Annotated in this window: 836 protein-coding genes, 4 tRNA genes, 11 pseudogenes and 3 riboswitches (2 of these 854 cut by a window edge); of the genes and pseudogenes, 472 read left to right on the forward strand and 379 right to left on the reverse strand. The window is 71.5% G+C overall.

Annotated elements, in window-relative coordinates; translation table 11 throughout:
* The 3 genes from HD596_RS63940 to HD596_RS29625 form a co-directional block, all read right to left on the reverse strand.
* Positions 1-1823 carry the 5' portion of a S8 family serine peptidase gene (locus tag HD596_RS63940; RefSeq protein WP_221519580.1) on the reverse strand. The gene continues 250 nt to the left of window position 1, outside the view, so 1823 of the gene's 2073 nt are visible here — the first part of the coding sequence; it begins with the start codon at positions 1821-1823; its stop codon lies beyond the left edge, outside the window.
* A 108-nt stretch (positions 1824-1931) separates the two neighbouring features.
* On the reverse strand, positions 1932-3551 hold the full coding sequence (locus HD596_RS29620; protein ID WP_185072565.1) for a phospholipase A2: 1620 nt from the start codon (positions 3549-3551) through the stop codon (positions 1932-1934).
* Positions 3552-4276: 725 nt separating this feature from the next.
* Positions 4277-5209 carry an MBL fold metallo-hydrolase gene (locus HD596_RS29625; RefSeq protein WP_185072566.1) on the reverse strand — a complete coding sequence of 311 codons (933 nt, stop codon included), beginning with the start codon at positions 5207-5209 and terminating at the stop codon, positions 4277-4279.
* Positions 5210-5288: 79 nt separating this feature from the next.
* Here HD596_RS29625 and HD596_RS29635 point away from each other — a divergent pair, with 79 nt between their 5' ends.
* Positions 5289-6227: a TetR/AcrR family transcriptional regulator gene (locus HD596_RS29635; protein WP_221519581.1), complete on the forward strand. Its 939-nt coding sequence runs from the start codon at positions 5289-5291 to the stop codon at positions 6225-6227.
* On the opposite strand, the gene HD596_RS29640 is transcribed toward HD596_RS29635, so the two are convergent.
* Entirely contained in the window at positions 6159-6650 is a 492-nt protein-coding gene (locus HD596_RS29640; protein ID WP_185072567.1) for an FBP domain-containing protein, read from the reverse strand. The genes HD596_RS29635 and HD596_RS29640 overlap by 69 nt on opposite strands.
* 68 nt (positions 6651-6718) lie before the next feature.
* Between HD596_RS29640 and HD596_RS29645 the strand changes: the two genes are divergently transcribed.
* Positions 6719-7288, forward strand: a complete 570-nt coding sequence (locus tag HD596_RS29645) for a TetR/AcrR family transcriptional regulator (RefSeq protein WP_185072568.1) — start codon at positions 6719-6721, stop codon at positions 7286-7288.
* A gap of 496 nt (positions 7289-7784) precedes the next feature.
* On the opposite strand, the gene HD596_RS29650 is transcribed toward HD596_RS29645, so the two are convergent.
* From HD596_RS29650 to HD596_RS29715, 14 genes are all read right to left on the reverse strand, one after another.
* Complete coding sequence (locus HD596_RS29650; protein WP_376776152.1) at positions 7785-7958, reverse strand: hypothetical protein; 174 nt, start codon at positions 7956-7958, stop codon at positions 7785-7787.
* A gap of 37 nt (positions 7959-7995) precedes the next feature.
* Positions 7996-9864: an ABC transporter ATP-binding protein gene (locus HD596_RS29655; protein WP_185072570.1), complete on the reverse strand. Its 1869-nt coding sequence runs from the start codon at positions 9862-9864 to the stop codon at positions 7996-7998.
* A complete protein-coding gene (locus HD596_RS29660; protein WP_185072571.1) occupies positions 9857-11680 on the reverse strand; it encodes an ABC transporter ATP-binding protein in 1824 nt (607 codons plus the stop codon). The genes HD596_RS29655 and HD596_RS29660 overlap by 8 nt, the downstream gene beginning before the upstream one ends.
* A complete protein-coding gene (locus HD596_RS29665) occupies positions 11653-12834 on the reverse strand; it encodes a lanthionine synthetase LanC family protein (RefSeq protein WP_185072572.1) in 1182 nt (393 codons plus the stop codon). Before HD596_RS29665 ends, HD596_RS29660 begins: the two co-directional genes overlap by 28 nt.
* A gap of 97 nt (positions 12835-12931) precedes the next feature.
* A complete protein-coding gene (locus HD596_RS29670; protein ID WP_185072573.1) occupies positions 12932-13078 on the reverse strand; it encodes a hypothetical protein in 147 nt (48 codons plus the stop codon).
* A 53-nt stretch (positions 13079-13131) separates the two neighbouring features.
* A complete protein-coding gene (locus HD596_RS29675) occupies positions 13132-15507 on the reverse strand; it encodes a lantibiotic dehydratase (protein ID WP_185072574.1) in 2376 nt (791 codons plus the stop codon).
* The gene (locus tag HD596_RS29680; protein WP_185072575.1) at positions 15504-16361 is read right to left on the reverse strand and encodes a thiopeptide-type bacteriocin biosynthesis protein; all 858 of its coding nucleotides are present in this window, start codon (positions 16359-16361) and stop codon (positions 15504-15506) included. Before HD596_RS29680 ends, HD596_RS29675 begins: the two co-directional genes overlap by 4 nt.
* A 68-nt stretch (positions 16362-16429) precedes the next feature.
* Positions 16430-19339: an adenylate/guanylate cyclase domain-containing protein gene (locus tag HD596_RS29685; protein WP_185072576.1), complete on the reverse strand. Its 2910-nt coding sequence runs from the start codon at positions 19337-19339 to the stop codon at positions 16430-16432.
* A gap of 117 nt (positions 19340-19456) precedes the next feature.
* Positions 19457-19642, reverse strand: coding sequence for an aroma-sacti cluster domain-containing protein (locus tag HD596_RS29690; RefSeq protein ID WP_185072577.1), 186 nt, complete (start codon positions 19640-19642; stop codon positions 19457-19459).
* Positions 19600-20319, reverse strand: coding sequence for an iron-containing redox enzyme family protein (locus HD596_RS29695; RefSeq protein ID WP_185072578.1), 720 nt, complete (start codon positions 20317-20319; stop codon positions 19600-19602). Before HD596_RS29695 ends, HD596_RS29690 begins: the two co-directional genes overlap by 43 nt.
* Entirely contained in the window at positions 20316-21290 is a 975-nt protein-coding gene (locus HD596_RS29700; RefSeq protein ID WP_221519582.1) for a radical SAM family protein, read from the reverse strand. The genes HD596_RS29695 and HD596_RS29700 overlap by 4 nt, the downstream gene beginning before the upstream one ends.
* An 8-nt stretch (positions 21291-21298) precedes the next feature.
* Positions 21299-22378: a radical SAM protein gene (locus tag HD596_RS29705; protein WP_185072580.1), complete on the reverse strand. Its 1080-nt coding sequence runs from the start codon at positions 22376-22378 to the stop codon at positions 21299-21301.
* Positions 22378-23031 carry a GAF domain-containing protein gene (locus tag HD596_RS29710; RefSeq protein ID WP_185072581.1) on the reverse strand — a complete coding sequence of 218 codons (654 nt, stop codon included), beginning with the start codon at positions 23029-23031 and terminating at the stop codon, positions 22378-22380. Before HD596_RS29710 ends, HD596_RS29705 begins: the two co-directional genes overlap by 1 nt.
* Positions 23032-23042: 11 nt before the next feature.
* Positions 23043-23870 carry a S8 family serine peptidase gene (locus HD596_RS29715; protein ID WP_185072582.1) on the reverse strand — a complete coding sequence of 276 codons (828 nt, stop codon included), beginning with the start codon at positions 23868-23870 and terminating at the stop codon, positions 23043-23045.
* A 167-nt stretch (positions 23871-24037) separates the two neighbouring features.
* Here HD596_RS29715 and HD596_RS29720 point away from each other — a divergent pair, with 167 nt between their 5' ends.
* Positions 24038-27109, forward strand: a complete 3072-nt coding sequence (locus HD596_RS29720; RefSeq protein WP_185072583.1) for an AfsR/SARP family transcriptional regulator — start codon at positions 24038-24040, stop codon at positions 27107-27109.
* Between the two features lie 603 nt (positions 27110-27712).
* Here HD596_RS29720 and HD596_RS29725 read toward each other — a convergent pair.
* The gene (locus HD596_RS29725) at positions 27713-28744 is read right to left on the reverse strand and encodes a trypsin-like serine peptidase (protein ID WP_185072584.1); all 1032 of its coding nucleotides are present in this window, start codon (positions 28742-28744) and stop codon (positions 27713-27715) included.
* A gap of 155 nt (positions 28745-28899) precedes the next feature.
* Between HD596_RS29725 and HD596_RS29730 the strand changes: the two genes are divergently transcribed.
* Together HD596_RS29730 and HD596_RS29735 are read left to right on the forward strand one after the other, a co-directional pair.
* Entirely contained in the window at positions 28900-29457 is a 558-nt protein-coding gene (locus HD596_RS29730) for a hypothetical protein (RefSeq protein WP_185072585.1), read from the forward strand.
* Positions 29458-29560: 103 nt separating this feature from the next.
* Positions 29561-30334, forward strand: a complete 774-nt coding sequence (locus HD596_RS29735) for an SDR family NAD(P)-dependent oxidoreductase (protein WP_185072586.1) — start codon at positions 29561-29563, stop codon at positions 30332-30334.
* On the opposite strand, the gene hpnH is transcribed toward HD596_RS29735, so the two are convergent.
* The 7 genes from hpnH to HD596_RS29770 all read right to left on the reverse strand — a co-directional run bounded on the left by hpnH (position 30308) and on the right by HD596_RS29770 (position 37915).
* Positions 30308-31312: an adenosyl-hopene transferase HpnH gene (hpnH, locus tag HD596_RS29740; protein ID WP_185072587.1), complete on the reverse strand. Its 1005-nt coding sequence runs from the start codon at positions 31310-31312 to the stop codon at positions 30308-30310. The two genes, HD596_RS29735 and hpnH, sit on opposite strands and share 27 nt — an antisense overlap.
* Positions 31309-31923 (reverse strand): phosphorylase family protein, encoded by a 615-nt coding sequence (locus tag HD596_RS29745; protein ID WP_185072588.1) that lies wholly within the window; start codon positions 31921-31923, stop codon positions 31309-31311. Before HD596_RS29745 ends, hpnH begins: the two co-directional genes overlap by 4 nt.
* The gene (gene shc / locus HD596_RS29750; RefSeq protein ID WP_185072589.1) at positions 31920-33797 is read right to left on the reverse strand and encodes a squalene--hopene cyclase; all 1878 of its coding nucleotides are present in this window, start codon (positions 33795-33797) and stop codon (positions 31920-31922) included. Before shc ends, HD596_RS29745 begins: the two co-directional genes overlap by 4 nt.
* 1 nt (position 33798) lies before the next feature.
* Entirely contained in the window at positions 33799-34809 is a 1011-nt protein-coding gene (locus HD596_RS29755) for a polyprenyl synthetase family protein (protein WP_185072590.1), read from the reverse strand.
* On the reverse strand, positions 34806-36137 hold the full coding sequence (gene hpnE, locus HD596_RS29760; protein ID WP_185072591.1) for a hydroxysqualene dehydroxylase HpnE: 1332 nt from the start codon (positions 36135-36137) through the stop codon (positions 34806-34808). The genes HD596_RS29755 and hpnE overlap by 4 nt, the downstream gene beginning before the upstream one ends.
* 16 nt (positions 36138-36153) lie before the next feature.
* Positions 36154-37032 (reverse strand): squalene synthase HpnC, encoded by an 879-nt coding sequence (gene hpnC, locus HD596_RS29765; protein ID WP_185072592.1) that lies wholly within the window; start codon positions 37030-37032, stop codon positions 36154-36156.
* Between the two features lie 133 nt (positions 37033-37165).
* Positions 37166-37915, reverse strand: a complete 750-nt coding sequence (locus tag HD596_RS29770) for a polysaccharide deacetylase family protein (RefSeq protein WP_221519583.1) — start codon at positions 37913-37915, stop codon at positions 37166-37168.
* Between HD596_RS29770 and HD596_RS29775 the strand changes: the two genes are divergently transcribed.
* Positions 37896-38993, forward strand: a complete 1098-nt coding sequence (locus HD596_RS29775; protein ID WP_185072594.1) for an MGDG synthase family glycosyltransferase — start codon at positions 37896-37898, stop codon at positions 38991-38993. The genes HD596_RS29770 and HD596_RS29775 overlap by 20 nt on opposite strands.
* Here HD596_RS29775 and HD596_RS29780 read toward each other — a convergent pair.
* Positions 38986-39822, reverse strand: a complete 837-nt coding sequence (locus tag HD596_RS29780) for a DMT family transporter (protein WP_185072595.1) — start codon at positions 39820-39822, stop codon at positions 38986-38988. The two genes, HD596_RS29775 and HD596_RS29780, sit on opposite strands and share 8 nt — an antisense overlap.
* Entirely contained in the window at positions 39819-40682 is an 864-nt protein-coding gene (locus HD596_RS29785) for a phytoene/squalene synthase family protein (protein ID WP_313045051.1), read from the reverse strand. The genes HD596_RS29780 and HD596_RS29785 overlap by 4 nt, the downstream gene beginning before the upstream one ends.
* A 597-nt stretch (positions 40683-41279) precedes the next feature.
* Here HD596_RS29785 and HD596_RS62185 point away from each other — a divergent pair.
* Positions 41280-41582: an enolase C-terminal domain-like protein gene (locus HD596_RS62185; protein ID WP_313045054.1), complete on the forward strand. Its 303-nt coding sequence runs from the start codon at positions 41280-41282 to the stop codon at positions 41580-41582.
* 28 nt (positions 41583-41610) lie between these two features.
* Here HD596_RS62185 and rbsD read toward each other — a convergent pair whose 3' ends face one another.
* Genes rbsD through HD596_RS29820 form a run of 6 tightly spaced genes read right to left on the reverse strand, consistent with a single transcriptional unit; the run spans position 41611 to position 47393 of the window.
* Entirely contained in the window at positions 41611-42000 is a 390-nt protein-coding gene (gene rbsD, locus HD596_RS29795) for a D-ribose pyranase (protein ID WP_185072596.1), read from the reverse strand.
* Positions 41997-42914 (reverse strand): ribokinase, encoded by a 918-nt coding sequence (locus HD596_RS29800; RefSeq protein ID WP_185072597.1) that lies wholly within the window; start codon positions 42912-42914, stop codon positions 41997-41999. Before HD596_RS29800 ends, rbsD begins: the two co-directional genes overlap by 4 nt.
* A complete protein-coding gene (locus tag HD596_RS65735; protein WP_185072598.1) occupies positions 42911-43864 on the reverse strand; it encodes a D-ribose ABC transporter substrate-binding protein in 954 nt (317 codons plus the stop codon). The genes HD596_RS29800 and HD596_RS65735 overlap by 4 nt, the downstream gene beginning before the upstream one ends.
* 40 nt (positions 43865-43904) lie before the next feature.
* Positions 43905-44873, reverse strand: coding sequence for an ABC transporter permease (locus HD596_RS65740; protein WP_185072599.1), 969 nt, complete (start codon positions 44871-44873; stop codon positions 43905-43907).
* Positions 44857-46365, reverse strand: a complete 1509-nt coding sequence (locus HD596_RS29815) for a sugar ABC transporter ATP-binding protein (RefSeq protein ID WP_185072600.1) — start codon at positions 46363-46365, stop codon at positions 44857-44859. The genes HD596_RS65740 and HD596_RS29815 overlap by 17 nt, the downstream gene beginning before the upstream one ends.
* On the reverse strand, positions 46362-47393 hold the full coding sequence (locus tag HD596_RS29820) for a LacI family DNA-binding transcriptional regulator (protein WP_185072601.1): 1032 nt from the start codon (positions 47391-47393) through the stop codon (positions 46362-46364). The genes HD596_RS29815 and HD596_RS29820 overlap by 4 nt, the downstream gene beginning before the upstream one ends.
* 100 nt (positions 47394-47493) lie before the next feature.
* Between HD596_RS29820 and HD596_RS29825 the strand changes: the two genes are divergently transcribed.
* Positions 47494-49299, forward strand: coding sequence for a glycoside hydrolase family 2 protein (locus tag HD596_RS29825; protein WP_185072602.1), 1806 nt, complete (start codon positions 47494-47496; stop codon positions 49297-49299).
* A 14-nt stretch (positions 49300-49313) separates the two neighbouring features.
* On the opposite strand, the gene HD596_RS29830 is transcribed toward HD596_RS29825, so the two are convergent.
* Positions 49314-49529 carry a hypothetical protein gene (locus tag HD596_RS29830; protein WP_185072603.1) on the reverse strand — a complete coding sequence of 72 codons (216 nt, stop codon included), beginning with the start codon at positions 49527-49529 and terminating at the stop codon, positions 49314-49316.
* Positions 49530-50271: 742 nt separating this feature from the next.
* On the opposite strand from HD596_RS29830, the gene HD596_RS29835 reads away from it, so the two are divergent.
* Positions 50272-55749, forward strand: coding sequence for an ATP-binding protein (locus tag HD596_RS29835; protein ID WP_185072604.1), 5478 nt, complete (start codon positions 50272-50274; stop codon positions 55747-55749).
* Positions 55750-55765: 16 nt separating this feature from the next.
* Here HD596_RS29835 and HD596_RS29840 read toward each other — a convergent pair whose 3' ends face one another.
* The 3 genes and pseudogenes from HD596_RS29840 to HD596_RS29850 form a co-directional block, all read right to left on the reverse strand.
* Positions 55766-56152 (reverse strand): VOC family protein, encoded by a 387-nt coding sequence (locus tag HD596_RS29840; RefSeq protein WP_185072605.1) that lies wholly within the window; start codon positions 56150-56152, stop codon positions 55766-55768.
* A gap of 105 nt (positions 56153-56257) precedes the next feature.
* Positions 56258-56551 carry a hypothetical protein gene (locus HD596_RS29845; RefSeq protein ID WP_185072606.1) on the reverse strand — a complete coding sequence of 98 codons (294 nt, stop codon included), beginning with the start codon at positions 56549-56551 and terminating at the stop codon, positions 56258-56260.
* A 227-nt stretch (positions 56552-56778) separates the two neighbouring features.
* A pseudogene (locus tag HD596_RS29850) lies at positions 56779-57884 on the reverse strand (RNA-guided endonuclease InsQ/TnpB family protein); the annotation flags it as partial.
* A 146-nt stretch (positions 57885-58030) separates the two neighbouring features.
* Between HD596_RS29850 and HD596_RS29855 the strand changes: the two are divergent.
* Positions 58031-59050 carry a LacI family DNA-binding transcriptional regulator gene (locus HD596_RS29855; protein ID WP_185072607.1) on the forward strand — a complete coding sequence of 340 codons (1020 nt, stop codon included), beginning with the start codon at positions 58031-58033 and terminating at the stop codon, positions 59048-59050.
* Here the strand turns inward: HD596_RS29855 and HD596_RS64960 are convergent.
* Positions 59047-60693 (reverse strand): glycoside hydrolase family 43 protein, encoded by a 1647-nt coding sequence (locus HD596_RS64960; RefSeq protein ID WP_185072608.1) that lies wholly within the window; start codon positions 60691-60693, stop codon positions 59047-59049. The two genes, HD596_RS29855 and HD596_RS64960, sit on opposite strands and share 4 nt — an antisense overlap.
* A 126-nt stretch (positions 60694-60819) precedes the next feature.
* Between HD596_RS64960 and HD596_RS29865 the strand changes: the two genes are divergently transcribed.
* The 5 genes from HD596_RS29865 (at position 60820) to HD596_RS29885 (ending at position 67920) form a co-directional block, all read left to right on the forward strand.
* On the forward strand, positions 60820-62169 hold the full coding sequence (locus tag HD596_RS29865) for an ABC transporter substrate-binding protein (RefSeq protein WP_185072609.1): 1350 nt from the start codon (positions 60820-60822) through the stop codon (positions 62167-62169).
* Positions 62170-62220: 51 nt separating this feature from the next.
* Complete coding sequence (locus HD596_RS29870) at positions 62221-63147, forward strand: carbohydrate ABC transporter permease (protein ID WP_185072610.1); 927 nt, start codon at positions 62221-62223, stop codon at positions 63145-63147.
* Positions 63144-64043 carry a carbohydrate ABC transporter permease gene (locus tag HD596_RS29875; protein WP_185072611.1) on the forward strand — a complete coding sequence of 300 codons (900 nt, stop codon included), beginning with the start codon at positions 63144-63146 and terminating at the stop codon, positions 64041-64043. Before HD596_RS29870 ends, HD596_RS29875 begins: the two co-directional genes overlap by 4 nt.
* 7 nt (positions 64044-64050) lie before the next feature.
* Positions 64051-66288 carry an alpha-xylosidase gene (gene yicI / locus HD596_RS29880; RefSeq protein ID WP_185072612.1) on the forward strand — a complete coding sequence of 746 codons (2238 nt, stop codon included), beginning with the start codon at positions 64051-64053 and terminating at the stop codon, positions 66286-66288.
* Between the two features lie 105 nt (positions 66289-66393).
* Positions 66394-67920 (forward strand): carboxylesterase/lipase family protein, encoded by a 1527-nt coding sequence (locus HD596_RS29885; RefSeq protein ID WP_185072613.1) that lies wholly within the window; start codon positions 66394-66396, stop codon positions 67918-67920.
* 22 nt (positions 67921-67942) lie between these two features.
* Here the strand turns inward: HD596_RS29885 and HD596_RS29890 are convergent, their stop codons facing one another.
* Positions 67943-68959, reverse strand: a complete 1017-nt coding sequence (locus tag HD596_RS29890) for a LacI family DNA-binding transcriptional regulator (protein ID WP_185072614.1) — start codon at positions 68957-68959, stop codon at positions 67943-67945.
* A 197-nt stretch (positions 68960-69156) separates the two neighbouring features.
* On the opposite strand from HD596_RS29890, the gene HD596_RS29895 reads away from it, so the two are divergent.
* Genes HD596_RS29895 through HD596_RS29910 form a run of 4 tightly spaced genes read left to right on the forward strand, consistent with a single transcriptional unit; the run spans position 69157 to position 73847 of the window.
* Positions 69157-70428, forward strand: coding sequence for a sugar ABC transporter substrate-binding protein (locus tag HD596_RS29895; RefSeq protein WP_185072615.1), 1272 nt, complete (start codon positions 69157-69159; stop codon positions 70426-70428).
* Positions 70429-70432: 4 nt separating this feature from the next.
* On the forward strand, positions 70433-71365 hold the full coding sequence (locus tag HD596_RS29900; RefSeq protein WP_185072616.1) for a carbohydrate ABC transporter permease: 933 nt from the start codon (positions 70433-70435) through the stop codon (positions 71363-71365).
* Positions 71362-72168 carry a carbohydrate ABC transporter permease gene (locus HD596_RS29905; protein ID WP_313045070.1) on the forward strand — a complete coding sequence of 269 codons (807 nt, stop codon included), beginning with the start codon at positions 71362-71364 and terminating at the stop codon, positions 72166-72168. The genes HD596_RS29900 and HD596_RS29905 overlap by 4 nt, the downstream gene beginning before the upstream one ends.
* Before the next feature lie 17 nt (positions 72169-72185).
* Positions 72186-73847 (forward strand): amylo-alpha-1,6-glucosidase, encoded by a 1662-nt coding sequence (locus tag HD596_RS29910; protein ID WP_185072617.1) that lies wholly within the window; start codon positions 72186-72188, stop codon positions 73845-73847.
* A 60-nt stretch (positions 73848-73907) separates the two neighbouring features.
* Here the strand turns inward: HD596_RS29910 and HD596_RS29915 are convergent, their stop codons facing one another.
* Both HD596_RS29915 and HD596_RS29920 read right to left on the reverse strand, forming a co-directional pair.
* Positions 73908-74141: a hypothetical protein gene (locus tag HD596_RS29915; RefSeq protein ID WP_185072618.1), complete on the reverse strand. Its 234-nt coding sequence runs from the start codon at positions 74139-74141 to the stop codon at positions 73908-73910.
* Between the two features lie 95 nt (positions 74142-74236).
* Positions 74237-74410, reverse strand: a complete 174-nt coding sequence (locus tag HD596_RS29920; RefSeq protein WP_185072619.1) for a CsbD family protein — start codon at positions 74408-74410, stop codon at positions 74237-74239.
* 287 nt (positions 74411-74697) lie between these two features.
* Between HD596_RS29920 and HD596_RS62190 the strand changes: the two genes are divergently transcribed.
* From HD596_RS62190 to HD596_RS29935, 3 genes and pseudogenes are all read left to right on the forward strand, one after another.
* On the forward strand, positions 74698-74877 hold the full coding sequence (locus tag HD596_RS62190; protein WP_185072620.1) for a DUF6069 family protein: 180 nt from the start codon (positions 74698-74700) through the stop codon (positions 74875-74877).
* Positions 74877-75725: an EamA family transporter gene (locus HD596_RS29930; protein WP_185072621.1), complete on the forward strand. Its 849-nt coding sequence runs from the start codon at positions 74877-74879 to the stop codon at positions 75723-75725. Before HD596_RS62190 ends, HD596_RS29930 begins: the two co-directional genes overlap by 1 nt.
* Before the next feature lie 26 nt (positions 75726-75751).
* Positions 75752-75994: pseudogene (locus HD596_RS29935) on the forward strand (GntR family transcriptional regulator); the annotation flags it as partial.
* A 143-nt stretch (positions 75995-76137) separates the two neighbouring features.
* On the opposite strand, the gene HD596_RS29940 reads toward HD596_RS29935, so the two are convergent.
* Positions 76138-76926: a TIGR03084 family metal-binding protein gene (locus HD596_RS29940; protein WP_313045076.1), complete on the reverse strand. Its 789-nt coding sequence runs from the start codon at positions 76924-76926 to the stop codon at positions 76138-76140.
* Positions 76927-76972: 46 nt separating this feature from the next.
* Entirely contained in the window at positions 76973-77581 is a 609-nt protein-coding gene (locus HD596_RS29945; protein WP_185072622.1) for a TetR/AcrR family transcriptional regulator, read from the reverse strand.
* 185 nt (positions 77582-77766) lie between these two features.
* On the opposite strand from HD596_RS29945, the gene HD596_RS29950 reads away from it, so the two are divergent.
* The 4 genes from HD596_RS29950 to HD596_RS29965 all read left to right on the forward strand — a co-directional run bounded on the left by HD596_RS29950 (position 77767) and on the right by HD596_RS29965 (position 83409).
* Positions 77767-79236: an MFS transporter gene (locus HD596_RS29950; RefSeq protein WP_185072623.1), complete on the forward strand. Its 1470-nt coding sequence runs from the start codon at positions 77767-77769 to the stop codon at positions 79234-79236.
* A gap of 204 nt (positions 79237-79440) precedes the next feature.
* Positions 79441-80133 (forward strand): cytochrome P450, encoded by a 693-nt coding sequence (locus HD596_RS29955; protein WP_185072624.1) that lies wholly within the window; start codon positions 79441-79443, stop codon positions 80131-80133.
* 137 nt (positions 80134-80270) lie between these two features.
* The gene (locus HD596_RS29960; RefSeq protein WP_246557062.1) at positions 80271-80873 is read left to right on the forward strand and encodes a DUF6461 domain-containing protein; all 603 of its coding nucleotides are present in this window, start codon (positions 80271-80273) and stop codon (positions 80871-80873) included.
* A 175-nt stretch (positions 80874-81048) separates the two neighbouring features.
* Positions 81049-83409, forward strand: a complete 2361-nt coding sequence (locus HD596_RS29965; protein ID WP_185072626.1) for an ATP-binding protein — start codon at positions 81049-81051, stop codon at positions 83407-83409.
* A gap of 111 nt (positions 83410-83520) precedes the next feature.
* Here HD596_RS29965 and HD596_RS62195 read toward each other — a convergent pair whose 3' ends face one another.
* Positions 83521-85170 carry a CHAP domain-containing protein gene (locus HD596_RS62195; RefSeq protein ID WP_246554948.1) on the reverse strand — a complete coding sequence of 550 codons (1650 nt, stop codon included), beginning with the start codon at positions 85168-85170 and terminating at the stop codon, positions 83521-83523.
* Positions 85171-85680: 510 nt separating this feature from the next.
* On the opposite strand from HD596_RS62195, the gene HD596_RS29975 reads away from it, so the two are divergent.
* Positions 85681-87666 carry a right-handed parallel beta-helix repeat-containing protein gene (locus tag HD596_RS29975; protein ID WP_185072627.1) on the forward strand — a complete coding sequence of 662 codons (1986 nt, stop codon included), beginning with the start codon at positions 85681-85683 and terminating at the stop codon, positions 87664-87666.
* A 152-nt stretch (positions 87667-87818) separates the two neighbouring features.
* Here the strand turns inward: HD596_RS29975 and HD596_RS29980 are convergent, their stop codons facing one another.
* The 6 genes from HD596_RS29980 to HD596_RS30005 all read right to left on the reverse strand — a co-directional run bounded on the left by HD596_RS29980 (position 87819) and on the right by HD596_RS30005 (position 92801).
* A complete protein-coding gene (locus HD596_RS29980) occupies positions 87819-88592 on the reverse strand; it encodes a SigB/SigF/SigG family RNA polymerase sigma factor (RefSeq protein WP_313045084.1) in 774 nt (257 codons plus the stop codon).
* 204 nt (positions 88593-88796) lie between these two features.
* Positions 88797-88934 (reverse strand): hypothetical protein, encoded by a 138-nt coding sequence (locus HD596_RS29985; protein WP_185072629.1) that lies wholly within the window; start codon positions 88932-88934, stop codon positions 88797-88799.
* 58 nt (positions 88935-88992) lie between these two features.
* Positions 88993-89502, reverse strand: a complete 510-nt coding sequence (locus HD596_RS29990; RefSeq protein ID WP_185072630.1) for an MFS transporter — start codon at positions 89500-89502, stop codon at positions 88993-88995.
* Positions 89503-89632: 130 nt separating this feature from the next.
* On the reverse strand, positions 89633-90535 hold the full coding sequence (locus HD596_RS64965; RefSeq protein ID WP_313045089.1) for a carbohydrate ABC transporter permease: 903 nt from the start codon (positions 90533-90535) through the stop codon (positions 89633-89635).
* Positions 90532-91446 (reverse strand): carbohydrate ABC transporter permease, encoded by a 915-nt coding sequence (locus HD596_RS30000; protein WP_185072631.1) that lies wholly within the window; start codon positions 91444-91446, stop codon positions 90532-90534. The genes HD596_RS64965 and HD596_RS30000 overlap by 4 nt, the downstream gene beginning before the upstream one ends.
* On the reverse strand, positions 91443-92801 hold the full coding sequence (locus HD596_RS30005) for an ABC transporter substrate-binding protein (protein ID WP_185072632.1): 1359 nt from the start codon (positions 92799-92801) through the stop codon (positions 91443-91445). Before HD596_RS30005 ends, HD596_RS30000 begins: the two co-directional genes overlap by 4 nt.
* Positions 92802-92981: 180 nt before the next feature.
* Here HD596_RS30005 and HD596_RS30010 point away from each other — a divergent pair, with 180 nt between their 5' ends.
* The 3 genes from HD596_RS30010 to HD596_RS30020 are packed head-to-tail and all read left to right on the forward strand — an operon-like array spanning position 92982 to position 95711.
* Complete coding sequence (locus HD596_RS30010; protein WP_313045093.1) at positions 92982-93656, forward strand: GntR family transcriptional regulator; 675 nt, start codon at positions 92982-92984, stop codon at positions 93654-93656.
* Positions 93643-94578, forward strand: coding sequence for a dihydrodipicolinate synthase family protein (locus HD596_RS30015; protein ID WP_185072634.1), 936 nt, complete (start codon positions 93643-93645; stop codon positions 94576-94578). The genes HD596_RS30010 and HD596_RS30015 overlap by 14 nt, the downstream gene beginning before the upstream one ends.
* Positions 94575-95711: a mandelate racemase/muconate lactonizing enzyme family protein gene (locus HD596_RS30020; protein WP_185072635.1), complete on the forward strand. Its 1137-nt coding sequence runs from the start codon at positions 94575-94577 to the stop codon at positions 95709-95711. Before HD596_RS30015 ends, HD596_RS30020 begins: the two co-directional genes overlap by 4 nt.
* Here HD596_RS30020 and HD596_RS30025 read toward each other — a convergent pair.
* Both HD596_RS30025 and HD596_RS30030 read right to left on the reverse strand, forming a co-directional pair.
* A complete protein-coding gene (locus tag HD596_RS30025; protein ID WP_185072636.1) occupies positions 95651-95908 on the reverse strand; it encodes a hypothetical protein in 258 nt (85 codons plus the stop codon). The genes HD596_RS30020 and HD596_RS30025 overlap by 61 nt on opposite strands.
* A gap of 27 nt (positions 95909-95935) precedes the next feature.
* The gene (locus HD596_RS30030) at positions 95936-96853 is read right to left on the reverse strand and encodes a helix-turn-helix transcriptional regulator (RefSeq protein WP_185072637.1); all 918 of its coding nucleotides are present in this window, start codon (positions 96851-96853) and stop codon (positions 95936-95938) included.
* 153 nt (positions 96854-97006) lie between these two features.
* On the opposite strand from HD596_RS30030, the gene HD596_RS30035 reads away from it, so the two are divergent.
* Genes HD596_RS30035 through HD596_RS30055 form a run of 5 tightly spaced genes read left to right on the forward strand, consistent with a single transcriptional unit; the run spans position 97007 to position 102697 of the window.
* Complete coding sequence (locus HD596_RS30035; protein ID WP_246554951.1) at positions 97007-98227, forward strand: MFS transporter; 1221 nt, start codon at positions 97007-97009, stop codon at positions 98225-98227.
* The gene (locus tag HD596_RS30040; protein WP_246557070.1) at positions 98134-98871 is read left to right on the forward strand and encodes an alcohol dehydrogenase catalytic domain-containing protein; all 738 of its coding nucleotides are present in this window, start codon (positions 98134-98136) and stop codon (positions 98869-98871) included. Before HD596_RS30035 ends, HD596_RS30040 begins: the two co-directional genes overlap by 94 nt.
* Positions 98861-99517 (forward strand): (2Fe-2S)-binding protein, encoded by a 657-nt coding sequence (locus HD596_RS30045; RefSeq protein WP_185072639.1) that lies wholly within the window; start codon positions 98861-98863, stop codon positions 99515-99517. Before HD596_RS30040 ends, HD596_RS30045 begins: the two co-directional genes overlap by 11 nt.
* A gap of 7 nt (positions 99518-99524) precedes the next feature.
* The gene (locus HD596_RS30050; protein WP_185072640.1) at positions 99525-100505 is read left to right on the forward strand and encodes an FAD binding domain-containing protein; all 981 of its coding nucleotides are present in this window, start codon (positions 99525-99527) and stop codon (positions 100503-100505) included.
* Entirely contained in the window at positions 100502-102697 is a 2196-nt protein-coding gene (locus tag HD596_RS30055; protein ID WP_185072641.1) for a xanthine dehydrogenase family protein molybdopterin-binding subunit, read from the forward strand. The genes HD596_RS30050 and HD596_RS30055 overlap by 4 nt, the downstream gene beginning before the upstream one ends.
* 271 nt (positions 102698-102968) lie before the next feature.
* Here HD596_RS30055 and HD596_RS30060 read toward each other — a convergent pair whose 3' ends face one another.
* Positions 102969-104816: a LamG-like jellyroll fold domain-containing protein gene (locus HD596_RS30060; protein WP_185072642.1), complete on the reverse strand. Its 1848-nt coding sequence runs from the start codon at positions 104814-104816 to the stop codon at positions 102969-102971.
* A 233-nt stretch (positions 104817-105049) separates the two neighbouring features.
* On the reverse strand, positions 105050-107155 hold the full coding sequence (locus tag HD596_RS30065) for a serine/threonine-protein kinase (protein ID WP_185072643.1): 2106 nt from the start codon (positions 107153-107155) through the stop codon (positions 105050-105052).
* A gap of 406 nt (positions 107156-107561) precedes the next feature.
* Between HD596_RS30065 and HD596_RS30070 the strand changes: the two genes are divergently transcribed.
* Positions 107562-107714, forward strand: coding sequence for a hypothetical protein (locus tag HD596_RS30070; protein WP_185072644.1), 153 nt, complete (start codon positions 107562-107564; stop codon positions 107712-107714).
* 556 nt (positions 107715-108270) lie between these two features.
* Here HD596_RS30070 and HD596_RS64970 read toward each other — a convergent pair.
* From HD596_RS64970 to HD596_RS30100, 6 genes are all read right to left on the reverse strand, one after another.
* On the reverse strand, positions 108271-109107 hold the full coding sequence (locus tag HD596_RS64970) for an NBR1-Ig-like domain-containing protein (protein WP_221519586.1): 837 nt from the start codon (positions 109105-109107) through the stop codon (positions 108271-108273).
* A gap of 253 nt (positions 109108-109360) precedes the next feature.
* Positions 109361-109837: a hypothetical protein gene (locus HD596_RS30080; RefSeq protein WP_185072646.1), complete on the reverse strand. Its 477-nt coding sequence runs from the start codon at positions 109835-109837 to the stop codon at positions 109361-109363.
* A 135-nt stretch (positions 109838-109972) separates the two neighbouring features.
* Positions 109973-110503 carry a hypothetical protein gene (locus HD596_RS30085; protein ID WP_185072647.1) on the reverse strand — a complete coding sequence of 177 codons (531 nt, stop codon included), beginning with the start codon at positions 110501-110503 and terminating at the stop codon, positions 109973-109975.
* A 780-nt stretch (positions 110504-111283) separates the two neighbouring features.
* On the reverse strand, positions 111284-112507 hold the full coding sequence (locus tag HD596_RS30090) for an ROK family protein (RefSeq protein WP_221520785.1): 1224 nt from the start codon (positions 112505-112507) through the stop codon (positions 111284-111286).
* A 136-nt stretch (positions 112508-112643) separates the two neighbouring features.
* On the reverse strand, positions 112644-112901 hold the full coding sequence (locus HD596_RS30095; protein WP_185072648.1) for a hypothetical protein: 258 nt from the start codon (positions 112899-112901) through the stop codon (positions 112644-112646).
* A gap of 174 nt (positions 112902-113075) precedes the next feature.
* Positions 113076-113600 (reverse strand): NUDIX domain-containing protein, encoded by a 525-nt coding sequence (locus tag HD596_RS30100; RefSeq protein WP_185072649.1) that lies wholly within the window; start codon positions 113598-113600, stop codon positions 113076-113078.
* Between the two features lie 491 nt (positions 113601-114091).
* Between HD596_RS30100 and HD596_RS30105 the strand changes: the two genes are divergently transcribed.
* Together HD596_RS30105 and HD596_RS30110 are read left to right on the forward strand one after the other, a co-directional pair.
* Positions 114092-115345 carry an SGNH/GDSL hydrolase family protein gene (locus tag HD596_RS30105; protein WP_185072650.1) on the forward strand — a complete coding sequence of 418 codons (1254 nt, stop codon included), beginning with the start codon at positions 114092-114094 and terminating at the stop codon, positions 115343-115345.
* A gap of 117 nt (positions 115346-115462) precedes the next feature.
* Positions 115463-115765, forward strand: a complete 303-nt coding sequence (locus HD596_RS30110) for a hypothetical protein (RefSeq protein ID WP_185072651.1) — start codon at positions 115463-115465, stop codon at positions 115763-115765.
* Between the two features lie 37 nt (positions 115766-115802).
* Here the strand turns inward: HD596_RS30110 and HD596_RS30115 are convergent, their stop codons facing one another.
* A complete protein-coding gene (locus HD596_RS30115) occupies positions 115803-117719 on the reverse strand; it encodes an aconitate hydratase (protein ID WP_185072652.1) in 1917 nt (638 codons plus the stop codon).
* 290 nt (positions 117720-118009) lie between these two features.
* Between HD596_RS30115 and HD596_RS30120 the strand changes: the two genes are divergently transcribed.
* The 3 genes from HD596_RS30120 (at position 118010) to HD596_RS30130 (ending at position 121562) form a co-directional block, all read left to right on the forward strand.
* Positions 118010-118948, forward strand: coding sequence for an NAD(P)-dependent oxidoreductase (locus HD596_RS30120; RefSeq protein WP_185072653.1), 939 nt, complete (start codon positions 118010-118012; stop codon positions 118946-118948).
* A 196-nt stretch (positions 118949-119144) separates the two neighbouring features.
* The gene (locus HD596_RS64975) at positions 119145-120461 is read left to right on the forward strand and encodes a sensor histidine kinase (protein ID WP_185072654.1); all 1317 of its coding nucleotides are present in this window, start codon (positions 119145-119147) and stop codon (positions 120459-120461) included.
* Between the two features lie 828 nt (positions 120462-121289).
* Positions 121290-121562, forward strand: a complete 273-nt coding sequence (locus tag HD596_RS30130) for a non-reducing end alpha-L-arabinofuranosidase family hydrolase (RefSeq protein ID WP_246557081.1) — start codon at positions 121290-121292, stop codon at positions 121560-121562.
* 109 nt (positions 121563-121671) lie between these two features.
* On the opposite strand, the gene HD596_RS30135 is transcribed toward HD596_RS30130, so the two are convergent.
* From HD596_RS30135 to HD596_RS30145, 3 genes are all read right to left on the reverse strand, one after another.
* The gene (locus HD596_RS30135) at positions 121672-122010 is read right to left on the reverse strand and encodes an Imm51 family immunity protein (protein ID WP_185072655.1); all 339 of its coding nucleotides are present in this window, start codon (positions 122008-122010) and stop codon (positions 121672-121674) included.
* Positions 122011-122079: 69 nt separating this feature from the next.
* Positions 122080-122382: a VOC family protein gene (locus tag HD596_RS30140; protein WP_246554953.1), complete on the reverse strand. Its 303-nt coding sequence runs from the start codon at positions 122380-122382 to the stop codon at positions 122080-122082.
* Positions 122383-122562: 180 nt separating this feature from the next.
* On the reverse strand, positions 122563-122799 hold the full coding sequence (locus HD596_RS30145; protein WP_221519587.1) for a hypothetical protein: 237 nt from the start codon (positions 122797-122799) through the stop codon (positions 122563-122565).
* Between the two features lie 12 nt (positions 122800-122811).
* On the opposite strand from HD596_RS30145, the gene HD596_RS30150 reads away from it, so the two are divergent.
* Positions 122812-123099 (forward strand): hypothetical protein, encoded by a 288-nt coding sequence (locus tag HD596_RS30150; protein ID WP_185072656.1) that lies wholly within the window; start codon positions 122812-122814, stop codon positions 123097-123099.
* 180 nt (positions 123100-123279) lie between these two features.
* On the opposite strand, the pseudogene HD596_RS66155 reads toward HD596_RS30150, so the two are convergent.
* Positions 123280-123390 (reverse strand): annotated as a pseudogene (locus HD596_RS66155) (IS5/IS1182 family transposase); the annotation flags it as partial.
* Positions 123391-123599: 209 nt separating this feature from the next.
* Between HD596_RS66155 and HD596_RS30155 the strand changes: the two are divergent.
* The 4 genes from HD596_RS30155 to HD596_RS62215 all read left to right on the forward strand — a co-directional run bounded on the left by HD596_RS30155 (position 123600) and on the right by HD596_RS62215 (position 126764).
* A complete protein-coding gene (locus HD596_RS30155; RefSeq protein ID WP_020545593.1) occupies positions 123600-123806 on the forward strand; it encodes a cold-shock protein in 207 nt (68 codons plus the stop codon).
* Between the two features lie 352 nt (positions 123807-124158).
* Positions 124159-125586, forward strand: a complete 1428-nt coding sequence (locus HD596_RS30160; protein WP_246554954.1) for a DEAD/DEAH box helicase — start codon at positions 124159-124161, stop codon at positions 125584-125586.
* Between the two features lie 412 nt (positions 125587-125998).
* On the forward strand, positions 125999-126265 hold the full coding sequence (locus tag HD596_RS30165; protein WP_185072658.1) for a tyrosine-type recombinase/integrase: 267 nt from the start codon (positions 125999-126001) through the stop codon (positions 126263-126265).
* 292 nt (positions 126266-126557) lie between these two features.
* On the forward strand, positions 126558-126764 hold the full coding sequence (locus HD596_RS62215; RefSeq protein WP_376776153.1) for a tyrosine-type recombinase/integrase: 207 nt from the start codon (positions 126558-126560) through the stop codon (positions 126762-126764).
* A gap of 273 nt (positions 126765-127037) precedes the next feature.
* Here the strand turns inward: HD596_RS62215 and HD596_RS30175 are convergent, their stop codons facing one another.
* The 3 genes from HD596_RS30175 to HD596_RS30185 are packed head-to-tail and all read right to left on the reverse strand — an operon-like array spanning position 127038 to position 132734.
* The gene (locus HD596_RS30175) at positions 127038-130388 is read right to left on the reverse strand and encodes a WD40 repeat domain-containing protein (RefSeq protein WP_185072659.1); all 3351 of its coding nucleotides are present in this window, start codon (positions 130386-130388) and stop codon (positions 127038-127040) included.
* Positions 130385-131617 carry a hypothetical protein gene (locus tag HD596_RS30180; RefSeq protein ID WP_185072660.1) on the reverse strand — a complete coding sequence of 411 codons (1233 nt, stop codon included), beginning with the start codon at positions 131615-131617 and terminating at the stop codon, positions 130385-130387. The genes HD596_RS30175 and HD596_RS30180 overlap by 4 nt, the downstream gene beginning before the upstream one ends.
* Before the next feature lie 4 nt (positions 131618-131621).
* Positions 131622-132734: a nucleotidyltransferase family protein gene (locus HD596_RS30185; RefSeq protein ID WP_185072661.1), complete on the reverse strand. Its 1113-nt coding sequence runs from the start codon at positions 132732-132734 to the stop codon at positions 131622-131624.
* Between the two features lie 314 nt (positions 132735-133048).
* Between HD596_RS30185 and HD596_RS30190 the strand changes: the two genes are divergently transcribed.
* The 5 genes from HD596_RS30190 (at position 133049) to HD596_RS64980 (ending at position 137918) form a co-directional block, all read left to right on the forward strand.
* Entirely contained in the window at positions 133049-133837 is a 789-nt protein-coding gene (locus HD596_RS30190; RefSeq protein ID WP_185072662.1) for a hypothetical protein, read from the forward strand.
* 1073 nt (positions 133838-134910) lie between these two features.
* Positions 134911-135414, forward strand: a complete 504-nt coding sequence (locus HD596_RS62220) for a site-specific integrase (protein ID WP_313045110.1) — start codon at positions 134911-134913, stop codon at positions 135412-135414.
* Positions 135303-135863 (forward strand): site-specific integrase, encoded by a 561-nt coding sequence (locus HD596_RS30195; RefSeq protein WP_313045112.1) that lies wholly within the window; start codon positions 135303-135305, stop codon positions 135861-135863. Before HD596_RS62220 ends, HD596_RS30195 begins: the two co-directional genes overlap by 112 nt.
* Before the next feature lie 463 nt (positions 135864-136326).
* On the forward strand, positions 136327-136713 hold the full coding sequence (locus HD596_RS62225) for a hypothetical protein (protein WP_246554960.1): 387 nt from the start codon (positions 136327-136329) through the stop codon (positions 136711-136713).
* Positions 136710-137918 (forward strand): tyrosine-type recombinase/integrase, encoded by a 1209-nt coding sequence (locus tag HD596_RS64980; RefSeq protein WP_313045116.1) that lies wholly within the window; start codon positions 136710-136712, stop codon positions 137916-137918. Before HD596_RS62225 ends, HD596_RS64980 begins: the two co-directional genes overlap by 4 nt.
* Positions 137919-138622: 704 nt before the next feature.
* On the opposite strand, the gene HD596_RS30205 is transcribed toward HD596_RS64980, so the two are convergent.
* The 8 genes from HD596_RS30205 to HD596_RS30240 all read right to left on the reverse strand — a co-directional run bounded on the left by HD596_RS30205 (position 138623) and on the right by HD596_RS30240 (position 145590).
* Complete coding sequence (locus HD596_RS30205) at positions 138623-138904, reverse strand: YciI family protein (RefSeq protein ID WP_185072663.1); 282 nt, start codon at positions 138902-138904, stop codon at positions 138623-138625.
* A gap of 105 nt (positions 138905-139009) precedes the next feature.
* Positions 139010-139918: an amidohydrolase family protein gene (locus tag HD596_RS30210; RefSeq protein WP_185072664.1), complete on the reverse strand. Its 909-nt coding sequence runs from the start codon at positions 139916-139918 to the stop codon at positions 139010-139012.
* Between the two features lie 5 nt (positions 139919-139923).
* Entirely contained in the window at positions 139924-141039 is a 1116-nt protein-coding gene (locus HD596_RS30215) for a vWA domain-containing protein (protein WP_185072665.1), read from the reverse strand.
* On the reverse strand, positions 141032-141889 hold the full coding sequence (locus tag HD596_RS30220; protein WP_185072666.1) for an AAA family ATPase: 858 nt from the start codon (positions 141887-141889) through the stop codon (positions 141032-141034). Before HD596_RS30220 ends, HD596_RS30215 begins: the two co-directional genes overlap by 8 nt.
* A complete protein-coding gene (locus HD596_RS64985; RefSeq protein ID WP_185072667.1) occupies positions 141879-142895 on the reverse strand; it encodes a xanthine dehydrogenase family protein molybdopterin-binding subunit in 1017 nt (338 codons plus the stop codon). The genes HD596_RS30220 and HD596_RS64985 overlap by 11 nt, the downstream gene beginning before the upstream one ends.
* A 3-nt stretch (positions 142896-142898) precedes the next feature.
* A complete protein-coding gene (locus HD596_RS64990) occupies positions 142899-144278 on the reverse strand; it encodes a xanthine dehydrogenase family protein molybdopterin-binding subunit (RefSeq protein ID WP_185072668.1) in 1380 nt (459 codons plus the stop codon).
* Positions 144278-144781 (reverse strand): (2Fe-2S)-binding protein, encoded by a 504-nt coding sequence (locus HD596_RS30235; protein ID WP_185072669.1) that lies wholly within the window; start codon positions 144779-144781, stop codon positions 144278-144280. The genes HD596_RS64990 and HD596_RS30235 overlap by 1 nt, the downstream gene beginning before the upstream one ends.
* Positions 144782-144792: 11 nt before the next feature.
* Positions 144793-145590, reverse strand: a complete 798-nt coding sequence (locus tag HD596_RS30240) for an FAD binding domain-containing protein (RefSeq protein WP_185072670.1) — start codon at positions 145588-145590, stop codon at positions 144793-144795.
* Between the two features lie 92 nt (positions 145591-145682).
* On the opposite strand from HD596_RS30240, the gene HD596_RS30245 reads away from it, so the two are divergent.
* The 3 genes from HD596_RS30245 (at position 145683) to HD596_RS30255 (ending at position 149492) form a co-directional block, all read left to right on the forward strand.
* A complete protein-coding gene (locus HD596_RS30245; RefSeq protein ID WP_185072671.1) occupies positions 145683-146354 on the forward strand; it encodes a GntR family transcriptional regulator in 672 nt (223 codons plus the stop codon).
* A gap of 160 nt (positions 146355-146514) precedes the next feature.
* Positions 146515-147731 (forward strand): IS3 family transposase gene (locus tag HD596_RS30250; protein WP_376775915.1). Its coding sequence is split into 2 segments (ribosomal slippage): positions 146515-146824 and positions 146824-147731, totalling 1218 coding nucleotides; the frame shifts between segments, so codons are not numbered across the junction.
* Between the two features lie 765 nt (positions 147732-148496).
* Entirely contained in the window at positions 148497-149492 is a 996-nt protein-coding gene (locus HD596_RS30255; RefSeq protein WP_313047605.1) for a DUF4236 domain-containing protein, read from the forward strand.
* A gap of 115 nt (positions 149493-149607) precedes the next feature.
* On the opposite strand, the gene HD596_RS30260 is transcribed toward HD596_RS30255, so the two are convergent.
* From HD596_RS30260 to HD596_RS30275, 4 genes are all read right to left on the reverse strand, one after another.
* Entirely contained in the window at positions 149608-149826 is a 219-nt protein-coding gene (locus HD596_RS30260; RefSeq protein ID WP_185072674.1) for a hypothetical protein, read from the reverse strand.
* A gap of 216 nt (positions 149827-150042) precedes the next feature.
* Entirely contained in the window at positions 150043-151548 is a 1506-nt protein-coding gene (locus HD596_RS30265; RefSeq protein ID WP_185078805.1) for an ISL3 family transposase, read from the reverse strand.
* Between the two features lie 89 nt (positions 151549-151637).
* Positions 151638-152966, reverse strand: a complete 1329-nt coding sequence (locus HD596_RS30270; protein ID WP_376776139.1) for an IS256 family transposase — start codon at positions 152964-152966, stop codon at positions 151638-151640.
* 312 nt (positions 152967-153278) lie between these two features.
* Positions 153279-153581 (reverse strand): hypothetical protein, encoded by a 303-nt coding sequence (locus HD596_RS30275; protein WP_185072675.1) that lies wholly within the window; start codon positions 153579-153581, stop codon positions 153279-153281.
* Between the two features lie 301 nt (positions 153582-153882).
* Between HD596_RS30275 and HD596_RS30280 the strand changes: the two genes are divergently transcribed.
* Positions 153883-155316, forward strand: coding sequence for a family 43 glycosylhydrolase (locus HD596_RS30280; protein WP_185072676.1), 1434 nt, complete (start codon positions 153883-153885; stop codon positions 155314-155316).
* A 95-nt stretch (positions 155317-155411) separates the two neighbouring features.
* Positions 155412-156848, forward strand: coding sequence for an RICIN domain-containing protein (locus tag HD596_RS30285; protein WP_221519588.1), 1437 nt, complete (start codon positions 155412-155414; stop codon positions 156846-156848).
* A gap of 814 nt (positions 156849-157662) precedes the next feature.
* Here the strand turns inward: HD596_RS30285 and HD596_RS30290 are convergent.
* Positions 157663-158937 carry a serine hydrolase domain-containing protein gene (locus HD596_RS30290; protein WP_185072678.1) on the reverse strand — a complete coding sequence of 425 codons (1275 nt, stop codon included), beginning with the start codon at positions 158935-158937 and terminating at the stop codon, positions 157663-157665.
* 517 nt (positions 158938-159454) lie between these two features.
* On the opposite strand from HD596_RS30290, the gene HD596_RS30295 reads away from it, so the two are divergent.
* A complete protein-coding gene (locus tag HD596_RS30295; protein WP_185072679.1) occupies positions 159455-160036 on the forward strand; it encodes a hypothetical protein in 582 nt (193 codons plus the stop codon).
* An 11-nt stretch (positions 160037-160047) separates the two neighbouring features.
* On the forward strand, positions 160048-160956 hold the full coding sequence (locus tag HD596_RS30300) for a hypothetical protein (protein WP_185072680.1): 909 nt from the start codon (positions 160048-160050) through the stop codon (positions 160954-160956).
* Positions 160957-162119: 1163 nt separating this feature from the next.
* Here the strand turns inward: HD596_RS30300 and HD596_RS30305 are convergent.
* Positions 162120-162536: a hypothetical protein gene (locus HD596_RS30305; RefSeq protein WP_185072681.1), complete on the reverse strand. Its 417-nt coding sequence runs from the start codon at positions 162534-162536 to the stop codon at positions 162120-162122.
* A 101-nt stretch (positions 162537-162637) separates the two neighbouring features.
* Between HD596_RS30305 and HD596_RS30310 the strand changes: the two genes are divergently transcribed.
* From HD596_RS30310 to HD596_RS66160, 3 genes and pseudogenes are all read left to right on the forward strand, one after another.
* On the forward strand, positions 162638-163087 hold the full coding sequence (locus HD596_RS30310; RefSeq protein ID WP_185072682.1) for a MarR family winged helix-turn-helix transcriptional regulator: 450 nt from the start codon (positions 162638-162640) through the stop codon (positions 163085-163087).
* Positions 163088-163700: 613 nt separating this feature from the next.
* Positions 163701-164477: pseudogene (locus HD596_RS30315) on the forward strand (IS256 family transposase); the annotation flags it as partial.
* A 46-nt stretch (positions 164478-164523) separates the two neighbouring features.
* A pseudogene (locus HD596_RS66160) lies at positions 164524-166618 on the forward strand (ISAzo13 family transposase).
* A 6-nt stretch (positions 166619-166624) separates the two neighbouring features.
* On the opposite strand, the pseudogene HD596_RS30325 reads toward HD596_RS66160, so the two are convergent.
* Positions 166625-167401, reverse strand: a pseudogene (locus tag HD596_RS30325) (IS256 family transposase); the annotation flags it as partial.
* A 678-nt stretch (positions 167402-168079) separates the two neighbouring features.
* Between HD596_RS30325 and HD596_RS30330 the strand changes: the two are divergent.
* The 5 genes and pseudogenes from HD596_RS30330 to HD596_RS66165 form a co-directional block, all read left to right on the forward strand.
* Positions 168080-168439, forward strand: coding sequence for a hypothetical protein (locus tag HD596_RS30330; protein ID WP_185072683.1), 360 nt, complete (start codon positions 168080-168082; stop codon positions 168437-168439).
* Positions 168440-168603: 164 nt separating this feature from the next.
* The gene (locus HD596_RS63960) at positions 168604-168735 is read left to right on the forward strand and encodes a hypothetical protein (protein WP_281398279.1); all 132 of its coding nucleotides are present in this window, start codon (positions 168604-168606) and stop codon (positions 168733-168735) included.
* 235 nt (positions 168736-168970) lie between these two features.
* Positions 168971-169627 (forward strand): IS1634 family transposase, encoded by a 657-nt coding sequence (locus tag HD596_RS60550; protein ID WP_221519589.1) that lies wholly within the window; start codon positions 168971-168973, stop codon positions 169625-169627.
* A 27-nt stretch (positions 169628-169654) separates the two neighbouring features.
* Positions 169655-170871 (forward strand): IS3 family transposase gene (locus HD596_RS30345; RefSeq protein ID WP_376775917.1). Its coding sequence is split into 2 segments (ribosomal slippage): positions 169655-169964 and positions 169964-170871, totalling 1218 coding nucleotides; the frame shifts between segments, so codons are not numbered across the junction.
* 35 nt (positions 170872-170906) lie between these two features.
* Positions 170907-171674 (forward strand): annotated as a pseudogene (locus tag HD596_RS66165) (IS1634 family transposase); the annotation flags it as partial.
* 219 nt (positions 171675-171893) lie between these two features.
* Here the strand turns inward: HD596_RS66165 and HD596_RS30350 are convergent.
* On the reverse strand, positions 171894-172376 hold the full coding sequence (locus tag HD596_RS30350; protein WP_185072685.1) for a MarR family winged helix-turn-helix transcriptional regulator: 483 nt from the start codon (positions 172374-172376) through the stop codon (positions 171894-171896).
* Positions 172377-172426: 50 nt separating this feature from the next.
* Here HD596_RS30350 and HD596_RS30355 point away from each other — a divergent pair, with 50 nt between their 5' ends.
* Positions 172427-172837 (forward strand): nuclear transport factor 2 family protein, encoded by a 411-nt coding sequence (locus tag HD596_RS30355; RefSeq protein ID WP_246554966.1) that lies wholly within the window; start codon positions 172427-172429, stop codon positions 172835-172837.
* Positions 172838-172855: 18 nt separating this feature from the next.
* Positions 172856-173101 (forward strand): annotated as a pseudogene (locus tag HD596_RS30360) (DUF6348 family protein); the annotation flags it as partial.
* 21 nt (positions 173102-173122) lie between these two features.
* Here HD596_RS30360 and HD596_RS30365 read toward each other — a convergent pair.
* The 3 genes from HD596_RS30365 to HD596_RS30375 form a co-directional block, all read right to left on the reverse strand.
* A complete protein-coding gene (locus HD596_RS30365; protein WP_185067915.1) occupies positions 173123-174016 on the reverse strand; it encodes an IS982 family transposase in 894 nt (297 codons plus the stop codon).
* Positions 174017-174718: 702 nt separating this feature from the next.
* Positions 174719-175819, reverse strand: coding sequence for an integrase core domain-containing protein (locus tag HD596_RS30370; RefSeq protein ID WP_185072688.1), 1101 nt, complete (start codon positions 175817-175819; stop codon positions 174719-174721).
* Between the two features lie 507 nt (positions 175820-176326).
* Positions 176327-177937, reverse strand: coding sequence for a hypothetical protein (locus tag HD596_RS30375; RefSeq protein ID WP_185072689.1), 1611 nt, complete (start codon positions 177935-177937; stop codon positions 176327-176329).
* Between the two features lie 294 nt (positions 177938-178231).
* Here HD596_RS30375 and HD596_RS65750 point away from each other — a divergent pair, with 294 nt between their 5' ends.
* Complete coding sequence (locus HD596_RS65750; RefSeq protein WP_185072690.1) at positions 178232-178885, forward strand: helix-turn-helix domain-containing protein; 654 nt, start codon at positions 178232-178234, stop codon at positions 178883-178885.
* On the opposite strand, the gene HD596_RS30385 is transcribed toward HD596_RS65750, so the two are convergent.
* Positions 178836-180052, reverse strand: a protein-coding gene (locus HD596_RS30385; RefSeq protein WP_376775918.1) for an IS3 family transposase whose coding sequence is annotated in 2 segments (ribosomal slippage) — positions 178836-179743 and positions 179743-180052 — 1218 coding nt in all. Because the reading frame shifts where the segments join, the coding sequence is not laid out codon by codon here. The two genes, HD596_RS65750 and HD596_RS30385, sit on opposite strands and share 50 nt — an antisense overlap.
* Before the next feature lie 78 nt (positions 180053-180130).
* On the opposite strand from HD596_RS30385, the gene HD596_RS30390 reads away from it, so the two are divergent.
* Positions 180131-181171: a site-specific integrase gene (locus HD596_RS30390; protein WP_313045138.1), complete on the forward strand. Its 1041-nt coding sequence runs from the start codon at positions 180131-180133 to the stop codon at positions 181169-181171.
* Between the two features lie 72 nt (positions 181172-181243).
* Here HD596_RS30390 and HD596_RS30395 read toward each other — a convergent pair.
* Positions 181244-181320 (reverse strand) — tRNA-Ile (locus HD596_RS30395).
* A gap of 229 nt (positions 181321-181549) precedes the next feature.
* On the opposite strand from HD596_RS30395, the gene HD596_RS30400 reads away from it, so the two are divergent.
* Positions 181550-182065, forward strand: a complete 516-nt coding sequence (locus tag HD596_RS30400; RefSeq protein ID WP_185072693.1) for a histidine phosphatase family protein — start codon at positions 181550-181552, stop codon at positions 182063-182065.
* Between the two features lie 142 nt (positions 182066-182207).
* On the opposite strand, the gene HD596_RS30405 is transcribed toward HD596_RS30400, so the two are convergent.
* Entirely contained in the window at positions 182208-183140 is a 933-nt protein-coding gene (locus tag HD596_RS30405; RefSeq protein ID WP_185072694.1) for a LysR family transcriptional regulator, read from the reverse strand.
* Between the two features lie 95 nt (positions 183141-183235).
* On the opposite strand from HD596_RS30405, the gene HD596_RS30410 reads away from it, so the two are divergent.
* Together HD596_RS30410 and HD596_RS30415 are read left to right on the forward strand one after the other, a co-directional pair.
* Entirely contained in the window at positions 183236-183463 is a 228-nt protein-coding gene (locus tag HD596_RS30410; RefSeq protein WP_185072695.1) for a DUF6158 family protein, read from the forward strand.
* The gene (locus HD596_RS30415; protein WP_185072696.1) at positions 183460-183696 is read left to right on the forward strand and encodes a helix-turn-helix domain-containing protein; all 237 of its coding nucleotides are present in this window, start codon (positions 183460-183462) and stop codon (positions 183694-183696) included. Before HD596_RS30410 ends, HD596_RS30415 begins: the two co-directional genes overlap by 4 nt.
* Before the next feature lie 163 nt (positions 183697-183859).
* Here the strand turns inward: HD596_RS30415 and HD596_RS30420 are convergent, their stop codons facing one another.
* Together HD596_RS30420 and HD596_RS30425 are read right to left on the reverse strand one after the other, a co-directional pair.
* Positions 183860-184021, reverse strand: a complete 162-nt coding sequence (locus HD596_RS30420) for a hypothetical protein (protein ID WP_185072697.1) — start codon at positions 184019-184021, stop codon at positions 183860-183862.
* Positions 184018-185649, reverse strand: coding sequence for a sodium:solute symporter family protein (locus HD596_RS30425; protein WP_313045142.1), 1632 nt, complete (start codon positions 185647-185649; stop codon positions 184018-184020). Before HD596_RS30425 ends, HD596_RS30420 begins: the two co-directional genes overlap by 4 nt.
* Before the next feature lie 85 nt (positions 185650-185734).
* Here HD596_RS30425 and HD596_RS30430 point away from each other — a divergent pair, with 85 nt between their 5' ends.
* Both HD596_RS30430 and secY read left to right on the forward strand, forming a co-directional pair.
* The gene (locus HD596_RS30430) at positions 185735-186517 is read left to right on the forward strand and encodes a putative hydro-lyase (RefSeq protein ID WP_185072699.1); all 783 of its coding nucleotides are present in this window, start codon (positions 185735-185737) and stop codon (positions 186515-186517) included.
* 98 nt (positions 186518-186615) lie between these two features.
* Positions 186616-187905 carry a preprotein translocase subunit SecY gene (secY, locus tag HD596_RS30435; protein ID WP_185072700.1) on the forward strand — a complete coding sequence of 430 codons (1290 nt, stop codon included), beginning with the start codon at positions 186616-186618 and terminating at the stop codon, positions 187903-187905.
* 1 nt (position 187906) lies between these two features.
* Here secY and HD596_RS30440 read toward each other — a convergent pair whose 3' ends face one another.
* The 4 genes from HD596_RS30440 to HD596_RS30455 form a co-directional block, all read right to left on the reverse strand.
* The gene (locus HD596_RS30440) at positions 187907-188551 is read right to left on the reverse strand and encodes a response regulator (RefSeq protein WP_185078806.1); all 645 of its coding nucleotides are present in this window, start codon (positions 188549-188551) and stop codon (positions 187907-187909) included.
* 212 nt (positions 188552-188763) lie between these two features.
* Positions 188764-189774: a sensor histidine kinase gene (locus HD596_RS30445; RefSeq protein WP_246557098.1), complete on the reverse strand. Its 1011-nt coding sequence runs from the start codon at positions 189772-189774 to the stop codon at positions 188764-188766.
* A gap of 44 nt (positions 189775-189818) precedes the next feature.
* Positions 189819-190208: a PPOX class F420-dependent oxidoreductase gene (locus HD596_RS30450; protein WP_185072702.1), complete on the reverse strand. Its 390-nt coding sequence runs from the start codon at positions 190206-190208 to the stop codon at positions 189819-189821.
* 34 nt (positions 190209-190242) lie between these two features.
* The gene (locus HD596_RS30455) at positions 190243-191151 is read right to left on the reverse strand and encodes a phosphotriesterase family protein (protein ID WP_185072703.1); all 909 of its coding nucleotides are present in this window, start codon (positions 191149-191151) and stop codon (positions 190243-190245) included.
* Positions 191152-191301: 150 nt separating this feature from the next.
* On the opposite strand from HD596_RS30455, the gene HD596_RS30460 reads away from it, so the two are divergent.
* Together HD596_RS30460 and HD596_RS30465 are read left to right on the forward strand one after the other, a co-directional pair.
* Positions 191302-191757, forward strand: coding sequence for a TIGR02611 family protein (locus HD596_RS30460; protein WP_185072704.1), 456 nt, complete (start codon positions 191302-191304; stop codon positions 191755-191757).
* Between the two features lie 75 nt (positions 191758-191832).
* Complete coding sequence (locus tag HD596_RS30465; protein WP_185072705.1) at positions 191833-192777, forward strand: TolB-like translocation protein; 945 nt, start codon at positions 191833-191835, stop codon at positions 192775-192777.
* Here HD596_RS30465 and HD596_RS30470 read toward each other — a convergent pair.
* Positions 192772-193092, reverse strand: coding sequence for a GroES family chaperonin (locus HD596_RS30470; protein WP_185072706.1), 321 nt, complete (start codon positions 193090-193092; stop codon positions 192772-192774). The genes HD596_RS30465 and HD596_RS30470 overlap by 6 nt on opposite strands.
* A gap of 49 nt (positions 193093-193141) precedes the next feature.
* Positions 193142-194062, reverse strand: a complete 921-nt coding sequence (locus tag HD596_RS30475) for an endonuclease/exonuclease/phosphatase family protein (RefSeq protein WP_185072707.1) — start codon at positions 194060-194062, stop codon at positions 193142-193144.
* Between the two features lie 64 nt (positions 194063-194126).
* Between HD596_RS30475 and HD596_RS30480 the strand changes: the two genes are divergently transcribed.
* Both HD596_RS30480 and HD596_RS30485 read left to right on the forward strand, forming a co-directional pair.
* The gene (locus HD596_RS30480; RefSeq protein ID WP_185072708.1) at positions 194127-195380 is read left to right on the forward strand and encodes an ArgE/DapE family deacylase; all 1254 of its coding nucleotides are present in this window, start codon (positions 194127-194129) and stop codon (positions 195378-195380) included.
* Positions 195381-195455: 75 nt separating this feature from the next.
* On the forward strand, positions 195456-196043 hold the full coding sequence (locus HD596_RS30485; RefSeq protein ID WP_185072709.1) for a TetR/AcrR family transcriptional regulator: 588 nt from the start codon (positions 195456-195458) through the stop codon (positions 196041-196043).
* 11 nt (positions 196044-196054) lie between these two features.
* On the opposite strand, the gene HD596_RS30490 is transcribed toward HD596_RS30485, so the two are convergent.
* Genes HD596_RS30490 through HD596_RS30500 form a run of 3 tightly spaced genes read right to left on the reverse strand, consistent with a single transcriptional unit; the run spans position 196055 to position 198920 of the window.
* Complete coding sequence (locus HD596_RS30490; RefSeq protein WP_185072710.1) at positions 196055-196852, reverse strand: ABC transporter ATP-binding protein; 798 nt, start codon at positions 196850-196852, stop codon at positions 196055-196057.
* Positions 196852-197859 (reverse strand): FecCD family ABC transporter permease, encoded by a 1008-nt coding sequence (locus HD596_RS30495; RefSeq protein ID WP_185072711.1) that lies wholly within the window; start codon positions 197857-197859, stop codon positions 196852-196854. Before HD596_RS30495 ends, HD596_RS30490 begins: the two co-directional genes overlap by 1 nt.
* Positions 197856-198920, reverse strand: a complete 1065-nt coding sequence (locus HD596_RS30500) for a FecCD family ABC transporter permease (protein WP_313045149.1) — start codon at positions 198918-198920, stop codon at positions 197856-197858. The genes HD596_RS30495 and HD596_RS30500 overlap by 4 nt, the downstream gene beginning before the upstream one ends.
* Before the next feature lie 84 nt (positions 198921-199004).
* Between HD596_RS30500 and HD596_RS30505 the strand changes: the two genes are divergently transcribed.
* A complete protein-coding gene (locus HD596_RS30505) occupies positions 199005-200015 on the forward strand; it encodes an ABC transporter substrate-binding protein (protein WP_185072713.1) in 1011 nt (336 codons plus the stop codon).
* Here HD596_RS30505 and HD596_RS30510 read toward each other — a convergent pair.
* Positions 199999-202416, reverse strand: coding sequence for a helicase-associated domain-containing protein (locus tag HD596_RS30510; protein ID WP_185072714.1), 2418 nt, complete (start codon positions 202414-202416; stop codon positions 199999-200001). The two genes, HD596_RS30505 and HD596_RS30510, sit on opposite strands and share 17 nt — an antisense overlap.
* An 80-nt stretch (positions 202417-202496) precedes the next feature.
* Positions 202497-202991: an ATP-binding protein gene (locus tag HD596_RS30515; protein ID WP_185072715.1), complete on the reverse strand. Its 495-nt coding sequence runs from the start codon at positions 202989-202991 to the stop codon at positions 202497-202499.
* 332 nt (positions 202992-203323) lie between these two features.
* Between HD596_RS30515 and HD596_RS30520 the strand changes: the two genes are divergently transcribed.
* The 6 genes from HD596_RS30520 to HD596_RS30545 all read left to right on the forward strand — a co-directional run bounded on the left by HD596_RS30520 (position 203324) and on the right by HD596_RS30545 (position 206764).
* Positions 203324-204190, forward strand: a complete 867-nt coding sequence (locus HD596_RS30520) for a Sco1979 family transcriptional regulator (RefSeq protein ID WP_512699276.1) — start codon at positions 203324-203326, stop codon at positions 204188-204190.
* Positions 204191-204427: a DUF397 domain-containing protein gene (locus tag HD596_RS30525; RefSeq protein ID WP_185072716.1), complete on the forward strand. Its 237-nt coding sequence runs from the start codon at positions 204191-204193 to the stop codon at positions 204425-204427. It begins immediately after the preceding gene.
* Between the two features lie 88 nt (positions 204428-204515).
* Entirely contained in the window at positions 204516-204773 is a 258-nt protein-coding gene (locus HD596_RS30530) for a hypothetical protein (protein ID WP_185072717.1), read from the forward strand.
* Positions 204774-204816: 43 nt separating this feature from the next.
* On the forward strand, positions 204817-205575 hold the full coding sequence (locus HD596_RS30535) for a hypothetical protein (protein WP_185072718.1): 759 nt from the start codon (positions 204817-204819) through the stop codon (positions 205573-205575).
* A 20-nt stretch (positions 205576-205595) separates the two neighbouring features.
* Positions 205596-206501, forward strand: coding sequence for a maleylpyruvate isomerase family mycothiol-dependent enzyme (locus tag HD596_RS30540; protein WP_185072719.1), 906 nt, complete (start codon positions 205596-205598; stop codon positions 206499-206501).
* Complete coding sequence (locus HD596_RS30545) at positions 206501-206764, forward strand: sigma factor (RefSeq protein ID WP_185072720.1); 264 nt, start codon at positions 206501-206503, stop codon at positions 206762-206764. The genes HD596_RS30540 and HD596_RS30545 overlap by 1 nt, the downstream gene beginning before the upstream one ends.
* 5 nt (positions 206765-206769) lie before the next feature.
* Here the strand turns inward: HD596_RS30545 and HD596_RS30550 are convergent, their stop codons facing one another.
* The 3 genes from HD596_RS30550 to HD596_RS30560 are packed head-to-tail and all read right to left on the reverse strand — an operon-like array spanning position 206770 to position 209010.
* A complete protein-coding gene (locus HD596_RS30550) occupies positions 206770-207354 on the reverse strand; it encodes a histidine phosphatase family protein (protein WP_185072721.1) in 585 nt (194 codons plus the stop codon).
* A gap of 38 nt (positions 207355-207392) precedes the next feature.
* Entirely contained in the window at positions 207393-208325 is a 933-nt protein-coding gene (locus tag HD596_RS30555; protein ID WP_221519591.1) for a TIGR03621 family F420-dependent LLM class oxidoreductase, read from the reverse strand.
* Between the two features lie 40 nt (positions 208326-208365).
* Complete coding sequence (locus HD596_RS30560) at positions 208366-209010, reverse strand: hypothetical protein (protein WP_185072722.1); 645 nt, start codon at positions 209008-209010, stop codon at positions 208366-208368.
* Positions 209011-209107: 97 nt separating this feature from the next.
* Between HD596_RS30560 and HD596_RS30565 the strand changes: the two genes are divergently transcribed.
* The 10 genes from HD596_RS30565 (at position 209108) to HD596_RS30610 (ending at position 218085) form a co-directional block, all read left to right on the forward strand.
* Positions 209108-209890 (forward strand): phytanoyl-CoA dioxygenase family protein, encoded by a 783-nt coding sequence (locus tag HD596_RS30565; protein ID WP_185072723.1) that lies wholly within the window; start codon positions 209108-209110, stop codon positions 209888-209890.
* Positions 209883-210839 (forward strand): phosphotriesterase family protein, encoded by a 957-nt coding sequence (locus tag HD596_RS30570; protein ID WP_185072724.1) that lies wholly within the window; start codon positions 209883-209885, stop codon positions 210837-210839. The genes HD596_RS30565 and HD596_RS30570 overlap by 8 nt, the downstream gene beginning before the upstream one ends.
* Positions 210836-212029, forward strand: a complete 1194-nt coding sequence (locus HD596_RS30575; protein WP_185072725.1) for a cytochrome P450 — start codon at positions 210836-210838, stop codon at positions 212027-212029. The genes HD596_RS30570 and HD596_RS30575 overlap by 4 nt, the downstream gene beginning before the upstream one ends.
* Positions 212026-212865, forward strand: coding sequence for an SDR family NAD(P)-dependent oxidoreductase (locus HD596_RS30580; protein WP_185072726.1), 840 nt, complete (start codon positions 212026-212028; stop codon positions 212863-212865). The genes HD596_RS30575 and HD596_RS30580 overlap by 4 nt, the downstream gene beginning before the upstream one ends.
* 144 nt (positions 212866-213009) lie before the next feature.
* Positions 213010-213867: a Gfo/Idh/MocA family protein gene (locus tag HD596_RS30585; protein WP_185072727.1), complete on the forward strand. Its 858-nt coding sequence runs from the start codon at positions 213010-213012 to the stop codon at positions 213865-213867.
* A gap of 198 nt (positions 213868-214065) precedes the next feature.
* Complete coding sequence (locus HD596_RS30590) at positions 214066-215040, forward strand: ABC transporter substrate-binding protein (RefSeq protein WP_185072728.1); 975 nt, start codon at positions 214066-214068, stop codon at positions 215038-215040.
* A gap of 2 nt (positions 215041-215042) precedes the next feature.
* Entirely contained in the window at positions 215043-216077 is a 1035-nt protein-coding gene (locus HD596_RS30595; RefSeq protein ID WP_313045161.1) for a FecCD family ABC transporter permease, read from the forward strand.
* A complete protein-coding gene (locus HD596_RS30600) occupies positions 216074-216847 on the forward strand; it encodes an ABC transporter ATP-binding protein (protein WP_185072729.1) in 774 nt (257 codons plus the stop codon). The genes HD596_RS30595 and HD596_RS30600 overlap by 4 nt, the downstream gene beginning before the upstream one ends.
* Positions 216844-217482, forward strand: a complete 639-nt coding sequence (locus HD596_RS30605) for an adenosylcobinamide amidohydrolase (RefSeq protein WP_185072730.1) — start codon at positions 216844-216846, stop codon at positions 217480-217482. Before HD596_RS30600 ends, HD596_RS30605 begins: the two co-directional genes overlap by 4 nt.
* Positions 217483-217515: 33 nt before the next feature.
* Positions 217516-218085 (forward strand): Uma2 family endonuclease, encoded by a 570-nt coding sequence (locus tag HD596_RS30610; protein WP_185072731.1) that lies wholly within the window; start codon positions 217516-217518, stop codon positions 218083-218085.
* Here HD596_RS30610 and HD596_RS30615 read toward each other — a convergent pair.
* Together HD596_RS30615 and HD596_RS63970 are read right to left on the reverse strand one after the other, a co-directional pair.
* Positions 218004-219728, reverse strand: coding sequence for a hydantoinase B/oxoprolinase family protein (locus HD596_RS30615; RefSeq protein ID WP_185072732.1), 1725 nt, complete (start codon positions 219726-219728; stop codon positions 218004-218006). The genes HD596_RS30610 and HD596_RS30615 overlap by 82 nt on opposite strands.
* Positions 219713-222145, reverse strand: a complete 2433-nt coding sequence (locus HD596_RS63970; protein WP_313045166.1) for a hydantoinase/oxoprolinase family protein — start codon at positions 222143-222145, stop codon at positions 219713-219715. The genes HD596_RS30615 and HD596_RS63970 overlap by 16 nt, the downstream gene beginning before the upstream one ends.
* 103 nt (positions 222146-222248) lie before the next feature.
* Here HD596_RS63970 and HD596_RS30625 point away from each other — a divergent pair, with 103 nt between their 5' ends.
* From HD596_RS30625 to HD596_RS30650, 6 genes are all read left to right on the forward strand, one after another.
* Positions 222249-223718: a hypothetical protein gene (locus tag HD596_RS30625; RefSeq protein WP_185072733.1), complete on the forward strand. Its 1470-nt coding sequence runs from the start codon at positions 222249-222251 to the stop codon at positions 223716-223718.
* Positions 223718-225445: a serine/threonine protein kinase gene (locus tag HD596_RS30630; protein ID WP_185072734.1), complete on the forward strand. Its 1728-nt coding sequence runs from the start codon at positions 223718-223720 to the stop codon at positions 225443-225445. The genes HD596_RS30625 and HD596_RS30630 overlap by 1 nt, the downstream gene beginning before the upstream one ends.
* A gap of 81 nt (positions 225446-225526) precedes the next feature.
* Positions 225527-226183 (forward strand): response regulator, encoded by a 657-nt coding sequence (locus HD596_RS30635; protein ID WP_185072735.1) that lies wholly within the window; start codon positions 225527-225529, stop codon positions 226181-226183.
* 70 nt (positions 226184-226253) lie between these two features.
* On the forward strand, positions 226254-228323 hold the full coding sequence (locus HD596_RS30640) for a DUF6421 family protein (protein WP_185072736.1): 2070 nt from the start codon (positions 226254-226256) through the stop codon (positions 228321-228323).
* A complete protein-coding gene (locus HD596_RS30645; protein WP_185072737.1) occupies positions 228320-228949 on the forward strand; it encodes an SDR family NAD(P)-dependent oxidoreductase in 630 nt (209 codons plus the stop codon). Before HD596_RS30640 ends, HD596_RS30645 begins: the two co-directional genes overlap by 4 nt.
* Positions 228946-229995, forward strand: coding sequence for a threonine aldolase family protein (locus HD596_RS30650; protein WP_185072738.1), 1050 nt, complete (start codon positions 228946-228948; stop codon positions 229993-229995). Before HD596_RS30645 ends, HD596_RS30650 begins: the two co-directional genes overlap by 4 nt.
* Positions 229996-229999: 4 nt before the next feature.
* On the opposite strand, the gene HD596_RS30655 is transcribed toward HD596_RS30650, so the two are convergent.
* Positions 230000-231421 carry a phytoene desaturase family protein gene (locus tag HD596_RS30655; RefSeq protein WP_185072739.1) on the reverse strand — a complete coding sequence of 474 codons (1422 nt, stop codon included), beginning with the start codon at positions 231419-231421 and terminating at the stop codon, positions 230000-230002.
* Between the two features lie 3 nt (positions 231422-231424).
* Positions 231425-232030, reverse strand: coding sequence for a DUF305 domain-containing protein (locus HD596_RS30660; protein ID WP_313045171.1), 606 nt, complete (start codon positions 232028-232030; stop codon positions 231425-231427).
* 158 nt (positions 232031-232188) lie between these two features.
* On the opposite strand from HD596_RS30660, the gene HD596_RS30665 reads away from it, so the two are divergent.
* On the forward strand, positions 232189-232902 hold the full coding sequence (locus HD596_RS30665; protein ID WP_185072741.1) for a thioredoxin-like domain-containing protein: 714 nt from the start codon (positions 232189-232191) through the stop codon (positions 232900-232902).
* Positions 232903-233048: 146 nt separating this feature from the next.
* Here HD596_RS30665 and HD596_RS30670 read toward each other — a convergent pair whose 3' ends face one another.
* Positions 233049-233552 carry an EF-hand domain-containing protein gene (locus HD596_RS30670; protein WP_185072742.1) on the reverse strand — a complete coding sequence of 168 codons (504 nt, stop codon included), beginning with the start codon at positions 233550-233552 and terminating at the stop codon, positions 233049-233051.
* 73 nt (positions 233553-233625) lie between these two features.
* Positions 233626-234741: an alanine dehydrogenase gene (gene ald, locus HD596_RS30675; protein ID WP_185072743.1), complete on the reverse strand. Its 1116-nt coding sequence runs from the start codon at positions 234739-234741 to the stop codon at positions 233626-233628.
* 148 nt (positions 234742-234889) lie between these two features.
* On the opposite strand from ald, the gene HD596_RS30680 reads away from it, so the two are divergent.
* A complete protein-coding gene (locus HD596_RS30680; protein ID WP_185072744.1) occupies positions 234890-235837 on the forward strand; it encodes an excalibur calcium-binding domain-containing protein in 948 nt (315 codons plus the stop codon).
* Here HD596_RS30680 and HD596_RS30685 read toward each other — a convergent pair.
* The 3 genes from HD596_RS30685 to HD596_RS30695 form a co-directional block, all read right to left on the reverse strand.
* A complete protein-coding gene (locus HD596_RS30685) occupies positions 235834-237213 on the reverse strand; it encodes an NCS2 family permease (protein ID WP_185072745.1) in 1380 nt (459 codons plus the stop codon). The two genes, HD596_RS30680 and HD596_RS30685, sit on opposite strands and share 4 nt — an antisense overlap.
* Before the next feature lie 61 nt (positions 237214-237274).
* Positions 237275-237508 (reverse strand): EF-hand domain-containing protein, encoded by a 234-nt coding sequence (locus tag HD596_RS30690; protein ID WP_185072746.1) that lies wholly within the window; start codon positions 237506-237508, stop codon positions 237275-237277.
* Positions 237492-239696, reverse strand: coding sequence for a molybdopterin cofactor-binding domain-containing protein (locus HD596_RS30695; protein ID WP_185072747.1), 2205 nt, complete (start codon positions 239694-239696; stop codon positions 237492-237494). Before HD596_RS30695 ends, HD596_RS30690 begins: the two co-directional genes overlap by 17 nt.
* A 95-nt stretch (positions 239697-239791) precedes the next feature.
* Here HD596_RS30695 and HD596_RS30700 point away from each other — a divergent pair, with 95 nt between their 5' ends.
* Positions 239792-241285, forward strand: a complete 1494-nt coding sequence (locus HD596_RS30700; protein WP_185072748.1) for a PucR family transcriptional regulator — start codon at positions 239792-239794, stop codon at positions 241283-241285.
* On the opposite strand, the gene HD596_RS30705 is transcribed toward HD596_RS30700, so the two are convergent.
* Positions 241260-244103 (reverse strand): AfsR/SARP family transcriptional regulator, encoded by a 2844-nt coding sequence (locus HD596_RS30705; RefSeq protein ID WP_185072749.1) that lies wholly within the window; start codon positions 244101-244103, stop codon positions 241260-241262. The two genes, HD596_RS30700 and HD596_RS30705, sit on opposite strands and share 26 nt — an antisense overlap.
* A 497-nt stretch (positions 244104-244600) precedes the next feature.
* Between HD596_RS30705 and HD596_RS30710 the strand changes: the two genes are divergently transcribed.
* The 4 genes from HD596_RS30710 (at position 244601) to HD596_RS30725 (ending at position 249128) form a co-directional block, all read left to right on the forward strand.
* The gene (locus HD596_RS30710; RefSeq protein WP_185072750.1) at positions 244601-245884 is read left to right on the forward strand and encodes a helix-turn-helix domain-containing protein; all 1284 of its coding nucleotides are present in this window, start codon (positions 244601-244603) and stop codon (positions 245882-245884) included.
* 44 nt (positions 245885-245928) lie between these two features.
* Positions 245929-246537, forward strand: a complete 609-nt coding sequence (locus tag HD596_RS30715) for a copper resistance CopC family protein (RefSeq protein WP_185072751.1) — start codon at positions 245929-245931, stop codon at positions 246535-246537.
* Positions 246534-248513, forward strand: coding sequence for a bifunctional copper resistance protein CopD/cytochrome c oxidase assembly protein (locus HD596_RS30720; RefSeq protein ID WP_185072752.1), 1980 nt, complete (start codon positions 246534-246536; stop codon positions 248511-248513). Before HD596_RS30715 ends, HD596_RS30720 begins: the two co-directional genes overlap by 4 nt.
* Before the next feature lie 225 nt (positions 248514-248738).
* A complete protein-coding gene (locus HD596_RS30725) occupies positions 248739-249128 on the forward strand; it encodes a sensor histidine kinase (protein WP_185072753.1) in 390 nt (129 codons plus the stop codon).
* Positions 249129-249157: 29 nt separating this feature from the next.
* On the opposite strand, the gene map is transcribed toward HD596_RS30725, so the two are convergent.
* On the reverse strand, positions 249158-250006 hold the full coding sequence (gene map, locus HD596_RS30730) for a type I methionyl aminopeptidase (protein WP_185072754.1): 849 nt from the start codon (positions 250004-250006) through the stop codon (positions 249158-249160).
* Between the two features lie 5 nt (positions 250007-250011).
* Between map and HD596_RS30735 the strand changes: the two genes are divergently transcribed.
* The gene (locus HD596_RS30735) at positions 250012-250215 is read left to right on the forward strand and encodes a hypothetical protein (RefSeq protein WP_185072755.1); all 204 of its coding nucleotides are present in this window, start codon (positions 250012-250014) and stop codon (positions 250213-250215) included.
* Here HD596_RS30735 and HD596_RS30740 read toward each other — a convergent pair.
* Positions 250212-250868: a cyclase family protein gene (locus HD596_RS30740; protein WP_185072756.1), complete on the reverse strand. Its 657-nt coding sequence runs from the start codon at positions 250866-250868 to the stop codon at positions 250212-250214. The two genes, HD596_RS30735 and HD596_RS30740, sit on opposite strands and share 4 nt — an antisense overlap.
* Entirely contained in the window at positions 250865-251116 is a 252-nt protein-coding gene (locus HD596_RS30745; protein ID WP_185072757.1) for a CBU_0592 family membrane protein, read from the reverse strand. The genes HD596_RS30740 and HD596_RS30745 overlap by 4 nt, the downstream gene beginning before the upstream one ends.
* Before the next feature lie 73 nt (positions 251117-251189).
* Between HD596_RS30745 and HD596_RS30750 the strand changes: the two genes are divergently transcribed.
* Positions 251190-252188, forward strand: coding sequence for a LysR family transcriptional regulator (locus HD596_RS30750; RefSeq protein WP_185072758.1), 999 nt, complete (start codon positions 251190-251192; stop codon positions 252186-252188).
* On the opposite strand, the gene HD596_RS30755 is transcribed toward HD596_RS30750, so the two are convergent.
* Positions 252185-252763 carry a hypothetical protein gene (locus HD596_RS30755; RefSeq protein WP_185072759.1) on the reverse strand — a complete coding sequence of 193 codons (579 nt, stop codon included), beginning with the start codon at positions 252761-252763 and terminating at the stop codon, positions 252185-252187. The genes HD596_RS30750 and HD596_RS30755 overlap by 4 nt on opposite strands.
* A 173-nt stretch (positions 252764-252936) precedes the next feature.
* Between HD596_RS30755 and HD596_RS30760 the strand changes: the two genes are divergently transcribed.
* Together HD596_RS30760 and npdG are read left to right on the forward strand one after the other, a co-directional pair.
* Positions 252937-254079 (forward strand): lipase family protein, encoded by a 1143-nt coding sequence (locus HD596_RS30760; protein WP_185072760.1) that lies wholly within the window; start codon positions 252937-252939, stop codon positions 254077-254079.
* 94 nt (positions 254080-254173) lie between these two features.
* Complete coding sequence (gene npdG, locus HD596_RS30765; protein WP_185072761.1) at positions 254174-254827, forward strand: NADPH-dependent F420 reductase; 654 nt, start codon at positions 254174-254176, stop codon at positions 254825-254827.
* A 144-nt stretch (positions 254828-254971) separates the two neighbouring features.
* Here the strand turns inward: npdG and HD596_RS30770 are convergent, their stop codons facing one another.
* The 6 genes from HD596_RS30770 to HD596_RS30795 all read right to left on the reverse strand — a co-directional run bounded on the left by HD596_RS30770 (position 254972) and on the right by HD596_RS30795 (position 260500).
* Complete coding sequence (locus HD596_RS30770; protein ID WP_185072762.1) at positions 254972-255577, reverse strand: response regulator transcription factor; 606 nt, start codon at positions 255575-255577, stop codon at positions 254972-254974.
* A gap of 64 nt (positions 255578-255641) precedes the next feature.
* A complete protein-coding gene (locus tag HD596_RS64995; protein ID WP_185072763.1) occupies positions 255642-256727 on the reverse strand; it encodes a sensor histidine kinase in 1086 nt (361 codons plus the stop codon).
* A 15-nt stretch (positions 256728-256742) separates the two neighbouring features.
* Positions 256743-257456 (reverse strand): ABC transporter permease, encoded by a 714-nt coding sequence (locus HD596_RS30780; protein ID WP_185072764.1) that lies wholly within the window; start codon positions 257454-257456, stop codon positions 256743-256745.
* Positions 257453-258331, reverse strand: a complete 879-nt coding sequence (locus HD596_RS30785) for an ABC transporter ATP-binding protein (protein WP_185072765.1) — start codon at positions 258329-258331, stop codon at positions 257453-257455. Before HD596_RS30785 ends, HD596_RS30780 begins: the two co-directional genes overlap by 4 nt.
* Before the next feature lie 45 nt (positions 258332-258376).
* Positions 258377-259063: an alpha/beta hydrolase gene (locus tag HD596_RS30790; protein WP_185072766.1), complete on the reverse strand. Its 687-nt coding sequence runs from the start codon at positions 259061-259063 to the stop codon at positions 258377-258379.
* A 12-nt stretch (positions 259064-259075) separates the two neighbouring features.
* Entirely contained in the window at positions 259076-260500 is a 1425-nt protein-coding gene (locus HD596_RS30795) for an aminotransferase-like domain-containing protein (protein ID WP_185072767.1), read from the reverse strand.
* A gap of 59 nt (positions 260501-260559) precedes the next feature.
* Between HD596_RS30795 and HD596_RS30800 the strand changes: the two genes are divergently transcribed.
* Together HD596_RS30800 and HD596_RS30805 are read left to right on the forward strand one after the other, a co-directional pair.
* Entirely contained in the window at positions 260560-261747 is a 1188-nt protein-coding gene (locus HD596_RS30800) for a trans-sulfuration enzyme family protein (protein ID WP_185072768.1), read from the forward strand.
* Between the two features lie 8 nt (positions 261748-261755).
* Positions 261756-262781 carry a pyridoxal-phosphate dependent enzyme gene (locus HD596_RS30805; RefSeq protein ID WP_185072769.1) on the forward strand — a complete coding sequence of 342 codons (1026 nt, stop codon included), beginning with the start codon at positions 261756-261758 and terminating at the stop codon, positions 262779-262781.
* Positions 262782-263005: 224 nt separating this feature from the next.
* Here the strand turns inward: HD596_RS30805 and panB are convergent, their stop codons facing one another.
* Positions 263006-263836 (reverse strand): 3-methyl-2-oxobutanoate hydroxymethyltransferase, encoded by an 831-nt coding sequence (panB, locus tag HD596_RS30810; RefSeq protein ID WP_185072770.1) that lies wholly within the window; start codon positions 263834-263836, stop codon positions 263006-263008.
* Between the two features lie 145 nt (positions 263837-263981).
* Here panB and HD596_RS30815 point away from each other — a divergent pair, with 145 nt between their 5' ends.
* From HD596_RS30815 to HD596_RS30855, 10 genes and pseudogenes are all read left to right on the forward strand, one after another.
* Positions 263982-265253: an MFS transporter gene (locus HD596_RS30815; RefSeq protein WP_185072771.1), complete on the forward strand. Its 1272-nt coding sequence runs from the start codon at positions 263982-263984 to the stop codon at positions 265251-265253.
* Between the two features lie 383 nt (positions 265254-265636).
* Positions 265637-267202: an MFS transporter gene (locus tag HD596_RS30820; protein WP_313045191.1), complete on the forward strand. Its 1566-nt coding sequence runs from the start codon at positions 265637-265639 to the stop codon at positions 267200-267202.
* Between the two features lie 7 nt (positions 267203-267209).
* A complete protein-coding gene (locus HD596_RS30825; protein ID WP_185072772.1) occupies positions 267210-267812 on the forward strand; it encodes a TetR/AcrR family transcriptional regulator in 603 nt (200 codons plus the stop codon).
* Positions 267813-268360: 548 nt separating this feature from the next.
* Entirely contained in the window at positions 268361-270217 is a 1857-nt protein-coding gene (locus HD596_RS30830) for a right-handed parallel beta-helix repeat-containing protein (RefSeq protein ID WP_246554969.1), read from the forward strand.
* Positions 270214-270603 (forward strand): cupredoxin domain-containing protein, encoded by a 390-nt coding sequence (locus HD596_RS30835; RefSeq protein ID WP_185072774.1) that lies wholly within the window; start codon positions 270214-270216, stop codon positions 270601-270603. The genes HD596_RS30830 and HD596_RS30835 overlap by 4 nt, the downstream gene beginning before the upstream one ends.
* A complete protein-coding gene (locus HD596_RS30840) occupies positions 270600-271817 on the forward strand; it encodes a hypothetical protein (protein ID WP_185072775.1) in 1218 nt (405 codons plus the stop codon). The genes HD596_RS30835 and HD596_RS30840 overlap by 4 nt, the downstream gene beginning before the upstream one ends.
* 96 nt (positions 271818-271913) lie before the next feature.
* A pseudogene (locus HD596_RS65755) lies at positions 271914-271967 on the forward strand (hypothetical protein); the annotation flags it as partial.
* Positions 271968-272097: 130 nt separating this feature from the next.
* The gene (locus HD596_RS65760) at positions 272098-272388 is read left to right on the forward strand and encodes a hypothetical protein (RefSeq protein ID WP_376776180.1); all 291 of its coding nucleotides are present in this window, start codon (positions 272098-272100) and stop codon (positions 272386-272388) included.
* 143 nt (positions 272389-272531) lie between these two features.
* Positions 272532-273518, forward strand: a complete 987-nt coding sequence (locus tag HD596_RS30850) for a sigma-70 family RNA polymerase sigma factor (RefSeq protein ID WP_185078811.1) — start codon at positions 272532-272534, stop codon at positions 273516-273518.
* 63 nt (positions 273519-273581) lie between these two features.
* Complete coding sequence (locus HD596_RS30855) at positions 273582-274376, forward strand: YybH family protein (RefSeq protein ID WP_185072776.1); 795 nt, start codon at positions 273582-273584, stop codon at positions 274374-274376.
* Here HD596_RS30855 and HD596_RS30860 read toward each other — a convergent pair.
* On the reverse strand, positions 274373-274735 hold the full coding sequence (locus HD596_RS30860) for a MerR family transcriptional regulator (protein WP_185072777.1): 363 nt from the start codon (positions 274733-274735) through the stop codon (positions 274373-274375). The genes HD596_RS30855 and HD596_RS30860 overlap by 4 nt on opposite strands.
* Before the next feature lie 68 nt (positions 274736-274803).
* Here HD596_RS30860 and HD596_RS30865 point away from each other — a divergent pair, with 68 nt between their 5' ends.
* The gene (locus HD596_RS30865) at positions 274804-275442 is read left to right on the forward strand and encodes an SDR family NAD(P)-dependent oxidoreductase (RefSeq protein ID WP_185072778.1); all 639 of its coding nucleotides are present in this window, start codon (positions 274804-274806) and stop codon (positions 275440-275442) included.
* Here HD596_RS30865 and HD596_RS60565 read toward each other — a convergent pair.
* The 6 genes from HD596_RS60565 to HD596_RS30895 all read right to left on the reverse strand — a co-directional run bounded on the left by HD596_RS60565 (position 275431) and on the right by HD596_RS30895 (position 280936).
* A complete protein-coding gene (locus tag HD596_RS60565) occupies positions 275431-276408 on the reverse strand; it encodes a GNAT family N-acetyltransferase (RefSeq protein WP_221519594.1) in 978 nt (325 codons plus the stop codon). The genes HD596_RS30865 and HD596_RS60565 overlap by 12 nt on opposite strands.
* On the reverse strand, positions 276405-277475 hold the full coding sequence (locus HD596_RS30875) for a DNA alkylation repair protein (protein ID WP_185072779.1): 1071 nt from the start codon (positions 277473-277475) through the stop codon (positions 276405-276407). Before HD596_RS30875 ends, HD596_RS60565 begins: the two co-directional genes overlap by 4 nt.
* Positions 277476-277629: 154 nt before the next feature.
* Positions 277630-278130, reverse strand: a complete 501-nt coding sequence (locus tag HD596_RS30880) for an SRPBCC family protein (protein WP_185072780.1) — start codon at positions 278128-278130, stop codon at positions 277630-277632.
* Between the two features lie 171 nt (positions 278131-278301).
* On the reverse strand, positions 278302-278673 hold the full coding sequence (locus tag HD596_RS30885; protein ID WP_185072781.1) for a metalloregulator ArsR/SmtB family transcription factor: 372 nt from the start codon (positions 278671-278673) through the stop codon (positions 278302-278304).
* Between the two features lie 21 nt (positions 278674-278694).
* Positions 278695-280236, reverse strand: coding sequence for an acyltransferase family protein (locus HD596_RS30890; protein ID WP_221519595.1), 1542 nt, complete (start codon positions 280234-280236; stop codon positions 278695-278697).
* Positions 280229-280936, reverse strand: a complete 708-nt coding sequence (locus HD596_RS30895; protein WP_246554971.1) for an alpha/beta hydrolase — start codon at positions 280934-280936, stop codon at positions 280229-280231. Before HD596_RS30895 ends, HD596_RS30890 begins: the two co-directional genes overlap by 8 nt.
* Before the next feature lie 721 nt (positions 280937-281657).
* On the opposite strand from HD596_RS30895, the gene HD596_RS65000 reads away from it, so the two are divergent.
* Together HD596_RS65000 and HD596_RS30910 are read left to right on the forward strand one after the other, a co-directional pair.
* On the forward strand, positions 281658-283724 hold the full coding sequence (locus HD596_RS65000) for a histidine kinase (protein WP_313045200.1): 2067 nt from the start codon (positions 281658-281660) through the stop codon (positions 283722-283724).
* On the forward strand, positions 283721-284383 hold the full coding sequence (locus tag HD596_RS30910) for a response regulator (RefSeq protein ID WP_185072783.1): 663 nt from the start codon (positions 283721-283723) through the stop codon (positions 284381-284383). The genes HD596_RS65000 and HD596_RS30910 overlap by 4 nt, the downstream gene beginning before the upstream one ends.
* Before the next feature lie 362 nt (positions 284384-284745).
* Here HD596_RS30910 and HD596_RS30915 read toward each other — a convergent pair whose 3' ends face one another.
* The 4 genes from HD596_RS30915 to HD596_RS30930 all read right to left on the reverse strand — a co-directional run bounded on the left by HD596_RS30915 (position 284746) and on the right by HD596_RS30930 (position 290205).
* On the reverse strand, positions 284746-285570 hold the full coding sequence (locus HD596_RS30915) for a pentapeptide repeat-containing protein (RefSeq protein WP_185072784.1): 825 nt from the start codon (positions 285568-285570) through the stop codon (positions 284746-284748).
* Between the two features lie 110 nt (positions 285571-285680).
* On the reverse strand, positions 285681-287453 hold the full coding sequence (locus HD596_RS30920) for an NAD+ synthase (protein ID WP_185072785.1): 1773 nt from the start codon (positions 287451-287453) through the stop codon (positions 285681-285683).
* A 33-nt stretch (positions 287454-287486) separates the two neighbouring features.
* Positions 287487-288959 carry a BTAD domain-containing putative transcriptional regulator gene (locus tag HD596_RS30925; RefSeq protein WP_185072786.1) on the reverse strand — a complete coding sequence of 491 codons (1473 nt, stop codon included), beginning with the start codon at positions 288957-288959 and terminating at the stop codon, positions 287487-287489.
* A gap of 85 nt (positions 288960-289044) precedes the next feature.
* Entirely contained in the window at positions 289045-290205 is a 1161-nt protein-coding gene (locus HD596_RS30930; RefSeq protein WP_221519596.1) for an MDR family MFS transporter, read from the reverse strand.
* Positions 290206-290297: 92 nt separating this feature from the next.
* On the opposite strand from HD596_RS30930, the gene HD596_RS30935 reads away from it, so the two are divergent.
* Positions 290298-291260 (forward strand): DUF5937 family protein, encoded by a 963-nt coding sequence (locus HD596_RS30935; protein ID WP_185072788.1) that lies wholly within the window; start codon positions 290298-290300, stop codon positions 291258-291260.
* Here the strand turns inward: HD596_RS30935 and HD596_RS30940 are convergent.
* Positions 291251-292285, reverse strand: a complete 1035-nt coding sequence (locus tag HD596_RS30940; protein ID WP_313045204.1) for a terpene synthase family protein — start codon at positions 292283-292285, stop codon at positions 291251-291253. The genes HD596_RS30935 and HD596_RS30940 overlap by 10 nt on opposite strands.
* Positions 292286-292329: 44 nt before the next feature.
* On the reverse strand, positions 292330-292875 hold the full coding sequence (locus tag HD596_RS30945) for an EF-hand domain-containing protein (RefSeq protein ID WP_185072789.1): 546 nt from the start codon (positions 292873-292875) through the stop codon (positions 292330-292332).
* A 154-nt stretch (positions 292876-293029) separates the two neighbouring features.
* Between HD596_RS30945 and glnA (HD596_RS30950) the strand changes: the two genes are divergently transcribed.
* Positions 293030-294391, forward strand: coding sequence for a type I glutamate--ammonia ligase (gene glnA / locus HD596_RS30950; RefSeq protein ID WP_185072790.1), 1362 nt, complete (start codon positions 293030-293032; stop codon positions 294389-294391).
* On the opposite strand, the gene HD596_RS30955 is transcribed toward glnA (HD596_RS30950), so the two are convergent.
* Together HD596_RS30955 and HD596_RS30960 are read right to left on the reverse strand one after the other, a co-directional pair.
* Positions 294388-294738: a YciI family protein gene (locus HD596_RS30955; RefSeq protein WP_185072791.1), complete on the reverse strand. Its 351-nt coding sequence runs from the start codon at positions 294736-294738 to the stop codon at positions 294388-294390. The two genes, glnA (HD596_RS30950) and HD596_RS30955, sit on opposite strands and share 4 nt — an antisense overlap.
* Before the next feature lie 69 nt (positions 294739-294807).
* Positions 294808-295383 (reverse strand): AAA family ATPase, encoded by a 576-nt coding sequence (locus HD596_RS30960; protein ID WP_221519598.1) that lies wholly within the window; start codon positions 295381-295383, stop codon positions 294808-294810.
* A gap of 398 nt (positions 295384-295781) precedes the next feature.
* Between HD596_RS30960 and HD596_RS30965 the strand changes: the two genes are divergently transcribed.
* The gene (locus HD596_RS30965) at positions 295782-296495 is read left to right on the forward strand and encodes a PaaI family thioesterase (protein ID WP_185072793.1); all 714 of its coding nucleotides are present in this window, start codon (positions 295782-295784) and stop codon (positions 296493-296495) included.
* Between the two features lie 75 nt (positions 296496-296570).
* Here the strand turns inward: HD596_RS30965 and HD596_RS30970 are convergent, their stop codons facing one another.
* Positions 296571-297431: an alpha/beta hydrolase gene (locus tag HD596_RS30970; protein ID WP_185072794.1), complete on the reverse strand. Its 861-nt coding sequence runs from the start codon at positions 297429-297431 to the stop codon at positions 296571-296573.
* A gap of 94 nt (positions 297432-297525) precedes the next feature.
* Here HD596_RS30970 and HD596_RS30975 point away from each other — a divergent pair, with 94 nt between their 5' ends.
* On the forward strand, positions 297526-298209 hold the full coding sequence (locus tag HD596_RS30975; RefSeq protein ID WP_185072795.1) for a type 1 glutamine amidotransferase: 684 nt from the start codon (positions 297526-297528) through the stop codon (positions 298207-298209).
* 93 nt (positions 298210-298302) lie between these two features.
* Here HD596_RS30975 and HD596_RS30980 read toward each other — a convergent pair whose 3' ends face one another.
* Positions 298303-298848 (reverse strand): HXXEE domain-containing protein, encoded by a 546-nt coding sequence (locus HD596_RS30980; RefSeq protein WP_185072796.1) that lies wholly within the window; start codon positions 298846-298848, stop codon positions 298303-298305.
* Positions 298849-298890: 42 nt separating this feature from the next.
* Between HD596_RS30980 and HD596_RS30985 the strand changes: the two genes are divergently transcribed.
* Positions 298891-301836 carry a bifunctional [glutamine synthetase] adenylyltransferase/[glutamine synthetase]-adenylyl-L-tyrosine phosphorylase gene (locus HD596_RS30985; protein ID WP_185072797.1) on the forward strand — a complete coding sequence of 982 codons (2946 nt, stop codon included), beginning with the start codon at positions 298891-298893 and terminating at the stop codon, positions 301834-301836.
* Positions 301837-301883: 47 nt separating this feature from the next.
* Entirely contained in the window at positions 301884-302903 is a 1020-nt protein-coding gene (locus HD596_RS30990) for a hypothetical protein (protein ID WP_313045210.1), read from the forward strand.
* Here HD596_RS30990 and HD596_RS30995 read toward each other — a convergent pair.
* Positions 302887-304236, reverse strand: a complete 1350-nt coding sequence (locus HD596_RS30995) for an aminotransferase-like domain-containing protein (protein WP_185072799.1) — start codon at positions 304234-304236, stop codon at positions 302887-302889. The genes HD596_RS30990 and HD596_RS30995 overlap by 17 nt on opposite strands.
* A gap of 151 nt (positions 304237-304387) precedes the next feature.
* Here HD596_RS30995 and HD596_RS31000 point away from each other — a divergent pair, with 151 nt between their 5' ends.
* The 6 genes from HD596_RS31000 (at position 304388) to HD596_RS31025 (ending at position 309273) form a co-directional block, all read left to right on the forward strand.
* Positions 304388-305275 carry a substrate-binding domain-containing protein gene (locus HD596_RS31000; protein WP_221519600.1) on the forward strand — a complete coding sequence of 296 codons (888 nt, stop codon included), beginning with the start codon at positions 304388-304390 and terminating at the stop codon, positions 305273-305275.
* Positions 305272-306072 (forward strand): deaminated glutathione amidase, encoded by an 801-nt coding sequence (locus HD596_RS31005; RefSeq protein ID WP_185072801.1) that lies wholly within the window; start codon positions 305272-305274, stop codon positions 306070-306072. The genes HD596_RS31000 and HD596_RS31005 overlap by 4 nt, the downstream gene beginning before the upstream one ends.
* The gene (locus tag HD596_RS31010; RefSeq protein WP_185072802.1) at positions 306065-306991 is read left to right on the forward strand and encodes an ABC transporter substrate-binding protein; all 927 of its coding nucleotides are present in this window, start codon (positions 306065-306067) and stop codon (positions 306989-306991) included. Before HD596_RS31005 ends, HD596_RS31010 begins: the two co-directional genes overlap by 8 nt.
* Positions 306988-307899, forward strand: coding sequence for an amino acid ABC transporter permease (locus HD596_RS31015; RefSeq protein WP_185072803.1), 912 nt, complete (start codon positions 306988-306990; stop codon positions 307897-307899). The genes HD596_RS31010 and HD596_RS31015 overlap by 4 nt, the downstream gene beginning before the upstream one ends.
* A complete protein-coding gene (locus tag HD596_RS31020) occupies positions 307896-308660 on the forward strand; it encodes an amino acid ABC transporter ATP-binding protein (protein ID WP_281398280.1) in 765 nt (254 codons plus the stop codon). Before HD596_RS31015 ends, HD596_RS31020 begins: the two co-directional genes overlap by 4 nt.
* A 91-nt stretch (positions 308661-308751) precedes the next feature.
* A complete protein-coding gene (locus tag HD596_RS31025; RefSeq protein ID WP_185072804.1) occupies positions 308752-309273 on the forward strand; it encodes a GNAT family N-acetyltransferase in 522 nt (173 codons plus the stop codon).
* Here the strand turns inward: HD596_RS31025 and HD596_RS31030 are convergent.
* A complete protein-coding gene (locus HD596_RS31030) occupies positions 309260-310126 on the reverse strand; it encodes a LysR family transcriptional regulator (protein ID WP_185072805.1) in 867 nt (288 codons plus the stop codon). The two genes, HD596_RS31025 and HD596_RS31030, sit on opposite strands and share 14 nt — an antisense overlap.
* A gap of 84 nt (positions 310127-310210) precedes the next feature.
* Between HD596_RS31030 and HD596_RS31035 the strand changes: the two genes are divergently transcribed.
* The 4 genes from HD596_RS31035 to HD596_RS31050 all read left to right on the forward strand — a co-directional run bounded on the left by HD596_RS31035 (position 310211) and on the right by HD596_RS31050 (position 313553).
* The gene (locus tag HD596_RS31035) at positions 310211-311458 is read left to right on the forward strand and encodes an MFS transporter (protein ID WP_246554977.1); all 1248 of its coding nucleotides are present in this window, start codon (positions 310211-310213) and stop codon (positions 311456-311458) included.
* A 59-nt stretch (positions 311459-311517) separates the two neighbouring features.
* Positions 311518-312219 (forward strand): B3/B4 domain-containing protein, encoded by a 702-nt coding sequence (locus HD596_RS31040; RefSeq protein ID WP_185072806.1) that lies wholly within the window; start codon positions 311518-311520, stop codon positions 312217-312219.
* A gap of 81 nt (positions 312220-312300) precedes the next feature.
* Complete coding sequence (locus HD596_RS31045; RefSeq protein WP_246554979.1) at positions 312301-312657, forward strand: PadR family transcriptional regulator; 357 nt, start codon at positions 312301-312303, stop codon at positions 312655-312657.
* Positions 312654-313553: a hypothetical protein gene (locus tag HD596_RS31050; RefSeq protein ID WP_185072807.1), complete on the forward strand. Its 900-nt coding sequence runs from the start codon at positions 312654-312656 to the stop codon at positions 313551-313553. The genes HD596_RS31045 and HD596_RS31050 overlap by 4 nt, the downstream gene beginning before the upstream one ends.
* Before the next feature lie 118 nt (positions 313554-313671).
* Here the strand turns inward: HD596_RS31050 and glnA (HD596_RS31055) are convergent, their stop codons facing one another.
* On the reverse strand, positions 313672-315096 hold the full coding sequence (gene glnA / locus HD596_RS31055) for a type I glutamate--ammonia ligase (RefSeq protein ID WP_185072808.1): 1425 nt from the start codon (positions 315094-315096) through the stop codon (positions 313672-313674).
* A gap of 93 nt (positions 315097-315189) precedes the next feature.
* Entirely contained in the window at positions 315190-316278 is a 1089-nt protein-coding gene (locus HD596_RS31060; protein WP_185072809.1) for a hypothetical protein, read from the reverse strand.
* A gap of 77 nt (positions 316279-316355) precedes the next feature.
* On the opposite strand from HD596_RS31060, the gene HD596_RS31065 reads away from it, so the two are divergent.
* From HD596_RS31065 to HD596_RS31075, 3 genes are read left to right on the forward strand one after another with little or no spacing between them, the layout of a single operon-like run.
* Positions 316356-316817: an RDD family protein gene (locus HD596_RS31065; protein ID WP_185072810.1), complete on the forward strand. Its 462-nt coding sequence runs from the start codon at positions 316356-316358 to the stop codon at positions 316815-316817.
* A gap of 59 nt (positions 316818-316876) precedes the next feature.
* A complete protein-coding gene (locus HD596_RS31070; protein WP_185072811.1) occupies positions 316877-317512 on the forward strand; it encodes a TetR family transcriptional regulator in 636 nt (211 codons plus the stop codon).
* The gene (locus tag HD596_RS31075; RefSeq protein ID WP_313045220.1) at positions 317490-318428 is read left to right on the forward strand and encodes a glycoside hydrolase family 113 protein; all 939 of its coding nucleotides are present in this window, start codon (positions 317490-317492) and stop codon (positions 318426-318428) included. The genes HD596_RS31070 and HD596_RS31075 overlap by 23 nt, the downstream gene beginning before the upstream one ends.
* Here HD596_RS31075 and HD596_RS31080 read toward each other — a convergent pair.
* The 14 genes from HD596_RS31080 to HD596_RS31145 form a co-directional block, all read right to left on the reverse strand.
* A complete protein-coding gene (locus HD596_RS31080; protein ID WP_185072812.1) occupies positions 318409-319173 on the reverse strand; it encodes a class I SAM-dependent methyltransferase in 765 nt (254 codons plus the stop codon). The genes HD596_RS31075 and HD596_RS31080 overlap by 20 nt on opposite strands.
* Entirely contained in the window at positions 319173-319853 is a 681-nt protein-coding gene (locus HD596_RS31085) for a DUF4191 domain-containing protein (protein ID WP_185072813.1), read from the reverse strand. The genes HD596_RS31080 and HD596_RS31085 overlap by 1 nt, the downstream gene beginning before the upstream one ends.
* 63 nt (positions 319854-319916) lie before the next feature.
* Positions 319917-322232, reverse strand: a complete 2316-nt coding sequence (locus HD596_RS31090; protein ID WP_185078819.1) for a glycoside hydrolase family 3 C-terminal domain-containing protein — start codon at positions 322230-322232, stop codon at positions 319917-319919.
* Positions 322233-322262: 30 nt separating this feature from the next.
* Positions 322263-323081, reverse strand: a complete 819-nt coding sequence (locus HD596_RS31095; protein WP_185072814.1) for an alpha/beta fold hydrolase — start codon at positions 323079-323081, stop codon at positions 322263-322265.
* Positions 323057-323443 (reverse strand): VOC family protein, encoded by a 387-nt coding sequence (locus tag HD596_RS31100; RefSeq protein ID WP_185072815.1) that lies wholly within the window; start codon positions 323441-323443, stop codon positions 323057-323059. Before HD596_RS31100 ends, HD596_RS31095 begins: the two co-directional genes overlap by 25 nt.
* A gap of 87 nt (positions 323444-323530) precedes the next feature.
* On the reverse strand, positions 323531-324487 hold the full coding sequence (locus HD596_RS31105) for an AraC-like ligand-binding domain-containing protein (RefSeq protein WP_185072816.1): 957 nt from the start codon (positions 324485-324487) through the stop codon (positions 323531-323533).
* Positions 324488-324598: 111 nt separating this feature from the next.
* Positions 324599-325528 carry a lipoyl synthase gene (gene lipA / locus HD596_RS31110; RefSeq protein WP_185072817.1) on the reverse strand — a complete coding sequence of 310 codons (930 nt, stop codon included), beginning with the start codon at positions 325526-325528 and terminating at the stop codon, positions 324599-324601.
* 42 nt (positions 325529-325570) lie between these two features.
* Entirely contained in the window at positions 325571-326551 is a 981-nt protein-coding gene (locus HD596_RS31115; RefSeq protein WP_185072818.1) for a M48 family metallopeptidase, read from the reverse strand.
* A gap of 22 nt (positions 326552-326573) precedes the next feature.
* Positions 326574-327266: a lipoyl(octanoyl) transferase LipB gene (lipB, locus tag HD596_RS31120; protein ID WP_185072819.1), complete on the reverse strand. Its 693-nt coding sequence runs from the start codon at positions 327264-327266 to the stop codon at positions 326574-326576.
* 37 nt (positions 327267-327303) lie between these two features.
* Complete coding sequence (locus HD596_RS31125; protein ID WP_185072820.1) at positions 327304-328041, reverse strand: Type 1 glutamine amidotransferase-like domain-containing protein; 738 nt, start codon at positions 328039-328041, stop codon at positions 327304-327306.
* 37 nt (positions 328042-328078) lie between these two features.
* Positions 328079-328972, reverse strand: a complete 894-nt coding sequence (locus HD596_RS31130; RefSeq protein WP_185072821.1) for a TIGR01777 family oxidoreductase — start codon at positions 328970-328972, stop codon at positions 328079-328081.
* Positions 328973-329119: 147 nt separating this feature from the next.
* Complete coding sequence (gene sucB, locus HD596_RS31135) at positions 329120-330583, reverse strand: 2-oxoglutarate dehydrogenase, E2 component, dihydrolipoamide succinyltransferase (RefSeq protein WP_185072822.1); 1464 nt, start codon at positions 330581-330583, stop codon at positions 329120-329122.
* Between the two features lie 39 nt (positions 330584-330622).
* Positions 330623-331987 (reverse strand): dihydrolipoyl dehydrogenase, encoded by a 1365-nt coding sequence (gene lpdA, locus HD596_RS31140; RefSeq protein ID WP_185072823.1) that lies wholly within the window; start codon positions 331985-331987, stop codon positions 330623-330625.
* Between the two features lie 51 nt (positions 331988-332038).
* The gene (locus tag HD596_RS31145) at positions 332039-333508 is read right to left on the reverse strand and encodes a leucyl aminopeptidase (RefSeq protein ID WP_185072824.1); all 1470 of its coding nucleotides are present in this window, start codon (positions 333506-333508) and stop codon (positions 332039-332041) included.
* 97 nt (positions 333509-333605) lie between these two features.
* On the opposite strand from HD596_RS31145, the gene HD596_RS31150 reads away from it, so the two are divergent.
* The 3 genes from HD596_RS31150 to HD596_RS31160 are packed head-to-tail and all read left to right on the forward strand — an operon-like array spanning position 333606 to position 335805.
* A complete protein-coding gene (locus tag HD596_RS31150) occupies positions 333606-333953 on the forward strand; it encodes a GntR family transcriptional regulator (protein WP_185072825.1) in 348 nt (115 codons plus the stop codon).
* Positions 333950-334912, forward strand: a complete 963-nt coding sequence (locus HD596_RS31155) for a DUF1648 domain-containing protein (RefSeq protein ID WP_185072826.1) — start codon at positions 333950-333952, stop codon at positions 334910-334912. Before HD596_RS31150 ends, HD596_RS31155 begins: the two co-directional genes overlap by 4 nt.
* Complete coding sequence (locus tag HD596_RS31160) at positions 334909-335805, forward strand: CPBP family intramembrane glutamic endopeptidase (RefSeq protein ID WP_185072827.1); 897 nt, start codon at positions 334909-334911, stop codon at positions 335803-335805. Before HD596_RS31155 ends, HD596_RS31160 begins: the two co-directional genes overlap by 4 nt.
* 12 nt (positions 335806-335817) lie before the next feature.
* On the opposite strand, the gene HD596_RS31165 is transcribed toward HD596_RS31160, so the two are convergent.
* A complete protein-coding gene (locus tag HD596_RS31165) occupies positions 335818-336654 on the reverse strand; it encodes an adenosylcobinamide-GDP ribazoletransferase (protein WP_185072828.1) in 837 nt (278 codons plus the stop codon).
* Between the two features lie 33 nt (positions 336655-336687).
* Here HD596_RS31165 and HD596_RS31170 point away from each other — a divergent pair, with 33 nt between their 5' ends.
* Positions 336688-337488, forward strand: coding sequence for an ABC transporter ATP-binding protein (locus HD596_RS31170; RefSeq protein ID WP_185072829.1), 801 nt, complete (start codon positions 336688-336690; stop codon positions 337486-337488).
* A 3-nt stretch (positions 337489-337491) separates the two neighbouring features.
* Here HD596_RS31170 and HD596_RS31175 read toward each other — a convergent pair whose 3' ends face one another.
* Together HD596_RS31175 and HD596_RS31180 are read right to left on the reverse strand one after the other, a co-directional pair.
* A complete protein-coding gene (locus HD596_RS31175; RefSeq protein ID WP_185072830.1) occupies positions 337492-338565 on the reverse strand; it encodes a bifunctional adenosylcobinamide kinase/adenosylcobinamide-phosphate guanylyltransferase in 1074 nt (357 codons plus the stop codon).
* A 50-nt stretch (positions 338566-338615) separates the two neighbouring features.
* Positions 338616-339281 (reverse strand): SCO2322 family protein, encoded by a 666-nt coding sequence (locus HD596_RS31180; protein ID WP_185072831.1) that lies wholly within the window; start codon positions 339279-339281, stop codon positions 338616-338618.
* A gap of 82 nt (positions 339282-339363) precedes the next feature.
* On the opposite strand from HD596_RS31180, the gene HD596_RS31185 reads away from it, so the two are divergent.
* A complete protein-coding gene (locus HD596_RS31185) occupies positions 339364-339570 on the forward strand; it encodes a hypothetical protein (protein WP_185072832.1) in 207 nt (68 codons plus the stop codon).
* A 70-nt stretch (positions 339571-339640) separates the two neighbouring features.
* Here the strand turns inward: HD596_RS31185 and HD596_RS31190 are convergent, their stop codons facing one another.
* The gene (locus HD596_RS31190) at positions 339641-340639 is read right to left on the reverse strand and encodes an aldo/keto reductase family protein (RefSeq protein WP_185072833.1); all 999 of its coding nucleotides are present in this window, start codon (positions 340637-340639) and stop codon (positions 339641-339643) included.
* 57 nt (positions 340640-340696) lie between these two features.
* On the opposite strand from HD596_RS31190, the gene HD596_RS31195 reads away from it, so the two are divergent.
* Positions 340697-341725, forward strand: a complete 1029-nt coding sequence (locus HD596_RS31195) for an SMI1/KNR4 family protein (protein ID WP_185072834.1) — start codon at positions 340697-340699, stop codon at positions 341723-341725.
* A 29-nt stretch (positions 341726-341754) separates the two neighbouring features.
* Here HD596_RS31195 and HD596_RS31200 read toward each other — a convergent pair whose 3' ends face one another.
* Positions 341755-342336 (reverse strand): DUF3043 domain-containing protein, encoded by a 582-nt coding sequence (locus HD596_RS31200; RefSeq protein WP_313045226.1) that lies wholly within the window; start codon positions 342334-342336, stop codon positions 341755-341757.
* Positions 342337-342488: 152 nt separating this feature from the next.
* Between HD596_RS31200 and HD596_RS31205 the strand changes: the two genes are divergently transcribed.
* The 6 genes from HD596_RS31205 (at position 342489) to HD596_RS31230 (ending at position 347224) form a co-directional block, all read left to right on the forward strand.
* Positions 342489-343307 carry a PspA/IM30 family protein gene (locus tag HD596_RS31205; RefSeq protein WP_185072835.1) on the forward strand — a complete coding sequence of 273 codons (819 nt, stop codon included), beginning with the start codon at positions 342489-342491 and terminating at the stop codon, positions 343305-343307.
* Positions 343304-343582 carry a PspA-associated protein PspAA gene (pspAA, locus tag HD596_RS31210; RefSeq protein ID WP_185072836.1) on the forward strand — a complete coding sequence of 93 codons (279 nt, stop codon included), beginning with the start codon at positions 343304-343306 and terminating at the stop codon, positions 343580-343582. The genes HD596_RS31205 and pspAA overlap by 4 nt, the downstream gene beginning before the upstream one ends.
* 3 nt (positions 343583-343585) lie before the next feature.
* Entirely contained in the window at positions 343586-344485 is a 900-nt protein-coding gene (htpX, locus tag HD596_RS31215) for a zinc metalloprotease HtpX (RefSeq protein WP_185072837.1), read from the forward strand.
* 7 nt (positions 344486-344492) lie between these two features.
* The gene (pspAB, locus tag HD596_RS31220; RefSeq protein WP_185072838.1) at positions 344493-345053 is read left to right on the forward strand and encodes a PspA-associated protein PspAB; all 561 of its coding nucleotides are present in this window, start codon (positions 344493-344495) and stop codon (positions 345051-345053) included.
* 29 nt (positions 345054-345082) lie between these two features.
* A complete protein-coding gene (locus HD596_RS31225; protein ID WP_185072839.1) occupies positions 345083-346498 on the forward strand; it encodes an alpha/beta fold hydrolase in 1416 nt (471 codons plus the stop codon).
* 123 nt (positions 346499-346621) lie between these two features.
* Positions 346622-347224 (forward strand): SIMPL domain-containing protein, encoded by a 603-nt coding sequence (locus HD596_RS31230; protein ID WP_185072840.1) that lies wholly within the window; start codon positions 346622-346624, stop codon positions 347222-347224.
* 48 nt (positions 347225-347272) lie between these two features.
* Here HD596_RS31230 and HD596_RS31235 read toward each other — a convergent pair whose 3' ends face one another.
* The 8 genes from HD596_RS31235 to HD596_RS31265 all read right to left on the reverse strand — a co-directional run bounded on the left by HD596_RS31235 (position 347273) and on the right by HD596_RS31265 (position 353962).
* Positions 347273-348163, reverse strand: a complete 891-nt coding sequence (locus HD596_RS31235; protein WP_221519603.1) for an alpha/beta fold hydrolase — start codon at positions 348161-348163, stop codon at positions 347273-347275.
* Positions 348160-348480 carry a Nif11 family protein gene (locus tag HD596_RS31240; RefSeq protein WP_185072841.1) on the reverse strand — a complete coding sequence of 107 codons (321 nt, stop codon included), beginning with the start codon at positions 348478-348480 and terminating at the stop codon, positions 348160-348162. The genes HD596_RS31235 and HD596_RS31240 overlap by 4 nt, the downstream gene beginning before the upstream one ends.
* The gene (locus HD596_RS31245) at positions 348477-348779 is read right to left on the reverse strand and encodes a Nif11-like leader peptide family natural product precursor (RefSeq protein WP_185072842.1); all 303 of its coding nucleotides are present in this window, start codon (positions 348777-348779) and stop codon (positions 348477-348479) included. The genes HD596_RS31240 and HD596_RS31245 overlap by 4 nt, the downstream gene beginning before the upstream one ends.
* A 2-nt stretch (positions 348780-348781) precedes the next feature.
* The gene (locus HD596_RS31250) at positions 348782-349777 is read right to left on the reverse strand and encodes an alpha/beta fold hydrolase (protein ID WP_185072843.1); all 996 of its coding nucleotides are present in this window, start codon (positions 349775-349777) and stop codon (positions 348782-348784) included.
* 18 nt (positions 349778-349795) lie between these two features.
* Positions 349796-350905, reverse strand: a complete 1110-nt coding sequence (locus HD596_RS62265) for an NAD(P)-dependent alcohol dehydrogenase (protein WP_313045231.1) — start codon at positions 350903-350905, stop codon at positions 349796-349798.
* Positions 350902-351561 carry a hypothetical protein gene (locus tag HD596_RS62270; protein ID WP_246554981.1) on the reverse strand — a complete coding sequence of 220 codons (660 nt, stop codon included), beginning with the start codon at positions 351559-351561 and terminating at the stop codon, positions 350902-350904. The genes HD596_RS62265 and HD596_RS62270 overlap by 4 nt, the downstream gene beginning before the upstream one ends.
* Before the next feature lie 106 nt (positions 351562-351667).
* Positions 351668-352951 (reverse strand): ferritin-like domain-containing protein, encoded by a 1284-nt coding sequence (locus tag HD596_RS31260; protein WP_185072845.1) that lies wholly within the window; start codon positions 352949-352951, stop codon positions 351668-351670.
* Positions 352952-352963: 12 nt separating this feature from the next.
* Positions 352964-353962, reverse strand: coding sequence for an alcohol dehydrogenase catalytic domain-containing protein (locus tag HD596_RS31265; protein WP_185072846.1), 999 nt, complete (start codon positions 353960-353962; stop codon positions 352964-352966).
* 202 nt (positions 353963-354164) lie between these two features.
* Between HD596_RS31265 and HD596_RS31270 the strand changes: the two genes are divergently transcribed.
* The gene (locus tag HD596_RS31270; RefSeq protein WP_185072847.1) at positions 354165-355454 is read left to right on the forward strand and encodes a nucleotidyltransferase family protein; all 1290 of its coding nucleotides are present in this window, start codon (positions 354165-354167) and stop codon (positions 355452-355454) included.
* Here the strand turns inward: HD596_RS31270 and HD596_RS31275 are convergent.
* The 3 genes from HD596_RS31275 to HD596_RS65005 all read right to left on the reverse strand — a co-directional run bounded on the left by HD596_RS31275 (position 355415) and on the right by HD596_RS65005 (position 360431).
* Positions 355415-356350, reverse strand: coding sequence for a hypothetical protein (locus HD596_RS31275; protein WP_185072848.1), 936 nt, complete (start codon positions 356348-356350; stop codon positions 355415-355417). The genes HD596_RS31270 and HD596_RS31275 overlap by 40 nt on opposite strands.
* A 134-nt stretch (positions 356351-356484) precedes the next feature.
* On the reverse strand, positions 356485-359472 hold the full coding sequence (locus HD596_RS31280; RefSeq protein ID WP_185072849.1) for a type I polyketide synthase: 2988 nt from the start codon (positions 359470-359472) through the stop codon (positions 356485-356487).
* 152 nt (positions 359473-359624) lie between these two features.
* Complete coding sequence (locus tag HD596_RS65005; RefSeq protein ID WP_185072850.1) at positions 359625-360431, reverse strand: helix-turn-helix transcriptional regulator; 807 nt, start codon at positions 360429-360431, stop codon at positions 359625-359627.
* 172 nt (positions 360432-360603) lie between these two features.
* Between HD596_RS65005 and HD596_RS31290 the strand changes: the two genes are divergently transcribed.
* Positions 360604-361932, forward strand: coding sequence for a P-loop NTPase family protein (locus HD596_RS31290; protein WP_185072851.1), 1329 nt, complete (start codon positions 360604-360606; stop codon positions 361930-361932).
* Positions 361933-362021: 89 nt separating this feature from the next.
* Here HD596_RS31290 and HD596_RS31295 read toward each other — a convergent pair whose 3' ends face one another.
* The 8 genes from HD596_RS31295 to HD596_RS31335 are packed head-to-tail and all read right to left on the reverse strand — an operon-like array spanning position 362022 to position 371178.
* A complete protein-coding gene (locus tag HD596_RS31295; protein WP_185072852.1) occupies positions 362022-363254 on the reverse strand; it encodes a PP2C family protein-serine/threonine phosphatase in 1233 nt (410 codons plus the stop codon).
* Positions 363220-363678 carry an ATP-binding protein gene (locus tag HD596_RS31300; RefSeq protein ID WP_246557172.1) on the reverse strand — a complete coding sequence of 153 codons (459 nt, stop codon included), beginning with the start codon at positions 363676-363678 and terminating at the stop codon, positions 363220-363222. Before HD596_RS31300 ends, HD596_RS31295 begins: the two co-directional genes overlap by 35 nt.
* Complete coding sequence (locus tag HD596_RS31305; RefSeq protein ID WP_185072854.1) at positions 363678-363983, reverse strand: anti-sigma factor antagonist; 306 nt, start codon at positions 363981-363983, stop codon at positions 363678-363680. Before HD596_RS31305 ends, HD596_RS31300 begins: the two co-directional genes overlap by 1 nt.
* A 16-nt stretch (positions 363984-363999) precedes the next feature.
* Positions 364000-366015, reverse strand: a complete 2016-nt coding sequence (locus tag HD596_RS31310) for a glycogen debranching protein (protein ID WP_221519604.1) — start codon at positions 366013-366015, stop codon at positions 364000-364002.
* On the reverse strand, positions 366012-366347 hold the full coding sequence (locus tag HD596_RS31315; protein WP_185072855.1) for an STAS domain-containing protein: 336 nt from the start codon (positions 366345-366347) through the stop codon (positions 366012-366014). The genes HD596_RS31310 and HD596_RS31315 overlap by 4 nt, the downstream gene beginning before the upstream one ends.
* Before the next feature lie 7 nt (positions 366348-366354).
* Entirely contained in the window at positions 366355-368751 is a 2397-nt protein-coding gene (locus HD596_RS31320) for an AGE family epimerase/isomerase (protein WP_221519605.1), read from the reverse strand.
* Between the two features lie 10 nt (positions 368752-368761).
* Positions 368762-370351: a thiamine pyrophosphate-binding protein gene (locus tag HD596_RS31330; protein ID WP_185072856.1), complete on the reverse strand. Its 1590-nt coding sequence runs from the start codon at positions 370349-370351 to the stop codon at positions 368762-368764.
* Positions 370352-370353: 2 nt separating this feature from the next.
* Positions 370354-371178 (reverse strand): type 1 glutamine amidotransferase domain-containing protein, encoded by an 825-nt coding sequence (locus HD596_RS31335; protein WP_185072857.1) that lies wholly within the window; start codon positions 371176-371178, stop codon positions 370354-370356.
* Positions 371179-371330: 152 nt separating this feature from the next.
* Between HD596_RS31335 and HD596_RS31340 the strand changes: the two genes are divergently transcribed.
* Positions 371331-372959 (forward strand): NAD(P)/FAD-dependent oxidoreductase, encoded by a 1629-nt coding sequence (locus tag HD596_RS31340; protein WP_185072858.1) that lies wholly within the window; start codon positions 371331-371333, stop codon positions 372957-372959.
* Between the two features lie 6 nt (positions 372960-372965).
* Here HD596_RS31340 and HD596_RS31345 read toward each other — a convergent pair whose 3' ends face one another.
* From HD596_RS31345 to HD596_RS31375, 7 genes are all read right to left on the reverse strand, one after another.
* On the reverse strand, positions 372966-374366 hold the full coding sequence (locus HD596_RS31345; RefSeq protein WP_185072859.1) for an ATP-binding protein: 1401 nt from the start codon (positions 374364-374366) through the stop codon (positions 372966-372968).
* Complete coding sequence (locus HD596_RS31350; protein ID WP_185072860.1) at positions 374345-375415, reverse strand: IS701 family transposase; 1071 nt, start codon at positions 375413-375415, stop codon at positions 374345-374347. Before HD596_RS31350 ends, HD596_RS31345 begins: the two co-directional genes overlap by 22 nt.
* A gap of 112 nt (positions 375416-375527) precedes the next feature.
* Positions 375528-377108: a GMC family oxidoreductase gene (locus HD596_RS31355; protein ID WP_185072861.1), complete on the reverse strand. Its 1581-nt coding sequence runs from the start codon at positions 377106-377108 to the stop codon at positions 375528-375530.
* Between the two features lie 11 nt (positions 377109-377119).
* Positions 377120-378619 (reverse strand): GMC family oxidoreductase, encoded by a 1500-nt coding sequence (locus HD596_RS31360; protein ID WP_185072862.1) that lies wholly within the window; start codon positions 378617-378619, stop codon positions 377120-377122.
* Positions 378619-379311, reverse strand: a complete 693-nt coding sequence (locus tag HD596_RS31365) for an EthD domain-containing protein (RefSeq protein ID WP_185072863.1) — start codon at positions 379309-379311, stop codon at positions 378619-378621. The genes HD596_RS31360 and HD596_RS31365 overlap by 1 nt, the downstream gene beginning before the upstream one ends.
* Positions 379312-379431: 120 nt before the next feature.
* Positions 379432-381051, reverse strand: coding sequence for an FAD-binding oxidoreductase (locus HD596_RS31370; protein WP_185072864.1), 1620 nt, complete (start codon positions 381049-381051; stop codon positions 379432-379434).
* 164 nt (positions 381052-381215) lie between these two features.
* On the reverse strand, positions 381216-381818 hold the full coding sequence (locus HD596_RS31375; RefSeq protein ID WP_185072865.1) for a TetR/AcrR family transcriptional regulator: 603 nt from the start codon (positions 381816-381818) through the stop codon (positions 381216-381218).
* An 80-nt stretch (positions 381819-381898) separates the two neighbouring features.
* Between HD596_RS31375 and HD596_RS31380 the strand changes: the two genes are divergently transcribed.
* Both HD596_RS31380 and HD596_RS31385 read left to right on the forward strand, forming a co-directional pair.
* Complete coding sequence (locus HD596_RS31380; protein ID WP_185072866.1) at positions 381899-382735, forward strand: NAD(P)H-binding protein; 837 nt, start codon at positions 381899-381901, stop codon at positions 382733-382735.
* 27 nt (positions 382736-382762) lie between these two features.
* A complete protein-coding gene (locus HD596_RS31385) occupies positions 382763-383608 on the forward strand; it encodes an alpha/beta fold hydrolase (protein ID WP_185072867.1) in 846 nt (281 codons plus the stop codon).
* On the opposite strand, the gene nadA is transcribed toward HD596_RS31385, so the two are convergent.
* Positions 383605-384756 carry a quinolinate synthase NadA gene (nadA, locus tag HD596_RS31390; protein WP_185072868.1) on the reverse strand — a complete coding sequence of 384 codons (1152 nt, stop codon included), beginning with the start codon at positions 384754-384756 and terminating at the stop codon, positions 383605-383607. The two genes, HD596_RS31385 and nadA, sit on opposite strands and share 4 nt — an antisense overlap.
* 165 nt (positions 384757-384921) lie before the next feature.
* Here nadA and HD596_RS31395 point away from each other — a divergent pair, with 165 nt between their 5' ends.
* Together HD596_RS31395 and HD596_RS31400 are read left to right on the forward strand one after the other, a co-directional pair.
* The gene (locus HD596_RS31395) at positions 384922-385275 is read left to right on the forward strand and encodes a HesB/IscA family protein (RefSeq protein ID WP_185072869.1); all 354 of its coding nucleotides are present in this window, start codon (positions 384922-384924) and stop codon (positions 385273-385275) included.
* A gap of 98 nt (positions 385276-385373) precedes the next feature.
* Entirely contained in the window at positions 385374-386360 is a 987-nt protein-coding gene (locus HD596_RS31400; RefSeq protein ID WP_185072870.1) for a carbohydrate kinase family protein, read from the forward strand.
* A gap of 66 nt (positions 386361-386426) precedes the next feature.
* Here HD596_RS31400 and HD596_RS31405 read toward each other — a convergent pair whose 3' ends face one another.
* The 3 genes from HD596_RS31405 to HD596_RS31415 all read right to left on the reverse strand — a co-directional run bounded on the left by HD596_RS31405 (position 386427) and on the right by HD596_RS31415 (position 388309).
* Entirely contained in the window at positions 386427-386861 is a 435-nt protein-coding gene (locus HD596_RS31405) for a CBS domain-containing protein (RefSeq protein ID WP_185072871.1), read from the reverse strand.
* A 63-nt stretch (positions 386862-386924) separates the two neighbouring features.
* Positions 386925-387170 (reverse strand): sulfurtransferase TusA family protein, encoded by a 246-nt coding sequence (locus HD596_RS31410; protein ID WP_043638353.1) that lies wholly within the window; start codon positions 387168-387170, stop codon positions 386925-386927.
* Positions 387167-388309 (reverse strand): cysteine desulfurase family protein, encoded by a 1143-nt coding sequence (locus HD596_RS31415; RefSeq protein WP_221519607.1) that lies wholly within the window; start codon positions 388307-388309, stop codon positions 387167-387169. The genes HD596_RS31410 and HD596_RS31415 overlap by 4 nt, the downstream gene beginning before the upstream one ends.
* A gap of 190 nt (positions 388310-388499) precedes the next feature.
* On the opposite strand from HD596_RS31415, the gene ctaC reads away from it, so the two are divergent.
* The 4 genes from ctaC to HD596_RS31435 all read left to right on the forward strand — a co-directional run bounded on the left by ctaC (position 388500) and on the right by HD596_RS31435 (position 392756).
* The gene (ctaC, locus tag HD596_RS31420) at positions 388500-389279 is read left to right on the forward strand and encodes an aa3-type cytochrome oxidase subunit II (RefSeq protein ID WP_435875589.1); all 780 of its coding nucleotides are present in this window, start codon (positions 388500-388502) and stop codon (positions 389277-389279) included.
* Positions 389280-389317: 38 nt separating this feature from the next.
* Positions 389318-390940: an aa3-type cytochrome oxidase subunit I gene (gene ctaD / locus HD596_RS31425; protein ID WP_185078824.1), complete on the forward strand. Its 1623-nt coding sequence runs from the start codon at positions 389318-389320 to the stop codon at positions 390938-390940.
* Positions 390940-391353, forward strand: a complete 414-nt coding sequence (locus HD596_RS31430; protein WP_185072874.1) for a cytochrome c oxidase subunit 4 — start codon at positions 390940-390942, stop codon at positions 391351-391353. Before ctaD ends, HD596_RS31430 begins: the two co-directional genes overlap by 1 nt.
* A gap of 200 nt (positions 391354-391553) precedes the next feature.
* Entirely contained in the window at positions 391554-392756 is a 1203-nt protein-coding gene (locus HD596_RS31435; RefSeq protein ID WP_185072875.1) for a L,D-transpeptidase, read from the forward strand.
* 1090 nt (positions 392757-393846) lie between these two features.
* Here HD596_RS31435 and trpD read toward each other — a convergent pair.
* Together trpD and HD596_RS31445 are read right to left on the reverse strand one after the other, a co-directional pair.
* Positions 393847-394893, reverse strand: coding sequence for an anthranilate phosphoribosyltransferase (gene trpD / locus HD596_RS31440; protein WP_185072876.1), 1047 nt, complete (start codon positions 394891-394893; stop codon positions 393847-393849).
* A gap of 6 nt (positions 394894-394899) precedes the next feature.
* Positions 394900-395298 carry a hypothetical protein gene (locus HD596_RS31445; RefSeq protein WP_185078825.1) on the reverse strand — a complete coding sequence of 133 codons (399 nt, stop codon included), beginning with the start codon at positions 395296-395298 and terminating at the stop codon, positions 394900-394902.
* A 210-nt stretch (positions 395299-395508) separates the two neighbouring features.
* On the opposite strand from HD596_RS31445, the gene ctaE reads away from it, so the two are divergent.
* The 4 genes from ctaE to qcrB are packed head-to-tail and all read left to right on the forward strand — an operon-like array spanning position 395509 to position 399744.
* A complete protein-coding gene (gene ctaE, locus HD596_RS31450; RefSeq protein ID WP_185072877.1) occupies positions 395509-396162 on the forward strand; it encodes an aa3-type cytochrome oxidase subunit III in 654 nt (217 codons plus the stop codon).
* 14 nt (positions 396163-396176) lie between these two features.
* Positions 396177-396986, forward strand: a complete 810-nt coding sequence (qcrC, locus tag HD596_RS31455; RefSeq protein ID WP_185072878.1) for a cytochrome bc1 complex diheme cytochrome c subunit — start codon at positions 396177-396179, stop codon at positions 396984-396986.
* On the forward strand, positions 396983-398095 hold the full coding sequence (gene qcrA, locus HD596_RS31460; RefSeq protein ID WP_185072879.1) for a cytochrome bc1 complex Rieske iron-sulfur subunit: 1113 nt from the start codon (positions 396983-396985) through the stop codon (positions 398093-398095). The genes qcrC and qcrA overlap by 4 nt, the downstream gene beginning before the upstream one ends.
* Positions 398092-399744, forward strand: a complete 1653-nt coding sequence (gene qcrB / locus HD596_RS31465; protein WP_185072880.1) for a cytochrome bc1 complex cytochrome b subunit — start codon at positions 398092-398094, stop codon at positions 399742-399744. The genes qcrA and qcrB overlap by 4 nt, the downstream gene beginning before the upstream one ends.
* Before the next feature lie 292 nt (positions 399745-400036).
* On the opposite strand, the gene HD596_RS31470 is transcribed toward qcrB, so the two are convergent.
* Together HD596_RS31470 and HD596_RS31475 are read right to left on the reverse strand one after the other, a co-directional pair.
* Positions 400037-400324: an Lrp/AsnC family transcriptional regulator gene (locus HD596_RS31470; RefSeq protein ID WP_080041188.1), complete on the reverse strand. Its 288-nt coding sequence runs from the start codon at positions 400322-400324 to the stop codon at positions 400037-400039.
* 17 nt (positions 400325-400341) lie between these two features.
* A complete protein-coding gene (locus HD596_RS31475; RefSeq protein ID WP_221519609.1) occupies positions 400342-402111 on the reverse strand; it encodes a DEDD exonuclease domain-containing protein in 1770 nt (589 codons plus the stop codon).
* 30 nt (positions 402112-402141) lie between these two features.
* Here HD596_RS31475 and HD596_RS31480 point away from each other — a divergent pair, with 30 nt between their 5' ends.
* The 3 genes from HD596_RS31480 to HD596_RS31490 all read left to right on the forward strand — a co-directional run bounded on the left by HD596_RS31480 (position 402142) and on the right by HD596_RS31490 (position 406777).
* Positions 402142-403647, forward strand: a complete 1506-nt coding sequence (locus HD596_RS31480) for a serine/threonine-protein kinase (RefSeq protein ID WP_185072882.1) — start codon at positions 402142-402144, stop codon at positions 403645-403647.
* Positions 403637-405076: a serine/threonine-protein kinase gene (locus tag HD596_RS31485; protein WP_185072883.1), complete on the forward strand. Its 1440-nt coding sequence runs from the start codon at positions 403637-403639 to the stop codon at positions 405074-405076. The genes HD596_RS31480 and HD596_RS31485 overlap by 11 nt, the downstream gene beginning before the upstream one ends.
* A gap of 141 nt (positions 405077-405217) precedes the next feature.
* Positions 405218-406777, forward strand: a complete 1560-nt coding sequence (locus HD596_RS31490; RefSeq protein ID WP_185072884.1) for a hypothetical protein — start codon at positions 405218-405220, stop codon at positions 406775-406777.
* 210 nt (positions 406778-406987) lie between these two features.
* On the opposite strand, the gene HD596_RS31495 is transcribed toward HD596_RS31490, so the two are convergent.
* The 3 genes from HD596_RS31495 to HD596_RS31505 are packed head-to-tail and all read right to left on the reverse strand — an operon-like array spanning position 406988 to position 409577.
* The gene (locus tag HD596_RS31495) at positions 406988-408856 is read right to left on the reverse strand and encodes a PH domain-containing protein (RefSeq protein ID WP_185072885.1); all 1869 of its coding nucleotides are present in this window, start codon (positions 408854-408856) and stop codon (positions 406988-406990) included.
* Positions 408853-409353 (reverse strand): PH domain-containing protein, encoded by a 501-nt coding sequence (locus HD596_RS31500; RefSeq protein ID WP_185072886.1) that lies wholly within the window; start codon positions 409351-409353, stop codon positions 408853-408855. Before HD596_RS31500 ends, HD596_RS31495 begins: the two co-directional genes overlap by 4 nt.
* Positions 409350-409577, reverse strand: a complete 228-nt coding sequence (locus tag HD596_RS31505; RefSeq protein ID WP_185072887.1) for a hypothetical protein — start codon at positions 409575-409577, stop codon at positions 409350-409352. Before HD596_RS31505 ends, HD596_RS31500 begins: the two co-directional genes overlap by 4 nt.
* 105 nt (positions 409578-409682) lie before the next feature.
* Between HD596_RS31505 and HD596_RS31510 the strand changes: the two genes are divergently transcribed.
* Positions 409683-410894 (forward strand): sensor histidine kinase, encoded by a 1212-nt coding sequence (locus HD596_RS31510; RefSeq protein WP_185072888.1) that lies wholly within the window; start codon positions 409683-409685, stop codon positions 410892-410894.
* Positions 410891-411538 (forward strand): response regulator, encoded by a 648-nt coding sequence (locus HD596_RS31515; protein ID WP_185072889.1) that lies wholly within the window; start codon positions 410891-410893, stop codon positions 411536-411538. The genes HD596_RS31510 and HD596_RS31515 overlap by 4 nt, the downstream gene beginning before the upstream one ends.
* Here the strand turns inward: HD596_RS31515 and HD596_RS31520 are convergent, their stop codons facing one another.
* Complete coding sequence (locus HD596_RS31520) at positions 411539-412600, reverse strand: phosphotransferase family protein (protein WP_185072890.1); 1062 nt, start codon at positions 412598-412600, stop codon at positions 411539-411541.
* A gap of 144 nt (positions 412601-412744) precedes the next feature.
* On the opposite strand from HD596_RS31520, the gene HD596_RS31525 reads away from it, so the two are divergent.
* The 6 genes from HD596_RS31525 (at position 412745) to HD596_RS31550 (ending at position 420860) form a co-directional block, all read left to right on the forward strand.
* Positions 412745-414067 (forward strand): NYN domain-containing protein, encoded by a 1323-nt coding sequence (locus tag HD596_RS31525; protein ID WP_185072891.1) that lies wholly within the window; start codon positions 412745-412747, stop codon positions 414065-414067.
* Between the two features lie 141 nt (positions 414068-414208).
* Positions 414209-415186 (forward strand): C40 family peptidase, encoded by a 978-nt coding sequence (locus HD596_RS63995; protein WP_313045250.1) that lies wholly within the window; start codon positions 414209-414211, stop codon positions 415184-415186.
* Between the two features lie 383 nt (positions 415187-415569).
* A riboswitch (cyclic di-AMP (ydaO/yuaA leader) is annotated at positions 415570-415733 on the forward strand.
* Positions 415734-415947: 214 nt separating this feature from the next.
* On the forward strand, positions 415948-416322 hold the full coding sequence (locus HD596_RS31535) for a C40 family peptidase (protein ID WP_313045253.1): 375 nt from the start codon (positions 415948-415950) through the stop codon (positions 416320-416322).
* 841 nt (positions 416323-417163) lie between these two features.
* Positions 417164-417982, forward strand: coding sequence for a hypothetical protein (locus HD596_RS31540; protein ID WP_185072893.1), 819 nt, complete (start codon positions 417164-417166; stop codon positions 417980-417982).
* Between the two features lie 11 nt (positions 417983-417993).
* Positions 417994-419682 (forward strand): M48 family metallopeptidase, encoded by a 1689-nt coding sequence (locus tag HD596_RS31545; RefSeq protein WP_281398281.1) that lies wholly within the window; start codon positions 417994-417996, stop codon positions 419680-419682.
* Positions 419683-419738: 56 nt separating this feature from the next.
* Positions 419739-420860 carry a glycosyltransferase family 4 protein gene (locus HD596_RS31550; protein WP_313045257.1) on the forward strand — a complete coding sequence of 374 codons (1122 nt, stop codon included), beginning with the start codon at positions 419739-419741 and terminating at the stop codon, positions 420858-420860.
* On the opposite strand, the gene HD596_RS31555 is transcribed toward HD596_RS31550, so the two are convergent.
* The 3 genes from HD596_RS31555 to HD596_RS31565 are packed head-to-tail and all read right to left on the reverse strand — an operon-like array spanning position 420857 to position 423929.
* Complete coding sequence (locus tag HD596_RS31555; RefSeq protein ID WP_185072895.1) at positions 420857-421774, reverse strand: carbohydrate ABC transporter permease; 918 nt, start codon at positions 421772-421774, stop codon at positions 420857-420859. The two genes, HD596_RS31550 and HD596_RS31555, sit on opposite strands and share 4 nt — an antisense overlap.
* Complete coding sequence (locus tag HD596_RS31560; protein WP_185072896.1) at positions 421771-422643, reverse strand: carbohydrate ABC transporter permease; 873 nt, start codon at positions 422641-422643, stop codon at positions 421771-421773. Before HD596_RS31560 ends, HD596_RS31555 begins: the two co-directional genes overlap by 4 nt.
* Positions 422643-423929 carry an ABC transporter substrate-binding protein gene (locus HD596_RS31565; RefSeq protein ID WP_185072897.1) on the reverse strand — a complete coding sequence of 429 codons (1287 nt, stop codon included), beginning with the start codon at positions 423927-423929 and terminating at the stop codon, positions 422643-422645. Before HD596_RS31565 ends, HD596_RS31560 begins: the two co-directional genes overlap by 1 nt.
* Before the next feature lie 211 nt (positions 423930-424140).
* Between HD596_RS31565 and HD596_RS31570 the strand changes: the two genes are divergently transcribed.
* Positions 424141-424938 (forward strand): DeoR/GlpR family DNA-binding transcription regulator, encoded by a 798-nt coding sequence (locus tag HD596_RS31570; RefSeq protein WP_185072898.1) that lies wholly within the window; start codon positions 424141-424143, stop codon positions 424936-424938.
* Between the two features lie 4 nt (positions 424939-424942).
* Here the strand turns inward: HD596_RS31570 and HD596_RS31575 are convergent, their stop codons facing one another.
* Positions 424943-426691: an AMP-dependent synthetase/ligase gene (locus tag HD596_RS31575; protein ID WP_185072899.1), complete on the reverse strand. Its 1749-nt coding sequence runs from the start codon at positions 426689-426691 to the stop codon at positions 424943-424945.
* A gap of 103 nt (positions 426692-426794) precedes the next feature.
* Here HD596_RS31575 and HD596_RS31580 point away from each other — a divergent pair, with 103 nt between their 5' ends.
* From HD596_RS31580 to HD596_RS31610, 7 genes are all read left to right on the forward strand, one after another.
* Complete coding sequence (locus HD596_RS31580) at positions 426795-427562, forward strand: metallophosphoesterase family protein (protein ID WP_185072900.1); 768 nt, start codon at positions 426795-426797, stop codon at positions 427560-427562.
* Between the two features lie 67 nt (positions 427563-427629).
* Entirely contained in the window at positions 427630-428064 is a 435-nt protein-coding gene (locus HD596_RS31585) for an SRPBCC family protein (protein ID WP_185072901.1), read from the forward strand.
* A 1-nt stretch (position 428065) separates the two neighbouring features.
* Entirely contained in the window at positions 428066-429226 is a 1161-nt protein-coding gene (locus HD596_RS31590; RefSeq protein WP_185072902.1) for an ArsA family ATPase, read from the forward strand.
* Between the two features lie 42 nt (positions 429227-429268).
* On the forward strand, positions 429269-429694 hold the full coding sequence (locus tag HD596_RS31595) for a DUF5304 family protein (RefSeq protein ID WP_185072903.1): 426 nt from the start codon (positions 429269-429271) through the stop codon (positions 429692-429694).
* Positions 429695-429709: 15 nt separating this feature from the next.
* Positions 429710-430642 (forward strand): ROK family glucokinase, encoded by a 933-nt coding sequence (locus tag HD596_RS31600; RefSeq protein ID WP_185072904.1) that lies wholly within the window; start codon positions 429710-429712, stop codon positions 430640-430642.
* A 44-nt stretch (positions 430643-430686) separates the two neighbouring features.
* Positions 430687-431334 (forward strand): endonuclease/exonuclease/phosphatase family protein, encoded by a 648-nt coding sequence (locus tag HD596_RS31605; RefSeq protein WP_313045265.1) that lies wholly within the window; start codon positions 430687-430689, stop codon positions 431332-431334.
* Positions 431335-431371: 37 nt separating this feature from the next.
* Positions 431372-432520 (forward strand): hypothetical protein, encoded by a 1149-nt coding sequence (locus HD596_RS31610; protein WP_246554989.1) that lies wholly within the window; start codon positions 431372-431374, stop codon positions 432518-432520.
* Between the two features lie 10 nt (positions 432521-432530).
* Here the strand turns inward: HD596_RS31610 and HD596_RS31615 are convergent, their stop codons facing one another.
* Positions 432531-433010, reverse strand: a complete 480-nt coding sequence (locus HD596_RS31615; protein ID WP_185072905.1) for a hypothetical protein — start codon at positions 433008-433010, stop codon at positions 432531-432533.
* 46 nt (positions 433011-433056) lie between these two features.
* Complete coding sequence (locus tag HD596_RS31620) at positions 433057-433815, reverse strand: alpha/beta hydrolase (protein ID WP_185072906.1); 759 nt, start codon at positions 433813-433815, stop codon at positions 433057-433059.
* A 162-nt stretch (positions 433816-433977) separates the two neighbouring features.
* Here HD596_RS31620 and HD596_RS31625 point away from each other — a divergent pair, with 162 nt between their 5' ends.
* Positions 433978-434682 carry a lysophospholipid acyltransferase family protein gene (locus HD596_RS31625; RefSeq protein WP_185072907.1) on the forward strand — a complete coding sequence of 235 codons (705 nt, stop codon included), beginning with the start codon at positions 433978-433980 and terminating at the stop codon, positions 434680-434682.
* Between the two features lie 2 nt (positions 434683-434684).
* Here HD596_RS31625 and HD596_RS31630 read toward each other — a convergent pair whose 3' ends face one another.
* Complete coding sequence (locus HD596_RS31630; protein WP_185072908.1) at positions 434685-435146, reverse strand: MarR family winged helix-turn-helix transcriptional regulator; 462 nt, start codon at positions 435144-435146, stop codon at positions 434685-434687.
* 82 nt (positions 435147-435228) lie between these two features.
* Here HD596_RS31630 and HD596_RS31635 point away from each other — a divergent pair, with 82 nt between their 5' ends.
* Positions 435229-435657, forward strand: coding sequence for a DoxX family protein (locus HD596_RS31635; protein WP_185072909.1), 429 nt, complete (start codon positions 435229-435231; stop codon positions 435655-435657).
* A 51-nt stretch (positions 435658-435708) separates the two neighbouring features.
* On the opposite strand, the gene mmuM is transcribed toward HD596_RS31635, so the two are convergent.
* From mmuM to HD596_RS31650, 3 genes are all read right to left on the reverse strand, one after another.
* Entirely contained in the window at positions 435709-436575 is an 867-nt protein-coding gene (mmuM, locus tag HD596_RS31640; RefSeq protein WP_185072910.1) for a homocysteine S-methyltransferase, read from the reverse strand.
* Between the two features lie 27 nt (positions 436576-436602).
* The gene (gene otsB / locus HD596_RS31645) at positions 436603-437442 is read right to left on the reverse strand and encodes a trehalose-phosphatase (RefSeq protein WP_185072911.1); all 840 of its coding nucleotides are present in this window, start codon (positions 437440-437442) and stop codon (positions 436603-436605) included.
* Between the two features lie 88 nt (positions 437443-437530).
* Entirely contained in the window at positions 437531-438205 is a 675-nt protein-coding gene (locus tag HD596_RS31650; RefSeq protein WP_185072912.1) for a Crp/Fnr family transcriptional regulator, read from the reverse strand.
* 72 nt (positions 438206-438277) lie between these two features.
* On the opposite strand from HD596_RS31650, the gene HD596_RS31655 reads away from it, so the two are divergent.
* Positions 438278-438541 (forward strand): YciI family protein, encoded by a 264-nt coding sequence (locus HD596_RS31655; protein WP_185072913.1) that lies wholly within the window; start codon positions 438278-438280, stop codon positions 438539-438541.
* 46 nt (positions 438542-438587) lie between these two features.
* Here the strand turns inward: HD596_RS31655 and HD596_RS31660 are convergent, their stop codons facing one another.
* Entirely contained in the window at positions 438588-440945 is a 2358-nt protein-coding gene (locus tag HD596_RS31660) for a VIT domain-containing protein (RefSeq protein ID WP_185072914.1), read from the reverse strand.
* Positions 440942-442246 carry a MerR family transcriptional regulator gene (locus tag HD596_RS60570; protein ID WP_221519610.1) on the reverse strand — a complete coding sequence of 435 codons (1305 nt, stop codon included), beginning with the start codon at positions 442244-442246 and terminating at the stop codon, positions 440942-440944. Before HD596_RS60570 ends, HD596_RS31660 begins: the two co-directional genes overlap by 4 nt.
* Before the next feature lie 109 nt (positions 442247-442355).
* Between HD596_RS60570 and HD596_RS31670 the strand changes: the two genes are divergently transcribed.
* Both HD596_RS31670 and HD596_RS31675 read left to right on the forward strand, forming a co-directional pair.
* Entirely contained in the window at positions 442356-442823 is a 468-nt protein-coding gene (locus tag HD596_RS31670; RefSeq protein ID WP_185072915.1) for a Dps family protein, read from the forward strand.
* A 228-nt stretch (positions 442824-443051) separates the two neighbouring features.
* Complete coding sequence (locus HD596_RS31675; protein WP_185072916.1) at positions 443052-444074, forward strand: alkaline phosphatase PhoX; 1023 nt, start codon at positions 443052-443054, stop codon at positions 444072-444074.
* A gap of 4 nt (positions 444075-444078) precedes the next feature.
* Here the strand turns inward: HD596_RS31675 and HD596_RS31680 are convergent, their stop codons facing one another.
* Positions 444079-444672 (reverse strand): TetR/AcrR family transcriptional regulator, encoded by a 594-nt coding sequence (locus HD596_RS31680; RefSeq protein ID WP_185072917.1) that lies wholly within the window; start codon positions 444670-444672, stop codon positions 444079-444081.
* A gap of 97 nt (positions 444673-444769) precedes the next feature.
* On the opposite strand from HD596_RS31680, the gene HD596_RS31685 reads away from it, so the two are divergent.
* Positions 444770-446953, forward strand: coding sequence for an MMPL family transporter (locus HD596_RS31685; protein WP_185072918.1), 2184 nt, complete (start codon positions 444770-444772; stop codon positions 446951-446953).
* Here HD596_RS31685 and HD596_RS31690 read toward each other — a convergent pair.
* Positions 446922-447833: a bifunctional helix-turn-helix transcriptional regulator/GNAT family N-acetyltransferase gene (locus HD596_RS31690; RefSeq protein ID WP_185072919.1), complete on the reverse strand. Its 912-nt coding sequence runs from the start codon at positions 447831-447833 to the stop codon at positions 446922-446924. The genes HD596_RS31685 and HD596_RS31690 overlap by 32 nt on opposite strands.
* A gap of 31 nt (positions 447834-447864) precedes the next feature.
* On the opposite strand from HD596_RS31690, the gene HD596_RS31695 reads away from it, so the two are divergent.
* Together HD596_RS31695 and HD596_RS31700 are read left to right on the forward strand one after the other, a co-directional pair.
* Entirely contained in the window at positions 447865-448767 is a 903-nt protein-coding gene (locus tag HD596_RS31695; RefSeq protein WP_185072920.1) for a lactonase family protein, read from the forward strand.
* A 52-nt stretch (positions 448768-448819) separates the two neighbouring features.
* Complete coding sequence (locus HD596_RS31700; RefSeq protein WP_185072921.1) at positions 448820-450181, forward strand: N,N-dimethylformamidase beta subunit family domain-containing protein; 1362 nt, start codon at positions 448820-448822, stop codon at positions 450179-450181.
* 24 nt (positions 450182-450205) lie between these two features.
* Here the strand turns inward: HD596_RS31700 and HD596_RS31705 are convergent, their stop codons facing one another.
* The 3 genes from HD596_RS31705 to HD596_RS31715 are packed head-to-tail and all read right to left on the reverse strand — an operon-like array spanning position 450206 to position 452750.
* Positions 450206-450931 (reverse strand): Clp protease N-terminal domain-containing protein, encoded by a 726-nt coding sequence (locus HD596_RS31705; RefSeq protein ID WP_185072922.1) that lies wholly within the window; start codon positions 450929-450931, stop codon positions 450206-450208.
* 59 nt (positions 450932-450990) lie between these two features.
* Complete coding sequence (locus tag HD596_RS31710; RefSeq protein ID WP_185078830.1) at positions 450991-451755, reverse strand: class I SAM-dependent methyltransferase; 765 nt, start codon at positions 451753-451755, stop codon at positions 450991-450993.
* A 50-nt stretch (positions 451756-451805) separates the two neighbouring features.
* Positions 451806-452750, reverse strand: a complete 945-nt coding sequence (locus tag HD596_RS31715; protein WP_185072923.1) for a GlxA family transcriptional regulator — start codon at positions 452748-452750, stop codon at positions 451806-451808.
* 52 nt (positions 452751-452802) lie between these two features.
* Here HD596_RS31715 and HD596_RS31720 point away from each other — a divergent pair, with 52 nt between their 5' ends.
* Complete coding sequence (locus tag HD596_RS31720; protein WP_185072924.1) at positions 452803-453390, forward strand: DJ-1/PfpI family protein; 588 nt, start codon at positions 452803-452805, stop codon at positions 453388-453390.
* A gap of 40 nt (positions 453391-453430) precedes the next feature.
* On the opposite strand, the gene HD596_RS31725 is transcribed toward HD596_RS31720, so the two are convergent.
* Positions 453431-454888 (reverse strand): FGGY family carbohydrate kinase, encoded by a 1458-nt coding sequence (locus HD596_RS31725; RefSeq protein WP_185072925.1) that lies wholly within the window; start codon positions 454886-454888, stop codon positions 453431-453433.
* A 111-nt stretch (positions 454889-454999) separates the two neighbouring features.
* Between HD596_RS31725 and HD596_RS31730 the strand changes: the two genes are divergently transcribed.
* Positions 455000-456025: a 6-phosphofructokinase gene (locus HD596_RS31730; RefSeq protein ID WP_185072926.1), complete on the forward strand. Its 1026-nt coding sequence runs from the start codon at positions 455000-455002 to the stop codon at positions 456023-456025.
* A 136-nt stretch (positions 456026-456161) separates the two neighbouring features.
* Here HD596_RS31730 and HD596_RS31735 read toward each other — a convergent pair whose 3' ends face one another.
* Together HD596_RS31735 and HD596_RS31740 are read right to left on the reverse strand one after the other, a co-directional pair.
* Positions 456162-456935, reverse strand: a complete 774-nt coding sequence (locus HD596_RS31735; RefSeq protein ID WP_313045277.1) for an MHYT domain-containing protein — start codon at positions 456933-456935, stop codon at positions 456162-456164.
* A 111-nt stretch (positions 456936-457046) separates the two neighbouring features.
* Positions 457047-457919 (reverse strand): MHYT domain-containing protein, encoded by an 873-nt coding sequence (locus tag HD596_RS31740; RefSeq protein ID WP_221519612.1) that lies wholly within the window; start codon positions 457917-457919, stop codon positions 457047-457049.
* 113 nt (positions 457920-458032) lie between these two features.
* Here HD596_RS31740 and macS point away from each other — a divergent pair, with 113 nt between their 5' ends.
* From macS to thiI, 3 genes are all read left to right on the forward strand, one after another.
* Positions 458033-459226, forward strand: coding sequence for a MacS family sensor histidine kinase (gene macS, locus HD596_RS31745; protein WP_185072928.1), 1194 nt, complete (start codon positions 458033-458035; stop codon positions 459224-459226).
* Between the two features lie 9 nt (positions 459227-459235).
* Complete coding sequence (locus HD596_RS31750; RefSeq protein ID WP_185072929.1) at positions 459236-459877, forward strand: response regulator; 642 nt, start codon at positions 459236-459238, stop codon at positions 459875-459877.
* 63 nt (positions 459878-459940) lie between these two features.
* Positions 459941-461140, forward strand: coding sequence for a tRNA uracil 4-sulfurtransferase ThiI (gene thiI, locus HD596_RS31755; RefSeq protein ID WP_185072930.1), 1200 nt, complete (start codon positions 459941-459943; stop codon positions 461138-461140).
* A gap of 141 nt (positions 461141-461281) precedes the next feature.
* Here thiI and HD596_RS31760 read toward each other — a convergent pair whose 3' ends face one another.
* Both HD596_RS31760 and aroF read right to left on the reverse strand, forming a co-directional pair.
* The gene (locus HD596_RS31760) at positions 461282-461569 is read right to left on the reverse strand and encodes a YiaA/YiaB family inner membrane protein (protein ID WP_185072931.1); all 288 of its coding nucleotides are present in this window, start codon (positions 461567-461569) and stop codon (positions 461282-461284) included.
* Positions 461570-461713: 144 nt separating this feature from the next.
* Positions 461714-462745 (reverse strand): 3-deoxy-7-phosphoheptulonate synthase, encoded by a 1032-nt coding sequence (gene aroF / locus HD596_RS31765; RefSeq protein ID WP_185072932.1) that lies wholly within the window; start codon positions 462743-462745, stop codon positions 461714-461716.
* Positions 462746-462939: 194 nt separating this feature from the next.
* Here aroF and HD596_RS31770 point away from each other — a divergent pair, with 194 nt between their 5' ends.
* The 5 genes from HD596_RS31770 to HD596_RS31790 all read left to right on the forward strand — a co-directional run bounded on the left by HD596_RS31770 (position 462940) and on the right by HD596_RS31790 (position 467450).
* Positions 462940-463581 carry a molybdopterin-dependent oxidoreductase gene (locus HD596_RS31770; protein WP_185072933.1) on the forward strand — a complete coding sequence of 214 codons (642 nt, stop codon included), beginning with the start codon at positions 462940-462942 and terminating at the stop codon, positions 463579-463581.
* A 54-nt stretch (positions 463582-463635) separates the two neighbouring features.
* Positions 463636-464793: a sensor histidine kinase gene (locus tag HD596_RS31775; protein ID WP_313045281.1), complete on the forward strand. Its 1158-nt coding sequence runs from the start codon at positions 463636-463638 to the stop codon at positions 464791-464793.
* 66 nt (positions 464794-464859) lie between these two features.
* Positions 464860-465600, forward strand: a complete 741-nt coding sequence (locus tag HD596_RS31780; protein ID WP_185072934.1) for a LytR/AlgR family response regulator transcription factor — start codon at positions 464860-464862, stop codon at positions 465598-465600.
* Complete coding sequence (locus tag HD596_RS31785) at positions 465597-465890, forward strand: hypothetical protein (RefSeq protein ID WP_185072935.1); 294 nt, start codon at positions 465597-465599, stop codon at positions 465888-465890. Before HD596_RS31780 ends, HD596_RS31785 begins: the two co-directional genes overlap by 4 nt.
* A gap of 69 nt (positions 465891-465959) precedes the next feature.
* The gene (locus tag HD596_RS31790; RefSeq protein WP_185072936.1) at positions 465960-467450 is read left to right on the forward strand and encodes a sodium:solute symporter family transporter; all 1491 of its coding nucleotides are present in this window, start codon (positions 465960-465962) and stop codon (positions 467448-467450) included.
* Between the two features lie 339 nt (positions 467451-467789).
* On the opposite strand, the gene HD596_RS31795 is transcribed toward HD596_RS31790, so the two are convergent.
* On the reverse strand, positions 467790-468629 hold the full coding sequence (locus HD596_RS31795; RefSeq protein WP_185072937.1) for a deoxyribonuclease IV: 840 nt from the start codon (positions 468627-468629) through the stop codon (positions 467790-467792).
* 165 nt (positions 468630-468794) lie between these two features.
* Here HD596_RS31795 and uraD point away from each other — a divergent pair, with 165 nt between their 5' ends.
* From uraD to HD596_RS31830, 7 genes are read left to right on the forward strand one after another with little or no spacing between them, the layout of a single operon-like run.
* The gene (gene uraD / locus HD596_RS31800) at positions 468795-469295 is read left to right on the forward strand and encodes a 2-oxo-4-hydroxy-4-carboxy-5-ureidoimidazoline decarboxylase (protein WP_185072938.1); all 501 of its coding nucleotides are present in this window, start codon (positions 468795-468797) and stop codon (positions 469293-469295) included.
* Positions 469292-469591, forward strand: a complete 300-nt coding sequence (gene uraH / locus HD596_RS31805) for a hydroxyisourate hydrolase (protein WP_185072939.1) — start codon at positions 469292-469294, stop codon at positions 469589-469591. The genes uraD and uraH overlap by 4 nt, the downstream gene beginning before the upstream one ends.
* Entirely contained in the window at positions 469592-470467 is an 876-nt protein-coding gene (gene pucL / locus HD596_RS31810; protein WP_185072940.1) for a factor-independent urate hydroxylase, read from the forward strand.
* 1 nt (position 470468) lies between these two features.
* Positions 470469-471329, forward strand: coding sequence for an FAD binding domain-containing protein (locus HD596_RS31815; RefSeq protein WP_185072941.1), 861 nt, complete (start codon positions 470469-470471; stop codon positions 471327-471329).
* Entirely contained in the window at positions 471329-471802 is a 474-nt protein-coding gene (locus HD596_RS31820; protein ID WP_185072942.1) for a (2Fe-2S)-binding protein, read from the forward strand. Before HD596_RS31815 ends, HD596_RS31820 begins: the two co-directional genes overlap by 1 nt.
* Positions 471799-473184: an 8-oxoguanine deaminase gene (locus tag HD596_RS31825; protein ID WP_185072943.1), complete on the forward strand. Its 1386-nt coding sequence runs from the start codon at positions 471799-471801 to the stop codon at positions 473182-473184. Before HD596_RS31820 ends, HD596_RS31825 begins: the two co-directional genes overlap by 4 nt.
* A 48-nt stretch (positions 473185-473232) precedes the next feature.
* A complete protein-coding gene (locus tag HD596_RS31830) occupies positions 473233-473445 on the forward strand; it encodes an EF-hand domain-containing protein (RefSeq protein WP_185072944.1) in 213 nt (70 codons plus the stop codon).
* A 56-nt stretch (positions 473446-473501) separates the two neighbouring features.
* Here HD596_RS31830 and ppk2 read toward each other — a convergent pair whose 3' ends face one another.
* Complete coding sequence (ppk2, locus tag HD596_RS31835) at positions 473502-474455, reverse strand: polyphosphate kinase 2 (protein ID WP_185072945.1); 954 nt, start codon at positions 474453-474455, stop codon at positions 473502-473504.
* Between the two features lie 197 nt (positions 474456-474652).
* Between ppk2 and HD596_RS31840 the strand changes: the two genes are divergently transcribed.
* The 3 genes from HD596_RS31840 to alc are packed head-to-tail and all read left to right on the forward strand — an operon-like array spanning position 474653 to position 478065.
* Entirely contained in the window at positions 474653-475807 is a 1155-nt protein-coding gene (locus HD596_RS31840) for a glycerate kinase (protein ID WP_185072946.1), read from the forward strand.
* A complete protein-coding gene (gene allB, locus HD596_RS31845; protein WP_185072947.1) occupies positions 475808-477112 on the forward strand; it encodes an allantoinase AllB in 1305 nt (434 codons plus the stop codon).
* Positions 477113-477114: 2 nt separating this feature from the next.
* Positions 477115-478065, forward strand: coding sequence for an allantoicase (gene alc, locus HD596_RS31850; RefSeq protein WP_185072948.1), 951 nt, complete (start codon positions 477115-477117; stop codon positions 478063-478065).
* A gap of 201 nt (positions 478066-478266) precedes the next feature.
* On the opposite strand, the gene pknB is transcribed toward alc, so the two are convergent.
* The 4 genes from pknB to thiO form a co-directional block, all read right to left on the reverse strand.
* Positions 478267-480171 (reverse strand): Stk1 family PASTA domain-containing Ser/Thr kinase, encoded by a 1905-nt coding sequence (gene pknB / locus HD596_RS31855; protein ID WP_313045286.1) that lies wholly within the window; start codon positions 480169-480171, stop codon positions 478267-478269.
* Between the two features lie 187 nt (positions 480172-480358).
* Positions 480359-481114 carry a thiazole synthase gene (locus HD596_RS31860; RefSeq protein WP_185072949.1) on the reverse strand — a complete coding sequence of 252 codons (756 nt, stop codon included), beginning with the start codon at positions 481112-481114 and terminating at the stop codon, positions 480359-480361.
* Complete coding sequence (gene thiS, locus HD596_RS31865; protein WP_185072950.1) at positions 481107-481307, reverse strand: sulfur carrier protein ThiS; 201 nt, start codon at positions 481305-481307, stop codon at positions 481107-481109. Before thiS ends, HD596_RS31860 begins: the two co-directional genes overlap by 8 nt.
* The gene (gene thiO / locus HD596_RS31870; protein ID WP_185072951.1) at positions 481304-482419 is read right to left on the reverse strand and encodes a glycine oxidase ThiO; all 1116 of its coding nucleotides are present in this window, start codon (positions 482417-482419) and stop codon (positions 481304-481306) included. Before thiO ends, thiS begins: the two co-directional genes overlap by 4 nt.
* A riboswitch (TPP riboswitch) is annotated at positions 482409-482526 on the reverse strand. (Overlaps the previous gene by 11 nt.)
* Before the next feature lie 53 nt (positions 482527-482579).
* On the opposite strand from thiO, the gene HD596_RS31875 reads away from it, so the two are divergent.
* Genes HD596_RS31875 through thiE form a run of 3 tightly spaced genes read left to right on the forward strand, consistent with a single transcriptional unit; the run spans position 482580 to position 484770 of the window.
* Positions 482580-483749 carry an NAD(P)/FAD-dependent oxidoreductase gene (locus tag HD596_RS31875; RefSeq protein WP_185072952.1) on the forward strand — a complete coding sequence of 390 codons (1170 nt, stop codon included), beginning with the start codon at positions 482580-482582 and terminating at the stop codon, positions 483747-483749.
* Positions 483750-483779: 30 nt separating this feature from the next.
* A complete protein-coding gene (locus HD596_RS62285; RefSeq protein ID WP_185072953.1) occupies positions 483780-484154 on the forward strand; it encodes an Rv2175c family DNA-binding protein in 375 nt (124 codons plus the stop codon).
* On the forward strand, positions 484132-484770 hold the full coding sequence (gene thiE / locus HD596_RS31885) for a thiamine phosphate synthase (RefSeq protein ID WP_185072954.1): 639 nt from the start codon (positions 484132-484134) through the stop codon (positions 484768-484770). The genes HD596_RS62285 and thiE overlap by 23 nt, the downstream gene beginning before the upstream one ends.
* Before the next feature lie 73 nt (positions 484771-484843).
* Here the strand turns inward: thiE and HD596_RS31890 are convergent, their stop codons facing one another.
* Positions 484844-485911: a polyprenyl synthetase family protein gene (locus HD596_RS31890; RefSeq protein WP_185072955.1), complete on the reverse strand. Its 1068-nt coding sequence runs from the start codon at positions 485909-485911 to the stop codon at positions 484844-484846.
* Between the two features lie 169 nt (positions 485912-486080).
* On the opposite strand from HD596_RS31890, the gene metF reads away from it, so the two are divergent.
* Positions 486081-487001 (forward strand): methylenetetrahydrofolate reductase [NAD(P)H], encoded by a 921-nt coding sequence (metF, locus tag HD596_RS31895; RefSeq protein ID WP_185072956.1) that lies wholly within the window; start codon positions 486081-486083, stop codon positions 486999-487001.
* Positions 487002-487500: 499 nt separating this feature from the next.
* Here metF and HD596_RS31900 read toward each other — a convergent pair whose 3' ends face one another.
* Together HD596_RS31900 and HD596_RS31905 are read right to left on the reverse strand one after the other, a co-directional pair.
* The gene (locus HD596_RS31900) at positions 487501-488061 is read right to left on the reverse strand and encodes a GNAT family N-acetyltransferase (RefSeq protein WP_185072957.1); all 561 of its coding nucleotides are present in this window, start codon (positions 488059-488061) and stop codon (positions 487501-487503) included.
* A 10-nt stretch (positions 488062-488071) separates the two neighbouring features.
* Positions 488072-488548 (reverse strand): YbaK/EbsC family protein, encoded by a 477-nt coding sequence (locus HD596_RS31905; RefSeq protein WP_185072958.1) that lies wholly within the window; start codon positions 488546-488548, stop codon positions 488072-488074.
* A 200-nt stretch (positions 488549-488748) separates the two neighbouring features.
* Here HD596_RS31905 and HD596_RS31910 point away from each other — a divergent pair, with 200 nt between their 5' ends.
* On the forward strand, positions 488749-489477 hold the full coding sequence (locus HD596_RS31910) for a L,D-transpeptidase family protein (RefSeq protein ID WP_185072959.1): 729 nt from the start codon (positions 488749-488751) through the stop codon (positions 489475-489477).
* Between the two features lie 123 nt (positions 489478-489600).
* Entirely contained in the window at positions 489601-491295 is a 1695-nt protein-coding gene (locus HD596_RS31915; RefSeq protein WP_185072960.1) for a hypothetical protein, read from the forward strand.
* A 4-nt stretch (positions 491296-491299) separates the two neighbouring features.
* Here the strand turns inward: HD596_RS31915 and HD596_RS31920 are convergent, their stop codons facing one another.
* Positions 491300-491818 (reverse strand): hypothetical protein, encoded by a 519-nt coding sequence (locus tag HD596_RS31920; protein WP_185072961.1) that lies wholly within the window; start codon positions 491816-491818, stop codon positions 491300-491302.
* A 51-nt stretch (positions 491819-491869) separates the two neighbouring features.
* The gene (locus HD596_RS31925) at positions 491870-492487 is read right to left on the reverse strand and encodes a TetR/AcrR family transcriptional regulator (protein ID WP_185072962.1); all 618 of its coding nucleotides are present in this window, start codon (positions 492485-492487) and stop codon (positions 491870-491872) included.
* A gap of 96 nt (positions 492488-492583) precedes the next feature.
* On the opposite strand from HD596_RS31925, the gene HD596_RS31930 reads away from it, so the two are divergent.
* From HD596_RS31930 to HD596_RS31940, 3 genes are all read left to right on the forward strand, one after another.
* Positions 492584-493777 carry a cytochrome P450 gene (locus tag HD596_RS31930; protein ID WP_185072963.1) on the forward strand — a complete coding sequence of 398 codons (1194 nt, stop codon included), beginning with the start codon at positions 492584-492586 and terminating at the stop codon, positions 493775-493777.
* Positions 493778-493783: 6 nt separating this feature from the next.
* A complete protein-coding gene (locus HD596_RS31935) occupies positions 493784-493975 on the forward strand; it encodes a ferredoxin (RefSeq protein ID WP_185072964.1) in 192 nt (63 codons plus the stop codon).
* Between the two features lie 473 nt (positions 493976-494448).
* Complete coding sequence (locus HD596_RS31940) at positions 494449-494835, forward strand: SAV_6107 family HEPN domain-containing protein (RefSeq protein WP_246555000.1); 387 nt, start codon at positions 494449-494451, stop codon at positions 494833-494835.
* 859 nt (positions 494836-495694) lie between these two features.
* Here the strand turns inward: HD596_RS31940 and bldD are convergent.
* The 5 genes from bldD to HD596_RS31965 form a co-directional block, all read right to left on the reverse strand.
* Positions 495695-496189 carry a transcriptional regulator BldD gene (gene bldD, locus HD596_RS31945; protein WP_026214021.1) on the reverse strand — a complete coding sequence of 165 codons (495 nt, stop codon included), beginning with the start codon at positions 496187-496189 and terminating at the stop codon, positions 495695-495697.
* A 300-nt stretch (positions 496190-496489) separates the two neighbouring features.
* Positions 496490-497347, reverse strand: coding sequence for a universal stress protein (locus HD596_RS31950; RefSeq protein WP_185072965.1), 858 nt, complete (start codon positions 497345-497347; stop codon positions 496490-496492).
* Positions 497348-498778, reverse strand: a complete 1431-nt coding sequence (locus HD596_RS31955; protein WP_185072966.1) for an amino acid permease — start codon at positions 498776-498778, stop codon at positions 497348-497350.
* Between the two features lie 3 nt (positions 498779-498781).
* The gene (arcC, locus tag HD596_RS31960; protein ID WP_185072967.1) at positions 498782-499717 is read right to left on the reverse strand and encodes a carbamate kinase; all 936 of its coding nucleotides are present in this window, start codon (positions 499715-499717) and stop codon (positions 498782-498784) included.
* A gap of 10 nt (positions 499718-499727) precedes the next feature.
* Complete coding sequence (locus tag HD596_RS31965; protein WP_185072968.1) at positions 499728-500972, reverse strand: arginine deiminase; 1245 nt, start codon at positions 500970-500972, stop codon at positions 499728-499730.
* Positions 500973-501177: 205 nt separating this feature from the next.
* On the opposite strand from HD596_RS31965, the gene pyrR reads away from it, so the two are divergent.
* From pyrR to HD596_RS32130, 32 genes are all read left to right on the forward strand, one after another.
* Positions 501178-501723: a bifunctional pyr operon transcriptional regulator/uracil phosphoribosyltransferase PyrR gene (gene pyrR, locus HD596_RS31970; RefSeq protein WP_185072969.1), complete on the forward strand. Its 546-nt coding sequence runs from the start codon at positions 501178-501180 to the stop codon at positions 501721-501723.
* A complete protein-coding gene (locus HD596_RS31975) occupies positions 501720-502637 on the forward strand; it encodes an aspartate carbamoyltransferase catalytic subunit (protein WP_185072970.1) in 918 nt (305 codons plus the stop codon). Before pyrR ends, HD596_RS31975 begins: the two co-directional genes overlap by 4 nt.
* Positions 502634-503920, forward strand: a complete 1287-nt coding sequence (locus HD596_RS31980) for a dihydroorotase (RefSeq protein WP_185072971.1) — start codon at positions 502634-502636, stop codon at positions 503918-503920. Before HD596_RS31975 ends, HD596_RS31980 begins: the two co-directional genes overlap by 4 nt.
* Positions 503917-505023, forward strand: a complete 1107-nt coding sequence (gene carA, locus HD596_RS31985; RefSeq protein WP_185072972.1) for a glutamine-hydrolyzing carbamoyl-phosphate synthase small subunit — start codon at positions 503917-503919, stop codon at positions 505021-505023. Before HD596_RS31980 ends, carA begins: the two co-directional genes overlap by 4 nt.
* Positions 505010-508297, forward strand: a complete 3288-nt coding sequence (gene carB, locus HD596_RS31990) for a carbamoyl-phosphate synthase large subunit (RefSeq protein WP_185072973.1) — start codon at positions 505010-505012, stop codon at positions 508295-508297. The genes carA and carB overlap by 14 nt, the downstream gene beginning before the upstream one ends.
* 38 nt (positions 508298-508335) lie before the next feature.
* Complete coding sequence (locus HD596_RS31995; protein WP_313045296.1) at positions 508336-509187, forward strand: dihydroorotate dehydrogenase electron transfer subunit; 852 nt, start codon at positions 508336-508338, stop codon at positions 509185-509187.
* Positions 509177-510154: a dihydroorotate dehydrogenase gene (locus HD596_RS32000; protein WP_185072974.1), complete on the forward strand. Its 978-nt coding sequence runs from the start codon at positions 509177-509179 to the stop codon at positions 510152-510154. Before HD596_RS31995 ends, HD596_RS32000 begins: the two co-directional genes overlap by 11 nt.
* A 49-nt stretch (positions 510155-510203) precedes the next feature.
* Complete coding sequence (pyrF, locus tag HD596_RS32005) at positions 510204-510899, forward strand: orotidine-5'-phosphate decarboxylase (RefSeq protein ID WP_185078836.1); 696 nt, start codon at positions 510204-510206, stop codon at positions 510897-510899.
* 976 nt (positions 510900-511875) lie between these two features.
* Positions 511876-512199, forward strand: coding sequence for an integration host factor, actinobacterial type (gene mihF / locus HD596_RS32010; RefSeq protein ID WP_020541698.1), 324 nt, complete (start codon positions 511876-511878; stop codon positions 512197-512199).
* A 116-nt stretch (positions 512200-512315) separates the two neighbouring features.
* A complete protein-coding gene (gmk, locus tag HD596_RS32015; protein ID WP_185072975.1) occupies positions 512316-512909 on the forward strand; it encodes a guanylate kinase in 594 nt (197 codons plus the stop codon).
* Positions 512910-512914: 5 nt separating this feature from the next.
* The gene (gene rpoZ, locus HD596_RS32020) at positions 512915-513184 is read left to right on the forward strand and encodes a DNA-directed RNA polymerase subunit omega (protein WP_043638590.1); all 270 of its coding nucleotides are present in this window, start codon (positions 512915-512917) and stop codon (positions 513182-513184) included.
* 8 nt (positions 513185-513192) lie between these two features.
* Positions 513193-514617, forward strand: a complete 1425-nt coding sequence (gene coaBC / locus HD596_RS32025) for a bifunctional phosphopantothenoylcysteine decarboxylase/phosphopantothenate--cysteine ligase CoaBC (RefSeq protein WP_246555002.1) — start codon at positions 513193-513195, stop codon at positions 514615-514617.
* Positions 514618-514796: 179 nt separating this feature from the next.
* Positions 514797-515120 carry a hypothetical protein gene (locus tag HD596_RS32035; RefSeq protein WP_246555004.1) on the forward strand — a complete coding sequence of 108 codons (324 nt, stop codon included), beginning with the start codon at positions 514797-514799 and terminating at the stop codon, positions 515118-515120.
* A 128-nt stretch (positions 515121-515248) separates the two neighbouring features.
* On the forward strand, positions 515249-516439 hold the full coding sequence (gene metK, locus HD596_RS32040; protein ID WP_185072977.1) for a methionine adenosyltransferase: 1191 nt from the start codon (positions 515249-515251) through the stop codon (positions 516437-516439).
* Positions 516440-517169: 730 nt separating this feature from the next.
* The gene (locus HD596_RS32045) at positions 517170-519281 is read left to right on the forward strand and encodes a primosomal protein N' (RefSeq protein WP_185072978.1); all 2112 of its coding nucleotides are present in this window, start codon (positions 517170-517172) and stop codon (positions 519279-519281) included.
* Between the two features lie 49 nt (positions 519282-519330).
* The gene (locus HD596_RS32050; RefSeq protein ID WP_185072979.1) at positions 519331-520764 is read left to right on the forward strand and encodes a hypothetical protein; all 1434 of its coding nucleotides are present in this window, start codon (positions 519331-519333) and stop codon (positions 520762-520764) included.
* Between the two features lie 37 nt (positions 520765-520801).
* Positions 520802-522136 carry a hypothetical protein gene (locus HD596_RS32055; protein WP_185072980.1) on the forward strand — a complete coding sequence of 445 codons (1335 nt, stop codon included), beginning with the start codon at positions 520802-520804 and terminating at the stop codon, positions 522134-522136.
* 28 nt (positions 522137-522164) lie between these two features.
* Positions 522165-522713: a peptide deformylase gene (def, locus tag HD596_RS32060; RefSeq protein ID WP_185072981.1), complete on the forward strand. Its 549-nt coding sequence runs from the start codon at positions 522165-522167 to the stop codon at positions 522711-522713.
* 4 nt (positions 522714-522717) lie between these two features.
* Positions 522718-523644: a methionyl-tRNA formyltransferase gene (fmt, locus tag HD596_RS32065; RefSeq protein WP_185072982.1), complete on the forward strand. Its 927-nt coding sequence runs from the start codon at positions 522718-522720 to the stop codon at positions 523642-523644.
* A 41-nt stretch (positions 523645-523685) separates the two neighbouring features.
* Positions 523686-525152 carry an RsmB/NOP family class I SAM-dependent RNA methyltransferase gene (locus HD596_RS32070; RefSeq protein ID WP_185072983.1) on the forward strand — a complete coding sequence of 489 codons (1467 nt, stop codon included), beginning with the start codon at positions 523686-523688 and terminating at the stop codon, positions 525150-525152.
* Positions 525153-525215: 63 nt separating this feature from the next.
* Positions 525216-525878 (forward strand): ribulose-phosphate 3-epimerase, encoded by a 663-nt coding sequence (gene rpe / locus HD596_RS32075; protein WP_185072984.1) that lies wholly within the window; start codon positions 525216-525218, stop codon positions 525876-525878.
* A gap of 30 nt (positions 525879-525908) precedes the next feature.
* Complete coding sequence (locus HD596_RS32080) at positions 525909-526718, forward strand: oxygenase MpaB family protein (RefSeq protein WP_185072985.1); 810 nt, start codon at positions 525909-525911, stop codon at positions 526716-526718.
* Between the two features lie 75 nt (positions 526719-526793).
* A riboswitch (FMN riboswitch) is annotated at positions 526794-526924 on the forward strand.
* Between the two features lie 111 nt (positions 526925-527035).
* Positions 527036-528556, forward strand: coding sequence for a bifunctional diaminohydroxyphosphoribosylaminopyrimidine deaminase/5-amino-6-(5-phosphoribosylamino)uracil reductase RibD (ribD, locus tag HD596_RS65010; protein WP_313045300.1), 1521 nt, complete (start codon positions 527036-527038; stop codon positions 528554-528556).
* Positions 528556-529146: a riboflavin synthase gene (locus HD596_RS32090; protein ID WP_185072986.1), complete on the forward strand. Its 591-nt coding sequence runs from the start codon at positions 528556-528558 to the stop codon at positions 529144-529146. Before ribD ends, HD596_RS32090 begins: the two co-directional genes overlap by 1 nt.
* Positions 529143-529802, forward strand: coding sequence for a nicotinamide mononucleotide transporter family protein (locus HD596_RS32095; protein WP_185072987.1), 660 nt, complete (start codon positions 529143-529145; stop codon positions 529800-529802). Before HD596_RS32090 ends, HD596_RS32095 begins: the two co-directional genes overlap by 4 nt.
* The gene (locus tag HD596_RS32100) at positions 529799-531016 is read left to right on the forward strand and encodes a bifunctional 3,4-dihydroxy-2-butanone-4-phosphate synthase/GTP cyclohydrolase II (RefSeq protein ID WP_185072988.1); all 1218 of its coding nucleotides are present in this window, start codon (positions 529799-529801) and stop codon (positions 531014-531016) included. The genes HD596_RS32095 and HD596_RS32100 overlap by 4 nt, the downstream gene beginning before the upstream one ends.
* A gap of 67 nt (positions 531017-531083) precedes the next feature.
* Entirely contained in the window at positions 531084-531551 is a 468-nt protein-coding gene (ribH, locus tag HD596_RS32105; protein ID WP_185072989.1) for a 6,7-dimethyl-8-ribityllumazine synthase, read from the forward strand.
* Between the two features lie 19 nt (positions 531552-531570).
* Complete coding sequence (locus HD596_RS32110; RefSeq protein ID WP_313045302.1) at positions 531571-532023, forward strand: PH domain-containing protein; 453 nt, start codon at positions 531571-531573, stop codon at positions 532021-532023.
* A 74-nt stretch (positions 532024-532097) separates the two neighbouring features.
* The gene (locus tag HD596_RS32115; RefSeq protein ID WP_185072990.1) at positions 532098-532964 is read left to right on the forward strand and encodes an AAA family ATPase; all 867 of its coding nucleotides are present in this window, start codon (positions 532098-532100) and stop codon (positions 532962-532964) included.
* Positions 532957-534033, forward strand: a complete 1077-nt coding sequence (locus HD596_RS32120; RefSeq protein WP_185072991.1) for a vWA domain-containing protein — start codon at positions 532957-532959, stop codon at positions 534031-534033. The genes HD596_RS32115 and HD596_RS32120 overlap by 8 nt, the downstream gene beginning before the upstream one ends.
* A complete protein-coding gene (locus tag HD596_RS32125) occupies positions 534026-535129 on the forward strand; it encodes an XdhC family protein (RefSeq protein WP_185072992.1) in 1104 nt (367 codons plus the stop codon). The genes HD596_RS32120 and HD596_RS32125 overlap by 8 nt, the downstream gene beginning before the upstream one ends.
* Entirely contained in the window at positions 535126-535704 is a 579-nt protein-coding gene (locus HD596_RS32130) for a nucleotidyltransferase family protein (RefSeq protein WP_185072993.1), read from the forward strand. The genes HD596_RS32125 and HD596_RS32130 overlap by 4 nt, the downstream gene beginning before the upstream one ends.
* On the opposite strand, the gene HD596_RS32135 is transcribed toward HD596_RS32130, so the two are convergent.
* A complete protein-coding gene (locus HD596_RS32135) occupies positions 535690-536577 on the reverse strand; it encodes an endonuclease/exonuclease/phosphatase family protein (protein WP_313045305.1) in 888 nt (295 codons plus the stop codon). The two genes, HD596_RS32130 and HD596_RS32135, sit on opposite strands and share 15 nt — an antisense overlap.
* A 94-nt stretch (positions 536578-536671) precedes the next feature.
* Between HD596_RS32135 and HD596_RS32140 the strand changes: the two genes are divergently transcribed.
* The 10 genes from HD596_RS32140 to HD596_RS32185 all read left to right on the forward strand — a co-directional run bounded on the left by HD596_RS32140 (position 536672) and on the right by HD596_RS32185 (position 546621).
* Positions 536672-537712 (forward strand): LLM class F420-dependent oxidoreductase, encoded by a 1041-nt coding sequence (locus tag HD596_RS32140; protein WP_185072995.1) that lies wholly within the window; start codon positions 536672-536674, stop codon positions 537710-537712.
* A 222-nt stretch (positions 537713-537934) separates the two neighbouring features.
* Complete coding sequence (locus tag HD596_RS32145) at positions 537935-539224, forward strand: dicarboxylate/amino acid:cation symporter (RefSeq protein WP_185072996.1); 1290 nt, start codon at positions 537935-537937, stop codon at positions 539222-539224.
* A gap of 122 nt (positions 539225-539346) precedes the next feature.
* A complete protein-coding gene (locus HD596_RS32150; RefSeq protein WP_185072997.1) occupies positions 539347-541065 on the forward strand; it encodes a serine/threonine-protein kinase in 1719 nt (572 codons plus the stop codon).
* A gap of 70 nt (positions 541066-541135) precedes the next feature.
* Positions 541136-542173, forward strand: coding sequence for a M24 family metallopeptidase (locus tag HD596_RS32155; protein WP_185072998.1), 1038 nt, complete (start codon positions 541136-541138; stop codon positions 542171-542173).
* A 26-nt stretch (positions 542174-542199) separates the two neighbouring features.
* The gene (gene efp, locus HD596_RS32160) at positions 542200-542760 is read left to right on the forward strand and encodes an elongation factor P (protein ID WP_185072999.1); all 561 of its coding nucleotides are present in this window, start codon (positions 542200-542202) and stop codon (positions 542758-542760) included.
* A gap of 1 nt (position 542761) precedes the next feature.
* Positions 542762-543172, forward strand: a complete 411-nt coding sequence (nusB, locus tag HD596_RS32165; protein WP_185073000.1) for a transcription antitermination factor NusB — start codon at positions 542762-542764, stop codon at positions 543170-543172.
* Positions 543173-543406: 234 nt separating this feature from the next.
* Positions 543407-543844: an MmcQ/YjbR family DNA-binding protein gene (locus HD596_RS32170; RefSeq protein ID WP_185073001.1), complete on the forward strand. Its 438-nt coding sequence runs from the start codon at positions 543407-543409 to the stop codon at positions 543842-543844.
* A gap of 98 nt (positions 543845-543942) precedes the next feature.
* On the forward strand, positions 543943-544695 hold the full coding sequence (locus tag HD596_RS32175) for a methyltransferase domain-containing protein (RefSeq protein WP_221519615.1): 753 nt from the start codon (positions 543943-543945) through the stop codon (positions 544693-544695).
* Positions 544696-544742: 47 nt separating this feature from the next.
* Positions 544743-545984 (forward strand): DNA polymerase IV, encoded by a 1242-nt coding sequence (gene dinB, locus HD596_RS32180; RefSeq protein ID WP_185073002.1) that lies wholly within the window; start codon positions 544743-544745, stop codon positions 545982-545984.
* 229 nt (positions 545985-546213) lie between these two features.
* Entirely contained in the window at positions 546214-546621 is a 408-nt protein-coding gene (locus HD596_RS32185; protein WP_185073003.1) for an SCO2097 family morphological protein, read from the forward strand.
* Between the two features lie 220 nt (positions 546622-546841).
* Here HD596_RS32185 and HD596_RS32190 read toward each other — a convergent pair whose 3' ends face one another.
* The 3 genes from HD596_RS32190 to HD596_RS32200 are packed head-to-tail and all read right to left on the reverse strand — an operon-like array spanning position 546842 to position 551561.
* Positions 546842-549271: a transglutaminase TgpA family protein gene (locus tag HD596_RS32190; RefSeq protein ID WP_185073004.1), complete on the reverse strand. Its 2430-nt coding sequence runs from the start codon at positions 549269-549271 to the stop codon at positions 546842-546844.
* Entirely contained in the window at positions 549268-550530 is a 1263-nt protein-coding gene (locus HD596_RS32195; protein ID WP_185073005.1) for a DUF58 domain-containing protein, read from the reverse strand. The genes HD596_RS32190 and HD596_RS32195 overlap by 4 nt, the downstream gene beginning before the upstream one ends.
* Complete coding sequence (locus HD596_RS32200; RefSeq protein ID WP_246555006.1) at positions 550527-551561, reverse strand: AAA family ATPase; 1035 nt, start codon at positions 551559-551561, stop codon at positions 550527-550529. Before HD596_RS32200 ends, HD596_RS32195 begins: the two co-directional genes overlap by 4 nt.
* Before the next feature lie 413 nt (positions 551562-551974).
* Here HD596_RS32200 and mraZ point away from each other — a divergent pair, with 413 nt between their 5' ends.
* The 18 genes from mraZ (at position 551975) to HD596_RS32290 (ending at position 574113) form a co-directional block, all read left to right on the forward strand.
* Positions 551975-552406: a division/cell wall cluster transcriptional repressor MraZ gene (gene mraZ / locus HD596_RS32205; protein WP_090930667.1), complete on the forward strand. Its 432-nt coding sequence runs from the start codon at positions 551975-551977 to the stop codon at positions 552404-552406.
* A gap of 219 nt (positions 552407-552625) precedes the next feature.
* Positions 552626-553591, forward strand: coding sequence for a 16S rRNA (cytosine(1402)-N(4))-methyltransferase RsmH (gene rsmH, locus HD596_RS32210; RefSeq protein ID WP_185073007.1), 966 nt, complete (start codon positions 552626-552628; stop codon positions 553589-553591).
* Entirely contained in the window at positions 553581-554303 is a 723-nt protein-coding gene (locus tag HD596_RS32215) for a hypothetical protein (RefSeq protein ID WP_185079466.1), read from the forward strand. The genes rsmH and HD596_RS32215 overlap by 11 nt, the downstream gene beginning before the upstream one ends.
* 1025 nt (positions 554304-555328) lie before the next feature.
* Positions 555329-557059 (forward strand): peptidoglycan D,D-transpeptidase FtsI family protein, encoded by a 1731-nt coding sequence (locus tag HD596_RS66170; protein WP_446685874.1) that lies wholly within the window; start codon positions 555329-555331, stop codon positions 557057-557059.
* A gap of 40 nt (positions 557060-557099) precedes the next feature.
* A complete protein-coding gene (locus HD596_RS32225) occupies positions 557100-558638 on the forward strand; it encodes a UDP-N-acetylmuramoyl-L-alanyl-D-glutamate--2,6-diaminopimelate ligase (protein ID WP_185073008.1) in 1539 nt (512 codons plus the stop codon).
* A complete protein-coding gene (locus tag HD596_RS32230; protein ID WP_446685865.1) occupies positions 558638-560389 on the forward strand; it encodes a UDP-N-acetylmuramoyl-tripeptide--D-alanyl-D-alanine ligase in 1752 nt (583 codons plus the stop codon). The genes HD596_RS32225 and HD596_RS32230 overlap by 1 nt, the downstream gene beginning before the upstream one ends.
* On the forward strand, positions 560386-561444 hold the full coding sequence (mraY, locus tag HD596_RS32235) for a phospho-N-acetylmuramoyl-pentapeptide-transferase (protein ID WP_185073009.1): 1059 nt from the start codon (positions 560386-560388) through the stop codon (positions 561442-561444). The genes HD596_RS32230 and mraY overlap by 4 nt, the downstream gene beginning before the upstream one ends.
* The gene (gene murD / locus HD596_RS32240; protein WP_185073010.1) at positions 561441-562817 is read left to right on the forward strand and encodes a UDP-N-acetylmuramoyl-L-alanine--D-glutamate ligase; all 1377 of its coding nucleotides are present in this window, start codon (positions 561441-561443) and stop codon (positions 562815-562817) included. The genes mraY and murD overlap by 4 nt, the downstream gene beginning before the upstream one ends.
* Positions 562801-564075: a putative lipid II flippase FtsW gene (gene ftsW / locus HD596_RS32245; protein WP_185073011.1), complete on the forward strand. Its 1275-nt coding sequence runs from the start codon at positions 562801-562803 to the stop codon at positions 564073-564075. Before murD ends, ftsW begins: the two co-directional genes overlap by 17 nt.
* A 12-nt stretch (positions 564076-564087) precedes the next feature.
* Positions 564088-565164 carry an undecaprenyldiphospho-muramoylpentapeptide beta-N-acetylglucosaminyltransferase gene (gene murG, locus HD596_RS32250; protein WP_185073012.1) on the forward strand — a complete coding sequence of 359 codons (1077 nt, stop codon included), beginning with the start codon at positions 564088-564090 and terminating at the stop codon, positions 565162-565164.
* Positions 565161-566558, forward strand: coding sequence for a UDP-N-acetylmuramate--L-alanine ligase (murC, locus tag HD596_RS32255; protein ID WP_185073013.1), 1398 nt, complete (start codon positions 565161-565163; stop codon positions 566556-566558). Before murG ends, murC begins: the two co-directional genes overlap by 4 nt.
* Before the next feature lie 164 nt (positions 566559-566722).
* The gene (locus HD596_RS32260) at positions 566723-567388 is read left to right on the forward strand and encodes a cell division protein FtsQ/DivIB (protein WP_185073014.1); all 666 of its coding nucleotides are present in this window, start codon (positions 566723-566725) and stop codon (positions 567386-567388) included.
* Between the two features lie 325 nt (positions 567389-567713).
* Entirely contained in the window at positions 567714-569213 is a 1500-nt protein-coding gene (ftsZ, locus tag HD596_RS32265) for a cell division protein FtsZ (RefSeq protein WP_185073015.1), read from the forward strand.
* A 97-nt stretch (positions 569214-569310) separates the two neighbouring features.
* Positions 569311-570003 carry a YggS family pyridoxal phosphate-dependent enzyme gene (locus HD596_RS32270; RefSeq protein WP_185073016.1) on the forward strand — a complete coding sequence of 231 codons (693 nt, stop codon included), beginning with the start codon at positions 569311-569313 and terminating at the stop codon, positions 570001-570003.
* Between the two features lie 139 nt (positions 570004-570142).
* Positions 570143-570643, forward strand: a complete 501-nt coding sequence (locus HD596_RS32275) for a cell division protein SepF (RefSeq protein ID WP_185078841.1) — start codon at positions 570143-570145, stop codon at positions 570641-570643.
* An 80-nt stretch (positions 570644-570723) separates the two neighbouring features.
* A complete protein-coding gene (locus tag HD596_RS32280; RefSeq protein ID WP_185073017.1) occupies positions 570724-571011 on the forward strand; it encodes a YggT family protein in 288 nt (95 codons plus the stop codon).
* A gap of 106 nt (positions 571012-571117) precedes the next feature.
* The gene (locus tag HD596_RS32285) at positions 571118-571990 is read left to right on the forward strand and encodes a DivIVA domain-containing protein (RefSeq protein ID WP_185073018.1); all 873 of its coding nucleotides are present in this window, start codon (positions 571118-571120) and stop codon (positions 571988-571990) included.
* Positions 571991-572031: 41 nt separating this feature from the next.
* Positions 572032-574113 carry a hypothetical protein gene (locus tag HD596_RS32290; RefSeq protein WP_185073019.1) on the forward strand — a complete coding sequence of 694 codons (2082 nt, stop codon included), beginning with the start codon at positions 572032-572034 and terminating at the stop codon, positions 574111-574113.
* A 406-nt stretch (positions 574114-574519) separates the two neighbouring features.
* On the opposite strand, the gene ileS is transcribed toward HD596_RS32290, so the two are convergent.
* Positions 574520-577666, reverse strand: a complete 3147-nt coding sequence (gene ileS, locus HD596_RS32295; RefSeq protein WP_185073020.1) for an isoleucine--tRNA ligase — start codon at positions 577664-577666, stop codon at positions 574520-574522.
* Positions 577667-578103: 437 nt separating this feature from the next.
* Between ileS and HD596_RS32300 the strand changes: the two genes are divergently transcribed.
* Genes HD596_RS32300 through HD596_RS32310 form a run of 3 tightly spaced genes read left to right on the forward strand, consistent with a single transcriptional unit; the run spans position 578104 to position 579972 of the window.
* A complete protein-coding gene (locus HD596_RS32300; RefSeq protein ID WP_185073021.1) occupies positions 578104-578493 on the forward strand; it encodes a TraR/DksA family transcriptional regulator in 390 nt (129 codons plus the stop codon).
* Complete coding sequence (lspA, locus tag HD596_RS32305; protein ID WP_313045322.1) at positions 578457-579050, forward strand: signal peptidase II; 594 nt, start codon at positions 578457-578459, stop codon at positions 579048-579050. Before HD596_RS32300 ends, lspA begins: the two co-directional genes overlap by 37 nt.
* On the forward strand, positions 579043-579972 hold the full coding sequence (locus HD596_RS32310; RefSeq protein WP_185073022.1) for an RluA family pseudouridine synthase: 930 nt from the start codon (positions 579043-579045) through the stop codon (positions 579970-579972). The genes lspA and HD596_RS32310 overlap by 8 nt, the downstream gene beginning before the upstream one ends.
* A gap of 6 nt (positions 579973-579978) precedes the next feature.
* Here HD596_RS32310 and HD596_RS60575 read toward each other — a convergent pair whose 3' ends face one another.
* Genes HD596_RS60575 through HD596_RS32340 form a run of 6 tightly spaced genes read right to left on the reverse strand, consistent with a single transcriptional unit; the run spans position 579979 to position 586768 of the window.
* A complete protein-coding gene (locus tag HD596_RS60575; protein WP_221519618.1) occupies positions 579979-581457 on the reverse strand; it encodes a serine/threonine-protein kinase in 1479 nt (492 codons plus the stop codon).
* 9 nt (positions 581458-581466) lie between these two features.
* Positions 581467-581778, reverse strand: a complete 312-nt coding sequence (locus HD596_RS32320) for a branched-chain amino acid transport AzlD family protein (protein ID WP_185073023.1) — start codon at positions 581776-581778, stop codon at positions 581467-581469.
* Positions 581775-582437, reverse strand: coding sequence for an AzlC family ABC transporter permease (locus HD596_RS32325; RefSeq protein WP_185073024.1), 663 nt, complete (start codon positions 582435-582437; stop codon positions 581775-581777). The genes HD596_RS32320 and HD596_RS32325 overlap by 4 nt, the downstream gene beginning before the upstream one ends.
* A gap of 11 nt (positions 582438-582448) precedes the next feature.
* Entirely contained in the window at positions 582449-583291 is an 843-nt protein-coding gene (locus HD596_RS32330; RefSeq protein ID WP_185073025.1) for an AraC family transcriptional regulator, read from the reverse strand.
* Entirely contained in the window at positions 583288-584871 is a 1584-nt protein-coding gene (locus HD596_RS32335; protein ID WP_185073026.1) for a serine/threonine-protein kinase, read from the reverse strand. Before HD596_RS32335 ends, HD596_RS32330 begins: the two co-directional genes overlap by 4 nt.
* 10 nt (positions 584872-584881) lie before the next feature.
* Complete coding sequence (locus tag HD596_RS32340) at positions 584882-586768, reverse strand: serine/threonine-protein kinase (protein ID WP_185073027.1); 1887 nt, start codon at positions 586766-586768, stop codon at positions 584882-584884.
* A 290-nt stretch (positions 586769-587058) separates the two neighbouring features.
* Between HD596_RS32340 and HD596_RS65020 the strand changes: the two genes are divergently transcribed.
* Positions 587059-588036, forward strand: coding sequence for a chorismate mutase (locus tag HD596_RS65020; protein WP_185073028.1), 978 nt, complete (start codon positions 587059-587061; stop codon positions 588034-588036).
* A 7-nt stretch (positions 588037-588043) separates the two neighbouring features.
* Here the strand turns inward: HD596_RS65020 and HD596_RS32350 are convergent, their stop codons facing one another.
* Both HD596_RS32350 and HD596_RS32355 read right to left on the reverse strand, forming a co-directional pair.
* Positions 588044-589147: an SGNH/GDSL hydrolase family protein gene (locus HD596_RS32350; protein ID WP_185073029.1), complete on the reverse strand. Its 1104-nt coding sequence runs from the start codon at positions 589145-589147 to the stop codon at positions 588044-588046.
* A gap of 13 nt (positions 589148-589160) precedes the next feature.
* Entirely contained in the window at positions 589161-590516 is a 1356-nt protein-coding gene (locus HD596_RS32355) for an amino acid permease (protein WP_313045327.1), read from the reverse strand.
* 169 nt (positions 590517-590685) lie between these two features.
* Here HD596_RS32355 and dnaE point away from each other — a divergent pair, with 169 nt between their 5' ends.
* Positions 590686-594213: a DNA polymerase III subunit alpha gene (dnaE, locus tag HD596_RS32360; protein WP_185073030.1), complete on the forward strand. Its 3528-nt coding sequence runs from the start codon at positions 590686-590688 to the stop codon at positions 594211-594213.
* Positions 594214-594983: 770 nt separating this feature from the next.
* Here the strand turns inward: dnaE and HD596_RS32365 are convergent.
* Positions 594984-595661: a response regulator gene (locus HD596_RS32365; RefSeq protein WP_185073031.1), complete on the reverse strand. Its 678-nt coding sequence runs from the start codon at positions 595659-595661 to the stop codon at positions 594984-594986.
* A 128-nt stretch (positions 595662-595789) separates the two neighbouring features.
* Entirely contained in the window at positions 595790-596941 is a 1152-nt protein-coding gene (locus tag HD596_RS32370; RefSeq protein WP_185073032.1) for a sensor histidine kinase, read from the reverse strand.
* A 124-nt stretch (positions 596942-597065) separates the two neighbouring features.
* Between HD596_RS32370 and HD596_RS32375 the strand changes: the two genes are divergently transcribed.
* On the forward strand, positions 597066-597905 hold the full coding sequence (locus tag HD596_RS32375) for a CPBP family intramembrane glutamic endopeptidase (protein ID WP_185073033.1): 840 nt from the start codon (positions 597066-597068) through the stop codon (positions 597903-597905).
* A gap of 29 nt (positions 597906-597934) precedes the next feature.
* Complete coding sequence (locus tag HD596_RS32380) at positions 597935-599305, forward strand: amidase (RefSeq protein WP_185073034.1); 1371 nt, start codon at positions 597935-597937, stop codon at positions 599303-599305.
* A 106-nt stretch (positions 599306-599411) separates the two neighbouring features.
* Here HD596_RS32380 and HD596_RS32385 read toward each other — a convergent pair whose 3' ends face one another.
* Positions 599412-599933, reverse strand: coding sequence for a hypothetical protein (locus tag HD596_RS32385; RefSeq protein WP_185073035.1), 522 nt, complete (start codon positions 599931-599933; stop codon positions 599412-599414).
* A 63-nt stretch (positions 599934-599996) separates the two neighbouring features.
* On the opposite strand from HD596_RS32385, the gene murA reads away from it, so the two are divergent.
* Both murA and HD596_RS32395 read left to right on the forward strand, forming a co-directional pair.
* Positions 599997-601307: a UDP-N-acetylglucosamine 1-carboxyvinyltransferase gene (gene murA, locus HD596_RS32390; RefSeq protein ID WP_313045331.1), complete on the forward strand. Its 1311-nt coding sequence runs from the start codon at positions 599997-599999 to the stop codon at positions 601305-601307.
* Between the two features lie 53 nt (positions 601308-601360).
* Complete coding sequence (locus HD596_RS32395; RefSeq protein ID WP_185073036.1) at positions 601361-603601, forward strand: transglycosylase domain-containing protein; 2241 nt, start codon at positions 601361-601363, stop codon at positions 603599-603601.
* On the opposite strand, the gene ybaK is transcribed toward HD596_RS32395, so the two are convergent.
* A complete protein-coding gene (gene ybaK, locus HD596_RS32400) occupies positions 603598-604053 on the reverse strand; it encodes a Cys-tRNA(Pro) deacylase (protein WP_185078845.1) in 456 nt (151 codons plus the stop codon). The two genes, HD596_RS32395 and ybaK, sit on opposite strands and share 4 nt — an antisense overlap.
* A gap of 59 nt (positions 604054-604112) precedes the next feature.
* Entirely contained in the window at positions 604113-604922 is an 810-nt protein-coding gene (locus HD596_RS32405; RefSeq protein WP_185073037.1) for an AraC family transcriptional regulator, read from the reverse strand.
* A gap of 53 nt (positions 604923-604975) precedes the next feature.
* Between HD596_RS32405 and HD596_RS32410 the strand changes: the two genes are divergently transcribed.
* The gene (locus tag HD596_RS32410; RefSeq protein ID WP_313045333.1) at positions 604976-606100 is read left to right on the forward strand and encodes an MFS transporter; all 1125 of its coding nucleotides are present in this window, start codon (positions 604976-604978) and stop codon (positions 606098-606100) included.
* 59 nt (positions 606101-606159) lie between these two features.
* On the opposite strand, the gene HD596_RS32415 is transcribed toward HD596_RS32410, so the two are convergent.
* The 3 genes from HD596_RS32415 to HD596_RS32425 all read right to left on the reverse strand — a co-directional run bounded on the left by HD596_RS32415 (position 606160) and on the right by HD596_RS32425 (position 609014).
* The gene (locus HD596_RS32415) at positions 606160-607641 is read right to left on the reverse strand and encodes a trypsin-like peptidase domain-containing protein (RefSeq protein WP_185073038.1); all 1482 of its coding nucleotides are present in this window, start codon (positions 607639-607641) and stop codon (positions 606160-606162) included.
* 103 nt (positions 607642-607744) lie between these two features.
* Positions 607745-608755: a non-homologous end-joining DNA ligase gene (ligD, locus tag HD596_RS32420; RefSeq protein WP_185073039.1), complete on the reverse strand. Its 1011-nt coding sequence runs from the start codon at positions 608753-608755 to the stop codon at positions 607745-607747.
* 58 nt (positions 608756-608813) lie between these two features.
* Positions 608814-609014, reverse strand: a complete 201-nt coding sequence (locus HD596_RS32425; protein WP_185073040.1) for a hypothetical protein — start codon at positions 609012-609014, stop codon at positions 608814-608816.
* Positions 609015-609407: 393 nt separating this feature from the next.
* Here HD596_RS32425 and hisD point away from each other — a divergent pair, with 393 nt between their 5' ends.
* Genes hisD through hisF form a run of 9 tightly spaced genes read left to right on the forward strand, consistent with a single transcriptional unit; the run spans position 609408 to position 615433 of the window.
* Positions 609408-610724 carry a histidinol dehydrogenase gene (gene hisD, locus HD596_RS32430; RefSeq protein WP_185073041.1) on the forward strand — a complete coding sequence of 439 codons (1317 nt, stop codon included), beginning with the start codon at positions 609408-609410 and terminating at the stop codon, positions 610722-610724.
* Positions 610721-611791, forward strand: a complete 1071-nt coding sequence (locus HD596_RS32435; protein ID WP_185073042.1) for a histidinol-phosphate transaminase — start codon at positions 610721-610723, stop codon at positions 611789-611791. Before hisD ends, HD596_RS32435 begins: the two co-directional genes overlap by 4 nt.
* Positions 611788-612381: an imidazoleglycerol-phosphate dehydratase HisB gene (gene hisB / locus HD596_RS32440; protein WP_185073043.1), complete on the forward strand. Its 594-nt coding sequence runs from the start codon at positions 611788-611790 to the stop codon at positions 612379-612381. Before HD596_RS32435 ends, hisB begins: the two co-directional genes overlap by 4 nt.
* A complete protein-coding gene (locus HD596_RS32445) occupies positions 612378-612533 on the forward strand; it encodes a CG2302 family histidine operon protein (RefSeq protein ID WP_185073044.1) in 156 nt (51 codons plus the stop codon). The genes hisB and HD596_RS32445 overlap by 4 nt, the downstream gene beginning before the upstream one ends.
* Entirely contained in the window at positions 612524-613162 is a 639-nt protein-coding gene (hisH, locus tag HD596_RS32450; RefSeq protein ID WP_313045335.1) for an imidazole glycerol phosphate synthase subunit HisH, read from the forward strand. Before HD596_RS32445 ends, hisH begins: the two co-directional genes overlap by 10 nt.
* A gap of 28 nt (positions 613163-613190) precedes the next feature.
* Complete coding sequence (locus HD596_RS32455) at positions 613191-613520, forward strand: hypothetical protein (RefSeq protein ID WP_185073046.1); 330 nt, start codon at positions 613191-613193, stop codon at positions 613518-613520.
* Positions 613521-614243 carry a bifunctional 1-(5-phosphoribosyl)-5-((5-phosphoribosylamino)methylideneamino)imidazole-4-carboxamide isomerase/phosphoribosylanthranilate isomerase PriA gene (gene priA / locus HD596_RS32460; RefSeq protein WP_185073047.1) on the forward strand — a complete coding sequence of 241 codons (723 nt, stop codon included), beginning with the start codon at positions 613521-613523 and terminating at the stop codon, positions 614241-614243.
* Between the two features lie 21 nt (positions 614244-614264).
* Positions 614265-614675 (forward strand): Rid family hydrolase, encoded by a 411-nt coding sequence (locus HD596_RS32465; protein WP_185073048.1) that lies wholly within the window; start codon positions 614265-614267, stop codon positions 614673-614675.
* Positions 614672-615433: an imidazole glycerol phosphate synthase subunit HisF gene (gene hisF / locus HD596_RS32470; RefSeq protein ID WP_185073049.1), complete on the forward strand. Its 762-nt coding sequence runs from the start codon at positions 614672-614674 to the stop codon at positions 615431-615433. Before HD596_RS32465 ends, hisF begins: the two co-directional genes overlap by 4 nt.
* Positions 615434-615493: 60 nt before the next feature.
* On the opposite strand, the gene HD596_RS32475 is transcribed toward hisF, so the two are convergent.
* The 3 genes from HD596_RS32475 to HD596_RS32485 all read right to left on the reverse strand — a co-directional run bounded on the left by HD596_RS32475 (position 615494) and on the right by HD596_RS32485 (position 617888).
* The gene (locus HD596_RS32475; protein ID WP_185073050.1) at positions 615494-616855 is read right to left on the reverse strand and encodes a glutamine synthetase family protein; all 1362 of its coding nucleotides are present in this window, start codon (positions 616853-616855) and stop codon (positions 615494-615496) included.
* Positions 616856-616917: 62 nt separating this feature from the next.
* Entirely contained in the window at positions 616918-617133 is a 216-nt protein-coding gene (locus tag HD596_RS32480; protein WP_185079467.1) for a hypothetical protein, read from the reverse strand.
* Positions 617134-617261: 128 nt separating this feature from the next.
* Entirely contained in the window at positions 617262-617888 is a 627-nt protein-coding gene (locus HD596_RS32485) for a TIGR03085 family metal-binding protein (protein WP_313045337.1), read from the reverse strand.
* 89 nt (positions 617889-617977) lie between these two features.
* On the opposite strand from HD596_RS32485, the gene HD596_RS32490 reads away from it, so the two are divergent.
* From HD596_RS32490 to HD596_RS32540, 11 genes are all read left to right on the forward strand, one after another.
* Positions 617978-619795 (forward strand): ABC transporter ATP-binding protein, encoded by a 1818-nt coding sequence (locus tag HD596_RS32490; protein WP_376775935.1) that lies wholly within the window; start codon positions 617978-617980, stop codon positions 619793-619795.
* Complete coding sequence (locus HD596_RS32495; RefSeq protein ID WP_185073052.1) at positions 619792-621573, forward strand: ABC transporter ATP-binding protein; 1782 nt, start codon at positions 619792-619794, stop codon at positions 621571-621573. Before HD596_RS32490 ends, HD596_RS32495 begins: the two co-directional genes overlap by 4 nt.
* 63 nt (positions 621574-621636) lie before the next feature.
* Entirely contained in the window at positions 621637-621984 is a 348-nt protein-coding gene (gene hisI / locus HD596_RS32500; RefSeq protein ID WP_185073053.1) for a phosphoribosyl-AMP cyclohydrolase, read from the forward strand.
* Between the two features lie 8 nt (positions 621985-621992).
* Positions 621993-622571, forward strand: a complete 579-nt coding sequence (locus tag HD596_RS32505; protein ID WP_185073054.1) for a Trp biosynthesis-associated membrane protein — start codon at positions 621993-621995, stop codon at positions 622569-622571.
* Between the two features lie 111 nt (positions 622572-622682).
* Positions 622683-623306: a DUF4190 domain-containing protein gene (locus HD596_RS32510; RefSeq protein WP_185073055.1), complete on the forward strand. Its 624-nt coding sequence runs from the start codon at positions 622683-622685 to the stop codon at positions 623304-623306.
* 160 nt (positions 623307-623466) lie between these two features.
* Positions 623467-624084 (forward strand): CD225/dispanin family protein, encoded by a 618-nt coding sequence (locus HD596_RS32515; protein WP_185073056.1) that lies wholly within the window; start codon positions 623467-623469, stop codon positions 624082-624084.
* A 23-nt stretch (positions 624085-624107) separates the two neighbouring features.
* Positions 624108-624539, forward strand: a complete 432-nt coding sequence (locus tag HD596_RS32520) for a DUF2752 domain-containing protein (protein ID WP_185073057.1) — start codon at positions 624108-624110, stop codon at positions 624537-624539.
* A 130-nt stretch (positions 624540-624669) separates the two neighbouring features.
* Positions 624670-625509, forward strand: coding sequence for an indole-3-glycerol phosphate synthase TrpC (gene trpC / locus HD596_RS32525; protein WP_185073058.1), 840 nt, complete (start codon positions 624670-624672; stop codon positions 625507-625509).
* 20 nt (positions 625510-625529) lie between these two features.
* Positions 625530-626753: a tryptophan synthase subunit beta gene (gene trpB / locus HD596_RS32530; RefSeq protein WP_435875590.1), complete on the forward strand. Its 1224-nt coding sequence runs from the start codon at positions 625530-625532 to the stop codon at positions 626751-626753.
* Between the two features lie 73 nt (positions 626754-626826).
* Positions 626827-627621, forward strand: a complete 795-nt coding sequence (trpA, locus tag HD596_RS32535) for a tryptophan synthase subunit alpha (protein WP_185073059.1) — start codon at positions 626827-626829, stop codon at positions 627619-627621.
* Between the two features lie 169 nt (positions 627622-627790).
* Positions 627791-631651 carry an endo-alpha-N-acetylgalactosaminidase family protein gene (locus tag HD596_RS32540; protein WP_221519620.1) on the forward strand — a complete coding sequence of 1287 codons (3861 nt, stop codon included), beginning with the start codon at positions 627791-627793 and terminating at the stop codon, positions 631649-631651.
* Between the two features lie 9 nt (positions 631652-631660).
* Here HD596_RS32540 and HD596_RS32545 read toward each other — a convergent pair whose 3' ends face one another.
* Positions 631661-631822 (reverse strand): hypothetical protein, encoded by a 162-nt coding sequence (locus tag HD596_RS32545; protein ID WP_185073060.1) that lies wholly within the window; start codon positions 631820-631822, stop codon positions 631661-631663.
* 385 nt (positions 631823-632207) lie between these two features.
* On the opposite strand from HD596_RS32545, the gene HD596_RS32550 reads away from it, so the two are divergent.
* From HD596_RS32550 to HD596_RS32575, 6 genes are all read left to right on the forward strand, one after another.
* Positions 632208-632693 carry a MauE/DoxX family redox-associated membrane protein gene (locus tag HD596_RS32550; RefSeq protein ID WP_185073061.1) on the forward strand — a complete coding sequence of 162 codons (486 nt, stop codon included), beginning with the start codon at positions 632208-632210 and terminating at the stop codon, positions 632691-632693.
* The gene (locus tag HD596_RS32555; RefSeq protein ID WP_185073062.1) at positions 632680-633438 is read left to right on the forward strand and encodes a DsbA family protein; all 759 of its coding nucleotides are present in this window, start codon (positions 632680-632682) and stop codon (positions 633436-633438) included. Before HD596_RS32550 ends, HD596_RS32555 begins: the two co-directional genes overlap by 14 nt.
* Before the next feature lie 110 nt (positions 633439-633548).
* Complete coding sequence (gene lgt, locus HD596_RS32560) at positions 633549-634754, forward strand: prolipoprotein diacylglyceryl transferase (protein ID WP_376775938.1); 1206 nt, start codon at positions 633549-633551, stop codon at positions 634752-634754.
* The gene (locus tag HD596_RS32565) at positions 634751-635455 is read left to right on the forward strand and encodes a VIT1/CCC1 transporter family protein (RefSeq protein WP_185073064.1); all 705 of its coding nucleotides are present in this window, start codon (positions 634751-634753) and stop codon (positions 635453-635455) included. Before lgt ends, HD596_RS32565 begins: the two co-directional genes overlap by 4 nt.
* A 1838-nt stretch (positions 635456-637293) precedes the next feature.
* On the forward strand, positions 637294-638034 hold the full coding sequence (locus HD596_RS32570; RefSeq protein ID WP_185073065.1) for a hypothetical protein: 741 nt from the start codon (positions 637294-637296) through the stop codon (positions 638032-638034).
* A gap of 334 nt (positions 638035-638368) precedes the next feature.
* Positions 638369-638956, forward strand: coding sequence for a hypothetical protein (locus HD596_RS32575; RefSeq protein ID WP_185073066.1), 588 nt, complete (start codon positions 638369-638371; stop codon positions 638954-638956).
* 552 nt (positions 638957-639508) lie between these two features.
* Here HD596_RS32575 and HD596_RS32580 read toward each other — a convergent pair.
* Positions 639509-641053: a bis-aminopropyl spermidine synthase family protein gene (locus HD596_RS32580; protein ID WP_221519621.1), complete on the reverse strand. Its 1545-nt coding sequence runs from the start codon at positions 641051-641053 to the stop codon at positions 639509-639511.
* Positions 641054-642142: 1089 nt separating this feature from the next.
* Here HD596_RS32580 and gltB point away from each other — a divergent pair.
* Both gltB and HD596_RS32590 read left to right on the forward strand, forming a co-directional pair.
* Complete coding sequence (gene gltB / locus HD596_RS32585; RefSeq protein ID WP_185073068.1) at positions 642143-646648, forward strand: glutamate synthase large subunit; 4506 nt, start codon at positions 642143-642145, stop codon at positions 646646-646648.
* Positions 646649-646699: 51 nt separating this feature from the next.
* Entirely contained in the window at positions 646700-648178 is a 1479-nt protein-coding gene (locus HD596_RS32590) for a glutamate synthase subunit beta (protein ID WP_185073069.1), read from the forward strand.
* A gap of 40 nt (positions 648179-648218) precedes the next feature.
* Here HD596_RS32590 and HD596_RS32595 read toward each other — a convergent pair whose 3' ends face one another.
* The gene (locus HD596_RS32595) at positions 648219-649049 is read right to left on the reverse strand and encodes a helix-turn-helix domain-containing protein (RefSeq protein WP_185073070.1); all 831 of its coding nucleotides are present in this window, start codon (positions 649047-649049) and stop codon (positions 648219-648221) included.
* Positions 649050-649199: 150 nt separating this feature from the next.
* On the opposite strand from HD596_RS32595, the pseudogene HD596_RS32600 reads away from it, so the two are divergent.
* The 7 genes and pseudogenes from HD596_RS32600 to pyk form a co-directional block, all read left to right on the forward strand.
* A pseudogene (locus HD596_RS32600) lies at positions 649200-650401 on the forward strand (RNA-guided endonuclease InsQ/TnpB family protein); the annotation flags it as partial.
* 122 nt (positions 650402-650523) lie between these two features.
* Positions 650524-651585 carry an aldo/keto reductase gene (locus HD596_RS32605; RefSeq protein ID WP_185073072.1) on the forward strand — a complete coding sequence of 354 codons (1062 nt, stop codon included), beginning with the start codon at positions 650524-650526 and terminating at the stop codon, positions 651583-651585.
* Positions 651586-651697: 112 nt separating this feature from the next.
* Entirely contained in the window at positions 651698-652279 is a 582-nt protein-coding gene (locus HD596_RS32610) for a TetR/AcrR family transcriptional regulator (protein ID WP_185073073.1), read from the forward strand.
* Between the two features lie 139 nt (positions 652280-652418).
* Positions 652419-653879 (forward strand): MDR family MFS transporter, encoded by a 1461-nt coding sequence (locus tag HD596_RS32615; protein ID WP_185073074.1) that lies wholly within the window; start codon positions 652419-652421, stop codon positions 653877-653879.
* Positions 653880-654012: 133 nt separating this feature from the next.
* Positions 654013-655779, forward strand: coding sequence for a S8 family peptidase (locus HD596_RS32620; protein ID WP_185073075.1), 1767 nt, complete (start codon positions 654013-654015; stop codon positions 655777-655779).
* Positions 655776-656126 carry a DUF2784 domain-containing protein gene (locus HD596_RS32625; protein WP_185073076.1) on the forward strand — a complete coding sequence of 117 codons (351 nt, stop codon included), beginning with the start codon at positions 655776-655778 and terminating at the stop codon, positions 656124-656126. The genes HD596_RS32620 and HD596_RS32625 overlap by 4 nt, the downstream gene beginning before the upstream one ends.
* Before the next feature lie 35 nt (positions 656127-656161).
* On the forward strand, positions 656162-657592 hold the full coding sequence (pyk, locus tag HD596_RS32630; protein ID WP_185073077.1) for a pyruvate kinase: 1431 nt from the start codon (positions 656162-656164) through the stop codon (positions 657590-657592).
* Between the two features lie 286 nt (positions 657593-657878).
* Here pyk and dapD read toward each other — a convergent pair whose 3' ends face one another.
* Genes dapD through HD596_RS32645 form a run of 3 tightly spaced genes read right to left on the reverse strand, consistent with a single transcriptional unit; the run spans position 657879 to position 660216 of the window.
* Positions 657879-658841, reverse strand: a complete 963-nt coding sequence (dapD, locus tag HD596_RS32635; protein WP_185073078.1) for a 2,3,4,5-tetrahydropyridine-2,6-dicarboxylate N-succinyltransferase — start codon at positions 658839-658841, stop codon at positions 657879-657881.
* A gap of 24 nt (positions 658842-658865) precedes the next feature.
* Positions 658866-659276 (reverse strand): pyridoxamine 5'-phosphate oxidase family protein, encoded by a 411-nt coding sequence (locus HD596_RS32640; protein WP_313045348.1) that lies wholly within the window; start codon positions 659274-659276, stop codon positions 658866-658868.
* Positions 659212-660216, reverse strand: a complete 1005-nt coding sequence (locus HD596_RS32645) for a LysR family transcriptional regulator (RefSeq protein WP_185073080.1) — start codon at positions 660214-660216, stop codon at positions 659212-659214. The genes HD596_RS32640 and HD596_RS32645 overlap by 65 nt, the downstream gene beginning before the upstream one ends.
* A 71-nt stretch (positions 660217-660287) precedes the next feature.
* On the opposite strand from HD596_RS32645, the gene HD596_RS32650 reads away from it, so the two are divergent.
* Entirely contained in the window at positions 660288-661016 is a 729-nt protein-coding gene (locus tag HD596_RS32650; protein ID WP_185073081.1) for an SDR family oxidoreductase, read from the forward strand.
* A gap of 4 nt (positions 661017-661020) precedes the next feature.
* Here HD596_RS32650 and HD596_RS32655 read toward each other — a convergent pair whose 3' ends face one another.
* Together HD596_RS32655 and HD596_RS32660 are read right to left on the reverse strand one after the other, a co-directional pair.
* On the reverse strand, positions 661021-661782 hold the full coding sequence (locus HD596_RS32655) for a helix-turn-helix domain-containing protein (protein ID WP_185073082.1): 762 nt from the start codon (positions 661780-661782) through the stop codon (positions 661021-661023).
* A 64-nt stretch (positions 661783-661846) separates the two neighbouring features.
* Positions 661847-661919, reverse strand: a tRNA-Leu gene (locus tag HD596_RS32660).
* Positions 661920-662014: 95 nt separating this feature from the next.
* Here HD596_RS32660 and HD596_RS32665 point away from each other — a divergent pair.
* From HD596_RS32665 to HD596_RS32675, 3 genes are all read left to right on the forward strand, one after another.
* Positions 662015-662599: an ANTAR domain-containing response regulator gene (locus HD596_RS32665; protein WP_313045350.1), complete on the forward strand. Its 585-nt coding sequence runs from the start codon at positions 662015-662017 to the stop codon at positions 662597-662599.
* Between the two features lie 153 nt (positions 662600-662752).
* On the forward strand, positions 662753-664096 hold the full coding sequence (locus HD596_RS32670) for an ABC transporter substrate-binding protein (protein WP_185073083.1): 1344 nt from the start codon (positions 662753-662755) through the stop codon (positions 664094-664096).
* A 230-nt stretch (positions 664097-664326) separates the two neighbouring features.
* Complete coding sequence (locus HD596_RS32675; RefSeq protein WP_185073084.1) at positions 664327-665631, forward strand: ABC transporter substrate-binding protein; 1305 nt, start codon at positions 664327-664329, stop codon at positions 665629-665631.
* A 3-nt stretch (positions 665632-665634) separates the two neighbouring features.
* On the opposite strand, the gene HD596_RS32680 is transcribed toward HD596_RS32675, so the two are convergent.
* The gene (locus HD596_RS32680; RefSeq protein WP_185073085.1) at positions 665635-666474 is read right to left on the reverse strand and encodes a putative periplasmic lipoprotein; all 840 of its coding nucleotides are present in this window, start codon (positions 666472-666474) and stop codon (positions 665635-665637) included.
* A gap of 188 nt (positions 666475-666662) precedes the next feature.
* Here HD596_RS32680 and HD596_RS32685 point away from each other — a divergent pair, with 188 nt between their 5' ends.
* Entirely contained in the window at positions 666663-667964 is a 1302-nt protein-coding gene (locus tag HD596_RS32685) for an ABC transporter substrate-binding protein (protein WP_185073086.1), read from the forward strand.
* Positions 667965-668018: 54 nt separating this feature from the next.
* On the opposite strand, the gene HD596_RS32690 is transcribed toward HD596_RS32685, so the two are convergent.
* From HD596_RS32690 to HD596_RS32715, 6 genes are all read right to left on the reverse strand, one after another.
* Positions 668019-668393, reverse strand: coding sequence for a hypothetical protein (locus tag HD596_RS32690; RefSeq protein ID WP_185073087.1), 375 nt, complete (start codon positions 668391-668393; stop codon positions 668019-668021).
* Positions 668394-668480: 87 nt separating this feature from the next.
* Positions 668481-669272, reverse strand: a complete 792-nt coding sequence (locus tag HD596_RS32695; protein WP_185073088.1) for an ABC transporter ATP-binding protein — start codon at positions 669270-669272, stop codon at positions 668481-668483.
* Complete coding sequence (locus HD596_RS32700; protein ID WP_221519622.1) at positions 669269-670219, reverse strand: ABC transporter ATP-binding protein; 951 nt, start codon at positions 670217-670219, stop codon at positions 669269-669271. Before HD596_RS32700 ends, HD596_RS32695 begins: the two co-directional genes overlap by 4 nt.
* A complete protein-coding gene (locus HD596_RS32705) occupies positions 670209-671207 on the reverse strand; it encodes a branched-chain amino acid ABC transporter permease (RefSeq protein ID WP_185073089.1) in 999 nt (332 codons plus the stop codon). The genes HD596_RS32700 and HD596_RS32705 overlap by 11 nt, the downstream gene beginning before the upstream one ends.
* A gap of 16 nt (positions 671208-671223) precedes the next feature.
* Positions 671224-672513 (reverse strand): branched-chain amino acid ABC transporter permease, encoded by a 1290-nt coding sequence (locus HD596_RS32710; protein WP_246555011.1) that lies wholly within the window; start codon positions 672511-672513, stop codon positions 671224-671226.
* 383 nt (positions 672514-672896) lie between these two features.
* Complete coding sequence (locus tag HD596_RS32715) at positions 672897-673241, reverse strand: PaaI family thioesterase (RefSeq protein ID WP_185078852.1); 345 nt, start codon at positions 673239-673241, stop codon at positions 672897-672899.
* Between the two features lie 131 nt (positions 673242-673372).
* Here HD596_RS32715 and polA point away from each other — a divergent pair, with 131 nt between their 5' ends.
* From polA to HD596_RS32740, 5 genes are all read left to right on the forward strand, one after another.
* A complete protein-coding gene (polA, locus tag HD596_RS32720) occupies positions 673373-676063 on the forward strand; it encodes a DNA polymerase I (RefSeq protein ID WP_185073090.1) in 2691 nt (896 codons plus the stop codon).
* Positions 676064-676118: 55 nt separating this feature from the next.
* Entirely contained in the window at positions 676119-677213 is a 1095-nt protein-coding gene (locus HD596_RS32725; RefSeq protein WP_185073091.1) for a polysaccharide deacetylase family protein, read from the forward strand.
* A gap of 192 nt (positions 677214-677405) precedes the next feature.
* Complete coding sequence (gene rpsA, locus HD596_RS32730; protein ID WP_185073092.1) at positions 677406-678887, forward strand: 30S ribosomal protein S1; 1482 nt, start codon at positions 677406-677408, stop codon at positions 678885-678887.
* A 537-nt stretch (positions 678888-679424) separates the two neighbouring features.
* A complete protein-coding gene (locus HD596_RS32735; RefSeq protein ID WP_185073093.1) occupies positions 679425-680879 on the forward strand; it encodes an alpha/beta fold hydrolase in 1455 nt (484 codons plus the stop codon).
* 27 nt (positions 680880-680906) lie between these two features.
* The gene (locus HD596_RS32740; protein ID WP_185078853.1) at positions 680907-681377 is read left to right on the forward strand and encodes a GNAT family N-acetyltransferase; all 471 of its coding nucleotides are present in this window, start codon (positions 680907-680909) and stop codon (positions 681375-681377) included.
* On the opposite strand, the gene HD596_RS32745 is transcribed toward HD596_RS32740, so the two are convergent.
* Positions 681265-681951: a Clp protease N-terminal domain-containing protein gene (locus tag HD596_RS32745; RefSeq protein WP_185073094.1), complete on the reverse strand. Its 687-nt coding sequence runs from the start codon at positions 681949-681951 to the stop codon at positions 681265-681267. The two genes, HD596_RS32740 and HD596_RS32745, sit on opposite strands and share 113 nt — an antisense overlap.
* A gap of 32 nt (positions 681952-681983) precedes the next feature.
* Between HD596_RS32745 and coaE the strand changes: the two genes are divergently transcribed.
* Entirely contained in the window at positions 681984-682586 is a 603-nt protein-coding gene (coaE, locus tag HD596_RS32750) for a dephospho-CoA kinase (RefSeq protein ID WP_185073095.1), read from the forward strand.
* A gap of 7 nt (positions 682587-682593) precedes the next feature.
* Here the strand turns inward: coaE and HD596_RS32755 are convergent, their stop codons facing one another.
* Complete coding sequence (locus HD596_RS32755) at positions 682594-688161, reverse strand: TIR domain-containing protein (RefSeq protein ID WP_185073096.1); 5568 nt, start codon at positions 688159-688161, stop codon at positions 682594-682596.
* Between the two features lie 56 nt (positions 688162-688217).
* On the opposite strand from HD596_RS32755, the gene HD596_RS32760 reads away from it, so the two are divergent.
* Complete coding sequence (locus HD596_RS32760) at positions 688218-689387, forward strand: ArsB/NhaD family transporter (protein WP_185073097.1); 1170 nt, start codon at positions 688218-688220, stop codon at positions 689385-689387.
* Positions 689388-689400: 13 nt separating this feature from the next.
* On the opposite strand, the gene HD596_RS32765 is transcribed toward HD596_RS32760, so the two are convergent.
* The 4 genes from HD596_RS32765 to HD596_RS32780 form a co-directional block, all read right to left on the reverse strand.
* Entirely contained in the window at positions 689401-689640 is a 240-nt protein-coding gene (locus HD596_RS32765) for a hypothetical protein (RefSeq protein ID WP_185073098.1), read from the reverse strand.
* 96 nt (positions 689641-689736) lie between these two features.
* Entirely contained in the window at positions 689737-690558 is an 822-nt protein-coding gene (locus tag HD596_RS32770) for an inositol monophosphatase family protein (RefSeq protein WP_185073099.1), read from the reverse strand.
* 10 nt (positions 690559-690568) lie between these two features.
* Complete coding sequence (locus HD596_RS32775; protein ID WP_185073100.1) at positions 690569-691186, reverse strand: hypothetical protein; 618 nt, start codon at positions 691184-691186, stop codon at positions 690569-690571.
* Positions 691186-692238, reverse strand: coding sequence for a hypothetical protein (locus HD596_RS32780; RefSeq protein ID WP_221519623.1), 1053 nt, complete (start codon positions 692236-692238; stop codon positions 691186-691188). Before HD596_RS32780 ends, HD596_RS32775 begins: the two co-directional genes overlap by 1 nt.
* Positions 692239-692482: 244 nt before the next feature.
* Here HD596_RS32780 and HD596_RS32785 point away from each other — a divergent pair, with 244 nt between their 5' ends.
* From HD596_RS32785 to uvrB, 5 genes are all read left to right on the forward strand, one after another.
* Complete coding sequence (locus tag HD596_RS32785) at positions 692483-693268, forward strand: class I SAM-dependent methyltransferase (protein WP_185073101.1); 786 nt, start codon at positions 692483-692485, stop codon at positions 693266-693268.
* A 115-nt stretch (positions 693269-693383) separates the two neighbouring features.
* The gene (locus HD596_RS32790) at positions 693384-694988 is read left to right on the forward strand and encodes an SPFH domain-containing protein (protein ID WP_185073102.1); all 1605 of its coding nucleotides are present in this window, start codon (positions 693384-693386) and stop codon (positions 694986-694988) included.
* A gap of 1 nt (position 694989) precedes the next feature.
* Positions 694990-696243 carry an SPFH domain-containing protein gene (locus HD596_RS32795; RefSeq protein ID WP_185073103.1) on the forward strand — a complete coding sequence of 418 codons (1254 nt, stop codon included), beginning with the start codon at positions 694990-694992 and terminating at the stop codon, positions 696241-696243.
* Positions 696244-696252: 9 nt separating this feature from the next.
* Positions 696253-697026 carry a sporulation protein gene (locus HD596_RS32800; protein ID WP_185073104.1) on the forward strand — a complete coding sequence of 258 codons (774 nt, stop codon included), beginning with the start codon at positions 696253-696255 and terminating at the stop codon, positions 697024-697026.
* A 91-nt stretch (positions 697027-697117) separates the two neighbouring features.
* Positions 697118-699226: an excinuclease ABC subunit UvrB gene (uvrB, locus tag HD596_RS32805; protein ID WP_185073105.1), complete on the forward strand. Its 2109-nt coding sequence runs from the start codon at positions 697118-697120 to the stop codon at positions 699224-699226.
* A gap of 63 nt (positions 699227-699289) precedes the next feature.
* Here uvrB and HD596_RS32810 read toward each other — a convergent pair whose 3' ends face one another.
* The 5 genes from HD596_RS32810 to HD596_RS32830 form a co-directional block, all read right to left on the reverse strand.
* Entirely contained in the window at positions 699290-700051 is a 762-nt protein-coding gene (locus HD596_RS32810) for an alpha/beta fold hydrolase (RefSeq protein WP_185073106.1), read from the reverse strand.
* A gap of 417 nt (positions 700052-700468) precedes the next feature.
* Positions 700469-701344, reverse strand: coding sequence for a serine protein kinase RIO (locus HD596_RS65025; protein ID WP_185073107.1), 876 nt, complete (start codon positions 701342-701344; stop codon positions 700469-700471).
* Positions 701345-702068: 724 nt separating this feature from the next.
* Complete coding sequence (locus tag HD596_RS32820; protein ID WP_185073108.1) at positions 702069-702827, reverse strand: ABC transporter permease; 759 nt, start codon at positions 702825-702827, stop codon at positions 702069-702071.
* On the reverse strand, positions 702824-703762 hold the full coding sequence (locus HD596_RS32825) for an ATP-binding cassette domain-containing protein (RefSeq protein ID WP_185073109.1): 939 nt from the start codon (positions 703760-703762) through the stop codon (positions 702824-702826). Before HD596_RS32825 ends, HD596_RS32820 begins: the two co-directional genes overlap by 4 nt.
* A gap of 14 nt (positions 703763-703776) precedes the next feature.
* Positions 703777-704982, reverse strand: coding sequence for a cytochrome P450 (locus tag HD596_RS32830; protein ID WP_185073110.1), 1206 nt, complete (start codon positions 704980-704982; stop codon positions 703777-703779).
* A gap of 145 nt (positions 704983-705127) precedes the next feature.
* Here HD596_RS32830 and HD596_RS32835 point away from each other — a divergent pair, with 145 nt between their 5' ends.
* The 3 genes from HD596_RS32835 (at position 705128) to HD596_RS32845 (ending at position 707598) form a co-directional block, all read left to right on the forward strand.
* A complete protein-coding gene (locus tag HD596_RS32835) occupies positions 705128-705811 on the forward strand; it encodes a MarR family transcriptional regulator (protein ID WP_185073111.1) in 684 nt (227 codons plus the stop codon).
* 581 nt (positions 705812-706392) lie between these two features.
* Complete coding sequence (locus HD596_RS32840; RefSeq protein WP_185073112.1) at positions 706393-706866, forward strand: dihydrofolate reductase family protein; 474 nt, start codon at positions 706393-706395, stop codon at positions 706864-706866.
* A 171-nt stretch (positions 706867-707037) separates the two neighbouring features.
* Positions 707038-707598 (forward strand): hypothetical protein, encoded by a 561-nt coding sequence (locus HD596_RS32845; RefSeq protein ID WP_246555013.1) that lies wholly within the window; start codon positions 707038-707040, stop codon positions 707596-707598.
* On the opposite strand, the gene HD596_RS32850 is transcribed toward HD596_RS32845, so the two are convergent.
* Positions 707595-708167, reverse strand: a complete 573-nt coding sequence (locus HD596_RS32850; protein ID WP_185073113.1) for a Uma2 family endonuclease — start codon at positions 708165-708167, stop codon at positions 707595-707597. The two genes, HD596_RS32845 and HD596_RS32850, sit on opposite strands and share 4 nt — an antisense overlap.
* A 57-nt stretch (positions 708168-708224) precedes the next feature.
* Positions 708225-708830: a hypothetical protein gene (locus HD596_RS32855; RefSeq protein WP_185073114.1), complete on the reverse strand. Its 606-nt coding sequence runs from the start codon at positions 708828-708830 to the stop codon at positions 708225-708227.
* 136 nt (positions 708831-708966) lie between these two features.
* Between HD596_RS32855 and HD596_RS32860 the strand changes: the two genes are divergently transcribed.
* Together HD596_RS32860 and HD596_RS32865 are read left to right on the forward strand one after the other, a co-directional pair.
* Positions 708967-709731, forward strand: a complete 765-nt coding sequence (locus HD596_RS32860) for a glucose 1-dehydrogenase (protein ID WP_185073115.1) — start codon at positions 708967-708969, stop codon at positions 709729-709731.
* Positions 709732-710526, forward strand: a complete 795-nt coding sequence (locus HD596_RS32865; protein WP_185073116.1) for an alpha/beta fold hydrolase — start codon at positions 709732-709734, stop codon at positions 710524-710526. It abuts the gene before it with no gap.
* A gap of 32 nt (positions 710527-710558) precedes the next feature.
* On the opposite strand, the gene HD596_RS32870 is transcribed toward HD596_RS32865, so the two are convergent.
* Together HD596_RS32870 and HD596_RS32875 are read right to left on the reverse strand one after the other, a co-directional pair.
* Positions 710559-711158 (reverse strand): DUF4126 domain-containing protein, encoded by a 600-nt coding sequence (locus HD596_RS32870; RefSeq protein ID WP_185073117.1) that lies wholly within the window; start codon positions 711156-711158, stop codon positions 710559-710561.
* Between the two features lie 4 nt (positions 711159-711162).
* Positions 711163-712068, reverse strand: coding sequence for a phosphotransferase (locus HD596_RS32875; protein ID WP_185073118.1), 906 nt, complete (start codon positions 712066-712068; stop codon positions 711163-711165).
* Between the two features lie 70 nt (positions 712069-712138).
* Here HD596_RS32875 and HD596_RS32880 point away from each other — a divergent pair, with 70 nt between their 5' ends.
* Positions 712139-714496, forward strand: a complete 2358-nt coding sequence (locus HD596_RS32880) for a GcvT family protein (protein ID WP_185073119.1) — start codon at positions 712139-712141, stop codon at positions 714494-714496.
* On the opposite strand, the gene HD596_RS32885 is transcribed toward HD596_RS32880, so the two are convergent.
* From HD596_RS32885 to HD596_RS32905, 5 genes are all read right to left on the reverse strand, one after another.
* A complete protein-coding gene (locus HD596_RS32885) occupies positions 714474-715232 on the reverse strand; it encodes a GntR family transcriptional regulator (protein ID WP_185073120.1) in 759 nt (252 codons plus the stop codon). The genes HD596_RS32880 and HD596_RS32885 overlap by 23 nt on opposite strands.
* Positions 715233-715410: 178 nt before the next feature.
* The gene (locus tag HD596_RS32890) at positions 715411-716175 is read right to left on the reverse strand and encodes a carbohydrate ABC transporter permease (protein WP_185078856.1); all 765 of its coding nucleotides are present in this window, start codon (positions 716173-716175) and stop codon (positions 715411-715413) included.
* Between the two features lie 53 nt (positions 716176-716228).
* Positions 716229-717182, reverse strand: a complete 954-nt coding sequence (locus tag HD596_RS32895; RefSeq protein WP_185073121.1) for a carbohydrate ABC transporter permease — start codon at positions 717180-717182, stop codon at positions 716229-716231.
* Entirely contained in the window at positions 717172-718482 is a 1311-nt protein-coding gene (locus tag HD596_RS32900; protein ID WP_185073122.1) for an ABC transporter substrate-binding protein, read from the reverse strand. Before HD596_RS32900 ends, HD596_RS32895 begins: the two co-directional genes overlap by 11 nt.
* A gap of 60 nt (positions 718483-718542) precedes the next feature.
* Entirely contained in the window at positions 718543-719793 is a 1251-nt protein-coding gene (locus tag HD596_RS32905; RefSeq protein ID WP_185073123.1) for an ROK family transcriptional regulator, read from the reverse strand.
* An 86-nt stretch (positions 719794-719879) separates the two neighbouring features.
* Between HD596_RS32905 and HD596_RS32910 the strand changes: the two genes are divergently transcribed.
* From HD596_RS32910 to HD596_RS32920, 3 genes are read left to right on the forward strand one after another with little or no spacing between them, the layout of a single operon-like run.
* A complete protein-coding gene (locus HD596_RS32910; RefSeq protein WP_185073124.1) occupies positions 719880-722024 on the forward strand; it encodes an alpha-N-acetylglucosaminidase in 2145 nt (714 codons plus the stop codon).
* 8 nt (positions 722025-722032) lie between these two features.
* Positions 722033-722935 carry an N-acetylmuramic acid 6-phosphate etherase gene (locus HD596_RS32915; protein ID WP_185073125.1) on the forward strand — a complete coding sequence of 301 codons (903 nt, stop codon included), beginning with the start codon at positions 722033-722035 and terminating at the stop codon, positions 722933-722935.
* A complete protein-coding gene (locus tag HD596_RS32920) occupies positions 722932-723924 on the forward strand; it encodes an N-acetylglucosamine kinase (protein ID WP_185073126.1) in 993 nt (330 codons plus the stop codon). The genes HD596_RS32915 and HD596_RS32920 overlap by 4 nt, the downstream gene beginning before the upstream one ends.
* On the opposite strand, the gene HD596_RS32925 is transcribed toward HD596_RS32920, so the two are convergent.
* Positions 723869-724999 carry an NAD(P)H-dependent flavin oxidoreductase gene (locus HD596_RS32925; RefSeq protein WP_185073127.1) on the reverse strand — a complete coding sequence of 377 codons (1131 nt, stop codon included), beginning with the start codon at positions 724997-724999 and terminating at the stop codon, positions 723869-723871. The genes HD596_RS32920 and HD596_RS32925 overlap by 56 nt on opposite strands.
* Before the next feature lie 9 nt (positions 725000-725008).
* Complete coding sequence (locus HD596_RS32930) at positions 725009-725692, reverse strand: acyltransferase (protein WP_185073128.1); 684 nt, start codon at positions 725690-725692, stop codon at positions 725009-725011.
* A gap of 110 nt (positions 725693-725802) precedes the next feature.
* Between HD596_RS32930 and pyrG the strand changes: the two genes are divergently transcribed.
* From pyrG to HD596_RS32995, 13 genes are all read left to right on the forward strand, one after another.
* A complete protein-coding gene (pyrG, locus tag HD596_RS32935; protein WP_185073129.1) occupies positions 725803-727467 on the forward strand; it encodes a CTP synthase in 1665 nt (554 codons plus the stop codon).
* On the forward strand, positions 727464-728066 hold the full coding sequence (locus HD596_RS32940) for an NUDIX domain-containing protein (protein WP_185073130.1): 603 nt from the start codon (positions 727464-727466) through the stop codon (positions 728064-728066). Before pyrG ends, HD596_RS32940 begins: the two co-directional genes overlap by 4 nt.
* Before the next feature lie 16 nt (positions 728067-728082).
* A complete protein-coding gene (locus HD596_RS32945; protein WP_185073131.1) occupies positions 728083-728988 on the forward strand; it encodes a site-specific tyrosine recombinase XerD in 906 nt (301 codons plus the stop codon).
* Positions 728989-729112: 124 nt separating this feature from the next.
* Positions 729113-730048 carry a ParA family protein gene (locus HD596_RS32950; RefSeq protein WP_376776154.1) on the forward strand — a complete coding sequence of 312 codons (936 nt, stop codon included), beginning with the start codon at positions 729113-729115 and terminating at the stop codon, positions 730046-730048.
* Entirely contained in the window at positions 730045-730860 is an 816-nt protein-coding gene (locus tag HD596_RS32955; RefSeq protein ID WP_313045375.1) for a segregation and condensation protein A, read from the forward strand. Before HD596_RS32950 ends, HD596_RS32955 begins: the two co-directional genes overlap by 4 nt.
* An 850-nt stretch (positions 730861-731710) precedes the next feature.
* Positions 731711-732349: an SMC-Scp complex subunit ScpB gene (gene scpB, locus HD596_RS32960; RefSeq protein ID WP_376776155.1), complete on the forward strand. Its 639-nt coding sequence runs from the start codon at positions 731711-731713 to the stop codon at positions 732347-732349.
* A complete protein-coding gene (locus HD596_RS65030) occupies positions 732346-734379 on the forward strand; it encodes a pseudouridine synthase (protein WP_313045376.1) in 2034 nt (677 codons plus the stop codon). Before scpB ends, HD596_RS65030 begins: the two co-directional genes overlap by 4 nt.
* Positions 734380-734448: 69 nt before the next feature.
* Positions 734449-734808: a chorismate mutase gene (gene aroH / locus HD596_RS32970; RefSeq protein WP_185073133.1), complete on the forward strand. Its 360-nt coding sequence runs from the start codon at positions 734449-734451 to the stop codon at positions 734806-734808.
* 63 nt (positions 734809-734871) lie between these two features.
* Positions 734872-735960, forward strand: coding sequence for a prephenate dehydrogenase (locus HD596_RS32975; RefSeq protein ID WP_185073134.1), 1089 nt, complete (start codon positions 734872-734874; stop codon positions 735958-735960).
* 53 nt (positions 735961-736013) lie between these two features.
* Positions 736014-736634, forward strand: a complete 621-nt coding sequence (locus HD596_RS32980; RefSeq protein ID WP_313045377.1) for a sigma-70 family RNA polymerase sigma factor — start codon at positions 736014-736016, stop codon at positions 736632-736634.
* A complete protein-coding gene (locus tag HD596_RS32985) occupies positions 736627-737688 on the forward strand; it encodes a CU044_5270 family protein (RefSeq protein ID WP_185073135.1) in 1062 nt (353 codons plus the stop codon). The genes HD596_RS32980 and HD596_RS32985 overlap by 8 nt, the downstream gene beginning before the upstream one ends.
* Positions 737685-738608, forward strand: coding sequence for a hypothetical protein (locus HD596_RS32990; RefSeq protein ID WP_185073136.1), 924 nt, complete (start codon positions 737685-737687; stop codon positions 738606-738608). Before HD596_RS32985 ends, HD596_RS32990 begins: the two co-directional genes overlap by 4 nt.
* 67 nt (positions 738609-738675) lie before the next feature.
* Positions 738676-739872 carry an NAD(P)/FAD-dependent oxidoreductase gene (locus tag HD596_RS32995; protein WP_185073137.1) on the forward strand — a complete coding sequence of 399 codons (1197 nt, stop codon included), beginning with the start codon at positions 738676-738678 and terminating at the stop codon, positions 739870-739872.
* A 50-nt stretch (positions 739873-739922) separates the two neighbouring features.
* On the opposite strand, the gene HD596_RS33000 is transcribed toward HD596_RS32995, so the two are convergent.
* Entirely contained in the window at positions 739923-740123 is a 201-nt protein-coding gene (locus HD596_RS33000) for a DUF2795 domain-containing protein (protein WP_185073138.1), read from the reverse strand.
* A 39-nt stretch (positions 740124-740162) separates the two neighbouring features.
* The gene (locus HD596_RS33005; RefSeq protein ID WP_185073139.1) at positions 740163-741008 is read right to left on the reverse strand and encodes a glycosyltransferase family 2 protein; all 846 of its coding nucleotides are present in this window, start codon (positions 741006-741008) and stop codon (positions 740163-740165) included.
* A gap of 106 nt (positions 741009-741114) precedes the next feature.
* Between HD596_RS33005 and HD596_RS65035 the strand changes: the two genes are divergently transcribed.
* The 5 genes from HD596_RS65035 (at position 741115) to aspS (ending at position 746860) form a co-directional block, all read left to right on the forward strand.
* Entirely contained in the window at positions 741115-741792 is a 678-nt protein-coding gene (locus tag HD596_RS65035) for a TetR/AcrR family transcriptional regulator (protein ID WP_185073140.1), read from the forward strand.
* Positions 741789-743144, forward strand: coding sequence for a carotenoid oxygenase family protein (locus HD596_RS33015; RefSeq protein ID WP_185073141.1), 1356 nt, complete (start codon positions 741789-741791; stop codon positions 743142-743144). The genes HD596_RS65035 and HD596_RS33015 overlap by 4 nt, the downstream gene beginning before the upstream one ends.
* Before the next feature lie 61 nt (positions 743145-743205).
* Positions 743206-743862 (forward strand): (d)CMP kinase, encoded by a 657-nt coding sequence (cmk, locus tag HD596_RS33020; protein ID WP_313045382.1) that lies wholly within the window; start codon positions 743206-743208, stop codon positions 743860-743862.
* Between the two features lie 31 nt (positions 743863-743893).
* Positions 743894-745285, forward strand: a complete 1392-nt coding sequence (gene der, locus HD596_RS33025) for a ribosome biogenesis GTPase Der (protein ID WP_185073142.1) — start codon at positions 743894-743896, stop codon at positions 745283-745285.
* A 312-nt stretch (positions 745286-745597) separates the two neighbouring features.
* The gene (gene aspS / locus HD596_RS33030) at positions 745598-746860 is read left to right on the forward strand and encodes an aspartate--tRNA(Asn) ligase (protein ID WP_185073143.1); all 1263 of its coding nucleotides are present in this window, start codon (positions 745598-745600) and stop codon (positions 746858-746860) included.
* 22 nt (positions 746861-746882) lie between these two features.
* Here the strand turns inward: aspS and HD596_RS62320 are convergent, their stop codons facing one another.
* The 3 genes from HD596_RS62320 to HD596_RS33045 are packed head-to-tail and all read right to left on the reverse strand — an operon-like array spanning position 746883 to position 749982.
* The gene (locus HD596_RS62320; RefSeq protein ID WP_246555020.1) at positions 746883-748823 is read right to left on the reverse strand and encodes an MFS transporter; all 1941 of its coding nucleotides are present in this window, start codon (positions 748821-748823) and stop codon (positions 746883-746885) included.
* Positions 748820-749464, reverse strand: a complete 645-nt coding sequence (locus tag HD596_RS33040; RefSeq protein WP_185073144.1) for an LppX_LprAFG lipoprotein — start codon at positions 749462-749464, stop codon at positions 748820-748822. Before HD596_RS33040 ends, HD596_RS62320 begins: the two co-directional genes overlap by 4 nt.
* A gap of 59 nt (positions 749465-749523) precedes the next feature.
* Positions 749524-749982: a MarR family winged helix-turn-helix transcriptional regulator gene (locus HD596_RS33045; protein WP_185073145.1), complete on the reverse strand. Its 459-nt coding sequence runs from the start codon at positions 749980-749982 to the stop codon at positions 749524-749526.
* 34 nt (positions 749983-750016) lie between these two features.
* On the opposite strand from HD596_RS33045, the gene HD596_RS33050 reads away from it, so the two are divergent.
* Positions 750017-750946 carry a cation diffusion facilitator family transporter gene (locus HD596_RS33050; RefSeq protein ID WP_185073146.1) on the forward strand — a complete coding sequence of 310 codons (930 nt, stop codon included), beginning with the start codon at positions 750017-750019 and terminating at the stop codon, positions 750944-750946.
* A gap of 17 nt (positions 750947-750963) precedes the next feature.
* On the opposite strand, the gene HD596_RS33055 is transcribed toward HD596_RS33050, so the two are convergent.
* Genes HD596_RS33055 through HD596_RS33105 form a run of 11 tightly spaced genes read right to left on the reverse strand, consistent with a single transcriptional unit; the run spans position 750964 to position 760616 of the window.
* Positions 750964-751143: a hypothetical protein gene (locus tag HD596_RS33055; protein WP_185073147.1), complete on the reverse strand. Its 180-nt coding sequence runs from the start codon at positions 751141-751143 to the stop codon at positions 750964-750966.
* 10 nt (positions 751144-751153) lie between these two features.
* Complete coding sequence (locus tag HD596_RS33060; protein WP_185073148.1) at positions 751154-751741, reverse strand: 4'-phosphopantetheinyl transferase family protein; 588 nt, start codon at positions 751739-751741, stop codon at positions 751154-751156.
* Between the two features lie 17 nt (positions 751742-751758).
* Complete coding sequence (locus HD596_RS33065) at positions 751759-752472, reverse strand: hypothetical protein (protein ID WP_185073149.1); 714 nt, start codon at positions 752470-752472, stop codon at positions 751759-751761.
* Positions 752469-753845 carry an MlaD family protein gene (locus HD596_RS33070; protein ID WP_185073150.1) on the reverse strand — a complete coding sequence of 459 codons (1377 nt, stop codon included), beginning with the start codon at positions 753843-753845 and terminating at the stop codon, positions 752469-752471. Before HD596_RS33070 ends, HD596_RS33065 begins: the two co-directional genes overlap by 4 nt.
* Positions 753842-754858 (reverse strand): MCE family protein, encoded by a 1017-nt coding sequence (locus tag HD596_RS33075; protein WP_185073151.1) that lies wholly within the window; start codon positions 754856-754858, stop codon positions 753842-753844. The genes HD596_RS33070 and HD596_RS33075 overlap by 4 nt, the downstream gene beginning before the upstream one ends.
* Complete coding sequence (locus tag HD596_RS33080; RefSeq protein ID WP_185073152.1) at positions 754855-755886, reverse strand: MCE family protein; 1032 nt, start codon at positions 755884-755886, stop codon at positions 754855-754857. Before HD596_RS33080 ends, HD596_RS33075 begins: the two co-directional genes overlap by 4 nt.
* Positions 755883-756908, reverse strand: a complete 1026-nt coding sequence (locus tag HD596_RS33085) for an MlaD family protein (RefSeq protein WP_185073153.1) — start codon at positions 756906-756908, stop codon at positions 755883-755885. Before HD596_RS33085 ends, HD596_RS33080 begins: the two co-directional genes overlap by 4 nt.
* On the reverse strand, positions 756908-757942 hold the full coding sequence (locus HD596_RS33090; RefSeq protein WP_185073154.1) for an MCE family protein: 1035 nt from the start codon (positions 757940-757942) through the stop codon (positions 756908-756910). The genes HD596_RS33085 and HD596_RS33090 overlap by 1 nt, the downstream gene beginning before the upstream one ends.
* Position 757943: 1 nt before the next feature.
* Positions 757944-758963, reverse strand: coding sequence for an MlaD family protein (locus HD596_RS33095; RefSeq protein WP_185073155.1), 1020 nt, complete (start codon positions 758961-758963; stop codon positions 757944-757946).
* Between the two features lie 4 nt (positions 758964-758967).
* Positions 758968-759825, reverse strand: a complete 858-nt coding sequence (locus HD596_RS33100) for an ABC transporter permease (RefSeq protein WP_313045386.1) — start codon at positions 759823-759825, stop codon at positions 758968-758970.
* Entirely contained in the window at positions 759825-760616 is a 792-nt protein-coding gene (locus tag HD596_RS33105) for an MlaE family ABC transporter permease (RefSeq protein WP_185073156.1), read from the reverse strand. Before HD596_RS33105 ends, HD596_RS33100 begins: the two co-directional genes overlap by 1 nt.
* A gap of 251 nt (positions 760617-760867) precedes the next feature.
* Between HD596_RS33105 and HD596_RS33110 the strand changes: the two genes are divergently transcribed.
* The 10 genes from HD596_RS33110 to HD596_RS33155 all read left to right on the forward strand — a co-directional run bounded on the left by HD596_RS33110 (position 760868) and on the right by HD596_RS33155 (position 770841).
* Positions 760868-761296: a CBS domain-containing protein gene (locus HD596_RS33110; protein ID WP_185073157.1), complete on the forward strand. Its 429-nt coding sequence runs from the start codon at positions 760868-760870 to the stop codon at positions 761294-761296.
* A 96-nt stretch (positions 761297-761392) separates the two neighbouring features.
* The gene (locus tag HD596_RS33115; RefSeq protein WP_185073158.1) at positions 761393-762001 is read left to right on the forward strand and encodes an Rv1352/Rv1906c domain-containing protein; all 609 of its coding nucleotides are present in this window, start codon (positions 761393-761395) and stop codon (positions 761999-762001) included.
* Positions 762002-762213: 212 nt separating this feature from the next.
* The gene (locus HD596_RS33120) at positions 762214-763119 is read left to right on the forward strand and encodes an endo alpha-1,4 polygalactosaminidase (protein WP_221519624.1); all 906 of its coding nucleotides are present in this window, start codon (positions 762214-762216) and stop codon (positions 763117-763119) included.
* Complete coding sequence (locus HD596_RS33125; RefSeq protein WP_185073160.1) at positions 763109-764023, forward strand: carbohydrate kinase family protein; 915 nt, start codon at positions 763109-763111, stop codon at positions 764021-764023. The genes HD596_RS33120 and HD596_RS33125 overlap by 11 nt, the downstream gene beginning before the upstream one ends.
* Positions 764020-765309 carry an alpha-glucosidase/alpha-galactosidase gene (locus HD596_RS33130; protein ID WP_185073161.1) on the forward strand — a complete coding sequence of 430 codons (1290 nt, stop codon included), beginning with the start codon at positions 764020-764022 and terminating at the stop codon, positions 765307-765309. The genes HD596_RS33125 and HD596_RS33130 overlap by 4 nt, the downstream gene beginning before the upstream one ends.
* A 92-nt stretch (positions 765310-765401) precedes the next feature.
* Positions 765402-766658, forward strand: coding sequence for an ABC transporter substrate-binding protein (locus HD596_RS33135; RefSeq protein ID WP_185073162.1), 1257 nt, complete (start codon positions 765402-765404; stop codon positions 766656-766658).
* Positions 766655-767566 carry a carbohydrate ABC transporter permease gene (locus HD596_RS33140; RefSeq protein WP_185073163.1) on the forward strand — a complete coding sequence of 304 codons (912 nt, stop codon included), beginning with the start codon at positions 766655-766657 and terminating at the stop codon, positions 767564-767566. The genes HD596_RS33135 and HD596_RS33140 overlap by 4 nt, the downstream gene beginning before the upstream one ends.
* Positions 767563-768375 carry a carbohydrate ABC transporter permease gene (locus HD596_RS62325; protein ID WP_221519625.1) on the forward strand — a complete coding sequence of 271 codons (813 nt, stop codon included), beginning with the start codon at positions 767563-767565 and terminating at the stop codon, positions 768373-768375. Before HD596_RS33140 ends, HD596_RS62325 begins: the two co-directional genes overlap by 4 nt.
* Before the next feature lie 73 nt (positions 768376-768448).
* Positions 768449-769222 (forward strand): cyclase family protein, encoded by a 774-nt coding sequence (locus HD596_RS33150; protein ID WP_185073164.1) that lies wholly within the window; start codon positions 768449-768451, stop codon positions 769220-769222.
* On the forward strand, positions 769219-770841 hold the full coding sequence (locus tag HD596_RS33155; RefSeq protein WP_185073165.1) for a thiamine pyrophosphate-binding protein: 1623 nt from the start codon (positions 769219-769221) through the stop codon (positions 770839-770841). Before HD596_RS33150 ends, HD596_RS33155 begins: the two co-directional genes overlap by 4 nt.
* A gap of 2 nt (positions 770842-770843) precedes the next feature.
* On the opposite strand, the gene HD596_RS33160 is transcribed toward HD596_RS33155, so the two are convergent.
* The 3 genes from HD596_RS33160 to dhaK form a co-directional block, all read right to left on the reverse strand.
* Positions 770844-771218 (reverse strand): PTS-dependent dihydroxyacetone kinase phosphotransferase subunit DhaM, encoded by a 375-nt coding sequence (locus HD596_RS33160; RefSeq protein WP_185073166.1) that lies wholly within the window; start codon positions 771216-771218, stop codon positions 770844-770846.
* An 85-nt stretch (positions 771219-771303) separates the two neighbouring features.
* Positions 771304-771921 (reverse strand): dihydroxyacetone kinase subunit DhaL, encoded by a 618-nt coding sequence (gene dhaL / locus HD596_RS33165; RefSeq protein ID WP_185073167.1) that lies wholly within the window; start codon positions 771919-771921, stop codon positions 771304-771306.
* On the reverse strand, positions 771921-772901 hold the full coding sequence (dhaK, locus tag HD596_RS33170) for a dihydroxyacetone kinase subunit DhaK (protein ID WP_185073168.1): 981 nt from the start codon (positions 772899-772901) through the stop codon (positions 771921-771923). The genes dhaL and dhaK overlap by 1 nt, the downstream gene beginning before the upstream one ends.
* Before the next feature lie 54 nt (positions 772902-772955).
* Between dhaK and HD596_RS33175 the strand changes: the two genes are divergently transcribed.
* Together HD596_RS33175 and HD596_RS33180 are read left to right on the forward strand one after the other, a co-directional pair.
* A complete protein-coding gene (locus HD596_RS33175) occupies positions 772956-774122 on the forward strand; it encodes a cytochrome P450 (RefSeq protein WP_185073169.1) in 1167 nt (388 codons plus the stop codon).
* Between the two features lie 18 nt (positions 774123-774140).
* Positions 774141-774887 (forward strand): lysophospholipid acyltransferase family protein, encoded by a 747-nt coding sequence (locus HD596_RS33180; RefSeq protein WP_185073170.1) that lies wholly within the window; start codon positions 774141-774143, stop codon positions 774885-774887.
* A 186-nt stretch (positions 774888-775073) separates the two neighbouring features.
* Here HD596_RS33180 and HD596_RS33185 read toward each other — a convergent pair whose 3' ends face one another.
* Positions 775074-775574, reverse strand: coding sequence for a MarR family winged helix-turn-helix transcriptional regulator (locus HD596_RS33185; RefSeq protein ID WP_185073171.1), 501 nt, complete (start codon positions 775572-775574; stop codon positions 775074-775076).
* A 90-nt stretch (positions 775575-775664) separates the two neighbouring features.
* Between HD596_RS33185 and HD596_RS33190 the strand changes: the two genes are divergently transcribed.
* Complete coding sequence (locus HD596_RS33190; protein WP_185073172.1) at positions 775665-776519, forward strand: NAD-dependent epimerase/dehydratase family protein; 855 nt, start codon at positions 775665-775667, stop codon at positions 776517-776519.
* Between the two features lie 168 nt (positions 776520-776687).
* A complete protein-coding gene (locus HD596_RS33195) occupies positions 776688-776993 on the forward strand; it encodes a hypothetical protein (protein WP_185073173.1) in 306 nt (101 codons plus the stop codon).
* Here the strand turns inward: HD596_RS33195 and HD596_RS33200 are convergent.
* Entirely contained in the window at positions 776980-778254 is a 1275-nt protein-coding gene (locus HD596_RS33200) for an ABC transporter substrate-binding protein (RefSeq protein ID WP_185073174.1), read from the reverse strand. The two genes, HD596_RS33195 and HD596_RS33200, sit on opposite strands and share 14 nt — an antisense overlap.
* Positions 778255-778570: 316 nt before the next feature.
* Positions 778571-778647, reverse strand: a tRNA-Pro gene (locus HD596_RS33205).
* A gap of 95 nt (positions 778648-778742) precedes the next feature.
* Here HD596_RS33205 and HD596_RS33210 point away from each other — a divergent pair.
* From HD596_RS33210 to HD596_RS33225, 4 genes are all read left to right on the forward strand, one after another.
* Positions 778743-779168 (forward strand): helix-turn-helix domain-containing protein, encoded by a 426-nt coding sequence (locus HD596_RS33210; RefSeq protein WP_185073175.1) that lies wholly within the window; start codon positions 778743-778745, stop codon positions 779166-779168.
* A gap of 69 nt (positions 779169-779237) precedes the next feature.
* Positions 779238-779783: a hypothetical protein gene (locus HD596_RS33215; RefSeq protein ID WP_185073176.1), complete on the forward strand. Its 546-nt coding sequence runs from the start codon at positions 779238-779240 to the stop codon at positions 779781-779783.
* 8 nt (positions 779784-779791) lie between these two features.
* The gene (locus HD596_RS33220; RefSeq protein WP_185073177.1) at positions 779792-780553 is read left to right on the forward strand and encodes a hypothetical protein; all 762 of its coding nucleotides are present in this window, start codon (positions 779792-779794) and stop codon (positions 780551-780553) included.
* A gap of 6 nt (positions 780554-780559) precedes the next feature.
* Positions 780560-780757: a hypothetical protein gene (locus tag HD596_RS33225; RefSeq protein ID WP_185073178.1), complete on the forward strand. Its 198-nt coding sequence runs from the start codon at positions 780560-780562 to the stop codon at positions 780755-780757.
* Positions 780758-780843: 86 nt separating this feature from the next.
* Here the strand turns inward: HD596_RS33225 and HD596_RS33230 are convergent, their stop codons facing one another.
* Positions 780844-781254: an ATP-binding protein gene (locus HD596_RS33230; RefSeq protein ID WP_185073179.1), complete on the reverse strand. Its 411-nt coding sequence runs from the start codon at positions 781252-781254 to the stop codon at positions 780844-780846.
* Between the two features lie 15 nt (positions 781255-781269).
* Positions 781270-782040 carry a SigB/SigF/SigG family RNA polymerase sigma factor gene (locus tag HD596_RS33235; RefSeq protein WP_185073180.1) on the reverse strand — a complete coding sequence of 257 codons (771 nt, stop codon included), beginning with the start codon at positions 782038-782040 and terminating at the stop codon, positions 781270-781272.
* Between the two features lie 173 nt (positions 782041-782213).
* On the opposite strand from HD596_RS33235, the gene HD596_RS33240 reads away from it, so the two are divergent.
* Positions 782214-782570 (forward strand): STAS domain-containing protein, encoded by a 357-nt coding sequence (locus HD596_RS33240; protein WP_185078864.1) that lies wholly within the window; start codon positions 782214-782216, stop codon positions 782568-782570.
* A 24-nt stretch (positions 782571-782594) separates the two neighbouring features.
* Here the strand turns inward: HD596_RS33240 and HD596_RS33245 are convergent, their stop codons facing one another.
* Positions 782595-783311 (reverse strand): ANTAR domain-containing response regulator, encoded by a 717-nt coding sequence (locus HD596_RS33245; RefSeq protein WP_185073181.1) that lies wholly within the window; start codon positions 783309-783311, stop codon positions 782595-782597.
* Positions 783312-783375: 64 nt separating this feature from the next.
* On the opposite strand from HD596_RS33245, the gene HD596_RS33250 reads away from it, so the two are divergent.
* Both HD596_RS33250 and HD596_RS33255 read left to right on the forward strand, forming a co-directional pair.
* Positions 783376-785202, forward strand: a complete 1827-nt coding sequence (locus HD596_RS33250; protein ID WP_185078865.1) for a SpoIIE family protein phosphatase — start codon at positions 783376-783378, stop codon at positions 785200-785202.
* A 104-nt stretch (positions 785203-785306) separates the two neighbouring features.
* Entirely contained in the window at positions 785307-786410 is a 1104-nt protein-coding gene (locus HD596_RS33255) for a glycosyltransferase (RefSeq protein ID WP_185073182.1), read from the forward strand.
* A gap of 53 nt (positions 786411-786463) precedes the next feature.
* On the opposite strand, the gene HD596_RS33260 is transcribed toward HD596_RS33255, so the two are convergent.
* Positions 786464-787516 (reverse strand): PucR family transcriptional regulator, encoded by a 1053-nt coding sequence (locus HD596_RS33260; protein ID WP_185073183.1) that lies wholly within the window; start codon positions 787514-787516, stop codon positions 786464-786466.
* A 75-nt stretch (positions 787517-787591) separates the two neighbouring features.
* On the opposite strand from HD596_RS33260, the gene HD596_RS33265 reads away from it, so the two are divergent.
* The 4 genes from HD596_RS33265 (at position 787592) to HD596_RS33280 (ending at position 791838) form a co-directional block, all read left to right on the forward strand.
* On the forward strand, positions 787592-788509 hold the full coding sequence (locus HD596_RS33265) for a proline dehydrogenase family protein (RefSeq protein ID WP_185073184.1): 918 nt from the start codon (positions 787592-787594) through the stop codon (positions 788507-788509).
* Complete coding sequence (gene pruA / locus HD596_RS33270; protein ID WP_185073185.1) at positions 788509-790134, forward strand: L-glutamate gamma-semialdehyde dehydrogenase; 1626 nt, start codon at positions 788509-788511, stop codon at positions 790132-790134. Before HD596_RS33265 ends, pruA begins: the two co-directional genes overlap by 1 nt.
* 114 nt (positions 790135-790248) lie before the next feature.
* Positions 790249-791211, forward strand: a complete 963-nt coding sequence (locus HD596_RS33275; protein WP_185073186.1) for a GlxA family transcriptional regulator — start codon at positions 790249-790251, stop codon at positions 791209-791211.
* Between the two features lie 3 nt (positions 791212-791214).
* On the forward strand, positions 791215-791838 hold the full coding sequence (locus HD596_RS33280) for a DJ-1/PfpI family protein (protein WP_185073187.1): 624 nt from the start codon (positions 791215-791217) through the stop codon (positions 791836-791838).
* A gap of 44 nt (positions 791839-791882) precedes the next feature.
* Here HD596_RS33280 and HD596_RS33285 read toward each other — a convergent pair whose 3' ends face one another.
* Positions 791883-792503 (reverse strand): ArsR/SmtB family transcription factor, encoded by a 621-nt coding sequence (locus tag HD596_RS33285; protein ID WP_185073188.1) that lies wholly within the window; start codon positions 792501-792503, stop codon positions 791883-791885.
* 92 nt (positions 792504-792595) lie between these two features.
* Between HD596_RS33285 and HD596_RS33290 the strand changes: the two genes are divergently transcribed.
* The 4 genes from HD596_RS33290 to HD596_RS33305 all read left to right on the forward strand — a co-directional run bounded on the left by HD596_RS33290 (position 792596) and on the right by HD596_RS33305 (position 796106).
* Positions 792596-793816 carry an MFS transporter gene (locus HD596_RS33290; protein WP_246555022.1) on the forward strand — a complete coding sequence of 407 codons (1221 nt, stop codon included), beginning with the start codon at positions 792596-792598 and terminating at the stop codon, positions 793814-793816.
* Between the two features lie 56 nt (positions 793817-793872).
* A complete protein-coding gene (locus HD596_RS33295) occupies positions 793873-794679 on the forward strand; it encodes a serine/threonine-protein kinase (RefSeq protein ID WP_185073189.1) in 807 nt (268 codons plus the stop codon).
* A 388-nt stretch (positions 794680-795067) separates the two neighbouring features.
* Positions 795068-795144 (forward strand) — tRNA-Pro (locus tag HD596_RS33300).
* Positions 795145-795608: 464 nt separating this feature from the next.
* Entirely contained in the window at positions 795609-796106 is a 498-nt protein-coding gene (locus HD596_RS33305) for a peptidase inhibitor family I36 protein (protein ID WP_185073190.1), read from the forward strand.
* A gap of 155 nt (positions 796107-796261) precedes the next feature.
* On the opposite strand, the gene HD596_RS33310 is transcribed toward HD596_RS33305, so the two are convergent.
* Together HD596_RS33310 and HD596_RS33315 are read right to left on the reverse strand one after the other, a co-directional pair.
* On the reverse strand, positions 796262-796951 hold the full coding sequence (locus tag HD596_RS33310) for a response regulator (RefSeq protein ID WP_185073191.1): 690 nt from the start codon (positions 796949-796951) through the stop codon (positions 796262-796264).
* The gene (locus tag HD596_RS33315) at positions 796948-797997 is read right to left on the reverse strand and encodes a sensor histidine kinase (RefSeq protein ID WP_185073192.1); all 1050 of its coding nucleotides are present in this window, start codon (positions 797995-797997) and stop codon (positions 796948-796950) included. The genes HD596_RS33310 and HD596_RS33315 overlap by 4 nt, the downstream gene beginning before the upstream one ends.
* A gap of 348 nt (positions 797998-798345) precedes the next feature.
* Between HD596_RS33315 and HD596_RS33320 the strand changes: the two genes are divergently transcribed.
* A complete protein-coding gene (locus HD596_RS33320) occupies positions 798346-799149 on the forward strand; it encodes a hypothetical protein (RefSeq protein ID WP_185073193.1) in 804 nt (267 codons plus the stop codon).
* A 30-nt stretch (positions 799150-799179) separates the two neighbouring features.
* Here HD596_RS33320 and HD596_RS33325 read toward each other — a convergent pair whose 3' ends face one another.
* Positions 799180-800031: a DUF72 domain-containing protein gene (locus HD596_RS33325; RefSeq protein ID WP_185073194.1), complete on the reverse strand. Its 852-nt coding sequence runs from the start codon at positions 800029-800031 to the stop codon at positions 799180-799182.
* Positions 800032-800100: 69 nt separating this feature from the next.
* On the opposite strand from HD596_RS33325, the gene HD596_RS33330 reads away from it, so the two are divergent.
* The 11 genes from HD596_RS33330 (at position 800101) to HD596_RS33380 (ending at position 811892) form a co-directional block, all read left to right on the forward strand.
* Positions 800101-800853: an endonuclease/exonuclease/phosphatase family protein gene (locus tag HD596_RS33330; protein WP_185073195.1), complete on the forward strand. Its 753-nt coding sequence runs from the start codon at positions 800101-800103 to the stop codon at positions 800851-800853.
* 75 nt (positions 800854-800928) lie between these two features.
* On the forward strand, positions 800929-802056 hold the full coding sequence (locus HD596_RS33335; protein ID WP_185073196.1) for an L-talarate/galactarate dehydratase: 1128 nt from the start codon (positions 800929-800931) through the stop codon (positions 802054-802056).
* Positions 802057-802061: 5 nt separating this feature from the next.
* On the forward strand, positions 802062-803309 hold the full coding sequence (locus tag HD596_RS33340) for an L-talarate/galactarate dehydratase (protein ID WP_185073197.1): 1248 nt from the start codon (positions 802062-802064) through the stop codon (positions 803307-803309).
* A 10-nt stretch (positions 803310-803319) separates the two neighbouring features.
* Positions 803320-804036, forward strand: a complete 717-nt coding sequence (locus HD596_RS33345; protein ID WP_313045401.1) for a FadR/GntR family transcriptional regulator — start codon at positions 803320-803322, stop codon at positions 804034-804036.
* 655 nt (positions 804037-804691) lie between these two features.
* Complete coding sequence (locus HD596_RS33350; RefSeq protein ID WP_185073199.1) at positions 804692-805306, forward strand: TetR/AcrR family transcriptional regulator; 615 nt, start codon at positions 804692-804694, stop codon at positions 805304-805306.
* A gap of 296 nt (positions 805307-805602) precedes the next feature.
* Complete coding sequence (locus tag HD596_RS33355; protein WP_185073200.1) at positions 805603-806958, forward strand: MFS transporter; 1356 nt, start codon at positions 805603-805605, stop codon at positions 806956-806958.
* 56 nt (positions 806959-807014) lie between these two features.
* Complete coding sequence (locus HD596_RS33360) at positions 807015-807860, forward strand: MaoC family dehydratase (RefSeq protein WP_185073201.1); 846 nt, start codon at positions 807015-807017, stop codon at positions 807858-807860.
* Entirely contained in the window at positions 807857-808243 is a 387-nt protein-coding gene (locus tag HD596_RS33365) for a Zn-ribbon domain-containing OB-fold protein (protein WP_185073202.1), read from the forward strand. The genes HD596_RS33360 and HD596_RS33365 overlap by 4 nt, the downstream gene beginning before the upstream one ends.
* Positions 808240-809394, forward strand: coding sequence for a thiolase C-terminal domain-containing protein (locus tag HD596_RS33370; protein ID WP_221519626.1), 1155 nt, complete (start codon positions 808240-808242; stop codon positions 809392-809394). The genes HD596_RS33365 and HD596_RS33370 overlap by 4 nt, the downstream gene beginning before the upstream one ends.
* A gap of 31 nt (positions 809395-809425) precedes the next feature.
* Positions 809426-810331, forward strand: coding sequence for an SDR family oxidoreductase (locus HD596_RS33375; RefSeq protein WP_185073203.1), 906 nt, complete (start codon positions 809426-809428; stop codon positions 810329-810331).
* Between the two features lie 40 nt (positions 810332-810371).
* Positions 810372-811892 (forward strand): AMP-binding protein, encoded by a 1521-nt coding sequence (locus tag HD596_RS33380; protein ID WP_185073204.1) that lies wholly within the window; start codon positions 810372-810374, stop codon positions 811890-811892.
* A 12-nt stretch (positions 811893-811904) separates the two neighbouring features.
* On the opposite strand, the gene HD596_RS33385 is transcribed toward HD596_RS33380, so the two are convergent.
* The 5 genes from HD596_RS33385 to HD596_RS33405 are packed head-to-tail and all read right to left on the reverse strand — an operon-like array spanning position 811905 to position 816632.
* Positions 811905-813176, reverse strand: coding sequence for a glucarate dehydratase family protein (locus tag HD596_RS33385; protein ID WP_185073205.1), 1272 nt, complete (start codon positions 813174-813176; stop codon positions 811905-811907).
* Positions 813173-813568: a universal stress protein gene (locus HD596_RS33390; protein ID WP_185073206.1), complete on the reverse strand. Its 396-nt coding sequence runs from the start codon at positions 813566-813568 to the stop codon at positions 813173-813175. Before HD596_RS33390 ends, HD596_RS33385 begins: the two co-directional genes overlap by 4 nt.
* Positions 813565-815085, reverse strand: a complete 1521-nt coding sequence (locus HD596_RS33395; protein ID WP_185073207.1) for a tripartite tricarboxylate transporter permease — start codon at positions 815083-815085, stop codon at positions 813565-813567. Before HD596_RS33395 ends, HD596_RS33390 begins: the two co-directional genes overlap by 4 nt.
* 9 nt (positions 815086-815094) lie before the next feature.
* Entirely contained in the window at positions 815095-815601 is a 507-nt protein-coding gene (locus HD596_RS33400) for a tripartite tricarboxylate transporter TctB family protein (protein ID WP_185073208.1), read from the reverse strand.
* Between the two features lie 23 nt (positions 815602-815624).
* The gene (locus HD596_RS33405; protein ID WP_185073209.1) at positions 815625-816632 is read right to left on the reverse strand and encodes a tripartite tricarboxylate transporter substrate binding protein; all 1008 of its coding nucleotides are present in this window, start codon (positions 816630-816632) and stop codon (positions 815625-815627) included.
* Between the two features lie 135 nt (positions 816633-816767).
* On the opposite strand from HD596_RS33405, the gene HD596_RS33410 reads away from it, so the two are divergent.
* The 4 genes from HD596_RS33410 (at position 816768) to HD596_RS33425 (ending at position 821004) form a co-directional block, all read left to right on the forward strand.
* Positions 816768-817748 carry a LysR substrate-binding domain-containing protein gene (locus HD596_RS33410; RefSeq protein ID WP_185073210.1) on the forward strand — a complete coding sequence of 327 codons (981 nt, stop codon included), beginning with the start codon at positions 816768-816770 and terminating at the stop codon, positions 817746-817748.
* A gap of 68 nt (positions 817749-817816) precedes the next feature.
* On the forward strand, positions 817817-818731 hold the full coding sequence (gene kdgD, locus HD596_RS33415) for a 5-dehydro-4-deoxyglucarate dehydratase (RefSeq protein ID WP_185073211.1): 915 nt from the start codon (positions 817817-817819) through the stop codon (positions 818729-818731).
* A 5-nt stretch (positions 818732-818736) separates the two neighbouring features.
* Positions 818737-820059 (forward strand): enolase C-terminal domain-like protein, encoded by a 1323-nt coding sequence (locus HD596_RS33420; protein ID WP_185073212.1) that lies wholly within the window; start codon positions 818737-818739, stop codon positions 820057-820059.
* A gap of 87 nt (positions 820060-820146) precedes the next feature.
* Complete coding sequence (locus HD596_RS33425; protein WP_185073213.1) at positions 820147-821004, forward strand: NAD(+)/NADH kinase; 858 nt, start codon at positions 820147-820149, stop codon at positions 821002-821004.
* Positions 821005-821009: 5 nt separating this feature from the next.
* Here the strand turns inward: HD596_RS33425 and HD596_RS33430 are convergent, their stop codons facing one another.
* On the reverse strand, positions 821010-822353 hold the full coding sequence (locus HD596_RS33430) for a YibE/F family protein (RefSeq protein ID WP_185073214.1): 1344 nt from the start codon (positions 822351-822353) through the stop codon (positions 821010-821012).
* 78 nt (positions 822354-822431) lie between these two features.
* On the opposite strand from HD596_RS33430, the gene HD596_RS33435 reads away from it, so the two are divergent.
* Together HD596_RS33435 and HD596_RS33440 are read left to right on the forward strand one after the other, a co-directional pair.
* Positions 822432-823139 (forward strand): DUF72 domain-containing protein, encoded by a 708-nt coding sequence (locus HD596_RS33435; RefSeq protein ID WP_185073215.1) that lies wholly within the window; start codon positions 822432-822434, stop codon positions 823137-823139.
* Positions 823139-824110 (forward strand): magnesium transporter CorA family protein, encoded by a 972-nt coding sequence (locus HD596_RS33440; protein ID WP_313045409.1) that lies wholly within the window; start codon positions 823139-823141, stop codon positions 824108-824110. Before HD596_RS33435 ends, HD596_RS33440 begins: the two co-directional genes overlap by 1 nt.
* Here HD596_RS33440 and HD596_RS33445 read toward each other — a convergent pair.
* The 3 genes from HD596_RS33445 to HD596_RS33455 are packed head-to-tail and all read right to left on the reverse strand — an operon-like array spanning position 824088 to position 827592.
* Positions 824088-824579 carry a DUF1850 domain-containing protein gene (locus tag HD596_RS33445; RefSeq protein WP_185073216.1) on the reverse strand — a complete coding sequence of 164 codons (492 nt, stop codon included), beginning with the start codon at positions 824577-824579 and terminating at the stop codon, positions 824088-824090. The genes HD596_RS33440 and HD596_RS33445 overlap by 23 nt on opposite strands.
* 26 nt (positions 824580-824605) lie before the next feature.
* A complete protein-coding gene (locus HD596_RS33450) occupies positions 824606-825553 on the reverse strand; it encodes a TAXI family TRAP transporter solute-binding subunit (RefSeq protein ID WP_185073217.1) in 948 nt (315 codons plus the stop codon).
* Positions 825550-827592, reverse strand: coding sequence for a TRAP transporter permease (locus HD596_RS33455; protein ID WP_221519628.1), 2043 nt, complete (start codon positions 827590-827592; stop codon positions 825550-825552). The genes HD596_RS33450 and HD596_RS33455 overlap by 4 nt, the downstream gene beginning before the upstream one ends.
* Before the next feature lie 213 nt (positions 827593-827805).
* Here HD596_RS33455 and HD596_RS65040 point away from each other — a divergent pair, with 213 nt between their 5' ends.
* On the forward strand, positions 827806-828777 hold the full coding sequence (locus tag HD596_RS65040; protein ID WP_185073218.1) for a helix-turn-helix transcriptional regulator: 972 nt from the start codon (positions 827806-827808) through the stop codon (positions 828775-828777).
* Here the strand turns inward: HD596_RS65040 and HD596_RS33465 are convergent, their stop codons facing one another.
* Positions 828778-829233 (reverse strand): ATP-binding protein, encoded by a 456-nt coding sequence (locus tag HD596_RS33465; RefSeq protein ID WP_313045413.1) that lies wholly within the window; start codon positions 829231-829233, stop codon positions 828778-828780.
* 175 nt (positions 829234-829408) lie between these two features.
* On the opposite strand from HD596_RS33465, the gene HD596_RS33470 reads away from it, so the two are divergent.
* The 3 genes from HD596_RS33470 (at position 829409) to HD596_RS33480 (ending at position 831332) form a co-directional block, all read left to right on the forward strand.
* A complete protein-coding gene (locus tag HD596_RS33470; RefSeq protein ID WP_185073220.1) occupies positions 829409-829876 on the forward strand; it encodes an adenylyltransferase/cytidyltransferase family protein in 468 nt (155 codons plus the stop codon).
* A 71-nt stretch (positions 829877-829947) separates the two neighbouring features.
* Positions 829948-830535 (forward strand): hypothetical protein, encoded by a 588-nt coding sequence (locus HD596_RS33475; protein WP_185073221.1) that lies wholly within the window; start codon positions 829948-829950, stop codon positions 830533-830535.
* A 53-nt stretch (positions 830536-830588) separates the two neighbouring features.
* On the forward strand, positions 830589-831332 hold the full coding sequence (locus tag HD596_RS33480) for a DUF427 domain-containing protein (RefSeq protein ID WP_185073222.1): 744 nt from the start codon (positions 830589-830591) through the stop codon (positions 831330-831332).
* Between the two features lie 10 nt (positions 831333-831342).
* Here HD596_RS33480 and HD596_RS33485 read toward each other — a convergent pair whose 3' ends face one another.
* Both HD596_RS33485 and HD596_RS33490 read right to left on the reverse strand, forming a co-directional pair.
* The gene (locus tag HD596_RS33485; RefSeq protein ID WP_185073223.1) at positions 831343-831945 is read right to left on the reverse strand and encodes a TIGR03086 family metal-binding protein; all 603 of its coding nucleotides are present in this window, start codon (positions 831943-831945) and stop codon (positions 831343-831345) included.
* A 56-nt stretch (positions 831946-832001) separates the two neighbouring features.
* Positions 832002-832655 carry a TetR/AcrR family transcriptional regulator gene (locus tag HD596_RS33490; RefSeq protein WP_185073224.1) on the reverse strand — a complete coding sequence of 218 codons (654 nt, stop codon included), beginning with the start codon at positions 832653-832655 and terminating at the stop codon, positions 832002-832004.
* Positions 832656-832742: 87 nt separating this feature from the next.
* Here HD596_RS33490 and HD596_RS33495 point away from each other — a divergent pair, with 87 nt between their 5' ends.
* A complete protein-coding gene (locus HD596_RS33495; protein WP_185073225.1) occupies positions 832743-834287 on the forward strand; it encodes an FAD-dependent monooxygenase in 1545 nt (514 codons plus the stop codon).
* On the opposite strand, the gene HD596_RS33500 is transcribed toward HD596_RS33495, so the two are convergent.
* The 3 genes from HD596_RS33500 to HD596_RS33510 are packed head-to-tail and all read right to left on the reverse strand — an operon-like array spanning position 834284 to position 838447.
* On the reverse strand, positions 834284-835546 hold the full coding sequence (locus HD596_RS33500; protein WP_185073226.1) for a M20/M25/M40 family metallo-hydrolase: 1263 nt from the start codon (positions 835544-835546) through the stop codon (positions 834284-834286). The two genes, HD596_RS33495 and HD596_RS33500, sit on opposite strands and share 4 nt — an antisense overlap.
* Positions 835543-837402: a dipeptidyl-peptidase 5 gene (locus HD596_RS33505; RefSeq protein WP_185073227.1), complete on the reverse strand. Its 1860-nt coding sequence runs from the start codon at positions 837400-837402 to the stop codon at positions 835543-835545. Before HD596_RS33505 ends, HD596_RS33500 begins: the two co-directional genes overlap by 4 nt.
* A 4-nt stretch (positions 837403-837406) precedes the next feature.
* A complete protein-coding gene (locus HD596_RS33510) occupies positions 837407-838447 on the reverse strand; it encodes a C39 family peptidase (protein WP_313045418.1) in 1041 nt (346 codons plus the stop codon).
* Between the two features lie 93 nt (positions 838448-838540).
* Between HD596_RS33510 and HD596_RS33515 the strand changes: the two genes are divergently transcribed.
* Together HD596_RS33515 and HD596_RS33520 are read left to right on the forward strand one after the other, a co-directional pair.
* On the forward strand, positions 838541-839881 hold the full coding sequence (locus HD596_RS33515; protein ID WP_185073228.1) for an SWIM zinc finger family protein: 1341 nt from the start codon (positions 838541-838543) through the stop codon (positions 839879-839881).
* Positions 839878-842589, forward strand: coding sequence for a DUF6493 family protein (locus HD596_RS33520; protein ID WP_185073229.1), 2712 nt, complete (start codon positions 839878-839880; stop codon positions 842587-842589). Before HD596_RS33515 ends, HD596_RS33520 begins: the two co-directional genes overlap by 4 nt.
* Positions 842590-842643: 54 nt before the next feature.
* Here the strand turns inward: HD596_RS33520 and HD596_RS33525 are convergent, their stop codons facing one another.
* Positions 842644-843753 (reverse strand): DUF5925 domain-containing protein, encoded by a 1110-nt coding sequence (locus HD596_RS33525; protein ID WP_185073230.1) that lies wholly within the window; start codon positions 843751-843753, stop codon positions 842644-842646.
* Between the two features lie 66 nt (positions 843754-843819).
* A complete protein-coding gene (locus HD596_RS33530; RefSeq protein ID WP_185073231.1) occupies positions 843820-845250 on the reverse strand; it encodes a serine/threonine-protein kinase in 1431 nt (476 codons plus the stop codon).
* A 94-nt stretch (positions 845251-845344) separates the two neighbouring features.
* Here HD596_RS33530 and HD596_RS33535 point away from each other — a divergent pair, with 94 nt between their 5' ends.
* From HD596_RS33535 to scpA, 5 genes are all read left to right on the forward strand, one after another.
* A complete protein-coding gene (locus tag HD596_RS33535; protein ID WP_185073232.1) occupies positions 845345-847210 on the forward strand; it encodes a CASTOR/POLLUX-related putative ion channel in 1866 nt (621 codons plus the stop codon).
* An 18-nt stretch (positions 847211-847228) separates the two neighbouring features.
* Complete coding sequence (gene mtnA, locus HD596_RS33540) at positions 847229-848167, forward strand: S-methyl-5-thioribose-1-phosphate isomerase (protein ID WP_185073233.1); 939 nt, start codon at positions 847229-847231, stop codon at positions 848165-848167.
* Positions 848168-848248: 81 nt separating this feature from the next.
* Entirely contained in the window at positions 848249-849952 is a 1704-nt protein-coding gene (locus tag HD596_RS65045) for a peptidoglycan-binding protein (protein ID WP_313045421.1), read from the forward strand.
* A 90-nt stretch (positions 849953-850042) separates the two neighbouring features.
* A complete protein-coding gene (locus tag HD596_RS33555; RefSeq protein ID WP_185073234.1) occupies positions 850043-851845 on the forward strand; it encodes a methylmalonyl-CoA mutase subunit beta in 1803 nt (600 codons plus the stop codon).
* Complete coding sequence (gene scpA / locus HD596_RS33560) at positions 851842-853989, forward strand: methylmalonyl-CoA mutase (protein WP_185073235.1); 2148 nt, start codon at positions 851842-851844, stop codon at positions 853987-853989. The genes HD596_RS33555 and scpA overlap by 4 nt, the downstream gene beginning before the upstream one ends.
* Here the strand turns inward: scpA and HD596_RS33565 are convergent.
* Positions 853983-856043 (reverse strand): serine/threonine protein kinase, encoded by a 2061-nt coding sequence (locus HD596_RS33565; RefSeq protein ID WP_185073236.1) that lies wholly within the window; start codon positions 856041-856043, stop codon positions 853983-853985. The two genes, scpA and HD596_RS33565, sit on opposite strands and share 7 nt — an antisense overlap.
* A 111-nt stretch (positions 856044-856154) precedes the next feature.
* Between HD596_RS33565 and meaB the strand changes: the two genes are divergently transcribed.
* The 3 genes from meaB (at position 856155) to HD596_RS33580 (ending at position 859404) form a co-directional block, all read left to right on the forward strand.
* The gene (gene meaB / locus HD596_RS33570; protein WP_185073237.1) at positions 856155-857114 is read left to right on the forward strand and encodes a methylmalonyl Co-A mutase-associated GTPase MeaB; all 960 of its coding nucleotides are present in this window, start codon (positions 856155-856157) and stop codon (positions 857112-857114) included.
* 86 nt (positions 857115-857200) lie between these two features.
* Positions 857201-858955, forward strand: a complete 1755-nt coding sequence (locus HD596_RS33575; RefSeq protein WP_185073238.1) for an AMP-dependent synthetase/ligase — start codon at positions 857201-857203, stop codon at positions 858953-858955.
* On the forward strand, positions 858952-859404 hold the full coding sequence (locus tag HD596_RS33580) for an acyl-CoA thioesterase (RefSeq protein ID WP_185073239.1): 453 nt from the start codon (positions 858952-858954) through the stop codon (positions 859402-859404). The genes HD596_RS33575 and HD596_RS33580 overlap by 4 nt, the downstream gene beginning before the upstream one ends.
* On the opposite strand, the gene HD596_RS33585 is transcribed toward HD596_RS33580, so the two are convergent.
* The 3 genes from HD596_RS33585 to HD596_RS33595 all read right to left on the reverse strand — a co-directional run bounded on the left by HD596_RS33585 (position 859322) and on the right by HD596_RS33595 (position 861448).
* Positions 859322-860398 (reverse strand): acyltransferase family protein, encoded by a 1077-nt coding sequence (locus tag HD596_RS33585; RefSeq protein ID WP_185073240.1) that lies wholly within the window; start codon positions 860396-860398, stop codon positions 859322-859324. The two genes, HD596_RS33580 and HD596_RS33585, sit on opposite strands and share 83 nt — an antisense overlap.
* On the reverse strand, positions 860395-861015 hold the full coding sequence (locus HD596_RS33590) for a TetR/AcrR family transcriptional regulator (RefSeq protein ID WP_185073241.1): 621 nt from the start codon (positions 861013-861015) through the stop codon (positions 860395-860397). Before HD596_RS33590 ends, HD596_RS33585 begins: the two co-directional genes overlap by 4 nt.
* A 274-nt stretch (positions 861016-861289) precedes the next feature.
* Positions 861290-861448, reverse strand: coding sequence for a hypothetical protein (locus HD596_RS33595; RefSeq protein ID WP_185073242.1), 159 nt, complete (start codon positions 861446-861448; stop codon positions 861290-861292).
* A 25-nt stretch (positions 861449-861473) separates the two neighbouring features.
* Here HD596_RS33595 and HD596_RS33600 point away from each other — a divergent pair, with 25 nt between their 5' ends.
* The 3 genes from HD596_RS33600 (at position 861474) to HD596_RS33610 (ending at position 864917) form a co-directional block, all read left to right on the forward strand.
* On the forward strand, positions 861474-861995 hold the full coding sequence (locus HD596_RS33600) for a CGNR zinc finger domain-containing protein (RefSeq protein ID WP_185073243.1): 522 nt from the start codon (positions 861474-861476) through the stop codon (positions 861993-861995).
* Between the two features lie 230 nt (positions 861996-862225).
* Positions 862226-863896: an ABC-F family ATP-binding cassette domain-containing protein gene (locus HD596_RS33605; RefSeq protein ID WP_185073244.1), complete on the forward strand. Its 1671-nt coding sequence runs from the start codon at positions 862226-862228 to the stop codon at positions 863894-863896.
* A gap of 37 nt (positions 863897-863933) precedes the next feature.
* The gene (locus HD596_RS33610; RefSeq protein WP_185073245.1) at positions 863934-864917 is read left to right on the forward strand and encodes a hypothetical protein; all 984 of its coding nucleotides are present in this window, start codon (positions 863934-863936) and stop codon (positions 864915-864917) included.
* 82 nt (positions 864918-864999) lie between these two features.
* On the opposite strand, the gene HD596_RS33615 is transcribed toward HD596_RS33610, so the two are convergent.
* Positions 865000-865257 carry a TFIIB-type zinc ribbon-containing protein gene (locus HD596_RS33615; protein WP_185073246.1) on the reverse strand — a complete coding sequence of 86 codons (258 nt, stop codon included), beginning with the start codon at positions 865255-865257 and terminating at the stop codon, positions 865000-865002.
* 59 nt (positions 865258-865316) lie between these two features.
* Complete coding sequence (locus HD596_RS33620; protein ID WP_185073247.1) at positions 865317-866171, reverse strand: phosphotransferase; 855 nt, start codon at positions 866169-866171, stop codon at positions 865317-865319.
* A gap of 163 nt (positions 866172-866334) precedes the next feature.
* On the opposite strand from HD596_RS33620, the gene HD596_RS33625 reads away from it, so the two are divergent.
* Complete coding sequence (locus HD596_RS33625; RefSeq protein ID WP_185073248.1) at positions 866335-867219, forward strand: TIGR03619 family F420-dependent LLM class oxidoreductase; 885 nt, start codon at positions 866335-866337, stop codon at positions 867217-867219.
* Here the strand turns inward: HD596_RS33625 and HD596_RS33630 are convergent.
* The 3 genes from HD596_RS33630 to murQ are packed head-to-tail and all read right to left on the reverse strand — an operon-like array spanning position 867216 to position 869610.
* Positions 867216-867599: a VOC family protein gene (locus tag HD596_RS33630; RefSeq protein WP_185073249.1), complete on the reverse strand. Its 384-nt coding sequence runs from the start codon at positions 867597-867599 to the stop codon at positions 867216-867218. The two genes, HD596_RS33625 and HD596_RS33630, sit on opposite strands and share 4 nt — an antisense overlap.
* Before the next feature lie 9 nt (positions 867600-867608).
* The gene (locus HD596_RS33635; protein ID WP_185073250.1) at positions 867609-868700 is read right to left on the reverse strand and encodes a serine hydrolase domain-containing protein; all 1092 of its coding nucleotides are present in this window, start codon (positions 868698-868700) and stop codon (positions 867609-867611) included.
* Positions 868701-868710: 10 nt separating this feature from the next.
* A complete protein-coding gene (gene murQ, locus HD596_RS33640; RefSeq protein WP_185073251.1) occupies positions 868711-869610 on the reverse strand; it encodes an N-acetylmuramic acid 6-phosphate etherase in 900 nt (299 codons plus the stop codon).
* A 58-nt stretch (positions 869611-869668) separates the two neighbouring features.
* On the opposite strand from murQ, the gene HD596_RS33645 reads away from it, so the two are divergent.
* Positions 869669-870781, forward strand: coding sequence for an exo-beta-N-acetylmuramidase NamZ family protein (locus tag HD596_RS33645; RefSeq protein ID WP_185073252.1), 1113 nt, complete (start codon positions 869669-869671; stop codon positions 870779-870781).
* A gap of 2 nt (positions 870782-870783) precedes the next feature.
* Here HD596_RS33645 and HD596_RS33650 read toward each other — a convergent pair whose 3' ends face one another.
* The 8 genes from HD596_RS33650 to HD596_RS33685 all read right to left on the reverse strand — a co-directional run bounded on the left by HD596_RS33650 (position 870784) and on the right by HD596_RS33685 (position 879744).
* Positions 870784-871683, reverse strand: a complete 900-nt coding sequence (locus HD596_RS33650; protein WP_185073253.1) for a GNAT family N-acetyltransferase — start codon at positions 871681-871683, stop codon at positions 870784-870786.
* The gene (locus HD596_RS33655; protein ID WP_185073254.1) at positions 871683-872693 is read right to left on the reverse strand and encodes an ABC transporter ATP-binding protein; all 1011 of its coding nucleotides are present in this window, start codon (positions 872691-872693) and stop codon (positions 871683-871685) included. Before HD596_RS33655 ends, HD596_RS33650 begins: the two co-directional genes overlap by 1 nt.
* Complete coding sequence (locus tag HD596_RS33660) at positions 872690-873682, reverse strand: ABC transporter ATP-binding protein (protein WP_185073255.1); 993 nt, start codon at positions 873680-873682, stop codon at positions 872690-872692. The genes HD596_RS33655 and HD596_RS33660 overlap by 4 nt, the downstream gene beginning before the upstream one ends.
* 3 nt (positions 873683-873685) lie before the next feature.
* The gene (locus HD596_RS33665; protein ID WP_185073256.1) at positions 873686-874585 is read right to left on the reverse strand and encodes an ABC transporter permease; all 900 of its coding nucleotides are present in this window, start codon (positions 874583-874585) and stop codon (positions 873686-873688) included.
* Positions 874582-875592 carry an ABC transporter permease gene (locus HD596_RS33670; protein WP_185073257.1) on the reverse strand — a complete coding sequence of 337 codons (1011 nt, stop codon included), beginning with the start codon at positions 875590-875592 and terminating at the stop codon, positions 874582-874584. Before HD596_RS33670 ends, HD596_RS33665 begins: the two co-directional genes overlap by 4 nt.
* Before the next feature lie 11 nt (positions 875593-875603).
* Complete coding sequence (locus tag HD596_RS33675; protein WP_185073258.1) at positions 875604-877424, reverse strand: ABC transporter substrate-binding protein; 1821 nt, start codon at positions 877422-877424, stop codon at positions 875604-875606.
* Between the two features lie 164 nt (positions 877425-877588).
* Entirely contained in the window at positions 877589-878554 is a 966-nt protein-coding gene (locus HD596_RS33680; RefSeq protein ID WP_185073259.1) for a zinc-dependent alcohol dehydrogenase family protein, read from the reverse strand.
* A gap of 2 nt (positions 878555-878556) precedes the next feature.
* On the reverse strand, positions 878557-879744 hold the full coding sequence (locus tag HD596_RS33685) for a M20 metallopeptidase family protein (RefSeq protein ID WP_185073260.1): 1188 nt from the start codon (positions 879742-879744) through the stop codon (positions 878557-878559).
* 61 nt (positions 879745-879805) lie between these two features.
* Here HD596_RS33685 and HD596_RS33690 point away from each other — a divergent pair, with 61 nt between their 5' ends.
* The 3 genes from HD596_RS33690 (at position 879806) to HD596_RS33700 (ending at position 881812) form a co-directional block, all read left to right on the forward strand.
* The gene (locus tag HD596_RS33690; protein ID WP_185073261.1) at positions 879806-880585 is read left to right on the forward strand and encodes an HAD-IIA family hydrolase; all 780 of its coding nucleotides are present in this window, start codon (positions 879806-879808) and stop codon (positions 880583-880585) included.
* A gap of 43 nt (positions 880586-880628) precedes the next feature.
* Positions 880629-881252 carry a hypothetical protein gene (locus tag HD596_RS33695; protein WP_246555027.1) on the forward strand — a complete coding sequence of 208 codons (624 nt, stop codon included), beginning with the start codon at positions 880629-880631 and terminating at the stop codon, positions 881250-881252.
* 173 nt (positions 881253-881425) lie between these two features.
* A complete protein-coding gene (locus HD596_RS33700; protein ID WP_185073263.1) occupies positions 881426-881812 on the forward strand; it encodes a hypothetical protein in 387 nt (128 codons plus the stop codon).
* 60 nt (positions 881813-881872) lie between these two features.
* On the opposite strand, the gene HD596_RS33705 is transcribed toward HD596_RS33700, so the two are convergent.
* On the reverse strand, positions 881873-883090 hold the full coding sequence (locus tag HD596_RS33705) for an RNA polymerase sigma factor (RefSeq protein WP_185073264.1): 1218 nt from the start codon (positions 883088-883090) through the stop codon (positions 881873-881875).
* 62 nt (positions 883091-883152) lie between these two features.
* The gene (locus HD596_RS33710) at positions 883153-883482 is read right to left on the reverse strand and encodes a YciI family protein (protein WP_185073265.1); all 330 of its coding nucleotides are present in this window, start codon (positions 883480-883482) and stop codon (positions 883153-883155) included.
* 500 nt (positions 883483-883982) lie between these two features.
* Here HD596_RS33710 and HD596_RS33715 point away from each other — a divergent pair, with 500 nt between their 5' ends.
* From HD596_RS33715 to HD596_RS33750, 8 genes are read left to right on the forward strand one after another with little or no spacing between them, the layout of a single operon-like run.
* Positions 883983-885218, forward strand: a complete 1236-nt coding sequence (locus HD596_RS33715; RefSeq protein WP_185073266.1) for a sugar transferase — start codon at positions 883983-883985, stop codon at positions 885216-885218.
* Positions 885219-885220: 2 nt separating this feature from the next.
* Entirely contained in the window at positions 885221-886525 is a 1305-nt protein-coding gene (locus tag HD596_RS33720; RefSeq protein ID WP_185073267.1) for an O-antigen ligase family protein, read from the forward strand.
* On the forward strand, positions 886522-888048 hold the full coding sequence (locus tag HD596_RS33725; RefSeq protein ID WP_185073268.1) for a lipid II flippase MurJ: 1527 nt from the start codon (positions 886522-886524) through the stop codon (positions 888046-888048). The genes HD596_RS33720 and HD596_RS33725 overlap by 4 nt, the downstream gene beginning before the upstream one ends.
* Positions 888045-888737 carry a polysaccharide deacetylase family protein gene (locus HD596_RS33730; protein ID WP_246555028.1) on the forward strand — a complete coding sequence of 231 codons (693 nt, stop codon included), beginning with the start codon at positions 888045-888047 and terminating at the stop codon, positions 888735-888737. Before HD596_RS33725 ends, HD596_RS33730 begins: the two co-directional genes overlap by 4 nt.
* Entirely contained in the window at positions 888734-889828 is a 1095-nt protein-coding gene (locus HD596_RS33735) for a glycosyltransferase (protein ID WP_185073269.1), read from the forward strand. Before HD596_RS33730 ends, HD596_RS33735 begins: the two co-directional genes overlap by 4 nt.
* Positions 889829-889830: 2 nt before the next feature.
* A complete protein-coding gene (locus HD596_RS33740; protein WP_185073270.1) occupies positions 889831-890397 on the forward strand; it encodes a lipopolysaccharide biosynthesis protein in 567 nt (188 codons plus the stop codon).
* Positions 890394-891527, forward strand: coding sequence for a GNAT family N-acetyltransferase (locus HD596_RS33745; RefSeq protein WP_185073271.1), 1134 nt, complete (start codon positions 890394-890396; stop codon positions 891525-891527). The genes HD596_RS33740 and HD596_RS33745 overlap by 4 nt, the downstream gene beginning before the upstream one ends.
* Positions 891518-892717: a glycosyltransferase gene (locus HD596_RS33750; protein ID WP_185073272.1), complete on the forward strand. Its 1200-nt coding sequence runs from the start codon at positions 891518-891520 to the stop codon at positions 892715-892717. The genes HD596_RS33745 and HD596_RS33750 overlap by 10 nt, the downstream gene beginning before the upstream one ends.
* Before the next feature lie 209 nt (positions 892718-892926).
* Here HD596_RS33750 and HD596_RS65050 read toward each other — a convergent pair.
* Positions 892927-893283: pseudogene (locus HD596_RS65050) on the reverse strand (glycosyl hydrolase); the annotation flags it as partial.
* A gap of 533 nt (positions 893284-893816) precedes the next feature.
* Between HD596_RS65050 and HD596_RS33760 the strand changes: the two are divergent.
* Genes HD596_RS33760 through HD596_RS33770 form a run of 3 tightly spaced genes read left to right on the forward strand, consistent with a single transcriptional unit; the run spans position 893817 to position 897306 of the window.
* Entirely contained in the window at positions 893817-894878 is a 1062-nt protein-coding gene (locus HD596_RS33760; protein WP_221519632.1) for an ATP-grasp domain-containing protein, read from the forward strand.
* A 20-nt stretch (positions 894879-894898) separates the two neighbouring features.
* Positions 894899-896095: an NAD(P)-binding domain-containing protein gene (locus HD596_RS33765; RefSeq protein ID WP_185073274.1), complete on the forward strand. Its 1197-nt coding sequence runs from the start codon at positions 894899-894901 to the stop codon at positions 896093-896095.
* A gap of 2 nt (positions 896096-896097) precedes the next feature.
* Positions 896098-897306 (forward strand): GEVED domain-containing protein, encoded by a 1209-nt coding sequence (locus tag HD596_RS33770; protein ID WP_246557349.1) that lies wholly within the window; start codon positions 896098-896100, stop codon positions 897304-897306.
* Positions 897307-897312: 6 nt separating this feature from the next.
* Here the strand turns inward: HD596_RS33770 and HD596_RS33775 are convergent, their stop codons facing one another.
* From HD596_RS33775 to HD596_RS33785, 3 genes are all read right to left on the reverse strand, one after another.
* Positions 897313-897846 (reverse strand): NADPH-dependent FMN reductase, encoded by a 534-nt coding sequence (locus HD596_RS33775; RefSeq protein ID WP_185073276.1) that lies wholly within the window; start codon positions 897844-897846, stop codon positions 897313-897315.
* A gap of 101 nt (positions 897847-897947) precedes the next feature.
* Complete coding sequence (locus tag HD596_RS33780; RefSeq protein WP_185073277.1) at positions 897948-899921, reverse strand: ABC1 kinase family protein; 1974 nt, start codon at positions 899919-899921, stop codon at positions 897948-897950.
* Positions 899922-900014: 93 nt separating this feature from the next.
* Positions 900015-900941 (reverse strand): acyl-ACP desaturase, encoded by a 927-nt coding sequence (locus tag HD596_RS33785; protein ID WP_185073278.1) that lies wholly within the window; start codon positions 900939-900941, stop codon positions 900015-900017.
* A 77-nt stretch (positions 900942-901018) separates the two neighbouring features.
* On the opposite strand from HD596_RS33785, the gene HD596_RS33790 reads away from it, so the two are divergent.
* Positions 901019-901474: an NUDIX domain-containing protein gene (locus HD596_RS33790; protein ID WP_185073279.1), complete on the forward strand. Its 456-nt coding sequence runs from the start codon at positions 901019-901021 to the stop codon at positions 901472-901474.
* Here the strand turns inward: HD596_RS33790 and arfB are convergent.
* Positions 901471-901878: an alternative ribosome rescue aminoacyl-tRNA hydrolase ArfB gene (gene arfB / locus HD596_RS33795; protein WP_185073280.1), complete on the reverse strand. Its 408-nt coding sequence runs from the start codon at positions 901876-901878 to the stop codon at positions 901471-901473. The two genes, HD596_RS33790 and arfB, sit on opposite strands and share 4 nt — an antisense overlap.
* A gap of 147 nt (positions 901879-902025) precedes the next feature.
* On the opposite strand from arfB, the gene HD596_RS33800 reads away from it, so the two are divergent.
* From HD596_RS33800 to HD596_RS33810, 3 genes are all read left to right on the forward strand, one after another.
* Positions 902026-902847 carry a hypothetical protein gene (locus HD596_RS33800; protein ID WP_185073281.1) on the forward strand — a complete coding sequence of 274 codons (822 nt, stop codon included), beginning with the start codon at positions 902026-902028 and terminating at the stop codon, positions 902845-902847.
* On the forward strand, positions 902844-903443 hold the full coding sequence (locus HD596_RS33805) for an HAD family hydrolase (RefSeq protein ID WP_185073282.1): 600 nt from the start codon (positions 902844-902846) through the stop codon (positions 903441-903443). The genes HD596_RS33800 and HD596_RS33805 overlap by 4 nt, the downstream gene beginning before the upstream one ends.
* Positions 903444-903561: 118 nt before the next feature.
* Positions 903562-905109, forward strand: coding sequence for an alkaline phosphatase D family protein (locus HD596_RS33810; RefSeq protein WP_185073283.1), 1548 nt, complete (start codon positions 903562-903564; stop codon positions 905107-905109).
* A gap of 812 nt (positions 905110-905921) precedes the next feature.
* Here HD596_RS33810 and HD596_RS64010 read toward each other — a convergent pair.
* Positions 905922-907667, reverse strand: coding sequence for an efflux RND transporter periplasmic adaptor subunit (locus tag HD596_RS64010; protein ID WP_185073284.1), 1746 nt, complete (start codon positions 907665-907667; stop codon positions 905922-905924).
* Between the two features lie 176 nt (positions 907668-907843).
* Here HD596_RS64010 and HD596_RS33820 point away from each other — a divergent pair, with 176 nt between their 5' ends.
* From HD596_RS33820 to HD596_RS33845, 6 genes are read left to right on the forward strand one after another with little or no spacing between them, the layout of a single operon-like run.
* Positions 907844-908983: an efflux RND transporter periplasmic adaptor subunit gene (locus HD596_RS33820; protein WP_185073285.1), complete on the forward strand. Its 1140-nt coding sequence runs from the start codon at positions 907844-907846 to the stop codon at positions 908981-908983.
* A complete protein-coding gene (locus HD596_RS33825) occupies positions 908980-909723 on the forward strand; it encodes an ABC transporter ATP-binding protein (RefSeq protein WP_185073286.1) in 744 nt (247 codons plus the stop codon). Before HD596_RS33820 ends, HD596_RS33825 begins: the two co-directional genes overlap by 4 nt.
* Positions 909720-910970 (forward strand): ABC transporter permease, encoded by a 1251-nt coding sequence (locus HD596_RS33830; RefSeq protein ID WP_185073287.1) that lies wholly within the window; start codon positions 909720-909722, stop codon positions 910968-910970. The genes HD596_RS33825 and HD596_RS33830 overlap by 4 nt, the downstream gene beginning before the upstream one ends.
* Before the next feature lie 10 nt (positions 910971-910980).
* Positions 910981-911523 carry a hypothetical protein gene (locus HD596_RS33835; protein ID WP_185073288.1) on the forward strand — a complete coding sequence of 181 codons (543 nt, stop codon included), beginning with the start codon at positions 910981-910983 and terminating at the stop codon, positions 911521-911523.
* Positions 911520-912215 carry a response regulator transcription factor gene (locus HD596_RS33840; RefSeq protein ID WP_185073289.1) on the forward strand — a complete coding sequence of 232 codons (696 nt, stop codon included), beginning with the start codon at positions 911520-911522 and terminating at the stop codon, positions 912213-912215. Before HD596_RS33835 ends, HD596_RS33840 begins: the two co-directional genes overlap by 4 nt.
* Before the next feature lie 47 nt (positions 912216-912262).
* Positions 912263-913735 (forward strand): sensor histidine kinase, encoded by a 1473-nt coding sequence (locus tag HD596_RS33845; protein WP_313045444.1) that lies wholly within the window; start codon positions 912263-912265, stop codon positions 913733-913735.
* A gap of 26 nt (positions 913736-913761) precedes the next feature.
* Here the strand turns inward: HD596_RS33845 and HD596_RS33850 are convergent, their stop codons facing one another.
* The gene (locus HD596_RS33850) at positions 913762-915138 is read right to left on the reverse strand and encodes an FG-GAP and VCBS repeat-containing protein (RefSeq protein WP_185073291.1); all 1377 of its coding nucleotides are present in this window, start codon (positions 915136-915138) and stop codon (positions 913762-913764) included.
* A 120-nt stretch (positions 915139-915258) separates the two neighbouring features.
* Here HD596_RS33850 and HD596_RS33855 point away from each other — a divergent pair, with 120 nt between their 5' ends.
* Entirely contained in the window at positions 915259-916488 is a 1230-nt protein-coding gene (locus HD596_RS33855) for a cytochrome P450 (RefSeq protein WP_185073292.1), read from the forward strand.
* A gap of 14 nt (positions 916489-916502) precedes the next feature.
* Here HD596_RS33855 and HD596_RS33860 read toward each other — a convergent pair whose 3' ends face one another.
* On the reverse strand, positions 916503-917264 hold the 3' portion of the coding sequence (locus HD596_RS33860; protein WP_313045446.1) for an MFS transporter. 672 nt of this gene lie beyond the right edge of the window; 762 of the gene's 1434 nt are visible here — the last part of the coding sequence; the start codon falls outside the window, past its right edge; it ends in the stop codon at positions 916503-916505.

The raw sequence follows: 917264 nt of genomic DNA on the forward strand, positions 1-917264 counted from the left end.
GGGGCGTTGCCGGGGAGCCAGCCGACCACGATCCGGGATTCCGCGCTGCCGGGGTCGGGGATGGGGACGTCGTCCCAGGCGCCGAAGCAGGGCAGCCTGATGGTCCAGCTGTCGATGTAGCCGGTGTCGAGCCATTCGACGTCCTGGGCGCGCAGCTTCCAGGTGCCCTTCACCGGGGAGGCGCTGGCGTTGACGTGATAGGTCTCGTGGATGATGTCGGCGCTGTCGTTGGGGGCGGGCGCCCGCAGCGGGTAGACCTTCCCGTCCGGGGCGATCAGGTCGGCCTTCACCTCGCCGCGCCAGGTGTGGTGGATGTCGATGTAGACCTCGATGTTGGCGGGCGCGCTGCCGATGAGGTCGTTCACCACGATCTTCGACTCCACGTAGCCGTGGTCGGGGATGGCGTAGTCGGTCCCGTTGGTGTAGTTGGGCAGCGGCCAGGGGTCGGCGTCGGGGTCCGGGGTGGGGTTGGTGCTGCCGAGGACGGCGGTGTCGAGCTGGATGCGGGAGGTGGTGGCGCCGGTGTAGGTGATGGCCTTGCCGGTGGTCTTCAGGGTGGTCACCAGCTGGGAGACGGCGGTGGTGGGCTGGGCCTGGCGCATCACGGCCAGGGCGCCCGTGACGTGGGGGGCGGCCATGGAGGTGCCGCTCATGGAGGCGTACTTGTTGCCGGGGATGGAGGAGACGATGTCGGTGCCCGGGGCGAACAGGTCCAGCAGGGGGCCGCGGTTGCTGAACGTGGACGGGGTGTCCTGGTCGGTGGTGCTGCCGACGGCGATGGCCGAGGAGACGCAGGCCGGCGCGCTGATGGCGTCGCCGTAGCCGTTGTTGCCGGAGGCGATGACGGTGGCCACGCCGGCCGCCAGGAGGGCGTCGATGGCGGGCTTGCGGGGGTCGGTGTCGCAGGCGGCGGTGTAGCGGCCGCTGCCGAGGCTGAGGTTGGCGGCCACGATGGGGGTGCCGCCCTCCTGCAGCTCCAGGACCTTCTCCAGGCCGGCGATCTGGGCGCTGGTGAAGCTGAGCACGCAGGGAGCCGCGCCGGCGCCGCAGAAGTCCTCGGAGCTGAACTTGCTGAAGACCTGGACGGCGACGATCTCGGCGGCGGGGGCGACGCCGGCGGGCGGGGCTCCGGTGACGTTCTGGCCGTTGCCGACGGCGATGCCGGCCACGTGGGTGCCGTGGTCGCAGTCGAGGGCGGCGTCGGCGCAGGGGCCGGTGTCGGTGTCGGCCGCGCCGGGTCCTTCCTGCTCGGCGTTGCCGTCGGGGCACAGGCTGGTGGCCGAGTAGTCGGCGTCGATGGGGGAGAAGCAGGCCTCGTCGAGGACGCGGCTGCCCAGGAAGGGGTGGTTGGCGGCGACGCCGGTGTCCAGGATGGCGACGACGCTGCCGGCGCCGGTCATGCCCGCGGCGCGGGTGCGGTCCCCGCCGATCAGGGGGATGCTCTGGGCCAGCACCGGGGGTACGGGCTTGTCCTCGGTGACGCTGACGACGTTGGCGAGCTTGGACAGGCGGTCCACGGCCGCCGCGTCCACGCGCAGGGTGACCATGGGGAAGCGGGAGGAGGTCTGCAGGACCTGGCCGTTGGCGGAGGCGTCGGGCAGGTCGGTCCGGGACTTGGTGACCACGTTCACCCTGAGCTTGCCGCCGGCGGCCAGCTTGGTGCGCAGCTCGGGCTCCACCGTCGGTGCTGCCGCAGCGGCCTGCTGGGTGGCCTGCCGGGTGGTCTGCTGCTCCAGGGGCGCTGAGGCCGCGTGGGCCGGCACGCTCACGAACGCTGTGGCCGCCATCGCCGCGATGACGCAAGATAAGAGCGGAAATTTCATGACATATCGCGCCTTACGTGAAGAGTTCCATGGTGACGACGCCGACATGAGGGGGTGGCCGGACGGCGATCGATCCCGCCGCCCGGCCCGTGGGGTCACAGCGTGTGGTTACGTCGCGTTCGCGCCGTTCTTGGGGTTGCCCTTGACCCGGACGAAGCCCCAGTAGACGAAGGCGATCCGCCGGCAGGCCCCGCGTACCAGGATGAAGTAGCCGCCGCACACCTTGTCGCGCAGCGTGATGTAGAACCTGTTGTCCACGTCGGCCTTGCGGCTGCGGTCGAGGTAGTACTTGTACTTCTTGTACGTGTTGCCGATCAGCCCGTACCCGTAGTCGTGCGAGTCACAGGCCGGCCGGTAGTCGAAGCCGCTGGGGCGATCCGGAGACTGCGTGCAGTGGTCGTGGTTGATGCCCATGACCTTGAAGCCGCTGGCGGTACGCTTCCAGCTCGGGCTGTGCCAGCCGTAGTGCGCGGCGTAGGAGATGCAGCCGATCTTGGTCCACCACATCCAGTCCTTGGCCGTGGGGCAGTACTTCGGATAGGCCTGCGTGCCGTCGATGCCGCCCGGGATGAAGTCGCCCGGTGGCGGCTCCGGGGTCACGGGGCTGGGGATCCCTCCCGAGCCCTCGATCGGCGTGTCGGCGGTCGGCCGGTCGGCGTCGACGGAGGTCACCTGGGGGACCGCGGTGCCCGCCGGGAAGCTCAGCTGCCACGCGCCGTTGCTGCGCGAGTCGATCGACGTCAGGCGGCCGATCTGGTCGTAGGCGTAGGTCGCCTGGGTGGTGCCGTCGCTGGGATCGGAGACCGTGCGCAGCAGCCCGGACAGGTCGTACGCGTAGCGCGCCGCCGTCTGCGGCGCCTCGGCGCCGAGGGTGACCGTGATCTCCTTGAGCCGGCCCGCGAAGTCGCCGAGCGTGGAGGTGCCGGCCGTGGTCGACGTGGCGTAGGTGAACGCGAGGGTCGTCTCGGGGACTTCGGTCCCTGCCGGTTCCTTGATGGTGCTGATGCGGCCCTGGGGGTCGTAGCCGACCGTCGACTTGCCGTACGCGGCGGTGCCGACGCTGGTCACCCGCCAGGTGTCGGTGCTCTGCAGGCCCGCCGGCTGCGCCCAGGTGTAGGTGAACTTGAGATCGGCCGCGCTGACCGGGTTGCCGCTGGAGTCGGTGAAGGTGTCGTCACCGGCGTCCTGGGTGCCCGGATCCACCGTGATCGCCTCGGACATCGTGGTACGCATCGCTCCGGCGGTCGCGTCCCACTTGGTCGTCTCGGTGAGCTTGGCGCCGGTGGCGTCCTCGTAGGTGTTGATGCCGCCGCCGCCAGGCAGCGAGACGCTGCTCTTCAGGTCGTAGCGGGTCGAACCGCCTTCTTCCAGGTCCGTGACGACGATGGCGCCGTTCTGGACCTCCAGCTTCCGGTTGATCGCCCCGCCGAGGAACTCCCCTTGCCATCCGGGCCCGAAGACGGCCAGCTCGGGGCGGGTGGCGGGGGCCGACTGCGGTCGAGCGAGATCACCGTTGGCGGCGGCCACGCCGTGCCGGCGGCCGATCGCGGCGAAGGACACGTCCGATTCGGCGATCTTGAAGGTGGCGGAGTCGGCGAAGTACTGGCCGGGGCCGACCTCCTGGACCTCGGCCGGGGGTGGCTCGGCGACGGTGGAGGCGGAGGCTTCGGGAGAGAGGAAGGGGATCAGCACCGTCGAAAGGGCGACGGCGGTCGTTAATCGGCGCAATTGAGCCTCCGGGGTGCGGGGTGAGTGATTTGATCACCTGGACAGTAGATGATCTGAATTCACTCGACAAGGGCCTGGACAGCCATTCGGATCGGTGCTCAAATCGCATTCGGAGTCGCGCCCTTCGCGCCCTTCCGTAAGCGGTGACGCGTTCGACGAACCGCATTTCCAAGCACCGCTGGCGCTTACGTAACCCCTGGTCACGCTGGCAGTTCTGGTAAATTTATGCCGCCCTTATCGGGTCTCTGATGAAGATCGACCGATGCCCTGTGAAATTTATATGGCGATAATGTAGCGAACTTATGGCGGTCGCGCCGACCATTATTCGCGGGGGATTGTCGATGGCGGTCAAGTCTGCTTCGGCACCGGGGCCGGCGGGCGGTGTGAATGGCGTATGCGTGACGCGATCTCGGTGTGGTGGCGGGCGTCGGCCTTGTCGGGCGCGGTGATGCGTGGCGCGTCGACCTTGCTGGCCGCCGTGATGCGCGGCGCGTCGATCTCGTGGAGACGGTCCCGCTGGGTGAGACGGTGCCGTCCGCGCTCCCGGGATGCGTTGCTGAGGGCGGGCCTGATGGATGACCTCGTGGGGATCTGGTGGCCGCGGGCGATGGCTGATCAGCGCACCAGCCACCGGACCTGCGAGCCCTTCCCGCGTACACCCCGGCCGAGGTGCGGCCTGCGCTGCTCCGGCCGGTGCGTGCTCGGCGTCGCCGCAGGTCCAGGAGCTATGAGGCGGCCTCGTGGAAGAAGGCGCGGGCGGCGAAGCCGATCCACTCCGGACGTTCCCAGGTGGTCCAGCGGGCGCGGGCGGCCTGGTCGATCGCCGCCGCGGTCTCGTCCTCGGAGGCGCCGGAGGCGCGCAGGCCGGCGGCCTCGGCGCGGACGTAGGCGAGGTAGTCGCGGACGTCGTGGAGCAGGGAGGCGTCGGTCACCTCGCCGTGGCCGGGGACGACGACCTCGGGGGAGAGGGCGATGAGCCGGTCGAGGACGTCGATCCAGCGGGTGCCGTCGACATCGACGTCATGGGGCGGGAGGTACGGGGTGATCGGGAAGATGCGGGTCTCGAACAGGTCGCCGCCGAAGAGGACGCGGTCGTCGACGAGGACGATCTGGTCGGAGGCGGTGTGCGCCGGGCCCGCGGTGCGCAGGATCGCGGTCCGGCCGCCGAGGTCGAGCTCCGCCTCGCCGTCGTAGACGAGGTCGGGGTCGACGAGGGTGACGTCCTGGAGCTCGGCCGCGACGGCGGGGCTCAGCCCCTTGAACATGTCGAGGTAGGCGGCGCCCTTGCGGCGCAGCTCGGCGCGCTGGGCGGCGTTGTAGACGATGGTCGCGGCCCCCTGGAAGGACTGCGCGCCGAAGCCGTGCTCGGGGTGGAAGTGGGTGACGGTCAGGTACAGGCGCCGGTCGCCGGCCAGGAGGCGGGCCTGTTCCAGGACGTGGGCGCCGTTGCGGGGGCCCATGCCGGTGTCGATCACCAGCGCGGCCCGTTCGCCCACGACGATGCCCACGTTCGGGACGAGCTCGACGCGGCCGTCCGGGATGACGTACACGCCGTCGGCCACCTCGACCGGCTCGCCCCGCACGATCGGCGGCGGGCTCTGCCGGACGTCCGGCACGACGCTCTGTCCGGCGGACGGCGAAGACGCGGTGGGGCACATGACCCACTCCAATCTGAACAGTGTTGAGATGGCTTTTCGCGCAGCGTAACACGGATCTGATCGGTGTTAAGATCGGTCCATGGCGAAGGGGCGTTATCACCACGGCGACCTGCGCGCCGCACTCCTGGACGCAGCCGAGGAGCTCGTGCGCGAACGCGGCGCCGACGGCTGGTCGCTACGCGAGGCCTCCGCCCGGGTCGGCGTCAGCCCCAGCGCCGCCTACCACCACTTCGCCTCGCGCGACGCGCTCGTCCGCGCCCTGTCCGAACGGATCCTCTCCCGCCTCGGCAACCGCCTGGCGCACGCCTGCGAACGGGCCGCCGACGAGACCACCGCCCCGAACGCCCGCGAACGGACCGCGGAGGAGGCCGCCGATCCGGACGCCTGCCAAAGGGCCGCCGGGCCGAGTGGTGCCGGGCCACGTGGTGCCGGATCGAGCGGTGCCGGATCGAGCGGTGCCGGATCGAGCGGTGCCGGGCCACGTGGTGCCGGGTCGGGTGGTGTCGGGTCGGGTGGTGTCGGGTCCCGGGCGCCCGGTGGAGGGGCGTTTGACCTCCAGCGCCGCCTGATCGCGCTCGGCCGCGACTACCTGCACTGGGCGGTCGAGGATCCCGCCGTGGCCCGCCTCGTCTTCGGTGCCGGCGCCACCGGTCCCGACTCCCGCGTCTCGCCCCACCCGCACGACGTCCTGACGGCCGAGCTCGACCGCCTCGCCGACCTCGGCGCCCTCCCGGCGGCGTCGCGCCCGGGGGCCGAGTTCGTGGTCTGGGCGCCCATCCACGGCCTCGCGGTCCTGCTGATCGACGGCCTGATCCGCGTCGACGACGCCCACGCCTTTGACCGCCAGGCCGAACGCGTCATCCGCGCCACCCTCAACGGCCTGTGTCAGGAGCCCGCCCCCTCCGAGGACTGGCCCGCCGTCCACACGACGCACACCGACCGCCGCCGGTCACACCTTGGCCAGGAAGGCGAACAGGTTGGCCCGGGTGCGGGCGACCTTCTCCGGCAGGCTGAGTGACTCCTCGACGACCCCGTCGCCCGCGGCTTTCTTCTTGCCACGCACGTACAGGGAACAGTCGAGGTCGGTGCACAGGTACTGCCCGACCGAGTTGCCCTGACGGCCGGCCTCGCCGGTCCGGCGCGCGGTCATCAGCGCGACGCCGCCGCTGGTGTGCATGGTCAGGCACAGCGAGCACATGCTGCGCGAGGTGAAGGCGCGCGAGGCGCCGGACGTCACCCGGAGCGCGACCCCGACGAGCGAGCCGTCGCGTTCGGCCACGAGGTAGGCGCGTTCGGGCGCGCCCGGATCTCGCCACCCGAGGAAGTCGAGGTCTTCCCAGGGGCTCTGCGCGAAGTCCTTGGGCAGGTTGAGGCGCTGGGTCTCGCCCTTGGAGCAGTTGATGAACGATGTGCGGATGTCCCGCTCGGTGACTGGTCTCATGGACGGCGAGGCTAGCTCTCCTTAAGAGTATTATGCAAATACTTAAAGGGTGTAAGAAAGGTGGGCGGATGGCACGGGCAGGCGTGACGGCGGAGCGGCTGACCAGCGCGGCGGCGGACCTGGCCGACGAGATCGGCTTCCAGAACGTGACGGTCTCGGCGCTCGCGCGCGGGTTCGGGGTCAAGCCCGCCGCCCTGTACGCGCACGTCAAGGACGCGCAGGACCTGCGGTTCAGGGTGCGGGAGCTGGCCCTGGGGGAGATGGCCGACAGGGTCGCCGCCGCGCTGGCCGGCCGGGCGGGCAAGGAGGCGCTGGTGGCCTTCGCCAACGCCTACCGGGACTACGCGAAGGAGCACCCGGGCAGGTACGCCGCAGCGCAGCTCGAACTCGACCCCGAGACGGCGGCCACCCGCGCGGCGGGCCGGCACTCGGAGCTGACGCGGGCGCTCCTGCGCGGCTACGGGCTGTCGGACCCCGACCAGACGGACGCGATACGGCTGCTGGGCGGCACCTTCCACGGATACGTGTCCCTGGAGACGACCGGCCGGTTCGCCACCCATCCGCGCAGCGCGGACGTGTCGTGGTCCAGAGCGCTGGACGCGCTGGACGTCCTGCTCAGAAACTGGCCGGAAGCCTGAACCTCTCTGTGGCCATCCTGTGGCGGATATATGGCTCCTGCGCCGAGTGTCATGCGAAGAGCAGTTCGCTGAAGGAGGCGGGAAAAGTGGCCGAAAGCGCCATCCTCATCGCCTTGGTGGTGCTGGCCGGCACCGTCATCCTGCGGCGGGACCTGGGGCGTCATCTGTCCCGCCGGCGTCGTCCACCCCGCGCCACGCCCGTGTTCTTGCCGCCTTGCTGCAGCCCGCTCATCGCTCGCCACCGCCCGCGAGAAGGCCGATCGGCCAGGTGCGCGTACGAACGGGTGCGCCGGCACGCCTGAGATCTGACAGTTCTACGCCGAGGAGCGGATTGGATCGGCCAGGCCCTGTCCGGTCTCGGGAGCCCAGATGACGATCGTCGCGGTGCTGTTCCAGTTCTGGGAGATGACCGGCACACCGCGTGGACCGGCGCCGTCGGCCTGTCGCAGGCGATCCCGTCCGCCGGGATCCTGGGGTGGTGGTCGCGCATTTCTGCTCAGGCGCTGTCGGAGGCCCGGCCTCGCGGGCGCAGGTAGTCGAGGATCATGGTGCCGACGGCGCGCCGGGCGCTGTGGCGGACGGCGGCGAGCGCGCCGGCGACGGTGGCCTGAACGGCGAGCGCGTCCACGTCCGCACGCACCGCGCCGGCCTGCTGGGCGCGGTGCAGCAGGGCGTCGACGGCACACCGGTCAAGAAGCCCGTTACTCCTAGAGTTCGGCCCCCACCGGGGGTGCGTCGTCGAAGTCCTTGTCCAGGGCGTCGGTCCACGAGGGCTTCGTCTCCTCGTACCCCTTGGCGTGCAGCCGGTAGAGCGTGGCGTACAGGCCGTCCAGGGCCATGAGCTCCGCGTGGCTGCCCAGCTCGCGGATCGTGCCGCCGTCCAGGACCACGATGAGGTCGGCGGTGCGTACGGTCGCGAACCTGTGCGAGACGAAGACCGTGATCGTGCCGTTCTCCGTCTGGCCGGCGGCGAGCTGGAAGCGCCGGAAGATCTCGTACTCGCTCGCTGGGTCGAGGCTGGCGGCCGGCTCGTCGAGGACGCGGAGGATCGGCGCGTCCCGCATGATCGACCGGGTCAGCGCGACCTTCTGCCACTGACCGCCCGACAGGTCGGTGCCGCCCGGGAACGCGGGGCCGAGCTGGGTCCGCAGGCCATGGGGGAGCAGGCCGGGCAGGGCGGAGGCGCCCGCGCGGTCGAGGGCGTCCATGACGGCGGGCTCGTCGTCGATGCGGGGCAGGTCGCCGATGCCGGCCGACTCCTGCAGCAGGAACTCCAGGCGGCAGAAGTCCTGGAAGCACGCCGTCACCCGGTCGCGCCAGGCCTGGACGTCGTAGTCGGCCAGGTCGCTCCCGCCGTACGTGATCCGGCCCGCGGTGGGGTCGTACAGCCGGCACAGCAGCTTGACCAGCGTCGTCTTGCCCGCGCCGTTCTCGCCCACCACGGCCACGGTACGGCCGGCGGGAAGCCGCAGCGACACGTCCCGCAACACCGGCCGGGCGGCGTCCGGATAGCTGAAGGAGACGTTCTCCAGGACGAGGTCCGAGCCGGCGGCGGGCGCGGGGGCGCCCGCCTCCCGCGGCCGGATGCGGGCCCTGGCGTGGTCGTCCAGCCACAGGTAGTAGCCCATGGCGCGCAGCGTCTTCTGCATCCAGGAGAGCATCTGGATCAACCCGGAGACGCTGCCGGTCAGCTGCCCGCCCAGCGCGATGGTGAGGACGACGTCACCGGGGCTCGCCTGGCCCCGCAGCGCCGCCGTGACGACGAGGTAGAGCGCGCCGGCGAAGCCCGCCCCGAAGATCAGCCAGCCGACGGAGGTCCACATGCCCGTACGGACCTCCGCCTGCCGCCGGGGCCTGTCGACCTGCTCCCACAGGGCGCGGTGGCGGGCGGCGATCTCCTCCTGCAGGCCGAAGACCCGCAGCTCCTTGGCCGCGCCCGGGGAGCAGGCGGTCGTGAACAGCCCCTGCCGCAGCCGCGCCGGCGCCACGGTCGTCTCCTCCGCCCTGGCGGTGGCCCGCTCGCCGCGCCGGACGGCGAGCACCGTGGGAAGGGCCAGCAACAGCAGGAGCAGGAACTCCGGGCGGACGCTCATCAGCAGCGCGACGGTGGAGCCGAAGGCGACGAGCGCCCGCAGGTTCTCCACCAGGGCGCCGAAGGCCGAGCCGAGCGAGGTGCGGTGGCTGCGGAGCAGTTCGAGCTGGTCCTGATAGGGCGGGTACTCGTGGTGGTCCAGGTGGGGCAGGCCGCTGGTCATCGCCATGATGCGCTGGTCGAGCAGGAGCCCGACCCGCTGCTGCAACCGGATGCGAAGGTCCGCGGCGACCGTGCCCGCGAGCTGGCCGGCGACGAGCGCGCCCGCCAGGATGAGGGCGGCGGTCAGCATGCCGGGCAGGTCCGCCTCGACCGCCGAGTTCACCATGCGCTGCAGGCCGACCGCCGTCACGGCGGCGACCGCGCCGACCACCGGCGCGAGCCCGAGGACGAGGGCGGCCCGGGGGGCGTCGGCCTTGAAGGCGGCCCCGACCAGCAGGGCCATGGCCCGGACCGCGACGCGCGGGGAGGTTCGGTCAGACATGGCGGGCCTCCCTGAACGGCGCGCTCTGCAGGGTGAACAGGTGGGCGTACCGCCCGTCGAGTGCCATCAGCTCCTCGTGCGAGCCGTACTCGATGACCTCGCCGCCGTCGATCACGCAGATCCGGTCCGCCAGCCGTACCGTGGCGAACCGGTGCGACACCAGGATCGTGGTGAGCCCGCGAGTGATCTCCAGGAAGTGCTCGTAGATCTGGGCCTCCGCGCGTACGTCGAGGTTGGCGGTCGGCTCGTCGAGGACGAGCACGCGGGCGCCGTGCTCGACCGCGAACAGCGCGCGGGCCAGCGCGACGCGCTGCCACTGGCCGCCGGACAGGTCGGTGCCGCCCTCGAACCTGCGGCTGAGCGGGGTGTCCCACCCCGCCGGGAGCCTGGGCAGGAAGTCGTTGAGGCCGGAGAGCTTGGCGGCACGGTCGAACGCGCCGTTGGAGCGGTCGGCGTCGAGCCGCCCGAATCCGACGTTGTCCCGCAGGGACAGCTCGTAGCGGACGAAGTCCTGGAAGACGATCGCCAGCTGGCGGCGCCAGGCGAGCGGGTCGAGGGTACGCAGGTCCACGCCGTCGACCGTGATCCGGCCGGAGACGGGGTCGTAGAGCCGGGCCAGCAACTTGATCAGCGTGCTCTTGCCCGCGCCGTTCATCCCGACGATCGCCAGTGACGAACCGGCCGGGATGCTCAGGTCCAGGCCCTTCAGGACCGGACGGTCGGGGTAGCCGAACCGTACGTCCTCGAACCGGATCTCCTGCGCGGGCAGCCGCTCGTCCGGCGCGGTGGTGCCCGGCCGGCTCAGCTCGGCCTCCACCCCGAGGCGGCCGACCGCCAGGGCGTGCGGCACGGCGGCGCTCGCCTGGGCCAGCATCCACTGGATGTCCCCGATCCAGCCCAGCGCGCCCATGGCCGCGATGGCCTGCAGGGCGACGGTGATCGGCTCCACACCGAGCCGCCCGCCCGACACGGCGAAGGCCAGGTAAGCGAACACGGCGGCATGCGAGAGCGCCAGCAGGGCCGGGCCCGCCACCCTGCTGGGCAGCCGGCCGGACCCGGCCAGCGCGTCCATGCCGGCGAGCCAGGCGCGGGTGAAGCGGTCGTGCAGCCAGTCCTGGAAGCCGAAGACCCTGACCTCCTTGGCCGCGGCGTCGCCGATCGCGAGATCCCGGGCGTAGGCGGCCTGCCGGAGCGCGGGCATCGACTCTTCCTCGGCGTCCACGGCCTTCCTGACCTCGCGCAGCCGCCATCGGGACAGCGTGATCCAGGCGGCGGCCAGCGGCAGCGGCAGCCACCATTCGACGGTGGCGAGCAGGATCGCCGCGGCGAGCCCGTTCAACCGGCTGGACGCGAGCCGCGCGAGCGACGTCACGGCGTCGCCGGGCGGGTAGCCTGTCGCCAGTCCCTGCGCGAGCTGGATGCGGTCGGCGATGGCGGGATCGCTGAGATGACCGATGCCGACCGGCCGGAGCGCTCCTTCGAGGGTCGTCTGGCCGAGCGTCGCGTTGAGCCGTCGCGCCAGCTCGCCGGAGATCATCCCCAGGACGGGCGTGAGGGCCAGCCGCGCCACGAAGACGGCGATGAAGACGGCCAGATCCAGCGCGAGGCCCGCGTCACCGGCCGCCCGGCTTGCCACGTCTGCGACGACGGCGGCGCCGGCCAGCATGAACCCGCTGGACAGCAGGGCCTGCAGCAGCACGACGGCGGTCAGGGCAACGGTCAGCGGGAGCGAGACGCGCGGCAGGAGGCGGATCACCTCCAGCACGCCGCTCGCGCGGCGACCGGGGGTCACCTCAGTCCCAGTGAGGCCAGCCATCGCCGGTCACCTCCGCTCCTCGTCAGCAGCGCGGACAGCACCCCGGGTGCGCCCATCAGTAATGACCAGCCGGTCTCCGCGAGCGCGGCGGGCTCGTCGAGGTGGCCCATGAGGTGGTCCGTCAGGTGATCCGCGAGCTTCGCCGCCTCCGGCAGCCCGGCGCACCGGGCGAAGGAGTCGAACACGAGCATCAGTCCGGCGGCCCCGTGGCAGATGCCCAGACCGTCCAGATAAAGGTCATCGTCGTACGCCGCCAGGAACGATCGTGCCGACTCCAGGGCGAAGGCGCCCAGGTCGTCGTCGCCGAGCACGCGTGCGGCTTCCCACAGCGTCCAGGCGTTGCCGGGACAGCCGTAGCACCAGGCCTGCCGCCGCCCGTTTCCCTTGGGCGCGCGGTGGCCGTCCAGCCGGGTGGTCCCGAACGGCCAGGTGATCACTCCTCTGTCGTCGACGTAGGATTCGGCCACCAGCCGGCCCGCGAGCCGGCGCAGCAGGCCGTCCAGCTCCTCGCTCAGCCCGTCGGCGTCGGCGGCGGCGCGCAGGGCGGTCACGATGCCGGGCAGCCCGTGGGCCAGGCCCAGATTGATGCGGTCGACGTTCCAGCCGCGCAGCTTCTCGCCCTGGTACTGGCCCACCCGCAACCTGGACAGTGCCTCGTCCTCGCAGAGCAGTGCCAGCCGGGCGATCAGCGGCGCCCGGCCCGCGGCGTCGATGCCGGGATCGATGGCGAACGCCACGAGGACACCCGCCGGGCCCACGATGAGGTCGTAGTCCTCCCACCCGACGTTCGTGGTCCGCCAGCGCGGGGCGGCCACGTACTCGATGAGCCTGGCCCGCTGTTTCGCCAGCGGCTCGTTCAGCCGCGGCCAGACTGTGGCGGCGATCCGCAGGCCGAACATCCTGGACGACGCGCCGCCGCCGAAAAGGCCCGGATGGTAGTGAGGGCTGCGGAAGTCGCGCAGCCACGTGACCACGGCGCGGGAGGCGGCTGACTCGTCCGGCGGACGGGTCTGACCGGCGACCAGCGCGGCGAGGATGGCCGGTCCGGAGTCCGGCCTGTTCTGCGCCGGCTCGGCCGGCACGGCGTATTCCCGAAGGAGTGTCTCGGCGACCGCCTGCACGGCGGCTCGTTCGAGCACGTGGGTCGATGTCACGACGATGCCCTTTCAGCGGAGGCCGGCTCACGTGTGGATCGCCAAGGACGCCGCCTGTCGCGGCGCCCCTGGCGATCGCGCTTCAGCAGGTCGCGGTTCAGCAGGTCGCGGTGCAGCCGCCGCTGCACGGGTCGGTGAACGCGGGGTCCGAAATGCTGTGGACCTCGAGCTCGTCGACCAGTTCCTCGACGTCGTCCTGGGGCTCGGGGAGGTCCTGGGGCTCGGGGGTGGTGTTCTCGGACATGGCTGGCCACCTTTCTGTCTTGTCTTGACGGGGTGTTTCGGGCATCCGGCCGGTCACGTCGTTCCGGCCGAAATCTGGGCAGCGGCGACCGCCAGCGCTGTGGGCGGCACCGCGTGGGGCAGTCGAACGGCGACCTCCGCGGCCACGCGCTCGCTACCGTGGTCCGACACGCTCAGCTCGTCGGCCGCGGGCAACATCTCCGTGACGGTGAGCTCGTCCCCGGCCGCGAGCTCCTTGAGGGCCTGCTCGAACACCCGGACCGCGCGCAGGCTCTCCAGGTCGCAGGCCAGCGGCCGGTATCCGGACGGGCCGGCGACGAACACCCACCGGGGCAGCCCGAGCCGGTCCCGCAGCCTGGTGAGCGCCCGGAGCCCGGCCAGGTCCCCGCCGCCGGCCAAATCCAGCCGATCGGCGGGGATCCGCCACTGGGCGGCGGAGACCACCAGCGATCCGGCCACGGTGATCCGGGGGACGAAGGACCGTCCCGGGAACGCGGTGAGCGAGCAGCGCAACCGGCGGTACCGGGGGGCATGCTGCTGGGAGTCGGCGCACAGGATCCGGGTCAGCACGCTCCACGGCGTCAGGGGGCTGCGCGTCGCATGGGTGCAGATCCGTACGGGCCGGCCGGCGTGGGAGATCACGACCCGATCCGCCTCGCGATGCGCGGTGAGCTCTCCCAGCGGCAGGTACCGCGCCGCCCGCCATGTCGTGCCGTAATGGCCGGGGTCGGGGTCGCCGGTCCAGAGGGAGGTGTATCTCGGCCTGCGGATCGCGTTGGCAGCCTGCGGTACCAGCGGCGGAATCAGCAGCTCAACCGACGGTACGCCACTGATTCGGTCGAGTTCTGCGAGGAACGCCCGGTAGGCGTCGGCGGCCGGCACCGTCCCGTGCAGCCGCCGCAGCGTCTCGACGAAGCGCGCGTCGAGGACCGCCGCCGGGCCGGCGTTGTCCAGCACCCACCCGCCGCCGGGGAGCGGGCGGACCACGCAGTCGACCGGCCAGGTGATCGGGGCGTCCGATGCTCCGACGGCGTCGAGCATCGCCGGGGTGAGGTCGATGACGGGTGCCGCATCCGGCGAGGCGGCCATCAGGTCCAGGAGCCGCGCGTAGCCGGAGCCGGGGCGGTGCGCCGGGGGCCAGGCGTTCTGCGGGAGAGCGTGGCGGCTCAGCTCTCCCTCCTCGGTCCGGGCCGCCAGCTCCTCGGCGAACACGTCCATGACGGGGCGCGGTCGCGGGCCGATCCGTTCCCGCAGCCTGTCCTCCGGGGTGGGCTCGTCCTCGCCGATCAGCAGGCCGAGCCGGCGGTACTGCTCGAAGGCCCGCTGCAAGGTCGCCAGGTCGGCGGTGAAGGCGCCCTCGGCACGCCGGTACACATCGACGAACCCGGCACCGGCGTCGGAGGCGGTCGATCCGGAGGTCTTCTCCCACCGGCCGCGCCGCTGCCTCAGCGGCGCCGAGACCTCGAGCACGCCGAGCCGGACGAGCTTGCCGACGAGCCCCGGAGGCGAGCCGGGCTCCAGCGCGGACACCGGGCGGACGCCGGACCGCAGGGTCTCGACGATGCGGTCGAGCGCGGGGCTGCGCCGCAGCCGGTAGGCGAGCAGGTTGGGCGTGGCGGCGGCCGGATCGACCGTCCAGACCGCGAGGCGGTCGCCTTCCGCCCGGTGCAGCGGGGTCATCGACAGCCGGAGCTCCGGGCCCAGCCGGTCCGCGGCCGACGCGGCCAGCTCCGCCCTCCTGGCGTGGACGTTCTCCGTCCACTCGACCGCGACCTGGCCGTTCACCGAGAGCCCGGACGAGTGCCGGTCCGCCACGGGGACGAGCGACACCTGGCCCAGCCAGGTCCGCGGCGTGGTCTTGACCGCGCCCCGGGCGATCATCCGCCAGAGGTAGTCGCTGCGCCTGCGCAGCTTCTTGGAGGTCCACGGCTCGCCGCCGGCCAGCCGCCGCTCGATGTCCGCGACCACGTCCGAGGTCAGGCAGGCCCGGCCGCCGGGCACCGTGCCGAGCAGGTGCCACGGCGCCGCCAGCAGGCGGTCGTGCTCCTTCGCGACCTGGGCCTCGGCCTGCTCCTCCAGCCGCAGGAGCTCGGCGGACAGCGAGGTCACGCGGTCCAGGTGGGCGGTCAGGTCCGCGGTCGCCACGATCTCGCGCAGGCGGCGGGCCTGGTCGGCGGTGAGGGCCTGTCCCTGGTGCAGGCGGCGCCGTGCGGCGAGGACCGCCCGCCGTGCCGCGGCCGGCAGCTCCGGCCTCGGCACCACCTCGTCCCCGAGCCGTCCGGCGAGGCCGGACGCCTCCCGGAGGTGGTCGTCATGGATGTGGTTCAGCGCGCGTACGCAGGCGAACAGGTCGGGGGAGGAGGCCGCCAGCCAGAGCCGGATGGGCAGCCCCGCGACGCGGAGCACGGCCGATTCGCTCATCGTGGTCATCGCGCGTCACCCTCTTCACGGGCCAGCAGCGCCTCGGCGATCAGGGCCTGCCGCACCGACGGCAGGTTCGCCCGGTTCCAGTGGAAGATGACCAGGTACGAGGCCACCGCGCGCGGCCCCATGGCGGCCGATCCGCTCTCGAAGTAGTCGCGGAACCAGCGCTCGCCCTCCTGCCGGACGACCTGCCGGTAGTCCTCGGCGAGGTCCGCCGCCTCGGGGGACAGCTTCGCGGCCAGCGCGGCCGGCGACGGCCAGACCTCCCGCAGCGCCGCGGCCAGCCGCGCGAGCCGCGGATCCGCGACGGCGGCCGCGGCGAGGGGGCGGTGCCGTCGCACCCGTTCCCAGACCCCGAGGTCCTCCCAGCCCACGATCTCCAGCGCGCCGAACAGCGACCGGAGCAGCAGCAGCGACATCGCCCACGAGGGGCCCGGGCGGTGACCGGCCAGGCGGAGCCGGTGGTAGTCGAGCCAGGCCAGCGAGTCGGCGGTGAAGACCCGGTGGACGCTGCGCATCGACTCCGGCCCGCCGAACAGGTACGTCTCCGGCTCGTACACGCCGGGACGCCAGTCGGCGAGCACGCCGTCTCTCCGCCAGGCGGTCAGCCGGTCGCGCACCAGTGGGTCGAGCTCGGGCGAGGCCGGCCGGAACCGGATGCGCAGGCCGGGGGGTTTGTGCATGAAGAAGAAGTCGCGGGCCAGCCCGTCGCGGACGGCCTGCCGGGCGGTCACGGCCAGCTCCGCGTAGAGGTCGCCGGACCGCTCCCGGATCGGCGTGAGGCCGAACTGGAGCCAGCGCTCCGCCGTGTCCTCCAGGACCACCCCTGGCAGTACCTCGGATTCCGCCGACCGCTTCATTCGCCCACCTCCTCGGTGCCGTCTCTACGATCGTCAGGGGCGGGCTTCAGAGTCGGTTCATAGTCGGCTCATACGAGCGCGTCGATCGTTCGCAGGGCTCTGACGTCGCGTTTCACCTCGGCGTCCGCCCGGGCGAGGCCGGCGACCCGCTCGACGAGCCCGCGGTCCCGGCAGCGGGCCGCCAGCCGCAGCGACACGAGCAGGGGCGTGATCCTGGCGCCCGCCCCGTGTACCCCGTCGAGCCGGGCGCCGGCGCGGGCCACGTGCCCGGCGGCCGCGTCCGGGCGGCCCTCGCGGAGCGCGGCGGCCGCGGCGGCCTGCTCGGTCAGGACCTCGATATCCCAGCTGCCGGCGCTCTGCGCACCGGACGGGCCCGTGTCGGGCGGGCCGTCCGCGATCTGTGCGCCGGGTGGGCCGTCCCCGTTCCGCGCGCCGGGCGGGCCGTACCCGCCGAACGTCGCGTGCCAGAGCCTGGCCGACTGCGCGCCCGCGCTGAACCCGATCGCGTCGAACCGCCGGATGGCGCGGTCCAGGGCCTGCCCGGCGCCGTCGTGGTCGCCGTGCCGCTCCGCGAGGGTCGCGCGGAACATGTCGAGCCCCGCCAGGCCGGGCTGGTGCCCGATCCCGGCCAGGATGGACCGGCCCTCGTCGAGCAGGTTCGTGGCGGCGGCCGAGTCGCACGTCATGTCCGCGAGCAGGGCCGCCGGGCAGCCGACGGCCGCGCGTACCGTGTGGGCGTCCTTGAGCTCGGCGTGCAGCTGCGCGCAGATCGCCGTGGCCGCCGGGGCGGGGGTGTCGCCGTAGGCGAGGCAGAGCGCCAGGTTGCCGTAGATCTCGGTGGCGCCGAAGCACCAGCGCGCCCGCCGCGCGTGCCCGAACGCCTCGTGCAGCACGCCTTCGGCCGTCACGTAGTCGCCGTCCTCCATGTGCCCGATGCCTTCGAGCAGCAGCACCCTGGCGTACGCCGCCGGGTCGTCGGCCCGGTAGGCCAGCTCGCGCGCCTGGCCGATCAGGGACCGGTGCCATCGCCCGGTCATCGTGGAGCGGGCCACCGCCTCGTTGAGGGTGAGCTGCACCGCGGCCGCCAGGTTGCCGCCGGTGTCCCAGCGCTTCCTGGCCTCCGCGATCCGGGCCAGGGTCTCGTCGGCCCTCCCGGCGGCGGCCGTGGCGTACGTCTCGACGGCCGCGATCTCCAGTTCGAGGCCGGGCAGGCCGGCGTCGAGCCCGGCGACCTGGCTCGCGGTCTGCAGCGCCATCGACAGGTCGCCGCGCGAGACCGCGAACTGGGCGGCGGCACACAGGGCACGCGCCGCGCGGGCGGCGGCGTGCCGCTCCTCCGGCCCGCCCGGGCGCAGTTCGAGCCAGGCGGCGTGCGCGCGCCCGGCGTTCAGGGCGCACAGCTCGATCTCCGACGGATGGCGGTCGACGCGGGCCTCGGCCAGGTCCGCAACCTGGGCGTGCACGTGGGCGCGGTCGGCGAGTGGCAGTCTGCCGTACGCGACCTCGGCGACGACCGGCGACTCGACCTCCAGCTCGCCGGCCGAGCCCGCCCGGGTGACCAGCAGCCCGTCACCGAGCAGCTGGGCGAGCGTCTCGTCGAAGGTCTGGTCGAGCGGCGGGTCGAGGGCCGCGGCGACCCTCTCCAGGTCCCCGGCGACGCAGCTGCCGCCGAGCGCGCTGGCGATGGCGAGCAGCCGCTGGGCGTCCACGCCCAGGTGGTCGAGGCGGGCGCCCACCGCCGCCTCCGCGCTCGGCGCAATGAGATCGGTCCGGCCCTCGGCGTCCACCTGCAGGTAGGCGAGCTGTTCGAGGTAGAGCGGGTTGCCGGCGCTGCGCCGGGCGAGGTCGTCGCCCGGCGGGAGCGGCCCGAGCCGGGCGGCGACGGTCACCGCCAGCTCCTGGGCGTCCGCCGGGCCGAGGGGCGGGACGCGCAGCGTGGCCACCGGCCCGCGGGCCAGCGGCGGCTCGTCCACCCGGCCGCTGAGCATCAGCACGGCCCGGACGTCCAGGTCCGGATCGTCGAGGCCGTCCGCGAACTCGCGCACCGCCGGGGACATCCACTGGCAGTCGTCGAGGACGAGGACGACCGGACGCCGGTCCGCCGCCTCCCGCAGCAGCTCCCGCAGCGTCCAGAAGATCTCCTCCTTGCCCTGGGGCCCCTGCCCCCTGGGCACGTCTCCCCCCAGGGCCTCGGCCAGCTGGTAGAGGGGCCAGTAGCCCAGCCGCCGCCCGTCGCGCCGGCAGCGCAGGGTCAGGAACCGCGCGTCCGGCGCCATCCGCCGCGCCGCCTCGGCCACCAGCCGGGACTTCCCGACGCCCGGCTCGCCGGCCAGCACCACGGCGGGCACGCCCGGCCTGCGCAGGCCGGCCCGCAGCGCGGTGACGAGCTCGTCCAGCTCGGAACGGCGATCCACCAGCGGCGTGCGCGCCTCGCCGGCGTGCCCTTCCGCGGCGTCGGCGATCCGCCACGCCCGCAGCGGCCGGCTGAAGCCCTTGGCCGCGATCGGCTCGACGGGCCGGGTGGGTACGGTTCCCCGCACCAGCAGCCAGGTCCGCACGTCCATGACGATGCCGTCGGCCGGGGCGGCGGCCTGGAGCCGGGCGGCGCGGTTCATGACCTCGCCGATCGCGAACGACGAGTCCCGCTCGGAGAGGGCGACCTGTCCCGAGGCGATCCCGAAGCGGACCGAGAAGTCCACTCCCCGCGTACGGCGCAGGTCGGCGGCCTGGCGCGCGATCCTCTCCAGGGAGACCCGGGCACAGTCCACCGCGCGGACCGCGTCGTCCTCGTGGGTGGCCTCCACCCCGAAGACCGCGACCACGGCGTCCCCGATGAACTTCTCCACCCGCCCGCCGTGCTCGGTCGCCGCGCGGCTCACGTCGGCGAAGTACGTGGCCAGCGTGCTCTGCCAGACCTCGGGGCTGAGGCCGCGCGCGAGCTCCGTCGAGCCGGCCACGTCGCCGAAGAGCACGGTCACGAACCGCAGGGTGGTGCGGGGGGCGGACGCGGGGGACAGGGCGCTGCCGCACGACATGCAGAAGCGGGCGGCGGCGGGATTCTCACCGCCGCATTGAGCGCAGGGTCGCATCACCGGTCACCAGCACCAGCCGCCGCTCGCGTACGCATGCGCTTCGACGTCCGCGGCCTCCTCCATGCGTGCCTTGATGGAGACGAGCACCTGGAGTTCCTCGTCGCTGAGCGACTGCAGCACCGCGATCTGGTCCCCTGACGCGGTCGTCAGGTCGAAACCGGCGGCTTCCAATTGGTCGATGGTCGCCATGACCTCTCCTTTCCTGCGGCGTTCGCGCGCAGTTGGACGGCGTCTACGAGCTGCGCCAGGCCGTATGCCGTGTTGAGCGCGCTCAGACCGATCAGCGACTCCGCCTCGGGGGTGAGCGGGAGCCGGTCGATCGCGCGCCACAGCTCCTCGCGGTGCGTGCCGTCCACGACGGCATGGGTCACCAGCGTGCGGAACGCGTCCAGCGGCAGGCCCGTGCGCCGGGAGAGCAGGGGCGCCAGATCGGGAGGGGGCGGGTAGCCCTCCAGGACGGCGACGTGCCCGAGCAGCGCCACCGGGTGGACGTGCCTGATCCAGTAGTACTGGCTGCCGACCACCGCGGCGACGCACGGCGGCGGCGGGTCCGTGAACAGGGTCCCGGCGTCGCCTCCCGCGCGGGCGTAGTCGTTCACCACGTCCTGGTCGTGGCCGTACTCCTCGTGCACGTGGCGGGCGAGATAGACGGCGACGCCCCGCGCGATCTCGTCGTCGCGCGCCAGGCACGCCGTGGTGGCGTCGAGGATGAGCGGTACGGTCGCGCGCAGCATGCCGTGCAGGGCCCTGAGCCACTCCAGATAGAGCTCGCGCGGCGCGGGATGCCGCCACATCCGCTCCGTCCTGGCCAGCAGCGCGGGCATGACGAGGTCGATCTTGGCCATCAGACGCACGCTGGTGGTCATGTCCCGCCTTCCTGGCCCATGAGGGCGGTCAGCAACCGGGATCCGTCGTCCCCGGCGCTCTCGTGAAGTCGCCAGCACAGGCCGCAGACGTCCGGGTAGCGGCCGCGGGCGAGCGCGGCGAACGGCGGCAGCCGTACCAGGTCGTCCGGCCGGACCGAGCCGACGGCGCGCAGCAGCGGGTCGTCGCGGAACGCGGCCAGCGCGGCGCGCACCTCCGCCGCGCCGGTCGCCCGCCGGCGCAGCCCGCCGGGGCCGCCGCCCGTGATGACGCTCTCGTTGCAGCAGCCCGTGATCACGCCGTCGTAGCGGACGGTCGGCGACGCGGTCAGCGGGCACGGGCCCAGCTCGGCGACGCCGTAGCGGCGCCCGATCGCGAAGACGCCGCTGCCCCGGCCCGCCCGCAGCGGGGTGATCAGCGTGATCTCCGCGCGCTCGGCCCAGCCGTCCCCCAGCGTGTCGCGGAGGACCTCCTCGGCGAACGGCACCGCGCCGGGCTCGTCCAGGAGCTGGAGGACGATGTGGCAGCCGGCCCCCGCCGCGTGGGCGACGGCGCCGCCGAACCGCCGCCGGTCGACGGCGGCCTGGTGGAAGCGGTCCGTGCTCAGGATCACGGTCGAGGACCGTTCCAGCACCCGCCTGATCCACCGCGGGCATCGGGGCCCCGACGCCCAGTGGCCGCTGGAGAACAGCACGACGTCCTTGCCCGCGTCCGCGAACGCGTTCACGGCGAGGACCAGCCCGCGACGCTCGGCGAACGGCTCGCCGCCCGAGATCGCGACGGCCTCGATGCCGGGTTCGGCGCAGATCCCCGCCAGGATGTCCGCGAAGAGGCGGTGGTCGGTGATGCGCGGGCCGGCCGGGAGCGCGGCGACGGAACAGTGGGCGCACCCGACCGGGCACCGATCGGTGAGGTAGAGCAGCACGGTGCGGCCGCGCGTACGGCGCAGCCGCTCGATGTCCGCTAGCCTCAACCGGCGCATCACCGCTCCCGACCCTCCCAGCCGAGCGTCACCAGCTCGCTGTAGCGCGCGATGCCGTGGCGGCGGGCGAAGCCGTACGGGCCGTGCCGCTCCGCGAGGCCGCGTACGGCGCTCTCCATCGCCGGACCGGCCGGCGAGTCCAGATACCCGGCGACCCGTTCGCCCAGCCCGCGGTCCCGGTGCAAGGTGACGCAGACGTCGCAGTAGCCGGAGGCGACGGCGCCCGATCCGAACCGGGCCTTGGCGTAGCGCGGCCCGAACATCCGGACGGCCCGCGCCAGCGGCCGGTCCAGGTGGCGCCGGCGCAGCACCGGCCAGGGATCGTGATCGGCGTGCCCGAGCACCAGGTGCGGCGGGCGGGCGGCGGCGGCGAGGTCGTCGTTGCAGCAGGTGAGGACCGTCCCGTCGTAGGTGACCAGCGGCCAGGCCGCCATCTCGCACGGCGCGGGCCCGGCGTGCCGCACCCCGGGGCCGGCGGCCGGGCCGTCCAGAGCTTTCGCGCGCCCGACCGGCCGGAGCGGCACCACGAGCATGGGCACCTGGTCGGCGAACTCCTCCCGCACCTCGCGCACCAGGTCCGCGACGTAGGGGTCCGCGCCGCCGTCCCCGGTGATCTGCACGCTCACCCGCGGCCCCCACGAGCGGATCTCGTGCAGCACCCGGAAGGCCGCGCGCCGGCCCACCTCCCGCTCGTGGAAGCGGTCGAGACTGACCGCGAAGTGATCGACCGCCGAGATGGCCGCCCGCAGGGCCGCCGGCACCGCGTGCCCGTCCCGGGCGAAGTACAGCCCGGACAGCAGGTACGACCTCGTCCCCGACAGCCGCGCCGAGTCGGCGAGGTCGCGCACCAGGCGCGGCCGCAGGAGCGCCTCACCCCCGGACATGGCGATGAACTCCGGACGCTCCTGCCTGGTGAAGGACGCGACCAGCCGCCGGAAAGGCCGTTCCGCGTGCTCCGCGCCGTCCATGGCGGACTCCGTCGAGCAGTGCGCGCACGACAGCGGGCAGCGGCGGGTGAGGGCGAGGAAGACGCCCGCGGCGGGCACGGAGCGCAGCACCGCCATCTCGGCCAGATGCATCAGGTCACTCCGTGGCCCGTGGTGGCGGTGACGAACTTGCTCAGCGCGTTGAGCAGCTCGTCCACCGCGGCGTCGGAGGCCTCCGTACGGCTGAGCGCGATCTCCAGCCGGCTCCACGGCGTGAGACCCTCCCTGGCGCTCCGGGTAAGCGAGCGGGCGGCGGCCATGAGCATGAGCGTGATCGCCGACTGGGCGGCCAGCTCGGTGAACAGGTCGATGGCCGCCATCTCCCCGAACCGCTGCAGCGCCGGGTCGAGCACCTCCATCACGCCGATCGTGCGGTCCTCGAGCTCCAGCGGGGCCGCCATCAGGACCTTCGGCACGTATCCGGTGCTCTGCGCGAACTCCCGGTCGAAGCGCGGATCCGCCTGGACGTCGCTGAGCAGCACGGTCTCGCCGGTCTGGAACACCCACCCGGCGACGCCGCGCCCGGTCGGGATGGCGACGCCGAGCAGCCGGTCCTCGCCCTCCCCGGACGACGCCTCGAACACCAGCCGGTCGCGTTCCTCGTCGTACAGGAACACCGACGCGGCCGAGGCCGAGAACGTCAGCCGGGCCAGCCGTACGGCCGACCTCAGCAACTCGTCGTGCTCGGTGGGGCGCAGCAGCCGCCCCAGCGAGGAGGTCAGGGAATCAGGGATGCCCACGCCCATGGGTGGCCTCCTCATGTCCGGTTGTTCGCGACGGCCGCCAGCACGTGCTTGAGCTGGCCGGTGGCAAGGCCCGGGTGCCGCTGCAGGACGCGCGCGCACAGCCCGGTGATGTGCGGTGTGGCGAAGCTGTTGCCGGTCAGGCGGGAGGTTCCGCCGCCGGGCAGCGGCACCTCCACCCCGATCCCGCGAGCGAAGAACTCGGCCGGGGGCTCCGGGTTGCACTCGATGTGCTCGGCGAGGGCCAAGGTGTGCGAACCCACCGAGATCACGCTCGGGAAGTGCCAGGGATAGCTGCGCACCGGCCGGTTGTGGGCGGAGGCCACGATGGTGACCCCGGCGAAGAACGCCCTGTCGACGAGGTCGTGCAGGGCCTCCTTGTGCTCGGCGCGGCGGGTCGACATGCTCAGGTTGACCAGCGAGAAGCCCTGCTCGATGGCCCACTCCAGCGCCGCCAGCAGCACCTCGCCGCGGCCCTGCAGCCCGCTGCCGAGCACGCGGACGCTGGTCAGCTCGCAGTCCGGGGCCATGGCCCGGATGACGCCGGCGCAGGCCGTCCCGTGGCCCGCCTGGTCGCCGACCTCGTCCGGCACGACGTCCGAACCGTCAGCCGTCACCGTGAGCGGGGTGATCGGCCTGGTGAAGGCCGGGTGGTGCGCGTCGACCCCGCTGTCGATCAGGCAGATGCGCACGCCGGAGCCGGTGGCCGATCCCCAGGCCCACTCACGGGTGATCGCGCACGGCAGCGCCAGCCGGGCCGAGTCCATGACCGCGCCCCGTGAGGCGTGCGCCAGCCGGAAGGTCCGCGGCGGCGACTCCGCGACAGCCGGAAAATCAGCCATTGCCCACCCTCAGCGTCATTGTTCTGGCTCCGAGTAAATAGTGGGAGAGGGCGTTCATAGTTACTTCAGAGTCCGATCAAAGCGCCGCCGGAGACTGATTTCGAGGTCTTGAGAAACGCCAACGCCTGACAGACCATGAGAGCGAAATCCAAACCGGAGTGTGACTCATGTTGGAGTTCCGCTTGCTCGGAGCCGTCGAAGCCTACTCGAACGGGCAGCGCGTCGGACTGGGCCCACGCAAACAGCGGCTGACATTCGCGGTTCTGGCTCTGGAGGCCAACCATCCCGTGACGGTGGAGCGGCTGGTCGAGCTGAACTGGCCGGGGTCGCGCCCGCGTACGGCACAGCACGCGATCCGGGTGTCGGTCTCCCAGCTCCGCTCGATCCTGGCCAGCGCCGACCCCGCCCAGGCCGAGGCCACACTGACGGCGCAGGGCGCGGGATACGTCCTGCGCACCGACCCGGAGCGGATCGACGCCCACCGCTTCCGCGGCCTGGTGCAGCGGGCCCGGGCGGAACCCGACGACGAGCGCCGGGTGGCGCTGCTCGACCAGGGCCTCAGCCTGTGGCGCGGCCCCGTGCTGGCCGGGACGGCGCCTCCAGAGACCCAGGAGCGCCTGGGCAGCGGCCTGGAGGAGTCGCGGCTGGTGGCGCTGGAGGACAGGATCGACGCCGGGTTACGGCTGGGCCGCCACCGCCAGCTGCTGGACGAGCTGACCGAGCTGACCCGATGCCATCCGTTCCGCGAACGGCTGACCTGCCAGCTGATGATCGCCCTTTACCGCAGCGGGCAGACGCACACGGCCCTGGAGGCGGCCAGGAAAGCCCGCCGCCGCCTGGCGGACGAGCTCGGCATCGATCCCAGCCTCGAACTCCAGCGGCTCGAGGTGGCCATCCTGCGCAACGACCCGGTGCTGCTGCCGCAGCCCGACCGCGTCCTGGCGGCCGGCCCCGCGCCGCCGGCGGTGCCGGCGCAGCTGCCGCGGTCCGTCTCCGACTTCACCGGCCGGGCCGGGCAGCTCAGGTGGCTGGACGAGCACGTTCAGGACCACACGAGCACGCCGGTCACGATCGCGATCACCGGCGCCGCCGGGGTCGGCAAGACCGCCCTGGCCCTGTACTGGGCGCACCGGATCCGCGATCGTTTCCCCGACGGCCAGCTGTACGTCGACCTGCGCGGCTTCGCCACCGGGCCGCCGATGCGGCCGGAGCAGGCGCTGGCCCGCCTGCTGCGCTCCCTCGGGGTCGCCCCCGAGCACGTGCCCGGGGACGCGGACGAGGCGGCCGCCCTCTACCGGACCCTCCTGGCCAGCAAACGCGTCCTGGTCCTGCTCGACAACGCGGCGACGCCGGAGCAGGTCCGCCCGCTGCTCCCCGGCGCCACCGACTGCCTGGCCCTGGTGACCAGCCGGGACCGGCTGAGCGGCCTCGTCGCCCTCGACGGCGCCCGGCCGCTCCCGCTGGCCGTGCTGGACCCGGTCGAGGCGCGGACCCTGCTGGCCCGGATACTCGGCGCCGACCGCGTACGGCAGGAGGCGGACGCCGCCGCCAGGCTGGCGCTGCTGTGCGACTACCTGCCGCTCGCGCTGCGGATCGCCGCCATCAACCTGTCCCGGCAGCCGACGCGCGCCATCATCGACGGCGTCACCGAGCTCGCCGGAAGCGATCGCCTGAACGCCCTGCAGGTCGACGGGGACGGCCGGGCCGCCGTTCGGGCCGCGTTCGACCTGTCGTACGCGGCCCTCGACGAGCCGGACCAGCGCCTGTTCCGGCTGCTGGGCCTGAGCCCGTGCCCCGACCTGACCCCGCAGGCCGCCGCGGCGCTGGCCGCCGCCCCGGCCGACCAGGTGCGGCGGGCCCTGGACCGGCTGGAGCGCACGCACCTGATCCTGCAGACCGCTCCGGGCCGGTACGGGTTCCACGACCTGATCAGGCTCTACGCCAGGGACAACGCGAACGGGACCGAGCGGACGACCGCGCTCCCGCGCCTGTTCGACTTCTATCTCAGGGTCGCCGACGAGGCCAAACGCCTGCTCTACCCGCAGGCCCTGCAGCTGGCGGGACCGGCGCGGCAGCTGTCCCCGCTGACGTTCGAGGAGCCCGCGAGCGCGCTGGCGTGGCTCGACGCGGAGCGCTCCGGCCTCATCGCGGCCATCACGTACGCGGCCGCGCACGGCCCCCGGGAGGTGGCCTGGCGGCTGGCCGACACGCTGCGCGGCTACCTGTCGCTGCGGCGCGACCCCAACGACTGGCAGGCCGTCGCCGAGGCCGCGCGCTCGGCCGCCAGCCTCGACGGCGACCTCACCGCCCAGGCCGCCACGGAGCTCAGCATGGCGCAGGTCTACCAGAGCCGGGGCATGCACCCGCAGTCCCTGGCCCACTATGCGCAGGCCCTGAAGCTCGCCCAGCGCGCCGGGTGGCGCGAGTGCGAGTGCGCGGTGCTCAACAACCTCGGCAACGTGCACTGGAAGCTGGGCTCCCTGCAGGAGGCCGCCGACCACTACAGCCAGGCCATCGCGATCGCCCGGCAGACCGGCCAGCGCACCATCCACGCCACCAGCCTGGCCAACCTCAGCATGGTCTACCGGAGCCAGGGGCAACTGGCGCGGGCGGCCGAACTCCAGCACGAGGCCCTGGCGCGCTACCAGCAGGCCGCCTACCGCAACGGCGAGGCGATCGCGCTGGAGAACATGGGCGAGATCTACCACGATCTCGGCGAACTCGACCGCGCGCTGGACTACCTCGACCGCGCCCTGCCCATCTTCCGCCAGTCGGGCAACCGCTACGGGGAGGTCCTGGTCCTGAACGCGCTGGCCGCGGTCCACCGTGACGCCGGCCGGTACGACGACGCCCTCGAACTCGCCGACCGCGCGGTGGAGCTGTCCGTCGCGATCGGCGACCGCCGGGCCGAGGCCGACACGCTCAACACCCGCGCCACCGTACGCACTCGGCGGGGGCGCCCGGAGCAGGCGGCCGAGGAGCACGGCAGAGCGCTGGACATCGCCCGCGAGGTCGGCAACCGGCAGCCCCGGCTGGAGTCCCTCATCGGGCTGGCCGGCGCCCATTGCGATCTGGGGAACCTGGAACGGGCGTCCGCCCACGGCCACGAGGCGCTCAACGACGCGCGCCGCTGGGGGTTCCGCCAGCTCGAGGAGCAGGCGCTCATCGCTCTGGCGGCCGTCCAGATCCGCGTCGGCGACCGGGAAATCAGCGCGGCATTGTCGGTCGATTCAGAATGAATAATTCGTCGCATTTGGGCCTGGCTGGCTTATTGCCTGACGGGGCGTTTGCATTTACCTTGGAAATATGAGGAAAGCAGCGATTACCACACTCGGCGTACACGACGACACCAACAATTCTTACGACTCCGTCGAACTGCCTCGACGCTGAATTCCGACCCCGGGTAAATCTGCCATTAAATTTTCGGCCTGACGCCCGCCGGTAAAAGAATCCGCCGCCCGTGACAGCTCTCGCACCGGGTCGGCGCGGGTTCCACCGCCGCCCGGCGTGCCGCTGATCAGCGTCTCGACGGTCACGGGCACGAACCGCCCGCCGTTCGATCCGCTCGATCCGTCCGTCCGCCCCGTGGCCCCGCGACCCCGCCACCGCGCCCGGCGCGGGCCGGGGCGAGGGCGGGACGCGGTGGCCGGGCCGGCGGCGGCGCCGTCCGGGCGTCGCCGGAAATCGCCGGCGGAAACACGGCCGCGGCACACCGTCGTCCATTCTGTATACCGCTTGGTGCCGGTTCGCCGGGGCGGCCCGGACGGAGCCGGTCTTCCTATACCGGCCGCCGCCCATAAGCGCGGCGCCGGCCGGCGTTCATGCCCCGTCGTCAGGCCGCTTTACGCGGGCAGAACCGTGCCGCTCCACATGGTGGCGGCGGCCCGGTAGACCTCCGACAGCTCGCCGTCGAAGTACGGCGACAGGCTCGTGTCGTAACGGAGGTTGCCGTCGGTGTCGGAGACGCCGGCGGTGATGCCGTTGAGGAGGCCCGTGCGGCTGCTCTTGTCATAGTGGAGCAGCCAGGAGGAGCCGAGGGCGCCTTCACCGGTGAACGGGGACCCGACGGCGGCGAGCTCCTCGGCCTTCACGCTGGGGGCCATGGCGGCGGTCGTGTCGCCCTTGGACGATTCGAGGCTGTCGCCCGTGTAGAACTGCTTGCCGTCGGGGTGGGAGCCGGCCGGGTAGCCGAGGACCTCGACCGAGGAGCCCAGCGGCTGGTTCCAGGCCAGGCCCTGCCCGCCGACGCTGTCGACCAGCCTTCCGCCGTTGCTCAGCTCGCCCGAGGCGGAGGAGACCAGGCCGCTGTAGACGTTGACGAAGGCGTAGTCGCGGTCGTAGTCGCCGTAGGCGGGGAAGTCGTAGTGGGTGAAAGCCTGCTTCCCGACGTACAGGCCCCGGGGGGCGGTGCCGTCGGAGTAGCCGGGAACGAAGACCCACTTGCCGAGGGTGGCGTCGGAGCGCTGGGTGTCGTACACGCAGTGCGCGGCCGTGGCGACCAGGTTGCGGTACTGCGACTGTACGGCGGTGCCCGTGCACCAGTGCGGCAGGCCGTCGGCGCCGACGAAGAACACCTTGCCGGAGGTGGCGTTCGCCTCGCCGGGGGTGGCCGGCGCTATCGGCGGGACACTGCCGGGCTTGCCGTCGGCGGGCACGTCACCCCTGGGGCTGACATCGTCGACGGCCGTCTGGACGCTGTACGGAGTGGCGTTCTTCAGGTTGGCGCCGCCATCGCCGAGCCAGAACGTCGCGGCCTCGACGGCGGTCGTCTGAGAGGCCAGAGGAGCGCTCCACACACTGGCGGCCCCGGCCGGCGAGGCCACGAGACCGGACCCCAGCAACCCGACGAGTAATGCAACTGAAGTTCGCTTCATCGCTCAAATCTCCAGATCAGTCAATGATTTTCGGGCAGACATTCGAACACGCGATCGCTACCGAGGGTAGACGTTAGCTGTTCACCGCGTGATGATCAACCCCTTTAAGCCGCCCGCGCCGCCCGGGCCCAAAGGGGCCGGAGCATAATCGGGCCATGCGCGTGGGGATAGCCCATCATTTCGGCTGGGCCGTGGCGGTCACGGCATCGGCCGACCACCAGGTGGTGGACCGCCGGCGGATCGAACTGATCGAGCCCGGCGTGCCGGCGGCGCCCATCCACCACGACGGCAGACGCCTCGACGACGCCGCGGTCTCCGCACTGGTGGCCCGCGTCCGGGCGTCGGCGGCCCGGGCGACGTCGGCCGCGCTGGACGACCTCGCGTCCGCGCTGCCCGAACCGATCGTCTCGCTCTCGCTCCGGGCCTGGCCGCTCGACTTCCCCGACGACATCGCCGTCCAGCGCCGCGCGCCGTACGAGGCCAGGGCGGACTCCGTCATGTACCGCCAGATCCTGGCCGAGGCCGCCCACGCACGCGGCTGGGCCGTCCACTTCTACGACGCCAAGGACGTGGAGGACCAGGCGGCCGGGATCCTCGCCGAGCGGGCCACTGAGGTCCTGCACGGCCCGCGTGCGACCCTCGGCCCGCCCTGGGCCAAGGACCACCGAACGGCGCTCGCGGCGACCATCATGGCCGCCACACCGCGTCCGTGACCTGCCCCCAGACCGGTGTCCGCATCCGGTTGGGACGGTGGGGGAGTGGAAAGCACACGACTGTACGTCGTGATACGCACAGCTACGGAAGACAGGTGACGCCATGAGGCTCGCCGACGCCCACGTCCTCGTCACCGGGGCCTCCTCCGGCATCGGGGCGGCCACCGCGCGGGCGCTGGCGGGCACCGGCGCGCGCCTGACGCTGGCCGGGCGCGACCGCGAGCGGCTGGCGGCCGTCGCCGCGGCCACCGGCGGGCGCGTGCTGGTGTGCGACGTCGCCACCCGGGCCGAGGAGCTGGCCGAGCGGAGCGGGCACGTCGACGTCCTGGTGAACAACGCCGGCGTGGGGTGGGCGGGGCCGTTCGTGCGGATGCCGGCCGGCAGCGTCGAGAAGCTGCTGGCGGTCAACCTCGCCGCGCCGATCGCGCTCACGCGGCTGCTGCTGCCGGGGATGGTGGCGGCGGGCCGCGGGCACCTCGTGTTCGTGGCCTCCATCGCCGGGGCGGTGGGCGTGGCGCACGAGGCCGTCTACTCGGCGACGAAGGCGGGGCTGATGGCCTTCGCGGAGGGGCTGCGCCACGAGCTGCACCACGTGCCGGGGGTCGGCGTGTCCGTCCTGCTGCCCGGGGTGGTGGACACCCCCTTCTTCGTACGGCGCGGCGCCCCGTACACGCGCGGCTGGCCGGCGCCGATCGCGCCGGAGCGGGTGGCGCGGGCGATCGTGGCGGCGATCAGGGACGGGCGGCCGGAGTCGTTCGTGCCGGGGTGGCTGCGGGCGCCGGCCAGGCTGCGCGGGGCGGCCCCCGGCGCGTTCCGGGTGCTCGCGCGGCGGTTCGGGCGCATGGAGGGGTCAGCCGCTCCTGATGGCGCGCAGTGACTCCTTCAGCGACCCGATCGTGGCCAGGACGGCGGTCGGCTCGTATCCGCAGTGCGCCATGCAGTTGTCGCACCGGGGGTCGCGGCCCCGGCCGTAGGCCGTCCAGTCGGTGTCCTCGATCAGCTCGCGGTAGGTCCGCGCGTACCCGTCCGCCATCAGGTAGCAGGGCCGCTGCCAGCCGAACAGCGAGTACGACGGGATCGCCCAGGCGGTGCACGGCAGCTCGATCCGGCCCTCCAGGAAGTCCAGGAACAGCGGCGAGTGGTTGAACCGCCAGCGCCGCCGCCGACCGTCGGCGAAGGCCGCGCGGAACAGCTCCCGCGTCTCCCGCACGCCCATGAAGCGGTCCTGCACGGGCGCCTTCTCGTACGCGTACGCGGGAGAGATCATCATCTGGTCGACGGCGAGCTCGTCGTTGAGGTAGTCGAGCACCTCGATGACGGTCCGCGGGCTGTCGGTGGAGAAGAACGTGGTGTTCGTGGTGACCCGGAAGCCGCGCCGCTGGCACTCGCGCACGGCGGCGACCGCCTCGTCGAAGACGCCCTCCTTGCACACCGAGGCGTCGTGGCGCTCGCGCACGCCGTCGATGTGCACGGTCCAGGTGAAGTAGCGCGAGGGCACGAACTCGTCGATCTTCTTGGGGATCAGCAGCGCGTTCGTGCACAGGAACACGTACTTCTTCATGCCGACGAGCCGGCGGACCAGCTCGCCGATCTGCGGGTGCATGAGCGGCTCCCCGCCGGCGATGGACACCATGGGGGCGCCGCACTCCTGGATCGCGGCGACGGCCTGCTCCACCGGCATGCGCTGCTTCAGCACGTCGGCGGGATGCTGGATCTTGCCGCACCCGGAGCATTTGAGGTTGCACGCGAACAGCGGCTCCAGCTCCACCAGCAGCGGGAACTTGGTCCGTCCCCGCAGCCGCTGGCGCAGGATGTAGCCGCCGACGCGCAGGCTCTGCCGGAGCGGGATGGTCATGACAGCACTTCCTCGGGTAGCGCCGCCGCCCAGCGCACCAGGACGGGGCCGATGGCGGCGAGCGTGCGGCGGGCGGCGACGCCGCGGGCGAGCGTGCCCAGGCTCAGCAGCGGCGCCTCGGGCGTGTCGACGATGACCCGCACGGCGGCCAGCGGGCGTCCCGCGGCGGCGCGGGCCAGCGGGCCGGTCTCCATGTCCACGGCGTACGCGCCCTCCGCGGCCAGGCGATGCCGCTCCGCGCCGCGCACCACGCGATCGGCGGTGACCAGCGGCCCGACCTCGGCGGGCAGCCCGGCGCCGGCCAGCTCGGCCGCGAGGAGGGGAGCGGACGGGCAGGGATGGACGCGTCCCCTGAACCGGACCTCGCTCGCCACCAGGACGTCGCCGGGCCGCAGGCTCCTGCCGGCGGCGCCGCCGAAGCCGACCACGGCCACCGGCTCCTTCCAGGCCAGGCCCGCGGCCGCGCGGGCCGCCCGCCGCGGGCCGATCCCGGTGACGACGACCCTGGCGCGGTGGCTCCGAGCGGACGGCACCGTCATCGAAGCCGGCAGGCCGCGCCTGATCGCGCGGGCCTCGATCCCGAGCGCGGCGCAGATCAGCAGCCCCGTCATGACAGCTCCTCCTCGCGGCGCAGGTAGCGCCCGAGGGCGCTGATCGGGAAGACGAGCCGGTAGAGGTGGTAGTTGATGTAGAAGTCGCCGGGGAAACCCGTGCCCGTGAAGTACGGCTCGTCCCAGGTGCCGTCCGGCCGCTGCCGGTCGACCAGCCAGCGCACCCCCCTTTCGACCGCCGGGGAGCGCTCGCCGGCGGCGAGCAGGGCCAGCAGCGCCCAGGCGGTCTGCGAGGCGGTCGAGGCCCCGCGGCCGATCCAGGCCGGGTCCCGGTAGGAGCGCAGGTCCTCGCCCCAGCCGCCGTCATCGTTCTGGTGGCGTTCCAGCCAGGCGACGGCCCGGCGTACGGAGGCATGTCCCGGACGGACGCCCGCGGCGACCAGGGCGGGCACGGCGGCCCCGGTGCCGTAGACGTGGTTCGCGCCCCAGCGGCCGAACCACGACCCGTCCTCCTCCTGCGCCCTGAGCAGCCAGATCACGGCCCTGCGCAGCACGGCGGAGCCCGGCCGCTCCTTGGCGAGGGCTTCGACGACGTGCGCGGTGACGTCGGCGGACGGCGGGTCGATCACCGCGCCGAAGTCGCAGAAGGGCAGCTTGGTGCAGAGCGCGCGGTCGTTGTCGGCGTCGAACGCCGCGAAGCCGCCGTCGGCGCTCGCCATGCCGGCCATCCAGCGGACCCCGCGCTCGATCGCCGGCCGCGCGCCGGGGCGCTCCAGCCGGCGCAGCGCGAGCACCACCTCCGCGGTGTCGTCGATGTCGGGATAGCCGTCGTTGTCGAACTCGAACGCCCATCCGCCGGGCGGCAGGCCCGGCCGGCGCACCGCCCAGTCTCCCGTCCTCGTGACCTCCTCGCGCAGCAGCCAGTCGGCGGCCCCGGTGACGGCCGGATGATCGGCGGGGGTGCCCGCGTCGAGCAGCGCGTTGATCGCCAGCGCCGTGTCCCACACGGGGGACTGGCACGCCTCCAACCGGCGGCCCTTCTCGTCGCGGACGGTGAACCGGTCGAGCCCCCCGATCGCCTTGCGCATCACCGGGTGGTCCAGGTCGTAGCCGGAGAGGTGGAGCGCGATGATCGAGTACACCCACGGCGGCTGGATGCCGCCCCAGGAGCCGTCGGCCTCCTGGCGGGCGACGACCCAGCCGACGGCGCGCCTCAGCGCGGCCCGCCGAAGGGCCCGCGACGGGCGCCGCTCGTACCGGTGCAACGCCCGGTCCAGCGCGCCGAACGCCGCCTCCCAGCCCCCGCCCGCGGCACGGTGCGGCGCCCGGCCGGTCCGCAGCTCGGGCAGCTGGAACGGGAGCCCGCGCACCGGCCGGTACGCGGTCACGACGGTCAGGGGCACGATCGTCTGCCTGGCCCAGCAGGCCCAGTCGTAGACGTTGAGCGGGAACCACGAGGGCAGGAAGATCATCTCGGGGGGCATGACCGGCAGGTCCCGCCACGACCACTCCCCGAACAGGGCCAGCCAGATCCGGGTGAACACCCGGCTCGCCTCGATCCCGCCCATGGCCCGGACCTGCTCGGAGGCGGCCCGCATGTGCTCCGCGTCGGGCGGATCGCCCGCCAGCCGCAGCGCGGTGTACGCCTCGACCGTGGTGGACAGCTCCGCGGGCCCCTCGTGGAAGTTGGCCCACGTGCCGTCGGCCCGCTGCTCCGAACGGATCCACCGGGCGGCCTCCGCCGTGTCCTGCTCGGTGCGGATGCCGAGGAACTGCCGCAGCAGCAGATCCTCCGCGTCCATGGACACGTTCGTCTGCAGCTCGCCCTTCCACCAGCCCTCCGGCGACCGCAGGCCGATCAGGTGGTCGCAGGCGGCCCGGAGGGCCTGCTCGGCGTCGGTGAGCAGGCTCGGGGTCGTCTCGAGGGTGGTCATGTCAGTGGTCCCTGGATGTGATGAATCGGGCGATGTTCCGGAATTCGGCGCGCACGTCCGCGGGCATGTCCGCGGCGTCGAGGCACCGGGCCGCGGCGTCGAGGCGCCGCCGGGCCTCCAGCTCGGCCCACGCCCGGCCGCCGGCCTGCTCGACCAGGTGGGCGGCGTCGCGCAGGTCGGCCTCCGTCAGCTCCCCGGGCATGGCCAGCACCTCGGCGAGGCGGCGTCCGGCCCCCGTACGGCTGGTGAGCGCGGCGACCACGGGCAGGCTCTTCTTGCGGGTCCGCAGGTCCGCCAGCACCGGCTTGCCCGTCACCTCGGGCCGTCCCCAGATGCCGAGCAGGTCGTCGGTCAGCTGGAAGGCCAGCCCGGCCTCGGTGCCGAACGCGTCCAGAGCCTCGGCCAGCGCGGCGGGACCCTCCGCCGCCGTGACGCCGATCGAGCAGGCGCAGGCCAGCAGCGAGGCGGTCTTGTGCCGCGACATCAGCAGGCACTCCTCCCGCGTCACGTCGTCGCGGTCCTGGAACTCCAGATCCAGGGTCTGGCCCGCGATGAGCGAGAGCGTGGCGCGGTTGAGCGCGCGGGCGGCGGCCGCGTAGCCGGGGGTGCCCTGTTCCAGCAGCAGCTCCAGCGCCAGGGCGAACAGCGCGTTGCCGCACAGGATCGCCTGGGCGCGGCCGAAGACCGTCCAGGCGGCCGGGTGGTGCCGGCGCACCGGGTCGTCGTCCATGACGTCGTCGTGCAGGAGGGAGAAGGCGTGCACCAGCTCCACCGCGGCGGCGGCCGGCAGGCACCGGTCGAGGTCCGCCCCGGCGGCCCGGGCCGACAGCACCGCGAGCGTGGGCCGCAGCGCCTTGCCGCCGGCCGCGCGGGGCCGGCCGTCGCCGTCGGTCCAGCCGAAGTGGTAGCGGGCGACGCGGGCGATGCGCGGATCGAGGTGGCCGACGGCCTCGCGCAGCACCGGCTCGACGAGCTCGCGGGCGGCCTCCGCCGGCGGCAGGGTCAGGGTCATGACACGCTCTCCTGGTCTCTCACATGGCGTCTGACCAGGCGTGCGGCGTGCAGTCCGCTGCGCACGGCGCCCTCCATCGTGTCCGGCCAGCCGGTGTCGGTCCAGGCGCCGGCCAGATAGAGGCCGGGCCACCGGGTGGCGCTGCCCGGCCGGAGCGCCCCGCTGCCGGGGGCCTGGCGGAACGTCGCGCGCCGTTCCCTGGTGACGAAGAAGTCGGTCATCCTGGCCTCGCGCGCGGCCGGGAACACCGAGCGCAGCGCCGGGACGAAGGTCTCGCGCAGGTCGGCGGTCGGCCGGTCGATCCACGCGTCCGCGACCGACACCGACACCGTCAGGTACTGTCCCTCGCCGAGCCCGGCGACGCGGGTCTTGTCGAACACCCACTGCACCGGCGAGCCGGTGACCGCGACGAACGGCGCCCGCATGACCGGCCGGTCGTAGACCGCGTGGACGTTGATGATGGGGCTCGCGTCCAGGGCGCTCCACCCGTCCCGGGCGGGCGCCGCCGCCGCGGGGACCAGCTTCGCGGCCTGCTCGTGGCGCGTCGCCACGACGACCGCCGACGCCGGGACCCGTACGCCGTCCACGACGACGGCCGGCCCCGGCTCGATGGCGGTGACCTTCGCCGACAGGCGCACCGCGCCGCCGCGTCCCGCGATGGCGGCCCTGGCGGCGGTGTCGTGCAGCTCGCCGAGCGGGACCAGGGGGATGCCCAGGTCGGCCGCGTCCGGCCGGCCGAGCAGGGCGGTCTTGAACACCTTCACCGCCGGGCCGAGCGCGGCCTGCTCGACCCCCGTGTTCAGGGCCGCGACCGCGAGCAGGTCCCAGAGGGCCTGCCGGACCGGGTCCCGCTGGCCGTGCGCCGCCAGCCAGCTCCCGAACGTCACGGTGTCGAGAGCCGGATCGGCCGGGTCGAGCCTGCTCAGCGCGAGCGAGCCGCGCAGGGCCTGGAGCCGGTCGCCCGGCCCGAGCAGGCGGTATCGCGCGAGCGCGGGCACGAAGTGGAGCGGGCCGGGCAACGCGGCGCGGCGCAGCCGCCCCGACCGGCCCGCCGCGCCGAGCACCCGCACGTCGAAGCGGCTCTGCAGGCCGACCAGCGCGGTGCCGCCGAGCCGTTCCAGGAGCCCCCGGTACGCCGTGCAGCAGCGCAGGAAGACGTGCTGGCCGTTGTCCACCGTCAGCCCGCCGCGCCGGAAGGAGTACGTGGCGCCGCCCAGCCTCGGGCGGGCCTCGTACAGCGTCACGGGGCAGCCGGCCTCCGCGAGCGCGAGGGCGGCCGTGATGCCGGCCAGGCCGCCGCCGACCACCGCCACCGGCGCGATCGTCATCACAGGGGCAGCCCTCTCATGCCGACGGCAGTCGTCGCAGGCCCGCGTCGGGCCGGCTCATGGTCATGAGGACCCGCGCCCACGCCCCGAGCAGGCGCGCGCGGCATGGCCGGACGGCGCGGCCCAGGACGTCGTAGCGGGCGCCTCTCAGCGCGGCCAGGGTCGCGTGGCCGCCCGCGACGTAGCCCGCGACCGCCGTGCGGGCGAAGCCGGACAGCGAGGCGACGATCGTCTCCCCGTGGGCCAGCATCGTCCCGGCGCGTGCGGCCTGCACGGCCACCACCTCGCGCAGCCGCGGTGACGTGGCCGCCGCCGCGAGGTCGCCGATCGGGCAGCCCGCCCGGCGCAGGTCCTCCTCCGGCAGGTAGACGCGGCCGCGCCGGTGGTCCTCGCCGACGTCCTGGCAGTGCTCGATGATCTGCAACGCCGAGCACACCTTGTCGGACAGGGCCAGCCGGGGGCCGCTGACCTCGCCGAACACGTACAGGACGAGATGGCCGACCGGGTTGGCCGACAGCTCGCAGTAGCCCAGGAGCTCGTCGAAGGTCCCGTAGCGGGTGACCGTCTGGTCACGCCGGTTGGCCTCGATGAGGCGGCGGAACGGCTCGGCGGGGATGGAGCACTCCTGGACGGTACGCGCCAGCGCGCGGACCGGGGCGAGCCGTGGCGGGCGGTCGTCGTACAGCCGGGCGAGGTCGGCCTCGATCTCGTCCAGCAGCCTCAGGCGGTCGCCGGGGCGTGCCTCGTCGCCGATATCGTCCACCGTGCGCGCGAAGCCGTACAGCGCCATGAGGTGGTCGCGGTGCCGGCGCGGGAGCAGCCGTGAGGCCACCGGGAAGTTCTCCCGGCGCGCCTTTTCCGCCGGCTCCCGCGAATGGCATCTCTCTGACCGCATGACAGGGAAATTCTCCGGCGCCGGGGAACGCAAACATGACGGCATTCTGTTGCCCGGCGATTTGCTCGGAATTTACTCGCGGACCGGGCCGGGAAAACGCCGTTTCAATTCTTGGGGAAAGGGGGAGTGGCCGTTATGGAAACGCGACGCCGTGCTCCCGCAGCGGGCCCACGCCCAGGCCCATGGCCCGGCAGCGCTCCACGAGCGCGGGAAGGGCGTCGAGCGCCGGTCGCCAGGACCCGGGAACGGAGGCGTGGTCGGAGTCATGGAGCAGGACGGTCGCCCCGCCGCGCAGCCCGGCCGAGACGGTGGCCAGCACCGAGCCGGGCGTGGCCGCCGCCTCCCAGTCGCGGCCCCAGGCGGTCCACAACACGGGGCGCAGCCCGCGAAGGCGGGCGGAGACCAGCGCCTCCAGGCTGAGCGCGCCGTACGGCGGGCGGTACCACGCCGGGCGCACGCCGCCGACCGCCCGCACCAGGTCGGCGGTCCGGCCGATCTCGGCCGTCAGCCGTCCCGGCGGGGCGAGCAAGGGGTTGCCGTGCCGCCAGCCGTGCACGGCCAGCTCGTGACCCTCGGCCACGATGCGGCGGCCCAGCCACTGGTGGCGTTCGAGCAGCTCGCCGAGGACGAAGAAGGTCGCGTGACAGCCGAGCCGCCCCAGCTCGTCCAGGAAGCGTGGGGTGGAGCCGGGATGGGGCCCGTCGTCGAAGGTGAGCGCGACATGGCCGGGGTCGCCGACGCCGGCGATGAAGGGCAGCCGCCGGCGGACGGGCGGCAGCCAGGTGACGGCGGGACCCGCGTGCAGCAGCGCCAGGCAGGCGAGCCCGAGCGGCAGCGCGGCCCGGCCGATCGGGGGAAATGAGATGTCCAGGCGGGTCCTCATTCTCAGCGCGCCGATGGGCAGCGCGCATGACCGGGTCGCCGCCGAGCTGGCCGCCCGGCTCGCCGCCGAGAATGCCGATTCAGAGATCATCGATGTCCTCCAGCTGCTCCCGTTCCGGCTGGGATCGGCGCTGCGCCGCGGATACCGCTGGATGATCCTGCGCGCCCCCTGGCTCTACGACGTCATCTACCAGGTCTTCTTCGTCGGCAAACGGGCCGCGGGGACCTCGCCGCTCACGGTGCTCGCCCTGCCCGCCCTGCGCCGGCTCGTCGCCGCCCGGCCGCCCGACGAGGTCGTCTCGACCTTCCACCTGGGGGCCCAGATCGCGGGGCTGCTGCGTGAGCGCGGCGGGCTGCCCTGCCCGAGCACGGTGCTGATCGTCGAGTTCACGGTGCACCGGCTGTGGCTGCACCCCGGCAACGACCGGTATCTGTGCCCGAATCCCGACATCGTCGAGGAGATCGCCGCTCGGAGCGGCCGTACGGCGCTCTGCTGCGCCCCGGTCGTGCGCCCGGAGTTCGCGCGGGCGGTGGCCGATCCCGGGGGAGTGGCGGGCCGCGTCGGCGTGGACCCCGGCGACCGGCTCGTGCTGGTTTCCACTGGTTCATGGGGCGTCGGGGACGTCATTACGACCGCGCGCACCCTGGCGGGGTCGGGGCGCTACACGCCGATCGTCCTGTGCGGGAACAACGCCGAGCTGCGACGCCGCCTGCGGGCCGCCGGGCTGGGCCCGGCCCTGGGGTGGCGCGACGACGTGCCGGAGCTCATGGCGGCCGCGCACGCCCTGGTCGACAACGGCTCCGGCCTGACCTGCCACGAGGCTTTCGCCGCCGGGCTGCCGGTCGTCATCCACCGGCCCATCGGCGGCCACGGCGTCGCCGGCGCGCGGGCGATGGCCGGGGCCGGGGTGAGCCTGCACACCGGCACCGCGTCCGAGCTGCTGGCGGCACTGGACCTGCTCGAGGACCCGCGATCGCGCAAGCGCCAGGTGGACAGGGCTTACGCGCTGTTCGCCTCGCTGCCGGTCCAGGCGGGCCTCGTCACCGCGCCGAGGGGGTCGGGCTCCGACCCTAGATGAGCGGCGAACGGGCCAGCGCGATGATCCCGTAGACCAGGAGCCCGGCGCCCGCCACCTCCATCACCAGCCACGGCCCGGCGCGGATCGGCTCCCCGTACATCAGCGCGCCGTACAGGATGCCCGCCAAGGGGTCGCTGATGGTCAACGCCGGCTGGGCGACGACGAGGGTGCCGCTGTGCAGGGCGTTCTGCAGGAGGAACAGGCTGCACAGGCCCGCGGCCAGCATCGCGTACAGGGGCCAGGACACCGGCAGCGCACGGGGGTCGTCCGCCAGGATCGTCGTGCACTTCTTGATGAGCGTGGCCGTGAAGGCGAAGCCGATGCCCGCGGCCACGCCCAGCATGGCCGCCCGAGGGGACCCCCTGGTCAAGGACCCCGCCGTCACCAGCACGGCGATCGTGGCCGAGGTCGCGACGGCGGCGACGATCCATTCGGCCGTGTCCGGTGTCCACCGCCCCGGGCCGGGGACCGCCGCGGCCAGGAACATCGCGAGGCCGGCCGACAACGCGCCGATGGCCAGCCACGATTTCCCGTCCAGAACCGTGCCGAACGCCCACGACATGATGATCATGGTGAACGGGAGCTCGATCACCAGGGCCGGCTGGACCAGGGCGATGCCTCCCTTCGACAGCGCCGCGGCCTGGAAGAGGAAGCCCCCGATCATCGCCACGATCCCCCACCGCCACAGCGGGTTGCCGATCAGCGCCCGGATCAGGCCGAACCGCAGTCCCAGCTCCTGCGGCAGCGGACGCGCCGCCAGCCGCTGCAGGACCGACGTGGCAGCGTTGCACAGCGCGGCGAGCACCGCCAGCAGCGCGGCAGCGATCAACTCCCACGCCTCGCCCGGGCGAGGGCACGTACCGCGACCATGGACTTCTCCCTCGTCGTCAGCGACATCCGGGAGGCCAGTGCCCGGCCGGGATCGGCGGCGATGCGGTCGAGCAGGCACTGGTAGATGCCGGCCATGGTCGCCGTGCAGGCGGCGCTGCGCGCGTCCAGCATGGGCAGCAGGCGCATCCCGGTGGCGAACCAGTCGCGCGCCCGGTCCGCCTCGAACCTGACGAGCCCGGCCAGGCGCTCCGGCGGGTCGCTGAAGCGGCCGTACGCGTCGACGTCCAGGGTGCAGCCGAACCGTTCGAGGTCGTGGGCGGGCAGGTAGACCCGCTTGGCCATGCGGTCCTCCCGCAGGTCGCGCAGGATGTTGGTGATCTGCAGGGCCACGCCGAGCGCGTCCGCGAGCGGCGTGGCCGCCTCCATGTCCTCCGCGCCGAACACGCCCAGCGAGAGCCGCCCGATCGAGCCGGCGACGCACCGGCAGTAGCCGGCCAGGTCGTCGAACGTCGCGTACGTGCTCCCGCGCACGTCGGCGGCGCAGCCGTCGACCAGGTCCGCGAACGCCGCGAGCGGGATCGGATAGCGGCGGGCGGCCTCGAACAGCGCCACCAGCACCAGGTCGTGCCGCGCGGGAGCGGTCCCGTCGAGCATCGCGCCGATCGCGGACAGGCGGGCCAGCCGCCGCCCTGCGGGCCCTTCGCCGTCGGCGATGTCGTCGATCCTGCGGGCCAGCGCGTAGACGGCGCTCAGCGCGCGGCGCTTGGGGGCGGGCAGCAGCCGCAGGCCGAACGAGAAGTTGCGGGCCTGGCTGCGCATGATCTGCTCGCAGTGCCGGTACGCCTCGTCGACGCACACCGCCCCGGCCCCATCATGAGAAGAGGCGCATTCATGCCGTCGCCACAGATTCGCGGCGCGGGCGAACATCATGGCCGCGACGGCCGTTCGCGTCGTTTCCCCCAGGACATGAGAGATGGCTGTCCGTTATGTCGCGGCGATAAACTCGGGAACCGGTCCGATGGCGTGCTGCCGGGAATTACCGGACGCATTGTTTACCATTCGGCGGCTGCCGGAAATTGGGCCGGGAATTGCGCGGCGCGCGTTTGGCGGGGGCTTGCGGGGTAGGGCCGGGCGGGGTGAGCACCATCGAGCGGGTCGCGGCGAGTGCCTACCGGATACCGACCGATCAGCCGGAAGGCGACGGCACCCTGGTCTGGCGGGACACCACGCTGGTGGTCGTCACGGTGACGTCCGGCGGCACGACCGGCACGGGCTGGACCTACGCCCCCGCCGCCGCCGCGTCCCTCGTCACCGAGCTGCTTACCGAGACGATCATGGGATCCGCTGTGGGACCTGAAGGCGCGGCTGCTCGGCGTCCCGCTCGCGCACCTGTTCGGCGCGGCGCACGAGGAGGTCCCGCTCTCCGGGGCGTGCCCCGAGCGCGACCTGCACCGCGTGGCGCTGGCCCGCCGCGTCATCGGCGAGCGGGCCGAGCTGTACGTCGACGCCAACGGCGGCTACAGCGCCAAGCAGGCCATCCGCGTGGCCGAGCGGATGCGCGAGCACGAGGTGACCTGGTTCGAGGAGCCGGTCTCCTCCGACGACCTGGCCGGGCTGCGGCTGGTCCGCGAGCACAGCGCCGCCACCGCCATCGCCGCCGGGCACCACCTGCAGGTCTCCGCCCACTGCGCGCCCAACCTGCACGGCCACGGCCTGACGCTGCGCACCGGCCCCGCGGAGACCTACCGCGTCGCCTGAGAGCGCCGGGTCAGAACGCCACGCCGGGTCAGAACGCCACGCCGCAGCGCAGGATGACGTTGGCGTACGGGTGCGCCTCGCCCGTACGCACCACCAGCCTGCTGGCGGCGGACAGCTGCTTGAGCCGCTCGTGCGGCACGTACGCCAGCCCCGGCAACCGCGCGCCGAGCAGCGCGTCGCAGGCCGGGTTGCCCGCCCGGACCTCCTCGGCCGCCGTGGCGCCCTCGACGACGATCTCGGCGAGGATGCCGTCGAGCACGTCGGCGAACGACGGGATGCCCGCCACGAACGCCAGGTCCACCACCTCCGCCCCCGCCGGCAGCGGCATGCCGCTGTCGCAGATGAGCAGCTCGTCGGTGTGCCCGAGCCGCGCCAGGGCACCCGCCAGGGCCGCGTTGATGACACCGCCGCGCTTCACAGCTCCTCCACCTCCGCCATCGTCGGGTACGAATCCTGCGCCCCCGCCCTGCGCACGGCAGCGGCGCCCACGCGGGCGGCGAACGCCGCGGCCTGCGCCAGCGGCTCGCCCGCGGCCAGCCGCCAGGCCAGCGCCCCGGTGAACGCGTCGCCGGCCCCGGTGGTGTCCACCGCCGCCACGTGGGGACTGGGCACCGCCTGGACGGCGCCGTCCCCGGCCACCACGGCCCCGTCGGCGCCCAGCGTGATGACGACCGAGCGGGGGCCGCGCGCCAGCAGCTCCGCGGCCTGCCGGTCCGGCGCGCCGGACGTGCCGAGCAGTAGGGCCGCCTCGTGCTCGTTGACGACCAGCGGATCGCACAGCGCCAGCAGCTCGTCCGGCAGCGGCACGGCCGGCGACAGGTTGAGCACCGCGCGCCGGGCCAGCCGGGCGGCCGCCAGCACCGCCGGCAGCGGGATCTCCAGCTGCAGGGACACCACCGGGGCCGCCCGCAGCAGCGGCTCGCCGTCCAGCACGTCGCCTTCGGTGAGCAGCGCGTTGGCGCCGGGGGCGACGATGATGCTGTTGTCGCCCCGCGGCCCGACGGCGATCATGGCGATGCCGCTGGCGGCCGCCGTGTCGTGCAGGTGGCCGAGGTCCACGCCGTCGCGTTCCAGCGACTCGCGCAGCAGCCGCCCGTGCCCGTCGGCGCCGACCCGGCCGAGCAGCGCCACCCGCGCGCCGAGCCGGGCGGCGGCCACGGCCTGGTTGGCGCCCTTGCCTCCGGGGTGGACCGCAAGCTCCGAGCCGAGCACGGTCTCGCCGGGCGCGGGATGCCGGTCGACCTGGACGACCAGGTCGGCGTTGGCCGACCCCACCACCACGACGTCGAGCGGGTGGCGGGGCGGGCCGCCGGGTTCGCCTGCGGAGCTCATGCGCCGGTGAACTCGGACAGGTTGTCCTTGGTGGCGACCTTCACCGGCACGTTGGCGGTGGCCTGCAGCTGCTCGCTCTTGACGGCCTTGACCGCGTTCTGGACGGACTGCCGGCCGAGCAGGGCCGGCTGCTGGGCGATGCTGGCCGCCAGCGTGCCGGCCTCGATCGCCTTCAGCCCGTCGGGGGTGCCGTCGAAGCCGACCACCTTGACGTCCTTGCCGGCCTTGGCGCCGAGCGCCTTGATCGCGCCGAGCGCCATCTCGTCGTTCTCGGCGAACACGCCGGTGACGCCGGGGTGCGACTGCAGCAGGTTCGTCATGACGTCCAGGCCCTTGGCGCGGTCGAAGTCGGCCGGCTGCTGGGCGACGACCTTGATGCCGGGGAACGCCTTGATGCCGTCGGCGAAGCCCTGGCCGCGGTCGCGCGAGGCGGAGGTGCCGGGCACGCCCTGCAGGACGACGACCTCGCCCTTCTCGCCGATCTCCTTGGCGAGCCGCTCCGCGGCCAGCTTGCCGCCGGCCACGTTGTCGGAGGCGACGGTCTGGGCGACCTTGCCCCCGTTGACGCCGCGGTCCACGGCGATCACCGGGACGTTGGAACGTTCCGCTATCTTGACCGCCGGCGCGGCGGCGTCGGAGTCGACCGGGTTGATGATGATCGCCTTCATGCTCTGGCTGGTGAAGTTCTGCACCTGGTTGACCTGCTGGGAGGCGTCGTTCTGCGCGTCGGTGACGGTCAGCGTGACGCCCAGCTTCTTGGCCTCGGCCTCGGCGCCGGCGCGCAGCTGCACGAAGTAGGGGTTGTTCAGGGTCGAGATCGACATGCCGATCTTGACGTCGCCGCCGGAGCCGGCTCCCGCCGAGCCGGCGGAGGACGTGCCGGACGAGCCGCAGGCGGTCAGGCCGAGGGTCAGGGCGGCGCCCGCCGCTACGAGGGCGTGGATGCGCATGGGTGGTACCTCACTTTTTCTTACTGGGTTCGCGGTGATGTCAGCGGCCGCTTCGGCGGCGCAGGGTGTCGAGCAGGACGGCCAGGGCGATCACGACGCCGATGACGACCTGCTGCCAGAAGGCCGACACCGACAGCAGGTTCAGCCCGTTGCGCAGGACGGCCAGGATGAGCGCGCCGACCAGCGTGCCGAGCGCCCTGCCCTTGCCGCCCGACAGGCTCGCCCCGCCGATGACCACGGCGGCGATCGCGTCGAGCTCGTAGCCGGAGGCGGCCTGCGGCTGGGCCGAGGCGAGCCGGCTGGCCAGGACGATGCCGGCCACCGCGGCGAACGCGCCGGACAGGGCGTAGGTGACGAGCTTCTGCCTGCTGACGGCGATGCCGGACAGCCGGGCGGCCTCCTCGTTGCCGCCGATGGCGTACATCGCCCGGCCGGCGTAGGTGCGGTTGAGCACGACGGCGGCGATCACGCCCATGAGCGCCATCACCAGCACGGGCACCGGCAGGTAGCCGCCGACGGTGTCGCCGAGGTGGGAGACCGCCTCCGGCATCTCGATGGGGCTGCCCTGGGAGACCACCAGGGCCAGCCCGCGCGCCACGCCCAGCATGGCGAGCGTGGCGATGAACGGCGGCAGCTTGCCGTACGCGATGAGCGCGGCGTTGACCAGCCCGCATCCGATGCCGACGGCGAGCGCGACGAGCGTGGCCAGCGGCCAGGGCAGCCCGCTGTCGGCGGCCGTCCAGGCCAGCACGATCGCCGACAGGGCGGCCACGGCGCCGACGGACAGGTCGATCCCGCTGGTGATGATGACGAACGTCGAGCCGAACGCGAGGATCGCGGTGACCGCCGCCTGGACGCCCACGTTCAGCAGGTTCGTCACGGTCAGGAAGTCGCCGGACAGCAGCGACAGGGCCACGACGAGCACGACGAGCGCGGCGACCGAGCCGTTCTCGGCCAGCAGGGTCCTGGCCGTCGGCCGTACGGCCAGCACGTTAGTGGACACGAGCATCCTCCACCTCGGTGACGGCCAGCGCCATCACGGAGTCCTGGTTCGCGTCGGCGGCCTCCAGCTCGCCGACGAGCCTGCCTCTGGCCATGACGAGGATGCGGTCGCTCATCCCGAGTATCTCGGGCAGATCGCTGGAGATCATGAGGACCGCGTGGCCGGAGGCGGTGAGCGAATTGATCAACTGGTAGATCTCGACCTTGGCGCCGACGTCGATGCCGCGCGTCGGCTCGTCGAGGATGAGCACGCCGGCGTCGGCGAGCAGCCACTTGCCGATCACGATCTTCTGCTGGTTCCCGCCCGACAGGGTGCGCACCTCCTGGCCGAGGTGGCTCATCCGCACGCCGAGCTGGTCCGCCACCCGCGCGGCGGCCTTGCGCTGACCGGCCCGGTCGACGAATCCGCCGTGGCTGGCGCCGCGCAGGGTGACCAGGCCCAGGTTCTCGGCGATGTCGGCGCCCAGGACGAGCCCCTGGCCCTTGCGGTCCTCGGGAACCAGGCCGAGCCCGGCCTCCATGGCGGCGCGCACGTCGCCGCCGGGCAGCCGCCGGCCGCGTACCAGCACCTCGCCGGAGTCGGGGGCGTCGGCGCCGAACACCGCCCGGGCGACCTCGGTGCGGCCCGCGCCGACCAGCCCGGCCAGGCCGACGACCTCGCCGGCCCGCACCTCGAAGGACACGCCGGAGAACGCGCCGGCCAGGCTCAGGTCGCGCACCTGCAGCAGCGGCTCGCCGGCCGCGCTCGCCTGGCGCGGGTACTGCTGGTCGATGGGCCGGCCCACCATGAGCCGGATCAGCTCCTCCTCGGGCGTGCCGGCCGGCACCTGGGTCACGGAGCGGCCGTCGCGCAGCACGGTCACCCGGTCGCCGATCTGGGCGATCTCCTCCAGGTGGTGGGTGATGAACACGACCGCGACGCCCCGCTCGCGCAGCTGCCCGACCAGCTCGAACAGGCGCCGCACCTCGCTGGTGGTGAGCACGGCGGTGGGCTCGTCCATGATGAGGACGCGGGCGTTCAGCGCGAGCGCCTTGGCGATCTCGACCATCTGCATCTGCGCGATGCCCAGGTCGGCGACGCGGGTGCGCGGGTCGACGCCGACGCCCACCAGGTCGAGCATGCCGCGGGCCTGCTCGTGCATGCGCCGCGTGTCGACGAACCCGAAGCGGCGGGGCGGCCGGCCCAGGGCGAGGTTCTCGCCCACGGTCAGCTGGGGGACGAGGTTGAACTCCTGGTAGATCGTGGCGATGCCGAGCCGCTGGGCGTCGGAGGCGTTGCGGATGGCGACCGGTTCGCCGTCGACGAGGATGCGGCCGCTGTCGGGCTGGTAGGCCCCGGACAGCATCTTGATGAGCGTGCTCTTGCCGGCGCCGTTCTCGCCGAGCAGGACGTGCACCTCGCCCGCGCGCAGGTCGAAGTCGACGCCGTCGAGCGCCACCACGCCGGGGAACCTCTTGCCGAGCCCCTCGACGCGCAGGATCTCGCGTGCCTGGCTCACGAGCGGCCCTCCTTCCTTGTGCCGGCCTTCCTTGTGCCGGTCTCGCCGCAGGACTCGCGCGCCACGAGCCTGGCGGGCAGCACCACCGACTCGGCGGCCCGGCCGCTCAGCGCGTCGAGGATCACCCGGACCGCGCGCCGGCCCAGCTCGGCGGTGGGCTGGCTGATCGCGGTGATGCGGGGATGGACGTGGTTGAACCACGGCACGTCGTCGAACGAGGCCAGCGCGACGTCACGGGGGATCTCCAGGCCGCGCTCGCTGACCGCGTCGAGCGCGCCGAGTGCCATGAGGTTGTCGCCCAGGAAGATCGCCTGCGGCGGCTCGGGCAGGTCGAGCAGTTCGGCGGTGATGCGGTGGCCGCTCCCGGCGCGGAAGTCGCCGACGCGCACGTACTCCTGGGGGATCTCCAGGCCGTGCCCGGCCGCCGCCCGCAGGAAGGCCTCGGTCCGCTCGCGCCCGGTGGACAGGGTGCTCGGCCCGGACACGAACGCGATCCGCCGGTGCCCGAGGGCGCGCAGGTGGGCGACCAGCTCGGCGATGGCGGTGCTGCCGTCGGCGCGCACCGAGGGCACCTCCACGCCGCTCAGCGTCCGGTCGAGGAAGACCATCGGACGCTCTCCCCGGCTGACCTCCTCCACCAGGGGCGTCACCTCGGCGGTGGGGCAGATCAGCAGCCCGTCGACCCGCCGCTCCAGCAGGGTGCGCACGTAGTGGTCCTGCTGGTCGGCGCGCTCGTCGGCGTTGCCGATGATCACGGTGTAGCCGGCCGCGCGGGCCTCGTCCTCCACGGCCCGCGCCAGCTCGGCGAAGAACGGGTTGAGGATGTCGCCGATGATCAGCCCGAGCGTCCTGGTGGCCTCGGTGCGCAGGGACCGGGCGACGGCGTTGGGCCGGTAGTTGAGCGCGGCCATCGCGTCGTGGACCCGGTTGCGCGTCTCCTCGGTGACGGAGGGGTTGTCGTTGAGCACCCGGGAGACCGTCGCGACGGAGACGCCCGCCTGCGCGGCGACATCTTTGATGCGAGCCACCTGACCTCCATGTAATCGGTTACATGAGGGTATGTAATCGGTTACATGATTGTGAATCGATAGGCTGCGTGATTCAGGTCACATTCCCGAAAGGTGTCAGATGCCGAGTTCGGCCCCTCATGACGTCCCCCGCCCGGAATACCCGCGCCCGCAGCTGGTCCGTACGGACTGGCTCAACCTCAACGGGCCGTGGCAGTTCGAGATCGACGCCGGAGACTCCGGCCTGGAGCGCGGCCTGCGTGAGCGCGAGCTCGCCGGGACGATCATCGTGCCCTTCGCTCCGGAGTCGGAGCTGTCCGGCCTCGGGCACACCGACTTCATGGAGGCGGTGTGGTACCGCCGCACCGTGACGATCCCGGCCGCCTGGGCGGGCCGCCGGACGCTGCTGCACTTCGGCGCCGTCGACCACGACGCCACGGTGTGGGTGAACGGCGTCGAGGTGGCCCGCCACCGCGGCGGCTTCACCCCGTTCACGGCCGACCTGTCGGCGGTGGCGCGCCCTGGAGAAGAGGCCACGATCGTGGTACGCGCCCGCGACCCCCGGCACGGGCCGCAGGCGCGCGGCAAGCAGTCCACCCGGTACCAGAACTTCGAGTGCCTCTACACCCGCACCACGGGGATCTGGCAGACGGTGTGGCTGGAGCCCGTCCCCGACGTGCACCTGCGCCGCCCGCGCATCACGCCCGACGTCGCGACCTCCTCCTTCAACGTCGTCGTTCCCCTGTCCGGCAATCGCCCGGGCAGCGCGGTCCGCGTGACCGTCTCCGACGGGGACGGCGTGGTCGCCACCGCGACCGCCCGCGCCGACCTGGACCTCGCCCCCTCCGTACGCCTGCCGCTGGAGCGGGTACGCCTGTGGGAGCCCGGCGACGGCTTCCTCTACGGCGTCAGGATCGAGCTGCTCGACGCCGCGGGCGCCGTCATGGACGCCGCCGACAGCTACGCCGGGTTACGCTCGATCGCGATCGACGGCAAGCGCGTGCTCATCAACGGCCGCCCCGTCTTCCAGCGGCTCGTGCTCGACCAGGGCTATTACCCCGACGGCCTCATGACCGCGCCCACCGACGCCGCGCTCCTGCGGGACATCGAGCTGTCGCTGGCCGCGGGCTTCAACGGCGCGCGCCTGCACCAGAAGGTGTTCGAGGAGCGCTTCCTCTACCACGCCGACCGGCTGGGCTACCTGGTGTGGGGCGAGTTCGGCGACTGGGGCGCCTCCGCCGGGCACGAGCAGCAGCCGACCGCCTCCTTCATCACGCAGTGGCTGGAGGTCCTCGAACGCGACGTCTCGCACCCGTCGATCATCGGCTGGTGCCCGCTCAACGAGACCACCCAGGAGATCCACGACCGCGTCACCCAGCTCGACGACGTCACGCTCGGCATGTTCCTGGCCACGAAGCTCGCCGACCCCACCCGCCCGGTCATCGACGCCTCGGGCTACAGCCACCGCGTACGGGAGAGCGACATCTACGACTCGCACAACTACGAGCAGGAGCCCGGCGTGTTCGCCGATCAGCTGAGCGGCCTGGGCAAGGACGAGCCGTTCGTCAACGGCGCGCCCGATCGGCCGATCTCGGTCCCCTACCGCGGGCAGCCGTACCTCGTCAGCGAGTACGGCGGCATCTGGTGGAACCCCGACCTCGCCGGGACCGAACAGGACGCGGACCGCGAGAGCTCGTGGGGCTACGGGCAGCGGGTGGGTGACGAGGAGGAGTTCCACACCCGCTTCGCCGGCCTGACCGGGACGCTGCTGGACGATCCGGACATGTTCGGCTACTGCTACACGCAGCTCACCGACGTGTTCCAGGAGGAGAACGGCATCTACCGCTTCGACCGGACGGCCAAGCTCGACGTCGAGCGCGTCCGCGCGGTCCAGTCCCGGCCGGCCGCCGCCGAACGGCGCCCATGACCTCGAATCCGGCGTCACGGTGAACAGGCGGTGAGCCGGGTGTGCAGGCGGCGGGCCTGGCGGACCAGCTCGGAGTCGCGGGGCCGGCCCGCCGGCTCGGCCACCGCCGCCAGCTCGCCCCGCGCGTCCGCCCACTCGGCGACGTCCGCCGCGAGGCCGACCATCCGCGTGTGCGCGGTCGTCGCCCGCTCCCCGGGCCCGGGCAGGTAGACGGGCAGCAGGCCGGTCATCACCTGCCAGACCTCCCGGTGCGCGCCGCGCCCGGCCGCCTCCCGGAGCGCGGCGACGCCGCGTCGACGCGTAAGGTCACCTCGACGGCTGTGGCGCCGCCGTGCTCCGCTCGTCCCCCGGCGCGGCGCGAGCCGGTACGCCCGCGGCCGCCAAGGCCATGATGACGACGAGCAACAGAGGGAGCCGCGCCGCCGAGACGGCGACCGTGGACGTTAATCGGCGCGACCAGGCCTCCTCGCGAGTGATTTGATCACCTGGACAGTAAGTGCCCGGCAAGGGCCTGGACGGATGTTCTGTACGGTGCTTGAATCGCGTACGGAGCTGCGCCGTCCAGGCCTGTCATAAACGCCTGAATGCTCTCGATGAGAGTTGTTTCCGCAGGTCACCTGGATAAAGAATGGCCTTTTAAATAGTTCTGTGAGGTTTTTGCGACCGCTTTATGGCGATCCTGTGGTGCTTCTGTGGCGACCGCCCCGATAATTGCCGGAACGAAATTCCCGTTGATCCGGCGAGGCGCGTCACCGCCCGGTCCCGAAAGCTTGTGAGGCGCGCCGGCGGCCGGCGGCGGGGCGGGAGGGCGCGGGGCACCTTTTGTGGGGTTTCCACAACGCAGCAGCTTCGCCATGAGCGATGCGGGCCATTGGTGTACCGGGCGGCGATCGAGCAGGGTGTAGAAAGGTGCAGGCGGCGCTCCGGGACCCGGGCGTCGCCTTTGTGCGTGAGTAAGGGGAGGCTCAGCCGGTGTTCAGTCGTGTCGCCATCGTCAACCGTGGAGAGGCAGCGATGCGGCTCATCCACGCCGTCCGGGACCTGTGCGCGGAGACCGGGGCGCGGATCGAGACGGTGGCGCTCTATACCGACGCCGACCGCACCGCGACCTTCGTCCGCGAAGCGGACCTCGCCTACCCGCTCGGCCCCGCCTCCGCGCGCCCGTACCTCGACCACGCCGTCCTGGAGCGGGCGCTGGTGGAAAGCGGCGCCGACGCCGCGTGGGTCGGCTGGGGGTTCGTCGCCGAGGACCCGGCCTTCGCCGAGTTGTGCGAGAAGATCGGCGTCACCTTCATCGGGCCGAGCGCCGAGGCGATGCGCAAGCTCGGCGACAAGATCGGCGCCAAGCTCATCGCCGAGAAGGTCGGCGTCCCCGTCGCGCCGTGGAGCCGCGGCGAGGTCGCCACCCTGGAGGACGCGCTGCGCGCCGGCGACGAGATCGGCTACCCGCTGATGCTCAAGGCGACCGCGGGCGGCGGCGGGCGCGGCATCCGCATGGTCGCCTCGAAGGAGGACCTGGCCGACGCCTACGAGCGCACCAGCCAGGAGGCGCTGCGCGCGTTCGGCTCCGGCGTGGTCTTCCTGGAGCGGCTGGTCACCGGCGCCCGCCACGTCGAGGTCCAGGTCATCGCCGACGGGCAGGGCACCGCGTGGGCGCTGGGCGTGCGCGACTGCTCGGTGCAGCGGCGCAACCAGAAGATCATCGAGGAGTCCGCCTCGCCCGTGCTGGGCGTCGAGCAGACGGCCGAGCTGAAGGCGTCGGCCGAGCGGCTGGCCGTGGCGGTCGGCTACTGCGGCGCCTGCACCGTCGAGTTCCTCTACCACCCCGGCGAGAAGCTGTTCGCCTTCCTCGAGGTCAACACCCGGCTGCAGGTCGAGCACCCGATCACCGAGATCACCACCGGCACCGACCTGGTCCGGCTGCAGCTGCATGTGGCCGGCGGCGGCAGGCTCGAAGGCCCCCAGCCGGGCGAGTCCGGCCACGCCGTCGAGGCCCGGCTCAACGCCGAGGACCCCGACCGCGACTTCGCGCCCGCCCCGGGCCGCATCGCCCGCCTGGTGCTGCCCACCGGGCCCGGCATCCGCGTCGACACCGGCGTCAGCGAGGGCGACACCATCCCGGCCGACTTCGACTCGATGATCGCGAAGATCATCGCCTACGGCCGCGACCGCGAGCAGGCGCTGGGCCGGCTGCGCCGCGCGATGGCCGACACCACGGTGATCATCGAGGGCGGCGCCACCAACAAGAGCTTCGTGCTCGACCTGCTCGACCAGCCCGAGGTGATCGACGCGAGCGCCGACACCGGCTGGATCGACCGCATGCGCGCCAAGGGCCGCCTGATCAGCCACCGGCACTCCGCGATCGCCCTGGCCGCCGCCGCCATCGAGGCCTACCAGGACGAGGAGGAGGTCAGCCGCCGGCGGCTGCTGTCCACCGCGCACGGCGGCCGCCCGCAGGTCCAGCACGACTCGGGCCGCCCGCTGGACCTCAAGCTCCGCGGCGTCGGCTACCGGGTGAGCGTGGCCCGGGTCGGGCACCGGCGCTTCCGCGTCGGGATCTCCGGCGGCGGCGACATGCACCCGGCGGACGTCGAGGTGGAGCGGTTCGACGAGCACAGCGGCCAGATCGTGGTCAACGGCCGCCGCTTCCGGGTGGTGTCGGCCACGCACGGGCCGATCCACCTGGTCGAGGTCGACGGCGTGACGCACCGGATCAGCCGCGACGAGGGCGGCGTCGTCCGCTCGCCCGCCCCGGCGCTGGTGGTCGCGACGCCGCTGTCGGTCGGCGACGAGGTCGAGCCGGGCGCGCCGATCCTGGTGCTGGAGAGCATGAAGATGGAGACGGTGCTGCGCGCGCCGTTCCGCGCCCGCGTCCGCGAGTGCCCGGTGTCGGTGGGCAGCCAGGTCGAGACCGGCGCGCCGCTGATGCGCCTGGAGCCCCTCGCCGACGAAGGCCCCGAAGAGGAGGCCGCGGGCACCGTCGAGATCGACCTGCCCGCCGCGCCGTCCGACGGGTCCGCGGCCGACCGGGTCGAGCGCGGCCTGCAGGACCTGCGCGGCCTGCTGCTCGGCTTCGACGGCGACCGCGACGACCGCAAGCGGGTGCTGACGGCCTACCTGGACGCCCGCGCCGAGCTGGGCAGGCAGCCGATCGAGGGCGAGCTCGACCTGCTCACCGTGTTCGCCGACCTGGCCGAGCTGAGCCGCAACAAGCCGGGCGGCGCGCTCGACGTCGAGCCGGGCAACCCCGTGCACAGCCCGCGCGAGTTCTTCCACAGCTACCTGCAGAGCCTCGACGTCGAGCGCGCCGGCGTCACCCAGAGCTTCCAGGCCAAGCTCACCAGGGTCCTCGCCCACTACGGCGTGCACGACCTCGACCGCACGCCGGAGCTGGAGGCCGCGGTCTTCCGGATCTTCCTGGCCCAGCAGCAGATGAGCACCGGCGTCGCGATCGTGTCGGAGCTGCTGCGCCACTGGCTGGCCGGCGCGCCGCCGTTCGAGTCGCTCAGCGAGCGCGCCGGGCTCGGCCTGGAGCACCTGATCGAGGCCACGCAGGTGCGCTTCCCCACGGTGTCCGACCTGGCCCGCGGCGTGGTGTTCCGCTGGTTCGCCCAGCCGCTGCTGCGCCGCAACCGCGCCAAGGTCTACGCCGCCGTACGCGACGACCTGCGCTACCTGGACGCCGACCCCGACGCGCCGGACCGCGCCGAGCGGATCCAGGCCATGGTGGCCAGCTCCGAGCCGCTGGTCCGGCTGATCGGCCGGCGGATCGGCCGGCCCGGGCTGGACCACGCGCCGCTGCTGGAGGTGCTGACCCGCCGCTACTACGGCAACCGCGGGCTGTCCGAGGTCACCGCGCGCGAGGTCGCGGGCTGCCCGTTCGTCACCGCCGAGCACACCGGCGCGGACGCCGTGACCCGCGTGGTCACCACCGCGGTCGACATCGCCGCCCTACCCGCCGCCATCGGCGCCGTCGGCACGTTCGCCACCGAGGACCCGACCGACGGGGGGCTCGTCGCCGACCTCTACGTCACCTGGGAGGACCAGCCGGACGCCGACGCCATGGCGGCGCGGATCGGGCAGCTCCTCGCCGAGCACTCGCGGCCCGCGGGCGTCAACCGGGTCACCACCACCGTCGTCGGCACCAGCGGCGCCGTGATGCACCACCACTTCACCTTCCGCCCCGACGGGCCCGGCTTCGCCGAGGACCGGCTGATCCGCGGCCTGCACCCGCAGATCGCCGAGCGCCTGCAGCTGCAGCGGCTGCGCGAGTTCGACCTCACCCGGCTGCCGTCGGCCGATGAGGAGATCTACCTGTTCAAGGCCGTGGCGCGGAGCAACCCGGACGACGAGCGGCTCATCGCGATGGGCCAGGTCCGCGACCTGACGCCGCTGCGCGAGGCCGACGGCAGGCTGATCGCGCTGCCCGCCGTGGAGGACGCGCTCACCGCGGGCCTCGACGCGATCCGCAACATCCAGGCGCAGCGCCCCCAGAACAAGCGCTTCGACACCAACCGGATCATGATGTACGTCTGGCCGTCGACCGAGCTGTCCACCGACGAGCTCAACATGCTGGTCCAGCGCATCCTGCCGACCACGGCGGGCGCGGGGCTGGAGGAGGTCCAGTTCGTGGCCCGCCAGCGCAACGCCGCCGGCGAGCTGGCCGAGGTCGCCGTGCGGATCACCCTCGACCCGGGCCACGGCGCGAGCCTGCACGTCGGCAAGCCCTCGACGGAGCCGGTCCAGCCGCTGGACGACTACCGCCAGAAGGTGCTGCGCGCGGCCCGGCGCGGAAACGTCTACCCGTACGAGCTGACCGGCCTGCTCGCCGGGCCCGAGGGCCGCTTCGTCGAGCACGACCTCGACGCCGGCGGCGCGCTCGTGCCGGTCGACCGGCCCAAGGGGAAGAACTCCGCGGCGATCGTGGCAGGCGTCGTCACGACGCCGACCGAGCGGCACCCCGAAGGCGTCACCCGCGTCGTCCTGCTCGGCGACCCGACGAAGGCGCTGGGCGCCCTGTCCGAGCCCGAGTGCTCGCGGGTGATCGCCGCCCTCGACCTCGCCGAGCGGATGCGGGTCCCGCTGGAGTGGTACGCATTGTCGGCCGGCGCGCGAATCTCCATGACCTCGGGCACCGAGAACATGGACTGGGTCGCGGCCGCGCTCAAGCGGATCGTCACCTTCACCCAGGACGGCGGCGAGATCAACATCGTGGTCGCCGGGATCACCGTCGGCGCCCAGCCGTACTGGAACGCCGAGGCGACGATGCTCATGCACACCAAGGGCATCCTGGTGATGACGCCGGACTCGGCGATGGTGCTCACCGGCAAGCAGTCGCTCGACTTCTCCGGCGGCGTGTCGGCCGAGGACAACTTCGGCATCGGCGGCTACGACCGCGTCATGGGGCCGAACGGCCAGGCGCAATACTGGGCGCCCAACCTGCCGGCCGCCCGCGACGTGCTCATGGCGCACTACGACCACACCTACGTCGTGCCCGGCGAGGCGGCGCCGCGGCGGGCGCACACCATCGACCCGGCCGACCGCGACATCACCGAGTTCCCGCACGCCATCGAGGGCAGCGACTTCGCCACCGTCGGGCAGATCTTCTCCGCCGAGCACAACCCCGACCGCAAGAAGCCGTTCGACATCCGCACGGTGATGCGCGCCGTGTCCGACCAGGACCACCCGGTGCTGGAGCGCTGGGCGGGCATGGCCGACGCGGAGACCTCCGCGGTGCAGGACGTGCACATCGGCGGCTGGCCGGTCTGCCTGATCGGCATCGAGTCGCGCTCGGTGCCGCGGCGCGGCTTCCCGCCCACCGACGGCCCCGACACCTACACCGCGGGCACGCTGTTCCCGCGGTCGTCGAAGAAGACCGCGCGGGCGATCAACTCCGCGTCCGGCAACCGGCCGCTGGTGGTGCTGGCCAACCTGTCCGGGTTCGACGGCTCGCCGGAGTCGATGCGCAAGCTCCAGCTGGAGTACGGCGCGGAGATCGGCCGGGCGATCGTCAACTTCGACGGGCCGATCGTGTTCTGCGTGATCTCCCGCTACCACGGCGGCGCGTTCGTGGTGTTCTCCAAGGCGCTCAACCCGAACATGACCGTGCTGGCGCTGGAAGGCTCGTTCGCCTCGGTGCTCGGCGGCGCCCCGGCCGCCGCCGTGGTGTTCTCCGGCGAGGTGAACAACCGCACCGCGACCGACCCGCGGGTGACCGAGCTGCAGACCCGGGTCTCGGCGGCCAGCGGCGCCGAGCGGGCGGCGCTCAACGCCCAGCTCGCCGAGGTGCAGGCCGCCGTCCGGGCGGAGAAGCTCGGCGAGGTCGCCGCGGAGTTCGACCGGGTGCACAGCATCCAGCGCGCGGTCGAGGTCGGCTCGGTGGACGCCATCATCAGCGCCGCCGAGCTGCGGCCGCGGATCATCGAGGCCATCGAGCGCGCGATGGCCTGACCGTCACCCGGCCCCGTCAGCGGGGGTCACGGCGCAGCGGATGATCGGACGGGACCTCGACCAGCACGATGCGGTGCCCGTCGGGGTCCTCGATCCACAGCTCGATGAGGCCCCACGGCTCCAGCCGCGCCTCCCGCGCCACCGTGACCCCCGCCTCCCGGAGCCGTTTCTCCTCCCGCGCCACGTCGCGTACCTGCAGCCACAGCGACAGCCCTGAGCCGGCCCCGTCGTCGGAGTGCCCGGAGACCTCCAGGAACCCCTGGCCGAGGAAGAAGACCACGCCCGGGTGGTCGGCGGGGCCGAACTCGCGGTAGACGGCCAGGCCGAGCGTCTCGCGGTAGAAGCCGAGGCTCCGCGGGAGATCCTTCGGACGCAGCAGCACTCGATTGCTCAGCACCTCCATGCCCGACCTGTTCCCCGTCGGACCGGCGGAAACGCGGCATCACGAGATGAGCGACCTCACCCGCCAGGCCGGCCGCCTGCTCCTGCCGTCGCGGCGCCAGGAGGATCAGGGGATCTCGTCCGTGGCGGCGTCGCCGTACTGCCACCGCAGGAGCCGGGTGACGTCGAGCAGGCGGCCCCCGCTCATCTGCGCGGTGAACGTCACCGTCCTGGCCGTTACGCCGTAGTTCCGTCCGGCGACCACGACCCGGTCGCCGGTGATCAGGGTGACGGCGCGGTCCGCGGGGCCGGCCGCCGGCGCGGTGGCCGATGACGGGGTGGTGCCGACGGCCAGCAGGCGGGGCGCGTACGCCGGGTAGAGGGCCTTACCGCGCTCCAGGTCGGACAGCGCCGCCTTCACCTCCTTGTCCAGGTACGGCTTGGCCTTCCTCGGTGGGCACGGTCGCCTGTAGTTACCGCCACGGCGCGAAAGACTTCACGGACGATTGCGATGCCATGACCTCTTTGGGCGGGAGCGCCCGGCGGATGTGGCACCATCGAATCGGCACCGGCAGACAGGGCGGCATGGTGGCGGCCGGGAAGCGAAGGACTTGACCTCCTCCCCCTCGTAACCGAGGGGATTCCAACCGTCGCCGGTTGGCCTTCCTGCTTCACTACCGGTCGCCCGCCCGAGAGGACTCTCGTTGAGGTCTTACACCAGCTCCACAGGCGTTTCAGCTCTCCGCCAGCCCGGCGGCGAGCACGTTGCGCGCGGCGTTGACGTCCTGGTCGTGGACCGCGCCGCAGCCGCAGGTCCATTCCCGGACGTTCAGCGGCATCGTCTCTTGCAGGGCCCCGCAGGCCGAGCACAGCTTGGAGGAGGGGAACCAGCGGTCCACTACCACCAGCGTGCGCCCGTACCAGGCGGCCTCGTACTCCAGCATCATCCGCAGGTCCCGCCAGGCCGCATCCGAGATGGCGCGGGCCAGCGAGCGGTTCTTGACCATGTTGCGGACGGTGAGATCCTCGATCACGACCGTTTGGTTCTCACGGACGAGCCGAGTCGAAAGCTTGTGCAGGAAGTCACGCCGCCGGTCGGCGATCCGCGCATACACCTTGCCCACGCGCAGCCGGGCCTTGGCCCGGTTGCTCGATCCCTTCCCCGTACGGGCGAGCGATCGCTGCGCGCGGGCCAGCCTGCGCCGGTCGGCACGCTCGTGACGCGGGTTGACGATCTTCTCACCGGTCGACAGCGTAACCAGCGCCGTGACGCCCGCGTCCACGCCCACCGACGACTCGACCGGCGGCAACGGCGCAATCTTCTCCTCGAGGAGGATGGACACGAACCACCGCCCCGCCGCATCCCGGGAGACGGTGACCGTGGACGGCTCGGCCCCCTCGGGCAGCGGACGCGACCACACGATGTCCAACGGCGCGTCCATCTTCGCCAAGAACAGCCGGCCCTGACGCCAGCGGAACGCCGAGCGGGTGTACTCCGCCGACGCGCGTGCCTTCTTCCTGCTCTTGAACGTCGGGTACTTGGCCCTGCGTTGGAAGAAGTTCGCGAACGCCGCCTGCAGGTGGCGCAGCGCCTGCTGCAGCGGCACCGACGACACCTCGCCCAGGAACGCCAGCTCGGGGGTCTTCTTCCACGCCGTCAGCGCGGCGGAGGACTCCACATAGGAGACCCGCCTGCCTTCCAGAGCGTAGGCACGGGTCCGCTCCTCCAGAGCCTTGTTGTAGACCAGGCGCACAGACATTCTGCAAAAAGATCAGTTAATTACCGCTCGATTGTCGTAGACGGCGGTCCGTCCGGCGGCGAATCGCCTGCTCCTGCCGTGATCCGCAGGAGTCCGATTCCTTCCCCGCCTGAAGGTGGGGGTCTCCTCGGAGGGACCGGATGAATCGGGCACCAGGCATGGTGGATGTGGCGCGCGAGGCGGGTGTGTCGCACGTCACCGTCTCCCGCGTCCTCAACGACCACCCCTCCGTCCGCCCGGAGACCCGGGCTCGCGTCGAGGCCGCCATCGAGAAGCTCGGCTACCGCCGCAACAGCGTCGCCCGCGCGCTCAAGAGCCGCCGTTCCTCGACGATCGGGGTGGTGCTCGCCGGGGCCGAGCTGTACGAGCTGCCGCGCATCCTGCGGGGCGTGCAGACGGCCGCACAGCGGGCCGGCTACTGGGTCAATCTGGCCAGCTGGCAGGGCGGCACCACCAGAGACCTGGCCGAGACCCTGCAGCGGCTCACCGACCAGGCGGTCGAGGCCGTCGCGGTCATCGCCGACCGGCCCATGGTGATGGACGCCCTGGCCGACATCGTGACCGGCGTGCCGATGACGGTGGTCATGTCCGGCAACGTGCCCAACCCGGACGTCGGCTTCGTCGAGCTCGATCAGGAGCTGGGCGCGCGGCTCGCCGTACGGCACCTGGTGGAGCTGGGGCACCGCCACATCGTCCACCTGACCGGCGCGCTGCGCACCTTCGACGCCCGGGCCCGCGTCGAGGGCTGGCGGGCCGCGCTGGCAGAGGCGCCGGAGGCCGGCGGCGAGTTCTTCGAGGGCGACTTCACCGGCAACAGCGGCTACCGGCTGGCCCACTACCTCGTCACCCGCCGCGCCGGCGAGCCGCCGACGGCGATCTTCGCCGGCAACGACCAGATGGCCATGGGGGTGCTGGCGGCCTTCGCCGAGCTCGGCGTGAAGGTGCCCGGCGACGTCTCGCTCGTCGGCTTCGACGACATCGCGGGAGCGGCCTATCAGGTGCCCGCGCTGACCACGGTCCGCCAGGACTTCGTCGCTCTCGGCGCGCGCTGCATCGAGCAGGTGCTGCGCATGATGCAGGGCGAGCCGGCCTCGTGCGAGCGGATCGCTCCCGAGCTCGTGGTCCGGCGCAGCACGGCGCCGCCCAGGCCGCCCCGTTAGCCGGCCGTCCCGGGTTCGGGCTGGTACTCGAACCAGTGGACCCGCGCCCGTCCGTCGCTCGCGTGGCCGTTGCCGGTGGCGTACAGGCCCAGGTAGACCCCGACGAACCCGCCCGCGCGCTCGGTGCTGAAGAACGACCGTTCGATCGTGGCCAGGCTGATCCACTGCGCCGCGGTGAGGTCCTTGACGCGGAAGGTGTAGCCGGCTTCGTCTCCGTCGACCGCCAGCAGCACCTCGCCGGTCGAGACCGGGACCGAGGCCCGGCGGGTGCTCGTGCCCGCCTCCCGGACCGTCAGCACGGCCTGCGCCTGCCCGTCGCCGTCCACGGTGAGGGCGAGCGTGGCGTGGTGGTCCTGGTGCTGGAAGACGGCCAGGCCGGCCTCCTCCGACGGGCGCGCGGCGGCGAAGCTGATCCGGGTCCGCGCGCCGAAGCGGACGTGCTGCTGGCGCCGGCCGAGGAAGGCGGGCACGCCCGTGGAGCTGAGGGGGTCGGGGGCGAGGTCGAGGTCGAGCCCGGACCCGTCGGCCGTGGGCCTGACGCGGTCGCCGACGGGCCCGCGCAGGCTGTTCCACTCCAGCCCGCCGAAGTCCGCCCGCCCGGTCGGCGCGGCGGTGTCACCGTCCGGTCCGGAGTGCGGCCGCCCGCCCGGCACGGCGGTGTCGCCGTCAGATCCGGAGTGCGGTCGGTCGGGCGGGACGGTGGTGGCGACGTCCGGCTGGGCGGAGGCGATCGACGGGAGCCGCTCCGACAGCCGCACGGCTCCCGTTTCGGGCGCGAAGACGGGCCCGTGGGCGGTCCAGGTCACGGGCACCAGGAACACCTCCCTGCCCAGCGTGTGGGTGCCCGCGATCGGCCGCACGCCGAGCGTCACCGCCCACCACTCGCCGACGGGGGTGTCCACCAGGTCGGCGTGGCCGACGTTGTGAATGGGCTCGCCCGGGCCGCGGTGCCGGTGGGTCAGCAGGGGGCTGCGCGGGTCGGTGACGTAGGGCCCGGTGACGGTGCCGGAACGGGCCGCGGTGACGCTGTGGTTGCTCTCGGTGCCGCCCTCCGCGGCGATCAGGTGGTACACCCCGTTACGTTTGTACAGGTGCGGCGCCTCCACCCAGGCCCCGCGCACCGCGCCCTGCCACAGCACGTGAGTGGGACCGACGAGCTTGAGCCGCTCCAGGTCGAGCTCGCGCATCCACAACTCGCCGGGACCGCCCTGGACCGCGTCCCGGCAGGCGGTGAGCCAGCACCGGCCGTCGTCGTCGAAGAACAGCGACGGGTCGATGCCCTCGGCCTCCAGCGGCACGGGGTCCGACCACGGCCCGGCGGGGTCGGACGCGGTCACGACGAAGGTGAGGCTGCCCTGCCGGTTCACGGCCAGCGTGGAGACCACGTAGAAGGTGCCGTCGTGGTGGCGGATGGTCGGCGCCCACACGCCGTCGGAGACGTCCAGGCCCTCCAGCGCGAGCAGCCCGGGCCGGTCCAGCACATGGGTGAGCTGGCGCCAGCGCACCAGGTCACGGCTGTGGAAGAGAGGGAGTCCCGGAAAATAGGTGAAGGACGAGGTGACCAGGTAGAAGTCCTCGCCGACCCGGCAGATCGACGCGTCCGGATAGCACCCGGGCAGGACCGGGTTGCGGAAAGCAGGCACGGGGGGCTCCGAGAGATCTCACAAAGAGGGGGCTTGACAGGATGACAACGTTAACATCAGGTTAGATGCCAACGCACGACCTGGCATTCCCGCCAAGGCGCACCACCCCTTGCCCAGGAGACCGTCATGACCCCACCGACCCCGCCTCGCCGCCGACACCGCAGGAAGCTGGGCGCCGCGGCGCTTGCCCTCGCTCTGGCGGCGTCGCTGGCCGCCTGCTCGTCCGCCGACGCCCCCTCCCCGAGCACGGCGGCGAGCGCGAGCGGGCCGGTCACGCTGCAGGTCTGGACCTGGAACCTGAAGGGCGGCGACCCGGAGGCCGAGGCGATCATCGCCAAGTACCACCAGGAGAACCCCAACGTCACGATCAAGCTGTCGGAGGTCGGTGGAACCTCCGACACCGCCTCCAAGCTGCTGGCCGCCGACAAGGCCGGCGACACCCCCGACGTCGTGCAGCTGGAGTACCGCGCCGTGCCGGCCATGGTGGTCTCCGGAGCCGTGAAGGACATCACCGCCGACGTGGCGTCCGTCAAGTCGGGCATCGACCCCAACATCTGGGCCCTGACCACCTTCAACAACCAGGTCTACGGCGTGCCCCAGGACATCGGGCCGATGGCGCTCACCTACCGCAAGGACCTGTTCGACAAGTACGGCATCAAGGTCCCCAGCACCTGGGCCGAGTACGCCAAGGCCGCAGAGCAGATCCGCAAGAAGGACCCCGACGCCTACATCGCCAGCTTCGCCGCCAACCAGCTCGAGTTCTTCGCCGCCCAGGCCACCCAGGCCGGCGCCCAGTGGTGGAGCACCGACGGCAACGCCTGGAAGGTCGGCATCGACAGCGAGCCGTCCCTGAAGACCGCCGACTTCTGGGAGGACCTCGTCAAGCGGGACCTGGTGAAGGTCGAGCCGCTGCTCACGCCGGAATGGAACGCCCAGGTCAACAAGGGCAAGATCCTGAGCTGGGCCGCCGCGGCCTGGGCGCCCAGCGTCATCTACTCGGTGGCGCCCGACACCGCCGGCAAGTGGGAGACCGCGCCGCTGCCGCAGTGGACGCCCGGCAACCCCGCCGTCCCGTTCCTGGGCGGATCCGCCTACCTGGTGCCGGCCAAGTCGAAGCACGCCAAGGAGGCCGCGGCCTTCGCAGCCTGGCTCGGCGCCTCCGACGAGGGCTCCAAGCTGCAGCTCACGCTCGACATCTACCCCGGCGGGAACGCCGGGCGCCAGGCGACGCTGACCCACGAGCCGCCTAAGCTGATGCCGCAGCAGAAGGACTTCTACCAGGTCACCGACCAGGTGATCAAGAACACCACCATCCCGGTGACCTGGGGACCCAACGTGAACATCGCCCAGAGCGCCTTCGGCGACGCGCTCAACAAGGCCGCGCTCGACAAGACCTCCTTCCGCGCGGTGTACCAGGCCACGCAGCAGGCCGTCGTCGCCGACCTGCAGAAGTCCGGCTACACCGTCACCAAGTAAGACGCCGAGGGCCCGACCGGGCCCTCGGCTCGACCCCTCTCTGGACGTCCCATGCCCGCCAGCCCCGCCGGGCGACGCCTGCGCATCCGCGCCGTCGCCACCCCGTGGATGTTCGCCACGCCCGCGATCGTCTTGTTCACCCTGTTCCTGATCGTCCCGATCGGCTACGCCGTCTACCTGAGCTTCCGCGGCTTCCGCATCGAAGGCGGCGGCGCGTTCGGGCGGCGGGTGGAAGCCTTCATCGGGTTCGACAACTACGCCGCCGCGCTCTCCGACCCCGAGTACGTCGCCGGGCTCGGCCGCGTCCTGCTCTACGGCGTCATCGCCATCCCCAGCGTGCTGGGCCTGGCCCTGCTGTTCGCGCTGCTGCTCGACACCCCCAGGGTGCGGGCGCGCGGCTTCACCCGTACCGCGATCTTCCTGCCGTACGCGGTGCCCGGCGTGATCGCCAGCCTCCTGTGGGGCTTCCTGTACCTGCCCAGCACCAGCCCCATCACCTACCTCGCCAGGCAGCTGAATGCCGGGCCGCTGGACTTCTTCGGCTTCCCCGCCCTGTACTTCTCGCTGGCCAACATCGCGCTGTGGTCCGGCGTCGGCTTCAACATGATCATCATCTTCACGTCGCTGCGCGCCATCCCCACGTCCGTCTACGAGGCGGCCCGCATCGACGGGGCGAGCGAGTGGCAGATCGCCTGGCGCATCAAGATCCCGCTGGTCGCCCCCGCGCTCGTGCTCACCGGCCTGTTCTCCGTGATCGGCACCCTGCAGCTCTACAGCGAACCGGCCACGCTGCGGCCGATGACGACCACGATCAGCTTCACCTGGGTGCCGCTGATGAAGATCTACCAGGAGGCGTTCACGAACGACAACCTCGGCGGGGCCGCGGCCGCCTCCGTGGTGCTGGCCGTGGGCATCCTGGTCATCTCGCTGCTGCTGCTGCGGTTCTTCCAGCGCCGGACCTTCGGAGGCAACGCATGACCGCCGTAACCCGCACCGGCGACCGCCAGTTCCGCCGCCACCACCAAGGCCGGCGCCGTCCGGCCGCGGCGCGGCGGCCGCGCCTCCCGCTGATCGTGCTGCTGCTCGGCGCGCTGTACTGCCTGACCCCGGTGGCCTGGGTGGTCATCGCCGCCTCCAAGACGTCGCGCGAGCTGTTCACCACCTTCTCCTTCGCCCCCGGCACCGGCCTCCTCGAGAACCTGGCCAACCTCAGCTCCTACGGCGACGGCCAGTTCTGGAAGTGGGGGCTCAACTCGCTGCTCTACGCCGGCGTCGGCGCGATCCTGTCGACGCTGGTGTCGGCCATGGCCGGCTACGCCCTGGCCAAGTTCCGCTTCCGCGGGCGCGAGGTCCTGTTCTCCGTGATCCTCGCCGGCGTGCTCGTGCCCGGCATCGTGCTGGCCGTCCCGCAGTATCTGCTGATGTCCGCCGTCGGCCTGGCCGGGACCCACTGGTCGGTGCTGCTGCCGGTCATCATCAACCCGTTCGGCATCTTCCTGTGCCGGGTCTTCGCCGCCGCCTCGGTGCCGGAGAGCACGCTGGAGGCGGCGCGCCTGGACGGCGCCGGGGAGACCCGGATCTTCGGCACCATCGTGCTGCCCATGATGGTGCAGGGGCTGGTCACGGTGTTCCTGCTGCAGTTCGTCGGCATCTGGAACAACTTCCTGCTGCCCTTCATCATGCTCTCCGACCAGGACAAATATCCGATCACCCTGGGCCTGTACACGTTCCTGGGCAAGGGCGCGGGCGATGGGGACCTGTACTCGCTGGTCATCATGGGCTCGGCCGTCTCCGTCATCCCGCTGATCGCCCTCGTTCTGGTACTGCAGCGGTTCTGGCGCGCCGACCTGCTGGCCGGCGGACTGAAGGGATGACCCACCGATGAAGTTCACCGACGGGCTCTGGCAGCTGCGCCCCGGCGTCACCGCGCTGTACGCGGCCGAGGCGTACGACATCGCCACCGAGGAGGGCGCGTTCACCGTGACCGCGCCCACCACCGTCATCCACCGCCGCGGCGACACCCTCAACCGGCCGGTCCTCTCGCTGCGGCTGTCGTCACCGCTGGCGAACGTCATCCGCGTCCGCATCGACCACCACGCGAGCGACGGCCGCGGCTTCGACCTCGTCGGCGCGGAGGACGGCCACGGCATCGTCAAAACGGACGGATCCACGACCCTCACCAGTGGCGCGCTGAGCGCGACCATGGCGCCCGGAGCCCCCTGGAACCTGTCGTTCCACGCGGACGGGCGCCCGCTGACCTCCAGCGGCCCCAAGTCCATCGGCTACTTCCGGCTCGCCGACGACGCGCAGGTCGATCCGGCGCCGGTCGGCGGCATCCGCGCCTCCGTCCACCTCGCCCAGCAGCTCGCGCTGGACGTGGGCGAGGTCGTCTACGGGCTGGGGGAGCGCTTCGGGCCGCTGGTCAAGAACGGCCAGACGGTGGAGATCTGGAACGCCGACGGCGGGACCTCCTCGGAGCAGGCCTACAAGAACGTGCCGTTCTACCTCACCAACCGTGGATACGGCGTCTTCGTGAACCACCCGGGGCACGTCTCGTACGAGATCGGGTCGGAGACGGTGCAACGCGTGCAGTTCTCGGTGGCGGGGGAGAGCCTCGAGTACTTCGTGATCTACGGGCCCACCCCCAAGCAGATCCTGGAACGCTACACCGCGCTCACCGGCCGCCCCGCGCGCCTGCCCGCCTGGTCCTACGGCCTGTGGCTGTCGACCTCGTTCACCACCGACTACGACGAGCAGACGGTGACCTCGTTCATCGACGGCATGGCCGAGCGCGACCTGCCGCTGTCGGTCTTCCACTTCGACTGCTTCTGGATGCGCGAGTTCAACTGGTGCGACTTCCAGTGGGACCCGCGGGTCTTCCCCGACCCCGAGGGCATGCTGGCCCGCCTGTGCGCCAAGGACCTGCGCGTCTGCGTGTGGATCAACCCCTACATCGCCCAGCGCTCGCCGCTGTTCGCCGAGGCCGCCGGGCAGGGCTTCCTGCTGAAGCGCCCGGACGGGTCCGTCTGGCAGTGGGACCTGTGGCAGGCCGGCATGGGGCTCGTCGACTTCACCAACCCCGACGCGACGCGCTGGTTCCAGTCGAAGCTGCGCGCGCTGCAGGACCAGGGGGTCGACGCGTTCAAGACCGATTTCGGGGAGCGCATCCCGCTCGACGTCGCCTACTTCGACGGCTCCGCGCCCGAACGCATGCACAACCTCTACACGCACCTCTACAACACGGCGGTGTTCGAGGTGCTGGAGGAGCGGCGCGGCCGGGGCGAGGCGGTGCTGTTCGCGCGGTCGGCGACGGCGGGCGGCCAGCGGCTGCCGGTCCACTGGGGCGGCGACTCGGGATCGACGTACGGCTCCATGGCGGAGACCCTGCGCGGCGGCCTGTCGCTCGCGTTCTCCGGCTTCTCCTTCTGGAGCCACGACATCGGCGGCTTCGAGGGCACCCCCGACCCCGGCGTCTTCAAGCGCTGGGTCGCCTTCGGGCTCATGTCCTCCCACTCGCGGCTGCACGGCTCCACCTCCTACCGCGTGCCGTGGGCCTTCGACGAGGAGGCCGTGACGGTGACCCGGCTGTTCACGAAGCTCAAGCTGCGCCTGATGCCGTACCTGTTCCAGGCGGGCGTCCAGGCGCACGAGAGCGGGACACCCGTCATGCGGCCCATGGCGATGGAGTTCCCCGGCGACCGCAACGCCGCCCACCTCGACACCCAGTACATGCTCGGCCCGGACCTGCTCGTCGCGCCCGTCTTCACCCCCGACGGGACGGTGGAGCTCTACCTGCCCGACGGCACGTGGACGAACTACCTGACGGGGGAGCGCGTCGAGGGCGGGCGCTGGCGCACCGAGCGGCACGGCTTCACCTCGATGCCGATCTACGTGCGCGAAGGCGCGGTCCTGCCCATCGGGGCCAGGGACGACCGGCCGGACTACGACTATCTCGACGGCCTGACCCTGCGCGTCTACCCGGGACCGGACGGCGAGAGCACCCTCACCGTCACCGATCACGCCTCCGGCGAGCCCGCCCGGTTCACCGTCACCCGCTCCGGCGGCGAGGTCCGGGTCTCCTCCACCCTCGCCACCGGCTGGACGTACGAGTTCGCCTGACGGCGCTTGTCAGCGGACGGGCAGGAGCACCGCCGACGGGGAGGGCTGTGGTGCCGCGCTCCGAGACCAGGCGTTAAATTGGTCGATTTAGACAAAGGAGCCGCCATGTCCGCAGTAGAGGAGCCCAAGGTCCGTACCGCCGCCGGCGTGGTGCGCGGCCGCACGGAAGACGGCCTGGCCGTCTTCCGTGGCATCCCGTACGCCGAGCCCCCGATCGGCGAGGCCCGCTTCCAGGCGCCGCGGCGCGTGCGCGGCTGGGACGGTGTGCGGGAGGCGTTCGCCTTCGGCCCGCCGGCCCCGCAGGAGGCGAGCATGGCCGGCCGCGACGGCGGCGACCTCTTCAAGGGCACGGGCGACGACTGGCTGACGGTCAACGTCTGGACGCCCGACCCCGACCCGGCCGCCCGCCGCCCGGTGATGGTGTGGATCCACGGCGGCGCCTACAAGCACGGCTTCTCCGGCAGCCCCGGCTACGACGCCCGGCATGTCGCCCGCGACGGCGACGTGGTCTTCGTGTCGCTGAACTACCGCCTCGGCGTCGAGGGCTTCGCCCACCTCGACGGCGCGCCCGCCAACCGGGCCCTGCTCGACCAGGTCGCCGCCCTGGAGTGGGTGCGGGAGAACATCGCGGCGTTCGGCGGCGACCCCGGCCAGGTGACCGTCCTCGGTGACTCGGCCGGCGCCGGGTCCATCGCCGCGCTGATGGTCATGCCGAGCGCGGCGGGCCTGTTCCGGCGCGCCGTCGGGCAGAGCCTGCCGGGCACGTACCTCTCCGACGCCCTGGCCAGGGACGTCGCGAGGGCGATCGCCGCCGAGGCGGGCCTGCGCCCGACCGCCGGGGACCTGTCGGGCGTGGCTCCGCGGGAGCTGCCGGCGATCGGGCACGCCCTGGAGTCGAAGATGCGGCAGTACGAGGACCGCTGGGGCTCGTTCGCGCACACGCTCACCCTCTTCTCGCCCGTCGTGGACGGCGAGGTGCTGCCGGCCGCGCCCTGGCAGGCGCTGGCGGGCGGCGCGGGCCGGGACGTGGAGCTGATCATCGGCCACACCCGCGACGAGTTCCGTACGTTCCTGCTCTTCTCCGGGCAGCTCGGCAAGATCACCGAGGAGCAGGCGGCCGAGACGCTGCGCCGCTTCGGCCCCGGCGAGGACGGCGAGCGGGCCTACCGCGCGGCCTTCCCCGGCGCGTCCGCCGAGGAGCTCTACGAGCTCGTGCAGACCGACTGGCTGTTCCGCATGCCGACGCTGCGCCTGGCCGAGGCGCAGGCGGCCGGGGGCGGCCGGGCCCACCTGTACGAGCTGGCCTGGCAGTCTCCGGGCAACGGCGGAGTGATGCGCGCCTGCCACGGCCTGGACGGCCCGCTGCTGTTCGGCACCTACGACGCCCACCTGGGCCCGGCGGCCATCGGCCCCGAGCACACCGCCGAGGCCCGCGAGCTGACGGCCCAGATCCGCACGGCCTGGACGTCCTTCGCGACCTCGGGCGACCCGGGCTGGCCCGCCTACGACGCCGGGCGGCGCCTGACCCGGATCTTCGACACGGCGCCGTCGGTCGCGGCCTACCCCGAGGAGACCTCGCGCCTCCTGTGGCAGGACCACGTCTTCGAGGCGCTTCCCCTGCTGACGGCCTGAGGGACTCCTCCCGGCACCGTGATCAGTCGCGCGGCCGGGCGGGCCCGGTGCTGCCGCGCAGCGAGATGGGCGGGGCCACCAGCAGGTGGTGCTGCGGGGTGCCGGGGTCGGCGACGCGCTGGATGAGCAGCTCGACGGCGCGCGCGCCCAGCTCGTCGGCCGGCACGTCGGCGGCGGTGAGCGGCGGGTGCAGGTTCTCCGCCCAGTGCCGGGCCGCGACCCCGGCGATGGAGAAGTCGCCGGGCACGCTCAGGCCCGCCTCGGCCAGCCCCCGGTACATGCCGGACACCGCCGCCTCGTTGATGGTGGCGATGGCGGTCAACCCCGGGTGCTCGGTGAGGAGCTGCTCCAGGCAGCTCTGCCCGGCCTGGGCGTCGTCGGCGCAGCAGACCCGCACGCCGCGCAGGCCGCGCTCGGCGATGGCGCGGTCGAAGCCGGACTGCGCCCGGTGGCCGGGGCCGTAACCGGCCGCGACCAGCTCGGCGCTGCGGTTGACCAGCGCCAGCTGCCGGTGGCCGAGGTCGGCCAGGTGGTGGACGCACTTGGCGATCAGCGTCTCGTAGTCGACGTCCACCCAGGACATGTCCTCCGGGTGCCGGGTGCGGCCGATGCCGACGAACGGCAGGCCGAGCTGCTGCAGCCGGGCAACCCGGTCGTCCTCCAGCCGGATCTCCATGAGGATGACGCCGTCCACGCGCCGGCCGGTGACGACGCGTTCGAAGGAGCGGTCGTGCTCGCCGCCGGAGGGCGACAGCAGGACGTCCAGGTCGGCGCGGGCGGCGGCGTCGACCACGCTGGCCACGAAGCCGAGCTGCATGTCGGTCAGGCGCTGGCTGGCCGGCGGGATGACCAGGCCGATCGTGCGGGTGCGGCCCTCCTTCAGCGCCCTGGCCGAGGCGTTGGGCCGGTAGCCCAGCTCGTCGATGACCGCCTGGATGCGGCGCTTGGTCTCCTCCGACACCGGGCGCTTGCCGGTGAGCGCGTACGAGACCGTGCTGCGCGACACGCCCGCCCGCCTGGCGATCTCTCCGATGTTCACGCGTGCTCCTCGTCCGATTCCGCCGGTCGGCGACCATCGTAGGTCGAACCGGTTCAGGACGCGGCACCGCGTCCCGCCCTCTCCGCCCATTGACGCCTACGGCGGAGCGGGCCTATCTTCGGTCGAACCGATTCGCCGAATCGATTCGACGTCGTTCCTGAACAACCTCGCCACGCCTGTCAGCGGAGGTCAGCTCAATGAGATCAGCGGCAAGGAGCCGGCGTGCGGCCGGCGCGAGTCTGGCGGTCCTGGCCGCCGTGGGCGGGCTGGCCGCCTGCTCGTCATCGTCCGGAAGCGGCGACGGCGGCGGCCCGGCGAGCGCCGGCCAGGCCACCGGAGGCGGGACGTACACGATCTGGGACCCGTACCCGCAGTACGACAAGAGCTCGGAGTGGGTGAAGCTGCTGGACAAGTGCGGCACCGACGCCGGGGTCAAGGTCGAGCGCACCGGCTACGACACCAGCGACCTGACCAACAAGGCGCTGCTGGCGGCCCAGCAGGGCAACGCGCCGGACGTGCTGATCGTGGACAACCCGGTGGTCTCGACGCTGGCCGAGGCCGGGGTCCTGACGACCACCGAGGACAACAGGCTCGACGTCTCCGCGATCGCGCCGAACCTGCTGGCCGCCGGCCAGAGCGGCGGCAAGACGTACGGCGTCCCGATCGGCGCCAACACCCTCGCCCTCTACTACAACAAGGACGTCCTGAAGAAGGCCGGGGTGGACATCGCCTCGGTGAAGGACTGGCCCTCGCTGACGGCGGCGCTGGAGAAGGTGAAGGCGGCCGGGAAGAAGGGCATCACCTTCTCGGCGATCGGCACCGAGGAGGGCAGCTTCCAGTTCCTGCCCTGGTTCTGGGGCTCCGGCGCCGCTCTCACCAAGCTCGACTCGCCCGAGGGCGTCTCGGCCGTGGCGCTGTGGAGCGACTGGCTGAAGAAGGGGTACGCCCCCAACTCGGTCATCAACAACACCCAGACGACGAGCTGGCAGGAGTTCGCCACCGGCGACTTCGCCTTCGCCGAGAACGGCACCTGGCAGCTCGCCAACGCCAAGAAGACCGGCTTCGACTACGGCATCATCCCGGTCCCCGGCAAGGCCGGCGGCACCGCGCCCGCTCCTACCGGCGGCGAGTTCGTCAGCATCCCGGTCCAGTCCGACACCGGCCGCTACGCCACCTCGCAGAAGCTCGTCACCTGCCTGACCAGCACCGACAACTCGCTCACCACGACCACCACCCTGTCCTACATCGCGCCCACCGAGGCGGTGCAGGCCAAGCAGGTGGCGGCCGACCCCGCGCTGAAGGTGTGGGTGGACGCGGTCAAGGCGGCCAAGGGCCGCACGAGCGACGACCTGGGCACCAAGTATCCGAAGATCTCGGAGCCGATGTGGGGCGCGGTGCAGGCGGCGCTGAGCGGGTCCAAGTCTCCGCAGGAAGCCATGGCCACGGCACAGTCCGCCGCGGCCCAGTAGCGGCATGAGCGACATCACCCGAACAGCGGTGCGGCCCGCCCCGGCACTGAGCCGGGCGGGCCGGGCCCGATCCGGGCAGTGGGCGGCGTGGGCGTTCCTCGCCCCGATCGTGCTCTACCTGCTGGTGTTCTACGCCTATCCGCTGTTCCGCAACGTCGAGCTGAGCCTGCGGCATTACACGGTGCGCTCGTTCGTGCAGGGAGACGCCCCGTTCGCCGGGTTCGCCAACTACGCCAAGGTCTTCGCGGACGCGACCTTCGGGCCCGCGCTGTGGCACACGGTGGTGTTCACGCTGGTCTCGCTGGCCTTCCAGTTCGTCATCGGGCTCGCGCTGGCGCTGTTCTTCCTGAAGAACTTCCGGCTGTCCGCCACTCTCCGGGGGCTGTTCCTGGTGCCGTGGCTGCTGCCCCTGATCGTGTCCGGCTCGACGTGGTCGTGGATGCTCAACAGTGACTCCGGCGTGGTCAACGCCGTCCTGGCCTGGTTCGGGATCGGGCCGGTCAACTGGCTGACCTCGCCGGACTGGTCGCTGTGGTCCGTCATCATCGCCAACATCTGGATCGGCATCCCGTTCAACCTCGTCGTCCTCTACTCCGGGCTGCAGGCGATCTCGCCGGCCATCCACGAGGCCGCCGCGCTGGACGGGGCGGGCGGGTGGCAGCGGTTCTGGAAGGTGACGTTCCCGCTGCTGCGGCCGGTGTCGGCGATCACGTTGCTGCTCGGCCTGGTCTACACGCTGAAGGTGTTCGACATCATCTGGATCATGACCAAGGGCGGTCCGAGCGGGGCCTCGACCACGTTCGCGACCTGGTCCTACCGGCTCGGGTTCGGCAACCTGGTGCCCTCCTTCGGGCCCGGCGCCGCCGTCGGCAACCTCCTGATCGTGATGGCGCTGGTCTTCGGGCTCGTCTACATCCGCAGGCGGGTGGTGACGTGAGGGCTCTGAAGAGCGCGATCGGCCTGGTGCTGACCGCCGTCATGCTGTTCCCGGTCTACTGGATGATCAACGTGTCGTTCACCCGGGACACCGACATGCGCAAGAGCCCGCCCGACTTCTTCCCGGTGAACGGCACCCTGGACGGTTACCGGGTGGTGCTGGACCAGCAACTGCCCTATCTCGGGGTGAGCCTGGTGGTGGGGCTCGGCACCGTGGCGCTGACCCTGCTGATCGCGGCGCCGGCGGCGTACTCGCTGGCCAAGCTGCGGCCGCGCGGTGGCGGGGTGCTGACTTTCGTGCTGCTGGTGGCGCAGATGATCCCCGGGATCATCATGGCGATGGGGTTCTACGCCATCTTCCTCAACACCGGTCTCCTCAACACCGTCCCCGGGCTGATCGTGGCCGACTCCACCCTCGCCGTGCCGTTCGCGGTGCTCATCCTGACCACGTTCATGTCCGGCATCCCCGAGGAGCTGCTGCAGGCCGCCCGCACCGACGGCGCCGGCGTGGTGCGTACGTTCGTCTCGATCGTGCTGCCCGTCAGCCGCAACTCGCTCATCACGGTGTCGCTGTTCGCCTTCCTGTGGGCGTGGTCGGACTTCATCTTCGCCTCCACCCTCGACCAGGGCGGCGACCACCAGCCCATCACCCTCGGTATCTACCACTACATCGGCAACAACAACCAGGAGTGGAACGCCATCATGGCCACCGCCGTGATCGCCTCCGTCCCGGCCACGATCCTGCTCGTCGTCGCCCAGCGCTACGTCGCCGCCGGCGTCACCGCGGGTGCCGTCAAAGATTGAGAAGGGACCGCCTCTTCATGACCGTCGCCGCTTCAGGCCCGGTGTTCTCCCTGCGGGACATCCCGTTCAGCTACCGCGGGTCGTGGTTCGGCTTCTCGCCCGTGGTGGCGGAGAAGACCTACGCCGAGGACGTGCACCTGGTCTCGCACCAGACCGGCATGCACGCGATCCTGCGGCTGGTCCCCACGGCCGAGACCGCCGTCAGCGCCACCCCGCACCAGCTCACCTGGAGCGGTGGCGGCGGCCGGATCGACCTCGCCTACGAGAGCGCCGACACCGTACGCGTGCGCGGCCGGGGCCTCGGGCTCCGCCTGCTGGCCGCCGACCCGGTCCTGACGCCGTTCAGCGGCCCGTACTTCTACCGGGATCCCGTCGACGGATCGTACGTCTTCACCGTCTACCAGACCGGCCGCCGCTACCGGATCACCCTGCTCGGCGGGCAGGCCGACCCTCTCGGCGCGCAGGCGCTGGGCGGCGCCGAACGCGGTCTCGTCCTCGGCGGCGAGTGGGAGATCGCCATCGAGGAGTACGAGACCGCCCGCGCCCCCTACCTCGGCGGCGACACCTTCGAGCAGGTGGCCAAGGCGGCGCGGGCCGAGTTCGACGCGTTCGCCGCGGCGGTCGCGCCCTGGCGCGGCGAACGCACGCCCGCCGCCGAACTGGCCGCCTACGTGCTGTGGTCGGCCACCGTGCGCCCCGCCGGGTTCGTCACCCGGCCGGCCGTGCTCATGTCCAAGCACTGGATGGACAAGGTGTGGAGCTGGGACCACTGCTTCAACGCCATCGCCCTGGCCGAGGGGCTGCCCGGCCTGGCCTGGGACCAGTTCCGCCTGCCCTTCGACCACCAGGACGCCGCCGGCGCGCTGCCCGACTCCGTCACCCACTCCGAGATCCTCTACAACTTCGTCAAGCCCCCCATCCACGGCTGGGCCCTGCGCCATCTCCCTCCGGCGCCGGAGGTCTACCCGCTGCTGGAACGCTGGACCACCTTCTGGCTGGAGGCCCGCCGCGCCCCCGGCCGCGAGCTGCCGCACTACCAGCACGGCAACGACAGCGGCTGGGACAACGCCACCACCTTCGACCCCGAGCGCGTCGTCGAGACCGCCGACCTGGCCGCGTTCCTCGTGCTGCAGCTGCACGAGCTGGCCCGCCTGGCCCCCGACCCGGGCACGTCCGCCCGGTGGAGCGCGCAGGCCGACCGGATGCGCGACGCGCTCCTCGCCGAGCTGTGGGACGGCGAGAAGTTCGTCGCCCGTGGCGCGCTCTCGGGACGTACCTGGTCCAGCTCCAGCCTGCTCGACCTCATGCCGATCGTGCTGGGGGAGGAGCTGCCGCGCCCCGTCCGGGCGGCGCTGGCCGCCCGGATCGAGCGGCACCTGACCGCGTTCGGGCCCGCCACCGAGCTGCCCGGCTCGCCGCACTACCTGGACGACGGCTACTGGCGCGGCCCCATCTGGGCGCCCTCGACCGTCCTGATCGAGGACGGGCTGCGCCGCGCCGGTTATCCGGACCTGGCCGACGAGATCAGCGCCCGCTTCCGCGCGCTGTGCGAGGCGTCGGGGTTCGCCGAGAACTTCGACGCCCGCACCGGCGAGGGACTGCGCGACCGCGCCTACACCTGGACGGCCAGCGCCTACCTCCACCTGGCCGCCGCCCACGAGCGGCGCAGACGCTCGTAGGCCCCGCGGAGGCCGGCAAGGTAGTCGAATCGATTCGATCGGTCTCTTGCCGGCCGGGTCTCAGTCGGTGGGCTCGGCGTCGGGGCGGACGTCCTCCCCGTCTTCGACCGCCTCGTGCCGTTCCTGCTCGACCTTCTGCTCGGGGTCGAGCGGCGGGTCGATGGGCTCCGCCGGTATCGGCCGCCGGGTCTCCCGGACCTCAACTCCGGCCCGGGCGGCGATGGTGTCGCTCTCTCCGTTGACGCGGCCGGCCGCGGCCGGCAGGTCCGCGGGCATCTCGTCCTGTCCATTCATGACCCGCATCTGCCCCGACCTTGACGTCCAAACCAAGAACCACCGGAGGGCGGCGGAAGCCCATTCCAGAAAAGCTTCCGCCGCCCTCCGTCACGCTATTTCTTGAAGGCGTCCTTCGCCTTCTCCTTCGCCTGCCGCAGATTGGCCTTGGCCTTCTCTGCCTTCCCCCTGGCCTGCAGAGACTCGTTGTCGGTGGCATCGCCGACACGCTCCTTGGCCATGCCCTTGATCTCCTCGGCCTTGCCCTTGGCCTTTTCCTTCCGGGACATATTCATCTCCTCCTGTGCCTACGGACGCACACGGTTTTCCGCTATCCAGGAGCGGGTTCTTCCACTGCCCGGATGACAGGCGAATATACGTGGCCCGGAGCGGCGGCCGGCGAGATCGGACCTCCATTGCGGATCGAAATCGGCCCTGTCGCCCCGTCCAATCCGCCAGCAGCATGGTGGTCACGCACCTCACGTCACCACCGGAAGAACTCATGACGACACTCACCGAAACCGGAACCCCCCGATCCATCACGTGGCCCGCGAGAGCTCTAGGGGGCGGGGCCGCGGTGCTGTCCAGCACCCTGCTGTGGCTCGCCGTCGCGGCCCTGATGCTGTCCTTCGTGCCGATCCTCGGCGTCGAGGCCACCGCCGGCACCAAGGCCGTGCTGTGCGCGATGCACCCGGCGGTCGCGGCCATCCTCATCCCGGCCATGATCTCCCGGGACGGCATGGGCGGTGAGCGCTGATGCCGGCGGCGATCCTGCTCGCCCTGGCCGCCGCCGCCCTGTACGGCGCCTCGGACTTTCTCGGCGGGCTGCTGTCGCGCCGCCGCCACTACGCGCTGGTCGGGCTGGTCGGGCAGGCCGCAGCCGCGATCGGCGGCCTGGCCGCCGCGCTCGCCGTCAGCGCCCGCCCCGAGCCGGGCGCGATCGGATGGGGGATCGGCGCCGGACTCGGCGGGGCGGTCGGCACGCTGGCCCTCTACCGAGGGCTGTCCCGGGGCCGGATGAACGTGGCCGGCCCGCTGTCGGCCGTCGGCGCGGCCGGCCTGCCCATCCCGATCGACCTGCTGTCCGGCGGCGAGTTCACCTCGCTCGCGGTCGTCGGCGTCGGCCTGGCCATCCCCGGGATCTGGCTGGTCGCCGCGCAGCCGGGCCGGCGCGGCGGCGGTGGGGTGGTCGAGGGGCTGCTGGCCGGGCTCGGGTTCGCCGCCCTGTTCGTCTGCCTCGACCGGGCCGGGGACACCGCGGGCCTGTGGCCGGTGGCCGCGAGCCAGCTGTCCGCCGTCGCCGTCCTGGCCGTCTTCGTGCTGGCCGGCCGCCGGGGCGCGGCCCGAACCGTCGACCGGCCCGCCGGGGCGGCGCGGGTGCCATGGGCGGCGGTCTGGCCGGGCGTCCTGGGCGTCTGCTCGACCGTGCTGTACGCCCTGTCCACCCGCGAGGCGACGCTCGCGGTCTCGGCTGTGATCACCTCCCTCTACCCTGCTTTCACGGTCGCCCTGGCCGCCCTGGTGCTGCGGGAGCGGACCAGCCTGGCGCACGCCGCGGGGCTGCTGCTGTGCGCGGCCTCCGTCGGCGCCTTCGCCGCGGGTTGAGCCTCGCTACGCTGCGACGGGTGAGCATGGTGAACTCGACGCTGGTGCACGATCTGCTGGTGGAGCTCGACCGGTCCGGCGCCACGCCGCTGCACCGGCAGATCGAGGCGGTCCTGCGCGACGGCATCCGTACGGGCCGCCTGCGCCACGGCACCTCGCTTCCCTCCTCGCGCCGGCTCGCCACCGAGATCGGCGTCTCCCGCGGCGTCGTGGTCGAGGCCTACAACCAGCTCCTCGCCGAGGGGTACCTCACCAGCACGCCAGGCTCCTACACGCGGGTGGCCGCCGTACGCGGGCAGGCCGCCGCCGCGACCCCGCCGCGCTCGGCTGGGTCGATCGGTGAACCCCCGGTTTCCGGTTGCCGGGCACGTTCGACCTCAGCCTGGGGTGAGGGGACCGACGGGCAGCCTCGTCAGAGAAAGACGCGAGCGATGTCGAGCCACTTCTGCGCATCCTCGCCGACCGCCGTGAGGTCGGTCTGGGCCCGGGACCTGCGCCGGGTGACGCGAAGGCAGAAGTCGAGAGCGCTGCCCCGAACCCGTTGCGCGGCATCCTCCGGGCCCCACACCCAGGTCTGGCCGTCGGGACCGGCCAGCTCGACCCGGAACGGCTCTGCAGGAGGAGGCAACTGCGCCGCATGGAACGACAGCTCTCGCCCGACCACCCCCAACGAGGCCACATGCTTGAGCCGGCCCGTCGGACGGCGCGAGACCCCCACCGCGTCGAAGACGTCCTGCCCGTGAGCCCACGTCTCCATCAGCCGAAGCGGCACCATGAGCGCCGCGGTCAACTGCGAGCCGTACCACGGAAACCCCTGGTCCGGCGGAACGTCACGTAGCTCCGCCGCCACCTCGGCGCGACCGGCGCGCCACCGTTCCAGCAGCACCGATCGCGGTTCGGCCGCTCCCTCGGCGGCGTCGAGATCGGCGTATCGGCTGCCGGCGGCTTCCGCCTGCTTCAGCACGGCGTCGAACGCCTCCGGGGTCCGTATGGCGATGAGAACGTTTGCGTCGGCTGAGGCAAGATGAGCGATCTGGTGGGCGATCGTCCACCCCACCGCCGGCGTGGGCTTCGACCAGTCGGCCTGCGCCGAGACCAGGGCGTCGAGCTCATCCCCTTCGGCCACCAGGTCGGGCAGAGCGAGGTCGAGCTCTATGCCGGACATGTCGAGGCCGTAGTTCAACATCGGCGTCACCTTCACACATTGACGGCAGTTGATCCAGTGCGGTCACGCTACCCGGCGTTGATCATGGCACGACTCCGCTGCCGAGGGCGTCGAACAGGCGCTCCAGGCGGGCGCGGTGGTCGTCCGCGACGGCGTCGGCCGGTTCTCCGGCGATCAGGCGCCGGGCGGTCCGCACCAGCACCGTGGTGTAGCCGGCGATGAAGAAGGCGGCGAGCAGCGGGGCGTCGCCGTCGAAGGCCGGGTCGTGTTCGAGGTCGTCGGCGAGGGCCTGCTGGAGGTCGGAGGCGATCTCCCTGGCTCGGGCGACCAGTGCCGGCGAGGCCGCGACGGTCCGGAAGAAGGGGGCGGACCCCTCCTTGAGGCCGGACAGGGCGTGCCGCTCCTCGAGGAGACGGAACGCCATGTCGCGCAGGGACTCGAGCACTCCGGTGTCCGGGGCGCGGTCGCGTACCGCTGAGCGCAGGAGCCCGGCGGCGTCGACCTCGCGGTCCAGCAGGAGGTCCTCCTTGCGCGGGAAGTGCTTGAAGACCGTCACGGCCGACACCCCGGCCTCCCGCGCGACCTCGGTGACCGTGACCGTGTCGAATCCGCGTTCCAGGAACAGCCGGGTCGCGACCTCCGAGATCTTCGCGCGCGTCTGCGGCCCGCCTCGCGGTCCGGTCCTGGGCATCCGACCCCACTTCCTTGTGTCACTTAACTTAGTGACATAACCTAATGGCATGTCCTTCGAACAGACCACTGTCATTGTCGCCGCGCGCCACCGCGACCGCGTCCCGTGCGGGGTGGGGGTGACCGGCCCGCCCCGTGAGCCCGATCAGGCGCCCCGTCGGGCTCACGACGTGAGTGGAGTCCGCCATGGATGAGCCTGGCCGCACCCCCCGGTCGCTGCGGGAGGCGTGGGTCGCGCTGGCGGGACTGTCGGCGGTGTTCCTCTTCGAGATGCTGGACAACTCGATCCTGAACGTCGCGCTGCCCGTGATCGGACGCGAGCTGCACGCCTCGACGACCGCGTTGCAGTGGGTGACGGGCGCCTACGCGGTCGTGTTCGGCGGGTCGATGCCGGCCTTCGGCGCGATCGCCGATCGGTTCGGCCGGCGCCGGATCATGCTGATCGGGCTGGTCCTGCTCGGTGCGGCGAGCCTGGCGACCGCCGTGGTCACCACCGCCGAGCAGCTGATCGCCGTCCGGGCGGCGATGGGGGTCGCCGCGGCGATGACGACCCCGGGCTCGATGGCGCTGGCGTTCCGGCTGTTCGACGAGGACGGCCTGCGCGTGCGCGCGCTGACCCTCATCTCGACCGTCGGCCTGGTCGGGCTCGCGATCGGCCCGACGACGGGCGGCCTGGTGTTGGCGATCGCGCCCTGGCAGGCCCTGCTGCTGGTGAACGTGCCGGTCGCCGCGCTCGCGTTCGTCTGCGTGCGCTCCGGCATCGCCGCCGACGACCCGGCCGGCCTCCACCGCGACCCCCTCGACGTGCCTGGGATGCTGCTGGGCACGGCGGCGATCGTGCTCGCGCTCCTCGCGCCGACGCTGTTCGTGGAGGAGGGCGCCGGCTTCTGGGCGCCCTGGGCGGCCACCGCCGGGGCCGCCGTGACGGCGATCTGCTTCGTCCTGCGCGAGCGCCTGGCCCGCCATCCGCTGCTCGACCTGAAGCTCCTCGCCCTTCCCCTGGTCTCCAGCGGCCTGGCCTACAAGGCCGCCGCCGGGCTGGCGACCGCCGGGCTCGGTTACATGGTGACGCTGCAGTTGCAGCTCGACTGGGGCTGGACGCCCGCACTGGCCGCCGTCGGGATGCTGCCGCAGGTCGCCGTCCTCATCGCGGGCAGCGCGCTGGTCAGCCCGTACGTACGGCGCGTCGGCCTGGACCGGGCCGCCTGGAGCAGCGCCGCGGCGGTCGTGTCCGGCCTCGCCGTCTACGGCCTGCTCGGCCGGTTCGGCTACCCGTGGGTCGCGATCGCGCTCGTGCTCGTGGCGGCGGGGATGCGCGTGGTCGGCGTCGTCGCCGGGCTCAACGTGGTCCGCGGCCTGCCCGAGAACCGGACCACGATCGGCACCGCGCTCGTCGACACCGCCACCGAGGTCACCTCGGGCGCCGGCATCGCCATCACCGGCACCATCCTCGCCGCCCTGTTCACCGGCGACCTCGCCACCTCCCGCTGGAGCCCCCGGCAGACCGGCGAGTTCCACCAGGCCGTCACCGTCGCGGGCCTCACCCTCACCATCGTCGCGGCGGCCCTCGTCGGCTGGGGGATCGCCCGCACCCGGCACGCCGCCGCCGACCAGGCGGCCACTCCCATCGGCGACACCGTCCCCCAGGACGCCTGACGATCACCCTCCGACCGCAGCGTCCGTCCCGAGGCCGCCCGCGCCGCCGCCGGAGTCCGCGGGCGTGGTCAGAGGGGCCAGCTGCCCGGACGCCGCAGCTCCAGCGGGGGAGCCGCGGCCGGCAGCGGGCTGGCCGCGTCAGGAGACAGGGCGTCGAGGACGAGCGCGAGGTAGCGTTAGTCCTTCCAGCGGCACAGCGCCACCATGAACCGCGCGGACGCCTCGCCGCAGGAGAAGGGGGAGGCGAGCGGGGCGCTGTTCGCGTACCTGCTCGGTCTGGTAGAGCGCAAGGAACGCGAGCCGGGGGACGACCTCATCAGCCGCCTGCTCACCGAGCGGGTCGCCACGGGCCAGCTCAGCCGCGAAGAAGCCGCCATGAACGGCATGATCCTGCTGTTCGCCAGGCACGAGACCACGGCCAACATGATCGGCCTGGGCACCCTCGCCCTGCTGCAGAACCCGGATCAGGCCGCCCGGATCCGCGACACCGACGACCCCGCCGTGGTGGCGAACGCCGTCGAGGAACTGCTGCGTTATCTGTCCATCGCGCAGGACATGATCGTACGGGTGGCCACCGAGGACCTCACCATCGGCGGGCACCTCATCCGGGCCGGCGAAGCGGTGACCGTCAACCTGCCCGACGCCAACCGGGACACGGTGTTCCTCGACCAGCCCGACACCGTGGACCTCGCCCGCAACACCCGCGGGCACCTGGCCTTCGGCTACGGCGTCCACCAGTGCCTCGGGCAGAACCTGGCACGGGTGGAACTGCAGGTCGCGCTGCCGGCATTGCTGCGCAGGCTACCGGGGCTGCGCCTGGCCGTGCCGCTGGAGGAGGTGAAGTTCCGGCACGACAAGTCCGCCTACGGCGTCCACGAACTGCCGGTCGCCTGGTAAGCGTCACCGCGTGCACGCAGGCGAGTAAGTCCCTATCGCCATCGGCTGCGGGTTACCGGCGGATCGACTCAGAGCATCTTCTGGTCCCGATACCGTCTCCTGAACGGTGCCCGGCCCATGCGGAGGCGGACGTGTACATGCGTGAAAAGGAGAGCTACTACCTGGACGTCGTCGGCTACTTCGACGAGACCATGTGCGTCACCTGGGTCGAAGGGCTCGATGTGGACGCGGTCGCCGTCGCCTTCGGCAGCGGGCCGGACACCGGGCGCAGATACGACGTCGTCGAAGCCGAGAACGAGGGCTTCGAGGCCCGGGAGATCGCGGGGTGGCCCTGCTCGGCGATCGCGGGCCGGCTCGGCGACTGGACCGTCGTCGTCGAACCCACCTACGGCGACAAGGGCTCGTACCCGGAAACGCTCCGCGATCTGTCCGCCGGGGGGCGGGCGCTCAACGTGTTCTCGGGCGTGACCAGCCACAGATTCGACTACTGGGTGGCGGGAGAGCGGGTGACCTCTTTGACGCTCAGGGAACTGAACGGCGCCGAGCCCTTTCACCGGGGTGGCGGCAGCCCGCACCTCCTCGACGAGGTGGTGAACGATTTCCACTCCGGCGAGGTCGTCGCGTTCCGGGCATTCGTGCTGGCACTGTGCGAGCACCTGGCTCAGGAGCGGCTCACCCACGACTGGCTCTTCACCAAGCACCGCTGGCTGCTCTGGGAAGACCTCGACGACTGGTCCTGATTCAGAGGGGGAGGACCGCCGATATGGCGGTCAGCTCGGCGCACGGCCGTGGACGGCGAGAAGACCCTCCTCGGCACCGTGTGCCCCGGCTGACTCCGCCGTCGGCTCAACACCCGTGGGACATTGTGGTGTCATGGCAAGTGCCCATCGCCGGCACCTAGATCGGGGAAGTGTCATGTCTGCTGGGACAGGAGACGATGCCGACGTCGACGCCGGTGAGGAGTGCCGAAGCCTGGGAACGCTTCTCCGGGCCTGGCGGAACCGGGCGCTGCTGACCCAGGACGAGCTCGCCGATCGGGCCGGAGTCAACGTCCGCACCATTCGCCGGCTCGAAAACGATGCTGTGGATCGGCCCCGGAGCGCGTCGCTCCGGGCCCTGACCGAAGCCCTCGGGCTGGACCCGCGGGAACAGGAGGCGCTCGCCGCGGCAGCCCGGGCGGAGCTCGGGCCACCGGCGGAGGCGGACGGGTTCACGGGCCGGGAGCCTGAGCCGGCGGCATCCGCGATGACTGCTTCGCCCCCGCCACGGCAGCTGCCGGTCGGCGTGCCCGGGTTCGCGGGGCGTGCGGGTTCACTGGCGGAGCTGGACCGGCAGCTCGACGCGGGCGTGGGAGGGACGAGGATCTGCATCGTCTCCGGCACGGCCGGAGTCGGCAAGACGTCCCTGGCGCTGCACTGGGCCCACCGGGCACGTGGCCGGTTCAAGGACGGCGAGCTCTATGTGAACTTGCAGGGTTTCGGCCCGGCCAACGACGCGGCTGATCCGCAGGACGCGCTGACGGCCTTCCTGGAGGCCATGGGCGTGCCGCCGCAGCGGATCCCTGAGGATCTGCCGGCCCGGGCAGCGCTGTACCGGACGACGCTGGCGGACAAACGCGTCCTGGTCGTGCTCGACAACGCCCGTGACGTCGAGCAGGTGCGCTGGCTGCTGCCCGGCGGCCCTCACTGCAGCGTCATCGTCACCAGCCGCCGCCAGTTGAGCGGCCTGATCGCCGAGGAGGGAGCCGGGCTGATCACGCTGGACGTGCTCGCGCAGGCGGAGTCCCGTGAGCTGCTCGCCCACCGCCTCGGCCGGCGGAGGGTCGAGGCCGACCCGGACGCCACCGACGAGATCATCACCGCGTGCGCGCGGCTTCCCCTGGCCCTGGCGATCGCCGCGGGCCGGGCGGTCACGAGCCCTGCCATGCCGCTGAGCGCCCTGGCCGCGGACCTGCGCCGGGCCGGCGGTGATCTGGGCGGGCTGGCCACCACGGACTCGGCCACCAGTCTGCGGGTGGTGCTGGCCCGCTCCTACGACGTGCTGCCCGACGACGTGGCCCGCCTGTTCCGGTTGCTCGCCGTACATCCTGGACCGGACCTCACCGCGGCGGCGGCCGCCAGCCTGGCGGGCGTCGACCCGGCGCGGATCCGGCGGCTCCTCGACGTCCTGCTCGACGCGCACCTGGTCACGGAGGTCACGCATGGCCGGTACGCCTGCCACGACCTGCTCCGTGCCTTCGCGCGAGAGCTCGCGGGCGAGACGGAGCAGCCGGCGCAGCGACGTGCCGCGGCGCGCCGAGTGGTCGAACACTACCTGCACACCGCGTACGAGGCGGCGATACGGCTGTACGTGCCGGCCGAGTGGCTGGAAGCCCCCGAGCCTGCCTCCCCGGGCGTGCGAGCCGAGCACCCGGCGGAACACCGGCAGGCGCTGGCCTGGTTCCAGGCCGAGCACGCGGTCCTGACGGCGGTCCTGCGCCAGGCGATGGCCGACGGCCTGTACGCCCAGGTCGTCCAGTTGGTGTCGGCCTTCCAGTTCTGGCTGCTCCGGCGAGGTCACCGGCAGGAACTCCTCGATTGCCTGCACGTCGCGCTGGAAGCGGCCGTCCGCACGGGCGATCGGCGAGCGCAGGCGGCCGCGTACCGGTGGCTCGTCCCGCCGGCCGCCGAACGCGGGGATCTCGAGCAGGCGTACGCGCTCTTCCGCCGGGGCCTCGCGCTCGCGCGCGAGGCGGGCGATCTGGCCGAGGAAGCATTCTCCCTCTTCGACATCGCCGTGGCCTGCGTCCATGGGGGACGCCTGGAGGAGGCCCTGCGGCATGCGCAGGCGGCCCTCGATCCTCTTCGCCGGGCTCGTCTGACCGCCACCGAAGCCTACGTCCTGAACCTGATCGGCTGGTGCCGGTGCGCGCTCGGCGACTACGAGCGAGCACTCCAGGCCGGCGAGAAGGCGCTGGCCATCGCCACCGAAGTGGGCGATAAATCCGCCCAAGGTCATATCCTGGACACGCTGGGGGAGATCCACTATCACCGGGGCGATCTCCAGGACGCGATCGCGCACCACCGGCGTGCTCTCACCTCGTGCCGCGATCTCGGGCACCGCTACGACGAGGCCGAAATCCTGCTCCACCTCGGTGACTCGCTCCACGCCGCCGGTCGGCCCACGCAGGCGGTCGACTCGTGGCGCCTCTCGCTGGCCATCCTGGACGAACTGGGGCACCGCACCGCCGATGAGCTGCGGGCGAGGCTCAGCAGCCACGATCCCTCGCCCATCTGATCATGGCGGCCACGCGGTGGCCCGTAGGTGTTCGCGCGCCCGTTCCTCGAAAGTCGTGAGCGGGAGGCCGAAGGCCAGGGCGTACTGACACACCGAATCTCGAACCTTCGGCTAGAGCGCGTCGGGGGGCGGAGGCGTCCTCCCGGTGGTGGCATCCTCATCGCCGGCGTGCTGGTCGCCGTGTCCGCTGTGCCCGTTGTCGGGGGCGTTCTCGTCCGTGCTGCCGGCCGGGGTGAAGGCGTTGAACGGGCTCGTCGCCGCAGGGATGACGATGGGCCAGGTGTCGGCGATCGACTCCAGCGGCTCGGTCAAGGCGTCCTGCTCCTGAGGGCCGAGAGCGGGGTCGGGTCGCCGGTTCTCCTGCTGGGAGGGTACGGGTGGAGCGCCGTCCTGCTCGCCGGGTGGGGTGGTGTCGAGGAGCACGGCAGCCTCGATGGCCTCCAGGAGTTCCCGTCTCCACACCGTGCTCTCGTCCGGCTCGGCGGTGCCGTGTCGCGGGACGACCGGCACGGGCGGGCTCGGGGGAGCGTACCCGGCGGCGGCGGCGGCCGAGCGGGCACCGGCGCGGGTCTTGAGCACCACGAACACCGCGAACAGCGCCACGACGGTGACCACGGCCGACGTGACCAGCACCGGAGTGGACAGGCTCGGCAGCGGGCCGCTGACCGAGGCCTGGAGGTGCGTGGGGAACGCCGTCGCGATCGAGGGGTCAGCCGCTTTCGGCGCGGCAGGGGTGCTCTCCTCGGGGAGCGGCTCGGCCGCGGAGGACGCGAGCGGCTCGCTCGAGGAGGGGGCGGTGGTCGGCGTGGGGGTGGCGGCCGGCTCGGACTGGGACTTGGCCGCCGCCTCCGTGGGGGAAGAGGTCGGCTCGGGTTCGGAAGAAGCGGCGGGCTCGGTCGGTTCGGCGGTGGTGGCGGTCGGCGAAGGAGTGGTTTCCGGAGCCGTCTGCGGCACCGATGCGCCGGCTGTGGACGTGGCCGAGGGCGTGCCGGAGGTCGGGGTCGCGCTGGCTGTGGGGGATGTCTCGGAGGCGGTTGGCGTTGGGGTGGCCGAGGGCGTGTCGGAGGTCGGGGTGACCGTGGGAGTTGGGGTGGCGGTCGGGGTGTCGGATGTCGGGGTTGGGGTGGCGGACTGAGGGTCGTCCTGGTTGTCGCCTGGAATCACAGGGTCAGCCGGCTGCCCCTGAGAGTACGAGCCGTCCGCAACACTCGTGCCCTGGCCGGCCGCGGTGTTCTGGCCCGGCTCGTCAGCCCCGCCCCGGCCGCCCGCCGGGGTCGCGTGGTCGTCGGCGGCCTGGGGCTTCTGGCCATGGGAGCTCTGGACTGCCTTGCCGCCGGACGGATGCTCTTGTCCCGTGTGATCGCCGGAGGGCTGGTGGGGTGTTTCGGACTTGGTCGCGTCCAGGTGGGTCTTGACCCGTTCCGGATAGCCGTACCCGACGACACTGCTCGTGCTGCGCTCTTTGCGCTCCACGACGCCGCCGTCGGTGTTGCCCTCGATCGTGAAGATCGTGTCGCCTTGGACCTTCGTCACGACGCCCACGTGGTCGATGCCGTCGACCTTGCCGGAGCCGCTCCAGTCAAAGAAGGCCAACGCGCCGGGCACCGGAACCGTCCCCCATGCGTGCTGTCCTTTGAACCACTTCGCGTGTGCCACCGTCCACGCGAACTGGCCGATCCATGCCTGCGTGGTCGAGCCCTTGTCGGCATAGCCGAGCTGGCGCTGGAGCAGTTCGATGAACCTCTGTGTCTCTGGCGTCATGGAAGTGAGGGGACCTCCTGAATGAGGCCGGATATATCCACATGGATCCTGACAAAATTGGTAATCGTGTGACCGATGTGAATAGACCGGAAGCCTGCGATAGAGCGAGGTTAGCTTGATGTTTCCGCAGGTCAAGCGCACCCCAAGGAGGGTTCAACGGTTCCGGCGAAGGTAAAGTCCCAGGTAGAAGGCAATGTCCGATGTATCCCCTTATAGGAGATATGCGGAAAGATCTACCTAAATTGGCACCCGTACAGGCTCGATCGAGCCGAGGTCGGGCCCGTACGTCCCCGACCGGCTGCTGGAGCGGCGCCGACGGGCCGAGCAGGCAGCGTCGTGGCCTGCTGGGTGTCTCCATCCGCCGGGGTCGCGATCAGCGGGACGCTGGCATCGGTCCTGCAGTACTCTCTCAGCGTTTGATCTTGAGGTTAGGCGCGAGCTCCGGCTACGGCGGCGACGGCCGGCGGTCGAGTGCGCCCAAGGCTGGTCAGAACCTGGAGGAGAACAGGAATGCGAAGAACCTGGCCGGTGGCGCTGGTGGCCCTCGCCACAGTTGTCATGGGCGGCGCGACGCCGGCGAGTGGCGACGCGGTCGTTCAGGCACTCGATTCGACGACGGCAAAGGCAGCGGTCTGCGGCAGCTCGTCGCTGAACGGCCCGACCACGCCGCCCGCCGGCGCGGTCGTCGTCCCTGCGGGCGACAACAGCGGGGTGAACTTACGCCAGGCGAACACCACGTACTACTTCGAGACCGGCACGCACACGCTGGGCACCGGCGAGTACGCCCAGATCAGGCCCGGCAACGGCGCGACGTTCATCGGCGCGCCCGGCGCGGTACTGAACGGGCAGGGGCTGAACCGGTACGCGTTCAGTGAGCAGGCGACCGGCGTCACGATCCGGTACCTCACCATCACCGGGTTCGTCGCGCCCCACGATGAGGGTGTGGTCAACCACGACTCCGGCGACGGCTGGGTCGTGGAGCACAACACGATCCGCAACAACTCCGGCGCGGGGCTGATGGCCGGGGCCGCGAACAAGATCCGTGGCAACTGCTTGAAGGACAACGGGCAGTACGGCCTGAACGCGTACAAGGCAGGCAACACCATCACCGGCCTGGTCGTGGCGGACAACGAGTTCACCGGCAACAACACCCAGGACTGGGAGCACCAGATCCCTGGGTGCGGATGTACCGGTGGCATGAAGTTCTGGGCGGTGAACGGTGCCGACGTGACCGGCAACTGGGTCCACGGCAACCACGGGCCGGGGGTCTGGGCGGACACCAACAACAACGACTTCCTCATCGAGGGCAACCTCATCGAGGACAACGACTCGCTCGCGATCTTCTACGAGATCAGCTACAACGCCGTGATCCGGAACAACACCATCCGGGGCAACGCCTGGGCCTCCGGTGCCGAGCGGGCAGCGAAGGGCGACCCGTTCCCCGAAGCGGCGATCTACCTGTCCGAGGCGGACGGTGAGCCCCGCCTCAACGCGCGGACCAGCAAGATCGAGATCACCGGCAACCTGCTCCAGAACAACTGGGGCGGGATCACCGCGTGGGCGAACGCCGACCGGTTCTGCAACAGCCCGGCCTCGACGACCGGCGACTGCACGCTGATCGTCGGACCGACCAACACCTCACAGTGCTCGGCTCCTGCCATCGCCAGCGAGCCGCTCTACACCAACTGCCGCTGGTGGACGAAGAACGTCGACATCCACCACAACACGTTCGCCTTCGACCCCAGTGCGGTCAACGGCGGCTGCCCGACGCAGTACTGCGGGCACATGGCCCTGCTGTCGAACTGGGGCACGTACCCTGACTGGTCGCCGTACAAGGGCGCCGTGATCCAGCAGTCGATCGTCCACGGGTCGAACAACTCCTGGCACGACAACACCTACACAGGACCGTGGCAGTTCAGGGTCACCGACATGGGCAATCGCATCGTGGCCGGGCAGTGGGTCGGCCCCCAGTACGGCCAGGACGCCAGGAGCACATTCGACGGCGGCACGCCCGTCCCGCCGGCGATCGCCGAGCAGGACTTCGAGTCCGGCTCGACGGTCTCGCCCTACACTCCGTGGTACGGGTCCAGCCTGGCGCACCAGACCGGCGGCGCGCATGGTGGCACGGGCTCGCTGCAGATGACCAGCAGCCAGGCGTCCGGCAGCGCGGTGGCGCTTGACAACTTCCCCGGATACAGCGGTGTGGTCGCCGGTACGAGCTACCAGGTGTCGCTGTGGTACCGGGAGGCCGTGGCGACCATGCCTGCCGTCACGTGGAATGTGCGGTGGCGCGACGAGTCCGGCACGGTGCTGCGTACCGACGCCATCTCCCTGGCTCGGAAGACCGCCTGGACCGAAGCAACCGGCACGTTCACCGCGCCCGCGGGCACGACCCGCGTCGACTGGACCTTTGTCTGGAACGCGAGCACCGCCGGACCCGCGTTCCAGATCGATGATGTGGCAATCCGCCCGGCGCAGCTCAAGCAGAAGGCCTGAAGAACCTGAGCCGGTGACGGCGCTCCGCCCGCCTTCCCGGCACGCCACGCGCGAAAGAGCGGCTGCAACACGGAACCCCGTGTTGCAGCCGCTCTGATGAGAGCCCCACAAGTCCGGCGATGAACGCCGGAGTCGGCGGTCAGGGCGGAGGATCAGGCCGTCAACGCGGTGCGCAGCTTGGTGAGCACGGCACGCAGGATGCGCGAGACGTGCATCTGCGAGATCCCGAACTCCTGGGCGATCTCCGACTGGGTCATGTTGCCGTAGAAACGCATCAGCAGGATGTTCCGCTCCCGAGCCGGCAGGGCGTCGATGAGCGGCTTGATCGCCTGCGCGTCGACCAGGGTGTCGAGCGAATGGTCCTGCGCGGCCAGGAGGTCGCCCAGCTCGGCCGCATCCTCGTCGCCGCTGCCGACCGGCGCGTCCAGCGACAGCGCCGAGTAGGCGGTGGACGCCTCCATCGCCAGCAGCACGTCCTCCTCGGAGATGCCCAGCTTGGCGGACAGCTCGGCGACGGTCGGCGAGTGGCCGAGGACCTGCGTCAGCTCGGCCGTGGCCTTGTTGATCTCGATGCGGCGTTCCTGGTAGACGCGCGGCACCCGGACCGCCCAGGTGCGGTCGCGGAAGTGCCGCTTGACCTCGCCCAGGATGGTGACCATGGCGTAGCCCCTGAAATCGTGTCCGAGCGAGGGATCGTAGCCGTTGACGGCCTTCATCAGCCCCACGTAGGCGGCCTGGCGCAGGTCGTCCATGGACTCGCCGCGGTAGCGGTAGCGGCGGGTGATCTCGGTCACCAGCCCCTCGTGCATCTCCACCAGACGCTCGCGGATGCGCGCCGCGTCCAGGTGGGAGATGTTCGGGTCGGCCAGGCGGATCAGGAGGTCCTCGGCGGTGAGCTGGTCAGAGGTGATGGTCAGGACAGGCACGTACTTCTCCCAGATGTGCCGGCGGCCCCGTCCATGGAAAAAAGCCCATGCAGAGGCACGCCTTGGTTCGCGTGAGAGGAAGCCCTCTGCTGGACTTCGAGATCTACCATCCCCACTGATTGCCTTCCCATCACCTTCCTTTGGTAACAGATTCATAACTGATGCACGGACCGCTCCGTCGCCAGGGACTGTGATGCACGACGACTACACCGCGTGGAGGTAGTTGCCCATAACGGCGACGACGGGGCCGGGCTGGACCTCGGCCGCGCGGGCGGCGTACGAGCCGGTGCCCATGACGGCACCGGTCACCAGGGCCACCTTGCCCGCGAACAGGCCACTCACCGTCTTCCGCGCAGTGATGCACCACCGGCCATCCGGGTGGCGGCGAACGCCACGGCGGTCAGGACCAGGCTGACGCGCAGCCCGTGCTCGAACCCGGGCGAGGCGGAGATCGGCGTGCCGGGTCCGGAAAGGCGTGACGTACCGGCGCCATCGACGTCGGCATGGTGACGGCCGCGCCGATCCCCTGCACCACGCGCGCGCCGATCAACACCGGCAGCGACGGCGCCAGCCCGCACGCGACCGAGGCGATCACGAACAGCACCAGCCCTCCGGCGAACGCACGGCGCGCCCCGATCCGGTCGGACAGGGCGCCGGCTGACAGCAGCAGGGCGGCGAACATCAGGGTGTAGCCGTCCACCAGCCACTGCAGGCCGGTGATGCCCCCACCCAGCGCGTCACGGATCGAGGGCAGCGCGACATTGACGATCGTCGCATCCAGGGTGATGACGAAGAACCCCAGGCGGCCAGCGTCGCCGTCGGGTGCCGGTCGCCGTCGTGCGCTTCTACGCTCTGCGGCCGGCTCAGCGAAGCGGACAATGCGCTCAGAGGTGGCCCAGCTCGCCGCCATCAGCGTCGAGTACTACACCCGGCTGGAGCGTGGCAACGTCCGCGGTGTCTCCGACGACATCCTCGACGCTTTGTCCGCCGCCATCCAGCCTGGTTATTGGCGCTGCGGGCTGAGTGGTCGCACACCGGCGTCAGCCCTTGACCGCGCCGGCGCTCAACCCCTGGATGAGAAAGCGCTGCACGTACGCGAAGAGCACGACGACGGGCGCGACGGCGATCAGGCCCCCGGCGGCGAGGGCGCCGAAGTCGGTGCCGAACTCGCCCAGCAGGTAGCTCAGCCCGACGGGCACGGTGAACCGGTCCTGCGAGCTGATGAACATGATGGCGAACAGGAAGTTGTTCCATGCGCTGATGAACGCGAAGGACCCGACGGCGACGATCCCGGGCTTGAGCAGCGGCAGGACGACCGCGCAGAACGCCCGGATCCGGCCGCACCCGTCCACCTGGGCCGACTCCTCCAGGGAGACCGGCACATTTCTGATGAAGCCCGCCATGAGGACGAGGGAGAGCGGCAGGTGGAAGACGGTGTCGGCGATGATCAGGCTCCACAGGCTGTTCGTCAGATAGAGCCCGTTGAAGATCTGGAAGAGCGGGATGAGCATCATGGCGCCCGGGATGAACTGCGTGCACAGCATGATGACCAGGAAGACGTTCTTGCCGCGGAAGCTGAGGCGGGCGAGCGCGTACCCGCCGAGCATGCCGATCACCGTCGACACGATGAGGCTGGCCACCGCGACGGCGATGCTGTTGCGGAAGTAGATGCCGAAGCCCGAGCCCTCCCAGACCCTCTGGAAGTTCTCCAGGGTGATGGGCCACGGCACGAGGGACGTGGAACCCGTCGGCCGGAAGGCGAACAGCACCATCCAGTACAACGGGACGAGCGTGAAGAGCAGGAACAACGTCAGCGGCACCCACAGCATCAGGCGGTCGCCCACCGAGCGCCGTCGCTTGCGGGCCGCGTGCGCGCCGGTCGCGTGCCGGGTCGGTGGTGCCGCCGGGGCCCGCCCGACGTCGTCGCGGGTGGCGAGGCTCACTTGTCCTCCTTGGAATTGCCGGAGCTGATGCGCAGGTAGACCAGGGACGCGAAGGTCAGCAGCAGGAACGCCGTGACGGTGAGCGCGGAGCCGTAGCCGAAGTCCTGGTCGTGGATGGCGGTCTGGGCCACGTAGAGCGGCAGCGTGGTCGTCGAACCCGCCGGGCCGCCGGCGGTCATCGTGTACAGCAGGTCGACGTTGTTGAACTCCCACACCGCCCGCAGCAGCGTGGCGATGACCACGGCCCTGCGGATGTGCGGCCAGGTCACCGACGTGAACCGGCGCAGCGGTCCGGCGCCGTCGACGTTCGCCGCCTCGTACAGCTCCAGCGGCACCGACTGCAGGTCGGCGAGGATGAGGATGGCGAAGAACGGGATGCCCTTCCACATCTCGGCGATGACCAGGGCCCAGAAGGTCGTGTCGGGATCCGACAGCAGGGAAGTCCCGTACTCGCCGATGCCCATGGACGCCAGGTAGTGCCCGATCCCGGTGGTGGGGTTGTAGAGCAGGATCCAGATCGTCGTGGTGAGGATGCCCGACACCGCCCACGGGCTGAAGGCCAGGGCGCGGGCCAGTCCACGGCCCACGAAGGTGCGGTTCAGCACCAGCGCCAGCGCCAGGCCGAGCACGAACTGCAGCGCCACCTCCACGAACACCCACTGGCCGGTGAAGCGCAGGCTCCGCCAGAACAGCTCGTCGGCCAGCAGTGCCCGGTAGTTGTCCAGGCCGGCGAACCCGTCGTCGAGGGGCCGGGTGAGGTTGTGGTGGCGCAGGCTCTCCCAGAAGACGCTGAGCACGGGATAGAGCAGGAAGATCAGCACCAGCACGACGGCCGGCGCGATCAGCAGGTACGCGTGCCCGGCCCGGGACCCGGTCGGGCGGCGCACCGGTTCGGCGGTCGTGGAGCTCATCCGTGCTCCTTGTCGTACTTGCGCTTGGCGGTGGTCAGGGCCGCGGCCGCGGCGGTGAGGAAGTCACGGGACGTCAGGCTGCCCTGCAGCACCTTCTGCCACTCGGGAAGCAGGTCGGTGACGGTGATGGAGGTGAATTCCGGCAGGTAGTAGGGCAGTTCCAGGGTCACGACGCCGGGCTTCGCGGCGGCGTCCAGCGCGGCCTTCATCGCGGCGTTCTCGGTCACCCACTGCTCTTTCGCGACCGTCTTGTTGCCCGGGAGGTATCCGGACTTCTGGGCCCAGAAGCTGTTGCCCTCGGGCTCCATCGTGTAGGCGAGGAACTTCCACGCCTCCTCCTGGTGCTCGCTCGCCTGGAACATCCCGAACCCGGTCGTCATCCAGCCGGTCAGCACCTGGCCGTCCGGCCCGGGGAAGGGCGCGACGGCGCCGACCTTCTCGGCTCCCAGGGCGGCGACGTGGTTGGGGTAGGAGCCGATGCTGTGGCTCAACATGGCCGCGCCGCCGTTGCCGAACTGGGCCACCATGGTCTTGAAGTCGGCGGTCAGATCGCTGCGCGCGGTCTGCTTGCCGAACAGGGCCACGTACTTCTCGCAGGCGGCGATGATCGCGGGGTCGTCCAGCGTGGAGGACCCGTCCTCGCGGAAGAACGTGCTCACGCCCGCACGCGGATAGACCATCTGTACGAACTGGCTGAAGAAGCCGTTGCCGCCGCGCAGCGTGTAGCCGAAGCGGCCGGAGGAGGCGTTGGTGAGACGGCTCGCGGCCGCGTCGAAGTCCGCCCAGGTGGCCGGCGGCTTCAGCCCGGCCTCCTGGAACCAGTCGGCGCGATAGTAGATCACGTCGGCGAGGCTGGTGGTGGGCGTCAGGTAGAGCTTGCCGTCGGGGGCGGCGGCCTGGGTGGACTTGAGCATCTGCTCGGAGATCTGCGGTTCGAGGCCGGCCTTCTTCAGGCGTTCGTCCAGGGGAGCGAGCGCGTTCTGGGCCACCAGGGCCGCGAGGTCGGACGCCTTCGGGGTGAGCAGGTCGGGTGTGGAACGCGTGGCGATCGCGGTGTTGATCTTCTGCATGTACTGGTCGGTGGGCAGGCCCAGGTAGTTGATGCGGATGCCGGGGTTCTTGGCCTCGAACATCGAGATCAGCTTCTTGAGGTTGGCCGTGCGCTCCGGCCGGGTGTCGGTGTCCCACAACTGCAGCGTGACGGTGCCGTCGCTACCGCCGCCTGAGCCGCCGCAGGCGCTCACCGCGGACGCCAGACCCATGGCGACGCCGGCCCGTGCCGCCGTCCGGATGAAGCCGCGCCGGGACAGGGCGTTCGGGCCGAGGACCTCGGCCGGGTGGTGCTGACGGGTCATGGGTCTTTCCTCTCGTTCACCAAGAACTGCGCTCCGCTGTGCGGTTGCCATACGGTACATGAGATATGAGATTTCGGGTATGGTCGGTTCTATACAATGGGCGATGTGCCCTTCGACCCCCACCCCGGCGGCCAGACGGAGCGCCGGGTGCGGTGGTCGACGACAAGCGAAGGAGCGCGGGTGAGTGAGACAGCGTTGGGCGCGATCAAAGCGTCTTCGAGGACGGCCCTCGTCCTCGAAGCGCTGCGTCGCGGCATTCTGAGCGGCGAGCTGCCGGCCGGGCGTGCCCTCGTGGAGGTGGAGCTCGCCAGCCGTTTCGGTGTCTCCAAGACTCCGGTGCGCGAGGCGCTGAAGACGCTCAGCGGGGCCGGCCTGGTCACCATCAGCGAATACACCGGGGTGACGGTCCGCAAGGTCGACGAGCGCCTGACCCGCAGCGTGTTCGACGCCCGGTGCCTGATCGAGCCGGCCGCGGTGCGGCGAAGCGTCGAGGCGGGGTTGCGCGACGGCGGCCGGCTCGCCCGCGAGGCCCTGCGCAAGGCGGACGAGGCCACGGACGAGGTGACCCGCAGCCTCGCCAATCGCGACTTCCACCGCGCCCTCTACGCCGACTGCGACAACGAGGTGCTGGTCGGCGTGCTCGACCAGCTGCGCGACCAGACGGCCCTCATCTCCGTCAACGTCTGGTCCCAGCGTCCCTCCTGGGAGGGCGAGGCGCAGGAGCACCGGCAGATTCTCGAGGCGGCACTGAACGGGCAGGCCGACGAGGCGGCCCGGCTCGTGTTGCAGCACATCAGCGTCTTCCAGGAGCGCGCGCTCCAGCAGATCAAGGAGGCCGGCCGTGAGGTTCGGTGAGCTCTCCCGGGCCCTGCGCGACGTCGTCGCCATCCCGGTCACGCCGTACGCCGGCGGCGTCCCCGACCTCGCGCTGTACCGTTCGCTGCTGCGCCGCCTGGTCGACGCGGGCGTCAACGTGCTCACCCCGAACGGCAACACCGGCGAGTTCTACGCCCTGAGCGCCGAGGAGCGGCTCCAGCTGATCACGGCCGCCGCGGAGGCCGTGCGGGGAGAGGCGCACCTCCTGGCCGGGATCGGCCTCGACGTCGCCACCGCCGTCGAGGAGGCCCGCCACGCGGCGGCGCACGGCATCCGGATGGTCATGGTGCACCAGCCGGTGCACCCGCACGTGTCGGCCCAGGGCTGGCTCGACTACCACAGGGAGATCGCCGAAGCGGTGCCGGACCTGGCCCTGGTCCTCTACCTGCGCAACGCCTGGGTCGACGGCCGGCTGCTGGCGCGGCTGGGCGACCTGTGCCCCAACGTGATCGCCCTGAAGTACGCCGTCGCGGACGTGAACCGTTTCGCGCAGCTCCGCGCGGAGACAGGCCCCGACCGGTTCGTCTGGATCGCCGGGCTGGCCGAACCGTACGCGCTGTCCTACGCCGTCCACGGGGCTGAGGGCTTCACCTCCGGGCTGGTGAACGTCAACCCCGCCTACTCCCTCCGGCTCAGGGACGCCCTGCGCGAGGAGCGCTATCCGGCGGCGGAGCGGATGCTCCACGACATCGCGCGGTTCGAGCACCTGCGCGCGGTCGACGGCGGAGCCAACAACGTCAGCGTCGTCAAGGAGGCGATGCACCAGCTCGGCCTGTGCGACCGCGCGGTCCGGGCGCCGAGCACCGTCCTCGGCGAACCGGAACGGCAGGAGGTCGCGCGGATCCTCACCGAGTGGGCGAAGGCCGACGACCTCGGGCCCCTGCCCGTGGCGGCGTCATGAGGATCAGCGGCCTGCGCTCGTTCGTGCAGCGCGTCGGCGATCGTCCCCGGGTGCTGGTGCGCGTCGACACCGACGAGGGCGTCAGCGGCTGGGGCGAGGCCTACAACCACGGTCCCGACCTGGCGCTCGGCCCCCTGCTCGACTACCTCGGCGGGCAGATCAGGGGAGTGGATCCGCGGCGCGTGGAGTACGTGTCCCAGCTCCTCCTCCGCACCGCCAGGTTCCCGCAGGGGGCGCTCGGGCTGGCGGCGATCGCCGCCATCGACCACGCGCTGTGGGACATCACCGCCAAGGCGCTCGGCGTGCCCGTCTACCAGGTGCTCGGTGGCGCCGTACGGGATCGCGTGCGCGTCTACTGCGGGCTCTACTCCGCGCCCGACCCCGACGAGTGCCGCCGCCAGACCACCGAGCTGCACCGCAGCCACGGACTCACCGCCTTCAAGCTGAGCCCGTTCCGTACGGACCTGCACGCCAGACGCTGGGGCCTCGTCGTCGCCGAGACGGCGGAATGGGCTCAGGAGATCAGGCGGTCCTGCCCGGAGGAGTTCGACTTCGCCTTCGACGCGCACGCCAAGATCTTCGAGCCCTACCAGGCGGTTCAGCTCGGCAACGCCCTGGCGCCGATGGACCCGCTCTTCCTGGAGGAGCCGCTCCGCCCGGAGCACTTCGCCTCCTGGGGCTACCTGCGCCAGCAGTTGGCGGTGCCCCTGGCCACCGGGGAGAGCCTGTACTCTCCCCACGAGTTCCTGAACCTGCTCACCCACGGGGGCGCCGACCTCATCCAGCCGGACATCTGCGTGGTGGGCGGCATGTCCCAGATGCGGCGCATCGCGACCCTCGCCGAGACCTTCAACACCATGGTGGCCCCCCACAACCCGATGGGGCCGCTGGCCACCGCGCACAACGTGCACTTCGCCGCGGCCTGCAGCAACTTCTCGATCCTGGAGTACAAGCCGGAGACGACGAGGTGGTGCCCGGACCCGTACGTGCCGGTCGACGGGCACCTGGAGCTGCGGCCCGACCGGCCCGGCTGGGGGATCACCATCGACGAGGACGCCCTGGCGGAGGACGACTACGTGCACTGGGAACGCCGGGTTCCCGTCCGGCCGGACGGGTCCCTCGCGTTCTGCTGACACCGCGGATCGCCCCTCGGCGTCGCCCGGCCGGTGACCACCAGCGCGAGCGCCCGGTCGCTGGAGGAGAAGGAACCCAGCAGCACGGTGGCGAGTTCGGCCACGGGCGTCAGCACCGCCGGACGGTCCAGGGTGACGTCCACGACGAGCGGCGCCTGAGCGGTCAGCTCGGCCGACCGGCACCTGGGAACCATCACCGACGCCCCCGTCACCGGCGGCCTGCTTCAGCGGGGCTGGTTGGTGGGCTCCTCCGCCCGGGGCCGGGTGGCGGCCAGGCTGGCGAGGAGCTTGAGCCGGTCTTCGAAGGTGGTGCCCGGTTCGGCGGTGTAGATCGTCAGGTCGTGCACCGCCCGATCGGACATGGGCAGGTTCAGGGACTGGTAGGTCAGTTCCAGGCGGCCGACCTCGGGGTGGTGCAGCCGCTTGATGCCGTCGTGGCGGATGCGTACGTCGTGCGCGGCCCACATGGTGCGGAAGTCGGGGCTGAGCGTGGACAGCTCGCCGACGAGCTCGCGCAGGGCCCGGTCGTGGGGCTCGCGCCCGGCTTCCGCGCGTAGCAGCGAGGCGGTGGTGACGGCGGCGGTCTCCCAGTCGACGTAGAAGTCGTGGGCGCCCGGGTCCAGGAAGATGTAGCGGGCGACGTTGGGGCGGCCGCGCTTGTCAGCGGTGCCGCTGCGGAACCACGGCGCGAACACGGCTCGGGCCAGTGAATTGGCGGCGACGACGTCCATGCGACCGTTCTGCACCGATGCCGAGGCCATCGTCATGGAGTCGAGCAGCCACTGGATGCGGGGCGGGACCTCGACATCCTTGCGGCGCGAAGGCGTGCGGCGGGCGGGCCGGGCCGCCCGGGCCAGGTCGAACAGGTAGGTGCGCTCGTCCTCCTCCAGCTGCAGTGCCCGGGCGACGGCGTCGATGACGTCTTCGGACACGCCGCTGATGTGGCCCTTCTCCAGCCTCGTGTACCACTCGGTGCTCACGCCTGCCAGCACGGCGACCTCCTCGCGCCGTAGCCCCGGAACCCGGCGTCGGCCGCTGGTCGGCAGCCCGGCCTGTTCCGGGGTGATCTTGGCGCGCCGGCTGGCGAGGAAGTCCCGGATCTCGGAGCGGTTGCCGGAACGATTACCGGGTTCCTGGTCCATGCCGTCCACGGTAGTCGCAGGCTGACCTGCAGGAAGTGCGGAGGGGGGTTGAGTTCATACCCCCCATAAACGCGACCTTCTCCACCTGCGGCAAAGCCGGTTTCGTGGACGGGACAGCCCGAACGCGACCCCTGTGGAGATGGAAGAATGGCCATGCGAGGAGGAGTCCTGCAAGCCCGCGACGACGTGCATGAGCGTCTGCCCGCGCGGCTTCCTCCGGTCGTCTACGTGCTGGCGTTGGGCACGTTCCTGATGGGCACGACCGAGTTCGTGGTGGCGGGCCTGCTGCCGGAGATCGCGGGCGACCTGCGGGTGGACGTGGCCCAGGCCGGGCTGTTGATCACGGTCTTCGCGCTCGGGATGATCGTCGGCGCGCCGCTGATGGCGATGCTGACGCTACGGCTGCCCAAACGGCTGACGCTGATGCTCGCCTTGGGCGTCTTCGCCGCCGGACACGTCATCGTCGCCCTCGGCTCCAGCTTCAGGCTGCTGCTGGCGGCGCGGTTCCTGACGGCGCTGGCGACCGGCGCGTTCTGGGCCCTCGCCGCCCTCGCCGCGGCAGCCATCGCGCTCATCGCCCGCGCCATCCCGGATGACGGCGCGGCCCCGCACGCGGGATCGATCCGATCCGAGCTGGCCGCTCTGCGCTCCGGCCGCCTGTGGCTGGTGTTGGCGGCCTGTGCCAGCACGACCGGCGGCGTCCTGGCCGCGTACTCCTACGTCTCGCCGCTCCTGACCGACCGGGGCGGCCTCCCCCCGGGGCTCGTGCCACTGGCCCTCGTCGGCTTCGGCATCGGCGCCCTCGCCGGCTCGATCGTCGGGGGCCGCCTGGGCGACGCCCAGCCGCACGCGGTGACCGTCGGGGCAGCCGCGGGAGCCACCCTCCTGCTCCTCGCGATCTGCCTGCTGACCGGCTACACCGCGACCACGGTCCTGCTGGTCGGCCTGCTGGGCTTCTTCGGGCTCGGCGCCAACCCGGTGCTGATGTCCCGTGGTCGGCACCGCCATCGCCGCGCTGACCCTGATCCCCACGATCGCTCTCGCCCAGCGCCGCCGCTCCACAACAGCAGCCATCAGAGCGCACTGAGCTCGCCGTTCCGGCGAGCACACCCCGCAAACACCCGAAATCAAGCACCAATCGCATCGGAGCACACCTCATGCGCGCAACCTTCATGTACGGCGCCGGCGACGTCCGCGTCGAGAACGTCCCGGACCCGGTCATCAAGCTGCCCACCGACGCGCTCGTCCGTGTCACCGCCTCCTGCATCTGCGGCAGCGACCTGTGGCCCTACGGCTCGCTGTCCCCGGCGGAGGGTCCCGCCCGGATGGGGCACGAGTTCATCGGCGTCGTCGAGGACGCCGGGTCGGAGGTGACCACCGTCAAGCGGGGCGACCTGGTCGTGGCCCCCTTCGCCATCTCCGACAACACCTGCGCGTTCTGCCGCGAGGGCCTGCACACCTCCTGCGCCCACCCGCAGGCCGGCTTCTGGGACGGCGAGCCGGAGGAGGGCGGCCAGGCCGAAGCGGTCCGCGTCCCGCTCGCCGACGGCACCCTCGTCAAGCTCCCCGTCGCACCGGACTCCGCCCTGATCCCGTCCCTGCTGACGCTCTCGGACGTGTTCGGCACCGGCTATCACGCCGCCGTGGCCGGCGGCGTCAACGAGCGTACCCGCGTCACCGTGATCGGTGACGGCGCAGTCGGCCTGCTGGCGGTGCTGTCGGCCAAGCGCCTGGGCGCCGAGCAGATCATCCTCATGGGACGCCACGCGGCGCGTACCGACCTCGGCCGGGAGTTCGGCGCCACCGACGTCGTCTCCGCCCGCGGTGAGGAGGGGATCGCCCAGGTCCGCGAGCTGACCGGCGGGCACGGCACGCACGCGGTCCTCGAAGCCGTCGGCACCATGTCGATCTTGACGGCGTCCCGGCCGGATATCAGGACATGGCCGACCGCAAGAGCCTCAAGGTCCTCATCAAGCCCTGATCCGTCTGTGATGCGAAGGAGTACGCATGTCCCCTGAACCGCCTGTTTCCGCTGTTCCGGCCCCGGCCACAGCCGATGAGTCCTCCTCGGCGCTCAAGCGGCGTACCTTCATCGCGGTCAGTACCGCGGTCGGTGGCGCCGTCGTCGCGGACGGCCTGATCGCGGCACCGTCCCTGGCCGCCCCGCAGGAGGCGGCCGCCGCCCATGCGCCGCCCAGCGGTCGCGTCTCACTGACCGTGAACGGTGAACGGCACGCCGCGACGGTCGACAACCGGACCTCGCTGCTGGACCTGCTGCGTGAGCAGTTGGGGCTGACGGGCACGAAGAAGGGCTGCGACGCCGGGGCCTGCGGGGCGTGTACCGTCCTGGTCGACGGTCGCCGGGTCAACGCGTGCCTGACGCTGGCGGTGCGGCTGGAGGGCGCCGAGGTCACCACCGTCGAGGGGCTCGCCCCGGACGAGGACGACGACCTGCACCCGTTGCAGGAGGCGTTCATCGAGCAGGACGCGTTCCAGTGCGGTTACTGCACGCCGGGTCAGATCATGTCCGGCATCGGCTGCATCCGGGAAGGCCGTACCGGCTCGCCGGAGGAGATCCGGGAGTGGATGAGCGGCAACATCTGCCGCTGCGGCTGCTACACCAAGATCGCCAAAGCGGTCGAGCAGGCCGCCGGCCGGAAGTGAGGTCCGGATGCATCCCTTCTCCTACACCAAGGCCGCCGACATCGACGGCGCGCTCGACGGCGGCCGGCGGGGCGGCCGCTACATCGCCGGCGGCACCACCCTGGTCGACCTGATGCGCGAGAACGTCGAGCGGCCCGGCGAGCTGATCGACATCGGTGCCCTTCCGTTGCACGACATCACCGGCACCGCCGGTGGGGGCCTGCGCATCGGCGCGCTCGTGTCGATGGCCGCGGCCGCCGCCCACCCGAAGGTGCGCGCCGCCTTTCCCGTCGTGGCGCAGGCGCTGGAGCTGAGCGCCTCGCCCCAGCTGCGCAACATGGCCACCATCGGCGGCAACATCATGCAGCGCACCCGGTGCACCTACTTTCGCGACGTGACGGCCGCCTGTAACAAGCGCCGGCCCGGCTCGGGATGCGCGGCGCTGGACGGTTTCAACCGTAGCCACGCGATCCTCGGCGCCTCCGACCAGTGTGCGGCCACGCACCCCTCGGATGTCGCCGTCGCGTTCGCGGCGCTGGAGGCCGGCGTGCACCTGCTCGGCCCGGACGGGGAACGCAGCCTTCCCTTCGCCGACTTCCTGCTGCCGCCGGGCAGCACCCCGCACCAGGAACAGGCCCTGCGGCCGGGCGAGCTGATCACCGCTGTGGAGATCCCGGCCCATCCGCAACCGCTCAAGTCGGGGTACCTGAAGGTCCGCGACCGCCAGTCGTACGAGTTCGCCCTGACCTCGGCGGCCGTCGCGCTGCACGTCCGCGGCGGCGTGATCCGCGCGGCGAAGATCGCCGCCGGCGGCGTGGGCACCGTGCCGTGGAAGCTGCCCGCCGTCGAGCGGCACCTCATCGGCGAGCGCCCCTCGGAGTCCCTGTGGGCGGCCGCCGCCGAGCGGGCCGCCGACGGCGCCCGCCCGCTGCGGCACAACGGTTTCAAGACCGAACTGCTGAAGCGGACCGTGGCGCGTCAGCTGCGCATCGTAGGAGGTACGAAGTGAGCCCCCAGCCGCGAACCGCCGTGGGCGCGCCGCTGTCTCGGGTGGACGGCCGGCTGAAGGTCACGGGCAAGGCGCTGTACGCCGCCGAACACGACGTCGACGGCGTCGTCCACGCGGTCATCGTCGACAGCGCCATCGGCCGGGGACGGATCACCGGGATCGACACCCGCGCCGCCCTGGCCCACCCGGGCGTGCTGCGGGTGATCAGCCACCTCAACGCGCCGAAGCTGCCCTATCGCGACAACACCGCCTCGAACAACCCGCCCGGACGGCGGCTGCGGGTCTTCCAGGACGACCGGGTGCTCTTCTACGGTCAGCCGGTCGCCCTCGTGGTGGCCACCACCCTTCAGGCCGCGCAGCACGGGGCGAGCCTGGTCGAGGTCCGCTACGACGCCGAGCGGCCCTCGACCGATCTGCGCCAGGCCCAGGCCGACGAGCCGACCCGCTACGCGCGCGGCGATGCCGAGGCCGCACTGAGCTCCGCGGCCGTACGGATGGAGCTGACCTACCGGACGGCGCGCAACCATCACAACCCGATGGAGCCGCACGCCACCACCGCCCGCTGGAGCGGCCATCGGCTCACCGTGTGGGACAAGACCCAGTGGATCGTCGGCACGCAAACCGAGCTCGCCGCCGTGTTCGGCATCGCGACGCAGGCGGTACGGGTGATCTCCCCGTTCGTCGGCGGCGCCTTCGGCTCGGGGTTGCGTTGCTGGCCGCACGTGGTCATCGCCGCGATGGCCGCCCGCGTGCTGGCCCGTCCGGTCAAGCTGGTCCTGAGCCGCAGGCAGATGTACTTCGGCACCGGCTTCCGCCCGTCGTATGACTACCGGCTGCGGCTGGGCAGCGACCGGCAGGGGCGCCTGAGTGCCATGGCCCACGAGATGGAGGCCGAGACCTCCTCGTACGAGAAGTACACCGAGACCATCATGCCCGCGGGCCAGATGCTCTACAGCATGCCCAACGTGGCGCAGGCGTACCGGACGGTGCCGCTGCACGTGAACACGCCGCTGTACATGCGCGGCCCGGGCTTCGCGACGGCGTCCTTCGTCATCGAGTCGGCCATGGACGAACTCGCCCACGAACTCGGCCTCGACCCGATCGAACTGCGCAGGCGCAACGAACCGGCCCAGGACGAGTCGAGCGGGCTGCCGTTCTCCACCCGCCGGCTGCGCGAGTGCTACACCGTCGGCGCCCGCGAGTTCGGCTGGGACCGCCGCCGTTCGGAGCCGCGCTCCCGGCGCGAGGGCGACTGGCTGATCGGCATGGGCATGGCCACCGGCGTGTACGAAACCCAGCGCAACACCGCCCAGGCCCGGATCCGCCTGAACGCCGACGGCACCGCCCTGGTCGAGACGGCGGCCAGTGACATGGGGCCGGGCACGTACACCTCCCAGACCCAGGTCGCCGCCGACGCCCTCGGGCTGGCCATGCGCTCGGTGACCACCCGGATCGGTGACTCCCTCTACCCGCCGACCCCACCGCACGGCGGCTCGATGACCATGGCCAGCGTCGGCTCCGCCGTCCTGGACGGATGCAACCAGGTGCGGCAGCAGGCCATCAAGCTGGCCGTCGAAGACCGGCAGTCACCGCTGTACGGGGTGGCCGCCCAGGACGTCGTCGTGCGCGGCGGCCGGATGCAGGCGCAGAGCGACCCGGACCGCGGCGAGACGTACCAGCGGCTGCTGGCCCGCAACAACCGCCCCTACCTGGAGTCTCTCGGCTCGTTCACCCGGCCGTCGGGGCCGGAGCGGCACTCCTTCTACGCCTACAACGCCACCTTCGCCGAGGTCGCCGTCGATGCGGCACTGGGCCTGGTACGGGTGCGGCGCATGCTCGGCGTCTATGACGCCGGCCGCATCATCAGCCCCAAACTCGCCGTCAGCCAGGCGATCGGCGGCATCGTGGGCGGCATCGGCACCGCCCTGCTGGAACACACGGTCACCGACCACCGCGACGGCCGGATCGTCAACCCCAACCTGGCCGACTACCTCGTCCCCGTCAACGCCGACGTCCCCGACATCGAGGCGATCTACCTGGACGGCGAGGACCGCGAGGCCGACCCGCTCGGCGTGAAGGGGCTGGGCGAGGTGGTTCACATCGGCGTGGCGCCCGCGATCGCCAACGCGGTCTTCAACGCCACCGGCCGCCGGATCCGCGAACTGCCCATCACCGCCGAGGCGCTGCTCTGACCCGATCCGCGGAACGCACACAACCTGTCCGGCATGTCCGGCAGCCGGTCACGTCCGGCTGCCGGACCGCCAGAAGCCGCCGGGCGGCACGCCCTTGCCCACCTTCTGCCACGCTGATCATCTGCTGTGGAGATCCACTCATGCTGAACATCGCGGACACCTTGCACCGCTGGTGCCGCCGAGCGCGTGCCTCCACGGCAGGGCGACCCACCCGGCAAGACGCCGGGGCCGCGCGCGTTTCACCCCCATGGGCGTGCCGCGCGGATGGCCGTCACGCGAACGGCGTCAGGAACTCCCGTGGCTTGAGCGCGCGGCCGACGATTCGCACGTCGCCGATCCACCCGTAGTAGCCCTGCCCGTACGCCAGCGCGAACTGCGTGCCGCCGATGGCGAACGGCCGGCCAAGGGTCGAGATGCCCTTCGACGGCTGGGACGGGTTGCGGGCGATCCTCGACCCGTCCACGTACACCACCGTGCGGCGAGCGTCGTTGACCACTGCCACGTGCAGCCAGCGGCCCACCGGGAGGGCGTGGCTCCACGAGGTGGGGTCGGCGTCGCGGTCGGTGGGGTAGACGACGTACTGCAGGAACCGCTCGGGCGACAGGTTGAGGCTGCACGTGGGCTCGTCGGGCGACCAGCCGCTCGACTTGCCGGCGTCGCCGCTGCGGCCCTCCCAGCTCAGGATGCCCATCCAGGCGTGTTCGCCCTCGAACGGCTCAGGCAGCTTGACGAACGCCTCGATGGTGTAGCCGGACTCGAACTTCATGGCGTTGATGGGCGCGTTCGCCGCCGACCTGAGCACCGCCCCGCGGTCGGGGTTCTTGCCGCCGTCGAAGCGGAGGCTGGCGTGGGCGGGCTGGCCCTCGTGGTGCTCGGCCGACCACCTGAGCGTCTCGGGGGCGCTGGCGTGCAGCAGCTCCATGGTCAGGTCGTTGCCGCCGCCCGTCAGGTCCCGGGCGACGGCCCCGGCCGGGACGATCCCGCCGTCCGTGCCCGCCGCAGCCAGGCCCTCGGCGTCGAACCGCCAGTACGCCACCGTGCCCTTGGGCATCACCGCCTTGGCGGGCCTGGACGGGGGAGTCGGGCGCGGGGCGAACCCGGCGAAGCGCTCGTCGAAGTCGATCTCGATGCTGAAGCGGTCGACGGGTCCGGTCAGCTCCAGATGCTCGGCCTCCAGCGGGGTGCGCTCGTCCGGGTCGCGGGCCAGCAGCCAGGGCGACAGCGTCTCCACGTCAATTACGTTGCGGACGAGGTCGAAGGCGTAGAGGCGGATCATGCCCGCGCCGCCGTAGTAGCGGTCCTGGTAGTTGGCGATGTGCACGTGGACGTCGTGGCCGGCGTCGTTCTTCAGCACCGTACGGCCGGGCGGCCAGTAGTGGCCGTTGAGCGTCAGGAAGATCTGGTCGTTGCGCTTGATGAGGCCGTCCCACAGCCGCTGCCCGTACTGCGACAGCGCCGCCACGCCGTCGTCGCCCGCCCAGGCCAGGTCGTGCGTGGTGAGGATGGCGGGCAGGGTCCGGTTGGCGTCGATGACGCCCTGCGCCCACTGCAGGCCCATGTCGGAGATGCGCCAGTCGAGGGCGAGCACCAGCCACTTCCGGCCGCCCGCGTCGAGCACGTGGTAGCTGTTGTAGCCGTCGGGCGAGGCGCCCCGGAACGTCGACATCCGCGCGTACCTGGAGGGGCCGAACGCCTTGAGGTAGGCGGTGTCGCCGCGCTGGTCGTCGGTGCCTGAGTTCACGTCGTGGTTACCGGCCAGGACGCTGTAGGACAGGCGGCCGTCCAGCGACTTGAACGCGTCGGAGGCCAGGCCGAGCTCCTCCTCGGTGCCGTGTTCGGTGACGTCGCCGAGGTGTGTCATGAACGCGATGTTCCGGCTTTCGCGCTCGCCGGCGAGGAAGCGGAACGTCTGGCGCACGGGGGCGGGGTCGGAGCGGTCCTCGTCGAACAGGTACTGCGTGTCGGGGAGCACGCCGATGGTGAAACGCGGGTTCCCGCGGTCGAACCGGCCACCGCCGGTGGCCGCTTGCGCGGGGGCTGCGCCGATGAGGGTCCCGGCGGCGGGGGCGGCGATGGCCGCCTGCAGCAGGGCCCGGCGGCCGAGGGAGGGGTGAGGCATGCCAGCACCTTGATCGTCGCACGTGGCGCGGTGGTGCCCCGGGCGGTAACGCTCACCTTCCTCCGGGGAAACCTTTCATCCTGGCTTCGCGCGCCCGATTCCGGCCCCGTTCCGGCCACCCTCCCGACCCCAGCCGGCCGGGCACGGCGCGGCAGTTGTCCACAGCCGTCACGTCATCGTGCGACAGCAAGACGGCCACAGCCTCGCGTCCTGACGATTACACGACCGGTTGTCTAAGGGGAGGCCGGGCCGAGGCTCCATCCGGTGACGTTGCCCTTGACGTCGCCCGCCGCCAGCCAGGACTCCCCGTCGTCCTCGGCGATCACCACCGAGTAGACGCGCCCACCGGGAGACTTCAGCGGGTCGCCGAGTTGCTTGCCGCTGCGTAGGTCCCAGACGCGGATGGTCCCGTCGAATGAGCCGGAGGCGACGACCGCGCGGCCCTTCACCCTGCCCACCGCCAGGCAGGCGACCTCGGCGGTGTGGCCGGAGAACGAGGCCTGTTCCCGGCCGTTGCGCAGGTCCCAGACGCGGATCTTGCGGTCGAGGCCGCCGCTGATGCCCACCGGCGCGCCGTCCATCACGGTGGTCGCCACAGCGAAGACATCACCGCTGTGGCCCTGGAAGGTGGCGCCCAGGGCGCCGGTCTCCAGGCTCCACACCCGCGCGGTGTCGTCGGCCGACGCCGTCACCGCGAACGGGTGCCCGTCCATCGTGCCGGTCGCGACACCGAACACCGGGTCGCCGCCCGCCGCCTTGGGCTGGGGTCCGGAGTCCTTGCCCGTCTTCGGGTCCCACACGTGGATCTTTCCGGCCTCGTCGCCGCTGACCAGGACCGTCTTGCCCGACACCCGCGCCGGGGCGATCGCGTAGACCATTTTCTGGTGGCCTCTGTAGGTGGGGCCGAGCGGCTCGAGGCGCTCCGCGCCGGAGACGATGACGGCGCCGTTCCGCAGTCGCCTGAACGTGGCCGCCTGCCCGTCTACTTCACCCACGTCGATGGCAGCGTTTGTCTCCTCGCCGCCGGAGTTCTTCAGCTTGGCGAGTTCGCTGGGGCGCGTGCCGAACTTCCACACCTTGGCCACCCCCTTGGTGCTGCCGGCCAGCACCGCGCGCTGCCCGGTGTAGGTGCTTACCGCCAGGGTGTTCACCTCGTCGCCGAGGGTGACCTCTGCCACTTTCCTGCCGTACGGCCGGGCGGCGACGCTGGTCGTCGCCGACGGTATGTCCGTTGTGGCCAAGGGCGTGGGTGTTGATGGAGAGTCGCTCGCTCCCCACCGCAGGGCCAACACGATCACGCTCACGAGTACCGCCACGGAGGTGACCGAGCCCACCACCAGGAGCTTGGACCGCTTGCGGCGTGGGTCTGTGGTGGGGGCGGCGGGTGGCGTTCCGGGAGCGGATGTCCCGGCGAGCCCGGCGAAGGGCGGCCCTGCCGGCGGCATGCCGGTAGAAGGCGTCCAGGCGGGTGCCACTCCGGCCGGAGGAGCTTCCGCTGGTGGAACTGCGGCCGGGTCCCCATCGACGGGCTTGGTCACGATCTGGCCGTGACCGAGGAGGAGGTGCAGGACCTCGGCTGCCGTGGGACGTTCCGGCGGCGCCTTGGCCAAGCAGCGGGAGAGAAGGGCACGCAGGGGCTCGGGTACGCCGTCCAGATCCGGCTGAGCGTTGAGGATGCGGTACATCACTGCAGGCAGTGTGTCCTGGCCGAAGAACGGGCGCCCGGTCGCGGCGAAGCCCACGGTCACCGCCCAGCTGAACACGTCCGATGCGGGCTGCGCCGGCTCACCGTGGATCACCTCGGGAGCCATGTACGACGGGGTGCCCACCGAGCCGCCGGTGGCAGTCATGTCGATCGCGCGCGCGATGCCGAAATCGATCACCCGGGGGCCGTCGGAGCCCAACAGGACGTTCGACGGCTTGAAGTCGCGGTGGACGATCCCGGCCCGGTGGATGGCCGCCAGCGCGGTGGCCGTGCTGACCGCGATGCGATCGAGCGCGCCTCCGGACCTGGGCCCGTGCTCGCGGACGGAATCCTCCAGTGACGAGCCGTCGACGAACTCCGACACGATGTAGGGTCTGTCGCCGTCGACCGCCACGTCCAGCACGCGGGCTGTGCAGAACGCCGCCACCCGCATGGCCGCGTCCACCTCGCGTAAGAAACGCTCGCGCGCCTCGCTCCGCCTCGCCAGCCTGGCATGCAGGACCTTGATCGCCACCCGCTCGCCCGAGACACGCTCGGCCAAGTAGACCACGCCCTGCCCGCCCTCACCGAGGCCCCCAAGGATGCGGTAGTCACCCAGCTGGGTCGGCTCGCCAGCTTGCAGGGGGCGGAACATAATTTCCGACGATACACGTTAAGCAGATCAACGGCGATGCCGCACGTTCACGCACCGGGACGAGGTGCCTGCGCGGCGCACTCGGAGAACATCGACTTCTTCAGCGTCATCGCCGTGGACGTTGAGGCTGTGACTTCGACCGCTTGGTGGCACTGGTCACATCGGCGGCCTTCACCCAGTAGCCGGAGGTGGTCCCCAGTCGGCCGTTCGACGCGGAGCCCTGGTAGACACCAAGCGATGCGCCCTTGGCCCAGGCGCCGTTGTAGCTGGAGCCCGTGGCGGACTCGTAGCGCTGGGTGGCTCGCAACGTCTTGTAAGGACAGATGACAGCCGCGGCGGCGGCCTCAGCCGTGGTAGCGGCCTGGCCGGTGGCGACCCGGCGGCCGCCGAGTCGCTCGGGCTGGCCGTGGCCGCCACTGCGCACGGGCACGCGGGGCTGCTGCACCTGGGCGCGTTCGGCGCCGGCGAGCAGGCCGTGGACATGGCCGTGCGGTGCGCGGCCGACGCCACGCTCGCGCTGATCGCCGGCCGCGCCCGGCTGGGGGCCTCCACAGGCTGATCGCTCGATGTCCGCTCTCGGTCAGTAGCTCCCGGGAACCAGTAGTGCTTTGTTAGGTCTGTCGGTGGCTGTTGCGGCGTGACGGTTTCAGCCGATCCCTGGCTCGCCGGTGAGCGTCCTGGTCGGCCTTGCGGGGATGCATGCCTTGATCCCCCGTCGGCGCAGACGAGTCCGGTTGGCCTTGCTGGTGCAGGCCTTGTCGGCCAGGGCCCAGTCCGGGCGGCTCCTGCAGGTGGCCGTCCCGGCGGGCGCCGGCCGCGTGCTGGTACGCCCGGATGATGGTGGTGGAGTCCATGCTCACCATCCAGCCGATCTTCCCAGCGACGTCCGCTCACGCCTGCAAGGCCGCCAGGATCCGTGCCCAGATCCCCTCCCGCTTCAGAAGTCGTCGCGGGGCGTTCGACCTGCAGGGCGTGAGGCCTGATGCGGCGGACGTGCCGACGATCCGGCTGCACGACCTGTGCAACCGCGCTCCTCTCGCTCGGCTACAGCGAGAGATCAAAGCACAACGAAGATCATTCTGTGAGGACCCCTGAAGACACGCTTCGAGAGCTGATCAGCCGACGACCACGTCCAGAAAGATCGGCTTCTTGGCGGACAGCAACTGGGTCCCGGCCTCGTCGGTCATCTTCCAGTAGATCTTGCATCTGCCGGGGGAGTCCGATGCGCGGACGCGTACCGCGATGTCGACGGGCTCGCCCGGCTGGACCGGGCGTATCTCGACCCGTTTGGGGGCGCGGCACGGGGTGTCGTTCAGCCGGGTGAGATAGCGTCCCCGCCACGGGATGGTGCCGGTGTTCCTGATCCGCCAGATCTTCGTGAATTCCGTCCCCGTTTTCACCATCGTGCCGTCCGGATGGGTGACGTCCTGTTCGAAGGCGGAATCGTCATAGGGGGACGCGGCCCGCACCGGGGTGTCCGGCGCGGTGGGCTCGTCCTTTCCGGAGAGCGGGGCGAGCCAGGTGAAGAGGGCGGCACCGGCGGCGGCAGCGGCGGTCGCGGCCGCCGCGATCATGGCCGGCCTCCTGGCTAGGGTTCGGCGTTCGGGATGCTCCGCCATACGGACCCCTGTCTCGATGTGCCCGGTACGGGCCTCGGCCGGTCCGGCGCGGGTCTCGTCGGTGGTCTCGCTACGTGCGGCGGCGCTCGCGGCCCGCTCCCAGTGGGCTCGCCACTCGCGCCTGGCCTCCTCGGCGTCCTGCCGCAACCGGTCGACGGCGAGGACCCGGACGAACTCCCACGTCGTCTCCCAGGTCGGCAGCACCTGCCCCCGGGCGGCGGCTGCCAGCGAGGACTTGGAGGCCGCCGCGCCCATACGGGTCGACATCTCCGCGAAGGACGGGTCGCCTGCCTCCGCCTTGAGTTCCCACAGGCGGTACGCGAGGGCGGCCACCGGGCCCGCGGCCGGTTCAGGCCGGACCGGTTTCCGTCCGGGCCGCGCTACCCTGCCCGTCCACTGCGGTTCAGGCTCGTCTCCCTGCGAGCCTGCCGTCCCCGGTAATTCCGGCATCTGCACCTGCCCTGTCCGGCACCATCATCCGGCCGTGCCGACGACTCCGGCATGGCCTGTGACACCTGAGAGCAAATGAGATTACCTGAATTGTCCGAATAAGTCCGGAATTCTTCGGGTTAGCCGGACGCCCTGGTCATTCACCCGCGCATGCCCGGAATCCGTACCCCGCCGCGAAGGAGCGCAATGCCTTCTCATTCTCGTCCGGTTCCAAGGACTGTTCCACCGCCCTCTTCGCCTCGCCCTCCCTGCCCGCGCGCATCGCCGCCTCCGCGCGTCCGCTGAGTTCGCGCAGGCTCGCGGCCAGCGCCCTGGCGGGCACGAAGAACCTGTCCCGCACGCGCGGGACGTCAGCATCGGGCGGCGCGATCGTTTCTATCGCGGCGATGGTGCCGGTCATCGACTCCGACGCGCGGCGCAGCTCGTCCACCTCCTCGCGCAGGTTCGCAGGTGGCTCCTCGCGGAGATCCGACTGCCGGGACGCCTTCTCGCATACCGCGTCCACGGCGGCGATGTATTGCCTTTTGACGTCCTCGTACGGTTCCCCCTCCGCCACCGAGACCGTCGCCCACAGCACGAAGGCAAGGGCCGGCACGACCCCGCCGACGATCATGCGCCACGCCGGGACATGCCTTCTCTCACGCGACCTCATCCGCCGCTCACTCCTTCGGAAGAAAACGCCCTTGGCGCTCTCAAGAGCGCCAAGGGCCGAAGTCCGGCCGAGCTACGTCCCCGTCCCAGCTCGGGATCAACACCGGATCCGGCGCTCCTGCGACCGCTTGTACAGGGTGGCCACTTCGCTGCCGCGCAGGACAGAGTAGAGATGCACCTTCGTCTGGTTACGGTAGAGCTGGCTGCCGCCTGAGCACCTCCACGAAGGGGTCGTCGTCACGGTGAACGCCGCCCTTCCCTTCTTCACCTCCGAGGTGGCCTTCGTCCGCCAGAAACCGAGCCCGCGATACTGCTGGAGGCTCGTCTTGACCACGGCCCGGCGGCCCCACTCGCCCTTCTCGCAGTGGACCTGCCTGCTGGTCGTGATGTAGGCGCCGGTCCTGTACGGGGTCTTTATCCGCTGCCAGCCCTTGCAGCGGTCGTGGTACCCGATCCCCAGATAGGACTTCGCCGACCAGCCCGGCGCCAGGACGGCCGAGCTGTCCGAGCTGTCCGAGACGGCCGTGACGCCCAGCCCCGCCTGCGCCGACGCGGACGACCCCGCCATAAGCCCGGCCGTCAGCCCGACGACGAGCGTCGCTGCTGTAATCCCTTTTCGTCCGATCATCGGATCTCCTTTCAGAGAAATCCTCTGCACTTTCCGACTCGGGAGTCCCCGATCAACCGCGCACAGCGATTCAGCGGAATATCCGAACGCCTGCCACTGGCGCCGGGAACGGCATCACTCTGGCCGCCGCTGCCCGGCACCGGCAAGCGATCTGCCCCGTCCAATCGTCCAAACATTGTCCAGAGCTATTAGGACAATCGAATTCGCAGGTCAGGAACGTGCGACCGGGATCAACGTGCCATCGGAATCTTTCCCGGCTTCGCACGATCAGCCCGCCTCAGGGTGTCGCAGCAATTGCGGCACCCCAACAATTCGCAGGACGGCAAGGCGTCGGTTTGTCACCAGGAATCGATCGCAGGCAGTGGACACCAACGGGTGCGGACCGACCGGATCGGGACGGGGCGGCGACAACGCTGGTGCTGCGGCGTCAGGTCGTCTGGCCGAAGCCGGACTGGGCCGATCGAGCGATCCTGGCGGCGCCGGCACGGCTCTTGTCGCCCAGGCTGCGGGCGTATCGGCTGGTGACGCCGGCCATCCTGCCGGCCTGGCACCGCCGCCTGGTTCGACGCCGGTGGACATATCCGAGCCGGTTCGGCCCGCCCGAGGACGAGCAAGCAGGTCCGACCCCCGGGCACGAACGGCATCTGCGGTTGGCGATGATCGATTATGCCGATCACTCCAAGCCCCTGGACGGTTCGTCCACAGCGGCAGAGGCCCGGCGCCCGACCGTTATCGACGGCTACGACCTCGATTGTTTACGGCACGGCCGTCCTGATCCCATCAGCGCAGGGTGGCCAGTGTGTCGAGGGGGTTGTCCAGGAGGTTGGCGAAGGCGAGCTCGGCGGCACCGGCGAGCGTGGTGTCGTCGCCGAGGGCCGTCACGGCCAGGCGGACACGTTCGCGGGACACCGGCAGGACATGCGCGTCGATCCGGGCGCGGACGCGTGACGCGGCGCCCGGGTAGACATCGCGGAGCATCCCGCCGAAGACCACGAGCGCCGGGTTGAAGAGGTTGATGAGGTTGACGACGCCGACACCGAGCCAGTCGCCGACGCGGTCGAGGGCGTCCCGCGCGCGGGCGTCGCCGGTCCCGGCGAGGGCGACGACTGCCCGGATGCCGTCGCGTCCGACGAGTTCGCCGGACCGTCCCGCGTAGTCGAGCAGCGCCTCCTCTCCCACCTCGGCCTCCAGACAGCCGCGCGACCCGCACAGGCAGGGCCGCCCGTCGAACGGGTTGACCAGCATGTGCCCGAGTTCGCAGCCGTAGCCTCCGTCTCCGTCCAAGAGTTTGCCGCCGACGATGATCCCGCCGCCGACGCCGACGTCCCCGTGCAGGTAGATGAGGTTGTCGACGTCGCGTCCCGCGCCGCGTACGTGCTCGGCTATCGCACCCAGGTGCGCCTCGTTGCCGACCTCGACGGGAAGCCCGAGACCGAGGCCGGCGGCGAGTTCCGCGCCGAACGCCTGGTCCACCCAGCCGAGGTGCGGTCCGTACCGGACCGTGCCGTCGGCGCGCCTGATCAACCCGCAGTACGACGCGCCCACACCCACGCACAACGCGCCCGGACCGGCCCGGTCGACCAGTTCGCGGCCGAAGGTGGCGAGGACGCCCACGACGTCCTCCAGGTCGACCCCGGCGCGGGGCCGCACGGCCTCGCGGCGGTCGAGGACCTGGCCGCCGAGCCCGACACGGGCCGCGAGCAGCCGGTCCACGGCGACGTCGAACGCGAGCCCATACAGCGTTCCCTGCTCGGGCATGACGACGATGGACGGCCGCCCAGCGCGACCCCGGCCGATGGGGACGCCCTCGCGGACCAGCCCGGCGGCGGCGAGTTCGGCGGTCAGGTCCATGATGGTGCTGCGGTTGAGGCCCATCCGGCGGCCGAGCGCGGCTCGTGACACGGCCCCGTCCTTATGGACGCGCCGCAGCACCTCACTCAGGTTCCGCTGCCGCATCTGCTCCTGCGTCCGCGCACCCACCACCGATCCCGTCACCCCCGCCAGCCTAGGCCGGGTCGGTACTTGTGAACAGCAGGACAGCCATGAGCGCTCCCCACAGGCGTCCCGAGGCGAGAAGCTACATCTCAGGGAAGGACGCGATCAGCAAGATCAACTAATTGGACGAGAGCTCAGGGCTCGCTCACGCCGCCCAGAAAGGATGCTGCGCGAGCACACGGCAAAAGCCCGGCCCTGCAGGTGGAGAAGCCCGATGCCTGGCCGTGTCGTGGCCGGTTGAGAGACCGACCTGCGGTTCGTCGTCCCGGCCAAGATGATCAACGCCAGCGGCCGGCTCGAAGCCAGGCGACAGCGCGTACGAGTTGCTCTTCATGCTGAGCGGCGCCAACACCTCCTTGTCCATGTACGGGGCCAGCGCGAGGCCGCGCGTCTGCTCCACCATCGAAGCAGGCACCGGAGTAGTGGAACTCCACCGCCGGACGAGCTCGGTCTTCGGCAAGTTACCCGCGTCCGGGCCGTAGCCGGCGAAGCCGCAACAGCCGTTGGCAGGAGGCGTGGAGCCGCGGCCGATGGGCCTCCGGCGCGAACTCGCCCGTCGCGGAGTCACCCCGACCCCTCAATGACGGCTCCTCCAACGGGCCAGCCACGCCGCGTGCTGACGCATGCGGGTGAGGTCCTCAGGAAAGCAGCTCTCCCAGCCCTCATCCAAACGCATCCAGGCCACGGGCTGCCCGGGCTCCGCGACGAACGGAGTTGTCACATCGACAACCGCGGCATAAGACAGCCCGAGCGTGACAGATAACTTCGGGTGGTAAGAGCGAACCGCAACCGCTGCCGGCTCGTCCAGCAGTCCCACTCGAAGGCCGGTCTCCTCGAAGAGTTCCCGCGCCGCACCCTCACGCGGCGTCTCTCCGAACTCGACTTTCCCGCCTGGCGGAACCCAGCCTCGCCAAGGATGCTTCACCAACAGGACCTGGGCGAGACCCTTGTCAAAGACCCAGACCTCGGCCGCGAGCGGCTCCATCGGGCCTCGCCCAGCAACGGCCAGCCACTGGCGAGCCTCGTCGAACTCGGCCACAGCCCGGCCGGCGTCGATGACTGCCGCCTCGAGAACCCGCTTGCCGACCACGTTCCGCACCATCCGGCCAAGATACTGTGACGCACTGACATCGAAGCTCTCACGAGTATCCCGACCAGCAGGAAGAGGCCGCTCCTCCGTCAGCGCAGGCTCCCGCGGCCCGACGCCGACAGTGTGGGACCAGGCAGCGGCAGGATGAAGAGGTCGAAGGTGATCCCCCGCTGGCTGCGGAGGATGCGACCGGCTGCCTGATTGACGGCAGCAGTCGTCGTCTCGTCGCCGCGCCGGCGACGACACCCCAAGAGCCGCCAGGAGAGCGACCTCGCCGCGCAGGAGCCGCGCCGGCTGGATGAGTTCGCCGATCTGCTCGGAGGCGATCTCGTTCTGATCGGGACCGGTCATGCGTCGGAAGGCGCGGGGTCTGCACGGCAGGGACGGCCACCAGCAGCGCCGCCAGGTAGTGGACGATGACCGAACCGTTGACGCCGTTGGTACGGCATGTTGTGATCCACACATGCGCATTTCGTACTTATTTAGTAGGAAATGAGGTGGTTATGAGGTTTCTTCAGCGTGCCGCCGCCGCTGTCATGCTCCTGGTGAGCGCGGCGGCCATCCAGGTCGTACAGGGTGGACCGGCGCAGGCGGCTCTGCCCACCGCCGCCGTCGCGCTCGGCGACAGCTTCGTCAGCGGGGAGGGCGCGGGGGACTACCAGCCCGTCGTCGACGCCTCCGGTACGGCACAGGCCTTCCCCGGCTGGTCGGCGGCCAACAGCAACGCCTACTTCTGTCACCGGTCGGCGAACGCCTCGGTGTTCACGGCGTCGCTCCCGGGCATCCAGCAACGTTTCAACCTCGCCTGCTCCGGCGCCCAGCCCGCCGACATCGCCAACCCCGCAAGCGCCCGGCCCGAGGGCCGCGCCGTCGCCTCGCAACTCGATCAGCTGCGCGCCCTCGCCCAGACGCACGACATCGACGTCGTCCTCGTCGGCCTCGGCTCCAACAACACCCAGTTCACGTTCGGCGACGTGGCCACGCTGTGCGCCAACCGCTTCATCGCCGACGCCTGGACAGGCTGGTGGGAGTTCTGGGCCTATCTGAACGGCGAGGTGCCGCAGAGGCCCTGCACCGCTTCGGACCTGGCCACCGACACCGAGGTCGCCGCCGCCACCACCGAGACCACCGCGGCCCTGCGCCAGATCCTCGACACCCTCGCCCAGATCGACGCCGACGGCACCCACCAGGTGATCCTGCAGACCTACACCAACCCGCTGCCGCCCGACATCGCCCCGCAGTACCACGAGGAGGACGGCCGCACCGACACCCGCGACAAGTTCCGCGCCCTCGGCGCCGAGCGCTACGCCGCCGGGTGCCCGATCCACCGTGCGAGCCTCGCCCCTGGTCAGGTGTTCTCCCAGAACCTCGGCTCCCTGGTCAAGAACGCGTACGCCACGCTGGCAGCCGAACGCCCGGCGGCCGACCTGCGCGTACTGGACGTCCAGCGGGCTTTCGACGGGGCCAGGCTCTGCGAGAACCCCGACAGCCCGGCGGGCGCGCTCGCGACGCCGGTCCGGGTACAGGACGGGCCGTCCGGCACGTTCATCACCAGCCTGTCCGGCTGGGACAAGATCGGTATCCAGCGGGCGGCGAACACCTGCGTCACCTACTTCCAGACCTGCCAGGAGTCGTGGCACCCCAACGCAGCGGGCCACACGGTCCTCGGCCAGTGCCTGACCGGCGCCTTCGCCGCGGCGCCCCGCGCGATCGTCACGTGCGCCCGTAACCCGGACGGCACGCTCACCATCTCCTGACCTCTCCTGAGCTTCGCGTCAGGCTGTCTGGGCCGGACGCGTCGCGGGGCAGGCGATCGGTCCGGGCAGCGCGGCGGGGACGGCGCTGCCCGAGCTGCCGTCGGCGCAGGCGAGGGAGTGGGCCCAGAGCTGCGCGCGGTGTGCGTGCGTGAGGTCGTGCGGCGAGGCGAGCGCGGTGGGAACCGTGGTGGCCGCGTCACTGATCACGAGTACGCGAAGCTGCTGGCGTTCCGGGTCGCCCTGCGCCGTTTCCTGCGCTGGAGCGGCAAGGACCGGCGGGTCGTCCAACTGACGCTCACCGAGGCGGGCGAGCGCAAGCTCGCCCTGCTGAGCGCCACCCATCTGGAAGAGCTGCAGCGGTTGGTCCCCTTGGTCACCGCGTTCGCCGAACCCATGACCGCCACGACTCAGGCGCCGTGAAACCTGGCCCGATCGTCTCGCTCCCGCGCGGTACGACCTAGCGATCGCCGGCGTGCCTGACCTCCGGAATCCAGCCACCCGCCAAGACCATGGCCCGCTGGCGGGCGGACAGGCGGTGCCGGAGGATCACGCCACCGGCGTCGATCTCGTTTCCGGTCTCCACCGCCTTGCGCAGCCCGTTCAGCCGCAGCTCGTCGCCCTGGGCGATGCGGTCGTAGTCGGCTTCGTCGGCGAACTCCAGTGCCAGGACGCCGAAATTGGCAAGGTTCTGCCAGTGGATGCGGGCGAAGGACTTGGCGATCACGACCCGGAGCCCGAGGTGGCGGGGGACGATGGCGGCGTGTTCCCTGGAGGAGCCCTGGCCGTAGTTGCGCCCGCCGACGATGGTGTGCGGCCCCGCGGCGCGTGCCCGCTGAGGGTAGGTCTCGTCGAGCTGTCCGAAGGCGAAGTCGGCCAGCGCCGCGATGTTGCTGCGGTACGGCAGCGCCCGCGCGCCGGCGGGCAGGATCTCGTCGGTGGAGACGTCGTCACCGACCTTGAGCAGGACCGGCAGGGTGAGCGAGTCCGGCAGCGGGTCCAGCTCGGGAAGTGAGCCGATGCTGTCGGCCTTGACCAGGGCGACCTGGCGGGCCTCCGCGATCGGCAACGGTTTCTGCAGCGGGGTCGTGATGGCGCTGGCGATGCGCGGCTGCCGTACCTCGGGGAGAGCCAGGTCGAGGTCGCGCGGGTCGGTGATGGCGCCGGTGAGCGCCGCCGCGGCGGCGGTCTCCGGCGAGCAGAGCCAGACCGAGTCGTCGTGGGTGCCCGAGCGGCCGGGGAAGTTGCGGGGGAAGGTACGCAGGCTGTTACGGCCGACGGCGGGAGCCTGGCCCATGCCGATGCAGCCCAGGCAGCCGGTCTGGTGGATGCGGGCGCCGGACTCGATCAGCGCGGTGAGCGCGCCGGTCTTGACCAGGTCGGCCAGGACCTGCCGCGAGGTCGGATTGATCTCCAGGGACACCTGCGGGTGCACCTGCCTGCCGCGCAACATCTCCGCCACCACGGCGAAGTCGCGCAGGCCCGGATTGGCCGACGAGCCCACGACGACCTGGTGGACCGGCTCGCCGGCGACCTGCCGTACCGGGACCACGTTTCCCGGCGAGCCGGGCCTGGCGATGAGCGGTTCCACGGCGGACAGATCGATCTCGTCCCGTAGGTCATATCCGGCGTCCGGATCGGCCGCCAGCTCCACGTGGTCGCCGGCCCGTCCCTGGGCGTACAGGAACTCCAGGACCCGCTCGTCGGAGGGGAAGACGGACGTGGTGGCGCCCAGCTCGGCGCCCATGTTGGCGATCACGTGCCGGTCCATGGCGCTCAGCGCGTCCAGCCCCGGGCCGTGGTATTCGATGATCTTGTGTACGCCGCCCGACACGCCGTGGCGGCGCAGCAACTCCAGAATGACGTCCTTGGCGCTCACCCAACCCGGCAACGCGCCCGCCAGCCGTATGCCCCAGATCCGTGGCATGGTCACGTACAGTGGCTGCCCGGCCATGGCCATCGCCACCTCCAGGCCGCCCACGCCGATCGCCAGCATGCCCAGCGAACCGGCGGCGCAGGTGTGGGAGTCGGCGCCGGCGAGCGTCCGTCCCGGCACGCCGAAGTGCTGCATGTGGGTGGGGTGGGAGACGCCGTTGCCCGGCGGCGAGTACCAGATCCCGTAGCGCCGGCAGGCCGAGCGCAGGAACAGGTGGTCGGCCATGTTGCGCTCGTCGGACTGCAGGAGGTTGTGGTCGACGTACTGCGCCGCCACCTCGGTGCGTACCCGGTCCAGGCCCAGCGCCTCCAGCTCCAACATCACCATCGTGCCCGTGGCGTCCTGGATCAGCGCCTGGTCGACGCGCAGCCCGATCTCCTCGCCCGGCCGCATCTCCCCATCGGTCAGATGCGAGCTGATCAGCTTCTCAGCCAGATTCACCGCTCCACGCCCCCATGGATGGCCCTCTCGGAGTGCTGCCCTCGGACGCCTGTATCAGTCGGCGGTTCTCACTCAAGAGGCGGAACGAGGCTTTGATCACGGCGCTGAAAACGATCAGCCAGACAGCGGCCAGCTGCAGAACGCCCACAGCAAGAGCGACACCCCGACGGCGAACTCGCGGCACCACGCCGACGCCCGACGGGAGGTTCAGCGTGCTGCCCCCTTCCCTCCCGCACCTGCTCCATTACCGTCTTGACCTCAAGTTAAGTTGAGTTTGCAAAATCGCCTCCATGACGGAAATCAAGGCCTCTGAGTACCGGATTGCTGTGATCGGCACAGGCGCCATCGGCAGTGCGGTTGCGCGTCGCTTGCTCGCCGGTGGTCACGACGTGGTGGTGTGGAACCGTACGGCGAGCCGTTCTGCCACGTTGGTGGACGCCGGGGCGGTGCCGGCGGGATCTGCCGGAGAAGCGGTATCCTCCGCCACGCTGGTCCTTCTCACCCTTACCGATCACGTCGCCGTGCGGCAGTGCCTCGCCGAACTGGACGGGGACCTGTCCGGGCGAACGATCGTCGCGATGTGCACCGGCACCGCCGACGACGCGAAGCATGCCGCCCAGCGGGTGACCGCCCTGGGGGCGTCCTACCTTGACGCGGGCATCCAGGCCGCACCGGAGATGATCGGCACCGACGCGGCGACCATCCTGTACAGCGGCTCTCGGCCCGCGTTCGAGCGACACCGCGCGGTCCTCGGGCTGCTGAGCACGCCGCACTTCGTGGGAGACGCGCCGCAAGCGGCCGCGATCTGGGATCTCACCCTGTTCGGCCTCTGGTACGACGCCCAACTCGGCCTGTTGCGGGCCCTGGACACCGTGCGGGAAGCGGGCATCGACGTCGCCGAGTTCGTGGACACCGCGGTCGGACAGCTCGGGCACGTGGTCACGGGGGCGTCCACCACGGCCTCCGAGCTGCAGCGGGGCACCTACCCGGCAGGGCCCGCCACCCTCGCCGAGCACCTCACGGTCATCCGCCACCTCATCGCACTGCGGGGCGGCCAAGCGCTCGGCGACGGCGGACTGCCGGCGGTGGCGGCCAGGATCGAAGCGCTCATGGCACAGGGCCGTGAAGGTGAAGGACTGACCGCCACGATCGCCCCGATCGCCACGACGACGAACCAGGCCAGTCCCGCACAGCCGGTCGCTGTCGGCCAGGACCAGCACGAACAGTGATCGTTGTGTGCCCCACTGCCCCCATGCCATGGGATGGGTATTTCATGCGCCAGTGCTGACGTTTGCCATCTTTTGGTGGTCCCTCTTCCGTGAACCGGTAAGGAAAACAAAGGGGGTATCGCGGTGTCTCTGATCAGGAGGGGTGATCAGAGTGAGCTGGTGGCATCGTTTTTCGATCAGGTGCCGCCTGGCCGTAGTGGCTGGCGTCGTCATGGCACTGCTGTGCGCCGCGATGGCGGTGTTCATCGTGATGATGAGCCGGCAGGCGGCCGTCGACTACCGGACCGATCAGCTCTTCGCCGGCGCCGTGAACCTTGGCGCTCACATGCGCCGGCGTGTCCCCGAGCTGATTGTGAGCGGCCCAGGGCAGGCGATCCAGGTGTTCGACGCAGCCGGCACCATGGTCGCGGCCACCCGTGACATGGCGGGCAAACCGCCGATGACGAACCTGCGCCCCGATCCCGACGCCTACGCCACCACCACCTCCTGCGACACAAGGGTCTTCCCCGACCGTTGCATGATCGTGCTCGCCTACCCCTTCCACCGCGAGGACGGCGTCTGGCAGCTGGACATGGCCGTCCCTGACGTCCCCTGGTACGTCGGCTCGGAACTGATCATCCCGCTCGTCATCGGCTGCGTGCTGCTGGTCGCGGTGGCAGCGGCCGGCAGCTACCGGATCGTGGGCAAGACGCTGCAGCCGGTGGACGCCATCAGCGGCAACCTGGCCCAGATCACCGCGTCCGGCGATCTCCGTCACCGGGTGCCCGTGCCGAAATACCGCGACGAGCTGCGGACCCTGGCCGAGACCGCGAACCGGGCGTTGGAACGCGCTCAGATGGCGGTGGAGCAGCAGCTCCGCTTCGCCTCCGATGCCTCTCACGACCTGCGCAGCCCGTTGACCGCCATGCGTATCCGCATCGAGGAGGCGCTGATCGACCCGCACCAGGCCGACTGGCAGCGCACCGCCGACGCGCTCCTGGACAGCGTGGAACGCATGCAGGCCCTCATCGGCGACCTGCTGCAGGAAGCGCGGCTGGACGCCGGCGTCGCCGGCCGCCACGAGCCGATCGATTTCACCGAACTGGTCGCCGGCGAGCTGGAGCGCCGCCTGGCCAAGACCGACCTGCGTCACCGCCTCATGCCCGGCGTCATGGTGGACGGCTCACGGATCGAGCTGTCGCGGCTGCTGAACAACCTGCTGGACAACGCCGAACGGCACGCCACCTCCGCCGTCACCGTCACCCTGACGCTGGATGCCGGCGTCGTGACGCTGGAGGTGAGCGATGACGGTGAAGGGATCGCCCCCGAGCACCGGGAGGTCATCTTCCAGCGCTTCACCCGCCTGGAAGCCTCCCGCGCCCGTGACCCCGGCGGCACCGGGCTCGGGCTGCCGATCGCCCGGCAGATCGCCCAAGCCCACGGTGGCACCCTGACCGCTCAGGACAGTTCCCGCGGGGCCCGGTTCGTGCTGCGTCTGCCAGCTCGCACCACGCCTCGGCCACCATCGGAGTGAGCAGTGGTTCCTTTTGCGGCCACATGTCTGGACGGGCAGAGCGCGCAATCCGGCATTCATCAAGGGGAGCCATCAAGATCAAACTACGGTTGCGTGTCACTCGCCACGAAGGCACAACCAGGATTGCACTGTCTGACGAGTAAGACCCGATTCCGAGCGAGATCAGTAATCTGGGGTGCTCGCTCGGGGATCGGCAACACCGGCAGGGGCAGCCACCACAGGGTAGGAGTACGACTTCGCCGGTCAACTCCTTTCATGCGGTCAGGGCTGCGTTTGCGTTCCAGGGCGGGAGGCGCGGTGCTCCTGGAAACCAGGTCTGGACGTGACAACGGACTTGATGCAAGCTGCGTCAGCGCCACAGGTTCTTCATCCGTGACCGGGATACCGAATCCACCGCCGTCTTCGGTGAGATCTTCGCCGGGGCTGGTGTCATGGTGATGAAGACGCCGCCGCGGACACCCCGAGCCGACTGCTACGCCGAACGCCACCTGCGATCGGTCCTGAACGAGTACACCGAGCACTACAACGGGCACCGTCCGTATCAGTCCTGCCAACAACGCCCACCCGATCAAGACGAGGACGTCGTGATTCCGATGGCAGGCCGGATTCCGCGCCAAAAGGTGCTCAGCGGAGCCATCAACGAGTACCACCGAGGAGCCTAGCCGACCCGAAGAAACACCAGCTTAGACCACGTGTACGAATTTTGAAGCGGTACAGGCGTGAGGTCTACACCGCCGCGGCATGATGATCTGTCGTGCTGCTGCGTCTGGGCTATTTCAGTGAGTGTTTGAGCAATCATCAATTCGATGACTGCATGGGCCGCTGCGCCTGGACGGCTCGTGGACGCCGAACGCCGCGACCGAGAGCAACCCGTTCGCCGGCAAGGCCGACAGCAGCGCCACCTGGACCAACGACATCAGCCACGGTGACCTGGTCCGCAACAACCCCGACCAGACCAAGACCGTCGACCCCTGCAACCTGCAGCTCCTCTACCAGGGCCGCAGCCCCAGCCGGCGGCGACTACGGTCTCCTGCCCTACCGCCCGGGCCTGCTGACCCTGCAGCGCTAAGGCATGACACATGTCCCGCCCGTACGTCCTGACGTCTCAACGCCGGGGCTGGGCGGATCCGAAACGGGCGGGCTGGGCTTCGCGCCGAGTCCGCCTCAGTTTTCCGCAGCTCAGAGCGCCTGCCTTTCAGCGGCAGGCGAGTCAGTCGTCGAGCTGCATACCGTTCGCCTCGGCGGCTGCCACGAGCCGCCGCACGCGGTCGTCGTCCGTCGCGATGGTCGCCATCAGGATGCCGAGCTCCTCCAGCCCGCCGTGGTCCTTTCCGTACGCGCAGAACATGTCGCCTTCGGGGCCGTACGAGAATCGGCCTTCCAGGGCGGGAGCCTCGGTGCCGACGAGCACCTGCGCGACGCCCTCCCAGAAGTATCCGTTCGGCTCATGGCCGAGATCTTCGATCACGTCGTCGAGCCGTGTGGTTCCCGCCTCCAGCAACAGCGAGTACTCTCCCGGGGTCGGCTCGATCAGCCTCAATGGAAGCACCGGCACATGCTGCCACTGGTCGATCCCCAGCCGCGAGGGGCTCCAGGCCCGCTGGGGCCGCCGCCGGAGTCACTCGGCGTACGGCTGGTCCTGTCCGTGGGCGCTGTGACCGAGGCTCCAGATGTAGCCGTCCGGGTCGGCGAAGGTGCCGCCGTACCCGCCCCACGGCAGCGCGCCAGCAGGCTTGAGGATCGTGGCACCGGCCTTCTCGGCCTCTGCCATGATCTCGTCGACCCGCGCCTCGCTGCGGACGACGTAGGTGAGGACAAGCCCGCCGAGGCCGCTGCCGTCCCGGCTCGTTCCCACCATGTCGGCCAGGCCGTCGCGGCCGTAGAAGCCGACGGGCGAGGCTCCGTCCGATGCGAAGAACACCGAGAAGCCGAAGTCGTTCTTGATCTTCAGCCGAGCCCCTATGTGTAGAACCGCTTGGCCCTGTCCATGTCACGGACAGCGAGGAGAATCGAGCTGACGTGCGCTTTCATGCCTTGGCTCCCTTGGCGGCCCACCGGTGCCGCCCGGCGGGTGCCGCTCGGCCGCCGGCGCCGGCGTGCCTCATCGAGCGGCTCCCTCAGCCACGGCGAGCAGTTCGTCCCCCGCCTTCTGGTCGGGCAGTGAGGGGCTGGCGCCGGGCAGCGTGGTGGCCAGGGCTCCTGCGGCCATTCCCCGGCGGACGGCAGTGGCGGTGTCGAGGCCCGCCGCGAGGGCCGCGCCCAGGAAGCCGGTGAAGGCGCCGGACGAATCTTGACTCGGCTCGATGCACCCAACGAAAACCTCGCCACGGCTCCGCATGGAGCGACCCCCGTGATCACTTTCATCATCTTCGGCATCGCGGCCGTCACGGCCCTGGAGATCGCGCTCTGCCTGGTCCTGCTCGGCCTGGCCGCCGCCGAGTTCGCCTCGTTCCTGCGTCATCACCCGCGCGGCGCTGGCGGCGGGCTACGCCAGCTGGCCGCCGGCGCCCGGCACATCTGGCCCGCCGCCAAGAGCGCCGCCAAGAGCGCTGTGGCGGGGCGCTGGGTGGCGCGCGAACCAGCGCCGGGGCTGCTCCGGCTGGAAGGTTCGTCCGTCCTGGCCGGTGCCGCCTGGTAACGCAGGTGCAGGCGCTACGCGCTTAGCCGATCCTCGACCGGCGAGCGGCCCGCTGCCGCCGAGTACCTCGCCGACCTGCTGGCCTGCTCGGTCGTCCAGGCAGGCCGCGCTGGCCGGGACACCTGCGGGGCCCGGAGCCGTAAGCCTTCCCAGCCTGAATGGCGGCCTCTTTGATGAGCTTCAGGACGAGGAGATTGCCTGGCCGATCGGGGTGGCGCGGTGCGGGCAACAGCGCAGTTGAACCTGGAACTTGCAGGTCAAGGCGGCAATGGCGCGCGGATGGTGTCGGCGTTGGCGGGGCGTGCGCAGCACGACGGCACATGTGCTAGATTGGGCTCAGTTGCAGTTGTGGTACCCATAAAGACTTGTGTGCACCTGACGGTATGTAGCCTCAGGTGCATTTTTGTTCTCCGGTCATCTCCGGGTGTGTGGTCCTATCGCGGCGACGCGGAATCCGTTCGATGCGGATTTCGGCTTTGCACCCATCGAAGGAGATCAACATGGCTTCTGGCACCGTGAAGTGGTTCAACGCGGAAAAGGGCTTCGGCTTTATCGAGCAGGACGGCGGCGGCGCCGACGTCTTTGCGCACTACTCCAACATCGTCGCCAACGGCGGCTACCGTGAGCTGCGCGAGGGCCAGAAGGTGGCCTTCGACGTCACGCAGGGCCAGAAGGGCCCGCAGGCCGAGAACATCGTTCCCGCCTGACACTGCGCACCACGTAGCCGGGGCCCGCGCCGCAGGGCGCGGGCCCCGGCGCGTTGCTTTTGTGGCATCCATCGTGCCGTGATGACCTCACAACCCGAGAAGCACAGCGTGTCTGTTCTTCCGTCGCACACCGGATGCACCACCGATGGCTCCGGTTCGGGCATAGGCCCGCTCCAGTTCTACGGCGCGGCATCACAGCCGCGTTCTTCCCGGCGAAAGCCGACCATTTCGACGTACGAGCCCAGGCTGTTTCCGCCGGTTCGACTCGTCTTTCTTCGGCTCGTGCTAGCTGTTCTTGTGCCGCTCATCGCGCCGAGGATCCTGACACGTGCCGCATCGAGGAAGGTTCTGCATGAACCACGCAACTCGCGCGCACGATCGCAACTCTTCGCCCCGTACGGGCGGCTCCGCCCGAAGCAGGGGCGGCCGATCCAGCTCTCCGGCTCAGGGCCGTTCAGGCGCCTCCAGCCGGTCCGGCAACGGGCAGCGTCCCGCCGCGCTCCAGAGAGAGTTCGCGCTGCCGGTCACCGTAACCCCGGCCCTGCCGGCAGCCGCGACATTCGCTGAGCTGAGCATGCCGCCCGCACTGCTGAAGGTGCTCGCCGGCCTGGGCTTGAACGAACCGTTCCCGATCCAGGCGGCCACGCTGCCGAACTCCCTGGCCGGCCGGGACGTCCTGGGGCGGGGGCGCACCGGGTCGGGCAAGACACTCGCCTTCGGTCTGGCCCTGCTCGTCCGCACCTCCGGACAGCGGGCACAATCGCGGCGACCGCTTGCCCTGATCCTCGTCCCCACCAGGGAACTGGCCCAGCAGGTCACCGATGCGCTCACGCCGTACGCCCAAGCACTGAAGCTGCGGCTGGCCACGGTCGTCGGCGGCATGTCGATCAGCCGCCAGGCCCATGCGCTGCGCAACAGTGCCGAGGTCGTCATCGCGACCCCGGGACGGCTCAGGGATCTCATCGAGCGCGGCGACTGCCGCCTGGACCAGGTCGGCATCACCGTGCTGGATGAGGCCGACCAGATGGCCGACATGGGCTTCATGCCGCAGATCACCCACCTGCTCGACCAGGTGCGCCCAGATGGCCAGCGAATGCTGTTCTCCGCCACTTTGGACCGCAACGTCGATCTGCTGGTCCGCCGCTATCTGAGCGACCCGGTGGTCCATTCGGTCGACCCCTCGGCGGGCGCGGTCACCACGATGGAGCACCACGTGCTGCACATCCAGGGTGCCGACAAGCAGGCCACCACTGTGGAGATCGCTGCTCGCGACGGTCGGGTGATCATGTTCCTGGACACCAAGCACGCTGTGGACCGGCTCACCGAACAGTTGCTGAACAGCGGAGTGCGCGCCGCCGCGCTGCACGGAGGCAAGTCCCAGCCCCAGCGCACCCGTACCCTCGCCCAGTTCAAGAGCGGCCACGTCACGGCGCTGGTGGCGACCAACGTCGCGGCCCGCGGCATCCACGTCGACAACCTGGACCTCGTCGTCAACGTCGACCCGCCGAGCGACCACAAGGACTACCTGCACCGCGGCGGCCGCACCGCCCGCGCCGGCGAGTCCGGCAGCGTCGTCACCCTGGTGCTGCCCAATCAGCGCCGTGACATGACCCGCTTGATGGCCGACGCCGGTATCGTCCCGCAGACCAGCGAGGTCCGTTCGGGCGAGGCCGAGCTGAGGCGTATCACGGGCGCCCAGGCTCCCTCAGGCATCCCCGTGACCATCACCGCACCGGTTGTCAGTCGTCGGTCGGGACGGAACGGCAGACGATTCCGGTAGCAGCGGATGGGGGCTCGCCCAAGGCCAGGTAGTTAAGGCTTTTGGGCTGTTGGCAAGAGTGCTGAAGAGATTGGCCGGGCGGTGTAGATACCCGGCCCGATCTTGCGGATGAGCTGGCTGCTGGCCCAGCGAGACAGTTGCCGGTACATGGTGTTGAGGGTGACATCGCGGAGGTGGCGGGCGATGTCCCGGGCTGGTCAGGGGCGGTTGGGGTCTTGGTGGAGCAGGGCCAGGACCTGTTGTTGTCTGCGGTGCTCGGCCGGGGCGATCCTGCCCATGGCAGTTGGTATTTCGCCGTCCAGGTGACGGACGTGTCCGGACGGCGGCAGCGACTGCGCCGTGGCGGCTCCCCACGGCCGGGGTAGCGCGGCAGGCCGCCCGCGATATCGCTCAGCCGCTGGAGGGAGCGCCGGTGACCGGGTACTGTACCGTCGCCCAATGGCTGCGCTACTGGTTGTCGGTGGCTGAGCAGCGGATCCGGCCGACCACGTACAAGGCCTACCGCGATCACGTCCGGCTGTTCCTGATCCCGTATCTCGGCCTGATCCCGCTTCGCGGGCTGTCGAGGCGGCACGTCGTGAGGATGTTCTCGAGTGTGGCCCAGCGCCACACCCGTTACGGCAAGCCGATCAGCGCGGCCACCCTGGAAAGGATTCGCGCGACGCTGCGGGCCGCATGACAACCCGGCTCGGGGGCTACGGCTACCGTCGCCACGTCACGTTCACCCCATGATGTGGACCCCACGGCGGGTGGCCGCGTGGAGGCGCACCGGCGGGCGCCCCGCTGTGGCGGTGTGGACGATCGAGCAACTGACCGAGTTCCTCGCCTTCGTCCGTGATGACCGGCTGTTCGCGCTGTGGTGGCTGATCGCTCTGCGGTCTGCGGCGCGCCGAGGTAGCCGGCCTGCGCTGGATCGACCTTGACACCGACCGGCGGGAACTCACCATTGCCCCCGCGAGAACGGCGGGGCAATTGATCCCAACTACCTCACCCACCGCTTCCCCAAGCTGGTCATGGCCAGCGGCCTTCCCCCGGTGCGGCTGCACGATTTGAGACATGGAGCCGCGACGCTGGCCCTGGCGGCAGGAGCGGATCTGCGCGTGGTGCAGGGCCTGCTCGGACATGCCAGCATCGTGCTCACCGCCGACACGTACACGTCGGTGCTGCCGCAGCGGTAGCACGGCAGCGCCCGGGCCACTGCCCGGCTGGTCCTCAAAGCGGCTCGCAAGACCGCGCGCAAGGTGAACAACGCGCGCGCTCGTACGTGACTCACAGGTGTCCCACCGTGACTCACGATCAGACGGCTCGACTACAGAATCGTGGGAAACCACAGGTGGGAGTGGTAGGGCGCCCGGGGCTCGAACCCGGAACCTACGGATTAAAAGGGGCTCCTGGCGAACGACAACGTAACCCGCCCCATAGTGCGCGGTCACTGGGCCAACAGCCGAACGTCAGCCAACCGTGCAAGTCATCCGATAGTTCTCCTCCGCGATATGCGTCGCCCATTCGCGGCGGTCAAGCCCCCGCCCGGCCATGGTGCAAGCCTGGCCGACGGGGTCAGTGATGGCTTTCAGCATCGGGGCGATGTCCCATAGTTTGACGAGGTCGTCCGTGCCTCCGGTGACCAGTGTCCGCCTATCCCCGGTGAACGCCATTGCCCGTACCTCTCCTTCGTGGGCGGGGAAGGCAGCGAGTTGGGTCCTGCTCTGCACTTCCCACAGGACGAGCCGGTGATCGTCGCTTCCTGTCGCGAGCAGGCGGCTGTCCTGGCTGAACGTCAGGCCGCGTACGGGCCGCGTATGCGCCCGCAGGACGGCGAGCCGGACAGGCGGTCCCTGACCGGAGATGTCCCACAGGATGACGGGGCCGTCCCTGCCGCCGGTGGCGGCGGTGCGACCGTCGGGGCTGACCGCCACCGCCCAGACCGATACCCCGGCTTCGGTCACGTGCCGCTCTCCGCCCGGGAGACTCCACAAGGTCACGATGCCGTCCTCGTCGCCGGTGACGAGCTTCGTCCCGTCTCTGCTGAAGGCGGCCGCGTCGATCGGTGCGCCGGATGCGATGGTTCTTCGGGAAGGACGGGACGGGTCGCTGACGTCCCAAAGCTCCAGCGCGCCGCCATCGGCGGTTGAAACCAGGAGGGTTCGCCCGTCCGGACCGAACGCCAGTGCCGCGACGTCTGCCTTGCCGCCCGGGAGTGTGCTGAGCGCGACGGGCCGTGACGGATTCTGAACGTTCCAGAGTCTTGTCCTGCCGTCCACATCGTTGTGCGTGGCGAGCAGAAGCATGTCGTGACTCAGCGCCGCCGGGCATGCGCAGCCGGCAGCCTCGGGGAGGTCGGCCAGCCGCATCGGGGCACCAGGATCGTTGATATCCCAGAGGAACGCCGTACCGCGGTCGCTTCCAGTCAGGAGCGTTCGACCGTCCGCCCCGATTTCCGTCGCGAGGATGCTGCGGCTGTGCTCGCGAAGCACGGAACGCTGGGCCGGGCTGCTAGGAGTGGGAATCCAACGGTGCACGGTGCCGTCGAAACTCGCTGTGAGCAGCGTTCCCGAAGCCGTGAACTCTGCATCGAAGATCATTTGTGTATGGGCGGTGAGAACGGCTTGTTGAGCGGGTTCGGCTCCCGCGATGTCCCACAGGATGACCCGGTGGTCTCGCCCGCCCGTGGCCAGGGCCCTTCCGTCGGCGCTGAATCCGATGGCCGAGACCCCGCCCTCATGCCCGTTCAGAGTGGCGAGCTTGGCAGGGCGCGCGGGATCGCGAATGTCCCAGAGGCTTGCGGTCATGTCATAGCTGGCCACTCCCAGATGGCGGCCGTCCGGGCTCAACGCGAGCCTCTCGATACTGGAACCGTGAGGCCGCACACGGGCCAACCGCACAGGGCGTGCCGGATCGCTCAGGTCCCAAGTGGAGATCCGGCCTTGGAGATCACCGATGATCAAATGTCGGCCGTTCCCGCCCAACGCGAGCGCCGAGGAGAAGTCGGCGCCGGGCAACTTGCCCAGCCGGTTCAGACGATCGGCACCGACTCTCCACAACGTGGGAGTCTTGAGCAGGGAACGTACGAGGACGAGCCGGCCGTCTGCGCTGAGGCGGACCGATTGCCCGTCTTCGAGATCGCCCTTACGCAGGACCTTGGCGGTCACATTGGCGAGATCGGAGACGTCCCACCTGACCACTGATCCGGCGAAGTCGACTGTGACGAGGGACCGCCCGTCGGGGCCGAACGCGATGTCCGCCGGTCCCTGTACTGGCTTGCCGAAACGCGCACGGAATACCGGTTTCCAGACGTCGGAGACATCCCACAGCGTGATGAACCCGGCATTCCCCATGATCGCGAGAAGCTTCCTATTTGGGCTGAGCGCCATCCTGACCTGGTATTGGACGGTGGGGAAAAGCGTGCCCGCGTAGTGGTTGCCTATCAAGGTCTGGACCAGGCTCGTGCGCGCCTCCGGGGTGGGGCTGATGGCATATGCGGCAATTCCGAGCCGCAACGCCGTTGCCGGGTCGCTCCTGCGCCGATCCACCGCGTCGTTGATGAGTTGCTGACCCAGTTTCTGCACGCGCTCGTGGGCTGTTTTTTGCTGCTGTGCCGACAACGCGAGCCCACCGATCAGCAGGCTGGCGACCAGTGTGAGTGCCAAGGGGAGGGCGGACCATATGAGAAGCGGGCGCCACTCCCGTACCCGCGCTTTCGCGGCCGCGACACGCCAGTCGGACGCGGGAATGATGACGATGTCCTTCCCGGCCGCCCTGGCCCGCTGTTCATCGGGTTTGGGCACGATCACGCGGGTGCCGGGACTTACCGCTTGGAGCTTGCTCTTGTACCCGTCGACGCTCTGCAGGTTGCCCAAAGTGTCGATCCTGCCGGTCACGACGTTGGCGCGCGAGACGCGCCATAAACGGGGCGGCCGCAGGCCGGTCCGGTTCCTGCGCCGGGCCTCTTCGACGATGATGGCGAAGGCAGCGCCCAGCGACTCGTCGACGGCGCTGACGATCGGCTCGTCCGCGTCGGCGAGTGACCAGTGCACGGCACCGGGCATGGACCGTCCAGCCACGGACCACGCGGTGGTCAGTGCACGCTGGAAGCCTTCGTCGGCCGAGAAGAAAGCCATGTCCTGCGGGTGGGGCACCAGGGCTGGCGATGCTCCCTCCACGAGGGCGCCTCTGAGCTGTGCCCTGATCCCGCTCTTTTCCCAGTCGAACACCACGCCCAATTCCACGGTGGGCCCGTACGCGAAGGGGCGGCCGGCCAGGCTCCTGAGGATGTCGGCGACGGTCATGGCCGCAGCCGTAAGGTGCCCATGGTCTGCGACTATGCGGGATATCGCGGTCAGGGGTTCGTCCAATCGGCCGGAATCGGGCTCGGGGACGCCCACCCACGGCTGCGACTCCGGTGCCGTGCGCGCGTACGCGTACCACTCCAGGGCTGTGCGCAGGAATGCCTCTGGAGGTTCCGCGGTCACCAGGCACAACGAGAGACCTGCGAGGACGCTCAATGTGTGCGCCGGTGCCGTGGCGCCGGTCCCGAGCGGCAGCCCGAGCTTCTTCACGAGGTCGGCATCCGGCTTGGGATAGTCCACTGGCTGGTTGAGTGCGGCGTGGAGCTGCGTGCCGCCCTGGTGCAGCGTTCTCAGCGAATCGACGTCGCCGTTCCCGATCAACTGGACGAGCAGGTCGAAGAGCGGAGACGCGGACACCATGAGATCGCCGGTCAGCTCCTCCAGGGCGGCGAGGTCGAGAGCGCAGGTTGACACGTGCTTCTGGAGGGGATGCCGGTCGAGGTTAGGGACCGTCATTGTCCGTTACCGGCCCTTTCCCCCAAGAGCGCATGCAGAGGGTGGTGTGAGCGGAGCCGAGCGCTGAGCTCCTGCCATGGGAGCAGCTCAGCGCCCGTCTCCACACTCCTGATCGAATGGCGCAGCTCCGCCTCTGTGAGCAGCTCAGCCTCGGCCAGCCCGATCGGTGGCCCGTCCATCCGGAGCTCGAACTCCCCCCAGGAAACGCGCAGGCTCGCTACGCCCATCAGTCCGTCAGGCCCACGTCGCAACGGAATGACGTACGGGGTCTCCTCTCCGTCGCCTCGTACCGTGAGACGTACCAGCATCACTCGGTAGGCGTCGGCTGCTGCGGCAAGTTCGGGACGCAGGGCAGCCCGTACGCTGAGCTGCAGTCGACCCTGGCTCCTGACGGTAAGCCGCATGGTGAAGGGAGGGCGCAAGAACTCCTGGATGTTCTTGCGAACCTGCCGGTCGGCGCTGGCCGCGGGCTGGAGTCTGGAGGTCAGGCGAAGCGGCTCGCCGCTTGTCTGGCCGGGGTGCCGCAGCCTGGCTGTTGCCAGGGCCGCGGAGTGGCGGAGGAACGGGTCGCGGGAGGCAAGCGTTTCGACGAGCCCGCACAGGGCGTGGCGGGTCTCACCAGGGATACGCTCCGTGTTGGCGATCAGCAGGCGCGTGCAGAGAGCAGTGCCTCCCACGCGGACCGCCTCGTCGTCTCCGGCCCGCAGGCCTGCGGCAATCTGATCGATGGCGGCTGTGAAGCGCGAACCCGCAGGTGTGAACCAGTGGCGCAGGCGGGTGGCCGTCATCGGCTCGACCCCTCGCAGAGCCGTGTCAATTTCGTGCGCGGCCCGCGTCACCAGATGCCAGGGAAGCGTATGGAAGAGCCGGGGCGCTGGACTGCCCTCACGAGCGAGCCGCGATAGCAGCAGAAAGCGCAGTTCAACCGGCTCTCCGGAGAGCACGGCCACGTCCTCGGCGGACACATCGGCCCTGGGCCATCGGTTCTCGATACGTTCGATGATGGCCAAGCCCTCCGCAGTCACCGGAATCGGCTGGCCCGCATCGTCGAGTTCCAGCACGGTGGTGCCGGTGCCGGGATGCACCAAGCCGAGTACGAAGAGTCCGCCTTCGAGGGGAACACGGTTACGCAGCCATCCGCTGGCGAACATCGGCAGATTGCGGGCGTCAGCACGCTCGTCGCCGTCGTTGACCTCCGTCATCCCGATCCGGAGAATCCAGTCACTCAAGGGCCTATGCGTCATCCGAGGCCCCACTCAGCAAGGCATCGAGCAAACGCCTCGCGGCCGGGCCAAGGCGATCGGCCAGTTCCCGAGCCCTGGTCCTGTGCCGCTTGCGAACGCACCTTTCCCAAGCGCCCTCAACGGTGAACCATGCGCCATCCGGAATCCGCTCAGGGAGGTCGTCGGGAAGGGACCTTGCCCACTCCGTGAGCTGTGAGACGTCGGCATCGGGCCAGCGGAGCCAGAATTTTAGCCCGCGGAGCACGATTTGCGCTTGTTCCATCGGATCGTCGCCGCAATAGGGGGTGACCAGCTTCAAGGGCACAGAGAAGAGGTGCTCGACCCCCTTCCCGGTAGGGTCGGCGACGACCTCTTTCATCGGGTCGTAGTAGATGCTGTTGACTGTGAGGTCTCGGCAGGCCGCGTCCTCGTTGAGATCGCCTCCCGAGGCCGGGAAGCGCAAGCCGGTCAAGGCCAGGGGTTTGTATTCCAGGATGCGTTCGCCGCCGACCTCCGGCTTGATCGAGAAGACTCGACGGGGTGACACGCGGAGGCGGTAGTCCCCGGCGTCGTTGCGGGCCAACGCCTCACCGGCGAGATCGTGCATCTCTCCGACGGGAATCGTGCCGCAGAAGTCCAGGTCGTTCTCGGGCGCGCCCTTGAGCAGATCGCGAGTGGCACCGCCGATGAGCCACATCGAGTGCCCCTGAGCGTCGGCCGCCTCGATCAGTCGTCTTACTACGCCTCCGCCTGCGGACCGGAAGATCGCGCTGTCCACGGCCGACGGTAAGTGGGGCGCGAGATCCTGCGCCCTGATCAGTAGTCCGGGCCGCAAACTCTGCGCTGGATGACATCCGTACCGGTCGATCCGTGTGCCGTTCTCCTCGTCACGGCGGGACGGTACCGGGCGAGCCGGAGGCTCGTCGTAATCCTCGTCACCGTCGAGCAAGAGCACGTCGGCGTCCCGGCCGAGCTCTCTCGCCGGGTAGTTGAACGCGAATCCCAGCACGCGCACGCCGTTCACGTGATCGCCCTTCGCCAGTGGGGCATCTGGACGACGTTCGTACAGGTTCCCGAGTTCTCCGGCACCGGACAGGCCGGCGGACGGGACATCTATTGACATTCTTCACCTCTATGGATCCGGCAGAACGATCCTTGTTGTGGGCGCCAGCCCCTTACTCTCTTCGGGCATAACGAAGCCGCGACCGGTTTTCTCGAGGCTCACCGGTCGGCGATGGAGGCAGGAAAGCAGTCGTTTGTCGCAGCTATGTCGCATGATGCGTGAGGAGCACGAATATGTCGGGACAACGCTGGGATGGCACGGCCGAGAGGACCGGGCAATTGCTCCGTGTGCTGCTCGAGTCTGCACCGTATCGTGAGCTCTGGCGACGTCAGCAGCTCAGGAGCAGCCCATCCGGTGCGCTTAGTCAGGCGGCCGTGGCTAGGGTCATCGCGAACCACCTCTGGGCAACGGGCGATCGTCCGGAGGGGGAGAGATCGCTGCCGCGCAAGTCCAAAGACCTGGTATATCGCGCCCTGGGAGGTCACAGCATCAGCCCGCAGACACTCTGTTGGTTCATCGACGCGTTTCAGATGTCCGCCGCGGACGAGAACGCGTTATGGGAAACATACGAGGGCAGGATGGCGCAGCGGCCCATGCCGCTGCTGAACACCTTGCGGATGCCGCAGAAGTTGCCTGTTCCGCAGCTGCACCGTACTGTCATGGTTTTCGAGCGACGGGCCATCGACGCCTCGGGGCGCGCGGCCGCCCATCGATCGACCCACGGTATTCTCGCCTGGGAAGACGGCGTCGACCGTTACCCCTGTTTCGCGTCACCCAGGCCAGCAAGATTCACCATGGTCTACGGCGGCAAGGTTCTGCCCGATGATGCAAGGCGAGCGCCGTCCGTCATCGAGATCTCGCTGGGCAGGTCGCTGCGCAAAGGAGAGTACGCCACATTCGAGTACCTGAGCGAATATGGACGGTCGCGGCGAGTCGACACCGAGTACCGCCGGGTTGCCAATGCGCGGACCCGATCGGTGTCCATAGCGGTCGAGTTCGAGCCCTGCCGGCTGCCGAAACGAGTGTGGTGGGCGATCTGGGACGACTATCAGGGCGGCAACGTTCTGTCCGAAGAGCCGGTCACGCTAGACAAGGGATACAGTGTCCAGCGCTTCCTGCCGTTCATGGAAAACGCGGCCGCCGGCTTTCGCTGGGAGTGGTGAGCGTGCCTCTTGGGGCGCCGTTCTCGCGCCCCTTGTCGCCATCATGGCCAATAGCCTCTCCAGACGGTGCACACGATCAACGTCTCTAGGGTGCTCAACAATCTGGAGCCGACATATCGTTAAGTATCTTCCTTGGAGGCGTCCCCGTGGAGGTGGCCTGCCACGTCCTGGACATCTCGGTCTTCGGCTACTACGCCCGTCGGGATCGGCCGCCTGGGCTTGTGCAGTCGGCCCAGGGCGCGGTGTCGGTGTTGCCGGCGTTCCATTCCCTGAGCCGCCGTCCCGAACCCGCCGTGCGCCTCTCGATGCAACGGGCTCTCCACGTGTCTTGCCCGGTGGTCAGCTTGTGGTTGCCGGTTCGATGGTCCACCGGGTGGGAATGACCGCTCCCCGGTATCGGTAGCGGACGATCGTGACGCTGGATGCGCCGCGGAACGCTATCGATCCTTCGGCGAATCTCCAGCCCTGGTAGCAGAATCTCCGCAGCTGACGCGGGGTATCCGGTGTTTGCGAAGGAGTCGTCGGGCGATGCGCTGCCACGCGTGGTGGTCGATCCGGCGAAGGTCTTCTTGGCTCCCCGCGGCTCCCGGGTGGGTGATCTTGTTTCGCTTCGACCAACACCATCGCTGTGGTGGTCAGGCGGCGGTACAGATGGCAACCGGTAATCGACCAGCCTGAGGGCGAAGAATGCTGGATGAGAAGATGGCTCTCCTGCCCGCTCCGAGTCTTGCTCTCGCTCTGTTGTCGGCCGAGGGCGTCAGGAGTCGCCTGACCCTTGACGACAACATCCATCAGGAAAGGGCAGGACAGATGAGACATCGCCACGATTGCATCGTCGTGTACAAGCGGTGCGGATGCGTCGATGCAGCCTCCGGCAGGCAACTCGGCCGGCGCTGCGTACGACTGGACGAGGACGAGCACGGCAGCTGGTACTTCGCGGTGCAGGTGCGCGGCCCGGCCGGACGCCGCGAGCGGCTCCAGCGCGGCGGGTTCGCCACGCCGAGCAGGCCCACCACGCGGGCAGTGAGGCGATGGCCGCCGATCAGGACAGTGGGCCGGGTGCGGGATACACGGTGGCACGATGGCTGCGCTGCTGGCTGCAGACGCAGCAGGGACTGCGGCCGAGCACCCGCGAAGGTTACGCCGATCATGTACGCCTGCATCTGGTCCCGTATCTGGGCCGGATCGAGCTGGCCCAGCTGACCGCCCGGGACATCAGCCGCATGTTCGCCGCCCTGGCCGGGCGGCGCACCCGCTACGGCAAGCCGATCGCGCCTTCCACCCTGCACCGCATCCGCGCCACGCTTCGCGCGGCATTGAACGCCGCAGTGCGTGAGGGCCTGATCGCCGCCGACCCGGCACGCATGATCCGGCTGCCCGCGCCCTCGCGGCCGTATCCGCAGGTATGGACCGACCGGCGGGTGGCCGCCTGGCGGCGCGAGGACGAACGCCCGACGGTGGCGGTGTGGACCGGCTACGCCGCGGAGAGGCGGCCGGGCCACGCTGGATCGACCTGGACCTGGACCGGCGGGAACTGGCCGTCAACCGGCAATTGGTGCACACCGACACCGGACTGATCGCCTGCCCGCCGAAAAGCGCCGCCAGCCGGCGGATCATCGCCCTGGACCCGGAAACCGTCCGCCTGCTGCGCCGTCACGAGCAGACCGAGCGGCAAAGGCTGGGCGACGCCTGGCGGGAAACGGGCCCGGTCTTCACGCGGGTGGACGGATCTCCACTGCGGCCGGACTATCTCACCGTCCGGTTCCGCAACCTCGTCCACGCGAGCGGTCTGCCCCCGATCCGGCTGCACGACCTACGCCACGGCACCGCCAGCCTCGCCCTGGCCTGCGGCTCCGACCTACGGGCGGTGCAAGGCACGCTCGGACACGGCAGCATCGTGGTGACCTCCGACATCTACACCTCGGTACTGCCCGAGGTGTACCACCGCTCAGCCCGGGAGATCGCGCGGCTGGTTCTGGGCAAGACGCGCAGGACCGCCCGCAACCTCGCGAAGGCGGCGGCATGACGAAATGACCCAGCTGTGACCCACATGTGTCTCACGATCAGCAAGAAACCTTCCCATAAGGGAAAGAGTCGCAGGCGGGGGTGGTAGGGCGCCCGGGGCTCGAACCCGGAACCTACGGATCAAAAGCTTGACATGGGCAACGGAGGTGGGCGTCGATACCGACCGCCCCGGGGCATCCGGTGGCCCCGAACATCCCCGCTGCGGCCCCATGACGGGCCTGTGCGGGCCGACCGGGGCCGCCCTCCGGCCCGGGGCACGGCAAATCCCCACTCCGGGCCGCCGGACGGCGACCGTGCGGTGATGGGCCGGGTACGCGATGCCGCTGGTGGTGTCCTGCGCCGGTCATACCGGCGCCGACGGCGATCGGCGGGGGTCGCGGGGATGGGGGAGCGCCGGAGGAAGCGCGGCGTCGAGTGGTCGGCGACGCGACGTCAGCGAACAAGAGGAAGGCGCGACAGCGACGATGAACGGAACCACCTTCAAGACGTGTTCCTGCCGTGACGAGGCGACCGGCAAGAAACTGGGCAAGACTTGCCCGAAGCTGCGCCGTCCGGGCGGCGGGGAGTGGTGGAGCAGCACCCCTGGCCGGTGGGCCTACCAGCTGGAGCTGCCCGCGCACGCCGACGGTCGGCGGCGTAATCCGCTGCGCCGCCGGGGCTTTGCCACGCTGGAGGAGGTGGAGGCCGAACTGGAGCATGCCCGGGCGCTGCTGGCGCTGGATGAGGACCCGCACGTCCAGCGGAAGGTCACGGAGCTGATGCTGTGGTGCTCAAGGACACCAAGGCGCTGCCGCCGGTCGAAGAAGTACGGCGCAAGGTCCGCACCCGACAGGACCTCAACCCCACCGTGACCGTGGCCGAGTGGATGCAGGAGTTCCTGCGGCGCAAGCGGAAGATCGACGTCACCACCCGCCGCTCGTATGAGGCGCACATCCGCCTGTACTTCGCCCCCTACCTGGGCGATATCCGGCTGGATCGGCTGCGGGTGTCGGATGTGGCCGGCATGTTCGATGCGATCGAGGAGTTCAACGACGTCATCGCCACCGCCCGCACAAGCGGCGATCCGGAGGAGCGGGCCAAGGTCCGTTACCGGCGGCCTGTTGGCCCCGGCACCATGCACCGCATCCGTGCGACCCTGCGGCACGCGCTCAACATTGCGATCAAGCAGGATCGGCTGATCGGCTTCAACCCCGCCGCGGTCGTTGAGCTCCCCGATGCCGAACGTCCCAAGGCGCTGGTGTGGACCGACGAGCGGGTCGCCGCCTGGAACCGCGACCTGCAGCACCGGCTCGATGTCGAGGCGCGGCGGCGCGGGGCCCGGCTCAGCCGCGCCGGCATGATCAACGTGTACGCGTCCGTGCCGAGGCCATCGCCGGTGATGGTGTGGACGCCCTCCCACACCTTCGCCTTCCTCGCCCAGGCGGCCACCCACCGGCTGTCAGCGCTGTACCGGTTGATCGCCCTGCGCGGGCTGCGCCGGGGTGAGGCGGTCGGGCTGCGCTGGAAGGACGTCGACCTGGCCGCCGGAACGGCCGGGGTGCATTGGCAGATCACCCAGCTGGGCTGGGAGCCGGTACAGGGCAGGCCGAAGACCGAGGCCAGCGACCGCACTATTGCGTTGGATGAGGACACCGTCACCGCGCTGCGTGCCCATCGCAAGCGCCAAGCCGCCGAGCGGTTGATCGCGGGTGAGGCCTGGGCGGACAGCGGGTTCGTCTTCACTGACGAGATCGGCGGGCCACTGCATCCGCAGCAGGTCAGCGACCACTTCTACCAGCTGGCCTTCCAGGTGGGGCTGCCGCCGGTGCGGCTGCACGACCTGCGCCATGGCGCGGCCTCGCTCATGCTCGCTGCCGGGGTCGACCTGAAGGTCGTGCAGGAGACCCTCGGCCACGTCTCATCCACCTTCACCCGTGACACATACACCAGCGTCTACCCAGAGGTGGCCCGCGCCGCCACCGAATCCACCGCCGCCCTGGTCAACACTGCAGCCGCAGGCGCCCAGACCGTCCGGCTGATCACCCTGCCGAACCATGTCGGCACGACCACTACCTGAGCCACTCACCCAGGCAGGCCCGCCGATTCGCCGGCGGGCCTGCCTGTTGCTCTCAACGGCTATGCGCAGACGGCCAGCCGATCGATCCCCGGCCTGTGCTGTGAACGGGGCCGAGAGGATCGCTGCGAGAAGCAGCGGATCTTTTATCTGCTGGTCACCAGCGGCCTGGCCAGCAAGACGAGCCGACTTGGACAAGGCTTGACCGCCCATCAAGGCAACGCCGACCAGCGACGCCGTCCAGGATGAGTCGGTTCGATCAGTGCCGCTGAGTGTCGCGGGAAGACGTTCTGTACCGTTCTGTCCGCGATCATGCCCATCATTGTGCCGGGAAGTGGCGATGAATGCCGCGCCGTATCGCGTACACGCGAGCAACCACCGAGCAACCATGCGTTCTTGACCGTCGCCATTATGTGCCATCTGTTCCCCTATCTTGACACCGCTGTGTTGGGTCAGGATTTGTTGGCGAGGCCCCGGCCTGCGGCAGATCGAACGCGTACGAGCAACCTTCACCAGCCGCGGCTTTCGACGCCGCCTTCTCCTCCGAATGACCCATCACGCCGCCCACCTCCAGGTGAACGATCGCGAGATGAGACACCAGCGACGCCCTTCCCGGCATAGGAGAGCTGGTCTTCGGCCGACAGGACATCTCCTCGATCCCGCTGGACAGGAAGGCCAGGAAGGCCACGGTGCAGAAGGGGCGAACTCTAGCCAGAGCCGAGCGAGCCGACCGTCACGCGCCACTGGCGCAGCTGGCGATCCCTGGTGACCTGTAGTCGTGTGTATGGGTCCTGGTCGACGAGCGCCTGCGCCGCGGTCTCGTCCTCGGCCTGTAGGACGATCATGCCGGCCGTCAGGTCCGTGTAAGGGCCGGCCGCGACGAGGCTGCCCTCCTCAAAGAGCTTGTTCAGGTGTGCGAGATGGTCGTCGCGGCGCTCCGCTCTCAACGGGGTGTCGTTGTAGCCGTAGGTCAGGACGAAAAGTGCCATGCCGAGATACTCCTTTTCACGTCAATTCCGTTGGCGACCGGGACCGTCTGACGTTGCCGGTCGAAGCTCTCCGAGCCCCGCGGCCCGAGTCCCAGCAGTTTCAGGTCAGCCCTCCAGCCCGTACACTCGTCGTGCGTTGCCGGCGAAGATGTCGTGTTGGTCGGCGGGTGGGAGATGAGTCAGTGCGTTCTTCCACGCGTCGACCAGGTGCGGCATCGTGGTCCAGATCTTCTCGACCGGGAAGTTGGTGCCGAACATGGCTCGGCCGGCACCGAACCAGCCGATCACCTCGTCTGCGACGAAGGAGATGAGGTCGGGATCCACCCGGTGGACGAAGGTGCCCTGCCCGGTGAGCTTGACGACGATGTTCTGCCGCTCGGCCAGCGCGGCCATCCCGTCCCGCCACGACTCCAGGTACTCGAGCCCGATGAGCATGCCCGCGTGCACCAGGACGAAGGTGACGTCAGGGAAAGCCGCCGCCAGCTCGACCGCATCCGGCATCTGTTCGGGAAAGACTTGCAGCTCGAACAGCCAGCCGCGGTCGGCGAGCGCGCCGATGTTCTTACGGAAGACCGGATCCTTCATACGATCGGGCGCAGTGGCGAACCGGAACTCCAGGCGCTCGTGCCAGTGCAGTTGCTGACGGATCCCCCGGATCAGCGGTGTGAGCGCGGCCTGTCGTCGCATGGTGTCCGGAGCGCTCTCGTCGAACATGTCGGCCGATCCGATGACGGCCATCGGCCGACCTGCCTCCTGATGAACCTCGTGAAGCCAGCGCACCTCGTCCACAACCCGGTCGAGCGGCCAGTTCGTCTGGACGTAGACCGACTCGCTGATGCCTGAGGCCGTGGCGTCGGCGATGTACTCGTCGATCAGGTAGTCCCGCCTGATCGGCTCGTACGGGCCGAAGATCCGCGGCACCATCGGTCCGGACAGCCAGGGTAGGTCCCCGGCCCGCCAGATGTGGTGGTGCGAGTCGACGATGTCGCCCGAGTAGCGGGTCGCCTCCGGCATGACGATCACTCCCTGATCAAGGTCTGTACCTGCTCGTACGCCGTACGCAGGTCGCGCACGCCCGCGAGCGCGTCCACGCTGCCGAGCACGGCCGACATGCCGCGGGTGAGCGGCCGGTACGCCGGGTCGCAAGCGAGCGGCGACCACCACAGCAACCGGTGGCTCAGCAGCGACAACCGCCGTACGGCCGCCTGCATGGGCCGGCAGTCGCCGCGTTCCAGGCCGTCGGAGAGCACGATCACCAGGGCGCCGCGCGCCACGGTGACATGCCGGGCGTTGGCGAGGAACTCCTGGAGCGAAGCGCCGATCCGCGTCCCGCCCTCGGCGTCCAGGACGACGGCGCTCAGCGAGCCGACGGCCGCGTCGACGTGCCGTGCGCGCAGTAGTTCGGTGACGCGGGTCAGCCGGGTTCCGAAGGTGAACACCTCGACGCGGTCGAGCCGGCCGACCACGGCGTGGGCGAAGCGGAGGTAGTGGGCGCTGTGCTGCTTCATCGACCCGGACACGTCGATGAGCAGCAGCACACGGCGCTGCCGCCGCGGACGGTTGCGCCGGCGCAACGTCACGATCTCCCCGTGGCTGCGCCTGGACTCACGGCAGATCCTGGCGACGTCGATCCACGGACCTCGCCGGGCAGGCCGCCGACGTCGCGACCGGATCGTCGGCACCGCTCCGGGTAGTTCCCGCCGCAGCAGCGAGAGCACCGCCCGGTCGTCCTCGCTCGCCGGGCCGAACACCGGGCGTCTCTCACGCTCCGAGGAGCCGGCCTTCAGACCCGCCTCCCCGCCCAACGTCGCCGTGAGAGGAGCCTCGTCCCCCTTTCCGCGCGGCGTGGGGGCCTCGTCATCGGGGAACTCGTCATCGGGGACGCGCCGTGCCGTAGCCTCCCCGAACCAGTGCTCGAACGTGGGGGAGTACACCTCCAGGTCTTCGTGGGAGGTGGTGAGCGTGGCCACCCCGATCCAGTAGAGGTGTGTGGCGTCGCGCGGGCCGACGGCCTCGATCGCCTGAAGGAAGACCCGCTGTTTGGGCACCGGTACGGGCAGGCCCCGATCGTGCAGGTCCCGCAGGAACCCGTGCACATGATCGCCGATGCGTACGAGGAGGGACTGCTCAGTCACCGAACACCTCCGCGGTGTGGCGGCCGAGGAGCGCGAGGTCCTCCTCGTGCTTGACGAGCAGCCCCGCGGACCGGCGCATCGCCTCCAGCCAGCTTGAACCCTCGCGGGTCAGCGTCTGCACGCCACGGGCCCAGGAGACCGACTCGGCGATGCCCGGGTGTTTCAGCAGAGCCAGTCCGCGGATGCGATGCACGGCGGCCACGAGGCGGGCCGCGCTTCTCTCGTCCAGGCCCGGCGCCTGAGCCCGGATGATCGCTCGCTCCCGTTCGGCGTCGGGAAAGGGGATCCAGTGGTAGAGGCACCGGCGCTTGAGCGCGTCGTGCAGTTCGCGGGTCCGGTTCGAGGTGAGGACGACGAACGGGACGCTCGCCGCCGTGATGGTGCCGATCTCCGGGATGGTGATCTGGAAGTCGCCGAGGAACTCCAGAAGGAAGGCCTCGAACTCGCTGTCCGCCCGGTCGATCTCGTCGATCAGCAGCACCGCGCCGGATGCCGCCCGCAGCGACCGCAGTAACGGCCGCTGCAGCAGGAACTCCTCGCGGTACAGGTCGCCGATGCCGCGCCTGTCCACCTCGGCGGCCCGCAGGGACAGCAACTGTTTGGGGTAGTCCCACTCGTACAGGGCCTGGGAGGCGTCCAGCCCTTCGTAGCACTGCAGCCGGATCAGCTCGCGGCCGAGGACCCGGGCCAGGACGTTCGCGACCTCGGTCTTGCCGACCCCCGGCTCGCCCTCCAGCAGCAGCGGGAGCCCGAGCGTGCCCGCCAGGTGGAGGGCGGTGAGCAGACCCTCGTCGGCGAGGTAGCCCTCCGCGCCCAGCCGCCGGCCCAGCGTGTCCTGATCAACCAGCACGGCCGGCCCGCAACTCGTCGAGTCCGCGCAGCACCTTCTCCGGGGTGAAGGGCATGCTCGTCAGCCGTACGCCGACCGCGTCGTACACGGCGTTGGCGATCGCGGGGATCGGCGCGTTCGCCGTCATCTCGCCGATCCCCTTGGCCCCGAACGGCCCGTTGCCGGCGGGCCGTTCGAGGAACAGGCTGGTCTGCGCCGGGATGTCGGCCGGCCCGGGCATCAGGTATTCGGTGAAATCGACCGGGCCGTGCTCGCGCGAGTGCGGATAGTACGGTTCGGTCGATTCGAACAACGCGTGCGACAGGCCCATCCAGGCGCCGCCCTCGACCTGCTGCGTCGCGAGGGCCGGGTTGAGCGCCCGGCCGATCTCGTAGGTGTTGTAGAGCCGCAGCACCTCGATCACGCCGGTCTCGTCGTCGACCGCGACCTCGGCCACCGTGCACGCGTGCGCCTGGCAGGAGTCCGGGTCCATCTCGCCGGTCTCCGGCACCGGCGAGCTCGGCTCCTTGAGGTAGATGCCCCGGCCGGAGATGGTCCGGCCCTGCCGGAAGTGCGCGGCGAGCGCGACGTCGCTGATGTGGATCTTCTTTTCCGACGATCCCTTGAGGCGGACGAAGCCCGTGCCGTCGGTCTCCAGGTCCTCCGCGTCGACCTCCAGTTCGTCGGCGGCGACCTGGAGCATGACCTCCCTGGCCTCTCGCGCCGCCATGATCACGGCGTTGCCGACGCGGTGGGTGCCGCGGCTGGCGAACGTTCCCATGCAGTGCGGGCCGGTGTCGGTGTCGGCGGTGTCGACGATGATGTTCTCGATCGGGATGCCGAGTGTCTCGGCCGCGCATTGGGCGATGACCGTCCGCAGCCCCTGGCCGAGATCCACCGAGGAGAGCGTGACGACGAATCCGCCCATCGTGGTGGCGTGGACGAGTGCCTGCGACGGGTCGCCCCCGAGGTTCATGCCGGTCGGGTAGTTGACCGCCGCGTATCCGCGGCCGTGCCGTAACGCCATCGCTCAACCCTCCGGTCGTTCGGTCGAGGACATCGCCCGGTACTCCGGCGGAAGGTCGTGCCCCACCAGGTCGGCGGCGCTCTGGATCACCTCGACCAACGCCGTGCCGGACGCGATCTTGCGATGAGCTTTCATGTCGCCGTCACGGTAGGCATTCTTGAGCCGGAGCCGCAGCGGGTCCATGTTCAGCTCCCGGGCGATGCGGTCCATGTGCGACTCCAGCGCGAAGTCGCCGATCGTGACGCCGAACCCGCGCATGGCGCTGGACGGCGTGCGGTTGGTGTAGACGCAGTACGCGTCGACATGGACGTTCGGGATCGTGTATGGGCCGGGCATGTGCGCCGCCGCCTTGGTGGTGCCGTACGGGCTGTGCCGGGAGTACGCGCCCGCGTCCACGTAGAGCGTGATCTTGCGGGCGACGATCCGGCCGTCGTCCATGACGCCGTCCTTGATGGAGATGCGCTCGGCCGCTCGGGGGGACGACACCTGCATCTCCTCGGCGCGGCTGTAGACGTACTTGGTCGGCCGGCCGGTGAGCATGGCGGCGATGCACGCGAGTGGCTCGACGATGACATCGACCTTGCCGCCGAAGCCGCCTCCCACGGTGCCCCCGACGACGCGCAGGTTGGTAGGCGGGACGCCGAGAATGAGCGCGGTGTTGTCGAGGGTGAAGAAGGCGGCCTGGGTGTTGGTGTGTATGCGCAGCCGGCCGTCGCCCTGAGGGACGACGATGCAGCCGGTCGGCTCGGTCGGCGCGTGTTCGATGGGGGAGGAGCTGTAGCGGCCCTCGATGATGCGGTCCGCCTCGGCGAAACCTCGCTCGACGTCGCCGAAGCGGATCCGGCGGCAGTGATGTCCCTCGTACGCGAAGTGGTTGGCGCCCGCCTGTTTGATGATCGGGGCGCCGTCGGCCAGCGCCTCCTCGACGTCGAAGACGGCGGGCAGGTCGGTGTAGTCGACCGTGACCCGGGCCGCGCCCTCGCGGGCGGCGTCCTCGGTCTCGGCGACGACGGCGACGATCGGCTCGCCGCGGTACAGGACCCGATCCTCGGCCAGCACCGGCTCGTCGTCAGGTCCCACGCCGATCAGGCGCAGCACGGTGTACCAGTTGTTCGGCACGTCCTGGTGAGTGATGACCCGAAGCACGCCCGGGACCCCGAGGGCGCCGGAGACGTCGACCCGGTTGATGAGGGCGTGGTGCCGCGTGGACCGGTGGATCTTGACGTGCGTCATCTCCGGCGGCGCCATGTCCTCGAAGAAGACCGTGCGGCCGGTGACGTGAGCGCGGGCGTCCGAGCGCGGGACGGCGGAGCCGATGACGGCGAAGTCGCCCGCGCGCTCGCCCTTGAAGTACGCGGTGTCGATCGGGGTGAGGCGTGCCATCAGACCTCGGCCTCCGCGTTCGTGAGCGGGGCGCCGCGGCGGCGTTGCGCGGCGGCGAGGACGGCGGCGATGATCGGCTCGTATCCCGTGCAGCGGCAGACGTTCCCGCAGATCGCCTCGGTGACATCTTGGCGGGTCGGATCCGGCTTCCGGTTGAGCAGGGCCGTGGCGGACATGATCATCCCCGGGGTGCAGAACCCGCATTGCGTCGCGAAGAGGTCGACGAACGCCTGCTGTACGTCGCCGAGCCGGTCGCCCTCGGCCAGGCCCTCGATCGTCTCCACGGCAGAGCCGTCGATCGTCACGACGGGGATCAGGCACGAGACCACGGGCCGGCCGTCCAGTAGCACCGTGCAGCTGCCGCAGCCCCCTTGCGCGCAGCCGCGCTTGGCCCCCATCAGGCCCAATGTGTCGCGCAGTGCGCTCAGCAGCGTCGTCGACGGCCGGGCGATGAGCTCCCGCTCGGTGCCGTTCACCTTGAGCGTGACGATTGTCGAGGGCATGCGATCCCCTTTCAGGCCCCCAGCAGGGCGCGACGCAGGTGGACGGGGTAGACCCGAGCGCGGTACCAGGCCGAGGCGTAGGCGTCGTCGAACGGCTCAATGACGTCGGCTCCGGCCGCCCGGGCGACGACTTCGGCGTTCAGCGGCGCGCCCAGCAGAACGCGTTCCGCGCCGACCGCACGTACCAGGCGTCGCGCCAGGCCGCCGAGCACGAGACGGATGTCGCTGACCAGGCCGTCCTCGATCGTGATCCGGGCCGCCACCGTCACGATGGACCCCGAGTTGAGCCGCCGCCGGCTCGCCTTGTAGAACCGGAACGTGTCCTTTGCCGGCGCGGCGAACTGGACGCGGGTCACCAGGTCGCCCGTCCGCAGGCCATCGGTGACGACCCGCTCCAGCGGCTCGCGACGGGCGCCGTCGGCGCCGAGCACGTCCAGCTCCGCGTCCAGGGCCAGAAGAGCCGCCGCCAGGTCCCCGTACGGTTGCGGCACGAAAAGGTTGCCGGCCACGGTGGCGAGGCTGCGGACCGGCGGCGCGGCGATCGACCGTACACAGCCGGACAGGTAGCTCAACCGATCGTCGTCCTCGATGTCGGCGAGAGTGGTGGCCGCGCCCAGGGTCACCGTGTCGCCCTCGACGTCGATGCCGGACAGTCCCGCCCGGCGCAGGCTGACCAGCCGCAGGTCGCGGCCGGCCTGCTCGTCCAGGCGGGCCAGCAGGTAGGTGCCGCCGCCGAGGGGCACGGCCCCGGCCTGAAGCGCCGCACGAGCCGCTTCGGGACTCTCGGGTGTCTGAACGGAGGTCAGCATGTGCACTCCAGTTATCGATATCGATAATTAACTTACGTGGCATGATCGAAGAGTCAAGGGCCTTCTGGGCCCTCTCAACGTCAGGAGGTTTCTTGTCGGAACCCACGGGGAGCCCGCGCTCCGCGCGACCGACGCTGAGCCGGCAGATCCGCGACGGTCTGCTGCAACGGATCGTCTCCGGCGAACTCGGCGAGGGCGACCGGCTCATCGAGACGAAGATCGCCATCGAGTTCGGAACGAGTCAGGCCCCGGTCCGGGAGGCGCTTCGGCAGCTTGAGGGCCTCGGCCTCATCGACGGCCGGCCTCGTCACGGCAGCCGGGTGCTTCCCTTCGCCGAGCAGACCATCCGCGAGGCGTACATCGTGCGGGCGGCCCTTGAGGAGACCGCGACGCGGCTCGCCATGCTGGCCGGAACCCTCCCCTTCGACCGGCTGGGGGAGGAGGTTGAGGAGATGTACCGCCGCGCCCGTGACAACGACGTGCACGGCATCGGCCTGGCCAGCGCGCGGTTTCACCGGCACGTCGTGCAGGCCGGCGGCAACGTGCTGCTGACCCGCGCCTGGGAGGCGCTGCAGATCGAGGCGCGCACGGCCATCGCTCTCATGGTCACCAGACCGAAACTCGAGCGGGTCGCCGACGAGCACCGCGAGCTGCTGGACGTCATGCGCGCCGGGGACGTCGAGGTGGCCTGCCGTCACGCCCGTGACCATCAGTGGGCCTACGCCGACACGCCGCACGACCCTTACGGAACGCCGAAACATTAGGGGTCAGCACCTTCTCGACGCCGGCCGGTGTTCCCCGTTACCGTACGCGACCGCCGCCGTTGATCAGCGCTGAGTAAATGAGATCATTGGCAGGCGCAGTGGCCGGGCCCTGCCCCCGATGTGTGGACACCTTGAGTACCGGATGATGGAGGAGTTCCACGTGACGATGAAGTCGTATCCGCCGGAGTTCAAGGCAGACGCCGTCGCGTTGTATCTATCCGATCCGGGACGGACGCTGGCCTCGGTGGCTGAGGACCTGGGGATCAGCCGGGAGACGCTGCGTAACTGGGTGCGTCAGGCCCAGGCGGACGGTACCGCGGGCGCCAAGGAGCGGGGGGTGGCGAGGAAGCCGGCGCGGGGCCCGCTATCGTCCGACGACGTGCTGGAAGAGGAGAACAAGCAGCTCAAGGCGCGGATCCGGGAGCTGGAGATGGAGCGCGACATCCTGCGCCGGGCGGCGAAGTATTTCGCCGGCGAGACGAACTGGTGAGCCGCTTCGAGTTCGTCGACGACCACGCGGGCGCCTTCGGCGTGAAGCGGCTGCGCCGGGTCCTGAAGGTGTCGCGCTCGAGCTTCTACCGGTGGCGCAAGGCCGCGCCAGCCCGGGCGGAGCGGGCCGCGGCCGATGCCGCACTCGCCGCGGAGATCAAGCAGATCCACGGCGCGTTCGACGGCACCTACGGCAGTCCGCGCATCACCGCCGAGCTGCGCGCCCGGGGCCACACGGTCAACCACAAGCGGGTCGCGCGGGTGATGCGCAGTTTCGGCATCGTCGGGCTGCACCTGCGCAAGAAGGTGCGCACCACGGTTCCGGAACTCTCGCATCACAAGGTGCCCGACCTGATCAAGCGGGACTTCACCGCGCCGGCCCCGAACCGGCGCTATGTCGGCGACATCACCTACCTGCCCGTCGGCGAGGGCCGGTTCCTGTATCTGGCGACCGTCCTGGACCTGGGCTCACGCCGGCTGGCGGGCTGGTCGATCGCCGATCACATGCGCACCGAGCTGGTGAGCGACGCGCTGCGCGCGGCCGCTGCGACACGGGGCAGCCTGCACGGCGCGATCTTCCATGCCGATCACGGGGCCCAGTACACCCCGGCCGAGTTCGCCAAGGTCTGCGCCGAGCTCGGCGTGCGCCAGTCCATGGGAGCCGTCGGCACCAGCGCCGACAACGCCGCGGCAGAGGCGTTCAACGCCACCCTCAAACGCGAAACGCTGCAGGGCGCCAAGCGCTGGTCCTCGGCGCGTGAGGCCCGCCTGGCCGTCTTCAAGTGGATCACCCGCTACAACACCCGAAGGAGACACTCCACCCTCGGCTACCTCAGCCCTATCGACTACGAGCAGCAAACCACCGATAAGGTGCTGCTCGCCGCATAACAACCCGTGTCCACACTTCGGGGCGAGCCCCCCCGGCAGACAGCGGCCCATCCACCTCTGCAATCAGCAGTTCACGGCCCGCACACCGCGCCGCCTCAGCGCTCGTGAAGCCACCGCGTCGAACCCGCTCCCGCCGACCCGACGCCCCTACGACCTGGACCGCGAAATACCAGCTCCCATGCCCGGCCTCGGCCAAACGGCCACAACGACTACCCAGTCGCCTGCCGCTGACCTCGTCGCTGCATCCGCACCGCTTGTACACCACGCAATGCCTGTCGTCGCTGCCCATCATCGCTTACCTCCAGGTCCGTCTCAAAAGCAACGTACGGACCAAGCAACGACAGACCCAGACACGACGAACATTTAGGTAAGCGGCCCAGTTAAGTGGTCACATCAAGTGCAATCAAGAACCAAAGTTAAGGCAGGGCCATAACGCGCTGGGTTCACACGTGTAGGACCAGTCGGCTTCGGCCGGACGACCTGACGCCACAGCACCGCCACCTCGTGACGCAACACCATGATCTCCGCCTCCTTCGACGCTTGGCTGCGGCCCAGCAACATCAGCCAGGCGAATACCCGGAGCGTGCTCAGGTAGAGGCAGGCGGACGAGTACAAGACGCGATTTTGTCTGCGGGGATGAACCTCGCCAACCACAGGTCAGAGCCGTCGTGATTGTGTCCTAACGCAGTACACGATCTCCAGAACCTCGATCTGCCGCAGTAACGGGCACCCGGGTCGGAAGGATTCCTCATCGTGGGTTTCTATGTGCGCACCAGCCTCAGGGTTGGACCGTTCCGGTTCACCCTCAGCCAGGCCGGCATGGGAGTCTCGACCGGAATCCCGGGCTTTCGGGTGGGGATGGGCCCCCGCGGCAACGTCGTGCGCATGGAACGCGGAGCGATCTCCTACCGCACCATCGCACCCGACCATGACGTGGTCATGCACGATGTCGTCAGCCTGGTCCCGGCCCAGCCGAGTGACGTCGTCCAGCAGTTGCAGAAGGCCGCCAAACGCCGACCGTACTGGCCATTCGCCCTGGCCGCCCTGCTCGTCGCGGGGCTGGTGGCAGGACGCTTCGGCCTGGTCATCGTCGCCGTCGGGCTGCCTTGCGTGCTCTGGGTGGTGTTGCGCGATCAGGCGGCTCGCGCGGTGGTCGTCATGTACGACGTGACCGATGAGGCCGCTTCGCGCTTCGATCACCTCGTCAGCTCGATCACCGGCCTCCAACGAGCCCACGGGTTCTGGCTGATCACCGCATCCGGCGCGATCACCAGCACCTACCAGTTCAAGGTGAACGCCGGCGCCTCCAGTCTGCTGCACAGGATGAACGCCTCGGCCCGGTTGGCGGGACCACGGATCCTGGTCACCAACGTCGCCGTCCCGACCCTGACCGCAGGCAGCCTGTCGGTGCACTTCCTCCCCGACCGGGTCCTGTTCCGGAACGGCCGCCACGTCGCCGACCCCCCCTATCAGCACCTCCAAGCCGGCGTGGAACATGCCCGCTTCATCGAAGAAGGCCCGGTGCCACCCGACGGCACAGTCGTGGACTCCACCTGGCGCTACGTCAACGTCAAGGGCGGCCCCGACCGCCGTTTTAAAAACAACGCCCGCCTGCCCATCCTGCTGTACGGCAGGCTCACCCTCCGCAGCCACAACGGTCTCAACCTCGTCTGGGACGCCTCCCAAGTCCCGCTCGTCCACTCTGTGGCGAACGCACTCCACCAGTCCATCACCGCTCGCCCACCTGTGATCCACTCCTGAGTGAGGAGCTCATACGCGGAATTGTCTGGGCCCGCCAGACCTTCTGGCGTGGCCCTAAGGGTCCGCGTCTGCGGACCTACCGCTCACGACTGCCTCCCGAGCAGAAAGCTTCTGATCACGTATCGCTGTTGCACCCCTTCAGTGCCACCACGTAGAGCGCCAACTCTTCTGTCGTGACGCGCTCCTCCCCCATGGGAGGCGGGCCCTCCATCACCTTCACGTCCATGTAGGGAGAGAACGTCGCGGCGATCTCAGGGGCGGGCGGCTGCACCGTCGCTGGTGCATTCTCAGCGATCCAGGCATCGATCAGCTTGTCCGTATATGACGTCGACATCAGGCAAGACACTCCGACCGGGGCCGCCGCTGTAATCGTGGGAACTGCGGCCAGGGCCACGCCAGCCACGACTGCGACGCGCCACCCCACTGCTTCCTCCCGACTCTTCGATTACCGGCCTAGCATGCCTGTACCGCTTCAAAAGTCATCGCAGAGCGCTTGACGGGACTGTAAGAACAACGGCTCTGGTCCACTTTTGGTGGTGACGGTACGTGGTTAGCCGAGCAGGATGCGGTGGCGAAGGAGAGCGAACCCGGCGCGGCCGTACATCTGCCGTTTGAGGAGCTTGGTCTTGGTGTTGACGCCTTCGGTACCGCCGTTGTGGAACGGCAGGCTGAGCGCGGCGTCCACTGCGGCGCGGTCGTTGGCCAGGCCGCGGGTGAAGGCATGCACGTGCGGCAGGTCGACTTGTCGTGCGAGCTCTATCCAGGCGGCCAGCAGCCTGTCGTTACCGTCCTTCGGGTCGAGGAGGGCGGCGAAGTCCCGGATGAGGCCGCTCAGCATGGTCATCTCACCGCAGGCGTCGATGGCGGCATCGAGCCGTTCCCGCTGGGCGTCGGTCAGTGTGCCTGGTTCACTGAGGAGCAGGCCGGCCAGTCGCTTCGGCGAGATCGCGAGCTGGTCGCACTCGACTCTGCCTTGGTTGATGTACCGGTACAGCAGGTTCTGGCTGCCGGTATAGCCGAGCTCCTTGATCTCGGCGAGCAACTGCTGAACCGAGACGGCGGGCTCTTCGGCGCGGCGGCGTCGAAGGTGATCACGGAACGGATCGACGAGCGTAGGCCGGTACTTCGGGACCCGGACGAGCCGCTCGGGCTCAGCGATGCGGGCGTACCGCTTGACGGTGTTCAACGCCAGACCGAGACGGCGGGCACACTCCAGCAGCCCAACGCCCTGGTCGAGCAGAGCATGGACCTGCCGCCACCGATCGCGAGTGGTGGCGGCCCGCACCCCCTCTCTTGGCGGCGGGCCGCTCTTGCCCCAGCAGACCGAGTGCGCGGCGACCTCCTTCACCACGGCTTCAGCCAGGTTGTGCCAGATATGCCGGCGATCACCGACCTGCACCGCTTCAGGCAGAGCGCGACGGATCGCCTCGGCGTAAGCGCCGCTGCTGTCCCGGCACACCACCCGCACGCCGGGATGAGCACGCAGCCACGCCTCCAAGGTGTCGGCCTGACGGTCGGCGAGCACATCGAGCCGCTCCCGCGTCACCGCGTTGATGATCACCGTGGCGTAGCGGTGCCGCTTACGGAGCGCGAAGTCATCCACCCCGATCACCTCCGGCGTTGGACGGACTGGCAGTGGCAGGCGTAACAAAGACCGGATCGCGCTCTGCCGCGAGATCCCGATTCCCAGCACGTCCAGCAACCGAGACCCCGCTCGCCCGGCCAACTCCCGCACCACCGCCCCCACCTGCGCGCTCAAGGCGATCGTGCGACGCTGATACGGCTCGGCCAAACCGGGCAACGGCTCCCGGAACGTCTGCCGCTCACACCCGACCGTCGCGCACCTCAACCGCCGAAACCGCAGTCGCACGAGCACTCGCTGCCCGCCCAACGGCAGGTCCGCCAGCTGCCGATCCACATAGCCATGCACCCGTCCGGCTGCCCCGCAGCCGGGACACGCCACCGGCGCCCCCTCGGACGTGACATGCACAACGATCGCCCCAGCCCCGGGCCGGACACTGCCGACGACCAAGCCGGCCAATTGCGGGAACAACAGCTCCGCAAGATCCTTTACGTCACACCGGCGTCACGGAGGTTGTCACTTCAGGTGTGTAAAGATCGTTTCTGATGGCCTGAGGTCGGTCTTTACCTGATGCGGCCTGGATAGGCGATGTCGAGTTCGATCAGCGCTTCGCGCCAGCCGATGGTGCGTTGTCCTTCGATCAGGCGGGCGGTGCTGGGCGAGTTCTTGATCTTTCCGGTCTCCTCCTTGGTGATGGCGCGTTCGCGGGCGCGTTTGTCCTCGATATTGATGATGGCCAGCCACAGCAGTTTGACCACGGCGTCGTCGCCGGGGAAGTGGCCGCGGGCCTTGGTGACCTTGCGCAGCTGGTAGTTCAGCGACTCGATGCTGTTGGTGGTGTAGAGCAGCTTGCGGACCGCCGGGGAGAAGGCGAAGAACGGGGTGAAGCGGTCCCAGGCGGTCTCGAACACACGGGCCGCCTGCGGATACCTCTGGCCCCAGGTGGAGGCGGTGAAGTCGGCCAGGGCGTCGAAGGCGGCTTCCGCACTGGGCGCCGTATAGATCTTCTTGAGCTCGGCGGCCAGCGTGGCGCGGTCACGACGGGCGACCGGCCGCAGCGCGTTGCGGATCAGGTGCACGACGCAGGCCTGCACGATGGTGTGCGGGAAGGCATGGTGGATGGCGTCTTCGAAGCCGTTCAGTCCGTCGGTGCAGGCGATGAGGATGTCGCGCACTCCCCGGTTGCGCAGGTCGGTCATCACAGAGGTCCAAAAACGGGCCGACTCGCCGGCGGTGGCGGCATCGAGCGGGGTCTTGGCCAGCCAGATCCCCAGCACGTGCTTGTCGCCGTCGGCGTCGATACCGATCGCGAGGTAGGCGGGTTTGGCCTGGACGCTGTGGTTGTCGCGGACCTTGACCACGATGGCGTCCAGGAACACCACCGGGTAGACGGCATCCAACGGCCGTGCCTGCCAGGCGCGGACCTCTTCGAGTACGGCGTCGGTGATGTTGGAGATGGCCTCGTGCGACAGTTCGGTGTCGTAGATCTGACGCAGGTGGTGCTGGATGTCGCGCACGCTCATGCCGTGCGCGTACAGGCTGATGATCATGTCGTCCAGGCCGCCGGAGACGCGGCCGGCCCGTTTGGGCACCAGCATCGGCTCGAAGGTGCCGGCCCGGTCGCGGGGCACGGACAGCCGCACCGGCCCCACCCCCGTCTGCACGGTCTTGCCGATCCTGCCGTTGCGGGAGTTGCCGCTGCCATGGCCGGCCACCTCGTGCTTGCCGTAGCCCAGATGCGCCGACAGCTCGCCCTCCAGCGCGCGTTCCAGCACCGCCTTGACCAACTCGCCGAGCATCGAGCCCTGCCCGGTCAGCCGCAGCCCGCCCGCGCTGTCGCGTGAGCGTTCCAGCAGCAGGTCCAGCACGTGATCGCCGAGCAGGTCCCGCAACGGCGTCTCGCCGTCACGCTGGGGGGATTTTTCCCCGCCATGATGAGCAGCCGCCCCCAGCAGCGCCGATGTGTCATCGTGCTGGTCTTGCCCCACCGCGGCCAGCGCGGTTCTTCCCCGTGTCGTGGACATGATCGTGTTCTCCCCCGAGATGGTCAATGATCTTTGCAGATTTCCGTCTACGTTTGGTGATCATTTCCACACCTGGAGTGATACCCCCGCGTCACGCTGACACAGCACGGCGAGATAGCCATGTACCGACACGAGCTATCACGTTCCGTCACCACCGAAAGTGGGCCAGAGCCGTTGTTCTTACAGTCCCAGGCGGTACAGGGCGATGCAGTAGAGCCCGTTGTGCTGGATGATGCTGGGGTCGCGCAGCACGCCGGTCGGGCCGCGGTAGTTGGTGTCGGCCAGCACGCTGAAGTTCGTGCCGTTGCTCGATGAGTAGACCCAGAGCTCCTGGTCGGCGGCGGCGTCTCCCTTGAACGTGGTGTAGACGTAGCCGGGGGCGGCCTGTGCCGGTGGTGCGACGGCCACCGCGGTGCCGACGGCAGCGAGCGCCACGAGGCTTAATTTGGCCAGCCAGCGTCTGACCTTCGGCTGTCTGTTCACGGATGGCCTCCTGGGCGGTGAAGCGCGGGACGGATGGTGCAGGCTCTGTCGCGCATGGTCACCAGGTGACGGGGGTCACAAAGTTGTGCGAACGTTAACATGATGATTTTCTCGATTACCACTTCTTGACGCGGGCGATGAAGGCGTTAACACTCATGCACGGCTCGGCTTTTTGTGCTGTGAAATGTTAGCGTTAACAATTCTCTGTGAAGACAGCGCAGTTCCCCCGAAAAGGAACCACGATGTTCTTACGAAAGAGCCTGGCAACGGCGCGGCGGCTGCTCAGCCTTGCGCGGCGGGCGTGCTCGCCTCCGTCCTGGGCGTGGTCGTCCCCGCCTCGCCGGCGCTGGCGGCACCCGGTCCATCGTTCACCAACCCCCTCGTCGGCACGCCCAACAGCGCGGACCCCTCGATCGTGTACAGCGACGGCTACTGGTACTACGTGGCCACGACGTGGTCCTCGAGGATCATCATGCGCAAGTCGGCCACGATGGCCGGCTTGAAGACCGCGGCCGAGCAGACGGTGTTCACCCTGAGCCCCGGGCCCGGCTGCTGCACCATGTGGGCGCCCGACCTGCAGTGGATCAACAACCGGTGGTACCTGTACTTCTCGGCGGAGGCGTCGCCCGGCCAGGGTGAGCGCCGGACCTGCGTACTGGAGAGCGCCGGCTCTGACCCGCTGGGCCCGTACACCTACCGGGGCATCCTCAACCTGGAGCCCAACGGCGCGTGGGCGATCGACGGCAGCGTTATCCGGTTCAACGGGTACCCGAACCACTTCGTCTACTCCGCGTTCCGCGGCGGGGAGCAAGGGCTGTTCATCGCCCCGATGTCGTCGCCGACCCAGGTCTCGCGGAACGGCATCCGGATCTCGTCGCCGACGCTGTCGTGGGAGCGGCAGGGCTCGCCGGTCAACGAGGGCCCGTACGCCGTCGACAACGCCGGAAAGACCTTCCTGACGTACTCGGCGAGCTCCTGCCAGACGCCCGACTACAAGCTCGGCATGCTGACCTGGACCGGTGGCGATCCGATGTCGCCCAGCTCGTGGACGAAGGAGTCCACGCCCATCTTCCAGCGCAGCGACGCCAACGGCGTCTACGGCCCGGGTCACGCCTCATTCGTCAAGTCACCCGACAACACCGAGACCTGGATCGTCTACCACGCCAACTCCTCCGCCGGCCAGGGCTGCGGCACCACGCGCACCACGCGGGCCCAGAAGATCAGCTTCAACTCGGACGGCTCGCCCAACCTCGGCGTGCCGGTCAGGACCCGGACCACGATCGAGGGTCCCTCCGGCGACTCCAACGCTTCGTCCCGGACGGTCTACCGGATCAACGCGCGTCACAGCGGCAAGGCCATGGACGTCCAGCAGCCGAACACCGACAACGGCGCGCGTGTCGGCCAGTACACCTACAACGGCAACGCCTGGCAGCAGTGGCAGTTCCAGGACGCCGGCAGCGGCTACTGGCGCATCATCAGCCAGCACAGCGGAAAGTGCCTCGACGTGGTGAACGCCTCAACCGCCGACGGTGCCGAGCTCATCCAGTACACCTGTGGCAGCGGCACCAACCAGCAGTTCCAGATGGTCGCCAACGGCAGCTACTTCCAGCTCCAGGCACGACACAGCAGCAAATGCGTGGACGTACCGTCCGCCTCGACCGCCGACGGCGTGATCCTCAAGCAGTATCCGTGCAACACCGGCACCAACCAGCAGTGGTCGCGCACAGCCATCTAACGATCGTCCCCGACATGACCGCGGATCCGTCTAGTGATTGGACATTCATGACTCTGACATCAGGACCATCGCGGAGCACCCGTTCGTTACGCCGGTTGCTGATCGCCCTGGTGGCGACCGCGCTCGCCGCGGCGGCGAGCCTGACGGTCTCCACATCGCCGGCCAATGCCGCCACCAGCCAATTCCGGGGCATGAACTGGGCCGTGCTGGGTGACAACTTCAGCACCGGCACGCTTGTCGTGCAGGGCCTGAGCCAGTCCGACAGCAACGCGACAGTACGCGCCAAGGCCGACGCGCTCTACGACGACATGGCCTCCACCATGGGGATCAACACCGTCCGGCTGCCCATCAACACGCACACGGTGGCCAACACCACCTGGTGGAACGCCTACCGCGGAGCCATCGACGCCGCTACGGCCCGCGGCTGGAAGGTCATCCTCGCCTACTGGGAGGACGGCGCCGCCTCCGGCGGCCGTATCATCAACCTGGCGGCGTGGAACTCGATGTGGTCCAGCGTGACCAACACGTACGGCTCCAACAGCAACGTCTACTTCGAGCCGATGAACGAGCCGCACGGCTACAGCTCGGCCGAATGGCGCAACATCGCCGCCGACTGGCTGGACTACCACTACTCGGCCCCCGCGAACCGGGTGCTGATCGGCGGCACCGGCTACAGCCAGGACCTGCGGGACATCTGCAACGACAGCCGCTTCAACTCGACGCTGCTGTCCTTCCACCACTACGCCTTCTTCTACAGCGCGATGACCTACGACGCCTTCCGAAGCCACATTCAGACGCGTCTGGGCAACTGCGCCTCCCGCGCGGTCGCCACCGAGTTCGGCGCGCCGATGTCCACCGGCCTCAACTACGGCGACGCCAACAGCACCGACAACTTCGTGCGCCACATCCGCGCCATGGCCCAGGTCATGCGTGACAACCAAATGGGCGGCACCTACTGGCCCGCCCTCGGCGGCAAGCCGGGCAACATCGGCTATGACTGGTACTCGATGTACGCCCTGAGCGGCAGCGGCACCAATCTCAACTTGACCGTCCGCAACACCTCCGGCGCTGACCGGATCCGGTATGCCTGGGGCGACACCATCGGCGGCGGTGACTCCACCTACAGGATCAACGTGCGTCACAGCGGCAAGGCCATGGACGTCCAGCAGCCGAACACCGACAACGGCGCGCGTGTCGGCCAGTACACCTACAACGGCAACGCCTGGCAGCAGTGGCAGTTCCAGGACGCCGGCAGCGGCTACTGGCGCCTCATCAGCCAGCACAGCGGAAAGTGCCTCGACGTGGTGAACGCCTCAACCGCCGACGGTGCCGAGCTCATCCAGTACACCTGTGGCAGCGGCACCAACCAGCAGTTCCAGATGGTCGCCAACGGCAGCTACTTCCAGCTCCGGGCACGACACAGCAGCAAATGCGTGGACGTACCGTCCGCCTCGACCGCCGACGGCGTGATCCTCAAGCAGTATCCGTGCAACACCGGCACCAACCAGCAGTGGTCGCGCACAGCCATCTAACGATCGTCCCGACATGACCGCAGATCCCGCGGTACGGCCCTCACCGCCTCCGGTGCCGAGCGCGTGCTGTGTGCCTGGTGCCCGGGAGCCGGACGGATCGGGAAACGAGCAAGCGGTCGACGATACCGGCGGCGCCTGGCCAATCTGCCGGCCAGGCGCCGTGACGTGGTCGTCGAGCTGTCCGCGGCGACCCCACCGCGGATTCACTCATTTCTGAACGATCATCACAGGTCCGTGAGAACCGCATCAAACCCTCCCGGGCCACAGACCATCCGGGGTGACAGCTCGCCACGCCGTCCGCGACTGGTGCCAGGCCCGCGGCGTCGCCCTGCGCGGTCGAACTTCCAGGACCTCGCGGCGAACGACGCGACGACAGCGCTGCTCATCAACGTGATCACCGCAGTCGGGCAGTTCCAGCGCGACCTGCAGAACGAGCTGACCGCCGAAGGGATCGCCGCCGCTGAAGCCGAAGGCCGCTGCCGCGGCCGGCCGCGCTGGCCGGCGCCCAGCTTGAGGAGGTGCGATCGGCGTTCACCGACCACGGCACCTCGATCGCGGCTCTCGCCCGTGCGCATGGAGTGAGCCGGGCCGCCATCCGAACCGCACTGACCGGACTACTGCCCGGCCAGCCGGGTCCGCCCTCGCTCATCCCGGCCAGAGGCGGACCCGTTGCGCGAGACGACCCTGCCGAAGCATCCAGCTAAATTACTCGCGGGTACCGCCAACGGCTGTCCGCAGGTTCCTCAACCCCGAAGACCGTTACACGCCCCCCCACATCACTGAACGCCAGCGGCAGGCAGGTTAAACGTCAAACTTAGAGATAGCGCGGGAAAAGATCCGTCGTCGGCCAGGTGGTCACCTTGCCGATCTGAGCGTTGATGCGCGGGCTGAGCACGTCGAAGTCCGGCGACCCGCTCTCCTCGTTGCGGTTGAACAGGGCGGCGTAGGTGAAGCCGTCCTGGAGCCGGGCGGTGTAGGTGTAGGTCCCCGGTAATCCGCCGCTGTGCCAGGTGTTGAGGTGCCCCGTCACCTGGCGGACCCACAGACCGGCCCCGTACCAGGAGCCGTTGTCCGTGATGCCGATCTCCGGCTTGGCCACCATCCTGCCGATGGATGTCGCGTTCAGCACCGCGCCGGGGGCGTCGAGGATGCGCGCGAAGCGCGCCAGGTCCACCGCCGAGGCCAGCCAGCCGCCGCCCGGCCCGCGGTTCTCCATGCTGAAGCCGCCGTACGGGGCCGGCACCGTCGTACCGGACGCGTCGGTGACGATCCTGCTCGTCTGCGCCGACTCGTAGACGACCTCGCCGGGCGCGGCCTGTGCCTTGAGGGTACGGCCGAGCCGCATGCGGCTGATGCCGACGGGCGCCAAGACCTTCTGCTGGACGTACGACTCGTAAGCCATGCCCGACACCTTCTCGACGATCATGCCGAGCAGCATGTAGCCGTAGTTGCTGTAGGCGTACCTGCTGCCGGGGGCGAAGTCGAGCGGGCGGCCGCTGGCGTACTGGATGACGTGCTCGCGCGTGATCGGCAGGGGGACGCCGAGCGATCGGGAGATGGTGTGGTCCAGGTACAGGTAGTCGCCTGAGATGTCGCGGTCCCATCCGCCCGTGTGCTGCAGGAGCCGCCACACCGTCACGTTCGCTAGACGGGCGTCCGCCGTGGTCGGCAGCCCGAGCAGCGTGGCGATGGACGTTCCCAGGCTCAGCTTGCCGTCCTGCGCCAGCCTCATGATCGCCACGGCGGTGATGTGCTTGCTGAGACTCGCGATACGGAACAGAGAAGTGGGCGTGAGCTTCGGCACGGCGGGGTCGTCGCTGTAGCGGTAGGCCCTGGCCAGCACCAGCTTGCCGTTCTTGGTGATGGCGAGCTGCGCGCAGGAGATCCCGCGCTCCGCGATGTAGGTCTTCAGCACGTTGTCGAAGCCTGCGAGCGCGGCCGGTGCCACTCCCGCGGTCTGGACCGTCGCGGCGAACGCCGACCGGGAGGCTCCCAGCGCGAGGGCGGGCACTGCGGCGGCGCCTGCCGCCAGGAACCGCCGCCTGCTCAGGCCATTCGATACGGACAGACGCGGGTCGTTGATCGTCATGACCAGATATCTAGTGGATCGTCCGCCTCGGTGGACCGATTTCACCGGTATTGCCCATCCTGTCGGCGGGCATCGGGTCACGTCGGCCGCTGCCTGACATGGTCTTCGACGAGCGGACCGAGATCGACCTAGGTGGGCGGATTGTGCAGCTGTGGCAGTTCGGTCCGGGCAATGGGCCGGGCGACACGGCTGACCTTTCCGTCGAGGGTGCGGCGTCCTTCGCAGGAATCGGACACCCGCCGACCGGGCCCTTCCTTCAGCGGAATTTCAAAGGAATCGGCGCATACGGCCGGCTCGTACAGGTCGGCATCTATTACTCGACTACTCGACCCGGATCCCGAACCGGCCGGCCTGGAGAGCCCGCGTCCGGCCGGCGGGAAGCCCAAGTGCGGTGTGAAACGCGATCACGTCGGCGGCCTTTTCGATTCCGCGGGAAAGCGGAGAACCTACCGAAAGGATCCGAGTGTCCCCAACCTCCCTGCGCCGTGATGGACGCGGCGCGGCAATGGCCGCCCTCATGGCCTTCATTACCCTCATCACCCTCGTCGTGCTCACTCCGCCCGCCCAGGCCAACTCGTTCGGCTGGTCGGTCCTGCATCCGTCAGGCTGCTGTATGCACGCCGACAACAAGAGCCACTCCTACAACTACTCGTCGCTGACGGGGAACATGAAGGTCGCGGGCAACTACGCCATGATCAACCTTGGCAGCCAGACCGACATGACCGTCCACTACGACAGCACCCCGAACAACCAGACCGACGTGGAGATGTTCGACCAGTACTACGACGACTACTGGGGCATCGACCGGGACGGTTCGAGCACCGGGACGAACGTCCACGCGCGCGCCCAGTGCGTACGGGCCCTCGTGCCGGCCATCTCGACGAGCTGGTGGAAGTGCGACCAGTACGAAGTCCGTTTCGACCTGGCGGACATGAACAGGTTCAGCGAGAACGAGCGCAAGCACACCGCCTGCCATGAGGTCGGGCACACCGTGGGGCTCGGACACTCCTCCCAGACCTCCTCCTGCCTGCGGGACGGCCGCGTCTCGACGCGCACGTACAACAGCCACGACATCGCCCACATCAACGGCCGCTACTGAGGACGGGGACCATGCACAAGACGCTCCGCTCCCGCACCACGGCCGTGGCCCTGTGCCTGGCCGCCGGCCTCGCCCTCATCGCCGCCGCCGGCGTCACCGCGGCCCGCTCGGCCCAGCCCGCCGCCCCGTTCTGGTCGCTGATGCGCGCAGGAGTGGGCGAGTCGCTGGGTGAGTACACCTTCGACTCCCTGGCCGACCTGAAGCCGGGGGCGCCCGCCTCTGGCGTCTTCACCCCGGCCGCCGCGCTGGTCGAAGGCACGATCGTCGGCATCGAGCCGGGTATCGCCTTCGCCTCGGACGACGGTGCGACCACCGGGCCGATCGTCGCCCACGACGACCCGGCCGCGGCCGTCCGCTACGCCGCCCTCGTGATCAGGGTGGACCAGGTGCTGTCCGGCGCGCTCGGGCTCGGCCTGCAGGACGGCAAGATCCGGCTGCAGATCGAGCAGCCGCTCCAGGTCGGCCTGGCCGAACTGCGCGCCTCGCTCGGCACCGCGGGGCGTGGGCTGTTCTACGTTCACAACGCCCTGGAACGGCGGCGGGCCGAGGGCCGTACCGTCCCGCAGGAACTGTCCGGCTACCTGGCCTCGGTGCACATCCCGATCGGCGCTGGCGTCTTCGTCGAGCAGCGGACGGGCGAGCCCGTCATCGCGCCGCTCATGGACGACCCTGACCGGGTGAACCAGATACTCAACGGCGTGGCCCCGCCGCCCGAGCCGGAGCCTGAGCCTGAGCCGACCGGCCCGAACCCGCCCAAGCCGACCGACTTCCCGCAGGAGGAGCCCACCGACCCCGAATGGGACGGCTCCGACACCCCCGACGCCGAGCAGCCTGACACGCCGGGCCCTGTGGAGGAGGAGCCGGAGGTGGACACCCCGACCCTGGCCGAACTGCGCGCCCGCGCGCTGGCCGGGAGCTGACAGACCGCCGCCCGCCGCAAGCCCCGGGCCGGTGCCCGCCGCACGCCCCCGAGGCGCGTCGGCCACACGCCCAGCCGGACGCCCCCGAACCGGCGCCCGCCGTACGCCGCACGCCCCCGAAGCGCGTGCGGCCGGCGCCTCCTGCCGGGGCCGGGTCAAAAGGCCGCCGCATGTATCCGGGACCGCCCGCACCGCCTGGCACACCCCGATCACCACTGGCGCCGGGCCGACCGGCACGGCCACCGGACCCGCCTTGGCCGCCGCGGTGATGATGCCAGCGGCTTGCACACCGCTCCGTCGTCCGCCTTGCGCCAGGGCCAGCAAATCAGCCGTGGCCAGGTCATCGCCACCGAATCGTGGCGGGGGGGTGTCGTCCAGTTCGAATGCGCACACGCACGTCGAGATGCGCCTTGGTCAGCGGACACTCGCGGCCAAGAGTGTCAACGACCCGAGGCTGGAAAACCCGAACCCCACCTCGTTCTGGAACTCCCAGGGGCTCAGGCCACCCTGACCCTCGCCGCGATCGACCCGCACATGAACCGATCGATCTTGCCGTGGCCGTGCGGCTGGCCCTTCTTGCTGAACATCGGCCGCACGCGCGCGCGGCGGGGTGTGGGTGCTGCCGTGCGCCCATACCGACCGCGACCGGATATGGGATGTCGAGCTCGACCGGCGAACGGCGGCGCAGCGTACGTTGTCAGCTGATCGGTGCGGGCCGCCGACCTGAACGGTATCTCCAGTGACCCGCTTAGCGACCTCGGGCCCGGCCACCACTGAACCAGAGCCTTGGCCGCCGGACCTCCTCCGACCGGGCACGGCAACAGGGTCCGCCGATGACCTACGATGCCGCACCGCTACCCGACGACCTGCGCCAGTGGCTCGCTGGCCACCTGCTCAGTGCGCTCGTCTCCGTGGCCGGCACCTCCTGGGAGCGCGGCACCTCACAGATGTGGCGGTGGATACCTCTACCGTCACCACCGCCTACCCCAAAGATCAGCCCGGCACTGGATACGCCAGAACCAGTGCCGGGCCGAGGTAGCCCGGGCGGTCCTGGGTCCTGGATGCGGTGGGGCGAAGAAGCCGACGACAAGCGCCAGCACGCAAACGGGCACGGCCAGACGCGATCTTGCGCATGGTGGGTCCCTTCTGCCGAGATAGCTCATTTAGTTTGGGGCGGTCTCGGGCTCCCGTCTGCGCGTGACGAGCCGGGTGGCGAGCAGTCCCAGCACGACAATGCAGGTCAAGTCAAACCAGATGCTCAGCGGCGACAGATCTCCGCGGATCGCCGCGTTGGGCAGGATGAGGGCGAGAAACGTGGCCTTGCCGGCCACGGCGGCCAGGGCGGCCGCGAGGCGCACCGGCGGGTGGAACGCGGCCCACATGATGGCGGCCCCGAGCAGAAGCTGCAGCATGCCCCGGTGCTGCAGCAGGGCCTGCGTCATGGGAGCGGGGTCGGACACGCCGTAGTTCCAGTCGAGGATGCCGACGTTCACGAGGGCGACGACGGGGAGTGTGGTGATCACGCCGATCAAGGTGAGGACGACCCGCAGGGCGGTCTCGCCACGGGAGGACAGCGTCATGAGAGCTCCTTTTCGCGGCATCATCCGTCAGCTCGGCTGACGATTTTTCGTCAGTCTAGCTGACGATTATCGCCTGGTTCAAGGGCTCTACATTGGACGGCATGAGCACGCGCGGCGCGGCAGAGCGGATCTCCATGGCCACCGGCTACATGCTGGCGCGCCTCGGCGACTTCGCGCGGCAGCGCATCGAGGTCGAGGTCGGCGGCTGGGGCCTTACCGGCAAGGAGCTGCGCGTGCTGGCCTATGCGCACGACGCCGCCAGGTCGCAGCGCGACCTGACCGCGCTGGCCCGCATGGATCGCACCACCATGACAGAGGTCATCAACACGCTGGAGCGGCTGGGGTATGTGCGCCGCGTCCGCAACACCGCCGACCGCCGCAAATATCTGATCACCGTCACCGAGGACGGCGCACGCGTGGTGGAGGAGGTGCTGGCGCATATGGCGAAGGTGGAGGCCGACTTCCTCGGCGCGCTGACACCCGCCGAGCGCTCGCTACTGAACGACATGGTCGCCCGCCTGTTCACCGCCCACGACCCCGATTGTGCGTAGTCACGGTCGTGCGTGGCACGCAGGTTCAGATGGGCCGGGCCTGACGAGGCCGGCCATCGAGCTGACGGCGGGGCGCTACCGGCTGTCTCCAGCGACGATCATCGCCGCGCACGCCATCTCCCTGCGTACCCTGTACCGGCTGTTCGCTTTCGAGAACACGACTGTCGCCGAGTGGATCCGCGCTCAGCGGCTGGAGCGCCTCTCACCACCCGGGCGTCATCGCGCTCGTCTGCCCGCGACGAAGCGGCCCGTACACCCCGATCGGCTCTGGCCCACTTTCGGTGGTGACGGAACGTGATAGCTCGTGTCGGTACATGGCTATCTCGCCGTGCTGTGTCAGCGTGACGCCGGTGTGACGTAAAGGATCTTGCGGAGCTGTTGTTCCCGCAATTGGCCGGCTTGGTCGTCGGCAGTGTCCGGCCCGGGGCTGGGGCGATCGTTGTGCATGTCACGTCCGAGGGGGCGCCGGTGGCGTGTCCCGGCTGCGGGGCGGTTACGTCCCGTCGGGTGGTGTAGATCCGACCTTGAACGGCGCGTCGTGTTCAACGACAGAGGGCCATCGCGTGAGTCTCTGTGTGAAACCGCCAAGTGACACGCAGAGGACAAGCACACGATGGCCCTGGACCAGTCTGCCCTGTCAGAGGTCCTGACGGTACTGAAGAACTCCGAGGCGAGCGAGCGGATCCGGCACGCCGCTGAGACCATCTACCAAGCCCTCATCGAGGCCGAGCTGACCGCGGTGATCGGCGCCGCCCCGAACGAGCGCACCCCGGACCGGCTGGCGCAGCGCAACGGGCACCGGCCACGCACCCTCACCACGACCGCCGGAGATCTGGAGCTGCAGATCCCCAAGCTGCGCACCGGCTCGTTCTTCCCGAGTCTGCTGGAACGCCGCCGCCGGGTCGACCAGGCGCTGTTCGCCGTGGTGATGGAGGCCTACCTGCACGGGGTGTCCACCCGCAAGGTCGACGACCTGGTCAAAGCCCTCGGCGCCGACACCGGCAGCTCCAAGAGCGAGGTCTCGCGCATCTGCGCCGACCTGGACGAAGAGGTCGCCGCCTTCCGGAACCGCTCCCTGGCCGACCAGCACTATCCCTACCTGTTCTTGGACGCCACCTACTGCAAGGCACGGGTGAACCGGCGGGTGGTCTCCCAGGCCGTCATCGTGGCCACCGGCGTCACCGCCGACGGACGCCGCGAGGTGATCGGCTTCGGCGTGGGCGACAGTGAGGACGGCGCGTTCTGGACGGCGTTCCTGCGCTCGCTCAAGGCGCGTGGCCTGGCCGGGGTGCACCTGGCCATCAGCGACGCCCACGCCGGCCTCGTCGCCTCCATCAGGACCGTCCTGCTCGACGCCACCTGGCAAAGATGTCGCGTTCACTGGAGCCGTCAAGAAATAAGGCGTTGCTTTCCGATCTTGAACTCGTTGGCTTGGTATGGGCATACCGAGCGAGGTCCGCGATCAGCTCGTCTCGCGGTTCAGGGTGCTGTTTCCGCACCTGAACGAGCGACAGCGGCGTCTGGTGATGGGGCAGGAGGCTCGGCTGCTCGGGCATGGTGGGGTGCGGACCGTGGCGGCGGTGGCCGGGGTGTCCGAAACTACGGTCCGCGCCGGGGTGTTCGAGCTGGAAGCCGGTGAGGATCCGCTGCCGGACGGCCGCGTCCGTCGTCGTGGTGGAGGTCGCAAGGCCGCCGAAGCTCAGGACCCGGATCTCGTGCCAACACTGCTGGCGCTGGTGGAGCCGGATGAGCGCGGTGATCCGATGTCGCCGCTGCGCTGGACCACCAAGTCGCTGCGCGATCTGGCCCACGAGCTGACCGGGCAGGGCCATCCAGTCTCGGCGCCGACGGTGGGCCGGCTGTTGAAGGCTTCAGCCTGCAGGCCAATGCCAAGACGCTGGAAGGCAAGCAGCACCCGGACCGCGACGCGCAATTCCATTACATCAACGAGCAGGTCAAAGCCCATCAGGCGGACGGCGAGCCGGTTATCAGCGTGGACACGAAGAAGAAGGAGCACTTGGGCGATCTGCCAAACGCCGGCCGGCAGTGGCGGCCCAGAGGCGATCCGGTCTGAGTCGAAGACCACAGCTTCTTCTTCACCGGCCCGGACGTGCCGCATGCGATCCCGTACGGGATCTACGACGTGGCCAACGACACGGGCTGGGGTGAACGTCGGAGTCGATCACGACACCTCGGCGTTCGCGGTGGAGTCGATCCGGCGCTGGTGGCGCGGCCGCGGCAGCCTGGACTACCCGAACGCGAACCGGCTGCTGATCACGGCGGACTGCGGGGGCTCCAACAGCTATCGCTATCGGTTATGGAAGGCCGAGCTGGCCGACTTCGCCGCTGAGACCGGGCTGGCGGTGACCGTCTGCCACTTTCCGCCCGGCACCAGCAAGTGGAACAAGATAGAGCACCGGCTGTTCTCGCACATCACCATGAACTGGCGCGGCAGGCCCCTGACCAGCCACGAGGTCGTGGTCAACAGCATCGCCGCGACCCGCACCCGCACCGGGCTGACCGTCGCGGCCGAACTGGACACCAACGCCTACCCGCTGGGCGTGTCGGTGTCCGCCGAGCGGATGAGCATGCTGCCGATCGTCCCACATATCGAGCGCGGCGCCTGGAACAACACGATCGGCCCGGCAGACGACAACCCGCACCTGCCCTTATGCGACGACCGGGCGCGTATCCGGTCCGAAAGCCTGCACGCCCTGGCCGATCCCCCGGCTGACCGGGATGAGCCGAGAGAAGCTGAACGAGCTGGCTGCGTCTTTGGCCTCGGATCAGGCGGCCCTGGCCGAGCAGCGTAACTTCGAAATCCGCGGTGGCCCACGCCGACAGGTCAAGGCCACCCACGGACGCCCCCTGCTCACCGACGCCGACAAGGTCCTGATCGCCATCGTCTATCTCCGCCAGATCTGCTCCCAGCGCGTCCTGTCGGAGATGCTCGAGATCAGCCAGCCCCCCGATCGGTCAGGCGGTCACCGAGACCGGCAAGCTCCTGGCCGCCCGCAAACTCAAGATCGACCCCACCGTGCTGCGCTTCACCAGCGCCAGTGCGCTCCGCGACTTCCTGGACAGCAACACCGTCCCGACACGACCGAACCGGCTGGCGCTGCTCGGAGATCCGGCACTGACCGGGATGAGCCGCCCGGAACTGGCCGCACTGATCGAGCGGCTGTCGCTGCGGCAGGCCGCCGAGGCCGAGCAGCGCAAGCATCGCCAACGCGGCGGTGACCGGCAGGCTGGCACCCGCGGAGGCATCTTCCAGGAGAAATCACCGACGCCGAGCGCGTCCTGGCGGTCATCCTCGGCATGCGCAAAGTCTGCACCTGGGAGGTCGTAGCCGAACTGTTTCAAGTGAGCCGACGAACCATCGGCAACGCCAAGCTCTGGGTTCGCCCGCTGCTGGAGGAGACCGCCTACGCCGTCACCCGATCCGCAACCCGATACTCCAGCGCCGACGCGCTCCTGAACGCCATCACACCGCACGACGACAACCCACGTGTCACAGAATCGACACTTTGATTCTTTACGGCTCCAGTGAACGCGACATCTTTGCCAGGTGGCGTCGAGCAGGACGGCCCTGATGGAGGCGACGAGGCCTGCGTGGGCGTCGCTGATGACCAGTTGCACCCCGGCCAGGCCACGCGCCTTGAGCGAGCGCAGGAACGCCGTCCAGAACGCGCCGTCCTCACTGTCACCGACGGCGAAGCCTATGACTTCGCGGCGTCCGTCGGCGGTGACGCCGGTGGCCACGATGACGGCCTGGGAGACCACCCGCCGGTTCACCCGTGCCTTGCAGTAGGTGGCGTCCAAGAACAGGTAGGGATAGTGCTGGTCGGCCAGGGAGCGGTCCCGGAAGGCGGCGACCTCTTCGTCCAGGTCGGCGCAGATGCGCGAGACCTCGCTCTTGGAGATGCCGGTGTCGGCGCCGAGGGCTTTGACCAGGTCGTCGACCTTGCGGGTGGACACCCCGTGCAGGTAGGCCTCCATCACCACGGCGAACAGCGCCTGGTCGACCCGGCGGCGGCGTTCCAGCAGACTCGGGAAGAACGAGCCGGTGCGCAGCTTGGGGATCTGCAGCTCCAGATCTCCGGCGGTCGTGGTGAGAGTGCGTGACCGGTGCCCGTTGCGCTGCGCCAGCCGGTCCGGGGTGCGCTCGTTCGGGGCGGCGCCGATCACCGCGGTCAGCTCGGCCTCGATGAGGGCTTGGTAGATGGTCTCAGCGGCGTGCCGGATCCGCTCGCTCGCCTCAAAGTTCTTCAGTACCGTCAGGACCTCTAACAGCGCAGACTGGTCCAGGGCCATCGTGTGCTTCTCCTCTGCGTGTCACTTGGCGGTTTCACACAGAGACTCACGCGATGGCCCTCTGTCGTTGAACACGACGCGCCGTTCAAGGTCGGATCTACACCACCCGACGGGACGTAACCGGCCAGCCAGCGGTGTGGGCAGGTCCACGAGCGTTTGACCAAACGACGATGCCAAGCCAAGAGGGCGCCGGGAGTGACGGGCCGATGAGCGCGCAGCACCGACGGCAGGAAGCGGGCCAATGCTGCGAAGAGCGCCCTATCGGCCCAGTCCGGTCTCGACCGGACTACCTGACGCTTCAACACAGCAACCTTCATGCCGGAGCACCATGATCTCGACATCCTCGGACCGCCCGGCCGCCCGCACCGATCTCGCGCTTGCCAAAAGGATTGCCGGGAAGCGCAGGGCTCAAGGGCTCCGTGATTCACCTGCGCCATCTTGCTAACCGATCCTCTTGCCATGGCGTTAGCGGCAGGAAGCACAGGCAGTATGCGGCGGCCACACCTTCGGCGGGCGGCCGCGCAGCCTCCTCGAAGGCCAGCCCAGATCTTGATGTTCGCCCGTGCACCAAATGTTGATCAAGCCATGGTGGCGACGACTCGGCCTGCGGGACTTCTTGCCCGCAGCGTTCCACAGTGACTCCGTTCTGATCGCCCACACGGAACGGACACCCTCACCATGGCCAGTCGTATCACCCTCGCGGCCGCTATCCTCGCTGCCCTGCTGACCGCTTCCCCAGCATCCGCCCATGTTGCAGACGGCTGGCACGACGAGGCCGGTTGGGGATCCGTCACCATCTCGGCCGACCGCAAGCACATCACGGTATGCGATCTGAGCAACGACGGCCGAGCCGTTCGGGTCGAGTACGCCACCTCCTACCTGCAAGAGTGGACTGTTGTCGACAGAAACGGCGCACGCTGGGGCTGCAGCACGGATTCCACGTTCTTCAGCCGCATCATGGCCTTCAAGCTCTGCGAGGGCCGCACATTCGGAACCTGTCGCCCACCCGTCTGGATCTCCCGGTCCAGCATGAGGTAACACTTGACCGGAGTCGAGGAAAAGCGCCAATCCCTCCAGCAGGGCCGCGCCGCCATGGCCCACGGGGCGTGCTTTCCGTGGCCTAAGGCGGGAATGACCACGCTCGCCTGAGGAGGCTCGGCATTCGCCGCCTTCCCAGACATGTGCGGGGCAATACTGCCCGCATGACAGATCCGGCTCCCTTCTCCCGCGTGAAGATCCGCACCAGCGGCCTCGTCTTCTGCGGCGAAGATATTGCGCTGATCCGCCATGACCGGCCGAACGGCTCTCACTACACGCCGCCGGGAGTTCATTAGGTGAAGGGGCTGTCTGTACGGAACCATCGAGGCACCCCAACCCGCACGACCGCCGCCGTCGTGGACGCCACCCCATCTGCACCTGCTGCCACGGCAACACCTGCACGATCGGCTAGCCCCGTTTTCCGCACGTGCGGTTGTTTGAAGATCGATGGGTTGCTGTGGTGATCGTTATCGCGGTATGACCTGGCTGGTGAGACAGCGTGCGTAGTGGGGCCAGGCCAGTGTCGAGAAAATGCTCGGAGCGTTGCCGGACATCGCCGGGTTCTGCTCGCGGTTACGGATCCGGGAGTTGGTGGATGCGGCTTGCCCGGTGCGTGATGTCGCGGAGTTGACTCATGGGCAGGTGATCGAGGTGCTGGTGGCCAACCGGCTGACCTCGCCCGCCCCGCTGGTGCATGTCCAGGACTGGGCGCGCGCGTGGGCGGTGGGCGAGGCCTTCGGGGTCGAACCCGGCCTGCTCAACGATGACCGCATCGGTCGCGCTCTGAATGCCATCGCTCCGCACCTGGACCAGGTGGCCGGGTCTGTCGGGCTGGCCGCGATCGAGGCGTTCGGCATCGATGTGACGCGCCTGCACTGGGACATGATCTCGATCTCGTTGCACGGCGGCTACGACGATGCCGAGCCCAGCTACGCGCGGCCACGTTTCGGCCACCCCAAGGACCGGCGGCCGGATCTGAAGCAGGTCCAGGCCGGGATCGCGGTCAGCTCCGATGGCGCGATCCCGGTCTTTCATCGCGCCTATGACGGCGCGGCCGGTGAGGTCGGGCAGGTCATCGGCGCGATGCAGGGCCTGCAGAAGCTGGCCGGCCCGCAGCGGATGCTGATGATCGGTGATTCCAAGCTGGGGCCCTGCCCCCGATGTGTGGACACCTTGAGTACCGGATGATGGAGATCCGGAGACAAGGAGTTCCACGTGGCGATGAAGTCGTATCCGCCGGAGTTCAAGGCGGACGCCGTCGCGTTGTATCTATCCGATCCGGGACGGACGCTGGCCTCGGTGGCTGAGGACCTGGGGATCAGCCGGGAGACGCTGCGTAACTGGGTGCGTCAGGCCCAGGCGGACGGTACCGCGGGCGCCAAGGAGCGGGGGGTGGCGAGGAAGCCGGCGCGGGGCCCGCTATCGTCCGACGACGTGCTGGAAGAGGAGAACAAGCAGCTCAAGGCGCGGATCCGGGAGCTGGAGATGGAGCGCGACATCCTGCGCCGGGCGGCCAAATATTTCGCCGGCGAGACGAACTGGTGAGCCGCTTCGAGTTCGTCGACGACCACGCGGGCGCCTTCGGCGTGAAGCGGCTGTGCCGGGTCCTGAAGGTGTCGCGCTCGAGCTTCTACCGGTGGCGCAAGGCCGCGCCGGCCCGGGCGGAGCGGGCCGCGGCCGATGCCGCACTCGCCGCGGAGATCAAGCAGATCCACGGCGCGTTCGACGGCACCTACGGCAGTCCGCGCATCACCGCCGAGCTGCGCGCCCGGGGCCACACGGTCAACCACAAGCGGGTCGCGCGGGTGATGCGCCGTTTCGGCATCGTCGGGCTGCACCTGCGCAAGAAGGTGCGCGCCACGGTGCCGGAACTCTCGCATCACAAGGTGCCCGACCTGATCAAGCGGGACTTCACCGCGCCGGCCCCGAACCGGCGCTATGTCGGCGACATCACCTACCTGCCCGTCGGTGAGGGCCGGTTCCTGTATCTGGCGACCGTCCTGGACCTGGGCTCACGCCGGCTGGCGGGCTGGTCGATCGCCGATCACATGCGCACCGAGCTGGTGAGCGACGCGCTGCGCGCGGCCGCTGCGACACGGGGCAGCCTGCACGGCGCGATCTTCCATGCCGATCACGGGGCCCAGTACACCTCGGCCGAGTTCGCCAAGGTCTGCGCCGAGCTCGGCGTGCGCCAGTCCATGGGAGCCGTCGGCACCAGCGCCGACAACGCCGCGGCAGAGGCGTTCAACGCCACCCTCAAACGCGAAACGCTGCAGGGCGCCAAGCGCTGGTCCTCGGCGCGTGAGGCCCGCGTGGCCGTCTTCAAGTGGATCACCCGCTACAACACCCGAAGGAGACACTCCACCCTCGGCTACCTCAGCCCTATCGACTACGAGCAGCAAACCACCGATAAGGTGCTGCTCGCCGCATAACAACCCGTGTCCACACTTCGGGGCGAGCCCCCCTGATCTCGTATGCGAACCTGGCCGCGATGATCGCCAGCGGGGTGGCCTTCATCGCGCCGGCCTCCAAGCACTACGTAGGCGCCGAGACCCTGGCCGGTCAGAAGATCTCTGCGGCCACCCGGGTGGACTATGTCGCCGCCCGGGACGAGGGCAAGCCCGTCGAGCGGCGTGGCGTCTGGCATGTGCGTGACGACGTCATGACGCTGGCCGGGCCGCGCAAGAACGACCCGGTGCTGAGGCTGCGGCGGATCTTCGTGCACTCCTCGGCCCGTGCTCAGGCGGCCGAGGCCGCCCGGGCCAAGAAGCTGGCGCGGGCCGGTGAGGATCTGGCCCGGCTGGAGCGCGGCCTGGGCAGCCGCCACTACCCCGACGAGCAGGCCGTCACCGACCGGATCACCGCGATCGGCCGCGCCCGACGGGTGAGCGCCTATCTGACCGCGGTCACCGGCACCGACCCAGGCACCGGCAAACCCACCCTGGCTTGGCGCTTCGACCAGCAGGTGCTGGATGCCGAAGCCGCCACCGACGGCTGGTACGCCCTGCTGACCAACCTTGATGCGGATCAGGGCGACGCCGGACAGGTGCTGCGCCACTACAAAGGCCAAGAAGCGGTCGAGCATCGTTACCAGGCATTCAAGGGGCCACTGGCCGTCACCAGCCTGTATCTGAAGGATAACCGCCGCATCACCGCGCTGATCACCGTGATCTGCCTGGCCCTGCTCATCTTCTGCCTGATCGAACGCCAGGTCCGCCACGCCCTGGCGGCTCGCGGCGCGACCAAGGTCGACGGCCTTGTACGCCGGACGGCCCGCCATTCCCACCGGCAAGCTCATCCTCGACGCGCTGGCCGGCATCCGGCTAATCCCGGGCACTGGCCAGTCACCCCCGACCATCCCGCAGCCCACCGATCTCCAACTCGATCTCCTAGACCTCCTCGACATCGATCCATGAGACCTCCGCTGAAGACCACTCACGTGCGGAAAACGGGGCTAGCGGGGTGGCCGGACCTCGCGATGGCGTACGGCCGGCGCGCCGCCCAGCTCGTCCAGCAGGTCCGCGAGCAGCGCGCGGCACTCCTCCAACCGCCGCTTCCCGCCGCGTTCTGCCAGCCGTGACTCCAGCGCCTCGCGGGCCCGCCGGGCTGTCGCCACCGCCTCGCGGCCTCGCCCGGTCAGGTGCACGCGGCGGATGCGGGCGTCGCGCGGGTCAGCCAGGCGCTCCACGTAGCCGAGGCGTTCGAGCTCGGCCACGGTCTTGGATGCCGCCTGCTGCGTCACGCCCAGCTTCGGGGCCAGGTCGCCCACTGTGGGGCCGGCGTCGCCGACGAGATGCTGGAAGACGTATCCGTGTGCGAACCGCAGGCCGGAGAAGCCCTGCTCCGCCAGGCTCTCCTGCACGACGGAGGCGGCCGCGAATCCGACGAAGAGGGCAAGTGTCCCGGTGTCCAGGTCGCCGGGTTGTACAGGCTGCATGAAGACATTCTGCAGTTGACAACCATGGTTGTACAACTATGGTTGTTAATATGACGAACCTCCAGCAGCACGCCATCGTGGACCTCGCCGTTCGTTACCACGAGGCGGTGTCCCGTGGCGAGAGCCCCGAGCCGTACTTCCACGAGGACGCCGTGCAGCGCGAGCTGCCCAATGCGCTCTTCCCCGACGGGGCCGTACGCGACCTCGGCGGTCTGCGCGCGGCGGCCGAACGCGGCCGCACGACCATCAAAGAGCAGCGCTTCGAGGTGCTGAACGCGGTCGCGGCCGGCGACCAGGTCGCCCTCGAGGTGCTCTGGACCGGCACACTCGCCGTACCGCTGGGCGACCTGCCGGCCGGCCACACCCTGCGGGCACACATCGGGACATTCCTCGAGTTCCGCGACGGCAAGATCGCGGCCCAGCGCAACTACGATTGCTACGAGCGCCTGACCCGCCGCTGACGCCCCGCCACACAACGGTGGGCCGTGCAGCACGCGCTCCCGCCGCACCTGGCCCCAGCGTTGAAGGGCACGTTCGGCCGCGATCAGCTGATCGGCGTCAAGGCGTTCTTCGGGGGCGGCGAGGCGAGCGATATCGCCGAGATCCGGGGCGACGGCGACTACCACGAGGCCGGCTCCCGCACCCTCGCCGGCCTGGACCGGTCACGTCCGGCGCGTCCCACGCCCCGCACGTTCGTGCTGCTCGTGCACCATGAAACCAGCTAGACGAGTAAGTCCTAAGTCGGGTCAGTGGTCGTAGGCGATCAGGGATCGGGTGATGGGCTGGCCGGTGGCTCGGTTGTGCCAGATGGCGGCGGTCAGGGCCAGGATGCGCTGGGCGATGCGGGCGCCGACCCCGGTGACGGTGCGTCCGCCGTGCAGTTCCAGGTCGAGCTGGCCCTTGAGCGTGTCGTTGACGGACTCAATCAGCTGGCGGATCGGCTTGAGCAGCTCTTCGCCGGGGCGAGGGGTGCGGTTGCGGTAGGACGGGCGCAGCAGCCGCACGCCGCGCTCGGCCAGGAAGGTGTCCAGTTCGGCGGAGATGTAGCCCTTGTCAGCGACGATGAGCAGGCCGGGCCGGTCGGCGAGCAGGTGCGGGTCGTGCTCGCAGATGGCCATCAACACCTGGCGTTCGTCGATGTTGGGGGTGGCCAGGGCCCAGGTGATGGGTAGTCCGGCGGGGGTGCAGATGAGGTGCAGGCGCAGGCCCCAGAAGTAGCGGGAGTGGGAGCGGCAGTAGCCGTAGCCGGCCCAGCCGGCCAGGTTCGAGCGTTGGGTGGTGGGGCGGGAGCGGCCGCATTCGATCGGAGTGGAGTCGGCCACCCACACCGCATCGCTCCACAGGTCGGTGTCGGATGCCAGCGCCCGGATGGCCCGTTTGAGCAGCGGCAGGGCCTTGTGCAGGCGTTTGTTGTAGCCGGACTGGCCGGGCAGGTAGGGGAAGGCGCCGGGCAGGTGCTTGGGGACGTAGCGCAGCCAGCGCGCCTCGGAGTGGATGCCGAGCAGGACCTGGGCGACGGCCAGGGTGAGCAGTTCGGCGTCGGTGAGTTTCGGCTTGCGTCCCAGTCGTGGCTGATGTCCGAGCCAGTCGTCGATGCTGACGTACAGTGCGGTGAGAAGGGTGTTGAGGTCTGTTGTCACAAACCGATCGTCAACACCCTTCGTTATGTACGCACTCCGTACCGCAGCTACTTAGGACTTACTCGTCTAGGCCCGTTCTACACCTTGTCACGACAACCCTCCGCTCCTCCGCCACCCGCCCTCTTCGGGCGGGGCTTCTTGGAGAGGAGGGGCCGCGTCGGCGGCTCCATAGTGGCCGACCTGTGACAGGGCAGCACGTGCGGAAGACGGGGCTAGCGGAACATGGGCCCAAACCGGAGAGGCACGCGTCTTCCTGCTGCCTGCCGGATGGAAGAGCAACAACGTGGTGGGCGCATCGGGTGGTGAAACCTGCGCGTTTCCAGCCGAGGCCGCGGGATGCGAGTCCGGTGGCGTCCGCATCACCTTCGGAGTCGGGTCCGAGGAGCTTAACCTCGATGACACTGACGTCATCGTCAGCTGGTTCTGCCCGACCGACGATGACGCATACGCCAGCACGAAGGACCGCGAACTCCGGCAGAACACGGCATACAAGTACGAGTACCGAAGCTTCCGCATCACCTGCGGAAAGGAGCCGGACTTCACCGCCTACGTCGCCTACTTCCCCGACGCAGACAATCTGATAAGCGCGTTCAACGTTCCCAAGACACACGTGGACACGGTCCTCGGCTCCTTCGCCGTATCAGACGCTTCCGAGGACACCACCGAGGACTCTGCGCCTGCCGACAATTGCATCCACGCAGCTCAAGCGGCATATGAGTACTCGTGGAGGACGCCGCCGAGCCGGTCTCGTCGGCGGACATTCAGGTCGATGATTCGCTCTGGGTCCGTGATCGGATCGGGGACGGTGCGCAGCGGGGCTGCTTGGTTCAGGGCTTGGTGGGCTCGGTGCTGGTTGTAGACGTGTTCATATTCGCGCAGGGCGTGCCGCAGGTGGTGTTCGTTCCAGATCAGACAGCGGTCGAGAAGCTCGTGACGGCAGGACTGCACCCACCGCTCCATGATCGAGTTCATCCGCGGCATCCGGATACCGGTGAGCACCGTCTTGATGCCGGCCTCGGCGAGCACCTCGTCTATGAGGGCAGGGAACTTCCCATCCCGATCTCGGAGCAGAAAGCGCGCCCGACAGCCCGCATCGTTCAGATCCATCACCAGATTCCGGATCGCTTGGATGACCCAGCTGGCGCTCGGATGTGCAGTGGTGCCGAGCACACGGACCCGCCTCGTGGCGTGCTCAATCACCGCCAGAATGTACTGGCGTTGCCCGTTCAGGGTGATGGTCTCGATGAAATCGCAGGCCAGCAGGGCGTTTGCTTGCGAGCGCAGGAAGTCGGCCCACGTGGTGGAAGCCCGCTCGGGCACCGGATCAAGACCTTCCCGCTTGAGGATCTCCCACACCGTGGACGGCGCGACCTTGATACCGAGTGTGGCGAGCTCACCATGCACCCGCCGATAGCCCCAGCCGGGGTTCTGTCGCACCAAGCGCAGGATGAGGGCGCGGATGGAGTGGACGGTGGGTGGGCGGCCAGGCCGCTTCGGCCGGCAGGTACGGGCATGACGACGTCGCATCAGATCGCGGTGCCAACGGAGAACCGTGTCCGGACGGATGAGGAGCCGCAGCTGGCGCAGGACCTCGCGCGGCAGCGACGTCAGGAGCGCGGCAAGGAAGGCTCGGTCCTCGGGCGCGAATCTCACTCTCGTGTCGGCGCCGAGTTGGCGTTCAAGGACGGTGATCTGGTGACGCAGAGCAAGTATCTCCACGTCCTTGTCCCGATCGCCCATGGGCAGCAACCGCAGCGCGGCGAACGTGTTCGTGACGGTCAGGTAGGCCAGGCGAAGCAGCACAGCGGATCATCCTGCCGTACGCGCTTCCGTCTCCCGGGTGACCAGAGCTCGCGAACGCCACGCGAAGCCCTCGCAGAGTCATGACCTGGGTGGACGTAATTATCGGCAGGCGCAGCGTTCGCGCTGGCCTGGCAGACCCCGTGACCACGGGCGGGCCCGCTCGCAGGTGGCCGAGCGGCTCATCACTGCCTGGCAGACCATTCGGGCCCAGACCCGTGGGCAAGACGCCCAGCAAACCACTCGGGCGATCGCGAGCACGCTGCGCTTTCATCGCGTGCTGCCCAGCCAGTGGTTCGCAGAGTTCCTCGCCAGGCGAATCAGCGACGGCTGAGCCAAGACGAGCCAATCGGCGCGTGTCCAACGGGGGAGGCAGGCCTCAGCCATGTCCGCGCAACCGCGGATCGATGAACTCGGCGGCCGACCGCCTGCCATCCACTGAGCGGCCGATGGAGATCACACCCACAACCACACGCCCGTACCGGCGACCGTCGGTCTGTGTTGTCAACCTCAGACAAATAGTTTTGCCAATTTCTCGCCGATCTCGATCAGTCCGCTGACGCCTGGCAAGGCCTCTGTTATTCCCTGCCAGAAGAGCTTGAGAACTCCCTTTTCCGGCCTAGGGCGGTCCAGTTCTTCCGTAAGCCGATTGAAGCGCTCGGTCGCCTCCTCGCTGCCGGCCGCCTCGATGATCTCGCTCAACCGCATCAGAGCGGCGGCGGTTTCCTCGCCAGCGAGATCACGGGCAGATCCTACCGACGTCGTCAAGGTGCTTTTGTTTATTCTGTTTTGTATGTTTGCGCCGGCGCCGATATTACTAAAATTATCCCCTTGCACAATCATCTCCTCAATGAATTGGGTTGCCGAATTATCTCGATATTGCACAAGAAGGGCTACTCCCTTCTCTGTCACGGATATGTGCTCGCACCACAAAGTTCGACATGATGCATGGGGGTGCCCGCTATTGTTGCGAGTCAAATGCCGCCGAAAAACAGACTTGTCCGCTTGGGCTGGACGGGTAGGAGGCGTTTTATGATATGGTTCAAGTATAGGCATTTCATCCTCGCGGACATCAATTCGCGGAAGAATAGGCTGGCTCCCTAGTGTCGAACGGGCGTGACGATCTGGATTGTCCTCCGACGTCAAGTAGGGACGGGCGCTGTCAGGAAGATGGGGACTGTGTACCTTCACATAGCCCTGTCGATGTAATCGGAGCGATGTAAATAAGGCCTCGGCGAGCTGCGTCTGGTCATTGCCTGCCACATCCTGTAAACGCACAGGCTGCCCAATCATGCCTGCGCTCTTCCGGTAAAGCTGTGTCAGAAAGTCATCGGTACGGGCGATCAGTTCTTCTTTCGGACACGCGGTTGCCGCGTCACGCGCGCGCATCACCAGTGACCACTTATCGTCAAGCTGACTCGCGATCTCCCTGTACTGCTGCCAATATTCCCTGTCTTGGCGAGCCTCCTCCCGCTCTCTTTCTCGCTTCCGATCCAGTTCCTCACGCTCTCTTTCTCGCTTCCGATCACTTTCCTCCAGTTCATGTTCGCGCAGGAGCCGGTGCCGCTCATGCTCTTCCCTGCGTCTCGCATCCTGCTCGCGCAAGGCTTGGGCGTCCCTCTCCTGCTGTATCGAGGATAGGTAGACTGCATGGGCTTGCCGGGCAGCCTCGAGCGCCCTTCGTTTCTGCAGCACGAGGAGAAACCAGCAGAGGGCCGCGAGAGCGAGAACGGCGACGGAAACCAAGATCCACGCCCAGTGCTTGATGGCCCAGTTCCAGGAGGTGCCGCCGTATTCACGCAGCCATAGGACGACGGCGAGGAGGGCCGACCCCAGAGACGCCAGCACGCGGGTGTCGCCCCTTCTGGACTTCTTCCTTCCACGGACTTCTACGAGGCGCGCGATCAGGGCGGTGAGCACCGCCAGCAGGAACAGCCACAAGATGATGCAGGTCGTGTACGATACTCCGGCCCAAAGGATCGCCGCAGGAATGCTGGCTACGAAGACCACGAAACCAAGGCATCCCCAACCGTCATGCGTCCACGTGCCGATCCCCACTGATGCGATCGTGAGGATCCACAGGCTCGCGATCACTACGAGCATGATGTCGATCAAAGTCACGGCAATGCTCCACATAACGAAGCACAGTGGCTTCGATCCATTAGCCGGAGCGTACCCGGCGTATACTCATTAACATCCTTCTTCGACCGGCGCGCAAGCGCGTTTTAGGATTGGGCGGCGTGGCAAGATTTCCGCCGACCGCATCGGAGGAGATTTTGTACCGGCCCATCCGGGCTCTTCGAACTTGATCGGGGTTTGAGGCCGGCCGGGCTCAGGAGGCTTGAGAGGGCTCGTGGCTCTCGGTGATCCTTCTTGTTGTCGAGGCAAGAAGATCACATCAGAGAAGCCACGAGCATGGTCAACGATACGACGCTGCTGCTGGGTCTGGACGGGGTGGCCGTCACAAAGGTCCTCGCCGCAGGTGACGGAGTGCAGGACGGCCCGGTGGTACACCTGGCCACCTCGGATGAACGGGCCAGATGCTGCCCGCAGTGCGGGGTCGCCGCGGTCCGGATGAAGGAATGGGTGACTACCCGCCCGCGTAACCTGCCGGTCGGCGGGCGGCGGTGTGCGTTGCGCTGGCGTAAGCGTCGCTGGTGCTGTGACCAGGCGTCCTGCCCACGTCAGACGTTTACCGAGCAGGTGCCGCAGATCCCTGCGCGCTCCCGGCCGACCCGGCGATTACGCCAAGCCGCAGGCGCCGCCGTGGGAGATGGCGGGAGAACGGTGATCCAATCAGCGCGAGATCACGGGGTGTCCTGGCCGATCGTCTCGGCGGCGTTCACTGAGCATGCTCATCGGGTGCTGCCCGCCCAGCCCGAGCTCGTCACCGTGCTGGGGATCGATGAAGTCCGCCGCGGCCGGCCGCGCTGGATGCTGGCCGAGGCCACCGGCACGTGGACGACAGCGGTGGATCGCTGGCACACGGGGGCTCGCCCCGAAGTGTGGACACGGGTTGTTATGCGGCGAGCAGCACCTTATCGGTGGTTTGCTGCTCGTAGTCGATAGGGCTGAGGTAGCCGAGGGTGGAGTGTCTCCTTCGGGTGTTGTAGCGGGTGATCCACTTGAAGACGGCCAGGCGGGCCTCACGCGCCGAGGACCAGCGCTTGGCGCCCTGCAGCGTTTCGCGTTTGAGGGTGGCGTTGAACGCCTCTGCCGCGGCGTTGTCGGCGCTGGTGCCGACGGCTCCCATGGACTGGCGCACGCCGAGCTCGGCGCAGACCTTGGCGAACTCGGCCGAGGTGTACTGGGCCCCGTGATCGGCATGGAAGATCGCGCCGTGCAGGCTGCCCCGTGTCGCAGCGGCCGCGCGCAGCGCGTCGCTCACCAGCTCGGTGCGCATGTGATCGGCGATCGACCAGCCCGCCAGCCGGCGTGAGCCCAGGTCCAGGACGGTCGCCAGATACAGGAACCGGCCCTCACCGACGGGCAGGTAGGTGATGTCGCCGACATAGCGCCGGTTCGGGGCCGGCGCGGTGAAGTCCCGCTTGATCAGGTCGGGCACCTTGTGATGCGAGGGTTCCGGAACCGTGGTGCGCACCTTCTTGCGCAGGTGCAGCCCGACGATGCCGAAACGGCGCATCACCCGCGCGACCCGCTTGTGGTTGACCGTGTGGCCCCGGGTGCGCAGCTCGGCGGTGATGCGCGGACTGCCGTAGGTGCCGTCGAACGCGCCGTGGATCTGCTTGATCTCCGCGGCGAGTGCGGCATCGGCCGCGGCCCGCTCCGCCCGGGCCGGCGCGGTCTTGCGCCATCGGTAGAAGCTCGAGCGCGACACCTTCAGGACCCGGCACAGCCGCTTCACGCCGAAGGCGCCCGCGTGGTCGTCGACGAACTCGAAGCGGCTCACTAGTTCGTCTCGCCGGCGAAATATTTGGCCGCCCGGCGCAGGATGTCGCGCTCCATCTCCAGCTCGCGGATCCGTGCCTTGAGCTGGTTGTTCTCCTCTTCCAGCACGTCGTCGGACGATAGCGGGCCCCGCGCCGGCTTCCTCGCCACCCCCCGCTCCTTGGCGCCCGCGGTACCGTCTGCCTGGGCCTGACGCACCCAGTTACGCAGCGTCTCCCGGCTGATCCCCAGGTCCTCAGCCACCGAGGCCAGCGTCCGTCCCGGATCGGATAGATACAACGCGACGGCGTCTGCCTTGAACTCCGGCGGATACGACTTCATCGCCACGTGGAACTCCTTGTCTCCGGATCTCCATCATCCGGTACTCAAGGTGTCCACACATCGGGGGCAGGGCCCGGGTGCACGGTGGGGCAGTGGTTGCGGTACTGGTTGTCGGTGGTGGAGTCGCGGTTGCGGCCGACCACGCACCGGGCCTATCGGGATCACGTGCGGTTGCATCTGGTGCCGTATCTGGGCCGGGTCAAGCTGGCGGAGTTGTCGCGGCGGGACGTGACGCGGATGTTCGTGGCGCTGGGGCGGCGGCGGAATCGGTACGGCCAGCCGATCAGCGCATCCACCTTGGAACGGATCCGGGCGACGCTGCGGGCCGCGCTGAACCACGCGGTGCGTGAGGACTTGATCGCCGTCAATCCGGCGCAGGGCGTCCGGTTGCCTGCGCCGGTGCGGACGCATCCGGTGGTGTGGACGGCTCGTCGGGAGGCGGACTGGCGGCGTGGGGGAGAGCGTCCGGCGGTGGCGGTGTGGACGGTCGAGCAGCTGGCCGCCTTTCTGCGCTTCGCGCGGGAGGATTCGCTGTTCGTGCTGTGGTGGCTGGTGGCCTTGCGCGGGCTGCGGCGCGGGGAGGTCGCCGGGCTGCGCTGGATGGATGTCGATCTGGAGCGGCGTGAGCTCACCATCGCCCATCAGCTGGTGCACACCGATGAGGGGCTGGTCTGGTGTGAGCCGAAGAGCGCGGCCAGCCGGCCGACCTTGGCACTCGATCCGGAGACTGTGCGGCTGTTGCGCCGGCATGAGCGTGTGCAGCGCCGGCTGCCGGGGGAGCGGTGGTCACCGGCCAGCCCGATCTTCACCCTGGAGGGCGGAGCGCCGGTGCAGCCGAGCTATCTCACGCACCGCTTCCACAAGCTGGTGGCCGCGAGCGGGTTGCCGCCGGTGCGGTTGCACGACTTGCGGCACGGAGCTGCGACGTTGGCGTTGGCGTCGGGGACAGAGTTGAAGGTGGTGCAGGGCACGCTGGGGCATGCCAGCATCGTGCTGACCGCCGACACGTACGTCTCGGTACTCCCGCAGCTGTATCACGACAGCGCCCGCGCGACGGCGCGGCTGGTGCTGAAGGCGGTCCGGGCGACCAACCGGAAGATCGGCAAGCCCCGGGAGGCGACGTGACTCACCTGTGGCTCACCATGACTCACGATCAGATGACGCGACTACAGGCCAGGGTAAAGCCGCAGGTCGGCGTGGTAGGGCGGGTGGGACTTGAACCCACGACCCACGGATTATGAGTCCGATGCTCTGACCGGCTGAGCTACCGCCCCTGGATTAAGTTGTGTGACGTGCGGCGGGACGTTGTAAGACCGTGCCGAGCCCCTGCGCATGGTAAGGCTAGAGCATCGGATGCGGTCGTGGCGTCCGGCCGAGCGGGAGACGGGTCTCCGCGGATATCATTCCATGCCCGGCAGGGTTGTTGGAGCCTCGGCCGATCATATTCGGGGTCTTCGCTCCAAGCGGAGTCGTAAGGGATTGATGGGGCGGTAGCGTCTGGGCGTGGCCGTGAGGCTGGTTTACGAGACTCACTCCATCACCGTGGACAACGAGACGGGCATCGTCACCGGGTGGTTACCCGGGGGGCTTTCCGCGCGGGGGCGGGAGCTGGGGGAGCGGCGGAAGGCGGTGGACGTCGTTTACGCCTCCGACCTCCGGCGGGCGGTGCAGACGGCGGAGATCGCCTTTGCGGGCGGTGGCAAGGAGATCAGGCTCGATCGGCGGCTCGGGGAGTGCGACTACGGGATCTACAACGGGCGGCCGGTCAGTGAGGTGGCGGCGTTGCGGAGGCACATCGATACGCCGTGGCCGGGAGGGCAGAGCTATCGGCAGGTTGTGGCGGAGATGGCGGGGTTTCTGCGGGAGGTGATGGACGAGTGGCAGGGGGATCTGGTGCTCGTGGTGTCGCGTTCCGCCAATCGGTGGGCGTTGCAGAATCTGCTGGACGGGACTCCGTTGGAGGAGTTGGTTGACGCGCCGTTCGAGTGGCGGCCGGGGTGGGAGTACAGCATCGCCTGAGGTGGGGGGAGGGTGGGGTGCCCTCCCCGGGGTGGGGGTGTTTCCGGTCCGCGGGGTGGCGGCGGAGTCCGGGAGTCAGAGGGCGGGGTGGAGTCCGGGGCAGATGGTGTTCGGGGTGGGGGCGAGAAGGCGGTGCGGGGGCTTACGGGGCGGTGCCGTAGCCGGGGTTGCGGACCAGCCAGTCTTGGTAGACCGGGCTGCGGCGTACGGCGTCCATGTGGGCCTGCTTGGCCTGTGTCACCACCCAGTCGGCGTCGCGGGCGGTGGGATGGTGGCCGAGGAGTTGGCGCCAGCGCAGCGGTGCGCCGGCGAACGGGACCATGGTCAGGCCCTGGGCGGCCTGGTGGGTGGCCTGGCAGAGTACGACCGCGCGGCCGACCTGGGCGAGGTGGGTGCAGGTTGAGACGTCCGTCTCGTAGATCGTGCCCGGGGTGAATCCCGCCCGCGCGCACGCCGTGGCGAAGCAGTCGGCGAAGCAGCCGTCGCCGGGTGTCACCGCCCACTGCTCGCCGGCGAGGTCGGCGAGCTCCACCTCCTTCTCCTTGGCGGCCGGATGGTCCTCGCCGACCAGGCAGAACACGGGGTCGAGGCTGATCGTCTCCCACATGAGCGCACCGGTGGGGGTGCCGGAGTCGCCGCAGGCGCCGGTCAGTACGTAGTCGAGGCGGCCGAGCTCGACCATGCTGGTCAACTCGTGGGCCGACCACGAGGTGTACGTGCTGACCGCCCCTTCCGCGGCGAGCCGGTCGACCAGGCCGCCCAGTATGGGGCCGTTGGTGGCGCCGATGCGGAATCCGGGGGAGGGGGCGGCGGCGAAACGTACGGCTTCCTCCTGGAGTTCCTGTGCCGCGGGAAGCAGCACTCGCGCCCTGGAGAGCACGAGCTCGCCCAGCCTGGTGGGCCGCGCGCCATGCCTGTCGCGCTCGAACAGCCTGCCGCCGAGCACCCGCTCGATGCGCTTGAGCTGGGCGGTCAGGGCCGGCTGGGCCAGCCCGAGCTGGGATGCGGCCTTGCTCACACTTCCCGCGTCCGCGACCGCACGGACGATCCTGAGGTGCCTGAGCTCGAGGTCCATAAGGGGACGGTAAGGCGGCGATCTCTTACAAACAATGCCCATATGTCAGGAAATGTGACAGATATTGTCGGGGGTCTCTGGGGTAGGGGGAGCCCATGACGACGATGGGAATAGATCCGGCGCAGCTCAGCGACGAGGATCTGGTGCGCGAACTGCGGCAACTGCACGCGACCCGGAGCGACACCTTCTTCCACGGGTCGGACGACGCTCTGGCGATGCACACGTCCCGCATGAACGAACTGGAGTCCGAATACCTCAGCCGCAACCCGGACCGTGAGGTCGACCCGAACCGGCTGAGGGAGGGGGCGAGACAGCGATCATGACCGAGAGCCACGATGTGCAGGCTCTGTCGGACGTCGACATCTACGTCTACGAGGCGGTGGCGTCTCTGGCGGTGGAGCACGGCATGGCGGTACCGGCCGCGCTGGTGCGGGCGTCCGGGCTGACCGAGGAGCAGGTGCGCGAGAGCCTCAAGCACCTGATCGAGCATGGGTACGTGGTGCCCAGGCAGGACGGGTACGCCCTCGGGGCCCACACGTTCGAGGTGGAGTACTGAGGCGTCCTCGGGCGTCGCCGGGCGTTGCCTGGCGTCCCCGGCCTGTGCCGCATGAGCGCCCCACGTGCGTGCCGATGCCTGCGAAAGAACGGGTGAAGGAGCTGGTCAGGGTCGGTGCCATTGAGGTGGCGGCCAGGGCCGGCCCTGGCCGCGGCAGGGGCGGTCAGAGGCGTCTCACTCGGGCCCAGGCCACGAAGGCGCCCCCGAAGACGGCCATGGCGAGGCCGGTCCACAGGTTGATCGCGCTCCCGAGCGCCCCGGCGACGACGAGGATCACGCCGTACACCAGGAACAACCCACCGATCACCATCCGGATGTCACTCACAGAATCACCCCGTACATCACAACGGCCAAGATGAGGGCGCCCGTGCCGAGCAGCACCGGCGAGCGGTACCAGCGCGCGTCGCCTGCCAGCGCGTCGTCCTCCAGGTCGGTGGCGTTGAGCCCGTAGACGAGCCCGCGCAGCTCCTCGGCGGGCTTGGGCGTGGTGACCAGCGTGACCGCCACCGACACGATCACGTCCACGACGAACGCCAGGCCCGCGCCCCAGAAGCTGGCGTTCAGCTCGGTGCCGAAGTCCACGATCCCGGCCTTGAACGCGATGTACGACGCGAAGGCCGCCAGCGTGCCGGCGAGCAGCCCCCAGAAGCCGGCCCACGGCGTCATCCGCCGCCAGAAGAGACCGACGATGAACGTCGCGAAGAGCGGCGCGTTGAAGAACGAGAAGAGGGCCTGCAGGTAGTTCATGATGTTGGAGTAGCCGGCCGCGATGAACGCCGTCCCGACGCCCAGCGCCACGCCCGCGACGGTCGCGATCCGGCCCACCCGCAAGTAGTAGCCGTCGTCGCGGTCCGGCCGCAGGTGCGCCTGCCAGATGTCGTTGGTGAAGACCGTGTTGAACCCGCTGATGTTGGCCGCCATCCCCGCCATGAAGGAGGCCAGCAGCCCGGTCACCGCGACCCCGAGCACGCCGTTCGGCAGCAGGTCCCGCATGAGCAGCGGGATCGCGTTGTTGTACGGCTGCTCCTGCCCCCAGCCGCTGAACAGCACCAGCGCGATCATCCCCGGCAGCACCGTCACCAGCGGGATGAACAGCTTCGGGTACGCGGCGATGATCGGCGTGAGCCGGGCCGCGTTCGTGTTCTTGGCCGACAGTGCCCGCTGCACCTCGGCGAAGTTCGTGGTCCAGTACCCGAAGGACAGCACGAACCCGAGGCCGAACACGATCCCGATCCAGTGCGCGTGCATCGGGTTGTCGCCCGCCGTGCCCGCCCACGTGTGCAGGCCGCCCTCGCCGAGCGTGCTCTGCCGTACCTTGTCCGCCAGCCCCGAGAAGCCGCCCACCTTGATCAGCCCGAGCACGGTCAGCGGGATCAGCCCGGCGAGGATCACGAAGAACTGCAGCACCTCGTTGTAGATCGCGGAGGAGAGCCCGCCGAGCGTGATGTACGCCAGCACGATCACCGCCGAGACCACCACCGAGACCGGCAGCGGCCAGCCCAGCAGCGCCTCCATGACCAGGGCGAGGGCGTAGAGGTTCACGCCCGCGATGAGGATCTGCGCGACCGCGAACGTGAGCGCGTTCAGCAGCTGCGTGGCGCCGTTGAAGCGCCTGCGCAGGAACTCGGGGACGCTGCGGACCTTGGAGCGGTAGTAGAAGGGCATCATCACGATACCGAGGAAGACCATGGCGGGCACGGCGCCGATCCAGTAGTAGTGCACGGTCATGGCGCCGTACTGCACGCCGTTGGCCGCCATGCCGAGGATCTCGATCGCGCCCAGGTTGGCCGAGACGAACGCCAGCCCGGTGATCCACGCGGGCAGGCCGCGCCCGGCCAGGAAGAAGTCGAGGCTGGAGCTGATCCGTTTGCGCGCCGCTAACCCGATGGCGAGCACCGTGGCGAAGTAGATCGCGATGAGGACGTAGTCGAGGAGGTTCACGTCGAGACGCACGGCAAGCCCGCTACCCCGGAAACACGCCATATCACGCGGGCCGCGCCGCCTGGGGCGGAGCGCCGAACGCGGATACTGTCAGGGAGTGAACGTCGCCGATCTCAGCCCGGCACAGGCGCGGGAGCGCTTCCGCGCCGGCGAGCGCGTGCCCACGGCGGGGTGGTGCCGGGGGTGGACGCAGGCCAACCTGATCGCGGTGCCCCGGCGGCTGCGCTACGAGCTGCTGCTGTTCGCCCACCTCAACCCGCAGGCGTGCCCCGTGCTGGACGTGGGGGAGCCGGGCGCCTGGTCCACGCCGCTGTTCCCCGGCGACCTCCGTACCGACCTGCCCGGATACCGGCTCTACCGCGACGGCGAGCCGGTCGCGGACCTCGGCGACGTGGTGGAGCGGTGGCGGGACGACCTGGTGCCGTTCCTCATCGGGTGCAGCTTCACCTTCGAGCGGGCGCTGCTCGCGGCCGGGGTGCCGGTGCGGCATCTGGAGCTGGGGACGAATGTGCCGATGTACGTCACGGACGTGGCCTGCGAGGCGGCCGGGAGCCTGTCGGGGCCGCTGGTCGTGTCGATGCGGCCGGTGCCGGACGAGCTGGTGAAGACGGCGATCGAGGTGAGCGGGCAGTACCCGATGGTGCACGGGGCGCCGGTGCACGTCGGCGACCCTGCGGGGATCGGGATCCGCGACCTGGCCCGGCCGGACTTCGGCGATGCGGTCGAGGTGCGGGAGGGGGAGGTGCCGCTGTTCTGGGCGTGCGGGGTGACGCCGCAGGCGGCGGTCATGGCCAGCGGCGTCGAGTACGCGATCGGCCACCTGCCGGGGCACATGGCGATCCTGGACGCCCGCGACGACGACTACCGCGTGCCGTCCTGACCGTCGTGCCGTGAAGGTGCCCGTACGCGGATTTGCGTACGCGGGTGCCTCGTCTCGGCGGACGACCCCGGGCGCCGCCCAGGTCAGACTCCTTGACCATGCTGACCGTCTTGACCAGGGCGTTCCGGGTGCCGGAGCTGCGTAAGAAGTTGCTGTTCACGCTGGGGCTCATCGCGTTGTTCCGCCTGGGGCAGCTCATGCCCTCCCCGGGGGTGGACGTGGTGGCCGTACGGGAGTGCGTGGGGTCGGCCAAGGGTGGCCTGTTCGACATGGTGCAGATGCTCAGCGGGGGCGCGATGCTGCAGCTGTCGGTGTTCGCGCTGGGCGTCATGCCGTACATCACGGCCAGCATCATCATGCAGCTCTTCGCCGTGCTGGTGCCCCGGCTGGAGGCCCTCAGGAAGGAAGGGCAGCGGGGCCAGGCGAAGATCACCCAGTACACGCGCTACCTGACCGTCGGGCTCGCCGTGCTGAACGCCGGGACGATCGTCGCGCTCGCCCGCTCCCGGCAGCTGCTGCCCGGGTGCGCGAAGCCGCTGCTGCGTGACGAGGGGCTGCTGCCCGTGACCGTGATCGTGCTGACCATGGTGGCCGGGGCCTGCGTGGTCATGTGGCTCGGCGAGCTGGTCACGGACCGGGGCATCGGGAACGGCATGTCCATCCTGATGTTCACGCAGGTCGTGGCCGTCTTCCCGGGATACATGGCGAAGATCTTCGTGATGAGCCCGGTGAGTTTCGTGGTGATGACGGCGGCCGGGCTGTGCCTGGTGGCGGCCGTGGTGTTCGTGGAGCAGGCGCAGCGGCGGATCCCCGTGCAGTACGCGAAGCGGATGGTGGGGCGGCGGATGTACGGGGGCGGCAACACCTACATCCCGCTGAAGGTGAACCAGGCGGGGATCGTGCCGGTGATCTTCACCTCCTCGCTGCTGTACCTGCCGACGCTGGCGGCGCCGCTGCTGGGGGACTCGGCGCGGACGTGGGTGGAGCTCAACCTGACCTCGGGGACGCATCCGCTCTACATGAGCGTGTACGTGCTGCTCATCGTCGCCTTCGCGTACTTCTACGTGTCGATCACCTTCAATCCCGTGGAGGTGGCGGACAACATGCGGCGCTACGGGGGCTTCGTCCCCGGGATCCGGCCGGGCGGGCCCACGGCGCGCTACCTGGCGTACGTGCTCTCCCGGCTGACCGCGCCCGGGGCGCTCTACCTTGGGGTGCTGGCGCTGGTGCCGCTGGTGGCGTTCGCGATCCTGCGGGATCCGGGTACGCAGCAGAACTTCCCGTTCGGCGGGACGAGCGTGCTGATCATGGTCGGCGTCGGGCTGGACACCGTCAAGCAGATCGAGTCCCAGCTCCAGCAGCGCAACTACGAGGGTTTCCTGCGGTGAGTCAGACGCTGAGCCCGGCTCGCATGGCGAAGACCACGAGCTGGGCCCGGTCCCTGGCGCGCAGTTTGACCATGGCGCGGCTGACGTGGGTGCGGACGGTGTCGGGGCTGATCACCAGCTCCTTGGCGATCTCCTCGTTCGACCGGCCGGTGGCCACCCACGCCACCAGCTCCCGCTCGCGGGGCGTGAGCGTCTCCAGCCCTTCGACCGGCTCGGTGCCGTGCCGCCCGAACCTTCCGATGACCTTCTTGGTGATCGCCGGTGACAGCAGCGCCTCTCCGGCGGCCACCACGCGTACGGCGTTGACCAGCTCCTCGGGGGCGCTGTCCTTGAGCAGGAAGCCGCTGGCGCCGGCCTGGAGGGCGGCGAAGACGTACTCGTCGACGGCGAAGGTCGTCACCACGACGATCCTGGTGGCGCGGAGCTCGGGGTCGTCGGCGATGGCCCGCAGCACGGCCAGCCCGTCCATGCCGGGCATGCGGATGTCGAGCAGCAGGACGTCGGGGCGGGTGCGGCGGATCAGCGCGAGCGCGGCGGCGCCGTCGGCGGCCTCGCCGACGCACTCCATCCCGGGCGCGCGCTCCAGCAGGGCCCGCAGCCCCATCCGCACGACCGCCTGATCGTCGGCGACGGCCACCCTGACCACACCCTCCGGCGACGCCGCACCGCCCAGGGCGGTCGCGTCGTGCGAGGGGGTGGCGCTGTGCGGGGCGGTCGCGTCGTGCGAGGGGGTGGCGCTGTGCGGGGCGGTCGCGTCGTGCGAGGGGGTGGCGCCGTCCGAAGGGATCGTGCCGTGCGGGGAAGTCACGCCGTCCGGGGAGGGCGCCCGGTTCGGGGTGGGTGTGCGGTCGGGAGTGGTCACGCGGAGGTCCGGGGGAAGCGGGCGGTCACCTGGAAGCCGCCGCCCTCGCGCGGTCCGGCGGCGAGGTGGCCGCCCGCTTCGGTGACCCTGGCGCGCATCCCGGCCAGCCCGCGCCCTTCACCCGCGCCCGTACGGCCCACGCCCCGATCGGCCACCTCCACCACGAACTCGCCCCGACCCTCGCCCACTCGCACGAGCACCCTGGTGGGCCCCGCGTGGTGCAGGACGTTGGTCAGCGACTCGCGCACCACCCCGTAGACGGCGGCCTGGAGGTGGGCGGGCACGGCGAGGTCGGCGGGCTCGACGTCCACCGGCAGGCCCGCCGCCCGCACGCCGTCGATCAGCCCGGCGAGATCGGCCCTGGGCGGGTCGATGCCGTCGAGCGCCGCCCGCAGTTGGGCGAGCGCCGTCGTGCTGGTCTCCCTGATCGCCCGCAGCGAGGCGCGCGCCTGCTCGGGGTCGTCGTCCAGGGTCACGAGCGCGATCCCGGCCTGCATGGCGATGGCCGCCAGCCCGTGCCCGGCCGCGTCGTGCACCTCGCCGGCGATCCTGGCCCGCTCGGCCGCCAGCACGTCGGGCCCGGCGCCGTCGGTGGAACGCACCGTGGTGAGCCGGTGCGGCTGGGCGGCGGGGATGCCCCACGCCGCCGGCTCGGCACGCACGGACTCGGCGAAAAGCGACGTCGGCTCGGCGAAAAGCGACGTCGGCTCGGCGCGCACGGACTCGGCGGCGAACGACGGCAGCTCGGCGCGTACGGACTCCGCGGCGAATGACGGTGGCTCGGCGAGTACGGACCCGGCGGCAAACGGCGGTGGCTCGGTGTCCGCGGCGGCCGCAGCGGCCGCGGCGCGGGCCTGGGCGAGGCCGCTGAACGACCAGGGGACGGCCAGCCACCCCGCCCACGCCAGCATGATCACGACGGGGACGTCGCCGAACCGGCTGAGGCGTGACAGGGCGGCGAGCGGCCGGCGCAGGCGGCCGGCCCTGTGCGTCTGCTCCGTCACCATCCCCACCCGGCCAAGGCTCGTGTTGCCCCGATCCTAGCGAGCTTTCACAGGTTCCGGGTCTGGCGCGGGCCGTCCAGCCCCCACGAGGTGATCTTCTTCGGGGTGATCCTGATGATCTCCCTCGAGAAGTACGGCACGGGCGGGTCGACGTCGGTCAGCGCCTCCGCCGTGCCCCTGATCTCGATGCCGCGCACCACCCACGGATCGACCGAGGCCAGGTCGTCCACGACGAAGGCGACGGTGCTGCCCTTCTGGACGTTCCTGAACTTCTTGGATGCGCCCATGGCGTGCCCGCCGATCGTGATCGTGCCGGTCCCGGCGTCGACGAAGAAATTGACCGGGTTGTTCTGCACCTGGCCGCCGGGCGAGACGGAGGCCAGACGGCCGAGGTGCTGCGAGGACAGGTAGTCGAGTTCCGCTGATGTGAAGGTCATGCAGGCGAGTCTGCAACCTTGACATTGGTTGGGGTCAAGTCATTCCGTCTGTGAGCCAGCGCACCGGGTTCGCGGTGGTGATGAGGCCGATCGTGTCCTCCCCGACGCCCGCCTCGCGCAGGCGCGGCAGCAGGGCGTGGAAGAGGTGGGCGTAGCCGGGCCCGTCGTACTTGCGCAGCTGCGCCACCCGGCTCAGCCCCGTGCTGATCAGCAGGCGTTCGGCGTGGCCGTCCTCGATGAGGCCGAGCGCGATCCTGGCCGCCTGGTCGGGGCCCAGTCCGAGCACGCCCAGGCTCACGTACGCGCCCGCCTCGGCGATCTTCCTGGCGGCGCCCAGGTCGTTGCCCGCGTAGCCGACGGCCACCCGGGAGCCGGGCAGGCCCTGGCCGAGCAGGATCTCCAGGAGTGCGGGGGCGTGCGCGCCGTGCGTGGCGACGGGCAGGCGCGACTTCAGCGAGGCGCGGGCGGCGGCGACCAGGCAGCGCTCCTCGCGCGGCGTCGGCTCGGCGCCCCAGGTGCCGACCTCGCCGATCACGCCGGGGAAGACGCCCATGTCGTCCACGCCGCTGAGAATCTCGTCCATGAGGCGGGCGGTGAGCGTGTCCACGTCCGCGTCGCCGACGTTCGTGAACGGCTCGGCGAACAGGCCGGTCGAGGCGATCACCGGCACCCGGCTGCCGGCCGCCATGCGGGCCAGGGCGGCGGCGTCGCGGCCCATGCCCACGCAGGTCAGGTCGACCACCAGGCCGAGGCCGTCGGCCTGGCGCAGCTCGCGGAGCTCGGCGGTGACGGCCTGCTCCTCGTCGAGCCACCGGTGCGGGTCCGAGTCGATGCCGACGGCCCAGCGCATGTCGGTACGCAGGTGCTCGTGCGGGAGTACGGGGCCGGTGATGGCCGCGGCGCGTACAGGGCCGGTGACGGTACGAAGCAAGACCTCGGGCATAGCAGACATTAACCGATGTTTGCCGGAAGTAGTCTGTTATGGCAGGAAATTTTGCCGTCCGGAGGGTTTCGGGCTCTGCTAGTCGCCTGCAAGTCGGCACCTAGTGAGGGCCCGTATCCTGGGTGGCACACCGACTGCCGGGGGGGAATTGTGCAGGTTCAGAACTCCGACACCGGCGACGCCGACCTGCTCAAGGGTGACGCCGCCGAGCATTCCGGCATGCCGGAGCGCCGTACGGGCCTTCACGGGTGGCTGGACGGGATCAGGTCCACGCGCACGGGCGCGCTCACGCTGAAGATCGTGTTCGGCGTGATCGGGACCCTGATGGTGGTGGCCGGGTTGATCATGGTGCCCTTCCCCGGGCCGGGGTGGGCGGTCGTGTTCGCGGGGCTGGCGGTGCTGGCCGTGGAGTTCCACTGGGCCCGCAGGGTGCTGGAGTTCGGCAAGCGCACGCTGCACGCCTGGATGGAGTGGTACAAGAAGCAGGGCTGGCTGGTGCGCGTCGTCGTGCTCGTCGTCACGGTGGCCGCCGCCGCGGTGATCGTCTACTTCGGCCTGCGTACGCTGGGCTTCGACGCGATCGCGTTCGTCCGGGGTCACATCTAGACGTCCGGGGGTCACATATAGATCGGTCCGGTATACCGGACCGATATTCCGCGCTTCCCCGCCTATTCTGCGGGCGTGATCGCCAAAATCGCCATCGCGCTGTCCTTGACGCTCTCCGGCCACGCGCTCGCCGGGTCCACGGGTACCGCCGCCCGGGCGGACGTCGTCCTCCCCGGCACCGGGGGTGTGAAATATCGCGAAACGACGGGTGATCCGGTACGCCTGACCGCCTACGGCCTCGGCACCAAGCGCACCTACCTCAGGTCCGCGACCGGGAGCACGTTCACCTGGCAGCAGGCGCTGTCCGAAGTGTCCGTCGCGCCCGGCGGCCGGCTGACGGCAGGCGTGCCGAGGGCGTACCGGTCGGGCTACGACTCCCTGATCGTCACCGACCGCACCACGGGCGCCGGCAACCGGATCCGCACCGTCAAGAAGCCCTTGACGGCTTCCTACGCCTCCTGGTCCCGCGACGGGAGACGGGTCGCGCTCACGGTCGAGCAGAAGACCGGCGGCACGTGGCGAGTGATCGGCTACACCGTCGTGGACGTGGCCGCCAGGACCGCGCGCACGGTCAGGGTCACCGGCCTGAGCGCGAAGGCGGGCTTCTGGTGGAGCCCCGACGGCAACCTCGTCTCCAGGTACGGCACCGGCCTGCGCGTCTACCGGGCCGTGGACGGCGCGGTCCTGCGCACCTACGCCGGCGTCGGCCTGCCGACCGGCCCCGAGGACTCCTTCTCGCCCTCGGGAACCCGCCTGACCACCTGGTGCCCGTCACGCTTCAAGGAACAGCTCTGCCTGGTCGACCCGGCCACCGGCAAGATCGCCCAGCGGGTGGACGCCCGGCCGGAGGCGCTGTTCGGCTGGTGGGACGACAGCCACGTCATCGCCGTCGTGGCGCGCGGCACCGCCTACCGGCTGGTGGTGCTGGACCTGACCGGCAGGACGACGCGCGTGCTCGCGGAGCTGCCCCGTACGGCGTGGGCCGCGGACCTCTGGCTCTCCTTCACCCGCGGGTCATAGATAGAGGCCGGTGCCGTGGTCGGTCTCCTGGGTGGCCACCGCGTGCAGGTCGCGCTCGCGCATCACCAGGTAGACCTGCGCGTGCACCTCGACTTCGAACTGGTCTTCGGGGTTGAAGAGCACCTTGTCGCCGACCTTGACCGAGCGTACGTTCGTGCCGACGCCGCACACCTCGCCCCAGGCCAGCCGGTTGGCCATCTTGACCGTCGCGGGGATGACGATCCCAGAGCCGCTGCGCCGCTCCTCGGCCTCCGGCTCCAGCTTGATCATGACCCGGTCGTGCAGCATCTGAATTTCGAACTTGGGCTCTACCACAGCCCACAGTTTACGAGCCACGACACCCGCCAGACTCCGGAAGTCGCGATCACGGCAGCCTGAGCTCGGCGAACACGGGCCGGTGGTCGGTGTGCCCCAGCGCCAGCACCTCGAAGTCCCGCACCGCCATCCGCGAATCCGCCAGCACGTGGTCGATCGGCACGCCGGGGACGTTCGCCTTCGAGCCCTCCTGCGGCCAGGTCGGCACGAACCCCCGTCCCATGACGTCGGCCGCGTCCCGGTAGCCGCTCGACAGCAGCTCCCGGACAGGCAGGTGGTCGAGTGTAGCGTTGAAGTCGCCGGCCAGCACCCGCAGCTCCTTGCCCGCTCGCGGCAGCGCCGCCAGGCCCGCCTGCCAGCACGGCTGCCGCCCGATCCGCTTCGGCGCGCACGGGTGCACGGACACGATCTCCACCCGCGCCCCGCCGGGATGCGTGAGCCAGGCCCTGGCCTGCCCGAACCCGCCGTACTTGATCGTCTCACCGGCCTTCAGCGGGTGCCGGGCGTACACGGCCGACCCGCCGACTCCCTCCAGCGGGCGGGTGACGGCGTACGGCAGCACCTTGCGCACCCCCGCCTCGTTCAGCCGCCGCATGGCCTCCGGCGTGAACTCCTGCAACGTCAGCACGTCCGGCCGCAGACCGGTGACCAGCGCCATCAGCTGCTCTGTGTCCGCCCGCCCCACGAGCAGATTCGCCGAGAGCACCCGCAGCGTGGGCCCGGTGGCCTTGGGGTTGCCGTCGGCCAGCGCGCGGGGGAGCATGACGGGCATCAGCGCCAGCGCCGAGACGAGCGCGACCGTTCCGGCCGCCCACCGCCTCAGCAGGCAGGCCAGCACCAGGACCACCACCGTCGCGAGTGCCGCGTACGGCGTGTACGCCACCACCGGCACCCACGGCCAGTCCGGTTCGAACCCGCTCAACCGCACCGCCGCCCACCCCGCGAACGGCACCACCACGATCCAGCTCACCCATGTCCGCACACCCCTGTATCGCCACAAAGCGTGATCCAGGTTCATGAGTAAGGTGTGCACCATGCGCGACGTGGAGGCCGGCGTCCTGAACGCCATCGACGAGGCCGAGACCGTGAACCTGCTGGCCGAGACCGTCGGCGTCCCGAGCGTGACCGGCACCGACGCCGAGTCGGAGCTGCAGCACCGCTTCGCCCGCCTGCTCACCGAGGCCGGCATGGACGTGGACGTCTGGAAGCTCGACCTCGCCGGCCTGGCCGCCCGCCCCGGCTTCCCCGGCACCGAGGCGCCCAGGAGCGAGGGGTACGGCGTCGTGGCCGTCACCGAGGGCGAAGGGCCGCCCGCGCTGGCGCTCCAGGGCCACGTGGACGTCGTCCCGACCGGCGACCTGGCCAAGTGGGAGGGGCACGACCCGTTCGCCGCCCGGATCAGCGGCGACGTGCTGCACGGCAGGGGCGCCTGCGACATGAAGGCGGGCCTGGTCGCGAACCTGGCCGTGGCGCGGGCGATCAGGAAGGCCGGGGTCAGGCTGGCCAGGCCGCTGGCCGTGCACTGCGTGATCAGCGAGGAGGACGGCGGGCTCGGCGCGTTCGCCACGCTCGCCCGGGGGCACACGGCGCAGGCCGCGGTCATCACCGAGCCCACCAGCGGCGCGGTCATCACGGCCAACGCGGGCGCGCTGACGTTCCGGCTGGAGATCGCCGGGCGGGCCGCCCACGGGGCCACGCGGCACGAGGGAGTCAGCGCGGTCGAGGCGTTCTGGCCGGTGTTCCAGGCGATCAGGCGGCTGGAGGCCGAGCGCAACCGGGACGTCCCCGACCTTTTCCGGGGTGGCGGGGCGCCGTACCCGATCGAGGTCGGCACCGTGCGCGCGGGCGACTGGGCCAGCACCGTGCCCGACCTGCTGGTCGCCGAGGGGCGGCTCGGGGTGCGGCTGGACGAGGACCCGGCGGCGGCGCGGGCCGCGTTCGAGGAGGCGGTCGCGGACGTCGCCGACCCCTGGCTGCGCGCGAACCCGCCGGTGGTGACGTGGCCCGGCGGCCAGTTCGCCAGCGGCCGGCTGCCCGCCGGGCACGCGCTGCTGGACGAGGTCGGCCGGGCGGTCGCCGACGTCACGGGCGCGCGGCCCGCCGAGGCGGCGGCGCCGTACGGGAGCGACCTGCGGCTGTACGCGGCCGGCGGGATCCCGACCCTGCACTACGGCCCCGGGGACGTGCGGTACGCGCACGCCCCCAGGGAGCAGGTCGAGCTGAGGGAGCTGCGCGAGGTCACGCGGGCACTGGCGCTGCTCGTCGTGCGCCGCTGCGGAGCACTCTGAGCAGGGTGCCGGGGCGACGGCGGCGGGGCGGCGGTGCGTTCCGGCGGGCAGTGGAAATGGACTAGAGTCCGAATCATGTCGGAGTCCCTGGAACTTCTGGTCGGACAGCCGGTGAAAGAGCGGGCCGACGCGGCGCGCAACCGGGAGAAGGTGCTGGCCGCGGCCGCCCGGCTGTTCGCGGAGAAGGGCGTGGAGGCGGTCTCGATGGACGCCGTCGCCGCGGCGGCCGGGGTGGGCAAGGGCACGCTCTTCCGGCGCTTCGGCGACAAGTCGGGGCTCGCCGTGGCGCTCCTGGACGCTCGCGAGCGCGACCTGCAGCAGCGCATCCTGTCCGGCCCGCCGCCCCTCGGGCCCGGCGCCCCCGCGCCCGAGCGCCTGGCCGCGTTCGTGGCCGCCTACCTCGACTACCTCTTCGCCCACCTGGACCTGGTCCGCATGTCGGAGACCGCCAGCCCCGGGGCCCGCTACCGGATCGGGGCCTACCGCTTCTGGCACCGGCACGTGGCGATCCTGCTGGCCGAGTCCCGCCCGGGCTGCGACGCCGACCCGCTGTCCCACGCGCTGCTGGCCGCGATGGGCGCGGAGGCGGCCGCGGCCCTGAAGGACGCCTACGGCCCGGACCGTGCGGTCAGGGCCATCACCACCCTGGCCACCGCCCTTTGACCACCGGCGGGTCAGGCCGAGGTGGAGACGCGGCGGCGGGCCTCGGGGACGATGAGCGGGGTGCCGGACTGCGGGTCCGGGATGATCTCGCAGCGCAGGTCGAACACCCGGCGCACCAGCTCAGGCGTGACGATCTCCGTCGGATCCCCCGCCGCGACGATCTCGCCGGCCCGCATGACGATCAGGTGGGTCGCGTACCGGCAGGCCTGGTTGAGGTCGTGCAGGACGGCCACCATGGTGCGCCCGGCCTCGTGCAGGTCGGCGCAGAGGTCCAGCACCTCGATCTGGTGGGAGATGTCCAGGAACGTGGTGGGCTCGTCCAGCAGCAGGATCGGCGTCTCCTGGGCCAGCGCCATGGCCAGCCACACCCGTTGCCGCTGCCCGCCCGACAGCTCGTCCACGATCCGGTCGGCCAGCTCCGCCACGTCGGTGGCGCGCATGGCCTCGGACACCGCCGCCTCGTCGGCGCGCGACCACTGCCGCATGAGCCGCTGGTGCGGGTAGCGGCCGCGGGCCACCAGGTCGGCCACGGTGATCCCGTCCGGCACGACCGAGCTCTGCGGGAGCAGGCCCAGCCGCCGCGCCACCTCCTTCGACGGCAGCGACGTGATCACGCTCCCGTCCAGGTGGACGGCGCCGGACTTCGGCTTGAGCATCCGGGCCAGGGCGCGCAGCAGCGTGGACTTGCCGCAGGCGTTCGGGCCGATGATCACGGTGAAGGACTCGTCGGGGATCGCCACGCTCAGGTCGGTCGCCACGACCCGCTGGTCGTAGGCGAGGGTGAGCTCAGTACCTGACAAGCGGGCCATCAGTGGCGGTCCTTTCTCAGGAGCAGGACGAGGTACGTGCCGCCGATCGCGGCGGTCAGCACGCCGACGGGCAGCTGGGTGGGGGCCAGGACGCGCTGGGCGGCCAGGTCGGCGGCGGTCAGCAGGACGGCGCCCATGAGCGCCGAGGCCCCCATCGTCACCCCGGCCGAACGCGTGAGCCGCCGGGCGAGCTGCGGCGCGGCGAGCGCGACGAAGACGACGGGCCCCGCGGCGGCCGTGGCCACCCCGGACAGCAGCACGCCGGCCGTGATCGCCACCGCGCGGACGGCCTCCACCCGGATCCCCATGGCCTTGGCCGCGTCGTCGCCCATCTCGATCATGCGCATCGGGCGCGCCACGAACGCGCACACCGGCAGCAGCACGGCCAGCGCCAGCGCCACGGGGATCGCGTGGTCCCATCCGCGCCCGCTCAGGCTGCCGGTGAGCCAGGCGCCCGCGGTGGCCGCGTCGTTGATGTTCGCCCTGGTCAGCAGGTACGAGTTGACCGCCAGCAGCAGCGCGTTCGCCCCGATGCCGACCAGGACCAGCCGGTAGCCCTGCACGCCGCCGCGGAAGGCCAGCGCGTACACGAGCACGGCCGTGGCCACGCACCCGGCCAGCGCGCCACCGGCGATCGACATCGCCGAGCCGCCCGCCACGACGGCGATGATGCCGCCCGTGGAGGCGCCGGCGGTGAAGCCGATGAAGTCGGGGCTGCCCAGGGGGTTCCTGGTGAGGCTCTGGAAGATCGCGCCGCTCAGCCCGAACGCCGCGCCCACCAGCAGCCCGGTCACCACGCGAGGGGCGCGGAGCTTGTTGACGATCAGCTCGGCGACCGGCGTGCCCTGGCCGAAGAGCGCGGAGACGATGTCGGGTACGGGCACCGTGAACTCGCCCGTCGAGATGGCCGCCACGGTCACCGCGCAGGCGACCACGACGAGGACCGCGCCGGCGAGCAGGGCGCGGGGCGCGAGCCGTACGGACCAGGGGCCGACGCGGATGGTCACAGCGCCGCCACCCGCCTCCGCCGGGCCAGCAGGATGAAGATCGGCGCGCCGATCACCGCCCACACGATCCCCACCTGCACCTCTCCGGGCCGGGCGATGACCCGGCCCACCACGTCGGCCGCCAGCAGCAGCACCGGCGCCGCCAGCGCCGAGTAGGGGAGCACCCACCGCTGGTCGGGCCCCACCACCGCGCGCACGGCGTGCGGCACGATGAGCCCCACGAACCACAGCGGCCCGGCGGCGGCGGTGGCCGCGCCGCACAGCAGCGTGACGGCCACCCCGGTCAGGACCCTGGTACGGTTCACGGCCACGCCGAGCGCCCTGCCCGCGTCGTCGCCGAGGGCGAGCAGGTTGAGCGGCCTGGCCAGCAGCAGCCCGAGCACCAGCCCGGCCACCATGAACGGCGCCAGCCGCACCAGGGTGTCGGCCGTCTGCCCGGCCAGCGACCCGGTCAGCCAGAACCGCATCCGGTCGAACGTCTGCGCGTCCATGCGCAGGATGGCCGAGGCCACGGCCGTGCACACCATGCCGAAGGCCACGCCGGCGAGCGCGAGGCGTACCGGGCTGGAGCCCGAGCGGCCCGCGGAGGCCAGGGCGTAGACGGCGGCGGAGGCCAGCGCGGCGCCGCCGAACGCGAACCAGACGTAGACCGCCGGATCGGACAGCCCGAACAGGCCGAGCGCCAGCGTCACGCCGAGCGCGGCCCCCTCGTTGATGCCCAGCAGGCCGGGGTCGGCCAGCGGGTTGCGGGTCAGGCTCTGCATGAGCGCCCCAGCCAGGCCGAGCGTCGCGCCGACGCCGATGCCCAGCAGCGTGCGCGGGATGCGCAGCTCGCGGATGACCGTGTGGTCGTTGGAGCCGTCCGGGGCGAGGAAGGCGTCGATCACCGTCGAGAACGACACCGGCCGCGCCCCGAGCGCCACGCTCGCCATCGCCACGAGCGCCAGCACGGCCACCGTGACGACGAGCCCGGTGACGAGCGTGAGGGCCCTGGGAGTGCCACGGCCGGTGGCGGGCGGATCGTCCTCCACGGTCTTGACCGTGTCTTCAGCCGGGCGCACCCGCCCCCCTCTCATCGTGGTCAAACTTAGGCAAGGCTAATCTAAACTCCCTGTAATCAGGCAAGCCTAACCTTAGGAGATGACATGTCGGGACCGGTTCTGCCGCGCAGGGGATTTCTGGCGTCCGCCGCGGGCCTCGCGGCAGCCCTGACACTGGCGGCGTGCGGCGGCGAGCCGGCCACCGGCGGGTCCGCCCCCGCCGCCACCACGTCGGGCGCCGTCCAAGGCTGGACGTTCACCGACGACCGCGGCAAGAAGGTCGAGCAGCCCAGGACCCCGTCCAGGATCGTCGCCCAGGTCGGCGCCGCCGCCGCCCTGTGGGACTTCGGCGTGCGCCCCATCGCCGTCTTCGGCCCGCACAAGCTCAAGGACGGCTCCAAGGACCCGCAGGTCGGCAACGTCGACATCACCAAGGTCCAGGGCCTCGGCAACGTGTGGGACGAGTTCAACGTGGAGCAGTACATCGCGCTCCAGCCCGACCTCCTGGTCAGCAGCATGTACGTCAAGGGCACCCTCTGGTACGTGCCCGAGAAGTCGAAGGACACCATCGAGCAGGTCGCCCCGACCGCGGGCATCATGCTGACCGGCCGCAGCGCCACCCAGGTGATCGGCAAGTACGAGGAGCTGGCCAGGTCACTCGGCGCCGGCATGCAAGGCGTGCCCGAGGCCAAGGCCCGCATGGAGGCCGCCACCAAGGAGCTCGCCCAGTTCAAGGACCTCAAGATCCTCATGATGTCCGGCGGCCCCGACGCGATGTGGGTGGTCAATCCGCCGGAGTACCCGGACATCGTGCACCTGATGGACGCGGGCCTCGACGTCGTCAAGCCCGCGAAGGTGGACGAGGGCGGCTTCTTCCAGACGCTGAGCTGGGAGAACGCCGACGAGTACGACGCCGACGTGATCCTCTACGACACCCGCACCCAGTCGCTCAAGCCCGAGGAGATGATGAAGAAGCCCACCTTCGCCAAGCTCCCCGCGGTCAGGGCCGGCCAGCTCTACCCGTGGAACGCCGAGGCGCCCTACAGCTACCAGGGCTACGCGGCCTTCCTCGAAGGGCTGGTGGCCAATCTCAAGAAGGCTAAAGAGCTCCCCTGACCTCGACGATCTCGGCGAGGGGGAACTCCAGGTAGTCGCCCGCCTCCTCGCACCACGCGTCCAGCGCGGCGCCCTTGAGCTCGCCGTGGCTGATCGTGGCGGTCAGCCCGTCGGTGAGCGTGATGCCGGCGCGCACGCCCCGGTCGACCACGAACCCGAGCAGCGACTGCTGGGCCGTCGGCAGCCTGGTCGCCATCCTGCCGATGATCGCCCAGGTGCGGCCGTTCCTGCCGTCCTCGGTCCGGCCGGCGGAGACCAGGCGGCGGGCATGCTCGTACGGGTCGGGCGTCGGCTCGGCGAGCATGTAGGGCACCTCCAGCTCCGCGAGGCCGGGGAACTCCGACAGCTCGGCCACCTGGCCACCCGGCAGCAGGATCAGCTTGCCGTTCGGCGGCTCCTCGGGCCTGGCCCGGTGGATGGTGATCTGGCCGGTGTCGGCGACGGGCACGGGGGAGTAGCCGACCTCGCGCAGCGCGGCCAGCGTGCGGTCGGCCGGCGCGGCGCTGACCAGCACCGTGGGCGCGAGCAGCCGCAGCCCCAGCCGGCCCAGCCGCCGGTGCGCGGCGATCTCGGCCAGCAGCGCGGGGTCGCCGGCCTGGACGACGCATCCGACGGTGGTGACGGTGACCTCGCCGTGCCTGCGCGCGGTGTCGCGGACGAGGTATTCGAGCGGCTGCGGGATCGTGCCGACCGCGGCCAGCTCGTCGAGCAGGGCGTCGGCGTCGTAGCCGTGGTCGAGCGCGCGGCGCACGCTCTCGGTCGTGAACCGCCACACCGAGGCCGCGCCCCGCGACTCGCGGTCGGCGGCCCGGTCGAGCAGCGCCGCCAGCTCCGCCGACGGCGGCCCGGTCACGACCGCGGTCAGGTCGGGGCCGAACAGCGCGCTCCTGCGCACGCTGGCCAGCGCCCTGGTGGCGGCCTCGGCCAGCACGGGGTCGTGCTCGACCATGGGCACGGCGTCGTCGTTCTCGTCGCCCGGCCCGGCGGTGAGCCCGGCCAGCGCCCGGCCGAGGTCGGTGATCGCGTTGTTGGCCAGCAGGCCCAGCAGCGTGGCCTCGTCGAGCACGGCGGGGGCGGCGGCCAGCAGCAGCTCCAGGTCGAGCAGCGGCGCGTGCCAGTGGACGTTGGCCACGAGGCTGTCGCGGTCGGCGAAGGCCGTGCCCGCGGGCAGGCCGGACAGGACGGGCAGCACGGCCCGGCGGATCCTGGCGATCGCGCTGCCCGAGGGGTCGTCGCCGAGCACGGTGCCGTACTTGCCGTCGACCTTGCGCAGCGACGAGCGCTCCATGCGCCACCAGGCCGCCAGCAGCACCCGCAGCCGCGCCGAGCCCTCGTCGAGCCGCCACCGGTCGAAGCGCTCGGTGGGGATCATGCCGCCCGACTGCTCGTCCCAGGCCAGCAGCCGGGCCACCGCGCAGACCTCCAGGAGCAGCCGCGTCTCGTCCTCGTCGCAGCCGGTCTCCTTGGCCACCCTGCGCACCTCGCGCACGCCCACGCCGCCGGTCTTGAGCAGCGGCAGCGGCGTCTTGGCGGTGTTGTCGAGCAGGGCGGCGCACCGCTCGACCACGTGCGGCGCGGCCAGCGTCATCAGGTGGTCGACCTCCTCGGGGTCGACCGGGATCGTGGCCACCTCGGGCGCCTCGGGCCGGAAGGGCGGGTGGTAGCCGGGGCCGCGCAGGCAGATCGCCACCTCGCGGGGGATCTCCGCGACGTGCCAGCTCGGGCGGAAGAGCAGGCCGTGGTCGGCGCACCACTTCTCCGGCGTGCCGGGAGTCACGAACCGGCCGCCGTCGACGTTGAGCGCCGGGCCCTGCCAGGCGAACCGGTCGAGCAGCGGGATCGTGCCGTCGGGAGCGCCGCGCAGCAGCGCGTTGACGCGCTCGCGGTCGGTGAGCGCCTCGGTGACGCGGGCGATGACGCGGCGCTTGTGGCCGTGGGAGGACAGGCCGAGGTTGCGGGCCAGGGCGTGCAGCGCGTCGCTGCCGATCGACCAGGAGTTGAGGTAGTGGTCGAGCGGCTCGCCCAGGCTCAGCGGGGCGGACCACCAGCGGGCGACGCCCTCCGCGAGGTGGATGACGCCGTCGTCGCCCGGCCAGGCCAGCGCGTGGTCGTAGAGGTGCTCCAGCCAGGGGGTCACCTCTTCGACCGGCGCGTCCACGAAGCCGGCCAGCCGCTCGGCCGTGGGACGGGTCATGGCCAGGGCGGCCTCCGCGAGCTGCAGGCAGGGCAGCGGCAGGGCCCGCAGGGTCTCCATCACGGCGAAGCCGTTGCTCAGCCGCTGGGCCAGGGTGTCGAGCCGCCGTGGCCAGGGAGCGGCGATGGCGTCGGGCCTGTTGGCCAGGACGCGGCCCAGCCTGTCTTCGTTCAGTTTTCGCAGCCAGCCGAGCAGGTGATCTTCCATCTGTGAGCAACTCTCATGGGGTCGCACGCGGGGACTCACCGTGAGCCATGAGCATCCACGGTAATGCAGATCACCCCCGGTCAGGAGAGGACTGCCCAGACGATCTTTCCGTGAGGTGCAAGTGCGGACCAGCCCCAGCGGAGGCTGAGTGATTCGACGATGTGGAGTCCGAGGCCGCCGGTGTCAAGGGGGCCAGGGTATCGCAGCACCGGCACCGAGGAGCCGGGATCGGTGAATGCGCCGGTCACGAGGGGTCCCCGGCGGACGAGGGACATGTGGACGGGGCGCTGGCAGTGGGGCTCGTCCAGGTGCAGGCCGTGACGTAGCGCGTTGGTGGCGAGCTCGGAGACCACCAGCTCCATGTTCTCGATCAGCTCGGCGAGACCCCACCCCGACAGCGCGCCGGCGGTGAAGCTGCGGGCCGAGTGGACCGAGGCGGGGCTGGGCGGGAGCACGAACGTGGCGCTCGCGGACGGGCCGGGGACCAGCAGATCGCGGGCCGCCTCCGGCCACCAGCCGACCGGAGGCCACCAATCGAACGTGGTCCACTGGCCGGGCGCCGTGGTGGATTGCACGTGATCATTCTGCGACAAACTCTCGTGCAGGTGCAAGAGCGAATGCACGTGCAGACAACCCGTGCAAGCGCTACGGTTGCCCTCAAATGGTCAATATGGGGGAAAGGGGATCTTGTCCGCGGCCCATGATCTTTCGGCCGTGAAGTGACAGACTGTACGTGCATACCCCGCAACGTACGGTGGGTCGGCGACCGCAGCCCACCGTGAGTGCAGACTCCGCTACTTGTGGCGGTCCGCCGGCCGCGGCCCATCACAGGTGCATACTCCGCTACTTGCGGTGGACCGCCGACCGCGGCCCATCGCGTCGCAAGGAAACGAACAAGGAGCAGCACGTGTCCATTGATCCGCCCGGTTCTGCTTCGACCGTACGGCGCATCATGCTGGGGGCGAGCCTCAGGCGCCTGCGTGAGGCCTGCGGGCTCGACCGTGGACAGGCCGGGTTCCACATCCGGGCGTCCGAGTCCAAGATCAGCCGGATGGAGCTCGGACGGGTCGGTTTCAAGACACGTGACGTGGAAGACCTGCTCACCCTGTACGGCGTCGTCGACGATGCCGAGCGCCGTGCCCTGCTGGAGATGGTTCGCGAGGCCAACACCCCTGGGTGGTGGCACAAGTACTCGGCCGAGCTGCCTTCCTGGTTCACCACCTACGTGGGCCTGGAGGAGGCCGCCGAGATGATCCGCACCTACGAGGTGCAGTTCGTGCCTGGTTTGTTGCAGACTGCCTCGTATGCGCGATCGGTATTCCAGCTTGGCAACCCCGGTCTGAGTCCGGACAAAATCGAACGCCGCGTGCATATGCGCATGCAGCGTCAGGAGCGCTTCACCCAGAAGGACGGACCCCGTCTGTGGGCCGTCATCGACGAGGCGGCGCTCAAGAGGACCATCGGCGGGCGGGAGGTCATGGCGGAGCAGCTCCAGCATCTGCTGGAAGTGGCTGCCCTTCCCAACATCACCATTCAGGTGATGCCCTTCAGGTTCGGCAAGCACGCCGCTGAAGGGGGCGCGTTCAGCATCTTGCGGTTTCCCGAGTCCGACTTGTCGGACGTTGTCTACGTCGAGCAGCTCTGGGGTGCCCTGTACCTGGACAAACGCGAGGACATCGACCCGTACCTCACGGCCATGGAGCAGTTGTGCGTGGAGAGCACCACGCCAGGGGGCACCGTCGAGCTCATCGGCGGTCTTCTCAGAAAGATGTAGATGAACCAGACCTACAACGGCATGCCCGCGGCGAACCTGACGCAGGTCGCCTGGCGCAAGAGCCGCTACAGCAACTCGCAGGGCAACTGCGTGGAGCTCGCCGAGCTCCCTGACGGCGGGATCGCGGTCCGCAACTCGCGCTTCCCCGACGGCCCTGCCCTCATCTATACCCGCGACGAGATCCGGGCCCTGGTGCTCGGGGTTAAGGACGGAGAGTTCGACGGCCTGCTCGTTTAACAGCCTTGTAACCTCCGGCGCGCCCGCTTAACGGGGGTGCGCCGGAGGCTTAACAGCCCGGCCTTCTGTTGCCGAGAGGATCAGGGTCATGCTCGACCAGATGACCCTGTATCCGATCGCCGACGACGTGCTGTTCGCACCCGGCGGCAAGGTCGTGATCCGCACGTATGGCGTGGCGCCCGCCACCGCGGGGGCCTCCGTCTCCTACCGGACCTGGGTGACCGGCATCCGCGACCAGCCGCGGTACTGGCACTGGGGCCACTTCGAGGACGCCGCCTCCGGGCACCGCAGGGTCCTGGAGTGGCTCACGGGGCGGGGGCCGCAGCCTTCCCAAGCGCTGACCTGATCGCTATCCTCATGCCAAGCAACCGCTTGGTAGAGGAGGCGTGGTGCGGCGCGCGATCCACCTGATCGAGGAGGTCGACTTCCGGCCGATGAACTCCAGGCGGCCCCTGGAGTACCTCACCTGGCTGACCCGCTACAAGCGCGAGGACGAGAGCCGCGCCGCGCCCTCGCTCACCTCCGGCATGTCCATCAGGTCCCGCGAGATCGACCTGGTGGGCGCCTTCTACGCCGTCGGCATCACCGGCCATCCGCAGTTCAAGGCCGTCACGCTGTGGGACTGCCACGGCGGCTGGGACGGCGGCTGGCGGCAGATGATGGAGATCTACCAGGGCGTCGACGAACGGCTCTTCCTGTCCGACATCGACGACCTGCGCTTCTCCGCCTTCTCCCGGCCCCTCGGCGCCGTGCCCGGCTGCCCGCCGCTGGCCGGGGCGCCCGCCGCCGAGCTCTACCTCTTCGAGAACGCCCGGGTACGCCCGGGAGCCGCCCTCGACTACCTGCACGCGGTCCGCACCGAACGGGCGCCGCTGCTCGCCGAGCACGGCCACACCCTGGTCGGGCTGTACGAGGTGCTGTTCTGCGACACCGAGGCCGTCACCGTCTGGGCCGTCTCCCTCGACGACCACCTGGCCACCCAGCGCGCCCGCGACGCCGCCCTGGGCCTCGACGACGAGGTCGCGCCCGATTCCCGGCTTCTGGACTGGGGCAAACGGGCCCGCGACTATCTGGAAGGCCCCTGGCGTGAGACGCTGCTGGCACCGTTCCCCGGTTGCCGCCTGGCGCCGGAGGTCCCGCCGGGTTAGCGTCGGCTGCGGAGGTGGCCATGACGGACTCCTACCTCTCCAACGGGCCCTACAACGGGCCCTACCACGGACAGGGCCCCGACGAGCACGTCGCCGCGTGTCCCGACTGCCGCGCCGCCATCGCGCTGCTCGACCATCCCGACCCGGCCGCGGAGCCGCCGCCCACGCTGCGCGAGGCGGTGCTGTCCAGGGCGCGCCGCCGCCGCAGCCCGGCCGTGCTGGGCGTGTCGTCCGTGGCGGTCCCGTACGCCGAGCAGGTCGCGCTCATGGACGACCTGCTGGGCGAGCTGAGCGGGCCCCAGTGGGAGGCCCCGATCGCCAGGCACGGCACGGTCAGGGGGCTGATGGAACACCTGGCGGCCAACGACGCCACCGTGGCCCGTTTCATGGGCGTGCGCGGCATGACCGGCCTGCCCGTGCACCGGCGCTGGCGCGAGCAGGCCGGCAGCCTCCTCGAACGGGTCTCCGCCGGCAGCGAGGTGCTGCTCGGCGTCGAGGTCGCGCTGGCGGGGGCCCGGCCGGCCCGCGCGCCGCTGCGCCAGGCCCTGATCCAGCGCACGTTCGAGACGTGGACGCACGCCGACGACATCAGGGCCGCCACCGACCGCTCCCAGGAGCCGCCGCGTCCCGAGCACGTGCACATGATCGCCGAGTTCGGGCTGGCGCTGCTGCCGCGGGCGATGCGGGAGCCGCGCCGCGACGTCTCGGCCACCGTCGTGCTGACCGGGCCGGGCGGCGGCACCTGGACGATCCCGCTGTCGTCCACCTCCGGCCACGTCGCCGTGCTGGTGTCGGCCGGCGCGGTGGACTTCTGCCGGCTGCTGGCCAACCGATGGCCGCCCGGCTCCTTCCCGTACGCCGCCGAGGGCGACTCCGCCCTCGCCCGCGACATGATCAGCGCCGCCGCCACGCTGGGGTGCGATTGATGAGCGATTTCGAGCTGTGTACGCGCTTGACGGCCGGTGACCTCGACGCGCTGGCCGACGCCTACGACCGGCACGGATCGTACGTGTACGGGGTCGCGGTCAAGGTCACCGGCAGCCGGGCGCACGCCGAGGAGATCACCCAGAACGTGTTCACGGCCCTGTGGGAGCAGCCGCTCTCCTACGACCCCGCGCTGGGGTCGCTGCGCGGCTGGCTGGTCAGCCGGGCCATGCACGAGTCGGCCGTGCGCTCGAAGGTCGGCTGACCCCGTCAGCCGATGGGGGCGTTCCAGGTCAGGAGCACGGGCTCGGCGTGCTCGTAGCCGAGCCGCGAGTACGTGCCCGTGTCCAGCTTCAGCAGCCTGCCCTCCTCGGGCCCGAGGCCCAGCCAGCGGGCGGCCAGCACGCGCAGGAAGTGCCCGTGCGCCACCAGCGCCACCCGCCCCCCGGCCTGCCCGGCCCGCTCGATCACCCGGTCGGCGCGGGCGGCGACCTGTTCGGCGCTCTCCCCGGGGTGCTCGGCGTCGCCGGGGATCACGCCGTCCCGCCACAGGTACCAGCCGGGGTGGCTCTCGCGGATCTTCGGCGTGGTGATCCCCTCGTAGCCGCCGTAGTCCCACTCCCACAGGTCCGGGTCCACCTCGTAGCCGTTCAGGCCGGCCAGCTCCGCCGTACGCCGGGCGCGCTGGGCGGGGGAGACCAGCACCAGGTCGAACGACTGCCCCTTGACCAGCGGCGCCAGCGCCCTGGCCTGGTCCTCGCCGTGCTCCGTCAAAGGCAGGTCCGTACGTCCGGTGTGCTGACCCGCCTTGCTCCATTCGGTCTCACCGTGCCGGAGCAGCAGCATCTCTTCCATGGAGTCCATCATCCGGTATGCCCGATTCCGGCCCGGCGTCAGGTGGCGAGCTCCTCGACGACGGGGGCGAAGGCGTCCAGGTCACGCTCGTGATGCACCACGAAATACGAAATATCATGCTCGTCCCGCCAGTAGCGGAGCTTGTCGATGATGTCGGCGCGGGTCCCGAGCAGGACCTGCGGCGTCCCGCCGAGCGACGAGCTGTCGGCCGCGCTCCACGCCTCCTCCGCCTTCCGCTCGCCCACCTGCACCACGCTCGTCCCCAGCTCCAGCGCGTCGTAGCGCTCGCCCGCGGCCTCGCGCACGATCTCGAGCTTCCTCAGGAACGCCGCCGGCCCGCCGTCCCGGTCGTCGGGCCCGCTCCCGTCCGGCCGGACCCGCATCCCGAGGTTCACGATGTCCGCCTCTTCGGCCGCCAGCCGCAGCATGCGCGGCCCGCCCCCGCCGAGCGCGATCGGCGGGCGCGGTCTGCGTACGGGCTTGGGCCGCTGGTCGAGGCCGTCGATGCGGTAGTGCTTGCCCTGGAAGCTGAACGGCCCCTCCGCCCAGAGCCCCTTGAGCACGGCCACGGCCTCCCGCAGCCGCTCCACCCGCACCCCCGGCGGCTCCAGCGCCAGCCCGGCCCCCTCGTAGTCGCGCGCCATCCACCCGGTCCCGATCCCGACCTCCAGCCGCCCGCCGGACAGCAGGTCGAGCGTGGCCGCCTCCTTGGCCAGCACGGCCGGATGCCGGAAGTCGTTGGCGAACACCAGCGTGCCGACCCGCAGCCTGGTGGTGGCGCAGGCGGCCGCCGTCAGCGCGGCGATGGGCGCGAACCTGGGGCCGACGAGATGGTCGGGCACGAGGAGCACGTCGTACCCCTGCGCTTCGAGCCGCCGTGCCTTCTCCGCCCAGGCCGCGCCCGACCCGGCCTCCCGCACCACCGCCCCGAACCTGAACCGCCGCACGATGCCTCCCACTGTCTTGAGCAAGCGCTTGGGCGACACTGTACGCGCGAAACGGCCGGGCGGGTCAGCGAGCGGGAAGGGCGAGCGCGATGCCGGTGGCGGCGGCGGTGAAGACGAGCCAGGCCACGCCGCCCGCCGCGGCCGGGAGCCCGGCGAACCAGGGCATCGGGATGAGGAGCGGCGCCACGATCATGGCGATGGCCGCCCACTTCGGCGCGGCGCTGCGGAGCGCGGCGACCCCCAGCAGCACGAACCCCAGCAGGCTCAGGAAGAACGTGAACCCGAGGATCGAGGTCGGCGTCCCCTCGCTCAACTCCGTGACGAGCCGGTTCGTGGTGGGCACGTCGAGCCCGGCCTTGGCCGCCGCGTAGATGGTGTCGTCGGAGGTCAGGCCGTACGGCAGGGCCAGGCAGAAGGCCAGGATCATGCCCACCAGCCCCAGGACGGGCCGCCCCGACCGGGCCACCTTGCTCACCGCGAAGATCGCGGGGATGAGGGTGGCGGCGCCGAGGGCGCCGACCCAGCTCCACAGCGCGTACGCGCCGAGGTTGGCGACGATGGCGCGGATGTACGGCTCGCCCTCGGCCGTGGCGTCGAACGGCGCGAGCAGGAGCGACAGGGCGACGGTGAGCGGCGAGATCGCGGCGCAGGCGATCATCGCGTTCCGGGTGAAGCCGGCGGTGGAGGGGGCTGTCTCAACTGTGGTCATGCCCCGAGGGTGAGCCCGCGGGCCGGGGGCGTGCATGAGTAAGGGCTACTCAAATCACGGGTTTACCAAGCGCTTGCTTAGGTGCCAGACTGGGGGCATGGAGATCCCGGTGCGCCAGGTGACCGACGACGAGGCGGCGTTCTTCGGCGAGCACGGCTGGGTGCGGCTCGGCCGGCTGATCGACCCGGGCACCGCGGCGGCCCTGCGCGAGCGCGCCACCGGTTTCCTGAACGGCCGGTCCAGGAGCCACGAGACGCTGGTCGACGAGGCGTTCGGGCAGTCCAGGGACATCGCGGCGAGCGACGAGATGTTCGGCGCGCTGACGGCGAGCCCCCAGATGGGGCGCAACGCCGTACGGCTGCTGCGCGGCGTCCGGGCCGTGCGCGTGCAGGTCACCAACCTCCTGGTCAAGGAGGCAGGGGAGCACGGCGCGACGGAGTTCCACCAGGACTTCCCGTGGATGCCGATGGACCGCTCGGCCATGCTGACCGTCTGGCTGGCCCTCGCCGACGTGCCCGCCGACATGGGGTCGCTGCGCTTCTACGACCGCTCCCACCGGTACGGGCTGCTCGGCCGGAGCTTCACCCGGCCGGGGGACGACCAGCTCACCCAGCACCCGTGGCTCAAGGAGCTGGAGCTGTCGCCGCCGCTCGACCTCAAGGCGGGCGACGCCACCGTGCACCACGCCCTGACCGTGCACGGCGCGCCCGCCAACCGCCGCGACAGCCCGCGCCTGTCGTTCACCGTGACGTACTTCGACGCCGACGCCCTCTACACCGGCCTGCCCTACCGGCAGACCGACGGGCTCGGGCTCGAGGTCAACCGGCCGTTCGAGCACGAGAGGTTCCCCGTCGTGAGCCTCGGAGGCCAGGATGCCTGAGACCGTGCGGGGGCCGGTGGCGGAGCTGGGCGCGACGCTCATGCACGAGCACGTCTTCGGCCTGAGCCCCGAGATCCTCTGGAGCTGGCCGGACATCCCCGAGGGATGGGACCTCGAGACGCGGGCGCGCGAGGCGGCGGGCAAGCTCGACGCGCTCAAGGCCGAGGGCATCGACACGATCGTGGACCTGACCGTGGTGGGGCTCGGCAGGTACGTCCCCGCCGTCCAGCGCGTGGCCGAGCTGACGGACGTGAACATCGTGGTCGCCACCGGCCTGTACACCTACGACGCGCTGCCGCCGTACTTCGCCAACCGGGGCCCGGGATCGCTGTTCGGGGGGCCGGACCGGCTGGCCGAGTTCTTCGTACGGGACGTCGTCGAGGGGATCGGCCGGACCGGCGTCAAGGCGGGCATGCTCAAGTGCGCCTCCGACCACCTGGGGATGACCAAGGGCTGCGAGCGGGTGTTCCGGGCGGTCGCGCAGGCGCACCTGGAGACCGGCACGCCGATCACCACGCACTCCCACAGCGCCTCCAGGGGCGGCCTCGAACAGCAGCGCCTCCTGGGCGAGCTGGGCGTGGACCTGGGCAAGGTGGTCATCGGGCACGCCGGCGACTCCACCGACGTGGCCTACCTGGAGGAGCTGATCGCCAACGGCTCCTACCTCGGCATGGACCGCTTCGGCATCGAGACGATCAGCCCGTTCGAGGACCGCGTGGGGATCGTGGTGAAGATGTGCGAGCGCGGACACGCCGGAAAAATGGTCTTAAGTCACGACTCGTACTGCTTCAACGACCGCTTCGACGCCGACGTCGTACGGCGGCGCCACCCCAACTACCACCTCCTCCACGTCCCCCGCGACGTCGTGCCCGAGCTCCGCAAGAGGGGCGTCACGGACGACCAGGTCCACCAGATGCTCGTCGACAACCCGCGGAGGATCTTCGCATGATCGAGGACTTCGACGTCACCTCCGACTGGCACGTCGCCGCCCCGTACGACTTCCTGCGCAGGCTGCGCCGGGAGCGGCCGGTCTTCCGCAGCGAGCACCTGGGCGCGTACGTCCTGACCCGCTACGCCGACGTGCGCGCGGCCTACGGCGACCCGCGGCGCTTCTCCTCCGAGGGCTCGCTCACGATCTCCCGCAGCCTCACCCGCGAGACCAGGGAGAAGCTGGGCGAGCACGGCTCGTTCCTGTCCAGCTTCGTGGCGAACGTGGACCCGCCCGACCACACCCGCCTGCGGCGATCGGTGTCGAAGGCGTTCACGCCGCGCGCCGTGGCGGCCATGGAGCAGCAGTTCCGGCGGCTCAACGAGGACCTGCTCGACCGCCTGGAGCCGCGCGGGAGCGCCGACTTCGTCGGCGAGATCGGCCACGAGCCGTCGATCAAGCTGACCGCCCGCTTCATCGGCGTGCCCGAGGCCGACGAGGCGTTCGTGCAGGCGCACGTCAAGGACTGGTTCCAGCTCTTCCTGTCGCCGCAGCCGCCGGAGCGCCAGCTCGAACTCGCCGACAGCTTCCTGACCTACCTCGACTACGTGGACCGCCTGGTCGCCTCCCGGGCCAAGGACCCGCAGGACGACTTCACGTCCCTGATGACCTCCCTGATCGGCGCGGAGCTGACCCATCGCGAGGTCGTCGAGCTGATCTCCACGATCCTGCTCGGCGGCAACGACACCGTCCCCAACCAGCTCGGCAACACCGTCCTGCGCCTGCTGCGGGAGGGCGCCTGGCCGGTGCCGCCCGAGCTGGTCGCGAACGCCGCCGAGGAGTGCATGCGCATCGACGGCGCGTCGCTGGGCTCGTTCCGCTACGCCGTGACCGACATCCCCCTGCACGGGGTGACGATCCCGGCGGGCGCCCTCGTCCTGCTCTCCACCGACTCCGCCGCCCACGACGAGAGCGTCTTCCCCGAGCCGGAGCGCTTCCTGATCGACCGGCCGAACGCCGCCGAGCACCTGGTCTTCGGCTACGGCATCCACTTCTGCGTCGGCGCCGCGCTCGGCCGCCTGCAGCTGCGCACCGCGCTCGACGTGCTCGGCCGCCGCCTGCCCGGCCTGCGGCTCGTCCCCGGCGCCCCGGTCGCCCACCGCAGGTCGATCGTCGGCCGCGGCCTGACGTCCCTGGCGGTGGAGTGGTGAGCGGCGGCCCCTCAGACCGCTCCTCAGGCCGGTTCGACGGGCGGGTCGCGATGGTGACGGGCGCGGGTTCGGGCATCGGCGCGGCCTGCGCCGCGCGCCTGGCCGCCGAGGGCGCCTGCGTCGGCGTCCTGGACCTGCGGGCGGCAGGGGCGAAGTCCACCGCGGCCGCCATCCGCGCCCGCGGCGGCACGGCCATGGCCCTGACCTGCGACGTCTCCGACGAGAAGCAGGTGGAGGAGGCGGTCGCGGCCCTGGTGGCGTCGTTCCGCCGGGTGGACGTCCTGCACTCCAACGCCGCCGCGCTCGACGCCGCCGTCTACGGCCGCGACCGCGATCTCGGCTCCCTCGACGTCGGGGTCTGGGACCGCACGATGGAGGTCAACCTGCGCGGCGCCATGCTCATGGTCAAGCACACGGTGCCCGCCATGCCGGACGGCGGCGCCATCGTCCTCATGTCGTCGGTGTCCGCCCTGGTCGGGGACGAGGTCCACGCCGCGTACGGGGCCTCCAAGGCGGCCCTGATCGGCTTCACGCGGTACGTGGCCACGATGTACGGCTCCCGCGGCGTGCGCTGCAACGCGGTCGCCCCCGCCCTCGTCCTCACCCAGGCCGCCCAGCGGGCCCTGAGCCAGGGGCAGCTCGCCGACAAGGCCGCCGAACGGCTCCTGCCGTGGCCGTGCACCCCCGACGACGTCGCCAACCTGGTGTGCTTCCTCGCCTCCGACGAGGCCCGCTGCATCACCGGCCAGACCCTGACCATCGACTCCGGCACCCTGGCCCACCGCCCGCAGCACGCCGTCCAGCGCTGGCGCGACCTGAACGACAGCGCCCCCTGACGAGCCCCCTGACGAGCCCACAGACGGGCTCACCGACGCCGATGGGCGGGCGCCGCGCGGGGCACCCGCCCATCGAGCCACCGGACGTCCTGCCGGTGATATGGGAAGATCCTCCCCGTAAGCGCGGTGAGCAGGGGAGGTTTCATGGAGCCGGTAGCTGTGGGGCTGGTCGGAGCGGGGCCGTGGGCGCGGATGGCGCACGCGCCGATGCTCGCCAAGGGACCGCACACGCGGCTGGCCGGGGTATGGGCCCGGCGTCCCGAGGCCGCGGCGCAGCTCGGCGCCCCCGTCCACGAGCGGATCGAGGAGCTGTTCGACGCCTGCGAGGCGGTCGCGTTCTGCGTCCCGCCCGCCGTTCAGGCCGAGCTCGCCGTCCGGGCCGCCCGCGCGGGCAAGGCGCTGCTGCTGGAGAAGCCCCTCGCGGACACGCTGGACGGCGCGCGGCGCCTGGCCGAGGCCGTCGCGGAGGCGGGCGTGGCGTCCCAGCTGGTGCTCACCCTGCGCTACGCCGTCCAGACCCGCACCTTCCTCGCCCGGTGCGCGGAGATCCAGCCGTTCGGCGGCCACGCCGCGAACATCTCCGGCACCCTCCTCGGCGACCACCCCTTCGCCACCCCCTGGCGGCTGGAGCGCGGCGCGCTGCTCGACGTCGGCCCGCACGTGATCGACCTGCTGAGCGCCGCGCTCGGCCCGGTGACCGGCGTGCGCGCGCGAGGCAACCCGCTCGGCTGGATCGGACTGCTGCTCGAGCACGAGGGCGGCGCGGTCTCCGAGGCGTCGCTCTGCATGACCGCCGTCGGCGACCTGCCTCCCCAGACGTTCGCCGTCTACGGCCGCACCGGCAGCGCCGTGCTCCCGCACTTCGACGACGACCCCCTGGACACCATCGCCGAGGAGTTCGCCGCAACCGTGCGGAACGGCGGTGGCCACCCTCTCGACGCCGCCCACGGGCTCAGGCTCCAGGAGATCATCGCCGAGGCGGAGTCCCAACTGACCCCTTGACGGCGCGGGCATCCGGGGGATTGATAGCGTTTGTCTGATGCGCAGGGTCGCAGCGAAGTCCGGTGCGAATCCGGCGCTGTCCCGCAACTGTCATAGCCAGGTCGCCTGCCTCTGCGCTGACGTCATCAACCCTCGTGGAAAAGGGTGATCCGTCGCTCAAACGCGGGTCTCTCGGTTCCGACAGTGAAAGGACTACTCGTGAGGCCCCGACGTACGGCCCTCGCGGGCGCGCTGCTGGGAACGTTGATCCTGGCCGGATGCGGCCAGACCGGCACCACAGCCACCCCGTCCGCCGCCCCCAGCGCTCCCACTGCTCCCACCGCTTCCTCCGCCCCCGCCTCCTCGGCGGACTTCCCCGTCACCGTCGAGGCGGGCAACGGCAAGGTCACCCTCGCCAAGAAGCCCGAGCGGATCGTCTCCCTCTCGGCCACCCACACCGAGACGCTCTTCGCCATCGGCGCGGGCCCCCAGGTCGTCGCCGTGGACGACCAGTCGAACTACCCGTCCGAGGCCCCCAAGACCGACCTGTCCGGCTTCAAGCCGAACGTCGAGGCCATCGTCGCCCAGAAGCCCGACCTGGTCATCGTCTCCAACGACATCGACCAGATCGTCGCCGAGCTGGGCAAGGTGAACGTGCCCGTCCTGCTCGAACCCGCCGCCACCAAGCTCGACGAGGCGTACGAGGAGATCGCCGAGATCGGCGCCGCCACCGGCAACAAGGCCAAGGCCGACGAGGTCGTCTCCGGCATGAAGACGGCCATGGACAAACTGGCCGCCGAGGCGCCCAAGGACAAGAAGCTCACGTACTACCACGAGCTCGACCAGACGCCGTACGCGGCGACGTCCCAGACGTTCATCGGCCAGGTCTACGGCCTGTTCGGGCTCACCAACATCGCGGACAAGGCGCCCGACCAGGCGGCCGGCTATCCCAAGCTGTCGGCCGAGTTCGTGGCCCAGGCCGACCCCGACATGATCTTCCTCGGCGACGTCAAGTGCTGCGGGCAGAGCAAGGACACCCTGGCCAAGCGGCCGGGCTGGAAGGGCCTGTCGGCCATCAAGAACGACCAGGTGATCCAGCTCGACGACGACCTGGCCTCCCGCTGGGGGCCGCGCGTCGTCCAGCTCGCCGAGTCCATCGGCGCCGCGGTCGCCAAGGCCGGGGCCAAGAGCTGACCGTGGCGGCACAGGCCGGCCCGTCCAGGGCCAGACCACTCTGGATCGCCTGCGCCCTGGGCGTGCTGGCCGTCTGCATGATCGCCGGGCTGCTGGACGGGGCGGCCGACATCTCGCCCTGGCAGGTGGCGCTCCAGGCCGTGGACTGGCTGCCGTTCGTGCACGTGGACTCCGGGCTCGCGCCGGTCGAGCAGGGGCTGCTGTTCGAGCTGCGGCTGCCGCGGGTGCTGGTGGCCGCGGTGGTCGGGGGGCTGCTGGCCATGGCGGGGGCGGGGTACCAGGGCGTGTTCCGCAACCCGCTCGCCGACCCGTACCTGCTGGGCGCCGCGGCCGGGGCCGGACTGGCGACGACCGTGGCCATCGTGCTGCTGCCGGAGTCGGGGGCGAGCATCCCCGTCGCGGCCTTCCTCGGGGCGGTGGGCGGGGTGTTCCTCGCGTACACGCTCGGCAACACCGCCGGCCGCGCCGGCGGCACCGCGACGCTGGTGCTGGCCGGGGTGGCGGTCACCTCGTTCCTGACCGCGATCCAGACGTTCATCCAGCAGTTCAAGGTCGAGGAGCTGCAGCGCGTCTACTCCTGGATCCTCGGCGACGTCGGCGGCGGGTGGGACCAGTTCTGGCTGGTGCTGCCGTACGCCGCCGTCTCGGCCGTGCTGCTCCTGCTGCACGGGCGGATGCTGGACGTGCTGTCCGTGGGCGACGAGGAGGCCACCAGCCTCGGCGTACGGGCGGCCAGGGTGCGCCTCACCGTGCTGCTGGCCGCCTCCCTGGCCACCGCGGCGGCCGTGGCGGTGAGCGGGCTGATCGGGTTCGTGGGCATCGTCATCCCGCACATCGTGCGGCGGCTGGCGGGCGGCTCCTACCGGATCGTGCTGCCGCTGTCGCTGATCGGCGGCGGGGCGTTCCTGGTGCTGGCCGACCTCATCGCGCGTACGGTGATCGCGCCCGCCGAGCTGCCGATCGGGGTGGTGACCATGTTCGTGGGGGCGCCGTTCTTCGTCGGCGTCCTGCGCATGACCAGACGGACGGCGACGTGATCAGCACTCAGGCCCTGTCGGTACGGCTCGGCGACCGCGAGGTCGTCTCCGACGTCTCGCTCCAGGTGCGTGGCGGCGAGTGGCTGGCGATCATCGGGCCCAACGGGGCGGGCAAGTCCACCCTGCTCAAGGCCGTCATGGGCCTGGTCGCGCACCGGGGCGAGGTCACGCTGGACTCCCGGCCGGCGGCCCGGCTCAAGCCCCGCGAGCGCGCCCGCCTGCTGGCCTACGCCCCCCAGGCCCCCGCGCTGCCGCCCGACATGACGGTCTTCGACTACGCGCTGCTCGGGCGTACCCCGTACATCCCCTATCTGGGCCGCGAGAGCGCGCACGACCGGGAGGTCACCGCCGGCGTGCTCGAACGGCTCGACCTGACCGCGCTCGCCAGGCGGCGCGCGGGGGAGCTGTCCGGCGGCGAGCGCCAGCGCGTGGTGCTGGCCAGGGCGCTCGCCCAGGAGGCGCCCGTGCTGCTGCTGGACGAGCCCACGACGGCGCTCGACCTCGGGCACCAGCAGCAGGTGCTGGAGCTGGTGGACCGGCTGCGGCGGGCGGACGGCCTGACCGTCGTCACCACCCTGCACGACCTGACGGTCGCCGGGCTCTACGCCGACTCCCTGCTCCTGCTGGCCGACGGCCGCGCGGTGGCCTCCGGCAAGCCCGCCCAGGTGCTCACCGAGCCGTTGGTGGGGCGGCACTTCGACGCCCATGTCAAGATCGAGCCGGGGCCGGACGGCCGGCCCGTCGTGCACCTCGTCAGGGGAGGGCCATGAAGCTCACATATCGAGTGGAGGACGGGGCGCGGCTGGGGGCGCTGCTGTGGGAGTTCGGGCCGGGCTGGCGGATGATCTCCTCCGCGCTGCTCGGCGGCGGGATCGGCCCGCGCGAGTGGGTGCTGAACGCGCAGGTGGTGGCCGGGTATTCGCGGATGGACCCGGTCGACCACCTGCTGTCGTTAGGCCCGGAGGGGGAGGGTGTCGGCATGCTGACCGCCGCCTCCGTCGACCGCTGCGTCCAGGCTTCCGACGGCGGCGTGGCGGCGTACGCGACCGTCGGCCTCCGCGTCCCGACCTGGGCCGCCGCCCCGGAGGGGAGCGCGGACCCGGAGCTGGCGCCGATGCGGGTGGGGACCGTCAACATCGTGACCGTGCTGCCGGTGGCCATGACGGACGCCGCCCTGGTCAACGCGGTGATGACGGTCACGGAGGCCAAGTCCCAGGCGCTGATCGAGGCGGGCTACTCGTGCACGGGCACGGCGTCGGACGCGGTCTGCGTGGCCGCGCCGGTGGACGGGCCGGAGGAGCTGTTCGGCGGGCCCCGTTCGGAGTGGGGCGCCCGCGCGGCCCGCGCCGTCCACGCGGCGGTACGCCAGGGCGCCGAGGCGTGGCGACCTCGTGACTTCAAGTGACGGGAGCGCGTGCGAGGGCCGATACTCGGGTGCGTGATCTCAATCGCCGGGCCGACAGTCCTTCCCGGAAGGCCGCCCTATTCCGTCGAGGACCTGCTCACGTTTCCCGATGACGGCAACCGCTACGAGCTCTTCAACGGAAGCCTCCTGATCAGCCCGCTGCCCACCATCCCGCATCAGCGCGCCATCTCCTGCGCGATGCGCGTTCTCGATCGTGAAGTGCCGAGCGACCTGACGCCGCTGATGGGCGTCGGCGTGCAAGCGAGCGACCGGGACTTCTACATCCCCGACCTGGTGGTCGTGCCGGAAGAGGCGATCAAGGCGGACGAGCCCGCGCTCTCACCTGGGCAGGTCCATCTCGTCGGGGAGGTGGTCAGCCCGGACACCCAGGGACGCGACAGAGCGCTGAAGGTCCTGGCCTACGCGGCGGCGGGCATCGCCGTCTACTGGCGGATCGAGCCGGACGAAGGGGCGCTCCACGTCTACGAGCTCGACGGCGACACCTACGGCCCGCCGACTGCCTACGGAGCCGGGACCCGCATCACCCTGTCGTCGCCGTTCCCGGTGAGCCTTGACCCGGCCGACTTGGTCTCGAAGCCGTAGTCCGCGGCCGCTCCCTGCGGTGTGACCCGGCCCGCCTCCAGGTCGGCCAGGATCGCCTCCGGGTCCCGCTCGGACGGTGGCCCGAGGCCGGCGCCGCCCGTCGTCTCCACGATGAACGCCTCCCCGGCCGCGAACCGCACATTGTTGACCTTGGACGCCAGCCGTTCCACCGTCCCGTCCAGGTGGCGCTTGAAGAAGCCGCCCAGCCGCCCCGGCTGCCCGCCGTCACGGCCCGGGGGCGGGAGGCGGAGACGGTCGCCGCGGGTCGTGACGTGGCAGTCGGCCAGGAAACGGTAGACCGTGCGCGAGCCCAGCCCGCCGCGGAACCGGCCGGGGCCGCCCGAGTCCGGGATGGTCTCGACGGACTCGACGATCAGCGGGCAGCGGCTCTCCACCGGCTCCGCCTGCGGCACCGAGTTGCGGCCGATGCCGAAGTGCACGCCCGTGGCGTCCGGACCGTCCAGGCCCCGGCGGGCGCCCACGCCGCCGAAGTCGTAGGAGAGGTGGATCCAGTACGGCGCTCCGACGGCGGCGATCGAGAACGGCTGCAGGATCCCGCTGGGGGCGATGGCGCGCTCGGGGACGGCGTCGGACATGGCCTGGAAGACGGCCTCCATGGCGGCGTAGATCGGGACGTACCGGCCGCCGCACGGGTAGGGGGAGCGGGCGTTGAGCAGGGAGCCTTCGGGGAGGCGTACGTCGATGGCGCGCAGGCAGCCGTCGTTCATGGGGATCGTGGGGTCCAGGAAGCAGCGGACGGCGAAGACGGCGGCGGCGAGGGACTGCGAGGCCGAGGCGTTGATCGCGGCCGGGACCTGCGGGCCGGTGCCGGCGAAGTCCAGCACGGCTCGTTCGTCGCCGAGGGTGACGGCGACCCGGATTTCATGCGATTTTTCGGGATTTATGCCGTCATCGTCGATCGGGTACGCCGCCTCGAACCGGCCCGCCGGCAGCTCGGCCAGCGCCGCGCGGGTCCTGGCCTCGGTGTAGTCCAGGTAGTCGTCGACGCCCGCGCTCAGTCCCTCCACGCCGTACTCGCCGACCAGGGTCCGCAGCCGGGCGGCCGCCACCGCCGTCCCGGCCACCAGGGCCCGCACGTCGCCCATGACCTTGTCGGGGGTACGGCTGTTGGCCCGCAGGATGGCCTCCACCGTCGGATCCAGCCCCTCCTCGGTGGCCAGGCGCACCGGGGGGAGCTGGAGGCCCTCCAGGAAGATGTCCGTCGCCAGCGGGGCCATGCCGCCCGCCGAGAGGCCGCCCAGGTCGGAGACGTGGATCATGGTGGCGGTGAAGTACGCCGGGGTCCCGCCGACGAAGACGGGGCGGTAGACGAGCAGGTCGTTGGTGTGCACGCCGCCCCGGTAGGCGTCGTTGAGCACGTACACGTCGCCCGGGCTCATCCGGTCCGGGGGGATGTCCTTGAGGAGCTCGGGGAGCGCCACCTTGAGCGCCATGCTGTTCATGAGGGTGGTGGCCATGGACTGGGCGATCAGGCGGCCCCGGGCGTCGAGGACGGCGGCCGAGGCGTCGGAGCCCTCCACGATGAACGTCGAGTACGCGGAGCGGACCACCACGATGCTGGCCTCTTCCGCGGCGACGACGAGCGCGTTCCTGAGCACCTCGGCGGTCAGGAGGTCTGGCATGTCGTGCTCCTGGTGAGGTGGACGGCGCGGGTCTCGGCGAGGGTGGCGGTCCAGCCGGGCGGGACGACGATCGTGGACTCGGCGTCCTCGATGACCGCGGGGCCGGGGAGGGGGGCGCCGGCCATGGTGTCCCTGGTGTGGACGGGGACGTCGGCGTACCCGTTCGTCTCCGGGAAGTACGCCCGCCTCGCCCGTGGCACGGCCGCCGCCGCCCCGTCTCCGGCCGTCGCGTCTCTGGCCGTCGCGTCTCCGGCCGCTCCGCTCGGTGTCGCCGTGCTGGGGGCCGTGCGCGTTGCGCCGGGCTCCGCCGTACCGCGCCTCGCCGCACCGGCGCCGAAGTGGGGCGGGCTGGGGGAAGGCGTGCTGTCCTCGGGGCAGGGAGCGGGGGCGAGGGTGCTCCGGTCGGGGGCGACGGGAGCGGCGGACGGTGCGTCAGGCGGCGCAGTCGTGGTGGCGTCCGGCGGCGTGGTGGCGTCCGGTGGCGGGGTGGTGTCGGCGGTGGGTGTGGTGGCGTCCGGTGGCGTGGTGGTGTCGGCGGTGGGTGTGGCGGCGTCCGGCGGCGGGGTGGTGTCGGCGGTGGTTGCGGTGGCGTGGGGCGGCGGGGTGGTGTCGGCGGTGGGTGTGGCGGCGTGGGGTGGCGGGGTGGTGTCGGGAGGCGGGGCGGTGGGGGCGGTGAGGCGGATGCGGTAGCTGACCAGTTCGATCTCGCCCCGTTGCGCGATCCCGTACACCTCCTCGTACCGTGCGAAGAAGCGGGCCGCCAGCACCTCCCGGGACGGCGTCCACGAGACGGTCAGGTCGTGGGACTGGCCCTTGAAGCGGACGTCCACCGACCGCGTCACCACCACCCCGGGATCGGAAGGGGAGACGCCCAGGTCGGCGGCGGCCTCGGCGGTCAGGGAGGTGAAGACGGCGGAGGGGTCGGGGGCGTCCAGGCGGGACAGGACGCGGTCGGTGGAGAGGGCGCCGGTGAGGAGTCCGGCCGCCGAGGCGACGCCGCAGTGCGCGGGCACCACCACCGTCCCGATCCCGAAGCGCTCCGCGACCCGGGCCGCGTGCATGGGCCCCGCGCCGCCGAAGGCGACCAGGGCGAAGCCGCGCGGGTCGATGCCGCGCTGCACCGTCACCACGTGCACCGCCGACGCCATCGAGGCGCTGACGATCTCGTGCACGGCGTACGCGGCCTCCTCCCGGGAGACCCCGAGCGGCGAGGCCAGCCGGTCGAGGGCCTTGGCGGCCAGGTCCGGGGTCAGGGGGAGCGAGGCCGAGGAGAGGTAGCCGAGGACCAGGTTCGCGTCCGTGACCGTGGGCTCGGAGCCGCCCAGGCCGTAACAGGCGGGCCCGGGGGAGGAGCCCGCCGAGTGCGGGCCGACGCGGAGCGCGCCGGCCGCGTCGAGCCAGGCGACGCTGCCCCCGCCCGCCCCCACCTCCGCCAGGTCGATGGCCGGGGTCTTGATGGGCACGCCGGTGCCCGCCCGCCGGCCGCCGAAGCTGCCCTTGCCGCCGACGTGGAACTCGTTCGTGATCTCGGGCGTCCCGCCGCGTACGACGCACGCCTTGGCGGTGGTCCCGCCCATGTCGAACGAGATCACGTCCGGGAACCCGGTCCCGGCCGCCGCCAGCACCCCCGCCGCCGGGCCGGACTCGATCGTGGCCACCGCGCGCCGGGCGGCCAGCTCGGCGGAGATCACGCCGCCGCTCGACTCCATGACGTGTACGGGCGCGCGGATCCCGATCTCGGCCAGCCGCTCCCGGAGCTGCGAAAGGTACGAAGCCATCAATGGGCCGATATATGCGGACATGATGGTGGTGGTGGCGCGCTCGTACTCGCGGATCTCCGGCCAGATCTCCGACGACGTCACCACGTCCGGGATCGACTCGCGCAGGACCTCGGCCGCCTGCCGCTCATGGACCGGGTTGGCGTACGCGTGCAGCAGGCAGACCGCCGCCGACGTGATGCCGCGGGCCGTGATCGCCGCGGCGGCCCGGCGTACGGAATCGAGGTCCAGCGGCGTCAGCACCGCGCCGCGCGCCGAGACGCGTTCCACCACCTCGAAGCAGTCGCCCGCGGCCACCGGCGGAGGCGGCGGGGAGAAGCGCAGATCGTAGCGGTCCTCCTCGACCCGCGCGTAGCGTCCGAGCGGGACGGCGGCGCGAAAGCCCTGGGTCGTGACAAAGGCGACCCGTACCCCCTTGCGTTCGAGCACCGCGTTGGTGGCCAGCGTCGTGGCGTGGACGACCCGCGTGACCTGCGCGGGGTCCCGGTCGCCCAGCGCCCACGTAACGCCGGCCACGATGCCCGCGATGGGGTCGTAGTGGGTGCTCAAACATTTGGCCACGGCAATCGCGCCGGACGTGCCTCCAAGGACCACATCGGTGAAGGTGCCACCGACATCTACGCCGATCGTGTAGCCCACCCAGGTACGTTATGCCCCCTAGCAAGCGCTTGTCTATGTGGCGGTCTATTGACTTACAGCATGTGATTGGGACCCTTGTCCTAGACCTGCGTTGGGAGCGGAGATGGCGCGCCTCACAGCTCTTGCCGGTGGCGTCGCGGCGGCACTGGTGCTGATCGCGATGCCGGTCGCGGCTCACGAACACCCGAGCGGGATCACCGACCTGGTGACCCCCGCCGTGGTGCGGCTGGAAGCCGTGTCCCATGTGGAGATCACCTTGCTCGACCACATCGGCGAGCTCAAACATGTGGAGCGGTCCTACGACATCCCGTTCGCCACGGGCACGGGGACCGTCGTCAACCCCGACGGCACGATCGTCGCACTCAGGCGCCTGGCCGTGAACCCCAACGACGTCGCGATCTACGCGGCGAACAAGGTCTTCGCCGAGCACCACAAGGTGAAGATCCCCCTCGACTACAAGAAGCACAAGCTCAAGGACGACCTCCTCAACCACCACCTGGCGGAGTGCTACCCGCCGAAGACCGACACCGCCACCTGCATCATCAACGTGACCACCGAGATCACGGCCTACCCCAACGTGTCGCCGCCGAGCCCCGACGGCATCAAGGTCAAGTGCATCAAGGCCGGCCCGACACCCGACAGCCCTGCCGTGCTGGTGCCGGTGACCCCCATGACCGGAAGCGTCGGCATGCCCACCGCACCGCTCGCCGACAAGGTGCCCGAACAGGAGGGCTCGCCCACCAACGTGGCGGGCTTCCTCGGCCGGCCGGGCCCGAAGGTCCTGGAGACCGTCGAGATCGCCCACCTGAGCAAGGGCGGCGCGGGCGGTGACACCGGCAGGCCGTTCGCCGACCCGGAGAAGAAGGTGGACGAGCCGGTCAAGCTGGGCGGCCTGGCCGACCAGGGACTCATCGGCGCCCCCGTGATCGGCGACAAGGACGGCCACGTCATCGGCCTGCTGGTGGGCGGCGGCAAAGAGGGCAAGATGATCGGCGTCAGGGAGATCACCGGCATCCTGGCCGCCGCCAAGGTGGTGCCGCGCAGAGGCGCGATCGACACGGCGTTCGAGGCGGCGCTGACCCGCTATCACACCAAGTACTACACGGAGGCGGCGCCCGGCTTCCAGCGGGTGCTGGAGCTCTATCCGGGCAACGTGGTGGCCGCCAAGCTGCTGAAGACCTCGCTGGAGAAGCGGGGCGGGCCGGAGGACCAGGGCACGAAACAGGTGGCGGCCCCGTCCAGCCGGTCGACCCCGCTGTGGCCGTTCATCGTGGCGGCCGGGATCCTTTTCATGGCGGCCGCGGGCGGGGCGTATCTGCTGTGGCGCCGCCGTGCTCCTGAAAAGGTGACAGAGCCGCCAGAGCCACTGGCGGCGGCCGTGCCACCGTTCGACGACGGGGCCAACCAGACCGTGGTCGTACGGCGGTCGCAGGCGTTCCCCATGGTCCCCCAGCAACAGCAGCAGGTGATGACCGCGCCGGACCCGGCGATCAAGTACTGCACCTCGTGCGGCATGCGACTCGGGCCCGCGCATCGCTTCTGCGGTTACTGCGGCCACCCCATCGAGACGTGATGCCATTGAACGAAAGATCGCTCATCGGCCAGGAGGTGGCCGGGTACTACATCGAGGACATCGTCGGCAAGGGCGGCATGGCCGTGGTCTACCTTGCGCTCGACCCCAGGTTGAGCCGCCGCGTGGCGCTGAAGATCCTCAACCCGGTGCTCAGCGTCGACGACCGGTTCAGGCAGCGGTTCATCCTGGAGTCCCGAACGGTCGCCAGCATCGAGCACCCCAACATCATCCCGATCTACGAGGCCAACGCGGACGCCGACGGCGTCCTCTACATCGCCATGCGCTACGTCGACGGCCTCGACCTGCGCCGGCTCATCTACGACCGCGGACCCCTGCCGATCGGCCAGGCGAACCAGATCTTCGCCCAGGTCGCCGCCGCCCTCGACGCCGCGCACGCGCACGACCTGATCCACCGCGACGTCAAACCGGCCAACATCCTGCTGGCCGGCGACCACGTCTACCTCACCGACTTCGGCATCACCAAGCACCGCTCGTCGATCTCCGGGCTGACCCAGACCGACCAGTTCATCGGCACGCCCCGCTACATGTCGCCCGAGCAGATCAACAAGGAGCACATCGACGGCCGCGCCGACCAGTACGCGCTGGCCTGCGTGGTCTACGAGGGGCTGTCGGCGCGGCTGCCGTTCCAGCGCGAGAACGACATCGCGCTGCTCTGGGCCCACCTCGCCGAGCAGCCGACGCCGCTGTCGCAGCTCAGACCCGACCTGCCCGCGCAGATCGACACCGTGATGCTGCGGGCGCTGGCCAAGGCGCCCGAGCAGCGCTACGCCACCTGTACGGAGTTCGTGACCGCGCTGCGTGACGCGATCAGCGGGAATCAGGCCGATCCCATGGGCGGCCCCACCAGCGGGCCCCACCTCGTACCCCGCCAGGGTCCGCACTCGGGCCCGCACCCGGCGCCGTACCCCGCCCCCGTCCCGGGACCCACGACCGGCCCCCCGACGGGTCCTCCGATCGGCCCCCCGACCGGCCCTCCGACCGGCCCTCCGACTGGGCCCACCTCCGGCCCGCACCCCGCACCCATCCTGGGGCCCTCGTTCACGCCGATCGGGTCGGACCGGGCCCCCGCGCCGCCCACGCACCCGACCGCGCCCAAGAAACGCCCGGGACGCGTCCCCATCGTGGCCACCACGCTGGTCGCCGCCGTCGCGGCCCTCGCGCTCGTCGCCATGATCATCATGAACCACCAGGGCGACACCTGGTCCCGCTACAAGACCAGCGCCGCCGCGCCGCTCACGTTCGAGTACCCGGGCGACTGGACCGTCCGCACCCACCAGGACCTGTTCGCGGTGGTCTCGCCGCACGCCCAGGAGTTCGAGTCCCTGTTCGTGGCCGGCCCCGGCGCGGACTGGTCGGCGATCTCCCAGGTCGTCGAGGACGACCCCGACTCCGCCTCGGGCGTCTACGTCCAGGTCTCCGACACCCTCGACGCCGGCGGCAACTCCGAGCAGATGAAGGCCAAGATGGAGGCCCTGCTGCCCGGTCAGGTCGACGTCGGCAAACCCGTGCCGGACCAGGCCGGCACCAGCCCCGCCACCCGCTTCGACGGCTCCCTGCACGACCCCGCGACCGGCACCAGGCTCGGCTTCGTCAGCTACGTGATCGACCGTCAGCCCAAGACCATGCTCGTGATGTACTTCTGCGCCAAGGCCACGTGCGACGACGCCACCCAGACCCGCATCCGGCAGAGCGTCCACCTCTCGTGACTTGTGACTCACTTGCGTGCGGCTTGGCCTGGGGGTTCAGGCGGTGTTCAAGGTGGGGGCCCGGCGTCTACCCTCCGGCTTGTGGGCATTCGCATAGTCATCGCCGACGATCAGGCGATGGTCAGGGCCGGGCTGCGCATGGTCGTCGACAGCGACCCCGGCATGGAGGTGGTCGGCGAGGCGTCCGACGGGCGTGAGGCCGTCGCCGTGGTCAGGCGTACGCGGCCGGACATCGTGCTCATGGACATCTCGATGCCCCGGCTCGACGGGCTGGCCGCGGCCAAGGAACTGCTGGACGACCCGTCGCCGCCCAAGGTCATCACGCTGACCACGTTCGACACCGACGAGAACCTCTACGCCGCCCTGCGCGCCGGCACCAGCGGGTTCCTGCTGAAGGTGTCGCCGCCGGAGCAGCTCCTGGAGGCGATCAGGGTGGTGCACGCCGGTGACGCGCTGCTCGACCCGGCCGTGACGAGCCGGGTGATCGCCACGTTCGCGGGGCGGGCCGAGCCGACGCCCTCGCCCCGGCTGGCCGAGCTGACGCCGCGCGAGCTGGAGGTGCTGCGGCTGCTGGCGCGCGGCCTCACCAACGCGGAGATCGCCGGGGAGCTGTACGTGGGCGAGGCGACAGTCAAGACGCACGTGGCGCGGGTGCTGATGAAGCTGTCGCTGCGGGACCGGGCGCAGGCCGTGGTGTTCGCGTACGAGACCGGGGTGGTCCGGCCGGGCGCCGCGTGAGGGTTTGGCGGAACAGGGGACAGCATGTGTATATTTTCCGTCAGAAGGCGGTAGAAACAGGAGATATTTCATGCAAGCGTTCCCTCGGGTGCTGTTCGACGAGGCCCACAGCGAGTCGTGGACCGTCCGCCGCGAGGTGGCCGAGGCCATCAACCCCGCCCATCCCGACGACAACAGCTACGCCCGCGCGGCCGGGCTGCTGCGGCACCTGGGGCACACGGTCGGTGCCCACACCTCCGGCGCGCTCACGCCCGAGACGCTCGCCGACCAGGACGTCCTGGTGATCGCGCACCCCTCGGGAGAGCGGTGGGAACGTACCATCGGGCAGGGCAGCCCCGTCTTCACCGCCGCCGAGCTGGACGCGATCGAGTCCTTCGTCGCCGGCGGCGGCGGGCTGGTGGTGCTGGCCGAGGAGGAGCAGGACAAGTACGGCAACAACCTGCGCGAGCTGCTCGGGCGGTTCGGGGTGGGCGTGGCGCACGCCACCGTGCGCGACCCGAGGCACGCGCACCGGGACGTGGCCACCTGGGTGCTCGCCGAGCCCGCGACCGGCTCCGGCCTGCTCGCCGGCGTCCGCACGGCCTGCTTCTACCGCACCGGCGTCCTCACGATCGCCAGCGAGGGCGAGGGTGAGGTGCTGTTCGCGACCTCGCCGACCGCCGACCCGGCGGGCGCGCCGCTGGCCGTCGCGGTCCGGTACGGCAAGGGACGCGTGGTCGCGTTCGCCGACTCCGACCTCTTCGGCGACGACTCCATCGAGGACTACGACCACCGGCGCCTCTGGGGGAACGTGGTCACCTGGGCCGCCCGCGTCCCGGACGCCGGCGGGGCCGCCGGGTCGCGCGACGAGGCCAAGGCGGCCGGGTTCGCCCGGCTCAAGGCGGCCGTCGAGGAGCTGCGGCCGCTGCAGGTCAAGGACGGCTCGGTGCCGGAGGAGAAGGAGCGGGCGAAGGCGCTGGTGGCCGAGATCGGAGCGCGCCTGGGCGAAATATCGCCATATTTCCCGCATGACGCCGCGTACCTCCAGGCCGTCCAGGACGACCTGGCGAAGTGGGCCGAGCAGGACCTCGGCGTGCCCGACTTCCTCGACTCGCTCGACCTGTTCCACCCCGACACCCAGCGCGAGGACGGGCTGGAGCACGTCGTGGTCTTCCCCATGTACACCCAGAACGGCAACCCCGCCCGCAACCTGGAGGCCGTCTGGATCCGCACGATCTGGCCGGACTGGCTGGCCGCGCTGGAGGCGGGCGGCTACGACAACCCGATGTTCGTGCCGATCGCGTTCGAGGACTTCACCTCCGGCTACGACACCCACTCCGCCGTGCTCTTCCCCGAGACGGTCGCGGTGCGGCAGGCCCCGGCCCGCTTCACCTGGGGCGGGATCTTCGCCGACCGCGAGGCCGCCAGGTTCAGGCGGGTGTCGCAGGCCGCCGCCGAGACGCTCAAGCTCGACCTGCCGCCGGACGCGGCCAGGCTGCTGGCCTCGCAGCGGCTCGCGCAGGACACGTTCGTGCTCTGGGACCTGGTCCACGACCGCACCCACAGCCACGGGGACCTGCCGTTCGACCCGTTCATGATCAAGCAGCGGATGCCGTACTGGCTGTACTCGCTGGAGGAGCTGCGCTGCGACCTGACCGCGTTCGGCGAGGCCGTCAAGCTGGAGGCCCAGGGCGTGCCGCACGCGCGGTACGTGCAGGTGGCGATCCTGTTCGACCGGCTGTTCAGGTTCCCGATCACCGGGGAGCGGGTGCGGAACTACGACGGGCTCGGCGGGCAGCTCCTCTTCGCCTACCTGCACCGCAACGACATCGTGCGCTGGACGGACAACCGGCTCACGATCGACTGGGAGCGGGTCGCCGACGGGGTCGCCGACCTGCGGGGCGAGGTCGAGAAGCTGTATCGCGACAGCATCGACCGGTCCAAGCTGGCGCACTGGCTGGCGGCGTACGAGCTGGTGAGCGCGTACGTGGCGCCGCACCCCGGCTCCACCTGGGCCAAGGGCGTCCAGGCGCTGCCGGAGGAGCAGAAGGCCAAGGTGGACGCGGTGCTGGCGGACGAGTTCCCGCTGAGCATGTTCTACGAGGCACTGCGCCGTAAGCTGGCCGAAGTGGTCGAATCGACTAAGGGACTTCGCGCATGATCATTCTGGTTACGGGTGCTGGGGGGCCGACGGGGGAGGCCGTTTCCGGATATTTCCGGAAAAATGGGCATACGGTGATCGCGGTCGACAAGGAGGACGTCGACCTGCTCGACCGCACCGCCGTACAGGGCCTGGCCGACCGGATCGAGCGCGAGCACGGCCGCGTGGACGGCGTGGTGCACCTGGTCGGCGGCTGGCGCGGCGCCGGCTCGTTCGCCGAGACCAGTCTCGACGACTGGGACCTCCTGCACGACCTGTTGATCCGCACGCTCCAGAACGTCTCGCTGGCCTTCGAGCCGCTGCTGCGGCGCAGCGACAACGGCCGCTTCGTGATCGTCTCGGCCAAGGCGGCCCAGACGCCCTCCGCCGGGGGCGCCGTCTACGCGGCGGCCAAGGCGGCGGCCGAGGCGTGGACGCTCTCCCTCGCCGACGCCCTTTCCGGCACCGGCAGCGCGGCCACCATCCTGGTGGTCAAGGCCCTGGTGAACGACGCCATGCGGGCCGAGAGGCCCGACGCGAAGTTCGCCGGCTTCACCGACGTACACGACCTCGCGGAGGCCATCGGCGGTCTCTACGACCGCCCCGCCGCCGAGGTCAACGGCACCCGATTGGACCTTACTGCGTGACTTCCCGGCACGACCCCCGGCTCAAGGCGTTCGCCAGCGACAACTACGCCGGGGTGCACCCCGAGATCCTCCAGGCCATCGCCGCCGCCAACGGCGGCCACCAGACCGCCTACGGCGAGGACGTCTACACCGAGGCCATGGGGGAGGTCTTCAAGCGGCACTTCGGCGAGCAGGCGCAGGCCTGGCCGGTCTTCAACGGCACGGCCGCGAACGTCGTCTCCCTGCGTTCGATGACCGCCCACTGGGAGGCGGTCATCTGCGCCGAAAGCGCCCACATCAACACCGACGAGGGCGGGGCGCCCGAGGTGGCGGGCGGCATCAAGCTGCTCACCGTGCCCACGCCCGACGGCAAGCTCACGCCGGAGCTGATCGACCGGCAGGCGTGGGGGTTCGGCGACGTGCACCGGGCGCAGCCGCGCGTGGTGTCCATCTCCAACACCACCGAGCTCGGCACCCTGTACACGGCCGACGAGATCGCGGCGATCTGCTCGCACGCCCACGAGCTGGGGCTGCTCGTCCACCTCGACGGCTCCCGCCTCACCAACGCCGCCGCCGCCCTCGACGTCCCGCTGCGGGCCCTCACGACGGACGTGGGGGTGGACGTGCTCTCCTTCGGCGGCACCAAGATCGGGCTGCTGTACGGCGAGGCCGTCGTCGTCCTGAATCCCGCCGCCGCCAGCGGGGTCGACTACCTCCGCAAGACGTTCATGCAGCTGTCGTCGAAGATGCGCTTCGTGTCGGCGCAGTTCGAGGCGCTGCTGTCGGGGGACCTGTGGCTGCGCAACGCCCGCCAGGCCAACGCCATGGGCCGGCGCCTGGCCCAGGCGGTCGGCGGCATCCCGGGGGTGAGGCTGACCCGGCCGGTGGAGGCGAACGCCGTCTTCGCGATCCTGCCCAGGGACGTGACCGAGCGGCTGGCCAAGCGGTTCCGGTTCTACACCTGGAACGAGGCGACGGGGGAGGTGCGGTGGATGTGCGCCTTCGACACGACGGAGGCCGACGTGGACGCCTTCGCCGCCGCCCTGGCCGAGGAGATGCTCGCGTAGGTCGTCACGACTTGCGGGGGTCGGCCCGCAGGGCGAGGCGGGCCGCCTGCCAGCCGCCCATCCCGTGTACCGACGGGCCGGGTGGGGTGGAGGCCGAGCAGAGGAAGACGCCCGGCAGCGGGGTGCGCCACGGCGCCGGGGACCAGACGGGGCGGCGGAGGAACTGGATCAGGCTGGTGAGGCCCCCGGTGATGTCGCCCCCCACCAGGTTGGGGTTGGCGGCTTCCAGGGCGGCGGGGCCCATCGTGTGGCGGGCCAGGACGCGGTCGCGGAAGCCGGGCGCGTACCGCTCGATCTGGGTCTCGATGGCGTCCGTCATGTCCACGTCCGAGCCGGCGGGCACGTGGCAGTACGCCCAGAACGTGTGCCCGCCCCTCGTCGGATCCGCCGCGTACGGCTGGACCGCCAGCACGTACGGCCGGGGCGAGTGCCGGCCGGCGTTCGTCTCCGCCTCGCTCAGCGCGATCTCCTCCAGCGTCCCGCCCAGGTGCACCGTGCCCGCCTCGGCCACCGCCGGGTCCCGCCACGGCACCGGCCCGTCCAGGGCCCAGTCCATCTTGAAGACGCCGGGACCGTACCGGAAGCGCGCGAGCCGCCGCCGGTAGCCCGCCGGGAGGTCCGCCATCGCGAGGAACTGCCGGGGCGAGACGTCCAGCACCACCGTCGGCGCGGACAGCTCCGACAGCCGACGCACGCGGTGGCCGGTGACCGCCTCCCCGCCCAGCGACCTGAGCTCCGCCACCAGCGCGTCGGCCAGCACCTGCGACCCGCCCCGCACCAGCGGCCAGCCCGCCAGGTGGGCCAGGGACGCCAGCATCAGCCCGTATCCGGCGGTAATGGGCGCGCGCAGGTCCCGTACGGAGTGGGCGGCCATGCCCGCGACGAGCGCCCGCCCCTCCACGGTGCTGAACGCCCGCCGGGCGAACGTCGTGGCAGGCAGGGCCGCCGCGAGCCCGAACCTGGCCGCCTGCGCGAACGTACGCGCCCCCGCCCCCGCGGTCCGCCACGGGCCGAGCGGCTTGAGGAACAGGTCCACCAGCGGGAGCCCGGCGCCGGCCGCCGCGCCCACGGTCGCCAGCCACGCGCCCGCGTCGCGGCCCAGGCCCTGGGCGGTGCGGCGGGCGTCGCGGTGCACGAGTGCGGCGGGACGGCCGTCGAGCGGGTGGGCCACCGGCACCGGGGGATGGACGAACTCCACGCCAGGCAGGTCCAGCGCCCGCATCGCGGGAGACGCCACGGCCATCGCCATCACCGTCGCGCACAGGTCGTGCACCCGCCCCGGCAGCGTCAGCTCGCCGGAGCGCAGCCCGCCGCCGAACCGGTCGGCGGCCTCCAGCAGCAGCACCCTGCGCCCGGCGCGGGCGAGCGTGACGGCGGCGACGAGCCCGTTGGGCCCGGAGCCGACCACGACCGCATCGGCGTCCACGGTTTACTGGGGCTTGAGGATCGACGGGTAGGGCTGCGCGCCCCGCTGCTTGAGCAACTCCGTCATGAGCTTGATCTCCCCGCTCTGCCCCTGGACGATCTTCTGCGCCATGCTGACGACCTCGGCGCGCGTGGACAGCTTGAGCAGCCCCTCGGCCATCTGCACACCGCCCTCGTGGTGGCGGATCATCAGCTGCAGGAACAGCACCTCGGCCTGCGTGCCCTGCGCCTCCTTGAGCCGGGTCAGCTCCTGCGGCGTGGCCATGCCGGGCATGGAGCCGGGCGCGGCCCCGCTGGCGGGCGTCGCGGCGCCGCCGTGCCCGTGGCCGCTCATCCAGGCCATCGGCTTCTGGTCGCTCGCCTGGTCGAGCCCCCACTGCTGCAGCCAGCCCAGGAACATGCCGCGCTGGTTGGCCTGGGTGTTGATGATGTCGAAGGCCAGGGTCCTGATCTCCTTGGCCGGGCCCTTGTCCCTGACGATGAACGACATGTCCACGGCCTGGGCGTGGTGCGCGGCCATGTCGCGGGCGAAGCCGGCCTCGGGCGAGCTGTCGCCGGGCGTGCCGTCGCGGCCGAACAGGAAGAACGCGGCCAGGGCGAGGACCAGCACGCCGCAGACGATCAGGATGGGTTTACTCGCGGGTTTTTCCATGGCCCGTCCAGCGTACCCACCAAAGGTGTCGTGATCGGACGCTTATAAGCGCCTTATTCTCCGCATACGCGTGGAGGCAATAGGGTGACCGGAGTTGGTACGCCGATGGAGGAACGATGACGAAGGAGAAGGCGCAGGCGAGGCGCGAGCATCTTGCGAAGATGCGGGCCGAGCAGAAGCGCAAACAACGCCGCGCCGCGCTGCTCATGTGGGGGACGGGCGGTCTGATCATCGTGGTGCTCGTCGGCGTGGTCGGCTTCTACCTGGTCAAGCAGGCCAGGGAGACCTCGCTGGACGCCGTGGCCAATTACAAGTACGAGGCCGGGCAGCACGTGTGGAACGCGGTCACCTACAAGGAGACCCCGCCGGTGGGCGGCCAGCACAACAACTACTGGCAGGCGTGCTCGATCTACGACAAGCCCATCCACAACGAGCACGCCGTGCACTCCCTGGAGCACGGGGCCGTCTGGATCACCTACCGGCCCGACCTGCCCAAGGCGCAGGTCGACAAGCTGAAGGAAGTGGCGACGTCCACGGGCCAGCAGGACTACATGCTGGTCAGTCCGTACCCCAACCTGCCCGCGCCGGTGGTCGCGTCGTCGTGGGGGCACCAGCTCAAGCTGAACGACCCGGCCGACCCGAAGCTGGGCGCGTTCATCAAGAAGTACCAGAACGGGAAGGACACGCCGGAGCCCGGCGCCACGTGCGGTGGTGAGGACGCCATCACGACGACGGCCGACCAGGCGCCGCTGCCGCCGGAGCCGAAGGGCAACCAGCAGCAGCCGCCGATGGAGACCATCTCGCCGTCGCCCAGCCAGTCGCAGAAGTAGCCCGCAGGGGCCGGTGGGCATCGGCCGGAGCGAGGAGCGGCCGTACGCCGGAGGGGCGGGTGGGTGGCCCCTTCGGCGGCCCCTTCGACGGGGTGGCCGCCCCTTCGTGGGTGTGGGCACTCCGGCCGACGCCCGTGACGGGGGTCTCACACCCCGTCGATGAGGAGGCCCTGGCGGGCGCGGGCGTACTCCTCGAAGGAGATGCGGCCGTCTCCGTCGGCGTCCACCCGGGAGAAGGCCGCGGCGAGGTCGGTGTCCGCGCGGTTCCAGACGGTGCGGAAGTCCTCCATGGTGATCCAGCCGTCGCCGTCGCGGTCGGCGACGGCGAAGGTGGCCCGGCTGATCGGCGCGAGCACGGCTTCGAGCGCGCCCGTGCGTACCAGCGACTCGAAGGACGTGACGTACTCCTCCTTGCTGATCTTGCCGTCGCGGTCGGTGTCGAGGGCCCGGGCGTGGGTGTCCCAGGCGTTGAGGAAGGCGTTGACGACCGCCTCGGCCTCGGGCGCGTCCGCGCGCACGCCGGTCTGCTCCAGCCGCCGCTGGGCCAGCGCCAGGTAGTCGTATCTGGTCAGGAAGCCGTCGCCGTCGGCGTCCAAGTCCTTGAAGTTGCGCTCCGCGCTCTCGCGGAAGCTGCTCTTCTGCGCCATCATGACTCCGATCAGTTACTCTAAGTAGTCTATCGCTACTTAGAGTAACTCGCACCGGATGTGATGGACAGAAGGCTCACGAAAGAGCGTCTTCGGCGGGCGTCCACTCCAGACCGTGCGCCTCGGCCACCGGGCGGCTGGTCAGCCGGCCGTCGTGGGTGCTCAGGCCCAGCGCGAGCGCCCGGTCCTCGCGCATGGCCCGCTGCCAGCCCAGGTCGGCGATGGCCAGCGCGTACGGCAGCGTCACGTTCGTCAGCGCGAACGTCGAGGTGTGCGGCACCGCGCCGGGCATGTTGGCCACGCAGTAGAAGATCGAGCCGTGCACCCGGTACGTGGGCCGCTCGTGCGTGGTCGGCCGGGAGTCCTCGAAGCAGCCGCCCTGGTCGATCGCGATGTCCACCAGCACCGAGCCCGGCTTCATCCGGCTCACCAGGTCGTTGCTCACCAGCGTCGGCGCCTTGGCGCCCGGCACCAGCACCGCGCCGATGACCAGGTCGGCCTCCAGCACCGCCTGCTCGATCTCCAAGGTGTTGGAGGCGACGGTCTGGCAGTGGCCCTGGTAGATCAGGTCGGCCTGGCGCAGCTTGTCGATGTTGTTGTCGAGCAGCAGCACCTCGGCCTGCATGCCGAGGGCGATGGCGGCGGCGTTCATGCCGGACACGCCGGCTCCGATGACCACGGCCTGCGCCGCGCGCACGCCGGAGACGCCTCCCATCAGCACGCCCCTGCCGCCTCCCGAGCGCATCAGGTGGTACGCGCCCACCTGCGGCGCCAGCCTGCCCGCCACCTCCGACATGGGCGCGAGCAGGGGCAGCGCCCCGTTGGCCGTCTGGACGGTCTCGTAGGCGACGGCGGTGCTGCCGGAGTCGAGCAGGGCCTGCGTGCAGGGCCTCGACGCGGCCAGGTGCAGGTACGTGAACAGCACCTGCCCCTTGCGCAGCCGGTGGTACTCCTCCGGCACCGGCTCCTTCACCTTCATGACCATGTCGGCGGCCGCCCAGACCTCGTCGGCGTCCGGGACCATGACGGCTCCGGCCGCGGCGAAGTCGTCGTCGGGGATCGCGGAGCCGACGCCCGCCCCCTGTTCCACGAAGACCCGATGGCCGTGGCGGACGAACTCGTGCACTCCGGCCGGGGTCAGGGCCACCCGATATTCGCTGTTCTTGAGCTCTTTCGGAACACCGACTTTCATGGGCGAACTCTTCTCGCTCTTGTGCGCTTACGCCTCCATTCTTCCTCTCTCCCCCGAATAGGTGAGGATTATCGGGCTGATTACCCCGGTGCCGCCGTACCTCGATAGGCTCACCGGCAGTCCGAACGTCAGGATGGGATCGCCATAGATGGACAAGCCGGAAGAGCCGCCACCCGCGGACCCCGGGGAGCCGAGGGCCAGCAAGGCCACCACCATCTTGCTGATCGTCTCGCTCGTGCTCGTCGTGCTGGTCGCGGGAGTGGTCGGCTCGATCGCCGTCCTGATGACCAAAAATCCCGACATGCCGCTCCTGGGGGCCGCGCCGGCGCAGCAGCTGGCCGTGCCCATCCACTTCGCCCCCGTCCGGGAGACCAAGGCCGCGCCGTGCCCGGGCGCGGAGGCCGTGCTCGACCAGGAGCAGAAGAACTGCTACCTCCTGGAGGACGGCGTCACGGTCGACTCCGTGCAGCGGATCGAGCCGGTGCGCGAGAAGGACGGCCAATACTCCGTGCGCATCGCGATCGCCCCGCGGTTCAAGGAGCGCCTCGTCCAGCTCATCGACGAGCTGGTGCCCGACCAGCGTCAGGTGGCCATCGTGCTGGCCCCCGCGCAGCCTGACGCGCCCAAGGTCGTGCTGGCCGCGCCCATCGTCACCCAGTACATGGACGGCGACAGCATGAGCATCTCGGGCTTCGAGAAGGAGGAGGCCGACGCGCTGGTGACCCGCCTGCTGGGCGCCACGCCGGGCGCGTCCACGCAGCCCACGCAGCCCACGGGCCCGGCCTCGCAGCCGCAGCAGACCGGCGGCACCTCACCCCAGACCGGCGGCACCCCGCCGCAGACCGGCCAGACCCCTCCGGGCCAGCAGAACACGGCCCCCGGCACCGCCACCACCCCGGCCAACCCCGGCGCCACCCCGGGGACCACCAACCCCGCCGCGGGCCCCCGCCGCACCCCCGACAAGCGCTACGCCTCCTGCAAGGAGGCCGTGGCCGCCGGGGACGGCCCCTACTTCAAGGGCACCCACGAGGAATACTCCTGGTACGTGGACGTCGACGGCAACGGCGTGGCCTGCAACAGCGGCGACATGCGCTAACGGAACAGCTCCTCCAGCCAGTCGATCGCGAAGTAGGCCACGAAGATCAGCGAGACGATCCAGAGCAGCCACGGGATCTCGGAGAAGCGCCCCCTGGCGGCCTTGACGAGGGTGTAGGCGATCACCCCGGCGCCCACCCCGTTCGTGATCGAATACGTGAACGGCATGAACGCGATCGTCAGGAACGCCGGGATGGCCACGTCCAGCTCCTCCCAGGGCACGTTCCTGCTCTGCATCATCATCAGCGCCCCGACCAGCACCAGCGCGGGCGCGGCAGCGGCGGCGGGCACCACCGAGGCCAGCGGCGTGAACAGCAGCGTCAGCCCCAGCAGCGCCCCGGTCACCACGCTGGCCAGGCCGGTCCGCGCGCCCTCGCCGACGCCCGCGGCGGACTCGACGAAGACGGTGTTCGACGAGGCGCTCACCGAGCCGCCGATCATGCCCGCCACGCCGTCCACGGTCAGGATGCGGCCCAGCCGGGGCACCTGGCCCCGCTGGTCCACCATCCCGGCCTCGTCGCTCACGCCGATGATCGTGCCCATCGCGTCGAAGAACCCCGACAGCACCAGCGTGAACAGCACCACGGCCGCCGTCAGCGCCCCCGCCCTGCCGAACCCGCCGAACAGGTCGAACGCGCCCACCAGCCCGAAGTCCGGCGCCGCGATCAGGCGCTCCGGCACGCGCGGCGTCACCACGCCCCACGAGCGGGGCGGGACCTTGGCGACCGAGTTGACCAGGACGGCCAGGGCCGCCGTGACGACGATGCTGATCAGGATGGCGGCCGGGGTCCTGCGGACGAACAGGGCGATCATCAGGAGCAGGCCGAAGCAGAACACGACGACCGGCCAGCCTATGAGGTGGCCCGTGGCGCCGAGCTGCACCGGCGTGCCGGTGCCCCGCGTCACGAACCCGGCGTCCACCAGGCCGATCAGGGCGATGAACAGCCCGATGCCCACGCTGATGGCGTGTTTGAGCGCGAGCGGGATGGCGTTCATGATCAGCGTGCGCAGGCCCGTCACGGCCAGCACGATGATGACGAAGCCCTCCAGCACCACCAGGCCCATGGCCTGGGCCCACGTCATGTGCGGGGCGGCCTGGTAGGCGACCACCGCGTTGAGGCCCAGCCCGGCGGCCAGGCCGAAGGGCGCGTTGCCGACGAGGGCCATCAGCAGCGTGGAGACGGCCGCGGCGAGCGCGGTGGAGGTGGTGAGCTGGGCGATGGAGAGCCGGGCGCCCGTGACGTCCGTGGCGCCGGCCAGGATGATCGGGTTGAGCAGGATGATGTAGGCCATGGCCACGAACGTGGTCACCCCGCCCCGCACCTCGCGGCCGACGGTCGTCCCCCGCCCGGTGAGCTCGAAGAACCGGTCGAGCACCCGCCATCCCCCTTCACATGATCAAGGGGGATGGCGCATAGCTACCCGGAGGGCGACGAGATCACGCCTTCTCGTGGCGCCCGTGACCCACGAGCCCCATGAACTCCTCCAGCCCGATCGTCCCGTCGCCGTCGTTGTCGGCCGACTTGATGAACGCCTCGATCTCGCTCTCGGACGCGCCCTGCCCGCCCAGCGCCTCGTTGGCCCGGCGGATCTCGTCGGCCGTCAGCAGGCCGTCGCCGTCGACGTCGAAGCGCCGGAACTCCGCCTCGGCCGCTTCACGAGCGCTTGTCATCGGATACCCCCATTGTCGATCCGTCATCAAACAACGCGATATCCTCCGGCCTGATCGGAACCCGAGTCAACCGCAGCCCGGTCGCGGCCCGCACGGCCGCGGCGACGGCGGGGGTGGAGGAGAGCGTCGGGGGCTCGCCGGCGCCGCGCAACCCGTACGGGGCCGCCGGATCCGGATTTTCCAGGATTTTCAGCTGCATCGGCGGCATGTCGAGGATCGTGGGGATGAGGTAGTCCGTGAACGACGGGTTCAGCACCCGCCCGTCGCGGACCTGGATCTCCTCCATGAGCGCCAGCCCGAGCCCCTGCGCGGACCCGCCCTGGATCTGGCCCTCCAGGGCCTGCGGGTTCAGGACGCGGCCCACGTCCTGGACGGCCGCCAGCTCGACCACCTTGACCAGGCCCAGCTCCACGTCCACGTCCACGACGGCCCGGTGCACGCACAGGGCGAGCTGGGTGTGCGAGTCGCCCTGGCCGGTGATCGGGTCCATCGGGTACGTGGGGCGGTGCCGGTACTCGCGCGTCTCCTCGATCGGCCCGAACTTCTCCAGCGCCTGCGCCGGCGGCAGCCCGTTGAAGCGCTTGCGCACCGCCTCGCAGGCGGCCCGCACCGCCCCGCCCGTGACGTACGACTGGCGCGAGGCAGACGACGAGCCGGCCGAGCCGACGGAGGTGTCGGCGGTGGCCACGGTCACGTTCGCGATGCCCAGCTCGGTGCGGGCGATCTGGGCCTGGACCGTCACCAGGCCCTGGCCGACCTCGGCGGCGGCCGTGTGCACGGTGACGTGCGGCTCGCCGCCCACCAGCTCGGCCCGGACCCGGGCCGTGGAGTAGTCGTCGAAGCCCTCGGAGAAGCAGATGTTCTTGATGCCGACGCCGTAGCCGACGCCGCGGCGCACCGACTCGCCGTGCGTGGTCTGGGACACGCCCCCGGGCATCGACCGCAGGTCACTCGGGGGTGCCGACGGGAGGGGCATCGCCTCCAGGTCGCGCAGCATCTCGGCGAGCGGGGCCGGAGAGTCGATCACCTGGCCGGTGATGAGGTGGGAGCCCTGGGAGACGGCGTTGCGCACCCGGATCTCCACGGGCGACAGGCCGCACGCCTCGGCCAGCCGGTCCATCTGCGACTCGTACGCGTAGCACGCCTGGACCGCGCCGAAGCCGCGCATCGCGCCGCAGGGCGGGTTGTTGGTGTAGACGCCGGTGGCGTCCACCTGCACGTTCTCCACCTCGTACGGCCCCACGCCCAGCGACGCGGCGTTGCCGACCACGGCGGGGGAGGAGGAGCAGTACGCGCCGCCGTCCAGCAGGATGTCGGCCTTGACGTAGACCAGCTTGCCGTCGCGGGTGGCGCCGTGCTCGTAGCGCATGCGGGCCGGGTGGCGGTGCACGTGGCCGAAGAACGACTCCTCCCGGCCGTACACGATCTTCACGGGCCGGTTCAGCCGCAGCGCCAGCATGCAGGCGTGCGCCTGCATCGACAGGTCCTCGCGGGCGCCGAACGCGCCGCCGACGCCGGACAGCGTCAGGCGCACCTTCTCCGGGGGCAGGCCGAGGCAGGGGGCGAGCTGGTCGCGGTCCACGTGCAGCCACTGGGTGGCGATGTAGAGGTCGACGCCGCCGTCCTCGGCGGGGACCGCCAGGCCGGACTCGGGGCCGAGGAAGGCCTGGTCCTGCATGCCGACCTCGTACTCGCCGGTGACCACGACCTCGGCCTCGAACGTGTCGCCCCGCCGCACCGGCTGGTGCCGCACGAAACGCCGGGAACGGCGGGGGTCGGTCACGGCCTCGCGCACCTCGTAGTCGACCACGATGGCCGCCGCCGCCCTGCGCGCGGTCTCGGGGTGGTCGGCGGCCACCACCGCCACCGGCTCGCCCTGGTAGCGGACCTCGTCGATGGCCAGCACCGGCTGGTCCTTGTGGTCGAGCCCGTAGAACTTCTCGCCCGGCACGTCCTCGTGCGTCAGCACGGTCAGCACGCCCGGGATCTTCAGCGCGGGCCCCACGTCGATCGACCGGATCCAGGCCGACGGGTGCGGGCTGCGCAGCGTCGCGCCCCACACCATGCCGTCCAGCCACAGGTCGGAGGCGTAGGCGAACTCGCCGGTCACCTTCAGCGTCGCGTCGGGCCGCCGCGCGCTCTCGCCGACCCCGGCGCCGTGCAGGGTCGTGTACGCGGTCTCCGTCATCTTCCGAGTAGAGCACCGCCGCCGCGCCGCGTCCTATGCGCGTCGCGTGAAATCCCGGTCAGCGGTTGGCCTCGGCGCCTTGTATATTCCTCCAAGTGCGCATCTCCGACCTGCTGGCCATCGACGAACTGCGCCTGACCCTGCTCGCCGGCGACCCCTCGCGCGAGTTCGACACCGTGCACATCACCGACCTGCCCGAGCCGGGGCGCTACCTGAGCGGCGGCGAGCTGGTGCTGTCGGGGCTGATGTGGTGGCGCGAGCCGGCGGACTCGGCCAGGTTCGTGGCGGCGCTGGTGGAGGCGGGGGTCGCCGCGCTGGGCGCCGGGCAGGCGTGGCTGGACCACGTCCCGGCCGACCTCGTGGCCGCGTGCGAGGCCGCCGGTCTGCCGCTGGTGGAGGTGCCGACGGAGGTGTCGTTCCGGACGCTGACGGAGCTGGTCGTGCCGCGGCTGGCCGGCGACGTGCGCGACGCGCTCGGCCGCCACCGCAGGCTGGTCGCGGCCATCGCCGAGGGCGCCGACCTGCGCGAGCTGTTCGCGCTGACCGCCGCCGAGCTGGGCGTCACCGGCGCCGTGCTGTCCGCGTCGGGCGAGGTGATCGTGGGCGCGGCCAGGGATCCCGTACGGCTGGCGAAGGCGTACCTGACGGCGCCGCGGCTGCCCGCGCGCGTCGGCGACCACACGATCTTCGCGGTCGGGCGCGGCCACCGGGCCGCGGGCTGGGCGCTGGCCTGCGACGGCGACCTGATGGGCCGCGCCGACCTGGGCTACGAGCTGGCGTCCTGCGTCGGCCTCGAACGCAACCGCATGGAGGAGGGCCGCCGGGTCGAGCGCCGCCTGACCGAGCAGCTCATCGTGGCCGCGCTGGCCGAGTCCGACCCGGCAGAGCTCAACGCCAGGCTGCGCACCTGCGGGATCGACGCGGCGGAGCCGTACGCCGTGGTGAACGCCACCGCTCCCAGGCCGGGCGCCACCCGCGGGCCCGACCCCGCCACGCTCGGCGGCCAGGTGGTGGAGGAGCTGCTCGGCCGCGAGGTCGTGGCGGCGGCGGGCGCGGACGGCGCGATCGCGGTGGTGCCGCTGCGCGAGCGCACCACGGCCGAGCTGGCCGACCGGCTGCGCGCCGGGGCGCAGGTGCTGGCCGCCCTGCCCGGCACCCGCCTGTGCGTCGGCCTCAGCGGCGCGCTGACCGGGGCCGCCGCCGTCAAGGGCGGCGTGGAGGAGGCCGGGCACGCCAGGCGCCTGGCCGAGGCCCGCTCCGGAGGCGTCGTCACCAGCGACGAGATCTACACGCACGCGCTGCTGCTGGCCACGGTGCCGGGAGACGTGCGCCGCTCGTTCACGGCGCGGCTGCTGTCGCCGCTGCTCGACTACGACCGGCGGCACCAGTCCGACCTGGTGCGCACCCTCGGGATCTTCCTCGACTGCGCCGGCTCGTGGAACGCCTGCGCGGAGCGGCTCCACGTGCACGTGAACACGGTCCGTTACCGCATCCGCAGGATCGAGGAGCTGACCGGGAGGAACCTGGCGACGATGGCCGACCGGGTCGACTTCTTCCTGGCGCTCAGGGACACGGGCCCGCCTCGATAGCCCCGCGCTCCTCCTCCACGGCCGCCCGCTCCTCCTCCAGCCGCCGCTCCCAGACGGCGTGGCCGAGCCCGCCGCCGTCGGCCAGGGCCTCCTCGACGTAGGACAGGGCCCGGTCGGGATCCTTGAGCATCCGGTACGCCTGCGACAGCCGGATCAGGCACCGCACCCTCCCGATCCGGTAACCGCTCGTCTCGAACAGCTCGCGCGCCCTGAGCAGGTAGCGCAGAGCCTGCTCAGGGTCGTCCAGATCGAGGTGGGCCTCGCCGAGCACGAGCCGGATCTGCCCCTCGTTGCTGGCGTCCCCCGCCCTCTCGGCCTCGGCCAGCGCCTCGCGCAGCACCTTGACCGCCTTCTCCGGACGTCCCGTGCCCAGGTGGGAGAGCCCTATCATCAGCAGCGCGTACCGGACTCCCACGCTCGCACCGATGCTCGTGGCCAGTGCGAGCTGGCGCTCCGCCCAGGGCAGCATCTCCTCGTAGCGTTCGCCCGAGTTGTAGGCGTTGGCCACGTTGCCCAGCGCACGCATCTCGCCGAAGGCGTCGCCGAGCCGCCGGGCCAGCTCCAGCGAGGACCGCAGGTGGGAGACGGCCTCGTCCGTGCGTCCCGTCAGGCGCAGGGCGTTGGCGATGTGGTCGTGCGCGACCATGGCGCCGGCCTCGTCCCCGAGGCGTTCGCTCACCCGCAACGCCAGCGTGTTCAGCTCCTTCATCTCCGCTATGTGGAAGGCCCTCTCCTGGCGCCAGAGGAGGCCGAACACGAGGTTGACACCGAGCCGGGCGATCGTGTCGTCGGGGGAGTCCATGGCCTGCACGGCCGCGGCCGTCAAGACCGCCTCCTCGTCGCGCAGCCACGCCTTCGCCTCGTCCGCGGTGCGGACCTCGTGCGGGACCGCGTCGACCGGGGCGGCCAGTTGCGTGCGGTGCGGGTCGCTGACGTGGCTGGCCAGGCGCGCGGAGGCGGCATAGTACGACAGCGCGCGGATCAACGGCCCGCGCCAGTCGCGGGGACGCAGCTCGCCGGCGAAAAGGCGGACGAGGTCGTGCAGCTGGTAGCGGCCGGGACCGGCGCGATCGAGCAGGTGGGCGTCCACCAGCCGCTCCAGGGCCGCTTCCGCCTCGCCGGACGTGACGCCGGCCAGCGCCCCCGCGACCTCCGCGGTCATCTCGGGCACGTGCAGGAGCCCCAGCAGCGACAGCATGCGCGCGGCCAGCCGGTCCACGGGGCGCGAGCCGCGTTCGAGGGCGGTGTGGCTGGCGGCCAGGCTGGAGCGGACCGCCAGGTCGCCGGCCGCGAGCTCGTGCAGCCGGGTCCGCTCGTCGCTCAGGCGGGAGGCCAGCGTGGAGACGCTCCAGTCGGGGCGGCCGGCCAGGCGCGCTCCGGCGATGCGCAAGGCCAGCGGGAGACCGTCGCACAGGCGGACGAGCCTGGCCGTCTCGCCCGCGTCGGCCGAGATCCGGTTCGCGCCGGCCAGGTTGGCCAGCATCGTGGCCGACTCCGCCGGCGACATCCGGGCGAGCTCCAGCTGGACGGCGTCCTCGCCCCAGCTCATGGTCTCCCGGCTGGTCACGAGCAGCGTGTTGCCGAGCGAGGCCGACAGCAGCGGCCGGATCTGCGCGAGGTCGGCGGCGTCGTCCAGCACGGTCAGCACCCGCCGGTCGTGCAGGCGGCTGCGCCACGCGGCCGCCGCCTCGTCCAGGTCGGCGGGCACGGCGCCGGGAGGCACGCCGAGCGCGCGCAGGAACCGGCCGAGCACCTCGAGCGGGGTGAGCGCGGGCAGCTCGGGCGTGGCACCCCGGCAGTTGACGTAGAGCTGGCCATCGGGGAAGCGGTCCATGGCCAGGTGGGCGACGTGGGCGGCGAGCGCCGACTTGCCGACGCCCGGGGGCCCGGTGATGATCACCAACGGGCTCGGCGAGGTCGCGTCCCCCGGCGCGAGCCACTCCGTCAGGCGCGAGATCTCCGCGGACCTGCCCACGAACTCCGCCAGCGGGCGGGGTAACTGGTGCGGCGTCTCGTGAGGCGCCGGCGCGCTCGGGGCGGGAGCCGCATCGGCCCGCAGCACCATCTCGTGGCACCGGCGTAACCCCTCGCCGGGCGACAGCCCGAGCTCCTCGGCGAGCAGGACCCTGCCTTCCTCATAGACCTGCAGGGCCTCGGCCGGGCTGCCCGAGCGGAACAGGGCGGTCATGAGCAGCTCGCGGACCCGCTCGCGCAGCGGGTTGCGGCGGGTGAGGTGGCGCAGCTCCTCGACGATGTCGCGGTGGCGGCCCAGGCGCAGCAAGCTCTCCGCGCGCAGCTCGAGGGCGGCGAGCCGGAGCTGCTCCAGGCGGTCGCGCTCCGTCTCGGCGAACGGGCCGGACAGCCCGCTCAGCGCGGTGCCGCGCCACATCGCCAGGGCCTCGTCGAGCAGGCGCACGGCCTGGGGGTCGTCGCCGGCGCGCTGAACCCGCCTGGCCTCCTCGATCCGCTCGGCGAACAGCAGCGCGTCCACCTGCGCGGGCTCCACCCGTAAGACGTAACCGGCCGGCGTCCCCGCCAGCACCCGCGACGGCTCGCGCCGCCCGCGGCCGGGCTCGAAGGCGCGGCGCAGGCCGGCGATGTAGGTGTAGACGCTCTGCTCGGCATTGCGCGGGGCGTCCTCGCCCCAGATGCCGGCGATCATCTGGCTCATGGGAACGGGCCGGGCCACGGCGGCGGCCAGGATCGCGAGGGTGGTCTGCTGCCTGGCGGGTCCGAGATCGACCTGCTCGGCGGCCAATCCGCGGTGGAGCTCCGCGGTCACCGCCCCCAGCAGCCGAATGAAGATCCTCTCGCCCACACGACCTCCTCGACTCGCCCTCGAACCGCGTCAACAGGGCAGCGTAATCAAGATCGTCGCGCTGTGAAGGCTCTGCGGGATCGCTGTAGATCGAATGTAGACGTGGCCGATAAATTGCATTTCCATCCGTGCCCGCCGAGCAGCGGGTTGCGGGGCCTGACTGATCGGGGACTCAGGCAAGGTCGCCCGGACGGCAGAGGGCGGGGCCAGGAGGCCCCGCACCGGCCGGGCCGCGGTACGACAGGGCGCGGAGTGCGGTTACGCGCCCGGCATGCCGCCATGCCTTGCCTGACGATTGCTGCTCAGCAGCAGTAGACGTCCAATTGTCCGTAGGACAGGGAAGACGTTGCGGCACTTGTGGCCGTAGCATTACCTCCAACGGTTACCGCGGCAGTGATCACGGCAACCAGGACGGACAGGACAATGCGCATGCGCACGGGGGTTCTCCCTAGCCTATGTGAGTTGCTTGGACTTCATCTTCTCAGGGAGCGGCAGCTGTGACCACATCTGACCTAGTCGGACTCCGTATCAAGACGGTTCGGCGGCAGCGCGGCCTGTCGCAGGCACAGCTGGCGCACCCCGAACTGTCCGACAGTTACGTCTCGTTGATCGAGAGCGGCAAGCGTACCCCCACCCCTGCGGTCTTGGAGCTGCTGGCCCAGAAGCTGGACTGCTCGCTGTCCTATCTGATCAACGGCGTCACTGCCGAACAGATGGAGGACATCGAGCTCGCCCTCGGCTACGCGCGGCTGGCGCTCGAGAACGGCGAAGTCGCCGAGGCCCGCACGCGCTTCGAGGAACTGCTGGGCAACAGCAACCTGACAGGTCTGACCGCACTTCGTCAAGAAGCCGAATTCGGTCTGGCCCTCGCCACCGAGGCCGGAGGCGATCTCGACCGGGCGATCTCGATCATGACCAAGCTCCGCGAGGAGGAGCTCCCGGTCGAGCAGGGCATCGAGGTGGCCATCGCGCTGTGCCGCGCCTACCGGGAGAGCGAGCGGCTGAGCGAGGCCGTCGAGGTGGGCGAGCAGATCCTCAGCGGCAAGTCCCGCCAGGGCTGGACCGACCTGCTGGTCGAGCTGGGCGCCACGCTGCTGGCGGCCTATCTGGAGCGCGGCGACATGCTGCGCGCCAGGCAGTTCGCGGCCGAGCTGCTCAACGCGGCCGACGCGCTGGGCACGCCGCGCTCCATCGTCGCGGCCAACTGGAACGCCTCCATCGTCGCCCGCGCCACCGGGCACAACAGCGAGGCGGTGGCCTTCGCCGAGCGGGCCCTGGCCGTGCAGGTGGAGCACGGGCAGCCGCGCAACACCGCGAGGATGCGGCTGCAGTTCGCGCGGACGCGGCTCAGGACCGGCGCGCAGGACGCCGCGACCGTCCGCGACCTGCTGCGCACGGGAGTCGCGGAGTTCGAGCAGACCTCGACCAGCACGATCGACCAGGCCATGCTCTACATGGAGCTGGCCAGCGCCGAATACATGACCGGAGAGCTCGACCAGGCCGCCGAGCACGCATTGATCAGCAGAAACCTGCTCCCCGAGTTCGGCCACGTGCTGGGCGCGGAGGCCAGCCTGCTGCTCGGCAGGGTCTACGGCGCGGTCGGTCAGGTGGACGAAGGGCGCCGGCACGCCGCCGCCGTCAAGGAGTGGCTCACGCCGCTGCCCGACTCCCGCCGCTCGGCCCGCACCTGGTACGCCGCCGCCGAGACCATGGAGTTGCTGGGCGCGACGGACGAGGCGGTGGAGGCGTACCAGCGGGCGTTGTCCTGCGCGGGGCTGTAGCGAGGTCCGGACCGGGCGGTGGCGTCGGTAGCCTTGGGGGTGCCATGAAGAGATCCCCGCTTGCGGCACTCGCCGCGACTGCCGCCGCCCTGCTCGTGCTCGTGTTCGGCATGGCGGCTCCCGCGCTGGCGCACGACGCGCTCAAGAGCAGCTCCCCGGCCAAGGACGCCGAGGTCGAGAGCCTCGACGAGGTGCGGCTGGAGTTCACCGCGGGCGTGCGCCTGCCGTTCGTCATCGTACGCGGCCCCGGCGGAGCCGAGCTGCAGAGCGGCAAGCCCGAGGTCGACGGCAAGGTGGTGACCCAGGCGGTCAAGGAGCCCGTACCTGACGGGAAGTACACGATCGCCTACCGGGTCGTGTCGTCCGACGGGCATCCGATCGAGGGCGAGATCCCCTTCAAGGTGAAGGGGGCCGAGACGCCGTCCCCCAGCCCGACCTCCTCCGAGAGCGTGGCACCGGCCACCTCGGCACCGGCCGCCTCGGCACCGGCCGCCTCAGCACCGGCCACGCAGCCCGCGCAGAGCTCGCCCGCCACTGATCAGGCCTCGGCCGCCCAGCCGGTGAGCTTCCCCGTCTGGCTCGTCATCGTGATCGGCGCGCTCGTCGGCATCGGCATCGGTTTCCTGCTCAGCGCGCGGAAGAAGAAGCCATGAGCAAGGCGGCGCGGCTCGCGCTCGCCGGGGCGGCCGCCGCGGTCGTCGCCCTGGTCATCGGCATGATCGCCGGCGGCAGGGCGTTCCCCAGGATCATCCCCGGCCTGCCCGACTCCGGCGCGGTCGTCCGGTGGGGGCTGCCGCTGTCCAAGCTGCTCATGGACGTGGCCGGCGTGACCACCGTGGGCCTGCTGCTCATGGCCGCCGCGCTGCTGCCCAACGACAAGGGCGTGCTCGGCAGGACCGCCACCCAGTACGTCAAGGCCGGCTCGTGGGCGGCCCTCGCCTGGGCCGGCTCGGCCTTCGTCGCCATCGTGTTCAGCACCGCCGAGTCCATCGGCAGGACCGTTCCCCAGATCCTCGACCGCACCTTCCTCACCAGCTACGCCACCCAGACCACGCAGGGCGTGGCGCTCACGCTCGTGGTGCTGTTCGGGGTGGCGATCGCGCTGTTCTCCCGCGGCGCCATCACCGCGGGGGCCGCGGCCGGCCTTCTGGTCTTCGCGCTGGTGACGCTGCTGCCCGCGCCGCTCACCGGCCACACCTCCTCCTCGCCCAACCACGACCTGGCCACGTCGGCGGTCTCGCTCCACCTGCTCGCCCTCGCCCTGTGGGTCGGCGGGCTCGCCGTGCTGGCCGTTCACGCGCTCCGCAAGCAGCCGCAGCTCGATGTGGCCGCGCGCCGGTTCTCCGACATGGCCGTGTGGTGCTACGCCGGGGTGGGGCTGTCCGGCGTCTTCAGCCTGATCGCCCGGCTGGGCGCGGTCTCCGACCTGTGGACCACCCAGTACGGTCTGCTGGCCGTGGTCAAGATCGTGGCGTTCGTGCTGCTCGGCTACGTCGGCTACTGGCATCGCCAGCGCACGCTGGCCGATCTCGGCAAGGGCCGGCCGCGTGCGTTCACCCGGCTGGCCGGCGGCGAGATGGTGCTCATGCTGGCCACCATCGGGGTGGCCGTGGCGCTGTCGCGCACGCCGCCGCCCGAGTTCAGCGTGCCCGCCGACCGGGCCTTCGAGCTGCTCGGCTTCCCCCTTCCCGCCGAGATCACGCTCGGCAACGTGTTCACCATGTGGTGGTTCGACCTGTTCTTCGCCACGGTCGCGGCCGTGCTGGCCGGGCTCTACGGGTTTGGCGTGCGGCGGCTGCGCAGGCGCGGCGACAAGTGGCCGTGGGGGCGCACGGCCTCCTGGTACGTCGGGCTCGCGCTGCTGGTGTTCGCCACGCAGAGCGGGCTGGCCCGCTACGCCAAGGTCATGTTCGACATCCACATGATCGAGCACATGACGCTCTCCATGGTCGTGCCGATCTTCCTCGTCATGGGCGGGCCCGTCACGCTGGCCCTGCGCGCGCTCAAGCCCGCCACCAGGCGGGGCGACAGGGGGCCGCGAGAGTGGATCACGACGATCCTGCACAGCCGGTTCACCAAGGTCGTCACGCATCCGGTCGTCGCCACGGCCATCTTCATCGCCTCGACGTACGCGCTGTACTTCACGCCGCTCTTCGAGTCGGCGATGGAGGAGCATCTCGGGCACATCTGGATGACCCTCCACTTCCTGCTCAGCGGGTGCCTGTTCTTCTGGGTGATCGTCGGGGTCGATCCCGCGCCCAACCGGCTCCCGTACGTCGGGCGGCTGCTCATGCTCTTCGTCACCATGCCGTTCCACGCGTTCTTCGGGGTCGCGTTGATGATGATGGGCACGGTGATCGCCTCCGGCTGGTACGAGCAGCTGGGCCGCACCTGGGGCGCCACGCTGCTGCAGACGCAGCAGGACGGCGGGGCCATCGCGTGGGGCTTCGGCGAGATCCCGACGCTCATCGTGCTGCTGGCCATCGCCATCCAGTGGTATCAGGACGACGAGCGGCAGGCGCGGCGCACCGACCGCAAGGCCGACCGGTCGGGCGGCTCGGGGGATTCCGAACTCGACTCCTACAACGCCTACCTCGCCCGTCTCAACCGCGCCGACAAAGGTGAGTGACAGGTTTCCGGCGAGTAGCCGTTCGGCCATGGCCTTCTATCTTCCCACTACAAGTCTCTGTACCGCCAGGTAGCCTGTCTCCCAGGGGAGACGGGCATAACCGTATGACCAGCGTGCGCAGGCCTTGAGGGGGGACGCGCACCGCCAGGTGAGGGCGCCGGAGTGGGGACCGGCGTAAGCCCGGTGTGCCTAGGAAGGCGAGAACCATTGTCGGAAGAGACACGGATGCGCGGGGGGCAGAGCCTGGCCGAGGCTCTTGAGAGCTGTCTGGCCGAATGGTCCGAGCGCACGGGGATCGCCGTCGAGACCTGGGCGCTGCCGGCCACCGACGTGCCCTCGCGGGTCTCGAGGGCCGTCATGGCCACGATCGACGAGGCCCTGTCCAACGTCGAGCTGCACAGCAGGGCCCGGACCGTGTCCATCGCCGTGACGGTCTCCAAGAGCGGGCTGCGCATGACGGTCAGCGACAACGGCCAGGGCTTTCACACCCCGGGGGCGGGGAGCGGGATCGCCAGGATGCGGGCCGCCTTCACCGAGCTCGGCGGGAGCCTGACGGTCAACAGCGTGCTCGGCGAGGGCACGACCGTGACCGGCGTGGTGCCCAGGCGCGGCTGAGGCCCGGCTGAGGCCCGGCTGAGGCGCGGTCAGGAGAGCGTGAGGATCTCGCTGCCCGTCTCGGTGACCACGATCGTGTGCTCGAACTGGGCCGTGCGCTTGCGGTCCTTGGTCACGGCCGTCCACTTGTCCGGCCAGATGTCGTACTCGATGGTGCCCAGCGTCAGCATGGGCTCGATCGTGAACGTCATCCCCGGCACCAGCTCCACCCGCAGCGACGGGTCGTCGTAGTGGGGCACCATGAGCCCGGAGTGGAAGCTCGTGCCGATCCCGTGCCCGGTGAAGTCGCGCACGACGCCGTAGCCGAAGCGCTTGGCGTACGCCTCGATGACCCGGCCCACCACGTTGAGCTGCCGCCCCGGCGCGACCGCCCTGATGGCGCGCATCATGGCCTCGCGGGTGCGCTCGACCAGCAGCCGCGACTCCTCGTCGACCTCGCCCACCAGGTAGGTGGCGTCGGTGTCGCCGTGGACGCCGCCGATGTAGGCGGTGATGTCGACGTTGACGATGTCGCCGTCCTGGAGCACGGTGTCGTCGGGGATGCCGTGGCAGATGACCTCGTTGATCGACGTGCACAGCGACTTGGGGTAGCCCTTGTAGCCGAGCGTGCTCGGGTAGGCGCCGTGGTCGATGAGGAACTCGTGGCCGACCCGGTCGAGCTCGTCGGTCGTGACACCCGGCCGGATGTGCTTGGCGACCTCGTCGAGGGCCTGGGCGGCGATCCGGCCGGCCACCCGCATGCGCTCGATGATCTCGGGGCTCTTCACGTCGGACTCGCCGGTCTTGGGGCGCTTCTTGCCGACGTACTCCGGCCGCTCGATGTGCGCGGGGACCTTTCGCATGGGCGAAACTCGCCCGGGCTGGAGCAGTGTCGTCATGAAACATGAGTCTACGGGGCAGAATTGACCCCGTGAGCGAAGGCCAGTGGTGGTTCTGTCTCAAGCACATGCGGGTCGAGCCCGACCAGGGCTGCCCCAACAAGGATCGGATGGGTCCCTACACCTCGGAGCAGGAGGCGGCCGGGGCGCTGCAGCGCGCCGCCGACCGCAACAAAGCCTGGGACGAGGCCGAGAATGACGACGACTAGGGCACGACCGCGTATGCCCTGACGGGGAAGGTCCCCATGCCCGCGACCATCGGGGGCGCGGCATGGAAGCGGAAGCCTTGCCCCTCGGATGGCTGGGGGAGCGCCGCCAGGCCCGTCAGGTGCTCCACCAGCGGGATGCCCGCCTTCAGCAGGATCGTGTGGGCGGGGCGCTCGCCCCGCGGCGGGGTGTCGTCGATGTTGAGCGAGTCGATGCCCACCAGCGCCGCCCCCTGCTCGGCCAGCCACTGCGCCGACCCGGGCGCGAGGTAGGGGTGGCCGTGCAGGTAGGCGTCGGTGCCGAAGTGGCGGTCCCAGCCGGTGTGGATCAGCACGGCTCGTCCCCGTACGTCCAGGTCCTCGTCGATCACCACCTCGCGGCCCGCGCCGGCCCGCACCACGAGCCCCGGCAGGTCGGCCAGCTTGCTCACCGGCACCTGTGACAGGTCGGGCCCGTCGGGATAGCGGTGGTACGGGGTGTCGAGGTAGGTGCCGGTGTTGGCGGCGAGCGTGATCGTGGCGATGTGGAACTCCGTGCCCGGCGCGTAGATCTTGCGCGAGTCCTCCCGGCTCAGGTGCACCCCCAGCTTCGGGCCGGGAATGCCGGGGTAAGTGATCATCCCGTCAACGATGGGGTGGCTGAGTTCGACGATCATGTGGACGCTCCTACACGTGCGAGCTTGATCAGGGCCAGGACGCCGATGCCCGCCCAGATGAGGTTGAGGCCGGCCGACGGCCAGGCGGCGCTGTAGGCGCTGTTGGCCATGAGCCCGAGCGAGCCGGCGAGGTTCATGAGCTGGTACGCCGCACCGTCGCCCGGCAACCGGGATTGCGTGACCAGGACGTACCCGGCCAGCAGCAGCACCGCGCCGATCCAGCCGACGGTGGCGAAGAGGAGGTCCATGGCCGTCATTGTCTGGACTGATCGTCGTAAAGTGCAAATAAAGAATGCTAAAGGTGCGCGTAAGCTGACCTGCATGGACATCGATCCACGGCGGCTGCGGATCCTGCACGAGGTCGCCCGCCGCGGCGGCGTCATGCGGGCCGCCGAAGCGCTCTACCTGACCCCCTCGGCCGTCTCCCAGCAGCTCGCCCAGCTCGAACGCGAGGTCGGGCTGGCCCTCATCGACCGCTCCCAGCGCAGCGTCTCCCTCACCCCGGCCGGGCGCGTGCTCGCCGGCTACGCCGAGCGGGTGGAGGAGGAGCTGCTGGAGGCCAGGCGCGAGCTCACCCGGTTCACCGAGCGCCTGGCCGGGCCGGTGCGCATCGCCGCCTTTCCCACGGTCATCACGCACATGCTGGTGCCCGCCATGCGCGACCTGGCCGCACGCCACCCCAAGATCACTCCGGTCATCCACGAGATCTACGGCCAGCCCGCGCTGCAGGAGCTGCGCATGGGCGCCGTGGACGTGCTCATCACCGAGCAGGACATGAGCCTGCCCGGGCTGTCGCAGCCGTCGCTGAGCGCGCGGCTGCTCTACGTGGACGAGTACCGCATCGTGCTGCCGCCCGACCAGCCGGACCCGGGGTCGGTCGCCGAGCTGCTGCGGCTGCCCTGGGTGGCCAGCGAGCCGAGCCAGGCGTGCGGGCAGGCGCTGGAGCGGCTGGCCGGGCTGCACGGGGTCGAGCCGCGCAAGGTGCACGTCATCACGGAGTTCGGGCCCACGCTGTCGCTGGTGGCGGCCGGGCACGGGGTGGCGATCGTGCCCGCGCTGGCCCTGCTGGACGTGCCGGAGGGGGAGGTGCGGGTGAGCGAGGTACGTGACGTGGGCGCGCGCCGGCTGGACGCGGTCACGCGGGTGAGCCGTACCCGGTCGGGGGAGCCGGACCCCGTGCAGGCCGTGGTGATCGGCGCGATCGAGGAGGCCACGGCGGCGCTGGAGACGTCCCTGAGCGGACGCCTGCACAGTGCGGCTGGTGCGGCCAGTGCGGCTGGTGCCGGCGGTGCCGCCGGGTCCGGGCGGCCGGGGTCCTAGTCGGTCAGTTGGGGGCCGCTGACCTTGTCCAGCAGGCGGGCCAGGCGCTCGCGCAGGCCGGGGCGGCGCTCCGGCTCTCCGGCCGCCGCGCTCACCAGGTGCTGCGCCCCGTCGAAGGTCACCAGCCCGTCCCGCGGCACCTCGATGCAGTCGTGCGCCAGCCCGGCCAGCTCCCGGTCGCCGCCCTCGATGGCCAGGACGGTCGCGCCCGTACGCCGGGCGTCGTCCACGCGTTCGAGCAGCGGCACCGGCGCCTCGCCCTCGGCCAGCACGAACAGCGTCTCGCCCCGGGCCGCGCGCTCCAGGCGCTCGATGCCGACGCGCAGGTGGGCGGGCGCGTCGGCGGGCGGCGCCCAGCGCACCAGCGTGGGCGTGAGCTGCGCCAGCCCCGAGAACCTGGCCTCGTCGGCGAGGTGGGCGGTCAGGTGCCAGGGCTCCTCGTCGGGGGTGCCCACCAGCAGCAGGCCGCCGGGCGAGCGGGTGGCCCGCAGGGCGACGCCCAGCTCGCGGGCGCGTTCGAGCCAGCCGGTCTCGGCCAGGAGCTCGCGCAGCAGGGCCACCGATCCTGAGTCCATGCCTCCATGGTGCCTGACGCCGCACCCGCGGGGTGGCTGATTCGGGAGTGATGTGTTGACACGAGGTGCGTTTCCCCGTCATTTCGGGCCTTGACAGGAGGTTACTCCCGGGTAACGATCGGCTCGCGGCGCCGCCGTCCCAAGTATGTGGTCCTCACGGAGAGGGGCGGTACATGTCCTTACGTGTCCGCGTCAGCATGTCCATGGTCCTGTTACTGATCATGTCCCTCATCACGACCCCCGCCCGCGCGGCGGCGCCGGGAGACGTGGTCTCCGCCCAGCCCACCACCGTCTACCTCCTGCCGGGCAAGCTCCTGGAGGTTCCGGTCAACGCCTGGCACCTGCTCTACAACTCCACGTCCGCCACCGGCTCGCTCAACACCGTGTCGGGGACGCTGCTCGTCCCCAAGAGCGGCTACCCGCTCGGCGCGCGCCCCATCGTCGGGTACGCCGTCGGCACCCACGGGCTCGGCGACCAGTGCGCCCCCTCCGTCAGCATGAGCCAGGGCCGGGAGGCGGAGCTCGCGCTGGTGAGCCTGTTCCTGCTCAAGGGGTACGCGGTGGCCATGACGGACTACGAGGGGCTCGGCACGCCCGGGCCGCACACGTACATGGCCGGGATCTCGCAGGGGCATGCCGTGCTTGATTCGATCAGGGCGGCCACCCGGGTGTCCGGGGCCGGGCTGTCGGACCGGGCGCCCGTCGCCGTCATGGGTTACTCCCAGGGCGGGGCCTCGGCCGGGTGGGCGGCGCAGCTGCAGCCCTCGTACGCGCCCGAGCTGCGGCTGAAGGGCGTCGCGGCCGGAGGCGTGCCCGCCGACCTGCACGCGGTCGCGGACCACCTGGACGGCGGGTCCGACTTCGGGCTGGCGGCGGCGGCCGGGGTCGGGCTGGACGCGGCCTACCCCGAGCTGAACCTTCAGGCGGATCTCAACGACCGCGGCCGCGCCCTGCTCGCCGACGCGGCCGACGACTGCGTGGGCGACCTCGGCAAGCTGTCCGGGCTGAGCTTCTCCGACCTGAGCCCGATCGACCTGCTCAACCAGCCGAAGTGGCTGGCCCGGCTCGGGGAGAACCGCCTGGGCGCCACGGCTCCTCGGGTGCCGATGTTCCTGTACCACGCGCGGGGGGACCAGATCATCCCGCTGTCCGTGGGCTCGACGCTGCGGTCCGAGTACTGCCGGGCCGGGGTGAACGTCCGGTGGACCGCGCTGCCCGCGCCGGACCACGTCACGGGAGCCGTCGAAGGGGGGCCGCTGGCCATCGAGTGGCTGGCCCTGCGGATCCTCGGGCTGCCCGCGATCGGCAACTGCTAGCCCGCACAGCTCGTACGCCGGCCGGGCCCGCACGACCGGGCCCGGCCCACCCCCGTGACGAGCACCTGGCGGCCGAGCTGGCATGATCGGGCGTATGACAGATGTGAGCGGGCTTTCCATCGGCATCCTCGGCGGCACCGGTGACCAGGGGAAAGGGCTGGCGCGGCGGTTCGCGCTGGCCGGGCACCGGGTGCTGATCGGCTCGCGCAGCGAGCAGCGCGCCCAGGACGCGGCCGGTGACATCGGGGCGGGTGCGAGCGGGGGCGCGAACGCCGCCGTCGCCGCCGAGGCCGATATCGTGATCGTGGCGGTGCCGTACGAGGGGCACAAGGCGCTGCTGGAGTCCCTGCGCGCGGAGCTGGCCGGGAAGATCGTCGTCGACTGCGTGAACCCGCTCGGGTTCGACAAGCAGGGCGCGTACGCGCTGCCGGTGGAGGAGGGCAGCGCGGCGCAGCAGGCGGCGGCGGTGCTCACCGAGAGCCGGGTGGTGGCCGCCTTCCACCACGTGTCGGCGGTCCTGCTGATGGACCCCGCCGTGGAGAAGGTGGACCTCGACGTGCTGGTGCTCGGCGACGACCGCGAGGCCACCGACACGGTGCAGGCGCTGGCCGAGGTCATCCCGGGGGTGCGCGGCGTGTACGGGGGGCGGCTGCGCAACTCCCACCAGATCGAGGCGCTCACCGCCAACATCATCTCCGTGAACCGCCGCTACAAGGCCCACGCCGGACTGCGCATCACCGACATCTGAACCACCACCGACACCGCCCAGCGTTGGCACCGGCCAGCGTCGGCACCGGCCAGCGTCGGCACCGCCCACCGCCCGCACCACCCATCGGCGGTGCCGGTGCCCTTTCCCGAAGGGACCTCAGCGCCGGGCGGTGGGATGGGTGCGTCACAGCCAGCCCGCGTCCTCCGCGATGCGGATGGCGTCGATCTTGTTGCGGGCGCCCGTCTTCGTGATCGCCCCCGTCAGGTAGTTGCGCACGGTGCCGGGGGAGAGGTGGAGGCGGGAGGCGATCTCCTCGGCCGAGGCGCCCCGGGCGGCCTCCCTGAGCACGGTGGACTCGCGCGGCGTCAGCGGGCTCTCGCCGTACTGCATGGCCGAGGACACCAGCTCGGAGTCCAGCACGCGCAGCCCGGCGGCGGTACGCCTGATCGCGTCCGCCAGCCGGTCGCCCGGGGCGTCCTTGACCAGGAACGCCTCGATGCCCACGGCCAGAGCCCTGCGTACGTGGCCCGGCTGCCCCATGGCCGTCAGCACCAGGACCCGGCACGACGGGAGGCGCTCCAGCAGCGTGGCGGCGGCGGTGATGCCGTCCACCACCGGCAGGTCGATGTCCACGACCGCCACGTCGGGCCGCACCCGCAGGGCCTCGGGCACGATCTCGTCACCCCGGGTCACCTCCGCGACCACCTCGATGTCCCGCTCCAGGCGGAGAAGGGCGGTGAGGGCGGCCCGGATCATGTGCATGTCCTCGGCCAGCAGCACCTTGATCACGCCACGCCCTCCCCACCCGAGCGACCCCGCCTCGCCGCGACCCCAGCGGCCGGGCTGTCCCGCCTCACGCCGTGACCTCCACCGACAGGAGGAAGCCGCCGGCGCCGGTCCGGGTCGCGGTGCAGGAGCCGCCCGCCTGGGCCGCGCGTTCCGCCAGCCCCGTGAGGCCCCCGCCGTCCGGGCCCGGCTCGGCGAGGACGCCGTCGTTGGCCACCTCCAGCCGGAGCGTGCCCCCGTTCACGGACGTGGTGATGGTGCAGGTCGTGGCGCGGCTGTGGCGCAGGACGTTGGTGACGGCCTCGCGTACGGCCCACGCCAGCGCCTCCTCCGAACGGCCCGGCAGCGTCACGTCCGCCAGGTGCGCCTGCACGCCGACCCCCGACGACTCCAGCAGCGCCACCGCTCGGTCCACCTCGCCCGCCAGCGACGGGGCCCGGTAACCCCTGGCGACCTGGCGTACGTCCTGGGCCGCCTCCCTGGCCACCTGCACCAGCTCGCCCACCTCCGTCCGGGCGGCGGCCGGGTCGCGCTCCATGAGCCGGGAGGCCAGGTCGCCCTTGAGCGCGATCGCGGTCAGGCTGCGTCCGAGGCCGTCGTGCAGGTCGCGGGAGATGCGCAGGCGCTCCTTGAGCACGGCCGCGTCCGCCAGCTCGGCCCGGGCCTCCTCCAGGTCGGCCGCCATGCGCGTGAACCGCACCAGCGCGTACGTCATGGCGCCCGTCGCCGGCACGGTGGCCACGTAGAAGAAGGTGACGACGGACGCGTCCACGCCCCACCACACCGCGATGCCCTCGTACAGCATCATCAGCACCACCAGCGCGCTGCCCCAGCCCAGCGGCAGGAACACCAGCAGCGTCCCGGCCAGCATCGGCGCCGTCACCCCCGACATGCCGCCGGGCAGCAGCAGGTCGGGCAGGTAGGTGACGAACGCCTGGAGCACGATCGTGAGGGGGTAGGCGGGTGGGCGCTCGCCGCGCAGGCCGGCCCGCATGTTCAGGTAGTGCGTGGAGATCACGGCGAGGGTGGCGACCGCTGCCGTGGCGCCGTAGCCCGGGCCGTGCAGGAAGTAGGTGAGGGCGACCAGTGAGTAGGCGGCCGATACGGCGGTGATGAGGCCGGTCGCGAGCCGTCTGGCCGAGGAGGAGACCACAGGCAACGATTATCTCTATGAGCGGCGCGGTTCCCAGCGGAACCACAGGCGGACCGCGACGAGCCCGACGACCGTCCAGGCGGCCAGGACCAGGGCGGGCACGGCCAGGTCGCCGGTCTTGACGGCGTTCACGACGGCGCTGGTGGGCAGCAGGTCCAGGGCCGGCCGCAGCCACGAGGGCAGCGGGATCGGGCCCATCGCGCCCGCGGAGACCGCCGCCACCAGGAAGACGGGCATGGTGAACGCGGCGGCCAGCTCGGCGCGCGGGATGGCGGCTGTGTACGCGGCGCCGAGCAGCGACAGCACCGCCGACCCCGCCACCGTGATCGCCGCGAACCCCAGCGGGTCGTCCGGGAGCGGCACGCCGGCCACGACCCGCACGGCCACCGTGCACAGCGCGATCATGGCCACGGTCTGCGTTGCGGTGCTGGCGATCTGGCCGAGCAGGATCTGCCCGTCCGTCAGCCGGCCGGCCCGCAGTCGCTTGAGCACGAGCTGGTCGCGGCGGGTGGCCAGGGCGACGGCGACGTTCATGAACGCGGTGATCGCCAGCAGCACCGAGATCGAGCTCTGGAAGATCGCGGCGGCGGCCGAGGGGCTCAGCACGTTCTTCATGAGCAGCGGCATCCCCACGGCCAGCCCGACCGGGACGACCACGGAGGCGAACAGCATGCTCTTGTCCCGCCAGAACAGGCGCGTGCCGAGGCGGTAGGTGGCGGTCAGGCTCATCGGGCGCTCTCCAGGAAGAGGTCTTCGAGGGTGGCGGTGCGGACCTCCAGGCCCGCCAGGCGCAGGCCGCGCCCGGCCGCCCAGGTCAGCAGCGTCTGCGCGGCCAGGTCGGGGTCGTCGGCGCGGCAGACGGCCGTCTGGCCCTCCACGGTGACCGGCAGCGGCAGCTCGGCCGGGTCGACGTTCGCGGGCAGCCGGAACGCCACCCGGCCCGACCGGGCGGCGAGCGTCTCGGCCATGTCCCCGGCGGCGACGATCTCACCGGCGTCCAGGATCGCCATGGCGGAGGCCAGGCGCTGCGCCTCCTCCAGGTAGTGCGTGGTCAGCAGGATCGTGGTGCCCTGCCTGGCCAGGTCGCGGATGACGGTCCAGGTGTTGCCGCGGGCCTCGGGGTCCATACCGGTGGTCGGCTCGTCGAGGAACAGCAGGTCGGGGCGGCCCAGCAGGGCCAGCGCCAGGTCGAGCCGGCGCTTCTCGCCGCCGGACAGCTGGCGTACCTTGGTGTCCCGCCTGCCCGCCAGCCCGGCCAGCTCCAGGGCCTCGTCGCGGGGTCGGGGCGCGGCGGTGAAGTCGCGCCACGTGTCGACGGTCTGGGCGACCGTCAGGTCAGGGAAGAACCCGGCCTCCTGCAGCATGATCCCGGTGCGCTGCCTGACGGCCGCGCGGTCGGTGTACGGGTCGAGGCCGAGCACGCGTACGGTCCCGCCGTCGGCCCGCTGGAAGCCCGCCAGCACCTCGATCGTGGTGGTCTTGCCCGCGCCGTTCCTGCCGAGGAGCGCGAAGATCTGGCCCTGCGGCACCTCGAAGGAGATGCCCTTCACCGCCTCGAACCCCTGGTGGCTCTTCCTGAGCCCGGTCACTTCGATCGCTGTCATGCGTACGAGTGTTTCCGGGTTGATCGCGGGGCGACAGTGAAGAATTCACGACTTGCGCGAGAGCTTGAGCAGCGCGTCCGTGACGCCCTCGGGGTCGACGAGCTGGTGCAGGTGCCGGCCGGGCACGCGGACCACGGGCCAGCCCCGCTGCCCCGCCTCCTCGGCGACCTTCTCGTACGGCGGGCCGAACCACAGGCACGAGCACCTGACCTCGTCCCACCCGGCAGGGACGGGGATGGGCTGGGTGTAGTAGTCGAGCGGCAGCCGGGGCTGCTCCGCCGCCACCCTGATGCGCACGGCCGGATCGGGCAGCATGGCCACCACGTCCTCCTCGTCCCACCAGTCGGTCCAGCGCGGCAGCACGCCGTCGGGCCCGGCCAGGTCGTGCAGGAACGGCAGGAAGCTCTCCTCCGCGACCCTGATCAGCCCTTCGCGCGGCGGGATGTGCGCGTCGGCGAAGACGCACGCCACCACCCGCTCGCCCAGCCCCTCCTTGATCAGCGGCAGGAAGAACCCGGCGTTGCTGTGCGCGACCAGCACGACAGGCGTGTCGGGAGTGACCGTGCGCACCGCCTCGACCACCCGCGGCCAGTACGGCGCGGCGCCCGTCGCCACGCCCGTCAGATCGGGCACCACGGCCGCGTGTCCGCGGCGTTCCAGCGACTCGGCCACGGGAGCCCAGGTCGAAGGCCCGACGGAAGGGCTGTGCACGAGTACGAAGGTCGTCTGCATAGGCCCACCCTGTCAGACGACCAGGGTGTGCCGGGACACCGGGCGATCGGTGCCGTCGAAGAACGCCCAGGCCGCGGCCAGGTTGTTCACCGCTCGCGAAAGCTCGTCCTCGGGGAACAGGAAGTGCAGGCGCATGCGGTCGGCGTGCCCGCCCAGCGGGTCGAACGATCTGCCCGGCGGCACCGCGACCCCGTGCCTGAGCGCCACCTGGGCGAAGGAGTCCACGTCGCCGTGCGGGATGCGTACCCAGATGGTCTGGCCGCCGAGCGCGGGCTCGAACTCCCACGACGGCAGCCGTTCGCGCAGCTCGGCGCACAGGTGGTCGTGACGCCGGCGCAACGTGCGCACGCGCGCCGCCCGTACCTCCTCCAGGCGGCGCAGCAGCGCGACGGCGGCCAGCTGGCTGAAGACCTCGCCCCCGAGGTCGAGTACGGCCCGCAGCCTGGCCAGCCGCGACACCAGCGGCGCCGCCGCGCGGATCCACCCGACCCGCAGCCCGCCCCACACGAGCTTGCTCAGCGAGCCGACGGTGATGAGGTGCTCCCCCCGCTCGAACGACGCCAGCGGCGGCGGCGTCTCGCCCGCGAAGCAGAGCTCGGCGCACACCTCGTCGTCGATCAGCGGCACGTCGTGCTCGGCGGCCAGCGCGGCCAGCCGCCGGCGGGCCGGGTTGTCCATGACCGCGCCGTCCGGGTTGCGGCTGGTGGGGACGAAATAGGCCAGCGCGGGGCGTTCGCGCAGGTCCTCCGCGGTCCCGGGCCGCACGACGGCGGCGGCGTGCCGGAACGCCTCCAGCGCCCCCGGGTACGTCGGCGCCTCGGTCAGCACGGTGTCGCCGGGGGCCACCAGCAGCCCGGCGAGCAGGGTGATCGCCTGCTGGGCGCCCGTCGTCACCATGATCTCCTCGGCTGTCGTCGGCACGCCGCGGCCGGTGTAGTAGGCGGCCAGCGCGGCACGCAGGGCCGTGTTGCCCGCGGGCTGGTAGCCCAGGTCGCGGGTGCCGGCCAGCCGCGCGCCCGCCTCCTCGTACGCCTCCAGCATCGCCGCCGGGATGTCGTCCGGCGCGGCGCACGTCAGGAGCTGCACGCCGTCCGGCGGGTGCAGGATGTGGAGCAGGAGCGGATTGGCCACCACGCCGTCGGCGGCGCGCGTGGCGGGCAGCTCGAGCGCGGCCACCCGGGTGCCGCTGCCCTGGCGGCGCACCACGCGGCCCTCCTGCTGCAGCAGGTCGTACGCGGCCACCACGGTGCCCCGGCCCACCGCGAGCCGCCTGGCCAGCACCCGGTCCGGCGGGAGCGCCCGGTCCGGCGGCAGCACGCCGTCGTCGATGAGCGCCCGCAGCCGGGCCGCGAGCAGCAGGTAGAGCGGGCCGCGCCCCGACGCCCAGCGGCCCAGGAGGTCGACGAGGTCGCCGTCGGCAAGATTGGCCCCATTCATGGACCAATTCTGCCGCATTGGCTCTGATGCCGGACCGCTTCGCGGGCGATCCTTGATACATGACCGACTCTCATCCCTCAGAGCTCCGCCCCGAGACGCGCACCGTCCACGTGCCGCAGCCCGTCATCGAGGGCAGCCGGCCGATCACCATGCCGATCTACCAGACCTCCGGATTCACCTTCGACGACCCCGCCGTGATGGCCGACGCGATGGGACGGGCCGACGGGCCGTTCGTGTACGGGCGCTACACCAACCCCACCGTCCGCTCCCTGGAGGAGGCCGTCTCCGGGCTGGAGGGCGGGGTCGGCGCCATCGCCACCGGCTCGGGCATGGGCGCCATCAACACCGTCCTGCTCGGCCTGCTCAAGCCCGGCGACCACCTCATCGCGCAGAAGTCCCTGTACGGCGGGACCGCCGCCATGATCAACGACCTGGTGGGCAGGTTCGGGATCACGGTGACGTACGTGCCCGAGAACGACCCCGCCGCCCTGCGCGCCGCCGTCCGCCCGGAGACCCGCCTCGTCTACCTGGAGACGATCAGCAACCCGATGACGCTGGTCGCCGACCTGCCGGGGATGTGCGCGGCGGCCCGCGAGCTGGGGATCCTGTCCGTGGTGGACAACACGTTCGCCACAGCCCTGCTCTGCCGGCCCATCGAGCACGGGGCGGACATCGTCGTACACTCCACCACCAAATACCTGTCCGGGCACACCGACGTGGTGGGCGGGCTCGCCGTCTTCGCCTCCACCGAGCTCTACGAGAAGGTCTGGCACTTCGCGATCGAGCTGGGCGCCTCCGCCGACCCCTTCGCCGCCTGGCTGTCGCTGCGGGGGCTGCAGACGCTCGCGCTGCGCATGGAACGCCACTGCTCCAACGCCCGCCTCCTCGCCACCCGCCTGGCCTCCCACCCCGCCGTCACCGCCGTGCACTGGCCGGGCCTGGCCACGCATCCCTCCCACGAACTGGCCGGGAAGCTGCTGTCCGACTTCGGCGGGGTGCTCTCGTTCGACCTCGCCGGCGGGCGGGAGGCGGGGGAGAAGTTCATGAGCTCCGTACGCCTCATGCTCCTCGCCCCGTCGCTGGGCGGCGTCGAGACCCTCGTCCTGCACCCGGCGACGACGTCCCACCGCTCGCTCAACGCCGAGGAACTGGCCAGGACCGGGATCGGCGAGGGCACCGTACGCATCGCCGTGGGCATCGAGCACCCCGAGGACCTGTGGGCCGACGTGGCTCAGGCGCTGGCATAGTGGCCTGTGTGGATTACTCGGATGTGCTGGCGGCGGCCAGTCGTATAGACGGGCTCGTGCTGCGTACGCCGGTGCTGGAGGTCTCGCCCGGCCTCTTCTTCAAGCTGGAACTGCTGCAGCACTCGGGGTCGTTCAAGGTCCGCGGGGCCTTCAACCGGATGCTGTCGGCGGGAGAGTTGCCGTCCAGCGGGGTGATCGCCGCCAGCGGCGGCAACCACGGGCTCGCCGTCGCGTACGCGGCGCGGGTCCTGGGGGTGCGGGCGGAGATCTTCGTGCCCGAGGTGACGAGCCCGGTGAAGGTCGCCGGGCTCGAGGCGCTGGGGGCGCACATCACGCAGACCGGGGCCATCTACTCGGAGGCCGCCGAGGCCGCCGCCAAGCGCGCGGCGGAGTCGGGGGCGTTGGCGGTGCACGCGTACGACCAGGCTGAGGTGGTGGCGGGGCAGGGGACCACGGGGCTGGAGATCGTCGAGCAGACGGGTGGCGTGGACACGGTGGTGGTCGCCGTGGGCGGGGGCGGCTTCGCCTCCGGCATCACCCTCGGGACCTCCGCCCCCACCCCGAGCCCTTCCTCCGACCCCACGCCCACGCCCTCCCTGTCCCCAACGCCCGGCTCCGTTGCGGCGCCCGGCTCCGTTGCGGCGCCCGGCTCCGTTGCGACGCGCGGATCCGGGCCGCGGATCATCGCGGTCGAGCCCGAGCGGATCCCGACCCTCCACGAGGCACTGCGCGCGGGACACCCGGTGCCGGTCGAGGTGGGCGGGGTGGCCGCCGACGCGCTGGGCGCCACCAAGATCGGCACCATCGCGTTCGAGATCCTGTCCTCGCCTCGGGTGGAGAGCGTGCTGGTGACCGACGAGGCGATCGTGGAGGCCCGGCGTACCCTCTGGGCCCGTCACCGGGTGGCTGCCGAGCCCGCGGGCGCGACGGCGTACGCCGCGCTGTTGGCGGGCGCGTACACGCCGGCTCCGGGGGAGCGAGTGGCCGTGGTGCTGTGCGGCTCCAACACCGACCCCAGCACCCTCACCCCCTGACTACCTCCCCGCCTTCTGCCCAGCGACGGGCGCGACGTCGCCTCACGCCGCGCCCGAGCCCTCGACGCCCAGCCCGGACGCCCGAGCCGGAATGCCCGGCTCTGGACGTCCGGTCCAGCCGTCACGCGGTGGCTGCGGCAGGCAGGTGACCGTACCGGCGTAAGCGGCCGTTCCACCGTGTGAAGGGCCGTACCACCGCGTAAGGGCCGGGTCGTCGGGCGCCGTCAGCTGTACGTGTGCTCAGCAGCCGGGAAAGCGCCCGCAGCCACGTCGGCGGCGAAGGCGCGGACGGCGCGATCCATCTCGGTGGCCAGGTCCGCGTAGCGCTTGACGAATCGGGCGGGACGCGGCGTGAGCCCCATCAGGTCCTGCCACACCAGAACCTGCGCGTCCGTCCCGGCGCCCGCGCCGATGCCGATCGTGGGGATCGCCAGCGACGCCGTCACCCGCTCCGCCAGATCCGCCGGCACGCACTCGAGCACCACCGAGAACGCCCCCGCCCGTTCCAGATCCTTGGCGTCCGCCATGAGCTCGTCGCCCGACTGGCCGCGCCCCTGAACGCGATAGCCGCCCAGGACGTTCACCGACTGAGGGGTCAGCCCGAGGTGGGCCATGACCGGGACACCGGCCGAGACCAGCGCCTCCACCTGCGGGACGACCCGGCGGCCGCCCTCCAGCTTGACGGCGTGCGCCCCGGCCTCCTTCATGAAGCGCGCGGCCGACTCCAGCGCCTGCTGGGGCGAGGACTGGTACGACCCGAACGGCAGATCCGCGACCACCAGCGCCCGGGACGAGCCGCGCACCACGGCCGCCGTCAGGGCCAGGAGGTCGTCGACCGTGACGGGCAGCGTGGAGTCGTATCCGTAGACGACCATGGCCGCAGAGTCGCCCACCAGCAGGACGGGGATGCCCGCGTCGTCGAAGACCCTGGCCGTCATCGCGTCGTAGGCGGTGACCATGGGCCACCGCTCTCCGCGCTCCTTGGCGGCGGTAAGGTCGCGAACGGTGACCCGGCGCCCGGAGACGCCCCCGTACAGCGTGGTTGAAGAGGACATGTGTGAACCCTCCAGAAACGTCTCGAGGCGCCCCAGTGGCGTCCCCGGACTCCTTCCGATGATGGCACGCGCTGTCACGTGCCGAAAAACCTGTGGCGAAACTGTCGGTGCCTCTTGCCAGAATCAGCGCGGAGGTTGAAACGACATGGCTCTCGCCCCTTACCGACGACTGCTCAAGATCCCGGGTGTTCCCGCGTTGCTGCTGATGGGGCTGCTGGCGCGGGTTCCGTCCACGGCCATGGGGATGACGCTCACCCTGCACGTGGCCGTGGCGCTCGACCTGGGATATGGCAAGGCGGGGCTGGTCACCATGGCCAACACCGTCGGCATGGCGATCGGCTCGCCGTTGTCGGGGAGGTTCGTCGACAGGCACGGGTTACGTCCGGTGGTGCTCGTCACGACCGTGGCGCAGGCGGTGTTCTGGGCGTGCGCCTGGGCGCTGCCGTTCCCGGCCCTGATCGGGACGGCGGCGGTGGCGGGGCTGCTGGCGTTGCCGGTGTTCAGCGTGACCAGGCAGTGCCTGGCCGCCATGGTGCCGGTCTCCCAGCGGCGCAGCGCGTTCGCGCTCGACTCCATGCTGGTCGAGCTGGCGTACATGGCCGGTCCCGCTCTCGCGGTGGCCGGGCTGACGATGCTGGGCAGCGGGGTGACGATGACCGTCATCGGAGTCGCCACGGCGGCGGCGGGCCTGGGCATGTTCGTGCTCAACCCACCCACCCGATCGCTCGAAGAGCTCCAGGCGCAATCGATCAAGGTGCCCAGACGGCAGTGGCTGACGCCCGGGTTCGTGGCGCTGCTCGGGACGGCGGCGGCGGCCACGTTCGTGCTCACGGCCACGGAGCTGTCCCTGGTCGCGACCATGAACAACGCCGGCCAGACCCAGTGGGTCGGCCTCGCCGTCGCCATCTGGTGCGTTTACTCCCTGATTGGCGGCTTCGTGTACGGCGGGCTGTCGCGTGGCTTCTCGCCCCTGGTGCTCATCGCCTTGATGGGCCTGCTCACGATCCCGGTCAGTCTGGTGAGCAGCTGGCAATGGCTCGTCGTGATGCTCCTCCCGGCAGGCATCCTCTGCGCGCCGGCGCTGTCGGCCACGGTCGACGTGCTCTCCCGCTGGGTGCCCTCCTCGGCGCGCGGTGAGGCGATGGGCTTCCACGGCACCGCTCTGCTGATCGGCGGCGCGGCCTCGGCCCCCATCGCGGGCGCCGTGATCGACGCAAGCGGGCCGACGTGGGCGTTCGTGCTCGCGGGCCTGGTGGGAGTGGCCATGGTGCTCGCCGCCGCCCCCTTCTGGCACCGCCGCCCCGCCGACCCCCTCCCAACCTCAGCCCACACCCCGACGGTCTCCTCCCCTTCGACAGCCCCCAAGCCCACTCCAGCCCCAGCCGAGCCCGCTCCAGCAACAGTTGAGGCCCCTTGAGCCGGTAACCAGCAGGCCCGTCTCTCCCGGCGGCCGATGGTGGTCCAGAGGCAGACGGCGGGTGGTCCTCAGGCCGGTGCTCGCGGGGGCGTGGCCGCGCCGGGGCCTGACGGCGCGTGACGTGGCGGCGCGGCGGCCGGACGGCGTGGGGAGTGGCGGTGCAGGGGCCGGATGATCGTTGGTGGCTCGCGCGGCGGCCTGAGAACACGGCAGCCAGTTACGCACGCGCCCGCCGGCAGGTGTTGGGACAGCTGGAGGGGCTGATCCCCTGGCGTCGGGAAGAGTTAACCCAGGATTTACGAAACGGGACCGTTGCGTATCGGAATAGCTTGCGATACGGTGACGTTGCGAAACTCGTACGTATCGAAATTGGGGGGCTCTTCGTGAAAGACGTAGTAGTGGACCCGAACGCGGGCCATCCACGCCGCTGGGGGATCCTCGGCGTGCTGGTGTTCAGCCTCCTGGCCGTCGTGCTGGACAACACCATCCTCAACGTGGCGATGAAGACCATCGCCGACAAGACGGTCGGTTTGGGGGCGACGCAGAGCGAGCTGGAGTGGGCGATCAACTCCTACACGCTGGTGTTCGCCGGGTTGCTGTTCACGTTCGGGGTGATCGGGGACCGGACGGGGCGCAAGCGGATGTTGTTCATCGGCATGGCGCTGTTCGGACTGGCCTCGCTCGCCAGCGCCTACTCGCAGGATCCGATGCAGTTGATCCTGGCTAGGGCGGCGATGGGCATCGGCGGGGCGGCGATCATGCCGGCCACGCTGGCGATCATCTCCAACGTTTTCCCGCCCGGTGAGCGGGGCAAGGCCATCGGCGTATGGGCCGGTGGCGTGGGGCTCGCGGTGGCGATCGGCCCGATCACGGGTGGCCTGCTGATCCAGCACTTCTGGTGGGGCTCGGTCTTCCTGATCAACGTGCCGATCGTGATCATCGCCATGATCCTCATCGCGACCCTCGTACCGGAGTCGCGTGACCCGAAGCCGTCCAGGCTGGACCCGGTCGGTGTGCTGCTGTCGATCATCGGGTTGGTGGCCGTGGTGTACGGCATCATCCGCGGCGGCGGCCTCGGCACGGTTCTCAGCGCGGAGGTCCTGGTGCCGACGGTGTTCGGGGTGCTGGTGCTGGGCGCGTTCGTGTGGTGGGAGCGGCGCATCGACCACCCCATCTTCGACGTCCGTAACTTCGGCAACGTCCGCTTCAGCTCGGCCATCGGCATGATGGGCATCGTCTTCTTCGCGATGATGGGCGGGATGTTCTTCCTGACCTTCTACCTGCAGACCGTGCTGGGCTTCTCGCCGGTGCAGGCGGGGGCGCTGATGATCCCGTTCGCCGCCGCGCAGCTCATCTTCGCGCCGCTCAGCCAGCGGGTGAACGAGCGGTTCGGCGCCAAGCTGTCGGCCACCGTGAGCATGATCGTGGTGACGGCGGCCCTGGCCAGCTACGCGATCATGGACCAGGACACCCCGATCGTGCTGATCGAGGTCATCTTCTTCGTCCAGGGCGCCGCGATGGCGAACATCATGCCGCCCGCGACCACCGCCATCATGGAGTCGCTGCCCAGGGAGAAGGCCGGCGTCGGCTCGGCCATGAGCAACACCGTCCGCCAGGTCGCCGGCGCGCTCGGCGTGGCCGTGCTCGGCTCGGTGCTCTCGTCCAACTACCGCGGCGAGATCACGCCCTCGCTGGCCGGCCTGCCCGCCGACGTCCAGCACACCGCGGGCGAGTCGATCGTGCAGACGATGGGCGTCGCCCAGGCGCTCGGCGAGAGGGGCCAGGCGCTGATCAAGCCCGCGTTCGCCGCGTTCGTGGACGGCATGCACGTCACGGCGCTGGTGTCGGCGGTGATCGCGCTGGTCGGCGTCGCGGTGGTGGCAAAGTGGATGCCGGGCAAGGCGCGCCCGGTCACGCAGGCGGAGCAGAAGGAACCGGCTGTAGTGTGAGGCAGCGATGACGATCCAGGAATCAGGGACTGCCCGTCCGGCGGGGCGTCCGCGTAGCGAGAAGGCCGAGAAGGCGATCATCGAGGCCACCCTCGATCTGATCGGCGAGGGCATGGGCGTCTCCGATCTGTCCATCGAGGCCATCGCGTCGAGGGCGGGCGTCGGCAAGACGACGATCTATCGGCGCTGGTCCAACAAGGAGGACCTGGTCGTCGACGCCCTCGCCACGCTCAAGGCCCCGGTGCCGTCGCTCACCGGCACGTCGGTGCGCGACGACCTGATCTCCCTGCTCGACGCGATGCGCACCGAGTCGGGCGTGGCGCGGAACCGGTGCGTGATGAAGATCGCGATGAGCGAGGCCGACCGCTATCCGCAGCTGATGGACCGGTTCGTCAAGCGGGCCATCGAGCCTCGCAGGCAGGCGATGCGCTCGGTGATCGAGCGTGGCATCGCCAACGGCGAGCTCCGCGCTGACCTGGACGTCTCTATGGGCATGGCCCTCCTCACCGGCACCATGCTCTGGTACACCAAGTGGGGTCCGGCCGGTGACCTCGCGCCGGATCTCGCCGAACGCGTCGTGGATGTGGCGCTGGCGGGAATGGCCCCCTGACGGCTGACGGCCGGCGTCGGCCGCCTGCGTAGGTCCCGGGCTTGTGCTGCGTTCTTCGGGTGATCGCGTGAGTGCCGTTGCGGAGGGTGGTACGGGGCCTCAGGGGTGATGACTCCCGGCGGGGGCGTGTCAGCGCCGCCCCCGCCGGGCCTTGCCTCAAGCGGGGTTTGCGGCTGCGGAGGTCCGTAGGAGTGATCGTTCTGGCCTAGGCAGAACGTGAGCATTGTTCTAATCTCGCGGCCATGCCCCCCATGCGAAAAATCGCGACAATCGTCGTGCTCACGTCAGGTCTGCTGTTATCCGGCGGCACCGCTTTCGCCCATGAGGAGCGTCCGGTGACGCTGCCTGATGGTACGGGGGCGGTGCCGGTGCTGCGGTCCGGGGAGCCGGATCTGCTGGTGTGCAAGACGGATAAAGCCGACTTTGAGCGTCGAATCGCGAAATTTCCGGAGGATCTCAAAGCCCGCAACCTCGACCTTTTCACGAAATGTCAGCAAAAAGGGGTTAGGCACCTCCAAGAAGCCGTCGACCAGGTCGACCGGCCCGGAATGACGATCGCCATTCTCCCCGGACTCTACCGCGAGGAGCCCAGCCAGCCCGCCCCCACCGGCGCCTGCGCCCAGCTCCCCGCCCGCTGGTCCACGTGGGGCTACCAGATCCTCTCCTTCGAGCAACAGCGCCAGTGCCCCCACAACCAGAACCTCGTCGCCATCCTCGGCAAGAAGGACCTGCAGATCGAGGGCACCGGAGCCGGCCCGCTCGACGTCGTGATCGACGCGGAGTACCGCAAGCTCAACGCCGTGCGCGCCGACCGTACCGACGGCGTCTACTTCCGGAACTTCACCGCCCAGCGCACCACGTTCAACTCCCTGTACGTGCTCGAAACCGACGGTTTCGTCATCGACCGCGTCCTCACCCGCTGGAACGACGAGTACGGCTTCCTCACCTTCGCCAGCGACCACGGCCTCTACACCGACTGCGAGGCGTACGGGAACGGCGACGGCGGCCTCTACCCGGGCAGCGCCTCCAACCTCAACGACGGCCGCGGCCACGACGTCCCCAGGTACGCCATCGAGATCCGCCGCTGCAAGAGCCACGACAACGCGCTCGGCTACTCGGGCACCGCGGGCGACTCGATGTGGGTGCACGACAACGAGTTCTACGACAACATGGTCGGCGCCACGATGGACAGCCTGTGGCCCTCGCACCCCGGACTGCCGCAGAACCACGCCAAGTTCGAGAACAACAAGATCTACGACAACAACCGCGACTACTACCGCTACATCCGCGACGGCACCTGCGCCAAACCGCCGGCCGAACGCGGCTACGAGCGGGGCGTGGTGTGCTCGCAGGTGGGCGTGCCTCCCGGGACGGGCATCCTGGTCGCGGGCGGCAACTACAACGTCTTCAGCAACAACCTCGTCTGGGGCCACCGGCGGGCGGCCTTCCACCTGTTCGGGGTGCCCGCGTTCATCAGGGGCGAGAACGACCTGGCCAAGCAGGCCGACACCTCCGACTACAACCGCTACGAGGGCAACCTGTTCGGCGTGAGCCCGACGGGTGAGCGGCGGCCGAACGGCCTGGACGTGTGGTGGGACGGGCAGGGCACCGGCAACTGCTGGCAGGGGAACACGGGCGCGTCGTCGCCCGCCGTCCTGCCGGTCTGCGCCGCGGCGGCGCCCGCGCTGTCGGGCGGCGCGAACCGCCTGCTGGCCGAGCCCGTGAAACTGATCAAGCTGTACCTGTGCGCGGACTTCAGCGCCTCGCAGGCCCGCCTGCCGGCCGGGTGCGACTGGTTCGGCGCGTCGGGGCTCGGCAAGGTGGAGACGCAGCTCGCCCTCGGCGGCTCGGCGGTGCTCGGGCTGCTCCTGGGGCTGTTCTGGTGGCGTTCGCGGCGGGGCGCGCGCCGGCACGGCGGCGACGGCCCGTCAAGGAACGGCCCGGGGAACGGCCCGTCGGGGAACGGCCCGTCGCGGAACGGCCCGTCGCGGAACGGCGTGGCGCCCACGGTGACGGCGATCGTCCTGCGTCGGCACCGGCTGATCGTGGCCGGGAGCGTCGCCGGGGCCGCCGGGCTCGTGCTCGACGTGGTGGCGGCGGCCGTGGACAGCACGTCGCAGGCCGGAGCCGCGCTGCTGCTCATGGGGGCGTGGTGGCTCTGCCTGGGAGCGGCCTGGCGGGGCAGGCGGCCGGCGTTCGGCCTGCTCACGATCGTGGTGGGGCTGCTGGCCTGCGCCGACGCCTTCGACCGGCTGGTGTACCTGATCCCCGCCGTCCCGCTGGGGCCGGGGTGGATCCGGGGGCTGGTGACCGGGCTCTGGGTGCTCTGCGCGGTCGTGGTGCTGGCGCCCCGGCGCGGGGGCACCGTACGGGAGACGCCCGCCGAGGCCGAGGCGAGCGCGTGAGCGGGTCCGTCCGAGTGGCCGGATGCGTGCTGGCCTGCTGGCTCGTCACGGCGTGCGGCCCGCTGTCGGAGACCCACCACAATCCCGGCAGCAGCCACAAGGTGGCCACGGCAGCGCCGAGCGGGCAGGCGGACGCCGTGATCACCGTCGCCCGCGGCCAGGTGAGCCCGCCGCCGGGCTGGCTGGAGGTGGCCAAAGGACGGCAGGTCAGCATCACGGTGACCAGCGACGTGCCGGACGAGCTGCACGTGCACGGCTACGACATCGAGGCCGAGCTGCGGCCGGGGGTGCCCGCGACCGTGCGCTTCACGGCCGGCCTGACCGGGGTGTTCGAGGTGGAGACCCACCGGAGCAAGCTGGTCCTCACGCAACTGGCGGTCCGGTGACGGCGGGGGTCCTCGCGCACGGGATCGGTACGCGCGGTGACCTGCCGATCCCGCTCTTCTACGCCTACGCGGGCGCTTTCGCGGCGCTCGTCGTCTCGTTCCTGGCGCTCGGGCTGCTCTGGGCCGACTCCCGCTTCCGCGGCGACCGTGCGGGCCTGCTGATCCCGTTGCGCCTGCCCGGCCGCCCGGCGCGCGTCCTGACCCTCGTCCTCGCCGTCTACACGATCGGCTGGCTCGCGGCGGGTCCCGCGGACGGGAACGCGGGGCCGTACCTGGTGTATGTGCTCTTCTGGGTGGGCCTGGTCCCGGCGTCGCTGCTGTTCGGACCGGTGTGGCGGGCGCTGAGCCCGTTCCGGCTGCTGCCCGACCGGCCCCGGCGCCCGCTCCCGCCGCGGCTCGGCTACTGGCCGGCCGCCGCCGGCCTGCTCGCGTTCACCTGGACGGAGCTGGTCGCGCCCGAGCCCGCGGCGCCGTTCACGCTGCTGACCTTCTGCGCCCTGTACGCGGTCACCCAGCTCGCGGGCACCTTCGTGTACGGCCACGTCTGGCTGGACCGCGGTGACCCCTTCGAGGTGTACTCGACCCTCATCGGCCACCTGTCACCCCTCGGCAGAAGGGCGAACGGCGACCGCGTCCTGCGCAGCCCCTTCGACGGCCTCGACGCCATCCAGCCCGTCCCCGGCCTGGTCGCCACCGTCTGCGTCCTGCTCGGCGGCACCGCGTACGACGGCTTCTCCGGCACCCCCGCCTGGGTGAACGCCCTCCAGTCAGGCCCGCTCGGCCGCACCGGGCTGGGCACGCTCGGCCTGCTGGCGGCCGTCGCGGGGGTGGCCCTCCTGTACGCCGCCTGCCTCGGCGCGGCCGGGCTGATCGGCGGCACCAGGGGGCTGACCGCCCGCTTCGCCCATTCGCTGGTGCCGATCGCCACCGGCTACCTCATCGCCCACTACTTCTCCCTCCTGGTCATCGAGGGCCGACACGGCATCCTCCTCGCTCTTGGCGTGGCCGCCGAGCCCGACCCGAACGCCGTCGAACCCGCCACCATCGCCGTCGTCCAGGTGCTGGCCATCGTGATCGGCCACGTGGTGGGGGTGGTGGCCGCCCACGACCGCTCGGTCCGCCTCCTGCCGCCCGGCCGCGCGGTCGCAGGCCAGATCCCGCTGTTCGTCCTCATGGTCTGCTACACGATCGGCGGACTGACGCTGCTGCTGTGAGCGGAACGGGCCCGACTTTTGGCAACTGTCCTTTACGGTGCGGCCCGGCCAGGTGACCGGTTCCTCGGCCCCAACGGCGCGGGCAAGTCCACCACCATGCGCGTCATCCTGGGGCTGCACCGGCCCAGCGCCGGGTCCGCGACCGTCAACGGCCGGCCCTACGCCGCACACCCCGACCCGCTCCGGCAGGTCGGGGCGCTGATGGAGGCGGCACACGGGGGCCGCACGGCGTACCAGCACCTGCCGGCGGGCCCGCACGCACGGGATATCGCCCGCCCGGGTGGCCGAGGTGCTAGAGCTGGCGGGGCTGTCCTCGGCGGCGGGGCGGCGGGTGGGCGGGTTCTCACTGGGCATGCGGCGGCTGCTGGCGGAGACCTCGGTGGCCGAACTGGTCGCGCGGGCCGGGACGGACGCGGTGCTGGTCCGCGACCGCGAGGAGGACCGCGGTGACGTTGCCGTGCCCTCCCGCGTCCGGCGCCCGCCTGGCCAGTGCCCGCGCGTCCGCCGGCAGATCGCCTTGGGGACGCAGGAGTTCAGGCCGGGCAGGTGCCGCCACAGGCCGTCGGTGTAGAGCAGCAGGAGGACCGGTCCGGGGGACGGTAGCCGTGGATCCGGATCGCCGTACGGGGCCACGGTGCCGCCGCCTCCTCCATCGTGACGGAGGGACGGCGATCCGGGCGCGGTAGCTTGGGCGCACCAGGAGGGGGACAGGTGATGGCGGACGAGGCGACGGCGGCGGAGCTGCTGGCCGCGGCGCGAGATGGAAATGACCTGGCGTTCGGGCGGCTGGTCGGGCCGCTGCGGGACGAGTTGCGGGCCCACTGCTACCGGATGCTGGGGTCCGTTCACGACGCCGAGGACGTCGTGCAGGACACGCTGGACCGGGCGTGGCGGAGCCTGGCTCGGTTCGAGGACCGCGGGTCGATCAGACCGTGGCTGTACAAGATCGCGACGAACAGGGCGCTGACGCTCATCGAAAGCCGGGGCCGCCGCGAGCTGCCCGCCGACCTCGACCCGGCGGGCGGCGAGGTGGCGTGGCTGGAGCCGTACCCGGACAGCCTGATGGCCTGGACGGCGGGGCTGGGGCCCGAGGCGCGGGCGGTGGCCAGGGAGAGCGTGGAGCTGGCGTTCGTGGCGGCGCTGCAGCACCTGTCGGCCGTGCAACGGGCCGTGCTGCTGCTGCGCGACGTCCTCGGGTACGCCGCCCGCGAGGTCGCCGACCTGCTGGACACCACGGTCGCGGCGGTCAACAGCGCCCTCCAGCGGGCCAGGAAGAACCTCGCCGAGCTGCTGCCCCCGACCACCCAGCGGCAGGCCCTCGGCGAGCTGGGCGAGGCGGGGAGCCGGGAGCTGGCCCGCAGGTACGCGGCCGCCTGGGAGGCCGGGGACGTGGACGCCATCGTGGCCATGCTGGCCGAGGACGCGAAGTACTCGATGCCGCCGCTGGCGGCCTGGTTCGAGGGGCGCGAGGGCATCCGCGGGTTCCTGCTCGGCGGGCCGCTCAAGGGGCGTTGGCGGATGCTGCCCGCGCGGGCCAACGGGCAGCTGGCGTTCGGCACGTACCTGTGGGACGAGCAGCGGGCGGCCTACCTCCCGGCCGGGCTGGACCTGCTGGTGGTGCGGGGCGGCCAGGTGGCGGAGGTGGTGTCGTTCCTGGAGGCCGATTTCGCCGACTTCGGCCTTCCCGAAGAAGTGCGATGAGTTTCGGGCTCCGCCCCGGGTTGTACGTCCGGAACGAAGGCATCGACCCGGAAGGACCCATCCATGTCCACGAACGAAGACCAGATCCGCGGCCTCGTCCTGCGCTGGGCCGCGGCGGTGCACCGCGGCGACCTGGAGACGGTCCTCGCGGACCACGCTGCGGACATCGTGATGTTCGACGTGCCGGAGAACGTTCGCGGCATCGAGGCGTACGAGAAGGCCTGGCCGCCGTTCTTCGAGTGGCAGGCGCAGGGGGCGGCGTTCGAGATCGAGTCGCTGGACGTCGTCGCCGGTGACGGCGTCGCCTTCGCGTACGCGCTGCTGCGGTGCGGCATGCCCGCCGACGACCGGCGGCTGCGGCTGACGCTCGGCCTGCGCGAGGAGGGCGGCCGGTGGGTCGTCGCGCACGAGCACCACTCGTTCCCGATCGCCGACGACGGGGCGTCCGTGCGGGAGGTGCGCGGGGTGCACGAGCGGTGGTACGCGGGCACCGCGGCCAAGGACCTGGACGGCATGATGGCCGCCATCGCCGACGACGTCGTGTCCTACGAGCACGACGCGCCGCTCGAGTACGTGGGCGTCGAGGCAGTGCGGGAGGTCTGCGCGCGCGGCCTCGACGAGGGACCCGACGTGCGCTTCGACATGCCGGACCTGAAGGTCATGGCCAGGGAGGACCTCGCGGTCGCGTGGGGGCTGAACCGGGTCCGCGTGGGCGGGGGCGCCGAGACGTGGTCGCGGGGGACGCGGGTGTTCGAGCGGCGCGACGGCTCCTGGGTGATGATCCACCAGCACGTCTCCTACCCGTACGACCCGGACACGGGCGAGGCGCGAACCGACCTGCGCCCTGCACGGAGCTAGGCGGGCGGGCGGACGGCGTCGAGCATGGTGTCGAGGGCGCGCTGGGACGTCTGCAGCCGCTCGATCGTCCCGGCGATACGCTCGCGCTCTTTCCGCAGGTTGCTCACCATGCCGGGGCACGCCGTCGGCACCATCCCGTCGCCGTCGTCGTGGACGCAGGGCAGCAAGAGAGCGATGACGGTCGTGGGGAGTCCGGCGGCGAGCATCGTACGGATGTGGCGCACCGACGCCACGTCCGGCTCGGCGTACTCGCGGTAGCCGTTGGGCAGCCGCACCGGCCGCAGCAGCCCCTGCTCCTCGTAGTAGCGCAGCAGCCGCCTGCTCACCCCCGTGCGGCGGGCCAGCTCTCCGATCTTCATCTGCTCCTTGACCTTCACATCGATGTGACGCCTTAGCTTCCGATCACAACAACGGAAAGGAGCCTATGATGCCCGGAGTTGTGATCATCGGAGCGGGGCCGGGGATCGGCCGGTCCGTCGCCCGCCGGTTCGCGCGGGAGGGGATGCCGGTCGCGCTCGTCTCGCGTACCGGCACGACGCTCGACCTGGACGGGGTGCTCGCGTACAAGGCCGACAGCGCCGACGAGGACCGGCTCAGGGCCGCCCTCGACGCGGCCGTCGCCGAGCAGGGCACGCCGGACGCCGTGGTCTACAACGCCGCGATCATCCGGCCGGACGCGCCGGGCGAGGCGAGCGTACGGGCCCAGCTGGACGCCTGGGCCGTGAACGTGGTGGGGGCGCTCGTCGCGGCCGCGCACGTGGCGCCCGCGATGGCCCGGCGCGGCAGCGGGTCGTTCCTCATCACCGGGGGGATGCCCGAGCCCAAGGCCCAGTACGTCAGCCTCTCGCTCGGCAAGGCGGGCGTGCGGACGCTGGCGGCGCTGCTCGACCAGGAGTACGGGCCCTCGGGGGTGCACGTGGCCAGCGTCACCGTGGCCGGACCGGTCGCGCCCGGCACGGCCTTCGACCCCGACGACATCGCCGAGCACTACTGGCGCCTGCACACCCAGCCTCGGGAACGGTGGGAGCGCGAAGTCCTCCACGACGGCACGGCATCACGTCCGTGAGGCTGTCGAGCCGTGGGGCGTGAGCTTCCAGAGCCAGCCGATCGCGTCGAGCCCGAGCCGTCCGGCCACGCGCTGCGAGGAGTGGTTGTCGGCACTGGTGCTGTAGAACAGGCGGACGCCCGGCAGCAGGCCGGCCCACGCGGCGGTGGTGGCCGCGGCGTAACCGCGGCCCCGGAAGGCGGGTGAGGTCCAGGTGCCCGCCTCGGCCCCGTCGGGGGTCAGCCGGGCGCTGTGGCAGATCGCGGCCACCTGGCCGTCCTCGACGATCATCGCCCAGGGCGCGCCTGCGCCGCCGGCGAGGAGTTCGTCCCATTCCTCGGGGTCCCAGGTCGCGGGGCGCAGGGGGCGTAGGCGGGTGGCGTGCGACGGGTCGTCCGACCGGATGACGTTGGCGGGTGCCTCGAATCTGAGCGGCGGCCGCATCAGATAGCACGGCCCTCCGGACACCGCGTGCCCCTCGAACGCCGCTTGCTCCCCTACCGCTGGGCCGCGCGACACCGCTTGCCCTGCGGACACCGCTTGCTCGCCGCATACCGGTGGCCCGCCCGACACCGGTGGCCCGCCCGACACCGGTAGCCCGCCCGACACCGGTGGCCCGCCCAACACCGGTGGCCCTTCCGACACCGTCGCCCTGCCCAACATCGGGGGGCCGCCGCCCACCGCTTGGCCCTTCGACACCGAGAGTCCGCGGGACACCGTGAGCCCGCCGGACACCCCACGCTCACCACCCAGCAGGGCGGCGCACTGCGCCAGGACGTCAGGCGGCTGGCCGGGGGCCGACGGGACGCCTTGGGAGACGAGGTCGAGCAGTTCGGTGGCGACCGGGTCGGGCACGTCGGCGCCGATCGCGGCGGTCATGCCGTCGGCCGCCACGCCGATCACCAGCTCCTCGGGCCCCGGCAGGCGGCCCCGGCCGTCGAGGCGCCAGATGACGCCGAGCTCGACGCGGAGCAGGTCGACTGTCATGACCGTACCAGCGTGAACGTGGCGCTCGCCGCCACCCTGCCGTTGACGATCACGTCGAGCTCCCGGGCGCCCGGCGGCTCGTCGCGGGTGGTGACCGGGCGGAAGGAATGGCTCTTGCGCACGGTGAACGTCGTACCCGGCCCCGCCGCCTCCCGCCGGCCCAGGTGGAAGACCCGGCGCGAGCCCGTCCGCCGGATCGCGTACTTGAGCAGCACCGCCCCCGGCGCGCCCGCAGTGACCGTGACGGCGAAGGCCAGGCTCCCGCCGACGGCCACCGTGTCGGACTCGAGGGCCAGCACGTCGACCGCGCCGCTGCCCGGGGTGGCACCCACCAGCGCCAGCGCCTCGGGGTGGCCGGAGCGCAGCAGCCCGCGTACGGCGTGGCGCAGCACCTTCTCCACGTGCGAGCCGCCGTCGGAACGCCATCGGGCCAGCAGCTCCAGCGCCACCTCCGGATGATCCTTGGCCAGGTCGTTGACGTGGTTGGCGACCGAGCGGCGGACGTATTCGCTCGGGTCGTCGCGCAGCCGGTCGAGCAGGGGCAGGGTCGGCCCAGGCGCCATCAGCCAGCGCACCCGGCCGCCCCACGGCAGCCGCGGCCGCGACCCCTCCGAGGCCAGGCGGCGCAGATGCTCCTCGGGTGACTCCGCCCAGCCGTACATGATCTTGAGCGCGTCGTCGCGGTAACGCTCCAGATAGGGCCGTACGGCGAACTCGCCCGTCGCGTACGGCGTGAGCACGGCCAGCGTGCCCATCCCCGCCTCCAGGTGGTCGAGCCCCTGGACGGCCGTGTGATCGGTGGCCGGCCAGCCGCTCCACATGTCCAGCGCGACCCGCGAGGCGCACTCGCGCACGACCTCGGCGGCCTGCGGGTAGGGCAGGGGCAGCGCGTCGTGCAGGGCCGCGGCGACATGCCGGACGCGGTCCTTGAGCTCGAGCCCGTCGAGGCCGGCCAGGGCACGCGCGGTGAAAGCGGCCCGTGGGAACGGCGCCCAGGCGGCGGCCAGCCCGTCGGCCAGCACGGATATGGACTCGGCGTTGATCATGTCCTTGAGCGGTTGAGGCACGCGCCCACTGTGCCAGCCGCCACCGACAATCCGTCAGCTCTGCCGGAAGGCAAGCCCCCAGCACTGCCGGAAGGCAATCTCTCAGCCCTGCTGGACGTACTCCCTCAGTCCTGCCGGGAGGCAAGCCTCCAGCCCCCTGCCGGGACGCACTTCCTCAGTCCTGCCGGGACAGCTCCAGGAAGTAGGGCCGCATCGAGGGATAGTAGTCGTCGAAGTCCGGCGTGGGGGAGCCGTCGCGGGCGGCCACGAGCATGTCGAGGTAGTACTCCCAGCCGGGGCCGACCTCGCCGATCGCGTCCTCGGTGTCGAGATGGTGGACGAACCGCAGCTCCGTCGTGCCGTCGCGCTCCTCCAGCAGCAGTTCGATCCGCCAGGCCCCGGACTCGTCGAGCGCGGACACGGCCAGCCGCTTCGGCGGTTCGCAGGCGTCGATGCGCATCTCGTACCAGGGAGCCTGCTCCTCGTACACCATCCGCACCTTGACCGTCTGGCCGGGCGCGCCGTGGCCCTCCCACGGGCCGAACCAGCGGGCGGTGCGGTCGGGCTCGGTGATGCTGGCCCACACGTCCTCGGCGGGCGCGCGGAACGTCCGGCTGAGAACGAGGTCGCTCCCCTCGCTCGTCCCGAACAACCGGCCGGTGGGGATGCGGTTCATCTGACACCTCCTAGGTGACCCCCGCCTTCGGGCGGGGGAGGGATCGGACTCCTGCGGAGCAGAGCAGGAGCAGGCGATTCGCCACCAGGCGGACCGCCGTCTACGACAACTGAGCAGCACTTGGCTGGTCTTCCTGCAAAATGTGAGGCGTGGCGCAGCTGGTGAAGTCGGTCAAGCGGTCTCTTCCTCTCTGCTGCTGCTCTCGGTCTCCGTGGTCGGGCGGCGTTCTCGGCGGGTCCGGTAGACCTCGGTCTCCAGGGCGTCGAGGCGGTGCTCCCATCCCGAAGGCCGTCCGAACTGGGCGAGCCAGGTGATGAGCTCGCCGAACGGCTCGGGTTCGAGCGCGTAGAAGCGCTGCCTGCCGATCAGCTCCGCGCGAACCAGCCCGCTCTGCCTGAGCACCCGCAGGTGCCTGCTCACGGCGGGCCGGCTGATGGCGAACCGCTCGGCGACCTCACCGGCGGACAGCCGCCGCCCGTCCTTGAGCATCTCCAGGATCCGCCGCCGCACCGGGTCCGCGATCGCCCCCGCCACCTCGTCCACGGCAAAAGCGTAACCCACTGGTTACGCGTTCGCCAAGCGCGTCTTCCTGGACGCCGCCCACCCGCGAGTGTGGAACGCGACCCAGCACACCACCAGCGCCAGCCCGAACACCGGCACCCAGCCCAGCCGGGCCAGCACCCACTCCGGCCCGTCGGGCACCGTGTGCAGGCCGGGGAGGGCTTCACCCGCGAGCAGCCCAAGTGCGGTGACCAGGATCATCGCGCTCTGGTGCCAGAGGAAGATCGTCATCGCGGACAGGTTCACCAGCGCCACCGCCGCCCACACAGCCGGCCGCCGCAGCACCCGGCGGAGCGGGCCGAGCAGGAGCAGGGCCGCGCCGCACTGGGCCAGACCGAAGCAGACGGCCGCGAGCGTGGGCGGGTCGAGGTTGGATACGGCCGCGCCGGGCACCCCGACCATGGCCGCCGGATACCCGGCCCCGAGCACCAGCCCCACCGCTCCCACCGCCCCGCCGACCAACAACACCCATCCAGCGGTACGACTCCGCAGCGCCCCCCGAGCCCAGGCCGCCCCCACGCAGTACGGCACCAGCCACCCGGCCAGGACGTTGACGGATCCGAGTGATTCGCTCAGTCCGTGTGACGCCAGCCATTCGACCAGGACGTTCATGGATTCGAGTGACTCGCCCAGCTCGTGGGACGCCGGCCACCCGGCAAGCACGCCGACCGCGCCGCCCCACGAAGACCCGCCCACCCCGTACCGGACCAGATCGATCACCGCGACGGTCACCAGCGGCCACATCGGGTGTAACCGGGCCACCAGGGGAGTCGTCGCCGTCAGCACCGCGAACACCACCAGGAACCACATCGGCGACAGCACCAGCTTGACCAGCCTGGCCACGGTCACGGTGTCGGCTCCGGCGGCCAGCATCCCGGCCACCGTCACACTCCAGACCGCCAACACGACACCGACCGGCCGGAACAGCCGCGCCAGCCGGGCGCCCAGCCACTGCCGGTACGTCCCGGCCGCCGCGCCCCGGCTCCTCGCCGCCGCGTACCCACCCACGAGAAAGAACACCGCCAGCGTCTGGAACAGCCAGGTCGCGGGGGCCAGCTGCGGCATGTACCGCAGCGGGCTGACCACCCGAATCGCACCGCTGTCGAGCACCAGCGCCGTCACCAGCCAGTGCCCAAGCACCACCCCACCGATGGCCAGTGCCCGGAGAGCGTCGATGGCACGGTCGCGACCGGGCGGGGTAGCCCGCTCGACCCGCCGCACGAGGCCACGCAACGGCGCGAGTAGGTGGCGTCGCCAGGTCGCGGCGGCGCGGCCGACCAGCCATGCGACGTTGCGCCCAGGCTCGTCGGCGCGGCGCTGCTCGGGCGAGCCGCGGTGGGCAGCTTGCCGCACGAGGCCACGCAACGACGCGAGTACGCGGCGCAGCGCAGGCCGAACAACGCCCGCGCCCAGGCCCGTGTCCGCGCCCGTGTCCGCGCCCGTGTCCGCGCCCGTGTCCGCGCCCGTGTCCGCGCCCGTGTCCGTGTCCGTGTCCGCGCCCACGCCCACGCCCGTGTCCGCGTCCGTGCAGGCAGGCTCACGCATGACGGCCCACCTCGCGGACGGCCCGCCCGGCGACGATCCTGGCAATGTTCTCCAACGCCGGCGAACCGGACCTGAGATAGTCGCTGTGCCCACCGCCGCCCGCCGCGAAGACATGGGCGCCGAACCGCGGGGACACCGGATCCGTACCGAACCCGGCAGTGAGGAACGGCAGACGGAGCCGCACGTTCGGGATGTGCGCGACCCAGTCCCTGCCGCCCCGACCGGCCCAGACGGTGGCCCTCGTCCGCAGGGCGGCGACGTTGGGAGCGATCACACCGGGGCTCCCGTACAGGACGATGTTGCCGACATCCAGCCCGGACGCGGCCCGCGCGCACACCACGGAGCCGTACGAGTGGCACAGCAAGGAGATCGCGGCGGCAGGCATGGCGGCGGCGAGCTCCCGTACGAACGCCCGGAGCCCAGGGACGGCCTCCTCAGCCCAGCCGGCCGACATCGCGGCCAGACTGACGGTGCTCGGGGTCCGGTATCCGAGCCAGGCGATGACGGCGGCCCGATCCCCGAGCGCCTCCCGCAGCCGCATGGAGCCGCCGCGAAGCAGCCCGTACTTGTCGAGATTGGTGTCGGAGCCGGGGACCAGGACGGCGATCGTGCCGGCCGTCGCCAGATCGCTGAACACCTCGACGGCCCGGCCACCATCACGCCCGTCGAAGGCCAGGAACCGGCGGGAGGCACCCGCCATGTCCCGCAACATCGCAGCCCGCCACAGATGCCCGTACTGGACCGCCATCCGCTCAGCCGCCCGGATGTCCTCCCTGCTCGCGGCATACCGCCGCGCAAGGGCAGCGGGAGCGGCACTCCGGAGCGGCGCGAGATGACCGGGTACGGGCGCCGCTACGGCACCCGGCCACGCCGCCCCCGAAACCGGCACACCCACAGCGATGGCGACAAACACACCACCCAAAAAGCGCCACCAACGCCGTCCCCGAAGCGCTCCCTCCCCCCTGGGCTGCCGCCACCTCCCACACCCCCGCGCCATCCAGGCGTACACCGCCGCTGGTTTCGCGTTGGACGGTGCTTGCCTGATTGCCCGACTTGCCGGCCTTGCGTACCACGCTGCTTGCCTGGCGTTCGACGGCGCCTTCCTCGTCAACCAGCCGTACGCCGCCGCTGGCTTCGCGTTGGACGGCGGTTGCCTGACCGTCCAGCGCGCCGGCCTCGAGCACCGCCACGTCCGCCTGGCTGACCACCATGGCGGCCCTACTTGCGTCATCCGGCCGGCTCGGGTCGCCATCCCGCTACGTGGGACTTCTCCATGGACTTCGATCACTCAGGCGACGCTGCCGCACCCGACATCCCCGCCACATCGAACCCACGACCGCATTCCAACGACCCAGAGTGGACCCCAGATGTACGACCGTGGTCCGATGCCCCGCCCAACATCACGCAGCTACCATCGGCCCATGCAGGTCACCCCACCCCTCCCGCTGCTGAGGCGGGTGCCGTCCGGCCTCTGGACGGCGCTGGCCTGGAGTGCGGGCCTGGCGCTCACGTTCCTGATGCGCGTCAGGCTGCCAGGTGAGGCGGAGCCCGCCTACAGCCCCGGCGTGTTGCTCTACCACGGGGACGGCCTGTCGTTCCTGATCGTGGCCACCGCGCTGGTCGTGGCGGGCAGCATCCTGCTGGACCGCCGCCCACTCCCGGCCCTGACCCTGCTGCTGGCCGCCTCCGCCGTGGCATGCATGCCCCTGGGCGTAGGTGAGATCCCCTCGGCCCAGTTCCTGGCGGTCGACGCCGCCCTTTACTTCATCGCGGCCACCGCCCCACGCCGTACGAGCATCGCCGCCATCGCCATGTCGCTTATCACGCTGGCGGGCTACCTAGGGACGCGGCTGCTCTTCGGCTGGGTCGTCGGGACCTCGGCCGAGCTGGCCGTCGCCATGACGGCCGTCATCGCCTGGCTGGTCGGCCGCTCGGTTCACCAGGCCCATGTTCACGCCGAGAGCCAGCGCGTCCAGGCCACCGCCCAAGCGATCATCGGTGAACGCCTCCGGATCGCCCGCGAGCTCCACGACATGGTCGCGCACAGCATCGGCATCATCGCCCTGCAGGCGGGTGCGGCCCGGCGAGTGATCGACACTCAGCCCGTACGAGCCCGCGAAGCGCTGGGCGAGATCGAGACGGTCGGCCGCGAGACGCTATCCGGCCTACGCCGGATGCTGGGCGCCCTCCGCCACCCCAAACCAGCCCACCCACCGCAGAGCGAGCCGTCCGACCGCTCCGCACCGGTCGACCAGCAACCAGGCGCGCTGCCAAATCCAGCTCAGCTGTCGCAGAGTGAGTCATCTGGCCGGTCCATGCTGATCGACCAGGATCCGGGCGCGCTGCCTGCTCCAGCTCAGCTGTCGCAGAGTGAGTCTTCCGGCCGCTCCATGCTGGTCGACCAGCAACTGGGGGCGCTGCTCGATCGGCCCGCACCGACCGCGCAGCGACCGGACGCGTTGCTTGGCCAGTACGCGTCGGTCGAGCCGTCACAGCGGACATGGTCCGATTGTCCCGAATCGGGCCAGGAACCGGTGGCTGTGCCTCTCGGTCCACCTGAATCCGGTCCCACACCTTCGACAGCCCCGCTCGACTCGGGCCTGATCCCGCTCGACCCGAGTCTGGCCCCGCTCGACGCGGGCCCCGCCCCGGCTGGGCTGGCAGACCTGGAGCGGCTTGCCGCGACGACGACAGCCGCTGGTGTCCAGGTCGAGGTGCGCTGGCGGGGTGTACGACGTCCGCTGCCTCCGGAGATCGACATGTCCGCCTACCGCATCGTCCAGGAGGCCGTCACCAACGTCACCCGCCACGCCGAGCACCCCTCGTGTCAGGTGACCATCGACTTCGGTGATGAGGAGCTGGCCATCGAGGTCATCGACCCCGCACCCAGCCCTCAACCCAGCCTTCCCCCGGACCCCAGCCCGGATCTTTCCTCGGGCCGTAGTACGGGGCTTGCTCCGGGCCGTAGTACGGGGCTTTCCCCGGACTGCGGTTCAGGTCTTTCCGCGGACTCCGGTTCGGGTTTTTCCTTGGGCCCCGGTTCAGGTCTTGCTTCGGGTCGCAGTCCGGGTTTTTCCTCGGGCCTCGGTTCGGGTCTGGGTTCGGGCCACAGTCCGGGACTTTTCTCCGATTCCGGTTCGGGTCCTTCCTTGGACGCCAGCCGTGCCGCAGCTCCCGCTCTCGACATCAACCCCGCCGCCGACCGCAGTCCCCGCTTGGGCCCCAGTCCCGACGCCAGCCTCAGCCTGGACTCCGGCCCTGGTCTCGGTGACGTCCCTGCCCACAGCTCCGGCTCTGGTGCTGGGCGTGGTTTTGGGTTTGGGGGTGGCCGGGGACCGGGCCGGGGGCGTAAGGCGAGAGGTGGGTATGGTCTGGTCGGGATGCGTGAACGAGTGGCTCTGCTGCATGGGGTCTTCTCTGCCGGGCCGCGTCAGGAAGGCGGGTTTCGGGTGGTGGCGCGCTTGCCCGTACCGGCGCGGGTGCGATGAACGTCCGTGTCCTGCTGGCCGACGACCAGCCGCTTGTTCGGACCGCCCTGCAGATGGTCATCACCGACGCGCCGGATCTCGAGCTCGTCGGCGAGGCGGGAACGGGTACGGAGGCGGTTCGCCTGACCGAGGAACTGCGGCCCGATGTCGTGGTGATGGACATCCGCATGCCGGGCATGGACGGCATCGAGGCCACCCGCTTGATCACGGCCGGTCCCACCGACGCCCGCGTCATCGTCCTGACGACGTTCGACGAGGACGATTACGTGTACGGGGCGTTGCGGTCCGGGGCGTCCGGGTTTCTGGTCAAGGACATGGCGCTTGATGACATTCTTGCGGCGATTCGCGTGGTCGCTGCTGGAGATGCCCTGATCGCGCCTAGTGTCACCCGTCGGCTGATCGCGGAGTTCGCTGCTCGTCCTCAGCCGGGTCCGCGCCATCGGTCCCTCGGCTGCATCACCGATCGGGAACGCGAGGTGCTGATCCTCATCGCTCGTGGGCTGTCCAACATGGAGATCGCCACCGACCTGGTTCTGAGCGTTGCCACGATCAAGGCGTATGTGACAAGGCTGCTCACCAAGCTGCACGCCCGGGATCGCGTCCAGCTCGTCATCATTGCCTACGAGGCGGGCCTGGTGTCAGCGTCCCGCGACGGATAGGCCCTTTTGCGATGAGTTAGTTGCTCCTCGCCCATTGAGGTTATGGGGGTGCAGGGGCTTGAGCTCGTCGCCGGTGAGGTGTGCCAGTTGGAGCTTGGGGCTTGAGGGCTTGGGGGGTGGCGGCTTGGGGGCTTGAGGGCTTGAGGCTTGGGGGGTGGCGGCTTGGGGGCTTGAGGGCTTGAGGCTTGGGGGGTGGCGGCTTGGGGGCTTGAGGACTTGAGGCTTGGGGGCTTGAGGGGTGGGGGCTGGGGATGGGGGCTGGGAGTTCGGAGTTGGACCACGGACAGGGGCCGTCGGCACCGGATGTGGGCGGCCAGAACGTTCGACACCTCCGGAGCGTTCGGCTGAGCACGTGCAGCAACTCATGAGGTTGTGCGGGGGAGGCCCAGGGCGCCCTCCAGCTTGGCCTTGCGGAAGGTCGTGCCGTCCAGTTGGGCGCCGGTGAAGTCGGCCTGGCGGAGGTCGGCGCCGGTGAAGTCGGCTGTGCGGAGGTCGGCGCCGGTGAAGCGGGCTTGAGACAGGACCGCGTTCTTGAAGTCGGCCGTACGCAGGTCCGCGTTGGTGAAGCGGGCCTGGGCCAGGGTGGCGTCCGTGAAGTCGATGCCGCGCAGGTCCGTGCCGGACAGGTCGGTGGAGCGGAGGGTGACGCCGTCGGCGGCCACGGGGCCGGTGAAGACGGGGCCGCGGTCGGACTTGCGGTCGCGGCGGCCGAGCACGGTCAGGGCGGCCTCGACGGTCAGGTGCGGGCGCGGGGTCGCCTGGCCGCGGGCCCGGTCCTGCAGGTACGCGGCGATGCTCAGGGTCACCTTCCAGGCGAAGGACGGCGCCTCGTGGGCGATGTCCTCCAGCTCGTAGAGGCCCTGGACGCGGGCGCTGGAGTCGCTGGACCTGAGGTCCTTCAGCGCCTTGTCGTAGCGCGCCTGAAACTGCTTCTGGATCTCGAGCGAGACGGTCTGGGAGCTGAAGTAGAACGTGCCGACCAGGCCGGCCAGGGAGAGCGCGACGGTGACGAGCGAGCCGACCTGCATGAGCATCGTCCGGGTGGCGGTCACCGCCTCGGCCCGCTGGTCCGGCGGGAGTGCTTTGACGTCCGCGGTCATCCGGCGGGTGACGGGGCCGAGCAGGGCCCCGACGGCCACGGCCGAGCCGGCGACCACCACCCCGAGCACGATCATCAGAAATGTCATGTTGTGCCTCTTCCGCTGATAAGGCCCGGCGTCCGAAGGATCGGCCGGGCCATATTAGCGGTGCGGTAATGACGATTTCTTGGGTTGATCGTGGTGTTGGGGTATGCCGCTTAATCGGTGGTTTCGCGCCATCTGTTGGTGATGGGGAGGCGGCGGTCGCGGCCGAAGTTCTTCGGGGTGATCTTGGGGCCGGGCGGATACTGGCGACGCTTGTACTCGGCCAGGTCGACCAGCCTGATGACCCTCGTGACCAGCTCCGGATCGTGGCCGGCGGCGATGAGCTCCTTCGAGCCCATGTCCTTCTCCACGTAATCGTCCAGCAGGCGGTCGAGGATTTCGTAAGGCGGAAGGGAATCCGTGTCGCGCTGGTCGGGCCGGAGTTCGGCGCTCGGCTCCTTGGTGATGGAATTTTCTGGAATGGGGGTTTTCGCGTCGAGCAGGAATTGCGGCAGCGAATTGGCGTTGCGCCACCTCGACAGTTCCCACACCATCGTCTTCGGGACGTCCTTGATGGGGGCGAAGCCGCCGGCCGAGTCGCCGTAGAGGGTCGAGTAGCCCGTCGCCAGCTCGCTCTTGTTGCCGGTCGTCAGGACCAGGTGGCCGTGCTGGTTCGACAGGCCCATGAGGATCATGCCGCGTACCCTCGCCTGGAGGTTCTCGGCCGCCAGGCCCGAGAGCTCGATCTCCTTCTCGAAGGCGTCGACGATGTCGGCGATCGGGGCGATCCGGGAGTTGACGCCCTGCCTGCGGACGAGCTCCTCGGCGTCGGCCAGGGAGTGGTCGGAGGAGTAGCGGGAGGGCATGAGCACCACGTTGACCCGCGAGGGGCCGATGGCGTCGGAGGCGATGGTGGCGGTCAGGGCCGAGTCGATGCCGCCGGACAGGCCCAGGATGACCGACTGGAAGCCGTTCTTGGCCACGTAGTCCCGCACCGCCAGGACCAGGGCCGCGTACACCTCGCCGTGCAGGTCCAGGTGCTCCGCGATCGTCGCGGGCGCCGGCTCGTACGGCTCCACGGGGTCCGGGGAGAGCACCAGGCGCTCGACGGTGATGGTGGAGCCGTCGCCCGCGTCGTACGGGAAGAAGCCCGGCTCGGCGTCCGAGACCGGCAGCTCCAGATCGACGGTCAGCAGCTCCTCCCGGAACTGGCCCGCCCGCGCCACCAGCTCGCCCGAGGCGTCCACCACGATCGAGTCGCCGTCGAAGACCAGCTCGTCCTGGCCGCCGACCTGGTTGACGTAGACGAGGGCGCAGCCCGCCTCGCGTGCCCGGCGCGCGCACAGCTCGAGGCGTACGTCGTCCTTCTCCTTCTCGTACGGCGAGGCGTTCGGCGAGATCAGCAGCCCGGCGCCCGCCTGGCCCACGACGGCCACGGGGCCGCCCTCCTGCCAGAGGTCCTCGCACACCGCGATCGCCACGTCCACGCCGTGCAGCCGGAAGATCGGCAGCCGGTCGCCGCGCACGAAGTAGCGGTATTCGTCGAACACCCCATAGTTGGGCAGGTGGTGCTTGGCCGTACGGGTCACCACCTCGCCCTTGTGGAGCAGCGCGGCCGCGTCCAGCGGGGCGCCCTTCGGCTGGCCGACCCGGGGCGCCAGGCCGGCGCGGTCGACGTAGCCGACCACCACCGGCAGGTCGCCCAGGCCCTCCCGCTCCAGCCTGCGCGCCACCTCCTCCAGGGTCCGGATGCTGGCGTCCACGAAGGACGTACGCAGCACCAGGTCCTCCACGGGATAGCCGGTGAGGAACATCTCGGTGAAGACGACGAGGTGGGCGCCACGGTCGGCGGCGTCGCGGGTCCACGCGATCAGCCGCTCGGCGTTGCCGTCAAGGTCGCCGACGGACGGGTTCATCTGGGCGAGGGCGATACGCAGTTGTGCCACGTCGCCAAGCCTAGTACGGCGCGATTTTTATCGTCAAAGCGACGAAAAGGAAGTCTTTTCGCCGGGTGTAACAAAACCTGACTCGTACGCGGCCATAACCAGCTGCGCCCGGTCGAACAGCCCGAGATGCTCCAAGAGCGACTTGACCATGATGGCCACCTCCTCCTCGGGCAAGGCGAGCGTCTGGCCGATCTGGCGGTTCGTCAGGCCGCGGGCGACGAGTTTCAGCACGTCGAGCTGGGAGTCGGCGAGCCCGGCCAGCGCCGGGGGAGAGGCAGGGTCGACGCGCCCCGCGAACGCCGCGATCAGCCGGGTCGTGATCGTCGGGTCGATGAGCGCGTCCCCGGCGGACGCGGCCCTGATCGCGGCCAGGAACTGCTCGGGAGCCGACGTTTTCAGGATGAACCCGCTCACTCCCGCCCGCAGCGCCGCATAAAGGTTCTCGTCGCTGCCGAACGTGGTCATCATGATCACCTTCGGCGGCCGGTTTTCGGACAGGATGCGGCGGGCGGCGGCCAGGCCGTCCAGGTGGGGCATCTGGATGTCGAGCAGCACCACGTCGGGGCCGGTCTCGGCCACGAGCGCGATCGCCTCCTCGCCGTTGGTCGCCTCGCCGACCACCGTCACCCCGGGCTCGGCGTCCAGCATCGCCCGCACGCCCGCCCGTACGAGCGCCTGGTCGTCGGCCACCACCACCCGCAGCGGCGCGGTATCAGGTGCGGCGGCGGACATTTCCGCCGGAGCCTGCTCCTCGGGGGCCGGGAACTCCAGGCGCTGGGCGAGCATGTCGGCCTCCAGGCGCTGCAGCCCCGCCGACAGGTCGAGGCCCAGCTCGTCCCGCCACACCGAGCGCGCCCTGCGCAGCGCCGCCAGCGCGTCGCCCTGGCGCCCCAGCCCGTACAGGGCCGTGGCCAGCAGCCGCCAGGCCTCCTCCCGCAGCGGGTACGCCGACGCGTGCGCCTCCAGGTCGGCCACCAGCGACGTCGCCCGGCCCAGCGCGAGGCCGGCCCCGGCCCGGCGCTCGACGGCGATCAGGCGCAGCTCCTCCAGCCTGCCCGCCTCCGTCGCGGCCCAGCTCAGCTCGCCGAACTCGGCCAGCGCCGGCCCCCGCCACAGCCCCAGCGCCGTGTCCATGGCCGCCCACACCCGGCCCGGGTCGCCTTCCGACTTCACCAGGGACTCGAACCGCCACGCGTCCACCTGCTCGGCCGCGGCCCGCAGGGCGTACCCGGGCGGCGCGGAGACCAGCACGCGGGCCTCCTCGCGGGGCGCGCGATCGGGTTCGAGGGCGCGGCGCAGACGGGAGACGTACCCCTGGATGGTGGACAGGGCCTGGGCGGGCGGCGCGCCCGGCCAGAGCTCGTCGATGAGGGTGTTCACGGGCACGGCACGGCCGCCGGCGACGAGCAGGCGCGCGAGCACCGCCCGCTGCCGCTGGCCGCCGAGATCGAGAGGGGCGCCGTCGGCCCAGGCCTGGAACGGTCCCAGCGCGGTGAATGTCAGCATGTCAGGCGTAACTTTAGAGGGAGACGGTTCTCGGGTATATGGCGAATTCTCCCAAGGTACGCGTCTCCCGCCACCTGTGACGCCGTCAGCGGCGCCTGATCGCGGGTCCGAGCAGGAGCATGCCCGCCGCCGACAGCACCCCCACCCCGCCGATCGTGAACCACAGAGCCTGAGAGCCGATCTCCAGCAGCCGCCCGCCGACCAGCGGTGCCAGCACCGCCGCCAGCGACCACGAGAACCCGAACAGCCCCGAATACCGCCCCCGCAGCTCGGGCGGCGCCAGCGTGGCCACGACCGCGCCCGGGATGCCGGCCGTGATGACCTCGCCCGCCGTCCACACCACGATCGTCACCACCAGCCCGAGGGTGGTCTCGACGAACGCCGTCATCGCGAACCCGAGCGCCATCACCGACAGTCCCAGCGCGAACATGCGGGCGGGGTCCCGGCGTCCCAGCCACCCCGACACCAGGGGCTGCACGATGACGATCAGGATCCCGTTCAGGGCCATGGCCAGCCCGAACTGCCCGGGCGACAGGCCGACGACCTTCGTCATCGCCACCGGCAGCATGGTGAACGTCTGCGAGTAGACCAGCGCGTTCCCCAGCGCCACCAGCGTGAACCCGATCATCACCCGGTCCCGCAGCACCACGCCGAACCCGCCCGCGGACTCCCGTGCCGCCGGCCTGGTCTCGGGGACGGCCCGCCACACCAGCACGGCGAAGACCACGCCGGACAGCGCGTCGATCCAGAACAGCCAGAGGAACCCGAGGCTCGCCAGCCAGCCTCCGGCCGTCACGCCGACCGCGTACCCGAGGTTGATCCCCCAGAACAGCAGCCCGTACGCCCGGGGCCGCTCCTCGGGCGAGACCAGGTCCGCGACGAGGGCGCTGGATGCGGGCCGGTAGACGTCCATCACCAGGCCGAGTACGAGCATCGAGGCCACGATCGCCGGCAGCGAGGAGCTGTAGCCGAGCGCCAGCATGGTCGCGGCCGTGGCCAGCATCCCGCCCGACAGCGTGGCGCGGCGCCCGATCCGGTCGGTGAGCACCCCCGCGACCAGCTGCGACAGCAGCGAGCCCACCCCGAACACGCCCATCACCAGGCCCGCCGTCGCAACCGACAGGCCGCGGGCCTGCGTCAGGTAGACGCCGGTGAAGGGCATGACCATGGTGCCCAGGCGGTTCACCACCGTGCCGCCCCAGAGGGCCCAGAACGCGCGGGGCAGCCCGCCGATCTGGGACCGCAAAAACGACTTCCGCTCAAGAGTTGTGCTCGACACGCCACAAAGCCTGATATGCCGGGTTGGTAGGGGCGAACGATTTAGTGCAGGCTAAAAGCATGGCTGTCGAGTGGATGCTGAGGCCGGAGGACGTGGCCAGGATCCGGTTCGCGTTCTCGCCGATGTGGGAGCTGGTCGCCAGCCTGCGCACCCTGCAGGGGCCGGCCAGGCAGTCGATCCACCTGCCCTGGCTCAAGGCCGTGCGGCCCCGCCTGGCGGGGCTCGACCTGGCCGAGCTGTTCGCGCTCGTGCCCGCCGGCGGCTACATCGCCGACTTCATCACGCCGCCGCCCGACACGCCGATGCCGGAGTTCGCCGCCGAGCTGGAGCGGGTCAGGAGCGCGGATCCCGAACGGGCCCGCGTGGAGGCGGCCAAGATCGTGGGGACCGACCGGGCGGTGCTGGAGCGGTTCATGGCCGACCCCGAGGCGGGCGTGGCCAGGGTCGCCGCCACGCTGGAGGCGTACTGGGAGGCGTGCTTCGCGGAGTACTGGCCCCGCGTGTACGGGCTGCTGGAACGCGACGTGCTGCGCCGGTCGCGGCAGCTGGCCCAGGGCGGGGCGCGCGAGCTGTTCGCCGCGCTCGATCCGGCCGTGGTGTGGACGGGGGAGCGGCTGCTCATCGACCGGCCGTGGTGCGAGGCGGGCGGCCTGCACGGCGACGGGCTGGTGCTGGTGCCCAGCGCGTTCTGGGGGCCGGCCGTGGCGGTGATGACGGCGCCGTACCAGTCGACGCTGGTCTACCCCGTGCTCGGCGTTGGCACGCTGTGGGAGCAGGGCCCGCCGCCCGCGCCCGGCGCGCTCGCCGCGCTGATCGGCCGGAGCCGGGCGCAGATCCTGCTCGCCCTCGCCGAGCCCGCCACGACCTCGGCCCTGGCCGCGCGCATGGCGCTCACGCCCGGCGCGGTCAGCCAGCACCTCGGGGTGCTCAGCGGCGGCGGGCTCACGGTGGGGATGCGGGTCGGCAAGCAGGTCGTCTACCGCCGCACCCCCACGGGTGACACGCTCGCGGGTCACGCGTAGCGCTTGGACTCCAGCAGCCAGTCGAGGTGGGCGCGCGGCGCCGCCAGGTACGCGCAGGCGACCTTGCTGACGTCTCTCGCCTCCTTCGGCTCCAGATCCTCCAGCGGCAGCCGCCTGGCGGCCTTGTGCATGTCCTGGCAGCGCGCGGCGATCCGGTCGAGCACCCAGGCCGTCGCCTCCCGCTCGCCCAGCCCGAGCTGGCGCATCGCGAGCACCACGAAGTTGTGCACGTCGCCGCGCTCCTTCGGCCGGGAGGCCACGTCGTTGCACCACGCCGTGACGTCGCTGCACGCGCTCACCAGCTGCTGCCACGGCTCGCACTCGTGCACCCACGCGGGCACCTCGACCCGCAGGCATGGCTCGACCAGGTCATAGAGGTACGGCCCCACGGTGCCCCTGCGCAGCGCCGGATACTCCTCCAGCGTCGGCATCCGGCCCGCCGCCCGGTTGTCGGCCTCGGTACGGCACGCGTCGTGCTGGCGCCGCAACCCGACCGCGAACCTGGCCCGCCACCGGTCGCTCATCCGCGCGCTCGTCACCCGCCACAGGTCCGCGAACGCCGCCTCCAGCGGATGCCGGGCCGCGCCCCTGAGCATGCCGTCGAAGATGTCCAGCGGGCACGAGCCCTCGTCCAGCTCGTCGTCCAGGTGGAACAGCCACGTCAGCCACTGCGCGAACAGCGCCGCCGCGGCCGCGTCGAACTCCGCGAACGCCCGGCCCGCCATCCGGTGGTAGCCCACGCCCGGGGCGGCCCGCAGCCCGGTCCTCCTGGCCCAGTCGATGACCGCGGCCTCGATCGCGTACACGGCCGGGTGCATCCGGCACGGGGCCGCCATCGCGGGCACCCGCTCGGTGAGCGGCAGCAGCGCCATCGCCGCCGAGCCACCCCTGCGCGGCAGCGGCAGCACCGAGGTCAGGGCCGAACGCAGCGCGGTACGCACCGTCGCGAACACGGTGGTGCCCCCGGTGGTGTTCACGGTGGTGTTCACAGTGCTCTTCCCGGTGCTCTTCACGGTGCTCTTCACAGCGGTCTCCGCAGCGGTCTTCACGCCGGTCCTCACGCCCGCCTTCACAGCGGGCCGAAGAGCCAGTTGCCCGCGGCGCTGGGGTCCTCGCCGCGGTAGTAGTCGGAGGCGGCCAGGACCAGCTCGTCCACGGTGAGCGTGCCCCTGCCCGAGCGGTCGAGGCGGTCGAAGGCCGCGTCGACGTCGTCGTAGGCCACGCCGAACGCGCTCAGCAACGTGCGGAACTCGCCCGGGCCGATCTCCCCGTCGCCGTCGCCGTCGCACAGTTCGGCGACCGCCACCGTCGCGGGCCTGAACACCGTGTCGTACTGGTCGCCCGTCACGAACGCCGCCACCATCCCGTCACGGAAGTCCGGGCGCGCGATCCCGAAGTCGATGTCGCGCTCGAGCGCCTTCGACAGGGCCGACCAGATCTGGTCGAAGCCGTCGACGAGGCTGGCCCCGGTGACCGAGGTGGGGGACTCCCCGAAGCCCACCAGGATGCGGGCGCCCAGACCCAGCAGGTCCTCCCGCTCGACGACACCGTTGCCGCTCGCGTCGATGTGGTCGAATGCCCGATCTAGCTTGTGATTGAGCAGGTCGATAGCCACCAATGCCTCCCCCGAGACTGACTGCGTGATCACAGTAAGCTCGGGGCGGGGCCTTTGTCAGCGAGGCTCGCACCGGCACCCCGCGTAACGTGTGCGAAACACGGGCGCGGCATGCTGGTAGCTGGACGTGTACTGACAGATAGAGGGGACGCAAGTGGACCGCCAGCAGGAGTTCGTGCTCCGCACGCTCGAGGAACGCGACATCCGGTTCATCCGGCTGTGGTTCACTGACGTGCTCGGTTTCCTCAAGTCAGTGGCCATCGCACCGGCCGAGCTCGAAGGCGCGTTCGCCGAGGGCATCGGTTTCGACGGCTCGGCCATCGAGGGTTTCGCGCGTGTCTACGAGTCCGACATGCTCGCCAAGCCCGACCCGGCCACGTTCCAGATCCTGCCCTGGCGCAGCGAGACGCCGGGCGCGGGCCGCATCTTCTGCGACATTCTGATGCCGGACGGCTCGCCGTCGCACGCCGACCCGCGCTGGGTGCTCAAGCGCACGCTCGCCAAGTGCGCCGACATGGGCTTCACCTTCTACACCCACCCGGAGATCGAGTTCTTCCTGCTGAAGAACCGTCCCGAGGCCGGCCAGCGGCCCGAGCCGATCGACTCCGGCGGCTACTTCGACCACACGCCGCACAGCGCGGGCCATGACTTCAGGCGCCAGGCGGTGCTGATGCTGGAGTCGATGGGCATCTCGGTGGAGTTCAGCCACCACGAGGGCGCCCCCGGCCAGCAGGAGATCGACCTGCGCTACGCCGACGCGCTGACCACGGCCGACAACATCATGACCTTCCGGCTGGTCATGAAGGAGGTGGCCCTGGAGCAGGGCATCTGGGCCTCCTTCATGCCCAAGCCGTTCACCGAGCACCCCGGCTCCGGCATGCACACCCACATGTCGCTGTTCGAGGGCGACCGCAACGCCTTCTACGAGGCCGGGTCCGAATACCGGCTGTCCAAGATCGGCCGCTCGTTCATCGCCGGGCTGCTCAAGCACGCCGCCGAGATCACCGCCATCACCAACCAGTGGGTCAACTCCTACAAGCGGCTCTGGGGCGGCGCGGAGGCCATCGCGGGGCAGGGCGGCGAGGCGCCCTCCTACGTGTGCTGGGGCCACAACAACCGCTCCGCCCTGGTCCGGGTGCCGATGTACAAGCCGCACAAGGGCGGCTCGACGCGGATCGAGTTCAGGTCGCTCGACTCGGCGTGCAACCCGTACCTCGCCTTCGCGCTGATCCTGGCCGCCGGTCTGAAGGGCATCGAGGAGAGCTACGAGCTGCCCGCCGCCGCCGAGGACAACGTGTGGACGCTGACCAGCGCCGAGCGGCGGGCCCTCGGCATCCAGCCGCTGCCCGGCTCCCTCAACGACGCCATCGCGGTGATGGAGCAGAGCGAGCTGGTGGCCGAGACGCTCGGGGAGCACGTCTTCGACTTCTTCCTGCGCAACAAGCGCGCGGAGTGGCGCGAATACCGGCGGCACGTCACCGAGTTCGAGCTCGGCCGCTACCTGCCGGTGCTCTAGACGCCTGCCTGAAACTCGCGGACCTCGATGGGCAGCAGGGCCACGGCCTCTGCCAGCTTGCGCGCCCATTCCAGGGCCGCCTCCATGTCGGGGGCCTGGATGATCGTGAAACCGCCGACGTGCTCCTTGCCCTCCGCGTAGGGGCCGTCGGTGGTGAGCGGCTCGCCGTCGCGCATCCGCACCACCCGGGCGTCGGAGGGTGGCCGGAGCGCGCCTGAGAAGACCCAGACGCCCGCGTCCCGCATCTCCTGCTCGACGGCGCCGAGGTCGCGGATGATCGGGTCCAGGATCTCGGGCGCGGGCGGGGGCCCGTCGGGCTGCTGCATGCTGAGCACGTACTGCTTCATGTGACCTTCCTTTCCGTCACCTCTCACACGAACGCGGTGCGGCCGTATCGACATCCGGCGCGGAAATTCTCATCGCGTGGGCGTCGGCGTCCGGTCGAACGCGATCTCCTGGAGCAGCCCGGCCTGGACCCGGTCGACGATGAACGCGCCGGCGGCGGGCCCGGGATCGCCGGACTTCACCCTGGCCGACAGGCTCTCCCACCTGCGCTGATGGCGCGCGAACGTCCTGGGCGCGACCACCCGGCCCCGGGCCACCTGCCCCGCCAGCGCCTCCTCCGCAGGCGCGTCGAGCAGGAGCAGGTGGAAGCTCGCGCGGTGCCTGCGGGCCAGCCAGGCGAAACCCCGCAGCACGTACGGCGCGCAGCCCCGGTTGTGGGCGATGATCGAGTGCCCCAGGGCCAGGGCGCGGCGGATGCGGCTCAGGTGGGTGACGAAGACCACGGCGCGGCGCAACGGGCCGGGGGCCCAGCCGAGCCGCTCGTTCCAGTGCTGCTTGGACTGGTAGGTGTCGATCACCACGACCGTGCCGACGGTGACGGGCAGGCTCTCCGCGCCGTGCAGCCCGTACAGGCGCCGCAGCAGCGTGGTCTTCCCCGCGCCCGGCAGCCCCGTCAAGATGACCAGCGACCCCGACGGAAACCGCAACCTCGCCGCCTGCACAGATCCACCCCCACTTCTGTCGTGTTGCTTACAGCTTCGCCAAGGTTGGCCCCGGACGCGCGCTTCGGATCGTCGGTTTGGTCACGGGGCGAGGGAAACCCGGGATAGGGTAAAGGGAACGCCTTGATCGGCCTCACTTCAGGGAAGCCTGGAGTGGGGCCGATTTTCGTTGCTTCTAACCTCCGAGTCACATCCCGGCGATGTGTGACGCATAGCGTGCTGGTGGGCGGGAAGTTTCGGGCCCCTTCGAGGCGTTATGTGGTGGTGTCGATCAGCCTCAGGACCCCGGAGATCTGGTGAAACCGGGCGTCCAGTAAAATCGGCCTGCTTCTATTGACATTTCTGGACTTGTCGCCGTATGTGGCGATATTGGAGGGTGTGGCATGACGACGTCTGCCCTGCAGACAGTGCTGACGGTTCCCGAGCGCTTCCGGGGCCCGGCGGGAGTCGCCAACGGCGGCTGGATCGCGGGCGCCATGGCTGAGGCGCTGAACGGAGGCCGATCGGCGGTCGAGGTCACGTTGCATGCGCCGACCCCTTTGCAAACCGAATTGCGCCTGGAGCACGTCGCCAACTCCGTCTCACTCTACGACGGCGACAAGCTGCTGGTCGAGGCCATCCCCGTGGCCGAGGACCTGGAGGGCCCGGGGTTCGTGGCGTTCAACGACGCCGCCCGCGCCGAGGCGGGGTTCGTGGGCCTGAAGGCGCACCCGTTCGCCGAGTGCTTCGCCTGCGGGCTGCGCGAGCCCGGTGACGGCCTGCGCATCTTCCCCGGCCCGGTGGAGGGCACGGACCTGGTGGCGGCCGGCTGGCGGGTGCCGTTCACGGTGACGGGCGAGGACGGCGTGCCCGCCTCGATCGTGGGCGCCGTGCTCGACTGCATCACCGGCTGGGCGCACTTCGGCCCGGGGGAGAGCGCGCTGCTCGGCCGCCTGGCCGTGCAGATCCACCGCCCGGTCTACCCCGGCGGCCGCTACTCCGTCGTGGCCCGCCCGACCGGCCGCGACGGCCGCAAGATGTACGGCCAGAGCGCCATCTACGAGGCGGACGGCACGCTGGTCGCCGCCGCCCGCGCCACCTGGATCGCTCCACGCTGACCTGCGGTCCCGGCGATCTCGGAGAACGGCCCCTGAGCACGGCTCGGGGGCCGTTCCGCATCCACGGGCGCGTTTTCAGGACGGGGTGGTGAGGTGGGTGACGATGGAGGAGACGCAGCGGTCGTCGAACAGGATCGTGTAGTGGTTGCAGTCCGGGATCACCTCGTCCCGCAGCCCCGGGAGGCGGGCGGCCCAGGGGCGGGCGAGGTCGTCGGGCAGCATGCCCACGTCCTGGTTGAGCAGGCCGCGCGGCGCCCGCAGGAGGGTGAGCGGTGACGTGATGGCGGTCAGGGCGGCGGCGATGGCCTCCGACTCCAGGCGCAGCCAGCGCCCGTCCTGCAGCACCGCCTCCGGGGCCACCCGCGACCTGAGCGCCCCGTCCGGCCCCGCCAGGTCATAGCGGACATACGCCTCCACGTCGGCGTTCCAGTGGCCGACGAAGGCCGGGTGCGCCTTGAAGAAGTCGACGTAGGCGTCCGCGCTGGGGAACGTCTGGCGCAGCCGGGCGAGCGCCGGCCCGAGCGTGGCCTCCATCGCCTCGTCGGCGTCCACCCCGGCGGGCAGCGGGGGGAAGGGCAGGCCGCCGTCCACCAGCACGACCCGCGCGAAGTCCCGCTCCGCGGCGGCCAGGGCGGCCACGTACGCGCCCATCGAGTGCCCCGTCAGCACCGCGTCCGGGCCCGCCCCCACGTGGTCGGCGACGCGCAGCACGTCCTCGGCGTGCCTCGGCAGCCCGTACGGCCCGGGCAGCGAGGCGCTGTGCCCGCGGCCGCGCAGGTCCATGGCGACCATCGACCACTCCTCGGGCAGCCGCCGCGCCACCGCGCCCCAGGCCATCAGGGAGGCCGTGATCCCGTGGACCGCGATGATCGTACGCGGTCCCGCGCCGAACCTGGCGATCCGCAGACCGCCGACATCGTCCAACTCGAAGCTCATGGTCGGAGCTTAGGGACGAACACCCCGCCCTGGCGATCGGCACCCACGGGGCCGAGTGTCGGGATTGTGGTGATATTCCGGATAATCCCTTGATATGCGTATTACCGTTGTTCAGCACGAGGACGAGGCCGGGCTCGGATACCTCGGTGACTGGCTGGGGCTGCCCTGTGACGTCGTCCGGCCGTACCTCGGCGAGGAGATCCCCGCGCGCCCGGCGGACGGGCTGATCGTGCTCGGCGGCGCGGCGGCCGCCTGGGAGGACGAGCGGAGCCCCTGGCAGCCCGCCACCCGCGACCTGCTGCGCCGGGCCGTGGACGAGGGCACGCCCACGCTGGCCATCTGCCTGGGAGCCCAGTTACTGACCATGGCCTGCGGCGGCACCGTCGAGCGGGGGACGAACGGGCTCGAAGTGGGCGCCTGCGAGGTGGTCGCGCTGCCCGCGGCCGCCGATGACCGGCTGCTGGCGGGGGTCGGTACGGCCGTGGCCGTCCAGTACCACCAGGACACGATCACGCGGCTGCCCGACGGCGCGGTGCCGCTGATGACCGGGGCGCAGTATCCGAACCAGGCCTACCGGCTCGGGGAGGCGGCGTGGGCGATCCAGTTCCACCCCGAGGCCACGCCGGAGATCTTCGCGTCCTGGACCGACGGGTCGGGACTGGACGCGGCCGAGGAGCTCAACACCGCGGTCAAGGCCGCCGAGAGCGCGCTCGTGGCCACTTGGCGGCCGGTGGCGGAGGCGTTCACGGAGGTCGTCAGGACCGGCGCCCGCGCCTGAACCACTGCCCACTCGGTCCCGTGGGCGCGGGGCCGGATCAGGGCGTGGACGCTGGCCGGCGCGACCGGGAGCGCGACCGGGAGCGGGGTCGGGTCAGGGCGCGGGCCGTGGTGCGGATGCCGGTCGGCGCGGCCGGGTGCGGGGTCGGGTCAGGGTGTGGGCGGCGGCGTGGATGCCGGCCAGCAGGATCGGGAGTGCGGCCAGGCCCGCCCAGGCCGCCGCCCCCGTCCGTACCGGCACGCCCTCGGCCCGCAGCCGCCGCCAGGCCCACACCGAGAACGGGATGACCACCACGGGCGCGGTCACCGCCCCCGGCGTGTACCCCCGCGTCACCGCCGCCTGCGCCAGGTGCATCACCCCGTGCGCCCCGAACCCCAGCAGCGCCGCCTGGAACACCGGGCTCCGCCCGCCCGTACGCGCCCCCAGCGCCGAGGCCCCCGCCATCACCCCGCCCATGAGCCCGACGGCCACGTTCACGTGCCGCTGCGAGACCTCCAGCCGCTCCCACGGCACCCACGGCAGCCGCTCCTCCAGCTGGGGCCGGGCCGAACGCGTCCAGCGCGCCATGGTCGCCAGCTCCTCCACGTCGTGCACCGCCCACGCGGCCAGCAGGCCCCACGTGACGGCAGAGGGCACCATCGTCGATCGCCTCCCAAGAATGCAACGCAACGTTGCGTTCCTATGCTACGGCTGAAGTCCTGTCAAGATGGAGGGGTGCCCAGGATCGAATCCACCGCCGCGCGGCTCGCCAGGCTCGGCTTCGTCGACGGTGCCAGGGCCGCCCAGCTGGTCCGGCAGGCCGGAGCCGAAGTGGAGGAGCTCATGGAGTTCCTGGTGGACGTGGCCGACCCCGACGAGGCGCTGGTCTCGCTGACCCGCCTGGCCGAGCGCGATCCCGCCGTGCTCGACGTCCTGCGCCGCGACGAGGCGCTGCGCACGAGGCTGCTGGCCGTCCTGGGCGTCAGCGCCGCGCTCGGCGACCACCTGGTGCGCCACCCGGGCCAGGTCGCGCTCCTGGCCGGCCCGCTGCCGGGCGACGCGCGGGCGGAGCTGCTGAAGGCGGTCGGCGCCCAGCCGGGGCAGGCCGCCACCGCCGAGCGCCCGCTGGAGGCGCTGCGCGTGGCCTACCGGGGCCGGCTGCTGCACCTGGCCGCCCGCGACCTCACGGGAGAGGCCACGCTGGCCGAGGTCATGGCGGAGCTGTCCGACCTCGCGGGCGCCGCGCTGGAGGCCGCGCTGGCCATCGCCCGGGCCGAGGTGGACGACGGCGAGGTACGCCTGGCGGTCATCGGCATGGGCAAATGCGGCGCCAGGGAGCTCAACTACATCAGCGACGTGGACGTGATCTTCGTGGCCGAGCCGCGCGAGGGCGCCGACGAGACCAAGGCGCTGCGCACCGCGACCCGGCTGGCCCAGGCCATGATGCGGGCCTGCTCCGCCACCACGTCCGAGGGTTCGCTGTGGGAGGTGGACGCGGGCCTGCGGCCGGAGGGCAGGTCGGGCCCGCTGGTGCGCACGCTCGGCAGCCACCTGGCCTACTACCGGCGCTGGGCCAAGACGTGGGAGTTCCAGGCGCTGCTCAAGGCCCGGCCGGTCGCGGGCGACCTGGAGCTCGGCTCTGCCTACGTCGAGGCGGTCAACGACCTGGTGTGGACGGCGGCCACGCGCGAGCACTTCGTCGAGGACGTGCAGGCCATGCGCCGCCGGGTCGAGGCCCACGTGCGCGCCGAGGGCGACCGCCAGCTCAAGCTGGGGCCGGGCGGGCTGCGCGACATCGAGTTCGCGGTGCAGCTGCTCCAGCTCGTCCACGGCAGGCTCGACCCGCTGCTGCGCCGCAGGGCCACGCTGCCCGCGCTGGCGGCGCTGTCCCGGGGCGGCTACGTCGGCCGCGACGACTCGCGCGGGCTGGCGGAGGCGTACTCGTACCTGCGTCAGATCGAGCACCTCCTGCAGCTCCACCGGCTGCGACGCACCCACCTCGTGCCCACGGACGAGTCCGACCTGCGCAGGCTGGGCCGCGCGCTCGGCATGCAGACCGACCCGGTGGGGGAGTTCACGGCGCGGTGGCGGCGGCACGCCATGGAGGCGCGGCGGCTGCACGAGAAGCTGTTCTACCGGCCGCTGCTCCAGGCCGTGTCGCGGCTGCAGGAGTCGGAGGCCCGGCTGTCGACCACGGCGGCCAAGGCCAGGCTCGAAGCGCTCGGCTACGTCGATCCGACCGGCGCGCTGCACCACATCGCCGCCCTCACCGCTGGCGTGTCCAGGCGGGCGGCCATCCAGCGCACCCTGCTGCCCGTCATGCTGGGGTGGTTCGCCGACACGCCCGACCCGGACGCGGCGCTGCTCGGGTTCCGGCAGGTCAGCGACAAGCTGGGCAGCACACCCTGGTACCTGCGGCTGCTGCGCGACGAGACCGCGGTGGCCTCCAGGATGTCGCGCGTGCTCGGCACCAGCCGCTACGCGACCGGCCTGATCATGAACGCGCCCGAGGCGGTCGCGATGCTGGGCTCGGACGACGAGCTCGCGGTGCGCTCCCGGGAGTCGCTGGCCGGCGAGGCCTCGGCGGCGGTCTCCAGGTACCAGGGCGACCCCGAGCCGGCCGTCGCGGCCGTGCGGGCGCTGCGGAGAAAAGAGCTGTTCCGTACGGCCGTGGCCGACATCTTCGGGCTCGTCGAGATCGAGGCGGTCGGCAGCGCCCTGTCGTCCCTGACGGACGTGACCCTCCAGGCCACCCTCGACGTCGCCCTCGCCAAGGTCCCGCAGGTCACGAGGTTCGCCGTCATCGCGATGGGCCGGCTCGGCGGCATGGAGAGCTCCTACGCGAGCGACGCCGACGTCATGTTCGTACACTCCCCGCTGCCGGGCGTGGCGGAGCGCGAGGCCACCGACGCCGCCTTCGCCGTGGCCAACGAGGTGCGCAGGCTGCTCTCGCTGCCGGCCCCCGACCCGCCCCTGATCATCGACCCCGACCTGCGTCCCGAGGGGCGCCAGGGCCCGCTGGTGCGGACGCTGGCCTCCTACCGGGCCTACTACGCGCGCTGGTCGTCGCCGTGGGAGTCGCAGGCGCTGCTGCGGGCCAGGTTCTCGGCGGGCGACGCGGCGCTGGGGCAGGAGTTCACCGCGATGGTCGACGAGCTGCGCTACCCGAAGGGCGGCCTGCACGACGACGCGGTCAGGGAGATCAGGCGGCTCAAGGCCCGCATGGAGGCCGAGCGCCTGCCGCGCGGCGCCGATCCCGGCCTGCACACCAAGCTGGGCCCCGGCGGGCTGTCCGACGTGGAGTGGGTGGCCCAGCTCCTGCAGCTGCGGTACGCGGGCACGCTGGCGTCCCTGCGCACCACCCGCACGCTCGACGCCCTGCGCGCGGCCGCGGCCGAGGGATTGCTCGCCCCGGCCGACGAGGCCGTGCTGGCCGAGGCGTGGCGCTTCGCCTCCCGGATCCGCGACGCGATCATGCTCGTCAAGGGCCGTCCGGGCGACAGCGTCCCGCGCGACTCGGGCGAGCGGAAGCTGGTCGCCCAGACGCTCGGCTACCCGCCGGACGGCTCGGAGGACTTCCTCGACGACTACCGCCGCGTGACCCGCCGCGCACGGCAAGTGGTGGACCGAGTCTTCTACGGGGCTTGATCGGCGGCGCGTACGGGTGTATCAAGGCCCGCGTGTTATCCGTTTATGTGGATTTGGCGCTGGGCCTCGTGGTGTCGTTCCTGCTGCTGTCGCTGCTGGTGAGCGGGCTCAACGAGGCGTTCGTGCGGGTGCTCGCCATCCGCAGCAAGTTCCTGTGGGCCTACCTCAGGGACACCATGGACGGGTCCGACGCGCAGGGCAGGTCGTGGCTGCCCGCCAAGGTGCGCGACGTCTTCGCGGCGCTGCCCTTCGTACGCGACCCCCGGCCCAAGCACAGCGACCAGCCCTCGCCCCCCGAGCCGGGGGAGCTGCCGGCGCAGGAGAGCAAGGCCGAGGACGCCATGGTCAACCTCCTCTACCAGCGGGTCCAGGGGATCGATCACCCGAAGAAGGGCCGTACCAGCATCTCGAACATCCCGCCGGCGCGCTTCGCGGTGGCCCTGATGGAGCTGGCGGCGGGGGAGCCGGACGGCGTCGAGGGGTTCCTGGAGAAGCTCAAGTCCATGCGCAGCCCGCTCTACGGCCACCTCAAGGGCGTGTGGGAGACCGCGCAGCGCGACCTCGACCGGTTCAGGCAGGGGGTGGAGAGCTGGTTCGACGGGGAGATGCAGCGGCTGTCCATGCTCTACAAGCGCTACGTCAAGTGGGTCGTGGCCGTGCTGGGCCTGGTCGTGACGCTGGTGTTCACGATGGACGGGCTGGAGTACGCCAAGACGCTGCTGCGCGACAACGCCTTCCGCGCCTCGGTGACGGCCGTGGCGGGGTCGGGGCCGGACGCGTACAACGAGCTCAAGGCACGCTGTACGGGCGGCGACCCGGTGCCGTGCGTCACCGAGACGCTCAGCCAGCCCGCGCTGGTCAAGATGCTCGACCATGCGCTGGTCAGCGTGTCGATCCCGGCGGAGGGCGACCCGTCCGTGCACTGGAACGGCGGCCTGTGGTGGCAGCGGATCACCACGCCCAGCCACTGGCCCGGCTTCCTGCTGACGTACGTGGCGCTGCTGTTCGGGGCGTCGTTCTGGTGGGACGTGCTGCGCCGCCTGACCGGGATCAGGAGCCGCCGCTGAGCCCGCCCCTGGCCGCCAGGGTGATCACGTCGGCCAGGTCCGCCAGCTCGCCGGGGTCGTCGGTGAGCCGGGCCGTGGCCAGCCGCAGGTGGTGCGTGGCGGCGGGGCCGATCACGTACCGGCTGCCGGCCGCCACGGAGATGCCGTGCGCGGCCAGCGTGACCAGCGCCGCCGACTCCTCGCGCACCGGCACCCACAGGACCAGCCCGTCGCCGCCGCCGGTGGGCACGCCGCGCTCGGCCAGCTCCGACTTCAGCCGCGCCCGCCGCCCGGCGTAGACCGTGCGGGCGTGCGCAACGCGCTCCCGCACCTCGGCGTCCCCGAGCAGGTGGGCCAGCGTGTCCTGCAGGATCCTGCTGGTCCAGCCGATGCCGAAGCTCCGCAGCACGCGCACCCGCTCGACCGCGTCCGCCGCCCCGCCGATGATCGCGATGCGCAGGTCGGGGCCGTGCGACTTGGAGTACGAGCGCACCAGCACCGTACGGTCCGGAAAGCGCGTCCCCATGCTCACCATCGGCGAGACGGACAGCTCGCCGATCCCGTCGTCCTCCACGATGAGCGTCGAGGTCGGCTCCAGCAGGGCGGCCAGCTCGGCCGAGCGCCCGGCGGTCACGGCGTGGCCGCAGGGCGACTGGCCGCGCGGCTGGTACACGAACGCCACCGGCCTGGCCCGCAGCGCCTTGGCCAGCGACTCGGGGACGGGCCCCTCCTCGTCGCAGGCCACCGGCACGATCTGGACGCCGATCGTCTCCAGGATGTCCAGCAGCCGGGCGGCGGTCGGCTCCTCGATCGCGATCCGGTCGCCGGGCAGCGCGGTCGTCTGGCAGAGCAGCTGCACCCCCTCGTACCCGCCGCCGACCGCGAGCCAGCCCCGCGCCGGGAACGGCCAGTCCGGCTCCACGGCGGCACGCAGCCGCGGCGTGATCGTCTCGCGGGCGTAGTCGTTGAGCCCCTCCGCGCCGGCCGCGGCGATCAGCGCGGCCTCCAGCGGCGGCAGCAGGGCCGGATCCGGGGAGGCGATGGCCAGGTCGATCGCCAGCCGGTCGCCCCAGTGGCCGATGCGCTCGTAACGGATGGGACGGGGCACGTCGGGCGGCCCGAGCACCACCGTGCCGCGGCGGCGATCGGTGTGGATCATCCCGTGCCGCCGCAGCTCCGACCACGCCTCCGCGACGGTCCCCGAGCTCACGCCCAGCTCCCTGGCCAGGCTGCGCACGGTCGGCAGGCGCGTCTGCGCGGTGACCGTGCCCTGCCTGATCAGATCGGTCAGGGCGGCGGCGATCCCGCGTGCGGTCGGCTCGCCGATGCGCTGCGCCAGCCAGGCGGATTCCACATGACCTCCTGTAAATCTTTGTTCAGCAACAAAGATCGTCTTGTGTGGGACGTTGCCTGAACATAAGGTTTCCAGCAATTCAAAGCAAGGGAACTTTGGGGTGTTTGTGCATATTCGGTTGGGTCTGCGGGATTGGGACCATCTCGTACCGGTGGCGACGGGGGAGGTGCGGCCGGAGGGGTTCGAGCTGGACCTCGAGTCCCGCGCCGTCACCCCGGACGTCCTGAGCGAGCCGAACCTGGACGGCGGTGAGACGTCCTTCAGCAGGTACGTGCTCGGCCGCGCCGCGGGCGACGACCGCCTGGTGGGCCTGCCGGTCTTCGTGATGCGCGGCTTCCGGCACCGGTGCGTCCTCGTCCGCCGCGACAGCGAGCTGACCTCGCTGGAGGAGCTCAAAGGCGCCCGCATCGGCCTGACCGGCTGGCCGGACTCCGGCAACACCTGGACGCGCGCCCTGCTCAGAGCCGCCGGCGTGGACATCAGGAGCATCGAGTGGACGGTCGGCCCGCTGGTCGCCGGCGAGACCGGCAAGGACCGCGTCGGCCCCGTCCCGTTCCCCGACAACGTCTCGCTGACCGGCGACGGCCTGGCCGAAGGGCTCGCCGAGGGCCGCTACGACGCGATCATGACCCCGTTCATGCCCGACGAGTTCTTCACCCCGGACAGCCGCTTTCGCCACCTGCTCCCCGACCACCGCGCCGCCGAGCTGGCCTACTACCGGGAGACCGGCTTCGTGCCCGGCATTCACCTGGTGACGCTGAAGCGCGAGGCCGTCGAGCGCGACCCGGGGCTGCCGCGGGCCGTTCAGGACCTGCTCGAACGCTCCAAGCGGCACTGGCTGGCCCGGCGGCGGCTGCTCGCCGACACCACGCCCTGGCTGCTGGCCGACCTGACGGAGACGGCGCGGACCTTCGGCCCCGACTGGATGCCGTACGGCGTCGGGCCCAACGCCGCCATGATCGCCGCCTTCTGCGAGGAGCTGCACGCCCAGGGCATCTCGAACCGCCGCATCCGACCCGAGGAGGTCTTCGCCATATGAGAATCGCCGTGGGACAGTACGCGTCCTCGGAGGACTGGACGGTCAACCTCAAGACCTGCCAGGACCTGATCGACCGGGCCGCCGAGGGCGGCGCCGACCTGCTGGTCCTGCCCGAGGGCGCGATGGCCCTGTTCGTCGACGAGCCCACGCGCATCCGCGAGGCCGCCCAGCCGCTGGACGGGCCGTTCGTCAGCGGGCTGGTCGAGCGCACGCGCGGCTCGTCCACCACCGTGATCGCCGGCGTGCACACCCCGTCGGGCGACGGCCGCGTGTTCAACGTCCTGGTGGCCGCCAGGGACGGCGAGATCGTCGGGACGTACACCAAGCTGCACCTGTACGACGCCTTCGGCCGGCGCGAGTCCGACAACGTCGTGCCCGGCACGAACCCGCCCGTGGTGATCGACGTGGCCGGCTGGAAGGTCGGCATGATGACCTGCTACGACGTGCGCTTCCCCGAGCTGGCCAGGCTCCTGGCCGACCAGGGCGCCCAGGTGATCGCGCTGCCCACCGCGTGGGTGCGCGGCCCGGCCAAGGAGTGGCACTGGGAGGTCATGGTGACCGCCCGCGCCCTGGAGAACACCGTGTACCTGGCCGCCTCCGGCGAGTGCGGCCGCCGCAACATCGGCGCCAGCATGGTCGTCGACCCGCTCGGCATCACCCGGGCCCGCCTCGGCGACGCGCCGGGCCTGCTCTGGGCCGACGCCTCCATGGAGGAGCTCGAGCGAGCCCGCCTCAGCCTCCCCGTCCTCGAGAACCGGCGCTTCGCCGTCGACCCCCGATTGGAGCGAGATGTCTAAGTACGCGACGGCTGCCCTGCTCGGCGCCGCCCTCCTGCTGGCCGGCTGCGGCGCCAACCCGGAGGAGGCCCAGGGCGCGCTGAGCTCCCAGCCCGCCGCCTCCGGCACCGTGGCCGCCCAGGGCAAGGACCAGGCCCTGTACGACCGGCTGCCCGACAAGGTGAAGACCGCCGGCAAGCTGGTCTCGGTGAACAACGGCTCGTTCCCGCCGTACGAGATCGCCGGGGCGGACGGCAAGTCCATGACCGGCGCCGCGGCCGACCTGTCGGAGGCCCTCGGACAGGTGCTCGGCGTCAAGATCGAGCACGTCACCGTGGACGGCCTGCCCAGCCAGCTGACCGGCATCGCCTCGGGCCGCTACGACCTGGCCATCGGCCCGGTGGGCGACTTCGCCGACCGGCAGAAGGCCAACGACTTCGTGGACTGGGTCAAGGAGTTCGTGGTCTTCGCCGTGCCGAAGGGCAACCCCAAGAAGATCAACTCGGTGGCGGACACGTGCGGGCTGAAGATCTCGGTCATGGCCGGCGGCTCCGCCGAAGCCGTGATCAAGAACCAGTCCGAGACCTGCGCCAAGGACGGCAAGCCGAAGATCACCGTGCAGTCGTACAAGGACCAGCCCACCTCGGTGCTGGCGGTCAGCTCGGGCCGGGCCGACGCGTTCTTCTCCTCGCAGGCGCCGCTCACGTACTTCGTGTCGCAGTCCGGCGGCAAGCTGGAGCTGGCGGGCAAGGGGCAGAGCAACGGCTTCGACGACCTCTACCAGGGGGCCGTCGTCGGCAAGGGCTCGCCGCTGCGTGACGTGGTCAAGGACGGCATCCAGAAGCTGATCGACAACGGCACCTACGCCAAGATCATGGACAGGTGGGGCACGTCCGACAACAAGCTGGACAAGGCCGGCGTCAACCTGGCGGGATCATGAGCGGGCCGCCGGAGGTCGACGTCGCGGGCGCGTCCCGCACGCGCCATCCGCTGCGCTGGGTGGCCTCGATCATCCTGCTGGTGCTGGCCGCCCAGCTCGTGAGCCTGCTGGTCACCAACCCCAACTTCCAGTGGGACGTGGTTTTCCGTTACGTCAACGCGCAGGTCATCGGCCAGGGCATCTTCACCACGCTGCTGCTCACCGTGATCGCGATGTTCGTGGGCGTGGTGCTCGGGGTGCTGCTGGCCGTCGGCCGGCTCTCCGAGAACCCCGTCGCGCGGGCGGCCTGCGGGCTCTACGTGTGGTTCTTCCGCGGCACGCCGGTGCTGGTGCAGCTCGTGCTCTGGTACAACCTGTCGTACCTGCTGCCCAAGATCTCCTTCGGCGTCCCGTTCGGCCCTGAGTTCGTCAGCGCCGACACGAACATGGTCATCACCCCGCTGCTCGCGGCCATCCTCGGGCTCGGGCTGAACGAGGGCGCGTACATGGCGGAGATCATCCGCGGCGGGCTCATGTCGGTCGACCCCGGGCAGACCGAGGCCGCCTCGGCGCTCGGCATGAGCAACGCGCGCACCTTCCGCAGGATCGTGCTGCCGCAGGCCATGCGGTTCATCATCCCGCCCACCGGCAGCCAGGTGATCAGCATGCTGAAGGCCACGTCGCTGGTGAGCGTCATCGCGCTCGCGGACCTGCTCTACACGGTGCAGTCGATCTACAACCGTACCTTCCAGACCATCCCGCTGCTGATCGTCGCCTGCGTCTGGTACCTGGTCATCACCTCGATCCTGTACGTCGGCCAGTCGTTCATCGAGCGGCACTACGCCCGCGGGGCCACCAGGAACGCGCCGCAGAGCTTCTGGGCCTTCCTGACCTTCCGCCGGCGCCGTCCCTCGGAGGTGACGTCATGACCGTCCCCATGGTCCACGCCCACGCCGTACGCAAGCACTTCGGCCACCTCGAGGTCCTCAAAGGCATCGACCTGGACGTCCAGGCGGGGGAGGTCGTGGTGATCCTCGGCCCCTCCGGGTCGGGCAAGTCGACGTTCCTGCGCTGCGTGAACCACCTGGAGACCATCGACGGCGGCTCCATCTTCGTGGACGGGGAGCTGATCGGGTTCCAGGCGTCCGGCGGCAAGGTGCGGCACCTGCGCAAGCGCGAGATCACCCGCCAGCGCCGGGAGATCGGCATGGTCTTCCAGCAGTTCAACCTGTTCCCGCACTTCACGGTGTTGCAGAACGTCATGGAGGCGCCGGTCGGCGTCCGCCGCGAGCCGCGCGAGCAGGCCAGGGAACGGGCGTTCGGCCTGCTGCGCCGCGTGGGCCTGGAGGAGAAGGCGGGCAGCTACCCCAGGCAGCTCTCCGGCGGGCAGCAGCAGCGGGTGGCGATCGCCAGGGCGCTGGCGATGCGGCCCAAGCTGATGCTGTTCGACGAGCCGACCAGCGCGCTGGACCCGGAGTTGGTGGGTGAGGTGCTGGCCACCATGAAGGGCCTCGCCGAGGACGGGCTGACCATGATCGTGGTGACTCACGAGATCGGGTTCGCGCGGGAGGTGGCGGATCGGGTGGTGTTCATGGACGGTGGTGTCGTGGTCGAGTCGGGCACGCCGAAGGAGGTCCTCGACAACCCTGCCAGCCCCCGCACCAGGGCCTTCCTCAGCCGCGTCCTGTAGACCCCACGCGCCTCCCGCCACCCCCTTCCGAGCGAAGGACAGAAGGGACGTGCCCCCTCCCCGAAGGGCGGACGGGCTTATCGTGGGTGGGATGGAGACCCAGCGTTTGATCATGCGCAGATGGCGCGACGAGGACCGGGAACCATTCGCCGCGATGAACGCCGACCCCGAGGTGATGGAGCACTTCCCCGCCCCCCTCACCCGCGCGGAGAGCGACCACTTCGTCGACAGGATCGAGGAGGAGTTCGACAAGGACGGCCACGGGCTGTGGGCGCTGGAGGTGCGCGGGAGCGGCGAGTTCATCGGCTTCGCCGGGCTGATCTGGCAGACGTTCGACGCGCCGTTCCTGCCCGCGTGGGAGATCGGGTGGCGGCTGGCACGCCCGGCCTGGGGCCACGGGTACGCCACCGAGGCGGCCAGGCAGGCCCTCAGGCACGCCTTCGAGGAGGCCGGACTGGACGAGATCATCTCCATGACGGCCAAGAGCAACACCCGCTCCCAGGCCGTGATGAAGCGCCTGGGCATGACCCACCTGGCCGACTTCGGCCACTCGCGGCTGGCGCCGGACCACCCCCTGTTCCCGCACGTGGCCTACCACATCAAGCGCCCGTAGGGGCGCTCATCGCGTAGAGGACGTCGCGCAGGGCGGGCTCGCGGCCGCGTAGCCAGACCAGCCGCAGCGCCAGCGCGGGCGCCTCGAAGCCGAGCCGCACCAGCGCCCCGGAGGCCAGGTCCGGCTCCAGCGCGAAGTCCGGCAGCAGCGCGCTGCCGAGCCCCTGCCTGGCCCACTCGCGGGCGGTGGCGATGCTGGTCAGCTCCCTGCGTGGCACCTCCGGGCCGAACGCCCGGTCGGCGGCCAGCCGGATCGAGCAGCCCGGCGGGCTGACCAGCAGCGGCTCCCGATCCCCGTCCGGCGCCGCGACCAGCGCCAGCCCGACCTCGCCCACGTCCAGGAAGTCCAGATCGGGCGCCACCGGCCCGGAGCCGGGGTCGTGCGGCACGGTGAACCCGAGCCCGCCGATCCGCAGGCCCGTGTCCAGCAGGAGCGCCGCGTCCAGCTCACCGCCCGCCACCCCGGCCAGCAGCGACTGCCTGGTGTGCGAGCGCACGTCCACGTCCAGGTCGGGACGGCGTTCCGACAGACGGCGGATCACGGCGGGCATCCTGGCCGCGGCGAGCATCTCCAGCGCGCCGATCCGCACCTTGCGCCGCTGCCCGGTGACGGCCCGGCGTACCTCGTCGGCGTGGTCGAGCAGCCCCTGCGCCCGCGCCAGCAGCGTGGACCCCTGCTCGGTCAGCCGCATCCCCTGGGGCGTGCGCTCGAAGAGCGCGACCCCCAGACTCTGCTCCAGCCGGCGCACCTGCTCCGACACCGACGCGGGGGCGAGGCCGAGGCTGTTGGCCGCACCGGTGACGGTGCCCGTCCCCGCCACCGCGACGAACCCCCGCAACTGACGCAAATCCATAGCCGCCAGCATACGGTTTTCCCGAACGCCCCCTGCGGCCCCGCCTGTTGAGGGCGGATGCGGCATCTCAGCAGGCTGAGGCGCATGATGTTCGGATTCTCCCTCGCCTACTTCCTCGTGATCCTCGACACGACCGTGCTGACGATCGCGCTGCCCGACCTGCGGGCCTCGCTCGGCGGTTCGCTGGCCGGGCAGCAGTGGGCGGTGAACGCGTACACGGTCGCCTTCGCCGCCTCGCTGCTCGTCGGGGGAGCGGTGGCCGACCGGTACGGCGCGGCCCGGATCTTCAAGGCCGGCGTGGTGGCGTTCGGCGCGATCTCGCTGCTGAGCGCCGCGGCGCCGCACCTGGGCGTGCTGGTCGGGCTGCGTGCCCTGCTGGGCGTGGCGGGCGCGCTCTGCACGGGCGGCTCGCTCGGCCTGCTCCCGCAGCTCTTCCCCGACCCGGCCGCCCGCGCCCGCGCCACCGGCCTGTGGGCCGCCATCACCGGCACCGCGCTCGCCGCCGGCCCGCTGCTGGGCGGGCTCCTGGTGGACCTGTACGGGTGGCGCGCCGTCTTCCTGCTCAACCCGCCCCTCGCCCTGATCAGCCTGCTGGCCATGCGCCGGGTGAGCTCGCCGCGCGGCCACCGCGGGATCGACTGGCGGGTCCAGGCGCTGGCCTGCGCGTTCCTGGGCCTGGTGGCGCAGGCCCTGATCGGCCCCTCGGTCCTGGCGGGCGTGGCGGCCCTGGCCGTACTGGCCGTGCTGGTGCCGGTGGAGCGCCGCAGCCACGCCCCCGCGCTGCCCGGCGGCCTGCTCGCCGCCACCTGGCCCGAGCTGCTCGCGGGCACGGTGGCCAACTTCGCCTTCTCCGGCGCCCTGTTCGTCCTCACCCTCCTGCTGCAGGACACCCGCCACCTGGACCCGCTGGCCGCCGGCCTGGCCTTCCTGCCGCTCACCCTCCCCATGACCGTGAACCCGCTGCTCACCGGCCGCCTGGTGGCCCGCTACGGCCCGCGCCCGCCGACCCTGTGCGGCCTCGCCCTGCTCGCGACCGGCCTGGCCGGCGTCGCCCTCACGGACGCGCTGGCGTGGTGGCTGGTGGTGATGGGGTTCGGGCTGTCGTTCGTGCTGCCCGCGCTGATGGCGGGCATGGTCAACAGCGCGCCGCCGGGGACGGCGGGCACGGCGGGCGGCGTCCTGAACGCCTTCCGCCAGGCCGGCGCGACCCTCGGCGTGGCGGTCATGGGCGTCGTCGGCCGGCCCCTGCTGGCGGCGGCTGTCCTGACGGCCCTGACCTGCCTGTGCTACGCGGCGGGCGCCTGGCGGGCCCGCGCGGCGGCCCTGACGTGACGATGCGGGTATCGTGATCGGCGCAGGGCCGGGGTTGGTCGGGGATGGCGAGGTGGACCGTGCGTTTCCAGCATTCGAGTGACATCTGGCGGGACTTCCCCGAGCTCGTCCCCGGGGTGCTCGTCGCGACCGGCATCACGGCGGACGTCTCCGTCGACGACGCGATCGCCTGGTGCGCCGAGCGCGCCGCGGATCGGCTCGAGACCGCCTCGGAGGGCGAACTGCCGGCGATCCAGGCGTGGCGGCGGGCGTTCTCGAAGATGGGCCTCAAGCCGACCCAGTACCGCTGCGCCTCGGAGTCCCTGCTGCGCCGCTTCAGGAAGGAAGGCGCGCTGCCGCGCCTGCACCCGCTGATCGACCTCTGCAACGCGCTCTCCATCGCGTACGCGATCCCGGTGGCGGTGTTCGACATCGCCAAGATCTCGCAGTACGTGGAGGTCAGGTACGCGGCGGGCGACGAGACGTACCTGACCTTCTCCGGCGAGACCGAGCACCCGCCGCCCGGCGAGGTGATCTTCGCCGACGCGGAGGGCAGGGCGCACGCCCGCCGCTGGACCAACCGCCAGAGCGGCCACTCGGCCGTCCGCGACACGACCACCGACGTCCTGATCGTCGCCGAGGCGCTGCACGACACGGCCAGGAAGGACGTCGAGTCCCTCATGGCCGGGCTCTCGGACGAGCTGGCCGCCGGCTGGTCCATGACGCCGCCGGAATACACCATCCTCAGCCCGTCCGAGCCCCGGTTCGAGTTCCCTGTGTGACGGCTGATCGGTGAACGTCGGCCCACCCGCGGCCAGGGAAGGCATTGCCCTATAGTCAGATTGTCGGTATATATCGATCACATGAAGAACAGGTCGATGCAGGAACCGACGTTCCTGATCCTGACGGCCCTGGCGGCCGGGCCGCAGCACGGCTACGGCATCATCACCGACGTCCTGCAGATCTCCGGTGAGCGGGTGCGCCTGCGCGCCGGCACCCTGTACGCCGCGCTCGACCGGCTCCAGGGCGAGCAGCTGATCGAGACCGACCGCGAGGAGGTCGTGGACGGCCGGGCCCGGCGTTACTACCGGCTCACCGGCGAGGGCGCGTCCCGGCTGTCGGCCGAGGCCGAACGGCTGCGGCGGCACGCCGACACCGCCGCCGCGCGGCTGCGCCGCGGCCCGGCCGCCGCGCAGCTGTCCCTCGGCGGTGCCTCGTGAGCGCGCTGGAACGGCGCTACCGCCGGTTGCTGGCCTGGTATCCGAAGGACCACCGGGCGCGGCACGAGGAGGAGATGCTCGCCGTGCTGCTGGCGGCCTCGGCTCCGGGCCGGCGCCGCCCTGCCGGGCGGGAGGCGTTCGACCTGGTGCGCGGCGGCCTGGCGATCCGGCTGCGCCGGTTCCCGCCGCCCGGTTCGCGGCGGCACTGGCAGGCCGCCACCGGCCTGGCCGCCCTCCTCGCCCCTCTGACGTTGTTCGGCGCCGGCCTGTTCCGCGCCGCCGGGTACGCCGGCCGGCTCGCCTTCGACCTGGCCCTCCCGCAGCTCATCTATGCCCTGCCGTACGGGCTGGTCGTGCTGCTGGCGTGGCTGGGGCGGCGATGGGCGGCGATCGCCTGCGCGTGGGCCATGGCGGCGTTGCACATGGCCGAGACGATGGCCCGGCTGCTGTCCCTGCCTGAAGGGACCGTCGTGGTGGGCGACGTGCTTCTCGTCTCGGGGCGGCCGTTGATCGCCGCCACCATGCTGCTGTCGGCGCTCCCGGCGTGCGTCTGCGCGGCGATGCTGACCCTCGTGCCGTCGCCCGGTCCCGGCCCGGTGGGGTCCCGGCGGCTGCTGGCCTGGGCGGGCGGGGTGCTGGCCGCGTGTGTCGTGGGCGCCCTGGTGCCCAGGGTCTTCGGGGCCGTCCTGATACTGGCCGCCATCGCCACGGTGGCCGTGATGGCGCTGCGCTCCCCTGTGGGCCGCCGGACGGCTGCCGTCCTGGCGCCGTTCCTGCTCGTCGCTGTCATGCGGTCGTGGTTCACCGACCTGGCGGGCCTGACGGCGGTCACCGTCGCGACGGCGGCGCTGCTGGGCCTCACGGCGTGGCTGGCCCGCACCGGGAAACCCGCCTGATGCCCTGCGCGACGGAGATCCGGTCGCTCTCGTCCAGGTAGCCGCCACGCACAGCTTGGGGGCGCCACCGAGCTGATCGGTGGCGCCCCCAAGGGCCGTTCGCCGGGTGCGGGCCGGACTACACGTCGTAGTACAGCTCGAACTCGTGCGGGTGCGGGCGCAGGCGGATCGGGTCGACCTCGTTCTCCCGCTTGTAGGAGATCCACGTCTCGATCAGGTCAGGCGTGAAGACGCCGCCCTCGAGCAGGTAGTCGTGGTCCTCCTCCAGCGCGTTGAGCACGTCGGTGAGCGAGCCGGGCACCTGCGGGATGTTGCGGGCCTCCTCCGGCGGCAGCTCGTAGAGGTCCTTGTCGACCGGCTCCGGCGGCTCGATCTTGTTGCGGATGCCGTCGATGCCCGCCATCAGCATCGCCGCGAAGGCGAAGTACGGGTTGCAGGACGGGTCGGGCACGCGAAACTCGATGCGCTTGGCCTTCGGGTTGGAGCCCGTGATCGGGATCCGGACGCAGGCCGAGCGGTTGCGCTGGGAGTAGACCAGGTTGACCGGGGCCTCGTAGCCGGGGACCAGGCGGTGGTAGGAGTTGACCGTCGGGTTGGTGAAGGCCAGCAGCGACGGCGCGTGCTTGAGCAGGCCGCCGATGTAGTAGCGGGCCGTGTCGGACAGGCCCGCGTAGCCGACCTCGTCGTAGAAGAGCGGCGAGCCGTCCTTCCACAGCGACTGGTGGCAGTGCATGCCGGAGCCGTTGTCACCGAAGATCGGCTTGGGCATGAACGTGACCGTGTGGCCGTACTCGAGCGCCGTGCTCTTGATGATGTACTTGTACAGCATCAGGTTGTCGGCGGTCTTGAGCAGCGTGCCGAACTTGAAGTCGATCTCCGCCTGGCCCGCCGTGCCGACCTCGTGGTGCTGCATCTCGACGTCGATGCCGCACTCGATGAGGTTGCGCACCATCTCGGAGCGCAGGTCGGTGAAGTGGTCCATCGGCGGCACCGGGAAGTAGCCGCCCTTGTAGCGCGGCTTGTAGCCGAGGTTGCCGCCCTCGGTGGCCTTGCCGGTGTTCCAGGCGCCCTCGATGGAGTCGATGTAGTAGTAGCCGGCGTTCTGCTTGGTCTCGAAGCGCACGTCGTCGAAGATGTAGAACTCGGCCTCGGGACCGAAGTAGACCGTGTCGGCGATGCCCGTGCCCCGAAGGAACTCCTCGGCCTTGCGCGCGACGTTACGCGGGTCGCGGCTGTAGGCCTCGCCGGTCAGCGGGTCGTGCACGAAAAAGTTCAGGTTGAGCGTCTTGTGCTGGCGGAACGGGTCCACCACGGCGCTGGACGGATCGGGCAGCAGAAGCATGTCGGACTCGTGGATCGCCTGGAAACCGCGGATCGACGAGCCGTCGAACATGAGTCCGTCGGTGAAGACGCTCGCGCTGAAGTTTTCTACCGGGAAGGTGAAGTGGTGAGTCGTCCCCGGCAGGTCGGTGAACCTGACATCGACGAACTGCACCCCTTCGTCACTGATGAACTTCAGGACGTCGTCGGCGGAGTTGAACACTCTCGAACCTCCCTGGGGACTGGCCATCATGCCGACGCTAGGGCGTGGCCGTTTCCGTGTGGTGTCTCGATTGTTTCGCACATGTTACGCAGGTCAGGTGCCCTTCGAAGCCGTACAGCCCTTGGGTTCGTCCTGTTCCAGCTCATACGGATCGATGGGCGGTCCCGTGGGCGCCACCGTACCCCGAGGCGAGTCCTCATACTCGGGATGGATGAAGCCGTCGCGCGTGTCGCAGCTCGCCGGGGTGCTGCTCGCCCCCCAACGCAGCGGCCAGGCGACCAGCCGCCCCTCCTCGCGGTACAGCCACACGCGGCCCTTGGGATGGGCGACGACCCGGATCGTGGTGTCCGGCCGGCCCGGGCGGTGCACGGCGTAGACGACGATGTGGTTCAGCTTGACCTCGACGCCGCGCCGCCAGCGGTCCTTGAACGTGCCCAGCTTGACCCGGCCGTACACCTTGATCACATCGGTGGAGAACTCGGCCGTGCCCTTGGCGAACTGGATGACGAAGGCCGCCGCGCCCTTGTGCTTCTTCATGTCCCGGACGAACCAGTCACGCTGGTCGGGGCTCAGGAGCTTGGCGAACGCCGACGGCTTGCCGCCCAGGAGCGCCTTCTTGTCCAGGAAGGCCGCCGCCATCAGCTCGCGGGTCAGCTTCAGGCCCTTCGCGACGTCCTTCTTCGACAGCCCGCCCAGCGCCTTCGCCGCCGGCATCCCGAAGCCGGCGGCCCCCTCGGCGTACTTCTCCGCGGGAGATCCGGCGAACGGGCTCGCCGGCTCCTCGCCGGCGCCCTCCGTCGGCTCCTCGTCGGTCTGGTCCACCGGATCCTCGGCGGGTTCGACGACCGGCGCCGCGATCGACGCCGGCGCTTCGTCCACGACAGCGTCCGGAGTGAGCAGGTCGGGGCGGAAGGTCACGATCACGCCCGCGGCCGCGATCAGCGAGGTGATCACGGCCATCGCGATCCAGGCCCGCCCGATCCGCCGCCGCGGCTCGGGCCCGTATCCTCCGGAGTCCCCGGATAAGCGCGCCGGCCTGCTCTCGCGCCTGGCTAAGCGGTCGGTACGCCGCTGTTCTTTCGCGCCTTTGACGGCCGCGGCGCGCATCTTGCGCTGTTGATCGTCGTCGATCTGCGCGACCAGCTCGTTGAAGCGCGCGTCAAGGTCATCCCCGTGTGGCATGGCGTACATGATGGCCGTTCCGCGACGCGGTTGGGTCACGATGCCGACCGGCCTGCCGGGCGGATACCGTTGAAGGCATGAGCAGCAAGGAACCTCGGTGGACGCAGACCTGGCTGGGCGGGGTCAGGTCCGCCGGGGTCGATCTCGGATACCCGGGGGAGCGCCTGGGGCTGCCCGAGGAGGGCAGCGGGTCGATCGCCGGCTGGGGGCGCAGGATCGCGGCGCTGGTCATCGACTGGATGATCTGCACGTGGGTCGTCGTGCAGCTGCTGCTCAGGATCGACCCGGCCGAGCAGCCGTGGGCGCCCGCGGCCGTCTTCGCCGTCCAGTACCTGATCCTGGTCGGGTTCATGGGGCAGACGTTCGGCCACCGGCTGGCGGGCATCAGGGTGGCCGCGATGGACGGCGGTGACCCGCGCTGGCTGCCCGTGCTGGTGCGCTCGGTGCTGCTGTGCCTGGCCGTGCCCGCCCTGATCTGGGACCGCGACCACCGCGGGGTGCACGACCGGGTGTCCAACACGATGGTCGTCCGCATGTAGTCGAGCAGAGAAACCGTACCGGGTTCAAAAATGTACCCGGTACGGTTTATGCTGCCCTCATGGGGTTGAGGGAGCGGAAGAAGGAGCAGACGCGGCGGCGGATCGCGGAGGTGGCGCTGCGGCTGTTCGACGAGCGCGGCTTCGACGCGGTGACCGTCAACGAGATCGCCGAGGCGGCCGGGGTCGCCAAGGTGACGCTGTTCAACTACTTCCCGACCAAGGACTGCCTCCTCACCGAAGGGGTCAAGGAGGACCTGGCGGCGATCGTGGCCGGGCGGGGGGAGGGGCGCTCGCCCCTTCAGGCGCTGCGCGAGCACTACCGCTCGATGGCCGCCCAGGGCGCGGGAGAGGTGGACGTCGAGGCGCTGCTGGCCAGGGTGCGGGTGATCTCGTCTAGCCCGGCCCTGATGGGCGCGCTGCACGCGGTGCACATGAGCGAGCGCCACGAGCTGGCCGAGGCCCTCAGGGGGGCCTACCCGGGCGACGATCTGACCGCGCGGCTCATGGCCGGGCAGATCACCGCCGCCGTCACCACCGTCCAAGAGGCCTTCTTCCATCGCATCGCCTCGGGCGAGCCGCTGGAGGAGGCGGGGCGGCGCCTGGCGGGCGACGTGGAGCTGGCCTTCGACCTCCTGGAGCACGGTCTCATCTACGTAAAAAAGGGGATAAATCGTGAAAAAGGGGATCAACTATGATGTCGGGTTCCTGCCGGGCGACAGCCTGAGCCGCAGGTCGTTCCACCTCGAGGACGTCCGGCGTGACATGCGGACGATCGCGGAAGACCTGCACTGCGCGTCGGTGCGCATCTCCGGCGGCGACCCCGAGCGCGTCGAGGCCGCCGCCAGGCAGGCCGCGGCGGCCGGACTCGAGATCTGGTTCGCCCCGTTCCCCGTGGACCTCACGCAGGACGCGATGCTGGAGGTCTTCACGGACGCGGCCCGCCGCGCCGAGTCGGTGCGCCGCGACGGAGCCGAGGTCGTGCTGGTCACCGGCTGCGAGATCACCGCCTTCGGCCACGGCTTCATCGACGGCGACGGGTACGGCGACCGGCTCGGCGCCATGATGGCCGGCGACATGGCATGGTGGACGTCCCTCATGCAGGTCATGCCGCGCTTCAACGCCTACCTGGCGAAGGTGGCCCAGACCGTGCGGCCGCTGTTCGGCGGCCGGCTCAGCTACGCCTCGGCGCCGTGGGAGCAGGTCGACTGGGCCCCGTTCGACGTGGCGGGCGTGGACGCCTACCGCGCCGCCTACAACGCCCACGACTTCGCGGACGAGCTACGCGCCCAGTTCAAGCACGGCAAACCGGTCGCCGTGACCGAGTTCGGCACCTGCGCCTACCGCGGCGCGGGCGAGCACGGCGGCTCGGCCTGGGTGGTGCCCGAGGGCGCGGTGCGCGACGAGGGCGAGCAGGTGCGTTACTTCACCGAGCTGATGGACGTCTTCGAGCGGGAGGGCGTGGAGACCGCGCTGTGGTTCACCTTCGCCGCCTTCAACCGGCCCGGCGAGGCCGACCTCGGCTCCTACGGCGTGGTCAGGATGCTCGACGAGCGCCGCTGGGAGCCCAAGGAGGTCTTCCACGCCATGGCCGCTAGGTACGCGCGCAGCTGAAGATGGCCGTGCCCGGGAGGTGACGGCCGCGCAGCGGGCTCCAGCCGCCCCACACCCGCTCGTGCCCCTCCGGCCACTCCGGCTCCAGCAGCCCCGTGACGGTCAGCCCCGAGGCGACCAGCAGATTCACCCAGTCACCCAGGGTGCGGTGGTGCTCGGCGTACGTGACCGTGCCCCGTTCGTCGCGCTCCTCGTAAGGGGAGCGGTCGAAGTAGGACCGGTCGGACGTCAGCCCGCGCGGCCCCGGATCGTCCGGGAACGCCCACCGGATCGGATGGCTCACCGAGAACACGAACCGGCCGCCCGGCCTGAGCACCCGCCGCACCTCGCGGAAGACGGCGAGCGGGTCGGCCACGAACGGCAGCGCGCCGAACGCCGAGCAGGCCAGGTCGAAGGCGGCCGCGGCGAACGGCAGCGACTCGGCGTCGGCCTGGACCACGGGCACGCGCAGCCCCGTGTCGAGGTCGATGCGCTGGGAGTGGCGCAGCTGCCGGTGGGAGACGTCGAAGGCGGCCACCTGCGCGCCCTGCGTCACCAGCCACCGGGCGCACTGCGCCGCCCCGCAGCCGATCTCCAGCACGCGCCGCCCGCGCACCTCGCCGAGGAGGTGCGCGTCGGCCTCGTCGACGCCCTCGGGACACCACACGAACCCGGTGTCGCCCAGGAACTCGCCGTGTTCGAGCTGGTAGTCGTCGGCGTTGCCGTCCCACCACCAGCGGTTGGCCCGTGAGGAGGAGGACAGCACTAGCGCATCTTGGGGCCGCGCGGCATGCGCGCGCCCTTGGGCATGGGGCCCTTGGGCAGCGGCATGTTCTTCGGCAGCGAGCGCAGCCGGTCCTTCACCTCGTTGACCGCGGGCTTCTTGAGGTTGCGCGGCAGCTTCATCAGGTGGCGCTGCAGCTTGCCGAGCGGCACCTGCCCCTCGCCGTCACCGCACTGCACGTCGTAGATCTCGATGCCCAGGACCACCCGCGCGACCCGCTTCTTCTCGGCCGCCAGCATCTTCGCCACCCGGTTGCCCGGCCCCTCGGACACCAGCACGACGCCCGGATAGCCGACCACGAGGTGGATGAGGTCCTGGTCGCGGTTGACCGCGATGGCAGGGGTGACCTGCCAGTTGCCGCGCATGCCCTGCAGCACCGCCGCCGCGGCGCCCGTCTGGCCGTGCAGGATCGAATATTGGGCCTTCTGGGCGAGCTGCCCGAAGACCACCAGACCAACCGTGAGCGCGGCCAGCACACCGATGAACACCGAATACCACAAGTAGTCCGTGACCAGGCCGATCACGACGACCACAGCCAGCGTGCCCACCGCCGAGAGGAAGACGATGGGCAACCCCTTGGGGTTGGCCTGCTTGATGATCTGCGCGATCATGCGGAGCTGCTTGATGCGCCCCGGCTTCTCTGGATCCTCGGACTTTGCCATGCTCTGAAGGATACAAACCAACAGGTGCAGGAGGGAAAACGCGGCCTGCCATTTCGCGCTCGGCTAGATCTTCACGGTCGCCGACAGGCGCGGATCGGCCGCGTGGCGGCCCGCCTCGACCGTGTGAACGCCCTCGACGGTCCGCCAGCCGCCCTCCTGCCAGACCTGCAAGGCCCGCTCGGGCAGGAACACGGTGGTGAGCACGCTCTCCCCGGGCGCCGCCTCGACCACGTCGAACCCGGCCAGCGCCCCGTCGACGTACACCTGCACGACCTCGCGGCCCGGGCGGTCGCCCGTATTGGTGACCGCGACCGTCACGGTCATGCCCTCGGCCGCGATCGAGTCGTACGACCAGGTCGTGTAACCCAGGCCGTGCCCGAACCAGAACGCCGGCGCGCGGCCCGAGCGCTCCCACGCCCGGTAGCCGATCACACCGTCCACCGGCATCGCGTCCACCACGGGAGCGTCCCGCAGCCGCCGTGGCCACGTCGTGGGCAGCCGCCCGCCCGGCTCGGCGTCCCCGAACAGCACGTCCGCCAGCGCCGCCCCCGCCTCCTGCCCCGGGAACCAGGTGAGCAGCACGGCCGCCACCTCCTCCGCCCACGGCAGCTCGACCGGCGAACCGGCGTTGACCACCACGACGGTGCGCGGGTTGGCCGCGGCCACCGCGTGGACCAGCTCGTCCTGCCGCCCCGGCAGCCTGAGGTCCGCGCGGTCGAAGCCCTCGCTCTCCACCTCCGGCGTGGTCGCGGCCACGACCACCACCACGTCGCACTCCGCCGCCACGCGCACGGCCTCGGCCATGAGCGCGTCCTCGCCGGGGCCCGGGTTCGCGTGGCCGACCGTGAAGGACCCGAACGCCCCCGCCGGGTGCGTCACGACCACCTCGTGGGCGTGCCCGGCCGCCATCGGCAGGCTGATGCGCCGCTCGGGCGGCGACAGGAACGCCCTGGCGGGGTCGTCGCCGTCCGGGCCGGTGCTCCCGTCGAAGACGGTCTCGCCGTCGACGGTGACGGCGAAGTCGCCCACACCCGCGACCGACAGCTGGTGCTCGCCCGAAACATCCGGTGTGTACGTGGTACGCAGCCGGACCGCCGCCAGCCGGTCGCCGTCCACGTCCGGCGGCCACTGGCCGGTCCACCGCGCCTCGGCCGTGGCCAGCGGCTGCTCCGACAGCACCGCGCCATCGGCGTCCAGGAAGGCGGCCGTGGCGGGGCCGGGGAGCGGGGACAGGCGGGTCCGGGGGTCGGTGCCGAGCGCGTACCGGACCTCGGCCCGCTCGCCGAGTCCCTGCAGCGGCGAGACGATCCGGCCGGGGAAGACCTGCGCGCTCCCGCCGCCCATGATGCGGGCCTCCGCGGCGGCCGCCCCGATCAGGGCGATGGTGCCGACTTCCTGGAACGGGAGGATGCCGTCGTTGGCGAGCAGCGTGAAGGCGCGGGTGGCCACCTCACGGGCCAGCGCCACCCCGTCGATGGCGGGCCCTCCCCGCGGCTCCGCGCCGTGGGCCGCGGGCTGCTCCTCGACGGGTGGGGGCTCCGCATCGTGCAGGGCCCCGACGCGGTGGGCCAGGCGCAGGATGCGGCGCACCCGATCGTCCACGACCGACTCGGGCACCCGCCCCTCCCGCACGGCGGCCTCCAGCCTCTCGCCCCACGGCCCGTGCGGACCCGGCATCGCCACGTCGGTGCCGCCCAGCGCCGCGGCCTCGGTCGTGCGCACCGCCGTCCAGTCCGACACCACGAGCCCGTCGAACCCCCACTCGCCCTTCAGCACCCCGTTCACCAGCTCGGCGTGCTCGGTCATGGTCGTGCCGTTCACCGAGTCGCAGGCGGTCATGAGCCCCCACGCCCCGGCCCGCACCACCCGCTCGAACGGCCGCAGACAGACCTCGCGCAGCGCCTTCTCGCTCACCCGGACGTCCGCGGTGGCGTGGCCGGTCGCGAAGTGCTTCGGGGCGGCGGCCACCCCGCCCTCCTGGACGCCCTCGACGTACGCGGCGCCGATCTCGCCCGTCAGGTACGCATCCTCCGAGAAACACGCGAAATGCCTGCCCCCGAGCGGCGAGCGGTGCAGGTTGATCGTGGGGGCCAGGAGCACGTGCACGCCCTTGCGCCGGGCCTCCTGGGCCAGCAGCCGGCCCACCCGGCGGACCAGGTCCACGTCCCAGGTGGCGGCCAGCGCGGTCGGGCTCGGCAGCGCGATCGAGGGATCGACCGCCCTCCACTGCTCGCCGCGTACGCCGATCGGGCCGTCGCTCATGACGACCCGATCCAGGCCGATCTCGGGCAGCGGCGGGAGCGACCACCTGCCGGCCCCGGTGAGCAGGCGGACCTTGGCGCCGAGGTCGAGCCGGGCGAGGAGCGCGTCGAAGTCCACGACTCCAGTCTTCACCAGCTCGGGTGGGGCTCAGGCGGTGGTGGCGAAGAACTCCAGGAGCTCGGGCACCAACGCCTGCGGGGCCACGTTGTGCGCCTGGCCCTCCAGGACGCGCCGTACCGCGCCCGGCACGGCGGCCGCCACCGCCAGCCCCGCGTTCGCCATCCACCGGGGACTGTCCTCGCCGTTCAGCACCAGTGTCGGCTGCCTGACGGCGGCCAGCCGCCCGGCGGGCAGCGCGTTGCCCGGCCCCAGCACGGCGGCCTCGTAGGCGAGGGTGTGGGCCAGCGCCTCGACCTGCGCCCAGGACGGCTGCGCGCGCATCGCGGCCACCGCCTCCGGCGGCGCCTCGGCCGCCTCCACCATGAACCGCTCGACGGCCTCGTCCCGCCTGCCCGCCCTCACCAGCGCCTCCAGCCGGGCGGCGAAGTCGTCCGGCAGCGGGGGAGCGCTGTCGTCCACGTGGTACGGCGGCTCCCACAGGGCCAGCCTCATGATGGCCGGATTCCGCACCGCGGCCTCGATCGCCAGCGCGGCCCCCGACGAGCCCCCGAACACCATCGCCGACCCGCCCGCCGCCTCGACGACCGCCGCCAGATCCTCGATCTCCCGCTCGACGGCGTACGGCTGGGTGTCCCCGCTGTCGCCGCGTCCCCGGCGGTCGTAGTCGTACACGGTGAACCACGGCGCCAGGGCGGCCGCCACGCCGGCCAGCGTGACGTGCCCCCGCACCCCGAACGCGCCGTGGACCAGGACGACCGCGGGCCCCTCGCCGTAGCTGTCGAAGGCGATGGCGGTCCCGTCCGCCGAGATCGCCTTGCCGCTCAGCCGGCCGGCTGCGCCAGGCACAGGGCCTCCCAGTGGTGTCCGTCGAGGTCGGCGAAGCCGCGCTGGTAGCGGATGCCGTCCTCCTGCTTGACGCCCGCCGGGGTGGCGCCGAGCGCCAGCGCCTTGTCGACCAGCTCGTCCACCTGGGCCGGATTCTCCATGCCCAGCACCAGGATCGCCTCCGTGGCCGTGCCGGCGGCGGCGATCTCCTTGGTGATGTACGAGCCGAACGTCGGCTCGGTCAGCAGCATGACCTGGGTCTGCTCGCTGATGATCACCGATGCCATGCCCTCGGCCATGCCGAACAGGTTGAAGCCGAGTTCTTCGAAGAACTTCTTCGACCGCTCGAGGTCCTTGACCGGCAGATTCACGAACAGCTGCATCTTCCTCGTCCCTTCCTTCGATGTGCCCTCAGTCTGCCGATCGAAGGGGGTGCCGGTCTTGGATCTGGGTGCCAGGGGGATTGACGTTCAGCGCACGGTGTTCAGGCGGCGGTATTCGGCGGGCGGCATCCCGTACGCGCTCTTGAAGAGCCTGCTGAAGTGGGCCGAGTCGGGCAGCCCCCACCGGGCCCCGATCTCGCTCACGGACCGGTTGCCGCCGGCGGCCAGCTCCGCGCGGCAGCGCTCCAGCCGCCGCTGCCGGATCCAGGCGGCCACCGTGGTGTGCTCCGCCTCGAACAGGCGGTGCAGGTAGCGCAGGGAGACGTGGTGCGCGGCGGCGACGGTGGCCGGGTCGAGGCCGACGTCGCCCAGCCGCTGGTCGATGAAGGCGTGGATCTTCATCAACAGCACGCGCCGGCGGGAGTCCTCCGGTAACGCCCGCGTCAGCTCGACGTGTTCGGCGACGGCGGTGCTGACCAGGTCGGTCACGATGCCCGACAGCCTGGCGGCGCTGCCCGGCCGGTACGTCTCGATGTCCTCGGCCACCCGGCGCAGGAGCGGCACGGCCAGCGCCGCGGCGCCGGTCTCGGCGGTGATGGGGACGGCGGCGAGCGCGTCCACGGCGCCGGACGGCAGCGCGAGCAGGTCGCGCGGGAAGCTGAACACCGCGAGCCGCACCGCCGAGTCGTAGGCCAGCTCGTAGGGCCTGGTGAAGTCGTAGATGGCGAACTCGCCCCGGCTGAGCTGCGCGTCCCGCCCGTCCTGGGAGAGCCGCGGGCTGCCCTCCAGGGCCAGCACGACGCGGTACATCTCGGGGCTGCCGCTGTCGATCATGCCCGGGGTGCGGTGCACGCTGTGGGGCGTGGACGTACGGATCCGGCCGACGGTGACCGAGCCCAGCCCGCCGGTCACGATCTCGCCCCGCAGCGGGGCTCCGGGGGCGATCCTGCAGTCGAGCGGGCCGAGCGTGTCACACACGATGCTCCGCCAGGCGTCGTGACGCCGCTTGGCGGGCAGGTCACTCGTGCGGATCAGAACGGCCATGTCCGCTCCCGGGGTCGGCTGCCTGCCATGCTAACCATGCCGCCCCACCTCCGCGGCCGGGTGTGAAGCAGCCCCGGGACCGGTGCGGGCCCGGGGCTGGAGGTTGGCAGGTCAGGCCGTCTGGCGAGCCTCGATGGCCTGCTGGTAGAGGCGGCCCGCCCGGTACGACGAGCGCACGAGCGGCCCCGACAGCACACCGGCGAACCCGATGGCCTCGGCCTCCGCCTGCAGCTCCACGAACTCCTCGGGCTTCACCCACCGCTCCACCGGGTGGTGGCGGGGCGTGGGCCGCAGGTACTGGGTGATGGTCAGCAGGTCGGTGCCGGCCGCGTGCAGGTCGCGCATGGCCTCGACGACCTCCTCGCGCGTCTCGCCCATGCCCAGGATCAGGTTGGACTTGGTGACCAGCCCGGCCTCGCGGGCCATCGTGATCACCGCGAGCGACCGCTCGTAGCGGAACGCGGGACGGATCCGCTTGAAGATCCGCGGCACCGTCTCGATGTTGTGCGCGAACACCTCGGGCCGGCTGGAGAAGACCTCCTCCAGCTGGTCGCGGTTGCCGTTGAAGTCGGGCACCAGCAGCTCGACGCCGCACCCGGGCAGCAGCCCGTGGATCTGGCGGGCCGTCTCGGCGTAGAGCCAGGCGCCGCCGTCGGGCAGGTCGTCGCGGGCCACGCCGGTCACGGTCGCGTACTTCAGGCCCATCTGCTGCACGGACTCGGCCACGCGGCGCGGCTCGTCGCGGTCGTACTCCTTCGGCTTGCCCGTGTCGATCTGGCAGAAGTCGCAGCGGCGCGTGCACTGGTCGCCGCCGATGAGGAAGGTCGCCTCGCGGTCTTCCCAGCACTCGTAGATATTGGGGCAGCCCGCCTCTTCACAGACCGTGTGCAGGCCCTCCCGGCGCACGAGCGATTTCAGCTCGGTGTATTCGGGGCCCGTCTTCAGCTTGGTCTTGATCCACGGGGGCTTGCGCTCGATAGGGGTTTCGGCGTTACGCACCTCCAGGCGGAGGAGCTTTCGGCCTTCAGGGGCAACGGTCACGTCCTCAGCTTACGTCTCCCGGAAAAGCACCCCGGCCGGGGGTCAGGAGATGAGGCCGAAGCCGCGGATCGCGCGCGTGTAGTGGGCGAGCAGCTCGTCGTCGATGCGTTCGGACTCGCGCGTGCCGAGCAGTTCCGAGTGCGGGGGAGTGGCGAGCACCCCGTCGCCGGTGAGCCTGGAGCGGGCCAGCGCGGCCTGCCGGATGGCCGCCACGCTCTCGCCGCGCAGCGCCGCCGCCTGCATCGGCGCCAGGTAGCCGCCGCCGGCCAGCCCGTCGAGCTCGGCGAGGTCCTGTTCGGAGGCGGCCCGCCGGGCCAGCCGCCGCTGCCGGGCCAGGGTACGGCTCTCGCCGGCGCGGGCCAGCCGGGCCAGCGCGTACCGGACCAGGAGCACGGGCCCGCCGAGCACCCGTCCGAGCAGGCGGCCGAACATCCCCGCCACCTCGTACGTGGTCCCCGGGTGGTCCAGCGCGCCCAGCGAGGAGGCCGCGATCTTGGTCTGCGCCTCCTCCCTGACCCGCAGCGGCTCGGCCCCCACCAGCGCGTCCCGCCACGCCTCCAGGGTCAACAGCGCCCCGCTCACGACGAGCTCGTCACCGGTCGGCACCCGCGCGTACGCCGTGGCCAGCAGGGCGACCCGCTGCCTGGGCGACAGCGCCAGCCACAGCGGCAGCCCGATCATCAGGACGGGGGTACGCAGCGGGCCCACGCGGTCGTAGCGCGTCTGCGGGTCCAGGTCCATGACGGCGACCTTGCGCGGCCGCCGGACGCCGACCCGGTCGGCCACGCGCTCCGCGGCGCCGTACAGCTCGGACGCCGAGGAGCGGTCGAGCACCTCGGCGTCGGCGGGCAGGCCGCCCAGGCGGGGCCGCAGCGCCCACCCGATGGCCAGGCTCGCGCCGCCGAACAGCCACGCGAGCAGCGAGCCGGGGTGCCCCAGGATCACCCACGCGCCCAGCGCGACGAAGCCGAGCGTCAGCAGGTGGACCAGAAGGGCGAGTAAGAGAGCGAGGAGGCGCTTCACACGGCCGATCGTAGGCCGTGGGTCATCTGCGGAGAAGGTCCTCTTCGTGGAGATCGTACGACTCCATGCCGAGGGCCTCCGCCAGCCGCTTCTCCGCGATCGGCATGACCTCCTCCACCACGATGCGGCGGCCGGTCTCCGCCGACAGCGAGGAGACGCCGACGTCGGGGATGCCGCACGGCGCGATGCGGTTGAACCAGCGGGGGTCGTTGGCGCAGTTGAGCGCGAAGCCGTGCATGGTGACGCCGCGGGCGACGCGCAGCCCGACCGCGCCGAGCTGGCGGTCGGGCAGGCCCAGGCTGGGATCGCCGACCGCCCAGACGCCCCCGCGCCCCCGCACCCGTCTCGCCGTGACGCCGAAGTCGGCGCAGACCTGGATCATGGCCTCTTCGAGGCGGCAGGCGTAGGCGGTGACGTCGGTGATGCCGACGATCGGGTAGGCCACCAGCTGCCCTGGCCCGTGCCAGGTCAGCCGGCCGCCCCGGTCGACGTCGACGACCGGGGTGCCGTCGGCCGGACGCTCGTGCGGGGCGGTGCGCTTGCCCGCGGTGTAGACGGGCGCGTGCTCGAGGATCAGGACGGTGTCGCTCAGCTCTCCGGCGACCCGCTTGCCGTGCACCCAGCGCTGCAGCGACCAGGCCTGCTCGTAGGGGACGTCGACGCCGAGGCGAACGATGGCGAGTGCGTGGGGATCGTCCCCGTGGATGGGGCGCATGAGCCTATTGTGCCGGTCCCGCCCCCGCGAAGGGTAATCAGGGGGTAAGGAGTCGCGGCTCGATCCTGAACTCCTTGACCCCGCCGGCCCCGTCGCTCTCCACCCGGTACGCGTAGCCGCCCGGCTCGACGGTCACCGCCTGGATGAACTCGGTGCCGACGTAGTGGAGCCCCACGCCCTCGTCGGCGGCGTAGCCGGAGGGCAGCTCGCCGCCGGCCACCGACTGCTGCAGCAGCGGCCGGCGCTGCGGGTCGGAGTCGTAGTGGACGCCGCACGAGTAGGGCAGCAGAGCCATGCCCTCGGCCCACACGCGCAGGTCGGGCCCGAAGGAGTCGGTGTTGCCGCCGACGTGCCAGCACAGCGCGCCCGCGCTCTGGCCGCACAGCACCACCCCGGCCCGCCACGCCTCCTCGAACGCCTCGTCAAGGCCGTGCAAGCGCCACAGGGCCATCAGGTTGGCCACACTGCCACCACTGACGTAGATCATGTCCTGTTCGAGCATCCACGCCCGGGGATCCTCGACATTGGGCATCGGGAACACGGTGAGATGGCTCAACTCGACGTCCCACCCGGCGAAGGCGCCGTACATCTTCAGGATCCAGTCGTCCGAGTCGCCCACCGCGGTGGCGAGCAGGCCCAGCTTCGGCCGGTCCTGCCCGGTCAGGTCGAGGCCGTACCGCAGCAGCGCGCTGGCCTCCAGGAAGCTGTAGCGCCTGCTCGGGCGGAAGGACCCGCCGCCGATGGCGAGGATGTGTGACTGTCCTGACCGGCTCATGTCAAGATTCTCCCACCTGTTGAAGACGGACGGTTCACTACAGTACGGCGCTCAGCGCCTCGTCGAGGCGGGTATGGGCGAACACGTAGCCGCTGTCGAGCAGCTTCCTCGGCTCCACGCGGTGGCCGGGCAGCAGCGCCTCGCGGGCGAACTCGCCGAGCCCCGCGGACAGCGCGAAGCCGGGCACCGGGATCGGCACCGTGCCCCTGCGCAGGGCTTTTCCGAGGGTGAGGGTGAATTCGGCGTTGGTCACGGGCGTGGGCGAGGTGAAATTGACTGGTCCTGTAATGTCGCGATTTTTCAGGACATGCACCGCGGCTCCGACCCAGTCGTCCACGGTGATCCACGACCAGTACTGCTTCCCCGACCCGAGCGGCGCCCCCAGCCCGATCCTGAAGATCGGCAACATCCGCCCGAGCGCCCCGCCCCTCTCGCTGAGCACCAGCCCGGTCCGCATCTGCGCGGTACGGACCCCGGCCTCGCCGGCCCGCCTGGCCTCGCCCTCCCAGCGCACGCACATATCCGCCAGGAAGCCGCTGCCCTTGCCCTGGCTCTCGTCGATCACCCGGTCGCCGGTGTCGCCGTAGAAGTCGACCCCGGAGGCGGACAGGAGCACCTCGGGCTTGCCGGACAGCCCGCCGATCGCCTCGACGAGCACCCGCGTGCTCTGGACCCGGCTGGCGACGAGCTCCCGCTTGTACGCCGGGGTCCACCGCCGCTCACCCACGGACGCGCCCGCCAGGTGCACGACCGCCTGCGCCCCTTCGAGCGCGGCCTGGTCGATCTCCTGCTCGGCCGGGTCCCAGAAGGCCTCGTCGGCCGCGCGCGGGCGGCGCCGTACGAGCCGGACGACCTCCCACCCCTCGGCCCGCAACGCCGGCACCAGCGCCGACCCGAGCAGCCCCGACGCTCCCGTCACGATGATCGCCATAGCTTCACAGTACGCCCGCCCCGCGGCCCGGGCGCGCCAGCCGCGCCAGGCCCCGGGCAGACGAACGGCCGGGCGGCCCCGGAAGGGAGCCGCCCGGCCGTAACGCGCTGATCCAGCCCGGGATCAGGCCCTGGATCAGGCCCGGGATCAGGCCAGGCCGAGCTGGGCCTCGAAGCGGCCCTCCTCCAGACGGCGCTTGACCGTCGTGAGGAAGCGGGCCGCGTCCGCGCCGTCCACCAGGCGGTGGTCGTACGTCAGCGCCAGGTAGACCATCGACCGGACCGCGATGACCTCGCCCTCAGGCGTGTCGATCACGACGGGCCGCTTGACGACGGCGCCGGTGCCCAGCATGCCGACCTGCGGCTGGTTGAGGATCGGCGTGTCGAACAGGGCCCCACGGCTGCCGGTGTTGGTCAGCGTGAACGTGCCGCCGGTGATCTCGTCCGGCGTCACCTTGTTGGCGCGCGTGCGCTCGGCCAGGTCGGCCGTCTTGCGGGCCAGCCCGGCGAGGTTGAGGTCGCCGGCGTTCTTGATGACCGCCGCGATCAGGCCGCGCTCGGTGTCGACCGCGATGCCCAGGTGCTCGACGTCGAAGTACGTGACCTCCATGGTCTCGTTGTTGATCGTCGCGTTGAGCTTCGGGTGCTGCTTGAGCGCCTCGATGGCGGCCAGCTCGAAGAACGGCATGAACGACAGCTTCACGCCCTCGCGGCGCAGGAAGTCGGCCTTCGCCTGGTCGCGCAGCCGCGCGATCTTGGTGACGTCGACCTCGACCACGGTGGTGAGCTGCGCCGCCGTCTGCAGCGACTCGACCAGCTTCTTCGACATCGTCTGGCGCAGCCGCGTCATCTTCTCCGTGCGGCCCCGCAGCGTCGTGTCGACCTCCACGGGCTCGGGACCCGCGGCGACCGGCGCCTGCGCGGCCGGAGCGGCGGCGGGCGCCGGCTGGGCGGCGGCCGGAGCCGGAGCCGCGGCGGGAGCGGGGGCGGCCTGGGCCGCGGCGGCCTTCTCACGCTGCGCCTTGGCGGCCTCGAGCACGTCCTGCTTGCGGATGCGACCGCCGACGCCGGTGCCGTTGATCGCGTCGAGGTTGACCCCGTGCTCGTTGGCCAGCTTGCGCACCAGCGGCGTCACGTACGGGCTCTCGCCCGACGGTACCGGCGCGGGCTCCGCGGGAGCGGCCTGCGGGGCGGGCGCGGGGGCCGCGACCGGGGCGGGCGCCGGAGCGGGGGCGGGGGCGGGGGCCGGAGCGGGCTGCGGGGGAGCCGGCTGCGGGATCGACGAGACCGGGGGAGCCGGGGCGGGCTCGGGCTCGGGCTGCGGAGCCGGCGCGGGCGCCGCCTCGGGCGCCGGGGCGGCGGCGGCCGCCTCGCCCTTCTCGTCGATGACGGCGAGCTCGGCCCCGACCTCGACCGTCTCGTCCTCAGCCACGACGATCTTCGTGAGGACACCCGCGGACGGCGACGGGATCTCGGTGTCGACCTTGTCGGTCGACACCTCGAGGAGCGGCTCGTCCGCCTCGACGCGCTCGCCCTCCTTCTTCAGCCAACGGGTTACGGTGCCCTCGGTCACGCTCTCGCCGAGCTGGGGCATTTGTACGGAGACCGGCATCGTTATTCTTCTCTCGCGTTCTGATCTCGAGGGCTTGGACTAGTTGTGTACGTGCAGCGGCTTGCCGGCCAGGGCCAGCATCGCCTCACCCATGGCCTCGGACTGGGTCGGGTGTGCGTGGATGAGCTGGGCGACCTCTGCGGGCAGCGCCTCCCAGTTGTAGATCAGCTGCCCCTCCGTGACGAGCTCGCCGATGCGCCGGCCCACCATGTGGACACCGACCACCGGGCCGTCCTTCTGGGCGATGACCTTCACGGCGCCCGAGGTGCCGAGGATCTGGCTCTTGGGGTTGCCCGCGAGGTCGTAGACCTGCTCGACGATCTCGATGCCGCGCTCGGCCGCCTGCGCCGACGTGATCCCCACCGAGGCCACCTCGGGGTCGGAGTAGGTGATGCGCGGCACGCCCGCGTAGTCGATGGGCGGCGGGTTGAGGCCGGCGATGTGCTCGGCCACCATGATCCCCTCCGCGAAGCCGGCGTGCGCGAGCTGGAGCGTCGGGATGAGGTCGCCGATGGCGTAGACGCCGGGCACGGAGGTCTGGCAGTGCTCGTCGACCACGACGGCGCCGCGCTCGATGGCGATGCCCTGCTCCTCGAAGCCCATGCCCGCCGACACCGCGCCCCGGCCGACCGCGACGAGCAGCAGCTCGGCGTCGAGGGTCTTGCCGTTGGCCAGCGTGACGACCACGCCCGTCTCGGTGGTCTTGGCGCTGTCGAAGAAGACGCCCAGCTCGTACTTGATGCCGCGGCGGCGGAAGGCCCGCTCCAGCAGCTTGGAGCTGGACTCCTCCTCGGTCGGCAGCAGGTGCGGCAGCGCCTCGACGATCGTGACCTCGGCCCCGAACGAGCGGTAGACGCTCGCCAGCTCGACGCCGATCACGCCGCCGCCCAGCACGATGACGGACGTGGGCACGCGGTCCATCTTCAGGGTGTGCTCGCTGGTGATGACGCGCTCGCCGTCGATCTCCAGGCCCGGCAGCGACCTGGGCGCCGAGCCGGTGGCCAGGACGAGGTTGCGGCCCTCGACGACCTCCTGGCCCACCTGGATCCGGTTGGGGCCGACCAGGCGGCCCTCGCCCTCGACGATCGTCACGCCCGCGCCCTTCAGCAGGCCCTGCACGCCCTTCCAGGCCCGCGTCACGATCTTGTCCTTGAACGCGTGCACGCCCTGCACGTCGATGCCGTCGAAGCGCGCCTTGACGCCGTAGGACTCGCTCTCGCGGGTCTCGTCGGCGACCTCGGCGGAGTGCAGCAGGGCCTTCGTGGGGATGCATCCCCTGTGGAGGCAGGTGCCGCCGATCTTGTCCTTTTCGATCAGCGCGACCGACTTGCCCAGCTCAGCCGCCCGAAGCGCGCAGGCGTAACCGCCGCTGCCGCCACCTAGGACGACGATGTCATAGGCCACAGGAAGGCTCCTTGTCGGGGTGTTCGTGATGCCGTCATCTTTTCATTTGTTTCAGATGCTCGCGTGCCGCTCTGCGAGTCCGATGAGGGTCCGGGTGATGGCACCCGTGCCGCCCTTCGGGGTGTAACCGTACGGCTCGCCCTTGTTGAAGGCGGGACCGGCCATGTCGATGTGGGCCCAGCGCACGCCGTCGGGCACGAATTCCTTCAGGAAGATGCCCGCCGCCAGCATGCTGCCCCATCGCTCCGGCTGGAGGTTGGCGATGTCGGCGATCGGCGAGTCGAGGCCCTTGCGCAGCTCCTCCGGGAGCGGCATGCCCCACGCGCCCTCGCCGGCGGCCTTCGCGGCCTCGACGACCAGCTCCCTGGCGGCGTCGTCGTTGGCCATGACGCCGGCGGTGCGCCAGCCGAGGGCGACGATCTGCGCGCCGGTGAGCGTGGCCACGTCGACGATCAGGTCGGGCTCGTCCTGCGCGGCCCTGGCGATGCCGTCCATGAGCACCAGGCGGCCCTCGGCGTCGGTGTCGAGCACCTCGACGGTCTTGCCGCTGTAGCTGTGGATGACGTCGGAGGGGCGCTGCGCGGTGCCGCTCGGCAGGTTTTCGGCCAGGCAGAGGTAGCCGACGGCGTTGACCGGCAGGCCGAGCCGGGCGATGCCGATCATGGCGCCGAGCACCGCGCCCGCGCCGCCCATGTCGGACTTCATCCAGTCCATCGAGGCCGACGGCTTGAGTGACAGGCCGCCGGAGTCGAACGTGATGCCCTTGCCCACGAACGCCAGCCGCTTGCCGGCCTCGGGGTGGGTGTAGGAGAGGCGGACCAGGCGCGGCGGGTTGGCAGAGCCCTGGCCGACGCCGATGAGGCCGCCGTAGCCGCCGTCCTTGAGCTGCTTGTCGTCGAGCACCTCGACGCTCAGCCCCGCCTTGGTGCCCTCCTGCTCGGCGATCTCGGCGAACTTGGCCGGCCACAGGTCGGACGGAGGCGTGTTGACCAGGTCGCGGACCAGGGCGACCGAGTCGGCCAGCACGCCCGCGCGCTCGGCCACGCCGTCGGGCTGGCCCGAGACCACGGTGAGCTCGGCGACCGGGGCCTTCTGCTCGCCGTTCGTGCGGTAGCGGGCGAAGGCGTACGCGCCGAGCAGGCCGCCGAGCGCGACGGCCTCGGCCTCCTCGGGCGTGCCGGTGGGCAGGGCGAGCGCGGCGCTGGAGGTGCCGGCGAGCGACCGTACGGCGGCGCCGGCGGCGCGGCGCAGACCCTCGGCGTCGGGCGAGTCGCCCAGACCCACCGCGACCAGCAGCGGGGCGGCGATGGCGCCGAACGTGGGAAGCTTGGCCACCTCGCCGGCCTTGCCGGTGAAGGCGACGGCGCGCAGGGAGTCGGCGAGCTTGCCGCCGAAGGCGGCCTCGAGCGACTCGGCGCCCGTGGCGGCGCGGGGGCCGTCCTGTCCTGACCTGAAGCCGACGATCAACGCGTCGGTGGCGATGGAGACTGGATCTGCTGAGTTCAGCCGCACAGTGGTCACGTAAACCGATGCTATCCAGGTCTTCTGCGTACTCACAAACAGGGGTTCATCCTACCAATCGCGCGTCATGAAGAATGGTGCTAGTGTCATTAGCATCATGCTGCTGACGCTCGATCTCAACGACGCCCGGCCCCTGCACGAGCAGGTGGCGGGCGCCATCCGCCGCGCCATCGGAGAGGGCTCCTACCGGCCCGGCGACCGCCTGCCGCCGGCCCGCGACCTGGCCCAGGTGCTCGGCATCAACCCCAACACCGTGCTGCGCGCGCTGCGCGACCTGCGCGACGAGGGACTGCTGGAGTTCAGGCGGGGCCGGGGGGTCAGCGTCGCGGGGCGCGCCGACGGTCGCGCCCTGCTCGCGCAGCGGGCCCGCGAACTGCTGGACGAGGCCCGCAAGTACGGCTACGGCCGCGACGACCTCATCGCCATACTGGAGGACCTGCCGTGAATCCTCGAATCACCGCCGTCATATGGGGGTTGTTCGTCCTCGCCGCGCAGATCGCGCTGCCGCTGGCCATGCGCGACCGGTTGCCCGACCCGCTGGCCATCCGCTGGGAGCTGGGCGGCCCGGCCATCCGCTCGATGTCCTTGACCACGTACATCGTGGTCATGTTCCTGACGTGGGCGGTGCTCTGGCTGGTCGCGCTGGCCGCGGCCGAGCGGGCCACGGCGCGCAGGCAGAGCCGGACGGTGTGGTGGGGCGGGCTGTTCGGCATGGGTGCGCTCGCGCTCGGCGTCAACGTCACGACCGTGCTCGCCAACCTCGACGCGCCCGACTGGGCCGCGACCCGGCTGCCCGGCTGGCAGGTCCTCGGGGTCATCGTGGGCGGGACCGGCCTCGCCGTGCTCGCGGGATATCTGCGCAGGGGCGCGCCCGACGCGGATTTCGCCCGCCGGACCCCGCCCCTGCTGCGGCTCGGGGCCGGCCGGCGCACCGTGTGGGTCGGCCACGTCGCCAACAGGTGGCTGGCGCTGCTCCCGGTCGCCGCGCTGGCCGCCGCCCTGATACTGGGCCTGCTCTACGTCACCGGTCTGATGTCCGGCGTGACGGCGACGTCGGTCCTGCCCGGGCTCGTCCTCGTGCTGGCGGCCGGGGTGCTGACCTCTTCCGTGTCCGTGCAGGTCGGCGACGGCCGGGTGGCCATCCAGTTCGGCCCGCTCGGCTGGCCGGCGCGCAGGATCCCCCTGTCACGGATCGAGTCGGCCTGGTCGGAGACGCGCCATCCGGCCGAGGTCGGGGGCTGGGGCATCCGCGGGCTGCCCGGCAGTTCGACCATCATGCTGCGTGGCGGCGAGTGCCTGGTCCTCCGCTACCGCTCCGGCGGCCGGCTGGCGATCAGCATCGACGACGCCGAACGCGGCGCATCCCTCATCAACGCCCTCATCGCGGAGCGTGTGGAGCAATGAAACGACCTCTCCTCATCTTCATCGTCCTGGCCTTCGGGCTGTCGTGGGCGGCGGCGCTGCCCCTCTGGTTCGCCGGCGGGATCGGCTCGCCGCTGCTGCGGCCGCTGGCCACGCTGATGATGTTCACCCCGTCGGTGGGGGTGCTCGGCGTGTGGGCGGTCACGCGCACGCCGTTCCGCGAGTGGGCCAGGCAGACCGGGCTCACGCTGGGCGAGCGCAAGGGGCGCACGGGCGTCCTCATCCTGACGGCCTGGCTCGGGATGCCGCTGCTGCTGCTCCTGGCGGTGGGCCTCAGCGCCGCCGTCGGGCTGTTCTCGCTGGACCTCGACCAGTTCAGCCTGTTCAGGGCGGTGCTGCGGGCCCAGGGCGTGGGCGTGCCCGAGAGCCTCACCGCGGCGATCGTGCTGCAGATCGGGGTCGGCGTGATCGCCGGGCCCGTGCTGAACGCCATCCCCGCGCTGGGGGAGGAGTGGGGCTGGCGGGGCTGGCTGCTGCCCCGGCTCGTCGCCACCAACGGCATGCTCCTCGGGCTGGTCTACACCGGCGTCATCTGGGGCCTGTGGCACGCCCCCCTCACCCTCCTGGGCTACAACTACCCGCGGCTCAGCTCCTGGGCGGCGCTGTTCTTCGTGGGCTTCTGCGTCCTGTTCGGGGTGCTGATCGGGTGGCTGCGGCTGCGCACGGGCAGCGTGTGGCCGGCCGTCGTGGCCCACGGCTCGCTGAACGCCGTCGCCCAGCCCGTCCTGCTGCTCGGCGACGCCGCCGCGCCGCCGAACGAGGTGCTGGTCGGCCTGACCGGCCTGGTGGGCTGGTTCCTCATGGCGCTCCTCGGCGCGGCCCTGCTCCGCTTCTATCCGGTACGGGTGCCGCAGCCGGTCGCCTCACCCTCGTGATCCCGGGGGCGCTCAGCCGAGGATCGCGCACACCGCCAATGTGGTGGCCGTGGCCGCTTCGACCAGCGCCCCCAGAACGTCACCGGTGATCCCGCCGAGGCGTCGCCGCGCGTGCCCGAGCAGCAGGAGGGCGGCGGCGAGCCCGGCGAGCAGGCCGAGGGGCAGCAGGAGCCCGCCGGAGAGGCCGTTGGAGAGGCCGTTGGAGAGCCCGTTGGAGATGCCGCCGGAGAGATCGCTGGAGATGCCGCCGGAGAGGTCGTGCGGGGATTTTTCGGCGGCGGGCGTCAGGCCGGCCGCGGCGGCGGCGAGGAGCGCGGCCAGGGTGGCGAGCAAGGGGGCGGGGCGGCGTACCGTGCCGGCGACCATCGCGCCGAGCCCGTCGGGGCGGGCGGCGGGCACGCCTGCCCGGCAGGCCCAGGTCAGCGCCAGCCGCCCGGCCACGCAGGCCGTCACCAGCGCCGCGTACCCGGCCCCGGCCGCCGCGACGACCTGGACGACCAGCGTCAGCACCAGCGTCATCACGCCGAACGGCCCGATGTCCGACTTTTTCATGATGTCGAGCGCCTGAGCGGCCGGCTTGCCGCTGCCCAGCCCGTCCGCCAGGTCGGCGAGCCCGTCCAGGTGCAGCCCCCGGCTCAGCACGGCCAGCAGCCCGACCGCCAGCGCCGCCCCCAGCAGCGGCGGCCCCGGCAGGAACAACGGCAGCCCGGCGACCAGCCCGAGCGCCAGCCCGACCAGCGGGGCCAGCGTCATCGCCTGCCCCGCGACCTCCCGATCCACCCGCTCGACGCGCACCGGGAAGACGCTGAGAGTGCCGATCGCCAACGACAGGCCATGCGGAAGGCGCATATCGGACGATCGTAGGCCCACTAGTGTGGCGGGATGCACGTGGTTGAACTCGAAGGCGTAGCTGTCCGAGTTGTCGGCAAGGCGCTGCTGGACAGCGTCGATTGGCAGGTGGACTACGGCGACCACTGGGTGGTCCTCGGCCCCAACGGCGCGGGCAAGACGACGCTGCTCTCCCTGGCGGGCGCCGTCCGGCACCCCACCGAGGGCGCGGTCAAGGTGCTCGGCCACAAGCTCGGCCGGGTGGACGTGCGGGAACTGCGCCGCCACATCGGCCTGGTCGCGGCCAGCCAGCGGCTGATCGACGAGGAGCTGATGGAGCAGGAGGGCGCGACCGCGCACACCGTGGTGCTCACCGGGCACACGGGGACGAGCGTTCCCCTGTGGGACAAGTACGGCGAAGCCGAGCGCGACCGGGCCCACCGGCTGCTGGCCGACCTGGGCTGCAAGGACCTGGCGGACCGGCCGTTCCGCGTGTGCTCGCAGGGCGAGCGGGCCAGGATCAGGGTGGCCAGGTCGCTCATGGCGGACCCGGCGGTGCTGCTGCTCGACGAGCCGTTCGCGGGGCTCGACCTGCCGGCCAGGGAGGACCTCATCGCCGCCGTCGAGGACCTGGCCACGACCCGGCCCGTCCTGACCACCGTGACGGTGACGCACCACCTGGAGGAGGTCCCGGCGACGACCTCCCACGCGATGCTCATGCGCGACGCCAGGGTGCTGGCCGCGGGGCCGGTGGAGGAGGTCCTCACCCCGGACAACCTCTCGGAGTGCTTCGGCCGCCCCCTCCACGTGGACCGGCTCGACGGCCGCTGGTACGCCCGCGCCGTCCGCCCGTAGCGGTCACAGTTCCAGCAGGCGCCCCGCCACCACGAGGGCCACGTACTCGGACTCGGCCGCGAGGCGTTCGTTGAGGCGGCCGAGCTCGTCCCGGAAGCTCCGCCCGCTGGACGTGGCGGGCACCACGCCCATCCCCACCTCGTCGGAGACCGCCACGAGGCGCACGGGCGTCCGCCGCCAGGCCGTCACGAGCTCGTCGCAGCGTTCGCGGACGGGAGCGCGGTCGCCCTCCCAGGCCCCGTGCTCGTCGAACACCGCCGTCAGCCACGTCCCGAGCCCGTCGATCAGCAGCGGTGCGGTGGCCTGCCGGATGGCCGAGACGAGGTCGGCGGTCTCGACGGTGGCCCAGTGCGCGGGCCGCCGCTCCCGGTGCGCCCGCACCCGGGCCGCCCACTCGCCGTCCCCCGCGCCGCTCGGGCCGGTGGCCACGTAGGTGACGTACGGCTCGGCCGCCAGCCGCAGCTCGGCCTCGGCCGACTTCCCGGACCGCGACCCGCCCAGCAGCAACGTCCGCCACGGCGCCGTGACGGGGCCGCCGGGGAGCACGCCACCGCCGCCGGGCCCCGTTCCGATGACCGTCCCGATGACCGTCCCACTGGTCGTCCCGGGAAGCGCCTGGCCGGTCTCCAGCGCCGTCCCGTCGGGAACGGCCAGCGCGCCCCACAGCCGCAGGCGCCTGGCCAGCTCCTCCTCCGAGCGGATCCGGTGGTCCAGCCCGACGGCCACCACCGCGGTCCGGTCGTCCGCCAGCCCCGCCCGCCGCAGCTCCCCGAGCCGCTCGGGCCGGTCGAGCAGGTCGATCAGGACCACGTCGTACCTGGCGGGCCCGTCCTGAGGCACCGGCCGTCCCTTCGGCAGGCAGAGCAGCCGGGAGCCGTCGGGGCCGGCCAGCCCCAGCCCGCCCGCGCAGGCCCGGTAGCCGCTCGGCGGATCGTCGAAGGGAAAGCGGGCCACGCCGTCCACGACCAGCTCGAACGGGCGCCGGTGGCCGGACGGGAGCCCGGCGCACGAGGCGCACCGGCAGCCGGGCTCCGGCCATCCGGAGCCGCCCGCCGTGCCGGAGACAAGGATTTTCACCGCGCCGAGCGTAGCGTCACCGGCCGGCCGGGTGGATGGAACGTTCCAGGTCAGGCGTGGGTCCTGGAGCGGCGGCGGGTGGCCGCCACGGTGCCGCCCGCCAGGAGGGCGAGCACGCCGGCTCCGGCCGCGACCAGCGTGATCGGCAGGCCGCTCCCGGACGGCGCGGCGGACGTGGCGGACGCGGCGGCGTCCGTCAGCTCGGTGCCGCCCTTCTCCCGGGACGGATAGTCCGCGACCGCCACGACGGCCCCCTGGGCGTCCACGCGGACCTTGGCGGTGGAGGCGAGGAGCTGGGCGGCGGTGGCGTTCTCGGCGCCCGTGACGCACTTGGGCGCGATCTGCCCGGGAGGCCGCTCGCCGGGGTAGGCGTCGGCCTCCCCGTCGCCGAAGTCCACCGCGACCACCACGCGCTTGTGCCCGGACCCGGCCGCGTCCCTGCCGCACACCGCCTGGAACGACGGCAGGTCCCCGCCGGGAGACTCGCCCCTCGCCCCGTCCGGGGCCACGGAGAAGCGCCACCCGATGACCGAGCCGTCCGGCGGGGCGGCGTCGGCCGTCACGGCCAGCCAGGCCGTCCCGTCGCTCTGCCACGCGCTCCACGTACGCGGGACCCCAGGGTCGGCCGGAGCGTCGGCCAGAGCGGAGGAGGGGAGTGAGAGTAAGGCGGCCGCCCCGAGGGCGACCCCGGCCGCAACACGATACGCGCGCAGCATCGATTGACCTCCAAGCTCGGGAGTAGGGTTCCAGTGCCTGCGGAGGGTGCGCCGGCGAACCCGCGGAAAAGGAGCGTATGGCATGACATGGCGGTGGCGTTATGAAAATGCAAATGGTGGTGAGGTAACGGATCGCCCTTTGCCGCGAGAAGTTTTTCCGAGCCAGGCCGACGCGGAGTCCTGGCTCGGCGAGAACTGGCGTGACCTGCTCGAATCGGGAGTTGAGCAGGTGGCCTTGCTCGAAGAGGACCGCGTGGAGTACACGGGATTGTCATTGCGCCAGGAGTGATCTGAGGTGAATGAAAAGCCCCTTGAGCGCCATTGTGGCTCAAGGGGCTTTTTCTGGGGTGGGGGACGGGTTACGGGCGGGTGCTCGGGCTCTGCGTCTTGGCCGGGTCGCGCTCCACGACCGGGCCCAGCACGTCGTCGATCCGCTTGAGCACGTCGGCGTCCAGCTTCACGCCCGCGGCCTTGACGTTGTCACGCACCTGCTCGGGGCGGCTGGCCCCGACGATGGCGCTGGAGACGTTCGGGTTCTGCAGCACCCAGGCGACGGCCAGCTGCGCCATGCTCAGCCCGAGGTCGGCGGCGATCGGCTTGAGCTCCTGGACGCGGGTCAGCACGTCGTCGTTCATGAAGCGGGCGATCATGGCGCTGCCGCTGTTGTCGGTCGCCCGGGAACCCTCCGGCGGCTGCTGCCCGGGCAGGTACTTGCCCGTGAGCACGCCCTGGCCGATGGGCGACCAGACGATCTGGCCGATGCCCTCCTTCTCGCTCAGCGGCACGATCTCGCCCTCGATGACCCGCCACAGCATCGAGTACTGGGGCTGGTTCGAGACGATCCGGTCGAAGCCCATCTCGTCGGCGATCTTCAGGGCCTGGGCGATCTGGTCGGCGTTCCACTCGCTGACGCCGACGTAGAGGACCTTGCCCTGGCGTACGAGGTCGTCGAACGTCTTGAGCGTCTCCTCCAGCGGCGTCTCGTAGTCGAACCGGTGCGCCTGGTACAGGTCGACGTAGTCGGTCTGCAGGCGGCGCAGCGAGCCGTTGATGGACTCGGTGATGTGCTTGCGTGACAGGCCGCGGTCGTTCTGGCCGGGGCCGGTCGGCCAGTAGACCTTGGTGAAGATCTCCAGCGACTCCCTTCGCACGCCCTTCAGCGCGCGGCCGAGCACCTCCTCGGCCTTCGTCGCCGCGTAGACGTCTGCGGTGTCGAACGTGGTGATGCCCTCGTCGAGCGCCGCCTGCACGCACTGCTTGGCGGCGTCCTCCTCGACCTGGGAGCCGTGGGTGAGCCAGTTTCCGTAGCTGATCTCGCTGACTTTGAGACCACTACGACCGAGGTGTCGGAATTCCATGCATCCGACCTTAATCCCGGTCCATGGGGTGATTGGTTTCGGGATAGGGTGCGCGACGTGCTGAAGCTCCTACGGCTGGCGCTGACTGCGGCCATCGTGACCGCGATCGCGGTACGGCTGCGCCGTCGCGCCCGGATGCCCGGCAAGCCGCCCGCGCCCCCGGCCCCGAAGGCGGCCGGACGTACGCGGATGGGCCCGGTGTGGGGCGCCATCGCGGGAGTCGTGGTGCTGACGCTGGCCGCCGCCCTCATCCCCACGGGGCCGCAGGCGCTGTCCGAGCTGCGGGCGGCCCTCTACCAGGCCGAGCAGTCGGCCATGACGGTGGCGATGGACGCCCGCGGAAAGAGCCCGGCGCCCGTCACGCCCACGCCGGGGCCCGCCATGCCCACGTCCGCCATGCCCACGTCCGCGTCCGTCACGCCGGCACCGACGCCCCTCGGGCCCACGTCCGCGCCCGTCATGCCGACCCCGACCCCCCTCGCGACCACGCCGGCCACGACGGCCTCGGCGTCGCCCCCGGGCATCCCGGCCGCGTGCATGCTGAGCGGCCCGGCGACGGTACGCCCGATCAGCCCGCGCGTGCGGGCGGCGGTGAACCGGCAGTGGCGGCGCATCGAGCGCTGGCTGCGGGAGAACGCGCCCCGGACGTACGCCTCGCTGGGCGCCCCCGGCAGGGCCGGCACCATCGCGCTCGCCGAGGCCCAGACCGGCCTGGAGCTCCCCGACGACCTGAGGGCCTCGCTGCTGCGCCACAACGGCATGTCCGGCCCGCCCGCGGCCCGCTTCAGCTTCGGCGGGGAGCAGGTGCGCGGCGTGCGCGAGATCCGCGACCAGTGGCGGGAGAGCTGCGCCCTGCGGGTGGGCAGGGGCGACCCGATCGGCCGGCTGGTCCGCGTCGGCACCATGATCGAGGTCGACGCGGACAGCGGCCACGTGGTGGCGTCGATGGTGGGGCCGGAACCGATCTGGCCCTCGTACCACGCGATGCTGCGCGACCTGGCGGACGCGCTGGAGAAGGGCCGCCCCGTGTTCGGGGCGCGGGCCACGGTCAAGGGCGGCCTGCTCCGCTGGTCCGACGCGCGGTGAGCGAGCCGTTCCCGGAGACCCGGGGACGGCTACTTCTTGGGCACCGGCTTGCCGCCCGGCAGCACCATGGGCGGCGGGAAGCGCAGTTTGCGGATCTGCAGCGCCCGCATCGCGGCGTAGAAGCCCACGCCGCGGGTGCTCTCCTGGGGCAGCTTCTCCGCCACCAGGCGCTTGACCTTCCACGCCACGTAGACGGAGGTGAACAGCACGCCGATCATCATGATCGGCCAGCCGATGGTGACCGTGTATCCCAGCACCGCGGTGCGGATCGACATGGGCCACGGGATCCACGTCGCCAGCAGGATCAGTAGCGAGAACGGCAGGAAATACTGGCTCGGCAGCCGCCGCGAATCGACCCACTCACGCGCGAACTTGCGCGCCGGGCCCTTGTCGCGGGCAGGAAAATACCGCTCGTCACCTGCGAGCATGCCCTGACGGGCCCTGTCGCGCTCGGCGGCCTGCTTGGCCCGCATCTGCCGATAGGCCTCTTTACGGTCTTTCGGCGCATGGACCGGCTGGCGCCGTTTGCTCTCCTGATCACGGCGCTTGGGAGTGGGACGACCTTTACCCTGGGGCTTAGGATCGTCATCGGGGACGGGGGTGTCGTCCACGGAGGTTTGGGAACGGCGTCGCAACACGACGTCAACCCTACCTGGACTGCAACTTAGTGACGCCCTCGTGCGTTATGCGTAGGGTAATCCCAAGGCGGCTGCGCTGCATTGGGTGAACACCAGCACGACCTAGAAGGGGACGGCCGACGCGCATGAGCGTGATGAAGAGACTTTCGATGATCTTCAAGTCCAAGGCCAACAAGGCCTTGGACAAGATGGAGGATCCGCGCGAGACCCTTGACTACTCCTATCAGCGGCAGCTGGAGCTGCTGCAGAAGGTGCGCCGGGGTGTGGCCGACGTCGCCACGTCGCGTAAGCGGGTCGAGCTCCAGATAACCGGCCTCGAGAAGCAGGCCCAGCGCTACGAGGAGCAGGGCCGCAAGGCGCTGTCCGTCGGGCGCGAGGACCTCGCCCGCGAGGCGCTGCAGCGTCGCTCCAATCTGCAGACGCAGATGGCCGACCTGAAGGTGCAGCACGACAACCTGCAGGCCGAGGAGGAGAAGCTCACCACGGCTTCCCAGCGGCTGCAGGCCAAGGTCGACGCCTTCCGTACGAAGAAGGAGACGATCAAGGCCACCTACACCGCCGCCGAGGCGCAGACCCGGATCAACGAGGCCTTCTCCGGCATCTCCGAGGAGATGGGCGACGTCGGCCTGGCGATCCAGCGCGCCGAGGACAAGACGGCGCAGATGCAGGCCCGCGCGGGGGCGATCGACGAGCTGCTGGCCAGCGGCGCGCTCGACGACTACACCGGCGCCCGCGGCGACGACATCCAGGCCGAGCTCGACCGCATGGGCGGCGGCATGGACGTCGAGCTGGAGCTGGCCAGGATGAAGGCCGAGCTGGGCCAGGGCCCCGCGCCCAAGAGCGCCATCGAGCAGGGCCAGCCGCAGCAGCAGGCCCAGCCCCAGGCGCAGCCGCAGCAGCACGGCGGGACCCAGCAGCTCCGTCAGCCCGGGGAGCCGGCATGATTGTCAGGATCATGGGCGAGGGCCAGGTACAGATCTCCGCCGACGACATCGCGGTGCTCAACGAGCTCGACACCGAGCTCGAGGCGGCCATCGAGGTCGGCGACGAGCCGATCTTCCGTACGAAGCTGCACGCGTTGCTCGACAAGGTGCGCCAGGTGGGCAAGGCGCTTCCCGACGACAGCCTTGAGCCGTCAGAGCTGATCCTTCCCCCCGCGGACGCCTCGATCGAGGAGGTCCGGGAGATGCTGGGCGACCAGGGCCTCATCCCGGGCTGAGCCGTGAGTACGCGGTTCGCGTCCGACCGTGGGCTGACCACGCGCATGGTCGTGACGATGTTCCTGCTCGGGCTGCTCTATGTCGTGTTCATCGGCGTCCTGATCGCCCTGGGCGTACAGGCGCTGACCGTGCTGGTGATAGCCGGGGGCCTGCTGTTCGTGCAGTACTTCCTGTCCGACCGGATCGCGCTGTTCGCGATGCACGGGCGGGAGGTCACGCCACAGGAGGCCCCCGAGCTGCACGGCCTGATCGACCGGCTGTGCGCGCTCGCCGACATGCCCAAGCCGAGAGTGGCGATCGCCGATTCCGACGTCCCCAACGCGTTCGCCACCGGCCGCAACCAGAACAACGCCGTCGTCTGCGTGACGACCGGCATCCTGCGCCGCCTGGAGCCCCAGGAGCTCGAAGGGGTTCTCTCGCACGAGTTGTCGCACGTCGCCCACCGTGACGTCGCCGTCATGACGATCGCCTCGTTCCTGGGCATCGTGGCGGGGCTCATGACCAGGTTCGCCCTCTACGCGGGGCTGGGCGGCCGCCGCAACGGCAACCAGGGCGGGGTGCCCGTCGGCCTGATCATCCTGCTCGTCTCCGTCGTCGTGTACGCGATCAGCTTCCTGCTCACCCGCGCCCTGTCGCGCTACCGCGAGCTGTCGGCCGACCGCGCCGGCGCCCTGCTCACCCAGCGCCCCTCGGCCCTGGCGAGCGCGCTGGTCAAGATCAGCGGTGACATGGCCAGGATCCCAACCCAGGACCTGCGCGAGGCGGCGCCGTTCAACGCCTTCTACTTCGCCCCGGCGGCTGCCCCGGGCCAGGCGCTGGCCAACCTGTTCTCCACCCACCCGCCGCTCGACCGGCGGCTGGCGCAGCTGACGGACATCTCCCGGCAGCTCGGAAGGGGCTGATCCCGGCATGGGCTGGCTGGACGCCCTGCTCGGCCGGTCGAAGCCGGTCAAGCCCAACCTCGACGCGCTGTTCGCGCTGCCGTCGGCGGCCGTGACGCTGCAGGCCGCGACCGGGCTCGTGCCCACGGGCCTCGGCTCGGTGGCCTTCAGGGCCGCGGAGGGCGGCGCCTTCGCCACGCTGGAACGCGACGTCAAGGAGCTGCTCGGCGAGCGCGTCGAGGAGTCGCGCGACTCCTACGGCTACACCTGGCTCCTGGTGCGCCGCTCGCCCGACGCGCTCGGCGACCTGGTCACCGAGCTGCACGCCGTCAACTCGTCGCTGGAGTCGGCCGGGTTCGGGCCGTCCCTGCTGTGCTCGCTGGCGTCGTTCCGATCCGAGGGCGACGGCCGCCGGGTGGCCGTGGTGTACCTCTACAAACGCGGGACCTTCTACCCGTTCGCCCCGCTCGACGCTCAGCGGCGGGACAACGCGCTCGAACTGCAGGTCCGGGGCGCCCTCGAGGGCGAGCTGCCGCTGGAGAAGGATCTCGGCCGATGGTTCCCGGTCTGGGGCGCGCCCGGCCTCTGACCGGACACCCTGAGTGATCTAATGATCACGTGGAGCGAAGATTGTACGTCCTCGCGGCTTCCGCGTTCATCGTGGCGGCCGTGCTGGGCAGTGCGTGGATCACCGGCCAGTTCACCACGCCGGAGGTCGACAGGACCGACGGGTACGTCAGCGAGCTGGCCGCCCGCGACCAGCCGTGGACGCGGCTGTTCCGCACCAGCGACGCGCTGGCGGGGCTGGCCTGCGCGGCCGGGGTGGCGCTGGTGCCGAGGGTGGCGCGCGAGTGGCAGGCCTGGCTGGCGCTGGCGGCGTTCGGGCTGTTCACGTTCGCGGCGGGGCTGTTCCCGCTGGACTGCGCCACGCTGAGCGACCCGTACTGCGGGCGGCGGGTCGTGTCGTCGGCGCATCACGTGCACCAGCTGGCCGGCGCGCTGTCCACGGGCGCCCTGCTGGCCGCGATGGTGCTGCTCAGCGCGCGCTGGCGGTCGTGGGTGTCGTGGCTGTTCACGTGGCTGGGGCTGGCGGCCACGCTGCTCACCGCCGCCGCGCTCGCCGACCGGCACGGGGTGGGGCTCGCCCACCGGGCGCAGCTCACGCTGTTCGCGGTCTGGCTGGTGTACGTGGCCGTCCACCTGCTCATCACCGACGACCCGCCCGTCCCGCCGATCATGGCGGAGGCGGTCGATCACGAAGGCGGATTCGCCGGGCCGCACGTGGTCGAGCAGGGCGCCGGGCCCGTCGTGCTGATCACGGCCGAGCTCGGGGGCGCCTGGTTCCACTGGGGCGCGGTGGCCGGGCTGCTGGCCGGCACCCGTCACGTCATCCGCTTCGACCGCTGCGGCCTCGGCCTCAGCCCGCACGCGACCGCCCCGCCCACCCTGTACACCGAGGTGGCCCGCCTGGCCGCGCTGGCGCCGTCCCATCCCGAGCAGGTGACCGTCGTCGCCCACGGCGTGGCCTGCTGGCACGCGGAGGCGTTCGCCAGGCTGCACCCGCTGCGCGTGGCCAAGCTCGTCCTGGTGGATCCGGCCCCGGTCACGGAGCGCACGCCGTCCGCGCCGGCCAGGAGCGCCGGCCGGTGGCTGCCCGCCCTGGGCGGCACGTGGGGCGCGACCGCCGTGGCCCGCCTGGCCGGGCCCGCCGCCCACCGGCTGCTCGTCGGCGTGCCCGACCCGTACGGCGTCTACCGCACGGGCAAGGTGCTCGCCGCGGCGGCGGGGGAGTGGCTGGCCCGCCGCGACATGGCCGCCGACCTGCTGCGGCTGCGGGAGGAGATGCCGTTCCCCGGCGTGCCGGTCACCGTGATCAGCGCCGGCGGGCCGGACCTGGGCCACGCGCGGCTGGCCGGGGCCCTGTCGGCCACGCTCGTACGCCTGCCGGAATGCGGCCACCAGATCCAGCTCCAGGACCCCGGGGCGGTCGCGGAGGCCGTCCTGAGCGCGCCGGGCACCGGCCGACCCGGATGAGGTCGGCCCGGATGAGGTCGGCCCGGATGAGGCCGGCCCGGATGAGGCCGGCCCGGATGGGGCCGGGCGGGATGGGGCCGGGCGTTCTAGGATCGACGCGGGACCCGTTCGAGGGGAGCAGGCGTGGACATCACCGTCGTCGGCGAGGGCGCCGTCCTGGCCGCACCCGACATCCTCCGGCTGCACGCGGGCGTCGAGGTCCGCCGGGCCTCCGCCGCGGAGTCCTTCACCGCCGTCCGGGCCGCCGCCGCCCGGCTGGCCGAGGCGCTGGCCCGGGAGGGCGTCGCCGCGCAGGACGTGCGCACGGTGGAGCTGTCGCTGGGCCCGGAGTACGAGGTCTACCCGAGGGTGGCCGCCTACCGGGCGGTCCAGGGGGTGGAGGTGATCGTCCGCGACCTGTCCAGGGCCGACCACGTCATCGACACGGTCGCCGGGGTGGGGGAGGAGGCCCGGCTGAACGGCCTGGCGTTCGAGGTGTCGGACCCGTCGGGCGTCCTGAGGCAGGCGCGTACGCGGGCCTTCCGCGACGCCGCCGCCAAGGCCGCCCACTACGCCGAGCTGGCTGGGCGCCCGCTGGGCAGGGTGGTCTCGGTGAGCGAGGACGTCAGGGGCGGCGGCCCTCAGCCCCTCACCCTGGCCGCCGCGGCGGCCGAGACCAGCGCCTCCATCAGCCCCGGCCGCCAGTCCCTCACGGTGACGGTCTGGCTCGGCTACGACTTCGGTTAGACCCGGCTAGACCCGGTGCGCCCCACCCGATGGCGGGGCGCACGGATCTCACATCGGGTTGCGCTTGAGGAAGGCGTGGGCGGCCTCGCCGACGGCCACCGGGTTCATGCTCTGCAGCCCGTGCGTGGCGTTGGGGATGCCGCACCGCTCCGCCTGCGGCAGCCAGTTCATGAGGAAGCGCTGGGCGTCGCGGAACCCCGGCATCACCGACTCGCTGTCGAGGCCCATCACCGCCAGCACCGGCATGTCCGGCTTCCGCGTGACCAGCCGGTCGGCCTCCGACGGCTTGAAGCCCCACTGCGAGATCGCCGGGAAGTCGACGGTGAAGGTCGTGTCGACGCACGCCTCGACGCGGTCCCACACGTCGAGCGGCCCGGTCATCTCCACCGCGGGCAGGAAGCTCGGCCCGCACACCGCCTCCATGTAGAGCTGCGCGGCGCCGAGCTTGTCGCCCGTCTCGTACAGCTTCATCGCGTTCATGAAGGCGTCGACGTTGGCCCTGATCGCGTCCGGCTCCTCACGCGGCAGGTACGGCTCCAGCAGGATCGCGCTGTGCGCCCGCTCCGGGTACGACAGCAGGAACTGGAAGGCGATCACGCCGCCGAACGAGAAGGCCATGATGTGCGCCTTCTCGATGCCCAGGTGGTCGAGCAGCTCGGCGACGTGCTGCGCGCCGCCCTCGATGCTCAGCTCGGGCTTGTCCAGCGTGCTGCCGTTGTAGCCGGCCCGGTAGTAGCTGATGAGCCGGTAGTCCCGCAGCAGCGGCGGGTAGAACCGCATGGGGGTGATGAGGCTGTCGGCGATGCTGGTGCCGTGGATGCACAGCACGGGCTCGCCCTCGCCGAGCACGGTGTACCTGAGCTCGGCGCCGGTCACGGGCGCCCGCAGGTCGTGCTCGACGTTCCATTCGCGCCCGATGTAGAGGGCGTCTCGCATCATGGCTTGCGCTCCAATCCGACCAGCAGGCCGGTCTCGTCGAGGCTGGGCACGAGGTCGAAGACGAGGAACTCCAGGTAGTACCGGCCCCACAGCAGGCTCCAGAGCGGGAACCGCTCGTCGAACTCCTCGCCGCGCTCGCGCGCCAGCCGCGCCTCCAGGTCCCAGATCAACGCGTTGAACTCCTGCGCGGTGAACGGCTGCCCGGCCGCGGCGGCGGCCGCGATGACCTCGTCCTTGGACTTGTCCTTGAGCCGATCGACCAGGTCCGGCCGCTCGGCCAGGCCGCGCAGGAACCCGATGACGTTGGCCTCGCTCATGCGAGCTCCTCGGGGGAGTAGCGGGCGACCACGTGGTCGACCAGGTAGTCGAGGTAGCGCGTGCCCCACATGTGCCGCCACAGGGTGCTGCTCCCGTCGAACGGCTCCTCGTCCTTGTGGATGACGACGTCCGCCTCCAGCCGGCCGATGACCCGCTCGGCGTCGTCCTCGGTGAACGCGAACCCGTCATTGCGGGCGTGGAACAGGACCCGGGGGAGGTCCATGGGGGAGTAGCGGGCCAGCAGGCCGGGATCCGACCGGGCCGCCTCCAGGAACCTGACGAACTCCGCCTCGGCCACGGCTAGCTCTCCAGGGCGTGTCTGATGACGTCGTCGATGGCCTTCACGTCGGGCTCGGCCAGCCCGAACGTGGCCAGATGGCCGTAGACGCTGTCGATCTGGCGGAACGTGGCGCCGGGGATCCACTCGGCGTACTGCCTGAGCTCGTCCGGCGGGAACAGCGCGTCGCCGGTGAAGGCGGCGATCGTGGTCTTCGCCTTGATCCGGCCCAGGACCTCCCGCAGGGACTCGCCCTCGGCCCCCGGCCAGGCGGAGCGGGCCTTGCGGGCCTGGGTGACCACGTCGTTCGGGTCCTGCGGGAGCCAGAAGCCCTCCCAGAAGCCCTCGACGAACGCGTCCACGCTGTCGAAGCCCAGGGTGCGCCAGACGTCGGCGCCGGCGTAATAGAACGTGCGGGGCGGGGCGGTCAGCGCCGAGCCGTGCGCGACCCGCGCCAGGCCGCCGCTGACGCTCGCCGCGGACGTGTAGGCGCCCCCGGCGTAGTTGGGGTCCGCGGTGATGGGCTCCTCCACCACGGTCTTCAGCCAGAGCTTGGTCCACGGTGGCGGGGTGGGCGCCCCGGCGATGGGGGCGATGCCGCGCACGAGGTCGCCGAAGCGCAGCGCCCACTCGTACACCTGGATCGCGCCGATCGACCAGCCGAGCGCCAGCCGGATCTCGCGCACGCCGAAGACCTCCTCCAGCAGCCTCTGCTGGGCGATGACGTCGTCGGCGACGGTGACGGCGGGGAAGGGCCGCGACGGGGTGTTGCTCGGCGCGGAGGACGGCGGGAGGCCGAAGTGGCCGGGCAGCACGATGAAGTGGGTGCGGGGATCGAGCGCGCGGTTCTCGCCGATCCAGCCGTTGAGCACCTCGGCGGGAGCGCCGAGGAAGGTCGGGAAGACGACCACGTTGTCCCTGGCCTGGTTGAGCTCACCGAAGGTCTGGTACGCCAGCCGGGCGCCGGGCAGCGTGTCGCCTGAGGTGAGCGGGAAGTCGCCGAGCTCGAAGGTGTTCATTCCTGGCTCCAAACGTCGTCACGCGTCGAACCGCAGAATCGTCTTGATGTTCTTGCCGGACCTGAAGTCGTCCGCCGCGGCCTGGATGTCGGCGAAGTCGTACTCCCTGATGAGCGGCTGCACGGGCAGCCGGCCGCCGCGGATCAGCCGCGCCAGCAGCGGGATGAGCCGGTCCGGGTCGCTGTCGCCCTCGCAGACGCCCAGGATCCGCCGCCCCGGCAGCAGCCGGTGCACGTCGACCGAGACCTCCACCCCGTACGGCGGGGCGCCCACGACGGCCACCGCGCCGCGCGGGGCGAGCGCCTCGATGCCGGCGCGCAGCACGTCGGGGTTGCCCACCGCCTCGACCACGTAGTCGACGCCGGCGCCGCCGGTGATCTTCCGCAGCTCGGCGGCCAGGTCGAGGCCGGTCGAGTCGACGGTGTGGGTGGCGCCGATCTTGGCGGCCAGTTCGAGCTGCGCCGCCTGCCGGCCCACGGCGATGATCTGGCTGACCGGGGTGAGCGCCGCCCCCATGACGGCGGCCAGGCCCACCGCGCCCGTGCCGATCACCGCGATGGACGTGCCGGGCTCGGGGCGCAGCGTGTTCCACACCGCGCCGGTGCCGGTCTGGACGCTGCAGGCCAGCGGGGCCAGCAGCTCGAACGGCAGGTCCGGGTCGACCTTGACGACGCTGCGCTCGTCGGCGACGGAGTGGCGGGCGAACGACGACTGGCCGAAGAACCGGCCGCCGAGCGCGACCCCGCCCCTGCTGATCGGCGAGCTGCCGTCGGCCCGCTTGCCGCCGATGAGGTTCTGCGGGATCCAGGTGGTGCAGTAGGCGGGGTGGCCGATGCGGCAGGAGGCGCAGCTCCCGCACGAGGTGAAGGTGAGCACGACGTGGTCGCCCGGCTTGACCTTGGTCACGCCCGGGCCCGTCTCCTCCACGACGCCGGCGCCCTCGTGCCCGAGCACGCCCGGCAGCGGGAACGGGATGTGCCCCGCCGCCACCGTGAGGTCGGTGTGGCAGATGCCGGCGGCCTTCATCCGGACGAGGATCTCGCCCTGGCGGGGGGCGTCCAGCTCGACGTCCCGGAGGGTGAACGCCGCTCCCGGCGATTCGACGACTGCGGCTTGGGTGGTGGTCACGAGGGTCTCCGATCGTCGGGGGTGAGGGTGTACGAGCTCGTGACGTGGGTCCACTCCGCCGGCCCCCACTCCGCGCCATCCCCGACCTGGGGCGGAGCTCCGACCACGCGGACCACGTAGTAGTCGAGCAGGCCGGGGGCGCGGCGCGTCCAGATCGAGCCGGCCTCGTCGTGGTGGCGCTGGCCGAAGTAGAGCCGGTCCTCGTCCCGGCCGTGCGAGCGGGCCAGGCCGAGCAGGTCGTACTCCCGCGGGCACTCGTCCACGCCCGGCAGGTCCAGGATCGAGCAGCCGCCGTGAGAGACGTCCTGCCACTCGCCGGGCCGCCAGTCGCCATTGCCCGCCTTCACCTCGTCGGCGCCGGCGACGAGCCCTGTGTCGAACAGGCGCAGGCAGACCTTGGTCCGGGAGAAATCGGCGTCGCGCGCGCCGGGCGTGCGTTCGCTGGGACCGAGGAGCTCGAACATGCCCGTGATGATGAGCTCGAAGAGCCGGCTGTCGCAGCCGGGGTCCTTGTAGGCATTGAAATGAATGGCCCAGAAAGGACTGTGCAGCCAGAAGTCGTCCACCCCGAATATTCCCGGGAATACTTCGGCGGCGACCGGGCTGCGCCATCGGCCGGAGAGTTCCGCGACCGTGAATTCGGCGCTGGTTTCCATCACACCTCGCATGAGTCAATTCTTTTTCCGGCGGCCCGGCCGGCGTCAAAGAGCCGGGGCGTACATTGGCAAGTCGGCCGGGCCGCGCGAGGTAATTCGTGAAGTCCTACGACGGGAGCAGCGCCGGTGGCACGTGCGCGCGCACCCGCTCGGCCAGCTCGGCCGCCCGGACCCCGGCCGCCGCGGCGACCGCGGACGCCGGCCCGCCGGCCTTCTCGGCGGCCCTGCAGCGCTCCACGAGCACCCGCATGCGCTCGTGCAGCAGCGCCCACGAGGGTTCGCGCCAGGGCACGAAGTTGCTCATGGCGTAGTACATCTCGAACGCGAAACCCGCCGTGCGGCCGGGATTCTCCGGGCCGACGGGCAGTGTGGTCATGGCGGTGGCCAGCGGCCGCAGCACGTCGGCCATCATGCTGATCGACGTGCCGACGAGCAGGCCCAGCTGCTCCTCGCTCTCGTCGGTGTGCGTGAAGAACCTGGTCAGCAGGTGCAGCACCAGCTCGTAGGCCACCGCCGCCAGCTCGGCCGTCCGGCGGGTGCCGGGGTCGGTGATGAGCGGCTGGGGATCGGCGATGTCGTAGGGCTGCCTGAGGTAGGCGGCGAGCGCCGGTCGCGCCGGGTCGAAGCCCGGGTCGCGCGCCCGCAGCTCCTCGTACTCCCGCCACACCGCGAGGAAGCGCCCGTAGTGGGCCTGCTCCCAGGAGCCGCGCGCGCCCTCGCCCTGCTCGATGATGAGATCGACCGCCGTGAACGCGGACTTCAGGTCCGTGACCGCGACGAGCTGGGGCCAGCGGAACAGCTCCGGCGTGGCCTGGGCGCGCGGGGACCCGACGAACACGGCGCGCTCCCCGAGCTGGGCGCAGAGCGCCCGCAGCCCCTCCTCGATCCCGCGGTACAGGTGGCCGATCGTCGCGTACTCCTGGCCCCTGGGCATGAGGTCGGCGGGGTCGAGCCGGGCGCGGGCGGGCGGCACCGGCCGGAACTCCTCGGCGTCCTGCAGCTGCATGCCCTCGGGGCGTTCCAGATACAGGAAGTGGCGCAACGCCTGCTCGCCGAAGGGCAGCAGGTCGAGCTGGATGCCCGACGGGAAGTATCCCGAGCGCTGCGGGAAGTTCGGGCGGGTGAAGGTCGGGGCCGCGCCGATGGCGGCCAGCAGGTTGGACACCAGCGCCAGGTGGAGCATCTCCTCGACCGCGATGGAGTGCAGGACCTTGCGCCAGCCGGCGACCGCGTTCGCCTGCTCGGCCGTCAGGCCGTCCTCCGTCCCGCTCTTGAGGCTGGCCTCGGCGAAGAGGTACTGGCTCAGGATCATGTGTTCCAGCTGTGAGGCCTCGTTGAGCAGCCACCACAGGTGCTCCCGGTTCGCTATGACGATCGGGGGCTCGGACATGCGGGATCCTCCTCAGCTGGGGGTGAGTACGGCGCGGTAGCGCACCTGGCCTGCCTCCACCCGCTTGAGCACCTCGTTGATCTCGGCGAACGGGTAGGTCTCCACGCGCGGCCTGACCTTGCCCGCCGCCATCAGCGTGAGCACCTCGACGAGGTCGGAGCGGTTGTTGTGGGTGCTGCCCTTGATGGAGCACTGCTTGAACAGCAGCGTCGTCATGTCGTCGATCTGCAGCGGGCCGGTGACGCCCATCGTGACCAGCCGCCCGCCGTAGCGCAGGCCGGACAGCACGCGCGCGACGAGGTCCGCCGAGGTGGTGGTGGCCAGGATGATGTCGGCGCCGCCGGCGTCGGCCAGCGCCTTGCCGGGGTCGTCGCCGACCACGACGCCCTCGGCGGCGCCCAGTTCCTTGGCGTACTCCGCCTTGTCGGGCGAGGTGGTGAGCACGACCGTCTCCAGGCCGATGGCGGCGGCCAGCTGCACAGCCATGTGCCCGAGCCCGCCGACGCCCAGCACGCAGACGCGCTCGCCGGGCCGGGGGTCGGCGTTGCGCAGGCCGCTCATCGAGGTGAAGCCGGCGCAGAAGGCCACCGCCGCGTCGGTGTAGTCCAGGCCGTCGGGCAGCAGCGTGCACCCCGACTCCCAGGCCACCATCAGGTCGGCGTAGCCGCCGCCCATGTCCATCCAGGTCGTGGTGTGCTCACAGGCCACCGGATGCCAGCTCTGGCACTGCAGGCAGCGCCCCTCGCCGCGCTGCAACCACGAGACGCCCACCCGGTCGCCCACCCGCAGGGTGGTGGCGCCGGGGCCGAGCGCCACGACCTCGCCCACCGGCTCGTGCCCCGGCACGATCGGCAGCCGCACCGGCCAGTGGCCGCGGTGGACCAGCACGTCGCTGAAGCACATGCCGCACGCGTGAATGCGTACGACGACCTGGCCGGGCCCGGGCTCGGGATCGGCGAGGTCCTGGAACTCCCATGCGGAGTTGAGTTGCGTGATGACGGCTGCGCGCACGGTCTCCTCCTTTGCGAGACACGCCAGGGAGGCCCACGATAAATATCCGGCCCGTGCCGGCGGCACCCTGACTTAACGGAAACCACGGCGCTTTTGTCAGCCGCGGACCTGACGAAATCACGGCGTTCGGCGGCCGAAACCGGCCATATTCCCGGCGCGAATGGTACGAATAAGTCACCGCCCGCTGTCCTTGGAGGTTGCCATGCCTTCTGTCGCCGCCATCGCACTGGCCGGCGGCCGTGGCCTCCGCGCCCGCCCGCTCACCCTCGAAGGTTCCGGTCACATAAGGAGCAAGGCCGCCGTCCCTTTTCTCGGGCGGCCGGTCATCGAATGGCTCGTCGCGGCCCTGCGCGACCAGGGAATAACGAGTTTCCACGTGGCGGCCAACGGCCGGGAGAATCGTTATCAGGTCAAGGAGGCGCTGGGGTACGGCGAGCGGCTCGGGGTCTCGGTGCGCTATTCGCGGCCGCGTACGGACCGGTTCAACACCGGCTCCGGGCAGGCGACGCTCAGCGTGATCGAGGAGCACGGCCTGCTCGGCCACGCCCTGGTGCTCCCGACCGACTCCCTGTTCGAGTTCGACCTGGCGGCGCTGGCGCGTGACCACCTGGCGAGCGGGGCGGTGGTGACCGTCGGCCTGGTCCATCGGACGGCGGCGGAGGTGGCGGGCACGTACGGGCTGGTGCTCACGGACGGCGCCGGCCGGATCCAGCGGTTCATCGAGAAACCGCCCGTGGAGACCATCGCGGCGGTGGCCGCCGACCTGGCCAGGGTGCCCATCAACGCCGGGCTGTACCTGGTGGACTGCGCCAGGCTGCGCGCTCTGGGCGCCACCGACGAGCTGGCGGCGCTGGCCCGGCGGGGGCTCGACTGGGGCGGCGACCTGCTGCCGTGGCTGGTGTCGCGCGGCCACCGGGTCATGTGCTCGCCCCTGGCCAAGGTGGGCGACCTGGGCAACCCCCGCGACTACCTGCTCACCATGGCCGAGGCCCTGGCCGGCGGCTACCCGAGCCTGCGGCTCCCGGAAGGGCCCGTGATCCACTCCTCCTCGCTGGCGCGCCGCGACGAGGTCAGCGGGCTGACGCTGGCCGAGAAGCTGGCCGCCGGGCTCGTCCACGTGGGCCCCGGCGCGTGGATCGGCCGGGACGTCGAGATCGGCCCCGGCGTCGTGCTGCGCGACTCGTACGTCGGCGACGAGGCGGACCTGCACCCGTGGTGCCGCCTGGAACGGGTGGCCTGCCTGGACGGCGCGATCATCGGGCCGGGCGCCCGGCTCAGCGACGCGTACGTGGGCGTGATGGCGAGGGTGGACTCGTCGCTGGAGCGCCCGGCCGTCATCGGCGGCTTCACCGCGCTCGGCCACGAGGTACGCGTCGCCGAGGGCGCCGGTCTCAGCGGCGTCATCGCCTATCCGGGGCAGACCGTGACAGGGGCCGGGCACTGCGGAGAGCGTCAGTCGCCGACGTCGTCCGGCTCCTCGACCCGGTCGTAGCGGAGCCGGGTCTCGATGGCGTAGGCGTGCGGCGCGTACCCGGTGCGCAGGTCCTGGAAGACGGTCCACGCCTGCGCCGGGTCGCGCTCGGCCGGCAGCCCCGCCTCGTGGGCCAGCAGCAGCGTGTCGGAGAAGTTGCGCTCCTCCCGCCCCTGCAGGCTGACCGGGATGGGCGGCAGCGTGATGCACAGCCCGCGGGTCAGCCGGTGCATGCAGCGCGTCCCCGTCGCGAGCAGGGCCTTCGTGTGCGCCGGAGCCCAGCTCGGCGCGAGCGCCTCGATGAGCGCGGCCACGTCCAGGACGATGACCGCGGCCTTGAGCCAGTCGAGGTCGCCGGCGGGGCGGCGGAACGTGAGCGCCGGATGGGCGAGGTGGGAGTGCTCCACCTCGGCCATCCACCCCGTCCACTCGGCGAACATGGTGTCGAGGTGGTCGCGCGAGCCGGTCTTGAGGTAGGACGCGAGCATGGTGTCGGCGTCGCGCGGGTTGCACACGCTGCCGGCCAGCCTGGCCACCAGCCGCTCCCGCCGGGCGTAGGCGGCCAGGAAGTGCACCAGGTACGCCGTGATGGCCGCCACCATCAGCAGCCTGGAGGCCCACTCGGCCTCCCGCAGCGGCGTGCCCTCCAGCAGCGCGAACCCGGCCGAGGACACCCCGAGCCAGATCGCGGCCACCGTGACGACGGCCAGCGGCCCGCACAGGTCGAGCAGCGGCTCCCGCAGGGCGGGCGGGACCCGGCCGGCCACCGCGAGGATGGGGCCGGCCAAGGCCCGCAGGACGCCGCGGACCAGCCGGCCCGGCCTGCCACGGGGGGTGAACACGGTCAGCACGACGCTCAGCCACACCGCCGCCACGAGCGCGGCGCCGGCCAGCGTTCCCAACACGGCTGTCACCATGCCCGTATCCTTCCGGGTCTTGACTGGAATGCCCAAGAATCAGTTAGTGCTAGCAGTCGGAATGCCACCTTGAAAAGAGCCGAGACGAGGCTCCGGACGACCCGGAACCCCGTCTCGGCAGCGGCGGCCTCGCCTCACACGGTGGCCGCCGAGCGTAATTCGGTGGTGAGGTCGAGCAGCGTGCCCGGGCCGAGCAGGCTGCGGACCGGCACCTCCACGCCCAGCTCCCGCCGCACCCGCTCGCGGAACCTGGTCGCCAGCACGGAGTCCAGCCCCAGCAGGGTGAGCGGCACGTCCATCCCGATCTCGTCCCCGGGCACCGCGAGGACCTGGGACGCCAGGTCGGTCACCACGGCGGTCAGCTCCGTCTCCGAGAGGGCGGCCAGATCCGGGCGTGCGGGCCGGGCCGACTCGTGGGCCGGCTCGCGGGCGGGCTCGGGCGGAACGGGGGACGTGGCCGAGCCGGGCCAGAACCGCCGCCGCTGCCAGGGGTAGCCGGGCAGCCGGACGTACTCGCCCCCGGGGTGGACGCGGTCCCAGCGGGGATGGCAGCCCAGCACGTACGCCCGGCCGAGCGCGGCGCCGAGGGCGGCCGCGTCCGGCACGTCCTTGCGCAGGCAGGGCACCACGCTCGCGTTCGCGCCCGCCGCCTCGACCTCCTCCTCCAGCGCCGTCTGCAGCACCGGATGCGGGCTCATCTCGATGAACACGGTGGGCCGGGCGTCGGCGAGCGCGGCCTGGCAGGCGGCGGCGAAGCGCACGGGCAGCCGCAGGTTCTCGAACCAGTAACCGGCGTCCAGCTCCGGGCCGTCGACGACCCGGTCCCGGGCGCTGGAGTGGATGGGCACGGCGCAGGGACCGGGCCTGACGCCCGACAGCGCCTCCAGCAGCGCCTCGCGCACCGGCTCCACCTGCGGCGCGTGGGAGGCGTAGTCCACGTCCACCTGACGGCAGAAGACGCCGTCGCGGCGCAGCGGCTCGACGACCCGCTCCAGCCACTCCGGGTCGCCGGACAGGACCGTGGAGTGGCGGCTGTTGACCACCCCCACGCTCACCTGGCCGGAGCGTTCGCCGACGGCCTGCGCGATCGCCCGCCGGGCCGCCTCCTCGCCGAGCGCCACGGCCCACATGGCGCCGGGCGTGCGCAGCTCGCGCAGCAGCCGGCTCCTCCTGGCGACCACGGCCGCGCCGTCGGCCACGCTCAGCGCGCCCGCGGTGACCGCCGCGGCGATCTCGCCCATGCTGTGGCCGATGAGCAGATCGGGCTCGACGCCCCACTCGCGCCACACGGCGGCCAGCGCCACCTGCATCGCCCAGAGGGTCGGCTGCACTTCGTCCACGCGCGACAACCGCTCGCCGCGCAGCAGCGCGTCCACGGGGGACCAGCCGAGCTCGGCGTCCACCGCCCGCGCGCACTCGTGCAGGCGCAGGGCGAAGGCCGGCTCGGCGGCCAGCAACCGCCTGCCCATGCCGGCCCACTGGCCGCCCTGGCCGGGGAAGACGAAGACCACCTTCGGCCGCCTGGCCGCGCGGCGCTCGCCCGCGTGCACCGACCGCCCGTCACCCCGCCCGGTCGCGCGGAACTCCCGCAGGGACGCCGCCAGCGAGCGCGCGTCGTCGCCGACCGCGGCCAGCCGGTACTCGTGGTGCGAGCGCCGGGCGCCCGCGCTGAAGCACACGTCGTGCAGGCCCGGGCCCGCGCCTTCGCCCACCCCGTCGAGCAGGTCGGCGTACGCGCCCGCGAGCTCGTCCAGCGCCCTCGGGTCCCGCGCCGACAGGGGCAGGACGTAGCTGGGCCGGGTCTGGCCGCGCCGGGGCCGCGCCGCCTGCGGGGCCTCGGAGAGCACGAGGTGGACGTTGGTCCCCGACATGCCGAAGGAGTTGACGCCCGCCAGGGCCGGCGTCCCCCGCTCCGGCCAGTCCTGGGTGAGCAGCGCGAGCTCGACGGCCGCGGCCGGGTCCCGCAGGACGGCGTGCGGCTCCACCACGTGCAGCGTCGCAGGGATGGTCCGGTGCCGCAGCGCCAGGGCCGTCTTGAGCAGCCCCGCCATCCCCGAGGTGAACTCGGTGTGGCCGATGTTGGACTTGAGCGACCCGATCAGGCAGCGCCGCCCCGGGTCCCGGCCCTCCCGCAGGACCAGGTCCAGCGCGGCCAGCTCGGTCGGATCGCCGGCCGGGGTGCCGGGCCCGTGCGCCTCGACGTAGTCGACCTCGCCGGGGGAGACGCCGGCGTCGAGATAGGCCTTGCGCAGCATCGTCTCGTGCCCCTCCAGCCCGGGGGCGACGAGCGAGCCGCCGGTGCGGCCGTCGTGCGTGGCGGCGCTGCCCAGGATCGTCGCGTACGGGTGCTCGCCGTCCGCGAGGGCCCGCGAGAGCGGCTTGAGTATCAGGGCCACCACGCCCTCGCTGCGCACGTACCCGTCCCCCGACACGTCGCCGAACTTGCACCGGCCCGAGCTGGACAGCACCCCGGCGTCCGCGAGCGCGAAATACAGGTCCGGCACGATCTGCAGGTTCGCGCCGCCGACGATGGCCAGGTCGATCTCGCCCGCCCACAGCGCCCGGCAGGCCACGTGCACCGCCAGCAGCGACGTCGCGCAGGCCGCCTCCACGCCCATGCTGGGACCGCGCAGGTCGAGCTGGGTGGAGACGCGGCCGGGGAAGATGCCGCTGACGGCCGCCCCGAGCGCGGCGTGCATGTCGTACATCCCCGAGCGGCGCAGCAGGTCCCAGTATCCCGAGGGCAGCAGGCTGGTGTAGACGCCGGTGTCGCTCCCGGCCAGGCTCTCGGCCGGGACGCCCGCGTCGTCGAGCGCCTCCCAGGTGACCTCCAGCAGCAGCCGCTGCTGCGGGTCCATCCGCAGGGCCTCGAACGGCGTGACGCCGAAGAAGCGCGCGTCGAACCCGGCGATGTCGTCCAGGTAGCCGCCCGCGCCCCGCAGGACATCGGGCCGGCGGCGGCCGGAGGCGGTTTCGATGTCGAATCTCTCCTGGGGGATCACGCCGACCACGTCCCGGCCCCCGCTGACGATCTGCCAGAGGTCGGCCGGGCTCTGCGCACCGGGTAACCGGCAGGCGGCGCCGACGATGGCGATGGGATCTCGCCCGCTGTTGATGTGCATGGGGCCCCGTTCCCGTCCGCGCCCGGGTCATCATGAATTCGACGATGCCCGGGCGCCCTTGTTGGTTGGGCGAACGACATCACCTAAGGTCCGGCTCGCTCACGTAGGTGTCAATTAACAGATGACGAAATACCGGGGCGGTGAAATCCGCGTTATTCGCTCGCGTGCATCGGAAAATGGATCACGAGCCCGACCAGCGGCTCGTCCGGGGTGATCATGAGCGCCATGCGCAGGGTCTGCAGGCCCAGCCGCGGATGCCGGAACCGGCGGGTGAGGCTGCGGTGCTCCTGCACCTCGTGGCTGCGCCACAGGCCGGCGAACAGCGGGCTCAGCTGGGAGAACTCGGCGATCCTCGCGGTCAGCCGCTCGTCGTGCGGCCACCTGGCCAGCTCCGAGCGCCACCGGGCGATGACGTCACAGGTGACGCGCTCCCAGTCGGGCAGCCGCTCCTTCGCCGTGGGCGAGACCAGCAGCCAGCGCAGCATGTTGCGGTGCTCGGGGGTGTAGCTGCCCCAGTCGTCGTACCACTCGGCGGCGGCGTCGTTCCAGGCGGTCAGGTCGCAGTGGATGTCGGTGGCGTAGACCGGATAGTCGCTGGCGCTCATGAGGCTCACCAGCGGGCCCATCACATCGCCCGACCACGTCTGCCCCTCGAGCGGCTGCGGGTTGGTGACCTGGCCGTGCACCAGCGTGTGCATGTAGCGGCGCTCGTCCTCGCTGAGGTCGAGCACCCGTGCCAGGCTGTCGAGCACCTGGATGGAGGGCCTGATGTCACGCCCCTGCTCGAGGTACGTGTACCAGGTCGGGCTGAGGCCGGCGAGCACCGCCACCTCCTCGCGCCGCAACCCCTTCGTCCTGCGCCCCCCTTCGGGGAAGCCCACCTGCGCCGGCGTGACCCGTGCGCGCCTGCTCCGCAGGAATCGTGCGAGCTCCTGCCGGCTCCAGCCGTCGCCTGACACAGAACCCCCCGTGAGTGCCTCCACCGCGTCAGCAGATCAGGATCGCAAGGCCGAGTCTAGAAGCCTCACGGAATATTTGTCACCTCTAGCCGTATTGCGTCATTTCGGCATTGACGTTACGGCATTGTTCCCAAAGCATGAATTTGTCCGTTCAATTGAGGGGATTAATCAGATGAAGTGGCATTTCATCGACCGAAGCCAGCAGATCGCCGCGATTCGGTCAGCCCTCGGGGCCGCGGGTGCAGGCCCTATTGTCCTCGCCGGAGAGCCGGGCTCGGGCCGCAGCCGGCTGGTGGAGCGCGTGCTCGAATCGTCCGAGGCGGCGCGTTACGAGATCGTCCGGCTGCGGGCCGCGGACGGTCCCGATGAGGTCGCCGCCCGCGTCGGGGCGGCCGCCGGGGACCGCCCGCTGCTGCTCGTCATGGACGACGCGCAGGTGAGCGGGGACGAGAGCCTGATGGCGCTGCGCACGGCCGCGGGCGGGAGCCCGGGGGCCAGGGTGCTGGTCACGACGGTGTCCGGGCCCGCGGCGCGGCGCCCCGATCCGGTGGACTGCCTGCGGTTCGAGCCGGGCGCGTACACGGTCGACGTGCCGCCGCTCACGGTCGAGGAGGTGGCCGCCCTGCTGGCCGAGCTGGCCGGCGGCCACGTACGGCAGGCCACCGCCGGCGCCCTGCACGCGGCGACCGGCGGCAACCTCCGCCTGCTGCACGACTTCCTGGTCGGGCGCCGGCTCACCGAACGCCTGACCCGGGGCGCCGCCGGGTGGGAGTTCCAGTGCGCCACCGAATGGCTGCCGCCGATGGACCCGTCCGCGGCCACCCCGCACCTGGTGAAGGCCACCTGGGACGCCTGGGCGGCACTGGCCTTCGACCGGGCCTTCGAGCTGTGCAAGGCGGCGGCGTGGTGCGGTGAGGGGCACACCGTCTCGGTGCCGCTGGCGCACCTGCTGCTGCTGCGCGGCAGGGGGCGCGACAGCATGTCGTTCCTGGACTCGCTGCCCGAGGGAACGGTGGAGAGGACGCCGCACCTGGCGCTCGCCCGCGCGGTCAACCTCGCCTGCGGGCGGGGCCGGCCCGAGGCGGCCGCCGAGTTCCTGCTGCGCGCGGCGGTGGCCGCCGGGCCGGCGCAGCGGCCGCTGCTGCTCGCCTACCGGGCCTGGATCATGGCGTTGAGCGGCCGCCCCGCCGACGACGTCGGCGCGATCACGCGTACCGACCGGGAGACCGCCCTGTTCGTGCACGCGGCGCAGGCCATGACCCGCCTGCGGACCCGGCCCGAGGAGGCGGTCTTCCACCTGCGGCGCGCGCTCGCGCTCACCGCCGGGGGAACGCAGGCGGGGCCGCCCTGGCTGGCGGCGCATCTGACGGCGTACCTGATCGACGCGCTGCTGCTGGCCGGGCGGGCGGGCGAGGCGACGCTGCTGGCGGAGGGCTTCCACGGCGGGGAGCCCGCCTCCGGCTGGGACGTCGCCGTCGCCATGTCGATGGTCGCCGCCTGAAAGGGCCCGGACCGCCGTCGCCAGGTCGATGGTCGCCGCCCTGAAAAGGCCCGGGCCACGGGCGGCGGCCGTGGCCCGGGCCGGGCTCCTCAGGCCGGGTTCCGGCTCAGCGCCAGGGTGGTGATGTCGTCGGACTGCTCGGCGGCCCCCACGAACGTACGCACCGAGGCGTCGACCGCCGCGAGCAGCCCCGAGGCGTGCGCCCCGGCCCCGGCCAGCACCTCCTGGAGCCGGGGGGTGCCGAACAGGCCGTGGGCGGCGTTCCTGGCCTCGACCACCCCGTCGGTGTAGGCGAACAGCGAGTCGCCGGGCCCCAGCTGCACGTGGCCCAGGGTGTAGGAGCTGTCGGCCAGGATCCCGACCGCGGGACCCGTCGGCGGCAGCATCGTCTGCCGGCCGTCGGCGCGCACCACGACGGGCGGGTTGTGCCCGCCGTTGATGTAGACCAGGTCCCCGGAGTACGGGTCCAGCACCCCGAAGAACATCGTCGCGAAATACGCCTGCTTGATGTGGTTGCGGGCCATGTACCGGTTGGTCCCGACGACCGCCTGGATCAGCGGCCCCGCCCCCAGCGACAGCAGGGGCAGCGAGGACTCTCCCGGCGAGCCGTCCAGCGCCACGGCGGCGGCGTCGTCGCCGACGTCCTGGACGAACCCGGTGTGCTCGGCCGTGTGCCGGAGCAGCGTCCTGATCAGCGCCATGAACAGCGCCGCCCCCACGCCCTTGTCGCACACGTCGGCCACCACCAGCGCCAGCCGGCGCCCGTTGACGAGGGTGAACACGTCGTAGAAGTCGCCGGCCACCTGCCGGGCCGGCCGGAAGCTGGCCGCGATCTCCCAGCCGTCCAGCCTCGGCAGCGACTCCGGCAGGAACCCGGCCTGGATGTCGCGGGCGATGCGCAGCTCGCGCTCGTACTCCCGCAGGCTGGCCAGCGCCGCCATCTCCTCCACCGTGGTGCTGAGCTGCCAGCGTTCCCAGCAGGAGTTCGCCCGGCTGCGCAGCAGGCCGGGCAGGAACGGGCGGGTCACGTAGTCGAACCCGCCGCGTACGCACTCCTCCAGCGCGGCGATGTCGTCGTCGGGAAAGGCCACGATCGTGGGCATCCGCCCGTCGACCAGGAACCGCTGGCTGACCAGCGCCATCCGCTGCAGCCCCAGCGCCGCCGAGATCAGCAGCAGGTCGGGGTGCGGGTGCCGCAGGACCAGGTCGTCCGGTACGGCCAGCTGAACCTCGAAGCCCTCCTCGCGCAGCGCCCCGTCGAGCTCGAGCACCGCCGTGGACATGGGGTTAGCCGGCTCGGCAACCACCAGAGCCGTCGGCATTCGCGCCTCCAAGCAGTCGCATGATCAGGGTGTTGCGGTTGCGCCCGCCGACGTACTCGTAGTGGAACTCGTCCACCTTGCCCATGGCGAGGAGCAGCCCGTAACCGCCTTCCTCGCGCTGGGCGGGCGGCACCGCCAGCCGCGGCGCGGGATCGTACCCGGCGGGGTCGAACGGCGGCGCCTCGTCCTCGATGCTGACCCGCAGCCGGTCGTGCTCGATCTCCCCGGACAGCTCCACCACGCCCGCCCCGCCCCGGTAGCCGTGCTGGGCGATGTTCGTGGTGATCTCGTCCGTCGCCAGGCGCAGCCAGTACGCCTGGCGGGAGGTCAGCCCCGCCCCGTCCGCCAGCGCCTCGATGAAATCGGCCACCACACCCGGCAGGGACACGTGCTGGACATCGATCTTGAGCCGGCAGGCGAGCATCACTGCATCACGATGCTGCGGTCGAAGCCGGTGAGCCGGATCGTCTCGGCCACCTCCGGCTTGGTCCCCACCAAGGTGATCTCCGAGCCGCGCGGCAGCTTCTGGTGCGCGAACACCAGGCAGCGCACCCCCGCCGACGACATGTACGTCAGCTCGTCGAGGAGCAGCACCAGCTTGCCCACCTGCCGCCCCACGGCCTGCGACACCAGATCGTTGAGCTCGGGGGCGGAGCTGCCGTCGAGCTCGCCCGCCAGCCGGATCGTGGCGGTGTCGCCCTCCACGTTCATCTTCATCCTGAAGGACATGACATGGTTCCCTTCGCTAATGCGTGACCAGGATCGCGACGCTTCTGGGGCCGATGGACAGCTGTGACTGGTTGGCCAGCGGCGGCTCTGCGCCCGGCTCGAAGGCGTCCATCGGCGGGGCGGCGGCGGTGTCGGCGAACAGGTGCCAGGCCCGCCCGCGCGGCGCGGGCGGCAGTTCGAGCGTGTGCGACTCCCAGTGGGAGTTGGCGGCGACGTAGACGCAGTCGCTCCCGCCCCCGTCGAACAGCGCGGCCAGCACCCGCGAGTGCGCCGACCAGTCCGGTGACCAGGCGCTCACGCCGTGCCAGTGGACCGATCCGGGAGAGCCGCCCCTCAGCACGGGGTGCGCCCGCCGGAAGGCGATGGCGCGCCGCGTGAAGCGGAACAGGTCGGCGTTCTCCTCCCGCAGCCCCCAGTCGAACCACGTGAGCGGCCCGTCGTGGCAGTAGGCGTTGTTGTTGCCGAGCTGCGTGCGGCCGATTTCGTCGCCGGCCAGCAGCATCGGCACGCCCCGGCTGGCCAGCAGGAGCAGCAGCGCGTTGCGCTGCTGCCGGGCGCGCAGCGCCAGCACCGCCGGGTCGTCCGTGCCGCCCTCGTGCCCGCAGTTCCAGGAGTTGTTGGCGTCGTCGCCGTCCCTGTTGCCCTCGCCGTTGGCCTCGTTGTGCTTGTGGTCGTACGAGACCAGGTCCCGCAGCGTGAACCCGTCGTGCGAGGTGATGAAGTTGACCGTGGCCGCGGCGCCCCGCCGGCTGTACATGTCGGGCGAGCCGACCATGCGGGTGGCCAGCTCCCCGGTGACGCCGAGATCGCCCTTGACGTACCTGCGCACCGTGTCGCGGTAGCGGCCGTTCCACTCCGACCAGCGGCTGTAATGGGGGAAGCTGCCCACCTGGTAGAGCCCGGCGGCGTCCCACGCCTCCGCGATCAGCTTGCGGTCGCGCAGGATCGGGTCGTACGCCAGCGACTCCAGCAGCGGCGGGTTGTGCAGCAGCTCGCCCTCGGCCCCGCGCCCCAGGATCGCCGCCAGGTCGAACCTGAAGCCGTCGACGTGGCACTCGGCCGCCCAGTAGCGCAGGCAGTCCAGCACGAACCCGCGCACCACCGGATGGTTGCAGTTGAGCGTGTTGCCCGTGCCGCTGAAGTTGTAGTAGTGCCCGTCCGGGGTGAGCATGTAGTAGGTGGCGTTGTCCAGCCCCTTGAAGCTGATCGTCGGCCCGCGCTCGTCGCCCTCCGCGGTGTGGTTGAACACCACGTCGAGCAGCACCTCGATGCCCGCCCGATGCAGCTCCTTGACCAGGTGCTTGAACTCGTCGACCTGCATGTGGTCCCGGCCGGTGGCCGCGTAGGAGGCCTTGGGGGCGAAGAACCCGATGGGGCTGTAGCCCCAGTAGTTGACGCCGGTGAACACGTTGTCGGTCTCGTCGAACTCGAACACCGGCATCAGCTCGACGCAGTTGACGCCGAGTTCCCGCAGGTACGGGATCTTCTCCACGAGCCCCGCGTACGTGCCGGGCGCCGAGACCCCGGAGGAGGCGTGCCTGGTGAAACCGCGCACGTGCAGCTCGTAGATCACCAGGTCCTCGTGCGGCAGGCGCGGCGGGCGGTCGTCCTCCCAGTCGAAGTCGTCGAGCGTCACCCGCGACCTGTGCCGGTAGGGGCCGTGACCGGTCAGCATCCTGGCGTACGGGTCGCTGAGCACGACGTCCGGGTCGAAGCGGTGGCCCTGCCACGGCCGGCGGGGGCCGTCCACGCGGTAGCCGTACTCCAGGCGCTCGACGTCGAGGCCGAACACGGTCATCGCGTAGACGCTGCCCACCCGGAACGACTCCGGGAAGGGCAGCTCGGCCATCGGCTCGGGCTCGCCCTCCCGGTAGAGCACCAGCGTCACCGAGGTGGCGTGGTTGGAGTAGACCGAGAAGTTGACGCCCCCGGGCACCCGCGTGGCGCCGAACGGCAGCGACCGCCCAGCGCGCACGGGGTATCCGGCGATCCGCTGCGTGGGGTAGGCGTCGATCGGCTCCAGGGCGGTCATACGGTCAACGCCTCCACGCCCTGCTCCACCGACTCGACCACGGTGAAGAACCCGAGGAAGCCGGTCGCCTCCATGATCGCGCGCACCTCGGGGGACAGGCCCGTCAGCGCGAGGCGTACCGTGCCGTGCCGGGCCTGCCGGTAGGTCAGCAGCAGCACCCGCAGGCCCGCGCTCGACATGTACAGGGTCCGGGACAGGTCCAGCACCACCAGGCCCTCCTCGGGGAGGAGCGCCTGCAGGTCCTGCTGGACCTGGGGCGCGGTCTCGCTGTCCAACCGGCCGTCCAGGCTGATGACGGTCACCCCGCCGCGCGGCTCTTTCCGCACTCGCATGGCCATGTCACTCCTCCACGGGCGCCAGGTGGGCGCGCACCGTCACCGGCCCGGCCGAGTCGGGCAGCTTCACCGTCATCGCCGCGGCGTCGAAGAGCTGGTACGGCGAGCCGTCCACCTCCACCCACTCCAGCCGCACCCGGCCGGGCGGCAGCGCGTCGGGCGCGACCCGCAGGACGCGGTCGGTGAACCCGTCGGGCCGCGGCCGGAACCACAGCGTCAACGGCTCCTTGTCGATCAGCAGCCGCTGGTAGACGGTCGCCAGGAAGCACAGCTCGGCCGCGTGGCACATGCTCATCGAGTGGCTGCCCTTGAACCGCTCGTTGCCGAGCAGGTACGGGTGGCCGTCGGCGAGGACGTTGAAGTAGATCCCGCCCTCGTCGTGGTCGAGGAAGAAGGCGCTGTAGAAGGCGGCCGACTCCCGCGCCCTGCGCACGAACTCCTCCTCGCCCACCAGCCCCGCCAGGATCTGGTAGGCGAGGATCGCCTGCTCCTGCTGCCACCAGGCCTTCCTGTCGTGCCAGACGAACCGGTGGACGTGCTGGCCGGGGGCGAGCCTGCGTTCGACCACGTCGTACCAGCCGCCGCGCTGCGGGTCGCTGCCGAAGCCCGGCATCTTCTCGCCGATCTCGGTCGCCAGCGCCCGGTAGCCGTCCTTGGGCCGGATCGACATCATCCGCATGAGGTTCCAGGCGATCTTGAGGTTGTGCCCGACGACTGCCCTGTCCTGCTGCCAGTGCCAGGTGGTGTCCGGCGTCCAGTCGGCGTGGAAGCGCTCCTGCACGTACGGGCTGTCCTTCCTGGGCATGTGCTTGGCGATGAGGTCGAACGTCTCCTCCAGCATGTCGGCGTGCCGCTCGTCGCCGGTGGCCAGGAACAGGTTGATGAGGTAGGCGGGGGCGTGGTCGCCGACGGAGTTCCAGTTCTTCCGCGACCGGTTCGGGCCCAGCGACTCGTGGTGCGGGCTGAGCAGGATCGGGTCGATGTGCGAGTAGTAGCCGCCCCGCTCCGGGTCGTGGAAGAACTTGCGGAACAGCCGCAGCGTGCCGTCGATGTCGGCGGCGATGCGCGGGTCCCCGGTGAGCCGGTAGAGCTGGGTGGGGCCGGCCAGGGCGTAGATCTGCTCGTACATCGGGATCGCGTCGTAGTCGTCGCCGAACTCGGAGGTGAACAGCTTGCGCTCGACCCCGTCGCGCACGTCGATGCCGTGGTACCAGTACACGACGTCCTCGTCGCGGTCCACGAAGCGCATGTGCTCGCGCAGGTAGGCGGCGCCCTGCTCGGCCACCTCCAGGAAGTCCTCCTCGCCCGTGAGCATGTAGGCCGAGGACATCCCGTAGACCATCCGGGAGATCGTGTCGGTCTCCTGCACGTCCTGGCCGGCCTTCTCGCCGCCCAGCCGCAGCATGGTCCGGTAGACGGAGTAGTCGATCGGGCCGTCGGCCCCGAACTGCGCCTTGCGGTAGAACCTGCCCAGCTCGCGGATCTGCTTGACCCACCAGTCGGGCTGCTCGAAGGCGTACTGGCCCGGCTGCCTGCCCAGGAAGATCAGGGTCTTGGCCTCGATCGTGTAGGCGCCGTTCTCGTGGTAGAAGATCCCCTTGACGAACACGTAGGTGCCCGGCGTGAGCAGCTGCTCCAGGTGCGCCGACGCGTCCAGGTACGGCTCCGAGAGGTTGCGCACGAACTCGGCGGAGGTGGTGCCGGTCAGGCGCACCCGCACCGGCCGCCCGTCGTTGGTGCGCAGGCTGATCTCGCCGTGCTCGAAGCCGGTGACGTAGCCGGCCACCAGGTCGGAGAAGGTGAAGTCGGGCCGGTAGACCGTCTCGGAGCTCCGGTCGGCGGCCACCAGGTCGATGATCATGCGGGCGAAGGCGGCGCAGTGCTCGGCCGTCCGGCCGGTCACCAGGTCGCGGTCCACCACGACGTCCTGGTCGGTGTAGACGGCGCCCATGTTGCGCACGTCGCCGACCAGGTTGTTGTGGCACGTCACGCGGCGGCCCTTGACCGCCTCGGCGATGGGCGCCGCCAGCCAGAGGCCGTGGCAGATGACGCCCTTGACGATCCGGTGGTCGTCGAAGGCCGCCTTCAGCAGCCGTACGGCGGGGGCGAGCTCGTGGACGTCCTCGGTGTAGCGCAGCCGGTCCGACACCATGCCGGACGGCACGATCAGCACGTCGATCCGGCTCAGGTCGGCCTTTTCCAGGTCGCCGCTCACCGTGAACGGCTCCTTGAACTCGTGGCCGTGGAAGGTCAGCGAGTCCTGTCCCCACAACCGCGTGAGGAACTCGACCCGCGCCCCCTCCTCGGTGAAACGCCGCTGGTAGTAGTGGAGCTCCTGCTCGACGAAGTCGCTCTCCATGAGGATCGCGACGGTGCGCCCGGCCAATCGCTTCTCACGCACGGTGTACCTCTCAGGTGGTAATCAGATCGACGAGGAACGGCCCCGGCGCCGCCAGCATCCGCTGGACCGCCGCCTCCACCTGGGCGGGCTTGCTCACCTTGACGCCGGGGACACCCAGGCTCGCGGCCAGCTTCACGAAGTCGATCTGGGGGTGGGACAGGTCGAAGCCCTGGGGGTGGGGGTGCGCGGCGATGCCGCGCTCGCGCCAGTACTGCTCGAGGTTGTCGTCGAGCAGCTGGTAACGGCGGTTGTCGCAGATCACGAAGCGGGCGGCCACGCCGTACCTGACGGCGGTCCACAGGGCCTGGATGGTGTACATGCTGCCGCCGTCGCCGGTGAAGGCCACCACCTCGGCCTCGGGGCGGGCCAGCTTGATCCCGATCGCGCCGGGGATGCCGACGCCGAGCGAGCCGCCCCTGGTCTGGAAGTAGGTGCCGGGCCGGCGTGGCGGGAGCCGCCTGAGCAGCGCGGGGGAGGAGGTCAGCGCCTCGTCGAAGACCACCAGCCGGTCGCCGGCCCGGGCGGCCAGCTCGCCGGCGAACACGTCCATCATGCTCTCGCCGTACATCTCGGCCGGCTCGCGGGCGGGCGCGGGGCGGGCGGGGCCGAGCAGGCGGGCCAGCGCCGCGAGCGTCGGCTTGGGATCGGCGACGAGCGCGACGTCGGCCGGCAGGTTCTTGGCGATCTCGTAGTCGTCCAGATCGATGTGGACGATCTTCGTCCCCTCGGGGAAGGGGCTGGTCAGCAGCGGGAACACCTCGGGGAAGAGGTACGTCCCGACGACGAGCACGGTGTCGGCCCCGGCCAGCGCGGCGGCGCTGTGCTCGCCGAACATGTGCCCGAGGTCGCCCCGGTGCAGCGGGTGGGTGGTGTCGATGGTCACCTCCGAGGAGTTCACCGTCCACACCGGGGCGCCGAGCGCCTCGGCCGCCCTGGCCAGCTCCTCCTGCGCGCCGGACACCGAGACCCCGTCCCCGGCCAGCACCACGGGCCGCCGGGCGGCGCGCAGGACCGCCGCGGCCCGCTCCAGCTCCTCCGGCACGGGCACCGTCGCCCGGCTGGGGACCGTGCTGGCCACGGCGGGCTCGTCGGTGTCCTCGTCGAGCACGTCCATCGGCAGCGCCACGAAGACGGGCCCGCGCGGCGGCGTCATCGCGATCTTGACCGCGCGCCGCAGCACCCTCAGCACCGAGCCCGGGTGGGTCACCCTGGTCGCGTACTTGGTCACCGGCCGGGCCATCGACACCAGGTCCACCGCCATCTGGCCGTCCAGCGCCTCGTAGCGCACCCCTGCCTCGCCGGCGATCACCACCAGCGGCGAGTGGCCGCGCTTGGCCTGGTAGAGCAGGCCGACGCCGTTGCCGAGGCCGACGCCGCTGTGCAGCTGGACCAGCGCGGGCCCGCCGGTGGCGCGGGCGTAGCCGTCGGCGATGCCGAGCACCGCCGACTCCTGCAGCGCCAGCACGTACCGGAAGCCCGGCGTCTCCTCCAGCACGTCCAGGAATCCCTGCTCCACGGTTCCGGGGTTGCCGAACATCACCGAGATGCCGTCGGCCGCGAACTGCTCGAAGATCGCCTCTTTGGCGGGACGGGTCGCCATGGTCACCAGCCGTAGCGGCGCAGGCCGGACTCGAGCACCTCGACCAGCTTCTCGCCGGACAGGTACGAGTCGGGGGTCGAGCGGCCCGTCACGAACGGGTAATCCACGATCACCGACGTCTCCTTGCCCACGTTGCCGTGGTAGCGGCCGCCGGGCGCGGTGGCGTCGCGCAGGATGTACTCCAGCGGGTACGGCGGCGGCCCCATGTTGAAGTCGACCCCCAGGAAGCCCGTGCCGTCCTTGTAGTCGTACTCCTTGCAGTGGCCCGTCACGTGCTTGCCGCGCAGGATGCTCGCCCGGTCCTCCCAGTCGCGGGCGAAGGCCAGGCAGGCGACGCCGTAGCACTCGGCGAGCACCGGCTTGTCCGCCCGGACGAAGGCGAGGATCAGGTCGTGCACCCGGCCGTTGTTGGCCAGGTCCACGATCGGGCCGCTGCCGCCCACGAGGACCAGGGCGTCGTACTCCGCGACGTCCCGGTCCAGCCGGGCGAGCTCCCGGTAATAGCCCTCGACCTTGCGGAGGTATCCGTCCTCGCTGTTGTAGGGGCGTTCGGGGATCCACTCGGCGAGGCTGACCGGGGAGTCCAGCCGGTCCGACTCGTCGAGCTGCCTGGCGGCCACGGCCACCTCCGGCGTGGTCACGGAGCGGCCCAGCGGCGGATCCACGTACCCGGGGTCGAGACTGGGCGGCAGTGCCCGCGCCCGCTTGCCGGTGGGGGTGGCGAACACGCTCCGGTAGCCCTGCCGGTCGAAGGCGGCCAGCGGGCCGACGAGTTCCTCTCCCCAATATCCGTACTCGGAGAGAACAATAAGAATGGTGCGCGTCATGCGTGGATTCAAACAACGAGTGGTTTTCCGGGACAAGTCCGGCCCGCCTATTCCGTCAAGTCCGTGAAAGTCGCCGGCACTTCGTCAGGTGCCGGGGGCGGCCGCGCGGAAAATGGCGGAACAATGGCCGTAGCCGATTCTGGAGGCTCGTGATGCCCGAGCAGCGCCGGCCGGTCCTGCTGGCCGTGGACGACGACGATCACGTGCTCCGCGCGGTGCGGCGCGACCTGTCCCGCGCCTACCAGGAGCGCTACCGGGTGGTGGCGTCGAGGTCGCCGGCGGAGGCCATGCGGATCCTCGACCGGCTGCGCGAGCGCCGCGAGGAGGCCGCGCTGATCCTGTCCGACCAGCGCATGCCCGAGATGACCGGGATCGAGTTCCTGGTGGAGGCCGGCCGGCGCTTCCCCGGCGCCCGCCGCGTCCTGCTGACGGCCTACGCCGACACCAGCGTCGCCATCTCGGCGATCAACGAGGTGCGGCTGGACCACTATCTCGTCAAGCCGTGGGAGCCGCCGGAGGAGCGGCTCTACCCCGTGCTCGACGACCTGCTGTCGGACTGGGAGTCCGCCCACGAGCCCCCCTACCAGGGCATCCGCCTGGTCGGTCACCGGTTCGCGCCCGCCACCCACCGGCTGCGCGACCTGCTCACCCGCTACCGCCTGCCGTTCAGGTTCGAGGAGGCCGAGCCGGGCGACCCGGCGGTGCCCGAGGTCGTGCTGCCCGACGGGCGCCGGCTGGCCCGGCCCGGGCACGGCGAGGTGGTGGCGGCCCTGGGCCTGGCGACGGAGCTCAGCCACCCGCACTACGACGTGGCGATCGTCGGAGGCGGCCCGACCGGGCTGGCCGCGTCGGTCTACGCCTCGTCCGAGGGGATGGCGACGCTGCTCATCGAGGCGTACGTCCCGGGCGGCCAGGCCGGCACCTCCAGCCGGATCGAGAACTACCTCGGCTTCCCGTCCGGCATCTCCGGCGTCGATCTGACCAACCGCGCCATGGCGCAGGCCCGCAGGTTCGGCGTGGACGTGCTGGCCCCGGTCGAGGCCAGGCGGCTGAGCCGGGCCGGCCGGGCCTGCGTGCTGAACCTGTCCGACGGCAAGGAGATCACCGCCGCCACCGTGCTGCTGTCGCCGGGCCTGTCGTACCGCGGTCTCGACGCCGAGGACGCGGCCCGCTTCGAGGGGGCCGGCATCTACTACGGCGCGGCCCTGTCGGAGACCGAGTCATGCGTGGGGCGGCACGTGTGGATCGTGGGCGGCGCCAACTCGGCCGGCCAGGCGGCGCTGCACTTCTCCCGGCACGCCTGCCACGTCACCATGGTGGTGCGCGCGGACAGCCTGGCCAGCGGCATGTCCGCGTACCTGGTGGACGAGATCGCCGCGACCGGCAACATCACGGTCATGACGAACACCCTCGTGGTCGCCACCGGCGGCGCGGACCGGCTGGAGCACATCACGCTGCGCGACAACCGCAGCGGCGAGCTGACCACGCGGGAGGCCGAGCACGTCTTCGTGTTCATCGGCGCCCGGCCGCGCACCGAGTGGCTGGACGACCTCGTGCGCAGGGACGCCCACGGCTTCCTGCTGACCGGCCCCGACCTCGGCCCGGTGGCCGGGCTGGCGAGCTGGGACCTGCCGCGGCCGCCGCTGCTGCTGGAGACGAGCGTGCCGGGCGTGTTCGCGGCCGGCGACGTGCGCGCCAACTCCGTCAAGCGGCTGGCCTCGGGCGTCGGCGAGGGCGCCATGGCGGTGTCGATGATCCACCGCTACCACTCGGAGAGCTGACCCCTCTCACGCGGGGCCGCCGGCCAGCGGCAGCCGCACGACGAACCGCGTGTCGCCCGGCCGGGAGTCGACCTCCATCGTGCCGCCGTGCCGCTGCGCCACGATGTCCATGCTGACGTGCAGCCCGAGACCGGTCCCCTTGCCCAGTTCCTTGGTGGTGAAGAAGGGCTGGAACACCATCGGCAGCGCCTCGGCGGGGATGCCGGGGCCGGTGTCGCGGAACTCCACCACGGCGTGGTCGCCCTCCCGCCTGGTGCTGATCGTCAGCTCGCCCTCGCCGCCCATGGCGTCCACGGCGTTGTCGATGAGGTTGGTCCAGACCTGGTTGAGCTCGCTGGGGAAGGCCTGCAGGTCGGGGACGCCGCCGTACTCCCGGCGGACGCGGACGTTGCGCAGCTTGGGCGCCATGAGGGCCAGCGTGGCCTCCAGGCCCTCGCGCAGGTCGGCGTCCCGCTGGGGCGCGCGGTCCAGGTTCGTGTAGGCCGAGGTGCGCCGTACCAGCTCCACGACCCGCTCGGCCGCCTCGGCCGCGTCGCCGGCGAGCGTCCGGATGCGCAGCACCGGCACCAGGTACGCCAGCGCCGCCGCGAGGGCGTCCGGCCGCAGCCCGGCGGCCAGCTCGTCGAGCTCGGCGCGGTCCACGCCGTGCTCGGCGAGGTCGTCGGCCAGCTCGACGGCCTGGTCGAGGCCCTGTTCGCGCAGCCAGTCGGCGACGTCGTCGGCCGCCTCCGCCTCGGCCAGGGGGTCCAGCGCGGCCCCCGAGCCCGCCCGGTCCTGGAACCGCGCGACGAGCCGCACCTCGGCCTCCTCGCCCGCGCGCCCCCACTCGACCGCGGTGGCGGCCAGCCGGGGCGCGAGCTCGCGCAGCTCCCGCGCGGCCCGCAGCGCGGCCGCCGCCGGGTTGTTCAGCTCGTGGGCCAGGCCGGCCGCCAGCATGCCCAGCCCTTCCAGCATGCGGCTGCGCCCGGCCTGGCGCTCCATGGCGTTGATGCGCCCGGCCAGCACCGGCAGCAGCACCCGGCAGACCTGCGGGCAGCGCTCCAGCATGTCGAAGAACGCGTCCTTGCCGTAGGCCACGACCCGCGCCGGCCCGACGGCCAGCGCGGTGGCCAGGTACTCGTCGCTGGTGAGCAGCGGGAGCTCGCCGACGAACTGGTGCTCCAGCGCGTCGCCGAGGTGCCGGGTGAGCACCTGCTCCCGCCCGCCGACCAGTTTCGAGACCACGATCTCGCCGTCCAGCAGGATGTAGAAGGCGTCGGCGGGCGCGCCCTCGACGAACAGCGCCTGCCCGTCGCCGAGCTCCCTGACGGTCCCGGCGCAGGCGAGCCAGTCGAGCTGCTCGTCCGACAGCCCGGCGAACAGCTCGATCCCGGCGAGCCGGCCGGTCAGCCATGCGGGCGCAGGCACAGTTCCTCCGCCTCCCGTCCGTCCAGGCCGCCCAGCAGCCGGTACGCGTGGGCCACCGACACCAGCGTGACGTGGTGGTGCCAGCCCTGGAAGGAGCGGCCCTCGAAGTGCTGCAGGCCTGACTCGGCGGCCACCGACGCGAGCACGGCCGCCGCCCTGTTGCGCAGCCCGACCAGCCCCGCCAGGTCGGACACCCGGTTGCGGCCCAGGTCGGTCAGCCACATCGCCCGCGCCCCCGAGCGCGGGTACCAGCGGTGCCCCGGCGGGCGCGGGCCCGCCTGCCCCTGCACCACCTGCAGCCGGGGCCGCAACGGCTCCAGCACCGGGCGGGCGGGCAGGCCGGCCCCGCCGGCCGGCAGCGTGCCGGGGGAGACGCGGACGAGGTAGGGCAGCCCGCGCTCGGCGAGCCCGGCGAGGAGGAACTCCACGCCGGGCATCGACCTGCCGTCCACCACGATGGGCGCCGGCGGCAGCCCCCAGTCGACGACCATCTCGTCGACGGCCTGCAGCAGGTGCCGCCAGTGCGGCCGGCTGTGCTCGTGGGCCGGCACGCGGGCCCGGCTGCGCAGGCCGTCGTCCTCGTCCCACGAGCGGGGCAGCAGCAGCCGCCAGTTGACCGGGCAGCCGCCGTCCTCGCCCACCATCACGACCGCGAGGCCGATCTGGCAGTTGAGGAGGCGGCCCGCGGAGTTGGCGAACTGCCGCGCCACGCCCACCGACTTGGACCCGTTCTTCGGGAAGACGACCTCCTCCAGCACCCACGCCTTCGGGCGGATCGCCTCGACGAGCAGCTGGGCCAGGCGCTGCCGTACGGGCGCCCAGTCCCAGGGGCTCTGGTTGATGAACTGCTGGAGGCACTGGTCGACGGGCCGCCCGACGACCTGGTTGGAGATCCGGCGGATCGACTTGCGGCCCGGTACGGAGACCAGGCCGTTGACGTAGACCTCGCCCCACCGGCGCTGATCGGAACGGAGGAAGGAGGCGAACAGGTCCTCACAGAAAGGAGAGAGCCAAATCTCCCGCGAATGCAAATCCGAGTAGATGGCCATACGACCAACCCCTATAAATCGAACATCCCCCTTTCCTCGAATTATTGAAATGTTCCGGGCCGGCTGACAGGACGAGGTTGTGCTGGCACTCTCGCTGCTACTTGTGAGACTTCTACTCATGGGAGCGGACGAGGTCCGCCGCGCGCTCGCCGATCATCACGACCGTGGTGTGCGGGTGGGCGGTGACCAGCGTGGGCATGACGGAGGCGTCGGCCACGCGCAGCCCCTCCACGCCGCGCACCCGCAGCCGGGGGTCGACCACGGCCGAGGCGTCGGTGCCCATCCGGCAGGAGCCGGCGAAGTGGTAGTACGACCCGGTGTTGGCCTTCACCCAGGCGCGCAGCTCGTCGCGGGTGGTCACGCCGGGCCCGGGGGCGACCTCGGCCAGCCCCCACCGGCCGGTGAACGCCTTGGTGCGGTAGATGTCCCGGGCGATCTCCACGGCGGTGACCGTGCGCTCCAGGTCCACCGGGTCGCCGTAGTAGTTGGCGTTGATCCGCGGGTAGGCGGCCGGGTCGGTGCCCGCCAGCCGTACCCATCCCCGGGAGACCGGCTTCACCAGGCCGGTCAGGCTGAGGATCACGTGCGGGTCCACCAGCTCCCGCACCGGCGCGACCGGCCGGCCGGTCTGCACGCGGCGGATGACGTTGGCGAAGAACTTCTCGCCGAACGGCGCGCGGTGCACCAGCGCGACCTCCAGGTCGGGGACGGGCAGCCCGTCCTGCGACCCGCAGAAGAGCGCGACCTCCGTCACGTTGCCGCGCGGGTCGTCGCCCGGCTCGGCCAGGTAGCCGATCGGCCCGATGACCAGCGGGTGGTCCTGGAAATCGGCCCCGACCCCGGGCAGGTCGGCCACGACCGGGATGCCGAGCTCGGCCAGGTCGCCGGCCGGGCCCAGGCCCGACAGCAGCAGCAGCTTGGGCGACTGGACGGCGCCCGCGCACACCACCACCTCGGCCTCGGCCCGCGCCGTGTGCGCCCGGCCCTCGCGCAGGTACTCCACGCCGACGCAGCGGGTTCCCTCGAACAGCAGCCGGGCCGCCAGGGCCGCGGTCAGCACGGTGAGGTTGGGCCGGTCGAGCACGGGATCGAGGTACGACTCGCGGGCGCCCCCGCGCCGGCCGTCCTTGATGTTCACGTGGTGCCAGCCCGCGCCGAACAGGCCCGCGTTGAAGTCGTCCAGGCGCGGATGGCCGAGCTCGGCGCACGCCTCGATGAACGTCTCCGACACCGGGTTGCCCGTCTCGGCCGCGTCGGCCACGGTCAGCGGGCCGTCCTTGCCGGCCAGCGGGTTGTGCCCGTCGCGCTGGTCCTCCAGGCGCTGCAGCCACGGCAGCACGTCGTCGAAGGACCAGCCGGGACACCCGTGGTAGGCCCAGTCGTCGTAGTCCTGGGGCCGGCCCCTGGTGTGCATCATGTGGTAGATGTTCGAGGTGCCGCCCAGGCCCCGGCCGGCGGCCGAGTAGACGCGGGTGCCGTCCAGCCCGGGCTGGGGCTCGCTCATGTACGCCCAGTCCAGGTCGGTCAGCAGCACCTCGTTCCACCGCCACGGCGTGGTGACCGCGTCGGTGACCTGCGCGTCGCCCGCCTCCAGGAGCAGGACGGAGGCATCGGGATCCTCGCTGAGCCGGGCGGCCACGACCGATCCGGCCGCGCCGGCGCCGATGACGATGTACCTGTAGGTGTCTGGCACGGTCGGCTCCTTCATGTGAGCAGGTCGGCCGCGCGCTCCCCGATCATGACGGTGGCGGCGGCGGTGTTGCCCGCGGGGATGGACGGCATGATCGAGGCGTCGGCGACGCGCAGCCGCTCGACCCCGTGCACGCGCAGCGCCGCGTCGACCACGGCCAGCGGGTCGCCTCCCATGCGGCAGGTGCCCACCGGATGCCACACGGTGGTCGCGGTGGCGCGGACGTAGGCGGGCAGGTCGGCGCCGTGGCCGGGCGCGCTCTCGCGGTCGTGCAGCGAGCACATGGCGCTGCTGTACGCCAGCTCCCTGGACAGCTCGATCCCGCGCACGAGCGCCGCCAGGTCGGCCGGGTCCTCGAGGTAGCGGGGATCGACCAGGGGCGCGTCGGCGGGATCGGCCGAGCGCAGGGCGAGGCTGCCCCGGCTGCGCGGGCGCGCGAGCACGGGGGCGAAGGTGAAGGCGGGCCCGTCGACGCGGTACTCGTCGGCCACGAACTGCACGGGGCCGAACAGCAGCTGCAGATCGGGGTCGTCCGGCGGGAACAGCCCCGCCTCCGCCAGCAGCTCGGGCAGCGGCAGGACCGACCGCGCGGCGTAGGCCACGCCGAGGATGAGGTGGTCGTGCAGGTTGGCGCCGACGCCGGGCAGGTCGGCGGCGACCGCGAGCCCGTGCTCGCGCAGGGCCCCGGCCGGGCCGATCCCGGAGAGCATCAGCAGCTTGGGCGTGGCGAGCGCGCCGCAGGAGACGATCACCTCGGCGCTCGCCCCGGCGCGGTGGACGGCGCCGTCGCGCAGGTACTCCACGCCCGTGGCCGTCGTGCCGTCCAGCAGCACGCGGGTGGCCGTCGCGCCGGTCTCGACGGTGAGGCGGGGGTGCCCGCGCAGCGGGTCGAGGTAGGCCGACGCCGTGCTCGATCGCTGGTTGTCCTTCGTCCTGGTGGACTGGTAGGCGAAGGCGCCCTCCTGCGCGGCGCCGTTGTAGTCCCAGTCCGCGCCGCCGGGGAAGCCCAGCTCGGCGGCGGCCCGGAGGAAGGCGCGCGACACCTCCGACATCGCGGACAGGCGGGCCACCTTCATCGGCCCGTCCGCCCCGTGGTACGGCCCGGCGCCCTCCTCGTAGTCCTCGGCCCGTTTGAAGCAGGGCAGCACCTCGTCGTACGACCAGCCCTCGTTGCCCTGGGCGGCCCAGCCGTCGTAGTCGCGGCGGTTGCCCCGGACGTACAGCATGGCGTTGACCGAGCTGCCGCCGCCCAGCACCCTGCCCTGCGGCAGCGGGATCGTCCGCCAGCCCAGCCCGGCCTGCGGGACCGTGACGTACGGCCAGGTGACGGCGGGGTCCTGCCACAGCGAGGCCATGCCGGGGATGCCGGTCTGGCGGATGGCCGGCAGGCCGGCGTCGCCGCCGGACTCCAGCAGGAGCACGCGTGCCCCGGTCCGCTCGACGAGCCTGGCGGCGACGACCGCCCCGGCCGCGCCGGCGCCCACGACGACGTAGTCGAATTCCTGGCCGGACATCAGCGGCTCTCCGGTCCGATGACCCAGTGCTCGGTGACGGCCAGCCGGTGCACGTACCTCGGCTCGACCAGCGTCTCCATGTCGGCCACGACCTTGGCGTACTCGGGAGAGGCGAGCGCCGCCTCCATGGCGGCCCGGTCGTCGAACCACAGGAGGTGGGCGGCGTCGAGCACCGCCTCGCCGATGGCGTACGCGCCGTCCCTGACGTGGCACTGCAGGTACCGGCGCAGCCCCGGCACCTGCGCGACCAGCTCGGCGTGCGGGCCGAGGTCGGCGCTCCTGAAGTCGGCCAGCGGCAGCCCTTCCTTCCGCTTGACCAGCACGATCAGCTTCACGCCCGCCGGCGGGGCGAGCTCGGGCCCTGGCACCAGCTCGTGCGCGTCGGTGTCGAGCACGACCGTGCGCCAGAACGCCGCCCAGCGCGGCTCGTCGGCCCGCGCGCCCTCCAGGAACTCGGGCGTCTGCAGCGATTCGAGCTGCTCCCGCTCGTCGCGCAGCCAGATCTCCGCGACGCCGCTCCACAGCGGCTCGCCCTCGTCGGGCGACAGCGGGATCCGGGTGTCGATCAGGTACTTCCTGATCTGGGGGATCTTGCTCGCGTACCGGACGGCGTGCACGTTCAGCCAGTACTGCTGGAACTCCTCCTCCGTCATCCCGGGCTTGGGCGCGGCGAAGATGAGTTGATGGATCACGGTGTTCTCCTCCGTCACTCGGTGTGTTCGACGCTAGGAGCGCGCGTCCGCGCCGGGAAGCGCGCCCGGCGGCGCCGCGCTGACAAAGTCAAGTGCGGTGCGGCACTTGGCCAGGTGCCGCTACGGCAGCGAGACCGACTGCGCGTGCCGGAAGGCGTTCCGGGGGTCGTAGGCCGCCTTGACCTGCTGGAGCCTGGCGTAGTTGCCCTTGTAGTAGAGCGTCTGCCACGGCACCCCCGAGCGGTTGAACGCGGGGTCGGTGATGTCGGGGTCGGGATTGTTGATGTAGCAGCCGTCGGCCTGGTCGCCGGGCACCGGGTAGCCGCCGGTGGCCGCCCATACCGCGCCGTACAGGTCGCGCAGCCAGCCGATGTTGGCGGCGTCGGCGGCCGGGTCCTGCCACTGGGTCTCGAACAGCGTCCAGAACGCGGCGTCGCGGTGCGCCAGCGCCGTCCGCGTGGCCGGGACGGCGTTGATCGCGCCGCCGCTGAACCCGGCCAGGGTCACCGCGGCCGCCGGGTTGGCGAAGTCCGTGCGGTTGAGCGCGTCGTACATCGCGCCCGCCTGCTCGGCCGTGTACGAGCGCCGCAGGTAGGCCGACTTGGAGGAGCCGCGCAGCGTCGGGTTGATGAACGAGGGGATGCTGGCGGCGATCAACTTGACCGCGCGCAGCCACGGCAGCCGCTGCGCCGGCTGGGCCGCCACGACGGCGTCGGCGCCGAGTCCGGCGGTCAGGGCCCCGAGGTAGTCGCCGAGGATCCGCGCCGCGTCGGGGGCGGTGGCGTCGACCTGGGTCAGCAGGAAGACGTTGCCGCTGGAGCGGTGCGCCAGCGACGCGACGCCGGACAGGATCCTGGCGGGGGAGTCGGGCGCGGCGTGTGCCTCGTACCAGGCGCCCCAGTTCGTGACCAGGGTGGCGAACTTCGTGCGGTCCAGCAGGCTCCACGGGATGCCGACGGCGCTGAGCAGCACGTCCTTGGGCGGGTTGACGAGCAGGCGGCCGGGGTTGGCGCCGCTCGTGCCCGGCGTGCGGAACCAGAAGCGGGTGACGATGCCGAAGTTGCCGCCCCCGCCGCCGGCGCACGCCCACCACAGGTCGCGGTTGGGGTCGGCCGGGTCGCGCGAGGCCGTCACGGCGCGGGCGGTGCCCGAGCGGTCCACGACCACGACCTCGACCGCCGCCAGGTGGTCGATCACGGCCCCGAACTGCCGGGACAGGAAGCCGTACCCGCCGCCGGTGGCGTGGCCGCCGATGCCGACCGTGGGGCACATCCCGCCGGGGACGGTCACGCCCCACTTCTTGAACAACGTGTCGTAGACGCCCGACAGGCGGGCGCCGCCCTCGACCGCGAACGCGCCCCGCTGCTGGTCGAAGTAGACCTCGTCCAGCCCGGACAGGTCGATGACCACGTCCACGTCGGAGTTGAACACGAACGGGGCCAGGCAGTGGCCGCCGGACACCACCGAGATCCGCTTGCCCGCGTCGACCGCCTCCTGCACGGCGGCGACGACCTGGGCGGTCGAGCTGACCACGCGCACGTAGTCGGGCGCCCCGACCCAGCGCTGGTTGTAGCCCACGGTCAGCTCCTGGTAGCGGGGGTCGCCGGGGTACACGGTGACCGGCCCGGTGATCGGTACACCGGATGACGCGGCGGCGCGGGCGGGGGACGCCGACACCGTCACGGCACCCGCCACCAGCGCGGCGCCACCCAGTAACCCCCGCCTCGACGGACGTTCCATGATCGCTCCTTGCGGTTCCTCGGAGGGTGATCGTCAGGACATCCTCATGGTGTCCCGGCCTCCTGCGGATGCCGCGAAAAAGGATCGCAGTCCGTTACCTCCGGCCGCCTACCTCACGAAGAGGGCGGCGGACCTCACGGAGTACGTCGGACGTGGTGGAGCCGTCAGCCGGCGGGGGCCTCGGGCAGGGAGTCGAGCCAGTCGAGCAGGCGGGCGCCCTGGCGGGTCATGACGTCGGGGTCGCGCAGCGCGTTGGCCAGCAGGGACATGCCCTGGTAGGCGCCCACCAGCGTCAGGGCCAGGTCCCAGGGGTCCGGCTGGCCGAGCTCGCGGAACTGGCGCTCGGCCCAGTCCAGGAGCAGCCGGATGACGCGGCCGGCCTCCGCGTCCAGGCCGCCCTCGGGGCGTTTGTCCAGCTCCGCGGCGAGCGTCCCGGTCGGGCAGCCGTAGCGGGCCGCGAGGTCGCGCTGGCTGACCCACCCCTCCACCAGGGTTTTCAGGCGCTCCCTCGGGTCGTCGAGCTCTTCCAGGCGGCTCGTGAGGAGCTCCAGCTGCCGCGCGTGCTCGGCGAGGGCGGCGGCGACCAGGTCGTCCTTGGTCTTGAAGTAGTAGTACACGTTGCCCACGGGGACGTCGGCGGCGTGGGCGATGTCGGCGATGGTGGTGCGCTCCGCCCCCTGCCGGTGCACGACCTGGGCGGCGGCGGTCATCAGCCGCTGGCGCTTGGCGGCCGCGGTCCTCGCCCGCGAACCCATTGAGTCAGTCACCTGACTAACTATAGGCGGCGAAGTCGTGCTACGGTCTCTCTCAAGTGAGTCAGCCGACTAACTAACAACTGGGAGAAATCATGATCGTTGTCACGGGCGCCACCGGGAACGTCGGGCGGACGCTGGTCCGGCTGCTGGCCGAGGCGGGGGAGCAGGTCACCGCCGTGTCCCGCCGCATCACCGACGCCGACGTGCCGCAGGGCGTGCGCGCGGTCGCCGCCGACCTGGCCGACCCCGGCAGCATGAAGGCAGCGCTGGAAGGCGCGGACGCGGTGTTCCTCCTCACGGGCGGCGACCTGTTCGCCACGGAGCCCAAGGAGATCGTCGCCGCGGTGAGCGGGCCGGGCAGGATCGTCCTGCTCTCCTCGCAGGGCGTGGTGACCCGCCCGGACAGCGCGTCCCACGGCCGCTTCGGAGCGGAGGTGGAACGCGCGGTCATCGACTCGGGGGCGCGGTGGACGATCCTGCGGCCGGGCGGATTCGCCTCCAACAGGTACGCCTGGGCCGGCTCGATCCGCGCGGACCGCACGGTCGCGGCGCCGTTCGGCGACGTCGGGCTGCCGATCATCGACCCCGACGACATCGCCGCCGTGGCCGCCGCCGTGCTGCGGGAGCCGGGCCACGACGGCCGGACCTACGAGCTCACCGGTCCGGAAGCGGTGACCCCGCGGCAGAACGCCGAGGCCATCGGCCAGGCGATCGGCGAGCCGGTCGCGTTCGTCGAGCAGACCCGCGAGGAGGCCCGCGAGCAGCTGCTGGCGTTCATGCCCGCGCCGGTCGCGGACACCACGCTGGACATCCTCGGCGAGCCGACCGAGGCCGAGCGGCGGATCAGCCCGGACGTCGAACGCGTGCTCGGCCGGGCCCCTCAGCCGTTCGCCGCCTGGGCCCGGCGCAACGCCGCCGCCTTCCGCTGAGCCCCGCCCAGGGTGGATCATGCCCGGATGGACGAGACGATCGTGACCGACGACGGGGTGCGGCTCTGGGCGGTGCGCAGCGGCGAGGGCCGTCCCGTCGTCTTCTGCCATGGCGGGCCGGGCCTGTGGGACACCTTGGAGGACGTGGCCGGGCTGCTGTCCGGCGTCGCCGCCGTCCACCGGTGGGACCAGCGCGGCTGCGGCCGCTCGCAACGGCTCGGCCCGTACTCGACGGCCCGTACGGTGGCCGACCTCGACGCCGTCCGCCGCCACTTCGGCCTGGAGACGATGGTGCTGCTCGGCCACTCGTGGGGCGCCCAGCTGGCCCTGCGGTACGCCCTCGACCACCCGGATCGCGTCCGCGGGCTGATCTACGTCTCCGGCACGGGCATCGACCCGGCCGACACCTGGCGCGAGGAGTACCGGCTGCGCCTGCGCGGCGCGGTGAGCGGGGACGTGGAGCGCTGGGCGGAGCTGGAGAGCCGCGAACGCACGGCCGCCGAGGACCGTGAGTTCGCGGTGCTGCAGTGGTCGGCGGACTTCGCCGACCGCGACCGGGCCATGGAGCACGCCGAACGCATGGCGACCCCCTGGCTCGGCGTCAACTTCGAGTGCAACGCCGCCCTGAACGCCGAGGGCAAGCGTGACTGGGGCACGCCGGCGTTGCGGGAAGCCTGCGCGGCACTGGCGGTGCCGGCGCTGATCGTCGACGGGGCCGAGGACATCCGGCCCCGCCGGGCGGTGGACTCGCTGGAACGGGCGCTGCCGGACGCCTCGCGGGTGAGCCTGCCGGGAGCCGGTCACCTGCCCTGGGTCGAGGACCCGGAGGGTTTCCGGGCCGCCGTGAGCGCGTTCGTCGCCCGCGTGGGTTAGGGGAGGGCGAGCATGCGGTCCAGGGCCACCCGGGCCCAGTGGGCGGTGTCCTCGTCCACCGTGATCTGGTTGACGACCTCCCCGAGCACCAGGGACTCCAGGGCCCACACCAGGTGCGGCAGGTCGATCCGGTTCATGGTCGAGCAGTAGCAGACCGTCTTGTCCAGGAACGAGATGCTCTTGTCGGGGAACTCCTGCGCCAGCCGCTTGACCAGGTTCAGCTCGGTGCCGATCGCCCAGCTGGAGCCCGCGGGGGCCGACTCCAGGGTCTGGATGATGTGCTCGGTCGAGCCCACGTGGTCCGCCTTGAGCACGACCTCGTGCCGGCACTCCGGGTGCACCAGGACGTTCACGCCGGGGATGCGCGCGCGCACGTCGTCCACCGACTCGGCGGTGAAGCGGCCGTGCACCGAGCAGTGGCCGCGCCAGAGGATCATCCTGGCCCGCTCCAGCTGCTCCTGGGTGAGCCCGCCGTTGGGGCGGTGCGGGTTCCAGACGACGCAGTCCTCCAGGGACATGCCCATCTCCAGCACCGCCGTGTTGCGGCCCAGGTGCTGGTCGGGCAGGAACAGGACCTTCTCGCCGCGCGAGAACGCCCAGTCCAGGGCGCGGCGGGCGTTGGAGGAGGTGCAGACCGCGCCGCCGTTCCTGCCGCAGAAGGCCTTGATGTCGGCGCTGGAGTTCATGTACGTGACCGGAATCACCTGATCGGCCAGGCCCGCGTCCTCCAAAGCCTCCCAGCACTCCTCGACCTGGTCGAACGTGGCCATGTCCGCCATCGAGCACCCGGCCGCCAGGTCCGGCAGCACGACCCGCTGGTGGTCGCCGGTCAGGATGTCGGCCGACTCGGCCATGAAGTGCACGCCGCAGAAGACGATGAACTCCGCCTCCGGCCTGGCCGCCGCGAGCCGGGCGAGCTTGAACGAGTCGCCCGTGACGTCGGCGAACTGGATGACCTCGTCGCGCTGGTAGTGGTGCCCGAGCACGAACAGCCGGTCGCCGAGCGCCTCCTTCGCCTTGCGGGCCCGTTCCACCAGGTCGGGGTCCGAGGCGGGCGGCAGCTCGCCCGGGCACTCGACCCCCTTCTCGCTGTGCGGATCGGCGCCCTGGCCGAGGACGTAGAGCGGCAGCCCAGTCTGGGTGGCCATGGCCAAACCCCCTTATCGTCGAAGTGACGATACTCATCATGACATATGGGGGATACCTGCTTATTACGGGGGGCGGCGACCCTGGGAATGTGTGGCATGGGCCAGGTGTTGGTAGCGTCATTAGTAGGACGTCGGAAACAGACAGCCGGGTTAGGGAGTCAGCAGATGACGGTTGAGAGCAGCGAGACCACGACGCAGGGCCTGATCCTGACCGACGCGGCCGCCGCCAAGGTCAAGGGCCTGCTCGAGCAGCAGGGCGAGGAAGGTCTGCAGCTGCGGGTGGCTGTGCAGCCGGGTGGTTGCTCCGGCCTGCGCTACCAGCTCTTCTTCGACGACCGTTCGATGGACGGCGACGTGGTGTCGGACTTCGGGGGTGTCAGCGTGGTCACCGACCGCATGAGCGCTCCTTACCTCATCGGGGCCACGATCGACTTCGTCGACACGATCGAGAAGCAGGGTTTCACCATCGACAACCCCAACGCCACGGGCTCCTGCGCCTGTGGTGACTCCTTCAACTAGTCGGTGGCCGCCGGGTCCCGCTCGCCTTTGTGCGTGCGGGACCTTCGCGTATTCTCGTGGGCCTCATAGGCTTGCTGACAACGAGGAAGAAGAATCCCGTGCGCATCGCCGTTACCGGCTCAATCGCGACAGACCACCTGATGACCTTCCCAGGAAGCTTCGGCGATCAGCTCATCGCCGAGCAGCTCGATCGGGTGTCGCTCTCGTTCCTGGTGGATGACCTTCAGATCCGTCGTGGCGGCTGCGCCGCGAACATCGCGTTCGGCATGGCCTGCCTCGGCCTCAAGCCGATCCTCGTGGGAGCCGTCGGCAACGACTTCGCCGACTACCGCTCGTGGCTGGAACGCCACGGGGTCGACTGCGACTCCGTGCACATCTCGGAGACCCAGCACACCGCGCGCTTCCTGTGCACCACCGACGAGCACCACAACCAGATCGCCTCGTTCTACACCGGGGCCATGGCCGAGGCGCGGCTGATCGAGCTGCAGCCCGTCGCCGACCGCCTCGGCGGCCTCGACCTGGTGCTGATCAGCCCCAACGACCCCGACGCGATGCTGCGCCACACCGACGAGTGCCGCCAGCGCGGCATCCCGTTCGCCGCCGACATCTCCCAGCAGCTCGCGCGCATGGCCGACGAGCAGATCCGCCAGCTCGTCGACGGCGCCGCCTACCTCTTCTCCAACGACTACGAGAAGGGGCTCATCGAGCAGAAGACCGGCTGGTCCGGCGAGGAGATCCTGCACCGGGTCGGCGTCCGGATCACCACGCTCGGCCCCAAGGGCGCCGTCATCGACCGCAGGGGCGAGCCGTCCATCCACGTCGCCCCCGCCCCCGAGCGGGGCAAGGCCGACCCCACCGGCGTCGGCGACGCCTTCCGCGCCGGGTTCCTGTCGGGGCTGGCCTGGGGGCTGCCCCTGGAGCGCTGCGGCCAGATCGGCAACCTGACCGCCACCCACGTGCTCGAGCGCGTCGGCGGCCAGGAGTACGAGCTCGGGCAGCAGGTCTTCCTGGAGCGGTTCGCCGCCGCGTACGGCAGCGAGGCCACGGCGGACATCGCCGAGCACGTGCGCTGCTACCACCCGTAAGCACCGCGAGGCCGCCCCGGCCCGCCGTCGAGCGGCCGGGGCGGCCTCGGGCCGTCCTCCTGCGGCTCAGCCCCTGGCGTAGACGTGGTGCAGGAACTCGGCGAGCTTGTCGTCCGGCAGGTGCTTGGCCAGGTCCGCCTCGGTGATCATGCCCACGATGCGGTTGTCCGACAGCACGGGGATCCGCTTGATCTGGTGCTGCTCCATCAGCGTGAGCGTCTCGTCGACGGACGTGTCCGGGGTGACGAAGACGAGGCCCCCGGCCAGCTCGCCCGCCGTCGTCCTCGACGGGTCGTGCCCCGAGGCGATGCACTTGACGACGATGTCGCGGTCGGTGATGATCCCCTTCACCCGCTCGTCGGGGCCGCACACGGGCAGCGCGCCGACGTTCATGTTGCGCATCAGCTGGGCCGCCCGGTCGAGCGTCTCGTGCGCGCCGATGCACTCGGCCCCCGGATGCATCACGTCACGGGCGGTCTCGTGCGGATGTCCTCTGGTCATGGCTTCCCCCCGAAAGTCGGTGACTCCGTACGGGAAGCCCCTACCCCACTTTCGGGGGGAATGTCAGTAATTGCGCCGGACGTGGATGGCCCAGCCGCCCTCGGGCAGCTCGTACGAGCCCACGTGCCGGTGCGACTTGAGCCTGCACCACGCCGGCACGTCCGTGTAGGCCGCGGGATCGTCGGCCAGCACGGCCACCACCGCGTTGAGCGGGACGTAGTTGATCTGCTCGGCCAGCATGATGATCGGGATCGGGCACTTCTTCCCGAGCGCGTCGATCGTCAGAGCCGGCTGGGTAACCTCGGTCATGCGACTCCTGCGTCCTGCCGGATGCGGCGCACCAGATCGGGCAGCACGGCGAGGAATCTGTCGACCTCCGCCGCGGAGGCGCCCCTGGGCAGCGACACCCGGACATTGCCATGCGTCAGCACGCCCATCGCTTCAAGAACGTGCGATGGACGAAGCGTACTAGCGGTGCACGAGCTTCCTGACGAAACAGCGAAACCAGCCTTGTCCAGCTCGGTCAGCAGAGCCTCGCCATCGACGTACAGACACGAAAAGGTCACGATGTGCGGCGCCCGGTCGACCGGGTCGCCGATCACCTCCACGTCCGGGACGATCTTCGGCACCGTCTCCCTGATCCTGGCCACGAGCTCCGACAGCCGCGCCTGCTCCTGCGCCGCCTCCGCGGCCATCGCGCGCAGCGCGGCCGCCGCCGCGACGATGCCGGGCACGTTCTCGAACCCCGGCACCCGCCGCCGCTCCCGCTCGTCCTCGGGCAGGAACGAGCGGAACCGCGTGCCCTTGCGCACCACCAGCACCCCCACGCCCGCGGGGCCGCCCCACTTGTGGGCGCTGGCCGTCAGCACCGACCAGCCGGGCGGGATCGGCATCCTGCCCGCCGTCTGCGCCGCGTCCACCAGCAGCGGAACGCCGTGGGAGCGGCACGCCGCGGCCGCCTCGGCCACCGGCTGCACCGTGCCGACCTCGTGGTTGGCCGTCTGCAAGCAGGCCAGCGCGGTGCCGGGCCGGGCGACCGCCTCGGCGAACCGGTCGAGATCCACCCGCCCCGTCAGGTCCACGCCCACCGTCTCGGTGGTGCCGCCGTCACGTTCGTGCACGCCGGCGGCGTGCAGCACGCTGGAGTGCTCGACCGCGCTGGTGACCAGGTGGCGCCCGGCCCTGCGCCTGCCGTGTAGGGTGCCGAGGACGCCGAGATGCACGGCCTGCGTGCCCGACGAGGTGAACGAGACCTCGTCCGGGCGCGCGCCGAGCGCCTCGGCCACCTCCGTGCGGGCCTGCTCCAGCAGCAGGTGCGCGCGGCGGGCCTGGCCGTACAGTCTCGCGGGGTCGGCCCAGCCGACGTCGATCGCCGCCAGCAGCGCCTCGCGTGCCTGAGGGTGGAGCGGCTCGCTCGAAGCCGCGTCGAAATACGCCACGAGACTCATCGTCCCACTTGCGGCGCCATCGAGGGGTCGCGCGGTAGGGCGAGGCACCTGCACGCTAATGTGTCTGCAATCAGCTGTGCATCTGGAAATAAGAGCGCCCAAGAGAAAGACTCTTGGGCTTCATCTGTGGGGTAGGCGATCCGTGAGTCCGACTCGCCGTACGACGCGGCGTTCGTTGGCCCGGCGCAGGGTGCCGCGCGCCGCCGCTTTGGCGTTGCTGCTGGCCACTGCTACGGCGTGTGCTAATGACGTTCCGAAGGCCGACTGGTCGCGGGGCCTTCTTCCTGACCATGTCACCGAGCAGGCGGGCGTGGTCCAGAGTCTGTGGAACGGGGCCTGGATCGCCGCACTCGCCACGGGCGCGGTCGTCATCTTCCTGATCGTGTGGGCGGCCATCTTCCACCGCAAGCGCAAGTCCTCGGCCGATCTGCCGCCGCAGGTGCGCTACAACCTGCCGATCGAGATGCTCTACACCTTGATCCCGCTCGTCATGGTGTCGGTGTTCTTCTTCTTCACCGCGCGTGACAGCCAGGTGCTTTCCAAGGTGGACGGCGACGCGACCGTCAAGGTCAAGGTCGAGGCCTTCCAGTGGAGCTGGCGCTTCACCACGACCGTCAACGGCAAGACGCTGGCCCCCGTCGCCGGCGTGCCGGTGAGCGACTATCACCAGGGGCCTCAGCTGGTCCTGCCGACCAACTCGAAGGTCGAGTTCGACCTGTCGACCGACGACGTCATCCACTCGTTCTGGGTGCCGGAGTTCCTGTTCAAGCGGGACGTCATCCCCGGCATCAAGGAAGGCAACCCCGGCCGCAAGTTCGAGATCACCACTCTGAGCCGTACGGGCATCTTCGCGGGCCGGTGCGCCGAGCTCTGCGGTGTCGACCACAGCCGCATGCTGTTCTCCGTGAAGCTCGTCGGGCCGAATGAGTGGAACCAGTACATCGCTAACCAGGCTGGGAGTGCCCAGTGACCGCCATCCACGAACCCCTTCGCGCGCCGGCCAGGCCCATGACCAAGGGCCAGGTGATCGCCAAGTGGCTGTCCTCCACTGATCACAAGATCATCGGGCACCTCTATCTGATCACGTCCTTCGGCTTCTTCCTGATCGGCGGCGTCATGGCGCTGATCATGCGGGCCGAGCTGGCGCAGCCGGGCATGCAGTTCACCAGCAACGAGCAGTTCAACCAGCTGTTCACCATGCACGGCACGATCATGCTGCTGATGTTCGCGACGCCGCTGTTCGCCGGCTTCGCCAACGAGCTGATGCCGCTGCAGATCGGCGCCCCCGACGTGGCCTTCCCGCGCCTGAACATGGTCAGCTACTGGCTCTACCTGTTCGGCAGCCTCATCGCCGTGTCCGGCTTCTTCACGCCGGGCGGCGCGGCCTCGTTCGGCTGGTTCGCCTACACGCCGCTGTCCAACGCGATCAACTCGCCCGGCATCGGCAGCGACCTGTGGATCATGGGCCTGGCCCTGTCCGGCCTCGGCACGATCCTCGGCTCGGTGAACTTCATCACCACGATCATCTGCATGCGCGCGCCCGGCATGACCATGTTCCGCATGCCGATCTTCACCTGGAACGTCCTGCTGACCAGCATGCTCGTGCTGATGGCGTTCCCCGTGCTGGCCGCCGCGCTGCTGGTGCTGGAGTCGGACCGCAAGCTCGGCACGCACGTCTTCAGCCCCGACAACGGCGGGGCGCTGCTCTGGCAGCACCTGTTCTGGTTCTTCGGCCATCCCGAGGTCTACATCATCGCGCTGCCGTTCTTCGGCATCGTGACCGAGGTCCTGCCGGTCTTCAGCCGCAAGCCGATCTTCGGTTACATCAGCCTCGTGGTCGCGACGATCTCGATCGCCGGTCTGTCCATCACGGTCTGGGCGCACCACATGTTCCCGACCGGGCAGGTGTTGCTGCCGTTCTTCTCGTTCATGACGTTCCTCATCGCGGTGCCGACAGGTGTGAAGTTCTTCAACTGGGTCGGCACGATGTGGCGAGGGCATCTGTCCTTCGAGTCGCCGATGCTGTTCTCGGTCGGCTTCCTCGTCACGTTCCTCCTGGGCGGTCTGACGGGCGTCATCCTGGCCTCGCCGCCGCTCGACTTCCACATCAGCGACACCTACTTCGTCGTCGCCCACTTCCACTACGTGGTCTTCGGCACCGTCGTGTTCGCCATGTTCGCGGGCTTCTACTTCTGGTGGCCCAAGTTCACCGGCAAGATGCTCGACGACAAGCTGGGCAAGCTGCACTTCTGGCTGCTGTTCATCGGCTTCCACACGACGTTCCTCATCCAGCACTGGCTGGGCATGCTCGGCTTCCCGCGTCGTTACGCCGACTACAGCCCGGCCGACGGCTTCACCGACCTCAACATGATCTCGTCGGTGGGCGCGTTCGTGCTGGGCGCCTCGACGCTGCCGTTCTTCTACAACGTCTGGAAGACCTGGCGCAGCGCGCCGAAGGTCACCGTCGACGACCCCTGGGGCTACGGCGGCTCGCTCGAATGGGCGACCTCCTGCCCGCCGCCGCGGCACAACTTCACCTCGCTGCCGCGCATCCGGTCCGAGCGTCCCGCGTTCGACCTGCACTACCCGCACGTGTCCGCCAAGCCGTCGGCGACGGAGGTCGAGGCCTGATGAAAGTACAGGGTTGGCTGTTCCTCGCGTGCGGCCTGTTCTTCGCGGGTGTCGACGTCGCCTACTGGTTCTGGACCAAGGCGGCGACGGGCCACGGTGAGCCGGTCGGCACCACGGCCATGGCGATCTCGGTCGGGTTCGCGTTCATGGTCGGCTACTACCTGATGTTCACCGCGCGGCGCATCGGCGCCCAGCCGGAGGACGACAAGCAGGCCGACATCAGCGAGGGCGCGGGCGAGATCGGGTTCTTCAGCCCGAGCAGCTGGTGGCCGCTGTTCCTGTGCCTGGCGGCGGCCTTCGCCTTCGCTGGCTTCGTGATCGGCTTCTGGATGTTCCTGATCGGGCTCTTCCTGGTCATCATGGCCATGATCGGCTTCGTCTTCCAGTACTACCGGGGTCACTTCTCACACTGACCCGGGCTGCCTGAGCGGGCGTCTCCCTTGAGGGGGGACGCCCGTTTTTTTGTGTTCTTTAACGGTGATCCGATGTGGTTATTCGATCACTGAGGGTAGTAATGAGAAGTCTGCTATGTGGACCGCCGCTAAGGGCCTTTTCGGGCACAACAGGGTGGTGAGCAGGGCAAGGGGTTCGTTGTCGGACGAGGGAGTCATACGTGGGGCGCGTAGCGAATGGATCGGCCGGCCTGCTGGCGCTGGCGCTGCTGGCGGCGTGCTCGGGGGCCTCGGCCCCGAAGCCCGAGGGGGTCGCCATGGCAGGCGGGGCCCAGGGGCCCGCTGTGACGTTCTCTCCGCAGGACAAGGCCGCGAACGTACCCACGGACCAGCCTGTGGTCGTCTCGGCCCGTGGCGGCACGCTCAAGAGCGTACGGGTGGACGGCGGCAAGTCCGGGGCGCTCAAGGGCGTCCTGAGCGCCGACGGCACCAACTGGCGCAGCACCGTCACCGCCCGCCCCGGGGCGCGCTACACCGTCACCGCCGTCTCCGCGGACGCCACGGGCAAGCAGACCCAGACCACCAGCACGTTCTCCACGGTCAAGGGCAACAAGACGTTCGACATCCAGACCATCACCCCGAACAAGGAGGACACCGGCCTGACGGTCGGCGTCGGCATGCCCATCATGATCGCCTTCGACAAGCCGATCGCCGACCGGGTGTCCGTCGAACGCAACCTCACGGTCCGCAGCTCCAGGCCGGTGGAGGGCGCCTGGCACTGGTTCGACGACAGCCACGTGGACTTCCGGCCGCTGAAGTACTGGCCCGCGCACACGAAGGTGCGGCTGGAGGCGAAGCTGGCCGGCGTGCGCGGAGGGCCCGGCATGTACGGCAAGCGCGACGTACGGCTCGACTTCAAGATCGGCCGCGAGCAGATCACCAAGGGCAGCACCGACGAGCACGTCCTGTACGTCCGGCGCGACGGCAAGAAGATCCGCGAGATGCCCATGAGCGCGGGGCAGGGCGGGCTGTGGAAGTTCTACACCACCTCCGGCATCCACCTGGCGATGTCGCGCGAGGACGCCACTCTCATGACCTCGCCCGGGATCGGGCCCGGCCAGTCGGGCTACTACTCGCTGATGGTCTACCACACCGTCCGCATCTCCAACAGCGGCGAGTACGTGCACAGTGCGCCCTGGTCGGTGGGCTCGCAGGGGAACTCGAACGTCAGCCACGGGTGCGTGAACATCAGCCCGGAGAACGCGATCTGGTTCGTCAAGAACACGCTGATCGGGGATCCGATCATCATCACGGGGTCGCCGCGGAAGCTGGAGCCCACGAACGGGTGGGGGCACTGGCAGGAGAACTGGAAGGATTGGCTCAAGTGGAGCGTGCTGAAGGACGGGCCGACCATCACGTTCTGATACCGATTCCCCCCCGCCGACCACGCCCCACCCCGCCACCTCCCGGCCCGTCGCGTCCCGCCCCGCTACACCCGACCCGCCACACTCGGGGCTGACCGGCCTTGGGGCTGGCCAGGCGCGGGCTGACCGCCCTTGGGGCTGGCCGCGCCCGGGCTGACCGCCCTTGGGGCTGGCCGCGCTCGGGCTCGCCGCAGTCGAGGCTGGCCGCGCTCCGGCTCGCCCCAGTCGGGTCTGGCGGCGTCCGGGCTCACCGCCCTCGGGCTGGCCGTGCCGGGGCTCGCCACGCCCCGGCGCGGTGGGGGCTCAGCGCGCGCTCGCAAGGGCGGGACCCGGGCGCCCAGCGGGACCTGGGGCTACGCGAGCCCACGCCCGGGCACGGCCGCCGATCCGGCCCGCTCTCGCTGCCCGCGCGCCTCAGCGCCCGCGGGTGCCCCCAGCGCCGCGTGTGCGGTCCCAGCGCCGCCGCGTGCCGCCCAGCGCCATCGTGAGCGCCTCAGCGTCACGGGTGCCCCCAGCGCCACGGTGCCCCCAGCGCCACGGGTGCCCCCAGCGCCGCCGCGTGCTGCCCAGCGCCGCCGCTGCCGCCCAGCGCCGCTGCGTGCCGCTCCAGCATCCGAGCGGCCCGGCGGCAGGCCAGGGCGAGCACGGCGCTATGGGGCCCATGGGGCTGGCGGTGGTGAGGAAGCGAGCGGGCGGGGGGCTCGACGTGGGAGGAGCGATGGCCTACTGCCCCGCTCGCTCTCCGCGCCATCGTGCGTGCCCCGGCCGCTGCGGCGCCGTCCCTGTCGCCGTGCGCGCTCCTGCGCTGCGACGTCGGCCCCGCCGCCGTGCGCGCCTCAGCGTCGGCGTGCTCCCGGAGAGGCGGGCGAGGGCCGATGTCCGTCGCTGGGGCCCGGCGATGAGCGCCGGGCGGTCCCCTTGGGCGGCGTTGAACGGACGAAGGGCGCAGTGCGGGGGGAGGCGCTTGGAGTGGGAGGCACGCCCCAGGGCGAGGGAGGCGTTCGGAGTGGAAAGCGCAACCCCGAGGTGGGGGAGGCGTTCGGAGGGGGAGGCGCGCCCCTCACCCTGGGGCGCGCCCCGGAAGGGACGGTCAGGAGCCGTTGACGGTGGCGCTGACCTCGATCCAGCGGTCGAGGGTGGCGGCGGCCGCGCCCGAGTCGACGGCCTGGACCGCGCGGGCGTAGCCGTCGGTCATGGCGGCGTCGAGGTCGTCGCCCGGCCCGTTGAGGGCCACCAGGGCGGCGGCGGCATTCAGCAGGACGGCGTCGCGCACCGGCCCCGTCTTGCCCTGCAGCAGGTCGTGCACCGCCTGGGCGTTGAAGGCCACGTCCCCGCCCCGCAGCGCGCCCACGTCGGCGCGCGGGATGCCGAGCACGGACGGGTCGAAGGTCGTCTGCGTGGCCGTGCCGTCCTTGACCACCCAGACCGTCGAGGTGTCCGCGATGGTCAGCTCGTCGAGCCCGTCGTCGCCGCGGAACACCAGCGCGCTGACGCCGCGCTCGGCGAAGACGCCTGCCAGCACGGGCAGCATCTTGGCGTCGAAGACGCCGATGGCCTGGGCGGCCGGGCGGGCCGGGTTGGTGAGCGGGCCGAGGAAGTTGAAGATCGTGGGTACGCCGATCTCCTTGCGCGTCGGCCCGGCGAAGCGCAGCGCGGGGTGGTAGACCGGGGCGAAGCAGAACGCGATGCCCGCCTCCGCGGCCACCCGTGCTGTCTGCTCCGGGGTGAGGTCGAGCCGGATGCCCAGGTGCTCCAGGACGTCGGCGGCGCCGCACGAGGACGAGGCGGCGCGGTTGCCGTGCTTGACGACCCGGGCGCCCGCGGCGGCGGCCACGATGGCGGCCATCGTCGAGACGTTGACGGTGTGGGCGCGGTCGCCTCCCGTACCGACCACGTCGACCACGGGCCCCTCCACGCTCAGCGGCGTGGCCAGCTCCAGCATGGTGCGGGCCAGGCCCACGACCTCGGCCACCGTCTCGCCCTTGGCGCGCAGCGCGACCACGAAGCCGGCGATCTGGGACGGCGTCGCGGCGCCGGACATGATCTCCCGCATCGCCCAGGCCGACTCGTCGGAGGTGAGGTGCTCTCCGGACAGGAGAGCGGACAGCAGCGTGGGCCAGGTCGTCCGGGAGTCCATGGGCACCTACTTAGCGTTGAGTCGGGTCGAGGAGCGGCGCCGCATGAGGTCGGCCACGGTCTCGGCCAGGACCATGGGCTCCAGCGGCTGCGGCACCACGGCGTCGGCCTTGGACCAGTCGGCCAGCCACCGGTCGTCGCGCCTGGCGATGATCAGGCAGATGGGCGGGCAGTCGTAGACCTCGTCCTTGGCCTGGCGGGAGACGCCCATGCCGCCCGCGGGCTGCGTCTCGCCGTCGAGGACGGCCACGTCGATCTCGCCCGAGCCCAGCCACTGGTGGACCTTGGGCTCGGTGGCGCATTCCACGATCTCCACGAGGGGCACGTCGGCGGCCGGGCGCCTGCCGATGGCCTGGATCACCTCGGCCCTGGTGGCGGCGTCATCGCTGTAGACGAGGACCCTCATCGTGTCGTCGGTGCTCCCAGTGGACGTCACTGTCGCGCTCGCTATCCCTTGTAGCTGTATGGTCACCTCGGATCGTACCGGTGCGCCGGTGTGCATTCCCAGGCCACCATGCCTGACAGGGGGTTTTGGGGCGATTATCCCAGGTTGCCTCCCGGTTTGTACCTGCTAACCGGGGGGTCGTGCGCGGGACCGACCACCGAAGCCGCAATAATGCTGCCCGTGGCGACAGCATCCGCAATAACTTCGACGACGACAGCCCAGTCGTACCGCAGACCCAATCTGGTCAGTGTCGGGACGATCGTGTGGCTGTCCTCTGAGCTCATGTTCTTCGCGGCGCTGTTCGCGATGTACTTCACCATCCGGTCGGTGAGCGAGGGCAACGGCTTCGAATGGGGCCCCGCCTTCCACAAGGTGGGCCTCGAGGCCGCCGAGGGCGCTCACCTGAACATCCCGTTCGCGACGGTCAACACGATCATCCTGGTTCTGTCGAGTGTGACGTGCCAGCTGGGCGTGTGGGCCGCGGAGAAGGGGCAGGTCGGCAAGCTCCGCTTCTGGTACATCGTCAGCTTCCTCATGGGCGCGGTCTTCGTGGCCGGGCAGCTGTACGAGTACGCTGAGCTGGCTTCAGAGGGCGCGACCTTGTCCGCCAACGCCTACACCTCGGTGTTCTACCTGACGACGGGCTTCCACGGCCTGCACGTGACCGGTGGCCTATTCGCGTTCCTGTTCATGCTGGGACGCACGTACGCCGCGAAGCGCTTCACGCATGAGCAGGCCACCAGCGCGATCGTCGTGTCCTACTACTGGCACTTCGTAGACGTCGTCTGGATTGGTCTTTTCGCGACCATCTACATCATTCGTTAAGGAACGGGATCTCTGTGACTAGGATCACCGCTTGGCGGCGGCATCCCCTCGCGAGATATGCCGTCCTGATTTTGGCGTTGGCGCTGGTCGGGATGGTATACGCCGCCTTTGTCCAGGCGGGTAAGCCTGCCGACGCGGCACTGGCGGCAGGCAAGGTCGATGACGTGGCCGAGGGCAGGAGCCTGTTCGTCAAGCACTGCTCCAGCTGCCACGGCATGAACGCGGAGGGCACCAAGACGGCGCCCACGCTCGTCGGCGTCGGCGCCGCGGCGGTCGACTTCCAGATGGGCACCGGCCGCATGCCCGCCGCCAACCCGGGTCCGCAGGCGCCGCGCAAGCCGATGGCGCCCTGGGTCGACGAGACGAAGATCAGGCAGATCGGCGCCTACGTGCAGTCGCTCGGCGGCGGCCCGCAGGTCCCGGGGCAGGAGCAGGTCGACCCCAAGCTCGGCGACGCCGGCAAGGGCGGCGAGCTGTTCCGCGCCAACTGCATCCAGTGTCACAACTGGGTCGGCGCCGGTGGAGCCCTGACGCAGGGCAAGTACGCTCCCAACCTCAACTCGGCGACCCCCACCCAGATCTACGAGGCGATGGTCACCGGCCCGCAGGCGATGCCGGTCTTCAACGACACGACGATCACGCCCGAAGAGAAGCGCAGCATGATCGCCTACATCACGCAGGTCCGCGCGCAGAAGGACCCGGGAGGCTTCGGCCTGGGGCGCATTGGCCCCGTGACCGAAGGTCTCGTAGCGTGGATCGCAGGCCTCAGTGTCCTCGCACTCGCCGCCATCTGGATCACCGCGAAGAAGCGACAGAAGTCATGACAGACAACGAGCACGAGATCGAGCAGCCCGATGAGCGCGTACCCAAGCGCGTCATCGGCACCCCCGCGCCGGGCACCTCGATGCTCGGCACCGCGGAGGCCACGGACGTCGAGAAGGACGTCCCCGGCGTCACGCTGCCGGACGAGAGCAAGGCCCGCAAGGCCGAGAAGATCGTGGCGCTCTGCTTCACGATCACGTTCCTGGCCGCGATCGCGTTCATCATCTCCTACGTGGTCTTCCAGGTCGGCAGCCCCGAGGCGACCGGAGTGTCCAACTTCGCGCTGGGCACCTCGCTGACCGTGGCGATCCTGGGGCTGGCGATCGGCATCGTGATCTGGGTACGCATGATCATGCCGAAGTACGCCCTGATCCAGGAGCGCCACCCGATGGCCTCCGCCGAGGACGACCGCGAGGTCGTCGCCGACACCTTCGTCCAGGGCGCCAACGAGAGCGGCTTCGTCAAGCGCAAGCTGCTGCGCCGCACGCTGCTGCTGGCCGCCGCGCCCCTCGGCCTCGTGCCGGTGGTGCTGCTGCGCGACCTCGACAACAGCAAGATGCCGGGCGCGAAGTTCAACAAGATGCTGCGCCACACGGTCTGGGGTGAGAAGACCAAGGAGGGCAAGCCGCTCAGGCTCGTCGTCGAGGGCACCGGCCAGCCGATCCGGGCCGCCGACTTCAACTCGCCCGGCGGCATCCTGTCGGTGGTCCCCGAGGGCTACCAGCACGACCTCAACGCCCTGGCCAAGGCCACGCTGATCCTGATCAAGTTCCGCCCGGAGGAGCTCAAGAGCGGCGTCCGGCAGAACTGGACGCACGACGGCATCGTGGCGTACTCCAAGATCTGCACGCACGTGGGCTGCCCCGCGGCCCTGTACGAGCAGAACACCCACCACATCCTCTGCCCCTGCCACCAGTCGACGTTCGACGCGGCCGACGGCGCGAAGGTCATCTTCGGTCCGGCCGCCAGGCCGCTGCCGCAGCTGCCGATCACGGTCGACGCCGAGGGCTACCTGATCGCCCAGGGCGACTTCCAGGTGCCCGTCGGTCCCAGCTACTGGGAACGCGGTGACGCCGAGCGCGAGGTCAGGGAGAAGGGAGGCCAGGCATGAGCGAGCTGAACGCCGTGCCCAAGGCCATCGCCGGGCCGTCGACCTTCCTCGACGACCGCCTGGGCGGGGCCAATTTCCTCAAGCGCAACCTGCGCAAGATCTTCCCGGACCACTGGTCGTTCCTGCTGGGCGAGATCGCGCTCTACTCCTTCGTCATCCTGCTGCTGACCGGTACGTTCCTGACGTTCTGGTTCAAGCCCAGCATGATGGAGGTCGCCTACGACGGCTCGTACGCGCCGCTCAAGGGCGTCATGATGTCGGAGGCCTACGCGTCGTCGCTGGAGATCAGCTTCGACGTCCGGGGTGGTCTGCTCATCCGGCAGATGCACCACTGGGCGGCCCTGATGTTCGTGGCCGGCATGATGGTCCACATGCTGCGGGTGTTCTTCACGGGCGCCTACCGCAAGCCGCGCGAGCTCAACTGGATCATCGGCGTGCTGCTGCTGACGCTGGCGCTCGCCGAGGGCCTGACCGGCTACTCGCTCCCCGACGACCTGCTCTCCGGCGCCGGTCTGCGGATCACCGAGGGCGTGGCGATCTCGCTGCCGCTGGTCGGCACGTACATCACGTTCTTCCTGTTCGGCGGGGAGTATCCGGGTGAGGATGTCGTCGCCCGGTTCTACTCGCTGCACATCCTGCTCATCCCGGGCATCCTGCTGGCGCTGATCTCGGCTCACATGGTGCTCATGTGGGTGCAGAAGCACACGCAGATGCCGGGCAAGGGGCGCAACAACCACAACGTGGTGGGCGCGCCGTTCTACCCGGCCTTCATGGCGAAGGCGGGGGCGTACTTCCTGTTCACGCTGGCCACGGTGGCGGGTCTGGCGACGTTCACCCAGATCAACCCGATCTGGCTGTTCGGCCCCTACACGCCCGCGGACGTGTCGGCGGGTTCGCAGCCCGACTTCTACATGGGCTTCCTGGAAGGCGCGCTGCGCATCATGGTGCCGTGGGAGATCAACCTCTTCGGCACCGCCCATGCCGGCACCCTGCCGCTGAGCGTGATCATCCCGGCGCTGGTGCCGATGGGCATCATCATGACGGGCCTGGCGCTCTACCCGTTCCTCGAACGCTGGGTGACGGGCGACAACCGCGAGCACCACATCGCGGACCGGCCGCGCAACAACCCGCACCGCACCTCGATCGGCATGGCGGCCATCGCGTTCTACGGCGTGCTGTGGCTGCTGGGCGCCAACGACGAGATCTCGGCGAACTTCCACATCAGCCTCAACGTGACGACGTACGCCGGCCGGGTGCTGGTCTTCGTCGCGCCGGCGCTGGCGTACATCATCACCTACCGCATCTGCCTCGGCCTGCAGCGCTCCGACGCCGCGGTCGTCTCGCACGGCGTGGAGTCGGGCGTCATCAAGCGGCTGCCGCACGGTGAGTTCATCGAGGTCCACACGCCGCCGTCGGACGACATCGAGGCCCACATGCGGGGCAAGGAGCCGGTGGCGATGCTGCCGGTGGCCGAGGACACCGCGGGCATCCCGCCGAAGGGCATGCGCGGCCCGCTCGGCAAGCTCCGCGCCCGCATGTCGAAGGCGTACGGCGGGGAGAAGATCCCGCTGGACGAGGGGCACGGGCACGAGGAAGAGCACGCCGCCATCGGTTCCGGTGGCGAGGACGACCGCAGCCTCACGCACTGACACCACCTCTTCGCCACATACGGCACGGGCCCGGACGACACGTTCGTCCGGGCCCGTCGCCGTCTGCGGCCCCGCACGGGCGGGGAGCGTCGTCACAGGGCTCGCACGAGGTGGCGGAGGGCCCGCGCACCCTGGCGCATCCGGAGGGTCGGCTCACCGATCGAAGGCACGGCTGAGAGAAGGGCCGGCCAGAGGTGGCGCGGCCGGGCGCCAGAAGTCGCCCCTGCTGCGGGTGCTCAGCCCAAAAGGTCCCGAGGCGGCGGATGCGGCGGGGTGGAGTCAGCCCGTGGGGTCAGTCGGCCTCGGGGAAGCCGATGGAGAAGGCGGCGTCCAGGTCGTGCTTGGAGTAGGCGCGGAAGGCGATGTGCGTCTCCGTGTGCAGCACGCCGGCCACCTTGTTGATCCGCCCGGGGACCACCTCGGCGATCTCCTCGTAGGCCGCCACCCGCACCATCGCCAGCAGGTCGTATTCGCCGGTGATGGAGTAGACCTCGCTGACCCCCTGGATCTCGGCGATCGTCTGGGCGACCTCCGGGATCCGGTCTACCTCTGCATTGATGTGGACGATAGCCGTGACCATGCATCAACTCTATCGTTTCACCTCAAAGGTCGCCCCTCCCGATTGCGGGGCTGATCAAGGTGGCGGTACGCCAGGTCGATGCGGGCCTTGTGACGGGCGGCACCCCAAGCGGGCAGGCTCCACTCGCCGTCCACCTCCACCAGCCGCACCCCGGGCGACTCCAGCCAGCGCAGGATGCACTCGGTCTCCTCGGCGCTGGCCGCGTGGATCGGGCCGGCGCCCGGGATGACCGCCTCGGCGGTGGCCGTCAGGGAGGCGATGAAAGGGGTCGGATGGGTGCCTTTCGGCATCACTCCGGCCGCCGCCAGCCGCCCGTACCGGATGACGTGGATGTCCCATCCGCCGCCGAACGCCGGGCTGGCGGCCACCAGCTGGGGGATGCGCGTGATGGCGCTCAGGCGCTGCATGCGGGCCGCCGTACGGACGAAGGACGCCAGCCGGTCGCGGTCGACCGACGCCTCCTCGTAGCGCTGCTCCACCGACAGCCGCTCCATGCGCGCCGACACGGCGCTGAAGACGGGCGAGGCGTCGAGCGTCATGGCCCGGCGCGCGCTCTCCGCGTGGATCGCGTATTCCTCCGGGCTCTCCCTGCCCTCGCAGGGCGCGCCGCAGCGGCCCATCTCGTGGAGCACGCAGGCCGCCCGCCGGGTGCGCACCGTGAGGGGCTGGGTGCACTGGCGCAGGGGGACCGCCTCGTGCAGGGCGATGCGGGCCTCGTCGGCCAGCCGGGCGCTGCCGAACGGGCCGAGGTAGGTGGCCCCGTCGTCCTTGAGCTCGCGGACGATCGACAGCCGGGGGAACGCCTCGGTGGTGAGCTTGAGCCAGACCACCTTCTCGGGGAAGCGGGAACGGCGGTTGTAGCGCGGCTTGGCGCCGCCGATCAGGCGCAGCTCCCGCACCTCCGCCTCCAGGGCGGTCGCGCAGACGATGTGGCGTACCCGCTCGGCGATGCCGATCATCTCGCGGATGCGGGGGCGGGTCTCGCCCGCGGTGAAGTAGGAGCGCACGCGGTTGCGCAGGTTGGTGCTCTTGCCGATGTAGAGGACCTCGCCGCGCTCGTCCTCGAAGAAGTAGACCCCGGGGGCGTGCGGCACCGACTCGGCCAGGTGGCGCTTGCGCTGCTGCTCCGGCGTGGGGGCGCGGACGAACGACTTGAGCTCCTCGAGCGTGTGCACCTGGAACGAGCCGGCCCGCTCGATCAGCCCGTGCAGCACGTCGACGGTGGCCCTGGCGTCCTGCAGGGCGCGGTGGCACGGCTCGGTGGGGCTGCGGAAGAACCTGGCCAGCGTGGCCAGCTTGGCGTTGGGCACCTCGTCGCGGGTCAGCACGCGGCGGGCCAGGTCGACGGTGTCGACGACCGGATTGGCCGGCGGGGGATAGCCGTGCGCGGCGCAGGCGGCCTTGACGAAGCGGGTGTCGAAGCCGGCGTTGTGGGCCACCAGCGTGGCCCCGCGGATGAACTCCAGGAAGCTCGGCAGCACCGCCTCGATCCGCGGCGCGGCCACCACCATCGCGTCGGTGATGCCGGTCAGCACGGAGATGAACGGCGGGATCGGCCCCCCGGGGTCGACCAGCGTCGAGAACTCGCCCAGCACCTCGCCCGCCCGCACCTTGACCGCGCCGATCTCGGTGATGGCGTCGTCGGACGGGGCGCCGCCGGTCGTCTCGAGGTCGAACACGACGAACGTGACCTGGCTCAGCGGAGTGCCGAGCTCGTCGAGAGTGCCTTGAACCGCGTCCACGTTCCAAGACCATAGAGAGGGGGACCGACAGGAACGAATAACCATCGCTCTTGATCCTTAGTTACCCTTCCCTGTATGTCCTCGGGAAGACTTGCCGGCCGCTATGCCCTGTTGCGCCCGCTCGGCGCCGGTGGCATGGGGAAGGTGTGGCTGGCCAGGGATGAGATGCTCGATCGCGAGGTCGCGGTCAAGGAGCTCACGCTGGCCGAGGGCATGTCGCCCAAGGAGCGCTCCGACTCGGTGATGCGGGCCGTGCGCGAGGCGCAGGCCACGGCGCGGCTGCGCCATCCCGGCATCGTGGCCCTGCACGACGTGGTCGTCGAGCAGGATCGGCCCTGGCTGGTCATGGAGCTGCTGAGGGGCCGCACGCTGGGCGACACGGTCCGCGAGTTCGGACCCATGCCGGCTGATCATGCCGCGCGCGTCGGCGCCGACGTGCTGGAGGCGTTGATCGCGGCGCACGCGCTGGGGATGCAGCACCGCGACGTCAAGCCGGGCAACGTGTTCCTGACCGAGAGCGGGCGGGTGGTCCTCACCGACTTCGGCATCGCCCGCCAGGAGGGCCAGGCCACGCTCACCGAGCAGGGGCTGATGATCGGCTCGCCCGGGTTCATCGCGCCCGAGCGGCTGGCCGGCGAGCCGGGCGGGCCCGCCAGCGACGTGTGGTCGCTCGGCGCCACGCTCTACGTCGCGCTGACGGGCGCGCCGGCCTACGAGGGGTCGGCGGCGCACAGGGTGCGGGCCACGCTCACGGAGCCCGTACCGGTCGCTCCCGGGCCGCTGGGGCCGCTGCTGGCGGCCATGATGGCGCACCAGCCGGCCGCCCGCCCCGACGCCCGGGTGATCGTGTCCGCGCTCCGGCAGGTGGCCGCCGGCGGGCAGGCCCCGCAACTGCCCGTCAACCAGGACGTGACCGCGCCGACCAGGGTCAGGCGGCGCGGCAGGCCCGCGATCTGGATCGCCGCGGCGACGGCGCTCGTGCTCGGCGCGGGCGGCGCGACCGCCTTCCTCCTCCTCAGGGACCGGCCGGGCGCGGCGCCGGCCGCGTTCACCGTGCCCATGGACGTGTGCAAGCTGATCAGCCAGGAGGAGGTGGGCGTGCTGCTGCGCACGCAGAGCCCGCCCAAGGCGCAGGCGAGCTCCGACGGCGAGGGCCCCAAGTGCGGCTGGACGGTCGCCAACACCGGGGTGGGCCTGCAGGTGCAGAAGGACTCCGACACCGTCGACCCGTGGTCGATGACCCCGGCCACGGCCGGCGCGCTCTTCAAGGGCCAGCAGCGCTGGTGGACGAGGACCGGCACGGTCGACTGGACCTGGGACGAGATCGGCGCCAAGACCTCGCAGCGGGCCACGCGCACCCCGGTCCGCGAGATCGCCGGGGTCGGCGAGGAGGCGTTCGGCTTCGAGCTGAAGGGGCCCACGGGCCGCATGCACACCGCCCAGGTCTACTACCGCCTGGCCAACCTGGTGGTCACCGTGCAGTTCACCACCCTCGCGGACAAGCCCACCGACGAGGAGATCAAGCAGCGGGCGCTGAGAGCGGCGCAGACGAGCGAGCGGGCGTTGCGCAATGCCGGATGACCTCTATCTGCTGGCCGGCCGCTACCGTCTCATCGAGCGGCTCGGACAGGGCGGCGCGGGCACGGTGTGGCGCGCCATCGACGAGATCCTCGACCGCCAGGTCGCGGCCAAGCAGGTACGCGTGCCGGAGGGGCTCACGCCGCGGGAGCGGGCGGAGTTCGCCGACAACGCGATCCACGAGGCCAGGTCGGCCGGACGGCTGCGCGACCCGGCCATCGTGCTGGTGCACGACGTCGTCCTGGAGGGCGGCCAGCCGTGGATCATCATGGACCTGGTCTCCGGCCGCTCGCTGGACAAGGTGATCAAGGAGCAGGGGCCGCTGCCGCCCGGGTTCGTGGCCGCGGTCGGGCTGCGCGTGCTGTCGGCGCTGGAGGTCGCCCACGCCCACGGGATGCTCCACCAGGACGTCAAGCCCGCGAACATCCTGCTCGACTTCGACGGCTCCGCCATGCTCACCGACTTCGGCATCGCGACGCCGATGGGGGGTCAGGGCGGCAGGTTCGGCGGCGCGGGCTCGCCCGGCTACATGGCGCCCGAGCGGCTCAACGAGCAGCCGTCGAGCCCGGCGTCCGACCTGTGGTCGCTCGGCGCCAGCCTCTACACCGCGGTGGAGGGCCGGGCGCCGTTCGAGCGGGCGTTGCCGGCGGCGGTGACGGCGGCGGTGCTGCTGCACGAGCCGCCGTTCCCGGCCAGGGCGGGCCGCGACTTCGGCGGCCTGCTCATGGCCATGCTCGCCAAGGACCCGGCGGCCCGGCCCACGGCGGCCCAGGTCCGCCAGGCGCTGGGCGCCCTGGCCGGGCCCGCCCCCGTGCCCCGGCGCCGCCGATGGCTGGTGCCCGCCGTGCTCGCCGCCGCCGTGGCGCTGGGCGCGGGCGGCTGGTACGCCGTGGGCGCGCTGCGCGGCGAGCCCGAGATCGGGAAGTTCGCCACGGCGCCCGATCCCTGCAAGCTGCTCACCGACGAGCAGGCCGCCAAGATCATGAAGGCCAAGCCGGCGCGCGAGGCCACCCGGCCGGGCGAGTGCCAGTGGATCCTCCGTGACGGCGGGGAGGACGGCCGCCGCCGCATCGTCGTCCGCGCCTGGGCGGAGCGGCCCGACGGCGATCTCGGCGGCACCCAGGTGGCGCAGCGCCGCTTCGCCAGCGAGAAGACCAGCCGCGCCGGCGCGGAGGGCACGGTGATGCGGGAGATCCGCGGCTCGGTCTCCGACGTCCCGGGGATCGGGGAGTCGGCGATCATCCAGAACAGCTTCAAGGCCTATATCAACAGCGACGCCACGGGCTGGTCGGACAGCACGGTGCTCTTCCGTACGAGCAACGTGCTCGGCGAGGTGGTCTGGCACCGCGAGAACGTCCCGGTCAGCGACCCGGCGGACAAGGAGCCCGCCCTCGCCGTCGCCCGCCTGGTCTCGGCGGTCCTTTCCAAGTGAGCGCCGTCCGGGGTGAGCGCCGTCGAAGTGGGCGCCGCCTGGGAGGGGGCGCTGCCAGAATGGGCGAGAGTGCTGCAAGCACCTTGCAAGGGGGATGACTAGCATGTTTCCCCGCAAGTCAGGGCAACCCCAGGAGTCCCAGTGAACCCCGGTAGCGAGTGGGAGCCGTCCACCACCCCTTACCAGGTGCCGGGCAGGCGCTTCGAGCCGCGCACCCAGCCGCCCAACCAGCCTCCGACGCTGCCTCCGATGCCGCCACCGATGCCGCCGTCACCGCCGCCGCCCCGGCGGCCCGCCTGGCTGCTGCCCACGCTGGCCGCCGCCATCGTGGTGCTGGTCGCGCTGGGCGGGGTGGGCGCGTACTTCGTGGTCAGCAAGGTCTCGCGCCCCTCCCAGCCGCCCGTGGCGCAGAGCGAGCGGCCGTCGCGGGCCGCTTCCTCGGCGCCCGTCGGCCTGGACGTGTGCGCCATGCTGCCCGCGGAGGAGGCCGACCGGCTGGTGCCCGGCGCGACCGTCACGAAGTCCTCCAGGGACGGTGAGTACACGGTCTCCTTCAACTGCTCATGGGTGAACCGGCGCATCTCGTTCGGCGAGTTCTGGCGCAGCAGGGAGATCGAGGTCAGGATCGACCAGCACAAGGCCGACGGCGCCAAGACCGGCCGGGCCATGGCGCAGAACTCGTACGAGGTCGACTACGGCGGCGACAGGTACGCCGCGACCGCCAAGCCCTCGCACAAGCCCGACGAGAAGGAGTACATCTCCCCGATCAAGGAGCTCCAGGGCGTCGGTGACGCCGCGCACGCCCAGTACACCTGGCGCCGCAGCGGCAAGCTGCTGTGGTACTCCTTCGGCCAGGCCAACGCCCGGGTCGGCGACATGACGATCGAGATCAAGTACCAGGCGGGCCAGCAGCGCAAGGACGCGCAGATCCTGACCAACGAGACCACGCAGTCGATCACCGAGGACAACGCGATCCGCGAGGTCAGCCGGCTGGCCGGGTTCTTCACCAAGGGCATGGCGGCCTGGCAGGCGCAGCACCCGAACGTGCTGGCCGAGCCGGAGCCGTCGCAGGCCCCCGCCTCGCCGAGTGCGAGCGCGACGCCCTCGCCGACCGTCCTGGCCGCCTTCCCCGCAGAGTGCGGGGCCGTGACAGAGGTGGCCACGCGGCTCGTGCCCGAGCCCACCACCAGGGCGCGCGGCACCGCGGCCGGCTCCGACGCCCAGACCGAGTGCCGCTGGCTCAACCTGGACGTGCCCGGCGCGGGCGAGGGGATCAAGAAGATCCGCAGCGTCCTGATCACCGTGCACCGGTTCACCAACCGGGCGGGCGCCGCCGACGAGTCTGCGGCCGTGAGCTACTACGCCAGCGAGCGGGGCGGCGACAAGGGGTTCGAGAAGTCGTCCATCGGCGGCATCTCCTGGGGCGAGCTCACCGATCTCAAGGGGATGGGCGACCAGGCGTACCAGCAGTTCATCCAGAACCGGCACAGCCGCGAGGTCTCCGCGTCCACGGGCACGGTGCTGATGCGCAAGGGCTCGGTGGTCGTCAGGGTCGACTTCTCCGGCCACCAGCGGCCCGAGAAGGAGCCGGCCACCTCGCCCAAGGTCGTGTTCATGCCGGAGAAGGAGGCGATGGACGGCGTGGTCACCGTGGCCGAGGCGTTCATGGCCCAGCTGACGAAGCAGCCTGCGGGCAGCTAGGCGGACCCGGCCGAGAAGGGGCGTGGCGCCCCTTCTCGGTGACGGACGTGCGCGGGAAACATCCTCCTGACGGATCATCCTGTCAACGGTTAATGGAGCTGCAACCCGCTTGCAAGCGCGACAAATACCTTTATGTCTTGCAGGACCTGAGCCGCGCGATCATGTTTGTCCAGTACAGGGGCATGGGCAAACCGAGGGGGATCACGCGGCTCACTTCCTTTCCCGGACCAGGAACGGTTCGAGCAGGCCCGGAACCGCCCGCGCCGCCAGCTCCAGGCCGTCGCCGCGGTCCACGTCCACCACGTCGTAGTGGCCCTTGCCCGCGGCGGTGGCGGCGGAGACGGTCAGCAGGCCGGCGCGGCGCTGCAAGTACGACTCGGTGATCGTCCAGCCGGAGACGCCTCCGCGGTCGAGCGCGATCGTACTGCGTACCACCGCGCCCCGCCTCACGACCAGGTAGCGGCGGCCGAGCGCGTGGCCGAGGCTTCTGGCGCTCTCCACGGCCAGCCACATCCCGAACGGCAGTGCCAGCGCGGGAATCGCCCAGACGGCGGCCCGCGACCACTGCCACGGCAGCAGCCAGGACGCCAGGCCGGCGGCCGCGGCCAGCACGGCCACCGTCACCAGCGCCCGCACGATCCGCCGCCGCCTGGCCGCCGCCGGATGCGGCACCAACGCGCCCATCCCCAGCCCGCCCGTCTCCAGCCCGCCCGTCTCCAGCCCGGCCGTCTCCAGCGCGCCCGTTTCCAGTCCGCCCGTCTCCAGTCCGTCCGTCCACAGCCCGCCCGCGCCGGCGCCGCGCCTTTCGGCGGCTGCGCCTGCGCTCGCGTCGCGTCCGGTGGTGCCGTGCCGCCCTGGGGTGCCGGGGCCGGAGGCGCGCGTCGCCGGCCAGGGCGCGTCCGCGGGTGCCGCGTGCCGGGGGGCGCGCCCCGCCGGGCCGGTTGCGGCCGACATTCCGGTGCGGCCGAAGGCGTCCGCCCGCAGTGGGGAGGGCGGCGGGGTGGCGAGAGCGGCGTCCGCTCGAGGTGCGGCGGGCGGTGGGGCGGTGGGCAGGGCGGCGATCTTGGTGGCGAGGGACCAGGCCAGGGCGCGGGGGAGGGGTGGGGCGAGGGCGGCGGCGTCCTCGGTCTCGTGCTCGTCCGCCTTGCCCAGCCCCGTCGCGATGGTCATGACGCGGGCCCCGCCACCCAGCCGCAGCAGCAGCGGCTCGCTGATCTCCACGCCGCGCAGCCTGCGCTCCTCCAGGGTCAGGGACCGGGTGGTCAGCAGGCCGCGGTGCAGGCGGAGGCGGCCGGGCTCGCGTTCCAGCCGGTAACGTCCCCAGGACTCGGCGAACAGCAGGACGGCGCCCAGGACGCCGACGGCCAGGTTCGCCGCGAGGATCAGCGGGACCGCCACCAGCGGCCGCGCCGTCACCCAGTCCCACAGCCCGTCGGCCGCCTCTGTGGCGAACCTCTTGGCCCCGAACCAGTCCAGCGCCTTGTAGAGCGCCCCGAGCACCAGCGCGGCCCCCGTGAACGACCACAGCGACAGCGGCGCGTACCGGATCCACGACCAGCGCAGCTCCGCCAGCGGCCCGTCGCCGGACGCGGGCCGCTCGTCCTGGCGCAGCAGGGTACGGCGCAGCGACTCCGCCTCGTGCCTGCTCAGCGGGTCGAGCACGAGCTCGGTCCCCTCGGCCGCGTGCTCGCCCGTGCCCACCTTGACCACGGTCAGGCCGAACACCCGCGCCACCGGGTCGGCCCGCAGGTTCACGCTGCGGACCCGGTCGAGCGGGATCGAGCGGTGCTGGCGGACGGTGATGCCCGAGCGCAGTTCGAGGCGTTCCGGGGTGAGCCGCCAGCGCGTCGTACGGAGCCTGGCCACGTCGTACGCCACCACGGCGGCGACGACCAGCATCGCGGCCGCCGCGCAGACCGCCACGACCGCGCCGATCGGCCAGTCGCGGCCGATCAGGAAGCGCAGGAGAGCGGCCACCACGCCGGCGACGACGGCCAGCGACTTGACCGCCGAGGCCCACAGGCTCCGCCCCGCCAGCCGCCGCCAGCCCTCACCGAGGAAGGACGTTCCGTCGTTCACGTGGCGTCCCCCGGCGTGGCCTGAGTGAGGGCGGTGAGGCGTTCGGCCAGCTCGGCCGCCACCTCGTGGTCCAGCGCCTCGATCTTGATCGCCCCGGCGGAGGACGCCGTGGTCACCGTGACGTCCGCCAGCCCGAACAGCCGCTGCACCGGCCCCCGCGCGGTGTCGACCCGCTGGATCCGCGACATCGGCGCCACCCGCCAGGTGTGGGTCAGCCACCCCTTGCGCGTGTAGACCGCCTGGTCGGTGACCTCCCAGCGCTCCACCCGGTAGGTGGCCCGCGGAGCCAGGACGGCCAGCGCCAGGCAGCCCGCCGCGAAGAGCGCCACGCACGCCCCCAGCCAGACCGGCCGCGAGGTGAACATCCAGTACGCCGCCACCGCGGCGCCGGCCACCGGCACCAGCAAGATCAGCCCCTGCGCGGTCCACCAGGCGACCGCCCGCGGGTCGGCCTGGTTGCGCGGCGGCCGCAGCCCGGCCGGCGTGCCCGCGCTCACCTGCCACTCTCCGCGTTCTTGCCGGAGTCGACCACGGCCAGCAGCACGAACCCGAGCACGCCGATCACGATGGCCGCGAACACCTCGTAGCCCTCCAGGAACGGCAGCCGGTTGACCACGAGCAGGTCGTGCGCCCACCGCCACCAACCGAACAGGGTGTTCAGCAGGCCGCCCACGCCCTGCAGGAGCAGCAGCCAGCCGAGCAGCGTCAGCACCATTCTCATGGTCCCAAGCGTCGGCCACGGGTCACGGGGGCCGCGTCGGCCGTAGGTCTTGCCCGGCAGCTACTTTGGTCGCTGTCGCCGTGACCTCGGCAGGGCCTAATCTCGATGAACGTGACGCACGAATACCGGTGGGCGCTGCCGTCGGTGCTGCTCGGCGACGGCAGGGAGGGCGGCCGGGTGCGCCGCTCGACCCGCGACTGGATCGTCGACATCCTCATGTTCCTGCTCGCGTGCGGCATCACGCTTTTGACGCTGCCGGAGCTCCAGGACGAGCCGGAGCCGCTGCAGCTGCTGGAGCAGGTGGTGGGCGCGCTGTCGTGCGTGGCGGTGTGGCTGCGGCGGCGCTGGCCGGTGGGGTTCGCGCTGGTGGCCACCCTGCTGTCGTCCTATCTGGAGCTCGCCGGCGGGGCCTCGGTCGTCGGGCTGTTCACCGTGGCGGTGCACCGGCCGTTCAAGGTCTCCGGCCCGGTCATGCTGTTCTCCCTTGTCACGCTCGTGCCGTTCATCCTGCTGCGTTACCAGACCGGGGCGGAGCGCGGCGAGACGGCGGCGTTCTCCCTGGCGTTCGTGCTGACCGTGTTCGCGTGGGGGGTCGTGGTCAGGGCGCGGCGGCAGCTCGTCTGGTCGCTCAGGCAGCGGGCCGACAGCGCCGCGGAGGAGGCCAAGCGGCTCGAACGCGAGCGGATCGCCCGGGAGATGCACGACGTGCTCGCGCACCGCATCTCCATGCTCAGCCTGCACGCCGGCGCTCTGGAGTTCCGGCCGGACGCCCCCGCCGAGGAGATCGCCAGGGCGGCCGGGGCGATCAGGACCAACGCCCACCTGGCGCTGCAGGACCTGCGCGAGGTCATCGGCGTGCTGCGCCACGCGGGGCCGGGCGGCGACGACGACCCGGTGCCCGACCGGCCGCAGCCCACGCTCGCCGACCTGCCCACGCTGGTCGAGGAGTGCCGCCACGCGGGCATGGACGTCCGGCTCGACCTGCGGGCCGGCGGCGACGCGCCGGAAGGGCTCGGCCGCAACGTCTACCGCATCGTGCAGGAGGCGCTCACCAACGCGCGCAAGCACGCGGGCGGGGCGCCCGTGGCGGTCGCCGTCTCGGGTACGCGCGGCGAGGGGCTGTCGGCGGAGGTGCGCAATCCCGTGGGGGTACGCCACGTCCCGCACATCCCGGGCGCCGGGGCCGGGCTCATCGGGCTGACCGAACGCGCCGAGCTGGCGGGCGGGCGGCTGGAGCACGGCGCGACGCAGGACGGCGAGTTCGTGGTGCGCGCGTGGCTACCCTGGCCGGTGGAGAAGACTCGGGAGGACGCATGATCAGGCTGCTGATCGTCGACGACGACGCGATGGTGCGGGCGGGGCTGTCGATGATCCTGGGCGGCGCCGACGACATCGAGATCGTGGCCGAGGCCGGCGACGGGGCCGAGGTGCCGCCGCTGGTGGCCGAGCACCGGCCCGACGTGGTGCTGATGGACATCCGCATGCCCGGCGTCGACGGGCTCACCGCCACCGAGGCGCTGCGCCGCACGTCCGCGCCGCCCGAGGTGGTGGTGCTGACCACGTTCCACGCCGACGCGCAGGTGCTGCGGGCGCTGCGGGCGGGGGCGGCGGGGTTCCTGCTGAAGGACATCGCGCCGGGCGACCTGGTACAGGCCATCAGGAAGGTGGCCGCTGGGGAGCCGATCCTGTCGCCCGCGGTGACGCGGCAGCTCATCACGCACGTGTCCGACGGCGCGGCGGGCGACCGTACCTCTCGGGCGAAGACGCTGCTCGGCCGGCTCAGCGAGCGGGAGCGGGAGGTGGCGCTGGCCGTGGGGCAGGGCAGGTCGAACGCCGAGATCGCGCGGGAGCTCTACATGAGCGTGCCCACGGTCAAGGCGCACGTCTCGCGCATCCTGTCCAAGCTCGACCTCAACAACCGGGTCCAGGTCGCGCTGCTGGTCTACGACGCCGGCACGTAGTCAGCGGGCCAGGAGCTCCTCGATCGTGGCCCGGTGCAGCACCAGGTCGTCGGGGTCGTCGGGCCTGGGCTGCTCGCCGAAGTGGATCCGGCGCTGCCACACCCTGGCCATGACGATGCCGTGCCGCAGGGCCGCGTACATCTCGTAGAAGTCCATGTCGCGAGGCTCGTACCCCGTGATTTCCCGATATTTCCTGCAAACGTCGTCGCTGCGCATGAAGTCGGGCATGCCCGGAAAGCCTGCGGAGACCGTGATGTCCTGGAAGAAGCGGTGGAGGAAGATCATCCAGGACAGGTCCAGCTCGGGCGGCCCCACCGCGGCCATCTCCCAGTCGAGCACCGCGACCGGGGTGAAGTCCCGGAACATCATGTTCCCGATCCTGGCGTCGCCCCAGCACAGCACGTCGGGCCCGGGCTCCCGCGGCCAGTGCGACTCCAGCCACCGGAAGGCCCGATCCAGCACCGGGATCGGCCGCTCGCCGTGGGCCCACGCGTAGTAGGCGCGCTGCGCCTCGACGTGCGCGCGCAGCCCGGCGGCCCCGAACGCGGCGAGCTCCGCAGGCGTGAACTCCGCCCGGTGCAGCGCCGCCAGGACCGCCACCGCGGCGTCCTGGAGCCTGCGCTGGTCCGCGGGCGCCGCGTCGAGCAGCCAGCTCCCGAACGTGTACGGCATCACGTCCGGCGGCACGTCGCCGTCCTCGCGCTCCATGACGAGGAACGGCGTGCCCAGATGCGCCGGGTCCGGCTCGAACCACAGGGCCCTGGGCGCTGGGATCCCAGCTTTTTCCCTGGCCAGGCGCATGATCTCGAACTGCGCCCCCAGGTCGTACGAAGGAAATACTGGAACGGCTTCCACAGCAGGTGCGAGCCTGGCTACGCAGCGCGTTCGGCCCTCGTCCCAGGTGGCGGTGAAGAACAGGGTCTCGCTGGACATGCCGTTCTCGGCGGGCCTGGACACTTCGGACACCGAGGCGCTTCCGCCGACCCTTCCGCGTAACCAGCAGGCCAGGCTGTCGCGCAGCTCCACCAGGTCACGGGTGGAGGTGCGGATCTCTTCTGCCATGGTCGGCCTCCTGGGTGAACACCCGTCCCGGCTCAGTCGTATATCCCCAACCAAGCGCTTGTCTAGAGACAGGTGGCCGTTACGGTCAGGTACGCGGCAGCCGTACCCTTGTCTGAAAGGGCATGTCACGAAGGGACAAGTGGGATGAGTTCAGCGGGTGAAGGCCTGTCTCGCCCGCTTCCCGAGCAGGTGCGGCTCAATGTCGTCGATCTGGCGTCCCAGGTCCTCGGGACGATGCCCGCTGCCTCCATACCGCCGCCCCTCCGGGGGATCGCCAAGTTCGAACCCCGCAAACGCGCCAAACTCGGCAGCGCGCCCATCGCGGCGCAGCTCGAGAACGACAAGAAGTTCCGCGAGCTGGTGGCCGAATCGGTGGAGGCCGGCTGGCCCGAACTCGTGGCGTCCCTGGCCGAGGGGAATGTCCCGCCGGCCGCCGACCCCGTGCTCGTGGCCGCGGCCGCCTACCTCACCCGTCCGCCCGGCTGGGCGGAGATGATCGAGGTCGCCCGTACGGACCTGGTGCAGTCGGCGGTGGCGGCCGAGGGGTCGGAGCGCGAGGAGGTCGTCGCCCGGCTCCGCGAGCAGCTGGCCGCGCAGAAGACCGCCGCCAAGGAGGAGGCCGACCGGCTGCGCGAGCAGCTCAGGACGGCCCGGGCGGAGAACTCTGACCTGAGGCGCAAGCTCCACGACGCCCGCGAGCGGGCCAAGGCCGCGGTGCAGCGGGCCGAGGAGATGGAGCACGCGGCGGAGGAGGCCAGGTCGGCCGCCTCGGCCGCGGGCAGCGCGGGGGAGTCCGAGCTGCGGCGGCTGCGCGAGCGGCTGGCCGACGTGGAGCGGCAGCTGGAGGCCTCCCGCCGGGCCGCCCGCGAGGGCAGGAGCATCGAGGACGCCCGCATCCGGGTGCTGCTCGACGCGCTGCAGGACGCCTCGGCTGGGCTGCGCAGGGAGCTCGCCCTGCCCACGATGATCAGCCGGCCCGCCGACTCGGTCGCCGCGGTGACCGGCGAGTCGCCCGGCGTCCGGGGGGTGCCCGCGCGGGCGCTGGCCGACGACGACCCGCAGCTCCTCGACCAGCTCCTGGCGCTGCCGCAGGTCCACCTGATCATCGACGGCTACAACGTGACCAAGACCGGCTACGGCACGCTCACCCTGGCCGACCAGCGCACCCGGCTCATGGCCGGGCTCGGCGGGCTGGTGGCGCAGACCAGGGTCGAGGTGACCGTCGTGTTCGACGGGGCCGAGCTGAACTCCCCGGTGCAGGTCGTGGCGCCGCGCGGGGTGCGGGTGCTGTTCAGCCAGCCGGGGGAGATCGCCGACGACCTGATCCGCCAGCTCGTACGCGCCGAGCCGCCCGGCCGGGCCATGGCCGTGGTGTCGTCGGACCGCGAGGTGGCCGAGTCCGTCAGGCGGATGGGAGCCAGACCCGTTCCGTCTGGCTTGCTGCTGCGCAGGCTGGGCCGGGCCTAGATTACGTGCACCCCTTACGGGCGGATTTGCCGCGCCGTGGTAGGGATCGGCGTCGTATCACGAATTGAGCGGATTAGGTGAGACCTCACCCGCCACTTCTGTACTATTTCGCCCCAGATATAATCCCTGGGAGGCGACACAGTGAGGTTTGGCAGGGTGCCGGTGGCCGCGGGTCTCGCGTTCGGGCTGGTCCTGTCCCCTATGGGAGCCGCCGTCGCTGATCCCAGGCCCACCCTCGGGCAGGCCAAGGCCAAGCTCGACAAGCTCAACGACAAGGCCGACAAGGTCGTCGACCGCTTCAACACGGCCACCGAGCGCTACAAGGCCGCCAAGGGCGCCTACACCAAGCTGAACGACCGCTACAAGTCCAAGCTGGCGACGGTCGAGGACCTGCGTACCCAGGTGATCGGCATGGCCGTCGACAGCTACAAGCTCGGCACCGACCTGACCTCCTCCTTGCCCGGCCTGATGAGCGCGGACCGCCCCGACGACTTCCTGATGCGTCTGGCGCTGGCCGGGCAGCTCTCGCGGGAGCGGGCGGAGAAGCTGGCCGCGTTCGACCGGGAGAACCGCGGGCTGAAGGTCGAGCGGGACAAGGCGGAGGAGGCGCTGGAGGCGGCCGACCGGGAACGGGACGGGGTCGAGAAGGAGCGATCGGAGATCATGAAGCTGATCTCCGAGCAGAAGAAGCTCCTGAAGAAGCTGGGCGCCTACAACCCCGGCAACCCCAACAGCGTCGGCATCCAGTACACGGGCCCGGCCTCGGGCAACGCCGCCGCCGTCCTGCGCTTCGCCTATGCCCAGGTGGGCAAGCCGTACGTGTTCGGCGGGACGGGTCCGGGCGGCTGGGACTGCTCGGGCCTGACCCAGGCGGCGTGGCGCGCCGCGGGCGTGTCGCTGCCGCGCACGACCTGGCAGCAGTGGGCCTGGGGCGCGAGCCGTAAGGTCTCACTGAGCGCCCTCCAGCCGGGGGACCTCATTTTCAGCTCGAGCTTGGGTCACGTCAGTATCTACGCCGGCGACGGGAAAATCGTTCACGCGCCGCAGACCGGCGATGTGGTCAAGGTCGTCAAGCTCTCGTCGTACGGCGGCCGCCTCGTCGGTGCCATCCGCCCTTAGTCTACTACGCCGCATCGTTGACCGGGTCCGGTCGCGATCGGCGGGCGGGGTGCCATGGGAACGATCCACAAGCCGCAACAAGTGTGACAAACGCGACATTTGGGGCCTGACAAACAGGCGCGAAAGCAAATGTGAGCAGAGTCACATTTGGATAACGGAACCTGGCGTTCCAGCAGGGATTTTCATCCTTACTGACTCCACTATCTGATCTTTACAGGCGGTGTCCCGCTTTGCCGATCCTTGACCCTTCGGCGTAGCTTCTGGCGACGTCGCGGTGAACAAGCCATGTCCTCCGCGAACCCGCACCGGTCTCATCCGGTGTGAGACAGATAAAGATCCGCTGGTCAACCGCCCAAACGTCCCCATATCGACACATCGATCGGGCGGTCGGCCTGCCGAATCCGTGCAGCCAGGAGGCACGGAGCCGGGGACCCAGCGATCCCAGTTCCCCAGGGATCAGGGGTGAATCGGCGCGCACCTCGCGCCGTAGGGCGACTTCCAGGCCCGAATCCGTCAGCTAACCCGGTAGGCATTCGTGGAAGACACAAGGAGAAATCCTGTCTACCTCTCTGCATAACCCCCGTCTGTCCCGCATTGCCCTGAGTGGCGTAGCGCTCACGATGACCGTGACGGCCGGAGGTGCGATCCTCCATGCCCCAACGGCTCAGGCGGCGACGACCGAGTCGGCTTCGGCGACCAAGGCGGCCGCAACCGCCGGCACCTCGAAGACGACCTCGGCCGCGGCGCTGAGGGCGGCCAAAGTGGCCCGTCAGAAGGTGAAGGCCCGCAAGGCCGTCTCCGTGGCCAAAAACCAGGTCGGCGACCCGTACAGGTACGGAGCCACGGGCCCTGGTTCGTTCGACTGCTCCGGACTCGTCCAGTACGCCTGGAAGAAGGCCGGGGTGAAGCTCCCGCGCGTGGCGGCCAGCCAGTTCGCCCGCATCAGGAACAAGGTCTCGTGGCGGAACCTGCAGCCCGGCGACCTGATGTTCTTCAGGGGGCTCGGCCATGTGGGCATGTATGTCGGCAAGGGCAAGATGGTCCACTCGCCTCGGACAGGCGAACGGGTACGCATCGACAAGCTGGGAGGGTGGCGGCGGGCGTCGTTCGTCGGCGCTGTCCGTCCCGGCATGTGAAGAAGCCCCGCCCGGGTTCTCCCGGGCGGGGCTCTCCGATTTCCTTTTTTGTTTTTTTACGGCGGAGCACGGGCGGCGCCACCCGCCGTACTCCGGCACAGGGCCTCCAGGGAGACGCCCTCTGACCCGCACATGGCCCCCACCGCAACGGCGCCCCCTCAACACAGCAACCCCACACCCACACCGCCGGTCCCACGCCTCACGGCCCCGCAGCCACCACGACCCACGCTGGCCGGTCCCACGCCTCGGGGCCTCGCAGCCCCACGACCCAGGACCCTCGGTTGGCGGCTCACGGCCCCACGACCTACGACCCTCGGTCGTCGCCTCACGGGCCCCACGACCACGACACGCGGCCTACAACCGCCCGGCCCACGGCTCACAGCCCCACGCCCCTCGGCTCATGGCTCACGGCCCGACGGCGCGTCGCTCAGCCCTGCGGCTCACGGCCTCACGGTCTCACGCTCTGGCTCATGCCCCTCCCCCCGGCTCATGTCCCTCGGCCCGTGGCTCATGTCCCTCGGCCCGTGGCTCACGTCCCTCGGCCCACGAGCACGCTCCTCGGCCCACGCCCCAGGCCCCAGGCCCCACGCTCCGCGCCCCACGCCCCGGGACCCACCGCCCTGCGGCTGACGGCCCGCGGCTCGCGGGCCAGGGACTCCCGGCCGATGGCCCAGTGTGCGGTGCTCTGGCTCGCGGGCGACCCCATGTGGTGCGGATGGACGGCTCGCAAGGGTGCGCGGTCCTTCGCTTGCCCGTCTCCCCTCGTGCTCCCGGTCACGCCGGAGGTGGTCGAGTTCCGGAGTGCGGGGTCTGGGCTGGGGGGCGGCTACGATCGGGCAGCGTGTCAGGGCAGGTGGGTCGGCGGGCTGCGATCGTCTCCGTCCTGCTCATCGCCGCCGCCTCCGCCAGCGCCCCCACCGCCGATTCCCCCATCCTTCCCGCCGAAGTCCGCGATCTGTGGGGTGACGGCGAGGTCGTGGTCCGAGGGGTGCGGGCGGTGGTCGTCGGCCGGCAGGCCGCACCCGGTGAGCTCGGCGACATCGCGCGCAGGGCGGATCGGGCGGGGCGGCGGGTGTCGGCAGTGCTCGGAAGGTCAGTACGACCGCTCATAGTCGTGCCCTCGTCCGCTGCCGAGGCGGCCGGGCTGGCCGGGGTGGGGCGGGTCGATGGGCTGGCGGCGGTGGCCGATCGCGGGCGGGTGATCATCGTTCCCGAGTTCTTCGCCAGGCTGAACTCCGTCGGTAAGGACGTCGTACTCGCCCATGAGCTCACCCACGTCGTGGCCGGCACCGATCGCCTGCCCCCGTGGCTCTATGAAGGGTTCGCCGACTACGTCGGCTATCGCGACTCCGGGCTCCCCGTGAGGACCGCGGCCGCCGAGCTCGCCGCTGAGGTGCGGGCCGGGAGGGTGCCGGGGGAATTGCCCGGGCCTGCGGCTTTCGCGGCTGACGGGCGGGACCCCGTCCGGCTTGCGCGGGCGTACCAGGAGGCTTGGCTGGCGTGTCGCTTCCTCGCTGACCGGTTCGGTGAGAGGACGCTGGTGAGGCTCTACCGTGACGCCCGGCTGGGCGGCGTAGACCGAGCACTCGCCGCGCTCGGGCTCTCCGTGGCCACGCTGACGGCACGGTGGCGCGACTACGTGCGGGACCAGCTCGCGTGAGGGGGAGGCAGATGAGCGAACGGCGGAACGTGGACGACGCGTCGCAAGAGGCGTCGAAGGAGGGTGAGGAGGCCGGAGGAACGGCGCAGGGCCCGGCGGCGGGCTCAGCGGCGGGCCCGGCGGCGGGCCCAGCGGAGGGCCCAGCGGAGGGCCCGGTGGCGGGCATGGCGGTGGACATGGCGGTGGGCATGGCGGCGGGCCCGGGGGCCGAGCCGCCGGGCGTCGGGGCGACGCAGCCGGAGGGGGCGCGGCCGGAGAGGGCGCGGCCGGAGAGGGCGCAGGAGCCCGTACCGGTCCAGGAGGCCGCTTCGGTGGGCGTGGCGGGGACCGTGAGAGGGGAGAGCGGCGGCCCGGTGGTGTCCGGGGGCGCGGTGTTCGTGGAGGGGGAGAGCGGCGGCGGGAGGCGGGGGCATGGTGAGGGTGTGTCCGTGAACGGGGGAGGGCCGCCGGAGTCCGACGGCGAGCGGCGGCTGAGGCGGCAGGCGGCGGTGGCGGCCGTGCTGCTCGGCCTGGTGATCGCGGCCGTGGCCGCCTTCAGCACCCCCTGGCACCTGCTGACCTCCGGACCGCCCGACCCGGCCCGCGACTTCACCGCCGCGCAGATCGCCAGGTCCGAGGCGTTCGACGCGGCCAGCATCCTGCCCGGCTACCTCTCGCTGGCCCTCACGCTGATCATCGCCGGGCTGCTCGTCGCCACCCCGCTCGGCGTGAAGCTGGTGGCATGGCTCAAAGGCCCCTGGTGGCTCCGCGTGGTGCTGGGGGTCGTCGTCATCACCCTCTTCACCCAGCTGATCAAGCTGCCGGTCTCCATCTGGGGTGAGACGCTGCTGCGCGGCTACGGCCTGTCCATCCAGACCTGGGGGTCGTGGGCCAGTGACCGGCTGAAGAACATAGGTGTCGACGCCTTCATGCTCAGCCTGATGCTGCTGGTGCTCGTGGCGCTGGCCCGCAGGTTCAGGCGCTGGTGGATCCCGGCCGCCGTGGGCGCGTTCGCACTGACGGTGCTGGCGTCGTTCGTCTATCCGGTGGTGTTCGAGCCGCTGTTCAACGACTTCACGACCATGCAGCAGGGCCAGCTGCGCACCGAGCTCCTGGACATGGCCGAGCGGGACGGCGTGCCGGTCGAGGACGTGCTGGTCGCCGACGCCTCCCGCAGGACGACGGCGCTGAACGCCTACGTGTCCGGGTTCGGGGCCACGCGCCGCATCGTCGTCTACGACACGCTGCTCAGGGCCCCGAAGGCGGAGGTCGAGCTGGTCGTGGCGCACGAGCTGGGCCACGCCAAGACCGACGACGTGCTCTACGGCACGTTCATCGGCGCCCTGGGGGCCGCGCTGGGCGCGATCCTGCTGTTCTGGGTGTTCGAGCTGGTACGCCGCCGCACCGGCGTCAAGGGCCTGGGCGATCCGCGCGCGGTCGGCGCGGTCATCGGCCTGATGACCTTCGGCTCACTGCTCATGAGCCCCGCCGAGAACCTGATCAGCCGCCACATCGAGGCCAGGGCCGACCTGCACGCGCTGGACCTCACGCGCGACCCGGCCACGTTCATAGCGATGCAGAAACGCCTGGCAGTTACCAATATTTCCGACTTGTCGCCGGATGCGGTGGAATATGTGCTCTATGCCTCCCATCCTTCCAGCCCCGAGCGCATCGCGATGGCCCGTGCATGGGCCAAGCTGAACGGCGTCCCCGTGCAGTGACGCGTGAAGTGACGCGTGCAGTGACGCGTGCAGTGACACGTGCAGTGACAAGTGCAGTGACACGCCCAGCGGCCGGCGCCGCGCCCTCGGTGCTCGTCGTCACGAACGACTTCCCGCCCAGGCCGGGCGGCATCCAGTCGTTCGTGCACGGCCTGGCGCTGCGCACGCCGGGCGTGGTCGTCTACGCGCCCGCCTGGCCGGGCTGCGAGGAGTTCGACGAGCGCCAGCCGTTCCCGATCGTGCGGCATCCGACACGGCTCATGCTTCCGACCCCGGCCGTCGCCCGCAGGGCGGCGCGGCTGGTGGCCGAGCACGGCGCGCGGACCGTGGTGTTCGGGGCGGCGGCGCCGCTCGGGCTGCTCGCCCCCCGCCTGCGCCGGGCGGGCGCGCGGCGCGTGGTGATGCTCACCCACGGCCACGAGGCGTCGTGGGCGAGCGCGCCGGGCTTCCGCGCCGTGCTGCGCAGGATCGGCGAGCACGCCGACGTGGTGACGTACCTGGGCGAGTACACGCGTGGCCGCCTGGTCGCGGCCGTCCCGCCGGGCAAGCTCGTACGGCTCGCGCCCGGCGTGGACGTCGGCCAGTTCCGTCCCGACGCGCCCAAGGCCGAGCTGGGCCTGGACGGCAGGCCGGTGGTCGTGTGCGTGTCGCGGCTGGTGCCGAGGAAGGGCCAGGACCAGCTCATCAGGGCCTGGCCCCGGGTGCTGCGGTCGGTGCCGGAGGCGGTGCTGCTGCTGGTCGGCGGCGGCCCCCATCGCAGGACGCTGGAGCGCCTGGCGGCAGCGTCGTCCGCCGGGCGGGAGTCGATCAGGTTCACCGGCACGGTGCCGGCCGCGAGCCTGCCCGGCTATTACGCCGCCGCCGACGTGTTCGCGATGCCGTGCCGTACCCGGTGGAAGGGGGTGGACGTGGAGGGGCTCGGGATCGTGTTCCTGGAGGCGTCCGCCACGGGGCTGCCGGTGGTGGCGGGCGCGTCCGGCGGCGCGCCCGACGCCGTGCGGCCCGGCGAGACGGGGCTGGTCGTGAACGGCGAGGACCCGGGCGAGGTGGCCCAGGCGATCGTCGAGCTGCTGACCGACCCGGCCAAGGCGCGCAAGATGGGCGCGGGCGGCCGTGACTGGATCGTCCGCGACTGGGCGTGGGAGCACGTGGCCGCCCGCTTCCGCACTCTCCTCTAGCCTTTGGTGGCCCCCAGCGTCAGACCGGCGACGAACTGCTTGTGCAGGAGCTGGAAGACGATCAGCGTGGGCAGCGCCACCAGCACCGACCCGGCGGCCAGCAGGTTGTAGTCGGTGAAGAACTGGCCGCGCAGGTTGTTCAGCGCGGAGGTGACCGGCAGCTTGTCGCCCGACGACATCAGCACCAGCGCCCACAGGAAGTCGTTGTACATCCAGGTGAACTGCAGCGTGGACAGCGCCGCCAGCACCGGACGGCACAGCGGGAGCGTCAGCCGCCAGTACCGCTTCCACACCGAGGCCCCGTCCACCAGCGCCGCCTCGGTGATCTCTTCGGGGATCGTGCGCATGAAGTTCGCCATGACGAACACGCAGAAGCCGAACTGGAAGGCCACGTGGATGAGGATCAGCCCCAGGTAGGAGTCGTAGAGCGACTGCGAGTCCGACAGCCACGCGGGCAGCGGGACGAGGGTGTAGAGGGTGTAGAGCGGGGTGATGAGGACCTGCGGCGGCAGCAGGTTCCCGGCGGTGAACACGATGAGCAGCGCCCTGCGCCCGGGAATGCGCAGCCGCGCGATGGCGAAGGCCGTGAACGACGCCAGGAACAGCGTGATCACCACGCCGGGCACGACGATGATCAACGTGTTGAGGTAGTAGCGGGGCAGCTCTGCCTGGGACCACGCCTGCCCGTAGTAGTCGAGCGTGACGTGCTCGGGCAGCGAGAAGTAGCCCAGGCGGGCGGTCTCCTCGTACGGGCGCAGCGACGCGTAGACGGCCAGCGCGAGCGGCAGCAGCCACCCGAGGGCCACCAGCGTCAGGAAGGCGTGCAGCAGGATCCGCAGCGGCCGCACCGGACGCCGGGACGGCGCGCGCCGCTCCTGGGCCGGGGGAGCGGCGGCCGGGGCCGTGAGCGTCATCGTTCCTCCCTGAACATCTGCGACAGGTAGGTGACGATGAACCCCAGCGAGATCACCAGCAGGATCACCGCGATCGCCGAGCCGAACCCGATCCTGCTGGCCTCGCCCACGATGTTCTCGGTGACCAGCACGGACAGCAGCTCAAGCCCGTTCCTGCCCTTGTTGATGGCGTAGACGATGTCGAAGGCCCGCAGCGCCTCGATCACCGTGATGACCAGCACGATCACGTTGACCGGTCGCAACGTCGGGAACACCACGCGGAAGAACGCCTGCCGCTCGTCGGCCCCGTCGATGGCCGCCGCCTCCTTCAGCGCCGGATCGACCGCCTTCAGCCCGGCCAGGTAGATGACCATGACGTAGCCGACGTGCCGCCACCCGGCCGCGACCATGACGACCCAGATGTTGATCGAGCTGTCGCCCAGCCAGTCGACGGTCAGCCCGGTCACCGCGTTCAGCACGCCGTAGTCGGAGGAGTAGACGAGCTGCGCGATGAAGCCCACGACGGCCAGCGACAGCACGACCGGCATGTAGAGCGCGCTCTGGTAGACGCGCGACAGCCGCAGCCGCCGGTCCAGCAGCACCGCGCAGAACAGCCCGAACGGCGTCGCGACCAGTCCGAGGAAGCCCAGCCAGAGCAGGTTGTTGCGGACAGCCGACCAGAACGGCGGATATTCGGCCGCCAGGTCGTGGTAGTTCTGCCCGCCCACCCACTCGATCGGCCCGATGCCGTTCCAGTCGGTGGCGGAGAGCCCGACGGAGGCCAGCGTGGGCCCCCAGATGAGGCCCACGTTGACGACGATGGCCATCCCCAGCCCGATGACCAGGACGGTCACGTCGCGGGCGGAGTAGCGGCGGGTTTTGATCGCCATCAGCGGAAGATGTTGGCCTTCTGCTTCTCGATGCTCGCCAGCAGGGAGTCGATCTCGCCGGGCTTGCTCACGAACGACTGCAGCGACGGGATCATCACGGTGGAGGCGAAGTCCGGCCGCGTGTCGCGGTCGAGGAACTGCGCGATGTGGGTGGCCTTCGACACCAGCTCGGCGCCGCGCTTCTGCAGGGCGCTGTAGCCGGAGGTGTCGGCCTTGGAGCTGGCGGCCAGCGTGCCCGGGTCCAGCTTGGTGGCGATGTTCTGCGAGGAGGCCTGGGCGAGGTGCTTGAGCAGCGCCTTGGCGCCCTCCACGTTCTTGGCCTTGGCGGAGATCATGTAGCCGTCGATGGGCGCGTCGATCGAGTCGGTCCCGTACGCGGGGTTGATCTCGGGGAAGGTGAAGAAGTCGATGTCCGCGCGGTCGGCCTCGGGGAACTGCTGGGCGACGAACATCCCCAGGAGGTACATCCCGGTCTTCTTCTGCGCCAGCGACTGCGCGGCCTCCTGCCAGGTGCGGCCGAGCGCGGCCGGCTGGTGGTACTCCATCAGCCCCCGCCAGGTGTCGAAGACCTGCTTGACCTTCGGGTCGGTCCACGACTCCTTGCCGCTCATGAGCGAGACGTGGAAGTCGTAGCCGTTGATCCGCATGTTGAGGATGTCGAACGTGCCCATCGCCGGCCAGCCGTCCTTGTCGGCGAACGCGATCGGGATCAGCCCGTCGGCCTTCATCTTTTTGGCCAGCGCGGTGAACTCGTCCAGCGTGGCCGGCGGCTGGTATCCCTTCTCCTGCCAGACGCTCTTGCGGTAGAAGACCGCCCAGGGGTAGTACGTGGCCGGCACGAAGTACTGCTTGCCGTCGGTCCCGGTCGACTGGTCCTTGAACGCCTGCGTGTAGTCGCCGCCGATCTCCCGCCACACGTCCGAGACGTCGGTCGCCAGCCCCTGCGCGGCGAAGAACTGCATCCGGTAGCCCGCGAACCAGGTGAACACGTCCTCGGGCGTGCCGCGCAGGTAGCGGTTGATGTTCTCCTGGAACGTGTTGTGGTCCACCGTGTTGATCTTGACCGTGGCCTGTGTGAAGGCCTTGACCTGGGTCTCCAGGGACTTCTTCGGGATCTCGTCGGAGGCGTTGGAGCCGATCGTGACCGTTCCGAGGTTGCCGGCGGACCTGCCGCCGGTGGGGGCGGGGGAGTCGCCGGAGCCGCAGCCGACGAGGGCGGCGGGCACGCCGAGCGCGGCGGCTCCGAGCAGGAGACTGCGGCGGGAGATCGGCAGACGTTGGTCCATGATGGGTTCCTCCTAGCCGGACCCTTCAAATCCCCCCGACTTCACTCACCTTTATTCAGCGAAAACCCAACATTTCCGATTGTCAACGCACATTTCTATGACCTTGCCCTGCGGCCACGCCGTGTCATGATGCGATCGAACGGTAGGTGACCTGCGGCAGGCCGCCGCACGCGGCCCGCCGTGTCGGAACCTGTTGGGATCTGGTGATGCGATGCTCGCCCAGCAGCGTCAGCAGGCGATCGTGGAGCTCGTCAGGCAGAACGGCGGCGTCCGCGTGGTCGAGCTGGTCCGCGCGTTCGGCGTCTCCGACATCACCATCCGCCGCGACCTGGAGCTGCTGGCCGGGCGCGGCCTGCTGGCCAAGGTGCACGGCGGCGCCACCAGCGTCGGCTCCACGGACGAGCCGGGCTTCGCGGTCAAATCGGTGCGCCAGGAGGGGGAGAAGCGGGCCATCGCCCGCCGTGCCGCCGCCCTCGTACGGCCCGGCACCACCGTGGCGCTCTCGGCCGGCACCACCACCTGGACGCTCGCCCGCCGCCTGGCCGCCGTCCCGGCCCTGACCGTCGTGACGAACTCGGTGCGCGTCGCCGAGGTCTTCCGCCACGCCGGCAGGGGCGACCAGACGGTCGTGCTCACCGGCGGCGTGCGCACCCCGTCGGACGCCCTGGTCGGCCCGGTGGCGGTGGCCGCGATCCGCCGCCTCAACGTGGACCTGCTGTTCCTCGGCGTGCACGGCATGACCGTCAGGGCCGGCTTCACCACCCCGAACATGATGGAGGCGGAGACCGACCGCGCCCTGGTGGAGGCGGCGAGCCGGCTCGTCGTGCCCGCCGACCACACCAAGTGGGGCACGGTGGGCATCAGCACCATCGCCGCGCTGCGCGAGGCGGACGTGCTCGTCAGCGACTCAGGGCTGCCGCAGCCGGCCAGGCAGGCGCTGGCCGGGCACGTGGGCGAGCTCCTCATCGCCGAGGAGCCCGGCCCGGCCGGTCCCTTCGACGGTGCGTGAGCCCTCAGTGCCTGCCGTCGTAGAGCTCGTCGATCTCCTTGGCGAAGTCGCGCAGGACGAGGTTGCGCTTGACCTTGAGCGTGGGCGTCAGGTGCCCGCTGTCCTCGGTGATGTCCCGCTCCAGGATCGTGAACTTCTTGACCTGCTCGGCCTTCGACACCAGCAGGTTGGCCCGGTCCACCGCCTCCTGGACCTGCGCCAGCACCGCCGGGTCCGTACGCAGCGCGGCGGGGGAGGCCCCGTCGGGCAGCGCCTCGGGGTCGAGGGTGATCAGGGCGGCGACGAAGGGCCGGCCGTCGCCGACGATCATGGCCTGGGAGATCAGCGGGTGGGCGCGCAGCGCGTCCTCGATCGGGCCGGGGGCGACGTTCTTGCCTGCCGCCGTCACCAGGATCTCCTTCTTGCGGCCGGTGATCCGCAGGTAGCCGTCGGCGTCCAGCTCGCCGATGTCGCCGGTGTGGAACCAGCCCTCGGCGTCGATCACCTCGGCGGTGGCCTCGTCGTTCTTCCAGTAGCCGGGGAAGACGTTGCGGCCCTTGGCCAGGATCTCCCCGTCGTCGGCGATGCGCAGGCTCACGCCGGGCAGCGGCTTGCCGACCGTGCCGATCTTGTTGCCGTACGGCATGTTGACCGTGCACGGCCCCGTGGTCTCGGTCAGGCCGTACCCCTCGAAGACCTCGATGCCGACGCCCCTGAAGAAGTGGCCGAGGCGCTCGCCCAGGGCGCCGCCGCCGGAGACCGCCGCCGACAGGCGGCCGCCCGTGGCCGCGCGGATCTTGGCGTACACCAGCCGGTCGAACAGCAGGTGCTTCAGGCGGAGCCCGAGCGGCGCGCCGGCGGCGGAGGCGCGGCTGGAGGCCGTCGCCACGTCGGCGGCGCGGGCGAAGATCTTGCCCTTGCCGCCCGAGATGGCCTTCTGCTCGGCGCCGTTGTAGACCTTCTCGAACACGCGGGGCACGCCCAGCAGGAACGTGGGCTTGAAGTCCTGCAGGTCGGGGGCGACGTTCTTCATGTTGGGAGTGTGCGCGATGACCGCGCCCGCCTCGATCAGCACCACCTGGATGATGCGGGCGAGGATGTGCGCCAGCGGCAGGAACAGCAGGGCCGCCGGGTCCTTGGTGGCGAACAGCGGCTCCAGCGGGCCGCGCAGCACGTTGCGGGCGGTGAAGAGCAGGTTGTCGTGGGTGATGCGGCAGCCCTTGGGGCGGCCGGTGGTGCCCGAGGTGTAGACGACCGTGGCGAGGTCGGCGATGCCCACCCGCTCGCGCCGCTCGGCCACGTCGGCGTCGGAGACCTCACCCGGCTCCAGGGCGCCGTCCACCCGCCAGACCGGCTTCAGCTCGGGCGCGGCCTCCCTGACGGTCTCCTCGTGCTCGTCCAGCTCGACGAACACGGCTTTCGCCTCGCTGTCGGTCAGGATCCACCTGACCTGCTCGACCGAGGACGTCTCGTAGATCGGCACGGTGACCGCCCCGACCGTCCAGATGGCGTAGTCGACCAGCGTCCACTCGTAGCGGGTGCGCGACATCAGCGCGACCCGGTCGCCGTGCGAGATCCCCGCCGCGATCAGCCCCTTGGCCACCTCGACCACCTGGTCGCGGAACTCGGAGGCGGTGACCACGGGCCAGCCCGAGCCGGTCTTGCGGCGCATGATCACGGCGCCCGGCTCCTGCTCGGCCCGCCTGAACACGGTGTCGGCCAGGCCGGCGGAGGAAGGCACATCGACCAGGACGGGAACGCTGTACTCGCGCAACGGATCAACTCCTCTTCGGGGACCGCCTGGACGTTACCGCGTCAAGTTACGGGCGGGTAGTGTCACAGCTCACGCTAGCAGCCGGCCTCAGTAGGATTTGCCCATGAGGGTCCATGTCGTCAGCGATGTCCATGGCAGGGCCGACGCATTGGCCAGGGCGGGCGACGGGGCGGACGCGCTGGTCTGCCTGGGCGACCTGATCCTCTACATCGACTACGACGACCACGCGCAGGGCATCTTCCCCGAGCTGTTCGGCGCCGAGCGGGCCGCCGAGTTCATCGCGCTGCGCACGGCCAAGCGGTTCGACGAGGCCAGGGCCATGGCGGCGAGCCTGTGGGCCACGCTCGGCGGCGACCCACGCGAGCACATCGAACGCCGCGTGCGCTCCCAATACGAGACCCTCTTCGCCGCCATGCCCACCCCGACCTACCTCACCTACGGCAACGTGGACCTGCCGCACCTGTGGGCCGACTATCTGCGGCCGGGCCTCCAGGTGCTCGACGGGGAGGTTGCGGAGATCGGCGGCCTGCGGTTCGGGTTCGTGGGCGGCGGGCTGCAGACGCCCTACCGCACGCCGTACGAGATCAGCGACGAGGAGTACGCGGCCAAGGTCGAGGCGGTCGGCGAGGTGGACGTGCTGTGCTGTCACATCCCGCCGGCCGTGCCGGAGCTCCTCTACGACGTGGTGGCCAGGCGGTTCGAGCGCGGCAGCGAGGCCACCTTGGAGGCCATCCGGCGGACCCAGCCGCGCTACGCGCTCTTCGGCCACGTCCACCAACCGCTCTACGCGCGCACCCGCATCGGGCGCACCGAATGCGTGAACGTGGGCCACTTCCGGGGAAAGGGCGTGCCTTTCGTCCTCGAATGGTGACCCGGCCTGCGGTGGGCCGCGCCGGGCGATCCACCGCAAGGAGCGGATTCTGCATTACGGTGGTCGCATGGCTGATCGCACCACTTCGAGCACCACCATCAGCGCAGGCCGGCCCGAGGTCATGGCGGTCATCGCCGACTTCCCCTCGTACCCCGACTGGGCCGGGCAGGTCAAGAGCGCCGAGGTCCTCACCACCGACGGCCAGGGCAGGCCGGAGACGGTGCGCTTCGTCCTTGACGCCGGGATGATCAGTGACACCTACACCCTCGGCTACACCTGGCAGGACGACCACGTGAGCTGGCAGGTGGTCGAGCCCGGCAAGATGGTCTCCGACCTGCGGGGGAGTTACCGGCTCGCCGACACGGGCAGGGGCACGGACGTGACGTACGAGCTCACGGTCGATCTGAGCGTGCCCATGATCGGCATGATCAGGCGCAAGGCCGAGAAGGTGATCGTGGACACCGCCCTCAAGGGCCTCAAGAAGCGCGTCGAAGGCAGCTGAGTTGAGCCCGAGGGTCCTGCTCTTCACCGGGAAGGGCGGCGTCGGCAAGACCACGGCCGCCGCCGCGACTGCCACGCTCGCCGCCAGGCGCGGGCTCAAGACGCTGATCGTCTCGACCGACACCGCCCACTCGCTGGCCGACGCGCTCGACGTCGAGCCCGGCGAGATCGCGCCCGGCCTGCATCTCCACCAGGTGGACACGCAGAAGTCGCTGGAGCGCCACTGGGGCGAGCTGCAGCAGTACGCCAGGGGCGTGCTGAGCGAGCTGGGCCTCGACGAGATCACCTCCGAGGAGATCACCGTGCTGCCCGGCGCCGAGGAGGTCATCGCCCTGCTCGAGCTGCGCGAGCACGCCCGCGAGGGCCGCTGGGACGTGATCGTCGTCGACTGCGCGCCCACCGCCGAGACGCTGCGGCTGCTGGCCCTGCCCGAGGCGCTCGACTGGCACGTCAGCAAGCTCATGCCGGTCGGGCGCAGGCTCGTCAGGCTCGTCTCGCCGTTCGTGCGCAGCGTCGCCCACGTCAGCGCGCCCGGCGAGGAGGTCATGAGCGCGGGCGAGCGCCTGCACCGCGGCCTCATGGAGGTGCGCGAGCTGCTCACCGGCGACCACGCCTCCGTGCGGCTCGTGCTCACGCCCGAGTCCGTGGTGCTCGCCGAGGCCAGGCGCACCCTCACCTCGCTCAACCTGTACGGCTACCGCGTCGACGCCGTCATCGCCAACCGCGTCTTCCCCTCCGGCGGCGCCGACGAGTGGCGCGCCCAGTGGGCGGCGGCCCAGTCCAGGCTGCTGGCCGAGGCGGAGCAGTCGTTCGCGCCGCTGCCCATCCACGTCGTCCCCTACCTGCCCGCCGAGCCCGTCGGCATCGAGGCGCTGGCCGAGGTGGGCGAGGCGATGTACGCCGGCTCCGACCCGTTCGCCGCCCACGCCGTCGAGCCGCCGCTGCGGATGGACGCCGACGAGCTGCTCCTGGCCCTGCCCGGCGCCGACCGCGACGACGTCGACCTGGCCCGCAAGGGCGACGAGCTGATCGTCACGGCCGGCCCCTACCGCAGGATCCTGGCGCTGCCCGCGGCGCTGGCCCGCAGGAAGATCACCGGGGCCGCGCTCCGCGACGGCGTGCTGCGGGTAGGTTTCAGCCCGGGGAGCGAATCCGCGTCCTGATGAGTTGAGGAGGATGAGCGACCCATACGCATGGAGGGCGAGATGACCGAGAGCAACACCGGCAACGACAGAGACCCGATCGGGACCGTCGCCGACGAGGCACGCAAGCTGTTCGACTCGATCCAGGGGCGGGCCACCCGCCAGGTCGGCAGGAGCGTGTTCAACTCGTTCACCGGCGCGGGCGCCCGCAGGGAGCGCGACGTGTGGGAAGAGGCGGTGTCCGAGCCCCACGACGAGTACATCTGCCGGGCCTGCCCGTGGTGCCGGGCCATCGCGGCGCAGCGCGAGTCGGGCGCCGACGTGACCGGGCACCTGATGGCCGCGGGCGGGGAGCTGTTCGCCGCGTTCCGCGGCGCGCTGGACGCGCTGAGCAAGCCCGCCCCCCGCGGGCCGCGCGAGGACACGCCGGACCGCCGCGCCACCCGGCCGGAGCAGGGCGGCGACGTCGAACACATAGATCTGGGATAGGGAGAAAAGGGGCCAATGCTCACGATCGGTGTCGATATCGGCGGGACCAAGGTGGCCGCCGGTGTGGTCGACGACAAAGGCGTGATCGTCGAACACACACTCAGGCCCACCGCCGCCGACCGCCCCGACCTGGTGGCCGAGACGGTGGCCGATGTCGTTCGCGAGCTGAGCGCGGGCAGGCAGATCGAGGCCGTCGGGGTCGGCGCGGCGGGGTTCGTCGACGAGACCCGCTCGATGGTGCGCTTCGCCCCCAACCTCGCCTGGCGCGAGGAGCCGCTGCAGAAGAAGATCAGCGGCCTCGTCGGCCTGCCGGTCGTGATCGAGAACGACGCCAACGCCATGGCGTGGGGCGAGAGCAGGTTCGGCGCCGGGCGGGGCCAGTCCTTCGTGGTCTGCATCACGCTCGGCACCGGCATCGGCGGCGGCCTGGTCGTCGACGGCGCCCTCTACCGCGGCCGGTGGGGCATGGGCGCCGAGTTCGGCCACATGCAGGTGCTCCCCGGCGGGCGCCAGTGCGGCTGCGGCAACGTCGGCTGCTGGGAGCAGTACGCCAGCGGCCAGGCCCTCGTCAAGGACGCCAGGGAGATCGCCGAGGCCCACCCGGAGCAGGCGAAGATCCTGCTCGGCCTGGCCGGCGGCAAGATCGAGGGCGAGGAGATCACCGAGGCGGCCCGGCTGGGCGACGAGGCCTCGCTGGCCGCGTTCGCCGGCCTGGCCGACTGGCTGGGCCAGGGCATGGCCGATCTGGCCTCCGTCCTCGACCCCGGCTGCTTCATCGTGGGCGGCGGCGTCTCGCGGGCCGCCGACCTGTTCATCGACCGGGCCCGCCAGGCCTTCGCGGAGAAGCTCACCGGCCGCGGGCACCGGCCGCTCGCCGAGATCCGGCTGGCCGAGCTGGGCGCCTCCGCGGGGGTGGTGGGCGCGGCCGACCTGGCCAGGCAGCGCTGACGATCAGGGTCGGCACGTACAACGTACGCGGGCTGCGCGACAGCGTGCCCGCGTTGACCAGGGTCATCGCCGCCATGCGCGCCGACGTGCTGTGCGTGCAGGAGGCGCCCAGGCTCGTCCGCTGGCGGGCCAGGCGCGCCGCCCTGGCCGCCGCGGCGGGCCTGCGCGTGGCCACACCGGGCCGGATCGGCGGCGTGGCCGTGCTCGCCGGGCCGCGCGCCGCCGTGCTGCACGCCGAGAGCCACGCCCTGCGGGGCTTCCTCGGGCTGGAACGGCGCGCGCTCGCGCTCGCCGTGGTGGAGATCGGCGGGGCCCGCCTGGCCGTCGGCTCGCTCCATCTCGACCTCAACGGCCCGGCCAGGGTGCACCACGCCGCCGAGGCCGTGGCGCTGATGGAGCGCGCGGCCGCCCGGTTCGGTGCGACGATCGTGCTCGGCGGCGACATCAACGAGCAGGCGCACCAGCCCGCCTGGCGCTACCTTGCCGGACGGCTGGCCGACTGCCACGCCGTGGCGCCCAAGGGCGACGGCCTGACGTTCACCGCGGCCCGGCCTTCCATGCGCATCGACGCCGTGTTCGCGGCGCGCGAGGCGCGTGTCGTGTCGTGCGGGGGAGTGGACGCCCCGATCGCCGATCTGGCCGGGGCCAGCGACCATCTGCCCGTTGTCGCAGAGTTGCGAGTTGGGCACTAACGGGCAAGACCGGCCCCCCAGCCCGTAGCATTTGCTCATGACCCGTCGCTATCAGCGGCGTGCGCTCTCCTTGATCTTGGCGACGTCCGTGGCCTTGACGCAGGTCACGCCCGCCGCGCATGCCGAACCCCGCCGCCCCGCCACCATGGAGGCGTGGCAGCAGTCGACAAGCGCGCGCCTGCAGGCCGACGGTTCACTGTCCGACGTGCTGGCCGTCTCCTCCAACGACGTGTGGGCGGTCGGGCAGCAGGAGATCTGGGACGTCTGGAAGAACCGCGGCACCATCCGCCACTGGAACGGCAGCGGCTGGTCCGAGGTCGCCATCCGCGACGCCAGCGCCGCGGGAAACCTGCGCGGCCTGGCCGTGGCCGGGCCGTCCGACGTGTGGGCGGTCGGCGACGGGCACGACGGGCTGCCGTACCTGGCCCACGGCGACGCCGGCGGGTTCGACCGGATCAGGCCGCAGAGCATCCCCAGCGACGACGACCGCCCCCCCACCCCGATCCTGCGGGCGGGAGACTGGCTGGGCGGCGTGGACGCCAGGCCGGGGCGGGTCGTGGCGGTCGGCAGCCGCGACCGGCAGGGCCTCATCCTCACCGGCCAGGGCAACTCCTGGACCGTGCAGCAGACCAAGGAGAAGGGCGCGCTCTACGCGGTGGCCGGCGGGTTCGCCGTCGGCGACACCGGCTCCGAGCCGCTGATCGTGCACTACTCGGGCGGCTCGTGGAAGTCCATGCCGGTGCCCTCGATCCCCGGCGGCTACCTGCGTGACCTGCAGGTCGACAGCGCCAAGCGGGCGGTGGCCGTCGGCGGCGTCTACCGCGGGCCCGGCGAGGTCTTGCCGCTCGTGCTCACCTGGAACGGCAAGCGCTGGAGCGAGCAGCCGGTGCCCGTCTCCGACGCCCGCCTCTACGGCGTGACCGGCGACGGCAAGGGCCGCTTCTGGATCACCGGCTACGACCCGGCGCGGGCCGCCGAGCCGTTCATGCTGCGCTGCGAGAAGGGCGAGTGCGCGACCATCCGCGGCGGGGCCATGCGGGGCCGCAGCAGCGTGCGCCTCCAGGCGGTGGCCTACCTGCCCGGCAAGGGCACGGTGTGGGCGGTCGGGCACGCGGTCGACACCCGCGACCGCTACACCGACGTGGTCGAGTCGTTCGCGCCCAAGACCACCACCGCCAAGTCCTAGCGGCGCCCCCCTACAGCACGGCGCCGTCGTCCCAGCCGGAGTCGTTGGGCGGCCCGTCGCCCATGCGCACCACCAGCGCCACGAACCCGCCGATGAACGCCGCCACGGCCGTGAACAGCGCCCAGCCCTCCATGTGCCAGCTCGCCATCGCGGCCACCAGGAGATAGGCGGGGCCGCCGAACAGCGCCACCCACGCCAGCTTGGTGGGCAGGTCGAGCTTGGGCAGCGGGGGCGGCGCAGGCGGCTCGAAGTGCCCCTCGTCCTCCTCCTCGTCGTCCGCTGAGTCCTTGTAGGAGTCCTTGTAGGAGTCGTTGTAGGAGTCCTCGTCGGGCTCGGGCTCCTCCGAGGGTTTCACCACTCGGCGGGTGGGCTCGGCGGGGACGTTCTCGCTGTCCGGCCATGGCTGGTCGGCCGAGTCGCGCTCGGCGGTGTCGTTGAAGGACGCGACGATCTGCCGCCAGACCTCGTCCTCGTCACTCTGGGGCGTCACCTAGATGGACCTCTCCACAGCGATCGCGACTTCCCCCTGGGTGCGATCAGTCCCTCTGCAAGGGTACCGAGGCATGTGTCCGGATGAAGTCGAGGCTCCCGGCAAAGATCCTGTCGGCATCGTTGTCAAGCGTCGCAACATGGTAGCTATCGCTTAGCTCCTCGATCGTGGCCTGTGGGACCTTCGCGCGGATGATCGCCACACTCGTCGGCTTGACCACGTGGTCCTCCGTGCTGTGGAAGACCAGCAGTGGTTGCGTCACTTTAGCCAGGTCGGCCTGCACCAGCGACCACAGCGCGGGCAGCGACGCGGCCGCCTTCACCGGGGTGCGGGTGTAGGCCAGCTCGGACACGCCGGGTTTCTTGACGTCGTTGGCGACGCCCGGCACCGACGGCACGAACCACTTGAGCAGCGGAGCGAGCTTGAGCAGCGGCACGTCGTTCGCGATCGACGGGTTGACCGCGATCACGCCGGCGATCGCCGGGCCGTGCACCTCGGCGAGTCGCAGCGCCAGGCAGCCGCCCAGCGACAGCCCCGCCACGAACACGTCCGGGCAGCGCCCCTGGAGGTCCGCGAACGCCTTCTCCACCTCGGCGTACCAGTCCTCCCAGCGCGTCCTGTTCATCTCCTGCCACGTGGTGCCGTGTCCCGGCTGGCGGGGCAGCGAGACGCTCACCCCGTGCGCGGCCAGGAACTCCCCCCAGGGCCGCAGCGACTGTGGCGTGCCGGTGAACCCATGGCAGAGCAGCACACCGATCTGGCCCGCTCGATGGTGGTACGGCTCCGCGCCTGGCATGAGCGGCATAACAGCTCCTCCATGCAGTTTCATTCCGGGCAGATTCCTCCGGGAACGGCCCGATCGTCGCACGTTCCGGGGTGTTTGTGCGAGAGCTGATGTAGGAGCATCGTGTTCTAGGTGGGAAGATGACTCTGCTCACACGTAACGCGCTGGAGAAGAGGTGCCGGAGTGTTCTACTGGGTGGTCAAGGCCATCTTGGGTCCGTTCCTCCTCGCCGTCTTCCGGCCGTGGACCGAGGGCGCGGAGAACGTGCCGAAACAGGGGCCCGCGATCCTGGCCGGCAACCACCTGTCGTTCGCCGACCACTTCTTCGGCCCGCTGCAGATCCGGCGCAAGGTCATCTCGCTCGGCAAGGCCGACTACTTCACCGGGCGCGGCATCAAGGGCTTCTTCACCCGGCTGTTCTTCAGCGGCGTCGGCACCGTGCCGATCGACCGCTCCGGCGGCAAGGCGAGCGAGGCGGCGCTCCGCACCGGTCTGCGCATCCTGCGCGAGGGCCACCTCCTCGGCATCTACCCCGAGGGCACCCGCTCTCCCGACGGCCGCCTCTACAAGGGCAAGACCGGCGTGGCCAGGCTCGCCCTGGAGTCGCGGGCGCCGGTGATCCCGTGGGCCGTGATCAACACCTACGAGATGATGCCGCCGGGGCGGCCGCTGCCCAAGCTCGGGATCCGGCCGGGCGTCAAGTTCGGCAAGCCGCTCGACTTCTCCCGCTACTACGGGATGGAGGACGACCGGCTGGTGCTGCGCGCCGTGACCGACGAGATCATGTACGCCCTGATGGAGCTGTCCGGGCAGGAATACGTCGACAAGTACGCCGCGAGCGCCAAGGTCGAGCTGGAGCGCGCCGCGCGCGCCGCCGCCAAGGGGTGAGGTCACCCCGAGGCGCGTAAGACCGCCTCGGTCTTCCGCATGGCCCTGGTCATCGTGCGCAGCTCCTCGCGGCTGATCCGGTCGATCAGGTACGCGCGCACGACCTCCAGGTGACCCGGCGCCACCCGTTCCAGGCAGCGCACGCCCGCCTCGGTGAGCACCGCCAGCACCCCGCGCTCGTCGCCGGGGCAGGTGGCGCGTTCCACCAGGCCCGCCTTCTCGAGCTGGGTGATCTGGTACGTCAGCGCGCTCTTCGACACCACGACGCCCTTGGCCAGCTCGGTCATGCGCATCTGACGGCCCGGCGTCTCCGACAGCAAAGTCAGGATTTCGTACTGCGGATGGGTCAGCCCGGCCGCGGCCTTGAGCTGCTCCTCGATCCGCCGTTCGAGCAGGTGGGCGGTGGACAGGAAGGCGCGCCACGCCGCCATCTCCGTCGCGTCAAGCCATCGGGGGTCCGTCACCGGTTCAGTCTACTGTCGTTCAGATTTGAACAATCGATGCTAGGGTTGTCGTTCAAATCTGAACCACCACAAAGGAGATCGCATGATCGGCCAGGCGCGCCCCGTCGTCCTGCTGCTCGCGAGGATCGCCATCGGCGTGATCTTCCTCGTCCACGGCTACCAGAAGTTCGCGACCATGGGCATCGCGGGCACGACCAAGTTCTTCGAGTCCGCGGGCATTCCGCTGGCCTCCGTGGCCGCTCCCGCCGTCGCCGTGCTGGAGGTGGCCGGCGGGCTCGCGCTGATCCTGGGGGCCGCGCTGCCGATCGCGGGCACGCTGCTGGCCCTCGACATGGTGGGCGCCATCGTGTTCGTGCACGGCGCGAGCGGCTTCAGCGCCGGCGAGGGCGGCTACGAGTTCGTCCTGGCGCTGGCCGCGGCCAGCCTGGCCATCGGCTTCACGGGCGGGGGCGCGCTGGCCCTGGACAACGTCCTGGCCCGCCGCCGCAGCCCCGAGTCGGCGCTCGCCTGACGGCCTCTTCTCCGGGACCCCCGCGCGCGTGCGCGGGGGTCCCGCCGCGTTTCAGGAGAGGTGGGCGCGGATCTGCGCGATGTGCTCGGGCGTCGTACGGCAGCACCCGCCGATCAGCGACGCGCCCGCCAGCTGCCACTCCTTGGCCGCCTGCCCGAACTCCACCGGGTCGGCCAGCCCCAGCCACCGGCGGTGCCCGGCGTCCCACGTCTCGCCCGAGTTGGGGTAGACCACCACGGGCAGCCCGCCCGCCAGGCACGAGATCAGCCCGGGGATGTGTCGCGGCGCGGTGCAGTTGGCCCCGACGGCCACCACCTGCGGGTTTCCGCCGAACAGCGCGGCCGCCTCGGTGATCGGCGTGCCGTCGTTGAGCCGCTCGCCGTCACGGCAGGAGAAGCTCACCCACGCCTTCACCCCGGGCGTGCGGGCCAGCAGCCTGGCCAGCACCCGGGCCTCGGGATAGGACGGGATCGTCTCGCAGGCCAGCAGGTCGGCCCCGGCCGAGGCGAGGATCTCCCAGCGCGGCAGGTGCCAGTCGAACAGGCCGTCCTCGTCGAGGTCGTAGTCGCCGGTGTACTCGGCGCCGTTGGCCAGGAAGGCGCCGTACGGGCCGATCGAGGCCGCCACCAGCCCGTGCCCGGCCTCGTCGCGTGCCTGCGCGGCCAGCTCGACCGACAGCCTGATCAGCCGCTCGGCCGCCGCCACGTCCAGGCCGCGCCGGACGAACCCGGCGATCGTGGCCTGATAGCTGGCGGTCGTGGCCACGTCGGCCCCCGCGGCGAAGTAGTCGGCATGGGCGCGCCGGATCAGCTCGGGCCGCTCCAGCAGCAGCCGCGCCGACCAGAGCTCGTCGCCGAGGTCGGCGCCGAGCCGTTCGAGCTGGGTGGACAGGCCGCCGTCCAGGACAAGTGCAGTCACCCCACCAGCGTACGGGCCCGCGGCCGCCTACCGGTGGCGTGAACCCGCGCCCACCGCCGGAGGCCGCCCGGGGAAGGCGCTGATCACGTGGTCGAGCAGGGCCGGCGTGTCCTCGGGCGAGGCCACCGTGAAGTCCGCCACGCGGGCCAGCTCGTCGCCCGTCTCGGTGTTTGCCACCGCGACCCGGACGCCCATGAAGGCCGGGTCCCGCTCCTCCCTGCCGCGCAGCGCGTCGAACGCCCGGCCGTCGGAGAGGTCGTCGCCGAAGTACCAGGCGCGGGTCAGCGTCTCGATCTCGCGGGCGACGACCGTGCCCTTGTCGCGCTCGACGGGCGGCCTGAGCTCGACGACCATGCGCCCGTACTGCTCCCGCAGCCCCAGCTCGGCCGCCTTGCGGGACGACCACCGCTCGACCGCGCCGCGCAGCGCGGGGGCCGAGCGGTAGTGCAGCGCCACGATCAGCGCCTTGTCCTCGATGAGGATCTCGCGCGGCAGGTCGCGGGCGGCCTCCTCGGCCACCCGCCGCATGACTGGGGCCCACAGCTCGGCCTCGGCGTCCGTGCGCACGCGGCCGTCCTCGACGGTCTGCATGCCGTACAGGCCGAACAGGCGCAGCTGGGGAGCGCCCGAGAAGCGGTCGCGCAGGTACGCGGCCGGGCGGGCGGACACGATCGCGACCTTGCTCACGAGCCTGGCCAGCACCTGCAGCCTGGCCACCGCGCCGGCCACGGGGAACACCGCGCCGGGGTCGCGCATGATGGGGGCGAGGGTGCCGTCGTAGTCGAAGAAGAAGCCGGATCCGGCGCTCTCCGAGACGGTGGCGGACACTGCTTCGGCGAAGCGGAGCGGGGCGCGAGAGGTCGCCATGCTCACCGACGATAGAACAGCGCGACCGGGTCGGACAGACGCCTTCCCGTGAATTTCCCGGCCCTTGCCCGCCACCCGCCGTTCATGATCACGACGCCTCGTCCGGGGCCGGGAGGGCGGCCAGGCGGGAGAGGGCGCGCGGGTCCAGCACGACCACCTCGCCGGCCCTGATCTCGATCATGCCCCGCCGCTCGAACCCGCGCAGGGCCCGGTTGACGCTCACCCTGGTCGCGCCGATCTCGGCCCCGAGGCCGGCCTGTCCCGCGTGGAGCGGCACCCGGCCCGTGGCGCAGCGCCGTACCAGCCAGGTGGCCACGCGGGAGGGCACGTCGCGCACCGCCGCGTCGGTGAGCCGCTCGTCGAGGTCCCGTACGGTGGCGGCCAGCGTCCGCAGCAGCCGGGCCGCGACGGAGGGTTCGGCGGCGAGGAGTTCCAGCACCGCCGAGCGCGGCAGGTAGGCCACCTCCACCGCCGTCATGGCCGTCCGCGTCGCCCGGTGCGGGCCGTCCACGAGGAGGGCCGTCTTGTCGAACGCCACGGGCGCCTCCTCCACGGCGAGCACCACCTCCTTGCCCTCGGCGCTCACCCGCCCGGCCTTGACCCGCCCGTCGAGCAGCACGATCAGGTGCTCCGCCGGGTCGCCCTCGGTGCACAGCACCTGCCCGGCCGGGTAGCGCCGGCGCCGCGACAGCGCCGCGAGCGCGCCCAGCCGCCCGTCGCCGAGCCCGCCGAACATCGGCAGGTCGGCCAGCGTGTACGTCATGTATCCCGATATACACCAGCCCGGTGCCCGGCGATGCTGACCGCCGGCCCCGGGGCCCCTAGCGTGCCGGGCATGGCGAGATACGTACTCCACCTGGCCTTCGACGGCGACCCCGGCCGCCTCGCGGCGCGTCCCGCGCACCGCGAACACCTGCGGCGGCTCAAGGACCAGGGACGGCTGGTGACCGCCGGGCCCTGGGCGGACGATTCGGGGGCGCTGCACGTGTACGAGGTGGCGGACGAGGCCGAGCTGCGCGGCATCCTCCGGGAGGATCCGTACACGGCGGTGAACGGTTACGAGGTCGTCCTCATGAAGCAGTGGACCCCGATCCTGTGACCCCTGTGGCTCCCCGGGGGCCCGGCCGGGCCCCCGGGGAGCACGCCTACGAGCGCTTCCAGAAGGGCCCGCGGCGCGGGCCGCCGGACCCGCCCGGGCCGGAGCCGCCCACGAGGGCCGTGAGGACCTCCACCGCCCGGTCGTGCAGGGTCTGGGCGTCGCCGCCCGGTCGCTCGGCGGCCTCCAGCTCGCGGGCCAGCGCCTCCAGCTCCGCGTTGCCCCCGAGGTAGGCCGCCAGCGCCGCCAGCCGCGAGCCCAGGTCCGCCAGGTAGAGCAGGTCGGCCATGGGCAGCGCCTTCAGCCGGTCGAGCTCGGCCACCAGCTGCGGCCTGACCGAGTCCAGCGGGTGGGCGGCGGGGCGCGGCGCGAACTTCGGCGCCCACCCGCCGGCGCGCCTGCCTCCACCGGGCATGCTCGGCGCGGCGGGGGCCGGCCCCGCGAACCCCCCTCCGCCCCCTGCCGGTCCGCCGGTCAGGAAGTCCGGCGCCGTGTCGGCGGGACCGAGACCGGGGTCCGGCATCCGCATCCGCGGGGCGGCCGGCGGGGCGGCCATCACCGCCGCCTGGGCCATGAAGCCCATCCTCGGCGGGTTCTGCGGCATTTCCCATCCGCTCGGCGGCTCGACCGGCTGGATGACCCGGTGCTCCGGCCCTCCGTCGGCGACCTGCCTGGTGTCGACCGCCACGTACGCGGTGAAGCGGCACAGCACGCCGTACTCCAGTGACGTCCGCACGATCCTCGGCTCCAGGTCGTGCTCGCCCATGGCGTACCGGTCCTCCAGCTCCCGCAGGTGCGCGCGGGCCCACACCGCCTGGATGGCCGGATTGTCCACCGTCACGCCCGTGACCTGCTCCTCCCACGGCCCTCCGGCCGCCAGGCCGCGCACGGTCAGCGAGGAGCCCCCGCGGTGGCGCCCGTAGACGCGCAGCGGCACGCCCGGGAAGATCGACCCGAGATGGGTGACGGTGTCCGGCTCGAGCTCGAGCCCCTTGAGGGAGAGGTCGGTCACCAGGGGAGCGCCGATCCTGCGGTGGATCTGCTCCATGGCCGCGTCCAGCCGGTCCTCCGACTCGACCAGCTCGCACCGGCCCGCGCCGAGCCCGGCCAGGCGGCCGAGGAAGCCGGCGTTCACGGCGCGGTCGATGCCGACCGTGTGCACGCGCATCGCCGACAGGGCGCCGCCCGCCTGCTCCAGGATCTGGTCCTCGTTGCCCACCTGGCCGTCGGTGACCAGGACCACGACCCGTTCGCGTTCGTTCCGGCCACCCAGCAGGGCGACGGCCCGGCGCAGCGGCTCCAGCAGCTCGGTGCCGCCGCGGGCGTCCACCCGGGCGAGGTGCTCGACGGCGCGGTAGCGGTTGCGGTCGGACGCCTCCACCAGGCCCTCGAACGCCTCCTCCACCACCGAGTCGAACGTCAGCACCGCGAACCTGTCCTGGGCCGTCAGCGTGTCGACGATCCGGGCGGCGGCCCTCCTCGCGGCGACCATCTTCCAGCCGCCCATGCTGCCGGAACGGTCGAGCACCAGCACCAGGTCGCGCGGCGTGCGCGCGGACTGGAGCGGCGGCGGGACGACGGTGAGCGCGAACGTCCCCCCTTGCCCGGGCGGGCCGTCGAGCTGCAGGGACGTGGACGCGTCGAACGACAGCCGCAGGATGAAGTCGCGGTCGAGCCGCTCGCCGGGGCGTAGGCGTACCGTGTGGCCCTCCTCCTCCACCACGTGCAGGCTGGAGGCCAGCTCGCGCAGCTCCAGCCCGGCCGCGTCCACGGTCGCGCTCAGCGACAGGCGCACCGGGTCGGGGAAGCCGGGCAGCAGGACAGGCGGGCTGATCCTGGACGCGTCCGGCACCGCGTCGGTGTCCGGCGCCACGCCGTCGCCCGCCGAGGGTCCGTCGACGGGGCTGCCCGGGATGTAGCGCGGGGCCACGACCAGCGGGAAGCGGAACGTGGCCGCCCCGTCCTCGTACGGCAGGGGCTGGCTCATGGTCAGCCGGACCGAGACGCGCTCGCCGGGCAGGATGTTGCCCACCCGGATCGTGAACACGTCGGGCCGGTCCTCCTCGGCGATCGCCGCCCGCCTGCCCTCGCGCAACGCCTGGTCGTAGTCGGCCCGGGCCTGGGCGCGCTCCTTCAGCACGCCCTCGATCACCCGGTCGTCGGCCTCCATCCTGAACCCGGTGACGGCCGCCCGGTCGGGCAGCGGGAAGACGTAGGTGGCCTCCAGGGTGACGTCGAACGGATTCCTGAACCCCTGCGTCACCTCGACCCCGGCGATGAGGCCGGAGAGGTCGGCGTTCACGTCCACGCTCTCGAGCGGCAGGTTGCCGCGCTCGGTCCGCAGCGCGCCGAACCCGGCGTCCGGCACCGGCAGGCACCGTGCGGGCTCCAGCGAAGTGATCTTCATATCAGCTCCTTTTCCTCGAGCACCGCGAGCAACGGCCCTGCCGCCGCCAGCACCGCCTGAACGTCCTCCTCGGACGGGACCCGGCCCGCATCCAGCACCAGCCGCACCCCGTCCCCCAACCTGACCCCCACAACAACCGCCCCACCCGGGCCCCCCGGCCCGCTCCCGCGCACGCCACCACGACCGCCCTCAGCCACCCCGCTTGGCGCGGTCTCAGGGACGCCGCTCGGGACCCTCTCCGGGACCCCGCCCGGCGCGGGCGAACGCGCCCTGCCCGGCGCGTCGGGCGTGCTCGGCCTGCTGTGGAGCTCGTCGGCCGGCTCGGTCGGCTGATCGGCCGCTTCTGGAGCCCGCCCGCTGCCCTTCCCCGGCCGCTCGGCCCAGAACCGCCCCCGCGTGGGCTCCCGATCGCCGCGCACGCCACCCTGCCGATCACGCCCGGCTCCGGCCGTGCCCAGCACCTCATCACCCCGGGCGCGCACGTCGGCACCCGCGGGCACGTCGCCACCCACGCGGGCATCCCCGCCCGCGCGCTCATCGCCACCGCCCCGCGCGCCACCGGCCTGCGCGTCATCGCCCCGCGCATCGCCGGCCCGCGCACCGCCGGCCCGCTCATCGCCACCGGCCCGCGCACCGCCGGCCCGCTCATCGCCACCGGCCTGCGCGCCACCGGCCCGCGCGCCATCGCCTCGCGTACCGCCGGCCCGCGCATCGCCACCGGCCCGCGGCGCGTCGCGCTCGGACGTCCTGCGCTCAGCCGCGCCCCTGCCCGGGCGGGCGCCGTTTCCCGGGTGTGCGTCGTCGGGGGCCTCGCTTGGGTCGATGCCCCTCCGGTCGCGCCTGGCGCCGGTCACAGGGGAAGTGCCCACACGCGGCGTTCCCGATGCCGCATCCGGTATCCCCGGCGTCCCGTTCGAGGTCGTCCCGGACGCCGGAGCCAGGCCCGCGGCGGTTTCCAGCATGCGGTCCGTGGCGCCCGCCAGGGCCGTCTGGATCTCGGCGATCGAGTGCCCGGCGGCCTGCAGCCGTTTCACGGCCACGAGTTGCAGCAGGTGCCGCCGGCCGTACTGGGCGATGCGGCCGCGCCTGGTCAGCGGCGGGTCCACCAGCCCGATCGTCGTATACCACCTGATCAGCCGCTCGCCGGGCACATCGCGGACCCGGCCGTTGAGGGCCGGTGCGCCGTCCGAGCCCGCGCGCAGCGCCAGCGCCGCGCGCTCGGCCAGCTCGCCGATGGTCCAACCGACCGGCCCTCCGATGGGCCCACCGATGGGCCCACCAAGGGGCCCCTTGTCGCTCATGCCTCCACAGTGACACTGTCATTATTACACTGTCAACAATGCGGAAGAATGGCCGCCGCCATGTCGTTCTAAATAGGGAAAAAGTCCGATCGACGGGGAGGAATAGGACATGGCCATGATCACCGGCCCACTCTCGGGTGATGCCAAGGACACCGTCGCGGAAGCCCTGCAGGGCGCCCTGGTCGACCTCATCGACCTCTCGCTGGTCGCCAAGCAGGCGCACTGGAACCTCATCGGCCCGCACTTCCGCCCGATCCACCTCCAGCTCGACGAGCTCACCGATCTCGCCCGGACCCACATGGACACCATCGCCGAACGCGCCGTCGCCCTGGGGATCAACCCGGACGGGCGTTCCGCCACGGTCGCCAGGTCCACGAAGCTCCAGCAACCCGAGTCCGGCTGGATCGAGGACGGCAAGGTCGTGGCGACGATCACCGACGTGCTGCAGGGCGTCAGCAGGCGGATGCACGAGCGCGTACGGGCCACCGACGAGCCCGACCCGGTCACCCAGGACCTGCTCATCGCGGTGGCGCAGGAGATCGACAAGCAGCACTGGATGTTCCAGGCCCAGGCCTGACCCGCCGGCAAGCCCGGGAGCCCGTACGGACGGGATCCCGGGCTTTGTCATGCCGCGAGCGAGACGCCGACGCTTGACGGAGAAGCGCAGGTCGGCGGCTCGCAGGCGTGAGTTAGCCGGATGATCGCGCGGTGGGGGTCCGGGGTTTGCGCAGAGTTTGATGTCGCGAGTCCCTGCCATTCATGTCGGTGCGGTCGACTAGCGTGGCACCTAGAGGGAGGCCCCACGATGTCCCACAAGACTCTCCTCCGCACGGGCCCGCTCTTGCCGGGCGGCATCAGTCCGTACGGACCGCTCGGCCTGCCGGGCCCCGACGGGCTCGCGCTGCCTTCGGGCTTCACCGGCAGGGTGGTGGCCCGCTCGGGCCACAAGGTCGCCGGGCTGACCTGGCACGCGGCCCCCGACGGCGGCGCCTGCTTCCCCGACGGCGCCGGCTGGATCTACGTGTCCAACTCCGAGCTGCCCCTGCTCGGCGGCGCGTCGGCGCTGCGCTTCCGCGCCGACGGCACCATCGGCGACGCCTACCGCATCCTGTCGGGCACCGACCTCAACTGCGCCGGCGGCGCCACGCCGTGGCACACCTGGCTGTCGTGCGAGCTGGGCCACCGCGGCCGCGTCTTCGAGTGCGACCCGTACGGCGCCCGCGCCGCCCGCCCCCGCCTGGCCATGGGCCGCTTCAAGCACGAGGCCGCCGCCTGCGACCCCGAGCGGCGCGTCGTCTACATGACCGAGGACGAGCCCGACGGCTGCTTCTACCGGTTCCGGCCGAGCGACTGGGGCGACCTGACGGAGGGCACGCTGGAGGTGCTGTGCTCCTCGGGTCACTGGCAGGTGGTGCCCTCGCCGGCGGCGCTGCGCACGGAGGCCCGCCACCAGGTCGAGGACGCCCGCCACTTCGACGGCGGCGACGGCTGCCACTACGCGGGCGGGGTGTGCTACTTCACGACCAAGGGCGACACGGGCCTGTGGGCCTACGACGCGCAGACCTCCGCGCTCGAGCGGCTGTGCGAGGGCGTGCGCGCCATCACCGCCGCCCCCTCCGGCGACCTGTACGTGGCCAGGGAGACGACGGAGATCGACGTCATCACCCCCGACCGCGCGGTCACGCCGTTCCTCAGGCTGGAGGGGCACGCCGGGGCGGAGCTGACCGGGCTGGCGTTCTCGCCGGAGGGCGAGCGGCTCTACTTCTCGGCCCGGCGCGGCCGCACCGAGGGTCACACCTTCGAGGTGGCCGGCCCCTTCCGCGGCTGACCGCTCACGTCAGGTAGCGGACCAGGGCGAGCTTCAGCTCCGCCACCAGCTCCGCGCTGCGCTCCGGCGTCGCGGTGGTGACCAGCGGCATCACCGCCTTCACCATGGCCACGGCCATCGTCCCCATGAGCGCGGCGCGCTCCTGCGCCAGGCCGGGGGAGCGGCGGCGGAGCATGGCCGCGACCTGCCGGGCGATGTCGTCGTGCAGCCGCTTCGAGGCCGAGGCCAGCTGGTCGCCCGTCGCCGACCCGTACAGGAGCGACCAGTACGCCGGTGACGTGCTCTTGAACCTGACGCTCTCGTCCACGACCTGCCCCACCAGCGCCTCCAGTGGCACCTCCGGGGTGACGGCGGCCAGCCGGGCGGCCCAGAACTCCTGCCGGTCGTCGGTGTAGCGGGCCACGAGCCCGTCGAGGATCTCCTCCTTGTTGCGGAAGAACTGGTAGAGCGACCCGGGCGACATCCCCGCCCGCGTGGCGACGTGGTTCGTCGTCATGTCCGGGTATCCGACCTCGGCGATCACCGACTCTGCGGCGTCGAGGATCTCCGCCATGCGCTTCAGGCCGCGCGCCTGCCGGCGGACCGTGCGTTCAGGCATGGGTCTCCTCGTTGACAAATGCGAGCATTTACTTGTATTCCTGGTTCAGAGAGCAAACACGAGTAGTTTACCGAGTTTTGAGGCGGGGGCACCTTACATGGCGCTGAACACGCGGCTACGGCCGGTCCACACGAAGCCGGGCGGGCCGCCGCTGCGCAGGCTGGGATTCCTGCTCGTCCGGCGCCGCCGGGCCGTGCTCGCCCTGGCCCTGGTCGTGCTCGCCGTCGCCGCGGCGCTGGCGGCCGGGGCGGTGCCGCGGCTGTCGCTGGCCAGGTTCGAGGCTCCGGGGTCGGAGTCGGACCGGGCGCAGGCCGAGCTGGTACGGCGGTTCGGGACGGGCAGCCCCGACATGATCTTCCTGGTGACCGCGAAGGCCGGCACCGTGGACGATCCCGCGGTCGAGGCCGAGGGCAGGGCGCTGACCGCGCGGATCGGCGGGCAGGAGGGGGTCGCCGAGTCCGCCTCGTACTGGACCCGCGGCAGGCCCGCCACCATGCGCAGCGAGGACGGCAGGCACGCGCTGATCGTGGTGCGCATCCCCGGGGACGCCGACCACGTGCGCGGGCAGGTGCTGCCCCGGCTCGTGCCCGCGATCACGCAGGGCACCGGCCTGCTCCAGGTGCGGGCCGGGGGAGGGGAGGAGGTCTTCAGGGAGACCGTGCCGCTGTCCCGGCAGGACTTCGTACGGGCCGAGCTGGTCATCTTCCCGCTGGCCTTCGCGCTGCTCTGGCTCTACCAGCGGCGCGCCATGGCGGCCCTGGTGCCGATCCTGGCCGGGGTGTTCGCGATGGTGATCGGGCTGGCGCTGCTGCGCGTGCCCCTGGCCTTCACCGGGATCTCCACGTTCGCCCTCAACCTGACCCTCGCGATGGGGCTCGGGCTCGGCATCGACTACTGCCTGTTCGTCATCCAGCGCTTCCGCGAGGAGACGCGGCGCGGCGCGGACCGGGCGAGGGCGGTGGCCGGGGCCGTGGAGCACGCGGGGCGGACGGTGCTGTTCAGCGGGCTCACCGTGGCCTCGTCCCTCGCCGTGCTGTTCGCGCTGCCGTTCGACTTCCTGAGATCCTTCGCGTACGCGGGCATCGCCGTCGTCGCCGGCGGGCTCTTCGCGGCGGTGATCGTGCTGCCCGCCGTGCTGGCCTCGATCGGGGGCACCGTGCTCCCCAAGCGGGACCGGCCGGAGCGGGAGGCGGGGTTCTGGCACGCGCTGGCCGTCCGGGTGATGCGGCGGCCGCTGGTGTTCGGCGGGCTGGCCACGGCGGTGCTGCTGCTGCTCGCCTCGCCGTTCCTGGGGCTGCGGTTCGGCGTGGCCGACGACCGCATCCTGCCCCCGGAGGCGTCGTCCCGGCAGACGCAGGAGATCATCCGGCAGTCCTTCCCGGCGGAGGAGACCGACGCCATCCAGATAATCCCCAAAAATCAGACGTCAGGCGATATTTCGCAGTATGCGGTGGCGCTGTCCCGGCTCCCCGGGGTCGCCCAGGTCGACTCCGCCGCCGGCTCGTTCGCGAACGGGAACCGGGTGGGCGACGGCGCCCCCGAGAGGTTCCGCCGCGGGTCGATCTGGGACACCTGGCTGTCCGTGGTCCCGTCCGCCGAGGCGCTGGCCGGCGACCCGGTGCGGCTGGTGGAGTCCGTACGCGCCGTCGAGCCGCCCTTCGAGGTCCTCGTCGGCGGCTACCCGGCCGAGCTGGCCGACTACCGCTCCTCCGTCGTCGACCGGCTCCCCCTGGTGCTGGCGCTCATGCTCGGCGTGACGTTCCTGGTGCTCTTCGGGATGACCAGGAGCCTGGTCATCCCGCTCAAGGCGTCCCTGCTGAACCTGCTCAGCATGGGCGTCATGTTCGGCGCCATCGTCTGGGTCTTCCAGGACGGCAACCTCGCCGGCCTCCTCGGCTTCACCCCGACGGGCACGCTCGACCCCAGCATCCCGATCCTGATGCTCTGCGTCGCCTACGGCCTGTCGATGGACTACGAGGTCTTCCTGCTCTCCCGCATCAAGGAGGAGTACGACAGGACCGGCGACACCGAGCAGGCCGTGGCCACCGGCCTGCAGCGGGGCGCGCCGCTGATCACGGCCGCCGGCGGCATCCTGGCGCTCACGTTCGCCGCCTACGCCACGGCGCAGGTGATGTTCGTGCAGATGCTGGGCGTCGGCATGGCGGTGGCCGTGCTGGTCGACGCGACAGTGATCAGGGCGGTGCTGGTGCCGAGCCTGATGCGCCTGGCGGGCCCGCTCAACTGGTGGCCTAGAGGTCGCGTGACCACATCTGCTCGGTGACCTCGACCCCGTTCTCCACGCCCTTCTCCTCCGACTCCAGCTCGAACCCGGCCCCCTGGTAGATCCGCCGCGCGCTCACCAGGCAGTCGCGGGTCCACAGCGTGATCCGCTTGTACCCCTCGGCCCGCGCGTGCCGCAGGCACTCCTCCACGAGCCGCCGCCCGAGCCCCAGCCCTCTGGCGGACGGCTCCACCAGCAGCATCCGCAGCTTGGCCGTCGTCTCGTCCTGCCGCACGCAGAACACGCAGCCGGCCCGCTCCCCGCCCACCTCGGCGATCCACCCGGCGTCCCGGGAGAAGTCCAGGTCGCCGACGATCCTGGCGACGAGCTGCTCGAACTCCGTGCCCCAGCCGTACTCGCGGCTGTAGAGGTCGCCGTGCCGGTAGACGACCCAGCCCAGGTCGCCGGGGCGCGGGGGCCTGATCACGTACGGCTGCCCGGCGCCGCCGTCGCCGAGCAGCTCCCTGATCGTGGCCATGCCGGCCACCAGCCGCCCCTGGCTCTCGTCCGGCAGCCCGGACAGCAGCCGCTCGATCTCCTCGGCCGAGCGCCTGTCGAGGTCCCCGAACGTCCGCTCGCCCGCGGAGGTGAGCCGTACGAGCTGCTTGCGGGCGTCGGAGGAGGACCGCTCGCGCGAGATCAGCCCGTCGGTCTCGAAGCGCGCCAGGATGCGGCTGAGGTAGCCCGCGTCCAGGTCCAGCAGGGAGCGCAGCGCCCCGGTCTCCATCGGCGCGGCGTGCGCCAGCTCGAACAGCACCCTCACCTCGGTCAGCGAGTACGGCGAGTCGAGCATGCCCGCCTGCAGCACGCCGATCACTTTCGTATAGAACCGGTTGAAGGCCCTGACCTCAGAGACCCTTGCCTCTGTCAACGAACTCATTGCTACAGTCAACCATGAGAGGATCCCGGTTGTGAAGCGCGTCTACATAGGCGGATACGGCCCCGGCATCGTCACGGTCGGCGGCGGGCTCACCAGAGTGGCCTCGCCCTCGTTCCTGGCCGCCCACCCCACCCTGCCGGTGCTGTACGCGGCGGGCGAGCTCGAACGCGGCTGGCTCACCGCGTTCCAGGTGGGCGAGACCCTCGACGTGCTGGACGAGCGGCCGAGCGAAGGCTCGCTGCCCTGCCATGTCGCCGTGGACCCGACCGGCAGCGTGCTCGCGGCGGCCAACTACGGCGACGGCGTCGCGGTCGTCTACCGCCTCGACGAGCGCGGCGCGTTCGAGGGCGAGCCGATCGTGCTGCGCCACCAGGGCTCGGGCCCGGACCCGGAGCGCCAGGAGGGCCCGCACGCCCACGAGGCCGTCTTCCACGATGGGATCCTGCACGTCTCCGACCTCGGCACCGACGAGATCCGCCGCTACCGCTACGACGGCACCGCGCTGGAGCCGATCAAGCTGGAGCCCGGCACGGGCCCGCGCCACTTCGCCTTCTCCGGATCGCGCCTGTACGTGGCGGGCGAGCTGACCGGCACCGTCACCCTCATCGAGGACGGGCGGCACACGGTCGTCCCCGCCTCTCGCGCAGATGGCAAGAACGCCCCCTCCCACCTCCAGCTCGCCGACGACCTCGTGTACGTCGCCAACCGCGGCCCCAACACCGTCACGGTGCTGCGCGCCGCCGACCTGTCGCACGTGGCGGAGGTGCCGGCGGGCGGCGACTGGCCCAGGCACTTCGCCGTAGACGGGACCACCATGTACGTGGCCGACCAGCACTCCGACACCGTCGCCGCGTTCCGGCTCAAGGACGGCGTGCCCGAGCCCGCGGGGGAGTCGTACGAGGTCGAAAGCCCGGCCTGCGTGCTGATCATGTAAGGAGTTCGCCAAGTCACGGCTCACCGGGTCGTTCGGTCATGACCATGGACGGGTGCGAAAGATCCTCGTCATGCTGTCGTCGCTGGTCGTCGTCGCCGGGTGCGGCGGCTCGCCCCCGGCTCCCGCCCCGGTCCCGGTCCAGCGCCCGGACCGGCGCCCGGATCAGGTCAGGACGCCTCCGCCCGCCGCGGAGGTGCAGGAGTCGTGGCACCTCACCCGGCGCGGCGCGGAGCACGAGATCGAGGGCTACGCCGACCGGGTGAGCGTCCTGCCGGGCGAGCGCTTCGGGCTGCGGGTCTCGACGACCGCTCCGCGCTTCTCGGCGCGCGCCTTCCGCATGGGGGCGAACCCGGTCAAGGTGTGGGAGTCGCCCGCCGTCCAGGGCGTACGGCAGCCGCCGATGCGGCTCGTGGACGGCACGGTGAGCGCGGCCCACTGGCGGCCCTCGCTCACCGTGGACACCGCGGGCTGGCCCGAGGGCGCGTACCTGATCAGGCTCGACGCCTCGACCGGCGCCCAGCGGTACGTCCCGATCACCGTGCGCTCGGCCTCCACCGCCGGCCGGGTGGTGCTGGTGAACGCGGTCACCACCTGGCAGGCGTACAACCGGTGGGGCGGCCGCAGCCTCTACACGGGCCCGCGCGGGTACGCCGACCGCTCCCGCGCCGTGACCTTCGACCGCCCGTACGACGATGTCGGCGCCCGGCTCTTCCTGGACTTCGAGAAGGACGCGCTGGCCGTGGCCGAGCAGAGCCACGTGCCGCTGGCGTACCTGACGAACCTGGACCTCAAGCCCGGCGTGCTCGACGGCGCCCGCGCGGTGGTGTCGCTGGGGCACGACGAGTACTGGTCGCCCGGCATGCGCGCGGTCGTCACCAAGGCCAGGGACGCCGGCACGAACCTGGCCTTCCTCGGCGCCAACGCCGTCTACTGGCGGATCGCGATGCACGACCGGACGCTCGCCTGCGACAAGGAGCGGCTCTGCCGGCTGTGGCGGGACTCCAGGCCGGAGAGCACGCTGGTGGGGCAGATGTACGACTGCTTCCCGGCGGAGGGCGCCTACCGGGTGACGCGGCCGCACCACTGGATCTTCGCCGGGACCAAGGGGAGGCGCTTCCCCGGGATGGTCGGCGTGGAGTCCGACAAGGTGTCGCGCGGGTCGCCGGGGAACGTCCAGGTGCTGGCGGAGTCGCCGTACTCCTGCGGGGGTGGGCGGGCGACGCACTCCGACAGCACCTACTACGTGGCGCCCAGCGGGGCGGGGGTGTTCGCGTCGGGGACGATGCGCTGGGTGTGCGCGTTGCGGGGGAAACGTTGCGGCCACGGCGTCTCCGACCGCGCCGCGGCCTTCACCCGCCGCGCGACCACCAACCTCCTGACCCGCTTCGCCCAGGGGCCCGCCGGCGCTCATTAGCGCGCCGGTTTCCGGGCGGCCCGGTCAGGACGTGGTCTCCCGCAGGATCTCGCCGAGCGTCCGGATGATCTCGCGCTCGGCGGGCTCCTTGGTCACGCCCAGCTCGGCCAGCGCCCGGGCCACCGGCTCGTCGTCCAGCGACAGCACGCCCAGCAGCAGGTGCTCGGTCCCGACGAACGGGTGGCCCAGCCGCAGCGCCTCCCGCAACGTCAGCTCCAGCGCCTTCTTGCTCTGCGCCGCGAACGCCACCGCCTCGGTCGCGGGCTCGCCGCCCGGCCCGAGCGCCGCCCTGGCGGCCTCCGCGACCGCCTCCGGCGAGGCGCCGAGCGTCACCATGGCCCTGGCCGCGAGCCCGTCCGGCTCGCTCAGCAGCCCCAGCACCAGGTGCCCCACCTCGATGTGGCCGTGCCCCCCGTCCTGGGCCTCCTTCTGCGCCCGTACGACGACGCGGCGGGCCCGGTCGGTGTAGCGGGCGTAGGCCCGCAGGTCCGCGGCCAGGGAACCCCCGTCCTTGGGCACGAACCGCTTCTGTACGGCCTGCTTGCTGACCCCCATGCTGCGCCCGATGTCGGTCCAGGACGCCCCGGACCGCCTGGCCTGGTCCACGAAGTGCCCGATCAGATGGTCGGCCACCTCGCCGATGTGCTCACCCAGCGACACGGCGTCGGCCAGCTCTTGCAGCGGGTCGCCGTCCGGGTGGCGGTTCTTGATCGCGGTGATGAGGTCATCGAGACGAACGATTCTGTCCATGCGTCAACCATAGGTTGACGATCCCTCTCCGTCAACCTTGGGTTGACGATCTGGCGCCGTCAGGCGGCTTCCAGAACGAAGAACAGGAAGCCCAGGAACCTCGTGCCGGTGATCTCGCGGAACTCCTCGGGGAACAGTTCGCGGGCTTCCGGCACGAACGGCGGTTCGCTGATGACGCTGATGCGGAAGCCGGCCGCCGTGAAGGCCTCGGTCATCGCGTGCAGCGGCCGGTCCCAGAAGCTCATCCGGGCGGTCTGCCCGCCCATGGTCCATTCTTCGATCCGGTTACGGGTGCCGAAGTAGCCGGGCTTTTCTCCGGCCCTGTGACGCGTGAGGGGGATCACGAAGGGATGGTCGACCGAGACGAGGAGCCGCCCGCCAGGCCTCAGCACGCGTCGCAGCTCGGCCAGGGTCGGTCCCCAGTCCTCCAGGTAGTGCAGCACCAGGGACGCGATGACGTCGTCGAACGCGCCGTCGGGGAAGGGCAGCGGGTCGGCGAGGTCGGCGACCCGCAGATCCGCGTCGTCGCCCAGCCGCCGCCGGGCCAGCTCCAGCATCCCGGCGCTCGCGTCGATTCCGGTCACGACGGCGCCGCGATCGCGCAGCGCGGCGAACAGGGGACCCGAGCCGCAGCCGGCGTCGAGGATCCGCCGGCCGGTCACGTCCCCGGCGAGTTCCAGCATCGCGGGCCGCTCGTAGTACGCGTTCGGGAGGCTCTTCTCGTTCTCGGCCGCGTACCCCTCGGCGATCATGTCGTAGGCGTTGAGCGGGGAGGGGTCTGCGGTCTCAACGTGATCTTCAGGCACGGTAGGCATGCGGGCCATTCTGGCCCAGAACTCGCCCACCCAAGCGCTCGGTCACATCTGCCTGCGCGTCAGGGAGTGAAGGCCCGGCGGTAGGCGGTGGGCGTGGTGGCGAAGGCCCGGTGGAAGTGCGCCCGCAGGTTGGTGGCGGTGCCCAGCCCGGTACGCCGGGCGACCTCGTCGATGGTGATGTCGCCGTCCTCCAGCAGCGTGCAGGCGGCACGCAGCCGCTGCTGGATCAGCCAGGCCCGCGGGCTCATGCCGAACCTGGTCCGGAAGTTGCGGTGCAGGGTGCGGGTGGACTGCATGCCTCGGCGGGCCAGGTCGGCGACGCTGATCGGCAGGTGCAGGTTGGCGCTCGCCCAGGCGGTGACCCCGGCCAGCTCCGCGTCCTCGACGGACTCGCCGGACGGGATGAACTGCGCCTGGCCCCCGGCCCGGTGCAGCGGTGTGACCATGTGCCTGGCCCGTTGGACGGCGGCCGACTGGCCGTGGTCCCGGCCGATCAGGTAGAGGCACAGATCCAGGCCGGCGGCCAGCCCCGCGCTGGTCAGCACCTGCCCCTCGTCGATGTACAGGGCATTCGCGTCGACCTTCACCAGCGGGTGCTCGCGGGCCAGCGCGGCGGCGTGCACCCAGTGGGTCGTCGCGCGCCGGCCGTCCAGCAGGCCCGCCTGCGCCAGCGCGAACGCGCCGGTGCAGATCGATGCGATGCGGGCCCCGCGGCGATAGGCGAGAGCGAGGGCGTCGAGCGCCCGCTCCGGAGCGCGCCCGCGGGCGAACCCGGGCACGATGACGGTGTCGGCGGCGCCGAGAGCGTCGAGGCCGGCCTCGACGGTCAGCCCGAGGCCCGGGGTGGTGGTGGGCACCGGGCCGCTGTCCAGCGAGCAGACGGTGACCGCGTAGCGGCCCTGCCCCTCGTGCCCGAACGCGTGCGTCGCGATCGTCAGGTCGAAGGCCACGACCGACGGCAGGGCGAGTACGGCGACGCGACGCGTGGCGGGTTCCTTACGCATGATGGCAAGCTTGCCACTCACCGGGAGGGCGGCGCGGCGAGATCCTGGCAGCGTGCGAATCGAGATCGTGGTCTTCGACGGCTTCGACGAACTGGACGTGTTCGGGCCGTTCGAGGTGTTGTCCATGGCCGGGCTCACCGTCGAGCTGGTCGCCGCCGAGCGGCCCGGCCCCGTGACCAGCATGCGCTCCGTCAGGCTCGAGGTGCCCACCGTGCTGGGGCGGGCCGACGGGGTGATCGTTCCGGGCGGCGGATGGCTGAACCGGGCCCCGGCGGGCGCCTGGGCGGAGACGCGGCGCGGCGTGCTGCCGTCCCGGCTCGCGGCGGTGGCGCCGTCGACCCGCTGGATGGCCTCGGTGTGCACCGGCGGGCTGCTGCTCGCCGCCGCCGGCCTGCTGGCCGATCGGCAGGCGACCACCAACCACAACGCGTACGAGGAACTGCGGTCCTACGGCGTGGACGTCGTCGAGGAGCGCGTCGTGGACGCCGGCGACCGCCTCACCGCCGGAGCGCTGAGCGCCGGGCTGGACCTGGGCCTGTGGATCACCGAACGAGAGCTGGGCACCGCGACCGCCGACCGCGTCGCCACCTCCATCGGGTACGCGCGGACGGCCCGGGTCTTCCACGCGCGAGGACGGTGACGAACCGCACCGCCACCGCACCGGCCCGGCGAGCGCCGTCCTATCGGCGGGAGGCCAGCTCGACGGCGGCCCGCCAGCGCTCGTAGGCGGCGTCGTCCCGCGGGCCGGGCTCGAAGCGGCGTTCGAGCTGCCACGTGTGGCGCAGCTCGGCCCGCGAGGCCCACACCCCCGCCCCCAGCCCGGCCAGGAAGGCGGCGCCGAGGGCCGTGGTCTCCTGGATCGCCGGGCGCTCCACCGCCGCCCCGAGCTGGTCGGCCTGGAGCTGCATGAGCAGGTCGTTCGAGCTGGCCCCGCCGTCGGCCTTGAGCACCGGTACGGCGCCCCCGGTCATCACCTCCACCACGTCCCGCACCTCGAACGCGATCGCCTCCAGCGTGGCCCTCACCAGGTGAGCGCGCGTCGTGCCCCGCGTGATGCCGGTGATCAGCCCGCGCGCGCCGGGGTCCCAGTGCGGCGCCCCGAGCCCCGTCAGGGCCGGTACGAACACCACGCCCCCGCTGTCGGGCACCGTGCGCGCCACGGCCTCCGACTCCGGCGCCGTGCCGATCAGCCCCAGCCCGTCGCGCAGCCACTGCACGGCGGCCCCGGTCACGAAGATCGACCCCTCCAGCGCGAACGTGCGCTCGCCCGACGGCGTCTGCCAGGCCACCGTGGTCAGCAGCCCCGTGTCGGAACGGACGATCTCCCCGCCGAGGTTGGCCAGCACGAACGAGCCCGTGCCGTAGGTGCACTTGACGTCCCCCACGTCGAAGCACGTCTGCCCGAACAGCGCCGCCTGCTGGTCGCCGGCCACCCCGCTGATCGGCAGCTCCAGCCCGAGGAAGGCGGACGGCTCCGTGAGCCCCAGCGGCCCGTAGTTGGGCACGATCTCGGGCAGGGCCTCCACGGGCACCCCGAACAGCTCGCACAGCTCCGGCTCCCAGCCGCCGGAGGCGAGGCCGTACAGGAGGGTGCGCGAGGCGTTGGACGGGTCGGTCACGTGCCGCGCGCCCGCCGTGAGCCTGGCGATGAGGTAGGAGTCCACCGTCCCTACGGCGATGTTCCCGGACCGGACGCCCGCCCACGTGCTCTCGTCGTGCTCGGCGAGCCAGGTCAGCTTCGTCGCGGTGAAGTACGGGTCGAGCCGCAGCCCGGTCAGCTCCGACACGCGCGGCTCGTGGCCCGCCTCGCGCAGCCGGTCGCAGATGCCGGCCGTGCGGCGGTCCTGCCACACGATGGCCCGGCACGGCGCGGCCAGCGTGCGCCGGTCCCAGAGCACGGCGGTCTCGCGCTGGTTGGTGATCCCGACGCAGGACGGGGAGACGGAGGCCCCGCTCAGCGCGGTGCCGCACGCGGAGAGCGTGGCCTGCCAGATGTCTTCGGGATTGTGCTCCACCCATCCGGGGGAAGGAAAGTGCTGTGCGAACTCTTCGTAGCCCTTGGACTCGATTTGTCCGTTTTCAGTGACTACGAGAGCAGTCACACCTGTCGTCCCGGCGTCAATGGCCAACACACTCACGAAATATCCCCGCAATCTGGGCAGCCTGGCGTTTGGTCTAGACCACTGCCCGCGACGACGGGCACAATGCGAGTCTGACATCAAGGTGACCCCCATCGGGAGGAACCCGCCATGCGTATTGGAGTGCTGACCGGGGGCGGCGACTGCCCCGGCCTCAACGCCGTGATCAGGGCAGTGGTGCGTAAGGGGGTGAGCGTCTACGGTCACGAGTTCGTCGGATTCCGTGACGGCTGGCGCGGCCCCCTTGAAGGCGACACGATGCCGCTCGACATCCAGGCCGTGCGGGGCATCCTGCCGCGCGGCGGAACGATACTGGGTTCCTCCCGCACCAACCCCATCAAGATCGAGGGCGGGGTCGACCGGATCAAGGAGAACCTCGCCGCCACCGGCGTCGACGCCTTGATCGCCATCGGCGGCGAAGACACGCTGGGCGTCGCCAAGCAGCTCTACGACCGCCACGTCAACGTGGTGGGCGTGCCCAAGACCATCGACAACGACCTGTCGGGCACCGACTACACCTTCGGCTTCGACACCGCCGTCAACATCGCGACCGAGGCCATCGACCGCCTCCACACCACCGCCGAGTCCCACCACCGGGCCCTCATCTGCGAGGTCATGGGCCGCCACGCGGGCTGGATCGCGCTGCACGCGGGCATGGCGGGCGGCGCGAACGTCATCCTCATCCCGGAGCGGCCGTTCGACATCGACCGGGTCTGCGAATACGTCGAGTCCCGCTTCCGCACCCGCTACTCGCCGATCATCGTGGTCGCCGAGGGCGCCCACCCGATCGAGGGCCAGATGGAGCTGCAGACGGGCGAGCTCGACGCGTTCGGGCACGTACGGCTGGGCGGCATCGGCGAGATGCTGGCCAAGGAGATCGAGAAGCGCACCGGCAAGGAGGCCCGCACCACGGTGCTCGGCCACATCCAGCGCGGCGGCACCCCGACGGCCTACGACCGGGTGCTGGCCACCAGGTTCGGGCTGCAGGCCATCGACGCCGCCCACGAGGGCGACTACGGCAAGATGGTCGCCCTGCGCGGCACCGAGATCGTCCGCGTCGGGCTCGACGAGGCCACGGCCGAGCTGAAGACCGTGCCGGTCTCGCGCTACTCCGAGGCGGAGGTGTTCTTCGGCTGAGTGAAAGCCGCTTGCAAGCGCGCGGCCGTACCTTCTGAACCAGCGGGGTCGCTCCTCGACCCCGCCTCAGGGTACGGCTTGCGCCGCGGCGAGTCGGCGGCCCACCACGCGTCGCAAGCCGTACCTGGGAGATAGCTCAACCGCGGGGCGTGCCGAAGAGATCCACTTCCGGCACGCCCTCGTCGTCCCCGCGCAGCCGCGCCCGGTATTCCGCCTCGCCGCGCAGCTCCTTCTCCGAAGGGGAGAGGATGACGGCCAGCAGCAGCCCGACGGTGATCACACTGATGCCGACGATCAGCGGCAGCAGCAGGTCGACGGCCTTGACGCCGGGCACGGGCACCATGTCGGAGTGCACGGCCACCGACATCGAGTACATCCCCGTGTAGTGCATGCCCGAGACCGCCACCCCCATGACCAGCGCGGCACCGCCGATCTTGAGGGCGCCGCTGACCCGCACCGTGAACCACAGCGCCACCGTCGCCGCCGCCACCGCGATCAGGACGGACACGGCGACGACCGCCGGGTCGTAGGAGACGAGGGCCGACATGTTCATCGCGTACATGCCGAGGTAGTGCATGGCGGCCACGCCGCAGCCGGTCAGGACGCCGCCGCCGAGCAGGTAGGCCGGCCGCTCGCCGCCGCAGGAGACCAGGAACAGGCCCATCCCCACGACGACGACCGCGATGAACGCGGACAGGGCGGTGAGCGGCACGTCGTAGCGGATCACCGAGCCGGTCACGGAGAAGCCGAGCATGGCGATGAAGTGCATCGTCCAGATGCCTGTGCCGCCGATCGCGAAAGCGGCCCCCACCAGCCAGAACTTACCCTCGCGCCCGCCGGCGAGGCGGGCTCTCGAGGTCAGCAGCAGGCCCAGCATGGAGCCCACGCTGGACATGACGTACGCCAGCACGGGCGTTAACAGCCCAAAGGAAAAATGATCGATCGGCGACACGACCCCCACCCCAACCCCTTACGCACCGATAAGGGAGTATGAACAGGGAGTCGCTGTCTGCGCAACTATCTATCTTCTGCGGCCCTGCATGGCCTGGCGGCGCTGCTGCGGCCGCGGCATCGGCACCGGCGGCGCGGGGTAGGTGAGCTGCTCCTGCTGGGTGGTACGCCGGCGCAACTCCAGCTTGGCGACCAGCTCGGCGTCCTCGTGCAGCTCCTCCTCCGAGGGTGAGAGGATCACCATGAGCAGCATGGTCAGCGTGATCAGGCTGATCACGGTCATAAGGGGCACGAGGAAGTCGAGCGCGTCGGCGCCCGCGACCACGCCGGGCTCGGGGTCGACCGTGACGTGCATCGCGTAGATGCCGGTGTAGTGCATGCCCGAAACCGCCACGCCCATGACCAGGGCGGCGAGGGTGATCCAGATGGGCTTCTTGACGCGCAGCGTGAACCACAGCGCCACCGTCGCGGCCACGACGGCGATGACGACGGAGGCGGCCACGGTGAGGCGGTCGTAGGAGACGTGGGCGGACATGTTCATCGCGTACATGCCCAGGTAGTGCATGGAGGCCACGCCGAGCCCGGTGAGCAGGCCGCCGCCGAGGAGCGCCAGGATCCGGCCGCCACCGTACGAGACCAGCAGCAGGCCGGTGCCCACCACCACGATGGCCACCAGCGCGGAGGCGACGGTGAGCCACACGTCGTACTTGATCTGGGTGCCCTCCACCTCGAAGCCCATCATGGCGATGAAGTGCATGACCCAGATGCCGGTGCCGCCGATCGAGATGGCCGCGCCCAGCAGCCAGCGCACCCGGGAACCGCCGCGCGAGGCGTGCGCCTGAGCGGTGAGCCGCAGTCCCAGCATCGACCCGATGCAGGACATCACGTAGGCGAGCACGGGGGTCAGCAGGCCGTAGGTGAAATGATTCACAGCGGAGGTCATCTATCGGTTCCTTGGTAATTAGGGGTTCCCGGATTGTGCCATACCGGGATGTCCTATTCGCATAGATACCACCACTATCTGTCAACCTCTCTGTCGGAACATGAGAAGGACTCATGGCTATCGAGGGCCCGTTCTGGCGCGCGATCGCGGTCTTCCGGGTGGCGTCGCTGGTGTACGCGGCCGCGCTGATGGCCCAGCACCGCGGCTACGAGCAGCCCGTGCTCGGCTGGCTGGTGATCGGGGTGATGGCGCTGTGGACGGCGGCGGCGACGTTCGCCTACTCGCGCGAGTCGGCCCGCCGGTGGCCGCTGCTGGTGATCGACCTGCTGGTCGCCCTGGCCTGCCTGCTGGTCTCTCCGTATGTCGAGGGCGCCGGTCAAGGCGCGGAGGGCACCATGCCCGTCCCCGCGACGTGGATAGCCGCTCCCGTGCTGGCCTGGGCCGTGCACGGGGGCAGGCGGCTGGGCGCGGTGGCGGCGGCCGTCGTCGCGGCCGGCGACCTGTGGCTGCGCGTCCGCACCGGCCAGGCGCCCGTGCTGATCAACGGCGCGGTCCTGCTCTTCCTGGCGGGCGTCGTGGTCGGCCACGTGGCCCGGCTGGCCAGGCAGGCCGGGGAGCGCATGCAACGGGCCATCGAGATGGAGGCCGCCCAGCGCGAGCGCGACCGGCTGGCCCGTGACATCCACGACTCGGTGCTCCAGGTTCTGGCCCTGGTCCAGCGGCGCGGCCGGCAGATCGGCGGCGAGGCGGCGGAGCTGGGGCGGCTGGCCGGCGAGCAGGAGGCCGTGCTGCGCCAGCTCGTCGCCCCCGCCTCCGCCGCCGTTCCCGTGGGCTCCGCCGACCTGCGTACCCTCCTCCTGGCGCACGCCTCGCCCCAGGTGACGGTCTCCACGCCCGCCACGCCGCTGATCCTGCCCGCGCCGGTGGCCGCGGAGACGGCCGCCGCCGTCCGCGCGGCGCTGGACAACGTACGGGACCACTGCGGGCCGGACGCCCGCGCCTGGATCTTCGCCGAGTCGTCGGACGGCGCGATCACGGTGACGGTGCGGGACGAGGGGCCGGGCATCGCCGAGGGCCGCCTGGCCGAGGCCGCCGCGGCCGGCCGCCTGGGCGTCGCCCAGTCCATCCGCGGCCGGATCGCCGACCTCGGCGGCACGGTCGCCTTCGCCACCGGCGTGGGGGAGGGCACGGAGGTCGAGATCAGCGTGCCCCTTTCCGGCCCCACCTCCGGCCCCCTTTCCGGTCCCGCCTCCGGCCCCGCCTCGGGGTCGCCGCGGTCGCGGGGCGGGCAGCGGACGCGCGGTTAGAGTTGCGGCATGGTGCGGGTGATGGTGGTGGACGACCATCCGATGTGGCGGGACGGCGTCGCCAGGGATCTCGCCGAGGCCGGATACGAGGTCGTCGCCACCGTGGGGGAGGGGCGGCAGGCGGTGCGGGCGGCCGGGGCGGCCCGGCCGGACGTCGTGGTGCTCGATCTGCGGTTACCGGATATGTCGGGCGCGGAGGTGGCCGCCAGGCTGGCCGCGGTGGAGCCGCCGCCCAAGGTGCTGGTGTTGTCGGCCAGCGCCGAGCAGGACGACGTGCTGGAGGCGGTCAAGGCCGGCGCATCCGGATATTTGGTGAAATCGGCCAGCCGGGAGGAGTTCCTCGACGCCGTACGCCGCACCGCCGACGGCGACGCCGTGTTCACCCCGGGCCTGGCCGGGCTCGTGCTCGGCGAATACCGGCGGCTGGCCGCGCAGCCGGCGCCCGCCGAGGGGCCCCGGCTGACCGAACGCGAGACCGAGGTGCTCAGGCTGGTCGCCAAGGGCCTGTCCTACCGGCAGATCGCTGGGCGGCTCGTGCTCTCCCACCGCACGGTGCAGAACCACGTCCAGAACGCGCTGCGCAAGCTCCAGCTCCACAGCCGGGTGGAGCTGGTCCGATATGCGATCGAGCACGGGCTGGACGCGGACTAAACTCGATGGGGCGCGGCGTTGGCTTCGACGCGTGCCTTTCCCCGTCTTCCCGGAGGTTCCACCATGACGATGTCCGCCCTGGGCGAGCCGTGCGTTCTGCTCAAGCTGGGCGAGATCGTCCTGAAAGGCAAGAACCGCGAGCTGTTCGAACGCCGCCTGATCAGCAACATCCGTGACGCGCTCCGGTCGCTCGACCTCAAGCTCGACGTGCGCAAGCGGCATGGCGTGATCGCGATCTTCCTGCCCCAGGGCGCCACGGCCGAGCAGGCGCAGGCCGTGGCCCAGCGGGTCGCCGACGTTCCCGGGCTGGTCTGGATCCACCGGGCCTGGCGGGTCGCCAAGGACCCCGACGCCGTGCTGAAGGCCGGTCTCGAGCTGGTCGGCGAGAGCGAGGAGGCCAAGCGGGGCGCCCGCTTCGCCGTCCGTTCCCGCCGCCGCGACAAGCGCTTCCCCCTGCGCTCCAACGAGCTCGACCGCCTCGTGGGCGGCGCGATCAACGACGAGTACGGCCTGCCGGTCGACCTGAAGAACCCCGAGCTGACGGTGTCCATCGAGGTCGACAGGGACGAGGTGTTCGTCTTCACCGGCGGCATCCCCGGTCAGGGCGGCCTGCCGGTCGGCAGCAGCGGCCGGGCCCTGGTGCTCATGTCGGGCGGCATCGACTCGCCGGTGGCGGCGTACCGGATGATGCGGCGCGGCCTGCACGTCGACTTCCTGCACTTCTCCGGCATCCCGTTCACCACCTCCGAGTCGATCTACAAGGCGTACGCGCTGGTCAAGAAACTCGACCGGTTCCAGGGCAGGTCGCGGCTGTGGGTGGTGCCGTTCGGCAAGGCGCAGCAGTCGATCCGCACCTCCGGCCAGGACCGCCTGGCCGTGATCGCGCAGCGGCGGCTCATGCTCAAGACGGCCGAGGAGGTCGCCCACCGCATCCACGCCGCCGCGCTGGTCACCGGCGACGCGCTCGGCCAGGTCTCCTCCCAGACCCTGGCCAACATCACCGCCCAGGACAACGCGGTGGACCTGCCGATCCTGCGGCCGCTGGTGGGCTGGGACAAGACCGAGATCATGGCCGAGGCGCGGCGCATCGGCACGCTGGAGATCTCCGAGCTGCCCGACGAGGACTGCTGCACGCTGCTGGCGCCCAAGCGGGCCGAGACCCGGGCCAAGATCGAGGACCTCAAGCAGATCGAGAAGCGGCTCGACGCCGAGGAGCTGTGCGTCCAGCTCGCCGACTCGATCCAGGAGTACACCCTCGACTAGCGCCCTCCGGATCGGGGCTGACCCGCGGCATCGTCGCGCCCCCGGGAGCGACGATGCCGCTCCCGAGGCGCAGGCGCGGGGCGGTAGCGGTGCGCCCCTCTCTCCCGCCGCGGGAGGGACGGGACGTGAGGCGGGACGGGGTCAGGTGCTGACCTTGAAGGGGTCGTGTTCGGTCAGCAGTTTGTCCAGCCGTGCCTGGTCGACGCGCTTGCTGACCTCCGACTGCTCCTGCCGGTCCCGTACGACCTTGCACAGCGTGACCGTCGAGGTGACGACGTACAGCAGGCCGAGCCCGAGGAACGCCCTGACCCACCCCTCGACGGGCAGGTAGACCAGGGCGATCACCACGGAGGACAGCGAGACGGCGAACGACAGGATCGCCTGGGCGTAGAACGCGGTGGTCTGCGTGGGTTGGATGGGCTTCGTCATGCGGTCATCGTCGCGCCGCGCGACAGCCCGCCGCATGGGGTCACGTACTCAAGTTACTTCTGAGTACGGCCGGCCGCTCGGCTCGTGGCGGCGGCCGGCCGTACGCGTGGGATCGCTCGTGGCAGGCAGGGATATCGCATCAGGTCAGACGGCGACCGCCACCGCGGCGGACTTGCCGAGCAGTGCCGGGAAGTCGTTCATGACCTGGGCCAGCTCGCCCAGGTCGGCGTCGACCAGGGCCTGCGGGCCGTCGCAGAGCGCCTGCTCGGGCTGCGGGTGCACGTCGATGATCACGCCGTCCGCGCCCACCGCGATGGCCGCGCGGGTCAGCGGCAGCACCAGGTCGCGCCGCCCGCCCGAGTGGGACGGGTCGATGATCACCGGCAGGTGCGACAGGCGCTGCGCCACCGGCACGGCCGAGACGTCGAGCGTGTTGCGGGTCGCCGTCTCGAACGTCCGGACGCCCCGCTCGCACAGGACGATGTCGAGGTTGCCGCGCTGGGCGATGTACTCGGCGGCCATGAGCCACTCCTCGATCGTGGCGGTCATGCCGCGCTTGAGCATCACCGGCTTCCCCGCCGCCCCGACCGCCTGCAGCAGCGCGAAGTTCTGCATGTTGCGGGTGCCGACCTGCAGCATGTCGGCGTAGGAGGCCACCAGTTCGACGTCCTGGGCGTTCACGACCTCGGTCACGATCGGCAGCCCGGTCTCCTCGCGCACGTCGGCCAGGATGCGCAGGCCCTGCTCGCCCAGCCCCTGGAAGGCGTACGGCGACGTACGCGGCTTGAAGGCCCCGCCGCGCAGCAGCACCGCCCCGGCCGCCTGCGCCATCCTGGCCGCGTCCAGCGTCTGCTGGTGCGTCTCCACCGCGCACGGCCCCGCGATCAGCGTCACGGTGTCGGGGCCGATCGGCACGCCGCCCACGTGGACCGTGGAGCGTTCCGGGTGGTTCTCCCTGCTGACCAGCTTGTACGGGGTGGACACGCGCATGACGTCGCGCACCCCGCCCATGCCGCGCAACGCGACTGGGTCGAGCTGCGTCACGTCGCCGACCAGGCCGACGATCGTCCGTTTCACGCCCTTGCTGACGAAAGCCTCCACCCCGGCCGCCTGGACGACCGACACGATCGCCGAAAGATCATCCGCGGTGGCCTCGGGGCCCATCACGATCACCATCTGTACAACTCCTTTGTCCGGAAACACAGAAGGCCCCGGGTCCTGTCGGACCCGGGGCCTTCGTTCGCCTGTCTGCTAGCGCAGCGTCAGATGGCGAACGGACTCGGGTCCGTCGCCATACCAAAACAGGGACGCGTTGCGCATAGGCCGTAAGGATAGCGCACCGAACCCGCCCGCGAAGCATCATCGATCCGATGGCAGGATGGCCCCAGACCACGAGTCAGGTGAGGGGAGTGATCGTGGAGGAGTCGCGCCTGCCTCCAGGCCAGTACGTGCCGCGCGGCCGACCCGTGATCCACTACGGCAGGGTGCCCCGGTTCAAACCGGAGAGCTGGGACTTCCGGGTCTTCGGCGCCACCGCGTCCGGGGCGGAGCACCATTTCTCCTGGAGCGAGTTCGAGAGGCTGCCGCGCGCCACCCGCATCGCGGACTTCCACTGCGTGACCAAGTTCTCGCTCATGGCCAACGAGTGGTCCGGCGTGACCCCCGCCACGATCATGGCGGCCGCCCCGCCCGCTCCCGGCGTGCGCCACGTGATGATCTGGGCCGAGTACGGCTACAGCGCCAACCTGCGCATGGCCGACTTCACGGCCCCCGACACGCTGTTCGCCATGGAGCTCGACGAGAAGCCGCTCAGCCCCGACCGGGGCTTCCCGCTGCGGATCGTCGTGCCCCACCTGTACGCGTGGAAGAGCGTCAAGTGGGTGCGCGGCATCGAATACCTCCTCGAAGACCGCCGGGGCTTCTGGGAGGAGCGCGGCTACCACAACGTCGCCGACCCCTGGCGCGAGCAGCGCTACTCCTACCAGGAAGAACCCGGCGAGGGACCCCCTTAGACTTCACTCCTGGTTTTCCCCCGGACACGCTCTGTTTTGGCTACGGTTTTCCCCGTGCTGACCACCGCGTGCGTGGCGCTGTCCTCTTCCCTGGCCTCGTTGGCCTTCGTCGCCGGCTACGGGCTCGCCCGTGCCCGGTGGCGCCTCCTGGCGCTGCCGGAGGGCCGTAGATCGGACGAGGCGACGTTCACCACGCTGCACATCGCCGCGATGGCCGCGCCCGCCCTGCGGACCGGGCTCAACCGCGACTCCGCCCGCAGGGCCGTACGGCACCTGCGCACGCTGCTGGGCACCCAGGCCGTCGCGATCACCTCGACCGAGGCCGCGCTGGCCTGGGAGGGGCCGTGCACCGACGACGTGCTCACCTACGCCCGGGCCACCCTGGCGGCGGGGCGGGCCCAGGTGTTCGCGGGCGAGCCGCACGGCGCGGTCGTGGTGCCGCTGACCGTGGACGGCACGGTCGTGGGCACGCTGGCGGCCTTCGACGACGAGGTGAGCGCCGCCCTCGTGCGCACCGTCACGGAGGTGGCCCGCTGGGTGTCGGGCCAGCTGGAGCTCGCCGACCTGGACGCCTCGCGGCAGCGCGCGCTGGAGGCGGAGATGCGCGCGCTGCGGGCGCAGATCTCGCCCCACTTCGTCTACAACGCGCTCACGACGATCGCCTCGTTCGTCCGGACGAACCCCAAGCGCGCCCGCGAGCTCCTGCTCGACTTCGCCGACTTCTCCCGCTACGCGCTGCGCCGGGCGCACGACTTCACGACCCTGGCCGACGAGCTGACCTGCGTCGACCGCTATCTCCTGCTGGAACGTGCCAGATTCGGCGACAAGCTGCGCTTCAGCATGCAGGTGGCGCCCGAGGTGCTGCCCGTGCCCGTGCCGTTCCTGTGCCTGCAGCCGCTGGTCGAGAACGCCATCAAGCACGGCATGCGCGGCCGGGGCGGCACCGGCGAGGTGCGGGTCGTGGTGCGCGACGCGGGCCCGGAGGCGCACATCACGGTCGAGGACGACGGCGCGGGCATGGACCCGGAGTGCGCGCGGCGGATGCTCGACGAGGACCCGGCCCGCGAGGGCAGCGGCATCGGGCTGGCCAACGTGGACCTGCGGATGCGCCAGATCTACGGCGACGGCTACGGGCTCGTCGTGGAGACGGCGCTGGGCGCGGGCACCAAGGTGAGGCTGCGGGTGCCCAAGACGACAGTTTGCTCATTGTAGTCAATTCATTACGGTGGGCTGGCGTGTCGCTTGTGACCTTTGCTTTCATACGGCAGCGTGGAGGACATGCTGAGAGTCCTGGCCGTCGACGACGAGGTGCCCGCTCTGGAGGAGCTCGCTTACCTGCTGCGCCAGGACGAACGGATCGAGCACGTCGCGACCGCCGCCGACGGCGTCACGGCGCTGCAGGACATGGTGCAGATGATCGGCGGGGGCGAGCGGCTCGACGGGGTGTTCCTCGACATCCGGATGCCCGGGCTCGACGGGCTCGACCTGGCCCGGCTGGTCGGCGGCTTCCCCAGCCCGCCCCGGCTGGTGTTCGTGACGGCGCACGAGGAGTGCGCGGTGCAGGCGTTCGAGCTGGAGGCCGTCGACTACCTGCTCAAGCCGGTCAGGGCCGAGCGCCTGGCCGAGGCCGTGCGCCGGCTGGAGGCCACCTCCCTGCCCGCGCCCGAGCCCGGCCAGGACGAGGTGATCCCCGTCGAGCTGGGCGGGCGCACCCGGTTCGTGCCGCAGCAGGCGGTCTGGTTCGCCGAGGCCAAGGGCGACTACGTGCGGCTGCACACCGCCGACGGCAGCTACCTCGTGCGCATGTCGCTGGCCGCGCTGGAGCGGCGCTGGTCGGACGCCGGGTTCATCCGCATCCACCGCAGCACGCTGGTCTCCGGGCGGCACGTCAGCGAGCTGCGCTTCGAGGGCGGGCGGGTGACGCTCACCGTCGGCACCGAGACGCTGCAGGTCAGCAGGCGGCACAGCCGGCAGGTGCGCGAGCAGCTCGTACGCCACCACCGGGGCGTGTTCTCATGACGGCGGAGCGGCGGGTGATCGTCTCCCGCAGGCCGGTCGCGCTCGGGCGCTCCCGCGACCGGTTCGACCCCGACGACGGCGGGCCCGACGTGCCGGCGATCGTGGGGCGGCAGTTACGGCAGGCGCTGCTGACCGTGGGCGCCGTGGCCGCGCTGCTGGCGGGCGTCCCGGTGATCGCCGTGTGGGTGCCCGCTCCCTGGGCCTGGTTCGCGCTCTCGCTGGCCGTGCAGGGGGCCTGGGTCGTGCTGGCCGTGCTGCAGCTGAGGCGCGCGGAGCGGCTGGAAAGGTGAACGGGCTGCGGCTGGGGCGGGCGGGGCGGCTGGAGAGATGAGCGGGCTGCGGCTGGGGCGGGCGGCGAGATGACCGTCGCGGTGCTGACCGGGATCGCCTTCGTGCTGGTTCTGGGCGTCATGGTGGGCTCCGCGCGACCGCGCCGCGCCAGCGGCGTCTCGGACTTCCACGTGGCGGCCAGGGCCGTTCCGCCGTGGTGGAACGGCGCCGCCATCGCCTCCGAGGTCACCTCGGGCGCGGCCTGCCTGGGCCTGGCCGGGCTCATCGCCACCCGGGGCGGGCCGATGGTGTGGTACCCGCTGGGGGCCACGGCCGGGTTCGTCGTCATCCTCGCCCTGGTCGTCGCCCCCTTGCGGCGCTCGGGGACGTACACGCTGGCCGACTTCGCCGAGTGGCGGCTGAGATCGGTCAGGCTGCGGCGCCCCGCCACGTTCCTCGTCCTGGTGATCGGGCTGGCGTTCATGGTCGCGCAGCTCCACGCGGCCGGGGCGGTGGTGCGGCTGCTGACCGGGCTCCCGCCGTGGCTCGGGTGGGCGGCCATCGCCTCGGCGGCGCTGGTCGTGGCCTGCGCGGGCGGGCTGGGGAGCGTGACGAGCGTGCAGGCGGCGCAGTTCTGGCTGAAGCTGGCCGTGTTCGCCGGGGTGGGGGCGGTGTGCTGGTGGGCGGCGGGGGCGCGGTCCGTCACCTGGTTCCAGGGGGCGTACCGGGCCGCCGAGCCGGGGCTGGCGGGGGTGGGCGACCCGTCGCTGCCCGGCGTGCTGACCGTGCTGGTGGCCTGCGCGCTGGGCACGATGGGGCTGCCGCACGTGATCGTCCGGGTCTACACCAACAGCGACGGGCGCGAGGCCAGGCGGTCGATCGTGGCGACGCAGGTCATGCTGGCGGTGTTCTGCGTCGTGCCGCCGCTGTACGGGCTCATGGGGCACGGGCACCCGCACCATGGCCCCCCGGACGAGATCGTGCTCCTGCTGCCCGCCAGGCTGCTCCCAGGACCCGTGGGCGACGCGCTCACCGGGGCGCTGGCCGCCGGGGCCTTCGCCGCCTTCCTGGCCACCACGACGGGCGTGCTGGTGGCGGTCGGGGGAGCGGTGTCGGCGTGCCTGGCCCGGGCCGGGGTCCGCGCCTTCCGCGCGGCCGTGTGCCTGGTGGCGCTGGCCGCGCTCGCCCTGACGGCGCTCACCGGGCCGCAGGTGTCGGTGGCGCTCGTCCTGCTCGGCTTCAGCCTCTCGGCGGCCACGCTCTGCCCGCTGCTGGTGCTCGGGATCTGGTGGCGGCGGCTGACGGACGCGGGGGTGGCGGCCGGGTTCGCGCTCGGCGGGGGCGTGACGGCGGTGCTGGTGGTCGAGGAGCAGGCGGGCGTGAAAATGGGCGTGCTCACGTCCAACCCCGCGCCGGTGGCGGTGCCGGTCGCGTTTGCCGCGATGGTGATGATTTCCCTGGTCACACCGGGTCGGTTGCCGCGCGGGGTGGGGCGGATGATGGCCAGGATGCACCTGCCGGAGCACCTCGCGGGCCCGGGGGACTACCGCTCGTCGCAGCACGGCGACCGCTCATCGTAACACCACTCTCCGTATAGCGATGACTACGGACCGTTCAACGAGCTGTCCGAAAACAGGGTATCGCCCGCAAGATCGCGACCGTAGTGTTTCGGCAACGGAAAGCCACTCCGGCGCATCGGGGGGGACGAGCCGGGGGGCTCACAACAGGCCTGATGCGCCGGCTTCACCGGTGACCGCGCAGGTCACCACGGCTGCCGGGCCCCCATCCGGGGGTGGGGCCCGCCACGCCGGTCACGTGAAGGGGCGCCTGCTGAGGCCCTCAGCCGGCCCCGCGATTCGGCCCTTCGGGGGCGGCCGGATCGCGCGAGCAGGCGCCCCTTTCACGACGAGGCGGCCGGGTCAGGAGTCGCGCAGCTTCTTCAGCAGGGCGATGTCCTCGGCGTGCTTGGGCGCCTTGCCCGGCGTCTCGATGCAGATCGGCACCCCCGCCACGGCCGGGTGGCGCAGGAGCTCGGCGAACGGCTGCGCGCCGATGTGGCCGGCCCCGATGTTCTCGTGCCGGTCCTTCTTGGCGCCGCACACGTCCTTGGAGTCGTTGGCGTGGATCAGCTTGAGCCGCCCGGGGGCGATCTCGTGCAGGGCGTCGAACGTCTCCTTCACCCCGCCCGGCGCCGCGAGGTCGTGGCCGGCGGCGAAGGCGTGGCAGGTGTCGAGGCAGATGCCGGCGCGCGGATGCCAGTCGAGCGCGGCCAGGTAGGGCTCGATGTCCTGGACGGTGGCGCAGAGCATGGCGCCCTGCCCCGCCATCGGCTCCAGCAGCAGGTCGGGCCCGCCGTCGGGGATCTCCTCCAGCAGCGGCAGCAGATTCTCCCGCACCTGGCGCAGCGCGTCGTCACGCGACTGGGTGACCGCCGAGCCCGTGTGCACCACGACCCCCTTGGCGCCGATCTCGGCGCCGCGCCGCAGCGTGTGGCGCACCAGGGCGATGGAGTTGGCCAGGGTCTCCGGGCTGGGCGAGCCGAAGTTGGCGAGATAGGGCACGTGGACGAACGCCTCGACGCCGGACTCGGCCAGCTTGGCGTCCTCCTCGGGCTTGCCCTCGGCGAGCGCCCAGGCGCGCGGGTTGGTCACGAAGACCTGGATCATCTCGGCGCCGATCTCGGCCATGTATTTCAGGCCGCCCGTCGCGAGGCCGCCCGCGACGAGCACGTGCCCGCCGATCAGGGATGTTGGGGTCATGATGGGTCTCAGTGTAGGCGTACGCCCCGACATCCCGGCGCGGCGCGGACCGGGCGCGTCGGGCCGCCGGTTGGACGATGACACGAAAAGTCCTGACCGCGGGGGCGGCCGGTTGGGAGTTCTCGTGGATGGACCGGGCACGAAGCGGGTGTGTGTACTTCTGACATGCCCGACACGCTGAGCGACTTCAACGCCAGGCCCCCGGCCGGCGCCGAGGAGGAGCTGCTGACCTGCTGCGCCTCGCGCGCCTTCGCCGCCAAGGTGGCGGCGCTGCGGCCGTACGACGATCTCGACGAGCTCGCCGCGACCGCCGAGGCGGCCGTCCGGGACCTGCGGTGGGACGACGTGCTGGAGGCGCTGCGGGCGCACCCGAGGATCGGGGAGCGGGCGGCGGGCGACGGCAGGGAGGCGTCGTGGTCGCGCCAGGAGCAGTCAGGGGTCGAGGACGAGGTGCGCGCGGCGCTGGCCGCGGGCAACAAGGCGTACGAGGACCGGTTCGGGCACGTCTACCTGGTCTGCGCCACCGGGCTCACCGGGACCGAGCTGCTGGCCAGGCTGCGCGAGCGGCTGGGCAACGACGAGGAGAGCGAGCGGGCGGCCGTGCGGGGCGAGCTGGCCGCGATCACCGCGCTGCGGCTGCGCAAGCTCATGAAGGAGGGGACATGAGCTTCTCGACGCACGTGCTGAACGCGGTCACCGGGCTGCCCGCGCGGGGCGTCCACGTCCGCCTGGAGCACGAGGGCCGGGTGGTGGCCGAGGGGCGCACCGACGACGACGGGCGCATCAAGGGCTGGAACCCGGGCGCCGGCGTCCACCGGGTCGTCTTCGACACCGGGGCCTACCTGGAGGAGACGTTCTACCCCGAGGTCGTCGTCACCTTCACGGTCGCCGACCCCGAACGGCACTACCACGTGCCCCTGCTGCTCAGCCCGTACGCCTACTCCACCTACCGAGGGAGCTAGATGTCCATCAGGCTCGGACCCAACCGCTACGGCAAGGCGGAGACCAGGCTCGTCCGCGTGGTCAAGGACGGCCCCGTCCACCACGTCAAGGACCTCAACGTCAGCACCTCCCTCTCCGGAGACATGGAGGCCGTCCACCTGACCGGCGACAACGCCGCCGTCCTGCCCACCGACACGCAGAAGAACACCGCGTACGCGCTGGCGAAGAAGCACGGCGTCGGCCAGATCGAGGAGTTCGCCCTCCTGCTGGCCAGGCACTTCGTGGACACGCAGCCGACCGTCCACCACGCCAGGGTCGAGATCGACGAGTACGCGTGGACCCGCCGCGGGCCGCACTCGTTCGTCCGCGACGGCGGCGAGGTGCGCACGTGCGTCGTCCACTGCGACCGGGACGGCCGCTCCACCGTGGTGTCCGGGCTCAAGGACCTCGTGCTGATGAACACGACCGGCTCGGAGTTCCACGGCTACATCGTGGACGAGTACACCACGCTGCCGCCCACCACCGACCGCGTCCTGGCCACCGCCGTCGCGGCGCGCTGGCGGCACGCGGGGGACACGCCCGCGTACGGCAAGTCGTACGAGCAGGTGCGGCAGTGCCTGCTGGACGCGTTCGCGGACACCCACAGCCTGTCGCTCCAGCAGACCCTCTACGCCATGGGCGAGCGCGCCCTGAACACCTGTCCCGAGATCTGCGAGATCCGGCTCGCGATGCCGAACAGGCACCACTTCGCCGTGGACCTGTCGCCGTTCGGCCTGGACAACGACAACGAGGTCTTCCACGCCGCCGACCGCCCTTACGGCCTGATCGAGGGCAGCGTGCTGCGGGATGACGCACCCGGCGCCGGATTCGCCTGGGAGCAGGAGACGAGTAGCTGACATGGACTTCTTGCGACCCACGACGTGGGACGAGGCGCTGGCCGCCAAGGCGGACCGGCCCGACGCGGTGCCCATCCAGGGCGGCACCGACGTCATGGTGGAGATCAACATGGACGTGCGCAGGCCCGCGGCCCTGCTCGACCTCAACCAGGTGGCCGAGCTGCGGGAGTGGGCCATGGTGGGCGGCATGTGCCGGGTGGGGGCCGCGGTGCCGTACGCGCGGATCATCGAGGAGCTGGCCGGGCCGCTGCCGGGGCTCGCCCAGGCCGCGCGAACGGTCGGTTCGCCGCAGATCCGCAACCGCGGCTCCGTCGGCGGCAACCTCGGCGCGGCCTCGCCCGCCGGCGACAGCCACCCGCCGCTGCTGGCGGCCGGGGCGGTGGTCGAGGCGGAGTCGCGCGAGCGCGGCGTCAGGATGATCCCGGCGGACGAGTTCTACCTGGGGGTCAAGCGCAGCGCGCTGGAGCCGGACGAGCTGATCAGGGCCGTCCACGTCAGGCCCGCGACCGGGCCCCAATACTTCTCCAAGGTCGGCACGCGCAACGCCATGGTGATCGCGGTGTGCTCGTTCGCGATCGCGCTGCATCCCGGCGAGCGGCGGGTCGGCACGGGGATCGGCTCCGCGGCGCCCACGCCGCGCCGGGCGCTGGAGGCGGAGGAGCTGCTGGCCCGCGAGCTGGACTGGACGGCGCCGCTCGATCCGGCGCTGACCAGGCGATTCGGCGAGCTGTGCGCGGCGGCCGCGGCGCCGATCGACGACGTACGGGGCAAGGCCGCCTACCGGGTGCACGCCATCGGCGTGATGGCCCGCCGCACGCTGGCCTGGGCCTGGAACGACCATCTGGGAAAGAGGGCCGCCTGATGCGCGTCACCTTCACCGTCAACGGCCGGGAAGAGATCGCCGACGACGTCTGGGAAGGCGAGAGCCTCCTGTACGTGCTGCGCGAGCGCGTCGGGCTCCCCGGCTCCAAGAACGCCTGCGAGCAGGGCGAATGCGGCTCCTGCACGGTCTATCTTGACGGCGTGCCGGTCTGCGCCTGCCTGGTCGCCGCCGGGCAGGCCGAGGGGCGCCAGGTGCGCACCGTCGAGGGGCTGGCCGAGGGGGACCGGCTGGATCCGGTCCAGGAGGCGTTCGTGGAGTGCGGGGCCGTGCAGTGCGGGTTCTGCACGCCGGGGCTGCTGGTGCAGGCGCACGACCTGATCGCGCGGGTGGAGCGGCCCTCCGACGCGGAGATCAGGGAGGCGCTGGCCGGGAACCTGTGCCGGTGCACGGGCTACGAGAAGATCATCGAAGCCGTACGGCTGGCGGCTTCGCGGAAGGCGGCCGCCGAGTGAGCCTGCTCATCGAGAACGTCCACATCGCCCCGGTCGCCGGCCCCGAGATCAAATCCGGATATATCAGGATCGAGGGGGACCGGATCGCGGAGCTCGGCCCCGGCCCCGCGCCCGCCGCGGCCGGCGACTCGAACAGGATCGACGGCACCGGCTGCCTGGCCACCCCCGGCCTGGTCAACACCCACCACCACCTCTACCAGTGGGCCTCGCAGGGCCTGGCCCAGGACGCGACGCTGTTCGAGTGGCTGGTCGCGCTCTACCAGGTGTGGGCCGCCATGGACGCCGAAGTGGTCAACGGCGCGGCCACGGCGGGCCTCGGCTGGCTGGCGCTGTCGGGCTGCACCACCTCCAGCGACCACCACTACATCTTCCCCAAGGGCAGGGGCGACCTGTTCGCGGCCGAGATCGAGGCCGCCCGCGAGGTGGGCATCCGCTTCCATCCCGCCCGCGGCTCGATGGACCGGGGCGAGTCGCAGGGCGGCCTGCCGCCGGACGTCGTGGTCGAGGAGCTGGAGGAGATCCTGGCCGCCACGTCGGAGGCCGTGGACGCCTACCACGACCCGTCCTTCTCCTCGATGTTGCGGATCGCGGTCGCGCCGTGCTCGCCGTTCTCCTCCAGCGCCGAGCTGATGACCCAGTCCGCCGCCCTGGCCAGGGCCAAGGGCGTACGCCTGCACACGCACGTCGCCGAGACCTCCGACGAGGACGAGCACTGCCTGGCCCAGTTCGGGCTGCGGCCCGTGGACTACATGGAGAAGCTGGGCTGGCTGGGGCCCGACGTGTGGTTCGCGCACTCCGTGCACCTGAGCGACGACGACATCGGCAAGCTCGCCGCCACCGGCACGGGCTCGGCGCACTGCCCCTCCTCGAACGGCCGGCTCGGCGCCGGCATCGCCCGCGTCTCCGAGATGCTGCGCCGCGGCGCGAACGTGGGCCTCGGCGTGGACGGCAGCGCCTCCTCCGAGCTGACGCCGCTCGTGGGGGAGCTGCGGCAGGCCCTGCTGTTCCAGCGCGCCAGGTACGGCCCCCAGGCGCTCACGGCCCGCCAGGCCCTCGAGATCGCCACGCTCGGCGGGGCCCGCAACCTCGGCCGCGAGAACGAGCTCGGCACCCTCGAACCCGGCAAGCTGGCCGACCTGGCCCTGTGGCGCGTCGACGGCCCCTTCACCTCGGCGGTGGCCGACCCGGTCTGCGCGCTCGTCTTCGGCCCCCCGCCGCCGCTGGCGCGGGTGCTGGTCGGCGGCCGGGTCGTGGTCGAGGACGGCGAGCTGCGGACCGTCCCCCAGGACGCCGCCGGGCGCGCGGGCGCCGAGGCCCACCGCCGGCTGATGCGGCTGGCGGACGAACGCGGCCTCACCGCGGCCAAGGAGCTCCACCATTGACCGGGAGACTAGGGTGGGAACGTCCCGAACGAGCAGGAAGGCGGTCCCGTGCCCGAGGAACTCCCCGACGAGCGGCTGGCGCAGCTCAAGAGCACTTTCGCGTCGATCGACACCGACGGCGACGGCTACATCAGCGAGGCCGAGCTGAAGCGGCACTTCCCGGGCCTCCCGGCGGAGGCGCTGGGGGCGATGAGCCAGGCCGCCGACTCCGACCAGGACGGCCGCTACTCGCTGGAGGAGTTCATCCGCACGGTCTCCTGACCTTCCCGGGCCACCTGGCGCGGCCGCGCCGGACAGCCGGCCGCGCCGCCCCCCGGTCAGGCCGGCGGGCCGGTGTGGTCCTCCTCGAAGATGTCGGCGGCCGACCGGACGATGAGCGGGTCCGGGGTGCCGACCACCTCCTCGTCCTTGTTGTCGTAGTCGAACAGGCTCAGCACGTGGCGCATGGCCTCCACCCGGCCGCGCTTCTTGTCGTTGCTCTTGATGACCGTCCAGGGCGCCTCGGCGATGTCGGTGTGGAGGAACATCTCCTCCTTGGCGACGGTGTAGTCGTCCCACTTGTCGAGCGAGGCCAGGTCCATCGGCGACAGCTTCCACTGCCTCACGGGGTCGACCTGGCGGATGATGAAGCGGGTGCGCTGCTCGGATCGCGTCACCGAGAACCAGAGCTTGATCAGATGGATGCCGTCGCGTACCAGGGCCTGCTCGAACTGTGGCGCCTGCTGCATGAACTCGCGGCACTGGTCCTTGGTGCAGAAGCCCATCACGCGCTCGACCCCGGCCCGGTTGTACCAGGAGCGGTCGAACAGGACGATCTCCCCGGCGGCGGGCAGGTGGGCGATGTAGCGCTGGAAGTACCACTGGGTGCGCTCGCGCTCCGACGGCTTCTCCAGCGCGACCACCGTGGCGCCGCGGGGGTTGAGATGCTCCATGAAACGCTTGATGGTGCCGCCCTTGCCGGCCGCGTCCCGGCCCTCGAACAGGATGACCAGCCGCTCCCCGTTCGCCTTGACCCAGTACTGCAGCTTGAGCAGCTCGATCTGCAGCAGCCGCTTGACGCGGTCGTACTCCTGCCGCTCCATCCGCTCGGCATACGGATAGTGCTCGCGCCAGGTGTCGACCCGGCTGCCGTCAGGCTGCAGCAGCACAGGGTCGTCATCGTCGCTGTCGTCCACGATCAGGCCCGGTGTCGAATCCAGCAGGCGAACCTGCTCCGCCTCCGGAACGGCAATCCGCTTCACGCCCACCGCCTCGTCGTCTTCGCCTCGCATCAGCCTCCCGTACCCACCGAGCCATCAGGGGAACGGTTCGGGGCGATCAGGTGAATGACGTACAGCGTCACCAGCGGTGCACCGGTGTGGTTCCTTGGAGACACCGATGTCAGGATGATGAGTCACGCCTTCCTGCCCGCTCGCACCGGGCAGGAAGGCGTGTCAGAACATTGTTCACCATCCTGTAGGGGTTCGTAGTGGTTCAGCAGGTTCTGGTCGCCCCCGACAAGTTCAAGGGGTCGCTGACGGCGGCCGAGGTGGCCGCCCGGGTCTCGGCCGGGCTCGGCGTGCCCACGGTGGAGCTGCCGGTGGCCGACGGCGGCGACGGCACCGTGGACGCGGCCGTGGCCGGCGGGTTCAGCCGGGTCACGATCGAGGTCACCGGGCCCACCGGCGAGCGGATCTCCGCCTCGTACGCCTGGCAGGACACCGGCGCGACGGCGGTGGTGGAGCTGGCGGAGGCGTCGGGGCTGCGCCGCCTCCCCGGCGGGCACGAGCCGCTGACCGCCACCAGCCACGGCACGGGCGAGCTGATCGCGGACGCCGTGCGCAGGGGCGCCAAGCGCGTGGTCCTGGGGCTGGGCGGGAGCGCCTGCACCGACGGGGGAGCGGGCATGGCGCAGGCGCTCGGCGCGCGCCTGCTGGACGCCGACGGCGAGGACCTCCCCCGGGGCGGGGCCGCGCTGAAGGGGCTCGCCCGGATCGACCTGTCGGGGTTCGTGGACGTCTCCGGCGTGGAGTTCGTGGTGGCCAGCGACGTGGACAACCCGCTCCTCGGCCCGCACGGCGCCGCTGCCGTCTACGGGCCCCAGAAGGGCGCCACCCCGGACGACGTCAGGACGCTGGAGGCCGGCCTGGCCCGGCTGGCCGCCGTCGCCACTGCCACCCACGGGCTGATGGGCGCCGTCGAGCACGACGACACGCCGCGCGCGATGGGCGTGGCGGGCGCGCCCGGAGCGGGGGCGGCCGGCGGGGTGGGCTTCGCCGCGCTGGCGTTCCTGCACGCCGAGATCCGGCCCGGCATCGGCTACCTGCTCGACCTGCTCGGGTTCGGCGAGCTGGTCAAGGACGCGCGGCTGGTGATCACGGGCGAGGGGTCGCTGGACGAGCAGTCCCTGCGCGGCAAGGCGCCCGTCGGGGTGGCGCGGGCCGCGGCCGAGGCGGGCGTCCCCGTGGTGGCCGTCTGCGGGCGCCGCACGCTCACCGACGACGAGCTGCGGGCCGCCGGCATCGAGGCCGCCTACGCCCTCACCGACCTCGAACCTGACCCCGAGCGCTGCATGGCCGAGGCCGGGCCCCTGCTCGAACGGCTGGCCGCGCGGCTGGCCGCCGTCCATCTCCAAGGGGAGTAGATGATCGATCTGGTGATCCGATCCCGCCGTACCGTCACCCCCGAGGGGGAGCGGGCGGCGGCGGTGGCCGTGCGGGGCGAGAAGATCGCGGGCCTGTACGACTACGCCGCCCCGCTCGACGCCGCCGAGGACATCGACCTGCGCGACCTGGCCCTGCTCCCCGGCCTGGTCGACACCCACGTGCACGTCAACGAGCCGGGGCGGACGCACTGGGAGGGGTTCGCCTCGGCGACCAGGGCGGCCGCCGCCGGAGGCGTCACCACGATCCTCGACATGCCGCTCAACTCCCTGCCGCCCACCGTGAACGTGGCCGCCTTCGAGGCCAAGCTGCGGGCCGCCGAGGGGCAGTGCCACGTGGACGTGGGCTTCTGGGGCGGGGCCGTGCCGGGCAACGTCAAGGACCTCGCGCCCCTGCGCGAGCGCGGGGTCTACGGGTTCAAGTGCTTCATGTCGCCGTCGGGGGTGGAGGAGTTCCCGCCGCTCGGCGACTCCGAGCTGCGGGAGGCGCTGGCCGAGGTGGCCGCGGTCGGCGGGGTGATGGTGGTGCACGCCGAGGACCCGGCGCTGCTCGGGGAGCCGGGCGGGCCGACGTACCGGGAGTTCCTGGAGTCGCGGCCGGGGGAGTCGGAGCGCAGCGCCGTCGAGCGGGTGGTGCGGCTCGCGGCGCAGGCAGGCGCCCGGGTGCACATCCTGCACGTCTCCAGCGCCTCCTGCCTGGAGGTGCTGGAGCCGGCGCAGGCCGAGGGGGTGGCGGTCACGGCGGAGACGTGCCCCCACTACCTGACGCTGGCGGCCGAGCAGGTGCCCGAGGGGGCGACCGCGTACAAGTGCTGCCCGCCCATCCGCTCCGAGGCCAACCGCGACCTGCTGTGGGACGGGCTGGCCAGGGGGGTGCTGAGCTGCGTCGTGTCCGACCACTCGCCCTCGCCCGCCGACCTCAAGGTGCCCGACTTCGCCGCCGCCTGGGGCGGCATCGCCTCGCTCCAGCTCGGGCTGCCCGCGGTCTGGACGGAGGCGTCGCGGAGGGGGTACGGGCTGGGGGACGTGGTGCGCTGGATGTCGGCCAATCCGGCGGCGATGGCCGCCATTTCTGGAAAAGGCGGGATAAAGCCGGGTAATGATGCTGATCTGGTGGCATTTGACCCGGCCGCGGACAACCCCGTGGACGCCGCGCGCCTGCACCACAAGAACCCGGTCACCCCGTACCACGGCCGCGTGCTCAAGGGCGCCGTACTGACCACGTGGCTGCGCGGGCGGCCCGTGGACGACGTGCCGCACGGACGATTCCTGTTGGGAGAGCAGTAGATTTGCCAGGCTTCAGCACCCTGCCGGACCTCGCCCTGCGCACGCTCGGCGGCTCGGTCGTGGCGGCCAGCGACGAGTCGTTCGCGGAGAAGGAGAGCCTGATCCGGCCGGGCCGGCCCGGCTTCCAGGCCGAGACGTTCGGGAACAAGGGGCAGGTCTACGACGGGTGGGAGACCCGGCGGCGCCGCTCGCCCGGCCACGACTGGGCCCTGGTACGGCTCGGCGTCCCCGGCGTGATCCGCGGCGTGGTGATCGACACGGCCTGGTTCAAGGGCAACTACCCGCCCCACGCCTGCGTCGAGGCGGCCTCGGTCGAGGGCCACCCCTCCCCGGCCGACCTCGAGGCCGCCGCGTGGACGGAGATCGTGCCCCGGGCCGAGCTCACGGGCGACAGCGAGCACCACTTCGCCGTCACCGACGAGCGCCGGTTCACCCACGTACGGCTGAACATCTTCCCCGACGGCGGCGTCGCCCGCCTCCGGGTGCACGGGGAGGCCCGGCCCGACCTGTCCGTGTACGACGGGCTCGGCCTCGACCTGGCCGCGCTCGCGAACGGCGCCCTGGTCACCGCCTGCTCCAACGAGTTCTACTCGGCCCCCAACAACGCCATCGCCCCCGGCCTGGCCCGCCACCAGGCGGAGGGCTGGGAGACCGCCCGCCGCCGCGGCGACGGGAACGACTGGCTCGTCATCCGGCTGGCCGGGCGCGGGGTGATCAGGCTGGCCGAGATCGACACCACGAACCTGCTGTTCAACGCGCCGGGCGCGGTCTCGCTGACCGGCCTGGACGGCGACCGGGAGGTGGAGCTGCTCCCGCGGACCCGCCTGCAGCCCGACACCCCGCACCGCTTCCGCCTCGCCCACCCGGAACCGGTCACGCACGTACGGGTGGACATCTACCCGGACGGCGGCCTCGCCCGCGTCCGCCTCCACGGCCACCTCACCACCCCCTGACCACCCCACGCCCGGCCCGCGCGGCGTCGCGCCGATCACCGCTTCACCGTCCGCGCAGCGGCAGCCCCTCCCCACCGGCGGGGCTTTCGGCGGCGTGCGATCGTCCTCGTCTCCCGAAGGGACCGCAACCCCGACCCAGGGGCGGCGCTGACGTCGGGGAGGGCGGAGAGGGCGTCGCGCCGATCACCGCCCGCGGGGGCCTCACTGCCAGAGGACGACCGTGCTCCCCTGCGGCCGCTCGCTGTTCGGCAACGGCCGCTGGAACTGCACCACTCCGCGGTTGCCCAGCCGCCGCACCGCCACCTTGAACCCCAGGGCCTCCAACTCGGCCTTGGCGTCCTTGACCTCCTTGCCGATCACCGCAGGCACCAGGGCGAACTGCTGGTCGTCGCGGGCCTCGTCGTCCCTGTCGCCGTTGAGCCAGTCCCAGAAGTCCGTCTGGCACCGCGCCACCGTCACCATGACCGGCGCGCCCTTGTCCACCTCGGACTTCGCCTTGGGCGTCTGCGCGATGACCGTGCACGGCTCGGCGTCGTCGTCCACCTCGTTGACCTGCACCTGGAAGCCCAGCCCGCCGAGATACTGGGCGGCCTCGTCCTTGGGCATGCTGTTGACGTCGGGCATCACCAGGCCGGCGCTGACGTAGATGTCGATCTTGGCGCCCTCCCGCACCTTCTCGCCGACCTGTGGCGAGGTGCGGATGACCTTGTCGCGCTCGACCTCCTGGTTGGCCAGCCGCTTGACGACGCCCACGGTCAGCCCGGCGTCGGCGATCTTGGCCCGGGCCTGGTCGCCGGTCATGCCCTCGGTGTTGGGCACGATGACGCGCTTGGGCCCGAGCGAGGGCACCAGCGTGATCGTGGTGCCCTTCTCCACCTCGGTGGTGGCCGCCGGCTCGGTGCTGAGGACCAGGCCCGCGGCCATCTTCTCGCTGTTGACGCCGTCGGCCTCCTGGACCTTGAAACCGGCCGCGGCGGCGCTGCTCTTGGCCAGCGCCAGGTTCTTGCCGACCAGGTCGGGGACGGTGACCATCTCGGGCTGCGCGAAGTACCAGCCGGTCAGCCCGACCGCGACCACCATCACCCCGGCGAGCACCACCAGGAACCAGTTGGGCTTGAACCCCGCCCGCCGCCGCGACGGCGGCACCTCCGTCCGCGGCTGGATCATGGTGTGGGCGGGGGCGGGCTGGGGCATCGAGGTGGCGCCGGAGGCGTTGAAGACCTGCGTCTGGGCGTGGGGGGCCGGCGGGGTGGTCAGGCGCGGCAGCATCCGGTGCGCGTCGACGGCGGCCACGAGCATCGCGGTCGCGTCGGCGGGGCGCTGGTCCGGCTCGCGGGCCGTCGCCTGGGCCACCAGCGTGTCGATCAGCGGCGGCACGTCGGGGACGAGCGACGACGGGGCGGGCACGGTGTCGTGGACGTGCCGGTAGGCGACCGACATGGGCGTCGCGCCGTCGTACGGCTGCTGCCCGGTGACCAGCTCGAACAGCATGATGCCCGCGGCGTAGACGTCGCTGCGCACGTCGGCGGCGCCGGTGGTGACCTGCTCGGGCGCCATGTAGCCGATCGTGCCGATCATCACGCCGGTGCGGGTCTGGTTGGTGGCCTCGATGGCCCGGGCCAGGCCGAAGTCGACGACCTTGACCCGGCCGTCGTCGGTCATCAGGACGTTTTCCGGCTTCACGTCGCGGTGGACCATCCCGGCCTGGTGGGCCGCGCCGAGGGCGGCGAGCACCGGGATCATGATCTCGAGCGCCTCGCGGGCGGGGAGCCTGCCGCGCTCGCGCAGGATGTCGCGCAGCGTCTTGCCGGGCACGTACTCCATCGACAGGTAGACGACGTCGTTGTCGGTGCCCTGGTCGAAGACGTGCACCACGTTGGGATGGGAGAGGCGGGCAACCGACTTGGCCTCGCCGATGAACCTGCGCACGAACGACGGGTCCTCGGCCAGCGAGCGGTGCATGACCTTCAGCGCCACCGTCCGGTCCAGGCGGACGTCCAGCGCGAGGTAGACGGTCGCCATACCGCCCCGGGCGATCCGGCTCTCGATGCGATAGCGCCCATCGAGGAGCCGCCCGACCAGGGGGTCCGCAGTCGTCGTATCCACCCCGCTGAGTTTACGGGCGTTTTGCCACTGGGAGGGCCTCGCCGCCCGAAACCGATGCTGAGACGTTCCCGTTGGAACGTCCCAGCTCCCCACGCGTCACTGGGGTCAGCGAGTCACCGGCACCCGGGCCCGGGAGTCACCGGCTCTCGGGCCCGGCCCGGCACCCGGGTCCTGCCCGGCGCTCGCGTCAGGGGGTCATCGGCGAGGAGGCCTCGGCGTAGCGCCGGCGCGGGATGCGGCCCGCCAGCCGCGCCAGCCGTCCCGCCTCCACGGCCTGCTTCATGGCGACCGCCATGAGCTCGGGCCGCTGCGCCCTGGTGACCGCCGTGGCCAGCATCACGGCGGCGCAGCCCAGCTCCATCGCCAGCGCGGCGTCGCTGGCCGTGCCGATGCCCGCGTCGAGCACCACCGGCACGGACACGGCCTCCACGATCAGCTCGATGCTGTGCGGGTTGCGGATGCCGAGGCCCGAGCCGATCGGCCCGCCCAGCGGCATGACGGCCGAGCAGCCCGCCTGCTCCAGCCGCCGGGCCAGCGCGGGGTCGTCCCCGATGTACGGCAGCACCACGAACCCGTCGGCCACCAGTCGCTCGGCCGCGTCGAACGTCTCGATCGGGTCGGGCAGCAGGGTCCGCTCGTCGGCGATGACCTCGACCTTGATCCAGTTCGTGCCGAGGGCCTCCCTGGCCAGCCGTGCCGTCAGCACGGCCTCGCCCGCCGTGAAGCAGCCCGCCGTGTTGGGGAGCACCTTGATGTCCCGCTTGCGCAGCACGTCGAGGACCGAGCCGCGGGCGCTCGGGTCGAGCCGCCGGATCGCCACCGTGGTCAGCTCGGTGCCGGACGCGGCCAGCGCCTGGTCGAGCACCTCCAGCGAGGGCGCTCCGCCGGTGCCCATGATGAGCCGGGAGGAGAAGCTCTCCCCGGCGATGATCAGATCATCCACCTTGCACCGCCGTCAGAACCTCCACCCGGTCACGGTCGCTGAGCGCCGTCGTCTCCCACGAGCTCCGCGTGACCACCTCGTCGTTGACGGCCACGGCCACCCCGGTGGTGGCCGTGGTCAATGTGCGTACGGCCTGCGCCACGGTCATGCCGTCGGCCACCTCGTGCGAGGCCCCGTTGATCATCACAATCATGAAATATCCCGAAACCTTCCGGGCGAGCACATTGCCGCGAGCTCGCCCTCTTCGCCCAGCAGGATGTCCGCCGTGAGCGGCGCCAGGAGCACGCCGCCCCGATGGTGACCGGTGGCCAGCGCCAGCCCCGGGGTGCCGCTCGGGCCGATGAGCGGCAGGTTGTCCGGCGTGCCCGGCCGCAGCCCGGCCACCACCTCGGAGACCTCCAGCTCGGTGACGCCCGGCACCAGCTCCCTGGCGTCGCGCAGCAGCTCGTAGAGCCCGCCCGCGGTCACCCTGGTGTCGAAGCCCATCTCCTCCTGTGTGGCCCCGACCACCAGCTCGCCGTCGCCTCGGGGGACGAGGTAGACCGGCGTGCCGTGCACGGTGCCGCGGACGCACCGGGTGAGCAGCGGCTGCGGGGAACGCAAGCGCATGATCTGCCCCTTGACCGGCCGGACCGGCACCTCGGCCAGCCCGGCGCTCCACGCCCCGGCCGCCAGGATCACCCGCTCCGCCCGCAGCTCGGCCGGCCGGCCGTCGCCGCCGGGCGGCTCCAGGCGTACCCCTGTGACCTGGCCGCCGTCGCGCAGCAGCTCGCCGGCGCGCGCCCGTACGAGCTGGACTCCCCGCCGGTCGAGCGCGGCCAGCAGCGCCGCCGTCACGCGGCGCGGGTCCACCCAGGAGTCGCCGGCGGCCAGCAGCCCGCCCCGCACCGAGGGGGCCAGCATGGGCTCCAGCCGGCGGCACTCGCGGCCGGTCAGCCGCTGGACGGGCAGCTCCAGCCTCTCCAGGTACGCGGCCAGCTCGTCCAGCGCGGCCAGGTCGTCCGCCGCGAACGCCACGTCGAGCGTCCCCTCGGAGCGCAGGTCCAGGGCCTCGGGCCCGGGCAGCCCCGCGTCGGCGGCCAGCTCGGCGGCGAAGGCGGGCCAGCGGCGCAGCGACGCCACGCCGAGCCGCAGCAGTGGCACCTCCGTGTAGGTGACCTCGCTGACCGGCGCCAGCATCCCCGCCGCCGCGTGGGAGGCCCCCGAGGCGGGGGCCGGGTCCACCAGGGTGACGGGCCGCCCTTCGCGGGCCAGCCGCCAGGCCAGGGACAGGCCGACGACCCCGCCGCCCACGATCACATCCATCCGCGCTCCCTTCGCCGGCATGATCCGGATCAGGTGTCTTGCGGTCGAAGGCCCGATGGCAGCCTTCCTCTCAGCCCGGTCACGGCCGGACTCCCGCGCGTCTTACGCCCCCAGCCTACGGCCTCGCTGCGACGCGCGGACACCGGCCCACGTTAGGGTCATGAACGTGAACGAAGTCGTGGTGGTGGGAGCGGGCCTGGCCGGAGTGCGCACCGTGGAGGCCCTGCGCGGACGGGGGTTCGGCGGGCGGATCACGCTGGTCGGGGAGGAGCGGCATCGCCCCTACGACCGTCCACCCCTGTCGAAGGCGGTGCTGTTCGGCGACGCCGACACCAGTTACGTGGACACCGACCTGACCGCGCTCGACGTGGAGTTCCAGCCGGGGGTCAGCGCCAAGGCGCTGCGCGAGGGGGTCGTGGAGACCACCGAGGGCGAGCTCCGCTACGACGGGCTGGTCATCGCCACCGGCGCCGAGCCGATCAGGCTGCCCGGCGACGGCCCGCAACACGTGCTGCGCACGCTCGACGACGCCCACGAGCTCAGGGCGATGCTCGTCCCCGGCGCCCGCGTCGTGATCATCGGCGCCGGCTGGATCGGCGCGGAGGTGGCCACCGCCGCCCGCCGCGCCGGGTGCGCGGTGACCGTGATCGAGGCCGGCCCGGCGCCGCTCGCGACGGCCGTCGGCGCCGAGATCGGAGCCCGTACCGAGCGCTGGTACGACGGCATCGACCTGCGGCTCGACACCATGGTCGACTCCGTGGACGAGGGCGGCGTGCGGCTGGTGGGCGGCGAGTTCGTGGACGCCCACGTGGTGGTCACGGGCATCGGCGTGCGCCCGGCGGTCGAATGGCTCACCGGCGCCGACATCGACCTCCACAACGGCGTGGTCGTGGACGAACACCTGCGCGCCTCCCTCCCCAACACGGTCGCCGTCGGCGACTGCGCCGCCTGGTGGTCGCGCCGCTGGCAGACCAGGCTCAGGGTCGAGCACTGGGACACCGCGCTCAACGCCCCCGAGGTGGCCGCCGCGAGCCTGCTGGGCGATGACGTCGCGTACGATCCCGTTCCGTACTTCTGGTCGGAGCAGTTCGGGCATATGGTGCAATATGCCGGTCATCATTTGGCAGGGGAGCGCCTGATCTACCGGGGCGAGCCGGAGGGCAAGTGGTCGGCCGTCTGGCTCACGGCCGACGACGTCCTCGCCGCGGTGCTCGCCGTGGACCGGCCGCGGGACCTCGTCCAGGGGCGCAGAATCATCGACGCGGGACACCGTCTCGACGCGGAACGCCTGGTAGATCCAGAAGTTTCTCTACGGGATTGTGTTGTTTGAGCAAGCACGGCATGTGGTAGTTGTGGTTTCGTGACGCTTTCTGTTGCACAGATCGACCGGGAGACCGACCAGCTCGTCGACGAGTGGCTCACGCTCCCCGAAGTGGCCTCGCGCCTCGACCTTTCGATCGGGCGGGCCAAGCAACTCCTCAAGGACCACAAGCTGCTCGGTGTTCGCCGGGGGAGCGGCGGGCCACAGGTGCCCGCGGTGTTCCTCGATGGAAAGGATGTGATGAAGGGCCTGCCCGGCACGCTGACCGTGTTGCTGGACGCCGGCTACGACGATGTCGAGTCGCTGCGCTGGCTCTTCACCCCAGACGAGTCCCTGCCCGGATCGCCCATCGAGGCGATCAGGGCCGGCCGTCATACCGAGGTCAAGCGGCGTGCCCAAGCCCTCGGTTTCTGAAGCCCGCCTCTATCTCTGCACCGACGGTCGCCGCGACCGCGGCGACCTGGCGGAGTTCCTCGACTCGGTGCTGGCCGGCGGCGTGGACATCATCCAGCTGCGGGAGAAGGGCCTGGAGGCCCGCGAAGAACTCGCGCTCCTCGAAGTCTTCCGCGACGCCTGCGACCGGCACGGCAAACTGCTGGCCGTCAACGACCGGGCGGACATCGCCTACGCCGCCCGGCCCGACGTGCTCCACCTGGGGCAGGACGACCTTCCTGTGACGGTCGCGCGAGAGATACTCGGCGACGACATCGTCATCGGACGGTCCACCCACTCCGTGGCCGAGGCTTCCGCCGCGGCAGCGGAGCCGGGCGTCGACTACTTCTGCTGCGGCCCCATCTGGCCCACGCCCACCAAGCCCGGCCGCCCGGCCCCCGGTCCGCCGCTGCTCCGGCACGCGGCCGCGCTGGAGACCTCGCGGCCGTGGTTCGGGATCGGCGGCATCGACCTCGCGAACCTGGACGAGGTGATGTCGTACGGCGTGCGCCGCGTGGTGGTCGTACGCGCGATCACGGAGGCGGAGGATCCGGGCGCGGCGGCGGCGGAGTTCGCCAAGCGCCTGTCCTCCGCCTGACCGACCAGAGCCCCTGACCGACGAGGCGCCCGCCGCCACACGGGCGCCTCCGAGCCTGGGAGGCGGGGCGGGGTCAGGTCTTGCGGGAGGTGGCGGCGATGGCCAGCTCCGTCAGAGCCGCGCGGGCCTCCACCGTGATCGGCGCCTCGTCGAGCGCGGACAGCGCGTCCCCCAGATAGTCGCCGATCAGGTCCTCGCACTCCTGCAGCGCGCCCGTCTCGTCGATGATCTGCCGCAGCGTCTCCACCCCGCGCTCGTCCAGCCCGGGATCCCCCAGCAGCCGCCGCACGGTCTGCGCCGCACCCGAGGACGCGGCCGCCAGCGTGCGGGCCACGAGCATCGTCCGCTTGCCCTCCCGCAGGTCGTCGCCCGCGGGCTTGCCCGTCTGCGCCGGGTCGCCGAACACCCCCAGGATGTCGTCACGCAGCTGGAACGCGATCCCCACCCGGGTGCCGTAGCCCGTGCACAGCTCGTCCATCCAGGGCGCGAGCTTGCCGCCGGCGAGCACCAGCCCGAGCCGGAGCGGCTGCTCCACCGAGTACTTGCCGCTCTTGAACAGCGCCACCCGCAGCGCCGACTCGAACGTGTTCTCGCCGTGCGCCTGCTCCAGCAGGTCGAGGTACTGGCCGCACATCAGCTCCGTACGCATGTGGTCGTGCACGGGCTGGGCCGCCGCCAGGGACTCGGGCGGCAGGCCGCTGGTGCGCCACATCTCGCCCGACCAGATCAGCAGCAGGTTGCCCAGCAGGATCGCCGCGCCCTCGCCGAACTGCTCCGCGGACCCGTACCAGGCGGACTTCTCGTGCAGCGCCTGGAACCGGCGGTGCGCGGACGGCATGCCCCTGCGCAGGTCGCTCTTGTCCATCACGTCGTCGTGCACCAGCGCGCTGGCCTGCAGCAGCTCCAGCGAGGCCGCCGCGGTGAAGATGGCGGGCACGTCCGTGCCGCCCGCGCCGCGCCAGCCCCAGTAGCAGAACGCCGGACGCAGCCGCTTGCCGCCGGCCAGCAACTCGTCGGCGGCCGTGCGCAGCGGCTCCAGCTCGGGATCACCGGAGGCGGGCAGCTGTCGTTCGACGAACTCTCCGAGGGCACGCTCCACCTGTGTGCGCAGGGTGTCCATGCCAACGGCGTCAGTGGTCATGCCTTGAGACTAGTGGCCGCACGCGGGGGATCGGATGGGTAGGTGTCCCAACAGGGGTATCTGGGGTGAGGTGGGCGGTGATGCGCCGCTCGTGCCGGTGACATGGGTGTGGCGGCAGGGGTGACACGGCCGTGACCTTGGGCGGGCGAGGTCCCTGTAACCTTGGGACATGGCGCTTGGTCGACCCTCCATCCTGCCCGATCGTGTTCCCACCGTCCGCGACATGCTCGCCGCCGGTGGCCGGTCGTTCTCCTTCGAGTTCTTCCCGCCGAAGACCGACGAGGGAGAGCGGCAGCTCTGGAAGGCGATCAGGGAGCTGGAGTCGCTGCGGCCGACGTTCGTGTCGGTGACCTACGGCGCGGGCGGCTCCACGCGCGACCGCACGGTCGACATCGTCGAGCGGATCGCCCACGACACGACGCTCACGCCCGTGGCGCACTTCACGGCGGTCAACCACTCGATCCGCGAGCTGCGTCACCTGGTGGGGCGCTTCGCCGACGCCGGGGTGCGCAACATCCTGGCCGTCCGCGGCGACCCCCCTGGCGACCCGACGGCCGAGTGGGTGCAGCACCCCGAAGGCGTGCTCTACGCCGAGGAGCTGGTGCGGCTGATCAGGCAGTCGGGCGACTTCTGCGTCGGCGTCGCCGCCTTCCCGTACAAGCACCCGCGCTCGCCGTCCATCGAGGCCGACACCGAGTTCTTCGTGCGCAAGTGCGAGGCGGGGGCCGACTACGCGATCACCCAGATGTTCTTCCGCGCGGACGACTACCTGCGGCTGCGCGACCGGGTGGCGGCCAGGGGGTGCGACACGCCGATCATCCCGTGCATCATGCCGGTGACGCAGATGAGCACGATCGCGCGCTCGGAGCAGCTGTCGGGGGCGCCGTTCCCGGCGGAGGTGGCGGCCCGCTTCGAGGAGGTCGCGGACGACCCGGCGGCGGTGCGGCGGCTGGGCATCGAGCACGGGGCCGAGCTGTGCCGGCGGCTGCTCGACGAGGGCGCGCCGGGCATCCACTTCATCACCTTCAACCGCTCCAGCGCCTCGCGCGAGGTGTTCGAACGCCTTGATGCGGTGCCGCTTTCCGCCTGAGCCCCATTTCAAATCCTCTTTTTTACGGCGGAGCACGGGCGGCGCCACCCGCCGTACGTGGCTGATGGCCTCCAGGGAGACGCCCGCTGACCCGCACGGGGTCAGCCGCCGCAACGGCGCAATGTGGGCTTTTCGGGGGGTTCAAAGCGTTGACCCTGGCGGTCGGCAAGATCGCTCGGCATCGGTACGCCAACGCCGACCATCCACCGCCCGCATGGCGCCGATCCCGTTCCCGCCGCCCGTATTGCGCCGACCACCTCCTCGCCGCACCGGCGCTGGAGGGGCTTTGCTGGGCCGTACGGCGGGTGGGAGGAGCGCCGGGCGGGGTCTCACGGTGTGGTGGTTTGGGGCCCGTCACCCGCCCGCAGGGGGACCGGGCGGGTGACGGGCAGGGGACGATAGACGGTTAGTAAAGGGATGGCTACCTTGCGTAATTGATGGTGCCCCAAGTAATCGGCAGACAAACCCAACAGTCACGGGGCCATCAGGGACGTGATGCTCACGTCAAGGGCAGGGGGCGGCCCATGATGGCGTAGTCCTCGTAGCCGCCCGGGAAGACGAACCTCGTGAGCAGGTCCTGGAAGCCCATGCTGGCGTAGAGGTGGCGGGCGGCCGTGGGCTGGTCGTGGGTGGACAGGACGGCCGAGCGTTCGGGGCGGCCCGCGCAGAGGGTGCGGATCATGGCGCGGCCGATGCCCTTGCCCTGGAAGTCGGGGTGGACGTGGATCTCGGCCAGCTCCAGCGCGTAGCCCAGCCAGGCGTTGGCGGCCTCGTGGCCGAGCCGGTCGGTCAGGGCGCGGAAGACCACGTCGTGCCACCACTGCCCGGGGGTGCCGCGGAAGCCGTAGGCGAAGCCGACGGTGAGGGGCACGGAAAGGGACGGATCGCGCAATTCTGCGAAATAACACTGGAAATGGGGATATGTCCCGTGATTTCGCATGATGGTTTTGCGGCCGTTGATCTGGTCCACGGGCGGGTTCATGGCAGCCGTGTAGATGTCGATCACCGTGTCCAGCCGCTCGACGAACTCGGCCGGCCCCGCCCCGCGAAACTCGATCACCCGTCGCACACTACTCGACGTCCACCGCCGTGCCCCCGGTGATCCGCACGAGCTCGTCGAACGTCGTCGGGAACACGGTCAGCGGATGCCCTCCGGCCGCCCACACCACCTCGTGCTTGCTCAGCCAGTTGTCCACCAGGGTCCGCACGGGCGCCGGGTGCCCGACCGGGGCCACGCCGCCGATGGGCTGGCCGGTCGCCGCCCTCACGAACTCCGGCGTCGCCCGGCGTACCTTCGCCACCCCCACCGTGCGGGCGATCAGCTCCACGTCCACGCGGTGCGCCCCGCTGGTCAGCACGAGCAGCGGCGCGCCGTCCGCGTCGAAGATCAGGCTGTTGGCGATGGCCCCGACCTCGCACCCCAGCTGGGCCGCTGCGGTCGCCGCCGTGGGCGCCTTCTCGGGCAGGACGATGACCTCGCCGTCCGCCCCCAGTTCGCGCAGAGCGGATTGAACGACGACCGCATTGGACGGCAACTTCTCAGACATGGACACACTCTAAACAGGTTGACCGCTTCATTACCGAATGATGATGATCGGTATAGGGTCGGCTGATCCGTTTGTTCTTGGTATGAGAGGTGGTACGGGTGGGGGCTCGACGGCTGCCCGGAGTGGCTGCTCTCCTGACGGCAGGCGCCGTCGCACTCTCGGGCTGCGGCACGCATGGATCGCATCGTTCGGCGGCGTCCATGAGGGCGACGTCCCCGGCCGCCACACATACCTCCGCGGGAGCCCGCTCCGGGCCCGCCGCCACCACCCGCGAGACGGTCACCGCGCCGCGCAAGACACTCCGGCTCGGCGCCTCGGGCAAGGCCGTCCAGTGGCTGCAGCGGCGCCTGGCCCAGCTCGGCTACCGCCCCGGCAAGGCCGACGGCCGGTACGGGGGCGCGACGCTGGCGGCCGTGTGGGCGTTCCAGAAGGTGAACGGCATCAAGCCGACCAGCACCGTCGCCAGGCGCACGTGGGACGCCCTGGAGACCCCCAGGTCGCCGCAGGTCCTGGTCAGTAACGGCAAGCCGACCCGCGCCGAGGTCAACCTCACCAAGCAGATCATGGTCCTGTACGTGGACGGCGAGGTGAAGCTGATCACCCACGTGTCCTCCGGCAGCGGCGTCCCCTACTGCGAGACCGCCTCGTGGCAGGGCAAGCAGCAGCGGTTCTGCGGCTCGGCCACCACGCCGACGGGCGACTACAGGACGACGTGGCGCGCCCGCGGCTGGCACAGGTCCTACCTGGGGCAGCTCTACAACCCGATCTTCTTCAACGGCGGCATCGCCTTCCACGGCGCGCTGTCGGTGCCGCTCTATCCGGCTTCGCACGGGTGCGTGCGCATGCCGATGAACGTGGCCGAGGTCCTGCCCGGGATGCTGGGCAAGGGCGTGCCGGTGCACGTCCGGGGCAGGTTCAAGCGTCTCTGAGACGCCTGTGAGAGCGCCAGCCGCGCCGCGGGTGGTGGCATAACGCCCGCATAACCGGAAACGGTGACGGGCCGGTTATGGGGCTTTTGCTGGACTCCCTCCTGACTTTCTTGGGGGGAGAGCATGACGACTGCGTTCATGACGCCGGCGCCCGTTCACGCGCCGGCGCGGCATACGGGACGGGCCCGCCTGTGGTGGCTGCTGGCGGCCGGGTGGGCCGCCCACGTGGCGTTACGGCTGTGGCTGTACCGGTATCACACCGGGCCGGTGGCGAACCCGGACGAGACCGGCTACCTCCTCGCCGCCCGCTGGCTGGCCGGCGGGCCGGGCGCCGACCTGACCGGCTCGACCTTCTACCAGGGCGGCTATCCGCTGCTGCTGGTCCCGATCTTCTGGCTCACCTCCGACCCCGTCCTGGCGTACCGGCTGGTGGCCGGGGCGGGGTCGATGGCGGCGGCGAGCGCGTACCCGCTGGCGTACCTGCTGCTGCGGCGGATGGGCCTGGGCAGGCGGGCGGCGCTGATCACGGCGTTCGTCGCGGCGCTGTCGCCGGCGCTGGTGGTGTTCTCCGGGCTGGCGCTGACGGACGCGATTCTGCCCGTGCTCGTCCTGGCCTGGCTGGTCGCGCTGCACGACCTGGTCGCCTACCGGTCGGCGCGGGCCGGGGCGGTGGCGGGCGCGCTGGCGGCGTTCGCGATGGCGACCCATCTGCGGGGGAGCGTGGTCCTGGCGGTCTGCGTCCTGGTCGTCGTGGTGGTGTGGGCCGGCAGGAGGGCGGTGGCGCCGGGCCGCGGCAGGGCCGCGGGGCCGGTGGTCGCGGCGCTGGCGAGCGCGGCCGTGGTCGCGGTGGCGGGCAAGGCGCTCAACGGGGCGCTGGGCGCCGCGCTGTATCCGGGCGGGCCCCGCGACCTGTCGGGGCTGCTGGTGTCCAGGCTCACGAGCCTCGAAGGGCAGGCGTGGGCGCTGTCGGGCGCCGCCGGGCAGCTCTGGTACCTCGTCGCCGGCACCTGGGGGCTGGCGGGCGTCGGCCTGGCGGGCGCGGCGGCCACGCTGGTACGGCGGTCCGCCCCGTACGCGCACCGCGTCCTGGCGGGCGCGCTGCTGCTGACGACCCTGGGCATCGCGTACGCCTCCTCGGCCGCCCTTCCCGACGAGCACCGCGTCGGCAACTACGTCTACGGGCGCTACCTGGCCTGCGTCGCCGTGGCCTGGACGCTCGCCGGCCTGATCGTCCTGGTGAAGGGCGGGCGCCTGGCCGTGGTGCGGCACGCGCTGGCCGCCGCCGGGCTGCTGGCACTGACCGGCGGGGTGGCCGCCTGGTACGCGGGGGACCGGCTGGAGCGCTACGCGTTCATCGCGTTCGACTTCCCCGAAGTGATCTTCCTCACGGGTGAGAACGACGCGCTGGACCTGGTCGCGGCCTCCGTGCCCGCCCTGGTCCTGCTGGCCTGCCTGACCGGGGCGGCCTTCCTGACCGCCCGCCGGGGCAGGCTGCTGGTGGTGGGCGTGCTGGCGCTGATCGACATCGCGTTCACGGCCGGGCAGGCGCCCGCCCGCCCGTCGGGCGGCCCGGACTGGCTGCCCGCGCCGCCTCCCGGACGCGTGGCGGTGGACCGGCGGGTGAAGTGGAACATCTGGGTGCCGCTGGCGTACCGGGTGTCGTGGACCCGGATCGAGTTCTACAACGGCCGGCCCCCGTCGGGCGCGTGCACCGCCGTGGTCCCGTACGGGACGGCACCGCCGCCGGGCTGGGCCGCCACGGGACTCGGCGGTGCCCAGATGGGCTGGACGACCTGGTCGAACGGCCGCTGCCGCTGAGCCCTCAGGCCCGGGCGCTCAAGGCCCGCCTGCCCTGCGCGGCGGCCATCGCGACCCCCGCGGCCTGTGCCAGCCCGGCCGCCACCAGGAGGAGTACGGTGGCCGGCTGCCACCCGGGCAGGCCGCCGGCGAAGTCAGGGGCGCGGTAGAGCCCCGCCAGCGCCTTGGCGGGGTTGACCAGCGCGACGAGCACCGCGAGGGCGTACGGGACGATCAGGACGCCCGACAGCACGAGCAGGGGCGTGCGGCCCCGGCCGCCCCGCCGCAGGAGCACACCGATGACGGCGTACACCACTCCCAGGATCCCCACGACGACCGCGGTGGCCAGGACCAGCCACCAGGAGTCCCTGCCCACCGCCGTCATCCCGTCGGCGGCGAGCCGGCCGCCCGCCCACTCCGGGCCCGCGATCTGCGCCTTGACGGCCGCCTCGATGGCCGCGAGGTTGACCCCCGCGTACGCCGCCGCCAGGACCGGCCCCAGCGCCGGCAGGACGAGAGCGGTCAGCCACCTCTTGCCCGCCATCCGGCCCCCCTCTCCGCTCCGGACAGCTTCTCAGAAAGCGGGCATCCGGAGCTATCCGAGGGAGCGCAGGCCGGCGAGCGCGATCTCGGCCGCGCGGCGCGCCGTGCTCGACATCTGCTCCGCCGACAGGTCGTGGCAGAGGTCGGCGACGATCGCCAGCTTCACCGCCCCGAACATCGCGCCCACCGCTGCGGCCGCCTCCACCTGGTCCAGCTCGGGGTAGGCCGCGCGCAGCGCCCGCACCAGCGCGGTCTGGCTCTCGAGCAGCATCACCAGCGCCCGCGCCCGCAGCGTGGGCTCCTTGAGCACGAGCCGGATCCGCAGCTCGGCGTCCTCGAACGTGAGCTCTTCGTACGTGGTCAGCCAGGTCAGGCTCTGCTCCACGATCCGCAGGAGCGCGTCGCCCGGCGACTCGCCGGGAGCCCTGCCGGCCAGCGTCGCGACGGCCAGCTCCATCTTGCGGGCGGAGTCGTAGAAGACCACGTCCTCCTTGCTCGCGAAGTAGCTGAAGAACGTGCGCGTCGACACGTCGGCCTCCGCGGCGATCTCCGCCAGCGTGGTCTCGTCGAAACCCTTCTCGTCGAACAGCCGGAGCGCGGCCTCGATCAGTGCCCGGCGCGTGCGCTGCTTCTTGCGCTCCCGCAGTCCCACGCTGCCGTTATCCACCATGACGGAACTATACTGCATGCGGATATGTTTTTCATGCATTGAAGTTTTGCAATCAATGAGGTTTTCTGGAGGTGAAGCTCGGAAAGGAGCCGAAACATGTCCGACGTGACGTTTCCCACCGACCGGCAGCGCCCGTTCGATCCGCCCGACGAAGCCATCGAGCTGCGAGAACGGGCGGACATGCACCGCATGACCTTCGCCGACGGCCACCGGGGCTGGCTGGTGACCGGCTACTCCGCCGCCCGCGCCGTGCTCGCGCACCCGCGCTTCAGCAACCGCCCCGAGCTCGCGCACCCGCCGATCCCGGGCTCCCTGCTCCGGGCGAGGATGCAGAAGGACGCGAAGACGCCGCCCGGGTTCTTCCTGCGCATGGACGAGCCCGAGCACGCGCGCTTCCGCAGGCTGCTGACCGGCCAGTTCACCGTGCGCAGGATGAAGATGCTCGAACCCAGGGTCGAGGAGATCGCCAACGCCTGCCTGGACGACATGGCCGCCGCCGGTGGGCCCGTGGACCTCGTGGAGAAGTTCGCGCTGCCGATCCCGTCGCTGGTGATCTGCGAGCTGCTCGGGGTGCCGTACGATGACCGCGCGCAGTTCCAGGAGGACACCAAGCTCCTGGTCAACCTGGAGAGCAAGGCCGAGGACGCGATGGCCGCGTTCGGCCGGATCACGGCGTTCATGTACGGGCTCGTCCAGCGCAAGCGCAAGCAGCCGGCCGACGACCTGATCAGCGGGCTCATCGAGAGCGGCGAGCTGGACGACGAGGAGCTCGCCGGGGTGTCGCTGCTGCTGCTGGTGGCCGGGCACGAGACGACCGCCAACATGCTGGGGCTCGGCACGTACGCGCTGCTCACGAACCCCGCGCAGCTGGCCGCCATGCGGGACGACCCGTCGGTGGTGGAGAACGGCGTCGAGGAGCTGCTGCGCTACCTCACGATCATCCACCTCGGCCCGATGCGCACCGCGCTGGAGGACGTCGAGATCGAGGGCAACGTCATCAAGGCGGGCGAGTGCGTGGCGCTCCACCTGCCCACCGTCAACCGCGACCCGTCCCGCTTCCCCGACGGGGACCGGCTCGACGTCGCCAGGCCCGCGGGCGGGCACCTGACCTTCGGCCACGGCATCCACCAGTGCCTGGGGCAGCAGCTCGCCCGCATCGAGATGCGCATCGGGTACCCTGCGCTGCTGCGCCGCTTCCCAGGTCTACGCTTGGCCGTAACACCCGAGGAGGTGCCGATGCGCTCGGACATGAGCATCTATGGAGTGCACCGCCTCCCAGTCACTTGGTAGGTCACCATGGAAATCAAGGCAGATACGACGGTGTGCATCGGGGCGGGCATGTGCGCGCTGACGGTGCCGGAAGTGTTCGACCAGAGCGAGGACGAGGGCACGGTGGTGCTCCTGCAGAAGGTGCCGCCCGCGGAGCTGGAGGACGGCGTCCGTCGCGCCGTGACCCTCTGCCCGTCGGGGGCCATCTCGGTCGTCTGACGACCGCCTTGCCGTCCTCCTGAACCACCCGGCCGTCGCCGCAAGCTCCCCGCGGCGACGGCTTTTTCGCGCCCTCCGGCCCATACTCGTCGAACCTGTGTTCGTGGAATCGGTTGACACCGAGCGTGATCGAAATTATGTTCGACGTAGTGACGGTGGGGCTCGCGGCTCAACGTCACCAGGACCTGGTCGCGGGCCGTTCGCTTCCCCAAGCGTTCCCCCGCGGCCAGGCTCCATGGGCGAAGGGCACGTCCTCGTCGTCGGCGGAGACGAGTGGGCGTGCCCTGGCCGGACGGGGAGTGGGGAAGCTCCTCGTCCGGCCGGCCCGGCGGAAATGTCGGTGGCGTCTGCGAATGTTGACACCACCGGCGCAGACGCCGGCGGCCGCCCACGACTCCAAGGAGGCGCGCAAGATGGCACCACGGCCTAGAGAAACGCCCGGGCCCCGGCTGTCGCCTGCGGTTCGGGCACACTTGACCGACTCTCGTTCCTGCCTGGCGGAGGCGAGCGGCGCTCGCACTCCGGCATCCCGATATGTGGCCGCCCACCTGGCGGCTCTTCGGGCGGCGGCGGCGATCCTGGCCGCCCGTCCCCGTCCCATGGAAGGCCGCAGGCGCCGCCTGCGCAGCGCCTGGGAGCTGCTGCCCGAGGCCGAGCCACGCCTGGCCGAGTGGGCCGCCTACTTCTCGGTGAGCGCCGCCAAGCGCGCCGCCGCGGAGGCGGGCATGGTCAGCCGGGTCAGCGCGGCCGACGCCGACGAGCTGCTGGCCGAGGCGGAGACGTTCGTCTCCACGGTGGAGGACCTGCTCGGCGTGCCGGGCCAGCCCCAGTTGCCGGTCAACGTCCCGCTGGCAGGCTGACCCTCCCACGTCCCTTCACCGGGCCGAGCTTGACCTTCCTGGTCCGGGCGGACGTCTCCCGTCGTCGGGTCGCGTCCCCCTCACGCCCGGGTAGGCGGTCCCAGCGCGGGGCTGACGTCGTCCTCACGCCTGGGCAGGCGTTCCCGCCGCGGGGCTGATCCCGGCCGGGTGCGCCGGGCTGATTCCGGCCCTGTGCGCCGGGCATTCCGCCCTGTGTGCGCCGGGATGGCTCCGGCGTCCGGGTGCGCCGGGTTCCGAGGTCGCCGCACCGCGCTCGCACGCCGCCCCTCGCGCGGCCGGGCGCCGACGATACGGCCCCCAATGGACGTCCCCTTGGCGGCCCACCGGCCTTGGCTTGCCGGACCACCGGCTCCTGGCGCGCGATAACGCGGCCGACCTCCGACGCGCGTCCGTCCGAGGCGGAGACGCGCGTTTCCGCGGCGTGCCCGCCCCCTCCAGCCCTGGCAGGCGTCCCCTCACGGTCTGACCTCAGCCCGCCCTGCCCCGATCGGCGCCGCGAGCAGGAGGACCGCATCGCCCCGCCCTGGAGCGGGGCTTGAGCGCCGAGGTGACGGCCCATGGGGTGCGCACCACCGATCCCGCTCGCTCGGTGGTGCATCCCGCTGGGACCCTCGTACGCCAGTAAGCGCTTTCCCGGACCGCCGCCCCGTGCGAGGGCGAATGCGGTCCACGGTGCCCCATGCCGCCGGGAAAACGCAGCAGGCGGGGGAGGGGCGTTCGATGCCGGGTGGCTCGCCGGCCGCGTGGCGGCAGCGAGCCCTCAGGCGCGCGAGGCGGCCTCAGAGCGGGGTGAGACGGCCTCGGAGGGAGGGGGCGACCTCAGGGGAGAGAGACAGCCTCAGAACGACTCGACGGCGCGGCGCGCCTCGGCGTCGAGGACGCCCCAGCTGATCAGCTCCTCGGTCAGCTCGCTCGGCGACTTGTCGTAGATCACGGCAAGCGAGCGCAGGTCCTCCTGGCGGATCGACAGCACCTTGCCGTTGTAGTCACCGCGCTGGCTCTGGATCGTGGCGGCGTAGCGGGCGAGTGCCCCCGCCTTCTCCTTCGGCAGCGTGGCCAGGCGCTCCAGGTCGATCACAAGCTTGGGCGTCGGTCCGAGCGGGCTGGGCGCGGCTCCGCCCGGCAGCAGCTCGGATACGGGCACCCCGTAGAAGTCGGCAAGCTCGGCAAGCTTCTGCACGGTCACCGCACGGTCGCCACGCTCGTACGAGCCCACGACCACGGCTTTCCACCTGCCACGCGACTTTTCCTCGACTCCATGCAGGGACAGGCCCTGCTGGGTGCGTATGGCGCGGAGTCGTGCACCCAGCGACTTTGCGTACTCAGACGGCATTGTGTGGCCCCCGGCTCTCGTATGTATCGCTCTCAGTAGATTGTGCTCCCTTGCGGCGTATGCCCTAGCCACCGGGGGGTCTGGTGCCATGCTCGGCACCATCGGTAGCCATGGCCCCAGGTTTACCCCAGAACGCCGCGAGGTGTGGTTACGCACAGTGACGGTAAAGGGGCGGACGCCTGAGGTCAAGCTGATTGGAAAAAAGATGCCGAATCCGATCCGGTAGGGATCGCCGCAATCGCCCCTCATGTCCCGCTGGTAACACTACTTCGTCAGAGTTTGACGAGAAATTTCCCCGCCCTAGGTCTGCCGCGTGAGAATCATGACAGGGCAGGTCGCGGCCCGTACGATCTTGATCGAGGTGTCTCCGAGGAAGACCCGTCTGAGTGGCCCGGTGGCGCTGGAAGCGCATATGATCATCTCGCCGGGGAGCCACGAGGTCGTGCCGAGTGCCTGGGCGACGTTGCGGCCCTCCAGCACCTCCACCTCCACGCGTGGCCGTCCGCGGGCCGCCGCCCGCAGGTTGGAGGCCGCCTCGTCGCGCAGGCGGGCGAGCATCTCCTCCTCGATCCTGGCGCGCCTGCCGGTGCTGATCACCAGCGTGACCAGCCGCAGGGGCACGTCCAGCGACGCGGCCACCGCCGCCGCGTCCTTGACCGCCGCGTCGCAGCCGGGGCCGCGGCGGTAGGCGACGGTGAGGCGTTCGAAGGCGGTGGGGGGCTGGTCGCCGTAGCCGCGCGGGGCGAGCAGCACGGGAACGGAGGACGAGTGCAGGAGCTGGTCGGCGGTACTGCCGACGGTGATGCGGCCCTTGCCGCCGCCGGAGGCCGAGCCGATCACCACGACGTCGGCGCCGCGCTTGCGCGCCAGCTCCACCAGCCCGCGCCCGCTGCCCTTGTGGGTGTGGACGACGTAGTCGGCGTCGTCGCCGGCCAGCTCGCGCGCCTGCCAGAGCGTCGCGTCGGCCTGCTCCATCAGGTACGCGCGCCACGCGCTCTCCTCGGCCCTGGCGGGGCCGGGCGCGGACCAGGCGGGCGGCTGCACGTAGGCCACCGTCAGCTGCCCGCGGACCTGCTCCTTGACCAGCGCGCCCAGCGCCAGCCCGTCCCTGCCCCTGGGCTCCGGGATGAAGCCGGCCAGCACGTTCTCGAGCTTCATTCAGCCCACCTCGGCATTCAGCCGCGAATGGCCGTAGCCGTACAGGAAGTAGCAGATCAGCCCCACCAGCATCCACAGCCCGAACGCCACCCAGGTGACCCCGGCCAGGCCCGCCATCACGATGACGCAGAAGACGGCGCCGAGCACCGGCGTGGCGGGGAACAGCGGCGTGCGGAACGTGCGCGGCAGCTCGGGACTGCGGTAGCGCAGGACGAGCACGCCGACGTTCACGATGGCGAAGGCGAACAGGGTGCCGATACTGGTGGCCTCGGCGAGCTGGCCGAGCGGCACCAGGCCGGCCAGCACCGAGATGAACGCCGCGACGATGAGGGTGTTCGCGACGGGGACCTGGTGGCGCATGTCGACCCGCTGGAAGACGCGCGGGATCAGCCCGTCGCGGGACATGGCGAACAGGATGCGGGTCTGGCCGAAGATGACGGTGAGCACGACGCTGGCGATGGCGATGACCGCCCCGAACGAGACGATGAGGCCCGGCCAGGTGGCGCCGACGGCCAGGTCGGCGATGTAGGACAGGCTCGCCTCGGTGTGCTTGGGGTCGAACTGCGTCCAGGGCATCGCGCCGATGGCGGCCACCGCGACGAGCACGTAGACGGCCGTCACGATGACGAGCGACAGGATGATCGCCAGGGGCAGGTCGCGCTTGGGGTTCCTGGCCTCCTCGCCCGCGGTGGAGGCGGCGTCGAAGCCGATGTAGGAGAAGAACACCTGCGAGGCCGCCGCCGTGATGCCGGCCACCCCGAGCGGGGCGAAGGGCGTGAAGTTCTTGGCCTGGAAGGCCGTGAACGCCACCACGCAGAAGAAGAGCAGCACCACGACCTTGATCATCACGAAGATCGCGTTCGCCGTGGCGCTCTCGGAGGCCCCGTACAGCAGCAGCCACGTGGCGAGCAGGACGATGACGATCGCGGTGACGTTGATCACGCCGCCGTCCTGGCCGGGGGAGCGGGTGATCGCCGCGGGCAGCGTGAAGCCGAACAGGGAGCGCAGGAACGAGTTGAGGTATTCGCCCCACCCCACGGCCACCGCCGCCACGGACACGGCGTACTCCAGCATGAGGCACCAGCCGCAGATCCACGCCACGAGCTCGCCCAGCGTCGCGTACGCGTAGGAATAGGACGAGCCGGACACCGGGATCGTCCCGGCCAGCTCGGCGTACGACAGGGCCGAGAACAGCGCCGTGATCGCCGCCAGCACGAACGACACCACCACCGCCGGCCCCGCCTTGGGCACCGCCTGCCCCAGGATGACGAAGATGCCGGTGCCGAGCGTGGCGCCCACGCTGAACAGCGTCAGCTGCCAGAGCGACATGGTGCGCCGCAGCTCGCCCCCCTCGCCGTGACCGCCCTCCGCGATGATGCGTTCCGTGGGCTTGGTGCGCAAGAGCCGTCCGGCCAGTGCCAACCGGGACACCCCCTACAGCGTGCTCGTCAGCGGCCACCTGCCGTTGGGTGTCACGATCGTTCCCGCTGAGCCGTCGAGTATGCGCTCGGCCTCGTCGAGTTTTCCGATCGCGGCCATGTCGCCGGTCGTCTCCACGAACCGGCACACCGCCTCCACCTTCGGCCCCATCGACCCGGCGGGGAACTCCAGGGCGCGCAGCTCGTGCGGCGTGGTGTGGGCGATCTCCGTCTGGTGCGGCGTGCCGAAGTCCCGCATGACGCGCGGCACGTCGGTGAGGATGAGGAACGCGTCGCACTCCAGGGCCTCGGCCAGCATCGAGGCGGTGAGGTCCTTGTCGACCACCGCCTCCACGCCGGTCAGCCGGCCGCGCTCGTCGCGGACGACCGGGATGCCGCCCCCGCCCGCGCACACCACGATGACGCCCTCGCGGATCATCTGGCGGATCAACCGGGTCTCGACGATGCGGCGCGGGGTCGGCGACGGGACGACGCGCCGCCAGTGGTCGCCGTCGGGCCGGACCGTCCAGCCGTACTCGGCGGCCAGCTTCTCGGCCTCCTCCCGCTCGTAGACCTGGCCGACGAACTTGGTCGGGTGTTCGAACGCGGGATCGACGGCCGTCACCAGCGTCTGCGTGACCAGGGCCTGGACCTGCCGGCCGGGCAGGGCGTTCTGCAGGGCCTGCTGCATCCAGTAGCCGATCATGCCCTGCGTCTGCGCGCCGAGCGTGTCGAACGGGTACGGCCTGGTCAGGCTGGGGTCCGCGGCGCTCTCCAGGGCCAGCAGGCCGACCTGCGGGCCGTTCCCGTGGGTGATGACCAGCTCGTGCCGGTCGGCGAGCCGGGCGAGCGTCTTGACCGCCACGCGGACGTTGGCCCGCTGGACCTCCGCGTCCGGCGGCTGGCCGCGCCTGAGCACCGCGTTGCCGCCCAGGGCGACGATGACCCGCATCCGGCCCTCCTCAGACTCCGTCGCGTTCGAGCGGGCAGCTCATGCAGCGCGGGCCGCCGCGACCCCGGCCGAGCTCGCTGCCCCTGATCGTGATGACCTCGATGCCGTGGTCGCGCAGGTAGGCGTTGGTGGTGGTGTTGCGCTCGTAGGCGACGACCACGCCGGGCTCCAGCGCCAGCCCGTTGCACCCGTCGTCCCACTGCTCCCGCTCGGCGGCGTGCAGGTCCTGCTGGGGCGTCAGGACCGTGATGGCGGGCAGGTCGATGGCGTGGGCGATGGCCCGGTGCATGTCCTGCGGCGGGTGGTCGGTGACCTTGAGCTCCTTGCGGGTCTCGCCGGGCTCGATGGTGTACGCGGGCAGCATCCCCAGGCCCGCGTACTTGGTGAACACGCCCACGTCCAGCATCGTCATCACGGTGTCGAGGTGCATGAACGCCCGCGCCTTCGGCATGTCGAGCGCCACGATCTTCCGCGCGGAGCCGGCCGCGAACAGCCGCTGCGCCAGCATCTCCACCGCCTGCGGCTGGGTGCGCTCGCTCATGCCGACCAGCACCGCGCCCCTGCCGATGACCAGCACGTCGCCGCCCTCGATGGTCGCCGGCGCGACCGGCTGGCCCGGCATCCAGCAGTGGAAGCCGCCCTGCCCGGGCCGGTTGAAGCCGTCGGCGAACGTCGGGTGGTACATGTAGACGGCCTCCATGTTGACCGTCTCCCGCATGCGGGCCTTCTTCTTCATCGCGTTGATCGACACGCCGTCGTAGATCCAGCAGGACGTGTCGCGGGTGAACAGGTGGTTGGGCAGCGGCGGCAGGATGAAGTCGTCGTCGCGCATGGTGTGGAAGGTCACCGAGCCGGGGTCGCAGCCCATCTCGAGCAGCTCGCCCTTGGTGATGCCGCCGGTCAGGTAGACCTGCAGCGTCGCGGAGTCCATCCCGTCGAGGATGTTGCGGACGTCGTCGATGGCGCCGGGGCCGAGCCAGCGCTCGTCGATGACGGCGTCGAGGATGTGCTTGCGCGCCTCGGGGATGTCGACGGTCTCCCTGAGCAGGTCGGCCAGCAGGTGGACCTTGATGCCGCGGCCGGTCAGCACCCGCCGGAACTCCTCGTGCTCCTCCATCGCGCGCTGGACCCACAGCACGTCGTCGAACAGGAACGCGTCCTTGTTGGACGGCGTCAGCCGTCTGAGCGCCAGGTCCGGTCCGTGAAGGAGCACCTGGCGCAGGTGCCCGACCTCGGAATCGACGTGAAAGGCCATCTTCGCTGCATCCCCTCCTGGCGGCTTCCCCGGGCAGTATCAGAGTCTCCCCGGGGAAGCCGGTACGCCATCCGTACCCCGATGAAGGCTCGTGACGCCACGGGAGCCCGCTCGCGTTGTTCCTGGTAGCCCCTGGTACTGTGTGTGCCGACCAACACCCTTTTAAGACCCGTCCCGTGAGGCGGGAAAGGTGGTGAGATTCGCCATGTCCGATTCCAGGGCCGTCCTGGAGGCCCCGGACATCCACCGGGCGCTTACCCGCATAGCGCACGAGATCCTCGAGCGCACCAAGGGCGCCGACGACGTCGTGCTCCTCGGCATCCCGACCCGCGGCGCCACGCTGGCCCGCAGGCTCGGCGACCGCATCGAGCAGTTCGAAGGCGTCAAGATCCCCGTCGGCTCCATCGACATCACGATGTACCGTGACGACCTGCGGCTCAAGCCCGCCAGGCCGCTCGGCCGCACCGAGCTGCCGCCGGACGGCATCGACGGCAGGGTCGTGGTGCTCGTGGACGACGTCCTCTACTCCGGCCGCACCGTGCGCGCCGCGCTCGACGCGCTCAACGACCTCGGCCGGCCCACCGCGGTGCAGCTGGCCACGCTGGTCGACCGCGGCCACCGCGAGCTGCCCATCCGCGCCGACTACGTCGGCAAGAACCTCCCGACGGCCAAGAGCGAGAAGGTCAAGGTCTACCTGCAGGAGATCGACGGCCGCGACGCCGTGCTGCTCATGAAGGGGGACGCCAAGTGAACCGCCACCTGATCTCCGCGGGCGACCTCACCAAGGACGACGCGCTCCTCATCCTCGACACCGCCGAGGAGCTGGCGAGGGTCTCGGAACGTTCCATCAAGAAGCTGCCCACGCTGCGCGGGCGCACCGTGGTCAACCTGTTCTTCGAGGACTCCACCCGCACGCGCATCTCGTTCGAGGCGGCGGCCAAGCGGCTGTCCGCCGACGTGATCAACTTCTCGGCCAAGGGGTCGAGCGTGTCCAAGGGCGAGTCGCTCAAGGACACCGCGCTCACCCTCGAGGCCATGGGCGCCGACGCGGTCGTCATCCGCCACGGCGCCTCCGGCGCGCCGCACCGCCTGGCCAACTGGGTGCACGGCAGCGTCGTCAACGCCGGCGACGGCACCCACGAGCACCCCACGCAGGCCCTGCTCGACGCCTTCTCGATGCGCCGCCGCCTGGGCAGCCTCGAAGGGCGCAAGGTCACGATCGTCGGCGACGTGCTGCACAGCCGGGTCGCCCGCTCCAACGTGCTGCTGCTCGACACGCTCGGCGCCGACGTCACGCTGGTGGCGCCGCCGACGCTGCTGCCCGTCTCCGTCGGCTCCTGGCCGTGCGAGGTCTCCTACGACCTGGACGCGGTGCTGCCGAAGTCGGACGTGGTGATGATGCTGCGGGTGCAGAAGGAGCGGATGAACGCCGCCTACTTCCCCAGCGAACGGGAGTACTCACGCCGGTACGGCCTGGACCGGGACCGGTTCGCCAAGATGCCCGAGGACGCCATCGTGATGCATCCCGGGCCGATGAACCGGGGCATGGAGATCGCCGCGGAGGTGGCCGACTCGGCGCGCTCCACGATCGTCGAGCAGGTCGCCAACGGTGTGACCATTCGCATGGCGGTGCTGTACCTGCTGCTGGGGGGAGAGAGCGCGTGATCATCAAGAATGTCAGGATTCTGGGCGGGGATCTCGTCGACATCCGCGTCGCCGACGGGGAGATCGCCGAGATCGGGCCGGGCCTGGAGGGGCCCGAGACCGTCGACGGCGGCGGCGCGATCGCGCTGCCCGGCCTCGTCGACCTGCACACCCACCTGCGCGAGCCCGGCCGCGAGGACGCCGAGACCGTGCAGACCGGCACCCAGTCGGCCGCCCGCGGCGGCTACACCGCCGTGCACGCCATGGCCAACACCTCGCCGGTCGCCGACACCGCGGGGGTCGTCGAGCAGGTGTGGCGGCTCGGGCGCGAATTCGCCCACTGCGACGTCCACCCCGTCGGCGCCGTCACCGTCGGCCTGGAGGGCAAGCACCTCGCCGAGCTGGGCGCGATGGCCGACTCGGCCGCCCGCGTGCGGGTCTTCTCCGACGACGGCAAGTGCGTGGACGACGCCGTGCTGATGCGCCGCGCCCTCGAATACGTCAAGGCGTTCGACGGCGTCATCGCCCAGCACGCCCAGGAGCCCAGGCTCACCGCCGGGGCCCAGATGAACGAGGGCGTGGTCTCCGGCAGGCTCGGCCTGACCGGCTGGCCCGCGGTCGCCGAGGAGGCGATCATCGCCCGCGACTGCCTCCTGGCCGCCCACGTCGGCTCCCGGCTGCACATCTGCCACGTCTCCACGGCCGGCTCGGTCGAGATCATCCGCTGGGCCAAGTCCAAGGGCTGGAACGTCACCTGCGAGGTCACCCCGCACCACCTCCTGCTCACCGACGACCTGGTCGAGGAGTCCCCGGTGGGCGCGTACAACCCGATCTACAAGGTCAACCCGCCGCTGCGCACCCGCGCCGACGTCGAGGCGCTGCGGGCCGCGCTGGCCGACGGCACGATCGACATCGTCGCCACCGACCACGCCCCCCACCCGGTCGAGGACAAGGAGACCGAGTGGTCGGCCGCGGCCATGGGCATGGTGGGCCTGGAGACGGCGCTCAGCGTGGTCCAGGAGGCCATGGTCGAGACCGGCCTGCTCGACTGGGCGGGCGTCGCCCAGCGCATGTCCGTCGTCCCGGCCCGCATCGGCCGGCTCGGCGGCCAGGGGCAGCCGCTGGAGGTGGGCGCCCCGGCCAACATCACGCTGTACGACCCGTCCGCGCGCACTGAAGTGGATCCGTCCGCATTCGCGTCGAAGAGCAGGAACACCCCCTATGAGGGGATGACGCTGCCCGGCCGGGTGGTGGCCACGTTCCTGCGCGGCAGGGCGACCGTTCTCGAAGGGAAGCTGGTTTGAACACATCGGTGCTCGTCCTGGAAGACGGCCGCGTCTTCCAGGGACGTCCGTACGGCGCCGAGGGCGAGACGTTCGGCGAGATGGTCTTCAACACCGGCATGACCGGCTACCAGGAGACCCTCACGGACCCGTCCTACCATCGGCAGATCGTCGCCATGACGGCGCCCCACATCGGCAACACCGGCGTCAACGACGAGGACCCCGAGTCCGGGCGCGTCTGGGTCGCCGGCTACGTCGTGCGCGAGCCGTCCAGGATCGTCTCCAACTGGCGGGCCAACCGCTCGCTCGACGACTACCTCAAGGAGCAGGGCGTCGTCGGGATCGCCATCTCCGGCACCCGCGCGCTCACCCGCCACCTGCGCGAGCGCGGCGCCATGCGCGCCGGCATCTTCACCGCGCCCACCGTGCCGGTCGAGGAACTGGTCGAGCGGGTGCGCCAGTCGCCCCGCATGGAGGGCGCCGACCTGGCCGCCGAGGTGGCCACCGCCGAGCCGTACGTGGTGCCCGCGATCGGAGCCAAGAGGTTCACGGTCGCGGCCGTCGACCTCGGCATCAAGGGCATGACGCCGCACCGGATGGCCGAGCGCGGCTGCGAGGTGCACGTGCTGCCCGCGACGGCCACGTACGAGCAGATCATGGCGGTCGAGCCGGACGGGGTCTTCTTCTCCAACGGGCCCGGCGACCCCGCCACGGCCGACGTGAGCGCGCTGCGAGGGGTGCTGGAGGCCAGGGTCCCGTTCTTCGGGATCTGCTTCGGCAACCAGCTCTTCGGGCGGGCCCTGGGCCTTTCCACCTACAAGCTGCGCTACGGGCACCGGGGCGTCAACCAGCCCGTCCAGGACGTGCGCACCGGCAAGGTCGAGATCTCGGCGCACAACCACGGGTTCGCGGTGCGGGCGCCGCTCGACGGGCCGTTCGAGACCCCGTACGGCCAGGCCGAGGTCAGCCACGTCAACCTCAACGACCGCTGCGTGGAGGGGCTGCGCCTGCTCGACGGGCGGGCCTTCAGCGTCCAGTACCACCCGGAGGCCGCCGCGGGGCCCCACGACGCCGCCTACCTTTTCGACGAGTTCTGCGAGGTCATCAGCCGTGCCCAAGCGTGAGGACATCAGGTCCGTCCTGGTGATCGGCTCGGGGCCGATCGTGATCGGCCAGGCGTGCGAGTTCGACTACTCCGGCACCCAGGCGTGCCGCGTGCTGCGGGCCGAGGGCTTCCGCGTCGTCCTGGTCAACAGCAACCCGGCGACGATCATGACGGACCCCGAGTTCGCCGACGCCACGTACGTCGAGCCGATCACCCCCGAGTACGTCGAGAAGATCATCGCCAAGGAGCGGCCCGACGCGCTGCTGCCGACCCTGGGCGGGCAGACCGCGCTCAACACCGCGGTCGCGCTGCACGAGTCGGGCGTGCTGGAGAAGTACGGCGTCGAGCTGATCGGCGCCGACTTCGACGCGATCCAGGCGGGGGAGAACCGCGAGCGGTTCAAGGAGATCGTCGCCAAGGTGGCCCGCGAGCGCGGGCTCAACGCCGAGTCGGCCAGGTCGGCCATCTGCCACACGATGGAGGAGTGCCTGGCCGCCGCGGATGAGCTGGGCTACCCGGTCGTGGTCAGGCCGTCGTTCACCATGGGCGGGGCCGGCTCCGGCTTCGCCTACGACGAGGTGGACCTGCGCCGCATCGCCGGCGCCGGCCTCGACGCCTCTCCGACCACCGAGGTGCTCCTGGAGGAGTCGATCCTCGGCTGGAAGGAGTACGAGCTGGAGGTCATGCGCGACAAGCACGACAACGTCGTCATCGTCTGCTCCATCGAGAACATCGACCCGATGGGCGTCCACACCGGCGACAGCGTCACCGTCGCGCCCGCGCTGACCCTGACCGACCGCGAATACCAGAACATGCGCGACGTCGCCATCGCCGTCATCCGCGAGGTCGGCGTCGACACCGGCGGCTGCAACATCCAGTTCGCGGTCGACCCGCGCACCGGTCGCATGATCGTCATCGAGATGAACCCGCGCGTGTCCCGATCGAGCGCCCTGGCCTCCAAGGCCACCGGGTTCCCGATCGCGAAGATCGCGGCCAAGCTGGCCATCGGCTACACCCTCGACGAGATCCCCAACGACATCACCAAGGAGACCCCGGCCTCCTTCGAGCCGACGCTCGACTACATCGTGGTGAAGGTGCCGAGGTTCGCGTTCGAGAAGTTCAGGGGCGCCGACCAGACGCTCACCACGCACATGAAGTCCGTGGGCGAGGCCATGGCCATCGGCCGCTCCTTCCCCGAGGCGCTGCAGAAGGCGCTGCGGTCGCTGGAGAAGAAGGAGTCCTCCTTCTCCTGGGCGGGCACGCCGGGCGACAAGGACGAGCTGCTCGAGCGCTGCCGCACCCCGCACGACGGGCGGCTGCGGACGATGCAGCAGGCCATCAGGGCGGGCGCCACGCCGGCGGAGCTGTTCGAGGCGACCAGCGTCGACCCGTGGTTCGTCGACCAGCTCTTCCTGCTCCACGAGGAGGCCGGGGAGATCGCCGGCGCCGCCGAGCTGACCTCCGAGGTGCTCGAGCGGGCCAAGCGGCACGGGTTCAGCGACGCCCAGATCGGCGAGATTCGCGGCATCGACGAGGCCCGGGTGCGCGACCTGCGCCACGCGCTGGGGCTGCGGCCGGTCTACAACACCGTCGACACCTGCGCCGCCGAGTTCGCCGCGAAGACGCCGTACCTCTACTCCACCTACGACGAGGAGAACGAGGTCCCCTCCGGCGAGCGCCAGAAGGTCATCATCCTCGGCTCCGGGCCCAACCGGATCGGGCAGGGCATCGAGTTCGACTACGCGTGCGTGCACGCCTCGTTCGAGCTGTCCAGGGCCGGGTTCGAGACCGTCATGGTCAACTGCAACCCGGAGACCGTCTCGACCGACTACGACACCTCCGACCGGCTCTACTTCGAGCCGCTCACGCTGGAGGACGTGCTGGAGGTCGTCTACGCCGAGCAGCAGACCGGGCCGGTCGTGGGCGTGATCGTGCAGCTCGGCGGCCAGACGCCGCTGGGGCTGGCGCAGGCGCTCAAGGACGCGGGCGTGCCCGTGGTGGGCACCTCGCCGGAGTCGATCCACCTGGCCGAGGAGCGCGGCGCGTTCGGGCGGGTGCTGGCCGAGGCGGGGCTGCCCGCGCCCAAGCACGGCACCGCGCTCACCGTCGCCGAGGCCCGGGAGATCGCCGAGGAGATCGGCTACCCCGTGCTCGTCCGGCCGTCCTACGTGCTCGGCGGCGCCGGCATGGCCATCGTGTACGACGAGGAGACGCTGACGACGTACATGGCGGCCCAGGAGGGCGGCCACCCGGTGCTGGTGGACAAGTTCCTGGACGAGGCCATCGAGATCGACGTCGACGCCCTCTACGACGGGTCGGAGCTCTATCTCGGCGGCGTCATGGAGCACATCGAGGAGGCCGGGATCCACTCCGGCGACTCGGCGTGCGCGCTGCCGCCCATCACGCTCGGCAGCCACGACATCAAGCGCATCCGCGCCGCCACCGAGGCCATCGCCGCCGGGGTGGGCGTGCGCGGGCTGCTGAACGTCCAGTACGCGATGTCGGCCGGCGTCCTCTACGTCCTGGAGGCCAACCCGCGGGCCAGCCGCACCGTGCCGTTCGTGTCCAAGGCCACGGCGGTGCCGCTGGCCAAGGCGGCGGCCCGGGTGATGCTCGGCGCGTCGATCGCCTCGCTGCGCGAGGAGGGCATGCTGCCCGAGACCGGCGACGGCGGGACGCTGCCGCTGGACTCGTCGATCGCGGTCAAGGAGGCGGTGCTGCCGTTCAACCGGTTCCGGGGCGTGGACATCGTGCTGGGGCCCGAGATGCGCTCCACGGGCGAGGTCATGGGCATCGACGAGTTCTTCGGGATCGCGTTCGCCAAGTCCCAGGCGGCCGCCTACGGCGAGCTGCCGACCAAGGGACGCGCGTTCGTGTCCGTGGCCAACCGGGACAAGCGTGCCATGATCTTCCCTGTGAAGGCGCTCGCGGATCTCGGATTCGAGATCCTGGCCACCGAGGGGACCGCCGAGGTGCTGCGCCGCAACGGCGTCCATGCCAAGATCGTGCGAAAGCAGAGCGAGGGTCCTGGTCCCGGAGGTGAGCGCACGAGCGTGCAGGCCATTCTCGACGGCGAGGTCGACCTGATCGTCAACACGCCCTTCGGCAGCCCCGGGCAGTCGGGGCCGCGGCTCGACGGCTACGAGATCCGCACCGCCGCGGTGCTGCGCGGCATCCCGTGCATCACCACGGTGTCGGGGCTCGCCGCGGCGGCGGCGGGCATCCAGGCGATCGTCCGCGGCGATGTCGGCGTACGGTCGCTCCAGGAGCACGCACAGGCACTCCGGGGCTGACCCCGCACGGGAGGTGAAGACGACTGGCCGGCACTCCGGTGCAGGTGACGGGCACGGTGCTGACCACGCGCCGGGTCGACGCCTACCATGCGCTGACGGTGGTGGCGCCCGGCATAGCCGAGCGCTACCGCCCCGGTCACTTCGTCTCCGTCGCGGTCGGCGGGGGCCAGACGTCGATGGTGACGCGCCGCGCGCTGTCGATCCATGACGTCAAGTCCGACTACGGCGGCACGGTCGAGCTGGTCTTCACCGCCCGGGGCCCCGGCACGGCGTGGCTGGCCGAGCGGCGCGCCCGCGACACGCTCGACCTGGTCGGCCCGCTCGGCCGGCCCTTTCCGCTGCCGCGCGACCCGGCGCACTGCGTGCTGGTCGGCGCCGAGTACGGCTCCGCGGTGCTGTTCCCGCTGGCCGACGCGCTGCTGGCGCGGGGCTGCCGGGTCGACTTCGTGCTGGGCGGCGCCGGGGCCGAGCGGGTGTTCGGGGCGATGCGGGCCCGCCGCATCGCCGAGACCACCACGCTGACCACCGAGGACGGCTCGCTCGGGCTCCGCGGCAAGGTCACCGACGCGCTACCGTCGGTGATCGCCGACACGCGGGCCGACGCCGTCTACGCCTGCGCGCCGATGGAGACGCTGCGGGCCGTGACGGCGGTGTCGATGGAGTTCGACATCCCGGTGCAGGTGGCCGTCGAGGAGTCGATGGCCTGCGGCATCGGGGTGTGCATGACGTGCGTGCTGCCCGTCATCGGGGACGACGGGGTGACCAGGATGGTGCGGGCGTGCGCGGAAGGACCGGTGTTCCGGGGGGAGCGGGTGCGCTTCGAGGACGTGGGAACGATCCCGTTCGACGCGCTCGGCGCCCCCGGAGGCGGTGCACGACATGTCAGTTGATATGCGGACATTTCTGGCGCATGTGGAGCTCGCGAACCCGATCACCACGGCCGCCGGATGCGCCGCCTCCGGGCGGGAGCTGGCCCAGTTCTTCGACCTGCACCGGCTCGGCGCGCTGACCACCCGCTCCATCACCATGGCCCCGCGTGCCGGGCGGCCCACGCCGCGCATGGCCGAGACGCCCTCGGGCATGCTCAACGCGGTCGGCCTGCAGGGGCCGGGCATCGACGCGTTCCTGGAGCGCGAGCTGCCCTGGCTCGCGCAGCGGGGCATCAAGACCATCGTCTCGATCGGCGGCGGCACCGTCGCCGAATACTCCGAGCTGGCCCGCAGGCTCGCCGACGCGCCCGGGGTCACCGCCCTCGAGGTCAACCTCTCCTGCCCGAACATCGAGGACCGCGGCCGCGTCTTCGCCCGCGAGGGCAGCGCCGCGGCCGAGGTGATCGCCTCGGTCCGCTCCATCATGCGCTACGACGTGCCGGTCGTGGCCAAGCTGGCCCCCGACGTGGCCGACATCGTGTCGGTCGCGCGGGCCTGCGTGGACGCGGGGGCCGACGCGCTGTCCATGATCAACAATCCGCTGGGCATGGCCATCGACACCGAGGCGCTGCGGCCCTCGCTCGCCGCCGTGACCGGAGGGCTGTCGGGGCCCGCGATCCTGCCGCTCGCCGTACGGTGCGTGTGGCAGGTCCACGCGGCCCTGCCCGGGGTGCCCCTCATCGGCATCGGCGGCGTGATGAGCGGCAGGGACGCCTTCCAGCTCGTCCTGGCGGGCGCCTGCGTGGTCGGAGTGGGCACGGCGCTGTTCCACGACCCCTACGCCTGCCTGCGCATCGAACGCGAGCTTGAGGACCTTCTGAGGGCCCGCGGCTTCCAGCGCCTGGCCGACGCCGTCGGCCTCGCCCACCGTCCGCCGGGGAGCGCCCCCCGCCACCTGCTCGTCGACTCCGAAGAGAGCACACCATGATCATCAGCCGCCGTACCGAGGAGAGTTCGTCTTGACTCCCGCCCCGCTCCTGACCCCCGCGCCCATCGCCGTCGCCCTGGACGCCCCGGACCTGGAGACCGCCGCCCGGTGGGCGGCCCTGGTGACGCCGCACGTCAGCACGGTCAAGGTGGGTCTGGAGCTCTACCTCCGCTACGGCCCCGACGTGATCGCCTCGGTGCGCGGGGCCAGCGGCGTGCAGGTGTTCCTCGACCTCAAGCTCCACGACATCCCCAACACCGTCGCCGGCGCCTCCCGCGCCGTCTCCCGGCTGCGCCCAGCCATCCTCACCGTGCACGCCGCCGGAGGCCCCGCCATGATCCGCGCCGCCGTGGAGGCCGCGGACCCGCAGACCGAGATCGCCGCGGTGACGATCCTGACCTCGCTGTCGGAGGCCGACCTGGCGCGCATCGGGCTCGAGGGGCCCGCCGACGACGCCGTGCGCCGCCTGGCCGCCCTGTCGGTGGAGTCGGGCGCAAAGGGGCTGGTGTGCTCGCCCAACGAGGTGTCCGCGGTGCGGGCGGAGGTGGGGGAGGGGATCACGCTCATCACGCCGGGGGTGCGGCCCACGGGGGTCGACGCGCAGGACCAGGCGCGGGTCGCCACGCCCGAACGGGCCCTCGCCGACGGCGCCGACCTCCTCGTCATCGGCCGCCCCATCACCGCCTCCCCCGACCCGGGCGCAGCCGCCGCCGCCATCGCATCGTCCCTCCGGCGCGCGTCTTAACCCTTCTCTAGCCCGCTGCTCAGGGCGTCCTTTTCAGCTGCGCGCGGCGGGCGGCGTCGCTCAAACCCGTGATCCTTCACGGCCACGCACGGTGGGCGGCGCCGCTCAAGCCCGTGATCCTTCAGGGCCGCGCACGCTGGGTCGGGCCGCTCAAGCCCGTGATCCTTCAGGGCCGCGCACGCTGGGTCGCGCCGCTCAAGCCCGTGATCCTTCAGGGCCGCGCACGCTGGGTCGGGCCGCTCAAGCCGATCCTTTACGGCTGCGCACGGTGGGCCGCACGCGCCGACGTGCGTTGCCGTCTGTCATGGCCGGTCGTGAAGGCTCACGGGCCGGTCGCCGTGACGACGCGCACTCTTGACCGGCTCCGTGATGAGTCGTCGGCCCATCGCGCACGGCCCCTCAGCGCGCGCCGGAGCCTCCTGTTCCGCCCATCCGAGCGGCCCGCCCGAACGGGCGCCCGGCTCCTCAGCGCGGGCCGGCGCCTCCTGCTCCACCCACCCGAGCGATCGCCCCAACCGTGTGGGCGTCCGGCCCCTCGGTCCGGCCGGTAGTCGATCTCCCCACAGCCTCACCGTCGCGGCGGTCAACGCAGCGCGGCCGAGTCCGTGACGCGGGGGTGCCGTCCGGGGGTTGTGGATCATGTTGTGGCGGGTGCCTTGCAAGATCGTAATGCATCCGCGGGGGGCTGCGCACGCGATCTTCGGAATGGGTTTCGGCCCTGGTCTGGGCGGGGTTTCGGACATTGGTGGGTGGCTGGAATGCGATCATCGTTGCGTTTCGCGACACCGTCGCGGGCCGACGCGCGAACCGGGAAGTGAGGGCGATTTGATCAGCACAATGTGATTTTACGATCACGCAGAGTGATGAAGTGGATTTTGTGAGCAGAGAAACGGCGCTTGACGTTGCTTAGGGGGCGATGACCAGCTAGTTTCCCTTCCCGTCCGAGTACATCGACAGAAATTCGAGGTGACCCGGCGTGGCTCTTCCTCCACTGACCCCCGAGCAGCGCGCCGCAGCCCTGGAGAAGGCTGCCAAGGCCCGTAAAGAGCGTGCCGAGGTCAAGAACCGGCTCAAGCATGGCGCGGTTTCTCTGGCTGAGGTGCTCAAGGATGGGCAGACCGACGACGTCATCGGCAAGATGAAGGTGTCGGCTCTGTTGGAATCGCTCCCCGGCGTCGGCAAGGTCCGCGCCAAGCAGCTCATGGAGCGGCTTGCCATCGCCGAGTCCCGCCGCGTGCGGGGTCTCGGCGCGAACCAGAGGGCCTCCCTCGAGCGCGAGTTCGGTGGCAACGAGAGCTAATCTCTGTTCCACAAGAAAGCGCAGGTTCAACGGGGGGTAGGAAAGTGACCGACAGGTCCTGGTCCGGCGAAGTCAGTGCCTACGAGGCATTCGGGCCCGGCGCGGAGGTCGGATTCTTGCCCTTGAGCGAACGGCGGCTGACGGTCCTTTCAGGGCCGTCGGGCGTCGGCAAGTCCACGGTCGTCGCCGAGCTCCGGCGGGCACACCCCGCGGTGTGGCTGTCGGTCTCGGTGACAACCAGGAGGCCCCGTCCCGGTGAGGTGAACGGGGTCCACTACTACTTCGTCGACGGCGAGGAGTTCGACCGGCTCGTGACGGCCGGGGAACTGCTCGAGTGGGCGGAGTTCGCGGGAAACCGCTACGGCACGCCGCGCGAGCCGGTGCTGAAGAAGCTCGCCGACGGGGTCCCCACCCTGCTCGAGATCGACCTCGAAGGCGCCAGGCAGGTGCGCAGGAGCATGCCCGAGGCCCTGCTGGTGTTCCTGGCCCCGCCCACCTGGGAGGAGCTGGAGAAGCGGCTGCGTGGCCGCGGCACCGAGCCCGAGGACGTCATCGCGCGCCGCCTGGAGGCGGGGCGGGTCGAGATGGCCGCGGAGCAGGAGTTCGACTTGACACTCGTGAACACAAGCGTCCAAGACGTGTGCCGCCGGCTGATAGCCTTGATGACTGACCCTCAGGGGGTCACGACAACCACCAACCGAGAGGTCTGACAATCGTGGCAGGCACCACCCCGGCCGCGGAGGGCATCACCAACCCGCCGATCGACGCGCTGCTCGACATCGTCGACAGCAAATACTCCCTGGTGATCATGGGTGCCAAGCGCGCCCGCCAGATCAACGCTTACTACTCCCAGCTCGGCGAGGGCCTGCTGGAGTACGTCGGCCCGCTGGTCGAGACGCACGCGCAGGAGAAGCCGCTGTCCATCGCGCTGCGCGAGGTCTCCGAGGGCCTGCTCAACGCCGAGCCCATCGAAGGCGCGGTCTGACGCCTTCGATGAAGGTCGTCCTGGGCGTCAGCGGCGGCATCGCCGCGTACAAGGCTTGCGAGCTGCTGCGCCTGTTCACCGAGTCCGGACACGAGGTGCGGGTCGTGCCGACCCGCGAGGCGCTGAAGTTCGTGGGCGCGCCCACCTGGGCCGCCCTGTCCGGCAACCCCGTGTCCGCCGAGGTCTGGGACGACGTTCACGAGGTGCCCCACGTGCGGATCGGCAAGCAGGCCGATCTCGTCGTGGTGGCGCCCACGACCGCTGACGTGCTCGCCAGGGCGGCCCACGGGCTGGCCGGCGACCTGCTCACCAACACGCTGCTGACGGCCACCTGCCCGGTCGTGTTCGCGCCCGCGATGCACACCGAGATGTGGCAGCACCCCGCCACCCGCGCCAACGTCGCGACGCTGCGCGAGCGGGGCGCCGTCGTGATCGACCCCGCCGTCGGGCGCCTCACCGGCGCCGACACCGGCCCTGGGCGCCTGCCCGACCCCGCGGAGATCTTCGAGGTCTGCCTGCGGGTGCTGCGCGGCCGGCCCCGCGACCTGGCCGGGCGCAAGGTCGTCGTCTCCGCGGGAGGCACGCGGGAGGCGATCGACCCGGTCCGCTACCTCGGCAACCGCTCCTCGGGGCGGCAGGGCTACGCGCTGGCGCGCACGGCTGTCGCCCGGGGCGCCGAGGTGACGCTGGTGGCGGCCAACGTCACGCTGCCCGACCCCGCCGGGGCCAAGGTGGTGCGCGTGGAGTCGGCGTCCGAGCTGCGCGATGCGGTGCTCGCCGCCGCGGCCGACGCCGACGTGGTGGTCATGGCCGCCGCGGTGGCCGACTTCCGGCCCGCCACGCGGCACGAGGCGAAGATCAAGAAGACGGACGGCGAGCCGGAGCCGATCTTCCTGGCCAAGAATCCCGACATCCTCGCCGAACTCGGCACCATCCGCCGCGAGGCCCGCGCCGCACGGACGCGTGCCGGAGGCACGAAGCCGCCCCTCCCGGCCGCCACGGTCCCGGATCCCGCCGCTGCCGGGCCGGACCTTGCTGGTGCCGCCACCGGGCCGGAACCCGCCGCTGTCGGGCCGGAGCCTGCCGGTGCCACCACTGGGCCGGAGTCTGCCGCTGCTGCGCCGGAGCTTGCCGTCGCCGGGCCCGAGTCGGGTGATTTCGTGGCGCGCCCAGAGCGTGGGGCGTACCCCGAGGTGATCGTCGGGTTCGCGGCCGAGACGCACGACGTGCTCGCCAACGGCCAGGCCAAGCTTGCCCGCAAGGGGTGCGACCTGCTGGTCGTCAACCAGGTGGGGGAGGGGCTGGCGTTCGGCACGACCGACAACGCGGCCACCGTGCTGGTGGCGGGCGGGGATCCGGTGGAGGTGCCGTTCGGGCCCAAGGAGGCCCTCGCGGACGTCGTGTGGGACCTCGTGGCGGCCCGCCTCCCCTAGCGTGGCCCTGGCCTTCCGGGACGTACGTATCCGGTGCTCATACCCGGCGTTGGACCGTTCGAATCGTGCAAGAGCGATTACCTGATCACCTATTGCCCACCCCTGTACGCCTGCGGATACTTGGGGCGAAGGGGGACGGAATGCCGGTGGGTTCTGCTGTCAGAGACCGTTGTAGAACATTGCTCGGCGACCAGGGAGAGATCCGCTACGTCTTTCCGGCGGTGTCGGCGGGACCGGGCGGGACGGGGAATTTCCTGGTCGTGGTCACCGCTTCCGCCATCTCGGTGCTGGCCACCAGGACGCTCAGGAGCGATCGGCCGGTCGCGGTGTTCGCGGAGTTCCCGCGACACACCAGGCTCGGCCCCATCCTTCCTGGACCGATCATCGAGCTGGACTCCATGATGTTCGAGTTCGATGAGGAGTACGCCGCGGTGGTGGCGGCCGCCGACGCGGAGGTCTTCGCGCCGGAGACCCTGCCGCCCGACCCCTTGCCCGAGCTGTGACGGAAACCGGATCGCGAGCGGTTTCGCGCCCTGGCGCCGGGTGGGGCTAGACTTCGGCGAGGCCCAGGCATGCCCATGCGTCCCGGGCCTTAAATCCGTCAGCAGCCGCTGCATGAGGAGCCACTGAGTTGTCACGTCGCCTGTTCACCTCCGAGTCGGTCACCGAGGGCCACCCGGACAAGATCGCTGACCAGATCAGTGACGCGATTCTCGACGCCATGCTCAAGGACGACCCCAAGAGCCGGGTCGCGGTCGAGACGCTGATCACTACCGGCCAGGTCCATGTCGCAGGCGAGGTCACCACCGAGACCTACGTCGACATCCCGGCCCTCATCCGGGAGAAGATCCTCGAGATCGGCTACGACGCCTCTCACAAGGGCTTCGACGGCGCTTCGTGTGGCGTGTCGGTGTCCATCGGCGCCCAGTCCCCCGACATCGCCCAGGGCGTCAACGACGCCTACGAGAGCCGGGTCGACCAGGCCGAGGACGAGCTGGACCGCCAGGGCGCGGGCGACCAGGGCCTCATGTTCGGCTTCGCCTGCCGCGAGACCCCCGAGCTCATGCCGCTGCCGATCACCCTGGCCCACCGGCTGGCTCAGCGGTTGTCGGAGGTGCGCAAGAGCGGCACGGTGCCCTACCTCCGTCCCGACGGCAAGACGCAGGTGACGATCGAGTACGACGGCGACACGCCCGTCCGCCTCGACACCGTGGTGGTCTCCACGCAGCACGCGGCGGAGATCGACCTGCAGGAGATGCTGACGCCGGACATCAAGGAGCACGTGGTCGACCCCGTGCTGGCCACCCTCGACGACCTCGACACCGAGGGCTACCGCCTGCTGGTCAACCCGACCGGCCGCTTCGAGATCGGCGGCCCCATGGGCGACGCCGGCCTGACCGGCCGCAAGATCATCATCGACACCTACGGCGGCATGGCCCGCCACGGTGGCGGGGCCTTCTCCGGCAAGGACCCGTCCAAGGTCGACCGCTCGGCGGCCTACGCCATGCGCTGGGTGGCCAAGAACGTCGTCGCCGCCGGCCTGGCCGACCGGTGCGAGGTCCAGGTCGCGTACGCGATCGGCAAGGCGCAGCCGGTGGGTCTGTTCGTGGAGTGCTTCGGCACCGAGAAGCTGCCGGTCGAGAAGATCCAGGAGGCCGTCCTCCAGGTCTTCGACCTGCGTCCGGCCGCCATCATCCGCGACCTCGACCTGCTGCGCCCGATCTACTCGGAGACCGCCGCCTACGGCCACTTCGGCCGTGAGGGCTTCTCCTGGGAGTCCACGGACCGCGCCGAGGCCCTGCGCACCGCCGCCGGCCTCTGACCCACGCCGTCCGACCTCAACAGGCGCCGCCTTGCTGTGCGGCGCCTCTGGGCGTGTCTGGCGCGCCCCGGAGTCGGCGCTGCTCCGGGAGACGGCCCTCGCGGCCTTGAGGCCCGGGGGCGTGCTCGCCGCTGCCGCTCGGCCATCGGACCGCCCAGACGCGAGGCACCGCCCAGACCCAAGGCGGCGGATCACCGGGCGCGGGCGGGGTGTCCCGGGGTGGGGCATCCAGGCGTCCCGGGCCCGGCCCACCGGGCTCGACCACGCGGGCGTTCGCTGGGCTTGACCACGCGGGCATTCGCCGGAGGCTTGAACGCGCGGGCCTTCGCCGGGGGCTCCGCTACGCGGGTGCTCGCTGGGCTTGACTGCGCGGGCATTCGCTGGCGGCTTGACTGCGCTCACCGGAGGCTCGACTGCGCAGGCGCTCATCGGGCTTGACCGTGCGCGCAGTCCCGGGGGCTCCACCACGCGGCCGCTCGCCGGGGGCTCGACTGCGCGGGCGCTCATCGGGCTTGACGGTGCGCGCGTTCGCCGGGGGCTTGGCCGCGCGGGCGCTTGCCGGGTCGCCGAGGTGGCGCTGGAGGTGCTCGTCGGGCGCATCGCCGCCGGGCAAGGTCGAGGAACTGGGCGAACGCGGTCTGCCGGCGTGCCCGGAACCGCTTGGCGCGGGTGGCCTCCGCAACGGTCCGCTCTCGCTCGGTCACGGCGGACGGTCTGGTAGACGTTAGGCGTGACCGAACCCGACGACGCCCTTCTGCCGCTCGACGCCGTGCGGCCCCCAGCGTCGTCGAAGGACACCAAAGGGGCCCCCGCGCCCGCCCCCGAGCGCCCCGTGGCGAGGGTCGTGGTGGACAGCCCGCTGCCGCACCTCGACCGCCCCTTCGACTACCTGGTGCCCGACTCCATGCACGAGACGGCCGAGCCGGGCGTGCGGGTGCGGGTGCGGTTCGCGGGCAAGCTGATCGACGGGTTCCTGCTGGAACGGGCCGACGAGAGCGATCACGACGGCAGGCTCATGCCGCTCGAACGCGTGGTGTCCCCCGAGCGCGTGCTCACCCCCGAGATCGCCGGGCTGGCCAGGGCGGTCGCCGACCGGTACGCGGGCACCCTGACCGACGTGCTCCGCCTGGCCGTCCCGCCCCGCCACGCCAAGGCCGAGGCGGAGGAGCCGGCCAAGCAGGACCTGCCGCCCACGGAGCCGTCCCGGACCGCAAGCGCATGGGACGCGTACCCGACCGGCCCGTCCTTCCTCGGTGCGCTGCGCGACGGGCGCGCGCCCCGGGCCGTGTGGTCCGCCCTGCCGGGCGCCAGGGGATGGGCGGGGGCGACGGCCGAGGCCGTCCGGGCGACGCTGGACGGTGGCAGGGGAGCGGTCGTCGTGGTGCCCGACGGAAAGGACGTGGCGCTGGCCGACGGCGAGTTCGCCCGGGTGCTGGGGCCGGACAGGCACGTCGCGCTCACCGCCGACCTCGGCCCGGCCGAGCGCTACCGACGGTGGCTGAAGGTGCTGAGAGGCCAGGTACGGGCCGTCGTCGGCACCCGGGCCGCCATGTTCGCCCCCGTCGCCGATCTCGGCCTGGTGGCCATCTGGGACGACGGTGACGACCTCCACGCCGAGCGCCTGGCGCCGTATCCGCACGCCCGCGAGGTGCTCGGCCTGCGCGCCCACAGGACCGGCGCCGCGATGCTCATCGGCGGATACGCGCGCACCGCCGAGGCGACCCAGCTCGTCGCCTCCGGCTGGGCCAGGCCGATCGTGGCCGCCCGCACGATGATCAGGGGTCTGGCCCCCCGGGTGCGCCCCGCGGGGGAGGACGCCGAGCTGGCCAAGGACCAGGCGGCCCGCCAGGCCAGGCTGCCCAGCCTCGCCTGGCGGGTACTGCGCCACGGCCTGGAGAGCGGGCCCGTGCTGGTGCAGGTGCCCAGACGCGGCTACCTGCCCGCCCTGGCCTGCCGGCACTGCCGTACTCCCGCCCGTTGCTCCCTGCCCCCCACGCGGAGGGCGGCGCTGCCGCCCGACGCGGACGGCGGCACGGCCTTCCAGATGCCGGAGGCGCCGGCGGAGGCCGGTCACCTGTGCCACGGGCCGCTCGCCCTGCGGGGCGGCCACGCGGCCCCCTACTGCCGCTGGTGCGGCCGGGTGGACGCCGACTGGCGCTGCGCGTCCTGCGGCAGCCCCAGGCTGCGCGCCGTGGTCACCGGCGCCAGGCGCACCGCGGAGGAGCTCGGCAGGGCCTTCCCCTCCGTGCAGGTGCGCACCTCGGGCCGCGACGGCGTCCTGGCCACCGTCCCCGCCGCCCGCGCGCTGGTCGTCGCCACCCCGGGCGCCGAGCCCGTGGCGGAGGGCGGCTACGCGGCGGCCGTGCTGCTCGACGGCTGGGCGCTCCTGGGCAGGGCCGACCTGAGGGCGGGCGAGGAGGCGGTGCGCAGGTGGATGAACGCCGCCGCCCTGCTCCGCCCCGGCGCCGAGCTGGTGGTGCTCGCCGACGCCGCGCTGCCCGCCGTCCAGGCCCTGCTGAGGTGGGACCCCGTCACCCACGCCGAGCGCGAGCTGGGCGACCGCGCCGAGCTGGGCTTCCCGCCTGCGGTGCGGATGGCCACGCTCACCGGCGTGGCGAGCGCGGTCAGGCAGATGCTCGACGAGGTACGCCTGCCGCCCGACGCCGAGGTGCTCGGCCCCGTACCCGTGGACGAGGCCGGCCAGGAACGCGCCATGATCCGGGTACGGAGGTCCGGCGGGGCCGCCCTGGCGGCCGCGCTCAAAGGGGCCAGTGGGGTGCGTGCGGCGCGTAAGACGCCCGATGTCGTGAAGGTGAGTGTCGACCCGCTCGACCTGATTTAGACCATTTCCCCGATTCGCTCATCTGGAGGCCAGCCGTTAGCGTGCCCATGTGTCGATCGAATGGGTGAACCAGGCCATCGACGACCTGCGCGCTTGGGGGCGCGCGCGGGAAGTCGAGGTGGACGCGGACGAGGTCCGCCTGCTCTGCGACTACGCCAGCGACTACCTCAACGTCAACGAACTGGGCGACTTCAGCCCGGAGACCTTCGACGAGCTGCTGCTGTCCATCTACCCGCGCAAGGTCATCGCCCCGCCGGAGAGCGCTCCGGAGACCGTCGCCGCCGCCCGCACCCTCGTCGACTACCTCAGCGACGCGGGCGCGGTGCCGGAGCCGACGGCGGTGCTCATGCGCGGCAGGCTCGACGACATCGCGCCGCGTCTGGCCGAGGCCCTCGCCGACCCGGCGAACTTCGGCATGGCCAAGAGCCTGTTCAGCTCCATCGGCCCCGAGTCGCTGGAGCAGGCGATCGCCATCCCCTCCGGCGAGGTGCCCGACCTGGGCGAGGCGCCCTGCGACTGCCCCGGGTGCACGCCGCTGCCCGCCGTCCGGCTGGCTGCCCGGGAGGACCTCCTCGCGGCGCTGGAGAGCGTGCCCATGCTGGCCGAGGACCCGCTGCCCGACACCGGCGACCCGCTGGAGGGCTGGGCGGCGCGGGTCGCCGACCTGGTCGAGCGGGACGAGGGACACTACGACCTGTTCGACATGCTCTACCGGCTCCAGGTGCGGGTGCCCCTCACCGTGATCGGCGACTACCTCGACGAGATCGCCGAGGACGGCGAGGCCGACCTGGCCGGCACGCTCGACCGGCTGTCGTGGTGCGGCATGATCCAGGTCACGGACGACAGCGCGGAGCTCACCCCGCTGGCCGTCTGGGGGCTGCGCGAGCACTACCTGTCGCTCGGCCTCGACGCGCCCGAGGCCCCCGACCTGGCCGAGGCCGACGCGCTCGGGCTCATCGAAGGGCTGCTCGAAGGCGTGCCCGCCGAGCTCGCCGAGCAGGACATCAGCCGCTGGCTGAGCGGCCGGGCCCCCGGCGAGGCCGCCGCCGAGCTGCTGGCCGCCGCCTCCGGCGCGCCCGCCGTGGCCCGCGGCATCGCGATCACCATCGTCGACCGGCTGGGCGCCGAGGCCGAGCCCCACGTCCGCGACTTCCTCGACGACCAGGAGCTGCGCCCGCACGTCATCCACTGGCTGGCCGCCAGAAGGCTGCCCGCGCCGCAGCTCACCCAGGAGGAGCTGCTCTGGGTCAGCGTCGACATGCTGGCACTCGCGATGCCCGCGGCCGAGGAGGATCCCGAGATCTTCGCCGAGAACATGGCGGCCTCGGGCCCGCCCGCCCATATGATCGAGGAGATGTGGCGGGTCGACCACCCCGACGTCGTGGATGTCCTGGAGCTGCTGGGACGCTCCATCCCCGACGGCACGGTCGCGAAGGCGGCACGCAAGGCGGCCTTCAAAGCCCGGTCCCGCGCCATCCGTTGAGTACGCCCATGTGACTCCTGTGCAGTAAGTTTCGTGGGTGGCAAACAACGTCTTCGACCTCGCCGAGCTGCGCAAGCTGATCGATGAGCAGGCCGCCGTGCCCCCACGGCCTCCTGAGGAGACTCCCGTGGAGCACGAAGCGCTGACGTTCCCGCCGGTCCTGCTCGCGCCCGAGGCCGAGCTGGCCGCGGCGGTGCCCGGGGTGCCGCTCGTCGCCGACGCCATCAGGCTCACCACGTGGACGGGCACCCGCCAGGTCACCCCGGCGGGGCACCTGAGCGAGGCGGACGCCGAGGCCGCGGCCCGGGAGCTCGGCCTGTCCGCCGCCCGGCTGCGCCTGGTCTGGATCGTCGCCGTCAACACCGGGCTGCTGCAGATCCTCGGCGGCCGCGCCGCGCGGGGGCCGCTGTCGATGCAGCTCACGGTGGAGGCCACGCTGGAGTTCTGGGACGGCGTGGTCATGGACGTGCTCGACCGCGCCGACGAGGGCCTGACGGGCTCCGCCGTGGTCGACGGCCACCTGGCCGAGATGCTCGCCACGATCTACTCCGTGCGCTCCGGCGTCGCGACCGCCAACCTCGCCAGGGGCATCCTCCAGTCCCACGAGGTCGCCTGCGCGCCCGGCGCGGCCGAGATGCGCCGGCTGGCCGCCGCGCTGCCCGCGGAGCTGCTGGAGGCGCTGTCGCTGCTGACGTACTGCGGGCTCGTCGAGCAGACCGCGGCCGGGCGCACCGCGCTCACCCCGCTCGGCGTCTGGGCCATCCGCCGCGACCTGCTGCGCGAGGGCCACGACGCGCCGACGACGGCCGAGGTCGAGGTGTTCGCCGACCTGTCGGCGGCCGAGCTGGTGGCGGCGCTGGTCAAGGGTTCGGCCACGCAGAGCGCCGTCGCCGGGTGGCTGGAGCGCCGCGATCCGGAGTCCGCGGCCCGCGACCTGATCGAGATCGCCGCGTCCGGTACGGCGGGGCAGCGCGGCGCGGTCGGCGCCATCCTCGAGGAGCTGGGCCCGGAGGCCGAGGGGCCCGTCAGGGAGGCGCTCGGCCATCCGCTGATGCGCCGCTACGCCGCCTCCTGGCTGCACATCCGTGACCTCGAGGCGCCCACGCTCAGCCCCGAGGACCACACCTGGATCGCGGTCGACTCCCTGGCGGCCCTCATGCACCTGTCGGGTCCGGCCGCGGGCCGGCTCGACACGCCCGAGCCGGGCGAGGACCTGATCAAGCTGGTCGGCGAGATGACCGCGGTGGACCACCCCGACACGATCGCCGTGCTCGACATGCTCGCCTCCGCCCACGACGACCAGGCCGTGGTCAAGGCGGCGCGCAAGGCGGCGATGAAGGCGCGCTCCCTGGAGAGCACTAAACTGGGCTGATCCACAGACGAGAAACGGAGTGACCCCCTTGGCGATCCAGTCGATCCGGCTGTTCGGAGACCCGGTGCTGCGCACCCCGGCGGCCCCGGTCGTCGACTTCGACAAGGAGCTCCGCAAGCTGGTCAAAGACCTCACCGACACGATGATGGACGCGCCGGGCGCCGGCCTGGCGGCCCCGCAGATCGGGGTCGGGCTGCGGGTGTTCACCTACTACGTGGACGAGCAGCTCGGCCACCTGATCAACCCCGACCTCGACCTGTCCGCCGAGCTGGACGAGGAGGGCGAGGAGGGCTGCCTGTCCTTCCCCGGCCTGTCCTACCCGACGCCGCGCGCCATCCGCGCCGTCGCCAAGGGCTTCAACATGCACGGCGAGCCGGTCACGCTGGAGGGCACCGACCTGATGGCCCGCTGCTTCCAGCACGAGACCGACCACCTCGACGGCATCCTGTTCATCGACCGCATGGACCCCAAGCAGCGCAAGCTGGCCATGAAGGCCGTGCGCGAGGCCGAGTGGAGCGGCCTGTCCGCCCCTGTGATCAAGGTCTCGCCGCACGCCACCGGCGGAAGGGCGCTCTGAGAGCATGCGTCTGGTCTTCGCGGGCACGCCGGAGACGGCGCTGCCGTCGCTGCGCACCCTGATCGACTCGCCGCGCCACGAGGTCGTCGCGGTCGTCACCCGCCCCGACGCCCAGTCCGGGCGCGGGCGCAAGGTCCACCCCTCGCCGGTGGCCGAGCTCGCGGAGGAGGCGGGCATCGAGGTGCTCCGCCCGGCCAAGGCCGGCGACCCGGAGTTCCTCGACCGGCTGCGCGCGCTGGAGCCCGACTGCTGCCCGGTGGTCGCGTACGGGGCCCTGCTGCCGCAGTCGGCGCTGGACATCCCCCGGCACGGGTGGATCAACCTGCACTTCTCGATCCTGCCCGCCTGGCGCGGGGCCGCTCCCGTGCAGCACTCGATCCTGCACGGCGACGAGATCGGCGGGGCCACGACGTTCCAGATCGTCAAGGAGCTGGACGCCGGCCCCGTCTACGGCGTGGTGACCGAGGCGATCCGCACCGACGACACGAGCGGATCGCTGCTGGAGCGGCTGTCGGTGTCGGGGGCGGAGCTGCTGGCCGCCACCCTCGACGGCGTCGAGGACGGCACCCTGGAGGCCCGGCCGCAGCCCGCCGACGGCGTGACCATCGCTCCCAAGATCACTGTGGTCGACGCCCGGATCGACTGGACCAAGCCCGCCATGCACGTCGACCGCCGGATCCGGGCCTGCACCCCGGCTCCCGGGGCGTGGAGCGAGTTCCGGGGGCAGCGGGTGAAGGTGGGGCCCGTGCGGATCGTGCCCGGCGAGCGGCTGCCCGCGGGCGAGATCGCCGTCTCCAAGGCCAGGGTGCTGGTCGGGACGGCCACCGACGCGGTGGAGCTGGGTGAGGTGCAGCCGCAGGGCAAGCGGGTCATGGGGGCCGTGGAGTGGGCCCGCGGGGTTCGCCCAGAGGGCAAAGAGATCTTCAAGTGACCCGGGGGGCCGGCGCGCGGCGTGAGGGAAAGTCTGAGGGGATGAGGACGAGGGGGGACCAGGGCGGCGGGGGCGGCGGGAGCCGTACGCGCAGGCCGCCGAGGCCGACGCGCGACCACGCCCGCAACGCGGCCTTCGACGTCGTGCGCGCGGTAGACGAGCGCGACGCGTACGCCAACCTGCTGCTGCCACGGCTCCTGCGCGATCGCGGGATCAAGGGGCGCGACGCCGCGCTGGCGACCGAGCTCGCCTACGGGACGCTGCGCGGGCTCGGCACCTACGACGCCGTCATCGAGATGTGCAGCGACCGCGTGCCCGACCCGGACGTGCGCGACGCGCTGCGGCTGGGCGCGCACCAGCTGCTGCGCATGCGCGTCCCGCCGCACGCGGCCGTCGGCACCACCGTCGATCTCGTACGCCTGCGCATCGGCGCGGGAGCGGCCAAGTTCGTCAACGCGGTGCTCCGCAAGATCGGCTCCAGGACGCTCGAGGAGTGGGTGCCCATCATCGCGCCCGACCCGGCCGACGACCCGGTCGGCCATCTGGCGATCGCCTACGGCCACCCCCGCTGGATCGTCTCCGCCTTCCGCGACGCGCTCGGCGGGCCCGACGAGATGCCCGACCTGCTCGACGCCGACAACGCCCGCCCCCTGGTGACGCTGGTGGCGCGGCCGGGGCGCAGCTCGGTGGAGGAGCTCGAGGCCGTGGGCGCCCTCCCCGCCCGTTATTCGCCGTACGCGGCCTATCTGCGCGAGGGCGATCCCGGCCAGATCGAGGCGGTGGCCGAGACCCGCGCCGCCGTCCAGGACGAGGCCAGCCAGCTGGTGGCGCTCGCGCTGACCCGCGTTCCCCTGGAGGGGGACGGGGACGAGCTGTGGCTCGACATGTGCGCGGGCCCCGGCGGCAAGGCGGGCCTGCTCGACGCCATCGCCACCCACGGCGACCTCGCGGGGCTGAGCGAGGAGGCCGGCGAACGCGCCCCGGCCCCCGGCCCGGTGGCCTTCCCCGGGGGCGCGCGGCTGGTGGCGGCCGACGTGCAGCAGCATCGGGCGCGGCTGGTCTGGCAGACGACCAGGGACGCGGCCGTGCTCACGGCGGACGGCCTCGAGCCCGCGTGGCGGCCCGGGGTGTTCGACCGGGTGATGCTCGACGCCCCCTGCACCGGTCTGGGGGCGCTGCGGCGGCGGCCCGAGGCGCGCTGGCGGCGGGATCCGCACGGGATCGCCGAGCTGGGCAAGCTGCAGCGGCGGCTGCTCGGCACCGCGCTGGACGCCGTACGTCCCGGCGGCGTCGTCGCGTACGTCACGTGCTCCCCGCACCTGGCCGAGACCCGGGTCGTGGTCGGGGACGTGGTGGCGCGCCGGAGCGACGTCGAGCAGCTCGACGCCCGCGCCTACCTGCCCGAGGCCGACGGCCTGGGCGACGGCCCGCACGCCCAGTTCTGGCCGCACCGGCACGGCACCGACGCCATGTTCCTGGCCCTGCTCCGCAAGCGTCCCCAGGCGTGATCCGATCGGCCCGCCGGACTGGTGGGAGCCGGGCGCGGGCCGTTCACTAGACTTGGCGCCATCATGGCCGTACAGATCTCGCCCAGCATCCTCGCCGCCGACTTCGCCCGGCTCGCCGACGAGGCCGCCGCCGTGCCCAATGCCGACTGGCTGCACGTCGACGTCATGGACTACCACTTCGTGCCCAACCTCACCATCGGGTTGCCCGTGGTCGAGGCGTTGCGCAAGGCGACCTCGACGCCGCTCGACTGCCACCTCATGATCGACGACCCCGACCGCTGGGCGCCGCAGTACGCGGAGGCGGGGGCGGGCAGCGTGACCATCCACGCCGAGGCGGCCAAAGGCCCGATCAGGACGCTGCGCGAGATCCGCTCGCTCGGCGCCAGGGCCGGTCTCGCGCTCAACCCGGCCACGCCCGTCGAGCCGTACGAAGACCTGCTGACCGAGGTCGACATGCTGCTGCTGATGACCGTGGAGCCGGGCTTCGGCGGGCAGAAGTTCCTCGACGGGGTGCTGCCCAAGGTCCGGCGGGCGCGGCAGCTGATCGAGCGGCACGGCGGGCGGGTCTGGCTGCAGGTCGACGGGGGAGTCGACGCGGGCACGATCGAGCGGTGCGCGGAGGCGGGCGCCGACGTGTTCGTGGCGGGCAGCGCCGTCTACGGCGCCTCCGACCCGGGTGCCGCCGTTGACGCGCTCCGGGCCGCCGCCAGCCTCAAAAGCGCATGAATCACCCATCGCCTGGGTAACCATTCACTTATGGGCGACCATGGGATCTTCGGGCCCCGCTCGGTGACGTGGCGGGTGATGGGCGAGCCGATCCTGCTGGTGGGCGGCATCCGGGCGCTGCTGATGCAGGGCCTGCATCCTCGCGCGATGCGCGGCGTGCTGCAGAACTCCTCGCTCATGGATCCCCATGAGGCCTGGTCGCGGTTCGTGCGGACCACCGAGTTCGTACGCGTGCGCACGTACGGGACCGACGCCGAGGTCGAACGGGCAGGACGGCGCGTGCGCAAGATCCACGCCAGCCTGACCGCCTACGACCCCGACACCGGCACCACCTTCCACCTGGACGAGCCGGACGCCCTGCGCTGGGTCCACGTCGGCGAGGTCGACTCCTACCTGTCGGTCGCCCGGCGGGCCGGGGTGCGGCTGACGGACGCCGAGGCCGACGCGTTCGTCGCGGAGTGGCGGCGGGCGGCCGAGGTGGTGGGGCTGAAGGCGGAGGAGGTTCCGGGGTCGGTGGCCGAGCTGCGCGACTACATCGACGCCGCGCGGCCGGGGCTGCGGTTCGTCCCCGAGGCGGCCCACCCGCTGCGCCTGTCGCTGAACGCCCCGCTCCCGCGCAGGCTGACCCCCCTCAGGCCCGCGCTGCCCGCGCTGACGCTGCTGTCGTTCGCGACGCTGCCGCGCTGGGCCAGACGGCTGTACGGGCTGCCCGCCACGCCGGTCGGCGACCTGTGGGCCACGGCGACGCTGCGCACCCTGCAGACCGGGATCGGGCTGGTCCCGGGGGACGTCCTGTACAGCCCCGCCGCCCGGCGGGCGCGCCGGCTCATGGCCGCTTGACCTAGCGCTTGGTCAAATTCGCGGGGGCGGTCGCGTACGGCATTTCGGGCATGGCACACTGGTAGCCAAGAGAGCTAGCGTGCTCCGGGGTCGGTGTAATTCCGAACCGGCGGTAAAAGTCCGCGACCCGGCCGATGCCATCGGCCGGTTGACCCGGTGAAATTCCGGGACCGACGGTTAAAGTCCGGATGGGAGGAAGCGCGCGAGGTGTCCGGTGTCCCAGCCGGGCGCCTGCCCTGATGCACACCAGGATCAGGGCCGAAATCCCCCGGGGCCCGCCGTGGCTTGGAGCTACTGGCGAGTAGGAGTACCCCGGGGTGGAGATTCCCGCGCAGGACGCCGCGCACATGGCGCGCGCCGTCGAACTGGCCGGGCACGGACACGGCACCACCAGCCCCAACCCCGTCGTGGGCTGCGTCGTGCTCGACGCCGAGGGCCGGGTGGCGGGCGAGGGCTTCCACGCGTACGCGGGCGGGCCGCACGCCGAGGTCGTGGCGCTGGCGCAGGCGGGGGAGCGGGCGCGGGGCGGGACCGCGTACGTGACCCTTGAGCCCTGCGACCACACCGGCCGGACGGGGCCGTGCAGCCTGGCGCTGCTGGCGGCGGGGGTCGCGCGGGTGGTGATCGCGGTGCCGGACCCCAACCCCAAGGCGGCCGGCGGCGCGGCGCGGCTGCGGGCGCACGGGATCTCGGTGACGTCCGGGGTGCTGGGCGCCGAGGCGGAGCGGGTCAACGAGGAGTGGCTGACGTACGCGCGGCTCGGGCGTTCGCACGTGACCTGGAAGTTCGCGGCCACGCTCGACGGGCGGTCGGCGGCCGAGGACGGGACCAGCCAGTGGATCACCTCTGCGGCGGCCAGGGCGGACGTGCATCGGCTGCGGGCCGCCGCGGACGCGATCGTCGCCGGCATCGGCACGGTCCTCGCCGACAACCCCCACCTCACGGCCCGCCCCGGCCCCACAAGCGACATCGCCTCGGCGGGTCCCGCGTCGGTCGGTCCTGCGTCGGCGGGTCCTGCGTCGGCCGGTCCCGCTTTGGCGGGGCCTGCGTCGTCGCCGCCCGTTACCGGTGCCGAGCCCGTCGGCGCGGCCTCGTCCGCTGTGGTGGCGCGTCCCGCTGGGGGTGCCGCCGGTGGTGCGGAGGGGCGTCAGGGCGCCGGCACGGAGCGGAGAGCGGGAGGCGATGCGGGCCCTGGCGACGGTGCGACCGCTCCCGGCGATGGTGGCCAGGGCGGCGAGGTGGCGGGCGCGGGTGTCCGCCGCGGCTCGGAGGCGCGCGTCGGCTGGGTGACCCCCGCACCGGCGGCGCGGCCCGGCGAAGGGGTGGGCGACAGGAGCGCGGACGGCAGTGGCGTGGGTCGGTCGGGTGTGGGTGATGGGCGGGGAGTGGGTGGGTGGCGGCCGTTGCGGGTCGTGGTTGACACGCGGGGCAGGACGCCGCAGGACGCCCGGGTGCTCGACGACAGCGCCCCCACGCTCGTCGCCATAGCCGAGGACACCGGCACCGGGCTCAAGGCCGACCTCCTCCGCCTCCCCCGCCACGGCCGCGGCCTCGATCTCGAAGCCCTCCTCAGAGAGCTGGCCGCCCGCGAGGTGGTCAGCGTGTTCCTGGAGGGCGGTCCCACGCTGGCCGGGGAGTTCCTCCGGCGGGGCCTGGTGGACCGCGTGGTCGCGTACCTGGCCCCCGCGTTGCTCGGCTCCGGGCGGGCCGCGCTCGGCGCGGCCGGGGTGGGGACGATCGGCGAGATGCATCGCCTGACTTTTGACGAAATTTCCCCCATAGGGCCGGATGTGCGGTTGATCGCCCGGCCCGCCACTCAACCAGGCAGGGAGCAGTGATGTTCACCGGAATCATTGAGGAAAAGGGCGAAGTGGTGGCCATCGACCAGGCGGGCGGCGGGGCCGTGCTGTCGGTGCGCGGCCCGGTCGTCACCTCCGACGCCAAGCACGGCGACTCGATCGCGGTCAACGGCGTGTGCCTCACCGTCGTCGAGGTCGAGGACGACGTGTTCACCGTGGACGTGATGAGGGAGTCGCTCGACCGCAGCTCCCTCGGCGGGCTCGCGCAGGGCTCCCCCGTGAACCTGGAGCGCGCCGTACGCGCCGATCAGCGCCTCGGCGGCCACATCGTGCAGGGCCACGTGGACGGCACCGCCGTGCTGCTGTCCAGGGAACCCGGCGAGAGCTGGGACGACGTGCGGTTCTCGCTCCCCGGGGCACTGAGCCCGTACGTGGCGGAGAAGGGCTCGATCGCGATCGACGGAATCAGCCTGACGGTGACCACGGTTGACGACGACAGCTTCGGTGTGAGCCTCATCCCCACCACGCTCAAGCTCACGACCATGGGCGAGCGCCAGGTGGGCGACATCGTGAACATCGAGGTCGACGTGATCGCGAAGTATGTGGAAAGGCTGGTGGTCAGGCAGTGAACTGGGCCGACGCCGGATTCGATGTATTCGGCACTCATGTGCTCTGGACGGACCTGATCGGCAACATCGCCGCCCTGTCGACGGTCCTGCTCGCCATGCGCAAGTCGATGTGGACCTGGCCGGTGCAGTTCGCCGGTTCGGTGCTGCTGTTCGTCGCCTCGATCAACGCGCACATCACCGGGAACGCGCTCAAGCAGGCCCTGTTCGCGGGCCTGGCGGTCTACGGCTGGTGGGCGTGGCGGCGCGGCACGCAGGACGGCAGGCAGCTGCGCGTCCGCCCCGCCGCGTGGTGGGAGCGGTCGCTGCTGATCGGCGTGATGCTGCTGGGCACGGCCCTGGTAGGCGTGCTGTTCTTCGTCACCGGCCTGTCGTGGGGCGCGCACGTGCCGCTGCCGAAGGGCGCCTTCCTGGTGGCCGCCGACGCCTACATCTTCGTCGGCAGCGCGATGGCCACCTGGGCGCAGGGCAGGGCGCTGGTGGACTTCTGGATCGTGTGGGTGGCCGTCGACCTGGTGGGCGTGCCGCTGGCGTTCAGCTCGGGGCTGGTGGTCTCCGGGTGGGTGTACGGGATCTTCTTCGTGCTGGTGGTGATCGGGTTCGTGAAGTGGCTGCGTGAATACCGGGCGGCCGAGGTCGACGTGGCGGTGGCGCGATGAGCGACATCAAGCTGGACCCCATCGAGCGGGCCATCGACGACATCCGCAACGGCCGGCCCGTCGTCGTGGTCGACGACGAGAGCAGGGAGAACGAGGGCGACCTCATCTTCGCCGCGGCCAAGGCCACGGCCGACCTGTGCACGTTCACGATCAGGCACACCAGCGGGATGATCTGCGTGGCCATGGAGGGCAAGGAGCTCGACCGGCTCGGGCTGCCCCTCATGGTGGTGCACAACAAGGAGCGCATGCGCACGGCGTACACGATCACCGTGGACGCCCGCGACGGCGTCACCACGGGCATCTCCGCGGCCGACCGGGCCCGGACCATCCGCACGCTCGCCGACTCCGCCACCGAGCCCAACGAGCTGGTGCGCCCCGGGCACATCTTCCCGCTGCGCTACCGCGAGGGCGGCGTGCTGGCCAGGCGCGGCCACACCGAGGCGGCGGTGGACCTGGCCCGGCTCGCCGGGCTGTCGGCCGCGGGCGCGCTGGCCGAGGTGGTCAACGACGACGGCACCATGGCCAGGCTGCCCGAGCTGCGCCGCTTCGCCGACGAGTACGACCTGGCGCTGGTCTCCATCGAGCAGCTCGTCGACTACCGCCGCCGGGCGGAGAGCATGGTCACGCGGGTGGCCGAGACGCGGCTGCCGAACGCGTACGGGATGTGGCGGGTCTACGGCTACGCCAGCGCGCTCGACGGCGGCGAGCACGTCGCGCTCGTCTTCGGTGACCTGTCCGACGGCGAGAACATCCTGGTCCGGGCCCACTCCGAGTGCCTGACCGGCGACGTGTTCGGCTCGCTGCGCTGTGACTGCGGGGTGCAGCTCGCCAACGCCATGTCGGCCATCGCCCAGGAGGGCCGCGGCGTGATCGTCTACCTGCGTGGCCACGAGGGCCGGGGCATCGGCCTGCTGGCCAAGCTCAAGGCGTACAACCTGCAGGACAACGGCAGCGACACCGTCGACGCCAACGTGGAGCTGGGGCTGCCGGTGGACGCGCGGGAGTTCTCCAACGCGGGGCAGATCCTGGCCGACCTCGGCGTCAGGTCGGTGCGGCTGCTCACCAACAACCCGGCCAAGCTCAAGGGCATGGACGGGTACGGCATCAAGGTCCTCGGCCGCGAGTCCCTGCCCGTGGCCATGAACCCGCACAACGAGCGTTACCTCACGGCCAAGCGCGACCGCCTCGGCCATCACATCTCGGAGGCATCGTGAGCGAGCGTAGCGAGCGACCAATCAGACACAGCTGGGTGCCGCTCATGCGGCCGACGGAGGAGGCCGCATGAGCGGGGAAGGCAGGCCGGGTGTCGCGGCGCCCGACGCCTCGGGGCTGAGCGTGGGGGTGGTGGCGGCCAGCTGGCACGCCAAGATCACCGATCAGCTGGTGGCGCGGGCCCTGCAGGCCTGCGACGACAGCGGCGCCACGGCGACCGTGGTGCGGGTGCCGGGCTCGCTGGAGATCCCGGTGGTCGCCCAGGCGCTGGCCCGCCGCTGCGACGCGGTGGTGGCGCTGGGCGCGGTCATCAAGGGCGAGACCGCCCATTTCGACTACGTCTGCGACTCGGTGACCACGGGCCTGACCCGGATCTCGCTGGACGAGGAGACGCCCGTCGGCAACGGCGTCCTCACCTGCGAGACCCTGGACCAGGCCCTCGACCGGTCGGGCCTGCCGGGCAGCAAGGAGGACAAGGGATACGAGTCGGCCATCGCCGCGCTCGAGACCGCCCTCCTCCTGCGGGACCTCCACTAGCCTGCGGTAGGTTTCCTTCGTGCCCGAGCCGATCACTCCACCGCCCCTGCCCGTCACCTGGCGTCCCCGCAAACCGCGGATCGTCGCCTACAGCTCCGCCGCCGTGATCGTGCTCGGGTCGGTGATCATGGCTGTCTTCATCGCCGAGCCGTTCAAGCTGCCCGACCGGCTGGCGATCGTGGCGTTCGGGTGCGCGGTGGCGTTCGTGCTGCACCTGCTGGGGCGGGTGCGGGTGGAGGCGGACGACGAGGGGGTCACCATCGTCAACGCCGCCCGCACCCATCGCTACTCGTGGCCGGAGATCCTGGAGGTCACGCTGCTGGTGGGCGACCCGTGGCCGAAGATCGACACCTCCGACGGGCACACCATCGGGGCCATGGGCATCCAGGGCTCGGAGAAGGCCCGCGCCGCCCGGGCCACCGCCGAGCTGGAGGCCCTGGTCCGGGAGCGTGGCGAGGCCCGCGAGAAGTAGCCGCCGGCGAGTGAATGTCGCCGGACCGGGTGTCGACGTAGCCTGAAGGAGTGCTGCGGCGGACAATCAGGGCAATGGACATCGAGTCGCCTGCCAAGCTCATCGAGCTCCTCGACCGGCACGCCTACCTGGCCGACGAAGGGCTGGCCACGGCGGCCTTCCTGGCGCTGCGGATGGGCCGGCCGCTCTTCCTCGAAGGAGAGGCGGGGGTCGGCAAGACCGAGCTCGCCAAGACGCTGGCGACGCTGCTCAAGGCGCCGCTCATCAGGCTCCAGTGCTACGAGGGGCTGGACGCCGCCCAGGCCCTGTACGACTGGGACTTCGCGCGCCAGCTGCTCCACCTGAAAGCCGCGGAGGCCGCGGGCGTCACCGACGTGGGCCGGCTGGAGGGGGAGATCTACGACCGGCGGTTCCTGATCGCGCGGCCCCTGCTCAAGGCCATCAAGACGCAGCCGAGCGTGCTGCTCGTGGACGAGATCGACCGCGCCGACGACGAGTTCGAGGCGTTCCTGCTCGAAGTGCTCTCCGACTTCACGATCTCCATCCCCGAGCTCGGCACCGTCAAGGCCACCACGCCACCGGTGGTCGTGGTCACCTCCAACAGGACCCGCGAGGTGCACGACGCGCTCAAGCGGCGCTGCCTCTACCACTGGCTCGAACACCCCAGCTTCGACCGCGAGGTCGCCATCCTGCTGCGCCGGCTGCCCGACTGCACCGAGACGCTGGCCGTGCAGGTGGCGCGGGCGGCCGAGCGGCTGCGGCAGGCGGACCTGGTCAAACCGCCGGGCGTGGCCGAGACGCTCGACTGGACCGAGGCGCTGCTGACGCTGGGGGCCAAGGAGCTCGATCCCGCCCTGGCCGCGGCCACCCTGGGGGCGGCCCTGAAATACCGGGAGGACGTCTCGAACGTGCTCGGCAACGGGCTGCTGCCCCATGGATGAGCTGGTCGCCACGGTGACCGCGTTCGCCAGGACGCTGCGGGCGGCCGGGGTCGCCGCCGATCACGAGCGGACGCAGAACCTGCTGAGGGCGCTCGACCACCTCGACGTGGCCGACTCCGGCGAGGTCTACTGGGCCGGGCGGCTCACGCTCTGCGCCACGCCCGACGACCTGCCCCGCTACGACCGGTGCTTCGCCGCGTACTTCGGCGGACAGCGGGCGGGCGTCGCCCGTACGAGCACGACCAGCGTCACCAGGCACCTGGCGGCCGAGACGCACGGCGGGGCGGACGGCGGCGACGAGGAGACGGCGGCGCCCGCGACGGCGAGCCGGGCCGAGGTGCTGCGGCACCGCGACGTGGCCAGGCTGACCGAGGCCGAGCGGGCCGAGGTGCACCGGATGCTGGCCATGCTGAGGTGCGGCCGCGAGCCGCGGCGCTCGCGCCGCTACGAGGGCGCCCACCGGGGCGTGCTCGACCCGCGCCGCACCATCCGCGACGCGCTCAGGAAGGGCGACGTCGCCCGGCTCCGGCACAAGAGGCACACCACCCGGCCGCGTACCGTCGTCCTGTTCGTGGACGTCAGCGGCTCGATGGCCCCGTACGCCGAGACCCTGCTGCGCTTCGCCCAGGCGCTGGTCAGGAGCGAGCCCCGGGCCACCAGGGTCTACTCGGTCGGCACCAGGCTCACCCCCATCACCGCCGAGCTGCGCCACCGCGACCCCGGCACCGCCCTGAACGAGGTCTCCAAGGCCATCCCCGACTGGAGCGGCGGGACCCGGCTGGGCGACGAGCTCAAGGAGTACCTGTCCCGCTACAGCGCGCGCGGGGCGATCGCCGTGATCGCGTCGGACGGGTGGGAGCGCGGCGACCCCGCTCTGCTGGGGGCGCAGATGGCCCGGCTGGCCAGGCAGGCGCACCGGGTGATCTGGGTCAACCCGCACAAGGGGTACGAGGACTACCAGCCTCTCACGGGCGGCATGCGGGCCGCCCTGCCGTACGTGGACGACCTGGTGGCCGGGCACAGCCTGGCCGCCTACGAACGACTCAGCGAAAGGCTGGCCCATGCGTGACGTGCTGCCGGAGATCATGAGGTGGTGGAGGTCGGGGCTCAAGTTCGGGCTGGCGACGGTGGTGAGCACGTTCAGCAGCGCGCCCAGGCCGCCGGGCGCGGCCATGGCGGTGCGCGGCGACGAGGTGGTCGGCAGCGTGTCCGGCGGGTGCGTCGAGGGCGCGGTGTTCGAGCTGGCCGCCGAGGTCGACGAGGCCGTCCTGCAGCGGTACGGCGTGAGCGACGATGACGCGTTCGCGGTCGGGCTCACCTGCGGCGGCATCATCGACATCCTCGTGGAGCCGATCTCGATCGAGACCTTCCCCGAGCTGGGGGAGATCGCGATGTCTGTGGACGCGCACGAGCCGGTGGCCGTCGCCACCATCGTCTCCGGCCCCGGGCGGGTCGGCGCCCGCCGGGTGATCTGGCCGGACCGCTCGTCCGGCACGCTCGGGCTCGACCGGCTCGACGAGGCCGTGGACGACGACGCCCGCGGCATGCTCGCCCAGGGCCTGACCGGCATCAGGCACTACGGCGGCGAGGGGGAGCGGCGCCTTGACGACCTGGCGGTGTTCGTGCAGTCGTTCGCGCCGCCGCCGCGCATGCTGGTGTTCGGGGCGATCGACTTCGCGGCGGCGGTGGCCAGGGTGGGCAAGTTCCTCGGCTACCACGTCACGGTCTGTGACGCCCGCCCGATCTTCGCCACCGCCAAGCGCTTCCCCGACGCCGACGAGGTCGTGGTCAAGTGGCCCCACGACTACCTGTCCTCCGTCCAGGTGGACGAGCGCACGGTGATCTGCGTGCTCACCCACGACCCCAAGTTCGACGTGCCGCTGCTGGAGGTGGCCCTGCGCACCGGGGCCGGGTACGTGGGCGCCATGGGCTCGCGCCGCACCCATGAGGACCGCCTCGCCCGGCTGCGCGAGGCCGGGCTCACCGACGCCGAGCTGGCCGGGCTGCGCTCGCCCATCGGGCTCGATCTCGGCGCGCGCACCCCCGAGGAGACGGCCGTGTCGATCGCCGCCGAGCTGATCCAGCTCCGCTGGGGCGGCTCGGGCCGCCCGCTGTCCAGCACCGAGGGTCGCATCCACCACGAGACCCCGCACGAGGGTTCATGAAGAGCGCGAAGGTGGCCGGGCTGCTGCTGGCCGCGGGGGAGGGCGCCCGGCTGGGCACGCCCAAGGCGCTGGTCGAGTACGCGGGCGAGCGCCTGGTCGACCGCGGCGTGCGGCTGCTGGAGGAGGGCGGCTGCCACCCCGTCGTGGTCGTGCTCGGCGCGGCCACCGTGCAGGTGCGCGGCGCGGTGACCGTGCGCAACCCGGACTGGGCCTCGGGCATGGGCTCGTCCCTGCGGGTCGGGCTCGCCGCGCTGCCGCAGGAGGCCGGGTCCGTGGTGATCGCGCTGGTCGACCAGCCGTTCATCGGCCCCGGCGCGGTACGGGCGCTGATCGCCTCGGGCGCCGGGCTGGCGGTCGCCACCTACGAGGGCAGGCGCAGGAACCCGGTCCTGATCGCCCGCGAGCACTTCGCCGAGGTGGCGGAGCTGGCCGTGGGGGACGTGGGGGCGCGGCCGTTCATGAAGGCGCACCCCGAACTGGTCACCGAGGTGCCGTGCGACGAGCACGGGGACCCGGCCGACATCGACACGCCCCAGGACCTGCGGCTGCTGGAGCCCCACCTAGAGGCGCAGTGAGGCGATGGCGGCGCGGTGGTCGCTGCCGGTCGCGGGGGCGACGCCCGCCTTGGTCGCCGTCATGCCCTTGAACAGGATGTGGTCGGGCCGGGTGATCGGGAACTCGGACGGCCAGGTGAACCCGAACCCGTCGCCCGCCACGGTCTGCGCGTCGCTCAGCGGCGGGGTCAGCCCCCGCATGCCCCGGTCGGTGGTGGCGGTGTTGAGGTCGCCGAGCAGCAGGATGCGCTTGCTCGGGTCGGCGTCGATGAGCTTGCGCGCGTGCGCGAGGGACTCGTCGCGCGAGGCGGTCTCCCCGGGGCGGGCCGAGGCCAGGTGCATGACGTAGACGGTCACCTTGCCCTTGGGGGTGGCGACCACCGCCCGCAGCGCCCGCGGCCAGCCCAGGCCGACGTCGAGCGGCTTGGTCTCGCTGATCGGGTAGCGGCTCCACAGGCCGACCGTGCTGACCGGATAGTGGTACTTGAACATCTTGTTGAGCTGCTTGGCCGCGGGCCCGCCGCTGGTCAGCTCCTGGGCGGCCAGCAGGTCGAGGTCCTTGGCGATGATGCGGACGGCCTCGCCCGAGGCGTTGTTGGTCACGCCCACGTTGACCGTGCCGACGGCCAGGTCGCTCGGGCCGCCCGGCGGGGTGCGCAGCAGCGTGGAGCCGAACATCGCGGCCCACACCACCCCGGGCACCAGCGCCGCGATCGCGGCCGTCCCGGAACGTGCCAGCGCGGCGGCCAGGAGCAGCAGCGGGACGGTCCACCCCAGCCAGGGCAGCAGGCTCTCCATCACCGGCGTGAACCCGCCGAGCGCAGGAATCAGCCGGTGTCCGGCCATGGCCACGGCGACCACGGCGGACACGATGACGACCAGCCGACTCAGCACCTGATCCAGGCTAGTGGCTCCCTGCCCGCCACGCCGACGCGATAGCCTGTCCGCGTCGCAACGGAATATCATTCGGTTTCATCGGGAGCCCGGCATGCGCATCGGTATGGCACTCAACTACTCGGGCGGCTTCAAGGAGACGGTGGCCGAGCTGGCGGACTACGAGAAGGCCGGGCTCGACATCGTGTTCGTCGCCGAGGCCTACAGCTTCGACGCCGTCAGCCAGATGGGGTACATCGCGGCCAGGACCGAACGGCTGGAGATCGCCTCCGGCATCCTGCCGATCTACTCCCGCACGCCGGCGCTGCTGGCCATGACGGCCGCGGGCCTGGACTACGTCTCCGACGGGCGCTTCACGCTCGGCCTCGGCGCGTCGGGGCCGCAGGTGATCGAGGGCTTCCACGGGGTGCCGTACACGGCGCCGCTGGGGCGTACCAGGGAGGTCATCGAGATCTGCCGCCAGGTGTGGCGGCGCGAGCGCCTGGTGCACGAGGGCAAGCACTACACGCTGCCGCTCCCGCCCGAGCGGGGCACGGGCCTGGGCAAGCCGCTGAAGCTCATCAACCACCCGGTACGGCCCCGCATCCCGATCGTGATCGCCGCCATCGGGCCCAAGAACGTCGAGCTCGCCGCCGAGCTGGCCGAGGGCTGGGAGCCGATCTTCTACGTGCCCGAGAAGGCCGCCGACGTGTGGGGCCCGTCGCTGGCCGCGGGCAAGGCGAAACGCGACCCCGAGCTGGGCGAGCTGGACGTGATCGCGCAGGCGGCCCTGGCGGTCGGCGACGACGTGGCCGGGCTGCTGGAGTTCGGGCGGCCGACGGCGGCCCTGTACATCGGCGGCATGGGCGCCAAGGGCCGCAACTTCTACAACGACCTGGCCAGGCGCTATGGCTACGAGAAGGAGGCCGAGCAGATCCAGGACCTCTACCTGGAGGGCAAGAAGGACGAGGCGGCCGCCCTGGTGCCCGGCGAGCTGCTGGAGAGCATGTCGCTGATCGGCAGCGAGGGGTTCGTGCGCGACCGCGTCCAGGCGATGAAGGAGTCCGGGGTGACCACGCTGAACGTGGCGCCGCTCGGCAGGACGCACGAGGAGCGGGTGCGGTTGATTGAGATGATTAAGGACCTTGTGGGGTGAGTCACACCTTTTAGGGAATACGCCCGTTTTCACGGGTGTTGTGGGAGCTCGTGAGGTTCACCCTGGTGTTCGTGTGGCTCGTCGAGCGGCTGCACATCGATCTGTGCCGGTTGCGCGGATCGCTCTGTCGCTGACCGCTCCGCCTCGATCCCCCAATCCTCACCTGGCATGCCCGCCCGCGTGGCGGTCCGGCATGCCCTTCCTCGGGAGCTTCCCCCACCCATGAAGAGATTCTCCTTCTCCCTGCAACTGCTGGCCGGTCTCGCGGCCGGCGTCGCGCTGGGCTTCGTCGCCAAGATCTGGGACGTGGCCTGGCTGGCCGAGACGCTGACCCGGATCGGGCAGATCTTCGTCCAGTTGCTCAAGCTCGCCGTGCCGCCCCTGGTCTTCACCGCCGTGCTGGTGAGCGTGGCCAACCTGCGCAACGTCAACGGCGCCGCCAGGCTCGCGTCCAAGACGCTGCTGTGGTTCCTCGTCACCGCGTTCGTCTCGGTGGCGCTGGCGATCGGGCTCGGCCTGCTCATCAACCCCGGCCAGGGCGTCACCCTCGACACCGCCGCCGCCAAGGCCGTGGACCTCGAGGGCGCGGGCACCTGGCTCGACTTCGTCACCGGCATCGTGCCCACCAACATCGTCACCGCCTTCACCGAGGTGAAGGTCCTCCAGATCGTCTTCCTGGGTGTCGTGCTCGGCGCGGCGGCCCTGGCGGTCGGCGAGAAGGCCGAGCCGTTCCTGAACCTCGGCCGCTCCGTCCTGGAGCTGGTCCAGAAGGCGCTGTGGTGGGTCCTGCGCCTGGCCCCCATCGGCACCGCGGGCCTGATCGGCAAGGCCGTCTCCACGTACGGGTGGGACCTGCTGGCGCCGCTGGCCAAGTTCAGCGCCGGGGTGTACATCGGCTGCTTCATCGTGCTGCTGGCCGTCTACCCGACGGTGCTGGCCGTGTGGGGCAAGGTCAACCCCGTCCAGTTCTTCCGCAACGCGTGGCCCGCGATCGAGCTGGCCTTCGTCTCCCGCTCGTCCGTCGGCACGCTGCCGCTGACGCAGCGGGTCACCGTCGAGCGCAACGGCGTGGACCGCGACTACGCCTCCTTCGCGGTGCCGTTCGGCGCCACCACCAAGATGGACGGGTGCGCCTCGGTCTACCCGGCGCTGGCCGCGATCTTCGTCGCCCAGGTGTTCGGGGTGCCCCTCGGGTTCGGCGACTACCTGCTGATCGCGTTCGTGTCGGTGGTCGGCTCGGCCGCCACGGCGGGCCTGACCGGCGCGACCGTCATGCTGACGCTCACGCTCAGCACGCTGGGGCTGCCCCTTGAGGGCGTCGGCCTGCTGCTGGCCATCGACCCGATCCTCGACATGATCCGCACCGCCACGAACGTCGCGGGGCAGCTCGTCGTCCCCGTCCTGGTGGCGCGCTCCGAGGGCCGCCTGGACGAGGCCGTCTTCAACGCGGCGCCGCAGCCGCTGGACGCCGCCGCGCCGGTGGGGCGCGTGCCGCAGCCCGCGGCGGCCTGACCTCGCCGCCGGGCGGCCCGTCGCGTACGAGCGGCGGGCCGCCCGGCGCGATGATGGGGCGGCAGGGTCCGCGGGGCCCTATGGTGGTCGGAAATCCTGATGTTCGAGTAATTGGCGGGGATATGTCCGACGCGACGCCGTCCGTGGTCGCTGACCGGTATCGGCTTGACGAGCGCATCAGCAGCGGGCCGATGGGTGAGGTGTGGCGAGGGTACGACACGCGGGCCGACTGGGTCGTGGCCGTGAAGGTGCTCGGCGCCCGGGTGGCCGGGGGCGCGACCCGGGAGGTGCTCAGGCAGCACGCCCAGGCCGTGGCCCGGGTCATCCATCCGAACGTGGCCATGGTGCTGGACGTCGGCGACCATGACGGGGCGCCGTTCCTGGTGATGGAGTTCCTCACCGGCCCCAGCCTGGGCGAGGAGCTGGCCACGCGCGGCCCCCTGCCGATCGTCGAGGTGTGCGACCTCGTCGGGCAGGCCGCGGCCGGGCTCGACGCCGCGCACCGGGCCGGGGTCGTGCACGGGCACGTCGCCCCGCACAGCTTCCGGCTGGCCGGGAGCGGGGTGCTCAAGGTCGTCGGGTTCGGGATGGACGACCGGGTGCCGGCGGACCCGCGGTACGTGGCGCCCGAGCGGGCGGCCGGGCAGGAGGCCGCGGCCGCCGGGGACCTGTACGCGCTGGGGTGCGTCTGCTACGAGCTCCTGTGCGGCCGGCCGCCCTTCGGCGACGAGGCGCAGGACGGCTCCGGCGGCGTTTCGGGGCGGGGGGTGCCCGCTCCGCCGAGCGTGTCGCGGGCCGAGGTGCCGGCCGAGCTGGACCGGCTCGTGCTGGCCATGATCGCCGAGGATCCCGCGCAGCGGCCCGGCAGCGGTGAGGCGATCCGGCGGGCGCTGGCCGCCATCGCGCGGCCGCGCGCCAACCCGGCCGCACCGCCCGCCGCCGCACCGCCCGCCGCACCGCCCGCCGCCGCGCCGCCCGCCGCCGCGCCACCCGTGCCGCCCGGGCCCGGGCAGGCTGCCCCCGTGCAGCCACTCCCTGGGGCGGCCATGCCCGTGACGGGCGTTTCCCTCCGAGACGGCGGCGTGCCGCCCGGCGGGCCGGGTGGCACGTCCGGGGCCGGGACGTCCGGGGTCGGGACGTCCGGGGCCGGGACATTCGGGGGTGGGACGGCCAGGGGCGACGGGGCGACCGAGGTCTTCCAGGTCCCCGGGCACGGCGGGCCTCCGAGGGCCGGCGACACCGCCATCTACCAGGCCGGCGACCTCGAGCCCGCCCCCGGGCCGAACCGCAAGCTCATCCTCCAGCTCGGCGCCGCCGTGGTGGTCATCGCGGTGGTGACCGTCGTCATGGTGATGTGGGCGGGCGCGCGGAAGGAGGAGCCGCTGACCGCCTCCACGCCGACCGCAGAACCGACCGCAGAACCGACCGCCGACCCGACCATCCTGCCGAGCGTGGCCACCCTCCCCACCGAGGAGTCCACGCCCGACTCGACGCCCGGCCTGGTCAACACCCTGGGCCCGACCTCGCTGCGGGAGACGGTCCAGCCCAAGGCCACCCTGGGCGAGGCGATCCCGCCGGGCGGCTGGGGCAAGTGGCTGTCGGAGTTCGACAAGGCGCTGATGGCCCAGCAGGCCATGGGCACGATCGACCCCAAGGTCGCGGACAAGGCGCGTGACAAGATCAGGAAGGCGGCCAGGAAGTTCGCGGAGGGCCGCATCGACGCGGGGATCGACCAGGTCGCCGGCGTCTACCACGACCTGAGGCGGGCGCAGGAGAAGGGCGGCATGGGCGCCGGGCCGGCGGCGCAGGTCCTGGACGACTGGCGGCTGCCCGACGACTAGGAGCTCCAGGCGAGTCCGGCCGGGTGGCGGGTGATAGTGACGCCAGGGGCGGAACACGTACATTGGCGCCATGAGCGTCGACTACGTGGCACGCCGGGCGCGCCTCGCCGCGTTGCTGCCCGCCCGTGAGGTGCCCGCCCTGCTCGTCACCTCTCCCGTGAACGTGCGCTACCTCACCGGGCTGGTCAGCTCCAACGCCGCCGTCCTGGTCAGGGCCGACGGCACGGCGCTGCTGGCGACCGACAACCGCTACATCGAGGTGGCCCGCACGCTGGACGTGCCGTCGGTCGAGGCGTACGACGTGGAGAGCGCGCTGGTGGAGCCGGGGGCCGGGATCGAGGCGGCGTGGATGAGCGTGGCCACGTACCGGCGCCTGGGCGAGGGGCTGGTGCCGCTGGAGCCGGTGGTGGAGCTGCTGCGGGCGGTCAAGGACGACGGCGAGCTGGAGCTCCTCCGTACGGCCTGCGAGATCACCGACCAGGCGTTTGCCGATATTTCAGGGAAAATCGTCCCGGGGATCACCGAGCGCGACCTCGCCCGCCTCCTCGACAACCGCATGACCGAGCTGGGCGCCGACAAGCCCGCGTTCGACACGATCGTGGCCGCCGGCGAGAACGGCGCGATCCCGCACCACGCCCCCTCCGGCAGGCGGCTGCGTACCGGCGACCTGGTCACCGTCGACTTCGGCGCCCGCTACCAGGGCTACCACGCCGACATGACCAGGACGGTCTGCCTGGGCCCGCCGACGGACTGGCAGCGGGAGATCTACGACCTGGTCGCCGAGGCGCAGCGGGCCGGCAGGCACGCGCTCGCGCCGGGCGCGGGGGCCAGGGAGGTGGACGCGGCGGCCCGTACCGTCATCGAGGACGCGGGGTACGGGAGCCGCTTCCGGCACGGCCTGGGACACGGAGTCGGTCTGGAGATCCACGAGGAGCCGTTCCTCGGTCCTTCGCGGACCGGTAGACTAGAGGATCGAGTTCCGATCACCGTCGAGCCCGGGGTCTATCTCCCGGGCCGGGGCGGGGTTCGCATCGAGGACACCCTGGTGACACGTGAGGGCGGGCCGGAACTTTTCACGAAGACGACCAAGGAGCTGCTCGTCCTTTAGAGCGGCCGCACGCGGGAGAAGAACGAGTGGCGACGACCAACGACCTCAAGAACGGCATGGTGCTGAAGCTCGAGGGCGGTGAGCTCTGGGCCGTGGTCGAGTTCCAGCACGTCAAGCCGGGCAAGGGCGGCGCGTTCGTGCGCACCAAGCTCAAGAACGTCCTCTCCGGAAAGGTCGTCGACAAGACCTTCAACGCCGGCGTGAAGGTCGACGTGGCCAACGTCGACAAGCGCGAGATGCAGTACTCGTACAAGGACGGCGAGGACTTCGTGTTCATGGACACCGAGACCTACGACATGGTCACCGTGCCCAGCGGCACCGTCGGCACCGCCGCCAACTACATGCTGGAGAACACTCTGGCCACGGTCGCGTTCAACGAGGGCTCGGCCCTCTACGTCGACCTGCCCGCCGCGGTCGAGCTGACCATCGCCAACACCGAGCCCGGCCTGCAGGGCGACCGCTCCACGGGCGGCACCAAGCCCGCCACGCTGGAGACCGGCGCCGAGATCAAGGTGCCGCTGTTCATCACCACCGGCGAGAAGGTCAAGGTCGACACCCGCAGCGGCGAATACCTCGGCCGGGCCTGAGGTGTCGGCACGCGGCAAAGCACGCCGGCGGGCGCTTGACATCCTCTTCGAGGCCGAGCTGCGCGACGAGGATCCGCTGAAGATCCTCGCCGAACGCGTGGAGCGGCAGGAGCCCCCGGTGAACGAATACACCTCGACCATCGTCGAGGGCGTCGCCAGGCATCACGCGCGCATCGACGAGCTGATCACCACCTACGCCGAGGGCTGGACCCTCGACCGGATGCCCGCCGTCGACCGCAACCTGCTGCGCGGGGGCACGTACGAGCTGCTCTGGATGCCCGGCGTGCCCGAGGGCGTCGTGATCAGCGAGTGGGTGCACCTGGCGGGTGAGCTGTCCACCGACGAGTCGCCGCAGTTCGTCAACGGGCTGCTGGCCCGCTTCAAGCAGCTCAAGCCAAGCCTCACCCTTTAGACACCGTCAAAAGTCTGAGTTCGGGGTACGTTCCAACCAAACAAGAGGTACGTTCCACACACACAACACCACGTCTGCCTGCACGGCTCGCCGAGACGAGGGCCGTGCGCCGTCACACGGCCGGGCGCCTTCGCGCAAGCCTGAGCGTGTGGCCAGGGAGCGTGCGGACAAGTGGCGCGTCACCAGCCGCGACGCGCCCCTTTCCGCGTGCCCGGCGGTGCGTATCGTGTGGGCATGGTGACCGAGGACGACGTACGCCGGCTCGCCCTGGCGCTGCCCGAGGCCGTCGAGAAGACCATGTACGGCACGCCCGCCTTCTACGTCCGCGGCAAGTGGTTTGCCCGGGTGCGGGAGGAGGGCGACGTGCTGGTGCTGCCGGTGGGCTCCGAGGAGGAGAAGGCGGGGCTGATCGCGGCCGATCCGGGCGCGTTCTTCACGACGCCGCACTATGACGGGTCCGCCACCGTGCTGGTGCGGTTCGGGGCCGTGGACGCCGAGGAGCTGGGCGAGCTGCTGACGGACGCGTGGCGGCTGCGGGCGCCCGGGCGGCTGGTCGCCGCCTTCGACACCTCACCCCCACCAGATCGGCGGCTACGTGGCCAGGGGCGGCGTACGCGACCCGGAGCGGGTGGTGCCGGTGACGGCGAGCGCGGGGACCGGCGCACGGCGTAGGCTGGGCCCGTCCGGGCAGAAGCGCAGTTCATGATGTGCGCGATCGCGAGGGCCCGGAGCGCGGGCCGGTCGCGAGGGGAGAGGGAGGCGAGCCGACGTTGCGTGCTGAAGGCGTCACGAGGACCCCGGCGGTGCGGACCGCCGTCGTCTGGGACGCGTTGCGGTCCGCGCTGGCCGAACGGACGGCGGCGACCGGCCGGGAGGGGCTCGACATCGTCGATGCCGGGGGCGGCACCGGCGGGTTCGCCGTGCCCCTGGCGGCGCTGGGTCACGCCGTGACCGTCGTGGATCCGAGTCCCGACTCGCTGGCCGCGCTCGAGCGCCGTGCCAAGGAGAAGGGCGTGGGCGTGCGGGCCCTGCAGGGCGACGCCGCCGACCTGGGCGAGCTGCTCAGCCGCGACAGCGCCGACCTGGTGCTCTGCCACAGCGTGCTCGAATACGTGGAAGACCCGATCAGCGCGCTGACCGCCGTCGCGGGCGTGCTGCGCAGGGGCGGCGCGGTGAGCGTGCTGGCCGCCAACCCCGTCGGCAGCGCCATCCACCGGGCGCTCGCGGGCCAGTTCGACGAGGCGCGGGCCGTGCTCGACGACCCGCGGGGCACCTGGGGCGACCGCGACCCCACTCCGAGGCGCTTCGCCGCCGAGACGCTCGCCGAGCTGCTGGCCGCGACCGGGTTCGCCGTCGGCGCCGTCCACGGCGTGCGGGTCTTCGCCGACCTGGTCCCGAGCCGGCTCGTCGACGGCGAGCCCGGCGCGGCCGACGCGCTCGTCGCCCTCGAGCAGGTCGCCGCCACCCATCCCGTGCTGCGGGACATCGCTACGCAGCTGCACGTGCTCGCGCACAGGTCCTGAGGGGCAGGCACTGGGTATAGAACGCGTGTTCGGATAGAATCGGCGGCGTGTCTCGCAAGCAGATCACCGGCATCGGCCCCGCTCCACGTACCGGGGCCGACGACAGCGGCTGCCCGATCCTGCACGTCGACATGGACGCCTTCTTCGCCAGCGTCGAGCTGCTCGAGCGTCCGGAGCTGCGCGGCCGCCCGGTGATCGTGGGCTCGCCCGCCGGGCGCGGCGTCGTGCTCAGCGCCACCTACGAGGCCAGGGCCCACGGGGTGCACTCCGCCATGCCGATGAGCAGGGCGCGCCGGCTCTGCCCGCAGGCCACGATCATCCCGCCCAGCCACGGCAAATACTCCGAGGTCTCCAAGGGCGTCATGGAGATCTTCCACACGATCACCCCGCTGGTCGAGCCCATCGCGTCCGACGAGGCGTTCCTCGACGTCGGGGGCGCCAGGCGCCGGCTCGGCCCGCCCGCCGCCATCGCCGCGATGATCAGGGAGCAGGTCCTCGACCGCTACGGCATCACGTGCTCGGTCGGCGTGGCGAGCAGCAAGTTCGTGGCGAAGCTGGCCAGCAAGCAGTGCAAGCCCGACGGGCTGCTGGTGGTGCCCGCCGACCAGGTGGTCGACTTCCTCCACCCGCTGCCGGTCTCGGCGCTGTGGGGCGTCGGCGAGCGCACCGAGCAGTCCCTCGTACGCCTCGGCATCCGCACGGTCGGCGACCTGGCCAGGGTGCCGCCCGCCACCCTCCAGCGCGAGCTCGGCCAGGCCGTGGGCGGCCATCTGGCGGCCCTGGCCTGGGGCCGTGACGAGCGGGCGGTGAGCTCCCACATGCCCGACAAGAGCATCGGCAACGAGGAGACGTTCGCGGCCGACGTGGACGATCCCGAGGTGATCAAGCGGGAGCTGCTGCGTCTTTCCGAACGGGTGGCCGCCCGGATGCGTAAGGGCGGACACGTGGGAAGGACTGTAAGTGTGAAGCTCCGCCGCGCTGATTTCACGACGATCAACCGCTCCCGCACCCTGCGCGAGGCGACCGACGTGGCCCAGGTGATTTACGCCACAGCCTGCGAGCTGTTCGAGGCGGCCGGCCTCCAGCGCGTGCGGCTGCGCCTGGTCGGGGTCAGGATGGAAAACCTGCGGCCCGCGGGCGAGGCCACCCACCAGCTCGGCCTCGGCGAGCGGGAGACGGGCTGGCGCGAGGCCGAGCAGGCCATGGACAAGGCGATCCGGCGATTCGGTCCCGACGCGGTGCTCCCAGCATCGCTCGTACGTGGCAAGCTTGATGATGTAGAGACATGACGTCGATGTCCGGATTTTCATGGGGCGTCAGTGTCGCGATTTTGGGGGAAGGGGGGCGAGATGGGCCACAATGGAGCCATGACGACACCTCCGGTTTGGTCTGCGTTGGACGTTTGCTTTCGCCTACGTCTACAGCCTCGTATTCTGGGGATAACCGACCGCGAGGTTCGGACACCCCGTGTCGTCCGTTGCCGTCTTCCCCGTCCTGGGGCTGTCCTTGGGAGGCGCCGTGCCGCTCTCTGAGCACGAGCAGCGCTTGCTCGACCAGATCGAGCAGGCCCTCTACGCCGAGGACCCGAAGTGGGCCAACACCGTAAGGATCAGTGACCCGCGCAGCCATTACAAGCGTCGTCTGATCAAGGCCTCCATCGGCTTTGCTCTCGGCGTCGTCATCATGATGGTCGGCGTGGTGATGAGTGGCAGTGCCCTGATCCCTCTCGGCGTCGGCGGTTTCGTGGTCATGCTCGCCGCGTGTCTGTGGGGCCTGTCCAGTTGGAAACGTATGAACGGGTTCGGTGACTCCGCGCCCGCCTCGGGCTCGGCCCCTCCTCCGGGCAAGCAGGCCCGCCGGGCGCGCCGGGGGACGTTCATGGAGCGCATGGAAGAGCGCTGGCGCCGCCGCAACGATGAGCGCTGACCGCTGACCTGCGGAGCCGCCCGGACGCGCGTCCGGGCGGCCCTCGTGTGGGAGGCGGCCCTTCCGGGTCCCGCCATGCGCTCGTCCGCCCACGCAGGTGACGGTGCAACCCTCATGCGCCCGTCCGCTCAGGCGCAACTGGCGGTGTGGCCGTTCCAGCCCCTGAAGACGAAACCGGCCGTCCCCCTCGACGAGGGGGACGGCCGGGCGTGTCAGCCGGTCAGGAGTTCTTCTGGGCCGCCGTCCGCCGCAGCCTGATGTTCTCCAGCAGGTCGAACCCGTCGAGCAGGCGCTCGCCCAGCCCTCGCAGCCGCCGCAGCGTGGACGGCGGCAGCAGCACCGCCCGCAGCCGGCGCCCGCGTGACACCGTGGCCGCCAGCGCCTGGCGGACCTTGCGCAGGTCCTTGCGCATCGGCCCGACCTGCCCCGGATCCCTGGCGAACAGCACCCGCTCCACCGCGGACGCGATGGCCGTGACGGCCGCCGCCGACTCCGCGTCGAACTCGTACTGCTGGGTCAGCCGCCGGGCCAGCGCCCGCGGGGTCTCGCTGAGCTGGCGGGCCATGCCGTAGTCGTACAGCACGTCGTCCAGCTCCGCCCAGGCGGCGGCCACCGACGGCTGGCCGCCCCCCGACTTCGACGAGATCCTGGCGGTCAGGTCGTCGGACGGCTCCGAGATCTTCCAGCCCAGGGCGCGCACGCGCCGGTTCCTGGTGATCAGACGCAGGCCCGCGGGGATCAGCAGCACCAGCAGCAGCGCTCCCGCGCCGATGCCGATCTGGCCGATCAGCGGCATCGAGTCGTCCGTCGGCAGCCCGCCGGTGGCGACCACGCCCTCGCGGTCCAGCTCGCGCGGGTTGCGCCTGGCCTGCGGGTCGACCGGCTCGTCAGCGGACGAACTCGTCGAACCCGGCGTCGGCGTCGACGCCTCCCCGGTGGTCTCGGGCCTGGGCAGGGTGTACTCGGGCACCCGCGCGCTGCCCTGGCCGGCCGAGCCCGAGGGAGTCGGCTCGAACGGCAGCCAGCCCACGCCCTCGAAATACAGCTCGGGCCAGGAGTGGGAGTCGTTCGTGCCGACCTGCCACCGGTCGCCGACCTTGGTGCCGCCGGTGTAGCCGATCGCCACCCGCGACGGGATGCCCACCAACCTGGCCAGCACCGCCATCGACGCGGCGAACTGCTCGCAGTAGCCCGTACGGTCGCGCAGCAGGAAGTCCCGCAGCGCCGAGTTGCTGTGCCCCTGCGTGCGCAGGCTGTAGGTGAAGTCGCCGCCGGTGAAGAACTGCTGCAGCTTCACCGCCGCCTCGTAGTCCGTCTTGGCGTTCTCGGTCAGCTTGGTCGCCAGCTCCCTGATCTCGGGAGGGATGCTCTCCGGCAGCCGCAGGAAGCGGGGATCGACGGTGGGCCGGGTCCCGCTGAGCGAGTCCAGCAGGTCCGGCGTGGGCTCCGGCTCGCTCGTGGTCACGTCGTACTCGAGGCCGGCGGCCTCGTCGAGAGTGGAGAAGACCATGAGCGTGTCCACGTCCGCCCGCCAGTCGCCGTCGATCTGGATCTGTCTCGGCGGGTACGGCAGCGGCAGGAACTTCAGCCTCGCGATCTCGTCACTCACCTGGATGTTCGTGGTGACGGTCTTGACCTTCGGCTCGGCGCCGAGGCCGGGCGGCGCCGGGAGGGGGCCGTTGTCCGTCCGGTTCTGCGGGGTCCCCTTGGGATCCGTCATGCCGAACTGCTGGCCGTCGAACGTGTCCAGCGCGTAGATCCGCAGATAGCGGGCTTTGTCGTCGTTGTTGGCGTAGGTGAGGACCACGCGCCGTTCCGGCAGCTCCAGCTGGCCCCTCAGGCCCGCGACGGGGTTGGGGATGCTGATCGAGTTGCCCCGGCCCGGGCCGCTGCCGCCCACGCCGAACGTGAAGAACGACACCGGCTCCATGGCCGGCAGCAGGGCGGGCACCAGCACCGCCAGCGCGATCGCGGCGAACCCGATGCGCTTGCCCGACAGCCGCAGCCCGCTGGTGTCCGCCGAGGTGCGCGCGTCGGGCCGGGAGGACGTGGCGCGGGTCGTCCGCCGTACCAGCACCGCCCTGCCCCAGTGGCCCACCCGCTCGCGCCCGTCGGCGATCAGCAGGCCGATGAAACCGAGCGCGGCCAGGATGAACGCCGGCCAGCTGATCGGGTCGGGCAGGATCGTCGCCGGCACCGTGGCCAGCGCCAGCAGCGGCAGCCCGGCCAGGGCCGCCCTGCGCAGCCGCGCGGCCAGCAGGTCCACGGCGATCGCGATCAGCGCCACGCCGCCGGCGGTCAGCAGCGTGATGCCCTCGGTCTCCGGCACGGGAGCGGCGAAGCGCTGGATGTCGGCCCAGCCGACCCCCAGCAGCCTGCCCAGCTCCACCAACGACCCGCGGGTCGGCACCACCAGCGCCCACGCCTTGCCGGAGGCGAACGCCGCGGTCAGGTAGACCCACACCGCGAGCAGCGCGATCAGCGGCGCCGCCCACGCGGGCAGCGACAGGCGGCTGCTCACCAGGCCCGCGGCCATCACGGCGAGCACGGCGCCCAGTGACGTCCAGAACCAGGAGCCGCCCTGGAAGAGCGGGTAGAGCAGGAACGCCGCGGCGAACGCGGCCAGGCCGGAGGCGATGGTCAGCCTCATGCCGCACCTCCCGCCGGGTTGAGCGCGTACCTGCCGCGGTTGGCGGCGTTCTGCCAGACGGAGGCGATCGAGGTGCCCGCGGGCAGGCGCACGATGCGCCAGCCGTACCCGGCCAGGACCGTCTGCACGGCCTGGTGGTTCTCGGCGGCCGCGCGGTCCCCGCCGTCCCACGTGCTCACGTCGAGCATCACCGCCACCGCGGTGATGCCGCTGTGCCTGAGCCTGCCCAGCTCTCTCGCCTCCTCCGGGTCGAGGTCGCCGAGCACGGCCACGATCAGCCCGTCGCCCCCGCCCTGGCGCAGGGCCGAGACGCCCATCTCCAGGGAGCGGGCCGGGCTGTGCCGCACCACGGCGAGGGTGTCGAGCAGCGACCAGCTCAGCCCGGTGTCGGTCAGGTGCTCGGCGCCCTGGTCGGTCACCAGCCGCAGGCCGAGGCCCTCGCGGGCGAGGTGCACGCCGATCGAGGCCGCGGCCGAGACCGCCACCTCGAACGACGAGCGCGGGCCCTCGCCGCGGTGCGCGTACCTGCGGGTGTCCAGCAGGAGCGCGCCGCGGCTCTGCCACTGCTGCTCCTCGCGGCGCACCATCAGCTCGCCGCGGCGGGCCGTCGAGCGCCAGTGCACTCGGCGCAGGTCGTCGCCCTGCCGGTATTCGCGCGGCGCCACGTCGTCGTCGCCGGCCGCGGCCACGCTCCTGGTACGGCTGTCGCCGCCGCCCGTCCACTCACCCGACAGCCGTACGTGGGGCAGCGCCGCCACGTGCGGCGTCACCACGAGCGTGTCGCTGATCGTGAACGAGCGGGTCAGCTCGACGAGCCCGAACGGGTCGGCGATGCGGACCGACAGCGGGCCGATCGTGTAACGGCCGCGCAGGTCCGAGCGCACCCGGTAGTCGATCTCCCGCACGCCCCGCGACTCGACCCGGTCCAGCACGAACCGGGGCCGTACGCCCAGCGCATAAGGAACGGTGTCCTCGATGAGCAGCAGGCCGGTCGGCAGCCTGGTGACGTTCTCCAGCCGCAGGGTCACGGTGGCCTCGCCGCCCACCTCCGCCCGCGGCGGGTCGAGGCGCCTGGCGCAGCTCAGCCGGTAGCGCGTGCGCGCCACCACCATGGCCGCCAGCAGCGGCAGCGCCGTCACCAGGACGCCGATCCTGAACAGGTCGTTCTCGCCCAGGATGACGGCCATCAGCAGCGCCGCGATGCCGGAGGCGAGGAACGACCTGCCCCTGGAGGTCAGCGCCCGCAGTCCGGCCCTCACGACGCTCTGGCCTCCGGCACGGGCACGCGCCTGATGAGATCGGTCACCACCTGCTCGGGCAGGCGGCGCTGCCCCTGGGCCTCGACGCTGGGCAGCAGCCGGTGCGCCAGCACGGGGATGGCCAGGTCCTGCAGGTCGTCGGGGATGACGTAGTCGCGACCGGCCAGCGCGGCGTGCGCCCTGGCGGCCCGTACGAGCTGCAGCGTGGACCGGGGCGAGGCGCCCAGCCGCAGGTCGGGGGAGTGGCGGGTGGCCACGACGAGGTCGATGGCGTACTTCTTGACCGCCTGGGAGACGTAGACGCCGCGTACGGCCTCGATGAGGGCGCGCACCTCGGCCGTCGTCGCCACCGGCTCCAGCTTGTCCAGCGGCGAGGTCTGGCCGTGCACGTCGAGCATCTCCAGCTCGGCGTGCGGCTCGGGGTAGCCCATCGCGATGCGCGCGGTGAAACGGTCACGCTGCGCCTCGGGAAGGGGGTAGGTGCCTTCCATCTCGATGGGGTTCTGGGTGGCGATCACCATGAACGGCGTGTCCAGCTGGTACGTCTCGCCGTCCACCGTCACCTGCTGCTCTTCCATGCACTCCAGCAGCGCGGACTGCGTCTTCGGGGAGGCACGGTTGATCTCGTCGCCGACCACGATGTTCGCGAACACCGGGCCGGGCTTGAACTCGAACTCCCGGGTCTGCTGGTTGTACGCGCTGACCCCGGTGATGTCACTGGGCAGCAGGTCCGGGGTGAACTGCACGCGGCGCACCGGACAGTCGATGGAGCGCGCCAGCGCCTTGGCCAGCATGGTCTTGCCGACGCCTGGAACGTCCTCGATCAGGAGGTGGCCCTCCGCGAGCAGGACGGTGAGCATGATGCGGACGGCGTCGCCCTTGCCCTCGATCACCGATTCGATGGCGTTCCGAATCCGATGCGCGGTGGTGACCAGCTCGTCGAGCTGGGGAGGGACATCATGGGTTACTGCCACCGGGCCTCCATGAGAGAAGTGCGACGGCTGCCCGTAGGGTGCCTTTGCGGGAGCCATGCCATTCCTTTTCCATTGTGTGTACGACCCTACGACGCTGTGGGTTCTCGGGCGACATTTGTGGATATTCCAGGGAACCCCGGTGATGTTCCTGTTCTTGTCGCATAGCAGTACGAATCCCGTGACACGGCACCCCCGCCATCGCGCCACTTTCCTCCACCGAGGGCTTCCCGAACGCGCCGAGCCCCTATTTCCACGGTCTTTCAAACCCTCGACACGCCCATGAGGGTTGACCGACCGGTCACCCGGCTCCACCCCGCTCCATCGCTCTGACCTGCGGTAACGCAACGGAAACCGGTGATGAAGACGGTTCGAATCAGTTGACGGTGGGGAGAAGTGGAGTATGGTGGTGCGCAGTGGAGGGCCCGGTGCACCAGCGCTGAGCGCTTCACGAGGCACGGGAGGTGGGTCCGGTGTTCCTCGGCACCCATCAACCGCGTCTGGACGACAAGGGACGGCTGTTCCTGCCGGCTAAGTACCGTGAGGAGCTGGCGGAGGGTCTTGTGATCACCAAAGGCCAGGAGCGATGCCTCTACGTCTTTCCCGTGGAGGAGTTCCAGCGCATTACCGAGGCTCTCAGCACCGCCCCGGTCACCGCCAAGGCGGTGCGTGACTACAGCCGCGTCTTCTTCGCCAGTGCGTCCGACGAGAAGCCAGACAAGCAAGGGCGCATCACGATCCCGCAGAGCCTGCGTCAGTACGCGGGTTTGGAGCGTGACTGCGTCGTCATCGGGGCCAACACCCGGCTGGAGATCTGGGACGCGCAGGCCTGGGACACCTATCTCAGCGCGCAGGAGCAGGCGTTCGCCGATCTGTCGGAGGAGGTGCTGCCAGGGATCTTGTAGTGACCACGGTCGATCCGTCGGTGCTGTCGTTCGGCGAGGTCTCCACCCGCAACCACTGCCCGTCAGCTGATGCACCTTCCCCGGTGTCAGATGACAGGCGTCCACGAAGAGGGTGCGGATGGGGACCTGGCCGGGCGGCGCCGGGTGGGGACTCAGAGGTGGCCGACGATCGATCTATACGCGTCATCCGCGGGCAAGGGCGCGAGAGGGGGGTTGGAGATGCATGACAACGCTGGCACGGGCGGTCACGTTCCGGTGATGCTCGAGCGCGTTCTGGAGCTGCTCGGGCCCGCGCTGACCGGCAGCGAGCCGGTCGTCGTCGACGCCAACCTCGGCCTCGGTGGCCACTCGGAGGCCCTGCTCGCGGCCCATCCTTCACTCCATCTGATCGGGATCGACCGCGACCCTTTCGCGATCGACTTCTCCACTCGCCGGCTGAGCCCGTACGCGGACCGGATCACCCTGGTGCACGCCTCCTCCGGTGACCTGGCCGAGGTGCTCGCCCGCGCGGGGCGCACCACGATCAACGGGGCCCTGTTCGACCTGGGGGTCTCCTCGCCGCAGCTCGACGAGGCGGAGCGCGGGTTCGCCTATTCCTACGACGCGCCGCTCGACATGCGGATGGACACCGACCAGGAGCTGACGGCGGAGCAGGTGGTCAACACCTACTCCGCCGCGGAGCTGACCCGCATCCTGCGCGACTACGGAGAAGAACGATTCGCTCCGCGTGTCGCGGGCCTGATCATCAAGGAACGGGCCAAAGAGGCCATAACCTCGACTAAGCGGCTTGCGGACATCGTGCGTGAGGCGATTCCCGCCGCGACCCGGCGCACCGGGGGAAACCCCGCCAAGAGGACTTTCCAAGCGCTGCGCATCGAGGTGAACGCGGAGCTGTCCGCCCTGGAGGCGGCGTTGCCCGCGGCACTCGACGCGCTGGCGCTGGGTGGGCGAGTCGTCGTGCTCGCGTACCACTCGCTCGAGGACCGGCTCACCAAGCAGGCCCTCACGGCGCGAACCAGGGACACCAGCCCCCCCGGGCTGCCCGTCCCACTGCCGGCTCACCAGCCGAGGTTCCGCCTCCTGACGAGGGGAGCCGAGCTCCCAAGCGAAGAAGAGCTCGCCCGCAACCCGCGGGCGGCCTCGGCCCGGCTACGGGCGGCAGAGAGGATCCGTGTTGACGACTGAGCAGGAGACCGGCCGGGGAGCGCCCGTCCGCCGCGCGACCCCCAAGACGGGCACGCGCCGGCTCGGGGCGCCGCACCAGTCCAAGCCGCGGCCCCGTCCTGACGTCGAGAGCAAGCTGTCGGCGGCCGAGCGGGCACGCCTCGACCTCGACGGCAAGCGGCCCGGCGGCGAGCGGGAGCGCGCCGACGGCGCCACCCGCGTGCGCCCGGACAGCCGCCCGGACAGCCGGCCGGACAGCCGCCCGGACAGCCGGCCGGACAGCCGCCCGGACAGCCGCCCGCGCACCCGTCCCGGCCCGGGCACCGGTACCGGCACGGGCGCGCGTCCCGGCACGGGCATCGGGGGCAAGCGGATCGGCTCGGTGAGTGCGCAGCTCAGGCGTCCGGCGGTGCGGCGCCGGCCCGCGCGCAGGCAGCGCGCGCCGTTCGTGCTGCTCGTCGTCGGGCTGCTCTGCGGCGGCCTGGTGAGCCTGCTGCTGCTCAACACCATGCTCGCCAAGGACGCCATCACCGACGCCAACCTGCGCGACGAGATCTCGGTGGCGCGTCTGGAGAAGGAGAAGATCGACCTCGAGTACCAGCTGAAGAATCAGCCCGACGTCCTCGCCACGCAGGCCGAGAACCAGGGCCAGCACCGTAACTGGGACAACGTCGACAGCTGGAGCGGTGCGGGCGCCGACGGCCAGAGCGGTCAGGCGGACAGGGAACGGTGAGCAACTCAGGCGGCAGGGGGCAGGGACCCGGCCGCGGCGCTGGCGGCGCCGGCTCTCAAGGAGGGCCCGGCGCCGCTCGTCGTACGCCGGGAGGTCCGGGACGGGCGGGGCGGCAGGGCGGCTCCGCCCGTTCTGACGGGACCCGTTCCGACGGGTCGGGCCGTCCGGCGTCGCCGGAGAACCCGCCGCGCCAGCCGCGCAAGCGCCCGCCGGACCCGCTCGACCTGCCGTTCGGCCCCGACGACCCGCCACGGGCGCGTCCGCCGCGCGAGCCCGGCGACGAACCGCGCGGCCGTTCCCGCCGCGACGACGCCGACCGCGCCGACCCGGGCGAGTCCGGCCGTCCGCGCTCCGGCGGCAGCCGCCAGAGCGGCCCCGACCGCGCCCGCCGCGACGGCACCCGCCAGGGCGGCCCGGACCGCGGCCGTCCGGGCGGCTCGGGCCGCGGCCGCCCGCGCGGCGACGCCGCGGACGGCACCCGCCGGCGCCCGCGCGACGAGGACGACCGCCCACGGAGCGGCGCGGGACGGGGTCGCGACGATGACCGCCCGAGGAGTGGCGGGGGACGAGGCCGTGACGACGACCGCCCGAGGAGTGGCGCGGGGCGGGGCCGCGATGACGACGACCGCCCGAGGAGTGGCGCGGGACGGAGTCGTGACGACGACGACCGCCCGAGGAACAGCTCGGGGCGGGGCCGTGACGAGGGGGAGCGGCCCAGGGGGCGGGCTGCCCAGGGGCGCGACGATGCCGAGCGGCTGCGCGGGCGCGTCCAGGGAGGCGACGAGCGGGCACGCGGCCGTCAGGAGGACGACGCGCCGCGCCGCGGCCGGCAGGAGGACGACCTCCGCAGCCGCGCCAGGGAGGACGGCGCGCTGCGGCGCCCCCAGGCGGGCGGCCCGAGGCCGCAGGCCCCCAGGCCGGAGGCGGCACGGGCCGGCGAGCGGGTGGCGGCGCGCCGCGGGGGAGAGGTGCCCCCGCCCCGATGGCCGCGCCGTCCGCCGCCGCGCCCGCCCAGGCCGCCGCTGGTGCTGCGGCTGGGCAACCCGCGCAGGCGCATCAACATCGGCCTGATCGGCATGACGTTCGTGCTGTCGATCTTCGCCGGACGGCTGATCCAGATGCAGGGCCTCGACTCCAAGGTGTACGAGGCCGCGGCGGTGGGCCAGCGCACGCACACCGAGGAGATCCCCGCCAAGCGCGGCTCGATCACCGACGTCAACGGCCACGGCCTGGCCATCACCGTCGAGGCGCGCGAGCTGTCCATCGACCCGTCCAAGGTCACCCCCCAGACCCGGGCCAAGTGGGCCGCCCTGCTGGCCCAGCAGCTCGGCAAGAGCGAGCAGGAGATCGCCGCCAAGCTGGCCAGGACCAACACCCGCTACCAGCGCCTGGCCACCGACGTCGACCCGGTCGTGGCCACCCGCCTGCAGCAGGCCGGCGTGCCCGCGCTGGCGGCGAAGAAGACCTACCGCAGGCTCTACCCGGCGGGCGACCTGGCGGGCAGCCTCATCGGGTTCGTCGGCGACGAGGGCGCCGGGCTGGGCGGCATCGAGCAGGCCAGGAACACCCTGCTGGCCGGCCAGGACGGCGAGCAGCGCGTCGAGACGGGCCGCGACGGCCTGCGCATCCCGATGACCAGCAGCCAGCACACCGCCCCCGTCAACGGCCAGGACGTGCGGCTGACGATCGACCGCGACATCCAGTGGGCCGCCCAGGAGTCGATCGCCGAGCAGGTCGAGAAGGCCGGCGCCGACAGCGGCACCGTGATCGTCATGGACGTGCAGAGCGCCCAGATCATCGCCATGGCCAACGCCCCCGAGCTCGACCTGAACAACTGGCGCAAGGCCCCCGCGTCCGCGTACGTCAACAAGGCCGCCGCCGACGTGTTCGAGCCCGGCAGCACCAACAAGGTGATCACGGCCGCCGCCGCGATCGAGGCCGGCGCGGTGACGCCCGACACGGTGTTCCAGGTCCCCGACCGGATCAGGTGCGCCGACCAGGTGCTGCGCGACGCGCATCCGCACAAGTCGGAGTCGATGACGTTCCGCCAGGCCGTGGCCGAGTCCAGCAACGTGGCCACGATCATGGCCGCGCGCAAGGTCGGCAGCGAGCGCCTCTACCGGATGCTGAAGGCGTTCGGGTTCGGCTCGCGGCCGGGCGGCGGCGTGCCGAGCGCGGAGGCCGGGCTGCTGCCCGACTACAAGAACTGGTCGGGCAGCCAGAGCTGCACCGTCGCCTACGGCCAGGGCGTTTCGGTGACCGCGCTGCAGATGGCCAGCGTCTACCAGACCATCGCCAACGGCGGCGTCAAGATAGAGCCGCGGATCGTGGCCGGCACGACGGACACCTCCGGCAGGTTCGTTCCCGCTCCTCCAGGTAAGCAGACCAGGGTGGTGAGCGCGACGACGGCCAAGGAGATCACGACGATGCTGGAGAGCGCGGTGAGCGCGGAGGGCACGGGAGAGCTCGCGGCCATCCCCGGCTACCGGGTGGCGGGCAAGACGGGCACGGCCAACCGCTACGATGCGAAGCTCGGCCGGTACGAGGGCTACACGGCCTCGTTCGTCGGGTTCGCCCCCGCCGACAAGCCCCGGCTGGTGGTGCTGTCGGTGCTGCAGAACCCGAAGAACGGCCACTTCGGCGGGCAGTTGGCGGCCCCCGTGTTCAAGGATGTGATGACGTTCGCCATCAAGAGCAAGAAGATTCCTCCCACAGGCTCCGCCGCGCCGCCGGTGCGGATGCGCGCGGGACAGTGACCAGGGAAGGTACGCTCTCGCCGTGCGTCCCCCGTCGTCTATGCGTCCTACGACCAGCCCGCCCCGCCCGCTGACCGGGCTCGCGACCATGCTCGACGCCGACTCAGGCACGTCGCGGTCGCCTCATGCCGCCCTGACCGGCGTCACCATCGACTCCCGCGACGTCCGTCGCGGGGATCTCTACGTGGCGTTGCCCGGCAACCAGGCCCACGGCGCCGCCTTCGCCGCCGAGGCGATGGCGAAGGGAGCGGTGGCGGTGCTCACCGACCGCGCCGGCCGCGACGAGGCCGTCGCGACCGGGCTGCCGGTGCTGATCGTGCCCGACCCGCGCGCCCTGCTCGGGCAGATCTCCTCCTGGGTGTACGGGCAGCCCGCCCACGACATCCAGATCCTCGGAGTCACCGGCACCAGCGGCAAGTCCACCACCACGTTCATGATCGAGGCCGGCCTGCGCGCGGCCGGGCACCGGACCGGCCTGGTGGGCGGCGTCGAGATCCGCGCGGGCGAGGCCCGCTTCCAGCCCACGCTCACCACGCCCGAGGCGCCGCAGCTGCACGGCCTGTTCGCCCTGATGCGCGAGGAAGGCGTCACCGCGGCCGCCATGGAGGTCTCCAGCCACGCCCTGGCGCTCGGCCGGGTCGACGGGATCTACTACGACGTCGCCCTGTTCACCAACCTCTCCCAGGACCACCTCGACTTCCACAAGGACTTCGAGGACTACTTCGCGACCAAGGTGCGGCTGTTCCAGCCGGAGCTGAGCCGGGCCGGCGTGACCAACATCGACGACCGCTACGGGCGGGAGCTGCTCGACCTGGCGAAGGTGCCGATGACCACGTACTCGGCGCTGGGCGACCCGGAGGCGGAGTGGCGGGCGCTGGACGCCCGGCTGGGCGCCGACGGCAGCGCGTTCAGGGTCGTGGGGCCCGGCGGGGTCGAGGCGGACGCGCAGATCTCGCTGCCGGGGCCGTTCAACGTCGCCAACGCGCTCGGCGCGATCGTCACGCTCGTCGAGGCCGGGGTGCCGCTGCACACCGCCGTGCACGGCGTGGGCACGCTCACCGGGGTCCCGGGGCGCATGCAGCGCATCACGGCCGCCGGAGACGAGTTCCAGGCCGTCGTGGACTACTCCCACAAGCCCGGCGCCGTGGAGTCGGTGCTGCGCTCGCTGCGGTCGGTCACGGCGGGCACCCTGACGATCGTGCTCGGCTGCGGCGGCGACCGCGACAAGGGCAAACGGCCCGCCATGGGCGAGCTCGCCGCCCAGCTCGCGGATGTGGCCATTTTCACGAGCGACAATCCGCGCTCGGAGGATCCGCTGGCCATTCTGGTGACGATGATGGAGGGAGCGCTCCGCGTTCCGCAGCACGACCGCGCTCATGTGATCATTGAGCCCGACCGCGCGGCCGCCATCGGCCTGGCGATCGCCCGGGCCGGGCAAGGCGACGTGATCGTCGTGGCCGGCAAGGGTCATGAGCAGGGTCAGTACATTTCAGGCGAAGTGATCCCCTTCGACGACCGTGAGGTGGTCGCGGAGGCGATCGCCGCACGCAAGGAAAGCACGGAAAGCAGGAAGCACTGATGATCCCCTTGCCTCTGGCCAGGATCGCCGAGATAACCTCGGGCGCCCTGACGGGCATGGCCGATCCCCGCGCGGTCGTGCGCGGGCCCGTCGTGATCGACTCGCGGGCCGTAGAACCGGGATCGCTGTTCGTGGCCATCAAGGGCGCGCGCGTCGACGGCCACGACTTCGCCGCGCAGGCGATCAGGGCCGGAGCCGTCGCCGTGCTGGCCACCAGGCCGGTCGAGGGACCCGCGGTGATCGTGCCCGACGCCGCCGCCGCGCTGGCCGAGCTGGCCACCGCCCAGGCGGCCGCGCTGCCCGACGTCACCGTGATCGGCGTGACCGGCTCGGCGGGCAAGACCAGCACCAAGGACCTGCTGGCGCGGCTCACCGCCCGCGTCGGGCCCACGATCGCCCCCGTCGGCAGCTTCAACAACGAGCTCGGACACCCGCTGACCGTGCTGCGGGCCGACCTCGACACCCGCTTCATGGTGCTGGAGCTGGCCGCGCGCAACATCGGCCACATCAAGGACCTGACCCGCATCGCGCCGCCGCAGATCGGCGTGGTGCTCAACGTCGGCACCGCGCACCTCGGCGTGTTCGGCGGCAAGGAGGCCATCGCCAAGGCCAAGGGCGAGCTGGTCGAGGCGCTGCCGCGCACCGGCGTGGCCGTGCTGAACGCCGACGACCCGCTGGTGCGGGCCATGGCCTCGCGCACGGACGCGCGGGTCACGTTCTTCGGCCGGGGCGAGTCGGCCTCCATCCGCGCCGAGGGCGTCACGGTCGACGCCCGTGGGCGGGCCTCCTTCACGCTGCGCACGCCCTCGGGGTCCGCGCCCGTGTCGCTCCAGCTGTACGGGGAGCACGCCGTCGACAACGCCCTGGCCGCCGCCGCGGCCGGTTACGAGCTGGGCCTGCCGGTGGCGACCATCGCCGCCGAGCTGTCGCAGGCCACGCCGCTCAGCCGGTGGCGGATGGAGGTCACGGACCGGGCCGACGGGGTGACGGTCGTCAACGACGCGTACAACGCCAATCCCGACTCGATGCGGGCGGCGTTCGCGGCGTTCGAGGTGCTGGGCCGGGGGCGGCGGCGCTTCGCCGTCATCGCGGCGCTGCGCGAGCTCGGCGATGAGGGGCCCGCGCTCAACGCGGAGCTGGGCCGGCTGGCCGGCGGCTCCGGCCTGGCCGGGCTCATCGTGGCCGGCCCGGACGCGGGCCCGGTGCTGGAAGGGGCGCGCTCGGCCGCGGCGGAGGCCCAGGCGGCCGCTCAGGCGGCCCTGGACGCCCAGGCGGCGGCCCAGGCCGCGGCCGGGGTTCCGCAGGCGCCCGTCCCCCACCAGGACGCGCCTCAGGGCTGGCACGGGCCTTCCCCCGACCAGGGCTGGCACGGGCCCGCGCAGGACCAGGGCTGGCACGGGCCCGCCCCGGATCAGGGCTGGCACGGACCCGCGCAGGACCAGGGATGGCACGGGCCGTCCCCCGAGCAGGGGGCCCCGCAGCCCGGCCGGCAGGCGCCGGGCGCCGGTGGCGTGCCGCCGCAAGGATGGCAGGCGCCCCCGGCGGGCGGACCTGTGGCCGGGGCGCCGCCCGGCGCCGGGGCCGCGTATCCTGCGCAGGCGATGCGAATTGTGCACGTGCCCGATGCCGAGGCGGCCGCGGCCGAGCTGGCCGGATGGCTGCGGCCGGGTGACGCGGTGCTGGTGAAGGGACCGAGAGCCATGGGTCTGGAACGGACGGCCGAGCTCGTGCTCGGAGGTGCCGCTCAGTGACCGAAATCATCATCGCCGGTGCGGTGGGCCTGATCCTCTCGATGCTGGGCACCCCGCTGGCGATCCGGCTGTTGTCGCGGCGCCGCTACGGCCAGCAGATCCGCGAGGAAGGCCCGTCGGGACACCAGGGCAAGCGGGGCACCCCCACCATGGGCGGCATCGTGTTCGTGCTGGCCGCGCTGCTCGCCTACGGCGCCTCCCACCTGGCCACCTTCGCCGCGCCCACCGTGTCGGGCATGCTGGTGCTGTTCCTGATGACGGGGCTCGGCGCGGTCGGGTTCCTCGACGACTTCATCAAGATCTACAAGCAGCGCAGCCTCGGCCTGCGCAGCGGCGCCAAGGCGCTCGGCCAGCTCATCGTCGGCGCGGTCTTCGCGTTCCTGGTGGTCCGCCAGCCGAACATCTACGGCATCACCCCCGCCGAGACCCGGGTGTCGTTCCTGCGGGACATCGGCCCGTCGATCGGCATCGTCGGGTTCACCATCTGGGTGCTCTTCATGATCGTCGGGTTCTCCAACGCGGTGAACCTCACCGACGGTCTCGACGGCCTGGCCAGCGGCGCGACCGGCGTCGTGCTGGCCGCGTACGTGCTGATCGGCAACTGGCAGCTGCGCAACAACTGCATCGACCAGCTCGGCCCCAACTGCTACTGGGTGCGCGACCCGCTCGACCTGGCCGTGGTGGCGGCCGCCGTGCTGGGGGCGCTGATCGGGTTCCTGTGGTGGAACGCGCCGCCCGCCCGGATCTTCATGGGCGACACCGGCTCGCTGGCCCTGGGCGGCGTGCTGGCCGGCCTGGCCATCGCCACCCGCACCCAGCTCCTGCTGATCATCCTGGCCGGCCTGTGTGTGATCATCACCCTTTCGGTCATCATCCAGGTCGGGTTCTTCAAGATGACCGGGAAACGGGTGTTCAGGATGGCGCCGTTGCAGCACCACTTCGAGCTGAAGGGCTGGGCCGAGACCACGATCGTGGTCAGGTTCTGGCTGGTCGCGATGCTCTGCTCGGCCCTCGGGCTGGGGCTGTTCTACGTCGAGTGGATGCCGAAGCCATGAGTGTCACGTGCGTGGCCGGGCTCGGCGTGTCCGGCACCGCCGTGGCGCGGGTGCTGGCCGAGCGCGGCGAGCACGTCGTGGTCGTGGAGGCGGTGGAGGGCGAGCGCCAGCTCGCCGCGGCCGCCGAGCTGGCCGCGGCCGGCGTGGAGACCCGCTTCGGCGCGATGGAGGTCCCGGCGGGCGCGACCCGGCTGGTCACCACCGGCTGGGCGCCGCACCACCCGCTGATCGCCGCCGCGCTGGAGGCGGGCGTCGAGGTCGTGGGGGAGGTGGAGCTGGCCTGGCGGCTGCGCCCGGCGCAGGCGGCCCCGTGGCTCGCGCTGACCGGCACCAACGGCAAGACCACCGCCGTGCGCATGCTGACCTCGATCCTGCAGGCCGCCGGGCACAAGGCGCTGGCCGTCGGGAACGTGGGCGTCCCCGTGGTGCGGGCCGTCGCCGAGCCGTACGACGCGCTGGCCGTCGAGCTGTCCAGCTTCCAGCTCCACTGGTCCAGCACGCTGGCCCCGCACGCCGCGGCCATCCTCAACGTGGCGCCCGACCACCTCGACTGGCACGGCTCCATGGAGGAGTACGCCGCCGCCAAGGGCCGCATCTTCGAGCGGGCCGCGCACGTGATCTACAACGCCGACGATCCCGAGGCCACGAGACTGGCCGCGCCCTATCCGGGAGCGGTCGGGTTCACGCTGCGGGTGCCCAGGCGCGGCGAGCTCGGCGTCGTGGAGGACCTGCTGGTCGACCGGGCGTTCGTGGCCGATCCCGTGGAGGCGGCCGAGGAACTGGCGACGCTGGAGGACATACGGCCCTTCGCGCCGCACAACGTGGCCAACGCGCTGGCCGCCGCCGCCCTGGCGCGCTCGCTCGGCGTGCCGTCGGAGGCGGTGCGCCAGGGGCTGCGCGACTTCGTGCCCGACCCCCATCGCCTGGCCCACGTCGACCGGGTCGGCGAGGTCGACTACATCGACGACTCCAAGGCGACCAACCCGCACGCCGCCGCCGCGGCGCTGGCCTCGTACCCGTCGATCGTGTGGGTCGCGGGCGGGCAGCTCAAGGGCGCGGACGTCGACGACCTGGTGCGCCAGGCGGCGCCCAGGCTGCGCGGCGCGGTGCTCCTCGGGGCCGATCGGGCCAGGATCGCCGAAGCCATCGCGCGACACGCGCCGAATGTCCCCGTCGTGGACATCGCCGATCGGGACACTGGTGTGATGGAAAGAGTCGTCACCGAAGCCGCCCGGCTGGCCTCGCCCGGGGACACCGTGCTGCTCTCCCCGGCGGGGGCCTCGCTCGACATGTTCGCCAACTACCCGGCGCGGGGGGAGGCCTTCGCGCGCGCCGTACGCGACCTGAGGCTGCGACGTGAGCGCGAGCGCTGAGGAGCCGCGCGCCGTCGAGGGGCCGGGCGGCTGGGCGCGGGAGCAGCTCGGCTCGCTGAAGGAGCTGCTCGACAAGCCGCTGACGACGTACTACCTGATCATCATGTGCAGCGCGCTGCTGCTCGCGCTCGGCCTGATGATGGTGCTGTCGGCTTCCAGCGTCGAGGCGCTGCAGAAGACCGGCAGCCCGTTCTCGTGGTTCTTCAAGCAGTCGCTGTCGGCCGCGGTGGGCCTGCCGGTGATGTGGGCCTGCTCGCGGCTGCCGGTCAAGTTCTTCCGCTGGGCCGGCTACCCCATGATGGCGCTGTCGATCCTGGCGCTGGTCATGGTGCTGTTCATCGGCTCGTCCGAGCTGGGCGCGCAGCGGTGGATCTACATCGGCCCGTTCACCCTCCAGCCGTCCGAGCCGGCCAAGCTCGGGCTCGTGCTGTGGGGGGCCGACCTGCTGGCCAGGCGGGCGCGGCAGGGCCGTATCGAGTGGCGGCAGCTGCTCATCCCGCTCATGCCGGGCACCGCGATCCTGGCCGTCATGGTCATGCTCGGCCGCGACCTGGGCACCACGCTGGTGCTGTTCATGATCTTCCTGGCGCTGCTGTGGGTGGTGGGGGCGCCGATCAAGCTGTTCGGCGGGATCCTGTCGCTGGCGGTGCTCGCCGCGGTCATCATGATCAAGGTGGAGCCGTACCGGATGGCGCGCATCGGGGCCTACCTCAACCCGTGGGCCGACGCGCAGGGCGACGGCTACCAGGCCGTGCAGGGCCAGATCGCGATGGGCTCGGGCAGCTGGTTCGGGCTCGGGCTGGGCAGCAGCCGGCAGAAGTGGAACTGGCTGCCCCACGGCGAGAGCGACTTCATCTTCGCCATCCTCGGCGAGGAGCTCGGGCTGATGGGCACGCTGATGGTGGTGGCGCTGTTCGGGCTGCTCGGGTACGCGGGGCTGCGCGTCGCCGTCCGCGTCAACGACGCCTTCACCAGGCTCGCCGCCGCCGCCATGGTGGCCTGGATCGTCGGGCAGGCGACCGTCAACATGGGCGCCGTGCTCGGCGTGCTGCCGATCACCGGCATCCCCCTGCCGCTGGTCTCGTACGGCGGCTCCTCGTTGCTGCCCACGCTCGCCGCGCTCGGCATGCTGCTGTCGTTCGCCAAACGCGAGCCCGGCGCGAGGGAGGCCTTGAAAGCTCGTGGCCCCGGACCGGCCGCCCGGGCCCTAAGCTGGCTTGGCCTGGGGGGTACGTCCAAAGGCCGAGTGACACGTTAGGGAGTGACCGAGATGAGGGTGGTCCTCGCCGGTGGGGGGACGGCCGGGCACATCGAGCCCGCGCTCGCCCTTGCGGACGCGCTGCGCCATCTTGACCGGAGCGTAGGCATCACCTGCCTGGGCACCGAGCGCGGACTGGAGACGAGGCTCGTGCCCGCCAGGGGCTACGAGCTGGAGCTGGTGCCGGCCGTGCCGCTGCCAAGGGCGATCACTCCGAGCCTGCTCACCGTGCCGGGCCGGCTGGCCGGGGCGATCAACGCCGCGGCCGGCATACTCGACCGGGTCAAGGCCGACGTCCTGGTGGGCTTCGGCGGCTACGTCGCGACCCCCGCCTACCTCGCGGCCAAGCGGCGCGGCGTGCCGATCGTCGTGCACGAGGCCAATCCCCGCCCCGGCCTGGCCAACCGGCTGGGCGCCCGGCTCACCGACCACGTCTTCACCGGCTTCCCCGAGGCCGCGATGCCCAAGGCCGAGTACATCGGCACCCCGCTGCGCCGCGAGATCGTCACGCTCGACCGGCTGTCGGCGGGCGACAAGGCGCGCTCCTGGTTCGGGCTGGAGAACGACCGGCCGACGCTGCTGGTCTTCGGCGGCTCGCAGGGCGCCAGGTCGCTCAACCAGGCCGCGCTCGCCGCCGCGCCCGTGCTGCGCGGCGCGGGCGTGCAGGTGCTCCACGTGCTCGGCCCGAACAACACCGTCGACCACGAGCCGCCGCCGGGCGACCCCCAGTACGTGCTGCTGCCCTACGTCGACCGCATGGACGTCGCCTACGCGGCCGCCGACTTCGCGCTGTGCCGCTCCGGCGCGCTGTCGTGCGCGGAGCTGACCGCGGTGGGGCTGCCGGCCGCGTACGTGCCGCTGCCGCACGGCAACGGCGAGCAGGCCATCAACGCCGGGCGCATCGCCCGGGGCGGCGGCGGCCTCATGGTCGACGACGCCCAGCTGTCACCCGAATGGATCATCCACAACGTGCTGCCCATCCTCCGCGACCCCGAGCGGGTCGCCGCCATGTCGGAGGCCGCCTCCAGACTTGGCCGGAAGGACGCCGATATCATGCTTGCCCGGAAAGTGTTGGAGATAGCCCGATGAGTCTCGTCAAGCTGGTCGACCCCATTGCCGTAGCGGAACTGGGGCGGGTGCACTTCATCGGCATCGGCGGCGCCGGCATGTCGGGCATCGCCCGCATCCTCCTCAAGCGCGGCGTGCGGGTGTCGGGCAGCGACGCGCGCAGCTCCGAGCTGATCACCGAGCTGCGCGAGCTGGGCGCCACGGTCCACATCGGCCACGCCGCCTCGCACATCAAGGACGTCGACACCGTGGTCGTCTCGACCGCCATCCGCGACTCCAACCCCGAGCTGGGCGAGGCGCTCAAGCAGGGGCTGCGGATCATCCCGCGGGCCGCCGCGCTGGCCTCCGTCATGGGCGGGCGCACCGGCGTGGCCATCGCGGGCACCCACGGCAAGACCACCACCAGCTCGATGCTGACCGTGGCCCTGCAGAAGTGCGGCGCCGAGCCGTCCTACTGCGTGGGCGGGCAGCTCGTCACCACGGGGCTCGGCGCCGACGAGGGGCAGGGCCAGGTGTTCGTGGCCGAGGCCGACGAGAGCGACGGCTCCTTCCTCATGCTCGCGCCCGACATCGCCGTGGTGACCAACGTCGAGGCCGACCACCTCGACAACTACGGCGACCCGGGGGCCGTGCACGCCAGCTTCGCCCGGTTCGCCGAGCGGGTGGGCTCGCTGCTCATCACGTGCGCCGACGACCCGGGGGCGGCCGAGCTGGCGAGCCGGGCGCGCGAGCGCGGGCTGCGGGTCAAGACGTACGGGGTCGAGGGCGAGGACTACCGCGTGAGCGGGGTCAGGCCCGACGGGTTCGGCACGGTCTTCGGCATCGAGGGCAGGGGCGAGGTCCGGCTGGCCGTCCCCGGGGCGCACAACGCCCTCAACGCCACCGCGGTGATCGCCGTGGCCGACGAGCTGGGGCTGCCCTTCGAGGAGATCAGAGAGGGGCTGGGGGCCTTCACGGGGGCCAAGCGGCGCTTCGAGGCCAAGGGCGAGGCCGGCGGCATCGCCGTCTTCGACAGCTACGCCCACCACCCGACCGAGCTCACCGCCGACCTGAAGGCCGCCCGCGACGTGGTCGCCTCCTACTCCGGCGACGGCCGGGTCATCGCGATCTTCCAGCCGCACCTCTACTCGCGCACCCGGTACTTCGCCGACGAGTTCGGCGCGGCGCTCGGGCTGGCCGACGAGGCCATCGTGCTCGACGTCTACGGGGCCCGCGAGGACCCCGAGCCGGGCGTCTCGGGCGCGATGGTGGCGGGGAAGGTGCCGCTGCCGCCCGAGCGGGTCGCGTACGCGCCCGACCGGGCCCTGGTGCCCGCCATGGTGGCCGAGCGGGCGCGGCCCGGCGACATCGTGCTCACCATGGGCGCGGGCGACGTCACGGAGCTCGGCCCCCAGATCGTGGCCCGCCTCTCCTGAGACCCCGGATCCCCCGGCGTAAGGGGCGTCCGTCCCGTGGGGGCGGGCGCGCCGCGTCCCGTTGGGGTGCGTTTGGGCGTGGCGCGCGGGTGCCGGGGCGCGCGTCGGCGTAGGTTCTGTGCCGACGCTCGGGGCCGGACCCCGGCGCAGGCATGGGGAGGGCGATGAAGGCGAGGACCGCGTTCCTGGGGCTGCTGACGGCGGGAGTGGTGGGCACGGCCGCCTGGCTGGTGTTCTTCTCACCCGTGCTGGGCGTGCGCTCGATCGAGATCGTGGGAAATCTCACAGTGCCGAGCGAGCGTATCAAACAGCAGGCCGGCGTGCCGGACCTCCATCCCCTCGCCACCGTCAACCTCGCCGACGTCGAGACCCGCGTCCTGGGCATCAGACAGCTCGCCAAGGCGAAGGTGGACCGGATCTGGCCGGGCACGCTCAAGATCGAAGTGGTCGAGCGCGAGCCCGTCGCCGCGATCCCCGCGGGCGGCAAGGTCGCGATCGTCGACAAGCAGGGCGTGGTGATCGAGGTCAAGTCCGCGGCGCCGCCCATGCTGCCGGTGCTCAAGGTCGACAACCCCGCCGTCGGCGACCCGGCCATGATGGCGGCGCTGCAGGTCATCCAGGCGGTCCCGGACGTACTGGCGCCCAAGGTCAGGGAGGTGCGCGCGGGCACGGCCGAGGGCGTGACCCTGCTGCTGTCCGACGGGCGCACCGTCATCTGGGGCGGCGCCGACCGTCCCAAGGAGAAGGCCCGCATTCTCACTTCGCTGCTCAAACGAGAAAAAGCCACGGTGTACGACGTCAGCTCCCCGGACGTGGTGACGCTCAAGTGATCAAGACTGGGCAAGTGCGCGGCAACGGCATCGCCCAGCTTGTGCGAGGTGGGGGTCGCGGCGTGAGAGCCTTAAGTCGAACGTCGGGCAGAGGAGCCCCCGACCAGGCGCGACTTCGGAGCGAAACGGACAGCCCGCGACACGCCGGACGTGCTTGCGGCGCGGTTAGTTGACCCGCCAGGTAGGGGACTCCTACTGTCCGTATCAATCCTCAGGTTGACATAAATCTAAATCTCAACCTGAGGTTGAGAGTTACCCGAAGTGACAAAAAGCGGAGACAATCCGCACCGAAATGGCAAGTCAACGAGCGGAAAGGCCCCTCGTCGTGGCAGCACCGCAGAACTACCTCGCGGTCATCAAGGTCGTCGGCATCGGCGGCGGCGGAGTCAACGCCGTCAACCGGATGATCGAGGAGGGACTCAAGGGCGTCGAGTTCATCGCGATAAACACCGACGCCCAGGCGCTGCTGATGAGTGACGCCGATGTCAAACTCGACGTGGGCCGTGAGCTCACGCGCGGACTGGGCGCCGGCGCCAACCCCGACGTGGGGCGCAAGGCGGCCGAGGACCACCGCGAGGAGATCGAGGAGGTCCTCAAGGGGGCCGACATGGTCTTCGTCACGGCCGGCGAGGGGGGCGGCACCGGCACGGGCGGCGCGCCCGTCGTGGCCAACATCGCCCGGTCGCTCGGCGCCCTCACCATCGGCGTCGTGACCAGGCCGTTCAGCTTCGAAGGACGGCGCAGGGCCATGCAGGCCGAGGCCGGCATCGAGACGCTGCGCGACGAGGTCGACACGCTGATCGTGATCCCCAACGACCGCCTGCTGTCGATCTCCGACCGCCAGGTGAGCGTGCTCGACGCGTTCAAGGCGGCCGACCAGGTGCTGCTGTCCGGTGTCCAGGGCATCACCGACCTGATCACGACCCCTGGTCTGATCAACCTCGACTTCGCCGACGTCAAGTCGGTCATGTCGGGCGCCGGCTCCGCCCTCATGGGCATCGGCCACGCCCGCGGCGACGACCGTTCGGTGGCGGCGGCCGAGATGGCGGTCTCCAGCCCGCTGCTGGAGGCCAGCATCGACGGCGCCCACGGCGTGCTGCTGTCGATCGCGGGCGGCTCCGACCTCGGTCTGTTCGAGATCAACGAGGCCGCGCAGCTCGTGTCCATGGCGGCCGCGCCGGACGCCAACATCATCTTCGGTACGGTCATCGACGACGCGCTCGGCGACGAGGTCCGCGTGACGGTGATCGCGGCCGGGTTCGACGACGTGCCGCCCCCGGCGGAGAAGCCGCTGCCGCGCCCGGCGAGCCGTCCCGCCGCCCCGCCGGCGGCGCCGCCCGTGTCGTCCCCTGTGCGGCCGAGCGTCGCGTCCCCCAGCGTGAAGTCGGAGCAGTCGCCGCTGCGCCCTGAGCCGCGCGCTGAGGTGCGTCCGGAGCCGCGTGCGGACTTCCGGCCCGAGCCGCGCGCCGAGTTCCGTCCTGAGCCCCGTCCGGAGCCGCGGGCCGAGTTCCGGCCCGAGCCGCGCACGGAGTTCCGGCCCGAGCCCCGTCCGGAGCCGCGCGCCGAGTTCAGGGCGGATCCCCGCCCGGAGCCGCCGCGCCCGGAGCCGGTGCGCCCGGTGGAGTCGGCGCAGGCCCCCGGGCCCGTCGACGACGAGCCGCCGGCCGACGAGCCGTCCGGCCCCGTCTCCATCCCCCGGCCCACGCCCGAGCCCGCCAACCCGCCCACGCCCATCACCTCCCGCATGTCGGAGCCCGCCAAACGTCCTCGGGTGATCTTCGAGGAACAGGAAGAGGAGCTCGACGTCCCCGACTTCCTCAAATAGCCCGGTAGCCTGACGCCGCTCCCCGGCAGGGATCCGGGAGCGGCGCCGTCGTGCGTGAAGGCGTACCGCACGGGCGCGTAGTGGAAGGGAGAGCCACGTGAGAAGGGACGAGATCGCGGCCGGGCTCGCCGAGGTCGACACGCGCATCGCGGCGGCCTGCCGCGCGGTGGGCCGTGACCGGGGCGAGGTCACGCTGATCGCCGTCACCAAGACCCGCCCTGCCGAGGACGTGCGGATCCTGGCCGAGCTGGGCGTGCGCGACGTCGGCGAGAACCGGGACCAGGAGGCCGCGCCCAAGGCGCAGGAGCTGGCGGACCTGCCGCTGACCTGGCACTTCGTCGGCCAGCTCCAGACGAACAAGGTCCGCTCCGTCGTCGCGTACGCCGACGTGATCCACTCCGTCGACCGGCTCCGCCTGGTGGAGGCGATCAGCAAGGAGGCGGTGCGCCAGGGCCGCCGGGTCGGCTGCCTCATCCAGGTCGCGCTCGACGACGACCCTGGCAGGGGCGGCGCCCGCGCCGCCGACGTGCTGGAACTGGCCGACGAGGTGGCGCTGGCCGAGGGGCTGTGGCTGGGCGGCGTCATGGCCGTGGCGCCGCTGGGGGAGGAGCCCGCCAAGGCGTTCGCCAGGTTGCGTGACGTGGCCACGCGCCTGGAGGAGCAGCACCCGCGCGCCACGATGATTTCGGCCGGTATGAGCGAGGACCTCACCGAAGCCATCGCGTACGGCGCGACACACGTGCGGGTCGGTACGGCGTTGCTCGGTCGTCGCAAGCCCTTCGTCAGGTAATGTCCCCTCAAGTGGGTCTTCAGGCCCATGACCAAGTAGAGGTCGATCAGCGGTGAGCTCCAAGGGGGTACGGCTACCGCCTCGGGATCCGGCGACGGTCTCGAGCGAGTGCGACCGTGAGCAGGAGGACGACGTAGCGATGGCCGGCGCGATGCGCAAGATGGCGGTCTACCTCGGTCTCGTGGAGGACGACCGCTACGAGAGGTACGAAACCTACCCGGACGACTACGCCTACGAGGACGAGGTGCAGCGGACCGGCGACGAGCGGCCCGTAGCGGTCCAGGACCGCGACGAGGAGCCTGAGGCAGGGGTGCCCGCGCCGAGGCCCGCCACGACGATCCTGGAGCGCCGCACGACCGATCTGGCCCGCATCACGACGCTCCACCCCCGGACGTACAACGAGGCGCGTACGATCGGAGAGCACTTCCGAGACGGCACCCCGGTCATCATGAATCTGACGGAGATGGTTGACAGCGACGCCAAGCGTCTTGTCGATTTCGCGGCAGGTCTGGTCTTTGGCCTACATGGCAGCATTGAACGTGTTACCAACAAGGTGTTCCTGTTGTCCCCTGCCAATGTCGAGGTGACCGCCGAGGACAAGGCCCGAATCGCGGAACGCGGGTTCTTCAACCAGAGTTAGAGTCTCTGTATGTCTATCGCACCCAACCGGGTCTCGCCGAGACCGGGAGGGCACACCAGAAGTGGAGGCGCGGCCGGGCCGTGGGGATCGTAAGTCAGATCTTGGTCGTAGTCCTGTCTCTCTACCTGGTGCTGCTCATCGGCAGAATGATCTTCGAGACGGTGCAGGCTTTCGCCCGTCAGTGGCGCCCCTCCGGCATCGTTCTGGTGCTGGCCGAAGCCACTTACACCGCAACCGACCCACCTCTCAAGTTCCTCCGCCGTTTCATTCCCCCGCTCCGGTTGGGTACGGTGGCCTTTGACCTAAGCTTCACTGTCCTGTTCATCGCCGTCCTGCTGCTGATCCAGCTCGCGGGGCTGCTGCGATGACGGGGGCGGTGTGGCGCAGGTCGTGATCCAACTCGTGTCCGCGCTGAAGTGATTCGGGTTACCGTCCCTCCGGACAGACTCCAAAGCGCGCCAAGGAGACCAAAAAATGCCGCTGACGCCCGCTGATGTGCGGAACAAGCAGTTCAGTACCACCCGGTTGCGACCGGGCTACGACGAGGAAGAGGTCGACGCCTTTCTCGACGAGGTGGAGGCTGAGCTCGACCGTCTGATCCAAGAGAACGAAGAGCTCCGCGCCAAGCTGGCCGAGTGCCTGCGGGGGAAGGTGCCTGGCGGCATGAACATGCCCATGGCCTCCGCCCCGGTCCAGGAGCAGCCCAAGCCCGAGATGATGGCTCCGCCGCCCCAGCCGGAGCCCATGCGCGCCCCCGAGCCGCCGCCCGTGCAGCAGCCGGTCCCCGTCGCCATGAGCATGCCTCCCGCCGAGGACAACATGGACACCGCGGCCCGCGTGCTCGCGCTCGCCCAGCAGACCGCCGACCAGGCGATCTCCGACGCCCGCCGCGAGGCGGACGAGACCGTCACCCGCGCCCGCCGCGAGGCCGACGAGATCCTCACCAAGGCACGCCGCCAGGCCGAGCAGGTCATCGGCGACGCCCGCGCCCGCGCCGAGACGCTCGAGCGCGACGCGCAGGAGCGCCACCGCCAGGCGATGGGCTCGCTGGTGCAGACCCGCGACGAGCTCGAGCGCAAGGTCGAGGAGCTGCGCAGCTTCGAGCGCGAATACCGCAGCAGGCTCAAGCTCTACCTGGAGAACCAGCTCGCCGAGCTCAACGTGTCCGCCGAGGGCAGCGGTGGGTTCCCGGTGATGTCCGGTGGTCCGACGGGTCAGGCTCCCGCCATGTCGCACGCCGTCTCGCAGGGCCAGCAGCCGCTTCCCGGCGGTCCCAGCCCGTTCGGCGGCGACGCGCCGCAGGGTGTCTTCCCCGGCGGTGACGGTCCTCACAACGACCGCCGGTAAAGTAACGGGTCACTAGGACCTGTCACTCGAAAGAGCCCCCTGTGATCCTTATCAGTGCTGGTTTGGTGCTCGCGGCGGTCGTGCTGCTGATCGCGGGCTTCGTACTGGCTAAGCCGTTCCTGATCATGTGGTCCATCGTGGTCAGCGTGCTGTCCGCGCTGTTCCTCGTGATCGGGGCATTCCTGCGGCGAAACGAGCTTTTTCCCGGTGGTGGGCAGGCCGCTGCGCCGGCCACCCCACCGAAAGGGCTCATGCCGCCGGGCCCAGGCTCGCCGTACAGCCAGACCGGCCCCATGGGTCACCAGCCCCCACCGCGACCCCATCCGCATCCGCAGGCGCCGCAGCGGACGGCGACCGTTCCCGCCGCCGCACCCCGCCGCCCCGCGGCGAGCGGCATCTCGCCGGATGCGATCGTGTTGGTGATCCCCGGACGCAAGCGCTACCACGTGTCCGGCTGCCGGCAGTTGAGCGGCCGGGACAGCGAGGAGCTCACGTACGAGGAGGCACGCGAGGAGGGCTTCACGCCCTGCACGGCGTGCCTGCCTGACGCCGCGCTCGGCGGACGGCAGCTGCCGCCTGCCGCCGACCCCGAGCCCGTCGTCCCCCCCGGCGCCGCCGTCACGGCGGCGAGCCGGGCCGAAGACTCCGCGCAGACCCGCGACGTACGTCCGCCGGTCGCCCCGCCGAAGCCTGCCGCGAAGGCTTCCACCCCCGACCCGGAGCCCGCCTCCCGCGAGGAAGGCGCCACCGCGTGGTTCGGCCGCCCGTCCGCCTCCTCCGAGCCGGACGACGATCAGGCGGACGCAGAGACTTCCTATTTCCGGCCGCCGCCTTCCGCGCGCAGGCCCGGCTCGCCCTCCGCCACTCCGGAGGGTCCCGCCCCGGCAGCCCCCGGCAAGTCCGGATCACCCGCGGCCAAGCCTTCGCAGCGCACCGGCTCACCGGAACAGCCCGGCACCAAGTCCGGGCAGTCCACCGGCTCGCCCGAGCAGCCCGGCACCAAGCCCACCCGGCCTGGCGACAAGCCGGGACAGACCGGCGGCCCGTCATCGAAGCCCGGATCGACCGGTGGTCCTTCGTCGGGTGCGAAGCCTGGATCGTCCGGTGGTCCGTCGTCGGGTGCGAAGCCCGGATCGACGGGTGCCCGGCCGGGGCAGCCCACCGGTGGGCCGGCTTCGAAGGTGGCCGACGAGGACGATTCCGCCGGGCCCGCCACGGCACCGCAGCCGCGCGTGACCTCTTCCGGGGCGCCGGTCCGTTCTGGACCCTCGGGCGGGGCTTCCGGGCCGTCACAGCGTCCTTCTGGGGCCGCCAGGACGCCTGCTACGGCGGGGGAGAGCGCGACGGCGCCGGAGCGGCCCGCGTCCTCCGCCGAGTCGGAGGCCAAGCCCAAGGGCCCGCTGCCTCCAGGCCCCGGCACGAGCACCGGACGCCCTTCCGGCCCGAGCTCGGCCACCAAGCCTTCGCCGACGGAAAAGTCCACCTCCGACCGGCCGTCAACGTCCGACCGCCCGTCAACCTCCGGGAGCCCGTCGGCCTCCAACCGCCCGTCAGCTTCCGACCGCCCGTCTCCCTCCGATCGGCCGTCTGCCTCTGACCGGCCGTCGGCTTCTGAGCGGCCCTCTGCTGCGAGTGGCCCCGCCAAGGCGGGCGCGGCCGGCGGCGCGGGCCCGAAGCCCGGGACCTCCGCCACCGGTGGGCCCGCGGGCTCGGGGGCGAAGTCCGGCACGCCCGGCACGGCGACGGGTTCGTCGTCGGGATCCGCCGGGACGGGCTCCAAGGGTGGCGCCGCTTCCACCAAGCCGGATGCCCCCAAGGGCGAGGCGAGCGGTTCCGCGCCCAAGTCCGGCGCCTCGGCCAAGACCGCCAAGCCTGAGACTTCCGGCTCGGCCGACGCCGATGACAAGCGCACCGGCTCCTCGGGCGGTGGCGCTGAGGGCAAGGGCGAGCGTTCCGGCACGGTGAAGGTCATCATCGGCACCCGCCGCTACCACAGCACCGCGTGCCCGTTGATCAGGGGCGCGGGGGAGTCGGGCGTGGAGACGATGACGCTCGCGGCGGCGGAGGCGGCCGGGCTGACGAGCTGCTCGGTGTGCCAGCACGACCGCGAATCGGTGAGCTGAGAGCCACCGCGAGCGTCCGCCACGATCGGCCCTGAGCTGGCCTACCGAGCACCCTTGGCCGTGTGGTCGGGGCTCGGTTGCCCTGAGTCGGCCTGACGAGCACCTCTGGGCGCATGGTCGGGGCCCCACGATGCCTGCGCGTCTCCGTCCCTCGGCCATTGCGCTCCCTCAGCCGATCCAAGGCGCTTGATGTGCACTGGCGAGGTGACGCAACTCAGGGCGGGCTCTTACCGGCCACCGGCACGCGTCGGGACAGCCCCGAGAGGCGAGATCCGTGCGCGGGTGCCAGGCCGCTTCAGGGGCGGTGGGGGTGGGCCCGGGAGGCGAGATCCGTGGGCGGGTGCCGGGCCGCTGCGGGGGGTGCGGTGGGGCCGGGGCCGGGAGGTGGCCCCACCGCGTCCCGCGGTCAGGCGCGGCGGAGGTGGAAGGTCAGGGACAGGTCCTCGTCCGTGTGGGACGGCAGATCCGGCGCCGTGCCCTCCGTGACCGTCGTCGCCAGGACCTCCTCCGCCACCACGTGCCCCTCGGTGCGCAGGGCCGTGGCGAGGTCGGGAGAGGACGTGGTCCACCACAGGTCGATGCGGTCCGTGATCGACAGGCCGGTCGACTTGCGGGCGTCCTGGACCAGGCGGATGACCTCGCGCAGGAGACCGGCGCGGCGCAGCTCGTCGGTGAGCTCCAGGTCCAGGGCCACCGTCTCGCCCGTGCCGGTGCCGATGGCGCCCGTCTCCACCGCCCAGCCCGAGCGGGGCTGCTCGTTGACGATCACGTCGTCCGGGCCGAGCATGATCTCGCCCAGCTCGTCCGCCTCCAGCATGACCGTGGAGCCCGAGCGGAGGGCCCGGGCCACGCGGGTGGCGTCGGCGGCGGCCACCGCGGCCGCGACCAGCTTGGTCTGGGAGCCGAAGCGCTTGCCCAGGGCCCGGAAGTTGGGCTTGACCGAGTAAGTCACGAGATCGGCGCTAAATCCGGACATGTCTTCGAGGGTGTGGACGTTCAGCTCGTCCGCCACCAGCCCGCGGAGCTCCTCGGGCAGCGACGGCCAGCCGTGCGCCCCCACCAGGGCGCGGCGGAGCGGCTGGCGGGTCTTGACGCCCGACGAGGCGCGGGCCGAGCGGCCCAGCTCCACCAGGCGGCGTACGAGGGCCATCTGGTCGGACAGCGCCGGGTCCAGCAGGTCCTCGCGCACCTCCGGCCAGGCGGCCAGGTGCACCGAGGAGGGCGCGTCGGAGGAGCGCAGGACGTCCCAGAGGTAGTCGGTGATGAACGGCGTGACGGGGGCCATCAGCCGCGTCACCGTCTCCAGGCACTCGTAGAGCGTCGCGAACGCCTCCGGCGAGCCCTGCCAGAACCGGCGGCGCGAGCGGCGCACGTACCAGTTGGACAGGTCGTCGAGGAAGTCCGCCAGGCGGCGCCCGGCGCGCTGGGTGTCGTACTCGTCCAGCGACGCCGTGACCTCGGCCACCGTCCTGTGCAGCTCGGCCAGCACCCAGCGGTCGAGCAGCGGGCGCTCGGCCGCGGGCGTGGCCTGCGCGAGCATGGACGGCGACCAGGACTCGGCGTTGGCGTAGAGGGTGAAGAACGACGAGGTGTTCCAGAGCGTCAGCAGGACCTTGCGGACGATCTCCTCGAGGGTGTTGTGCCCCACCCGGCGGGACGCCCAGGGCGAGCCCGAGCAGGCCATGAACCAGCGCAGCGCGTCGGCCCCGTGCTGGTCCATCAGCGGGATCGGCTCGAGGATGTTGCCCAGGTGCTTGCTCATCTTGCGGCCGTCCTCGGCCAGGATGAGGCCGAGGCAGAGCACGTTCTCGTAGGAGGACTGGCCGAAGACCAGCGTGCCGACGGCCATCAGCGAGTAGAACCAGCCGCGCGTCTGGTCGGTGGCCTCGCAGATGAACTGCGCCGGGTAGACGCCCTCCGGCTTGCCGCGCTCGCCCCACTGGGCGAACGGCATGGAGCCGGAGTCGTACCAGGCGTCGATGACGTCCGGCACGCGGCGCGCGAGGGCGCCGCACGACGGGCAGTCGAAGGTCACGTCGTCCACGTACGGGCGGTGCGGGTCGAGCGCCGAGATGTCCTGCCCCGCCAGCCCGCCCAGCTCCTCCAGCGAGCCGACGCAGGTCACGTGGGACTCGTCCGCCGAGCACACCCACAGCGGCAGCGGCGTGCCCCAGTAGCGCGAGCGCGACAGCGACCAGTCGACGTTGTTGCGCAGCCACTCGCCGAACCGGCCCCACTTGATCGTCTCGGGGAACCAGTTGGTGCCGGCGTTCTCGGCCAGCATCTTGTCCTTGACCGCGGTGGTGCGGATGTACCAGGACGGGAGCGCGTAGTAGAGCAGCGGGGTGTGGCAGCGCCAGCAGTGGGGGTAGCTGTGCTCGAAGTGGCCGCCGCGGTAGAGCAGCCCGCGGGCGCGCAGGTCCTCGGTCAGCTCCTCGTCGGCGTCCTTGAAGAACCGGCCGCCGACCATGGGCACGTCGTCGAGGAAGCGGCCGTCGGGGCCGATCGGGTTGACGACGGGCATGTCGTACTGCCTGATCACGGCCATGTCGTCGGCGCCGAAGGCCGGGGCCTGGTGGACCAGGCCGGTGCCGTCCTCGACCGTGACGTACTCGCCGAGCACGACGTAGTGGGCGCCCGGGATGTCGACCAGATCGAACGGCCGGGAGTAGGAGGTGTGCTCCAGCTCGCGCCCGGTGTAGCGGGCCACCTCGGTCGCGCCCTCGCCGAGGACCGCCAGCAGCGGCTCGGCCACCACCAGGACCTCGCCGTCCGCGGTGCGGGCCGCGACGTACGTCACGTCGGGGTGCACGGCGACGGCCGTGTTGGACACGAGGGTCCACGGCGTGGTCGTCCACACCAGCAGCGCGGCGCCCAGCTCGGCCAGCGGCCCGGAGGTCACCGGCATGCGGACGTAGACGGACGGGCTGGAGACGGTCTCGTAGCCGCCGGGCTGGCCCAGCTCGTGGTCGGACAGCCCGGTGCCGCAGCGCGGGCAGTACGGCGTGATGCGGAAGTCGCGGAACAGCAGCCCCTTGTCCCAGATGACCTTCAGCGACCACCAGACCGACTCGATGTAGGACGGGTCCATGGTCCGGTACGCCTGGGACAGGTCGATCCAGTAGCCCATGCGCTCGGTCAGCTGCTCGAAGGCGTCGACGTGGCGCAGCACCGACTCGCGGCACTTGGCGTTGAACTCGGCGATGCCGTATTCCTCGATGTCCTTCTTGCCGGTCAGGCCCAGCTCGCGCTCCACGCCGACCTCGACGGGCAGGCCGTGGCAGTCCCAGCCGGCCTTGCGCGGGACGCTGAATCCGCGCATGGACTTGTAGCGCGGGAACAGGTCCTTGAACACCCGCGCCTCGACGTGGTGCACGCCGGGCAGGCCGTTGGCGGTGGGCGGGCCCTCGTAGAAGACCCAGGACGGGTTTCCGGAGTTCTGCTCCACGGAGCGCTCGAAGATCTTCCCGTCCCGCCAGCGGTCGAGGACCTCGCGCTCGAGCGCGGGCAGGTCGACCTGCGCGGGAAGAGAGCGGAAAGATGGGGAAGACATTTCGGGCGTGACCTCCACGCTTCGTCGGCCGGTAGGGCGAGCGTGAAGGGACGAAGCCACGCGGCTCCGCGGTACCACCCTTCTTGACCCCGCACGCGGGGCCCTCTTCGTTTGGTCTGCAGCCGGGTCTAATGAGCTCTGGCGAGCCGTTCTTCCGGCGGCTCCGGGGTGATATCCCTCACAGTCGGGCCCCATCAACGCCTTGCAGTCTCAAACCATAACGCAGAGTGGGGCCGAAGGCTTCCTGGTTTCGCGCGGCGGCGCCTCGGTAGGCAACCGACAAAGTTGCGGGAATGGACGCCCCTGTGGAGGAGTTAGATGCGCGAGGCGGGATAGTACGGGGGAGGTAAACCGTCCGGCGGGTCGTTTGCCGTTCCGTTATGTGGATCCTAAGCTGCCCGCACCATTTATGGCCTTGATCAGCAATGGAGGCAGCCATGGCGGCAGTCACGCAGACCGCTACACCTTCGATGTGGTCGCAGGAGGAGCTGGCCGAGGTACGCGGCATGCTCCAGAGCGAGATCGACCAGCTCAACGCGGACATCCACCGCCACGAGACGGAGATAGCCTCTGGAGACGTCACTCAGGGAGCGGGCGACGACCAGGCGGACGCCGGCGCGAAGACGTACGAGCGCGAACGCGAGATCGCCCTTACCCTGAATGCGCGCGATCTGGTCGCGCAGAACGAACGTGCGATCGCCAGGATCGACGCCGGGACCTATGGAGTGTGCGAATCGTGCCACAAGCCGATCGGCAAGGAACGCCTTCAGGCGTTCCCGAGGGCGACGCTGTGCGTGGCCTGCAAGCAGAAGGAGGAGCGCCGGTAGGCCGCCCCCGCGGGCGGCTGTTCGCCGTCCTCGTCGTGCTGGCGGCCGTGATCTACGCGGCCGATCTCATCACCAAGACGGTGGTGTTGCGCACACTCGAGGGCCAGGCGCCGCTCGTCGTCATCCAGGACGTGCTGCAGTTCCGGGTGATCTTCAATTCCGGTGCCGCCTTCAGCATCGGCACCGGAATGACCTTCATCTTCACCTTCATCGCCGCGGGCGTGGTCGTCGCCATCGTGCGCACCGCCCGCAAGCTCGGCAGCCGGGCCTGGGCGGTCACGCTGGGGCTGCTGCTCGGCGGCGCGCTCGGCAACCTCACCGACCGGCTGCTGCGCTATCCCTCGGGGTTCGGGCGCTCCACCCAGCTCCAGGGGCACGTCGTCGACTTCATCGAGGTGCTTCCCGGGCATTTCCCCGTCATCGACTACTTCCCCGTGTTCAACATCGCCGACTCGGCCATCGTCTGCGGCGGCATCCTGGCGGTGCTCCTGGCCTGGCGCAACGTGCAGATCGACGGCTCCAAGGAGCAGCTGAAGGAGGTCGAGAAGGGTGAGTGAGCAGCGCAGCCTGCCCGTCCCCGACGGCCTGGAGGGCGAGCGGCTCGACGCCGCGCTCTCGCGGCTGTTCGGCTTCTCGCGCACCCGCGCCGCCGAGCTGATCGGCGCGGGCGAGGTGCTGGTGGACGGCCGGCAGCCGGCCAAGTCCGACCGGGTGCACGCGGGCGCGTGGCTCGACGTGACGATGCCGCCGCCGGTCACCACGCCGATGCCGGTCGCCGAGCCGGTGCCGGGCATGACGGTCGTGTACGAGGACGACGACGTCATCGTGATCAACAAGCCGATCGGCGTGGCCGCCCACCCGACCGTCGGCTGGACCGGGCCGACCGTGATCGGCGGGCTGCTCGGGGCCGGTCACACGATCGCCACCAGCGGGGCCGCCGAGCGCCAGGGCATCGTCCACCGCCTCGACGCCAACACCACGGGGGCGATGGTGGTGGCCAAGAGCGAGGTCGCGTACTCGCGGCTCAAGCGGGCCTTCAAGGAGCGCACGGTCGACAAGCGCTACCACGCGCTGGTGCAGGGGCATCCCGACCCGTTCCGGGGCACGGTGGACGCGCCCATCGACCGCCACCCGTCCGGGGACGGGCGCTTCGCGGTGGTGGCCGGTGGCAAGCCGTCGGTCACCCACTACGACACCGTCGAGGCGTTCCGCGCGGCCTCGCTGCTGGATATCAAGCTGGAGACCGGGCGCACGCACCAGATCAGGGTGCACATGGCGGCGCTGCGGCACCCCTGCGTCGGGGACCTGCTCTACGGGGCCGATCCGACGCTGGCGGCCCGGCTGGGGGTCACGCGCCAGTGGCTGCACGCCGTGGCGCTCGGGTTCGAGCACCCGACCACGGGCGACTGGATGTCGTTCAGCACGGACTACCCGCAGGACCTGCAGAAGGCGCTGGACATCGTCCGCGCCGAGTCCTGACCGCCCTTACTGCTGGTCGGCGTCCTCGCTGCCCGGCTCCGACGGCTCGACCGAGTCCGGGGTCCGGGAAGGGGTGCTGTCGTCCCGGTCCTTCTTGCCGCTGGCGCTCGGCGTGGGCTCCCGCTTGGGGTTCTTGCGCTCACCGGTCGGCGTGGGCTCCCGGGTGGGGTCCTTCCGGTCGCCGGTCGGCGTCCTGTGCCGGCCGTCCACGGCCGGCGGGGAGCTGTACGGCGTGGAACTGTCCGGCGGGGAGCTGTCCGACGGGGAGGGCGTCGAGGTGAGCTGCGGAGTGCCGGTGGAGGGATCGCGGGTGGAGGGCCCGGCGGTCACGACGGCCGGGGCGGGGCCCGGCTCCTGGGGCAGCTCCCGCGCCCGGCCGGACGACCACCAGGCCGCCCCGCCCGTGACCGCCGCGACGACCAGCGCGCCTGCCGCGATCACGGCCAGCGGCAGCCCGCGCCGCCGCGGGGAAGCCGCTCCCGGCGTGGCCGCGCCCGGCCCGCTCCCGCCCGGCCCGCTCCCGCCCGGCCCGCTCCCGGCCGGCCCGCTCCCGCCCGGCCCGCTCCCGCCCGACCCGGCCCCGGCCGGGCCTGTCGCGCCCGGCTCCATGAGCGGGCCTGTCCGTACGGGGACGCCGCCGGTGAGGGGGCCCGTCCGCTCGGGGGCGGCGCCGGTCAGGATCGCCGCCAGCCGCTGCTCGGCCTCCTCCAGCGACATGCGCTCGGCCGGGTTCTTGCGCAGCAGCCCGAGCAGGACGGGGCCGAGCACGCCCGCGCGGGCCAGCGGCTCCGGCTCGGCGTGCAGGACCGCGCCGAGCGTGGCCAGGGGGTTGTCCCGCTGGAAGGGCGAGTGGCCCTCGACCGCCATGTAGAGCGTCACGCCCACCGACCACAGGTCGGAGGAGGGCTGGGCCTGGCTGCCCGCCGCGCGTTCCGGCGCCATGAACGCGGGGGTGCCGAGCAGGACGCCCGTGCTCGTCACGGGAGCCTCGTCCTCCGTCGTGGCGATGCCGAAGTCGGTGAGCACCGCCCGGCCGTCCTCGGTCAGCAGCACGTTGTCAGGTTTGACGTCCCGGTGCAGCACGCCCGCCGCGTGCGCCGCGCGCAGCGCCTCGAGGAGTTGCAGCCCGATGTCCGCGGCCGCCGTCGGGGACATGGGGCCGTCCTCGCGGATCAGCTCGCCCAAGGTGCGGGAGCGGACGAGCTGCATGACGATCCACGGGTGACCGTTCTCCTCCAGGACGTCGTACACGGTGGCCACGCCGGGATGCGCCACCCGGCCGGCGGCTCGGGCCTCTCTGAACGTACGTACGGCGAAGACCTCGCGCTCGGGATCCGTCAGGTCGGGCGGCGGCAGGACCTCCTTGACCGCCACGTCCCGGCCCAGCACCTCGTCATGAGCCTGCCACACCGTTCCCATTCCGCCCCGGCCGATCGTCCTGAGCAACCGGTAACGCCCACCGACCATCTCTGTTGCATCGGACATGCACGGCGACTACCCCAGAAAGAACCGGACAAGCGCGGTGACGAGGGCCGCCGCCGCCAGGACGACCAGGAACGGCGCCCGCAACAGCAGCGCGACGACCGCGGCGCCCAGCCCGGCCGTACGTGCCGGGTCGAAGCGCAGCCCGCCCTCCTCCGTGAACACCTGCACCGCGATCAGGGCCGCCAGCAGCGCCACCGGCACCAGTTCGGCGAACCTGCGGATCGCCGGATGCTCCAGCAGCCGGCGCGGCGCCGCCAGCCCGGCCAGCTTGAGCGCGTAGCAGCCCGCGCAGACGGCGGCGATGGCCCACCACAGCGTCATCGCACCATCACCACCAGCACCGCCGCCGCCGACAGCAGCACGGGCACGCCGGGCGGCAGGAACGGGGTGGCGCACAGGGCGATCACCGCCGCGGCGCCGGCCAGCAGGCGCAGCTCGCCGCTGGCCGTCAGGCGGGGCCACAGGATGGCCAGGAACGCGGCCGGGCCCACCACGTCCAGCCCCAGCACGCCGGGGTCGCCCAGGAACGAGGCGCCGTAGGCGCCCGCCAGGGTGGTCAGGTTCCAGGTGAGGTAGAGGCTGGCGAACGTGGTGAGGAAGGCCGTGCGGGCCGCCTCCCTGGTCGGCTGGGCCAGCGTGACGGCCGTGGTCTCGTCGATCACCCCCTGCGCGGCCAGCAGCCGGTGCGGCCCGCGTACCCGGAGCAGGTCGGCCAGGCGCAGGCCGTAGAGCGTGTTGCGGCCGCCCAGCAGCAGCGCGCCCAGGGTGGCGGTCACCAGGTCGCCGCCCGCGCCCACCGCGCCGGTCAGCGCGAACTGCGAGGCGCCGGTGAAGGCCAGCAGGCTCAGCACGCACGCCTGCGGCACGCTCAGGCCCGCGGTGATCGCGGCGGCGCCGAAGGCGAGCCCCGACAGCCCCACGGCCACGCCCACGCCGAGGCCGTCCCGTATAGCGGCGGAACGGTGAGATGTCTGTTCCATGCGACAAGAGGCTAGGAGATGGCGGAACCGCCGGTCTTGTACGTTCCTGCAGCACGCTGATACGCCGCGGGCGGCACGCCCACGATGCGCTTGAAGTGCCGGTTGAGGTGGGCCTGGTCCGTGAAGCCCACCTCGGCGGCCACCTGCGCCGGGCGTACCCCGGACCGCAGGAGGTGGCGCGCCCGGCGCACCCGCAGCGAGGTGAGGTAGGCGTGCGGCGGCAGGCCCGTCTCGGCCTTGAACGCCCGCAGCAGCGCGAACGGCCGTGCGCCCACCGCGTCGGCCAGGTCGTCCAGCGTCGGCGGGTCGACGAGGCTGCCGTGCAGCAGGTCGAGCGCCTCCCGCACGGCCCGCCGGCCCTCGGCCGGCAGGACCGCCGCCGGCCTGGGCGTGGCGTGGCGGGTCACCAGCCGCGCGAACAGCGTGCGGCTCAGCGTGGAGGCCGCCAGCGCGTCGCCGCGCTCGGCCGCCTGGTGCGCCCGGCCGAGCAGCAGCGCCACCTCCTCGTCGCGCACCACCTGCCTGGGGAAGTGCGGCGTCGCGTACCGCACGCCCAGCTCGGCGGCGATCCCCGCCAGCGCCTCGATCGACGGGTAGAGCATGCGGTACGACCAGCCGTCCGGCGTGCCCGCCTGGCCGGTGTGCACCGACTCGGGGTTGACCAGCACCACTTCGCCCGCGCCCGCCCGGTGCAGGGTGCCGCGGTAGTCGAACTCCTCCACGCCCCCGACGATCAGGCCGATGGCGTAGCCGTCGTGCACGTGCCGGGTGAAGCGGTGGGTGACGTAGCGGGCCTTGAGCAGGTCGGTGCCCGGCACCGCCGGATGCCGCCAGAAGTGCGCCTGCTCCTTCATGAGGGTCTGAAGGTCTTCACGAACGTCTCGAAGTAGCGCCTGTCGGAGGCCCAGCGGGCGTCGGTGGTCTCCCAGTAGAGGGCGAACGGGCGGCCGGCGGCGGTGCGGAAGCCGCGGTTGATCACGTGGATCCGCCGCCCCTCGCGGATCCTGGTGAACTCCCAGTCGGCGGCCTTGCGGCCGAGGTAGGTGGTGGAGACGATGCCGATCCGGTCGTATCCCTCGAACTCGCCCTTCGCCAGGATCTCCTTCTCCAGGCCGGCCCAGTGCTTGGCGGGGTCCGTCCAGGCGAACTCGGGCACGGTCCACTCCACGATCATCGCCCCGGGGGTGTCGGGGCCCTTGAAGGTGATCTGGTCCCTGGTGGCGTGCTTCACGGCCCGCCACCCCTCGGGGACGGCGATCCCGAAGCGGCCCTGCGCGCTCCTGTAGGCCCGCCATCCCGCGGGCACCGGCTGCGCCGCCGTGGTGGGCGTACGCGTGGGCTCGGGCGTGGGCGTGCTCGACGTGGTCGGCTCGCCGGTGGGGGTGGCGGTGGGGGTGGGCGTGGGGGCGGGACCCGTCGGTACGGGGCTCGTGGTGGTGGCGGTGTTCGTCCAGTGGTTGGAGACCAGGAAGCCGCCCGCGCCCAGCACCGCCACGGCGGCGGGCAGGCCGATCCACAGCGCCCTGCCGCGCCTGGGCCGCGTCGAGAGGGTGGGAGGCGACCCCTCGGCCGTGTCCGCGGCGCCGCCCGTCGGCCGCCAGGCCCCGGGGGGCGTCTGGTGGAGGGAGGGGCCCGTGGCGGCCTCGTACAGCAGCCTCGCGGCCTCCGCGGCGGGCAGGCGCTCGGCCGGGCTCCTGCGCAGCAGCCCCATGATGACCGGCCCCAGCGCGCCGGCCCGCGCCGGTGGCTCGGGCTGGTCGCGCAGCACCGCCGCGACCGTCGCGGCCCACGAGTCGCGCTTGAACGGCGGCTCGCCCTCGACGGCCGCGTACAGCGTCGCACCCAGCGACCACAGATCCGACTCGGGGCGCGCGGGCTCGCCGTTGAGGCGCTCGGGAGGCATGTACGCGGGCGTGCCCACCAGCCCGCCGGTCGCCGTCAGCCCCGCCTCGGCCTCCAGCGAGGCGATGCCGAAGTCGGTCAGCACCACCCGGCCGTCGTCGGCCAGCAGCACGTTCTCGGGCTTCACGTCACGGTGGAGCACTCCGGTGGCGTGCGCGGCGCGCAGCGCGTCGAGCACCCGCCCGCCGATCACCGCGACCTGCCCCACCGTGAGCGGCCCGCGCTCGCGCACCACCTCGGCCAGCGACCGCGAGCGCACGAGCTGCATCACGATCCACGGGCGGCCGTCCTCCTCGACGACGTCGTGGATGACGATCACCGACGGGTGGTCGAGGCGGCCGGCCGCTCTGGCCTCCCTGATGGTCCTGCCGTTGAGCTCGGCCCGCTTGGCGTCGCCGACGCCCGTGTAGCGGACCTCCTTGATCGCCACCGTACGGTCGAGCAGCTCGTCGTAGGCCCGCCAGACCACGCCCATGCCGCCCTCGCCGAGCGGCTCGATGAGGCGATACCGGTTGCTGACCCGCCTTTCCACGCCGTGAAGCCTACTTGGCCGGTTCGAACGTGGCGCAGAACCCTTCGAAGAAGTCGTAGTCGGCCTTCCAGTGGCTCTTCAGGGTGTGCCAGTAGATCGCGTACGCCCGCCCGTTCTCGGTGATGAAGCCCCGGTTGCGCACGCGGGTCTTGCCGGTGTTGGTGTTCCAGGTGAAGTCCCAGTCCGCGGCGGCCTTGTGGAAGCCGTCGACCCGCTTGATGTCGAGCTTCTTGTAGCCGCCGAAGTTGTTCTTGAGGACCGGCTCCTGCTTCTTCCAGTCCTTGTACGGGTCCTTGCCGGGGTTCTTCGCCTCCTCGATCATGAGATAGGCGTTGGAGGCCGCGCCGGGGCCCTTGAACTTGACCTGCATGCCGCCGCGGTCCCACACCTCCCAGCCCTTGGGCAGGCCGATGGAGAAGCCGAGCTTCTTGTCCTTGTACATCTTCCAGCCGGCCGGCAGCGGGTTCTTCTCCTCCTCCTTCTCAGGGGTCGGAGTGGCCGTGGGCGTGGCCGTCGGCGAGGGCGGCTGGGAGGCGCTCGGCTCGGCGGAGGCCGACGGGGACGTGCTCGCCGACGCGTGAGAGGGAGTGCCCGTGGGGACCGTGGCCTGGGAGGCGCCCTTCTTCGGATCGAGATCCTCGGGAGCCGAGCGCAGGCCGAGGTAGCCGCCGATCGCGGCCACGAGCACGACGGCCACCGCGGCGGCGATGACGGGCCCGGCCCGGCGCTGGTCCGTCCTGGTCGCGTCCATCGTGGACTCGGCGGTGGCGGGGGCCGGGTCCACGGTCGGCGCGGGCGTGATCCGCGACCCGGTCTCGGGGACGGCGGGCGACGGGGCCGGGGCGGGGGAGGGGACCAGGTTGGGGTCGGTCGGGGTGTCGTCCTCGACGGGCGGCGCCTGGCGCAGCTTGCCCAGGGCGCGGAACCTGTTCTGGACGGCGGCCTTGCCCTGCGCGTCGGCCTCGTTCTCCGCCGGCGGCCGGGCCGGGGCGGGGGTCTTGGGCGGTGGCGGCGTGGTGGGCCGCGGCACGCGGATCGTCTGGGCCGCGGGGAACTGCGCGGTCGGCGGCGGGCTCGCCTGGGCGATGACCTGCCGCAGCATCCGCTGCGCCTCTTCGTACGTGAGCCGCTGGACCGGCTCCTTGTTGAGCAGGCCCATGATCACGTCGGTGAGCGGGCCCGCGTGCGGCGCCGGATCGGGCTCGTCGGTCAGCACGGCGTGCATGGTCGCCAGGGCCATCCCCCGCTCGTGCGGGGAGCGGCCCTCCACGGCCGTGTACAGCGTAGCTCCTAACGACCACAGGTCCGACTCGCGCCGCGCGGGCAGCCCTTTGAGCCGCTCGGGCGCGATGAACGCCGGCGTCCCGGCCAGGCCGGTCACGGTGAGCTGCGTCTCGGTCTCCAGCGTGGCGATGCCGAAGTCGGTGAGCACGACCCGGCCGTCGTCGGCCAGCAGCACGTTCTCGGGTTTGACGTCGCGGTGCAGCACGCCGGCCTCGTGGGCGCGGTGCAGCGCGTCCAGCACGGCCAGGCCGATCTCGGCCACCCGCTTGGGCGCCAGCGGCCCGTCCTGCTTGATCACGGCGCCCAGCGAGCGCGACTGGACGAGCTGCATGACGATCCAGGGCCGGTCATCCTCCTCGATCACGTCGTGCACGACGATCACGTTGGGGTGCTCGAACCTCGCCGCCGCCCTCGCCTCGCGCATCGTGCGCCGGTTCAGCAGCTGCACTTCCTCGCCCAGGGCGGCCGCGTACCGGACCTCCTTGACCGCGACCGTGCGGTCCAGGAGCTCGTCGTAGGCGCGCCAGACGATGCCCATCCCGCCCCTGCCGATGGGTTCCTGCAGCTGGTAGCGGCCGGCGATGCGGCGTCCCTCCTGCTTGCGATCCGACATCAACGGCCTCAAACCCTCCTCTAGGCCAAGAAATACTCCCATAGCGAGGGATCAACGGCGACTCGCCTGAAGGACAGTCCGTCATGTGAGAGGCACCGCCCAGCAGGTGAAGCCATGGGTGTAGTCTTTCAGACATGACTTGTCGCTACGCGTTTATCGAGCCGGCTCCGGGAGAGCCGGTCGTCAGCTAGCGACCACCTGGAGCCGGCACGAGGCAGAGACAACCCGTCTCTGCCTTTTTGGTTTTCCCGCCGGCTGCGCAGGGGCCGGCCCGAATTGGGGAGTCGAGGATGTCATCGACCTTGGAACGGCGCGCCGTGGCGGTGGGCGGAACGCTCGTGGGCGAAGGGCCCGCCGTGGTGATCGGCGGCCGGGTCGATCTGCGGGCGTACCGCGGGGAGGCCGACGCGTACGAGGTGCTGGGCGAGCGCGCCACGCTGGTGGAGCCGTACTCGGCCGCCGACCTGCCGGCCATCGCCGAGCGGGCGGACGCGGTCGTGGTGGGTTCGTCGTGGACGCGCGACATCCCGCTGGTGCGCTCGGCGGCCGGGCTCGGGCTGCCCGTGGTCGTGGAGCGGCGGCCGGCCGCCTCGCTGGAGGAGTGGCTGGAGCTGGCCGACTACTGCGCGCGGGAGGGGGACGGGCGGGTGCTCCTGTGCGAGGGCGGCCGGCTGGACCTGGGGATGATGCGGGCGGCCCGCGCGGTCTCGGGGCGTCCCGTGCTCGCCGACGTCTCGCGGGACGCGGCGCTGTCCGCGGCGGCGGTGGCCGCGGGCGCCGACGGGCTCGTCGTGAGCTCGGCCGGGCAGGCGACCCCGGCCGCCAAGCTCGGGACCTATGCCGGAGCCCGGACGGCCGAATCCTCCAGGAGCGGCACGCTGGAGTTCGTGGGCCCCGGCAGCCTCGCCGAGGCCCGTCAGGAGCTCCCCCCGGCCACGGCGTTGCGCGCGGCCGAGGAGGCCGTGACCGTCGTGGGCGCCCTGGTGCGGCCCGAGGCGCCCGGCACGCTGCCGGAGTGCCGCGAGGCGATCGACCGGGTGGACGCGGCGCTGGCCACCCTGCTCGAACGGCGGGCGGCGCTGGCGGGCATCGTGCAGCGGATCAAGCCGGTGGGCGGGTTCGCGGGGCGCGACCTGGCCAGGGAGCGGGCGCTCGTGGCGCGCATGGCGCTGCGCGCCCCGTCGCTGGGGGAGGCCCGGCTCGCGCCCATCATGAACGCCGTCATCGAGGCGGGCCTCCACCTGGCCGAGGAGCGCTCGGCCGAGTGAGCGGGCGTCAGGGGGCGTCGAGGCGGAAGTTGTTCATGGGGCGGCCCGGCCCGGCGGCGATCTGCTTGGTGATGAGCTCGGCGAAGCGGCGGTAGCCGTCGCCCGTCGGGTGGTAGCTGCGGGCGTTGACCTTGAGCTCGTCCATGTTCAGGGCCAGCCCGTTCAGGTACGGCTGCGGCTGTCCCACCTCGTGGCCCGTGAACGCCTCGTACGCGTCCACGTACTCCACGCTCCCCGGCACGCCGAACGCCGCGATCGCGCGGTCGAAGTCGGACACCACCGAGGCCACCGTGTCGTTGAGCCGGCGCGTCATCCCGTTCAGCCAGGTCTGGTCCTCGGCGCTCAGGTTGTCGACGGTCGCCACGGGGTCCTTGGGGAAGGGCCGGGGGTAGCCGAGGACGATGATGCGGGCGTTCGGCGCCCGCGTCCGCAGCTCGCGCAGCACCTTCGTCAGGCTGGGGCGCAGCTCCTCGATGCGGCGGGCGACGGCGGCGTCCTGCTCCACGCACGCCGACGACCACGGCAGCTTGACGATGCAGCCCGTGAGGACCTTCGTGAACCCGGCGTCGTTGCCGCCGATGCTCAGCGTCACCAGGCTGGCGTCGCGGCCGACCCGGGTGATCTGGGGCCGCTGGCCGTACTGGCCCGACAGGATCTGCGTGGTGGTGGCGCCGCTGCAGGCGTAGAAGGCGGTGCCGCCCCCGAAGCGGTAGGCCTGCGCGACGAGCGGCACGTACGAGCCCGTCGCCCGGTGGCAGCGGTCGGCGCCGTCGTTGATCGGCTTGCGGTCCAGGTCCCAGACGCCCTCGCCGGAGGAGTAGGAGTCGCCGAGCGCGACGTACATGCCGCCCTGCGCCACCTGCACCGGCGTCAGGCGGGTCGCCTGCGGCAGCCTCCCGTGCGGCTCCTGATCGGCCGGGCAGCCCGCGTCGAGCACGGCGCAGGCCAACCTGGGTAAGACGCCCAGGGGGGCGCATGCCACGGCGAGCGCGACGCCGACGGCGGCGGCCGCCGCGGTCTGGACCATCGCCCGTCTCGTCCACCTCGGCGTCTTGCGGGTCTCCTCGTCCAGTGCGGCCTCCCCCGGTGCGGCGGCTCTGTGCCGGCACATCGAGAGTACTCAGTCAGGGGCGGCCGCCGTCGACGGTCCGGCGGCGGCTGACCACCCGCCAGCCGAGGGCGATGGCCACGGCCAGCGCCGGGATGAGGAAGAACGCCACCCGCTGGTCGGGGTCGGCGAAGGGCATCAGCAGGACGACGAGCAGCAGGAACGCCAGCGTGAACCAGTTCGTGTACGGCGCGCCGGGCATCGGGAACACCGACAGGTGACCAGACCGGCGCAGCCGCATCTGGCACCAGACGAGCACGCCCCAGGTCGTGATCACGCCGAGGGAGGCGACGGCGGTGGCGATGTTGAAGGCGCGCTCGGGCAGGAAGTAGAACAGCGCCACCCCGGCCAGAAACATGACCGCCGTGAACAGGATGCCACCCATCGGGACGAACCTGGAGCTGAGCGTGCCCGTGAACCCGGGGGCCTCCTGCTTCATGGCCATCGAGCGCAGGATGCGGCCCGTGGCGTACAGGCCGGAGTTGCAGGACGACAGCGCGGCGGTGATCACCACCAGGTTCATGGCGTCGGCGGCCCACGGGACGCCGAGGCCCGCGAAGACCGTCACGAACGGCGAGGTGTCCGCGTGGTACGCCGTCCACGGCAGGACCATCGCCAGCAGCGCCACCGAGCCCACGTAGAAGATCGCGATGCGCCACACCACGCCGTTGATCGCCTTCGGCATGACCTGGTGCGGCCTGGCCGTCTCGCCCGCGGTGATGCCGACCAGCTCGATCGACGCGTACGCGAACACCACCGACTGCAGGCTCATCAGCACCATCGGGAAGCCCTTGGGGAAGAAGCCGCCGTGGGAGACGAGGTTGTGCGGGGTCGCCTGGCCGATCGTGAAGACCACCAGGACCAGGCCGACCACCAGGAAGATCGTGATCGCCAGCACCTTCAGCATGGCGAACCAGAACTCCAGCTCGCCGAACAGCCGGACCGACACCAGGTTGACCGACAGCACGAACCCCAGGGCGATGAGCGCCGTCAGCCACTGCGGGAAGGCCGGAGCCCAGTAATGGATGTAGGCGGCGATGGCGGTCAGCTCGGCGATGCCGGTGAACGCCCAGTTGATCCAGTACATCCAGCCGCTGGCGAACGCCGCCCACGGGCCGATGAACTCGCCCGCGTACTCGACGAACGACCCCGCCACCGGGCGGTAGAGCACGAGCTCGCCGAGCGCCCGCATGACGAAGAACGCGGCCACCCCGGCGGCGGCGTACGAGAGCACCAGGGCGGGCCCCGCGGCGGCCAGCCGGCCGCCCGAACCGAGGAACAGGCCGACCCCGATCGCCCCGCCGATCGCGATCATCTGGACCTGGCGGTTGCCGAGCGCGTGCCGGTATCCTTCGTCCGTCTGCGTGCGCACCGAGTGTCTCCTCAACTACTTGCAGTGAATATGACGATATCGGTGCTGATGGTCACGGGGGTCCCGGCGCGCCGGTCCGGGCGAGGGCGCGGCGCGGGCATCGGGATGTCGGTCCGGACCACTAGAGTCGGAGCGCACAACCCCACTCGAGACCGGGAGGCGCCGCTCCATGTCGTCCAGCGACTCGTTCGTCCATCTGCACGTACACACCGAATACTCGATGCTGGACGGTGCCGCCCGGCTCAAGCAGATGTTCAAACAGGTCGGCGAGCTGGGCATGCCGGCGATCGCGATCACCGACCACGGCAACATGCACGGCGCGTACGACTTCTACAAGCAGGCGACGGGCGCCGGGATCAAGCCGATCATCGGCATCGAGGCCTACGTCGCGCCGGAGCTGCGCCACAACAAGAAGCCGGTCCTGTGGGGCGAGCCGCACCAGAAGAAGGACGACGTCTCGGCGGGCGGCTACTACACCCACATGACGATCTGGGCGCGCAACAAGGCGGGCCTGCACAACCTGATGCGCCTGTCCTCGCGCGCCTACACCGAGGGTTTCGTGCGCAAGTGGGCGCGGATGGACGCCGAGATCCTCGCCGAGCACTCCGAGGGCCTGATGGCCACCACCGGGTGCCCGTCGGGCGAGGTGCAGACGAGGCTGCGGCTCGGCCAGTACGACGAGGCGCTCAAGGCCGCGGCGAAGTTCCAGGACATCTTCGGCAAGGACAACTTCTACCTGGAGATCATGGACCACGGGCTCGAGATCGAGCGCCGCGTCCGCGACGGGCTGACCAGGATCAGCAAGGAGCTGAACATCCCGCCGCTGGTCACCAACGACTCGCACTACACCTACGAGTCCGACGCCGCCTCCCACGACGCCCTCCTGTGCATCCAGACCGGCAAGCAGCTGTCCGACCCCGACCGCTTCCGGTTCGACGGCACCGGCTACTACATCAAGACCGCCGACGAGATGCGCGCGGTCGACTCCTCCGACCTGTGGGCCGAGGGCTGCCGCAACACGCTGCTGGTGGCCGAGAAGGTCGACCCCGAGGGGTTCTTCCAGCACAAGAACCTCATGCCGACCTACCCCATCCCCGACGGCATGACCGAGGAGCAGTTCTTCCGCCAGGAGGTCTGGAAGGGCCTCGAGCGGCGCTTCCCCGAAGGCGTCGACGAGGAGCACCGCGCCTGGGCGGAGAACGAGCTGGGCGTCATCATCCAGATGGGCTTCCCGAGCTACTTCCTCGTGGTCGCCGACTTCATCATGTGGGCCAAGAGCAACGGCATCCGCGTCGGCCCCGGGCGTGGCTCGGCGGCCGGGTCGCTGGTGGCGTACGCGCTGGGCATCACCGACCTCGACCCGATCCCGCACGGCCTGATCTTCGAGCGCTTCCTCAACCCCGAGCGCGTGTCCATGCCCGACGTCGACATCGACTTCGACGAGCGCAGGCGCGGCGACGTGATCCGCTACGTGACCGAGAAGTGGGGCGCCGACAAGGTCGCCATGATCGCCACGTTCGGCACCATCAAGGCGAAGGCCGCCATCAAGGACGCGGGCCGCGTCCTGGGTTACCCCTACGCGCTGGGCGACCGGGTCTCCAAGGCGTTCCCGCCCGCCGTCATGGGCAAGGACATCCCGCTGTCGGGCATCTTCGACAAGGACCACCCGCGCTACGCCGAGGCCGGTGAGCTGCGCAGGCTCTACGAGGAAGACGTCGACGTCAAGGCGACGATGGACCTCGGCAAGGGCCTGGAGGGCCTGATCAGGCAGACCGGCGTGCACGCCGCCGGCGTGATCATGTCGGCCGAGGTGCTGACCGACTACATCCCGGTCATGCGCCGCGACTCCGACGGCGCGATCATCACGCAGTTCGACTACCCGACCTGCGAGACGCTCGGCCTGCTGAAGATGGACTTCCTGGGCCTGCGCAACCTCACGATCATCGACGACTGCGTGAAGATGATCGAGTCCACCACCGGCGAGCAGATCGACCTGCTGAAGCTGCCGCTGGACGACCGCAAGTCCTACGAGCTGCTGGCCCGCGGCGACACGCTCGGCATCTTCCAGCTCGACGGCGGCGGCATGCGTTCGCTGCTGCGGCTCATGCGCCCCGACAACTTCGAGGACATCTCCGCCGCCCTCGCGCTCTACCGGCCCGGCCCGATGGGCGCCAACTCCCACACCAACTACGCGCTGCGCAAGAACGGCCAGCAGGAGATCACCCCGATCCACCCCGAGCTCGAGGAGCCGCTGAAGGACATCCTCGACACGACCTACGGCCTGATCGTCTATCAGGAGCAGGTCATGGCCATCGCGCAGCGCGTCGCCGGCTACTCGCTCGGCGGCGCCGACCTGCTGCGCCGCGCGATGGGCAAGAAGAAGAAGTCCGAGCTGGACAAGCAGTTCGAGTTCTTCGAAAAGGGCATGCAGGACAACGGCTTCTCGGCGGCGGCCATCAAGGCGCTGTGGGACATCCTGCTGCCGTTCTCCGACTACGCCTTCAACAAGGCCCACACCGCAGGCTACGGCCTGGTCTCCTACTGGACCGCCTACCTCAAGGCCAACTACCCGGCCGCCTACATGGCCGCGCTGCTGTCCTCGGTGAAGGACGACAAGGACAAGTCGGCCCTCTACCTCAACGAGTGCCGCCGCATGGGCATCAAGGTCTTCCCGCCGGACGTCAACGACTCCGACTTCGACTTCACGCCGCGCGGCACCGACATCCGCTTCGGCCTGTCCGCCATCCGCAACGTCGGCGCCAACGTCGTCGACGGCATCCTCAAGGCGCGCAAGGAGAAGGGCCGCTTCACCGACTTCAAGGACTTCCTGCGCAAGGTGCCGGCCATCGTCTGCAACAAGCGCGTGATCGAGTCGCTGATCAAGGCGGGCGCCTTCGACGCGGCCGGCCACGTCCGCAAGGGCCTGGTCATGGTCCACGAGCAGGCCGTCGACGCGATCATCGACATCAAGAAGAACGAGGCCATCGGCCAGGACTCCCTCTTCGGCGCCATCGACGGGGGCGAGGACCAGACCTTCGACGTGCAGATCCCGGTGGGGGAGTGGGACAAGAACACGCTCCTGCAGTTCGAGCGGGAGATGCTCGGCCTCTACGTGTCCGACCACCCGCTGTTCGGCGTGGAGCACATCCTGTCGGCGGGGGCCGACTGCTCGATCGCCGCCGTCCAGGACGAGAGCCGGGCCGACGGCCAGGTGGTGACCGTGGGCGGCATCCTGAGCGGGGTGCAGCGCAAGGTCACCAAGAAGGGCGACACCTGGGTGCTGACCCAGCTGGAGGACCTCGAAGGCTCGATCGAGGTGATGATCTTCCCGTCGGCGTACCAGCTGTGCTCGACGATCCTGGCCGAGGACGCGATCGTCTTCGTCAAGGGGCGCATCGACAAGCGGGAGGACGTCGCCAAGATCATCGCCATGGAGGTGACGGCGCCCGACCTGACCCAGGAGGCGGGCGGGCCGCTGCTGGTGAGCCTGCCACTGACCCGCTGCACGCCGCCGGTGGTGGGGCGGCTGAAGGAGATCCTCACGACGCATCCGGGGACGTCGGAGGTGCACCTGCAGGTCCACAACGGCCCGAAGACGACGGTGATGCGCGTGGACGACCGGCTCCGCGTCACCCCGTCACCCGCCCTCATGGGCGACCTGAAACAACTCCTCGGCCCGGCCTGCCTGGGCGCATGATCCCGCCGCCCTCGCCCGCTCCCTGACCCCGGGCGCCGCGTCCGGCGTCCGGGCTCTCCCTCCGTATGCGGCGGCCGTCGTCCGGGCTCTCCCTCCGTATGCGGCGGCCGTCGTCCGGGCTTTCCCCCAGCACGCGGCGGCCGTCGTGCGGGCTCTCCCGCCGCATGTGGCGGTCGTCCAGGCATCCTTACGGCTGCGCACGGGAGGGCCCACCCGCCGCACGTGGCAGGGCTCTGTCCAGGGAGACGCTCACCGGGTGGGCGGGGCGGGCCGCCGTGACGCGCGCACAGTGGGCCGTCTGGGTGGCGAGCCGTCCCCCACCCGAGCAACCCACCCACAACGCCCGGCCAGCACTCACGGCGCCCGGCCAGCACTCACGGCGCCCGGCCAGCACTCACGGCGCCCGGCCAGCACTCACGGCGCCCGGCCAGCACTCACGGCGCCCGGCCAGCACTCACGGCGCCCGGCCAGCACTCACGGCGCCCGGCCAGCACTCACGGCGCCCGGCCAGCACTCACGGCGCCCGGCCAGCACTCACGGCGCCCGGCCAGCACTCACGGCGCCCGGCCAGCACTCACGGCGCCCGGCCAGCACTCACGGCGCCCGGCCAGCACTCACGGCGCCCGGCCAGCACTCACGGCGCCCGGCCAGCACTCACGGCGCCCGGCCAGCACCCACGGCGCCCGGCTACGCACCCGCAGCGCGCGACCAGGCACCCACCGGGCCGGACGTCGTCAGGGGCTTGGGGGAGTCGTGATGTGGTGCTGGGGTCAGGAGTCTGGGGGGTTCTTGAGGTGGAGGGCGAGACGGGTGCGGTCGCGGAGGCCGTATTTGCGGAGCAGGCTGGAGACGTGGTTCTTCACCGTGCCCTCGGTGATGCGCAGCCGGACCGCGATCTCCCGGTTGGAGGCCCCCGCGGCGATCAGCGCGGCCACCTGTGCCTCCCGGGTCGACAACCGTCCCCGCACCCGCCCCCGGTCCGGGGGCGCGGCCGGGCCGGTTGGTGGGGTCGGGGCGGGCGGGGTGCGTCGGAGTTCGGCGACCAGGCGGGCGGCCACCGGTGAGGCCAGCACCGTCTCCCCGCGGCCGGCCCGGCGGACGGAGTCGACCAGTTCCTCCGGCGTGCAGTCCTTGAGCAGATAGCCGACGGCGCCGCCGCGCAGCGCGCCGAAGATGTAGTCGTCCTCGTCGAACGTGCTGAGCACGATCGCGGCCACCCCGGGGTGCCGGGCCGACAGGTGGGAGATGAGCTCCACGCCGTCCATCCTGGGCATCCTCGCGTCCACCAGCGCCACGTCCGGGCGGCACTCCGCGACCACCAGCAGCGCCTCCTCGCCGTCGGCGGCCTCGCCCGCCACCTCGATGCCGTCCTCGATCTCCAGCATCTTGCGCAGGCCCTGCCGCATCAGCTCCTGGTCGTCGACGAGTAGCACCCTGGTGGTCCTCACGTCGCGACCTTCGCACGAATCAGTAGCACCTTGGTGGTCCTCATGTCGTCACCTTCGTACGAATCAGTAGCACCTTGGTGGTTCTCACGTCGTCACCTTCGCACGGACCAGCAGCACCCTGATCGCCCTCATGTCGCCACCTTCGCGCGGACGGGCAGTTCCGCCCGCACCTCGAAGCCGCCGCCGGGCCGGTCGCCCGCGACCAGGGTGCCGCCCACGGCGCGGGCGCGCTCGGCGAGCGAGCTCAGGCCGAACCCGCCACGCCCCTCGCGGTCGCGGCCCCTGCCGTCGTCGGCGACCGCCAGGACGACGGCCTCGCCGGAGAAGGTGAGCGTGCCGTCGACGTGGCGGGCCCCGGCGTGCCGGACGGCGTTGGTGAGCCCCTCCTGCAGCACGCGGTAGAGCACCAGCTCCACGTCGGGCTCCAGGGGCACCTCGCCGCCCAGCACCTCGAAGGACACCGCCAGCCCCGTGCCGTCGAACGACGCCGCCAGCCGCTGCAGCGCGGCGCTGCCGACGCGGCCTTCGAGCGCGAGCGGGCGCAGCGCGCGCACCCACCGGCGGGCGTCGGCCAGCGCCTCCACGGTCAGCTCCTTGGCCTGGCGCACCTCGTCCCAGGCGGCCTCGGGGCGGCGCGAGCGGAACCGCTCGGCGTTCTCCAGGCTCAGCTTGATCACCGTCAGGTGGTGGCCGATGGAGTCGTGCATCTCGGCGCCCATCCGCGCCCGCTCCTGGGCGACCGTCAGCTCCCTGACCCGGGCCAGCAGCCGCTGCGCCTCCTCCCGCCTGCGCCGCGCCTCCAGCACGGCCGACGTCATGCCCAGCACGAACGCGGCGAAGACGATGACGAGCACGGTCTGCACGGTGGCCTCGCCCAGGCCACGGCCGGAGCTCACCGCGGTCATGACGAAGAGCGCGCCCGTCAGGCAGCCGACGATGACGGCCGCGGCCCGCATGCCGTGGACGAACGCCACGTTGGCGATCGCCAGCAGCGTCAGCAACTGGTGGATCTCGGCCGAGCCGGTGAAGCCCAGCGCGAACGTCGCCAGCAGGAACGCCACCGGCAGGAGCCGCCGCCAGCCTTCGCAGCGCCGCCAGGGCAGCAGCAGCCAGAGCACGGCCACGAGCGCGAGGTTGACGCCGAAGGGCACGGCCCAGGGCGGCGTCGAGGGCTCGGACGCGTACGCGACGGCCCCGGTGGCGGCGAGCACCACCCAGAACACGACGGTGAACAGGACGGGCCGGTCGGGGACGCGCAGCCGGGCCAGGGGACGCTGCATGGGTTCGACCATAGTTTCCCGCGAGGGCGTTGTGATCCTCCTTGAGGACCCATGACGAAGGTCATGGCGGGTTCAGACCGCGGGCCGATGCGCGGCCGTCGCGGGCTTCCTAGCGTGGCTGTCCATGAAAGCCACTCATCCCGTCTGGGCCGTGCTGATCACCGTCGTCGCGATGTTCGCGATGGTGCTCGGCGGCTTCCTGCCCGCGACGCTGCTCTTCGACCCGGGCGACCCCCTCTATCAGCCGGTGGGGGTGGCCGGGATCACGCTGGCCTCGCTCGGCATCGTCTACCTGATCCGCCGCTTCCTCGGCCGCCGGTCGTGGCGGGGCGTCGGGCTCACGAGGACCTGGCGGGCCGCGCCGCACCTGCTCACGGGCCTCCTGGCGGGCGCGGTCGCGGTGACCGCCGCCAACGCGCTGTCGGTGGCCCTCGGCGTGGCCACCCTGAGGCCGTGGTGGGACGTGGTGGGCCCCGCGCTCCCCTATGTCTTGCTCAACGTAGGCATAGCGCTGCTGGGGCAGGCCTTCCCCGAGGAGCTGCTGTGGCGCGGGCACCTGTACGACACGCTGTCGGGCCGGCTGTCCCCGAGGGCCGTGCTGATCGTGGTGTCCGTGTGCTTCGGCGCGCTGCACATCATCTCCAACAGCCCGGCGGACACGCCCGCCGAACGCCTGCTCTACGTGCTCCAGGCGATCGCCCTCGGCTTCGCCTGCGCGGCGGCGCGGGCGCGCACCGGGACGGTGTGGATGGCGGTCGGCGTGCACACCGGCCTCCACACCGGCAACATCGTGCTCCCGACCCAGGACATCCAGTACGGCGTCCAGCTCGTCATCCTGACCTGCACGCTCACACTCACCGGCCTGCTCCTCCTGGCCAGGCGGAGCGGCGGCCACGCCGAATCCCTGAGCGGGGGTGATCCGACGAGCGTTCGCGTCCCGGGTGGGCAACCCTCGCCGTCGTAGCGCCGCGGCCGGTGAGGCAGGATCCAAGGGTGAGCGAACTGCACTACGCGACCGCGACCGAGCTGGCGCGCCTGATCAGGGCCAGGCAGGTGAGCGCCGTCGAGGTCGTCCAAGCCCACCTCGACCGCATCGAGCAGGTCAACCCGCGCGTCAACGCCATCGTGACCCTGGTCGCCGAGCAGGCGCTCGACGCGGCCAAGGCGGCGGACGCGCGCGAGCCCGCCGGTCCGCTGCACGGCCTGCCCGTCGCGCACAAGGACCTCGTCGACACGGCCGGCATCCGCACCACGTACGGATCGCCGCTCTTCGCCGGTAACGTCCCGGCCCAGGACGACCTGATCGTCCGGCGGCTGCGCGCCGCCGGGGCCATCACCGTGGGCAAGACCAACACGCCGGAGTTCGGCACCGGCTCCCACACCGTCAACGAGGTGTTCGGCGCCACCAGAAACCCCTACGACCTGTCCAGGTCGGCCGGAGGCAGCAGCGGGGGCGCCGCCGCGGCACTGGCCACCGGCATGGTCCCGCTGGCCGACGGGTCCGACATGGGCGGCTCGCTGCGCAACCCCGCCTCCTTCTGCAACGTCGTCGGCCTGCGCCCCACCCCTGGCCGCGTCCCCGACCCGTCCGACACCAACGCCTGGTACACGCTGTCCGTGCAGGGGCCGATGGCCAGGACGGTCGAGGACGTCACGCTGATGTTCGGGGCGATCGCCGGGTTCGACCGGCGCTCCCCGTACTCGATCAAGGAGGTCTTCGCCCCCGAGCCGGAGGAGGGCGTGCGGGGGCTGCGCGTGGCGTGGAGCCCGGACCTGGGCGGCCTGCCGGTGGACCCGGCGACGGCGGAGGTCACCGCGACGGCGCCGCCGGTGTTCGAGCGGCTGGGGGCCCAGGTCGAGCAGGTCGAGCTGGACCTGTCGGAGGCCGAGGACGCGTTCCGGACCTACCGGGCGTGGAACTACGCGCTGTCCTTCGGCGACCTGACCGGGCTCGGCCCCAACACGGCGTGGAACGTCGAGCAGGGCCGCAAGGTCACCGGCGCCGACCTGGCCCGGGCCGAGCAGGGCCGCAGCCGCCTCTACCAGCGGATGGCCGCGTTCTTCGACACCTACGACGTGCTGATCGCGCCCGTCAGCCAGGTGCCGCCGTTCCCGGTCGAGCAGCCGCACGTCACCGAGATCAACGGGGAGCCGATGCCCGACTACCTCGCCTGGATGCGCTCGGCGTACTGGATCAGCGTGCTGCACGCGCCGGCCGCGTCCGTGCCGGCCGGGTTCACGGCGGACGGGCTTCCGGTGGGGGTGCAGATCGTGGGCCGGCCGTTCGAGGACGCCAGGGTCCTGCGCGTGGCCCGCGCGTTCGAGCAGGCCACCCGCCACGGCGAGCGCCGCCCGCCGCTGTAGCCGCCGCACGGGCGGGTCAGAGGGGCTCGGGCAAGGGCCGCCGTACGGGCAGGTGAGAGAGGGGCGGGCGGGTCGCCGCGCGGGCGGGTCAAGGGGTTCGGGCGGGTCAGAGGGGTTCGGGCGGGTCGCCGTACGGGTGGCGCAGCGGCGACTCGCGATAGCCGTGCATGCCCTCCAGGAACCCGAACAGCCCCACCGCCAGCAGCGGCCAGGACACCAGCACGCCGGAGGCCGTCAGCTTCAGCGCGCCCGGGACGACCTTCACCCCGGGCATGGCGGCGGCCTCGACCACGACCGCCCCGATCGTGAACGTGGACCCGACCCACAGCGTCAGCATCGCCCCCAGGATGCCGCCGGCGCAGAGCCCGAGCAGCACCGGCAGCATCCACCGGCGCGCCGCGAACCACGCGACCCCGCCGCACAGCAGCCCCAGCCCGCCGGTGATCACCGCGAACCACCCGTCGGCCGCGATCAGCGCCTGAGTGGACGGGTCGGCCAGCACCGTCCCCTGATCGGTGACCTGGTACGGCGCCCGTGGCGTGATCCCTGACCAGACGAGTCCGGCAGCCGCTCCGAGAGTGGCAAGTGCGAGGACAGTTACCGCGAAAGCGCGCACTTCCCTCGTCACGCCACTCCCCCTTACATGTGTGTCCGAATCAGCTCGATGGTATCCCCCGGCTAGGCTCGCTTCGTGATTGCAGAAGAGGTCTGGTTGATAGAACCCTCCGGCCCGCTCCGGGGGGACGTCGAAGTACGCGGCTCCAAGAACGGAGTCTCCAAGCACATGGTCGCCGCCATGCTGGGTGGCGGGGAGAGCAGTATCCACAACGCCCCCGAGGTGGGCGAGGTGGAGATCACCGCCGCCATGCTGCGCGCGCTCGGCATCCATGTCGAGATCTCCCGCACGGAGATCAGGATCGCGCGGGGGCAGGCGATCGAGCCGAGGGTGCCGGACGCGTTCACGGGCCTGAACCGCATCCCCATCCTCATGCTCGGCCCGCTCCTGCACCTGGCGGGGGAGGCGTTCGTCCCGCTGGTGGGCGGCGACCCGATCGGGCGGCGGCCGGTCAACTTCCACGTCGAGGCGCTGCGCGCGATGGGCGCCGAGGTGGAGGTGGGCGACACCGGCATCTTCGCCAAGGCCGGCCGCCTGCACGGCACCCGGATCGAGCTGCCGTACCCGAGCGTGGGCGCCACGGAGACGGTCCTGATGTCGGCGGTGCTGGCCGAGGGCAAGACGGTGCTGAAGAACGCCGCGATGGAGCCCGAGGTGGTGGAGCTGGCGCTGTTCCTGCAGCGGATGGGCGCCAGGATCGAGCTCTCCCCCGACCGCAGGATCGTCATCGAGGGCGTCGAACGGCTGCGCGGCGCCTCCACCTGGCTGACCGGCGACCGCATCGAGGCGTTCTCGTACCTGGCGGCCGGCCTGATCACCGGGGGAGAGGTGCGGGTGCACGGCTGCCCGCAGGACCGCCTGGTCACCGCGATCACCACGCTGGCCAGGATGGGCGCCCAGTTCGACATCAACGACGAGTACCTGTGCGCCACCGCGCCGCCCGAGGGGCTGCGCTCGGCGGCCGTGCAGACCGACACCCACCCCGGGTTCATGACGGACTGGCAGACGCCGCTCATGGTGCTGTTCACGCAGAGCCAGGGCATGTCGGTGCTGCACGAGACGGTCTTCGAGAACCGCCTGGTGTACGTGCCCGCGCTGCAGAAGATGGGCTGCGAGATCGAGGTGTTCGACCAGTGCCTGGGCGGGCCGGCCTGCCGCTACCACGACACCAACGCCAGGCACTCGGCGGTCGTGCGCGGCGTGTCCAAGCTCAAGGGCGCCGACGTGACGCTGCCCGACATCCGGGCGGGGTTCTCGGCCGTGCTGGCGGCCGCCGTCGCCGACGGGCCGTCCACGCTGCGCGGCGTGCACCACATCGAACGCGGTTACCACCGGCCGTTCGAACAGTTCGCCTCGCTCGGTCTGCACATCCGCAGGCAACGGTAAACAGGTGACAAGCGGGCGTTTGGCGCGGATGCGGACGTCGCAGATCATGTGACGTGACCGTACTCAGATCCGTCGGCGCGCTCGGGCTGGCGGGGGCGCTCGGAGGGGTGCTGGCCGCGGCACTGGCCGCGCCCGTGGTCAGCGGGGGCGGCATCGCCGCCAAGAGCGTCGCGAACACCTTCGTCGACCTGCCGCCTGCCCCGCGCGAGGAGCCCCTGGACCAGGTGACCAGACTGCTGGACAAGGACGGCAGGACGTTCGCCCAGTTCTACGAGGCCAACAGGACGGCCGTGCCGCTGAGCGCCGTCGCCCCGGTGATGCGCAAGGCGATCGTGGCCATCGAGGACGCCCGCTTCTACGAGCACGGCGGCCTCGACATCCGGGGCACGTTCCGGGCGCTGCTCACCAACACGCAGGCCGGCGGCATCAAGCAGGGCGGCTCGTCCCTGACGCAGCAGCTCGTCAAGAACATCCTGATCGAGTCCGCCCGCAACGAGGCCGAGCGCGACCGTGCCCGCGCCCCGAACCTGGCCCGCAAGATCACCGAGCTGCGGCTCGCGCTGGCGCTGGAGAAGAAGTACCGCAAGGACGAGATCCTGGAGCGCTACCTCAACATCGCCTACTTCGGCGCCGGGGCCCACGGCGTGGAGGCGGCGGCCAGGCGCTTCTTCTCCACGTCGGCCTCCCGGCTGTCCCTGGGCCAGGCGGCCACGCTGGCCGGCGCGGTGCGCATGCCGTACTCGACCGATCCCTCGCTCGGCCGGGACCACCGCGAGCGCCTGAAGACGCGCCGGGACCTCGTGCTCGACCGGATGGCCGGGCTGAAGCTGATCAGCCCGCAGGAGGCGGCGAGCGCCAAGGCCGCGCCGCTGGCCATCAGGCTCCGGCCCGAGCCGGGCGGGTGCGAGCAGAGCGCCTACCCCTTCTACTGCCTTTACGTCCAGCGCGAGCTGCTGTCGAACCCGGTCTTCGGCAACACCGAGGCCGAGCGGCGGACCAGGATGGCCAGGGGTGGCCTGACGATCAGGACCAGCCTCGACCCGATCGCGCAGCGCGCCGCCGAGGAGGCCATCCGCCGCCACGTCTGGCCGGAGGACACCGAGGTGGCCGCCGAGGCCATGGTCGAGCCGCGAACCGGACGGATCAGGGCGATCGCGGCCAGCAAACGCTTCGGCCGCAACCCCGGCAACCGGAAGAACGGCCCCAAGACCACCTTCAACCTGGCCGCCGACGTGGCGCACGGAGGCGGCCAGGGGTTCCAGGCCGGGTCGACGTTCAAGGTGTTCACGCTGGCCACGGCGCTCCAGCAGGGGTGGCGGTTCGGCGACGGCTTCAACACCCCGGGCGAGCTCGTGCCCGGGCAGGGCTACCGCGACTGCGCGGGCCACGCCGTGAACGACCCGGACACCCGCATACTCAACGCCACCGGCGAGGGCTCCGGCGGCCCGCACAGCATCGAGACCGGCACCTGGAAGTCGGTGAACATCTTCTACATGATGCTGGAGCGCAAGGTCGGGCTCTGCAACGTGGTGCGGACGGCCAAGGCGCTCGGGATCGCCAGGGCGGACGGGGAGCCGCTGAAGGAGGTGCCCACGTTCACGCTGGGCGTGAACGAGATGGACCCGGTGACGGTGGCGGCCTCGTTCGCGGCGTTCGCGGCCCGGGGGGTCTACTGCCGGCCGCTGGCGATCGTCGAGATCGTCGGCAGGGACGGGCGGCGCACCCACGTGCCGCCCTCGTGCGAGCGCGCCATCGAGGAGGAGGTCGCCGACGCGGTCAACTACGTGCTGGAGGGCGTCTTCTCCAAGGGCACCATGCAGGGCCAGAGCATCGGCCGGCCGGCCGCCGGCAAGACGGGCACCAACAACGGCTACACCTCGGCCTGGTTCGCCGGCTACACGCCCTCGCTGGCGGCGGCGGTCAGCGTGGGGGACATCCGCGGGTCGTACCGCTTCCCGCTGCAGGGGGTGCAGATCGGGGACGACTACTACGGAGCGGTGCAGGGGGCGTCGCTGCCCGGGCCGATCTGGGTGGAGTCGATGGAATCCGCGCTACGGGACGTCGAGCCCAAGGGCTTCTCCGGGCCGGACATGGCCCGCTTCGGCGGCGGCAACACGCCGGGGCTGGAGCAGGCGCTGGCCGAGGAGGAGCGGAAGAGGCGCGAGGCCGAGCGCGGGCGGGGACGCGGCGACCACCCCTTCTTCTGGCCGCGCCGGCGGCTCTTCGAATGGCTCCTCGGCCAGTCGCCCCTGGAGACCTCGCAGGAGCCCGGACGGCCGCTTGAGCGCGGTTAGCCGGTCTTGCCGATGGGGGCGGTGACGGCCCTGGTGAGCGTGATGAGGTTGTCGGGCGCGGTCTCGATCTGGAGGCCGCGCTTCCCGGCCGAGAAGTAGATCGTCTCGAAGTCGAGCGCCGAGGAGTCGACCACCGTCGGGAGCTGCTTGCGCTGGCCCAGGGGGCTGATGCCGCCCACGACGTAGCCGGTGACGCGCTCCACCTTGGCGGCGTCGGCCATGGCGGCCCGCTTGCTGCTGAGGGCGCTGGCCAGGGCCTTGAGGTCGAGCTTGCCCGACACGGGCACCACCGCGACCGCGAGCCCGCTCTCCACCTCGGCCACCAGCGTCTTGAAGATCCGCTCGTAGGGGACGCCGAGCGCGTCCGCGGCCTCCTCGCCGTAGGCCTGGGCCGAGGCGTCGTGCTCGTACGGGTGGAGGGTGAAGTCGGCCTTGGCCTTGCTCAGCGCCATGGTGGCCGGGGTGCCGCCCTTGCCTTTCGATGTGCTCACGGAACCCCATTGTAGCGAATCTACAATGTAAAGGCCCGGCCGGGGGTGTACCCGAACGCCCGCCTGAACACGTCGATGAACGCGCTCGCCGAGGCCCAGCCGCACCGATGGGCGACGGCGGTCACGGCGACGCCGTCGGCCAGCAGGAGCAGCGCCTGGTGCAGGCGGAGCTGGGTGCGCCACTGCGGGAAGCTCATGCCCAGCTCGCGCCGGCACAACCTGGCCAGCGTACGGTCGCTGGTGCCGGCCTGGACGGCCAGCTGCGCCAGGGTCCTGCTGTCGGCCGGGTCGCGGTGCAGGATCGCGCAGACGGCGGCCAGCCGGGGGTCGCGGGCGGTGGGCAGGTGCAGCCGCTGCTCGGGGGCGCGCTTGAGCTGGTCGACGAGCACGGCCCACAACCTCTCGCGCTCCCCGCCGTCCCCGCGTAGGGGCCCGGCCTCCGGGGCGCTGGAGTCGCTCGCGTGGCCGTGGTGGGCGGGGTGTTCCGGGGTGGGCCGGGTGTCGGCCGTGTAGGCGATGATCAGCTCGCGGAGCAGGGGGCCGACGACGAGGACGGTGGGGTGGCCGAGGCCGAGGGGGTTGTCGGCGAGGCCCACCAGGCGCAGGTCGGTGTCGCCGTGGGCGCGGTGCTCGTGGACGGTGCCGGCCGGGATCCAGATGGCGCGGTTGGCCGGGGCGACCCAGGTGCCCGCGCCGGTGGTGACCGAGAGCACGCCGCGGCAGGCGTAGACGATCTGGTGGGTGTCGTGCCGGTGCGCGTCGATGCCCGCCCCCGGGGACAGCGGCCGCCGCCCCGTCGGTGCCTCGGGCAGATGGCGGATTGCCGTCATGGATTGGCATTTTATCGGAAGCGGGCCAGGGGCCGCCGGGAAAGGATCGAGGGGTGAACAGGACCCCGATGCTCGCCGCCGGCCACGCGGCCGTGGACTTCTACCAGGGCGCCGTCCCCGCGCTCGTGCCCTTCCTGGTGGCCGGCCGCGGTTACGGGTACGTCGCCGTGTCCGGCATCGTGCTGGCGGCGACGCTGCTGTCGTCGGTCGTGCAGCCGGTGTTCGGGGTGCTGACGGACAGGTGGCGGATGCCGTGGCTGATCCCGGTGAGCACGCTGGTCGCGGGCGCCGGGGTGGCGCTGGGCGGGGTGACGGACTCCTACGTGCTGACCTGGCTGGCCGTGGCGCTGTCCGGCCTCGGCGTGGCGGCCTACCATCCGGAGTCCGCGCGGCTGGCCAGGATCGCGAGCGAGGGCAGTCATGTCCGGATGAGCTGGTTCTCGCTGGGCGGGACGCTGGGGTTCGCGTCGGCTCCCGTGCTGGTGACGCCGTTGCTGGCGGGGTGGGGGCTGGGCGCCTCGCCGTTCCTGGCCGCGCCGGCGGTGCTGGGGGCGGTGGCGACGCTCCCGGCGGTGCGGGCGCTGGCCGGGGGAGGGCGGGCGGCGCGGGCCGCGGCGCCGGTGTCCGGCCGGGACGACTGGCCGTCGTTCGTCAGGCTGACGCTGGTGATCGTCTTCCGTTCGGTCGTGTACGTCGGGCTGAGCGCTTTCGTGGCCCTGTACATGGGAGGCGGGGTGGCGGGGGCGGTGGCGCTGTTCGTGCTGTTCGCGGGCGGGGCGGTCGGGACGGTGCTGGGCGGGCGGCTGGCGGCCCGGTGGGGGCGGATGCGGACGATGCGCCTGGCCTACGCGCTGGCGGTCCCCGCGGTGGCGGGGGTGGTGCTGGCGCCGGGAGCTGTCGCGTACGTCTTCGTCGCGGCCTCGTCGATCGCCCTGTACGCGCCGTTCTCGCTGCATGTCACGCTGGGCCAGGACTTCCTGCCCACCCGGGTGGGCACGGCCGGCGGCGTGACGCTGGGGCTGGCGGTGAGCGTGGGCGGCCTGGCGAGCCCGCTGGTGGGCGCGCTCGCCGAGGCCACCACGTTGCGGGCGGCGCTGGCGTGCCTGATCGTCTTCCCGGCCCTGGCCTGGCTGCTGGCCAGGACGCTGAAGGAGCCGGTGCCGGAGCCCGCCGCCTGACGGCTGAAGGAGCCGGTGCCGGAGCCCGCCGCCTGACGTCCGCTTCGCCGGCGCGCGGGTCAGCGACGGTAGGTGGACAGGGCGACGGTGCTGGTGTTGTCGCGCTGGTCGGTGTCGAGGCGGCTGGAGTCCACGTGCGCGGTGACGCGCGGGTGGAGGGCGGCCCGGCGGGTCACGCGGAGGCGGGCGGTGAGCCGGACCGGGCTCCCGGGGTGGACGGCGGCGATCGTGCAGGTGGCCTGCCGGCCCGAGCGCTTGCACGAGGCGCCGTTCACCGAGGACAGGCTCGTACCGGCCGGCAGGGTGAACGTGACGGGCACCTGGGCGGCGCCCATCAGCCCGCGCATGGTCACGGTGGCCCTGACGGTCGCGCTGCCGCGGCCGCGCCTGACCGGGCGGTGCGGGCCGGAGGCGCTGATGGACAGCGCGTCGTACACCCCCTGCGGGTCGGCCTGCTTGATGATCGCGCCGTAGCTCTCGGCGTTGAGGGCGTTGGCGACGGAGTAACCGTCCGCCCCGCCGTCCTCCGTGCCGGCCGACAGCACGCCGATCAGGTCGTCGGTGCCTCTGAGCAGCCACGGGCCGCCGCTGTGGCCCTTGAACAGGTGGCAGTTGTGCGTTTCCATGCGCCCGCCGGCCGAGGTGGCGGTGATGCGGGAGACGAAGAGGGTGCCGGTGTCGGCGATGCCGCCGGCCGGTTCCGTCTTGGCCAGGCACCAGAGCTGGTCCTCGCCGTCGTACGGCTGCCTGCCGGCCACGCCGGGGTAGCCCGTCGTGGCGACGGTGTACGCGCCGCCCTGGTTGCGGATGGGGGTGAAGGCGCCGACGGCGTCCTGGAGCGTGCGGTTCTTCCTGCCGACCTCGATGAGGGCGATGTCGTAGAGGGAGTTCCAGTCGCCGCCGCTCATGCCGGTGTAGGAGTCGGGCTTCCACGCCCGCCGGGCGCCCCACCGCCCGTACGGCTCGCGCCCCCGCACGTCGGCGGCCTGCCCATCGTACGCGGGCACGAACGCGAAGTTCGTGTGCCACTGGCCGGCCGACGCGCCCAGCGGCACGCTGTACACGCAGTGGGCGGCGGTGACGATGAGCAGCCCGACCGCCGAACGCACGACGGAGGCGCTGCAGGAGTCCTCCAGCCCGTTGGAGTTGACGTAGAAGAGCCGGCCGGTGACGCGGCTCTGGGCCGTGGCGGTGTACGGGCGGGGCATGGGGGCGTAGCCGTTGGCGTCGCCGCCCGGGGTGATCCGTTTGCCCTCCGGCACGCTGCGCAGCTGGGCCGGCGCCTCCAGGCTCTTCGGCAGCTCCGTGGCGCCCTGGGCCCGTGCTTTGAGGCTCCTGGGCAGCTCGGTGGCGGTGGCCCGGGCCTGCTTGCTGGCGGTCCAGTAACGCACGGCGCGGGCGGGGCGCATCAGCGGGGACGACGCGGCGCCCGAGGCGCGGTCCTGGGCGGGCGTCAAGGGGGGCTGCTGCCCGGCGGTCGCGGGCACCGCGAGGGCGACGCCGGCCAGCGTGGTGAGCGTGGTGACCAGGACCTTCGGCACGGTGTCCCCTTTTGAGCGAAATCGACAACGTCTCGATCACTCTAGGTTACGAAATGCAGACGAAGCGTAGTTAGGCGCTCCGTGTCGTCATAGCTCCCCGGGGTCAGCCGGCCGCGGCATCGCCGGTGCGGCCGGGGGGCAGGAACTCGGCGGTGCTGGTCTCGGACGGCTCGCGATCGGGCCGCAGCCCGCGCCACGACGGGTGGCGCAGGCGGTGGTCGCCGGTGACCTCGGCGTACTGCACCTCTCCGACCAGGCTCGGCTCCACCCAGCGCGCGTCCCTGGCGTGCTCGCGCGGCACCGGCTCGTCGAACGGCGGGCCGGGACGTTCCAGGGGTGCCAGCCGCTCGCCCAGGTCGCGCAGCACGGCCTCGGAGAACCCGGTCCCGACGTGCCCCACGAACCGCAGCCGCCCCCGCTGGTCGTAGGCGCCCAGCAGCAGCGACCCGATCATGCCGGAGCGCCGCCCGCCCCCCGGCTTCCAGCCGCCGATCACGACCTCGGCGGTGCGGACGTTCTTGACCTTCGTCCAGTCGCTGCTGCGCCGGCCGGGCCGGTACGGCGAGCCCATCCGCTTGCACACGACCCCTTCGAGTCCGAGCTGCCGGGAGGAGTCGAACGCGAGCCCGGCGTGGTCGGCGAACCACACGGGCACCTCCCAGCGGTAGCCGGGCGTGAACGTGGTCTCGAGCAGTTCCCTGCGGGCGCTGTAGGGGCGGGAGACGGTGCTGTCCTCGTCGAGGTGCAGGATGTCGAACGCCATGAACGTCACCGGCACCGACCTGGCCAGCTCGGCCACCGCCGCCGGGTTGCGCTGGTGCATCCGGGGCTGCAGCGCCTCGAAGCTGGGCCGCCCGGTCTCGTCGAACGCCACGATCTCCCCGTCGATCACGGCCGCGTGGCCGCGGGCGGCGCCGGCCATGAGCTGGAGCTCGGGGTAGGCGGGGGTGATGTCCTTGGCGTTGCGCGACATCAGGCGGACGGCGCCGCCCTGGAGGTAGGCGAGGGCGCGCACGCCGTCCCATTTCATCTCCACGGCCCAGTCCGCACCCTGGACGGAGGTCAGGGTGCCGAGCTGCGCCAGCATCGGCGCGTAGGCCGGCAGCCGCACCATGGTGCAGGCCGTACCCCGGGGCGCTGATCGACAGTGGCGGGCCGGGGTCTGCAGATGGTCAAGCGCGGTGGTGGTCGAGCGAGGTGTCCTCGACGAGCTCGGCCAGGTCCACGCCGTGGGCGGCGAGCTCGGCGACCGTGGTGCAGTAGCCCTGCAGGTACGTCGTGCCGTTGACCCGGTGCGAGACACGCAGCAGCGGGCGATCGTCCAAGATGATCGCCTCGACCAGGATGCCGCCGGGGGCTCGCCACTGTCCCACCCGGTAACTGTAAGGGCGCGGACATAATGGACACGTCATGGGAAGGTACGCCTCTGGCCTTGCCGGGCGCGGTGAGGGCTTTTCCAGGACATGGGTGCTCGACCGTGGGGTAAAGAGATATTGACGCCTTTTTAGGCGTTCGGCGTTACCGGGGGGCTCTGGGCGGGCAGTGATGACGGCTCCCGGCTTCCCGGCCGTGGCCGTTCCCCGCGACGGCCACGGCGGTGCCCCGGCGGGGCCCGGTCCGGGGCTGGGGCGGCCGCGGGCTGCGACGTCGGCGAGCGCCACCCGCGGCCGCCCTCCATAACGCCGGACCCGCCGGTGAGGGGCGGCGCGCCGTCCCGGATGGTGGACAGAACCTGATTCAGGGATCGGACTCCGTAGACTGTGATGGTGATTTCCCGTATCGACATGCGCGGTTCTCTTCCGGAGAACCTGCGCGACGTGCTGCCCCGCGCCGAGCTCGACGTCGAGGCCGCCCTGGAGAAGGTGCGGCCCATCTGCGAGGACGTGCGCCATCGCGGGGCGGCAGCCGTACGGGAGCTGACCGCCAGGTTCGACGGTGTCGAGATCGCCTCCACCCGCGTCCCCGCCGAGGCCATCGACACGGCCCTGCGTGAGCTCGACCCCAAGGTCAGGGCGGCGCTGGAGGAGTCGATCAGGCGGGCCAGGCTGGTCCACCGCGACCAGCGGCGCACCGACGTCACCACCCAGGTCGTGCCCGGCGGCACCGTGACCGAGCGGTGGGTGCCGGTCGACCGGGTGGGCCTCTACGTGCCCGGCGGCCGCGCGGTCTACCCGTCCAGCGTGGTCATGAACGTCGTCCCGGCGCAGGAGGCCGGCGTCGGCTCGCTGGCCGTGACCAGCCCGGCGCAGAAGGAGCACGGCGGGCTGCCGCACCCCACGATCCTGGCCGCGTGCGCGCTGCTCGGCGTGGACGAGGTCTACTCGGTGGGCGGGGCGCAGGCGGTGGCCATGTTCGCCTACGGCACGCAGGAGTGCCGGCCCGTCACGATGGTGACCGGTCCCGGCAACGTCTGGGTGACGGCGGCCAAGCGGCTGCTCAAGGGGCGCATCGGCATCGACTCCGAGGCGGGCCCGACCGAGATCGCCATCCTGGCCGACGAGACGGCCGACCCGGTCCACGTGGCCGCCGACCTGATCAGCCAGGCCGAGCACGACGTGATCGCCGCCGCCGTGCTGGTCACCACCAGCGCCGAGCTGGCCGACGCGGTCGAGAAGGAGCTGCCGGGCCAGGTGTCGGCGACCAGGCACTCCGAGCGCATCGCCGAGGCGCTGGGCGGCAGGCAGTCGGGCATCGTGCTGGTCGGCTCCATCGACGACGGCATCAAGGTCGTGGACGCGTACGCCGCCGAGCACCTGGAGATCCACACCGCGAACGCCGCGGAGATCGCCGGAAGGATCCGCAACGCCGGGGCCATCTTCGTGGGCCCGTACGCCCCCGTGTCGCTCGGCGACTACCTCGCCGGCTCCAACCACGTGCTGCCCACGGGCGGCTGCGCCTGCCACTCCAGCGGCCTGTCGGTGCAGTCGTTCCTGCGCGGCATCCACGTCGTCGACTACACCCGCGACGCCCTCGCGGGCGCGGCGGCCCACGTGTCGGTCCTGGCGGACGCCGAGGACCTCCCGGCCCACGGCGCCGCGATCCGCGCCCGATTCGACTGGCAGATTCCCACGGAGACCGCGTGAACCTCGACGACCTGCCCATCCGGGACGATCTGCGGGGTAAGTCGCCGTACGGCGCGCCCCAGATCGACGTCCCCGTCAGGCTCAACACCAACGAAAACCCCTACCCGCCCTCGCCCGAGCTGGTCGCCGACCTGGCCGAGGCGGTCCGGGAGAGCGCGGGCGAGCTCAACCGCTACCCCGACAGGGACGCCACGGCCCTGCGCGCCGAGCTGGCCGGCTACCTCGGCCACGGCCTGACCACCGAGCAGGTGTGGGCCGCCAACGGCTCCAACGAGGTGCTCCAGCAGATCCTGCAGGCCTTCGGCGGCCACGGGCGCACGGCCATCGGGTTCGAGCCGTCGTACTCGATGCACCCGATCATCACCAGCGGCACCAGCACCGAGTGGATCTCGGCCAGCCGCGAGGACGACTTCTCGATCGACCCCGGCAAGGCGACGGCGGCCATCGAGGAGCACCAGCCCGACATCGTGTTCCTGGCCTCGCCCAACAACCCGACCGGCACCGCCCAGCCCCTTGAGACCATCGAGGCCGTGCTGGCCGCCGCCCGGGGCATGGTCGTGGTCGACGAGGCCTACGCCGAGTTCGCCCGCGAGGGCACGCCGTCGGCGCTGACCCTGCTGCCCGAGCACCCCAGGCTGATCGTCACCAGGACGATGTCCAAGGCGTTCGCCATGGCGGGCACCCGGCTCGGCTACCTCGCCGCCCACCCGGCCGTGGTGGAGGCGCTGCTGCTGGTGCGCCTGCCGTACCACCTGTCCACGCTCACCCAGGCGGCGGCGCGCGTGGCGCTGCGGCACCGCGCCGAGCTGCTGGGCACGGTCGACGCGCTGCGGCGCGAACGCGACGACACGGTCGCGTGGCTGCGTTCCCAGGGCCTGACGGTGGCCGACTCCGACGCCAACTTCGTGCTGTTCGGGCGGTTCCCCGACCGGCGCAAGGTGTGGGAGGGGCTGCTGGAGCGCGGGGTGCTCATCCGCGAGGTGGGCCCGCCACAATGGCTGCGGGTGTCGATCGGCACCGGTGAGGAGATGGCGGCCTTCCGCGCCGCCCTGGAAGGAGTCTTGTGAGTCGCGTAGGCCGCGTCGAGCGCGTTACGAAGGAGACCTCGGTCCTGGTGGAGGTCGGCCTCGACGGCACCGGCCGGGTCGAGGTGTCCACCGGGGTCGGCTTCTTCGACCACATGCTGGCCCAGCTCGGCAAGCACGGGCTGTTCGACCTGACGGTCAAGACCGAGGGCGACCTGCACATCGACTCCCACCACACGATCGAGGACACCGCGCTCGCGCTGGGCGCGGCGTTCCGCGAGGCGCTGGGCGACAAGTCGGGCATCAGGAGGTTCGGCAGCGCGTCGTGCCCGCTGGACGAGTCGCTCGCCCAGGTCACCGTCGACCTGTCGGGGCGCCCCTATCTCGTGCACTCCGAGCCCGAGGGCATGGCGCCGATGATCGGCCCCGAGTACGACACGACGATGACCCGCCACATCCTGGAGTCGCTCGTCGCGCAGGCCGCGATCTGCCTGCACGTCCACGTGCCCTACGGGCGCAACGCCCACCACATCGTGGAGGCCCAGTTCAAGGCCCTGGCCAGGGCGCTGCGCGAGGCGTCCGAGCTCGACCCGCGCGCCACGGGCGTGCCGAGCACCAAGGGCGTCCTATGAGCGAGAACGTCCTCGCCATCGCGATGGTGTTCATCGGGCTGTTCCTGATCGGCGGGGTGTTCTCGCTGGCCAAGCAGGGGCTGAAGATCGGCGCGGCCGTCTGCGCGCTGGGCGCGGCGATGGCGATCACGGCGGGGGTGCTGTGGTGGTAGGCAAGAAGGTCGTGGTGCTCGACTACGGGTCGGGCAATCTGCGCTCGGCCGAGCGGGCGCTGGCCAGGGTGGGCGCCGAGGTGACCGTCACGTCCGACTTCGACGCCGCCATGGACGCCGACGGTCTGGTGGTGCCGGGCGTCGGCGCGTTCGAGGCGTGCATGGCCGGGCTCAGGAGCGTGCGCGGCGAGCGGATCATCGGGCGGCGCCTGTCCGGCGGGCGTCCGGTGCTGGGCATCTGCGTGGGCATGCAGATCCTGTTCGCCCGGGGCGTCGAGCACGGCGTGGAGACCGAGGGCTGCGCCGAGTGGCCGGGCACGGTGGAGCGGCTGGAGGCGCCCGTGCTGCCCCACATGGGGTGGAACACGGTCAAGGCGCCCGCCGACAGCGTGCTGTTCGCCGGGCTTGACGCCGCGACCCGCTTCTACTTCGTGCACTCCTACGGGGTGCGCGAGTGGGAGCTGCACGCCGGCGAGGGGTTCGCCGAGCCGCTGGTCACCTGGGCCGAGCACGGCGTCCCGTTCGTGGCCGCCGTCGAGAACGGCCCGCTCAGGGCCACCCAGTTCCACCCCGAGAAGTCCGGCGACGCCGGAGCCGTGCTGCTGAAGAACTGGCTCGGCACGCTATGAGCGCGTCGATCAGCCGCTCCGGGCTCTCATGAGCAAGGAACGCGCGCGCCGCAGGGCCGAGCGGGAGGCGGAGCGGGCGCGCGCGATCCGGGCCAACGAGGAGCGGCAGGCGCGCCGGGCCCGCCGCCGCGCTCTGCTGGCCCGGCTGATCCCGCGCCCGGTGCGGTTCTACCGCCAGGGCGGCCTGATCGCCCGCCGCCACCGCGCCCAGAACATCGTGGTCGCGCTGGGCTTCCTGTTCGTCCAGGCCATCGTGTGGCTGGTGTGGGGCTCCTTCCCGCTCAGCCTCGCCGTCCTGGTCTTCTCGATGCTGCTGGTGCCCGTCGTCGTGACCCTCGCTTTCGACCGGAGGATCTGAATGTCGCTCGTATTGCTGCCCGCCGTGGACGTCGTCGACGGCCAGGCCGTACGCCTGGTGCAGGGCGAGGCCGGGACCGAGACCGGCTACGGCGAGCCGCTGGCCGCCGCGCTGGCCTGGCAGGAGGCGGGCGCCGAGTGGATCCATCTGGTCGACCTGGACGCCGCGTTCGGCCGGGGCGGCAACCGGGAGCTGCTCGCCGACGTCATCGGCCGGCTCGACGTGAACGTGGAGCTGTCCGGCGGCATCCGCGACGACGACTCCCTGGCCGCCGCGCTGGCCACCGGCTGCCGCCGGGTCAACATCGGCACGGCCGCCCTGGAGCAGCCGGAGTGGTGCCGGAAGGTCATCGCCGAGCACGGCGACAAGATCGCGGTCGGGCTCGACGTGCGCGGCACCACGCTGGCCGCCCGCGGCTGGACCGAGGACGCCGGCGACCTGTGGGAGGTGCTCGACCGCCTCGAGGCCGACGGCTGCCCCCGCTACGTCGTCACCGACGTGACCAAGGACGGCATGCTGAAGGGTCCCAACCTCGACCTCTACCGCCGGATCCTGGCCCGCACCGGCCGGCCGGTCGTGGCCAGCGGTGGCGTCTCCTCCATCGATGACCTGGTCGCGCTCGCCTCCCTCGTCCCCGACGGGCTGGAGGGCGCGATCGTGGGCAAGGCCCTCTACGCTCACGCGTTCACACTGGAAGACGCGCTTGCCGCAGTACGCGTGTAGCTCTTGCCGGGAGGGGGCGAGATGAGCGTCAGCATCTTTGGTATGGAAAGCACCGGAAGCAGGGTGTTTTCCGGCGGCATCTGGGAGGAGCGGTACGGCTACGCCCGTGCCGTCGTGGCGGGTGACCGGGTGATCGTGTCCGGCTGCACCGCCACCGTCGACGGAGAGGTGCGCCATGTCGGCGACGCCTACAGACAGAGCCTGACCGCGATCGACATCGCGCTGGAGGCCGTCCTGATGGGCGGTCTGACCAGCGAGGACGTGGTCATGGTCCGTTACTATGTGGTGGAGCAGCGCCACTTCGACCTCGTCGGGCAGGCCATCGGCGAGGTCTTCGGCAAGGTGCGCCCCGCCTGCACCGGAGTGAGGGTGGCCGGGCTGGTCGACCCGAGAATGCTGGTCGAGATCGAAATCGAGGCACACCGAGCATGACCGTAGCCGTAAGAGTCATCCCCTGTCTCGACGTGGACGCCGGCCGCGTGGTCAAGGGCGTCAACTTCGAGAACCTCCGCGACGCGGGCGACCCGGTCGAGCTGGCCAGGCGCTATGACGAGGAGGGCGCCGACGAGCTGACCTTCCTCGACATCACCGCGTCCTCCGGCGAGCGGGAGACCATGCTCGACGTGGTTCGCAGGACCGCCGAGCAGGTCTTCATCCCGCTCACCGTCGGCGGCGGCGTGCGTTCGGTGGAGGACGTCAACCGCCTGCTGCGGGCCGGGGCCGACAAGGTGTCGCTCAACACGGCGGCCATCGCCCGGCCCGAGCTGCTCACGGAGGCGTCCCGGCGGTTCGGCGCCCAGTGCGTCGTGCTGTCCGTGGACGCCCGCCGCGCGCCGGGCACCCCCAGCGGGTTCGAGGTGACCACGCACGGCGGTCGCCGCGGCACCGGGATCGACGCGGTGGAGTGGGCGGCCCGCGGCGAGGAGCTCGGAGTGGGGGAGATCCTGCTCAACTCGATGGACGGCGACGGCACGCTCGACGGCTACGACCTGGAGATGCTGCGGGCGGTCCGCGCCGCGGTGCGGGTGCCGGTGATCGCCAGTGGTGGCGCCGGCCGGCTGGAGGACTTCCCTCCGGCGGTGGCGGTGGGCGCCGACGCCGTGCTCGCGGCGTCGGTGTTCCACTTCGGCACGCTCAAGATCTCCGAGGTCAAGGACACGCTCCGGATGGCGGGCCACCCGGTCCGCTAGCCCGCCGGGGCGGGTCCCACCGCGTGCGGGCGGGTCGCGAGGCCCGCCTGCGCGCGTCCGTCAGAAGACCCGCAGGTGGTGGAAGAGCTCGTACGCGACGTCCTTCGCGGCGAACGCCGCCGCCTCCGAGCGCTTGACCGCGAGGTAGGCGCTGCGCCGCAGCGGCCCCAGCGCCTCCATGAGCACCTCGTCGGCCTCCAGCGCGTCCAGCGCCTCGTCCAGCGACGCCGGCAGGCGGGTGTACTGGCCGGGGCGGGTGTCGGGGTCCACGTCCACGGCCGCCCCCGGGTCCAGCTTGCGCCGGATGCCGTCCAGGCCGGCGTGGATGACGGCCCCGAGCGCCAGGTAGGGGTTGGCGGAGGAGTCGGACGGCTTGAGCTCCAGGTTGGGCTCGCCGCTCTCGCCGAGCGGGGAGCACACCCGTACTGCGGCCTCGCGGTTGTCGGGGCCGTAGACGGCGTACGCGCTGGACCACATGCGGGGCGCCAGCCGCCGGAAGCTGTTGACGCTCCCGCACGTGAGCGCCGTCAGGCCGGGCAGGTGGGCCAGCAGGCCGCCGATGAACCCGTCGCGTATCTCGCCGTCCTCGGCGAAGAGGTTGCGGTCGTCGCGCCACAGGGACAGGTGCAGGTGGGCGCCGTTGCCCGCCTGGTCGGCCAGCGGTTTGGGGGCCAGCGTGGCCCACATCTGCATGCGCAGCGCCGTGCCGCGCACGGTCTCGCGGTAGAGGACGTGGTTGTCGGCGGCGCGCAGCGCGGGCGCGTGGCGCACGGACAGCTCCTGCTGGCCGGGCCCCAGCTCGGGGTGGTAGTGCTCGACCCGCAGCCCCTGCGTCTCCAGGGCGTGGATGAGCTTGATCGTGTAGTCGTGGGCCGTGTCGAACCCGGCGTTGGCGTAGCACAGGGAGTCGTCGAGCGGGACCAGCCGGTCGGGGCCGCCGGCCGGGTCGGGCAGGCGGCGGCCGAGCGTGAACTCAGGCTCGAACGCCGCGACGAGCGTGTAGCCCTCGGTGGCCAGCTCGGCGACGGCCTCCTTGAGGAAGGTGCGCGCGCAGGCGCCCCATGGCGAGCCGTCCGGCAGGCGCAGGTCGGACAGCATCGCCGCCGCGCCCGGCGCATGGGGCAACGGGACGTAGGTGGCGGGGTCGGGGACAATGCGGACCTCGCCCACCGGACCCATGTGCTCGACGTCCTGGAGCTGGTCGAGCATGTTCATCGCCATCATGGCCACCGTGTGCCCGATGCCCGTGTTGAGCCGTTCTGCCAACCTCGACCGGGACGCGGCCTTGCCCCGGATCACGCCACCGTGGTCGGCGTACAGAAAACGGATCAGCTCGATGCCCTCAAGCTCGGCTCGCTCGAGGATCCGCCGCGCGTTGGGATCGAGCTGATTGATCTTTGTGCCGCTCGGGCGATCTCTCATCCTGCCTGCGTAACACGATCCGGCAGCGCGGGGAAGCATCTGGCGCAGACAGAAGCCTCGCGTCAGGTCAGAACATTTGTGAAGAACACAGCCAATTGGTCGGCTCCGTGAAGGATTCCTTCAAACACTCCGTTGACCGCTGCCGCAGCCTGGGTCGGCTTGGTGAACAGGTAGAACACCACGAACGCGACAGCCACGTAGGTGATCACCTTCTTGACCTGCATGGGGGCCTCCTGCAGTCCATTCCCAGCCGTATATACCCGGATCTGGGCGATCATCGGCATCTTCTGTGAAGATGTACATGATCCTAACCGGGGGGCTTCCTTACTGAGCCAATGGTAAGCGCAGAAGGTCTGGCGGGAACCCCTAGTTCACCGGGATTTCCGTGATAGGCCGTCCGGATCGCTCAGACGCCGAGGGAGGCCGCGCGCAGCCGTTCGACGGCCTCCGGGTCGCCGGTCAGCTCCACCCTGGCGTGCCGCTGCCGCCCGAAGCAGAACATGAGCAGCTCGGCCGCCCGGCCGGTGACCTCGACCCGCGTGCCTCCGCGGGGGCCGCCGAGCGCCACGCCGCCGCCGAGCCGGTGCAGCACCACGCCGACCGGCGCCTTGCGCAGCATCATCCGGGCCCCGGCGGCGACCCGCTTCCAGATGAGCCGTTCGAGGTCGTCGGACAGCTCGCGGGGCTCCCATGACGGCTGGGCGCGGCGGACGTCCTCGTGGTGGACGAAGAACTCCAGCGTGTTGACGGCCTCGTCGAGGAAGGGCAGCCGGTAGACGCCGCCTGGCTCGCGCACCAGGCCGACCAGCTCGGGGAAGGGATGCTTGGCCTTGAGGCCGTTCTGCACCGAGGCGGTGTACCCGGCGAGGGGTTTGAGCGCGATGCCGCCCATCGCGTCGGGCCTGCGCTCGCGCAGCGCGAGGTGGGCGGCCAGGTCATAGGTGGTCCAGCCCGTGCAGAGCGTGGGTGCGTCGGGACCGAGACGGTCGAGCAGATCGCAGAGCGCGGAGCGTTCCTCGCGTGCGTACGTCACGTGGTCAACCCTACCTGTGGGAATAACGCGCATATCCGGAGTGATAGTCACTTAGGCAGATATGTCGGATCGGAAGGGGAACGTGCCGCGTGGCGACCAAGGTCACCTCGGCCGTGATGCGTCAAGGGCTGCGTGTCCTTGGGGTGGCCATACGCACGGAGAAGGCGGTGTTCGCGCTGGCGGTGCTGGCCAGCGCGGTCTACGGCGGCATGACCGTCGCATCCGCATGGGCGCTGGGCTGGGCGACGCAGAACGTGGTGCTGCCGGCCTTCGGGTCGGGCCGCGTCGCCTCGGGGGCGCTGTGGACAGGAGTGCTCCTCATCGTCGGGACGGCGCTGCTCAAGGCCGTCGGCGTGGCGGGGCGCCGCATCCTGGCGGGAGTCATGCAGTACCGCATGCAGGCCAGGTCGCGCAGGGACGTGACCAAGCAGTACCTGAGGCTGCCGCTGTCCTGGCACCACCAGCACCCGACCGGGCAGCTCCTGTCGAACGCCAGCGCCGACGCCGAGGCCGCCTGGGCGCCGCTCGCGCCGCTGCCGATGGCCGTGGGCGTGATCGTCATGCTGTTCACCGCGGCGATCGCGATGCTGTTCACGGATCTCGTGCTCGCGCTGGTGGGTTTCTTGATTTTTCCGGCGATCGCCGTACTTAACCTGATTTATCAGCGCAAGCTCAGCCCGCTCGCCACCCGCGCGCAGCAGCTGCGCGCCGAGGTCAGCGAGATCGCGCACGAGAGCTTCGACGGCGCGCTCGTCGTCAAGACGCTCGGCCGGGAGGAGCTGGAGACCGACCGGTTCCGGCGGCGCGCCCACGAGCTGCGCGACGCCAACATCGCGGTCGGGCGCGTGCGCGGGCTGTTCGACCCGCTGCTGGAGGCGCTGCCCACGATCGGCGTGCTCGCGGTGCTCGCCGTCGGCGCGGGGCGGCTGTCCGCCGGCGCGATCGACTCCGGCGACCTGGTGCAGGTGGCGTACCTGTTCACGCTGCTGTCCTTCCCGATCAGGGCGCTCGGCTGGGTGCTGGCCGAGCTGCCGCGCAGCGTCGTCGGCTGGCAGCGGGTGCAGGCCGTGCTGGAGGCCACCGGCTCCATGGAGTACGGCGGCGTGGCCGCCACGGCCGCCTCGACCCCCGCCGAGCTGCGGGTCTCCGGCGTCTCGTACGCCTACGGCGAGGCCCAGGTGCTCCACGACGTCACCTTCGACGTGCCCGCCGGCCGTACCGTGGCCCTGGTCGGGCCCACCGGCTCGGGCAAGTCCACGCTCGTGCAGCTGCTCGGCCGGCTGGTGGACCCCGACACGGGACAGGTGCTGCTCGACGGCGTCGACCTGCGCGAGCTGGCCTACGGCGGCATCGCCGAGTCGGTGGCGCTGGTGCCGCAGCAGACGTTCCTGTTCGACGACAGCGTGCGCGGCAACATCGCGCTCGGGCTGGAGGCGAGCGACGAGGACGTGTGGGCCGCCCTGCGGCTGGCCCAGGCCGACGGATTCGTGGCCCGGCTCGGCGACGGGCTCGACACGCGCATCGGCGAGCGCGGCGCGACGCTGTCCGGCGGCCAGCGCCAGCGCCTCGCGCTGGCCCGCGCGGTCGTGCGCCGGCCCCGCCTGCTCATCCTCGACGACGCCACCTCCAGCGTGGACCCGCAGGTCGAGGCCAAGATCCTGTACGGGCTGCGGGACGCGGCCGAGGCCTCGACCGTCGTGGTCGTCGCCTACCGGATGGCCACGATCGCCCTGGCCGACGAGGTGGTCTTCCTCGACCACGGCCGGGTCGTGGACCGGGGCACGCACGAGGAGCTGCTGGAGCGCTGCGAGGGCTACCGCAACCTGGTGACCGCCTACGAGCGCGAGGAAGCCGAGCGCGCCGCCATCGACCTGCAGGCAGAAGAGGAAGAAGGGGTCAGCGCATGACGGCGCAGAGCATCCAGGGCAACTCTGAACGTTCCGCGCTGGCCACGATCCGGCAGGGCCTCTCGCTCACGCCCGAGTTCAGCAAGGGGCTGGCGGGCACGCTGGCGCTGGCCGTCATCGCCACCATCGGCAAGATCATCGTGCCGATCGCGGTCCAGCAGACGATCGACACGGGGCTCAAGGGCGGCTCGCCGGACATTCCGTACATCACCAAGGCTGTACTTATCTGTGCGGCCGCGGTGGTGCTCACGGCCCTGGCCGCGTACGTCATGAACGTCCGCCTCTACAAGGCCACCGAGTCGTCCCTGGCGACCCTGCGCGTGCGCGGCTTCCGCCACGTGCACGACCTGTCGGTGCTCACCCAGAACACCGAGCGGCGCGGCTCCCTGGTCTCGCGCGTCACCAACGACATCGACCAGATCAGCGCGTTCATGCAATGGGGCGGGCTGATGATCATCGTGGCGTTCGGGCAGCTGTTCGTGGCGACCGTGCTCATGTTCGTCTACTCCTGGCAGCTCACCCTGCTCGTGTGGGCGTGCTTCATCCCGCTGATGATCGCGCTGCCGCGTTTCCAGCGGCTGCTGTCGCGGGCGTACACGATCGTGCGCGAGCGCACCGGCGACATGCTGGCGGCGGTCAGCGAGTCCGTCGTCGGGGCCACCGTCATCAGGGCGTACGCCTCCGAGCGCCGCACCGCCGAGCGCATCGACACGGCCGTGAACGCCAACCGGCGCGCCCAGATCAGGGCGCAGACCATCGTCGGCTTCGTCTTCCCCCTGACCGAGATCGTGGCCGCCGTCGCCATCGGCGCGATCGTGCTGCTCGGCGTGCGGCTCGGCCTGTCGGGCGACATCACGCAGGGGCAGCTGGTGGCGTTCCTGTTCCTGGTGACCCTGTTCGTCTCGCCGCTGCAGACGGCCACCGAGGTGCTGAACGAGGCCCAGAACGCCATCGCCGGCTGGCGCCGCATCCTGGGCGTGCTCGACACGCCGCCCGACGTGGCCGACCCCGGCGACCGGGGCGTGACGCTGCCGCGCGGCCCCATCTCGGTCGCCTTCGAGAACGTGCACTTCTCCTATCCCGGCGGCGCGCCCGTGCTGCGCGAGGTCACCGTGGACATCCCGCCGCGCTCGCGGGTCGCGGTGGTGGGGGAGACCGGGTCGGGCAAGACCACGTTCGCCAAGCTCCTGACCCGCCTCATGGACCCGGCCGCGGGCCGCGTCACGGTGGACGGCCACGACCTGCGCGACGTCCGCTTCTCCTCGCTGCGCGAGCGGATCGTCATGGTGCCGCAGGACGGCTTCCTGTTCGACGGCACGCTGGAGGAGAACATCCGCTACGGCAAGCCGTCGGCCACCGTCGAGGAGATCCGCCTCGCGATGACCGAGCTGGGCCTGGCCGACTGGCTGGAGGGCCTGCCCGCCGGCCTGGACACCCCCGTGGGCCAGCGTGGCGAGTCCCTCTCGGCGGGCGAGCGGCAGCTCGTCGCGCTGGCGCGGGCGTACCTGGCCGACCCCGACCTGCTCCTGCTGGACGAGGCCACCTCGGCGGTGGACCCGGCCACGGAGGTACGGCTGGCGCGGGCGCTGGAGGGCGTGACGCGGGGCCGTACGGCCGTCTCGATCGCGCACCGCCTGTCGACGGCGGAGAACGCCGACGAGGTCCTGGTCTTCGACGCGGGCCGCCTGGTGCAGCGCGGCTCGCACGCCGAGCTGGTGGAGGAGCCGGGCGTGTACGCCGACCTGCACGCGTCGTGGGTGTCCGCGGCCCGCTCCTGAGCGAACGTCCCTGCCCGCGTGCCCGGTAGGCCGGGCACGCGGGCAGGCTGGTTGAATGGACGCATGTCCCTTGACCCCAAGATCGCCGCGCGGTTGAAGCGCGACGCCGACGGCCTCGTCGCCGCCATCGCCCAGCAGTACGACACCGGCGAGGTGCTCATGCTGGCCTGGATGAACGACGAGGCGCTGCATCGGACGCTCACCACCGGCCGGGCCACCTACTGGTCCCGCAGCCGCGCCGAGCTCTGGGTGAAGGGCGACACCTCCGGCCACGTCCAGCACGTCAAGGCGGTGGCGCTCGACTGCGACGGCGACGCCGTCCTCGTCAAGGTCGACCAGGTCGACGGCGCGTGCCACACCGGGGACCGCACGTGCTTCGACGCCGACCAGCTCGAGATCCCGCTCGGATAGCAGGCCGCATGGGGCACAGAGAGCTGTGGGGCTGGCTCGGGGCGACCGTCCTGGGATGCGTGCTCGTGCTGTTCGGCGCGAGCCGGGCCTGGGTGCGCATCCTGGAGCCGGGCGTGGCCGCGCCCACCGGAGGCGAGCTCAGCCCCGTGCTGACCCCCCTCGCCCTGGCCGCGCTGGCCGGGGTGGTGGCCGTGCTGGCCACCAAGGGCGTGGGGCGCCGCGTCGTCGGCGCGCTGGTCGCCCTGTGCGGGGCGGGCGCGGCGGCCGGGACGTGGACGGCGTTCGGCGGCGACACCGTCACCGGCTGGCTGCGCGACCAGAACGTCCTGCGCGGCGCCGCCGACCTCCCCTGGGAGGTCGCCCCGCTCTGGCCGGCGGTCACGGCCGCCGGAGCGGTCCTGGTGATCGCCGGCGGGATCGTCGCGATCGTGCGCGGCGGCAGGTGGGCGGGGATGTCGGCGCGCTACGACAGGGCCGCCAATGGGGGCGCAGACGGGGGCGCGGACAAGGCCCGCGCGGAGGTCAAGGACGACCGTGCGCTGTGGGACGCGCTCGACCGCGGCGACGACCCCACCGACTCCCGCTGACCCCCTGCGCTATGACGATTTCTTTACTGTTCTGAACCTCTGTCTGCTTGGCAAATGTTTTCTCAATAAGCTGCCGTTGCAACTCGCCACGAACACTTAGGAGCCAGGCGCATGAGCTACGGGGATCAGGGCGGCAGCGGGGGCTACGGCGCGCAGCAGCCCGGCGGCGGATACGGCCAGCAGCCGCCCAGCGGAGGCGGCGGTTACGGCCAGCAGCCGCCCAGCTACGGGGGTGGGTACGGCCAGCAGCCACCGAGCGGAGGTGGTGGCTACGGCCAGCAGCCCAATTACGGTCAGGGTGGCTACGGCGAGCAGCCGCCCAGCTATCCGCAGGAGCCGCTCGGCTACGGGCAGCAGCCCCCGAGCGTCGGCGGCTACGGCCAGCAGCCTCCCAGCTACGGCCAGCCGGCCTACGGCCAGCAGGGCTACGGCTACGGCGCGCCGCCGCAGCAGCCGAGGTCGACCAACGGCATGGCGGTGGCCTCGCTGGTCCTGGGCATCATCGGCCTGATCTTCTGCGGCCTCACCAGCGTCCCGGGCGTGATCCTCGGCCACATCGCCCTCAACCGGATCAAGAAGACCGGCGAGGAGGGCTCGGGCATGGCCGTCGGCGGTCTGGTCACGTCCTACATCACCGTCGTGATCTGGGTGCTGTGCTGGCTCATCTTCGGCGGGTTCATCCTGTCGATGATCGGGCTCAGCGCCGCCGCCACGTCGTCCTCGTACGACTACTGAACCGGTCGGTAACCCTCCGCTGGTGTGACCGGACCGTGACGAGCCGCTTGCGGTCCGATTACGAATTGTCCGCAAAATGGACGTTCTTCCACGTAGGGGGCGTATCCTCGCTAGGCTGCCGCGCGCAACTCGCCACAAATGACGACATGAGAGGTCCTTCATGAGTTACGGCAATCAGGGCGACGGCGGCTACGGCTCGCAGCCGCCCGGCGGCGGCTACGGCCAGCAGCCCCCCAGCGGTGGCGGCTACGGCGGTGGTTACGGCCAGCAGCCCCCGAGCGGCGGTGGCGGGTACGGCCAGCAGCCCCCCAGCAGTGGCGGCGGTTACGGCCAGCAGCCTCCGGCCGGCGGTGGCTACGGTCAGCAGCCCCCCAGCGGTGGCGGCTACGGCGGCGGTTACGGCCAGCAGCCCCCCAGCGGCGGCGACTTTGGCGGCGGTTACGGCCAGCAGCCTCCGAGCGGCGGCGGCTACGGCGGCGGTTACGGGCAGCAGCCCCCCGCCGGGGGCAACCCGCCGGACAACCACCTGGTGGCGGCCATCCTGACCACCATCTTCTGCTGCATGCCCCTGGGCATCGTGTCGATCGTCAAGTCTTCGCAGGTCAACTCGAAGTGGCAGGTCGGCGACTACCAGGGCGCCGCGCTGGCGAGCGAGGAGGCCAAGACCTGGTGGAAGCGGACCTTGATCGCCGGCATCATCTGGTGGGTCCTGGTCATCCTCTTCTATGTCGTGGTGTTCGTCCTCCTGGCCGCGAGCGTCCCGAGCTCGAGCTACTGAGCCGGAAGGCGGATACTGAGAGTATGAGCATCGCAACAACCGGGCGGCGCGGCACGACGCGTCTCAAGGAGCTGCTCGCGCCGCTCGGTGTTGCGGGCGCGACGGTCGCCGTGTTCGCCTTCGTCGGGATGGTGGACCCCAACCAGCCGGGCCACTACCCGACCTGCCCGTTCCTGGCGATCACCGGCCTCTACTGCCCGGGCTGCGGCACGCTGCGCACCATCCACGCGCTCGCCCACCTCGACCCGGCCACCGCGCTCGGGATGAACCCTCTCGCCGTGGCCATGATGCCGTTCCTGCTGTTCTGGTGGGGGAGATGGGTCGTACGCGCCTTGCAGGGCCGGCCGAGACGCACCACGCTCGCCCATCCGGCGTGGCTGTGGGCGTTCATCGCCATCGTCATGGTCTACTGGGTTGTCCGTAACCTGCCGTTCGGGGCGTTCCTCGCTCCGTAGGGCCGCCCGCCTGGGGGGCCTGTGGTGAGGTGACCCCGTGCGGGCCGATACCATCGCAGGACAAGGCAGAGAGCGGACGCGACGCGAACTCTCCGCCGCCCCCACAGTCGACCGGAGGGACCTCAAGCGCGTGAGTGAGCGGACGGAAGGGCCGAGTGTCCTCGACGACATCCTCGACGGGGTGCGCGCCGACCTCGCGGCACGTCAGCAGGCCGTGTCCATTGACGAGCTCAAGCGGCGGGCCGAGCGCGCCCACGCTCCCAGAGACGCCATGGCCGCGCTCGGGGGCGACAGGATCTCGGTGATCGCCGAGGTCAAGCGGTCGAGCCCGTCCAAGGGCGCGCTGGCCGCCATCGCCGACCCGGCCGCGCTGGCGGCCGACTACGAAGAGGGCGGCGCCCACGTCATCAGCGTGCTGACCGAGCGGCGCAAGTTCGGCGGCAGCCTCGACGACCTGGCGGCGGTGCGCGCCCGGGTCGACATCCCGATCCTGCGCAAAGACTTCATCCTCACCTCCTACCAGCTCTGGGAGGCCCGGGCCCACGGCGCCGACCTGGCGCTGCTGATGGTCGTCTGCCTGGAGCAGGAGGCGCTGGTGTCGCTGATCGAGCGGGCCGAGTCGATCGGGCTCACCCCGCTGGTCGAGGTGCACACCGAGGAGGAGCTCGAGCGGGCGGTCGCCGCCGGCGCTCGGGTCATCGGGGTCAACGCGCGCAACCTCAAGACACTCGAGGTCGACCGCGAGGTCTTCACGAAGCTGGCGCCCAAGATCCCCGATAATGTGATCAAGATTGCCGAGTCGGGCGTGCGCGGCCCGCACGACCTGCTCGCCTACGCCAGGGCCGGCGCCGACGCCGTCCTGGTCGGGGAGAGCCTGGTCACCGGCAAGGACCCGCGCAAGGCAGTGGAGGCCCTGGTGACCGCCGGCGCCCATCCAGCGACGCGCCCCGACCACTCAGCAGAGGGATAGCAGTGGCACACGAAGGCTCCATCCTGACCGCCGCCGACCTGGCGGGCAACGGCCCGCTCGGCGACGACCCCGACGTGCACGGCAAGTTCGGCATCTTCGGCGGCCGGTTCGTCCCCGAGGCGCTCATCCCGGCGCTCGACGAGGTGGCCGCGGTCTACGAGAAGGCCAAGAACGATCCGGAGTTCCTGCGGGAGTTCGACCATCTGCTGCGCACGTACGCGGGCCGGCCGACCACGCTGACCGACGTGCCGCGCTTCAGCGAGCACGCCGGCGGCGCCAGGATCGTCCTCAAGCGTGAGGACCTCACCCACACCGGCGCCCACAAGATCAACAACGTGCTCGGCCAGGCCCTGCTCACCAAGCGGCTGGGCAAGAAGCGCGTGATCGCCGAGACCGGCGCGGGCCAGCACGGCGTGGCCACCGCCACCGCGGCCGCCCTGCTCGGCCTGGAGTGCGTGATCTACATGGGCGCGGTCGACTGCGAGCGCCAGGCGCTCAACGTCGCCAGGATGAAGCTGCTCGGCGCCACCGTGGTGCCGGTGACCAACGGCTCCCAGACGCTGAAGGACGCCATCAACGAGGCGTTCCGCGACTGGGTGACCAATGTCGACACCACCCACTACCTGTTCGGCACGATCGCGGGGCCGCACCCGTTCCCCGAGATCGTCCGCGACTTCGCGCGCATCATCGGCGTCGAGGCCCGCCGCCAGATCCAGGAGCTGACCGGCGGCCTGCCCGACGCGGTGTGCGCGGCGGTCGGCGGCGGCAGCAACGCGATCGGCATCTTCCACGCGTTCCTCGGTGACGAGGGCGTCCAGCTGCACGGCTACGAGGCCGCCGGGCGCGGCCTGGAGTCCGGCGAGCACGCGCTCACGCTCACCGCCGGCTCGATCGGCGTGCTGCACGGCTCGCGCACCTACGTGCTGCAGGACGACGAGGGCCAGACCATCGAGTCCCACTCGATCTCGGCCGGGCTCGACTACCCGGGCGTCGGCCCTGAGCACGCCTGGCTGAAGGACTCCGGCCGCGCCACCTACCACGGCGTCACCGACGACGCGGCGATGGCCGCGTTCTCGCTGCTGGCCAGGACCGAGGGCATCATCCCGGCCATCGAGTCCTCCCACGCCCTGGCGGGCGCGCTGGAGCTGGGCCGCGAGCTCGGTTCCCAGGCGACCATCCTGGTCAACCTGTCCGGCCGCGGCGACAAAGACATGGGCACGGCGATGAAATACTTCAACCTCTGACGAGCCGCCACCCCGGCGTGGGGCCCCGCGCCGGGGGATAACTGGTGGGACTCGACCTTCGAAACGGACAGACATGACGACTCTTCAGACGGTTTTCGCCAAGGCGAAGGCGGACAACCGGGCCGCGCTCGTCGGCTACCTGCCCGCGGGCTTCCCCTCCAAGGGCGGCGACGTCGCCGCGGCCGCGGCCCTGGTCGAGGCCGGCTGCGACGTCATCGAGATCGGCCTGCCCTACTCCGACCCGCTCATGGACGGGCCGACGATCCAGGACGCGGTGCACCGGTCGCTGGTCAACGGCACGCGCATCGCCGACGTGCTGCGCACGGTCGAGGGCGTCGCCGCCACCGGGGCCGCCACGCTCGTCATGACCTACTGGAACCCCATCGACAAGTACGGCGCCGAGCGGTTCGCCCGTGACCTCGCCGACGCGGGCGGCGTGGGCACGATCACGCCCGACCTGACGCCGGAGGAGTCGGAGCCGTGGCGGGCGGCGTCGGCGTCCGCGGGCATCGACACGGTGTTCCTGGTGGCGCCCAGCTCGACCGAGCAGCGCATCAAGGCCGTCGTCGACTGCTGCACGGGCTTCGTGTACGCGGCCTCGCTGATGGGCGTCACCGGCGCCAGGGAGAGCGTCAACGTCGCCGCCGAGGGCCTGGTCGAGCGGACCCGGGCGCACACGGACCTGCCGGTGTGCGTGGGTCTCGGCGTGGGCACGGGCGCTCAGGCGGCCGAGGTGGCGGCCTACGCCGACGGGGTGATCGTGGGGTCGGCGTTCATCCGCCGCATCCTCGACGCCTCCGACGAGGCGGAGGGCCGGGCCTCCATCGCCGCCCTGGCCAGGGACATGGCCTCGGGCGTGCGCCGCTAGGCTCGCGCCCCTGGCACTCATCGACGCACGCCGGCAAAGCTTTACCGGTCGTATGACGAAATTTCGGGATTGATGCAAGGATCTGGCGCGTAAGCCTTGGCGTGCGGTCCGGGGCGGGTGATGATCGGGGCCCCGAAGCGGTGTGACGCACGACCGCGAAAGGACACCGATGCGTCCCAGCCCCGTCACCTTCGCCGCGGCCCTCGCGCTGGCGGTCACGGCCATGACCGCCCCGGCGTCCGCCGATCCCACCCCTCTGCCCGCCCCTTGGCCCACCCCGACGTACGAGTTACCGTCCCCGGAGACTGCGCCGACGGGGGCGCCCCCGCCCAGCCCCACCGCGCAGAACGAGCCGCCCACGCCCGCGCGGGTGGCCACGCCGGTCGCGATCTCGTCCCCGGCGCTGCGCGTGGAGCTCGACCCGGACTTCCCGCGCGTCCTCGGCTACACCGACCGGGCGAGCGGCGCCAGCCTGGGCGGCAGCGCGGGCGTGCCCGCCGTCGTCCTCAACGGCCAGGCGCGGCCCGCGACCGTGGCCCTGACCGGGAACGACGGCGCGACCGCCCGCTACCGGCTGACCTTCCCCGATCTCGACGGCGTCGCGCTCCGGGCGAGCATCGGGGTCAAGGGCCGGGTGACGACCTTCCGGATCGACTCGGTGGCCGACACCGCGGCGTTCCGCGTCAACACCATCGAACTGCCCGGCCACGACCTGGTGTCGGTGTCGAGCGCGCAGCCGGGCGCGGCGACCGCGTTCACCCGCCTGGACCCGAACTCGACCCGGACCGCCGACGTCTTCGCCCAGGTCACCCCGGGCACCGCGGCCGACGACAGCCCGGTCGGGGCCACGTACGCGATCGTGAACACCGACCGGCTGGCCGCCGCGATCGAGACGAACTCCACCTACGACCGCCCCTCGGGCGTCACCGACCGCGACGCCGCCAGGCTCTGGCACCAGGCCAGGAAGGACGCCGGCGGCACGGTCACCGTGGGCGTGTGGAGCGGCCAGTGGACGCACCGCGCGACCGGCTCGCCGTTCACCGAGGAGCCGCCCTGGGCCAAGGTCGTGGTCACGCCCGACGCCAACGGCGACGGGACGCTCGACTGGCAGGACGGCGCGGTGGCGTTCAGGGCCATCGCCGTCAGGGCGCCCGGCGCCGAGCAGACCAAAGATCGCGTGGTCACGCACATCCCGTTCAACTTCTCCAGCCAGGCCACGCACCCGTTTCTGCGCACCCTGGACGACGTCAAGCGCATCTCGCTGGCCACCGACGGCCTCGGGCAGCTCGCGCTGCTCAAGGGCTACCAGTCGGAGGGCCACGACGCGGCGCACCCCGACTACGGCGGCAACTACAACCGGCGCGCGGGCGGCCTGAAGGACCTGAACACGCTGCTCAAGGCCGGCAAGGGCTGGAACGCCACGTTCGGCGCGCACGTCAACGCCACCGAGTCCTACCCCGAGGCCAGGAACTTCAGCGAGCAGCTCGTCGACAAGGCCGCCAAGGGCTGGAACTGGCTCGACCAGGCGTACCTGATCGACCAGCGCGGCGACCTCACCAGGGGCACCCTGGCCGGGCGCCTCGCGCGGCTGCGCGCCGAGACCGACCGCAACCTCGCGGTGCTGTACGTGGACGTGTTCAGGCCGTTCGGCTGGGTCGCCGACCGCACGCTGGCCGAGCTGCGCGAGCAGGGCTGGCAGGTGACCACGGAGTGGTCGGACAAGCTGGAACGCGCGTCCCTGTGGTCGCACTGGGCCAACGACCTCAGCTACGGCGGCGTCACCAACAAGGGGCTGAACTCCCAGATCATCCGGTTCATCCGCAACGACGAGAAGGACGTCTGGAACGCCCACCCGATCCTCGGCAACGCCCGCATCGTCGAGTTCGAGGGCTGGCAGGCGAAGAACGACTTCACCGCGTTCTACCGCAACATCTGGGAGCACAACCTGCCGGTCAAGTACCTGCAGCACTACAAGATCATGGACTGGAACGCGGACGAGATCGTCTTCACCGGCGGCGTGCGCGGCACGTACCGGGACGGCAGGCGCGAGCTGTTCGCCGGCGGGCACCAGGTGCTCGACGGGGGCACCTACCTGCTGCCGTGGCAGGGCAGGTACTACCACTACAACCCCGCGGGAGGGGTCACGACCTGGGACGCCGACCGGCCGATGACCGTCTACCGGCTCACCGGCCAGGGACGGGTGCCGGTCGGCACGGTCACCCCGGAGCAGGGGAAGATCACGTTGCGGGCGGAGGCGGGCGTGCCGTACGTCCTCTACCCCGGCAAGGCGCCCCGGCAGCCGGACCCGGACTGGGGGCAGGGCAGCGGCGTCCGCGACCCCGGCTTCAACGGCGACCGGCTCGCCGGATGGACCGTCACGGGCCCCGTGAGCGTCCGCGAGAACGAGCTGAGCCAGCGGGTGGCGGTGCTCGGCGGCGGGGCGCAGGCGCGGCTGGAGCAGCGGCTGACGGGCCTGCGGCCCGGCCGCACCTACACCGCCTCGGCCTTCGTCGAGATCGAGCCGGGCAGGACCCGCGAGACCACCCTGGAGGCCGCCGGGCGGGCGGTGACCCTCAGCCGGTCCACGGCCAGGAACTACATCGCCTCCGACGAGAAGCACGACACCTTCTTCCAGCGGGCCAAGGTGACCTTCACCGCGCCCGGCACGTCGGCCACGCTGCGGATCACGGCCGCCGCCGCCGACGGGGACGTGCGGGTGGACGACGTGCGGGTGTTCGAGCGGGAGCCGGCCGGTGAGGTGGAGACGTTCGAGTCGGCCGAGCCCGGCTGGGGGCCGTTCGTGAAGGGCGACGCGGGCGGGTCGTTCGACGCGCGCACGCACCTGTCCGAGCGGCACGAGCCGTACACGCAGGCCGGGTGGAACGGCAAGACGATCGACGACGTGCTGAACGGCGACTGGTCGCTGAAGGCGCACGAGGAGCGCCAGGGGCTCATCTACCGCACGCTGCCGTGGACCGCGCGGTTCGAGCCGGGGCACGCGTACGAGGTGTCCTTCGCCTACCAGAGCGCGCAGGCGGACACGTACCAGTGGGTGACCGGCTACGACAAGGTCGGCTCCAGTGTCGAGACCCGGCGCACGCCCATCCCCGAGCGACGGACCACGGGCACGTTCAGGGAACGGGTGGTGGCGGGGTGCGGGGACGTGTGGGTCGGGCTGCGCTCGCTCAAGGCCGAGCAGGCCGGGGCCGACTTCGTCCTCGACGACTTCTCCGTGACCGACCTCGGCGCGGCGCCGGACGCGCAGGCGTGCGGGTCGCTGGAGGTGGCGCCCGCCGGCGTCCTCGAGCAGGGGGTGGCCAACGAGGTCGTCACCACGTTCACGAACCTCGAGGACGCGCCGGCGCGGGACGTGCGGGTGACGCTGGACGTCCCGGACGGGTGGACGGTCACCGGCGACGGGACCGGCGACGTCGAGCCCGGCGCGAAGTTGACCACGAGCTGGCAGGTCACCCCGCCCGCGGACGCCTTCGGGAGCTACGAGCTCGGCGCGGCCGCGGGCTACTCCGTGGACGGCGTGGCCAAGCGGCTCACCGCGTCCGCGACCGTGCGCACGACGCCCCGGCCGCCCGCGGGCGACGCCTACGCAAGCGACCTGGAGTGGGTCACCGCGGACAACGGCTGGGGGCCGGTGGAGCGCGACCGGTCCAACGGCGACACCGGCGAGGGCGACGGCGGGCCGATCGTCATCGGCGGGCGGACGTTCGCCAAGGGGCTCGGGACGCACGCGCCGGCCAAGGTCCGTTTCCATCTGGGCGGCGCGTGCACGGGGTTCACGGCGGTCGTCGGGGTCGACGACGTGCAGGCCACGCGGGGGTCCGTGCAGTTCGCCGTGGTGGCGGACGGGGTGGAGAAGGCACGCAGTCCGGTCCTGCGGGCCGCCGACGCGGCGTACGAGCTGAGCGCCGACCTGACCGGAGCCCGTTACGTGGACCTGGTGGTGGGGGACGGCGGCGACGGGAACGGCAACGACCACGCCGACTGGGGCGAGGCCAGGTTCACGTGCGGCTGAGCGGGCCCCTCATGCCCGGACCGCCCTGGTGAACAGCGCGGCCGGGCCCGCCTTGGGGCCGGGCCTGCAGCAGGGACGGCAGCCCGTCCAGCGCGCGCGCTGGATCGCCATCGCGGTCACCCGCACGTCGAACGCCCCGAACTCGCCGCTCTCCTGCCCCCAGACCAGCAACCGCTCGACAGGGGACGGCTCCGGCAGGCCGGTGGCCCCGGAGCGGAGGGGATCTCCGCGGCCGCGCCCGCCGGGCGCTCACCCGCTCGGTCAGGTACGCCGAGAGCCGCCCCCGGATCGTCACTGAGGGTAGCCGAGCGCGGCGATCGTCGCGATGGTCGCCGTCACGATCTGCGCCCGTCTGGCGGAGCCCGTGACCGTTACTTGCTTGAGTAAATTTTTACTTGACGGCGTAATTCCCGCAAGAAACACGGCTTAGCCGGTGCTTATCCTCCCCGTGGTCATATGGATTCCCGGTACTGTGCCCATCCCGGTGCAGAGAAAGAGGAGATGGCGTGTGGACGCGTCACTATCGTCACGCGGTGAGTTCTCGGCGATACCCTGGGTGACGACCGTCGCCCGGCTGGTCCTGGGCGGGGTGCTGATCGCGGCGGGTGGGCTCAAGATCGGCAACCCGGCCGACTCGGTCGTGGCGGTCAAGGCTTACCAGCTGCTGCCGGAGTCGATCGCCGTCACGGTGGGCTACGCCCTGCCGATCCTGGAGATCGTCGTCGGCCTGCTGCTGGTCGTCGGTCTGCTGACCAGGGTGGCCGCGGTGATCGCCGGGCTGCTCATGTTCGCCTTCGTGTTCGGCATCGCCTGGGCCTGGGCGCACGGCCTGCGGATCGACTGCGGCTGCTTCGGTGGCGGCGGCCAGCTGGGGGTAGGGGAGGAGCCGACATACTTGCTCGACATCCTGCGCGACTTCGGGCTCGTGCTGCTCGGCGCCTGGGCGGTGCGTTTCCCGCCGGGCCGGTTCGCGCTCGACGGCGCCCTCGGGCTGGGGGGCGACAATCGTATTGAAGGGGATGACGAAGATGAGCAAGGCTGAGCGCACCAAGACGAAGACGGCGCGCGAGAAGATCAGGGAACAGCAGGCCGAGGCGCGCCTGAGGGACAGGCGCAGGCGCATCGCCACGTACGCGACCGCCGGGGTGGTCGCGGTGGCCGCCGTCGGGCTCGGCTGGTGGTACGCGGCCAGCACCTCGCAGTCGGAGGTGGCCGGCGGAGCGCTCGCGTCGGTCACGGTGCAGCCCGACGGCTCGGTCGTGATGGCCAACCAGGGCGTCACCGCGCCCGTGGTCGACATCTACGAGGACTTCCAGTGTCCCGCCTGCAAGGAGCTCGAGCGGGTCAGCGGCCAGACCTTCAAGAACCTCGCCGCCGAGGGCAAGGCCAAGGTCGTCTACCACCCGATCACGATCTTCTCCCAGGAGCCGACCAAGTCCAACTCCGTACGCGCGGGCAGCGCCGCCCGGTGCGTCGCCGACGGCAAGCAGTGGCTCGCCTTCCACGACCTGCTCTACCAGAACCAGCCGTCCGAGACCGAGGCCGGCTTCACGGCCGACCAGCTGAAGAACTGGGGCAAGCAGGCCGGGGTGACCGCGCCGGACTTCGACCAGTGCGTCACCACGCAGAAGCACGCCGACGCGCAGCTCTCGTACAGCAGGAAGGTCATCGACGCGCAGAAGATCGACCATACGCCGACGGTGAAACTGAACGGCAAGGAAATCGACAATCCCGTACTGTTCAGCCCGCAAGATCTGCGCGATGCGATTACGAAGGCGGCCAAGTAGTCTCTCTTCCGCTACCCTCACCTGACATGCCCCTTGCCTCGATTCCCAGCCCTTCCCAGGGGGTCTGGTATCTCGGAATCATCCCGATCCGGGCTTATGCGCTATGCATCGTGCTCGGCGTCATCGTCGCCGTCTGGCTGAGCGAGCGGCGCTGGCAAGCCCGCGGTGGCCAGAAGGGGACGATCGTTGACATCGCGGTCCCCGCGGTCATCTTCGGCCTGATCGGCGGCCGCCTCTACCACGTCATCACCGACTGGCAGACCTACTTCGGCAGCCGCGCGATCAAGGAGCCCATCCAGGCGCTGTTCATCTGGGAGGGCGGCCTCGGCATCTGGGGCGCGATCTCACTCGGCGCGCTCGGCGTCTGGTTCGCCGTGCGCAAACGCGGCATCTCCATGAGCGCCGTCGCCGACACGGTCGCGCCCGGCATCGCCTTCGCCCAGGCCATCGGCCGCTGGGGCAACTGGTTCAACCAGGAGCTCTACGGCTCGCCGACCACGCTGCCGTGGGGCCTGGAGATCGACGTCGACCACGGGGGCGAGCCGGGGGTGCTCTACCACCCGACCTTCCTGTACGAGTCGCTGTGGGACGTGGCGCTCGGCTTCGTGCTCATCTTCGCGGGCCGGCGCTTCGCCCTGCACCACGGGCGGCTGTTCGCCCTCTACGTCGCCGGCTACACGCTGGGCCGCTTCTGGATCGAAGGGCTGCGCATCGACCCGGTCGGCGGCGTGGACCACGCGGTGACGTTCCTCGGGCTGCGGATCAACCAGTGGACGTCGATCGTGCTGTTCGTGGCGGCGCTGGCGTACTTCTGGCTGACCAGGAACCGGGACAGCGTGGAGATCGTGGCCCCGGCCGGCCCCGCCGACCCGGCCCACCCCGCCGACCAGGCGGACGCCGACTCCGAGGACACGCGGGACAGGGCGGGGGAGGAGCCCGCCTCGACCGACGACGGCGAGTCCGCCTCAGGCCCTCGACCAGCGGCTCCGTCGTCCTCGGACGCCGAGGCCACGGACGACGGGGCTCCGGCGACCGACAAGACCACCGACGCCGAGGCCACGGACGACGGGGCTCCGGCAGCCGAGAGGGCCACGGACGTCGAGGTCGCGGACGACGGTGCTCCGGCGGCAGGGAAGGCCACGGACGCGGAAGTCACGGACGCCCCGGCTCCGGCAGCCGGGAAGACCGGGAAGGCCGGTGAGGCCGGGGACGACGGAGCGGTGGACACCCCGCCGCCGGCGGATGATGTGACCCCCGCCGACGGGGTAGGGGCATCTGACGCTGAAGTCGTGACGAAGGAGAAGAACTCGCGATGACTGGTCGCGCGGAGATCCACCACCAGCATCGCGACGTCACCGGAGGCTGGTTGCGGCCCTCGGTGTTCGGCGCGATGGACGGCCTGGTGTCGAACTTCGCGCTCATCGCGGGTGTCGCGGGCGGCACGACCAACACGAAGGTCATCGCCCTCGGAGGCGTCGCCGGGCTCGCCGCCGGCGCGCTGTCCATGGCGGGCGGCGAGTACGTCTCGGTCGCCAGCCAGCGCGAGCTGGCCCAGGCCGAGCTCGCCGTGGAACGGCGCGAGCTCGCCCGCCACCCTGACGACGAGCAGGCGGAGCTGGCCCAGACGTTCGTCGACAAGGGCGTGGAGCCCGGCCTGGCCGACGAGGTATCCAGGCAGATCTCCCGTAACCCGGACCGGGCGCTGGAGGTCCACGCCCAGAACGAACTGGGCGTCGCCCCCGGCGACCTGCCCTCACCGGTGGTGGCCGCGGTGTCGTCGTTCCTGTCGTTCAGCTTGGGGGCGGTGCTGCCTCTGCTGCCGTACCTGCTCGGTGCCAGGGACCTGGCGCTGTCGGCCGCGGTGTCGTGCGTCGCCCTGTTCGCGGCGGGCGCGCTGGTCTCGGCGGTGACGGCGCGCAGCTGGTGGTACTCAGGGCTGCGCCAGCTCGTGGTGGGCGCGATCGCCGCGGCGGTCACGTTCGGCCTGGGTAACCTGATCGGCGCGGCGGGCCTGTGATGGCCCGCAGGAGAGCCGGTTCGGGCAGCCACGGCAGACCCTCCTCCGGCCAGGACGGCACGGGCCGCACCCGCGGCGGCCGCTCGCCCGGCCGAGCCCAGGACGACCCCACCACCCCGGCCTCCGGCCCCACCCCCGCTCCCGGCCAGCCGATCCCGGACCCGAACGCGGCTTCCGGTGGGGCTCGCGGTAGTTGGCCTGCGCGGGATGTGCAGCGGGACGCGGGTGGTAGTTGGCCTGCCCGTGATGTGCAGGACCCTGGCGGTAGTTGGCCTGCCCGCGATGTCCAGGACCCCAGCGGTAGTTGGCCTGCGCGGGATGTGCGGGACGCTGGCCGTGCTGCTCGTCGCCGGGCGTCGGGTTCGGATCGTGCTGGCCAGGCTGGTGGCAGTTGGCCCGCGCGGGATACCCAAGACGCGGGCGGTAGCCGGCCGGCCCGCGAGGTGCAGCAGGACGCGGGCGGTAGTTGGCCGGCCCGCGACGTACAGAACCCCGGCGGCAGCTGGCCTGCGCGGAACATGCGAGACGCGGGCGGTAGTTGGCCTGCGCGGGATGTGCAGGACGCCGGTGGCAGCTGGCCTGCGCGGGATGTGCAGCAGGACGCGGGCGGTAGCTGGCCGGCCCGCGATGCCCAGGACGTTGGCGGTAGCTGGCCGGCTCGCGATGTCCAGGACGCCGGTGGCAGTTGGCCGGCTCGAGAGGCGCAGGACACCGGCGGTGCCGGCGGTCGCCGGGCGTCAGGCTCAGATGACGCCGGCCATACAGGCAGCGGTGGATGGCCCGCGTCGGAGGGGCGAGGCAGCCGTCGTGCCGGTGGTCGCCGGTCGGCGGGCGCGGGGCGGGCCGGTCGCGCTCGGCCGTCCGTAGATCCAGACGGTGGAGGCCATGCAGCTGGCGGCTGGCCGGCGGCAGGCGCGGACGGTGGCTGGCAGTCGAGTGGCGACGGCCGGCCGACGCCCGGCGCAGGTGGCTGGCAGGCAGACCACGGTAGGCCTGGTGCTGGTGCTGGTGCTGGTGGCGGGGCCACCGGTGGCGGCGGTGTCGGTGCGAGTGGCGGTGCCCGAGCCACTCGCGGAGGTGGGCCTGGAGCCGGTGCTGGAGTTGCTGGCAGTGGCGCTGCTGGAGTCGATACCGGAGTTGCGGGCAGCGGCGGGGCCGGAGCCATTGGTGGCGGCGGCGGTGGCTGGGCTGCCGGAGGCCAGGGCGACGATGGTCAGCTGTTGGCCGAGGCGACTGGCGGCGGGCGGTTGCCGTCCGGTAGCAGCGGTGAAAGGCGTTCCGGGCGCAGGCGGGCCAAGGCGAGCCACGGCGCGGAGGACCGGTCGGCGAGCGACGCCGACCTTGGAAAGTGGGCGGCCGAAGGCCAGGAGCCCGCGGCCGATGCGGTCGGTGGTGACTGGGCGGTCAGCGGTATGCGGTCCGTCACCGAAGGGACGCGACCCCGCCGAGCCGGCGGACGACGTTCGGCAACCGAGACCGATGGAGGTCGTTCGGCATCCGGAGGTCGCGGTCGTCGTGCGGCGGCCGGGGCCCAAGGCGGCCGTTCGGGGCCTGAGACGGACGGCGGCCGCCCGGCGGCAGCGGCCGGAGGTGGTCGTTCGGCGGCAGGGGGCGAAGGCGGCCGGTTGGTGGCTGGGGCCGATGGCGGTTGGTCAGTGCTGGGGCCCGAGGACGATCGACTGGCCGACGACAGCCCGTTGGACTTCGGGACCGACGGTGGATTTTCGACTTCTGAGTCTCGCGACGGGAAGGCCGATGGCGAGGGGCGGCCGGGGAAGTTCTCGCGTACGCGACGGCGTCCGCCGCCCTCTGACTGGCAGTTTCCGCTGCTCACCCACATGGGTGTGCCACCCAAGAAGCAGCGGTTGATCGTCATCATCGCCACGGTCGTCGGCGTGCTGGCGGGCGGGGCCGGGCTGGTGGCCGCGATCAACTCCATCGGCGGCTACTCCCCGCAGCAGCGGGCCAGCGCCGCCATGATCGCGCCGGACACGGCGCTCCCGCTGGTCTTCCGAGGGTGGGGTTCGCCCAAGCTGTTCGACCCCGTCATGGACCGGGCCAAGGATCAGCGGGCACTGACCGAGAAGGAGGTGTTCGGGCAGAGCGAGTTCGCCGTGTCGAAGAAGCTCAAGCTCAAGCTGGTCGCCAAGAAACTCGACGCCGACTGCTCGGCGGCGCTGTGGGGTGCGAACCTCCTCGAACTGGTGTCGGACGCCGAATGCACCCAGGTCGCCCGCGGCCTCTACGCGAGCTCCGACGGCCGGTACATCGGCCAGTACACGCTACTCAACCTCAAGGACGGCAAGTCGGCCGCCGACCTGGTCGAGTCGTTGAAGACGCTTTACCGGGGCGGTTGGACGCGTCCCCTGGAGTCCCCCAAGGCCACCTTCCCCGCCGGAGGCTACTCCGAGGCGGGCGGCTACGCCCTCGGCCACTATGTCGGCCTGGTATGGCTGGGCAAGACCGACGGCGCGGATCCCGGCCCCAAGGACGACTTCGTCTCGCTCACTCTGGCGCTGCGCGGCGCGGAGAAGGCCGTCTACCGCCGCGTCGTCACGATCGCCGGACCCTCCTCCTGATGCCAAACCACATGCCCCCGAACAACACCCACCCCTGGCACCTCTCCGGTGACGTCACTGCGATCAATGAGGGCGGTTGCCTGAGGCCCGGAGGAGTTGCCGCGATCGTGGAGAGCGGCCCTCTGGGGCCTCGGGATGTTGTGGCGATCACTGAAGGCGGTCGTTTGGGGTCCGGGGGAGTTGTCATGAGTGAGGTAGGTGGTCGTTCGGGGCCTTGGGGTGTTGTGGCGATCGTTGAGGGCGGTCGTTTGGGGTCCGGGGGAGTTGTCGCGAGTGGGGTGCGCGGCCGTCCTGGGTTTCGGGATGTCGTGGCGATCGCGGAGGTGGCCTGCTGATGTCGCGTCGTGTCGTCATCCCCTTGGGGGTCGCCGTCGTGGCGGTCGTCGCGGTGGCCGGCTGGCTGTGGTTGCGGCGGGAGGACCCCAGGCCCGCCAGCTTCCACGCCGAGCCCACCTCCGCCTTCTACTCCGCCATCGACAGCCGCCAGAACGACGCCGCGCCCCTCACCCTGAACGAGGTCTTCACCCCGGCCACCCAGACCCTGGGCACCATGCGTCTGGACGCCACGCAGCAGTTCAGCGACTGTGACGAGGTTCTCTGGGGGGTCTCGGCCACGGGCTGCACACAGGCGCTCCAGGCCACGTACAAGGGGGGTGCGGTGGCGGGGCAGTTCGTCATCTTCAATCTGAGCGATGGACGGGCGGCTGACGCGCTGGTGTCGGCGCTGGGCAAGGACGGGTTCGTACGGCAGGACATCGCGTTCGAGCCGCTCGGCAGCCGGGCCCAGGCGCGGGCGATGGGCCATTACGTGACCGTGAGCTGGGCTGGAGGATCAGCGTCCGCCCAGGACCTGGTTGCCGCCCTCGTGGCGCTGGACGGGTTGGGCCGCGTGGTCCAGGGCCGCATCGTCGCCGCAACCTGACCCGACCCCCACCCATCCGCCCCTCGACGGCGATCCGCGACTTCGATGGCAACTCGGGGCGGCGGCCGCGACTGCGATGGCGACCCACGAGCGTGACGGCGACCAGAACACGCGACTGCCACGGTGACCGTGACCTGCGCGCGAGGGTGACCGCGACCGAGGCAGCGACGGCGACGGCGACCCCAACGCCGACGCCGACGCCGACCGCGACGGGAATACGCGACTGCGATGGTGACCGGGACCTGCGACTCGGGACGGTGACCGCGACCGAGGCGGCGACGGCGGCCCCATCGGTAACGGCGACGGCGACGCCGATCGCGAGGGCGAGGGCGAGGGCGGCCGGGGGCGGCCGGGGCGGCGACGGCTATGGCGGCAGGGATGGCGACGGTGGCCGGGATGGCGGCCCTGACCGCGAGGGCGACCGCGACGGCGAGGGCGATTTGCGGGCTTCACCGGAACACGGCCTTCGCTGGGCCGCGGGCGAGGCGCTGGCCTGGCTCTGGATGTGGCCGGGTGTCCGGGTCCCGGTGGAGGGTGGGTTTCGGGGGTGGGTCAGGTGGTTGTGGTCAGGGCGGAGATGGTTGTGGTGACTGCTTCCGGGAGGGCGGACAGGCGGTGGAGGGGGGCGTCCAGGGGGGTCAGGCCTTCCGACCAGGGGGCGGCTTCGGCGATGAGGGTGCGGGCCTCGTTCTTGGTGAGGGCCGACCCTTGGGTGCGGGCCACCGCGATGAGGGCCTCGCGCCATGTGTTGGCCAGCTTGGCGTGCCCGTTGTCCAGGATCCTGCGGAGCACCGAGGCCGCGTCGCCGGGCGGTTGTGGCAGGCGTACGGCGTCCAGGACGTCGCCGCCGGCGCTCAGCTTGTAGACGGTGGAGAGCACGTCAGGGAGCGGCGGGAGGTCGGAGCCCACGACGCGTACGTGAGAGGCGCGGGTCGCCAGGAGGATGCGGGGGAGGGCGGCCTCCAGGCCCAGGGGCAGGGCCACGGCCACGCGGTCCAAGGTGGCGGCGTACGGCTTGGAGAGCCAGGTCGAGAGCCGGACCCGAGGCTGGGTGAGGTCCTTGGGCCATTCGCCCACCAGCAGGTCGGGGTCGAAGTCCTGGATGGCTTCCTGCGGGGCTGTGAGGGCGTTATGGGCGCTTTCGACCGATTGTGGGCCTTGAGTGTAGATAGTGGTGGTTTGGCGGCTCAGGCGGGACGTCACGGCCGGGCGTGTCTTGGTGGTGGGGCGGAGGATGTACATGTCGGCGGCCGAGCCGATGGCTTCTGCTCCGAAATATCGGTTGAAGTCGGGATAGATGGCTTCGTAGGCGAGGTTGAGGTCCGCCAGGGCCTGCTGAACCTTGAAGGCCAGCATCGGGGTACGTTCGCTGGCACCGTACGCGAGCAGGATGCGGCCGTTGTCCGTCAGCGCCTCGGCGGCGCGCGCCACGAACAGGCCCGTGCCCTCCGGCGTGTACGGCGGGTCGGTAAGGGCGAGGTCGTGGTCCCGAGCGGAGGCGGGCAGGCCAAGGCGCAGGTCGGCCCAGCGGGTGCGGACACCCAGGCGTTGGGCGTCGATGTACGCCAGGATGCGCTCGTCGATGTCGACCACCGTGACGTCGGTCTCCGGATGGATCAGCTTGACGGCCAGCGAGGTCAGGTCGTGGTCGCCCACGCACAGCAGGCGCGTGCCCGGAAGCCAGAAGCGGGCGCCGAGCAGCAGCGCCCGCCTCAGGATCGTCTCGGGGGTGGCCGAGACGTGGTCGAGCACGTGGCGGGCGCGCGGGGCCCGGGCCACGAGATCCTTGAGGCGGGTGAGCTCGGAAGCGTAATGCGGGAGCAGGTGGGCCACCGGATCCTCCGGCGGCGGGGCCAGTGCGAGGAGGTCCTGGTAGTCGTTGGTGTGGGTCAGCGGGATCCGGAACGCGTCGCCCTTCCGCTCCAGGGGGAGCTCGCGCAGAAGCGTCTCGATGGTACGCCTTGACGTGGCGGTCTCCCTGACCAGATCGGCCAGCGTCCACCACTGGGCGTCGCACAGCAGGGTCAGGGCGTGCCGCAACCGCCTGCTGTCCGGCCCGGCCTCCGCGAGCAGGCGCTCCACCCCGTCACGCTCCATCAGATCCGCGCGGAGGTGACCGCCCGCCTTTGTCGGCGGAGGAGTCCGCGCTCCCTCCCTCCAGATTTTGTCGGCGTCTGCCGATAGCGTGATGGTCTCGTTACCGAGGGTGGGAGGTGGCGGTGCAGGGACTGCCCGTGTTTCTGCTGCGCCCCACCAGCGAGCAGGCGTACGGCACGATCGATCGGCCAGGGGGTGGCGTCCACGGCACGTCTGGAGCGAGATTGAGTGGATCGAGCCTGGACGCGGGTCGCGGGGGGTTGCTGACGGTGCTCGTGCACAAGGCCGCCGGTATCTCCCGGGCGTGTTCTCGTCGCGGGCACTGTGCGCACGTCGAGGTCGAGGTCGAGGTCAGGGCCGGGGTCGGGACCCAGGTCGACGTCGACCTCTGCCTTGACGCGTCGATCAAGCATTGCGGTGCTGCGCAGGCGGCTTGGCGAGAAGCCGCTCCCTTCGAGGAGCGGAGGAGTCACGAGGGCAACCCTATCGAGGTGCGAGGGTGGACAGCTCGGGCGCGGGTCCGTGCGGGCCGGTGTCGTCCCTGGCCTGGGCGCGCATCTATGCGAGGCGGCATCGTGCTCGCCCCGGCCATGCGCCCGTCCGGGCGACGTCCCCCCGCATGCGTGGTCACGGCGTGAGCGAGTGGCTTGGTGGTTAGGGAGCCCTGAGCGGTGCGAAGGGTGGCCTGAGCGGTGCCTCGGCGGTGACGGGGAGGCCGTCGCGGCGTTGGCTGGCGTCGAGTCGGTGAGGTGGTCGGGTGATCGGGGCGGTGTGGGGTGGATTCTGGGAGCGGGGCCGGTTGGTGGGCGGGTGGATTGGTGGGGTTGGGGTTTGGGTGGGGGGTGGAGTGGGGACGATTCGCTCCCCATGCCGTAAATCGTGGACGTGTGGCGGGAATTTCTTTGCCTACGTCCGGGGTTTGGGATAGGTAGTTCGGATGCTGGGATTGGGCCCAATGTTCGCAATGCGGACGTGGCGGGCACCATTCCGGCAGGGTGCGGTAACCTCTACCCACGATATGCAGCAGGGCCAACGTCGTCCCCGCCTGTAGAGCAGTTTGAGACAGACGATGACGACGGGAGGGATTCAATGCCTGCTGCCCACCTCGGGTTCCCCGAGCCCCAGGGCCTGTACCACCCCGCCAACGAGCATGATGCCTGCGGTGTCGCCATGGTTGCCGACGTCGCGGGACGCCGGGGGCACGGGATCGTGGTCAAGGCGCTGACGGCTCTGTGCAATCTTGATCATCGGGGGGCCAAGGGTAGCGAGCCGGACACCGGCGACGGAGCCGGGATCCTGACGCAGATCCCCGATGGGTTCTACCGCGCGAGCGTGCCGTTCGCGCTTCCTGCGGCCGGCGCGTACGCGACCGGCATCGCCTTCCTGCCGTTCGACGAGCAGGCCAGGGGTGTCGCCACCGGCCTGATCGAGGAGATCGCGGCCGAGGAGGGCCTCACCGTGCTCGGCTGGCGCGAGCTGCCGGTCGACCGCGAGCTGCCCGGGCCCAGCGCCAGGGCCGTCATGCCGCACTTCGCCCAGCTGTTCGTGGCCGACCCCGAGGGCCGGGAGGGGCTGGAGCTCGACCGGCTGGCGTTCTGCCTGCGCAAGAGGGCCGAGCACGAGGCGGACGTCTACTTCCCCTCGCTGTCCGCCAGGACGATCGTCTACAAGGGCATGCTCACGCCCGACCAGGTCGAGCCGTTCTTCCCCGACCTGAGCGACGAGCGTTACGAGACGGCGATCGCGCTGGTGCACTCGCGCTTCTCCACCAACACGTTCCCGAGCTGGCCGCTCGCCCACCCGTACCGCTACATCGCCCACAACGGCGAGATCAACACGGTCAAGGGCAACCGCAACTGGATGCGAGCCCGCGAGGCGATGCTGGAGTCCGCCCACATCCCGGGCGATATTTCACGACTTTTCCCCATCTGTGACCCGGATGGCAGCGACACGGCCAGCTTCGACGAGGCCCTGGAGCTCCTGCACATCGGCGGCCGGAGCCTGCCGCACGCCGTGCTGATGATGATCCCGGAGGCGTGGGAGAACCACACCGAGATGGACCCGGCGCGCCGGGCCTTCTACGAGTTCCACTCCTCGATGATGGAGGCCTGGGACGGCCCCGCGTCGATCACGTTCACCGACGGCACCCTGGCCGGCGCCGTGCTCGACCGCAACGGCCTGCGCCCCGGCCGCTTCTGGGTGACCGCCGACGGCCTGGTCGTGCTGGCCTCCGAGGCCGGCGTGCTGGACTTCAAGCCCGAGGACGTGGTCAGGAAGGGCCGCCTGCAGCCGGGCCGCATGTTCCTCATCGACACCGCCCGCGGCAAGATCATCGAGGACGACGAGATCAAGGCCGAGCTGGCCGCCGAGCTGCCGTACGAGGAGTGGCTGCACGCGGGCCTCGTCCGCTTCGAGGAGCTGCCCGCGCGGCAGCGGGAGATCCCCACGCACGAGGCGCTCGTCAAGCGGCAGCAGACCTTCGGCTACACCGAGGAAGAGCTGCGCATCATCCTGGCGCCGATGGCCAGGGCGGGCCAGGAGCCGATCGGCTCCATGGGCACCGACACGCCCGTGGCCGTGCTGAGCGAGAAGCCGCGGCTGCTGTTCGACTACTTCACGCAGCTGTTCGCGCAGGTCACGAACCCGCCGCTGGACGCCATCCGCGAAGAGCTCGTCACCTCGCTGGCCAGCACCATCGGCCCCGAGGGCAACCTGCTCGACCCGGGTCCGTCGTCGTGCCGCCAGCTCGTGCTGCCGTACCCGGTGATCGACAACGACGAGCTCGCCAAGATCATCCACATCAACGACGAGCACGACCTGCCGGGCTTCCACCCGTACGTCATCAGCGGCCTGTACGAGGTCGCCGGCGGCGGCGAGGCGCTGCTGGGCCGCCTGGAGGAGATCAGGGCCGAGGCGTCCCGGGCGATCGCGGCCGGCGCGCGGATCATCGTGCTGTCCGACCGCGGCTCGTCGGAGACGCTGGCGCCGATCCCGTCGCTGCTGCTGACCGGCGCGGTGCACCACCACCTGATCCAGGAGAAGACCCGCACCAAGATCGGTCTCGTGGTCGAGACCGCCGAGGCCCGCGAGTGCCACCACATGGCGCTGCTCATCGGCTACGGCGCCGGCGCGATCAACCCGTACCTCGCGATCGAGACCATCGAGGACCTCGTCGACACCGGCGCGCTCCAGATGGACAAGCGCAAGGCCGTGCGCAACCTGATCAAGGCGTACGGCAAGGGCGTCATCAAGGTCATGTCCAAGATGGGCGTGTCCACGGTGGCCTCCTACACCGGCGCGCAGATCTTCGAGGCGCTCGGCCTGAGCCAGGAGGTCATCGACTCCTGCTTCACCGGCACCACCTCCCGCCTGGGCGGCGTCGGCTTCGACGTGCTGGCCGAGGAGGTCGCGCAGCGGCACCGCCACGCCTACCCGCGCGCGGAGAACGCCCACCGCAGGCTCCAGGTCGGCGGCGAGTACCAGTGGCGGCGCGAGGGCGAGCCTCACCTGTTCAACCCCGAGACCGTCTTCAAGCTGCAGCACGCCACCAGGACCCGCCGCTACGAGATCTTCAAGGAGTACACGAACCTCGTGGACTCCCAGGCGGAGCGGCTGATGACCCTGCGTGGCCTGTTCAAGCTGCGCAAGGGCGAGCCGATCCCGATCGAGGAGGTCGAGCCGGTCTCCGAGATCGTCAAGCGGTTCTCGACGGGCGCGATGTCGTACGGCTCCATCTCCATGGAGGCGCACGAGACGCTCGCCATCGCGATGAACCAGCTCGGCGGCAAGTCCAACACCGGCGAGGGCGGCGAGGACCCCGAGCGGCTCTACGACGCCACCCGCAGGTCCGCGATCAAGCAGGTCGCCTCCGGCCGGTTCGGCGTCACCAGCGAATACCTGGTGAACGCGGCCGACCTGCAGATCAAGATGGCCCAGGGCGCCAAGCCCGGCGAGGGCGGCCAGCTGCCCGGCCACAAGGTCTACCCGTGGATCGCCAAGACCAGGCACTCCACGCCGGGCGTCGGCCTCATCTCGCCGCCGCCGCACCACGACATCTACTCGATCGAGGACCTGGCCCAGCTCATCCACGACCTGAAGAACTCCAACCCGGAGGCCAGGGTCCACGTGAAGCTGGTCGCCGAGGTCGGCGTCGGCACGGTCGCCGCGGGCGTGTCGAAGGCGCACGCCGACGTGGTGCTCATCTCCGGGCACGACGGCGGCACCGGCGCCTCGCCCCTGACGAGCCTCAAGCACGCGGGCGCGCCGTGGGAGCTCGGCCTGGCCGAGACCCAGCAGACGCTCCTGCTGAACGACCTGCGCGACCGCATCGTCGTCCAGGTCGACGGCCAGCTCAAGACCGGCCGCGACGTCGTCATCGCCGCGCTGCTCGGCGCCGAGGAGTACGGCTTCGCCACCGCGCCCCTCGTCGTCAGCGGCTGCGTCATGATGCGGGTCTGCCACCTCGACACCTGCCCCGTGGGCGTCGCCACGCAGAACCCGGAGCTGCGCAAGCGCTTCACCGGCAAGCCCGAGTTCGTGGTCAACTTCTTCGAGTTCATCGCCGAGGAGATCCGCGAATACCTGGCCGAGCTGGGCTTCCGCTCGCTCGACGAGGCGATCGGGCACGTCGAGATGCTCGACATGTCAGCGGCCGAGGACCACTGGAAGGCCAGCGGCCTCGACCTGGCGCCGATCCTGCACCGGCCCGAGCTGCCCGCGGGCACCGCGCTGCGCAAGGTCGTCGAGCAGGACCACGGCCTGCAGCACGCGCTGGACAACACGCTGATCCAGCTCGCCGAGGGCGCGCTCAACGAGGGCACCCCGGTCACGCTGGAGCTGCCCATCCGCAACGTCAACCGCACGGTCGGCACCATGCTCGGCTACCAGGTGACCAAGCGGTACGGCGGCCAGGGCCTGCCCGACAACACGATCGACATCTCGTTCACCGGCTCGGCGGGCAACTCGTTCGGCGCGTTCCTGCCGCGCGGCGTCACGCTGCGGCTGACCGGCGACGCCAACGACTACCTCGGCAAGGGCCTGTCCGGCGGGCGGATCACCGTCCGGCCGCACGAGGAGGCCCCGCTCGACGGCCACATCATCTCCGGCAACGTCGCCCTGTACGGCGCCACGTCCGGCGAGGTGTTCATCCGCGGCGTCGTGGGCGAGCGGTTCTGCGTGCGCAACTCCGGCGCCACGGCGGTCGTCGAGGGCGTGGGCGACCACGGCTGCGAGTACATGACCGGCGGCCGGGCCGTCGTCCTCGGCCCGACCGGGCGCAACTTCGCGGCCGGCATGTCCGGCGGCATCGCCTACCTGCTCGACCTCAGGCCCGAGCGGGTCAACCGCGAGATGGTCGCCATCGAGACGCTCACCGAGGAGGACGGCGAGTTCCTCAAGGAGACCGTCGAGAAGCACTTCGCGGAGACCGGCTCGCCGGTCGCCAAGGAGCTGCTGGCCGACTGGGACGCGGCGCTGGGCCGGTTCGGCAAGATCATGCCGACCGACTACAAGCGGGTGCTGGCCGCCGCCGAGGCCGCCCGCATCGAAGGCAGGGACGTCGACGAGGCCGTCATGGCGGCCGCGGTGCAGTCATGACCCGCCGCAACGAGTTGTTCTGGCCAAGCAGAGTTAAGGGAGGCGTACCGAATGGCTGACCCGAAGGGTTTTCTCACGCACGACCGGGAGCTGCCGGCGCGCCGCCCCGTGGACGTCCGTATCAGCGACTGGCGCGAGGTCTACCAGGACTTCTCGCAGGAGAAGCTGACCAAGCAGGCGGCCCGCTGCATGGACTGCGGCATCCCGTTCTGCCACAACGGCTGCCCGCTCGGGAACCTCATCCCCGAGTGGAACGACCTCGTCTACCGCACCGACTGGCGCGAGGCGATCGAGCGGCTGCACGCCACGAACAACTTCCCCGAGTTCACGGGCCGGCTCTGCCCGGCCCCGTGCGAGGCGGCGTGCGTGCTCGGCATCAACTCCGACCCCGTGGCGATCAAGCGGGTCGAGGTCGAGATCATCGACCGGGCGTTCGCCGAGGGCTGGGTGACCCCGCAGCCCCCGGCCGTCAAGACCGGCAAGCGGGTCGCGGTCGTCGGCTCGGGCCCCGCGGGCCTGGCCGCCGCGCAGCAGCTCACCAGGGCCGGGCATGACGTGGTCGTGTTCGAGCGGGCCGACCGGATCGGCGGCCTGCTGCGTTACGGCATCCCCGAGTTCAAGATGGAGAAGCGGCACATCGAGCGCCGCCTGGAGCAGATGCGGGCCGAGGGCACCGAGTTCCGCACCGGCGTCAACGTCGGCGTCGACATCACCGCCGCCGAGCTGCGCGAGCAGTTCGACGCCGTGGTGCTGTCGGGCGGGGCCACCCAGTGGCGCGACCTGCCGGTGGCCGGTCGCGAGCTCAAGGGCGTCTACCAGGCGATGGAGTACCTGCCGCTGTCCAACAAGGTCCAGGAGGGCGACTTCGAGACCTCGCCCGTCTCGGCCGAGGGCAAGCACGTCGTGGTGATCGGCGGCGGCGACACCGGCGCCGACTGCATCGGCACGGCGATCCGGCAGGGCGCCGCGTCCGTCACGCAGCTCGAGATCATGCCGCAGCCGCCGGCGAGCAGGCCGGGCAGCCAGCCGTGGCCGACGTTCCCGATCCTGTTCAAGATGGAGAGCGCCCACGAGGAGCTGGCCGAGGGCGGGGGACAGCGGGTCTACGCGGTCTCCACGACCGAGTTCGTCGGCGACGCCGACGGCAACGTGCGGGCGCTGCGGCTGGTCGAGGTCGAGGGGCCGCAGAACGGGTTCAAGCCGATCCCGGGCACCGAGCGCGAGATCCCGGCCGAGCTGGTGACCCTGTCGATGGGCTTCCTCGGCCCGGAGAAGGGCTCGCTGCTGCAGGACCTGGCCGAGGTCGCCGGTGACGGCTTCTACGACGCGCGGGGCAACGTCTCGCGGGACAAGACGTACATGTCCAAGGTGGACGGCGTCTTCGTGGCCGGCGACATGGGCCGCGGGCAGTCGCTCATCGTGTGGGCCATCGCCGAGGGGCGGGCCGCCGCCTCGGGCGTGGACCGGTATCTGACCGGGGAGACGGCGCTGCCGTACCCGATTCTGCCGACCGCGCGGCCGCTGGTCTGATCCGGAGAAGCCGGGACCGCTCAGCGCGGTCCCGGCTTTTTCACGCGCATTCGCGGGCGATGGCGTCCAGGACGCGCTGCGAGCCGGCGTCGGCGGCGCGGTAGATGACCAGCCGCTGGCCGGGGGCCTGGATCGGGGCCAGCACCTCGTAGTCGACGGTCAGCGGGCCCTTGACGGCGTGCCGCAGCCGCTTCTGGCCCCGGCCGTTCACCCGGACGTCGCGCAGCGCCCACAGGCGGGCGACCTCCTCGCTGCCGGCGGTGAGCTCGTCGACCAGCTCGGTCAGCGCCTTGTCATCGGGATGGGCCGCCCACGAGGCCCGCAGGTCGGCGATGCCCTCGCGCAGCGTGCGCTCCCTGTCGCGGTAGAAGTCGCGCAGGCCCGGGTGGAGCATGCACAGCCACAGGCTGTTGCGCTGTGCCGGCGGCAGCGTGCCGAAGTCCATCATCAGCCCCGCCATCTCCGGGTTCCAGGCGAGGATGTCGAAGCGGTGGTTGAGCAGCATGGCGGGCAGCGGCGACAGGTCGAGCACGAGCCGCGCCAGCGGGCCCGCCTCCTCCGCGGTGGGCGCCTGCCGGTTGGGGCGCTGGCGGGCCAGCTCGAACAGGTAGGCCCGCTCGTCCTCGCTCAGCCGCAGCGCGTCGGCCAGCGCCTCCAGCACCTCGGCCGAGGGACGCAGCCCGCGCCCCTGCTCCAGGCGGATCACGTAGTCGACGCTGACGCCCGCCAGCTCGGCGACCTCCTCCCTGCGCAGGCCCGGCGTGCGCCGCTGGGCGCGGCGGGCGGGCAGGGCGACGTCGGCCGGATCCAGGCGCTCGCGGCGGGTGCGCAGGAAGGCGGCGAGCTCGCGGGTCTGGTCCACGGTGTTCATCGGCTACCTCCGAGGAGACCCCCGCCTTCAGACGGGAAAGGAATCGGACTCCTGTGGATCTCGGCAGGAGCAGGCGATTCGCCGCCGGGCGGACCGCCGTCTACGACAATAAAGCAGTACTTGGCTGGTCTTCCTGCAAAAATGTGAGGTGTGGCGCAGCTGGTGAAGCGGGCCTACAAGTACCGCTTCCACCCGACCCCCGAGCAGGCCGGCGAGCTTGCCCGGACGTTCGGCTGCGTGCGCCTGGTCTACAACAAGGCCCTGGAAGAGCGGACCCGTCCCTGCGCCCTGGAAGGTAAACGGGTCTCCTACGTGGAGTCCTCCGCCGTGCTGACGGCGTGGAAGAAGACACCCGAGCTGGCGTTCTTGGGCGAGGTGTCGTCGGTGCCGTTGCAGCAGGCGCTGCGCCACCTGCAGGCGGCGTTCGCGAACTTCTTCGCGCGCAGGGCGAAGTGCCCGACGTTCAAGAGCAGGAAGAAGGCGCGCGCGTCGGCGGAGTACACCCGCTCGGCATTCCGCTGGCGCCAGGGTCGGCTCTTTCTGTCGAAGACGGACACGCCGTTGGACATCGTGTGGTCGCGTCCGCTGCCCGAGGGGGCCGAGCCGTCCACGGTCACCGTTTCCCGGGATGCGGCCGGGCGGTGGTTCGTCTCCATCCTGGTCGAGGAGAAGATCTCGCCGCTGCCGCCGGTCGAGGCGTCGGTGGGGGTGGACGCGGGCGTCACGGCGCTGGCCACTCTCTCGACCGGCGAGAAGATCGTCAACCCGGGTCACGAGCGTGCCGACCGGCGCAAGCTGGCGCGTGCTCAGCGGTCGCTCGCCCGTAAGGGGAAGGGGTCGAGCAACCGGGCCAGGGCCCAGCTGCGCGTGGGCAAGGTGTATGCCCGGATCGCCGATCGGCGCCGGGACCATCTGCACAAGGTGACCACACGGCTTGTTCGCGAGAACCAAGTGATCGCCGTGGAGGATCTGACGGTCCGCAACCTGGTCAAGAACCGCTCGCTGGCCCGCGCCGTCTCGGATGCGGCCTGGCGGGAGTTGCGGATGATGCTGGAGTACAAGGCCGCCTGGTACGGGCGCACGCTGGTGGCGGTGGACCGCTGGTTCCCCTCCTCCAAGCTGTGCTCGGCCTGTGGGGCCCTGCAAGAAGCGATGCCGTTGAACGTCCGGGAATGGATCTGCGGCTGCGGCGCGGTCCACGATCGGGACGTCAACGCCGCGAAGAATGTGCTCGCCGCCGGGCTGGCGGAGAGCTGAAACGCCTGTGGAGCTGGTGTAAGACCTCAACGAGAGTCCTCTCGGGCGGGCGACCGGCGGTGAAGCAGGAAGGCCGACCGGCGACGGTTGGAATCTCCCTCGTTTACGAGAGGGAGGAGGTCAACCCTTCGATCCTACGGCTCGCCTGCCTAGGAAGGCCGGTCCCAGGAAGAGCCTTCCCTTCCCCCCGGATCCGGGCCGGAGCAGCCTTGATGGCATGACGACTCTTGACACCTACCGCCTGCTCGGCCGCTCGGGACTGCGCGTCTCGCCGCTCGCTCTGGGGACCATGACGTTCGGCACGGACTGGGGCTGGGGCTCGGACAAGGACGAGTCGCGGCGGATCTTCGACACGTACGTGGACCGGGGCGGCAACTTCATCGACACCGCCAGCCAGTACACGGAGGGCACCGCGGAGACGCTGGTCGGCGAGTTCGCGTCGGGGCGGCGCGAGGAGCTGGTGCTGGCCACGAAATACACCATGGCCAGGCGGCCCGGCGACCCGAACTCCGGCGGCAACCACCGCAAGAGCATGGTGCAGTCGGTCGAGGCGAGCCTGCGCCGGTTGAACACCGACTTCATCGACCTGCTCTACCTGCACGCCTGGGACTTCACCACCCCGGTGGAGGAGATCCTGCGGGCCATGGACGACCTGGTCAGGGCGGGCAAGGTGCTCTATGTGGGCATCTCCGACGCGCCCGCCTGGCAGGTGTCGCGCATGCAGGCCATCGCCGACCTGCGCGGGTGGGCGCCGCTGATCGCCCTCCAGATCGAGTACAGCCTGGTCGAGCGGACCGTCGAGCGGGACCTCATCCCGATGGCGCGGGAGATGGGGCTCGGCGTCATCCCGTGGTCGCCCCTGGCCGGCGGGGTGCTGACCGGCAAGTACGGCCGCGACGACCTCGCCCAGGAGGTCTCCGCCGACCCGTCCGGCACGCGCAAGAACGTCGCGGCGGCCAACGGGTCGCTGACCGAGCGCGCCCTGGACATCGCCGACGTGGTCAAGCGGGTCGCCGGCGAGCTCGGGGTCAAGCCGTCGCAGGTCGCGCTGGCCTGGACGACGCTCAACCCCGGCGTCACGGCGCCCATCGTGGGGGCGCGCACGACGGCGCAGCTGGAGGACAACCTGGGGGCCCTGGACGTGCGCTTCGGCGACGGACACCTGGCCGCGCTGGAGGAGGCCAGCCGGGTGGACCTCGGGTTCCCGCACGAGTTCCTGGCCCGGCCGATGCCGCGCCAGGTCATGCTGGGCGGGGTCAAGCTCGACCTCACCCGCTGACGCCCGTGCTCTCGAGGCGCCCGCCCGTACGGCGGGCGCCTTCGCCATGTCCGGAGAATTGCATTCCCTGCAAGCCTTGCAGAGAGTGCAAGAGTTGCGTACAGTGCAAGACATGGAGAGTCCACAGCAGCGTCGAGACCGTCGGCGGGCCGAGAAGCGGCAGGCCATCAGGGCCGCCGCGGTGAAGATCGCGCTCGACGAGGGGATCGAGGCCGCGACCGTGGAGGCGATCAGCGCGGCGGCCGACATCTCGCCGCGCACCTTCTTCAACTACTTCGCCTCCAAGGAAGAGGCGCTCGTCATGGAGCCCCTCTGGCAACCCGAGGAGCTCGTCGGCATGCTCACGGAACGGCCCGCCGACGAGCCCGCCTTCCAGTCGCTGAAGACCGTGATGCGGACCTTCGCCGTCCGGAGCCGGCGGATCTGGGCGGACCTGGAGCCGTTCATGGAGCTGCGCAAGCGTCACCCCGAACTGGCGGCCAAGTCCAGGGCGGCCGACGAGACGAAGATCATGGACACGATCTTCGAGGCCGTCAGGGGCCGGCCGGGCGTCACCAGCCCCATGCACGCCAGGCTGCTCATCGTCGCGTCGTTCGGCGCGGCCATCTCGGCGATCCAGGAGGCGGCGGCCCACGACGGCTCGGTGGAGGACCTGCTCGAAGAGGCGTTCACGCTGCTGGAGAACGGACTCTGACCCATAGGGAAAGCGGCGACCGGGGTGGCACCCCCGATCGCCGCCGATCACTCCTGCCCTCGCGAAAGAAGCAAGGAGACGACCAATGCTATCCACAACCACACCCGAGGCCGCACCGCGGCGCTCACTCTGGGTGAGCATGGGCTCACTCATGCTCACCATGTTCCTGGCCGCCGTCGACCAGACCGTCGTGGCGACCGCCATGCCGACCATCGTGGGCGAGCTGCACGGCCTGGAGAGCCTGTCGTGGCTGGTCACCGCGTTCGCCCTGACCTCGGGCATCGCCACGCCCCTCTACGGCAAGCTCAGCGACATGTACGGCCGCAAGAACCTCTACCTGTCGGCCATCGTCCTGTTCGTCCTCGGCTCGGCCCTGTGCGGGCTGGCGCAGTCGATGGGCCAGCTCATCGCCTTCCGGGCCTTCCAGGGCATCGGGGCGGGCGGCCTCATGGTGCTGACCATGACCATCGTCGGCGACCTGGTCACCCCCCGCGAACGCGCCAGGTACCAGGGCATCTTCGGCGGGGTCTTCACGCTGGCCTCGATCGCCGGGCCGATCCTCGGCGGCTACCTCACCCAGCACGTCTCCTGGCGCTGGATCTTCTACATCAACCTGCCCCTCGGCGTGATCGCGCTGGCCGTGGCGTTCGCCGTGCTGAAGCTGCCCAGGCGCGTCTCCCCGCACCGCATCGACTGGCTCGGCGCCGTGCTCATCTCCGGGCTGCTGACCTGCCTGACGCTCTTCGCCTCCTGGGGCGGCACCCTCTACGCCTGGTCCTCGCCGGTCGTCATCGGGCTCGGCGGCGGCGCGGTGCTGCTGGCCGTGCTGTTCGTGATGGTGGAACGGGCGGCGGCCGAGCCGGTGCTGCCGCTGCGGCTGTTCCGCGACCGGACGTTCACGATCCCGGTGGCCTCCGTCGTGCTCATGGCCACCGCGATGCTCGGCGCGGCCACGTTCCTGCCCGTGTTCCTGCAGCTGGCCACCGGGGCGAGCGCGTCGGACTCGGGGCTGCTGCTGCTCCCGATGATGGTCGGGATGGTCGTGTCGTCGACGGTGACGGGGCAGCTCGTGCACCGGTTCGGTCGGTTCAAGTGGTTCATGGTCACGGGGACGGCGCTGGCCGGGGTGGCCGGGTTCCTGTTCTCCACCATGGACCTCGGGACCGGCGGGCTGGTCTCCGGCGCGTACATGGTGCTCTTCGGGGCCGGGCTCGGCATGGTCATGCAGAACGTGCTGCTGGTCGTGCAGACCACCACCGCGGCGGCGGACCGGGGCGCGGCGACCTCGGCCGTCACGTTCGCCCGGGGCGTCGGCGGCGCGGTGGGCGTGGCGGTGCTGGGCGGCGTCTTCAGCGGCAGGCTCGCGCTGGGACAGGCCTCGCTCACGCCCGAGGCCATCCAGGCGCTGCCCGAGGCCGCGCGGCACGCCACGCAGCTGGCCTTCTCCCACGCCATCAGCGGGGTGTTCGCGTGGGTGGGGCCGATCCTGCTGGCCGCCGCGCTGCTCCTGGCCTTCCTGAGGGACGTACGCCTGACCGACCAGGCCCCGTCCGAGCCGGTCGTGCGGGAACCGGCTCCGGAGCCCGGCGTACGGGCCTGAGCCCAGGGTGAAGCGGATCCCGTACCCGGGGTCCGCTTCGCCACCTATAGGGCGAAATTTCGGCAGTAAGCTGCATCACCTGGTAAGTGTCGGGAAGATGCAGAATCTGCGGCACTGGGTGGATGGGGGAAGCATGCGGCGAGTCGCCTCCGGCTTGACGGCGCTGGCCACGGTGATCGCGATGGCCGCCTGCACGCCCGGCACATCGGACGCCCCGCCCCGCCGCGCCACCCCCGCGGGACCCGAATACCTCGTCTTCTACACCCAAGGCGAGCAGCGCCAGGCACAGCAGGCCGTCGAACGCGCCGGCGGCACCACGCTCGCGAACGACGCCAAGCTCGGCTACCTGACGGCCACGGGCGGCGGCGGCAGGTTCGCGGAGAACGTGGGCGCCGACGGGTCCGTCGTCGGGGTCTCCCCGGACCGCAGCATCGGATTCGCCGACGCCGGCCGCGCCGCCACCCGCCGTACCGGAGGAGCCAAGGCCCGCACGCCGGGCGACGCCGGAGGGGCCGCGGTCAGGGCGGTGGGCGATGCCGGAGGGGCCGCGGGCCGGGCGGCAGGCGACGCTGGAGGGGCCGCAGGCCGGGCGGCGGGCTTCCCCGACGCGCGGTCGTTCAGCAGGAACGGCGCGGGAGAGCCGCTCGCCGGCCGCCAGTGGGACATGCGGATGATCGGCGCCGACCGCGCCAACGCCAAGGTGCCCGGCAACAGGCAGGTGCTGGTCGGCGTCATCGACACCGGCGTGGACGGCAAGCACCCCGACATCGCCCCCAACTTCAACCGCGAGCTCAGCCGCAACTTCGTCACCGACAAGCCCAAGGACGAGGACGGCGAGACGCTCGACGGCCCCTGCGAGGCCCGCGACTGCAAGGACCCCGTGGACGAGGACGACGACGGCCACGGCACCCACGTGGCCAGCACCATCGCCGCCCCGATCAACGGCATCGGCATCGCCGGGGTCGCCCCCGGCGTGCAGATCGTGAACATCAGAGCCGGCCAGGACTCCGGCTTCTTCTTCCTCAAGCCCAGCCTCGACGCCCTCACCTACGCCGGCGACATCGGCGTGGACGTCGTGAACATGAGCTACTACGTCGACCCCTGGCTGTTCAACTGCACGAACAACAAGGCCGACTCCAGGAAGCAGCAGCTCGAACAGGCGGCCATCATCACCGGCATGCAGCGGGCGCTCGACTACGCCCGCCAGCGCGGCGTCACGCTCATCTCCGCCCTCGGCAACGGCTCCACCGACCTCGGCCACCCCAAGGTCGACAAGGAGAGCCCCGGCTACCCGGTGGGCGAGAAGAAGGAGCGCCAGATCGACAACTCCTGCGTCAACGTGCCCGCCGAGTCCGCCGGCGTCATCTCCGTCGCCGGGCTCGGCCCCTCCGGCCGCAAGGCGATCTACAGCGACTACGGAGTCGAGCAGGCCGACGTGTCCGCGCCCGGCGGCGACGCGCTGGACGGCAAGGGCGCCAAGGCCACCCGCTCGATCCTGGGCGCCGCGCCCGAGCACGTGCTGCGGACCGCCGGCCGGATCGACGCCAAGGGCGAGCCCAAGGGCGCCGACGTCGTCAAGGACTGCAAGGGCGGCACCTGCGCCTACTACCAGTACCTCGACGGCACCTCCATGGCCGCCCCGCATGCCACGGGAGTCGCCGCCATCCTCATCAGCCGCTTCGGCAAACCCGGCAAGGGCGGCCTCGAACTCGCCCCGGCCACCGTCGAGGACCTGCTGTACAAGACCGCCACCCCCAAGGCCTGCCCCACGCCCCGCCAGTACGTGTACAAGGCCTACGGCCAGGACATCACGCAGGTCTGCGAGGGAGACCAGGCGGACAACGGCTTCTTCGGGCACGGTGTCGTGGACGCGTGGAAAGCGGCTACCGTCGAACCATGATGTATCGCATCATCGCGGACGCCGCGATGGTGGTGCACTTCGCGTTCCTGGCCTACCTGGCCGTGGGCGGGTTCCTCGCGTGGCGCTGGCGGCGTACGATCTGGGCGCACCTGGCCGTGGCCGGCTGGGGCCTGCTGTCGATCGTGACCGGCGTCGAGTGCCCGCTCACCGTCATCGAGGACTGGGGACGCCGGAACGCTGGACTGGCCGGACTGCCGGCCGGCGGATTCATCGACAACTACATCGAGGGCGTGATCTACCCGGAGCAGTACACGAACTTGGTACGTCTGGGGGTCGCCGTTCTCGTTCTGTTCTCTTACGTCGGCTACGTTCTCCGTCGTCAGTGACTGCCAAGTGGTCTGTACCAATTAAGGTAGGACTCGTGACTCGTCGCGCGAAAATCGTCTGCACCCTAGGCCCCGCCACCTCCTCCAAAGAACGCCTCCGCGAGCTGATCGCCGCAGGCATGGACGTGGCACGGTTCAACCTCAGCCATGGCAATCATGACATGCACAGAGAGGTCTACGACCGGGTCAGGGAGGTGGCGGCCGACCTCGGCCGCGGTGTAGGGCTGCTCGCCGACCTGCAGGGCCCCAAGATCCGCGTCGGCACGTTCGAGGAGGGCCCGGTCAGGCTGGGCTTCGGCGACGTCTTCACCATCACCACCGAAGACGTGCCGGGCGACCGCGAGCAGGTCTCCACCACCTACAAGGGGCTGCCGAAGGACGTGCGCCCCGGTGACACGATCCTCGTCGACGACGGCCGCCTCGTGCTCGAGGCCACCCGCGTCGACGGCGAGCGCATCATCACCCGCGTCGTCATCGGCGGCATGATCTCCGACAACAAGGGCCTCAACCTGCCCGGCGTCAACGTCAGCGCCCCCGCCCTGACCGACAAGGACGAGGCCGACCTGCGCTGGGCGCTGCGCACCGGCTTCGACATGATCGCCCTGTCCTTCGTCCGCCGCCCGTCCGACGCCGACGTGGTGCGCAACATCATGGAGCAGGAGGCCGTACGCCTGCCGCTGATCGCCAAGATCGAGAAGCCGCAGGCCGTCGACCGCCTCCCCGAGATCGTCGACGCCTTCGACGGCATCATGGTCGCCCGCGGCGACCTGGGCGTCGAGCTCCCGCTGGAGCAGGTGCCGATCGTCCAGCGGCGCATCATCGAGCTGTGCCGCGAGAAGGCCCACCCGGTCATCGTCGCCACCCAGATGCTCGACTCGATGATGAACGCCCCGCGCCCCACCCGGGCCGAGGCCTCCGACGTGGCCTACGCGGTCATGGACGGCGCCGACGCGGTCATGCTGTCGGGCGAGACGTCGGTCGGCAACTACCCGATCGAGTCCGTCTCCACGATGGACCGCATCGCCTGCGCCGCCGAGGAGACGTCCCTGCACGCCACGCACAAGCTGGAGCGCATGCCGGAGACCACCGGCGGCGCCATCGCGCGGGCCGCGGCCGAGGTGGGGGCCGTCGTCGGGGCCAAGGCGCTGGTGGCGTTCACGATGTCGGGCGAGACTGCCCGCCGCCTGGCCCGCTACCGCTCGCCGATCCCGCTGCTGGCCTTCACCTCGTCGCCGCACGTGCGGGGGCAGCTGTCGGTGACGTGGGGGGTGGAGACGTTCCACGTGCCGTTCGTGCACCACACCGACGACATGGTGCGGCAGGTGGAGGCTTCGCTGCTGTCGAGCGGGCGGCTGGAGAAGGGCGACAAGGTGGTCATCGTGGCCGGCTCTCCTCCCGGCACCCCGGGCTCCACCAACGCCCTGCGCGTCCACACCATCGGCTCCGCGGTCTCTCACGCGCATTAGTTCTTTTACGGCCGGCACGGTGAGCCCCACCCGCCGGCCGTGGCTGAGGGCCCTCCAGGGAGACGCTTACCCGCCTCACCGGCGCGCCGCCGTTACGGCGCGCCGTGGGCCGACTCCGTGGCTCTTGTCTGACCGGTGCGCCCGCCCATCCTGCCTGCTCCGGCCCAAGGGCATGGGGCGCGTGCCCCCGCTGGACGGAGGCCCATGCGCCCCTGATCATGCCCAGCGCCGCCCCCTGACCCAGGGCGGGTGTTGAACGGCACCCTGGGCAGGAGCGGGCTTCGGGTCAGTTCGCGTGCAGGGCGGCGTTCAGTTCGATGCCGCCGCCGGTGCGCGGGACCGCCTCCACCGCGCCCGACTGCGAGTTGCGGCGCAGCAGGACCCCGTTCGAGCCGGACAGCTCGGCCGCCTTGACCACCGTGCCGTCCGGGAGCGTGACCTTCGTACCCGCCGTCACGTAGAGGCCGGCCTCCACCACGCAGTCGTCCCCCAGCGAGATGCCGATGCCCGCGTTGGCGCCGAGCAGGCAGCGCTCGCCGATCGAGATGACCTGCTTGCCGCCGCCGGACAGCGTCCCCATGATCGAGGCGCCGCCGCCCACGTCGGAGCCGTCGCCGACGACCACGCCGGCCGAGATGCGGCCCTCGACCATGGAGGCGCCCAGGGTGCCGGCGTTGAAGTTCACGAAGCCCTCGTGCATGACCGTGGTGCCGCTCGCCAGATGGGCGCCCAGGCGCACCCGGTCCGCGTCGGCGATCCGCACGCCGGAAGGCAGCACGTAGTCCACCATCCGCGGGAACTTGTCCACCCCGTACACCGTCACCGCGCCCCTCGCCCGCAGCCGCAGGCGCGTCCGCTCGAAGTCCGGCACCGGGCACGGACCGAAATTGGTCCACGCGACGTTGGCGAGCAGGCCGAAGATGCCGTCCAGGTTGACCCCGTGCGGCCTGACCAGGCGCGCGGACAGCAGGTGCAGCCGCAGGTAGACGTCATGGGCGTCCACGGGCGCCTCGGAGAGCTTGGCGATGCCGGTGCGCACCGCCACCACCTCCACGCCCCGCGCCGCGTCGGGACCCGTCAGCTCGGCCAGCTCACCGGCCTCGCCGGCGGAGAGCCGCTCGGTGCCCGTCGCGGGCGCGTCGCCCAGCTCGGGGGCGGGGAACCAGGTGTCGAGTACGGTGCCGTCGGCGGCGATGGTCGCGAGGCCGACGCCGAACGCGCCGGTCGAGGTGGGATCGATAGCAGTCACGGGCCCAAAAATACCGTTTCCAGGTCAGCCGAGAGCGCCCAGGTCGGCGGAGAGCCAATGCTCGGGCCGCATCCGGAACGTCATGAGCACGTGCAGGTCCGAGCCCTGCACGTATCCCTCCACCGCGTCGGGCGGCAGGTAGCGGGAGGAGATGCGCGTCAGGTCCTCCAGCGTCGTAGGGCCTGAGTGCACGACGGGGCCTTCGACGGACACGTACCGGTAGGTCGGGCTGACCCGCTGCACCAGCATCGAGAACCTGGTCGCCTTCGCGATCAGCTTGGCCTTGCGCGAGTCGCCGTCCGTCAGGAAGCGGACCTCGCCGCCGGGGACGTAGTCGTACCAGACGGGCACGATCAGCGGGGCGCGCCCGTCACCCGTCTCCACCGCCAGGCTCGCGATGTGCGGCTCCGCCAGGAACGCCTCCCTCTCCGCCACGCTCAACGGCATGCCGCCCCACCCCCGTCTGCATCGATCGTGAGACGGCTATTCCCGGTGGGAGCGATCCCGAAAGCTGCTCAATCGCGCCTTTGCCCAGGTGATCCCCGTTCGCGGCGGTGGAGTGCCGGGCCGCGACCATCGTCGCCGTGTGGACGAACGCCGCCAGCGCCCGCGACCGCACCCCCTCCGGCCAGGCCAGCACCACCGTCGTCGGCGGGCCGTCGAGCACCGGCACGCACACCAGATCCCGCCGCAGCTGATCCCGCACCGACTCCGGGGCCACCGCGATCAACCGCCCCAACGCCACCAGCTGCATCAGCACGGAGGGATCGCTCACCTCGGAATGCCGGCCCGGCCAGCACGGCGTCGGGTCGTCCTCCACCTCGGCCAGGCGCACGAAGGGCCGCGTCGCCAGCCGATGCCCGGGCCGCACGATCGCCACGCTGCCCTCCTCCCTGAGCGGCTCGCTGTCGAAACCCGTCAGATCCTCGTACGGGCTGTGCAGGAACGCCACGTCCGCCGTGCCGTCACGCAGCATCCGCGCCCGCTCCGTCACCGCACACAGGACCAGGTCCACCTCCACGGCATCCGGACGGGCACGGTAGGCGGCGAGGATCTCCGGCAGCAGGCCGCCGTCACCGCCCGCCTTCATCGCCACCACCAGCCGGGGCACCGCCCGCCCCGCCCGCTGCGTGCGCACCGTCGCTGCCGCCACCGCGTCGAGAACCTTGGCCGCCTCCCTGACCAGCACCTCGCCCGCCGGAGTCAGCGAGATCCGCCGCCCCGACCGGTCGAACAACGTCACCCCGAGCCGCCGCTCCAGCTTCTGGATCGCCCTCGACAGCGGCGGCTGCGCCATGCCCAGCCGCTCGGCCGCGCGCCCGAAGTGCAACTCCTCCGCGACGGCGGCGAAATAGGCCAGCTCGCGCGTTTCCATACCCTCAGGGTATGGCCCATGACCCACCCGGTGTTGGCCCCGGAACGGCCGCCGATGGTGTGCTTCCCCACATGACGGACAAGACCACAGCCCTGGTGACCGGGGCGAACAAGGGCATCGGATACGAGGTCGCCGCGGGACTCGCGCGCACGGGCATGACGGTGCTGCTCGCCTCCCGCGACCGGGCCCGCGGCCAGGAGGCCGCCGCCCGGCTCCGCGCCGAAGGCGGCGACGTACGCCCCGTCGTGCTGGACGTCACCGACCCGGCCACGATCGACGCCGCCGCCGCCACGCTGACCCGCCTCGACGTGCTGGTCAACAACGCCGGCATCGCGGGCCCCATGGGCGACCCGCCCAGCGCCATGTCCCCGCGCACCCTCCGGGAGGTGTTCGAGACGAACGTCGTCGGCGTCCTCATGGTCACCAACGCCATGCTCCCCCTGCTCAGACGCTCACCGGCGGCCCGCATCGTGAACGTCTCCAGCGGCGTCGGCTCGCTCGCCCACCACACCGACCCCGGCCACTACATGTCGGCCCTGCCGCCCTCCGCCACCTACCCCGTGTCCAAGACCGCGCTCAACTCCCTGACCGTCCAGTACGCCAAGGAACTGCGCGAGGACGGCATCCTCGTCAACGCCGCCGCCCCCGGCGCCTGCGCCACCGACCTCACCAAGGACCTGCCGTTCCAGGTCACGCGCACCGCCGCGGACGGAGCCGCCGTCATCATCCGGCTGGCCACCCTCGGCCCCGACGGCCCGACCGGCGGCTTCTACGACGACGCCGGGATCGTGCCCTGGTGACCGGTCAGTATTTCGGGCCGACGTGAAGGTCGAGCAGCTCCACCGCCTCCCGCCGGGCGACCGAGAGCTCGTTGCGGTTGTTGAACCGCCAGGCCACGCCGAGCAGATCGAGCGCCTCGCCGCAGAGGGCGAGGATGTCGGGGGACTCGTTCTTGAAGTGGTAGCGAGGATATTCGTACCAGCGGACGCCGCTGGGCAGGTCGCGGCGGACCCGGTTGGTCCCACGCCAGCCGTCGGAGTGGATGAGGCCCCGGACAAACCTCCCGGGATGCGCCGAGACGATCTCCCGCTGCCATGGCTCGAGGACGATGGGGCGCTCGTGCTTCTTGCCGGGGCCGTGCTGCGGGAACAGGTGCGGCCAGTGCTTGGAGAGGCTCTTGACTTCGGTGCAGCCGTTGCGGTGGCGTCGGCTGATCACTGAGGTCGGCATGACGTGCGCCATGGTGATGGTTGCTTCCTCGATGAGCCCGGGCCAGCGGTCGTCGCAGTAGATGGAGAGCAGGTAGACGCCCTTGGGGCACGCCACGATGTGACCGTCGCCGAGGTAGAGGCCCAGGAGATGGATGTAGCTGTCGGCGGGCGCGGGGGTTTGGGGAAGCGATGCGCACCGGGCACAGGTGCGGATCAATGGCGAGTCGGTCACCGGTCTGTCGCGCCAGCGGCGGATGGTGTTCGTGCTGACGCCGGTCTGCCTGCGCGTCTCGCCGATGCTGAGTCCCGAGGCGAGCAGGCGGAGGGTGTCGTCACGGACGGCGAGATCGTACATGCGGAGAGTGTTGCACCCGGGTACGACAAAACCGCCCGGGTGAGAGAACCGGGCGGTCGGTCAGTGCCCCGGGTGGGATTCGAACCCACACTGAATGGATTTTGAGGCCATCTTCTCTGCCGTTGGAATACCGGGGCATTTCCGGACTTAGGGTGCATCCTAGCGCCGAGCTAGATCGCCTGCTGACCGCCAGCGTGGCTCTAATGTACCGGACATCGGTACTCTTCTGCTCGTGAGTACGCAGCGGCGAGTAGTGATCGCGGAAGACGAGGCCCTGATCCGCCTCGACCTCAAGGAGATGCTCCAGGAGGACGGCTACGTCGTCGTGGGCGAGGCCGGGGACGGCGAGCAGGCGATCCGGCTGGCCGCCGAGCTGAAGCCGGACCTCGTGATCCTGGACGTGAAGATGCCCGTGCTCGACGGGATCTCGGCGGCCGAGCGGATCGTGGCCGAGCGGATCGCCCCGTGCCTGATCCTGACCGCGTTCTCCCAGCGGGACCTGGTCGAGCGGGCCAGGGACGCCGGGGCGATGGCCTATCTGGTCAAGCCGTTCACGAAGGCGGATCTGGTGCCGGCGATCGAGATGGCGGTCAGCAGGCACGAGGAGATGGTGGCGCTGGCGGCCGAGGTGTCGAGCCTGTCGGAGCGGCTGGAGACCAGGAAGCTGGTGGAGCGGGCCAAGGGTCAGCTGATGACGCAGCACGGCTGGAGTGAGCCGCAGGCGTTCAGGTGGATCCAGAAGGCGTCGATGGATCGGCGGTTGAGCATGCGTGAGGTTGCTCAGATCGTTATAGACGACGCGGGCGAGCGGGGCTGAAAAACGCATATATCAAGTCTTTTGGGCCGGTGGGTTGTGGAGTGGTCACGAGTGGGCATCCAACCGGCTTCGAGTGCTTTTCGTGGGAGGTGTCCCGGCGCGTAACTGATGGGCGAACGGAAGGTCCGCTCATCTCGAACGGAGACGCTTTCGATGATCCGTATTTCCCGCGCGCCGGTCGCCGCCACAGCGATCCGCGTACCGGTGCTCGCCGCCGCCCGCTTACCGGTCGCCGTCACGGCGGCGTGCCTGGTGCTGGTCGCGTGTTCGGGCGGGGGCACGACCGCCGCCCCCGCGTCGGCGCCGTCCTCCTCGGCTCCCTCTTCGGCCGGCACCGCGAAGAAGGGGGACGGCACGCTGACGATCGGCACGGTGCTGCCGCAGACGGGTTCGCTCGCGTATCTGGGCCCGCCCATGTTCACGGGGGTGAATCTGGCGCTCAAGGAGGTGAACGAGGCGGGCGGGGTGCTGGGCAAGCCGGTCGTCAAGTACGACACCGACTCGGGTGACACGACCACGAACATCGCCTCGCAGGCGGCCGACAAGCTGCTGACGCAGAAGGTGGACGCGATCGTGGGGGCGGCGTCGTCGTCGGTGTCGGAGTCGATCATCGACAAGATCACTCGGGCGGGGGTCGTGCAGTTCTCGCCGGCGAACACGTCCGACAAGTTCACCTCGATCAACGACCGGGGGCTCTACTTCCGCACGGCGCCGCCGGACAAGCTGCAGGGCCGGGTACTGGGTGATCTGGTGGTGGCCGACGGCAACGACACGGTGGGCATCCTGGCCATGCAGGATTCGTACGGCACGGGTCTGGCCGACCAGGTGCAGAAGACGATCACCGACGGCGGCGGGGAGGTCGTGGAGCGGGTGGACTACGACCCGAAGGCGGCCGACTTCTCCGCGGACGTGGCCAAGATCAAGGCGAAGAACCCGAAGGGTATCGTGCTGATCGGGTTCGAGGAGACCGCGAAGGTCGTGGCGGAGCTGGTCAAGCAGGGCCTGACGGCGGACAAGTACAAGTGGTACATGGTGGACGGCAACATGTCGAACACCAACTTCGCCAGGGCTCCGAAGGGCACGCTCAAGGACGTCAAGGGGACGCTGCCCGGCGCGGCGGCTCCCGAGGCGTTCCAGAAGAAGCTGCTGACGGTCAATCCCAAGCTGACCGAGTTCACGTACGCGGCGGAGTCGTATGACGCGGTGACGCTGATCGCGCTGGCGGCGGAGGTGGCCAAGGACGATTCGGGGGCGGCCATCGCGGCGAAGCTGGTGGACGTGAGCAAGTCCGGGGAGAAGTGCACCGGTTTCAAGGAGTGCGTGGACCTGCTGAGGGCCGGTAAGGACATCGACTACGAGGGTGTCAGCGGGCCGGTCGACTTCAACGAGGTGGGGGATCCGTCGGTGGCGACGATCGGGGTCTACCAGTACGGCGCGGACAACAAGTTCGACGCGGCGAAGGCGGTCGAATATCGCCAGGGCAACATCGCCGGCTGAGAGGCTCCCATTACACCCCAGATCCCGAAATTTCCGGATCTGGGGTGTGGTGTGTCCTGACACGACCGTAACTCACACGAAACGTACCATTACTATCAGTGTTTGTGACATTACGAATCCGCATAAAAGCCGCGTAACAACTCCCCATCACCTGTTCGAACAGGCATGCTGAGCTCGGAAAACCCAGCGAAGGTGATCGTTCCTTCGTTGAGATAGGGGGAGTCTCTTTTATGATCCGCATTGCTCCAACGGGGCGCGTGCTGGCCGTCGCGGCCGCCGCGAGCCTGGCTCTGACGGCCTGTGGTGGTGGCGGTGGCGACACGGCCGCGAAGCAGTCCGAGTCGGCGGCCCCGTCCACGGCGGCCTCCTCGGCTCCCGCGGCGAAGGGCGACGGCACGCTGACCCTCGGCACCGTGCTGCCGCAGACGGGCTCGCTCGCGTTCCTGGGCCCGCCCGAGTTCGCCGGCGTGGACCAGGCCGTCAAGGAGATCAACGAGGCCGGCGGCGTGCTCGGCAAGCCGGTCACCAAGATCCACACGGACTCGGGTGACACGAGCACGAACATCGCCTCGCAGTCGGTGGACAAGCTGCTGGCGCAGAAGGCCGACGCCATCATCGGCGCCGCGTCCTCGTCGGTGTCGGAGTCGATCATCGACAAGATCACGGGTGCGGGCGTGGTGCAGTTCTCGCCGGCCAACACCTCCGACAAGTTCACCACGATCAGCGACAAGGGCCTGTACTTCCGTACGGCGCCGCCGGACAAGCTCCAGGGCCGCGTGCTCGGCGACCTGATCGCCGCCGACGGCAACGACACCATCGGCATCCTGGCCATGCAGGACTCCTACGGCTCCGGCCTGGCCGACCAGGTCACCAAGACCGCCGAGGAGGCCGGCGCCAGCGTCGTGGAGCGGGTCGACTACGACCCGAAGTCGGCTGACTTCTCCGCGGACGTGGCCAAGATCAAGGCCAAGAACCCGAAGGCGATCGTGCTGATCGGCTTCGAGGAGGGCGCCAAGGTCGTGGCGGAGCTGGTCAAGCAGGGCCTGACGACGGACAAGTACAAGTGGTACATGGTGGACGGCAACATGTCGAACACCAACTACCAGAAGATGCCCAAGGGCACGCTCAAGGGCGTCAAGGGCACCATCCCCGGCGCCGAGGCGCCCGAGGAGTTCCGGAAGAAGCTCGTCGAGCTCAGCCCCAAGCTGAGCGACTTCACGTACGCGGCCGAGTCGTACGACGCGGCGAACCTGATCGCCCTCGCCGCCGAGGCGGCCAAGGACGACTCCGGCGCGTCCATCGCCGCCAAGCTGCCCGAGGTCAGCAAGGGCGGCGAGAAGTGCAAGAGCTTCAAGGAGTGCGTGGACCTGCTGAAGGCCGGCAAGGACATCGACTACGACGGTCTCAGCGGCCCGGTCGAGTTCAACGACGCCGGTGACCCGGCGGTGGCCACGATCGGCGTCTACCAGTACGGCGACGACAACAAGTACCCCGGCAAGGCGCTGGAGTACCGCACCGGCAAGATCGAGGGCTGACGGTCAGCCCAGGCCACAGGTCTTCATCGCCCAGGGGATGAGGCGGTCCTGCAGCGGCTTGGGCGGCACCACGATGACCACGCGCTCCTGACCCCCGTCGATGCTGGCCCGTACGGGGAACAGGAAGGCCTTCTTGGCCTCGGCGAACGCGTGGGGGTCGCAGCGGCCGGGGGTGAGCGCGATCGGCACCTCCAGCCGCTGCCGGCCGGCGGCCAGCACGCCCAGGGGCCGGTGCTCGGGCGTGACGATGAAGTGGGTGGTCCCGCCCATGTCGGTCACGGTGACGGCGCCGTTGCCCCGCCGGGTGATCACCAGGTTGCCCCGCATGGCCTTCCCGTCGTCCTTCCACTCCGGGCCGAACTCGATGTCCGCCGCCTCCTTGATCAGGAACTCCGAGCACTCGTCGCGCAGCAGCCTGGCCAGCAGCGGGTCGGGGTGAGGGACGTTGAAGACGACCTTGCGCGGCTGCTCGGACCCGGTGCTGACGTGCGCCACGACCGTGGCCGGCTGGACCTCGGGCAGCCCCTGGGGCAGGCAGTTGGCGGGCCCGTACGTGATGCGCAGGTCCGTCCGCTCGGTCTTCTTGAGGGTGGCGTCGGTCCTTTGCGCCGGCAGGGTTCTGAAGGAAGCCGTGACGAGCTGGACGTCGGCGAAATAGACCGGAGTGTCCGTCGTATTGCGGACGGCCACTTCAAGCGCGTGCACGGGCTCGTCCGAACGCCACTGCGCCAGTGAGACGGATACGCCCGCCGGGGGCGTCACGGATGGCGTGGAAGGCCGTTCGGAGGTGCCGCAACCGGCGAGGAGGAGCACCATGGCGAGGGGGACCGTAAAGCGCTTCACTCGATGCAGATTAAGCGCGCTTGCCCAGGTCCGTAAGTTGAGGACTGATTACGACTCCGCATCCAAGTGCCGACAGTTCCCCAGTGCATCTGGTTGGAGCACGCAGCAGTTTTATACGTTTCCTGCATTCGTTCGGGAACGCTCGGCGGTGCTGACCGATCCCGGCCTGGAAATGAAGGAGACACTTCATGATCCGCATTGCTCCCGTGGGGCGGGCGCTGGCTGTCGTGGCTGCCACCAGCCTCGCCCTGACAGCCTGCGGCGGTGGCGGCGGCAACACCGCCACGCAGACGTCAGAGTCTGCCGCCGCGCCGTCGTCGTCGGCGCCCGCCGCGGCGAAGGGCGATGGCACGCTCACCATCGGTACCTTGCTGCCCCAGACCGGTTCGCTGGCCTTCCTCGGCCCGCCCGAGATCGCGGGAGTCGACGCCGCCGTCAAGGAGATCAACGAGGCCGGTGGCGTGCTCGGCAAGCCGATCACCAAGTACGACACCGACTCGGGCGACACCACCACCAACATCGCCTCGCAGTCGGTGGACAAGCTGTTGGCGCAGAAGGCCGACGCCATCATCGGCGCCGCGTCGTCGTCGGTGTCGGAGTCGGTGATCGACAAGATCACTGGTGCGGGCGTGGTGCAGTTCTCGCCGGCCAACACCTCCGACAAGTTCACCACGATCAACGACAAGGGCCTGTACTTCCGTACCTCGCCGCCCGACAAGCTGCAGGGCCGCGTGCTGGGTGACCTCGTGGTGGCCGACGGCAACGACACGGTGGGCATCCTGGCCATGCAGGACTCCTACGGCACGGGTCTGGCCGACCAGGTGCAGAAGACCGTGACCGACGGCGGTGGCGAGGTCGTGGAGCGGGTCGACTACGACCCGAAGGCGGCCGACTTCTCCGCGGACGTGGCCAAGATCAAGGCCAAGAACCCCAAGGGCATCGTGCTGATCGGGTTCGAGGAGACCGCGAAGGTCGTGGCCGAGCTGGTCAAGCAGGGCCTGCCCGCCGACAAGCACAAGTGGTACATGGTGGACGGCAACACGTCCAACACGAACTACGTGAAGATGCCCAAGGGCACGCTCGACGGCGTCAAGGGCACGATCCCGGGCGCCGCGGCCCCCGAGGAGTTCGAGAAGAAGCTCCTGGCCATCAACCCCAAGCTCCAGGACTTCAGCTACGCCCCCGAGTCCTACGACGCCGCCAACCTGATCGCGCTGGCCGCCGAGGCCGCCAAGAGCGACGCCGGCACGGACATCGCGGCCAAGCTCGCCGAGGTGAGCAAGGGCGGCGAGAAGTGCAAGAGCTTCAAGGAGTGCGTGGACCTGCTGAAGGCCGGCAAGGACATCGACTACGAGGGCGTCAGCGGCCCGGTCGAGTTCAACGAGGCCGGTGACCCGGCGGTCGCCACGATCGGCATCTACCAGTACGGCGCCAACAACAAGTACGCCACCAAGGCGCTGGAGTACCGCACCGGCAACATCGCCGGCTAGTACCGCCGCCTCACACGGAAGGGCCCGGCCGTCACGGCCGGGCCCTTCTCGTCGCTACCTGCACCCCGCCACGATCTGGTCGGCGGCCGCGCGGTACTGCTTGAGCAGCGCCACCTGCCGCTCCCGGGGCACGTCGTTCCTGGACAGCCCGGCGGTCGTGGTCTTGATCGTCTGTACGGCGCCCTTGAGCGAGTCGGGCAGCCGGTCGCCGAACTCCAGCGTGATCCCGCGCAGCTCCGCCAGGCGGCCGATCACGGCGTCCTCGAAGTATTGCCGGTCCTCCTGACCCTTCGGCTCCAGCATGAGGTCGGCGTACCCGATGGCCGAGACCACGCGGGCGCACGGGCTGTCGGTGGGGTCGCCGCCGGTGCTGTATTTGGACGCGGACGAGGCGTTGCCCTGGCAGCCGACGAGCAGGACGGGAAGCATGAGCGCGACTGTCGCTAAACGTTTCACACCGCACATTAAAGAACGGCGAAGGGGCCCACGGGAGCCCCTTCGCCGTTCTCGATCGTCTTACGCCTTGGCCAGTGTGCCGAGGTACAGCTCGATGACCTTGGGGTCGTTGGCGAGCTGCCGCCCGGTGCCGGTGTAGGCGTTGCGGCCCTGGTCGAGGACGTAGCCGCGGTGGCAGATCTGCAGGCAGCGGCGCGCGTTCTGCTCCACCATGATCACCGTCACGCCCGCCTTGTTGATCTGCTGGGCCTGGATGAACACCAGGTCCTGCAGCTTGGGCGACAGGCCCGCCGACGGCTCGTCGAGCAGGAGCACGGACGGCTCGGTCATGAGGGCCCTGGCCATCGCGACCATCTGCCGCTCACCGCCGGACAGGGAGCCGGCGCGCTGCTTGCGCCGCTCCTTGAGCGCGGGGAACAGCTCGGCCACGAACTCGAAGCGCTCCTTGAACTTCCCCGGCACCTGGAAGGCGCCCATCTCGAGGTTCTCCTCGATGGTGAGGCTGGGGAAGACGTTGTTGGTCTGCGGCACGTAGCCGACGCCGCGGGCGACCAGCGAGTGCGCCTTCATGTTCGTGATGTTCTCACCCTTGAGCAGCACGGTGCCGCTGCGGATGGTGACCAGCCCGAACATGGCCTTGAGCAGCGTCGACTTGCCGGCGCCGTTGGGGCCGATGATGCCGATCAGCTCGCCCTCTTTGACGTAGAGGTCGGAGCCGTTGAGGATGTTGACGCCCGGCAGGTAGCCGGCGATCAGCTCGTCGCACCTCAGCACGGCGTCCTTGGCGCCCTCCAGGTGGTCGCCGCGGTCGGTGACGGCCGCCTTCGACTGGGCCGGCTCAGGGACGGTCACTTCTGCGTCTCCTCTTCGATCTCGGCCTCCAGCGCCGCTTCGGCCTCGTGGAGCTGGGCCTCCAGTTCGGTCTCCGAGAGCGGCGCGTCGTGGTGGGCGCCCAGGTAGGCGTCGATCACGCGCTCGTCGGACATGATCGTCGAGGGCGGGCCCTCGGCGATGACCGCGCCCTGCGCCATGACGATCACCCAGTCGCTGATGTCGCGGACCATGTCCATGTCGTGCTCCACGAACAGCACCGTCATGCCCTGCTCGCGCAGGTCCTTGACGTGGCCGAGCAGCGACTGCGTCAGCGCCGGGTTGACCCCGGCCATGGGCTCGTCGAGCATGACCAGCTCGGGCTGGACCATGAGCGCGCGGGCCATCTCCAGCAGCTTGCGCTGGCCGCCCGACAGGGATCCGGCGAAGTCGTCGCGCTTGGCGGCGAGCTTGAACCGCTCCAGCAGCTCCTCGGCCCGCACCGTGATCTCGTCCTCCTGGCCGCGCCACAGGCTCGGGACGAGCGCGCGGAAGAAGCTCTCGCCCTTCTGCTGCTGGGCGCCCAGGCGCATGTTCTCCATGACCGTCAGCCGGGACAGCGCCTTGGTGAGCTGGAACGTGCGCACCATGCCGGCGCGGGCCACCTTGTGCGCGGGCACGCCGTTCATGGACTTGCCGTTGAACGTCCACGAGCCGGAGTCGGCCGTGTCGAACCCGGTGAGCTGGTTGAAGAACGTGGTCTTGCCGGCGCCGTTGGGGCCGATCAGCGCGGTGATGGAGCCGCGCTGGATCTCGACGTGGCCGACCTCGACCGCGGTCAGGCCGCCGAAGCGGCGCACCACGTTGTCCACCACGAGGATGGGGTCGGGCTTGGGCACGCCGGGGTCGCGCGCCAGGTCCTTGAACGCCGCCAGGGCGGCCGCCTTGCGCTCGGTGGCGCCTGCCTGGGTGTGGGTTTCAGCGTGCATCGATTGCTATCTCCCTCTTGTCACCGAAGACGCCCTGTGGCCGGAAGACGAGCAACAGGATGAGGCCAAGACCCACGATGATGTAGCGGAAAGCGCCCACCTGGTTGGTGTCCATGAACGTGATGTACCCGGCGCCGACCGCCTCGGTGAGCACGCCGTAGATGAAGACCAGCAGCACCCAGAAGATCATCGAGCCGACGACCGGGCCGAGCACCCGGGCCGCGCCGCCGAGGATGACCATGGTGTAGACGTAGAAGGTGGTCTCGGTGCCGAAGACGTCCGGCTGCACGGAGGCGAAGGCCAGGCCGTAGATGAAGCCGCCGAGCGAGCCGATGACGCCGCCCAGGATGAGCGACTGCATCTTGTACGAGAAGACGCTCTTGCCGAGGCTGCGCACGGCGTCCTCGTCCTCGCGGATGGCCTTGAGCACGCGGCCCCACGGGCTCTTCATGAGCAGGTAGACGATGCCGCAGCAGATGGCGATCAGCGCCCAGCCGACGACCAGCACCCACAGGACCCGGTGGTTGAAGAAGATCGGCACCGGGCCGAGGTTGAAGCCGTAGTCCCCCTCGGGGAACGGGTTGAGGGCGTAGAAGCCGTCGGAGAAGCCGCGCTGACCGTCGGAGCCGCCGAAGACCGACTTGAAGGCCACCGAGCGGAAGACGAGCCTGATGATCTCGGCCGCCGCGATGGTGACGATGGCCAGGTAGTCGGCGCGCAGCTGCAGCGTCGGAATGCCCATGAGGATCGCCAGCAGCACGGCGGCGAGCAGGCCGACGATGATGCCGATCCAGAACGGCAGGCCCATGACGGTGACGGTGACCGCCAGGCCGTAGCCGGCCACGCCCATGAACGCGGCCTGGCCGAAGTTGAGCAGGCCGGTGTAGCCGAAGTGGATGTTGATACCGATGGCCGCGAGGGCGTACAGCACCGTGTCCACGCCGATGGCGGACTTGAGGGTGGTGCTGATGATCGTGATCCAGTCCATTCTGATCCTCCCCCGGTCAGCCGATCCGCTCGCGGCGGCCCAGGATGCCCTGCGGCCGGACGAGGAGCACGATGATGAGTACGGCCAGCGCGCCGACGCTCTTGAGCTCCGGCGGCACCCACAGGGTGGAGACCTGGATGAACAGGCCCACCACCAGCGAGCCGACCAGCGCGCCGAACGCGGTGCCGAGGCCGCCGAGCGTCACACCGGCGAAGATGAGCAGCAGGATGTCCTGGCCCATGGTGTATTTGAGGCTCTGCGACAGGCCGAGCATGATGCCCGCCAGCGCGGCGATGGCGCCGCCCGTGGTCCAGATGATCCGGATGACCCGGTCGACGTTGATGCCGGACGAGGCCGCGAGCGCGGGGTTGTCGGCCACGGCGCGGGCCGCCTTGCCGGTGCGGGTGCGCATCAGGGCCAGGCCGACGATGATCAGGACCGCGAGCTCGATGCCCATGGCGACGAAGTTCTTGGGGGCGGCCGTGATGGGGCCGACCTGGATGCCGGGCTGGGCGGTGTACTGGGCGTAGGCCTCGTTCTGGCCGCCGAAGAAGATCAGGAACACGTACCGCAGGAAGAGCGCCACGCCGATCGAGATGATCATCATGGCGATGGTGCCGGTGCCGCGCCTGCGCAGCTGGCCCCAGAACAGGCGGTCCTGCAGGTAGCCGAGGATGCCGCCGACCACGACCGCGATGACGGCGGCCGGGATGATATGCAACCCGAAGCCCACGTTGAACGCATAGGCGAGGATCGCGCCGAGCGTGACCAGCTCGCCGTGGGCGAAGTTGGTCAGGCCGGTCGTGCCGTAGATGAGCGACAGACCGAGCGCGGCCAGGGCGATGATCAGGCCGAGGTTCAGGCCCTCGAAGGTCAGCTGCGCGGCGGTCGTCCAGAACGAGCTCTCGCCGCCGGCCTCCTGCTGCTGCTGCCCAGGGGCGCCCTTGGCCTCGAGGGCGAACAGGACCGTCGAGCAGTTGCCCTCGAAGACGGTCGGCGTGCGGACATTGTTGCCGCCACGCACCTGCGCGTTCTGCGGAAGGCTGCTGACATCCAGGGTGACCTTGTACTTACCGGCTTTGTCGACCTGAACGTCCCAAGTGCCTTGTGCGTTGCTCGTGACCTCCTTAACGGGTTGTCCGCTCTCGGTGGTCACGGCGATTTTGGCGCCGTTCACTGGCTGGCCTTGGAGTTTGAGTGTTCCCCTCAGTCCCTGGCAGTCGGCGGGCCCCGCGTGGGCGGGGCTGGCCAGCAGGAAGATGAGTCCACTCAGGAAGGCCGTGAACGCGATCACGGCTCTGCGCAATGGTGCTCCCTCAAGTAGGTCAAGGCGGGGTTGTGCCCCTCCATCTCGACACGCGCGCATCGCAGGCACAACTGGGATGCTGTGGCGGGAGCTTATTCTGGTGGCGCCCGGTTCAGTATCGTTCGTCACCAATTAGTGACATGTGTGTGTCGGTGATGTGAGCAAACAACAAGCCAGGTCAGGGGCTAAATCGCCCTAGACGCCTGGCGGCTTGCTGAACGAATCCATAACGATCGCCGTAAAACGTGGACGAGCCCGCGTGGCGACCTTTGGGGCCGTGTAGGGCTTCCCCGGCCGCACACGTTTTCTACTGGGTCGCCCCGCGGGCTCGCGTTCGGACCACCGTATGACGTACGGGCGCGGCGCGCAAAGGGACAGGAGTTTCACCTGTCGCGGAGCATGCAAGTGAGACGAGAGGTGCAGACGAGTTTGCCCTGTTCGTCGGTGATCTCGATGTGGTACGTCGCCAGCGTCCGGCCGCCGTGCAGCCTGGTCGCCACGCCCGTGACGTGTCCGGCGGTCGCCGAGCGGTGGTGGGTGGCGTTGATCTCGATGCCCACGGCGATGCGCTCGGGGCCCGCGTGGATGGCGGCCGCCACCGAGCCCAGCGTCTCGGCCAGCACCGCCGAGGCCCCGCCGTGCAGCAGGCCGTAGGGCTGGGTGTTGCCCTCGACCGGCATGCGGCCCACGACCCGCTCGGGGCCGGCCTCGAGGAACTCGATGCCCATGCGGTCGGCCAGCGTGCCCTCGTGCACGGCGCCGAGCACCGAGAAGTCCAGGGGGTTGGTCTGCGTCAAAGGGACGTCTCCACTCTTCCGAGCTCAGGTTTTCTGTCGCAGACGCAGACTAGGCTGCGTGTGTGCCGAAGAGTGAAGTGACCCCCAGCCGCCCGCGCCTCTTGCTGCTTGACGGGCATTCCCTGGCCTATCGCGCTTTTTACGCGCTCAAGGACGCCAACCTGATGACCACCGATGGTCAGCACACCGAGGCGGTCTACGGGTTCACCTCGATGCTGACCAATGTCCTGCGCGACGAGCAGCCGACCCACGTGGCGGTCGCCTTCGACAGGTCGGAGCCGACGTTCCGCCACGAGGCCTACTCCGAGTACAAGGCCAACCGGAGCGAGACGCCGGAGGACTTCCGCGGTCAGATGCAGCTCATCTTCGAGCTGCTCGACATCCTGCGCATCCCGCGCCTGTCCAAGGCGGGCTTCGAGGCCGACGACCTCATCGCCACGCTGGCCACCCGCGCGCACGGGGAGGGCATGGACGTGCTGATCGTCACCGGCGACCGCGACGCGCTGCAGCTGGTCAACGAGCACGTCACCGTCCTGATGACCCGGCGCGGCATCAGCGACATGACCAGGTTCACGCCCGAGGCCGTGGTGGAGAAGTACGGCCTGACGCCGGAGCAGTACCCCGACTTCGCGGCCCTGCGCGGCGACCCCAGCGACAACCTCCTGAGCATCCCGAGCGTGGGCGAGAAGACCGCCGCCAAGTGGGTGCGCGAGTTCGGCTCGCTGACCGCGCTGGTCGACCGGGTCGACGAGGTCAAGGGCAAGGTCGGCGACAAGCTGCGCGAGCACGTCGCCCAGGTGCTGATGAACCGGCGCCTCACCGAGCTGCTGCGCGACGTCCCGCTCGACGTCGACCTCGGCGACCTCACGCAGGGCTCCTGGGACCGCGAGGAGATCAACAAGCTGTTCGACTCCCTGCAGATCCGCGGCGAGCTGCGCGAGCGCGTCTTCAAGGTGCTCGGCACCGGCGAGCAGGAGCCCGAGCAGGGCTTCGAGGTCGAGACCGTGCTGCTCGGCCCCGACCGGGTGGCCGGCTGGCTGTCGGCGATGCCCGCGGGCCGGGCCGGGCTGGCCTTCAAGGGCGCCTACGGCAGCGGCACCGGCCGCATCGACGCCATCGCCATCGCCTCGCCCGACGGCACCGCCGCCCACATCGACCCCGTCAAGCTCACCGAGGCCGACGAGGCGGCCCTGCGGGCCTGGCTGGGCGACGAGAGCAGGCCCAAGGCCGTCCACGACGCCAAGGGGCCCATCCTGGCGCTCTGGGCGCAGGGCCTGGAGCTGCGCGGCCTGAGCTGCGACACCGCGCTGGCGGCCTACCTGGCGATGCCGGGGCAGCGCACGTTCGCGCTCGAGGACCTCGCCCGGCGCTACCTCCACCGCGACCTGCGGGCCGAGGAGGAGTCCACGGGGCAGGCCGCGCTGTTCGGCGACGACGAGGATGCCCCGGCCAAGGACCTCGCGCTGCGCGCCCACGCCGTGCGCGAGCTGGCCGACTCCCTGGAGACCTTCCTGGCCGGGCGCGGCGGCACCCAGCTCCTGGCCGACGTCGAGCTGCCCCTGCTGACCGTGCTGGCCGAGCTGGAGCGGGCGGGCATCGCCGTCGACGGCCAATACTTCGCGGGCCTGGAGGCAGAGTTCGGGGCCGCGGTCAAGCACGCCGTGGAGGAGGCCCACCGCTCCGTCGGCGAGCAGTTCAACCTGGGCTCGCCCAAGCAGCTGCAGGAGATCCTCTTCGTCCGGCTCAACCTCCCCAAGACGAAGAAGATCAAGACCGGCTACAGCACCGACGCCGACCAGCTCGCCTGGCTGGCCACGCAGACCGAGCACGAGCTGCCGACGATCATGCTGCGCCACCGCGACCAGCAGAAGCTGCGCACCACCGTCGAGGGCCTGATCAAGGAGATCTCCGACGACGGGCGCATCCACACCACGTTCAACCAGATCATCGCCGCCACCGGCCGGCTGTCCTCCGAGAAGCCCAACCTGCAGAACATCCCGATCCGCACCGCCGAGGGCCGCCGCATCCGGCAGGGCTTCGTGGTCGGCGAGGGCTACGAGACGCTGCTGACGGCCGACTACAGCCAGATCGAGCTGCGCATCATGGCCCACCTGTCGGCCGACGAGTCGCTGATCGCGGCCTTCGAGTCGGGCCACGACTTCCACCAGGCCACCGCCGCGCGCGTGTTCGACCTGCCGCCCGAGCAGATCGACGGCGAGCTGCGGGCCCGCATCAAGGCCATGAACTACGGCCTGGCCTACGGCCTGTCCGACTTCGGGCTGTCCGGCCAGCTCAACATCCCGGTCGCGGAGGCGCGGGCGCTCAAGGAGGAATACTTCACCGAGTTCGGCGGCGTGCGCGACTTCCTGCAGGCCATCGTCCAGCAGGCGCGCACCGACGGCTACACCGAGACGATCATGGGCCGCCGCCGCTACCTGCCCGACCTCACCAGCGACAACCGCCAGCGCCGCGAGATGGCCGAGCGGATGGCGCTCAACGCCCCCATCCAGGGCTCGGCCGCCGACATCATCAAGGTCGCCATGCTCAACGTCCACCAGGCCATCCGCGAGGAGAAGCTGGCCTCCCGGATGCTGCTGCAGGTCCACGACGAGCTGGTCTTCGAGGTCGCGCCAGGGGAGCTGGAGCAGCTCAAGCAGCTCGTGTGCGACCAGATGAACGCCGCCTACCACCTGCGCGTCCCGCTGGAGGTCTCCGTCGGCGTCGGGCGTACATGGGAGGACGCCGGGCACTGACTGATCGTCTCCTTCGATAACCTGGAGCAAACTTCACTAGGCGGCCAGGAGCTCTGTGCGGATTTCAGCGTCCCTCACGCGGATCATCGGCATCGCCAACGTGGTGGTGGTAACGGTGGCCGTCGTCGGCCTGAGCCTCTTACCGTCCGAGCAGCGCCCCCACGCCCGGCCGAAGGACGTGGCCAAGGTCCAGGGCAGCGTCGCACCGCCGAGCCAGGCGCCGGTGGGCGAGCCGCCCGGGGTCGTGGCCACGCCCGAGTTCGCCCGGCAGGTGCACGCCAACGAGGCCGGGCTGGTGCCGGTCCTGATGTACCACCGGATCCTCGCCAAGCGCCTGGCCTCGATCGACAGGACGCCCGACCAGCTCAGGAAAGAGCTGGAGAAGCTGGCCGAGCAGGGCTACGTGCCGATCACCGCCAGAGACTTCGCCACCGGCGACATCAAGGTGCCGGCGGGGAAGTTCCCGGTCGTGCTGACGTTCGACGACGGGCACCCGAGCCACTTCGCGCTCGACGCGAACGGCAACCCCAAGGCCGGCACGGCCGTGGCCGTCCTCCAGGAAGTGGCCAGGAAATATCCGGGGTTCCGGCCGGTCGCCACCTTCTGGATCAACAAGGAGCCGTTCGGGCTGACCGACCGGGAGTCCCAGGCGGCCGCCGTCAAGTGGCTGGTCGACCACGGGTACGAGGTGGCCAACCACACCTGGAACCACCCCAACCTGCGCGTGCTGCGCAAGAAGAAGGTCCGCGAGCAGATCGTCCGGCTCGAACGCCTGCTCAAGAAGCTCGGCGTGCCGCCGTCGCGGACGATGGCCCTGCCCTTCGGGTCGATGCCCCGGCCGAAGAAGCTCGCCCGTACCGGGACTTGGGACGGCACCCGGTATGATTTCGCCGGCGTGTTCCTCGCGGGTGCGGAGCCGTCGCTTTCGCCTTACGCGAAAAAATTCGACCGGGGAGCCATCCAGCGCATCCAGAGCAACGGCAAGAAGGGCGAGTGCCGCAAGTGGTGCTCGCAGTACTGGCTGGAATGGCTGGACAAGCACCCTGGCGAGCGCTATGTCTCCGACGGCGACCCGGCCCGCATCTCCATACCGGAGAAACTGCGAGGTAAAATCGACGCCAAGCGCGGACTGCAGGTCATCGCGTATTGATTGCTCCCCGGATTGACCCCGTGGCGATGGTCTCATATGCTGATCGCTGCGCTGTGGGCTCGCGCGCGCCTCAGACGGAGCGGGCTCGCGCTCGGTCACGTCGATGTCGTAATTCCTCGGCTTGATGCGGAAGAGGGCCTGCCGCGCATCCGCCACATCGACATCCTGTCCGCGTTCGGAGCAATTCCACACATGACGTCCAGCACTGAGGCCACCTCGAGCACCCCGCAGGTAGCGGTCAACGACATCGGGTCCGAGGAAGCCTTCCTCGCGGCGATCGACGAGACCATCAAGTACTTCAACGACGGCGACATCGTCGAGGGCACCGTCGTCAAGGTCGATCGAGACGAGGTTCTTCTCGATATCGGCTACAAGACCGAGGGTGTCATCCCCTCGCGCGAGCTTTCCATCAAGCACGATGTCGACCCAGCTGACGTCGTGGAAGTCGGAGAGCACGTCGAAGCCCTGGTTCTCCAGAAGGAGGACAAAGAGGGCCGCCTGATCCTGTCCAAGAAGCGCGCGCAGTACGAGCGCGCCTGGGGCACGATCGAGAAGATCAAGGACGAGGACGGCATCGTCACCGGCACCGTCATCGAGGTCGTCAAGGGTGGTCTCATCCTCGACATCGGCCTGCGAGGCTTCCTGCCGGCGTCCCTGGTGGAGATGCGCCGCGTTCGCGACCTGCAGCCGTATGTCGGCCGCGAGCTCGAGGCCAAGATCATCGAGCTCGACAAGAACCGCAACAACGTGGTTCTGTCGCGCCGTGCCTGGCTCGAGCAGACGCAGTCCGAGGTTCGCCAGACGTTCCTCAACACCCTCCAGAAGGGTCAGGTCCGCAAGGGCGTCGTCTCCTCGATCGTCAACTTCGGCGCCTTCGTCGACCTCGGTGGGGTCGACGGCCTGGTGCACGTGTCCGAGCTGTCCTGGAAGCACATCGACCACCCCTCCGAGGTTGTCGAGGTCGGCCAGGAGGTCACGGTCGAGGTCCTCGACGTCGACATGGAGCGCGAGCGCGTCTCCCTGTCGCTCAAGGCGACCCAGGAAGACCCGTGGCAGCAGTTCGCCCGCACCCACCAGATCGGCCAGGTCGTGCCGGGCCGCGTCACCAAGCTGGTGCCGTTCGGCGCGTTCGTCCGGGTCGAGGAGGGCATCGAGGGCCTGGTCCACATCTCCGAGCTGGCCGAGCGCCACGTGGAGATCCCGGAGCAGGTCGTCCAGGTCGGCGACGAGATCTTCGTGAAGATCATCGACATCGACCTCGACCGTCGCCGCATCAGCCTCTCGCTGAAGCAGGCCAACGAGGGCGTCGGGGCCGAGGTCGAGTTCGACCCGACCCTGTACGGCATGGCGGCCACGTACGACGACCAGGGCAACTACATCTACCCCGAGGGCTTCGACCCGGAGACCGGGGAGTGGCTCGAGGGCTTCGACAAGCAGCGTGAGGAGTGGGAGCGGCAGTACGCCGAGGCCCAGCAGCGCTTCGAGGCTCACCGCAAGCAGATCGAGGAGGCCCGCAAGGCCGAGGCGGAGGCCGGCGAGGCCGCTCCCTCGTCCTACAGCGGCGAGACGCAGGCTCCGGCCGGCGCCTCCTCCTCGGCCCCGGCCGGTGGCGCCCTCGCCTCGGACGAGGCGCTCGCGGCCCTGCGCGAGAAGCTCGCGGGCGGCCAGAGCTGACCCTCGGGTCCGGCTGAGGCACAGCCTTAACTCCGGAAGGCCCCGTACCGTTCGCGGTGCGGGGCCTTCCGCCTGCCTGCCCCACGCCGAGGGTTTGCGCCCGGCTTGGGCGCGCCCGGCTGTCCGTGCGCACGGCTGCCGAGGACCGGGGGAGAGGTGCTGGGCGTCCGGGCGGGGGTCCTGAGACGCCGTGGGCGCCACCTGCGCGTCGCGGCACCCGTGCGGTGGGATGACACCGGGGCCCGCGGCGCGCCGCTCGCACCGTGCCGCAGAGGCCCGCACGGGGGTGTCGCAGCCGTGCCGTTGGGGTGCGGAGCCGAAGGCGGGCGCGTGGGGCGGGGGGTGAGCGGCCTGCCCGACAACCACGCTGTGGGTGTGTGGCGTGGGGCTTTTCGGGCGAGTTGGTGCGGGGGTCGGAGATTTTACCTTGGGTGTTGGCGAGCCCCCCGCCCGCGACGATCGGCGCTGACAGACTGACCTGCGCTGTTGACACCACGATCGATTCCCAGGGGCGACACATTGGGCATGGTTCAGCGGGTGATCATCCTTGCCTCGGCCGCGCTGGCGGTCGCGGCCACCGCTTCGCCGGCGGTCAAGGGCGCGGCCGTTCCCCAGTGGCAGGACTGCGGCGACGGGTTGCAGTGCGCCAAGTTGTCCGTGCCCGTCGACTGGGCCAGGCCGCACGGCCCCCGTACCGAGATCGACCTGGCGCGGATGCCCGCGCAGGACCCGCAGCACAGCCGTGGCTTCCTGGTGGTGAACACCGGCGCGGCCTCCACCGTCCAGGGCGTGCGCGCCCAGCCGGAGGGCGTGAGCGAGCTGACCCGGTGGTTCGACGTGGTGCTCGTCGAGTCGCGCGGGGCCGGCGACCGGGGGAGCGCGGCCGCCGTCCAGTGCGCGGTGGCGCGGCCCGACCCGCTGCGCCTCGTCCTCGCCCAGGGACGGGCCGGCTGGCGCGCCTACGCCCGCGACAACGCCGCCTACGACAGCAGCTGCCGCGCCGCCGCCGGACCCGCCTACGACGGGCTCACGTCCTGGCAGGTCGCCCACGACCTCGACGCTCTGCGTGCCGAGCTGGGGGAGCCCCGGCTGCGGTACTTCGGCTCCTCTTACGGGGCCGTGTACGGGCAGGCGTACCTGGAGCTGTTCCCGCACCACGTCGGGCGGATGTACCTGGAAGGCGGGCCCGACCACACCGAGCCCGACCTGGCACAGCGGCTGACCGCCCAGGCGCGGGCGGCCGAGGCGCAGCTGTTCTCCTTCCGCGACTGGTGCCGCCGGCACTTCGGGTGCCCGCTCGCCACCGCCGACGCCGTGAAGGTCTACGACGCCCTGAGCCGCCGCACGCCCCTGCACGCGGGCCCCGGGCGTACGGTGAGCGCCCGGCGCCTCGCGACGTCCGTCCACGCCGGGCTGGCCCCGGGACGGTGGCCGGAACTGGCCCGGGCCATGTCCGAGGCCAGGGAGGGCGATGCGACCAAGCTGGCGGCGATGGCTTCCCAGGCAGGGGAGGGCGCCGGGGCCAGCCTGAGCGCCGTGAGCACGCCCGAGAGCGTGTCGGGAGCCATGCTGTGCCACGACTTCATGCCGGCCGTCCTCGGTTACCGGCGCTTCCTCGCGATCGAGACGCGCCTGCGCGAGGTGGCGCCGCGCCTGGGATGGGTGAGCGGCCGGTACGAGGTCGCGCGGTGCCTGGGCATCCCGAGGAAGGGCGCCCCGAGCTGGCCCCCGCACGTTCCGGACCCGCGCCACGGCCCCACGGTCCTGGTCGGGATCGGCCGGCTGGACACCGGCGCCCGGCCCGTGGGCGACATCCCCGGGGCGGTCGTGCTGTCGCACGGCGACGGGCGCGACGCGTACCTGCTCCAGGGGGTCAGCCGGCTCCGCGCCACCTGCCTGCGCACGCACGTGCACGACTACCTCGTCAACGGGACGCTGCCTCGGGAGGGCACCGACTGCCCCGGCGAGCTCACGGCGGGCATGTATCCGTGAGGAGCGAACGGTAGGGTGCTGCCCGTGCTGATCGAACGGGCGACCACGGCGGACGCGGGCGAGATCCTCACCGTGCAGCGGGCGGCCTACGTGAGCGAGGCCCAGCTGTACGGCGACCCCTATATCCCGCCGCTCATCGAGTCGCTGGAGCAGATCCGCAAGGTCATCGAGGGCGCCGTCGTGCTCAAGGCGCTCGACGCCGGCCGCGTGATCGGGGCGGTGCGCGGGCAGGTGTCCGGCACGACCTGCCTGGTCGGCCGCCTGGTCGTGGCGCCCGACCACCAGGGCCGGGGCATCGGCACGGCGCTGCTGACGGCCCTGCACGAGGCGGTGCCGGAGGCGGCGGCGTTCGACCTGTTCACAGGGCACCTGTCGGAGGCCAACCTCAAGCTCTACCGCCGCCTGGGCTACCGGGAGACGAGCCGGGAGCGGATGGACGATCATCTGACGCTGATCCACCTGCGTATGCGGCCAGATCGATCCCTTCCTCAGCCGTGATCATGACGCGGCCCAGGTCGTCGTCCACCCAGTTCCATCCCCAGCGCCACTCCGAGCCCGCCGGATGCTCGGCGTTGAGCCGGTCGAGCACGCCCTGGAGGGCGGCGGCGGGCACGATGACCTGGTGGCGGCCCCGCCACGGCACATGCACGGGCGGCTCGACCGGCGGCGTCCGGACCCCGTGCGCGCGCAGCGCCGCGGCCACCGCCGCCGGGTCCACCCCGAACAGGTGCAGCGGCGTCGGTCCCCGGTCCTCCTCGACGTCGTAGGCCAGGGCCATGAGCCAGTGCTCCGGCTCCGCCTGCCGGTGGCCCGCGGCCAGCGCCAGGCCGGTCGCGATGCCATACAGCTTGTAGAAGGCGGGGTTGGCGAAGCCGCCCGCCCCGTGCGCGGGCCTGGCGTGGTGCGGCAGGCAGGCGAGCGCCCGCTCGCGGTCCAGCCCCGCCTCGGCCAGCACCCGCGCGGCCAGGGAGTCGCCGGCCAGCAGGGCGAGCACGACGTGTTGCGGCCCGACCCAGTCGTCCCCGACGGCCGCGGCCTGCTCGTGCGCGGCCCGTACGATCGTCGTCTTCATGTCTACGATGATGACCCCGTAGGCTTTTTCCCGTGTTGAAGACTGGGCTCACAGGCGGTATCGGATCGGGCAAGAGCGAGGTGTCGAAGCGGCTGGCGGCCAAGGGCGCCGTCGTGATCGACGCCGACAGGATCGCCCGCGAGGTGGTCGAGCCGGGCACGCCGGGGCTGGCCAGGGTGGTGGCCGCGTTCGGGGAGGGCGTGCTGCGCTCCGACGGCGCGCTCGACAGGGAGAAGCTCGGCTCCATCGTCTTCGCCGACCCTGAGCGGCTGGCCGCGCTCAACTCGATCGTCCACCCGCTGGTGGGGGAGCGGGTGGCGGAGCTGCAGAGCCGGGCGGCCGACGACGCGATCACCGTCTACGACGTGCCGCTGCTGGCGGAGAACCACCTGGCCCCCATGTACGACGTGGTCATCGTCGTCGACGCGGCCGACGAGACCCGCATCCGGCGCCTGGCCGAGCACCGGGGCATGCCGGAGGCCGACGCCAAGGCCCGCATCGCCGCCCAGGCCGCCCGCGAGGAGCGGCTGGCGGTGGCCGACATCGTGATCCTCAACGAGGGCTCGCTGGCCGAGCTGGACGCCCGGGTGGAGGAGGTCTGGGAGGAGCTGACGCGGCGCGCCGCCCGCGGCTGACCCGTGCTCAGAAGGGCGAGTCGAGCGGCACCTGCCGCACGCCCGGCAGGTAGGGGTCGAGCTCGCCCAGCTCGAACCGGGACATCCCGATCACGTGCCAGAACTGCCCGGCCGGCTCGCCGTGGACCTTGTAGCGCCCGTCGGGCGCCAGCGCCGCCCACCCCTCGGCCAGCCCGAGCAGGGTGGCCCGCCGCTCGCCGCCCTCCCAGAGGATCACCACGCCGTCGTCGCCCGCGCTGGCCAGCAGGTCGGCGACCGGGCTGAAGGCCACCGACCACACCCGGCGGGCGTGCCCGGCCAGCGTGTGCCGCGGCCGCCCGGTCGCGGTGTCCCAGACGCGCACCACCAGGTCGTCGCCGCCCGTGGCCAGGCGCTCGCCCGTCGCGTCGAACGCCACGCTCCACAGCCGCCCCTCGTGCCAGAGCTCGTGCACCAGCCGCGGCTGCCACGGCTGTCCGGGGCGCAGCTCCCACACCATGGCCCGGCCGTCGTTGCCGGCGCTGGCCAGGTGGCGGCCGTCGGGGGAGAAGACCACCGAGTAGACCCGGTCGGTGTGGCCCTTGAGCGTGGCGACCCGGCCGCCGGAGGCCACGTGCCACAGGCGCACCAGGCGGTCGTCGCAGCCCGTGGCCACGTACTCGCCGTCGGGGCTGAAGGCGATCGAGCGCACCCGTCCGCGGTGGTCGGCCAGGTGGCCCGCCAGCCGCCCGGTCGGGCGGTACCAGATCTTGACGCTGTCGTCGTCGTTGGCCGTGGCCAGCAGCAGGCCGTCGGGGCTGAACGCCTCGGCCCAGACGTGGTCGGTCTCGGCGCTCAGCTCGCGCTCGTAGTCGCCGGTGACGGCGTTCCAGAAGTGCACGCCGCCGTCGTTGCTGGAGGTGGCCAGCACGGGCCCGGCGGGGGAGAACAGGGCCGAGATGAGCCGGTCGGCCGTGCCGGTGAACTCCCGCAGCCGCCGTCCCGTGCGCGGCTCCCACACGCGTACGACGCCGTCGTTGCCGCTGGTCGCCAGCATCGAGCCGTCGGCGCTGAACCGGGCGGACGAGATGCGCCGACCGTGGCCGCGCAGCACCCGCTGGCACTTGCCCGAGCCCGGGTCCCACAGGCGCACGGTGCCGTCGTTGCTGCTGGTGGCGATCTGCTGGCCGTCGGGGCGGAACGCGAACGGCCAGACCGAGCTGCGGTGGCCCGTCAGCTCGACCCGCCGGCCGCCGCCGACCTGCTGGAGCCGGAGCACGCCGCCGGAGTCGCCGCTGGCCAGCGCCTGCCCGTCGGGGCTGAAGGTCACCTGGTAGACGGCCGCCGCGTGCGTGGTGTGCACGCCCCGGGACTCGCCCGACGCCTCCCACAGGCGTACGGCGCCCGCCGTGTCGCCGGTGGCCAGCAGCGAGCCGTCCGGCGAGAACGCCACGCAGTAGACGCTGCCCGCGTGGCCGCTCAGCACGTGCAGCGGCCGCCACGTGGCGGTGTCCCACAGCCTGACGGTGCCCGCCTCGTCGCCGGTGGCCAGCAGGCGGCGGTCCGGGCTGTGCACGGCGCGGTAGACGCTGCCGCGATGCCCGTCGAGCGTCTCCTTCACCTGCCCGGACGTCAGGTCCCAGACGCGTACGACGCCGGCCGCGTCGCCCGTCACCAGCACCGAGTGGCCGAACGAGGCCGTGTAGATGGGCGCCTGGTGCCCTTCGAGCGCGTGCGCGAGCTGCCCGGTGGCCGTGTCCCACACGCGTACGATGCCGTCGCCGCCCCCGGCCGCCACCAGGTCGCCGGACGGGCTGAGGCGTACCGGCCAGACGCCGTCGGCGTGGCCCTTGAGCGCGTGCAGGCACTCGCCGGTGAGGGAGTCCCACAGCAGGACGGCTCCGTCGCTCGCGCCCGTGGCCAGCAGGTCGCGGGCGCGGGCGAACGTGACCGCGTAGACGCGGCCCCGGTGCCCCTGCAGCGTGCGCACGGGGGCGCCGCCGACGCAGAGCAGCACGCCGCCGTCCTCGTTGCCGATCGCGATCGTGGAGCCGTCGGGGCTGTAGGCGATGGGCTCGGGCAGGCGGCTGGTCTGGAAGTGGTAGCCGTACGGGACGCCGATGCCGGCCGGGGCGAACTCGACCTCCACCGGCTGGCCCGGCACCACCGCCGCGCCGGGCAGGTGGGGCAGCGTGCCGGTCACGTTGATCAGCGAGGCGCGGTGCCAGCGGGCGCCCTCGACGGCCGCGTCGCTCAGGTCCACCCGCGCCAGCCGCGCCCCCGACAGGTCGGCGCCGGTCAGGTCGGCCCCGGTCAGCGCGGCGCCGTCGAGCCGCGCCCCGGTCAGCCTGGCCTCGCGCAGGGTGGCCCTGGACAGGTTGGTGCCGGCCAGGGTGGTCTCGGACAGGTCGGCGCCGGTGAGGTCGACGTCGCTCAGGTCCCTGGCCGACAGGTCCTCGCCCTTGAGGTTCGCGCCGCGCAGGTCGGCCCGGGCCGGCGTGCGCAGCCTGGCCGAGATCTTGACCGCGTTCGCCCTGGACACGTCGTCGCCCGGCGGGTCGGCCGCCCACGCGTGCAGCGTCCGCACGTCGGCCAGGTCGCACAGGAACTCCACCGTCAGCGCCGACAGCGGCCTGCGCGACAGCAGCGCGAAGTTGTCGAGGGCGATGTGGCGGGCGATCAGCCACTCCATCACGGACGCGTGGATGAACCCGAACATCCCGTCCTCGGTCCGCACCAGCAGGCTGCCCGAGCCCATCCGGTAGGCCGCGTGCGCCGCCGACAGCTGCCCGTCGGACAGGTCCGTCAGCGTCTCGCCGATCTCGGTCAGCTCGTCCACGCCCAGCAGCGACTCGCCGGTGTCCCACAGCCGCATGGCCAGCGCGGTCACCGCCTGCCACAGCTCGTCGACGGTCAACGCCGTGGCCGAGCCGGGGATCCTGGCCCGCCGCTCCTCGAAGGCCAGCCAGGAGCTGAGGATCTCGTCGTACAGCAGCGCGGGGCTGAGGGTGTGGCGGGCGCCCGCCACCGTACGCAGCCGGTCGGCGTCGAGGTCGGCGATGAAGGTCAGCATGCGCGGGTTCTGGGCCAGCGCCAGCAGGTCCTTGATCTCGCCCATCAGCGACATGCGCGCGCTGGCCTCGTCGCCGTCGTCGAACCGGTTGGCCAGGTAGGAGCGGATCTGGTCGTGCGTGAAGTCCTCCACGCTGAGCACCCGCCGCTGCGGCAGCACCCCCACCATCTCGCCGAGCGAGGTCAGCACCTGGCTGTGCGACTTGAAGTGCTGCGTACGGCTGGCGACCACGATCTTGGCCTTGTCCTCGGCCGCCGCCAGCAGCGTGGCCAGGTGATCGGCCGCCCGGTCGAACGTCAGCCGGGTCACCAGCTCGTCGAAGCCGTCGAACAGCAGCACGATGCGCCCCTGCCTGAGCAGGTAGCGGAACGCCTTGAGGTCGATGAACTCCTCGCCGTGCCCGGCCAGATGGGCCGCCACCAGCGCGTCCACGGAGTGCGCCTTGTCCAGGGCGCGCAGCTCGATCAGGATCGGCGTCAGGTGCGGCAGCTCGGCCGGGATGCGCCGGGCCAGCTCCCGCAGCGCGAACGTCTTGCCGTGGCCGAAGTCGCCGAGCAGCAGCAGGAACCTGCCGTGGTCGGTGGCCAGCAGCCGCATCAGCTCGTCGGTCAGGCCGTGCTTGACCTGGCCGCCCGGGCGGTCGAGCTCGCGGTAGCGCTGCGGCACGTACAGGTCGGGCGGGTAGCGGCGGTCGGTGGTCAGCCTGGCCGTCTGCTCGGCGACGTAGCCGGTCAGGTCGAGCAGCCCCTGGAACTCGGTGAAGGTGCGCAGCCGCACCCCCTTGCGCATGAGGTCGTCGCGGACCGCCCGGGAGGCGGGCGGGCCCTGGTAGACCAGCTCGGCGGCCAGGCCGGTGGCGTGCGCCTGGCGGACGAAGCCGTCGGCGGTGCTCTCGGTCAGCTCGCCCACGTGCGCGCCGATCATCGTCTGGCGGACGAAACCGTCCTCCGGGTGGGTGACCACGAGGTGCGCGTCGAACCGGCGGATCCTGGCCCGCTCGTGCCTGGCCTCGCAGACCTCGGCGATCCGGTCGAGCAGCAGCTCGATCGGGCTCGGCGCGCGCTCGTCCGGCTTGGGCGCGGGCGGCTCGGGGGCCGGGCTCTCGCCGGTGAAGGTGGCCCGCACGGCCTTCCACCGGTACGGGACCGGCTCGGGCTCGTCGGCGTCGGGCCGCCAGATCCGCAGGCCCTCAGGGGTGATCTCGACCACCTGGTGCCGCCCGGAGCGCGGGGCGGCGATCATGCCCTCGGCGCGGTGAGCGGACCCGCCGTGGAAGAGCAGGTTGAGCCGGTGGGCCAGCAGCCGCTCGAACGTGGGCGCGTCCCGCAGCTCGCCCGGCGGATGCCCGATCGCGCCCAGCCGCAGCCACGCGCCCTCCTCGTACGGCCGCAGCCGCTCGGCGAACCAGGCCGCCTGCGCCTCCCCGAGCTGCGCGTACGCGTCCCGTTCGAGATGGCTCATCGCCATCGTCGAGTTGAGCCCCGCCACGACCACCTTCAGATCGGGCACCTCGAACAGCGTCCACGGCTGCCCGCCATCGAACACGCGGTCGTCCAGCCCCTGGTACACCTCGCCGAACAGCCCGGCGAAGTGCCGCCACTTGGGCCAGTAGGGCGGCTGCGGGCTCACGTCGTCGGCCTCGCAGGTCATGAAGTACGCGCTGGCGGCGGCCTTGGTCACGTCACGCGGCCCGGGCAGCAGGATCAGCCGGTGCTGCTCCAGCCCGATCAGCAGCCGCAGGTCGGTCACGAACCGCGTCGCCTGCCCGAACTGCCCCAGGCTGCCCGACTCTGTCAGGTCGCCGGTGACCAGCATGAGGTCGGGACGCGGCATGCCCCGGTCGTACATGGCGGTCAGGTCCGCCCAGATGCGCGCCTGCATGTCCTCGGGCGTGAACGGCTCTCCCGGATCGGGCAGCGCCCTGCCGAACCTGGGCCCGCCGATGTGCAGCACGCTGATCGACTCGCGCCCCCGGTCGGTGCTCACCGTCGGGGGGAACTTCGGCGCCGCCACCGGCGTGCGCCGCGCCCTGGCCCGTTCGCCCGGCGGCGGCAGCGTCGGGACGGGCACCGGCACCCTGGAGCCGTCGGGGAACGCGGGCGCCGCCGCCGGCTTGGCCCGGCCCGCCAGCGCCTCCCGCACCCGGCCCAGCAGCAGCGCCCTGGCCTGCCCGGGGTCGGTGACGCCCAGCAGGTCGACCCAGGTGATCGTGGACAGCAGGCCCTCGAGCTGGACGTCCTCCAGCCTGATCGTGACGAGCTTGTTGGAGGGGTTGTCGGGGTCGGCCCGCAGCGCGGCCTGCCACTCCATCCGGCCGTAGCGGGAGGTCAGGTAGTTGCGCGAGAGCACGGCCACGACCAGCTGCGCCTCGCTGACCCCGCGGTCCATGAAGTCGATGAAGTTCGTGCCCGGCACGAAGTCCCACTCCTGGATCATGGTCCGGTAGCCGGCGGCCTCGAGCTCCCAGGCTATCCAGGTGGCCCACGCCGTGTCGGCCGGGGAGTAGCTGACGAAGATCTCGGTCGGCCTGCCGTCACGCGCCATGAGCCCAGTATCCCCTGTGGGGGCGCGGGTTTTCAGCCTGTGGGATCATCTATCGGGTGTGGCGTCTTGGAGTGCTCGACCTGATCAGGATCGGGTTGCTGGTGCTCGGCGTGGTGTTCGTGGCGACCGGGCTGCTGCCGTGGGACGACGCGCTCGCCAGCCTCGATGAGATCGGGCCCCTGCTGATCTTCCTGGTCGCGATCATCGTGCTGGCCGAGCTGACCAAGGAAGCCCAGGTCTTCGATGCCATCGCGGCGAGGATGGCGGTGCTCGGACGCGGCAACTACGCCGCCCTTTTCTTTCTTTGCACAGCCTTTGCGTCATTTATCACGATTTTTCTGAATCTGGACACGACGGCGGTCCTGCTCACCCCCGTCATGCTCGCCCTCGCCCCCCGAGCCCGCATCGCCGCCCTCCCCCTGGCCATGACCACGATCTGGCTGGCCAACACCGCGAGCCTGCTGCTGCCCGTCTCCAACCTGACCAACCTCCTGGGCATGGAGAAGATCGGCCTGGACGCCCAGGAGTTCGCCGCGCGCATGTGGGCCCCGCAGCTCGCCTCGATCGCGGTGACGATGGTGTTCCTGTGGGTGTTCTACTGGCGCCGCGGCCAGCGGCGCGACCTGCGCTACACCCCGCCGCTGCTGGAGCCGGTGGCCGACCGCGTGCTGTTCGGCGCCGCGTCGGCCGGCTGCCTGCTGTTCATCGCGATGCTGCTGCTCAAGGCGCACGTGGCCATCGCCGCCACGGCGGCGGCCGCGATCGTCGTGGCGGCCTTCCTGGTACGCGCCCGCGACCGCCTGACCTGGAGCCTCGTCCCGTGGCAGCTCGTGATCTTCGTGACGGGGCTGTTCCTGGTGGTGCCCACGCTCAGCAGGCACGGCCTGTCCGACCTGATGACCTGGATGGTCGGCACGGAGGGCGACCCCTACCGCACGGCCGCCGTCGGGGCCGCGCTCTCCAACACCATCAACAACCTGCCCGCCTACAAGGCCGTCGAGACCGTCATCCCGGCCGCCGACCAGGACCAGTTGCTGGCCCTGCTGGCCGGCACCAACGTGGCCCCCGTCATCACGCCGTGGGCGTCGCTGGCCACGCTGCTGTGGTTCGAGTCGTGCCGCCGCCACGAGGTCAAGGTCCCGATGCGCCGCTTCCTGCTCACCGGCACGGGCCTGGCCGTGGCCGGGCTGCTCGCCACCGTGTGGACGCTGGTGCGGTTCAGCTGATCAGACCAGCCGATCAGACGGCGGCCAGCGCGTAGGCGCCGGCGACCGCGTCCAGCGCCCAGCGCATCCGCACGACGTACGTCTCGGGGTGGTCGCCCGCCTCCTGCGCCACGTACGCGGCGCACCAGGCCGGGTCGCCGCCGCACCGGCACAGCCGCTCGTCCACGGCCTGGCGGATCTGGAACGGGGACAGCCGGTCGGACGGCTGCAGAGCGGTCGCGAAGAGCACCTGCGCCAGCTCGGTCGTGGTCATGTCGAGCCCCTCTCCCTTGTTCCGTTCTCTCTGAATAGACCTCGAACGGGGGCGGAACTCATCGGCGAAGGACACAGATGTTCTGCGGACTTTTCCTCAGTCGAGCCCGAGGAGGGAGAGCAGCCCGGGGACGGCCCGGGGATGGGCGGCGACGAAGCTGCGGTCGTCGGCGGTGCCGTCGATGCACTCCTCGAACGGGCCGCCGTCCAGCGCCCTGATCTCGATGCCGGCCTCGCGGGCGAGCAGCGCGCCCGCGGGCAGGTCGACCGCCTCGGCCCGGTAGCCCACGATGCCGTCGATGTCGCCGCGCGCCAGCATCGCCCACGCCAGCAGCGGCGCCCACAACTGCAGCACCCGCCGCGCGTTGAGCTCCAGCGCCGAGCGCAGCGCGCGTACGGTCGCGTCGCCCCTGCTCACGCCGTAGCCCTGGGTCCAGGCCAGCAGCGGCCCGTGCGGGCTCGGCGCGTACGGGGGCGCGAGGCGTACCCCCGAGGACGACCCCGCCGCGGCGGACAGCGCCCCCCGCCCGCGCACGGCCGACCACGTCTGGTCGGAGACGGGGTCGTGCACCACGCCCAGCACGGGACGCCCGCCCCGGCACAGCGCCACGCCCACCACGTAGGCGGGCAGGCCGATGGCCACGTTGTTGGTGCCGTCGAGCGGGTCGACCAGCCACGTCCACTCGCCGCCCGCGGCCCCCACCAGCCCCGACTCCTCGGCGATCACCGTGTGCGACGGGTACGCCGTCAGGATGCGCTCCAGCAGCAGCTTCTCCGAGGCCAGGTCGAGGTCGGTCACGACGTCGCCCGCCTCGCCCTTGGCCCTGACGCCGACCACGCCGCGCATGCCCTCCCGGAGCAGCGCCCCCGCGGCCTCGGCGGCTTCGACGGCGACCGTGCGGGCGTGATCCAGGTCCATCGGATGCCTCTCAGGTCAGGTGAGCGGTGATCAGGCGTACGGCCAGCTCGGTCTCGCGGGCGTCCAGGGGCTGCCTGGCCACGTGGTGCGGCCCGGCGTGCAGCGGGCCGAGCGACAGGTCGCGGCTGCCGGGCCGGCCCCGCCCGAGCGCGATCGTGGCCGCCTCGCCGCCCTCCGGCACGACGCTGCTGTGGAAGCGGTCGGCGGCCAGCGTGTAGGTGTCGCCGGGGCCGAACACCTCCACCAGGCCCGTCGCGTGCCGCACGGTGCGCCCGGTCGGCCAGATGCGGTCGCCGTCGGCCCCGCTGACCACCTCGAAGACCCGGTGCGTGGCGTCCGGGCCGGCGTCGGTGACCACCGCGTGGACGTTGCGCACCTGGCCGTAGAGGACGTGGCTGACCAGGTCCCAGCTGTGGCAGTGGATCTGCGAGGTGGTGCTCTCGGCGTGCGCGAACGAGTCGGACCACAGGTGGACGCAGACCCCTTCGCCGCCGTCGCGCTCCAGCGGCAGGCAGACGAATCCGAGGGGGTGGCGCACCGCCCTCAGGCCGCCGGAGGAGAGCGTCTCCAGCGCCCAGGCCCTGGCCTCGCCCCCGAGCACCAGCTGCTGGACGCCGTGATGGCTCATCACGCACCAGCTCGATCGTGCGGTTCGCCATAGGGATCCATCGCCCGCAACGCCTTGCGGGCGATGTCGACGACGTCACGCCCGTTGTAGGCCTTGGGCAGGGGGATCCCGATGCGTTCGAACAGCTCCTGAACCTCCTCGATGGTGGGCTCGTCGCTCAGCGGAACCTTCTTGTACATCTCCAGCGGCACCCGCCGCGCCTGCTCGAAGCTGAGCCGCAGCTCGGTGTCGCAGTTCTCGTAGTAGAACGTGCCGGCCAGCGCCGTCATCGCCCTGTTGGGGTCCTCGACCGTCATGATCAGGCGGGTGGCCGACACGTCCCAGCGGAAGGTGGTCATCGTCGAGGACAGGCCCACCGCGATGTCGAGCAATCCGTAGCGCTGGCGGTGCCAGAAGGCGGCCAGGATCGTCGCGTACGACTCCTTCCTGGCCCGGTCGGTCGTCCACGTCTCGCCGGTGCCGTCGGGGGCGTCCGACAGCGAGCGGCGGTAGTGGGCGTACGTCTCGCACACCTCCAGGTTGGACGGGTCGATCACCTCGACCCTGACCGTGAGGTGGCGCTTGTCCCTGCGGGCCGCCGCGACGCACTCCGGCAGGGTGACCGCGCGCAGGTAGGTGCCGGTGCCGCCCTTGAAGCTCCACCGGTGGGTGTCCTTGCGCGCCTCCGCGTGCGACTGGGCGATCTCCTGGCTGCTGCCCAGGACCCGTACGAGCTGGAGCGCGTCGAGGGCCTTGCGGGTGCTGCCGACCAGCGCCTCGATCTCCTGCAGGCGGGCCAGGCGCACGGGCAGCTCGGCCAGCGCGCCCGAGGTGATCGTCTCCTCGACCGGGGCCTGGCGCGCGCGGTCGCGCAGCAGCGCGGTGGCCACCAGCGCCATGATGACCAGGGTCGCCGCGTTGACGAGCTGGGACTGCACGTCGTCGGGCACGATCTCGTTGGGCATGACGCCCACGACGCCGATCACGATCGCGAGCACCAGCGCGATGGCCCCGTCGGCGTTCTGCGCAGCCCATGGGGCGACCTGCTTCACCGCCGCCACGAACCGTGTCATCGCTCGCCCCGCCGTTCGACGATCATTCAGTCCCCGAGGTCATGGTAACGACCGCGCCAAGCGACCACCAGTACACGGGTTTATGGCCTCCACTCCGTGGAGGCGGCTCGGTCGCCGGGGAGCCGTCGCCTTCCCTCGTCGCTCTGGTCGCTACGCTCCCGACGCTCCTCAGTCCAGGCGACGGCGCTCCCTCGCGGGATATTGCCTCGAACCCGCACGGGCCCTGCGGCTAGCATCGGCTCGCATGATCATGGATCCCGAGGTGCTGGGCTACTACGAGCAGGGCGGCGAGCGGACCCGGCTGCGGCAGGGGCGCAACCGGCTGGAGTACTGGCGCACGCGTGACGTGCTGCGCCGCGTCCTGCCGCCGGCCCCGGCCCGGGTGCTCGACGTGGGCGGGGGCACCGGCGCGCACGCCGAGTGGCTGGCCGCCGACGGGTACGAGGTCGAGCTGATCGACCCGGTGCCGCTGCACGTACGGGAGGCCGCCGCGCTGCCCGGCGTGAGCGCCCGCCTGGGCGACGCCCGCGACCTGCCCGTCCCCTCCGGAGGGGCCGACGCGGCGCTGCTGCTCGGCCCGCTCTACCACCTGCCCGAACGGGCCGACCGCGTCCGCGCGCTGACCGAGGCCAGGCGCGCGGTGCGCCCGGGCGGGCCGGTCGTGGCGGCCGTCATCAGCCGGTTCGCGGCCGTGCACGACGGCATCTACCGCGGCTTCCACCTGGACGAGGAGCAGCGTGCGGCCGACTACCGGGGGCTGGAGACCGGCGTGATGGTCTCGTGCAGGCCGGGCGGGTTCCGCGGCTACTTCCACGATCCCGAGGAGATCCTGGGCGAGTTCGCCGACGCCGGGCTGCCGCGGCCCGACCGCTACGGCCTGGAGGGCGCCTTCTGGCTGTACGGCGACGTGGACGACTGGCTGGACGACGAGGAGCGGCGCGAGTTGCTGCTCGACGCCGCCCGCAGGATGGAGTCGGAGCCGTCGCTCCTGGGGGTCAGCGGTCACCTCCTGGCCGTGGCCACCGCCTGACCGCCGTCAGGCTGCCGGTCACGTTCCGCTCTGGGCGCTATGACATGCCTTGCAAGCGAACATTAAGTCGCACCCGATACGGTCGGATTCGCCGGTAGCGGAGAAGGAAGGTTCGATGTCACGACCCAGAGAGGCACTGATCCAGGCAGGTCAGGGCATAGCCCAAGCGGTCGCCCAAGGGGGTGACATGCGGCAGGCGATGGGGCAGGCCATGGGCCAGGTCGTCGACCAGGCGGGGCAGTTCGCGGGCCAGGCACGCGGTTTCGCGCTGAACCCCCATGACTTCGCCGCCGCCCGCGACGGCGGCGCGTCGGTCGGCACGGCCATCGAGGCCAGGTCGGCCTCGCTGAACGAGGCCGGCGAGATCGTCAACCGCAGCTTCACCGAGAACGGCATGCACGTCATCTCCCCGGTGGTGATCCCCAAGGGCAGCACCGCGAAGGTGATCGTGCCGCTGGGCATCCTGGTGGTGCTCGGCCTGATCGGCGCGCTCGGCAACGTCATCCCGAACACCGATCTGATCTTCGGCCCCCACTACTGGGTGGTGCTGGTGCTGGCGGCCGCGTTCCTGTGGTGGCGGCGCAGCGTGGTGATGGTGCCTGAGGGCTGCAAGGCCCTGATCACCCAGTTCGGCAAGCTGGTGCACATCGCGGACCCGGGCCGGGTGACGCTGTTCAACCCGTGGAAGCGGGTCAGCTACATCGTCAACACCACCCGCGAGTACCCGTTCAACGCGCCGATCAGCGAAGCGCCGACGCAGCAGGGCGTCAAGGCCAGCGTGGACCTGTTCCTGCAGTTCAGGATCGAGAACCCGGCGGAGTTCATCTTCGTGCTCGGCTCGGTCAGCGGCTTCCAGTCCAAGCTCCAGAACGCCATCAGCGAGGTCACCCGCTCCCTCATCTACGCCCAGCGGGCCGAGGAGATCTACGACCTGGTGGGCGAGAGCACGCTGGGCATGCTGGAGAGCCTCAACCAGCAGTTCCTGCCCGCCGTACGGCTCACCGACGTGAACATCACGCACGCCGAGCCGTCCAGCCAGGAATACCGGATGGACCTGGCCGCCCCCGAGATGGTCAGGGTCGCCAAGGAGGCCTACACCTACGAGTACGAGCTGCAGCTGCGCAAGGAGCAGAACGAGGGTGACCTGGTCAAGGAGCTGGCCGGGCTGCAGGAGACGCTGAGCGCCATCCAGGCGGAGATCGCCGGCTACCAGGCCCGCATGGACACCGCCCTCGAACGCGCCACCCACCAGGCCACCGCCCAGGCCAGGCAGCGCCTGGTCGAGGCCGAGTCCACGGCCAACGCCAACGCCGCGCTCCTGGAGGCGCAGGCGCTGGACATCAGGGCCCTGTCGGCGGCCGAGGCGCCCGAGATCCTCGACTACCGCTTCCAGCAGGACCTGCTGAACAAGCTGGAGTCCGTCGCCACCAGGCTGCCGCAGGTCGTGCAGGTGGGCGAGCAGACCGACATCGACTTCCTGGCCCTGGCCCAGCAGCTGGTGGGCGGCAAGGACGCGGCGCTGTTCTCGGCCGAGGACATGGCCGCCATCCGGTCCAGGCTCGACGAGATCGGTTCCCGCGTCCAGGGCCGCGAGGCCGAGATCGCCGCCCTGCTCAAGAAGGCCGCCGCCGACGTGACCGAGCCCCAGGAGCCGCCGGAGCCCGACGCGGACCTGGAGCGCACCGTCGAACGCCTGCTGCCCGGGAAGGGGGAGATCTGACATGAGCCGCGAGTTCTCGAAGATCAAGGAGTCGCTGGCCTCCTGGGGCGACATCCGCCAGCTCCTGCGCGGCGGCGAGCAGGGCCAGCTCGTCCCCGTCGTCATCCCCAAGGACCGGCGCGGCTTCGCCTGGATGTCGCTGGTGTTCCTGGCGCTGTACTTCGCCGGGATGGCGGTCCTGACCGACCTCACCCTGATCGCCGCGCTGCTGGCGCTGTTCTTCCTGGTCGTGGCCATGGTCACGATGTGGCGTAAGGCGATCATCGAGATCGAGGAGGGCACCACCGGCGTACGCAGCCGCTGGGGCGCCATCACCGGCACCCTCCCGCCGGGCCGCCACTACCTGTGGCTGCCGTGGGACCGGGTGGACGCGGTCGTCGACACCTCCACGGAGATCCCGTACTCGGCGCCGATCGTGGCCTGCCCCACGGCCGAGAACGTGCCGCTGAAGTCGATCGAGTTCTTCCTCAAGTTCCGCATCGTGGACCCCGTCGCGTTCGTCCGCACGATCGGCGCGGGCAACTTCGACCTGGTGCTCTCCAGCGCGGTGCAGGACGCGATCAGGCAGCGCAGCCGCCGCGTCAACACCGAGCGCGCGTACGACCTGCGCGGCTCCGACGTCGGCGACATGCAGGACGCCCTCAACCGCCAGCTCGGCCGGTACGGCGTGCGCATCACGGGCGCCAACATCCCCGACGTCCAGCTGCCCGACCAGTACCAGCAGCACCTGGCCACCCGCGAGAAGGTGGCCAAGGAGCTGTCGGCCTACGAGCGCGAGTGGGAGCTGACCCGCAAGCGCCGCATCGACACCCTGCTGATGGAGATCGAGCGCTCCAAGAAGACCCGTGACGCCCGCGTCGTCGAGGTCAAGGCCGCCCACAACAAGGCGCGCAAGGACGTGGCGCGCATGCTGGAGGAGCAGGAGACCGAGGCGCAGCGTGTGACATGGGAGATCGAGGCGCGCGGCCGGGCCGAGCTGACCGCCGCCGAGAACGAGGCCAAGGCGCTGCGCCGGCTGGCCGAGTCGTACCGGGACAACCGGGCCGTGCTGCAGTACGAGCTGGCCCGCAGGCGCCTCGACGTGGGCGCCAGACTGGCGGAGAACGCCCCCCAGCCGCTGGTCGTACGCACCCAGCAGGGCCAGTCGGACTCCGCGCTCTCCACCCTTCTCCTTGCCCAGTTGCTCCCCCGCATCTCGGGCACAGGCACGGCCCCAGGAAACGGCCAAGTGAACGGCCACACACCTTCCGCATAGGAGAACCCCATGGTGTTCCGCAAATTGATGGCCGCGTTCGGTGCGGGCGTCGAGGTAGACACGGTGTTGACCAACACGGGCGTGCGCCCCGGCGAAACCCTGCGCGGCGTCGTCCACTTCCGTGGCGGCAACTCCGACTACAAGGTCGAGGGCATCCACATCGACCTGACCGCGGTGGTCGAGGTCGAGTCGGGCGACAACGAGTACAAGACGACCTACAGCTTCCTGCGCCAGCAGGTCGCCGGGACGTTCCAGCTCGCCGCGGGCGCGCAGCACCAGCAGCCCTTCGAGATCCAGGTCCCCTGGGAGACGCCGATCAGCGCCATCGCCGGGCATCCGCTGCACGGCATGAAGCTGGGCGTCCAGACGGAGCTGGCGCTGGCGGGCGCGCTCGACAAGGGCGACCTCGACCCGCTGTACGTGAGCCCGCTGCCGGCCCAGGACCACGTCATCGCCGCGCTCGACCGGCTGGGCTTCCAGTTCAAGAAGGCCGACCTGGAGCGCGGCACGCTGTACGGCTCGACGATGCCGTTCTTCCAGGAGATCGAGTACTACGCGGGCGGGCAGTGGCGGCGCCACTTCAACGAGCTCGAACTGACGTTCATCGCCGGGGCGCGGCAGATGGACGTCATCCTGGAGGCCGACAAGCGGGGCGGCTTCCTGACCTCCAGCCACGACGCGTACAACCGCTTCACCGTGCGCTACGACGACCCGCCGCACGCGGCGGACGCGGCGCTGCAGCGCGGTCTGGAGCAGATGGCCCGCCACCGCGGCTGGTTCTGACTGGCTCCGTCGCCGGGGTGCGGGGACCCCGGCGGCGGAGGTCAGAGGGGGTGCGACCCTTTCTGTCGGTCGGGACGCCTACAGTGGCAACATGCGACCGGTCACAGATTTGCAGCGGAAGGTGGCGCCCTTCGAGGTCGTCACCGAGATGACTCCCTCTGGTGACCAGCCCACGGCCATCGCCGAGCTGGAGCGCCGCATCAAGGCCGGCGAGAAGGACAACGTGCTGCTGGGTGCCACCGGCACCGGCAAGACCGCCACCATCGCCTGGCTGATCGAGCGGCTGCAGCGGCCCGCGCTGGTCATGCAGCCCAACAAGACCCTCGCCGCGCAGTTCGCCAACGAGTTGCGGGAGATGCTGCCCAACAACGCGGTCGAATATTTCGTTTCTTATTACGATTATTACCAGCCTGAGGCGTACGTCCCGCAGAGCGACACGTACATCGAGAAGGACTCCTCGATCAACGACGAGGTCGAGCGGCTGCGCCACTCGGCGACCAACTCGCTGCTCACCCGCCGCGACACCATCGTGGTCGCCTCCGTGTCGTGCATCTACGGCCTGGGCACGCCGCAGGAATACGTCGACCGCATGGCCAGGCTGCGCGTCGGCATGGACGTCGACCGCGACCAGCTCCTGCGCCGCCTGGTCGACATGCAGTACACGCGCAACGACCTGGCCTTCACCCGGGGCACGTTCCGGGTCCGGGGCGACACGATCGAGATCATCCCGAAGTACGAAGAGCTGGCCGTGCGCATCGAGATGTTCGGCGACGAGATCGAGAAGCTCTCGACCATGCACCCGCTGACCGGCGAGGTCATCACGGAGGACGAGGAGCTCTACATCTTCCCCGCCTCTCACTACGTCGCGGGCGAGCAGCGCATGGCCGCCGCCGTGGCGGGCATCGAGGCGGAGCTGGCCGAGCGGCTGGAGGAGCTGGAGCGCCAGGGCAAGCTGCTGGAGGCGCAGCGGCTGCGGATGCGCACGACGTACGACATCGAGATGATGCGGCAGATCGGCACCTGCTCCGGCATCGAAAACTACTCGCGCCACATGGACGGGCGCGAGGCCGGCAGCGCGCCCAACACGCTGCTCGACTACTTCCCCGAGGACTTCCTGCTGGTCCTCGACGAGTCCCACCAGACCGTGCCGCAGATCGGCGCCATGTACGAAGGCGACGCCTCCCGCAAGCGCACCCTGGTCGAGCACGGGTTCCGGCTGCCGTCGGCGCTCGACAACCGGCCGCTGAAGTGGGAGGAGTTCCTGGAGCGCATCGGCCAGACCGTCTACCTGTCGGCCACGCCCGGACCTTACGAGCTGGGGCGGGCCAAGGGCGAGGTCGTCGAGCAGGTCATCCGCCCGACCGGCCTGGTCGACCCCGAGATCGTGGTCAAGCCGACCAAGGGGCAGATCGACGACCTGGTCCACGAGATCCGCCAGCGGGCCGAGCGCGACGAGCGCGTGCTGGTCACCACGCTGACGAAGAAGATGTCCGAAGACCTGACCGACTACCTCCTGGAGCTCGGCATCCGGGTGCGCTACCTGCACAGTGAGGTCGACACGCTGCGCCGCATCGAGCTGCTGCGGGAGCTGCGCACGGGCGAGTTCGACGTGCTCGTCGGCATCAACCTGCTGCGCGAGGGCCTCGACCTGCCCGAGGTGTCGCTGGTGGCCATCCTCGACGCCGACAAGGAGGGCTTCCTGCGCTCGGAGACGTCGCTGATCCAGACCATCGGCCGCGCCGCCCGTAACGTGTCCGGCCAGGTCCACATGTACGCCGACAAGATCACGCCGTCCATGGAACGGGCGATCGACGAGACCAACCGGCGGCGGGCCAAGCAGATGGCCTACAACGAGGCCAACGGCATCGACCCGCAGCCGCTGCGCAAGAAGATCGCCGACATCCTCGACTCCCTGCAGCGCGAGGACGCCGACACCGACCGGCTCCTGGGCGGCGGCCGCCAGCAGTCGCGCGGCAAGGCCCCGGTGCCCGGCTTCGGGGTGCGGCAGGCCGGCCAGCACGCCAAGGCCATCGCCGGCGAGATGCCGCGGGCGCAGATGGAGTCCCTGATCGAGTCGCTGACCGAGCAGATGCACCAGTCGGCGGCCGACCTGCAGTTCGAGGTGGCGGCCCGGCTGCGCGACGAGATCAAGGAGCTCAAGCGCGAGCTCCGCGACATGCGCGAGGCCGGCGTCAAGTGACACCCGCAAGGCGCCTCCCCTCCGCCCGGAGGACGAGGCGCCTTCCGACCACGTGACGTCGGGCTAGGGGAGGAAGTCCGCCAGGGTGCGAGCGAAGGCCTCGGGGTTGTCGAGCATGATGCTGCGCCCCGACTCGGGAATGCCGACCAACCGGACACCGCTCGCCCGCAAGCTGGCGGCGTCCTCGGGCGGGTCGCCCTCCGGGTGCAGGAAGGCGCGGGGGATCGGCAGGTCCTGCAGGAGCCGGCGCATGGTGGGCGTGGTGCCCGCGGCCAGGCTGACGGCCGTACGGTGGAGCCCGCGCAGGTCCGCCAGCCGCATGGCGGACCACCAGTCCGACCCCACGCGCTCGCGCACCTCCTTCCACCCGTGCGACACGAACGCCTCCTCCGTGTAACTCGCGATGCCGCCGCCACCCGGCCGCACGGGAGCCGGCGGATCGGGGTCGAGGTCGGCGTCGAGGAGCACCAGGTTGGCGATCAGCTCGGGGTGACGCGAGGCGAGCACGATCGCCACCGCGCCGCCCATGCTGTGGGCGATCATCGACGCCCCCTCCACCCCCGCTTTGCGCAACGCCTCGGCCAGGGCGTCGGCATGGGTCTCGAGCGTGTAGGCGAAGTCCCGGGGACGGTCGCTGATCCCGAATCCGAGCAGGTCGATCAGCAGGGAACGGTGCTGCGGCAGGAGGGGGTGGGCGGCGACCTCGGCGTAGTACGGGGCCGAGGTGGCACCGAGCCCGTGGACGTAGACCCGCGCCGGCTCGGCACCCGGCAGCTCTACCCAGCGGATACGAGCGCCGCTGGGGTGGACGACGGCATCGTGCATGACGGCCCTCCTCGTCGTATACCGGGGCCAATATACCTACGACCTGCACAAACGACCGGCCCTTCGACAGCCCACACCCGCCCCTTCAGCCACCGCCGCCACGCCTGCCCCCTGGCCCCAGCGTCGGCCCCGCGGCACCTCACGCCCCAACGGGCTGGTGGCGGTGCGTGATCTCGCGGTGTGGCGCCGCGGTGTGGCGCCGCCGTGCCGCGCCGCCCTGCCGCCGTCCAGCGGTGCCCAGCCGTCCAGCGGCGGGGTCCAGTCGTCCCACCGTCCAGGCGGTCTCGCGGTGCCGTCCGGTTGTGCTGCGGCGGCATGTGGGGCGGTCCCGCGGATGCCATCCGGCTGTCCTACGCCTACGTCGCACTCCACGCGACGGCGCGTCGCAGGACGTCAAGCGGCGGACGACAAGCCCGATCACAGGGACAGGCCGGCCTCTTTGCGGAGGAGCGCGGCGAGGGAGTCCGGGTCGGCGGTCGGGACGCCCTTGGCGGCGAACCAGGTGGCGACGTTGTGGGCGTCCCGGTCCAGGAACGAGGGGCCGGTCGGGTGGGCGATCACGTCCACGATCTGCGGCAGGTCGATGATCACCAGCCTGCCGTCATGGACCAGCAGGTTGTACGGCGACAGGTCCCCGTGGGCCAGCCCCTCCCTGGCCAGCGTGACCATGGCCGCCACGAGCTGCTCCCACAGCCCGTCCAGGTCGTCGGACACCTGCGCCAGCCGCGGCGCCGCGTACCCGTCCCGTGTCCCGATGAACTCCTGCAGGATCTCCGTCTCCACGATCTGCACCGGGTACGGCACGGGAACCCCGAGCTCCCACAGCCGGCACAACGCCCCGAACTCGGCGACCGCCCACTGTGCGGCGATCACCTGCTTGCCGAACGCGGTGCGGTTGGCCATGGCGCGGTTCATGCGGCTCTCGCGGGTCCTGCGGCCCTCCAGGTAGCCGGAGTCGCGGTGGAACAGCCGGTGCTCGGAGGAGCGGTAGCGCTTGGCGGCCAGCAGGCAGACCCGGTCCGTGCCGGGCACGCCCCGCGAGATCAGATGGACGTCGGCTTCCTTGCCGGTCTTGAGCACGCCGTGCTCGGTGTCGACGGCGGCCAGCTCGGTGACGAGCCAGTCGGGGTACGGCTTGGGCCCCTTCTCCGTGGGAGTGCTCTGGTCCCAGGTGGACCAGCGGTCACCCTCGGGCGGCCCGTCGTCGGTCTCGGGAGTGCTCTCCAGCCATTCGAGGTCGTCGGCGTCGAGGGCGTACTTGCCGCGGGTGCGGTGCTGCGAGTGCTTGGGCACGGTGGGATTGCTCCAGGTGTGAGGCCCACCGGCTCGTCGATCAGGTCAGCGAATGCGCGGTGGGAAGGTCTGAGGACGCGGAAAACGGCACGCGAACAGTCGTCGTCACGGTCTCACCCTCCCTTCGCGGCACGGCGCGGCGATCATGGTCAAGCCGCTGCCAAGCGATCAACTCGGGTCCCGAGTATGCCGATCCCCACACGGTCCTCGCAACCGATTAAATGACGCCCCTGCCGCCGCCCCGGCCGGACTGGCGGGCCCACGACCGCGGTCGTCGGGTTTGCGTCCGTACCGGCCGGGCTGCCCGGCGCGCACGACCGCGGTCGTCAGGCTTCCGTCCGTACCGGCCGGGCTGGCGGGTGCGCACGACCGCGGTCGTCGGGTTTGCGTCCGTACCGGCTGGGCCGGCGGGTGCGCACGACCGCGGGTGCCAGGCTTGCGTCCGCACCGCCGAGCGCGGATCCGAGATCCAACGGCAGGTCGACGCCCGGGCCCCGCCTAAGAACCGCTTGGGCCCCGCCTGGGAACCACCTGAGAACCGTCTGGGACCCTGGGCAGCTTCGGCCGGGCCTCGCGTCGCGTCGCCCGTCTGCCTCACCGCGGCACGACCGCGCGAGCCGGTCGATGCTGGATCCGCGCAGGAATCAGCGGCAGCGTCCCCAGGGGCTCCAGCTCGGCACGAGAAGGAGCCGTGCGGAGGCATGCCCGGTCAAGAGAACCGGTCTCACCGGTTGTAGAGCCTGCGTGCCCACAGGTATCCGCCCAGCGCGATGGCCGCGCTCCACAGCGCCGCCGCCGCGAAGCTGGATCCCGCCGGCTGCCCGGCCAGCAGCGCGCGCAGGGTTTCGATGACCGGGGTGAACGGCTGGTGTTCGGCGAACCAGCGCAGCGGGCCCGGCATCGACTCCGGCGGGACCACGCCACTGCCCAGGAACGGCAGCAGCATCAGCGGCATCGGCAGGTTGCTGGCCGTGGCCACGTTCTTGGTGACCATGCCCAGCGCGGCCGACAGCCAGGTGATGGCGAAGGTGAACATCGCCAGCACGCCGATCACCCCGAGCCAGTCCAGCGCAGAGGCGGCGGGGCGGAAGCCGATCAGCAGGGCCGTCAGCATCACCGCCGTGAGCGCGATGAAGTTCTGGACCAGCGCGCCGAGCACGTGCCCGGTGAGGACGGAGACGCGGGCGATGGCCATGGTCTTGAACCTGGCGACGATGCCCTCGGTCATGTCCATGGCCACCGAGATCGCTGTCCCCTGCGCGGCGCTCGCGATCGTCATGATCAAGATGCCGGGGGTGATGTAACCGGCGTAGGCGGCGCGGTCACCGCCGATCCCGGCGCCCATGATGCCGCCGAGGACGTAGACGAACAGCAGCAGGAACACCACCGGGACGCCCGCGTACGTGAGGATCAGTGTGGGGTACCGCCAGAGGTGCCTGATCTGGCGGCGCAGCATCGTCGCCGAGTCAGTGATCGCTCTCATCGTGAAGACTCCTCGGTCAGGGCGAGGAAGACGTCGTCCAGGTCGGGCGTGTGCACCGACAGTTCGGCGACGTCGATGGCCTGCGCGTCCAGCCACTCCAGGAGTTTCCGCAGCGCCCGGACGCCGGTGTCGGGAATCTGCACCGTGAGGGACTCCTCGTCGCGTGAGGTGGCTCCCACGTGGGAGGCCGCCCTGAGGTAACCGTCGGGATCGGCGAAGCGCACGACCAGATGCCCGCCGGGGACCAGCCGCTTGAGCTCGCCCGGCGTCCCCTCGGCCACCAGGCGGCCCTGGCTGAGCAGCGCGATGCGGTCGGCGAGTTCGTCGGCCTCGTCCAGGTACTGCGTGGTCAGGAAGATCGTCACGCCGTCCTGTGTGACCAGGTCTCGGACGATCTGCCACATGGTGCGGCGACTGCGCGGGTCCAGCCCGGTGGTCGGCTCGTCGAGAAAGATCAGTTCGGGAGTGCCGACGAGGGTCATGGCGAGATCGAGGCGGCGGCGCATGCCGCCGGAGTAGGCGGCCGCGGGCTTGCGCGCGGCGTCGGTGAGGTCGAAGCGCTCCAGCAGTTCGCGGACGCGCCTGCGGCCCTCGGCGCGGCCGAGGTGGAGCAGGTCGGCCATGAGGCGCAGGTTCTCCTCGCCGGTGAGGAAGCTGTCGACCGCGGAGAACTGGCCGGTGACGCCGATCGCGGCACGCACCTTGTCGGGTTCGGTGCCCAGGTCGTGCCCGGCGACCCGGATCTCGCCCGCGTCGGCCTTGATCAGGGTGGACAGGATCTGCACGGTGGTGGTCTTGCCCGCGCCGTTGGGGCCGAGCAGGGAGAAGATCGTGCCCTGCGGGATGGTGAGGTCGATGCCGTCCAGCACGCGGTGCGAGCCGTACGACTTGCGCAGTCCCTTCACCGAGATGGCGGGGACGGCGAGGGTTTCCATGGTCCGCACCGTGCTCACCCTCGGTCCCAGGTGACGGGCAGGCTGCGTACGCCGTGGATCTGCGAGGGGTCGGTGCGCACCGGCACCTCTTCCGCCGGTACGGCGAGCCGCAGCGTCGGGAACCGGGTGAGCAGCGCGGGGAAGGCCACGCGCATCTCGACGCGGGCGAGCTGCTGGCCGAGGCACTGGTGGACGCCGTGGCCGAAGGCCAGGTGGCCGGCGGCCGAACGGCCCAGGTCGAGCACGTCGGGGTCGGCGAACTTGGCCGGATCCCTGTTGGCGGCGTTGATCGCGAGGATGACCGTGTCGCCGGCCTTGAGCTGCCTGCCGCCGAGCTCGACGTCCTCCAGCACGCCGCGCATGCCGTTCCCGGCGATGGACAGGTGGCGCAGCAGCTCCTCCACGGCGCCGGCGGCCAGATCGGGGTCGTCGCGCAGGGCGGCGAGCTGCGCCGGGTTGCGCAGCAGGGCGAACGTGCCGAGCGCGAGCATGTGCGCGGTGGTGTCCAGGCCGGCGCCCAGCAGGAACGCGGCCACGCCGCCGAGCTCCTCGTCGGTCAGGTCGCTGCCCGTGGCCAGGTCGCTGAGCAGGTCGTCGGTCGGGTTCGCGCGCTTGTCGAGTGCGAGCGTCTGCAGATACTTGCCGAGGTCGATGAAGGCGGCGTACTGCGCGTCGGGATCCGGGGCGTCCGAGAGGGTCCGTGTGGAGGTCTGGAACTGCTCGCGGTCCTCGTACGGCACGCCGAGCAGCTCGCAGATCATCAGGGCCGGGATGGGCCGGGCGAAGACCTCGACGAGGTCGGCGGGCGGCCCCTGCCGCTCCATCGCGTCGAGCCGTTCACGGGTGATCTCGGTGACCCGCTCGGTGAGCAGGTTCATCCTGCGGACGGTGAACTTGCCCGTCAGCATCTTGCGGAAACGGGTGTGCTCGGGCGCGTCCATGCCGGTCAGGTCGCCGGGCGGGGCGGGCGGCAGGTAGCCCATCAGCGGGTAGTACTGGGTCTCGTAGCGGGAGCTGAAACGCGGGTCGGCGAGGATCTGGCGGACCAGCCCGTAGCCGGTGACCAGCCAGACGCCGGGGGCGCCCTCGGGCACGGCCAGCCGGGCGATCGGCTGCTCGGCACGCAGCGCGGTGACCTCGGGGGCGGGGTCGAAGGGGCAGGCGGGCGCGCGGTCGAAGGAAGGGCTGACCGGCTCGTCGCGATAGTACGTGTTCGACATGTTGTGAAAGCTACGTTGCATTCAAAAAAGCTGCAATCCGAGAAATCCGTATGCGCAGGTAGAAGTGGGCAAATTAGTGAAATGACGCTGGGCTCGAACGCAATGATTCGTTGCATTGAGTGGCGACGAACGCAACAATGGCGTCATGTCACGAGGAAGGTTGACCCAGCGGGACCGCCAGCGCATCGCGGCCGGCCTCGCCGAAGGGCGTTCCTACGCCGAGATCGCCAGGCGGCTGGACCGGCCGACCTCGACGATCAGCCGCGAGGTCGGCCGCAACGGCGGCCCCGGCGGTTACCGGCCCGAGCAGGCGCACCGGGCGACGGAACGGCGGGCGCGGCGCGGCACGCCGGCTCTCCGGTTCGCGGCCGGGCCGCCGGACGGCGAGAGGTACGAGCTGGGGGACGAGGTCATCGAGATGGCGGTCCGGATGGGGCTGCCGAAGATGATGGCGCGCGTGCTCATCGGCCTGTGGCTGAGCGAGGAGGGCAGACTCACCGCGGCCGAGCTGACGCGCAGGCTGCAGGTGAGCCCGGCTTCCGTCTCCATGGCCGTGGGCTACCTGGTCGAGCAGGGGCTGATCGGGCGTGAACGCGATCCGCGGCGGCGTCGCGACATCTACACGGTCGACGACAATTCCTGGTATCAGTCGCTCGTGACCAGCTCGCGGCACACGCTCGAGGCGGCGGCGCTGGCGAAGGCGGCGGGGGAGTCGTTCGGCCTCGACACGCCGGTGGGGCGCCGGCTCGCCAAGGGCGGGGCCTACCTGGAGCGGGTCGGCCTGGACACCCTGGAGTCGGCCCAACGCTGGCGCGACCTCCTGACCTGATCGTCCCAGCAGACGACCGGCCAGGTGGGCGGCGCGGATCTCGGCCGTCCACGCGGGGTCGGCGGGCGACGGCCGTGTGCGCCCGCGCGGCGTGGTGTGCGACGGCCGTGTGCGCCCGCGCGGCGTGGTGTGCGACGGCCGTGTGCGCCCGCGCGGCGTGGCGTGTGACGCCCGTGTCCGTCCACGCGGGCGTTGGTGTGCGATGGCCTGGCCCGTCCTGTTCTCCGACGGAGACGCCACCACCTCACCCTTGCGACGCGACGACGCGGGCGGTGGGGCGGCGGATCGGTGCCGGCCGAACAGCGTGAGCAGGCCCACCACCGGGGGACGGGACCTGATCTCCAGATGGCCGGCCGCTGGGTCGTCCCGGTCGGGGGCAGCAGGGCCAACCCGGCGGTCGAGCACGGTGAGTGACGTGGGCAGCCCGGCCGCCCCTCCGGGAACAGGGATGTCCGTTCGACCTCGGTCGACGTAGCGAAAGTCATGACGGGTCCGGTGACATTTGCCTCTGCCGTCCGGCGCGCCTTCCGGACATGGTGGGGCGGCGGAAACTGATCGGCGAAAGAAGCGGAGTGCCTGACATGGCGAAACTCGTGGCCGCCGGCTCGCTGCTGCTCGGCGCCGACTCGTACCGGATGTTCATGGGGTTCTGGCCCGCCCAGGCGGGCAACCCCGAGACGTCCACGGTGAATCAGCAGTTCGGCGGGATCTACGGGCGGATCGAGGTCGGCGTCATCTCGGACTCGCTCACGGACGAGGACATCGCGCCGTGGGCGGACCGGACGACCGTGGTCAAGCGCGCCGACGCCGAGGGGTGGGTCAAGGAGCTCAAGCAACGTACCAGCGGCGACATCGTCACCTTCGGCAGCCGGATCACGTGGAACGCCCTGCTCCGCGCCGGGCTCGTCGACGAGCTGCACCTGGTCGTCGGCGCGAAGGCGCTCGGCGAGGGGACGCCGATCTTCACCCAGCCGGTCGAGGGGCTCAGTGTCGCGGAGGTCCGCCGCCTCGACGGCTCCGGCAACGTCCTGCTGCGCTACGCCACGACCGGCTGAGCTGCTGGGACGCGGTGAGCGGCCGCAGCCTTGGCGCGGCACCGGCCCCGTGTGGGCGTGCGCGGATCCGGTTCGAGGCAGGAGGAAAGCAGAGGCCCTGCGGTGCCGAGCTTGTGGATCATTCGCAAAAACGCGATGCGGTGGATCCGGCCGGGCCTGTACGGTGCGGGCATGCGACGTTGCCCGGAATGTGACCACTGGGAACCCGCCGGCGCCCCCGACTGCGTCCGGTGCGCCGGGCTGGTCGACGAGATCGTGGAGGAGGGCTGGCGGGCGTTCCTTGAACAGGAGTTCGGCACCACCCGGCCGCCGGACGAGCGCCTCATCGCCGAGATGGTCACCGAGGAGCCCGACAAGCACCCGTGGCGCGTGGTGGACGCCGCCTACGACCGCCTGACCTGCCCCGAGTGCGGTGATCGGCTCAGCCGGGGCCCGGCCGGGTGCGCCGCCTGCGACGTGGCCAACGGTTTCCGCTACTCCGCCATCGAGATCGACCGCCCCGCGGTCCCCGCCGGCAACGAGCACGCGCTGCGGGTGAACGTGGCCGTCACGCGCCGGACGTCCGGGGTCTCGGAGTCGGAGGTGCTGCTGCGGCGGCTGTCTCTGCCCATCCTCATCGAGGGCGGGCTCCCCACCCGAGCCCAGGCCCAGGCCACCAAGGCCCTGGCCAACGGCGGTGCCACGGAGGCGGAGCTCGCGGCGTTCATATATCGGGAGTGGGCTGACCGCTAGACCGGTGGCGATTCCAAGGTGAGATCGATGTCGACGTCGAATCCGATGTAGGTCTGCAGTCGTTTGCGGTGAACGCCGGTGGGGACGTAGACCTTGACCGCCGGCTCGAGCTCGAAGGTGTGAACAACAGGCAGCCCGTCTTCCTGCTCGACTCGCCAGAAATGCCTGATGGCGGCACCCGAATATTTGATCGGCTTGGTGGTCCGATCCCTTTCCGCGGACTCGTCCGAGACCACTTCTGCCACAAGGTGTACGTCCTCCGGCTGGAAGGTCGTGGTCTGCGCGAAGATCGCCGACTTCTTGACCAAGAGGATGTCCGGCTCGGGCCGCTGCCGCAGTCCCAATGTCACCGTCATCTCCCGAATCACAGCCAGATGCTCCGGTGGCTCGAGGTTTTCGAACAGCCGGAGCGCGAGCATGTGAAAGGCGGTCTGCGGCGGCCTGAAGATGAGCGACCCATCGATCAGTTCGACGTGCCGGGGCGCGTCCGGGGGAAGATGGTCGAGCATGTCGGCGGTCCAGCCGCCGGGAGGGCCGGGATGGAACCACTCGGGAAGGACCCCGGTCATCAGTCCGCCTCCTTGACTTTTCACGTGGGGCGTTCATCTTGCCACGTGGAGTAGTCGTCAGGGGAGGTCTTTGCGTTCCTCCATCGAGCGGCGGTAGAGCTCGTCGATCTGGTCCAGCGGGTCAGGGGCGTGGCGGCGGGCCTCGATCTCCAGGTCGGTGCGGGAGCCGAGGTCGGCGATGCCGGTGGCGGTGTGCTGCACCTGGTCGCCCAGGAGGTCGGCGCGGATGCGGGCGCACATCGCCGTCAGCTTGGCCTGGTGCTCCCTGAGCCGGCCGAGGGTGGCGTGGTCGACGTACGGGGACACGCGGCGCTGCTGGGCGTACATGCCGAGCTGGCCGTCGTGGACGTCCGCCTGCGCGGAGAGGTCGGCCATGAGCCGGGGGAGGTCGCCGAGGCCCCAGCCCAGGCGCTGGGCGTGCTCGACGGCCTGGCGGGTGAGGGAGACCTCGCGGCGCAGGTCGAGGCGGAGGCGTTCGACCTCGGCGGCGTCACCCGTGCCCATGGCGTTGACGTGGGTGCTGAGCCGGGTCGTGGCCTCCTTGGCCTTGACCGCCGCCTTCTTGCCCAGCTTGACCAGGACGTAGACGCCCACACCGCCCAGCAGCAGGAAGAACGCCAGGATCACCAGTAGGACGACAAGCAGCTCGCCGATCTCCGCCACCTCCTGAGGGTCTTGATGAATTGAAGGATAGTCGGCCGGGGCGGCTTCGGCGCGGCCGAGAAACCAAGCAAGCACTTGATCAGAGCAGTGGGGCTGTGCTTCAGTTCTCGCAGAGCGGCTGGAAGGGCGGGGTGACGTGCTCGACGGCAAGGTTGTGATCATCACCGGTGGCGCCCGGGGCATGGGGGCGGCCACCGCGCGGCGCTGCGTCGCGGCCGGGGCTCAGGTCGTGATCACCGATGTGCTGGTGGAGGAGGGTACGGCCACCGCCAAGGAGCTAGGTGCCCGATTTTTCCCCCACGATGTGACAAATCAGGACCAGTGGGCCGAGGTGGTCGCCGCCACCCTGGAGGCGTACGGCAGGCTCGACGGGCTGGTGAACAACGCGGGCATCGCCCTCGCGGAGCCGATCGAGCAGCAGCCGCTGGAGGCCTTCGAGCGCGTGCTCCAGGTGAACCTGGTCGGCGTCTTCCTCGGCCTCAAATCGGTGGTCAAGGCCATGCGCGGGTCCGGCGGCGGCGCCGTCGTGAACCTCTCGTCCGTCGCGGGCCTCACCGCCCTGCCCGGCACGGGGGGCTACGGCGCGTCCAAGTGGGGCGTGCGCGGGCTGACCAAGATCGCCGCCTTGGAGTTCGGCAAGGACCGCATCCGGGTCAACTCCGTACATCCCGGAATGATCGTCACCCCGATGACGCAGCCGCTCGGGGCCGTGTCGGGGGACGGGACCTTCCCGCTGGCCGCCGCAGGGCGCTGGGGCGAGCCGGAGGAGGTGGCGGAGGCCATCGCGTTCCTGCTGTCCGACGCGGCCTCGTACGTGACGGGCGCGGAGCTGGCCGTGGACGGCGGGTGGACGGCAGGAGAGGGCGCGCTGCTGTCCCGGCTGGAGGGTGGGGGTCAATAGATGCCGTACGCGGACGTAGGCGGAAATATCAGGCTTTTCTACACGGAGGACGGCGACGGACCCCCGCTGCTGCTCGTCCACGGGTGGGGCACCGACTCCCACCAGTGGTCCTGGCACATCGACGCGCTGGCGGCCAACCACCGGGTGATCGCCGTGGACCTGCGCGGCCACGGCTACTCGTCCGTCCCCGACACCGGCAACACGCCGCGCGAGATGGCCGGCGACCTGGCCGCCCTCCTCGAAAGCCGGGGCATCCCGCAGGTGGTCGCCGTCGGGCACTCGATGGGCGGCCAGGTGGTCTCCATCCTCGCCGTCGAACACCCCGAGCTGGTACGCGGGCTCGTCGCCGTCGACCCCGGCTACGGCATGACCGACCGGGTCGCCCGGCGCTTCCCCAGGATGATCGACGGCCTGCGCGGCGAGCACCCGCACGCCGCCGCCGAGAAGATCGACGAGTGGTGCACGAACGCCGGCACCCCCGCCGTCATCAGGCGCTGGCACAAGCGCAGGCTGTACGGCATGCCGCCGCACGTGCTGGTCCAGGCGTTCGAGGCCATGTTCACGGCGCCGGACGCCATCGGGGTGCGCCCGGCCAGCGACGACTACCTGGCCCGCCGGCGCTGCCCGGTGCTGTCGATCTGGGCGGATCAGGAACGGGCGAGCTGGGAGTCGGGGCTGCTCAAGGACCCCGCGTCCAGGATCGTGTGCTGGGCGGGCGCCAGTCACCGGCTGCACGAGGAGCGCCCGGCCGAGTTCGTGGACCTCGTGGAGGAGTGGCTGCGGGCCCAGGAGTGACCCCAGCCCGCGGGCCCGGGAGCGGACCCAGGTCAGGGCTGGCCGCGGGCCGCTCTTCTGCGGGCGCGCATGCGGCGTACCTTCCTGATCAGCCACCACGCCACCACGGCCATCGCCAGCAGCGCGACGATCACCAGCACGGGAGCGAAGACGGCCACCAGGCTCATGCCGAGCGAGCCCGCGTCCTCCGCCGTGCTCACCACCGGCGCGCCCACCCCGGCCGTCCCGGCGTTGATCACCGGCCGGGCGGTGGCCTTGACCGCGTGCACGGCCAGCGCCATCACGATGCCCAGCAGCCAGCCGGCCCACGGGTGCTCGGCCATCCAGGTGGAGTGGTCCACCTCGGAGGCCGCCTGCGTGGCCGAGAAGACCACGCCGCCCGACGCCGGGCGCACCACGGTCTGGATGGTGTCGTTGACGCTGTCCACGGCGGGCACCTTGTCCAGGACGAACTCGGCCACCAGCAGGACGGCGATCACCGCGAGCACGCCCCAGTTGGACAGCCAGGAGTAGCCGTCGGGGAGTTTCACGGAGTCCGTTAAGTTGGCCAGGACGCCCACGACCAGGAGCGGGATGTAGGCGTTCAGCCCGGCGGCCGTGGACAGGCCGAGGCCGGTCAATGCGGCGAACATGTCCCTAGTCTGCCCGCGCGGCCTCGTCCATGAGGTACGCAAGAGCAGATCCGGTGAATTCGGCCACCGCCCGCTCGTACTTCTCCATGCCCCACGACCAGAAGTCGAAGTCGATGCTCTCGTTCGCGCCGTCCTGGATGGAGGCCCAGAGCGTCCAGCCGTACTTGGACATGAGGCCCAGCAGCCGGGCGCGGGCGATCTTGTGGCGCAGGCGGCGGCCGTAGTACGCGGTGACGAGCTCCTCCAGGTGGCCGAGCGGCAGGTCGGACTCGCTCCAGATGTTGCCGAGCTCGAAGCAGGGGTCGTTGTTGCCGGCGTACTCGTAGTCGATCAGCCAGAGGCGGTGCCCGTCGTCGATGATGTTGCCGGGCAGGAGGTCGTTGTTGCAGGGAACGGTGCCTTCCGCCCTTATTTGCAGACATTTCCGGATGTCCTCGACGGCGGGCATGAAGTCGAGGTAGTTCGCCGGAAGCCGGTAGCCCCGCTCCCGCACGATCCCCAGATAGTGCCGCTGGACCTCGAACATGTCGAAGTCCCGTACGAACCGCGGCCCCGCGTGCAGGCGGCGGCACGCCTGCGCCACCCGGGGCAGGTTCGCCGGGTCGCGGAGATCAGCCTCGGTGAACGTCCGCCCCGGCAGGAAGCCCACCACCAGCACCCCCAGCTCGGGCAGGTACGCGTGCACCGGCGCCCCCACCCCGGCCGCGGCGGCGGCCCGCGAGCAGGCGTGCTCGGCGTCCCTGTCGATCCCCAGCAGCGAGCTGTCGCTGGCCCACACGCGCGCCACGTACGTCCCGCCCGGGGTCGTGACCTTGTAGTTGTGGTTGGTCAGCCCTCCGGGCAGCTCCTCGACGGAGCGCGGCACGCCGGACAGCAGAGGAACGCGATCGAGCACCTCGGGCACGGCCATGCTCGATGCTAGGACGGGCGGCGCTAAACGGTCTAGACCTTTTGCCGGTCCGAAGGTTAGCCTCGCCAGCATGAGCGACTCGGCCCGCATCGTGATCATCGGTGGCGGGGTGGGCGGCGCGTCCGTCGCCTACCACCTCACCCAACTCGGCGAACGCGACGTCGTCCTATTGGAGCGGGACGAGCTCACCAGCGGCTCCACCTTCCACTCGGCGGGCCTGGTCGGCCAGCTCCGCGCCGATCCCACCCTGACCCGCATGAACCAGTACTCCGTCGAGCTCTACCGCACCCTCGACGCCGGATGGACGGAGTGCGGCGGCATCAAGCTGGCCTCCACGCCCGAGCGCATGGCGGAGATCCGCCGGCAGATCGGCTGGGCGCGGACGTTCGGGCTGCCGCTGGAGGAGATCTCGGTGGCCGAGGCCGTCGAGCTGTTCCCCCTCATGGACCCCGAGGGCGTCGTGGGCGCCGCGTACCTGCCCACGGACGGGCAGATCGACCCCTCGCAGCTCTGCTACGCCCTGGCCCAGCGGGCGCGCGAGGGCGGGGCGGTGATCCGTACCCACACCAGGGTGCTCGGCATCACGACGGCGAACGGCCGCGTCACCGGCGTGCGCACCGACCAGGGGGACATCGACTGCGAGATCGTGGTCAACTGCGGCGGCATGTTCGCGGCCGAGATCGGCCGCATGGCCGGGGTGCGGATCCCGATCGTGCCGATGTCGCACCAGTACGTGGTCACCGACGCCTGCCACGACCACACGGGGCTGCCCACGCTGCGCGACCCCGACCTGCTCGTCTACTACCGGCAGGAGGTGCAGGGGCTGGTCATGGGCGGGTACGAGCGCACCTGCGCGCCCTGGACGGCCGGCCCGAACTCCTTCGACGCCGTCCCCGCGGACTTCAACGGCCGCCTCCTGTCCGAAGATTGGCCGAGATTTGAGGAAATTTCGGATAATTCTCGGATTCGTGTGCCTGCGATGGCCGACGTCGGCATCCGCAAGCTGATCAACGGCCCCGAGGCGTTCACCCCCGACAACGAGTTCTGCCTGGGGGAGACGGAGGTCGGCGGGTTCTTCGTGGCGGCCGGGTTCTGCGCGCACGGCATCGCGGGCGCGGGCGGCATCGGCAAGGTGATGGCCGAGTGGATCGTCGAGGGCGAGCCCAGCATGGACCTCTGGCACATGGACATCCGCCGCTTCGGCCGCCAGTACCGCTCGCCGTCGTACACGATCAAGCGGGCCGTCGAGAACTACGAGACCTACTACGACATCCGCTACCCCGGCCACGAGCGCTCGGCGGGGCGGCCCCTGCGGCTCTCGCCCGCGTACGGCTGGCACGCCGCCCACGGCGCCGTCTTCGGCGAGAAGTCCGGCTGGGAACGGGTCAACTACTACGACTCGAACGCGACGGACGAGGGGGAGCGGCCCGGCGGGTGGGCCGGGCGGCTCTGGTCGCCCGCGATCGGCGCCGAGCACCGGGCCACGCGCACCACGGCGGGCCTGTTCGACGAGAGCTCGTTCGCGAAGATCGAGGTCTCCGGCCCGGACGCGGCGGACCTGCTGGAGTGGGTGTGCGACAACCGGGTCGCCCGCGAGGTCGGCGCCGTCACCTACACCCAGGCGCTCAACCGGCGCGGCGGCATCGAGTGCGACTTCACCGTGACCAGGCGGGGCGAGCAGGAGTTCCTGATCGTCACCGGCACGGCGTTCGGCTCGCACGACCTGGGCTGGCTGCGCAAGCAGGCCGCGCGCACCGGCGCGACGGCCCGGATCGCCGACGTCACCGGCCAGTACGCGTGCTTCGCCCTGTGGGGCCCGCGCGCCCCCGAGATCATCGCCGGGCTCACGCCCGACCCTATGGACTTCCCGTTCATGTCGTCGCGGGAGATCACCGTGGGGGACGTGCCGGTGCTGGCGCTGCGGGTCACGTTCGTGGGGGAGCCGGGCTGGGAGCTGTACTGCTCCACCGAGTACGGGCTGGGACTGTGGCAGGAGCTGTGGCGGGCGGGGGAGCCGTACGGGCTCGTGGCCGGCGGCTACCGGGCCATCGACAGCCTGCGGCTGGAGAAGGGCTACCGGGTGTGGGGCGCGGACATCGGACCCGAGACGACGCCGTACGAGGCGGGGTTGGGGTTCTGCGTCAAGACGGACAAGGACTTCCTCGGCAAGGACGCCCTGGACCCGGCGCCCGAGCGGCGGCTGCGGTGCGTGACGCTGCGCGACCCGAGGGCCGTCGCGCTCGGCAACGAGCCCGTACGGCTGGACGGGCAGGTCGTGGCCCGGGTCACCTCGGGCGGGTACGGCTACACCGCGAAGGAGTCGATCGCCTACGCCTACCTGCCGGTCGGCCCCGGGGCCCAGGTGGAGATCGAGGTCGAGGGCGCCTGGGTGCCGGGCGTCGTCGTCAAGACCCCTCTGGTTCCGTGACGCCGCTGCGTACCGAGATCCGGACCCGGTCGGGGCGGAACAGGTCCCGCGCGAACTCCACCGGCGTGCCGTCACCCGCGTAGGCGGTGCGCTCGATGAGCATGAGCGGCGCGCCGGGGGCGATGCCCAGCTCGGCGGCCTCCGCCGGACGGGCGATCACCGGGGCCAGGTGCTCGACCGCCGTACGCGGTTCCAGGTCGTAGCGGGCGGCCAGCAGGGCGTAGAGGGAGCCGGTGAGGTCCTGGTCGAGGAAGCCCGGCAGGGGCGGGAACCAGGAGCGCTCCAACGCCACCGGCGACAGCCCGGCCGAGCGCACCCTGGCCACCTCGTGCGCCGGCGAGCCCTCCGCCACCTGCAGCGCCGCGGCCACCGCCCGCGGGGCGGGCACGGTCGCCGCCGTCAGGACCCGCGCCTCGGCCCGCAGGTGGGCCCGCCGCATCTGCTCGGTGAACCCGGCCAGCCCGGTCAGGTCGCACTCGATGCGCGGCTCGGCCACGAACGCGCCGCCCGACCTGCCGGGCACCCTGATCAGCACGCCGTCGCGCTCCAGCGTGGCCAGCGCCTGCCTGAGCGTCATCCTGCTCACGCCCAGCCGCCCGGCCAGCTCCCGCTCGCCGGGCAGCCGGTCGCCCGGCTCCATCTCGCCGCTGGAGATCGACTCGAGCAGCCACCGCTCGATCTGCACGTGCGCGGGGACTCCCGTGCCACGCTCCAGCTCCGGCGGTGTCCCGACCACACGCGCATCTTGGCATGGGTTTCGACGTGAATGCCAAATGTGAGCCACTTGCCCGGGGTCCCGTGGGGCGGGGCGGCTCGCCGGGCGGGCGGCGCCTGCCCCTCGTCCCCAAGGGACCTCAGCGGACGTCGGTGGCGCGGTCGGTTGCGGTGGGACGTGCCTGGCGGTCGGGGGTGGGTCAGCCCTTGATGGCGCCCTGGGTGATGCCGTTGACGAAGCTGCGCTGGAAGATGAGGTACACGACCACGATCGGCGCGATGACGATCAAGCAGGCCGCCGCCAGCAACGGGATGTCCGTCGTGTACTGGCCGACGAACAACCCCAGCCCGCTCGGCGCCGTGCGCCGGTCCGGGTCCTGCATCATGACCAGCACCAGCATGAACTGGTTCCACGACCACATGAAGTAGAGAACCGACAGCGTGGTGACCGCGGGCCACGAGATGGGCAGCAGCACCCGCGCCAGCACCACGAAATCCCGGGCGCCGTCGATGCGCGCCGCCTCGACGAGTTCCTCGGGCACGTTCGAGAAGTGCGTCTGCATCCAGTACACCCCGAACGGCATGAACAGCGCCGCCTCGGCCAGGATGACGCCGACGTAGGAGTTGGTGAGGCCGACCTCGCGCAGGTTGAAGTAGAGCGCCACCACGATGACCTCGATCGGCAGCGTGAGCCCCATCACGAACCCGAACGACAACGTCCGGTGCCCCCACACCTTGAGGATCGCCAGCCCGAACCCGGCGAGCGTGGCCATCGCCACCGCGAGCGGCACCACGAAGAGCGCGATCAGCACGCTCGAACGCATGAGGTTGGTGAAGTTGCCCCGCTCCCAGGCGAGCGCGAAGGTCTCCCACGACCACCTGTCCGGGATGCTCAGCCCGTCGAGCTGCGCGCCCGAGGGGTGCAGGGCGGCCAGGACGATGCCGGCGAAGGGCACCAGCACCATCACCGCCAGCAGGACGAGCACTCCGTACCGGACACTGACACCGCCGAGCGTTCTCAACTCTGATCATCCCTGGTGAAGTATCGGACGGCGCTCACGACGGCGACCACGATCACGGTCAGCACGACCGCGAGCGCGCTGGCGCCGCCGATGTCGCCCTCGTTGAAGGCCAGCCGGTAGACGAGCAGGCCGGGCACGTTGGTCTGGCCCGCCGGGCCGCCGTTCGTGGTGACGAAGACGAGGTCGAAGCTGGCCAGCGCGGCGATCGTGGTGATGACGCCGGCGACCGTGATCTCCCTGCGCACCCCGGGCACGGTGACGTGCCGGAACTGCCGCAACGCCCCCGCGCCGTCGAGCCTGGCCGCCTCGTACAGGGACGGGTCGATCTTCTGCGCGCCGGCCAGGAAGAGCATCATGCACAGCCCGCTCATCACCCATGTCCCGATGAGGCCGAGCGCGATCAGCGCCAGGCCGTAGTCGCCCAGCCAGGCGCGGGTGATCGACCCCAGCCCCACCAGCTCGAGGAACTGGTTGACCACGCCGGACTCGCCGTAGAGCCAGCGCCAGGTGATGCCGACGGCGACGAGTGGCAGCACCTGGGGGAGGAAGAAGACGATCCGGAAGAACGTCATGCCCCGGCGCACCTTGCCCATCAGGAGCGCCGTCATGAGCAGCCCGACCCCGATGGGGATGACCGAGAAGAAGACGATCAGCGCGAGGCTGTGCAGGATGGCCTCATACAGCGCTGAATCACGAAAAATCTTGATGTAGTTGGAGAAACCTGCCCAGACCGGCGGGAGGATGCCGTCCCAGGTCAGGAACGACAGGCGGAGCGTGTTCAGCGCCGGCCAGATGGCGAAGCCCAGGTAGACCGCGAGCGCGGGCAGCACGTACAGCCAGCCCCGCGCCCGCCGCCTCCTCCCGTGCGCGGGCACGGGGGCAGCCCGCCCCCCGTCGCGGGCCGGAGCGGCCCGCGGCGGGGAGACGGCCGGGCTCAGCTCACGAGCCATGATGGGCGTCCCACGACTCCTGCAGGGACTTCAGGAAGGCGTCGGGGGCCATCTTGTCGCTGATCAGGCCCTGGATGCCGGGAGTCAGCTTGTCGATCATGCCGGGGGAGGCGAAGTCGGGGAACGGGACGATCCCGTTGCCCTGCGCCACCGGCGCGAAGACGCCCGCGATGTCGCCGCGCAGCCCCGTGGCGCCCAGCTCGGCCTTGGTGTCGACCGGCATGAACCCGCCGTCGAACTCGATCTTCGCCGCCTCCGGCGAGCTGAGGTAGTCGAGGAACGCCGCGGCGACGTTCGGGTTCTTCGACTTCGACGAGATGGCGTACGCGACGCTGGCGCCCGAGGCGACCTTCGCGGGCTCGCCCGACGGCGTGGGCATGAGGAAGAAGCCCACGTCGTCCTTCATCTCGGTCTCCAGGGTGGAGGCCGCCCAGTTGCCAGTGATCAGGAACGCGCTGCCGCCCTTGGCGAAGCTCGCCAGCGCGTCGGCGTCGGCCGTGGCGCTCGCCCCGGCGGAGACGTATCCCTTCTTCGCCCAGTCGGTCAGCGTCTGGGTGGCCTTCAACGCCGCCGGATTCTCGATCGTCGCGCCCGGCTTGCCGTACACCCACGAGCGGTAGTCGTCGACGTCGCCGGTCACGTTGAGCAGCGCGTTCCACAGGTGGAACCCGCCGACCTGGAGCGCGCCGTTGCTCAGCGGGGTCTGACCGGCGTCCTTGGCCTTCTGCATCGCGGCCTCGAAGTCGGCCAGCGTCTTCGGCGCCTCCTTCACGATCTTCTTGTTGTAGAAGACGCCGAGCACCGAGAGCCCGCCGGGCACGGCGTACAGGCTGCCGGTCCCGAACTGCTTGGCCGACCTGTCGGAGCTGAGGACCTCGAGGCTGGCCGGCGGGAACTTGGTGGTCCAGCCGTACGCCTTGGACCACGGGCTCAGGTCGAGGATGAGACCGGCCGGGACCAGGGAGTTCATCGCGCCGGGGTTGTACTGGGCGATGTCCGGCGCCGAGTCGGACGACATCGCCAGTTTGATGGACTTGATGTAGTCGTTGAACGGCGTCATCTGGGGCTTGACGGTGACGTTGGGGTGCTTCTTGGTGAAGCCGTCGATGAGCGCCTTGGTGGGCGGGTCGTTGGTGTAGGCCAGGGTCAGCGTCACCGGGTCGTTCGGAACGGTGGTCGATACGTTGACCTTGGTCGCCGTACTTCCCCCCGAACTGCTGGCGCCCGCGCAGGCCGTCAGCGCGAACGCCGTCGTGACGCTGAGCGCCGCGACCGCCGCGCGCCGGGCTGGTCTCCTCATGCGTGTGACCTTTCTCCTCAATCGGGTGGGTTCCTCAACGGCCCTCATGGCGACCGGTTCTCATCCGGCGGAGCCTGGTCTCACCAGGCCGAATCTGGTCCGTTCGATCTCGTCCAGCGAGTGCAGCAGCGCCCCGTGGACGACGGCGTCCTCCTGGAGCGTCGAGACCTCCAGCGCCGGCTGGTCCAGCGGCTCGCCGGAGAGGTGCCGCCGCAGCGCCGCGAGCAGCGTCTCGCCGCACCTGGCCAGGGGCCCGCCGATGACGACGAGCCGCGGGTTGAGGATCGCCCGGATCACGGTGATCCCCTTGGCGAAGCGGCGGGCCACCACGTCGATCGCCGCCAGCGCCGCCGGCTCGCCGTCGACGACGGCGTCCAGCACGGCCTCGAGCGCGTGCTCTCCCGCGGCCTCGATCCGGGCCAGGAGCGCGCCGTCGGCGGCGCGTCCGGCCGCGGCCGTGGCCTGGCGCACGATCTCCGCGCCGCCGACCCGATCCTCGAACGGGCCCAGGCCCTGCGGGCGGGGTGCGGAGGGGCCGTCGGTGAACAGGTCGAGGAAGCCGACGTCGCCGGCGTCGTTGGAGGCGCCGCGGTAGAGCTCGCCGTTCAGCACGATACCGGCGCCGACCCGTTCGCCCCAGTGGATCATCACCAGGGAGTCCTCGCGCCGCTCCGCGTCCCGCCACCGCTCGCCCTGCGTGGCCAGCTTGACGTCGTTGTCCAGGTAGACGGGGCAGCCGAGCGCCTCCGCCAGCCGGCGCACGAGCAGGTCGCCGGCCAGGCCGGGCATGCTCGGGATGAGCTTGATGACCCCGGCCGCCGGATCGACGATGCCGGGGGTGCCCACCGAGGCGAACCAGAGGTCGCCGGTCGTGACGCCGGTCGCCCGCAGCGTCCGCTCCACCGTGGACAGGAGCGTCTCCACCACCTGCTCGCCGCCGGCATCGGCGCCGAGCTGCTCCGCGCCGGAGGCCGTGACCGTGCCGGCCAGGTCCGCCAGCGCCACGCGCACGTCCTGCGGGCTGATCGACAGGCCCAGCACGTGGCCGGCCTCGGCCCGGAACCGTACGAGCTGCGCCGGCCGCCCCGCCCGGGTGGAGTCGCGATCAAGGGGACCGAACTCGACGAGCCCTTCGGCGACCAGCGCGTTGAGCGAGCGGGTGACCGCCTGGCGGGAGAGCCCCACGGCCTTCGCCAGCGCGGACACGCTCATGCTGGTCTCCCCATGCGGCGCTGCCCGCAACTTCCGCAGGACGGCGGCGGCGTTGACCTCGCGCATGAACTGCGTGCCGGCGGCGACGACCTGCTCCATGCTCTGTCTCCCTGCGATCGGTTGCCGGTACGCTAGCATTAATTATGGACCGTACGGAACTAATTCGTCGAGGGGTGTGAGCTGCAGTGTTGTCCGGTGAGGGCCCGCCCTGGGCGGAAACCGTCCGCGGCCTGGCCCGCCGCGTGCTGGGTCCCGTGGCCGAGTCCGTACGGTTCGCCGCCCGCGACGGCGACGGGCGCGAGTACGCCTACGAGGCGGCGGGCGGCGTGCTCGCCATCTCCGCGACGGACGGGGTCAGCGCCTCGGTCGCGCTCCACCACTATCTGCGGGAACGCTGCGGCACGTCCGTGGGCTGGGACACGGTGCTCCCGCTGGCGCTGACGTCCCTGCCCGACGCCCCGCCGCGACAGGGCGCGGCGCGGGTCCGGGAGGGCTACTACTTCAACTTCTGCACCTTCAGCTACACGATGCCCTACTGGGACTGGGCCGACTGGGAACGCGAGATCGACTGGATGGCCCTGCACGGCATCACCATGCCGCTGGCCGTCACCGGTCACGAGGCCGCGCTGCACGCCGCCTATACCGCGATCGGTCTCGACGACCGGCGGATCCGCAGCTTCCTGGGCGGGCCGGGCTATCTGCCGTTCCAGTTCATGGGCTGCCTGGACGGCTTCGCCGGCCCGCTCTCCTCGTCCTGGATCGAGAGCCATCGCGAGCTCGGCGCGCGCATCCTCGACCGCGAGCGGGCCTTCGGCATGACGCCCGTGCTCCCGGCCTTCACGGGACACGTCCCGTCCGAGCTCGCGTCCACGGGGCGGGCCGGTCGCCGCCTCTGGCAGGGGTTCGAGACCTGGGTGCTCGACCCGGCCGACCCGCTGTACGAGCCGATCGGCGCCGAGATCGCCCGCGCCCAGATCAAGCTCTTCGGCACCGATCACCTGTACGCCGCCGACCCGTTCATCGAGATGATCCCCATCGACGCCGACCCGGCCTTCCCCGGGGCCGTGGCGGCGGCGACGCTGGCCGGACTCCAGGCCGCCGACCCGGACGCGGTCTGGCTCATGCAGGCCTGGCCGTTCTCCTACCAGCGGGAGTTCTGGAGCGAGGACCGCGTCAACGCCTTCCTCGACGCGATCCCCGACGGCCGGATGATCGTCGCGGACCTGTGGGCGGAGCACGACCCGCTGTGGGGCCGCTTCCAGGAGTTCTCCGGGAAGCCGTGGCTCTGGTGCGCCCTGCTGAACTTCGGCGGCCGCACCGATCCGGGCGCCGACCTGCGTGGCGTGCCCGCCGGGATCGACGCGGCGCTGGCGGCGCCGAGCCCGCCCGCCGGCCTCGGCCTGTCCATGGAGGCCACCCGCAACAACCCGGTCTTCTTCGAGCTCGTCGCCGACCAGATCTGGAACGAGGTCCCCGACCTCGACGCCTGGCTCGACGCCTTCGTGACCCAGCGCTACGGCGCCCGGTGGACGGCCGAGCTGCGGGCGGCCTGGCGCGGGCTCCTGGAGACCGTTTACGACCCCCGGGGCCTGCCGATCCTCCCCCAGGCGTTCGAGGGCGTCATCACCGCGGCGCCCTCGTACGAGCGCGGCCCGGCCGAGCTGCGCGCCGACGTTGCCGGTCTCCTGTGGTACCGGCCGCAGGCCCTCGCCACGGCCTGGGAGCAGCTGATCGAGGTGGCCGAGCGCGACCCCGGCCTGGCCGCGGGACCGCTCGGGCACGACCTCGTGGAGACCGGCATCGCGTACCTGGCCAGGGTCGCCGACCGCCTCTGCCTCGACGTCCTGGACTCGGCGGGCAACCCGGAGCGGGTCGACCGGTTCCTGCGGGTCTTCGAGGACCTCGACCGGATGCTGGCCTGCCGCCCCGAATACACCTTCCGGCACTGGGAGGCCAAGGCCGTGTCGTGGGCCGGCGACCCGGACGAGCGCGCGGTCCTGCGCGACAACGCCCGCCGCATCATCACCGTGTGGGGGACCTCGGACAGCCCGCTGCTGGACGACTACGCGGGCCGGCACTGGGCGGGACTGGTCGGCGGTTACTACCGCGACCGCTGGGAGCTGTGGGCGCGGGGTCTGGCACGCGCGCTCGCCGGCGACCCCGGCGCGGAGGCCGAGCTGCGGGAACGGCTGCGCGAACGCGCCGAACTCTTCCTGCGGGAAGGCCCGGACCCCGCGGCGCCGGAGCCGGGCGATCTGGCCGCGGAGTCACGCCGGCTGCTCACCGCCTACGCCGGCTCGCTCGCCCAGCCGTACGAACACGATCGATGAGGAGCACGATGCCCCAGGTGGCACCACCGACCGAGAGCCGCAACCCGCGCACCGCCGACATCGACACGCTGGAGTCGGCGGACGTCCTGCGGCTGCTGCTGGACGAGGACGCCACGGCGGTCGCGGCCGCCCGCGCCGCGACCGCGTCGCTCGCCCGGGCCGTGGACGAGACGCATCTCCGGCTGGGCCGGGGCGGCGGCGTGCACTACTTCGGCGCGGGCGCGTCGGGGCGGCTGGCGGTGCTGGACGCCACCGAGATCACGCCGACGTTCGGGGTGGCGCGTGGCCTGTTCACGGCGCACTTCGCGGGCGGGCCGGGCGCGCTCACCGACTCGTCCGTGGACCGGGAGGACGCCGGGGAGCTCGGAGCCGCCGACGCCGGGGCGCTCGGCGAGGACGACGTGGCCATCGGGATCACGGCGTCCGGGGGCACCCCGTACGTGGCCGGGGCGCTGCGCGCGGCCAGGGCGGCGGGCGCGCTCACCGTGCTGATCACCTGCAACCCGGCCGCGCCGCTGCGCGACCTGGCCGAGATCCTCGTCGTCGCGGACACCGGGCCCGAGGCGCTCACCGGCTCCACCCGGCTCAAGGCGGGCACGGCGACCAAGGTGCTGCTGAACGCGTTCTCGACGGCACTCATGATCAAAGCGGGGCGTACGTACTCGAACCTCATGGTCGGGCTGGTCGCCACCAACGCCAAGCTGGAGCGGCGGGCGGTGAACCTGCTCGTGGAGGCGACCGGGGAGGACGCCGCGGCCTGCGGCGCCGCGCTGGCGGAGGCGGACGGGCGGATCCCGGAGGCGCTCGTACGGCTGCTCACGGGCTGCACGCCCGGCCAGGCGCGGGCCGCGCTCGCCGCCCATCCGGGCGTCCGCGCGGCCGTGGCCGCGCTGGGCGGGCACGCCGGATGAGCGGCTTCGCGGGCGTGGACGTCGGCGGCGGAGGCATCAGGACCCGGATCGAGAGCGGCGGGGAGATCGCGTACGGCGAGGACCCGGCGCCCGTGCCCCGCGCCGAGGGCCGGGTGGACCTCGACCGGCTCGCCACCCGGATCGCGTCGCTCATCGGGGACGCAGGACGGGCCCCCGTGCGGCTGGACGGGATGGCCGTCGGCGTGACCGGGCTGCCGGGGCTGGTCAGGGAGCCGGAGGCGTTGTGGCGGGCGCTGGGGGAGCGGTTCGGGCTCGGCACGCTCGTGGTCGCCGGCGACATGGTGACCACGCACGTCGGCGCGCTCGGGTTCCGGCCCGGAGTGGTGGTCGCCGCCGGGACCGGCGTCATCACGCTCGGCACCGACCTCGACCGCGTCTGGAACCAGTCCGACGGATGGGGCCACCTCCTCGGCGACCACGGCGGGGGCGCCTGGATCGGCGGCCAGGGCCTCCAGGCCGCCCTGCGCGCCCACGACGGCCGGGCCGGCGGCTCGCCCGCCCTCCTCGAACACCTGACGGCCCGCTTCGGCCACCCCCTGGACCTGGTGGCGCTCGTCTACGAGTCGGCCTCGCCGGCGCACCACCTGGCGTCGTTCGCGCCGTCGGTGGCCGACGCGGCCCGCGCGGGAGACCCGGTGGCGCGCGGGATCTGGACCGAGGCGGGGCGGCAGCTCGGCCAGACCGCCGTCGCCGCCGCGCCGGGGCTCGACCCGGTCTTCTCCTGGGGCGGGCGGGTCTTCGACGCCGCGGACCTGCTGATGGAGCCGTTCCAGGACACCGTGCGCGACCTGCTGCCGGGAGCCCGGTTCACGCCGCCCGCCGGCACCTCGGCCGACGGCGCGCTCGCGCTGGCCAGGGCCGCGGCGGCCGGCGAGGTCCGGCCGCGGCACCCGTACCTGTACGTCTACGCGGCTAGTGGGAGCCGGTCAGCAGCCGCAGCCGCGCCACCGCCTCCCCGAACTCGCTGATCATGTCGTAGACCACCTCGCGGGCCGGTCTGACCTGGTCGAGCTGGCCCACGACCTGCCCGACGAAGTAGTTGACCAGCTCCACCGCCCCCGGCTCGCCCTTCTCCGCCGCCGCCCCGATGCGGGCCATCGCGCCCTCGGCCACCAGCAGCTGCAGCGGCATCCCGAGCGGCCCGGGGCTCTCCTGGCCGGAGTCCCACTCCTCCGTCCAGGCCGACCTGAGCTGGCGGGCCGGCTTGCCCGTACGGGACCTGGACCTGACCGTGTCCAGCGACGAGGCGGCCAGGAACTTGCGCTTGACCGCGGGCGACGTCTCCGCCTCCTCCGTGGTCAGCCAGACCGAGCCGCACCACACGCCCTCCGCCCCGAGCGCCATGGCCGCCGCCATCTGCCGCCCCGACGCGATCCCGCCCGCCGCCAGCACGGGGACCGGGGCGACCGCGTCCACGACCTGCGGGACCAGCACCATCGTGGAGATGTCGCCGGTGTGCCCGCCCGCCTCGGTGCCCTGCGCCACGATGAGGTCGGCGCCCGCGGCCACCTGCCTGCGGGCGTGCTCGACCGTGCCGACCAGCGCGGCCACCGGCACCCCCGCCTCCCTGGCGCGGGCGACCATCTCGGGCGGAGGCGGCCCCAGGGCGCTGGCGATGAGCCCGATCGGGTGCTTGAGCGCCACGTCGATCAGCCCCGTCGCCCCGGCCGCCGTCACCCGCCTGCCGAACTCGTCCGCCGCCGCCGTCAGCGGCTGCATGGGGGCGCTCACGCCGTACTTGGACAGCAGGTGGGTGACGAAGTCGCGGTGCCGGTCGGGGACGAAGTCCATGAGGTGCGCCTGCCGGTCGAGCGCCGAGGCGTCGACCTTGCCGGGCACGAGCACGTCCACGCCGTACGGCCGGCCACCCACCTGCCCGTCGATCCAGGTCAGCTCGGTGTCGAGCTGCTCCGGCGAGTACGCGATCGCACCCAGGACCCCGAAACCGCCCGCGTTCGTGACGGCGGCCACGACGTCGCGGCAGTGGCTGAAGGCGAACAACGGGAACTCGATGCCCAGGCGCTCACAGATGGGAGTCCGCATGATCCGACGCTAACCGGCAGAAGCTTGTTCGGTCCATCCCCCGGGGCGGGCCCTGTGTGCCAGGAGGGCGCCGGGGGCGTGCCAGCCTAACTCCGAGGTGTAGCCGCGGACCAGCTTGGCCGGCACGCCGGCGACCACGCTGTGGTCGGGGAACTCGCCGCGGACCACCGCCCCGCCCGCCACCACGCACTGGCGGCCCAGCCTCGTGCCCGGCAGGATGATCGCGCCCGCCCCGATCCACGAGCCGGAGCCGATCGATACCGGGCTGTTACGCGGCCACTGCCGGCCGATCGGCACGTCCGGGTCGTCGTAGACGTGGTTCTGGTCGGTGATGTAGACGTACGGGCCGGTGAAGACGTCGTCGCCGACGTCGATCGACTGGTGGGCCACGACGTGCGAGCCGCGGCCGATCGAGCAGCCGCCGCCGATGCGCAGGATCGAATCCGGCCCCAGGTCGAGCCCCGGGCCCATGCCGCAGGACAGGGAGACGCGCTCGCCGATCAGCGTGTGGTCGCCGATCTCGATGTACCGCTCGCCGAAGATCGCGCCCGGGGGGAAGGCGATGCTGACCCCGTCGCCGATCCGGCCGAATCGGTAGCCGGCCGGGGCGGCGGGGGTGATCGCGCCCGCGCGCCGGATCGCCCCGTAGGCTCGGTGAATCAGCGCGCCGACCGCCCGCCGTACCAATGACATAGGGACCAAAGTTACCGCTAGGTCAAGCCGTTCGGGCATGTCGGGGGCGTTGTTTGATATCCTGAGAGCCCGTGGACACTTCGACCACACCTCGAGCCACGGGAGCCCCTTTGCGCAGCGCATCGCAAACCAAGCATCTGTTCGTCACCGGCGGTGTCGCCTCCAGCCTAGGCAAGGGGCTCACGGCATCCAGTCTCGGCCGCCTGCTCAAGGCACGCGGTCTCAGGGTCACCATGCAGAAGCTCGACCCGTACCTCAATGTCGACCCCGGGACCATGAACCCGTTCCAGCACGGCGAGGTGTTCGTCACCGACGACGGTGCCGAGACCGACCTGGACGTGGGCCACTACGAGCGCTTCCTCGACACCGACCTGCACGGCTCGGCCAACGTGACGACCGGCCAGGTCTACTCCAACGTCATCGCCAAGGAGCGGCGCGGCGAATACCTGGGCGACACCGTCCAGGTCATCCCGCACATCACCAACGAGATCAAGGACCGCATCAGGGGCATGGCCGCTCCCGAGGTGGACGTGGTCATCACCGAGGTGGGAGGCACGGTCGGCGACATCGAGTCGCTGCCGTTCCTGGAGGCCGTCCGCCAGATCAGGCACGAGGTCGGGCGCGACAACGTGTTCTTCCTGCACGTGTCGCTGCTGCCGTACATCGGGCCCTCGGGCGAGCTCAAGACCAAGCCGACCCAGCACAGCGTGGCGGCGCTGCGCAGCATCGGCATCCAGCCGGACGCGATCGTGCTGCGCTCCGACCGGCCCGTGCAGACGGCGATCAAGCGCAAGATCAGCCTGATGTGCGACGTGGACGAGGACGCCGTCGTCTCCGCCGTGGACGCGGCCTCGATCTACGACATCCCCAAGGTGCTCCACTCCGAGGGGCTCGACGCGTACGTGGTGCGCCGGCTCGGCCTGCCGTTCCGCGACGTCGACTGGAAGGAGTGGGAGGAGCTCCTGCGCCGGGTGCACCGGCCGGCCAAGGAGGTCACGATCGCCCTGGTCGGCAAGTACATCGACCTGCCGGACGCGTACCTGTCGGTCACCGAGGCGCTGCGGGCCGGCGGGTTCGCCAACGACGCCCGCGTCAACATCCGGTGGGTCAAGAGCGACGACTGCGAGACCCCCGAGGGCGCCGAGCGCGAGCTCGACGGCGTCGACGGCGTGCTGATCCCCGGCGGGTTCGGCGTGCGCGGCATCGAGGGCAAGATCGGCGCGATCCGCCACGCCCGCGAGGGCAAGATCCCGCTGCTCGGCATCTGCCTCGGCATGCAGGGCATGGTCATCGAGGCCGCCCGCAACATGGCCGGCATCGAGGACGCCAACTCCGCCGAGTTCGACCCCGACACCAAGCACCCGGTCATCTCCACCATGGCCGACCAGGAGGACGTCGTCGCCGGCGAGCGCGACATGGGCGGCACCATGCGGCTCGGCAGCTACACCGCCAAGCTCGGCGAGGGCACCCTGGCCAGGCAGCTCTACAGCGGCAAGGCCAAGGCCGACGAGCGCCACCGCCACCGCTACGAGGTCAACAACACCTACCGCGAGCAGCTCGAGAAGGTCGGCCTGGTCTTCTCCGGCCTGTCGCCCGACGGCCGCCTGGTCGAGTACACCGAGCTGCCCACCGACATCCACCCGTTCTTCATCGGCACCCAGGCCCACCCCGAGTTCCGCTCGCGCCCCACGCGGGCCAACCCCATGTTCAAGGGCCTCATCACCGCGGCCCTGACGTACGCCGACGCGCGGGTCTCGACGAAGGTGACCCAGTGAAGATCGAAGACACGCCCGAGGCGTGGGACGTCGTCGATTCCAAGGAACGCTTCCGCGGCCACGTCATCACGGTGGTCACGGACTCGGTGAAGATGCCCCGCGACGAGGTCGCCGACCGCGACATCGTGGTGCACCCCGGCTCGGTCGCCGTGCTCGCGCTCGACGAGCAGGAGCGGGTCCTGATGATCAGGCAGTACCGCCATCCCGCGCGCATGCTGATGTGGGAGCTGCCCGCCGGGATCCGCGACGTCGAAGGCGAATCGCTCGTCGAGGGGGCGGCGCGCGAGCTCGCCGAGGAGGCCGGCTACCGGGCCGACACCTGGCACACCCTCGTCGACCTGCGCTCCTCCCCGGGCATGACCGGCGAGCGGATCCGGGTCTTCCTCGCCCGCGACCTGACCAAGATCGAAACCGACTTCGTCCACCGGCACGAGGAGATCGACATGCCGGTCGAGTGGGTGCCGCTGGCCGACGCGGTCGAGAAGGCGCTCATGGGAATGATCCACAATTCCCCGGCCGTGGCCGGTATCCTCGCCGCGTACGCGGCTTCGGTCGAGGGGTTCGCCCTGTTGCGCCCCGCCGACGCCCCTGAGGTGTGACCGGAAGGACCTTTTCGTGGAGGCGGTGCTCTCCAGTTACCTCGCCCATCTGGCGGTGGAGCGGAGCCTGGCTGCCAACACGCTCGCGTCCTACCGTCGTGACCTGCGGCGATACGTCGACCATCTGCACGCGCGCGGCCGGGCGGAGCTCGACGAGGTGGGGGAGGCCGACGTGCTGGCCTTCCTCGCCGCGTTGCGCGAGGGCGACGGCGAGCACCCGGCGCTCGTCGCCAGCTCGGCCGCCCGCGCCGTCTCCGCCGTGCGCGGGCTGCACCGTTTCGCTCTGCGCGAAGGAGTCACGGCCCACGACCCCGCCCACGAGGTACGCCCGCCGCGCCAGCCGCGCAGGCTCCCCAAGGCCATCAGCGTGGACGAGGTCGAGCGCCTCATCGCCGCCTCCGGCCCCGACGGCGCGCCCCTGACCTTGCGCAACAGGGCCCTGCTCGAAGTCCTGTACGGCACCGGCGCCCGCATCTCCGAGGCCGTCGGCCTGGCCGTGGACGACCTCGAGGACGACCAGGTACGCCTGCGCGGCAAGGGCGAGCGCATGCGCGTCGTGCCCCTGGGCCGCTACGCCCGCTCCGCGCTCGACGCCTACCTCGTACGGGCCCGCCCCGGCCTGCTCGCCCACGGGCGCGGCACCCCGGCCGTCTTCCTGAACGCCAGGGGAGGCCGTCTGACCAGGCAGGGAGCGTGGGAAGTGCTCCAGGCCGCCGCCGAACGCGCCGAGCTCGACGGGATAAGTCCCCACGTTCTTCGCCATTCCTTCGCGACCCATCTGATAGACGGCGGCGCTGACGTTAGGGTGGTACAGGAGTTGCTCGGCCACGCCTCTGTGACGACCACGCAGGTCTACACCCTGGTGACGGTCGACAAACTTCGCGAGGTCTACGCCGCCGCGCACCCCCGTGCCCGGCAGTGATCTATAGTCTTTTGCGACGTGCGGCCGCCCTCGGCGTGCCGCCTTGCCGCCTAAAGTGGCGAGCCCATAGTGTCCGTCCGGACGGTCCGGTTCGGGATCGTCAGGGAGGTTCGAGCTGGTGACTGTGACGACCAAGGGTTCGACCCCGGGGACCCCCGACAACCCCTGGGGCGACACGAAGACCAACGCGCCTTCCAACGGCGTCAACCTCGGGCCCACACAGCGGCCCAGACCCGTGTTCCCCGAGCCGGTGCCGCCCGCGGTGCACGGCCCGGCGCGCGTGGTCGCGATGGTCAACCAGAAGGGCGGCGTCGGCAAGACGACGACCACCATCAACCTGGGGGCGGCGCTCGTCGAATACGGGCTCAAGGTGCTGCTGGTCGACTTCGACCCGCAGGGCGCGCTCTCCGTCGGCCTGGGCATCAACCCGCTCCAGCTCGACCTGACGGTCTACAACCTGCTCATGGAGCGGGGCGTCACCGCCGAGGACGTGCTCCTGGAGACCGGCGTCGAGGGCCTCGACCTGCTGCCCAGCAACATCGACCTGTCGGCCGCCGAAGTGCAGCTCGTCACCGAGGTCGCCCGCGAGCAGGTGCTCGGCCGGGTGATCAAGCCGCTGCTGCCGCACTACGACGTGTGCCTCATCGACTGCCAGCCGTCGCTGGGCCTGCTCACGATCAACGCCCTCACCTGCGCCCACGGCGTCATGGTGCCGCTGGAGTGCGAGTTCTTCGCGCTGCGCGGCGTGGCGCTGCTCATGGACACGATCTCCAAGGTCCAGGAGCGGCTGAACGAGGACCTCGAGATCGAGGGCCTGCTGGCCACCATGTACGACGCCCGTACGCTGCACGGCCGTGAGGTGCTGGCGCGCGTGGTGGAGGCGTTCGGCGACAAGGTGTTCCACACCGTGATCAACCGTACGGTCCGCTTCCCCGACGCGACCGTCGCCGGCGAGCCCATCACCACCTTCGACCCGTCCTCGCTCGGTGCGAACGCTTACCGAGAGCTGGCCCGCGAGGTGCTCTCGCGCTGGCCGGCGCCTGCCACAATGGCCAGGTGACCGAAGCCGAGCAGCCTCAAGGGTTCCAGGTCCACCTGGACGTCTTCGAGGGACCCTTCGATCTGCTCCTCGGCCTCATCGCCAAGCACAAGCTCGACATCACCGAGGTCTCGCTCTCCAAGGTCACCGACGAGTTCATCGCCTACATCCGTTCCCGCGGGACCGAGTGGGACCTCGACCAGACCAGCCACTTCCTGCTGGTCGCGGCGACCCTGCTCGACCTCAAAGCGGCCCGGCTGCTGCCCTCGGGCGAGGTCGAGGACGAGGAGGACCTGGCGCTGCTGGAGGCCAGGGACCTGCTGTTCGCGCGGTTGCTGCAGTACAAGGCGTACAAGGAGGTGGCGAAGCTCTTCGCGGGGCGGATGGCGGAGGAGGCGCTGCGCTTCCCCCGTACGGTGCCGCTGGAGCCGCAGTTCGCCAACCTCCTGCCCGAGCTCATCCTGGGCATCGGGCCCGAACAGCTCGCCAAGATCGCCGCCAAGGCCTTCACCCCCAAGCTGCCCCCCACCGTCAGCGTCGGGCACATCTACCAGCCCCTGGCGAGCGTCAAGGAGCAGGCGGCCATCCTCGTCATGCACCTGCGCCGCCTCCGGCGCGCCACCTTCCGCACGCTGGTGGCCGACTGCTCGGGCACCTTCGAGGTCATCGCCCGCTTCCTGGCGGTGCTGGAGCTCTTCCGGGAGTCGGCGGTCACCTTCGAACAGGTCGAAGCGCTGGGGGACTTGCACGTAACCTGGACGGGCGCTGACGACGGGGACGTCGCGGTGGGGGACGATTACGAGGAATCCGCGGAGAAACCACGCAATGACTGACAACCCACTGCCCACCCCTCGCCGATCCCCCGACTCCGAGCCCCCGCTCCCCGCCTGGATGACCCTCCCCGGCTCCCTCGCCCAACCGTCATCCCCTTCGGCAGAGGACACGCCCGACCCATCGTCCCCGGAGGTTGCCCCGCAACCAGAGGACGCGCCTTTTACGGACGACGCCGCGCAAACGGACGACGCCCCCTTTGCGGCGGACGCCGGACCGGCCGACGGGACGCCATCGGCAGCCGAGGCCGGATGGACCGACGGGGCCACACTCGCCGACGATGCAGGATCGGCCGACGGGGCGAGGCTGGGTGGGGCGGCAGGATCGGCCGATGAGGCGCTTTCGGCCGACGGGTCGCTTTCCCAGGAGGCGCCGTCGGACAGCGCATCGGCGCCGGCCGCTCCTTCCGCCGCCCCGGGCGCGGCTCCTTCGGGCGCCGGGTCGGCGGGTCGTGGTGCGGCGGGGCTCGGCGCAATGCGCGCGGCCGATGAGGTGCTTTCGGCCGACGGATCGCTTTCCCCGGAGGCGCCGTCGGACAGCGCATCGGCGTCGGCCGCTCCTTCCGCCGCCGCGGGCGTGGCTCCTTCGGGCGCCGGGTCGGCGGGTCGTGGTGCGGCGGGGCTCGGCGCAATGCGCGCGGCCGGGGAAGCGGGCGTTTCGGAGGCCGGTGGGGCGTCGGCGGTTGACGGTCGCGAGGCGGGTGGCGCGGCTGCGGCCGCGGGCTCGGGTCCTTTGGGCGCCGGGTCGGCGGGTGGTGGTGCGGTAGAGCTCGGCGCAGTGCGCGCGGCCGGGGAGGCGGGCGTTTCGGAGGCCGGTGGGGCGTCGGTGCTTGACGGTCGTGCGGTGGGTGGTGTGGATGCCGCCTTGGGTGCGAGCCAGGGGCGGGGTGGGGAAGGCTTCGAGGAGGGGCTCGGGGGCGCGGAGGAGGGGCAGGAGCGGGCCGGGGAAGGGCCGACGCTGGAGGCGGCGTTGGAGGCCATCCTGCTCGTCGTCGATGAGCCCGTGTCCGAGGTCACCCTGGCCCAGGTGCTGGAGCGGCCCACCCACGACGTCGTCGCCGCATTGCGGGGCCTGGCGGCGGAATATACCGCTGCCGGCCGAGGTTTTGACTTGAGAGATGTTGCAGGCGGCTGGCGTTTCTACACGCGTGCCGACTGCGCACCCCTGGTCGAGCGGTTCGTACGCGACGGCCAGCAGACGCGGCTCACCCAGGCCGCGCTGGAGACACTCGCGGTCGTGGCTTACCGGCAACCGGTGAGCCGGGCTCGCGTCGCCGCGGTACGCGGCGTCAACAGCGACGGCGTCATGCGGACGCTCGTCGCGAGAGGGCTGGTCGAAGAGGCCGGCACCGACCCGGAGAGCCAGGCAGTGCTCTACCGGACAAGCTCATACTTCCTTGAACGTCTGGGACTGCGGGACCTCAGCGAGCTCCCCGAGCTCGCGCCCTTCCTCCCCGACGACGTGGAAAACCTCGAGGAGACAACAAAGTGATCAACAGGCGTAGCACCCCGTCCGGTGATGGACGCGGTCGTGGACGTACCGGCGGCTCGGGTCAGGGCCGAGCGGGACGTCCCGCCTTCCGCTCCGATTCCAGTTCAGGATCCCGGTCCGGCGGCGGCTTCCGCGGCGGGTCCGGGGACTCCCTCCGCGCCGACCGGAGCGGCTCGCGCGCCCGGTACGGGTCCGATGGCCGCGAGCAGAGGTTCCCCCGTGGTGAGCGCGAGGAGCGCTACCCGGCGCGTGACGACCGCGGCAGCCGCTACGAGGGCCGCGGCAACCGGGCCGATGACCGTGGGAGCCGGTACGAAGACCGCAACGGGCGTGGTGAGCGCCAGGAGCGGCCCCGCGGCGACCGGGGCGGATACCGCTCCGAGCGCCGCGACGACGAGCGCGGCGGCGAGCGTCGCGGTGAGCGCAGCGGCGGGTCCCGGGACGACAGCCGCGGTTACGGTGCCAGCCGTCGCGACGACTACGGCGACGAGCGCGCCCGCGGTTCCCGCGACGACCGCGGCGGCTACGGCACCGAGAGACGCGACGAGCGTGGCGGCTACGGCAGCGACAGACGCGACGAGCGCGGCGGTTACGGTGCCGGGCGGCGCGACGAGCGTGGTGGTTACGCGGCCGGGCGGCGCGACGAGCGTGGCGGCTACGGCAGCGACAGACGCGACGAGCGCGGCGGTTACTCAGCTGGGCGGCGTGACGAGCGTGGCGGTTACTCGGCCGGTCGACGCGAGGAGCGCAGCAGCTTCGGCGCCGGGCGACGCGAGGAGCGTGGCGGCACCGGTGCCGGCCGGCGTGATGAGCGCAGTGGTTACGGTGCCGGGCGGCGTGACGACCGTGGTGGTTACGCGGCCAACCGGCGTGACGACCGTGGCGGTTACACGGCCAACCGGCGCGATGACCGCGGCGGTTACGCGGCCGGGCGGCGCGAGGAGCGTGAGGGCTTCGGCACCGGGCGGCGCGACGACCGCGGCGGTGCTGGGCGGCGTGACGAGCGTGGCGGTTACGCGGCCGGGCGGCGTGACGAGCGCACCGGTGGTGGTGGCGGGTTCCGGGCCGATCGGAGCGGGCGCAGGGACGGGGCTGCTCCGGCGTCCTCGCGTGCCCGTTTCGGCAGGCGGGACGGCGACGCCCGTGCCGCCGACCGCGCCCCCCGTACCCCCCGCCGCGACGACGTGCAGACGATCGGCAGCGGCAGCCCGCAGCGCGACCGGGTGAAGGCCGCTCGCCAGCCCCTCCGCGACCGCGACTTCTACCCCGACGACTACACCGACGAGCGCGACACCACCGAGGTCCCCAACGGGGTGCGGCTGCAGAAGGTGCTCGCCCAGGCGGGCGTGGCCAGCCGCCGGGCCTGCGAGGAGATGATCGGCGACGGCAGGGTCACCGTGAACGGCCAGGTCGTGCGGCGGTTCGGCGCCAAGGTGGACCCGGCGACGCAGGTCATCCACGTGGACGGCAAGCGCATCCCCACCGCCCCCGACCTCGTCTACTACGCCCTGAACAAGCCCATCGGCGTCGTCTCCACCATGAGCGACCCGCAGGGCCGCCCGTGCCTGGCCGACTACGTGGAGGAGCTGGCACCGAGGCTGTTCCACGTGGGCAGGCTGGACACCGAGACCGAGGGCCTGCTGCTGCTCACCAACGACGGCGAGCTGGCCAACCGGCTGACGCACCCCAGCTACGGCGTGCAGAAGAAGTACTGGGCCAAGGTGCCGGGCCCGATCCCGCGCGACCTGGGCCGCAGGCTCAAGCAGGGCATCGACCTGGAGGACGGCCTCGTCAAGGCCGACAGCTTCGCGATCGTGCAGGAGCACGGCCAGCAGGCGCTGGTCGAGGTCGTCCTGCACGAGGGCCGCAAGCACGTCGTGCGGCGCATGCTGGAAGAGGCGGGCCACCGGGTGATCGACCTGGCCAGGATCGAGTTCGGGCCGGTGAAGCTGGGCCGTACCAAACCCGGGACGGTTAGGGCGCTGAGCTTGAAAGAGGTCGGTGAGCTGTACGCGGCCGTGAAGCTGTAATCTGGCCGGACGCAGGAGCCCGTGCGAACCTCCGCACGGGCTCTCCCGCTATGGAAGGGGACTGACCACATGGTGCGGGCGATCCGCGGGGCGATCCAGGTGGAAGCCAACGACCGCGACTCGATCATCGCAGGCACGACCGAGCTGGTCACCGCGATCATGGAGCGTAACGAGCTGACCACCGACGACGTGATCAGCGTGCTGTTCACGGCCACGCCCGACCTGACGGCCGAGTTCCCGGCGCTCGCGGCGCGCAAGCTGGGCTTCCACGAGGTGCCGCTGATCTGCTGCACCGAGATCGACGTGCCGGGCGCGCTGCCCCGGGTGGTACGCCTCATGGCCCACGTCGACCTCGACCGCCCCCGCTCCGCGATCCAGCATGTCTACCTGCGGGGCGCGGTGAAGTTGCGGCAGGATATCGCCCAGTAACGCCCGGCGATTACGTCAGGGCATACTCACGCCCACTATGGCCCGATAAATCAGGACACCGAGATGGAACTTCGCACCGCGCTCGTCGTCGGCACCGGCCTCATCGGCACTTCCGCGGCCCTGGCGCTGCGCAAGCGCGGCGTACGCGTGCTGCTCGCCGACCGCGATCAGGCCGCCGTACGGCTGGCCCGGGAGCTGGGCGCGGGCGAAGACTGGGACCCGGGCGAGCAGCTCGCCGGCGAGGTGGACCTGGCGATCATCGCGGTCCCCCCGGCCCACGTGGCGAGCGAGCTGCTGGAGCTGCAGCGGATCGACGCCGCCAGGTTCTACACCGACGTCGCCAGCGTCAAGGCCGAGCCGCTGCACCGGGCCAGGCAGCTCGGCTGCGACCTGACCTCCTACGTCGCCTCCCACCCGCTCGCGGGCCGCGAGAAGTCCGGCCCGGGGGCGGCCAGGGCCGATCTGTTCCTGGGCCGGCCGTGGGCGCTGTGCCCCACCGAGGAGGCCGACCCCGAGGCCAAGGCGACCGTGCTGCGGCTGATCGAGCTGTGCGGGGCCAACGCGGTCGAGGTGAGCGCGTCCGAGCACGACCGCGCGGTCGCCGTCGTCTCCCACGCCCCCCACGTCGCCGCCTCCGCCGTGGCGGCCCGCCTGGCCGACGCCACCGACGTCGCGCTCGGCCTGGCCGGTCAGGGCGTGCGTGACGTCACCAGGATCGCGGGCAGCGACCCGAGCCTCTGGCTCGGCATCCTGTCCGGCAACGCCTCCCCGGTCGCCGAGGTGCTCGAAGCCGTCGCCGCCGACCTGGCCGACGCCGCCAGCGCGCTGCGCGCCCTGGCCGAGGGCGACGGCACCGCCACCAACGACATCACCCAGCTGCTCAAGCGCGGCGTCGTCGGCCACGACCGCATCCCCGGCAAGCACGGCGGCCCGGCCCCCTCCTACGCCGTCGTCCAGGTCGTCATCGGCGACCGTCCCGGCCAGCTCGCCCGCCTCTTCCAGGTGTGCGACGAGGTCGGGGTCAACGTCGAGGACGTGCGCCTGGAGCACGCCCCCGGGCTGCCCCTGGGCATCGCCGAGCTGTCGGTCCAGCCCGACGCCGTGTCCATGCTGGCCGAGGGCCTGCGCGAGCGCGGCTGGGAAGTTCCCTGAGCCCTGGCTCTTCCCGTGTGAAAGCAGAACGCCCTATCGGTTGAGTAAAGGGTGTGACTGCCAAAGTGACGGCTCGCGCCGGGCCATCGGACCCGGCGGAGGCGCTGAGCGACGCGGCTCTGCTGGAGCTGTCGTGCCGAAAACCCGAGCGGTTCGGTGAGATCTACGACCGGTACGTGGCGGAGATCCACGCCTACCTCGGCAGGCGCCTGGACCGGCAGGCCGCCGACGACCTGACCGCCGAGGTGTTCCTCGCGGCCTTCAGGAAGCGCGAGACGTTCGATTCCGGGCGCGGCGAGGTCCGCGCCTGGCTCTACGGGTTCGCCACCAACCTGATCGCCCTGCACCGCCGTGCCGAGACCCGGCGGCTGGCGGCGCTGCAGCGCAGCGCCGGCGTGCACCGCGCCCCGGAGGACGGCCACGAGGAGCGCGTGGTGACCCGCGTGGACGCCGTGAGCACGCAGGGACGGCTCGCGGCGGAGCTGCGGGCCCTGTCCGACGGCGACAGGGACGTGCTGCTGCTGAGCGCGCTGGGCGAGCTGAGCCATGAAGAGGTGGCCCAGGCCCTCGACATCCCGTACGGCACCGTCGGATCCCGCCTGTCCCGTGTACGCAAGAAGCTCCGTGCCGCCCTGGGCAGCGTCAACCCCCTGAACGGAGGCACCGATGGATGACTACCGGGCGGTGCGGGAGCTGCTGCCCGCGCCGCCGCTGACACCCGACGTGGAACGGGCGGGACGCGACAGACTGGCCGCCGCGATCGCGCGGGAGCGGCTGCGGAAGGGCCGCAGGGCCGCCAGGTGGACCGGGCTCGGGCTCGGCCTGGCGGGCGCGGCGGCCGCGGCGGTTCTGGTCGTCGTCCCCGCCACGGCCCCGACCGTGCCACCGGCCCGGCCCGGCGTGGTCGCCGCGCCGGACGGCAAGCAGTTCCTGCTGGCCGCCGCCGCCTCGGTGACCTCCGTGCCGGACGCCGGCGCCTGGTGGGGGAGCACGCTGGTCAACGGCAGCGAGTTCCGCGAGCCCGGCCAGGGCTACGTGCTGCGGCAGAGCCAGTCGCAGGAGACGTGGATCCCCGCCGACCCGGAGGGCCGCACCTGGTACCGCTGGAAGTACCTGGGCGCCAAGCCCGCCACGCCCCAGGACGAGGCGGCCTGGCGCGCCGCCGGGTCGCCGGAGTCGTGGACGTACGCGAAGAAGGCACCCGGACTGCCGACCGAGGACGCCCCACTCGGCGTCGTACGGGCGGCCCCGGGCAAGCCGGAGACCTTCTCCACCGAGGACTGGGACTTCCGCATCATGCTCGCGGACAAGCCGCTGACCAAGATGAACGAGGTGCCCGACACCCCCGAGGGCCTGCGCGCGCTCCTCGGCGCCCCCGACGACCAGGCGACCATCGACAACACCGCCCGCCTGCTCTTCTTCGCGCCGGTCACCAGCCGGACCCGGGCCGCCGCCTACCGGCTGCTGGCCTCGCTGCCGGGGGTCGCCGCCGTCGGCCCGGTGACCGACGTGCTGGGCCGCGCGGGCCAGGCGGTCGAGTACCGCTCCGCCGAATACCCCACCACCCCGTACGCGGGCGAGACCCGCACCCGGCTGGTGATCGACCCGGTCAGCGGGATGCCGCTGTCCATCGAGACCCGGTCGGTGACGGACGGGCTGCTCCTGGAGTACACCGCGGTCCAGGACAGCCGCTGGACGAACGACAACCCCTTGAAGGAGACGAAGTGAGATACCCCGTGGCCGCAGCGGCCGTCCTCATCACCGCCGGCATCGTCGCCGCGCCCGCGCAGGCGGCCCCGGCCGAAGGCGCCTACTGGCGGGTCGAGGTGGTGCGGACCGCGGACCATCCGCGCCCCGTGGGCAGCGGATACACGCTGACCGAGCGGTCGGCCAGCGTCGATTGGCAGACACCTGAGGGCAAGGCGTGGTCCGCCTACCGCGAGCTGGGTGCCCGGCCCAAGACCGCGAAGGACGAGGCGGCCTGGAAGGCAGACGGTTCGCCGACCTCGTGGACGTACCGGACGGAAGGCATGAAGATCTCGCTGTCCACCGAGCCCGGCAAGGGCCGGGTGGTCCCGGTGAAGGGGCGGCCCGCCGGGAAGTTCCGGATGGGGGAGAAGTGGGTGACCTACGCCCAGCTCCAGGCCCTGCCGGCGGAGCCCGAAGCCCTCAGGGCGCGCGTCGTGGCGGACCTGCGCGCCTGGATCGACGAGGCCGCGGAGGAGGCCAAGCTGACCGATCCGAAGGCCAAGAAGGAGGACTGGCTGGTCAACCTGGACCGGTACGTGGCCGAGGCCATGACGCGGCTGCTGTACGAGAACCCGGTGCCCTTCAAGGTCAGGTCCGCCGCGTACCGGGCGTTGCAGACCACCAAGGGCGTCAGCGACCTCGGCCAGGTCAAGGATCCGCTGGGCCGGTCCGGTCAGAAGGTCGCGCTGCCGGTCCTCAACCAGAAGAGCTCGGTGCTCAAGGAGCAGTTCATCGTGGACACCAAGACGATGACGCTGCTGGCCCACTACACCGACCTCCAGGACCGCGGCAAGCAGCTGGGCGGCAAGAGCGGGGTCGAGACGTACAAGGTCGGCTGGACCGACGACAAGCCCGCCGTGCCCGCCGCTGGGCCCGCCGCTGGGCCCGCCGCCGGCTAGCACCGGCCCGATGTCACATCCGAGCCTCCTCGATCCGTCTTCAGGCCGGATCGAGGAGGTAAGGACAATGAACGACATTCTGGTACTCGGAGCCGGCTACACCGGGGTCGCCGCGGCCATCAGGACCGCCGTCAGGACCCGCCGCACGGGCGGCCGGGTGCGGCTGGTGAACGCCTCGGCGAGGTTCACCGAGCGGCTCAGGCTGCACCAGACGGCGGCCGGGCAGCGGCTGGCCGACTTCGCGCTGGAGGACGTGGTCGCGGGCACCGGCATCGAGTTCGTCCAGGGCCGGGTGGCCGGGCTGGACGTCGAGCGCCGGCAGGCCCGGCTGGAGGACGGCCGCGTGCTCGGCTACGACAAGCTCATCTACGCGCTCGGCGCCGTCACCGACGCCTCGGTGCCCGGCGTCGCCGAGCACGCCTTCGTCTACGACGACTACGCGGGCACCGTACGGCTCGCCGAACGCCTCGCGGCCCTCAGCTCGGGCCCCACCTCGGGCCCCACCTCGGGCCCCACCTCGGGCCCCACCTCGGGCACGGTCGTCGTGGTCGGCGGCGGGCTGACCGGCGTCGAGTCGGCCGCGGAGATCGCCGAGGCCCACCCGCGCCTGCACGTGGTCCTGCTGACCAGGGGGCGGCCCGGCTCCATGATGGGCGAGCGGGCCCGCGCCCACCTGGACGCCGCGCTGGAGCGGCTGGGCGTCGAGGTGCGCACCGGCGCGGACATCACCAAGGTGCTGCCGGAGGGTGTCGAGCTGGCCGGGGGCGAGCTCGTCCACTCCGACGCGACACTGTGGACCACCGGCACCAGGGGCCTGCCGCTGGCCGCCGGGTCCGGGCTGGCCGTCGACGCGCGTGGCCGGATCGTGGTGGACTCCGCGCTGCGCTCGGTGTCCCACCCCGACGTGTACGCCGTCGGCGACGCCGCCGCGGTCAGCCAGCCGTACGGCGTGCTGCACGGCACCTGCCAGGGCGGCATCCCCACCGGCCTGCACGCCGCCGACTCGCTCGCCGCGACCCTGCGCGGCAGGACCCCGAAAGGGTTCCGGTTCGGGTACGTGCATCAGCCCATCTCGCTGGGGCGCAAGGACGCGGTCATCCAGTTCACCCGGCCGGACGACAGCCCGCGCAGGTGGTACCTGAAGGGCCGGGCGGCGATCGCGTACAAGGAGACCGTGAGCGGCAGCCCGCTCCCCACGTTCGGGCTGCTGAAGCGGGGGCTGGTGCCCGTGTGGGCGTTCGCGCTGACCGGAGGGCTCGGGTGAACGGCACGGCGGGCGGGGCCCAGGGCCCCGCCCGCCGCGTTCTTCCGTGATCAGCGCCTGGTCGTCAGGGCCTCGGTCACGTCACTCGCGTCGTCGAACATCTCGTGGTCGGGCAGGGTCTCCAGGGCTTTGATGATGTCCTTGCTCGCCTTGCGCTCGCGGGCAGCCCTGATCAGCTCCTGCTTGTTGGCCGGAAAGTCCACGCTGCTCAGGTTCTTGAGCAGGTCGATCGCGTTCGGTATTGTTGTCATAACTCTGTGCTTCCCGACTGTCACGATATGTAACATTCGTCAGCAATCGGGCTGTTCCAGCCGCTGCCGTGCCCGTTCCACCTCGGCCGGCAGTTCCCGCCGCTCGGCCAGGGCCCGCGACAGCCTCGGCACGGCCGTACGCAGGCCCTCCCAGCCCGCCGGGCCGGCGCGGAGCGCGGCGAGCGAGCGCCGCGCCACCACCCGCCACGGGCGGCGCAGCACCGCGGTCAGCACGGCGTTGCGGGTGGCCAGCACCTGCCTGCCGCGCGGGTCCCTGGGCCGGGGCGGGTGGTGGTGGGCCACGACGTCGTCCACGTACGCCAGCCCCCACCCCTTCGCGGCCAGGTCCACGGCCAGCCGCTCCTCCTCGCCGAAGAAGAAGATCACGTCGTCGAACCCGCCCGCCTCCAGAAACGCCTCCTTGCGCACCACCGCCGCGAACGCCAGGAAGCCCAGCACGCTCGGCCCCGGCAGGTCCGGCTCCACGCCGAGCGGCGAGTCGCGCATCGCCTCCGACACCGTGTCCAGGCGCTCCTCCGGTCCCACCAGCACGCGTGCCCCCAGGACGGCCAGCCGCGGATGCGCGTCCAGCACGTCCGCGGCCCGCTCCAGCGCCCCTGGCGCCCACCAGGAGTCGTCGTCGGCGAAGGCCACGTACGGGGTCTCGGCCAGGCGGACGCCCAGGTTGCGGCCCGGCGCCCCCAGGTTCCTGCCCGCCTCCACCACGTGAACGTCCGGGAAGTGGCGCCGTACGAACGCCGCCGTCCCGTCGGTGGAGCCGTTGTCGACGAGGATGACCGGGCGCGGGTGCAGTGGAAGCGTGCGGGCGAGCACCCGCAGCCTGTCCTTGCTGGCCACGACGACGGTGACGCGCGGATCGTTCACAGAGAGCCACTTACCGGGCGGCGCTCTCTTACTCCTCGGTTGACGCGCTCTCCGGAAAGGGGTATCAAGGGCGGTAACAGCGTTACCGAAAGGAAACGGCGTTACCGTGAGCACTGCATACCAGCAGGCCCAGCAGGAGGGGCAGAGCGTCGTGCGGGCCGCGATCCTCGACGCCGCCACGCACCTGCTCGCCACCGAGGGGCCGGCGGCGCTGACCGTGCGGCGGATCTCCGGCGAGGTCGGCTGCTCGACCAAGGTGATCTACACGCTGTTCGGCGGCAAGGACGGGCTCAGCCAGGCGGTGTGGCTGGAGGGGTTCGCGCGGTTCGAGCGGTGGATGCTCGAGGTGATGGGGCCGGACGATCCGCTGACCACGCTGCGCAACGGCCTGGTGGCCTACCGCGCCTACGCGCTGGCCGAACCCGACTATTACCGGGTCATGTTCCAGGGCGCGATGCCGGGGTTCAAGCCGGACCAGGAGTCGGTGCAGGCCGCCAAACGGACGTTCGACCTGCTGCTGCGGTGCGTGGAGGAGTGCCTGGAGGCGGGGGCGCTGCGCGGGGGAGCGGCCCAGGAGATCGCCGATGTGCTGTGGATGGCCATGCACGGCGCCGTAAGTCTGGAAATTTCTGGCTATTTCGATCCCGACGAGGTGGCACAGCGCTACCAGCTGCTCTGCGCCTCGGTCCTCGCGCCCTTCCTGGCCCACGACGCCCGCGACACCCACGGCGCCCACGGCGCCCACGGCGCCCGCGGCGCCCACGACGAGAGGAACGTGACATGACCCCCTTCACCGGCGGGTTCGCGCCCGTGACCGATGAGATCACGGCCTTCGACCTGGAGGTCACCGGCCGCGTCCCGGCCGAGCTGAACGGCCGCTACCTGCGCAACGGCCCCAACCCGCTCAGCCTCGACGACCCCACGGCCAGCCACCTGTTCCTCGGCGAGGGCATGGTGCACGGCGTGCGGCTGCGCGACGGCCGCGCCGAGTGGTACCGCAACCGCTGGGTACGCAGCGCCCGCGTCGCCGAACGGCTCGGCGAGCCGCCCCGGCCGGGGCCGCTGCACAAGAACTGGGACTTCGCCGCCAACACGCACGTCATCGGGCTGGCCGGGCGCACGTTCGCGACCGTCGAGGCGGGGCCCCTGCCGTACGAGCTGGACTACGAGCTCGACACCGTCGGCACCTGCGACTTCGACGGCGGCCTGCCCGGCGGGTTCGCCGCGCACACCCACCTCGACCCGGCCAGCGGCGAGCTGCACGCGCTGGCCTACTTCTTCGGCTGGGACCACCACCAGCACATCGTGATCAACCCCGAGGGCTCGGTGACGCGGACCACGGACATCCCGATCGCCGACGCCCCGATGCTGCACGACTTCGCGCTCACCGAGCGGTACGTCGTGATCTACGACCTGCCGGTCACGTTCAGCCAGGCCCACGCGGAGCAGGGCGTGCCGCTGCCGTACGCGTGGAACGACGCCCGCGGCGCCCGGCTCGGGCTCATGTCGCGCGAGAGCGGCGACGTGCGGTGGGTGGAGGTGGACCCGTGCTGGGTGTTCCACACGCTCAACGCCTACGACGACGGCGACGAGGTGGTCGTGGACGTGGTCCGCTACCCCAAGCGGTTCGTGGACGCCCGGCTCGACCTGGGCGGCCTGCCGACGCTCGACCGGTGGACGATCGACCCGGCCGCCGGCAAGGTCCGGCGGACGCGGCTGGACGACCGGCCGCAGGAGTTCCCGCGCATGGACGAGCGCCGCACCGGCCGGCCGTACCGCTACGGCTACACCTCGGCCGCCCGCGACCTCAAGAACGTGCTCTACCCGGCCGACACCGAGCTGGAGGACCTGCCCGACCAGGCCTTCGACAACACGCTCATCAAGCACGACCTGGTGCGGGGGACGCAGGAGTGGCGGCAGTTCGGGCGGGGCGCGTACGTCGGCGAGCCCGCGTTCGTGGCCTCCGGCGCGGCCGAGGACGACGGGTACGTGCTCGTCCTCGTCAACAACGAGGCCAGGGGAGCGGCCGACCTGGTGATCCTCTCCGCGCTGGACTTCACCGGCGAGCCGGTCGCCACCGTCCACCTGCCGGCCCGCGTCCCGCTCGGCTTCCACGGAAGCTGGATCGCCGACTGAGCCGGACACGGTAGCCTCTTCAGGTTGGGGTTCTTGAGAAGCTCGTGAAGAGGGAGAGGCCGTGACCGGTCTGGTCGTCGCCATGGACGGCCCTTCGGGGTCGGGTAAGTCGAGCGCGTCGCGCGGGGTCGCCCGGGCGCTGGGCCTGCGCTACCTCGACACCGGGGCGATGTACCGGGCGATGACCTGGTGGATGCTCCGGCAGTCCGTCGACCTGACCGACCCCGCCGCCGTGGCGGCCCGCTGCGGCGAGCCGCGCATCGAGTCCGGCACCGACCCCGACGGCCCCACGATCCACGTCGACGGCGTCGACGTGGCGGGTCCGATCAGGGAGTCCGAGGTCACCGGCGCCGTCTCCGCCGTGGCCGCCGTCCCCGAGGTCCGGGCCCGCCTGGTCGCGCTCCAGCGGGAGCTCATCGGGGCCGGTGACATCGTGGTCGAAGGCCGCGACATCGGCACGGCCGTCTGGCCCGAAGCCGCCGTCAAGGTCTACCTGACGGCCAGCCCGGAGGCCCGTGCCCAGCGGCGCAGCGCCGAGCTGGCCGGCTCGACGGTGGCGGCGCAGCAGGAGGCCATGGCCAAGCGTGACACCCTCGACTCGACCCGCAAGACGGACCCACTCTCGATGGCGGATGGCGCCGTCGAGCTCGACACCACGCCGTTGACCCTGGAAGAGGTCATCGCCGAGGTGTTGAGACTGGTCAAGGAGCGCACCTGACAGGTGCGGTACTCGCAAAGGATGAAATTTCGTGCCAACGGGGGATTGGGTCGAGGCCGGCCTCGACGACCTTGAGATCACCGAGCACGGCGACACTACGCCGTTGCCGGTCGTCGCCATCGTGGGGCGGCCGAATGTCGGCAAGTCCACGCTGGTCAACCGCATCATCGGCCGCCGCGAGGCGGTCGTGGAGGACGTGCCGGGCGTCACGCGCGACCGGGTCACGTACGACGCCAACTGGCGTGGCCGCCGCTTCACGGTGGTCGACACCGGCGGCTGGGACCCCGACGCCACCGGGATGAACCTGCGCATCGCCGAGCAGGCCCAGGTCGCCGTCGAGCTGGCGGACGTGATCGTGTTCGTCGTCGACGCCACCGTGGGCGCGACCGACGCCGACGAGATCGTGGGCTCGGTGCTGCGGCAGTCCGGCAAGCCGGTCGTCCTGGCCGCCAACAAGGTCGACAACCAGCAGCTCGAGCTGGAGGCCGCCGCGCTGTGGTCGCTCGGCCTCGGCGAGCCGTACCCCGTCTCGGCCCTGCACGGGCGCTCCAGCGGCGACCTGCTCGACGTGGTGCTCGACGCGCTGCCCGAGACGCCCGCGCTCGGCTTCGAGACCGAGCGCGGCCCGGCCCGCGTCGCGCTGCTCGGCAAGCCCAACGTCGGCAAGTCCTCGCTGCTCAACAAGCTCGCCGGCGAGGAGCGGGTGCTGGTCGACCCGATGGCCGGCACCACCCGCGACCCGGTCGACGAGCTGATCGAGCTGGGCGGGCGCACCTGGCGGTTCGTCGACACGGCCGGCATCCGGCGGCGCGACCGCGAGCTGCAGGGGGCCGACTTCTACGCGGCCATGCGCACCCGCGCCGCGCTGGAGCGCACCGAGGTGGCCGTCGTGCTCATCGACGCCAGCCAGCCCCTCACCGAGCAGGACCTGCGCATCATCGGCCTGGTCATCGAGTCGGGCCGGGCGATGGTGGTGGCCTTCAACAAGTGGGACCTGGTCGACGAGGACCGCCGCTACTACCTGGAGAAGGAGATCGACCGGCAGCTCGTGCGCACCCCGTGGGCGCTGCGGGTCAACATCTCCGCCCTGACGGGGCGGCACATCGACCGGCTGGTGCCCGCCCTGGAGAAGGCGCTCGACTCCTGGTCCACCCGGGTGCCCACCGCCCGCCTCAACGCGTTCCTGACAGAGCTGGTGCAGCAGACGCCGCCGCCGGTGCGGGGCGGGAAGCAGCCCAAGATCCTCTTCGCCACGCAGGCCTCCGTGGAGCCGCCGAAGTTCGTGCTGTTCACGTCGGGATGGCTGGAGGACACCTACCGGCGCTTCATCGAGCGGCGCATCCGGGAGGAGTTCGGGTTCGCCGGGTCGCCGATCGAGGTCACGATGAAGATCCGGGAGAAGCGGGCCAAGAAGGACAAGTAGCGCGGCGTCCGGGGGAACGGCTTTGCCGTTCCCCCGGACCCCGCCGTAGGATCTACGGCAACGCGTTGACGGAGACGAGTAGCCAGAGGTCCCGCAGGGGTCTGAGAGAGCCGCCGGTAGCTGCGAAGGCGGTCCCGTGCTCCGCTGGTGAAGACACTCCCGAGTGCGGGGAGGAAATGCCCCGCCGGTCTGACCCCCGTCATCGGGTCGTCGAGGCCGCCTCCGCTGAGGCGGCGAAAGTGCGGTGGCACCGGGAGCTCCCTTCTCCCCCGCACTCCCAAGGGGTCATGCAATTCCTCGTGAGGAGCTGTAATGATCTCTCGTGTCATGTCGGCGGAGCTCGCTGAGCACGCCGGCCAACGAGTGACGATCGCCGGCTGGGTCCATCGCCGCCGGCAGCTGAAATCCGTGTCCTTCCTCGTCGTCAGGGACCGTACCGGTCTCGCCCAGGTGGTCGCCGCGAGCGACCTGCCCGGCGAGGAGAGCGTCGTCGAGGTCACCGGCACCGTGACGGCCAGCCCGCGGGCGCCGGGAGGCGTGGAGCTGGTCGAGCCGGAGATCGAGGTGCTGACGGAGCCGTACGCGGCGCCGCCTTTCGACCTCTACCGGCCCGTGGTGTCGGCCGGGCTGCCGACGATCCTCGACCACGCGCCGGTCGCGCTGCGCCACCCGCTGCTCAGCGCGCCGCTGGAGATCTCGGCCGCGAGCGTGACGGGCTTCCGCGAGACGCTCGACGGGCTCGGATTCACCGAGATCCACACGCCGAAGATCGTCGCCTCGGCCACCGAGTCGGGCGCGAACGTCTTCGGCATCGACTACTTCGGCAGGCGCGCCTACCTCGCCCAGTCGCCGCAGTTCTACAAGCAGGCGATGGTGGGCGTGTTCGAGCGGGTCTACGAGGTCGGTCCCGTCTTCCGCGCCGAGCCGCACGACACCGTACGCCATCTGGCCCAGTACACCAGCCTCGACGCCGAGCTGGGCTTCGTCCGGGACCACCGGGACGTGATGGCGGTGCTGCGGGAGGTGGTGGCGGGCATGCTGGAGTCGGTACGGCGCCGCGCCCCGTCCGCCGTCGAACGCGCCGGGGCCATCCTGCCCGAGGTGCCCGCCGAGATCCCGGCCATCCACTTCACCGAGGCGCAGGAGCTGACCGGCTCGGACGAGCCGGACCTGTCGCCCGCGCAGGAGCGGTGGCTGTGCGAGTGGGCGGCGAAGGAGCACGGGTCGGAGTTCCTGTTCGTCACCGGCTACCCGATGTCCAAGCGGCCCTTCTACACCCACCCGGACCCCGCCCGGCCCGGCTACTCCAACGGCTTCGACCTGCTGTTCAGGGGCTTGGAGCTGGTCACCGGCGGGCAGCGGCTGCACCGCTACCCGGACTACGTGGCCGCGCTGGCCGCCCGGGGCGAGGCCGTGGAACCGTACGAGGGGTACCTGCAGGCGTTCCGGTACGGGATGCCGCCGCACGGCGGGTTCGCGCTCGGGCTGGAACGGTGGACGGCGCAGCTGACCGGGGCCGCCAACATCCGCCAGACCACCGCCTTCCCCCGCGACCTGCACCGCCTGTCCCCGTAACCCTGGGCCCCTGCGCCCGATCTCATCCGGGCGCAGGGAGCTCGCCCCGCCTTGCGCGGGGCATCAGCAGCGCGACGGCCGCGCCCAGCAGGCAGATGAAGGCCGTCACCAGGAACATCTCCGTGTACTCCGTGTGCAGCGCCGCCTGCACCTTCGCGGTGTACTCGGCCAGCTGCCGCTGGTACGTCACCGCGTCCACGCCGAACGGCAGCGGCGTGTCCAGATGCGCGGTCAGCGACTGGAACCGGTAGAAGCCCCACGCCGACACCGCCGCGATGCCGATCAGCATGCCCATCATCCTGGCCACCACGACCGCCGCCGACGCCACGCCGTGCTGGGCCGCCGAGGTCACGCGCAGCACCGCCGACGAGACCGGGGCGATGACCAGGCCCAGGCCCAGACCGGCGACCACCAGGTCGACGTCCACGAGGAGCCCGGCGCTCTCGAGCGCGAGCGGCCAGCGGCTCATCAGCCAGTAGCCGGCCGCCCCCAGCGCCATGCCCGCCACCGCGACGACGCTCTCGCCCAGCCTGCGGGCCAGGAGTCCGCCCAGCAGGGCGCCCACGGTGAGCGCGGCCAGGAACCTGGCCAGGACCAGCGCCGCTCCCAGCGCGTCCTTGCCGAGCAGGGTCTGGGCGGTGAACTGGACGAACACCATGGTCACCAGGAGCGCCGCCCCGGCCAGGAAGCTCACGGCCAGGGTGGCGAGCAGGGGGCCCTTGCGGGTGGCGGAGAGGTCGAGCAGGCGTACGGGGGAGCGGATCTCCCACCACACGAAGATCCCGGCCGCCAGCGCTCCGGCGGCGATCACGGGCAGGCCCCACGGGGGGAGCACGGTCTTGGCGGGGTCGGGGTTGTACAGGCCCACGACCAGCAGCGCGAGCGCCAGCGCCAGCAACGCCCCACCGACCACGTCCACGCGCCGCCTCCCACCGGCGTCCGCCACCCGCCCGGCCCCGGAGCCGCCCGCGAGATGCGCCGCCGCGTCGGGCCCGGTGCCGCCTGCGCGATGGGCCGCCGCGTCGGTAGCGGTGCCGCCCGCGCGATGGGCCGCCGCTTCGGGACCGGTGTCGGTGGCCGTCTCGCCTGCGGCTCCGCCGGGCTCGACCGCGCCTGCCGCGCCGTCGGCGGGCGTCGCGGGCGCTGCGGTGCCGAGGACGCCGGCCGTGGGCACCGCCGTGCTGGACGCGGCCGTTGCGGGGAGTGCTGTGTCGGGTGTGGCTTCTGCGGGGAGTGGCGCGCTGGACGCGCCCGCTGTGGGGAGTGCCGTGTCGGGTGTGTCCGCTGCGGGGAGTGCCATGCCCGACCCGCCCGCTGAGGGGAGTGTGGTCGTGGCGTCGTGCGGCGGTGGGGCGGTGCGGGTGGGTGGGCCGGAGGGGACGGTGAGGTGGACCGCGACGGCGGCCAGGGCGGCGAGCGGGAGGTTGATCCAGAAGATGGCGTGCCAGCCGCCCACCTCCACCCCCGCCACCACGGCGCTCGGGATCAGCGCCAGCACCCCGCCGTACAGAGGGCCGAGGGCGCTCCCGAGCTCCTGCGCCGCCCCCACGGCCCCCAGCGCCACCGGCCGCTCGCGCTCGTCCCACAGGTCGCCGATGAGCGCCATCGTGATCGGCAGCAGCGCCCCGCCCGCCACCCCCTGCACGGTGCGCCCGGCCACCACCATCACCTCGCCGGCGGCCAGCGCCGTCAGCACCGAGCCGAGCGCGAACGCCGCCAGGCAGGCGTGGATCAGCGGCCGCCGCCCGTAACGGTCGGAGAGCTGGCCGAGCAGCGGCATCGCGGCGACGTACCCGAGCAGGAAGCCCGTCACGATCGGCGTGGCCCGCTCCAGGTGGTTCAGCGGGATGCCCACGTCCTCGGCGATGTCGATGAGGACCGTGACCACCACGTACGCGTCGAGCGCGGCCAGCAGCACCACCGCGCCCCCGGCGCCGAGGATGACCCGGCGGGCGCCTCTCATCCGGCGGCGGGCGGCGTGATCGTGACCGGCGCGTCGTAGTCGCTGAACGACACCGTCACGGTGCCGTCCTGCAGCGGCAGGCTGGCCTTGGCCAGGCGGCTGGTGGCCTTGTCGATCCAGACCTTGCCGTTCACGCCCTGCGAAAGACCCGGGATGATCTTGACGAGGACCTGTCCGGGGAACGTGGTGGCCACCCGGTACGCGTCGCCCTCCAGCGCCTCCACCCGGGGATCGGTGGCCGAGGCGAGCAGCTGCGCGATGCCCTTGGTCGGCTCGAGGATCACCGAGGGGTCGTAGAACTGCGCGAGCTGCTGCCGGGTCATCTTCTGGAAGCCGCCCGTCGGCCCCTTGAAGTGGACGGTGTCCCCGACCACGGCGAAGCTGATCTCCTGCAGGCCCAGGAGGTCGATCGTGATCGTGCCGTCGGCGTCACCGGCGGCCGTGAGCCTGCCGTCCGCCTTCTTGACCGGCACCGTGGTCTTGCCCTCGGTCGCGATCGAGAAGCTGGCCGACTTGACGCCCTTCATGGCCTCGGAGGCCTTCTTCATCAGGTCGGGCCCGGCGGGAAGCTCGTCGCCGCCGCCCGACGAGCACGCCGACACCAGCGCCAGAACGGCCACGATCAGAAGCTTTCTGAGCATGTGCGGATCGTATCTATCGCCTGGGAACGCCGTGCGGCGTCGCGGATATCGGTTGGGTGTCAGCGCAACTTCTTGAGGCGCTCGACGATCGGCCCGTAGGCCGCGTCGATCGCTTCGAGCTGGTCGTCGGTGAGCCGGTCGACGAAGTGCTCGCGCACGCTCGCCACGTGGTGCGGCGCCACCCGCTGGATCGTCTCCCAGCCCTCGTCGGTCAGCACCGCGAACGTGCCCCGCCGGTCGTCGCGGCAGTCCTCCCTGGTCACCAGGCCCTTGGCCTCCATGCGGGAGATCTGGTGCGACAGCCGGCTGCGTGACTGGATCGTCGCGTCGGCCAGGTCGCTCATCCGCATGCGCCGCCCCTCGCTCTCCGAGAGGTTGACCAGGATCTCGTAGTCGTTCAACGAGAGCTGATGCTCCTGCAGCTCGCGGTCGAGCCGGTGCATGAGGAGCTTGTGCAGCGCCAGATGCGTGCGCCAGGCACGCTGTTCGGCGGGTGAAAGCCAACGAGGCGCGCTCATGATCTCCAATCTAGCGCACGTAGAGTGAAGCGCTATGGAGCAGCGGGATTCAGGGGAGAGCCTGAGCACCGTCCTGGTGGCGGGAGCGGCCAATCTGACGATCGCCGTGGCGAAGCTCGTCGCAGGTCTGATCAGCGGCTCGGCGGCGATGTTGTCGGAGGCGGCTCACTCGGCCGCCGACACCGTGACCGAACTGCTGTTGCTGGTGGCGGTGCGCCGCGCGGGCCGGCCGCCGGACCGGCGGCATCCGTTCGGCCACGGCAAGAGCGGGTTCTTCTGGGCCATGATGGCGGCGGTTGCGACGCTGGTGGGCGGGGCCGGGTTCTCGATCACGCACGGGCTGCACGTGATCGAGAAGGGGGAGGAGCTGACGAACCTCACCCCGTCGTACATCGTGCTGGCCGTCGCGTTCGTCGTCGAGGCCGTCTCGTTCGCCAAGGCACTGTCCCAGCTGCGCAGGCAGGCCGCCAGGCATGATCTCGACCCGGTCCGGCTGGTGCGGATCACCTCCGACACCCCGTTGAAGGCGGTGCTGTTCGAGGACGCGGCCGCCCTCGTGGGCCTGGTCATCGCGGGCGCCGGGCTGGCCGGGTCGCAGCTGACGGGCTCGGCGCTGTGGGACGGCCTGGCGTCGGTCGGGATCGGCCTGCTCCTGCTGGTGGTGGCGCTCCTCCTGATCCGGTCGAACATCTCGCTGCTCATCGGCCAGGCCGCACCCTCGCACGTGCAGGAGGGCATCCGGGCCGAGCTGACGGCCCAGCCGGAGGTGGAGGAGGTGGTCGAGCTGCTCACCATGATGATCGGGCCCGGCTCCATCCTGGTAGCCGCCAAGATCGACTTTGTGGACGTGGCGAGCGCGGCGGGCGTGGAGATCGCCTGCGACGAGGTGGACCGGCGGCTGCGCGAGCGCTTCTCGGGGATCAGCCAGGTCTTCCTCGACCCGACCCCGACCCGCCGCCGCTGACGGGGGCGAGGGGCAGGTCAGCTGTAGTAGTGCATGGCGACGGCGACGCCGATCACGTGCATCAGCACGACGATGACGATGAAGGAGATGAACACGAACTTGGCCGGTCCGTGCTCGAACGTCTTCCCCTCTTCGAGGGGCCGCCGCTGGGCCATGCGGTCGGCGATCCGCTCCTCCAGGGATTTCCGGTAGAACATGTGTACAAGTCTATCCGGGGATGGGCACCCTCCTGGCGGGGGCGTCCGTGACAACGGCCACTCTGATGTCCGGTCCCACGCTCCATTCGAGCAGGTGGCGGCCTTCGAGGTCGTCGCCGCCCGCGCGGAGCCTGTCGAGCGTCAGCTCGCCGCGCTTGATCAGCGCCTCCTTGCGCGTCCAGTGCCGGATCAGCTCGTCGTTGCCGGTGACCATCGCCCGCTCGCGCGGGGTGAGCACCCGGTCCGCCAGCAGCGGGTCCAGCGGCCCCGTCGGCACGTGCTCCGCGTCCACGCCGACCTTGCCGGGGCCGGCCGCCGCGCACACGTAGCCGCGCGTGTGGCTGAAGCTGACGCCCAGCTCGGGCGCCTCCTCGATGTACGGCTTCCCGTGCCCGGGGCCGTGCAGGTCGCAGCGCTGCCGCAGGGTCAGCTCCTGCGGCCCGACGTCGAGCACGGCGGCGGCGCAGAGCCGTACGAGCAGGTGGGCGGCGACGAAGCTGGCCCGATCCGCCTCGAACCTGAACCGCCCGGCCCGCTCGGTCTCCACCTCGGTGAGCCAGTCTTCCGGGGCGCGCACCTCGTCGGGGCGGCCACCCATCGCTAAGAAACCGATGGTCAGTCCTTCTTCTTGTCGCCGGTGAGGTTGTACTGGTCCTCCGAGGCCGCGCCGAGAACGGTCACGTCATGGATCTTCCAGGTCCCCTTCTCCTTCACAAGGCTGATCTTAAGGTGCGAGTCCTTCACTGAGCGGATCGCTTCGGAGGTGTTCACCTGCTGGTCGACCACGACGATGGCGTGCGCGGTGGCCTCGTCCACGTCGGCCAGGTAGACCTCGCGCACCGTGGCCTGCGAGGTGGCCTTGAGCTTGACGATGACCTGCGCCATCGCCCCGCCGAACGCCGCGTCGTAGGTGGCCAGGAAGTCGCCCGTGGCCTGGGCGGCCAGGGTGGAGCGGGTGTTCTGGAGGTTCTGGTAGTCGTAGCTGAGCAGCGCCTTGCTGAACGCGGTCGCCGCCCCCGACACCTCCAGCCGCAGCGCGCGCTCGGACTCGAGCCGGGCCCGCGCGGCCTCGGCCTGGGAGGCGGAGATCCACTGGAGCACGGCGGTGGCGGCGAGCGCGGCCACCAGCATCGCCGCCAGCGTCCCGAGCACCCGGGCCCGCGTGACGCGCGCCCCGCCCTTACCACCCGCCGCCTCTTCGCCCGCCGCCTCTTCGCCCGCCGCCTCTTCGGCCTGAGCCTTTTCGGCGGGGGCCCCTTCGGAGGGGGCCTCCTCGGCGGGGGCCTCCTCGGTGCGGGCGTCCTCGGCGAGGTCCTGCTTGGTGGTCATTGCGACTCCTCACGGCGGCGGGCGGCCCGGCCCGTCGCGATCCAGCCCACGATGCCACCGCCGGCCACCACGGCGAGGAATATCCCGGCAATCAGCGGGGTGGCGTTCGGCGGGGTGCGGGACGCGGGCCCTGCGGCCGCCGCGCCGCTGGGCGACGGGGTGGCCTCGGGGCGCCGCTTCGGTTTGTCGGTGTTTCTCGCCACCGGGCGCGCGGACTCGGCGGGCGAGGCGGTGTCCGCCGGTCCGGCGGCGTCCTGACGAGGATCCGTACGGCGATCCGTACGGCGTTCTGCGGGGGAGTCGTCGGGGTCCGAGGGGTCACCGGCGGCGGGGGAGGGGCAGGAGCGCAGGGCGGGCACCGTCGGAGGGCCGACCGCGCCGGCGTACTCCTCGGCCGGGGCCGGCCCGCCCGGCACGCTGAAGATGAACGCCGCCCTCCCGTAGACGGTGTCGCCGTGCCGGTCGCTGATGTCGTCCGCCAGGCTGAGCGCGGTCGGGACGATGCTGAGCAGGTGGTGCACGTTCCGCTCGGTCTCCGGCGAGAACGCCGGCCGGTGCGGCTGGCCCAGCGCCGTCAGCAGGCACGAGAAGCCCGGCCTGGACTTCTTGACGGCCGCGTCCAGCTGGGCGAACACCCCCGGCCCCCGGTCGAGGAAGGTGTTCAGGTCGGCGCGGGAGGCGCGCAGCGTGCTCGTCACCGTGCTCAGGTCGGTGATCCCGGAGGCCAGCTCGCCCCGTTTGCCGGCCAGCGTGTGGGTGAGCCGGGTGAGCTGCACCGACAGGTCGTCGAGAACGGCGGCGTTGTCGGCCAGCGTGCCGGTCAGGGAGTGGGCGTCGTCGATGATGTTCCTGATCGCCGGGGCCCGCCCGTCCAGCGCCACGGCCAGCTCATGCGTGATCGTCTTCGCGTCCCGGGGCGGCACCGCGTTCAGCAGCTTGCCGACGCCCTCGAACAGCTTCTTGTAGTCGAGCGGCACCGACGTCTTGGCCAGCGGGATCGTGTCCCCGGCCGCGAGCGTGGGGCCCGTCACGCCGGTGGCGGGGGGCGAGAGCTCCACGTACGGCTCCCCGATGGCCGACTTGCGCCGCACCTCGGCCGTGGCGCCCTTCGGCAGCCGGATCCCCCTGTCGATGTCGAGACCCACGACGATCTTGCCCGGCGCCAGCCGCACGTCGCCGATCTTGCCGACCCGCACCCCCAGGTACGCCACGTCGAACCCCCGGATGAGCCCCGGCGACGACACGAACTCGGCCGAGACCCGGTACGGCCGCTCGATGGCGTCGAGCCGGATGATCGTGCTGAACGCCCAGACGGTCATCACCACGCCCAGGACGGCGAAGACGCCCAGGTTCAGATAGATCCGGTTCCTCATCGCGGCGGCTCCAGGAGCAGGCGGAAGTCCTCGATCCGGTTCGGCAGCGGCCCCTGCGACGACTTCTTGGGCAGCAGGACGCCCTTCAGCCACAGATAGATCAGCACCTGCCCGTTGACCGTGATCGGCGGCGCGTCGATGAACTTCTGCAGCCGCGCCACCAGCGTCTTCAGGTCCTCCTTGCCCCGCTGCATCGCCGACGAGATGGCCTCCAGCTCCAGCAGCAGCGTCCGCAGCCGGGCGGCGTGGCGCGGGTAGACGGTGAGGTTGGCCTCCTTGGCCAGCCTGGTCAGCGCGATGATCGTCTTCTTGACGTGCGCGCGCCCGTGCGCGATCCGCGCCGTGGCCGCGGCCAGCGTGCCCGGCAGCCGGTCCAGCTCGCCGCTGCCCTTGGCGAGGTCGTCGCCCAGCTTGGCCAGGGCGTCGATGCTGGTGCCCAGGTCCCGCCGGGCGGCGGCGTAGGCGTCGGTGACCTCGGCCGTCTGCTTGATCAGCTTGTTGACGTCGTCGCCCTTCCCGGCGAAGGCGGTGGAGGCCGCGTCGAGGATGGCGTTCACGTCCTGCGCGCCGAGCGCCTCGATGAGCGGCCCCGCCTTCGCGGTGACCTGCTCGATGTCCGGCTCGACCGACGTCTCGGCGATGGTGGCGCCGTTGCGCAGGTACGGCCCGGTGGCCAGGTCCTTGCCCGCGGGCGGCGTGAGCTGGACGTAGTTCTCGCCCAGCACCGAGGTCTTGGCCACGGTGGCCGTGCTGCCCTCGGGCACCCGGTACCTGGACACGATCGACATCGTCACCTTGGCCCGGTAGCCCTCCAGCCGGATGTCGGTGACCGTGCCCACCCGTACGTCGGAGATCTGCACGCTGTGCCCGGCCACCAGGCTCTGCACGTCGTCGAAGACCGCGTGCAGGGTCAGGTCGCCGGTGGTCGCGCCGAGCGTCTGGAGCGAGCACGACGCCGTGCCAGAGAGCGACACCGCCAGTGCGAGGACGGCGGCGAGCAGGCGGGCCCTCATCGCCGCCTCCCCTGCTGCTCGTAGGGGCAGTTGCTCAGCCCGGCGGGCAGGCACGGCACCCGCCCCAGGTTCAGCGATTCGAACAGCGGCGTCAGCCACGCCCTGGTCATCGCGTTGAGCACGACGCGGATCTTCAGCACGTGCTGCTTCCTGTCCCACGAGTCGATCACCACGTCGGCGAAGTCGGCGGCGCCCTTGACCGCCCGCGCCACGGACTCGCTGTTGGCCCGCATGGTCAGCACCAGCTCGGCCAGCGTCCCGGCGGCCTGGGGGAGCCGCTCGGAGTACTGCTCGATGATCACGTCGCCGCGCCGGACGAAGTCCGAGATGCCGGTGATGAAGTCGCGCAGCCGCCGCCGCTCCTCCGCCAGGATCGAACTGGCCTCGGCGAACGCGTCGATCGCGCCCGTCACCTGGCTCTCGCGCCGGTTGAGGCTGGTGGCCAGCCGGTTCAGCCCCTTGGCCAGGTCGACGAGCTGCTGATCCTGCTTGGCCAGGGTGCCGGTGAGCCGGGAGGTGTCGTCGATGGCGTTGTTGATGGTCTTGCCGCGCCCCCTGACCCCGTCGGCCAGGTCGCTCGCCACGGAGCCCAGCTTCTTGTCGTCGAGCGCGTCGGTGAGCTTGGTGAACGCGTCGAGCGCGTCGTCGATCTCCACCGGCAGGTCGGTGCGCTCCAGGGGGATGACCGTCCCCGGCGCGACCTTCCGGTCGCCGGGTTTCCACGGGGGGTAGAGGACGACGTTCCGCTCGCCGAGCGTGTTCTGCGGCGCGACCACGGCCTTCACCCCGGCCGGGAGCGGCACCTGCCGGTCCACCAGCAGGTCGACTCTCACCTTGTCCCCATCGATCCGGATTTTCTCGACATATCCGGCGTCCAGCCCCATCACTTTGATCCGCGCCTGCTCGTACAGGGAGGGCGCCTTGCGGAAGATCGCCACCAGCCGGTACGGCTCCGGCCCCAGCACGGTGCACCCCGACGTCAGGAACACCCCGGCCACGGCCAGCAGGATCGCCACGAGTCTTCTCATTTGGCGCTCTTCCTGTCATTGCGGATGGCGGCGAGCACCTCGGGGTTGATGGGGCCGAGGCCCGTGGCTATGGCCTCGAGCCACGGGCCTTGACCGCCCATCGTGGACAGGCCGGAGAACGTCGGGCCCGCCCATGCCAGGAGCGAATTGAACTGCTTGTTGCTGCCGCTGAGCCGCGTCGTGATGGCCGCGTTGTCGTCCAGCACCTGGACGAGGGTCTTCTCGTGCTCGTTGATCAGCTTGGTCGTGCTGCGCACCAGGTCGCTGCCGTCGCCCAGCAGCGTGCGCAGCTCCTCGCGCCGCCTGCGCAGCTCGGCCAGCATGACGCCGATGGCGTCGATGAGCCGCGCGAGCTGCCGGTCCTTCTTCTCCAGGACGTTCATGATCCGGGTGCCGTTGTCGATGAGCCGCTGCAGCTGCGGCTCGCTCTTGCTGATCGTGTCCGACAGGTCGCCGATGTTGCGCAGCAGCCGGGTGATGCGGCCGCGCTTGCCGAGGTCGACCTTGTCCAGCTCGGTGAGCAGGTCGTCCACGGCGTCGGTGTCCAGGCGCTGGACCAGCCGGGTCGCGTCCTTGATGGCGTCGTTGATCAGGGTGGGCACGCCGGTCCGCGTCACGGGGATGCGCCGCTGCGCTTCGGGGAACTGGTCCAGGTACGGGGCCGTGACGGGGCCGGTGAGCTTGACGTACCGGCCTCCGAGCAGGTTCGACAGGGCGATGTCGGCGCGGGTGCCGCGGCCGAGCCGCACGCCGTCGTCCACCTTCCAGGTGACCACGACCTCGCCCTGCGCGTAGTCGGCGCGGACCTCGGTGACCTTGCCGACGCGCACCCCGGCGACCCTGACGTCGTTGCCGGTGCGCAGCCCGCCGGAGTCCACGAACACGCCCGACATGGAGTAGCCGCCCTCCAGCAGCCCCAGGTTGCCGACCAGGAACGTGCCGACCAGGATCGCGGCGAGCGTGGCCAGCGACACGAGGCCGACGACGATCCGGTTGCGGTCGCGGAAGGATTTGAGCGCCATCACTCGCCCACCAGGAGCTTCTGCAGGTCCTTCGTGCTCTGGACCCGGGTGTTGCGCAGCGGCGGCGGCGCCTTCATCCCGTACGGGCAGGGCGCGGCGCTCAGCGCCACGCACGGGACCGCGGTGATGAAGTAGTGGCCGCGGTCCACGGTCTGGTACGCGCGGGCAAACAGCGGCTGGAACGTGCTGACCGTCCTGTCGATCTCGTTCACGTGCCGCCTGATGCCGCCGGTCAGCCCCGCCAGGTTGTCGACCAGCCGGCCGAGCTCGTCGGCGTTCTTGCCGAGCACCTCGTTGGAGGTGTGCACGGTCGTCGACAGCTCCACCAGCGACTCGTCGATCAGCTCGCGGTTGTCGGCGAACGCCTCCGACAGCGTGACGAGGTTGTCGACGAGCTGCTCGATCTGCTTGTCGCGCCGGGCGACCACGCCGGTGACGGTGGCGTAGTCCTTCAGTAACTGCTCGATGGTCTTCCTGCGCTCGGTGACCGTGGTGGTGATGGCGTTGACGTTGTCGAGCAGCCTCGGGATGTTCTGCTCGTTGCCCTTGAGCGACCTGGCGGCGGCGGTGAGGAGCTGGTTGATCTGGTCGGGGTCCAGGCTGCGGGTGAGCGGGCCGAGGTCGCTGACGAGCTGGCCGATGTCCACGACGGAGGAGGTACGGGTGATGCGCGCCCCGGGCGCCAGCCTGCCGGGCGCGGTGCCGGGCAGCAGGTAGACCACGCGCTGGCCGACGGCGTTGCGCCAGCGGATGGCGGCCTCGGTGTCGGCGGGCACGGTGATCCCCTGCTGCACCTCCATGGTCACCTCGGCCCGCCCGTCCACCACCTTGATCGTGTCCACCTGGCCCACGGGCGCTCCGGCGATCTTCACCTGGTCGCCCTCGTTCAGCCCCGACACGTCGTCGAACACGGCGACCAGCGGGTAGCCGGCGCCCGTGCTCACCCGGGCGATCTGCACGCCGATCACCGCGATCAGCGTCACGCACACGCCGACGAAGACCGCGAACCGCGCGAACGTCCAGGCCCGGCGCATGTCAGCGCCTCCCGTCGGTCGGGCCGCAGGCGCCGACGACCAGCTCGCAGAGGTCGGTCGCCACGAACGCCTCGACCTGGAGCTGGCGGGTGTTGCCAGGACCGGGCGCCTCGATCAGCTCGTTGAGCAGGTCGACCAGCCTGTTCAGGCCGCGTACGCCGTCGCCGGCCAGGCCGAGCTGGGCGTAGATGAGCGCGGCCACCCGCTCGGCGGAGTGCACGCCGGCCCGCAGGTCCTGGCGGTGCTTGGCCAGCCCGTGTGCCGCCAGGCCGGAGACGGAGGTGACCTCGTCCAGCAGGGCGCGCACCTTGTCGGCCCGCGCGAGCAGGTCGGGGGTGATGACGTTGACGTCGGAGGAGATCGAGACGAGGTCGTCGCCCTTGTCCTGCAGGGCCGTGCCCAGCAGCGCGGCGTCGTGCAGGAACTGCCGGGCCCGGCCGCGCTGCCGGTGCGCGACGCCGACGAGCGTGCCGGCGTCGCCGATCAGCTCGCGCAGGTTCTCGCCCTCGCCGTCCAGGCCCTGGGCCAGGGTGTGCACGATGACGGTGACCTCGCGCGGATCGACGGCGTCCAGGCCGCGGTAGGCGGCGCCGAGCGTGTCGGACAGGTCGAGCGGGCCCTCGGTGTCGGTGATGACGGCGCCACTGGCCAGGTAGGGGCCGGTGGTCTCGCCGGAGCCGGGCCTGAGGTCGAGGAACTTGGGGCCGAACACCGAGGCCGGCTCGACGGAGGCGACCGTGGAGCGGGGGACCTTGACACCGGGGTCGAGGTGCGTGGTCACCACGGCCCGGCCCCTGGCGTCCAGCGACACGCCCGTCACCTTGCCGACCGTGATGCCGCGGATCTTGACGGGGGAGCCGGCGTCCAGGCCCTGCCCGGCCCTGGCGAACACGGCGTCGATCCTGGTCCCGCTCAGCTCGGTGGCGGTGCGGACGACGTACAGGGTGGCCGCGGCGAGCACGACGAGCACGGCGAACGCGATGCCCACCCGGGCGGCGAGGGAGAGTTGGAATCGGCCCACCGGCTCACCCCGTCAGCGGTATGTTGCCGCCGCTGCCCCAGAACAGGTACGACAGCAGCAGGTTGAGCAGCACGATCGTGACGATCGACTGGCGGATGGCGCGGCCCGCCGCCACGCCCACGCCCACCGGGCCGCCGGTGGCGTGGAAGCCGTGGTAGCAGTGGATCACGATGACCGCGAAGGCGAACACGCCGACCTTGGTGACGCTGAACGCGATGTCCCGGACCGGCAGATACAGGTAGAAGTAGTAGTCGTAGACCCCCGGCGCCAGGCCGAACAGCACCGTGCACATCAGCCGGGTGGCGAAGAAGCTGGCGAAGAGCGCGATCAGGTAGATCGGCACCAGCGCCAGCAGCGCCGCCACGACCCTGGTGCAGATCAGGTACGTGAAGGCGTTGATGCCCATGACCTCCAGCGCGTCGATCTCCTCCGAGATCCGCATCGCGCCCAGCTCCGCCGTGAACGACGAGCCCACCTGCGCCGCCAGCGCCGTCGCGGCGATGATCGGGGTGATCTCGCGGACGTTCGCGAAGCTGCCCACCAGGCCCATGAACGACTCCGCGCCGATCGCCTGCAACCCCTGGTAGCCCTGCAGGCCCACGGTCGCGCCCACGACGAACGCCATCGTGAACACCACGAAGATCATGCCGCCGCCGATGACGGTCGCCCCGACGCCCACCACGACGTCGCTGACCTGCCTGATGACGACCTTGAAGAACTTCAGCCGCAGGACGACGTCGCGTACGGAGTAGAACAGCACCTTCCACACGAACAGCGGCCAGTCGGCCAGCGTCGCGAACCGCTCGGCGACGTCCCGGCCCCGCAGGGCGAGCCGCAGACCGGCCGTGCGCGTCACCATCATCACAACGACCTCGGCGGGTACGCCAGGAAGTAGACGGCCGAGATCACGTAGTTGAACGCGAACACCAGCATGAACGTCACCACGGTCGCCTGGTTGACCGCCCGCCCCACGCCGACCGGGCTGGAGGCGCACGTCATGCCCTTGTAGCAGGCGACCGCCGCCGCGATGAACCCGAAGATCCACGCCTTGAACAGCGTCACGTACAGATCGGAGGCGACGACCAGCGAGAACGCGCCGTCGAAGTACGCGCCCGGGGTGACGCCCTGCACGATGACGTTGAAGAAGTAGCCGCCGCTCGCGCCGGCCAGGATGACCAGCGGGCACAGGCAGACCGCGATCGTGCTGGCCGCCCACATGCGCGGCGTGACCAGGCGGTGGATCGGGTTGACCGACATGACCTCCATCGCGCTCAGCTCGTCGCGGATGTGACGCGCGCCGATGTCGGAGGTCATCGCGCTGCCGCCGGCCCCGGCGATCAGCAGCGCGCTGGCCAGCGGCGCCACCTCGCGGATGAGCCCGACGAAGACCGCGCTGCCGGTCGCCGAGCTGGCGCCCAGCTGCCTGGCCAACTCGCCCACCTGGAGCGCCACGGTGGCGCCCAGCGGCAGGGCGACCAGCAGGACCGGGACGCTGGTGACCCGCGCCAGGAACCAGCACTGCTCGACGAACTCCCACCACCAGCGCCTGACGTCCCAGGTCCTGCGCAGCCCCTCCAGGACGATGACGAACAGCTCACCGATCTGGCCGAGTGTCGACCCGGCCCGGCGTCCGATGTACCCGGACAGGGTCATCGGCGACCTCGGATTACCGCCATGACCACCTCCGCCGCCTACGGATGAGTGGCAACCCTACTGACGGGTTGTCTAGTAGTCGATGCTTTCGTGGGAATTTGCGCGAAAGGTATGAGACGCAGGTCACATGTTGTCAGCCAGGCACGAAAAGTGACCGCGCCGTTACAACCCGGCTCCCCTTGACGCGCTCCCCGTGAGGTTGTTTGCCTGTACGCAAGGCCTGGAAGACTGAGCTGCAAGAGGTGGTGCACATGCTCATTGGGACGATTCTCCGCGCAAAGGGAAGTGACGTGGCGACCGTGTCGCCCGGTTCGACGGTGCGCGAGCTGCTGGCCACGCTCGCCGAACGCAACATCGGTGCCGTGGTGGTCTCCACCGACGGCCTCACCATCGAGGGCATCGTGTCCGAACGCGACGTCGTGCGCCGCCTGCACGACCGCGGCCCGGCGATCCTCGACGGCCCGGTTTCCGCGATCATGACCTCCCAGGTGCGTACGGTGGGGCCCGGCGAGAACGTCGACTCGCTGCGGCAGATCATGACCACGCAGCGGTTCCGGCACATGCCGGTGGTCGAGAACGGCCGGCTCGTGGGCATCGTGAGCATCGGCGACGTGGTCAAGAGCGCGATCGAGGAGCTGGAGACGGAGAAGGCGTCGCTCGTCGACTATCTCCACCGTTGATAGGGATGGCACCCTTGGTCCGTGATGTACGGGCCTCCTCCTGAATATCCGCCTGAGTATCCGCGGGCGACAAGCAGTCCGACGATCATCGTGCTCGTGTCCGGGCTCGCCGCGCTCCTCGGGTTCCTGCTGGGGGTCTTCGTGGGGTTCGGCGCGTCTGAGGCGTCCGGTGCGCCCGCCCCCCGGGTCACGGTCACGGTCGAGGACACGCAGCCCCCGGAATCCGAGGCCACCGGCCCCGACCCGTCATCACCGGTCCAGCCCACTCAGCCCACTCAGCCCACTCAGCCCACTCAGCCCACCCAGCCCACCCAGCCCACCCAGCCCACGTCGCCCCAGGGAACGCAGCCGCCGGGCGCCACCCAGCCGGGCGCCACCCAGCCGGGTGCTACCCAGCCGGGTGCCACGCCGCCCGGTCAGACAGGGCCGGGTCAGACCGGTCAGCCGACAGGCGGGACCGGGAGCAACCCTGCCTTCAACTCCGTGTCCATGCGGACGCTCGTCGTGGGCACGGACATCCAGCCGGGCACCTACCGTACGGCGGGCCCGACCGCGGGGATCCCCATGTGCTACTGGGCCAGGCTGCGCAGCGCCACGGGGGGCGAGATCGCGACCGGCATGCCGGCGGGCCCGGCCAGCGTCACCATCCTGGCCACGGACAAGGCGTTCAGGACCGCCGGATGCGCGGAGTGGATCAGGGCATGATGCTTTTGTGCGTCAAACTCTGGACAAAAGAGCAAGAATGCGCAATTCTGTGCGGCAAACAAGAAGGGAGGCACGCCTGGAGCGTGCTGGCGTGACGTCCTACGGTTATGGGCCACGCCACTCCGGCGTCCTTGGCCAGGACGCGGCTCGGAGAGTGCGGAACAGCGCGCAGCGCCACTAATCCGAACCCGACCCGTTCGCGAGGAGTGCCTGTGCGTCGTCTCCCTGCCCTCATATCCGCGGCCACCCTGGCCGTCACCGCCCTCGTCACCGCCCCCGCCGCCGAGGCCGCCGCCGTAGCCGCCGCGCCCGCCGCCGCAGCCGCCGCGGCCACCGAGGCCAGGGCGCTGCCCGCCCCCGTCGCCTGCAACGGCTGCTGGCGGCCCGCGCTGAACACGTCCTGGCAGTGGCAGCTCTCCTCCCTGCCGGCCAAGCCGTACCCGAACGTGCAGATGTTCGACATCGACGGCTTCGCCGCCAAGGACGGCGCGATCGTCAAGTCGCTCAAGGCCGACAAGCCGGGCCGCGGCGTCGTCTGCTACATCAGCGCGGGCACGTTCGAGGACTGGCGCCCGGACGCGAGCCAGTTCCCCGCCGAGGTGCTCGGCAAGCCGCTGGAGGACTGGCCGGGTGAGCGCTGGCTCGACATCCGCAAGTACACCGGCAAGCTCGGCCAGATCATGAAGGCCCGGCTCGACATGTGCAAGGCCGCCGGGTTCGACGCCGTGGAGCCCGACAACGTCGACGGCTACAGCAACGCCAGCGGCTTCCCGCTCAAGGCCGCCGACCAGCTCGCCTACAACACCTGGTTCGCCAACGAGGCCCACAGGCGGGGCCTGTCGGTCGCGCTCAAGAACGACATCGAGCAGATCCCGGCGCTGCTGCCGTACTTCGACTTCGCGGTGAACGAGGAGTGCTGGGAGCACACCGAGTGCACCACCGCGCAGAACGACGACTACGGCTACGACCAGTTCGTCAAGGCGGGCAAGGCCGTGTTCAACGTCGAGTACAACCTGGCCACCTCGGCCTTCTGCGCCAAGTCGAACGCTCAGAACTTCAACTCGCTGAAGAAGAAGTACGAGCTCGACGCGTACCGCGTGCCCTGCCGTGGCGCGTGACGTCGACCTGCTGGTCGTCGGTGACGCCAACCCCGACGTGGTGCTCTCCGGGGCGCCGCGCGGGTTGGCGTACGGCCAGCGTGAACAGCTCGTCTCCGGTGGCGACCTGGTGCTCGGCGGGTCCGGTGCGATCACCGCGTGCGGGGCGGCCCGGCTGGGCCTGCGGACCGCGTTCGCCGGGCGCGTGGGCGACGACGCGGCCGGGCGCTTCGTGCTGGACGCCCTGGCCGGCCGGGGCGTGGACGTCTCCCGCTGCGTGATCGACTCCCGGCCCACGGCCATGACCGTGGTGCTGGCCGACGGTTCGGACCGGGCCATCCTCACCTCGCCCGGCTGCCTGCCGTACCTGACCGTGGAGGACCTGCCGCGCGGCGTGGCCCGCCACGTCCACGTGTCGTCCTATTTCCTGCAACCGGGGCTCGCGCCCGGCCTGCCGGGCTTCCTGGCGGAGGAGCGGCGCGCGGGCGCCACCACCTCGCTGGACACCAACGACGACCCCGCCGGCGAGTGGGAGGGGCTCGGGGAGGTGCTGGCCGAGGTGGACGTGTTCCTCCCGAACGCCGCCGAGGCCCGGGCCGTCGCGGCCCGGCTCTTCGACGCCGGCCCCGAATCCCTCGAGGCCGTGGCGGCCCGGATCGGCGGGCTCGGCCCCACCGTGGTCGTCAAGGACGGCGGCGACGGCGCGCTGGCCTGGCAGGCGGGCGAGCTGGCCCGGGCCCCCGCCGTCCCCGTCGAGCCGGTGGACACCGTCGGCGCCGGTGACAGCTTCAACGCCGGCCTCCTCGCCGCGCGGCTGCGCGGGATGAGCCTGCGCGAATGCCTGCGCGTGGCCGTGACCTGCGGATCCCTCTCGACCCAGGCCGCCGGCGGCACCGCCGCCCAGCCCACCTGGAAGGAACTATGAAGATCGTCTTTCTCGGCGCCGGGAGCGTCGAGTTCACCCAAGGGCTGCTGGCCGACCTGGTCGCCTTCCCCGATCTGGGGGAGTTCGAGGTGGCGCTGCACGACATCCACCCCGAGCGGCTGGACACCGCCGAGGCCGCCGCCCGCGTCATCGCGGCCGGGCGGCCCGTCAAGATCTCCGCCCACCTCGACCTGCGCCGGGCCCTCGAAGGCGCCGACTTCGCGATCAACATGATCCAGGTCGGCATGATCGACGCCACCCGCGTCGACTTCGAGGTGCCCGCCCGGTACGGGCTGCGCCAGACGATCGCCGACACCATCGGCGTGGGCGGCATCTTCCGCGCCCTGCGCACCTTCCCGGCGCTCGACCGGATCGGGCGGGCCATGGCCGAGGTGTGCCCGGACGCGTGGCTGCTCAACTACACCAACCCGATGGCCATGAACGTCTGGTACCTGGCCGCCGCCACCCCCGTGCGCAACGTCGTCGGGCTCTGCCACTCCATCTACTGGACCGCCCACGACCTGGCCGAGCTGGTCGGGGTGCCGCTGGAGGAGGTGTCGTACCTCGCGGCGGGCGTCAACCACCAGTCGTGGATGCTGCGCTTCGAGTCCGGCGGCCAGGACCTCTACCCGCGCCTGGAGGAGGCCATCGAGCGCGACCCCGGCCTGCTGCGCCGGGTGCGCGTGGACATGTACCGCAGGCTCGGCTACTACCCGACCGAGACGAGCGAGCACTCGGCCGAGTACGTGCCCTGGTACCTGCACGACGAGAGCGAGATCGAGCGCCTGCGGATCCCCGTGGGCGCCTACATCGGCATCAGCGAGGAGAACGTGCGCCAGTACGAGGCCACCCGCGACGCGCTGCGCGCGGGCCGGCCGATCACCGTGGAGGGGACCATGGAATACGCCCCGCAGATCATCCACAGCGTCACCACCGGCACCAGCCGGGTCGTCTACGGGAACGTCCAGAACAGGGGCCTGGTCGCGAACCTGCCGGACGGCTGCGTGGTGGAGGTGCCGTGCGTGGCCGACGCGCTCGGCGTCCGCCCGATGGCCGTCGGCGACCTGCCCGCGCAGTGCGCGGCGCTCAACCGGGCCTACGTCAACGTCAACGAGCTGACCGTGCGCGCCGTCACCGAGGGCCGGCCCGAACACGTCCGGCACGCCATGATGGCCGACCCGAACACCGCCGCCACGCTCACCGTCGAGCGGATCGACGAGCTGTGCGGCGCGCTGCTCGAAGCCCACGGCGAGCTGATGCCCGAGTCCCTCAGGAGCCGGTCATGAGGGGCCCTGTCCTGAGAGGCCCTGTCCTGAGAGGCCCTGTCCTGAGAGGCCCTGTCTTGAGAGGCCCTGTCTTGAGAAGCAGGGTGGCGGGCATGGCGGCGCTCGTCCTGGTCGCCGGGCTGCTGACGGGCTGCGGCTCCTCCTCCGAGGACGCCTCGGGCCCGGTCGAGATCACCTGGTGGCACGGCCAGACCGAGCTGCAGGCCAAGGTCATCGAGGAGCTGGCCGCCGAGTACTCCAAGGCCCACCCGGACGTGAAGATCACGCCCGCCGTCGGGTCCACGAACGTGGACGACATGCTGCAGAAGGTCCAGGCGGTGCTGGCCGGCGGCAAGGCGCCCGACATCGCGTACATGTACGGCACGTGGATGCCGAACCTGGCGCGCAACCCCAAGGTGTACGACCTGGCCGCCACCGTGAAGGCCCCCGGGTTCGGGTGGGACGACTTCTGGCCGGCGGAGCGGGCCGTGTCGGAGGTGAACGGCAAGGTCGTCGGCATCCCCGCCCTGGTCGACAACCTGGCCGTCATCTACAACAAGAAGCTGTTCGACGCGGCGGGGCTGCCGTACCCGTCCGAGGACTGGACCTGGGACGACTTCCGGGCCACGGCGAAGAAGCTGACCGGCGGCGGCGTGTACGGCACCGCGTACCCCGTGACCGGCCTCGAGGACACCGTGTGGCGGTTCTGGCCGATGATCTGGCAGCAGGGCGGCTCGATCCTGGCGCCGGACGGCAAGAAGTCGGCGTTCAACACGCCGCAGGCGGCGCAGGCGCTCGACCTGTGGAGCGCCATGGCTCAGCAGGATAAGTCCGTATATCTCGATCAAAATGGGGAGAAGTTCGTGCCCCTGTTCCAGAGCGGCAAGATCGGGATGATCGCGGCGGCGCCGTACGCGCTGCTGGACATCATCGACCACAAGATTTCCTACGGCGTGCAGGTGCTGCCCGGCTACAACGGCAACCACGAGACGGTCGCCGGGCCGGACAACTGGGTCGTGTTCGACAACGGCTCGCGCCGGGCCAAGGCCGCCGCCGAGTTCCTCACCTGGCTCACCAAGCCGGAGCAGGACGCCCGGTGGTCGCTCGGCCTGGGCAACCTGCCGCTGCGCAAGGCCACGACCGCGCTGCCGGCGTACCAGAAGTTCGTCAAGGACTTCCCCGGCATCGACGTCTTCACCGCGAACCTCGACAACGCCAAGCAGGCCAGGCCGCCGCTGCCGGCGTACCCGGAGTTCTCCGAGAAGGTCGGCAACGCGATCGCCCAGTCGCTGGTCGGCGGCACGCCCGCGCAGCAGGCCCTCGCCAAGGCCGCGACCGAGGCCGACGCGGTGCTGGGACGCTCGCGATGACAGCCCCGGCGATGAGCGGGACGGCGCGGGTGAGCGCGCCGTCCGCGCGGCGGAGCCGGCTGGTCCCCCAGCTGACCGGGTGGGGCTTCGTGTTCCCCGCGACGCTCGTGATCGTCGGGCTCAGCCTGTTCCCCGCGGTGTGGGCGCTGCTGCTCTCGCTGCGGGACGGCGACCTGCTCACCGGCGGCGACTTCGTCGGGCTGGCGAACTACGGCGACATGCTCGGCGACGCCGAGCTGGCCGCGGCGGCCGGGCACACGCTGCTCTACACCGTGCTCTTCGTGCCCGGCTCGGTGGTGCTCGGGCTGGCCCTGGCCCTGGCGCTCAACCTCAAGATCCGCCTCATCGGGTTCTACCGCACGTGCTTCTTCGTCCCGTACGTCGTCTCCGCCGCCGCCACGGGCATCCTGTCGAACTTCGTCTTCGACCCCGACTTCGGCATCGTCAACGCCGGGCTGAAGGCGCTCGGCCTGCCCGCGATGGGGTTCCTGCAGGACCCCGACCAGGCGATGCTCACCCTGGTCGCGATCTCGCTCTGGGGCGGCGTGGGCATGCCCGCCGTGGTCTACCTGGCCGCCCTGCAGGACATCCCGCGCATGCTGATCGAGGCGGCCCGGGTGGACGGCGGCGCCGGGCGGCACGTCCTGCGCCACGTCGTGCTGCCGCAGCTGCGGCCGGCCACGGTCTTCCTGCTGATCTGGCAGACGATCACCGCGCTGCAGCTGTTCGACCTCGTCTACACCACCACCAAGGGCCAGCCGCTCGACTCCACGACGACCATCGTGTTCTACCTCTACCGGCAGGCGTTCCAGCTCTTCCACTCCGGCTATGGCACGGCCATCGCCTACGTCCTGTTCATCGTGACGCTCGCCGTGTCGGGCGCGGTCCTGTGGAGGGGTGCGAAGTGACGCGCCGCAGCCTCGCCCATCTCTTCCTGATGCCGCTCGCGCTGCTGTTCGTGGCGCCGCTGGTGTGGATGGCGCTGACCGCGTTCATGCCGGACGCCGACATCAACACCTACCCGCCCAAGCTCTGGCCCGAGCACTTCACGCTGGACGGGTTCAGGCGCATCTTCACCGAGGACGAATATCCGCTCTGGCTGGCCAACACGGTGATCGTGGCCGGCTCGGCGGTGCTCGGGCACGTGGTGCTCTGCTCCCTGGCCGGGTACGGCTTCGCCCGGATCGAGTTCCGCGGCCGCGGGGTCGCCTTCGCGGCGGTCATGGCCACCATCATGGTGCCGGCCCAGGTGCTGATGATCCCGACGTTCCTGCTGTTCAAGAACATGGGCCTGATCGACACGCTGGGGGCGGCCATCGTGCCGTGGCTGGCGTCGGCGTTCGGGGTGTTCCTCATGCGGCAGTTCTTCCTGTCGCTGCCCAAGGAGCTGGAGGAGGCCGCCGTCATCGACGGCTGCTCCCGCCTGGGCGTGTTCTTCCGCGTGGTGCTGCCGCTGGCCCGGCCCGCGCTGGCCACGCTGGTGGTGTTCACGCTGCTCGGCGCCTGGAACGACCTGATCTGGCCGCTCATCGCGATCTCGTCGGAGTCGGGCTACACGCTGCAGCTCGGGCTGGCCACCTTCGCCGGCGCCCGGCACACCGAGTGGTCGGCGCTGATGGCCGGCAACGTGGTCGCGGTGCTGCCGCTCGTGCTCGCGTTCATCCTGGCGCAGCGGCACTTCGTGGCCACGATGAGCTTCAGCGGACTCAAGGGCTGAGGTTGTTGGCAGGGGTGGGGTGTGCGTAGGAGGATGCGCACAGCCCACCGCACAGCCCAACCCGGAGGATGACATGTCGGTGTTGAAGAGCCTCGTTGACAGCGTGCGCAGCGGGGCGATCGAGGTGATCGACCTCACGGCGCCCCTCTCGTCCGAGACGCCGATCCTCCAGCTGCCCGAGCCGTTCGGCAACACGATCCCGTTCCGGCTGGAGGAGATCAGCCGCTACGACGACCGCGGCCCCGCCTGGTACTGGAACGACATCCACACCGGCGAGCACACCGGCACCCACTTCGACGCCCCCGTCCACTGGGTCACCGCCCGCGACGGCCAGGACGTCTCCCAGGTGCCCGTGCGCAGCCTCATCGCGCCCGCCGTCGTGCTCGACTTCGCCGCCGAGGCGTCCAAGGACGCCGACTTCCTCCTCCAGATCGACCACGTCAAGGAGTGGGAACGCGCCAACGGCCCGCTGCCCGACGGCGGCTGGCTGCTCTACCGCACCGGCTGGGACACCCGCTCCGGCGACCAGGCGGCCTTCCTCAACGCCGACGCCTCCGGCCCCCACACGCCCGGCATCTCGGTGGAGTGCGCCCAATGGCTGGCCTCCGAGACCCCGATCGCCGGGATCGGCGTCGAGACCGTCGGCACCGACGCCGGCGCCGCCCACTCCTTCGACCCGGCCTTCCCGTGCCACTCCTTCCTGCTGGGGGCGGGCAAGTACGGCCTGACCCAGCTGCGCAACCTCGACCGGCTGCCCGTGACCGGCGCCGTCGTGGTCGCGCCGCCGCTGCCCATCGTGGGCGGCTCCGGCAGCCCCGTGCGCGTGCTGGCCCTGGTGGAACGTTGATCGTCGCGGAGGCCGTGGGGCGGGCCCTGGCCGCCTGCGGCGTCGGGACCGCCTTCGGGGTGGTCGGCAGCGGGAACTTCCACGTGACCAACGCCCTGGTGGCGGGCGGCGTGCGCTTCGTCGCCGCCCGCCACGAGGGCGGGGCCGCCACCATGGCCGACGCGTACGCGCGGATGAGCGGCCGGGTCGGCGTCGTGTCGGTGCACCAGGGGCCGGGGCTCACCAACGCCCTGACCGGCCTGACCGAGGCGGCCAAGAGCCGGACGCCGCTCGTCGTGCTGGCGGGGGAGGCCACGGAGGTCCAGTCCAACTTCCACATCGACCAGGCCGCGCTCGCGACGGCGGTCGGGGCGGTGGCGATGCGCGTCGCCTCGCCGGAGGAAGCGGTGTCGCGGGCGGTCGAGGCGTACCGGGTGGCGGTGCAGGAGCGGCGCACGGTCCTGCTGAACCTGCCGCTCGACGTCCAGGCCGCCCCCTTCGAGGGCGCTGTCGACGTGATACCGCCCGCGACCGCGTCGGCGGTTCCTGCGGTGGGTGAGGTGGCGGAGCTGGCGCGGCTGCTCGGCGCGGCCGAGCGGCCGGTGTTCATCGCGGGGCGCGGCGCCCGGCACGCGCGGCGGGAGCTGGAGGAGCTGGCCGCTCTCGCGGGCGCCCTGCTGGCCACCTCGGCGGTCGCGAAGGGGCTCTTCCGCGGCAGCCCGTGGGACCTCGACGTGAGCGGCGGCTTCGCGACCCCGCTGGCCGCCGAGCTGATCCGCGGCGCCGACCTGATCGTCGCCTGGGGATGCGCGCTGAACATGTGGACCACCCGCCACGGCACGCTCGTCTCGCCGGGGGTGAAGGTCGTGAAGGTCGATCTCGACCCGGCGGCGTTCAAGACCCATGTGCCCGCCGACCTGGGCGTGGCGGGTGACGTGGCGCGCGTCGCGGAGGCGCTGGCCGCTCAGGTCGCGCCCCGTACGGGCTACCGGTCGCCGGAGATCGCCGCCCGCGTGCGGGCCGAGGGGCGCTGGCGGGACGTGCCGTACGAGGACGAGAGCGGCGGCGGCCGGATCGATCCCCGGACGCTCAGCATCGGGCTGGACGACCTCCTGCCGCGGGAGCGGATCGTCGCCATCGATTCCGGAAATTTCATGGGATATCCGTCGATGTTCGTGGATGTCCCGGATGAGGGTGGGTTCTGCTTCACGCAGGCGTTCCAGTCGATCGGGCTGGGCCTGGCGACGGCGATCGGCGCGGCGATCGCCCGGCCGGACCGGCTGCCGGTGGCCGCGCTCGGCGACGGCGGCGCCCTCATGGGCATCGCGGAGCTGGAGACCGTCGTCCGGCTCGGCCTGCCCATGGTGATCGTGGTGTACGACGACGAGGCGTACGGGGCCGAGGTCCACCACTTCGGGCCGCACGGACACCCGCTCGGGACGGTCACGTTCCCCCCGGCCGACCTCGCCGCCATCGCCCGGGGCCACGGCTGCGCCGCCGTGACGGTCGGCGGGCCCGGCGACCTGGCGGGCGTGGCCGAATGGGTGGACGGGCCCCGCGACCGGCCGCTCCTGGTGCACGCCAAGGTCACGGCGGAGCACGGCTCCTGGTGGCTGGAGGAGGCATTCAGGGGGCACTGAGCTCAGAGCTTGCGGTAGGTGCGGGCCTCCTCGGCCGCCTCCAATACGTCGGCCAGCGGCACGCCCGCGCCCGCCGCCACCGCCGCGGCGATCGCCCCCTCCACGAACGGCACGTCCGCCACCACCACCCGGCCGTCCTCCTCCAGCAGGCGGGCGGTCAGCACCGAGCTGCCCAGGTCGGGGATGAGCACCACCCCGTCGCCCTGGTCGACGCTGCGCAGCGCCGCCTCGATGAGGTCCAGGCTCGTGCCCAGCCCGCCGTCCTCGGTGCCCCCGGCGGCCGCCACGGGCGCGTCGGCACCGGCGATCCCGCGGGCCAGCGCCGCCGCCTCCGCGGCCAGCCCCGCGCTGTGCGAGACGAGCACCAGCCCCACCATCACCCGGCCCCATCGACCGGTCCGCGGCGGATCACGCGATCACCGAAGCCGCCCACCGCGCCACCACCGAGGCCAGGACGGCTCATCACGCCACCACCGTCGCCAGCGCCGCCATGAACAGGGCCGCCGACGCCGCCCCCGGGTCCTCGTGCCCGATGCTGCGCTCGCCCAGGTAGCTGGCCCGCCCCTTGCGCGCCCGCATCGGGATCGTGGCCTTCGCCCCCTCCTCGGCCGCTTCGGCCGCCCGCTCGAACGCCTCCTTCACCCCGATCCCGTCACGTACGGCCAGGGCGAGCGCCCTGGAGGCCGGGACAAGCGCGTCCACCATGGTCTTGTCGCCCAGCGCGGCCTTGCCCAGCCGTTCGAGCGCCACCACCCCGGCCTCGAACGCCGCCGAGAACCCGGCCAGCGTCACCGGCGACTCCAGCGACTTGCCCATCTGCCGGAACACGGACCCGTACAGCGGCCCGGAGGCGCCCCCGACGCGGCGGATCAGCGTCGCGCCCGCCGCGGCCAGCACCTCGCCGGGAGTCCCCGGCGGCGACTCGGCCAGCGCCTTGCGGACCTCGGTGAGGCCGCGGTCGAGGTTGGTGCCGTGGTCGGCGTCGCCGATCGCCGCGTCCAGCTGGGTCAGCCGGTCGCGGTCACGGTGGACCAGCCTGGCCGCCTCCTCGAACCAGGCCACGAACACGTCGGTGTCCATCAGCGCCCCCAGCGCAGCCCCGGCGTCTCGACCGGCGCGTCCCACAGGCGCGTGAGCACGTCGTCGAGCAGGCAGATCGACACGGAGAAGCCCTGCATGTCGAGGCTGGTCACGTAGTTGCCGACGAGCGAGCGCGACACCCGGGCGCCCTTGCCCCGGACGAACGCCGCGACCTCCGCGAACACCACGTACAGCTCCATGAGCGGGGTGCCGCCCATGCCGTTGACCATGACCAGCAGGTCGCCGCGGAGCGGCAGGTCGCCGTGGATGGCCTCCATGGCGATCGCGGCCAGCTCGCGCGCCGACACCATCGGCACGCGGGCCCGTCCCGGCTCGCCGTGGATGCCGATGCCCAGCTCCACGTCCGTCTCCGGCAGGTCGAACGTGGGCTTGCCGGCGTGCGGCGTCGTACAGGACGTCAAGGCGATGCCGAACGACCTGCTGCGCTCGTCCACCTCGCCCGCCACCGCGGCGAGCTGGGCCAGCGGCGCCCCCTGCTCGGCCAGCGCGCCCGCCAGCTTCTCCACGAACACCGTGGCCCCGGTGCCGCGCCGGCCCGCCGTGTAGAGGGAGTCCTGTACGGCCACGTCGTCGTCGACCAGCACGCTGGCCACCTCGACGTCCTCGATCAGCTCGGCGGCCATCTCGAAGTTCAGCACGTCGCCGGTGTAGTTCTTGACGATGTGCAGGACCCCGGCGCCGCCGTCGACCGCCCTGGTGGCGTCGATGATCTGGTCGGGGACCGGTGAGGTGAAGACCTCGCCGGGGCAGGCCGCGTCGAGCATGCCGTACCCGACGAAACCGGCGTGCAGCGGCTCATGCCCCGAGCCGCCGCCCGAGACCAGGCCGACCTTGCCCGGCCGCGGCCCCTCGGCCCGGTAGACCACGCGGTCGCGCACCCGCAGCGAGGGATGGGCCGCGGCCATGCCGTTCAGCGCGTCATCGACGACGGAGTCGGCCGTGTTGATGAGCTTCTTCATGGTGAGAAGATCTGCCCATTTTCACGAGGGCGCAAGCGTCGTAGCGTGGGCGGGATGGAGGTCGTCTACAACCCCTACGACCCGGCGGTCAACGACGATCCGTACCCCGTCTACGCGCGGCTCCGCCGGGAAGCGCCGCTCTATCACAACGCCGAGCACGGCTTCTGGGCACTGTCGCGGCACGCCGACGTGTCCGCCGCGCTCGGCGACAGCGCCCTGCTGTCCAGCGACCACGGCCCCGTGCTCGATCCGGCCGCGTGGGGGCCGCAGGCGCGGACGTACCTGTCGTTCGTGGCCATGGACCCGCCGGACCACACCCGCATGCGGGCCATCGTCTCGCGGGCCTTCACCCCGCGCCGGGTGGCCGCCCTCGAACCCATGATCAGGCAGATCGCGCGGGGCTACATCGAGGAGGGCGTCGAGCGCGGGACGTTCGACTTCGCCCGCGACTTCGCGGCCAAGCTGCCGCTCGACGTGATCTCCGAGCTGGTGGGCGTGCCGCCGTCCGACCGGGCGGACGTCCGCCGCAGGTCCGACATCCTCGTGAGATATGACCCTCAGGGCAAGATGGCGGACACGGGGCTCAAGAGCATCCTGTCCCTCGGCGACTACTACGCCTCGATCGTCGCCGACCGCCGGGCCACACCCCGCGACGACCTCGTCTCGGCGCTCGTCGCCGACGGCGGGCTGAGCCCCGAGGAGATCGTGGCGTTCCTGTTCCTGCTGATCGGGGCGGGCTCGGAGACCACCACCCACCTGCTGAGCGCCGCCTGGTACTGGGCGTGGCGCCACCCCGGCCAGCGCGCCGCCGCCTTCGGCGGGGCGATCACGCCGTGGGTGGAGGAGTCGCTGCGGTACGACACCCCCGCGCACGGCATCGCCCGCCGCCTCACCGGGGCCGCCGAGTGGCACGGCGTGCGGGTGCCCGCCGACGCCAAGGTGTTGATCCTGATCGGCTCCGCCAACAGGGACGAGTCGGTCTTCCCCGATCCCGACGCCTATGACCTGGGCCGCGACACCTCCAGGTCCATCAGTTTCGGCGTGGGCCGCCACTACTGCCTCGGCGGTCCGCTCGCCCGGCTGGAGGCCCGGGTGGCGCTGGAGGAGCTCACCAAGGCCGTCTCCCCTTCGTACGAGATCGACCCGGACGGCGTCCGGCGCACCACGCACGGCAACGTGCGCGGGATGGTCCGGCTCCCGACTACCGTGGCACCCGCCTGAGTAGGCTACCTTCTGCTCATGGCTGAGATCGTGTACCCGCCGGTGATCGCCGCCGCGCGGACCCTGTTTCGCGTGCTCGACGTCCGGTTCCACATGGAGGGTACGGAGCACGTGCCGCGGACCGGGGGAGCGGTGCTGGTGAGCAACCACATCAGTTACCTCGACTTCATCTTCGCGGGGTTCGCCGCGCTGCCCTCGCGGCGGCTGGTGCGATTCATGGCCAAGCAGGACGTTTTCGACCACCGCATCTCGGGGCCGCTGATGCGCGGCATGCACCACATCCCGGTGGACCGGGGGGCGGGCGCGGGCTCGTACGCCACGGCCCTGCGCATGCTGAAGGCCGGCGAGGTCGTCGGGGTCTTCGCGGAGGCGACGATCAGCCGGTCGTTCACCGTCAAGGAGATCAAGAACGGCGCCATCCGCATGGCCCAGGCCACCAACACGCCCGTCATCCCCGTCGCGCTGTGGGGCAGCCAGCGCTTCTGGACCAAGGGCCGGCCCCGCAAGCTCACGCAACGGCACGTCCCGCTGACCATCGTGGTGGGGGAGCCGATGCACCCCAAGCGCGGCGAGAACGTCAACGACCACACCGCCGACCTGCACAAGCGGCTGTCGGAGCTGGTGGACCAGGCGCAGCGCACGTACCCGGAGGTGCCGCCGGGGGTGTGGTGGCAGCCGGCCCACCTGGGCGGCACGGCCCCGACGCCGGAGGAGGCGGAGGCCATGGACGCCGCCGAGGCCGAGGCCCGCGCCAAGAAGGAGTAAGCCCGCCCTCGGGAGGGCCTGCCGGGCCGCGTCGCGCGGATCAGCGGGCCACCATCCCACCACCCCTTCATCCCATCGTCCCCGGATGGCGCGAGCGCGGGGCTCAGCGGGGGATCGAAGCACCGAGCATCTGCTCGAACGGCGGACGCTGCGGCAGAGCGGATCCCGCACCCCGCAAGCAGCGCTCTACTCGGGGCGGCCGGTGTCGCCCAGGGAGACGAGGAGTTTGCGGAGGAGGCCGGCCAGGGTGTCGCGGTCGGCGGGGGTGAGGCCGGACAGGAGGCGGGCCTCGTTGGCCGCGTGGCGTTCCAGGATGTCGTTGGCCACCCGCCGCCCCTCGTCCGTCAGCGCCACCAGCGTCATGCGGCGGTTGTCGGGCGCCGGCCAGCGGTCGACCAGCCCCCGCTCCACCAGGTGGTCCATGCGGTTGGTGAGGGCGCCAGGACTGACCATGGCCGCGGCCGACAGGTCCTTCATGCACATGGAGTCGGCTTCGTTCCTGAGCAGCGTGGCCAGCATGTCGAACTCCCACGCCTCCAGCCCGTGCTCGGCCAGGAACTCCTTGACCCCCCGCTCCAGGAGCCGCGAGGCCCGCGACACCCGGCCGATCACGCCCATCGGGGACACGTCCACGTCGGGCCGGGTGCGTGCCCACTGGCCGAGGATCGCGTCGACTGCATCTCCCATGCCGGCAATCGTACGACATTGAAATGTTCGATGTCGTCGGTTATGGTCCTACGTGGAAATGTTCAATGTCGAAGTTTTTGAGGTGGGACAATGAAGGTGCTGGTGCTGGGCGCGACGGGGTACATCGGCGGTGTCCTGGTGGAGCGGCTGGTCGCGCAGGGGCATGAGGTGGCGGCGTACGTACGGCCCGCGGCGGATGGTGCGCGGCGGATGCCGGGGGTGGCCGACGTGCGGTACGGGGATCTGGCGGACGCCGCCGCGCTGGAGAAGGTGATCAGCGCGGACCTCGACGCGATCGTGCACGCCGGCCAGCTGACCGGCGACCAGGAGACCGACCTGGCCACGCTCGGCGTGCTCGCCGGATCGTCCAAGAAGGTCGTCTATGTCAGCGGCGTCTGGGTGCTCGGCGAGACCGACGGGGCGGACGAGGACACCCCGGCCGACCCCATCCCTCTGGTGGCGTACCGGGACAAGGTGGAGCGGGTGGTGATCGACGGCGGCGGCTCCGTGGTGCGTCCCGGCGTCGTCCACGGGCGCGGCGCGGGCATCCCGGCGCTGCTGAAGGCCCAGGCCGCGCGGCGCGGGACCGGCGTGTACGTCACCGCGGGCGGCACGGCGCCGACGTGGACCTTCGTACACGTGGACGACGTGGCCGAGCTGATCGTGGCCGCCCTGGAGAAGGGGGAGGCGGCCGTCTACCACGCCATCAGCGAGGAGGCGGTGCCCGTCACCGCCGTGGCCGAGGCGGCGGCCAGGTCGGCGGGCGTCAAGGAGACGGCCAAGCCTTGGCCGCTCGATGAGGCCGCGCAGGAGCTCGGGGAGGGCTTCGCCCAGGCCCTGGCGCTCAGCCAGCGCGTCAGCGCGACCCGTACCCGCGAAAGGCTGGGCTGGCGGCCCTCCCGCCCCGGCATCGTCGCCGATCTCGTCGAGGGTTCCTACGCCTGACGCGCCAGCCCGGCCGGAAGGGTGACGGCGGGCGGCGCCTTGGGAGCGAGGGCCGGCCGAAAGGGCCGTCGCGGACCGCGAGCTCCCACTGGCGGTCGACGTCCTGCGCGGGTTCACGCTGTGCGAGATCCTGCTCGCCGACATCCAGCTGATGGCGACAGCGCCGTCATGACGCGGCCCATGGGCGACCGGGACCCCTGGTTCGGGCTCCCGATCTTCTCCCTGCTGTTCGGCATCGGGTTCGCGCTGCTGGACTCCGCGGCGAACCGCGTCCCCCGCCCGCGGCTCGTCCTGCTGCGCCGGCTGCTGGGCCGCGGGAGTCATCCTCGCCGCCCAGTGGCTCTTCGCCACGCTCTGGCTGCGCCGCCACCGCCAGGGACCGTCGAGTGGCTCTGGCGCCGGGTCACCTGGGCCCGCGATCCCCTCGAGGGCGGTCGTGACGGCGACCGCCCAGCGGTCCCTAGCCCGCGATGAGGGCGTTGGCCTCCGTGATGAGCTTCTGCGCGGCCTCGTCAGGCGTCATCCGGTCGAACAGGACCTCGTTCGTGTACCGGGTGAGGACGGCCTCGATGGCGCTGGCGCGCTTCGGCGGCGCGGCGGGCGAGTCCGCGAGCTCGCCCTTGATCTCCTCGAGGAAGGCCAGCGTCTTCTTGTCGGTCTCCGGAAGCTTGTCCCTGACCGCCGCCAGCACCTTGGAGCTGGCCGGCAGGCCGCGGTCGCTGAGGATGATCGCGCCCGCCTCCGGATCGTTGACCATGAAGTCGATGAACTTGGCCGCCGCGGCCTGGTGCGGGGACTTCGCCGCGGCGGTGTAGAACATCGCGGGCTGCAGGAACATGCCGCCCGCGGCGGCGCCCTGTGCCTTCGGCATCCGCAGCAGGTCCACTTCCTTGCCGCCTGCGGCCTTGTTGATCGAGCCGAGCTGGTTGCTCCACCACATGCCCATGGCGCCGTTGCGGGTGGCGAACAGCGACCGGTCCTCGCCCTGGGTCCCGAGCTCGATGCTCTTGGCGGCGTCAGGGGAACCCTTGGTCCTGATCAGCTTCTGGTGGATCGCCCACCACGCCTTCAGCGTCTCGGGCGAGACGCCGATCTTGTTGCCGTTGTAGAGGGACTCGCCCCGCTGTGCGGCGAAGATCTGCAGGAACGCCGGGTTGAAAGACTGCTGCGTGCCGTAGACCTTGCCTCCGCTGCCTGCGGTGATCTTGGCCGCCAGGTCGACGTACTGGTCCCAGGTCCACGTGGTGTCGTCGGGCAGCCTCTGCCCCGCGTCCTTGACCGCCTTCGGGTCCACGACCAGGGACCAGGCGTTGACGCCGGTGGGGATGGCGAACTGCTTGCCGTCGATGGCGCCGGTGGCCAGCACCTTGCCGTCGATGTCGGCGGTGTCGACCGCGCTGGACAGGTCGGCGAGCGTGCCGCGTTCGGCATATTCCCGCAGGCCGCGGATCTCGAGGGTGATGACGTCGGGCGTCTGGTCGCTCGCGACCCTCGTGGCCAGCGTGTCGTAGTAGGTGCCGAAGCCGGAGAACTCTTCCTCGATGTCGATGTCCGGGTTCTTCGCCTCGAACCTCTTGATCGCCTCTTGCGTCATTTTCTGCCGCGCGTCACTGCCCCAGTAGGAGAAACGTAACGTGATCGCACCGTCGGCGCCTTCGCTGCCACAGGCCCCGGTGATCATCAGCACGGCGGTGGCCAGCAACGCCGCCGTCCACGTCTTCTTGCCTGGGCCCACGGCTCTACCTCCTGGGGGGTCGGGGGTGCAGGACCTGCTTCGGTCCTGGGGCGGTCACTCCACGGGTCGGTCGCTTCCGTCCGGTGCAGGAAGAAGTCGAAGCCCGAGCGCGCTGATCGGCATGGCGAGCACCGGAGCCCACGACGACCCTCCACCGGAGTCAGAAATCGCAAGGCTACCGGGGGCCGCGAAGCGGCCGGAAGTTTTTGGTGTGAACGAAGTGGCTCAGAAGGTCGCTGTGCCCCGATGGACGCCGCCCGCCCATGCGAAAGGGTGCCACCCCAGCGAGTGACACCCTCATCGACCAGTGGAAATCTGGTCGGGACGACAGGATTTGAACCTGCGACCCCTTGACCCCCAGTCAAGTGCGCTACCAAGCTGCGCTACGTCCCGGTCGTGTCGGCCGCTCCCTGCGGAGCGGGACGTCATAACCTTAGCGCACATCGGAGGTGCACGCGTACACGGAGAGCTGGGGCGGAGGTGGCCGAGTGGGGCGGAAACCGACCATCGATCGGCGGGAGCTGGCCAGGTTGGTGGCCGAGGGGATGAACGTGCAGGACCTGGCCGCCCACTTCGGGGTCAGCGAGTCCGGGGTGCTGCAGGCCAAGCGGGCCGCCGGGCTGGCCAAGCCGATGCTCGACCACAGCCGGGCCGTACCATGGAAGCTGGCTCGCGAGCACTCCCAGTCCGGGCCCGCCACCAACCTGCGTAATCTGTCGGCGGCCGCGCAGGGGAAGCCGCCCGCGGCCGAGCGGCTGAACACGGCTCTGCGGTGGGCTCAGCGCCTCGTCGACGCGGGGCTCGACGTGCGGTACGACGCGGCCGAAGGGTTCAGCGAGATCCCCGCCGCACCAACGGGCTCACATGTCGCAGCCGTGCTGGCGGCGGCCAGGCAGGCACTGGAAGCCCGCTGAGGCGGTGAGTTTCGACCCACCTGTCGAGGGCAGTCGCTGGTCTCAAGACAGAGACCGGAGGCGAACAACATGACCACCTTGATCTGGGTGGCCGTCGTCGCGGTCGTGGTGGTGGCGCTCGTGGCAGTGGGTTATCTCGTGCTGCAGCAGAGGCGCCGCGACCATCTCCGCGAACGTTTCGGCCCGGAGTACGAACGCATAGTCGCCGAGCACGACAACCGCCGCGACGCCGAGCAGGAGCTGCTCGACCGGGAGCGCCGGCATGCGGATCTCGACATCCATCCCCTGACGGAAGAGTCGCGCGACACGTACGCGAACCGGTGGACCGAGGTGCAGGAGCGCTTCGTCGACGCGCCCGGGTTTGCGGTGACCGAGGCCGATCAGCTGGTCACCGCGGTCATGGCGGAACGGGGTTACCCGACGGAGAACTACGAGGAGCGGCTGTCCACCCTGTCGGTGGGCCACGCGCAGACGCTCGACCACTACCGGACGGCCCACGAGATCAGCGGGCGGGCGGCCAGGAAGGAGGCCTCCACGGAGGACCTGCGGCAGGCCATGGTGCACTACCGCGCGCTGTTCGAGGAACTGCTGCAGGAGACCACACGAGGACGGTGAACGAGGACATGAGCACCCCCAGCACCCCGAGAAGCGGGAGCGAGGAGGAGCGCGACAGGCACCTCCGCGACGACACGCTCCTCGATGATTCCCCCGATGAACGCCCCGGCGAGCGCTTCGACGCCCGCACAGACGAGTACGCGGACGACCGCAGCTTCGACGGCGACGGCTCCCGCGGCGTCCACGACACGGCCGATGACCGTGTCCAGGGTGAGGTCGTCCCGGGCGACGTCCGTGTCGCGGGCGACGACGACCAGGAGCGGCACAGCCCGCGTGCCGGCGACGAGTACGCCGCTGCCGTGCCTGGCGCCGTGACGCCGCCCGCGGCCGAGTACGACGACGGCACGTACCGCGACCCCTATGCCAGGACCGGCGGGGACACGCCGGCCGGACCGGATACCGAGCCCAGCGAGGTCCCGGCGCACGCCGCCCCCGACGACGTCGTCCTGTTCGACCAGGACCCGGACCAGGTGCAGGCCCGCTGGCGCGACCTGCAGGCGTCGTTCGTCGACGACCCCGGCGAGGCCGTGCGGCGCGCCGACGGGCTGGTCGGCGAGGTCGTCGAGGCCCTCACCAGCAGCCTCACCACTCGCACGAACGGCCTGCGCGACCGCTGGAAGGACACCGAGGCCGCCGACACCGAGCAGATGCGCCTGGCGCTGCGCGACTACCGGAACGTCCTGGAACGCCTGCTCGCCCTCACCGGCCCCCAGAGCCCCCAGAGCTCCCAGAGCCCGCAGGCCCAGCTCCAGACCTGGGGAAAGAGGTGACCTGACATGCTCGCGGTAGTCGCAGCGATCATCTTCGGACTGGGGTTCCTGCTCGACCTGGTCGGCGCCCGGATCCCCGGCGGGTTCTCCGGCATGACGTTCGTCCTGCTGGGCCTGACGCTGCTGGCCCTGCACCAGGCGGGCGTCGGCACGGCCGGCATCCGTACCGGGTACAGCAACTGGCGTGGCCGGGCACGTAGGTAGGAACCGGCCGAGGGGCCACCGGCAAAGGGCCCCAGCCGGTAAGGCCCCGAAAACGGGAGGTCGCCGAGGACGGCGGCCTCCCGTCACTACTTCCCGGGGAAGCGCATGATGACGGTGCTGCCGCCGTTCCCGACCCGTACGGTCAGGTCCGACGACACCAGCCGGGCCACCCACAGCCCCATCCCGCCCACCGCGCCCGGTTTGGGCCCTGGCTTCCAGGAGCCCTCGTCGTGCACCTCCACGATCAGGTCGCCGCTCACCGTCCAGGTACGCATGGAGGCCCGGTCGGCCCCGTGAGTGACGGCGTTGGTGGCGACCTCGTTGACCGCGATGACGAAGTCCCCGATGGCGTCCTCGGGCATGCCGGCGTCGCGGGCCTCGCCCTCAGCGAACTGCCGGACCTGCGGCAGGTCCGGCAGTCGGAAGCGGAGCTCTTTCACGGGCGCGCCGGGCGGCGGGCTCGTGTAGCCCGACTGAGGCTCTCCGTCCTCGTTCACCCGGCGACCTTCTTCTCAGCCGACCAGCTCGGAGCGCAGCTGGTCGAGAACCTTGCGGAGGATACGTGAGACGTGCATCTGGGAGATCCCGAACTCGGCGGCGATCTCGGCCTGCGTCATGTTGCCGAAGAACCGTAGCAGCAGAATGTGCTTCTCGCGGGAGGGAAGAGCGTCGATGAGCGGCTTGACGGCCTCCCGGTCGACCATGGTGCTCAGCGTGTCGTCGTCCTCGGGGATGACGTCGCCGAGGGAGGCGGCGTCGTCGTCGGTGCCGAGCGGCGCGTCGAGCGACAGGGTGCTGTAGGCGGCGGAGGCGTCGAGGGTCAGCAGGACGTCCTCCTCGCTGATGTTCATCTTGGCGGCCAGCTCGGCCACGGTGGGGGACCGGCCGAGGTCCTGGCTGAGGTCGGCGACCAGGCGGTTGAGCTCCGAGCGGCGCTCCTGGTAGAGACGCGGCACCCGGATGGCCCAGGTGCGGTCGCGGAAGTGGCGCTTGACCTCGCCGGTCATCGTGACGACCGCGTAGCCCCGGAACGCGTGGCCGAGGGTCGGGTCGAAGCCGTTGACGGCTTTCATCAGGCCGACGTACGCGGCCTGGAGAAGATCCTCCAGGGGCTCGCCGCGGTAGCGGTAGCGCCGTGCGATCTCCATGGCGAGCGGCCGGTGCATCTCGACGATGCGCTCCCGCAGTCGCTCTCTGTGACTGTCGAGGGTGTCTTCCCGGACCATTTCGGCCAGAAGTTCTTCCGCGGTCATCTCCTCGAGGACGTATTCCTGTACAGCCATCGCTGCTCCTCATATGGGTCGCAGGCGGCCTCTCCAGCAAAAAAGCCCAGGCAGAGGCACGCCTCGCTCAACTCTCGAGACGAAAGCCCGCTGCTGGACTCCGCATCAAGTGTCCCCCGTTACGCGGGAAGTATTCCTCCCTCCTGTGGTGACAGTAGGGTTGCTCCGTGACAATGCCGGATAACGGCGAGGGGTCCATGGCGGCCCTGAGCCTGACGTCGTCGACGGTGGACGAGATCACCGTGATCAAGGTCGACGGGGTCCTCGACGCCACGACCCGCGAGCAGTTCGCCGACTACCTGTCCCTGGCAGGGCCGGACCTGATTCTTGACCTGGCCGGGGTCACGTTCATGGACTCTCGCGCGCTCGGGCTCATCGTCCACCACTGGCAGACGAGCCTGGCGTCGGGCGCCAGGTTCGCGCTCATCGGGGTCGAATACTCCAAGTCCAAGGTGATGTGGATCACCGGGCTGGCGCAGCGGCTGCCCCTCTACGACACGCTCGACGACGCGCTGGCGGCCATCGGCTGAGGACGGGGGTCAGACAGACAAGGGTCAGCGCTTCGACTTGCGTTGGTGCTCGTCGACCAGGAGCCTGGCGAGGTCGGCCACCTTGACCTGATGATGCTGGGAGATCTTGCGCAGCTCCTCGAACGCGGCTTCGGCGGTGCACCCGCTGGTCTGCATGATGATGCCCTTGGCCTGGTCGATCACCGACCGTCCGGCGAGGGCCTCCTGAAGCTGCGCGGCGTCGGTACGCACCTCCTCGAACTCCCACATGTTGGCCATCGCCACCCCGACCTGCTCGGTCAGCATGTCGGCCAGCGAGTGGGCGCCCTGCGGGGAGAACGCCCCGGGGCGTACCGAATAGAGGCCGACCAGCAGCAGGGCGGGCGAGACGTCGATGGGGACGACCAGCACGGAGCGCACGCCCCAGCGGCTGGCCAGCGCGTCGTAGCGGGGCCAGCGGGACTCGTTGAGCACGTCGGCCACGCCGGCGCGGGCGCCGCTCTGCCGGGCCTCGATGGACGGGCCCTCGCCGAGCGCGCGCTCGCCCTCGACGAGCATGATGAGCTCGCTGTGGGAGCCGGACACCAGCACCCGGTGGTCGCGCCAGTGCTCGGCCGAGGCTCCCGAGCAGCCCGGTACGCCGGCGGCCAGCGCCGTGGTGAGGCTGCGCAGCACGCGTTCGGTGGAGGTGTCCTCGCCCAGCCGGCCCAGTGCGGCGAGGTCGCGGGCGAGCCCGGGGGTGATCATCGTAGCTGATTTCATAGCAGGTAGCCCCTACCCGATATGGCCTCCGATATCCCCTGTGACGTAGCGTCAGAGGGTGACCATGCCGGATCTCGAACAAGCGCTGGACGCTCTGGCCGGTCGGGTCTCGTCTCTTCGTGAGGCGAGAACCGCCTATCCAGCCGACCTCGCGCCCACGCTCGACGCCGCCCTCGCCGAGCTCGACACCGCCGCCGAGCTGCTGGCCGAGGCCCGCGAGGCGCTGCAGAAGGCGCCCAAGCGGGCGGGCGGCAAGAAGGACGGCGCGCAGCGGGAGCTGAAGCTGCTGCGCCAGGTGTTCCGGGCCTTCCCGGTGCCGGTCATCGTGCTGGACAGCGGTGGCGTGGTCAGGAGGATCAACCCCGAGACCTCCCAGATGCTCGGCAGCCCCGACGGCTACCTCGTGGGCCGGTCGTTCCCGCTGCTGGTGGACGTCTCGCGGCGGGCGGCGTTCCGGTCGCACCTGACGGCGGTGCTCCAGACGGGCCAGCCGGCGGCGTTCGAGACGCGGCTGGCGCACCAGGGGCGCACGCACACCGTCCAGCTGGCGCTGACCAGGATGACCATGCCGGGCGAGCCGCAGCAGATGGTGGCGGCGGTGGCGCTGCCGACCGAGGTGCAGCTACCCGAGCCGGGCGCGGGGCGGCCCGAGCAGTCCGACGGGGCGCTGCTGCTGGCGGCGGCCAAGCGACAGGACCTGCTGGTCAAGATGGCCAATCTGCTCCTGGAGGAGGAGACGCTGCTGCGCCCGGTCGCGCTGCCGAGGGCGACGCGGCTGCTGGCCGCCGAGTGGGCCGACTGGGTGATCGCGGACATGGTGCGCGGCGGGGTGCCGCGCCGCTCGGTCGTCGTGGCGCCCAAGAACCATCCGCTGGGGGACCTGGTCCGCCAGGTGGAATCCGCTGATCCGGCGGGCAGCCAGGCCGTGATGGAGGTGCTGGAGCGTGGCTCCGGCGTGGTGCAGGAGATGCTGGACGACGACAGCCTGCTCGGGTTCTGCGCGGACGGGCCGCTGCTGACGGCGATGGGCGCGGGCTCGATGCTGTGCGTGCCGATCGGCTCCGGCGACGGCGTGCTCACGCTGGTGCGCGCGCACGACCGGCGCCCGTTCACGCTGGCCGACCTGGCCGTCATGCAGGAGGTGGGGCTGCAGCTCGGCCTGGCGGTACGGGCCCAGACCAGCTTCCAGAACCGTTCGCGGGCGGCGGACGCGCTGTCGGCCAGCGTCGCGCCCCGCACGCTGCCCAACGTGCCCGGCTACGAGGCGGCGGCCGTCTACCATCCCGGGGCTTCGGTGGGCGCCGAGTTCTACGACGTGTTCCCGGTCTCCTGCGGCTGGGGGTTCGCGCTGGGCGGCGCCGTCGGCAAGGGCGAGGAGGCCGCGTCGGTCAGCGCGATGGTACGCGGCGGCCTGCGGGTGCTCGGCGTCTGGGAGTCCGACCCCGACCTGGTGATCCGCAAGGTCAACGAGGCCCTGGTCGCGCAGGGCGCCGGCATGTTCGTGATGGCCGTGGCGGGCTTCGTGAAGGGGCGCGAGATCAGGCTGTCGTCGGCCGGGCACCATCCCGCCGCGCTGCTGCAGGCCGACGGCGGCGTGCGCTTCGCCGCGGGCGGCGGCGTGCCGCTGGGCCTCGCGCCGGAGGCGGAGACCAGCGTGGAGGGGCTGACGGTGGCCGTGGGCGAGACGCTGGTGCTGTATTCGGACGGCCTGATCTCCTCCAGGAACGAGCTGGGGGAGCCGTACGGCGAGGAGCGGCTGGCCGACGTGCTCGGCCGGTGCGCGGGGCAGTCGCCGTCGACCGTGGTCAAGGCGCTGGAGGCCGACCGGAACGCGTTCTCGGGCGGCCAGGTGTGGGACGAGATCGTGATCCTCGCGCTCAGGGGTGTCTGATTTTTGGGGGTTTGCGATTGGGTCAAAGTTGGGTATGGTCAAGAGCGTAGACATGTGCCTAAGACGCAGGCGCACCTTTCAGTCTTGCTTCGCTGAGGTGTGCCATGAATATCGCGATCGTCGCTTCCGCCGAGAACAACCGGCGTGACCGCATCCTTTCCGTCGCCCGTGAGCTCGGCCGCGAACACCACGTCACCGTCTACTCCCGTCGTGACAGCATTGAGGGCAAGCCCAAGACGCGGGTGGCCCCGGGGGTCACGGTGGAGCAGATCGACGTGGGTCCGGCTCAGGAGCTGTCGGCCGATGACGTCGTGCCGTACCTGAACGACGTCGGCGAGCACCTGATGCGGCGCTGGAGCCAGGACCGGCCCGACGTGATCCACGCGCATTCGTGGACCGGTGGGCTGGTCGCCGTGGCGGGCGCCAGCGGGCTGGGGGTGCCGGTCACGCAGACATTCCACACGGTTGACGCCACGCACAAGGAGCTGGAGCTGGCCCTCGGCCGCCGGGCCAACGCGGTCATCGCGGGCTCCGGGGACGAGGAGTCGGCGCTGATCCGGCTGGGCGTGCCGCGCAACCACATCGCCGTCGTCCCGTACGGCGTCGACACCGAGCGCTTCCAGCGCCGTGGCGCGGTGGCCACGAAGGGCCCGCGCAAGCGGCTCCTGCACGTGGGGCCGCTGACGGTGGATCGCGGCGCGGACACCATCGTGCGGGCGCTGCCCGGGCTCGGCGACGTCGAGCTGGTCATCGCGGGCGGGCCCGAGCCCGAGGACCTCGACACCGACCAGGACGCCCGCCGGCTGCGCGCGCTGGCCGAGCAGCTCGACGTCGCCGCGCAGGTGACGCTGCTGGGCCAGGTCAAGCGGTCCGCCGTGCCGAAGCTCATGCGCAGCGCGGACGCCGTGGTGTCGGTGCCGCGCGAGGCCGTGACGGGCATCGTGGCGCTGGAGGCGATGGCCTGCGGCGTACCGGTGATCGCCTCGGCCGTCGGCGCCCACCTGGACTCCGTCATCGACGGAGTCACCGGGCTGCTGGTGCCTCCGGACCGGCCGGCGCGCACCGCGCGGCTGGCCCGCGAACTGCTGTGGGACCCGACCCTGCGGACCGCGCTGGGCTACGCCGGCGCCGACCGGGCGCGCTCGCGCTACTCCTGGGAGCGGGTGAGCCAGGAACTGGTACGGGTGTACGAGGCGGCCTGCGCCTGAACCACCGAAGCCCCGGCAGGCGGCAACAGCCGCCTGCCGGCACCATGTGGTGGTCAGGATCCGCAGAGCCGGGCGGCCTTGAGCCCCAGGTGCACGGCCAGGCGGTCGTCGCCGTCCGAAAGATCCCGGTGGGTGAGCCGCTCGGCCTTGCCCAGCCGGTAGTAGAGCGTCTGGCGGTGGATGCCGAGCTCGGCGGCCGTCTTCTGGGCGTGGCCGCCGTGGTCGAGGTAGGCCTCCACGGTCTCGGCCAGCTCGCCGTCCAGGACCGCCGTCTCGGCCGCCAGCTCCCGCAGGTCCGCCTGGCCGAGCCTGGCCAGCAGGCGGTGCACGCCCAGGTCCTCCCAGCGGGCGACGGGCGCGTACCGGGGGAAGTGCTCGGCGACGCGCAGGGCGTGGCGGGCCTCGCGCCAGCTCAGCCAGGCGTCGGCCGGGTCCGCCCGGGGCGCGCCGATGCCGGCGGCGGTGCCGTACGCGCTCTGCAGGGTCTGCGCCACCTCGCCCGCGAGGTGGGCGGGGGCGAGCAGGGCGACGGGGGAGCCGGGGCGGGCCAGGACGCCGCGCGGCAGCGTCCAGAGGGCGGCCAGGCGCTCGGCCGACTCGCGTACGGCGATCGCCGTGACGGGGCCCGGCAGCTCGATGGCCGCGCCCGCCCGTTCGGAAGGGTCGGCCGAGAAGAGGGCGAGCAGGCCGCGGCCGAGGTCCTGGCGGCTCCTGGCCTCCTGGGCGAGGGCGGCGGCGGCCCTGGCCACCAGCGGCGCGACGGAGTCGAGCGCCGTGAGCGAGCCCGAGTCGAGCAGCCAGAGATAGCCGTAGGTGACCTCGCCGTGGCGCAGCGGCCAGCACACCCTGGCCAGGACCCCGAGCTCGGCGTCGGCGGGGATGCGGACCGGGCCGGGGGCCTTGGCGATGCCGTAGCGCTCGAAGTAGTCGCGCACCTCTCCGGTGGCGCGCCGGCGCAGGATCGACTCCTGGCGGACCGTGTCGATGTCGCCGTGCTGCGCCCCGTACGCCAGCAGCCGGAACGTGCGGTCCTCCAGCGTCGCGGACGCCCCCAGCCGGGCGGCGATCTCGTCGACGATCTCTTGCAGGTCTGCCGTGTTGTGCATTTGTATGACAGCCTGCCACATCGGCCGTTACGCACGTCGATGGCCCCCGCTGAGCTGCGTTTTTAGACTTGAAGCATGCTGGGTCAAGTGCTCCTCGCCGCGTCCGGGAGCGGCGTCGTACGTCGTGCCGTGTCGGCCTTCCCGCTCACCAGGAAGGTGGTCGATCGGTTCGTCGCTGGCGAGAGTGTCCAGGAGGCCCGCGACGCCATCGAGCGCCTGCGCGACATGAAACTCGCCGTCACCGTCGACCACCTCGGCGAGGAGACGCGCGACGCGCGGGCCGCCGAGGCCACCGCGAACGCCTACCTCACGCTGCTCGACGCCGTCAGGCCGCTCGACCTCGGCGTCCGGGGCGAGGTGTCGGTGAAGCTGTCGGCCGTGGGGCAGCGGCTCGACGACGCGATGGCGCTGGAGCACGCCCGCGGGATCTGCGCCGCGGCGGCGCGCAACGGCTCTACCGTCACGCTCGACATGGAGGATCACACGACCGTCGACTCGACGCTGACCATCCTGCGCAAGCTGCGCGAGGACTTCCCGTCGACCGGCGTGGCGATCCAGGCGTACCTGTTCCGCAGCGAGGCCGACTGCCGCGACCTGGCCGCCGAGGGCTCCCGGGTGCGCCTGGTCAAGGGCGCCTACCGCGAGCCCGCCTCCGTCGCCCACCAGGGCCGCGGCGCCGTGGACAAGGCGTACGTGCGATGCCTGCGGATCCTCATGGCGGGGAAGGGTTACCCCATGGTGGCGACGCACGACGATCGCATGATCGCGATCACGGAGGTGCTCGCCGACCGGTTCGGGCGGACGATCGGCGACCACGAGTTCCAGATGCTCTACGGAATCCGGACCGACCTGCAGGAGTCCCTGGCCGGGGCCGGCCACACGGTCCGCGTCTACGTCCCCTACGGCGACGACTGGTACGGCTACTTCATGCGCCGCCTCGCGGAGCGCCCCGCCAACGTCGCCTTCTTCCTTCGCGCCCTTGGGGGTAAGTAATGGATGCCATCAGCAACGTTCCCGTGCCGGCCAACGAGCGCGTCTACGGCTACGCGCCGGGCAGCGCCGAGCGGTCGGCGCTGGAGGACCGCATCAAGGAGCTGGCCGGGTCCTCGATCGACCTGACCATGACCATCGACGGCGAGCAGCGCCTCGGGGCGGGCGCCCCCATCGACGTGGTGCAACCGCACAACCACGCTGCCGTCCTGGGCCGTACCAACGACGCTACGGCCCGGGACGTGCAGGACGCCGTGGACGCGGCGCTGCGGGCGGCGCCGGCGTGGCGGGCGCTGTCGTTCGACGAGCGGGCGGCGATCTTCCTGAAGGCCGCCGACCTGCTGGCCGGGCCGTGGCGGGCCACGCTCAACGCGGCGACCGTGCTGGGCCAGTCGAAGTCGGCGCAGCAGGCGGAGATCGACTCGGCCTGCGAGCTGATCGACTTCCTGCGCTTCAACGTGGCCTACGCCCGCCAGCTCTACGCCGACCAGCCGATCTCGTCGCCCGGCGTGTGGAACCGGATGGAGTACCGGCCGCTCGAAGGCTTCGTGCTGGCGATCACGCCGTTCAACTTCACCGCCATCGCCGGAAATCTGCCGACTTCCGCGGCTTTGATGGGGAATGTCGTCGTCTGGAAGCCGTCGCCCACCCAGCAGTTCGCCGCGCACTTCACGATGCGGCTGCTGGAGGCGGCCGGGCTGCCGCCCGGCGTGATCAACATGGTCACCGGCAACGGCCAGGCCGTCTCCGAGGTGGCGCTCGCGCACCCGGCCCTGGCCGGGATCCACTTCACCGGTTCCACGGCGACGTTCCAGCACCTGTGGAGCACCGTCGGCCAGAACATCGCCTCCTACCACGGCTACCCGCGCCTCGTCGGCGAGACCGGCGGCAAGGACTTCGTGCTGGCCCACCCGTCCGCCGACCCGGCCGTGCTCTCGACCGCGCTGATCAGGGGCGCCTTCGAGTACCAGGGGCAGAAGTGCTCGGCGGCCTCGCGGGCGTACGTGCCGCGCTCGGTCTGGAACCGGATGCGCGACGACTTCGTGGCCACGGCCGAGTCGCTGACCGTGGGCGACGTGTCGGGCGACCTGTCGACGTTCATGGGCGGGGTCATCGACGCCCGGGCCTTCGCCAAGCACAAGGAGGCCATCGACCGCGCGCGGGCGGCCGCGAACATCGACGTCCTCACCGGCTCGTACGACGACAGCGTCGGCTACTTCGTCAAGCCGACCATCCTGGAGTCGGCCGACCCCACTGACGAGATCTTCGTCAAGGAGTACTTCGGGCCCATCCTGGGCGTGCACGTCTACGAGGACCGCGACTTCGACACGGTGCTCGACCAGATGGAGGGCATCGCCCCGTACGCGCTGACCGGCTCGATCATCGCCCAGGACCGCTACGCCATCGCGTCGGCCTCCGAGCGGCTGCGCTTCGCGGCGGGCAACTTCTACGTCAACGACAAGCCGACGGGCGCGGTCGTGGGCCAGCAGCCGTTCGGCGGCGCCCGCGCCTCGGGCACCAACGACAAGGCGGGCTCGATCTTCAACCTGATCCGCTGGGTGAACGCCCGCACGATCAAGGAGACGTTCGTCCCGCCCACCGACCACCGTTATCCGCACATGGGCTGATTTTTCAGCTCATCCGGCCCATGAGCCCCCCGGTCCTGCCCCGGGGGGCTCATGGCGTAATGTGCAATATTCGTGTCGTTGACGCCTTGACAGGCCCGCCACCAGCATGAAGGCATGCGGCGACGCGTTCTGATGATCGTCTTCCCCGGCTTCCAGCTGCTCGACCTGGCCGGGCCGTCCGACGTGTTCGCGACGGCGGCGCTGCTGGCGCCCGAGGACGGCTACCAGGTCGAGGTGGCGGCCGTGCGGGCCGGTCCCGTGCCCTCAGGGAACGGGATCGCCGTCACGGCCCGCGCCCTCGGCGAGGTCACCGGGCCCGTCGACACGCTGATGGTCGTGGGCGGGATGTCGGTCCCCGAGCAGCTGGGCGACCGGGAGCTCGTCGGGGCCGTCGCCCGGCTGGCCGCGGGCGCGCGGCGGGTCGCGTCCGTGTGCAACGGCGCGTTCCTGCTGGCCGAGGCCGGGCTGCTGGACCACCGGCGGGCCACCACGCACTGGCTGGCCGCCGGCGAGCTCGACGCCCGCTACGAGTGCGTCGAGGTGGACGCCGACCCCCTCTACATCGAGGACGGCAACGTCTGGACCTCCGCGGGCGTGCTGTCCGGCGTGGACCTCGCGCTCGCGCTGGTGGCCAGGGACCACGGCCACGCGCTTGCCCGCGACGTCGCCCGCGGCCTCGTGGTGTACCTGCACAGGCCGGGCGGGCAGAGCCAGTTCAGCACCCCGATGCGGGCCATGACGCCGCGCAGCGAGCCGCTCAGGGAGCTGCAGGCCTACATCGACGCGAACCCCGCCGCCGACCTGAGCGTGCCCGCCCTCGCCGGCCGGGTGGGGATGAGCGAGCGCCACTTCTCCCGCGTCTTCACCGCGCAGACCGGCCTGTCGCCCGGCCGGTACGTCGAACGCAGCCGCGCCGAGGCCGCCAGGCGGCTCCTGGAGCTCACCGCCCACCCGCTGGACCGGGTGGCCAGGGAGTCGGGGCTCGGCACGCCGGAGACCCTCTACCGCGTCTTCCGCCGCCACTGGCGGATCTCACCCGGCGACCACCGTCGCAGGTTCCGATCGAAGGAGAAGTAAACGATGCATGTGGCGATCCTGCTCTATCCCCGGTTCACCGCGCTCGACGCGGTCGGGCCGTACACGGTGCTGGCCTTCGCGCCCGGCTGGACGGTCACGTTCGTCGCGGCCGAGCCCGGGCCGGTCACCGACGACCAGGGCACGCTCACCCTCACCGCCACGGCCTCCTACGAGGACCTGCCGCACCCTGACGTGATCGTGGTCCCGGGCGGCCCGGGGACGTTCGACGCCATGTCCGACGAGGCGCTGCTGGGCTGGCTGCGGGGGGCCCACGAGCACAGCCGGTGGACGACCTCGGTGTGCAGCGGCTCGTTCATCCTGGCGGCCGCGGGGCTGCTGGAGGGGCTGAGGGCGACCAGCCACTGGGGGGTCCTCGACATGCTGCGGCAGTACGGGGCCGAGCCGGTGAGCGAGCGCGTCGTCTCCCAGGGGCGGATCGTGACCGCGGCGGGGGTGTCGGCGGGGATCGACATGGCGTTGACGCTGCTGGCCCAGGCCACCGACGAGACGACCGCGCAGTCGGTGCAGCTCGTGATCGAGTACGACCCGCACCCGCCGTTCGACGCCGGATCGCCCAAGACGGCGCCGGAGGGGTTGAGAGAGCTGGCCCTCAAGCTCATCGCCTGACCCCGCCCTCCCGGCCGCCCCCGCCCTCCCCGCCGGGGGCGGCCCTAAGGCGTGCCCTCTTCCGTCGGCCTCTGACCGGCCCCCACCGGCAGCACGTCGAAGTGGATGACCACGCGCCCCATCGACGGATCGCGGGAGTCCGGCGACTCGGTCTCCCTGCGGTCCGACAGCGCGCGATACCGCTCCAGCACCTCGAACACCTCGTCCCGCAGCGCCGCGCTCTCCTCGGGCGTGAGCCGCAGCGACCGCCGCCCGTAGCCGCTCGCGCGCACCCACTCCTCGGGCGCCCGCCCCTCCTCCTCGCGCCACCGGGCCAGCTCCGCGCCGCGCTGCCGCACCAGGTCGTCCAGCAGGAACTCCATCGCGCCGGCCGCCTCAGGATCGGAGGGCGGGTCCCCGTAGGAGAACCCGCCGGGCGTGATGCGCCAGTACTTCTCCTTGCCGCGCCCCATCCCCGGCACGACCTCGATCATGCCGTGCCCGGCCAGCTCCCTCAGGTGGTAGCTCGTGGCGCCGGTGTTCTGCCCGAGCAGGGCGGCGAGCTTGGTGGCCGTCGAGGGGCCGTGCTCGTCCAGCAACTCGTAGATCCGCAGCCGCAGCGGGTGGGCGAAGGACTTCAGGGCCTTCGCGTCGAGCGTGCGGGCGGAATAGCTCTTGCTCTGCATCGCTATGCAAGCCTATCTTTGCAAAGAAATCTATGCACACTTTTCCTTACACACTATCGGAGTGAGTCGTGGGACGTTCGTTCGGTTTTCTCTTGTCCTCCACCGCGCTGTCCAACCTGGCCGACGGCGTGCTGAAGGTCGGGGCGCCGCTGCTGGCCGTGTCGATGACCCGTTCGCCCACCCTGGTGTCGCTGGCGGGCGCGGCAGCGACGGTGCCGTGGCTGCTCCTGGCGCTGCACGCCGGGGCCCTCGCCGACCGGCTGGACCGCCGCCGCATCATGGTCGTGGCCAACCTCGCCCGGGCCGCGGTCCTGTCCCTCGCCGGGCTGGCGGCCCTGCTCGGCCTGCTCGACCTGTGGGTGCTGCTGGCGGCCGTGCTCGTGGCCGGGGTCGCCGAGGTCTTCGCCGACGTCTCGGCGCAGTCGATCCTGCCCATGACCGTGCCCGAGGCCCACCTGACCAGGGCGAACGGCCGCGTCTCCACCGCCCAGATGATCGGCAACGATTTCGTCGGGGCACCGCTGGCGGGCCTGCTCGTCGTGGCCCTCCCCGCCGTCGTCTTCGGCGCCCCGGCCCTCCTGTACGGCGCCGCCGGCCTGCTGTTGCTGGGCATGCGCGGCACGTACCGCATGGACACCCCCCGCACGCAGGGGCGGCGGCCGCTGCGGCGGGACATCGGTGAGGCGCTGCGGTACCTGTGGTCCCATCGGGTGCTGCGGAGCCTGGCCGTCACCGCCGGCCTGCTCAACCTCGCCAACGCCGCCTACTTCGCCGTCTTCGTGCTGTGGGCCGTCGGCGACGGGTCGCGGATCGGGCTGGAGCCGGGCGAGTACGGCCTGATGACGACCGCGTTCGCCGTCGGGGCGCTCCCGGGGTCCCTGCTGGCGGGGTGGGCCGCGGGGCGCTTCGGGGAGTTCCGCGCGCTCGTGTCGTGCTGGCTGGCGACCAGCCTCCTGCTCATCGTGCCGGTGGTCGTGCCCTCGCCGTGGACGCTCTACCCGACGGCGGTGCTGTGGGGCGTGGTGGGCGCGGCGGGCAACGTCCTGGTGATCTCGGCCCGGCAGCGGCTGATCCCGGCCGAATTGCTCGGGAGGGTCAATTCGGCATACCGCCTCGTCGGCATGGGTGGGATGCCGCTCGGGGCAGCTCTGGGAGGCGTTGTGGCCGAGTTTGCGGGGCTTGGTGCCGTCCTCGTGGGCGCCACTGGAGTATGTTTGGGGGGCGTCGGACTGGTGTGGCGCGCGTTGTCTGATCGAATTTCTAGGCCGTTGACCAGCGCACCCGCACTTTCCGACATGTCAGGATCACGTTAGGCACCCTACGGCCTGTGCTGAAGTGACATGATTATCCCCGAGCATGAGGGGATGGTATGCGGGAGATCGGCGGACGGTACCTCCTGAACGAGGAGGCCGGTCGTGGGGGTATGGGAGTCGTCTGGCGTGCGTTCGATCAGCTCCTCCACCGTACGGTGGCACTGAAGGAGCTGACCTTGGCCGGTGAGGCCGAGATGGTGCGCCGCCGGGTGCTGCGTGAGGCCAGGATGGCTGCCGGGCTGACGCACCCTAACATCGTCACGGTCCACGACCTGATCGAAGAGGGCGGCAAGCTCTGGATCGTGATGGAATACCTGGACGGGCTCTCGTTGCACCAGCTGCTCTCCCAGGTGGGCACCTTACCGGCCCAGTCGGTCGCCGCGATCGGGCAGCACCTGCTCGCCGCGCTGCGCACCGCCCACCAGGCCGGAGTGCTGCATCGCGACGTGAAGCCCGCCAACGTGATGCTGACCGGTGACCGGGTGGTGCTGACCGACTTCGGCATAGCGACCGCCGAGGGCGACATCCGGATGACCAGGTCGCGGCGGTTACGGGGCACGCCGGCGTTCATGGCGCCCGAGCGGCTGCACGGGGGGCCGGCCAGCAAGGAGGCCGACATGTGGTCCTTCGGCGCCACCCTCTACAGCGCCGTCGAGGGCCAGCCGCCCTACCCGGGCCAGGACGCGGCCACGGTGCTCGGCATGGCCCGCAGCGGCCCGTACCCACCGCCCCGGCGGGCCGGGGTGATGCGGCCGCTCATCGAGGGCCTGCTCCACCACGACCCGGTACGCCGCTACACGCCGGAGCAGACGGCGGGACTGCTGGCCGGCATGCGCGCCAGCTCGTTCCAGGCCGCCATCTGATCACCGCCGGGCGCCGGGTCGCTCTCCAGACGGGCGCCGTACTGCCTCCGCCGTCTCGGGAGCCACCACCTGGGCGCGCTCAGGCCGACCTGCACGACCATCCTCGCCCCGCCCCATGGGCGCCCCCGGCCCGAAGTGGCGAGAAGACGGCCACGGCCGCACCGAGGGCGGAGGCGATCCTGCCGGAGCCCGGGTTCGGAACAGGAGCACGTGAGCCGCAGCATGCCCGGCGCGGGCGGAGGCACTCACGGCCGCAGGCCGAACGGGGGAGCACCACGACGGATCGGGCCGCATGCCAGTGGCGGGGAGCGGAATCGTCCATGATCCGGCACCTCGGATGTGCGCTAAGGTTATGACGTCCCGCCCCGCAGAGGGCGGCTGACACGATCGGGACGTAGCGCAGCTTGGTAGCGCACTTGACTGGGGGTCAAGGGGTCGCAGGTTCAAATCCTGTCGTCCCGACCAGGTTCTCGCTGGTCGATGAGGGTGTCACTCAATGGGGTGACACCCTTTCGCATGGGTGAGTGACCGCCGGGCGAGACGAAGGCGAGCGGCGCGAGCGCTTGGTTTGGGTGTCGCCTCCTTCGCGCACCGAGCGCCACACGGCGGTCCGCGGTGGGATGTCCTTGTCCGGCTCGCCGACGAGATCGACCTCCTTCCAGGCGAGCGTCCGCAGTTCCGCCGCCGCGCCTCCTCCCGCCGGTCGGATTGAGTATGGGGTACTCAGGCGCACAGATCGTTGCCCGTTTACCTTCACAGAGCAGGTAACGCAGCGAGTGGCCCGTGGCCACCAACGAGACGTACAGCGCAATCGCCGACGTCACGCGGCTAGACCACGCATCCGGGACGAGGACCCCCGATGCACCAGCACCATCCGGTAACACGCCATGCCCTAACCAGGCCATAACCCCCCAACCAGGAGAGTCTGCATGACAGGGAGAGAAGGCAGCAGCTCGCTGATACCCATAGTGGTCGCCGTCATCGGCCTGATCACGGCCCTCGTGACCTCACCGCTGTGGGGCGAACCGGTATGCCGGGCAGTCGGGGTCTGCCAGGACGGCGGTAGCCACTCCGCCTCAGCAGGCAACCCCAAGAGCAGCCACAACTCCTCCAAGCACTCATCCAAGCCGACCACCGGCGCGGCGGGGTGGAGCTGCCCTGGTGGACTGTTCTGCGCATGGGATGACGCTCAGGGCGAGGGCAGCATGATCGTTCAAAAGGACGCCACCTGCAGCATGCATGACATCGGGAGCGCCGGCTTGGGGGACCGGCTGACCTCGTATCAGAACCGGACTGGCAAGGACGTCGCACTGTACAACTGGACGGGTACCGAATGGCAGCTACTCGTGAACGTGCCCGACGGTGCGAAGGGCGACATGCCTCAGTCGGCGGACAACATGACTGACGCAGTGAAGATCTGCGCCTGAAGGCGATTCGCCAGTCGATGCCCGTGATGTAGTAGGCGGGCATCGCCGCGTCCTTGGCGATCTTCAGGAAGGCTCGGCGTACGTTGTGGGCCGGGCTGAATCCCGACCCCGCCCCGCCCCGCCCGCCCCGCAACGACAACGACAACGACCAGGTCTCAGATGGTGATGAGCCCGCCTTCGTAGGCGGCGATGACGAGCTGGGCTCGGTCCCGGGCGTGCAGTTTGGCCAGGAGCCGGCCGATGTGGGTTTTGACCGTGCCGACGGTGAGGTGAAGGTGCTCCGCGATCTCGGCGTTGGACATCCCCCTGCCGACGAGCGTGAGTACCTCGCGCTCGCGTTGAGTGATGTCCTTGAGGTCCCGCACGACCGGGGCGGGGTGAGGGCCGCGCAGGAAGTCGGCGATGAGCCGGCGGGTCACCGTGGGTGCGAGCAGCGCTTCGCCGGAGGCGACGACCCGGATGGCGGCCAGGAGCTCGCTCGCCGTCGCGCTCTTGACGAGGAATCCGCTGGCGCCGGCCCTGAGCGAGGCGTACACGTATTCGTCCAGGTCGAACGTGGTGAGGATCAGCACGCGGACGCCGGCGCCGGCCGGGTCGGCGCAGATGCGCCGGGTCGCCTCGATGCCGTCCATGTCGGGCATGCGCACATCCATGAGGACGACGTCGGGTCGGTGCCGGCGGGCCAGGAGCACGGCTTCGGCGCCGGTGCCGGTCTCGCCCACGGTGGCCAGCCCCGGTGTGGTGTCGATGAGGACCTTGAGGCTGTCGCGTACCAGGACCTGGTCCTCGGCCAGCAGGACCCGGACGGGCGGGGGCGGCTCGTGCGAGGCGGTGTCGGTGGTCATGTGATGGTGCCGTTCGGGTCGTAGGGCAGGCGAGCCGTCACGTGAAAGCCTCCTTCGGGCCGGCGCCCCGCGCTGAACGTGCCTCCGTACATCTTGGCTCGTTCGCGCATGCCGATCAGGCCGTGCCCGCCGTGGCCCGCTCGCGGCGGCCGGCCATGGCGGGGACCGTCATCGATGACCTCGATCACGGCTTCCCGTCCGTCGATCTCCACGGTGACGGAGCAGCGGGTGGGCGCCGCGTGGGTGATGACGTTGGTCAGAGCCTGCTGCACGATCCGGTACACCGACATCGCGACCGCGGGCGGCAGCACCGCCTCTTCCTGGACGGTCAGATCCACCTCCACCCCGGCCGAGCGGGCATGGGCGGCCAGTCCGGGCAGGTCCGCCATGCCGGGAACCGGCAGGTGGGGCTGCTGGGGATCGTCGTCGGAGCGCAGGAGGCCGAGCACTCGGTGGATCTCGGCGAGCGTGCTCCGGCTGGTCTGCTCGATGACGTCCAGTGCGGCGCGTACCTCGTGCGGGCGGGCGTCGGCGACATGGTTCGCGACGGTGGCCTTGACGGCGATCACGCTCATGCTGTGGCCGATCACGTCATGCAGTTCCCGGGCGATGCGCCTGCGCTCGTCGGCCACGGCCGCCTCGGCGAGGTGGCGAACGAGGCGAGCGGTCGTGTCCCGCTTCCAGCGGACGGCCGTCCCGATGGCCCATCCTGCCGTCAACAGCACGCAGATCGCGCCGATCTCGACGGGCCAGTACGGCGGCAACTCGCTGGGCGCATCCGCGGGTGCGAGGCCGGGGAACACCCGCTCGTAGAAGATCAGGATGGCGGCCACCCCGCCGGCCACGCACCCCGACAGGCCAACTGACGACCACCCGATCGAGGCGGTGGAGGCCACCAGGTACAGCACGAGCACGGTCGGCACGAACGACACCCAGATCGCGCCCGCCGCGACGGCGCCGGCCACCACCGCCACCACTGCAACGGCGCACGCGAGCCCCAGCATGGCCCGCGGCCGGCGGCGCCGGAACGCGACCGGGAAGCTCATGGCCGCCGCCACCGGCCAAGCCGACCAAGCGGGCCACCATGACGACGGGCCCGGGGGATCGACGATGGCAAAGCCGACGGTCAGCGCCACGACGACCGCCGCCAAGGCGTCGGCAACGCCATGCCCACCGAGCCGCCGAGCCCGAACCATGACCAGAAGTTATCGCCTTTCCCGATCAACCGGCATCCGCCCACGGTCGGACATCCGCATCGGACTGGGGTCTTACCACCGGCTCATGGATGCCGGCCAAGATGCCACCCGAGCCAGACGCGGTCCCGCCCCCCAGCCCATCACCATGCTGGTGCACCCGGCATACCGGGCTGAGAGCGACAAATCTGGGAGGAACCGATGAATGCCGATCTTCGGCGGCGAATCACACGATGGCGACAGGCCGCCGCGGGCCGGCGCGCCGCCAACGCGGCGGCCAACCTGGACCGGCAACCCCCGTTTCCCGGACGATGGGTGAGCGCCGTCTCGCTGATCGGCGGCCCCACCCTGATCATGACCGGGACCGTCCTGCGCTCCCAGTTCTACTACTTCGTTCCTTACCAACTGGCCGCCTACGCCCAGCACCCCGCCCTCATCAGGGCCGCCTATACCTGCTTCGCCGCCGGGTTCATCCTGTTGTGGCCGGCGGTCATGACGCTGGCGCAGAGGATCGCCGCCACCAGCCCGCTGTGGGGACTGTGGGGCGGCTGCCTGGTGATCGTCGGCCTGTTCACCCGGACCTTCCAGTTCGGCACCGACCACCTGGCCTTCTACCTGACCGACAGCCTCGGCCTGCAAACGATGCTCAACGGCATCGACGACTATTACCTGGCATGGCGGGATGCGATCTGGCATCCGTTCAGGGCCATGTCGGGACCGGCCTTCTTCGGCTGGGTCGTGCTGGCCATCGGCGCCTACCGCTCCGGCGCCCTGGGGCTGGGCCGTTCGGTCGCGCTCGGCCTGATGTCGGCGCTCGCGCTCGGGACGCTCAAAGGCACCGAACCGCAGTCCTTCCTCGCCGTGGGCGGCCTCTGCGTCGCCTTCATTCCCCTGGGCGTCTCCCTGCTGCGCGGCGGCCCTCCGCCGACCAGACGCGCCATGCTCTGGATCGCCGTCCTCGTCCTCGTGCACGTCCTCATGACGGCCTACGGCCCGAGGGGATGAGGACCCCGAACCGCTGGCCCGGTCCGGCGGTCAGAACAGGGTCAGCGGGTCCGCGGGCTCGGGCTCGGGGAGCGGGGTCAGGGCGGGGAGGCGGGCGCGTACGGCCTCGTGGAAGTCGCGGGCCAGCTTCGGCGCGTCGGCGTTGTCCGGCGTGTGGACGAAGAACGTGGGGGAGCGGCCCTCCCGCAGCCAGTCCGTGACGACGTCCAGCCACGGCCGCCAGCCCTCGACGGTGCGGGCCTCGGCGTCGCGGCCCAGGTAGCGGACGATCGGGTGGCCGGTGAGGGCGCGCGTGCGGCGGGGCACGCGGGGCTTCTTGGTCCACGCGTCGCGCTCGGCGTCGCTGGTCGGCGGGCTCTGGAAGAGCGTCGTGGTGTCGAACGGGACCCACTCGGCGTCGGCGGCCGCCAGGACGCGCTCCAGGAGCCGCTCGGACCGCTCGTCCTCGAAGAAGGCGCGGTGGCGGACCTCGACGGCGTACCTGTGGGAGCGGGGCAGCCGGTGCAGGAACGCCGAGAGGGTGCCGAGGTCGGCCGGTGAGAAGGAGCCGGGGAGCTGGATCCAGAGCGCGTGGGCGCGCGGGCCCAGCGGCTCGATGGCGTCCAGGAAGGCGTGGAGGTGCTCGTCGGCGCCGGTCAGGCGGTGCTCGTGGGTGATGGGCTTGGGGAGCTTGACGACCATGCGGAAGTCGGGCGCCGTCTGGCCGGCCCACGACTCCACCGTGGCGCGCGTGGGGGTCGCGTAGAAGGTCGTGTTGCCTTCCACCGCGTCGCACCAGGTCGCGTACGAGCGCAGGCGCTCCCCGGGCGGGAGTTGGCCGGGGAGGAACCGGCCCTGCCAGCGCGCATGAGTCCACATCGCGCATCCCACGTGAAGCCGCATGCTCTCGACGTTATCGGAGATCCGTTGAGACGCTGTCACGGTCATGACGGGCGAAAGGAAGGGCCGACCATGCCTCGTGTCCGACTGCTTCTCGTGATTGTCCTCGTCGCGGTGAGCGTCCTGGCCGGGCCCGCGGCGGCCGCGCAGGAGTTCCGCGTGCTGCAGCTCAACCTGTGCCACAGCGGTGTCAACACCTCCTGCTTCAACGGCGCCGCCACGCTCCAGGAGGCGAACGCGGTCATCGCCGCCAAGCAGCCCCACGTCGCTTCCCTCAACGAGATCTGCAGGAACGACCTGCCCCAGCTGGCCCCCGCCATGGGCAACGGCTTGTCCGCGTTCGCCCCGGCCCGCCGTCCCGACGGCACGCCCGTGCGCTGCACCAACGGCGACGAGTACGGCAACGGCCTGATCTTCCGCTCCCCGGCCGCAGGGACCGTCTTCTCCGGCCAGTACGCCACCCAGGACGGCGGCAGCGAGAAGCGCGTCTACGTGTGCGTCGAGTTCGCGGACCTCGTCGGGTGCGGCACCCACCTGTCGACCACCGGGAACGTCGCCATGGCCCAGTGCAAGGCGGCGATCGCCCTGCTGCGTGACCGCGCCGTCGCGGGCCGGCAGACATTCCTGGCGGGCGACTTCAACCTCAAGTACGCCCCGCTGATCGGGCCTGACGTCCAGGACTGCAACGCCGCGCCGTTCTTCAGGAAGGGGGACGGCAGCGTGCAGCACGTCTTCGCGGCCAACCTGGGCTACGTGCGGACGGAGGTGACCCGCATGACCTACACCGACCACCCCGCCCTGCTCGTCGTGCTGACGCGACCCTGAGGCGAAGTTGTCATACGAGTGATGGCTTCGTATGATGACTGACAACATCCTCGCTGCCTACCTCTTGGACCGCCGATGGCCGCCGACCGCATCCGCCACGTCTCGCTCTCCTCCGTCACGCTTCCGCTCGACGTCCCCGTCAGCGACGCCAAGGTGCTCACCGGGCGGCAGAAGCCGATGACCGAGATCGCCTTCCTCTTCGCCGAGATCACGACCGAGGACGGTCACGAGGGCACCGGGTTCAGCTACTCCAAGAGGGCGGGCGGCCCCGCGCAGTACGCCCACGCCAAGGAGGTCGGGGACAACCTGATCGGCCAGGACCCCTCCGACATCGGCAAGGTGTACGACACCCTGCTGTGGGCGGGCGCCTCGGTCGGCCGGTCCGGGGTCGCCACGCAGGCCCTGGCGGCCATCGACGTCGCGCTGTGGGATCTGAAGGCGAAGCGGGCGGGGTTGCCGCTGGCGAAGCTGCTGGGGTCCTATCGGGACTCGGTCCGTACGTACAACACCTCGGGCGGCTTCCTGCACGCGCCGATCGAGGAGGTCAAGGCCCGCGCCACCCAGTCGCTCAAGGACGGCATCGGCGGGATCAAGATCAAGGTCGGGCAGCCCGACACCAAGGAGGACCTGAGGCGGCTGGCCGCGGTGCGCGAGCACCTCGGCGACGACGTGCCGCTCATGGTGGACGCCAACCAGCAGTGGGACCGGCCGACGGCGCTGCGGTTCGGGCGGGCGGTGGAGGAGTTCGGACTGGTCTGGATCGAGGAGCCGCTGGACGCGTACGACGCCGAGGGGCATGCGCAGCTGGCCGCGGCGCTCGACACGCCCATCGCCACCGGCGAGATGCTCTCCAGCGTCGCCGAGCACGTCCGCCTCATCGAGGCCCGCGCCGCCGACATCATCCAGCCGGACGCCCCGCGCGTCGGCGGCATCACGCCCTTCCTGCGCCTGGCCACCCTCGCCGACCACGCGGGGCTGCAGCTGGCGCCGCACTTCGCCATGGAGATCCACCTCCACCTGGCCGCCGCCTACCCGCGCGAGCCCTGGGTCGAGCACTTCGAATGGCTCAACCCGCTGTTCAACGAGCGGCTCGAGACCCGTGACGGCCGCATGATCGTCCCCGACCGGCCGGGGCTCGGGTTCACGCTCAGCGAGCAGTGCCGCAAGTGGACCGTGGACAGCGTCGAGTTCGGGAAGGCCTGAGACCGATGGGTGACCGCGTCGCGGCGGTGCGGTTCGGCCACTACGCCGTGCCGCTGGCGCGCCCGGTGAGCGACGCCAAGGTCGCGACGGGGCGCCAGCGGCCCCTGGCTCAGATCGACGTGCTGACCTGCGAGATCACGACGAACGAAGGGCTGGAGGGGCTGGGGTTCTCCTACACGACGCGGGCGGGCTGCCGGGCGCAGTTCGCCCACGCGAAAGAGGTCGGGGAGACCCTGCTCGGCCGGGATCCGTCGGACATCGCCAGGTTGTATGACGAGTTGTTGTGGGCGGGGGCGTCGGTCGGGCGTTCGGGGGTGGCCACGCAGGCGCTGGCGGCGGTCGACGTCGCGCTGTGGGATCTGAAGGCGAAGCGGGCGGGGTTGCCGCTGGCGAAGCTGCTGGGGTCCTATCGGGACTCGGTCCGTACGTACAACACCTCGGGCGGCTTCCTGCACGCGCCGATCGAAGAGGTCAAGGAGCGGGCCCGGCAGTCGCTGAGCGAGGGCATCGGCGGGATCAAGATCAAGGTGGGGCAGCCCGACACCCGGGAGGATCTGCGGAGGCTGGCCGCGGTGCGCGAGCACCTCGGGGACGACGTGCCGCTGATGGTGGACGCCAACCAGCAGTGGGACCGGGCCACGGCGCTGCGGTTCGGGCGGGCGGTGGAGGAGCTCGGGCTGGTCTGGATCGAGGAGCCGCTGGACGCGTACGACGCGGAGGGGCATGCGCAGCTGGCCGCGGCGCTCGGCACGCCCATCGCCACCGGTGAGATGCTCTCCACCGTGCCGGACCTCGTGCGGCTCATCGATCTTCGCGCCGTCGGCTTCCTGCAGCCCGACGTGCCGCGGGTGGGCGGCATCACGCCCTACCTCAAGGTCGCCGCGCTGGCCGATCACGCGCATCTGCAGGTCGCGCCGCACTTCGTGATGGAGATCCACGTCCACCTGGCCGCGGCTTACCCGCGCGAGTCGTGGGTGGAGCACATCGAGTGGCTGTCGCCGCTGTTCGAGGAGCGGCTGGAGATCGAGGGAGGGCGCATGCGCGTTCCGGACCGACCGGGTCTCGGCCTCAGCCTCGCCGACACGGCGGCGGCCTGGCGGCTCGACCAGGTCGAGTTCGCTGGGGTCGCGGCTGGGCGGTCCGATCGCGGAGCGGTTGGTGGGGGTCCGGGCGGGTGGTCCGATGGGGGCGGGTTCGGGCGGGTTGCGGGTGGGTGGGCCGGGCGGGTCGAGTTCCGTGCGGACGCCGGGTAGGTTGTCAGCCGTGCCGCCAGATCAGAGGCTCGACCGCGACAGCGGGCGCGGGCTCGCGCATGAGCTCGTCGAACGGCTCAAGGAGCGCATCCTCGCGGGCGAGATCGAGCCCGGCCAGAAGTTGCCGACCGAGTCCTCGCTGGTCGAGGAGTTCGGCGTGAGCCGCACGGTGGTCCGCGAGGCCATCTCGCGGCTCCAGGCGGCCGGGCTGGTCGAGACGTTCCAGGGGCGGGGCTCGTTCGTGCTGGCGCTGCCCGCCTCCACGGCCTTCGCGGTGGAGCCCTCGCAGATCCGCACCCATCGCGACGTCCTCGACATGATCGACTTCCGGATCGGTGTCGAGTCGGAGTCGGCGGGGCTGGCCGCCGAGCGCCGCACCGACCTGCAGCTGAAGGCCATCGAGCGGGCCCTGGTCGACCTCGGGCGCTCCGGCGAGCAGCCCAGCAGCGCCGTCGAGGCCGACTTCCAGTTCCATCTCAAGATCGCGCTGGCCTCGGGCAACCGGTTCTACTCCGACCTGCTGGCGTCCTTCGGGCCCATGGTGATCATGCTGCCGCGCACCCGGCTGGAGCACGCGTACACGGTGTCCAACGCCACCCACCTCACGCGGGTGACGTTGGAGCACGAGAACATCTACCGCGCCATCGCCGACCGGGACGCCGCGGCGGCGCGGGCGGCGATGCGGCTGCACCTGTCCAACTCGCGCGCCCGCCTCCAGGCTCCGTAGCGGGCGGTCGGGGGCGCGTAGGGACGGCTGCGTCTGCGGAGTCGAGGGGCTCGTCTCGCGGAGTCGAGGGGCTCATCTCCTGGTTCCGCAGCGCACGGTTATCGGCGGAGTGGGGCTTTGTGGTGCATGGCTGGCTGCGGGGCGGGGTGCGGCTTTGTGGTGCGTGGTCGGCTACGGGGCGGGCCTGGGGCTTCGTGGTGCGCAGTTGGCCGCGGGGCGCCGGGGGGCTTCGCTCGTGCATGGTTGGCTGTGGGGCGCTGGGGGGCTTCGTGGTGGGTCCTTGGCCGCGGATGGGGTGCGTGGCTGCGTCTGTCCTGCCTTGCGGGTCCCGTCTTCGGGGAGCGGGCGGTTGCAGGTCGGGGTGGGATGCGTGGCTGTGGGCGTCCCATGGCGCGCGGGCCTGCGCGCCCGAGGTGGGCGAGGCGCGTGGCCGGACCTGGCAGACCACCGGCTGCGCCGCGTGTACGGCCCGGAGCTGAGCGGGCCTGGAGCTGAGCGGGCCTGGGGTTGGGCGGTGCGGGGTTGGGCGGTGCGGGGTTGGGTGGTCCGGAGGTGGGCGGTCCGGTAGGGTCGGTCGGCGGGGATGCGTTTCGGGTCCGTGTGCGGGGTTTCTCGGCGCCCGTGAAGTGATCAGTTGTCTGGCACACTGAGTCCCATGAGTGGACGAGGTCGCCCACCGGACCCCGACCTGGAGGCGCGGGTGCACGCCGCCGCCCTCGAACTGTACGGCGAGGTCGGCTGGGCAGGGTTCAGCTTCGACGTACTCGCCCGCCGGGCCCGCGTGGGCAAGGCCGCTCTGTACAACAGGTGGGGGAGCAAGGAGAAGCTGATCGTCGACGCGCTGACCGCCGGGCTCCAGCAGGACCCGTTCGACACGCAGTCGGGATCGCTGCGCACGCAACTGATCCGGATGGCCGCGGGGACCCTCAACGGCTATCTGACGACGAGGGGCCTGGTCTACCTCAGGGCGCAGGTCGAGGCCAGGGTCTACCCCGAGCTGTTCGGGCAGGCGCTGGAGAGGTTCCAGCGCGAACGCATCAAAGTCGGCCGCGCCATCGTGCTCAACGCCATCGCCCGCGGCGAACTCCCGCCCGGCACCTCGCCCGCGCTCGTCCTCGACGCGGTCGCCGGCATGCTGACCAACCACTTCCTGTCGACGCCGATCAACCAGATGCCGGCCCTGATCGCGCGCAAGGACAAGTACGTCGAGGAGACCGTGGACTTCGTGCTGTCCAGGGTCGATTACCGGGCCCCGGAGCAGGACGCCTGACTCGCGGCCGCCGCGGGCGCGCATGGCCCACCATTGACAGGGACGGGGAGACGTCTTAGCTTGCTTATTGCAGACGTATTTCGTCTAAATTAACTACCGGTACCACCCACCTCCCCCAGGGCTTTCCCTTCGGGTCATCGCGGAGTTCCCTCGAAGCCGCTCACGCATCCCGGCGAAGCAGCGCGACCCCCCAAGCGCGCCCCCAAGCGCGACTCCCCAAGCGCGACCCCCCAAGTACGAAGCCGCATCGGCATTACTTCACCATCCCCCTTTTGGCCTCCCGGGAGGAGCCCATCATGGTGAGCGAGCGTGTCACACCACAGCCCGGACCGATCACCGCGCACGACGCAGAGACCACGAGCCGTCCGGTTCTGGCCTGGGGCATGACCGCGATGCTGCTCGGCGTCATGCTGATCGCCTACCTGGACAAGGCGATCCTCGGCCTCGTCGCGCAGCCGGCCATGGCCGAGCTGGGGCTGTCGGCGGCCGAGTTCGGCGCCATCAGCAGTGCCGCGGGCCTGCTCGGCCCGCTGTCGGTGTTTCTCTACGCGCTGGTCGCGGACCGGCTGCCCGTCAAGGCGACCCTCTTCACCGCCGTCGTCATCTGGTCGCTGCTCCAGTTGCCCGTCTTCTTCGCCGCATCGGGCGCGCTGCTTCTGGTCACGCGCTTCATGCTCGGCGCGGCCGAGGGCCCGGCGACGCCGGCGGCGTACGCGACCGCCTACTCCTGGTGGCCGAACGAGCGGCGCGGGTTGCCGACGGCGCTGCTGACGACGGGGGCGTCGTTCGGCAAGCTGATCTTCGCTCCGCCGCTGGCGTTCGTCATCGCCGCCTTCGGCTGGGAAACGGGCTTCGTCGCGGTCGCGGTCCTGGGCCTCGCCTGGGCCGTGGGCTGGCTGTTCATCGGGCGGGAGGGGCCCTACAGCCAGGCCGCCGCCGGGCGCGCCGCAGGGCCGGTCGCGGAGGCCGCACCGCGGGCGCCCATCCGCTCCATCCTCCTGACGGGCACCTTCGCCGGCTTCGTGGCCGCGAGCACCGCCTCGGCGACGCTCGCGATCGTGGTCCTCACCTGGCTGCCGTCCTACTTCCAGGTGAGCCTGGGCTTCTCCGCGGTGGCGGCGGGCTCGCTGTTCGGCGTGCCGAGCATCGCCGCCATGGTGTTCCTGTACGGGTTCGGCGCCTGGAGCGACCGGATGCTGAAGAGGGGGACGGCGGCCCGCCGCGCCCGCGGGCTGCTGGGCGGTGCGCTGCTCGCGCTGGGTGGTGTCTTCCTCGCCGCCCTGCCCCTCTCCTCCGGGGTGGCGGTCCCCATTGCCCTGCTGATGCTCGGTTACGGGCTGGCCATCAGCGTCAACGCCGTGCTCAATCCGGCTCTCGTCCAGATCGTGCCGGCCGGGCAGCAGCGCAGCGTCCTGTCGATCGGGCTGGCCGCGACCGGTGTCCTGGCGGCCGCCGGGCCGCTGATCACGGGCCACGTACTCGACGGCGCCCGCGCGACGGGCACCCTCGCCGACGGCTACACCACGGTCTTCGTGCTGACGGGCGTCGTCGCCCTCGCGGGCGGGGCGCTGTTCGCCCTGCTGGTGAACCCCGAGCGGGACGCGGCGAAGGTGGAGGCCGCCCGGCTCGCACGCGGATCGAAGGGCATCTGAACGTCTTTACAGACGACTTTCGTCTATATAAATTGCGGGTGCGAAAGGAGCGGAACATGTCGATGAACCTCGATGCCATCGGGCAGACCTGGGAATCGGGCGAACATACGTGGACCTCGAAAGACGCCATCCTGTACGCCTTGGGAGTCGGCGCCGGAGCGCAGGACCCACTGGCCGAGCTCTCGTTCACCACCGAGAACTCACACGGGGTCACCCAGCAGGTGCTGCCCACGTTCGTCGTGGTGATCGGCGGAGGCGGCGGCGACCAGGGCCCCAAGCTGGGTGACTTCGACTTCTCGCAGGTGCTCCACGCCGAGCAGTCGATCCGGCTGGAAGGTCCCCTCCCCGTGAACGGCCGGGTGCGCTCGACCTCCCGCCTGGTGAACATCTACGACAAGGGCAGCGGCGCGCTGGCCGTCCTGGAGTCCTCCATCGTCGCCGCGGACACCGGCCGGCCGGTCGCCCAGGTCAGCAACGGCATCTTCGTCCGCGGCGAGGGCGGGTTCGGCGGAGAGCGGGGCACGTCGGCACCGTGGGAGCGGCCCGACCGCCCGGCCGATCGCGTCGTCGTCTACCCGACCCGCTCCGACCAGGCGCTGCTGTACCGGTTGAGCGGGGATCGCAACCCGCTGCACTCCGACCCGTGGTTCGCCGCTCGTGCCGGCTTCGAACGTCCCATCCTGCACGGGCTGTGCACCTACGGGTTCACCGGACGCGCCCTGCTGCACGCGCTGTGCGGCTCGGACCCGGCGGCGTTCGGCGGGATGTCGGCCCGCTTCGCCGCCCCGGTGATGCCCGGCCAGGACCTCGCCGTGCACATCTGGGACGACGGCCGGTTCGTCACGAAGGTCGGCGACACCGTGGTGCTCGACCGCGGCGTCTTCACGAGGGCGGAGCGGTGAAGCCGCAGCCCACGCCGGAGACGGCGCCGTACTGGGAGGGCGCGCGCCAGGGGGAGCTGCGGGTGCAGCGCTGCGGGGAGTGCGGGCGTCACTACTTCTACCCCCGGCCGGCCTGCCGCTACTGCGCCTCGCGCGACGTGCGGTGGGTGACGGTGTCCGGACGGGCGCGGCTCGTGTCGTACGTCATCAACCAGCGGCCGATGCCCGGCCTGGAGGGACTGTCGCCCGTGATCGCGCTGGTCGAGCTGGACGAGGGGCCGCGCCTGATGACCAACATCGTGGGGGTCGCGCCCAGCCCGGAGAACCTGCCGCTGGACCTGCGGCTGCGGGTCTGCTTCCAGGACGACCTGCCGGTGTTCCGGCCCGAGGAGGCGGCCGTATGAGGATGCACGGAGGCGACGTCGCGATCGTCGGGGCGGCCGAGACCGAGGAGATCGGCGTGCTGCCCGGCGTCTCGATGATCGAGTTGCACGCGGGGGCCGCGCGCCGCGCGATCGAGGACGCGGGTCTGACGGCGGCGGACGTGGACGGCGTGGCCACCGCCGGCCCGCTGGCCATGGAGGTCTCCCACCACCTCGGCATCACGCCGCGCTGGCTGGACGGCACCATGGTCGGCGGCTGCAGCTTCATGCTGCACGTCCGGCACGCCGCCGCCGCGATCGCGGCCGGGGCCGCCGACGTCGTGCTCATCACGCACGGCGAGTCGGGCCGCTCGCGCGTGGGCGGGCCGCAGTACGGCATGAACCCGGCCTCTCCGCAGGGCCAGTTCGAGCTGCCGTACGGGGCGGTGCTCCCGTACGCCACGTTCACCCTTCCCGCGCTGCGGTTCCTGCATGATCGCGGCATGGGACGGGAGGACCTGGCCCAGGTGGTGGTCGCCCAGCGGGAGTGGGCGGCGAAGAACCCGCGCGCCATGCGCCGCGACATCGTCACCGTGGACGAGGTGCTGGCCGCGCCGCTGATCGCCTACCCGTTCACCAAGGACATGTGCTGCGTGGTCACCGACGGCGGCGGCGCGCTGGTGCTGACCAGCGCCGAACGGGCGGCCGACCTGCCCTCCGGGGCGCGGGCGGTGTACCTGCTCGGGTCGGGAGAGTCGGCCGAGGGCACGATGGTCTCCCAGATGGAGGACCCGGGCTCCAGCCTGGCCTTCCGGCGCTCCAGCGCGGAGGCGTTCGCCACCGCGGGGGTGAGCCACTCCGACATCGACCACCTGATGTGCTACGACGCCTTCGCCCACGTGCCGCTGTACATGCTCGAAGACCTCGGCTTCGTCGGCCGCGGCGAGTCGGGCGCCTTCGTCGCCGGCGGCCACACCCGCCCGGGCGGCAGGCTGCCCATGAACACCAACGGCGGCGGGCTCAGCTACACCCACACCGGCATGTACGGCATGTTCGCCATCCAGGAGTCCGTCCGCCAGCTCAGAGGCGAGGCGGCCGCCCAGGTGCCGGACGTCGAGATCGGTTTCGTGCAGGGCGTGGGGATGTTCTTCGCCGCCTCGGGGAGCCTGGTGCTGTCAGCCCGCAGGCCCTGACCTTCTTCAAGCGACAGAAAGGCGTGACTCGATGAGTGGTATCTGTGAGGGCCGGGTGGCGATCGTGACCGGCGCGGGGCGCGGTCTCGGCCGGGCGCACGCGCTGGAACTGGCGCGGCAGGGCGCCCACGTGGTGGTCAACGACCTCGGCGGCGCCACCGACGGCACCGGCTCCGACGCCGGCGCGGCGCAACTCGTGGTGGAGGAGATCCTGGCGGCCGGTGGCAAGGCCGTGGCCAACACCGACGACGTCGCCGACTGGGCGGGCGCCAGGCGCCTCGTGGAGCAGGCGGTGAGCGAGTTCGGCGGGCTTGACGTGCTGGTCAACAACGCCGGCATCCTGCGTGACCAGACCATCGCGTCCATGACGGAGGAGAACTGGGACGCGGTGATCCGCGTGCACCTGCGCGGCACCGCGGGGCCGACCCGGTTCGCCGCCGAGTACTGGCGGGCGCGGGCCAAGGGGAGCGGGCGGCCGCTGGGCGCCCGGCTCATCAACACCACCTCGGCCTCGGGCATCTACGGCAACTTCGGCCAGTCCAACTACGGCGCGGCCAAGGCCGGCATCGCCGCGTTCACCGTCATCACGGCCCTGGAGCTCGGCCGCTACGGGGTCACCGTGAACGCCGTGGCGCCGGCCGCCTTCACCCGGCTCACCGAGAACCTGATGCCCGCCGAGCACGCCGCCGCGCTCGCCCCGGAGCACGTCTCGCCGCTGGTCGTCTGGCTGGCCAGCGCGGAGAGCGACGGCGTCACCGGGCGGGTGTTCGACGTCGGCGGCGGCCGGATCGGCGTCGCGGAGGGCTGGCGGCTCGGCCCGGAGGTGACCAGGCAGGACCTGTGGGACGCGGCGGAGCTCGGCCGCGTGATCCCCGACCTGGTCGCCAAGGCCGCGCCCAACGTCGACATGCTCGGCAGGACACCGGCCGGCGACTGACCGAAGCTTGGTCCAGTGCTCGCGAAAGGACCCAGGACACGTGACACCGACCGAAACCGCCGCCACCGGATTCTTCACCGAGGCTTTCGCCCACCCCGACCGTCCCGCCCTGATCGGCCCAGGAGAGCGCCGGCTCACCTTCGGCGAGCTGCGCACGCGCGTCAACCAGGTGTCCAACGCCCTGCGCGACCTGGGCCTCGTCCGCGGCGACGCCGTCGCCGCGATGGTCGGGAACGACTCGACGTACTTCGAACTCGTCCTGGCCACCGGGCAGATCGGCCTCTACCTGGTGCCCATCAACACCCATCTGGCGCCGGCCGAGGCGTCGTTCATCGTCCACGACAGCGCCGCCAAGGTCCTCGTCGCCCACGCCGACCTGGCCGCCGAGCTCGGCGTGCCCGTCCCGCACTGCCTGGCCGTCGGCGGCCGGGTGCCGGGGTGGTCGGCGTACGAGGACCTCGGCGGGGCCGCGGACGAGCCCGCGGACCGGACCGCCGGTCTGATCATGGGCTACACCTCGGGCACCACCGGCCGGCCCCGCGGCGTCAAGCGGTCGCTGCCCGACATGACCCCCGAGCACCTGGCCGCGATGTCGTCAGGATTGAGCCGCATGTGCGGTATGGCCGGCGGCGAAGGAGTCCACCTGGTCACCTCGCCGCTGTACCACGCGGCGCCCGGCTCGTTCGCGATGTCGGCCCTGCACCAGGGCCACACCGTGGTCGTCCACGAGAGGTTCGACGCCGAGGCGACGCTGCGCGACATCGAGCGGTACCGGGTGACCTCGAGCCACATGGTGCCCACCCACTTCCACCGCATGCTGCGCCTGCCCGCGGCCGTCCGGGAACGGTACGACCTGTCCAGCCTGCGCTCGCTGGTGCACGCGGGCGCCCCCTGCCCGGTCGAGGTCAAACGGCGGATGATCGACTGGGTGGGCCCGATCGTGTGGGAGTACCTCGGCGCCACCGAGGGGTTGGTGAGCATCGTCGGCTCGCGGGAGTGGCTGGAGCGGCCGGGCACGGTGGGCCGGCCCTTCCCCGGGTTCACGGTCCGGCTGCTCGACGAGAGCGGCGCCGAGGTGCCGGTCGGGGAGGCGGGCACGATCTACTTCGGCGGCTCCGGCACGTTCGAGTACCACAACGACCCGGACAAGACCCGCGCCGGCCGCACCCGGGGGCTGGTCACCGTCGGGGACATCGGCCGCTTCGACGCCGACGGCTACCTGTACCTCCTGGACCGGCGCACCGACCTCATCCTGTCCGGCGGTGTGAACGTCTACCCGGCGGAGATCGAGCAGCACCTGATCACCCACCCGGCGGTGGCCGACGTGGCCGTGATCGGCGTGCCCGACCCCGAGTGGGGGCAGAGCGTGCTGGCCGTCGTCCAACCCGCCGAGGGCGCCGCCCCCGGCGAGGAGCTCGCGAACGAGCTCGCCGCGCACTGCAAGGACGGGCTGGCCTCCTACAAACGTCCACGCCGCTTCGTCTTCCGCTCCGACTTCCCGCGTTCGGCGGCCGGCAAGCTGCTACGCCGTCAACTGCGCGAGGAGTACGGCGGCGAGTAGCCGCCGTCGGGGTTACCAGCGGGCGGTGTTGGGGGTGAAGCCGGGCTCGACCGTACGCATGTACGCCGTGTCCTCGCGCCCGCGCTGCCCGCACCGCACGTACTGCTCGTGCAGGGCGCCCAGGGCGTCCTCGTCCAGCTCCACGCCGAGCCCCGGCCCGGTCGGTACGGCCACGCTGCCGTCGCGGAACTCCAGCGCCCCCGGCCTGATGACCTCCTCGCTCTTCCACGGGTAGTGGGTGTCGCAGGCGTAGGTGAGGTTCGGGGTCGCGGCGGCCAGGTGCGTCATCGCGGCGAGGCTCACGCCGAGGTGGGAGTTGGAGTGCATCGACAGCCCCATCCCGAACGTCTCGCAGATGCCGCCCAGCAGGGCCGAGCGGCGCAGGCCGCCCCACAGGTGGTGGTCGGAGAGGACGACCTGCACGGCGTCGGCGGCGACGGCCGGCTTGAGGTGCTCGAAGGCGATGACGCACATGTTCGTGGCCAGGGGCAGGTCGGTGTGCTTGGCGACCTGCGCCATGCCGTCGATGCCGGGCGTCGGGTCCTCGAGGTACTCCAGGACCCCGGCCAGCCGGTGCGCGACCTTGATCGAGGTGTCCACGGTCCAGGCGCCGTTGGGGTCGATGCGCAGGGCGTGCGAGGGGAAGGCGGCGGCCAGCGCCTCGACGGTCTCGACCTCGTGGCCGGGCTCGAAGACGCCGCCCTTGAGCTTGATGGCGGTGAAGCCGTACTCGTCGACCATCCGCCGGGCCTGGGCGACCATCTGCTCGGGCGTGACGCCCTCGCCCCACGAGTCCTCGTCCTGGCCCGGGTGGCCCGCCCACTTGTAGAACAGGTACGCGGAGAACGGCACCCGGTCGCGTACGGCGCCGCCGAGCAGGTCGCTGACCGGCCGGCCGAGCGTCCTGCCCTGCAGGTCGAGCAGCGCCACCTCGAAGGGCGCGGCCACGGTGTCCACGGCGCTGGAGACCTCCAGCATGCCGCCGAAGCTCGCGCCCGCGCCCCCGGTGGAGCGGCCGAGCGTCTCCACGACGACGCGGCGCAGCCCGTGCGCGTCGAAGACGTCCAGGCCGGGCAGCGCGGCGGCCACGGCGTCGAGCCGGTCGAGATGGGCCTGGTCGGCGTACGTCTCGCCCAGCCCCACCAGCCCCGAGTCGGTGTGCACCTGGACGATCGCGCGCAGCACGAACGGCTGGTGGACGCCGACGACGTTGAGGAGGGGCGGGTCGCGGAAGGCGACCGGCGTGACCGAGACGCGGCTGATCCGCCCGCCGTCAACGGTCATCGGGGCGCCTTCACGGTCAGCACCGGGACGCTGGCCTCCATGAGGATGCGCTGCGCCTCGCTGCCCAGGATGAACTTGCCCACCAGCGACCGGTGCCGCAGCCCGATGACGATGAGGGTGCCGCCCGTCTCCTTGACGAGCGCCTCGAACGTCTCCGGCAGGTCGTCGTCGTGGAGCGGCTGGCGTACCTCCGCGTCCACGCCGGCGGCCCGCGCCCGGGCGAGCAGCGCGGCCGAGGCGTCGTCGTCGATCTTGTGCTCGTCGACGGGGGCGCCGCGGCGCGGGGAGTTCACGATGACGACGCGCTCGGAGCGCAGCGCGCCCTCGCGCAGGCCCGCGTCGACCGCGGCCTCGCCCTCGGGGGTGGGCAGGTAACCGACGAGGATCGTCATGGCGTCTTCTCCTCAACTGGAACGCGGTCCGCGGCGGCGGTCTTGCGGCGTACGGCTTTGCGGATGAGCGGCAGGACGGCGACGAGCACCACCAGGGCGAGCACCGTGCCGGAGATCGGGCGGGTGAGGAAGCCGGTCGGGTCGCCGCCGAAGATGAGCAGCGCCTGGCGCGAGGAGTTCTCGATCATCGAGCCGAGCACGAACGCGAGCACCAGCGGCCCGGGCTCGAAGCCGAACTTCTTCATCAGGTAGCCCAGCAGGCCGAAGGCGATGACCAGGAAGATGTCGTACACGTTGTTGTTCACGGTGTACGCGCCGAGCAGCGTGATGAGCACCGTGATCGGGGCCAGGATGGCCGGGCGCACCCGCAGGATCTTCACGAAGACGCCGACCATCGGGATGCTCATGATGAGCAGCAGGATGTTGCCGATGTACATCGAGTTGATGACGCCCCAGAAGACGTCGGGATGCTCGGTGACGAGCTGCGGCCCCGGCTGGATGCCCTGGATGAGCAGCGCCCCGAACATCAGCGCCATCGTCGCGTTCGCCGGGATGCCGAGCGTCAGCAGCGGGATGAACGACGACGTGGCGGCGGCGTTGTTGGCGGTCTCGGGGGCGGCCACGCCCTCGACGGCGCCCTTGCCGAAGCGCTCGGGCTGCTTGGCGCGGCGCTTCTCGAAGGCGTACGCCGCCAGCGACGACAGCACCGCGCCGCCGCCGGGCAGGACGCCCAGCACGAACCCGATGAGCGAGCCGCGCCCGATCGCGCCCTTGGACTGGTTGAGGTCCTGGCGCGACGGCCACACGTTGCCGACCTTGGCCGGCGCGTGCACCTGGTTGTGCCGCTCCTCGAGGTTGTAGAGGATCTCGCTGAGGCCGAACAGGCCCATGGCGATCGGGATGAAGTCGATGCCCTCGGCGAGGTTCAGGCTGTCGAAGGTGAAGCGCTCGGCGCCGGTGAAGGTGTCGCGGCCGACGGTCGCGATGAGCAGGCCGACGCAGGCCGCGATGATCGCCTTGAGCTTGTTGCCGTTGCCGACCGAGGAGATCAGCAGCACGCCGAGCACGCCCAGCGCCGCGTACTCGGGCGGCCCGAAGTCGAGCGCGAACCCGGCGACGACCGGGGCCAGGATCGTCAGGCCGACGATCGAGACGGTGCCGCCGATGAAGGAGCCGATGGCCGCGATGCCCAGCGCGGTGCCCGCCTTGCCCTGTCTAGCCAGGGCGAACCCGTCGAAGACGGTGACGACGGAGGACGCCTCGCCGGGGAGGCGGAGCAGGACCGAGGTGATGGTCCCGCCGTACTGGGCGCCGTAGAAGATGCCGGCCAGCATGATGATCGCGGAGACCGGCCCGATGCCGTACGTGATCGGCAGCAGGATGGCGATCGTCGCGCCGGGCCCGAGGCCGGGCAGCACGCCGATGAGCATGCCGATGATCACGCCGATGAGGCAGTAGAGCAGGTTGGCCGGCTCCATGACGACGCCGAAGCCGTTGAGAATGGGGGAGATGTCCATGGGGTCTTCTCAGATGAGGCGCGGGAGCGGGACCTGGAGCAGCACGACGAAGAGCAGGTAGAACGCCGCCACCGTCAGCACGCTGACCACGATGGAGGTGCGCCACGACTCTCTGCCCAGCCAGCGCAGCCAGACGAACACCAGCAGCAGGGACGGGATCTCGAAGCCGATCAGCGGCAGCAGCCAGGCCAGCAGGATGAGCGTCACCAGGCCGGCCGCGGTGAGCAGGCTCGCCTTGGAGAACCGCTCGGTGTCCTCGAGCTTGCGGCCGGTGACGACGAGCACCGCCGACAGCACGACGATGACGACGCTGATGGCGAACGGCCACAGGCCGGGGCCCGGCTGGGTCATGCGGCCGAGCCCGAGCGCGACGGAGCCGATCGCCCCGGCGACGCCGACCGCCAGCGCCACCAGGGCCGCCGAGATCTGCGAGAGAGGGCCGGCATGCGGTGGCCGGGTGTCGTCGGCGACCTCAGGGCCGGACTCGAGAGGGCCAGCCTCAAGAGGGTCAGACATGGACATGCTCGCTCCTTGGGGGACTATCCGGCCAGGCTGATGCCGTACTTGCTCAGCTGCTCCTTGTACGTGGCGGTGTCCTTCTGCAGGGAAGAGAGCACCTCCTGCGGGGAGACCTCCATCGGGGTGAGCGAGTTGTCCTCGTTGAACTTCTTGTACTCAGGCGTGGCGAACGTCTTCTTCGCCGCCTCCAGCAGGCGGGCCTTGACGTCCTCGGGCGTGCCCTTGGGCGCGGTCAGGAAGCGGTACTGCGTCACCAGGACGTCGAAGCCCTGCTCCTTGGCCGTCTTCACGTCCGGCAGGTAGGGGATGCGCTGGTCGGAGAAGACCGCGAGCGGGACGAGCTTGCCGGCCTTGATGTTCTCGATGGCCTCGCCGATCTGCATGGTGGAGACGTCCACCTGGTTGCCCAGCAGGGCGGTCAGTGCGGGGGCGCCGCCGTCGAAGGGCACGGCCGTGGCCTCGATGCCGGCGGTCTTGAAGGTCAGCGCGGAGGCGAGCTGCGCGCCCGTGCCGACGCCGGTCGTGCCGTAGCGGATGGTCTTGCCGGCCTTCTTCATGTCCTCGATGGACTTGTAGCCGGACTGGGAGTTGGTCGCCATGACGTAGTCGTCACGCGAGACGCCGGTGATGACGTCGAACGCGTCGATCTTCGTGGCCTCGGCGGGGGAGACCGTGAGCGGCGTGATGGTGAACAGGGAGGCGTTCTGGACGGCGAGCTTGTAGCCGTCGGCCTTGGCGGACTGCAGCTCCTTGGCGTTGAGCGCGCCGTTCGCGCCGGGCTTGTTGAGCACCGGGGTGGAGACGCCGAGCTCCTTGCCCATGCCCTGGGCCAGCGCCCGGGTGATGAGGTCGGTCGAGCCGCCCGCCGACGCGCCGACGGTGAACTCGATGTTGCCCGTCGGATATTTACCGTCACCGCCGCCGGAGGACGTGGTCTTGACACCGCCGCACGCCGTCAGCGCGAGCGCGGCGGCGCCGCCGATGACACCCGCGAGAATGCGGCGGCGGGTCGTCCGGGATGTCGGCATGGACTTCTCCTTGTGTGTGAGCGGCGTCTATGGAGGTTACGGGGTTGTTTCCGCTCTGTAGTCTCCGGAGACTAGGGACCTGCCTCGATGCCTGTCCAGGCTCAATTCGGTATCAGGTGATACTCTGCGAGCATCATGCTAACACTGGATCAGATCCGGGCATTCGTGGCGGTCGCCGAGGAGCTCCACTTCGGCCGGGCCGCCGACCGGCTGCGCATGACGCAGCCGCCGCTCAGCCGCCACATCCAGAAGCTGGAGCGCTCGATCGGCGTGACCCTGCTGGAACGCGACAACCGGCGCGTCGTGCTCACCGACGCAGGCCGCGGTTTCCTGGAGGACGCGCGGCGCATGCTCTCGCTCGTCGACACCGCGGGCGACCGGGCCCGCCGCATCGCCAAGGGCGCCGCGGGCACCGTACGGCTCGGCTTCACCGCCGTCTCGGCCATCAGCATGCTCGGCACGATCCTGCGCCGCCTGACGGAGCAGCTCCCGGAGATCGACGTCATCCTCCACGAGCGGGTGACCGCCGGGCAGGTGGACGGCATCCTGCGCGGCGAGCTCGACCTGGGCCTGGCCCGCCCGCCCTTCGACATCGCCACGCTCGACTCCCGCGTGGTCTTCCGCGAGCCGCTGTGCGCCGTGGTCCCCCTCGGGCACCCGCTGGCCGCCCTCGGCCGGCCGCTCGCGCCCGACGACTTCGACGGCCTGCCGGTCATCAGCTACAACCCCGTGCAGTCGCGCTACTTCCACGAGCTGACGATCCGCTTCCTCACCAACGCCCACCCCAGGATCGAGCAGCAGGTCCACCAGATTCTCACCGCCGCCCTGCTCGTGGCCGCCGGCCGGGGCGTGGCGCTGGCGCCGGCCAGCGCCCGCTCGCTCGGCATCGACGGCATCGTCTTCTGCGACCTGGTACGGGGCGGCGGCGACCCGCTCGACGAAGGTGACGGCGTCGCGGGCAAGCCGGTGGAGCTGCACGTCATCTGGGACCGCGGCTCCACCAACCCCGCCCTGTGGCGCGTCCTGGAGCTGCTGCCCGACCCCGGACGCGACGATGCTCGTACGGTATCGCCAGATACAGAATCGGGCTTGGACAGGAATCCACCCTCCTCCTAGCCTGACGGCATCAACCTTTACCGGCGGTGCGGGGGATCCCGCGGGCCGCGTGTCAACAGAGGACGTTCATGCCGAATTTCTCGCCCCAGGAGCTCGCCGCCCAGCTCAAGAGCGGCCTGCTGTCGTTCCCTGTCACCCATTTCACGCAGGAGCTGGAGTTCGACGAGGCGGGTTACCGTGACCACGTGTCCTGGTTGAGCGCGTTCCCCGTGGCCGGCCTGTTCGCCGCGGGCGGCACCGGCGAGGGCTTCTCGCTGACCTCCGCCGAGATCGACCAGGTGGTGCGGGCGGCAGTCGGCGAGGTGAACGGCAGGGTGCCGGTCGTGGCCCCCGCCACCGGCGGCACCGCGAACGCCGTCGCGCAGGCCCAGGCCGCCGAGGCCGCCGGCGCCGACGGGCTGCTGCTCATGCCCCCCTACCTCACGGAGGCCGGGCAGGCGGGCCTGGTGGAGCACGTCTCCGCGGTGTGCCGCGCCACGAACCTGGGCGTGATCGTCTACAGCCGGGCCAACGCGATCCTGAACGACCGCGCCGTCGAGACCCTGGCCGACCGCAACCCGAACCTCGTCGGGTTCAAGGACGGCGTCGGCAACATCGAGCACCTCACCCGCATCTACGCCACCGTCGGCGACCGCCTGGCCTACATCGGCGGCCTGCCCACGGCCGAGACGTTCGCGCTGCCGCTGCTGCAGCTCGGCATGAGCACGTACTCCTCGGCGATCTTCAACTTCGTCCCGCAGTACGCGCTCGACTTCTACGCCGACGTGCGCGCCCAGAACCGGGACGCCGTCTACCGGCGGATCAAGGAGTTCGTGATCCCCTACCTGGACATCCGTGACCGGCAGAAGGGGTACGCCGTCTCGATCATCAAGGCGGGCCTGGCCGCCGTCGGGCGCCCGGCGGGCCCCGTCCGGCCGCCGCTGCAGAACCTCGCCGACGGCGAGCTGGCCGAGCTGACCGCCCTCATCAACAAGATCAGCTAGGCCCCATGTCTCCCACCATCCAGCGCGTCGAGGTCGTCCCGGTGGCCGGGCACGACAGCATGCTGCTCAACCTCAGCGGCGCCCACGGCCCGTTCTTCACCCGCAACGTCGTCATCACCACCGACTCCGACGGGCGCACCGGCCTCGGCGAGGTGCCCGGCGGCGAGGCGATCCGCCGGACGATCGAAGAGGCGGGCGCGCTGCTGGCCGGCCGGCCCGTGGCCCGCTACCGCAGCCTGCTGCGGTCGGTGTCCCAGCGGTTCGCCGACCGCGACGCGGGCGGGCGCGGCGCCCAGACCTTCGACCTGCGCACCACCGTGCACGCGGTCACCGGCCTGGAGTCCACCCTGCTCGACCTGCACGGCCAGTACCTGGGCCTGCCGGTGGCCGAGCTGCTCGGCGAGGGCCGCCAGCGGGACCGGGTGCCGATGCTGGGCTACCTCTTCTACGTCGGCGACCCGGGCAGGACCGACCTGCCCTACCGGGTGGACGACGCGGGCGAGGACCGCTGGTCCCGGCTGCGCCGCCAGGAGGCGCTCACGCCCGACGCGGTGGTCGCGCTGGCCGAGGCCGCCCAGGAGCGTTACGGCTTCGCCGACTTCAAGCTCAAGGGCGGGGTGCTGACGGGCGAGGAGGAGATCGAGGCGGTCACGGCGCTGGCCCGCCGCTTCCCCGAGGCGCGCATCACCCTCGACCCCAACGGCGGCTGGCTGCTCGACGACGCCGTACGGCTGTGCCGCGGGCTCGGCGGCGTCCTGGCCTACGCCGAGGACCCGTGCGGGGCCGAGGGCCGCTTCTCCAGCCGGGAGACGATGGCCGAGTTCCGCCGGGCCACCGGGCTGCCCACCGCGACGAACATGATCGCCACCGACTGGCGGGAGATGGCCCACGCCGTACGCGCCGGCGCGGTGGACATCCCGCTGGCCGACCCGCACTTCTGGACCATGGCCGGGTCCGTCCGCGTCGCCCAGCTCTGCCACGACTTCGGGCTGACCTGGGGCTCGCACTCCAACAACCACTTCGACATCTCGCTGGCGATGTTCACGCACGTCGGGGCGGCGGCCCCCGGGGAGATCACGGCACTGGACACGCACTGGATCTGGCAGGACGGCCAGGCCCTCACGACCAGCCCGTTCCGGATCACGGACGGCGCGATCGAGGTGCCGACGACCCCCGGGCTCGGCGTCGAGCTCGACCGCGCGGCCCTGGCCGAGGCCCACGAGCTCTACCTGCGCCACGGCCTCGGCGCCCGCGACGACTCCGTGGCCATGCAGTATCTGGTGAAGGACTGGGTCTTCGACCCGAAGCGCCCCTGCCTCGTCCGCTGACGGCTTCGGCAGCGTCCACTTCGGCAGGGTCCACTTCGGCAGGGTCTGTGCCGACCGGCCCATGACGGCTGGCCTAGTGTTGGCCTCATGGGCATGGTCGGTACGGTCGGGCTGGTGCTGCATCCCCAGCGCGACTCCAAGAAGGCGATAGACACCATCCTGCGCTGGGCCGCCGACAAGGGCGCCACCGTGCTCGGGCTGCCCGAGGAGGTGGGGCGGATCGACTGCACCGCCGTGCCCGTGGACGCCGACGCCCTCGTCGAACGGGCCGACCTGCTGGTCGGGCTGGGCGGCGACGGCACGATGCTGCGGACCATGCGGCTGCTGGCCGGCCGGCCCACGCCCATCCTCGGGGTCAACCTCGGCAAGCTCGGCTTCCTGGCCGAGATCGACGTGGACGAGCTGGCCGGCACGCTGTCGGCCATCGACGACCACCGCTACACGATCGAGCCGCGCATGGCGATCAAGAGCCGGCTCGGCGGCACGGACGTGACCGCGTTCAACGACATCGCGCTGGTCCGGATCCCCGGAGAGGGGCTGGCCGCGATCGCCGTCACCCCGGCGGGCAGCGACTTCGTGCGCTTCGCGGCCGACGCGGTGATCGTGGCGACCTCCACGGGCTCGACCGCCTACAGCTTCTCGGCCGGCGGGCCCATCGTCTCGCCCCGGGTGGAGGCGGTGCTGGTGGTGCCCGCCGCCGCCCACTCGTCCTTCAACCGGGCGCTGGTGCTGCCCGCCGACGAGGAGGTCACGCTGGAGGTGCTGCCCACCAGCGGGCGGCTCGCGGTGGAGGTCGACGGGGCCGTGGTGGCCCACCTGTGCCCGGGCGACACCGTCACCGTGGCCGCGTGGCCGGGGGCGGCGAAGGTCGTGCGGCTGGGCACCACGTTCTACGAGCGGGCCCGGCGCAAGCTGCGGGTGGACGGCAGCGCCGAGGCCCTCTGAAGCGCTCAGGTACGCGTGCGGCGGCGGTGCCGGGCCGGGCGCCCACCCGCGTCCGGCTGCTCGGCCGGCCGGTCGGACGGCCACGCGGTCGGCCACTCGTCCGGCCGCTCGGACGGACGTTGGGCGGGGCCGTGCTGGTGGGCGTGCGGCGCGAAGAAGCTCTCCTGCGCGTCCCGCCGGCCGGGAGGCTCCTGAACGTCTTCCTCCGGGTGGTGGCGGGAGGCGGTCAGGGCCGCCAGCGCCGTGGTGATGGGCACGGCGGCGATGAGCCCCAGCGTGCCGACGATGCTGCGGACGATCTCCTGGGCGATGACCGGCGTCGTCAGCACCTCGCCCAGCGGCTGCCGCCCGATGCTGAACAGCAGCAGCAACGGCAGCGACGCCCCCGCGTACGCCAGGATGATCGTGTTGATCACCGAGGCGATGTGCGCCCGGCCGATGCGGCCGGCCGCCCGGTAGAGGCGGGCGAAGCCGTACGACGGGTTGGCGTGGGCCAGCTCGGCCACCGTGACGGCCTGCGTGACCGTGACGTCGTCGAGCACGCCCAGCGCGCCGATGATGATGCTGGCCAGCAGCAGGCCCTGCGTGTCGATCTTCAGGCTCATGTCCAGCGCCAGCGCGCTGTCGTCGGTGATGCCGTTGAGCCGGGCGAACCCCAGCGCCCCGTACGACAGCAGGCCCGTCAGCGCCAGGCTGGCCAGCGTGCCCAGCACGGCCATCGACGTGGCCAGCGAGAAACCGTGCGTGAGGTAGAGGACCAGCAGCATGATCGCCGAGGCCCCCACGATGGCCACCAGCAGCGGCGGCTCGCCCTCCAGGATGCCGGGGATGACGAACGTCAGCAGCAGCACGAACGTGACCGCCAGCCCCACCAGCGCCGTCACCCCGCGCCAGCGGCCGAAGGCGATGACCGCCAGCGCGAAGGCCGCCCCGAACAGCCACAGCGGCGTCGACCGGTCGTGGTCGGAGATCTGGTGGTGGCCGTCCGCGTCGCGCAGCAGGATCACGTCGTCGCCCGCGGCGAAGTGCTGGGCCCCGGGCCCACTGGGCAGCCGGAGCGTGACGCTCTGGCCGCCCTCGACGCGGACGTCGGCGTTGCCGCAGGTGGCCGGGTCGGGCTGGGGCGCGCCCTCCGGGGCGGCGGGGCACTTCTTGAGGGTGACGCCGGTGATCGTCCCGGTGACCCGCTGCACGCTGGACGGCCCGCCGGACGGGGCGGTGCTCACCTGCCCGTCGGGCCAGAGCCAGAGCAGCCCGGCCAGGGTGATGATCGCCAGCGGCACGAGCACGGCCAGACCGGCCATCACCGTACGCCGGGAGCTGGGGGGATGCGCGTGACCGGCACCCATCGAAGCCCCCTCTGATGTCAATGTCCTCTTCGGCTGACGACAGTACTGCACCCCGGCCCGCTGGGTAGGCGTAAAAGCATGTCATGGCTCGTGGGCACGTCAGGGTGGCAGTACAAGGACTGGCGCGGGGTGCTCTATCCGCAGGACGTCCCGCAGCGGCTCTGGCTGGAGGAGTACGCGGCCGAGTTCCCGACCGTCGAGAGCAACAACGCGTTCTACCGGCTGCCGAGCCCCGAGACGTTCGCGGCCTGGCGGGACCGCACGCCGGACGGCTTCGTGATGGCGGTCAAGGCCAGCAGGTTCCTGACCCACATCAAGCGGCTGGCCGACCCCGAGGAGCCGGTGGAGCGCCTGATGAGCCGCGCCTCGGAGCTGAAGGACAAGCTCGGACCGGTCCTGCTGCAGCTGCCGCCCACGCTGAAGGCCGACGCGGACCGGCTCGACCGGTGCCTGCGCTGCTTCCCGGCGGGCGTCCGGGTGGCCGTGGAGCCGCGGCACGAGTCGTGGTGGACGGAGGACATCCGCGAGCTCCTGAGCGCGCACGGGGCCGCGCTGTGCTGGGCCGACCGGTTGGGCAAGCCGCAGAGCCCGCTCTGGCGCACCGCGGACTGGGGTTACGTGCGCATGCACGAGGGGCCGTCACGCTGGTCGTACGGCGACACCGCGCTGAAGACGTGGGCCAGGCGCCTGCGCGAGGCGGGCTGGCAGGACGTGTACGTCTACTTCAACAACGATCCCGGGGGAGCGGCTGTGCGTAACGCGAGACGATTTGCCAGACTCGGCTAGTGCACACACGTCTGTACAGGAACGGCGCCCTCGAAAAGGAAGGCTTCCCGGTCGAGGAGGTCTCCGACTATGTGGGAGATCCGGACAACACGGTCTGGTTCGACCTGTGCTGCCCCTCGTCCGCCGACCTCGGCGTGGTCGGTGAGGAGCTGGGACTGCACGAGCTGGCGGTCGAGGACGTGCTGTCCGACCATCAGCGGCCGAAGGTCGATATATACGACAACCACTTGTTCATCACCGTTTACGGGGTGCACTTCGACGAAGGGCAGCTCGACCCCGTCGAGGTGAACGTCTTCGTCACCAGGAACGCCCTGGTCACCGTCCGCGAGAACGACCACTTCGACATCCGCGAGGTCGTCAAGCGCTGGGACGCCAACACCCGGCTGGCCGGCCACGGCGTGGCGTTCCTGCTGCACGGGCTGCTCGACTACGTGGTCGACAGCCAGTTCGACCTGGTGCAGGACCTCGACACGCAGGCCGAGGCGCTGGAGGAGTCGCTGTTCGACGAGGACGGCCCCCATGACGGCCGGGCGCTGCAGCGCAGGATGTACGAGCTGCGCAAGAACACCGCCCGGCTGCGCAAGATCTCGATGCCGATGCGCGAGGTGGTCGGCACCCTCCTCCACCGCGACCAGGACTTCATCGCCGAGCCCGCCATGGCCCCCTACTACGAGGACGTCAACGACCACGTGCTGCGCGTGGCGGAATGGGTGGAGACCATCCGCGACATGCTCGCCAACGTCCGCGAGACCCGCCTCGCCCAGCAGGGCTTCCGGCTGAACGAGATCATGAAACGGCTCACCAGCTGGGCCGCGATCATCGCCGTGCCCACCGCGATCACCGGCTACTACGGGCAGAACGTCCCCTACCCGGGCTCGGGGCAGCCGTGGGGATTCTGGATGTCCACGGCGCTGGTGGCCGGCATGTCGGTGCTGCTGTACGTGGTGTTCAAGAAGAAGGACTGGCTGTGAGCGCCTTCGGGGCCCAGCGCAGCGCGGCCAGGTCGTAGGGCGGGCGGCAGGGCCCGCTCCGCGCGTCCGGGCGCTCCTCCACCGCCAGCCGCACCCGCGCGGCGCCGTCCGCCGGGAACAGGGGCAGGCAGCGGCCGCCCGAGATGAGGGTCCGGCGGCCGATCGACGTGGTGAGCAGCGACAGCTCCTCGTACGTGGCCGGCACGGCCAGGCGCAGCACCCAGGTGCCCTCCGGGGTCCGCACCCGCGTCCCGTCGAGCGCGTAGTACTCCAGGACGCTCTCGTTGGTCGAGACGACCGCCCGCATGGTGAACCGGCGGCCCTCCACGGTGAACACCTCCGCGGAGGGCGCCCGGTAGATCGAGTGCACGTACCCGATCGAGAAGGTGCCCCCGACGACGGGCAGGCCGTTCACGGTGAGGCGGCCGGCGCTCCCGCCGGAGCAGAGCGCCGCCGCCACAGTGAGCACCGCCGCGAGCGCCGCGAGCAGCCTCGTCAGGCCTTTTCCTTGTAGTAGCGGGCCGCGCCGGGGTGCAGCTCGACCGGCGCCACCTGCTGGCCCAGCATGACGTCGAGCTTCCTGGCCTCCGGATGCACGGCCGCCAGCTCGGCCTTCTTCTCGAACAGGGTCTTGGTGATGTCGTAGGCGAGCTGCTCGCTCATCTTGTCGGGCACCAGCAGCACGTTCGCGATGCCGACGGTCTTGATCGAGCCGGACAGCTTGTAGAGGGACAGGTCCACGTCGAGGCCGACGTACTGCTGGCCGTACGTCGACTGCATGGTCGTCAGCACGTCGCTCGTGTCGAGCACCTTCACGTCCGGCTTGCTCGTGGCCAGATCGGTGATGCCGGCCGTGGGCAGGCCGCCGACCCAGAAGAACGCGTCGATCGTGCCGTCCTTGACGGCCTGCACCGACTCGTTGATCGACAGCTGCTGCTTGGTGATGTCGTTGTCCGGGTTGATCCCGGCGGCCTGCAGGACCCGCCTGGCCACGACCTGGGTGCCGGAGTTGGCCGGGCCGAGCGAGACGCGCTTGCCCTTCAGGTCGGCCACCTTGGCGGCCCGCACGCCGGGCGCGACCACGAGCTGGGTGTAGTTGTCGTAGATGCGGGCGATGGCCTTGATGGGCTGCTTCGAGGTGAAGGTGTCCTTGCCGTTGACCGCGTCGGCCGCCGTGTCGGACTGGGAGAAGCCGATGTCGGCCTTGCCGGAGGCGAGCAGCTTGATGTTCTCGACGGAGGCCGAGGTGACCGACGCCGTGGCCTGCGTGTTGGGGATGTTGGCCGACAGCAGCTTGGCCAGGCCGCCGCCGTACACGTAATAGACGCCCGTCGTGCCGCCCGTGGCGATCGACAGCCGGTTGCCGGAGCCGCCCGCGCCACCTCCGCCGCAGCCCGCCGCGGTCAGGACGGCGACGGCCACTATCGCAAAGATCCGCTTCACGCTGGGTCCCTTCTCCTGCTTCTGACGAGGTGCACGGCAACGGCCACGGCCAGGACGGCCAGGCCGGCGACGATGGGAACGGGTTCGAGGAAGAGCAGCAGCACCGCGGCGATCGCGGCGAGCACGCGTTCGGGCCAGCCGCTCATGCCGCCGGTCGCCAGCGCGAGGGCCGCCACGGCGACGGCCGAGACGGCCGTCATCAGCAGCACGGTGCCGATCGGCCCCTGCCCGAGCAGCGCCTGCCCGTTGGGCGTCAGCACGAAGGCGAACGGCACCAGGAACGCCGGCAGCGTGTAACGCCAGGTCATCATCATCGTCTTGTACGTGTTGCCGCCGGTGATCGCCGCCGCCGCCACCGCGGACAGCGCCGTGGGCGGGCTCACCTCCGACAGCACCGCGTAGTAGAAGACGAACATGTATGCCTCGGCCTGCGTCACCCCGAGCGTCGTGAGCGCCGGGCCGATGATCACCGCGGCGATGATGAAGCTCGCGGTCACCGGCACGGCCAGGCCCAGCAGCATGACCGCGATGCCGGACATGAGCGTGGTCAGCACGAGGTTGCCCGCGGCGAAGTCCACGATGATCGCGCTGAGGTTGAGGCCGAGGCCGGTCTGCGTGATGACGCCGACGATGATGCCCGCCGCCGCGCACACCGCGGTCACCGGCAGCACCTCCAGCGTGCCCTTGGCCAGCGCCTGCCCGGTGCGCTTGAGGCCCATGCGGTGCTGCGGGTCGAGGAACGACAGCGCGAACGCGATGGCGGTGGCGATCACCACGGACTGGAACGCCGAGCGGTCCAGCGCCATCAGCACGATGATGAGGATGAGCGAGCTGAAGTGGTAGCCGAAGCGCAGCAGCAGCTTGCCCGCCTTGGGCGCGTCCACCTGCACGGCGTGGGTGCTGAAGCGGCGCGAGTCGATCTCGATGGCCAGGAAGATGCCCAGGTAGTACAGGAGCGTGGGGATCGTCGCGTACAGGAGCACCTCGAGGTAGCTGACCCTCAGATACTCGGCGATGATGAACGCCGCCGCGCCCAGCGTGGGCGGCGACAGGATGGCGCCGATGCCGCCGGCCGCGAGGATGCCGCCCGCCGGCTCCTTCGGGTAGCCGGCCCGCCGCAGCACCGGCCAGGCGACGCTGCCCAGGCTGACCGTGGTGGCCACGCCGGAGCCCGACACGGTGCCGAGCAGGAAGCCGGCCGTGGTGACGGTACGGCCGGGGGCGGCGCGGGACTTGCGGAAGGCGGCGAAGCTCAGGTCGATGAAGAACTTGCTCGCGCCCGAATAGTCGAGCACGGCGCCGTAGATCGTGAAAAGGATGATGTAACTGGCGGCCACTTGCATGGGGACGCCGAAGAAGCCCTCGGTGCCGGTGTAGAGCTGGGACACGATCTGGCCGAGGTCGAAGCCGCGGTGCCCGATAGTCCAGTCAATCGGCAAATATGCGCCGTAATAGGCATAAATCAGGAAAACTATGCAGATGATGGTCAGGGACCAGCCGACGGTGCGCCGTACCGCCTCCAGGAGCAGCACGGTCAGCGCCAGGCCCGCCACGACGTCGAGGTCCGTCAGCGCGGCGCCGGAGCCCCGATCGCGGAACCCGTCGATGTCGAGCAGCGGATAGACCAGCACGGCCAGCGAGGCGGCGGCGAGCAGCCAGTCGGCCACGGACGGCCGCTCGGAGCGCCGGGTCCCCTCCGGGTGCGCCACGGCCCTCGACACGCCCGCCAGCGGGTCGTCCTCCGCCGGTGTCTCGGGGGGCGGGCTCTCGGCAGCCTTGCCGCGCCCGAACAGCCGCGGCAGGAACGCGGGCCAGCCCGACCGGTAGCAGAGGAAGACCAGCGGCAGCGCCACCGCCAGGAACGTCATCCGGTGTTCCAGGGCCTCCACCGGCCGGAACACCACCACCAGCGAATAAACCGACAGCAGCCCGCCGACGATCCACACGCCGAGTCGCAGGGGCCCGCCGAGTTGCCGCGCCGGGCGTTCCTGTTCGTGCGCGGAGACCAGTTCGGCCTCACGGTCGCTCAGCTCGGTCAAGACACATCCTCCCCCGACACGGCGTTGCAGCGGACTTTACGAGTCGCTCACGCGCGGAGGGAAGAGGCCGTTATCCATTCGATCTCCAAGCCCGGAACAAAGATCGCCGATCCCCTCGCCGTGCCCCGGTCCCGGCGCCCGGAGAGTGTCCAGAGGCTCATGAAAAAAAGTTTCAAGAAGACCTCAAGGTTTGGCAAATGATATAAAGGCTCGGTGGCCGAGATCACCCTTGACGTCCGCCAGCTCCAGGCGTTCGCCGAGGTCGGCTACCAGGTCGCGGGCAGCGGCGGAGCCCACGCGGCGATGGCGGCGCTGCGCCGGGTGGTCCCGGTGGACGCCTACGAGTTCGTCGCGTTCGACCCGGCCACGGGGCGGCACCACAGCGTCGTGTCCGACGGCCACCGGCGCATCGACCACGACGCGGCCGAGGAATACGCGGGGCTGGAGGCGTGCCGCAGGGCCATCGCCACCCGCGCGCCGGTGATCATGCCGGAGCCGGGCACCGAGCGTTACTTCCGGCGCCACCTGGCCCCCTACGGCTGGCGGGCGGGGCTGACGACGCCGCTGTTCCTGGCCGAGGGCCGCTACACGGGGCTGCTCCACCTGGCCACCAAGGACTCCTTCCCCCGGCTCACGGGCGCGCTGGTCGTCGCGATCAGCCCGATGCTCGCCCACGTCACCGACCTGACCAGGTGCGTCATCGACCCGGTCGGGCTGCCGCCGGACTTCCGGGCGGTCGCCTTCGACCGGGTGGGGACGCGGCGCGAGGTGCCGGGCCACGAGACGTCGGCCGTGCTGCGCGAGGATCCGGCGATGGCCGCGTTCGCCCGGGCGTTCATCGACTCGCGGGAGCTGAGCAGGCACGGGCTCTGGCTCGACCGCAAGGGGCGATGGCACGAGCTGCGGCTGCTCAGGGCCGGGGTCGGGTTCCAGGGTGCGCTCCAGGGCGCGGTGGTGGCCGAGCGGCCGTGCCCGCTGCCGTACGACCTGACCGGGCGCGAGGTGGACGTGCTCACCCGGGTGGCGGCCGGCGACTCCAACCCGCAGATCGCCGCCGCGCTGGTGCTCAGCGTCCGCACGGTGACGACCCATCTGGAGCACATCTTCGCCAAGCTCGGCTGCGACAGCCGTACCCGCCTGACCACCAAGGCCCTCGCCGAGGGCCTGTGCCGCCTCGACGCCTGACTAGACGGCCACCCCGGCCGACAGGTGGGACCACAGGAGCTCGAACCAGACCGTCGTCGTGCCGTCCTCGCGGGTGAAGCCCCAGCGGTGGCTGAGCGCCTCGATCAGCGGCAGGCCGCGCCCGCTGGTGGACTGCGCGCTCGTACGGCACACGCACGGCGGCCCGTCCGACCCGGCGTCCGACACGAGGACCCGCACCGCCGTCTCCGAGCTGCTCACGGTGCTGCTCACGGTCACCGTGAACGACCCGCCCGCCCCGGACCTGGTGTGCAGGATCGCGTTCGTGGCCAGCTCGCTGGTGAGCAGGGCCGCGTCGTCGTACAGGGGGTGGTCGCGGCCGAGCGCGGCCGTCACGAGCCCCCGGGCCCTGGCCACCTGCGACGGCACGCCCGGGAGCCGGGCCACGAGATCACGGGAGTCGCCCCCGTCGACGCTGTGAAAGTCCGGCGGTGCCACGGCGACCTCCCCCAAATCCGGTGACGTCATGAGACGCGCCGGCAGGGGGCCGGAGATTACCGCGAAAAGGTAGGAATGACCTTGCCCGAGGTCGGCTGCGCGACCGCGGACGCCGACCGAGTACGCTGCGATCGACGAGTCGTCTAGGCCAATAGGGGAGAGCGTGGGAGGTCGCGTGAGCAGCCTGGAGGCCGTCTGGGTGCAACCGTACGACCAGGTGGGGGCGGCGGTCGTGACCGGCGTCTTCGACATCCTGCACGTCGGCCACGTGCGCTACCTGGGCGCGGTCGCCGACCGCGGCCTGCCGCTGGTCGTCGGCGTGGAGGACGATCCGCGGGTGCGGGCCTGGAAGGGGCCGAGCCGCCCGCTCAACCCGGCGGAGGAGCGGGCCGAGGTACTGGCCGCGCTCCGCTTCGTGACCGGCGTCTTCATCGTGACGGGGCCGCCCGAGGCGCACGGGCCGGAGGACTACATCGACCTCCTGGCCCCGATGCGGCCGGGGGCGCTCGCGCACACGGCCGGCGACCCGCACGCGGGCGCCCGCGCGGCGGCGGCGGCGATCCTGGGGGCCGAGTGCTGGGAGATGGCCTCCATCCCCGGCCGCTCGACGACCCGGATCGTGAACGCGGCCGGCAAGGGCTGACAGCCGGGCCCTTCGCGCTCCCTCCGAGGGGCCGCGCCTGCGGCAGTGATGATCGCGTACGCTTTCGTGGCATGACGGCCGACCTGGTGGCGAAGCGCGTGACGAACCTGCTGGCACCCCAAGTGCTGGTGATCGCCATGCCGCCCGTCGTCGGCCTGCTCGCCCAGGGATGGGGCGGCGCGGCATGGGGCCTGGTGGCCTCGGCGATCTGCGGCGGCGTGCCGGCGGCGGTGATCGCGGCCGGCGTGCGGGCGGGCCGCCTCGACTCCCACCACATCGTGGATCGCGCCCGCCGCACCGGCCCCCTGCTCGCCGCCGTGGCGGCCGTGCTGGCCGCGCTGGCGCTGCTGGTCGTGATGGGCGCGCCGACGCTGCTCGTCGCCACCGTGACCGCGATGCTGGTCGCGCTGGCCGTCACCGTGCCGGTGACGCTGCGCTGGAAGATCTCCTTCCACGCCGCCGTCTCGGCGGGCACGGTCGTCGTGTTCGCCCACGTCCTGCCCGCCTGGCCGGCCGCGATCGCCGGAGCCGCCGTGGTCGCGCTGGTGTGCTGGGCACGCGTACGGCTCAGGCACCACACCTGGCCCCAGGTCGTCGCCGGAGCGCTGGTCGGCACGGCGGCGACGTGGGCGACCCTGGCGGCGTTCGGCCTGGGCTGAACCCCGTCGCGCCGGGCCGGAATAGCGGCGCCGCGTCCCGGGTTGCCGCTGACATGGATGTCACGAACCGCGGCCGGGTACGCGTCGAGCCCACGGCCAAGCGTGTGAGGACCTATCTCGGCGGCCGGGTGGTGGCCGACTCCACCTCCGCCCTCCTGGTGTGGGAGGTCCCGTACTACCCCACCTACTACTTCCCGGTGGCCGACGTGGACGAGTCCGCGCTCAAGGCCACCGGCGCGACCAAGCACTCCCCGAGCCGGGGAGACGGCCTGGTCCACACCGTCACCTCGGGCACGGCGGAGGCGGCCGACGCCGCGCTCGTCTATCCCGACTCGCCGCTGGAGCAGATCCGCGGCCACGTGCGCTTCGAGTGGGACGCCATGGACGCCTGGTTCGAGGAGGACGAGGAGGTCTACTTCCACCCGCGTGACCCGTACACGCGGGTGGACATCCTGCCGAGCTCGCGCCACGTGCGGGTCGAGGTGGACGGCGTGACCGTGGCCGACTCCCGCAGCCCGCGCATCCTCTTCGAGACGGGCCTGCCCGCCCGCTACTACCTGCCGAAGACGGACGTACGGCTCGACCTGCTGGAGCACACCGACACCGCCACCCACTGCCCCTACAAGGGCACGGCGGAATACTGGACGGTCAACGGCCAGAAGGACCTGGCCTGGTCCTACCGCACGCCGCTGCCGGAGAGCGAGAAGGTCGCCGGGCTGATCGCGTTCTACAACGAGAAGCTCGACATCTACGTGGACGGCGAGCTCCAGGAGCGCCCGAAGTCGAAGTTCTCCTGATCCGCCGCGCTCAGGCGGAGGGGGTCCAGCGCGGGTCGCGGCCGAGGTAGCGCAGGAGCGCCGCCACGTCGTCGTCGCCCGGCTCCGCGTCCAGCGCCGGGGCGTACGCGCCCCAGGCGCGCAGCGGCTCGACGATCTCCATGGCGACCTTCAGCAGGGGCCGGGCCAGCTCCGGCGTGAGCGGCGAGGGCTGGCCGGTCGCGACCGCGATGTCCCAGGCGTGCACGGCGGCGTCCAGCGCGCACGCCGTCGAGCCGGACCACGGCGACATCTTGTGCGGCGGCACCGGCGTCGGCACCTCCGTGGCGTCCCGGTCGACGCCGGCCCACGCCCGGGCCGAGCGGGCCAGCGCGTCCTCGGTGAAGGCCGACGGGTCCGCCTCCGGCTCGCCCGACGGCTCGAACGGGTTGAACGTGGGGCCGGGCTCGCCGGTCAGCGCGGACGCGAACCCGATCTGGTCGCCGACCGCGTGCTGGAGGACCTGGGTGACGTCCCAGGCCGCGCAGGGCGTCGGCAGGTGCCAGGCCCCGGCCGGCACGGCGCCGACGACCCGGCGCAGCGCCTCGTGCGAGCCGTCGAGGATGTCCCAGCCGCTGACAGTGGTGTCGCTCATGGGTGAGCCCCCTTTCGTGGTGCTTTCAGCATAGCAGAACGGAATAGTTTGTTCCACTAGTTGGGAGCCTCGGCCGCAAGTCCGTGGAGCAGCATGTCCAGGGCCTGCTCGAAGTCCGCCGGCGGGTCCACGCCCTCCCGGGTGCTCCGCAGCAGCCTGCTGAAATGCGGCAGGCGGGCCGGATCCATCTCGCGTACGTACGCGCTGACCCCCTGCTCGCCCGCGTGCACGCCCGGGTCGCCGGTGAACCCGCCCGTGGACAGCACCAGCGACCCGAACACCAGGCTGTTGACGGCGGTCAGTGCCCGCCACGCGCCCAGGTCGTCGAACCCCGCCTGGAACAGCGCCCCCACCAGCGCGTCGAGCGGCTCCAGCGCCCGTACGGAGGTCGGGTTGGACTGGTCGGTGACCAGCGCGAGCGGCACCGCCGGATGGCGGCTGAACACCCGGTACATGCTCAGCGCCACCGCGCGCACCTGCTCCTGCCACGGCAGCGCCGGGTCCGGCCGCTCGACCTGCTCGAACACCCGCTCGGCCACGCCGTCGAGGATGTCGGCCTTGTTGGAGACGTGGTTGTAGAGGGACATCGCCTCGACGCCGAGCGCCTTGGCCAGCCGTCGCATGGTCAGGCCCTCCAGGCCCTCCTGGTCGGCCAGTTCCAGGGCCGCGTCCAGGACCCTCTCCCTGTTCAGCGGCTCCCGTCGTGCCATTCGGTGCTCCTTTCCCCGATTGACAAAGCTTACGGTGTATGTGTTCTACTTACTACGTAAGCTTACTGCGTAAGTAAGGGAGCGGAGATGACCGACGTGATCATCGTCGGCGGCGGGCCCGTGGGGCTGCTGCTGGCGTGCGAGCTCAAGCTGGGCGGGGCCGACCCGCTGGTCCTGGAGGCGGCCACGGGCGAGGAGCGCCGGACGCGCAGCCTCGGCCTGCGCTCGCTCAACGCGCGCACGGTGCAGTCGCTGGCCCTGCGCGGCCTGGTCGAGCCGGTGGCGGGGGAGCAGTGGGCGATGCTCGACGAGCTGGCCGCGCGCCGCGAGCCCGCGGGGGCCGACCTGGTCGCCATGATGGTGGAGCTGCTCCAGGAGGGGCGGATCAGGGGCCACTTCAGCGGGCTGCCGCTGCTGGGCGAGGCCGGCGACGCCGAATACCTCATGCTCAAGCAGGACCGGCTGGAGGCCGTCCTGGCCGAGCGGGCCGCCGGGATGGGGGTGCGGATCCGGCAGGGGTGCGCGGTGAGCGACGTCGCGCAGGACGGGTCCGCCGCCGTCGCCACGCTCGCCGACGGGCGGACGGTGCGGGCCGCGTACCTCGTGGGGTGCGACGGCGGGCGGAGCCTGGTGCGCAAGCGGTCGGGGTTCGCGTTCGAGGGGACGCCGGCGACCATGACGGGGCGGACCGCCGTGGCCGAACTCGCCTCCGCCGAGGCCGTGACGTCGTCCCTGCGCCACCCCGGCGGGCTGGTGAACCTGTCGCTGGTGCCGGGGGAGATCGCCACCGTCGAGTTCGACGGCGGGCCTGACGACCGGGACGCGCCGATGACGGCCGGGGAGCTGGAGGACAGCCTGCGGCGCGTGACGGGGCACGACGTGGTGGTCAAGCGGCTGGAGACCGGCATCCGCTACAGCGACAACACCCGGCACGCGGACACGTACCGCAAGGGGCGGGTGCTGCTGGCGGGGGACGCGGCGCACGTGCACTCGCCCATCGGCGGCCAGGGGCTCAACCTGGGACTGCAGGACGCGGTCAACCTCGGCTGGAAGCTGGCCCTGGTGGCCCGGGGGCTCGCGCCCGAGGCGCTGCTGGACACCTACACCGCCGAGCGGCACCCGGTGGCGGCCCGGGTGCTGCGCAACACCCGGGCCCAGGTGGCGCTGATGCGGCCCGGGCCGCAGGTGGAGGCGTTGCGGGAGGTGCTGGCGGAGGTGATCGAGCTGCCGGACGCCAGGCGGCACTTCACGGGGATGGCCGACGGGACGGAGGTGGACTACGCGCCCGGCTCGGCGCACCCCCTCGTCGGCCGCTTCGCACCCCGCCTGGAGACGCTCCCCGAGCCGGCTCACGCGAAGGCCCGGACGCTCCCCGAGCTGCTGCGGGACGGACGCGGCCTCGTGCTGGCCCTATCCGGAACGCCCGGCGAGGGCGGGCTCGACGCCGCCGTGGCGGGTCACCGCGACCGCGTGCGGGTGGCGCACGCGGACCACGCCACCCTGACCGACGGGCCCGGCGATGGAGACGCGGAGGTGCTGCTGGTGCGGCCCGACGGCTACGTCGCCTGGGCGGGCGGGCGCGACGGGGTCGCCGCCGCGCTCACCACGTGGTTCGGACCGCCCAGGAGTTAGACGAGGAGACGGGTGAGGACCCGGGTGCCGAATTCGAGCCCGTCCACCGGCACCCGCTCGTCCTTGCCGTGGAACATCCCGAAGTAGTCCAGGTCCGGCCGGAGCATGAGGGGCGCGAAGCCGTAGCCCTTGATGCCGATCCTGGCGAAGGACTTCGCGTCCGTGCCGCCGGCCATCACGTACGGCACCGGCCGGGCGAGCGGGTCCTCGGCCACCAGCGCGCCCGCCAGCGTGTCGAACAACGCCGACGGGTACGGCGCGTCGGGCGCGTCCTCCAGGTTGACGAACTCGCGGGTGATCTTCGGCCCGAGCAGCGCGTCGACCGTCTCCAGGAACTCCTCCTGCGTCCCCGGCATGTAACGCCCGTCCACGTGCGCCTCGGCGGTCGAGGGCACCACGTTCACCTTGTAGCCGGCGTCGAGCATCGTCGGGTTCGCCGAGTTACGGATCTGGCTCTTGAACAGGCCGCCCAGCGGCCCGAGCCGGGCGGCCTCCTCGTCGAGGCGGTCGAGGTCGATCGGCCGGCCGATGATCTCCGACAGGCTCTGGATGAGGGCGGCCACCGGCGGCGTCAGGCGTACGGGCCACTGGTGGGAGGCCACCCGCGACAGGGCGTGCACCAGCGTGGCGACCGGGTTGTCCACCGGCGGGCGCGAGCCGTGCCCGGCCACGCCGTGCGCGGTGAGCTTCATCCAGGCGGTGCCGCGCTCGCCGACGGCGATCGGGTACACCCGGTGCCCGCCGGAGGCCACGCTGAAGCCGCCGGACTCGCTGATCGCCTCCGTGACGCCGTCGAACAGCTCCCGGTGCTCGGTGACGGCGTGCCGCGAGCCGTAGTCGCCGGTCGCCTCCTCGTCGGCCAGGAACGCCAGCACCAGGTCACGCTTCGGGCGCACGCCGCGGGCGGCCAGGTCGAGCACGGTCGCGAGGGTCATCGAGCACGAGCCCTTCATGTCGACCGCGCCGCGCCCGTAGACGCAGCCGTCCACGATCTCCCCCGAGAACGGGTGCATCCGCCACTCGGCCGGGTCGGCGGGCACCACGTCCAGGTGGCCGTGGATCAGCAGGGCGTCAGGGGAGTCGCCGTCGATCCTGGCCACGACGGTGGTCCGCCTCGGAGCCGACTCGAACACGACCGGCTCGATCCCCGCGTCGGCCAGCAGCGTGGCGACGTATTCGGCCGCCGGCCGCTCACCGGAGCCCGGGTTGGTGGTGTCGAACCTGATCAGATCCGAGCAGATCTCGGCGACGCTCTTCACGCTCTCCCCTTCAGTGTCAACGGCGGCACCTCGGGAGTCTCCATGCCGAAGATCAGCCCGTAGAAGGCCAGCTCGGCCTCCAGTGCCGAGACGATAGTCTCCTCCCTGCGCCAGCCGTGCTGCTCGCCGGGGTAGGTGAGCAAGGCCCACTCTTTGCCATGTTTGTCCAGTTCGGCGGTGAACCGCTCGGCCTGGCTCACGTCCACGATCGCGTCCTCCAGGCCGTGCAGCATGAGGCACGGGCCCGAGGCGCGGTAGGCGTTCAGGAGCGGTGAGCGCTCGGTGTAGCGGTCGCGGGTCTCGGGCAGCGGGCCCACCAGTCCGTCCAGGTAGCGGGACTCGAAGTCGTGCGTCTCGGCCGCCCAGCTCTCCGGGTCGGTGATCGCGTAGTGCGCGACCCCGCCCGCGAACACGTCGCTGTGCACGAGCGCCGCCACCGTCGTCCAGCCTCCGGCGCTGCCGCCGCGGATGGCGATCTTCGCGGCGTCGGCGCGGCCCATCTCGACCAGGCCACGCGCCACCTTGGCACAGTCCTGCACGTCCACCACGCCCCACTGGTGGCGCAGCCGCTCGCGGTAGGCGCGGCCGTACCCCGTGGATCCGCCGTAGTTGACCACGGCCACGCCGAGCCCTCTGCTGGTGAAGTACGCGATCTCCAGGTCGAGCACGACCGGGTGGTTGCCGGTCGGGCCGCCGTGCACGAAGATCACGTACGGGTCCGGCCCGCTCCGGTCGCCGGACGGCGGGTAGAGGTGGGCGTGCACGCCCTCGACGGTCACGGCCTCGGGCGTGGGCAGCAGCTTGCGGTCCGGCAGCGGCTTGCGCGGCGAGACGACCTCGTGGGTGCCGTCCGCGAGGTCGACGAGGGTGACCTCCAGCGGCGTGTACGGGGTCGCGCCCACGGCCGCCACCTTGCCGCCCGCCACCGACACGGTCGAGGACCAGTAGGTGGCCGTGCCGCCGATGTCCCTGATGTCGCCGGTCTCCGGGTTCAGCACGCCCAGGTGGCGCAGGTCCGGGGTGCCGTACACGACCGCCAGCTCGCCCGTGTCCGTGACGGCCAGGTACGTCATGCCCGGCTTCCACGCGGCGGCGCCGAACTCCTGCTCGATCGGGGTGAGGTTCGTGGCGGGGGAGCCGTCGAGGGGGACGAGGTGGACGTTCCACCAGCCGGAGGGGTCGGTCACGGCGTACAGGCTGCCGCCGTCGCGCCACTCGGCCTGGGCCACCGACTCCTCGGGGCCGCCGGCGACCACCCGGTACGCGCCGGCCGTGCCGTCCTCGCGCAGCGGGGCCACGCACAGCTCGGTGCCGTCCCAGGGCATGTTCGGGTGGTCCCAGCCGATCCAGGCGACGTGGCGGCCGTCGGGGGACAGGCGGGGGTTCATCAGGAAGTGCTGGGCCTTGACGATCACCGTGACCGGGCCGCCGTCCAGGGGCACCGCCACCAGGTCCCGTACGCCGTCCGTCTCCCGGACCGCCCACACCTCGTCGCGGCCGGGCGGGAGGTAGAGGTCCGCGTAGCGGTACGGGCCCTCGGGGGTGATCGCCACCGGCTCCGCCCCCTCGACGCGGTAGAGGCGCTGGTCGGCCCAGTTCGTGAAGACCAGGCCGCCGCCCGGGAGCGGACGCCAGGAGCGGCCGCCGTACTCGATCACCCGGTTGCGCGCGTTCCAGCCCGGCGGCAGGGCGTCCACGCGGTTGCCGTCGGGGAGGCGGCGCACCACGCAGCGGCGCCCGCCCTCGGCCGGGCGTGGCTCGTCCCACCAGACCTCGACGCCGGAGGGCGTGGCCACCGCCTCCACCCACTGCGGGCCGCCGTCGGTACGGGCCACGTCGATCGGTCGAATGCTCATCAAGTCACCAATTGCCATTCGTACATGGGGGAAGTGGATGGTCAGGCGGGTGAAGGACGTACGCGATGCCCCCGCTGCCCGAGCTCCTGAGCCATACGTTCTCGAACGCTGCCCGCGGATAGACCCTTCGAACTGAGGCCTCGTCGGGAGCCGCGGGATCGTTGACGACGACGTCGCCCTCGGCGGTGAAGCCGGTGACCACCAGGATGTGCCCGCTGGTGGAGTAGCAGGAGCCGGGCAGTTCGGCCGCCTTGAACGACTGCGACGTGATCACCGGGACCCCCGCCCGTACGAACGCCTCCAGCTCCACCGCCGACCGCAGCCGCGTCACGAACCCGGCCAGGCCGTAGCGGCCCGCGTAGGCCACGTTGAACGGCCAGTTGCCGGTGCCCTGGTAGCTCTCGTCGTACGTGCCCATGGCCGCGTGGTCCACGGACGGGGCCGGATCGCCGTCCCCCACCCAGGCCAGCTCGGCCGGCCCGGGGCCGCGGCCCCAGTAGCCCAGCACCATGGCCACCGAGGTCGGGCCGCACCAGTTGGCGCCCCCGCCGTCCCACCGCGGGTGGTGCCCGGCGTGCGCGTGCTGGGAGTACGCGGGCACCGCCAGCTCCACCGCCCCCGCTCCGCCGTAGGGGCTCGGCGCGACCGGGCGGCGCGGCACGGCCGAGGCCATCACGCCCAGCCCGGTCACCCGCGCGTCACCGCCGTGCGCCGCGATCCGCACCTGGTAGGCCACCACCGGCTGCCGGGCCACGAAGGTGTCCACCGCCACGTCCCCGTCCTCGTCGCCCTGGCCGGGCACCGAGGTGCGGGGGGCGCCGTGCTCCGACCAGCGGCCCATGACGTACCACTTGGTGAGATCGCCCCGCGCGGTCCTGGCCCGGAGCGCCACCTCGATCCACGAGCCCGGCGGGGTGCGCGCGGTCCACGAGGGGATGAGCTGGGTCGCCGCGAACCCGATCGGCTGCTCCGCGCTCACCCACGACGAACCCGTGGGTACCGGCAGGCGGGCGAAGGCGATGCGGGTCAGGTCGACGGTGAGCACCAGCCATATTGTGGTTTCGCACCCTGTGTCGCACATCGGATGGTTTACGTACCGGCCCCTTTTGTGTCGGTGGTGATCTCTATGGTTCGGGGCATGACTCAGGCGGTACAGGCATATTCCTACGCGGGCCCCTCCACCCTCACCGACGGCAGGCTCGGCCTGTCGACCTCCGGTGGCACGGCGTTATCGGGGCCGCAGACGCACCCGCGCTTCTTCAGCGGGCTGCTCACGCACGCGGCTCCGGCCGCGGCCGGGCTGCTGGCGGTGGCGGACGTCGCGCTCGCCCGCTACCACCAGCCCAGGCCGGGCTGGACCCGCGACCCGGTGGTGACGTGCGACGGCGGGCGGCTGCGGTTCGAGTCGTTCTCGGCGTGCGGCGGCGTCTACGCCCGGCTCGACGTGCTGGAGCTCGACGGCGACGTGCTCGACCGGGGCACCACCAACGTCGACGTCAACGGCCCGCTGCGCGAGTCCCTGGCCAGGGTGGGCGGCAGAGACCCGCTCCACCTGGGCGTCGGCCCCGACGAGCTGACGGTCACCACCCTCGACGGCGCGGTCGTGGAGAAGAAGGTGCCGCTGCCGTCGCGGTGGCTGCGCGGATTCGCGGAGGTGCAGGTGATCGCGTCCGGCTGGGACCTGCGGGCCGAGCTGGCCGGGCCGCACGCCGTGCGCTTCCTGCGCTCCCTGCCGAAGGGCGCCCGCTCCACCGTCTGGGCCGTCCCCTCGGGCCGTGACCTGCGCGTGGCCTCAGGGCCTGCGCGCGGCCCGAAAGTCGGCGCGGTCTGCCTGTCGGGCACCGGGCGGGTGGCCACGCTGCTGCCGCTGCTCAGGTTCGCCAAGGCGCTGCGCGTGTACGGGCCCGCCGACGGCTCCTCCACGGCCAGCGGGTGGGAGCTGGAGCTGCCCGGCATGCGTTACACGCTGGCCGTCTCGCCCGAGCCGTGGCGCGGGTTCTCCGGCGAGGGGGCGGTGCTGTCCGACCTGTCCACCGACGAGGCCGCCGGCGACGCCGACGTGGTGGGCATGCTGCTCAACTTCGAGCCCACGGTCGAGCTGGGGCTGCTCGCCGACCGTTCCGGGCTGCCGATCGACCGCGTACGCGCCGCGCTCACCCAGCTCGGCACGGCCGGGCGCGTCGGCTACGACCTGCACGAGGCGGCCCACTTCCACCGCGAGCTCCCCTACGACAAGGAGCAGGTGGCCCAGCTCAACCCCCGGCTGACGGCCGCCCGCGCGCTGGTGGACTCCGGCGCCGTACGGCTGCTCGGGGAGACGGCCGAGGTGACGACCGGCGGCGGGGTGCGGCGGGTGCGGATCGCCGAGGGCGAGTGCACGTGCCCGTGGTGGTTCGACCACCGGGGCTCGCGCGGGCCGTGCAAGCACGTACTGGCCGCCAGGATCGCCGCCCGCGTGGCCGTAGAGGTAGCTCCGTGACCGCATGGGAGACGGTGGTGGCGGCCATCGACACCGGAGACCCGCAGCGGGTCGCCGAACGCGTCCTCGCCCTCGGCGAGCGCGAGCGCCGCGAGGTGGCCGCCCTGCTCCCCGCCCACATCGCCGTCGCCGAGGAGCGCGCCCAGGCCCGTGACCTGGAACGCTTCGCCAGGAGGGAGCGCGAGAACGAGGCCGCCTGGCGCGAGCACGTGCGCCGGGCCGAGCGCGCCGGCCGCACCGTCCACGAGTACGAGCGCTGGGAGTGGGGCGCCCCCTGGAACGCGCTCCCGCCGATCGAGCGCGAGGACAACTGGGCCGACTCCCTGCGGGTCGCGGGCGCGGCCACCATCGGCGGCGCGGCGGCCGTCGTGGCCTGGCTCAACCGCCGCGAGTTCCAGGACCGCGGAATGATGAGCGGCGCCACCACCGAGATCCTCGAACGCGTCCTGTCCACCCGCCCGGCCGCCTGGCAGGAGGACTTCGCCACCCGCGCCGCGCTCCGGCTGCGCCCGGCCCCCCGCCGGCGCCGCCGCTCGGACGAGCTGGACACGCTCACCCTGGCCATGCTGCGCCGCACCGGCGTGGTCCCGCCCGCGCACGACCCCCTCGTCGTGGCCTGGGTGCGCCGGCCGCCCCTCCGCGAGGACCCGCTGCTCGACCACCTCCTGCCCCGGCTCTTCGAGGCGGAGGGCGTGGGCGCGGTGCTGCGGGGCGAGCCCGCGCAGCCGCCGGCGCGCGGCACCTGGCTGGCCGCGCTGACGAAACTGGCCGGTCAGGGCCGCCGCGACCTGCTGCTCGACGGGTGCATACGGCGGTTCCTGCGCGGTGGCGATGCCGCCGACCTGCGCTTCTTCGTCCGCCTGCACGAGCTGCTCCAGCCGACCCCGGACGAGGTGAGCAAGCACGCCGCCGACTACCTGCGGCTGCTGCCCGCCGCGCCGGGACCCGTCGCGGAGGCGGCGCTGTGCCACCTGCGCGGGCTGGACCACCTGGACCAGGCCGAGGTGTCGGAGGCGCTGCGGGCGCTGCTGTTCCGGCCGGAGCGCAAGCTGGTGACGGCCGGGCTGACCTGGCTCGACTCCGTCGCCCGCGCCTGGCCGGGCGACCTCGACGAGCTGGCGCCCGCGCTGGGGTACGCGTTCGCCTGCGAGTCCGCCGACGTGCAGGGGCGGGCGGTGCGGATCGCGGTCAAGCACGCCAAGCGGTTCACGCCGGTGGGCGCGCAGGCCCTGCGGGACTCCTTCGGGCTGCTGCCGCACCAGCTCGGGGAGACCCTCGTGGCGGTGTTCGGCGGGGAGGCCGCCGAGGCGCCGCCGGAGCCCTTCACGCCCGTGCCGCTGCCCGCGCCGCGCTTCGCCGACGCGTTCCCCGGGCCGGTGACCGCGCCCGTGGAGCTTGGACCGTGCGGGGGCGGATGGGAGTCCGCGGAGCTGTGGCTGGCGGGCGTCGTACGGCTGCACCACGACGACCGGGACGGGCTGGTGGCGAGGCTGTCGGAGTGGCGGCTGGACACCCGCTCGCACGAACGGCCGTGGCTGGACGTCTGGCAATGGTGCGAGGAGATCGCCCGGCTGATCCTGACCGGTGCCTCCCCGGCTGACGGGCTGCCCCGGGGCGGCGCGGTGTCGGCGCCGCACCTGTTCCTGCTGCGGCGGTGGGCCGAGGTCCACGCGGCGCTCCGGGACGGCGCCCTCCCGCCGTACCTGCTGGCCGAGCCCACCGAGGGCACCGGGCACGTGGACGCCGGGGAGCTCGTGGCGCGGCTGGCGGGCTACGAGCGGCGCGGCGTCGAGGCCCTGCCCGCGGACCTGCAGCAGGCGCTGCTGCGGCTGCCGCGCGAGGTGGCGCCCGAGGTGGTGGCGCGGGCGCGGCGGCTCACCTCGCAGGCGGGGCGGGCGGCGGCCCGGTGGATGGACGGCGGATGCCCCGAGCCGGTCACGGAGGTCGGCTGGCTCGCCTCCGGGCGGCTGGACCCCGGCGGCGAATACCGCGACGACCGGGCGCCGGCCGGCTCCCGGACCCCCGATCTGGCGCCCAGGATCCGGGTGGCGCCAACGGGGCTGCCGCTGGTCGACGAGCTGCTCACCGAGCCCGGCTGGCGGCGGCGGGAAGGGCAGGGCGGGCTGCTGGCGTGGTGGCCGTACGTGATGCCGTCCCACCGGGAGGTCGTCGCCCTGCACTTCGTTCCGTACCTGCTGTACGGATGGCCGGTGCAGGGCGCGGGGCCGCCCGAGGCGTACGCCCTCGCGCTGGCCGGCGGGCCGTGGGGCGAGGGGATGGCGCTCGTGCTGGCGTTCTTCCTGGCCGACCCGTCCTGGTCGAAGCTGCCCGTGGTGCGGGCGCGCCTGCTCGTTGACCTGGCGGCGCGCGGCGACGAGGACGCCGAAGGGATCGGCCGGCAGCTCGGGCTGCTGCTGCGCAGGACGTGGTTCAAGCCCGGCCCGGTCTTCGAGACCCTGGAGAGCGCCGCCGAGCAAGGCGCTCAGTGGGAGGTGTGGCGGATCATGACCGGGTTCCTGCCGGTGTTCCTGCCGGGGCCGGAGGAACGGCCGCAGACCCGGCACACGCAGGCGCTCACGTTCGCGCTGCGGGCCGCCCGGTGGGCCGGGGCCCGGGGGCCGGTGCCCTGCGTGGCGGAGATCGCCGAGCGGCGGGCGTCGAACAACTTCGTCCGCGAGGCCCGCCGCCTGCACACCTACCTGACGTGACCGCCACGTGACCGCCTCTGACCGCCACGTGACCGCCTCTGGCCGGCGTGCCGGTCAGAGGTACAGGCCCGTGGACTCGTCGCCCGGTTGCGGGGTGAACTCGCGGCCCGCGCGCAGGGCGTACAGCTGGGCCAGCGTCGCCCCCGACGGGCTGACCCCGTTGGCCGAGCCCAGCCACGCGACGGCCTCCTCCTTGCTCAGCGGCCCGACCTCCACCTGCGCCAGGCAGCGGCCGGGGCGGACGACGGCCGGGTGGAGGCGGGCGAGGTCCTCGTTGGTGGTGATCGCCACCAGGACGTCCCGCCCCTGGCCGAGCAGGCCGTCGGTCAGGTTGAGCAGGCGCGAGAGCCCCTGGCCCGCCTGGGCCTTGGCGCCCGAGCTGATCAGCTCGTCGCAGTCCTCCAGGACGAGCAGCCGCCAGCGCTGGGTGTCCTCGTCGGAGTCGTAGCCGACGGCCACCTCCATCAGGTAGCCCGGCTCGTTGAACAGCCGCTCGGGGTCGAGCACGCAGTCCACCTGGCACCAGTCGTGCCACTGCTTGGCCAGCGTGCGCAGCAGCGTGGTCTTGCCGGTGCCCGGCTCGCCGTGCAGCAGGATCAGGCGGCCGTTGACGTCGTCGGGGGTGATCGACATCAGCCGGTCGAGGGCGGGGCGGACCTTGGCCGAGTAGTTCTTGTTGATCTCGTCCCAGGGCTGGGCCGTGATCGGCTTCTCCGAGCGGGTGCCGCCGTGCATGCCGCGCCACCAGAAGCCCATCTCGACGTGGTCCACCTCCGGCATGGCCTCTTCGGCGCCCTCGATGCTCTGCGCGAGCACGCTCTTGGCCAGCTCCTCGTCCACGGCCGTGACGCTGACGGTGGCCGTGCGGTTGCGGTGGCGCACGACGCGCAGGGTCCAGCCCTCGCCGGCGATCAGCCGCGACTCCGAGCCGTCCTCGACCCGCGCCGTGCGCAGCAGGCGGCCGTCGGCCGGGCTCAGCGGGGCGTCGGGGCGCACGCGCTCCAGATTGGCAAGGCGGGACCACGGTTGCGCACCCGTCGCGAACGGCGACAGCGCCAAGGCGTCGATGACGTCGATGGCGGAGTCGGCGTCGTCGATCCAGATGTTCATGGGGAGCTCGGAAGACTCCCGGCTGGGGAACGGCACCTCCCTCATCACAGACATAACGTTAATGATCCAGCGTCGAGCCGTCACATGTCGAAGGGTTTTGCGGAAAATTCGGCGTATCGGTTAGGTCTTGGTCAGCGTGCCGGTCTGGGTGACGATGCCGGGGCCGGGCTCGTCCCGCCAGGTGTAGGAGAGACTGTCGCCCTGCTTGGCGAGCCAGACGGTGCCCGGGATGCAGCCGCCCTCCATCGCTTCCAGCGAGAACGTCAGCCGCGACGCCTCCACCTGGGTCAGCGTGATCGTGCCGCGGCAGCTCGCGCCGGCGTCCTTCTCGCTCCACTGCGCGGTGGACGCGCCCGGCTTCAGCACCACGCTGTTCTCGGCCCCGTCGCTGTCGAGGGGGTTCGTGCTCTGCGTCCGGCCCGTCCACGTCCCGGCGTAGGCGGCGGGGATCTTGAGCTTCCCGCCGGAGGTGGCGGGCGTCGTGCTGTCGGCGGACGCCGGCGGGGTGGCCGGTGGGGTGGACGGTGCTAGGGACTCTGGAGGAGCGGCCGAGGGGGAGCGGTCGTGCTGGTCCGCGAGCGGGGCCGGGGTGCTGTTCACGGAGAGGATCGTGATCACGGTCGCGGTGAGGGCGGCCAGGCCCGCCAGCGCGCCGACGAGCAGCCCCCGCGAGCGGGAACGCCCCGTCCCCTGGGTGGTGAGCGCGGCCTGGGGGCGCGGCCCCGTGCGAAGGCCCTCCGGTACGGCGGGGTCCTGCGGGGCGTTGGGGTTGACCAGGGACATCATCAGGTGCTGGGCCGTGGGCCGCCGCGACGGGTCCTTGACCAGGCAGGACGCGATCACCCCGCGCAGGCGCGGCGGCAGCGGCGCCAGGTCCGGCTCAGCGTGGAGCACCCGGTGCAGCACGGCGGGCACGGTGTCCGCGCCGAACGGGCTCGTGCCCGTGGCCGCGAACAGCATCGACGCCGCCCACGCGAACACGTCGGAGGCGGGCGAGGCCGGCGAGCCGCCGATCTGCTCGGGCGCCAGATAGGCGGGGGTCCCGATCAGGCCGGAGGTCATCGTGGCCGCCCCCTCGGCCCGGGCGATGCCGAAGTCCACCACCCTGGGCCCGTCGGGCCCGAGCAGCACGTTGGCCGGCTTGAAGTCGCGGTGCACGATCCCGGCCGCGTGGATGGCGGCCAGGGCGGTGGCCGTGCCGACCGCCAGGCGTTCGAGGTCGCCGCCGCGCAGCGGGCCGCGCTCGCGCACCCGGTCGGCCAGCGAGGGGCCGTCCACGTACTCGCTCACCACGAACGGCCGGGGCCCGTCGGCCGAGACGTCGAGGACCCGCGCGGTGCAGAAGGAGGCGATGCCCTCCAGCGCGTCCAGCTCGCGCGCCAGCCTGGCCCGCGTCTGCTGGTCACCCGCGCTCAGCAGCTTGATCGCGACCGGCTCGCCGGCGGCGGTGCGGGCGAGGTAGACCACGCCCTGGCCGCCCTCACCGAGCCGGCCCGACAGGACGTATCCGCCCAGGGACGGCGGGTCGTCCGGTCGCAGGGGGCTCGCCATGGCCGATACGTTACCGGTCGCCATGCGCTTGTGAAGATCCACCGGTACCTTGGGTCGTTGGCCAAATCACACCTTAAGCGGAGGTATCGGGGAAGTGTCGAAGGCGACGTTCCGTGAACGGGCGCGTTACTGGTTCGACAACACCATGTCCAGGGGGACCGCCTCGTTGATCGGCTGGCTGGCCGTGGTGTCGGTGGGGCTGATCGTGGTCGTGGCCGGGCTCACGCTCTGGCTGGCACCGAACGAGCCCGACGGCGTGAACGGCCCCGGACATGTGCTCTGGATCGCGCTCATGCACGCGCTGAACCCGGGCAAGCTCGCCAGTGACAAGGGTTCGACCGCGTACATGGCCGTGATGTTCGCGGGGTCGATCGGCGGCCTGTTCGTCGTCAGCATGCTTGTCGGCCTGCTGTCCAACGGGCTCAAGCAGAAGGTGGACCGCCTGCGCAGGGGGCGCTCGCGGATCGTGGAGTCCGGCCACACGGTGGTGCTCGGCTGGTCGGACCAGGTGTTCACGATCGTGGCCGAGCTGGTCAAGGCGCACGCCAGCCAGAAGGGCTCGGTCATCGCGGTCCTGGCCGAACGCGACAAGCTGGCCATGGAGGACGACATCCGGGAGGCCGTCGGCGACCTCGGCAGGACCCGGCTGGTCTGCCGCACCGGACGGCCCACGGAGCCGCGGGACCTCGCGCTGATGAACCTGGCCACCGCCCGCTCCATCGTCGTGCTCTCGCCCGAGGGCGAGGACCCGGACGCGCACGTCATCAAGATCCTGCTCGCGCTGGCCAAGCGCCGCGGCGTCCACCCGCCGGTGGTCGCCGGGCTCACGTCCAGCCGCAACATCGCCGCCGCCCGCCTGGCCGGCGGCGAGGACGTGCACCTCGTCGACTCCGACGACACCGCCTCCCGGCTCATCGTGCAGTCCTCGCGCCAGTCGGGCATGTCCGTCGTCTGTATGGACCTGCTGAACTTCGACGACGGCGAGATCTACCTGCGCACGCCCAAGAAGCTCGTCGGGATGACGTACGGCGAGGCGCTGCACGCCTACCAGACCGCCTCCGTCATCGGCCTGCGCCGGCCGACCGGCGTCGTGCTGAACCCGCCCATGGACACCGTCATCAACGCCGACGACCAGGTCGTCGTCATCGCGCACGACGACTCCCACATCCGCCTGGCCGCCGGCAAGCCGTCCCTGGACGAGTCCGCCATCGTCGAGGCGCAGGCGCCGCCCACCGAGCCCGAGCGCACGCTCCTGCTCAACTGGAACGGCCGGGCCGAGCAGATCGTCCGCTACCTCGACGGCTACGTGGCCCCCGGCTCGGTGCTGGAGATCGCCGCCGACCACCCCAAGGCCGGCACCGGCCTGGCGGGCCTGCGCAACCTCACCGTGAACGTCAAGGACTGCGACACCACCGACAGGTACGCCCTGGAGTCGCTCGGCGTCGGCCTCTTCCAGCACGTCATCGTGCTCTCCGACGACCGCTTCGCCCCCCACCACGCCGACACCCGCACGCTCATGACGCTGCTCCAGCTCCGCGACATGCAGAGCACCCTCGGCGAGCACTACTCGATCGTCAGCGAGATGCACGACGAGAACAACCGGGCCCTGGCCGAGGTCACCGAGGCCGACGACATCGTGATCAGCGACACCGTCATCGGCCTGCTGCTCGCCCAGCTCGCCGAGAACCGGCACCTGGCGGACGTGTTCGGCTACCTGTTCGACTCGCGCGGCTCGGAGATCTACCCCCGGCCCGCCGCCTCCTACGTCAAGACGGGGACGCGCGTGCACTTCGCCACGGTCGTGGAGTCGGCCAGGCGCAGGGGCGAGACCGCCATCGGCTACCGCAACGCGCTGGCGCGCAACGACCCGCCGCACTACGGCATCGTCCTCAACCCCGACAAGTCCGAGCCCATCGTCCTGAACAAGGGCGACTCGGTGATCGTCCTCGCCGAGCGCTGAAAACGTACAGTTTGCCGTGTGAGGACCATTGACTGGGTGGACGGCGCCGTCGAGCTCGTCGACCAGACACTGCTGCCCGACAAGTGCGTGATGCTGCGCATCCGGACCGTGGACGAGCTGGTGGACGCCATCCGGCGGCTGGCCGTGCGCGGCGCGCCCGCGCTCGGCGTGGCGGGGGCGCTCGGCGTGGTGCTGGCCGACGGCGACCCCGCGCAGATCGCCAGGCTCCGCGCCGCCCGGCCCACCGCCGTCAACCTCGGGTGGGGCGTCGACCGGGCCGCCGCCCACCTGCGGGAAGGCCGCGAGTCCGTGCTCGCGGCCGCGCTGCGCGTGCGCGACGACGACATCGCCGCGTGCGTGGCCATGGGGGAGCGCGGGGCCGACCTGCTCGAAGGCGACCGGCTGCGGATCATGACCGTGTGCAACACCGGCGGGCTGGCCGCCGTCGAACGCGGCACCGCCCTCGGCGTCGTGCAGACGCTGCACGAGCGCGGGCGGCTGGCCGAGGTGCTCACGCTGGAGACCCGCCCGCTGCTGCAGGGCGCCCGGCTCACCACCTGGGAGCTGGCCAGGATGGGCGCGCCGCACCGGCTCATCGCCGACTCGGCGGGACCGTACCTGCTGGCCAAGGGCGAGGTGGACGCGGTGCTCATCGGCGCCGACCGCATCGCCGCCAACGGCGACACCGCCAACAAGATCGGCTCGTACGCCCTCGCGCTCGGCGCGGAGCGCGCCGGGGTGCCGTTCGTGGTGGTCGCGCCCGAGTCCACCATCGACCCGAACACCCCCACCGGCGAGCACATCGTGATCGAGGACAGAGGGGCGGAGGAGGTCGTGACGGTCAGAGGTGTACGCGTGGCGCCTGAGGGCACCCAGGCGTTGAATCCGGCCTTCGACGTGACGCCGCACGATCTCATCACCGCGATCGTGACGGACAAACGGGTGATCAGGCCCTAGGTCAAATCACCCAACTTCAGGACCTGTCCGCATGCTCCGCGTTACGCTCGGTGGTCTCGACAGCGACTCTCGGAGCTCACCGTGGCCATCGACCTGGTGTTACGCAAAGACTGGAACGCCCGCCCGCCGCGCGGCGACTACACGCAGCTCGACTCCACCAAGGGAGTGAAGGTCCACTACACGGGCGGCAGGGTCGACCCCGGCATCGTCTCCGACCACAGCGGCTGCGTCGCGCTGGTGCGGTCGATCCAGGGGTTCCACATGGACGACAACGGCTGGATCGACATCGGCTACTGCGTCGACGAGGAGACCGAGCTTCTCACCCGGCAGGGCTGGAAGTCGTACCGGGACCTGCGCGCGGGCGACGTCGCGCTCACGCTCGACCATGACACGGGCATGTCCGAATGGCAGCCCGTGCTGGAGGTGTGCGTGTTCCCCGCGATGGAGCGGGAGATGATCCGGATGGAGGGGCCCGCCCACTCCTCCCTGACCACCCCGCATCACCGCTGGCCGGTGGAGCGCCAGGCGGGGCAGGACACGCGGCGCCTGTGGGTGACCACCGAGACCATCGGTCACCGGGACCGCATCCCGGTCGCGGCGCCCTGCGCCGACCTGCCGGCCGAGCCGAAATGGTCGGACGCCTTCGTGGAGCTGGTCGCGTGGTTCGCGGCCGAGGGCGCGTCGGGTGCGAGCGGCGTCGCGATCCACCGGTCCCGGCGGGACCCGGCACATCTCATGCGCATCCGCGCCGCGCTCCACAAGGTCTTCGGCCCTCCTGCCGCGGGCGCGTCCCGCTGGAGGGAGACGGCCAGGGACGATCTCGTCGAGTTCCGGCTCCCGGCCGAGGCGGGGCGGCAGCTGGCCGAGGTGGCGCCCGGCAGGGTGCCGGGGTACGAGTTCCTCCTGTCGCTGTCCCGGGCCCAGCTCGCCCTGTTCCTGGAGACCTCCCTGACGGCGGGCGACGCCGGGCGCGACAGGCTCGCCCGCGAGGATCGGGCGGCGGCGGAGGCGTACATGTTCGCGGCGCTGCTGGCGGGGTCGGGAGCGGCGATGAGCCGCCTGCCCGAGACGGGCATGTGGCTGACCACGATCCGGCGCCAGCACTCCGTCGTGCCCAGACCTGCCCTCAGGATCCGGAGGGAGACCTACCGCGGCCGGATCTGGTGCCCCCGGACCGAGAACCAGAGCTGGCTGGCCCGCCGGGAGGGGACCGTCTACTTCACCGGCAACACCATGGTCGCCTGTCCGCACCGCAAGGTGTTCGAGGGGCGCGGGCCGCACCACCTGCCCGCCGCCAACGGGCCGGGGCTCAACGCCGGCCACTACGCGGTGCTGGGGCTCGTCGGCAACGCGGGGCTCGTCCAGCCGACCGACGGGGTGCTGCACGCGATCCTGGACGCGATCCAGTACCTGCGCGACAAGGGCCGCGCGGGCACGGAGATCAAGGGGCACCGTGACGGCTACTCGACCGACTGCCCCGGCGACCCGCTCTACGACTGGATCCGCCGGGGCGCGCCCCGGCCGGGCGGGCCCCCGCCCACGGAGCCGGCCGCGCCGCCGTTCCCCGGGCGGCTGCTGAAGTATCCGCCGGTCATGCACGGCGAGGACGTGCGCACCTGGCAGGCGCAGATGAAGAGGCGCGGCTTCGACCTGGCCGTGGACGGGGCGTACGGCGCCGGGTCCCGCGAGGTATGCCGCAGGTTCCAGCGGCGGCAGGGCATTGAGGACGACGGGGTCGTGGGCCCCTTGACGTGGCGGCTGACGTGGGAGGCGCCCGCGTCCTGAATCTGGGGTGGATCGGGGGGTGGCGACACACCCGAGCCTGGGGTGGACCCGGGGTTACCGCGCCTCCGGAGCTCCGCCTAGTATCCGACCATGGAACTGGCCACGGGGTTCGAGTCCATCTCGCGAGACGGCTGGCGGGCGCTGGCGGTCGAGGTTCTGCGCAAGTCGGGCATCGAGACGGAGTCGCCGGAGGAGGCGCTGTCCACCGCCACCTACGACGGGGTGACGGTCGCGCCGCTCTACGACCTGGACGACCTGCCCGGCGATCCCGGGCTGCCCGGCGAGGCGCCGTACGTGCGCGGGGCCCGCGGCACTCCCGGCTGGGACGTGCGCCAGCGGCACGCCGTGGCCGACCCCGAGGCGGTGCTGGCCGACCTGGAGAACGGGGTCACCTCGCTGTGGCTCGTCGTCGGGGACGGCGCGATCCCGGTGGACGCGCTGGAGGACGTGCTCAAGGACGTCTACCTCGATCTGGCGCCGGTCGTGCTGGAAGGGGGGGACCGGGTACGGGAGGCCGCCGAGGTCCTGTTCGGGCGCGGGAGCGGGGTGCGGGGCAACCTGGGCGCCTCCGCGGTGGACGGGCCGGGGCTGGAGCTGGCCCGGCGCTGCGTCGACGGGTTCCCCGGGCTCGGGGCCGTCACCGTGGACGCCACCCCGTACCACGACGCGGGCGGCAGCGACGCCGAGGAGCTGGGCTGCTCGATCGCCCGGGGCGTCGCCGAGCTGCGGGCGCTCACGGACGGCGGGCTCTCTGTTGAGCAAGCGCTAGGGCAGATCGAGTTCCGGTACGCCGCCACCGCCGACCAGTTCGCCACCATCGCCAAATTGCGCGCGGCCCGCCGGCTGTGGGCCAGGGTCGCCGAGGTGTGCGGCGTCACAGGAGGGTCCGCCGCAGGGTCCGCCGCAGGGTCCGCCGCAGGGTCCGCCGGAGGGTCCGCCGCAGGGACCGCCGGGCACGGTGGCCAGCGGCAGCACGCGGTGACCAGCTCGGCCATGATGACCGCCCGCGACCCCTGGGTGAACATGTTGCGCACCACCCTGGCCTGCTTCGCCGCCGGCGTCGGCGGCGCGGAGGCGGTCACGGTGCAGCCATTCGACGCCTGCCTCGGGCTGCCGGACGCCTTCTCGCGGCGCATCGCCCGCAACACGCAGGCGCTGCTGCTGGAGGAGTCGGGCCTCGGGCGCGTCATCGACCCCGCCGGCGGCTCCTGGTACGTCGAGCGCCGCACCGCCGACCTCGCCGAACGCGCGTGGGCCTGGTTCCAGGAGATCGAGGCGGCGGGCGGAATCACCCGGGCGGCCGGGCTCGTCTCCGACCGGATCGCCGCCACCCGCGCCCGCCGCGCCGACGACATCGCCCACCGCCGCCTGCCCATCACGGGCGTGAGCGAGTTCCCCAACGTGCACGAGAAGCCGGTACGCCCGCCCACCCCGGCGCCGGCCGCCCCCGAGACGGGCGGCCTGCCCCGGATCCGCTACGCCGAGGAGTTCGAGGCCCTGCGCGACCTGGCCGACGCGCAGCCCGAGCGGCCCACGGTGTTCCTCGCGACCATCGGGCCCGTGGCCGCCCACACCGCGCGGGCCGCGTTCGCCGCCAACCTGTTCCAGGCGGGCGGGCTGGACACCGAGACCGCCGGTCCCGGGGCCGATCCCGAGCAGATCGCCACCGCGTTCGCCGTCAGCGGCGCCTCCGTCGCCTGCCTGTGCTCGACCGACAAGCTCTACGCCCAGCACGCCGCCGCCGTCGCCACCGCACTGCGCAAGGCCGGTGCGAGGAAAGTCTGGCTGGCGGGGAAGGGGGAGTACGAAGGCGTGGACGGAAACCTCTACGCGGGCTGCGACGCGCTGGCCGTGCTCCGCGAGACGTTCGACGACCTGGAGGTGACCCGATGATCCCGGACTTCTCCGGCATCCCGCTCAACGCCCTGCCCAAGGACGGGCCGCAGGCGCCGCAGCACGCCGGTGAGGTGTGGGAGACGCCGGAGGGCATCGGGGTCAAGCCGCTCTACACGGCCCACGACCTCGAGGGGATCGACTTCCTGCGCACCTACCCGGGCGTGGCCCCCTTCCTGCGCGGCCCGTACCCGACCATGTACGTCAACCAGCCCTGGACCATCCGCCAGTACGCGGGCTTCTCCACGGCCGAGGACTCCAACGCCTTCTACCGGCGCAACCTCGCCGCCGGGCAGAAGGGCCTGTCGGTGGCCTTCGACCTGGCCACGCACCGGGGCTACGACTCCGACCACCCGCGCGTGGCCGGCGACGTGGGCATGGCCGGGGTGGCGATCGACTCCATCTACGACATGCGGCAGCTGTTCGACGGCATCCCGCTCGACCGCATGTCCGTGTCGATGACCATGAACGGCGCCGTGCTGCCCGTCCTCGCGCTCTACATCGTGGCGGCCGAGGAGCAGGGCGTCGCGCCGGAGCAGCTCGCGGGGACCATCCAGAACGACATCCTCAAAGAGTTCATGGTCCGCAACACCTACATTTATCCCCCGGCGCCGTCGATGCGGATTATTTCGGATATTTTCGCTTATGCGAGCGAGAAGATGCCGAAATTCAACTCCATCAGCATTTCCGGCTACCACATCCAGGAGGCCGGGGCCACGTGCGACCTGGAGCTGGCCTACACGCTGGCCGACGGCGTCGAATACCTGCGGGCGGGGGTCGCCGCCGGGATGGACGTCGACCGGTTCGCGCCGCGGCTGTCGTTCTTCTGGTGCATCGGCATGAACTTCTTCATGGAGGTCGCCAAGCTCAGGGCCGCCCGGCTGCTGTGGGCCAAGCTGGTGTCTGGATTTAACGCGAAAAATCCGAAATCGCTGAGCCTTCGTACCCACTCCCAGACCTCCGGCTGGTCGCTGACCGCGCAGGACGTCTTCAACAACGTGGCCCGCACCTGCGTCGAGGCCATGGCCGCCACCCAGGGCCACACGCAGTCCCTGCACACCAACGCCCTCGACGAGGCGCTCGCGCTGCCCACCGACTTCTCCGCCCGCATCGCCCGCAACACCCAGCTGCTCATCCAGCAGGAGTCGGGCACCACCAAGGTGATCGACCCGTGGGGCGGCTCCTACTACGTCGAGCGCCTCACCCACGACCTCGCCGAACGCGCCTGGGCCCACATCCAGGAGGTCGAGGCCGCCGGCGGCATGGCCAGGGCCATCGAGGCGGGCCTGCCCAAGCTCCGCATCGAGGAGGCGGCCGCCCGTACGCAGGCCCGCATCGACTCGGGCCGCCAGCCCGTGATCGGCGTCAACAAGTACCGCGCCGAGAGCGACGAGGCCGTCGAGGTGCTCAAGGTCGACAACAGCGCCGTACGCGCCCAGCAGCTCGACAAGCTGGCCCGGCTCAGGGCCGAACGCGACCCCGGCGCCGTGCAGCGCGCGCTCGACGCGCTCACCAAGGCCGCCGACAACCCCGCGCCGGGCCTGGAGCACAACCTGCTCAAGCTGGCCGTGGACGCCGCCCGGGCCAAGGCCACCGTGGGCGAGATCTCCGACGCCCTGGAGCGGGTGTTCGGCCGGCACGCCGAGCAGGTCCGTACCATCTCTGGGGTGTATCGCGACGAGTCAGGCCCATCCGCCACCATCGAGCGCGCCCGCCGGGCGTGCGCCGACTTCGAGCGGGCCGAGGGCCGCCGCCCGCGCATCCTGGTGGCCAAGATGGGCCAGGACGGGCACGACCGCGGCCAGAAGGTGATCGCCACCGCGTTCGCCGACCTGGGCTTCGACGTGGACGTCGGCCCACTGTTCCAGACGCCGGAGGAGGTCGCCAGGCAGGCGGTCGAGGCGGACGTCCACATCGTGGGCGTGTCGTCGCTGGCCGCCGGGCACCTCACGCTGGTGCCCGCGCTGCGCCGGGCGCTGGCCGACCTCGACGCCGGCGACGTCATGATCGTGGTCGGCGGCGTCATCCCGCCCGGCGACCACGACGAGCTGCGGGCCGCGGGCGCCGCCGCGATCTTCCCGCCCGGCACGGTGATCGCCGACGCCGCCCTCGACCTGCTCGACCAGCTGAGGAACCGTCAGTAAGTTCCCCGGTCGCACATCGTGACGGAGATCGTCCGCTGGGTGACGATCGGGGATGTGATCCGGAGCGTGACGCGATGGACGCCGCCCGTGCTCTTGAGGCTCTGCGGCGAGGTCAGGAAGCGCTGGCCGTTCTCGGTGACGAGCGCCGACGCGTGGCCCACGGCGACGTTGTCGATGTACCAGCTGTAGCGGAAGGTCAGCGGCCGGCCCGTGCGCTGCACCAGCGCCTGGAGCGTGACCTCGCCGCCGGTCCAGCAGTCGCCGTCCTTGGCGCCGCCAGGGCGGACGTAGACGAGCCTGAGCCGGTCGGTGGCGGGCGTGGCGCCCGCCGTCGGGCTTCCGGTCGGGTCCGCCGCCGAGCCCCCCGTGGGGACGTTGCTCGGGGTGCCGTCGTTCTGCGGGCTGGGCCTGGGGGTACGCGAGCGCCTCGGGCGGGTCGTGGGCGTGCTCGCCGCTTCGGTCGTGGGCGCGGTGGTCACGTCGGAGACGTTCTTGGCCTTGGGGGTGGGCGTGGTGGGGGTGAGCCACATGATGGCGCCGGCCAGCGCCAGCACGGACACGCCGGCGAGGCCCGCGATGAGCACGGTCTTCACCCGCCGCCGCCCGGACCGCCGGGGCGGCTCGGGCGCCCGGGGCGGGGCCTGGGGCTGGGGCTGGGACTCGCCCGGCACGAGCAGGTCGACCAGCGCCGAGTGCTGGGCCACCGACGGCTCGGCCACGACCTGCTCGGCGCCCCGCCCGTCGGCGGGCGGGAACCCCGGCGGCGGCTCGGCGGGCGCGTGGTGCGGGAAGGCCGGGGGCGCCGGGACCTCGACCGGCGCCGCCATCGGGAACGTCCCCGGCCCCTGACCGTGCTGCGCGGCCGCGGCCTGGTGGTGCGCGGCCGCGCCCTGGCCGTAGTGCGGGCTCTGGTCGAACTGCGGGCCCTGCTCGAAGTGCGGACCCTGGTCGAAGTGCGGACCCTGATCGAACTGCGGGCCCTGGCCGGGGTGCGCGGCCGGAGCGGGCTGCCCCGCCACCGGCTGTCCCGCTACGGGCTGACCCGACATGGGCTGGCCCGCCAAGGGCTGGCCCAGGGGGTGGGGGTCGGTGCCGTGGCCCTGGCGCGAGGTCCTGCGCGGCAGCGGGGCCGCGGGCTGCTCCGCGGCCGGCTCCTGGGCGCGGGCCCGGCGCGGCGGCGTGTCCTGGTCGAGGGTGGCGTCGGGCGTGTCCTGCCAGGCCGCCAGCGGGGGATCGGGCCTGTGGGGCTGGGTCTGGTACGGGGCCGTCTGCCGGGACGGCGCGGTCAGCCGCAGCAGCACGTCACGCATCGCGGGCCGAGCCCCCGGATCCTTGGCCAGGCAGGCCAGCAGGATCTCGCGTACCTGCCCGCGCAGCTCGCCCATGCGCGGCTCGTCCTTCAGGATGCGGTTGATCACCGCGGGCAGCGAGTCGTCCCCGAACGGCGGCACCCCGGTGGCCGCGGAGACCATCACCGACGCCCACGCGAACACGTCCGCCGCCGCCCCGCCCGCCTGCCCGGCGAGCTGCTCGGGCGCCATGTACGCGGGCGTGCCGACGAAGGTGCCGGTCGCCTTCACGCCGGTGCCGAGCGCCCCGGCGATGCCGAAGTCCACCACCCGCGGCCCGTCGGGCCCGATCAGGACGTTCGCCGGCTTGAAGTCCCCGTGGACGACCCCGGCCTGGTGGATGGCGTCCAGCGCGGTCGCGGTCGCCACGGCGAGCCGCTGCAGCTCCGCCCCGCCGAGCCGGCCGGCCTGCTCGAGCGAGGGTCCGTCCACGTACTCGGACACGATGTACGGCCTGCCGCTGGTCGAGGCGTCGAGCACCTGCGCGAGGCAGAACGGCTCGACCTTGCGCGCGGCGGCGATCTCCGTGGCGAGGCGGCCGTCGACGGCGAGCCCCTCCCGCAGCACCTTGACGGCGACCGGGGTCCCGTTACGGGCCTGGCCGAGATAGACGACACCGTGGCCGCCCGCGCCGAGCCGACCGACCAGCCGGTAGGGTCCCACCGTTGCCGGGTCGCCCTCGCGGAGGGGTTCGACGTTGGGCATGAGGGGAGTGACTCCTGTGACGGCTGAGGTTAGAACTCCAGCACCCTACTGGCAAATGTCAAGACTTGTCAGAGCTTAGGCTGATCAACTGGGAAGAAAGGGGTAAGCCGGGTGCACTCGCTGGAGGACTACGCCCGAGGCGTACGGGCCGGATCCCGCACGTGGATCGCCCGCGCGATCACGCTGGTCGAGTCGACCAGGCCCGACCACAACGTCCTCGCGCAGCGCCTGCTCGTCGAGCTCACCCCGCTGTCCGGCCACGCGCGCCGGATCGGGATCTCCGGCGTGCCCGGCGTGGGGAAGTCCACGTTCATCGACGCGCTCGGGACGATGCTGACCGCGCAGGGCCACAAGGTGGCGGTGCTGGCCGTCGACCCCTCCTCCACCAGGACGGGCGGCAGCATCCTCGGCGACAAGACCCGCATGGCCCGCCTGTCGGTCGACCCCGCCGCGTTCATCCGCCCCTCGCCCACCTCCGGCACCCTGGGCGGCGTCACCAAGGCGACCAGGGAGGCCATGGTCGTCGTGGAGGCCGCCGGCTTCGACGTCGTGCTGGTCGAGACCGTCGGCGTGGGCCAGTCGGAGACCGCGGTGGCCGACATGGTGGACACGTTCCTGCTGCTCACGCTGGCCCGCACCGGCGATCAGCTCCAGGGCATCAAGAAGGGCGTGCTGGAGCTCGCGGACGTCATCGCGGTCAACAAGGCCGACGGCGAGCACGAGCTGCCCGCCAGGAAGGCCGCGCGCGAGCTGGCGGGCGCGCTGCGCATGCTCCGCTCCGACTCCACGCCGCCGCCGGTGCTCACGTGCAGCGGGCTCACCGGCGACGGGCTGGACAAGCTCTGGCGGCACGTGCTGACCCACCAGGAGTCGATCGACCTGGCCGCCAAGCGCCGCGGGCAGCAGGTCGGGTGGACCTGGACGCTGGTGCGCGACCGGCTGCTGTCCGAGCTGCGCCACGACCCCGAGGTGGCGGCGATCACCGAGGAGGTCGAGCGGGAGGTCCTGGCGGGCGAGCTGACCCCCGCGCTCGCGGCCGACCGGCTCCTGTCCGCCTTCAAACGCCCCTGAGACGGGAGACGCGCGGCGCACTGGTCTATCCCAAATGGTGGGATTGCTCTTAGAGTCGGCGTCAACACCGTCCAGGAGGTTCAGGCATGGCCAGCATTCCGTCCCTGCTGCGCGACCGGATCGCGGCGACCCCCGACGCCGAGGCGTACCGATTCCCCTCGGACGACGGCTGGGCCTCGCTGTCGTGGCGCGAGGTGGGCGAGCGCGTGCGCGGGCTGGCCCTGGGCCTGGCCGGGCTGGGCTCGGGGCCCGGCAAGCGGGTGTCGATCCTCTGCTCGACCCGGGTCGAGTGGATCCTGGCCGACCTCGCCGTGCTGGCGACCGGGGCGGCCACGACCACGATCTACCCGTCCAACACGGCGGCCGAGTCGGCGTTCGTCATCACCGACTCCGGCAGCACGATCGTCATCGCCGAGAACGACGACCAGGTGGCCAAGCTCAGGTCCGTCCAGAAGGAGCTGCCCGACGTCACCCACGTCGTGGTCGTCGACGGCTCGCCCAGCGACGACGGCTGGGTGGTCACGCTCGACTCCCTCAGCGGTGAGGGCGACTACGACGCCATGGTGGACGCCATCGCCCAGGACGACCTGGCCACCCTCATCTACACCTCCGGCACCACCGGCCGCCCCAAGGGCGTGGAGCTGACCCACGACAACTGGCTCTACGTCTCCGGGGCCGTCCGCCGGCTCGACCTGCTCTCCGAGTCCGACCTGCACTTCCTGTGGCTGCCGCTGTCGCACTCGTTCGGCAAGCTGCTGGAGGTCGTCATGATCGACATCGGCGTGCCGACCGCGATCGACGGCCGCCTCGACAAGATCGCCGAGAACCTCGGCGTCGTCAGGCCGACGTTCATGGCCGCCGCGCCGCGCATCTTCGAGAAGATCCACAACACGGTCGTGGCCACCGTGCGCCGCGAGGGCGGGGTCAAGCTACGCATCTTCGACTGGGCGAAGCAGACCGGCATCCGGGTCGTCAGGGCCCGCCAGCGCGGGGCGGACATCCCGGTCACCACCCGGGTCGAGCACGCCGTGGCCGACCGCCTGGTCTTCGCCAAGCTCCGCGACCGGTTCGGCGGCCGGATCCGCTTCTTCATCTCCGGCGCCGCCCCGCTCTCGCAGGACATCGCCGAGTTCTTCGACGCGGCGGGCCTGACCATCCTGGAGGGGTACGGGCTGACCGAGTCGTCGGCGGGCAGCTTCCTCAACCGGCAGGAGTCGGTGAAGTTCGGCACGGTCGGGCCGCCGCTGCCCGGCACCGAGGTCCGCATCGCCGACGACGGCGAGGTCCTCATCGGCGGGCGCGGCATCATGCGCGGCTACCACGGGCTGCCGGAGGAGACGGCCGAGGCGCTGGAGGACGGCTGGCTGCACACCGGCGACATCGGCGAACTCGACGAGGCCGGGCGGCTGCGCATCACCGACCGCAAGAAGGAGCTGATCAAGACCTCGGGCGGCAAGTACGTCGCGCCCACGTACCTGGAGGGCCGGATCAAGGCGGCCTGCCCGTACGCGTCGCACGTCTTCGTCCACGGCGACCGGCGCAACTACGTCACGGCGCTGGTCACGCTCGACATGGACGTCGTCAAGCCGTGGGCCGAGGCCGAGGGGCTGCCGTCCGACCCCGAGGAGCTGCGCGAGCACCCGCGCGTGCGCGAGGAGGTCGGGCGGGCCATCGACCAGGTCAACGCCGACCAGGCCAGCTACGCCACGGTCAAGAAGTTCGCGATCCTGGCGGAGGACTTCACCGTGGAGACGGGCGAGCTGACGGCCAGCCTCAAGATCAAGCGCAAGGCCGTCGAGGAGCGCCACGGCAAGACCCTCGACTCCTTCTACGACGGGTGAGCGGTCCCGCCGTGCTCTCCCACCTGCCGGTGCGGCCGAGGCACTGCGACGCCCAGGCCATGATGCACGCCTCCCGGTACTACGAGTACATCGAGGACGCGTTCCTCGACTGGCTCGGGGCCCGCGGCGGTTACGACCGGCTCCGGCGGGAGGGCGCCGACCTGGTGGTCAAGGCGAGCAGGTGCGAGCACCACGCGCCCGCCCGCCTCGGCGACGTGCTGGCCGTGGAGAGCGCGCCGGCCAGGGTCGGCACCACGTCGATCACGATGACGTTCACGATGCGGCGCGGGGACGAGCTGGTGGCCGTCGGGACGGTCACGTACGTGTGCGTCCGCGACGGCCGCTCCGCCCCCCTGCCGGCGTTCCTCACAGGACCCGCTTCGCCCCCGGCAGCGACCGCACCAGGTACGCCAGCCCCCAGCACAGCGGCAGCGCCACCACCAGCATGATCGCGAACTTGACGACCGCGATCGCCTCCAGCGGGCGCAGCGCGTAGCCGATCGCGACCAGCACGAGCGGGTGGACGATGTAGACGGTGAAGGCGTGGTCGGACAGGAACCTCCCGCGCGGCCCCTGCCCGGCGAACCGCTCCCTGAAGAGCACCGTCAGCCCCATGATCATGCTGACCGCGAAGGTGGACTCCCAGGCGGCCGTCACCGCCGAGCTGACCGTCTCGCTGGTCATGGACGAGAGCGGCAGCAGCACGGCGCTCGACACGCCCGCCACCATGAACCCGAGGTACCCCGCCCGCGCGGGCAGCGTCTCGAACCAGCCGCGCCTGAAGGCCACGCACCCGAGCGCGAACATGGCGGCGTACTGCGGCAGGAAGTTCGGCGTCGGCAGCCCGAGCACCGGCACGTAGGTGCCGGTCGGCACCGGAATGCGCCACAGGAACGTGGCCAGGGACAGGCCCAGCACGAACAGCACCACCGAACGGAGCCGCAGCGGCGCGGGGTTCGGATCGGCCGCCGGCCGCCGGCTCCGCCGCCACCACGCGTACGCCAGCGCGAAGACGATCAGCACCTCGGCGAACCACATGGCCCCCGGGTCCCACGAGGCCAGGTAGTACTGCCAGTACGGCAGGTCCGGGTGCTGCGCGAGCCCGCCGAAGTTCACCAGCGGCCGCAGCAGGACGAGGAAGACGAGCAGCGGGATGCCCAGCCGCACCAGCCGGTCCCGCACGAAGGCGCGCGAGCCCTTGCGGTCATAGGAGCCGGGGGTGAAGAAGCCGGAGATGAGGAAGAAGAACCCCATGAAGAACGCCTGGTTGAACACCACCAGGACGTCCAGCGCGACCCCCGACGCGTCCTTGGCGGGCTCGGTGTAGAACCACAGGGGGATGTTCCCGTACGTGACCGCGGCGTGGTGGGCCACCACCAGCGCGGTCAGCGCGATCCGCAGGTTGTCGATCGAGTGGAGCCGGGTCCTGGGCTCGGTCTTCATGCCCTGCACGCCCTTTCGAAGAGGTCGGCGAGCTCGCGCGCGTGCGCGTCGAGGTCGTGGTCGGGATAGGTGGCCCAGTAGCCGAACATGCTGTCCAGGGAGGCCGACACCGAGACGGACATGACGCGGACGTCGAAGTCCCTGAACTCGCCGGTGCGCTGCCCGAGGCGGAAGATCATCTCCAGTGCCCGGTAGATCTCCTCGCTGGTGTGCACGCCGTAGCGGGGCTTGCCGTCGGCGGTGCGCAGGTTGTTGAAGATCTCGCCGAGCGCCAGGATCTTCGAGCGGTGCTTGCGCATGTGCGCGGCGTTGGCCACGAAGTACGTCCGCAGCAGCGCGCCGGCCCCCTCCACGCCCTCCATCGCGGCCATCACGTAGTCGGCGGCCTCCGTGTAGGCCCGGGTGACCACCTCCTCCATCAGCTCGTCCTTGCCGGCGAAGTGGTAGGAGATGACGCCCTTGCTGATGCCCGCGTGCTTGGCGATGCGCGCAAGGGACGCCTGGGCGAACCCGACGTCGGCGATCACCTCCACGGCCGAGGCCACGATCTGCGCGCGCCTGGCCTCCTCGATGAACGACCGCCGCTTCTGGCCGTCCGGCTCATTTTCTGACCGCATGGCCAAAATTTAACACACACGGCCAGAAGCGGCGACGCTCAGGGGCTTCCCGCCTCAGTCCAGGCGACCCGCCGCCCGTCCACCTCCACGTAGACGGGGCTGGTCAGGGCGTACTTGGTGGAGGTCAGCAGGCCGTCGCGGTCAGCGGCTCGTCCAGGGCCGCCCGGGTTCGTCCGCCGGCCGCGCGGCCCCGGCCCGAATGCCCTCCGCCGTGCGGATGTGCACCGCCGCGACCTGGCGAGCGGTTGAGGGGAGTGCCGGCGCCCCGGCGGTGTCAGCCGCGGCGGCGGGGTGGGACGGTGGCGACCATGCCCGAGGTGCGCACCTCCCAAACGCCGCAGGCACACCGCAGGTAGGAGACCGTGCCCTCGGAGGTGCGGTGGGAGGAGACGACGGCCAGGGCCAGGGGGTCGTGCAGGTGGCTGGAGTGCATGTTTCCAATCTGCTGTAATGGCCTTATGCATTTCAACGCTTACGGCGGCAACGGGGCGGCCCTCGCGGCGGCGCTGGTGAACGCGACCGACTTCAGCCCCGAGGCGGTCGAGGCGATGCTGACCGAGCATCGCCTGGTTCGCACCGTTGTCACGGCGGAGCAGGCGGAGGAGTTGCGGGGGTGGGCGGCGCGGCTGTCGCCGGTGTTCGGGGAGCGCGACCAGGACACGCAGATCAAGCTGATCAACGATCTGCTCGACGTCACCGCCTCCAAGCCGTACGTCAGCGCGCACGACGGGCGCGAGCCGCACCTGCACTTCTTCGACCCCAGCGCGGACGTCGTGTCCAGGGCGAAGGACACGACGGCCGGCGGGCTGGCCATGGCCATGTCGTTCGCGGGCAGGCACCGGCTGGGACGGTGCGACCGCGACGGGTGCGAGATCGTCTTCGTCGACACCTCCCGCAACGGGCGGCGCCGGTTCTGCTCGCCGGCCTGCGCCAACCGGGTCAACGTCGCGGCGCATCGGGCGCGTGGCCTTGCGAGGTGATCGAGGCGTCGCATACGCTTTGGTACGTCTTATCGCCGAGCCGTGGGGGCAGTTGACGTGAGGATCTGAGGTCGCGGGCACCGCGCCGTTCCGCCCTGTCATGGGCATGCGCGCACACCTGGACCTCCTGGCGATCCTCCTCGCCCCGGACCCTTCTGCTTGTGTTGCGCGCGTTCGCGGTGATTCCCGCCAAGTCACGAAATTTCGACCTTTGTGACGGGAGCCGCCTTATGTCTTTTTCCATTGTCGTAGATCACGTGTCCTTCGGCTGGCCGGACGGCACCAAGGTGCTCGACGGGCTCGACGCCGCGTTCCCGGCGGGGCGCACCGGGCTCATCGGGACCAACGGGTCGGGCAAGTCCACCCTGCTGAAGATCATGGCGGGGGAGCTGGCCCCTCGGCCCGGATCCGTGTCCGTCTCCGGAGAGATCGGATACCTGCCGCAGAACGTCCCGCTGGGCGCCCGCCGTACCGTGTCGGACCTGCTGGAGATCAGCGCGACGCGGGCGGCGCTGCACGCCATCGAGAGCGGGGACGTGGCCGAGGAGCACTTCGCGGCCGTCGGCGACGACTGGGACGTCGAGGAACGCGCCCGGGCGGAGCTCGACCGGCTCGGGCTGGACCACGTCGGGCTGGACCGCACGGTCGGCACGCTGTCCGGCGGCGAGACCATCATGGTCGCGCTCGCCGCCCAGCTGCTGAAGCGGCCCGAGGTGCTGCTGCTGGACGAGCCCACCAACAACCTCGACCTCGACGCGCGAGAGCGGCTCTACGCCGCGGTCGCCGCCTGGTCGGGCGTGCTGGTGGTGGTCAGCCACGACCGCGCGCTGCTGGAGCTGGTGGACCAGATCGCCGAGCTTCGCGACGGCGTCGTGCGCATGTACGGGGGCAACCTGAGCGCCTACGAGGAGCAGGTCGCCGCCGAGCAGGAGGCCGCCCAGCGGATGGTACGGACCGCGGAGGGCGAGATCCGCCGGCAGCAGCGGGAGCTCATCGAGGCCCGCACCCGGATCGACCGGAGCCGGCGGGTCGGCCGCAAGGCGTTCGAGAACAAGAAGGCGCCGAAGATCGTCGCCAATGCGCTCAAGCGGAAGGCGCAGGTGACGGCGGGCAAGCAGCGCAACCTGGCCATCGAGAAGCTGGAGGAGGCACGTGGACGGCTGACGGAGGCCGAGCAGGGGGTGCGGGACGACGCGGAGATCCGCATCGAGCTGCCGGGCACCGAGGTCCCGGCGGGCCGCACGGTCCTGACCCTTCCCCTCGCCCCCACCTCGCCGGGCGATGGCGCTCCCGGCGCCCCGGCGGCAGGCGTCGCCTGCGAAGCCGGTGCGGAAGAGGGAGCACAGGAGGCGGACGGCGATGGCGGCGTGCGCGGTGTGGTGCTGGAGACGCTGGTGGTGCGCGGTCCCGAGCGGATCGCGTTGCTGGGCCCCAACGGCTCGGGCAAGACCACGCTGCTCAAGCGGATCGTCGAGCACGGCGCCCACGTCCCGGTGCGCTACCTGCCGCAGCGCCTCGACCTCCTGGACGACGCGCTGAGCGTGGTGGACAACGTGCGGGCCGTGGCCCCGTCCGCCTCCGTGAACGACGTCCGGGCCCGCCTGGCGCGCTTCCTGTTCCGGGGCGAGCGGGTCAACCAGGCCGTCGGCACGCTGTCGGGAGGCGAGCGCTTCCGGGCGACGCTGGCCGCACTCCTGTCGGCCGAGCCGCCGCCCCAGCTGCTCCTGCTGGACGAGCCGACGAACAACCTGGACATGGCCAGCGTCCGCCAGCTCTCCCAGGCGCTGAACGCGTACCGGGGGGCGCTCGTCGTGGCCAGCCACGACGTGCCGTTCCTGGAGACGATCGGGATCACCCGGTGGCTGCGACAGGATCGGAATGCCGGACTGTCCGAATCCTGATTGACGGGTAGGGACCAACCGGACGATAGTGTGACAGGTGGCTGGACCCCGGTTGATCTCCTGTGTTCTCGCCCTGGCAACCCTCACGCTCGGCGCGTGCTCCTCGGCGTTACCGTCCCCGACCGGAGGCGAGCCGAAGGTCAGCGGTGTGGCCGGCGGCAACGGCGGCGGCGTGCCCGCCGGCGGCGGCACGGTGGCGGGCACCCCGAGCCCGGCCGCGCTCACGCCCGAGGCCTACAAGGGCGAGCTCCAGAGCAGGCACAAGCCGATGGCGGACGCCATCAGCGCCCTGGCCGGCGCGCGCGGGGTCAAGGCCCTGGATCAGCGCGTCGGCCGCGCTGAGGAGGCGCTGAGCGGGGCGGCGGACGCGCTGGCCGCCATCACCCCGCCCGACGCCGTACGGCCCCAGCACGAGGCGTACGTGGCCGGCCTGCGCGACCTGGCCGGCGAGCTGGGCTCCACGGCGGGCAAGGTCGGCGCGCGCAACCTGTGCACGTCCTCGGCCGTCCTCGTCGACCTCGCCGACAAGCTGGCCGCCCTCGACAAGGCGGGCGCGGCCCTGCAGAGCGCCGGCGACTACCCGGCCGACGTCGTGAGCGTGAAGGCCGGCAAGAAGCAGACCAGGCGGCTGAAGAACGGCTCGTTCATCAAGAGGGCCACCTTCAACGGCCGCAGCTCGCTGGAGGTCGACAACGGCGGCACCCGCGACGCCGTGGTGACCATCATGAAGGGCGGGAGCAAGTCCTTCAGCGTGTACGTGCGCAAGAACGCCAAGTTCAAGGTCAAGGGCGTGCGCGACGGCAGCTACAAGATCTACTTCACGCACGGCGTGGACTGGGACGGCAAGAGCAAGTCGTTCACGCGGAACTGCAGCTTCGAGAGGTTCCAGAAGACGGTGACGTTCAAGACGACGTTCACCGCCACGCAGATCCGCTGGCACGACTGGCGGGTCACGCTGCACGCGATCGCGGGCGGCAACGCCCGCACCTCGCCCGTGGACCCCGACGACTTCCCGGGCTGACCCGCCCGTCCGGGCTCGGAACGCGCGAGGGCCGCGCACCCCCACCGGTGCGCGGCCCCCGTCGAAGGTCAGGCGTCGAAGATCAGGTCGAGAACAGCATGCCCACCCAGCTGCGCTGCCGGTGGTGGTGACCGCCGTAGTGGCCGCCGTGCGGGGCGCCCCAGGCCGGGCCGGGAGCGGGGGGCGGCGGGGGAGCCGCGTGGTACTGAGACTCCATCCGGGTCAGCGTCTCGAGCTCGCCGTAGTCGAGGAAGATCCCCCGGCAGTTGTCGCACTGCTCGATGTGAACGCCGTTGCGCTCATAGGTCCGCATGTTCCCGCGGCACTTGGGGCACTGCATCTAGGTCGCTCTCCTTGGGCTTCGAGGTCTCAGGTTGAAACCTACCGCGCGCAACCCCGTCACGCTCGGACGATTCTGTTGCACGACTCGACCAACGAATGTTCGACCTCGTCCAGTTCCCGGCCGTCGCGCTCGGCGTTGACGACGGCCACCGCGGCGAGCTGGACGGTCAGCGCCCTGGCGGGGACGTCGAGCCGCCGCCACGGGTCGTCGCCCCGGCCGAGCGCGGGTCCGCCGGAGGCCAGGTAGGCCCCCAGGAACCGCTCCCAGACGGCCGGGTCGAGCAGCCCGGCGGCGTACCAGGCGGCCGGCCTGGCCAGGTCCCACGCCGGGTCGCCGACGCCCAGGTCGTCGACGTCGATGAGCAGCCAGTCGTCGCGGTGGACGAGCTGGCCCAGGTGCCAGTCGCCGTGCGTGAGCAGGCCGGGCAGCGGGTCGGGCTCGGGCAGTTCCTCGAAGGCCCGCCTGATGAGCTGCTCCACCGGGCCGTCGCCGGTCATCCGGCCCACCGCCCTGGCGGCCCGCGCGGGCCCGCCGGCGGCGGGCAGGCCGGGCAGCAGGGTGAGGGGGACGGCGTGCAGCCTGGCCAGCAGCCTGGCGCCCTCCTCCCAGGGCGCGGCGTCCGGGTCGTCCTGCGCGACCGGCCGGCCGGCGGGCCAGACCGTCACCGCGCGGCCCGCGACCGACAGCACCTGGGGGTCGAGCGGGGCCAGCATCACGCCGGTCACGGCGGCCGACGCCGCGCCCCGCAACCGGATCCGCAACGCCTCCACGTCGTCACGCCGGGAGTGGGCCTTGACCACGACCTCGCCCCTGCGTAACACCACCACGTCCGTACGCGTCGGATGGAGCACGGGCTCGCCGGCCCCTCCGTACGCCTCGGCGATCCCCGCCAGCTCCTCCTGCAGACCCACTCGTACAGACTACGGGGGCTCGGCTTCCTCTCCGCGGCCGGCGCCGGGAGATTCCCGCCCCCAGGCAGCCGCACGGTAACGCGGAGTCAGCGGCTGCGTACCATGTTCTCTCCTGAGGGTTCTCTCCTGAGGTTGAATGAGTCTCCACGCTCAAGGAGGTTCGGTGAGAGTCGGTTTCGCAGTGCCCCAGTCAGGCCCGTGGGCGACCCCGGAGAACATGCGCCGCGTCGCCAGGCGGGCGGAGGAGCTCGGCTACCACGAGCTGTGGACGTTCCAGCGGCTGCTGTACCCCGTCGGGCACCCGATGGGGCCGACGTACCGCAGCGTGCACGACCCGCTGATCACGCTGGCCCACCTCGCGGGCGTGACGGAGCGGATCCGGCTCGGCGTGGCCGTCGTCAACGCGTACGTGCAGCCGGTCGTGCTGGCCAAGCAGCTGGCCACGCTCCAGACCGTGTCCGGCGGGCGGCTCACGGCGGGGCTCGGGCTGGGCTGGCTGCCGGAGGAGTTCGAGGCGGCGGGTGCCGGCATGGAGCGGCGGGGGCGCAGGAGCGAGGAGTTCGTCGAGGTGCTGCGCAAGGCCTGGGCCGACGACGTGGTCGAGCACCACGGCGAGTTCTACCGGGTGCCGCCGTCCCACATCGACCCCAAGCCCGTGCCGGGGCCGCCGCCGATCCTGCTGGGCGGCACCGCCGAGGTCGCGCTGCGCCGCGCCGCCCGGCTGGCCGACGGGTGGGTGAGCTCCAGCAGGGAGGACCTGTCCGCGATCGCCGAGCGGGTGGGGCTCATCAAGGAGACGCTGGCGGACTCGGGGCGCGACGCGGCCGCGTTCCGCTTCGTCTGCCGCGGCGTCACGCAGGTCCGGGCGGCCGGCGACCGGCCCCTGACGGGCACGTACGACAAGATCAGGAGCGATGTGGACGCGCTGGCCGCCAGTGGCGTGACGGACGTGTTCCACGACCTCGCCTTCGACCGCGAGTTCGTCACGCTCGAGGCCGGGGAGGCGATGCGCCGGGCTGAGGAGGCGCTGGAGGCGCTGGCCCCCTAGCCCCAGCCGCCGTACGGGACCGTGATGATCTCCAGGTTGTGGCCGTTGGGGTCGGACCAGTAGAGGCCGCGGCCGCCGTCGTGGGTGTTGATCCGCTCCGGCTGCGTGTGGTGCGGATCGGCCCAGTACGTCAGGCCGCGGCTCTTGATCCGGTCCCAGATCTGGTCGAACTCCTCCTCGCTGACCAGGAACGCGTAATGCTGCGGCACCACGGCCTCGCCCGCCTGGACGACGTCGAGCGAGACGTCGTTGCCGAGCGAGACCACGCGGAACGGCCCGTACACGGGCGCCGGCTCCAGGCCGAGGACGTCCACCAGGAAGGCGGCGGTCGCGTCCCTGTCCTTCGCCTGCACGATGGTGTGATTCAGCTGGACGGACATACCTGCAGGCTACGTCAGGGGCTGGAGCTCGCGCAGTCGCAGCGCCTCCCCGGCCACCGCGTGGCGCAGCTCGCGGATGCCGTCCCGCCCGCGTACGGGGTGGACGGCGTTCGTCAGCAGCACCACGGTCAGCCCGCGGGCCGGATCGACCACCAGCGAGGTGCCGGTGAAGCCGGAGTGCCCGAAGGCGCCGCTCAGGGGGCCGGCGATGGCCGGGTCGCCGATCCGCACGCCCAGCCCGTGCCGGAACGCGGCCCCCTCGGCGCCCTGGTCGCGCAGCATCTCGGCCACGCTCTCCGGCCGCAGCACGCCGCCGTCCTGCCGGGTCGCGCCCAGCCGCAGCGCCTCGCCGAAGGCCAGCAGGTCCCCGGCCGTGGCGAACAGCCCGGCGTGCCCCGCCACGCCGCCCAGCGCGTACGCCGTCTCGTCGTGGACCTCCCCGCGCACGCAGCCCGGTCCGGGCCGCTCCGGCTTCCACTCGGTGGCGGCGACCCGCGAAAGCGTGGCCGCCCGCGGCGGCGCGACGGGCCGGTAGCCGGTGTCGGCCAGGCCGAGCACGTCCGTGACCCGGGCGCGGACCAGCGCGTCGAGCGGCGCGCCGCCCGCCAGCTCGGCGACCCGGCCGGCGATGACCAGGCCGACGTCGCTGTAGAGGTACGGGCCGCCGACCGGATGGGCGATCGGCGTGCGCAGCATGGCCTCCATGCGTTCGGAGGCGTCCGCGTCCGGCAGTTCCAGGTCGATGCGGCGGGTCGGGGGCAGGCCCGCCGTGTGCGTGAGCAGGCGGCGCGGCGTGACCCTCGGGTCGTGCCCCGGTATCCAGGCGGCCACCGGCTCGTCCAGGCCGATCGTGCCCTCCTCGGCCAGCGAGAGCAGCACGGCCGTGGTGAAGAGCTTGCTGATGGAGGCCAGATCGAAGATCGAGTCGTGCCCGGCGGGCGGGCGCTCCGCGGCCAGGGTCCCCTCGGCGTCGGCGTAGCGTACGAGCTCGCCGGTGGCGGCCGCGGCGGCCACGGAGCCGTCCACGGCGACCAGCGCGACCGCGGCGGCGCACACGCGCGGCACCGCGCCCGCCAGGACCGCCCCCAGCCGGTCGGTCATCCCCGTCCCCTCAGCCGCTCAGCGCGTCGCTGAGGCGCTCCCCGTGCGACTCCAGCAGCGCTCGTGCCCCCTCCGCGTCGAGCCCGTGCTGGATCATCAGCACGGCGATCTTCGCCTGCCCGCCGGCCGCGTCCAGCGCGGTCTCGGCCGTCTCCAGGTCGGCGCCGGTGATGTCGCTGACCATGCGCAGCGCGCGCCCGGCCAGCTTGTTGTTCATCGCCGACATCTCGATCATCTTGTTGCCGTAGGTACGGCCCAGCTTGACCATCGAGATCGTGGAGATCATGTTGAGCACGAGCTTCTGGGCCGTGCCCGCCTTGAGCCGGGTCGATCCGGTCACCACCTCGGGTCCCACGACCACCTCGATCGCGTGCTCGGCGGCGGCCGACAGCGGCGCGCCGTCGTTGCACGACAGGCCGACGGTGAGCGCGCCCCGGGAGGCCGCCTCCGCCAGCGCGCCCAGGACGAAAGGAGCCCGGCCGCTGGCGGACACGCCCACCACCGAGTCGAGCGGTCCCACCTCCAGGTCCTTCAACGCGGCGGCGCCCGCCTCGGAGTCGTCCTCCGCTCCCTCGACCGACCGGGTGAGCGCGTCGGGCCCGCCGGCGATGACGCCCTGCACCAGCGACGGATCGGTGCCGAACGTGGGCGGGCACTCGCTGGCGTCGAGCACGGCCAGCCGGCCCGAGGTGCCGGCTCCGACGTACAGCAGCCGGCCGCCCTCTGCCATCCTGGCGGAGATCGCGTCGATGGCGGCCGAGATCGCCGGGATGGCCACCGCCACGGCGGCGGGCACGGCGGCGTCGGCCTGGTTCATGAGCCGGGCGATCTGCTCGGTCGGCAGCCGGTCGATCTGGCTGTAGCGGGGATCGCTCTGCTCGGTGGACAGCTCGGGTAGCGGATCAATCATGACGCTAATTTCCACCCTCTCCTTCACACTTGTAAATATCTTTCAGACAATGGCTTTCATGCCACACGTACGCACCGGAGCCGAACGGCTGGCCGTGGATACCGCACTCGCGGGCGGAACCCGCCTCGGCCTGATCACGAACCCCACCGGAGTCCTGCCCGATCTCACTCCCACCGCGGACGCGCTGCTGGCCGCAGGACTGAACCTGACGGCCCTGTTCGGCCCCGAGCACGGCATGCGCGGCACCGCCCAGGCGGCCGGCAGCGAGGCCGACACGGTGGACGAGAGGACCGGGCTGCCGGTCTACGACACGCACAAGCTCGAGGGCGAGGCGCTCGACCGGACGATCGCGGGGTCGGGCGTGGACACGCTCGTGTTCGACATCGCCGACGTGGGCACGCGCTTCTACACCTACGTCTGGACGATGTACGACCTGATGGCGTCGGCCGCCCGGCTCGGGCTGAGGTTCGTGGTCCTGGACCGGCCCAACCCGCTCGGCGGGACCGTCCAGGAGGGTCCGGCGCTCGACCCGGCGTTCGCGAGCTTCGTGGGCCGCTTCCCGCTGCCGGTCCGGCACGGCAGGACGGCGGGGGAGCTGGCCACGCTGTTCGGGTTCGACGTGGACCTGCGCGTGATCGAGATGGAGGGCTGGCGGCGCGACATGACGTTCGCCGAGACGGGGCTGCCCTGGGTGATGCCCTCGGTCAACATGCCGACCCCGGACACCGCGCTGGTCTACCCCGGCACGGGCCTGTTCGAGGGCACGAACTTCTCCGAGGGGCGCGGCACGACCAGGCCGTTCGAGCTGATCGGCGCCCCGTACGCCGACGCGCGGTTCGCCCCGGCGCTGGCCGCGCTGGACCTGCCGGGCGTGCGGTTCAGGGAGACGTGGTTCATGCCCACCTTCCACAAGCACGCGGGCGTCGCCGTGCGCGGCGTCCAGCTCCACGTGCACGACCGCGAGGCGTTCCGGCCCGTCCTGACGGGCCTGTCCATGCTGTACGTGGCCCGCACCCTCTACCCGGACGACCTGCGCTGGTGGGGCCCCGACCTGTTCATGGACCACCTGTGGGGCTCCGACAGCCTGACCCGCTGCCTGGACGCCGGCGAGGACCCCCGGGGCCTCTGCCCGCCGCCGGGAAAGCCGGAAGGACGACTCATCTACGAGTGACATCACGCCAGATCGCGCCGGTAGAGCCAGAAGACGCGTTCCGCTCGCGCGCCCACGGCGTGCGAGTAGAACCGCAACGGCCCCACCCACCCGATCTGGGCGCTGGACTGTCCAGCGGCCCGCTGGTCGGCCAGGCACCTGCGCAGCAGCACCCGCCCGACGCCGAGCCCGCGGGCGTCCGGGGAGGTCCCCATCGGCCCGAACCAGCCCGGCCGGGCGCCCCAGGCGGCGAAGCCCAGGACGCGACCGTCGCGCTCGGCGTAGTGCAGGCCGGCCGCGTTGGCCGCCTCCCAGGCCCAGCGCTCGTTCCACTGCTCCCGGACGAACGCGGCGACGTGCGCGCGGGCCGGGTGATCGGCCGTGTCGCCGGCCGCGTGCACGCGCACGCCGGCGCGCTCCAGCCGCGGCAGGTCGTCCTCCACGGACAGGTCGGCGCTCAGGTCGGCCGTCATGTTCCAGGCGACGTCGTAGCGGTGGTAGCCGAGGCTCTCGGCCAGGCAGGCGGCCGCGGTGTAGCGTACGTCGATGCCCGGCCAGAGGTAGCACGGCGGGTTGCCGGCGAAGCGCGCCTGCCGCGCGCCCTGGCTCCTCAGCCATTCCTCGGCGGCCCGCACCAGCGCCCGCCCGCGCCCCTGCCCCTGCGCGGAGGGGTGGACGGCCAGCAGGTCGATGTGCCCGGTCTCCGGCTCCGTGACCGACAGGGAGGCCATCACCACGCCGCCGTCGGTGGCCAGCGCGCTCCAGCGCCGCTCCGCGGGCGGGCGCGACAGGTAGCCGACCAGGCCGGCGGCCTCCGCGGCGTCCAGCGTCAGCGCGGCGGCGGCGACCTCGGCCGCCTCGGCGGCGCCGGCCCCGTCCATGGACCCGGCGGCGGACATGAAGGTCCGCACGGCGTGGGACATCACACCTCGCTCATCGGGCGGGCGATCACGCTGCGGCGCTCGGGGTAGAAGCACGCGTGCTCCTGCGGCACCCCCTCGGTCAGCTGCAGCAGCGGCCGCTCGCTCGTGCACCGCTCGCCCCTGAACGGGCAGCGGCGGGCGAACAGGCAGCCCTCGTCCGCCTGGCTCTCGTCCAGCGACTCCAGCGGTGTCACCGGCTGCTCGCCGGGCAGCTCCAGGCCGTGCAGCACCGGGATCGCCGACAGCAGCGACTGCGTGTACGGGTGCACGGGGTCGGCGATGATCGTGTCCACCGCGCCGCGCTCGACGACCTGGCCGCGGTAGATGACGTACAGCTCGCCGTCGTCGCCGATGTAGCGGGCCGTGGCCACGTCGTGCGTGATGAACAGCACGCTCACGCCGAGCCGCTCGCGCAGGTCCTTCAGCAGCGCCAGGATGCCCAGCCGCAGCGACACGTCGATCATGGAGACGGCCTCGTCGGCGACGAGCATCTCCGGGTCGACGGTCAGCGCGCGGGCGATGACCACGCGCTGCCGCATGCCGCCGGACAGCTGGTGCGGGTAGCGCGACAGCACCGTGCCCGGGTCGAGGCCGACCAGCGACAGCACCTCGGCCGCCCGCTCCTCGATCCACGCCCGCGACCGCCCGGTCTGCCCGGCCCGCAGGGCCAGCGGGGCGAACAGCGTCTGGTGGACGGTCCTGGTCGGGTTCAGGGCCGAGTACGGGTCCTGGTGGATCATCTGGATCTTGCGGAAGTGCGGCTGGCGCTGCTTCTGCTTGAGCGGCGACATGGAGACGCCGTCGATCAGGATCTCGCCCTCGTCGTACGTCTCCAGCCCGGCGATGATCCGGCCCAGCGTGGTCTTGCCGCACCCGGACTCGCCGATGAACGAGGCCGCGCCGCCCTTCGGGATCGCGAAGTCCACGCCGCGCAGCGCGCGCACCTCGCGGGCGCCGAGCATCTTGCCCCGCTGCTTGAACGTCTTGACGACGCCGGTCCCAGTGATCATGCGTGCTCCTTCACGTTCGCGGTCACGGCGTGGCAGGCCACGACCCTCGACCCGTCCGCCGTCGCCAGCGGATCGACGGTGTCGCACACGTCCATGCGCAGCGCGCAGCGCTCCCTGAACACGCACCCCTCCTTCGGCACGGTCGCCAGCGTCGGCGGCCGGCCGGGCAGCGCCCTGGCCTCGTCGATGTCGCCGACGAGCCGGGGGATGGCCTGGATCAGGCCCCTGGTGTACGGGTGCCGCGGCGCGGCGAGCACCTCCCTGGTGGGGCCCTGCTCGACCAGCCGCCCGCCGTACATGACGGCCAGCCGGTCGGCGACCTCGGCCACCACGCCGATGTCGTGCGTGATGACGAGGGTGGTGAGGCCGCGCTCCGCGTGCACCTCGCGGACGATCTTCAGGATGTTCGCCTGCGTGATCATGTCGAGGGCGGTCGTCGGCTCGTCCAGCACCACCAGGTGGGCGTTGAGGACCAGCGCCAGCATGATGCCGACCCGCTGGCGCATGCCGCCGGACAGCTCGTGCTGGTGCGAGTCGAGCACCCGGGCCCCGTCGAGGCCCATCCGGCCCAGCAGCTCCTTGGCCTCGCGCACCAGGCCGCGCAGGTCCTCGACGCCGTGCGAGCGGCCCAGGTCGAGCAGCTGCTTGCCGACGGTCTTGAGCGGGTTCAGGGAGTTCTGGGCGGCCTGGAAGACGTACCCGATGTGCTTGCCCCTGGCCTTGCGCAGGTGCTCGCCCTTCAGGCCGACCACGTCGCCGAGCCCGTCGATCTCGACGCTGCCCGCCGCGATCCTGCCCGGCGGCTGGACGGCGTTGAGCAGCGACAGGGCCATCGTCGACTTGCCCGAGCCGGACTCGCCGACGATGCCGGTGATCGAGCCCGGCTCCAGGGTCAGGGTGACGTCCCTGACGGCGGGCAGCTCACCCGCGGGGGTCTTGTAGACGACCGTGAGGCCGTCGATGCGCACTCCCGGCGCTGTCCGAGTCATTGACTACTCCTCACGCAGCCGGGGGTTGAAGATCTCGTCCATGGCGTCCACCACGAGCACGATGGCCAGCGTCAGCAACAGGATCGCCAGCAGCGGCCCGATGAGGAAGCCCAGCGCGCTCGGCACCTGGAGCGCGCCGGAACGGAACACGGCCGTGTTGAGCATCTGCCCCCAGTTGTTCGACTCGTACGGCAGCACGCCCAGGAAGAACAGGCCGACCTGCGCGTAGACGCCGCCGGTGACCGCGATGAGCATGTTCATCGCGATGTACGGCGCCATGCTCGGCAGCAGCTCCTTGCCCACGATGTGCCTGGTGGGCAGGCCGAGCCCGCGCGCCGCCTCGATGAAGCCCCGCTCGCGCAGCGACAGCGTCTGCGAGCGCACCGCCCGCGCCACGCCGCCCCAGCCGAGCAGCCCCAGCACCAGGCCCATCTGGATCGCGCTGCTGAACTTCCACACCGTGGACAGCACCAGCAGCAGCGGCAGGCCGGGGATGGTCAGCTTCATGTCGGTGAGCCGCATGAGCACGTTGTCCCAGCGGCCCCGCTTGAAGCCGGAGAACAGCCCGATGGCGGTGCCCAGGACCACGGTGATGACCGCGGTCACCAGGGCGGCCAGCAGCACGTACCGCGACCCGGTGACCACCAGGGCGATCACGTCCCGGCCCTGGTCGTCGGTGCCGAGCCAGTGCTGCCAGCTCGGCGGCGCGGTGATCTGGGTCGGGTCGAGGGGCAGCTGGGCGGGGTAGAACATCGGCCCGAACACGCCCATGAAGACGAACCCGAGCACGAGCACCGCGCCCACCATGCGGCTGGGCTTGCGCTTCATCACCCGCCAGACGCCCGCCCAGAAGTTGCGGCGCATGGCGGCGCTGGTCGAAGAGCTCTCGAGCAGGACGCTCATGACGACACCTCCTCCCCGCTGCGGACCCGCGGGTCGATCGCGGAGTAGAACAGGTCGGCGAGGATGTTCGCCACGATGATGGACACCGTGATGAGCAGGAACGCCCCGCCCATCAGCGCGTAGTCACGCATGGTGATGCTGTCGAGGAGCAGCAGGCCGAGACCCGGGTAGTTGAAGATCCGCTCGATGAACACCGCGCCGCCGAGCAGCAGCCCGAGCGACAGCGCGAGGATCGTGAACAGCGGCAGGATCGCGTTGCGCGCGATGTAGCGGAAGATGATCGACCGCTTCATCCCGCGCAGCTCCGCCGCCAGGATGAAGTCGTCGCCGAGCACCGTCACCACGCTCGACTTCATCGCCAGGATCCATCCGCCGTAGGCCGCCAGCGCGTACGTCAGCACCGGCAGCACCGCGTGCTGGGCCAGCGAGCCGATGTAGCCGGCGTTGAACCCGGGCTCGAACAGGATGTCCACGGGCCCGTCGCCCGGCAGGATCGGGATCAGCGTCGCGAAGACGGCGCTGAGCAGCAGCCCCAGCACGTACTGCGGGACGCCGTGCAGCAGCGACCCCGAGATGGCCAGGATGTCGCCGAGCTTGCCCGAGCGCTTGATGGCCGCGTAGACGCCCATCAGGATGCCGACCAGGAAGCTGAGCAGCGTTCCGACCAGCACGGGTAGAACGGTCCACTTGGCCGCCTCGCCCAGCACCTGGGTGACCGGCGCGCCCGCGTGGGTGATCGACTGGCCCAGGTCGAAGCGGAGCAGGCCCGACATGTACTGGACGTACTGCTCCCACAGCGAGCCCCTGGGCTGGAACCCGTAGAGCACGCGCGTCGCCTGCTCGGCCGCCTGCTGATCCATGCCCTGCTGGATCAGCTTCTGGACGTTCGCGGCCACCGGGTCGCCGGGGATGCTCCTGACGATGAAGAAGCTGATCGTGGCTACGACGAGGATCATGACGACCCCGCGGGCCAGGTGGCCCGCGAGTCGCCGTGCGATGACTACCATAGGCTCTTTCTCTACTGCTTCGCCTTGATGAGGCCCAGCTGGATCCAGACGCCGGCGTTCAGGCGGAGCAGGTCACTGTCCTGCTCCGGCCAGCCGGTGAAGCGGCTGGTGTTGGTGAACTGCGTGTTGACGTAGTCCCAGAGCTGGATGGCCGGCAGGTCCTGGTTGGCCGTCTTGGCGAGCTGCACCATGATCGGCTTGGCCTGCTCGGGAGTGGCCGCGTTCAGCTTGGCCGTGAGCTCGCCCGGGTTGACCTTGCCCACGCCCTCGACGTCGATCTCCTCCGCGCTGCCCATCCAGTTGCCGCCCTTGCCGGGCGCGCTGTGCGCGACCTTGCCGGCGACGTTGGTCCAGCCGTTGGAGGCGCCGTAGAGGCGCTGGAAGATGTCGTACGGCGCGGGGCCGAGCGCCATCAGCCAGAAGCCGACGTCGTACTTGCCGGCCGCGAGCTCCTCCAGGTAGACGGGGTAGTCGGCGACGGTCACGACCTCGGCGTCCACGCCGCCGGCGATGAGCTGGCTCTTGATGTTCTCCTCGGCGGAGATCCAGTCGGAGAACGTCGCGGGCGCGCGCATGCTGACCTTCCACGGCGAGCCGTCGGCCAGCGTCCACTTGCCGCCCGTCTTCTTCAGACCGGCCGCCTTGAACTCCTCCTCAGCCTTGGCCACGTCGTGCTTGTACGGGTTCAGGCTGGCCAGTTCGGAACCGATCCACTCCTGGGCCGGCTTCTGGTGGATGCCGGAGGTCGTCAGCGCCGGCGTGCCGCCCTCGGGCGAGGCCACCTTGGTCACCTGGTCGCGGTCGATCAGGTAGGCCAGGCCGCGCCGCACGTGCACGTTGTCGTACGGCTTCTTCGACTGGTTGAAGGCCATGCCGACGGCCACCGGCGAGAAGCCCCTGATGACGTTGGAGCCGGGGGCGTTCTTGATCCGGGTCATGACGTCGGTGGGCATGGCCGTGAAGCCGGCCTGGTCGAGCTTGCCCGCGCTCAGGTAGTTCCAGATCTGCTCGTTGCCGTTGTAGTTGAGCAGCTTCACCTGCGCGGGCGCGACGTTCGCGGCGTTGTAGAAGTTCTTGTTCTTGACCAGCAGCGCCTCGCCCGGGTTCACCCGCTCCAGCGTGAACGGGCCGGCGGAGACGTCCTTCGGCGGCGCGAACGCGAGCACCTTCTGGCCGATGGCGAGGATCTCCTCGCGGGCCTTGTCGGCGTCGGCGCCGGTCTCCCTGGCGGCCTTCAGCTTGTCCCAGAAGTCGGCCGGCAGCAGGCTGCTCCAGACATGGGCCGGCACGACCCAGTTGTCCATGATGCCGCGGGCGAACTTCATGCTCGGGTTCTTCATGTCCTGGGAGACCTTGACGGTCTTCTGGTCGACCACCTGGACGTCGGACGCCACGCCCGCCGCGCCCGGCGTGACCGCGAACGCGGTGCTGCCGGTGGTGGAGGCCAGCCCGAGAGAGAGCTTGACGTCGTCGGCCGTCACCGGCTTGCCGTCGGACCACTTGGCGTTCGGCTGGATGTGGATGGTGATCGAGGAGTTGTCGGGAGCGATCTCCCAACTGGCCGCGATACCCGGGTAGAACTGGTTGGGATCGGTCAGGTGGTTCTTGATCCAGCCCAGCTTCATCGCGTTGTAACCCAGGAAAGAGTTGCCCTTGGGCGCCCATGGGTTGGCCGGGCCGCTCGCGTCGAGGCCGGGCTTGAGCACGTCGATCGTGGTGAAGAGCCCGCCCCCGCCGCCCGAGCCGCCGGAAGTGTTGGTCGAACCACCGCTGCACGCCGCTGTCGCGGTGGCAAGGCCCAGCAACGCCACTACCGCTGCCAGTCGTTTCATTTGCCGCTCCGGGGAGATGTCGGACCTGTCGAAGATCTCTGTAGGGATTGACCGGACCCTACGATCGTGCCTCACCCGCGTCAATAATCTCCAGAGGTTGTGAGGCTAATGTAACTTTCCTTCATCAGTGTGCGGAGTGGAGCTAAGCGCCGTCAAGTAAAACGTCATTCCATTACCAAGACGGCAGCCCCTCTGACCTGGTCGTTCGCCAGATCGGTGAGCGCCTGGGCAGCCTCTGCGAACGGATGGAGGCTCGTCGCCACGCGTGGCGGGTGGGCCAGCGCCAGCTCCAGATAGGCACGCCCATCGGCCCTGGTGTTGGCCGTGACGCTGCGGAGCGTGCGCTCCTGGAAGAGGTGCCTGTCGTAGTTCAGGACGGGCACGTCCGTCAGGTGGATCCCGGCGATGGCCAGCGTGCCACCACGGTCGAGCGCTTCGAGCGCCACTGGCACCAGGGTACCTACCGGCGCAAATAGGATGGCCGCGTCCAGCGGCTCGGGCGGTTCGTCCCCGGCGGAGGCGGCTCCCAGCTCCAGCGCGAGCGCCCTGGAGGCCGCGGATCTGGTCACCGCGTGCACGACCGCGCCCCGCGCGATGGCGGCCTGCGCGGTCAGGTGCGCCGAGGCGCCGAACCCGTAGATCCCCAGCCGCCCGCCCGGCGGCAGGTCGCAGCGCAGCAGCGCCCGGTAGCCGATGATCCCGGCGCACAGCAGCGGCGCCAGCCGCTCGGCGGGCACGTCGCCGGGCAGCGGATAGACGTAGTCGCGGGGCGCGGTGAGGTATTCGGCGTAACCGCCGTCGGCGTCCCACCCCGTGTAGGCCGAGGAGGGGCAGAGGTTCTCCATGCCCCTCAGGCAGTACCTGCACGCGCCGCAGGTGGAGCGGAGCCAGGCCACGCCCACCCGCTCGCCCGTGCCCTCGACGCGCCCCACGACCTGGTGACCGGGCGTGGTCCGCGGCCGGCGCGGCAGGAGGTCGCCCTCCGCCAGGTGCAGGTCGGTACGGCACACGCCGCACGCCTCGACCCGTACCAGCACCTCGCCCGGGCCCGGCTCGGGCACGTCCCGCTCGACGAGCTCCAGCGGCCGCGTCGCCATCGGGCCCGGCTCGGCCACGACCCACGCCCGCATGGTCACGACAGCCTGGCGTGGGCGAGCGTGGCGTAGAGCGCGGCGCCGTCGGACAGGACGGAGTCGTCGAAGACCGCCTCGGGGGAGTGGTTGTAGGGCGCCGTGGCCGGGTCACGGTCGGCCGGGCAGGCCCCCAGGAACACGAACGCGCCCGGCACCTCCTCCAGCACGTACGAGAAGTCCTCGGAGCCCATGATGGGCTGCGGCGACACGAAATACCGCCCCGGGCCGAACAGCTCGTCGGCCGTCCTGCCCACGAACGCCGCCTCGCTGTCGTCGTTCACCGTCACCGGGTAACCCATCCCGAACGACGCCTCGACCTCCAGCCCGTGCGCCGCCGCGATGCCCCGCACGACCTCCACCAGCCTGCGCCTGATCTTCGCCCGGTTGTCCTTGCTGAACGTGCGCACCGTGGCCTCGAACCTGGCCTCGTCGGGGATCACGTTGTCCGCCGACCCGCCGTGGAAGCTGCCCACCGTCACCACGACCGGGTCGAACACGTCGAACCCCCTGGTCACCATGGTCTGCAGCGCCGTCACCATCTCGCAGCCCGCCGCGATCGGGTCCAGCGACCGGTGCGGGCTGGAGCCGTGCCCGCCGCGCCCCTTGACCGTCACGAGGAACGTGTCCGCCGCCGCCATGATCGGCCCCGGCCGCGACGCGAACAGACCCGGCGGCAACATCGCCGACACCACGTGCATCCCGTACGCCGCCACGGGCCGCGCGCCCGCCGCGTCGAGCACCCCCTCGGCGATCATGTGCTTGGCGCCCTCGTGACCCTCCTCGCCCGGCTGGAACATGAAGATGACGTCACCGGCCAGCTCCTCCCGCCGCGCGCTCAGCAGCCGCGCCGCCCCCGCCAGCATCGCGGTGTGCAGGTCGTGGCCGCACGCGTGCATCTGGCCGGGGAGCTGGGAGACGTACGGCAGGTCGTTCTTCTCGGCCACGGGAAGCGCGTCCATGTCCCCACGCAGCAGCACGGCCGGGCCCGGTCTGCCGCCCCTCAGCACGGCGGTGACGGAGCTGAGCGAGGTGCCCGTCGTCACCTCCAGCGGCAGCCCGTCCAACGCGGCCAGGACCTTCTCCTGCGTGCGCGGCAGGTGCAGGCCGAGCTCCGGGGTGGTGTGCAACGAGTGCCTGAGCTGGATGAGGTCGTCCCGCATGTCACGGGCGGATTCGGTGAAGGACATGAAGAACATTGTTCATCCACCGGGCGGGAAGTCGATAAGGCGCGCTCGGTACGATGTGCGTGTGACTCAGCGTAAACGGATCGACTCCTGGTTGTCCGACATGGATGGCGTTCTCGTCCACGAGGGTCGTCCGATCCCCGGTGCGGACGAATTCATCAAGCGGCTCAGAGAGTCGGACAAGAAGTTCAGGGTGCTGACGAACAACTCGATCTACACCCAGCGCGACCTGTCGGCGCGCCTGGCCGGGGCGGGCCTCGAAGTGCCCCCCGAGTCCATCTGGACCTCCGCGCTGGCCACCGCCCAGTTCCTCGACGACCAGCGCGCGGGCGGCTCGGCGTACGTCATCGGCGAGGCGGGCCTGACGACGGCGCTGCACGAGGTCGGCTACGTGCTCACCGATCTCGACCCCGACTACGTCGTGCTCGGCGAGACCCGCACCTACAGCTTCACGCAGATCACCCGGGCCATCCGCCTCATCGAGGGCGGCGCCCGCTTCATCGCCACCAACCCCGACCCCATCGGCCCCTCCACCGAGGGCTCCCTGCCGGCCTGCGGCGCCGTGGCCGCCCTCATCACCAAGGCCACCGGCGTCGCCCCCTACTTCGTCGGCAAGCCCAACCCGCGCATGATGCGCAGCGCCCTCAACGAGATCGAGGGCCACAGCGAGACGACCGCCATGATCGGCGACCGCATGGACACCGACATCGTGTCGGGCATGGAGGCGGGCCTGTTCACGATCCTGGTCCTCACGGGCGTGACCCAGCGCGACGAGATCGACCGCTTCCCCTACCGTCCCTCGCTGGTGGTCGACTCGGTCGCCGACCTCATCGACCTCATCTGAACCTGACTCGTTCTGACAGGTACGGGTGGCACCCTTGGACGCCATGACCCGCGTTTACCTGGAGATCGGCCCGAAGAAGGTCTTCGCCTGCTCGCTCGACTGGCCCGGCTGGTGCCGGGTCGCCAAGGGCGAGGAGGCGGCCCTCGACCTGCTCATGGAGTACGTCCCCCGCTACGGCGCGGTGGCCGCGCGGGCCGGGCTGGACTTCGCCCCGGGTGACCCGGTGGTCGTGGCGCGCGTCCCGGGCAGCGACATGACCGACTTCGGCGCCCCGTACGCCGTCCCCGACCTGGACCAGGAGCCCGTGCCCGCGTCCGAGGCGGCCCGCGGCGTCGCCCTCCTCCGGGCGGCCTGGGCGCTGTTCGACGAGACCGCCGCCTCCTCTCCCGAGGACCTGCGCAAGGGCCCGCGCGGGGGCGGCCGCGACCTGTCGGGGGTCGTCCGGCACGTGGAGGAGGCCGAGCGCGCCTTCGCCAGGAAGGTGGACGTGCGGCACAAGCCGTACAAGCAGCCCGGGGACCGGGACGCCATGCGGGCGGAGCTGGCGGACGTGCTGTCCCGCGCCTGGGAGCCGCCCCGGACGACCGGCTGGCCGCCCCGCTACGCGCTGCGCCGCGCCGCCTGGCACGTCATCGACCACCTCTGGGAGATCGAGGACCGCCGCTAGCACCTTCGCCCGGCGGGCCGGGCAAAGAATCGGCCCCGATTTCGCCGAGGCCTGGCCAAAATCCCTCACCGACTGCAACCATATGGTGACCCAACGCGGTCGTCGAGGGGGCGGCCGCGCCATCAGCAAGCGCAAAGGTAAAACCCGTGGACGTACAGGCGGAGATTCGCGACTTGAAGCTCCGTGTCGATGGGCTGGAGGCGTGCGACCGGCTCGGCGACGCCACGCCGGTGGGCGGCGGGGAGCAGGGCCTGCTCCGTGAGATCAACGACCGCGCCAAGCGCCTGGAGACCCAGCTCGCCGCCATCAAGGCCGAGACGGCGATGGCCCGCACCGAGACGATCGAGCAGTTCGCGGCCGTCGACGTCGAGATCGCGGCCATCCGGCGGGAGATCAACGCCCACCTCGCCGGGGACGACGAGGACTACATCCCGACGCAGATCGCCGACGAGTTCGCGAGCGTCCGGGCCGAGATCGCGCAGGAGTTCAACGCCATCCGGTCCGAGCTGCTCGACCTGAGCATCAAGCTCGATCGCCTGCTCAAGAAGGACTACATGTGACGGCCGCGCCGGGCCGGTGATCCCGCCCGAAGCCGGGGCCGGATCGCCGTCCCGGCTCCGCTAACCGGGCGCGGGGCCCGTGAGGTCGTCGGCGCGTTCCAGGAGGGCGCGCCGTTCGGCTCCCGGGGCGAGGCGGGCGGCCGCCTGGCGGAACAGCGCGGCGGCGTGGTCGCGGTGACCGAGGCGGGCCGTGAGGTCGGCCTGCGCGGCGACGGCGAGCGGATAGTCCTTCAGCGCGCCGGTGGCGAGCACCTGGTCGATCAGCGCCAGCCCGGCCGCCGGGCCGTGCGCGTAGCCGTGGGCCACGGCGCGGTTGAGGGCGATCACCGGCGAGGGGTGGAGCTCCACCAGTTCGTCGTACCAGCGGGCGATGGCCGGCCAGTCCGTCGCGCCGGGGTCCGGCGCGGTCGCGTGACAGGCGGCGATGCGCGCCTGCAGGACGTAGGGGCCGTCGGCCGGCGCCGCCGCCAGCGTCTCCAGCCCTTCGCGGATCGCCGCGCGGTCCCAGCGGGCGCGGTCCTGCTTGTCGAGCGTGAGCAGGTTGCCCTGCCCGTCGCGGCGGGCCTCGCGCCGGGAGTGCTGGAACAGCAGCAGCGCCAGCAGCCCGGCGACCTCCGGCTGGTCCGGGAGGAGCTGGTGGAGCAGGCGTGCCAGCCGGACCGCCTCGTCGGCGAGGCCCGGCTCGCCGTCGGGGTCGTAGCCGCGGGTGAAGAGCACGTACAGGACGGCCAGCACGCCGGGCAGGCGCTCGGCCAGCGCCGGGCCGCTCGGGACGTGGTACGGGATGCGCGCGTCCGCGATCTTCGTCTTGGCCCGGGTCAGGCGCCGCGTCATGGTCGCGTGGGGGACGAGGAGCGCCCGCGCGATGTCGGCGGTCGGCACCCCGCAGACGGTCCTCAGCGTGAGCGCCACCCGTGACTCCAGGGCCAGCGCGGGGTGGCAGCAGGTGAAGATCAGCCGCAGGCGGTCGTCCACGACCTCCTCCTCCTGGTCGTCCGTGGCCGGGGCGGCGGGCGCGAGCTCCGCCAGCTCGTGCAGCTTGCGGCGCTCGACGGACGCGCGGCGCAGCACGTCGGTGGCGCGGTTGCGGGCCACGGTCATGAGCCAGCCGCCGGGGTTGTCCGGCACGCCGTCCCGCGGCCACCTCTCCGGGGCCTGCGCGAGCGCGTCCTGGGCGCTGTCCTCGGCGAGCGTCCAGTCGCCGGTGACGCGGATCAGGGTGGCGACGATCCGCGTGTAGGCGTCCGCGCCGACCGCCGCAACAGCCTCCGCGACCATCCCCGCGCGGCCCCCCGCGGCGGACTGTGCCGCCGCCGGGGGCCGTGCCGGGCGTCCTGGCGTCACTGGCCGGCGAACGGCCGCAGCTCCAGCCGCCCGTACCGGGCCATCGGGTGCGCCCGCGCCACCTCGATCGCCTCGTCGAGATGGGCGCACTCGAGGATGTCGTAGCCCACGATCACCTCCCGCGTCTCGGCGAACGGCCCGTCGGAGACCAGCAGCTCGCCGTTGCGGACGCGGACCGTCGTGGCGGCCGACACCGGCCCCAGCTCGTTGCCGTCCAGCCGCCGGCCGCGGCCGTCGTTGTCGGCCACCCACTTCTCGATGTCCTCGCTGCCGGTCGAGTCCGTGTCCGGTTCGGCGTCGGTGCAGACGAACATCATGTACTTCATCGATCGCTCCTCGCGTGTCGTGCTGTCACCAGCATGACGAACGGCCTCCCCGGATCCGGACACCGCCCGGAGCATCCCTCTCAATCCGGACTCTCTACCCAAAGCCGACCCTAAACCCGGTAACCACCTCCATATCGCCAACGCAGGATCAATGAAAACTTGCGCGACAACAAGGGATCCAAGCCCGTAACGTTCTCGATTTCCGCGAGGCGCACGGCTACGCTCAAGGCTTCGTTGGGTGATTGTTCGCGTATTCCGTAGGAAAAGCGTTGCTACGGAAATTTGGGGCAGCAAATCGCCCGAAGAGAGACTATTGGCTTTTTGGAGGGATTAGATCGACTGTTTCCATGTCGATCCCGTCAAACTAGTTTATTTCCGGAGAAGTAGTGGCTGTTAGTGTTGGGGGCCACCGCTGGGTCGGGCGGTGGGGAGGGCAGCAGAGATCGAGGCTCTGGAAGGCTGTCCAACCACTTGGCCTGATCTGTATCGATCTGATCTGCATGGCGTTCGCCGCGGCCAACGCCGGCCAGAGCGTGCCGCGCATCGCGCTCGCGGCGGTCCTGGTCGTCGCGGTCGGCGGCATCGGCCAGGTGTACGCGCCGCGCGTCCTGCCCTCCAGCCTCGATCGGGGCTTCTGGCTCGCCGGGGCGGGACTCGCGGGCGCGCTCGCCGCTTTCCAGGAGACGACTTCGCTCATCGTGGTCGTCCTGATCGCGCTGCTCTTCACCTTTCTCGCCGTGTGCGGCAGAAGCGTGCTCTATTTCCTGATCCGCAGGGCACGCCGGCGCGGCAGGGCCGTGCCCGCCGTGGTGGTCGGCGCGGGGGCGCACGGTCACCGGCTGGCGCGCAACCTGCTCGCCTACCCCGAGCACGGCCTGCTCCCGCTGGGCTTCCTGGATGAGACGCCCGGCGAGGACCCGTGCGTCCCCGTGCTCGGCGGGCCCGGCGACATCGTCCGCGTCGTCCAGGCCCACGGGGTGCGCGCGGTGGTGATCGCCGGGCAGGGCCAGCAGTCGATCGCGAGAACGGCGAGGTCGCTCGGCTGCGACGTCTACCTCGCGCCCGACCTGGGCGAGCTCATCATCGACTTCGTGACGCTGCGCGAGCACGTCCGCAGCTTCCCGCTCGTGCGGATGCGTCCGGAGGCGCAGCGCGGCCTCGCCTGGCCGCTGAAGCGGGCCATGGACATCGCGGTCGCGCTGACCGGCCTCATCGTCAGCGCGCCGATCCTCGCGCTCTGCGCGGTGCTGATCCGGCTGGAGACCGGCCCCGGGGTGCTGTTCCGGCAGCGGCGCGTGGGCTACCGGGACGAGCCGCTCGAACTGATCAAGCTGCGGACGCTGAAACCCGCGGACGCGCAGGAGTCCGAGACCCTGTGGAGCATCGCCCACGACACCCGGCTCGGGCCGGTGGGCCGGCTGCTGCGCAAGGCCTCCTTCGACGAGCTGCCCCAGCTCTGGAACGTTCTCAGAGGAGACATGAGCATCGTCGGCCCGCGGCCCGAACGCCCGCACTTCGTCAAGAAGTTCTCCCGGACGGTCCCGGGCTACAGCCTGCGCCACCGGATGCCGGTCGGCATCACCGGCTGGGCCCAGATCCACGGGCTGCGCGGCGACACCTCGATCGAGGATCGCGTCCGGTTCGACAACCACTACATCGACGGATGGACCTTCCGGGCGGATCTCAAGATCATGCTGCAGACGGTCTGGTCCCTGCTCCGGCCGGGCGGGGGCTAGGGATGCGCGCCCTCTGCCGGCGGCCCAGCCTGGCGGCCGCCGCCACCGTGCTCCTGACCTGCCTGCCGGCGGGCCGCCAGGAGGTGTCCGCCGGCGTCCAGGTGACGGCCGCCGACCTGGCCTCGCTCCTGCTGGTCGCCCTCGCGGCGACCCTCGCGCTCGCGAGCCGGCCGACACACCCGCTGCCCGCCTCCGCCGTGGTGCCCGCTCGCGCTTTGGTGCTCGCTCCGGTCGCGGGCGCGGCCGGGATCGCGCTGCTGGCCTCGCCCGACGTCCTGACGAGCCTGCCGGGCTACGTCCGGTGTCTCCAGGTGTTCGTGCTGGTCCCGCTGGCCGTCCTGGTGACGGTCCGGGACCGTACCGACACCCTGGTCGTGGGCGGGGCGCTCGTCGGGGCGGCCGCCCTGCAGGGCCTGGTCGGCTGCGTCCAGGCGGTCACCGGCACCGGCGCGTCGTACGCGGGGGAGCGGGTACGGGCCGTCGGCACGTTCGGCGCGCTCGACGTCATGGGCATGGCCAGCGTGGTCAGCTACGGCGCGCTCCTCCTGCTGGCGGCCGGCCTGGCCTGGCGCGGCGGGCGCCGGGTCGCCGCGCTCGGCGGCGCCGCCCTGCTCTGCGTGCCGCTCGCCCTGTCGCTCAGCCGCGGCGCCTGGCTCGCCCTGCTGGGCGCGTCGCTGGTCATGCTCGTCGTGCACAGCCGGGCGCTGGCCGCCCGGGTGATCCTGCTCGGCGCCGCGGCGGCGACCGTGCTGGTCCTCGGCCCGGGCGCGGGCTCGGACCCGGACCTGCTGGGGCGGCGGCTGGCCTCCATCACCTCCGCCGTCTCCCAGCCCGACCAGTCCGTGAGCGACCGCTACAGCCTGTGGCTCACCGCCACGAGGGTCTGGCAGGACCACCCGTTGACGGGGGCCGGGCCGCGCAGGTTCGCCGAGCTGCGCGACGCCTACGCGCCGATCGAGCTGTCCTCCGGCAGCGACACCGACGACCCGGTGAACGGCTTCCAGCGCCGGCCGCTGCTCTCCCCGCACAACATGTACCTGCTGACGCTCAGCGAGCAGGGCCTGCTCGGGCTGGCGGCGCTCTGCGCGTGCCTGGCGTCCATGGCCTGGTGGGCCGTGCGGGCGGCCGTGCCGGCCGCGGCCGGGCTGCTGGCCTGGCAGGGCATCGACTTCCTCTACGGCGACGTCGGCGGACCCTCGACCGTGGTCACGTCCGTCGTCCTGGGGCTGGTCCTGTCGCTCGTCGCCCGGCCCGCGGCGACGGGCTGGGCGGGCGGGGCCCCGGTCGCGCTGGGCGTGGCACGATGACCGCGCCCACCTCCCAGGCCACCTCGCCCATGGCGCGGGCCGTCGGCGTCACCGTCCTGCTGACCGGGCTGGGCTCGCTGCTCGGCTTCGTCCGCGACCTGCTGCTGGGCCGGTTCTTCGGCGCCGACGCCGGCACCGACGCGTTCCTCGTCGCCTGGACGATCCCGGAGACCGCCGCGCCCCTGCTGATCGAGGGGGCGATGGCGTTCGTGCTGGTCCCGCTGTTCAGCCGGGCGATGGAGGAGGGCGCGGACCTGAGGGGCCTGGTGTCGTCGACGCTGCCGTACCTGTGTCTCGGGCTGCTGGCGCTGACCGCGCTGACCGTCGCGGGCGCGCCGTTGCTGGTCGGGGTGCTCGCCCCCGGCATCCGGCGGGCCGACCTCGCCGTGGACTGCATGCGGATGGCGTCGGTGACGATCCTGACGTTCGGGCTGGCCGGATACCTGAGCGCGGCGTTGCGGGCGCACCACGCGTTCGCGCCGCCGGCCGCCATCTACGTGGCCTACAACCTGGGGATCGTCACCTGCGTGTGGGCCCTGCGCGACCAGGGCGCGTACGCGGCGGCGATCGGGGTGGCCGCGGGCGGGGCGGGCATGGTGCTCGCCCAGGTGCCGGCGTTCGTGCGGCGCTTCGGGGCGCCCCTGCGGCCCGCGCGCGGCGTGGCGCTGCCGATGCTCGCCTTCCTGCCGGTCGCGCTCTTCACGCTCGCCCGCCAGAGCCAGGTCTTCGTCGAGAGGTTCGTCGGCTCGAAGCTGGCCGAAGGATCGATCTCGCACCTCAACTACGCGCAGAAGATCGCCCAGGTGCCGATGGTCCTGTCGCTGATCGTGGCGACCGTGAGCTTCCCGCAGCTCGCCCGCGCCCTCGCCGCGGGCGAGACCGCGCGGGCCCGGCGCAGGCTCGCCGACGACCTGCTCAGCGCCGCGGCGATCGTGCTGCCCGCCACCGCGGCGCTGCTCGTCTGCGCTCCGGACGTCGTGGCCCTCCTGCTGCAGTACGGCGCGTTCACCGAGGCCGACACCGCCGCCACCGCGCGGATCATGCGGGTGTACACGCTGGGGCTGCTCGGCCAGGCCGTGGTCGGGGTCGCCTGCCGCGTCTACTTCTGCGGCGCCCGCGCGTCCTGGTACCCGGCCCTGACGATGGGCGCGGGGCTGGCCGCGACGGTCGCGCTGGCCCGCCCCCAGTGGGGCGTGACAGGGATCGCCGCGGCCAACGCGGCCGGGATCACGCTGACCGCCGCGCTGCTGCTCGCGGGGCTACGGCGGCAGGCCCTCGACCTGCCCTTCCACGCGGCGCTGGGCCCGCTCGGCGGCCTGCTGCCGGCCGCTGCGGCCGCCACCGGGGCGGGCTGGGGCGCGCGGGCGCTGCTGGCGGGCCTGCCGCCGCCGATCGCCCTGGCCTCGACCGGCGCCGCGATCGCCGTCACCTTCTACGCCGTCGCCGCCCTCTCGGGGGCCACGGCCACGCTCACCGACACCACCAAGATCACCCACTTGATCAGGATGCGAGGTCGCTCATGACCGCGATGCCGCTGGTGCTCATGTACCACTCCGTGGACAAATACGACAGCGACCCCCTTCACGTCACGGTCTCGCCCGACCGCTTCGCCCGGCAGATGCGCTGGCTCGCCCGGCGCGGCCTGTCCGGGGTCTCGATGCTCGAGCTCACGCGCGCCCGCAACACACGCGGCCTGGTCGGGCTCACCTTCGACGACGGGTACGGCGACTTCCTCAGCGAGGTCGTGCCCGTCCTGCGCAAGTACGGCTTCACGGCCACGGTCTTCGTGGTCACCGGCCTGATCGGCGAGCACAACGCCTGGGACTCCGGCTCCCCGCGCAAGCGGCTCATGGACGCCGAGGGGCTGCGCTGGGCCGCGCGGCAGGGCATGGAGATCGGCTCCCACTCGGCCGGGCACTACTCGCTGTCCGGGCTGCGCGACGACGAGCTCCACCAGGAGGTGGCAGGCAGCAAGGCGACGCTGGAGGACCTGCTGGGCCGCCAGGTGAACGGGTTCTGCTACCCGTACGGGCACGTCAACGCCCGCGAGCTGGCCGCCGTCCGCGAGGCGGGCTACTCCTACGCGTGCGCCATCTGGAAGTCCGAGCTCACCGGGACGTACGCGCTGCCGCGCACGTACGTGGGCGAGCGGGACGGCGCGCTGCGGCTGCACGCCAAGCGGGCGCGGCACCGGGTCCGGTGGGGCTGGTGAAGGTCCTGCACGTCATCACCGGCCTGGCGGCGGGCGGCGCGGAGCAGCAGCTGCGGTCGCTGCTGCCGTACCTGCGGGCCCGGTGCGAGGTGGCGGTGCTCACCGGGCACGGGGTGGTCGCGGAGGCCATCGAGCGCTCCGGCGTGCCCGTCCACCACGTCGGCATGCGCGGCAACAGGGACCTGCGCGCCGTCGGGCGGCTGGCCCGGCTCATGCGCGGGCGCCGCTACGACGTGGTGCACACCCATCTCTACCGCGCCTGCGTGTACGGCAGGCTGGCGGCGCGGCTGGCGAACGTGCCGGCGATCGTGGCGACCGAGCACTCGATCGGGCGCGAGCACGTCGAGGGACGCCGCCTGACCCGCTCGATCAGGGCGCTGTACCTGGCCAGCGAGCTGCTCGGGCACCTCACCGTGGCCGTCTCGCCGACCGTGGCCGACCGGCTGGCCAGGTGGGGCGTCCCGCGCTCGCGCATCGTGGTGGTCCCGAACGGCGTCGACGGCGCGGCGTTCGGCTTCGACGCCGCCCTGCGCCGGCGCACCCGGGAGCGGCTCGGCCTGCCCGAGAGCGCGTTCGTGATCGGCGGCGTCGGCCGCCTGGAGCCGGGCAAGCGCTTCGACACGCTGATCAGGGCGCTGCCGCCGCTCGAACACGCCGTCCTGCTCCTGGTCGGCTCCGGCTCCTGCGAGCCGCGGCTGCGGGAGCTGGCCCGCGAGGCCGGGGCCGAACACAGGGTGATCTTCGCGGGGGAGTCGCCCGACGTGAGGGCCCTGATGTCGGCGATGGACGTGCTGGCCGCGCCCTCGATGGAGGAGACGTTCGGCGTGGCCGTCGTCGAGGCGCTCGCCTGCGGCCTGCCCGTCCTGTACGGCACCTGCCCGGCCGTTGAGGACCTGCCGCCCGGCTCGGCCCCGGGAGCGCGGCGCGTCGAGCCGCACCGGCTCGCCGAGGAGCTGTCCGGCCTCGCCGCCCGCCCGCCCCGCAGGCTGCCTCCGCCCGACGCCGTCCGGCTCTACGACGTCCGCCGCCAGGCGGACCAGCTGGAGCGGCTCTACCTGCGCCTGCTGGGCGCCGAACCCACCGAGGAGTGACGATGACATGGACCTGGGTCCGCATCACGGGCCTGCTCGTGCGATGGTGGCTTCCGCTGTCCCTGGCGCTCGGGGCGCTGGGCGGGGCGGCCTACGCGCTGGCCCGCGACGCCGCCTACGCCGCCGAGGCCTACGTCGTGGTGGCCGGCGGCGACCCGGCGCAGGCGGCCGGGTTCGCCGCCGCCTACGCACGGATCTCCAGCCACCCCGGCTTCCTCGCCGGCGCCGCGGACGAGCCGGACAGCCTGCGGGCGGCGGCCTCGCCGGACGCCCCGCTGGTGCGGCTCACCTCCGTGGCGACCGATGCGCGGGAGGCGGCCGACCGCGTCAACCGGGCGGCCGCCGCGCTGATCGCCTACGCCAACGCCCATGCCGCCGACACCCACGTACGGCTGGCCCCCTTCGCCTCGGCGGCGCCTCCGCTCCGTCCCGCGTCCCCGCTGCCGCTGCTCAGCGTGGCCATCGGCGCTTGCGGGGCGGCCCTGGCGGCCGGCCTCGTCCGGCTGGCCGCGCCGCAGGCCCGCCCGCAGGCGCGGCCGGAACCGGCGCTGACCGGAGCGCCGGCGTGAGGGCCGCCCGGCCCGGGACCTCGCGCGCGGGGCTCACGCTGCGGGTCGTCAGGGAGGGCGCGCAGCTGGCCGCGCTGTCGGCGGAATGGGCGGATCTGTACGCGCGCAGCTCGGCCGCCACGCCGTTCCAGTCGTACGGCTGGCTCAGCTCCTGGTGGCGGGTCTACGGGAGTCCGGGGCGGCTGCGGGTGTTCCTGGCCTACCGGGACGGACGCCTGGTCGCGGCCGCGCCGCTCAGGCTCGAGCACCGGCTCGGCTGCCGGGTGCTGACACCCGTCGGGGGAGGGCAGTCCGACTTCACCGACATCGTGGTGGACGACTCCGAGGGCGACGCGGGCCTGCGCGAGCTGCGCGCCGGGCTGCTCGCCCAGCCGGGCTGGGACGTCATCGACCTGCCCGAGGCGCGGCCCGGCGCGGCGATCGGCCGACTGGCGGAGATCTGGGACGGCAGAGCCTGGACCCTGCCCGCCTCCACCTGCCTCCAGCTGCCCGGACGCCCCATCGAGCAGGTCCTCGCCGCGCTCCCGAACCGCCGGTCCCGCCAGCACGTGCGGGCCGCGCTGCGCAAGCTCGACGCGCTGAACCTGTCGGTGACCGCGGTCGAGGCGGACCGGGCCAGGGCGTCGGCGGCCGAGCTGCTGCGGCTGCACACCATGCAGTGGCAGAGCCGGGCGATCAACGCCCAGCACACCCAGCCGCGCTTCCGGGACCACCTGGCCGGGGCCGCGCAGGCGCTGGTGGCGGAGAACCACGCGGCGCTGTGGGAGTACCGGGTGGACGGGCGGCTGCTGGCCTGCGACTTCTCGGTGATCGGCAAGGACTTCGTGGGCGGCTACCTGTACGGGGTCCACCCGGACCTGCGGGCCCGGGCCGACCTGGTCACGATGCTGCTGCGTACCAACCTGGCGCTGACGCACCGGCTGGGCAAGCCCGTGCTCAGCATGCTGCGGGGCGCCGAGCCGCACAAGGCCAGGTGGCAGGCCGAAGCGGTGGTCAACCAGCGGGTGATGCTCGGGCGCGGCTCCCGGTCGGCGGTCTACGCCGCGATGGCGGGCGTGCGCAGGGCGGGCGGGGAGCTGCTGAAGCGGCGCTGCCCCCGCCTGGCGGAGCGGATCTCGGCATGGCGGTGAGGCCGGGCGTCCTGCACGTCACGCAGCCGGTGGACGGCGGCGTGGGGGCCTACGTGGCCATGGCCGCCGCCGACCAGGCACGGCGGGGCTGGCGGGTCGCGGTCGCCTGCCCGCCGCCCGAGCTCGCGGCCGGCCCGCTGGCCGGCGAGCTGGACCGGCTGGGCGTGCCCCGGCTGGACTGGACGGCCGGCCGCGCGCCCGGGCTCGGCGACGCCGTCCAGGCGGCGCGGCTGCGGCGGATCGTGCGCGAGTTCGGCCCCGACGCGGTCCACCTGCACTCGTCCAAGGCCGGGCTGGCGGGCAGGGCCGCGCTCAGGGGCCGGGTGCCCACGCTCTTCCAGCCGCACGGCTGGTCCTGGCTGGCCGCCCGGGGCGCCGTCGCCGCCGCGGCGCTGACCTGGGAACGGCTGGCCGCGCGCTGGGCCGACCGGGTGATCTGCGTCGGCGAGGGCGAAGCCGCGCTGGCCAGACGGTACGGCGTGCCCGGCGACCTCGTCGTGGTGCGCAACGGCGTGGACCTGCGCCGCTTCAGACCCGCCGGGCCCCGGGAACGGGCCGAGGCGCGCGCCCGCCACGGCATCGCCGCGGACACGCCGCTGGCGGTCTGCGTGGGCCGGGTCACCCGCCAGAAGGGCCAGGACCTGCTGCTGTCGGCCTGGCAGCGCGTCGCCGCCCGCGACGGGCGGGCCCGGCTGGCCATCGTCGGCGACGGCCCGCTGCTGGACGCGCTGCGGTCGCGCGCCGTGCCCGGCGTGCACTTCGCCGGCGGCGTGGCCGACGCGCGGCCCTGGTACGCCGCCGCCGACGTGGTGGTGCTGCCCTCGCGCTGGGAGGGCCTGCCGCTCACCGCGCTGGAGGCGCTGGCCACGGGCAGGCCCGTGGTCGCGTGCGCGGTGCCCGGGCTCACCGAGGTGGTGGCCGGGGGAGTCGGCGCGCTCGTTCAGCCGGAGGACGGCGCGGGGCTGGCCGAGGCGCTGCTGGTCAGGCTCGGGCAGCCCGCGCTGGCCGGCGCCGAGGGGGCGGCCGCCGCCAGGCTCGCGGCCGGGTTCGGCGTGGACGCCGCGCTGGACGGGCTCGCCGCGCACACGCTGGCCGTGCTGCCCGGGGAGGCGCGCTCCAGCAGCCGCCTGCGGAAGGCTTCCGACGAGCCAGGGTTCGACGAACACTGCCAGACGCCATGGGGACAGTAATCGGAGATCGAGTGATAGACCACGTTATGCGTACTGATCCAGTCGAGCATCCCCTCGACGTAGGCGGGGCGGTCGCCGTTGCGGAACAGCCCCCACTCGGGGAACGAGATGGGCTTGCCGTGCTGCGCGGCGAAGTCGGCGTGCGCCCGCAGGCCGTACGGCTGGTCGACGTAGTCGGCGAACTCGTGCCCGGGCCCCTGGTCGTAGCTGTCCATGCCGATGATGTCGACCACGTCGTCACCGGGGTAGCAGTCCGTCCAGGGGACCGCGTCGAGCCCGCGGCTGGGGGCGAAGTCGAAGCGGAAGCGCTGGCCGGGCGTCTCGCGCATGGTCGTCACGATGCGCCGCCAGTACTGCTTCCACGCCTCCGGGTCGGGTCCGCACCTGCTGGAGTAGGTGGTGCCGTTCATCTCCCAGCCGAGCACGATGATCGTGTCCTCGGCGCCGGAGGAGACCAGCTTTCCGGCGAGTTTCCTGAAGCGGCGGTCGTGGGCGCCGTGGGCTCCCTTGGCCAGCCGCCGCGCCACTGCGCGGTCGGACATCTGGGACTCGTTCGGGGTGACCATCGGCACGTTCAGCGCCAGGACGCGGCCCGGCCGGGCGGCTCGCCAGCGCGTCCAGGTGTCGAGGATCTCCGCGTCGCCTCCCTCGAGGGACTTCCAGCGTTCGCCGGGCAGGTAGGTGCGCCCGACCGTCACCTTGAGCCCCAGCCACGCCTCGAAGCCCGTCAGGAGCTCGGGACCGCGCGCGTCGGAGGCCACGAACACGCCCAGCGCCGCGGGGCCGGTGGGCGCGGTGGGCGCGGGCGCGCCCAGGCCGACCACTGCCACCGCCGCGCCCGTGCTTATCGCGAGCGAATAGTGCAGATATCTTTTTCCTGCCACGATCGCACATCCCCGATTCTCGCCTCTCCTCCCTTCTCCATACCCCACGTTTCGGCAATCCGGATATCCGACTCGCGATTTGCCTGATTTATAGCTTTTCGCGAAGGAGAAGGAACATGCTCGATTGCACCGTCCCGGCACTTGTGCTGCGATTGGACCCCAATAACTTTCATCATGGAACCCTTGGCGCGATTCGCTCCCTCGGCAGGGCCGGCGTGGAGGTGCACGGGCTGCTCGGGGACACGGACTCGCCGACCTACCGCTCCAAGTACCTGGCGCGCAGGCATCCGTGGCCGCGCGGCGGGGACATCGTGCGGACGCTCACGCAGGTCGCCGGGAGCATCGGCCGCCCGGCCGTCCTGCTGGCGCTGGACGACGCGGGCGCCATCGCCGTCGCGGAGCACGCGGCCGACCTGCGCCCGTACTACCTCATCCCCGACCAGGTGCCCGGGCTGCCGCGCGCCCTCGCCGACAAGCGCCTGCTGGCGCAGCTGTGTGCCGCGTTCGGGGTCGTCCAGCCGGAGACCCGGCTGATCACCGGCGAAGGCGACGCCGCGGCGGCAGTGACCGACTTCGGGCTGCCGCTGGTCGCCAAGTGGGCGCAGCCGTGGCTCCTGCCCGCCGGAGCCGGGCTGCGCAACACCAGCCTGGTGCGGCGGGCCAGCCAGGTGCCCCGGCTGCTCCAGCACGTCGAGGGCCGCGACCTGCTGTTCCAGCGCTTCGTGCCCGGCGGGCCGCACTCGGACTGGTTCTTCCACGGCTACTTCGACGAGAACTCGCGCTGCCTGTACGGCGGAGCGGGACGCAAGGAGCGCGCCCATCCCAAGGGCGCCGGGCTCACCACCTACGGGCGGTGGCTGCCCAACCCCGTCGTGGAGGGCACGGCCCGCGAACTGGCCGAGAGGCTGGGCTACCGCGGCGTGCTGGACATCGACTTCCGCCACGAGGCCGGCAGGGACGCCTACCACCTGCTCGACTTCAACCCCAGGCTCGGCGCCCAGTTCCGGCTGTTCAGCGACAGCAGCGGCCTGGACCTGGTACGGGCCGCCCACCTGCACCTGTCCGGCCGGCGCGCGGCCCGGGGGCGGGCCGGTCACGGCCGGACCTACGTGGTGGAGAACTACGACCTGCTCACCGCCGGCCCGAGGAGCCTGCGCGCCCTGTGCTCGGCGGACGAACTGGCCTGGCTGTCCGCCGACGACCCCCGGCCCTTCGTGGCCATGGCCGGGCAGGCGATGAAACGCGGATTCACCCGGCTGGCCCGGCAGCGGGCCTAGCGCGGCGAATGGAGGAGAATGTGGCTACCTCGGTCATCGACGTGGCGATTGTGGGCGCCGGACCGTACGGGCTGTCCGTGGCGGCGCACGCCCTGCACGCCGGGCTGGACGCGCGGGTGTACGGCGAGCCGATGCGGGCGTGGGAACGTCACATGCCCGCGGGAATGCTGCTGAAGTCCGAGCCGGACGCGTCCCATCTCGGCGACCCGGATCGCAGGCACGGCCTCGACGCCTTCCACCGGTACTCCTACGGGGAGCCGGTGCCGGTGGAGAGGTTCGTCGCCTACGGCAGGTGGTTCCGCGGGCGGGCGGTCGGCCGGGCGCTGGAGGAGACGGAGGTGACGGCCGTCGGCGTCGAGGGCGGGCTGTTCGCGCTCTCCCTGGCGTCGGGGGCGCCCGTGCTGGCCAGGACGGTCGTGCTGGCCCTGGGATTCCTGCCGTTCGCCCACCGGCCCCGCGCCCTGGCGGCGTTGCCGCCCGAGGCGGCCACGCACAGCTCCGACCACCACGATCTGAGCGGGTTCGCGGGCCGGGACGTGACCGTGCTCGGAGCCGGGCAGTCGGCTCTGGAGACCGCGACGCTGCTGGCCGAGGCGGGGGCGGCCGTCCGGCTCGTGGCCCGCACCAGCGCCCTGGCCTGGAACGACGTGCCCGCCGAGCGGCGCCCGCTCGTGTCGCGCGTGCTGGCGCCCCGCTCCCCGCTCGGGAGCGGCTGGCCCTCCGTGGCCTGGTCGCGGATGCCGTACGCGGTCAGGCACCTGCCGCGGGCGGCCCGCGCCCACATCGTGCGCAACACCCTCGGACCGGCCGGCTCCTGGTGGCTGAAGGAACGCTTCGACGGCGCCGTGCCGGTGACCCTCGGGACGCGGCTGACGGCCTGCGAGTACCGCGACGGGGTCCGGCTGCGGCTGCGGGACCTCGCGGGAGCGGTCACCACGCTGGAGACCGAGCACGTCATCGCGGCGACCGGCTACCGGGTGGACGTGTCCAGGATCGGGATCCTGCACGAGGACCTGCGGCGCGCGGTGGCGGCGCCCGGTCCGGCGCCGCGGCTCGGTCCCGCGTTCGAGACGTCCGTCGCGGGGCTGCACCTGGTGGGGCTCGCGGCGGCGGCGACGTTCGGACCGGCCATGCGGTTCGTGTGCGGGTGCGACTTCGCCGCCCGCCGCGTGACCAGGGGCCTGGTGAGCCGCCTGCGCCGATCGCGGAGGGCGTGACCATGCGTCCGGGAGGAGCGAGAACAATTCTCCACGCGGTGCTGGCCTGCGTGGTCACGGTGTTCGCGGGCGTGCCGGGGGCCGTCGCCGCGGACGCGCCGTCGTCCTTCACCAACGCGCCGGCGACGGCCACGGGCCGGACGCCGTCCGGCGTGACGGTGACCGTGCGCAAGACCATGATCGGCAAGACGCGCGTGGCCTCCGCCCAGGTTCTGACCCCGAGCACGTGGGCGCCCGCCGACGAATTCCTCGTCCCCGCCAACGCCAAGATGACGGCGGGATTCATGGACCTCTACGAGGACTTCGCGGCCCGGCCCGGCGGCTGGAGCGACGTGGCCACGCTGACGTTCACCTTCTCCCGGCCGGTACGCGACCCGCACCTGCACGTGTTCGGCACGGGCGGCCTGTCCCGCGACCCGAGGCGCGGCCGCGACGACTACTGGCCCGCCATCGACCTGGTCGGCGGGACCCCGGCGACGCCCGCCTTCTCCGCGGCGGCCGGCTTCCCCGGCTACCGGGTCACGGCGGACTCGATCCGGCCGGTGGAGGTCCGTCCCGTCAGATCCACCACCTGCGGGGTCGTCTACACCTGCGGCACGGCCAAGGTGATCGGCACCGTCACCTCGTTCACGATCCGGCTCAGCGCCCGTGACGTGCGCTACGGGCTCGGGGGACCGGGCCCGCAGCTGTGGGCCGCGTTCAAGCTCACGCTGGCCGAGGACGACTCCGACGCGCCCGCCTCGTACGGAGCGGCCTCCCACGCGATCACCGACTCCTTCCTGGGGACCTCCGTGACCGCCGACCACCTGGACGAGGTGAGCACGGCGCCGCGCGGGGTGGCCGCCGGCACGGACGAGGACGACGCCGTGACCGGATCCACCGGCTCCCCGGTGAAGATCGCCGTCCAGGACCGGACGGGCACGCTGACGGTGCCCGTGCGGGCCGGGTCGCCCGCGTACGTCACCGGCTGGATCGACGCCGACCGCGACGGCCGCTTCGAGGCGGACGAGCGGGCCACCGCGCAGGTCGCCAAGGACGCCACCGCCGCGGAGCTGCGCTGGACCCTGCCGGCGACGTTGCGCGCCGGCCCCGCCTGGATGCGGCTGCGCCTGACCGCCCGGGCGACCGTCTCGCCCACGGGATGGGCCGACAGCGGCGAGGTCGAGGACCACCCGATCGAGCTCGTCGTCGCGGCGGACGCCGCGACCTGAGGCGGGTCAGAGCGAGAGCGCGGGCTCCATGACCTCGGAGGGGCACAGCTGGCCGATCACCGCGCGCACCTGGGCGCGCAGGGCGGCGTCCGTGAGGTGGCCGTCCTCGTCGAAGTGCGGCCAGGCCGGGGAGATCACCAGCTCGGCGCCCATCACGACGGCGCCCGCCGCCTGGAGGTGCTTGTACAGCTCCGCCTGCGCCCACATCGCGCCGCACGCCCGCGCGCTCGCGCTCATCACCGCCACGTGCTTGCCCGACAGCCCGTCGCGCGCCGACATCCAGTCCAGCGCGTACGTCAGCTCCTCCGGCAGCAGGCTGTGCTCGGGAGCGGTCAGCAGCACCGCGTCGGACGCGGCGACCAGCCCGATGAGCTCGCGCGCCATGACCGGCACCGGCCCGTCGGTGTACGGCGGGATCTCGCCCAGCCCGGCCCACACCGCGAAGTCGACGCCCCCGGGCAGCTCGCCACCCGCCGCATCCAGCAATTTGTTGATAAACGACCCCGCGTGGAGACTGGCGGCGATCCCGATGATTTTCACCCTCTGCTCCCGAGCCGTTCCGAAGTTTCCAGGAACCTGCCCGATGCCTCGGATGTCCAAGACCAGCGGCGGGTCAAGACACGACTGGGCCCGTTCGCGTCCTATTGCCGCGCCTGGCGATCGTCCGAGGCGCGCGGGCGGCGGAAGATCAGGGCCAGGACGCGCAGTACCAGGATGGCGGCGATCACCAGCAGGTTGTAGCCGATGAGCTGGAACAGCGAAGTGTTCGCCAGTGCCGGCGGGCCGCCGGCCGTCCCGAGGAGAATGACCGCCATCACTCCGGCCGTGGCGCCGAGCACCGTCAGCAGCACCTGGTGGAGCAGGCCCGTCACGTAGCGGCGGTCGCGGTCGTCGGCGAGCAGCCGCACGTTCATGGTGAACCGGCCGTGCTCCGCGGCGCTCGCGATGCGCTCGACGCGGCGCGGCAGGCGGCGCAGCATCGGCAGCAGCGCGACCAGCTCCTGCGTGGCGGACTCCTTGATCGTCTCTGGGGTGATCCGCTCGGCGAGGTGGCGGCCGGCGAACGACCGGGCCTCGCCGATGAGGTCGAACCCGGGGGAGAGGCGCACGAGCGTGCCCTCCAGCGTGGCCAGCGCGCGGAAGACTGCGGCCACCTCGGGCGGGATCGACAGCCCGTACGCCGAGACGATCCTGAACAGGTCGGTGAACAGCTGCACGCTGTCCATGCCGGGCGCCAGATGCCTGGCCATGAACTGGCCGAGCGCACGCTCTAACGCGGCCTCGTCGATGTCCTCCGGCCTGGGCACGACCTCGAGCAGCGCGTCGGTGACGCCCAGCGGGTCCTGGCGGTTCATGGCGAGCAGGAAGCGCCGCAGCGCCGAGCGCACGGAGTCGTCGAGCCGCCCGACCGCGCCGAAGTCGAGCAGCCCCAGCGTGCCGTCGTCGAGCAGCATGAGGTTGCCGGGATGCGGGTCGGCGTGGAAGACCCCCTCGATCAGGATCTGCCTGAGCAGGCAGTCGAGCAGGTCGCGGGCCAGCCGCGGACCCTGCTCGGGGGTGGCGGCGGTGACGGGCCGGCCGGACAGGCGCCGCATGACGAGCACGCGTTCGGTGCACATGGCGCTGATCGGGGCGGGGTAGGTGACACCGCCGCCGCCGGAGGCGGTGACGGCCGCCATGTTGGCCGCCTCCACCCGGAAGTCGAGCTCCTCGCGGATCGCCGTCGAGAATCCCTCGGCCAGGTCGCGCAGGCCGAGCGAGCGGCCCCAGCGGGTCCTGGACTCCAGCGTGGCCGCCAGCCGCCGGACGATGTCGAGGTCCTTGGAGACCACCGGCCAGATGCCCGGCCGCAGCACCTTGACCACGACGCTCTCGCCCGAGTGCAGGCGCGCGGCGTGGACCTGCCCGATGGAGGCGGCGGCCAGCGGCGTCCGGTCGAACTCGGCGAACGCCTCGTCCACCGGCCCGCCCAGCTCGGCGGCGAGCACACGCTCGATCTCCGGCCACGGCGCCGGGGCGACCTGGTCCTGCAGCCGGCCCAGCTCCTCGACGAACTCGGCGGGCAGCAGGTCGCGCCGGGTGGACAGGACCTGGCCGAGCTTGATGAACGTGACGCCGCCCTCGTCGAGGGCCTCGCGCAGCGACCTGGCCAGCCGCACCTTGCCCGAGCGGTCGTCGAGCCGCTCGCCCCGGCCGCGCAGGTACGGGCCGAGGCCGTGCTTGATGGCGATCCGGGTGATCTGCGAGTAGCGCCTGGCCCGGGAGAGGCGGCCGCGTACGGACCTGATGAACTCCAGAGGCCCCGGCACCGAGCCCGGCGGCACCAGTGCCTCGGCGATCACCAGGATCACCATGGGGATCAGCACCACGCTCATGACGATGAGCAGCAGGATCCCCATCGCCGACGCGGCGGGCGGGTTGTCGCGGCCGACGGGGCCGAGCGAGGACAGGATCGGTTCCAGCATCGGCTGCGCCAGCCCGAAGGCGACCAGCGCAGCCAGGAACGTGCGCAGCCTGCCGAACCTGACGCCCAGCAGGCGCTGCGCCGCCGTGGCCAGGCCGATGATCATAAGGAGCGTGAAGACGCTGAGGAGCAGCTGGGTGGGGAGATCCATAGGGAAAGGATCCTTCCACGGCGGCGCTCCCCGCCAGATGCCGGCGGCATGCCCCGGCGGCGGGGCCCCGGTCAGCAGGCGGGCGTGGGTCCGTCAGCGGGCGGCGGCGCGGGCCCGGCGCTCCTCGCGGCGCTCGACGAACCTGGCGGCCGTGGTCTCGGTCTTGGCCAGGAACGCGGCCAGCTGCTCGCGGGCCTGCTCGCCCTCGGCGTCCAGTCCGGTCTTGTCGAACACCGACCACTGCCGCAGCACCGGCATCAGCACGTCGTCCAGGTGGAGGCGCAGGTCGTAGATGCCCTCGTTCGCGATGATCATCGCCTTGCGGGCGAACCCGTCGATGCCCGTGCCCGGCATCTGGAACGTGGTGACGACGTCGGTCACCGCGCGCATGGTCTGGTTGGGGTCCAGCTCGAAGGCGGCCTTGAGCAGGTTGCGGTAGAAGAGCATGTGCAGGTTCTCGTCGGCGGCGATCCTGGCGAGCAGGCGCTCGCAGCCCTCGTCGCCGGAGGCCCGGCCGGTGTTGCGGTGCGCGATGCGGGTGGCCAGCTCCTGGAAGGAGACGTACGCGAGCTGCTGGAGCATGGTGTCGTACTCGGTGATGAAGCCGTTCTCCATGTGGTGCATGCGGGCGCGCTCGAGCGCCACGGGATCGACGGCGCGGGTGACCGTGAGGTAGTCGCGCAGCGCGGTGCCGTGACGGTCCTCCTCGGCCGTCCAGCGGTGCACCCAGGTGCCCCAGGCGCCGTCGCGGCCGAACGTGCTGGCGATCTCGTGGTGGTAGCTGGGGAGGTTGTCCTCGGTCAGGAGATTGACGATGAGCGAGATGCGGGCGGCCTCGGGGATCTTGGAGTCGCTCTCCTGCCACGCCTCGCCCCCGTAGATGCCGTCGAAGTCGCGGCCTTCGCTCCACGGGATGTACTCGTGCGGGAACCACTCCTTCGCCATCGTGTGATGGCGGTCGAGCTCCACGGCCACCACGGGCTCCAGCTCGTGCAGCAGCTCCGTCTGAGTCATCGCCATAAAAGATCTTCTCCTTCAGGTTACGGTACCGTAGGTTAGGCTACCGGAAGGACATACCGGTCAAATAGGGTGTCCCTATGCGACCCAGTGTCCGCGGTGTCCTGCTCGACCACGACGAGCGGCTGGTGATCTTCCGCCGTACGGTTCCGGGACGCGACGTCTATTGGAGCATCCCCGGAGGGCATGTCGAACCGGGGGACGACACGCTGGAGCACACCCTGCACCGGGAACTGCTCGAGGAGCTGGGCGCGACCGTCTCGGCGGTGACGCCCCTGATCACGCTGTCATACCCGTGGCAGGGCGAGCTCAAGACACAGCACGTCTACGGCTGCCGCCTGGTGTCGATGGATCCGGGGCTGCGGCACGGGCCCGAGTTCGAGGACCCGTCACGGGGGCTGTACGAGGTGGAGCGGGTGCGGCTGAACCGTTCGGAGATCACCTCCCGGCACCTGGTCCCCGAGCCGGTGGCGGACTACCTGTCGGGCGCCATCGCGGACCTGCCCCGCCTGATCGGCGGTTCGCTGCCCGGTTAGGGCTCGCGGCGCAGGCGCTTCAGGTCGGAGCGCTGCTTCTTCGCGGCGATGCGGCGCTCGACGGCGCCGCGGCTCGGCTTGGTCGGGCGGCGGCGCTTGGGCGGCGGGGCGATGGCCTCGCGCAGGCGCTGGGCCAGGCGGTGCGCCGCGGCCTCCCGGTTGCGCAGCTGGGAGCGGTATTCGGAGGCGGCGATCGTGATCGTCGGGGAGCCCAGCCGGTCGAGCGCCCTGGCCTTCAGCGCGGGGGGCAGCGCGGTGCTGGCGGCCACGTCGAAGACGAGCTCCACGCGGCTGTCGGTGGTGTTGACGCCCTGGCCGCCGGGGCCCGACGAACGTGAGAAACGCCAGACGAGCTCGACGTCGGGTATGACGATCGAGTCGTTGACGATCAGCGGGCCGGGCATGTGCGGGACTCCTGTTCTTTCACCAGCACTAACAGTAAATGGGGTGATATACGCCGCGCGCAACGGCATTTCCCCCTCTTTTCGATGGCGGACTGCAAGTGCCGTGTGCCACTATCGCGCGTGAAAATCACGGGTGGGGGAGGCACTGTGACCGCGATCGTCGGCGTCCATGGGATCGGCAAGTACAACTACTACCTCGAGGCCGGGCGGTCCGCGACCGGGGCGGCCGAGGCCATGCGGGTCAAGTGGGACCGCTACCTGCAGGTGGCGCTCGGGGGCGAGGCGCGGCCGTACTTCAGCGAGGTCGCCTACTTCTCGCACCACCTGCACAGCGGCAAGGACGGCGACGAGGAGGCCAGGGCCGCCGCGGCGACGGAGGGCCAGATCCAGCAGGTGCTCGTCGCCTGGGCGAAGAACCTGGGCGTGGGCGAGCACGTGACGGGGGCGCTCAAGTCGTTCACCGGCTGGCTGCTCGACCGGCTGGACGGCAGGTCGGCGGCGTTCGCCAAGCTGTTCGCGCCGGAGGTGGCGGCGTACCTCACGGACGAGGGCAAGCGCGCGAAGTGCCGGCAGGAGGTGGCCGACGCGATCAGGCGCAACCGGCCCAAGGTGGTCATCGCCCACTCGCTCGGCAGCGTGGTCGCGTACGAGACGCTCTGGGGCGATCCAAGCCTGCGGATCGACCTGCTGATCACCCTGGGCAGCCCGCTGGGCATGCGCAACGTCGTCTTCGAGCGCCTCCTGCCCGCCCCCATCAACGGCCGCGGCGAACGCCCCCCGGGCGTCAGGCGCTGGGTGAACATCGCCGACAAGGACGACATCGCCGCCATCCCGCCCAACCTGGCCGTCAGCTTCACCGGCATCGACGCCGAAGAGCTGGTCAACCTGGACTGGATCGATTTTCACACCGCCGAGAAGTACCTAGGTTGCCCGGCGCTGGACCCGCATCTGCGACCATTCCTGGCATGACGTGGATTGTGTTCGACTACGGCGGCGTCCTGTGCCTGCCCCAGCTCGACTCCGACAACGAGGCCATGGCGCGGGCGGTGGGCGCGGACCCGGACGCGTTCCGGCACGGCTACTGGGAGCACCGCCTGGAGTTCGACCGGGGGAGCCTGGGCCCGCTGGACTACTGGTCGGCCGTGCTGGACCGGCCCGTCACCCGGTCCGAGCTCGCCCGCCTGGTCGCCATGGACGTCGCGAGCTGGGCGTACCCGAACGAGAGCACCGTCGCCCTGCTCGGCGAGCTGATCGGGGCCGGGCGTGACGTGGCCCTGCTGTCCAACATGCCCGTCTGCGTCGGCGACGGCCTGGACGAGCTGCCCTGGATCGCCGAGGTCGGCCACCGCTTCTACAGCGGCAGGATGGGCCTGGTCAAACCCGACCGCGAGATCTACGACGAGATGGCCCGCGCGCTGGGGGTCGACCCGTCCGAGGTCGTCTTCATCGACGACCGCGAGGAGAACGTCGAGGGCGCCGAGCGCGCGGGCATGACCGGCGTGCACTTCACGGACGCCGCCACGCTCCGCGGAACGCTGTCTGGCGTTCACGGAGCCATCGGATGAACGCTCAGTGAGGTCATCGGCCAGGGCGGAACGTCGCGAACAGGACGACTGATGCTGTTCACCCGTGCTTGACTCGGCTGTCACGGCCGGGTCAGCGCGGGCGGACATACCTGTGAACGTGGACCGCAGAGCCTTCCTGACAGCGGCGACAGCCGGCCTCCTCCTCCCCCAGACCGCCACTCCGGCGGCAGCGGCCAGAACCCTCAGATCCGACCCCTTCACGCTGGGCGTGGCCTCCGGCGACCCGTCGGCCGACGGCTTCGTCCTGTGGACCAGGCTGGCACTCGACCCGCTGGCCGGCGACGGCCGCGGCGGCATGCCCGCCCGTGACGTGGACGTGGACTGGCAGGTCTCGGCCGACGAGCGCTTCTCCAAGATCGTCAAGTCCGGTACGGCCACCGCCAGGTCGCGCGACGCCCACAGCGTCCACGTCGAGCTGAACGGGCTGGAGCCGGGGCGCGAGTACTTCTACCGCTTCAGAAGCGAGGGCAAGCTCTCCCCGGCGGCCCGCACCAGGACGACCCCCGCCGGGGAGACGCCGCTGAACTTCGCGGTCGCGGCGTGCGCGCACTACGAGCACGGCTACTACACGGCCTACCGCCGCCTGGCCGAGCAGGAGCCCGACCTGGTGGTGTTCCTCGGCGACTACATGTACGAGTACGGCCCCAGCGGCTACACGGCGCTGGCCGGCCGCGTACGCACCCACACGCCCGGCAAGTGCGAGACGCTCGCCGACTACCGGCTGCGGCACGCCCAGTACAAGAGCGACCGCGACCTGCAGGCCGCGCACGCGGTGGCGCCGTGGCTGGTGGCCTTCGACGACCACGAGGTGGAGAACAACTGGGCCGGGCCCGTCTCCAGCACGAACGCGCCCGGCTTCACCAGGCGCAGGGCGCAGGCGTTCCGGGCGTACTACGAGAACATGCCGCTGCGCCGCGCCAGCCTCCAGGGGGCGGTGCTCAGGGTGAACCGGCGCATCTCCTGGGGCACGCTGGCCCGCTTCCACCTGCTGGACACCCGGCAGTTCCGCGACGACCAGGCGTGCCTGGACGGCGTGCGGGCCGGGTGCGACGACCGGCTGTCCTCGGGGCGTACGCTGCTCGGGTCCGACCAGTGGCGCTGGCTGGAGAGCGGCCTGCGCGGTTCGACCACCCGCTGGAACCTGCTCGGGCAGCAGATCATGGTGGCGCAGCGCGACTACAAGGTCGGGCCGGGGCGCGAGGTGAACCTCGACTCCTGGGACGGCTACGCCGCCGAGCGGACCCGGCTGCTGGGGGCGCTGCGGGGGACCGAGAACCCGGTGGTGCTGACCGGGGACGCGCACATGCACCACCTGGCCGAGCTCAAGGCCGACTTCGACGACCCTGACTCGCCGGTGGTGGCCAAGGAGCTGATCGCCTCGTCGATCGCGAGCGACGGTGACGGGTACCGGGACCGGACGTGGATCGCGGAGGCGCTGCAGGAGAACCCGCACTTCTCCTTCATCGATCAGCGGCGGGGGTATCTGATGGCGCGGCTGACCCGGGATGAGCTTTCCGTCGATTTCCGGACATTGGACTACATCTCCCGCCGGGGCGCCCAGGCCAAGACCGCCCACCGCCTCACCATCCCGGCCACCACCGGCCCGGCGGCCGCCGGGCAGGCGGGCGCACCGCGCGTCGGCTGAACGTTCGCTGGAAACAACCTGAAAATCCCCTCAACCACCCACCGGCCACACCCACCGGCCACACCCACCGGCCACACCCACCGGCCACACCCACCGGCCACACCCACCGGCCACACCCACCGGCCACACCCACCGGCCACACCCACCGGCCACACCCACCGGCCACACCCACCGGCCACACCCACCGGCCACACCCACCGGGGCGCGCACCACGCACCGGCGGCGCCGGATTACGCGCTTGCCGGCACGCCGTCACGCCCACCGGTGGCGTCGTACCACGCCACCACGCGCGTCGGCGGCGCCCGCTGCGCACTGGAGGCGCTGCATTACGCGCCTGCCGCCACGCCCACTGGGCCGCCACGCCCACTGGGCCGCCACGCCCACTGGGCCGCCACGCCCACTGGGCCGCCACGCCCACCGGAGGCGTCGCATCGCGCCCACCGGCGGCGCCGCATCGTGCGCCTGCTTGACACGCCCGCCCCGCCCACCGGGCGCGTACCACGGCCACGGGGCGCCATCTCGCGCATCCGCCCGCCGCACCGGGCGCGCCCGCCCCGCCACCTCCGCCCGCCACCTCCGCCCGCCACCTCCGCCGCACCCGCCTGGCGCGCCCATCGCGCCCGTCTGGGGCAGCTGCGGTGTTCTTCGGGCGCGCGGGGTGGCGGACACCAGGGCGTCCGCTGGGTTTGCCGCGCCCGCCGGAGGCGCCGGGTGGCGTCGTCGGCGGGCGCGCCGGGCCGGGGCGGCACGCCGCACGTGCGGCCCTGCCCGGGACCCGGCGGGAGAGGAGGTGCCGGGCCGGTCCAAGGGGTTCAGGCGCCGGGCCAGCTCGCGTCCGGAAACTCGCCGTTCGTGGCACCCGACATGACCACTTCGTCGCTCTCTTCCAGGCCTGAGGTCACCTCCACGTACTGATCGCCGCGGACGCCCGTACGCACCACCTTCGCCGAGTCGCGCCCGCCCGCCCGGACCGTGACCACCTGGGCGCCGTCCGACCTGCTGCGGACCGCGGAGGCGGGCACGTAGATCGCGTTCGCGGCCGTGTCCGTGGTGACCGTGACCGAGGCGGTCTGCCCGAGCATGAGCCCGGCGGGCGGCTCGTCGAAGGCCAGGGTGACCGAGTAGCGGACGAGCTGGCCGCTCACCGTCGCGGTCGGCGCGATGGCCGTGACCGTCCCCTCGTACTGCTGGCCGTTCCGGGTGGCCAGGGTGATCCGGGCCTTCTGGCCGAGCTTGAGCCGGTTCACGTCCGACTCGGTGACCATGGCCTGGACCTGCAGCTCGTTGAGGTCGCCGAGGCTGACGAAGGTGCCGGTGCCCGCCTGGTCGCCGACCGCGCCCGCCAGCGACAGCACCGTTCCCGCCGCCGGGGCCACGATGCGGGTCGCCCGTACGGCGTCGGCGGCCTGCTCGAGCGCGGCCTGCGCGCGGTCCACGTTCGCGCTCGCCTGCTCCTCGCTTACGCCGCCCTGACCCTGGCCCTGCCCCTGACCTTGAGCCTGGGGCTGGCCCTGGCCCGCCGAGTCCGTGCCGCGGTTGCAGGAGGACTGCGAGTTCGGCCGGGCAGCGGCACCCGTCGGTCTCGTGCTCGGTCTCGACGACGGCTTGCCACCGGCCGTGGGGCGGCCGCTCGTTGACGGCTTCGCGCTGGTGGACGGCTTGCCGGAGCTCGTGGCGGACGGGGTGGCGTCCGAGGCCGGGCGGCTCCCGGACTGGTCGGAGCCCCCGCCCGGGATGCCGCCATGGGAAGCGCCGCCGGTCGGGGTGGCGGTGACGGTCGTGGTGACGGTGGCGGTGGCCGTCACGGTGACCGTGACCGTGGGCTGCGGCTCGGGCCCGGGGCCGGTGGGGCCGGGGTCCGTGGGTACGGAGGTCGGCGTGCTGGTGGGGTGCGGGGTGGAGCTGGTGGCCGGGCTCCCGTTGTCGAGGGACACGCCCCGGGGGGAGGGAGCGGCCGGCCCGAGCGCACCGTTGGCTCCAGTGCCGACGACGCCGACGACGCCGCTCGGCCGGCCCGTGGGTGTGGCCGAGCCCGTTGGGGTGGCACCTCTGGCGGGTGTCGCCGAGCCCCCAGGTGTCCCGCCGGTGGGCGTCGCCGAGCCCGTGGGGGTCCCGCCGGTGGCCGACGTGGCCGGGGTCGCGCCGCCTCCGGATGGCGTACAGGTCGCGGGGCTGGCGACGCCGGCCGGGGACGCGGCCTTCTCCTGGGACTCCTCCAGGGCCTCCTCTGCGGCGGCGAGATCTGCCTTGGCCGCCGTGTACGCCTCCCGCGCCGACCGCCCGTCGATCCTGGCCAGCACCTGCCCCTTCTTCACCTTGGTCCCGACTTTGACGTACACCTTGGTCAGCGTCCCCGAAGAGCCGAACGCCAGGTCCCTGCGCGAGCCGTCCACGGTGTTGCCCGCCGCGCTGACCGTGGCCGTGACCTGGCCGCGCTGCGCGGAGGCGAGGCGTACCTGGACGGCGGGCGGGGCGTCGTCGCGCAGCGCCAGTGCCAGGCCGGACCCGGCCACGAGCACGGCGAGGGCGAGGCCGCCCAGCGCGAAAGTCGGTCTCATGGCCGCCCATCCTGGCGAACCCGGCTCGCGCCAGGCTGCGAGCAGCCTAAGAGTTACCTGTGTACCTGGAGGACCCTTCAGGTTGTCAGCGAACGTTCAGCTCGCTCGCGGCTCCGGCGCAGCCTGGTGTGCAAGGGTCACCGCCTGTGAAGGTGTCGACAAGGCGCAGAGCGCTGATGACCAACGGAGCGCTGGCGGTGCTCCTGCTGGGCGGTGCCGCGCTCGCGTACGCCCAGCTCGGCACGGGACAGGCGGCGGGCCAGACGGCCGTCAGGACCGTGACCGCGAGCCGCGGCTCCGTGGTGGCCTCGGTGTCCGCGTCGGGCGCGGTCGAGAGCTCCAAGTCCAGGGCCCTCTCGTTCGGTACGACGGGCACGGTCGAGAAGATCTACGTCAAGGCCGGCGACAAGGTGAGCAAGGGCGACCTCCTGGCCAGGCTCGACGACGACGCCGCGCAGGAGAGCCTCTCGGCGGCCAAGGCCACCTACGACGAGGCCGTCGACGACGGGACCTCGACGGCGCAGCTCTACGCCTCCTACATCAAGGCCCGCAACGCCTACCGGGAGGCCCAGCGCACGGTCGCGGCCACCGTGCTGAAGGCGCCGTTCAAGGGCACGATCACGGCGGTGAACGGCTCGGTCGGCGGCAGCAGCTCGGGCTCCGGATCCGGCTCCGGGTCAGGGTCAAGCGCGGGCGCGGGCCAGGGCACGGGCCAGTCATCGGGCCAGTCCTCAGGCTCGGCCGGCGCTCAGAGCTCCGGCGGCTTCATCGAGCTGGCCGACACCGGGAAGCTGCAGCTCGTGGGTACCTTCACCGAGTCCGACGTCGGCAAGCTCAAGAACGGCCAGGAGGCCACGGTCACGTTCGACGCCCTGCCGGGGGTGACCGCCACGGGCAAGGTCACCCAGATCCAGCCGGTCGCCTCCACCAGCAACAATGTCGTGCAATATCCGGTCACGGTGACGTTCACGAAGGTCCCGGGCCAGGTGCGGCTGGGCCAGACGGCCACGGTCGAGGTCGTGGTCGGCCAGGCCGACAACGTCGTCACCGTACCCTCGACGGCCGTCTCCACCAGCGGCGGCCAGACCACGGTCACCCTGCTCAGGAACGGCACGCAGACCAGGACCCCGGTGGAGGTCGGCGTGCAGGGCACGACGCTGACCGAGATCAAGTCGGGCGTCTCCGAGGGCGACCAGATCGTGCCCCCGGCGACCACGACGACGGGCGGCACGGGCGGCAACCTGCGCTTCGGCGGTGGCGGCGGCTTCCCCGGCGGGGGCGGCGTGCCCGGCGGCGGGCCGGGAGGCGGGCGATGACGGCCCCGGAGGTCCCCCCTGTCCTGCGGGTGCAGGACCTGGTCAAGGAGTACGGCGAGGGCGACGCGAAGGTCCGCGCCCTGCGCGGCATCAGCCTGGACGTCGAGCGCGGCGACTACGTCGCCATCATGGGCGCCTCCGGCTCCGGCAAGTCCACGCTCATGAACATCCTCGGCTGCCTCGACATCCCCACCTCCGGCACGTACCTGATCGACGGCGCCGACGTCGGACAGCTGGACGAGCGCCAGCTCGCCATCCTGCGCAACCGCAGGGTCGGGTTCGTGTTCCAGTCGTTCAACCTGATCCCGCGCATGAGCGCGCTGGCCAACGTCGAGCTGCCGCTCGTGTACGGCGGCATCGGCCAGGCCGAGCGGCGCAGGCGGGCCCTGGCGGCGCTGGAGCAGGTCGGGCTGACCGACCGCGTACACCACGAGCCGAACCAGCTCTCCGGCGGCCAGCAGCAGCGCGTGGCCGTCGCCAGGGCCCTGGTCACCGCGCCCGCGCTGCTGCTGGCCGACGAGCCGACCGGCAACCTCGACACCGCCTCCACGAACGACGTCCTGGAGATCCTGGACCGGCTCAGCGAGTCGGGCCGCACGATCGTGCTCATCACCCACGAGAACGACGTGGCCGCGCACGCCAAGCGGGTCATCAGGCTGGTGGACGGCGAGATCGTGGAGGACCGCCGCCAGGGGCCGGTGGACGGCCCGCCGCCGCGGATGGCGGGAGCGGCCCGGTGAACCAGCTCGAGATCCTCCGCTTCGCGCTGCGCGGCCTGCTGGCCAACAAGATGCGCAGCTCGCTGACCACGCTCGGCATCCTCATCGGCGTCGCCGCGGTCATCATGCTGGTCGCCGTCGGCGAGGGCTCCTCGCAGAGCATCCAGCGCAACATCCAGCGCCTCGGCGCCAACACCCTGACGATCTCCCCGCAGTTCTCGGGCGGCGGTGGCGGTGGCGGCATGCGGGCGCCCGGCGGCGGCGCGAACACCGGCCCGCGCACCCAGGCCAGGCAGCTCAGCCTGGCCGACGCCAAGGCGCTGACCGACAAGACCCTGGCGCCCTCCGTCAGGAGCGTCTCGCCGGTCGTGACCGCCTCCTCCTCGACGGCCACGTACGGGGCCGCCAGCCACGCGATCTCGCAGTTCGTCGGCACGTACCCCAGCTACTTCGAAGCCGTCAACAAGCCCGTCACGAAGGGCACGTACTTCTTCAACGACGACGTGCTGGCCGCCAGGAAGGTCCTGGTGCTCGGCCAGACCGTCGTGGAGGAGCTGTTCGGCACCGTCGATCCCATCGGCAAGCAGGTCAGCGTGTCCGGCGTGCCGTTCACGGTCGTCGGGGTGCTGAAGGAGACCGGGTCCACCGGCATGCAGGACGCCGACGACGTGGCCATCGCGCCGCTGCCCGCCGTGCAGCAGAGCCTGAGCGGGTTCGGCTCGCTCAACTCGATCGTCGTGCAGGCGTCCGGGGCGGAGACCACGACGGCGGCGCAGGCCGAGGTCACGGCCGTCCTCAACCAGCGGCACGGCGTCAAGAACGACAACGCCGACTACCGCATCCTCAACCAGGCCACCTTGCAGGAGACCGTCAGCGCGGCGACCGGCACCTTCACCGTGCTGCTGGGCGCCGTGGCCGCGATCTCGCTGCTGGTGGGCGGCATCGGCATCACCAACATCATGCTGGTGACCGTCACGGAGCGCACGCGCGAGATCGGCATCCGCAAGGCGATCGGCGCGCCCAGGAGCGCGATCCTGGGCCAGTTCCTGCTGGAGGCCACGATGCTGAGCCTGGTCGGCGGGCTGTCCGGGGTGCTGGTGGCGTTCATCGGGACCAGGTTCACCGTGGCCGGCATCGAACCGGTCCTCGTGCCGTCGTCGGTGGCGCTCGCGCTGGGCGTGTCGGTGGGGATCGGGCTGTTCTTCGGCAGTTATCCCGCCAACCGGGCGGCCAAGCTGCGGCCGATCCAGGCCCTGCGCCACGAATAAGGAGAATGACATGGCCCAGCTCGACTCCTCGCCGTACCCCGACGACCTGAAGGAGGAGCTCGCCGTACAGCCGCGGAAGGGCACCTCCAAGCTCACGCTGGCGCTGGCCGCCGGCGTCGTGCTGGTGGCCGGTATCCTCATCGGCATTCAGGCCGCCAACCTGTTCGGCTCGCCGGCCGCCTCCGCCGCCGGGGCGCAGCAGCGCCCCGTGGGCGGCGGGTACGGTCAGCAGCAGGGCGGTTTCGGCCAGCAGCGCGGCGGATTCGGGCAGCCGCCCGGCTACGGTGGAGGCCAGCGGATGGGCGGCGGCGGGGGAGGCACCATCGGCACCGTCGAGAAGGTCGAGGGCGGCAAGGTCTACGTGAAGACCATGGACGGCTCCACCGTCACGGTCACCACCGACGAGCGGACCACCGTCCAGATCTCCAAGCCCGGGAAGGTGACCGACCTCCGGACCGGCACCTCGGTGGTCGTACGCGGGCAGCAGGGCGGCGACGGCTCGGTGACCGCGACCTCGATCACGCAGGGGAACCTCGGAGGAGGCCCGCGATGACGCGCGAGCCCGAAGCCCGGCTGCTGGTGGTCGACGACGAGCCCAACATCAGGGAGCTGTTCTCGGCCAGCCTGCGCATGGCCGGCTTCGAGGTGCTGACCGCGGCCGACGGCATGGAGGCGCTGCGGGTGGCCGAGGAGAGCTCGCCTGACCTGGTGATGCTCGACGTCATGCTGCCCGACCTGGACGGCCTGGCGGTCGCGGGCAGGCTGCGGTCCCGCGGCCGCCGGGTCCCGGTGCTGTTCGTGACCGCCAAGGACGCCTTCGAGGACCGCATCGCGGGGCTGGGCCTGGGCGAGGACTACGTGACCAAGCCGTTCAGCCTGGAGGAGGTCATCGCCAGGATCCGGGCGGTGCTGCGCAGGACCCGGCGCGGCGTGCCGCCGCCCAACCGGCTGCGGGTGGCCGACCTGGAGCTGGACGAGGAGAGCCACGAGGTGTGGCGCGACGGCATCCCGGTGAAGCTGTCGCCGACGGAGTTCAGGCTGCTGCGGTACTTCATGCTCAACGTGGGCCGGGTGCTGTCCAAGACGCAGATCCTCGACCACGTCTGGAACGGCGACTGGCGCACCGACGTCGGGCTCGTCGAGTCGTACGTCTCCTACCTGCGGCGGAAGGTGGACACGGGGGAGCGCAAATACCTGCACACGCTGCGCGGGGTGGGCTACATCCTGCGCCCGCCCCGCGTATGAGCGGCGCCGCCTCTCCCGCTCACCACCTCCGCGCGAAGGGCGCGGCGGTGCGCAAGCACCTGGCCAGGTCCCCGCTGTGGCTACGGCTGGTGTCGGCGACCCTCCTGCTGGTCACGCTCGCCATCACCGTGACCGGCCTGTTCGCCGTACGCCTGATGCGCGGCTACCTCGTCGAGCGCGTGGACCAGCAGCTGCTGGCGGCCACCCGCCCGCTGCGCGAGCCGCTCCCGCCGCCGACCGACCAGCCCCGTCCCGGCGCCCGCCCGCAGCGTTTCTTCGGCCTGTTCTACGCGGTGATCCTCGACTCCACCGGCGCCCCGGTCAGGACGATCAGCGAGTCCACCGAGGACCACACGCCCGCCCTGCCCAAGCTCGACCTCCCCACGGTCCTCGCGCTCCACGGGCACCCCTTCACTGTCGAGTCGCGCGCCGCCGGAGGCCCGAGCTGGCGCGTCGTCGCCGTGCCGGTCCGGGACGGCGAGATCCGGGTGATCGCCGTCAACCTGGGCGACGTGGACGCCACCGTCTCCCAGCTCGCCCTGATCGTGGGGGTCGCCGGCGGCGGCACGCTGGTGGTGCTCGGGTTCGCCTGCTACTGGCTGGTGCGCCGCAGCCTGCGCCCGCTCCGCGAGATCGGGCGTACGGCCAGGGACATCGCGGGCGGCGACCTGTCGCGCCGCGTGCCCATGTGGGCGGCCACCACCGAGGTCGGCAAGCTCGGCCGTTCGCTCAACGGCATGCTCGCGCAGATCGAGTCGGCGGCGCGCGAGCGCGAGGCGGCCGCCGAGTCGGCCCGCCAGTCCGCCACGGCCGCCCGGCGCTCGGAGGAGCTGATGCGCAGGTTCATGGCCGACGCCTCCCACGAGCTGCGCACGCCGCTGACGTCGATCAGGGGGTTCGCCGAGCTGTTCCGGCTGGGGGAGGACAAGGACCTGGCGGAGGCCGTACGGCTGCTGAGCCGCATCGAGGGGCAGGCGGCCCGGATGGGGCTGCTGGTGGAGGACATGCTCCTGCTGGCCCGCCTCGACCAGCGGCGCGAGCTGGCCCGGCGGCCCGTGGACCTGCTCAGCCTGGCCGCCACCGCCGTCATCGACGCCCAGACGCTGGCGCCGGACCGCAGGATCGAGCTGGTGCGGCTGTTCGGGGGCGAGGGGGACGTGATCGTGACGGGGGACGAGTCGCGGCTCGGGCAGGTGCTCAACAACCTCGTCACGAACGCCCTCACCCACACGCCGCCCGGCACGCCCTTCCAGGTGCGGGTGGGCTTGGACGGGGACCAGGCCGTGGTGGAGGTGGCCGACGAGGGGCCCGGCTTCCCGCCGGAGGTGGCCGAACGCGTCTTCGAGCGCTTCTACCGGGCGGACCCGGCGCGGAGCGCGGGCGGGTCGGGGCTGGGGCTGTCGATCGCGGCGACGCTGGTGGAGGCGCACGGGGGCATCGTGATGGCGGAAGGCTCGCCCGGCAAGGGCGCCCTGTTCCGCATCATCCTCCCCGCGACCGCCACCGCACCGCCCACCTGACCACCGGCGGCGCCGCGGGGAGCGGCTCAGCCGAAGGTGTACCCGTACAGGCCCGTGCCCCTGCTGAGCCGGCGCACCTTGCCCAGCTTCAGCCCCGCCTTCCGGGACCCGGGAGCGTACATGACCAGCCCCTGGTCCGGCGCCGCCACCACGAGCCCGTACACCGGCCGCCGCGCCCCCAGCGTCCGGTAGCGCTCGCTCAGGGGCACCGCGGCCAGGGCGGCCCCGAAGTCCCGCCCCTCGCCCTTGATCAGCAGGTTCCCCACCCGCGTGAGCCCGCCGGACGCCCGCCCGGCCAGCACCTGGACCGCCTTCTCCCCGGGCACGCCGATGGCCAGCTCGTCGTGGCCGTCCCCGTTGAAGTCCCCGGCGGCCAGCGACGCCCCGAACCGGTCGTAGTACCGGGCCACCCCCTTGAGCGTGTTCTGCGACCACGCCTCGCTCTTGCGGGTGGTCAGCCCGCCGCGCGAGCCGTACAGGACGTCCACGGTGCCGTCGCCGTAGTCCATGGCCCGCTGGTTGGCGCTGAGCCCCTCGCCCGGCACCCCGATGGCCAGGTCGGACCGCCCGTCGCCGTTGAAGTCGCCCGTGGCCAGCGAGGCCCCGAACGCGTCCCACTTCTCGGAGGCCCCCTTGATGCCGGGGCTGCTCTGGGTGAGCAGCCGCGCCCGCTTGGCCCGTACGTCGAGGACGGTCACCGACCCCTGCCCGTCCAGCGTGACGCTGTCGGCGGGCGCGCCCACGACCAGCTCGTCCTTGCCGTCCCCGTCGAAGTCCCCGGTCGCCAGCGCGGCGCCCCACTGGTCGGTCACGCTCGCCGCCTGCCGCACCCACGACGTCTTCTGAGTGATCTGGTACGGCTTGCGCCCCTTCATCCAGTACACCGTCACCGCCCCGCCCGACCGGTGGCTGGGCGCGCCGACGACCAGTTCGTCCTTGCCGTCCCCGTCGAGGTCACCGGCGGCCAGCGAGGCCCCGAACCGGTCGCTGGACGGCTTGGCCAGCGCCAGCTCCTTGCCCGGGACCAGCCCGTCGACCGAGCCGTTGAAGATCTGGACGACCCCGTTGCCGTCCCCGCCCGGCACCCGCGCCCCCACGAACTCCTCCGACACCCCGACGGCCAGGTCGGCGCACTTGTCGCCGTTGAAGTCGCCGACGGCCAGCGCCGATCCGAACGAGTCACCGGGTTCGGCGCCGTTCTGGGTCAGCTTCACCTTCTTCCCGGACCCGTACATCACGGTCACCGATCCGGCCCGGGAGCCGTCGTAGGGCGCGGCCACGGCCAGGTCGGGCCGTCCGTCGCCGTCGAAGTCGAGAGGGTGCCCGCCGCACGCCCGTGCCGCGGCGGGAGTCGTACCGGAGGCCAGAGGAAGAACCAGGCAGGCGGCGAGGAGAAGGTTCATAACGGAAGTAATGTCCACTGAGGTCGAACCGTGCCTGAACAGCGCGAGAACGGCCCAGGAGAGCCGGATGCACATCGCTTGGCGATCCACGGCGTGGTGGGAACGTGCCAGGATAGACGCGTGGACATCGATCTCGCGGATCTGGATTTCTGGCGCAAGCCGCCCAAAGAGCGCAACGAGGCGTTCGCCCGGCTCCGGCAGCTGGAGCACCCGGTGTTCTTCCCCGAGAAGAAGGTGCCTTTCCTGCGCTCGGGCAAGGGCTTCTACGCCCTCGTGCGGCACGCGGACGTGGTCGAGGCCAGCCGCAACGCCAAGATCTTCTCCAGCGAGCCCGCCGTCACCAACCCGGAGCCGCCCGGCTGGGTGAAGCAGGTGTTCGGGGAGTCGATGGTCAACATGGACGACCCGCGCCACGCCCGCCTGCGCCGGATCGTCACCCGCTCGTTCAGCCCGAAGATGCTGGCCGGCCTGCAGAGCGACATCGAGGCCGCCTGCGCCCGCATCGTCGACGACGTCGTCAGGGAGGGCCCGCGCGACTTCGTCACCCAGGTGGCCGCCCGGCTGCCCATCCACGTCATCTGCGACATGCTGGACATCCCGCAGGAGCTGCGCGAGAAGGTCCACCAGCACGTCGACATCTCCACCGCCTACACCGGCGTGCGCCCCAGTCTGGCCCGCAGCGTCCAGATGGCCGGCCAGAACATGCTGGCCCTGCTCGCCCTGCAGCGCATGGTCATCAAGCTCGGCCACGAGCGCGTCGCCGACCCCAAGGGCGACCTGGTGTCGCTGCTGGTCAACGCCAACCCTGACGGGGAGAAGCTGACCGACAAGGAGCTCGGCTCGTTCTTCTCGCTGCTGCTGGTCGCGGGCAACGAGACGGCCCGCAACACGATGGCGCACGGCATCAAGCTGCTCACCGACAACCCGGCGCAGCGCGAGTTGCTGATGAGCGACTTCGACACGCACATCAACGGCGCGATCGAGGAGATGGTCCGGTACGTCTCGCCGATCATGCAGTTCCGGCGCACGCTCACCGAGGACTACTCGCTGCGCGGGCTGGAGCTGAAGAAGGGCGACAAGGTCGTCCTGTTCTACGGCTCGGCCAACCGGGACGAGTCGGTCTTCCCCGACGCCGACACGTTCGACATCACCCGCGAGACCAAGCCGCACGTCGGCTTCGGCGGCCCCGGGCCGCACTTCTGCCTCGGCGCCAACCTGGCCAGGCAGGAGCTGCGCACGATGTTCCGCGAGCTGCTGACCAGGCTGCCCGACATCCGCTCGGTCGGCGAGCCCGACCTGCTGCTGTCGAACTTCGACAACAGCGTCCGCGCCCAGCCGTTCACCTTCTGACGCCGCGACGGGACTCAGTCCGGCTGGTCGTCCTCGACCGCCAGCACGTTCGTCCTGATCGTGAAGAACGTGATCAGCGCCGCCACCACCATCATCGCGGCGCTGACCAGCATCGCCAGGTGGAACCCGGCGTCGAACACCGGCGGGTTCCTGAACGCGTCGCCCACCAGCCCGACCAGCGGCGGCACGGCCGCCACGGCGAGCAGGCTCCCGGTGCGGGCCACGGCGTTGTTGACGCCGCTGGCCGTGCCCGCGTGCCGCTCCTCGGCCGTGGCCAGCACGGTCGAGGTCAGCGGCGCGACCGCCGCCGACAGCCCCAGCCCGAACAGGGTCGCCGCGGGCAGGACCTGCAGCGGGTAGGAGGCACCCGGCCCGATCGTGCTCATCGCGAGGAAGCCGCCGGCCGCCAGCAGGATCCCGCCCGTCATCGGCCAGCGCGGCCCGAATCGCTTGGCGAGCTCTCCGGCGCGGGGCGACAGGAGCAGCATCAGGATCGTCGTCGGCAGCATCGCCAGGCCCGCCGCGATGGGCCCGAATCCGGACACCACCTGGAGCTGGACCACGAGCAGGAAGAACACCACGCCCATGGCCGCGTACATGATCAGCGTCACCACGTTCACGGCGGTGAAGACCGGGCTGCGGAAGATCTCCACCGGCACCAGCGCGTCGGGCGACCTGCGGATCTCGATCACCACGAAGATCGCGCCCAGCACCAGCCCCGCGACCAGCGGCACCGGCGCGCCCGTCTCGATCAGCCCGTACGTGATCCCGGCCAG

Source organism: Nonomuraea jabiensis (genome assembly GCF_014204795.1).
GTDB classification, from domain to species: Bacteria; Actinomycetota; Actinomycetes; order Streptosporangiales; family Streptosporangiaceae; genus Nonomuraea; species Nonomuraea jabiensis.

Coding starts and splice junctions, on each gene's coding strand:
- HD596_RS29625 (WP_185072566.1), bottom strand. CDS start 5,209: ATGTGCCCCACCGCGTCTTCGCCGTCCGCCGGACAGAGCGTCGTGCCG.
- HD596_RS29635 (WP_221519581.1), top strand. CDS start 5,289: ATGGCGAAGGGGCGTTATCACCACGGCGACCTGCGCGCCGCACTCCTG.
- HD596_RS29640 (WP_185072567.1), bottom strand. CDS start 6,650: ATGAGACCAGTCACCGAGCGGGACATCCGCACATCGTTCATCAACTGC.
- HD596_RS29645 (WP_185072568.1), top strand. CDS start 6,719: ATGGCACGGGCAGGCGTGACGGCGGAGCGGCTGACCAGCGCGGCGGCG.
- HD596_RS29655 (WP_185072570.1), bottom strand. CDS start 9,864: ATGTCTGACCGAACCTCCCCGCGCGTCGCGGTCCGGGCCATGGCCCTG.
- HD596_RS29660 (WP_185072571.1), bottom strand. CDS start 11,680: ATGGCTGGCCTCACTGGGACTGAGGTGACCCCCGGTCGCCGCGCGAGC.
- HD596_RS29670 (WP_185072573.1), bottom strand. CDS start 13,078: ATGTCCGAGAACACCACCCCCGAGCCCCAGGACCTCCCCGAGCCCCAG.
- HD596_RS29675 (WP_185072574.1), bottom strand. CDS start 15,507: ATGACCACGATGAGCGAATCGGCCGTGCTCCGCGTCGCGGGGCTGCCC.
- HD596_RS29680 (WP_185072575.1), bottom strand. CDS start 16,361: ATGAAGCGGTCGGCGGAATCCGAGGTACTGCCAGGGGTGGTCCTGGAG.
- HD596_RS29690 (WP_185072577.1), bottom strand. CDS start 19,642: ATGGCGACCATCGACCAATTGGAAGCCGCCGGTTTCGACCTGACGACC.
- HD596_RS29695 (WP_185072578.1), bottom strand. CDS start 20,319: ATGACCACCAGCGTGCGTCTGATGGCCAAGATCGACCTCGTCATGCCC.
- HD596_RS29705 (WP_185072580.1), bottom strand. CDS start 22,378: ATGCATCTGGCCGAGATGGCGGTGCTGCGCTCCGTGCCCGCCGCGGGC.
- HD596_RS29710 (WP_185072581.1), bottom strand. CDS start 23,031: ATGGGCGTGGGCATCCCTGATTCCCTGACCTCCTCGCTGGGGCGGCTG.
- HD596_RS29715 (WP_185072582.1), bottom strand. CDS start 23,870: ATGGCTGATTTTCCGGCTGTCGCGGAGTCGCCGCCGCGGACCTTCCGG.
- HD596_RS29720 (WP_185072583.1), top strand. CDS start 24,038: ATGTTGGAGTTCCGCTTGCTCGGAGCCGTCGAAGCCTACTCGAACGGG.
- HD596_RS29725 (WP_185072584.1), bottom strand. CDS start 28,744: ATGAAGCGAACTTCAGTTGCATTACTCGTCGGGTTGCTGGGGTCCGGT.
- HD596_RS29730 (WP_185072585.1), top strand. CDS start 28,900: ATGCGCGTGGGGATAGCCCATCATTTCGGCTGGGCCGTGGCGGTCACG.
- HD596_RS29735 (WP_185072586.1), top strand. CDS start 29,561: ATGAGGCTCGCCGACGCCCACGTCCTCGTCACCGGGGCCTCCTCCGGC.
- hpnH (WP_185072587.1), bottom strand. CDS start 31,312: ATGACCATCCCGCTCCGGCAGAGCCTGCGCGTCGGCGGCTACATCCTG.
- HD596_RS29745 (WP_185072588.1), bottom strand. CDS start 31,923: ATGACGGGGCTGCTGATCTGCGCCGCGCTCGGGATCGAGGCCCGCGCG.
- shc (WP_185072589.1), bottom strand. CDS start 33,797: ATGACCACCCTCGAGACGACCCCGAGCCTGCTCACCGACGCCGAGCAG.
- HD596_RS29755 (WP_185072590.1), bottom strand. CDS start 34,809: ATGACCCTGACCCTGCCGCCGGCGGAGGCCGCCCGCGAGCTCGTCGAG.
- hpnE (WP_185072591.1), bottom strand. CDS start 36,137: ATGACGATCGCGCCGGTGGCGGTGGTCGGCGGCGGCCTGGCCGGCATC.
- hpnC (WP_185072592.1), bottom strand. CDS start 37,032: ATGCGGTCAGAGAGATGCCATTCGCGGGAGCCGGCGGAAAAGGCGCGC.
- HD596_RS29775 (WP_185072594.1), top strand. CDS start 37,896: ATGTCCAGGCGGGTCCTCATTCTCAGCGCGCCGATGGGCAGCGCGCAT.
- HD596_RS29770 (WP_221519583.1), bottom strand. CDS start 37,915: ATGAGGACCCGCCTGGACATCTCATTTCCCCCGATCGGCCGGGCCGCG.
- HD596_RS29800 (WP_185072597.1), bottom strand. CDS start 42,914: ATGAGCTCCGCAGGCGAACCCGGCGGCCCGCCCCGCCACCCGCTCGAC.
- HD596_RS65735 (WP_185072598.1), bottom strand. CDS start 43,864: ATGCGCATCCACGCCCTCGTAGCGGCGGGCGCCGCCCTGACCCTCGGC.
- HD596_RS65740 (WP_185072599.1), bottom strand. CDS start 44,873: ATGCTCGTGTCCACTAACGTGCTGGCCGTACGGCCGACGGCCAGGACC.
- HD596_RS29825 (WP_185072602.1), top strand. CDS start 47,494: ATGCCGAGTTCGGCCCCTCATGACGTCCCCCGCCCGGAATACCCGCGC.
- HD596_RS29830 (WP_185072603.1), bottom strand. CDS start 49,529: ATGACCGGCCTGCTGCCCGTCTACCTGCCCGGGCCCGGGGAGCGGGCG.
- HD596_RS29840 (WP_185072605.1), bottom strand. CDS start 56,152: ATGGAGGTGCTGAGCAATCGAGTGCTGCTGCGTCCGAAGGATCTCCCG.
- HD596_RS29855 (WP_185072607.1), top strand. CDS start 58,031: ATGAATCGGGCACCAGGCATGGTGGATGTGGCGCGCGAGGCGGGTGTG.
- HD596_RS29865 (WP_185072609.1), top strand. CDS start 60,820: ATGACCCCACCGACCCCGCCTCGCCGCCGACACCGCAGGAAGCTGGGC.
- HD596_RS29870 (WP_185072610.1), top strand. CDS start 62,221: ATGCCCGCCAGCCCCGCCGGGCGACGCCTGCGCATCCGCGCCGTCGCC.
- HD596_RS29875 (WP_185072611.1), top strand. CDS start 63,144: ATGACCGCCGTAACCCGCACCGGCGACCGCCAGTTCCGCCGCCACCAC.
- yicI (WP_185072612.1), top strand. CDS start 64,051: ATGAAGTTCACCGACGGGCTCTGGCAGCTGCGCCCCGGCGTCACCGCG.
- HD596_RS29885 (WP_185072613.1), top strand. CDS start 66,394: ATGTCCGCAGTAGAGGAGCCCAAGGTCCGTACCGCCGCCGGCGTGGTG.
- HD596_RS29895 (WP_185072615.1), top strand. CDS start 69,157: ATGAGATCAGCGGCAAGGAGCCGGCGTGCGGCCGGCGCGAGTCTGGCG.
- HD596_RS29900 (WP_185072616.1), top strand. CDS start 70,433: ATGAGCGACATCACCCGAACAGCGGTGCGGCCCGCCCCGGCACTGAGC.
- HD596_RS29910 (WP_185072617.1), top strand. CDS start 72,186: ATGACCGTCGCCGCTTCAGGCCCGGTGTTCTCCCTGCGGGACATCCCG.
- HD596_RS29915 (WP_185072618.1), bottom strand. CDS start 74,141: ATGAATGGACAGGACGAGATGCCCGCGGACCTGCCGGCCGCGGCCGGC.
- HD596_RS29920 (WP_185072619.1), bottom strand. CDS start 74,410: ATGTCCCGGAAGGAAAAGGCCAAGGGCAAGGCCGAGGAGATCAAGGGC.
- HD596_RS29930 (WP_185072621.1), top strand. CDS start 74,877: ATGCCGGCGGCGATCCTGCTCGCCCTGGCCGCCGCCGCCCTGTACGGC.
- HD596_RS29945 (WP_185072622.1), bottom strand. CDS start 77,581: ATGCCCAGGACCGGACCGCGAGGCGGGCCGCAGACGCGCGCGAAGATC.
- HD596_RS29950 (WP_185072623.1), top strand. CDS start 77,767: ATGGATGAGCCTGGCCGCACCCCCCGGTCGCTGCGGGAGGCGTGGGTC.
- HD596_RS29955 (WP_185072624.1), top strand. CDS start 79,441: ATGAACCGCGCGGACGCCTCGCCGCAGGAGAAGGGGGAGGCGAGCGGG.
- HD596_RS29960 (WP_246557062.1), top strand. CDS start 80,271: ATGCGTGAAAAGGAGAGCTACTACCTGGACGTCGTCGGCTACTTCGAC.
- HD596_RS29965 (WP_185072626.1), top strand. CDS start 81,049: ATGTCTGCTGGGACAGGAGACGATGCCGACGTCGACGCCGGTGAGGAG.
- HD596_RS62195 (WP_246554948.1), bottom strand. CDS start 85,170: ATGACGCCAGAGACACAGAGGTTCATCGAACTGCTCCAGCGCCAGCTC.
- HD596_RS29975 (WP_185072627.1), top strand. CDS start 85,681: ATGCGAAGAACCTGGCCGGTGGCGCTGGTGGCCCTCGCCACAGTTGTC.
- HD596_RS29990 (WP_185072630.1), bottom strand. CDS start 89,502: ATGGCGGCGAGCTGGGCCACCTCTGAGCGCATTGTCCGCTTCGCTGAG.
- HD596_RS30000 (WP_185072631.1), bottom strand. CDS start 91,446: ATGAGCTCCACGACCGCCGAACCGGTGCGCCGCCCGACCGGGTCCCGG.
- HD596_RS30005 (WP_185072632.1), bottom strand. CDS start 92,801: ATGACCCGTCAGCACCACCCGGCCGAGGTCCTCGGCCCGAACGCCCTG.
- HD596_RS30020 (WP_185072635.1), top strand. CDS start 94,575: ATGAGGATCAGCGGCCTGCGCTCGTTCGTGCAGCGCGTCGGCGATCGT.
- HD596_RS30030 (WP_185072637.1), bottom strand. CDS start 96,853: ATGGACCAGGAACCCGGTAATCGTTCCGGCAACCGCTCCGAGATCCGG.
- HD596_RS30035 (WP_246554951.1), top strand. CDS start 97,007: ATGCGAGGAGGAGTCCTGCAAGCCCGCGACGACGTGCATGAGCGTCTG.
- HD596_RS30045 (WP_185072639.1), top strand. CDS start 98,861: ATGTCCCCTGAACCGCCTGTTTCCGCTGTTCCGGCCCCGGCCACAGCC.
- HD596_RS30050 (WP_185072640.1), top strand. CDS start 99,525: ATGCATCCCTTCTCCTACACCAAGGCCGCCGACATCGACGGCGCGCTC.
- HD596_RS30060 (WP_185072642.1), bottom strand. CDS start 104,816: ATGCCTCACCCCTCCCTCGGCCGCCGGGCCCTGCTGCAGGCGGCCATC.
- HD596_RS30065 (WP_185072643.1), bottom strand. CDS start 107,155: ATGTTCCGCCCCCTGCAAGCTGGCGAGCCGACCCAGCTGGGTGACTAC.
- HD596_RS30080 (WP_185072646.1), bottom strand. CDS start 109,837: ATGATCGTCGGCGGGGTCGTGCCGGCCCTTGCCTTCGTGCTGTGGGCG.
- HD596_RS30085 (WP_185072647.1), bottom strand. CDS start 110,503: ATGATCGGACGAAAAGGGATTACAGCAGCGACGCTCGTCGTCGGGCTG.
- HD596_RS30095 (WP_185072648.1), bottom strand. CDS start 112,901: ATGGTGGAGCAGACGCGCGGCCTCGCGCTGGCCCCGTACATGGACAAG.
- HD596_RS30100 (WP_185072649.1), bottom strand. CDS start 113,600: ATGGTGCGGAACGTGGTCGGCAAGCGGGTTCTCGAGGCGGCAGTCATC.
- HD596_RS30105 (WP_185072650.1), top strand. CDS start 114,092: ATGAGGTTTCTTCAGCGTGCCGCCGCCGCTGTCATGCTCCTGGTGAGC.
- HD596_RS30120 (WP_185072653.1), top strand. CDS start 118,010: ATGACGGAAATCAAGGCCTCTGAGTACCGGATTGCTGTGATCGGCACA.
- HD596_RS30145 (WP_221519587.1), bottom strand. CDS start 122,799: ATGCGGAGCCGTGGCGAGGTTTTCGTTGGGTGCATCGAGCCGAGTCAA.
- HD596_RS30155 (WP_020545593.1), top strand. CDS start 123,600: ATGGCTTCTGGCACCGTGAAGTGGTTCAACGCGGAAAAGGGCTTCGGC.
- HD596_RS30160 (WP_246554954.1), top strand. CDS start 124,159: ATGAACCACGCAACTCGCGCGCACGATCGCAACTCTTCGCCCCGTACG.
- HD596_RS30175 (WP_185072659.1), bottom strand. CDS start 130,388: ATGACGGTCCCTAACCTCGACCGGCATCCCCTCCAGAAGCACGTGTCA.
- HD596_RS30185 (WP_185072661.1), bottom strand. CDS start 132,734: ATGTCAATAGATGTCCCGTCCGCCGGCCTGTCCGGTGCCGGAGAACTC.
- HD596_RS62225 (WP_246554960.1), top strand. CDS start 136,327: ATGAACGGAACCACCTTCAAGACGTGTTCCTGCCGTGACGAGGCGACC.
- HD596_RS30205 (WP_185072663.1), bottom strand. CDS start 138,904: ATGGCACTTTTCGTCCTGACCTACGGCTACAACGACACCCCGTTGAGA.
- HD596_RS30210 (WP_185072664.1), bottom strand. CDS start 139,918: ATGCCGGAGGCGACCCGCTACTCGGGCGACATCGTCGACTCGCACCAC.
- HD596_RS64985 (WP_185072667.1), bottom strand. CDS start 142,895: ATGGCGTTACGGCACGGCCGCGGATACGCGGCGGTCAACTACCCGACC.
- HD596_RS64990 (WP_185072668.1), bottom strand. CDS start 144,278: ATGGCACGCCTCACCCCGATCGACACCGCGTACTTCAAGGGCGAGCGC.
- HD596_RS30235 (WP_185072669.1), bottom strand. CDS start 144,781: ATGCCCTCGACAATCGTCACGCTCAAGGTGAACGGCACCGAGCGGGAG.
- HD596_RS30240 (WP_185072670.1), bottom strand. CDS start 145,590: ATGCTGACCTCCGTTCAGACACCCGAGAGTCCCGAAGCGGCTCGTGCG.
- HD596_RS30260 (WP_185072674.1), bottom strand. CDS start 149,826: ATGTCGACGTCATATACGGACAAGCTGATCGATGCCTGGATCGCTGAG.
- HD596_RS30290 (WP_185072678.1), bottom strand. CDS start 158,937: ATGACGATCAACGACCCGCGTCTGTCCGTATCGAATGGCCTGAGCAGG.
- HD596_RS30295 (WP_185072679.1), top strand. CDS start 159,455: ATGGCCTTCATTACCCTCATCACCCTCGTCGTGCTCACTCCGCCCGCC.
- HD596_RS30300 (WP_185072680.1), top strand. CDS start 160,048: ATGCACAAGACGCTCCGCTCCCGCACCACGGCCGTGGCCCTGTGCCTG.
- HD596_RS30305 (WP_185072681.1), bottom strand. CDS start 162,536: ATGACGCTGTCCTCCCGTGGCGAGACCGCCCTGCGGGTCGTCCTCACC.
- HD596_RS30310 (WP_185072682.1), top strand. CDS start 162,638: ATGAGCACGCGCGGCGCGGCAGAGCGGATCTCCATGGCCACCGGCTAC.
- HD596_RS30330 (WP_185072683.1), top strand. CDS start 168,080: ATGGCCAGTCGTATCACCCTCGCGGCCGCTATCCTCGCTGCCCTGCTG.
- HD596_RS63960 (WP_281398279.1), top strand. CDS start 168,604: ATGACAGATCCGGCTCCCTTCTCCCGCGTGAAGATCCGCACCAGCGGC.
- HD596_RS60550 (WP_221519589.1), top strand. CDS start 168,971: ATGCTCGGAGCGTTGCCGGACATCGCCGGGTTCTGCTCGCGGTTACGG.
- HD596_RS30350 (WP_185072685.1), bottom strand. CDS start 172,376: ATGCAGCCTGTACAACCCGGCGACCTGGACACCGGGACACTTGCCCTC.
- HD596_RS30355 (WP_246554966.1), top strand. CDS start 172,427: ATGACGAACCTCCAGCAGCACGCCATCGTGGACCTCGCCGTTCGTTAC.
- HD596_RS65750 (WP_185072690.1), top strand. CDS start 178,232: ATGGTCAACGATACGACGCTGCTGCTGGGTCTGGACGGGGTGGCCGTC.
- HD596_RS30405 (WP_185072694.1), bottom strand. CDS start 183,140: ATGGACCTCGAGCTCAGGCACCTCAGGATCGTCCGTGCGGTCGCGGAC.
- HD596_RS30410 (WP_185072695.1), top strand. CDS start 183,236: ATGACGACGATGGGAATAGATCCGGCGCAGCTCAGCGACGAGGATCTG.
- HD596_RS30415 (WP_185072696.1), top strand. CDS start 183,460: ATGACCGAGAGCCACGATGTGCAGGCTCTGTCGGACGTCGACATCTAC.
- secY (WP_185072700.1), top strand. CDS start 186,616: ATGCTGACCGTCTTGACCAGGGCGTTCCGGGTGCCGGAGCTGCGTAAG.
- HD596_RS30445 (WP_246557098.1), bottom strand. CDS start 189,774: ATGGTGACGGAGCAGACGCACAGGGCCGGCCGCCTGCGCCGGCCGCTC.
- HD596_RS30450 (WP_185072702.1), bottom strand. CDS start 190,208: ATGACCTTCACATCAGCGGAACTCGACTACCTGTCCTCGCAGCACCTC.
- HD596_RS30455 (WP_185072703.1), bottom strand. CDS start 191,151: ATGCCCGAGGTCTTGCTTCGTACCGTCACCGGCCCTGTACGCGCCGCG.
- HD596_RS30480 (WP_185072708.1), top strand. CDS start 194,127: ATGCGCGACGTGGAGGCCGGCGTCCTGAACGCCATCGACGAGGCCGAG.
- HD596_RS30485 (WP_185072709.1), top strand. CDS start 195,456: ATGTCGGAGTCCCTGGAACTTCTGGTCGGACAGCCGGTGAAAGAGCGG.
- HD596_RS30490 (WP_185072710.1), bottom strand. CDS start 196,852: ATGGCCCGCTTGTCAGGTACTGAGCTCACCCTCGCCTACGACCAGCGG.
- HD596_RS30505 (WP_185072713.1), top strand. CDS start 199,005: ATGTCGGGACCGGTTCTGCCGCGCAGGGGATTTCTGGCGTCCGCCGCG.
- HD596_RS30510 (WP_185072714.1), bottom strand. CDS start 202,416: ATGGAAGATCACCTGCTCGGCTGGCTGCGAAAACTGAACGAAGACAGG.
- HD596_RS30525 (WP_185072716.1), top strand. CDS start 204,191: ATGAACCAGACCTACAACGGCATGCCCGCGGCGAACCTGACGCAGGTC.
- HD596_RS30530 (WP_185072717.1), top strand. CDS start 204,516: ATGCTCGACCAGATGACCCTGTATCCGATCGCCGACGACGTGCTGTTC.
- HD596_RS30540 (WP_185072719.1), top strand. CDS start 205,596: ATGACGGACTCCTACCTCTCCAACGGGCCCTACAACGGGCCCTACCAC.
- HD596_RS30545 (WP_185072720.1), top strand. CDS start 206,501: ATGAGCGATTTCGAGCTGTGTACGCGCTTGACGGCCGGTGACCTCGAC.
- HD596_RS30550 (WP_185072721.1), bottom strand. CDS start 207,354: ATGGAAGAGATGCTGCTGCTCCGGCACGGTGAGACCGAATGGAGCAAG.
- HD596_RS30560 (WP_185072722.1), bottom strand. CDS start 209,010: ATGACCACAGTTGAGACAGCCCCCTCCACCGCCGGCTTCACCCGGAAC.
- HD596_RS30565 (WP_185072723.1), top strand. CDS start 209,108: ATGGAGATCCCGGTGCGCCAGGTGACCGACGACGAGGCGGCGTTCTTC.
- HD596_RS30570 (WP_185072724.1), top strand. CDS start 209,883: ATGCCTGAGACCGTGCGGGGGCCGGTGGCGGAGCTGGGCGCGACGCTC.
- HD596_RS30575 (WP_185072725.1), top strand. CDS start 210,836: ATGATCGAGGACTTCGACGTCACCTCCGACTGGCACGTCGCCGCCCCG.
- HD596_RS30585 (WP_185072727.1), top strand. CDS start 213,010: ATGGAGCCGGTAGCTGTGGGGCTGGTCGGAGCGGGGCCGTGGGCGCGG.
- HD596_RS30605 (WP_185072730.1), top strand. CDS start 216,844: ATGAAGCTCACATATCGAGTGGAGGACGGGGCGCGGCTGGGGGCGCTG.
- HD596_RS30615 (WP_185072732.1), bottom strand. CDS start 219,728: ATGCCAGACCTCCTGACCGCCGAGGTGCTCAGGAACGCGCTCGTCGTC.
- HD596_RS30625 (WP_185072733.1), top strand. CDS start 222,249: ATGGCGCGCCTCACAGCTCTTGCCGGTGGCGTCGCGGCGGCACTGGTG.
- HD596_RS30630 (WP_185072734.1), top strand. CDS start 223,718: ATGCCATTGAACGAAAGATCGCTCATCGGCCAGGAGGTGGCCGGGTAC.
- HD596_RS30640 (WP_185072736.1), top strand. CDS start 226,254: ATGCAAGCGTTCCCTCGGGTGCTGTTCGACGAGGCCCACAGCGAGTCG.
- HD596_RS30645 (WP_185072737.1), top strand. CDS start 228,320: ATGATCATTCTGGTTACGGGTGCTGGGGGGCCGACGGGGGAGGCCGTT.
- HD596_RS30665 (WP_185072741.1), top strand. CDS start 232,189: ATGACGAAGGAGAAGGCGCAGGCGAGGCGCGAGCATCTTGCGAAGATG.
- HD596_RS30670 (WP_185072742.1), bottom strand. CDS start 233,552: ATGATGGCGCAGAAGAGCAGCTTCCGCGAGAGCGCGGAGCGCAACTTC.
- ald (WP_185072743.1), bottom strand. CDS start 234,741: ATGAAAGTCGGTGTTCCGAAAGAGCTCAAGAACAGCGAATATCGGGTG.
- HD596_RS30680 (WP_185072744.1), top strand. CDS start 234,890: ATGGACAAGCCGGAAGAGCCGCCACCCGCGGACCCCGGGGAGCCGAGG.
- HD596_RS30690 (WP_185072746.1), bottom strand. CDS start 237,508: ATGACAAGCGCTCGTGAAGCGGCCGAGGCGGAGTTCCGGCGCTTCGAC.
- HD596_RS30695 (WP_185072747.1), bottom strand. CDS start 239,696: ATGACGGAGACCGCGTACACGACCCTGCACGGCGCCGGGGTCGGCGAG.
- HD596_RS30715 (WP_185072751.1), top strand. CDS start 245,929: ATGAAGAGATCCCCGCTTGCGGCACTCGCCGCGACTGCCGCCGCCCTG.
- HD596_RS30720 (WP_185072752.1), top strand. CDS start 246,534: ATGAGCAAGGCGGCGCGGCTCGCGCTCGCCGGGGCGGCCGCCGCGGTC.
- HD596_RS30725 (WP_185072753.1), top strand. CDS start 248,739: ATGCGCGGGGGGCAGAGCCTGGCCGAGGCTCTTGAGAGCTGTCTGGCC.
- map (WP_185072754.1), bottom strand. CDS start 250,006: ATGACGACACTGCTCCAGCCCGGGCGAGTTTCGCCCATGCGAAAGGTC.
- HD596_RS30735 (WP_185072755.1), top strand. CDS start 250,012: ATGAGTCTACGGGGCAGAATTGACCCCGTGAGCGAAGGCCAGTGGTGG.
- HD596_RS30740 (WP_185072756.1), bottom strand. CDS start 250,868: ATGATCGTCGAACTCAGCCACCCCATCGTTGACGGGATGATCACTTAC.
- HD596_RS30745 (WP_185072757.1), bottom strand. CDS start 251,116: ATGGACCTCCTCTTCGCCACCGTCGGCTGGATCGGCGCGGTGCTGCTG.
- HD596_RS30750 (WP_185072758.1), top strand. CDS start 251,190: ATGGACATCGATCCACGGCGGCTGCGGATCCTGCACGAGGTCGCCCGC.
- HD596_RS30755 (WP_185072759.1), bottom strand. CDS start 252,763: ATGGACTCAGGATCGGTGGCCCTGCTGCGCGAGCTCCTGGCCGAGACC.
- HD596_RS30760 (WP_185072760.1), top strand. CDS start 252,937: ATGTCCTTACGTGTCCGCGTCAGCATGTCCATGGTCCTGTTACTGATC.
- npdG (WP_185072761.1), top strand. CDS start 254,174: ATGACAGATGTGAGCGGGCTTTCCATCGGCATCCTCGGCGGCACCGGT.
- HD596_RS30780 (WP_185072764.1), bottom strand. CDS start 257,456: ATGAGCCTGACCGCCACCTACCGCCTCGGCACGCGCCTGTTCTGGCGG.
- HD596_RS30785 (WP_185072765.1), bottom strand. CDS start 258,331: ATGACAGCGATCGAAGTGACCGGGCTCAGGAAGAGCCACCAGGGGTTC.
- HD596_RS30790 (WP_185072766.1), bottom strand. CDS start 259,063: ATGCAGACGACCTTCGTACTCGTGCACAGCCCTTCCGTCGGGCCTTCG.
- HD596_RS30795 (WP_185072767.1), bottom strand. CDS start 260,500: ATGAATGGGGCCAATCTTGCCGACGGCGACCTCGTCGACCTCCTGGGC.
- HD596_RS30800 (WP_185072768.1), top strand. CDS start 260,560: ATGACCGACTCTCATCCCTCAGAGCTCCGCCCCGAGACGCGCACCGTC.
- panB (WP_185072770.1), bottom strand. CDS start 263,836: ATGTCCTCTTCAACCACGCTGTACGGGGGCGTCTCCGGGCGCCGGGTC.
- HD596_RS30815 (WP_185072771.1), top strand. CDS start 263,982: ATGGCTCTCGCCCCTTACCGACGACTGCTCAAGATCCCGGGTGTTCCC.
- HD596_RS30825 (WP_185072772.1), top strand. CDS start 267,210: ATGACGATCCAGGAATCAGGGACTGCCCGTCCGGCGGGGCGTCCGCGT.
- HD596_RS30830 (WP_246554969.1), top strand. CDS start 268,361: ATGACGATCGCCATTCTCCCCGGACTCTACCGCGAGGAGCCCAGCCAG.
- HD596_RS30850 (WP_185078811.1), top strand. CDS start 272,532: ATGGCGGACGAGGCGACGGCGGCGGAGCTGCTGGCCGCGGCGCGAGAT.
- HD596_RS30855 (WP_185072776.1), top strand. CDS start 273,582: ATGTCCACGAACGAAGACCAGATCCGCGGCCTCGTCCTGCGCTGGGCC.
- HD596_RS30860 (WP_185072777.1), bottom strand. CDS start 274,735: ATGAAGATCGGAGAGCTGGCCCGCCGCACGGGGGTGAGCAGGCGGCTG.
- HD596_RS30865 (WP_185072778.1), top strand. CDS start 274,804: ATGCCCGGAGTTGTGATCATCGGAGCGGGGCCGGGGATCGGCCGGTCC.
- HD596_RS60565 (WP_221519594.1), bottom strand. CDS start 276,408: ATGACAGTCGACCTGCTCCGCGTCGAGCTCGGCGTCATCTGGCGCCTC.
- HD596_RS30880 (WP_185072780.1), bottom strand. CDS start 278,130: ATGAACCGCATCCCCACCGGCCGGTTGTTCGGGACGAGCGAGGGGAGC.
- HD596_RS30890 (WP_221519595.1), bottom strand. CDS start 280,236: ATGCGTGAGCCTGCCTGCACGGACGCGGACACGGGCGTGGGCGTGGGC.
- HD596_RS30895 (WP_246554971.1), bottom strand. CDS start 280,936: ATGGCGGGTGCCTCCCGCCGGTTCCTGGCCTTCGACGGGCGTGATGGT.
- HD596_RS65000 (WP_313045200.1), top strand. CDS start 281,658: ATGCAGGTCACCCCACCCCTCCCGCTGCTGAGGCGGGTGCCGTCCGGC.
- HD596_RS30910 (WP_185072783.1), top strand. CDS start 283,721: ATGAACGTCCGTGTCCTGCTGGCCGACGACCAGCCGCTTGTTCGGACC.
- HD596_RS30915 (WP_185072784.1), bottom strand. CDS start 285,570: ATGACATTTCTGATGATCGTGCTCGGGGTGGTGGTCGCCGGCTCGGCC.
- HD596_RS30925 (WP_185072786.1), bottom strand. CDS start 288,959: ATGCTGACATTCACCGCGCTGGGACCGTTCCAGGCCTGGGCCGACGGC.
- HD596_RS30935 (WP_185072788.1), top strand. CDS start 290,298: ATGGCTGTCGAGTGGATGCTGAGGCCGGAGGACGTGGCCAGGATCCGG.
- HD596_RS30955 (WP_185072791.1), bottom strand. CDS start 294,738: ATGAAGCAGTACGTGCTCAGCATGCAGCAGCCCGACGGGCCCCCGCCC.
- HD596_RS30965 (WP_185072793.1), top strand. CDS start 295,782: ATGACGACGTCTGCCCTGCAGACAGTGCTGACGGTTCCCGAGCGCTTC.
- HD596_RS30970 (WP_185072794.1), bottom strand. CDS start 297,431: ATGAGCTTCGAGTTGGACGATGTCGGCGGTCTGCGGATCGCCAGGTTC.
- HD596_RS30975 (WP_185072795.1), top strand. CDS start 297,526: ATGCGTATTACCGTTGTTCAGCACGAGGACGAGGCCGGGCTCGGATAC.
- HD596_RS30980 (WP_185072796.1), bottom strand. CDS start 298,848: ATGGTGCCCTCTGCCGTCACGTGGGGCCTGCTGGCCGCGTGGGCGGTG.
- HD596_RS30985 (WP_185072797.1), top strand. CDS start 298,891: ATGCTACGGCTGAAGTCCTGTCAAGATGGAGGGGTGCCCAGGATCGAA.
- HD596_RS31005 (WP_185072801.1), top strand. CDS start 305,272: ATGAGAATCGCCGTGGGACAGTACGCGTCCTCGGAGGACTGGACGGTC.
- HD596_RS31010 (WP_185072802.1), top strand. CDS start 306,065: ATGTCTAAGTACGCGACGGCTGCCCTGCTCGGCGCCGCCCTCCTGCTG.
- HD596_RS31015 (WP_185072803.1), top strand. CDS start 306,988: ATGAGCGGGCCGCCGGAGGTCGACGTCGCGGGCGCGTCCCGCACGCGC.
- HD596_RS31020 (WP_281398280.1), top strand. CDS start 307,896: ATGACCGTCCCCATGGTCCACGCCCACGCCGTACGCAAGCACTTCGGC.
- HD596_RS31025 (WP_185072804.1), top strand. CDS start 308,752: ATGGAGACCCAGCGTTTGATCATGCGCAGATGGCGCGACGAGGACCGG.
- HD596_RS31030 (WP_185072805.1), bottom strand. CDS start 310,126: ATGGATTTGCGTCAGTTGCGGGGGTTCGTCGCGGTGGCGGGGACGGGC.
- HD596_RS31035 (WP_246554977.1), top strand. CDS start 310,211: ATGATGTTCGGATTCTCCCTCGCCTACTTCCTCGTGATCCTCGACACG.
- HD596_RS31045 (WP_246554979.1), top strand. CDS start 312,301: ATGAAGAACAGGTCGATGCAGGAACCGACGTTCCTGATCCTGACGGCC.
- HD596_RS31060 (WP_185072809.1), bottom strand. CDS start 316,278: ATGCCACACGGGGATGACCTTGACGCGCGCTTCAACGAGCTGGTCGCG.
- HD596_RS31065 (WP_185072810.1), top strand. CDS start 316,356: ATGAGCAGCAAGGAACCTCGGTGGACGCAGACCTGGCTGGGCGGGGTC.
- HD596_RS31070 (WP_185072811.1), top strand. CDS start 316,877: ATGGGGTTGAGGGAGCGGAAGAAGGAGCAGACGCGGCGGCGGATCGCG.
- HD596_RS31085 (WP_185072813.1), bottom strand. CDS start 319,853: ATGGCAAAGTCCGAGGATCCAGAGAAGCCGGGGCGCATCAAGCAGCTC.
- HD596_RS31100 (WP_185072815.1), bottom strand. CDS start 323,443: ATGCAGCTGTTCGTGAATCTGCCGGTCAAGGACCTCGAGCGGTCGAAG.
- HD596_RS31105 (WP_185072816.1), bottom strand. CDS start 324,487: ATGGCCGTTCTGATCCGCACGAGTGACCTGCCCGCCAAGCGGCGTCAC.
- lipB (WP_185072819.1), bottom strand. CDS start 327,266: ATGCGCCCCATCCACGGGGACGATCCCCACGCACTCGCCATCGTTCGC.
- HD596_RS31125 (WP_185072820.1), bottom strand. CDS start 328,041: ATGAGCCGGTCAGGACAGTCACACATCCTCGCCATCGGCGGCGGGTCC.
- HD596_RS31130 (WP_185072821.1), bottom strand. CDS start 328,972: ATGGCGATCATCGTGACGGGAGCGTCGGGGCTGCTCGGGTCGGCGCTG.
- sucB (WP_185072822.1), bottom strand. CDS start 330,583: ATGCCGGTCTCCGTACAAATGCCCCAGCTCGGCGAGAGCGTGACCGAG.
- HD596_RS31150 (WP_185072825.1), top strand. CDS start 333,606: ATGCTGCTGACGCTCGATCTCAACGACGCCCGGCCCCTGCACGAGCAG.
- HD596_RS31160 (WP_185072827.1), top strand. CDS start 334,909: ATGAAACGACCTCTCCTCATCTTCATCGTCCTGGCCTTCGGGCTGTCG.
- HD596_RS31165 (WP_185072828.1), bottom strand. CDS start 336,654: ATGCGCCTTCCGCATGGCCTGTCGTTGGCGATCGGCACTCTCAGCGTC.
- HD596_RS31170 (WP_185072829.1), top strand. CDS start 336,688: ATGCACGTGGTTGAACTCGAAGGCGTAGCTGTCCGAGTTGTCGGCAAG.
- HD596_RS31180 (WP_185072831.1), bottom strand. CDS start 339,281: ATGCTGCGCGCGTATCGTGTTGCGGCCGGGGTCGCCCTCGGGGCGGCC.
- HD596_RS31185 (WP_185072832.1), top strand. CDS start 339,364: ATGACATGGCGGTGGCGTTATGAAAATGCAAATGGTGGTGAGGTAACG.
- HD596_RS31190 (WP_185072833.1), bottom strand. CDS start 340,639: ATGGAATTCCGACACCTCGGTCGTAGTGGTCTCAAAGTCAGCGAGATC.
- HD596_RS31205 (WP_185072835.1), top strand. CDS start 342,489: ATGAGCGTGATGAAGAGACTTTCGATGATCTTCAAGTCCAAGGCCAAC.
- pspAA (WP_185072836.1), top strand. CDS start 343,304: ATGATTGTCAGGATCATGGGCGAGGGCCAGGTACAGATCTCCGCCGAC.
- pspAB (WP_185072838.1), top strand. CDS start 344,493: ATGGGCTGGCTGGACGCCCTGCTCGGCCGGTCGAAGCCGGTCAAGCCC.
- HD596_RS31235 (WP_221519603.1), bottom strand. CDS start 348,163: ATGATGCGAGACGCCCTCTACATCGGGCGCGAATGGAACGTCGAGCAC.
- HD596_RS31240 (WP_185072841.1), bottom strand. CDS start 348,480: ATGAGCGAGGCCAACGTCATCGGGTTCCTGCGCGGCCTGGCCGAGCGG.
- HD596_RS31250 (WP_185072843.1), bottom strand. CDS start 349,777: ATGAACACCTTCGAGCTCGGCGACTTCCCGCTCACCTCAGGCGACACG.
- HD596_RS62270 (WP_246554981.1), bottom strand. CDS start 351,561: ATGGAAACCAGCGCCGAATTCACGGTCGCGGAACTCTCCGGCCGATGG.
- HD596_RS31260 (WP_185072845.1), bottom strand. CDS start 352,951: ATGTCCGAGCCCCCGATCGTCATAGCGAACCGGGAGCACCTGTGGTGG.
- HD596_RS31270 (WP_185072847.1), top strand. CDS start 354,165: ATGCCTTCTGTCGCCGCCATCGCACTGGCCGGCGGCCGTGGCCTCCGC.
- HD596_RS31275 (WP_185072848.1), bottom strand. CDS start 356,350: ATGGTGACAGCCGTGTTGGGAACGCTGGCCGGCGCCGCGCTCGTGGCG.
- HD596_RS31280 (WP_185072849.1), bottom strand. CDS start 359,472: ATGCACATCAACAGCGGGCGAGATCCCATCGCCATCGTCGGCGCCGCC.
- HD596_RS31290 (WP_185072851.1), top strand. CDS start 360,604: ATGAAGTGGCATTTCATCGACCGAAGCCAGCAGATCGCCGCGATTCGG.
- HD596_RS31295 (WP_185072852.1), bottom strand. CDS start 363,254: ATGCCGACGGCTCTGGTGGTTGCCGAGCCGGCTAACCCCATGTCCACG.
- HD596_RS31300 (WP_246557172.1), bottom strand. CDS start 363,678: ATGCTCGCCTGCCGGCTCAAGATCGATGTCCAGCACGTGTCCCTGCCG.
- HD596_RS31305 (WP_185072854.1), bottom strand. CDS start 363,983: ATGTCCTTCAGGATGAAGATGAACGTGGAGGGCGACACCGCCACGATC.
- HD596_RS31310 (WP_221519604.1), bottom strand. CDS start 366,015: ATGACCGCCCTGGAGCCGATCGACGCCTACCCCACGCAGCGGATCGCC.
- HD596_RS31315 (WP_185072855.1), bottom strand. CDS start 366,347: ATGCGAGTGCGGAAAGAGCCGCGCGGCGGGGTGACCGTCATCAGCCTG.
- HD596_RS31330 (WP_185072856.1), bottom strand. CDS start 370,351: ATGGCGACCCGTCCCGCCAAAGAGGCGATCTTCGAGCAGTTCGCGGCC.
- HD596_RS31335 (WP_185072857.1), bottom strand. CDS start 371,178: ATGACGCGCACCATTCTTATTGTTCTCTCCGAGTACGGATATTGGGGA.
- HD596_RS31340 (WP_185072858.1), top strand. CDS start 371,331: ATGCCCGAGCAGCGCCGGCCGGTCCTGCTGGCCGTGGACGACGACGAT.
- HD596_RS31350 (WP_185072860.1), bottom strand. CDS start 375,415: ATGGCCATCTACTCGGATTTGCATTCGCGGGAGATTTGGCTCTCTCCT.
- HD596_RS31360 (WP_185072862.1), bottom strand. CDS start 378,619: ATGTCCGGCCAGGAATTCGACTACGTCGTCGTGGGCGCCGGCGCGGCC.
- HD596_RS31370 (WP_185072864.1), bottom strand. CDS start 381,051: ATGGAACGTCCGTCGAGGCGGGGGTTACTGGGTGGCGCCGCGCTGGTG.
- HD596_RS31380 (WP_185072866.1), top strand. CDS start 381,899: ATGATCGTTGTCACGGGCGCCACCGGGAACGTCGGGCGGACGCTGGTC.
- HD596_RS31385 (WP_185072867.1), top strand. CDS start 382,763: ATGGACGAGACGATCGTGACCGACGACGGGGTGCGGCTCTGGGCGGTG.
- nadA (WP_185072868.1), bottom strand. CDS start 384,756: ATGGCCACCCAGACTGGGCTGCCGCTCTACGTCCTCGGCCAGGGCGCC.
- HD596_RS31395 (WP_185072869.1), top strand. CDS start 384,922: ATGACGGTTGAGAGCAGCGAGACCACGACGCAGGGCCTGATCCTGACC.
- HD596_RS31405 (WP_185072871.1), bottom strand. CDS start 386,861: ATGACCAGAGGACATCCGCACGAGACCGCCCGTGACGTGATGCATCCG.
- HD596_RS31410 (WP_043638353.1), bottom strand. CDS start 387,170: ATGACCGAGGTTACCCAGCCGGCTCTGACGATCGACGCGCTCGGGAAG.
- HD596_RS31415 (WP_221519607.1), bottom strand. CDS start 388,309: ATGAGTCTCGTGGCGTATTTCGACGCGGCTTCGAGCGAGCCGCTCCAC.
- ctaD (WP_185078824.1), top strand. CDS start 389,318: ATGACCAAGGGCCAGGTGATCGCCAAGTGGCTGTCCTCCACTGATCAC.
- HD596_RS31430 (WP_185072874.1), top strand. CDS start 390,940: ATGAAAGTACAGGGTTGGCTGTTCCTCGCGTGCGGCCTGTTCTTCGCG.
- trpD (WP_185072876.1), bottom strand. CDS start 394,893: ATGGACTCCCGGACGACCTGGCCCACGCTGCTGTCCGCTCTCCTGTCC.
- HD596_RS31445 (WP_185078825.1), bottom strand. CDS start 395,298: ATGAGGGTCCTCGTCTACAGCGATGACGCCGCCACCAGGGCCGAGGTG.
- ctaE (WP_185072877.1), top strand. CDS start 395,509: ATGCTGCCCGTGGCGACAGCATCCGCAATAACTTCGACGACGACAGCC.
- qcrA (WP_185072879.1), top strand. CDS start 396,983: ATGACAGACAACGAGCACGAGATCGAGCAGCCCGATGAGCGCGTACCC.
- qcrB (WP_185072880.1), top strand. CDS start 398,092: ATGAGCGAGCTGAACGCCGTGCCCAAGGCCATCGCCGGGCCGTCGACC.
- HD596_RS31470 (WP_080041188.1), bottom strand. CDS start 400,324: ATGGTCACGGCTATCGTCCACATCAATGCAGAGGTAGACCGGATCCCG.
- HD596_RS31475 (WP_221519609.1), bottom strand. CDS start 402,111: ATGGTTATTCGTTCCTGTCGGTCCCCCTCTCTATGGTCTTGGAACGTG.
- HD596_RS31480 (WP_185072882.1), top strand. CDS start 402,142: ATGTCCTCGGGAAGACTTGCCGGCCGCTATGCCCTGTTGCGCCCGCTC.
- HD596_RS31485 (WP_185072883.1), top strand. CDS start 403,637: ATGCCGGATGACCTCTATCTGCTGGCCGGCCGCTACCGTCTCATCGAG.
- HD596_RS31505 (WP_185072887.1), bottom strand. CDS start 409,577: ATGAGAATGGTGCTGACGCTGCTCGGCTGGCTGCTGCTCCTGCAGGGC.
- HD596_RS31510 (WP_185072888.1), top strand. CDS start 409,683: ATGAACGTGACGCACGAATACCGGTGGGCGCTGCCGTCGGTGCTGCTC.
- HD596_RS31515 (WP_185072889.1), top strand. CDS start 410,891: ATGATCAGGCTGCTGATCGTCGACGACGACGCGATGGTGCGGGCGGGG.
- HD596_RS31520 (WP_185072890.1), bottom strand. CDS start 412,600: ATGGCAGAAGAGATCCGCACCTCCACCCGTGACCTGGTGGAGCTGCGC.
- HD596_RS31525 (WP_185072891.1), top strand. CDS start 412,745: ATGAGTTCAGCGGGTGAAGGCCTGTCTCGCCCGCTTCCCGAGCAGGTG.
- HD596_RS31545 (WP_281398281.1), top strand. CDS start 417,994: ATGAGCGAACGGCGGAACGTGGACGACGCGTCGCAAGAGGCGTCGAAG.
- HD596_RS31555 (WP_185072895.1), bottom strand. CDS start 421,774: ATGACGCTCACGGCCCCGGCCGCCGCTCCCCCGGCCCAGGAGCGGCGC.
- HD596_RS31560 (WP_185072896.1), bottom strand. CDS start 422,643: ATGGCGATCAAAACCCGCCGCTACTCCGCCCGCGACGTGACCGTCCTG.
- HD596_RS31565 (WP_185072897.1), bottom strand. CDS start 423,929: ATGGACCAACGTCTGCCGATCTCCCGCCGCAGTCTCCTGCTCGGAGCC.
- HD596_RS31570 (WP_185072898.1), top strand. CDS start 424,141: ATGCTCGCCCAGCAGCGTCAGCAGGCGATCGTGGAGCTCGTCAGGCAG.
- HD596_RS31580 (WP_185072900.1), top strand. CDS start 426,795: ATGAGGGTCCATGTCGTCAGCGATGTCCATGGCAGGGCCGACGCATTG.
- HD596_RS31585 (WP_185072901.1), top strand. CDS start 427,630: ATGGCTGATCGCACCACTTCGAGCACCACCATCAGCGCAGGCCGGCCC.
- HD596_RS31595 (WP_185072903.1), top strand. CDS start 429,269: ATGACCGAGAGCAACACCGGCAACGACAGAGACCCGATCGGGACCGTC.
- HD596_RS31600 (WP_185072904.1), top strand. CDS start 429,710: ATGCTCACGATCGGTGTCGATATCGGCGGGACCAAGGTGGCCGCCGGT.
- HD596_RS31610 (WP_246554989.1), top strand. CDS start 431,372: ATGACCCGTCGCTATCAGCGGCGTGCGCTCTCCTTGATCTTGGCGACG.
- HD596_RS31620 (WP_185072906.1), bottom strand. CDS start 433,815: ATGCCGCTCATGCCAGGCGCGGAGCCGTACCACCATCGAGCGGGCCAG.
- HD596_RS31635 (WP_185072909.1), top strand. CDS start 435,229: ATGATCGGCCAGGCGCGCCCCGTCGTCCTGCTGCTCGCGAGGATCGCC.
- otsB (WP_185072911.1), bottom strand. CDS start 437,442: ATGGCGACCTCTCGCGCCCCGCTCCGCTTCGCCGAAGCAGTGTCCGCC.
- HD596_RS31650 (WP_185072912.1), bottom strand. CDS start 438,205: ATGACGTACACGCTGGCCGACCTGCCGATGTTCGGCGGGCTCGGCGAC.
- HD596_RS31655 (WP_185072913.1), top strand. CDS start 438,278: ATGGCGAGATACGTACTCCACCTGGCCTTCGACGGCGACCCCGGCCGC.
- HD596_RS31660 (WP_185072914.1), bottom strand. CDS start 440,945: ATGAAGATCACTTCGCTGGAGCCCGCACGGTGCCTGCCGGTGCCGGAC.
- HD596_RS60570 (WP_221519610.1), bottom strand. CDS start 442,246: ATGAGCGACAAGGGGCCCCTTGGTGGGCCCATCGGTGGGCCCATCGGA.
- HD596_RS31670 (WP_185072915.1), top strand. CDS start 442,356: ATGGCCATGATCACCGGCCCACTCTCGGGTGATGCCAAGGACACCGTC.
- HD596_RS31675 (WP_185072916.1), top strand. CDS start 443,052: ATGTCCCACAAGACTCTCCTCCGCACGGGCCCGCTCTTGCCGGGCGGC.
- HD596_RS31680 (WP_185072917.1), bottom strand. CDS start 444,672: ATGCCTGAACGCACGGTCCGCCGGCAGGCGCGCGGCCTGAAGCGCATG.
- HD596_RS31685 (WP_185072918.1), top strand. CDS start 444,770: ATGGCGCTGAACACGCGGCTACGGCCGGTCCACACGAAGCCGGGCGGG.
- HD596_RS31690 (WP_185072919.1), bottom strand. CDS start 447,833: ATGAGTTCGTTGACAGAGGCAAGGGTCTCTGAGGTCAGGGCCTTCAAC.
- HD596_RS31705 (WP_185072922.1), bottom strand. CDS start 450,931: ATGGACAGAATCGTTCGTCTCGATGACCTCATCACCGCGATCAAGAAC.
- HD596_RS31710 (WP_185078830.1), bottom strand. CDS start 451,755: ATGGCCCGCATGCCTACCGTGCCTGAAGATCACGTTGAGACCGCAGAC.
- HD596_RS31715 (WP_185072923.1), bottom strand. CDS start 452,750: ATGCGTAAGGAACCCGCCACGCGTCGCGTCGCCGTACTCGCCCTGCCG.
- HD596_RS31730 (WP_185072926.1), top strand. CDS start 455,000: ATGCGTATTGGAGTGCTGACCGGGGGCGGCGACTGCCCCGGCCTCAAC.
- HD596_RS31740 (WP_221519612.1), bottom strand. CDS start 457,919: ATGACCTCCGCTGTGAATCATTTCACCTACGGCCTGCTGACCCCCGTG.
- macS (WP_185072928.1), top strand. CDS start 458,033: ATGGCTATCGAGGGCCCGTTCTGGCGCGCGATCGCGGTCTTCCGGGTG.
- HD596_RS31750 (WP_185072929.1), top strand. CDS start 459,236: ATGGTGCGGGTGATGGTGGTGGACGACCATCCGATGTGGCGGGACGGC.
- thiI (WP_185072930.1), top strand. CDS start 459,941: ATGACGATGTCCGCCCTGGGCGAGCCGTGCGTTCTGCTCAAGCTGGGC.
- HD596_RS31760 (WP_185072931.1), bottom strand. CDS start 461,569: ATGACGAAGCCCATCCAACCCACGCAGACCACCGCGTTCTACGCCCAG.
- aroF (WP_185072932.1), bottom strand. CDS start 462,745: ATGGTGATCGTGATGGGCCCCGAGGCCACCGCGGATGATCTTTCGGCG.
- HD596_RS31770 (WP_185072933.1), top strand. CDS start 462,940: ATGGCAGGATGGCCCCAGACCACGAGTCAGGTGAGGGGAGTGATCGTG.
- HD596_RS31780 (WP_185072934.1), top strand. CDS start 464,860: ATGCTGAGAGTCCTGGCCGTCGACGACGAGGTGCCCGCTCTGGAGGAG.
- HD596_RS31785 (WP_185072935.1), top strand. CDS start 465,597: ATGACGGCGGAGCGGCGGGTGATCGTCTCCCGCAGGCCGGTCGCGCTC.
- HD596_RS31790 (WP_185072936.1), top strand. CDS start 465,960: ATGACCGTCGCGGTGCTGACCGGGATCGCCTTCGTGCTGGTTCTGGGC.
- HD596_RS31795 (WP_185072937.1), bottom strand. CDS start 468,629: ATGACCCCAACATCCCTGATCGGCGGGCACGTGCTCGTCGCGGGCGGC.
- uraD (WP_185072938.1), top strand. CDS start 468,795: ATGCCCGACACGCTGAGCGACTTCAACGCCAGGCCCCCGGCCGGCGCC.
- uraH (WP_185072939.1), top strand. CDS start 469,292: ATGAGCTTCTCGACGCACGTGCTGAACGCGGTCACCGGGCTGCCCGCG.
- pucL (WP_185072940.1), top strand. CDS start 469,592: ATGTCCATCAGGCTCGGACCCAACCGCTACGGCAAGGCGGAGACCAGG.
- HD596_RS31815 (WP_185072941.1), top strand. CDS start 470,469: ATGGACTTCTTGCGACCCACGACGTGGGACGAGGCGCTGGCCGCCAAG.
- HD596_RS31820 (WP_185072942.1), top strand. CDS start 471,329: ATGCGCGTCACCTTCACCGTCAACGGCCGGGAAGAGATCGCCGACGAC.
- ppk2 (WP_185072945.1), bottom strand. CDS start 474,455: ATGCGAGGCGAAGACGACGAGGCGGTGGGCGTGAAGCGGATTGCCGTT.
- allB (WP_185072947.1), top strand. CDS start 475,808: ATGATCGATCTGGTGATCCGATCCCGCCGTACCGTCACCCCCGAGGGG.
- thiS (WP_185072950.1), bottom strand. CDS start 481,307: ATGATTGTGATGATCAACGGGGCCTCGCACGAGGTGGCCGACGGCATG.
- thiO (WP_185072951.1), bottom strand. CDS start 482,419: ATGGATGTGATCGTGGGCGGCGGGGTCGTCGGCCTGTCCCTGGCCTGG.
- HD596_RS31875 (WP_185072952.1), top strand. CDS start 482,580: ATGAACGTGAACGAAGTCGTGGTGGTGGGAGCGGGCCTGGCCGGAGTG.
- HD596_RS31890 (WP_185072955.1), bottom strand. CDS start 485,911: ATGACCACTGACGCCGTTGGCATGGACACCCTGCGCACACAGGTGGAG.
- metF (WP_185072956.1), top strand. CDS start 486,081: ATGGCGCTTGGTCGACCCTCCATCCTGCCCGATCGTGTTCCCACCGTC.
- HD596_RS31905 (WP_185072958.1), bottom strand. CDS start 488,548: ATGTCTGAGAAGTTGCCGTCCAATGCGGTCGTCGTTCAATCCGCTCTG.
- HD596_RS31910 (WP_185072959.1), top strand. CDS start 488,749: ATGAGGGCGACGTCCCCGGCCGCCACACATACCTCCGCGGGAGCCCGC.
- HD596_RS31915 (WP_185072960.1), top strand. CDS start 489,601: ATGACGACTGCGTTCATGACGCCGGCGCCCGTTCACGCGCCGGCGCGG.
- HD596_RS31920 (WP_185072961.1), bottom strand. CDS start 491,818: ATGGCGGGCAAGAGGTGGCTGACCGCTCTCGTCCTGCCGGCGCTGGGG.
- HD596_RS31925 (WP_185072962.1), bottom strand. CDS start 492,487: ATGGTGGATAACGGCAGCGTGGGACTGCGGGAGCGCAAGAAGCAGCGC.
- HD596_RS31930 (WP_185072963.1), top strand. CDS start 492,584: ATGTCCGACGTGACGTTTCCCACCGACCGGCAGCGCCCGTTCGATCCG.
- HD596_RS31935 (WP_185072964.1), top strand. CDS start 493,784: ATGGAAATCAAGGCAGATACGACGGTGTGCATCGGGGCGGGCATGTGC.
- bldD (WP_026214021.1), bottom strand. CDS start 496,189: ATGCCGTCTGAGTACGCAAAGTCGCTGGGTGCACGACTCCGCGCCATA.
- HD596_RS31950 (WP_185072965.1), bottom strand. CDS start 497,347: ATGAAGCTCGAGAACGTGCTGGCCGGCTTCATCCCGGAGCCCAGGGGC.
- arcC (WP_185072967.1), bottom strand. CDS start 499,717: ATGCGGGTCATCGTCGCCCTGGGCGGCAACGCGGTGCTCAGGCGCGGC.
- HD596_RS31965 (WP_185072968.1), bottom strand. CDS start 500,972: ATGGCCTTTCACGTCGATTCCGAGGTCGGGCACCTGCGCCAGGTGCTC.
- pyrR (WP_185072969.1), top strand. CDS start 501,178: ATGTCCGATTCCAGGGCCGTCCTGGAGGCCCCGGACATCCACCGGGCG.
- HD596_RS32000 (WP_185072974.1), top strand. CDS start 509,177: ATGTCAGTTGATATGCGGACATTTCTGGCGCATGTGGAGCTCGCGAAC.
- coaBC (WP_246555002.1), top strand. CDS start 513,193: ATGAAGGTCGTCCTGGGCGTCAGCGGCGGCATCGCCGCGTACAAGGCT.
- fmt (WP_185072982.1), top strand. CDS start 522,718: ATGCGTCTGGTCTTCGCGGGCACGCCGGAGACGGCGCTGCCGTCGCTG.
- HD596_RS32070 (WP_185072983.1), top strand. CDS start 523,686: ATGAGGACGAGGGGGGACCAGGGCGGCGGGGGCGGCGGGAGCCGTACG.
- rpe (WP_185072984.1), top strand. CDS start 525,216: ATGGCCGTACAGATCTCGCCCAGCATCCTCGCCGCCGACTTCGCCCGG.
- HD596_RS32080 (WP_185072985.1), top strand. CDS start 525,909: ATGGGCGACCATGGGATCTTCGGGCCCCGCTCGGTGACGTGGCGGGTG.
- HD596_RS32090 (WP_185072986.1), top strand. CDS start 528,556: ATGTTCACCGGAATCATTGAGGAAAAGGGCGAAGTGGTGGCCATCGAC.
- HD596_RS32100 (WP_185072988.1), top strand. CDS start 529,799: ATGAGCGACATCAAGCTGGACCCCATCGAGCGGGCCATCGACGACATC.
- ribH (WP_185072989.1), top strand. CDS start 531,084: ATGAGCGGGGAAGGCAGGCCGGGTGTCGCGGCGCCCGACGCCTCGGGG.
- HD596_RS32115 (WP_185072990.1), top strand. CDS start 532,098: ATGGACATCGAGTCGCCTGCCAAGCTCATCGAGCTCCTCGACCGGCAC.
- HD596_RS32120 (WP_185072991.1), top strand. CDS start 532,957: ATGGATGAGCTGGTCGCCACGGTGACCGCGTTCGCCAGGACGCTGCGG.
- HD596_RS32125 (WP_185072992.1), top strand. CDS start 534,026: ATGCGTGACGTGCTGCCGGAGATCATGAGGTGGTGGAGGTCGGGGCTC.
- HD596_RS32130 (WP_185072993.1), top strand. CDS start 535,126: ATGAAGAGCGCGAAGGTGGCCGGGCTGCTGCTGGCCGCGGGGGAGGGC.
- HD596_RS32140 (WP_185072995.1), top strand. CDS start 536,672: ATGCGCATCGGTATGGCACTCAACTACTCGGGCGGCTTCAAGGAGACG.
- HD596_RS32145 (WP_185072996.1), top strand. CDS start 537,935: ATGAAGAGATTCTCCTTCTCCCTGCAACTGCTGGCCGGTCTCGCGGCC.
- HD596_RS32150 (WP_185072997.1), top strand. CDS start 539,347: ATGTCCGACGCGACGCCGTCCGTGGTCGCTGACCGGTATCGGCTTGAC.
- HD596_RS32155 (WP_185072998.1), top strand. CDS start 541,136: ATGAGCGTCGACTACGTGGCACGCCGGGCGCGCCTCGCCGCGTTGCTG.
- HD596_RS32170 (WP_185073001.1), top strand. CDS start 543,407: ATGGTGACCGAGGACGACGTACGCCGGCTCGCCCTGGCGCTGCCCGAG.
- HD596_RS32190 (WP_185073004.1), bottom strand. CDS start 549,271: ATGAGGCTGACCATCGCCTCCGGCCTGGCCGCGTTCGCCGCGGCGTTC.
- HD596_RS32200 (WP_246555006.1), bottom strand. CDS start 551,561: ATGGCTCCCGCAAAGGCACCCTACGGGCAGCCGTCGCACTTCTCTCAT.
- rsmH (WP_185073007.1), top strand. CDS start 552,626: ATGCATGACAACGCTGGCACGGGCGGTCACGTTCCGGTGATGCTCGAG.
- HD596_RS32225 (WP_185073008.1), top strand. CDS start 557,100: ATGCGTCCTACGACCAGCCCGCCCCGCCCGCTGACCGGGCTCGCGACC.
- HD596_RS32230 (WP_446685865.1), top strand. CDS start 558,638: ATGATCCCCTTGCCTCTGGCCAGGATCGCCGAGATAACCTCGGGCGCC.
- murD (WP_185073010.1), top strand. CDS start 561,441: ATGAGTGTCACGTGCGTGGCCGGGCTCGGCGTGTCCGGCACCGCCGTG.
- murG (WP_185073012.1), top strand. CDS start 564,088: ATGAGGGTGGTCCTCGCCGGTGGGGGGACGGCCGGGCACATCGAGCCC.
- murC (WP_185073013.1), top strand. CDS start 565,161: ATGAGTCTCGTCAAGCTGGTCGACCCCATTGCCGTAGCGGAACTGGGG.
- HD596_RS32260 (WP_185073014.1), top strand. CDS start 566,723: ATGAAGGCGAGGACCGCGTTCCTGGGGCTGCTGACGGCGGGAGTGGTG.
- HD596_RS32275 (WP_185078841.1), top strand. CDS start 570,143: ATGGCCGGCGCGATGCGCAAGATGGCGGTCTACCTCGGTCTCGTGGAG.
- HD596_RS32285 (WP_185073018.1), top strand. CDS start 571,118: ATGCCGCTGACGCCCGCTGATGTGCGGAACAAGCAGTTCAGTACCACC.
- ileS (WP_185073020.1), bottom strand. CDS start 577,666: ATGTCTTCCCCATCTTTCCGCTCTCTTCCCGCGCAGGTCGACCTGCCC.
- HD596_RS32300 (WP_185073021.1), top strand. CDS start 578,104: ATGGCGGCAGTCACGCAGACCGCTACACCTTCGATGTGGTCGCAGGAG.
- HD596_RS60575 (WP_221519618.1), bottom strand. CDS start 581,457: ATGTCCGATGCAACAGAGATGGTCGGTGGGCGTTACCGGTTGCTCAGG.
- HD596_RS32320 (WP_185073023.1), bottom strand. CDS start 581,778: ATGACGCTGTGGTGGGCCATCGCCGCCGTCTGCGCGGGCTGCTACGCG.
- HD596_RS32325 (WP_185073024.1), bottom strand. CDS start 582,437: ATGGAACAGACATCTCACCGTTCCGCCGCTATACGGGACGGCCTCGGC.
- HD596_RS32330 (WP_185073025.1), bottom strand. CDS start 583,291: ATGAAGGAGCAGGCGCACTTCTGGCGGCATCCGGCGGTGCCGGGCACC.
- HD596_RS32340 (WP_185073027.1), bottom strand. CDS start 586,768: ATGTCGGATCGCAAGCAGGAGGGACGCCGCATCGCCGGCCGCTACCAG.
- HD596_RS65020 (WP_185073028.1), top strand. CDS start 587,059: ATGTCATCGACCTTGGAACGGCGCGCCGTGGCGGTGGGCGGAACGCTC.
- HD596_RS32350 (WP_185073029.1), bottom strand. CDS start 589,147: ATGTGCCGGCACAGAGCCGCCGCACCGGGGGAGGCCGCACTGGACGAG.
- dnaE (WP_185073030.1), top strand. CDS start 590,686: ATGTCGTCCAGCGACTCGTTCGTCCATCTGCACGTACACACCGAATAC.
- HD596_RS32370 (WP_185073032.1), bottom strand. CDS start 596,941: ATGCAGCGTCCCCTGGCCCGGCTGCGCGTCCCCGACCGGCCCGTCCTG.
- HD596_RS32375 (WP_185073033.1), top strand. CDS start 597,066: ATGAAAGCCACTCATCCCGTCTGGGCCGTGCTGATCACCGTCGTCGCG.
- ybaK (WP_185078845.1), bottom strand. CDS start 604,053: ATGGCGCTGAGCAAGGCCAAGGCCGACTTCACCCTCCACCCGTACGAG.
- HD596_RS32405 (WP_185073037.1), bottom strand. CDS start 604,922: ATGACGGCAATCCGCCATCTGCCCGAGGCACCGACGGGGCGGCGGCCG.
- ligD (WP_185073039.1), bottom strand. CDS start 608,755: ATGGTGCGGCTGCCGGCCTACGCGCCGATGCTGGCGCAGCTCGGCACC.
- HD596_RS32445 (WP_185073044.1), top strand. CDS start 612,378: ATGAGCGAGAACGTCCTCGCCATCGCGATGGTGTTCATCGGGCTGTTC.
- HD596_RS32455 (WP_185073046.1), top strand. CDS start 613,191: ATGAGCAAGGAACGCGCGCGCCGCAGGGCCGAGCGGGAGGCGGAGCGG.
- priA (WP_185073047.1), top strand. CDS start 613,521: ATGTCGCTCGTATTGCTGCCCGCCGTGGACGTCGTCGACGGCCAGGCC.
- HD596_RS32465 (WP_185073048.1), top strand. CDS start 614,265: ATGAGCGTCAGCATCTTTGGTATGGAAAGCACCGGAAGCAGGGTGTTT.
- hisF (WP_185073049.1), top strand. CDS start 614,672: ATGACCGTAGCCGTAAGAGTCATCCCCTGTCTCGACGTGGACGCCGGC.
- HD596_RS32475 (WP_185073050.1), bottom strand. CDS start 616,855: ATGAGAGATCGCCCGAGCGGCACAAAGATCAATCAGCTCGATCCCAAC.
- HD596_RS32480 (WP_185079467.1), bottom strand. CDS start 617,133: ATGATCGCCCAGATCCGGGTATATACGGCTGGGAATGGACTGCAGGAG.
- HD596_RS32495 (WP_185073052.1), top strand. CDS start 619,792: ATGACGGCGCAGAGCATCCAGGGCAACTCTGAACGTTCCGCGCTGGCC.
- hisI (WP_185073053.1), top strand. CDS start 621,637: ATGTCCCTTGACCCCAAGATCGCCGCGCGGTTGAAGCGCGACGCCGAC.
- HD596_RS32505 (WP_185073054.1), top strand. CDS start 621,993: ATGGGGCACAGAGAGCTGTGGGGCTGGCTCGGGGCGACCGTCCTGGGA.
- HD596_RS32510 (WP_185073055.1), top strand. CDS start 622,683: ATGAGCTACGGGGATCAGGGCGGCAGCGGGGGCTACGGCGCGCAGCAG.
- HD596_RS32515 (WP_185073056.1), top strand. CDS start 623,467: ATGAGTTACGGCAATCAGGGCGACGGCGGCTACGGCTCGCAGCCGCCC.
- HD596_RS32520 (WP_185073057.1), top strand. CDS start 624,108: ATGAGCATCGCAACAACCGGGCGGCGCGGCACGACGCGTCTCAAGGAG.
- trpA (WP_185073059.1), top strand. CDS start 626,827: ATGACGACTCTTCAGACGGTTTTCGCCAAGGCGAAGGCGGACAACCGG.
- HD596_RS32540 (WP_221519620.1), top strand. CDS start 627,791: ATGCGTCCCAGCCCCGTCACCTTCGCCGCGGCCCTCGCGCTGGCGGTC.
- HD596_RS32555 (WP_185073062.1), top strand. CDS start 632,680: ATGAGCAAGGCTGAGCGCACCAAGACGAAGACGGCGCGCGAGAAGATC.
- HD596_RS32565 (WP_185073064.1), top strand. CDS start 634,751: ATGACTGGTCGCGCGGAGATCCACCACCAGCATCGCGACGTCACCGGA.
- HD596_RS32570 (WP_185073065.1), top strand. CDS start 637,294: ATGGGTGTGCCACCCAAGAAGCAGCGGTTGATCGTCATCATCGCCACG.
- HD596_RS32575 (WP_185073066.1), top strand. CDS start 638,369: ATGTCGCGTCGTGTCGTCATCCCCTTGGGGGTCGCCGTCGTGGCGGTC.
- HD596_RS32580 (WP_221519621.1), bottom strand. CDS start 641,053: ATGGAGCGTGACGGGGTGGAGCGCCTGCTCGCGGAGGCCGGGCCGGAC.
- gltB (WP_185073068.1), top strand. CDS start 642,143: ATGCCTGCTGCCCACCTCGGGTTCCCCGAGCCCCAGGGCCTGTACCAC.
- HD596_RS32590 (WP_185073069.1), top strand. CDS start 646,700: ATGGCTGACCCGAAGGGTTTTCTCACGCACGACCGGGAGCTGCCGGCG.
- HD596_RS32595 (WP_185073070.1), bottom strand. CDS start 649,049: ATGAACACCGTGGACCAGACCCGCGAGCTCGCCGCCTTCCTGCGCACC.
- HD596_RS32605 (WP_185073072.1), top strand. CDS start 650,524: ATGACGACTCTTGACACCTACCGCCTGCTCGGCCGCTCGGGACTGCGC.
- HD596_RS32610 (WP_185073073.1), top strand. CDS start 651,698: ATGGAGAGTCCACAGCAGCGTCGAGACCGTCGGCGGGCCGAGAAGCGG.
- HD596_RS32615 (WP_185073074.1), top strand. CDS start 652,419: ATGGGCTCACTCATGCTCACCATGTTCCTGGCCGCCGTCGACCAGACC.
- HD596_RS32620 (WP_185073075.1), top strand. CDS start 654,013: ATGCGGCGAGTCGCCTCCGGCTTGACGGCGCTGGCCACGGTGATCGCG.
- HD596_RS32625 (WP_185073076.1), top strand. CDS start 655,776: ATGATGTATCGCATCATCGCGGACGCCGCGATGGTGGTGCACTTCGCG.
- HD596_RS32645 (WP_185073080.1), bottom strand. CDS start 660,216: ATGGAAACGCGCGAGCTGGCCTATTTCGCCGCCGTCGCGGAGGAGTTG.
- HD596_RS32650 (WP_185073081.1), top strand. CDS start 660,288: ATGACGGACAAGACCACAGCCCTGGTGACCGGGGCGAACAAGGGCATC.
- HD596_RS32655 (WP_185073082.1), bottom strand. CDS start 661,782: ATGTACGATCTCGCCGTCCGTGACGACACCCTCCGCCTGCTCGCCTCG.
- HD596_RS32670 (WP_185073083.1), top strand. CDS start 662,753: ATGATCCGTATTTCCCGCGCGCCGGTCGCCGCCACAGCGATCCGCGTA.
- HD596_RS32675 (WP_185073084.1), top strand. CDS start 664,327: ATGATCCGCATTGCTCCAACGGGGCGCGTGCTGGCCGTCGCGGCCGCC.
- HD596_RS32685 (WP_185073086.1), top strand. CDS start 666,663: ATGATCCGCATTGCTCCCGTGGGGCGGGCGCTGGCTGTCGTGGCTGCC.
- HD596_RS32690 (WP_185073087.1), bottom strand. CDS start 668,393: ATGCTTCCCGTCCTGCTCGTCGGCTGCCAGGGCAACGCCTCGTCCGCG.
- HD596_RS32700 (WP_221519622.1), bottom strand. CDS start 670,219: ATGCACGCTGAAACCCACACCCAGGCAGGCGCCACCGAGCGCAAGGCG.
- HD596_RS32705 (WP_185073089.1), bottom strand. CDS start 671,207: ATGGACTGGATCACGATCATCAGCACCACCCTCAAGTCCGCCATCGGC.
- HD596_RS32715 (WP_185078852.1), bottom strand. CDS start 673,241: ATGGGCATCGAGTTCCTCGAGGCCGGCCCCGAGCGGGTCGTGGGCCGC.
- rpsA (WP_185073092.1), top strand. CDS start 677,406: ATGACGTCCAGCACTGAGGCCACCTCGAGCACCCCGCAGGTAGCGGTC.
- HD596_RS32745 (WP_185073094.1), bottom strand. CDS start 681,951: ATGAAGACGACGATCGTACGGGCCGCGCACGAGCAGGCCGCGGCCGTC.
- HD596_RS32755 (WP_185073096.1), bottom strand. CDS start 688,161: ATGGCGCGTGACGGCAGGCCGACCGAGATCTTCGTCAGCTACTCCCCG.
- HD596_RS32765 (WP_185073098.1), bottom strand. CDS start 689,640: ATGACCACGACCGAGCTGGCGCAGGTGCTCTTCGCGACCGCTCTGCAG.
- HD596_RS32770 (WP_185073099.1), bottom strand. CDS start 690,558: ATGGACCTGGATCACGCCCGCACGGTCGCCGTCGAAGCCGCCGAGGCC.
- HD596_RS32775 (WP_185073100.1), bottom strand. CDS start 691,186: ATGAGCCATCACGGCGTCCAGCAGCTGGTGCTCGGGGGCGAGGCCAGG.
- HD596_RS32780 (WP_221519623.1), bottom strand. CDS start 692,238: ATGACACGGTTCGTGGCGGCGGTGAAGCAGGTCGCCCCATGGGCTGCG.
- HD596_RS32785 (WP_185073101.1), top strand. CDS start 692,483: ATGATCATGGATCCCGAGGTGCTGGGCTACTACGAGCAGGGCGGCGAG.
- HD596_RS32790 (WP_185073102.1), top strand. CDS start 693,384: ATGTCACGACCCAGAGAGGCACTGATCCAGGCAGGTCAGGGCATAGCC.
- HD596_RS32795 (WP_185073103.1), top strand. CDS start 694,990: ATGAGCCGCGAGTTCTCGAAGATCAAGGAGTCGCTGGCCTCCTGGGGC.
- HD596_RS32800 (WP_185073104.1), top strand. CDS start 696,253: ATGGTGTTCCGCAAATTGATGGCCGCGTTCGGTGCGGGCGTCGAGGTA.
- uvrB (WP_185073105.1), top strand. CDS start 697,118: ATGCGACCGGTCACAGATTTGCAGCGGAAGGTGGCGCCCTTCGAGGTC.
- HD596_RS32810 (WP_185073106.1), bottom strand. CDS start 700,051: ATGCACGATGCCGTCGTCCACCCCAGCGGCGCTCGTATCCGCTGGGTA.
- HD596_RS32820 (WP_185073108.1), bottom strand. CDS start 702,827: ATGAGAGCGATCACTGACTCGGCGACGATGCTGCGCCGCCAGATCAGG.
- HD596_RS32825 (WP_185073109.1), bottom strand. CDS start 703,762: ATGGAAACCCTCGCCGTCCCCGCCATCTCGGTGAAGGGACTGCGCAAG.
- HD596_RS32830 (WP_185073110.1), bottom strand. CDS start 704,982: ATGTCGAACACGTACTATCGCGACGAGCCGGTCAGCCCTTCCTTCGAC.
- HD596_RS32835 (WP_185073111.1), top strand. CDS start 705,128: ATGTCACGAGGAAGGTTGACCCAGCGGGACCGCCAGCGCATCGCGGCC.
- HD596_RS32840 (WP_185073112.1), top strand. CDS start 706,393: ATGGCGAAACTCGTGGCCGCCGGCTCGCTGCTGCTCGGCGCCGACTCG.
- HD596_RS32845 (WP_246555013.1), top strand. CDS start 707,038: ATGCGACGTTGCCCGGAATGTGACCACTGGGAACCCGCCGGCGCCCCC.
- HD596_RS32850 (WP_185073113.1), bottom strand. CDS start 708,167: ATGACCGGGGTCCTTCCCGAGTGGTTCCATCCCGGCCCTCCCGGCGGC.
- HD596_RS32865 (WP_185073116.1), top strand. CDS start 709,732: ATGCCGTACGCGGACGTAGGCGGAAATATCAGGCTTTTCTACACGGAG.
- HD596_RS32870 (WP_185073117.1), bottom strand. CDS start 711,158: ATGTTCGCCGCATTGACCGGCCTCGGCCTGTCCACGGCCGCCGGGCTG.
- HD596_RS32875 (WP_185073118.1), bottom strand. CDS start 712,068: ATGGCCGTGCCCGAGGTGCTCGATCGCGTTCCTCTGCTGTCCGGCGTG.
- HD596_RS32880 (WP_185073119.1), top strand. CDS start 712,139: ATGAGCGACTCGGCCCGCATCGTGATCATCGGTGGCGGGGTGGGCGGC.
- HD596_RS32890 (WP_185078856.1), bottom strand. CDS start 716,175: ATGGTGCTGGTGCCCTTCGCCGGCATCGTCCTGGCCGCCCTGCACCCC.
- HD596_RS32895 (WP_185073121.1), bottom strand. CDS start 717,182: ATGGCTCGTGAGCTGAGCCCGGCCGTCTCCCCGCCGCGGGCCGCTCCG.
- HD596_RS32900 (WP_185073122.1), bottom strand. CDS start 718,482: ATGAGGAGACCAGCCCGGCGCGCGGCGGTCGCGGCGCTCAGCGTCACG.
- HD596_RS32905 (WP_185073123.1), bottom strand. CDS start 719,793: ATGGAGCAGGTCGTCGCCGCCGGCACGCAGTTCATGCGCGAGGTCAAC.
- HD596_RS32915 (WP_185073125.1), top strand. CDS start 722,033: ATGCCCCAGGTGGCACCACCGACCGAGAGCCGCAACCCGCGCACCGCC.
- HD596_RS32920 (WP_185073126.1), top strand. CDS start 722,932: ATGAGCGGCTTCGCGGGCGTGGACGTCGGCGGCGGAGGCATCAGGACC.
- HD596_RS32925 (WP_185073127.1), bottom strand. CDS start 724,999: ATGCGGACTCCCATCTGTGAGCGCCTGGGCATCGAGTTCCCGTTGTTC.
- HD596_RS32930 (WP_185073128.1), bottom strand. CDS start 725,692: ATGTCATTGGTACGGCGGGCGGTCGGCGCGCTGATTCACCGAGCCTAC.
- aroH (WP_185073133.1), top strand. CDS start 734,449: ATGGTGCGGGCGATCCGCGGGGCGATCCAGGTGGAAGCCAACGACCGC.
- HD596_RS32975 (WP_185073134.1), top strand. CDS start 734,872: ATGGAACTTCGCACCGCGCTCGTCGTCGGCACCGGCCTCATCGGCACT.
- HD596_RS32985 (WP_185073135.1), top strand. CDS start 736,627: ATGGATGACTACCGGGCGGTGCGGGAGCTGCTGCCCGCGCCGCCGCTG.
- HD596_RS32995 (WP_185073137.1), top strand. CDS start 738,676: ATGAACGACATTCTGGTACTCGGAGCCGGCTACACCGGGGTCGCCGCG.
- HD596_RS33000 (WP_185073138.1), bottom strand. CDS start 740,123: ATGACAACAATACCGAACGCGATCGACCTGCTCAAGAACCTGAGCAGC.
- HD596_RS33015 (WP_185073141.1), top strand. CDS start 741,789: ATGACCCCCTTCACCGGCGGGTTCGCGCCCGTGACCGATGAGATCACG.
- aspS (WP_185073143.1), top strand. CDS start 745,598: ATGATCTCTCGTGTCATGTCGGCGGAGCTCGCTGAGCACGCCGGCCAA.
- HD596_RS62320 (WP_246555020.1), bottom strand. CDS start 748,823: ATGAGAGGCGCCCGCCGGGTCATCCTCGGCGCCGGGGGCGCGGTGGTG.
- HD596_RS33040 (WP_185073144.1), bottom strand. CDS start 749,464: ATGCTCAGAAAGCTTCTGATCGTGGCCGTTCTGGCGCTGGTGTCGGCG.
- HD596_RS33045 (WP_185073145.1), bottom strand. CDS start 749,982: ATGAGCGCGCCTCGTTGGCTTTCACCCGCCGAACAGCGTGCCTGGCGC.
- HD596_RS33050 (WP_185073146.1), top strand. CDS start 750,017: ATGGAGCAGCGGGATTCAGGGGAGAGCCTGAGCACCGTCCTGGTGGCG.
- HD596_RS33055 (WP_185073147.1), bottom strand. CDS start 751,143: ATGTTCTACCGGAAATCCCTGGAGGAGCGGATCGCCGACCGCATGGCC.
- HD596_RS33060 (WP_185073148.1), bottom strand. CDS start 751,741: ATGGGTGGCCGCCCCGACGAGGTGCGCGCCCCGGAAGACTGGCTCACC.
- HD596_RS33065 (WP_185073149.1), bottom strand. CDS start 752,472: ATGACCACCAAGCAGGACCTCGCCGAGGACGCCCGCACCGAGGAGGCC.
- HD596_RS33070 (WP_185073150.1), bottom strand. CDS start 753,845: ATGAGGAACCGGATCTATCTGAACCTGGGCGTCTTCGCCGTCCTGGGC.
- HD596_RS33075 (WP_185073151.1), bottom strand. CDS start 754,858: ATGAGGGCCCGCCTGCTCGCCGCCGTCCTCGCACTGGCGGTGTCGCTC.
- HD596_RS33080 (WP_185073152.1), bottom strand. CDS start 755,886: ATGAGAAGACTCGTGGCGATCCTGCTGGCCGTGGCCGGGGTGTTCCTG.
- HD596_RS33085 (WP_185073153.1), bottom strand. CDS start 756,908: ATGGCGCTCAAATCCTTCCGCGACCGCAACCGGATCGTCGTCGGCCTC.
- HD596_RS33090 (WP_185073154.1), bottom strand. CDS start 757,942: ATGCGCCGGGCCTGGACGTTCGCGCGGTTCGCGGTCTTCGTCGGCGTG.
- HD596_RS33100 (WP_313045386.1), bottom strand. CDS start 759,825: ATGATGGTGACGCGCACGGCCGGTCTGCGGCTCGCCCTGCGGGGCCGG.
- HD596_RS33105 (WP_185073156.1), bottom strand. CDS start 760,616: ATGACCCTGTCCGGGTACATCGGACGCCGGGCCGGGTCGACACTCGGC.
- HD596_RS33110 (WP_185073157.1), top strand. CDS start 760,868: ATGCTCATTGGGACGATTCTCCGCGCAAAGGGAAGTGACGTGGCGACC.
- HD596_RS33130 (WP_185073161.1), top strand. CDS start 764,020: ATGAAGATCGTCTTTCTCGGCGCCGGGAGCGTCGAGTTCACCCAAGGG.
- HD596_RS33135 (WP_185073162.1), top strand. CDS start 765,402: ATGGCGGCGCTCGTCCTGGTCGCCGGGCTGCTGACGGGCTGCGGCTCC.
- HD596_RS33140 (WP_185073163.1), top strand. CDS start 766,655: ATGACAGCCCCGGCGATGAGCGGGACGGCGCGGGTGAGCGCGCCGTCC.
- HD596_RS33150 (WP_185073164.1), top strand. CDS start 768,449: ATGTCGGTGTTGAAGAGCCTCGTTGACAGCGTGCGCAGCGGGGCGATC.
- HD596_RS33160 (WP_185073166.1), bottom strand. CDS start 771,218: ATGGTGGGGCTGGTGCTCGTCTCGCACAGCGCGGGGCTGGCCGCGGAG.
- dhaL (WP_185073167.1), bottom strand. CDS start 771,921: ATGGACACCGACGTGTTCGTGGCCTGGTTCGAGGAGGCGGCCAGGCTG.
- dhaK (WP_185073168.1), bottom strand. CDS start 772,901: ATGAAGAAGCTCATCAACACGGCCGACTCCGTCGTCGATGACGCGCTG.
- HD596_RS33175 (WP_185073169.1), top strand. CDS start 772,956: ATGGAGGTCGTCTACAACCCCTACGACCCGGCGGTCAACGACGATCCG.
- HD596_RS33180 (WP_185073170.1), top strand. CDS start 774,141: ATGGCTGAGATCGTGTACCCGCCGGTGATCGCCGCCGCGCGGACCCTG.
- HD596_RS33185 (WP_185073171.1), bottom strand. CDS start 775,574: ATGGGAGATGCAGTCGACGCGATCCTCGGCCAGTGGGCACGCACCCGG.
- HD596_RS33190 (WP_185073172.1), top strand. CDS start 775,665: ATGAAGGTGCTGGTGCTGGGCGCGACGGGGTACATCGGCGGTGTCCTG.
- HD596_RS33195 (WP_185073173.1), top strand. CDS start 776,688: ATGACGCGGCCCATGGGCGACCGGGACCCCTGGTTCGGGCTCCCGATC.
- HD596_RS33215 (WP_185073176.1), top strand. CDS start 779,238: ATGACCACCTTGATCTGGGTGGCCGTCGTCGCGGTCGTGGTGGTGGCG.
- HD596_RS33220 (WP_185073177.1), top strand. CDS start 779,792: ATGAGCACCCCCAGCACCCCGAGAAGCGGGAGCGAGGAGGAGCGCGAC.
- HD596_RS33225 (WP_185073178.1), top strand. CDS start 780,560: ATGCTCGCGGTAGTCGCAGCGATCATCTTCGGACTGGGGTTCCTGCTC.
- HD596_RS33235 (WP_185073180.1), bottom strand. CDS start 782,040: ATGGCTGTACAGGAATACGTCCTCGAGGAGATGACCGCGGAAGAACTT.
- HD596_RS33240 (WP_185078864.1), top strand. CDS start 782,214: ATGCCGGATAACGGCGAGGGGTCCATGGCGGCCCTGAGCCTGACGTCG.
- HD596_RS33245 (WP_185073181.1), bottom strand. CDS start 783,311: ATGAAATCAGCTACGATGATCACCCCCGGGCTCGCCCGCGACCTCGCC.
- HD596_RS33250 (WP_185078865.1), top strand. CDS start 783,376: ATGCCGGATCTCGAACAAGCGCTGGACGCTCTGGCCGGTCGGGTCTCG.
- HD596_RS33255 (WP_185073182.1), top strand. CDS start 785,307: ATGAATATCGCGATCGTCGCTTCCGCCGAGAACAACCGGCGTGACCGC.
- HD596_RS33260 (WP_185073183.1), bottom strand. CDS start 787,516: ATGCACAACACGGCAGACCTGCAAGAGATCGTCGACGAGATCGCCGCC.
- HD596_RS33265 (WP_185073184.1), top strand. CDS start 787,592: ATGCTGGGTCAAGTGCTCCTCGCCGCGTCCGGGAGCGGCGTCGTACGT.
- pruA (WP_185073185.1), top strand. CDS start 788,509: ATGGATGCCATCAGCAACGTTCCCGTGCCGGCCAACGAGCGCGTCTAC.
- HD596_RS33275 (WP_185073186.1), top strand. CDS start 790,249: ATGCGGCGACGCGTTCTGATGATCGTCTTCCCCGGCTTCCAGCTGCTC.
- HD596_RS33280 (WP_185073187.1), top strand. CDS start 791,215: ATGCATGTGGCGATCCTGCTCTATCCCCGGTTCACCGCGCTCGACGCG.
- HD596_RS33285 (WP_185073188.1), bottom strand. CDS start 792,503: ATGCAGAGCAAGAGCTATTCCGCCCGCACGCTCGACGCGAAGGCCCTG.
- HD596_RS33295 (WP_185073189.1), top strand. CDS start 793,873: ATGCGGGAGATCGGCGGACGGTACCTCCTGAACGAGGAGGCCGGTCGT.
- HD596_RS33305 (WP_185073190.1), top strand. CDS start 795,609: ATGACAGGGAGAGAAGGCAGCAGCTCGCTGATACCCATAGTGGTCGCC.
- HD596_RS33310 (WP_185073191.1), bottom strand. CDS start 796,951: ATGACCACCGACACCGCCTCGCACGAGCCGCCCCCGCCCGTCCGGGTC.
- HD596_RS33315 (WP_185073192.1), bottom strand. CDS start 797,997: ATGAGCTTCCCGGTCGCGTTCCGGCGCCGCCGGCCGCGGGCCATGCTG.
- HD596_RS33320 (WP_185073193.1), top strand. CDS start 798,346: ATGAATGCCGATCTTCGGCGGCGAATCACACGATGGCGACAGGCCGCC.
- HD596_RS33325 (WP_185073194.1), bottom strand. CDS start 800,031: ATGCGGCTTCACGTGGGATGCGCGATGTGGACTCATGCGCGCTGGCAG.
- HD596_RS33330 (WP_185073195.1), top strand. CDS start 800,101: ATGCCTCGTGTCCGACTGCTTCTCGTGATTGTCCTCGTCGCGGTGAGC.
- HD596_RS33335 (WP_185073196.1), top strand. CDS start 800,929: ATGGCCGCCGACCGCATCCGCCACGTCTCGCTCTCCTCCGTCACGCTT.
- HD596_RS33340 (WP_185073197.1), top strand. CDS start 802,062: ATGGGTGACCGCGTCGCGGCGGTGCGGTTCGGCCACTACGCCGTGCCG.
- HD596_RS33350 (WP_185073199.1), top strand. CDS start 804,692: ATGAGTGGACGAGGTCGCCCACCGGACCCCGACCTGGAGGCGCGGGTG.
- HD596_RS33355 (WP_185073200.1), top strand. CDS start 805,603: ATGGTGAGCGAGCGTGTCACACCACAGCCCGGACCGATCACCGCGCAC.
- HD596_RS33360 (WP_185073201.1), top strand. CDS start 807,015: ATGTCGATGAACCTCGATGCCATCGGGCAGACCTGGGAATCGGGCGAA.
- HD596_RS33370 (WP_221519626.1), top strand. CDS start 808,240: ATGAGGATGCACGGAGGCGACGTCGCGATCGTCGGGGCGGCCGAGACC.
- HD596_RS33375 (WP_185073203.1), top strand. CDS start 809,426: ATGAGTGGTATCTGTGAGGGCCGGGTGGCGATCGTGACCGGCGCGGGG.
- HD596_RS33385 (WP_185073205.1), bottom strand. CDS start 813,176: ATGACCGTTGACGGCGGGCGGATCAGCCGCGTCTCGGTCACGCCGGTC.
- HD596_RS33390 (WP_185073206.1), bottom strand. CDS start 813,568: ATGACGATCCTCGTCGGTTACCTGCCCACCCCCGAGGGCGAGGCCGCG.
- HD596_RS33395 (WP_185073207.1), bottom strand. CDS start 815,085: ATGGACATCTCCCCCATTCTCAACGGCTTCGGCGTCGTCATGGAGCCG.
- HD596_RS33400 (WP_185073208.1), bottom strand. CDS start 815,601: ATGTCTGACCCTCTTGAGGCTGGCCCTCTCGAGTCCGGCCCTGAGGTC.
- HD596_RS33405 (WP_185073209.1), bottom strand. CDS start 816,632: ATGCCGACATCCCGGACGACCCGCCGCCGCATTCTCGCGGGTGTCATC.
- HD596_RS33410 (WP_185073210.1), top strand. CDS start 816,768: ATGCTAACACTGGATCAGATCCGGGCATTCGTGGCGGTCGCCGAGGAG.
- kdgD (WP_185073211.1), top strand. CDS start 817,817: ATGCCGAATTTCTCGCCCCAGGAGCTCGCCGCCCAGCTCAAGAGCGGC.
- HD596_RS33420 (WP_185073212.1), top strand. CDS start 818,737: ATGTCTCCCACCATCCAGCGCGTCGAGGTCGTCCCGGTGGCCGGGCAC.
- HD596_RS33425 (WP_185073213.1), top strand. CDS start 820,147: ATGGGCATGGTCGGTACGGTCGGGCTGGTGCTGCATCCCCAGCGCGAC.
- HD596_RS33430 (WP_185073214.1), bottom strand. CDS start 822,353: ATGGGTGCCGGTCACGCGCATCCCCCCAGCTCCCGGCGTACGGTGATG.
- HD596_RS33435 (WP_185073215.1), top strand. CDS start 822,432: ATGTCATGGCTCGTGGGCACGTCAGGGTGGCAGTACAAGGACTGGCGC.
- HD596_RS33475 (WP_185073221.1), top strand. CDS start 829,948: ATGACGGCCGACCTGGTGGCGAAGCGCGTGACGAACCTGCTGGCACCC.
- HD596_RS33480 (WP_185073222.1), top strand. CDS start 830,589: ATGGATGTCACGAACCGCGGCCGGGTACGCGTCGAGCCCACGGCCAAG.
- HD596_RS33485 (WP_185073223.1), bottom strand. CDS start 831,945: ATGAGCGACACCACTGTCAGCGGCTGGGACATCCTCGACGGCTCGCAC.
- HD596_RS33490 (WP_185073224.1), bottom strand. CDS start 832,655: ATGGCACGACGGGAGCCGCTGAACAGGGAGAGGGTCCTGGACGCGGCC.
- HD596_RS33495 (WP_185073225.1), top strand. CDS start 832,743: ATGACCGACGTGATCATCGTCGGCGGCGGGCCCGTGGGGCTGCTGCTG.
- HD596_RS33505 (WP_185073227.1), bottom strand. CDS start 837,402: ATGAGCATTCGACCGATCGACGTGGCCCGTACCGACGGCGGCCCGCAG.
- HD596_RS33515 (WP_185073228.1), top strand. CDS start 838,541: ATGACTCAGGCGGTACAGGCATATTCCTACGCGGGCCCCTCCACCCTC.
- HD596_RS33525 (WP_185073230.1), bottom strand. CDS start 843,753: ATGTCTGTGATGAGGGAGGTGCCGTTCCCCAGCCGGGAGTCTTCCGAG.
- HD596_RS33530 (WP_185073231.1), bottom strand. CDS start 845,250: ATGGCGAGCCCCCTGCGACCGGACGACCCGCCGTCCCTGGGCGGATAC.
- HD596_RS33555 (WP_185073234.1), top strand. CDS start 850,043: ATGGAACTGGCCACGGGGTTCGAGTCCATCTCGCGAGACGGCTGGCGG.
- scpA (WP_185073235.1), top strand. CDS start 851,842: ATGATCCCGGACTTCTCCGGCATCCCGCTCAACGCCCTGCCCAAGGAC.
- HD596_RS33565 (WP_185073236.1), bottom strand. CDS start 856,043: ATGCCCAACGTCGAACCCCTCCGCGAGGGCGACCCGGCAACGGTGGGA.
- HD596_RS33575 (WP_185073238.1), top strand. CDS start 857,201: ATGGCCAGCATTCCGTCCCTGCTGCGCGACCGGATCGCGGCGACCCCC.
- HD596_RS33585 (WP_185073240.1), bottom strand. CDS start 860,398: ATGAAGACCGAGCCCAGGACCCGGCTCCACTCGATCGACAACCTGCGG.
- HD596_RS33590 (WP_185073241.1), bottom strand. CDS start 861,015: ATGCGGTCAGAAAATGAGCCGGACGGCCAGAAGCGGCGGTCGTTCATC.
- HD596_RS33595 (WP_185073242.1), bottom strand. CDS start 861,448: ATGCACTCCAGCCACCTGCACGACCCCCTGGCCCTGGCCGTCGTCTCC.
- HD596_RS33600 (WP_185073243.1), top strand. CDS start 861,474: ATGCATTTCAACGCTTACGGCGGCAACGGGGCGGCCCTCGCGGCGGCG.
- HD596_RS33605 (WP_185073244.1), top strand. CDS start 862,226: ATGTCTTTTTCCATTGTCGTAGATCACGTGTCCTTCGGCTGGCCGGAC.
- HD596_RS33615 (WP_185073246.1), bottom strand. CDS start 865,257: ATGCAGTGCCCCAAGTGCCGCGGGAACATGCGGACCTATGAGCGCAAC.
- HD596_RS33630 (WP_185073249.1), bottom strand. CDS start 867,599: ATGTCCGTCCAGCTGAATCACACCATCGTGCAGGCGAAGGACAGGGAC.
- HD596_RS33635 (WP_185073250.1), bottom strand. CDS start 868,700: ATGACCGACCGGCTGGGGGCGGTCCTGGCGGGCGCGGTGCCGCGCGTG.
- murQ (WP_185073251.1), bottom strand. CDS start 869,610: ATGATTGATCCGCTACCCGAGCTGTCCACCGAGCAGAGCGATCCCCGC.
- HD596_RS33645 (WP_185073252.1), top strand. CDS start 869,669: ATGCCACACGTACGCACCGGAGCCGAACGGCTGGCCGTGGATACCGCA.
- HD596_RS33650 (WP_185073253.1), bottom strand. CDS start 871,683: ATGTCCCACGCCGTGCGGACCTTCATGTCCGCCGCCGGGTCCATGGAC.
- HD596_RS33655 (WP_185073254.1), bottom strand. CDS start 872,693: ATGATCACTGGGACCGGCGTCGTCAAGACGTTCAAGCAGCGGGGCAAG.
- HD596_RS33660 (WP_185073255.1), bottom strand. CDS start 873,682: ATGACTCGGACAGCGCCGGGAGTGCGCATCGACGGCCTCACGGTCGTC.
- HD596_RS33665 (WP_185073256.1), bottom strand. CDS start 874,585: ATGAGCGTCCTGCTCGAGAGCTCTTCGACCAGCGCCGCCATGCGCCGC.
- HD596_RS33670 (WP_185073257.1), bottom strand. CDS start 875,592: ATGGTAGTCATCGCACGGCGACTCGCGGGCCACCTGGCCCGCGGGGTC.
- HD596_RS33675 (WP_185073258.1), bottom strand. CDS start 877,424: ATGAAACGACTGGCAGCGGTAGTGGCGTTGCTGGGCCTTGCCACCGCG.
- HD596_RS33680 (WP_185073259.1), bottom strand. CDS start 878,554: ATGCGGGCGTGGGTCGTGGCCGAGCCGGGCCCGATGGCGACGCGGCCG.
- HD596_RS33685 (WP_185073260.1), bottom strand. CDS start 879,744: ATGTCCTTCACCGAATCCGCCCGTGACATGCGGGACGACCTCATCCAG.
- HD596_RS33695 (WP_246555027.1), top strand. CDS start 880,629: ATGACCCGCGTTTACCTGGAGATCGGCCCGAAGAAGGTCTTCGCCTGC.
- HD596_RS33705 (WP_185073264.1), bottom strand. CDS start 883,090: ATGGTCGCGGAGGCTGTTGCGGCGGTCGGCGCGGACGCCTACACGCGG.
- HD596_RS33710 (WP_185073265.1), bottom strand. CDS start 883,482: ATGAAGTACATGATGTTCGTCTGCACCGACGCCGAACCGGACACGGAC.
- HD596_RS33715 (WP_185073266.1), top strand. CDS start 883,983: ATGGCGTTCGCCGCGGCCAACGCCGGCCAGAGCGTGCCGCGCATCGCG.
- HD596_RS33720 (WP_185073267.1), top strand. CDS start 885,221: ATGCGCGCCCTCTGCCGGCGGCCCAGCCTGGCGGCCGCCGCCACCGTG.
- HD596_RS33725 (WP_185073268.1), top strand. CDS start 886,522: ATGACCGCGCCCACCTCCCAGGCCACCTCGCCCATGGCGCGGGCCGTC.
- HD596_RS33730 (WP_246555028.1), top strand. CDS start 888,045: ATGACCGCGATGCCGCTGGTGCTCATGTACCACTCCGTGGACAAATAC.
- HD596_RS33740 (WP_185073270.1), top strand. CDS start 889,831: ATGACATGGACCTGGGTCCGCATCACGGGCCTGCTCGTGCGATGGTGG.
- HD596_RS33750 (WP_185073272.1), top strand. CDS start 891,518: ATGGCGGTGAGGCCGGGCGTCCTGCACGTCACGCAGCCGGTGGACGGC.
- HD596_RS33770 (WP_246557349.1), top strand. CDS start 896,098: ATGCGTCCGGGAGGAGCGAGAACAATTCTCCACGCGGTGCTGGCCTGC.
- HD596_RS33780 (WP_185073277.1), bottom strand. CDS start 899,921: ATGGATCTCCCCACCCAGCTGCTCCTCAGCGTCTTCACGCTCCTTATG.
- HD596_RS33785 (WP_185073278.1), bottom strand. CDS start 900,941: ATGGCGATGACTCAGACGGAGCTGCTGCACGAGCTGGAGCCCGTGGTG.
- HD596_RS33790 (WP_185073279.1), top strand. CDS start 901,019: ATGCGACCCAGTGTCCGCGGTGTCCTGCTCGACCACGACGAGCGGCTG.
- arfB (WP_185073280.1), bottom strand. CDS start 901,878: ATGCCCGGCCCGCTGATCGTCAACGACTCGATCGTCATACCCGACGTC.
- HD596_RS33805 (WP_185073282.1), top strand. CDS start 902,844: ATGACGTGGATTGTGTTCGACTACGGCGGCGTCCTGTGCCTGCCCCAG.
- HD596_RS64010 (WP_185073284.1), bottom strand. CDS start 907,667: ATGAGACCGACTTTCGCGCTGGGCGGCCTCGCCCTCGCCGTGCTCGTG.
- HD596_RS33820 (WP_185073285.1), top strand. CDS start 907,844: ATGACCAACGGAGCGCTGGCGGTGCTCCTGCTGGGCGGTGCCGCGCTC.
- HD596_RS33825 (WP_185073286.1), top strand. CDS start 908,980: ATGACGGCCCCGGAGGTCCCCCCTGTCCTGCGGGTGCAGGACCTGGTC.
- HD596_RS33835 (WP_185073288.1), top strand. CDS start 910,981: ATGGCCCAGCTCGACTCCTCGCCGTACCCCGACGACCTGAAGGAGGAG.
- HD596_RS33840 (WP_185073289.1), top strand. CDS start 911,520: ATGACGCGCGAGCCCGAAGCCCGGCTGCTGGTGGTCGACGACGAGCCC.
- HD596_RS33850 (WP_185073291.1), bottom strand. CDS start 915,138: ATGAACCTTCTCCTCGCCGCCTGCCTGGTTCTTCCTCTGGCCTCCGGT.